Annotated in this window: 787 protein-coding genes, 4 tRNA genes and 16 pseudogenes (2 of these 807 only partly in view); 465 read left to right on the top strand and 342 right to left on the bottom strand. The window is 67.7% G+C overall.

Features of this window, described 5'->3' with window-relative positions; translation table 11 throughout:
• Both BLV94_RS18015 and BLV94_RS18010 read right to left on the bottom strand, forming a co-directional pair.
• A protein-coding gene (locus BLV94_RS18015) for a hypothetical protein (protein WP_143051403.1) crosses the window boundary here: on the bottom strand, positions 1–210 show its 5' portion. The gene continues 60 nt to the left of window position 1, outside the view; the window shows 210 of its 270 coding nt (coding positions 1–210); the start codon lies at positions 208–210; the stop codon falls past the left edge of the window.
• A 460-nt stretch (positions 211–670) separates the two neighbouring features.
• Entirely contained in the window at positions 671–1,063 is a 393-nt protein-coding gene (locus BLV94_RS18010) for a hypothetical protein (protein WP_072937585.1), read from the bottom strand.
• A 242-nt stretch (positions 1,064–1,305) separates the two neighbouring features.
• Here BLV94_RS18010 and BLV94_RS18005 point away from each other — a divergent pair, with 242 nt between their 5' ends.
• From BLV94_RS18005 to BLV94_RS17945, 13 genes are all read left to right on the top strand, one after another.
• Positions 1,306–2,010 (top strand): FadR/GntR family transcriptional regulator, encoded by a 705-nt coding sequence (locus BLV94_RS18005; protein ID WP_072937584.1) that lies wholly within the window; start codon positions 1,306–1,308, stop codon positions 2,008–2,010.
• Positions 2,011–2,345: 335 nt separating this feature from the next.
• Complete coding sequence (locus BLV94_RS18000; protein WP_241031496.1) at positions 2,346–3,392, top strand: sugar ABC transporter substrate-binding protein; 1,047 nt, start codon at positions 2,346–2,348, stop codon at positions 3,390–3,392.
• A gap of 33 nt (positions 3,393–3,425) precedes the next feature.
• On the top strand, positions 3,426–4,976 hold the full coding sequence (locus BLV94_RS17995) for a sugar ABC transporter ATP-binding protein (RefSeq protein WP_244163624.1): 1,551 nt from the start codon (positions 3,426–3,428) through the stop codon (positions 4,974–4,976).
• Between the two features lie 28 nt (positions 4,977–5,004).
• Positions 5,005–6,057: an ABC transporter permease gene (locus BLV94_RS17990; protein ID WP_072937581.1), complete on the top strand. Its 1,053-nt coding sequence runs from the start codon at positions 5,005–5,007 to the stop codon at positions 6,055–6,057.
• A gap of 22 nt (positions 6,058–6,079) precedes the next feature.
• The gene (locus BLV94_RS17985) at positions 6,080–6,796 is read left to right on the top strand and encodes an SDR family NAD(P)-dependent oxidoreductase (protein WP_072937580.1); all 717 of its coding nucleotides are present in this window, start codon (positions 6,080–6,082) and stop codon (positions 6,794–6,796) included.
• Positions 6,797–6,854: 58 nt separating this feature from the next.
• Entirely contained in the window at positions 6,855–8,042 is a 1,188-nt protein-coding gene (locus BLV94_RS17980) for a fumarylacetoacetate hydrolase family protein (protein ID WP_072937579.1), read from the top strand.
• A 1-nt stretch (position 8,043) separates the two neighbouring features.
• Positions 8,044–8,994 (top strand): C-terminal binding protein, encoded by a 951-nt coding sequence (locus BLV94_RS17975; protein ID WP_072937578.1) that lies wholly within the window; start codon positions 8,044–8,046, stop codon positions 8,992–8,994.
• Between the two features lie 26 nt (positions 8,995–9,020).
• A complete protein-coding gene (locus BLV94_RS17970) occupies positions 9,021–10,460 on the top strand; it encodes an aldehyde dehydrogenase family protein (RefSeq protein ID WP_241031498.1) in 1,440 nt (479 codons plus the stop codon).
• Positions 10,457–11,989, top strand: coding sequence for a xylulokinase (gene xylB, locus BLV94_RS17965; protein ID WP_072937576.1), 1,533 nt, complete (start codon positions 10,457–10,459; stop codon positions 11,987–11,989). The genes BLV94_RS17970 and xylB overlap by 4 nt, the downstream gene beginning before the upstream one ends.
• Positions 11,986–12,636: an HAD family hydrolase gene (locus BLV94_RS17960; protein ID WP_072937575.1), complete on the top strand. Its 651-nt coding sequence runs from the start codon at positions 11,986–11,988 to the stop codon at positions 12,634–12,636. The genes xylB and BLV94_RS17960 overlap by 4 nt, the downstream gene beginning before the upstream one ends.
• Before the next feature lie 24 nt (positions 12,637–12,660).
• The gene (gene rpiA, locus BLV94_RS17955; protein ID WP_072937574.1) at positions 12,661–13,419 is read left to right on the top strand and encodes a ribose-5-phosphate isomerase RpiA; all 759 of its coding nucleotides are present in this window, start codon (positions 12,661–12,663) and stop codon (positions 13,417–13,419) included.
• A gap of 17 nt (positions 13,420–13,436) precedes the next feature.
• Positions 13,437–14,891: an aldehyde dehydrogenase (NADP(+)) gene (locus BLV94_RS17950; protein WP_244163623.1), complete on the top strand. Its 1,455-nt coding sequence runs from the start codon at positions 13,437–13,439 to the stop codon at positions 14,889–14,891.
• Between the two features lie 284 nt (positions 14,892–15,175).
• Entirely contained in the window at positions 15,176–15,679 is a 504-nt protein-coding gene (locus BLV94_RS17945; protein ID WP_072937572.1) for an acyl-CoA thioesterase, read from the top strand.
• Positions 15,680–17,169: 1,490 nt separating this feature from the next.
• Here BLV94_RS17945 and BLV94_RS17940 read toward each other — a convergent pair.
• From BLV94_RS17940 to BLV94_RS17890, 11 genes are all read right to left on the bottom strand, one after another.
• Complete coding sequence (locus BLV94_RS17940; RefSeq protein WP_072937571.1) at positions 17,170–17,442, bottom strand: DUF3263 domain-containing protein; 273 nt, start codon at positions 17,440–17,442, stop codon at positions 17,170–17,172.
• A gap of 30 nt (positions 17,443–17,472) precedes the next feature.
• Positions 17,473–19,422 carry an acetate--CoA ligase gene (gene acs / locus BLV94_RS17935; RefSeq protein ID WP_072937570.1) on the bottom strand — a complete coding sequence of 650 codons (1,950 nt, stop codon included), beginning with the start codon at positions 19,420–19,422 and terminating at the stop codon, positions 17,473–17,475.
• Between the two features lie 330 nt (positions 19,423–19,752).
• Positions 19,753–21,237, bottom strand: a complete 1,485-nt coding sequence (locus BLV94_RS17930; RefSeq protein WP_072937569.1) for a flavin-containing monooxygenase — start codon at positions 21,235–21,237, stop codon at positions 19,753–19,755.
• Positions 21,238–21,473: 236 nt separating this feature from the next.
• A complete protein-coding gene (locus BLV94_RS17925) occupies positions 21,474–22,205 on the bottom strand; it encodes an SDR family NAD(P)-dependent oxidoreductase (RefSeq protein WP_072937568.1) in 732 nt (243 codons plus the stop codon).
• The gene (locus BLV94_RS17920) at positions 22,202–23,140 is read right to left on the bottom strand and encodes an alpha/beta hydrolase (protein ID WP_072937567.1); all 939 of its coding nucleotides are present in this window, start codon (positions 23,138–23,140) and stop codon (positions 22,202–22,204) included. The genes BLV94_RS17925 and BLV94_RS17920 overlap by 4 nt, the downstream gene beginning before the upstream one ends.
• Positions 23,141–23,165: 25 nt before the next feature.
• Positions 23,166–24,548 carry a glutamine synthetase family protein gene (locus BLV94_RS17915; protein ID WP_072937566.1) on the bottom strand — a complete coding sequence of 461 codons (1,383 nt, stop codon included), beginning with the start codon at positions 24,546–24,548 and terminating at the stop codon, positions 23,166–23,168.
• Complete coding sequence (locus tag BLV94_RS17910; RefSeq protein WP_072937565.1) at positions 24,545–25,846, bottom strand: glutamine synthetase family protein; 1,302 nt, start codon at positions 25,844–25,846, stop codon at positions 24,545–24,547. The genes BLV94_RS17915 and BLV94_RS17910 overlap by 4 nt, the downstream gene beginning before the upstream one ends.
• Entirely contained in the window at positions 25,839–26,900 is a 1,062-nt protein-coding gene (locus tag BLV94_RS17905; protein WP_072937564.1) for a hypothetical protein, read from the bottom strand. The genes BLV94_RS17910 and BLV94_RS17905 overlap by 8 nt, the downstream gene beginning before the upstream one ends.
• Entirely contained in the window at positions 26,897–27,685 is a 789-nt protein-coding gene (locus tag BLV94_RS17900) for an SDR family NAD(P)-dependent oxidoreductase (protein WP_072937563.1), read from the bottom strand. Before BLV94_RS17900 ends, BLV94_RS17905 begins: the two co-directional genes overlap by 4 nt.
• The gene (locus tag BLV94_RS17895; RefSeq protein ID WP_072937562.1) at positions 27,682–28,992 is read right to left on the bottom strand and encodes a YlbE family protein; all 1,311 of its coding nucleotides are present in this window, start codon (positions 28,990–28,992) and stop codon (positions 27,682–27,684) included. Before BLV94_RS17895 ends, BLV94_RS17900 begins: the two co-directional genes overlap by 4 nt.
• Positions 28,986–29,717 carry an SDR family NAD(P)-dependent oxidoreductase gene (locus tag BLV94_RS17890; RefSeq protein WP_072937561.1) on the bottom strand — a complete coding sequence of 244 codons (732 nt, stop codon included), beginning with the start codon at positions 29,715–29,717 and terminating at the stop codon, positions 28,986–28,988. Before BLV94_RS17890 ends, BLV94_RS17895 begins: the two co-directional genes overlap by 7 nt.
• Positions 29,718–29,917: 200 nt before the next feature.
• Here BLV94_RS17890 and BLV94_RS17885 point away from each other — a divergent pair, with 200 nt between their 5' ends.
• Positions 29,918–30,661, top strand: a complete 744-nt coding sequence (locus BLV94_RS17885; RefSeq protein WP_072937560.1) for a FadR/GntR family transcriptional regulator — start codon at positions 29,918–29,920, stop codon at positions 30,659–30,661.
• Here the strand turns inward: BLV94_RS17885 and fabG are convergent.
• From fabG to BLV94_RS17870, 3 genes are all read right to left on the bottom strand, one after another.
• Complete coding sequence (fabG, locus tag BLV94_RS17880; protein WP_072937611.1) at positions 30,651–31,430, bottom strand: 3-oxoacyl-ACP reductase FabG; 780 nt, start codon at positions 31,428–31,430, stop codon at positions 30,651–30,653. The two genes, BLV94_RS17885 and fabG, sit on opposite strands and share 11 nt — an antisense overlap.
• 84 nt (positions 31,431–31,514) lie before the next feature.
• Positions 31,515–33,071, bottom strand: coding sequence for an APC family permease (locus tag BLV94_RS17875; protein WP_083395598.1), 1,557 nt, complete (start codon positions 33,069–33,071; stop codon positions 31,515–31,517).
• Positions 33,072–33,298: 227 nt separating this feature from the next.
• Positions 33,299–33,523, bottom strand: a complete 225-nt coding sequence (locus BLV94_RS17870) for a hypothetical protein (RefSeq protein WP_143051402.1) — start codon at positions 33,521–33,523, stop codon at positions 33,299–33,301.
• Between BLV94_RS17870 and glsA the strand changes: the two genes are divergently transcribed.
• The 3 genes from glsA to BLV94_RS17855 all read left to right on the top strand — a co-directional run bounded on the left by glsA (position 33,512) and on the right by BLV94_RS17855 (position 35,999).
• Positions 33,512–34,357, top strand: coding sequence for a glutaminase A (gene glsA, locus BLV94_RS17865; protein ID WP_244163622.1), 846 nt, complete (start codon positions 33,512–33,514; stop codon positions 34,355–34,357). The genes BLV94_RS17870 and glsA overlap by 12 nt on opposite strands.
• A gap of 64 nt (positions 34,358–34,421) precedes the next feature.
• A complete protein-coding gene (locus BLV94_RS17860; protein WP_074933759.1) occupies positions 34,422–35,195 on the top strand; it encodes a gamma-glutamyl-gamma-aminobutyrate hydrolase family protein in 774 nt (257 codons plus the stop codon).
• 162 nt (positions 35,196–35,357) lie between these two features.
• Positions 35,358–35,999 (top strand): response regulator transcription factor, encoded by a 642-nt coding sequence (locus BLV94_RS17855; RefSeq protein ID WP_072937609.1) that lies wholly within the window; start codon positions 35,358–35,360, stop codon positions 35,997–35,999.
• Positions 36,000–36,046: 47 nt separating this feature from the next.
• Here the strand turns inward: BLV94_RS17855 and BLV94_RS52105 are convergent.
• From BLV94_RS52105 to BLV94_RS17790, 14 genes and pseudogenes are all read right to left on the bottom strand, one after another.
• A pseudogene (locus BLV94_RS52105) lies at positions 36,047–39,506 on the bottom strand (protein kinase domain-containing protein).
• 224 nt (positions 39,507–39,730) lie between these two features.
• Positions 39,731–39,856 (bottom strand): hypothetical protein, encoded by a 126-nt coding sequence (locus BLV94_RS51560; protein ID WP_255314954.1) that lies wholly within the window; start codon positions 39,854–39,856, stop codon positions 39,731–39,733.
• A gap of 106 nt (positions 39,857–39,962) precedes the next feature.
• Positions 39,963–40,220, bottom strand: a pseudogene (locus BLV94_RS17845) (ISNCY family transposase); the annotation flags it as partial.
• A gap of 173 nt (positions 40,221–40,393) precedes the next feature.
• Positions 40,394–41,092 carry a GntR family transcriptional regulator gene (locus tag BLV94_RS17840; protein WP_244163618.1) on the bottom strand — a complete coding sequence of 233 codons (699 nt, stop codon included), beginning with the start codon at positions 41,090–41,092 and terminating at the stop codon, positions 40,394–40,396.
• A 145-nt stretch (positions 41,093–41,237) separates the two neighbouring features.
• Positions 41,238–43,562, bottom strand: coding sequence for an ATP-binding protein (locus BLV94_RS17835; RefSeq protein WP_072937557.1), 2,325 nt, complete (start codon positions 43,560–43,562; stop codon positions 41,238–41,240).
• Positions 43,563–43,956: 394 nt separating this feature from the next.
• Entirely contained in the window at positions 43,957–45,270 is a 1,314-nt protein-coding gene (locus BLV94_RS17830) for an aspartate aminotransferase type Ic (protein ID WP_072937556.1), read from the bottom strand.
• Between the two features lie 165 nt (positions 45,271–45,435).
• Positions 45,436–45,780, bottom strand: a complete 345-nt coding sequence (locus BLV94_RS17825; protein WP_244163617.1) for a cupin domain-containing protein — start codon at positions 45,778–45,780, stop codon at positions 45,436–45,438.
• A gap of 402 nt (positions 45,781–46,182) precedes the next feature.
• Complete coding sequence (locus BLV94_RS17820) at positions 46,183–46,863, bottom strand: GntR family transcriptional regulator (protein ID WP_072937554.1); 681 nt, start codon at positions 46,861–46,863, stop codon at positions 46,183–46,185.
• A gap of 37 nt (positions 46,864–46,900) precedes the next feature.
• Positions 46,901–48,355 carry an NAD-dependent succinate-semialdehyde dehydrogenase gene (locus BLV94_RS17815; RefSeq protein WP_072937553.1) on the bottom strand — a complete coding sequence of 485 codons (1,455 nt, stop codon included), beginning with the start codon at positions 48,353–48,355 and terminating at the stop codon, positions 46,901–46,903.
• A gap of 83 nt (positions 48,356–48,438) precedes the next feature.
• Positions 48,439–49,692 carry an aspartate aminotransferase family protein gene (locus BLV94_RS17810; protein ID WP_072937552.1) on the bottom strand — a complete coding sequence of 418 codons (1,254 nt, stop codon included), beginning with the start codon at positions 49,690–49,692 and terminating at the stop codon, positions 48,439–48,441.
• A 124-nt stretch (positions 49,693–49,816) separates the two neighbouring features.
• Positions 49,817–51,010: an N-methyl-L-tryptophan oxidase gene (solA, locus tag BLV94_RS17805; protein WP_072937551.1), complete on the bottom strand. Its 1,194-nt coding sequence runs from the start codon at positions 51,008–51,010 to the stop codon at positions 49,817–49,819.
• Positions 51,011–51,015: 5 nt separating this feature from the next.
• A complete protein-coding gene (locus BLV94_RS17800) occupies positions 51,016–51,783 on the bottom strand; it encodes an amino acid ABC transporter ATP-binding protein (RefSeq protein ID WP_072937550.1) in 768 nt (255 codons plus the stop codon).
• Complete coding sequence (locus tag BLV94_RS17795; RefSeq protein ID WP_244163616.1) at positions 51,780–52,586, bottom strand: amino acid ABC transporter permease; 807 nt, start codon at positions 52,584–52,586, stop codon at positions 51,780–51,782. The genes BLV94_RS17800 and BLV94_RS17795 overlap by 4 nt, the downstream gene beginning before the upstream one ends.
• 116 nt (positions 52,587–52,702) lie before the next feature.
• On the bottom strand, positions 52,703–53,620 hold the full coding sequence (locus BLV94_RS17790; RefSeq protein ID WP_072937548.1) for an ABC transporter substrate-binding protein: 918 nt from the start codon (positions 53,618–53,620) through the stop codon (positions 52,703–52,705).
• 395 nt (positions 53,621–54,015) lie between these two features.
• Between BLV94_RS17790 and BLV94_RS17785 the strand changes: the two genes are divergently transcribed.
• From BLV94_RS17785 to BLV94_RS17750, 8 genes are all read left to right on the top strand, one after another.
• Positions 54,016–54,690 carry a haloacid dehalogenase type II gene (locus tag BLV94_RS17785; RefSeq protein ID WP_072937547.1) on the top strand — a complete coding sequence of 225 codons (675 nt, stop codon included), beginning with the start codon at positions 54,016–54,018 and terminating at the stop codon, positions 54,688–54,690.
• Between the two features lie 26 nt (positions 54,691–54,716).
• Positions 54,717–55,994, top strand: coding sequence for an NAD(P)/FAD-dependent oxidoreductase (locus BLV94_RS17780; protein WP_072937546.1), 1,278 nt, complete (start codon positions 54,717–54,719; stop codon positions 55,992–55,994).
• Between the two features lie 17 nt (positions 55,995–56,011).
• Positions 56,012–57,550, top strand: coding sequence for an aldehyde dehydrogenase family protein (locus tag BLV94_RS17775; protein WP_072937545.1), 1,539 nt, complete (start codon positions 56,012–56,014; stop codon positions 57,548–57,550).
• Positions 57,547–58,641: a tartrate dehydrogenase gene (locus BLV94_RS17770; protein ID WP_072937544.1), complete on the top strand. Its 1,095-nt coding sequence runs from the start codon at positions 57,547–57,549 to the stop codon at positions 58,639–58,641. Before BLV94_RS17775 ends, BLV94_RS17770 begins: the two co-directional genes overlap by 4 nt.
• Complete coding sequence (locus BLV94_RS17765) at positions 58,638–59,621, top strand: D-2-hydroxyacid dehydrogenase (RefSeq protein WP_072937543.1); 984 nt, start codon at positions 58,638–58,640, stop codon at positions 59,619–59,621. The genes BLV94_RS17770 and BLV94_RS17765 overlap by 4 nt, the downstream gene beginning before the upstream one ends.
• A gap of 57 nt (positions 59,622–59,678) precedes the next feature.
• Positions 59,679–61,196, top strand: coding sequence for an aspartate ammonia-lyase (aspA, locus tag BLV94_RS17760; protein WP_072937542.1), 1,518 nt, complete (start codon positions 59,679–59,681; stop codon positions 61,194–61,196).
• A 219-nt stretch (positions 61,197–61,415) separates the two neighbouring features.
• Positions 61,416–61,856 carry a hypothetical protein gene (locus BLV94_RS47945; RefSeq protein ID WP_174705446.1) on the top strand — a complete coding sequence of 147 codons (441 nt, stop codon included), beginning with the start codon at positions 61,416–61,418 and terminating at the stop codon, positions 61,854–61,856.
• Positions 61,857–61,885: 29 nt separating this feature from the next.
• Complete coding sequence (locus BLV94_RS17750) at positions 61,886–62,137, top strand: hypothetical protein (RefSeq protein WP_072937540.1); 252 nt, start codon at positions 61,886–61,888, stop codon at positions 62,135–62,137.
• A 107-nt stretch (positions 62,138–62,244) separates the two neighbouring features.
• Here the strand turns inward: BLV94_RS17750 and BLV94_RS17745 are convergent, their stop codons facing one another.
• Positions 62,245–65,703 carry a serine/threonine-protein kinase gene (locus BLV94_RS17745; RefSeq protein WP_072937539.1) on the bottom strand — a complete coding sequence of 1,153 codons (3,459 nt, stop codon included), beginning with the start codon at positions 65,701–65,703 and terminating at the stop codon, positions 62,245–62,247.
• A gap of 282 nt (positions 65,704–65,985) precedes the next feature.
• Here BLV94_RS17745 and BLV94_RS17740 point away from each other — a divergent pair, with 282 nt between their 5' ends.
• The 5 genes and pseudogenes from BLV94_RS17740 (at position 65,986) to BLV94_RS17725 (ending at position 68,405) form a co-directional block, all read left to right on the top strand.
• Positions 65,986–66,168, top strand: coding sequence for a hypothetical protein (locus BLV94_RS17740; RefSeq protein WP_072937538.1), 183 nt, complete (start codon positions 65,986–65,988; stop codon positions 66,166–66,168).
• Positions 66,169–66,245: 77 nt separating this feature from the next.
• Positions 66,246–66,332 (top strand): annotated as a pseudogene (locus BLV94_RS48755) (SDR family oxidoreductase); the annotation flags it as partial.
• Positions 66,333–66,948: 616 nt separating this feature from the next.
• Complete coding sequence (locus BLV94_RS48750) at positions 66,949–67,386, top strand: hypothetical protein (RefSeq protein ID WP_143051401.1); 438 nt, start codon at positions 66,949–66,951, stop codon at positions 67,384–67,386.
• A gap of 28 nt (positions 67,387–67,414) precedes the next feature.
• Entirely contained in the window at positions 67,415–67,852 is a 438-nt protein-coding gene (locus tag BLV94_RS17730) for a helix-turn-helix domain-containing protein (protein ID WP_072937537.1), read from the top strand.
• Between the two features lies 1 nt (position 67,853).
• A complete protein-coding gene (locus BLV94_RS17725) occupies positions 67,854–68,405 on the top strand; it encodes a PIN domain-containing protein (protein ID WP_072937536.1) in 552 nt (183 codons plus the stop codon).
• 207 nt (positions 68,406–68,612) lie between these two features.
• On the opposite strand, the gene BLV94_RS17715 is transcribed toward BLV94_RS17725, so the two are convergent.
• Both BLV94_RS17715 and BLV94_RS17710 read right to left on the bottom strand, forming a co-directional pair.
• A tRNA-Gly gene (locus tag BLV94_RS17715) sits at positions 68,613–68,686 on the bottom strand.
• Positions 68,687–68,782: 96 nt separating this feature from the next.
• A complete protein-coding gene (locus tag BLV94_RS17710) occupies positions 68,783–69,607 on the bottom strand; it encodes an oxygenase MpaB family protein (protein ID WP_072937535.1) in 825 nt (274 codons plus the stop codon).
• Between the two features lie 94 nt (positions 69,608–69,701).
• On the opposite strand from BLV94_RS17710, the gene BLV94_RS17705 reads away from it, so the two are divergent.
• The 7 genes from BLV94_RS17705 to BLV94_RS17675 all read left to right on the top strand — a co-directional run bounded on the left by BLV94_RS17705 (position 69,702) and on the right by BLV94_RS17675 (position 79,171).
• On the top strand, positions 69,702–70,325 hold the full coding sequence (locus BLV94_RS17705) for a TetR/AcrR family transcriptional regulator (protein WP_083395595.1): 624 nt from the start codon (positions 69,702–69,704) through the stop codon (positions 70,323–70,325).
• Between the two features lie 9 nt (positions 70,326–70,334).
• On the top strand, positions 70,335–70,904 hold the full coding sequence (dcd, locus tag BLV94_RS17700; RefSeq protein ID WP_072937534.1) for a dCTP deaminase: 570 nt from the start codon (positions 70,335–70,337) through the stop codon (positions 70,902–70,904).
• Between the two features lie 123 nt (positions 70,905–71,027).
• Positions 71,028–72,428 (top strand): alpha/beta hydrolase, encoded by a 1,401-nt coding sequence (locus BLV94_RS17695; RefSeq protein ID WP_072937533.1) that lies wholly within the window; start codon positions 71,028–71,030, stop codon positions 72,426–72,428.
• A 12-nt stretch (positions 72,429–72,440) separates the two neighbouring features.
• Positions 72,441–75,398, top strand: coding sequence for a CHAT domain-containing protein (locus BLV94_RS17690; RefSeq protein WP_072937532.1), 2,958 nt, complete (start codon positions 72,441–72,443; stop codon positions 75,396–75,398).
• A gap of 82 nt (positions 75,399–75,480) precedes the next feature.
• Positions 75,481–77,406 carry a DNA/RNA non-specific endonuclease gene (locus tag BLV94_RS17685; protein WP_072937531.1) on the top strand — a complete coding sequence of 642 codons (1,926 nt, stop codon included), beginning with the start codon at positions 75,481–75,483 and terminating at the stop codon, positions 77,404–77,406.
• 22 nt (positions 77,407–77,428) lie between these two features.
• Positions 77,429–78,727: a zinc metalloprotease gene (locus BLV94_RS17680; RefSeq protein WP_072937530.1), complete on the top strand. Its 1,299-nt coding sequence runs from the start codon at positions 77,429–77,431 to the stop codon at positions 78,725–78,727.
• A gap of 75 nt (positions 78,728–78,802) precedes the next feature.
• The gene (locus BLV94_RS17675; RefSeq protein WP_072937529.1) at positions 78,803–79,171 is read left to right on the top strand and encodes a hypothetical protein; all 369 of its coding nucleotides are present in this window, start codon (positions 78,803–78,805) and stop codon (positions 79,169–79,171) included.
• Between the two features lie 6 nt (positions 79,172–79,177).
• Here the strand turns inward: BLV94_RS17675 and BLV94_RS17670 are convergent, their stop codons facing one another.
• Genes BLV94_RS17670 through BLV94_RS48745 form a run of 7 tightly spaced genes read right to left on the bottom strand, consistent with a single transcriptional unit; the run spans position 79,178 to position 86,841 of the window.
• Positions 79,178–79,783: a hypothetical protein gene (locus BLV94_RS17670; RefSeq protein WP_072937604.1), complete on the bottom strand. Its 606-nt coding sequence runs from the start codon at positions 79,781–79,783 to the stop codon at positions 79,178–79,180.
• Positions 79,784–79,832: 49 nt separating this feature from the next.
• On the bottom strand, positions 79,833–81,518 hold the full coding sequence (locus tag BLV94_RS17665) for an ABC transporter family substrate-binding protein (RefSeq protein WP_072937528.1): 1,686 nt from the start codon (positions 81,516–81,518) through the stop codon (positions 79,833–79,835).
• Between the two features lie 30 nt (positions 81,519–81,548).
• Entirely contained in the window at positions 81,549–83,405 is a 1,857-nt protein-coding gene (locus tag BLV94_RS17660; protein ID WP_072937527.1) for a dipeptide ABC transporter ATP-binding protein, read from the bottom strand.
• Positions 83,402–84,328, bottom strand: coding sequence for an ABC transporter permease (locus BLV94_RS17655; RefSeq protein ID WP_072937526.1), 927 nt, complete (start codon positions 84,326–84,328; stop codon positions 83,402–83,404). Before BLV94_RS17655 ends, BLV94_RS17660 begins: the two co-directional genes overlap by 4 nt.
• Positions 84,325–85,302 (bottom strand): ABC transporter permease, encoded by a 978-nt coding sequence (locus BLV94_RS17650; protein ID WP_072937525.1) that lies wholly within the window; start codon positions 85,300–85,302, stop codon positions 84,325–84,327. Before BLV94_RS17650 ends, BLV94_RS17655 begins: the two co-directional genes overlap by 4 nt.
• Before the next feature lie 10 nt (positions 85,303–85,312).
• The gene (locus BLV94_RS17645) at positions 85,313–86,032 is read right to left on the bottom strand and encodes an RNA-guided endonuclease InsQ/TnpB family protein (RefSeq protein WP_143051400.1); all 720 of its coding nucleotides are present in this window, start codon (positions 86,030–86,032) and stop codon (positions 85,313–85,315) included.
• A 29-nt stretch (positions 86,033–86,061) separates the two neighbouring features.
• The gene (locus BLV94_RS48745) at positions 86,062–86,841 is read right to left on the bottom strand and encodes a helix-turn-helix domain-containing protein (protein WP_167372169.1); all 780 of its coding nucleotides are present in this window, start codon (positions 86,839–86,841) and stop codon (positions 86,062–86,064) included.
• 617 nt (positions 86,842–87,458) lie between these two features.
• Between BLV94_RS48745 and BLV94_RS17635 the strand changes: the two genes are divergently transcribed.
• A complete protein-coding gene (locus BLV94_RS17635) occupies positions 87,459–88,232 on the top strand; it encodes a serine aminopeptidase domain-containing protein (protein ID WP_072937603.1) in 774 nt (257 codons plus the stop codon).
• A 39-nt stretch (positions 88,233–88,271) separates the two neighbouring features.
• Here BLV94_RS17635 and BLV94_RS51555 read toward each other — a convergent pair whose 3' ends face one another.
• Complete coding sequence (locus BLV94_RS51555) at positions 88,272–88,397, bottom strand: hypothetical protein (protein ID WP_255314952.1); 126 nt, start codon at positions 88,395–88,397, stop codon at positions 88,272–88,274.
• Between the two features lie 138 nt (positions 88,398–88,535).
• Between BLV94_RS51555 and BLV94_RS17630 the strand changes: the two genes are divergently transcribed.
• Positions 88,536–88,832, top strand: coding sequence for an Rdx family protein (locus tag BLV94_RS17630; RefSeq protein WP_072937524.1), 297 nt, complete (start codon positions 88,536–88,538; stop codon positions 88,830–88,832).
• A 2-nt stretch (positions 88,833–88,834) separates the two neighbouring features.
• Here the strand turns inward: BLV94_RS17630 and BLV94_RS17625 are convergent, their stop codons facing one another.
• Positions 88,835–90,226: a WS/DGAT/MGAT family O-acyltransferase gene (locus BLV94_RS17625; protein WP_072937523.1), complete on the bottom strand. Its 1,392-nt coding sequence runs from the start codon at positions 90,224–90,226 to the stop codon at positions 88,835–88,837.
• Between the two features lie 335 nt (positions 90,227–90,561).
• Between BLV94_RS17625 and BLV94_RS17620 the strand changes: the two genes are divergently transcribed.
• Together BLV94_RS17620 and BLV94_RS17615 are read left to right on the top strand one after the other, a co-directional pair.
• Positions 90,562–91,233 carry a type 1 glutamine amidotransferase gene (locus BLV94_RS17620; protein ID WP_072937522.1) on the top strand — a complete coding sequence of 224 codons (672 nt, stop codon included), beginning with the start codon at positions 90,562–90,564 and terminating at the stop codon, positions 91,231–91,233.
• Positions 91,234–91,328: 95 nt separating this feature from the next.
• Positions 91,329–91,733: a VOC family protein gene (locus BLV94_RS17615; RefSeq protein WP_015889204.1), complete on the top strand. Its 405-nt coding sequence runs from the start codon at positions 91,329–91,331 to the stop codon at positions 91,731–91,733.
• 3 nt (positions 91,734–91,736) lie between these two features.
• Here BLV94_RS17615 and BLV94_RS17610 read toward each other — a convergent pair whose 3' ends face one another.
• The 3 genes from BLV94_RS17610 to BLV94_RS17600 form a co-directional block, all read right to left on the bottom strand.
• Positions 91,737–92,720: a sigma-70 family RNA polymerase sigma factor gene (locus tag BLV94_RS17610; protein WP_072937521.1), complete on the bottom strand. Its 984-nt coding sequence runs from the start codon at positions 92,718–92,720 to the stop codon at positions 91,737–91,739.
• A gap of 61 nt (positions 92,721–92,781) precedes the next feature.
• Entirely contained in the window at positions 92,782–93,282 is a 501-nt protein-coding gene (locus BLV94_RS17605; protein WP_072937520.1) for an SRPBCC family protein, read from the bottom strand.
• Positions 93,279–93,596: an ArsR/SmtB family transcription factor gene (locus BLV94_RS17600; protein ID WP_174705445.1), complete on the bottom strand. Its 318-nt coding sequence runs from the start codon at positions 93,594–93,596 to the stop codon at positions 93,279–93,281. The genes BLV94_RS17605 and BLV94_RS17600 overlap by 4 nt, the downstream gene beginning before the upstream one ends.
• Positions 93,597–93,805: 209 nt before the next feature.
• Here BLV94_RS17600 and BLV94_RS17595 point away from each other — a divergent pair, with 209 nt between their 5' ends.
• Complete coding sequence (locus tag BLV94_RS17595) at positions 93,806–95,218, top strand: alkaline phosphatase PhoX (protein WP_072937518.1); 1,413 nt, start codon at positions 93,806–93,808, stop codon at positions 95,216–95,218.
• A 33-nt stretch (positions 95,219–95,251) separates the two neighbouring features.
• Here BLV94_RS17595 and BLV94_RS17590 read toward each other — a convergent pair whose 3' ends face one another.
• From BLV94_RS17590 to BLV94_RS17580, 3 genes are read right to left on the bottom strand one after another with little or no spacing between them, the layout of a single operon-like run.
• Positions 95,252–95,707: a GtrA family protein gene (locus tag BLV94_RS17590; RefSeq protein WP_072937517.1), complete on the bottom strand. Its 456-nt coding sequence runs from the start codon at positions 95,705–95,707 to the stop codon at positions 95,252–95,254.
• 5 nt (positions 95,708–95,712) lie between these two features.
• The gene (locus tag BLV94_RS17585) at positions 95,713–97,656 is read right to left on the bottom strand and encodes an MDR family MFS transporter (protein WP_072937516.1); all 1,944 of its coding nucleotides are present in this window, start codon (positions 97,654–97,656) and stop codon (positions 95,713–95,715) included.
• Positions 97,653–98,153, bottom strand: coding sequence for a MarR family winged helix-turn-helix transcriptional regulator (locus BLV94_RS17580; protein ID WP_072937515.1), 501 nt, complete (start codon positions 98,151–98,153; stop codon positions 97,653–97,655). The genes BLV94_RS17585 and BLV94_RS17580 overlap by 4 nt, the downstream gene beginning before the upstream one ends.
• 117 nt (positions 98,154–98,270) lie before the next feature.
• On the opposite strand from BLV94_RS17580, the gene BLV94_RS17575 reads away from it, so the two are divergent.
• Together BLV94_RS17575 and BLV94_RS17570 are read left to right on the top strand one after the other, a co-directional pair.
• The gene (locus BLV94_RS17575; RefSeq protein ID WP_072937514.1) at positions 98,271–98,678 is read left to right on the top strand and encodes an ArsR/SmtB family transcription factor; all 408 of its coding nucleotides are present in this window, start codon (positions 98,271–98,273) and stop codon (positions 98,676–98,678) included.
• Complete coding sequence (locus tag BLV94_RS17570) at positions 98,675–99,682, top strand: cation diffusion facilitator family transporter (RefSeq protein ID WP_072937513.1); 1,008 nt, start codon at positions 98,675–98,677, stop codon at positions 99,680–99,682. The genes BLV94_RS17575 and BLV94_RS17570 overlap by 4 nt, the downstream gene beginning before the upstream one ends.
• A 7-nt stretch (positions 99,683–99,689) precedes the next feature.
• Here BLV94_RS17570 and BLV94_RS17565 read toward each other — a convergent pair whose 3' ends face one another.
• The 4 genes from BLV94_RS17565 to BLV94_RS17550 form a co-directional block, all read right to left on the bottom strand.
• Entirely contained in the window at positions 99,690–100,523 is an 834-nt protein-coding gene (locus BLV94_RS17565; RefSeq protein ID WP_072937512.1) for a sulfurtransferase, read from the bottom strand.
• Positions 100,524–100,853: 330 nt separating this feature from the next.
• Positions 100,854–101,996: an RNA-guided endonuclease InsQ/TnpB family protein gene (locus BLV94_RS17560; RefSeq protein WP_072937511.1), complete on the bottom strand. Its 1,143-nt coding sequence runs from the start codon at positions 101,994–101,996 to the stop codon at positions 100,854–100,856.
• Between the two features lie 340 nt (positions 101,997–102,336).
• Positions 102,337–104,676: a glycoside hydrolase family 65 protein gene (locus BLV94_RS17555; protein WP_072937510.1), complete on the bottom strand. Its 2,340-nt coding sequence runs from the start codon at positions 104,674–104,676 to the stop codon at positions 102,337–102,339.
• A gap of 2 nt (positions 104,677–104,678) precedes the next feature.
• Complete coding sequence (locus BLV94_RS17550) at positions 104,679–105,404, bottom strand: HAD family hydrolase (protein ID WP_072937509.1); 726 nt, start codon at positions 105,402–105,404, stop codon at positions 104,679–104,681.
• Between the two features lie 145 nt (positions 105,405–105,549).
• On the opposite strand from BLV94_RS17550, the gene BLV94_RS17545 reads away from it, so the two are divergent.
• On the top strand, positions 105,550–106,086 hold the full coding sequence (locus BLV94_RS17545; protein ID WP_072937508.1) for an ester cyclase: 537 nt from the start codon (positions 105,550–105,552) through the stop codon (positions 106,084–106,086).
• Between the two features lie 81 nt (positions 106,087–106,167).
• Complete coding sequence (locus BLV94_RS17540; RefSeq protein ID WP_072937507.1) at positions 106,168–107,301, top strand: glycosyltransferase; 1,134 nt, start codon at positions 106,168–106,170, stop codon at positions 107,299–107,301.
• Between the two features lie 22 nt (positions 107,302–107,323).
• On the opposite strand, the gene BLV94_RS17535 is transcribed toward BLV94_RS17540, so the two are convergent.
• The gene (locus BLV94_RS17535) at positions 107,324–108,070 is read right to left on the bottom strand and encodes an alpha/beta hydrolase family protein (protein WP_072937506.1); all 747 of its coding nucleotides are present in this window, start codon (positions 108,068–108,070) and stop codon (positions 107,324–107,326) included.
• A 190-nt stretch (positions 108,071–108,260) separates the two neighbouring features.
• Here BLV94_RS17535 and BLV94_RS17530 point away from each other — a divergent pair, with 190 nt between their 5' ends.
• The 7 genes from BLV94_RS17530 (at position 108,261) to BLV94_RS17500 (ending at position 116,979) form a co-directional block, all read left to right on the top strand.
• Entirely contained in the window at positions 108,261–108,605 is a 345-nt protein-coding gene (locus BLV94_RS17530) for a hypothetical protein (protein ID WP_072937505.1), read from the top strand.
• 566 nt (positions 108,606–109,171) lie between these two features.
• Positions 109,172–110,686, top strand: a complete 1,515-nt coding sequence (locus tag BLV94_RS17525) for a sugar transferase (protein WP_072937504.1) — start codon at positions 109,172–109,174, stop codon at positions 110,684–110,686.
• An 81-nt stretch (positions 110,687–110,767) separates the two neighbouring features.
• Positions 110,768–111,856 (top strand): glycosyltransferase family 4 protein, encoded by a 1,089-nt coding sequence (locus BLV94_RS17520; protein WP_072937503.1) that lies wholly within the window; start codon positions 110,768–110,770, stop codon positions 111,854–111,856.
• A gap of 54 nt (positions 111,857–111,910) precedes the next feature.
• On the top strand, positions 111,911–113,017 hold the full coding sequence (locus BLV94_RS17515) for a DUF1972 domain-containing protein (RefSeq protein ID WP_072937502.1): 1,107 nt from the start codon (positions 111,911–111,913) through the stop codon (positions 113,015–113,017).
• Positions 113,018–113,230: 213 nt separating this feature from the next.
• Positions 113,231–114,469: an O-antigen ligase family protein gene (locus BLV94_RS17510; protein WP_244163614.1), complete on the top strand. Its 1,239-nt coding sequence runs from the start codon at positions 113,231–113,233 to the stop codon at positions 114,467–114,469.
• A 3-nt stretch (positions 114,470–114,472) separates the two neighbouring features.
• Positions 114,473–115,684 (top strand): Coenzyme F420 hydrogenase/dehydrogenase, beta subunit C-terminal domain, encoded by a 1,212-nt coding sequence (locus BLV94_RS17505; RefSeq protein ID WP_072937501.1) that lies wholly within the window; start codon positions 114,473–114,475, stop codon positions 115,682–115,684.
• A complete protein-coding gene (locus BLV94_RS17500) occupies positions 115,678–116,979 on the top strand; it encodes a lipopolysaccharide biosynthesis protein (RefSeq protein ID WP_072937500.1) in 1,302 nt (433 codons plus the stop codon). The genes BLV94_RS17505 and BLV94_RS17500 overlap by 7 nt, the downstream gene beginning before the upstream one ends.
• Here the strand turns inward: BLV94_RS17500 and BLV94_RS17495 are convergent.
• The 3 genes from BLV94_RS17495 to BLV94_RS17485 are packed head-to-tail and all read right to left on the bottom strand — an operon-like array spanning position 116,970 to position 120,923.
• The gene (locus tag BLV94_RS17495) at positions 116,970–118,079 is read right to left on the bottom strand and encodes a polysaccharide pyruvyl transferase family protein (RefSeq protein ID WP_072937499.1); all 1,110 of its coding nucleotides are present in this window, start codon (positions 118,077–118,079) and stop codon (positions 116,970–116,972) included. The genes BLV94_RS17500 and BLV94_RS17495 overlap by 10 nt on opposite strands.
• Positions 118,076–119,041 (bottom strand): glycosyltransferase family 2 protein, encoded by a 966-nt coding sequence (locus BLV94_RS17490; protein WP_072937498.1) that lies wholly within the window; start codon positions 119,039–119,041, stop codon positions 118,076–118,078. Before BLV94_RS17490 ends, BLV94_RS17495 begins: the two co-directional genes overlap by 4 nt.
• Before the next feature lie 49 nt (positions 119,042–119,090).
• The gene (locus BLV94_RS17485) at positions 119,091–120,923 is read right to left on the bottom strand and encodes a DUF4012 domain-containing protein (protein WP_072937497.1); all 1,833 of its coding nucleotides are present in this window, start codon (positions 120,921–120,923) and stop codon (positions 119,091–119,093) included.
• Between the two features lie 406 nt (positions 120,924–121,329).
• Here BLV94_RS17485 and BLV94_RS17480 point away from each other — a divergent pair, with 406 nt between their 5' ends.
• Positions 121,330–132,147 (top strand): amino acid adenylation domain-containing protein, encoded by a 10,818-nt coding sequence (locus BLV94_RS17480; protein ID WP_072937496.1) that lies wholly within the window; start codon positions 121,330–121,332, stop codon positions 132,145–132,147.
• A gap of 22 nt (positions 132,148–132,169) precedes the next feature.
• Here BLV94_RS17480 and BLV94_RS17475 read toward each other — a convergent pair whose 3' ends face one another.
• On the bottom strand, positions 132,170–132,481 hold the full coding sequence (locus BLV94_RS17475) for a hypothetical protein (protein WP_072937495.1): 312 nt from the start codon (positions 132,479–132,481) through the stop codon (positions 132,170–132,172).
• Positions 132,482–132,523: 42 nt separating this feature from the next.
• Positions 132,524–132,682 carry a hypothetical protein gene (locus BLV94_RS49585; protein WP_167372168.1) on the bottom strand — a complete coding sequence of 53 codons (159 nt, stop codon included), beginning with the start codon at positions 132,680–132,682 and terminating at the stop codon, positions 132,524–132,526.
• A gap of 176 nt (positions 132,683–132,858) precedes the next feature.
• Here BLV94_RS49585 and BLV94_RS17470 point away from each other — a divergent pair, with 176 nt between their 5' ends.
• Positions 132,859–133,302 carry an SPW repeat protein gene (locus tag BLV94_RS17470; RefSeq protein ID WP_072937494.1) on the top strand — a complete coding sequence of 148 codons (444 nt, stop codon included), beginning with the start codon at positions 132,859–132,861 and terminating at the stop codon, positions 133,300–133,302.
• 97 nt (positions 133,303–133,399) lie between these two features.
• On the opposite strand, the gene BLV94_RS17465 is transcribed toward BLV94_RS17470, so the two are convergent.
• From BLV94_RS17465 to BLV94_RS17420, 10 genes are all read right to left on the bottom strand, one after another.
• Entirely contained in the window at positions 133,400–134,590 is a 1,191-nt protein-coding gene (locus BLV94_RS17465; RefSeq protein WP_072937493.1) for a TerC family protein, read from the bottom strand.
• 123 nt (positions 134,591–134,713) lie between these two features.
• Entirely contained in the window at positions 134,714–136,207 is a 1,494-nt protein-coding gene (locus BLV94_RS17460; protein ID WP_072937492.1) for a gamma-aminobutyraldehyde dehydrogenase, read from the bottom strand.
• The gene (locus BLV94_RS17455; RefSeq protein ID WP_072937491.1) at positions 136,204–137,589 is read right to left on the bottom strand and encodes an aspartate aminotransferase family protein; all 1,386 of its coding nucleotides are present in this window, start codon (positions 137,587–137,589) and stop codon (positions 136,204–136,206) included. The genes BLV94_RS17460 and BLV94_RS17455 overlap by 4 nt, the downstream gene beginning before the upstream one ends.
• Complete coding sequence (locus BLV94_RS17450) at positions 137,586–138,047, bottom strand: Lrp/AsnC family transcriptional regulator (RefSeq protein ID WP_009478710.1); 462 nt, start codon at positions 138,045–138,047, stop codon at positions 137,586–137,588. The genes BLV94_RS17455 and BLV94_RS17450 overlap by 4 nt, the downstream gene beginning before the upstream one ends.
• Positions 138,048–138,161: 114 nt before the next feature.
• The gene (locus BLV94_RS17445; protein ID WP_072937490.1) at positions 138,162–139,685 is read right to left on the bottom strand and encodes an APC family permease; all 1,524 of its coding nucleotides are present in this window, start codon (positions 139,683–139,685) and stop codon (positions 138,162–138,164) included.
• Positions 139,686–139,761: 76 nt separating this feature from the next.
• Entirely contained in the window at positions 139,762–140,139 is a 378-nt protein-coding gene (locus BLV94_RS17440; RefSeq protein ID WP_072937489.1) for a cupin domain-containing protein, read from the bottom strand.
• On the bottom strand, positions 140,136–141,560 hold the full coding sequence (locus BLV94_RS17435) for an NAD(P)/FAD-dependent oxidoreductase (RefSeq protein WP_072937488.1): 1,425 nt from the start codon (positions 141,558–141,560) through the stop codon (positions 140,136–140,138). Before BLV94_RS17435 ends, BLV94_RS17440 begins: the two co-directional genes overlap by 4 nt.
• A 184-nt stretch (positions 141,561–141,744) precedes the next feature.
• Entirely contained in the window at positions 141,745–143,199 is a 1,455-nt protein-coding gene (locus BLV94_RS17430; protein WP_072937487.1) for a family 43 glycosylhydrolase, read from the bottom strand.
• Between the two features lie 124 nt (positions 143,200–143,323).
• Positions 143,324–143,755, bottom strand: a complete 432-nt coding sequence (locus tag BLV94_RS17425) for a nitroreductase/quinone reductase family protein (RefSeq protein WP_072937486.1) — start codon at positions 143,753–143,755, stop codon at positions 143,324–143,326.
• Between the two features lie 56 nt (positions 143,756–143,811).
• Positions 143,812–145,626 carry an MFS transporter gene (locus BLV94_RS17420; RefSeq protein ID WP_072937485.1) on the bottom strand — a complete coding sequence of 605 codons (1,815 nt, stop codon included), beginning with the start codon at positions 145,624–145,626 and terminating at the stop codon, positions 143,812–143,814.
• 358 nt (positions 145,627–145,984) lie between these two features.
• Between BLV94_RS17420 and BLV94_RS17415 the strand changes: the two genes are divergently transcribed.
• Positions 145,985–146,383, top strand: a complete 399-nt coding sequence (locus tag BLV94_RS17415) for a hypothetical protein (protein WP_072937484.1) — start codon at positions 145,985–145,987, stop codon at positions 146,381–146,383.
• Here BLV94_RS17415 and BLV94_RS17410 read toward each other — a convergent pair.
• Positions 146,367–146,870 carry a hypothetical protein gene (locus BLV94_RS17410; RefSeq protein WP_072937483.1) on the bottom strand — a complete coding sequence of 168 codons (504 nt, stop codon included), beginning with the start codon at positions 146,868–146,870 and terminating at the stop codon, positions 146,367–146,369. The two genes, BLV94_RS17415 and BLV94_RS17410, sit on opposite strands and share 17 nt — an antisense overlap.
• A 796-nt stretch (positions 146,871–147,666) precedes the next feature.
• Between BLV94_RS17410 and BLV94_RS17405 the strand changes: the two genes are divergently transcribed.
• Both BLV94_RS17405 and BLV94_RS51795 read left to right on the top strand, forming a co-directional pair.
• Entirely contained in the window at positions 147,667–149,472 is a 1,806-nt protein-coding gene (locus BLV94_RS17405; RefSeq protein ID WP_072937601.1) for a zinc ribbon domain-containing protein, read from the top strand.
• Positions 149,463–150,604: pseudogene (locus BLV94_RS51795) on the top strand (HNH endonuclease signature motif containing protein). Before BLV94_RS17405 ends, BLV94_RS51795 begins: the two are co-directional and overlap by 10 nt.
• A gap of 136 nt (positions 150,605–150,740) precedes the next feature.
• Here BLV94_RS51795 and BLV94_RS17395 read toward each other — a convergent pair.
• A complete protein-coding gene (locus tag BLV94_RS17395) occupies positions 150,741–153,359 on the bottom strand; it encodes a helix-turn-helix transcriptional regulator (RefSeq protein WP_072937482.1) in 2,619 nt (872 codons plus the stop codon).
• Between the two features lie 293 nt (positions 153,360–153,652).
• Here BLV94_RS17395 and BLV94_RS17390 point away from each other — a divergent pair, with 293 nt between their 5' ends.
• The 6 genes from BLV94_RS17390 to BLV94_RS48740 all read left to right on the top strand — a co-directional run bounded on the left by BLV94_RS17390 (position 153,653) and on the right by BLV94_RS48740 (position 159,066).
• A complete protein-coding gene (locus BLV94_RS17390; RefSeq protein ID WP_072937481.1) occupies positions 153,653–154,084 on the top strand; it encodes a hypothetical protein in 432 nt (143 codons plus the stop codon).
• A gap of 200 nt (positions 154,085–154,284) precedes the next feature.
• A complete protein-coding gene (locus BLV94_RS17385) occupies positions 154,285–155,562 on the top strand; it encodes a S8 family serine peptidase (protein WP_072937480.1) in 1,278 nt (425 codons plus the stop codon).
• A gap of 16 nt (positions 155,563–155,578) precedes the next feature.
• Positions 155,579–155,821: a hypothetical protein gene (locus tag BLV94_RS17380; RefSeq protein WP_072937479.1), complete on the top strand. Its 243-nt coding sequence runs from the start codon at positions 155,579–155,581 to the stop codon at positions 155,819–155,821.
• Between the two features lie 752 nt (positions 155,822–156,573).
• Complete coding sequence (locus tag BLV94_RS17375) at positions 156,574–157,251, top strand: chymotrypsin family serine protease (protein WP_072937478.1); 678 nt, start codon at positions 156,574–156,576, stop codon at positions 157,249–157,251.
• A 191-nt stretch (positions 157,252–157,442) separates the two neighbouring features.
• Positions 157,443–158,618, top strand: coding sequence for a hypothetical protein (locus BLV94_RS17370; protein WP_074933756.1), 1,176 nt, complete (start codon positions 157,443–157,445; stop codon positions 158,616–158,618).
• Positions 158,619–158,850: 232 nt separating this feature from the next.
• Positions 158,851–159,066, top strand: a complete 216-nt coding sequence (locus tag BLV94_RS48740) for a hypothetical protein (RefSeq protein WP_143051398.1) — start codon at positions 158,851–158,853, stop codon at positions 159,064–159,066.
• Between the two features lie 306 nt (positions 159,067–159,372).
• On the opposite strand, the gene BLV94_RS49580 is transcribed toward BLV94_RS48740, so the two are convergent.
• Positions 159,373–159,519 (bottom strand): hypothetical protein, encoded by a 147-nt coding sequence (locus tag BLV94_RS49580; RefSeq protein ID WP_167372167.1) that lies wholly within the window; start codon positions 159,517–159,519, stop codon positions 159,373–159,375.
• 1,486 nt (positions 159,520–161,005) lie between these two features.
• On the opposite strand from BLV94_RS49580, the gene BLV94_RS17365 reads away from it, so the two are divergent.
• The 10 genes and pseudogenes from BLV94_RS17365 (at position 161,006) to BLV94_RS17325 (ending at position 173,339) form a co-directional block, all read left to right on the top strand.
• Entirely contained in the window at positions 161,006–162,529 is a 1,524-nt protein-coding gene (locus tag BLV94_RS17365) for a sugar transferase (RefSeq protein ID WP_072937475.1), read from the top strand.
• A 184-nt stretch (positions 162,530–162,713) separates the two neighbouring features.
• Positions 162,714–163,793, top strand: a complete 1,080-nt coding sequence (gene manB, locus BLV94_RS17360; protein WP_072937600.1) for a mannose-1-phosphate guanylyltransferase — start codon at positions 162,714–162,716, stop codon at positions 163,791–163,793.
• Positions 163,794–163,796: 3 nt separating this feature from the next.
• Positions 163,797–165,041 carry a mannose-6-phosphate isomerase, class I gene (manA, locus tag BLV94_RS17355; protein ID WP_072937474.1) on the top strand — a complete coding sequence of 415 codons (1,245 nt, stop codon included), beginning with the start codon at positions 163,797–163,799 and terminating at the stop codon, positions 165,039–165,041.
• Between the two features lie 139 nt (positions 165,042–165,180).
• Positions 165,181–166,083 (top strand): UTP--glucose-1-phosphate uridylyltransferase, encoded by a 903-nt coding sequence (locus BLV94_RS17350; RefSeq protein ID WP_072937473.1) that lies wholly within the window; start codon positions 165,181–165,183, stop codon positions 166,081–166,083.
• A gap of 394 nt (positions 166,084–166,477) precedes the next feature.
• Positions 166,478–168,001, top strand: coding sequence for a sugar transferase (locus BLV94_RS17345; protein WP_072937472.1), 1,524 nt, complete (start codon positions 166,478–166,480; stop codon positions 167,999–168,001).
• Positions 168,002–168,111: 110 nt separating this feature from the next.
• Positions 168,112–169,545, top strand: coding sequence for a hypothetical protein (locus BLV94_RS17340; protein WP_143051397.1), 1,434 nt, complete (start codon positions 168,112–168,114; stop codon positions 169,543–169,545).
• A gap of 338 nt (positions 169,546–169,883) precedes the next feature.
• Positions 169,884–170,057: pseudogene (locus tag BLV94_RS50915) on the top strand (DapH/DapD/GlmU-related protein); the annotation flags it as partial.
• 143 nt (positions 170,058–170,200) lie between these two features.
• On the top strand, positions 170,201–171,535 hold the full coding sequence (locus tag BLV94_RS48735) for a lipopolysaccharide biosynthesis protein (protein WP_143051396.1): 1,335 nt from the start codon (positions 170,201–170,203) through the stop codon (positions 171,533–171,535).
• Between the two features lies 1 nt (position 171,536).
• Entirely contained in the window at positions 171,537–172,382 is an 846-nt protein-coding gene (locus BLV94_RS17330; RefSeq protein ID WP_167372166.1) for a glycosyltransferase family 2 protein, read from the top strand.
• 201 nt (positions 172,383–172,583) lie between these two features.
• Positions 172,584–173,339 (top strand): SGNH/GDSL hydrolase family protein, encoded by a 756-nt coding sequence (locus BLV94_RS17325; RefSeq protein WP_143051395.1) that lies wholly within the window; start codon positions 172,584–172,586, stop codon positions 173,337–173,339.
• Between the two features lie 942 nt (positions 173,340–174,281).
• Here BLV94_RS17325 and BLV94_RS47930 read toward each other — a convergent pair.
• From BLV94_RS47930 to BLV94_RS17300, 4 genes are all read right to left on the bottom strand, one after another.
• Entirely contained in the window at positions 174,282–175,385 is a 1,104-nt protein-coding gene (locus BLV94_RS47930; RefSeq protein WP_083395592.1) for a glycosyltransferase, read from the bottom strand.
• Positions 175,378–176,499, bottom strand: coding sequence for a glycosyltransferase (locus tag BLV94_RS17310; protein WP_072937466.1), 1,122 nt, complete (start codon positions 176,497–176,499; stop codon positions 175,378–175,380). The genes BLV94_RS47930 and BLV94_RS17310 overlap by 8 nt, the downstream gene beginning before the upstream one ends.
• Positions 176,496–176,960, bottom strand: coding sequence for an LbetaH domain-containing protein (locus tag BLV94_RS17305; RefSeq protein WP_341866520.1), 465 nt, complete (start codon positions 176,958–176,960; stop codon positions 176,496–176,498). Before BLV94_RS17305 ends, BLV94_RS17310 begins: the two co-directional genes overlap by 4 nt.
• Positions 176,961–177,088: 128 nt before the next feature.
• A complete protein-coding gene (locus BLV94_RS17300) occupies positions 177,089–178,297 on the bottom strand; it encodes a glycosyltransferase (protein ID WP_244163611.1) in 1,209 nt (402 codons plus the stop codon).
• 535 nt (positions 178,298–178,832) lie between these two features.
• Here BLV94_RS17300 and gmd point away from each other — a divergent pair.
• The 4 genes from gmd (at position 178,833) to BLV94_RS17280 (ending at position 182,842) form a co-directional block, all read left to right on the top strand.
• Positions 178,833–179,861 carry a GDP-mannose 4,6-dehydratase gene (gmd, locus tag BLV94_RS17295; protein ID WP_072937463.1) on the top strand — a complete coding sequence of 343 codons (1,029 nt, stop codon included), beginning with the start codon at positions 178,833–178,835 and terminating at the stop codon, positions 179,859–179,861.
• Positions 179,861–180,829 carry a GDP-L-fucose synthase family protein gene (locus BLV94_RS17290; protein WP_072937598.1) on the top strand — a complete coding sequence of 323 codons (969 nt, stop codon included), beginning with the start codon at positions 179,861–179,863 and terminating at the stop codon, positions 180,827–180,829. Before gmd ends, BLV94_RS17290 begins: the two co-directional genes overlap by 1 nt.
• A gap of 51 nt (positions 180,830–180,880) precedes the next feature.
• Positions 180,881–182,206, top strand: a complete 1,326-nt coding sequence (locus BLV94_RS17285) for a UDP-glucose dehydrogenase family protein (RefSeq protein ID WP_072937462.1) — start codon at positions 180,881–180,883, stop codon at positions 182,204–182,206.
• 78 nt (positions 182,207–182,284) lie between these two features.
• Entirely contained in the window at positions 182,285–182,842 is a 558-nt protein-coding gene (locus tag BLV94_RS17280) for a YdcF family protein (protein ID WP_072937461.1), read from the top strand.
• On the opposite strand, the gene BLV94_RS17275 is transcribed toward BLV94_RS17280, so the two are convergent.
• Genes BLV94_RS17275 through BLV94_RS17265 form a run of 3 tightly spaced genes read right to left on the bottom strand, consistent with a single transcriptional unit; the run spans position 182,839 to position 185,534 of the window.
• The gene (locus tag BLV94_RS17275; protein ID WP_072937460.1) at positions 182,839–183,246 is read right to left on the bottom strand and encodes a hypothetical protein; all 408 of its coding nucleotides are present in this window, start codon (positions 183,244–183,246) and stop codon (positions 182,839–182,841) included. The genes BLV94_RS17280 and BLV94_RS17275 overlap by 4 nt on opposite strands.
• Entirely contained in the window at positions 183,243–183,668 is a 426-nt protein-coding gene (locus tag BLV94_RS17270; RefSeq protein ID WP_072937459.1) for a fluoride efflux transporter FluC, read from the bottom strand. The genes BLV94_RS17275 and BLV94_RS17270 overlap by 4 nt, the downstream gene beginning before the upstream one ends.
• A 6-nt stretch (positions 183,669–183,674) precedes the next feature.
• Positions 183,675–185,534, bottom strand: a complete 1,860-nt coding sequence (locus tag BLV94_RS17265; protein ID WP_072937458.1) for a DUF4012 domain-containing protein — start codon at positions 185,532–185,534, stop codon at positions 183,675–183,677.
• 239 nt (positions 185,535–185,773) lie between these two features.
• Between BLV94_RS17265 and BLV94_RS17260 the strand changes: the two genes are divergently transcribed.
• Both BLV94_RS17260 and BLV94_RS17255 read left to right on the top strand, forming a co-directional pair.
• Positions 185,774–210,727, top strand: a complete 24,954-nt coding sequence (locus BLV94_RS17260; protein ID WP_072937457.1) for a non-ribosomal peptide synthetase — start codon at positions 185,774–185,776, stop codon at positions 210,725–210,727.
• A gap of 121 nt (positions 210,728–210,848) precedes the next feature.
• Positions 210,849–212,558: a tyrosine-protein kinase domain-containing protein gene (locus tag BLV94_RS17255; protein ID WP_072937456.1), complete on the top strand. Its 1,710-nt coding sequence runs from the start codon at positions 210,849–210,851 to the stop codon at positions 212,556–212,558.
• On the opposite strand, the gene BLV94_RS17250 is transcribed toward BLV94_RS17255, so the two are convergent.
• Entirely contained in the window at positions 212,523–213,041 is a 519-nt protein-coding gene (locus BLV94_RS17250) for an arsenate reductase/protein-tyrosine-phosphatase family protein (RefSeq protein ID WP_072937455.1), read from the bottom strand. The genes BLV94_RS17255 and BLV94_RS17250 overlap by 36 nt on opposite strands.
• A 105-nt stretch (positions 213,042–213,146) precedes the next feature.
• Here BLV94_RS17250 and BLV94_RS17245 point away from each other — a divergent pair, with 105 nt between their 5' ends.
• The 4 genes from BLV94_RS17245 to BLV94_RS17230 all read left to right on the top strand — a co-directional run bounded on the left by BLV94_RS17245 (position 213,147) and on the right by BLV94_RS17230 (position 217,393).
• Positions 213,147–214,469 (top strand): UDP-glucose dehydrogenase family protein, encoded by a 1,323-nt coding sequence (locus BLV94_RS17245; RefSeq protein WP_072937454.1) that lies wholly within the window; start codon positions 213,147–213,149, stop codon positions 214,467–214,469.
• Between the two features lie 106 nt (positions 214,470–214,575).
• Entirely contained in the window at positions 214,576–215,535 is a 960-nt protein-coding gene (locus tag BLV94_RS17240) for an esterase/lipase family protein (RefSeq protein WP_072937453.1), read from the top strand.
• Positions 215,536–215,650: 115 nt separating this feature from the next.
• Complete coding sequence (locus BLV94_RS17235; RefSeq protein WP_072937452.1) at positions 215,651–217,075, top strand: DUF7159 family protein; 1,425 nt, start codon at positions 215,651–215,653, stop codon at positions 217,073–217,075.
• A gap of 93 nt (positions 217,076–217,168) precedes the next feature.
• A complete protein-coding gene (locus tag BLV94_RS17230) occupies positions 217,169–217,393 on the top strand; it encodes a hypothetical protein (RefSeq protein WP_072937451.1) in 225 nt (74 codons plus the stop codon).
• Positions 217,394–217,404: 11 nt separating this feature from the next.
• On the opposite strand, the gene BLV94_RS17225 is transcribed toward BLV94_RS17230, so the two are convergent.
• Positions 217,405–218,706 carry a YibE/F family protein gene (locus BLV94_RS17225; protein WP_072937450.1) on the bottom strand — a complete coding sequence of 434 codons (1,302 nt, stop codon included), beginning with the start codon at positions 218,704–218,706 and terminating at the stop codon, positions 217,405–217,407.
• Positions 218,707–219,269: 563 nt separating this feature from the next.
• On the opposite strand from BLV94_RS17225, the gene BLV94_RS17220 reads away from it, so the two are divergent.
• Together BLV94_RS17220 and BLV94_RS17215 are read left to right on the top strand one after the other, a co-directional pair.
• Complete coding sequence (locus tag BLV94_RS17220) at positions 219,270–219,731, top strand: M48 family metalloprotease (RefSeq protein WP_241031509.1); 462 nt, start codon at positions 219,270–219,272, stop codon at positions 219,729–219,731.
• Between the two features lie 4 nt (positions 219,732–219,735).
• Positions 219,736–220,917 (top strand): MAB_1171c family putative transporter, encoded by a 1,182-nt coding sequence (locus tag BLV94_RS17215; protein ID WP_072937448.1) that lies wholly within the window; start codon positions 219,736–219,738, stop codon positions 220,915–220,917.
• Here BLV94_RS17215 and BLV94_RS17210 read toward each other — a convergent pair.
• Genes BLV94_RS17210 through BLV94_RS17200 form a run of 3 tightly spaced genes read right to left on the bottom strand, consistent with a single transcriptional unit; the run spans position 220,908 to position 223,382 of the window.
• Positions 220,908–221,348, bottom strand: a complete 441-nt coding sequence (locus BLV94_RS17210) for a hypothetical protein (RefSeq protein WP_072937447.1) — start codon at positions 221,346–221,348, stop codon at positions 220,908–220,910. The two genes, BLV94_RS17215 and BLV94_RS17210, sit on opposite strands and share 10 nt — an antisense overlap.
• A gap of 52 nt (positions 221,349–221,400) precedes the next feature.
• Positions 221,401–222,063 (bottom strand): helix-turn-helix domain-containing protein, encoded by a 663-nt coding sequence (locus BLV94_RS17205; protein ID WP_244163610.1) that lies wholly within the window; start codon positions 222,061–222,063, stop codon positions 221,401–221,403.
• Between the two features lie 56 nt (positions 222,064–222,119).
• Positions 222,120–223,382 carry a pyridoxal phosphate-dependent aminotransferase gene (locus BLV94_RS17200; protein ID WP_005253480.1) on the bottom strand — a complete coding sequence of 421 codons (1,263 nt, stop codon included), beginning with the start codon at positions 223,380–223,382 and terminating at the stop codon, positions 222,120–222,122.
• A 139-nt stretch (positions 223,383–223,521) separates the two neighbouring features.
• On the opposite strand from BLV94_RS17200, the gene BLV94_RS17195 reads away from it, so the two are divergent.
• Together BLV94_RS17195 and BLV94_RS17190 are read left to right on the top strand one after the other, a co-directional pair.
• Positions 223,522–224,922 (top strand): carotenoid oxygenase family protein, encoded by a 1,401-nt coding sequence (locus BLV94_RS17195; protein WP_072937445.1) that lies wholly within the window; start codon positions 223,522–223,524, stop codon positions 224,920–224,922.
• A 24-nt stretch (positions 224,923–224,946) separates the two neighbouring features.
• Positions 224,947–226,893, top strand: a complete 1,947-nt coding sequence (locus tag BLV94_RS17190) for a S9 family peptidase (RefSeq protein WP_072937444.1) — start codon at positions 224,947–224,949, stop codon at positions 226,891–226,893.
• A 6-nt stretch (positions 226,894–226,899) separates the two neighbouring features.
• Here the strand turns inward: BLV94_RS17190 and BLV94_RS17185 are convergent, their stop codons facing one another.
• The 3 genes from BLV94_RS17185 to BLV94_RS17175 form a co-directional block, all read right to left on the bottom strand.
• Positions 226,900–228,348, bottom strand: a complete 1,449-nt coding sequence (locus BLV94_RS17185; protein ID WP_072937443.1) for a dynamin family protein — start codon at positions 228,346–228,348, stop codon at positions 226,900–226,902.
• Positions 228,345–230,090 carry a P-loop NTPase family protein gene (locus tag BLV94_RS17180; RefSeq protein WP_072937442.1) on the bottom strand — a complete coding sequence of 582 codons (1,746 nt, stop codon included), beginning with the start codon at positions 230,088–230,090 and terminating at the stop codon, positions 228,345–228,347. Before BLV94_RS17180 ends, BLV94_RS17185 begins: the two co-directional genes overlap by 4 nt.
• 87 nt (positions 230,091–230,177) lie before the next feature.
• Complete coding sequence (locus BLV94_RS17175; RefSeq protein WP_072937441.1) at positions 230,178–231,611, bottom strand: hypothetical protein; 1,434 nt, start codon at positions 231,609–231,611, stop codon at positions 230,178–230,180.
• A gap of 224 nt (positions 231,612–231,835) precedes the next feature.
• Here BLV94_RS17175 and BLV94_RS17170 point away from each other — a divergent pair, with 224 nt between their 5' ends.
• The gene (locus tag BLV94_RS17170; RefSeq protein WP_244163609.1) at positions 231,836–233,365 is read left to right on the top strand and encodes an Hsp70 family protein; all 1,530 of its coding nucleotides are present in this window, start codon (positions 231,836–231,838) and stop codon (positions 233,363–233,365) included.
• A gap of 56 nt (positions 233,366–233,421) precedes the next feature.
• Here BLV94_RS17170 and BLV94_RS17165 read toward each other — a convergent pair whose 3' ends face one another.
• On the bottom strand, positions 233,422–236,673 hold the full coding sequence (locus BLV94_RS17165) for a (Fe-S)-binding protein (RefSeq protein ID WP_072937439.1): 3,252 nt from the start codon (positions 236,671–236,673) through the stop codon (positions 233,422–233,424).
• Between the two features lie 619 nt (positions 236,674–237,292).
• On the opposite strand from BLV94_RS17165, the gene BLV94_RS17160 reads away from it, so the two are divergent.
• The 4 genes from BLV94_RS17160 (at position 237,293) to BLV94_RS17145 (ending at position 240,500) form a co-directional block, all read left to right on the top strand.
• The gene (locus BLV94_RS17160) at positions 237,293–237,739 is read left to right on the top strand and encodes a hypothetical protein (protein WP_072937438.1); all 447 of its coding nucleotides are present in this window, start codon (positions 237,293–237,295) and stop codon (positions 237,737–237,739) included.
• Positions 237,740–238,033: 294 nt separating this feature from the next.
• Positions 238,034–238,708 (top strand): DUF8020 domain-containing protein, encoded by a 675-nt coding sequence (locus BLV94_RS17155; protein ID WP_072937437.1) that lies wholly within the window; start codon positions 238,034–238,036, stop codon positions 238,706–238,708.
• A gap of 383 nt (positions 238,709–239,091) precedes the next feature.
• Entirely contained in the window at positions 239,092–239,802 is a 711-nt protein-coding gene (locus tag BLV94_RS17150) for a DUF8020 domain-containing protein (protein WP_241031512.1), read from the top strand.
• On the top strand, positions 239,799–240,500 hold the full coding sequence (locus BLV94_RS17145; RefSeq protein WP_072937435.1) for a DUF8020 domain-containing protein: 702 nt from the start codon (positions 239,799–239,801) through the stop codon (positions 240,498–240,500). The genes BLV94_RS17150 and BLV94_RS17145 overlap by 4 nt, the downstream gene beginning before the upstream one ends.
• Before the next feature lie 88 nt (positions 240,501–240,588).
• Here BLV94_RS17145 and BLV94_RS17140 read toward each other — a convergent pair whose 3' ends face one another.
• From BLV94_RS17140 to BLV94_RS17120, 5 genes are all read right to left on the bottom strand, one after another.
• Positions 240,589–241,899: a S1 family peptidase gene (locus BLV94_RS17140; RefSeq protein WP_072937434.1), complete on the bottom strand. Its 1,311-nt coding sequence runs from the start codon at positions 241,897–241,899 to the stop codon at positions 240,589–240,591.
• A 258-nt stretch (positions 241,900–242,157) separates the two neighbouring features.
• Positions 242,158–243,477, bottom strand: a complete 1,320-nt coding sequence (locus tag BLV94_RS17135; protein WP_072937433.1) for a S1 family peptidase — start codon at positions 243,475–243,477, stop codon at positions 242,158–242,160.
• Between the two features lie 112 nt (positions 243,478–243,589).
• The gene (locus tag BLV94_RS17130) at positions 243,590–244,741 is read right to left on the bottom strand and encodes a hypothetical protein (protein WP_072937432.1); all 1,152 of its coding nucleotides are present in this window, start codon (positions 244,739–244,741) and stop codon (positions 243,590–243,592) included.
• A 119-nt stretch (positions 244,742–244,860) separates the two neighbouring features.
• Entirely contained in the window at positions 244,861–246,819 is a 1,959-nt protein-coding gene (locus tag BLV94_RS17125) for a LuxR C-terminal-related transcriptional regulator (protein ID WP_072937431.1), read from the bottom strand.
• 6 nt (positions 246,820–246,825) lie between these two features.
• A complete protein-coding gene (locus tag BLV94_RS17120; protein ID WP_074933753.1) occupies positions 246,826–248,661 on the bottom strand; it encodes an Hsp70 family protein in 1,836 nt (611 codons plus the stop codon).
• A gap of 358 nt (positions 248,662–249,019) precedes the next feature.
• On the opposite strand from BLV94_RS17120, the gene BLV94_RS17115 reads away from it, so the two are divergent.
• The 3 genes from BLV94_RS17115 to BLV94_RS17105 all read left to right on the top strand — a co-directional run bounded on the left by BLV94_RS17115 (position 249,020) and on the right by BLV94_RS17105 (position 255,891).
• Positions 249,020–252,385 (top strand): IniB N-terminal domain-containing protein, encoded by a 3,366-nt coding sequence (locus BLV94_RS17115; protein ID WP_072937415.1) that lies wholly within the window; start codon positions 249,020–249,022, stop codon positions 252,383–252,385.
• Between the two features lie 168 nt (positions 252,386–252,553).
• Positions 252,554–254,398, top strand: coding sequence for a dynamin family protein (locus BLV94_RS17110; RefSeq protein WP_072937414.1), 1,845 nt, complete (start codon positions 252,554–252,556; stop codon positions 254,396–254,398).
• Positions 254,395–255,891: a dynamin family protein gene (locus BLV94_RS17105; RefSeq protein WP_072937413.1), complete on the top strand. Its 1,497-nt coding sequence runs from the start codon at positions 254,395–254,397 to the stop codon at positions 255,889–255,891. Before BLV94_RS17110 ends, BLV94_RS17105 begins: the two co-directional genes overlap by 4 nt.
• Positions 255,892–255,896: 5 nt before the next feature.
• Here the strand turns inward: BLV94_RS17105 and BLV94_RS17100 are convergent, their stop codons facing one another.
• Genes BLV94_RS17100 through BLV94_RS17070 form a run of 7 tightly spaced genes read right to left on the bottom strand, consistent with a single transcriptional unit; the run spans position 255,897 to position 264,581 of the window.
• Positions 255,897–257,216 carry a DUF2252 domain-containing protein gene (locus BLV94_RS17100; RefSeq protein WP_072937412.1) on the bottom strand — a complete coding sequence of 440 codons (1,320 nt, stop codon included), beginning with the start codon at positions 257,214–257,216 and terminating at the stop codon, positions 255,897–255,899.
• 26 nt (positions 257,217–257,242) lie between these two features.
• A complete protein-coding gene (gene galE, locus BLV94_RS17095) occupies positions 257,243–258,235 on the bottom strand; it encodes a UDP-glucose 4-epimerase GalE (RefSeq protein ID WP_072937411.1) in 993 nt (330 codons plus the stop codon).
• A gap of 13 nt (positions 258,236–258,248) precedes the next feature.
• The gene (locus tag BLV94_RS17090; RefSeq protein ID WP_072937410.1) at positions 258,249–259,331 is read right to left on the bottom strand and encodes an ABC transporter ATP-binding protein; all 1,083 of its coding nucleotides are present in this window, start codon (positions 259,329–259,331) and stop codon (positions 258,249–258,251) included.
• Positions 259,332–259,359: 28 nt separating this feature from the next.
• Positions 259,360–260,550, bottom strand: a complete 1,191-nt coding sequence (gene galK, locus BLV94_RS17085) for a galactokinase (RefSeq protein WP_072937409.1) — start codon at positions 260,548–260,550, stop codon at positions 259,360–259,362.
• On the bottom strand, positions 260,547–261,713 hold the full coding sequence (gene galT / locus BLV94_RS17080; protein ID WP_072937408.1) for a galactose-1-phosphate uridylyltransferase: 1,167 nt from the start codon (positions 261,711–261,713) through the stop codon (positions 260,547–260,549). The genes galK and galT overlap by 4 nt, the downstream gene beginning before the upstream one ends.
• Positions 261,700–262,506 (bottom strand): DeoR/GlpR family DNA-binding transcription regulator, encoded by an 807-nt coding sequence (locus BLV94_RS17075; protein ID WP_083395591.1) that lies wholly within the window; start codon positions 262,504–262,506, stop codon positions 261,700–261,702. The genes galT and BLV94_RS17075 overlap by 14 nt, the downstream gene beginning before the upstream one ends.
• Positions 262,503–264,581: a beta-galactosidase gene (locus tag BLV94_RS17070; protein WP_072937407.1), complete on the bottom strand. Its 2,079-nt coding sequence runs from the start codon at positions 264,579–264,581 to the stop codon at positions 262,503–262,505. The genes BLV94_RS17075 and BLV94_RS17070 overlap by 4 nt, the downstream gene beginning before the upstream one ends.
• Positions 264,582–264,812: 231 nt before the next feature.
• Between BLV94_RS17070 and BLV94_RS17065 the strand changes: the two genes are divergently transcribed.
• Genes BLV94_RS17065 through BLV94_RS17050 form a run of 4 tightly spaced genes read left to right on the top strand, consistent with a single transcriptional unit; the run spans position 264,813 to position 270,271 of the window.
• Positions 264,813–266,108 carry an ABC transporter substrate-binding protein gene (locus tag BLV94_RS17065; RefSeq protein ID WP_072937429.1) on the top strand — a complete coding sequence of 432 codons (1,296 nt, stop codon included), beginning with the start codon at positions 264,813–264,815 and terminating at the stop codon, positions 266,106–266,108.
• A gap of 55 nt (positions 266,109–266,163) precedes the next feature.
• Complete coding sequence (locus tag BLV94_RS17060) at positions 266,164–267,087, top strand: carbohydrate ABC transporter permease (protein ID WP_072937406.1); 924 nt, start codon at positions 266,164–266,166, stop codon at positions 267,085–267,087.
• Positions 267,087–268,022, top strand: coding sequence for a carbohydrate ABC transporter permease (locus BLV94_RS17055; RefSeq protein ID WP_072937405.1), 936 nt, complete (start codon positions 267,087–267,089; stop codon positions 268,020–268,022). The genes BLV94_RS17060 and BLV94_RS17055 overlap by 1 nt, the downstream gene beginning before the upstream one ends.
• The gene (locus BLV94_RS17050; protein WP_072937404.1) at positions 268,019–270,271 is read left to right on the top strand and encodes an alpha-galactosidase; all 2,253 of its coding nucleotides are present in this window, start codon (positions 268,019–268,021) and stop codon (positions 270,269–270,271) included. Before BLV94_RS17055 ends, BLV94_RS17050 begins: the two co-directional genes overlap by 4 nt.
• Before the next feature lie 194 nt (positions 270,272–270,465).
• On the opposite strand, the gene BLV94_RS17045 is transcribed toward BLV94_RS17050, so the two are convergent.
• Both BLV94_RS17045 and BLV94_RS17035 read right to left on the bottom strand, forming a co-directional pair.
• A complete protein-coding gene (locus BLV94_RS17045; protein WP_072937403.1) occupies positions 270,466–271,008 on the bottom strand; it encodes a DinB family protein in 543 nt (180 codons plus the stop codon).
• Between the two features lie 392 nt (positions 271,009–271,400).
• The gene (locus tag BLV94_RS17035) at positions 271,401–271,967 is read right to left on the bottom strand and encodes a hypothetical protein (RefSeq protein WP_072937402.1); all 567 of its coding nucleotides are present in this window, start codon (positions 271,965–271,967) and stop codon (positions 271,401–271,403) included.
• A gap of 333 nt (positions 271,968–272,300) precedes the next feature.
• Between BLV94_RS17035 and dnaK the strand changes: the two genes are divergently transcribed.
• From dnaK to BLV94_RS17015, 4 genes are read left to right on the top strand one after another with little or no spacing between them, the layout of a single operon-like run.
• Positions 272,301–274,145 carry a molecular chaperone DnaK gene (gene dnaK, locus BLV94_RS17030; RefSeq protein ID WP_072937401.1) on the top strand — a complete coding sequence of 615 codons (1,845 nt, stop codon included), beginning with the start codon at positions 272,301–272,303 and terminating at the stop codon, positions 274,143–274,145.
• Positions 274,142–274,792, top strand: coding sequence for a nucleotide exchange factor GrpE (gene grpE / locus BLV94_RS17025; RefSeq protein WP_072937400.1), 651 nt, complete (start codon positions 274,142–274,144; stop codon positions 274,790–274,792). The genes dnaK and grpE overlap by 4 nt, the downstream gene beginning before the upstream one ends.
• Before the next feature lie 28 nt (positions 274,793–274,820).
• Positions 274,821–276,008 (top strand): molecular chaperone DnaJ, encoded by a 1,188-nt coding sequence (gene dnaJ, locus BLV94_RS17020; RefSeq protein WP_072937399.1) that lies wholly within the window; start codon positions 274,821–274,823, stop codon positions 276,006–276,008.
• Positions 276,008–276,415, top strand: coding sequence for a heat shock protein transcriptional repressor HspR (locus tag BLV94_RS17015; RefSeq protein ID WP_072937428.1), 408 nt, complete (start codon positions 276,008–276,010; stop codon positions 276,413–276,415). The genes dnaJ and BLV94_RS17015 overlap by 1 nt, the downstream gene beginning before the upstream one ends.
• Positions 276,416–276,517: 102 nt before the next feature.
• On the opposite strand, the gene BLV94_RS49575 is transcribed toward BLV94_RS17015, so the two are convergent.
• Positions 276,518–276,664, bottom strand: coding sequence for a hypothetical protein (locus BLV94_RS49575; protein WP_167372165.1), 147 nt, complete (start codon positions 276,662–276,664; stop codon positions 276,518–276,520).
• Between the two features lie 47 nt (positions 276,665–276,711).
• The gene (locus BLV94_RS17010) at positions 276,712–277,188 is read right to left on the bottom strand and encodes a hypothetical protein (RefSeq protein WP_072937398.1); all 477 of its coding nucleotides are present in this window, start codon (positions 277,186–277,188) and stop codon (positions 276,712–276,714) included.
• A 263-nt stretch (positions 277,189–277,451) separates the two neighbouring features.
• Here BLV94_RS17010 and BLV94_RS17005 point away from each other — a divergent pair, with 263 nt between their 5' ends.
• Both BLV94_RS17005 and BLV94_RS17000 read left to right on the top strand, forming a co-directional pair.
• Positions 277,452–278,087 (top strand): response regulator, encoded by a 636-nt coding sequence (locus tag BLV94_RS17005; protein ID WP_072937397.1) that lies wholly within the window; start codon positions 277,452–277,454, stop codon positions 278,085–278,087.
• A 1-nt stretch (position 278,088) separates the two neighbouring features.
• Positions 278,089–279,273: a sensor histidine kinase gene (locus tag BLV94_RS17000; RefSeq protein ID WP_072937396.1), complete on the top strand. Its 1,185-nt coding sequence runs from the start codon at positions 278,089–278,091 to the stop codon at positions 279,271–279,273.
• 100 nt (positions 279,274–279,373) lie between these two features.
• Here BLV94_RS17000 and BLV94_RS16995 read toward each other — a convergent pair whose 3' ends face one another.
• Genes BLV94_RS16995 through BLV94_RS16985 form a run of 3 tightly spaced genes read right to left on the bottom strand, consistent with a single transcriptional unit; the run spans position 279,374 to position 281,512 of the window.
• On the bottom strand, positions 279,374–280,555 hold the full coding sequence (locus BLV94_RS16995; protein WP_072937395.1) for a zinc-dependent alcohol dehydrogenase: 1,182 nt from the start codon (positions 280,553–280,555) through the stop codon (positions 279,374–279,376).
• Entirely contained in the window at positions 280,552–280,959 is a 408-nt protein-coding gene (locus BLV94_RS16990) for a ChaB family protein (protein WP_072937394.1), read from the bottom strand. Before BLV94_RS16990 ends, BLV94_RS16995 begins: the two co-directional genes overlap by 4 nt.
• Before the next feature lie 58 nt (positions 280,960–281,017).
• Positions 281,018–281,512 (bottom strand): CinA family protein, encoded by a 495-nt coding sequence (locus BLV94_RS16985; protein ID WP_072937393.1) that lies wholly within the window; start codon positions 281,510–281,512, stop codon positions 281,018–281,020.
• A gap of 174 nt (positions 281,513–281,686) precedes the next feature.
• Between BLV94_RS16985 and BLV94_RS16980 the strand changes: the two genes are divergently transcribed.
• Both BLV94_RS16980 and BLV94_RS16975 read left to right on the top strand, forming a co-directional pair.
• The gene (locus BLV94_RS16980) at positions 281,687–283,264 is read left to right on the top strand and encodes an AMP-binding protein (RefSeq protein WP_072937392.1); all 1,578 of its coding nucleotides are present in this window, start codon (positions 281,687–281,689) and stop codon (positions 283,262–283,264) included.
• Positions 283,265–283,375: 111 nt separating this feature from the next.
• Positions 283,376–284,542 (top strand): FAD-binding oxidoreductase, encoded by a 1,167-nt coding sequence (locus tag BLV94_RS16975; protein ID WP_072937391.1) that lies wholly within the window; start codon positions 283,376–283,378, stop codon positions 284,540–284,542.
• 9 nt (positions 284,543–284,551) lie between these two features.
• Here the strand turns inward: BLV94_RS16975 and BLV94_RS16970 are convergent, their stop codons facing one another.
• On the bottom strand, positions 284,552–285,304 hold the full coding sequence (locus BLV94_RS16970; RefSeq protein WP_072937390.1) for an FAD-binding oxidoreductase: 753 nt from the start codon (positions 285,302–285,304) through the stop codon (positions 284,552–284,554).
• Positions 285,305–285,364: 60 nt separating this feature from the next.
• A complete protein-coding gene (locus tag BLV94_RS16965) occupies positions 285,365–286,585 on the bottom strand; it encodes a globin domain-containing protein (RefSeq protein WP_072937389.1) in 1,221 nt (406 codons plus the stop codon).
• 149 nt (positions 286,586–286,734) lie between these two features.
• On the opposite strand from BLV94_RS16965, the gene BLV94_RS16960 reads away from it, so the two are divergent.
• From BLV94_RS16960 to pyrE, 6 genes are all read left to right on the top strand, one after another.
• Positions 286,735–287,817, top strand: a complete 1,083-nt coding sequence (locus tag BLV94_RS16960; protein ID WP_174705444.1) for an alpha/beta hydrolase — start codon at positions 286,735–286,737, stop codon at positions 287,815–287,817.
• A 169-nt stretch (positions 287,818–287,986) separates the two neighbouring features.
• Positions 287,987–290,539 carry an ATP-dependent chaperone ClpB gene (gene clpB / locus BLV94_RS16955; RefSeq protein WP_072937388.1) on the top strand — a complete coding sequence of 851 codons (2,553 nt, stop codon included), beginning with the start codon at positions 287,987–287,989 and terminating at the stop codon, positions 290,537–290,539.
• Positions 290,540–290,683: 144 nt separating this feature from the next.
• Positions 290,684–291,655: a hypothetical protein gene (locus BLV94_RS16950; RefSeq protein ID WP_072937387.1), complete on the top strand. Its 972-nt coding sequence runs from the start codon at positions 290,684–290,686 to the stop codon at positions 291,653–291,655.
• A gap of 121 nt (positions 291,656–291,776) precedes the next feature.
• Positions 291,777–292,667 carry a type III secretion system chaperone family protein gene (locus BLV94_RS16945; protein ID WP_072937386.1) on the top strand — a complete coding sequence of 297 codons (891 nt, stop codon included), beginning with the start codon at positions 291,777–291,779 and terminating at the stop codon, positions 292,665–292,667.
• Between the two features lie 67 nt (positions 292,668–292,734).
• Positions 292,735–293,529 carry an SDR family NAD(P)-dependent oxidoreductase gene (locus tag BLV94_RS16940; protein WP_072937385.1) on the top strand — a complete coding sequence of 265 codons (795 nt, stop codon included), beginning with the start codon at positions 292,735–292,737 and terminating at the stop codon, positions 293,527–293,529.
• Positions 293,530–293,549: 20 nt separating this feature from the next.
• Positions 293,550–294,080 (top strand): orotate phosphoribosyltransferase, encoded by a 531-nt coding sequence (pyrE, locus tag BLV94_RS16935; RefSeq protein ID WP_072937384.1) that lies wholly within the window; start codon positions 293,550–293,552, stop codon positions 294,078–294,080.
• Positions 294,081–294,134: 54 nt separating this feature from the next.
• On the opposite strand, the gene BLV94_RS16930 is transcribed toward pyrE, so the two are convergent.
• The 3 genes from BLV94_RS16930 to BLV94_RS16920 all read right to left on the bottom strand — a co-directional run bounded on the left by BLV94_RS16930 (position 294,135) and on the right by BLV94_RS16920 (position 296,421).
• Positions 294,135–295,397 carry an MFS transporter gene (locus tag BLV94_RS16930; protein ID WP_072937383.1) on the bottom strand — a complete coding sequence of 421 codons (1,263 nt, stop codon included), beginning with the start codon at positions 295,395–295,397 and terminating at the stop codon, positions 294,135–294,137.
• Positions 295,398–295,429: 32 nt separating this feature from the next.
• The gene (locus tag BLV94_RS16925) at positions 295,430–295,870 is read right to left on the bottom strand and encodes a MarR family winged helix-turn-helix transcriptional regulator (protein WP_072937382.1); all 441 of its coding nucleotides are present in this window, start codon (positions 295,868–295,870) and stop codon (positions 295,430–295,432) included.
• 95 nt (positions 295,871–295,965) lie between these two features.
• Positions 295,966–296,421, bottom strand: a complete 456-nt coding sequence (locus BLV94_RS16920; protein ID WP_072937381.1) for an SRPBCC family protein — start codon at positions 296,419–296,421, stop codon at positions 295,966–295,968.
• Positions 296,422–296,985: 564 nt separating this feature from the next.
• Between BLV94_RS16920 and BLV94_RS16910 the strand changes: the two genes are divergently transcribed.
• The 3 genes from BLV94_RS16910 to BLV94_RS16900 are packed head-to-tail and all read left to right on the top strand — an operon-like array spanning position 296,986 to position 298,530.
• Positions 296,986–297,357 (top strand): ArsR/SmtB family transcription factor, encoded by a 372-nt coding sequence (locus BLV94_RS16910; protein WP_072937426.1) that lies wholly within the window; start codon positions 296,986–296,988, stop codon positions 297,355–297,357.
• The gene (locus BLV94_RS16905) at positions 297,354–297,998 is read left to right on the top strand and encodes an SRPBCC family protein (protein WP_072937380.1); all 645 of its coding nucleotides are present in this window, start codon (positions 297,354–297,356) and stop codon (positions 297,996–297,998) included. The genes BLV94_RS16910 and BLV94_RS16905 overlap by 4 nt, the downstream gene beginning before the upstream one ends.
• 16 nt (positions 297,999–298,014) lie before the next feature.
• Entirely contained in the window at positions 298,015–298,530 is a 516-nt protein-coding gene (locus BLV94_RS16900) for a DnaJ family domain-containing protein (protein WP_072937379.1), read from the top strand.
• A 4-nt stretch (positions 298,531–298,534) separates the two neighbouring features.
• Here the strand turns inward: BLV94_RS16900 and BLV94_RS16895 are convergent, their stop codons facing one another.
• A complete protein-coding gene (locus tag BLV94_RS16895; protein ID WP_072937378.1) occupies positions 298,535–299,803 on the bottom strand; it encodes a benzoate/H(+) symporter BenE family transporter in 1,269 nt (422 codons plus the stop codon).
• A gap of 243 nt (positions 299,804–300,046) precedes the next feature.
• On the opposite strand from BLV94_RS16895, the gene BLV94_RS16890 reads away from it, so the two are divergent.
• Complete coding sequence (locus tag BLV94_RS16890) at positions 300,047–300,343, top strand: hypothetical protein (RefSeq protein WP_072937377.1); 297 nt, start codon at positions 300,047–300,049, stop codon at positions 300,341–300,343.
• Position 300,344: 1 nt separating this feature from the next.
• Here BLV94_RS16890 and BLV94_RS16885 read toward each other — a convergent pair whose 3' ends face one another.
• Positions 300,345–300,986: a ScbR family autoregulator-binding transcription factor gene (locus tag BLV94_RS16885; protein WP_072937376.1), complete on the bottom strand. Its 642-nt coding sequence runs from the start codon at positions 300,984–300,986 to the stop codon at positions 300,345–300,347.
• A 102-nt stretch (positions 300,987–301,088) separates the two neighbouring features.
• On the opposite strand from BLV94_RS16885, the gene BLV94_RS16880 reads away from it, so the two are divergent.
• On the top strand, positions 301,089–301,820 hold the full coding sequence (locus BLV94_RS16880) for a lysoplasmalogenase family protein (RefSeq protein WP_072937375.1): 732 nt from the start codon (positions 301,089–301,091) through the stop codon (positions 301,818–301,820).
• Here BLV94_RS16880 and BLV94_RS16875 read toward each other — a convergent pair.
• The gene (locus BLV94_RS16875; protein WP_072937374.1) at positions 301,804–302,250 is read right to left on the bottom strand and encodes a DUF3592 domain-containing protein; all 447 of its coding nucleotides are present in this window, start codon (positions 302,248–302,250) and stop codon (positions 301,804–301,806) included. The genes BLV94_RS16880 and BLV94_RS16875 overlap by 17 nt on opposite strands.
• 114 nt (positions 302,251–302,364) lie before the next feature.
• On the opposite strand from BLV94_RS16875, the gene BLV94_RS16870 reads away from it, so the two are divergent.
• The 5 genes and pseudogenes from BLV94_RS16870 to BLV94_RS16850 form a co-directional block, all read left to right on the top strand.
• Complete coding sequence (locus tag BLV94_RS16870; protein WP_072937373.1) at positions 302,365–302,967, top strand: hypothetical protein; 603 nt, start codon at positions 302,365–302,367, stop codon at positions 302,965–302,967.
• A 4-nt stretch (positions 302,968–302,971) separates the two neighbouring features.
• Entirely contained in the window at positions 302,972–303,664 is a 693-nt protein-coding gene (locus BLV94_RS16865) for a TrmH family RNA methyltransferase (RefSeq protein ID WP_072937372.1), read from the top strand.
• A 34-nt stretch (positions 303,665–303,698) separates the two neighbouring features.
• Entirely contained in the window at positions 303,699–304,817 is a 1,119-nt protein-coding gene (locus tag BLV94_RS16860; RefSeq protein ID WP_072937371.1) for a glycoside hydrolase family 76 protein, read from the top strand.
• 67 nt (positions 304,818–304,884) lie between these two features.
• Positions 304,885–306,240 carry an LLM class flavin-dependent oxidoreductase gene (locus BLV94_RS16855; RefSeq protein WP_072937370.1) on the top strand — a complete coding sequence of 452 codons (1,356 nt, stop codon included), beginning with the start codon at positions 304,885–304,887 and terminating at the stop codon, positions 306,238–306,240.
• Positions 306,241–306,246: 6 nt separating this feature from the next.
• Positions 306,247–307,027 (top strand): annotated as a pseudogene (locus BLV94_RS16850) (GTP-binding protein); the annotation flags it as partial.
• Here the strand turns inward: BLV94_RS16850 and BLV94_RS16845 are convergent.
• Positions 307,024–307,689: a DedA family protein gene (locus tag BLV94_RS16845; protein ID WP_072937369.1), complete on the bottom strand. Its 666-nt coding sequence runs from the start codon at positions 307,687–307,689 to the stop codon at positions 307,024–307,026. The pseudogene BLV94_RS16850 and the gene BLV94_RS16845 sit on opposite strands and share 4 nt — an antisense overlap.
• Before the next feature lie 25 nt (positions 307,690–307,714).
• The gene (locus tag BLV94_RS16840) at positions 307,715–308,446 is read right to left on the bottom strand and encodes a VTT domain-containing protein (RefSeq protein ID WP_275957896.1); all 732 of its coding nucleotides are present in this window, start codon (positions 308,444–308,446) and stop codon (positions 307,715–307,717) included.
• Positions 308,447–308,650: 204 nt separating this feature from the next.
• On the opposite strand from BLV94_RS16840, the gene fbaA reads away from it, so the two are divergent.
• Entirely contained in the window at positions 308,651–309,685 is a 1,035-nt protein-coding gene (gene fbaA, locus BLV94_RS16835) for a class II fructose-bisphosphate aldolase (protein ID WP_072937367.1), read from the top strand.
• Positions 309,686–309,744: 59 nt separating this feature from the next.
• On the opposite strand, the gene BLV94_RS16830 is transcribed toward fbaA, so the two are convergent.
• Positions 309,745–310,911, bottom strand: a complete 1,167-nt coding sequence (locus BLV94_RS16830; RefSeq protein WP_072937366.1) for an Rv0361 family membrane protein — start codon at positions 310,909–310,911, stop codon at positions 309,745–309,747.
• Positions 310,912–311,049: 138 nt separating this feature from the next.
• On the opposite strand from BLV94_RS16830, the gene BLV94_RS16825 reads away from it, so the two are divergent.
• The 4 genes from BLV94_RS16825 (at position 311,050) to BLV94_RS16810 (ending at position 314,074) form a co-directional block, all read left to right on the top strand.
• Positions 311,050–311,466, top strand: coding sequence for a DUF3151 domain-containing protein (locus BLV94_RS16825; protein ID WP_072937365.1), 417 nt, complete (start codon positions 311,050–311,052; stop codon positions 311,464–311,466).
• Positions 311,467–311,530: 64 nt separating this feature from the next.
• The gene (locus BLV94_RS16820; RefSeq protein ID WP_083395590.1) at positions 311,531–312,598 is read left to right on the top strand and encodes an FUSC family protein; all 1,068 of its coding nucleotides are present in this window, start codon (positions 311,531–311,533) and stop codon (positions 312,596–312,598) included.
• 72 nt (positions 312,599–312,670) lie between these two features.
• On the top strand, positions 312,671–313,597 hold the full coding sequence (locus tag BLV94_RS16815) for a cation diffusion facilitator family transporter (protein ID WP_072937363.1): 927 nt from the start codon (positions 312,671–312,673) through the stop codon (positions 313,595–313,597).
• Between the two features lie 69 nt (positions 313,598–313,666).
• Positions 313,667–314,074 carry a hypothetical protein gene (locus BLV94_RS16810; RefSeq protein WP_072937362.1) on the top strand — a complete coding sequence of 136 codons (408 nt, stop codon included), beginning with the start codon at positions 313,667–313,669 and terminating at the stop codon, positions 314,072–314,074.
• 3 nt (positions 314,075–314,077) lie between these two features.
• Here BLV94_RS16810 and BLV94_RS16805 read toward each other — a convergent pair whose 3' ends face one another.
• Positions 314,078–314,539, bottom strand: a complete 462-nt coding sequence (locus tag BLV94_RS16805; RefSeq protein ID WP_072937361.1) for a pyridoxamine 5'-phosphate oxidase family protein — start codon at positions 314,537–314,539, stop codon at positions 314,078–314,080.
• Positions 314,540–314,602: 63 nt separating this feature from the next.
• Here BLV94_RS16805 and BLV94_RS16800 point away from each other — a divergent pair, with 63 nt between their 5' ends.
• Entirely contained in the window at positions 314,603–315,559 is a 957-nt protein-coding gene (locus BLV94_RS16800; RefSeq protein ID WP_072937360.1) for a helix-turn-helix transcriptional regulator, read from the top strand.
• Between the two features lie 16 nt (positions 315,560–315,575).
• On the opposite strand, the gene BLV94_RS16795 is transcribed toward BLV94_RS16800, so the two are convergent.
• Positions 315,576–316,745 (bottom strand): thiolase family protein, encoded by a 1,170-nt coding sequence (locus tag BLV94_RS16795; protein WP_072937359.1) that lies wholly within the window; start codon positions 316,743–316,745, stop codon positions 315,576–315,578.
• A 197-nt stretch (positions 316,746–316,942) separates the two neighbouring features.
• On the opposite strand from BLV94_RS16795, the gene BLV94_RS16790 reads away from it, so the two are divergent.
• The 4 genes from BLV94_RS16790 to BLV94_RS16775 are packed head-to-tail and all read left to right on the top strand — an operon-like array spanning position 316,943 to position 319,115.
• Positions 316,943–317,542, top strand: a complete 600-nt coding sequence (locus tag BLV94_RS16790) for a molybdopterin-dependent oxidoreductase (protein ID WP_072937358.1) — start codon at positions 316,943–316,945, stop codon at positions 317,540–317,542.
• On the top strand, positions 317,532–318,299 hold the full coding sequence (locus BLV94_RS16785; RefSeq protein ID WP_072937357.1) for a ferredoxin reductase: 768 nt from the start codon (positions 317,532–317,534) through the stop codon (positions 318,297–318,299). The genes BLV94_RS16790 and BLV94_RS16785 overlap by 11 nt, the downstream gene beginning before the upstream one ends.
• A gap of 19 nt (positions 318,300–318,318) precedes the next feature.
• Positions 318,319–318,591, top strand: coding sequence for a DUF6510 family protein (locus BLV94_RS16780; protein ID WP_037243613.1), 273 nt, complete (start codon positions 318,319–318,321; stop codon positions 318,589–318,591).
• Positions 318,592–318,632: 41 nt separating this feature from the next.
• Positions 318,633–319,115 (top strand): winged helix-turn-helix transcriptional regulator, encoded by a 483-nt coding sequence (locus BLV94_RS16775; protein WP_072937356.1) that lies wholly within the window; start codon positions 318,633–318,635, stop codon positions 319,113–319,115.
• Positions 319,116–319,154: 39 nt separating this feature from the next.
• Here the strand turns inward: BLV94_RS16775 and BLV94_RS16770 are convergent, their stop codons facing one another.
• Positions 319,155–319,928 carry a site-2 protease family protein gene (locus tag BLV94_RS16770; protein ID WP_072937355.1) on the bottom strand — a complete coding sequence of 258 codons (774 nt, stop codon included), beginning with the start codon at positions 319,926–319,928 and terminating at the stop codon, positions 319,155–319,157.
• Positions 319,925–320,578, bottom strand: coding sequence for a hypothetical protein (locus BLV94_RS16765; protein WP_244163844.1), 654 nt, complete (start codon positions 320,576–320,578; stop codon positions 319,925–319,927). Before BLV94_RS16765 ends, BLV94_RS16770 begins: the two co-directional genes overlap by 4 nt.
• Before the next feature lie 218 nt (positions 320,579–320,796).
• Here BLV94_RS16765 and BLV94_RS16760 point away from each other — a divergent pair, with 218 nt between their 5' ends.
• A complete protein-coding gene (locus BLV94_RS16760; RefSeq protein WP_072937353.1) occupies positions 320,797–322,086 on the top strand; it encodes an adenylosuccinate synthase in 1,290 nt (429 codons plus the stop codon).
• A gap of 101 nt (positions 322,087–322,187) precedes the next feature.
• Here the strand turns inward: BLV94_RS16760 and BLV94_RS16755 are convergent, their stop codons facing one another.
• On the bottom strand, positions 322,188–322,922 hold the full coding sequence (locus BLV94_RS16755) for a GntR family transcriptional regulator (protein ID WP_241031514.1): 735 nt from the start codon (positions 322,920–322,922) through the stop codon (positions 322,188–322,190).
• Positions 322,923–323,144: 222 nt separating this feature from the next.
• Here BLV94_RS16755 and BLV94_RS16750 point away from each other — a divergent pair, with 222 nt between their 5' ends.
• Genes BLV94_RS16750 through BLV94_RS16700 form a run of 11 tightly spaced genes read left to right on the top strand, consistent with a single transcriptional unit; the run spans position 323,145 to position 335,399 of the window.
• Entirely contained in the window at positions 323,145–324,716 is a 1,572-nt protein-coding gene (locus BLV94_RS16750; RefSeq protein WP_072937352.1) for an ABC transporter substrate-binding protein, read from the top strand.
• An 11-nt stretch (positions 324,717–324,727) separates the two neighbouring features.
• A complete protein-coding gene (locus tag BLV94_RS16745; RefSeq protein WP_083395917.1) occupies positions 324,728–325,789 on the top strand; it encodes an ABC transporter permease in 1,062 nt (353 codons plus the stop codon).
• 5 nt (positions 325,790–325,794) lie between these two features.
• The gene (locus BLV94_RS16740; RefSeq protein WP_072937351.1) at positions 325,795–326,691 is read left to right on the top strand and encodes an ABC transporter permease; all 897 of its coding nucleotides are present in this window, start codon (positions 325,795–325,797) and stop codon (positions 326,689–326,691) included.
• 6 nt (positions 326,692–326,697) lie between these two features.
• Positions 326,698–327,684 carry an ABC transporter ATP-binding protein gene (locus BLV94_RS16735; protein ID WP_072937350.1) on the top strand — a complete coding sequence of 329 codons (987 nt, stop codon included), beginning with the start codon at positions 326,698–326,700 and terminating at the stop codon, positions 327,682–327,684.
• Positions 327,684–328,511 carry an ATP-binding cassette domain-containing protein gene (locus tag BLV94_RS16730; protein ID WP_072937349.1) on the top strand — a complete coding sequence of 276 codons (828 nt, stop codon included), beginning with the start codon at positions 327,684–327,686 and terminating at the stop codon, positions 328,509–328,511. Before BLV94_RS16735 ends, BLV94_RS16730 begins: the two co-directional genes overlap by 1 nt.
• A 58-nt stretch (positions 328,512–328,569) precedes the next feature.
• On the top strand, positions 328,570–329,679 hold the full coding sequence (locus tag BLV94_RS16725) for a sugar phosphate isomerase/epimerase family protein (protein ID WP_072937348.1): 1,110 nt from the start codon (positions 328,570–328,572) through the stop codon (positions 329,677–329,679).
• Positions 329,676–330,656, top strand: coding sequence for a sugar phosphate isomerase/epimerase family protein (locus BLV94_RS16720; protein WP_072937347.1), 981 nt, complete (start codon positions 329,676–329,678; stop codon positions 330,654–330,656). Before BLV94_RS16725 ends, BLV94_RS16720 begins: the two co-directional genes overlap by 4 nt.
• Positions 330,653–332,116: an amidohydrolase family protein gene (locus BLV94_RS16715; protein WP_072937346.1), complete on the top strand. Its 1,464-nt coding sequence runs from the start codon at positions 330,653–330,655 to the stop codon at positions 332,114–332,116. Before BLV94_RS16720 ends, BLV94_RS16715 begins: the two co-directional genes overlap by 4 nt.
• Complete coding sequence (locus BLV94_RS16710; protein ID WP_072937345.1) at positions 332,113–333,615, top strand: chlorohydrolase family protein; 1,503 nt, start codon at positions 332,113–332,115, stop codon at positions 333,613–333,615. Before BLV94_RS16715 ends, BLV94_RS16710 begins: the two co-directional genes overlap by 4 nt.
• On the top strand, positions 333,602–334,900 hold the full coding sequence (locus BLV94_RS16705; RefSeq protein ID WP_072937344.1) for a 2-isopropylmalate synthase: 1,299 nt from the start codon (positions 333,602–333,604) through the stop codon (positions 334,898–334,900). The genes BLV94_RS16710 and BLV94_RS16705 overlap by 14 nt, the downstream gene beginning before the upstream one ends.
• Positions 334,893–335,399 carry a 2-oxo-4-hydroxy-4-carboxy-5-ureidoimidazoline decarboxylase gene (locus BLV94_RS16700; protein ID WP_072937343.1) on the top strand — a complete coding sequence of 169 codons (507 nt, stop codon included), beginning with the start codon at positions 334,893–334,895 and terminating at the stop codon, positions 335,397–335,399. Before BLV94_RS16705 ends, BLV94_RS16700 begins: the two co-directional genes overlap by 8 nt.
• Positions 335,400–335,786: 387 nt before the next feature.
• On the opposite strand, the gene BLV94_RS16690 is transcribed toward BLV94_RS16700, so the two are convergent.
• Positions 335,787–336,323 carry a methylated-DNA--[protein]-cysteine S-methyltransferase gene (locus BLV94_RS16690; protein ID WP_072937342.1) on the bottom strand — a complete coding sequence of 179 codons (537 nt, stop codon included), beginning with the start codon at positions 336,321–336,323 and terminating at the stop codon, positions 335,787–335,789.
• Between the two features lie 64 nt (positions 336,324–336,387).
• The gene (locus BLV94_RS16685; RefSeq protein ID WP_244163608.1) at positions 336,388–336,600 is read right to left on the bottom strand and encodes a hypothetical protein; all 213 of its coding nucleotides are present in this window, start codon (positions 336,598–336,600) and stop codon (positions 336,388–336,390) included.
• Positions 336,601–336,662: 62 nt separating this feature from the next.
• Here BLV94_RS16685 and yczR point away from each other — a divergent pair, with 62 nt between their 5' ends.
• On the top strand, positions 336,663–338,147 hold the full coding sequence (gene yczR / locus BLV94_RS16680) for a MocR-like transcription factor YczR (protein ID WP_072937341.1): 1,485 nt from the start codon (positions 336,663–336,665) through the stop codon (positions 338,145–338,147).
• A gap of 51 nt (positions 338,148–338,198) precedes the next feature.
• Here yczR and BLV94_RS16675 read toward each other — a convergent pair whose 3' ends face one another.
• Positions 338,199–339,296 carry a CaiB/BaiF CoA transferase family protein gene (locus tag BLV94_RS16675; RefSeq protein ID WP_072937340.1) on the bottom strand — a complete coding sequence of 366 codons (1,098 nt, stop codon included), beginning with the start codon at positions 339,294–339,296 and terminating at the stop codon, positions 338,199–338,201.
• 145 nt (positions 339,297–339,441) lie between these two features.
• On the opposite strand from BLV94_RS16675, the gene BLV94_RS16670 reads away from it, so the two are divergent.
• Complete coding sequence (locus tag BLV94_RS16670; RefSeq protein WP_072937339.1) at positions 339,442–339,819, top strand: VOC family protein; 378 nt, start codon at positions 339,442–339,444, stop codon at positions 339,817–339,819.
• 6 nt (positions 339,820–339,825) lie between these two features.
• Here the strand turns inward: BLV94_RS16670 and BLV94_RS16665 are convergent, their stop codons facing one another.
• The 4 genes from BLV94_RS16665 to BLV94_RS16650 all read right to left on the bottom strand — a co-directional run bounded on the left by BLV94_RS16665 (position 339,826) and on the right by BLV94_RS16650 (position 345,284).
• Entirely contained in the window at positions 339,826–340,719 is an 894-nt protein-coding gene (locus tag BLV94_RS16665; protein ID WP_072937338.1) for an SDR family oxidoreductase, read from the bottom strand.
• A 78-nt stretch (positions 340,720–340,797) separates the two neighbouring features.
• Positions 340,798–342,297, bottom strand: a complete 1,500-nt coding sequence (locus BLV94_RS16660; protein ID WP_072937337.1) for a carboxylesterase/lipase family protein — start codon at positions 342,295–342,297, stop codon at positions 340,798–340,800.
• Positions 342,258–343,787, bottom strand: coding sequence for a carboxylesterase/lipase family protein (locus BLV94_RS16655; RefSeq protein WP_072937336.1), 1,530 nt, complete (start codon positions 343,785–343,787; stop codon positions 342,258–342,260). The genes BLV94_RS16660 and BLV94_RS16655 overlap by 40 nt, the downstream gene beginning before the upstream one ends.
• 63 nt (positions 343,788–343,850) lie before the next feature.
• Positions 343,851–345,284: a dihydrolipoyl dehydrogenase family protein gene (locus BLV94_RS16650; RefSeq protein WP_072937335.1), complete on the bottom strand. Its 1,434-nt coding sequence runs from the start codon at positions 345,282–345,284 to the stop codon at positions 343,851–343,853.
• 88 nt (positions 345,285–345,372) lie between these two features.
• Between BLV94_RS16650 and BLV94_RS16645 the strand changes: the two genes are divergently transcribed.
• Together BLV94_RS16645 and BLV94_RS16640 are read left to right on the top strand one after the other, a co-directional pair.
• On the top strand, positions 345,373–346,125 hold the full coding sequence (locus BLV94_RS16645; protein ID WP_072937334.1) for an SDR family oxidoreductase: 753 nt from the start codon (positions 345,373–345,375) through the stop codon (positions 346,123–346,125).
• Positions 346,126–346,134: 9 nt separating this feature from the next.
• Complete coding sequence (locus tag BLV94_RS16640; RefSeq protein WP_072937333.1) at positions 346,135–347,499, top strand: NAD(P)/FAD-dependent oxidoreductase; 1,365 nt, start codon at positions 346,135–346,137, stop codon at positions 347,497–347,499.
• Between the two features lie 3 nt (positions 347,500–347,502).
• Here BLV94_RS16640 and BLV94_RS16635 read toward each other — a convergent pair whose 3' ends face one another.
• Complete coding sequence (locus BLV94_RS16635) at positions 347,503–348,762, bottom strand: hypothetical protein (RefSeq protein WP_083395587.1); 1,260 nt, start codon at positions 348,760–348,762, stop codon at positions 347,503–347,505.
• A 104-nt stretch (positions 348,763–348,866) separates the two neighbouring features.
• Here BLV94_RS16635 and BLV94_RS16630 point away from each other — a divergent pair, with 104 nt between their 5' ends.
• Positions 348,867–349,646 carry an FAD:protein FMN transferase gene (locus BLV94_RS16630; RefSeq protein WP_072937332.1) on the top strand — a complete coding sequence of 260 codons (780 nt, stop codon included), beginning with the start codon at positions 348,867–348,869 and terminating at the stop codon, positions 349,644–349,646.
• Position 349,647: 1 nt separating this feature from the next.
• On the opposite strand, the gene pgi is transcribed toward BLV94_RS16630, so the two are convergent.
• A complete protein-coding gene (pgi, locus tag BLV94_RS16625) occupies positions 349,648–351,300 on the bottom strand; it encodes a glucose-6-phosphate isomerase (protein WP_072937331.1) in 1,653 nt (550 codons plus the stop codon).
• A gap of 69 nt (positions 351,301–351,369) precedes the next feature.
• Between pgi and BLV94_RS16620 the strand changes: the two genes are divergently transcribed.
• Positions 351,370–352,824: an NAD-dependent succinate-semialdehyde dehydrogenase gene (locus tag BLV94_RS16620; protein ID WP_174705442.1), complete on the top strand. Its 1,455-nt coding sequence runs from the start codon at positions 351,370–351,372 to the stop codon at positions 352,822–352,824.
• Positions 352,825–352,854: 30 nt separating this feature from the next.
• Here BLV94_RS16620 and BLV94_RS16615 read toward each other — a convergent pair whose 3' ends face one another.
• Positions 352,855–353,151: a chorismate mutase gene (locus BLV94_RS16615; protein ID WP_005238528.1), complete on the bottom strand. Its 297-nt coding sequence runs from the start codon at positions 353,149–353,151 to the stop codon at positions 352,855–352,857.
• A gap of 273 nt (positions 353,152–353,424) precedes the next feature.
• On the opposite strand from BLV94_RS16615, the gene pcrA reads away from it, so the two are divergent.
• Entirely contained in the window at positions 353,425–355,908 is a 2,484-nt protein-coding gene (gene pcrA, locus BLV94_RS16610; protein ID WP_072937329.1) for a DNA helicase PcrA, read from the top strand.
• A gap of 75 nt (positions 355,909–355,983) precedes the next feature.
• Here the strand turns inward: pcrA and BLV94_RS16605 are convergent, their stop codons facing one another.
• Positions 355,984–357,045, bottom strand: coding sequence for a M23 family metallopeptidase (locus BLV94_RS16605; protein WP_072937328.1), 1,062 nt, complete (start codon positions 357,043–357,045; stop codon positions 355,984–355,986).
• 231 nt (positions 357,046–357,276) lie between these two features.
• Between BLV94_RS16605 and BLV94_RS16600 the strand changes: the two genes are divergently transcribed.
• The 3 genes from BLV94_RS16600 to sucD all read left to right on the top strand — a co-directional run bounded on the left by BLV94_RS16600 (position 357,277) and on the right by sucD (position 361,483).
• A complete protein-coding gene (locus BLV94_RS16600) occupies positions 357,277–359,226 on the top strand; it encodes a hypothetical protein (RefSeq protein ID WP_072937327.1) in 1,950 nt (649 codons plus the stop codon).
• Between the two features lie 169 nt (positions 359,227–359,395).
• Entirely contained in the window at positions 359,396–360,565 is a 1,170-nt protein-coding gene (gene sucC, locus BLV94_RS16595; protein WP_072937326.1) for an ADP-forming succinate--CoA ligase subunit beta, read from the top strand.
• A gap of 15 nt (positions 360,566–360,580) precedes the next feature.
• Positions 360,581–361,483, top strand: a complete 903-nt coding sequence (gene sucD / locus BLV94_RS16590) for a succinate--CoA ligase subunit alpha (RefSeq protein WP_005238543.1) — start codon at positions 360,581–360,583, stop codon at positions 361,481–361,483.
• Between the two features lie 60 nt (positions 361,484–361,543).
• On the opposite strand, the gene BLV94_RS16585 is transcribed toward sucD, so the two are convergent.
• The gene (locus tag BLV94_RS16585) at positions 361,544–362,170 is read right to left on the bottom strand and encodes an IMPACT family protein (protein ID WP_072937325.1); all 627 of its coding nucleotides are present in this window, start codon (positions 362,168–362,170) and stop codon (positions 361,544–361,546) included.
• 636 nt (positions 362,171–362,806) lie between these two features.
• Between BLV94_RS16585 and BLV94_RS16580 the strand changes: the two genes are divergently transcribed.
• From BLV94_RS16580 to purH, 5 genes are all read left to right on the top strand, one after another.
• Positions 362,807–364,612 carry a zinc ribbon domain-containing protein gene (locus BLV94_RS16580; RefSeq protein WP_072937324.1) on the top strand — a complete coding sequence of 602 codons (1,806 nt, stop codon included), beginning with the start codon at positions 362,807–362,809 and terminating at the stop codon, positions 364,610–364,612.
• A 51-nt stretch (positions 364,613–364,663) separates the two neighbouring features.
• Positions 364,664–365,725 (top strand): DUF5336 domain-containing protein, encoded by a 1,062-nt coding sequence (locus tag BLV94_RS16575; RefSeq protein WP_072937323.1) that lies wholly within the window; start codon positions 364,664–364,666, stop codon positions 365,723–365,725.
• A 111-nt stretch (positions 365,726–365,836) separates the two neighbouring features.
• On the top strand, positions 365,837–367,375 hold the full coding sequence (locus BLV94_RS16570; RefSeq protein WP_072937322.1) for a cell division protein PerM: 1,539 nt from the start codon (positions 365,837–365,839) through the stop codon (positions 367,373–367,375).
• Between the two features lie 55 nt (positions 367,376–367,430).
• Positions 367,431–368,111 carry a phosphoribosylglycinamide formyltransferase gene (gene purN / locus BLV94_RS16565; RefSeq protein WP_083395586.1) on the top strand — a complete coding sequence of 227 codons (681 nt, stop codon included), beginning with the start codon at positions 367,431–367,433 and terminating at the stop codon, positions 368,109–368,111.
• Positions 368,104–369,660 (top strand): bifunctional phosphoribosylaminoimidazolecarboxamide formyltransferase/IMP cyclohydrolase, encoded by a 1,557-nt coding sequence (purH, locus tag BLV94_RS16560; RefSeq protein ID WP_072937321.1) that lies wholly within the window; start codon positions 368,104–368,106, stop codon positions 369,658–369,660. The genes purN and purH overlap by 8 nt, the downstream gene beginning before the upstream one ends.
• A 55-nt stretch (positions 369,661–369,715) precedes the next feature.
• Here the strand turns inward: purH and BLV94_RS16555 are convergent, their stop codons facing one another.
• Positions 369,716–369,949, bottom strand: a complete 234-nt coding sequence (locus tag BLV94_RS16555) for a hypothetical protein (protein WP_072937320.1) — start codon at positions 369,947–369,949, stop codon at positions 369,716–369,718.
• Between the two features lie 546 nt (positions 369,950–370,495).
• Here BLV94_RS16555 and BLV94_RS16550 point away from each other — a divergent pair.
• Positions 370,496–371,590, top strand: coding sequence for an N-acetylmuramoyl-L-alanine amidase (locus BLV94_RS16550; protein ID WP_072937319.1), 1,095 nt, complete (start codon positions 370,496–370,498; stop codon positions 371,588–371,590).
• On the opposite strand, the gene BLV94_RS16545 is transcribed toward BLV94_RS16550, so the two are convergent.
• Positions 371,591–372,556, bottom strand: coding sequence for an alpha/beta hydrolase family protein (locus BLV94_RS16545; RefSeq protein WP_072937318.1), 966 nt, complete (start codon positions 372,554–372,556; stop codon positions 371,591–371,593).
• A 17-nt stretch (positions 372,557–372,573) separates the two neighbouring features.
• Complete coding sequence (locus tag BLV94_RS16540; RefSeq protein ID WP_072937317.1) at positions 372,574–373,146, bottom strand: DUF4126 domain-containing protein; 573 nt, start codon at positions 373,144–373,146, stop codon at positions 372,574–372,576.
• 165 nt (positions 373,147–373,311) lie between these two features.
• Between BLV94_RS16540 and BLV94_RS16535 the strand changes: the two genes are divergently transcribed.
• The 3 genes from BLV94_RS16535 (at position 373,312) to BLV94_RS16525 (ending at position 377,055) form a co-directional block, all read left to right on the top strand.
• Complete coding sequence (locus tag BLV94_RS16535; protein ID WP_072937316.1) at positions 373,312–373,623, top strand: hypothetical protein; 312 nt, start codon at positions 373,312–373,314, stop codon at positions 373,621–373,623.
• Positions 373,624–373,696: 73 nt separating this feature from the next.
• Positions 373,697–375,082 (top strand): ATP-binding protein, encoded by a 1,386-nt coding sequence (locus BLV94_RS16530; RefSeq protein ID WP_015889399.1) that lies wholly within the window; start codon positions 373,697–373,699, stop codon positions 375,080–375,082.
• Positions 375,082–377,055: a vWA domain-containing protein gene (locus BLV94_RS16525; RefSeq protein ID WP_072937315.1), complete on the top strand. Its 1,974-nt coding sequence runs from the start codon at positions 375,082–375,084 to the stop codon at positions 377,053–377,055. Before BLV94_RS16530 ends, BLV94_RS16525 begins: the two co-directional genes overlap by 1 nt.
• 50 nt (positions 377,056–377,105) lie before the next feature.
• On the opposite strand, the gene BLV94_RS16520 is transcribed toward BLV94_RS16525, so the two are convergent.
• A complete protein-coding gene (locus BLV94_RS16520; protein ID WP_072937314.1) occupies positions 377,106–378,128 on the bottom strand; it encodes an agmatine deiminase family protein in 1,023 nt (340 codons plus the stop codon).
• Positions 378,128–379,108 (bottom strand): nitrilase-related carbon-nitrogen hydrolase, encoded by a 981-nt coding sequence (locus BLV94_RS16515; protein ID WP_072937313.1) that lies wholly within the window; start codon positions 379,106–379,108, stop codon positions 378,128–378,130. The genes BLV94_RS16520 and BLV94_RS16515 overlap by 1 nt, the downstream gene beginning before the upstream one ends.
• Before the next feature lie 162 nt (positions 379,109–379,270).
• Here BLV94_RS16515 and BLV94_RS16510 point away from each other — a divergent pair, with 162 nt between their 5' ends.
• Positions 379,271–379,882, top strand: a complete 612-nt coding sequence (locus tag BLV94_RS16510) for a TetR/AcrR family transcriptional regulator (protein ID WP_072937312.1) — start codon at positions 379,271–379,273, stop codon at positions 379,880–379,882.
• On the opposite strand, the gene BLV94_RS16505 is transcribed toward BLV94_RS16510, so the two are convergent.
• The 8 genes from BLV94_RS16505 to BLV94_RS16470 form a co-directional block, all read right to left on the bottom strand.
• Positions 379,842–381,422: an APC family permease gene (locus BLV94_RS16505; RefSeq protein ID WP_072937311.1), complete on the bottom strand. Its 1,581-nt coding sequence runs from the start codon at positions 381,420–381,422 to the stop codon at positions 379,842–379,844. The two genes, BLV94_RS16510 and BLV94_RS16505, sit on opposite strands and share 41 nt — an antisense overlap.
• 55 nt (positions 381,423–381,477) lie before the next feature.
• Positions 381,478–382,368: a universal stress protein gene (locus tag BLV94_RS16500; protein ID WP_072937310.1), complete on the bottom strand. Its 891-nt coding sequence runs from the start codon at positions 382,366–382,368 to the stop codon at positions 381,478–381,480.
• A 34-nt stretch (positions 382,369–382,402) separates the two neighbouring features.
• Positions 382,403–383,857, bottom strand: coding sequence for an NAD-dependent succinate-semialdehyde dehydrogenase (locus tag BLV94_RS16495; RefSeq protein ID WP_005259940.1), 1,455 nt, complete (start codon positions 383,855–383,857; stop codon positions 382,403–382,405).
• Positions 383,850–385,808 (bottom strand): primary-amine oxidase, encoded by a 1,959-nt coding sequence (locus BLV94_RS16490; protein ID WP_072937309.1) that lies wholly within the window; start codon positions 385,806–385,808, stop codon positions 383,850–383,852. The genes BLV94_RS16495 and BLV94_RS16490 overlap by 8 nt, the downstream gene beginning before the upstream one ends.
• Before the next feature lie 81 nt (positions 385,809–385,889).
• Positions 385,890–387,230, bottom strand: a complete 1,341-nt coding sequence (gabT, locus tag BLV94_RS16485) for a 4-aminobutyrate--2-oxoglutarate transaminase (protein ID WP_072937308.1) — start codon at positions 387,228–387,230, stop codon at positions 385,890–385,892.
• A 51-nt stretch (positions 387,231–387,281) separates the two neighbouring features.
• Complete coding sequence (locus tag BLV94_RS16480) at positions 387,282–388,712, bottom strand: gamma-aminobutyraldehyde dehydrogenase (RefSeq protein ID WP_072937307.1); 1,431 nt, start codon at positions 388,710–388,712, stop codon at positions 387,282–387,284.
• A 186-nt stretch (positions 388,713–388,898) separates the two neighbouring features.
• On the bottom strand, positions 388,899–390,572 hold the full coding sequence (locus tag BLV94_RS16475) for an amidohydrolase (RefSeq protein WP_072937306.1): 1,674 nt from the start codon (positions 390,570–390,572) through the stop codon (positions 388,899–388,901).
• Positions 390,572–392,002 carry an APC family permease gene (locus BLV94_RS16470; RefSeq protein ID WP_072937305.1) on the bottom strand — a complete coding sequence of 477 codons (1,431 nt, stop codon included), beginning with the start codon at positions 392,000–392,002 and terminating at the stop codon, positions 390,572–390,574. Before BLV94_RS16470 ends, BLV94_RS16475 begins: the two co-directional genes overlap by 1 nt.
• 103 nt (positions 392,003–392,105) lie before the next feature.
• Between BLV94_RS16470 and BLV94_RS16465 the strand changes: the two genes are divergently transcribed.
• Positions 392,106–392,729, top strand: coding sequence for a TetR/AcrR family transcriptional regulator (locus BLV94_RS16465; RefSeq protein ID WP_174705441.1), 624 nt, complete (start codon positions 392,106–392,108; stop codon positions 392,727–392,729).
• A 9-nt stretch (positions 392,730–392,738) separates the two neighbouring features.
• On the opposite strand, the gene BLV94_RS16460 is transcribed toward BLV94_RS16465, so the two are convergent.
• The gene (locus BLV94_RS16460; protein ID WP_072937303.1) at positions 392,739–394,385 is read right to left on the bottom strand and encodes an amidohydrolase; all 1,647 of its coding nucleotides are present in this window, start codon (positions 394,383–394,385) and stop codon (positions 392,739–392,741) included.
• Between the two features lie 17 nt (positions 394,386–394,402).
• Complete coding sequence (locus tag BLV94_RS16455; protein ID WP_072937302.1) at positions 394,403–395,641, bottom strand: MFS transporter; 1,239 nt, start codon at positions 395,639–395,641, stop codon at positions 394,403–394,405.
• Between the two features lie 289 nt (positions 395,642–395,930).
• Here BLV94_RS16455 and BLV94_RS16450 point away from each other — a divergent pair, with 289 nt between their 5' ends.
• Entirely contained in the window at positions 395,931–397,457 is a 1,527-nt protein-coding gene (locus BLV94_RS16450; RefSeq protein ID WP_072937301.1) for a PucR family transcriptional regulator, read from the top strand.
• Positions 397,458–397,481: 24 nt separating this feature from the next.
• Here the strand turns inward: BLV94_RS16450 and BLV94_RS16445 are convergent, their stop codons facing one another.
• From BLV94_RS16445 to BLV94_RS16425, 5 genes are all read right to left on the bottom strand, one after another.
• Entirely contained in the window at positions 397,482–398,843 is a 1,362-nt protein-coding gene (locus tag BLV94_RS16445) for a flavin monoamine oxidase family protein (protein ID WP_083395585.1), read from the bottom strand.
• A 53-nt stretch (positions 398,844–398,896) separates the two neighbouring features.
• The gene (locus tag BLV94_RS16440) at positions 398,897–402,079 is read right to left on the bottom strand and encodes an NAD-glutamate dehydrogenase domain-containing protein (RefSeq protein WP_072937300.1); all 3,183 of its coding nucleotides are present in this window, start codon (positions 402,077–402,079) and stop codon (positions 398,897–398,899) included.
• A 149-nt stretch (positions 402,080–402,228) separates the two neighbouring features.
• On the bottom strand, positions 402,229–403,392 hold the full coding sequence (locus BLV94_RS16435; RefSeq protein ID WP_072937299.1) for an MFS transporter: 1,164 nt from the start codon (positions 403,390–403,392) through the stop codon (positions 402,229–402,231).
• Position 403,393: 1 nt separating this feature from the next.
• Positions 403,394–403,858 carry a hypothetical protein gene (locus BLV94_RS16430; protein ID WP_072937298.1) on the bottom strand — a complete coding sequence of 155 codons (465 nt, stop codon included), beginning with the start codon at positions 403,856–403,858 and terminating at the stop codon, positions 403,394–403,396.
• A gap of 14 nt (positions 403,859–403,872) precedes the next feature.
• The gene (locus BLV94_RS16425; RefSeq protein ID WP_072937418.1) at positions 403,873–404,802 is read right to left on the bottom strand and encodes an AEC family transporter; all 930 of its coding nucleotides are present in this window, start codon (positions 404,800–404,802) and stop codon (positions 403,873–403,875) included.
• A gap of 141 nt (positions 404,803–404,943) precedes the next feature.
• On the opposite strand from BLV94_RS16425, the gene BLV94_RS16420 reads away from it, so the two are divergent.
• The 3 genes from BLV94_RS16420 to BLV94_RS16410 all read left to right on the top strand — a co-directional run bounded on the left by BLV94_RS16420 (position 404,944) and on the right by BLV94_RS16410 (position 407,184).
• Positions 404,944–405,996, top strand: a complete 1,053-nt coding sequence (locus tag BLV94_RS16420; RefSeq protein ID WP_072937297.1) for a serine hydrolase domain-containing protein — start codon at positions 404,944–404,946, stop codon at positions 405,994–405,996.
• Between the two features lie 134 nt (positions 405,997–406,130).
• Complete coding sequence (locus tag BLV94_RS16415; protein ID WP_244163607.1) at positions 406,131–406,520, top strand: DUF6153 family protein; 390 nt, start codon at positions 406,131–406,133, stop codon at positions 406,518–406,520.
• 70 nt (positions 406,521–406,590) lie between these two features.
• Positions 406,591–407,184 carry a DUF305 domain-containing protein gene (locus BLV94_RS16410; RefSeq protein ID WP_072937295.1) on the top strand — a complete coding sequence of 198 codons (594 nt, stop codon included), beginning with the start codon at positions 406,591–406,593 and terminating at the stop codon, positions 407,182–407,184.
• 60 nt (positions 407,185–407,244) lie between these two features.
• Here BLV94_RS16410 and rpsR read toward each other — a convergent pair whose 3' ends face one another.
• The 4 genes from rpsR to rpmB are packed head-to-tail and all read right to left on the bottom strand — an operon-like array spanning position 407,245 to position 408,230.
• Positions 407,245–407,499: a 30S ribosomal protein S18 gene (gene rpsR, locus BLV94_RS16405; RefSeq protein ID WP_005238639.1), complete on the bottom strand. Its 255-nt coding sequence runs from the start codon at positions 407,497–407,499 to the stop codon at positions 407,245–407,247.
• Between the two features lie 9 nt (positions 407,500–407,508).
• The gene (gene rpsN, locus BLV94_RS16400) at positions 407,509–407,814 is read right to left on the bottom strand and encodes a 30S ribosomal protein S14 (protein WP_072937294.1); all 306 of its coding nucleotides are present in this window, start codon (positions 407,812–407,814) and stop codon (positions 407,509–407,511) included.
• 12 nt (positions 407,815–407,826) lie between these two features.
• Positions 407,827–407,994: a 50S ribosomal protein L33 gene (gene rpmG, locus BLV94_RS16395; protein WP_005238642.1), complete on the bottom strand. Its 168-nt coding sequence runs from the start codon at positions 407,992–407,994 to the stop codon at positions 407,827–407,829.
• A complete protein-coding gene (rpmB, locus tag BLV94_RS16390; RefSeq protein WP_072937293.1) occupies positions 407,994–408,230 on the bottom strand; it encodes a 50S ribosomal protein L28 in 237 nt (78 codons plus the stop codon). Before rpmB ends, rpmG begins: the two co-directional genes overlap by 1 nt.
• Before the next feature lie 97 nt (positions 408,231–408,327).
• On the opposite strand from rpmB, the gene mrf reads away from it, so the two are divergent.
• The 11 genes from mrf (at position 408,328) to BLV94_RS16330 (ending at position 418,742) form a co-directional block, all read left to right on the top strand.
• Positions 408,328–409,593, top strand: a complete 1,266-nt coding sequence (gene mrf / locus BLV94_RS16385; protein ID WP_072937292.1) for a ribosome hibernation factor-recruiting GTPase MRF — start codon at positions 408,328–408,330, stop codon at positions 409,591–409,593.
• Complete coding sequence (locus BLV94_RS16380; protein ID WP_015889426.1) at positions 409,590–409,844, top strand: type B 50S ribosomal protein L31; 255 nt, start codon at positions 409,590–409,592, stop codon at positions 409,842–409,844. Before mrf ends, BLV94_RS16380 begins: the two co-directional genes overlap by 4 nt.
• A gap of 108 nt (positions 409,845–409,952) precedes the next feature.
• Positions 409,953–410,561: a trimeric intracellular cation channel family protein gene (locus BLV94_RS16375; RefSeq protein WP_072937291.1), complete on the top strand. Its 609-nt coding sequence runs from the start codon at positions 409,953–409,955 to the stop codon at positions 410,559–410,561.
• 68 nt (positions 410,562–410,629) lie between these two features.
• The gene (locus BLV94_RS16370) at positions 410,630–411,316 is read left to right on the top strand and encodes a response regulator transcription factor (protein WP_072937290.1); all 687 of its coding nucleotides are present in this window, start codon (positions 410,630–410,632) and stop codon (positions 411,314–411,316) included.
• Complete coding sequence (locus BLV94_RS16365; RefSeq protein WP_072937289.1) at positions 411,316–412,794, top strand: sensor histidine kinase; 1,479 nt, start codon at positions 411,316–411,318, stop codon at positions 412,792–412,794. The genes BLV94_RS16370 and BLV94_RS16365 overlap by 1 nt, the downstream gene beginning before the upstream one ends.
• 129 nt (positions 412,795–412,923) lie before the next feature.
• The gene (locus BLV94_RS16360; protein ID WP_072937288.1) at positions 412,924–414,411 is read left to right on the top strand and encodes a trypsin-like peptidase domain-containing protein; all 1,488 of its coding nucleotides are present in this window, start codon (positions 412,924–412,926) and stop codon (positions 414,409–414,411) included.
• On the top strand, positions 414,411–414,971 hold the full coding sequence (locus tag BLV94_RS16355) for a MogA/MoaB family molybdenum cofactor biosynthesis protein (protein ID WP_072937287.1): 561 nt from the start codon (positions 414,411–414,413) through the stop codon (positions 414,969–414,971). The genes BLV94_RS16360 and BLV94_RS16355 overlap by 1 nt, the downstream gene beginning before the upstream one ends.
• 663 nt (positions 414,972–415,634) lie before the next feature.
• A complete protein-coding gene (locus BLV94_RS16345; protein ID WP_072951833.1) occupies positions 415,635–416,318 on the top strand; it encodes an MspA family porin in 684 nt (227 codons plus the stop codon).
• Between the two features lie 71 nt (positions 416,319–416,389).
• Complete coding sequence (locus BLV94_RS16340; protein WP_074933751.1) at positions 416,390–417,067, top strand: MspA family porin; 678 nt, start codon at positions 416,390–416,392, stop codon at positions 417,065–417,067.
• Positions 417,068–417,309: 242 nt separating this feature from the next.
• Complete coding sequence (locus tag BLV94_RS16335) at positions 417,310–417,993, top strand: MspA family porin (RefSeq protein ID WP_072951833.1); 684 nt, start codon at positions 417,310–417,312, stop codon at positions 417,991–417,993.
• Positions 417,994–418,064: 71 nt separating this feature from the next.
• On the top strand, positions 418,065–418,742 hold the full coding sequence (locus BLV94_RS16330; RefSeq protein WP_074933749.1) for an MspA family porin: 678 nt from the start codon (positions 418,065–418,067) through the stop codon (positions 418,740–418,742).
• 68 nt (positions 418,743–418,810) lie between these two features.
• On the opposite strand, the gene mscL is transcribed toward BLV94_RS16330, so the two are convergent.
• From mscL to BLV94_RS16310, 4 genes are all read right to left on the bottom strand, one after another.
• Positions 418,811–419,278, bottom strand: coding sequence for a large conductance mechanosensitive channel protein MscL (mscL, locus tag BLV94_RS16325; protein WP_072941183.1), 468 nt, complete (start codon positions 419,276–419,278; stop codon positions 418,811–418,813).
• A gap of 83 nt (positions 419,279–419,361) precedes the next feature.
• Positions 419,362–420,075 (bottom strand): SAF domain-containing protein, encoded by a 714-nt coding sequence (locus BLV94_RS16320; RefSeq protein WP_072941180.1) that lies wholly within the window; start codon positions 420,073–420,075, stop codon positions 419,362–419,364.
• 97 nt (positions 420,076–420,172) lie between these two features.
• Positions 420,173–420,481, bottom strand: a complete 309-nt coding sequence (locus BLV94_RS16315) for an FmdB family zinc ribbon protein (RefSeq protein WP_072941177.1) — start codon at positions 420,479–420,481, stop codon at positions 420,173–420,175.
• Between the two features lie 80 nt (positions 420,482–420,561).
• Positions 420,562–421,161, bottom strand: a complete 600-nt coding sequence (locus tag BLV94_RS16310) for a 5-formyltetrahydrofolate cyclo-ligase (protein ID WP_072941174.1) — start codon at positions 421,159–421,161, stop codon at positions 420,562–420,564.
• A gap of 105 nt (positions 421,162–421,266) precedes the next feature.
• Here BLV94_RS16310 and BLV94_RS16305 point away from each other — a divergent pair, with 105 nt between their 5' ends.
• The 8 genes from BLV94_RS16305 (at position 421,267) to BLV94_RS16265 (ending at position 428,357) form a co-directional block, all read left to right on the top strand.
• Positions 421,267–422,187: a UTP--glucose-1-phosphate uridylyltransferase gene (locus BLV94_RS16305; RefSeq protein ID WP_072941172.1), complete on the top strand. Its 921-nt coding sequence runs from the start codon at positions 421,267–421,269 to the stop codon at positions 422,185–422,187.
• Positions 422,188–422,206: 19 nt separating this feature from the next.
• Positions 422,207–423,466 (top strand): molybdotransferase-like divisome protein Glp, encoded by a 1,260-nt coding sequence (gene glp, locus BLV94_RS16300; RefSeq protein ID WP_072941171.1) that lies wholly within the window; start codon positions 422,207–422,209, stop codon positions 423,464–423,466.
• A 45-nt stretch (positions 423,467–423,511) separates the two neighbouring features.
• Positions 423,512–424,147: a GNAT family N-acetyltransferase gene (locus tag BLV94_RS16295; protein WP_015889441.1), complete on the top strand. Its 636-nt coding sequence runs from the start codon at positions 423,512–423,514 to the stop codon at positions 424,145–424,147.
• A 320-nt stretch (positions 424,148–424,467) separates the two neighbouring features.
• Positions 424,468–425,208: a divisome protein SepX/GlpR gene (gene sepX, locus BLV94_RS16290; RefSeq protein WP_072941168.1), complete on the top strand. Its 741-nt coding sequence runs from the start codon at positions 424,468–424,470 to the stop codon at positions 425,206–425,208.
• 97 nt (positions 425,209–425,305) lie between these two features.
• Positions 425,306–425,381 (top strand) — tRNA-Ala (locus BLV94_RS16285).
• Between the two features lie 875 nt (positions 425,382–426,256).
• Complete coding sequence (locus BLV94_RS50910; RefSeq protein WP_244163606.1) at positions 426,257–426,841, top strand: hypothetical protein; 585 nt, start codon at positions 426,257–426,259, stop codon at positions 426,839–426,841.
• Positions 426,842–426,843: 2 nt separating this feature from the next.
• A complete protein-coding gene (locus BLV94_RS16270) occupies positions 426,844–427,344 on the top strand; it encodes an ImmA/IrrE family metallo-endopeptidase (RefSeq protein ID WP_143051394.1) in 501 nt (166 codons plus the stop codon).
• Positions 427,344–428,357, top strand: a complete 1,014-nt coding sequence (locus BLV94_RS16265) for a hypothetical protein (RefSeq protein WP_072941164.1) — start codon at positions 427,344–427,346, stop codon at positions 428,355–428,357. Before BLV94_RS16270 ends, BLV94_RS16265 begins: the two co-directional genes overlap by 1 nt.
• Before the next feature lie 22 nt (positions 428,358–428,379).
• Here the strand turns inward: BLV94_RS16265 and BLV94_RS16260 are convergent, their stop codons facing one another.
• Complete coding sequence (locus BLV94_RS16260) at positions 428,380–429,798, bottom strand: glucose-6-phosphate dehydrogenase (RefSeq protein WP_072941161.1); 1,419 nt, start codon at positions 429,796–429,798, stop codon at positions 428,380–428,382.
• Between the two features lie 132 nt (positions 429,799–429,930).
• Complete coding sequence (locus tag BLV94_RS16255) at positions 429,931–430,347, bottom strand: helix-turn-helix domain-containing protein (protein ID WP_005238699.1); 417 nt, start codon at positions 430,345–430,347, stop codon at positions 429,931–429,933.
• Between the two features lie 643 nt (positions 430,348–430,990).
• On the opposite strand from BLV94_RS16255, the gene BLV94_RS49570 reads away from it, so the two are divergent.
• Positions 430,991–431,134, top strand: a complete 144-nt coding sequence (locus tag BLV94_RS49570; protein WP_005561362.1) for a hypothetical protein — start codon at positions 430,991–430,993, stop codon at positions 431,132–431,134.
• 140 nt (positions 431,135–431,274) lie between these two features.
• Complete coding sequence (locus BLV94_RS16250) at positions 431,275–432,114, top strand: SDR family oxidoreductase (protein ID WP_072941158.1); 840 nt, start codon at positions 431,275–431,277, stop codon at positions 432,112–432,114.
• Between the two features lie 3 nt (positions 432,115–432,117).
• On the opposite strand, the gene BLV94_RS16245 is transcribed toward BLV94_RS16250, so the two are convergent.
• From BLV94_RS16245 to BLV94_RS16225, 5 genes are all read right to left on the bottom strand, one after another.
• A complete protein-coding gene (locus tag BLV94_RS16245; RefSeq protein WP_072941156.1) occupies positions 432,118–434,133 on the bottom strand; it encodes an ABC transporter ATP-binding protein in 2,016 nt (671 codons plus the stop codon).
• Positions 434,134–434,183: 50 nt separating this feature from the next.
• Positions 434,184–434,813: a hypothetical protein gene (locus BLV94_RS16240; protein ID WP_072941153.1), complete on the bottom strand. Its 630-nt coding sequence runs from the start codon at positions 434,811–434,813 to the stop codon at positions 434,184–434,186.
• 189 nt (positions 434,814–435,002) lie between these two features.
• On the bottom strand, positions 435,003–436,442 hold the full coding sequence (locus BLV94_RS16235) for an HAD-IB family hydrolase (protein WP_072941150.1): 1,440 nt from the start codon (positions 436,440–436,442) through the stop codon (positions 435,003–435,005).
• A 4-nt stretch (positions 436,443–436,446) separates the two neighbouring features.
• Positions 436,447–438,705, bottom strand: a complete 2,259-nt coding sequence (locus BLV94_RS16230) for a glycerol-3-phosphate 1-O-acyltransferase (RefSeq protein WP_072941147.1) — start codon at positions 438,703–438,705, stop codon at positions 436,447–436,449.
• Between the two features lie 13 nt (positions 438,706–438,718).
• Positions 438,719–440,173 (bottom strand): wax ester/triacylglycerol synthase domain-containing protein, encoded by a 1,455-nt coding sequence (locus BLV94_RS16225; protein WP_072941144.1) that lies wholly within the window; start codon positions 440,171–440,173, stop codon positions 438,719–438,721.
• A gap of 191 nt (positions 440,174–440,364) precedes the next feature.
• Between BLV94_RS16225 and BLV94_RS16220 the strand changes: the two genes are divergently transcribed.
• Positions 440,365–440,859 (top strand): DUF2505 domain-containing protein, encoded by a 495-nt coding sequence (locus BLV94_RS16220; RefSeq protein WP_072941141.1) that lies wholly within the window; start codon positions 440,365–440,367, stop codon positions 440,857–440,859.
• A 3-nt stretch (positions 440,860–440,862) separates the two neighbouring features.
• Here the strand turns inward: BLV94_RS16220 and soxR are convergent, their stop codons facing one another.
• Together soxR and BLV94_RS16210 are read right to left on the bottom strand one after the other, a co-directional pair.
• The gene (gene soxR, locus BLV94_RS16215; protein ID WP_072941138.1) at positions 440,863–441,342 is read right to left on the bottom strand and encodes a redox-sensitive transcriptional activator SoxR; all 480 of its coding nucleotides are present in this window, start codon (positions 441,340–441,342) and stop codon (positions 440,863–440,865) included.
• Between the two features lie 42 nt (positions 441,343–441,384).
• Positions 441,385–441,915 carry a nitrobindin family protein gene (locus tag BLV94_RS16210; RefSeq protein WP_072941137.1) on the bottom strand — a complete coding sequence of 177 codons (531 nt, stop codon included), beginning with the start codon at positions 441,913–441,915 and terminating at the stop codon, positions 441,385–441,387.
• 108 nt (positions 441,916–442,023) lie between these two features.
• On the opposite strand from BLV94_RS16210, the gene arcA reads away from it, so the two are divergent.
• Positions 442,024–443,241, top strand: coding sequence for an arginine deiminase (gene arcA, locus BLV94_RS16205; protein ID WP_072941134.1), 1,218 nt, complete (start codon positions 442,024–442,026; stop codon positions 443,239–443,241).
• A gap of 68 nt (positions 443,242–443,309) precedes the next feature.
• Here arcA and arsC read toward each other — a convergent pair whose 3' ends face one another.
• The gene (arsC, locus tag BLV94_RS16200; RefSeq protein ID WP_482822426.1) at positions 443,310–443,657 is read right to left on the bottom strand and encodes an arsenate reductase (glutaredoxin); all 348 of its coding nucleotides are present in this window, start codon (positions 443,655–443,657) and stop codon (positions 443,310–443,312) included.
• A 97-nt stretch (positions 443,658–443,754) separates the two neighbouring features.
• Here arsC and BLV94_RS16195 point away from each other — a divergent pair, with 97 nt between their 5' ends.
• The 4 genes from BLV94_RS16195 to BLV94_RS16180 all read left to right on the top strand — a co-directional run bounded on the left by BLV94_RS16195 (position 443,755) and on the right by BLV94_RS16180 (position 447,074).
• Complete coding sequence (locus BLV94_RS16195; protein WP_072941133.1) at positions 443,755–444,438, top strand: NAD(P)H-binding protein; 684 nt, start codon at positions 443,755–443,757, stop codon at positions 444,436–444,438.
• A 58-nt stretch (positions 444,439–444,496) separates the two neighbouring features.
• Complete coding sequence (locus BLV94_RS16190) at positions 444,497–444,871, top strand: GntR family transcriptional regulator (RefSeq protein WP_005238723.1); 375 nt, start codon at positions 444,497–444,499, stop codon at positions 444,869–444,871.
• Between the two features lie 49 nt (positions 444,872–444,920).
• Positions 444,921–445,352 carry a DoxX family protein gene (locus BLV94_RS16185; RefSeq protein WP_072941130.1) on the top strand — a complete coding sequence of 144 codons (432 nt, stop codon included), beginning with the start codon at positions 444,921–444,923 and terminating at the stop codon, positions 445,350–445,352.
• Positions 445,353–445,442: 90 nt separating this feature from the next.
• On the top strand, positions 445,443–447,074 hold the full coding sequence (locus tag BLV94_RS16180; RefSeq protein ID WP_371851551.1) for a BCCT family transporter: 1,632 nt from the start codon (positions 445,443–445,445) through the stop codon (positions 447,072–447,074).
• A gap of 62 nt (positions 447,075–447,136) precedes the next feature.
• On the opposite strand, the gene BLV94_RS16175 is transcribed toward BLV94_RS16180, so the two are convergent.
• Positions 447,137–448,645: a dolichyl-phosphate-mannose--protein mannosyltransferase gene (locus BLV94_RS16175; RefSeq protein WP_072941229.1), complete on the bottom strand. Its 1,509-nt coding sequence runs from the start codon at positions 448,643–448,645 to the stop codon at positions 447,137–447,139.
• Positions 448,646–448,719: 74 nt separating this feature from the next.
• Between BLV94_RS16175 and rsmI the strand changes: the two genes are divergently transcribed.
• Positions 448,720–449,550 carry a 16S rRNA (cytidine(1402)-2'-O)-methyltransferase gene (gene rsmI / locus BLV94_RS16170; RefSeq protein ID WP_072941126.1) on the top strand — a complete coding sequence of 277 codons (831 nt, stop codon included), beginning with the start codon at positions 448,720–448,722 and terminating at the stop codon, positions 449,548–449,550.
• A 14-nt stretch (positions 449,551–449,564) separates the two neighbouring features.
• Here the strand turns inward: rsmI and BLV94_RS16165 are convergent, their stop codons facing one another.
• Genes BLV94_RS16165 through BLV94_RS16155 form a run of 3 tightly spaced genes read right to left on the bottom strand, consistent with a single transcriptional unit; the run spans position 449,565 to position 453,314 of the window.
• The gene (locus tag BLV94_RS16165; RefSeq protein WP_072941123.1) at positions 449,565–450,800 is read right to left on the bottom strand and encodes a DUF2786 domain-containing protein; all 1,236 of its coding nucleotides are present in this window, start codon (positions 450,798–450,800) and stop codon (positions 449,565–449,567) included.
• A 46-nt stretch (positions 450,801–450,846) separates the two neighbouring features.
• Positions 450,847–452,406, bottom strand: coding sequence for a methionine--tRNA ligase (gene metG, locus BLV94_RS16160; RefSeq protein ID WP_072941121.1), 1,560 nt, complete (start codon positions 452,404–452,406; stop codon positions 450,847–450,849).
• 53 nt (positions 452,407–452,459) lie between these two features.
• Positions 452,460–453,314 (bottom strand): SDR family oxidoreductase, encoded by an 855-nt coding sequence (locus BLV94_RS16155; RefSeq protein WP_072941118.1) that lies wholly within the window; start codon positions 453,312–453,314, stop codon positions 452,460–452,462.
• Between the two features lie 75 nt (positions 453,315–453,389).
• Here BLV94_RS16155 and BLV94_RS16150 point away from each other — a divergent pair, with 75 nt between their 5' ends.
• Both BLV94_RS16150 and BLV94_RS16145 read left to right on the top strand, forming a co-directional pair.
• Positions 453,390–454,232: a TatD family hydrolase gene (locus BLV94_RS16150; RefSeq protein WP_072941115.1), complete on the top strand. Its 843-nt coding sequence runs from the start codon at positions 453,390–453,392 to the stop codon at positions 454,230–454,232.
• A 138-nt stretch (positions 454,233–454,370) separates the two neighbouring features.
• Positions 454,371–454,811 (top strand): DoxX family protein, encoded by a 441-nt coding sequence (locus tag BLV94_RS16145; RefSeq protein WP_072941112.1) that lies wholly within the window; start codon positions 454,371–454,373, stop codon positions 454,809–454,811.
• 50 nt (positions 454,812–454,861) lie between these two features.
• Here the strand turns inward: BLV94_RS16145 and BLV94_RS16140 are convergent, their stop codons facing one another.
• Together BLV94_RS16140 and BLV94_RS16135 are read right to left on the bottom strand one after the other, a co-directional pair.
• The gene (locus BLV94_RS16140) at positions 454,862–455,632 is read right to left on the bottom strand and encodes an amino acid ABC transporter ATP-binding protein (RefSeq protein WP_072941110.1); all 771 of its coding nucleotides are present in this window, start codon (positions 455,630–455,632) and stop codon (positions 454,862–454,864) included.
• Positions 455,629–457,098 (bottom strand): amino acid ABC transporter substrate-binding protein/permease, encoded by a 1,470-nt coding sequence (locus BLV94_RS16135; protein ID WP_371851550.1) that lies wholly within the window; start codon positions 457,096–457,098, stop codon positions 455,629–455,631. The genes BLV94_RS16140 and BLV94_RS16135 overlap by 4 nt, the downstream gene beginning before the upstream one ends.
• A 240-nt stretch (positions 457,099–457,338) precedes the next feature.
• On the opposite strand from BLV94_RS16135, the gene BLV94_RS16130 reads away from it, so the two are divergent.
• The 4 genes from BLV94_RS16130 to BLV94_RS16115 all read left to right on the top strand — a co-directional run bounded on the left by BLV94_RS16130 (position 457,339) and on the right by BLV94_RS16115 (position 460,958).
• Entirely contained in the window at positions 457,339–458,454 is a 1,116-nt protein-coding gene (locus BLV94_RS16130; protein ID WP_072941104.1) for a resuscitation-promoting factor, read from the top strand.
• 22 nt (positions 458,455–458,476) lie between these two features.
• Entirely contained in the window at positions 458,477–459,604 is a 1,128-nt protein-coding gene (locus BLV94_RS16125) for a resuscitation-promoting factor (RefSeq protein ID WP_072941103.1), read from the top strand.
• Positions 459,605–459,614: 10 nt separating this feature from the next.
• Positions 459,615–460,505 carry a 16S rRNA (adenine(1518)-N(6)/adenine(1519)-N(6))-dimethyltransferase RsmA gene (gene rsmA, locus BLV94_RS16120; RefSeq protein WP_072941101.1) on the top strand — a complete coding sequence of 297 codons (891 nt, stop codon included), beginning with the start codon at positions 459,615–459,617 and terminating at the stop codon, positions 460,503–460,505.
• Positions 460,506–460,754: 249 nt separating this feature from the next.
• Positions 460,755–460,958, top strand: coding sequence for a cold-shock protein (locus BLV94_RS16115; RefSeq protein ID WP_005255446.1), 204 nt, complete (start codon positions 460,755–460,757; stop codon positions 460,956–460,958).
• 99 nt (positions 460,959–461,057) lie between these two features.
• On the opposite strand, the gene BLV94_RS16110 is transcribed toward BLV94_RS16115, so the two are convergent.
• Complete coding sequence (locus BLV94_RS16110; RefSeq protein WP_072941099.1) at positions 461,058–461,492, bottom strand: hypothetical protein; 435 nt, start codon at positions 461,490–461,492, stop codon at positions 461,058–461,060.
• A gap of 107 nt (positions 461,493–461,599) precedes the next feature.
• Entirely contained in the window at positions 461,600–462,568 is a 969-nt protein-coding gene (locus BLV94_RS16105) for a helix-turn-helix transcriptional regulator (protein ID WP_072941098.1), read from the bottom strand.
• A gap of 228 nt (positions 462,569–462,796) precedes the next feature.
• Here BLV94_RS16105 and BLV94_RS16100 point away from each other — a divergent pair, with 228 nt between their 5' ends.
• The 9 genes from BLV94_RS16100 to BLV94_RS16060 all read left to right on the top strand — a co-directional run bounded on the left by BLV94_RS16100 (position 462,797) and on the right by BLV94_RS16060 (position 470,977).
• Complete coding sequence (locus tag BLV94_RS16100) at positions 462,797–463,639, top strand: YdcF family protein (protein WP_072941226.1); 843 nt, start codon at positions 462,797–462,799, stop codon at positions 463,637–463,639.
• Positions 463,640–463,834: 195 nt separating this feature from the next.
• Positions 463,835–464,137, top strand: a complete 303-nt coding sequence (locus BLV94_RS16095) for an urease subunit gamma (protein WP_005255454.1) — start codon at positions 463,835–463,837, stop codon at positions 464,135–464,137.
• Between the two features lie 8 nt (positions 464,138–464,145).
• Entirely contained in the window at positions 464,146–464,460 is a 315-nt protein-coding gene (locus BLV94_RS16090; protein ID WP_072941223.1) for an urease subunit beta, read from the top strand.
• The gene (locus BLV94_RS16085; protein WP_072941096.1) at positions 464,457–466,178 is read left to right on the top strand and encodes an urease subunit alpha; all 1,722 of its coding nucleotides are present in this window, start codon (positions 464,457–464,459) and stop codon (positions 466,176–466,178) included. Before BLV94_RS16090 ends, BLV94_RS16085 begins: the two co-directional genes overlap by 4 nt.
• Complete coding sequence (locus BLV94_RS16080; RefSeq protein WP_072941095.1) at positions 466,178–466,810, top strand: urease accessory protein UreF; 633 nt, start codon at positions 466,178–466,180, stop codon at positions 466,808–466,810. Before BLV94_RS16085 ends, BLV94_RS16080 begins: the two co-directional genes overlap by 1 nt.
• Before the next feature lie 31 nt (positions 466,811–466,841).
• Entirely contained in the window at positions 466,842–467,531 is a 690-nt protein-coding gene (gene ureG / locus BLV94_RS16075; RefSeq protein WP_072941093.1) for an urease accessory protein UreG, read from the top strand.
• Positions 467,531–468,184: an urease accessory protein UreD gene (locus BLV94_RS16070; RefSeq protein ID WP_072941092.1), complete on the top strand. Its 654-nt coding sequence runs from the start codon at positions 467,531–467,533 to the stop codon at positions 468,182–468,184. The genes ureG and BLV94_RS16070 overlap by 1 nt, the downstream gene beginning before the upstream one ends.
• A 73-nt stretch (positions 468,185–468,257) precedes the next feature.
• Positions 468,258–469,193 (top strand): 4-(cytidine 5'-diphospho)-2-C-methyl-D-erythritol kinase, encoded by a 936-nt coding sequence (locus BLV94_RS16065; RefSeq protein ID WP_072941090.1) that lies wholly within the window; start codon positions 468,258–468,260, stop codon positions 469,191–469,193.
• Positions 469,193–470,977 (top strand): ABC-F family ATP-binding cassette domain-containing protein, encoded by a 1,785-nt coding sequence (locus BLV94_RS16060; protein WP_072941089.1) that lies wholly within the window; start codon positions 469,193–469,195, stop codon positions 470,975–470,977. Before BLV94_RS16065 ends, BLV94_RS16060 begins: the two co-directional genes overlap by 1 nt.
• Before the next feature lie 13 nt (positions 470,978–470,990).
• Here BLV94_RS16060 and BLV94_RS16055 read toward each other — a convergent pair whose 3' ends face one another.
• Positions 470,991–472,169 carry an FAD-dependent oxidoreductase gene (locus tag BLV94_RS16055; RefSeq protein WP_072941086.1) on the bottom strand — a complete coding sequence of 393 codons (1,179 nt, stop codon included), beginning with the start codon at positions 472,167–472,169 and terminating at the stop codon, positions 470,991–470,993.
• A 52-nt stretch (positions 472,170–472,221) separates the two neighbouring features.
• Between BLV94_RS16055 and BLV94_RS16050 the strand changes: the two genes are divergently transcribed.
• The 4 genes from BLV94_RS16050 (at position 472,222) to BLV94_RS16035 (ending at position 474,816) form a co-directional block, all read left to right on the top strand.
• A complete protein-coding gene (locus tag BLV94_RS16050) occupies positions 472,222–472,782 on the top strand; it encodes a PadR family transcriptional regulator (protein ID WP_072941084.1) in 561 nt (186 codons plus the stop codon).
• A 381-nt stretch (positions 472,783–473,163) separates the two neighbouring features.
• The gene (locus BLV94_RS16045) at positions 473,164–473,640 is read left to right on the top strand and encodes a nuclear transport factor 2 family protein (protein WP_015889488.1); all 477 of its coding nucleotides are present in this window, start codon (positions 473,164–473,166) and stop codon (positions 473,638–473,640) included.
• 40 nt (positions 473,641–473,680) lie between these two features.
• Positions 473,681–474,100 (top strand): VOC family protein, encoded by a 420-nt coding sequence (locus BLV94_RS16040; protein ID WP_174705485.1) that lies wholly within the window; start codon positions 473,681–473,683, stop codon positions 474,098–474,100.
• A 38-nt stretch (positions 474,101–474,138) separates the two neighbouring features.
• Positions 474,139–474,816 carry a pyridoxine/pyridoxamine 5'-phosphate oxidase gene (locus BLV94_RS16035; RefSeq protein WP_072941218.1) on the top strand — a complete coding sequence of 226 codons (678 nt, stop codon included), beginning with the start codon at positions 474,139–474,141 and terminating at the stop codon, positions 474,814–474,816.
• Positions 474,817–474,835: 19 nt separating this feature from the next.
• Here BLV94_RS16035 and BLV94_RS16030 read toward each other — a convergent pair whose 3' ends face one another.
• The 7 genes from BLV94_RS16030 to BLV94_RS16000 all read right to left on the bottom strand — a co-directional run bounded on the left by BLV94_RS16030 (position 474,836) and on the right by BLV94_RS16000 (position 482,101).
• Positions 474,836–475,339 carry a metal-sensitive transcriptional regulator gene (locus BLV94_RS16030; protein ID WP_072941081.1) on the bottom strand — a complete coding sequence of 168 codons (504 nt, stop codon included), beginning with the start codon at positions 475,337–475,339 and terminating at the stop codon, positions 474,836–474,838.
• A gap of 155 nt (positions 475,340–475,494) precedes the next feature.
• Complete coding sequence (locus tag BLV94_RS16025; protein ID WP_072941079.1) at positions 475,495–476,292, bottom strand: IclR family transcriptional regulator; 798 nt, start codon at positions 476,290–476,292, stop codon at positions 475,495–475,497.
• A 72-nt stretch (positions 476,293–476,364) separates the two neighbouring features.
• Positions 476,365–477,525: an enolase C-terminal domain-like protein gene (locus BLV94_RS16020; RefSeq protein ID WP_072941077.1), complete on the bottom strand. Its 1,161-nt coding sequence runs from the start codon at positions 477,523–477,525 to the stop codon at positions 476,365–476,367.
• A 27-nt stretch (positions 477,526–477,552) separates the two neighbouring features.
• Positions 477,553–478,875, bottom strand: a complete 1,323-nt coding sequence (locus BLV94_RS16015; protein ID WP_072941074.1) for an ABC transporter substrate-binding protein — start codon at positions 478,873–478,875, stop codon at positions 477,553–477,555.
• 26 nt (positions 478,876–478,901) lie between these two features.
• The gene (locus BLV94_RS16010) at positions 478,902–479,783 is read right to left on the bottom strand and encodes a carbohydrate ABC transporter permease (RefSeq protein WP_072941071.1); all 882 of its coding nucleotides are present in this window, start codon (positions 479,781–479,783) and stop codon (positions 478,902–478,904) included.
• 5 nt (positions 479,784–479,788) lie between these two features.
• Positions 479,789–480,748: a carbohydrate ABC transporter permease gene (locus BLV94_RS16005; protein ID WP_072941069.1), complete on the bottom strand. Its 960-nt coding sequence runs from the start codon at positions 480,746–480,748 to the stop codon at positions 479,789–479,791.
• A gap of 267 nt (positions 480,749–481,015) precedes the next feature.
• A complete protein-coding gene (locus BLV94_RS16000) occupies positions 481,016–482,101 on the bottom strand; it encodes a hypothetical protein (RefSeq protein ID WP_072941067.1) in 1,086 nt (361 codons plus the stop codon).
• Between the two features lie 57 nt (positions 482,102–482,158).
• Here BLV94_RS16000 and BLV94_RS15995 point away from each other — a divergent pair, with 57 nt between their 5' ends.
• The gene (locus BLV94_RS15995) at positions 482,159–483,340 is read left to right on the top strand and encodes a hypothetical protein (RefSeq protein ID WP_072941066.1); all 1,182 of its coding nucleotides are present in this window, start codon (positions 482,159–482,161) and stop codon (positions 483,338–483,340) included.
• A 40-nt stretch (positions 483,341–483,380) separates the two neighbouring features.
• Here the strand turns inward: BLV94_RS15995 and BLV94_RS15990 are convergent, their stop codons facing one another.
• The gene (locus BLV94_RS15990; RefSeq protein ID WP_072941063.1) at positions 483,381–484,205 is read right to left on the bottom strand and encodes an NAD-dependent epimerase/dehydratase family protein; all 825 of its coding nucleotides are present in this window, start codon (positions 484,203–484,205) and stop codon (positions 483,381–483,383) included.
• Between the two features lie 185 nt (positions 484,206–484,390).
• On the opposite strand from BLV94_RS15990, the gene BLV94_RS15985 reads away from it, so the two are divergent.
• Both BLV94_RS15985 and BLV94_RS15980 read left to right on the top strand, forming a co-directional pair.
• Complete coding sequence (locus BLV94_RS15985) at positions 484,391–485,470, top strand: ABC transporter ATP-binding protein (protein WP_072941216.1); 1,080 nt, start codon at positions 484,391–484,393, stop codon at positions 485,468–485,470.
• A 54-nt stretch (positions 485,471–485,524) separates the two neighbouring features.
• Complete coding sequence (locus BLV94_RS15980) at positions 485,525–486,430, top strand: 5-dehydro-4-deoxyglucarate dehydratase (protein ID WP_072941060.1); 906 nt, start codon at positions 485,525–485,527, stop codon at positions 486,428–486,430.
• Between the two features lie 55 nt (positions 486,431–486,485).
• Here BLV94_RS15980 and BLV94_RS15975 read toward each other — a convergent pair whose 3' ends face one another.
• Positions 486,486–488,189 (bottom strand): peptide chain release factor 3, encoded by a 1,704-nt coding sequence (locus tag BLV94_RS15975; RefSeq protein ID WP_072941058.1) that lies wholly within the window; start codon positions 488,187–488,189, stop codon positions 486,486–486,488.
• Between the two features lie 212 nt (positions 488,190–488,401).
• Between BLV94_RS15975 and BLV94_RS15970 the strand changes: the two genes are divergently transcribed.
• Positions 488,402–490,033 carry a fatty acyl-AMP ligase gene (locus tag BLV94_RS15970; protein WP_072941055.1) on the top strand — a complete coding sequence of 544 codons (1,632 nt, stop codon included), beginning with the start codon at positions 488,402–488,404 and terminating at the stop codon, positions 490,031–490,033.
• 66 nt (positions 490,034–490,099) lie between these two features.
• Here the strand turns inward: BLV94_RS15970 and pth are convergent, their stop codons facing one another.
• Together pth and BLV94_RS15960 are read right to left on the bottom strand one after the other, a co-directional pair.
• Positions 490,100–490,672: an aminoacyl-tRNA hydrolase gene (gene pth / locus BLV94_RS15965; protein WP_072941054.1), complete on the bottom strand. Its 573-nt coding sequence runs from the start codon at positions 490,670–490,672 to the stop codon at positions 490,100–490,102.
• A 108-nt stretch (positions 490,673–490,780) separates the two neighbouring features.
• Positions 490,781–491,407 (bottom strand): 50S ribosomal protein L25/general stress protein Ctc, encoded by a 627-nt coding sequence (locus tag BLV94_RS15960; RefSeq protein WP_072941051.1) that lies wholly within the window; start codon positions 491,405–491,407, stop codon positions 490,781–490,783.
• Positions 491,408–491,697: 290 nt separating this feature from the next.
• Here BLV94_RS15960 and BLV94_RS15950 point away from each other — a divergent pair, with 290 nt between their 5' ends.
• The gene (locus tag BLV94_RS15950) at positions 491,698–492,900 is read left to right on the top strand and encodes a helix-turn-helix domain-containing protein (protein ID WP_072941046.1); all 1,203 of its coding nucleotides are present in this window, start codon (positions 491,698–491,700) and stop codon (positions 492,898–492,900) included.
• Positions 492,901–492,922: 22 nt separating this feature from the next.
• Here BLV94_RS15950 and BLV94_RS15945 read toward each other — a convergent pair whose 3' ends face one another.
• Together BLV94_RS15945 and BLV94_RS15940 are read right to left on the bottom strand one after the other, a co-directional pair.
• On the bottom strand, positions 492,923–494,395 hold the full coding sequence (locus BLV94_RS15945) for an FAD-dependent oxidoreductase (RefSeq protein WP_072941043.1): 1,473 nt from the start codon (positions 494,393–494,395) through the stop codon (positions 492,923–492,925).
• Positions 494,396–494,543: 148 nt separating this feature from the next.
• Positions 494,544–495,719 (bottom strand): aminotransferase class V-fold PLP-dependent enzyme, encoded by a 1,176-nt coding sequence (locus BLV94_RS15940; RefSeq protein ID WP_072941041.1) that lies wholly within the window; start codon positions 495,717–495,719, stop codon positions 494,544–494,546.
• Between the two features lie 145 nt (positions 495,720–495,864).
• On the opposite strand from BLV94_RS15940, the gene egtA reads away from it, so the two are divergent.
• The 5 genes and pseudogenes from egtA to BLV94_RS15915 all read left to right on the top strand — a co-directional run.
• Positions 495,865–497,079, top strand: coding sequence for an ergothioneine biosynthesis glutamate--cysteine ligase EgtA (egtA, locus tag BLV94_RS15935; protein WP_072941040.1), 1,215 nt, complete (start codon positions 495,865–495,867; stop codon positions 497,077–497,079).
• Complete coding sequence (egtB, locus tag BLV94_RS15930) at positions 497,079–498,383, top strand: ergothioneine biosynthesis protein EgtB (protein ID WP_072941038.1); 1,305 nt, start codon at positions 497,079–497,081, stop codon at positions 498,381–498,383. The genes egtA and egtB overlap by 1 nt, the downstream gene beginning before the upstream one ends.
• 1 nt (position 498,384) lies before the next feature.
• Positions 498,385–499,131, top strand: a complete 747-nt coding sequence (egtC, locus tag BLV94_RS15925) for an ergothioneine biosynthesis protein EgtC (protein ID WP_072941037.1) — start codon at positions 498,385–498,387, stop codon at positions 499,129–499,131.
• Complete coding sequence (gene egtD / locus BLV94_RS15920) at positions 499,128–500,102, top strand: L-histidine N(alpha)-methyltransferase (protein ID WP_072941036.1); 975 nt, start codon at positions 499,128–499,130, stop codon at positions 500,100–500,102. The genes egtC and egtD overlap by 4 nt, the downstream gene beginning before the upstream one ends.
• A gap of 73 nt (positions 500,103–500,175) precedes the next feature.
• A pseudogene (locus tag BLV94_RS15915) lies at positions 500,176–501,007 on the top strand (PQQ-dependent sugar dehydrogenase); the annotation flags it as partial.
• On the opposite strand, the gene BLV94_RS15910 reads toward BLV94_RS15915, so the two are convergent.
• Positions 500,999–502,804, bottom strand: a complete 1,806-nt coding sequence (locus tag BLV94_RS15910; RefSeq protein WP_072941035.1) for a zinc ribbon domain-containing protein — start codon at positions 502,802–502,804, stop codon at positions 500,999–501,001. The pseudogene BLV94_RS15915 and the gene BLV94_RS15910 overlap by 9 nt on opposite strands.
• Positions 502,805–503,463: 659 nt before the next feature.
• On the opposite strand from BLV94_RS15910, the pseudogene BLV94_RS48730 reads away from it, so the two are divergent.
• A pseudogene (locus BLV94_RS48730) lies at positions 503,464–503,828 on the top strand (PQQ-dependent sugar dehydrogenase); the annotation flags it as partial.
• A gap of 102 nt (positions 503,829–503,930) precedes the next feature.
• Here BLV94_RS48730 and BLV94_RS15900 read toward each other — a convergent pair.
• Entirely contained in the window at positions 503,931–505,331 is a 1,401-nt protein-coding gene (locus BLV94_RS15900; RefSeq protein WP_072941032.1) for a flavin monoamine oxidase family protein, read from the bottom strand.
• A 129-nt stretch (positions 505,332–505,460) separates the two neighbouring features.
• Here BLV94_RS15900 and BLV94_RS50015 point away from each other — a divergent pair, with 129 nt between their 5' ends.
• From BLV94_RS50015 to BLV94_RS50905, 5 genes and pseudogenes are all read left to right on the top strand, one after another.
• Complete coding sequence (locus BLV94_RS50015; RefSeq protein ID WP_174705484.1) at positions 505,461–505,622, top strand: hypothetical protein; 162 nt, start codon at positions 505,461–505,463, stop codon at positions 505,620–505,622.
• Positions 505,622–507,112: a cytosine permease gene (locus BLV94_RS15890; protein ID WP_072941030.1), complete on the top strand. Its 1,491-nt coding sequence runs from the start codon at positions 505,622–505,624 to the stop codon at positions 507,110–507,112. Before BLV94_RS50015 ends, BLV94_RS15890 begins: the two co-directional genes overlap by 1 nt.
• A gap of 169 nt (positions 507,113–507,281) precedes the next feature.
• Positions 507,282–507,383 (top strand): annotated as a pseudogene (locus BLV94_RS52100) (hypothetical protein); the annotation flags it as partial.
• Positions 507,384–507,672: 289 nt separating this feature from the next.
• Positions 507,673–508,035 (top strand): annotated as a pseudogene (locus BLV94_RS51785) (NAD(P)-binding protein); the annotation flags it as partial.
• Positions 508,036–508,126: 91 nt separating this feature from the next.
• On the top strand, positions 508,127–508,303 hold the full coding sequence (locus BLV94_RS50905; protein WP_244163882.1) for a hypothetical protein: 177 nt from the start codon (positions 508,127–508,129) through the stop codon (positions 508,301–508,303).
• Between the two features lie 3 nt (positions 508,304–508,306).
• On the opposite strand, the gene BLV94_RS15880 is transcribed toward BLV94_RS50905, so the two are convergent.
• From BLV94_RS15880 to BLV94_RS15855, 6 genes are all read right to left on the bottom strand, one after another.
• A complete protein-coding gene (locus tag BLV94_RS15880) occupies positions 508,307–508,942 on the bottom strand; it encodes a TetR/AcrR family transcriptional regulator (protein WP_072941028.1) in 636 nt (211 codons plus the stop codon).
• 77 nt (positions 508,943–509,019) lie between these two features.
• On the bottom strand, positions 509,020–510,621 hold the full coding sequence (locus BLV94_RS15875; RefSeq protein WP_072941026.1) for a thiamine pyrophosphate-binding protein: 1,602 nt from the start codon (positions 510,619–510,621) through the stop codon (positions 509,020–509,022).
• A 103-nt stretch (positions 510,622–510,724) separates the two neighbouring features.
• Positions 510,725–511,885, bottom strand: a complete 1,161-nt coding sequence (locus BLV94_RS15870; protein ID WP_072941024.1) for an acyl-CoA dehydrogenase family protein — start codon at positions 511,883–511,885, stop codon at positions 510,725–510,727.
• Positions 511,886–511,965: 80 nt separating this feature from the next.
• Positions 511,966–513,399 carry an aldehyde dehydrogenase family protein gene (locus tag BLV94_RS15865; protein WP_072941023.1) on the bottom strand — a complete coding sequence of 478 codons (1,434 nt, stop codon included), beginning with the start codon at positions 513,397–513,399 and terminating at the stop codon, positions 511,966–511,968.
• Positions 513,396–514,226 carry an SDR family oxidoreductase gene (locus BLV94_RS15860; protein ID WP_072941021.1) on the bottom strand — a complete coding sequence of 277 codons (831 nt, stop codon included), beginning with the start codon at positions 514,224–514,226 and terminating at the stop codon, positions 513,396–513,398. Before BLV94_RS15860 ends, BLV94_RS15865 begins: the two co-directional genes overlap by 4 nt.
• Before the next feature lie 35 nt (positions 514,227–514,261).
• Positions 514,262–516,325: an acetate--CoA ligase family protein gene (locus tag BLV94_RS15855; RefSeq protein ID WP_072941020.1), complete on the bottom strand. Its 2,064-nt coding sequence runs from the start codon at positions 516,323–516,325 to the stop codon at positions 514,262–514,264.
• A 230-nt stretch (positions 516,326–516,555) separates the two neighbouring features.
• On the opposite strand from BLV94_RS15855, the gene BLV94_RS15850 reads away from it, so the two are divergent.
• Positions 516,556–518,043 carry an APC family permease gene (locus BLV94_RS15850; protein WP_072941018.1) on the top strand — a complete coding sequence of 496 codons (1,488 nt, stop codon included), beginning with the start codon at positions 516,556–516,558 and terminating at the stop codon, positions 518,041–518,043.
• 76 nt (positions 518,044–518,119) lie between these two features.
• Here BLV94_RS15850 and BLV94_RS15845 read toward each other — a convergent pair whose 3' ends face one another.
• The 8 genes from BLV94_RS15845 to BLV94_RS15810 all read right to left on the bottom strand — a co-directional run bounded on the left by BLV94_RS15845 (position 518,120) and on the right by BLV94_RS15810 (position 524,568).
• Positions 518,120–518,713, bottom strand: a complete 594-nt coding sequence (locus BLV94_RS15845) for a TetR/AcrR family transcriptional regulator (protein ID WP_072941017.1) — start codon at positions 518,711–518,713, stop codon at positions 518,120–518,122.
• Complete coding sequence (locus BLV94_RS15840) at positions 518,710–519,927, bottom strand: cytochrome P450 (protein WP_072941015.1); 1,218 nt, start codon at positions 519,925–519,927, stop codon at positions 518,710–518,712. Before BLV94_RS15840 ends, BLV94_RS15845 begins: the two co-directional genes overlap by 4 nt.
• Before the next feature lie 48 nt (positions 519,928–519,975).
• Entirely contained in the window at positions 519,976–520,362 is a 387-nt protein-coding gene (locus BLV94_RS15835) for a hypothetical protein (RefSeq protein WP_072941013.1), read from the bottom strand.
• Between the two features lie 43 nt (positions 520,363–520,405).
• Positions 520,406–520,969: a hypothetical protein gene (locus BLV94_RS15830; protein WP_072941010.1), complete on the bottom strand. Its 564-nt coding sequence runs from the start codon at positions 520,967–520,969 to the stop codon at positions 520,406–520,408.
• A 265-nt stretch (positions 520,970–521,234) separates the two neighbouring features.
• Positions 521,235–521,870 carry a DUF2461 domain-containing protein gene (locus BLV94_RS15825; RefSeq protein ID WP_072941007.1) on the bottom strand — a complete coding sequence of 212 codons (636 nt, stop codon included), beginning with the start codon at positions 521,868–521,870 and terminating at the stop codon, positions 521,235–521,237.
• A gap of 71 nt (positions 521,871–521,941) precedes the next feature.
• Entirely contained in the window at positions 521,942–522,922 is a 981-nt protein-coding gene (locus tag BLV94_RS15820) for a ribose-phosphate diphosphokinase (protein WP_072941005.1), read from the bottom strand.
• Positions 522,919–524,421 carry a bifunctional UDP-N-acetylglucosamine diphosphorylase/glucosamine-1-phosphate N-acetyltransferase GlmU gene (gene glmU / locus BLV94_RS15815; protein ID WP_072941003.1) on the bottom strand — a complete coding sequence of 501 codons (1,503 nt, stop codon included), beginning with the start codon at positions 524,419–524,421 and terminating at the stop codon, positions 522,919–522,921. The genes BLV94_RS15820 and glmU overlap by 4 nt, the downstream gene beginning before the upstream one ends.
• A 76-nt stretch (positions 524,422–524,497) precedes the next feature.
• Positions 524,498–524,568, bottom strand: a tRNA-Gln gene (locus tag BLV94_RS15810).
• A 238-nt stretch (positions 524,569–524,806) separates the two neighbouring features.
• On the opposite strand from BLV94_RS15810, the gene BLV94_RS15805 reads away from it, so the two are divergent.
• From BLV94_RS15805 to BLV94_RS15795, 3 genes are all read left to right on the top strand, one after another.
• Complete coding sequence (locus BLV94_RS15805) at positions 524,807–525,418, top strand: TetR/AcrR family transcriptional regulator (RefSeq protein ID WP_241031699.1); 612 nt, start codon at positions 524,807–524,809, stop codon at positions 525,416–525,418.
• A gap of 117 nt (positions 525,419–525,535) precedes the next feature.
• Positions 525,536–526,177, top strand: a complete 642-nt coding sequence (locus tag BLV94_RS15800; protein ID WP_072940999.1) for a ScbR family autoregulator-binding transcription factor — start codon at positions 525,536–525,538, stop codon at positions 526,175–526,177.
• 131 nt (positions 526,178–526,308) lie between these two features.
• The gene (locus BLV94_RS15795) at positions 526,309–527,145 is read left to right on the top strand and encodes a polysaccharide lyase family 20 protein (RefSeq protein ID WP_241031523.1); all 837 of its coding nucleotides are present in this window, start codon (positions 526,309–526,311) and stop codon (positions 527,143–527,145) included.
• 127 nt (positions 527,146–527,272) lie between these two features.
• Here the strand turns inward: BLV94_RS15795 and BLV94_RS15790 are convergent, their stop codons facing one another.
• A complete protein-coding gene (locus BLV94_RS15790) occupies positions 527,273–528,148 on the bottom strand; it encodes a class I SAM-dependent methyltransferase (protein ID WP_083395582.1) in 876 nt (291 codons plus the stop codon).
• A 150-nt stretch (positions 528,149–528,298) separates the two neighbouring features.
• Positions 528,299–529,669 carry a glutamate-1-semialdehyde 2,1-aminomutase gene (locus tag BLV94_RS15780; protein ID WP_072940992.1) on the bottom strand — a complete coding sequence of 457 codons (1,371 nt, stop codon included), beginning with the start codon at positions 529,667–529,669 and terminating at the stop codon, positions 528,299–528,301.
• A 206-nt stretch (positions 529,670–529,875) separates the two neighbouring features.
• Here BLV94_RS15780 and BLV94_RS15775 point away from each other — a divergent pair, with 206 nt between their 5' ends.
• A complete protein-coding gene (locus BLV94_RS15775; RefSeq protein WP_072940989.1) occupies positions 529,876–531,219 on the top strand; it encodes a polysaccharide pyruvyl transferase family protein in 1,344 nt (447 codons plus the stop codon).
• A gap of 57 nt (positions 531,220–531,276) precedes the next feature.
• Here BLV94_RS15775 and BLV94_RS15770 read toward each other — a convergent pair whose 3' ends face one another.
• On the bottom strand, positions 531,277–531,846 hold the full coding sequence (locus BLV94_RS15770) for a GNAT family N-acetyltransferase (protein WP_072940987.1): 570 nt from the start codon (positions 531,844–531,846) through the stop codon (positions 531,277–531,279).
• A gap of 368 nt (positions 531,847–532,214) precedes the next feature.
• Here BLV94_RS15770 and BLV94_RS15765 point away from each other — a divergent pair, with 368 nt between their 5' ends.
• From BLV94_RS15765 to BLV94_RS50900, 4 genes and pseudogenes are all read left to right on the top strand, one after another.
• Positions 532,215–533,693 carry a P-loop NTPase family protein gene (locus BLV94_RS15765; RefSeq protein ID WP_072940985.1) on the top strand — a complete coding sequence of 493 codons (1,479 nt, stop codon included), beginning with the start codon at positions 532,215–532,217 and terminating at the stop codon, positions 533,691–533,693.
• A gap of 9 nt (positions 533,694–533,702) precedes the next feature.
• Entirely contained in the window at positions 533,703–535,226 is a 1,524-nt protein-coding gene (locus BLV94_RS15760) for an O-antigen ligase family protein (protein ID WP_143051393.1), read from the top strand.
• The gene (locus BLV94_RS15755; RefSeq protein WP_072940980.1) at positions 535,223–536,287 is read left to right on the top strand and encodes a glycosyltransferase family 4 protein; all 1,065 of its coding nucleotides are present in this window, start codon (positions 535,223–535,225) and stop codon (positions 536,285–536,287) included. The genes BLV94_RS15760 and BLV94_RS15755 overlap by 4 nt, the downstream gene beginning before the upstream one ends.
• A pseudogene (locus BLV94_RS50900) lies at positions 536,245–536,751 on the top strand (glycosyltransferase); the annotation flags it as partial. The gene BLV94_RS15755 and the pseudogene BLV94_RS50900, both read left to right, overlap by 43 nt.
• 6 nt (positions 536,752–536,757) lie before the next feature.
• Here the strand turns inward: BLV94_RS50900 and BLV94_RS50895 are convergent.
• Positions 536,758–537,045: a hypothetical protein gene (locus BLV94_RS50895; protein WP_244163881.1), complete on the bottom strand. Its 288-nt coding sequence runs from the start codon at positions 537,043–537,045 to the stop codon at positions 536,758–536,760.
• On the opposite strand from BLV94_RS50895, the pseudogene BLV94_RS50890 reads away from it, so the two are divergent.
• From BLV94_RS50890 to BLV94_RS15745, 3 genes and pseudogenes are all read left to right on the top strand, one after another.
• Positions 536,926–537,186: pseudogene (locus tag BLV94_RS50890) on the top strand (glycosyltransferase); the annotation flags it as partial. The gene BLV94_RS50895 and the pseudogene BLV94_RS50890 sit on opposite strands and share 120 nt — an antisense overlap.
• Positions 537,187–537,281: 95 nt before the next feature.
• Positions 537,282–538,562 carry a glycosyltransferase gene (locus BLV94_RS50885; protein WP_244163603.1) on the top strand — a complete coding sequence of 427 codons (1,281 nt, stop codon included), beginning with the start codon at positions 537,282–537,284 and terminating at the stop codon, positions 538,560–538,562.
• Entirely contained in the window at positions 538,562–539,767 is a 1,206-nt protein-coding gene (locus tag BLV94_RS15745) for a glycosyltransferase family 4 protein (RefSeq protein WP_072940975.1), read from the top strand. The genes BLV94_RS50885 and BLV94_RS15745 overlap by 1 nt, the downstream gene beginning before the upstream one ends.
• 14 nt (positions 539,768–539,781) lie before the next feature.
• Here the strand turns inward: BLV94_RS15745 and BLV94_RS15740 are convergent, their stop codons facing one another.
• A complete protein-coding gene (locus BLV94_RS15740) occupies positions 539,782–541,161 on the bottom strand; it encodes a putative glycoside hydrolase (RefSeq protein ID WP_072940972.1) in 1,380 nt (459 codons plus the stop codon).
• A 74-nt stretch (positions 541,162–541,235) separates the two neighbouring features.
• Here BLV94_RS15740 and BLV94_RS15735 point away from each other — a divergent pair, with 74 nt between their 5' ends.
• The 5 genes from BLV94_RS15735 (at position 541,236) to BLV94_RS15715 (ending at position 547,953) form a co-directional block, all read left to right on the top strand.
• Positions 541,236–543,392, top strand: coding sequence for a heparinase II/III family protein (locus BLV94_RS15735; RefSeq protein ID WP_244163602.1), 2,157 nt, complete (start codon positions 541,236–541,238; stop codon positions 543,390–543,392).
• Between the two features lie 78 nt (positions 543,393–543,470).
• On the top strand, positions 543,471–544,790 hold the full coding sequence (locus BLV94_RS15730) for a nucleotide sugar dehydrogenase (protein WP_072940966.1): 1,320 nt from the start codon (positions 543,471–543,473) through the stop codon (positions 544,788–544,790).
• Between the two features lie 2 nt (positions 544,791–544,792).
• Positions 544,793–545,821, top strand: coding sequence for a glycosyltransferase family A protein (locus tag BLV94_RS15725; protein ID WP_072940965.1), 1,029 nt, complete (start codon positions 544,793–544,795; stop codon positions 545,819–545,821).
• Between the two features lie 128 nt (positions 545,822–545,949).
• On the top strand, positions 545,950–547,404 hold the full coding sequence (locus BLV94_RS15720; RefSeq protein ID WP_072941208.1) for an oligosaccharide flippase family protein: 1,455 nt from the start codon (positions 545,950–545,952) through the stop codon (positions 547,402–547,404).
• Positions 547,405–547,953 (top strand): YdcF family protein, encoded by a 549-nt coding sequence (locus BLV94_RS15715; protein ID WP_241031528.1) that lies wholly within the window; start codon positions 547,405–547,407, stop codon positions 547,951–547,953.
• On the opposite strand, the gene BLV94_RS15710 is transcribed toward BLV94_RS15715, so the two are convergent.
• Positions 547,908–549,077 (bottom strand): transferase, encoded by a 1,170-nt coding sequence (locus tag BLV94_RS15710; RefSeq protein WP_083395914.1) that lies wholly within the window; start codon positions 549,075–549,077, stop codon positions 547,908–547,910. The two genes, BLV94_RS15715 and BLV94_RS15710, sit on opposite strands and share 46 nt — an antisense overlap.
• A gap of 62 nt (positions 549,078–549,139) precedes the next feature.
• On the opposite strand from BLV94_RS15710, the gene BLV94_RS15705 reads away from it, so the two are divergent.
• Positions 549,140–549,706 carry a dTDP-4-dehydrorhamnose 3,5-epimerase family protein gene (locus BLV94_RS15705; RefSeq protein WP_072941205.1) on the top strand — a complete coding sequence of 189 codons (567 nt, stop codon included), beginning with the start codon at positions 549,140–549,142 and terminating at the stop codon, positions 549,704–549,706.
• A gap of 19 nt (positions 549,707–549,725) precedes the next feature.
• On the opposite strand, the gene BLV94_RS15700 is transcribed toward BLV94_RS15705, so the two are convergent.
• Genes BLV94_RS15700 through BLV94_RS15685 form a run of 4 tightly spaced genes read right to left on the bottom strand, consistent with a single transcriptional unit; the run spans position 549,726 to position 553,466 of the window.
• Positions 549,726–550,766, bottom strand: coding sequence for an NAD-dependent epimerase/dehydratase family protein (locus tag BLV94_RS15700; protein ID WP_072940960.1), 1,041 nt, complete (start codon positions 550,764–550,766; stop codon positions 549,726–549,728).
• Between the two features lies 1 nt (position 550,767).
• Positions 550,768–551,418, bottom strand: a complete 651-nt coding sequence (locus BLV94_RS15695; protein ID WP_072940958.1) for a PIG-L deacetylase family protein — start codon at positions 551,416–551,418, stop codon at positions 550,768–550,770.
• A 3-nt stretch (positions 551,419–551,421) separates the two neighbouring features.
• Positions 551,422–552,210, bottom strand: a complete 789-nt coding sequence (locus BLV94_RS15690; RefSeq protein WP_072940957.1) for a glycosyltransferase family protein — start codon at positions 552,208–552,210, stop codon at positions 551,422–551,424.
• Entirely contained in the window at positions 552,207–553,466 is a 1,260-nt protein-coding gene (locus BLV94_RS15685) for a class I SAM-dependent methyltransferase (protein ID WP_072940955.1), read from the bottom strand. Before BLV94_RS15685 ends, BLV94_RS15690 begins: the two co-directional genes overlap by 4 nt.
• Before the next feature lie 347 nt (positions 553,467–553,813).
• Here BLV94_RS15685 and BLV94_RS15680 point away from each other — a divergent pair, with 347 nt between their 5' ends.
• The 25 genes from BLV94_RS15680 (at position 553,814) to BLV94_RS15560 (ending at position 589,178) form a co-directional block, all read left to right on the top strand.
• Complete coding sequence (locus tag BLV94_RS15680) at positions 553,814–554,278, top strand: GyrI-like domain-containing protein (RefSeq protein WP_072940954.1); 465 nt, start codon at positions 553,814–553,816, stop codon at positions 554,276–554,278.
• Positions 554,275–554,700, top strand: a complete 426-nt coding sequence (locus BLV94_RS15675; RefSeq protein WP_072940952.1) for a hypothetical protein — start codon at positions 554,275–554,277, stop codon at positions 554,698–554,700. Before BLV94_RS15680 ends, BLV94_RS15675 begins: the two co-directional genes overlap by 4 nt.
• A gap of 192 nt (positions 554,701–554,892) precedes the next feature.
• The gene (locus BLV94_RS15670) at positions 554,893–555,669 is read left to right on the top strand and encodes a hypothetical protein (protein ID WP_072940951.1); all 777 of its coding nucleotides are present in this window, start codon (positions 554,893–554,895) and stop codon (positions 555,667–555,669) included.
• Entirely contained in the window at positions 555,666–557,789 is a 2,124-nt protein-coding gene (locus tag BLV94_RS15665) for an Rv1355c family protein (RefSeq protein ID WP_072940950.1), read from the top strand. The genes BLV94_RS15670 and BLV94_RS15665 overlap by 4 nt, the downstream gene beginning before the upstream one ends.
• A 14-nt stretch (positions 557,790–557,803) precedes the next feature.
• Positions 557,804–559,648, top strand: coding sequence for a putative bifunctional diguanylate cyclase/phosphodiesterase (locus BLV94_RS15660; RefSeq protein WP_072940949.1), 1,845 nt, complete (start codon positions 557,804–557,806; stop codon positions 559,646–559,648).
• A 349-nt stretch (positions 559,649–559,997) separates the two neighbouring features.
• Positions 559,998–561,371: a sugar transferase gene (locus BLV94_RS15655; protein WP_244163601.1), complete on the top strand. Its 1,374-nt coding sequence runs from the start codon at positions 559,998–560,000 to the stop codon at positions 561,369–561,371.
• Positions 561,372–561,630: 259 nt separating this feature from the next.
• The gene (acpS, locus tag BLV94_RS15650) at positions 561,631–562,068 is read left to right on the top strand and encodes a holo-ACP synthase (RefSeq protein WP_072940945.1); all 438 of its coding nucleotides are present in this window, start codon (positions 561,631–561,633) and stop codon (positions 562,066–562,068) included.
• Entirely contained in the window at positions 562,065–562,307 is a 243-nt protein-coding gene (locus BLV94_RS15645) for an acyl carrier protein (RefSeq protein ID WP_015889559.1), read from the top strand. The genes acpS and BLV94_RS15645 overlap by 4 nt, the downstream gene beginning before the upstream one ends.
• On the top strand, positions 562,304–563,509 hold the full coding sequence (locus BLV94_RS15640; protein ID WP_072940944.1) for an acyl-CoA dehydrogenase family protein: 1,206 nt from the start codon (positions 562,304–562,306) through the stop codon (positions 563,507–563,509). Before BLV94_RS15645 ends, BLV94_RS15640 begins: the two co-directional genes overlap by 4 nt.
• On the top strand, positions 563,506–564,456 hold the full coding sequence (locus BLV94_RS15635) for an amino acid--[acyl-carrier-protein] ligase (RefSeq protein ID WP_072940941.1): 951 nt from the start codon (positions 563,506–563,508) through the stop codon (positions 564,454–564,456). The genes BLV94_RS15640 and BLV94_RS15635 overlap by 4 nt, the downstream gene beginning before the upstream one ends.
• Entirely contained in the window at positions 564,453–565,418 is a 966-nt protein-coding gene (locus BLV94_RS15630; protein ID WP_072940938.1) for a DUF1839 family protein, read from the top strand. Before BLV94_RS15635 ends, BLV94_RS15630 begins: the two co-directional genes overlap by 4 nt.
• A gap of 32 nt (positions 565,419–565,450) precedes the next feature.
• A complete protein-coding gene (locus BLV94_RS15625; RefSeq protein ID WP_083395913.1) occupies positions 565,451–567,886 on the top strand; it encodes a glycosyl hydrolase 2 galactose-binding domain-containing protein in 2,436 nt (811 codons plus the stop codon).
• A gap of 119 nt (positions 567,887–568,005) precedes the next feature.
• Entirely contained in the window at positions 568,006–571,653 is a 3,648-nt protein-coding gene (mfd, locus tag BLV94_RS15620; RefSeq protein WP_072940932.1) for a transcription-repair coupling factor, read from the top strand.
• Between the two features lie 4 nt (positions 571,654–571,657).
• Positions 571,658–572,524, top strand: a complete 867-nt coding sequence (locus BLV94_RS15615; RefSeq protein ID WP_072940930.1) for a nucleoside triphosphate pyrophosphohydrolase — start codon at positions 571,658–571,660, stop codon at positions 572,522–572,524.
• Positions 572,525–572,829: 305 nt separating this feature from the next.
• Positions 572,830–573,657 (top strand): glycosyltransferase family 2 protein, encoded by an 828-nt coding sequence (locus tag BLV94_RS15610; RefSeq protein ID WP_072940928.1) that lies wholly within the window; start codon positions 572,830–572,832, stop codon positions 573,655–573,657.
• A 6-nt stretch (positions 573,658–573,663) separates the two neighbouring features.
• Positions 573,664–574,614 carry a glycosyltransferase family 2 protein gene (locus BLV94_RS15605; protein WP_072940925.1) on the top strand — a complete coding sequence of 317 codons (951 nt, stop codon included), beginning with the start codon at positions 573,664–573,666 and terminating at the stop codon, positions 574,612–574,614.
• A complete protein-coding gene (locus BLV94_RS15600) occupies positions 574,611–575,921 on the top strand; it encodes a glycosyltransferase (protein ID WP_072940922.1) in 1,311 nt (436 codons plus the stop codon). The genes BLV94_RS15605 and BLV94_RS15600 overlap by 4 nt, the downstream gene beginning before the upstream one ends.
• On the top strand, positions 575,905–577,698 hold the full coding sequence (locus BLV94_RS15595) for a serine aminopeptidase domain-containing protein (protein WP_072940920.1): 1,794 nt from the start codon (positions 575,905–575,907) through the stop codon (positions 577,696–577,698). Before BLV94_RS15600 ends, BLV94_RS15595 begins: the two co-directional genes overlap by 17 nt.
• 2 nt (positions 577,699–577,700) lie before the next feature.
• The gene (locus tag BLV94_RS15590; protein ID WP_072940917.1) at positions 577,701–579,074 is read left to right on the top strand and encodes a lipopolysaccharide biosynthesis protein; all 1,374 of its coding nucleotides are present in this window, start codon (positions 577,701–577,703) and stop codon (positions 579,072–579,074) included.
• A complete protein-coding gene (locus BLV94_RS15585) occupies positions 579,061–580,302 on the top strand; it encodes a hypothetical protein (RefSeq protein WP_072940915.1) in 1,242 nt (413 codons plus the stop codon). The genes BLV94_RS15590 and BLV94_RS15585 overlap by 14 nt, the downstream gene beginning before the upstream one ends.
• Positions 580,303–580,304: 2 nt before the next feature.
• Positions 580,305–580,976 (top strand): DUF998 domain-containing protein, encoded by a 672-nt coding sequence (locus BLV94_RS15580; protein ID WP_072940912.1) that lies wholly within the window; start codon positions 580,305–580,307, stop codon positions 580,974–580,976.
• Positions 580,977–581,007: 31 nt separating this feature from the next.
• Complete coding sequence (locus BLV94_RS15575; RefSeq protein WP_072940910.1) at positions 581,008–581,805, top strand: glycoside hydrolase family 16 protein; 798 nt, start codon at positions 581,008–581,010, stop codon at positions 581,803–581,805.
• The gene (locus BLV94_RS15570) at positions 581,798–583,906 is read left to right on the top strand and encodes a hypothetical protein (RefSeq protein ID WP_072940908.1); all 2,109 of its coding nucleotides are present in this window, start codon (positions 581,798–581,800) and stop codon (positions 583,904–583,906) included. The genes BLV94_RS15575 and BLV94_RS15570 overlap by 8 nt, the downstream gene beginning before the upstream one ends.
• Positions 583,907–583,962: 56 nt before the next feature.
• Positions 583,963–584,802 carry a glycoside hydrolase family 16 protein gene (locus BLV94_RS15565; protein WP_072940905.1) on the top strand — a complete coding sequence of 280 codons (840 nt, stop codon included), beginning with the start codon at positions 583,963–583,965 and terminating at the stop codon, positions 584,800–584,802.
• Between the two features lie 407 nt (positions 584,803–585,209).
• Positions 585,210–589,178, top strand: a complete 3,969-nt coding sequence (locus tag BLV94_RS15560) for a bifunctional diguanylate cyclase/phosphodiesterase (RefSeq protein ID WP_072941203.1) — start codon at positions 585,210–585,212, stop codon at positions 589,176–589,178.
• Between the two features lie 17 nt (positions 589,179–589,195).
• Here BLV94_RS15560 and efeB read toward each other — a convergent pair whose 3' ends face one another.
• Genes efeB through efeU form a run of 3 tightly spaced genes read right to left on the bottom strand, consistent with a single transcriptional unit; the run spans position 589,196 to position 592,570 of the window.
• A complete protein-coding gene (gene efeB / locus BLV94_RS15555) occupies positions 589,196–590,476 on the bottom strand; it encodes an iron uptake transporter deferrochelatase/peroxidase subunit (RefSeq protein WP_072940903.1) in 1,281 nt (426 codons plus the stop codon).
• Positions 590,477–590,478: 2 nt separating this feature from the next.
• Complete coding sequence (gene efeO / locus BLV94_RS15550; protein ID WP_072940900.1) at positions 590,479–591,618, bottom strand: iron uptake system protein EfeO; 1,140 nt, start codon at positions 591,616–591,618, stop codon at positions 590,479–590,481.
• Between the two features lie 16 nt (positions 591,619–591,634).
• Positions 591,635–592,570 carry an iron uptake transporter permease EfeU gene (gene efeU / locus BLV94_RS15545; protein ID WP_072940898.1) on the bottom strand — a complete coding sequence of 312 codons (936 nt, stop codon included), beginning with the start codon at positions 592,568–592,570 and terminating at the stop codon, positions 591,635–591,637.
• A 246-nt stretch (positions 592,571–592,816) separates the two neighbouring features.
• Here efeU and BLV94_RS15540 point away from each other — a divergent pair, with 246 nt between their 5' ends.
• From BLV94_RS15540 to BLV94_RS15515, 6 genes are all read left to right on the top strand, one after another.
• Complete coding sequence (locus tag BLV94_RS15540; protein WP_072941200.1) at positions 592,817–593,587, top strand: lytic transglycosylase domain-containing protein; 771 nt, start codon at positions 592,817–592,819, stop codon at positions 593,585–593,587.
• Between the two features lie 196 nt (positions 593,588–593,783).
• Positions 593,784–595,070, top strand: coding sequence for a phosphopyruvate hydratase (eno, locus tag BLV94_RS15535; RefSeq protein WP_072940896.1), 1,287 nt, complete (start codon positions 593,784–593,786; stop codon positions 595,068–595,070).
• Positions 595,071–595,103: 33 nt separating this feature from the next.
• Complete coding sequence (locus BLV94_RS15530; protein WP_072940893.1) at positions 595,104–595,826, top strand: FtsB family cell division protein; 723 nt, start codon at positions 595,104–595,106, stop codon at positions 595,824–595,826.
• Positions 595,823–596,377 carry a DUF501 domain-containing protein gene (locus BLV94_RS15525; protein WP_072940892.1) on the top strand — a complete coding sequence of 185 codons (555 nt, stop codon included), beginning with the start codon at positions 595,823–595,825 and terminating at the stop codon, positions 596,375–596,377. The genes BLV94_RS15530 and BLV94_RS15525 overlap by 4 nt, the downstream gene beginning before the upstream one ends.
• A complete protein-coding gene (locus BLV94_RS15520; protein WP_072940889.1) occupies positions 596,374–597,318 on the top strand; it encodes a Ppx/GppA phosphatase family protein in 945 nt (314 codons plus the stop codon). The genes BLV94_RS15525 and BLV94_RS15520 overlap by 4 nt, the downstream gene beginning before the upstream one ends.
• A gap of 50 nt (positions 597,319–597,368) precedes the next feature.
• Positions 597,369–597,445 (top strand) — tRNA-Leu (locus tag BLV94_RS15515).
• Between the two features lie 236 nt (positions 597,446–597,681).
• Here the strand turns inward: BLV94_RS15515 and BLV94_RS50880 are convergent.
• The 4 genes from BLV94_RS50880 to BLV94_RS15495 all read right to left on the bottom strand — a co-directional run bounded on the left by BLV94_RS50880 (position 597,682) and on the right by BLV94_RS15495 (position 600,095).
• Positions 597,682–598,260: an HNH endonuclease gene (locus BLV94_RS50880; RefSeq protein WP_244163599.1), complete on the bottom strand. Its 579-nt coding sequence runs from the start codon at positions 598,258–598,260 to the stop codon at positions 597,682–597,684.
• Positions 598,261–598,331: 71 nt separating this feature from the next.
• On the bottom strand, positions 598,332–599,108 hold the full coding sequence (locus BLV94_RS15505) for a class I SAM-dependent methyltransferase (RefSeq protein ID WP_072940888.1): 777 nt from the start codon (positions 599,106–599,108) through the stop codon (positions 598,332–598,334).
• Between the two features lie 17 nt (positions 599,109–599,125).
• Entirely contained in the window at positions 599,126–599,497 is a 372-nt protein-coding gene (locus tag BLV94_RS15500; RefSeq protein ID WP_072940885.1) for a hypothetical protein, read from the bottom strand.
• 154 nt (positions 599,498–599,651) lie between these two features.
• Entirely contained in the window at positions 599,652–600,095 is a 444-nt protein-coding gene (locus tag BLV94_RS15495) for a hypothetical protein (RefSeq protein WP_072940882.1), read from the bottom strand.
• A 171-nt stretch (positions 600,096–600,266) separates the two neighbouring features.
• On the opposite strand from BLV94_RS15495, the gene BLV94_RS15490 reads away from it, so the two are divergent.
• Both BLV94_RS15490 and BLV94_RS15485 read left to right on the top strand, forming a co-directional pair.
• Entirely contained in the window at positions 600,267–600,701 is a 435-nt protein-coding gene (locus BLV94_RS15490; RefSeq protein ID WP_072940880.1) for a hypothetical protein, read from the top strand.
• Positions 600,698–601,300, top strand: a complete 603-nt coding sequence (locus BLV94_RS15485; RefSeq protein ID WP_072940877.1) for a metallophosphoesterase — start codon at positions 600,698–600,700, stop codon at positions 601,298–601,300. The genes BLV94_RS15490 and BLV94_RS15485 overlap by 4 nt, the downstream gene beginning before the upstream one ends.
• Here BLV94_RS15485 and BLV94_RS15480 read toward each other — a convergent pair.
• The 5 genes from BLV94_RS15480 to BLV94_RS15460 all read right to left on the bottom strand — a co-directional run bounded on the left by BLV94_RS15480 (position 601,272) and on the right by BLV94_RS15460 (position 605,467).
• Complete coding sequence (locus BLV94_RS15480) at positions 601,272–602,258, bottom strand: AraC-like ligand-binding domain-containing protein (protein WP_072940874.1); 987 nt, start codon at positions 602,256–602,258, stop codon at positions 601,272–601,274. The two genes, BLV94_RS15485 and BLV94_RS15480, sit on opposite strands and share 29 nt — an antisense overlap.
• A gap of 16 nt (positions 602,259–602,274) precedes the next feature.
• Positions 602,275–602,814: a MarR family winged helix-turn-helix transcriptional regulator gene (locus BLV94_RS15475; RefSeq protein ID WP_072940871.1), complete on the bottom strand. Its 540-nt coding sequence runs from the start codon at positions 602,812–602,814 to the stop codon at positions 602,275–602,277.
• Positions 602,815–602,905: 91 nt separating this feature from the next.
• Positions 602,906–603,739 carry a mycofactocin-coupled SDR family oxidoreductase gene (locus tag BLV94_RS15470; RefSeq protein WP_072940868.1) on the bottom strand — a complete coding sequence of 278 codons (834 nt, stop codon included), beginning with the start codon at positions 603,737–603,739 and terminating at the stop codon, positions 602,906–602,908.
• Between the two features lie 23 nt (positions 603,740–603,762).
• Entirely contained in the window at positions 603,763–604,506 is a 744-nt protein-coding gene (locus BLV94_RS15465; RefSeq protein WP_072941198.1) for an SDR family NAD(P)-dependent oxidoreductase, read from the bottom strand.
• A 25-nt stretch (positions 604,507–604,531) separates the two neighbouring features.
• Positions 604,532–605,467, bottom strand: coding sequence for a 3-oxoacyl-ACP reductase (locus BLV94_RS15460; protein ID WP_072940866.1), 936 nt, complete (start codon positions 605,465–605,467; stop codon positions 604,532–604,534).
• A gap of 247 nt (positions 605,468–605,714) precedes the next feature.
• Between BLV94_RS15460 and BLV94_RS15455 the strand changes: the two genes are divergently transcribed.
• Positions 605,715–607,178, top strand: coding sequence for an MFS transporter (locus tag BLV94_RS15455; protein ID WP_072940864.1), 1,464 nt, complete (start codon positions 605,715–605,717; stop codon positions 607,176–607,178).
• A gap of 71 nt (positions 607,179–607,249) precedes the next feature.
• On the opposite strand, the gene BLV94_RS15450 is transcribed toward BLV94_RS15455, so the two are convergent.
• Positions 607,250–607,732 (bottom strand): nuclear transport factor 2 family protein, encoded by a 483-nt coding sequence (locus BLV94_RS15450; protein ID WP_072940861.1) that lies wholly within the window; start codon positions 607,730–607,732, stop codon positions 607,250–607,252.
• Positions 607,729–608,625 carry a TIGR03619 family F420-dependent LLM class oxidoreductase gene (locus BLV94_RS15445; RefSeq protein ID WP_072940859.1) on the bottom strand — a complete coding sequence of 299 codons (897 nt, stop codon included), beginning with the start codon at positions 608,623–608,625 and terminating at the stop codon, positions 607,729–607,731. Before BLV94_RS15445 ends, BLV94_RS15450 begins: the two co-directional genes overlap by 4 nt.
• A gap of 200 nt (positions 608,626–608,825) precedes the next feature.
• Between BLV94_RS15445 and BLV94_RS15440 the strand changes: the two genes are divergently transcribed.
• Positions 608,826–609,719: an IclR family transcriptional regulator gene (locus tag BLV94_RS15440; RefSeq protein ID WP_072940857.1), complete on the top strand. Its 894-nt coding sequence runs from the start codon at positions 608,826–608,828 to the stop codon at positions 609,717–609,719.
• A gap of 33 nt (positions 609,720–609,752) precedes the next feature.
• Here the strand turns inward: BLV94_RS15440 and BLV94_RS15435 are convergent, their stop codons facing one another.
• The gene (locus BLV94_RS15435; protein ID WP_072940854.1) at positions 609,753–610,289 is read right to left on the bottom strand and encodes a flavin reductase family protein; all 537 of its coding nucleotides are present in this window, start codon (positions 610,287–610,289) and stop codon (positions 609,753–609,755) included.
• A gap of 197 nt (positions 610,290–610,486) precedes the next feature.
• Between BLV94_RS15435 and BLV94_RS15430 the strand changes: the two genes are divergently transcribed.
• The 12 genes from BLV94_RS15430 (at position 610,487) to BLV94_RS15375 (ending at position 621,533) form a co-directional block, all read left to right on the top strand.
• Positions 610,487–611,362: an alpha/beta fold hydrolase gene (locus BLV94_RS15430; protein WP_072940852.1), complete on the top strand. Its 876-nt coding sequence runs from the start codon at positions 610,487–610,489 to the stop codon at positions 611,360–611,362.
• Positions 611,359–613,071, top strand: a complete 1,713-nt coding sequence (locus tag BLV94_RS15425) for an FAD-binding protein (protein WP_072940849.1) — start codon at positions 611,359–611,361, stop codon at positions 613,069–613,071. The genes BLV94_RS15430 and BLV94_RS15425 overlap by 4 nt, the downstream gene beginning before the upstream one ends.
• A complete protein-coding gene (locus BLV94_RS15420) occupies positions 613,071–613,856 on the top strand; it encodes a 2-keto-4-pentenoate hydratase (RefSeq protein WP_072940846.1) in 786 nt (261 codons plus the stop codon). The genes BLV94_RS15425 and BLV94_RS15420 overlap by 1 nt, the downstream gene beginning before the upstream one ends.
• A gap of 7 nt (positions 613,857–613,863) precedes the next feature.
• A complete protein-coding gene (locus tag BLV94_RS15415) occupies positions 613,864–614,769 on the top strand; it encodes an acetaldehyde dehydrogenase (acetylating) (RefSeq protein WP_208613740.1) in 906 nt (301 codons plus the stop codon).
• A 38-nt stretch (positions 614,770–614,807) separates the two neighbouring features.
• Positions 614,808–615,866 (top strand): 4-hydroxy-2-oxovalerate aldolase, encoded by a 1,059-nt coding sequence (gene dmpG / locus BLV94_RS15410; RefSeq protein WP_072940841.1) that lies wholly within the window; start codon positions 614,808–614,810, stop codon positions 615,864–615,866.
• A 40-nt stretch (positions 615,867–615,906) separates the two neighbouring features.
• A complete protein-coding gene (locus BLV94_RS15405) occupies positions 615,907–617,085 on the top strand; it encodes an acyl-CoA dehydrogenase family protein (protein ID WP_072940838.1) in 1,179 nt (392 codons plus the stop codon).
• 87 nt (positions 617,086–617,172) lie between these two features.
• Positions 617,173–618,084, top strand: coding sequence for a biphenyl-2,3-diol 1,2-dioxygenase (bphC, locus tag BLV94_RS15400; RefSeq protein WP_072940835.1), 912 nt, complete (start codon positions 617,173–617,175; stop codon positions 618,082–618,084).
• A complete protein-coding gene (locus tag BLV94_RS15395; protein ID WP_072940833.1) occupies positions 618,081–619,232 on the top strand; it encodes an alpha/beta hydrolase family protein in 1,152 nt (383 codons plus the stop codon). The genes bphC and BLV94_RS15395 overlap by 4 nt, the downstream gene beginning before the upstream one ends.
• A 78-nt stretch (positions 619,233–619,310) precedes the next feature.
• Positions 619,311–619,697, top strand: a complete 387-nt coding sequence (locus tag BLV94_RS15390) for a hypothetical protein (protein WP_072940830.1) — start codon at positions 619,311–619,313, stop codon at positions 619,695–619,697.
• A gap of 3 nt (positions 619,698–619,700) precedes the next feature.
• Complete coding sequence (locus BLV94_RS15385) at positions 619,701–620,078, top strand: PEP-utilizing enzyme (RefSeq protein ID WP_083395581.1); 378 nt, start codon at positions 619,701–619,703, stop codon at positions 620,076–620,078.
• Positions 620,078–620,677 carry a helix-turn-helix domain-containing protein gene (locus tag BLV94_RS15380; protein ID WP_072940827.1) on the top strand — a complete coding sequence of 200 codons (600 nt, stop codon included), beginning with the start codon at positions 620,078–620,080 and terminating at the stop codon, positions 620,675–620,677. The genes BLV94_RS15385 and BLV94_RS15380 overlap by 1 nt, the downstream gene beginning before the upstream one ends.
• 19 nt (positions 620,678–620,696) lie before the next feature.
• Positions 620,697–621,533 carry a DUF427 domain-containing protein gene (locus tag BLV94_RS15375; RefSeq protein WP_072940825.1) on the top strand — a complete coding sequence of 279 codons (837 nt, stop codon included), beginning with the start codon at positions 620,697–620,699 and terminating at the stop codon, positions 621,531–621,533.
• Between the two features lie 16 nt (positions 621,534–621,549).
• On the opposite strand, the gene BLV94_RS15370 is transcribed toward BLV94_RS15375, so the two are convergent.
• Both BLV94_RS15370 and BLV94_RS15365 read right to left on the bottom strand, forming a co-directional pair.
• Entirely contained in the window at positions 621,550–622,776 is a 1,227-nt protein-coding gene (locus BLV94_RS15370; protein ID WP_072941192.1) for a low temperature requirement protein A, read from the bottom strand.
• Positions 622,777–622,846: 70 nt separating this feature from the next.
• On the bottom strand, positions 622,847–623,662 hold the full coding sequence (locus tag BLV94_RS15365) for an alpha/beta fold hydrolase (RefSeq protein ID WP_072940823.1): 816 nt from the start codon (positions 623,660–623,662) through the stop codon (positions 622,847–622,849).
• A gap of 231 nt (positions 623,663–623,893) precedes the next feature.
• Between BLV94_RS15365 and BLV94_RS15360 the strand changes: the two genes are divergently transcribed.
• Positions 623,894–624,679 carry an SDR family NAD(P)-dependent oxidoreductase gene (locus BLV94_RS15360; protein ID WP_072940821.1) on the top strand — a complete coding sequence of 262 codons (786 nt, stop codon included), beginning with the start codon at positions 623,894–623,896 and terminating at the stop codon, positions 624,677–624,679.
• Positions 624,680–624,690: 11 nt separating this feature from the next.
• On the opposite strand, the gene BLV94_RS15355 is transcribed toward BLV94_RS15360, so the two are convergent.
• Genes BLV94_RS15355 through BLV94_RS15345 form a run of 3 tightly spaced genes read right to left on the bottom strand, consistent with a single transcriptional unit; the run spans position 624,691 to position 626,901 of the window.
• Complete coding sequence (locus tag BLV94_RS15355) at positions 624,691–625,482, bottom strand: SDR family NAD(P)-dependent oxidoreductase (RefSeq protein ID WP_072940818.1); 792 nt, start codon at positions 625,480–625,482, stop codon at positions 624,691–624,693.
• Positions 625,483–625,505: 23 nt separating this feature from the next.
• Positions 625,506–625,760, bottom strand: a complete 255-nt coding sequence (locus BLV94_RS15350; RefSeq protein WP_072940814.1) for a hypothetical protein — start codon at positions 625,758–625,760, stop codon at positions 625,506–625,508.
• Entirely contained in the window at positions 625,738–626,901 is a 1,164-nt protein-coding gene (locus tag BLV94_RS15345) for a 3-ketosteroid-9-alpha-monooxygenase, oxygenase component (RefSeq protein WP_072941189.1), read from the bottom strand. The genes BLV94_RS15350 and BLV94_RS15345 overlap by 23 nt, the downstream gene beginning before the upstream one ends.
• 166 nt (positions 626,902–627,067) lie before the next feature.
• Between BLV94_RS15345 and hsaA the strand changes: the two genes are divergently transcribed.
• Positions 627,068–628,234: a 3-hydroxy-9,10-secoandrosta-1,3,5(10)-triene-9,17-dione monooxygenase oxygenase subunit gene (gene hsaA / locus BLV94_RS15340; protein WP_072940812.1), complete on the top strand. Its 1,167-nt coding sequence runs from the start codon at positions 627,068–627,070 to the stop codon at positions 628,232–628,234.
• Here hsaA and BLV94_RS15335 read toward each other — a convergent pair whose 3' ends face one another.
• Positions 628,235–629,773, bottom strand: coding sequence for an FAD-dependent oxidoreductase (locus BLV94_RS15335; protein ID WP_072940810.1), 1,539 nt, complete (start codon positions 629,771–629,773; stop codon positions 628,235–628,237).
• A 184-nt stretch (positions 629,774–629,957) separates the two neighbouring features.
• Here BLV94_RS15335 and BLV94_RS15330 point away from each other — a divergent pair, with 184 nt between their 5' ends.
• The 6 genes from BLV94_RS15330 to BLV94_RS15305 all read left to right on the top strand — a co-directional run bounded on the left by BLV94_RS15330 (position 629,958) and on the right by BLV94_RS15305 (position 636,514).
• On the top strand, positions 629,958–630,569 hold the full coding sequence (locus tag BLV94_RS15330; protein WP_072940808.1) for a TetR/AcrR family transcriptional regulator: 612 nt from the start codon (positions 629,958–629,960) through the stop codon (positions 630,567–630,569).
• 201 nt (positions 630,570–630,770) lie between these two features.
• Positions 630,771–631,934 carry a steroid 3-ketoacyl-CoA thiolase gene (locus BLV94_RS15325; RefSeq protein ID WP_072940805.1) on the top strand — a complete coding sequence of 388 codons (1,164 nt, stop codon included), beginning with the start codon at positions 630,771–630,773 and terminating at the stop codon, positions 631,932–631,934.
• Between the two features lie 22 nt (positions 631,935–631,956).
• Positions 631,957–634,158, top strand: a complete 2,202-nt coding sequence (locus BLV94_RS15320) for an acyl-CoA dehydrogenase family protein (RefSeq protein ID WP_072940802.1) — start codon at positions 631,957–631,959, stop codon at positions 634,156–634,158.
• Between the two features lies 1 nt (position 634,159).
• Positions 634,160–635,032, top strand: a complete 873-nt coding sequence (locus BLV94_RS15315) for a MaoC/PaaZ C-terminal domain-containing protein (RefSeq protein ID WP_072940799.1) — start codon at positions 634,160–634,162, stop codon at positions 635,030–635,032.
• Positions 635,029–635,679, top strand: a complete 651-nt coding sequence (locus BLV94_RS15310) for a PaaI family thioesterase (RefSeq protein ID WP_072940796.1) — start codon at positions 635,029–635,031, stop codon at positions 635,677–635,679. Before BLV94_RS15315 ends, BLV94_RS15310 begins: the two co-directional genes overlap by 4 nt.
• Before the next feature lie 22 nt (positions 635,680–635,701).
• Complete coding sequence (locus BLV94_RS15305; protein WP_072940793.1) at positions 635,702–636,514, top strand: mycofactocin-coupled SDR family oxidoreductase; 813 nt, start codon at positions 635,702–635,704, stop codon at positions 636,512–636,514.
• Positions 636,515–636,587: 73 nt separating this feature from the next.
• Here BLV94_RS15305 and casG read toward each other — a convergent pair whose 3' ends face one another.
• Entirely contained in the window at positions 636,588–638,249 is a 1,662-nt protein-coding gene (casG, locus tag BLV94_RS15300; protein WP_072940790.1) for a steroid-24-oyl-CoA synthetase, read from the bottom strand.
• 154 nt (positions 638,250–638,403) lie between these two features.
• On the opposite strand from casG, the gene BLV94_RS15295 reads away from it, so the two are divergent.
• Genes BLV94_RS15295 through BLV94_RS15285 form a run of 3 tightly spaced genes read left to right on the top strand, consistent with a single transcriptional unit; the run spans position 638,404 to position 642,192 of the window.
• The gene (locus BLV94_RS15295; RefSeq protein WP_072940787.1) at positions 638,404–639,597 is read left to right on the top strand and encodes an NADH:flavin oxidoreductase; all 1,194 of its coding nucleotides are present in this window, start codon (positions 638,404–638,406) and stop codon (positions 639,595–639,597) included.
• 26 nt (positions 639,598–639,623) lie between these two features.
• Positions 639,624–641,291 (top strand): steroid-22-oyl-CoA synthetase, encoded by a 1,668-nt coding sequence (gene casI / locus BLV94_RS15290; RefSeq protein WP_072941186.1) that lies wholly within the window; start codon positions 639,624–639,626, stop codon positions 641,289–641,291.
• 13 nt (positions 641,292–641,304) lie between these two features.
• Positions 641,305–642,192 carry an LLM class F420-dependent oxidoreductase gene (locus BLV94_RS15285; protein WP_072940784.1) on the top strand — a complete coding sequence of 296 codons (888 nt, stop codon included), beginning with the start codon at positions 641,305–641,307 and terminating at the stop codon, positions 642,190–642,192.
• Here the strand turns inward: BLV94_RS15285 and BLV94_RS15280 are convergent.
• A complete protein-coding gene (locus tag BLV94_RS15280; protein WP_072940781.1) occupies positions 642,176–642,616 on the bottom strand; it encodes a nuclear transport factor 2 family protein in 441 nt (146 codons plus the stop codon). The two genes, BLV94_RS15285 and BLV94_RS15280, sit on opposite strands and share 17 nt — an antisense overlap.
• A 139-nt stretch (positions 642,617–642,755) precedes the next feature.
• Here BLV94_RS15280 and BLV94_RS15275 point away from each other — a divergent pair, with 139 nt between their 5' ends.
• The 6 genes from BLV94_RS15275 to BLV94_RS15250 are packed head-to-tail and all read left to right on the top strand — an operon-like array spanning position 642,756 to position 648,387.
• Positions 642,756–643,922 (top strand): acyl-CoA dehydrogenase family protein, encoded by a 1,167-nt coding sequence (locus BLV94_RS15275; RefSeq protein ID WP_072940778.1) that lies wholly within the window; start codon positions 642,756–642,758, stop codon positions 643,920–643,922.
• Positions 643,919–644,857 (top strand): bifunctional MaoC family dehydratase N-terminal/OB-fold nucleic acid binding domain-containing protein, encoded by a 939-nt coding sequence (locus tag BLV94_RS15270; protein ID WP_072940775.1) that lies wholly within the window; start codon positions 643,919–643,921, stop codon positions 644,855–644,857. Before BLV94_RS15275 ends, BLV94_RS15270 begins: the two co-directional genes overlap by 4 nt.
• Entirely contained in the window at positions 644,857–645,969 is a 1,113-nt protein-coding gene (locus tag BLV94_RS15265) for an acyl-CoA dehydrogenase family protein (RefSeq protein ID WP_072940772.1), read from the top strand. The genes BLV94_RS15270 and BLV94_RS15265 overlap by 1 nt, the downstream gene beginning before the upstream one ends.
• Positions 645,966–646,397 carry a MaoC family dehydratase gene (locus tag BLV94_RS15260; RefSeq protein WP_072940769.1) on the top strand — a complete coding sequence of 144 codons (432 nt, stop codon included), beginning with the start codon at positions 645,966–645,968 and terminating at the stop codon, positions 646,395–646,397. The genes BLV94_RS15265 and BLV94_RS15260 overlap by 4 nt, the downstream gene beginning before the upstream one ends.
• Complete coding sequence (locus BLV94_RS15255; RefSeq protein ID WP_072940767.1) at positions 646,394–647,572, top strand: lipid-transfer protein; 1,179 nt, start codon at positions 646,394–646,396, stop codon at positions 647,570–647,572. Before BLV94_RS15260 ends, BLV94_RS15255 begins: the two co-directional genes overlap by 4 nt.
• Positions 647,573–647,574: 2 nt before the next feature.
• A complete protein-coding gene (locus BLV94_RS15250) occupies positions 647,575–648,387 on the top strand; it encodes a MaoC/PaaZ C-terminal domain-containing protein (protein WP_072940764.1) in 813 nt (270 codons plus the stop codon).
• Between the two features lie 76 nt (positions 648,388–648,463).
• Here BLV94_RS15250 and BLV94_RS15245 read toward each other — a convergent pair whose 3' ends face one another.
• Positions 648,464–649,237 carry an SDR family oxidoreductase gene (locus BLV94_RS15245; protein ID WP_072940761.1) on the bottom strand — a complete coding sequence of 258 codons (774 nt, stop codon included), beginning with the start codon at positions 649,235–649,237 and terminating at the stop codon, positions 648,464–648,466.
• A 113-nt stretch (positions 649,238–649,350) separates the two neighbouring features.
• On the opposite strand from BLV94_RS15245, the gene BLV94_RS15240 reads away from it, so the two are divergent.
• Complete coding sequence (locus tag BLV94_RS15240) at positions 649,351–650,112, top strand: SDR family NAD(P)-dependent oxidoreductase (protein WP_072940758.1); 762 nt, start codon at positions 649,351–649,353, stop codon at positions 650,110–650,112.
• A 182-nt stretch (positions 650,113–650,294) separates the two neighbouring features.
• Positions 650,295–651,350, top strand: coding sequence for a ferredoxin--NADP reductase (locus BLV94_RS15235; protein ID WP_072940755.1), 1,056 nt, complete (start codon positions 650,295–650,297; stop codon positions 651,348–651,350).
• Between the two features lie 8 nt (positions 651,351–651,358).
• Here the strand turns inward: BLV94_RS15235 and BLV94_RS15230 are convergent, their stop codons facing one another.
• From BLV94_RS15230 to BLV94_RS15220, 3 genes are read right to left on the bottom strand one after another with little or no spacing between them, the layout of a single operon-like run.
• The gene (locus BLV94_RS15230; RefSeq protein ID WP_072940752.1) at positions 651,359–652,228 is read right to left on the bottom strand and encodes a class II glutamine amidotransferase; all 870 of its coding nucleotides are present in this window, start codon (positions 652,226–652,228) and stop codon (positions 651,359–651,361) included.
• Between the two features lie 24 nt (positions 652,229–652,252).
• Positions 652,253–652,981: a flavodoxin family protein gene (locus BLV94_RS15225; RefSeq protein ID WP_072940749.1), complete on the bottom strand. Its 729-nt coding sequence runs from the start codon at positions 652,979–652,981 to the stop codon at positions 652,253–652,255.
• Positions 652,982–653,039: 58 nt separating this feature from the next.
• Positions 653,040–656,528 (bottom strand): serine/threonine-protein kinase, encoded by a 3,489-nt coding sequence (locus BLV94_RS15220; RefSeq protein ID WP_072940744.1) that lies wholly within the window; start codon positions 656,526–656,528, stop codon positions 653,040–653,042.
• Positions 656,529–656,631: 103 nt separating this feature from the next.
• Here BLV94_RS15220 and BLV94_RS15215 point away from each other — a divergent pair, with 103 nt between their 5' ends.
• From BLV94_RS15215 to BLV94_RS15205, 3 genes are all read left to right on the top strand, one after another.
• Positions 656,632–657,339 (top strand): nitroreductase, encoded by a 708-nt coding sequence (locus BLV94_RS15215; protein ID WP_072940726.1) that lies wholly within the window; start codon positions 656,632–656,634, stop codon positions 657,337–657,339.
• A 1-nt stretch (position 657,340) separates the two neighbouring features.
• Entirely contained in the window at positions 657,341–658,483 is a 1,143-nt protein-coding gene (locus BLV94_RS15210) for a class I SAM-dependent methyltransferase (protein ID WP_072940723.1), read from the top strand.
• 163 nt (positions 658,484–658,646) lie between these two features.
• Complete coding sequence (locus BLV94_RS15205; protein WP_174705482.1) at positions 658,647–659,501, top strand: Bax inhibitor-1/YccA family protein; 855 nt, start codon at positions 658,647–658,649, stop codon at positions 659,499–659,501.
• A 118-nt stretch (positions 659,502–659,619) separates the two neighbouring features.
• Here the strand turns inward: BLV94_RS15205 and BLV94_RS15200 are convergent, their stop codons facing one another.
• Together BLV94_RS15200 and BLV94_RS15195 are read right to left on the bottom strand one after the other, a co-directional pair.
• Positions 659,620–660,837, bottom strand: a complete 1,218-nt coding sequence (locus BLV94_RS15200; protein WP_072940718.1) for an acetyl-CoA C-acetyltransferase — start codon at positions 660,835–660,837, stop codon at positions 659,620–659,622.
• A 107-nt stretch (positions 660,838–660,944) separates the two neighbouring features.
• Positions 660,945–661,967, bottom strand: coding sequence for an SGNH/GDSL hydrolase family protein (locus BLV94_RS15195; protein ID WP_072940716.1), 1,023 nt, complete (start codon positions 661,965–661,967; stop codon positions 660,945–660,947).
• A gap of 135 nt (positions 661,968–662,102) precedes the next feature.
• On the opposite strand from BLV94_RS15195, the gene BLV94_RS15190 reads away from it, so the two are divergent.
• From BLV94_RS15190 to ilvA, 4 genes are all read left to right on the top strand, one after another.
• A complete protein-coding gene (locus BLV94_RS15190; RefSeq protein WP_072940714.1) occupies positions 662,103–663,488 on the top strand; it encodes a cystathionine beta-synthase in 1,386 nt (461 codons plus the stop codon).
• A gap of 104 nt (positions 663,489–663,592) precedes the next feature.
• Entirely contained in the window at positions 663,593–664,126 is a 534-nt protein-coding gene (locus tag BLV94_RS15185; protein ID WP_072940711.1) for a hypothetical protein, read from the top strand.
• Positions 664,127–664,147: 21 nt separating this feature from the next.
• On the top strand, positions 664,148–665,320 hold the full coding sequence (locus BLV94_RS15180; protein WP_072940709.1) for a cystathionine gamma-synthase: 1,173 nt from the start codon (positions 664,148–664,150) through the stop codon (positions 665,318–665,320).
• A gap of 72 nt (positions 665,321–665,392) precedes the next feature.
• Positions 665,393–666,625 carry a threonine ammonia-lyase gene (gene ilvA / locus BLV94_RS15175; protein WP_072940706.1) on the top strand — a complete coding sequence of 411 codons (1,233 nt, stop codon included), beginning with the start codon at positions 665,393–665,395 and terminating at the stop codon, positions 666,623–666,625.
• Positions 666,626–666,632: 7 nt separating this feature from the next.
• Here the strand turns inward: ilvA and BLV94_RS15170 are convergent, their stop codons facing one another.
• Positions 666,633–667,403, bottom strand: coding sequence for an FAD:protein FMN transferase (locus tag BLV94_RS15170; protein WP_072940703.1), 771 nt, complete (start codon positions 667,401–667,403; stop codon positions 666,633–666,635).
• Positions 667,404–667,428: 25 nt separating this feature from the next.
• Positions 667,429–667,620: a hypothetical protein gene (locus BLV94_RS15165; RefSeq protein ID WP_009479096.1), complete on the bottom strand. Its 192-nt coding sequence runs from the start codon at positions 667,618–667,620 to the stop codon at positions 667,429–667,431.
• Positions 667,621–667,740: 120 nt separating this feature from the next.
• Between BLV94_RS15165 and BLV94_RS15160 the strand changes: the two genes are divergently transcribed.
• Together BLV94_RS15160 and BLV94_RS15155 are read left to right on the top strand one after the other, a co-directional pair.
• Positions 667,741–669,633 carry a YecA family protein gene (locus tag BLV94_RS15160; RefSeq protein ID WP_072940700.1) on the top strand — a complete coding sequence of 631 codons (1,893 nt, stop codon included), beginning with the start codon at positions 667,741–667,743 and terminating at the stop codon, positions 669,631–669,633.
• A 146-nt stretch (positions 669,634–669,779) separates the two neighbouring features.
• A complete protein-coding gene (locus BLV94_RS15155; RefSeq protein ID WP_072940698.1) occupies positions 669,780–671,129 on the top strand; it encodes a C40 family peptidase in 1,350 nt (449 codons plus the stop codon).
• A gap of 80 nt (positions 671,130–671,209) precedes the next feature.
• Here BLV94_RS15155 and greA read toward each other — a convergent pair whose 3' ends face one another.
• Both greA and BLV94_RS15145 read right to left on the bottom strand, forming a co-directional pair.
• Positions 671,210–671,704 carry a transcription elongation factor GreA gene (gene greA, locus BLV94_RS15150; protein WP_005238978.1) on the bottom strand — a complete coding sequence of 165 codons (495 nt, stop codon included), beginning with the start codon at positions 671,702–671,704 and terminating at the stop codon, positions 671,210–671,212.
• A gap of 225 nt (positions 671,705–671,929) precedes the next feature.
• Positions 671,930–672,355: a DUF4307 domain-containing protein gene (locus BLV94_RS15145; protein ID WP_072940696.1), complete on the bottom strand. Its 426-nt coding sequence runs from the start codon at positions 672,353–672,355 to the stop codon at positions 671,930–671,932.
• A gap of 190 nt (positions 672,356–672,545) precedes the next feature.
• Here BLV94_RS15145 and mca point away from each other — a divergent pair, with 190 nt between their 5' ends.
• The 3 genes from mca to BLV94_RS15130 are packed head-to-tail and all read left to right on the top strand — an operon-like array spanning position 672,546 to position 675,774.
• Positions 672,546–673,424 carry a mycothiol conjugate amidase Mca gene (gene mca / locus BLV94_RS15140; RefSeq protein ID WP_072940742.1) on the top strand — a complete coding sequence of 293 codons (879 nt, stop codon included), beginning with the start codon at positions 672,546–672,548 and terminating at the stop codon, positions 673,422–673,424.
• A complete protein-coding gene (locus BLV94_RS15135; protein ID WP_072940693.1) occupies positions 673,421–673,741 on the top strand; it encodes a hypothetical protein in 321 nt (106 codons plus the stop codon). Before mca ends, BLV94_RS15135 begins: the two co-directional genes overlap by 4 nt.
• Positions 673,742–673,758: 17 nt before the next feature.
• On the top strand, positions 673,759–675,774 hold the full coding sequence (locus tag BLV94_RS15130; RefSeq protein ID WP_072940690.1) for a thioredoxin domain-containing protein: 2,016 nt from the start codon (positions 673,759–673,761) through the stop codon (positions 675,772–675,774).
• Between the two features lie 6 nt (positions 675,775–675,780).
• On the opposite strand, the gene trhA is transcribed toward BLV94_RS15130, so the two are convergent.
• Positions 675,781–676,449 (bottom strand): PAQR family membrane homeostasis protein TrhA, encoded by a 669-nt coding sequence (trhA, locus tag BLV94_RS15125; RefSeq protein WP_072940688.1) that lies wholly within the window; start codon positions 676,447–676,449, stop codon positions 675,781–675,783.
• A gap of 161 nt (positions 676,450–676,610) precedes the next feature.
• On the opposite strand from trhA, the gene BLV94_RS15120 reads away from it, so the two are divergent.
• Positions 676,611–677,378: an isoprenyl transferase gene (locus tag BLV94_RS15120; protein WP_072940685.1), complete on the top strand. Its 768-nt coding sequence runs from the start codon at positions 676,611–676,613 to the stop codon at positions 677,376–677,378.
• Between the two features lie 41 nt (positions 677,379–677,419).
• Here the strand turns inward: BLV94_RS15120 and coaA are convergent, their stop codons facing one another.
• Positions 677,420–678,352, bottom strand: a complete 933-nt coding sequence (coaA, locus tag BLV94_RS15115) for a type I pantothenate kinase (RefSeq protein WP_072940683.1) — start codon at positions 678,350–678,352, stop codon at positions 677,420–677,422.
• A 169-nt stretch (positions 678,353–678,521) separates the two neighbouring features.
• On the opposite strand from coaA, the gene BLV94_RS15110 reads away from it, so the two are divergent.
• The 3 genes from BLV94_RS15110 (at position 678,522) to phoH2 (ending at position 682,781) form a co-directional block, all read left to right on the top strand.
• Complete coding sequence (locus BLV94_RS15110) at positions 678,522–679,742, top strand: DUF885 domain-containing protein (RefSeq protein ID WP_072940680.1); 1,221 nt, start codon at positions 678,522–678,524, stop codon at positions 679,740–679,742.
• 66 nt (positions 679,743–679,808) lie between these two features.
• Positions 679,809–681,104 (top strand): serine hydroxymethyltransferase, encoded by a 1,296-nt coding sequence (gene glyA, locus BLV94_RS15105; protein ID WP_072940678.1) that lies wholly within the window; start codon positions 679,809–679,811, stop codon positions 681,102–681,104.
• Between the two features lie 309 nt (positions 681,105–681,413).
• On the top strand, positions 681,414–682,781 hold the full coding sequence (gene phoH2 / locus BLV94_RS15100) for an RNA 5'-3' helicase PhoH2 (protein ID WP_072940675.1): 1,368 nt from the start codon (positions 681,414–681,416) through the stop codon (positions 682,779–682,781).
• A gap of 75 nt (positions 682,782–682,856) precedes the next feature.
• On the opposite strand, the gene BLV94_RS15095 is transcribed toward phoH2, so the two are convergent.
• Positions 682,857–683,288: a limonene-1,2-epoxide hydrolase family protein gene (locus BLV94_RS15095; RefSeq protein ID WP_072940672.1), complete on the bottom strand. Its 432-nt coding sequence runs from the start codon at positions 683,286–683,288 to the stop codon at positions 682,857–682,859.
• Between the two features lie 27 nt (positions 683,289–683,315).
• Positions 683,316–684,926: a serine hydrolase gene (locus BLV94_RS15090; RefSeq protein WP_072940670.1), complete on the bottom strand. Its 1,611-nt coding sequence runs from the start codon at positions 684,924–684,926 to the stop codon at positions 683,316–683,318.
• Positions 684,927–685,082: 156 nt separating this feature from the next.
• Between BLV94_RS15090 and BLV94_RS15085 the strand changes: the two genes are divergently transcribed.
• Positions 685,083–685,940, top strand: coding sequence for an acyl-ACP desaturase (locus BLV94_RS15085; RefSeq protein ID WP_072940740.1), 858 nt, complete (start codon positions 685,083–685,085; stop codon positions 685,938–685,940).
• Between the two features lie 61 nt (positions 685,941–686,001).
• On the opposite strand, the gene BLV94_RS15080 is transcribed toward BLV94_RS15085, so the two are convergent.
• Together BLV94_RS15080 and glpX are read right to left on the bottom strand one after the other, a co-directional pair.
• Positions 686,002–687,405, bottom strand: coding sequence for a class II fumarate hydratase (locus BLV94_RS15080; RefSeq protein WP_072940668.1), 1,404 nt, complete (start codon positions 687,403–687,405; stop codon positions 686,002–686,004).
• Between the two features lie 97 nt (positions 687,406–687,502).
• Positions 687,503–688,543 (bottom strand): class II fructose-bisphosphatase, encoded by a 1,041-nt coding sequence (glpX, locus tag BLV94_RS15075; RefSeq protein ID WP_072940665.1) that lies wholly within the window; start codon positions 688,541–688,543, stop codon positions 687,503–687,505.
• Between the two features lie 189 nt (positions 688,544–688,732).
• On the opposite strand from glpX, the gene BLV94_RS15070 reads away from it, so the two are divergent.
• The gene (locus tag BLV94_RS15070; RefSeq protein ID WP_009479114.1) at positions 688,733–689,302 is read left to right on the top strand and encodes a DUF4245 domain-containing protein; all 570 of its coding nucleotides are present in this window, start codon (positions 688,733–688,735) and stop codon (positions 689,300–689,302) included.
• Between the two features lie 9 nt (positions 689,303–689,311).
• Here the strand turns inward: BLV94_RS15070 and BLV94_RS15065 are convergent, their stop codons facing one another.
• From BLV94_RS15065 to BLV94_RS15055, 3 genes are read right to left on the bottom strand one after another with little or no spacing between them, the layout of a single operon-like run.
• Complete coding sequence (locus tag BLV94_RS15065; RefSeq protein WP_015889667.1) at positions 689,312–689,542, bottom strand: exodeoxyribonuclease VII small subunit; 231 nt, start codon at positions 689,540–689,542, stop codon at positions 689,312–689,314.
• Between the two features lie 4 nt (positions 689,543–689,546).
• Positions 689,547–690,803: an exodeoxyribonuclease VII large subunit gene (gene xseA, locus BLV94_RS15060; RefSeq protein ID WP_072940662.1), complete on the bottom strand. Its 1,257-nt coding sequence runs from the start codon at positions 690,801–690,803 to the stop codon at positions 689,547–689,549.
• Complete coding sequence (locus BLV94_RS15055) at positions 690,800–691,432, bottom strand: lipid droplet-associated protein (protein ID WP_072940660.1); 633 nt, start codon at positions 691,430–691,432, stop codon at positions 690,800–690,802. Before BLV94_RS15055 ends, xseA begins: the two co-directional genes overlap by 4 nt.
• A 142-nt stretch (positions 691,433–691,574) precedes the next feature.
• Here BLV94_RS15055 and BLV94_RS15050 point away from each other — a divergent pair, with 142 nt between their 5' ends.
• Positions 691,575–692,585 carry a 4-hydroxy-3-methylbut-2-enyl diphosphate reductase gene (locus BLV94_RS15050; RefSeq protein WP_072940657.1) on the top strand — a complete coding sequence of 337 codons (1,011 nt, stop codon included), beginning with the start codon at positions 691,575–691,577 and terminating at the stop codon, positions 692,583–692,585.
• A 28-nt stretch (positions 692,586–692,613) separates the two neighbouring features.
• On the opposite strand, the gene BLV94_RS15045 is transcribed toward BLV94_RS15050, so the two are convergent.
• Complete coding sequence (locus BLV94_RS15045; RefSeq protein ID WP_072940654.1) at positions 692,614–693,468, bottom strand: DUF6542 domain-containing protein; 855 nt, start codon at positions 693,466–693,468, stop codon at positions 692,614–692,616.
• A gap of 352 nt (positions 693,469–693,820) precedes the next feature.
• Between BLV94_RS15045 and BLV94_RS15035 the strand changes: the two genes are divergently transcribed.
• Both BLV94_RS15035 and BLV94_RS15030 read left to right on the top strand, forming a co-directional pair.
• Complete coding sequence (locus BLV94_RS15035; protein ID WP_072940650.1) at positions 693,821–695,005, top strand: metallophosphoesterase family protein; 1,185 nt, start codon at positions 693,821–693,823, stop codon at positions 695,003–695,005.
• The gene (locus BLV94_RS15030) at positions 695,002–697,983 is read left to right on the top strand and encodes an AAA family ATPase (protein WP_072940649.1); all 2,982 of its coding nucleotides are present in this window, start codon (positions 695,002–695,004) and stop codon (positions 697,981–697,983) included. The genes BLV94_RS15035 and BLV94_RS15030 overlap by 4 nt, the downstream gene beginning before the upstream one ends.
• A gap of 7 nt (positions 697,984–697,990) precedes the next feature.
• On the opposite strand, the gene BLV94_RS15025 is transcribed toward BLV94_RS15030, so the two are convergent.
• The 4 genes from BLV94_RS15025 to BLV94_RS15010 all read right to left on the bottom strand — a co-directional run bounded on the left by BLV94_RS15025 (position 697,991) and on the right by BLV94_RS15010 (position 703,474).
• Positions 697,991–699,202, bottom strand: coding sequence for an AI-2E family transporter (locus BLV94_RS15025; protein ID WP_072940647.1), 1,212 nt, complete (start codon positions 699,200–699,202; stop codon positions 697,991–697,993).
• Positions 699,203–699,279: 77 nt separating this feature from the next.
• Positions 699,280–699,471 (bottom strand): YbdD/YjiX family protein, encoded by a 192-nt coding sequence (locus BLV94_RS15020; RefSeq protein ID WP_043826878.1) that lies wholly within the window; start codon positions 699,469–699,471, stop codon positions 699,280–699,282.
• Positions 699,464–701,767 carry a carbon starvation CstA family protein gene (locus BLV94_RS15015; RefSeq protein WP_072940737.1) on the bottom strand — a complete coding sequence of 768 codons (2,304 nt, stop codon included), beginning with the start codon at positions 701,765–701,767 and terminating at the stop codon, positions 699,464–699,466. The genes BLV94_RS15020 and BLV94_RS15015 overlap by 8 nt, the downstream gene beginning before the upstream one ends.
• Positions 701,768–701,893: 126 nt before the next feature.
• A complete protein-coding gene (locus BLV94_RS15010; protein ID WP_072940645.1) occupies positions 701,894–703,474 on the bottom strand; it encodes an FMN-binding glutamate synthase family protein in 1,581 nt (526 codons plus the stop codon).
• Between the two features lie 118 nt (positions 703,475–703,592).
• Here BLV94_RS15010 and BLV94_RS15005 point away from each other — a divergent pair, with 118 nt between their 5' ends.
• Both BLV94_RS15005 and ychF read left to right on the top strand, forming a co-directional pair.
• Positions 703,593–704,003 carry a CD225/dispanin family protein gene (locus BLV94_RS15005; RefSeq protein WP_072940643.1) on the top strand — a complete coding sequence of 137 codons (411 nt, stop codon included), beginning with the start codon at positions 703,593–703,595 and terminating at the stop codon, positions 704,001–704,003.
• Positions 704,004–704,049: 46 nt separating this feature from the next.
• On the top strand, positions 704,050–705,129 hold the full coding sequence (gene ychF / locus BLV94_RS15000; RefSeq protein ID WP_072940641.1) for a redox-regulated ATPase YchF: 1,080 nt from the start codon (positions 704,050–704,052) through the stop codon (positions 705,127–705,129).
• Here the strand turns inward: ychF and BLV94_RS14995 are convergent.
• Positions 705,119–706,519 (bottom strand): MFS transporter, encoded by a 1,401-nt coding sequence (locus BLV94_RS14995; protein WP_072940639.1) that lies wholly within the window; start codon positions 706,517–706,519, stop codon positions 705,119–705,121. The genes ychF and BLV94_RS14995 overlap by 11 nt on opposite strands.
• Positions 706,520–706,580: 61 nt before the next feature.
• Between BLV94_RS14995 and BLV94_RS14990 the strand changes: the two genes are divergently transcribed.
• Positions 706,581–707,111 (top strand): winged helix-turn-helix transcriptional regulator, encoded by a 531-nt coding sequence (locus BLV94_RS14990; RefSeq protein ID WP_072940637.1) that lies wholly within the window; start codon positions 706,581–706,583, stop codon positions 707,109–707,111.
• A 3-nt stretch (positions 707,112–707,114) separates the two neighbouring features.
• On the opposite strand, the gene BLV94_RS14985 is transcribed toward BLV94_RS14990, so the two are convergent.
• The 3 genes from BLV94_RS14985 to BLV94_RS14975 all read right to left on the bottom strand — a co-directional run bounded on the left by BLV94_RS14985 (position 707,115) and on the right by BLV94_RS14975 (position 708,921).
• The gene (locus BLV94_RS14985; RefSeq protein WP_083395577.1) at positions 707,115–707,984 is read right to left on the bottom strand and encodes a PE-PPE domain-containing protein; all 870 of its coding nucleotides are present in this window, start codon (positions 707,982–707,984) and stop codon (positions 707,115–707,117) included.
• A 68-nt stretch (positions 707,985–708,052) separates the two neighbouring features.
• Positions 708,053–708,457, bottom strand: a complete 405-nt coding sequence (locus BLV94_RS14980) for a DUF1304 domain-containing protein (RefSeq protein ID WP_072940634.1) — start codon at positions 708,455–708,457, stop codon at positions 708,053–708,055.
• Positions 708,454–708,921, bottom strand: coding sequence for a cupin domain-containing protein (locus BLV94_RS14975; RefSeq protein ID WP_072940632.1), 468 nt, complete (start codon positions 708,919–708,921; stop codon positions 708,454–708,456). The genes BLV94_RS14980 and BLV94_RS14975 overlap by 4 nt, the downstream gene beginning before the upstream one ends.
• An 86-nt stretch (positions 708,922–709,007) precedes the next feature.
• Between BLV94_RS14975 and BLV94_RS14970 the strand changes: the two genes are divergently transcribed.
• Complete coding sequence (locus BLV94_RS14970; RefSeq protein ID WP_072940735.1) at positions 709,008–710,051, top strand: helix-turn-helix transcriptional regulator; 1,044 nt, start codon at positions 709,008–709,010, stop codon at positions 710,049–710,051.
• 7 nt (positions 710,052–710,058) lie between these two features.
• Here BLV94_RS14970 and BLV94_RS14965 read toward each other — a convergent pair whose 3' ends face one another.
• The gene (locus BLV94_RS14965; protein WP_072940629.1) at positions 710,059–710,451 is read right to left on the bottom strand and encodes a hypothetical protein; all 393 of its coding nucleotides are present in this window, start codon (positions 710,449–710,451) and stop codon (positions 710,059–710,061) included.
• Positions 710,452–710,574: 123 nt separating this feature from the next.
• Complete coding sequence (gene fusA / locus BLV94_RS14960; RefSeq protein WP_174705481.1) at positions 710,575–712,608, bottom strand: elongation factor G; 2,034 nt, start codon at positions 712,606–712,608, stop codon at positions 710,575–710,577.
• Positions 712,609–712,740: 132 nt separating this feature from the next.
• On the opposite strand from fusA, the gene BLV94_RS14955 reads away from it, so the two are divergent.
• On the top strand, positions 712,741–713,211 hold the full coding sequence (locus BLV94_RS14955; RefSeq protein ID WP_072940624.1) for an SRPBCC family protein: 471 nt from the start codon (positions 712,741–712,743) through the stop codon (positions 713,209–713,211).
• On the opposite strand, the gene BLV94_RS14950 is transcribed toward BLV94_RS14955, so the two are convergent.
• Positions 713,205–714,860 (bottom strand): alkaline phosphatase D family protein, encoded by a 1,656-nt coding sequence (locus tag BLV94_RS14950; RefSeq protein WP_072940621.1) that lies wholly within the window; start codon positions 714,858–714,860, stop codon positions 713,205–713,207. The genes BLV94_RS14955 and BLV94_RS14950 overlap by 7 nt on opposite strands.
• A 119-nt stretch (positions 714,861–714,979) precedes the next feature.
• The gene (locus BLV94_RS48720) at positions 714,980–715,630 is read right to left on the bottom strand and encodes a hypothetical protein (RefSeq protein WP_143051392.1); all 651 of its coding nucleotides are present in this window, start codon (positions 715,628–715,630) and stop codon (positions 714,980–714,982) included.
• Between the two features lie 177 nt (positions 715,631–715,807).
• Here BLV94_RS48720 and BLV94_RS14945 point away from each other — a divergent pair, with 177 nt between their 5' ends.
• The 7 genes from BLV94_RS14945 to BLV94_RS14915 all read left to right on the top strand — a co-directional run bounded on the left by BLV94_RS14945 (position 715,808) and on the right by BLV94_RS14915 (position 720,675).
• A complete protein-coding gene (locus BLV94_RS14945; RefSeq protein ID WP_072940618.1) occupies positions 715,808–716,011 on the top strand; it encodes a CopG family transcriptional regulator in 204 nt (67 codons plus the stop codon).
• Positions 716,008–716,382 (top strand): type II toxin-antitoxin system death-on-curing family toxin, encoded by a 375-nt coding sequence (locus BLV94_RS14940; RefSeq protein ID WP_072940616.1) that lies wholly within the window; start codon positions 716,008–716,010, stop codon positions 716,380–716,382. The genes BLV94_RS14945 and BLV94_RS14940 overlap by 4 nt, the downstream gene beginning before the upstream one ends.
• A 64-nt stretch (positions 716,383–716,446) precedes the next feature.
• Positions 716,447–716,659: a DUF4287 domain-containing protein gene (locus tag BLV94_RS14935; protein WP_072940613.1), complete on the top strand. Its 213-nt coding sequence runs from the start codon at positions 716,447–716,449 to the stop codon at positions 716,657–716,659.
• Positions 716,660–716,762: 103 nt separating this feature from the next.
• Complete coding sequence (htpG, locus tag BLV94_RS14930; RefSeq protein ID WP_072940729.1) at positions 716,763–718,691, top strand: molecular chaperone HtpG; 1,929 nt, start codon at positions 716,763–716,765, stop codon at positions 718,689–718,691.
• Positions 718,692–718,697: 6 nt separating this feature from the next.
• A complete protein-coding gene (locus BLV94_RS14925; protein WP_072940611.1) occupies positions 718,698–719,687 on the top strand; it encodes an SDR family NAD(P)-dependent oxidoreductase in 990 nt (329 codons plus the stop codon).
• A gap of 42 nt (positions 719,688–719,729) precedes the next feature.
• Entirely contained in the window at positions 719,730–720,299 is a 570-nt protein-coding gene (locus BLV94_RS14920) for a mismatch-specific DNA-glycosylase (protein WP_072940608.1), read from the top strand.
• Positions 720,300–720,324: 25 nt separating this feature from the next.
• Complete coding sequence (locus BLV94_RS14915; RefSeq protein WP_072940606.1) at positions 720,325–720,675, top strand: hypothetical protein; 351 nt, start codon at positions 720,325–720,327, stop codon at positions 720,673–720,675.
• A 12-nt stretch (positions 720,676–720,687) separates the two neighbouring features.
• On the opposite strand, the gene BLV94_RS14910 is transcribed toward BLV94_RS14915, so the two are convergent.
• Positions 720,688–722,082, bottom strand: a complete 1,395-nt coding sequence (locus tag BLV94_RS14910; protein WP_072940603.1) for an acyl-CoA dehydrogenase family protein — start codon at positions 722,080–722,082, stop codon at positions 720,688–720,690.
• Positions 722,083–722,212: 130 nt separating this feature from the next.
• Here BLV94_RS14910 and BLV94_RS14905 point away from each other — a divergent pair, with 130 nt between their 5' ends.
• Entirely contained in the window at positions 722,213–723,022 is an 810-nt protein-coding gene (locus tag BLV94_RS14905; RefSeq protein WP_072940600.1) for a methyltransferase domain-containing protein, read from the top strand.
• A 55-nt stretch (positions 723,023–723,077) separates the two neighbouring features.
• Entirely contained in the window at positions 723,078–723,758 is a 681-nt protein-coding gene (locus BLV94_RS14900; RefSeq protein WP_072940596.1) for a L,D-transpeptidase family protein, read from the top strand.
• 51 nt (positions 723,759–723,809) lie between these two features.
• On the opposite strand, the gene BLV94_RS14895 is transcribed toward BLV94_RS14900, so the two are convergent.
• The gene (locus BLV94_RS14895; protein ID WP_072940593.1) at positions 723,810–725,507 is read right to left on the bottom strand and encodes a fumarate hydratase; all 1,698 of its coding nucleotides are present in this window, start codon (positions 725,505–725,507) and stop codon (positions 723,810–723,812) included.
• A 178-nt stretch (positions 725,508–725,685) separates the two neighbouring features.
• Here BLV94_RS14895 and BLV94_RS14890 point away from each other — a divergent pair, with 178 nt between their 5' ends.
• Complete coding sequence (locus BLV94_RS14890; protein WP_072940590.1) at positions 725,686–726,456, top strand: CPBP family intramembrane glutamic endopeptidase; 771 nt, start codon at positions 725,686–725,688, stop codon at positions 726,454–726,456.
• A 6-nt stretch (positions 726,457–726,462) separates the two neighbouring features.
• On the opposite strand, the gene BLV94_RS14885 is transcribed toward BLV94_RS14890, so the two are convergent.
• Together BLV94_RS14885 and BLV94_RS49565 are read right to left on the bottom strand one after the other, a co-directional pair.
• Positions 726,463–727,704 (bottom strand): esterase/lipase family protein, encoded by a 1,242-nt coding sequence (locus BLV94_RS14885; protein ID WP_072940587.1) that lies wholly within the window; start codon positions 727,702–727,704, stop codon positions 726,463–726,465.
• 325 nt (positions 727,705–728,029) lie between these two features.
• Positions 728,030–728,167, bottom strand: a complete 138-nt coding sequence (locus BLV94_RS49565; protein ID WP_167372164.1) for a hypothetical protein — start codon at positions 728,165–728,167, stop codon at positions 728,030–728,032.
• A gap of 302 nt (positions 728,168–728,469) precedes the next feature.
• On the opposite strand from BLV94_RS49565, the gene BLV94_RS14880 reads away from it, so the two are divergent.
• Entirely contained in the window at positions 728,470–728,988 is a 519-nt protein-coding gene (locus tag BLV94_RS14880) for an OmpA family protein (protein ID WP_072940585.1), read from the top strand.
• Positions 728,989–728,997: 9 nt separating this feature from the next.
• On the opposite strand, the gene BLV94_RS14875 is transcribed toward BLV94_RS14880, so the two are convergent.
• The gene (locus BLV94_RS14875; protein WP_072940583.1) at positions 728,998–730,128 is read right to left on the bottom strand and encodes an NADH:flavin oxidoreductase; all 1,131 of its coding nucleotides are present in this window, start codon (positions 730,126–730,128) and stop codon (positions 728,998–729,000) included.
• Between the two features lie 138 nt (positions 730,129–730,266).
• Here BLV94_RS14875 and BLV94_RS14870 point away from each other — a divergent pair, with 138 nt between their 5' ends.
• From BLV94_RS14870 to BLV94_RS14775, 20 genes are all read left to right on the top strand, one after another.
• Complete coding sequence (locus BLV94_RS14870) at positions 730,267–731,898, top strand: amidohydrolase (RefSeq protein WP_072940580.1); 1,632 nt, start codon at positions 730,267–730,269, stop codon at positions 731,896–731,898.
• Complete coding sequence (locus BLV94_RS14865) at positions 731,895–733,307, top strand: chloride channel protein (RefSeq protein WP_072940578.1); 1,413 nt, start codon at positions 731,895–731,897, stop codon at positions 733,305–733,307. Before BLV94_RS14870 ends, BLV94_RS14865 begins: the two co-directional genes overlap by 4 nt.
• A gap of 192 nt (positions 733,308–733,499) precedes the next feature.
• Positions 733,500–734,399, top strand: coding sequence for a restriction endonuclease (locus BLV94_RS14860; protein ID WP_005253670.1), 900 nt, complete (start codon positions 733,500–733,502; stop codon positions 734,397–734,399).
• A 190-nt stretch (positions 734,400–734,589) separates the two neighbouring features.
• Positions 734,590–735,798: a serine hydrolase domain-containing protein gene (locus BLV94_RS14855; protein ID WP_072940575.1), complete on the top strand. Its 1,209-nt coding sequence runs from the start codon at positions 734,590–734,592 to the stop codon at positions 735,796–735,798.
• Positions 735,799–735,904: 106 nt separating this feature from the next.
• Positions 735,905–736,327, top strand: coding sequence for an Rv3143 family two-component system response regulator (locus tag BLV94_RS14850; protein WP_072940574.1), 423 nt, complete (start codon positions 735,905–735,907; stop codon positions 736,325–736,327).
• 218 nt (positions 736,328–736,545) lie between these two features.
• Positions 736,546–736,905 carry an NADH-quinone oxidoreductase subunit A gene (locus BLV94_RS14845; protein ID WP_015889709.1) on the top strand — a complete coding sequence of 120 codons (360 nt, stop codon included), beginning with the start codon at positions 736,546–736,548 and terminating at the stop codon, positions 736,903–736,905.
• A gap of 49 nt (positions 736,906–736,954) precedes the next feature.
• Positions 736,955–737,509 (top strand): NuoB/complex I 20 kDa subunit family protein, encoded by a 555-nt coding sequence (locus BLV94_RS14840; protein ID WP_005574811.1) that lies wholly within the window; start codon positions 736,955–736,957, stop codon positions 737,507–737,509.
• 84 nt (positions 737,510–737,593) lie between these two features.
• Positions 737,594–738,373 (top strand): NADH-quinone oxidoreductase subunit C, encoded by a 780-nt coding sequence (locus tag BLV94_RS14835; RefSeq protein ID WP_072940572.1) that lies wholly within the window; start codon positions 737,594–737,596, stop codon positions 738,371–738,373.
• Positions 738,373–739,689 (top strand): NADH dehydrogenase (quinone) subunit D, encoded by a 1,317-nt coding sequence (gene nuoD / locus BLV94_RS14830; RefSeq protein WP_072940570.1) that lies wholly within the window; start codon positions 738,373–738,375, stop codon positions 739,687–739,689. Before BLV94_RS14835 ends, nuoD begins: the two co-directional genes overlap by 1 nt.
• Positions 739,686–740,609, top strand: coding sequence for an NADH-quinone oxidoreductase subunit NuoE (gene nuoE / locus BLV94_RS14825; protein WP_072940567.1), 924 nt, complete (start codon positions 739,686–739,688; stop codon positions 740,607–740,609). Before nuoD ends, nuoE begins: the two co-directional genes overlap by 4 nt.
• Before the next feature lies 1 nt (position 740,610).
• A complete protein-coding gene (nuoF, locus tag BLV94_RS14820; RefSeq protein WP_072940564.1) occupies positions 740,611–741,909 on the top strand; it encodes an NADH-quinone oxidoreductase subunit NuoF in 1,299 nt (432 codons plus the stop codon).
• 51 nt (positions 741,910–741,960) lie between these two features.
• Positions 741,961–744,426 carry an NADH-quinone oxidoreductase subunit G gene (locus tag BLV94_RS14815; protein WP_255314966.1) on the top strand — a complete coding sequence of 822 codons (2,466 nt, stop codon included), beginning with the start codon at positions 741,961–741,963 and terminating at the stop codon, positions 744,424–744,426.
• Complete coding sequence (nuoH, locus tag BLV94_RS14810) at positions 744,423–745,775, top strand: NADH-quinone oxidoreductase subunit NuoH (RefSeq protein WP_072940558.1); 1,353 nt, start codon at positions 744,423–744,425, stop codon at positions 745,773–745,775. Before BLV94_RS14815 ends, nuoH begins: the two co-directional genes overlap by 4 nt.
• Entirely contained in the window at positions 745,768–746,334 is a 567-nt protein-coding gene (nuoI, locus tag BLV94_RS14805) for an NADH-quinone oxidoreductase subunit NuoI (protein WP_072940556.1), read from the top strand. The genes nuoH and nuoI overlap by 8 nt, the downstream gene beginning before the upstream one ends.
• A 31-nt stretch (positions 746,335–746,365) precedes the next feature.
• Positions 746,366–747,175 carry an NADH-quinone oxidoreductase subunit J gene (locus BLV94_RS14800; protein ID WP_167372241.1) on the top strand — a complete coding sequence of 270 codons (810 nt, stop codon included), beginning with the start codon at positions 746,366–746,368 and terminating at the stop codon, positions 747,173–747,175.
• Positions 747,172–747,471 (top strand): NADH-quinone oxidoreductase subunit NuoK, encoded by a 300-nt coding sequence (nuoK, locus tag BLV94_RS14795; RefSeq protein ID WP_005239116.1) that lies wholly within the window; start codon positions 747,172–747,174, stop codon positions 747,469–747,471. Before BLV94_RS14800 ends, nuoK begins: the two co-directional genes overlap by 4 nt.
• A 69-nt stretch (positions 747,472–747,540) precedes the next feature.
• Positions 747,541–749,433: an NADH-quinone oxidoreductase subunit L gene (gene nuoL / locus BLV94_RS14790; protein ID WP_072940551.1), complete on the top strand. Its 1,893-nt coding sequence runs from the start codon at positions 747,541–747,543 to the stop codon at positions 749,431–749,433.
• Complete coding sequence (locus BLV94_RS14785) at positions 749,430–750,998, top strand: NADH-quinone oxidoreductase subunit M (RefSeq protein ID WP_174705480.1); 1,569 nt, start codon at positions 749,430–749,432, stop codon at positions 750,996–750,998. Before nuoL ends, BLV94_RS14785 begins: the two co-directional genes overlap by 4 nt.
• Positions 750,998–752,620 (top strand): NADH-quinone oxidoreductase subunit NuoN, encoded by a 1,623-nt coding sequence (gene nuoN / locus BLV94_RS14780; RefSeq protein WP_072940547.1) that lies wholly within the window; start codon positions 750,998–751,000, stop codon positions 752,618–752,620. The genes BLV94_RS14785 and nuoN overlap by 1 nt, the downstream gene beginning before the upstream one ends.
• A gap of 155 nt (positions 752,621–752,775) precedes the next feature.
• Positions 752,776–753,510 carry a DUF1906 domain-containing protein gene (locus BLV94_RS14775; RefSeq protein ID WP_072940544.1) on the top strand — a complete coding sequence of 245 codons (735 nt, stop codon included), beginning with the start codon at positions 752,776–752,778 and terminating at the stop codon, positions 753,508–753,510.
• 4 nt (positions 753,511–753,514) lie between these two features.
• Here BLV94_RS14775 and BLV94_RS14770 read toward each other — a convergent pair whose 3' ends face one another.
• Positions 753,515–754,018, bottom strand: coding sequence for a nuclear transport factor 2 family protein (locus BLV94_RS14770; protein ID WP_072940541.1), 504 nt, complete (start codon positions 754,016–754,018; stop codon positions 753,515–753,517).
• 357 nt (positions 754,019–754,375) lie between these two features.
• Here BLV94_RS14770 and BLV94_RS14765 point away from each other — a divergent pair, with 357 nt between their 5' ends.
• Complete coding sequence (locus BLV94_RS14765; RefSeq protein ID WP_072940538.1) at positions 754,376–754,846, top strand: MarR family winged helix-turn-helix transcriptional regulator; 471 nt, start codon at positions 754,376–754,378, stop codon at positions 754,844–754,846.
• Positions 754,847–754,856: 10 nt separating this feature from the next.
• Here BLV94_RS14765 and BLV94_RS14760 read toward each other — a convergent pair whose 3' ends face one another.
• Together BLV94_RS14760 and BLV94_RS14755 are read right to left on the bottom strand one after the other, a co-directional pair.
• Positions 754,857–755,207 (bottom strand): hypothetical protein, encoded by a 351-nt coding sequence (locus BLV94_RS14760; RefSeq protein ID WP_072940536.1) that lies wholly within the window; start codon positions 755,205–755,207, stop codon positions 754,857–754,859.
• 110 nt (positions 755,208–755,317) lie between these two features.
• Positions 755,318–756,061, bottom strand: a complete 744-nt coding sequence (locus BLV94_RS14755; protein WP_072940533.1) for an Rv1157c family protein — start codon at positions 756,059–756,061, stop codon at positions 755,318–755,320.
• Positions 756,062–756,417: 356 nt separating this feature from the next.
• On the opposite strand from BLV94_RS14755, the gene BLV94_RS14750 reads away from it, so the two are divergent.
• A complete protein-coding gene (locus BLV94_RS14750; protein ID WP_072940531.1) occupies positions 756,418–757,752 on the top strand; it encodes a mannosyltransferase in 1,335 nt (444 codons plus the stop codon).
• On the opposite strand, the gene BLV94_RS14745 is transcribed toward BLV94_RS14750, so the two are convergent.
• A complete protein-coding gene (locus tag BLV94_RS14745) occupies positions 757,700–757,984 on the bottom strand; it encodes a 4a-hydroxytetrahydrobiopterin dehydratase (protein WP_015889728.1) in 285 nt (94 codons plus the stop codon). The two genes, BLV94_RS14750 and BLV94_RS14745, sit on opposite strands and share 53 nt — an antisense overlap.
• A gap of 58 nt (positions 757,985–758,042) precedes the next feature.
• Here BLV94_RS14745 and BLV94_RS14740 point away from each other — a divergent pair, with 58 nt between their 5' ends.
• Positions 758,043–758,423: a (deoxy)nucleoside triphosphate pyrophosphohydrolase gene (locus BLV94_RS14740; protein ID WP_072940528.1), complete on the top strand. Its 381-nt coding sequence runs from the start codon at positions 758,043–758,045 to the stop codon at positions 758,421–758,423.
• A gap of 2 nt (positions 758,424–758,425) precedes the next feature.
• Here BLV94_RS14740 and BLV94_RS49560 read toward each other — a convergent pair whose 3' ends face one another.
• Positions 758,426–758,593 carry a hypothetical protein gene (locus BLV94_RS49560; protein ID WP_167372117.1) on the bottom strand — a complete coding sequence of 56 codons (168 nt, stop codon included), beginning with the start codon at positions 758,591–758,593 and terminating at the stop codon, positions 758,426–758,428.
• Between the two features lie 343 nt (positions 758,594–758,936).
• Between BLV94_RS49560 and typA the strand changes: the two genes are divergently transcribed.
• From typA to BLV94_RS14715, 6 genes are all read left to right on the top strand, one after another.
• Positions 758,937–760,844, top strand: a complete 1,908-nt coding sequence (typA, locus tag BLV94_RS14735; RefSeq protein ID WP_072940524.1) for a translational GTPase TypA — start codon at positions 758,937–758,939, stop codon at positions 760,842–760,844.
• Between the two features lie 122 nt (positions 760,845–760,966).
• Positions 760,967–762,814 (top strand): ABC transporter family substrate-binding protein, encoded by a 1,848-nt coding sequence (locus tag BLV94_RS14730; protein WP_371851549.1) that lies wholly within the window; start codon positions 760,967–760,969, stop codon positions 762,812–762,814.
• Positions 762,811–763,689, top strand: a complete 879-nt coding sequence (mshB, locus tag BLV94_RS14725) for an N-acetyl-1-D-myo-inositol-2-amino-2-deoxy-alpha-D-glucopyranoside deacetylase (protein WP_072940517.1) — start codon at positions 762,811–762,813, stop codon at positions 763,687–763,689. Before BLV94_RS14730 ends, mshB begins: the two co-directional genes overlap by 4 nt.
• Before the next feature lie 99 nt (positions 763,690–763,788).
• On the top strand, positions 763,789–763,947 hold the full coding sequence (locus BLV94_RS49555; protein ID WP_005239161.1) for a hypothetical protein: 159 nt from the start codon (positions 763,789–763,791) through the stop codon (positions 763,945–763,947).
• A gap of 14 nt (positions 763,948–763,961) precedes the next feature.
• Positions 763,962–764,390, top strand: a complete 429-nt coding sequence (locus tag BLV94_RS14720; RefSeq protein ID WP_072940514.1) for a hypothetical protein — start codon at positions 763,962–763,964, stop codon at positions 764,388–764,390.
• Positions 764,391–764,420: 30 nt separating this feature from the next.
• A complete protein-coding gene (locus tag BLV94_RS14715; RefSeq protein ID WP_072940511.1) occupies positions 764,421–765,938 on the top strand; it encodes a catalase in 1,518 nt (505 codons plus the stop codon).
• Here BLV94_RS14715 and BLV94_RS14710 read toward each other — a convergent pair.
• On the bottom strand, positions 765,935–766,312 hold the full coding sequence (locus BLV94_RS14710; protein ID WP_072940508.1) for a VOC family protein: 378 nt from the start codon (positions 766,310–766,312) through the stop codon (positions 765,935–765,937). The genes BLV94_RS14715 and BLV94_RS14710 overlap by 4 nt on opposite strands.
• 39 nt (positions 766,313–766,351) lie before the next feature.
• Between BLV94_RS14710 and BLV94_RS14705 the strand changes: the two genes are divergently transcribed.
• Positions 766,352–767,185 (top strand): uroporphyrinogen-III synthase, encoded by an 834-nt coding sequence (locus tag BLV94_RS14705; protein WP_072940505.1) that lies wholly within the window; start codon positions 766,352–766,354, stop codon positions 767,183–767,185.
• A gap of 37 nt (positions 767,186–767,222) precedes the next feature.
• Here the strand turns inward: BLV94_RS14705 and BLV94_RS14700 are convergent, their stop codons facing one another.
• Genes BLV94_RS14700 through BLV94_RS14690 form a run of 3 tightly spaced genes read right to left on the bottom strand, consistent with a single transcriptional unit; the run spans position 767,223 to position 769,989 of the window.
• Positions 767,223–767,966: a uracil-DNA glycosylase gene (locus BLV94_RS14700; protein ID WP_072940502.1), complete on the bottom strand. Its 744-nt coding sequence runs from the start codon at positions 767,964–767,966 to the stop codon at positions 767,223–767,225.
• Positions 767,951–769,492 (bottom strand): PH domain-containing protein, encoded by a 1,542-nt coding sequence (locus BLV94_RS14695; RefSeq protein ID WP_072940499.1) that lies wholly within the window; start codon positions 769,490–769,492, stop codon positions 767,951–767,953. The genes BLV94_RS14700 and BLV94_RS14695 overlap by 16 nt, the downstream gene beginning before the upstream one ends.
• On the bottom strand, positions 769,489–769,989 hold the full coding sequence (locus BLV94_RS14690) for a PH domain-containing protein (protein WP_072940497.1): 501 nt from the start codon (positions 769,987–769,989) through the stop codon (positions 769,489–769,491). The genes BLV94_RS14695 and BLV94_RS14690 overlap by 4 nt, the downstream gene beginning before the upstream one ends.
• Before the next feature lie 82 nt (positions 769,990–770,071).
• Between BLV94_RS14690 and BLV94_RS14685 the strand changes: the two genes are divergently transcribed.
• The 7 genes from BLV94_RS14685 to BLV94_RS14655 all read left to right on the top strand — a co-directional run bounded on the left by BLV94_RS14685 (position 770,072) and on the right by BLV94_RS14655 (position 776,633).
• On the top strand, positions 770,072–770,257 hold the full coding sequence (locus tag BLV94_RS14685) for a hypothetical protein (RefSeq protein ID WP_015889740.1): 186 nt from the start codon (positions 770,072–770,074) through the stop codon (positions 770,255–770,257).
• A 45-nt stretch (positions 770,258–770,302) separates the two neighbouring features.
• The gene (locus tag BLV94_RS14680; protein ID WP_072940493.1) at positions 770,303–772,930 is read left to right on the top strand and encodes a bifunctional FO biosynthesis protein CofGH; all 2,628 of its coding nucleotides are present in this window, start codon (positions 770,303–770,305) and stop codon (positions 772,928–772,930) included.
• Positions 772,927–773,697 carry a hypothetical protein gene (locus BLV94_RS14675; protein ID WP_072940490.1) on the top strand — a complete coding sequence of 257 codons (771 nt, stop codon included), beginning with the start codon at positions 772,927–772,929 and terminating at the stop codon, positions 773,695–773,697. Before BLV94_RS14680 ends, BLV94_RS14675 begins: the two co-directional genes overlap by 4 nt.
• 108 nt (positions 773,698–773,805) lie before the next feature.
• Positions 773,806–774,129 carry a ferredoxin gene (gene fdxA / locus BLV94_RS14670; protein ID WP_005263360.1) on the top strand — a complete coding sequence of 108 codons (324 nt, stop codon included), beginning with the start codon at positions 773,806–773,808 and terminating at the stop codon, positions 774,127–774,129.
• A 2-nt stretch (positions 774,130–774,131) separates the two neighbouring features.
• On the top strand, positions 774,132–775,232 hold the full coding sequence (gene dapC, locus BLV94_RS14665) for a succinyldiaminopimelate transaminase (protein WP_072940488.1): 1,101 nt from the start codon (positions 774,132–774,134) through the stop codon (positions 775,230–775,232).
• 45 nt (positions 775,233–775,277) lie between these two features.
• The gene (locus BLV94_RS14660; RefSeq protein WP_072940486.1) at positions 775,278–776,165 is read left to right on the top strand and encodes a hypothetical protein; all 888 of its coding nucleotides are present in this window, start codon (positions 775,278–775,280) and stop codon (positions 776,163–776,165) included.
• 54 nt (positions 776,166–776,219) lie between these two features.
• Complete coding sequence (locus BLV94_RS14655) at positions 776,220–776,633, top strand: PPOX class F420-dependent oxidoreductase (RefSeq protein ID WP_072940484.1); 414 nt, start codon at positions 776,220–776,222, stop codon at positions 776,631–776,633.
• 2 nt (positions 776,634–776,635) lie between these two features.
• Here BLV94_RS14655 and BLV94_RS14650 read toward each other — a convergent pair whose 3' ends face one another.
• On the bottom strand, positions 776,636–777,226 hold the full coding sequence (locus tag BLV94_RS14650; protein ID WP_072940482.1) for a hypothetical protein: 591 nt from the start codon (positions 777,224–777,226) through the stop codon (positions 776,636–776,638).
• A 159-nt stretch (positions 777,227–777,385) separates the two neighbouring features.
• On the opposite strand from BLV94_RS14650, the gene pruA reads away from it, so the two are divergent.
• From pruA to BLV94_RS14625, 5 genes are read left to right on the top strand one after another with little or no spacing between them, the layout of a single operon-like run.
• On the top strand, positions 777,386–779,026 hold the full coding sequence (gene pruA / locus BLV94_RS14645) for an L-glutamate gamma-semialdehyde dehydrogenase (RefSeq protein WP_072940479.1): 1,641 nt from the start codon (positions 777,386–777,388) through the stop codon (positions 779,024–779,026).
• Positions 779,023–780,000, top strand: coding sequence for a proline dehydrogenase family protein (locus BLV94_RS14640; RefSeq protein ID WP_072940475.1), 978 nt, complete (start codon positions 779,023–779,025; stop codon positions 779,998–780,000). The genes pruA and BLV94_RS14640 overlap by 4 nt, the downstream gene beginning before the upstream one ends.
• Positions 780,001–780,054: 54 nt before the next feature.
• On the top strand, positions 780,055–780,729 hold the full coding sequence (locus tag BLV94_RS14635; RefSeq protein WP_072940471.1) for a rhomboid family intramembrane serine protease: 675 nt from the start codon (positions 780,055–780,057) through the stop codon (positions 780,727–780,729).
• Positions 780,730–780,741: 12 nt separating this feature from the next.
• Positions 780,742–782,142 (top strand): acyl-CoA synthetase, encoded by a 1,401-nt coding sequence (locus BLV94_RS14630; protein ID WP_072940468.1) that lies wholly within the window; start codon positions 780,742–780,744, stop codon positions 782,140–782,142.
• Positions 782,143–782,194: 52 nt separating this feature from the next.
• Entirely contained in the window at positions 782,195–783,235 is a 1,041-nt protein-coding gene (locus BLV94_RS14625) for an NADP-dependent oxidoreductase (protein WP_072940465.1), read from the top strand.
• A 98-nt stretch (positions 783,236–783,333) separates the two neighbouring features.
• Here BLV94_RS14625 and tnpA (BLV94_RS14620) read toward each other — a convergent pair whose 3' ends face one another.
• Positions 783,334–783,789, bottom strand: coding sequence for an IS200/IS605 family transposase (tnpA, locus tag BLV94_RS14620; protein WP_425272514.1), 456 nt, complete (start codon positions 783,787–783,789; stop codon positions 783,334–783,336).
• Here tnpA (BLV94_RS14620) and BLV94_RS14615 point away from each other — a divergent pair.
• The 6 genes from BLV94_RS14615 to BLV94_RS14590 all read left to right on the top strand — a co-directional run bounded on the left by BLV94_RS14615 (position 783,779) and on the right by BLV94_RS14590 (position 799,319).
• On the top strand, positions 783,779–785,017 hold the full coding sequence (locus tag BLV94_RS14615) for an RNA-guided endonuclease InsQ/TnpB family protein (protein ID WP_074933744.1): 1,239 nt from the start codon (positions 783,779–783,781) through the stop codon (positions 785,015–785,017). The genes tnpA (BLV94_RS14620) and BLV94_RS14615 overlap by 11 nt on opposite strands.
• 3 nt (positions 785,018–785,020) lie before the next feature.
• Positions 785,021–786,082: a PucR family transcriptional regulator gene (locus tag BLV94_RS14610; RefSeq protein ID WP_244163843.1), complete on the top strand. Its 1,062-nt coding sequence runs from the start codon at positions 785,021–785,023 to the stop codon at positions 786,080–786,082.
• A 146-nt stretch (positions 786,083–786,228) separates the two neighbouring features.
• On the top strand, positions 786,229–787,875 hold the full coding sequence (locus BLV94_RS14605) for a substrate-binding and VWA domain-containing protein (RefSeq protein ID WP_072949655.1): 1,647 nt from the start codon (positions 786,229–786,231) through the stop codon (positions 787,873–787,875).
• A gap of 167 nt (positions 787,876–788,042) precedes the next feature.
• On the top strand, positions 788,043–790,400 hold the full coding sequence (locus tag BLV94_RS14600) for an arylsulfatase (RefSeq protein ID WP_072949664.1): 2,358 nt from the start codon (positions 788,043–788,045) through the stop codon (positions 790,398–790,400).
• An 86-nt stretch (positions 790,401–790,486) separates the two neighbouring features.
• Positions 790,487–798,892, top strand: coding sequence for an amino acid adenylation domain-containing protein (locus BLV94_RS14595; protein WP_072949653.1), 8,406 nt, complete (start codon positions 790,487–790,489; stop codon positions 798,890–798,892).
• Positions 798,893–798,905: 13 nt separating this feature from the next.
• The gene (locus BLV94_RS14590) at positions 798,906–799,319 is read left to right on the top strand and encodes a DUF1622 domain-containing protein (protein ID WP_072949650.1); all 414 of its coding nucleotides are present in this window, start codon (positions 798,906–798,908) and stop codon (positions 799,317–799,319) included.
• 15 nt (positions 799,320–799,334) lie between these two features.
• Here BLV94_RS14590 and BLV94_RS14585 read toward each other — a convergent pair whose 3' ends face one another.
• Together BLV94_RS14585 and dapD are read right to left on the bottom strand one after the other, a co-directional pair.
• On the bottom strand, positions 799,335–800,699 hold the full coding sequence (locus tag BLV94_RS14585) for an amino acid permease (RefSeq protein ID WP_072949647.1): 1,365 nt from the start codon (positions 800,697–800,699) through the stop codon (positions 799,335–799,337).
• Positions 800,700–800,730: 31 nt separating this feature from the next.
• Positions 800,731–801,684: a 2,3,4,5-tetrahydropyridine-2,6-dicarboxylate N-succinyltransferase gene (dapD, locus tag BLV94_RS14580; protein WP_072949645.1), complete on the bottom strand. Its 954-nt coding sequence runs from the start codon at positions 801,682–801,684 to the stop codon at positions 800,731–800,733.
• Between the two features lie 142 nt (positions 801,685–801,826).
• Here dapD and BLV94_RS14575 point away from each other — a divergent pair, with 142 nt between their 5' ends.
• From BLV94_RS14575 to BLV94_RS14525, 11 genes are all read left to right on the top strand, one after another.
• Positions 801,827–802,810 (top strand): SMP-30/gluconolactonase/LRE family protein, encoded by a 984-nt coding sequence (locus tag BLV94_RS14575; protein WP_072949662.1) that lies wholly within the window; start codon positions 801,827–801,829, stop codon positions 802,808–802,810.
• Between the two features lie 41 nt (positions 802,811–802,851).
• Entirely contained in the window at positions 802,852–803,925 is a 1,074-nt protein-coding gene (gene dapE, locus BLV94_RS14570) for a succinyl-diaminopimelate desuccinylase (protein WP_072949643.1), read from the top strand.
• 42 nt (positions 803,926–803,967) lie between these two features.
• The gene (locus BLV94_RS14565; RefSeq protein WP_072949640.1) at positions 803,968–804,765 is read left to right on the top strand and encodes an LOG family protein; all 798 of its coding nucleotides are present in this window, start codon (positions 803,968–803,970) and stop codon (positions 804,763–804,765) included.
• Positions 804,759–805,322: an LOG family protein gene (locus tag BLV94_RS14560; protein WP_072949638.1), complete on the top strand. Its 564-nt coding sequence runs from the start codon at positions 804,759–804,761 to the stop codon at positions 805,320–805,322. Before BLV94_RS14565 ends, BLV94_RS14560 begins: the two co-directional genes overlap by 7 nt.
• 84 nt (positions 805,323–805,406) lie before the next feature.
• Entirely contained in the window at positions 805,407–807,182 is a 1,776-nt protein-coding gene (locus tag BLV94_RS14555; protein ID WP_072949636.1) for a long-chain-acyl-CoA synthetase, read from the top strand.
• A 94-nt stretch (positions 807,183–807,276) separates the two neighbouring features.
• Entirely contained in the window at positions 807,277–808,176 is a 900-nt protein-coding gene (folP, locus tag BLV94_RS14550) for a dihydropteroate synthase (RefSeq protein ID WP_072949633.1), read from the top strand.
• Positions 808,173–809,132: a glucosyl-3-phosphoglycerate synthase gene (locus tag BLV94_RS14545; protein WP_083395574.1), complete on the top strand. Its 960-nt coding sequence runs from the start codon at positions 808,173–808,175 to the stop codon at positions 809,130–809,132. Before folP ends, BLV94_RS14545 begins: the two co-directional genes overlap by 4 nt.
• Positions 809,133–809,184: 52 nt before the next feature.
• The gene (locus tag BLV94_RS14540) at positions 809,185–809,496 is read left to right on the top strand and encodes a DivIVA domain-containing protein (protein WP_072949631.1); all 312 of its coding nucleotides are present in this window, start codon (positions 809,185–809,187) and stop codon (positions 809,494–809,496) included.
• Positions 809,493–810,065, top strand: coding sequence for a DNA-3-methyladenine glycosylase I (locus tag BLV94_RS14535; RefSeq protein WP_072949628.1), 573 nt, complete (start codon positions 809,493–809,495; stop codon positions 810,063–810,065). The genes BLV94_RS14540 and BLV94_RS14535 overlap by 4 nt, the downstream gene beginning before the upstream one ends.
• Before the next feature lie 150 nt (positions 810,066–810,215).
• Positions 810,216–810,383, top strand: coding sequence for a DUF3117 domain-containing protein (locus BLV94_RS14530; protein ID WP_003936084.1), 168 nt, complete (start codon positions 810,216–810,218; stop codon positions 810,381–810,383).
• Positions 810,384–810,473: 90 nt separating this feature from the next.
• A complete protein-coding gene (locus BLV94_RS14525) occupies positions 810,474–811,316 on the top strand; it encodes a putative RNA methyltransferase (protein ID WP_072949626.1) in 843 nt (280 codons plus the stop codon).
• Between the two features lie 3 nt (positions 811,317–811,319).
• Here the strand turns inward: BLV94_RS14525 and glgA are convergent, their stop codons facing one another.
• The gene (glgA, locus tag BLV94_RS14520) at positions 811,320–812,489 is read right to left on the bottom strand and encodes a glycogen synthase (RefSeq protein WP_072949624.1); all 1,170 of its coding nucleotides are present in this window, start codon (positions 812,487–812,489) and stop codon (positions 811,320–811,322) included.
• A 121-nt stretch (positions 812,490–812,610) separates the two neighbouring features.
• On the opposite strand from glgA, the gene glgC reads away from it, so the two are divergent.
• Positions 812,611–813,825, top strand: a complete 1,215-nt coding sequence (gene glgC / locus BLV94_RS14515; protein ID WP_015889769.1) for a glucose-1-phosphate adenylyltransferase — start codon at positions 812,611–812,613, stop codon at positions 813,823–813,825.
• Between the two features lie 61 nt (positions 813,826–813,886).
• On the opposite strand, the gene BLV94_RS14510 is transcribed toward glgC, so the two are convergent.
• Entirely contained in the window at positions 813,887–814,525 is a 639-nt protein-coding gene (locus tag BLV94_RS14510) for an O-methyltransferase (RefSeq protein WP_072949622.1), read from the bottom strand.
• Positions 814,526–814,809: 284 nt separating this feature from the next.
• Here BLV94_RS14510 and sigE point away from each other — a divergent pair, with 284 nt between their 5' ends.
• The 4 genes from sigE (at position 814,810) to tatB (ending at position 817,937) form a co-directional block, all read left to right on the top strand.
• A complete protein-coding gene (gene sigE, locus BLV94_RS14505) occupies positions 814,810–815,442 on the top strand; it encodes an RNA polymerase sigma factor SigE (protein WP_005239257.1) in 633 nt (210 codons plus the stop codon).
• A gap of 16 nt (positions 815,443–815,458) precedes the next feature.
• Positions 815,459–815,821, top strand: a complete 363-nt coding sequence (locus tag BLV94_RS14500; protein ID WP_072949620.1) for an RNA polymerase subunit sigma-70 — start codon at positions 815,459–815,461, stop codon at positions 815,819–815,821.
• Between the two features lie 94 nt (positions 815,822–815,915).
• On the top strand, positions 815,916–817,436 hold the full coding sequence (locus BLV94_RS14495) for a S1C family serine protease (RefSeq protein ID WP_072949617.1): 1,521 nt from the start codon (positions 815,916–815,918) through the stop codon (positions 817,434–817,436).
• A gap of 69 nt (positions 817,437–817,505) precedes the next feature.
• On the top strand, positions 817,506–817,937 hold the full coding sequence (gene tatB, locus BLV94_RS14490; protein WP_072949615.1) for a Sec-independent protein translocase protein TatB: 432 nt from the start codon (positions 817,506–817,508) through the stop codon (positions 817,935–817,937).
• 66 nt (positions 817,938–818,003) lie between these two features.
• On the opposite strand, the gene BLV94_RS14485 is transcribed toward tatB, so the two are convergent.
• The 5 genes from BLV94_RS14485 to BLV94_RS14465 all read right to left on the bottom strand — a co-directional run bounded on the left by BLV94_RS14485 (position 818,004) and on the right by BLV94_RS14465 (position 823,424).
• Complete coding sequence (locus BLV94_RS14485) at positions 818,004–819,140, bottom strand: Mrp/NBP35 family ATP-binding protein (protein WP_072949613.1); 1,137 nt, start codon at positions 819,138–819,140, stop codon at positions 818,004–818,006.
• Between the two features lie 23 nt (positions 819,141–819,163).
• On the bottom strand, positions 819,164–820,042 hold the full coding sequence (locus tag BLV94_RS14480; protein WP_072949611.1) for a lytic transglycosylase domain-containing protein: 879 nt from the start codon (positions 820,040–820,042) through the stop codon (positions 819,164–819,166).
• Positions 820,043–820,334: 292 nt separating this feature from the next.
• Positions 820,335–821,519 carry a lytic transglycosylase domain-containing protein gene (locus tag BLV94_RS14475; protein ID WP_072949609.1) on the bottom strand — a complete coding sequence of 395 codons (1,185 nt, stop codon included), beginning with the start codon at positions 821,517–821,519 and terminating at the stop codon, positions 820,335–820,337.
• Positions 821,520–821,634: 115 nt separating this feature from the next.
• The gene (locus BLV94_RS14470; protein WP_072949607.1) at positions 821,635–822,156 is read right to left on the bottom strand and encodes a DUF1003 domain-containing protein; all 522 of its coding nucleotides are present in this window, start codon (positions 822,154–822,156) and stop codon (positions 821,635–821,637) included.
• Positions 822,153–823,424 carry a magnesium transporter MgtE N-terminal domain-containing protein gene (locus BLV94_RS14465; protein ID WP_072949604.1) on the bottom strand — a complete coding sequence of 424 codons (1,272 nt, stop codon included), beginning with the start codon at positions 823,422–823,424 and terminating at the stop codon, positions 822,153–822,155. The genes BLV94_RS14470 and BLV94_RS14465 overlap by 4 nt, the downstream gene beginning before the upstream one ends.
• 71 nt (positions 823,425–823,495) lie before the next feature.
• Between BLV94_RS14465 and BLV94_RS14460 the strand changes: the two genes are divergently transcribed.
• The 6 genes from BLV94_RS14460 (at position 823,496) to BLV94_RS14435 (ending at position 829,588) form a co-directional block, all read left to right on the top strand.
• Entirely contained in the window at positions 823,496–824,458 is a 963-nt protein-coding gene (locus BLV94_RS14460) for an HpcH/HpaI aldolase/citrate lyase family protein (RefSeq protein WP_072949602.1), read from the top strand.
• Between the two features lie 67 nt (positions 824,459–824,525).
• Positions 824,526–825,017: a general stress protein gene (locus BLV94_RS14455; protein WP_015889781.1), complete on the top strand. Its 492-nt coding sequence runs from the start codon at positions 824,526–824,528 to the stop codon at positions 825,015–825,017.
• Positions 825,018–825,266: 249 nt separating this feature from the next.
• Positions 825,267–826,631 (top strand): ABC transporter substrate-binding protein, encoded by a 1,365-nt coding sequence (locus tag BLV94_RS14450; RefSeq protein WP_174705577.1) that lies wholly within the window; start codon positions 825,267–825,269, stop codon positions 826,629–826,631.
• Entirely contained in the window at positions 826,628–827,575 is a 948-nt protein-coding gene (locus tag BLV94_RS14445; RefSeq protein ID WP_072949600.1) for a carbohydrate ABC transporter permease, read from the top strand. Before BLV94_RS14450 ends, BLV94_RS14445 begins: the two co-directional genes overlap by 4 nt.
• A 2-nt stretch (positions 827,576–827,577) precedes the next feature.
• Positions 827,578–828,414 carry a carbohydrate ABC transporter permease gene (locus BLV94_RS14440; protein WP_072949597.1) on the top strand — a complete coding sequence of 279 codons (837 nt, stop codon included), beginning with the start codon at positions 827,578–827,580 and terminating at the stop codon, positions 828,412–828,414.
• Between the two features lie 4 nt (positions 828,415–828,418).
• A complete protein-coding gene (locus BLV94_RS14435) occupies positions 828,419–829,588 on the top strand; it encodes an ABC transporter ATP-binding protein (protein ID WP_072949595.1) in 1,170 nt (389 codons plus the stop codon).
• Here BLV94_RS14435 and BLV94_RS14430 read toward each other — a convergent pair.
• Positions 829,578–831,098 (bottom strand): MFS transporter, encoded by a 1,521-nt coding sequence (locus BLV94_RS14430; RefSeq protein ID WP_095860989.1) that lies wholly within the window; start codon positions 831,096–831,098, stop codon positions 829,578–829,580. The genes BLV94_RS14435 and BLV94_RS14430 overlap by 11 nt on opposite strands.
• A gap of 91 nt (positions 831,099–831,189) precedes the next feature.
• Here BLV94_RS14430 and BLV94_RS14425 point away from each other — a divergent pair, with 91 nt between their 5' ends.
• Positions 831,190–832,347: a winged helix DNA-binding domain-containing protein gene (locus tag BLV94_RS14425; protein WP_244163597.1), complete on the top strand. Its 1,158-nt coding sequence runs from the start codon at positions 831,190–831,192 to the stop codon at positions 832,345–832,347.
• A 16-nt stretch (positions 832,348–832,363) separates the two neighbouring features.
• On the opposite strand, the pseudogene tnpA (BLV94_RS14420) reads toward BLV94_RS14425, so the two are convergent.
• Positions 832,364–832,671, bottom strand: a pseudogene (tnpA, locus tag BLV94_RS14420) (IS200/IS605 family transposase); the annotation flags it as partial.
• Between the two features lie 23 nt (positions 832,672–832,694).
• Here tnpA (BLV94_RS14420) and BLV94_RS14415 point away from each other — a divergent pair.
• Positions 832,695–833,925, top strand: a pseudogene (locus BLV94_RS14415) (RNA-guided endonuclease InsQ/TnpB family protein).
• Here the strand turns inward: BLV94_RS14415 and BLV94_RS14410 are convergent.
• On the bottom strand, positions 833,912–834,793 hold the full coding sequence (locus tag BLV94_RS14410) for a chromosome partitioning protein ParB (protein WP_072948291.1): 882 nt from the start codon (positions 834,791–834,793) through the stop codon (positions 833,912–833,914). The pseudogene BLV94_RS14415 and the gene BLV94_RS14410 overlap by 14 nt on opposite strands.
• Positions 834,783–835,478 (bottom strand): metallophosphoesterase family protein, encoded by a 696-nt coding sequence (locus BLV94_RS14405; RefSeq protein WP_015889788.1) that lies wholly within the window; start codon positions 835,476–835,478, stop codon positions 834,783–834,785. The genes BLV94_RS14410 and BLV94_RS14405 overlap by 11 nt, the downstream gene beginning before the upstream one ends.
• 65 nt (positions 835,479–835,543) lie before the next feature.
• Here BLV94_RS14405 and BLV94_RS14400 point away from each other — a divergent pair, with 65 nt between their 5' ends.
• Positions 835,544–836,131, top strand: a complete 588-nt coding sequence (locus BLV94_RS14400) for a suppressor of fused domain protein (protein WP_174705563.1) — start codon at positions 835,544–835,546, stop codon at positions 836,129–836,131.
• Here the strand turns inward: BLV94_RS14400 and corA are convergent.
• Complete coding sequence (gene corA, locus BLV94_RS14395) at positions 836,128–837,219, bottom strand: magnesium/cobalt transporter CorA (RefSeq protein WP_072948399.1); 1,092 nt, start codon at positions 837,217–837,219, stop codon at positions 836,128–836,130. The genes BLV94_RS14400 and corA overlap by 4 nt on opposite strands.
• A 146-nt stretch (positions 837,220–837,365) precedes the next feature.
• Between corA and BLV94_RS14390 the strand changes: the two genes are divergently transcribed.
• The 3 genes from BLV94_RS14390 to BLV94_RS14380 all read left to right on the top strand — a co-directional run bounded on the left by BLV94_RS14390 (position 837,366) and on the right by BLV94_RS14380 (position 840,149).
• The gene (locus BLV94_RS14390; protein WP_072948295.1) at positions 837,366–838,220 is read left to right on the top strand and encodes a PHP domain-containing protein; all 855 of its coding nucleotides are present in this window, start codon (positions 837,366–837,368) and stop codon (positions 838,218–838,220) included.
• Positions 838,217–838,576 carry a hypothetical protein gene (locus BLV94_RS14385; protein ID WP_072948298.1) on the top strand — a complete coding sequence of 120 codons (360 nt, stop codon included), beginning with the start codon at positions 838,217–838,219 and terminating at the stop codon, positions 838,574–838,576. Before BLV94_RS14390 ends, BLV94_RS14385 begins: the two co-directional genes overlap by 4 nt.
• Positions 838,577–838,955: 379 nt before the next feature.
• Positions 838,956–840,149 carry an NAD(P)-dependent malic enzyme gene (locus BLV94_RS14380; protein WP_072948300.1) on the top strand — a complete coding sequence of 398 codons (1,194 nt, stop codon included), beginning with the start codon at positions 838,956–838,958 and terminating at the stop codon, positions 840,147–840,149.
• Between the two features lie 81 nt (positions 840,150–840,230).
• On the opposite strand, the gene BLV94_RS14375 is transcribed toward BLV94_RS14380, so the two are convergent.
• From BLV94_RS14375 to BLV94_RS14360, 4 genes are read right to left on the bottom strand one after another with little or no spacing between them, the layout of a single operon-like run.
• A complete protein-coding gene (locus tag BLV94_RS14375; RefSeq protein WP_072948302.1) occupies positions 840,231–840,935 on the bottom strand; it encodes an ABC transporter permease in 705 nt (234 codons plus the stop codon).
• Positions 840,932–841,630 (bottom strand): ABC transporter permease, encoded by a 699-nt coding sequence (locus BLV94_RS14370; protein ID WP_072948304.1) that lies wholly within the window; start codon positions 841,628–841,630, stop codon positions 840,932–840,934. Before BLV94_RS14370 ends, BLV94_RS14375 begins: the two co-directional genes overlap by 4 nt.
• Before the next feature lie 4 nt (positions 841,631–841,634).
• Positions 841,635–842,792, bottom strand: a complete 1,158-nt coding sequence (locus tag BLV94_RS14365; RefSeq protein WP_072948307.1) for an ABC transporter ATP-binding protein — start codon at positions 842,790–842,792, stop codon at positions 841,635–841,637.
• Positions 842,793–842,802: 10 nt separating this feature from the next.
• Positions 842,803–843,777 (bottom strand): ABC transporter substrate-binding protein, encoded by a 975-nt coding sequence (locus BLV94_RS14360; protein WP_072948309.1) that lies wholly within the window; start codon positions 843,775–843,777, stop codon positions 842,803–842,805.
• Between the two features lie 144 nt (positions 843,778–843,921).
• On the opposite strand from BLV94_RS14360, the gene BLV94_RS14355 reads away from it, so the two are divergent.
• Positions 843,922–844,869 carry an ABC transporter substrate-binding protein gene (locus tag BLV94_RS14355; RefSeq protein ID WP_072948311.1) on the top strand — a complete coding sequence of 316 codons (948 nt, stop codon included), beginning with the start codon at positions 843,922–843,924 and terminating at the stop codon, positions 844,867–844,869.
• On the opposite strand, the gene BLV94_RS14350 is transcribed toward BLV94_RS14355, so the two are convergent.
• From BLV94_RS14350 to BLV94_RS14340, 3 genes are read right to left on the bottom strand one after another with little or no spacing between them, the layout of a single operon-like run.
• On the bottom strand, positions 844,828–845,748 hold the full coding sequence (locus tag BLV94_RS14350) for an alpha/beta hydrolase (protein ID WP_072948313.1): 921 nt from the start codon (positions 845,746–845,748) through the stop codon (positions 844,828–844,830). The two genes, BLV94_RS14355 and BLV94_RS14350, sit on opposite strands and share 42 nt — an antisense overlap.
• 7 nt (positions 845,749–845,755) lie before the next feature.
• A complete protein-coding gene (locus BLV94_RS14345; protein ID WP_072948315.1) occupies positions 845,756–846,586 on the bottom strand; it encodes an SDR family NAD(P)-dependent oxidoreductase in 831 nt (276 codons plus the stop codon).
• Positions 846,583–848,184: a flavin-containing monooxygenase gene (locus BLV94_RS14340; protein WP_072948317.1), complete on the bottom strand. Its 1,602-nt coding sequence runs from the start codon at positions 848,182–848,184 to the stop codon at positions 846,583–846,585. Before BLV94_RS14340 ends, BLV94_RS14345 begins: the two co-directional genes overlap by 4 nt.
• Before the next feature lie 70 nt (positions 848,185–848,254).
• Here BLV94_RS14340 and BLV94_RS14335 point away from each other — a divergent pair, with 70 nt between their 5' ends.
• The gene (locus tag BLV94_RS14335) at positions 848,255–848,893 is read left to right on the top strand and encodes a TetR/AcrR family transcriptional regulator (RefSeq protein WP_072948318.1); all 639 of its coding nucleotides are present in this window, start codon (positions 848,255–848,257) and stop codon (positions 848,891–848,893) included.
• Between the two features lie 125 nt (positions 848,894–849,018).
• Here the strand turns inward: BLV94_RS14335 and BLV94_RS14330 are convergent, their stop codons facing one another.
• The 5 genes from BLV94_RS14330 to BLV94_RS14310 form a co-directional block, all read right to left on the bottom strand.
• A complete protein-coding gene (locus tag BLV94_RS14330; protein ID WP_244163596.1) occupies positions 849,019–849,468 on the bottom strand; it encodes an AAA family ATPase in 450 nt (149 codons plus the stop codon).
• A 39-nt stretch (positions 849,469–849,507) separates the two neighbouring features.
• Complete coding sequence (locus tag BLV94_RS14325) at positions 849,508–853,287, bottom strand: multifunctional oxoglutarate decarboxylase/oxoglutarate dehydrogenase thiamine pyrophosphate-binding subunit/dihydrolipoyllysine-residue succinyltransferase subunit (protein ID WP_072948322.1); 3,780 nt, start codon at positions 853,285–853,287, stop codon at positions 849,508–849,510.
• Between the two features lie 111 nt (positions 853,288–853,398).
• The gene (locus BLV94_RS14320) at positions 853,399–857,277 is read right to left on the bottom strand and encodes an ABC transporter ATP-binding protein (protein ID WP_143051391.1); all 3,879 of its coding nucleotides are present in this window, start codon (positions 857,275–857,277) and stop codon (positions 853,399–853,401) included.
• A 50-nt stretch (positions 857,278–857,327) separates the two neighbouring features.
• Positions 857,328–858,107, bottom strand: a complete 780-nt coding sequence (locus tag BLV94_RS14315; RefSeq protein ID WP_072948324.1) for an ABC transporter permease — start codon at positions 858,105–858,107, stop codon at positions 857,328–857,330.
• Positions 858,104–859,252 (bottom strand): ABC transporter ATP-binding protein, encoded by a 1,149-nt coding sequence (locus tag BLV94_RS14310; RefSeq protein WP_072948402.1) that lies wholly within the window; start codon positions 859,250–859,252, stop codon positions 858,104–858,106. The genes BLV94_RS14315 and BLV94_RS14310 overlap by 4 nt, the downstream gene beginning before the upstream one ends.
• Before the next feature lie 125 nt (positions 859,253–859,377).
• Between BLV94_RS14310 and gad the strand changes: the two genes are divergently transcribed.
• The gene (gad, locus tag BLV94_RS14305) at positions 859,378–860,763 is read left to right on the top strand and encodes a glutamate decarboxylase (protein ID WP_072948326.1); all 1,386 of its coding nucleotides are present in this window, start codon (positions 859,378–859,380) and stop codon (positions 860,761–860,763) included.
• A gap of 1 nt (position 860,764) precedes the next feature.
• Here the strand turns inward: gad and BLV94_RS14300 are convergent, their stop codons facing one another.
• Positions 860,765–861,451 (bottom strand): hypothetical protein, encoded by a 687-nt coding sequence (locus BLV94_RS14300; RefSeq protein ID WP_072948328.1) that lies wholly within the window; start codon positions 861,449–861,451, stop codon positions 860,765–860,767.
• Positions 861,452–861,550: 99 nt separating this feature from the next.
• On the opposite strand from BLV94_RS14300, the gene BLV94_RS14295 reads away from it, so the two are divergent.
• The gene (locus BLV94_RS14295; protein WP_072948329.1) at positions 861,551–862,405 is read left to right on the top strand and encodes an AraC family transcriptional regulator; all 855 of its coding nucleotides are present in this window, start codon (positions 861,551–861,553) and stop codon (positions 862,403–862,405) included.
• Between the two features lie 4 nt (positions 862,406–862,409).
• Positions 862,410–862,805, top strand: coding sequence for a VOC family protein (locus BLV94_RS14290; RefSeq protein WP_072948330.1), 396 nt, complete (start codon positions 862,410–862,412; stop codon positions 862,803–862,805).
• Between the two features lie 10 nt (positions 862,806–862,815).
• Here the strand turns inward: BLV94_RS14290 and BLV94_RS14285 are convergent, their stop codons facing one another.
• A complete protein-coding gene (locus tag BLV94_RS14285; protein ID WP_072948331.1) occupies positions 862,816–863,853 on the bottom strand; it encodes a glutathione S-transferase family protein in 1,038 nt (345 codons plus the stop codon).
• A 32-nt stretch (positions 863,854–863,885) separates the two neighbouring features.
• A complete protein-coding gene (locus tag BLV94_RS14280; protein ID WP_072948332.1) occupies positions 863,886–864,608 on the bottom strand; it encodes a GNAT family N-acetyltransferase in 723 nt (240 codons plus the stop codon).
• Positions 864,609–864,680: 72 nt separating this feature from the next.
• Here BLV94_RS14280 and BLV94_RS14275 point away from each other — a divergent pair, with 72 nt between their 5' ends.
• Both BLV94_RS14275 and BLV94_RS14270 read left to right on the top strand, forming a co-directional pair.
• Positions 864,681–865,304 carry a PadR family transcriptional regulator gene (locus tag BLV94_RS14275; RefSeq protein ID WP_072948333.1) on the top strand — a complete coding sequence of 208 codons (624 nt, stop codon included), beginning with the start codon at positions 864,681–864,683 and terminating at the stop codon, positions 865,302–865,304.
• Positions 865,305–865,306: 2 nt separating this feature from the next.
• Complete coding sequence (locus tag BLV94_RS14270) at positions 865,307–866,806, top strand: MFS transporter (protein ID WP_072948334.1); 1,500 nt, start codon at positions 865,307–865,309, stop codon at positions 866,804–866,806.
• On the opposite strand, the gene BLV94_RS14265 is transcribed toward BLV94_RS14270, so the two are convergent.
• On the bottom strand, positions 866,760–868,124 hold the full coding sequence (locus BLV94_RS14265; RefSeq protein WP_083395573.1) for an FAD-binding oxidoreductase: 1,365 nt from the start codon (positions 868,122–868,124) through the stop codon (positions 866,760–866,762). The two genes, BLV94_RS14270 and BLV94_RS14265, sit on opposite strands and share 47 nt — an antisense overlap.
• A gap of 40 nt (positions 868,125–868,164) precedes the next feature.
• Here BLV94_RS14265 and BLV94_RS14260 point away from each other — a divergent pair, with 40 nt between their 5' ends.
• From BLV94_RS14260 to BLV94_RS14250, 3 genes are all read left to right on the top strand, one after another.
• Positions 868,165–868,968 (top strand): enoyl-CoA hydratase/isomerase family protein, encoded by an 804-nt coding sequence (locus tag BLV94_RS14260; RefSeq protein WP_072948336.1) that lies wholly within the window; start codon positions 868,165–868,167, stop codon positions 868,966–868,968.
• Between the two features lie 81 nt (positions 868,969–869,049).
• The gene (locus BLV94_RS14255) at positions 869,050–870,246 is read left to right on the top strand and encodes a class I adenylate-forming enzyme family protein (protein ID WP_072948337.1); all 1,197 of its coding nucleotides are present in this window, start codon (positions 869,050–869,052) and stop codon (positions 870,244–870,246) included.
• Between the two features lie 26 nt (positions 870,247–870,272).
• Positions 870,273–871,238, top strand: coding sequence for an adenosine deaminase (locus BLV94_RS14250; protein WP_072948338.1), 966 nt, complete (start codon positions 870,273–870,275; stop codon positions 871,236–871,238).
• Positions 871,239–871,249: 11 nt separating this feature from the next.
• Here the strand turns inward: BLV94_RS14250 and BLV94_RS14245 are convergent, their stop codons facing one another.
• Entirely contained in the window at positions 871,250–872,614 is a 1,365-nt protein-coding gene (locus tag BLV94_RS14245; protein WP_072948339.1) for an amidase family protein, read from the bottom strand.
• A 10-nt stretch (positions 872,615–872,624) separates the two neighbouring features.
• Positions 872,625–873,941 carry a D-arabinono-1,4-lactone oxidase gene (locus BLV94_RS14240; RefSeq protein WP_072948341.1) on the bottom strand — a complete coding sequence of 439 codons (1,317 nt, stop codon included), beginning with the start codon at positions 873,939–873,941 and terminating at the stop codon, positions 872,625–872,627.
• 101 nt (positions 873,942–874,042) lie between these two features.
• Here BLV94_RS14240 and BLV94_RS14235 point away from each other — a divergent pair, with 101 nt between their 5' ends.
• The gene (locus BLV94_RS14235) at positions 874,043–874,687 is read left to right on the top strand and encodes a TetR/AcrR family transcriptional regulator (RefSeq protein ID WP_072948343.1); all 645 of its coding nucleotides are present in this window, start codon (positions 874,043–874,045) and stop codon (positions 874,685–874,687) included.
• Positions 874,688–874,768: 81 nt separating this feature from the next.
• Positions 874,769–875,947: an amino acid deaminase/aldolase gene (locus BLV94_RS14230; RefSeq protein ID WP_072948345.1), complete on the top strand. Its 1,179-nt coding sequence runs from the start codon at positions 874,769–874,771 to the stop codon at positions 875,945–875,947.
• Here BLV94_RS14230 and BLV94_RS14225 read toward each other — a convergent pair.
• Positions 875,932–879,399 carry a TM0106 family RecB-like putative nuclease gene (locus tag BLV94_RS14225; protein WP_072948347.1) on the bottom strand — a complete coding sequence of 1,156 codons (3,468 nt, stop codon included), beginning with the start codon at positions 879,397–879,399 and terminating at the stop codon, positions 875,932–875,934. The genes BLV94_RS14230 and BLV94_RS14225 overlap by 16 nt on opposite strands.
• Positions 879,400–879,477: 78 nt before the next feature.
• Between BLV94_RS14225 and BLV94_RS14220 the strand changes: the two genes are divergently transcribed.
• Positions 879,478–880,101 (top strand): alpha/beta hydrolase, encoded by a 624-nt coding sequence (locus tag BLV94_RS14220; protein ID WP_072948404.1) that lies wholly within the window; start codon positions 879,478–879,480, stop codon positions 880,099–880,101.
• Positions 880,102–880,152: 51 nt separating this feature from the next.
• Here BLV94_RS14220 and BLV94_RS14215 read toward each other — a convergent pair whose 3' ends face one another.
• The 4 genes from BLV94_RS14215 to BLV94_RS14200 form a co-directional block, all read right to left on the bottom strand.
• Positions 880,153–881,943 carry an AMP-dependent synthetase/ligase gene (locus tag BLV94_RS14215; RefSeq protein WP_072948349.1) on the bottom strand — a complete coding sequence of 597 codons (1,791 nt, stop codon included), beginning with the start codon at positions 881,941–881,943 and terminating at the stop codon, positions 880,153–880,155.
• 139 nt (positions 881,944–882,082) lie between these two features.
• A complete protein-coding gene (locus BLV94_RS14210) occupies positions 882,083–882,787 on the bottom strand; it encodes a heme peroxidase (RefSeq protein WP_072948405.1) in 705 nt (234 codons plus the stop codon).
• A gap of 99 nt (positions 882,788–882,886) precedes the next feature.
• A complete protein-coding gene (locus tag BLV94_RS14205; protein ID WP_072948351.1) occupies positions 882,887–883,516 on the bottom strand; it encodes a phosphoribosyltransferase in 630 nt (209 codons plus the stop codon).
• 59 nt (positions 883,517–883,575) lie between these two features.
• Entirely contained in the window at positions 883,576–884,373 is a 798-nt protein-coding gene (locus tag BLV94_RS14200; RefSeq protein ID WP_072948353.1) for a carbon-nitrogen hydrolase family protein, read from the bottom strand.
• Between the two features lie 109 nt (positions 884,374–884,482).
• Here BLV94_RS14200 and BLV94_RS14195 point away from each other — a divergent pair, with 109 nt between their 5' ends.
• On the top strand, positions 884,483–886,249 hold the full coding sequence (locus BLV94_RS14195; protein ID WP_072948355.1) for a DEAD/DEAH box helicase: 1,767 nt from the start codon (positions 884,483–884,485) through the stop codon (positions 886,247–886,249).
• Between the two features lie 33 nt (positions 886,250–886,282).
• Here BLV94_RS14195 and BLV94_RS14190 read toward each other — a convergent pair whose 3' ends face one another.
• Together BLV94_RS14190 and BLV94_RS14185 are read right to left on the bottom strand one after the other, a co-directional pair.
• The gene (locus BLV94_RS14190) at positions 886,283–886,912 is read right to left on the bottom strand and encodes a hypothetical protein (RefSeq protein WP_072948357.1); all 630 of its coding nucleotides are present in this window, start codon (positions 886,910–886,912) and stop codon (positions 886,283–886,285) included.
• 87 nt (positions 886,913–886,999) lie between these two features.
• Positions 887,000–887,551, bottom strand: coding sequence for a DinB family protein (locus BLV94_RS14185; protein ID WP_072948359.1), 552 nt, complete (start codon positions 887,549–887,551; stop codon positions 887,000–887,002).
• A 152-nt stretch (positions 887,552–887,703) separates the two neighbouring features.
• Here BLV94_RS14185 and treS point away from each other — a divergent pair, with 152 nt between their 5' ends.
• Positions 887,704–889,560, top strand: coding sequence for a maltose alpha-D-glucosyltransferase (gene treS / locus BLV94_RS14180; RefSeq protein WP_072948407.1), 1,857 nt, complete (start codon positions 887,704–887,706; stop codon positions 889,558–889,560).
• Positions 889,557–890,960: a maltokinase N-terminal cap-like domain-containing protein gene (locus BLV94_RS14175; protein ID WP_072948361.1), complete on the top strand. Its 1,404-nt coding sequence runs from the start codon at positions 889,557–889,559 to the stop codon at positions 890,958–890,960. Before treS ends, BLV94_RS14175 begins: the two co-directional genes overlap by 4 nt.
• On the opposite strand, the gene BLV94_RS14170 is transcribed toward BLV94_RS14175, so the two are convergent.
• The 5 genes and pseudogenes from BLV94_RS14170 to BLV94_RS14150 all read right to left on the bottom strand — a co-directional run bounded on the left by BLV94_RS14170 (position 890,941) and on the right by BLV94_RS14150 (position 896,547).
• Positions 890,941–892,839 carry an ABC transporter ATP-binding protein gene (locus tag BLV94_RS14170; protein ID WP_072948363.1) on the bottom strand — a complete coding sequence of 633 codons (1,899 nt, stop codon included), beginning with the start codon at positions 892,837–892,839 and terminating at the stop codon, positions 890,941–890,943. The genes BLV94_RS14175 and BLV94_RS14170 overlap by 20 nt on opposite strands.
• A 102-nt stretch (positions 892,840–892,941) precedes the next feature.
• Complete coding sequence (locus BLV94_RS14165) at positions 892,942–893,544, bottom strand: AMIN-like domain-containing (lipo)protein (protein WP_072948365.1); 603 nt, start codon at positions 893,542–893,544, stop codon at positions 892,942–892,944.
• A 24-nt stretch (positions 893,545–893,568) separates the two neighbouring features.
• Positions 893,569–893,997 carry a YchJ family protein gene (locus BLV94_RS14160; protein WP_072948367.1) on the bottom strand — a complete coding sequence of 143 codons (429 nt, stop codon included), beginning with the start codon at positions 893,995–893,997 and terminating at the stop codon, positions 893,569–893,571.
• A complete protein-coding gene (locus BLV94_RS14155) occupies positions 893,994–895,556 on the bottom strand; it encodes a long-chain-fatty-acid--CoA ligase (protein WP_072948369.1) in 1,563 nt (520 codons plus the stop codon). The genes BLV94_RS14160 and BLV94_RS14155 overlap by 4 nt, the downstream gene beginning before the upstream one ends.
• A gap of 72 nt (positions 895,557–895,628) precedes the next feature.
• A pseudogene (locus BLV94_RS14150) lies at positions 895,629–896,547 on the bottom strand (DUF3159 domain-containing protein).
• 143 nt (positions 896,548–896,690) lie between these two features.
• Between BLV94_RS14150 and BLV94_RS14145 the strand changes: the two are divergent.
• The 4 genes from BLV94_RS14145 to BLV94_RS14130 are packed head-to-tail and all read left to right on the top strand — an operon-like array spanning position 896,691 to position 902,021.
• The gene (locus BLV94_RS14145; RefSeq protein ID WP_072948371.1) at positions 896,691–897,464 is read left to right on the top strand and encodes an ABC transporter ATP-binding protein; all 774 of its coding nucleotides are present in this window, start codon (positions 896,691–896,693) and stop codon (positions 897,462–897,464) included.
• 4 nt (positions 897,465–897,468) lie between these two features.
• Positions 897,469–900,000: an ABC transporter permease gene (locus BLV94_RS14140; RefSeq protein WP_072948373.1), complete on the top strand. Its 2,532-nt coding sequence runs from the start codon at positions 897,469–897,471 to the stop codon at positions 899,998–900,000.
• Between the two features lie 33 nt (positions 900,001–900,033).
• Positions 900,034–901,215, top strand: coding sequence for an NAD(P)/FAD-dependent oxidoreductase (locus BLV94_RS14135; protein ID WP_244163594.1), 1,182 nt, complete (start codon positions 900,034–900,036; stop codon positions 901,213–901,215).
• Positions 901,216–901,247: 32 nt separating this feature from the next.
• Positions 901,248–902,021 carry a glutamate racemase gene (locus BLV94_RS14130; RefSeq protein ID WP_072948375.1) on the top strand — a complete coding sequence of 258 codons (774 nt, stop codon included), beginning with the start codon at positions 901,248–901,250 and terminating at the stop codon, positions 902,019–902,021.
• Here BLV94_RS14130 and BLV94_RS14125 read toward each other — a convergent pair.
• Entirely contained in the window at positions 902,009–902,662 is a 654-nt protein-coding gene (locus tag BLV94_RS14125) for a TetR/AcrR family transcriptional regulator (RefSeq protein ID WP_072948377.1), read from the bottom strand. The two genes, BLV94_RS14130 and BLV94_RS14125, sit on opposite strands and share 13 nt — an antisense overlap.
• Positions 902,663–902,748: 86 nt before the next feature.
• On the bottom strand, positions 902,749–903,114 hold the full coding sequence (locus BLV94_RS14120; protein WP_072948378.1) for an SPW repeat domain-containing protein: 366 nt from the start codon (positions 903,112–903,114) through the stop codon (positions 902,749–902,751).
• A gap of 161 nt (positions 903,115–903,275) precedes the next feature.
• Between BLV94_RS14120 and BLV94_RS14115 the strand changes: the two genes are divergently transcribed.
• Together BLV94_RS14115 and BLV94_RS14110 are read left to right on the top strand one after the other, a co-directional pair.
• A complete protein-coding gene (locus tag BLV94_RS14115) occupies positions 903,276–904,004 on the top strand; it encodes a DNA alkylation repair protein (protein WP_371851604.1) in 729 nt (242 codons plus the stop codon).
• Between the two features lie 25 nt (positions 904,005–904,029).
• Positions 904,030–904,626 carry a CHAP domain-containing protein gene (locus BLV94_RS14110; RefSeq protein WP_072948382.1) on the top strand — a complete coding sequence of 199 codons (597 nt, stop codon included), beginning with the start codon at positions 904,030–904,032 and terminating at the stop codon, positions 904,624–904,626.
• 7 nt (positions 904,627–904,633) lie between these two features.
• On the opposite strand, the gene BLV94_RS14105 is transcribed toward BLV94_RS14110, so the two are convergent.
• Positions 904,634–905,689: a ferredoxin--NADP reductase gene (locus BLV94_RS14105; RefSeq protein ID WP_072948384.1), complete on the bottom strand. Its 1,056-nt coding sequence runs from the start codon at positions 905,687–905,689 to the stop codon at positions 904,634–904,636.
• Between the two features lie 321 nt (positions 905,690–906,010).
• On the opposite strand from BLV94_RS14105, the gene mdo reads away from it, so the two are divergent.
• From mdo to BLV94_RS14065, 8 genes are all read left to right on the top strand, one after another.
• Positions 906,011–907,282 carry an NDMA-dependent methanol dehydrogenase gene (gene mdo, locus BLV94_RS14100; RefSeq protein WP_072948386.1) on the top strand — a complete coding sequence of 424 codons (1,272 nt, stop codon included), beginning with the start codon at positions 906,011–906,013 and terminating at the stop codon, positions 907,280–907,282.
• A 104-nt stretch (positions 907,283–907,386) separates the two neighbouring features.
• Positions 907,387–908,493, top strand: a complete 1,107-nt coding sequence (locus tag BLV94_RS14095) for a MadB family AAA-type ATPase (protein WP_072948388.1) — start codon at positions 907,387–907,389, stop codon at positions 908,491–908,493.
• A 2-nt stretch (positions 908,494–908,495) separates the two neighbouring features.
• Positions 908,496–910,034 (top strand): MadC family VWA domain-containing protein, encoded by a 1,539-nt coding sequence (gene madC / locus BLV94_RS14090; RefSeq protein ID WP_072948390.1) that lies wholly within the window; start codon positions 908,496–908,498, stop codon positions 910,032–910,034.
• A gap of 131 nt (positions 910,035–910,165) precedes the next feature.
• Positions 910,166–911,353: an iron-containing alcohol dehydrogenase gene (locus tag BLV94_RS14085; protein ID WP_072948410.1), complete on the top strand. Its 1,188-nt coding sequence runs from the start codon at positions 910,166–910,168 to the stop codon at positions 911,351–911,353.
• 4 nt (positions 911,354–911,357) lie between these two features.
• Entirely contained in the window at positions 911,358–912,698 is a 1,341-nt protein-coding gene (locus BLV94_RS14080) for a MadS family sensor histidine kinase (RefSeq protein WP_072948392.1), read from the top strand.
• On the top strand, positions 912,695–913,381 hold the full coding sequence (locus tag BLV94_RS14075) for a MadR family response regulator transcription factor (protein WP_072948394.1): 687 nt from the start codon (positions 912,695–912,697) through the stop codon (positions 913,379–913,381). The genes BLV94_RS14080 and BLV94_RS14075 overlap by 4 nt, the downstream gene beginning before the upstream one ends.
• 71 nt (positions 913,382–913,452) lie before the next feature.
• Positions 913,453–914,388 carry an ABC transporter ATP-binding protein gene (locus BLV94_RS14070; protein WP_072948396.1) on the top strand — a complete coding sequence of 312 codons (936 nt, stop codon included), beginning with the start codon at positions 913,453–913,455 and terminating at the stop codon, positions 914,386–914,388.
• The gene (locus tag BLV94_RS14065; RefSeq protein ID WP_072948397.1) at positions 914,385–916,049 is read left to right on the top strand and encodes an ABC transporter permease; all 1,665 of its coding nucleotides are present in this window, start codon (positions 914,385–914,387) and stop codon (positions 916,047–916,049) included. Before BLV94_RS14070 ends, BLV94_RS14065 begins: the two co-directional genes overlap by 4 nt.
• Before the next feature lie 57 nt (positions 916,050–916,106).
• Here BLV94_RS14065 and BLV94_RS14060 read toward each other — a convergent pair whose 3' ends face one another.
• Entirely contained in the window at positions 916,107–916,367 is a 261-nt protein-coding gene (locus BLV94_RS14060) for a putative immunity protein (protein ID WP_341866518.1), read from the bottom strand.
• A gap of 202 nt (positions 916,368–916,569) precedes the next feature.
• On the opposite strand from BLV94_RS14060, the gene istA reads away from it, so the two are divergent.
• Both istA and istB read left to right on the top strand, forming a co-directional pair.
• The gene (gene istA, locus BLV94_RS14055) at positions 916,570–918,108 is read left to right on the top strand and encodes an IS21 family transposase (RefSeq protein WP_072951755.1); all 1,539 of its coding nucleotides are present in this window, start codon (positions 916,570–916,572) and stop codon (positions 918,106–918,108) included.
• A 61-nt stretch (positions 918,109–918,169) separates the two neighbouring features.
• A complete protein-coding gene (istB, locus tag BLV94_RS14050) occupies positions 918,170–918,934 on the top strand; it encodes an IS21-like element helper ATPase IstB (protein WP_074933444.1) in 765 nt (254 codons plus the stop codon).
• 189 nt (positions 918,935–919,123) lie between these two features.
• On the opposite strand, the pseudogene BLV94_RS50875 reads toward istB, so the two are convergent.
• Positions 919,124–919,282 (bottom strand): annotated as a pseudogene (locus BLV94_RS50875) (antibiotic biosynthesis monooxygenase); the annotation flags it as partial.
• A 50-nt stretch (positions 919,283–919,332) separates the two neighbouring features.
• Between BLV94_RS50875 and BLV94_RS52095 the strand changes: the two are divergent.
• A complete protein-coding gene (locus BLV94_RS52095) occupies positions 919,333–919,968 on the top strand; it encodes a DUF6226 family protein (RefSeq protein ID WP_371851568.1) in 636 nt (211 codons plus the stop codon).
• A 49-nt stretch (positions 919,969–920,017) separates the two neighbouring features.
• Positions 920,018–921,292 (top strand): HNH endonuclease, encoded by a 1,275-nt coding sequence (locus BLV94_RS14040; protein WP_371851569.1) that lies wholly within the window; start codon positions 920,018–920,020, stop codon positions 921,290–921,292.
• On the opposite strand, the gene mftM is transcribed toward BLV94_RS14040, so the two are convergent.
• Together mftM and mftR are read right to left on the bottom strand one after the other, a co-directional pair.
• A complete protein-coding gene (gene mftM, locus BLV94_RS14035) occupies positions 921,238–922,122 on the bottom strand; it encodes a mycofactocin oligosaccharide methyltransferase MftM (RefSeq protein ID WP_072945579.1) in 885 nt (294 codons plus the stop codon). The two genes, BLV94_RS14040 and mftM, sit on opposite strands and share 55 nt — an antisense overlap.
• A 38-nt stretch (positions 922,123–922,160) precedes the next feature.
• On the bottom strand, positions 922,161–922,746 hold the 3' portion of the coding sequence (gene mftR, locus BLV94_RS14030) for a mycofactocin system transcriptional regulator (RefSeq protein ID WP_072945581.1). It continues 38 nt past the right edge of the window; 586 of the gene's 624 nt are visible here — the last part of the coding sequence; the start codon falls outside the window, past its right edge; the stop codon is at positions 922,161–922,163.

The following is a 922,746-nucleotide window of genomic DNA, read 5'->3' as shown; positions in this document are numbered from 1 at the left end:
TCGAACTGAAGTTGTTCTCCTCTGGGTACCTGTATCGGTGCGATTTGGATCGATCTCTTCGCTGAGGCTGTCGGCCTGCTCGTGCCGATCGGCGTGCAGATAGTAAGACGCATCGAGATAGTGGTGCTCGCGCAGCATGATGGCGACGTCCATCCCGTCTTCGAGCGCTCGCCAGTGCTGTTCCCATTCCGGCTTCCGGGTCCGCGACATGCACCGCATCGCTGAAAAGCGCGATTCGGCCTCGTGACCAGGTCGGTAGCGTGGCAGGTGAAAGACGTGCGTAGGTGCGATGCACGTCGAGGCCGTCATGATCTGCGCGAACGTGGGCGAGCGCCGTCCGGCCCCTGCCGCAAGTCGAGATCTCATTCCTCCGTGGACAGAACCTCGAAGCTGCGTGCGGGAATCTTGCGAGGAGAGCGCCGTAAAACCACGCGTTGCGTCTATGAAGTGGATGCTCCTATTGCTGTCAAGCCGTGTCGACCAGGTATAGGGATCTGGACTGCTGCTCGCGGTCGGTGAGCCACCGCGAGTAGTTGGCGGCGAGATCGGGGCGAGGCGTTGCCCGATCTCCGGACGTCGCACGCGCTGGTAGGGAACCGCGAGTGCGGTTGCCACCGTGGCGATCGGGATTGCCGGTGTTCGGCGACGTTGTCGAAGTCGGCCTGTGCCGCTATTCACCGGCAGCGTATTCCGGATGAGCTTGAAAACCTCGCGCGCGACGAAGCGTTTGCGGCGAGTGGATGATCTCGCGCTCGGACTTGCCCTCTGCTGTGCACCGCGCAATGCAGTCGACGGTGCGCGTGTCACCGGCGGACATCTGCACGAGCACGATGCGATGGATCGCGGAGTTGGCGGTGCGGTCACCGCCCCGGAGGGTTCGCTCCGGGCCGTGACCGGGAGTCCGCCGTGATCGAGATAGTGCGGCAACGAGTTTCACGCTGCCGAGATTTCTGTAGGAACCGCGTATCTGTCGCGGTGCGGTCACCAGCAGAGCACGGATCTGGTTCATCGCCGCGCCTGGCGCCTTGCGCGCCGACGACCGTTCGGCGAGCAGGATCCGCATCGATTCGACAAGCCCGTCGCGGCCTTTCGGGTCGGCGGCCCGCGCCCGGACAGTGCAGCCAGGCTCAACGTGCTCGTGGCCCGATCGACCTCAATCATCATACAAAGATCGGCCCGACTCCATCGACGCGAAGAGTGGAATGGTGCATATCCGCTGTTCATCGCCGGTGAATCGAGGCGAAAAGCGTGAGGGACCGCTGACGTGAGCTTGACCACAGCGCATCTTTGTCGTACATTTCTGGCATGTCGGAAACCACTCGCTCGAAGCAGCGCCTCTCTGATGTCGTCGCTCAGACCCTTCAGGACGAGATCCTGGGTCTTGCTGTGGGCGAGCGGCTTCCGACGGAGGCCGAACTGGCCGAGCGGTTCGAGGTCAGCCGGACGGTGGTTCGGGAGGCGACGCGACTGCTCGTCCAGCGTGGTCTGGTCGCGGTGAGCCCGGGTCGGGGAATGACTGTGGCGGCGGTGGACGGCAGTGTGATCGCCGAACAGTACGGTCTTCTGCTCCGGCTGAGCGAGGGGTCCTTCGAGCAGTTGATGGAGCTTCGGCTCGTTCTGGAACTCGAGATGGCTGCGCTTGCTGCTGCCCGGCGCACCGACGACCACTTGGCCGAGCTGACGCGGCTCAATGAAAGGTTGCAGGCGGCGGACCCGTCGACATCGGAGTTCCTGGACGCGGACCTGGCCTTTCACGAGCAGATCGCGCAGGCGAGCGGAAACCCCTTCTTCCTCCTGGTCATGAGGCCGGTCAACGACTACCTCAGTGACTCCTACAGCGCCGGCGCCGGGTACCCGTCCGAAGCCGGCCACACTGTCCAGGAACATCTCGAGATCGCCCAAGCAATCGCAGCGGGCGATCCGGCCCGGGCACGGTTCGCCGCGGAGAACCACCTCCGCCGGATCGTGCGCCACCGGGCCACGCTGACGTCATCCCGTCAGAGGGAATGACCGACACCACGCGCTGACGGGGCGAATCGCCTCCTCCCGGCTTACCAACACGTACTCGATCACTCTGCGAAGTGATCGTGGCGGCCAAACATGCCCCGAACCACCTTCCGGGGCGCTGCAGTGACCGCATATGCCTGCAGCACAACTCAACTCGTCCATTCTCGGTGACGCCGACGGGTGGTATACGCAGAAGGAACGACATGGCAATCGCACGGACCGCTTCGCACAGGCGCGGAGTCGTAGTCGCCATCATTGGCGTGATTCTCCTGCTGACGGGCTGCTCGACAGCCCAGTCGGATCGATCGGCAGTCGACCCGGCCGCACGGGAGGCGGCGGTGGAGAAAGCACGCGGCGGCGCGGCCGAACTCCTCGACGCAGGAATGCACGACAACCAGTGGACGGGACCGGAAACCAGCCCGCCGCCCCGGCCAGGCCTCAGGATCACCCTCATCCCGGAGCAAATGGCCTCGACCGGGTCGAGTCGACCGGCCAAGGCCATCGAATCGGAGGTCAAAAAGCTCGGCTGGGTACCGAAGATCTCCGACGGCCAGGGCAAGCCGGAGGTCCAGCTCAACGCACTGAACACGGCTGTGGACGAGAAGGTCGATGCCGTCATCCTCATCTTCGTCGACACCACCCGCGTCCAGTCCGCGCTCCAGCGTGCCCTTGCGGCGGGCGTCAAGGTGGTCACCCTCGGATCACTGAAGAACACCCCCGACACGGTCCCGGATGTGTCCTTCGACTGGGTGCGTGCCGGAGAGTCGGTCGCGCAGTACGCGGTGTGGAAGAGCGGCGGCGATCTCGGCATGCTGCAGATGCGCAATGCCGACCTGTACATCGTGGTCAACGGCCAGTACAAAGGCTCGCAGGACTACCTCGACACCCCGGGGAACTGCCCGGGATGCGACGTCGTCACCCAGGACTGGAGTCTGGCGACCTTCGAAGATCCGACGATCGGCCCCGCCGCGCAAGCGGTGGCCACCAGGCTGGCGAACCCCCAGCTCAACTGGGTCTCCTGCTTCGACTCCTGCCTCTTCCGCGTCAGCAACGGCCTCAATCGCGCAGGGTTCACCGACTCCGTTTCCGGCGCCGGCTTCGATTGCAACCCGGAGAACCTGGACATCATTCGCGCCGGCGGCGTGCAGAAGGTGTGCTTCGCCGACCCGCGAGAATGGTTGGCCTACGCGGCAATCGACAACGTCAACCGCATGACCAACGGCCTACCCGCGTTCGACTTCACCGAATCCATCCCGGTCGCCTTGTTCGACAAGGACTCGCTGTCCCAGCTCCCGCCGGACCGGTCGGCCGAACTCGAAACCAAGGGATGGCAGGGCAACTTCGACTTCCGCGCGAAGTTCGAGCAGCTGTGGGGGATCGGATAACACATGGTCACCGACCGAGAAACGAGAACCGCAATGACATCGAATGACTCGTCACCGGGTGTCGAAATCATCGGACTGTCAAAAGAATTCGGAGTCAACCGGGTTCTGGACGACGTGAATCTGGAATTTCGGCCGGGTTCGATCCACGCCCTGCTCGGCGCGAACGGATCCGGGAAGTCGACCCTGATCAAGCTGCTCGCCGGATACCACACCCCGACAACCGGAAGCATCCGCGTGCACGGGGAGGAACTGGCGCTGCCCGCCGACCCCACGGTGCTGCACGACGCCGGGGTGCGCTTCGTCCACCAGGACCTCGGTCTGATCGAGTCGATGTCGATCGCCGACAACCTGGCACTGGCCCTCGGCTACGAAAAGCGCGCCGCCACCATCGACTGGCGCCGCCAGCGCGCGACCTCGATTACCGACCTGGCCGCGGTCGGACTCGACGACCTCGACCCCCGCACCCTGGTCGGTGCGCTCGGACCCGTCCAGCAGACCCTCGTCGCGATGGCCCGCGCCCTGCGGGGACTGCAACCGGGGAAGGGTGTCCTCGTCCTGGACGAGCCCACGGCACGACTGCCCAACGCGCAGGTCGACGAACTGCTCAGCCGCTGCAGGTTGCTGCGTGATCAGGGCATCGCCCTGATCTACGTCTCACACCGCCTCGACGAGGTGTTCGCGATGGCCGACCGGGTCTCGGTGTTGCGCGATGGCCGACTCGTCTTCGACGACGTCATCGCCGCCACCGACGACCAGCACCTGACGCAGATCATCACCGGCGGCGCCGCGGCGAGCGACGCCGCCGACATCCCGGCACCTGCCCGACGCGCCGTCGAACCGGGAACGGCGCCGAAACTGTCGTTGCGGGGGGTGTGCGGAACGTTCGTGCAGGATGTCGATCTCGACCTGCGGCCAGGGGAGGTGCTGGCCGTCACGGGTCTGGTCGGTTCCGGCCGCAGCGAACTCGGCCGACTGATCTTCGGGTCCCAGGCCATCACCGCCGGGCAAGTCCGACTCCGTGGCCGGCAGCTGCACCGGATCTCGCCGAAGCTCAGCATCGAACGAGGCATCGGATACGTCCCCCAGGACCGCAAGCAAAGCGCGATCCCGTCCTTCACACTGGCGGACAACCTCTGCCTGGCGAGCCTGGACAAGCACATGAGCGGCGGCCGATTGTCGAGCAGCAGCGAGCGGACGGTCACCGCGAACGCGATCGAACGCCTGGACGTGCGCCCGGCCGACCCCGAACGTCTCCTCGGTGAGCTCTCCGGCGGAAACCAGCAGAAGATCGTCCTCGGCAAGTGGCTCGAACTCGACCTCGACGTCCTCATCCTGGACGAACCGACCTACGGCGTCGATGTCGGTGCCCGCAAGACGATCCTCGAGGCCGTCCTCGAACAGGTTGCCCGGCGTGAATTGTCTGTGCTGCTGCTGGACTCGGACATCGACCTTGTCGCCCGCTACGCCGACCGAGTGCTGGTGATGCGCCGCGGGCGTATCGCCACCGAGCTCGTCGGCGCAGAAATCACCACCGAACGCATCGCCGCCGCGAGCTACGCGGTTCAAGACCTTTCCACGGCCTAGCAGCCATCATCGAATCTTGGAGTACACCATGACCGTTCAACGACAGCCGGGTCGCCCGGCGGGAGCGTTCAAGAGGATCTTCACCGACTACGGAATCGTGATCGCCCTGATCGCGATCATCGGATTCTTCTCGGCGATGCGTCCCGACACCTTCCCGACCATCGCGAACTTCGGCTCGATCCTGCAGGCCAACGCCTCGATCATGTTCATCGCCTTCGGGCTGATGCTCCCGCTGATCGTCGGTCACTTCGACCTGTCGGTCGCCGCCATGGCCGGGTTCGGTGGCGTCCTGGCCACCGGGCTGATGTCCAACGGCACCGTCTCGCAGTGGCCGCTGGCGGTGCTGATCGTCGTCGTCGTGGCCGTCGTCGTCGGGCTGATCAACGGATTCCTCGTCGCCTACCTGAACCTGAACGCACTCGTCGTCACCCTCGGCACCCAGTCCGTCCTCTTCGGCGCGATCCTGTGGTACTCCAAGGGCGCGGTCATCTACAGCGGTATCCCCCAGGCGTTCAAGGACCTCGGCCAGGACCGCCCCCTGGGTATCCCGCTGCCGTTCATCTTCGCCGTCGCCGTCGGCATCGTGCTCTGGTACGTGCTGTACTTCCGTCCGGTGGGCCGACGGCTCTACGCCATCGGCGGCAGCCGGGACGCCGCACGGTTGACCGGCATCAAGGTCGACCAGCTCACGGTCGGCGCGTTCGTCGGCGGCGCGGTCCTCGCGGCCATCGGCGGTGTCCTGCAGGTCGCCCAGGTCGGTTCGGCAGCACCGACGAGCGGCTCGGAGTTCCTGCTCCCGGCCATTGCCGCCTGCTTCCTCGGCGAGACGTCGATCCGCCGCGGCTACTACAACGTCTGGGGCACCATGACCGCCGTCGTGCTCGTCGCGGCCGGCACCACCGGACTGTTCATGCTCGGCGCCCAGACCTGGGTGCAGCCGGTCTTCAACGGTGTCGTCCTGATCGGCGCGATCCTCGCGGCCAAGGTCGGTGTCCTCAAGACCCGGGCACGCAAAGCCCGCCCGCGCACCCCCACGGCCCCGCCCACGCCCGCAGTGGCCGCGGCCGCGGCCGCGCACTGAGAACACCGAGGAAGGAAACACCATGCGCGGATTGAACGGGAAGGTCGTGGCCGTGACCGGATCGGCCGGCGGCATCGGCGAGGCCGTGTGCGCCCGGCTGATCGACGAAGGTGCCACGGTGCACGCCCTGGACCGTACGGCGTCACCGCACGGCGAGTCGACGATCGTCGACATCACCGATCCGGACGCGATGGCGCACGTCGCCACCCGCATCGCCGAGCGGGAGGGTCGTATCGACGGACTGGTCGCGGCCGCCGGCGTCGTCGAAGACGACATCGCCGCCGAGGAGATGACCCTCGACGAGTGGGATCGCACCCTCTCGGTGAACCTACGAGGGCTGTTCATCACGAACCAGGCCTTCGGCCGGCCGATGCTCGCGCAACGCTCCGGCGCCATCGTCAACATCTCCTCGATGAGCGGCAACCACGTCGTCAACGTCCCGCAGAAGCAGTGCGCGTACAACGCCTCGAAGGCGGCGGTCACCGCCCTGACCAAGTCACTGGCCTCCGAATGGGCTGACCGCGGGGTCCGCGTCAATGCTGTCTCCCCGGGCTACGTCGCCACCCCGCTGCTCGCCCGCAAGGCGCACCAGTTCCAGCAATGGCTCGACGCCACCCCCCAGCAGCGAATGGCCGAACCCTCGGAGATCGCGGCCGCGGTCGCCTTCCTGCTCAGCGACGAGTCGCGGTACTTCTGCGGCAGCGAACTCGTCGCCGACGGCGGCTACAGCCTTCGCTGATGATCACCGCCGGCCCCCACACTTCCACGACAATAGAAACGAAACGGAACTCGGCACCATGAACCTCATCGATCAGCACGTAACGATCCTGCCCACCGACGCGGCGGACGCCACGCTCGTCGGCCGCGTCCACGACGACGCCATCGGCGGCCCGTGCATCGTCACCCTGCGCTCGGGTGCGGTGGTCGACATCACCGACGCGTTCCCGACTATGACCGATCTCCTCGAATCACCGGACCCGGTCAAGGCCGTCCGCAGCGCGGTCGGCACCCGGTCCTGGCCCATCACCGACGTCCTCGCCAGCTCCCTCGCCGCCCGCACCGGTGCCCCGTATCTGCTCGCACCGGTCGACCTGTCGGTGCTCAAGGCCGCCGGGGTGACGTTCGCGACGTCGCTGCTCGAACGGCTCATCGAGGAGCGCGCGGGCGGTGACCCCGAACAGGCCGACGCCATCCGCGGCGACTTCGAGCGGCTCATCGGCTCGACCCTGTCCTCCATCGAACCCGGCAGCGAGGACGCGGCCCGCCTCAAGGAAGACCTCAAGGCCCGCGGCCAGTGGTCCCAGTACCTCGAGGTGGGATTGGGCCCGGACCCGGAGGTCTTCACCAAGGCACCGGTCCTCTCGGCGGTCGGGTGCGGATCCGAAATCGGCGTCGCACAAGTCTCGTCGTGGAACAACCCGGAACCGGAGGTCGCCCTCGCGGTGTCCTCCACCGGACGCATCGTGGGTGCGATGCTGGGCAACGACGTCAACCTCCGCGACGTCGAGGGCCGCTCGGCGCTGCTGCTGCCCAAGGCGAAGGACAACAACGCCTCGGCCTCGCTCGGACCGTTCATCAGATTGCTCGACGAATCGTTCACCCTCGACGACGTCCGCGCCGCCGAGGTGCGCCTGCAGGTGCTGGGGGAGGACGACGGCTTCGTTCTCGACGACGTGAGCTACATGCGCGAGATCTCCCGCGACATCAGCACCCTCGCCGAATACACCGTGGGCGACGCACACCAGTACCCGGACGGGATCGTCCTCTACACCGGCACCCTGTTCTCCCCGACGCACGACCGCGGCGGCGAGGGCATGGGATTCACCCACCACATCGGCGACGTGGTGCGGATCTCGAGCCCGAAACTCGGCACCCTCGTCAACCGGGTCAACCACTCGGAGAAGGCGCAGCGCTGGGAGTTCGGGCTGCGCTCGTTCATTGCCAACCTGCACGGGCGCGGACTGGTCGGGAAGGTCGGTGCCTGAGATGCGGATGGTGATCACCGACCACAGCTTCGCCGGCGAAGACTTCGAACGCGCCGCCGCGAAAGACCTCGACGCCGACTTCGCCGTCTTTCACGCCACCACCGAGGCCGAGGCGATCGAGGCGGTCCGCGGCGCCGACGTGGCGCTCGTCAACTTCGCCCCCATGACCGCCGCTGCGCTCGGAGCGATGAACCCGAACGGGGTCGTCGTCCGCTACGGCATCGGCTTCGACAACGTCGACCTCGACGCCGCTACCCGGCTCGGGGTGCGGGTGTGCAACGTGCCGGACTACGGCGCCGATACCGTCGCCGATCACGCCGTCACCCTGACGCTCATGTTGGTGCGTAAAGTTGCCCAGTTCGACCGCGCGCTGGCAGCCGGCGGCTGGCCGTCCGCGACCGAACTTGCCCCGATCCGCTCGACGAGCGAGACGACGGTAGGTTTGCTCGGCACCGGGCGGATCGCGCTTGCCGTCGCAAAGCGGTTGCGTCCCTTCGGGTTCGACCTGATCGCCCACGACCCGTACGCGGACCCGGATGTTGCGGCCGCACACGGCATCGATCTCGTCGACCTCGACGAGTTGTTCCGGCGGTCCCATGTGCTCTCGCTGCACGCTCCGGCCACCGCGGACACCCGCGGGATCGTCAACGCCGACAATCTCGCCAAGATGCCGTTCGGGTCGTTCCTGGTCAACACCTCACGCGGCGCCCTGGTCGAGCAGGACGCCGTGCTGGACGCACTCGACTCCGGTGCGCTGGCCGGGGTCGGACTCGACGTCTTCCATCCCGAACCCCTGACCCCCGACCACCGGCTGCGCGCCCACCCGCACGCCGTCCTCACCCCGCACGCCGCCTTCTACTCCGAACAGTCGCTGCGCGATCTCCAGCGCCTCGCCGCCGAGGAGGCGGCCCGCGCGATCCGGGGCGAGCCGCTGCGATGCCCGGTGAACTGACCACCCCCGAGCGAAAGGCACATGCCATGACGATCACGACACTGAACAACTACATCGACGGCGGGTGGGTCCGGAGCGAGACGACCTTCAAGGCGCTCAACCCGGCCGACGAAAAGGTCATCGCCGAGGTCCCCGCCTCGACCGCCACCGACGTCGACGCCGCCGTCACCGCAGCCCGCCGCGCCTTCGCCGACTGGCGGCACGTCAACCCGACCGTGCGAGCCCGCCACCTCCACAGCATCGGCGACATCGTCAAGACCCGCGAACGCGAACTCGCCGAAGCGATCACCACCGAGATGGGCAAGACGATCGGGGAGGCGACCGGCGAGGTCGACAAACTTGCCAAGGCGTTCCACTTCTACGCCGAAGAGGCCACCCGGATCCACGGGGAGGTGATCCCCAACGACGTCGACGGCTTCGCCAGCCTGGTCGTCCAGGAACCGATCGGCGTCATCGGGGCGATCACCCCGTGGAACTACCCGCTCGAACTGGTCGGGTGGAAGCTCTGCGCCGCCCTCGCGGCCGGCTGCACGATCGTGATCAAGCCGTCGCAGTACGCCTCGCTGTCCCCGGCACTGCTGTTCTCCTGCATCGACGAAGCGGGACTGCCGGCCGGGGTGGCGAACCTGGTCCTCGGTGGCGGCGAGACGGGCCCGGCCGTGGCCGGTCACCCCGGATTCGACAAGCTGGCGTTCACCGGATCGACGGCAACGGGCGGCAAGATCGCCCGCGGCGTGCCCGCCGCGAAACCCCTCACGATGGAATTGGGCGGCTCGTGCCCGATGATCGTCACCGACCGCGCCGACATCGACGCCGCCGTCGCCGGCGCCGCGCGCCGCGGGTTCCGTAACGCCGGACAGATCTGCATCGCCATCAACCGCATCTACGTGCACGAAACGGTGTACTCCGAGTTCGTCGACCGCCTCACCGCGAAGGTGTCCGAGCTGACCGTCGGCAACGGCATGGACCCCGCCGTCGACGTCGGACCGATGGCGACCCGCGCCGGCGTCGACGTCGTCGACCAGCACGTGCGCGACGCCGTCGCCCGGGGCGCCACCGTCACCACCGGTGGCACGCGGATCGAGACGCTCGCGCCCGGGAACTTCTATCAGCCGACGGTCATCGCCGGCTGCAACCCGGACATGCTCGTGATGCGCGAGGAGACGTTCGGCCCCGTCGTCGGAGTCATGCCGTTCAGTGACCTGGCCAAGGCCGTCGACCTCGCCAACGGCACCGAAGCCGGGCTCGCGGCCTACGTCTACACCGGTGATCTCACGCAGGCGCACGACCTCGGGCGGCTGCTCGATTTCGGCAATGTCGCCGTCAACAACGTCGACGCCGGAATCATGAACGCTCCCTACGGCGGCCGCAAAGGCAGCGGCTTTGGCGTCGAGCACGGCAAGGCCGGGCTGGAGGGGTACCTGCAGTACAAGCACCTCCGCATCCAGTACGGGACACGGCAATGACCACCACACCGAGATTGCACCTCGGCGTCGACATCGGGACCTCGTCCTGCAAGGTCGTCGTCGTGGACCACACCGGTGCGGTGATCACCACCGCCGTGCGTGAGTACCCGCTGTTCGCCGACCGCCATGGGTGGTCGGAGCAGAACCCGGACGACTGGTGGGCGGCCACCGATGCCTGCATCACCGAGGTCACCGCACAGCTGCCGGACCGCGGTGACGAGATCGTCGCCATCGGATTGAGCGGGCAGATGCACGGCCTGGTGGCCCTCGACGACACCGGCACCGTCATCCGGCGCGCCATCCTCTGGAACGACCAGCGGTGCGAAGCCGAATGCGTCGCGATCACCGACACCGTGGGCGGCCCCGACGTGGTCCTCGGCGCCACCGCCAACCGGCTCATCACCGGATTCACCGCAGGCAAGGTGGCCTGGCTGCGCGATCACGAACCCGAGATCTTCGCCCGCACGCACCGGATCCTCAACCCGAAGGACTACCTGCGCTGGCGGATGAACGGACGCTTCGTCACCGAGGTGTCCGAGGCATCCGGAACAGGCCTCTTCGACGTCGCCAACCGCACGTGGTCCCCGGTGATGCTCGCAGCGGTCGGGGTGCGCGAGTCGATGCTCCCCGAGGTCGTCGAGTCTCCCGAACCCACCGGCACCCTGCTCCCGGACATCGCCCGCGCCTGGAACCTGCGCGAGGACGTCCAGGTCTACGGCGGCGGTGGGGACGCGGTCGTCCAAACGGCCTCGATGGGCATCGCCCGCCCCGGCGACATCGGAGTCACCCTCGGCACGGCCGGCATCGTGGCCGCGGTCTCCCAGTCCTGCCCGGACAACGTCACCGGCGCGGTGCAGGTGTCCTGCTACAACCAGCCCGGCTACTGGCACGTCATGGGAGTGTCCCTGTCCGCCGCCGGGGGACTGCAATGGCTCGCCGACGTCCTCCACCAGCTGCCGGGGGCCCAGGACGTCAGCTTCACCGAACTCATCGACCTCGCCAAGAAGGTGCCGGTCGGCGCCGACGGCCTGCTCTTCCTGCCGTACCTGGCCGGCGAGCGGTCTCCGCACTACGCCCCGTCGGCGAGTGGGGCCATGGTCGGGCTGACCCGGATGCACGGGCTCGGGCACCTCGTGCGCGCCGTGATCGAGGGCGCGCTGCTCAACATGCGTCAGATCCTCGAATCCTTCACCGAGCTGGGGATTCCGTGCGACCGGATCATCGCCTCCGGTGGGGCCACCCGCGACGGGTTCTGGCTGCAGACGATGGCCGACGTGTTCGACACCGAGGTCGTCACCATGACCGGTAGCAGCGAAGGCGGCGCGTACGGTGCCGCGATCGTCTCCGGTGTCGGATGCGGCACCTGGGATTCGTTCGACGACGCGTACGGGCACCTGCAGGTGTCCTCGCGGCATCTCCCCGGTCCCACCGAAGCCACCCGCTACACCCGGATCTTCGAGGGCTACCGAAACCTGTTCGGGCACTTCACCGACGTGTTCTCCGACATCGACATCGCAAGGAAGACATGAGCACCACTCAGACGAAATTCACGGCAGTCGTCTTCGATCTCGACGGCACCCTGGTCGACAGCAGTGAGGACATCGCCGCGGCCATGAACGAGGCGCTGGCCCGGCACGGCGATCACCGGGTCACGGTCGCGCAGGTCGCCGCCGCCCTCGGCGGTGGCCCCCGCGTACTCGTCGAACAGTGCCTGCGGGTCGCCGGCCTGCCCGTCACCGCACCGGTCGTCGACGACGTCCTCCGGACATACTCCGAGTGTTACCGCGCGAATCCGGCGAGAAAGACCCGCCTGATCGACACCGCCGCCGCCGTGCTCACCGAACTGGACGCCCGGGGCATCCAGCTCGGAGTCTGCACCAACAAGCGCACACCCATCGCCCATGCGGTCCTCGATGCACTCGGGCTCGGGAAGATCATCGGGGCGGTCATCGGTTCCGACGCCACCGACGGGCCCAAGCCCGATCCCCGGCACCTCACCGACACCATCGCCGCCCTCGGCGCCCCCTCGGAAGTGCTCTACGTCGGTGACACCGACATCGACCGCGACACCGCGGCAGCCGCAGGCATCCGCTACGCCCATGTGAGCTGGGGACATTCCGATATCGATGCCGACTTCCGGCTCGACTCCTTCGACGACCTGCTCACCCTCGTCTGAACCACCCGAAAGGAACTCCTCCACATGTACACGACCGAAACTCCGCAGGACGCGGCGAAATACGCCGTCGGCCGGGCCGCGGTGGAGCGCTACGCGCACGACGGTGCCCGACTCGGACTCGGCTCCGGAACGACGTCCGCGTGGTTCGTCCGCGCCCTCGGCGAGAAGGTCGCCGACGGCCTCGATGTCGTCGGTGTCCCCACCTCCACCGCAACCCGCGACCTGGCCCTGTCCGTCGGCATCACCCTCGTCGATCTCAACGACCTCGACCGCCCGCTCGACGTGACCCTGGACGGACCCGACGAGGTCGACCACGACGGCGACATGATCAAGGGCGGCGGCGCCTGCCTGCTGTGGGAACGCATGGTCGCCGAGGCCTCGTCGAAGATGGTGTGCATCGCAGACGACACCAAACTCGTCGAGCAACTCGGCTCGTTCCCACTTCCGATCGAGGTCATCCCGTTCGGGTGGAAGGCGACCCGGCGATCGATCTCCGCACTACTGACCGACCTCGGCTACAGCGACATCGAGATCGTCCAGCGGCACCGGGACGGGCAGCCCGTGGTCACCGACAGCGGCAACTTCATCCTCGACGCCCACATGGTCGCTATCACCGACAAGGCCCTGCTCGACACGAACCTCAACTGGATCGCCGGCGTCGTCGAGAACGGGCTGTTCACCGGCATCGCCCACGAAATTCTCATGGCTTCCCCGGACGGGGCGGCGAAACTCATCGAACTGCCACACCGGAATGCCGCCAGGATCCCGGCGTGGCGCAAATGAGAGGAGCAGGTACAGACATGGACCTGGACACCGTGCTGGACCAGGCGACAGGCGCCAACGCCGAGTTTGCCCGTCACACTCCACAACAGCGATACACGCAACTGGTAGAAATCGCGGACCGTCTCGACGCCGCAGCCGACGAGCTGGTGCCCGTCGCGATGGAAGAAACGCACCTCCCGGAACCCCGACTGCGGGGCGAACTCGCCCGAACCACGATGCAATTGCGGATGTTCGCCGAACAAGCGCGGACCGGCGAGTTCCTCGACGCCCGCATCGACGACCCCGATCCGGACTTCGGTTCCGGACCCAGGCCGAACCTGCGCCGCATGCGGGTGCCGATCGGTGTCGTCCTCAACTTCGCGGCAAGCAACTTCCCGTTCGCGTTCTCGGTTGCGGGCGGCGATACCGCATCGGCGCTGGCCGCCGGATGCCCGGTGATCGTGAAAGCCCACGAAGGGCACCCGAAACTCAGTGAACTCACCGCACGGCTCGTCTCCGCGGCGCTCACCGATACAGGCGCCCCGGCCGGAGCCTTCCATCTCATCGAGGGCCGCGACGCCGGCGTGGACGCGCTCCGCGACGACCGCGTCGACGCGGCAACCTTCACCGGATCGGTGCGCGGAGGCTTGTTCCTGGCAGGGATTGCGGCCGAACGACCGCGACCCATCCCGTTCTATGGAGAGCTGGGAAGCATCAACCCCGTCTTCGTCAGCCAGGCCGCCGTCGACGCGCGTGGCCAGGCGATCGCCGAGGGCTTCGTCGACTCCTTCACCCTCGGAAGCGGCCAGTTCTGCACCAAGCCCGGCATCGTGTTCCTGCCCACCGGCCACGGCCTCGAAGGTGTCCTCACCGAACGGATCGGCGGAAAACGCACCGGCGCACTCCTTACCGATTCCATCACCTCCGGCTTCGCCGACCGGCTGAAGGAGATCGGCGATCAGATCGGCGGCCGGATGCTCGTCGAACCGACAACAGTCGATGGATGCCACCAGCCCGCACTCCTGGCCATCGACTACCCCACCTTCGTCGAGCACTCGGACAACGTGCTCACCGAGGCCTTCGGCCCGTTCTCGATCATCGTCGAGTACACCGACGTCAAGCAGCTCACCGACGCCGCCGACCGCCTGCACGGCTCGCTCACCATCACCCTGCACGCAGAAGAAGCCGACGCGGACGCACTCGACGACCTCCGCCGTCTGGCGGAGACGCGAACCGGACGACTGATCCTCAACGAGTGGCCAACCGGCGTATCGGTCACACCCGCACAGCACCACGGCGGACCCTTCCCGTCGACGACCTCACCACTGCACACCGCGGTCGGAACCGCAGCCGTCGAGCGATTCCTCCGCCCCGTCGCTTTCCAGAACTACTTCGACTCCTGGCTCCCCGAACCACTGCAGGAAGCGAACCCATGGAACATTCCCCAAAAACGGTCACCAGCAGGGCAATCGAAGCTCTGGGGGCGGAGCTGACCCTCTGAAATTGGCGCACGAAAAGTGCGCTGCGGGTACTTTCGCCCGTGCCGTCAGACGACGAGGGCGGCACTACCAGCGCCGCCGATCATCGTCTCGACCACAGACGGCGCCGGCACTGACGTCGTCGCGTGGCACCGCGCCCGCAACGGTGCACTGCGGACGCACATTCACGCCAAGGAGCCGGGGCAACGCGGTGTTGTAGCGCTACAACGCGGTATCGCTACAACACCGCACTCGGCCGCGGACAGCCCGCCTGCCACCACCAGACCCACGGAGAACGCATGCCAGCGAACGACCCCATCACCCGCCCGACATCACTGTCGATGACCGTGCTGATGACCCCGGACATGGCCAACTTCTCCGGCAACGTCCACGGCGGCAGCCTGCTCAAACTGCTCGACCAGGTCGCCTACAGCTGCGCGAGTCGCTACGCCGGCACCTACGTCGTCACCCTGTCCGTTGACCGCGTCCACTTCCGGGACATCATCCACGTCGGAGAACTGGTCACCTTCTCCGCATCGGTGAACTACACCGGACGCACCTCGATGGAAATCGGTATCCGGGTCGACACCGAGAACATCCAGGAAGGAGCCAGCCGCCACACCAACAGCTCATACTTCACCATGGTCGCCGTCGACTCCGACGGCAAACCCGTGACCATTGCACCCCGCCCCCTCCACACCGACCTCGACACACAGCGATTCGAGTCAGCACGGCAGCGGCGCCGAGCCCAACGCGACGCCTTCGCCAGCCCCCACGGCATCGCACCGTCCGTCACCACGTGAGTAAGCCGTCGAAAGCAGCAACATTTCCCACGCCGGCAACCGTGCTCTCTCCCGGAGGGCGGGCAATTGTCTGCAGTTAGGTTGCGGAAGAATGATTTGGCCATCCCTGCGATTGACACAGCACCCCACCCGGTCCGCATCAAATCTGATTGGATCTCGCGTACGACGACCTCTTTTCCGTCGGTCGGCCTCCGATCGGGTGGACCAGGTTCCTCTGCTGGATGTCGTCGCAGATCGTTGGTCGTCCGCCCTACGTGCTTTCGCGGTTCTTCACGGACATGCAGGCGAACACCAGTGCACGGTCGACAACGTCACGGAGTGTCCGAACTTTCTTCAACTCGATGACCTGTGCGCGTCGACTTGTTCACATCGCGAATAGGACGATCCGCGCTCCGAAGTCGATGACCACCGGACATCCGATCTGCCCTCCCATCGGTGTAGACCGGGGACTTCCAGGCAGCGCATTTGGCGCTCACATTTCAGTCCGTCCCACTGCGACGGTTGTGGGAGGCACACGCAATAGCGCGGCTCAGCGACATTCAGCGACTGCTCCGCAACGCTCCGCCCGCCGCAGCAGATGTGAACACCGAGAAACAGGATGTCTTCGCGGCGAAGCGGAGGCAAGTCAGGTGTGGGGAGAATGCCGTATCTCGGGTTGATCGTGCTGGTGCTGTGGGTGGGGTGTCTGGTCGATGTGATCTGCGCCGAGGACTATCGGGGTGCGGCATCTGCCGAGTGTCGCCGGAGGGGCAGGCTCTGTGATCCACTAGTTGACTTACTCATCGTTATCCGAACTTTGGGAATGTATGTCTAGCAGAATATTTGGCGGAATATTCGACGCGGGCGACTGAGTGCCTGACTGAAGTCGCCGAGACCGAGATCGCAGTGTCGCACTGGTGAGGTCGGCGCCGCATGCTACCCACACGTGCGCGACCAGTTCACCACCCCGTCGTCGGGGATGTCGCGTGGGGGTGTGTTGGGCGCGCACTCCAGGCGAATGGGTGGTCGGTGCAGATCGTTCTGGGTGGCGCAGAGCGCCACGAGTCGCGTTTTGTTGGGGGGCTTCTCAATTCGACTGGCAGTTGCTCGGATGACAACGCCCCAACGCTGGGAGCGCGTCACCAAGTCCGGCTACCAGGCCTGTGCACATAGTCCGACGGTGTGGCTGTTCGAACGACCTTCTCGACGGGGAGCCCCGCCCTAACTCCATGCGCGGGCCCGGTCCGACCCCCGTATCGTTGTCGCGGCTGCCCAACCGGCCCTCATTCCGCATAGTTCCCACTTGACTCGTGGCTCGGCACATAGCCGCCCTGGATCTCCATGGCTGTGTGAGTCGGAGCCTTCGGCATCACCACAGCCGCTCAGTGAGTCGGTCCCCATGCAATCATTCGGAGTGGTCAGCACCTTTGCCGGCCGTAAGGCCGATTCAATCCAATCGGGAGGGTCTCGATCGTGCCCGCAGGCGCGGCTGAAAGCCGGGAGCCGATATCTCAGCTGTGCCGTATTGCTCGTTGTCTCGTCATTCCCGGCCTATCCCTCTGCGGGTAGCCGTACTCCCGGAGCTTCGCCATGCAGAAGGTGATCAGAGCTTTACGCTCCTCATCCCCGAGGCCGACTGTACGCGGGCGGGCGAGGAGGGCCAGGACTCGCTGATAGAACGTGGGTTCGCTGATGCCGAATTCGGGCAGGATCTGATCGTCGTTGCCGCCGTAGGGTTGCCAGGTCCGTGCGAAGGCCAGCATGTCCTTTTCGTGTAGGTCCATCTCGTCGCGATCTTTCGGTTGCGGAGTCGGCTATTGGGGTCTGCGGATGGTGTCGAAGACTGTGGTGTCGAAGACTGTGGGGTTGACGAGGGTGGAGGTGTCGCCGAGGTCGCGGCCTTCGGCGATGTCCTTGAGCAGGCGTCGCATGATCTTGCCGGACCGGGTTTTGGGGAGTTCGGGGACGATGGTGATCTGGCGGGGCTTGGCGATCGGGCTGATCTCCCGGGACACTTCGGCCTTGAGTTCGGCGATGAGGGTGTCGCCGGTGTTCTCCACGCCTTCGCGGAGGATGACGAACGCGACGATGCCCTGGCCGGTGGTCTCGTCGGCGGCGCCGACGACGGCGGCCTCGGCGACGCCGTGGTGTCCGACGAGGGCGGATTCGACCTCGGAGGTGGAGATGCGGTGTCCGGAGACGTTCATGACGTCGTCGACGCGGCCGAGCACCCACAGGGCGCCGTCCTCGTCGTACTTGGCGCCGTCACCGGCGAAGTACCAGCCCTGCTCGGGGTAGCGGGACCAGTAGGTGTCGCGGTAGCGGTCCATGTCGCCCCAGATGCCGCGGAGCATCGCCGGCCACGGCTTGTCGAGGACGAGGTAGCCGGAGCCGCCGGCGCCGAGTTCGTTGGCGTCGTCGTCGACGATCTTCGCGGAGATGCCGGGCAGCGGTGCCATCGCGGAGCCGGGTTTGGTGGCGGTGATCCCGGGCAGCGGGGAGATCATGATGGCGCCGGTCTCGGTCTGCCACCAGGTGTCGACGATCGGGGCCTGGTTTCCGCCGATCACCTCGCGGAACCATTTCCAGGCCTCGGGGTTGATGGGTTCGCCCACGCTGCCGAGGAGCCGGATCGAGGTCAGGTCGTGGGCGTCGGGGATGTCGCGGCCCCACTTCATGAATGTGCGGACCAGGGTGGGTGCGGTGTAGTAGATGCTGACGCCGTATTTTTCGATGATCTGGAAGTGGCGGTGCTCGTCGGGGGAGTTCGGGGTGCCCTCGTAGACCACCTGGGTGACGCCGTTGGACAGGGGTCCGTAGACGATGTAGCTGTGGCCGGTGACCCAGCCGATGTCGGCGGTGCACCAGTACACGTCCTGGCCGGCCTTGTGGTCGAAGACGTTGTGGTGGGTGTAGGAGGCCTGGGTGAGGTAGCCGCCGGAGGTGTGGATGATGCCCTTGGGTTTTCCGGTGGTGCCGGAGGTGTAGAGGATGAACAGCGGGTGTTCGGAGTCGAACGGGGTCGCCTGATGGGTGCCGGAGGCCTTGTCGACGGTCTCGTGCCACCACAGGTCCCGGCCGTCGGTGACCGCGACGTCGATGCCGGTGCGCTTGACGACGAGGACGTGCTTGACGGACGCGGCCCCGTCGACCGCTTCGTCGACGGCGGGCTTGAGGGGTGCGGCCTGGCCGCGGCGCCACTGTCCGTCGACGGTGACGACGAGTTTGGCTTCGGCGTCGTCGATGCGGGAGCGCAGGGCGGCGGCGGAGAAGCCGGCGAAGACCACGGAGTGGGTCAGGCCCAGGCGGGCGCAGGCGAGCATGGTGACGATGGCTTCGGGGATCATCGGCATGTAGATCGCGACGCGGTCGCCGGCGACGAGTCCGAGGTCGGTGAAGGTGTTGGCGGCCTTGCGGACTTCGGTGAGCAGGTCGTTGTAGGTGAGGTCGCGGGTGTCGCCCGGTTCGCCTTCGAAGTGGATGGCGACGCGGTCGCCGTTGCCGGCGAGAACGTGCCGGTCGACGCAGTTGTAGGCGACATTCAACTCGCCGCCGACGAACCATTTCGCGACGGGTGCGTCGGAGAAGTCGAGTACTTCGGTGAAGGGCGTGTGCCAGTGCAGGCGCTCGGCCTGTGTCGCCCAGAATGCGAGTCGGTCCTCGTCTGCGGCAGCCTGCAGTTCGGGTCCGGCGTTGGCCGTGGCGGTGAACTCGGGGCTCGGCGCGAACGCCGCTAGTTCGGAGGTATCTGCTGCGCTCGTCATGGTGGCTACCTCTTTCTCGACTGACGTCGGCAGTCATGGGTGTGGCTGGCTTCCAGCCTGTTTCACGGGTCTAGAGTCTTCTGTCGCAACGGTGTACCGGTGATCTTCGTTCGACACGGCATTGGTGCGGTGGAGTGGTGCTCTCGCGGGGAACGCGGTGTAACCTGCCGCGACACGGTGGTGTCGCGGCGGGCGGTTCTCCCACGGCGTTGTGGCGCCGAATTGGGAGGGGAAGCTCCGAGTAGCTTCCCCTCCCACGGTCCAGCCGGTCTCCAACGGCTGGAGCAGGTTGCCGGCACCCGTCGGCTGGGGGCGCGGGTGCCGGCAAGTTCAGGACCGTCCGTCGATCTTGACGGCCAGCCGGCGCAGCAACTTCGTCGCCGCGATGTAGGCCGATGCGCTGAACGGCCACTGGGAGACGATCTTGCCGCTTCCGGCCTGGAAGTAGTTGCGGGTCGTGGCCCACACGGTCTTACCCAACGCGCTCTGTACCCAGTCGTTGTAGATCAGGAACGCCGAGCGCCGCACTGAAATTCGGGTGTGGCCCTTCTTTGCGGCGCGGGAGATCAGCCCGGCGGCGAAGCTGGCCTGCGCCTCGTAGAAGGACACCAGCGGAATGGCGTTGGTGTTCGGGCCGTACATGATGAAGAAGTTCGGGAACCCGGGCACCATCATCCCGAGGAAGGCCTCGGGCTCGCCTTCCCAGTGGCCGTGCAGATCGGCGCCGTTCTCGCCGCGGACCCGGTAGTTGCCGAGGTAGTTCGCTGCGTCGAACCCGGTCGCGAGGATGATGACGTCGAGGTCGTGCTCGTCGCCGTTGGCGTCGACGGCGCCGGTGCGCGTGAGTCCCTTGACGCCGTGGGGGACCAGGCTGACCTTGGGGCTCTTGAGCGCCGCGTAGTAGGTGTCGCTGACCACGGTGCGCCGGGCCTCGTAGGCGAACTTCGGGGTGACCAGCTCCATCAGATCGGGACGATCACCGAGCTCGCGCTGCATGAATTCCAGCGACTGCTGACGCTTGACCTTGTTGGTCCGGCCATCGGAGCGGGCGTGACTGGCCCGGTACTGCCGCTTGTCGTAGTCGGCGTACAGCTTGAACCGCCGCCAGGCGTAGATCGGTGCGAAGCGGTTGAGCTTGCGCTCCTGTTCGGTGAAGTCCCGGCTGTTCTTGGGGAGCAACCAGTTGGGCTCGAGCTGGAAGATCTTCACTTCCGAGCCGGCCTTTTCGGCCTCGGTGACGACCTGGACTGCCGACGAGCCTGTGCCGACCACGCCGATCGACTTGTCGGTCAGATCGAGGCCGTCGATCCACCGCGAGGTGTGGCACAGGGCGCCCTCGTAGTCGCTCTCGCCGCGGGCGAACGGCGGAACCAACGGGATGTTGAGGAAGCCGACCGCGCTGATGACGGACATGAACCGTCTGTGATCGGTGCCGGATTCGGTGGCCACGATGTAGTCGTGGTTCTCGTCCGACCAGGTCACGCTCTCGACCTTCTCGTTGAAGAGGATGTGCTTGTGCAGGTCCCACCTACGGGCGACGTGCTCGAGGTAGCCCTGCAGTTCCTGCCAGCCGGCGTGGGTGCGGCTCCAGTCATAGCGCTCGTAGGAGAACGAGTAGATGTGGGACTCGAGGTCGACCTCGGCGCCCGGGTACCGGTTGTGCCACCAGGTCCCACCGAGTCCGGGGGACTGCTCGAAGATGATGAAGTCCTCGATCCCCTTCTTCTTCAGCGCGATCGCGGCTGCGATGCCGCTGAATCCGGAACCGATGATGGCAACTCGTGCTGTGGTCCGCCCGCGTGCGCTGGGTGCCATGGCGTTCTCCTGTCTGAAGGCTTGGTACTGGGGCCGGAGTCTGGGACCTTGTGGACTAACCCCAAACCTCTATTGGTTCAGTATTTAGGCCTTTAAGGTGGATGTCAATCCCCAGAGGGAAATTTGCTGATGCTGAGGGGTTTTTCGGGGGCGGCCGGGATGGATCGGCTCCCCGGGGTGGTGCGCGTGTGAGCGTGTCCGGGATCGGATCTCCGAGACCCGACCACGCGGCGTCGCTACTTGATCTGTGCTGTCCAACCGCCGTCGACGACCAGGTCGACGGCCGTGATGAAGGACGCCTCGTCGGAGAGCAGGAACGCAATTGCGGCCGCGATGTCCTCGGGGAGGCCCAGCCGGCGCAACGGTGTCCGGTTCTCCATGTCGGTGCGACGCTCGGGCGAGCGCTCGTAGAGGTAGTCGATCATCGGGGTGAGGATCGCTCCGGGGCACACGGTGTTGGCCCGAATTCCCTCGGGGCCCAGCTGCAACGCCAGGGCATGGGTCAAAGAGACCACCGCGGCCTTGCTCACCTGGTAGGCGTCGAGGGGAGAATCCATCCCGCGGACCCCGGCGGTACTTGCCACATTGACGATGCTGCGGCCGCGACCCCGGCGCAGATGAGGGATCGCGGCCCTGATCACCTTCCGCAGCCCGTGCAGGTTGATACCGAGGGTGGTGTCCCAGATCGACTCCTCGATGTCGAACGTCGACCCGTCGCGATCGAAGAACGCCACACCCGCCGCATTGACCAGGTAGTCCAGACCGTCGTCGGAGAAGGACGTGAACAGGTCGTCGAAGCCCTCGGTGCCCAGGAGATCGAAAGCCACGTATTCGACGCCGCTGGGCAGATTGTCGACGCGGTCTTTGACGTCGGTGGCCACGACCCGGACACCGTCCTTGGCCAGACGATGTACCGTTGCCAGCCCGATCCCGCCGGCAGCCCCGGTGACGAGCGCAGATCGGGTCATCGCACGAGCTCCTGGTCGAAGGCGCGAGCCAGCCGCGAACCGGCGAACTCCATGGCGGCGGTGGCTGCCGGGAACACCTCGTCGAGGCCGAAGAAGCCGTGCACCATCCCGGGCGTCTGGTGCACCTCGAGCGCGACACCCGCGGCCTGGGCCGCTTCGGCGAACAGCTCGCCCTGAGGGCGGATCGGGTCGCATTCGGCGAGGATGACGGTGGTCTCGGGTAGATCCGTGAGGTCTGCCGTGAGCACGTCCACCCTCGGATCGGTGGCGAAATCGGAGGAGGGCAGGTAGTTGTCCTGATGCCACTGCATCTCGTCGCGCTCGAGCATGATTCCCTGGTACTCGTCGTCGAATCCGCGGTCGAGATCGCAGGTGGTGACGGGGTAGACGAGCAGCTGGTGACGCAGCCTGGCGACGCCGGTGTCACGCACGTGCAGGGCCAGCGCGGCGGCGATGTTGCCGCCGGCGCTGTCGCCGGCCACAGCCATGCGCTTGGTGTCGACGGGGAGCTGCGAGGCGGGGTCGAGAGCCCATTCGAGGGCGTCGATCGCGTCGTGGACAGCGGTGGGGAAGCGGTAGTCGGGACCGCGGCGGTAGTCGACGGACAGCACGGCACTGCCGGATTCGGTCGCCAGCAGCCGGGTGGTGACGTCGTGGGAGTCGATGCTGCCGAGCAACCAGCCGCCGCCATGGAAGTACACGGTCAGCGGCAGGTCGGTCGCCTCGCTGGGCAGATAAAGCCGGCCGCGGATCCCCTCACCATCGCGCGTGGGAATCTCGACGTCGACGGTGTGATGGATCGCGGGCTTCGTCAGCGCCCCGAAGGTGTCTTCGAAGTTCTGCCGCGCGGTCTCCACCGGCAACAGGTGGGCGTTCGGTCGCCCCGACGCACGGGAGTCGTCGATCATCTTCTGGGCGATGGGATCCAATGGCATGGCGGTCCTTTCATGGACAAGGGTGTTAGACACGTTCGTAGTAGCGGCGGGTTTCCCAATCGGTCACCGTGTGGGAATCGAAGGAGGTCAGCTCCGCCTGGGCGGAGGCGAGAAGATGCTCGTAGACCTCGTCGCCGAAGGCTGCACGCGCCATCTTGTTCTTGGCGAACAGATCGATCGCACGGTGCATCGACGTCGGTACAAGTTCGACGTCGCGCCCTTCCCAGGCATTTCCGCTGAAGATCGCGGGCGTCGGCAATTGGCGCTCGATGCCGTCGAGCCCCGCGGCGATGGTGCCCGAGTAGGCGTAGTAGGGATTGACATCGGCACCGGGGATCCGGTTCTCGACCCGGTAAGACGGTCCGTGCCCGACCAGACGGAAGGCGCACGAACGGTTGTCCTCGCCGAGCGCGATGGCCGATCCAGCGAACTGGTCCGGCTGAAACCGCTTGTACGAGTTGACTGTCGGGGAAAACAGGAGGCTGATGTCGACAGCGTTGTCGAGCTGGCCGGCGACGAACGAGCCGAATTTCGCCGACATTCCGCCGTCGGCGGTCTCCGACCAGCACAGCGGCCTTCCCGTCTCGGTCGACCACATGCTCACGTGCAGGTGACAGGAAGAGCCGACGTCGTCGATCTTCGGCTTGGCCATGAACGTCACGGTCAAGTCGGCTTGGTGCGCGAGCTGCTTGATCCCGTACTTGAACAGGACATGGCGGTCGGCCATCTCGAGGGTGTCGCAATAGTCGAGGGTGATCTCCTGCTGGCCGAGACCCCACTCGGGTTTCGATGATTCGACCGAGATCCCGAACTGCGGCATCAGGTTTCGGATCTGGCGGATGAACCAGTCGTCCCGCCCGGACTGGATCATCTGATAGTCGGATCGGTAGTTCGAGAGCATCTTCAGGTCCTGATACCCTGCCTGCCAGGCGTCGTTGGGTGCGACGGCGGCGAGGAAGAACTCGAGCTCCGAGGCGAACTTGAACGCCAGCCCCTCCTGCTCGGCCCGCTCAATCTGCCGCTTCAAGATGGTGCGGGGCGCCACGCTGAGCATCGTGTCCGAGCCGCACTCGTAGGCGTCACAGATCACCAGCGCTGTGTTCGGCTCCCAGGGCACCCGCCGCAGGGTGGTCAGGTCCGGAACCAGTCGGATGTCGGCCCATCCGTTGGCGGAGTTCGACACCGGCAGGTTGAGCGGAGTCATCTCGAGGTCGACGGCGAAGATGAAACTACTCGCGTTGATCCCGTCGCCGCTCAGGCCCAGCGACCGGAACGCTTGGATTGTCAGCCGTTTGCCGACCAGGCGCCCGTACGGGTCCGGGGTCGCGCAGACGACCGTGTCGATCTCCCCGGAGGAGACGAGTGCCTCGAACTGGTCGAGGTCGAGGGTCTGAATGTGTGTGCTCACTGGTGCTCCAGGTGTCGGGACAGTTCCCAGTCGGTGATCGAGTTGTGCATCCACTGCTCGAATCGTTCGAGTTCGGCCCGTCGGGTCGCCGCATAGGACTGGGTGAAGGTCTTGCCGAGCAGATCGGCGGCAAGTGCTGACGACTCGAACAGCGCCACGGCCTGAGCGAGATTGCTCGGCAGGTCGACCGCGCCGGCATCACGTGATCCGGAGTGGGGCAGGTCGAGGGATCGCTGGATGCCGTCGAGACCCCCGGCCAGCAACGCATCGGCGACGATGTAGGGGTTGGCATCCGCACCGGGACGGCGGTGTTCGACGCGCGCCGACCCGATCCCGCCGAGAAGCACGCGGCAGGCCACGTTTCGGTCGTCGTATCCCCAGGCTGCCTTCTCCGCAACGAACATTCCCGGCGCGATGCGCTTGTAGGAATTGACGAATGGGTTGAACATCAGCGCCAGGTCGGGCATCGAGCTGACCAGCCCGGCGAGATAGTGGCCGCCTTCCGGGGAGAGCTTGCCGGGTTCGGACGCGAAGACGTTCTGGCCGTCGCGGGCGAGGCTCGAGTGGACATGCCCGCCGGCACCGGACTTGTCGGCGAACGGTTTGGCCATGAAGCTCGCACGAAGTCCGTGCTCGGCGCACAGATCACGCAGGTACTGGCGTGCGCGAGCGGCGTTGTCCGCCGCCCGCAGCGCGGGCTGCGGGGTGAGAGTGAATTCGAAGAAACCCGGTCCGAGTTCGGCATGGAAGGCCTCGATCTCGATGCCGATCTCGTTCATCCGGTCGATGAACTGCTGGGCGAAGCGGTCGATCTCCGCGGAACGGGTCAGGCTGTAGGCGTTCTCCGTCGCCCCGAAGGGCTGGAACCGCGTCAGATCGCCGCGCTCGCAGTCCTTGTTCTCCTCGAAGATCCACACCTCGTACTCGTAGCCGAGCACGGGCTCGAGATCGAGTGCGCGGTACCGCTCGATCAGCGACTTGAGCACCGCACGAGGCGACGCCTCGAAGGGGCGACCATCGGGTGCGACATGGTCTCCGATCACCGCCTGCGTCCCCGGACGCCACGGCAGATCGATCCGGGTGCTCTCGTCGGGGACGAGTGCCATGTCGGGGTAGCCGTTCTCGGCGTTGCTGAACGGCGTGTCGGTCACCTCGTCGGTCAACGAGAGACCGTAGATGATGGTGCAGAAGGCGAGACTTGCGGGACTGACCGTCTTGTCCGACTTGACGAGCTTGCCGCGCAGGCCCAGGTCGTAGTCGGGGACCTCGAGCTGCGTCATCGAGACGTGATTAGACATGGTTGTGGTCCTTCGGGCGGAGTTCGGGGTTGCGTCCGACGCGCCGGTAGACGGCATCGGGTACGAGTGAGGGGTGTTTGTAGACCCACCAGGTGCAGGTGGCGTCGGCACGGCTCTCCGGCCACGTCGGTGGGTCGATGACTCTGGTCGGGTAGCCGAGGCGGTCGATGGGGATGACCTCGTTGAGCAGACAGCAGTGGACGCAGTAGGAGCAGATGCCGCGTTTGTTCCACGCCCAGTCATGGGGTTCGGTGGTGACGGCGAAGCCGAAGGGGGCATCGGCGCGGGGCTGGTCGGCGGTGATGTCGGGATCGAGCGAGCGACCGCCGGACCCACACGGAGCGAATCGGAAACCGATGCGATCGGGCTCGTCGATCAACTCGATGTCACCCTGTCGTGAGACCCCGGTCAGGTGGGCATGGAACCCGTCGACGATAGCGACCATCAGTTGGTGCGCCGATTCGTTCCAACTCTGGTTCGTCAGCGAGTAGCGACGGGCATGGATGTCGTACCAATCGCCCATCAGGAAATTCCACAGGTCGCCGAGTGACGACTCACCGATCAGGCGGACCGCGATGTCGATCATTCCGGAGATACGGTCGACCGCCCGGTCGTGGATACCCAACCAGACCAGTCGGGCATTCTCGATGCTTTCCGGCGCTGCGGGGTCGTTGCGGCGGCACTGTTCGCTCGCCACGTCGACGGCCTGGACGAATTGTCCCCACTCCGCCTCGATTCCGGCCATCGCCGTCTCACCGATCAGATCGGTGAGACGGCGAACCGCCGCGTCGACGCCGTCCGCCGAAGCGCCGTGTGTCGTCATCCACTCGATCGCCCGGTCCGGCCACTGTTCGTAGATTTCGCGCAGTTCCTCGGCCTCGAGGACGGTGACCTCGACCAGAGCGGCCGCATCGTCGCACAGCCCTCGGCGGAACCGATCGACGGCGGTGCGGAAGGTCCCTTGGGCCAGTTCTTCCCAAGTGCCGACGCGTGCGTTTCTCCCGAGTGACGCCTCGTACGCCACCACGGGTGAGACTGGCTTCAGGGTGCTCATGTGAGAGTGAATCCTCCATCGATGCGAAGATCGGACCCGGTGATGAACCGAGCCTGATCGCTGAGCAGGAAGACGACGGCATCGGCGATCTCCTCCGGTCGCGCGAAACGACCGAGCGGAACGCGCGGAGCCAGTGACGGCGGGAGAGCGTCGGTGTCCTCGTGCGCGGCCGCCAGCGCCATCGGCGTGGCAACGAAGCCCGGCGAAACGCTGTTGACGCGGACCCCGTCGGCGGCGAATGCCCGGGCAGCGGACTGGGTCAGCATGGCCAGCCCAGCCTTGGACGCGGCGTACTGGGGAGTGGGGTCCGGGTTGCTCAACGCCACCACCCGGGCGCCTTCGATCGAGGTCACATTGACCACCCCACCGGACTCGGACTTGCGCAGCAGGTCCCCGGCCGCATCGATGACGTTGTAGGCACCGATGAGGTTCACTTCCAGGCACCGCAGCCACGAGTCCCGCGAGACGTTCGCGAATCCGGTGTCGTCGAGAACCCCCGCGCAGTTGACGAGGTAGCTCAACCCTTCCGGGACGGTATTTTCGGTGATCACCGCCCGCAACGCGGCGACGTCGGCGACGTCGGCGGCGCAGCGCACCTGCAGGTCGGCGGGAATCCCGGGAAAGGACTCGGGCTCACGCAGGTCCAGGCAGATCGTGCGGATACCGGCGGCCATGAGCGTGGCGGCGGTGGCGCGACCGATGCCTGAGGCGGCCCCGGTCACCAACGCCACCCGCCCGGTGAAGGTCAGCGGCAACGACCGCCGATCCGGCACGCTCGCGGTCATGATTGACCATACCTTTTGGCGTGCTCGTCCAGCGCCGCCGCGAAGCACTCGCGCGGTGCGCGGATCACTCCGGCGCCGATCTGGCCACCGTCACGACCGGCGAGACCGACATCCATGACTGGCAGGACGGCGGTGTCGAGGACCTTTCGGGCATCGACACCGGTGGGGGTGCCGCGGAAACCGAACAGTGGGATGCGGTAGGAGCTGTTCTCGCCGTGGGTGATCTCGTACATTTCCCGGTTACGTTCGATCATCACCTCGGGGGAGCCGCCCTGATAGTCCTGCAACGACAAGGCGCAGGCCTGCGCGAAGCCGCCGAGTCCGACGGTCTCGGTGATCGGGCTTTCCCCGCCCATCCAGGTGATCTCGTCCTCGCTGTGTCCGGCGAACAGCTTGCCCTGGTGGATCGGCGGCGGTCCTTCGAACCAGGTGTTGCCGAGGCCGGCAAGTTTGATCGCGAAACCGCGGCAGCTGAACGCCATGGCGGAGACGAGGGTGGAGCCGGGCACGACCATCGCGTCGGCGGAGGCCTTCGCCGCGGCCATCGACAGCCGGAGGAAGAAGTAGTCGTTCTCGGCGAGGTGGAGCATGGTCTCGCGGACCCCGGGCACGGAGTCCTCGATCATGTCCAGAACCGACGGCAGGATTTCCCGGTTGAACAGGATCGAGGCGGCGGCGTTGCGGCTGTGCACCTCGTCGCCCATCCGCAGCGCCCGGGCGATCATCGGTTTGAGCGCGATGCCGCCGCGGCGGCGGATCGCCTCACCGACGACGGGCGCGAGAACCGTATTGACGTGCTCGAGCCGTTCGTGGACGCCCTCGTCGTAGCAGCCGTAGTTCAGCCGGCGCGGTTCCTTGCCCTCGTAGAAGTTGCAGAACCCGACGTTGCCGTGGGTCCGGTTCTCGACGACGAACACCGGCATCGACGCCGTGTAGATCCCGGCGAGCGAGCCGACCGCGTTGTAGTCGTGGCACGCGCCGATCTCGATGCTGCCGTCGGCGAATCGCGCGATCGCCTCGTCGCGGTCGGCGGCCAGGCCCTCGAACAAGGCGCCACCGATCAGCGCTTCACGTTGCCCACCGACGTAGGCCTCCCACGGCATCGGAGCGCCGGAGGTGAGCACCAGGTTGTCGCGGTAGCCGGGGAGCACCTCGCGTGCGGGCCGGACGTCGACCACCCACGGGTCGGCGTCGTTGAGTCGGCGAAACGCCTCGTCGTTGGCGGCCTCGACCGACCCGTCCCAAGCCTCGACCGACCCGCCCCAGATCTCGGCGGGGACGGTCGCGAGATCGTTCGCGGTCACCATGCGGTGACACCGCCGTCGACGAGCAGGGTCTGGGCGGTGATGAAAGAGGCGCGCGGGGACAGGAGGAACTCCACAGCCTCGGCGACTTCTTCGGGCTCACCGATCCGCTTGAGCATCGCGTAGCCGGCGCTGACCTCTTCGCCGCCGGAGACCCGCGCCATCGATGGGCTCATCGGGGCCCGGATGACGCCGGGGGCGACGTTGTTGACCCGGATGCCGCGCGGGGCGAGTTCCTCGGCCAGGTAGCGGGTGTACGCAGCAATCCCGGCCTTGGTGGCGCCGTACACCGAGGCGCCGCGGAACCGGCCGAAGTGCCCGGTGAGGCTGCCGACATTGACGATGGCCGAGCCTTCGGTCAGCAAGGGTGCCGCGACGTCGATGACGCGTGCCATACCGGCGATGTTCACCTGGAACATCAACTCCAGCTTGGCCTCGTCGAGCTCGCCGAGGAATGAGTCCCGAAGGATGCCGGCGCAGTTGATGACACCCGCGAGCGTCTCGTCTCCGGAGGTCACCGAATCGACGGCGCTCTCAACACTTTCGCGGCTGGTGACGTCCATCGCCACGGCGATGGTGCCCTCCAGTCCGTCCTGATTCGGGTCGAATGCGTCGATCGCCTGCTTCACATCCGCCGCGATCGGGATGTAGCTGCTCTGCAGCAGCCGACGGCAGATCGCCTGTCCGATGACTCCTGCGCCGCCTGTGACGATTACTTTGTTGCCCACTTCGGGTTCCTTTCCAAACACGTGACCGTGGTCACCGCGATGGACCCAGTTTCACCAATAAAGGACGATTGGTCAAGTGTTTAGGTCTTTTATTTCCGTGACTGACGCAGGCGCCGGGTTGCAGACTTGGTCTAAAGGCTGGAGCAAATAACATGAAGGTGAGTGGTGCGCTAGATTGGGGCGAGGGAAAGGAGCCTCGTATGACAACAGCCGCGGCAGCGCCATCCGGATTCGGTCCGATCCGGCAGATTCCTGCACACGAACTCGTCGTCGATCAGATGCGCCGGGCGCTCGAGCTGGGTCAGTTCCGCCCCGGCGACCGGCTGCCCACCGAGCGGGAGCTGTCGGAAATGCTCGACGTCTCGCGCACCGTGGTGCGGGCCGCGGTGGCGGTGCTCGAGCGGGAAGGCCTGATCGCGGTTCGCCGCGGTCGCGGCGGCGGATTCACCGTGCAAGCCCCCACCTACGACCCGGCGGAGACCCGCCGGCTGATGCGTCAGAACAAGACAGCGGTCCGCGATGCGTTCGACTACCGGATCGTGGTGGAGACAGGGGCGACCCGTCTGGCCGCGATGCGCCGTCGAGCGGCCGACCTCACGAAGCTTCGAACGTTGCTCGAAAGCATGGACAGCGCCCTCGACGCCGCGATGCAGGACCAGTCCGCGCACAGGGTCACCGAGTTCCAGACTCTCGACTCCGCATTCCACATGGGGATCGCCCAGGCCTGCCGAAACGACTATCTGCTCGAGTCGGTGGCCGACGCCCGCCGCAAGATGTGGCTTCCGACGGGGGCGATCTTCGGCCGCCTCGAGCCCAACGCGAACGACCATCACGAGGCGATCCTCGAGGCCATCGAGAGCCGCGACCCGGAGGTCGCCGCCGCTCAAATGGAAGAGCACATCCTCGGCACCCGGCACACGCTCGAATCCTGGCTCAAGCGCTGACCACGGCATCGGGCACCTCCGGAAGGGTCTGGCCCCCGTCGACGGTCAGTGTCTGACCGGTCACGAAGCTTGCGCCCTCACTGGCGAAATACAATGCGGCGTGCCCGATGTCGGTCGTTGCACCCAGTCGACGCTGCGGTATGCACGATTCCATCCGGGCGATGGTGTCGGTGCCGAGACCATCGAGTCCTTCGGTGCGGATGCTGCCGGGAAGGACTGCATTGACGGTGATCTTGCGGGCGGCGAGTTCCAGCGCTGCCGAGCGCACGAAGCCCAGCTGGGCGGCCTTGCTGGCCCCGTAGTGACTCAGCCCGGGAAATCCGGTGGTCGGTCCGGTGATCGACGAGGTCACCACGATCCGTCCGCGGCCGGATCGGGTCAGCGCATCCAGGCACGCCTGGACGCTGAAGATCATGCCGTGCACGTTGGTGGCGAATACATCGTTGAGCTCGGCCGGGGTGATCTGCTCGAGTGTCTGCTCCGGGTAGATTCCGGCGTTGGCGCACAACACATCGAGGCCGCCGAGCAGCTCTTCGGCTTCGGCGGCCATCCGTGTACACGATCGGCGGTCGGCGACGTCGGCGACGATCGTCGCGACCGTCGCGCCGAGTTCGGCCAGCCGTGCGCGGGCCTTCTCCAGCTTCGCGGGATTGCGGCCCGCGATCGCGACCTGGGCACCGGCGGCGGCGAACACCTCCGCGATGCCCAATCCGATGCCCTGGCTGCCGCCGGTCACGAGCACGTTCATCGAGTCTGAAGTCTGCTTCATCATTTCCTCTTCCGGTTGCTGGGTACGGGTCGTGACCGTGTGTGGCCCCCTCGCCGCGACGAGGGGGCCACACACGGGGGTAGATCAGGCGGGCTCGGGTGCCGGCTCGGTCAGAAAGGAGTGGTCGGGTTCGTCGTCGAAGACGGTGCTGCCGATCCGCGCGTACAGGTGCGGCTTCTTGGTGCGCCAGTACAGAGCCAGTGCCATCGAGCCGAAGAACAAACCGACCACGATCCACGGGATCGCCTTGAAGAACAGCGAGTCCGATGCCGATCCGGCTGCCGCCTTCATGTTGGTCGCCATCAGATAGATCACGAACACCATGCCGAGGCCACCGATGATCGGGCTCACCAGCGTGCGCCACCAGTTCGCGGTTTCCGGGTGCTGCTTGCGGACGTGGAAGTAGACGATGACCGAAATCGAACACATCGTCTGCACGATCAGCAGGCACAGCGTCGCCAGGACACCGACCAGCACGAAGAGCACGGCGTAGGGATCGGAGTTGGTCAGTGAGCAGAGCACCAGGATGAGCGCGGCGAAGATGCTCTGGGTGAGCGAAGCGATCCACGGCGAGGCATGCTTCGGGTGAGCCTCACCGAGCCGGCGCCACAGCAGCCCGTCGCGGCCGAACGCGAACAGATACCGCGCAGCGGAGTTGTGGATGGCCAGAGCGCAGGCGAAGGACCCGCCGAGGACGAGCCATTCGAAGACCGTCACACCCCACGCGCCGACGTACTCGCGTGTCGGTGCATACAGCAGCTCGAAGGGATTGGGTCCGGAGGCGCGTTCGACGGCTTGATGTGCACCGTTACCGGTGACCACGCCCCAGGAGATGAAGGTATAGAAGACGCCGATGCCGATGACGGCAATCATCGTCGCTCGCGGGACGATCTTCTTCGGGTCCTTGGATTCCTCGCCGTAGATGGCGGTCGATTCGAACCCGACCCAGGACCAGAACGCCATCAACAGGCCCAACCCGACTACCCCTCCGGCAACTCCGTTCGTGCTCAGTGCGCTGGCGGGATTGAGGGAGGACCAGATGATGCCGTCGGGTCCACCGGTGCTCAAGGACCGAACAGCGGTGATCGTCAGCATCCCGATCTCACAGACCAGCACCACACCGAGGACCTTGGCGGCGACCGAGATGTCCTTGTGCGACAGGACCGCGATCACCGCCACACAACCGAATCCATACAGCTCCCACGGCAGATCGAGGCCGAACTGGGAACCGACCGCCTGCTTGGCGAACGCGGAGAAGATCCCGACGAGACCGGCTTCCATGATCATGTAGGTCGCCATCGACATCACGCCCGCTGCCAGGCCGGGAATTTTCGACCACCCGCGGGAGACGAACGTGTAGAAGGCGCCCGCCGCGGTGATGTGCTTGGCCAACGCCACGAATCCGACGCTGAAGATCGTCAGCACCACGGTGGCGATGATGAAGCCCGCCGGCGCCCCGATGCCGTTGCCGAATCCGACCGCGACGGGCAGATTGCCGGTCATCGCGGTGATCGGCGCCGAGAACGCCACCACCATGAAGACGACACCGACAAGACCGATCGCGCCACGCTTGAGTTGAGCGGGGTCGGCGGCGGGGCCGGTGGGGGAGGGGCCCTCTGGAGGGTGTGAGTTGGCGATCATGCGGGATCTACCTTTCGCTTTGTCTGCTCGATGAGCCTAAGACCGTAAAAGGCCTAAAGACAAGACCAGTAGACCAGAAAAAGTGGTTTGAGACACATTTTTCTTCTGACCGAAACATCGGCGACGCACGCCGCGTCCCGGCCGGCCGCCGATCAGAGAAATGGTCTATTGACTAGTTCTATTAGTGCGTTTAGTGTCGTCTTGTCAGTCCTGTGGCCACCGGTTGGTCACGGGATCGGTTTTTGTGCGCACGGCTCGGCTGCCGTATCAGGCGCCAGATCGCCACACGTGCCGTCCAAAAAGGGTTCGCTCTTTACGCCGTTGTGCCCCAGTGAAATCCGAGGTGCGAAATCTCCGTTCATCTCGCGCGACTCGAGACGCGCATCGATCAGCTCCAGGAGTATCTCGACATCGCTGCCGAGCACGGTCGCGCCGCCGCGGTGGCCGGGCACGTCTCGACCCAGGTACCGGCGCTCAGCTCGGTGCCACCGACGAAGTTCGGCATGGCCGTGGCGACCGTGGACGGCTGCGTGCTCACCGCTGGGGACGGAACCGAACCGTTTTCGATCCAGAGCCTCTCCAAGCTCTTCGCCCTGTGTGCACTCCTGCAACGCAACCCCGCGGTGTGGGACCACATCGGATGGGGGCCGACCGACTCCGGCTATGGCTCGGTGGCCGAGCTCGAACGCAACCTCGGCCGACCACGCAACCCCTTCGTCAATCCGGGCGCCCTCGTGGTCACCGACCGGCTGATCGAACTCACCGGGGACGCGGTGGGTGCCACCATCGATCTCCTGGCCTCGACCTCCGGTACCGCGGTGATCAACTCCGACGGTCGCGTCGCGCTCTCGGAGACTGTCGCCGACCACCGCAACGCGGCCATCGCGCACGTCCTCGCCGAGCACGGCAAACTCGTCAACGCGATAGATCGAGTACTCACGCAGTACTTCGCCCAGTGTGCGATCGCCGCGTCCGTGGAAACGGTCGCGAAGTCGGCGCTCTTCCTGGCCGACCGCTCGGCCGACGCGACCGTCCTCGACAGCGGATCCGTCCGCCGGGTCAACGCGGTTCTGCTGATGTCCGGCATGTACGGCGCGGCCGGCGACGTCGCATACCGGATCGGCCTGCCCGCCAAGAGCGGCATCGGCGGTGGCGTCCTCGCCATCATGCCGGGGCTAGGCACCGTCTGCGTGTGGAGCCCTCCGCTCGACACCGACGGCAACTCCGCCGGTGGAGTGGCCGCGATCGAGGAGTTCGCCCGGTTGGCCGGCTGGTCGGTCTTCTGAGCTGCACATCGGGTAGTCGCGGGTAAACCGATCCTGCACAGGCAGTGCAGAAGGAGGAATGTCGATGAGCACAGAGATCCCTGTCATCGCAGTCACGCTCGACTTCGACGAACTGCCCGGGTTCGTCCACTGGAAGGAGATGTTCCGCGGCATCGTCGTCGCCGGCGCAGCACCGGTCGCCGTCGATTGCGGTAAACCGCGAACCGACCTTGCCGCGATTCTCGAGTCTGTCGACGGTCTGCTCATCAGCGGGGGAGTGGACGTCGACCCTTCCCTGTACGGCGGCTCACTCGACGACCCGCGTATCCAGAAGATCAATCCCCATCGAGATACGAACGAACTCACCGCACTCGAGATCGCGCGTGCGCGTGGAATTCCCATCCTCGCCATCTGTCGCGGAGCGCAGTTGGCCAATGTCGCGCTCGGCGGCACGCTCTACGCTGATCTGGCCCGGGACTGGGTCGGGCGCACCGGGCACTGGCACAGCGAGGAAGCCCTGATCGACAGCCTGCACTCGGTGCAGGTGGAAGCGGACACCCTCCTCGCCGACTGGATGGGGATCGACGGGATCGTCCCCGTCAACAGTCAGCACCATCAGGGCATCAAGACCCTGGCGCCGTCGGCGCGAGCGGTCGCCTACACCGACGACGGTCTCGTAGAGGCCTTCGAGATCGCGTCCGATCGCCTCGTCGCGGTGCAGTGGCATCCAGAAGTGCTGTGGCGGAACGAGCCGCATGCCCTCGAACTTCTCCGCCGCTTCGTCACGGGAAAGAGGGGGGCGAGGAAGCCCGGCGCCACGGCGCTGGTCGGAGACGGGGCAGCGAACGGAGGGCCCTGAGGCTTCTGAGGGAGCGGGTCGGAACCGCTGAGAGTGCAGGAGAGCGAGCCGAAAGGTATCGGCAGACGACGTGAGGACGCAAGATCGCCGGCGGTGGCCGCGAGCCCCGAGCAAGGGTGGCGGCGTGCGGCCGAACGGTCCGGCGAGCCGATCAGGAAGCCGATGAGATCGTCCACTGCCGGAGTTCCCACATGTGTTCTCCTGGTCGATTCAACCGTCGATTACGGCGTCGTCGACCAACTCCGCGCCAGCGGGTTGTGCCCCGGCGTGGTGGTCATCCGAGTGCAATCACACCGCAGGGAAGGAATCGGCACCGTGCAGGCTCTCAGGGCCACACGGGTGAACGCCGCCATCGTCGTCGTCGGCAGTGTCGAGACGGTCGACGACCGCGTCGCCTTCTTCGATTCGGGGGCCGATCACGTCCTCGATGCCTCCCTGACCACGAGAGAACTGGTCGCCTGGACTCGGGCAATCCTCCGGCGAATGCAACGAGCCCCACAACGCCCGGTTGGCAGAACCAAGGGACTGGTCCTGCAGCGGGAGTGCAACATCGTCGAACGCCTGGGCCTTCACACGGCCCTGACCCCGACCGAATTCGATCTGTTGGCAGTGCTGGCCGACAGCGAAGGAAGGGTCGTCCCCCGTCGTCACCTCCTGATGTTGGTGTGGGGCATCGCCGAGGAGACGACGACGAACGTCCTCAACGCGCACATCTGGTCGCTGCGCCGAAAGCTCGGCAGCATCGGTGCGTCCCACACACTGCAGACCGTTCGGGGAGTCGGTTTCGCGCTAGCCGATGCGTGACTGCCGAACAAGGAAACGGAAATCTTCCCTCTGCCGCGCAAACGGTGTCAGTGAACCTCAGCGGCAGCGGCAAGCGCGGTGTCGAGGAACGCGCCGGACAGGCCGGGGTAGAGGTCGGCCCCTTTCGGCTCTGCCAGGTGGGTACGCAAAGAGGCGGTGGCGGCGACAACGTCTGTGCCGCCGTCCGCGAGGAATCGGACCAGTTCGTGCCGGGCGCACTCGACCACGACGGGAACCAGCGCCGCCTCGGCGTCGTCGGCGCGCCCGGCCGCCCACAGACACGAGGCCAGCAGGCGCATGGCGTACAGCCGCGCCAGTTCACGTCCGGTCCCGGCGAGCGCACCCACCCAGTCCTCCGCCCACTGGCAGGCGAGCCGGCTCGCCGTTGGCTCACCGGTGCGCACCAGCAGCAGGATGGCCGTCTCGTCCTCGAGCTGCGCGGTAATCTGCTCGATTCCGTCGACCGGTTCCGGGTGCGAGTTGCGGGTGACAGCGACGAATCCAGGGCGCGGCGGAAGACCGAGCCGGATACGTTCGGTGTCGACGGCCGCCCGCAGCCGCGGAAGCGAGAACCGGGCTGCGGTTCCGACACCCTCGTCGAGCTCCTTCGCCGCGCCGATACGGTCACCGCGGGCACAGAGGATTCGCGCGCGCAGACAATAGTGGCGAATCATGAAATCCGGAGCGCCACCGAGCGCGGCCGGGTCGAACGTCTCGCTGAGCAACTCATCGGCCTCGGCGAGACGGTTCTGCTCGTACAACATCTCGGCGAGCAGAGCACGGGTGAGCCGGGCGTGCTGAGATTGCGTGTTTCCGGCATCGCGGACAAGTTGAAAGGCCCTGCGGTACAACTCCGCTGCACCGGTCAGGTCCAGTTGTTCCGCTTTCGCCATACCGGCAAAGCAATACCCGTAGGCAACGGTGTACGGACCAGTCGTTCTGCTGTGGTACGGAGCTGCCCAGGTCTGTCGGCGATAGGCATCCCGAAAGCGGAACTCGTATGTGTCGGCGATAGTGACAAGCAGTGCGGCCATCGACACCACGAACGGATGTTGCCCCGCCGGGTTGGCCAGGCATTCGGCGACCAAGTCCGTGATCCCAGCGACCCGGTCCGTGGTGCGTCGATATTCGCTTGGAGAACATCGGCTTCCACCCGCATCCGCGAGCGCACGTCGGTGGGGAGCTCGAGGAGATCGAGCAGCTCGAGCGCGTGCCGCCGAGCCTCGACGGCGACGTCGATACGCTGCAGCTCGGCATTCGCCCATCCGATCGTCAACTGCAGTCGCGGACTCGACAGCACCAGATCCGCCGGCAACTTCGCGATCAAGCCGAGCAGCGTCGACATCTGCGACCGATCGAGCAGATACAGGTCGTCGTGCTCAAGCAGATCCAGCGCCCCTTGCCGGTCATCGGCGGCGAGAAGATGGTCGAGGGCCTCACCGAGCATGTGCCGCTCCCGGAACCACGCGGACGCCGTGCGGTGCAACTGCGCGATCCGTCCCGGATGATCCCGTTCGAGCCGCTGCCGGAGCACCTGCGTGAACAGGTTGTGATAGCGGTACCACCGGCGGTCGTCGCCCGTGCGGTCCAGGAACAGATCACGGGCGACGACGCGCTCGAGGCGGACCGCACCGTCGGGGACCTCGGCCAACGCGGACGCCAGGTCGCCGCACACCCGGTCCGGGATCGCGGTGGCGAGGACGAAATCGAGCACATCGGGCTCGAGGGCGTCGAGCACGTTCTCGGCGAGATACTCACCCAGGGTGTCGTTTCCGGCACGGAACTGTTCGACCAGGCCCGCCGCGTCACCGGCCTCCCTCAGTGACAGTGACGCCAGCTGCAGCGCCGCGACCCAGCCGTCCGTCGACGCCCGCAGCTCCTCGACGTCGGAATCGGTCAGCGCGATCTGCCCCGAACCACCGAAGAAGCGGCGGGATTCGGGGAAATCGAAACTCAACTCCTCGGGACCGACCTCCCGCAGCTCGTCGTGCACCCGCATTCGGCTCAACGGCAGATTCGACCGGCTGCGGCTGGCCACCACGATCCGCAGGTGATGACAACCGTTGTCGAGCAGGAACTCCACCGTCGCGATCGGCTCTGCGGCGGTGACCCGATGCCAGTCGTCGATCACGACCACGAGGGGCTCCCCACTGTCGTGGAGCCGGTTGATCAGCGAGGTCACCACGAACCGCTCCACCGCCTGCCCGTGCTCCTCGAGTGCCTGCCCAAGCTCGCCAACCACCCCCGGGCGGACCAACCGGATCGCCTCCACCAGGTGCGAGAGGAACCACGCGCCATTGTTGTCGTCGCGGTCGACCGTCAGCCAGGCGACGGTGATTCCGTCGGCGACCAGTTCGTCGCGCCACTGCGCGACGAGGCTGCTCTTCCCGAATCCCGCAGGTGCGTGAACCAAGACCAACCGACGCTCCCCGGCAGTCCGCAACATGGCGAGGAGCCGATCACGGCGCACCAACTGCCGGGTAGTGGTGGGCGGACGGAATTTGGTCACCGGCACCGGCGGGGTGCGTGGTGACGACATGGGGTACACCCGCGGAGGCCGCTGCGCGGCATGCTCCATCCCCGCGCCGGGGGTGGAGCGAGGATCACCGGCACGCACGGCGGGAACATGCAGATCGTCGACGACGATCCCGTTGCGGCGCTGGGTGGTACGAAGCTCGTTCCCGAACTCGGCCGCACTGCCCGGCCGCTCTTCCACGGCGCGGGACATCGCCTGTTCCACGGCGTTGCAGACGTCGTCGGGGACATCGGCGTCGCGCAGGTCAGGGACGGGCTGCGTGGAGATCCGCAGGAACTGGGCGATCACCTGCTCGCCGCTGTGCCGCTCGAACGCGGCATGTCCGGTTAGCGCACAGAACATCGTCGACCCCAGGCTGTACACGTCCGAGGCGACCGTTGGGGGCACCCCTCGAGCACCTCGGGTGCGGTGAAGGCCGGCGAGCCCGTGATCGAGCCCGCCGTGGTCTCGAACCCGCCCGAGATCCGCGCGATCCCGAAGTCGGTGAGTTGCGGCTCGTCGTAGTCGGTCAGCAGGATGTTCGCGGGCTTGACGTCCCGGTGCAGCGTGCCGCTGCGGTGGGCGGTCTCGAGCGCCCCGGCGATCTTGATCCCGAGCCGGAGCACCTGCTCCCACCCGATCGGTCCTTCCCGGCGGATCAGCGCATCCAGAGACCCGTGCGAGTGATACGGCATGACCAGGAAGGGGCGCCCCCTCCCGGTGACCCCGACCTGGTAGAGGTCGACGATGTTCGGGTGTCCGGACATCCGGCCCATCGCACGCTGTTCGCGCACGAAACGCGCGAGGTTCTCGGGATCGAGGTCCGTGGTGAGGACCTTCACGGCCACCGTGCGGTCGAGATCCTCCTGAAGACAGCGGTAGACGACCCCGAAACCCCCGCGTCCGATCTCCTCGGCCGCGTCGAAGTCGGCGGCGGCCAACTCGACCGCGATGTCCGGCTCGCGCTGCGTGGCCCCCGGGTCGTCCGCCATCGGCCGTCACCACCTCTGAGACGCTTCCCCCAGGATAGTCCGCAAGGACGACGGGGCGAGGTCGTTGCGTGGCCCGCCTGGAGTCCGTGAGCAGCACTACCAGCGGCGAGTCGGACGGGTTTTCCGCGTAGTGCTCGCAGCCAGGCGACCGTTACCTGGTGCGGCCCTCAGCCGGCAACTTTCACCAGTGAAGGGTGCTTCTCTGCGCCCGGGTGATATCGAATTCAGTCGTCAGCCGCCGACGGGAAATTGCTTGTCGAGCCGCCCGAACCACCTGTTGCCACGGTTCCGCTGGCCTCGGCGAAGATCATGTGCGCGGCATCCACCATCTCCAAGGTCGCGTTGGGCAACTATCTAGCTACTTCGACCTGATAAACGGGGGCCCTGGTGAGCATGGTTCGGCTGTTCTCGGCCGGTCAGGATTGGGTTGGCCGCAAGCCCCCCGATCCGCGTCCTTCACGCTGCCAGGGTGCTGATCTTGACCAGGTTGTGCGCCAGGACCCCGTGGCCGACCCAGATTTGGGCGCCTTCGGTGCTGTCGATGCGGGTGCGGTCCCAGCCGTATCCACGTTTGAGGGCGCTGATTCTGCCTTCGACTCCGGTGCGCCACTTGATTGTTCGTCGGAACGCTGGGCGGTGTTCCTCGGCTCGCCGGCCAGCTGAGGGTTTGCCTTTGCGGGGGATGATGACGTTGCGCACTCCGAGGTCGTGGAGACTCGTCGTGCGTTCATCCGCAGCGCGGGCGATCGTGCGCAACCGCTGCTGGGGCCCCGGGCGCACCACGAGTCAGCCCCGCACTTTCGTGACCACGTTTGCGGCAACGCCGTTCAGATCAGCCCGCCGTCCATCACAGCCGATGAGGAGATCCACTGGCGGATCGGCGGCGGCTACGCGTACGACGACCCGTCGCCGTCCCGTTCCCGGCGTGCGGTAGTCAGCGAGTCGACCGCGTGGGTCATGTGCCGGTCGATCTCCGCCAGCATCTCGGTGAGATCACCACCGAGCAGCCGGTCGAGCAACCGCTGGTGTTCCTCGACCGCTGTGGGCGGCCGAATGTACCGCTCGTCGAAAGCCGACATGCACAGCATGGTCTCGGCGGCCAGCGTGGAGAACATGCGGCTCAGCCGTGGGCTTTGGGCGGCCTCGACCATCGTTTCGTGGAAATGGAGATCCTCGCGGGCCAGTTTCGGCCAGTCGCCGGCGTCCATGTACTGCGCGATGTTTCGTAGGATTTCTTCGAGACGAGCCACGAGTCCGGCCGGAATCCCGCGTTCGTAGACGGTGCTCGCCGCTTCCTTCTCGATGGCGCGCCGGCCACGGTAGACGTCCTCGATGTCGCCGACGTCGAGTTCGACGACGAACACGCCGCGGTTGCGGTGGCTGACCAGGAGCCCCTCCTGGGCGAGGCGTTGCACGGCCTCTCGGACGGGTCCACGGCTCATCTTCAGGCGGGCGGCCAGCTGTAACTCGCTGATCTGCTCACCCGGTGCGAAGCTGCCGTCCAGGATCCGTTCCCGCAGCTGCTCCGCGATCACCGCAGAGGTGACCCGAAGAGACATGGGGACCATGTTGTCGATGCCGGTCATCTTGCCGCTGCCTTTCCGATGCACCGTCAACTGATAGTTGTTGCCGTGTCTGTCGACCTGTTGACAGTTGGCAAGCCTACACCTTCGAAAACATGGGACCTCGGTGGCCTCGCCACGCACCGATCGGGGACTCGGAGACCGGCGATCAGGCCTGCTCGCTGTGTCTCTGCTCGATGATCCATGCTGCGATCTGGGCGCGGGAGGTGAAGCCCAGTTTGGAGAGGATGTGCTCGACGTGTCCCTGGGCGGTGCGTTGGGAAATGACGAGCTTGCCTGCGATCGCCCGGTTGGTGAGACCCTCGGCGACAAGTTCGGCTACCTGCTGTTCCCGGCGCGTGAGACTCGTCGGTCCCGGCTCGACCGAGATATCGGATCCGCTCTTCTCGTCGACGGCGTACGCCGCGGCATCTTCGAACCGCGCCTCAAGACCGTGCCGGAACGCCGTCTCGAACACACGGTCACCGATCGCCCGGCGGGCCTCTTGCTCGATCCGGGCATGCTCGAGGTGCAGGTTCGGGTAGATGATGCTCGGGCTCCCGACCCGCTGGGCGAGCGCCTCGGCAGCACCCATCAGCTCGGCGGCGCGCCGGGGAACTCCCTCATCCACAGCGATCCACGAGAGGACCTCGATGCACCCCGCAGCGCTGATGCGGTCGTCCACCGATCGAGCGAGTTGAAGCCCCTGCGTGGCGAGAGCTTTCGCACGGGAGTACTCGCCACGTTGCCGGGCCCTCATCCCCGTAGTCCACGACGCCCATCCCCGGTAGACGTACTCGCCTCGTGTCCCGGTGAGCTCGAGAATCTCCTGCTGACACTCGTCGCTCCGCGACCAGTTGCCGGCCGCGCCGCTGGCCAGCGCGAGCCCGAACAGCGACCAGATCATGTACAAGTGGTTGCGGTCCGCGCGGAAGACCGCGAGCGAGGATTCGAAGTGTTCACACGCCGCTCCGGCGTCCCGGGTGAACAGCGTGTGATGGCCGGCGGCATCGGCCATCAGCGCTTCGGCGGTGCGATCGCCGAGCTGCGCCGCGAGGTCGCCCCCGCGTTCGACATACAGTGCCGACGCCTCTGGGTCGCCGTACAGCCCAGAGAGCACACTCAGCACGTATAGCGCCTTGACCTGTTCCGGACCGGGCTCACCGCCCACCGCCAGAAGTTGCGCGAGCCACCGCATGCCCTCGCGCAGCCTCCCACGCGCCCGCCAATAGGGGTAGAGCGCCGATGCCATGCGACCCCCAGCATTCGCCTCACTCGGACCGGTCAGGCAGAACTGCAGCGCCGCACGGATGTTGGGTTGCTCGGCGTCGAGGCGCGCAACCCAGGCCACCTGCCGTGAACTAATCCAGTCGGACTCCGCCCGCAGCACCAAGTGTTCGTACCAGTCCCGGTGCCGACGCAAGAGCGATGCGAACTCGGAGGTCTCCTGTAACCGTTGCATACCGTAGTCGCGCAGCGTCTCCAAGAGCCGGTACCGCACCGCTCCCGCGACCTCGTCCCGAATCAGGATCGATTTGTCGATCAGCGACGCCACCACGTCGACAACCTGGGATGACGTCATAGCGTCGGCGCAGATGCCCTCGATAGCGTCGAGTTCGAAGCCGCCCGAGAACACTGTCAGCCGCGCCCACAATTCCCGCTCCGCCTGCGAGCACAACTCGTGGCTCCAGTCGATACACCACTGCAGAGTTTGCTGCCGTGCCGGCGCCCCCCTGCTGCCCGTCGTCAGAAGGGCGTACCGGTCTGTCAGCCGTTGCAGGATCTGCTCCACCGACATCGCTCTGAGCCGCACGGCGGCGAGTTCGATCGCAAGCGGAAGACCGTCCAGGCGGCGGCAGATCGCCGCGATGACGTCCTTATTGTTCTCGGTGATGTCGAAGTCCGGGACCGCCATCGTCGCGCGTTCGGCGAAGAGGTTCACCGCCTCGTAGCGGCCCAGTCCCCCTCCGGCCAGCGAAACCTGGTCCGGGTCCGGCATCGTAAGGGGTGGGACCCGGTGGATGGCTTCTCCACCAATCCCGAGCGGTTCCCGGCTGGTCGCCAGAATCCGGAGTTCCGGGCAAGCGCGGAGAAGGGTTACGGCGAGGTCGGCGACGGGTTCGATGAGGTGCTCGCAGTTGTCCAGTACGAGCAAGAGCTTCCGCGGCGAGAGATACTCGACGAGCACTGACTCCGGTGCGGCACTGCGGCCCTCGCTCAGCCTCAACGCCGACAGCACTTCGTCGACGACCGCGCCTGGGTCATTCAGCTCGCCCAACCCGACCGACCACACACCGTCATCGAACGCGCGACTGGACTCGGCGGCGACCCGCAGTGCCAGCCGGGTCTTTCCTACGCCCCCGACACCGGTCAATGTCACGAGCCGCGAAACGGAGAGCAGCCGGCGAACCTCGCCGATCTCACGGCGGCGGCCGACGAAGCTCGTCAGTTCGTGGGGAAGGTTTCCCGTGGTCGCCTTGATACCGGGAGGCATGAAACCGCCACCTTCATCTCGCGTTCCCTTGCGACCACGGTACCTTCCGCGAACACCTGCTCGTCGCCTCTCCACGGGCAGCGAGTATCGCCATGGTGGCGAGACGTAGGGGGAAGCTACAGCGAGAAACCGCGTGCGGTACTCGGGCGGAGCACTGGCGCGCCGCCCGAGTCGGCCTGACCCAGCCACGGTGTCGATGTGCACTCGGCACGGCTGGTCCGACCCGGCGTCTGCTCACCATGCCCGGCCGGGGTTCGAGGAGCGCGGCGACTAGGACACCGCCCTGGCAACGCTGTCCCAATCCTGAGACCGGGAATACGGCGCCGCCCGGCCGTGCCGGGTATTGCGGTCGGATCCCCCGGCACCGTGCTCGACTTGCTTACCCCCGCGGCGGCTACACCGGCGCAGATTCTCGGGACGCACCGGCGCGGTGGTTGCGGCGAACGAGTTCGGCGGCCGCTAATCGGATGCAGGTGCACAAACCCTCCACGGCAAGACGCAACTCCTGCTCCGATGGCAAGGTTGGGGCCAACCGAATGTGGCTGTCCCGAGGATCGTCGCCGGACGGGAAAGCAGAACCGGCGGACGTGAGCGCGATGCCGGCCGCATGTGCCAGGGCCACCACATGCTCGGCCGTGCCCGGGAACACTTCGAGATTGACGAAGTAACCTCCGGACGGCTGCGTCCACGACGCGATGGTGGAGTTACCCAATTCCCGCTGCAGTATGGAAGTCACCAGGTCGAACTTCGGTGCGAGAATCTGCTGGTGTTTGCGCATGTGGGCGCGAACACCGGCGGCATCGACAAAGAACCGAACGTGCCGCAGTTGGTTGAGTTTGTCCTGTCCGATGCGCTTTTGCGAGAGATGACCCAGGTACCACGCGACGTTGTCGGGTGAGCCGGCGAAGAAGCTCACTCCACCTCCGGCAAAGGTCATCTTCGAGGTCGAGGCGAACACGTACGGCCGGTCGGGATGGCCTTCCTGGTCGGCGATACTCAGGACATCGAGAACCGGCGGGGCATCACCGGTCAAGGGATGGACCGCATATGCGTTGTCCCAGAAGATACGGAAATCGGGGGCGGCGGTGTCCATGCTCAGCAGTTCGCGAGTGACCTGCTCGGAGTAGGTCACTCCGCTCGGATTGGAATAGGTGGGTACACACCAAATTCCTTTGATCTGAGGATCCGCGGCGACCAACTCGCGAATCGTAGCGGTGTCGGGGCCATCGGAGACCAGCGGAATCGGAATCATCTCGATGCCGAACGACTCGGTGATGGCGAAATGCCGATCGTAGCCGGGCACGGGGCACAGGAACTTCACCGGTTCGGAGGACCAGGCGGGGCCCGTCGCGCCCGTGCCGTGGATCCAGGCGAACGAGAGGACGTCATACATGGTTTCCAGGCTCGAGGTGCCTCCGGCGATCAGGTTCGCGGGTGCGATATCGAGCACCTCACCGAACAGCGCACGCAGCGCGGGCAAGCCGGCGAGATCACCGTAGTTGCGGCAATCGATCCCGTCGATCACGTAGTCACCGTCACCGGGTAGGGCGAGCATCGCTGTGGACAGGTCGAGCTGTTCTGGTGCCGGCTTGCCCCGGGTGATGTCGAGAGCGAGCTGTTGGACCTGCAGTGCCGCGTAGTCAGCGCGGTACCGGGCAAGCTCGATGTCGAGATCGCGGAGGGCGAGATCGTGCAGGGGCGTGGACATCAACGGCTTCCTTCAGATGGTGAGGAGTTCGATGAGTGGGTGGCTTGCGGGTGCGCCGACTTGGAATTTCCGGAGCGTCATACGGCACACAGCCCAGAAGAGCAGGCAAGATCGACGGGATCTGGCCTGCTCTTCTGTGGCGTGGTGCTGTTTCAGTTCTGCTGATCAGTCGACTGCGCCCGAAATGTCCTGCACAACCCACATCTTGCGGAGCGTCGTGTGGATGGTCCAGGTGCCCTCCCAGCCGGCGGGCGTCACAAACAGCGACCCGGGGCCGATGTCGAAGCTGTTGCCGTTCGATTCGGTGATGGTGGCGGTTCCACTCAGGATCTGGCAAATCTCGTTGTAGCCGTCCCGGGTGCTCGTGAACGTTCCCGGAGTGACCTCCCAGATCCCCGTCCTCAGACCGTTTCCGCCCCAAAGACCTTGGGACACTTCGGTCTGACCGGGCGTTGTGGATGTGGACTTGAGGATGTGCTTCCCGGGGTCCGCAGTTGTTGCATCACTCATGACGGTCGCCTTGACCATGGTTACTCCGTTCTTGGGCTGCGCCCTTGGCTGACGTGCCTTTGATGGGGTGGCACGAGACCTATCCTAGCAATTGTCAACAATCTACGATAGGTCCAAGTCTTGTAATTACCGTCTCTCCCTTACCTTTTCGAGGAACCTGCATCGGGCATGGGTGGATGGGACATCGCCGTCGTCGGCATGTCTCTGGAGGGCTACCGCGGGCCGCGAGAGCGCCGATACCGTTGATCACCACGTGCCGCCTCATGCGGTGTGCGGTTGTACCGGCACGGAATGCCAACCGCCCGGGGTCGCTCGGTTCCCGGCGACATCCGTCCGCGAGTGCGGACTGCCGACGAGCCGACTGCAGTCCTCGCCCAGGCGTGACGAGGTTTTCGGCCTCAGTTACTCCTGGCGTGTTGTTGCGGTGAGATCGTCGACGGCCTTGCGCATGTGACGACTGATGGCCTGCTGGAGTCCTTCGGTGTCGCCGGCTTCCAGCAAGTCCAGGAGATTCTGGTGTTCCTGGACCAGCACGTCCACGCGAGGATAAGAGACTCGAAGGTTGAGAATGCACATCCTCGATTCGGCTACGAGAGTGTCGTAAATCCGGATCAAGCGCGAGTTTCCTGTCCCTTCGACAAATGAGGTGTGGAATTTCATATCCAGTCGGGTGAGCGCTTGCCAGTCCGACATATCAACCTGCGCCGCCATTTCTGTCAGGGTCTCTTTCAGGAATTGGCAGGTGCGGTTGATATCTTCTTGTCCGGCGGTCAGGAGGATATTTGCGGAAGCTGATTCCACCGCCTCGCGGACGGCGTAGATCTCTTTGATGTCGTCGATCGACAGCTCCGGAACGAAGACGCCGCGATTCCGCAAACTGACGAGTATTCCCTCCTGGGCCAGCCGCTGGAGTGCTTCGCGGACTGGTCCCCTGGACGTGTGCAGGTGGCTTGCCAGGACGGATTCGTTGATCTGCTGACCGGGTCGGAAGACCCCTTGAATAATCTGTTCCCGTAGATGATCGGCAATCAATTGTGCCGTGGGTCGTCCCTCTAATACAAGCAGTCCCTCCGGGGTCTCCATGGAATTTCCCTTATCTCATTCATTGGCGCAAAGCGATCTAACGCGCCATTGCGGTGTACTTGTACTCGAGGTATTCATCGATTCCGATCTTGCTGCCTTCGCGTCCCAGTCCGGACTGCTTGACACCGCCGAACGGTGCTACCGGATTCGACACGAGTCCCGTATTGAGGCCGACCATTCCCACTTCCAGCGCGGAGGAAAAGCGCATGGCCGTGTCGACGTTTTCGGTGAATACATACCCGACAAGACCCCAGTCGGTGTCGTTTGCCAGGTGCACCGCTTCGTCCTCGCTGTCGAAGGGGGTGATCGCCGCGACCGGGCCGAAGATCTCGGTGGTCATCAGTTTCGCATCGAGGGGGACGTCCGTCAGGACAGTGGGAGTGTAGAAGTACCCCGGTCCCTGTGGGCGAGTGGCGCCGGTCAGAACACGGGCGCCCTTGGCGAGGGCGTCGGCGACCAGCTCCTCGACCTTGTCCCGGCCGGCCTGTTCGATGAGGGGGCCGACCTCGGTTCCTTCCAGGGCGCCGTTGCCTACCTGTAGCTCGGCCATTCTCTTGGCGAATTTCTCACCGAATTCTTCGGCCAGGGAACGGTGTACGAAGAAGCGGTTCGCGGCCGTGCATGCCTCGCCCATGTTCCGCATCTTGGCGATCATGGCGCCGTCGACGGCGCGCTCGACGTCTGCGTCGGCCAGGACGATGAAGGGGGCGTTGCCTCCCAGCTCCATGGAGGAGCGCATGACGTTCTCCGCAGCGTGGCGGAGCAGGATCTTGCCGACCGCGGTGGACCCGGTGAAGCTGACCTTGCGCGCGATTCCGCTGCTCATCCACGGCTCCACGACGTCGGCGGCGTTGGAGGTCGTGACGACGTTGAGGACACCGTCGGGCAGGCCGGCCTGCTGGAAGATGTCGACCAGGGCCAGGGACGTCAGGGGTGTCAGTTCCGAGGGCTTGAATACCATCGTGCATCCGGCGGCAATCGCCGGGGCGATCTTGCGGATGCCCATGGTCAGCGGGAAGTTCCACGGCGTCACCAGCACACAGGTTCCCACCGGCTCTTTGGTGATCAGGATTCGGGTCTTGCCGTCGACCGAGGTGGTGTGGTCTCCGCCGATACGAGTGGCCTCCTCGGAGAACCAGCGAAGAAACTCGGCGCCATAGGCGACTTCGCCCTTGGCTTCGGCGAGAGGTTTGCCCATCTCGGCGGTGATGATGGCGGCGAGCCGGTCGGTGTTGGCATTGACCAGGTCGAAGGCGCGGCGCAGGATGTCCGCGCGTTCGCGCGGGGTGGAGGTGGCCCACGTCGCCTGTGCGCGTCCGGCTGCCGCGATGGCGTCGAGGGCGTCGTCGAGTCCGCCGTCGGCGACCTCGGCGATGACTTCGTGTGTTGCCGGGTTTTCCACGGTGAAGGTGGCGGCGCTGGCGGCCTTCCGCCAGACGCCGTCGATGAACAGGCCCGTGTGGAGGGTGGTGGGGTCAAAGGAGGGGCTCATGGGACACTTTCGGCGGTCGAGGGACGGGTTCCGCCGGTGACGGACGGTGATTCGTCGCCGACGGAACCCGTGGGAATGGGTGTCTAGGTGGTGGCTGTCTTCAGCGCCTGAGTGAATTTGGTCAGGCCGCTTTGGATTTCGTCGCTGGTGACATTGAGTGCCGGGATGATGCGGATGACGTTCCCGTACGGACCGCAGGTCAGCAGGAGAAGTTCTTCGGTGACGGCGGCCTGCTGCACGGCCAGGGCCAGCGCCGCGTCGGGGGCATTGTCGGCCGTGGTGAATTCGACGCCCTGCATCAGGCCGTGGCCGCGGATGTTCCCGATTCCGGCGAAGTCGGTGTGGAGGCTCTCCAGGCCCGCGCGCAGCTCCTCGCCCCGAAGATGGGCGTTCCACACCAGGTTCTCGCGTTCGATGACGCCGAGGGTGGCGACGCCGGCGGCGGCGGCGACGGCGTTGCCACCGTACGTGCCACCCTGGGAGCCCGGCCATGCCTTGGACATCAGTTCGGTGGAGGCGGCGATCGCGGAGATGGGGAAACCGCTGGCCAGGCCCTTCGCGGTGATGACGACGTCCGGCCGGATCCCGGCCCAGTCGTGTCCCCAGAACTTGCCGGTGCGCCCGACACCCGCCTGGACTTCATCGACGATGAACACGATGCCGTGCCGATCGGCGCGTTCGCGCAACCCCTGCAGGAAGGCGACAGGGGTGGGAATGTAGCCGCCGTCGCCGAGGACGGGTTCGATGATGAAGCCGGCGGTATCGGCGGGGGTGCTGATGGTCTGCAGGAGGTGATCGAGTTCCTTCAGGGCGAAGGTGACCGCTGTTTCTTCATCCCAGCCGTATCGGTAGGTGTGGGGGAAGGGTGCAACGTGCACCCCGCCCATCAGTGGGGAGAAGCCGGAGCGGAATTTGGTGCCGGCGGTGGTCAGCGAGGCAGCACCCACCGTCCTTCCGTGGAAACCGCCGTGGAAGGAGATGATGTTGGGTCGTCCGGTCGCCATACGTGCCAGACGGACCGAGGCCTCGACCGCTTCGGAGCCGGAGGTGGCGTAGAAGACACTGTCGAGTCCGGCGGGCAGGAAGTCGCCGAGTTTCTCGGTGAGCGCGAGCAGGGGCTTGTGCATCACCGTCGTGTACTGGGCATGAACGATTTTGCCGACCTGTTCGCGGGCGGCGGCGACGACGTCCGGGTGGCAGTGCCCGGTGCTGGTCACACCGATTCCGGTGGTGAAGTCGAGGTACTTCTTGCCGTCGGTCGCGTACACCCAACTGCCGGCCGCGTAGTCGACGACGACAGGGGTGGCCTGCTTGAGGACGGGGCTGAGAGTTGCCATGGCTTGATACTTTCCTAAGGATTGTCAATTGTCAACAATTGGCAATCTGGGTTTGGGGTGTGGCGCGGAGGCGTGGCGAGGCGGCACCGGCCTCGCCACGCGGGGCGTGGCTTACGTAGGGCCTTTAGCTTGCGTGCTGACGGCCGCCGGGCGCGTCGGCAGCAGCGTCCTGGCCCTGGAGTGCGTGGGCTGTCCGGAAGCGTTGGGGCCGAACGAAATCGAGCCCTTCAAAGGTTCGGGTGCCCAGGGCTTCGCCGGCGGCGATCTCACCGAAGCCGGACGCCATCTTGAAGCCGGCGCCGGAGAATCCGGTGGCGCAGTAGATCCTGCTGTTCTCCCGTAGGGGCCCGAGAAGGGAGTGCTTGTCCGCGGTGAAGAGATCCGGAAAGGCATCGGAGCGGACGATGTTGGGGAAGAGGCCGGGCAGGAATTCGGTGACTGTCTCGGTGGTCTCGGCGATTTCGTCTGCCGTGAGGTCCCTGGGCACGGTATCGGCCTGTGGTGTGGGGGCTCCGCGACCGTCCAGGGTGGCCTTGACGGTTACCCCGTCGACGCTGGGGGCCCCGTACATGGAGCGATCTCCGGAGATGCGGATGAAGATCGGGAACCTGTCCGGGGAGAATTCGGAGGCATCCCGGGCCACGAACCAGGACAGGAAGATTCGCCGTGTTTCGGTGACCGCCTTCAGATAGGCGGGCATCAGCCGCCGGGACCAGCCGCCCGAGGAGACGATGACTTTCTCGAACGTCCAGGAATTGTCGCCGGACGTGACGACCACGCCGTCGTCGGTTTCCCGGATGTCGTCGATCGGGGTGTTGGTCAGGACTGTTGCCCCGTTCGCCTGTGCGGCGGCCACCGCCGCGGTGACCGCACGGTCGGTCCGCAGGGCGCCTGCATGGGGGTCGAACACCGCGTGGTCGTCCGGCCGGAGGTTGTGCTGTGGGTACCGCTCGGCCATCTGTTCGCGGCTCAAGATTTCGTGGTCGGCCCCGTTGATCCGGGTGGTGTCGAGCAGGTGCGGAAGGTAGGGGCCGTCTACCGTTCCGATGGACAATCCGCCGCAGCGCGTCAGGACATGCTGACCTGAGTCGGCCTCGAGCTCGGCCCAGAGGCGGCGGGAGCGTTCGAGGATGGGGTAGTAGCTGGGCGTCCCTCGATACAGCATGCGGAACAGGCGGGTGTCACCGCCGACGGCGCTGCGGGCATGGCCCGGCGATTGTGCTTCGAATCCGACCACCGAGCCCGACGAGCGGGAAGCCTGCCACAATGCCATGCTTCCGATGCTGCCCAGGCCGATGACGGCTAGTTGTCCGTCCATCGTGGTCAGAGCACCCTTTCCAGGAAGGCCTGGGTCCGTCGTTCTTTCGGGTGGGCGAGGACCTCGCGGGCGTCTCCGCGTTCGACGATGCAGCCTTCGTCCATGAACAGCAGGGTGTCCGCTACCTCGCGCGCGAAGCCCATCTCGTGGGTGACCACGATCATGGTCATGCCTTTTTGTGCCAGGTCCTTCATGACGGCGAGGACTTCACCGACCTTTTCGGGGTCGAGGGCGCTGGTCGGCTCGTCGAACAGCATGATCTGCGGATCCATGGCCAACGCCCGCGCGATGGCCACGCGCTGTTGCTGGCCTCCGGACAGTTGCGCGGGATAGTGGCCGCCGAACCCGCTCAGTCCGACGCTCGCCAGCAGTTGCTGCGCCTGCTCGGATGCCTGCTGCTTGTCACCGTGCTTGACCAGTACGGGGCCGGCCATGATGTTGTCCCGGGCAGTCATGTTGGGAAACAGGTTGAACTGCTGGAAGACGATGCCGACCTTGGTGCGTTGTTCGGCGAGGCGTTTGCGGCTCAGGGCGTGGAATGCGGTGTCGGTTTCGTAGTAGCCGAAGTGCTCTCCGTTGACCTTCAACACTCCCAGATCGACCGTCTCGAGGCCGTTGACGCAGCGCAGCAGGGTCGATTTTCCGGATCCGCTGGGGCCGATGATGCAGCAGATCTCACCGCTGGCGATGTCGAGATCGATGTTCTGCAGAACTGTCTTGGAGCCGAAGGATTTACGGATCCCACGGCCGTGAACCGTACCGTCGCAAGTCATCGTGCAATACCTTCCGGGTCTGTCAGCACAACCTTCTTCGCTTTCCGGGGAAGTCTGGAAGTCGAACGGGAGTATTTCTTCTCGAGCTGGGATTGCGGGTAGCTCAGAATGAGGGTCATCACCAGGTACCACAGGCTGGCGACGATCAGGAGCGGGATGGTCTCGTAGGTCCGCGCGTAGATCAGCTGTGCGCTTTGGAGCAGCTCGGCGACGCCCAGCACGCTGACCAGGGAGGTCTCCTTGAACATTCCGATGACCTGGTTTCCGGTCGCCGGAATGATCGAGGGCATCGCCTGGGGAATGATGACCTTGCGCATCTTCATCGCGCTGCTCATACCGAGAGAGTCGGCGGCCTCGATCTGCCCCTTGCCCACCGAGGAGAACCCTCCGCGGATGATCTCCGCCATGTACGCCGCCTGATTGAGCGTCAGGCCGACGACCGCGGCCGTGATCGGGGTGATCAGGGCATTGACGTCGATATCCGTGCCGCCGATCGACAGGTTCGGATACAGCGCGGCGATGTTGAACCAGAAAATCAGCTGCACCAGCACCGGGGTGCCACGGAAGAAGGTGATGTATACCCCTGCCGTTGCGGCAACCGGTTTGATGCTCGAGGACCGCATGATCGCCAGAATCAGCCCCAACAGCGTTCCGAGGACCATGCTGGCGACCGTCAAGTAGATCGTCAGTACCAGCCCGCGCAGGATCGACTCATTGGTGAAGTATTTGGCGACCACGTCCCACTGGAAGTTGGGATTGGTCGAGACGGAAACGACGAGGCCCAGGGCGAGCAGGATGCACACCGCCCAGGCCGCGTACTCGAACACACTTCGCCGCCGGAGCCTCGGTTTGAGGGCGGGATCCATTCCGTTCATCGTCGGGTTACTTCCGTGCGTAGTCAGTTGCACCATGGTCTCTCCTAGTTGAGCTTGGCGTCGGTGATGCTTCCGGCGGTGAGACCCCAGTTGGAGAGCGACTCTTGGTATTCGGGGCTGTTCAGGACGGATTGAACGGCCGCCTGCAGTGCGGGGGTCAGCGGTGATCCCTTCTTGAGGGCGACGGTGACGATGTGCTCCGAACGCGTGTCGACCTGGGGAGTGAGGACGGTGATCGCGTTGGGCTGCTGCGTTTGTGCCCATACCAGGGCGGGGGTGTCGTAGAAGACGCCGTCGACCCGCTTGGAGGATAGCTGGGTCAGCGCCTCCTGGACGTTGGGCAGGGTGATGCCATTGATCGCCGGCTTTCCTTGGGACACGCACGTCCATTCGGAGATGTTGGGCAGGTGCTTGAGCTGCGCGTTCGAGCCCTTCGTCACGGCAATGTTCTTGCCGCACAGGTTGTCATTGCTCAGGCCCAGTGGGTTTCCGGCGGCAACGGCCACGGACACCCCGCCGTTGAAGTAGTCGATCATGTCCAGCACCTTGAGCCGGTCGGGCGTGGGGGACATGGAGGTGGCGGTGAAGTCGAATCGGTCACCCTCGATGCCGGGAATGATGGTGTCGAAACTGGTGTTGACGAACTTCAGCCCGAGTCCGAGCTTTTTGGCCACCAGGCGGGCCACGTCCGGGTTGAGGCCAATCGGGGTGCTGCTGTCGTCGGCAAGGAAGGTGGTGGGCGGGTAGTGGAGGTCCATCGCCACCGTCAGTTCGCCCTTGTCCTTGTATGAAGCGGGCAGCAGGGCGACCGCGGCGGGGTCCGCCTGTACGCCCTCGGAGATATCGGCCGTATTCGACGTCGAGCCCGCGGCCCCGTCGCTGTCGGCGGTGCTGCACGCGCTCAGGGCCACCAGGAGGGCGACGCCGACCGCTGCGGCTTGGACTCTTGTTCTTGTCTTCATGGGTTTCCTTCGAATGATTTTCAGCGGAAGAGGGTGCGCTGAACGGATCGCGGGTTCTCAGACTCCCGGCCGGGTGCGTATCCCGTCGCCGCAGGTCGCGAGGCGTGTGCGTGGGGGCATCTGCACTTCCGGATAGGACTTATCCAACCACTTCCACCCCAGATTGTCGACAGTTAACAGCGACGTTCTTCACAATCGATTCCGGCGGTGCAGTGCATCACACTACGCCGATAGCAAACTGTTGACAATTGACAATTTGGCGGCTTAGGGTCGTTCTAGCAGGCAGCGGAGTCCTGCGCAAAGGCGGCGACGACCGCCCGCATCTCCGCCTTCACCCGGGGACGGCAGTGGTTCCCGCATCAGCCACTGCTTCCCCTTCACTGAAACGGATAACCATGGCAGACAAGACTTTCCGGCCGAAGTACGTCTCCTTCGACTGCTACGGCACGCTCATCAACTTCGACATCGATCCCACCACCCGCCGGCTGCTCGCGGGCCGTCTCCCTGAAGAGCAGTGGCCCGCGTTCAAGAAGGTATTCCGCGGGTACCGGTACGACGAGGTCTGCGGCGACTACAAGCCCTACGAGCAGATCCTTCAGGATTCCTTCGACCGGGTGTGCAAGCGGTGGGGCATCGGGCCGACCGAAGGCGCCGGCGCACAGTTCGCTGAGGCGGTACGCGGCTGGGTTGCCCACGAGGACGTGCCGACTCCGCTGAAGCTCATGGGCGAGAACTACAAGCTGGTGATCCTGTCCAACGCAGACGACAGCTTCCTGGACATCAGCGTTCCGAAGCTTGGTGCAGACTTCCACGCCGTCTACACCGCCGAGCAGGCCCAGGCCTACAAGCCGCGCTACCAGGCGTTCGAGTACATGCTTGACACCCTGAACGCCAAGCCGGAGGACTTCCTCCACGTCTCCTCGCACACACGGTACGACATGATGCCCATGCACGACATGGGCTTCCGGAACCTGGTGTTGCTGGACCGTGGCTACGACCCCATCACCGCGGGCTACGACTACACCACCGTCGATTCTCTCGACGAGCTCAACAAACTCCTCGGTCTCTGATCCGCGGGCAAGGCGAAAGGTCAATCGTGAAACTCATCCCCTATTGGCTCGATACTGCTGAGCCCTCCGGCGACTACCGCCGGACGCCGGTGCCCGACGAGGTCGATGTCGCCGTCATCGGCGCCGGATTCACCGGGCTCTCCGCGGCCGTCGAGTTCGCCAACCAAGGAGCGAGCGTTGCTGTCCTCGAACGGCATACGGTCGGTTGGGGCGCATCCGGCCGCAACGGAGGGATGGCGACCACGGGATTGGCGATCGGCTTCAACACCGCGGTGAAGCGCTACGGGGGTACCCGTGCCGTGGAAATGTTCCGGGAGTACAACGATGCCATCGACACCATCGAAAAATTGGTGCACAACTACGGCATCGAGTGCGACTTCCAGCGGTTCGGGAAACTGTCGCTGGCCTTTCATCCCTCCCACTATGAGGGAATGCTGAAATCGCAGGAGCAGCTGGCCTCCCTGGCCGACTACGACGTGATCACCATCCCGAAGTCCGAGATTCACAGCGAAATCGGTTCCGATTTTTATCACGGAGCGATGCTCGATCCGCTGGGAGCAGGACTGCACGTCGGGAAGTTCGCGCACGGCCTGGCCGGGGCGGCCGTTGCCGCGGGCGCAGTCGTGTGTGAAAACGCCGCGGTCACCGAACTGCACAAGGTCTCGGGAACCGTGCACGATGTGCACACCACCCGCGGCGTCGTGCGAGCGAAGCAGGTGCTGGTGGCCACCAGTGGCTACACGGGCGCGGTGACGTCGTGGCTGCAGCGGCGCGTGATCCCGGTGGGCAGTTTCATCATCGTCACCGAACCGCTGCCGGACGAGGTGGTCGACCGCATCCTGCCGAACCGGCGACAGTCCTCGGACAGCAAGATGCTGACCTACTACTTCCGCATCACCCCGGACAACCGGCTGCTGTTCGGCGGCCGGGCCCGCTTCGCGCTCTCCAGCCCGGATTCGGATGTCAAGAGCGGCAAGATCCTGCGCCAGGCCATGATCGAGCTGTTCCCGTACCTGTCCAACGTCAAGGTGGACTACACCTGGGGTGGACTGGTCGATCTGTCCATGGATCAGATGGTCCACGCCGGCATCCATGACGGTGTGTTCTATTCGCTCTGCTACAGCGGTCACGGTGTCCAGATGGCGGCGCACATGGGCAAGAAGATGGTCGCCTACATGGGCGGCGACAAGACCGCGAACGTCTGGGAAGACCTGAAGAATCCCCCCGTTCCCGGGCATTTCGGGCCCCCGTGGTTCCTGCCGATCATCGGCGGCGCCGCGAAGATCATCGACCGCATCAAATAGGCAGGGTAGGCAACCTCATGCTCTCATCCACAATTGTCGTTGACGCGCGCCCGGAACCAGAGGCCCGTCGGTCAGAGACCCCGGTTCTGCCCGGAGGTGCGTTCGTCGAAGGCCAATGGCAGTCCGCTGACCTGACGCTGGACGTGCGCGATCCCCAGGATGGGACGCTGGTCGGCCGGGTGTGCACCTCGACGGCGCAGGACGTGCGGCGCGCGATCACCCACATCCACCGCCACCTGCAGATCGAGCCGTGGCCGCTGCGTTCGCGCCGGCAGGCGCTCGAGAAGGCAGCTCTGCTGCTGGGCGAGCAGTCCGCGCGGTTCGCCACCATCATCGCCGCCGAAAGCAGCAAGACCATCACCGAGGCCGAGCGTGAGGTCCGGCGCTGCATCGAAACATTGCGGCTCTCGGCTGCCGCGTCGACCGAACTGTCCGGATCCACCCTGGACTTCGAGGACAGCCTCGCCTCCGGGCACAAGATCGGTTGGTACAGCCGGAAACCGGTGGGCATCGTCGCGGCCATCACACCGTTCAACGATCCCCTGAATCTGGTCGCGCACAAGCTGGGCCCGGCCCTGATCGCCGGCAACGGGGTGGTCCTCAAGCCCTCCGAGCGGACCCCGCTGAGCGGGCTGGCCCTGGTTCAGCTGCTGCTCGAGGCGGGAGTGCCGTCGGGCCGGATCGGGGCCATCGTCAGCGGCCCCGGTGTTGCCGAGGCGCTGGTGACCGACGAGCAGATCGACCTGATCTCCTTCACCGGCGGACCCCGGACCGCCGAACGGATCGCCGCCGCCGCCGGGGCCAAGAAGATCCTCTCCGAACTCGGCGGCAACAATGCCACGATCGTCTGCGCCGACGCCGACCCGGCCGCCGCCGCCGAGGCGATCGTCGCCGGAGCCTTCGGGGTCGCCGGGCAGAACTGCCTGTCGGTTCAACGCGTGTACGTGCAGACCTCGCTCTTCGAGCGGGTCCTCGAGGAGGTCACTCGCGGCACGCAGGCGCTGCGGACGGGGCCGAAGTTCGACCGCCGCACCGACGTCGGACCACTGATTTCCGAGGACGAGGCCCGGCGCGTCGAGGACTGGGTGGACGAGGCCCTCGCCGCGGGGGCGTCGGTCCACGCGGGCGGGCAGCGGCAGGGCGCCTTCTACGAACCCACCGTCCTGACCGATGTGCCGGCGCAGTGCCGGGTGCTCCGCGACGAAGTGTTCGGCCCGGTCGTGACCCTCATCCCGTTCGTCGAGGTCTCCGACGCCGTCCACGCCGCCAACGACTCCGAGTACGGCCTCCAGGCAGGAATTTTCACACAGTCGATGGATCTGGCCTTGGCCATGGCCGAGAACCTGCACGTCGGCGCCGTGGTCATCAACGAGACCAGCGACATCCGTATCGATTCGATGCCGTTCGGCGGCTTCAAGAAGTCCGGCGTCGGCCGCGAAGGCGTGCGGTACGCCGTCCACGCGATGACCGAACCCAAGAACACCATCGTCAACCTCGGAGAATCGGGGGCACCCCGGCAACTGCTGGGCGGCCTGCCAGAGCGGACCACACCATGAGCACATACAAGATCGCGGTCATCGCCGGCGACGGCATCGGGAAAGAGGTGGTCCCGGCGGCCATCGCCTGCCTCGACCGGATCGCGGAGGTGCACTCGCTCGACCTGGAGTTCACGTACTTCGACTGGGGGTCGGAATACTACCTCCAGCACGGCCGGATGATGCCCGTCGACGGCCTCGAGCAGCTTGCCGCGCACCACGCGATCTTCCTGGGAGCGGTGGGTTCCCCCGAGGTGTCGGACGCCGAATCACTGTGGGGCCTGTTGATCCCCATCCGCCGGGAATTCCAGCAGTACATCAATCTCCGGCCGGTGAAAACCTTGGACGGTGTCACCTCACCGCTGGCGGCCAAGGACCCCATCGATCTGCTCATCGTCCGGGAAAACAACGAAGGAGAATATTCGGAGGTCGGCGGCCGAATGTACCGAGGGCTGCCGCACGAGAGCGCGGTGCAGGAAACCATCTTCACCCGACTCGGGGTTACCCGGGTCACGCGTTACGCCGCCGGTCTTGCCGCCTCCCGGCGGGGACACCTGACGTCGGCGACCAAGAGCAACGGCATCGTGCACACCATGCCGTTCTGGGATGAAGTCGTGGAGGAGACGGCTCGTCTCTATCCCGAGGTCAGCCTGACCAGCGAGCTCGTGGACGCGCTGGCGGCGCATCTGGTCCTGCGGCCCTGGACCTTCGACGTCATCGTCGCCTCCAACCTGTTCGGTGACATTCTTTCGGATCTCGGAAGCTCCGTCACCGGCTCCATCGGGTTGGCGCCCAGCGCCAACCTGAACCCGGAGGGCGACTTCCCGTCCCTGTTCGAACCGGTGCACGGGTCGGCCCCGGACATCGCCGGCAAAGGCCTGGCCAACCCGGTGGGACAGATCTGGTCGGGTGCGATGATGCTCGAACACCTCGGCCACCCCGAGGCCGCCGACCACCTGCAGGCCGCGTTCGAGTCGGCCCTGCGCGAGGGCTTCGGCACCCGCGACGTCGGTGGAACGTCGTCGACGGCCGAGTTCACGGCCGCGGTCCTGTCCGCCATCGATGCCCTCGCCGCGAACCAGGCGGACCCCACGCCATCACCGGTGTCATGACCACGGCAGCGCAGCGCACCCGGCCGGTCGTCACGGTCCTCTACCGGCAGGCCCTGCCTCCCCGGTTGGCGGAGATCGAGGACATCGCCAACGTTCGGCTGACCACAGCCGACGGTCTCGCCGAGGCCCTCGACGGCGCGGACGTGCTGTACCAGTGGCACTCGTTCTCACCGGCGCTACGCGAGAACTGGGGTGCCGCCAAGTCCGTGCAGTGGGTCCATGTCTCGGCTGCGGGGGTGAGTCAACTCCTGTTCGACGAACTGATCGGCAGCGACATCGTCTATACCAACTCCCGAGGCGTTCTGAGCCGGGCCATCGCAGAGTTCGCGCTCGGATTCGTCCTGGATATGGCCAAGGATGCGCAGACCTCTTTCCGGCTACAGCAGCAACACCGCTGGCAACACCGGGTCACCCGCAAGATCCAGGGACAGTCCGCGCTGGTGGTCGGCACCGGCTCCATCGGCCGCGAAATCGCCCGCCTCTTCCGTGCCGTGGGCATGGAGGTCAGCGGCGCCGGCCGCACCCACCGGTCCGGTGACGACGATTTCCATCAGATTCACTCCTCGAAAGACCTGACCCGGATTGTCGGTGACTACGACTACCTCATGCTGGCGGCCCCGCTGACCGCCGAGACCAGGGGTTTGGTCAGCGCCGACGTGCTCGCTGCGATGTCACCGACCGCACGCCTGATCAACGTCGGGCGCGGGGAACTCGTCGACACCACAGCCCTGACGGACGCATTGGCGTCCGGCTCGATTGCCGGCGCCGCCCTCGACGTCGTGGATCCCGAACCTCTGCCTGACGGACACATCCTGTGGGGCATGGATAACGTCATCATCACTCCGCACATGAGCGGCGACACCCAGGACTATCTAGACGATCTCGGCCAACTCTTCGTCGACAATTTGCGGCGGTTCTGCCACGGCGAACCACTGGAGAATGTCGTGGACAAGGCGCTCGGATTCGTCACAGCGTCCTGATCTTGAACGTTGCTACACCCCAAACACACCCGAACCACCACGCGAGAACCGAGAGCCATGGCACAGATGACCGCACCGTCCCTGCTGGAAGCGAATAAAGGCAGGATCGAGACAGACTTCATGGGTGCCCGGGAAGTCCCGGCCGCCGCCTACTGGGGAATCCAGACGCTGCGCGCGGTAGAGAACTTCGCGATCACCGGTACGCAGATCTCGTCGTATCCGCTGCTCGTCACCGCGCTCGCGCAGATCAAGCACGCCGCAGTACTGACCAACTTCGATCTGGGCCTGATCGATCAGGTGAAGAAGGACGCCATCGGGCAGGCCTGCCGGGACATCGAACAAGGTCGCCTGCTGGATCAGTTCGTGGTCGATGTCATCCAGGGTGGCGCCGGCACCTCGACGAACATGAATGCCAACGAGGTCATCGCCAACCGTGCGCTGGAGATTCTCGGGTTCGACAAGGGTGAGTACTCCAGGATTCACCCCAACGGCGACGTGAATATGGGCCAGTCGACCAACGACGTCTATCCCACCGCGATTCGGATCGCGACCATCCAGGGCACCCAACAGTTGTTGTCGGCGATGGGTCATCTTCGCCTGGCCTTAGCGCGCAAGGCAATCGAGTTCGACGATGTTGTGAAGGTCGGAAGGACCCAACTGCAGGATGCCGTGCCCATGACCCTCGGCCAGGAGTTCAGCACCTACGCGGTGATGGTCGACGAGGACGAACGCCGGATCCGCGAAGCCCTGGTGCACCTGCACGAGATCAACCTGGGCGCGACCGCCATCGGCACCGGCCTCAACACCCATCCCGACTACGCCGCCCAAGCGTGCACCCACCTGCAGCGACTCACCGGGCTGCCGCTGGTGACGGCCGGCAACCTGGTCGAGGCCACCCAGGACTGCGGGGCCTTCGTGCTGTTCTCGGGGATGCTCAAACGAGTCGCGGTGAAGCTGTCGAAGATCTGCAACGACCTGCGGCTGCTGTCCTCCGGACCCCGGGCCGGCTTCGCCGAAATCAACCTCCCCCCACGACAGGCGGGATCGAGCATCATGCCTGGAAAGGTCAACCCGGTCATACCGGAAGTGGTCAACCAGGTGGCCTTCGAAGTCATCGGCTACGACCTCACCGTCACCATGGCGGCCGAGGCCGGACAGTTGCAGCTCAATGCCTTCGAACCGATCATTGCGCGCTCCTTGTTCGCCAGCCTGGCCTCGCTCACCGCGGCCTGCACCGGCCTGGCCGACCACTGCATCGACGGGATCACCGCGAACAAGGAATTCCTGCGCTCCCAGGTCGAATCCAGCATCGGAGTGGTGACCGTCCTCAACCCGTTGATCGGTTACGACGCAGCAACTTCCATCGCGCGCCAAGCGCTGGTCGACGGTCGCAGCGTCACCTCTCTGGTGCTCGAGCGCGGCCTGCTCACGGCCGCCGAGCTCGACGAGATCCTGCGCCCCGAGCGCCTGGCCAATCCACAAGCCCGCGCCACGGAACCACCGCCTACTGCGGTGGCGGTGCCGCGTCCTGACTCTCTGCCCCCCGAAACTGTTCAGGACCGGCATCGCTCCTGAATGCACACCGTGCCGGTGGGCGGGTGCCTACCCCCGCTCGCCGGCGCTTTCACCCCGCGTCCCGATGACGGTGCACAGCCAGTGCAACTCGCACGACACCCAACTCGGGACGTCCGCGGAGGCGCTAGTCATAACAACCCTGCGGCCTGGCTCGTGAGCCGATCAACCTGGCTTGCCCGGCACTCGACCGCAAACCCGCACTTCCGAACAGAGAAACCAATGGTTACATCCAACAAGGGGGCACGCCTGGGGGGAAGCCCGGATCAACCGGGCCGCACGGTACCGAGCGGCTTCGATCCGGTGGAGTCGGATATCCGGCACTACAGTCGACGGCGCAAGCAACGACGACAGGACGCCGAACGTCGACGTGTGAAACAGCTCAGCAAACAGGCAAAAGAAGTAGAGGACATCCTCGCGTTCGCCCGCATCTGGGCGCCATTCGGTGGTGTCCCGGAGGACGAGACCTTCATCAAATTTGGCATGCACCCATGGCGGTTCATCGAAAGACTCTGGCACATTCTCAGCGAGATACCATGTGACAGAGCTGAAATGGACCAACTGCTGCAGGCCTTCCCGTCGACTGCGGTGGCGGTGACAGGTCCCGATTCCGACGCTCCCACGACTTCTGACAGTCACATGCTGCCGGGCGGCACGCCGTGATTCCCGCCGCCGAACACCGGAGAACAGGCATGCAGGTCGCACAGCCCTACACCAGTGATGACATCCTCGATTTCGCCATCCTCTGGGCGCCGATCGGCGGACCGAGCGCGGAGCAGATTCGCGTGAAGTTCAGTCTCGCCGTGGAGGAATACCGTCGACGGCTCTGCGACATCGCGCAATCGCACCGCAGAACTCGAGCCGAGAGGGGCAGAAGGGCGTTACCGGACCGGGTGTACGCGACGTCCGTCCTCGAGAGCTTGTTGAGCGAGAACGCGACGTAGTACGACCTGCGGCTGCCCTGCCTGCTGTCACAGTGTGCACGGTGGGTGCCTACCGGCGCCCGGCGGCCTTCCATCCCGGGCGAGTAGTTCCGTCGGTACGACCGCGATCAGATCGTGTGCACTACCTCGGCCCGGACCAACCTGGTGAGGAAGTCCGCGGGTACCTCCGTCCATTCGGGGTGCCAGTGCCCGTTCTGCTGATCTGTGTGCAGGCCCGTGAGCGTGGCTGCCACGTATGGTCCGCCGTCGAGGAGGTAGCGGAACGATCCGAGGTGGGCGCACTGGGCGGCAATCGGCGCCAGCACCGTCTTGGCCTCGTCGGTCCGCCCGGCCGCGGCCAGGCAGGAAACCAGCAGCCGCCTTGCCCGCAGCAGCGCCTGCGGCCGGTGCCGTTCGGCCAGCCGATCGACCCATTCCTGTGCCCACCGGCAGGCGAGGTCCACTTTTCCCGGGTCCTGTTCGGCGAGCAGTGTTCGGATCGTCGACGCCTCCTCGTGCTGGACGGTGATCTCGTCGATCGCGTCGATGGGGCGTCGACGAGTGTCGTAGGACACCATCGGCACTGCGCCGAAATCCGGATGCGGAGGTAGACCCAACCGGATCCGCTCGTTCTCGGCCAGTGCGCGCAGACGCGTCAGCGACAACGTCTGCGCGATTTCCGCACCCTCGTGGAGCCGGCGGATCGCGGTGTCCCGGTCACCCAGCAGCGCCTTGACGCGGGCCCCGGACACGTATCGTGCGATCTTGAAATCGACCGGTCCGCCTTCGGGTCCGAGCTTGTACCCCTCGTCCAGGAGCCGTTCGGCTTCGTCGAGCTCCCCGCGGTCGTAGAGCGACTCGCCGAGCAGCGAACTCGCCAGTCGGGCGGTGTACGAGTGACTTCCACCGGACTGTTTTGCCAGCTTCAAGGCCTTGCGGAAGCACTCCTCGGCCGCGCGAAGGTCGAGCAGCAGTCGGTCCGCCAGCCCGGTGAAGCACAACCCGTGAATGGGATTGAACGAATCCCGGCCGCGTTCGAAATAGATCGATGCCCAGTCCTGCAGGCGGCTGACCTCGTCGAGGTCGCACCGGTAGGCGGCGGCAAAGGTGGCCAGGTTGGCTGCCTTGCCGATCACGAAGGGGCGGACGGTGTCCGCTCGGGCCAGGCACGGCGCAACGTGTTCGTCGATGCCCTCGAGGTGGTCGGCGCGCAGCGCCATCAGGGCTCGCACGACGTCCGCCTCGGCGCGCACGTCGGCGATCTCATCTGGACTGAGACCGGAATCCTCGACTGTGGATTCCACCAGTGTCAGCGCCTGGCTGGTGGCTTCGGCGCGGTGCAACAGGATGTTCGCCCAGGCCAGTGCGAGTTGCAGGCGCGGATGGGTCTGCACGATCGTCGGCGGCAATTTGCCGACCCAGCCGATCAGGGTCGACATCTGTGAATGCGCGAACATGTAGAGGCCGTCGTTCTCGATTATCTCGACCGCCCGCTGCTCGTCGCCGGCGGCGAGCGCATGATCGATTGCGTCACTGACCAATCGATGCTCGGCGAACCACCCCGAGGCGATGCGGTGCAGCCCTGCCACCCGATCCGGCTGATTCCGCTCCAACCGGTTCCGGAGGAACTCCGCGAACAGGTGGTGGTAGCCGAACCACTGTTCGTCGATGCGGTTCAGGAACAGATCGCGCTCTTCGACCTCCTCGAGCATCTCCAGTCCGTGAGACACCCCGGACAGCGCGGCCGCGAGATCCCCGCAGATGCGGTCGGGAATCGAGGTGGCCATCAGGAAGTCGAGCATCGACGGTTCCAGTGTGTCGAGCACGTTCTCGGCGAGAAACTCACTGATCGCGTGGTGGCCACCGGTCATGGAACTGATCAACTGGGACGGGTCGTCGCAACCCCTTAGCGACAACGACGCGAGTTGCAACGCCGCCACCCAGCCGTCGGTGGAGGTGGTGAGGTCCTCGACATCACTGTGTTCGAGTGCCAACCCGCGCAACCCGACCAGGAAGTGCTCCGACTCGTCGGTATCGAATCGCATTGCTGTGGAATCGATTTCGACGAGTTCGTCCTGCATCCGCATGCGGCTCATCGACAACCCGCTTTGGCTGCGACTGGTGACCACGACCTTCAGCGTGGGGCACAAATTGTCCAGTAAGTAGCGCAGCGCCTTGATCGTGGGCTTCGCACTGACCACGTGCCAGTCGTCGATGACCAGCATCATCGGTTCGCCGCTCTGGTGGATCTCGTTGATCAGCGAGGTGAGCACGTACCGCTCGGACTCGTCCCCACGCTCCTCGAGCACGTCGTTCAATTCGGTGGCCAGCGCGGGATTGACGGCACGAATGGCTTCGATCAGATGGGACAGGAACCAGACGAGGTTGTTGTCGTCGTTGTCGACGGTCAGCCACGCGACGGCGACGCCTTCGGCAGTCAGCACCTCGCACCACTGCGCGGCGAGAGTGCTCTTGCCGAATCCGGTGGGTCCGTGGATCACGGTCAGCTTCCGGGACCGCCCGGCGCGCAGTGTTTCGATCAACCGGTCCCGTCGCACCAGCGCCCGGGCCGGCGAGGGCGGGCGGAATCTGGTGGCCGGGGCCGGCGGGGTCAGCGACCGCGGCGGGTAGTGGCGCCGCAGCGACCCGGTGGTGGACCCGGAGACACTGTGCCCTTCCGGGGCCGGAAGGGGAACCGGTATGTCGTCGACCGCAATGCCGTGCCGGCGCTGTACCGCGCGCAGCAGTTCGCCGAACTCTGCCGCCGTCGCCGGGCGGTCCCGCGGGTCGCGGGACATCGCTTGCTCGATCACCTCGCCGACGTCGGTCGGCAGACCCGAATCGTGCAGGTCCGGCATGGGATGCTTGGTGATCCGAAGGAATTGGACGACCGCCTGCTCGCCCTTGCGGCGCTCATAGAGAGCATGCCCGGTACCGGCGCAGAACAGGGTCGCCGCCAGGCTGTACACGTCCGAGGTCGCGGCTGATGGTTGACCTTGCAGAACCTCGGGGGCGGTATAGGCAGGGGACCCTGTGATCGCCCCGCTGGTGGTTTCGAAGCCGCCGCTGATCCGGGCGATGCCGAAGTCGGTGAGCTGCGGCTCGCCGTACTCGGTGAGCAGGATGTTCGCGGGCTTGACGTCGCGGTGCAGGGTCCCGCGCTGGTGCGCGGTCTCCAGGGCACCGGCCATCTTCACACCCACATGCAGGACGTCCCGCCAGTCGATGGGGCCGCTGTTCTGGATCTTGGCGTCCAGGGAACCGTGCGGGTGGTACTGCATCACGATGTACGGCCGCCCGCCCGCGGTCGCGCCGACCTGAAAGATACTCACGATGTGCGGATGTCCGGAGAGTTTCCCCATCGCGACTTGCTCACGGACGAATCGCGCGAGATTGTCCGGATCGAGGTTCGCGGTCAGGACCTTCACCGCCACTGTTCGATCCAGTGCGCGCTGCACACAGCGGTACACGACGCCGAAGCCGCCGCGTCCGATCTCCTGCGGACCTTCGAACCCTGCGGCTGTCAGCTCCGCCGGTATACCCGCGTGTAGATCACGCTGTGTCGATAGCGGGTCGCCGTGAACCATCCGATCGCCTCGGTACACATATCGGGGCACGGCTGCCCGCCGTGACCATGATCCGAGCATAGTCCGAACGAATGCGGGTCGGAGCGGGCCAGACCCGCCGGTCGCCGTCAGTTCGGTGAAGTACATTCCCGCCTACCTGTGCCTCCGCCTGCTGCGCAGCTACTTCACCCTCGACTCTGAGCCTGCTCTACCCGCCGATGCACCCACGGATCCCCACCCGGATGCTGCGCTACAAGTCGGCGTGGCTCCGCCGACCGCATCCGGCCGCCGAGACCCCGACCGGTGACCATCATGCGCAGTGACAGCCCGGTCGAGACCGACATCGTGCGCCGCGACAGCCAGTTCGCAGGCAACGTGGTGGCCGTCGACTCGGTCCCGTTCCACCGTGCCCCTGTTGAAAGGTGCATGGCGATCGATCGATATTCCTATGTCTTCGAGTCGAATTGCGTCATGGTTTTCCGGTAGTCGACACGGTGTGATGGGAGTCCCCATATCGAAGGAGACTTCTGTGAGGTTCGAATCTTTCCGGCAAGACCTTGATCATGTCCGGTGGCTGTCGCGGGATCGGTCCAGCTATCGCGCCTCGCGGCGTCCGAGACGGGGCCAATATCGCATTGCTGGCAAAGACACGCTTGATCCTCGGGAGGATTTCGGTCGGATCATCGAGCGTTCGTGGGGTGAATGACTGAGACACCGAACCGGACCAGGTGGGCGCCGACGAGTAAGCGCCGGTCGCGTGCGCCGACGCACCGCGCCTGTCGTTGCGATCGGTGATGTGGCGTCGTGGGAGAACGCTGTGCGGCTTGACCTGTGGATATAGGCAGAACCGTATGGTCCGGAGCCGTTGGATCTCGGGGTTCGTGGCCCGCAGAACCAGCCGGTGATCGGCCAGCCGAGCTTGCGAGCCAGGAGATCCGAGACGGCGTACCCCTCCTCGAGGGTGCGCGGTCGACACGCGATCGGCAGCTCCGGCAGTACCCGGTTGTCGAGGCGTGCCTCGTAGAGAAGGCCGGATGCCAGCTCCAACTCGGTGAGCCGATCGTGGTGAATGGACTGCGTTGTGTGAACCTGCCTGTCGGATGGGGACCTTCGCCGCATAGTGGGCTCGGCGGTGCGCTTGGTCGGTGCGTGTGCTGCACGCACGGCCCACTGTGCTTCTGACATCCCTGACACAAAGGCCGCTGCATCCGCTGCGATATGGGATGTTCCGTCCTGGTCGGTGTTGATTGTGGATGAACAATCCTGGTGCCGCTGACGACGAGATCTTCGCGGGCAGAGGACTGGGTGTCGCGGGCCAAAGGAGTCACGTCCTGGTGGCGCACCCCGTCCGACATCCTCGACGGCCGAACCCCGTTGCAGGAGCTCGAGGACGGCGATCTGACCGAGGTCGCCGTCGACAACAGTGATCAGCGTGGCCAAGCAGGGATGGTAGGAGAGTGGGGCTCCTGCAACGGCAATCCGGTCCGGTCCTCCGGCACCGTTATCAACAGCGTGGACTCCGGTTGTGCCGCGGCCGCGGCGCAACCGACGGCGCGTGTCGATCCGATCATCGCGTTGCACGATGTGGCCGGTAGCCCGGGCCCGGATGCGGCGGAGACGACCAAGCATCCTCGTGGGGCGATCCTGGAGGAAGGGGCGGTATCGCCGACGGTGCCCGGCCGCCGTTGCGGTTATTTCGTTTGATGCGTATATTTCGTTTAGGAGGTGTGTGATGTCCGCAGCACATGAGCAGCCGACCGTTGTCGAACAGGAGCAGGCCCGCCAGGCACTGCAGTTGCTTCGTGATGTCGATCCGGCGGGGGAGACCCTCGATGTGACCGTGGCCGGAACTTCGGAGTCGGTGCATCTTCCTCGTGCAGCGCTCGATCTGATCCGTGAGGTCTTGGCGAATATGGCTGCCGGGCAGGGGGTCACCGTCGTCCCGGCGCACGCGGAGCTGACGACCCAGCAGGCCGCGCAGATGCTCAATGTCTCGCGGCCGCATGTGATCAAGCTCCTCGACGAGGGGAACATCGAGTACCGGATGGTCGGCCGCCATCGCCGGATCCTGGCATCCTCTCTGCTTGCCTACCAGCGGACGCAGCTGGGGACCTCGCGTGCCGCCGCGGACGAGTTGGCGGCCCTGACGGAAGACCTCGGGCTGTACTGACGTGACCTTCACCGTGCTGTACGACGCGAATGTGCTGTACCCAAATGTTTTACGCGACGTGCTGATCCGGCTCGCGCAGACCGGCCTGGTACATGCCCGGTGGACGGATCGCATCCTCGACGAGACATTCGAGAACTTGGCGGAGGATCGCCCGGACATCCCGGCAGCGACGTTGACGAAGCTGCGGGAGCTGATGAACCGGGCAGTACCGGACTGTCTGGTCACCGGCTACGAGGCACTTATCCCCGCACTCACGCTGCCGGATGAGGACGACCGGCATGTGCTGGCCGCGGCGATCCGCGCCGGCGCCCAGATCATCGTCACAGCAAACCTGCGGGACTTCCCCGACTCGGATCTGGCGCAGTTCGGCGTCGAGGCCAAGCATCCGGACGAGTTCGTGATGGATCTGTTCCACCTCGACGGGGTACGGGTCCATCAGGCGATCAGTGCGACTGCCGCGGCCTGGCGCAATCCACCCGGGACCCCGGCTGATGTGTGTGACCGCCTTGCGGCGGCGGGGCTTCCTATTTCCGCGGCCGCGCTCCGTCGCTGAGCAAGGTAGGGAACCGCGCGTAACTCTGCATAGTGTGGTTTGTCGTCTGAGGTCACCTGCGGTTGGCGGACGGCCAGGAGGAGGTGATCAGTGCCGGTTTCTTCGTGCCCGAGCAGGGCCGCCTGGCGCATGCTGCCCCCGACCACCTTCTTCGTCTTCGGGGTGAAGGATGGTGGTGGATGGAATGGTTGGTTGGGTTGTGGATGGTGGAGCCGATGACGGGAATCGAACCCGCGTATTCAGCTTGGGAAGCTGATGTTCTGCCATTGAACTACATCGGCGCGCACGATATTGGGCGCCCGTAGGCAGGCCCAACACCTTGCGGCGGCAACATTATCAGATGGTGATCCGGACTACGCGGGCACACGCGCGGAGTGTCATACGAGGGGTTTGCCGGTCCGCAGTCTGCGTCGGAGGTCGCGCATGAGCAGGATGTAGGGGAGTTCGCGGATGGTGACGGGGATGCGTCGGCTGATGGCGCCGATGGTGCTCATGGTCCGGTCGAAGCGTCGCTGATCCTTGGCGGTCCAGGTGAGGTGCATCTGGTCGCGGAAGAGTGGTGGCAGGAAGCCGGTGGTGAAGAACAGGTTGAGCCGGCCGAAGAGTCGGGACACGACGGCGGGCATGAATTCGACCTTGGCGACGGAGACCAGGTATTCGCGGATGGTGTCGTCGATCGACACGTCGGCGAGGGCTTTGTTCCAGTACTCCTCGAAGGCGGCGCGGGTGTCGGGCCACATCTCCTTCGGCACCTGCAGGGTGGTGCCGAAGGTGGCTCCCTGCTGGTAGAAGTATTCGCTCTCGGTGGCGGTGAGTTCGCCGTGCATGGAGCGGTGGACGTCCTCGAATCCGCGGTAGATGCAGGCGGCGACCCACAGTTGCAGTTCGGGGTCGAACGCGTCGTACTGCACGGGGCTGTCTGGCCCCGACTGCACCTTGGCGTGGACGCGGTTGACGCCGTTGCGGAACGCTTCTTTCTCCTCGTCGGTGCCGCGCGCCGCCACGACGAGGTAGGTGAGGGTGGTCCGCGTTCGTTTGATCGGGTGCCGGAAGATCTGTCCGCTTTCGACGCGGCTTTCCACGACGCCGTATCCGACGGCGGGGTGGGAGAGCTGCATGATCACGTTTGCTGCGCCGGCGAGCAGGCCGGCGCCGTCCATGACCAGTTCGAGTCGGTCCGGCACCTCGAGAGATGTCGACATGTGCACTCCTGTCGCAAGCGGTGAATTACCTATCTGAATACGACCGTACTCACATATATGTGGCGAGTCCAGAGGCAAGTGCGAAGATGTTTCCATGGCAATCGCGTCGGACAGGGTGTACGGCGGCCAAGAGGGTGACCAGCGTCGATCGGATCGACGCAGCCAGCTCATCGAGGCCGGACTCGACCTGCTCGGCAGCGCGGACGGCGACCACGCCCTGACCGTGCGCGGAGTCTGCAAGCAGGCCGGGCTCGCCACCCGTTACTTCTACGAGAGCTTCCCCGACCGCGACGCGCTGACCGTCGCCGTCTACGACCACGTCGTGGAACGCATCGCAACGAGCACCCTGGACGCCGTGACGAACGCCGGGCCGGGGGAGCGGGAGATCGTCCGCGCCGGGGTCCGCAACATCGTGCGGGAGGTTGCCGAGGATCCGCGGCACGGCCGGCTGATGTTCTCGGTGGCGCAGTCGAGCGCGGTGCTGGCCCAGCGTCGCCTCGACAGCTCGCGACTGTTCGCGGGCCTGGTCACGAAGCAGACGGTCGGGTACTACGAGGTGGCCGAGAGCCCGCGCCTCGACCTCGCCGCGCACTTCATGGTCGGCGGCCTCGCCCAGACCCTGACGGCATGGCTGAACGGGACCGTGACGCTCCCCGAGGAGGAGCTGGTGGATACCTGCACCGAACTGCTGCTCTCGATGGCCATCCACACCCGTTAACCTCTACCTGTGCTCCTCTCCGATCGCGATCTCCGTACCGCAATTTCCACTGGACGTCTGGGCATCGACCCGTTCGACGATTCGATGGTCCAGCCCTCAAGCGTGGATGTGCGCCTCGACAGCCTGTTCCGGGTGTTCAACAACACCCGCTACACGCACATCGACCCAGCTCAGCGGCAGGACGAGCTGACCACGCTGGTCGAGCCGGCGGAGGGGGAGCCGTTCGTTCTGCACCCCGGCGAGTTCGTCCTCGGTTCCACGCTGGAAGTGTGCTCGCTGCCCGACGACCTGGCGGGACGCCTCGAGGGCAAGTCCTCGCTCGGCCGCCTCGGACTGCTCACGCACTCGACCGCCGGGTTCATCGACCCGGGTTTCAACGGGCACATCACGCTGGAACTCTCCAATGTCGCGAACCTGCCCATCACCCTGTGGCCGGGGATGAAGATCGGCCAGCTGTGCCTGCTGCGACTGTCGAGCGCGGCGGAGCACCCGTACGGCAGCTCGGCCGTCGGCTCCAAGTACCAGGGCCAGCGCGGCCCGACGCCGTCGAAGGCCTACCTCAACTTCGCGCAACGCTGAGCGTCGGCGGCCCGCCGAAAAACTGCAAACCGAGTGGTCCGCTACTCGTGTGTATTGCGGCGAGGAAGAGAAGACTGGGATTCGAAGCCGCCCTCTCCTGGGCGTTCGATCCCGGAGGCCGCCATGAAAGACGTCGTCGTGTTGTTGCCCGGTATCGGCGGGTCGGTCCTCGCGCGTGACGGCAAAGACGTGTGGGCACCGACACCGGGCGTCGCGCTGGCGAGCGTGCTCTCGCTGGGCAGAAATATCAAAACACTGAAACTCGACGGCGACGACCCGGACGTCGACGACCTCGGCGACGGCGTCGTGGCCACCCGGCTGGTACCGGACTTCCACTTCGTTCCCGGGCTGGACTGGAAGATCGACGGCTATACGAAGTTCCGCGACGACTTGGTCCGCCGATTCGGGGCCGTTCCCGGCGACAACTATTTCGAACTGCCCTACGACTGGCGGCGCGACAACCGGGTGGCGGCCCGCACGCTGGCCCGGCGATCCCACGACTGGCTGGCGCGGTGGCGCGAGAAGTCGGGCAACACGGACGCCAAGCTCGTGCTGGTGTGCCACTCCATGGGCGGAATCGTCGCCCGACTGTTCCTCGAACTGCTGGACGGGTGGCGCGACACCCGCACCCTGGTCACGTTCGGCACCCCGTACTCGGGTTCGGTCAACGCGCTCGACTTCCTCGTCAACGGATTCCGCAAGGGCTGGGGTCCGTTCACCGTGGACCTCGGTGCGCTGATCGGGTCGTTCACGTCCGCCTACCAGTTGCTGCCGTCGTATCGGTGCATGGCGGGTGACGACGGGTCGTGGCGCGCACTCGACGACACGGCGCTCGACTGGTCGGGCACGGGACTCGACGCCGGCCGGATGGGCGCGGCGGTGCGCCTGCACCGGGGCCTGCGCGACGCCGTCGACGCGCGGCTGAAGTCGGAACCCCAGGGCTACGACATCCGTCCGGTGATCGGCGACTTCCAGCCCACCAAATGGGCCGCCCGGCTCGCCGGGTCGAAGGTCGAGACGATGACCGTCCGCGGGCCCGGCGAGAGCGGCGGCGACGGCACCGTGCCGAAGCTGTCGGCCACCCCGCACGAGCTCATGACGGGATGGAAGAACGCGGCGTTCTTCAGCCAGCGGCACGGATCCCTGCAGAACGACGACCCGGTGCTCGACCATGTGGGCGGGATCCTGACCACCGCAGTTCTCGCGCCCCCGAACGTGTTTCCGGCGGTGAACGAATCGGTGGCGCTGGAGGTCGACGACGTCACGACCACCGAGCCGCTGGTGATCCGCGCACGAACCGGTGCCGGGGGCGCTCGACTGGTCGCGTCGGTCGAGCCCGTCGCAGGCGGTCCGGGCAGGCGGCACCCGTTGTCGCCGGCCGTCGACGGCTGGCAGCAGGCAGTCCTCGACGGATTATCCGCCCAGGATTACCGGATCACCGTGCGCGCGCCCGGGGTGCACCCGGTCACCGACGTCGCGAGTGTGGTCGACCTCGACGAGATCGCCCGGTCCGTGGACGCCTAGGAGCGCGGAAACATGAGACCCGCAACCGGTTTCGAGGAACTGGAGATCAGCGTCCTCCGGGCGGGCGACCACGTCTGGCTGTCGGCGCAGTCCTGGATGGGGTCGGTGTTCGCGGTGCGGCGAGAGATCCCGGAATGGAAACTGCCGAACGACGTCACGGGAAAGACGATCGACGCGCCGTCCGGATGGCTGACCGACACCGTCCGGCACGCGCGCACCGACGCCGCGGCCCACGCGCTCGACGTCGGGAAAGTGCTGACGGACCTGGTGTTCGGGATCCCCGACATCGAAACGCTGTTGCAGCAGAGCCGGGGAATCGCCGGGAGGGCGGGAACTCAGCTCCTCGTGCGGATCCTCGCCGCGCCGCAGGAAGTGTGCGCCTGGCCGTGGGAGTTGCTGCTGGATCCGCAACGCCCCGACCAGTTCCTCGCCATGGCACGCGACGTCCACGTGGTGCGGTCCGGACGGTCGCGCACGTACCCGATCCGGCATACGCCGATCGAGCCGCCGCTCAATCTCCTGCTGGTGATGTCGAGTCCGCTGCGGGAGGGCCCGGAGGATTCCGAGGCCCCGTTCGACCTGTACGCCGAGAAACGCAGCCTGCTGTCGGAACTGCGGCCCCTGGTCGACCGTGGTCTGCTCCGGGTGGTGGTCGAGGACCGTCCGTCCGTCGAACGTCTTCGCAGTCGAATGGGCATGCAGAGACGAGGGTTTCACCTCTTCCACTATCTCGGGCACGCCAATCCGGACGGTCTGAAGGTGGAGCGGCGCAACGGCCGCGGGATGCTGCTGCCGAGCCAGGAGTTCGCGTTGCTGTTGCAGCAGCTGCCGGACCTCCGGCTGGCGGTGTTCGCGGGGTGCGAGACGGCCCGCGCGCCGGACGGGGCCACCGACGACGACCCGTGGCCGGGGCCGCTGTCCTCGGCCGACATCTGTGTGCGTGATGCGTGCCCGATGGTGATCGGCATGCAGGCGGTGCTGCCGTTCCGGACGGAGCGACTGCTGACGCGCTTCTTCTACGAGGCGCTGACCGCCGGCCAGCCCGTCGCGGAGGCGTTGCGGCTGGCGCGGCTCGCGATCAACGGCGACGAGAACAGCGGCGACCCCCTGCTCGACTGGGCGGTGCCCTGCCTGTTCGTCGGCGGGAGCGAGCCCGGCGCGATCATCGACCCGGACGCGAAAGCGCGGCCGGAACCCTCGCCCCGGCGGATCTCGCGGCGGATCGGGATCCGCCAGGGCGAACTCCGCTTCATCTCCCGCCTAGCGGAACTGCGCGAGGGGGTGGACGTGCTGTCCGGGCGGACGTCCGCCCGGTTGCTGCACGTGGTCGGGATGCCCTCCACCGGAAAGACCGCCCTCCTGGACCGCGTGCTCGAGGAGCTCGAACCGCAGATCGCGCATCTGTTCGTCAGCGCGAAACGGCTGCTCGCGAAACCCGACCCGCTCCGCGAACTGTCCCGGATCGTCGCCGAGCTGATGGACGACGCCGGGGTCCGCACCGCCCGGCCCGGCAGGCTCAGCGCCGGTGACTGGTGGGAGCGGCTACTCGACGACCTCACCGAAGTCCCCACCGCGATCGTCGTCGACGACGGCGACCTGCTTGTCGGCGACGCCCCCGGCGCCTCGGACCTCCTCGACGCCTTGGTCCTGTTGACAGAGCGTCGGGGCGACGCGCGGCTCGCCGTGGCGACCACTGGGGAACTCGCCGGACTGACCGAGTCGCTCCGCGCCGCGGAAGTGCGCACGATCCGCCTCGACGCCCTGTCCTGGCCCGAAGTGTGGCAATGGATCCGGCGCAATCTGCCCACGCTGACGCGTTACCCGGAGCAGGATCTCTCCCGGCTCTACACCGACGTGCGGCACCTGGAACTGTGGGAGCAGCTGGCGGATCTCGCCGCCCAGGACGGCACCTTCGAACCGCGGGACCTGCCGCTGCTCGTCCGGCAACTCGGTGTCGGTGCCGCGAAGCCGGCGCTGCCGGTGTCGAACGGGTCCGACTTCTTCGGCGCCGGCTCCGGGGCACCCGAGGCCGAGGCGGCAGCCGCGGCGCCGGTGCGGCACGCACTGCGGTTGGCGGTGGCGGGACCGTTCACCGCCGGGCGGCGTGAGGAGATCGCGGTGGCCGTCACACAATGCGCCATCCGGCACGACGTTCCGGGCCGGGTGGTGTCCGGCGAGATGGGGCAGGGCGAATCGGCGCTGGCCGAACTCCTGCCCCAGGAGCTGGCCTTCGCAAACGGTGTCCCGTCCGAGCGCGACGTCTGCCGGTGGATGGAGGACGCCGGCCTCGCCGACGCGAACATCCTGGTGTTCGACTACGGCAACGCGGTCCCGTCCGACGCGCAGAACGCCGTCATCGCGCGCCTGGTCGGCGACGGCCGACTCGTGATCGTCTCGGGTGACCACTCCGACGAACCGGCGTATCCCGCGTGGAGTGCGGACGCGTTCGCCGTCGGTGCCGTCGAGGACGACGGCACCCTCACCCACGAAACCCCGTACTTCCCCGACGCGGGCAAACCCGACGTCTACGCGCCGCGGACGATCACCGGGACGACGTGCGAGCGGCTCGTCGACCGGCCGGAGATGGAGGGCACGACCTTCGCCGCGCTGTACGTGGCCGTCGCGGCGATGCTGGTCTGGGCGACCGACCGCGACCTGGCCGCGCGGGACGTCCGGGCGCTGCTGGTCGAGACGGCGACACCGATACCGACGGCACGGGGTGACACCGCGAAGCAACTCGACGTCGAAGCGGCACTGGACAGCGCGCGGCGGGAGGTCGTCGTCGCAGCACTCGGATCGGACGCACTCGAACTCGGGCAGTTGCTCGCGGAAATCCCGATCCGCCCGGAACTGGCGGTTCCGCTGCTCGACGCCCTGGTGGCCGACGGCAACCGCATTCGGCGGGTCGTCCGGAACGGCGTCGAACAGTACGAACGCGCCGGCGCCGCGGTCGGACCGAGAAACGAGTAGTCGGCTACGCATGACCGGTCCGCCCGCGGCGCGAAGGCTGGCAGGCACAGCACCGAGCCGCCGCCTACGTGAGGACCGAGTCATGACCATCGTCGACAACATCGGAGACGGGCAGTCGCAGCGCGCGACGCCTGCGGGAACGTTCGAGGCGGAACGGCAACGACAACACGATGCGGCAGAACTGCGTGCGCGGGAACGGGCACCCCAGCGCGGCGAGCACGTGGAGGCGCTCAACGGTCCCGGCGGGGTTGCCGCGGCGGATACGCCCGAACGGATCGCGAAGCGGGTGGACCGGCTCGGTCGCTACTATGGCGAGGACGGCTGGGCGTCGGACACCCTCCCGGATCGGATTCTCGAGAAGATCGTGGGCACAGCAGATTTCGTCGGCGCCCGCTACCTCGATGCCGGCGTCGCCGCCGCCCGGTCCATCGGACGGGTGAATATCCGCGACGCACGGGGAACCCTGCAGGGCTACGGCACCGGTTTCCTCGTCTCACCTGCCCTGCTGCTGACCAACCACCACGTGCTGCCGGATGCCGACATCGCCCGCAGCAGCGTGATCGAGTTCGACTACCAGGACGGCGTCGACGGAAAACCGCGGCCCGTGCAGATGTTTCCGCTGGATCCGGGGCGGTTCTACCTCGCCGACCGGGAACGTGATTTCGCGCTGGTCGCGGTCGGGGCCGAGCCCGGGACGCTCGCGCAGTTCGGTTTCAGCCCGTTGATCCAGGCGGAGGGCAAGGCCGTGATCGGCGAGTTCGTGACCATCGTGCAGCATCCCCGCGGCGAGAAGAAGCAGATCGCGCTGCGGGAGAACCGCATCGTCGACATTCCCGAACGGTTCCTGCACTACTCGGCCGACACCGAACCCGGATCGTCGGGTTCACCGGTGTTCAACGACCAGTGGGAGGTGGTCGCCCTGCACCACGCGAGTGTGCGTGCGCCGCAGCACACCGAGTTCGGTGGAGTCCTCAACGAAGGGGTGCGGATCAGCCGCATACTCGAATACGTGCGTGCGCAGAACCTGACCCCGCAGTGGCGGGACCTCGTCGACGAGATCCTCGGCGCCGAGCGGACGGTGCCGGCGGTCCGCCCGGAGTTCGAACAGGCACGGGAGGTGACCGTCCGGGTTCCCCTGGAGATCACGTTGCGCCTCGGATCCGTCGAGTCACCGGCCGCCGCGCCGGAAGCGATCTCGGTCGATCCGAACTACGGCACCCGGGGTGGGTACGACGAGAGCTTCCTGCGGGTGCCGCTACCACTCCCGCGGCCCGAGGTGCCTGCGGTGGCGTCACCGGAGTTGAAATATCACCACTTCAGCGTCGTGATGCACCGCGAGCGGGCACTGGCACTGTTCACCGCCGTGAACATCGACGGGCGGCAGTCGCAGAGCCCCCGGCGCGACAGCGACAGATGGATTCTCGACCCCCGGCTTCCCGCCGATCAGCAGACGGGGGAGGACGTGTACCGCGACAATCCGCTCGACCGGGGGCACCTCGTGCGGCGTCTCGACCCGGCCTGGGGCCCGCTGGCCAAAGCGGCGAACGACGACACGTTCCACTTCACCAATTGCACTCCGCAACACCACAGTTTCAACGCGGGACAGACGCTGTGGCTGGGCCTCGAGGACTACGTCCTGAAGAACGCGGACAACGCCGATCTCGCCGTCACCGTCGTGACCGGGCCCGTTCTCGCACCGGACGACCCGAAGTATCGCGGTGTGGCGCTGCCACGGCAGTTCTGGAAGACGGTCGCCATGGTGAAGCAGGACGGCAGCCTCTCGGTCACCGGATACCTGCTCAGCCAGGCCGCCCTGCTCGACGAGTTCGCCGAGGGGGAGGAGGCGTTCTCCTACGGCGCGTACCGCACGTTCCAGGTACCCGTCCGGCGGATCGCACAGTTGACCGGTCTGGGCCTGGACCCCTACATCGCGGCCGACCCGCTCGAACGAATCGAGGCGAGCAGCCTGCCCCGCGAACTGATCCGCCCTCAGGACCTGATCCTCTGAAACCGGAAGGGAACCCGACGTCATGAGCACCAACGAATCAGCGGCCGATCTGCCGACCCGCCGCACGTGCGGGGCGATGGACGTGCACCGCCGGCTGCTGACCGAGTCGGAGTCGTATCGCATCGCCCGATCGGAGATCGAGAACCAGAGCATCGAACTGGAGCCGTTGCAGTCGATCGCCGCCCGCGGACCGGTCCGGATTCCGGTCGTCGTGCACGTGGTGTCGACGACAGCGGCGCAGAACATTTCCGACGCGCAGGTCGAGAGCCAGATCATGGTGCTCAACAAGGACTTCCGCGCCACCAACGACGACATCGACACCGTTCCGCCCGTCTTCGAGCAGCTGATCGGCGACGCCGGCATCGAATTCTTCCTCGCCGACACCGGCCCGGACGGGCGGCCGTCGAACGGAATCACCCGCACCACAACCGAAGTCGACTCGTTCGACCAGAACGACGGTGTGAAGTCCGCGGAGACCGGTGGCGCCGACCCGTGGCCGACGCAGAGATACCTCAACATCTGGGTCTGCGCCCTCGGCGGTGGCCTGCTCGGCTATGCGCAGTTCCCCGGCGGCCCCGTCGCCACCGACGGCGTTGTGATCACGTACACCGCGTTCGGCACGACGGGCACCGCGCGGGCCCCGTTCAACCTCGGCCGCACCGCGACCCACGAGATCGGGCACTACCTCAACCTCTTCCATATCTGGGGCGACGACGGCACCGGGTGCCGGGGCTCCGACGAGGTCGCCGACACCCCCAATCAGGGCGGGCAGAACGTCGGGATGCCACGCTTCCCGCACATCAGTTGCGGGAACGGCCCCCATGGCGACCTGTTCATGGATTACATGGACTACACGGACGACGCGGGGATGGTGATGTTCACCAAGGGGCAGGGCGTCCGGATGGGCGCGTGCCTGGACGGCGTCCGGAAGGCGTTGTGGACCGGACGGGCAGCGAGTCCGGCCGTCTCCGCACTGGTGGCCCCGGGCGCGGCGGGACGCTGGCGGCATTCCTTCGAGGAGGACCACGACGGTGTCCGCGTGTACCGGCCCGCCGGATTCGACTTCCCGCGGGCGCGGGGGCGGGGCGGTATCGAATTCCGGCCGGACGGCTCGTTCGTCGACTGGGCGATCGGCCGGGGCGACGCCGACGAACCACGGGAGGGAACGTGGGTGCCCGCGGACGACGACGGGCGGCTCGAGGTGACCACGGCGGCGGGCGACACGCGCACCGTTCGGGTGGTCCGGCTCGACGAGGACCGCCTCGAATTGGACGTCGGGGACGTAGCGGCCGGAGGTACCTGCGGAGATATACTTCTCTGACCTGGTATTCACACTCAGTGACGCGGTTCCGCCGTACTCGGGGAGACGGATTGGCGCGCCCCGAAAGGAATTCCGATGTCTACTCGAAAAGTGCTGGGTCGGCTGGGAGCAGTGCTCGCCGTCGCGGGCGCATTGTCGTTCGCTGTGCCCGGCGCCGCCTCCGCCGCGCCGTTCGTCCCCGGCTCGATGTCGACGTGCGCCCCCGGAGCCTGGCTCACGTTCAACGCGGAACGCGTCGGACCCGACCGGATCCGGTACACCACCGCAGCGCCGTTCGCGCAGTGGAACGGCGCCGTCGTGCAGTTCACGAACCTCACCACCGGATTCCGGGGTGTCGCGTTCGTCAACGACCCCGTACCGGCCGCCGTCGGGTTCGGGCCGGTGCTGAGTGAGATCGCCGGGCTGTTGCCGTGCTTCGTCAGCGCGGGCGTCACCATGTCGTAGCCGCGCTCAACTGGGGTCGGAGCCGCGGACCGCCGCCAACCACACGGCGACGGCCGCGGCCACACACGTCGCGCCGGCGAACGCGGGAAGCCCGCCGCCCGCGACGTACACCCACAAGGCCCCGGCGAACGGCGCCGCCACCGCGAACTGAGCGTCGAGGACGAGCCTGCGGGCCGGCCGGACCGCGACCCGGGCGCGTACCGGACCGTCCGGATCCGGACGCGACGGGTTGTCGATCAACCGGCCGGGCGGCTCCGAACGACGCGCTCGACCCGAGGGGAGCAGGCGACGGCCCTCCCACACCACCAGGGTGCGACGGCCCGCGTCGTGCACCGTCGCCGCGGTCGGCGTCGGCAGGGTGACCAGAGCGGCATCGAAGAACACCGGAATCCACAGCGACCCCGGTTCCTCACGTACCTCGATCCAGGACCTGCTGGTCAGTCGGTGTTGCTGGCGAACCCGGCGCACCGTGGCCGGCCGTCCCGGCTCCGACCCCGCGCGGGTGGCCGCGAACCACGTGTAGCCGGTGACCCCGAGCACCGCCGCCGCCACGACGACCAGTGCGCTGAACTGATCGGCGTCGGCGACCACGGCGAACACGCCGCACACCAGCAGTGCGCCCCCGGCGACGGCCACCGGGTAGTGCACGGCCGCGAACCCGCTAATTCAGGAAGCCGATCTTGGTGTAGTCGTAGGACGCGAGGCCGGCGGCACCGAAGTTCGCCAGGTTGTCGCGCACCGCGACGTTGCCCGGCGCCTGCATCAGCGGCAGCGAGAACCCCTCCTCGAACACCGCGGTGTCGACTTCGTTGGCCAGTTCGATCGCCTTCTGCGGGTCGAGTTCCGAGATCGTCCGCTCGATCAGCGCGTTCAGTTCGGGCGAACCGATCCGGCCGTAATTGCCCTGCAGGTCGTCGGGGTTGTACGCGTAGATCTGCGGCAGACCGCTGAGCGGGAACGGATCACCCACCCAGGAGAATTGGGCGAGGTCGAAGTCGCCGGGCTGAATGACGTCGGTGAAGAACCCGGTGCCGCCCCGGGTGTCGATGTTCAGCTTGGCGCCGATCTGCGCGAGGTTCTGCTGAACGATCTGCGCGATCTGGACCCAGGTGGTCGACTGGTACATCACGTCGCGGATCTCGAGCCGGCGCCCGTCCTTCTCCCGGAACTCGCCGTTCAGTTTCCAGCCGAGCTCGTCGAGCCGCCGCGCGGCCTCCTCGGGGTCGTAGGCGACGGCCGCACTGTTGTCCTGGTAGCCCTCCTGACCGCTGAGGTAGACGTGGTTGTTCAGCGGCTGGGGGTCGTCGACCAGACCGTTCTGAATCGCGGTCGCGATGCCCTGCCGGTCGATGCCCTTGGACAGCGCCACCCGCAATTCCGGATCGGCGAGGATCGATCCGTCCGCGCCGTTGAACGTGATGTGCGAGAACTGGGTTCCCGGCGCCCGGCGGATCGCGATGCCGTCCGATCCCTCCGCCGTCTTCACCTCGTCGATCGTGCCCAGCCCGGACGCGTCGATCTCGTTGTTCTGCAGCGCGGGAATTCGCGCGGAGTCGTCGAGCACGCTGTACGTGATGGTGTCGAGTTTCGGGGTGTTGCCCCACCACACGGGGTTGCGACCCAACGTGATCCGGTTCTGCGCCCGGTCGATCGACGCGATCCGGAACGGTCCCGACGTCAGCGAGATCCCGTCGCGCAGGCTCGTGTTGAACGCCTCGGGGGTCGCGGTGGCCGACTTCGGGTAGAGCATCGAATTGCCCGCGAACTGGCCCCGCCACTCGGCGTACGGCTCGGCGAACGTGATCACCGCCTGACGGTCGTCGACGCCGCGCTCGACCCGGTCCACCCGCTCGAATCCGGACGTGTTCGCGATCAGGAATTCCCTGTTCTTCCCGCTGAGCGCCGCGGCCTGGGACTGGATGTCCTCCCACGTGATCGGGGTGCCGTCGGACCACACCGCCTTCGGGTCGATCGTGTACGTGACCTGCTGCGGGTCGGTGCCGGTGAGCGCGACGTCGACGAAGTAGTCGTGGTTCACCGACAGCGCCCCCGAGGCGTCGGTGCCGAACGCGCGGGGCATCATCGGCTTCAGCATGCCGCCGATCTCGGAGTCGTTGCCGTCGTTGGACAGCGTGTTGAAGTTCGGGGGGAAACCCGACAACGCCAACCGCAGGTTTCCGCCGTCGCGCAGTTCGCTGGGGTCGTGCGGGTTGATGTCGTTGGTGGTGCCGATCGACCCGGATCCGGTCCCGGTGCCGCCGGTGTCCGAGCCCCCGCAGCCGGCGAGAACGAGGCCGATGGCCAGGAACGATACCGCGAGGCGGGTGCGCGCCGAACGAATCCTCATGGAGGTGCCCTTCCTCGAAGGTCGCTGACCCTAGTGTGCCAAATACGTTGGATCCGGTACGGGGATTGCCGCGAGCAGTGCCCGGGTGTACTCATGCTGCGGATCCTCGAAAATCGTCTGCGCGGCTCCCGACTCGACGATCCTGCCCCGGTACATCACCGCGACGTCGTGCGCGATGTTGCGGACCACCGACAGGTCGTGGGAGACGAACAGGTACGACATGCCCCGCTGCTCCTGGAGGTCGCGCAGGAGGTTGAGCACCCCGGCCTGGATGGAGACGTCGAGCGAAGACACCGGTTCGTCCAGGAACAGCAGTTCCGGATCGAGCGCGAGCGCCCGGGCGATGCTGATCCGCTGCTTCTGGCCGCCCGAGAAATCGGCCGGGTACCGGTCGGCGTGCTCGCGTCGCAACCCCACCAGGTCGAGCAGTTCCGGTACCCGGCGGCCGATCTCCTCGCGCCCGCGGCCGTCCAGCCGCAGCGGCTCGGCGAGCACGTCGAACACCGGCAGCCGGGGGTCCAGGGACGCCGTCGGATCCTGGAAGACGACGGCCATCTTCCGCCGGAGGGCGCGCCTGCGGTGGGCGCTCAGCGCCGCGACGTCGGCACCCAGCACCTCGATCGACCCGGATTCCGGCGCGGACAGGTCGAGGACCTGCGTCAACGTCGTCGATTTGCCCGAGCCGGATTCGCCCACCAGCGCCAGTGTGCGACCCGCACGAATGTCGAACGTGATGCCGTCGACCGCCCTTATCTCGCCGCGCTTGCGGCGGAACACCAGACCGCTGGTGATCGGATACGTCTTCACCAGATCGGTCACCTGCAGCACCACCCGGTGCTCGGGTTGCGTCCTCGCAGTGGGGGCGGGGGCCGGCTGATCCCGCCGATATGCCGTGACGAGGTCGCGGGTGCCGCTCTCGTCGACGCGGATACACGCCGCCCGGTGGGCCGGTCCGGTCGCGACGAGTTCCGGTTCGGCGAGCAGGCAGGCGTCCACGGCGAGCGGGCAGCGCGGCGCAAACGTGCAACCGGGTGGCAGTGAATGCGGTGCCGGCGGGGCGCCGGCGATCGAGACCAGGCGGCTCCGGATCGGCGCGTCCATCCGCGGTACGGACACGAGTAATCCTGCGGTGTAGGGCATCCGGGGTTCGGCGAACAGCTCCCGCACCGGAGCGGACTCCACCACCCGGCCCGCGTACATCACCACCACGCGGTCGGCGAGGGTCGCCGCGATGCCCATGTCGTGGGTGATCATCACGACGCCGGCACCGGTGAGATCACGCGCCTTGCGCAGCAGGTTCAGGATCTGCGCCTGCACGGTCACGTCGAGGGCGGTGGTCGGTTCGTCGCAGATGATCAGCGCGGGATCGTTGGCGATCGCGATGGCGATCACCACGCGCTGGCGCATGCCGCCGGAGAACTCGTGGGGAAAAGCCTTGGCGCGCACCGCAGGATCGGGGATCCCGACCAGATCGAGCAGGTCGACGGCGCGCTGCTCGGCGTCCTTCCTGTTGCTCGCCCGGCCGTGGACCAGCAGCGCCTCGGCGATCTGGTCACCGACCCGGTACACCGGCGTCAACGCGGACAGCGGGTCCTGGAACACCATGCTGACCGTCTTCCCGCGCAGCGCCGACAGTTCCCGGTCTCCCATGCCCAGCAACTCACGGCCCTGCAACCGGATCGAGCCGGTGACGCGCGCGTGCTCGGGCAGCAGCCCCATCACCGCGAGGGACGCCACCGACTTGCCCGAGCCCGACTCACCCACGATGGCCAGCACCTCGCCGTCGGAGACGGTGTAGCTGACGTCCCGGACCGCCTCGATCCGGCCTTCCTCGCTGGGAAAGCTGACCCGCAGGTTCTCGATGTCGAGCAGCGGTTGCCCGGTCACCGCTTCACTTTCTTCCTGCTCTTGCGGGACCGGGCCCGCTTCGAGGTGGGGTCGACCGCGTCGCGGAGTCCGTCGCCCACGAGATTCGCCGACAGCACGGTGATCACCAGCAGTCCGCCCGCGAACATGAACAGCCACGGGTAGGTGAGGGCGGATTCGGTACCGTCGGCGATCAGCGACCCGAGGGAGATGTCCGGTTTCTGCACGCCGAACCCGAGGAAGCTGAGCCCGGTCTCGGCGAGGATCGCGGCACCGACGTTCAGGGTCGCGTCGATGATCAGAATCGACGCGATGTTCGGGACTATGTGGCTGGTGATGATCTTGTGCGTCGGTGCCCCCATGTACCGGGCGGCCTGCACGAATTCCCGCTCGCGCAGGCTCAGCGTCATCCCGCGGACCATCCGGGCGGTGATCATCCAGCCGAACACCGCCAGCAGCAGGATCAGCAGGACGATCGAACTCGACGACTTCAGCCGGGGGGTGAACACGGCGATGATGATGAAGCTGGGAACGACGAGCAGCAGATCGACCAGCCACATGATCACCCGATCCGGCCAGCCGCCGACATACCCGGCCAGCGCACCGACGAGCGCCGCGATGGCGGTGGAGAAGAGCGCGACGCAGATGCCGATGATCAGCGACTTCTGCAGCCCGCGCAACGTCTGGGCGAGAACGTCCTGCCCGATCTGGTTGGTGCCGAAAGGATGTTCGGCACTGGGCGGCTGCAGCAGCGCGGTGTAGTCGAGTTGCTGATAGTCGTAGGGGAGCAGGTACGGTCCGACGAAACTGGCGACGAACAGCAACAGCAGGATGCACACCCCGGCGATGGCGGGTTTGTTCCGGAGAAACCGCCGGAACAGCAGGGTTCGGCGCCCGACGGCCGACACCGCCGCATCGGTGGACGCGATCTGGATCTCGGTCACCCCACACGCACCCTCGGGTCCAGCGCCGCATACACGACGTCCGAGAGCAGCCCTGACAACAGCACGATCAGCCCGGTGAACGACGTGATCGCGACGACGATGTTGGTGTCCTGGTTGTCGATGCCGATCACGATCCACTCGCCGATGCCGTGCCAGCCGAAGATCTTCTCGGTGAACGTGGCCCCGACGACCAGCGCCCCGAACCCGTAGGCGAACAGCGTCGCCATCGGGATCAGCGCCGTCCGGAGTCCGTGCTTGAGCAGTGCCGCCCGCCGGGTCAGCCCCTTCGCCCGCGCGGTCCGGATGAAGTCGCTCCCCAGAACGTCGAGCATCGCGTTGCGTTGATATCGGCTGTACCCTGCGATGCTGCCCAACGCCAGCGCGATGGTCGGCAGCACCAGATGCTGCACCCGGTCGACGAACTGCGGCCAGAACCCGGTGATCGTGCTGGCCGAGGATTCCCCGGTGTACAGAAAGATCTGGCTGCCGGTGGCCGAGTTGATCTGGAGAGCACCGTATTTCAGGAGGGTTGCCACCAGGAACACGGGCGCGCTGAGAATCAGCAGCGACACGACGGTGCTGAAATAGTCGCTGAACTTGTACTGCCGGATCGCCCCGGCGGCGCCGATCAGCACCCCCAGCACCGCCCCGATGACTGAACCGAGGATCAGCAATCGCATGCTTACCAGGATCCGGCGGCCCAACTCGTCCGACACCGGCTGACCCGTGATGGTGGTGCCGAAGTCGCCGTGCACGACGCCGCCCAGCCAGTTCGCGTACCGCACCGGGATCGGGTCGTCCAGATGCAGTTCCGCGGCCTTTGCGTCGATCACCGATTGCGGCGGCCGGGGGTTGCGTTGTTCCAGGCTGTCGAGCGGGCGGAAGGTGAGCGACGTGAGGCTGAACGTCAGGAACGACGCCAGCAGCAACAGCACCACGTAATTGAGCGCTCGTCGTAGCAGGAAGATACCCATCGATCCCCGTTCATCCTGAGCGTTGTTTGGTGCACTCGGCATGAGCGGCCGGGTTACCCCGGCCACGTTCACCACTATGTGGCGTTCCCGCAGCGATACCGTCTGCCCGCCGGATGGCGGGTCTTATGGTTGGTTTCTGTCGGGCGTCTTTTACGTCTCGTCCGCAACTCGCCGAAGACGCACCACCGTCAACAACCGCCGCGAGGGCAGCGAGGTTGAGGGCGGCATTGTGATCACGATCAGCGCGGAATCCGCACGAATCGCAGGTGAACACCCGAACATTGAGGGGTAGTTTGGCTTTCACTACCTGACAGTTCGAGCAGGTCTTACTCGACGGATACCAACGGTCCGCCACGTGCAGTCTTGTGCCGGTCCACTCGGTCTTGTAGGTCAGTTGTCGTCGGATCTCGGCGAGCGCCGCATCACGCAGAGCCCGGTTCAGTCCACGCTTGTAGGCGCCACCGGAGCGGGTCATCCCCGTGACATTGAGGTCTTCGACGACGACGGTGCCGAAGTCCCGCACCAGTCGGGTGGTGAGTTTGTGCAGGTGATCGCGGCGCGCGTCGGCGGTGCGGGTGTGTACTGCCCTGATCTGGTCTTGGGTGCGCAGCCACCGCTGTGAGGGCTCTTGGCCGGTGAGGCGATCCGGGCCGATCTGGCGGGACGCGCGGCGCTGCAGACGACGCAACACCTTCGCGTGCTTTCGTGTGTGTTTCGGGTTGTCGATCATCTCTCCGGTCGAGAGGACCGCGAGGTGTTTCACCCCACATCGACGCCGACCACCGAACCGTCCACACCACCATCGGCAACGGCGGAGGCACAGGTGGCGGTGGGCGGGAGTGCCCTGGCGGGGAGAGTAGTTTCGACGGAAAACGACACCTGCCACCGGCCGCGTCGATACGACACGGTCGCAGATCGGATCCGCGCCGTCCCAGCGATAGTCTTGCGGGCCAGTTTGCGGGTGGATTCGCACGTCCGGATCGCCCCGATCCGGGGCAACTGCACATGACGGCGGTCACCGCCATCGGTGACCAGCCCGAAACTGCCCGTCGTGAACCGGCACGACAGCACCGCCCGCTTACTTCGGAACCGCGGAAACCCCATCGAGCCTTTCCGTTTCCCGGACCGGGCGTCGGACCAGTTCGACAACGCGGCAGCACAGTTCGCGATCCCGGAGCTATTCGCCTCCTTCGAGTTCTCTGGCCACCACACTTTCCCGGTCTCGGGGGCGACCGCGACGTCGTTCTTGACGGTGTTCCAGAATTTGCGCAGACCGTATGCGGACCACGACATCGACGGGGTCAGCTCCGCGTCGGGAACACCGTAGGACCGTTCCGCGGTCCGTTGATCGAGGTTCGCCTTGACTTGTGACAGTGCCCAGTTGTAGGCGAAACGCTGTGCCCCGCAATGCGACCGTAACGCCTCGACCTGTGCCGGGGTGGGATCGAGAACGTAGACGTACGCCCGGATCACCGTCCGAGACGGATCCGGCGCAGTGATGTCGGCAGTCCGATCCTCGAGTGCAGCAGCGGCCGTCATGGGCGGTCCGTCGCGGCGGCCACGGCAGCGGCGGCACGCCGACGTGCACGGCGCTGCCCGTTCAGGCGGGCACGCAGCGACGTCACCACCCCGGTCATGTCCCACCAGATCATCAACCACCCCCATCGTCGGCCAACGTGAGCAGAGTACGACCTTGCGCCGACAAAAACGGCCTCGATGCATTCGAACCCGAGCCTCGTCGGGCTGCTCCCGATGCTCCACCACGATCGTCGTCACGTTCTGATCGGCAAACAGCTTACGAATTTTCATGCCCTTCCCGACCCATGGCGTGCAGACCGCAGTATCTCCCACCAGGATCGTGCCCGACGGCAACTGCTGAGCTCGGACAGAAAGCGTTCCCGCATGAAACCACGCCGACGCGGTCCGGTACTCCACTCCGCTCGCTGCCGCCCAATCCCTCAACATCACGACACCAAACTCCACTAGACAGCACGAAACAATCCCACAAGCGAACGGTTGCAAACCCTCGCAACTAGGGCTCAACGCTACGAAGTATAGGAGCGCGCCACCGGCGGTCAGCCCGACTCGGGGAAACCGGTGCCGCGTCCGCGATCGCCGCCCGGCACGTCGCGTCGTCGCTTGTTAGCGTGGGCGGTGTGACAACTCGTGCCGGCGCCGTCGAACCGGTGACGCGGCGCACGGCACACCACACCAGGTACGACGAGTACGCGGTGACGGTCCCGCGGTCCGGCGATCGTGCGGTGGTCGCGGTGCCGCGCGGGGCGACACCGTCGGCAGTCGCGTACTACCTGCACGGGCGGTCGGGGGACGAGAGGTCGATCGACGACCGCGCCGGACTGCGGGACGGACTGCTGGACGCCGGATACGTGGTCGCGAGCCCGTACCTGCACGGCGACCTATGGGGTAACCGGTCGGCGCAGGACGCCGTGGTGGCGCTGGACGCGTGGGTGTCCCGGCGGTGGCCGGTGCTGCGGCGGTTCCTGATCGGCGAATCGATGGGCAGTAACGCCGCCGCCAACGCCGTGCGACTGCGCGAGGTGCCGTGGGACGGTGCCGTGTTCATCGCCCCGTCGCTGTCGCTGCGCGCGGTGTGGGAACGAGGCGAGCACGGACGCGACACCGTGCGGGACGCGTTCGACCTGTCCGCGGACGGGCACGACCTCGAATCGAAGACCGAGCACTGGGACGCCGTCCGGCACCGGCCGGGAGATTATGTGGGAGTACCCATTCGGGTGTACGCCTCGCGGGAGGACGAGGTCGCGAACATCGCCGGTGTCACGGGGCCGTGGGTCGAGATGATCCGCCGCGGCTCGGACTCGGTCGAGTTCGTCGAGGTGAGCGGCCCGCACGTGTCGGAAGACCACTTCCGGGCCGCGGAGGTCGTGAAGTTCTTCGGGACGATCCGGTGAACGCGGGGAGGCCTTCGCGGCGGAGGCCTCCCCGCCCGTTCACGCCTCGGTGCGGTGCGTGGTGTCGAGACGGAAGATGTTGGTGAAGAAATCCTTGACGGCCTGGATCTTCTCGTTGGTCAGGTCGATGGCGTGGCGACGCGATTCTTCGAGCGCGGTGGGCATGGAGGCTTCCTTTCGTCGAGAGGGCACAGCATGGCGATCGACAGTCTGCCCCAACATGCTGACGCCCGCATGACGAACAGGTGTCGCGCATGCAACTCGAACAGCAAGCGGGGGAGCGTGTTCGGTTAACCTGGCACGATGACGACGAGCAGTGCAGACGGCCGGGTCGCGATCACCTACTGCACCCAGTGCCAATGGTTGTTGCGTGCAGCATGGATGGCGCAGGAACTACTCGGCACGTTCGGGCAGGAACTCGGCGAGGTCGCACTCGTCCCCGGCACCGGAGGGATCTTCCGCATCACCGTCGACGACGACCTGATCTGGGACCGCAAGGAGCAGGGCGGCTTCCCGGACATCACCGTCCTCAAGCAGTTGGTCCGTGACCGGGTGGCACCCGACCGCGACCTCGGGCACAGCGACCGGAAGACCCCCTGACGTCAGATCCCGACCGCCCGCTCCAGTGCGCGCAGTTCGTGTCCGAGCCGGGCCGGGATCGACTTCAGGTCGGGCACGGCACTGCGGCAGCCGGTGACACCGAACGAGATGATGTCGTCGTTGCTGGTGCAGGTGATGTTCAGGCCCTGGCCGTCGACGGGCACCGACAGCGGGTAGATGGCGTCGAGCCGCGCACCGTTCCAGTACAGCGGTGAGCTGGGGCCGGGAACGTTGGAGATGATGAGGTTGAACGGCGGGCGCACCCGCGAGTTGTGCCCGAACAGCATGCTCGCGCCGATCGGTGCCGCCCCGAGCGCGCTCATCGCCAGGATCTGCGTGGCGGTCATCGAGCCGTAGGCTTCCTTGCCCTCGCGCATGGAGGTCCGGATGGTCTCGAGCCGATCCGCCGGTTCGCGCAGGTGGGTGCCGAGGTTGCACATGAGCACCCCGATGTTGTTGCCGGTCGCCGCCTCGCGCTGGCTCTTCAGCGACACCGGCACCATCGCGATCAGCGGCTCGGCGGGCAGGGCGTTCTGATCCTCGAGGTAGCTGCGGAGCGCTCCCGAGGACATCGCGAGCACGACGTCGTTGATGGTGCTGTCGGACAGCTTGGCGACGAGGCGGAGACGTTCGAGCGGCCACGACTGCGCCGCGAACTGGCGGGCGCCGGTTATCGGCACGTTGAACGGAGTCTTCGGTGCGGACAGCGCGAGCGGGCCACCCTGGTCGCGGAAGGCGCGGGAGACGGTGCCGGCCAGCGCGGGCACGAGACCGGCGACCTCACCGACCGTCTCGCGGGCGGTGCGGATGGTGGAACCGGCGAGACCCGACAGGCTGAACCCCTTCGACGGCGTCCGCTGCGGGCGCGGGCCGCGCGGCTGCCACGGAGCGGGCACGTCCCGATCGTCGGAGTTCTCGCTGAGCGCGTTGCGCAGCATCTTCATGGCGGTGACGCCGTCGGCGACCGCGTGGTGGATCTTGGTGTAGACGGCGAACCGTCCGTCGCTCAGTCCCTCGATCAAGTGCATCTCCCACAGCGGGCGGCTCCGGTCGAGCAGCGATCCGTGCAGCCGTGAGCACAGGGCCATCAGCTCGGCCTCGCCGCCGGGGGCGGGCAGTGCGTCGTGCCGGATGTGGTGACCGAGGTCGATGTCGTCGACGGTCTCCCAGCTCCACTGACCGAGCGAGGAGAAGGACCGGCGGGCCCGCTTGGCGAGCCGGGGTGTGACGATGCCGTCGCCCTCGACGAGCGCGCGGTCGAGCATCGCGCGCATGTCATAGGTGTCGGCGCCGTCCGGGAGCTGGAAGATCTCCACGCCGCCGACGTGCATCGGGTGCTCTCGGGACTCGCCGAGAAGGAACATCGAGTCGAGGGGGGACATGGGGAGCGGCATCTATTGCCCTTTCCATCCCGAAGACGACTTCCCGGATCGCAGGAGGGCTCGTCTGTGGTCTGAGGTAACGGGAGATGGTGACGTTCCGTTTGTCAGGGACCACCACCGGATAACTAATTGATATGGGACAGGTCACGAAAGCGTGACGCTCGTATTTCTACAGGTTTCCCGTGAGCCATGCCACTAGACAAGCGTCCAGTTTGGCGTCTGTCATTCGAGTGATCGACACCGAAAATGAACTCCGTGTGAACATCCCAATTTTGTGCACTCAGTGCGGAATTCACGTTTCCGAAACTGCCTAGGGCCGAAAGTCCCTACTCGGTAAGAATTGTGGCATGACCAAGCCATGGGCAATTGTTGAACATGTGTCGTTCGAAGGACCGGCTCTCGTCGGAACTCTGCTGGCGGAGCGGGGAATTCGCTACACCGAGTACCCCACGTACCGAGCGTCGGAACTTCCGGCCGTTCACGACATCGGCGGCCTCGTGGTGATGGGCGGTCCGATGGGCGCACTCGACGACGTTACCCACCCGCAACTTCCGCGAGAGCGAAACTTCATCAAAAAAATTGTGGACGCCGGTCTCCCGATGCTCGGGATCTGCCTCGGCGCGCAACTTCTCGCGGCCTCGTTCGGCAGTCCGATCCGCCGCGGGCCGAGCCCGGAGAACGGTGCCGGGACGGTGACGGTGTCCGACGACGGAACGCGCGATCCCGTGTTCGGTGCCGTCGGCGCCGAGGTGCCCGTCGTCCACTGGCACGGCGACACCTTCGACCTCCCGGACGGCGCGGTCCGGTTGGCGAGCAGCCGCCTCTACGAGAATCAGGCGTTCGCCATCGGCCGCCGCGCCTACGGTCTGCAGTTCCACGTCGAACTCACCCGCGAGCAACTGCCCGTGATGCAGGCCCACATGCCGCCCGGCACCACGCCGTCGGGGGAACACATGGACGCCGTGGAGGCGGCCGGACGGATCATGATCGGTTCGTTCCTCGACCTCGCCGAGAGCTGACAGAATCGGGCGCGCGGGCGCCGATGAGTTTCGCGCACCGCCGTGGTCTGTATCGATGACTTCCGCGCTGGGCGGAACCCGAGAAGGAGAATCACATGTCCCGGATGCTCTTCGTGAACCTGCCGATCAAGAACCTCGACGCGACCAAGCAGTTCTTCGGCGGACTCGGCTTCGAGTTCAACGCCACGTTCAGCGACGATTCCTGCACCGCCATGGTGATCAACGAGTCCACGTCCGTGATGCTCCTCGTCGAGTCCCGGTTCAAGGACTTCATCGAAGGCGGCATCTGCGACACCTCGAAGGCCGTCGAGGCGCTGCTCTGTATCTCGGCCGACAGCCGCGAGGAGGTCGACAGCCTGGTCGACAAGGCCCTCGCCTCCGGTGGCTCGGCGTGGGGCAAGCTCCAGGACGAGGGCTTCATGTACGGCCGCGCGTTCCGTGACCTGGACGGCCACGTCTGGGAGGTCATGTGGATGGATCCGGCCGCCGTGCCGGCGTAGGGGTCAGGCGGGCGGGGTCTCCGGCAGTCCGAACTTCTCGAACAGATCGATGTCGAAGAAGCAGACGACGTGGGAGACCCCGTCGGCCGTCACGTCCAGGACATGCAGCTGAAACGGACGATGGACCCCGTCCTCCCCGCGCATGTACAGGCCGAGCGCCGGCTGTCCGTTCGACACCGTCGGCACCAGTCGCATGTCGCCTCGAGTCTTGGCCGGGCACTTCTCGCTGACCAGGGTGCCGATCGCGGTCCCGCCGCGGTACCAGCCCTCGAACGGCGGCATCTCCCAGACGGCGTCCTGGGTGAACAGTTCGACGATCCCGTCGATGTCGTAGTTCTCGAACGCGGCCACGTAGCGGTCGAGCAGTGCGCGTTCCTCGGGGGACTCCGGTTCGACGAGCGTGTCCGCCGACGGCGTGGCCAGTTCGAGTTGCGTCCGGGCACGCTGCAGCAGGCTGTTGACCGCCGTCGTGGTGGTGCCGAGGGCCGTCGCGACCTCCGACGCCTTCCACTGCAACACGTCGCGCAGGACGAGAACAGCGCGCTGACGTGCAGGAAGATGCTGAAGGGCCGCGATGAACGCCAACCGCACCGACTCGCGCGACGTCACGACGGTTGCGGGATCGCCGGCGTCGTCGTCGATGAGGCGGTTGGGGAGCGGCCCGAGCCACGGCACCTCGTGTCGTTCGACGAGTTCGGCGGTCGGGTCGGAGTCGGGAGCGCCCAGACCGCTCGGCAGCGGACGCTTCGACCTGTTCTGCAACGCCGTCAGGCAGGTGTTGGTGGCGATCTTGTACAGCCACGTCCGCAACGACGCCTGCTGCTGGTAGCCCTCGTATCCGCGCCACGCCCGGATGAACGTCTCCTGCATCTGGTCTTCGGCGTCGTGAAGTGAGCCCATCATGCGATAACAATGGGCGAGCAACTCGCGCCGGTAAGGGTCGGCGAGTGCGAGGAATTCCCCGTCGAGCGACTGCGCAGCCGTCATGGTTGGAGCTTACTGCGGCCATCCGACAGATGTCGGGCCCTCAGGCCCGCCGACCCGGTATTCAGCCCCAGTTCACCATCGGCTGACCCGTCTCGAGCAGCGTCTTCATTCCGCTCAGCACTTCGTTCCAGCCGCCGCCCGCGCCCTCGGGTTCGCGCCTGCCCGCGACCATCTCCGCCAGGCCCGGCGCATTGGTGAGGTCGTGTGTGACAGTCAGTTTCGCGACTCCGGGCCTGCTCGACTGCACGATCTCGTAGGTCAGCGTGGTGAAACCCTCCACGTTGTCGGCGTCCATCAGCATCCGCCACGTCTGAACCAGTTTCTTCGGCGGATCGGATTCGATCACCTCGCCGTCCACGATCACGTCCGGAACGCCGGGGTATTCCTTCATCGCGTCGTCCGCGCGCGTGCGGAACGACCCGCCCGCGCGGAGGTCGTAGTCGACGAGGCCGCCGTACCCGTACTGCTGCGACCACTCGGGTTTCGTGATGGCCTCCCAGATGGCCTCCGGCGTCGCCTTGATGTAGACGGCGTAGATCTGGATTGCGTCGGCGGTAGTCATTTCTCTTCCTCCAGTTCGGATTTCAGCTGAGCGAGCGCCGAGGTGTGACGCTCGGTGTACTTGTCGATCCACCGGTTGTGGATCAGCTGTATCGGCACAGGATTGAGGTAATGCAGTTTCTCCCGGCCGGAGCGGCGCGTGACGACGAGTCCCGCGTCTTCGAGCACACGCAGATGCTTCATGACACCGAATCGCGTCATCTCGACGTGCGACTCGAGTTCGGTGAGCGTCTGACCATCCTGGGCGAACAATCGGTCGAGTATCAGGCGGCGGGTCGGATCGGCCAGCGCCTTGAAGACGTGATCGTCGTCCATGGATCGAGAATAGGTGACCATTTGGTCACATGTCAACGGTTGTGCGGCTTCGCCGCCCGTGAGTACTTGTTAACCGCGGGCGGTTAAGAAGTACTCACGGGCGAAGTTCGCACTTGGTTCATCCGCCCGCCACGGTGCGTCCACGAAGCCGGGCACCGCGGTACCTACCGTCCTGAGGATCCGGTTCGTCACCATGGAGGTTTCACACAGTGTCCACTGCACCACTCAACCGCCGCGGATTCCTCGGTCGCACCGCGCTCACCGGCCTCGGTGTGGCACTCGCCGGAAGCGTCGACGCCCTCGTTCGCCCGGCGTTCGCGTCCGCGGCACCGGGACAGGCGATCGGTTACGGACCGCTCGTGCCGGACCCGAATCGCATTCTGTCGCTCCCGGTGGGCTTTTCGTACACCGTCGTCGCCCGGTCGGGTGAGACGCAGTTGGACGGTGGCGTGCCGGTGCCGAGCGATCCCGACGCCATCGGGGTGTTCGCGCGACCCGGCGGTTCCACGCTCGTCACCAATCACGAGATCGGCAGCGACGAACCGTTCGGCGTGCCGGCGCTCGACGGATTGACGTACGACACGGGCGCGCGCGGCGGCACGACCACGACTGCGGTCGGTGCCGACGGCGCACGGCAGGGCCAGTATGTCAGCGTCGCGGGCACCGTGAACAACTGTGCGGGCGGCATCACCCCCTGGGGGACCTGGTTGACCTGCGAGGAGACGGAGGCTCGCGCGGGGGAGGGCGGGTTCCTGCTCGACCATGGCTACGTCTTCGAGGTGGACCCCGCGAGCCAGGACGCGAACAGGGGCAAGAGTCCTGTGCCGCTGAAGTTCCTGGGGCGGTACGCGCACGAGGCCGTGGCGGTTGATCCGGCGTCGAGCACCATCTACCTCACGGAGGATGCGTCGGGGCCGAACGGGCTGTACTACCGGTGGACGCCGCCGCAGGGCTTCCGGGGCGGGCCGAACGCGCTGCGCGAACTCGCCCAGTCTCCGGGCGGCGACACCGCAGGCGCACTCCAGGCGATGGCCTGCTTCCAGGGCGGAACGCACGTCCCCGACCTGTCGCAGGCCACCGAGCCGGGCACCGTGTACTCCGTGCAGTGGGTCGGTGTGCCGGACCGTGGCGCGACGAGTACGTCGGTGCGCAAGCAGTTCGGGAACGACGCCGTCACCCGGAGCCGCAAGCTGGAGGGGCAGTGGTGGGGCGACGGCGGCGCCTACTTCGTCGCGAGCTACGCACGGACCAGCGACGGCAGCGTCGCCGAGCACGACGGCCAGGTGTGGTTCTTCGACCCGGCGAAACAGACGGTCACCTTGAAGACGCTGTTCGGTGTCAATCCCGATCCGGCTGTCGACACCGGAAACTACGACGGGCCCGACAACATCACGGTCTCGCCGTACGGCGGTGTGATTCTCGCGGAGGACGGCGAAGGAATCAGCCACCTCGTGGGTGTCACGGCGGAAGGGGAGCCGTTCGCGATGGCTCGGAACGAGTTGAACGACAGCGAATTCTGCGGTCCGGCATTCAGCGCCGACGGGAGGATCCTGTTCGCGAACATTCAGTCACCGGGGCTGACACTGGCGATCACCGGTCCGTGGCACCGCCCCCTGCCGTGAGTACTTATTAACCACGGGCGGTTAATTAAGTACTCACAGGCCGGAGGCAAAAACCCAGCCGCGGAGGGCGAGAAACCGCAGGCCGCCGACGACGGCGCTGACGGCGACGACGAGCGCGACCTGCACGAGGCCGTCGGAGCCGGGGAAGAGCGTGTGCAGGACGGCGAGCGCGAGTGAACTGACGGCCAGCCCGATCAGGGCGAGGGTTCCGCCCTCCCACTGTGCGACGAACCAGCGGACGCGATCCGCGGCGCGGAAGGTGAGCCGGCGGTGGAGTTCGTTGGCCAACATCGAACTGGTCACCACGCCGACCAGGTTGGCGACGAACGACCCGTACGCGTCGAGGGTGAAGAACGCGAGAGCGTAGAGCACATTGCTCGACGTGCCCACCAGGGTGAACCGGGTCAACTGAGCGAACACGCCGCCGGCCCGCCCACGTAGAGGGGGATACGTGGGCGAGCCGACGGCGTCGTGGAACTGAACGATCATCTCATTCAGCGGATGAGGGCACCGTTGCCGGTGTCCGTCACGTGGCCGCCACCGAGGACGCCGGCCACTTGCTCTTCACTCAGTCCCAGCTCGCGCAGGCGATCCCAGACCTCGTCGAATTCGACGAGCTTGGCATTGAGATCGGTACGCAGGCGGTTGACCTCGTCGCGGATCTTCTCCGCTTCGTCGATCGCTTCCAGCGTCCGCTCCGGCTGGGGCAGGAGCATGGACAGGAGACGGTCCCGGGCGTCGGCGCTCAGCCCGGCGAAGGGCTGATGCTGATCGGCGGGGGCCTCGTGCCTGCCGCCGCGGACGTCGGGCGACTGGATCGGGGCCGTGTCGGATTCGAGTGCGTACTCCGGGACGGGGGCGTACTCGGGTTCCTGGACGGGCTCCTGCTCGCTCGACAGGTCGATCGTGCGACGCAGCGGGCGGTTGGGGATCAGGATGACGGCGATCAGGGTGATGACGGCGACGACGGCGGCGATCAGGAAGATCCGCCCGGTGGCGTCACCGTATGCGGCGCGGATGACGCCCTGCACGGGAGCGGGCATGGACGTCAGGTCCAGGCTTCCGCCGCCGCTGCTCGATCCGGTCGGGATGCGGAGCTTTGCGAAACCCTCGGCCGACAGGTCGGCGACGCGCGTGGCCAGCACCGAACCGAGAACCGAGACGCCGATCGCGCCACCGAAGGTCCGGAAGAAGGCGACCGAGCTGGATGCCGCACCGATGTTCTGGACGCTGACGGTGTTCTGCACCGCGAGGACCAGGTTCTGCATCAGCATGCCCATGCCGAGACCGATGATCGCGATGTACGTGCCGACCAGGGTCAGGTTGGTCTCGTGATCGATGGTGCCGAGCAGTCCGAAGCCGATGATCATCAGGACGGCGCCGCCGACGACGAACGGCTTCCACTTGCCGAAGCGGGTGATGAGCTGTCCGGATCCGACCGTGCCGAGGAGCATGCCGGCGACCATCGGGATGGTGAGCACGCCCGCCATGGTGGGGGTGTAGCCACGCGAGGTCTGGAAGTACTGGCCGAGGAACGTGGTGGAGCCGAACATTCCGACACCGACGGCGACGGACGCGATGATCGCGAGCCCGGTGGTCTTCTCCGTGACGATCTTGAGCGGAATGATCGGCGACTTGGCCTTGGCCTCGACGAGGATCGTCGCGGCCAGCAGGAGCACACCGGATCCGACGTACAGGGCGGTCTCACGGGAGAACCACTCGTAGTAGCCCGCCTTGCCGGCGAACGAGACCCAGATCAGCAGGATGGACACACCGGCGGTCAGCAGGAGGGCACCGAGCCAGTCGATGGAAACGTCGTCCTTCTTCTCGGTCGCGAGGTGCAGCGTGCGCTGCAGCAGGAACAGTGCGATGACGGCGAGCGGGACGCACACGAAGAAGCACCAGCGCCAGCCGAGGGGGCTGTCGACGATGACGCCGCCCAGGATCGGACCGCCCGACATCGACACGGCCATGACGGCACCCATGTAGCCGGAGTAACGGCCGCGTTCACGGGGCGAGACAATGGTGCCGATGATGGCGACGACGAGCGCCGTCAGGCCACCCATGCCGATGCCCTGGATGACACGCGCGGTCAGCAGGATCGGCACGTTGTGCGCGAATCCTGCGATCACCGAACCGATGACGAAGATGACGATCGCGCTCTGGACCAGGACCTTCTTGTTGAACAGGTCGGCGAGCTTGCCCCAGATGGGGGTCGAGGCGGCGTTGGCGAGCAATGCACTGGTGATGACCCAGGCGTATGCGGTCTGGGTGCCCTTCAGGTCGCCGATGATCGTCGGGAGTGCGGTGGCGACGATCGTGCTGCTCAGCAGGGCGGTGAACAGCGCTGCGAGCAGGCCCGTGAGGGCTTCGAGGATTTGGCGGTGCGTCATGGCCGTCGTTTCTTCAACCGGCGGCCGAGTCTGTGTTTCGGTCATACGCTTTGTGTTCCAATCGGGTTCGAGCTCGTGACGATCCGGTGTTCTGGATCGACGAGTGTTTCCTTCAGGTGCCTGATCGAGTAGAGGGCAGTTGCTGCCTCGGTTTCGTTCCACCCCGTCAACAACTTCTGCATTCGCGCGGCACGTTGGGTTCGGAAGTGTTTGACGTACGTCATTCCGACTTCCGAGACGCGTATTCGAAATGCGCGCCCGTCGGCGGGATCGGGATGGCGCGTGACGTAGCCGAACTCCACCAGGTCGGTGATCTGGCGACTGAGTGACGACTGGCCGACGCACATCTCGGTGGCCAATTCGTTCTGCCGGCATTCCCCGCGAGCCGCGAGGACGAGGAGGACCCCCGTCAGCGCGCGTGGCATGTGGCCGTCGGCTTCCGACATCAGGGCCTCCTTGAGCACTCGGCCGAAGAGGAAGACCTCGTCGATGAGCGCTTCGGTGGTGCCCAGAGATACGGAAGGCACTGACGTGATGGACATGGCAACCCCTGAAGGACGACTTACTTGATGCAAGCAACTATATACATCGTTAGTGCAAGCAAGTAAGCCATTTCGGTGTCTGGTGCATCACAAGGCGAAGTGACCTATTATCTACGTATGAATGCAGATAAGCGCATTTGCCGGCGCAGGCTCGACGAAGACCAGGTAGAGCTGGTGGTCGAGGTCTTCCGCATGCTGGCCGATTCCACCCGGGTGCAGGTGCTGTGGCAGCTGGTGGGCGGCGAACTGTCGGTGAACGAGCTGGCCGAACGGGTCGGGAAGCCGGCGCCGTCCGTCTCGCAGCACCTCGCGAAGCTCCGGATGGCCCGCCTCGTGCACACGCGGCGGGAGGGCACGTCCATCTATTACAGCGTCGCCAACGAGCACGTGCAGCAGCTGGTGACCGACGCCGTGTTCAACGCCGAGCACGCAGGCCCCGGCATCCCCGGGCACCATCGCGCGTCGGGGGATCTGCAGGTCCTCCACGAGGGTGCGGATCTGGCCGCAGAGGAAGGTGCGTCGTGAAAGACCACGGCCACGGCCACGGGCACGGGCACGGTCATTCGGGCGGCGTCCGCGGGGCGATCCGCGAGATCTTCGCCCCGCACAGCCACGACTCCGCGGACAGCGTCGACGACGCGCTCGAGGCCAGCGAGATCGGCATCCGGGCGGTGAAGATCAGCCTGGTGGTGCTGGGCGTCACCGCCCTGGCCCAGGTGGTCGTGGTGGCGGTGTCCGGTTCCGTCGCGCTCGCCGCCGACACGATCCACAACTTCTCGGACGCGCTGACGGCGGTCCCGCTGTGGATCGCGTTCGCCCTCGGACGGCGGGCCGCCACGCGGCGGTTCACGTACGGCTACGGCCGGGCCGAGGACCTCGCCGGGTTGTTCGTCGTGGTGATGATCGCGTTGTCCGCGGTCGTCGCGGGTGTGGAGGCCATCCGGCGCCTGCTCGATCCCGTGCCCATCCAGCATCTCGGGTGGGTGGCGCTCGCCGGGATCATCGGTTTCGCCGGCAACGAGTGGGTGGCGCTGTACCGCATCCGGATCGGCCGCCGGATCGGCTCCGCCGCCCTCGTGGCCGACGGACTGCACGCGCGGACCGACGGATTCACTTCTCTCGCCGTGGTATTGGGTGCAGGCGGTGTCGCGGCCGGGATTCCCCTCGCCGATCCCGTGGTGGGTCTGGTGATCACGGCCGCGATCCTGCTCGTGTTGCGGACCGCCGCCCGCGACGTGTTCCGGCGACTGATGGACGGCGTCGACCCCGGACTGGTCGACGCCGCCGAACAGGCCCTCGCCGCCGAGCCGGGAGTGGTCGGGGTGCGGAGCGTGAAGATGCGCTGGATCGGGCACCGCCTGCACGCGGACGCCGAACTCGACGTGGACCCCTCGACCAGCCTCAGCGAGGCACACCGCGTCGCACACACTGCGGAACACACGCTCACCCACGCGGTCCCGAAGCTGAGCACCGCCCTTATCCACGCCTACCCGGCGCACGACGTGGAGGCGGCAGGCCGGCCGGGGTGACCCGCCGCTACCGCGGGTCGGGGCCGGTCGCGACCGGACGTCCGGGATCGGACGACCACTGCGACCAGGATCCCGGGTACAGGGCGGCGTCGATGCCGGCGAGCGCGAGCGCCGCGACCTGATGGGCCGCCGTCACACCCGATCCGCAGTAGACGCCGACCGGACGTCCGGGCTCGGCGCCGACCGCGGCGAACCGTGCGCGCAGCGCCTCGGCGGGCGCGAACTGGCCGTCGGGCCCGAGGTTCTCGGACGTCGGGGCGCTGTGGGCGCCGGGAATGTGCCCGGCGCGGGGGTCGACGGGTTCGGTCGCTCCCGAATACCGCTCGGCGGCGCGGGCATCGAGAAGGTGACCGCGGGCGGCGAATTCGGCGGCCTCGTCCGCGGTCAGCGTCGCCAGGTGGCCCGCGGTGAGCACGACGTCGCCGGGGACTCGCGCCTGTTCGTCGCCGGATCGGACGGGGTGACCAGCCGACGTCCACGCGCCGAGGCCGCCGTCGAGCATGCTCACGTCGGCAACGCCCGCCCAGCGCAGCAGCCACCATGCCCGCGCGGCGGCGAGATTCCCCGTCGCGTCGTAGACCACGACCGTGCTGTCCGCCCGGATTCCCCACCGGCGCGCGGCGTCCTGGAGGTCAGTCACCGCCGGTAGCGGATGCCTGCCGAGTTCCGGGCGTCCCGGGGCGGCGAGTTCGGTGTCGAGGTCGACGAACACGGCCCCGGGAATGTGCGCGTCCAGATAGTGCTGCCTGCCCTCGGTGTCGCCGAGGGCCCACCGCACGTCCAGCAGGACCGGGGGAGCGTCGCTGCGCAACAGCGCCGCCAACTCGTCGAGCGTCACCACAGGGCTCATCGCACCACTGTCGCACAACGAAGGTTCCGCGTGCCGCGGAGACGGGAACCTGGCACCCTGGCACGAGTGACGGGACGTCTGTCGACGGCGCTGGTCGTGGTCGCACTGTTCGGACTGGTGGGGTGTGCAGCGGTCCCGCCGCCGAGGACGCTGCCCCCGGTTTCCCCGGGTACAGGCCTCCCCGTCTGGTCTGACTCTCGACGGACGCCCGCGGTGCCGGACTGAACGCCTTTGACGTCCTCTCGGCCGTAATCGACCGAGATTCCCCCCGGGACTCGCGTCCCGAGGTTCCTGTTTCACCGACAGTCGCCGCCCCACACGTTATGTGCGGGGCGGTCTCACACCGTCTCCGCAGGCTGCCACCGTCAGTCCGACGGCCAAAATGTTCCTTGCCGCGTTCACATCGCGGTCGTGGACGGCGCCGCATCGGCATGTCCACTCCCGCACGTTCAGCGGCATCGCCCCGGCGACCTCCCCGCACACCGAGCAGGTCTTCGACGACGGACAGAACCGGTCGATCGCAACCACCCGCCGCCCGTACCAGTCGGCCTTGTACTCGAGCATCGACCGGAACTCGGACCACCCCGCATCCGAGATCGCCCGAGACAACGACCGATTCTTGACCATGTTCCGCACACTCAGATCCTCGATGGCGATCACTTGATTTTCGCGCACCAATCGAGTGGAGAGTTTGTGCAGATAATCGCGACGCCGATCGGCGATCCGACCATGAATCTTTGCGACCTTCAGTCGGGCCTTGGCCCGGTTCCGGGATCCCTTCTGCTTCTTGGCCAGCATCCGCTGCGCCTTCGCCAACCGCGCACGGTCCGCGCGCTCGTGGCGCGGGTTGGTGATCTTCTCCCCCGTCGAGAGCGTGTAGAGGCTCGTGATCCCGGCGTCGAGCCCGACCACCCGACTGACAGATTCGAGTTCGCTGATGGTGTCCTCGACGAGGATCGAGATGTGGTACTGACCGCGGGCATTGCGCGACACCGTCACCTGCGACGGCACGGCCCCCTCCGGCAGTGGCCTCGACCACCGAATATCCAGGGGTTCGGACTGCTTGGCCAACCGGATCTGCCCGCCGCGGTAGGTGAAGCAGTTCGAGTAGTAGGTCGCCGAATCCTTCGACCGGCCCTTCCTCTTAAATTGCGGGTAGCGGGTCTGCTTGCGCCAGAACTTCTCGAACGCGCCCTGCAACTGCCGCAGCGATTCCTGCAACGGCCCCTTCGACGGCTCCGCCAACCACTCCGTCTCGGTGTCCCGCTTCCATCCGGTGAGCATCTTCGAGGTGTCCGCGTAGGTGACCCGTCGCTGCTCCTGCGACCAGGCACGCGAGCGCTCGGCCAACGCCCGGTTGTAGACATACCGGGTGCACCCGAACGTCTGAGCAAGCTGTTCGGCCTGCACCGCAGTCGGATAGAAACGGTACTTGAACGCCCGCTTCACCACCCTCCCCGCCATAACCCAGACACTAGCCACACCGTCCGACAAAACCAGATCGGCAATCCCGGACCTGAAGGACCGGGCTTGCGCCGAAAGACTCACGGATCAACTGGCCACCGACTCGTCCGTCACCCGTGGGTGCGGCGCGGAGGTGGACGTGGACGGGTTTGCGGGTTCTTCGGGACCCTGCCGGAGGGGTCGCTCACACGGTTCAACGCGTTCCAGTGCACAAAATTGAACCGAGACTCCACTCGTCTCGTCCGAGGGCCGCTTCGGCCCCGCAGCATGGGAGAGTGGCGCGTCAGTACGATCCCAAGGCTGCCGACGCGCAGACCAGTTCCCCTCCTATGGTCAGATATCAGCCCCGACGGACGGGTGCCCGCCCGTACGGTTGCCGTACGGGCGTGGTGTTCGGCAGTTCGGGGATCGGCCGTGTCACCGGAAACGAGTCGAGAGTGAACCGGTTTCCGTGGTGGGCGAGCTCAACCGGTTCGCCCGACAGCAGGCGGTACGTTGCGGTCTTCGCGCGGATGTCCACGTGGATCTGGCTGCCCCGCACCGTCATCCGGAAGGACAGGTTGACCAGCTGCGGTGGTATCCGCGGTGCGAAGGAGATGTCGCCGTCGTGGTCGCGCATGCCGCCGAATCCTGCGACACACGCCATCCACGTCCCGGCGAGTGATGCGATGTGCAAACCGTTCTCCACGTTGGAGTGGAGGTCGTGGAGGTCGGTCAGAGCGGCCTCGGCGAGGTAGTCGTAGGCGAGTTGAAGTTGACCGACCTCGGCTGCCATCACGGACTGCACGCACGCCGACAGGGACGAGTCCCGAACGGTAAGGGTCTCGTAATAGGCGAAATTGGCGATCTTCTGTTCGTCGGTGAAGGCGTCGCCCCGCAGATACATTGCCAGCACCAGGTCGGCCTGCTTCACCACCTGCTTGCGGTAGAGGTCGAAGTACGGGTAATGGAGCAGCAGCGGATAGTGCTCGGGCGGTGTGCCTTCGAAGTCCCACTCGTCGTGGTGCGTGAAGGCGTCGGATTGCTGGTGGACGCCGAGTGCGTCGTCGAACGGAATGCGCATGTGCTCGGCGGCATCTCGCCAGAGTGCTGCTTCCTCGTCGTCCACACCGAGCTCGCGCGCCAGGCCGGGGCGTCTCTCGCAGGCGGCCGCCGCGTCCCGCAGATTCTTCTGCGCCATGAGGTTGGTGAACACGTTGTTGTCGGCGACAGCGGTGTACTCGTCCGGTCCGGTGACACCGTCGAGCCGGAACTCGCCCTGCGCATTGTGGTGGCCGAGCGACGTCCACAGCCGGGCGGTCTCCACGAGAAGTTCGACGCCGCATTCGGCTTCGAATTCCTCGTCCCCGGTCGCGGCCAAGTACCGGGACGTAGCCACGGCGACGTCGGCACCCACGTGGAAGGCCGCGGTTCCCGCGGGCCAGTAGCCGGAGCATTCCTCGCCGTTGATGGAGCGCCACGGGAATACGGCGCCGGCCTGACCGAGCTGGAGTGCGCGGTTCTTCGCCATGTCCAGAGTGGAGTGTCGCCAGCGCAGTGCGTCGCGTGCCGAGTCCGGCACCGTGTACGTGAGCAGCGGGAGGACGAACGTCTCGGTGTCCCAGAACGCATGTCCGTCGTATCCGGGCCCGGTCAGGCCCTTCGCCGGGATCGCGCGCGACTCACCGCGAGCACCCGCCTGCAGCACGTGGAACAGTGCAAATCGCACCGCCTGCTGCAGTTCCGCGTCACCGTCGATCTCGACGTCGGCCGTCGCCCAGAAGATGTCGAGGTACTCCCGCTGCCGTTTCAGCAGGGTCTCCCAGCCGGTTTCGAGTGCTCCGGCGAGCGCTCCCTCGACCTGGCCGCGCAGGGCCGGAGTCGACCGCCGCGCCGACCACCCGTAGGCCAGGTACTTCGTCACCGCGAGGCGTTCACCCTGCGGAATGTCGACGGCCACGGTGAGCCGGGCCAGATCCTCTTCCGTCTCGATGCTGCACCGTCCGTTGGCGGGGTACTCGATCTCGTGGTCCATCCCCGCGGCCATCCGCAGCCCCGAGGCCCTCGTGTGGTGGGCGAGCACAGCCCTGAAGTCGTGGGCGGCGGCGAAATCGGAGACCAGGGGAGTGTCGAGGGCGGCGGCCACTCTCGGGTCGTCCGTACGGGCCGGGATGTGTTCGTTGGCGAGCAGATCCGACTGCAGGACGAGTTCGATGTCGCCGTCGAGCGGTTCGACCTCGTAGTGGATGGCGGCGACCGCACGCGAAGTGAAGGACACGAGCCGCTCCGAATGGATACGCACCCGGCGTCCGGTCGGTGACGTCCACTCCGTGGTGCGGCGCAGGGTGCCCGAGCGGAAGTCGAGGACGCGTTCGTGCGCCGGTGCACTGCCGTACCGCATGTCCATGGGCTCGTCCTCGACGAGCAGGCGGATGATGCTGCCGTCGGTCACGTTGACGACGGTCTGCCCGTCCTCGGGGTAGCCGTAGCCTGCCTCCGCGTACGGCAGGGGGCGCTGCTCGTAGAACCCGTTGAGATAGGTGCCGGGGAGACCGCGCGGTTCACCCTCCTCGAACGTGCCACGAATCCCGATGTGCCCGTTGGACAGTGCGAAGGTGGATTCGGTGGCGTGCAGTGCCTCCAGATCCAGTCCGCGCCATTTCAGCTGCCACGGCGAGATCTCGTAGCCCTTGTCGTCCATGCTCACCTCTCCAGGAGTTCGACCAGGTCGTTCACCACCACGTCGGCGCCGTGCTCGCGAAGCGCGTCGGCCTGATCGCCCCGGTTCACCCCGACGACGTAGCCGAATTCCCCTGCGCGCCCCGATTCCACCCCGGACAGGGCGTCCTCGAACACGGCGGCCTGGTCGGGGTGCACGTTGAGTGCGCGGGCGGCCGCGAGATACGAATCCGGCGCGGGTTTTCCGCGGAGACCCTGCTCCCGGATCACCACGCCGTCGATGCGGACGTGGACGTAGCGGCTCAGGTCGGCGGCGTCGAGTACGGACTTCCCGTTCGCGGAGGACGTGACGACCGCGATCTTCAGGCCTGCGTCGTAGGCCGCGCTGATGTAGCGGACCGACCCGGGGTAGGGGCTGGGGCCCTCCTCGTCGATGACCTTCAGCAGCAGCCGGTTCTTGCTGTTCCCGACGCCGTTCACGGTCTCGGCGCCGGGCGGATCGTCCGGCGACCCCTCCGGCAACGTGATGCTGCGGGAGGTGAGGAAGGTCCGGACCCCGTCGGCGCGGGGGCGTCCGTCGACGTAGTCGTAGTAGTCCTGGTCGGTGAACGGGTGGAAGTTCGCGCCCTCCCGGTGCTTCAGGAACTCGTCGAATGTGCGTTTCCACGCCTTCCGGTGCAGTACCGCCGTTGCCGTGAGCACACCGTCGAGATCGAACAAGCAGGCCGAGATCGCATCAGGCAGTCCCATCACCTCCCCGACGGTACCGCCGTCGACCGCGGATTTGCTGAGGCGCGCGCAAATCCTGCACCCGATCGACCGGCACGTGGTCGTTGACTTCGAGGCGACAACGGTCGAATACTGAGAGTTCCAACCGACTGTTGCGGAGTGCACCGTGAACGTGGAGGAACCGGTCCCGTCGGACCAAGTGAAGTCCCTCGCTGTTCGGTCGATCGAGCTCATGGCGAACGGAAGCCGCGCCGATTTCGACGCCGTCGTCCACCCGGATGCATTCAACCGGGAGAGTGCGACCGAACCCCCGCGGACGCGAGGACGCGGACCCGACGCGTTCTACGCCACCGCCGTATGGCTGCGCTCCGCCTTCTCCGAGCTGCGGTTCGACATCGAGGACGTCGTGGTCGAGGGCGACCTCGCCGTCGTCTACACGATCATGAAGGGCAGGCACGCCGGCCCCTTCGTCGTCTACGACGAGCGCGGATCGATCGACCAGGTGTTCGCGCCGACGGGGCGAGTGCTCGCGGTCAACCAGTCGCACTGGTTGCGCGTCGAAGACGGCCGCGTCGTCGAGCACTGGGCAACCCGGGACGACCTCGGTCAGGCAGTCCAGCTGGGCTGGGTTCCGCCGACCCCGCTGTCGCTGGTGCGCAATGCCTGGGCCAAGCGTGCGGCGCGCAGAAACGCGCAGAGCTGAGCCGCAGGTGACGGTTCCTCGCACACGCTGTCGGCCGAGCGCACCCATCAGGCCCGACCCCGAGCCCCCTGGAGGCACCGCATGGCACGCATCCTGTTCGTGACCTGGGACGGAGGCGGCAACGTGCCACCCGCTCTCGGCATCGCGACGGAGGCACGCAACCGCGGTCACCAGGTCCGATTTCTCGGACACGCCCAGCAACGCCGGCGGATCGAAAGTCACGGTTTCCCGTTCACGCCCTACACCCACGCACGACCCTGGCAGTCGACCACCAATCATCCCGGTATCACCGGCTTGTACCAATCGCTTGCTGTCTTCACCGACGCCGGGCCCGGAATCGATCTGCTCGACACCGTCGCGCGCGAGCCGACGGACGTGGTCGTGGTCGATTGCCTGCTGTATGGGGCCCTGCAGGCCGCCGCCGACGCGCACCTGACGCGCGTGACGCTGGTCCACACCTACTACGAATTCATGTATCGAGGCGTGACACGAGGTGTGACGCCCGTGATGGCCCGTCTGAAAGGTCAGCGGCCACTGAAGCTGTGGACGTCGTCGGACCTGGCGCTGGTGACGACCGACAAGGACCTCGATCCGGCCTCCCGCCGAAGCCTGCCGGACTCCGTCCACTACACCGGGGTGGTGCGACATCCGATGCCGTCCACGTTGACGCCCGTGTCCGAACGTGATCCGCTGATCCTGGTCAGCCTCAGCAGCCTCAACTTCGACGGGCAGCAGCGGGCACTGCGAAATATCCTCGAGGCTGTCGGTGGACTGCCCGCCCATACCGTGGTCACGACCGGACCGTCCGTCGACCCGGCAACCTTCACGGCGGGCCCGAACATCGAAGTACACGGCTACGTTCCACACGAACAGATCCTGCCGACCGCCACCCTCGTCATCGGACACGGCGGCCACGACACCACCATGCGCGCCCTCGCGCACGACCTTCCCCTGATCGTTCTGCCGATCCACCCGGCGCTCGATCAGAAGATGATCGGCCGCAGTCTGGAGCAGCGCGGCGTCGCCCGTTGCCTCCGCAAGACGGCCGCGCCCGAGCGCATCCGGTCGGCGGTCGGCGAGCTGCTCGTAGCCGGACCACACAGGACGACCGCAGCAACTCTGGGAGCGCGGATCCGCGCCCATGACGGTGCCGTTCATGCCGCGGATCTCATCGATCAACTGCCGATCGGAGAACGACGGAGGGGAGTGCGATGACCGGCGGGCGTCGAGCGGGGGATCAGTCCGAAATGCTGTTGACGCGATCGGCGAGCAGCTCACAATAGGTGCGATCGGTGCCCGGCGCGATACGCACCCAGTAACTGGTGTGGTCGCCCCGGAACAGGTACCCGTTCACGTCGTCGATGGCCTCGGAGTATTGCTGCCACACCGTCCAGGGTCGCCACCAGTTCAGGATCACCGCCTGCCACCTTCTGGTGCGGAGCCGATCGAGGAGGTCCACCACCCACGCCCTCGGGTCGGCCAGCGAGAAGGCCGCCGACTGGTCCGCGAACGTCCGCAGCGGCGAGTTGCCCGGACAGCAGCAGATGGCGTCCAGCGGGTCGGCGATCTGCCACACGGGCATCCCCGTGATCGGGCGTTGCCCCGCAATTCCCCAGCCCGGAAGGTCCGGAGAGGCAGGCCGCAGCGGATCGGCGATCAGTCCGACCCCACGCACGTCCAGGGTGGGGTGCTGCCCCCGTCCCACCTCGGCCGCCACGTTGCCGGCGAGCGCAGCGCCTCCCGAGTAGCCGAGCAGAACAACGGGATTCGGGTCGTCGGCGATCATCCGCAACAGGAGTGTCCGTCCTTCGGACAGCGCCTTGTCGAATGCTGATCCACCCGGATCGGGCACCGGTCCGTAACTTGCCTCCCACGGAACCTGCTTGACGACGAACCGTGCGGGAGCCAGGAGTGACGTGGTGTTGGTGAGCATGTTGACGTCGAGATCCTCACCGATGCCGCGACAGCACAGAACGGTGATCATCCAACCTCCCAGGTGAGTGCCGCTGCGCGTCCGAGCACACTTTCCCACTCACCTGCGGGGGTGTCCTCCGATCGGGGGAATCGGGATTCATCCGATGCGCGACCTGATCGGAGGACAGACGGAGATGGCTGGGCGCGGGAGAGTTGTCCCGTACCGGGATCAGCCGTTCACATGGACAGGAATCTTCGTCATGTCACCCATCTCCAGCATCGATGTCGCCCGAGCCCGTCGATCTCGCCGCGTGCTGTTCATCGGCAATCCCACCCGCTACAACGACGTGTCGCAGTGGGCGATGGTCCGGCAATGGGTGGCACTCCACGGCCTGGAACCGATCCGTGAATTCGAGGGGGACGTGCTCTGCGTCATCGTCACCGAGGACATCCTGGACGGACGCTGCTCCGCGAAGGAATCGGATACCGTCCAGCGCGCCCGCGCACTCGGAGTGCCGTGCATCAGCGTCCACGACACCACCCGGATCTGGCAGGTCACCGCCCGCGTACGGTCGCGGATCGCACGGACGCCGGTGGCTCGATAACGGGCGCCTGATCCTCGGTACTTTCACGTGAATACGTCACCGGCTCGGAATGTTGCACCCATTCACGGCGGCGAGATCGAATATGTCTGAAGGCAGCCGACTTCGAGTACGTATTGAGGGCCTTTGTCCGCACCACGGCTGCGTCCAGGAGCCCCGGCGCAGACTCGATCGGTCGAAAATTGTTCCGCCTCAGCACTTGTGGTCAGTTTGTCGAAATCGCCTGTGTCCAAACCAATTATGCGAGTGGATAACCGCTGCTCAGTGGGGGTTTATTGCAGACCGCGCGGTCTGATGCCAGCGGTGAAGATGCGACAGAACCGAATTGCGCTGCTAGGTTCGACACTCGTTGTGAATGTTCGATGTCGTCCAGCCACATGGCGGTGCTCGGGGCAGTTTGGATCGTTACTCGTAGGACAGTAGTCGCCTTCGTGTAAAGGCCGCACGGCACGCAAGGCGTTGCGCCATGGGTGACGGCGGCACTGTTGTACGTCCTGAAATCCGCTGTCGCGACACGGCCGACTCGACCATCACTCTGCCGGCGATCGGTTCGACAGTGGAGGGGATGCATGGCGACGTTCAACTCGACTGTGGAGCGGGCGTCGGTTGTACACGGCGTTGCGGCAGTTCCTGCGCAGCGCGGTGTCGCACGGCGACGCTGGCTCGCCGTGTACCTGAGGCGAATCCTCCTCACCGACACGCTCGTCGTCGTGGCAGCGGTCGCTCTGGCCCAATGGGTGCGCTTCGGCGGCTACGGGACCCTCGTCGACTCGCGCACGCTGAGCAATGTGAGTTACGGGCTGATCTCCGTCGCCCTCGTGACCTCGTGGCTCGGCATTCTCGCCGTCTTCCACGTGCGATCCCCGCGAGTGGTCGGGAGCGGCCCTGAGGAGTATCGGCGCATCGCCACCGCGACACTACGACTGTTCGGGCTCATCGCGATCGCGGCACTCCTTCTGCACGTGGAGTTGGCACGGTTGTACCTGGCGATCGCATTCCCCACGGGCCTGCTCGGTCTCCTGCTGACCCGGTGGATGTGGCGCCGCGTCCTCGCCCGCAAGCGTGCCCGCGGTTTGTGCCAGACGTCCGTCCTGGTCGTCGGAGCCGAACACTCCGTGCGCAACCTCGCTCGGACGTTCGACCGTGGCACAGCCGACGGATACAACGTGGTCGGGGTCTGCATCCCAGCGCACCACCGCGCGACCGAAGACACGATCACCGTGGACGGACGGCGGATACCCATTCTCGGCGACGAGCACGACGTCGTCGACGCGATCGAGCGATCCGGGGCCGATACCGTCGCGGTCACGGCGACCGAGCATCTCGGCCATCACGGGCTACGCGAAATGGTGTGGGATCTCGAGCAGTTGAACGTCGACATGGTGGTTGCTCCCGGAATGATGGATGTTTCCGGGCCACGCCTCGAGATGCGGCCCGTCGCGGGGCTGCCCCTGATCCACGTGGAGAAGCCGCGCTATCACGGCGCCAAGCGGTTCGGGAAGACGTCGTTCGATCTGATCTTTGCGATCGTCGCGCTCGTCGTCGTGAGTCCCCTGATGCTGTTCGCGGCCGCCGCCGTCAAGCTGACGAGCCGGGGTCCCGTGTTCTACAAGTCGGAGCGAATGGGATTGGACGGCAAACCGTTCCCGATGCTGAAGTTTCGGTCGATGGTGGACGAAGCAGACCGGCACCGTGCCACCTTGAGCGGCCCCAACGAGGGAGCCGGTGTGCTGTTCAAACTGCGAGACGACCCGCGTGTCACCCGTGTGGGCCGCGTCATGCGCAAGTTCAGCATCGACGAATTGCCACAGTTCATCAACGTGCTGCGAAGAGAAATGAGTGTGGTGGGTCCGAGGCCTCCGCTGCGCGTCGAGGTCGAGTCGTACGAGAACGAGGTGCATCGCCGGCTCCTGGTGCGGCCGGGTGTCACCGGCCTGTGGCAGGTCAGCGGGCGCTCGGACCTCTCGTGGGAGGACTCGGTGCGTCTCGACCTGTCCTACGTCGAGAACTGGTCGATGGTCGGCGACATGCTGATCATCGCCAAGACCCTGAAGGCGGTCGTGCGTGGTGACGGTGCGTATTGATCGACGACGACGTCAATGATGCGGTGCCCATCTCGAGATGTGTTTCGAGGCAGATCGACACGGAAAGCTGGTGATCTGGTAATGCGAATCCTGGTCGATGCGTATTGGTGGGTCGACGGACCGTATTCGAACCGGCTCGTGTTGCGGGAGATCGTCGGCGGATGGCGGTCGGCGTTTCCCGACGACGAACTTGTCCTTGCGATTCCGTCCAAGTGGAGCGACTCCGATGCTGAGTTGCCTGCGGGAGTCGAGCGCATTTCGACGCGAATGAGACGGCATCCGGCAATCAACGCGATCGAGCTTCCCCTCTACCTCAAGTCGGGACGCGATTTCGACGCCATGTTTCTGCAGAATTTCGGTGCACCGACCTCGAGCGCTGCGGTTCTCGTTCACGACGTTCTCTTCCAGAGCAACCCTGAGTGGTTCACGAAGATCGAGCGGCTTTACCTCTCGGCGATACCGATCCTCGCGAAACGCACCGGCCTCGTCATGACCACTACGCAACACGAGGCGAAGCGCGTGGTCGCGCACAACTCCCTCTCGTCGGAGGTGGCTGTGACGGGCCTGGGGCTGTCGACGACACTTCTGACCGTTCCTGCGCGAAAGCCATGGTTCGGATTGAAGTCCCACGCGTTCCTGCTGACCGTGGGCCGGCTGAATGTTCGCAAGAATCTGGAGAACACCATCGCCGCCGCGATCGAATCAGGTGCAATCTCAGAGCACTTTCCCCTCGTCGTCGTCGGTCAGAGATCGGGCCGTTTCTCGGAGTCCGGTGTGGTCAGGTCGGGGGTGGCCACCGGTGCAGTCATGTTCGTCGAGTTCGCGCCGGATGACGAGTTGCGGTGGCTGTACGAGAACTGCGCGCTCTTCTGTTTCCTCTCCCTCGGTGAGGGATACGGCCTGCCGCCGGTGGAGGCGGCGTACTTCGGAGCGCCAGTTCTCGCGAGCGACATACCTGTCTTCCGGGAGAATCTCGGCGAAGCTGCAGCCTATGTCGATCCGAACGACGTCTCGGCGATCTCGAACGCGATCACCGACTTGTTGGCCCCAGCCAGGCGTGAGCGGGGACATACCACGCTGCCGGGTGCGGAAGGTCGAATAACGGGGGACTGGGACTTCACCGTGGAAACCATCAGAACTGCCATCGCGGAACTCGCCGACAGCACGTAATCCCGACCGCTTGTTTGTGAACAGTGTGGTTTCGACAGGAAGAGCAGGAGTTCAATGACGTCAGTGCGCCGTTCGGTTGCAATCATCGGTACGAGGGGCTATCCGAGTTACTACGGCGGCTTCGAAACCCTGATCCGGCGTCTCGCCCCGTGCCTTGCGGAGAAAGGGTGGGACGTCACCGTCTATTCACGCCCCGGCGCCACCGTCCCTACCGACCCGGCCCGCGACCGGAGAGTCGTTGTCCGCAACACGATCGGATTCGAATCGCGCTCTCTCAGCACGCTGTCCTACGGGCTGACGTCATGCCTGGACGCGGCGGTGAAGAAGCCCGACGTTGCCCTTGTCCTGAACGTGGCGAACGGGTTCTGGCTGCCTGCGCTGAAGTCTCGGGGAATTCCCACTGTCGTCAACGTGGACGGGATCGAATGGGAGCGCGCAAAGTGGGGTAAGGGCGCCAAGAAGGTGTTTCGCACGGGCGCCTCCCTCACGGCGCGTTACGCGACGCGCTTGGTGGTCGATTCCCTGGAAATCAAGCGTCGGTGGGAAAACGACTTCCACCGTGAGGGCGATTTCATCCCGTACGGAGGCGACTTCGTTGCTCCGCTTCCCCCCGTCGAGGGACTCACTCCGAAGAAGTACGTACTGATGGTGGCACGGTTCGTGCCGGAGAACACCGTGGTCGAGTTCTTCGAGGCCGCGGAGGTCCTGAGTCGCGATCGCGACGTCGTCATCGTCGGGTCATCGGGGTACGGCGGCGAGTTGGATGAGCAGGTGCGCGCCCTGGCCCATCGAAACGAACGGATCACGTGGATGGGCCACGTCAGCGACGACCGAAAACTGTTCTCACTATGGCAGAACGCCGGAGCCTATTTTCACGGTCACAGTGTGGGTGGAACGAACCCGGCGTTGGTTCAGGCCATGGCGTGCCAAGCACCCATCGTGGCCCGGGACACCGTGTACAACCGCGAGGTACTCGGTGACGCAGGAAGATTTGTCGCGGCGGAACCCTCGGAGATCGTCACCACGGTGAAGGACGTCATCGCCGATTCGGCGGGCCAGCAGGTGATGCGAGATCGAGCACTTCAACGGGCGTACGACTACTACACCTGGGAAGATGTCTGCCAACGTTACGAAGAGTCTCTCCTCGCGGCGATCGGCTGATCCTCTTTGAGTTGTTCGACAAATCTCCAAGGACCTTGATTGATGATTGCGCAGTCCGCTGAACCTCGACGTGTCGCCGGTTGGCGCACTCTCGTCCACGAGCGCGACAGGCACGAGTTGGTGACCCTCGCGCTGGTGGTCGCTGTCGTCGTCTCCTCCTTCCTCGGCCATTACGGTGTGGCGATAGCCGGTTACAACGTCCGCGTCGAGCAGGTGGTCCCGCTGTTCCTTGTCGGGTGGCTGACTGCGTGGGCACGGTCCAGGGCCGACCTCTTCCGCGCCCTGACGCATCCGGTGGTGCTCGTCTTCGGTGCGTTCATCGCGTGGAATGTCTTCGCCACGCTGATGTTCTCGCCGAGCCTCGGGAAGAGTGCATCGATCCTTGTCTGGCTGGTCATCGATCTCCTGCTGCTCGCGGGACTCGTCTCGCTCGGCACGCGCGCGATATGGGCCGAGAACACCGGCATACGTTCGGTCGTTCCATGGGGACTGGCAGGCTTCGCCGCGTTCATCGTCGCCAACGTGTCGCATGGCGGCTTCACACCCGGTACGGATTTCGACGGGATGTACCAGCTCTACGTCGCGCGCATGACGTCGCAGGAAGCCAACATCTATGCGGCGATCCTGGTGCTGTGGACTCTTCTCCTCGTGGCGCGAAAGGGGCGCAACCGAATCTGGATGCTCGCCGCTGCCGTCGCGGTGCCCCTGGGAGTGATCGGTTCACAGACGCGCACGGCCGTCTTCTGCCTGGTCGTAGGTCTGATCGTCTATCTCGCGTACGAAGTGGTGCGTTCGTATCAGAACGATGAGCCACGCACAGGGCTGTGGTTCGGCCCGGTGCTCGTGATCGTGGGGATTGCTGTCGGCTACGGCGCCGCAACCTTCCTTCCCTCCTTCGGTGAGGGTGTCGGGCGGGCGGAACCTGCAGCGACGGCGCCGTCCTCCACTGCGGATGCACTCGAGCCGTCGGGGAAGTTGGGTGACATCGACTTTCAGGGCGGAAACATAGGTTTCAGGATCGAGGTAGCGAAGGCTGCCGCCGAAGACATGCACGGAGTGCACCTTTGGCTCGGCAACGGCACCAACACATTCAGTCTGCGTCACGACCAGCCGGGCTCGCCCGGAGTCTCCGGGCACATCATCATGCTTCCAGTGCAAATACTCTACGACGTGGGCATCGTCGGTTTGCTGTTGTTGGTGGGGCTCGTCGTCACGGTGTTGCGCCACGTGCCGTGGCAGAGAAGACCGATTGCCTACGCGGTGGTGGTGACGTTTGCCGCGGCGGCAACGATGACCAGTATGTTCTGGTTCAGCGTCACCTGGATCATCATGGCGTCGCTGATCCGCCCGCTGACAGGCGAGGACGAGGTGACGAACGTCGCCGGGGATTCCGCGGCATGCAGGCACGACGACAGTTCCGCGGCAGCATCCCCTGCGATGAAGGGCCTCTGACTCATGCACCGGAACCTCCTGCACGTCGAGATCGCGGAGGTCGTGCAACGCGGAAACTGTTCCGGTTGTGGGGCATGTGCGCTGCTCGACAAGGATGTTGCCCTGGCACTCGCAGACGACGGATTCATCCGTCCCCGGGTGAGCTCGTCCGAGTCTTCGGAAACCGACCCGACGGCCTTGGTGGAGTTCCGCAGGTCGTGTCCCGGTATTTCCGTGACGGCACAGCGCCCAGTAGATGCCACCCGTCACGATTTCCTGGGCCCGATCGTGTCGATCTGGGAGGCTTACGCCTTCGACGAGGACATCCGATTCGCGGGAAGCAGTGGCGGCACCCTCACGGCTCTCAACGAATGGTTGCTCGCCACCGGGCAGATCGACAGTGTCGTTGTCGCCGCCGCCTCGGAATCGGGTCCCGAGAGGACCGAATCGAGCGCGGTTCGGACGAGATCGGATGTCGTCCGGGCCGCCGGTTCCCGGTATGCACCCACCGCGAATGCGGCGGTGGCCGACATCGACAATCCAGGGTCAGCCGTCGTCGGGAAGCCCTGCGAGATAGCTGCGCTGAGAGCGCTTGCGAAGTCCCGCGATCAACAGCCACCGCTGCTGCTTTCCTTCTTCTGCGCGGGTGTACCCAGTCAGCACGCGACCGACTCCCTGATCCGCGGGCTCGGCGTGGACGAGGACGCCGAGTTGGCAGCGGTGCGTTATCGGGGGCATGGCTGGCCAGGCGACTTCTACGCGGAGGATGTACGCGGCAACTCGGTTCGGACGACCTATGACGACTCGTGGGGGAAGCATCTCGGGCCGGCGGTCCAGCAGCGTTGCAAGCTGTGTCCGGACGGCGTCGGCGAAAGCGCGGATATCTCTGCCGGTGACTTCTGGCGAGCGGACGCCAAGGGCTACCCCGACTTCACCGATCAGGATGGGCTCAGCGTTCTGATCGCGAGGACAAGGCGAGGAGAGGAGGTCATCCGGCGCGCCGCTCAGGACGGCGTGATCTCGGTCCGCGCCGTCGACCCGGACGATGTTGCGGCTGTGCAACCGTTCCAGGTGGTTCGGCGCGCCACCTTGCTGGGACGTCTGGCGGGAAGCAGGCTGGCGGGACACCCGACGCCCCGGTATCGCGGCTTCCGCCTGTGGCGGCTGTCGTTGCGATCACCGGTCAGAACCCTGCGTGCCACGGCCGGAACATTTCGACGGGCCCGGCGATGGTAGCTGGTAGCGATGCGCGGACGAAGATCTCGGCGGTAGTCCAGTCGCCGAGCATCATTGCGGTGACGCGGCTGATCGTCCAGCTTTCGCCCCTGATCACTGCTCCGGTGATCGCGCGAGAGTTGGGACCCGCAGGGCGGGGACTCTATTCCGCCTGCTTCGCCGCCATGATTCTCGCGCCGGTAGTTCTGGGGATGGGGTTGCCGCTTGCCGTGCGTCGGCGTGCGTCGACAGGCGCTCCGGAAGCGACGCTGCGTGCCGTATACGTGGTTCTGCCGTTCCTGGTACCCGTGGCAGTGGCGGTCGGCTTCCTGCTCGAGCGGTATGTCGTCACTGAGCTCGATCCCGACAGTGCCAGGGCGTTCATCCTCGGGATGGGTTGTTCCGTTGGATTCATCGCAACACTGTGCTTTCAGAGTGTGTTGATCGGAGGCCGGCGATACGGCGCTATCGCGCTCCTGCAATCGACGCAACCAGTTGCGCTCACATTCGGAGTCGCCCTCGGATGGATTCTCGGAAGCCTGACGCTGCCGTGGGTACTCGTTTGTGCGGCTGCGAGCACACTTCTGTCCACCCTCATGGGGGTGTACCTCACGCGTATATCGCCGCGTGGACCGAGGTCCCGCCTTCGTCCACTGGCGCGGGAAAGCATTGCCTTCTCCGGGAGCCAAGCCGCAGAGACGGCGGCGAATACGCTTCCTCAGATCATCGCGGTGGTCGCGATCGGGGCTCACGATGCGGGATTGTTTGCCATCGCCATAACAGTTGCGAGCTTGCCGATGACCCTGGGGCACACGATTGCGTCCGTAATGTTCCGGGATGCCGCTGCCTCGGCAGGGGAGGCGAACATGCGCCTGTCGGCGTTGTCGATTCGCATCACCGCCCTGACCGCTGTCGTGCCTGTCGCAGTGTTGGCATGCGCGACGCCCGTGCTCATTCCACTCATCTTCGGTGAGGGCTTCCGGGGTTCGGTATCGATCACTCTGATCTGTCTGTGCGGATCAGTCTTTCTCACCGTGAACTACGTTGCATCCCAGATGCTTGTGGCGCAGGACAAAGGTGTCCTCATGACCGCCGCGCAGCTTGTCGGGCTGGGCCTGAGTGTCGCATCGATGTTCGTTCTGGGACCTGCTCTGGGCGGCGCGGGGGCGGCGCTGGCGTCTGTTGCGGGTTGGCTGTTGACGACCGTCGCGAGCGTGCGTGCTCTCCGACTGACTGCCACGTCGTTGCTGTTTGACGCCGGTGACCTCCGTCAAGCCTTCACCGTCGTGACGAAGGGCCACATCGATCATGTCTGACGGATGACTGTGTCACCGAGGGTGGCGCCGAGTTCGTCCATCCTCGAATCGGTCCCGACAAGGAGTTGCAGCACCCGGGTGCGTGCCACGGTGAAGTCCGTCGAGTCGATGAGCGTGAGGGTGTCGCGAGCGGGATCCGCAGTCGTTCTCAGATCGACGTGCAGGCTCCACCCCAGCGCATCCATCAGCGGTGCGAACTTGCGCGAGTACGCCCAGGGAATCGCCGGCGTACCCACGGACAGCGAGTTGAGGCACGCGTGCATGCGCGCACCGACGACCACGTCGGCCGTGGCGAGAATGCCGCGAACCGATGTCAGGGAGTCCGGAACGAGGATCTCGACCGAGTCTCCGAAGTGCCTGCCGAGTTCTCGGACTGCCGGTACATCGTTGTCTGTCACAGTCGAATCGAGGACGTGTGCCAGGAGGCTGACTCTGCGATCGCGTTGGAGCAGTCCATCGATCAGCGCTGTGACGGATCGACGATAGCTTTCGTAGTCGACGTGCGGGTTTTCGTGCCAGAGAAGCCCGGAGACGTTGATCACCACGTCCCGCTCGACACCGCCGGTGTGATCTGCACGCGGCAGCGCGAACACCAGGTCCGTCGACTCGGACGTCGACTGCCGTCCCAGCTGTTTCGCGTACTCGAGACTGACCGGATCGCGGGCGAACACGCGGGTGGCCCGTTGGAGGGATCTCGTCGCGATCATCCGCCCGAGCCTGCTGTCGAAAGGGCCGATCGTCTGGGGCATGAGAATGATCGGCACTCCCAGCCGTGCGGCGACGCGCTGCACATAAGCCATCAAGATGAGGCGTCGAAGCCCGTAGATGTCCGTGAAGCTGTCGCCGGCGCCGGTATCCAGAATCGCGTCGTATCGGGAGAGTTCCCGCTTGATCGGTCCGCGTGAGCGGAAGATGTCCCGGAGCACGCTCCGCTTGCTGAGCGGGGTATCGTCGCTGTCCTGAGTATGGAACGTCAATTCGGCGTTCGGCCACCTCCGTTCGACTATCGACTCCGTTCCCTCCGCCAGGGCGCGAAGGCCGAGATTCGTCGAATCCCGATCGGCCCAGAGCACGAGGATTCGCGGATTCGGAGTGGTCATGTCGCGGCCTCATCGATTCTGCTGGATTGCGCGAGAAGTGAACGGGTGTACCAGAGGAACTTGTGCGACTCGGACCGCCACAGCACCGATCGTTCCGGTGCGCCGAGCGATTTCACGTAGAACGCCGCCGATCTCGACAGTAAGCCCGCAGCGACGGAAGCCTTCCACGCCACACTCTGTACACGATTCCGCGCCATCTTCCACTTGTACAGATCGTAGAGATTGATCACCCATGCAGGATTCGGTCTTGTCGATGCAGTGGGGCCTGTACTGCCTCCGACGACGTGGGTTCCCGACTGCTCGGCACTCATGATGATCCGCATGCCGTGTTGCCGTGCGCGAAGACAGAACTCCAGGTCCTCCGCATACATGAACCATCTCTCGGTGAGTCCGCCCAATTCGTCCCATGTCTGCTTGCGGACCATCATGCACGCTCCGGACACCCAATCCAGCTCTCGAGTTGCGAAATCGTGAGTATGGAGGAGATACAGACCTTCGAAACGATGATGTCTGTGCGACAGTCGCGACAGGCCCGAGAAGTGGTTGAACACGCTGACCACGTTGGGTCTCTTTCCGCCTTCGCGGATCCGGAGGCGTCCGGCCGGTTGAATGAGCGTGGGTGCGACGATCCCGGCCTCTGGCGACTCGTCGAAGATGGCCGCCAGCGCGAGTACGTCCCGAGGGGAGATGCGTGCATCGGGATTGAGCAGCAGTATCGCTCGTCCCCGCGCATCGCGTGCCGCACGGTTGACTCCCCGGGCGAACCCCACGTTCTCCTCGCTCCGAATTACGACGGCGTCCGGCGCTTCCTCGGCGAGAACTGTCAGCGTGCGATCCGTGGATGCGTTGTCCAGCACGATGAGTTCGATTCCGTCCTGTCCGGACAGTGGGCGAACGCAATCGCCGATGACGGCCTCGCTGTTGTAGGTCACTATCACCACGGAAACCTGCGGCTCGCTCATTGCTTTCCTTCGATTGGTGCGCGGCTGGTGCATGACACGAGCGGAAGGGTCATCCGCCGCACGCTGGTGCATTGACGGTCACTTTCGGATCATCGACGAGCGGCTGGATCGGCACCCGCGCCTCACCCGGTGCGGTGGGCTCGTTCAGTTCGTATCGCAGTTCGACGGTTGCGCCCTTCGGGATGGTGACGGGCACCGTGAAGACCGGGTGGCCCAGTTCATTTCCCTGAATGGCGAACGACTGCTTGCCGTCGATGCTTGCTTTCGTCAGGGTCGCGCCGTTGGTCGACAGTAGCGAGACCATGGCGAGGTTGGTGCCGTACGGCAGGGGCTTGTCCTTGAACGTGCCTGCGACGATGCGCGGAAAATTGGTGTCCGGGGTGTTGTTGGTCAGACGCACGGTGACTGCGGACGTGCGGGTGTCGCCCGTGCAGTCGGCGGCGGTGTAGTCGATCTCGCGGTCGAGGTAGTAGTCCAGCTTGTTGCCGCCGTTGTTGTTGATCACGACGCCGGCGTACGGGGCGGGGTCTTCGGGCACCGTGTATCCCAGCGTGGTGCCGGCGAGAATTTCCTGCTCTTCCGGGTGGGAACTCCACACGGCGATGCGGCGCTCCCCGGCGGCTCGACCGACCGCGTCCAGCAGTCGCTGAGGTGACTCGATCTTGCCGGTCATCTTCTCGACGACCTTGCCGGCGATGGTCTGCAGGTATTCCTTGCGTTCGGCGTTGTCTTCGGTGTAGTTGGCCTCGTTGGTGATGAACCGGGTGTAGGCGGTGGATTCGGTGAGTTCGACGACGTTGCTTGCGTCGACGACCTCGCCGTCGGGCAGGGTGACCGGGCCGACGGCGGCCAGTACGTAGCTCAGCGCCACCGGGTCGGTCGCGATCGCTCCGTCCACTCGTTCGCCCGACTCCTGCGCCCACATGGACTGCCAGATCTGGCCGGCGTACGGAAAGTGGGAGCTCAGATTGCTGTTGCGGATGTCGACCGAGGGGTTGTAGTTGCCGTACATGCTCTTGTAGTCGGGGCCGAGATCGAGCGGGCGCTTGTCGTAGGTCACTTCGGAGTTCTTGCCGAGCTTCTCGATGCCCAGTTTTCCGTCGCTGGCCCGGATGACGCTGTAGCCGCCGACGAGTCCGCCGGTGCCGCGTGCCTCGGCGTTGGTCTGAAAGGCGAGGAAGTAGCTCCGAGGTCCGTCGAGGCCGAGCATCGCCGGAAGTACCTTGGCGCCGATCGTCGTGTTCTCCAGGAGTTTCGCCACGTCGTCGGTCCGATTCTGCAGTTCGGTTCGCGCATCGTCCACCAGGCCGACGTACCCTGCGCCGCGAATGCCCTGCGCCTGGGTGGCCAGGTTCCGTGCTGCGATCGACGTTTCCTGCAATGTCGGGGCGGCGTCGCGCAGCGGTTGCAGTTGCACGTTGCCGCCCTCGCCGACCAGATCCCGGGGTGACAACGCGACGCCGACGTCGACCGCCGGGGTGAGGACGTCACGCGTGAGCCCGACCACGACGTCGGACATCTGCTGCGCCGATTCGAACGGTGCTCCGAGCCCGGGGACGGCTGCGAGGGAACTCCAGGGGGCCGAATGCAGATTGTCCTGGGCGTCTGCGGCCCGTTCCCGGGCTTCGGCCGCCGCCCGCTGGGCACCCTCGGTGTTGCCGTCGAGCAGTGAATTCTTGGCGAGCTGCGCGTTGTCCCGCGCGCCGGTGAGGTTGTGCTGGACCTGCCAGGCCGAGAACCCGAACCATGCGACGACAGCGACGGCGCCGACGCCCACACCGATCAGTACCCGCCGTCGAACGGTCGAGCGGCGCGGTTCCGTCGGTGCCTCAGCGGGTGTCGGACCGTCGCTGTGGGAGTTGTTGGGCGACTTCGCGTCCATTCGGGTCTGCTCCTAGCTATCGAGGATGAGGTTTCTGGTCGCGTAGCTGAACTGTCGGTCGCGGAAGGGCTGCCCACGACGGCCGCTGATCGTGTCATGACGGCAGTTTCCGCTGCCGCCGTCCCGTTTCCGGCGAAGTTCGTGGACCTGCGGCACGCCGTATTCTCCTCTGTCCGTGTCTGTTCCGATAGAAGAGTAAGGGTATGTGCTTTCACGTTCCTGTTCGGAGGTGGTTGGATGCAGTATTGCGAGTACGCGCGGGAATGCTGCCGGTAACCGCTACGTGAGCGCTGCGAACGTGCTGGGACTGCGAGTAGGGTCACTGTAACGATTTCCGCTGCAACACCTATACGTATACGGCCCGCGTTCGGGCCGTTCGGCAAGTGGTAGATCGGGGGGACGGATAGTGGGCTCGGGGTTCCCGCGTAAGGCTGCAGGTGAACTCGATTCGCGTGCCTTCCCGCTCTCGCATGCCCAAAAGGGGTTGTGGTTCGCGCAGCAGTTGGACCCGACCGTTGCCATACTCGTCGCGCAGTACGTCGAGCTCCGTGGGCCGGTGGACGTCGGCGCGTTGAAATGGGCGTCCGAGCAAGGCTCGTTCGACATCGAGTCACCCGGTGTGCGGCTCGTCGACCACGCGGGTGAGCCGTATCAGTTGGCGGACGAGACGATCGACGACGAACTCGCGTACATCGACTTGCGGTCCCACGAAGATCCGGTGGCCCAGGCGCACCGGTGGATGGACGAGCGCCGCCGCAGGCCCATGTCGGTGTACCGGGATCGCCTGATCTCCGCGACCCTGCTGCACGTCGGCGGCGACCACTACTTCCTCACCACGTTCGCGCACCATCTGATCCTCGACGGCTACGGCGCCATGGTGCTGATGAACCGGGTGGCCGAGCTGTACACGCATGCGGTGGATCGCACGGAGGCTCCCGTGTCGAAGGCCGTGCCGCTGCGGGAACTGTACGAATCCGAGGATGCGTACCCGCGGTCCCGCCGCTTCGAGATCGACCGCGAGTACTGGTCCGAACGAACGAAGGACCTGCCCGAGCCGTCCCGATTGACCGACCGGGACAGCGCCCCGTCGGCGGTGTCGTTGCTCGCCAGCGAGGTGATGGACCCGGTCGTCGTCGACGAGCTGAAAGCGCTGGCGCAGGAGTGGAATTCGTTCGAGGTGCCGATCGTGGTCGCGGCGTTCGCGGCATTCCTCGCGCGGATGACGGGCAATTCGGATGTCGTGCTGAGTCTTCCGGTGTCGGCCCGCACCACCGCGGGCGCGCGCCGTTCGGGTGGCAGCGTGGCCAACATCGTTCCACTCCGGATCGAGGTGGATCCACGCGGGACCACACACGACCTGGTGCGTCGTGTCCAACTGGAACTCACCGGTGCGCTGCGGCACCAGCGTTTCCGCTACGAAGACATACTCCACGACATGCGGTCGACGTCGCGCGTCGGCCGCGGCTTCGGGCCGATGGTCAACATCATGATGTTTCACACCGAGACGTGGTGGGGTGACGTACTCGGCGAATTGAACGTTCTCACGGCCGGTCCGGTCGACGACCTCGCGGTGGCGATCTATCCCGGTGCGGCCGGGCAGAACGTCCGCGTGGACTTCGAGGGCAACCCCGCCGTCTACGAGCGAGAAGAACTCGCGGGCCACCACGCGAGATTTCTGGACTATCTGGGTGGATTCGTGGGCGCGGACGCCGACGCGGCCGTGGGTAGCCTGCCGCTGCTCGTCCGAAACGAACTCGACGCGCTGATCCCTCTCGACGGTCCTGCGTCGGCGGACCCGCTCAAACTTCCGGACTTGCTGGACCTGACAGTGGATTCCGACACGGTCGCGGTCCGCTGCGGCGACGTCGAGATGACCTACCGCGCTCTGCACGAGCGATCGAATCGGCTCGCCCGCAGACTGCTCGCACAAGGGGTCGGCGTCGGCAACCGCGTTGCGTTGATGCTGCCGCGCTCGATCGAACAGGTGGTGGCGGTGTGGGCCGTCGCGCGGTGTGGTGCGGCGTTCGTCCCGGTGGACCCGGACTATCCCGCCGAACGCGTCGCGCACATGATCGACGAATCCGGCGTCACCATCGCCGTCGCCGTCGATCCGGGGGTGGTGCCCACGGGTGTCCGCTGGGTGGATGTCGCCGACGCCCCGGGGGACGGCACACCGGTCGCCGATGCGGAATTGGCACATCCCGTCAGGCTGGACAATGCCGCCTACGTCATCTACACGTCCGGCTCGGTGGGGGCGCCGCGCGGAATCACGATGCCGCACCGAGGACTTGCGAATCACGCGGCCGCAGTGCGGCGTCTCTACGCGGCGGATTCCCGGTCGCGGGTGCTGATGTGCGCGTCGCCCTCCTACGACGCCTCGATACACGAACTGCTGGTCGCGGTTACCGCGGGCGCCACGTTGGTGATCGCGCCGCCGCCGGTGCGCGGAGGAAAGGCCATGGCCGACCTGCTGCGCCGTGAGCGAATCACCCACTGGACCACGACACCGGCCATCCCGGCACAGATGGACCCGGCCGGACTGCCCGACCTCGAGGTACTCGCCGTAGCAGGTGAGGTCTGCCCGCCGGAACTGGCGGCGCGGTGGGGCGTCGACCGCACGGTCCTGAACCTGTACGGGCCGACGGAGGTCACCGTGTGGGCAACGGCCACCGAGCCGCTGGTCCCCGGTTCCCGTCCCACGATCGGGCGACCGATCGAGGGAGTGTCGGCAGTCGTGCTGGACCGCTTCCTGCAGCCCGTGCCGGCAGGGGTGGTGGGCGAGCTGTATCTGTCCGGTCCCGGGGTGGGTCGCGGATACCTGGAGCGGCCGGGTGCGAGCGCGACACGTTTCGTCGCGAACCCGTTCACGACCGACCTGCAGCGCATGTATCGGACCGGCGATCTCGTGCGGTGGTCGAAGAACCACGAGCTGGAATTCGTCGATCGTGCCGACGATCAGGTGAAGATCCGCGGATTCCGGGTCGAATTGGGCGAGATCACTGCGGTTCTCGGCCGGCATCCGGGAGTCGACACGGCGATCGCGGTGGCCCACGACCGGAACGGCGAGTTGGCAGTGGACGGCTATGTTCACGGCACCGGCCTGGACCCCGACGACGTGCTCGCCGGGGTGGCCGAGCGACTGCCGGCGTACATGGTGCCGTCGACGGTCACCGTCCTCGATGCCGTGCCGCTCACGCCGAGCGGCAAGGTCGATCGATCCGCGTTGCCTGTTCCGGCGCCGTACGACCACGAGTTGCGTTACTGGAAAAGGCAACTCGAGTGCCTGCCGCCGTTGTCGCTGCCGGAAGCCCGTGAAGTCTCGGACGATGCCGGGGCGTTCAGCGGCCGGGTTCCGTTCGCCGTGGAGCCCGCCCTGTGCCGGCGAGTGCACGAACTGGCGGCCGAACAGGCGGTCTCACCGTTCACGATCGTCCACGCCGTGGTCGCGGTGTTGCTGTCCGTCGTGAGCGGTGCGGACGACCTCGCCATCGGAGCGGTCCTCCCGGACGGCCACACCGGCGGCGACGACTGCGAGCCGCTGGTGCTGCGCAGCAGACTCGATCCGCAACTGACGTTCGATGAGTTCCTGCTGGAGACGCACCGCGTCGAGCAGGCCGCCCGAGCACACGGCGACGTGCCGTTCACGCACGTGGTCGACGTTGCCGGGAAGGAACTTTCGACCGGCCGTCACCCGCTCTTCCAGGTGATGCTGTCGGTGGACGCGGAGCCGGAACGGGAGTTCGACGGCCTGGATCTGGTGGTGACGCTGCGTGGCCGACTCGACGGCGACCGGTTCGAGGGGGTGTTGCGTTACGCAGCGCACCGTTTCGAGCGGCGGACGGTGGAGCAGTGGGCCCGGCGGCTACACCGACTCCTCGTGGTGGTCGCCGAGAACCCTGGCGTCGCGCTCAGCGCGATCGACCTGCTGACACCGGAAGAGCGGGCCCTGGCCGTCGGGGGAACGCAGGATTCTGCGCACGACGTCGCGTCGCTGTCCGAGGTCTTGCGCCGGCGCGTTACCGACAGCCCGGACGCCGTCGCCGTCACGTGCGGTGGGGAGGCGGTCTCCTATGCCGAGGTCGACCGCCGGTCCGCCGTTCTGGCGCGGGCACTGAACGGCTCCGGGATCGGCGATTCGAGCATCGTCGCGGTCGGACTGTCGAATCCGGTCGACAGCGTGGTCGCCCACATTGCCGTGCTGCGGTCGGGTGCGACCTGCCTGCCCCTGAGCCCCGACCACCCGACCGAACGCATTCGGTACCTGCTGGCCGACGTGGTGCCCACCCTGATGCTGATCAGTCGCGCCGACGCCGACGCGATTCCGCACGGCGGGTACCCGACCGTCCTGCTGGACGACGTCGAGTTCGGCGAAGACGGCGCACCCGACGTCACGGCACCGGAACCGGGACCGATCCACCCGGACCGGGTCGCCTACGTGCTCTGCCCCGTGGGCTCGGAACCGGTCGCGGTGACCCACGCGAATGTCCTGGCGCGGGTGCGGTCGGGCAACGACGGCGACGGCGTCGTCGCCGACCTGTGGGCGCCACTCGTCGAGGGCGGAACGGTGGGGCCCCACCGCGGAGAGCGCGGGCCCGCGCAACCCACCTACCTCGACGCCGGGTCCCGCGTCTACGTGCTGGACAGGGCGTTGCGACCCGTCCCGCCCGGGACGGTCGGGGAACTGTATGTGGGAGGCCAGCAGGTGGCCCGGGGATTTCACCGTCGGCCCCCGAGTACCGCCGGACGGTTCGTGGCCGACCCGTTCGTGCCGACGGGTACGGGGGACGCCGGGGGAGTGCGGATGTACCGCACCGGGGACCGGGGGCGGTACGTCGACGGACGACTGGAGCGGCTGCCCCGCTCGTCCGGCGACAGCAGCCTCGCACGGTGGCAGCGGGCGCTGCGCGGCGTCGGTTCGTCGTCGCCGGTGCCCACGGACCGGATGGTCGGGGGAATTGCGTCTCCGTCGGACTGCGTGCACGAGTTCTCGATCGACTCCGATCGCCACGAGGCCGCCGCACGGCTGGCGCGCGAACAGGGCGTGACGCTGTTCACGGTGCTGCGGGCCACTCTCGCAATCCTTCTCGCCCGCATCGGTGTTCACCGGGACATCGTGATCGGCGGCGAGGCGGGGCTGACGGGAGACCGGGCGAACACGGTGGCGTTGCGGACCCGCGTCACCCCCGCCATGTCGTTTCTCGAGGTCCTCGAGCAGGTCCGGAGCTTCGACGTTGCGGCGTTCCAGCACGCGGACGTGCCGTTCGAGGCACTCGCCGACCTGCTCGGTGGCGAGCGGCCGCAGGTGTCGCTCGCGCTCACGCCGACGTCCGAGAACGGCACCGTTCCGACGCCGTTCGATCTGGCGTTCACGTACTCGGAGCGCTGGTCGGATCACGATCCCGCCGGAGTGGACGGTGTGGTCACCTACACGCCTTCGCTGTTCGACGCCGCCACCGTCCGGTCGCTGGCCGAGTTGTTCGTGGATGTCCTGGCCGCGGGCACCGACCGTCCCGGGATCGAAGTGGGCAGCATCGGCCTCGCTGCCGGCGCAGTCCTCGACGGCGGCGAACCGTCGGCACCGAGAACGCTGTCCGACATTCTCACCGGCACCGCCCGCGACTTCCCGGACGCGCAGGCGCTCTCCGACGGCACCGTGACCCTCACCTACCGTGACCTCGACGCACGCTCCGATTCGCTCGCGCATGTCCTGATCGACGCGGGTGCGCGCCCGGGCCGCGTGATCGCGCTCGCCCTGCCGAGGTCGGTGGACTTCATGATCGCACTGTGGGCCATCACCAAGACCGGTGCCGCCTTCGTCCCGGTGGATCCGACGCATCCGGCGGAACGTCTGGAACGGGTGCTGACCGAGGCCGACGTGTGCATCGGGGTCGGGGCGATGCCGGTGGGCGGTTCCCGGATCACGTGGCTGCCGGTCACGGCGGGCGACTATCTGAACGGGGTTCCGCCGGTGCATGTTCCGGTGCATCCGGACGAGGTGGCGTACGTCATCTACACGTCGGGCTCCACCGGGACGCCCAAGGGCGTGATGGTGCCGCACCGCGGGGTGTCCTCGCTGACCGGGGAAGCGGTGCGCCGGTACCGGGTCGCGCCGGACTCGCGGGTGCTCCACGCCTACAACCCCACGTTCGACGCCGCGCTCCTGGAGGCGCTGCTCGCGTTCGGTTCCGGTGCCTGCCTGGTGGTCGCCCCCGCCGAGGTGTATGCGGGACCGGATCTGCAGCGGGTGCTTGTGGAACACCGGGTGAGCCATTACCTTTCAACACCGGCGGTGCTGTCTTCGCTGAGCGTGGACGGGCTCGAGCACATCGAAGTCGTCGCGGTCGGCGGCGAGGCGCTGCATCCGGATCTCGCCGCGGCGTGGAGCGACGGCCGGCGGATGCTCAACGCCTACGGGCCGACGGAGTCGACCGTCGTGGCCACCCTTGCCGCGGTCGACGGCCACGTGACCATCGGCGGGCCGATTTCCGGCACCACCGGCCAAGTCCTCGACGACCGGCTACGCCCGGTTCCCGTCGGTGCGATCGGCGAACTGTACCTGTCCGGTTCCGGGCTGGCCCGCGGCTACGTCGGCGACCCCGGGCGGTCCGCGGTGCGTTTCGTCGCGGCGGCAGGCGGTGTCCGCATGTACCGCACCGGCGACCTGGTGCATCGTCGCGCCGACGGCAATCTGCAGTTCATCGCGCGAGTGGACCGCCAGGTGAAGATTCGTGGTGTCCGCATCGAACCGGGGGAGGTCGACGCGGTGATCAGCCGGGTCGCCGAAGTCGACGGTGCGATCACGGTGGCACGGCCCAACGCGGCAGGAGCCGACGCATTGGTGTCGTACGTCGTGCCCCGCGGTTCCCTCGATGTGGAGTTGTTGCGCAAGAGACTCGAAGACGTGTTGCCGTCGTACCTGGTGCCGTCCGCAATCGTGGTGCTCGACGCGTTTCCCCTGAACCCCTCGGGCAAGATCGACGTGAAGGCGCTGCCGGCGCCGGTACTCGAGTCGCGGGTCTTCCGGGCACCCGAGTCGGCGGTGCAGGAGACCGTCGTCGCCGTGTTCGCCGAGGTTCTCGCCGTGGAGCAGGTCGGGCTGGACGACGAATTCTTCGCGCTGGGCGGCAACTCGCTGATCGCGACGCAGGCGGCCGCACGGTTGGGTGAGGCGTTGAACGCGCACGTGCCGGTCCGGATGCTGTTCGAGGCACCGACGGTGGAAGCGCTGGCCGAGGAGGTGTCTACGCTGCTCGGCACGGGCAACCGTCCGGTCCTGTCGCAGCGGCCCCGTCCGGAACATGTTCCCCTGTCGCCTGCGCAGCAGCGGATGTGGTTCCTGAGCCGCTTCGACCCGGCGTCCCCGGCGTACAACATCCCGCTGGCCGTTCGGGTGACCGGAGACCTGAACGTGCCCGCCCTGCAGCAGGCGCTGCGCGACGTGCTGGAACGGCACGAATCGCTGCGAACCGTGTTCCCGGAACACGACGGCGAACCGGTGCAGGTCGTGTTGCCCGCAGAACGCGTCGAACTGGACCTCTCCCCGATGACCGTCACGGCGGACGTCGTGGACGCTCACGTGCTTTCCGTCCTCGCCCGGGGATTCGACGTCTCGGCCTCGGTCCCGATCCGAGCGCGACTTCTCCAGGTCAGCGAACACGAACTGATCGTGGTCGTCGTGGTGCACCACATCAGTGCGGACGGCGTCTCGATGGCACCGCTGGGCCGGGACGTGGCGACGGCGTATCTGGCGCGGACGCGGGGGGAAAGCCCCGGGTGGGCGCCGCTCGAGGTTCAGTACGCCGACTTCGCGCTGTGGCAGCGGGAGGTGCTGGGCGACGAACACGACCCGGACTCTCTGGCGGCGACCCAGTTCGACTACTGGACGCGCACGCTCGCGGGGATCCCCGAATTCCTCGCACTGCCGACCGATCGCCCACGCCCGGCGGTGCGTACCCATCGGGGTGCCGCCGCGCCGGTGGCCATCGACGCCGACACCCATCGCCGTCTCGGTGAGATTGCGCAGCAGCACAATACGACACTGTTCATGGTGGTACACGCCGCTCTGTCGGTGTTGCTGGCACGGGTGACGGGAACCTCGGACATCGTGATCGGCACACCGGTCGCGGGCCGCGGTGAGCGGGTGCTCGACGACGTCGTCGGCATGTTCGTCAACACGCTGGTGCTGCGGACGGAGATCGATCCCGGCGCCTCCCTCCTCGACGTGCTGGAACAGGTTCGTCAGACCGATCTGGACGCGATGGCGCACGCGGACGTACCGTTCGAGCGTCTGGTCGAGATTCTGAACCCGGTTCGTTCCCAATCATATTCGTCCCTCTTTCAGGTCATGCTCGCGTTCCAGAACCAGGCGCCGGCGGTACTGGAACTGCCGGGTCTGACCCTCGCGCCGCTCAAGATCGACACGCACGTCACCAAGTTCGACCTCGACTTCTCGCTCTCGGACAACTACGACGCGAACGGTGCCCCTGCCGGCATCGCCGGGAGCCTCACGTACTCCACCGAACTGTTCGACTCCGAGACGGCGGAACGGCTCGCGCGGAGTGTGATCCGCGTCGTCGAGGCGTTCGCAACGCAACCGCGGCAACAGGTCTGCGACGTGTCGCTGCTGACGGGCGACGAGACGGCCCGGATGCTGGGGGCGTGGAATGCGACGGACGCGGCGTCGGACACGGCGACTCTGGTGGATCTCCTCGATGCCCAGGTGGCCCGCACCCCGGGCGCGGTCGCCGTCGCGTTCGAGGACGAAGTGCTGACGTACGGCGAACTCGACGCGCGGGCCAACCGCCTCGCGAGAATACTCGTGGAGCGGGGAACGGGCCCGGACTCCCTCGTGGCGCTCGTGTTCGAACGGTCGACGGAGATGATCGTCGGAATGTGTGCCGTCCTCCGCGCCGGCGGCGGCTATGTGCCGATCGACCCCGAACACCCGGCAGGGCGTATCGCCGACGTGCTGGACTCCGCGGCACCCGATCTGGTGCTCACCACCTCGTGGACCCGCGGCTGCCTGCCGCCCGGCGTCGCGCACGTCGACGTCGACACCGTCGATCTGTCCGGGTTCGATGCGCACCCGATCCGCGATGCCGACCGGGTGCGCCCGCTGCGGCCGCAGAACACGGCCTACGTTCTGTTCACGTCGGGATCCACGGGCCGACCCAAGGGTGTGACGGTCAGTCACGCCGCGATCGTGAATCAGCTGCGCTGGCTGACCGAGGAGTACGGGGTCACCGCGAACGATCGCGGAATTCTCAAGGCGCCGTACACCTTCGACGTGTCCGTGTGGGAGGTCTTCCTGCCCCTGGTCGTGGGTGCCCGGCTGGTGGTGACGCGCCCCGGCGGGCATCGTGAACTCGACTATCTGGCCGCCGTGATCCGCGAACACCGGATCACGATGATGCATTTCGTGCCGTCGGTGCTGGCCGCGTTCCTCGCGACGGGCGAGGGGGAGACACTGTCCTCGCTGCGGCACCTGTATGTGGGCGGCGAGGAGATGCCGGCCGAGCTGGCGGAGGACGTGATCGCTCTGCGGCCGGGCGCATTCCACAATACGTATGGTCCCACCGAGGCGGCGATCACCACGACCGCGTTCGAGCTGCGCGAATCCGTGGAGGCGCGGGTGCCGATCGGTGCGCCGGTGCGGAACACCCAGGCGTACGTGCTGGACGCGTGGCTTCGTCCGGTCCCGGTGGGGGTTGCCGGTGAGCTCTACCTCGGTGGCGACCAACTCGCCCGCGGCTATGTGGAGCGGAGCGCGCTCACCGCGGAACGCTTCGTGGCCGACCCCTTCGGGCGGCAGGGAACCCGCCTCTACCGCACCGGTGATCGCGTGAAATGGGCCCGAGAGGGTCAGCTGGTGTATCTGGGCCGCACCGATCTCCAGGTCAAGCTGCGTGGACTGCGAATCGAACTGCGGGAGGTCGAGGCGGTGCTGGAGGCGGCCGCGGGTGTGTCCCGGGCAGCCGTGGCACTGGTCTCCGACGAACGGGGCGGTGACCACCTCGTCGGTTACGTCGTCGCCGAGCAGGGCCTGCAGATCGATACTCACGACGTGACGGCCTCTGCGCGAGAGCGGCTCCCGTCGTACATGGTGCCGTCGCAGATCATGATTCTGGACGAGCTGCCGTTGGCGTCGGCCGGCAAACTCGACCGGCGTGCACTCCCGAAACCACGCTTCGAACCGCGCGCCTTCCGCGCCCCGAGCACGGACACCGAGGTCGCGGTGGCCACCGTCTTCGGTGAGCTGCTGGGCGTCGAGCGGGTGGGTGCCGACGACAATTTCTTCGAGCTGGGCGGAAACTCCCTCACGGCGGTGCGGGTGGTGCGTGCCCTCGAGGCGTCCACGGGTGTTGCGGTGTCGCTGCAGACGGTGATGACGGATCCGACGCCGAGTTCGATCGCCGCCCGCATGAGCTCAGCCGACCCGGAACGGGACGGGGCGCTCGACGTGGTGTTCCCCATCAGGACTGCGGGGGAGGGGCGCCCACTGTTCTGCATCCACCCGATCGTGGGACTCGCCTGGTGCTACACCGGTCTGACGTCGAGGATCGATCCCGATCGGCCGATCTACGGCCTGCAGTCACCGGCGATCGCGGGCGAGGACACGCCGCCGACGTCGATCGACGGCCTCGCCGCGAGGTACGTGCAGGAGATCCGCCGGATCCAGACCGACGGTCCGTACGACCTGCTGGGCTGGTCGCTCGGCGGCGTCCTCGCGCATGCCGTCGCGGTGCAACTGCAGGCTGCGGGTGAGGAAGTGGCGACCGTCGTGATGCTCGACAGTTACGCGCAGCAACCGGCCTCGAGGGACACCGAGATGCCGCTGAGCGTGAGCGACCTACTGGCGGGAATCGGTGTCGAGGGCGACGTGCCGGCGGCCGTCGCGGACATGGCACCCGAATCCGCGGTAGACCTGCTGGCCACCGCGGCGGGTGGGCCCATGGCCGTTCTCGGCCGCGACCAGATCGGGGTGCTTATCGAGAGTGCGGCGCACACGTGCGCGTTGCTGGACCACCACACCCCCGGGGTCTTTCGTGGCGACGTCGCGTTCTTCACCGCGGGTCGCGACGATCCGACGGGATCGGCGGCGGCCACGAGTTGGGCGCCCCATGTGACGGGCGCCGTCCGGAACCGCACCGTCGACAGCGCGCACTGGCACATGACGTCACCTAGCGTGCTGCGGGTGGTCGGATCGGCGTTGAGGCGCAGATAGCTCGACAGTCGCAGACGGCCGCTCAGTACCGGGAACGAAGTAGCTTCCTGCGGCGCCGCGTGGTTCGCCGCACCCACGGGCGGTCGCCGGTGGTCGCGAACGTCCATACGGCGATCGCGAGCGCCGCAACGGACAGGAGATCGGACACCGTGAGGCCGTGGGTGGCGTCGAATTCCCAGAGCACCTGGCCCTCGAGCGGGCCGTTGCCGAAGATCCAGACCACCGCGGCGACGACGGTGGCGCCGGCGGTCAGGCTGGAGGGGCGTGCAAGGCACAGTGTGGTCGCCGCGAACAGGAAGTGCATGAACACGAGTGGATAGAAGGGCAGCGCCATCCCGTCATTCTTCCAAGCTGCATCGGGATCGCGCACGGCGCGTCAGGCAACCGTACGGTCGGGAGGGTCGTTCTTACTTGTCGCGTCCTCTTTGGCGGGCAGTTCGTGCAGGTCTTTCTGCCGTATCGCTTTCCCGATGAGGATCGCGAGCGGCACCGACAGTGCTATCCACGCGAGCAGGACCCAGGCAATCCACCACACACATCGAGTATGCCCGCCCCCGGACGCGTGCCCAAGGGCGTCGGATGCGCCGCCGTCCGTGGGGACTGGTCGGTAGCGGAAATTCGGAAAAATTACCTGGTCATCGCCGGTTTGCCGTAGCGAGTTCGGGGCACCCCCTCGATAGGGATTGGTTCTCTTTTTCAAGGAGGTGGGTGATGACGACACCAGGTATGTCGATCGAGAGACACCCTGATATCGCCGAGTTGCGGGCTCGCTACGACCGAGTCTCGGAACAGCCGATGACACAGGTCACCGAGGGCCTGATGTTCATGGCAGGCCTGTACATGGCGGCGTCGCCGTGGATTGTCGGGTTCGCAAGCCAGTCTGGCCTGGCGATGTGCAACTTGCTGTCGGGTATTGCGGTGGCACTGCTTGCCGTCGGTTTCACGTCGGCCTACTCACGCACGCACGGCATGGCATTCGTCGCGCCGTTGCTCGGACTGTGGATGATCGTCAGCCCGTGGCTGGTCGTCGGAGTAACCACCACGGCGGGAATGATCTGGTCGAACGTGGTCTGCGGCATCGTCGTGTGTCTGCTGGGTCTCGGTATCACCGCCATGGGTATGGCGGACGGCGGCATGAGGATGAGGAGGAGGTAGACACGCACGTGCCCGCATGGGGATGGGGCACGAGCCGAAGAAGCGCCCGCCGGATCCGGTGGGCGCTTCGACTGCGTTCAGCTGGTCCCGCGTTCGGCTAGTTCTGTTTGAGGAACGCGTCGTGCTCTCCGTGGGCGCGTTTGATGAGGTCCAGGAGTGCGGTTTCCTCGCGGACCATCTTCTTGAATTTCGGGTCGAGTTTCTTGAGTTGTTCTTCCTCGTTGATCAACCTGTCGTACATGCGTTCGCGCTCGGCGAGGTCGGCGGTGTAGTCGAGGTCGAGGTAGTTGACGGCGTGCCGCCGGGCGCCGGCGATGGTGGACTGCGCCCTGCCTTTCTTGCTGGCGAGCGACGCGATCACGGTGATCACGAGGATGCCGATGATGACGCCCAGTGACACGAATGTGCTGATCTCGATGACGTTCACCGGTTCGCCGCTGTTGATGAACGGCAGGTTGTTCTCGTGCAGTGCGTGCAGGATCAGCTTGACCCCGATGAACGCGAGGATCGCCGCGAGTCCGTAGGACAGGTAGATGAGGCGGTCGAGGAGACCGTCGAGCAGGAAGTACAGCTGCCGCAGGCCCATCAGCGAGAACACGGTGGCGGTGAAGACGACGAAGACGTTCTGGGTGAGACCGAAGATCGCGGGGATGGAGTCGAGGGCGAACAGGAGGTCGGTGCCGCCGATCGCCACCATCACCAGCAGCATCGGCGTCATCATCCGCTTGCCGTTCTCGACGGTGAACAGCTTGTCGCCGTCGTACTGCTCGGTGGTGTGCATGAATTTCTTCGCGATGCGGATGATGAAGTTGTCGGCCGAGTGCGAGTCCTCGGTTTCGGGTCGCAGCAGGTTGCCGGCGGTGATCAGCAGGATGAGGCCGAAGAAGTAGAACACCCACGCGAACGAGTTGATGAGCGCGGCGCCGAGGAAGATGAACCCCGTCCGGGCGAAGATCGAGAACACGATGCCGAACAGCAGCACTTTCTGCTGGTCTTCCCGCGGCACCCGGAAGCTGGAGATGATGATGAGGAAGACGAAGAGGTTGTCGACGGACAGTGCCTTCTCCGTGACGTAGCCGGCGAAGTACTCCGTGCCCATGTCGACGCCGCCGAAGATCAGGACGGCGACACCGAAGAGCAGCGCGAGTCCGACGTAGATCGACGACCAGATCGCCGCTTCCTTCAGCGTCGGGATGTGCGCGTGGCGGACGTGGAAGAAGTAGTCGAACGCGAGCAGCGCGACGATCACCACGATCGTCAGAATCCAGGCGAAGGGAGTTACATGCACCGTTTCTGCCTCTCCGTCGAAGCGAATGCTCTGCTCGTCAGCGTAGCCCCGCGCACGGCGCGACTTGGCAGAACCGGCGCGGTCGCCGGGGCGGCACAGTTGCTGCCGCCCCGGCGATCGGGCTCAGTGTCGGTCGCCGAACACCGTCCGGTGCCAGTCCTTCCTGGCGGTTCCGGTGATGTCGGACATGACGTGCTTGACGTTCGTGTACTCGTCGAGCGAGTACGTCGACATGTCCTTGCCGTAACCGGACGCCTTGTACCCGCCGTGGGGCATTTCGCTGATGATGGGGATGTGGTCGTTGATCCACACGCAGCCCGCGGCGATGTCGCGGGAGGCGGTTTGCGCCCGGTACAGGTCCCGCGTCCACGCCGACGCCGCCAGCCCGAAGTCGGTGTCGTTGGCCAACGCGATGCCGTCCGCATCGTTTTCGAACGGCAGGACGACGAGGACGGGGCCGAAGATCTCGCGCTGCACGATCTCACTCGACTGGTCGGCGCCCACGACGAGCGTCGGCTCGTAGTAGAAGCCGGACGCGAGGTCGCCGCCGGGGACGGCACCGCCACGCACGATCTTCGCCCCGGTGTCGCGGGCGCGGTCGACGAACCCGGCGACGTGCTGCTGCTGCCGCCGCGACACCAACGGACCCATGTCGGTGCCGGGATCGGACGGGTCGCCGAGGCGGACGGTGTCCATGAGCGAGGCGACGCCGGCGACGAAATCGTCGAACAGCGGACGCTGCACGTAGGCGCGGGTGGCCGCGGTGCAGTCCTGGCCCGAGTTGATGAGCGCACCGGCGACGGCCCCGTTGATCGCCGCCTCCAGGTCGGCGTCGTCGAACACGACGAACGGAGCCTTCCCGCCCAGTTCCAGGTGCAGTCGCTTGCCGGCCGCGGCGGCCGCGATCTGCCGTCCCACGGGAGTCGATCCGGTGAAGCTGACCATGCTCACGTCCCGGTGCGACACCAGCGACGCGCCGGTGGTCGCGCCGCGGCCGGTGATGACGTTGACGACGCCGTCCGGCAGTCCGGCGCGGGTCGCCGCCTCGGCGAACAGCAGCGACGTCAGGGGAGTGATCTCCGCGGGTTTGAGCACGATGGTGTTGCCGGCGGCGACGGCGGGCAGGATCTTCCACGCCGCCATCTGCAGCGGATAGTTCCACGGCGAGATCGACCCGATCACCCCGACGGGTTCCCGGCGGATGCTGGACGTGTGGTCGGGCGAGTACTCACCCGACGCCTTTCCCTCCAGATTGCGGGCCGCGCCGGCGAAGAACGACACATTGTCGATCGACCCGGGGACGTCGAACTCGGTCGACAACTTGATCGGCTTGCCCGTCTGCCTGGTTTCGGTGGACGCGAGGTCGTCGGACATCTCGGTGAGTTCGGCGGCCCACCGCGTCAGGACGGTGGAACGCTCGCCCGGGCTCGTCGTGGACCATTGCGCGTACGCGGCTTTCGCGGTGGCGACCGCGTCGTCGACGTCGTCGACCGAGGCCTCGGTGCGCGACGAGATCACCTCACCGGTGGCCGGATCGAGCACCTCGTACCGTTCGGACGCTGCGCCGTCCCGGTAGCGGCCGCCGACGTACAGCCCGGGAAGGTCCTGGTGGTTCACAGCAGATTCCAGGCTTCGGTGAGGACGCTGCGCAGGATGGTTTCCATTTCGTCGAATTCGGTTTGCCCGCAGATCAGCGGCGGTGCGAGTTGGACGACCGGGTCGCCGCGGTCGTCGGCCCGGCAGTACAGGCCGGCGTCGAACAGGGCGATGGAGAGGAACCCGTGCAGGATCCGCTCGGCCTCGGCGTCGCTGAACGACTCCTTCGTGGTCTTGTCCTTGACCAGTTCGATGCCGTAGAAGAACCCCTCCCCGCGCACGTCCCCGACCATCGGCAGGTCGGTCAGTTTGTCGAGGGTGGCCCGGAACGCCGGCGCCTGCTCGGCGACGTGCGCGTTGAGGCCCTCGCGTTCGAAGATGTCCAGATTCGCCAGCGCCACCGCGGCGGAGACCGGGTGCCCGCCGAAGGTGTAGCCGTGCGCGAACATCGACGTCCCGTCCGCGAACGGTGCGAACAACCGGTCCGAGGCGATCATCGCCCCGATCGGCGAGTACCCCGAGGTCAGGCCCTTGGCGCAGGTGATGATGTCGGGCACGTACCCGAAGTCCTCGCACGCGAACATCGACCCGATCCTGCCGAACGCGCAGATCACCTCGTCCGAGACCAGCAGCACGTCGTACTCGTCGCAGATCTGCCGGACCCGTTCGAAGTAGCCGGGCGGGGGTGGGAAGCAGCCGCCGGCGTTCTGCACCGGTTCGAGGAAGACGGCGGCGACGGTGTCGGGGCCCTCGAATTCGATGGCCTCGGCGATCCGGTCGGCGGCCCAGATCCCGAATGCCTTCGGATCGGAGCCGAGGGGGTCGGGGGCGCGGTAGATGTTGGTGTTGGGGACCCGGAACGCGCCGGGGGTGAGCGGTTCGAACGGCGCCTTCAGCGCGGGGATGCCGGTGATCGCCAGCGCCCCTTGGGGGGTGCCGTGGTAGGCGATGGAGCGGGAGATGACCTTGTGTTTGCCGGGTTTGCCGACCTTCTTGAAGTACTGTTTGGCCAGTTTCCAGGCGCTTTCGACGGCCTCGCCGCCGCCGGTGGTGAAGAACACCCGGTTCAGATCGCCCGGGGCGTAGCCGGCGAGGCGTTCGGCGAGTTCGATGGCGGGTTCGGTGGCGTAGGACCAGAGCGGGAAGAACGCCAACTGTTCGGCCTGCTTGGCGGCGGCCTCGGCGAGCTCGGCCCGGCCGTGTCCGGCCTGGACGACGAACAGCCCGGACAGTCCGTCGAGGTAACTCTTACCGGTGGAGTCCCAGATCCGGGCGCCGTCGCCGCGGGTGATGATCGGCGGGGTGATGTTGTCCCCGTGCCGGGAGAAATGCCCCCACAGATGGCGGCGGGCGGACGCTTCGAGCTGCGCTGAGGTGCGCGAGGAGGTGGTTTCCGTAGTCATCGGGTTCCCCAATCATATTGCTGCTTGACAAGTTTCAGGTACACCATCGTCTCGGTGCCGAGCACGCCGGGAATGGTGCGAATCTCTTTGTTGAGCACGGTCAGGAGGTGGTCGTCGTTTTCGCACACGATCTCGGCCAGAATGTCGTAGGCGCCCGCCGTCAGCACGACGTAGTCGATGGCGTCGACGTCGGCGAGCCGGGCGGCGATCTCGGTGACGTCACCCGAGCAGCGGATCCCGACCATGGCCTGGCGTGAGAATCCCACTTGAACGGGGTCGGTGACCGCGACGATCTGCGTGACGCCGGTGTCGATCAGCTTCTGCACGCGTTGGCGTACAGCCGCTTCCGACAATCCGACGACCTTACCGATGGCCGAGTACGACCGTCGTCCATCCTCCTGAAGTTGCTCGATGATCTGCTTGGACACGGGATCGAGAGACGCGGGCTGCTCAGACATGGTCGAATCCTCCCTTGGTCACTGTGTCGAAGACAATCGGTGCTCACTGTGTCGAAGACAATCGGCTCGGACATTGTCGAAACTATCGCCTCTTCCCGGTGGCTTCGGCGCTCATCACTCGGGCACCTTCACTTCCGTGTCGGCGGTGAGGGTGCGTCCGCGGAAGAAGTTCCCGGTGCCGGTGGCGAAACACAGCAACATCAGGGGGATTCCGACGACCAGCATTCCGACGCCGAGAACGAACACGCCACCGAACGGGCCGAACGCGGTGAATCCGTAGTCGGGACGCAGCATGTCGACGGCGCTCTGAACGAAGGCCCACGTCATGCAGAGGGCCCCGAGCAGCGGGAAGATGCCGCGCATGAACAGATTCCGGGTCGAGTCGAACAGTGTCCGCCGGAAGTACCAGACGCAGGCGTAGGCGGTGATGCCGTAGTAGAACGCGACCGCGAGCCCGAGCGAGGCCACCGAATCCTGCAACGCGTTGGAACTGGCGAACGACAGCACCAGGTAGAACAGCAGCGCCGCCGCCCCCATGACGAGGGTTCCGAAGCCGGGTGTCATGTATCGGGGGTGCACGGACGCGAACCGTTTCGGCAGCGCCTCGTACACCGCCATCGACAGCGTTCCGCGCGCCGTCGGCAGGATGGTCGTCTGGGTGGAGGAGAGCGCGGAGATCGACACCGTCAGCAGCAGCAGCGACGCGGCCACCGGCCCCGCGACCGGCCCGCCCAGGGTGGTCAGCACGTCGTCGACGTTCTCGGGGTTGTTCAGTCCGATCCCGGTGTCGCCGAACCCGGCGAACGACTGGACCGCGTATCCGACCAGGACGTACGTGGCCACGAGAATCACCGTCGTCAGCACCGCGGCCCGGCCCGGTGTCCGCTCGGAATCCTTCGTCTCCTCACCCACGGCGAGGCAGGCGTCCCACCCCCAGTAGATGAAGATGCACAGGATGATCGCCTGCGCGGCACTCGACATCGAGACACCGGTCGGGATGATCCAGTCGAGTTGCGGGGTGACCGCCTGCGGGCCCGCGGTGCCGCCGAACACCTTCGATAGCGCGAGGACGCTGACACCGATGAGGACGGCGAACTGCACGGCGATCAGGACGTTCTGCAGCCGTTCGCTGATGAGGATGCCGCGGAAACTGACGTACGTCATGGCCGCGATGAAGAAACACCCCAACAGCACCTTCGCGGCGAGCGACTCGGCCGCCGCGTGCAACCCGAGAACCTCGAACAGGTAGATCGCGGCGATCTCCGCGGTGTTGGCGAGGACGATGATCGCGGACACGGCGAGCCCCCACCCCGCCATCCATCCCACCCACGGACCGAACGCCTTGGTGCCCCACGTGAACGAGGTCCCGCAGTCCGGGGTGTCCCGATTCAGCTCGCGATAGGCGAACGCCGTGAGCAGCATCGGAATGAAGGCGACGAGGAACATCGACGGCGCCTTCTCGCCAACCGCCAGCACGACGTATCCCAGCGTCGCGGCGAGGCTGTAGGCCGGCGCGACGGACGAAAGCCCGATCACCGTGTTGCCGATCAATCCCAGTGCGCCGCTGTTGAGCCCCTTCGCGGGGCCGAGCGGATCGGGGGTCTGGGTCTTCAAGGGGGGTGGTTCGGCAATGCTCATTCATACTCCCTCGAGGTGTGGCTGTGGGTTTGAGTGCCCGGGCAGGTGTGGTTAAGGGGTGCAGTGGTTTTCGTGGCTACGTGGCCGGCGCGGCGAGGAATACCTTCCGCAGCGTGTCGCGCACGATCCACCGGGTCTTCTGGCCGGCCCGCACGCGCACGACACTTCCGGGACCGAGGTCGAGATCCGGGGTGTCGTCCTCGAACTGCACGGTCGCGTCGCCGCTGAGCACCACGAACACCTCGTCGATCTCGACGTCGCACGAGACGCTGGGCTCGATTTCCCAGACGCCGACGGTGACCCCGGCGAAGTCGCCGAGGACTCGTTCGCCGACCATCGGCGCTCCCTCGCCGACGACCTGGTCGCCGGGCAGGCGGTGGTAGGTGAGATCGGCGGTTCGAGCGGCGGTGTGCGGTCCGGAACGCCAGGACCCGTCGGTGTGGACGGTGGTCACGAATCGAATCCCAGGCCGACGGCGTCGAGGGCCTTGAGAAAGACGTTCCGTCGGCCTTCGTTGTGGTCGGCGCGATCGAGCGACCAGCGGGTGGCGTTGATGCCCGCTGCCGCCAGCGGCTCCGGTGGGAAGGGGAGGGGCATGTCCTTCACCAGGGCCAACTCGGTCAGGGCCGTCTTCTCGCCGGCGACCTTGTCGAGCATGACGTTCGCCGCGAAGCGGGAGGCGCCCACGCCGAGACCGGTGAAGCCGGAAGCGTAGGCGATGCGCCCCTTCGCCGCGGAACCGAAGAACGAGCAGAAGCGCGTCGACGTGTCGATGACGCCGCCCCACCGGTGGGTGAACTCGAGGCCCTCGAGCTGGGGGAACGTGGTGAAGAAGTGCCGTGCGAGCCTCCTGTGGGACTCGGGGCGATCTTCGAGGTCGTGGTTCAGGCCGCGCCCGAAGTGGTAGATGGCGTCGTATCCGCCCCAGAGGATCCTGTTGTCTCGGGTGAGCCGGTAGTAGTGGAACTGGTTGGACATGTCGGAGATGCCCTGTCGGGCAGACCATCCCACGTCTGCGAGCTGGGCGTCGGACAGCGGCTCGGTCATGAGGACGTAGTCGTACACCGGAACCGTGTGCAGCCGGTACCGCTTCAGTAGGGACGGAAAGGCATTGGTTGCCAGGATCACTCGGTCCGCCGACAGGGTCGCGCGCGCCGTCCGGACGCCCACCCGGGACGACGAGCGGGAGCGGACGAGGTCGAGAACCTTGGTGTGTTCGTGGATGTCGACGCCGTGCTCAGCGCAGACCCGGCCGAGCTCGGTGGCGAGCTTGGCCGGATGCACCAGCGCGGTGGACGTCTTGTCCCACACCCCGGCCAGATACGTCGGCGAGTTCACCTGGGCGCGCATCGCGGGCCCGTCCAGCACCGCGGTCGTCGCGCTCGGCGGGGTGCCGAGCGCTTCCTCGGCCTGGTAGTCGGCGATGGCGACCGAGATGGCGCCGTTCCGTTCGAAATCGCAGTCCAGGCCGAGCGTGTGGACCGTCTTCTCGATGGCGTCGAGGTTCTCGAGGCCGAGCGATTCGAGGGTGTCGATCTCCTCCGGCCAGCGGCGGCGGCCGTTCTCGCTGCCGTGGGTGAGGCTGGCCTCGACGAATCCGCCGTTACGGCCGGATGCGGCCCACCCGATCGTCTCGCCCTCCACGAGGGCGACGGACAGTTCGGGGTGGCGTTGCTTGGCGAGGAGCGCGCTCCAGAGTCCGGTGTAGCCGCCGCCGACGACCACCAGGTCGTATGCGGCGTCGGCCGTGGCGGCCGGATAGGTGGGGGTGTCGGCGACGTCCTCGATCCAGAACGGTGCCAACCGGGTGCGCCGGAGCGCATGGTCGACAACCGTGGCGTTCGGTTGTTGCTTCTCGAACACTGTCTGCAGCATGTAGCACCTTTGTCGATGGACTGACCGAAGGTGACGTGTGAGGCACGTCACCGTGATCCATCCTGACGTGGCGTCGCCACTATTTCAATAGCAAATGAGGAAAATCGTTACTGATTCCGTGGTTGATATCGGATTTGGGAACCGAATCGGTTGTTTGGATCGGCTGGCGCCGAGCCGCCGGCCGTCAGCGTGCGAGCTTGCCGAGGTGCAGCGACACCGAGCGAACCGGGCTGATTCGCGCCTCGTCGCCGGTCTTGACGGCGTGGATCGTGCCGAATTCGACGGTCTCGTCCGGGTAGCTGCCCGCGAAGGCGTAGGCGTAGTACGTTCCCGCGACGGCATCGCCAGGGACCGTGTACGTGACGGCCTCCTCGAGGACCTCGCCGGGTTGAAGGTCGACGTCGATCGGCCCGAAGAACGGATCGCTGGTCCGGTTGTCGGGCGACACGGCGCTCACCCACACCTGGCCGGTGTAGGGGCGATCGTCGGGTGCCTCGACGAGCATGGTGGCGTCGACGGTCCCGCCGTCCCCGGGCAGCGTCGTGTCGGAGTCGGCGCGCAGCGTCACCCGCACCGGCAGGTCCGTGTCGGGGTTCGCAGGCCCGGTCGACGCGGGTGAACCGTCACCGACCTCGGGCCAGCCGTTCGCCCAGACGATCCGGTCGATCATCCCTTCGCGGCGCCGGGCTCCGCTGGGCAGATCCCGGTTGTCGCGCGGAATGGCGTGATACACGATCCAATCCGCGCCCGCGTCGTCGGAGACCACCGTGTTGTGACCCGGCCCGGCCCACGGTTCGCTGCCTGCGAGGATGAGCGCACCGCCACCGTCGTTGAGGTCCTGCCCCTTCCGGTCGAGGTACGGACCGGTGAGTGATTCGGACCTGCCGACGAGGACGCGGTAGGCGGTGTCGGCGCCGTTGCAGCAGTTGCCTGCCGAGAGGAACAGGTAGTAGTAGCCGTCGTGGAATTCGACGTAGGGGCCTTCGAAGCGTTCGTCGGCGACGCGTACGGGTTCGCCGGCCGCCGCGGTCCCGTCCGCGCTGAGCGGGATCGCGTGCACCCCCTGAAAGTTGCCGACGAACATCGTCTTCGTCGTCCCGTCGTCCCACACGAACGGGTCGATGGTGCCGCCGACGCCGACGTCGTGGGCGCAGAAGACGGGTCGGCCGAGGTCGTTCCACGGTCCGGTGGGACTGTCGGCGGTGGCGAGACCGATGCAGGGATTCGCCTCGTCGTAGAGCGAGTAGTAGAGGCTGTAGCGGCCGTCGGATTCGAGGACGTTCGGAGCCCACGCCAGCTTGCCGTCCGGATGCCACGCAGGCCGGTCGGGGAAGACGTCGCCGAGGTACATCCAGTCCATGAGGTCGGCGGACTTGAAGATCGACATGTTGTGCATGCCCTGGCCGTCGCCCCAGTCGTCGGCGGTGGTGTACATGTAGAACATTCCGTCGGATGCGCGGACGACGCTCGGGTCGGCGGCCACCGGTTGCACGATCGCTTCGGCCGTTGCCGACGGGGCAGGCGCAAGCGTGAGGACGAGCAGAGTCAGGGCCGCGGTGATCCACCCGCGCCGCGGCAGGTGCCGGGTATGGGACCTGTGCAACCCGGATCTATGCAGCGCAGCATCGTCAGTGTTCACGTTGCTCCCAACCTCGCCTGCCCGGAATGCGCAAATCTATAAGGGTGAGGTCGAGGTTGAGGGCGGATCCGGCTCACTGGCGCCGGACTGCAACCGAACCGTGTTCTGAGGGCGGTGACCGGTGTCAGGCGGTGGGTTCGAGCAGAACCAGAGGGATCTCGCGATCCGTCTTCTTCTGGTAGCCCGCGTAGCCCTTGTAGGCGGCGGTCACCTGCGGCCACAGACGGGCCCGCTCCTCGGGGGTTGCCACGCGGGCGCGCATGGACTGCGCCGGCTGCCCCTGGACCGAGAGTTGGACCACCGGGTTGGCCTGCAGGTTGAGGAACCACGCGGGGTGGCGGTCGTCGCCGCCGCGTGAGGCCACCACGACACGGGTGTCGCCCTCGGTCACCGGCACGGTCAGCATGACGCTGTGCACCTTCCCGGTCTTGCGGCCGACGGTGGTCAACTCCACCGCAGGCATCTTGCCGAAACTCCGCCCGACTCGCCCGCCGGTGACGCGCAGGACAGCGCGGTGTAGGGAGTTCATGAACTTGAGTCCGCGGTCCGAAGGCATGGTGTCAGCGTAACGAGGTCGGCGCCCGGCGGAGGCCGGCTCCGCCGAACCTCACCTCACCGCACCGCTGGTTGCTCGTCGACGAGTTCGCTCGGGCCGATTCCCGCCTCACCGGCGATTCCGGCGAGTTCCGCACCCACCGATTCCCGCGGCTCGTCGGCCGTCGGGTTCTTCTGCGGTCCGGTGAGCAGTGAGGCGATTCCCCCGATCACGCAGGCGACGATCGCGAACGCGAACGCCATGGCCAGTCCGTCGGCGAACGGTCCCGAGATCAGCTGGGGGAAGAAGTCCAGGCCGGTCAGGTGTGCCTGCTGCTGCTCGCTGAGTGCGGACAGGTTCGGTCCGAGCAGTTCATGAATCGGGTTGACGCCGAGGAATGCCGCGAACAGGACTGCGACGGCGGGCAGGTTCGCGATCTGGGTGGCCTGCGCCGCGGGCACTCCGTTCGCCATCAGTCCGTCGCTCATCGCCGCCGGAAGGTTGGAGCTGAGTCCGGCGATCATGAGACTGAAGAAGAATCCGATCGACAGCACCATCGCCGCGTTCTGGAAGGTCGTCATCATGCCCGCGCCGACGCCGCGTGCGTCGGCGGGCAGGCTGTTCATCACCTCTGCCCGGTTCGGCGCGGAGAACATGCCCATTCCGATGCCGTTGATCAGCAGAATCGCGGCGAAGGCCCAGTACTCGAAATCGACCGGCAGGGCGATCAGCAATCCGAAGGTTCCCGCGGTGATGAACATGCCGACGCTGGTGAACCACTTGGTGCCGAACCTGTCGGAGATGACCCCGGACACCGGCGCCGACATCAGGAATCCGATGGTCATCGGCAGCATGTAGATGCCTGCCCACAGCGGGGTGCGGCTGTAGTCGTAGCCGTGCTGCGGCAGCCAGATGCCCTGGAGCCAGATGATCAGGATGAACTGCAGTCCGCCGCGGCCGAGCGAAGCGACCAGATTGGCGATGTTGCCCCAGGTGAACGACTTGATCTGGAACAGGTGCAGGTTGAACAGGGGATTGGCGACCCTGGTCTCGATGACGCAGAAGGCCGCGAGGACGGCGAGACCGCCGATGAGGCACCAGAGCACCAGCGGACTGGTCCAGCCCATCGACGAGGAGCCGTACGGCTGGATGCCGTAGGTGATGCCGACGAGGACGGCGATCAATCCGACGGCGAACGTGATGTTTCCCCACCAGTCGATGTCGGCGTGCCGACGGACGCCGGTGTCGCGGAGTTTCAGGTACGCCCAGATCGTGCCGACCAGGCCAAACGGGACGGAGACGAGGAAGATCAGATTCCAGTGGATCGGCGCGAGAATGCCGCCGATGAGCAGTCCGAGGAACGATCCGGAGATCGCGGCGACACCGTTGATGCCGAGCGCGAGCCCACGCTGATCGGCGGGGAAGGCGTCGGTGAGGATTGCCGACGAGTTCGCCATCAGGAAGGCGCCGCCCACCCCCTGGACGACGCGCCACCCGATGAGCCACAGTGCGGCCTCGGAGCCGTCGAACCATGTCACTGCCAGGAAGATCGAGGCGATCGTGAACACGGCGAAACCCATGTTGTACATCCGGGCGCGGCCGAACATGTCGCCGAGCCGTCCGAAGCTGACCACGAGCACGGCCGTCACGACGAGGAAGCCCATCATCATCCACAGCAGGTAGCTCGTGTTGCCGGGTTCGAGCGGGTTGAGGTGGATGCCTTTGAAGATGTCGGGGAGTGCGATCAGCACGATTGACGAGTTGATCGTTGCCACCAGCATGCCGAGGGTGGTGTTCGACAACGCAATCCACTTGTAGTGCGGGCCGAGTTCGTCGAGCGTCGTGGTGCGTTCATCGTTCGGGACGGCAGGTTCCTGCGTCTGCGAGACCAAGGAATTTCACCTCTCGGTTTTCATAGTTTTCAAAAGTAAGTAAATGGAAAGCAAAGTATTCGGCTGTCGTGTGCGTTCTTGCGGATGACATTCGGCTGGCCGCGACATCCTCCAGTCGGAGATGCCCGGTTTGTCCGTTATGTCGGTGTCGCCCAATCGGTTCCGCCGAGCGACATGGATCAACTTTGGATGATACGACGTCTCCATCGGCCCCGCAGCCCCAGGCGCTGTGACGTCACCGTCGGCCGATCGGGGGACAGTCGAATCATCCGGTTCTCGGCCCGATCGGGGGACAGTCGTGAGGCTCGATCCGCGACAGGATGACCTTCATCCGGGGGCCGGCAACAGGATGAGGAAGATGTCGACGATTGCGAGCACGACCCTGGCCGAATTGGCATCCGAGTGGTGCACCGAGGCGGAGATTCAAGTGCAGGCATCGCCTGCGACGGGCGGACGGAACACGACGCGGAGCGTGTTGTTCATCGGCAACCCGTCCACCGTCACCGAGGTGACGCACTGGGCTGCCGTGCGGCACTGGACGGTGGAGCAGGGGTTGAAACCCGTCCGCGAATTCCGCGGCGACGTGGTGTGCGCGATCGTCACCGAGGCCGTTGCCGACGGCACGTGCCCGTCGGCGGATGCGGCGGTGGTGCGGCGTGCACGCGCCCGCGGCCTGGACTGCATCCCCGTCTACGACATCGAGCCGTGGGGGACTGCCCGGCTGTCGTGCGTACGGCCGTCTACGTCGGCTCCGTGAGCGCCCGCTGGGCGGCGGGCCAGAATTCGAAACCTGCCGTCATCAGTCCGCCGAGTCCGATGATGACCACCGCGGCGTCGACGCTCGTCCGCCCCTCCTTCGCCCAGTAGACGTCTTCGAGGTCGAGCAGCAGGGCCAGTTCGTCGACGATGAGCGCGGTGCCGACACCGTACGAGATCGGGACCGTCGGATGGCGGCGTTGCTTCTCGGAGCCGCGCACCGCCACGGCTCCCACTCCGGCCAGCGCGGCGATGCCGAGGTTGTAGTGGTGGAAATGGCGGCCGTGGAGACTCAACCCACCACCTGCCGGCCCGTGCCCGCGCCTGATCCAGTGCGTCAACGCCCGCACCCCCGCGAACGTCGCCGTGAACGCCGCCCACGACACGACCGCCGACTGCTCACTCGGATCGAGCTTCCTCCGCCACGCCGCACGCAGACGGCGCAGGCGACTGCGGTGGGGTTCGGTCGCCGAGTCGGAGGTCGTCACACTTCCAAGCGTGCCACCCGCCCGCGTGCTTCGTTGTCGTTCCGGGAGTTCTCTGAGTTCCATGCGGTCCGAAAAACATTGACTCGAAAGAATGTTCGAACTAGAATTTGAGCATGGGGATCGGGGAGAAAATTGAGGGTGCTCGCATCTGTTGCCAATGTATCCAATACTCGCTATCAGTTTCTGGCACTGTCTGCCACCGCGACTTGGTGACTGCGGAATACGTGGGCTGCCGGTCGTTGGGGTGCGCAAGGGCGCCGACGGAGGGCCGGTTGCCCTCTCGGCCACCGGGTTCGGGTCCCGAACTCTGTGGCCGCGCGGACCGGGGCTTCTTTCTGGACGGGGCTGTATCAGGTTGTGCGGGAGCGACTCCGGAGAGGAGGGTGGAGGCATTGAGTTGCCGGGTGTCGGGTTCGGCAGGGCAAGAGGTGCCGCCGGCCGAGCAGGAAATAATGTTGCGGAAGAACGCTCTTGGTGCGGGATCTCGGGTCTGCAAGGAACGCGTTCGTGTCCGAGGGGTGGCGGGCGGGGCGCGTCCGGATGCTCGACGACGCGGTCCGGGGGCCGGCCCGTGGTGGTGCGGTGTGGCGAGATCGATTGCCCCGGTTCGCCGATGGCGCGGATCGAGCGGTATTTGTCGGAGGTCGGCGTTACAGTCGAGGCCCTGCGAGAGGTGGCGTGGCAGAAGGGTGGGGACAGGGGGTGATCGATGAGCTTGTCGGGCGATGGCGGCGCTTCTCGGAAGACCGATCGGCCCGGGTTTGTTCGGTTTGTGCCTGGCGGCGGGTCGGCCGGCATCAGCGGCCCGGGAGCGGCTGTGCCGCGGCAGTTCTCGTTCACCACCCGCGCCCACGTGGCGGTCGACGACGCGACCGGGGACCCGATCGGTCTCGACGATGTCGATGTCCGGGTGGGGTGGCTGCTCGACCTGATCGCCGCGGCCGGAACCGAGTTGGCGGCGCGGCTGTGGCATCCGGTCACGTTCGATGTGCTCGCGGCCGGTCGCGACCGCCAGGGCCGCAGGCTACCCGCACAGGGCAATACAGCCGCGTCCCGCCTCGGCTGGAACCCGCGCTATCCGGACGGGGTCTACGTGCCCTCGCGGGTGACCCGAGTGGTGACGGCGCAGGTGATGGCGACGTTGCGGACCCTCGCCTATCGGGATGCCGCGATCACATCGCTGTCTGAGCGGTTCGACGCGGCCACCGGTCGGAAAGCCCCACCCACTCAGCCGGGTGACTGGGTGCCGTTGGGTTTCGCTCGGGGCGTGCGGCGCGAGCTCCTCGCCCACGCCCGCCGCACCGACAAGGCGCAGTCGACGCGGTTGCGGATCACCGACGTCCAGGGCCCACCGCAGGTCGCGGCGATGGCCCGGCTGTCTGCAGCCGATCGACAGCTCGCGCAGATCACCCCGGCCGGTGACGAGTTGGTGTTGACGGTGAAGCTGCCCACCAGTCCGGTCCCGGCGGGGCGGGCGCAGTGGCGGCGGGTCCGGCTGACCGCCACCATCCCCACGCACCTGCACGGCAGGGCGATCACCGACTGGCATCTGCCGACCCTCGTCCTCGACCACCGTGGTCTGCTCTGGCGGTGCGCGGCGACCGAACTCGTCCCCGACTGTGACCTGGGATCGGCGAGCGTCGCGGTCGGGGTCGACTGGTCTCCGTCCACGCTGGGTGCCGCCGCCATCACCACCGAGGACCCGGCCGGGCTGTCTTCGGATTATCGGGGCTTCACATACGACGACCGTGGCCTCGGGACCAAGCTGGCACGCCTGCAGACCGAGGGGCAGATGCTGCACCGCAAGGCGGCCCGGTTGACGCGGCTGGCCGCCACCGCCCCACCTGAGGTCCGCGCCCGGCTGGAGGACAAGATCGCCGTCCTCAACGAGCACCGCACCGCGGTGGGCGCCAAGCGGGGCAAGATCAACCGGGAACTGGGATTCCACTTCGCCCACCAGGTCACCGACTACGCCGAGGCGGCGGGTGCGCAGGTGATCGCGGTCGAGGACCTCACGACCCTCGAGACCCGCGGGCACGGTCGGGTCAACAACAACCGGGCCGCGCAGTCCGCCCGCCGCAAAGCCGTCACCGCCCTCGCGCACACCGCCGCCGGTGTCGGTGTCGCGGTGGTCGCGGTGCCGGCCCGCGGATCGTCCGCACAATGTCCGGGCTGCGACGAACCCCTCGCCCGCCCCGGCGGCTACCACGACGCGTGGTGTTCGGGTTGCCTGGTCGGCGGCAACCGGGACCACGTCGCGGGGGTGAACCTGGCCAAACGCGCGCTCCTCGGTAAGAACAAAGTCGCCCGCCGGCGTGGGAAACTACCCGCGATCCGGGTCGCCGAGCACGCACCGGTCCGCAGGTCCCGGGACAAGACCAGTCCGACCCCGAGCAGGCCGCGGCATCGCCGGGTCCGCCGCAGCCTGCCCACCGTGACACCGCGGGCGGGGGTGAATCCGAAACAGCATGTTCCTGCACCCGAAGCGTCGGTGTGGGACACGGTCAAACCCACACCGCCGCACGGCGATGCGAGTAGCCGTGACACACGTACATCTCCCACTCCCGCCACACCAGTGGCAGACAGTATGAGATCTACGTAGACGCTTTGTCGGACGAGATTCTGACAAACGCGGTGGGTGATGCGTGGCGGTTGGCAGAGGCGGGGTTGCTCGAATCGGGCCTCCAAGACGTTGCTCGAGGTGGGTTCGGCGGGGCGAATCATGCTGTTGGGCTGAGGTTTGCGTTTCCAACCGGAAATTGCGGACGAGTACTTCGACACCAACATTTCGGCGGACCACGCCGCGTTGATCATGAAGTTCTGTGAGAGGCCACCCAAGGGCATGCCGCTTCAAGCGCTGGACGACTGCCGAAGTGCGCTGCTGTTCGCCGCAATCGGTCCCACCGCGAACACGGACGCGGTGCGCGCCGTGATCGCCAGACTGGAACGCACCTTCGAATCCGACGACCCGCCGCCCAGTGAAGACACCGAACTTAGCGAATTCCACGCGTCCAAAACACTCAATGGACGCATCGCCGTCAAAGGCGACCTCGACGCCGTCGCCGGCGAGGTGCTGCTCTCCGATCTCTCCGGACTATCCAAACCGCGGCCCGCGCAAGACGGAACCAAAGACACCCGCACACCCGGACAGCGAAGGGGCCGGCGGGTTCACCGAACTGCTGCGCCGCTACCTCAACTCGGGGATCGCCGGTGAAGAAGGCGGAGAACGCCGACACGTCTCACTCCACGCCAACGCACGAGACCTGGCCGAATGCACCGCGAACAGTGTACGAGGACGGCAAGATGCCGCCGCAACATCCGACGGCACACTTTTCGACGTCGAGGGAGTGGCATGGACCGAGTGGATGGGGCCACTGAGCATCAAAGCAGCCCGGCTCCTCAGCTGCGATTCGATCTACACGCCGATCGTGCTCGACGAGAATGGAACGCACCTCGACCTCGGTGTTTCCACCCGGACAATCACCACGAGACAGCGAAAAGCGTTGGTGGCGAGGGACCGAGGATGCGCCTTCCCCGGCTGCGGTGCGCTGCCATCGTGATGGGAGGGCCACGACATCATCCCATGGTCCGAGGGAGGACGATCCGACATGAAGAATCTGGTCCTGCTCTGCGGATTCCACCACCGACTGCTCCATCACAGTGACTGGGAGATTGAGATGGGAGCCGACCGGCACCCCATGTTCATCCCACCGCGGCAGGTCGACTGGGAGTGAAAGCCGATACCGGCGCTCAACCGGACTCGACCGCGGGCGTCCTGACCGGAGGCGCCACACGTATTGCCGACTTGACGACAGGATGATTCCTGTCGTGGAGCCGGCCTGTCGTCGTGCCTGGAGTCCAGGCCTGGTGTCACCGAACCGTCGTCCCCATCGCCTGCGCGAGACCGTTGCGATCCGCGACATCGAGCTTGATGCACGCACGGTAGATATGACCCTCCACCGTCCGCACCGACACGAACAACCGATCCGCAATCTGGCGGTTCGACAAACCGGCCGCAACCATCGACCCCACCTCCCGTTCACGGCTCGTGAGGGGGAGCGGATGGGCTGCCTCCACCAGTGCGGGCGACGACATGTGGTCGCATCGTGCCGACAGGGCTTCGGCTGCGGCAGCACACTCGATCGAACGCCGCTTGTCTCCGGCATGCGTGAACGCGATCGCCGCCCGAGCGTAGGCGTCGGCGGCATCCGGCAGGGCGCCGATCTTTTCGAATTCGGCCGCGGTCGATGCCACACCGCATCCGTTCCCAGCTGCCACTGCCGCCGCATGCCGGGCAACGATGTCGACAAGCTGGCCGTCGCAGATGTCGGCCAACTCGGCGAGACGGGTCGCCGTGGTCGTGTCACCGAACCGAGTGGCAAGGTGGATAGCTGCCGCCTCGATGCCGAATTGCCCGGACTTGCAGGCGGAATCAGCCGCCGATCGCGACAGGTTGACAGCCTCCGATGTTTCACCGCGTGCCGCGGCAAGCCACGCCTGCGACATCACGAGTTGCGGCCCGAACACGGCCACGTGCCGGCCGTTCCGGGCCTGCGCCGCGGTGATGATCCCGTCCGCCTCGTGAATGCGGCCGAGTTCCGCGTACGCCTGACCGAGGACGATGTAGGCGGGAAAACTCCACGAGATGGCGTCGGCTGTATCACCGACGTTGAGGGCGGCGATCGCCTGCTCGAGGCGACCCGCGGCGTCGTTGAACCGGCCGCGGGCAAGTTCCACCGTCCCGACCAGGATGTTCGCAAGCCCCCATGCAACGTATCGGCCGCTCGACGCCAACGAGAGGTACTCCTCGGCTCGGCGCTGCGCCGCTGCGAACTGTCCGGTCAGGGTCAACGCGAGGATTTCACCGTGTGCGGCCGGGAACCGCAGTAGCCCGTCGATCTGATCGGCCACCGCCGCACTGCGCGCCGCCAATTCGGGCACCCGGCCTCCGCGTCCCATCAGTGCCAGGGACAGCCCGCCCCCGAAGAACGCCCACTCGATCGCCCACGGCAGCACTCGGTCGGCGGCCAGAATCGCCGTCGCCGCCGCTGCGGCCTCCTCGGGCCGATTCTCGAACACCGCGCACACCGAGCCGATTCCCTCGATGATCGGCACGAGACTGGGATGCGTGACCTTCTCGCGAAGTACAGCGAGGACCTCGTCGGCCTTCTCCGACTCGCCGCTCGCCCAGAACAGGTTTGCGATCCGCGACGTACCCCAGCGCACCAGCTGCACCTGATCCAGGCTGTCGGGCGAGAAGGACTGCAGCAACGATTCCGCCTCGGTGGCGTGCCCCTGCCACAACAGTGCCCGGGCCAGAAGATCGGCCGCCTCGAAGCTGCCGGTCTGGTCGAGTGCCGCCCGTGCGAGCCGTTCGCCCAGAGGGACATTCGCCAAACCGATGGCATCCTCGGCGGCGTTGACCAACAGATCGGGTTCGACGGACCGGTCGCTGTCGAGGGCCAGCTCTGCCAGGCGGATCCGATTGGAGGATCCGACCACGGCCCGGCTGCTCAGAGCCTCGACGAGCTGTCCGCGGAGCCGCCGGCCTGCCGCGCGCCCCACCCGTCGTCGAATCACCTCACCGAACAGTGGATGCGTGTAGCGGACGTCGAGCCGGTGTCCGTGCTCGACGATTCTGACGAGGCCGCGTCGCTCGGCCTCCTCCACCGAGTCCTCGCCCGCCAGCTGGCCGAGGATGTCGAGATCGAGCGGCTCACAGAAGGTGAGAAGCTGCAATGCCTGCAGCACGTCGTGGGGAATCTGATCGATCCGGTGTTCCAGCAGGGATGCGAGTTCGGATGTGATGGCGGCGCGTCCTCGCAACTGCCAGACCCCACCGGAGGGGCGCAGCGTCCCCGCCTCGAGGGCGCCCTCCACCAGGTGTCGAACGAACAGCGCGTTCCCGCCGGACGCCTCCCAGATCATGTCCGCGCTCAACCCCTCAAGGGGGCCGTCCAACACGGACTCGATCAGCTCGATGCTCTGCTCCCGGCTGAACGGCGCCAGTTCGAGCCGCAGGAGGTGACCGTCCTTCCACAGCGACGTGATCGCGTCGGGCACGGACTCGCCGTTGCGGACGGTGGCGACGATGTGCACCGCCCTGTCCAGCGCGAGCTGATGAAGGAATGTGGCCGAGAGCTGATCGAGTAGGTGCGCGTCGTCCACGCCGACCACCACGTCGCGACTGTGGCCGTCGTCGAGGAGCGCCTGCCGCGCCGCGGACAGAAAGGCCACCGGATCCCGGGAGGTGGACGCCCCGACCAGATGAGCGAACACGCCCAACGGGATGCTCCGCGCCGACTCGGTGCCCGCCACCCACTTCACCTCACCGGGCAGTGCCTCGGTGACGAACCGGGCGAGAGTGGTCTTGCCGACGCCGGGGTCGCCCGTGAGGACGACACCGCATCCCCCGGACCGAGCCGTGAGCGACGCGGTGATCGCGTCGAACTCGACTTGCCGCTGAACGAGAGGCCACACCGGACCCATAGGTCTGATTCTAGATTCCCGCGAGGGGCCGGTGATAGTACCGCGGATCGACCATTGAGTGCGAGTTGTTCAGCGAAACAGTGCAATACAACCTTGAAGTCGCTTTAGGATCCGGTTTTCCGGAGTCGTCGATGGGTTGAGTGGCCGGACGCGGACACGGGTTCGGTTTCGAGATCGACCGGAGGCGTGTCTCGCACGATCGGGTAGGACGCTACTCGCGAGATCAGCCGACATCTCGGCCACGCTGAATGGGTACCGCGAAAAGTTATTGCATCGAACTACAGGAGCATGTCATGACCGCGCGGCCGGAGCCGTCCTTCAGTTGGACGGCAAGGCGAGTCGAACTCCGTGAATCCGAGTCTGCTGTCCTGGTGTTGGACGAACGCGTGCCGCTGGGAAGGAACACGGCGCGACTGATCGCAACCCGTGACGAGGGCGCCGATGTCGACTACCTTGCTCTGATCATCGGCGACGTCGCCGACGGACACGACATCGCGGTCCGCGGCGTCGACGAGGAAGCACTACTCGTCGAGGGCGGCCGAACCGAGTCCTCTCCGGAGATCCTGATCGGGTTGCGAACCGCACCGAGCATCTGCGGTTGCTCCAGCGAGCAGCACATCGACAGCCAGTTGTGTCTCGACGGTCCCGTCCGGACGATGATCGCGTCGGTCGGCGTGAAGTCCGTCGTTGTCGACTGCTGTCGCGTGACCTCTGTCGTCGCGTGAACCGGATTACTCTGCCTGCCCAGTCGGTCCGGAGGAAATTCGGGTAGCGCACCACTCGTGGATTCCTGGATCGCGTGCTGCACCGTTGAGGAAGCGCCCGGTACTCCAGGTGCCGAGCTCGGCGAACGAAAACTGAAGGCAAATTAACACATTGACGCGACGACGAGCGCGCCGCGATCCAGAGCAAAAGGATGAAAACAGTGATATCTCGACAAGATTCCGGCCGACACGGCGACGGGCCCGACGCCGATTCGCGGGCCGAGACGACGGGCCGCCAGGTGGTGGTGTTCACGGACGGCGGGAGACGGGCGGATCCGACGGCACTCCTCCGTTCCCTCACCGGCGTCTCGAATGTGACGAGAAGTAGCGAGTCCGAGTCTTCGGCAATGGATCTCGAACTGGCGGAAGTGGCTGACGCAGTTCTGTTCGACGAGCTCGGAATTGCCGTGGTTGCTGCAGATGGTGGCCAGTTGGAGGCCCTCCGCGCCGCCGCAGCCGCACCGGACGTCGCGGTTCTTTCCGTCGAACCCGAGTTGGTTCACCATGCACTGGACAGCGAGGACACCGTCGCAGAGATCGCACGGCCTGCGAACGGCGCCGCCGCGACGGAGGACGCCGAGCACTTCCTGGATACACCGGAGTTCACCTGGGGACTGCAGGCGACCCGCACCACGTCGTCGGCGTGCAGTGGGCGCGGTGTCAGGATCGCCGTCCTCGACACCGGACTCGACCTCACCCACCCGGATTTCCACGGTCGCACCATCACGGCCCAATCGTTCATTCCGGGCGCAGCACCCCAGGACGGGCACGGACACGGCACGCATTGCGTCGGAACTGCCTGCGGTCCGGCGACAGTGGGCGGCACCCGCCGATATGGAGTGGCTCACGAGGCCGACATCTTCGTCGGGAAGGTGCTGTCGGATCAGGGGAGTGGCGTGGACGGTGGCATCCTCGCCGGAATCGAGTGGGCCATCGCCAACGGTTGTCAGATCGTCTCGATGTCGCTCGGTGCCGACGTCGCGTCGGTGTCCGTCGCCTACGAGACGGTGGGGCAGCGTGCGCTGGCGGCCGGAGTGCTCATCGTCGCCGCGGCCGGCAACAACGCGAACAGGGCTGCCGGGCGTCCGGGACTGGTGGGCGTACCCGCCAACAGTCCGTCGATCATGGCCGTCGCCGCAGTCGACCCCGATCTCGGGCTGGCGAACTTCTCTGCCGCCAGCAACCCCGTCGTCGGTGGTCAGATCGACGTGGCGGCACCTGGCGTGCGCGTGTTCTCGACGGTGCCGATGCCCGTGCGGTACGGCTCGAAGAACGGAACGAGCATGGCGACTCCACACGTCGCGGGTATCGCTGCCCTGTGGTGCGAGAAGACCGGGCGCACGGGCCGCGATCTGTGGTCCCTGCTCACCCAGCATTCCCGGCGGCTCGCGTTGCCGTCCCTCGATGTCGGTGCGGGGCTGATCCAGGCCTCCGGGTAGAAGGGTTCGACGTATCGTGCCGGGCATGGTCGGAATCAGTGTCACGGTGGACGCCGACCACGTCGAGGACATCGACGTGGTCGGCGTCGCGCTGGCCGAGGCGGGCATGCGGATCGACGCGGTGCACCGCACGATCGGAATCATTTCCGGTTCCGTTCCCGCGAGCCGATTCGCAGCCCTCGAGGCAGTCCCGGGCGTCCTGGCCATCGAACTGGAGCAGCACGTCGACATCCGCCGCAACGGCCCTGAGCCGGGGTAGGCGACCTCAGACGCGGATCCCCGATTGTCCGCACCTCCGTCGCAGCGGGCGATTTCGGCGTCATCCTCGATCAGGTGGACACCCTCGTGGAGGGTGCCGGTTCGTATGCCACCACGATCACGCGGCGGTGCCGTACGCAAGGAAGCCGTCTATGACACGATCTGGCGTGATATCGAAGCCGGTGTCGTATTCGACGACACGGCACTCGACGAGTATCACGACAACGGCGCCGGTTTGTGTTGGGAACTCGACGTTCCGGCAGGTGGATCTGTGCGGATCCGTTCGCGATTCTCGTTGGACGAACCGCTGAATGCGAGGACGGCCCAGCGGGAGGGACGTGTGGCACCTGCCCCGGCTGGAACACCGGACCCGCCGAAGCTCGGGACGGTACGAAAGACCCCGCCAGCCACTGGGGGGTAGGGGCTGGCGGGGCCGGTGCACCGCCCGAATGCGGGGGAGGGCGGCGCGCGCCCAACTTTATGGCGCGTAGATCGCAAGTCCAGCGAGTGTGATGTAGGCAACAGGGGGTTTTCCCGCCGCGCGAGCACAACACTGCCCCGTCCTGGTTGTGAGGGGGGCTATTTGCTGTTCTTCAGGAGAACTCGGTAGTTGTATCCAACCCGCCGTTCGAGAACGGGGCCTTGCCCAGAATGCTCCTTCGTGCGGCTCAGTGTGAGGGGCTTCTCCTGTAGCGCGCGCCGCAGTGGACGGAATAGGAGAATGCTCCCCAGCAGAAGGAATGGGAGAAATGGATGAAGATGATCTTGGTCGCGGTTCTTGCCGCGCTCGCGGTGACGCTCGGTGTCGCCCCGGTGGCGCGGGCGGGACCGACCGTCCATGTCGGGCCGGGTACCGCGTACACCCCGTTCCCGGACGTCGAGGGGTACTGCTCGATCGGGGCGGTGGGCACAGACAACGCGGGCCGCTTGGTTGCGCTGACTGTCGGTCACTGCCACCAGGGCGCGGGTAACGCCGTATACAAGGTTGGTGAGGCTGCCAAGGGGCCGATCGGGTGGGAGACCGACGTGTACTCGCGCAACACGGACGGCACGTTCACGGCGCTCGATTACGCGGTGATCCGGCTGAACCCGGATGTTGTGGTGCCGAGCAAGTACGGCGACACCACTGACGCCGTCGTCTCGACTGTCGGTGATGCCTCGCTGTCGAACGTGGGGTGCAACCACGGAGCAACGACGGGCAAGAATTGCGGGATCATCGGCAAGGTAGACGGTATTCACCTCCAGAACTGGGCGGTGATGTGGGAGGGCGATTCAGGCGGTCCGATCGTGGTGGGGGAGACGCTCGTCGGTCTCAACATCGGCATGGACTTCGGAACCCAGCCGACGACGTTCTATGGGAGGATCACGCCGATTCTGGCAGATATCGACGCAAAGGGTAGCTACGGCGCTGGGTTCACTCTGGTGCAGTAAGGCGGGGTCCCACCACCGCACCTGAGGGTGGGCCGTCTCGCTATTTGTAGCGAGCATCCTCATACCAATACCGGCGATAGCTGGGACTGGTCTGCGTTGCAGACCGGCGGTTGAGAGGGGCGAGGGATCTCCGCTCGGAGATCCCTCGCGTCGGCCGTAGCCTCATGGTTGCTGAGACCAAGGAGGCAATCATGGCCGACTACGCGACTCTCCTGCGCGATCACGTCACGCTCACCTGCCGTTCGGTGGATCGGATCTTCCTGCAGGCCTACGTGCCGAAACTGCAGTCGGTGGGTGGGGTCTGCCAGTTTCTGTACTGGCAGCGGGGATATGGGATCCCGTCCTCCGCGGCGTTCGGGAAGATCGGGGACGGCTTTGTCGCCGAGGTGCACCGCTGGTCTAAAGCGAATGGGGTCCCGGTGCGCCGCTTCGTCAAGGGCGAGAACAAGGAGGCGATCGCCCGCCCGCTGATCGAGGCCGCCGAACGGGAGGGCGGCGACGGAAAGGTGGTGCTGGTCGGGATCGCGCAGGAGAAGACGCCGGTGTGGCGGTCCTGGAAGGCCAAGGGCCAGGAGCATGCGGCGCATCCGCACATGGAGTGGGGCCGGCAGATGGCCTTCGTGAATCACTTCTACTTCTACCTGTGGGATCCCGAGTGGGGTGGGGCGTTCTGGAAGACGAATGCCTACGCTCCGTGGCCGGTGTGGATCTGGCTCAATGGCCACGGCTGGGCGCAGCGCCAGTGCGAGCGGCTCGGCATCGGGTATACCGCGTTGGACAATGGATTCCGCAGCTGCGATGACCCTGAGGCGCTGCAGCGGATTTGTGACCGGCTCGGCCCAGGCGCGGTGAAGAGCTTCTTCTGGCGCTGGCAGCGGCGGCTGCCGTCCCCGTTGACCCGCGACGACCTGCGGGTATGTGACGACCTGGCGTTTCGTCAGTTCGAGATCTCCGACACCCGGGTGTTCGACCGGCCGGCGGCGGGGCGGGCGTTCTTCGAGCAGCTCATCCGTGACCACCTCGACGTCGGCCGACCCGAGTCGGTGTCGCTGATCTTCGACCGGCGGATCAACCGCCGCACGCCGGGCACCTTCCGCACCAAGGTGATCACCAAAGACGTCGACCCGCAGATCAGCTGCTACTACAAGTCCAGCCGGATCAAACAGTATTTCAAGGAGCATCGCGCGTTGCGCACCGAAACGGTGGTCTGCGACACCCGCGACTTCGGTATCGGCCGGCGGGTGACCGCCGCGAACTGGAAAGCCCTTCGGGCGGTTGGCGACTCGGCCAACCAGCGTCTGTGCGACGCGCAAGCAGCCGATGCCCGTCCCGCTCCGGATGTGGCCACCTTCGCCCAGGTCGGCTGACGCCAGCCGCCGACTGGCTTCGGTGATCGGCCAGCGGTGACGCCGCCGGACAGCTCGCGCTTCGACTCCCACCTGTCGTGTCGGTTGCCGCCGCGTCGGATTCACCCATGCTCGCCGGCTTCGACAATCCCACCCTGGTCCGGTCGTCGCCGCGCAACTCGGATGCTCCTACACCAGTCGGCAGGCCACCTACGACCTGCGCCGACTCAAACGCAAGGGCCTGATCGTTCGGTTGCCGGGTCGACACCGATACCAGCTCACCCCACTCGGCCGCCGCGTGGCGGTCCTGTTCACCAAGGTCTACGGCCGGGTCCTCGCGCCGGGCCTGGCGGCGCTCGACCCGCAGCTACCCACGGATCTCGTCGAACGCAGTGAGCTCGCGCGGGCATGGCGACAGCTGGAGCGCCGCCTGGACCGGTTCGCCGAAAATGGGGTCGCCGCTGCCTGAATCGTCAAACTTGGTCTGACTGTGAACTCCGCCGGCAGCAAGCGAAGCTAGTTGACGCTGCCCCAGTTGAGGGCGTGCAGCACTCCCGAGACGAACTGGATCGATGACCACCGCTTTCTGAAGGTAGGACGAAACCCCGCTCGACGTCGGGGTCGAGGCGGGGTTTCCGCGCCGGCTGTCGGATGGGGTCCGCCGGGCGCGAGCTGATCATAAACAGGCAGGTTGGTTACCCACCAGTTCGGTCCGTGTGCGTATACCACCCGAATGACAAAGGGATGAACCATTTCTGGCCGATACTGGATACAGCTATTCCGCATCGGGTGTCGCGCTCAGGTGGGTGAGCAGTGCGTTCAACTGCGATTCGAGTTGCATGACGCCGATGAGGTCGCCCTTCCCGTAGGCGTGCTTCAGGAGGGCGGCAAGGTCGTAGATGCGGTCGGGAATGGACTGCATGCCGAACCTCCGGAGCGCGTGGCCGAGCTGATGCTCATCGAGAACATGGGGAGCGTCGGCGTCACAACGATGTGGTCCGGCGGCGTGTAGATCAGCGAGTGGGGGTCGAAACCCCGTCGGAACCAGGGGAGGAACTTCGGCGGGTTTCTGCGCTGGCGCTCGGTTGGGGGTTGCGACCGGGGTGCGCTGAGAGTATCCGAGGGTTCGGCTCGCCGCTACAGGGGCGGCGAGTATCTCACCGCCGACCGCCTCACACCCTGCCGCGAATCGGATTCCCGATCCCAGTGCGCATCGAAAAGAGCGGGAACTCGAAATTTTGATGCTATGAGCTACGGTTGATCTGGTTTGTAGTCACTTTTCCGGGCTCTGGTTATCGTTTCGGCGACTCGTGTATTGCGCTGGCCTACTTTGGGATTGGTGTAAATAGCTGAAACAGCAATTCACGTGGGATCCGCGGTCGTGCCTGCAACGTGAAGGAGCGGATCGGATCGCGCGAGGAGCTTCGTGTCGGCCGCTCCCCTGCTGTTGCAAAGTCTTTCATGTCGTGTAGAAAGAACCTGTGCCCGGCAGGGGCGCAGATCGAGCTTTCCGACACCATCGCCTCAGTAGGAGTGAAATATGTCTGTAGATTTCGCCAGCATCGCGGATCTGATCAACTTCTTTGCTTCGTTCCTGACCTTCGGGTCGGAGGGTGGATCCACCGGAGTGTAAGTCCGGCACCGATCTGAAACTGGGGCACACAGGAACACTGTGTGCCCCAGCTTTTGTGCGTTGACGCTCGATGTCTGGCACCCGGTCCGGTCATCAGACGTGTGGCCCGACCCAAGGAAGGGCGATTCACCGCGTGGGCGTCGATTGGCGGACGGAGTGTCGAGGTTCTTCGTGTAACCGGGACTACGCGGCGGTCTGGTCGGGAGGCCCGCCGGTCCGGCTCGTGCGCCGGCGGGGCAACTTTTCGCGGCGGTCTTTCTGTCGGGCCGCTTTCCCGATCAATATGGCGAGTGGTATCGACAACACCACCCACACTATGACGATCCAGAGTATCCACCACACGACACCAAGTATGCCGCAGCCGTGGGGCCAACCAGCGTAACGTACTGGGGATTCGTATCTGCGAAAATGCTGAGAATTTTGTTCCTTGGTCGCTGAAGGTGTTGACGGTGGTGATCCGCCACCGGCGGCGAGCGATGTTCGAGCGCGGCACAGTACCTGCTCATCGCCTCGATTGCCAGCATTTCCTGTGACCCTGAGTATCAGATTGCTTGTATGGCAATGTCATTCACTCGGTATACACACGCGTTGACCTGCGGTATCGGACCGCGCCGACTCGTTTGAGGGGCCGTTGTGAAGCTGGTCACTTGATGTCTCAACTCGCCGGCCCGCATGCGAATATCGACGCGGCAGCAAACATCGGGCGATCATCGCCTTCGCCATGTCGTGAGAACACGGGCTCGCCATTTCAGGATGGCTCTAGTTCGGAAGGCACATGGTGACGGCGTTCGATGTTCCACTCGCCCCTTCTCGGGGTCCGCAGGACGCAGATGCGTTCGCAGGGGGCGCGAGCCGACTGGATAGTCGCCGTGAGTGGCAGGCCGCCTACATCCGGCGCCTCCTGGTCTCCGACACTCTGATTGTGATCGCCGCGGTGGCGCTGGCCCACTGGGTCCGGTTCGGTGACAGCGGCACACTGACCACGAGTGGTATCGGTTACGACCTCAGTTACGCACTCGTCTCCGCTCTGCTGATCGTGGCGTGGTTGACGACCCTGACGATTTTCCGGACTCGTACGGTGCGGGTGATCGGGAGTGGGCCCGACGAGTATCGACGGATCTTCGTCTCGACCGTGCGATTGTTCGGGTTCATCGCGATGCTGGCGCTGTTGTTCCGCCTCGATCTGGCTCGGCTCTATCTCGCCATCGCATTTCCCGTCGGCCTGGCGGCCCTGCTGGTGAGCCGCTGGCTGTGGCGTCAGGCGATAGCTCGTAAACGGTCGCGCGGGGAGTTTCTGACGTCGGTACTAGTCGTGGGCAACGAACGCGCCGTCCGGCTTCTCGCGGAATCCTTCGCCCGAGGTACGGCGGACGGATATCGCGTGGTGGGCGTCTGCATTCCGGGCCACTCAGGCGAGCATGGCGACAAGATCACCGTGGCGGGCCGTGGCATCCCTGTGCTCGGTAACGAGCTGGATGTGATCGATTCCCTCGAGTTCTGCCACGCCGATACCGTGGCCGTTACTGCGACCGAGCATCTCGGGCACGAAGGGATGCGCGCCCTCGCCTGGAACCTCGAGCCACACGACGTCGACCTGGTGGTGGCTCCGGGAATGATGGATGTGTCCGGTCCGCGTCTGTCGATGCGACCGGTGGCGGGATTACCGCTGATTCATGTGGAGAAGCCGCAGTACCACGGCGCACAGAGGTTTTCGAAGCTCGCGTTCGACATGGCCTTCGCGGCATTGGCGCTCGTTCTGACGAGTCCGGTGATGATCGTGGCTGCTCTCGTGATCAAGCTGACGAGCAAGGGTCCGGTCTTCTACAAGTCGGAGCGAATGGGCCTGGACGGTCGGCCGTTCCCGATGCTCAAGTTCCGCAGCATGGTGGTGGACGCCGACCGGCAGGTGGCGGCGCTCATGACGGCGAACGAGGGTGCCGGCGTCCTCTTCAAGATCCGTGAGGATCCGCGGGTCACACGCGTGGGCAGAGCTCTGCGCAAGTACAGCCTCGACGAGCTTCCGCAGTTTCTCAATGTGCTTCGGCGGGAGATGAGCGTCGTCGGCCCGCGCCCGCCCCTGCGCCGAGAAGTCGAGGCCTACGACGGCACCGTCCGCCGCCGGCTGCTGGTGAAGCCGGGCATCACGGGCCTGTGGCAGGTGAGCGGGAGATCGGACCTGTCGTGGGAAGAGACTGTGCGGCTCGATCTCTCGTATGTGGAGAACTGGTCGATGATGGGGGATGTGCTGATCATCGGCAAGACGGTCCGGGCCGTGGTGGCCGGCGAAGGGGCCTACTAGAACATCGAATAGCCGGTGAGAGACCCTGGCGTCGAGAGTTGTGAGTTTCGGTGCAAATCAATGTATCTGGCCGTCACAGATAGCGTGCGATTACGCCGCAACTCCGGGCGAAGTCGAGTAGCGCGCGAACCGCGATCGGGTTTCAATCATTCCAACGTGATCGGACATGGAGGGGATGTCGAACATGAGGATCGAATCTGCGCCGGACGCGGTCATTCTGGTCGGCGGTATGGGCACCCGGCTGCGGCCGTTGACGCTGTCTGCGCCCAAGCCGATGCTGCCGACCGCTGGAGTGCCGTTCCTGACTCATCTGCTGTGCCGCATCCAGGACGCGGGACTTACCCACGTGGTGCTCGGAACGTCGTTCAAGGCGGAAGTCTTCGAACAGCATTTCGGCACGGGGGAGGAGCTCGGGCTTGAGATCGAGTACGTGACCGAGGACGAGCCGCTCGGCACCGGGGGAGCCATCCGGAACGTCTTGCCCCATCTGCGTGCCGACACCGTCGTGGTGTTCAACGGTGACGTGCTCGGCGGCACCGACGTGCGAGCCGTTCTGCGCACGCACGTCGACGCCGATGCCGACGTGACGTTGCACCTGGTGCGGGTGAGCGATCCGCGCCCGTTCGGCTGTGTGCAGACGGATTCGGACGGCCGGGTCACCGCCTTCCTCGAGAAGACGCAGGATCCGCCGACCGACCAGATCAATGCCGGCTGTTACGTCTTCCAACGGGAGTGGATCGAGAAGATCCCGTCAGGTCGTCCCGTGTCGGTGGAACGCGAGGTGTTTCCCGCACTGCTGTCCGGCGGGACGCGGGTGTTCGGCCATATCGATTCCGCCTACTGGCGAGACATGGGGACGGTGGACGACTTCGTCGCCGGATCGGCGGATTTGGTTCGCGGAATAGCGCCGTCGCCCGCGCTGATCGGTGCGCGCGGCGAGTCGCTCGTCGATCCGAGCGCCGCGGTGGCCCCGGGCGTGGTGTTGATCGGCGGCACGGTGCTCGGCGCGCGGGTAACGGTCGGTGCGGGTGCGCGTCTGGACGGCGCGGTGGTGTTCGACGGCGCCCATGTGGAAGCCGGTGCGGTGATCGAACGATCGATTCTCGGGTACGACTGCCGGATCGGGCCGCGTGCACTGGTGCGCGATTCCGTGGTGGGGGACGGCGCCAGCGTGGGTGCTCGATGCGAGTTGTTACGCGGCGCCCGTGTCTGGCCGAATGTGATGTTGCCGGATGGCGGCGTCCGATTCTCGGCGAACGTCTGATCGATGAGACGACTTCATGGAGCAATCCGGTCGTATGCCTGGGGCTCCCACACTGTGCTGGCGGAGCTCACGGGTCGACCCTCGCCGTCCGGTCGGCCCGAAGCCGAACTCTGGCTCGGGGCGCATCCGGCAGACCCGGCGCGTGTGGACGTCGCGGGCTCTGGCGAGTCACTGCTCGACGTGATTTCGGCTGACCCGCTGGGGCAACTGGGGGAGACCAACGCGTCGCGATTCGGGGGTCGACTTCCGTTTCTGCTCAAGGTTCTCGCTGCGGAGGAACCTCTGTCGTTGCAGGCGCACCCGAACTCCATGCAGGCACGCGAGGGATTCGAACGCGAAAACGCAGACGGTGTGCCGCTGGACTCGCCTGCCCGCAACTACAAGGACGACAACCACAAACCGGAACTTGTGGTTGCGCTGACGAAATTCGAGGCGCTCGCTGGGTTCCGCGACGTGCGACGAACAGTCGGGTTGTTGCGCGCGCTGGGTGTCGCGGAGTTGGACCGGTGCGCGGAGCTATTGGCAGCTCAGGCCAACTCTTCGGGTGTGCGCGCGCTGTTTACGCAATGGATTACGGGCGACGAACACTCAGCGACGTTGATCGGTGGCGTGGTCGAGGCCTGCCAGCGGTACTTGTGTGCGGAGCCCGACGGCGTGGCAGGGGAGTTCGCGGCCGAGGCGCAAACTGCGCTCGAACTGGGGAGTAGGTATCCGAGCGACCCCGGTGTGCTGATCTCGCTGCTGCTCAATCGGATCACGCTCGAACCGGGGGAGGGGCTGTTTCTCGCGGCCGGAAATTTGCACGCATACCTCCGGGGCGCGGCCGTCGAGATCATGGCCAACTCGGACAATGTGCTTCGTGGCGGTTTGACCCCCAAGCACGTTGATGTGCCCGAGCTGCTGAAAGTCCTCGATTTTCGGCCGGGGTCCATGCCGGTGGTGAGTGCGGACAGTGATGGTCGTGACAACAAACACGTGTACCGCACGCCGGAGACAGAATTCGCGCTCACCCGACTGCACCTCGACACGAGCAGGAATTGTGCGTCGTCGTCCGCAGCGACTCTCGCCGCCGGAAACCCACGGATCGTTCTCTGCACGGCGGGATCGACCGTCCTCTTGTCCCACTGCGACTCGCTCGAGCTGGGTGCCGGACATGCGGCGTGGTTGCCGGCATCGAACCCGGCGGTGACCCTCGCGCCAGCACAGCAGCACGCCCAGGTCTTCGTCGCCACGATCGGCTCCGGATGATGCGGACTCTCCTCGCGGCCAAGGGGTCTGCGCTCACGTGTGCTCGATAGACCTGGACAACTGACCAGTGCGACGGTCGGCCCATGCGCAAAGGTCATGACACCGCAGCTCACTCAACTTTTTCGAGAAAGGCACAACCATGGGGGAATTGGATTCGACTGGATTTCGCACGGCTGTGGTGCCCGCCGCGGGAATGGGAACGCGATTTCTGCCGGCGACAAAGACGGTCCCCAAGGAGCTACTTCCTGTGGTGGACACGCCAGGGATCGAGCTGGTGGCCGGCGAGGCTGCCGAGTCCGGGGCAGAGCGGCTGATCATCGTGACGGCACCGGGCAAGGATGGCGTGGTGGCGCACTTCGTCGAAGACCTGGTGTTGGAAAACAACCTTGCAGCCAGGGGAAAACACACTCTGCTGGCGAAGGTCCGCAGGGCACCGGGCCTCCTTGCGGTGGAGTCGGTAGTCCAGCAACAACCGCTGGGGCTCGGCCACGCGGTTGGTTGCGCTGAAGCGCTGTTGGGCGACGACGAGGATGCGATCGCGGTCCTGCTGCCGGACGACTTGGTTCTGCCGAACGGTGTGCTCGACGTCATGTCGCGCGTGCGAGCCAAGCGCGGCGGAACGGTGTTGTGCGCCATCGACGTCCCCAAAGAGGAGGTGAGCGCATATGGAGTCTTCGACGTCGAGGCGGTCCCCGATACCGCGAATCCGAACGTATTGAGGGTGAAGGGCATGGTGGAGAAGCCAAAACTCCAGGACGCGCCGTCGACTCTAGCGGCCGCCGGCCGTTACCTCTTGGACAGGGCAATCTTTGATGCGCTCCGACGTATCCGCCCGGGAGCGGGCGGGGAGTTGCAGTTGACCGACGCGATCGCGCTGCTCATCGCGGAGGGGCATCCCGTACACGTGGTGGTTCATCGCGGTCCTCGGCACGACCTCGGCAATCCCGGTGGGTTTCTCCGTGCTTCGGTTGACCTGGCACTCAGTCATCCCGAATATGGGACGGACCTGCGGGCGTGGCTGGAGCAAAGGGTCAAGGGCTAGAGCGATGTTCCCGTTCGTTCACCTTCACGCCTCGGCGGGTCTGGTGCTGGTCAGGGCGACGTTGCCACCTTGTTACTGTCCAGTATGAAGTGCGCAAAATACTCGACGATCGGAAAAGGTGCCACCAGTCGGGGCTGAGGTCTGCCTGCGGACTGGTCTCCGAGCATCACTCTAAGCGCAGATCCTCTGGTTGACCAGGGTCGAAAGTCCCTCTCTCTGAAGAAAAACCGGCGATGTGAGTCGCATCACTCCGGGGCCTCTCAAGTGTAACGAAGCGACCACAAGTGCGATTATTAGCTGGCAGCAAACTCAGGGGGGCGGACTTCCTCTACCGCCACGCAGGTCGCGAGACAGTGACGCTCGCTAACTCTTTGGTCCTAGTTGGAAGGCTCAGATGGTGACGTCGTTCGGTGTTTCGCTCGACTCGGCAACCCCTGCTGGGGGTGCCAGACCCGCTTCGGGTCTCGAACCCCGGCCCAGCGGCAGGCGTGCCTGGCAGGCCGCGTACATCCGGCGACTGTGGGTCTCGGACACGCTGATCGTGATCGCCGCGGTAGCGCTCGCGCAGTGGGTGCGGTTCGGCGACAGAGGCGTCCTGGCCACGTCGGCATTTCCTCAAACTCTCAGCTACACGTTGGTCTCTGCCCTATTGGTCGCGTCATGGCTCGCCACTCTTATCATCTTCCGGACCCGCGCGGTCCGCGTGATCGGGAGCGGACCCGACGAGTACCGGCGTATCTTCGTCTCCACGGTCAGGCTCTTCGGCTTGATCGCCATCGTCTCCCTTCTGTTCCGCCTAGAACTCGCTCGTCTGTACCTTGCGATTGCCTTCCCTGTAGGGCTGGCCGGTCTCATTTTCAGCCGTTGGGCGTGGCGTCGGGTAATCGCCCGTAAGCGTTCCTACGGCGAGTTTCAGACCTCGGTACTCGTCGTGGGCGGTGAACGCGCGGTCCGCAGTTTGGCCGAGTCGTTCGAGCGCGGCACGGCCGACGGCTACAAGGTCGTCGGTCTGTGTATCCCTGGGCACAATGGAGCATCTAATGACAAGATCATTGTGGGAGAGCGTGATATCCCCGTCTTCGGCGACGAGCGTGAGGTCGTGCGCGCCTTGGGTTTCTGCCACGCCGACACAGTCGCGGTGACCGCCACAGAGCACCTCGGACACGAGGGCATGCGGACTCTCGCGTGGGACCTCGAGCCCCACCACGTGGATCTGGTGGTTGCGCCGGGAATGATGGACGTTTCTGGTCCGCGCCTGTCGATGCGGCCGGTGGCCGGACTGCCGCTGATCCACGTGGAGAAGCCGCGATACCACGGCGCTCAGAAGTTCTCGAAACTCTCGTTCGATTTTGTCTTCGCGACAGTTGCGCTCATTCTCATCAGTCCCGCGATGATCGCTGCGGCGCTCGCTATCAAGCTAACGAGCAAAGGCCCGATTCTCTACAAATCGGAACGAATGGGCCTCGACGGCAAGCCGTTCCCGATGCTCAAGTTCCGCAGCATGGTTGTCGATGCGGACCAGCAGGTGGCGTCACTGATGGAAGCGAACGAGGGTGCAGGCGTTCTGTTCAAGATGCGCGACGATCCCCGCGTGACCAGGGTGGGAAGGTTCCTCCGCAAGTACAGCCTCGACGAGTTGCCCCAGTTCGTCAACGTGCTGCGCCGCGAAATGAGCGTTGTGGGTCCGCGGCCGCCCCTGCGGCGGGAGGTGGAGGCCTATGACGGCACGGTGCGCCGCCGGCTGCTGGTCAAGCCAGGAATCACAGGCTTGTGGCAGGTCAGTGGAAGGTCGGATCTCTCGTGGGAGGAGACTGTACGGCTGGATCTCTCATACGTGGAGAACTGGTCGATGATGGGGGACATTCTCATCATCGGGAAAACGATAAATGCAGTATTGGCAGGAGAGGGCGCCTATTAATTCATGACATCAGATAATGCGAGAACTACTGCAAATTATGCCGTCATAAACCACGTGCCCGCGGCGGAACCGATTGAAGCGCACGAAAATAGCGCGTTGGAAGGAGCCGTATGACCATCTTCATCCTTGCTGGTCTCTGCTTGGTTGTTTCCATAGCGGTTCTGAATGCGCCGAAAGATGGTCCGGGAAGGCCTCCGCTGGTCTCGGCATACAATTTGACACTCGGTCTGTTTGTCGTGTACATAATTATTCCCGGATTTCTAATCCTCCTCAATTCTGGCGAGTTCACCTGGGCGCGGTCCTACGGCGGCACGATTCAACTGGATCTGAGCCTTGCAGTGGCAGGTAGTGGGCTCATCGCTTTCATATTTGGTGCGACCCTCGCGCGCCGAGCGCATTTCCGAACGATTGTTGCGAAAACGACACGCCCTTCACGGCACGCTGTGCCGATCGTAGTTCCAATCATATTGATTTGTACCGGAATGCTCCTGAAGTTATATGTGGTGTATACAACCGGTGGAATTGATGCAGCAATCTTACGCCTGTCGAACAGTGCACAGGAAAAGGCAGGAATTCAGGACCTTCAAGCCAGTTCGATCGGTATTCGGACGCTGTCCGGCCTCGCTGATGCCGGTGCGATTTGGCTCGTGGTCCAGTCGCTACGCGATCGGAAGAACCTTGCCTTCTCAGCGACGGTTCTTGTGGTCGTACTTGGCACTAGCTATCTCACCATGGGAAAAAGGTTGGCGCTGATTCTCCCCCTCATCGCGATAGTGCTCGCCATCCACGCCTACAGGCACCGCCTCACAATTAAGTATGCGCCACTAGCGATTGTTGGCGCGCTTGGCTTAGGAATGGCATCGTTGCTTGTGAGGATCCTGCTCCCAGCATCAGAATCCAATACTCGAGTCGATTACAATCAAATAGACTACGCGCGCGGCTCAGTGTTCAACTTTTATTTCTACTCCCTGGAGTTCTCCAGCGTCGAGATGATAAGCGTTGTCAGGAACGCACGTGAGACTATCCTAGGTATGTTCGGTGGTTCGCTTGAAGCGTTCGTAATCACTAACATCCAGCCTATTGCGTTCACGATCCCGCGAAGCCTTTGGCCAGGTAAGCCCGAACGGGTGTACGACATCTCGTACGCGATTACTGCCATTCTCAATGGAACTTCGCTTGACGGCGCAAAGGCAGGCTATGCGAGTTCGATCGTAGGCACCAGCTATGTATATCTTGGGGTTTTTGGGGTTCTAATCGGTCTCGGAATATTTGGCTGGGTAACGGCAGTCGCTGACGGTGCTTTGAAACGAAACGAGTGGAGTGTCGAGGCAATAATCGTTTACGCGCTCGTGTTAACCCTTGTTTTTCATCTCTTCAGGCAGGGGACGCTGGGCTGGACGTTCATCGTCGGAATTATGCAGCAGTATGGAACCATCCTTGGGATATCGATCCTCCTCTTGTTCAGGGTAAACAAGACGGGTCGGGCCGTAAGAGCTCTAGACTCCGCAAGTGAGGTTCGACTTGAAGTAAAAGCAAAGTCGTGAAAGGGCTTAAGTTGCGGCGCATTCTGGTATCGCTATTCTTGAAGGTGCAGGATTTGAAATTCCGTGTCCTGGAGAGGTATTGGAGAATTCGATTCGGAGGTTTCGGCGCAGGTGCACGCATAGCGCTAACGGCTCGGTTGTACGGCCGACGGAAAATTGTAATCGGGGACGGCACTATCTTAAATGACTACGTACATGTTTGGGGGAACGGCGGTGTGCATATTGGAAACAACTGCCTTATTGCTGCCCACTCTGTAATAACCTCTCAGACGCATGATGTAGATGCTGCGATGAAAGGGCTCCTTTACAAGGAAACGTCCGAGGAATCCCAGGTCCAGATCGGTGACAATGTGTGGATTGGCTCCAATGTCACAATCCTGCCCGGTGTATCTATCGGAAACGGCGCGGTTATTGGAGCGGGCGCGGTGGTCGCCAGAGATCTACCTGACTATGTACTGGCGGTCGGCGTGCCGGCTCGCGTGATTCGTTCACTGATACGACCGATACCGTGATGTCGACTATGCGTCTGAGCGCGCTAACGAGCATAGGGGCATCCGCAGCGTCTGCCGCCGCATTGTTTGTAGTGTTCCGTCTAACCGTCGAGGTGCAATCGACCACGCTGATCGGGTGTTGGGCACTACTCCAAGGTCTCTTCATGGTCGCTCGGGTAGCCGATATTGGCGTGGGGAATAATGTCACGAGGCTGGTGGCAGTACAACAATCTGAAGGGACTCCGTTTTCCAAATTCCGCATTGGGGCGGCATCAGTACTTATCACCTCCCTGCCTGTTTCTATTATCTGCGCGTTAATCTATTGGCCGATTACCACTTTTGTTCAACATCGCTATTCAAGTGAACTGCCGCGTTCCGATATAGCCGTACTTGCCGCATCCTGTGCAGTCTTCGCTGTCACATCCTCGGTTTCAACTATTCTTTTGGCCATTCTAGAAGGACTCGGAAAGCTTCCGGCCAAGAATGGAATTCTGATACTCAGCAACGTAGTTGGTGTGGCGCTGGCGTATCCTTTGCTCAGCCGTCACGGGGCGCTGGGACTCGGCCTCGTTTATGGAGCGATCGCGTTTTCCCAACTGCTAATGTCGGTGCTTCTATTGTGCACGTATAGCGACCTCGCTTCGAGTGATGATCGCACCGTGCGCACGCTTATCGGTGTAATGTGGAGGGAGAACGCCAAACTGGGTGCTATTTCCCTGTGTCGCTTGAGCTTTGAGCCGGTAACGAAATTGTTATTGGCTATTACCGGAACGCTGGCGGCCGTTGCTGCCTTCGAACTCGCCCTGCGAGTATCCACACAGGTGCGAGTGTTGGTGCAGTCAGCGCTGCAGCCTCTCTTGGTTGCAGGTTCGCGGAGGCAAGGTGCGGTGTCGTCTGCCGATACTGACAGCCTCTTCGAGAAGAGTGGTTGGATTGTCATTCGTCTAAGCGCGCACATGCTTGAAATTCAATTAATTGCCGCGCCTGCCGTGTGTTTTCTGGGTCTCGGCTATTTTGATACAAACTTCCTCATATTCTTCTTGATACTGATCGTTGGGAATGCTCTGAACTCAAGTGGTCAGGTTGGCTACTTCTACCAATTGTCGAGTGGTGTTATGGATCCGCTAGTCAAAATTCATGGATATATGGCGATCGTAAACGTTGGTCTAGGTCTGATTGGCTCGTGGCTTCTTGGCGCAATTGGTGCCGTCGTGGCCTATGGATTCGCGTTTGCGGTAGGTGGTCTCTCTTGCCTTGGGTTCCTGCCTGCGCGTCGAGGTTCCCCGGGATATTTGCGTCACTTAGCGGCTGCGGCTGGCCTAGCGGGTCTTGTTCGCCTTCTATTCTCAGGGGTCCTTGCATTCGGGGTGCTTATGGTTGCGGATCACATGAACCCGTGGGTAGTGGTTTGTGGGTGCCTCGGGCTGTGCGCTCTTGCGTGTTCGCACGCCGCAGTCTCGCTGCGTCGTGCGTATCGAGTGGGATCGAGTAGGGGTTAACGTGAGAATTGCCGTACTAGTGACGTGTTTCAACCGGGTTGATGTGACGCTGCGTGGGATTGACTCTTTGGTGCGCAGCTTGAATGCTTGCGCGGAACTCGACTACAAGATATTTCTTGTGGACGACGGTTCGTCAGATGGCACTGGGGTTCAAGTAAAGCGTCTGTTTCCCTTTGTTGAGGTCAGTGTCGGGTCTGGAGAACTATATTGGAGCGGGGGGATGACCCGCGCTTTTCGGGCTGCAAGTGCGCACGCGCCATTCGACGCTTATCTATTGTTCAACGACGACGTTGATCTCTTTGAAGTGGAGATACCTCGGTTTCATACCACATATCAGCGTCTGAACGAAGCGCATCCGAGCATCCTGGTGGGCGCCTGTGTCGACCTCCGTGGGAACGTTACCTATGCGGGATTTCGCCTCGGTTCGCCCCTGCGTGTGCTCGACTTCAAGCGGGTGGAACCTGTCGATTCGCCTGTTCCTTGCGACACCTTCAATGCGAATTTTGTCCTGATCCCGGGACGCTTTTTCGAGGAAGTAGGAGGTCTAGATCCGGCTTATTCGCATAGCTATGCGGATATAGATCTGGGCCTTGTCGCAGGAAAGCTAGGAGTGCCATCGTTTGTGTATGAACTCCCTGTCGGCGTCTGTGAAAAAAACGTTCCGCTGAACGTAAAGATTCGCCTTGGTGGAATGCGTGACCGGTGGAAACTGCTATTTAGACACCCCTACGGGTTGGGGCCATATTTTCACTTCGCTTGGAAACATCGCCCTCGATGGGCGTTTCCGCTTATTAGTATGCTGCAGATCTCGAAGCGGCTTCTCTTGCTGGCGGGACTATCTCGCTGAGTGGTGGCTATCGCGTGGGAAGAGCTCACTCTTGAGGGCTGCCCGGTGGATAATTCTGTCGCTATGCCTGTAACGTTCGTGTGAGGTTTCGTCCGGCGAACGGTCGGGGTCCACTAAGAAATCTGGCAGGCTTTACGTGACTGTTTATTGCTACTAAGCTGCCGAACACCAGACAGCCTGACCCTCCGAACTGGAGCGAATGTGATTAGACGCGTTGGTGTATCCCGCAAGATAAGCGGGCGCGTTATTGTTGCCAGCCTACTGACCGCAGTGGCCGTTGTGGTAGGCGTTGGCTTCGCGTACAACGGAAGCTTGAGGCCGCGTGACAACTACGTTTCGAGCTACACGCCCGCTTCGAAGACTCCCGTCGATTCAGCGCCTCTGGTGGCGGTTATCGGCGACTCCTACACTGGTGGTAGCGCTATGGGAGGGTATGGCGCTGGAAACTGGACCGAGATCATCAGGCTACGTCTGAACTCAGCAAATATGCCCGTCCGAATGACTATGTCGGGCCAAGGCGGATCGGGTTATGTGAACCCGGGGAGTAGGGGAACCGTGTTTCCCGGCGAAGCTGCGCGGATCGTAGATCCCTACGACAAAGTTGTGGTGATTTTTGGAAGCCGTAACGACACAAGGCAACCAGTGCAGGCGGTTCGTTCGGCCGCAAACGCGACGTACTCGCAAATCAAGTCGACAGCCGCGAACGCGACGCTTGTTGTGATAGGCCCGGCTTGGACCAACAGAGACGTTCCCCCAGCCATCACGGCGATCCGCGATGTGCTTCGATCCGAAGCGGAAGCCGCAGGTGCTGTCTTCGTGGACCCGCTGACCGAATCCTGGTTCTTCGGCGAAGAGACTACGTTGATTGGGGAGGACGGTGTAAATCCAACAGATGACGGGCATCAGTATTTGGCAGATCGGATCGAGCCATATATTCGGGCAGCTTTGACTGCTTAGTCTGGGTTGGGTGCACGGGCATCGGCGTAATCGGGACCGTCAATTCAGTGGGCTGACTGATTGATTGCACGCTTATCGTCGGCGGAGGGGATTGTATCCGTGAACGGTGCTGCTATCGGTATCGACGGGTACCTGACTTTGTCCGGAGGTCTCAACACTCCGTTAACGAGGTTGGTGCCAGTTGCGGTGTCGGCTCACTCGCGAATGTGATGCCCAACGGTCTCATTCCGGATTGCAAACGGATCACAGGCAGTGCGAGCACGGCCGTCTCCGCCGCATAAATAGCCGTCACTAACGGGTGCCGCGAGTACGAGTCCTCTACGTCCAGTTCGCCCAATAGAATCGACGAACCGAGCTCTTTTAAGCTGTATATCACCTGAAGCGCGACCACCGCAGAATCGAACTATCGTGTATTCCTCCCGGCGCAGGGGCCGGCCAGGACAGTACTGCGAACAGGCTAGCCGCCGAATGCTGCACCCCGGTCACCACGGTCGGCAAGACACGACGAATAGGTCTAGCGGGCGCAGCGGCTGATTGAGGCGCCGTGGAAAGTGGTGCCCCACTGCTAATCGATGTAGGCCTCAACCGGCCTGTACGTGTAATGAGAGGAGCCAGCGAATCTGATCGGGTTCGTACTGTGAGGCCGCCGCATTGAAAGACCCTTCGACGAAATCGTCGCTGGTGCGCACTCGGCCGCGACAACGCACCGCGCAAGGCATAAGTCTGAGGCCAGACTCTCCGCACACGCGATTACGGACCACCGCTACGCTGATTCACGGACTCCGATAATCGATCCGGCGAGCCGAGAATTCGACCGCTGCACACATAGGTGTGGGAGCGTGATGAACCTTTGACGAGAGTGCAACCTGAAACAACCGCGGTTTTGCCGACGATGTCTCTAGTCAGGAGACCAGAGATACGATGAGGTTGGCACGCGTAGGCTTAACGCCCGACTAGGCGTAGAACGCCCGCGTGAAAGTTGGTCACCATGCTATCCATGCTCGGAAAGAACCACGGATCGTGGTTTTCCTCACGCGTATGTGCAACACTGGCGACCAGATCTGCGTACGCGTCTGAACTGTCGTCACTGTAAAGCAGTGAACTTCCCTCTGCCAGATACTCAAATTCAGGGGCATGGAAACTACCGCGCACTGACAGAACTTGCAGATTGAGCGCTAATGCCTCTACGGCGACCAAGCCGATCCGGCCTGGCATTACGACGGCACGTGAGGATGACCCCATCAACGCCTTCTCGCGCGATTTTACTATTCCTAGCGAGATGGTTTGTCCCCGTGTTATCGACGGTTGGAGTAGATGTTCTTGGTCCCCAGTTCCGCCAACAATTAACTTGATCTCTGGATCCATAATCCACAGGCGGTCTAACGCTCTCTGAAGAAACTCAATTCTCTTTGACTGGTCCAGCCCGCCAATGAAACAAAACGTCTTTTCCTTTATTAGGCCGTGCCTGCTCTGGAAGTTCATGATCTCTCCCTCGGAGAGGGTGCGTAGTTCTGACATCAGAGATGACGTGTCGACCGTATTCATGACTGTAGTGATTCTCGATTCAGGCACACCGGCAGATAGTGCGTATCTGCGACCGCCGGATGTGTAGGCAAACACGTGGTCGCCTGCCTTAATCTGCCATCGCTCGAGAAGTTGGTCGAACCGATTGAAAGGTGCAACGTATGAATCGATGTGCCCCCAAAGCCCTACCTTGTGATTGTGCACAAGTCGACTTGCCAGACTGAAATATGTATCAGGCGAGGAACCCAGTAGACCGACGACGACTGCGTCGGAGGACTTGATATCGCGCCAAGTCAAGGATTTCTGCACAGAAATCCCGCCTATGCTGATCGAGCGTGTCGGCTTTTCGACCTGCCACTCATTGAGTAGTGCAGCATCACCGCGAAGAGCTTGACTGCCGCTCGGATGCTGCGCATGAATTTCGCATGAAATTCCAGAGTCAGCAAGCTTACTAACTAGCTTAGAGAAGAACGGTACACGGTACGACGGAACGTACGGCTGTACGATGATTACTTTAGTCATTATTGCTCACAGACCGCTGGTAGATTTGTTCAAGATTGGTGACGGTATCGGAGATGCTGAGTTGCTCGGTAGCCGTCTTGCGCGCGCTCATACCAAGACGAACCCTCTTTTTGTGGTCGGTGAGCAAGTCTATGACAGCGGCCGCAATTGCGTTGACACTCTCATTCGTGACAATGCCTGATTCTGACTCAGTTATCAAATCGGCTAATCCGCAGCTGTCGGTAATAATCACAGGCTTGCCGAGTGCCATCGCTTCAATTACGGTCATTGGATATGGCTCGTTTATTGAGGGCAGAACGTATATGTCGCATCGCTCCATACGGCTAGCAGTCATATCGGGGGGAATCGGGCCCTCCCATTCAATATCGGCACCGGAAGTGGCGATCATTTCCTCCACACGACCGGCTTCGCCCTCATCTGGGCCAACAATTCGAAACTTTGCTTGGTAACCCCGCTCGTTTAGTATATTTGCGAGTTCAACAAATGCAGTTGGCCTTTTTCTGGATTGCAATCGTGCGAGAAATAAAATCTCCGGAACCACGTTGGGTGATCGGTGGGTCATTGAGGGCGATTTAATACCATTGTTGATTATTGAGGTGATAGCGCGGGACCGAGAGACGGACTTAATGCTGAGTTCTTCATTTGTTGTTAAGCAGAGAACTTCTTTGGATCCCCGAAGGGTAGGGCGTGTTAGAAGGAAATCCAGTGGCCTAGCGACAGCTTTGTTCGTTTGGATGATCATTCCGTGCGTCTGCGCGATCACCGGTAGGCCGAGTGCCAGCGCGAGGCGAGCGGCAGGCAACGTTACAAGGTCCCGAGCGAGATGGACGTGAACAACATCGAAATCGCGGTGGTGACGGGCTATCCAAGCAAGCAAGCCGGGCGCAGCTAAACCGGCAAATCCAAGTCGCTTGTGAACGGCATAAGCACCGAATAGTTGTAGTGGAACGGTATCTGCGCTTTTCGGTAAGCGGTCATAGCCCCGATGTCCTGCCGCTAGCGTGACGCTATGTCCGCGGGACTGGAGTTCATTTAGTTGATTAAGGGACACCCGTGCCGGCCCGCCGTACTCCCCAAATGGTGACATGAGAGTTAGGACATGCAGAATCTTCACGCTGGGCCCTCATTTGCGGGTTTCGGGGGGGTGGCGGTATGACTGGCGCCTGGAGCGAGAACGCGGCATCGCGCTGGTACGTCCTTGAAGATTAGGGTTTTTGCTCCAATTAAAGAATTGTTGCCGATTCTCACGCCGCGAAGAATGGTGCTCTGCGCTGCGAGCCATGCTCCGTCCTCAATGACTATCGATCCGTTGTCGAACTCGAACGAAGGTGAACTAAATTTGTGGCTTCCAGTGCATAGGAACACGTCTTGGGATACGCAAACGTTGGAGCCAATTGTCACAGGCTCCAGGTTTAGTATCCACACCCCCTCGCCTATCCAGGAATTTTTATCTATCGATAGCTTCCAAGGCCAATGAATCCGCACGCGATGTCGGATAAGGACATTGCGTCCGACGGAGGCGCCGAAGAGGCGCAGAATTGCAAGTCGGACGGTGTTAGGGCACCACCAGCGCATGAAGATAAGCCCTGAGACGGTCATCCAGCTGACCTGTGCAATTTTCCCGCGCCCTTTGTCATACCCAAAGCCAACAAATTGAGATAGGTCGCGATCGGAATTGGCACAGCGCCGTGTTGAATCATTATTCATGCGGACGTTCTCCTGAGGCTGTTTCGCGCAGCAAGGCGGTTTACCCATCGATCGAATTTGTCAAGAGCAGCTTCTTCGCTCAAATTATTCGCGTGGAATTGAAGCCCCTTCTTTCCTAACTCAGTGGCGAGTGGCTGATTGGCAGCCAATTCGATGACCGCGGAAAGGAGTCGGGCAGGGTCACCTGGAGGCACGATTATGCCACCGCCGGATGCTTTGATCTCTTGGGCGGTTGTGCTGTGCTCGTTGGTCGCCGCCACGACCGATTTGCCAGTCGCGAAGTAAGTCGTCAACTTGCTAGGAACCGCCATATCAGTTATATGCGGCAGCTCGTTGACCAGCAGCATGTCGGCAGCATTCAGTGCGGATCTGAAGTCAAAATCGTTCAAGGGGCGGACGAACTGAAGGTTGGGGATCGAGGAGCCGAGATGCTCTAATTTCGCGCGCTGATTTCCGTCTCCCAGAAGAACAAAGCGGATATTCTCGGATGTGTTTTCTGCTAGACGCGCGGCTTCCACAACGTTCTCTAGTCCTTGTTTTGCGCCCATATTTCCTGCGTGCAGTACGACCGTTTCAGTTGGATTCCAATTAAGTAGCTGGCGAGTCGCGAGCGCATCGCGCACTGCACCGCTTTTCACGTGCGTCCAGTTTCTTATTACATCGATTTTCGAATCATCGACCGATAGCTCGGAGCACAGATGCTGACGAAATCGTTCATGGATAACGGCGATACCGTCGGCCGCTCGTAGAGTTGCCGACTCGAATGCGTGCGCTCCGCGTGCAAAAGCGTGGGGAGCGGAAGAGGTCTCGATTATTCCCCTGCTATAGAGATCCTGAACCCAAATGCCGATACCTGGGCGATTTTTGGCCGCGACACGTGCACGAGCGACGATCATTGCCGCCGAAATGAGTGCAGGCGTCACGCAGACGATGACATCCGGGTTGTCCCAATTCTGTGTTGCGGCTCTAAGTCCAAATGTGCCCTCGAGTAAAATGCGATTTGCATTGTTTGGGGCACTTGGCGTGTACTGACGAACTCGTCGAATATTGACGCCGTCGCATTGTTCGTTTCGTGTCATGCCGGTATATTCCGCATCCACTTTCCATGCCGGATAATGTGGGAATCCAGTTACGACACGAACGTCGTGGCCGGATCTAGCCAATCCACGCGCCAATCCCGTTGTGTAAGGAGCGATACCCGTCACCTCGGGGGTGTAGTTTAGGCCAAGGAGGGTTAGGCGGAGCGGTCTAGGGGTCACGGGTCGTCAGCTTAGTTCGATTCCCGTTGTGGCGCCTACTCCCAACGGCGCCCGAGAGTGGTAACGCCGGGATGCTGTCGCGTCATGGGTGGCCAGACCGAGCGGGCAGTGTGGCGTGGAGGGTCGTTGTAGCGGCATAGTGCGTTTCGATCGGCTGGTCCCTGCAGTGGTGGGTCGTTTGTGGGCGTGGCGCACGTAGCCTGCATGCGGTTGGGGCGCTTTGGCTCAACGCCGCGGTCTCATCACGAGTGGAATCGACTAGTCTGTGGTGAGATCTTGCCTAGGACCGGCATTTATATGTCCCACAGCGGTCCAAATCTCAGACATAGTTCGGGTTCTGCACCACGCTGCCGTCGAACTGCTTGAGCGATGGATGGTGAGAGACGAGGTTCGAAGGGCGATACCATCTGTCGCACATGACCTGCGGTGGAACTAGGCTACCGTCCGACCACGGTGGTCAAGAGAAGAGTCTGGAGCAAGTATGAAGCGGGCGTTAATCACAGGCATCACGGGGCAGGACGGTTCGTACTTGGCGGAGCTTCTCCTCGGAAAAGGTTACGAGGTGCACGGGCTGATTCGTCGTTCGTCGACGTTCAACACCTCGCGGATAGAGCACTTGTATGTCGATCCGCACGACCCCGACGCGAAGCTCTTCCTGCACTACGGCGACCTAAGCGATGGAGCCCGCCTTGTGACGTTGTTGGCTGGGATTCGCCCGGACGAGGTTTACAACCTCGCTGCACAGTCCCACGTCCGCGTGAGCTTCGATGAACCGGAACATACTGGTAACACGACTGGGGTTGGATCCATCCGACTCCTCGAAGCCGTCCGGTTGGCGGGTTTGGACTGCAAGTTCTATCAGGCATCGAGCTCCGAAATGTTTGGAGCGACACCGCCTCCGCAGAACGAGGAAACTCCCTTCTACCCTCGCTCTCCCTACGGCGCTGCGAAGGTCTACTCCTATTGGGTGACAAAGAACTACCGCGAGGCGTACGGCATCTTTGCAGTCAACGGCATCCTTTTCAATCATGAGTCGCCTCGTCGCGGTGAGACCTTCGTGACCCGCAAGATCACGCGGGCCGTTGCGCGAATCAGGGCCGGAGTTGAGGACCACGTTTACATGGGCAACCTCGATGCGGTCCGTGACTGGGGCTACGCCCCCGAGTACGTCGAAGGTATGTGGCGAATGTTGCAGGCCGACGAACCGGACGACTACTGCCTCGCGACTGGGGGAAACTACTCGGTTCGAGACTTTTTGACGGTGGCGTTCGATCATGCGGGTCTCAATTGGGAAGACCACGTGCGTTTCGATGAGCGTTACCTTCGTCCCACGGAGGTCGATGCATTGATCGGTGACGCGAGCAAGGCTGAGATGAAGCTGGGTTGGAAGGCTCAGGTGCATACGCCCGAGCTCGCCAGAATCATGGTCGATGCCGACATTGAAGCGCTCAAGCACGAGGGCAAACCCTGGATTGACTCGCCAGCGCATCCCGACTGGGAAATCCTGTGATTTCCGACACCTTCGTGCCGCAGCGGTTGGATCGGGCGACGCCGTTCTACATCGCCGGTCACCGGGGTCTGGTTGGCTCAGCTATCTGGCGTCAGCTTGTGGCGAAGGGCTTCGACAACCTGATCGGGCGTTCATCCAGTGAAGTCGATCTGCGTGACAGGGATGCCGTCTTCGGCTTCTTCGCAACCGAGAAGCCTCGCAACGTCGTGCTCGCTGCAGCGAAGGTCGGCGGAATCATGGCGAACAATACGTACCCCGTCGACTTCCTCTCCGAGAACATGCGCATCCAACTGAACGTCCTCGACGCGGCATTGGAACACGGCGTCGAGCGCCTGCTCTTCCTCGGATCGTCCTGCATTTACCCCAAGCTTGCCCCTCAGCCGATTAAGGAGGAGTACCTCCTGACTGGCCACCTCGAACCTACAAACGATGCCTACGCAATCGCGAAGATCGCTGGCATTCTGCATATCCAGGCGGTGCGGCGCCAGTACGGACTTCCTTGGATATCCGCCATGCCGACGAACCTGTACGGGCAAGGTGACAACTTCTCACCGCAGGGATCGCACGTGCTGCCCGCACTTATTCGTCGCTACGACGAAGCCCGTCGCGAGGGAACCGAGGCCGTTACGAACTGGGGCACAGGCTCACCGCGCCGCGAGTTCTTGCATGTGGACGACATGGCATCGGCATGCCTCCACCTTCTCGAGAATTACGACGGCCCTGATCAGGTGAACGTGGGCACCGGCCGAGACTCGACAATCAAAGAAGTCGCACAAATCGTGGCCGAAGAAGTTGGCTACACCGGCCGAATCGAATGGGATACATCAAAGCCCGACGGTACGCCCCGGAAGCTGCTCGATATCACTATGCTGCGTGAGTCCGGTTGGGAACCCAGCATCGGTCTCCGCGAGGGGATCGCATCAACGATTGCGTGGTACCGAGACCACGTGAACGTTGTGCGCAGCTGAATGAGTCATCCGTTCTGATCGCAGGCCAATTCCCCTGAATGTGAGATCGTAGTGACCACACGCATTGCTGTATTCGGGACCGGCTACCTAGGGGCCACCCACGCCGCCTGTATGGCGGAACTTGGGCATGACGTCCTCGGTGTGGACGTCGACCCGGCAAAACTAGCCAAGCTCGAATCCGGCGAGGTGCCCTTCTACGAGCCGGGGCTGGAAGAGGTGTTGCAACGCAACATTGCTGCAGGACGGTTGCGTTTCACGTCCTCATACGACGAGGCTGCGGCTTTTGCCGACGTCCACTTCCTCGGAGTCGGCACCCCGCAGAAGAAGGGAGAATTCGCCGCCGACCTGAAGTACGTCGATGCCGTGGTTACCACCCTTGCGCCGCTGATTTCCGGTCCGGCGGTGATCTTCGGTAAGTCCACCGTTCCCGTGGGCACGGCTGAGCGTCTGGCTGTACTGGCGCGCGAGCTATCGCCAGCTGGCGAGGGCCTCGAGGTGGCCTGGAACCCTGAATTTCTCCGCGAGGGGTTTGCTGTCCAAGACACGCTGCACCCAGACCGCTTAGTCCTCGGAGTCGACCGCGACCGCCCCGGTCGGGCCGAGGAAGTAGCGCGCGACGTCTATTCAAAACTCCTCGACGAAGACATCCCATTTCTCGTCACTGATCTGGCGACAGCTGAACTTGTGAAGGCATCAGCGAATGCCTTTCTCGCCACCAAGATTTCGTTTATCAACGCGATATCCGAGGTATGTGAGGCAGCGGGGGCAGACGTGACAGTGTTGGCCGACGCGATCGGCCACGATGCTCGTATCGGTCGGCGCTTCTTAAATGCAGGTGTCGGCTTCGGTGGAGGCTGTCTCCCGAAAGATATCCGTGCCTTCATGGCACGGGCCGGTGAACTCGGAGCAGATCAGGCTCTCACCTTCCTGCGCGAGGTCGACAACATCAACATGCGGCGCCGCACTCGCATGGTCGAGCTGGCGCGGGAAGCCTGCGGGTCACTGCTCGGGGCGCGCGTCGCAGTACTCGGAGCAGCGTTCAAACCCGACTCAGACGACGTGCGCGACTCGCCGGCGCTCAACGTCGCAGGACAAATTCAGCTGCAAGGCGCTGCAGTGACGGTATATGATCCCAAAGCGATGGAGAATTCGCAGGCACTATTTCCGACGCTCGGGTACGCCACGACCGCATTCGATGCCTGCGAGGGCGCCGATGTGATCCTAGTGCTGACAGAATGGCCTGAATTCAGAAAACTACAGCCCGAAGATCTCAATGAGGTGGTGCGCAAGCGCGTGCTCATCGACGGTCGGAATTGTCTTGATCCGCAACAGTGGCGTGATGCGGGATGGACGTATCGTGGGCTGGGACGCCCCTAGGCAACTGCGGTGTCCCTCATCCGTCTTCGTGGCCGTGAGGGGCCTGCTCAGCGGCAGACAGCAAGTTAGGTCTAGCCCATGCGGAAATTGGTCACGTTGCTGGTGGGCGCACTTAGTGCGTTCACCATCCTCGTCGGTGGCATAGGTGTTGTGGGTTATTTCGGCTACAACAAGTCACGGGTTGACCCCGTACAGCAAGTGGACGCAATTATCGTGCTCGGCGGTGAACATGATGGCCGCGAGGAGTATGGAATGAGCCTTGCCCAGCAAGGAATCGCAAATCACGTGATTCTATCCAATCCGTACTGGCCCGGTGACAAGAAGATCGCTGCCTTCTGTGCGAGCAAGGACACTCGCTTCACTGTCGTCTGCATACAGCCCGCGCCAAGCACTACCCGTGGCGAGGCACTTTTCACACGGAAATTAGTCGAGACCAACGGATGGAACCGTGTGCTGGTGATCAGCTGGCGATTCCATCTACCTAGAGCGCGCTACATCTTCTCCCAATGCTTCGACGGTGAGATCGTCATGCGGCCCGTGCCACGCGACTACGACTACAGCCTCGCCGAGTGGGAGTACACGTACCTGTATCAAACGGTCGGGTTCATCAAGGCCGTAGTCCAAGGGCCGTGCTAGCGGAGGCTGCCCGGAACCTTCTCGAACGCGATGCTGCCGGCATCGGCGAGAATGTATCCGACTATCGCCATCGACACGCCAGCCAATCCCATCCACATCGCAAGCAACATCGTGCGGAGCCGATACCGAGGACGAGTGCGGTCTAATGCCTGCTCGGCAACTGCGGTAAACGGCGCGACCGAACCGAGCACGCCGACAGCGAAGAACGGGTAGCCATGCCCGCTCGGGCCCGATGCGACCATGATGCCGAGCAACATACACGCACACGAGTTGAGTGGCAGTGCAACTCGGCCCGCACCGATACGGGGGCCGGCGACCGTCACGGCCAGGTAGTGCACCAGTGCCCCCACCGCGCCACCGGCTGCGACCCACAACACATAGTTGATCGACGTCGACGCGTTCATTGCGCATGTCTCCCCACACGACTGCTGCGCGTCGACAGAACCCACCCGCACGCCCTGCCGGCCCACGCCGCACCGACAGTCAAAACCGACGTCAACGCCAGATACAGCAGCCCCATCCGGGGAGAGGTGAGCGTGACGCCCTGTACCGCAAAGAAGCTGAACGTTGTAAAACCGGAAAGTACGCCGTACATGAGGAACGCACGCACAATGGCCGTCGAATCCTGATCCCCGTCCGGAATAGCGCCGATAGACAAACCAAACAGGAAGCACCCCGCCACGTTGATGGCGAAAGTGGTGAGCGGAAAGTGCATTGCGTCGTCCGGCCACCACCGCCACATCTGGTATCGGCACGCAGCGCCCACTGCGCCACCCGTCGCCACAGCCAGGGCGGTGGCGGCGGTGCGAGAGGTGTCAGAGAACATTCCGAATCAGGCGCCGCAGTTCGGCACGTCCACGGTGACAGTTGGATCATCTACCAGGGGTTGCACCGGAACTCGCGCCTCGCCGGGGGCGGCGGGCTCGGTCAGCTGGTACTTGATTTCCGTTGTCTGGCCCTGCCTGACGGGGACCAGCACGTCGAACAGTGGGTGGCCCATTTCCTTACCCGTCAGGAACACAGCTGGCTTACCGTCCACCGTCACGTTCCGCAGCTGTGCACCTTGGGTCGCAAGAAGTGACACAGCCGACACGTTGGTGCCCTTAGGCACGCCGAGGGTGTTGATGAATGTTCCCGCAACGTAGTCGGGGAAGTCGCCCGCCGGTGTGTTGTTCGTCAACTTCACCGTCACCGTTGAGCGGCGGGTATCACCGGCGCAACTCTCAGCCGTGTAGTCGATCTCACGCGTCGTGTGGTAATCGAGTTTGCCGCCGGCCTGGTTGTTGATGACCACCCCGGCAAACGGGGCAGCATCGTTGGGAACGGTGTGACCCAACAGGGTCCCGGAAAGAATGGCCTGTTCCTCCGGGTGCGTGCTCCACACTGCGATTCGGCGCTCGCCCGCAGCCCGTCCGAGTGCGTCGAGCAACTTCTGCGGCGACTGGATCTGGCCGGTCATCTTGTCGATCACCCGGGAGGCCACCGTCTGCAGATACTGCTTACGGGCGTTGTTGTCGTCGGCGAATCGGACGTAGGCAGTCGACTCGGTCAGCTCCACCACGTTGTCGGCGTTGATCACCTCGCCGTCCGGCATCTTGACCGGGCCGATCGCGTCCAACACATAGCTGAGCGCGATCGGGTCGGTCGCAATCGCACCGTCCACTTGCTCGCCTGATTCCTGGGCCCACATCGATTTCCAGATCTGCGCCGCATAGGGAAAGTGTGAACTCAAGTTACTGTTACGAATGTCTGTGGTTGGCCGGCTCTGCCCGTATTGGGCGGCGAATTCCGGGCCCAGATCCAACGGCGCGGCTGCGCCGACAAGGTCCGAGTTCCGCCCTAGCGTGTCCACCCGTGCCACACCATCATTCGCGCGAATGACACCGAAGCCGCCCAGCAGGCCGCCCGTTCCGCGCGCCTCGGCGTTGGTTTGGAAGGCCATGAAGTAGTTGCGTGGGCCGTCTGCGCCCAGCATCGTGGGTGCCAGCTTCGCGGCAATTGCGGTATTCCCCAACAGCTTCGACAGCTCCGAAAGCTGGTCCTGCAGTTGTGTACGAGCATCGGAAACCGACGCCAGGTATGTCGGCTCGTCGATAGCCTGCGCCTGATCGTCCCAACGCTGCGCAGCGACGGCAGTCTGATCCAGTACGGGCGCGGCGTCCTGCAGGGGTCGCAAATTCACCTTGCCGCCCGAGGCGATGAGTTGGTTTGGCGCCAGAGAAGTTCCGGCTGCCACCGCGGGTGTGAGCACCTCCGACGTCAGGCCGCGTACCACCTCGGAGATCTGCTGCGAAGTCTCGAGCGGGCTGCCCAGCCACGGAATGGCGGAAGCGACGCTCCACGGGACGTTGTGGGTGTAGTCGTACGCCTGGTTCGCGTACTTGTCTGCGTCGGCCGATGACCGCTCCGCGTCTTCTGTATTACCGTCCAGTAACGCGTCTTTCGCGAGCTGTGCGTGGTTGCGCGCCTCGAACAGATTCGCGCGTGCTTCCCTGGCCGAATAGCCGAGCCACAGGCCCAGTGCGACCACCACCAGCAGGGCCACGAAACCGCCCGTGATCAGGGAACGCTTGCGCTTGTAGGACTTGCTGCGGACATTGGTGCGCTTGCGGATGCGACGAACCGAGGGCTCGCCCGCGGAAGTGCCCGAAGCGCCGGGATTCTCGGCGTCACCGCGGGATTGATCGTTCACGGATCGTGGCTCCTGTCATTGTGGTTGCGTAGAGGATACTGTGACGTGCGTCGCAGGTTTGACCCCCGCGTGGTGAGGAACGCGCTTGCTCATTATTGTCTGAGTAGCGAATTTCGCGAACCGGGAGTCATCGAAGGTTCAGGCCCATCTGGACAGAGGTGGGTCATTTCACAGTAACGAAGTGGCGTGCAGGCCCGATTTCTGCTCGGATCGGGAAACATGGACGGGGGACAACCACTGTGAGTGAGTTCCCTCTGTCCAGGGCACAACAGGGAATCTGGTTCGCCCAGCAACTCGACCCGAGCGTTCCCCTCAACGTCGCCCAGTATGTGGAGATTCGGGGACACGTCGATGTGGGGTCCCTGGTGGACGCCACCGATCGTGCTTGCCGCGAGCTTCAGTCGGCCTGTGTCAGCCTCGTCGACAAGGGCGACGAGGTTCTGCAGGTGGTGGATGTCGAGATCGATGATGCGATCTCTTACCGCGATCTACGCGGCGTCGGGAATGCAACTGCCGAGGCCCACCGCTGGATGACGGCGGAGTGCAGCCGTCCGCTGGACGTGCTGAAAGACCGGCTGATCGTGGCCACTCTGCTGCACGTCGGCGAAGATCACTACTTCTGGTTCTCCCGCGTCCACCACATCGTCATCGACGGCCACGGCGGCATGGTGCTCACCAACCGTGTGGCCGAGATCTACAGCCACCTCGTGAACGGCACCGAGCCGCCGCCGTCCAAGGCGTTGAGCCTGCGCGAGTTGTACGACGCCGAAGACGCGTACCGATCCACGAGCCGGTTCGAGACGGACGGAAACTATTGGGCCGAGCGCATCGCCGGCCTACCCGACCCCGCCCGTCTCACCGACCGCGAAGCCCCGCCCGTCTCACCCGCATTCCTCCTCGGCGGCACCATCGACGGCGGCGTGTCCGAGCGCATCGGCGACGTTGCCCGACGCTGGAATTCGTCCGACGTCCCCGTCGTCGTCGCCGCGTTCGCCGCCTACCTCGCACGGATGACCGGCACCACCGACATCGTGCTCAGCCTGCCCGTGTCGGCCCGCACCACCGCGGCCACACGGCGCTCGGCCGGCATGGTGTCGAACATCGTCCCGCTGCGCGTGCACGTGGACGCCGCTGTGACCAGCGCGGAACTCGTCCGACGGGTGCAACTCGAACTCACCGGGGCGCTGCGGCACCAGCGCTACCGCTACGAAGACATGCGGCGCGAGCTCCCCGACGGTGGTGCGCGGCTGGGCGGTTTCGGCCCCACCGTGAACCTGATGATCTACCACCAGGAGATCGTGCTCGGAGACGTCGTCGGCGTCTTCCATCCACTCACCAGCGGACCGGTGGATGACCTCGCGCTCAATCTTTACCCATCGGTAACTGGGCGGGGCACCCGCATCGACTTCGAGGCCAACCCCACGCTCTACGAAGAAGCCGAGCTGCGCACTCAGTACCGCCGGTTCCTGAACTTCCTCGAGACGTTCGTCCGCGCCGAGGACGACACCCCGGTCGGGGCATTGCCGATTCTCGACGAGACAGAGCGGGCGCTGGTGCCCTGCGCCGGCCCGCCCGCCGTCCCGCCGGCGACGCTGCCCGAACTGCTTGACGCCGGACTGCGCGATCTAAACGCAATCGCACTGCGGTACGCGGGCGTCGACCTCACCTACGAACAGCTGGACGCGTGGTCGAACCGTCTCGCCCATCGGCTGATCGAGCGCGGAATTGGACCCGAAGACGTGGTGGCCGTAATGCTGCCGCGCTCACCCGAATCGGTGGTGGCGCTGTGGGCCGTCGCCCGTGCGGGCGCGGCCTACCTGCCCGTCGACCCCGGCTACCCGGCCGAGCGGATCGCGTTTATGCTCGCCGACTCCGAGGCCACGGTGGCCTTGGCCGCAGACGCCTCGGTGGTGCCCGCCGGAACGCACTGGATGGAGGTGGCAGACCGGCCCGGCGACCCGTCACCCGTTGCCGAGGCGGATCGTGTCCGCCCGCTGCGCCTCGACCACCCCGCGTACGTGCTCTACACGTCCGGCTCCACCGGAACGCCCAAGGGGGTGACGGTGACGCACCGCGGCCTGACCGGCCTGACCCACGCGCGCGACGGAATCTACGACGTCGACAACTCCGCCCGCGTCGCACACTTCGCCTCCCCGTCATTCGACATCTCCCTGGACGAGCTGCTGCTTGCGTTCACCGCCGGAGCCACGTTGGTGATCGTGCCGCCCGAGGTCTTCGGCGGCGAGATGCTGACGGAGCTACTGCGCACGGAGCATGTGACGCACGCCATACTCACCCCCGCGGTTGTGGCCAGCCTGGTGCCGTCGGACCTACCCGAACTCCGCGTCCTCGACGTGGGCGGCGAGGCGCTGACCGGCGCGCTGGTTGAAGCGTGGGTTCCCGGTCGCCTGATGGTCAACGGCTACGGACCCACCGAGGCCACCGTCACCACCCTGTTCAGCCCACCGCTGGTACCGGGGGAGCCGGTCACGATCGGCCGTCCCGTGCCGGGCACCGAAGCGCTTGTGCTCGATGCCCGACTCCGTCCGGTCCCCGTCGGGGTGGTCGGTGAGCTGTATCTGGCGGGGGAGAGCCTCGCCCGGGGATACCACCGGCGCACCCGGCTGACAGCCGAGCGATTCGTCGCCTACCCGCACGGCGCCGGGTCGCGGATGTACCGCACCGGTGACCGGGTGCGGTGGACCCCCGACCACCAGCTCGAGTTCGTCGGCCGCACCGACACCCAGGTGAAGATCCGCGGCTTCCGGGTGGAACTCGGCGAAATCGACGCCGTGCTCACCGCCGCGCCCGGTGTCGACCACGCCGTCACCGTGGTACACGGTGCCGGAAAGTCCTCGGCCATAGTCGTGTCGTACGTCAGCGGCCCGGCCGACCCGGCGACAGTGCTCGACTTCGCCGCCGCCCGGCTGCCACACCACATGGTGCCGGCCTCGGTGACCGTGCTCGAGCAGATGCCGCTCACCCCCAGCGGCAAGATCGACCGCGCACACCTCCCCGAACCCGTCGTGTCGCCGTCCCGCGCGCCGCAGGGCGAGGTCGAAGAACTCCTGGCCGCGGTGATCGCCGACGTTCTCGGACTCCACTCCGTCGGAGCCCACGCCGACTTCTTCGCGCTGGGCGGAAACTCGCTGTCCGCCACACAGGTCGCCGCGCGGCTCTCTGCCCGGGAATACACGGTCGGGGTGCGCGACCTCTTCGAGGCGCCCACCGTTGCGCTGCTGGCCGCCAGAATGGGCGCTTCGCGTTCGCGTGCGACAACACCGCCGCTGCGCCGTTTTGACGCGGCCGGGGGCGCGACGCCACTCGCACCGGCGCAGCAGCGACTGTGGCTCCTGGCGCAGGCCGCGCCCGAATCGCCCGCCTACAACGTGCCGTTCGTCGTCGAACTCGACGGTGAGCTGGATGCGTCGAGTGTGGCTGCGGCGGTGCGCGACGTCCTCGACCGGCACACGGTGCTGCGCACCGTATACCCCGACACCGACACCGGTCCCGTGCAGGTGGTCACCCCGGTCGCCGTGGACCTGACACCCGTTGGGCTCGAGCCCGACGCACTCGATGCCGCCGTGACAGAACTGGCGGGCCGCGGCTTCGACGTCACCACCGAGACGCCGGTGCGCATCCGCCTCTACCGGCTCGCCCCCACCCGCCACGCCCTCGTCGTGATCGCGCATCACATCGCGATGGACGGTTTGTCGTTCGCGCCGCTCACCCGCGACGTGATCACCGCCTACGAGGCACGTCGCTCCGGCGCCGCGCCGAGCTGGCCCGGGCTCGACGTGCAGTACACCGACTACGCCCGATGGCACCGCGACATCGTGGACGCCGCCGCCCCCGACGACCTCGACTACTGGACCACCCAACTCGACGCTGCGCCCGAGTTGCTGCCGCTGCCCACCGACCGCCCGCGCCTTGCGTCAGGGCTGCACCCCGCAGGGGCGGTACCGCTGGCGTTCGACGCCGACCTGCACCGGTCGGTGGAAGAACTCGCGCGGACACATGATTCGACGCCGTTCATGGTGGTGCACGCCGCACTGGCCGTCACACTGAGCGCGCTGGCGGGCACCGACGACATCGCCACCGGGACAGCGGTATCGGGACGCACCCATCCCTCGCTCGACGCGCTGGTCGGCATGTTCGTGAGCAACGTCGTGCTCCGCACCCGGGTATCCGCGGACCAGACGTTTGCCGACGTGCTGTCGGTCGTTCGCCGCACCGACCTGGACGCCTTCGCGCATTCCGAGACACCGTTCGACCAGGTGGTCGACGCCGTGACGGGCGGGGTGTCGGCGCCGCATCATCCGCTGTTCCAGGTCGCGCTGGCATTCGAGAACACCGCCGCCGAACCCGAACTGAACCTGCCCGGTCTCACCGTGCGCCCGTACGCCGTCCCCGCCCCGGTCGCACGCTTCGATCTGGAACTGGCCCTAGCCGAACGGCATTCACCGGACGGATCTGCCGCCGGGCTGCTCGGTACGGCCACCTACTCCCGCGCACTGTTCGACGACACCACCGTGCACCGCTGGACTCGACTGCTCGACCGGGTGCTGCGGACCATGGTGGCGCGCCCCGACACCCCGGTGCGCACGGTGGACCTGCTCGACCCCGACGACCGGGCCGCACTGGTCCCGCAACACGGACCCGCTGCCGCACCGGCCGTCACCCTGCCCGCGCTGCTGGGCGGCACCGGCATCACAGTCGTGAGCGGTTCCGTCGAGCTCACCCCCGCGGAACTCGACGATCGGGCCAACAGGCTGGCACACCACCTGATCGAGCGCGGCCTCGGCCCCGGCGACGTGGTGGCCGTGCTGCTGCCGCGGTCCGTCGAGTGGGTGACCGCGCTGTGGGCGGTTGCCCGCACCGGTGCGGCGTTCGTGCCCATCGATCCGACGTACCCCGAATCGCGTGTGGCGCACATACTCGCCGACTCCGGGGCGCGGGCGGTACTCACCGACCGCGACATGCAGCACCTCGGCGACAATCCGTCCCCGGTCACCGACGCCCACCGGGTGCGCCCGCTGCGGGTGGACGATCCCGCGTACATCATCTACACCTCCGGGTCGACCGGAACTCCCAAGGGCGTCGTCGTCACCCATCGCGGGCTGTCGAGTCACGCTGCGGCCCTCCGGAAGTCCTACACCGTGGACAGCGGCTCGCGAGTACTGGCGTTCGCGTCGCCGAGCGTCGACGCTTCCGTCCACGAACTGCTGTCGGCGTGCGGTGCGACTCTGGTCCTCGCGCCCACCGACGTCTACGGCGGTGACGAACTGACGGAACTCCTGCAGCGGGAGCGCATCACCCACTGGACCACCACCCCCGCCGTCCTCGCTCTCACCAAGCCCGACGGTCTCGACCATCTGCGCGTCGTCGCGGTGGCCGGGGATGTGTGCCCACCGGAACTGGTGTCGCGGTGGGCGCCCGGCCGCACCCTGCTCAACCTGTACGGGCCCACCGAGGCCACCATCTGGGCCACCGGCACCGGACCACTGTCCGCGGATGACCCGGTGACCATCGGCAGTCCGATCGACGGCATGTCGGTGCTGGTGCTCGACACAGCGTTGCGTCCGGTTCCCGTCGGCACGGTGGGGGAGCTGTATCTGGCCGGGCCGGGCCTCGCCCGCGGATACGTCGGCAGACCCGGGTGGACGGCGGAACGCTTTGTCGCCAACCCGCACGGCGACGGTCGCATGTACCGCACCGGCGACCTCGTCCGCTGGACCGCCTCGCGCCACCTCGAATTCGCCGGACGCGCAGACGATCAGGTCAAGATCCGTGGCTTCCGGGTGGAACTCGGCGAAATCGATGTGCTGCTGGGGGCGGCTCCCGGAGTCGACACGGCGGTCACGATCGCGCGCGACGGCACCCTGCACTCCTACGTCCACGGAACTGACGTGGACACCGACGCGGTGACGGCCTTCGCGTCGCAGCACCTGCCCCGGCACCTGATTCCCGCATCAGTGACCGTCCTCGATCACCTGCCCTTGACGCGGGGAGGGAAGGTGGACCGGGCGGCGTTGCCCGATCCCGTGATCCGGACGGCGGCGTCGAGCCGGGAAGCGCGTACCGCGTCGCAGGAACTGGTGGCCGCCGCCTTCGCGACCGAAATCGGGACCGCGGGCATCGGTCTCGACAACAATTTCTTCGACCTCGGCGGAAACTCGCTGGGAGCAACGCGCCTCGCCGCCCGAGTGGGATCGGTGCTGGGACGCCGGGTCTCGGTGCGCGACATCTTCGACCACCCCACCGTGGCCGAGCTGGCCGCCCACGTGACGGGGGCCGCCGACCGCCCTGCGCTCGTCCCACACGAGACGTCGGGACCGGTGCCGCTGTCGGCGCAGCAGCAGGGACTGTGGCTGGTCAACCAGCGCGACCCCGCCACCGACCCGTACGCCTTGGGATTCGAGGTGGACCTCGACGGCACCCTGGATGCGGACGCGCTGCGGGCCGCTGTCCGGGATGTGCTGCACCGGCATCGGATGCTGCGCACGGTGTTCCCCTCGCTGGACGAGCAGGTGGTGCTCGACGAGGCGGACTTCGTTCTGGACGACGCCGCCACCGGCGGAATCGACCTGACCCGTGACGTCCCGATACGGGTGACGCTGTCGCAGCATGCCCCCGACCGGAACACCGTTGCCATCCTGCTGCACCACATCGCCGTCGACGGACTGTCGCTGCGGCCGCTGCTTCGCGACCTCGCCGTCGCCTACTCCGCGCGCACCGCCGGGCAGGAACCCGACTGGGCGCCACTGCCCGTGGAGTACGCGAGCTACGTGCTGTGGCAGCGAGAGGTTCTCGGAGACACGGAATACCCCGAGAGTCTCGCCGCCCGCCAACTGGCGTATTGGGCAGAGACATTGGACGGACTTCCGGCGGTGTTGCCGTTGCCGTTGGACCGACCGCGGCCAGCCGGTGCGCTGACGCTGGGACACGCAACGTTCGCTGTGGACGCCGAACAGCACCGTGCGCTGGTCCGGTTGGCGCGCGAGCACGACGTGACCCCGTTCATGGTGCTGCACGCAGCCCTCGCGGTGCTGCTGCGTGCCCTGGCCGGCACCGACGACATCGCCGTCGGCACTTCGTCGGGTGGTCGCGCGGATCCGGCACTCGACGATCTGGTCGGCATGTTCGTCGGCACCCTGGCGCTGCGCACCCGGATCGAGCCCGCCGCGAGCTTCGGGGAACTCCTGGAGACGGTGCGAGCAGCAGACCTCGGGGCGTTCGCGCACGCCGACGTGCCCTTCGAACAGGTCGTGCGACAGCAGGGTACGGAATCCGGTCAGCTCGAGCACCCACTGTTCCAGGTGATGCTGGCGTACGAGAACTTCGGTGCAGCCGAGGTGGCACTGCCCGGTCTGGCAGCCCGGGTCCGGGACGTCCAGACCCACGCCAGGCCGTTCGACCTGGACCTGACGGTACGCGAGCAACGCGCGAACGACGGCAGCCCGGACGGGCTGCACGCGGACGTGAACTTCCCGCGTGAACTGTTCGACACCGAGACCATCGACCGGTGGATGGCGTTGCTGCAGCGCATACTCCTCGCCGCCACATCGGATCCGTCGGTCACGGTCGGGAACCTGGACTTGCTCGATCCGGACGAGCACGCCGCACTGGCGCCGCGCGTCGGTCCGGTCGCCGTTCCGGCCGCGACTCTGCCCGAACTCCTCGACGGCAGCCACGACGCGGTAGCGGTGCGGTGCGCCGGCGTCGACGTCACCTATGGCGAGCTGGATGCCCGGGCCAACAGATTGGCCCGGCGACTGATCGCGCGCGGGATCGGACCCGAGGATTTGGTGGCCCTGATGCTGCCGCGGTCTGTCGAGTCGATCGTCGCCGTGTGGGCCGTCACGCGCAGCGGCGCCGCATTCCTCCCGGTGGACCCGGGATATCCGGCCGACCGGATTGCATTCATGCTCCACGACTCCGGTACCACGGTGGCACTGGCCGCCGACGCGTCGTACGTGCCCGAGGGTGTCGTATGGATCGACGTCGCCGACGGCCCGGGTGACGCGGCCGCCGTGACCGACGGTGACCGCGTCCGTCCGCTGCGGGTCGACCATCCGGCGTACGTGCTCTACACGTCCGGCTCCACCGGCACTCCCAAGGGCGTCGTCGTCACCCACCGCGGGCTCGCGCCGCTCGCCGATGCCAATGCAAAACTGGGACTGCTCGATTCGGAGGCACGGGTGGCGCACATCGCGTCGCCGTCGTTCGACCTCTCCATCAACGAGATGCTGCTGGCGTTCACCGCCGGCGCCACCCTGGTGATCGTGCCGCCCGGGGTGCTCACCGGCGACGAACTGGCCGACGTGCTACGCCGCGAACGTGTCACCCACGTGATGGTGACACCGAGTGTGCTGGCGTCACTGGAGCCGTCGTCGGTACCGGACCTACAGGTGATCGACCTGGCCGGCGAAGAACTGCCGTGGGAACTCGCTCAGCGATGGGCGCCCGGTCGCATCGTCGTCAACGGGTACGGGCCGACCGAAACCACCATCGTCAATTTCATGAGTAACCCCCTCACGCCGGGCGGTCCGCTGACCATCGGCGGCCCCATCGAGGGAACCGAAGTGCTGGTGCTGGATTCGCGGCTGCGTCCGGTTCCGGTCGGGGTCACCGGTGAGGTGTACCTGGCGGGGGAGAGCCTCGGCCGCGGCTACCACGGCAGGTCGGGGCTGACGGCGGAGCGGTTCATCGCCTACCCGTCCGGCGACGGCACGCGGATGTACCGTTCCGGCGACCTGGCCCGGTGGACGCCCTCGCACGAACTGGTGATCGTGGGGCGCGCCGACAACCAGGTGAAGGTCCGCGGGTTCCGGGTGGAACTGGGCGAGGTGGACGCCGCACTGCGGGCGGCACCCGGCGTCGAGAGCGCGGTGACGCTCGTGCACGGCACCACGCTGGCGTCGTACGTGACCGGATCGGTGGAACCGACTGAAGTGCAGGCATTCACGGCCGGCGCGCTGCCCCACTACATGGTGCCCGGTTCGGTGACGGTGCTCGACGCGATGCCGCTGACCGCTAACGGCAAGGTGGATCGCGCCGCCCTGCCCGAGCCCGGGTCGACCGTGGGTCGGTCACGGAAGCCGCGCGGTGCCACCGAAGAGGTCGTGGCCCGGGTGATCGCCGACGTGCTCGGCCTACAGTCCATCGATGCCGAGACCGACTTCTTCGCAGTCGGCGCCAGTTCGCTGACCGCCACCACCCTGGCGTCGCGGGTCGGGCATGCACTCGACCGGCCGGTGGGTGTGCGCGACATCTTCGAGGCCCCCACCGTGGCGGCGTTGACATCCCGGCTGCTCCGCAGCCCGTGCGCCTTTTCGGCTGCTCTGACTACCAAAAAGGCGCACGGGCCCCAAGCGCCTCTCGCGCCGGCGCAGGACCGGTTGTGGCTGCTCGACCGGATGAACCCCGGCTCCACCGACTACGTGGTGCCGTTCGCGATGGATCTGAGCGGCGCCGTCGACGTGGACGCACTGGCTGCGGCCGTGCGGGACGTGGTGGACCGCCACGAACCGCTGCGCACCGTGTTCCGGGAGACCGAGACCGGAGCGGTGCAACTGGTCTCCGACATGGCACTCGATCTGACCCCGGTTCCGGTCGACGAGCACAAACTCGACGAGGCGATCACCGCACTGACAACCGAGGGGTTCGATCTCACCCGGGATACGCCGGTTCGGGTCCGGCTCTTCGACCGCGGAACCCACGGTTACACCGTGGCCGTCGCCGCCCATCACATCGTCTTCGACGGACTGTCGGCCGCCCCGCTCGCCCGCGACCTTATGGCGGCGTACCGCGCGCGCCGGGACGGCCATGCTCCCGGCTGGGACGCCCTGCCCGTCCGGTACGGCGACTACGCCCGCTGGCACCGCGACATTGTGGAGGAGGGTGCCGGCCGCGACCTCGCATTCTGGAAGACCGCCCTCGACGGTCTGCCGGAACGGCTGCAGCTACCCACCGATCGGCCGCGTCCGGCGGCGGCCACCACCCCGGATCGCGTCCCGTTCACGGTGGACGCGAGTACCCACCGTGCCGTGGAGGAACTGGCCAGACGGTGCAGCGCCACCCCGTTCATGGTCGTGCACAGCGCGCTGGCCGCCACCCTGGCCGTCCTCACCGGAGTCGACGACATCGCCGTCGGCACGCCGGTGTCCGGTCGCGGAGATCCCGTCCTGGACGATCTGGTGGGCATGTTCGTCGGCACCATCGTTCTGCGCACCCGGGTGGACCCGAGCGTCTCGTTCGCCGACCTCGTCTCCTCCACCCGCGTCGCGGATCTGGCGGCCTTCGCGCACAGCGAGCAGCCGTTCGACCGAGTGGTCGACGCCGTCGCGCCGACTCGCTCCATCACGCATCACCCGCTGTTCCAGGTGATGCTCGCCTACCAGAACTTCACCGAACCGGAGATCCGATTCGACGACGTCACCGTACGCAGTCGCGACACCCCGAGCAGCGTCAGCCGCTACGACCTGGAGATCGAGATTCGGGAACGCCGCGCCGAGGACGGCACCGCAGCCGGACTCGACGGCGTGATCGCCTATCCCACAGAACTGTTCGACCGTGCCACGATCGGCCGGTGGTCGAGACTGCTGCAGCGGTTGCTGCAGGCGGCGGTGGCGGACCCGTCGGTGGCGGTCGGCGATCTCGACGTGCTCGAGCCGTCCGAGGCCGCCGACCTGGTCCCCGCGCGCGGAGAGGTGGCACTCTCACCGGTCACGCTTCCCGAGCTTCTGCGCGGCAACTCCCACGATGTCGCGGTGCGGTGCGGTGACGACGAACTGACCTATCGTCAGCTGGACGAGCGAGCGAACCGGCTGGCGCGCAATCTGATCCGTCGGGGTATCGGACCCGAGGACGCGGTCGCACTGCTGCTGCCGCGGTCGGTCGACTCGGTGGCCGCGGTGTGGGCCGTCGCCCGGACCGGTGCCGCGTCGCTGCCGATCGACCTGGACCATCCCGCCGAACGCACCGCCGGGGTTCTCGCCGCCGCTGGGGTGCGCGTCGCGATCGCGCGCGACACCGAGCACGTGCCCGACGGCATCGTGTGGATCGATGCGAGCGACCGGCAGGAGGATTCGACACCCATCAGCGACGGCGAGCGCGTCCGGCCGCTGTCGGCGAATCACCCCGCGTACGTGGTCTTCACATCCGGTTCGACAGGTGTGCCCAAGGGTGTCGTGGTGACCCACCGCGGCTTCGCGAACCACGCCGCCGAGGTCCGTGCCCGCTACCGAGTGGGGCCCGACTCCCGCGTCCTGCACTTCGCGGCCCCCAGCTTCGACGGCGCCATCCACGAAATTCTGGTGGCCGCCATCGGCGGCGCCACCCTCGTGATCGCCCCACCCGGCGTGGTGGGCGGCGACGAGTTGAAGGCCCTGCTGCTCCGCGAACGCGTCACCCACTGGACCACCACCCCCTCGGTGCCCGCGCTGATGGACCCGGCAGGGTTGGACTCACTCGAGTTCCTGGCCGTGGTGGGGGAGGCGTGCCCACCGGACGTGCTGGAGCGCTGGGCCTCCGGGCACCGGACCGTCGTGGACCTGTACGGCCCCACCGAACACACCGTGTGGGCCACCGGCAGCACCGAGCTGCGGCCCGGCGACCCGATCACCATCGGCCGTCCGATCCGCGGTGCGTCCGCGGTGGTGCTCGACGCCCGTCTTCGGCCGGTGCCGGTGGGTGTGATCGGTGAGCTGTACCTGTCGGGTCCGGCGCTGGCCCGCGGCTACCTCGGTGCACCCGCCCTGACGTCGCAACGATTCGTCGCGAACCCGCACGGATACGGTCGTATGTATCGGTCCGGCGACCTGGTGCGCTGGACCGCGGACCACACCCTCGAGTTCGTCGGCCGCGCCGACAGCCAACTCAAGATCCGCGGATTCCGCGTGGAACTCGGTGAGATCGACGCGGCACTGTGGTCGGCGCCCGGCGTCGACACCGCCGTCACCGTGCTGCACGACGACGTCCTCGCCGCGTACGTCCACGGCACCGTCGAGCTCGACCCCGCAGCATTGCGGGCGTACGTGGCGGAACGACTGCCGCACTACATGGTGCCCGCCACTGTGACCGTGCTCGACGCCGTGCCGCTCACGGTCAACGGCAAGGTGAACCGTGACGCACTGCCCGCACCCGACCTTCCGGCGGCGACCCGGCCCCCGCAGACCCCCGTCGAGCAGACGGTGGCGGACGCAGTGGCAGCCGTCCTCGGGATCCCCGACATCGGAGCCGACGCGGATTTCTTTTCCCTGGGCGGAAATTCGCTGTCCGCGACCCGGGTCGTCTCGCACCTGTCAGCGGTGTCCGGTCTGCGCATCGGTGTGCGCGACCTGTTCGACCGCCCCACCGTCGCCGCGCTGGCCGCCCTGATCGAGGAGGGCGGTGACCAGCGTCCACCGCTCGTCGCCGAGCATGCCGACCGACCGGCGCCGCTCGCCTACGCGCAGCAACGGCTGTGGTTGCTCAACCGGGTCGACCCTCAGTCTCCCGCCTACAACGTGCCGTTCGCCGTCGATATCGACGGCGACCTGGACGTCGCTGCACTGTCTGCCGCCCTGCACGACGTGGTAACCCGGCACGTCGTGCTGCGCACCGTCTTCCCCGACACCGAGACCGGACCCGTGCAGACGGTCGTGCCCGCAACCGTCGACCTCACGCCCACCGAGGACGAGACCGCATTCGCCGCCCGCGGGTTCGACCTCACCACCGAGCCACCACTGCGCGCCGCTCTGTTCGAGGTCGCGCCGCACCGCCACACCCTTGCAGTGGTGCTGCACCACATCGCCGTCGACGGCCTGTCGTTCGGGCCGCTGATCCGGGACGTGGTCGTCGCCTATCACGCGAGGACGTCCGGCCGCGTCCCCGACTGGGCGCCACTTCCCGTCGCCTACACCGATTACGCCCGGTGGCAGCGCCGCGTCCTCGGTGACGCCGCTGACCCCGACAGTCGTATGCGACGCGAACTCGACTACTGGACATCCGCACTCGCCGGACTGCCCACCCTGCTGCCGCTGCCCACCGACCGGCCACGACCCGGCACCGATCGGCTGACCGCCCGACAGGTTCCGTTCGCCGTGCCCGCGGAGTTGCACCGACGCCTGGAAACAGTGGCTCGGCAGCAGAACGCGACGCCCTTCATGGTGCTGCACGCCGCACTCGCCGTCCTGCTGTCCAAGATCACCGGTGCCGACGACCTCGCCATCGGAACACCCACGTCGGGGCGCACCGACCCGGCGCTGGACGATGTGGTCGGCATGTTCGTCGGCACCGTGGCCCTCCGCAGCAGGATCGACCCACGCGCCGGATTCGACGCCCTACTCGCCGCCGTTCGGGAAACGGACCTGGCGGCGTTCGCCCATTCCGAGGTGCCGTTCGACCTGGTCGTTGATGCGGTCGCGCCCACCCGCTCCGTCGGGCATCACCCGCTGTTCCAGGTGATGCTGGCGTACGACAACTTCGAGTCCGTCCCGGCCGTCACGATGTCGGGGCTGGATGTACGCGGCCGCGAACTGGGCACCGGCACCAGCCGCTTCGACCTCGAAGTGTCGGTACGCGAACAGCGCGGCGAAGATGGCGAACCGGTCGGGCTCGACTGCGTATTCGTCTATCCGGCAGAGCTGTTCGATTCCGAGACGGTCGAGCGGTGGGCGGAGCGTCTGCTGCGGGTACTGCGGGCGGTGACCACCGATGTGCAGATGCCGGTGGGGTCGATCGACGTGCTCAGCGAGTCCGAACGCGACGCGAGTGTTTCGGGTATCGACGGTGCACTACCGGAAGCGTCATCGTTGGCGGAACTGTTCGAGCACCGTGCCGCCGAGGATCCCGACGCGGTGGCGATCACGTTCGGTGACACCACGTTGACCTACGGCCACCTGGATCACCGCTCCGCGGAGATGGCCGAGAGCCTGCGGGCGTCCGGCGTGGGAGCCGAAGACCTGGTGGCCCTCGTCCTGCCGCGCTCGGTCGATCTGGTGGTGGCGATGGTCGCGGTGGTCCGCGCCGGCGCCGCATACCTGCCCATCGACGTCGACTACCCCGCCGAACGCATCCGATACCTACTCGACGACGCTGCCCCGGCGGTCGTGATCTCAGAGATGCCGCACGTGAGTGGCAATGTGTCCTCGGGTGCGCCTCGCCGCTCACATGGGGGAGCGGCGTACGTGATCTACACGTCGGGCTCCACCGGGCAGCCGAAGGGCGTGCTGGTCACCCACGCCAACGTGCTGTCGCTGCTCGCCAACACGCGCGAGGACTTCGACTTCGGCCCGGGCGACGTGTGGACGATGTTCCACTCACACGCCTTCGACTTCTCGGTCTGGGAGATGTGGGGCGCCCTCACCACCGGTGGACGGCTCGTGCTGGTCGACCGCTACCTCGCCCGCTCGCCCCGTGAATTCGCCGATCTGCTGGTACGCGAAGGCGTCACCGTCCTCAACCAGACGCCGTCCGCCTTCGGGCAACTCGTCGAGCACCTCGACAGCTCCTCGCTGCGGCTACTGATCTTCGGCGGTGAGGCACTCGACCACACCCTCGTGGCGTCATGGGTCGGCCACCACCCGAACGTGCGCGCGGTCAACATGTTCGGCATCACCGAAACCACGGTGCACGTCACCCGTCACGACCTGCAGTCGGGAGACGAGCACCGGTCCGTGGGCAGGGCGCTGCCGGGACTGCGGACGTACGTCCTGGATGCGTCGCTGCGTCCCGTGCCTCCGGGGACGGTCGGCGACCTGTACGTCTCCGGCGCACAGGTCGCGCGCGGTTACGTGGGTCGGCCCACGCTCACCGCGGAACGGTTCGTCGCCGACCCCTTCACCCCCGGCACGCGCATGTACCGGACGGGCGATCTCGCCCGATACCGCACGAACGGTGAACTCGACCACCTGGGCCGCGCCGACACCCAGGTGGCGGTGCGCGGCTACCGCATCGAGCCGGGAGAGATCGAGGCGACACTTCTGCGGCGTCCCGACGTCGAGCACGCCGCGGTGATGCTGCGCGGCAGTGCCGTCGGCGACCAACTGGTGGCCTACGTGGTGAGCACAGCGGACCCGCGCACACTCCTCGGCTACCTGCGGTCGGTGTTGCCCGAGTACCTGGTGCCGGGCGTGGTGGTGCCCGTCCCGACCTTCCCGCTGACCCCCAACGGGAAATTGGACCGTCACGCCCTGCCCGAACCGACCGTCCTCGCCGTGGACTCCCACGCACCCCACGGGCCGATCGAGGAAGTGGTCGCAGGTGTGTTCGCCGAGCTTCTCGGCGGCATCGAGGTCGGCGCCCGGCAGAGTTTCTTCGACCTGGGCGGCAATTCGTTGATCGCCACCCGGGTGGCCGCCCGGCTCAGCGCCGTCTTCGACACGGACGTGACGGTCCGCGACCTCTTCGAGGTACCCACCGTCGCCGAACTGGCGACGCGGGTGGAGGAGCGGGCCGGGAACGGCCGCCGCCGGCCGCCGTTGGTGCCAGTCACCGCCGGTGAGCAGCTTCCGCTCTCGCCGGCGCAGGAACGGATGTGGATTCTCAACCAGTTCGACACGGGCGCAGCCGGATACAACATTCCGCTCATCGTCCGACTCGACGGCGACCTCGACGTGGACGCATTAGCCGCCGCGGCGCGCGACGTCGTGCAACGCCACCGCACCCTGCGCACCGTGTACCCGCGGACCTCTGACGGTGTGCAGCAGGTGGTGCTCGAGGCCGACGAGATCCCGCTGGACCTCACTGCGATCGCCATTCCCGCCGACGCCGTCGACGCCCACGTCCGGGCCCTCACCGGTGACGGTTTCGACGTGGCCGCCGAGCCGCCGCTGCGCGCGCGCCTCTACCGGACCGCCGCAACCACCCACGTACTCACCCTGGTGGTCCACCACATCGCCGCCGACGCATGGTCGCTGACCCCGCTGATCAGGGATACCCTGGTGGCGTATCGGGCCCGGCTGAGTGGCGTCGGCCCCGAATGGTCCTCGCTGCCCGTGCAATACAGCGACTTCAGCATCTGGCAGCGTCGGATGCTGGCCGAAGACAGCGAGAACACCGAGAACGCACTGTCGAACTACTGGTGTGGTGCCCTGGCAGGGCTGCCCGAACAGGTGACGCTCCCGCCCGACCGTCCCCGCCCCGCCGTCCCGTCGGGGGAGGGAGCCGCCCACGCGGTGGTGGTGGACACCGCGCTGCACGAGTCGCTGACCGCCTTGGCGCGCACCCACCGGGCCACGACGTTCATGGTGTTGCACGCCGCACTCGCGGCGCTGCTCTCCCGGTACACCGGCGGCCCGGACGTCCCCATCGGCACCGCCGTCGCAGGCCGCACCGACCCGCAACTCGACGACGTCGTCGGCATGTTCGCCAGCACCCTGGTTTTGCGGGCAACCGTCGACCCGACCGCCACCTTCGTCGAACTGCTCGCCCACGTACACGAACGTGACATCGCGGCCTACACCCACGCCGACATGCCGTTCGAGACGTTGGTGGAGCTGCTCAACCCGCCGCGATCGGCGTCGCACCACCCGCTGTTCCAGGTGGCACTCTCGATGCAGCGACACCGGCCCGGACACCTCTCCCTGCCCGGGTTGACCGTGACCCCCGTGATCCCCGACGTCGAGCACGCGAACTTCGATCTGCAGCTCACCGTCGCCGAGCCCGGCCCCGGCGAGCCGATGACACTGCACTTCGGCTACAACGCGGAGCTCTACGACCACGCCACCGTGGTCGAGTTCGCAGCGCAGTTGGTGCGGTTCCTCGAGGCGGTCACCGCCGACCCCGACATCTTCGTGGGCGATGTGGACCTGCTGAGCGCGCGCGAGCGTTCCGTCCTGGTCCCCGCTACCGGGCCCCGCACACCGGGCGCGCTGACCTTGCGGGCCATGATCACTCGCGGCGCTCACGTGGCGCCGGATGCCGTGGCAGTCCGCGACTCCGGCACCCAACTGACGTACCGGGAACTCGACGCCCGCTCCGACGTCGTCGCCCGCGAACTGCGCGAATCGGGTGTGCGGCCGGGCGAGTGCGTCGTCTGGTCGGCGCCTCGTTCGGCCGAGTCGGTGGTGAGGTTGTGGGCGATCGCGAAAGCAGGCGCAGCGCCCGTCCTGGTAGACCCGGCTCTGCCCGAAGCCAGGGTGGCCGTGATGAAGGGCATCGCCGACAGCCTGCCGCGGGCGACGGACACGGCGTACGTGGTGTTCACGTCCGGCACCACGGGCACACCCAAAGCCGTGGTGGTGACAGACTCCGGCCTGGGCGCGCTCGACGCGGACGTCGCGTCGCGCTTCGGCGCCGCACCGGGATCGCGGGTGCTGCACCGCGCCGCCGCCGGGTTCGACATGACCCTGCTCGAGGTACTGATCGCAGGTGCGTCCGGGGCCACACTCGTGATTGCCTCCGACACCGAGTTCGCTGGTCCCGCACTGGGTGAGCTGCTTCGCCGCGAACGGATCACCCACGCCTGTGTCACCCCCACCGTTCTCGCGACCGTCGGCGACATCGCGCTGCCCGACCTGGACGTACTGATGGTGGGCGGAGAGCGACTCGGAGCCGAACTGGTCGACCGTTGGGCGCCCGGTCGCCGGCTGATCAACGGATATGGCCCCGCCGAGTCGACGATGTACACCATCGCGACCCGTCCGCTGTCGTCCGGAACGCCGGTGACCATCGGTACACCCATCCCGGGCGTCGCCGCGCTCGTGCTCGACGAGCGGCTACGCGCGGTGCCGGTAGGCGTGCCCGGTGAGCTGTACCTGTCGGGCGGCGCGCTGGCCCGGGGCTACGCCGGACAACCCGGGTTGACGGCGGAACGCTTCGTCGCCGGCCCGGGCGGCACACGCTTGTACCGCACCGGCGACCTGGTGCGCTGGCGCAGCGGTGACGAGCTGGAGTACCTGGGCCGCAACGACAACCAGGTCAAGATCCGAGGCGTCCGCGTCGAACCGAGTGAGATCGACGCCGCCATCGCCCGCGTCGCCGACGTCGACTTCGCGGCCACGATCGTGCGCCCCACACCCACCGGCTCCGACTCGCTCATCTCCTATGTGTTGCCGCAGCACCCAGGCTTCGACGCGGACGGACTACGGCGTCGCCTGGCCGAACTGCTGCCGTCGTACCTGGTACCGACGGCCGTCGTGGTACTCGATTCGCCGCCGCGGACGATCAACGGCAAGCTCGATCTGCGTTCCCTGCCCACGCCCGAACTCGGTGCGGGTGAGCACGAACCGCCCGCCACGGAGACCGAACGTGCCGTGGCCGCGGTCTTCGCCGAAGTCCTCGAACTTCCCGAGGCCGGTCGCGGAGCGCACTTCTTCGATGCGGGTGGCAACTCGCTGCTGGCTACGCAGCTGACGGCCCGGCTTTCGGAGGTGATGGGCCACCCGGTGTCGTTGCGCAGCCTCTTCGCGCACCCGACGATTGCGGAACTGGCCAGCGTCCTCGACGACGTCGTCCCCGAACCGGATCTGCGCCCCGCGCTCATCTCACGGCCTCGTCCGGATCGAATTCCATTGTCGCGCAGCCAGTACCGGATGTGGGTGCTCAACCGTCGCGACCCGTCGTCCGCAGCCTACAACCAGCCCGCGACACTGCGCCTGGACGGGCCACTCGACGTGCCCGCATTGTCGGCGGCGCTTGCGGACGTCGTGTCCCGGCACGAAGTGCTGCGAACCCAGTACCCCGCAGCGGCAGGGGAGTCACCCCACCAGCAGATCCTCTCAGCCCCCGAATTGGACCTCACGCCGCGGGACACACCCCCGGAGTCGGTGGAATCCGTGGTGGCCGCGTTCGCGTCCGAAGGTTTCGACCTCACCTGCGAAATGCCCCTGCGGGTCCGGTTGCTGCAGATCGGCCCCGATTCGCACGTGTTGGCCGTGGTGCTCCACCACATCGCCGCCGACGGGTGGTCGCTCACCCCTCTGATGACCGACGTGCTCACCGCCTACGACGCTCGTCGCGCCGGAGAGGCACCCGACTGGGCGCCGCTGCCTCTGCACTTCGCCGACTACGCCCTCTGGGAGCAGGAACTGCTGCGCAGCGAGTACTCGGCGCGCGGCATCGAGCACTGGCGACGCGCGCTCGACGGTGCCGAGTCGGGTGCCGCACTCCTCCCGGATCGGCGTCGGGGCATCGACGCTTCGGGTGGCGCCGCCGGGGTGGTGACCTTCCGGACCTCCGGCGCGGTCCATCGAGCGGTGCACCGGTTGGCTCACGACCACCGCGCCACGCCGTTCATGGTGCTGCACGCCGCGCTGTCGGTGCTGCTGTCGCGGCTCGGTGCGCAGCACGACGTCACCGTTGCCACCGTGGTCGCCGGCCGCGGCGACCGCATCCTCGACCCACTGGTCGGAATGTTCGTCAACACCCTCGCGCTGCGGGCACAGGTCCAGCCGGATATGCCGTTCACAGGACTGCTGGCCCAGGTGCGCGATTTCGACGTGGATGCGTTCGAGCACGCCGACGTGCCCTTCGAATCGATCGCCGACCTGCTCGGGGGACGCACACCACAGGTCGCGCTGGCAGTGGAGAACCTCGACCTTCCTGCCGTCGACGTGGCCGGCCTTCGCGTAGAAGTTCGGGAAGTCGACACCCGCACAGCGAAATTCGACCTCCACGTGACAGTTCGCGAACACTGGGACGACGAGGAACCCGGCGGTATGGACGGGGCCGTCGCCTACGCCGCCGACCTGTTCGATCGCGGTTCCGCAGCCTCATTGGCGGTCCTTCTGGGGCAGGTGCTGGAAGCTGTCACACTCGATCCGCAGGTGCTGGTGGGGGAGATCGCGCTGACTCCGGCACCACCGCTCACCGGTGGGCCCGCCGACGACCCCCGCACCCTCACCGACATCCTCCTGTCCACCGCTGCCGCGCACCCCGACCGTCCGGCTCTCACCGACGGCACCCGGACACTGTCCTACCGCGAACTGGCCGCGGCGTCGGAACTGCGGGCCGGTCAACTTCGTGCCGAGGGCGCCGGACCCGGGACGGTCGTGCAAATCTGCATGCCGCGCTCGATCGACTTCGTGGTCGAACTCTGGGCCGTCACCCGGACCGGGGCCACCTTCCTGCCGCTCGACCCGACCCATCCCGCCGAACGCCGGGAAGCGATGGTGGTGCAGGCACAGCAGTCGGCGCAACCGTCGGTGGCGTACGTCATCTACACGTCCGGATCGACGGGCGCCGCGAAGGGCGTGGCCGTCACGCACCGCGGACTGGGCGCCCTCGCCGACGAGGCCGTCCGCCGGTACCGAGTACACCCCGAGGCGCGGGTACTGCACGGCTACAACCCCACCTTCGACGCGGCACTGCTCGAGATGCTGCTGGCCTTCCGGTCAGGCGCCTGCCTCGTGGTCGCACCCCCCGACGTCTACGGCGGCGCCGAACTGCAGCAGCTGCTCACCGCTCAGAACGTGACGCATTACCTCTCCACACCCTCCGTCCTGGCGACCCTCGAACCGCGAGAACTGGACGCCCTCCAGGTGGTGGCCGTGGGCGGCGAGGCCTTGGGCCCCGTGCAGGCCGCGGCCTGGAGCGAGGGGCGGCTGATGCTCAACGCCTACGGGCCCACCGAGTCGACGGTGGTCGCCACCCTCGCCGAGGTGGGCGCAGATGTCACCATCGGCACACCCGTCCCCGGTACGACGGCGACGGTCCTGGACGACCGGCTGCGTCCGGTACCACTCGGGGGCGTCGGCGAACTGTATTTGGAGGGACTGGGACTGGCTCTCGGCTACGTCGCGGACCCGGAGCTGACAGCCGCGAACTTCGTTGCCGGACAATCCGGAATCCGCCGTTACCGCACCGGCGACATGGTGCACCGTCGCGCCGACGGCACACTGTCGTACGTCGGTCGCGCCGACCGTCAGGTGAAGGTGCGCGGCATGCGCATCGAGCCCGCCGAGGTGGAAGCCGCACTGCTGGCGCTGCCCGGTCTCACCCAGGCGGTGGTGCTGCTGCACCACGGTCGGCTGGTCGCCTTTGTCACGGGCACGGGCATGGCTGCCGAATCGCTCCGCGCGGAGTTGATCCGGCAACTCCCGTCGCATCTCGTTCCGCAGCGCATCGAGGTGCGCGACAGCCTGCCGCTCACCGCCAACGGCAAACTCGACCTGCAGGTGCTCGAAGCGAGCGACATCGACACCGGCCCCGCGGTCCCACCGCGGACCGCGGCCGGGGAACTGGTGTCAGGGGTGTTCGCCGAAGTGCTCGGAGGTGCGAGCGTCGGTGCCCACAGCAACTTCTTCGACATCGGCGGCGACTCCCTGTCCGCCACCGCGGTGACGGGGCGACTGTCGGCGGCGTTCGGCGTGGACGTACCCGTCAGAGCGCTGTTCGAGCATCCCACCGCCGACGGGATGGCCGTGTGGCTCGGCCAGCGGCACACGGCCGCGACCCGCATTCCACTGGTGCGGCGGGACCCGGACGCCCGGATTCCGCTGTCGCCGGCCCAGCAACGGTTGTGGCTGCTTCACCGCGTCGATCCGAGCGCCTCGATGCACCATCTCGTATTCGTCCATCGTCTCGGCCGCGACATCGACCTGGGCGCTCTGCGGTACGCACTCGCCGACGTCGTGCAGCGGCATGCCGTGCTGCGCACAGTCTTTCCCATGGACGAGGCCGGCCCCCACCAGACGATCGTTCCCGTGGACATCGACCTGCGTCCCGTCCACGGCGCCGACGTGTCCGCCGAGGTCGCGGAATTCGTGCGCCGACCCTTCCTCCTGGAGTCGGATACCCCCCTACGCGTGCAACTGTGGGCCGAAGCCGACGGTGACCACGTGCTCGCCGCCGTCGTGCACCACATCGCGCTGGACGGCGGCTCCATGGACCGGTTGGCTACCGATCTCGAAACTGCTTACACCGCTCGCCGCGGAGGTCACGAACCACGATGGGCGCCGCTTCCCGTCGATTACGCGGATTACAGCGTGTGGCTGCGCGAGGTGCTCGGCGACCCCGCGGGCCCCGGCAGCGTCGCCCGTACTCAGCTCGACTACTGGACCCAGGTGCTCGACGGCATCGACGGCCCGATCGCGTTGCCCACGGACCGTCCGCGGCCCGCCCAACCGAGCCACCAAGGAGCCACCATCGAGCGGACCCTGGACGCCGAAGTGCGTCAACGGTTGTCCGACGTCGCCCGCAGCCAGGGCGTCACGGTGTTCATGGTGCTGCACGCGGCGCTCGCCGTTCTGCTGTCGCGCGAAGGTGGGCACCCCGACGTCGTCACAGGGACCGCCGTTGCCGGACGACCCGACCCCGCACTCGACGCCCTGGTGGGGATGTTCGTCGGCACCGTCGCCCTGCGCACCGAAGTGAACTCCGCTACAAGCTTTGCCGCGCTCCTCGAGCAGGTGCGGACGGTTGACCTCGACGCGTTCGCCCACGCCGACGTGCCGTTCGACGACGTGGTCGCGCGCGTGGCCCCCCGCCGCTCCACCTCGTACAACCCGCTGTTCCAGGTGATGCTCGCGTACCAGCACACAGCGCCGCAGCCGGTCGGTCTGCCCGGAACCGGGATCGAGTCCGCCGGATCCGGCACTGCCACCGCTGAATTCGACCTGGTGTGGGATTTCACGGAATCGGCAGGGGAGCTGACACTGCGGCTGTTGTACGCCACGGATCTGTTCGGCGACTCCACCGCCCAGGCGTTGGCACAGCGCTTCGATCGAATCCTCGACGCAGCCCTGACCGATCCGTCCGAGGTCGTCGGCGACATCGACATCCTCGAGGCGGGCGAACGTGCGGCCCTCGTCAGCGGCCCCGCACGGAACTATCAGCCGAAGACTGTCGCCGAGATCTTCGAGACACAGGTCCGGGCCACCCCGCACGCCGTCGCCGTCGAAGACGACGGAGTGCAGTGGACCTACGAAGAACTGGACGACGTGGCGGAGCGGTGGGCCCGGGCGCTCTCGGACCGTGGCGTCGGACCCGAGGACGTGGTCGCGGTCGCGACCGGTCGCGGCCGACACTGGGTGGCCGCCGTGTGGGCGGTGGCGAAAGCGGGCGCGGTCTGGCTGTCGCTGGACCCGGCACATCCCACCGAGCGTCTGGAATGGATGCTCGCCGACTCCGGTGCCGTGGTCGGGCTGACCGTGTCCGAGCGCGTCGCCGAGCTCCCATCCAGCGTCCCGTGGCTTTCGCCCGTGAGTACTTGTCAACCGCCCGCGGTTAACAAGTACTCACAGGTGGAGGGTGCCGCGTACGTGATCTACACATCCGGCACCACCGGAACGCCGAAGGGCGTTGTGGTACCGCACCGCGGCCTGGTGAATGTGGTTGCCGCACAAGCGCCAGTGCTCGACATCGACCGCGACGTGCGGGTTCTCCAGCTGGCCTCCCCGACCTTCGACGCCTCACTGTTCGAAATGCTCTACGCGCTGTCGTCCGGGGGCAGCCTGGTGATTGCACCCGACTTCAGTTATGCCGGCGATCAGCTGGCCGAGGTGGTGCGCCGGGAGCGCATCACTCATCTCGTCGCGACACCCACCGTGCTGGCCACTCTCGATGCCGGCAGCCTGGGCGACGAAGGGCCCCGGACCGTGGTGTCGGTCGGCGAACGCCTACCTGCCGCGTTGGCGGCGACCTGGGCGTCGCATCATCGGCTCTTCAATGCGTACGGTCCCACGGAATTCACCATCCTGGCGTCGGTCGCCGGACCGCTTGCCCCGGCCGACGTCGAGGACGGCGTCGACATCGGGGACGTGATCGACGCTGCCGCCGCCCTCGTGCTCGACCGGCGGCTGCACCCTGTGCCCGACGGCGTGACAGGCGAGCTCTACCTGTCCGGAACCAGCGTCGCCCGTGGTTACCTCGGGCGGGGTGGTCTCACTGCAACGCAGTTCGTCCCGAACCCGTACGGGAAACCTGGGGACCGGATGTACCGCACCGGAGACCTCGTGCGCCGCAATACACACGGTGCCCTGGACTATCTGGGACGTAATGACGCTCAGGTGCAGCTGCACGGCATCCGCGTCGAACCTGCCGAGGTGGACGTTGCCATGGCCCAACACCCCGACGTCCGGTTCGTGATCACCACACCGGTCGTGGCTCCTGGTGGTCAGCGTGTCCTCGCCTCCTACGTGGTGATGGAGCGGGACTCCACGCTGAACCCCCACAATGTGCGCGAATTCGCCCGCGCGGTCCTGCCCCGGCATCTGGTGCCGTCCGCCGTTGTCGTGCTGGACAGCCTGCCTGTACTACCGTCGGGCAAAGTCGACCGATCCGCGCTTCCCGAGCCCGAATTCGATCCAGACACACCAAGAATGACACCGCCGTCAGGATATCTGGAGACGGTGGTCGCCGAGGTAATGGCCGATGTCATCGGAGTGGATTCCATCGGCGCGGATCAAGATTTCTTCGCGCTGGGCGGTACCTCCATGGGCGCGGTGGCGGCGGCCGACGAACTGCGCGCGAGGCTGGGCGAGGACGTGCCCCTCCAATGGCTCTTTACCGACCCCACCGCCGCGCGACTCGCCAAGCGCATCGAATCCGGCAGCGATTCGTCCGAAGATCCGTTGGCCGCTGTGGTGCGCCTCGGAGGACAGGGCGACGGACCGCCACTGTTCTGCATCCACCCCGCGGCGGGAATCGCGTGGTGCTACACCGGCCTCGCGGAGCATCTCCCCGGGCGTGTGTTGTACGGAGTACAGGCAACCGGTGACACGAACCTGCCCTCGTCCATTGCCGAACTGGCCACTCGCCACATCGACGCCATCCGCGCGGTGCAGCCGGCCGGTCCGTACCACCTGCTCGGCTGGTCGCTGGGCGGCACCGTGGCACAGGAAATCGCCGTGCAACTACACGAAGCGGGCCACGAAGTGGCCACCCTCGCGATGCTCGACACCCTGCTGCCAGAACACCGCGCCGCACTCGTGAACGTCGGCGGCAACGGGCCCGAGCTGAACCTTCCGGCAGAGCTCGGAGCCGCGGTGTCGGCCGATCGGGTGCAGTCGCTGGGCGAACTCCTCATCCGTCTCGAACAGATCGCGTCGACCCATCAACCCCGGCAATTCGACGGCGACGCCGTGTTCTTCACGGCCGCATATGATCTCGATCATCATCCGGAACTCGTTCCGGACTGGCGGCGACACTTCGGCGGTGACATCACCGAACACCGCATCGATGCTGCGCACGCAGACATGGTCGGGCGTGGACCAATTGCCGTGATCGGCCGAAGGCTGCGGGGATCGGGGGGCCACTCCGGACCGTGAAGCAGCTGCCGCCCCTGACCGCGGCCATCACTACGATGCAGAGGTTCAGTCGGGTCGAAACGAAGTAGATGACAGCACGATCACGCAAGCCCCGAGCGTGAAGTCGATGGGAGACTCGATAATGGAAATACAAGACTACCTGCGGATACTGCAAGCACGATGGAAAATCATCGCCGTGACGACCGTCGTGGCAATCCTCGGCGCGCTGGGAGCGTCACTGCTCACCACGCCGATGTACGAGGCGTCGACCCGCATGTTCGTGTCCACGTCGTCCGGGGCATCAGTCAACGAGATATACCAGGGCAATCTGTTCTCGCAGCAGCGAGTGACGTCCTACACCAAGCTGCTCACCGGTGAAAACCTCGCGCAGCGAACCATCGACAAGCTCGGCCTCGACATGACGGCATCGGCACTCGCATCGCAAGTGAAGGCCAGCTCGGCGCCGGACACGGTGCTGATCGACGTCAAGGTACAGGATTCGTCGCCGGAACGCGCCCGCGACATCGCGAACGCCCTGTCCGACGAGTTCGTCGTCATGGCACGAGAATTGGAGACGCCCGAGCGTGGCGGCGCGCCTGCCGCCCGCGTCGTCGTCGAGCAGCAGGCTCAGACTCCGTCGGTGGCGGTCTCCCCGAAGACCACGCGGAACCTGGCGCTGGGTGCAGCGGTGGGATTGCTGCTCGGTCTCGCGCTGGCGGTCTTGCGTGATCGCCTCGACAACACGGTCAAGGATCGCCGCACCGTCGAGGAGCTGGCCGGTTCCGCACTGATCGGCACCATCCCGTTCGACAAGGAGCGGCAGACGCAGCAGGCCATCAATTTCGCGGAGGGGCATTCGTCGAGCGCGGAGTCCTATCGGGAACTGCGGACGAACTTGCAATTCCTCGAGGTCGACAACCCGCCCCGTGTCATCGTCGTCACCAGTTCGCTGCCCACCGAGGGTAAGACGACCACCGCCATCAACATCGCGCTCGTGTTGGCGGAGGGCGGCCAGAACGTGTGCCTGGTCGAGGGTGACCTCCGTAAGCCGCGGGTGTCGAAGTACCTCGGTGTCGTCGGTTCCGTCGGCCTCAGCAGCGTCCTGGCGGGCAAGGCCGACCTCGACGCCGTTCTCCAGCCGACACAGTACTCGGGCCTCACGGTCCTGGCGTCCGGACCGATTCCGCCGAACCCGAGTGAGCTCCTCGGAACGGAGACGGCCCGCCAGGTGCTGGCCGATCTGCGCGGACGGTTCGACTATGTGATCATCGACGCGTCGCCGCTGCTGCCGGTCACCGACGCGACCGTGCTGACCGCGATGTCGGACGGCGCGCTGGTCATCGCGCGGCACGCCGAAACCAAGCGGGACCAGCTGTCGCGGGCGGTGGGCAACCTGCACAGCGTCGGGGCAACCATCCTCGGAACGATCATCACGATGACGCCGAGCCGCGGACGGGGAGTCTACGAGTACAAGTACTACTACGAGACCGACAAGTCGCTGCCGCAGATGCAGCAGGCCGCCCCCGCGCAGCCTGCCGTGCAGCAGCAGCCCCCTCAGCATCAGGCACCGCAGCCGCCGGCACCGCAGCAGCCGGCCCCGTACGTTCGCGACGAATACCCGTCGCACCAGTACGGTCCGAACGGGGGAGATCCGCAGGAAGTCCCCGCCTACCAGGGCGCCCCGGCGTACCAAGGCGACCAGAGTCAGCAGTGGTACGGCGGTCCCGACCACTACGGCAACGAGCAGCAGGCGGGCGCACCGGTGCCTCCCACACCGAGGCGCACCCGCCGCTACCGCGACGACCAGGAACCCTGGTCAGAGACGGATGCTCCGCGCGACCACACCCAGTAGATCGGCGATCTCGGACCCGATGGTCAGGAACGTGTCCTCGTCCTGCCCCATCGGGTCCGGAACGTCCTCCGGGGACTCGCCTGCCTTGTGTCTGGGACGCGCAGCAGCCAGGTCGGCCACCGACTTCGCATCCGCTGCCTCGGCCAGACGGGCGGCCTCCTTCAGGGTGAACGTCTTCTTCAACTGTTCAGGTGCCAGTGCGAGCACCTTCTCGCGCTGACGCTCGGTCATCGTCAACACCAGATCGGCCTCTGCCGCCAGATCGGCGGTGAGCATCCGCGCGGTGAAATCGCTCGGATCACCGCCGAGCCCTTCGAGGACTTGCGCGGCCGTCGGTTCCATCGGGCGTCCGACGGCGGCGCGTGTACCTGCACTTTCGGCGGTCAGGTCGGTGATCCCGAGCTCCTCGGCGTATGCCACTGCGAGGCGCTCGGCCGTTGGGGAGCGACAGACGTTTCCGGTGCAGACGAAGAGAACATGCATGGGCGAAGCATAGGGTCTCGCCCCGCACCGTCCGTACACGCACTGTTGGCTTCGAACATCTGCCGGGTAAATATCGCGCTCACCTGCACTGGTTATCAAGGGTGCATGCGCTGCACCGTGTTTGGAACCGGATACCTGGGAGCCACCCACGCCGCCTGTATGGCGGAGCTGGGTCACGACGTCCTGGGCGTCGACATCGACCCCGGAAAAGTGGCGAAACTCTCGTCCGGAGAGGTGCCGTTCTACGAGCCGGGGCTCGCGGACGTCCTGCGCCGGAACATCGACGCCGGCCGACTGCACTTCACCACGTCGTACCGTGAGGCCGCGGAGTTCGCGGACCTCCATTTCCTCGGCGTCGGCACCCCGCAGAAGAAGGGGGAGTACGGCGCGGACCTGCGGCACGTGCATTCGGTGATCGACACCCTCGCGCCGATGCTCGATCGCCCCGCCGTCATCGTCGGCAAGTCGACCGTTCCCGTCGGGACGGCGGCCGATCTGGGGGCGCGGGCCCGCGCGCTCGCGCCGGCGGGTGACGCCGTGGAGGTGGCGTGGAACCCGGAGTTCCTGCGGGAGGGCTTCGCCGTCGAGGACACCCTGCACCCCGACCGGATGGTGCTGGGCGTGGACCGCCTGCGCCCCGGACGCGCCGAGGCCGAGTTGCGTGAGCTGTACGCCCGGCTGCTCGGCGAGGACATTCCGTTCCTGGTCACCGACCTCGCCACCGCGGAACTGGTCAAGGTCTCGGCCAACGCGTTCCTCGCCACCAAGATCTCCTTCATCAACGCCATCTCCGAGGTGTGCGAGGCCACCGGCGCCGACGTCACCCAACTCGCCGACGCCCTCGGCTACGACGCGCGGATCGGCCGCCGGTTCCTCAACGCCGGTCTCGGCTTCGGCGGCGGCTGCCTGCCCAAGGACATCCGCGCGTTCATGGCCCGGGCCGGTGAGCTCGGTGCGAACCAGGCACTGCACTTCTTGCGGGAGGTCGACAGCATCAACATGCGCCGGCGCACCCGGATGGTGGAGTTGGCGGCGCAGGCGTGCGGAGGGTCGCTGCTCGGCGCCAACGTGGCCGTCCTCGGCGCGGCGTTCAAACCGGAATCCGACGACGTCCGCGACTCCCCGGCACTCAACGTCGCGGGAATGATGCAGTTGCACGGGGCCGTCGTCAGCGTCTACGACCCGAAGGCCCTCGACAACTCCCGCAGGCTGTTCCCGACCCTGAACTACGCGACGTCGGCGGTCGAGGCGTGCGACAACGCGGACGCGGTGCTGCTCCTCACCGAGTGGGCGGAGTTCGCCGCCCTGAAACCGGAGGATCTGAACGGTGTGGTGCGTGCTCGGGTGATGGTCGACGGCCGCAACTGCCTCGACGCCGAGGACTGGCGCACGGCCGGGTGGGTCTATCGGGGGCTCGGCAGGGGATAACGACTCGTGACCTGGCGGCCCCCGCGATAACGGGTTTGACGATCTCCACTGCCGGCGGCATCGGCGGACGGTAGCGTCAGCCCCAATCGCAACGGAGGGCTGGGCGATGTCGAAGGCACGTCACGGATCCCTGCTCGCACTCCTCGCTGCCGTGATCTGCCTGCTCGGCGCCGCGCCCGCTCACGCGGCGGAAGTCCCGACCCTGCCGGGGCCTCCGCAATCCGACGCCGGCACCGCGATCGCGTATGCGAAGCACCATCCGCATTCCGCGCCGCCGGGGACCAATGACTTCTCGTGCCGACCCGGTCCCGCGCACCCCCATCCCGTGATTCTGGTTCACGGGAGCGACGGCAGTGCCTACTCGAACTGGGCCGGATTGAGCCCGAAACTGAAAGCTGCCGGCTACTGCGTGTTCGCTCTGAACTACGGACGGAAACCGGGCACCGAACACTTCGGGATGCAGACGATGACCCAGGGAGCGGCCGAACTGGAGGTGTTCGTCGACGACGTACTGTCCGCGACCGGTGCGGACGAGGTCGACCTGATCGGGCACTCGCAAGGCGCGACGGTGGCGCGGTACTACGTCAACAGGCTCGGCGGAGCGTCGAAGGTGCACCGCTGGATCGGTCTGGCGTCGCCCACCTACGGGGGAACGTTCTTCGGGATCGCGACGGCGGTGACATCCGTTCCCGGGGGCACCGAACTGATCGAAGCGATCGGTTCGGAGGCGCTCGCCGAACAGGTGCAGGGATCACCGTTCCTCACCGCACTCAATGCCGGCGGTGACACCGTCCCCGGCGCCGAATACACCACGATCGGGACGCGCTACGACGAGGTGATCCAGCCGTACACCAACGTCGCGCTGCACGACCCCGGTGCCACCAACATCCTCGTCCAGGACCTGTGCCCGATCGATCAGACCGGACATTTCAACCTGCCCTACGACCCGTACTCCCAGCAACTGGTGCTCAACACGCTCGATCCCGCCCACGTGGTCGTGCCGCCGTGCGCATTCGTGCCGCTGGGTACGGGCATCCCGGGAGTGATCATCGCGAGCAACTTCTGAGTTGTCTGCCGCCGAACGGTTGCCCGGTTGCCGTGTCGGACCGCTTCGCTAGACTGCGGGCCATGGAGTGGGGGGATTCCGGATCGAACCCGTGCACAGTCGAGTCAGGCGGCCCATGAGTTCGGTTCTAGGTGTATCGGTCGGTGCGAGCGCTGTGCGCTTGGCGCGACCCGACTCCGTGAACCGTGACGACGCCGCAAGCCGGCACGTCCCCAATTTCCGGGCCCAGGTCGTCGCCGCAGGCCGGGATCTGCCGGAGGAACTGGCCGCCGAATCGATCGGCGTGGTCCTCGCCGGGGCACCCGACGCCGGGCAGGTGCACGCCACCGGCGTCGCCTACCGCGACGAAGCGCAGGCGGGTGCCGTCCAGGCGGCGATGGCCCGGCAGCAACTCGCCAACTACCAACTCGTCACCGAGGCCTCGGCCGCGCTGAAATTCCTCGACGTCTCGGGAGCCCTCGGCGACCACGCGACGCTCGTGTTCTATGACCTGGGCAGTTCCGGGCTCACCGTGAGCGTCGTCGACCGGGCGACGGGTGAGGTGGTCGAGACGGTCCGCACCGACACGGTGAGCGGCGACGTCTTCGGCCGGATGGTTCGTGCCAACCAGTTGGAGAACAACCGCATCGAGGCGCCCCGCGACGCGGCCGCGAGCCTGGCGCTCGACCTCCGCTGCCGCGAGGCGAAGGAGCGGCTCTCCACCGGCGGCGCCGTCGCCGTGCCCGGCGAGGGCGGTCTGCTGCTGTTGTCGCGCGACGTCTTCGACTCGCTCATCGGTGTCACCGTCGAATCGTCGGCGCGCCTCGCCCGCGACGTGATCACGCGGTCGGGACGGAACCCGGATGCCGTGGTGCTCACCGGTGGCGGTGCGCGCATTCCCCTCGTGCGCACGGTGCTGCAGTCGTGGCTCGGGTTGCCCGTCATCGTTCCCGACCATCCCGAACTCGTTGCGGCACAAGGTGCTGCGCTGCTCGCCCAGCAGGTGGTGCCGCCGGCCGTCGAGGTCGCCCGAGTCCTCCCGCCGCCGCAGTACGCACCTCGAGCCGTGTTCGAGGCGGACGTCTCCCGGCACGCTCCGAGTGCAGTGGTCGCGCGCAGCGGTGCGCCGTCGAGCACCCCGTCGTGGCTGAGCGCCGCGGCGCCGCCGCCGAGTCAGCAGGTGGCCAAAATCCAGATCCGGGGCGCCACGCTGGCGGGCACCGCGCTCGCCGTGGTGGCGGTGATCGGCCTCGGTCTCGGATACGGAAAGAATCTGTGGGCGCGCACCGAGGGGTCGTCGCAGCCGGTGACCACGCAACTCGTCACCGAACCGCCGGTCGTCACCGAGATGGCCACACCGTCACCGACGACGCCCCCTCCGGCTCCGACGTCCGAGACCGTCGAGGCGCCCGTGCAGACGGCGTCGCAGATCCGGATTCCCGAGCCGCAGCCCGCACCGCCGCCGCCTCCGCCTCCGCCTCCGCCGATATTTCCCGGCCTGCCGCAGATCCAACTGCCGCCGTTCCAGCTGCCCGAACTCCCCAGGTTCCCCGGAACCTAGACGTCGCCGGGGCCCGACTGCCGATTCGAGGTGTCGGGTCCCGCTCCGCGGGCCTACGATGGGAATGGTTCCGGCGTAGAGAGGATGTGTGCAGTGACTGCAAATCCCGCGGAGTTCCACAGCACTCCCAACGTTCCCCCGTCTTCGGCGGCCGCGCCGGCAGAGACACGACGGCTCGTGGCGTATACGAAGCCGATCCTGAAGATGTTCCCGCCCACCAGCGAACATGCGGCCAAGGTGACGATGCTGACCGTCTACGCGCTGATGGTCATCGCCATCATCTTCATCGTCCTCCGGGAGGTCGGACTCTTCAGCTAGCGGACTACCCGTTACTTGGAATGACGGCCGCCCCGTGACGGCCTGACTGCGGCCGCGTTGCCGCTGGGACCCGCGCCGATCGGGCGCGCCAGCATCACCGCGATCGCGGTCGTCAGCGGAACCGACAGCGCCAGCGCGATGCCGCCGACCGCCGAACGCACGATCTCGATGGCCACGGCGTCGCTGAGCAGCACGTCCTGAATCGACCGCCCCGCCACACTGAACAGCAACAGCAGTGGCAGCGCCCCGCCGGCATACGCGAGGACGAGGGTGTACACCGTGCTGGCGATGTGATCGCGGCCGACGCGCATCGCGGAACCGAAGATCTGGCGCCTCGACGCGCCCGGGTCGAGTGAGGCCAGTTCGAACGCCGACGCCGCCTGCGTGATGGTGACGTCGTTGAGCACGCCCAGCGAGCCGATGATGAAGCCGGCCAGCAGCAGGCCGGTGATGCTGACGTGCTGGATATACGTCTGAACGTTGGTGTTCTGCTCCTCGGACAACCCGGTCAGGCGCGTCATCTCGATGGTGGCGTAGGAGAGGACCGCCGCCAGGGCCATCGACGCGAGGGTGCCCAGCAACGCCGAACTGGTGCGCAGGGAAACACCGTGCGCGAGATACAGCACGGCATACAGGATGACGGCGCCGGACACGAGCGCCACCGGGATCGCCGGTTGCCCGTCCAACAGGGCCGGAAGTGTGAACAGGACGAGCACACCGAACGAGACGACGATGCCGACGAGCGCCCGGAACCCGCGCCACCGCGCGACCGCGATCACGACGACGGCGAATGCGAGAGCGATGAGCGTGACGGGCAGACCGCGGGCGTAGTCCTCGAACGAGTATTCCGTCGTGCCGTTCACATCCGTTTGGCGGGACAGCCGGATGTTTTCGCCCACGCGGAGGTCGGGCTGGCCGGGGCCGGGGATGATCTCGAGCAGCGTCTGGGTGCCGGTGTTGGGACCGGACTCGATGTCGACGATGCTGCGCTGGCACTCGTAGGCGCCGGCGGGCGCGGGCAGCGGTGCGCCGGTGAAGACCCGCCCGGCCGACGGGCTCCCGCAGTCGCCGATGTTCTGCATCGTGACCGTGCCCGACTCCGTGACGACGGCACCGCCCTGGGCGCTCTGGAACGGCTGCTCGACGTCGACGCTCGGCTTGCCGGGCCACAACGCGACGGCGCCGATGAGTACCGCGACACCGATGGCGATGAGGAGCCCGACGACCACCTTGGCGGCGACGGGGCCCATCGGGGCCGGTCCGTCGCTGTGGCCGTGTCCATGGCCGTGGCCGTGTCCGTGGAATTCGCTCATCGTCCGCTTCGCGTCGGCTGCTGGGGGGATTGTCTCCGCACGCACGACAGGGTAGCCGGAAGCAGGCCGGGAACGCTGTGACGGAAGTGGCGGGCGGTGCCAGTGTTGCCGACCTGTCCGGTGTGTATTGCTCTCGTGTCGCTTATATGTCGCCGGTGTGATTAGATATCGGAACATGGCACGCAGCAGCTAATCTGCAGCGAACGCCGAGCTTCACGCAAGGGTGGTCCGGAACTCCGAACGAGGGGTGTGTTCCGCGGGCGACGAGCCGCTGCGTGGAGAGAAGTGCCGAGCTGGGTGGCGGGGTACAGGGGGGGTTGACCCCGCCACCAACCTGGCGCCCACAGGGGGGGAGGGGCGACAGGTGCTCGCGGCACTCGAGGTGCCGGTTGCCAATCTACCGACACATGAGGGGTATTCGTCAACCGGGTAGGTGAAATCGCCCACATGTCGTGACCTCGAACGCCGACAGCCTAGGATTATGGCCGTTCGGAGGTGTTCCAGTGCGAATCTCGCGGCCGTCGCGACGACCCAGCAACCATCTTCGCCGGATCGTGGCGGAGATGGGTATTCCTGTGCCCTGGAACAGGGATCAGCTGATCGGCGGTGTCGCAGCCCGCCGGGGTCGCCCGATCCACCTGGTCCCCGTGTCGCACGCCCTGGTCCAGGGCGGACATTCCGGACTCTGGCTCGCACGGGCCGAGGACGACGTGATCCTTTACGCGACAGGGATGTCGGACGTGCACGCCACCCACATCATCTGCCACGAACTGGCGCACATGGAACTCGGCCACGACCGCGACACGATCGGGGACACCTCGGTCGACTCGACGGTGCTGTCGGTGGCCGCGCCGTCGGTCGACACGACAGGCGTGGTCAAGATGCTCGGCCGGTCCAACTATTCGAACGATCAGGAATACGAGGCGGAACTGCTCGCCACCCTCATCATGGCGGGCCGCCGCGTGACGACGGGCGGCGACACCGCCGGTGACGCACGGGTGTCGCGGATGCTCGGAACGTTCTGACGCCGTGTACGAACCGCCCACCTACGTGAGCTGGCCGCTGCTCGCCGTCGTCTGGGGGACGACCCTCCTGCGCGTGGCCCTGGTCCGGTCGACGGTCGCCGAACGCCGGATGAACGCCGCCCTCGTCTTCGCCTCGCTCTCCCTGGTCCTCCAGCGGTCGCTGGCGCAGCACTGGCTCGACCTCTGGTTCGGGTACGGATTCGCGAACACCCTCAGCAACGTCTGCATCATCCTCACCGCGGCGTCGCTGATCAGTCTCTTCTCCGCGTGGGCGCTCGGCCCGGCGCGTCTACCCCGCATCCACGTCGTGTCGCTGTCGGTGTGCCTCGTCGCGGGGGCGATCCTCATCGCCCTCAGCACCCCGGCGCGGTCGCGGGGTGTCGCCATCGCGGACGAGGGCGGCTGGCTCTTCGCGGCCTACTGCATCACGTATGCCGTTCCGATCCTCGCCGTCGCCGCGCTCAACCTGTGGATCTCACTGAAAGCCGTGCGCAGCGCCACTCCGGGACACGAGCGCCGGGTGTTTCTCGCCGTCATCGCGCTGTCGCTGTTCGAGGTGTTCGACATGGGTGTCGTCATGACAACCGGGGTGGTCAACGCCGTCAGCGAAGACAACGCACTGACTGAATCGCACAGCGACTCGGGGGCGTTCATCCGCGTGCTCGTCGTGTCGGCGGGCGCGATCATCTCGGCGGGACCGGTGATCCGGGCGCTCGGTCACCGGTGGCGGTCGCGACGGGTCACTCGCCGGCTGCAGCCGATGTGGCGGACCCTGACGGGCGCGGTCCCCGAAGTGGTCCTGGAACTGCGTCCGGCCGACCGCCGGGCGCTGTCCGCCCGCGGCCGGCTGGACCGGATGAGCGTCGAGATCCGCGACGCGATCATGGTCCTCGACCGGCACGTCGTGGTCGAACTCGGCGACCTCACCGGCAGCGCACCACCGGTGGTCACGGCGGCGCGACTGCACCTCGCGTGCCTGGCCCGCAGCGCCGGCCACCCGGCGCACGGCACGGGCGGGACGACGCACCGGTTCGCGACCGACGTCGGCGGCGAACCGTGGGAACTGGCGCAGCTGGCCGACCACTGGACGGACGGCGAGCGTGTGGCGGCCGCCCTGTGGGCGCGGCGCCTCCCGCAGTTCGGCGGACCCGAGGACCCGTCGGCGCGCGTCCCCGCTCAGGTCTGACGGGGGTCCGGCGACGCGACCGGCAAGGGGCCGTGGCTCCGCCGCAGATTCTCCAGAAGCGGGATCAGCGATTCCATCTCGGCGGTGGTCGGCTCCGCGCTCGCGTCGAGCGATCGCATCGACAGGTGCCGCACCCCGGCCTCCCGGACCGCGATCTTGAACCGGACCAGGGTGTCGTAGTCGTGGTAGCCGTCGGCCGCGAGGTACTGCTCGGGGGCGTGGAAGTGCTGTGCGACCGCCCGCAGGACGTCGGGCTCGGGAGGCTCGTGATCGTTCGTGCGCAACGACTCGATCTCGGACGGCGCGACGGGGCGGCCGAGGATCCGCGACACCCCCGCGGCGACGGTGTCCTCGCCCGGTTCGGGACCGTCGAGATCGTGGGCGAGGGAGAACAGGCGGTTGACCCGCACCGACAACGGCACCCCGTTCATGCGGTCACCTCCGCGTCTCCGCTGCGTTCAGGATCGTCGGTGGCGACGAGTTTCACCGCGTCCTCCCATCGACGCCAGAAACGCTCCCGGGTGGCCGCGTCGAGATCCTCCCCCGGCCGTAGAGGAAACGGCGATACCGCGCCTCCTCGAGTTCGCGGGGGTCGGTGACGGTCGACGGTTCCTCCAGCAGGTGACCGAACGCGAACTCCACCAGCGGCTGGCGGGGTCCGGCGGGTCCTCCGTTGACTTCCAGCAACCGCGTCACGTAGGCGCCGGTGATCTTCGAGACCACACGGCTCAGTTCACCCGCCGCCTCGACCAGCCCCGGAACCTCGGGGTGCGCCACGCTCAGCTTCGTGAGCTGGGTGTGCGGCCCCAGGATCTCGATGATCGTGTCCAGGTCCAGCGGAATCTCCGACGGTCCGAGCGTCAGCGGACGCGACGACGGCGCCCGCTCGTCCCCGTCGAGCGCCTCGAGGGGAGTGGGGTGACCGCCGTCGAGGGTGCGGGCCGCGCTGCCCGGCGCCCACCGCAGCGCGACATCCAGTTTGCGGAGCGTCTCGATGCTCGGATCCGGGCCGGTCCCGTTCTCGGCGCGCGTCTGAGCTGCGTCGGACGGGCCACCGGCGGCCGTGACCTGGTCCTGTGTGAGGTTCAGCAAACGCCGTCGCCGATGGACGAATTGTCCGAAACGCGCGCGGGTGCTGGTGACCATTCTTTTCCCCCAGGAGACACGCAAGCGACGCGCGTGTCGCTTGCTGTGTCTCGATCCTACTGCTTGTAGCTGGTGAGGAAATTACCGAACCGCTCGATGGCGACAGCGAGATCCCGCGCCCACGGCAGCGTCACGATCCGGAGGTGGTCGTGGTCCGGCCAGTTGAAGCCGGTGCCCTGCACCATCAGGATCTTCTCCTGCAGCAGCAGGTCCTGGACCAGCTTCTCGTCGTCGTAGATCTCGTAGACGTTCGGGTCGAGGCGGGGGAACGCGTACAGCGCGCCCTTCGGCTTCACACACGAGACACCCGGGATCATGTTGAGGCGCTCCCAGGCCACGTCACGCTGCTCGAGCAGCCGGCCACCCGGCAGGATCAGGTCTTCGATGCTCTGGTGCCCGCCGAGCGCCACCTGGATGGCGTGCTGACCGGGCACGTTCGGGCACAGACGCGTCGAGGCCAGCAGGTCGAGACCCTCGAGGAAACCCGCGGCGTGCTCCTTGGGGCCGGTGATGGCCACCCAGCCGGACCGGTAACCCGCGACGCGGTACGCCTTCGACAGGCCGTTGAACGTCAGGCACAGCAGATCCGGGGCCAGCGTCGCGAGCGAGATGTGCTTGGCGTCGTCGTAGAGGATCTTGTCGTAGATCTCGTCCGCGAGAAGCAGCAGCTGATGCTTGCGCGCCAGGTCGACGAGCTGCTGCAGCACCTCCATCGAGTACACCGCACCCGTCGGATTGTTCGGGTTGATGACCAGGAGGGCCTTGGTCTTGTCGGTGATCTTGGACTCGATGTCCGCGATGTCGGGGTTCCAGTCGTTGCCCTCGTCGCACAGGTAGTGCACCGGGGTGCCGCCGGCGAGGCTCGTCATCGCCGTCCACAGCGGGTAGTCCGGCGCGGGGATCAGCACCTCGTCGCCGTTGTCGAGGAGCGCCTGCATCGTCATCGTGATGAGCTCGGACACGCCGTTGCCCAGGTAGATGTCGTCGACGTCGAGTTCGGGGAACCCGGCGACCAGTTCGTAGCGGGTGACGATCGCGCGCCGTGCCGACAGGATGCCCTTGGACTCGGAGTACCCCTGCGCGTACGGGAGCGCGGCGATCATGTCGCGCATGATCACGTCGGGCGCGTCGAAACCGAACGGCGCGGGGTTGCCGATGTTGAGCTTGAGGATCCGATGTCCTTCCGCCTCCAGCCGGGCGGCGTGGGCATGTACCGGTCCACGAATCTCGTAGAGCACGTTCTGGAGCTTGGTGGACTGCTCCAGCTTGCGGTGCGGCATGCGGTGGTGGCCGTGGTCTGGGTTGCTCACGACGGTCATTCTCCCACTCCCGGGCAACCCGATTTCTACTGGTGGGTATCGGACCGTCGTCGTGTCGTCGAAACACGCCGCCCGCGCAGGAGCCGGTCGTACCCTCGAGAGGGGGTCGTGTTCACCGCGCCCGGAGGGAAAGACCTACATGTCAGCACCGGTAACCCGCCGTCCCGGACCCGTCGACATCGCGCATCACAGCCACCTCGTCGGGGTGTTCGCGCCGCAGCGGGAGGAGGTCGACGTCCGGGATCTCGAGGTGATCGGCGAACTGCCCGCCGATCTGCACGGCACCTACCTGCGCAACGGTCCCAATCCGCGGTTCGACCCGATCGGCACCTACGTGTATCCGCTCGACGGCGACGGCATGGTTCACCGGATCGAGTTGGCCGACGGCACCGCCCGGTACACCAACCGCTTCGTCCGCACCCCGATGGTGCAGGCGGAAGAGAAGGCCGGGCACGTCATCTGGGCCGGGGTCACCGACCTGTACACGCCGACCGAGGACGAAGTGGGACCCGACCTGGCGGGCACGTCCCGGGAACTGCCCGACATCAACATCGTCCGGCACGGCGGGCGACTGCTCGCGATGGCCGAAACCACGCTGCCGTTCCGCCTCGAGCCTGCCGACCTGAGCACGCTGGGGCGGGACAACTGCGACGGCGCCATGGGTGTGGGGAGCACCGCGCACCCCAAGATCGACCCGGTCACCGGGCAGATGGTGCTGTTCAACTACATGCTGGAATCCCCGTATCTGACGTGGTCGGTGGTGAACCCCGACGGTTCGGTGGCGCGGACCCCGACGGCGGTCGAGGGCGTGGACACGCCGTTGATGGTCCACGACATGGCGCTCACCCAGCACTACATCGTGCTCATGCTGTGCCCGCTGGTCTTCGACATCGCCGCGGTGCTGACCGGCGGGTCCGTGCTCGACTGGCGGCCCGAGGACGGCACGCGGATCGCGCTGATACCCCGCGACGGCGGTCCGGTGCGGTGGACGACGCACGACGCGTACTGGGTGTGGCATTTCGCGAACGCCTTCGACCTGCCCGACGGGAGGGTGAGCGTCGACTACGTGGAATGGACGTATCCCGGCGGGTTCGCGAAGGCCCCGGAGCCGTCGATGGGCTCGCTGGTCCGCGCCGTCGTCGACCCCGGCAGTGGACGGGTGACGCGAGAGGTGGTGTGCGACCGCGACGTCGAGTTCCCGCGGGTCGACGACCGTGAGCTGACCCGAGGGCACCGCACGGTGGCGACGGTCGGCAAACTCGACCGCAGCCAGGGACGGCAGGATTCGCTGTGGTTCTTCGACACCGCCCGCGGCACCGAGACGCACTGGGACCCGGGCAGTGTGTCGGTGGGCGAACCGATCTTCATGCCCGGCGCCGAACACGAGTACTGGGGAATGATCGGCACCGACCGCAGCGACATGTCGTCCTGGTTCTTCGTGCTGCCCGCCGACGACCCCGGGTCGGGGCCGATCGGGAAGGTGCGGCTACCGATTCGGGTTCCGGCGGGCCTTCACGGCGCGTGGCTGCCTGCGGAGTAGCGGGCGGCGGAATATCCTCGGCGGATGACCTCTGCGCCCTACGGTTCCTGGCCCTCTCCGATCGCGGCGGCGGACCTCGCCTCCAGCGGCCACCCCGTCGAGGGTGGCCGGTACGTGGGCGACGACGTGTGGTGGTCGGAACTGCGGCCCAGCGAAGGCGGGCGGGTCGCGGTGCGGCGCCTCGGCCTCGACGGCGAACCGGAAGACGTCCTGCCCGCGCCGTGGAACGCCCGCACCCGCGTCCACGAGTACGGCGGCGGCGCCTGGACCGTCACCGACGCCGGCCGCCTCGTGTTCGCCGAATTCAGCGACCAGCGCCTGTACCTGCTGGAAGGCGGGACACCGGCGCCGCTGACACCGGAACCGCCGCAAACCTGCTCGCTGCGGTACGGCGACCTGTCGGTGGTCGACGGCGAGGTGTGGGCGGTCCGCGAAACGCACGACACCGAGGGCGGCGTCTCCCGCGACATCTGCGTCGTCCCGCTGGACGGGTCGGCGGCCGACGACCCGCATCGGGTGCGGTCCGTCGTCGCCGGCTCGGACTTCCTGGCCAATCCGCGGCTGTCTCCGGACCGCAGACACCTCGCCTGGATCGCATGGGACCACCCCCAGATGCCGTGGGACGGCACCGAGCTCAGGGTCGTGGCCGTCGAGGGCGGCCGCGTCACCGGAAAAGTGCGGACACTTCTCGGCGGTACCGAGGAATCGGTGCTGCAACCCGAATGGGTCGGGCCCACCGAGCTGTACACGATCAGCGACCGCAGCGGCTGGTGGAATCTCTACCGGGTGGGCATCGACGACCCCGAACCGGTGGCGTTGTGCCCGATGGACGCCGACTTCGGCGGTGCCCTGTGGATGCTCGGCGGCCGCTGGCACACCCGCCGCGACGACGGCACACTGCTGACCGTGCGCACGTTCGGCACCGACACCCTCGCCGTGCTCGATCCGGCCAGTGGTTCGCTGGTGGACATACCGCTCGACGGACTCACCAGCATCGGTCTCGGGGATCGCAACGGCAACCGGATCCTGCTGCTCACCGGCGGCGCCCAGACCCCGTCGGGCCTGCGCGAACTCGACCTCGACACCGGTGAACTCCGCACCGTCAGGCTGTCCGTCACCGAATTGCCCGAGGCGGCGTACCTTCCCGAAGCCCGGCAGCTGACGTTCCAGGGCGCCGACCGCGAGGTCCACGCGATCGCCTACCCACCCCGGCACCCGCGGTACCGGGGCGCGGACGGGGAACTGCCGCCGTACGTGGCGTTCGTGCACGGCGGACCGACGTCGCGGGTCGCGCCGTCGCTGAATCCCGTGTTCGCGTTCTTCACCAGCCGCGGCATCGGCGTCGTCGACGTGAACTACGGCGGGTCCACCGGGTACGGGCGCGAATACCGCAACCGGCTGCGGGGCCAGTGGGGGGTCGTCGACGTCGAGGACGTGGTGACCGCGGTGACCGGCCTGGCCGAGGCGGGGATGGCGGACCCCCGCCGGCTGGCGATCGAAGGCGGATCCGCCGGCGGCTGGACCGTGCTCGCCGCACTGACGACGTCGGACGTGTTCGCCTGCGGTGCGTCCTACTTCGGTGTGGCCGAACTCGACGGTTTCGTGAAGGAGACGCACGACTTCGAGTCCCGGTACATCGACGGCCTGATCGGCCCGCTGCCCGAGGCCGCCGACCTCTACGCCGAGCGGGCGCCGCTCAACAACGTCGCCGGGCTGAACTGCCCGGTCCTGCTGCTGCAGGGGCTCGACGATCCGATCGTGCCGCCGTCGCAGGCGGAACGGTTCCGGGATGCGCTCGTGGAGAAGGGCATCCCGCACGCGTACCTCGAGTACGAGGGGGAGTCGCACGGATTCCGGAAGCTGGCCACCCTCATCAGCTCCCGTAACGCCGAACTGTCCTTCTACGGGCAGGTACTGGGATTCGAGCCGCCGGACATTCCGCGACTCGAACTGTGGCAACCCGAGGGGTAGACGCGTTCATCGGGCGAGCAGGGCCTCGCAGGAACGCGCCGCACACGCGCACGCCTGCACCGTCGCCGTGTCGATGGTCGGGCGCCCCGCCTGGGACCGCCAGAACCGGAGGGCCGTCAGCGCGACGCGCGAGATCTGCTCCGGGGCGGCGTCGGCGGGCATGCCGAGGCGGGTGTGCGGCGACATGCCCTCACCGCCGAGCACCCGCTCGAGCAGCACGACGTCCGAGTCCCGGAGCTGCAGACCGCTCGAGCGCAGGCCCGACAGCACCCGCAGTTCCCGGAACACGTGGGTGTCCGCGAGCAGGCGATCCGCCGCCCGGCTCAGGCTGCGGCTCGCCGACGACGGGGTCCGGGCCAGCACGGCCTTCAGTGTGCGGAGCGCCGAGTGCGCCTTCAGTTCGGTGCTGCGCTGACCGAACTGCAGGTGCAGCGTGCGGCGCAGATCCTCGAGGCCGCTGTGCGCCGTCAGCTCGCGGGCCAGCGCCGGAGCGTCGGTCGCGCCCGCACGGATCAGCATGACCGCGAACCGGATACCGAACAGGCCGAAACTCTCGAGGAGGTCGCGTCGCTGACCGGGCGACAGCACGAGATCGGTGTCCGCCGCCGTGAACCGGGTGATCGAACGCAGCGCGGACTCGAGGGTGCCCTCCGGAACGGTGGCGAGCACCGCGAGGTCGTCGAACTCGGTCTGACGCAGAGTGCGACCGCGCAGCGCGAGAAGTCCCGACACGGGCAGCAGGCTGCGTTGCACCCGGCGACCGGCATCGTCGGCGGCGGCCCGGGCCGCGTCGAGGGTGCGTTCGCGGCCGCCCTTCACCTCGTCGGCCCGCGACAGCACACCGACGATGCCGAGCGGACCGGCGGCCGTGCCGACCCGGGTCTGCAACTGGTCGAGCAACCGCACGTCCGCGCCGTCGGTGCCCCGGGTCAGGTAGACGACGGCGTCGACGTCGCACGGGCCCTCCTCGGGGAGGAGCAGCGCCCGGGTCCGCGCCGACACGTCCCGCGAGTTCGACGACGTTCCCGGCGTGTCGACGAGCGTGAACTCGCCGAGCAGCGCCGACGGCCACCCCACCTGCAGCCGCTCCACCCGATCCGCGGTCACCGTGCCCAGGTCCAGCGAGAGCCGGCCCTCGTCCCGGTGCACGGGCAGTCGCGTGCGGCGTCCGGAGTCGTGGGTGAGATCGATTCGCGGCGTGGCGGATTGCTCGAACCAGGTGACCACCCGGGTGCACTCGGTGGCGTCGGTGGGTGCGATCTCCTCGCCGACGAGCGCGTTGAGCAGCGTCGACTTACCGGCCTTCAGCGTGCCGGTGAGGGCGACGCGGAGCGGTTCCTCGAGGCGGGCGCCGCAGTGCCGGAGTACGTCGACGGTGGCGGGGTCGCCGCGCAGTTCGTGCCGGGCGGCATCGATCAGCTGGCGGGTCTGCGAGCCCAGACGAGTGACGCTCATGCCGCCACCGGCCCCGCGAATCCGGCGGCCTGCACGCGGATCTGCCGCAATGTGTCGAGTTCCGTGCGGATCTGCGCCGACCGCGTCGCACGGTGATCGTCGTGCAACTTCGACGCGTCCGTCGCCGCGCGCAGCGAATCGTCGACGGAACGGAGCATCTCGTTCGCCAGATCGGTGAAGTGGTCGCGCAGGACGCGCTGCACCTCCCGCAGCCGCTGCTTCGATTCCTTCCCCACCTGGAAGATCACGTCGTCCATCAGTCTCGACACCGCCACCTTCGCCTCCGCCTGCCTGCGGGCGGTGCGCGCCTTGCGGTCCTCGCGATATGTGTTGGCGCCGAGCAGCACTCCCGCGCCGATCGAGAAGGGGTTCACCAGGGCCAGGCCTGCCAGGCTCGTGACGAGACCGACCATCAGCACGCCGCCGTACGACCCGCGCATGCTGGACAGGACGCGCTGCGTGAAACCCTGCGCACTCTCCAGGGATTCGAGAGTGTTCACGGGTTCGAGCACGTGATCCACATTGTCGACGCGCAGCGCCGGAACCGGGACCCTGCCGTCCTCGGCGAAACGCTGCGCGACCGAGAGGGCGAGGGCCTGCGAACGAGTGTGAGCCGTCACGAAGTTCTCCCGCACACACGTCGCGATCTCGCCGTCGAGCCAGGACCCGAACTCCTCCCACCGCGGTGCCGGATCGGACTTGCCGATGTCCTCCTCCGCCGCGCGGATCACGGTGCGCAGACGATGACGCAGGTCGTGTTCGATGTCCGTCATCAACTCGATCGCGCCGTCGGCCAGCGTGTACTGCCAGTTCGCGGACCGCTGGCGGAGCTGATCCGCCGCCGCGCGGGCCCGGGTCATCTGCTCGACGAGCGCGGCGCCGCGCTGCGGATCGCGCAACGCGTCCAGTTCCGAGCTCAACGACAGCGACAGGTGGTCGGTCACGGTGCGCACGTCGGCGATCACCGAATTACGGAGCACGACATCCGCTTTCGCGACGACCTGACTGCGAAGATAGTCGACCAGCTGCGGAATGCCGGATTCGACGTCGAGCGCGTCGTCGCCCGCCTCGAGAGCGTCCGCGTGCATCATTGCGGACACCGGGAGCAGTGGCAGCGCGAGATCCGCATTCTGCAAGTGGGTGCGGTTGGCCTTCTGGATGTACGCCCACCGCGGATAGAAGTCGATCTTGTTGACGACGCAGATCACCATCGGGCACAGCTTGTGCACCTGTGTCAGCAGGGCGACCTCGGGTTCGGTGTATTCCTGACTCGCATCGGAGACGAACAGCACCGCATCCGCCGTGGGGACCAGTGCCAGCGTGTCCGCCGCGCGGGCCGGAGCATGACCGGAGAAACCGGGTGCGTCGACCAGCACCAGACCCTCCGCGAGCAGATCGTGGGGGAGGGTGACCGTCGAATCCGGATCCGACGCGACAGGTCCGTACTCGACGACCACCGGTTCGTTCCGGGACCGCGCCGTCGCCGACACGTCCGCGTCGACGAGCGCACCCGCCACCGAACTGACACCCTTGTCGGTCAGGCCGAGCACCACCACCCGCGTCCGCGGATCGGTGAGACGAGACTCGGTGTGCGACAGCCGGGTCAGGAGATCACCGCGACCCGCAGTCCGGGTCAGTGCCGCCAACTGCGACAGCAGTGCCGTCATCGACGCAGTGGTCTCGGCGGGAAGATTCGGGTGCACAGGGGCGGTGGCGGCTGAGGATTCGAGGGTGGCGTTCATGATCTCCGCAAGAGTCGGTGACGGGCATTCGAGCGAGGGGAGTGGCGGGACCGCTGCAGGGGAGTAGGCGGTCCCGCCACGTCGAGGTCAGAACATGTGCTGGTCGACGGTCGTCGTCGCAGTCAGGCTCTGATCGTGGGTGTCGAGAGTGCTGCCGGAATCGGCGGTCAACCCCGACGAGATGCTCGTCGCGCTCGTCGCGTCGAGCGACGTGCCGGTGTCGAGCGCGGTGCCCGAGTCGTACGTGGTGCTCGCGTCGTACGAGGCAGTGGTGTCGTGCGGGGTCGTCGCGTCGAACGTCGTCGCGGTGTCGGTGGTTGCCGTGTCCGTGAGCGTGCTGACCGCGGAACTGTGGTCCGTCGACGTGAGGTCACTGCTCGCCGTCGTGGTGGTGGTGGTCGCAGTGGACGGGGTGGCCGTCTGGACCTGGCCGAGGTCGGCGGCCGGAGCGGTCGCCGGGGTTGTCGTGGTGGTCGTGTCCGGTGTTTGGGTCGCGGTGGTCGTCGCATGGTTGTCGGTGTTGCCGGTCGTTGCCGTTGTCGCCTCGGTTCGTCCGAGATCAGCGGTGGGTGCCGTCGCGTTCTGCGTGGCGGAGTCGGTCGGGGTGGAGTCGGTCGGGGTGGTGTCCGTCGATGCTGCTCGCGTTCCCTCGTCGCCGGTGACCGAGGCAGCCTCCGCGCTCCGCGTGTTCTGCTGGTCTGCAACCTGGCTCTGACTCTGACTCTGATTCCGGTCCGGTTCGGACGACGTCGTCACCGAGGCCGGTTCGGTGTTCGTCTGCCGGATCGTGGTGGCGAGAGGCTGCGACGTCACCGCCGCATCGGAATGGGTCGACACCGGGGTCGCCGTGATCGGCTGGGCCGCGGACGCCGTCGTTGCGGGCGCCGCGCTCGTCGCCGGACCGAACGTGGCGGGCTGCACGGCCGGCGACGTCTGCGCGGAAATCGGCGACGTCGGCGCCAGACTCGACGGCTGCGTCGCAACCGGGTTGCCCTGGCCGAATGCGGGCTGGGACGCGGACGCGCCGCCCGAGTTCACGGCCGACTCACCGCGGCCCGGGTTGGAGAACGACGCCGACGGTCCGGACTGGGCGTTCTCGTGGCTCGCGACGTTATGGCCGTCGGTGCGTCCGTCGTGGTCGGTGGCGTTGTTCGCGTGGGCCTGGTTGCCGGTGTCGGTGGTGTGGTGGCTTGCGTCGTCGCGGTGGCCGGTATTGTCCTGGTGGTTGGTTGCGTCGCCGCCGTTGTTCTGCTGGCTGGTGTTCTCGAACGCACGACTGTCGTTGTCGCGGGGACCGTTGTGCGAATTCTGTTGCGGCTCAGTGTGCTGAGCAGGCTGTTCGCCGCTGGGGTTCGCCGGGCGGAGGTCGCGCAGGAGTCCGTCGAGTCCGTCGCGGAGAAGGTCCGCCGCATGGGGCGCGTCGCCCAGGTCGGGCTGCGGTGCCCGTGCGTCGATCGTGGCGTGCGGGGCGGGGACGTCGTGTTCGAGGACGGCCGACGGGTGGATTTCGCTTCTCGTCATGAGTGCTCCTTCATCTCGGGTTTGCCCCTTCGAGGCGACTGCCGACGACGTTATGGACCATTCCTGGGAAGACCATGGGAGGACGCTGCACCTTCCCTAGGGGCGTGCGCCGCCGAGCACACAGGAACATCGCAGGAAGCGCACAGCGGTCGGTACAGGAAGGCGGTCTAGCGTTTCGATCGGCAGGAAAGTCGCCTGCCGTACCACGGAATGGAGATCACGACATGCGGACATCGATGGGGATCAGTATGGGTTCCGACTCGTTCGTGTCCGCACAGATGCACGGTGAATCGCAGGCGCACCACGAGCACGACGGATTCACGGTGGTGCGGCACTCCGCCGAACTCGCGCTGTCGTCCAGCAGCGCACCCACCCTCGGATCGCAACGTGCCGGTCCGCTTCCTCAGGGCAGCATCGTCTTTCGTGACTTCATCGACAGAGTCGGTGACCCCGTTCCGGTGATCGGTGACGACGGGACCCGCACCCCGGCCGTGCAGTTGGTGACCACGGCGCTCGACTGTCTGGTTCGGGGCCGCACCCCGGCGCCCGACCATGTGGTGGTCGCAGGTCCGGCGGGCTGGTCGGGGTATGCGGTGGAGGAACTCGAGGACGAGATCCGCCGCTGGGGTCTGCTGCAGAACCGCACCGTCACCGTGATCCCCGAAACCACTGCGGCACTCACGTGGGTCGCCCGGGTCGAGAAACTCGACGACTGCGACACCGTGCTGATGTGTGACGTCGGAGCCCACTCCCTCGACCTGACCGTGGGCACCCGGCGCGGCGACGAATTCGATGTTCTTCCGTCGACGCGGAGCACCGACTTCAGCGGGGCTCACGCGGATCGACTACTGATGGGGCATGTGGTCGCACTGGTGCAGAACGCGAACCCGGACTTCGACGTCGACGATCCCGCGCACCGCGCGGCGCTGGCCGAACTCGCGGCCCGCTGCCGGATCGCGAAGGAGCGGTTGTCGCAGGACACCTCGGCCGTGGTGACCGTCGAGCTTCCCGGCATCCGACGCCAGATACGTGTCATGCGTTCCGAATTCGAGGATGTCATCCGCGAGTCACTCACCCACGCCGCGAATGCGGTGGCACGTGAACTCGAACGACTCGCCGAGACCGGAACCCCCGTCGACGCCGTCGTGCTCCTCGGCGGCGGAGCGGCGGTTCCACTCGTGACGGAAGTGCTGTCGACAGCCGTGGGCGTCCCCCTCGTCGTCTCGCCCGACCCGGCGACGGCGTCCGCCCGCGGCGCGGCGGTGATCGCCGAGCGGGCATCGCTCCGGCAGTCGGGTTCCCGGGTGATGTCGGCGCCGGGACCGCGGGTCCGGCCACCGGCGGCGCCGCGACCGATCGCGGCGGCAGCGTCGCGTGTGTTGCCTCCCTCCGCATCCGCGGGGGTGCCGACCAGGCCCGTTGCGTCGACCACAACAGTCGTCACGCCGACGATTGTCCCGGTCGCGAAGGCACCGAAGTCGGGCATCCGCGGATGGATGGTCGCGGCGAGTGCCGCCGCTCTCGTCCTCCTGGGCGGCGGCGCGGCAGCGACTCAACTGATCGGCCAGGACGACACGCCCTCGGCGACGACGACCACCACCTCGTCCGTCGAACAGGCATCGTCCGCCGACCAGACTGCGCAGGACGACACCGCGCAGGACGACTCGGTGCAGGAATACACCGTGCAGAACCCGGCGCCCGCTCAGCCGATGGGCGGCGGAACTCCGGGACGCGGCGGCGCCGGACCGCGGTAGAGAACAGCGACGCCCCCACCGTGACTGGTGGGGGCGTCGCTGTTCACTGCTGTCGGCTAGCTCTTCCGGCCCGGTGCCTTCGCGCCGGCCTTGAAACCGAGTCCACCGGGCTTGGCCTGCGGCGGGGCCTGCCCCGTCTCCGCTGCCTTGCCGTTGGACCCGTCGCCGTTCGACTCTTCCACCTTCGGAGCCTCGGCCTCGGGTGCCTTGGCTTTCGGTGCTTCAGCAGGGGAAACCTCGGGTGCCTCGGCCTTCGGTGCTGCGGCCTTGGGCGCCGCGGCCTTGCGGGCCCCGGGAGCCTTGGCACCGCTCTTGAAACCGAGTCCACCGGCCCTCGCCGCCGGAGGAGCCTTCGGAGCCTCCGAAGCGGAGGAGGTGTCGGCGACCTCCGGTTCGGCTGCCGGGGGTGCGGCGGCCTGGGGTGCGGCAGCCTGGGGTTCGGCGACCGCCGACTCGGCCGGGGCAGCCTTCGCGGCGGGAGCCTTCGCCTTGCCCTTCATCTGCAGGCCCTTGCCCGGTGCCTTGGCGCCGGATGCGAGTCCGAGTCCCTTCGGCTTCGCTGCGGGCGCGTCCTGAGCGGGCGTTTCGACGGCGGGAGCCTCCGCGGCCGGTGCGGCGGCGGCCGGAGCGGCGGCCTTCGCGCCGGGTGCCTTGGCGGCACCTTTCATCTGCAGACCCTTGCCGCCCGGTGCCTTCGCGCCACCGGCGAGCCCGAGGCCCTTCGGCTTGGGTGCCTCCGCTGCCGGAGCATCGGAGCCTGCGTCAGCCGTCGCGGCGGGAGCAGCCTTCTTGGCGCCGGGAGCCTTCGCCCCACCGGCCATGCCGAGACCCTTGCCGGGTGCCTTCGCTCCGGGAGCTTTCGCTCCGCCCGCCATGCCGAGACCGGGTGCCTTGGCGCCGGGAGCCTTCGCGCCGGGTGCCTTGGCCAGGCCCTTCATCGCCAGGCCCTTGCCCGCGGGAGCTTCCGTGGCGGCCGGAGTTGCAGCGGCCTCCGGGGCCTCTTCGACGCGCTCCTTCTCGACCACCGCTGCCTTGGCCTCGGCTGCCGCCGGTTCGGCCGGCTTCTCGCGGGGGACGACCTTGATGTTCTCGGTCAGCTTCTCCGGCTCGAGACGCGTGATGGACGAGAGCATCAGCTGAGCGACGTCGACGACCTCGACACCCTCACCCTGGCCGGACTCCTGGCGAGCCGTGACGCCGTCGGTGAGCATGACGCGGCAGAACGGGCAGCCGGTCGCGATCTTCTTCGGATCCGTGCTGAGCGCCTCGTCGACCCGGTCGATGTTGATGCGCTTGCCGATGTTCTCTTCCATCCACATGCGGGCACCACCGGCACCACAGCACATGGACCGTTCGCCGTGACGGGGCATTTCCTTCAGCTTCGCGCCGGAGGCTTCCATCAGCTCGCGGGGAGCGTCGTAGACCTTGTTGTGGCGGCCGAGGAAGCAGGGGTCGTGGTAGGTGATGTCCTCACCGACGGAGGCGACCGGAATCAGCTTCTTCTGGCGGACCAGGCGGTTGAGCAGCTGAGTGTGGTGAACCACCTCGTAGTCGCCGCCGACCTCCGGGTACTCGTTGCCGAGCGCGTTGAAGCAGTGGGCGCAGGTGACGACGATCTTGCGCTTGCGCTGCTCGACGCCGTCGAAGACCGAGTTCAGCAACTCGATGTTCTGCATGGCGAGCTGCTGGAACAGGAATTCGTTACCTGCGCGGCGAGCAGAGTCGCCGGTGCACGTCTCGTCGGCGCCGAGAACCATGAACTTCACGCCCGCGGTGGCGAGCAGTTCGGCGACGGCCTTCGTGGTCTTCTTGGCCCGGTCCTCGTAGGCGCCGGCGCAGCCGACCCAGAAGAGGTACTCGTAGTCCTCGAAGCTGTCCGCGTCCTGTCCGAACACGGGGATCTCGAAGTCCATCTCACTGATCCAGTTGAGACGGTCCTTGGAGTTCTGACCCCACGGGTTGCCCTTGTTCTCGAGGTTCTTGAACAGGCCGGCCAGCTCGGACGGGAACTCCGACTCGATCAGCACCTGGTAGCGGCGCATGTCGATGATGTGGTCGACGTGCTCGATGTCGACGGGGCACTGCTCGACACACGCGCCACAGTTGGTGCAGCTCCACAGAGTCTCGGCGTCGATGACCGGGGCCAGCTCGCCTTCGACGGTCTCGCCGACCAGCTTGCGCTCGGCCTCCCGGCGGGCTGCCTCGGGGATCGCCGCCAGCTTGGCGTCGTCGACGGCGCCTTCGCCGTTCACCAGGCCGACCTCGTCACCGCCCATGTCCTTGCGGCCACCGGCGAGCAGGTACGGAGCCTTGGCGTAGCCGTGGTCGCGCAGCGACGTGATGAGCAGCTTCGGGGACAGCGGCTTACCGGTGTTCCATGCGGGGCACTGCGACTGGCAGCGCCCGCACTCGGTGCAGGTGGTGAAGTCCAGCCAGCCCTTCCAGGAGAAGTCCTCGATGTTGCCGGCGCCGAACGTGTCGGTGTCGGGATCGGCGTCCTCCATGTTGATGGGCTTGCCACCGGACATCATGGGCTTGGCGGCGCCGAGTGCGACGTCGCCGTCGTCCTCACGCTTGAAGTAGATGTTCGCGAACGCCGCGAACCGGTGCCAGGCGACACCCCAGGTGATGTTGCGGCCGACGACGTAGAGCCAGATCATGCCCGACATCAGCTTGACGAAGGCGAAGAACGCGACCATGTTCGGGCTCGCAGGAAGCAGCTTCGCGAGGTTCATCGTGAAGAAGTCGGTCCACGGGTTGGAGTGGCCGTAGGTGGCGATCTTCCCGGCCTTCACGAAGATCATGCCGAGGCCCTCGATGAGGACGACGGCCTCGACGAAGTACGCGGCCTTGAAGTCGGAACCACCGAAACGGGACAGCCGCGCGGGCACGCGGGGGTGGTTGAGCTGGCGGATCACGATCAGCGTGGTGATACCGATGACCGTGCCGAGGCCGAGGATCTCGTCGACGAAGTGGTAGACGGCGGTGTTACCGACCAGCGGCCAGTGGAACTCCGGGTCGAACGTCTGGCCGTACGCCTCGAACCACACGACGGCTCCGAGCATGAAGCCGACCATGACCAGCCAGTGGGCCCAGCCGACGGTGCGGAACTTGCTCATGCGCGTGTGGGCGATGAACTCGACACACATCTGCTTGAAGCGCGGGAAGAAGGGGTGCCATCGATCCGGGGCCGACTGGCCGATCCGGACGACGTTGACCATCTTCAATGCGCCTGTGATGAAGGAGAACCAACATATGAGGCTCAGCAGCACGCCGATGGTGCCCAACGTGATCGTCAGGGCATTCATGTCGCGGCCTTTCGTTTCAGGGCGGCAGGGCGGCCACCTCGGGACTGCTCGTGATCCTAACGCTTGCTAAGTTACCCACTGGTAACTTATCTATCCTACCTGTGGGTAACTTGGCCCTGTTCAGGAGCATTTCTGCAGTTGGGGCGCCGATGCGGCATGTGGCGCATGCCACAATCGGACTTTCTGTTCGCCACGTTAAAGGGTCGAAATTGCGGCGTTCACCCAAGGTCGCCCTAACTTCGGCCGACGGCCTCGCGGGGCCGTCCAATAGCCCTCGAGGGCTGCTCCAGCCGCAGTTTGCGTCACGAATTCGACGCGGTTGCGTTGCGGCGGGATAACGACGGGCAAATAATCCGAGCGTCGATGTCGCCGCTGCCGAAAATTCGCCTTCCGGGCGTAATTCACACCATGTAATTCATGCGAATTACGTTGTGATCGGCCAACTGCCGACCGGTGCCTCGTGACCCGATGAATTTTTCGTCAATGAACATTTCGGCCGTGATTTCACTGTTACTCTGAGCGTGTTTTCCGGCCCTGGTCAGCGGTCGCAAACGGGGGTCGTGCAGTGCACTTCGATCACATCAGTACTTCGTCGCGTCGGTCCTGAAATGAGGCATCAATGATCGTGAGAAGAGCTGCAGTAACGGCAGGCCTGGCGGTTACCGCCATGGGTCTTGCTGCCGGAGTTTCCCACGCGGGGCCGGCTTCGGCACCCGCCCCTGTGGCGCCCGCGCCGACCGCGTCGGCACCCGCGGTACTCCCGCTGCCGTTCCACGACGTCGCGTCCCGTGAGGAGAACGACAGGGCCTTCGGCCAGTTCGGTGCGCAGGTGGGTATCGCCGTCACGGTCGGGAGCCTGATCGGAACCATTGCCGGTGCCGGAATCGGTTGTATCGCAACACTTCCCGCCGGATGTGTCGCGGGTCTCGTCACCGGGGCGGGCATCGGTGGGGTGGTGGGAACCATCGTCGCCGGTGGCCCCACTCTCGGCGTCAGTGCATACCAGTTGTGGGAGACGTACAACGCCGCCCCGGGGACGTCGATCTACGCGGACAGGGACGAGTAGGGCCCTCGTCTCGATCCGCCGGCCCCGTCGTGTCATGCACGGCGGGGCCGGGTCGTGTGCGGGCCGCCTCCGCGAAGAAACCGACCGGTTCCCCGCTTTCTGTCGCAATTACTGAATGGACGACTGGTGCCATTCTTGGAATTCGGTCCCGGCCCCGCTCCTGATCCGAAATTCCATAACCCCTCGTCGACTATTGGTGAAGCGGCTTTTCTCGAGTCGAAACTCAATTGGGATCTGTCACAGCAGCAAGTTACTGTTTAGCAACGGATGGGGTTGGAACCTTAAGGGGATGGAATGAAGTTGCGTCGTTTCGTTACGACTTCGGCACTTTTGGTGGGTGCACTCGCGGCCGGATCCGGGGTGGCGATCGCGGAACCCGTGGCCGAGCCCGGAGCCGACATCGCATACGAGACCCGGGTGGAGGATCGGGCAGTCGTCACGAAGATCGACGCAGGCGCATTCGTGGTGTCGTCGGATCGGAAATCGGTTTCACTCGAGGACGGCGCTGGAAACGCCGTCCTCTCGCTGCCCCTCGCGTACCGCTTCGACGGTCTGCAGTTCCCGTTCGACGAGAAGGTCAGCGAGGACGGCAAGACTCTCACGTTGACTCCCGTCATCGATCGCGCGAAGGCAACGCCGATCGCGGACGCCGATCTTCCGCTGAGCGACGTTGCCTCGGTCGAAGAGAACACGCGCGCCCAGGCCAATTTCGGGCAGCAGCTTGCACTGGCCTCGGCGGTCGGTGGACTGGCCGGCACCGTCGTCGGCGGCGCGATCGGACTGGTCGGCCTGATTGCCGGGCCCGTCGCGCTGGCCACCGTCCCGGTGTTCGCGGCGGTCGGTGCGATTGCCGGAACCGTCATCGTCGGTGGTCCGACCCTGGTCGTCGCGGGGATCCAGCTTGCGCAGACTCTGACGGCGCCCGATGGCACCACGGTCTGGGCAAAGAACGACAAAGGTTCGAAGTAGCTGGTTGCAGAGGCGCGTGCGCCCAGGGGAGGTATGAGTATTCATGGCGGAACTGTTCGGAATCCTGGCCGACATCTTCGGCTACGTGATCACGATCGTGACTGTCGGTCCGAAGTTGCTCTGATGTCTTCGCGAGAAGTCCGCACGCTGTCCGGCACCGCGAAATGGGTGAAGTAGCCGCACGGCTGCAGCACCCCTGACACCGCCCGTCCTCCTTCCGGAGGCGGGCGGTTCGTCGTCGTATGCACTTTCCGAAAGTGAACCTCGTCACAGCAGCGGAGCTGGCCTGCTGGATTTGCCAATGCTTAGGCTAACCTTCGTCCGTCACAGCGCTGCTCTTGAAACGGGTCTCGATGAACCTCCGACGGTTTACTGCCACATCCATGCTCGTCGTCGCGGCGATGGGAGTCGGGGCGGCCACGTCATACGCCGATCCGGCCGCCGCACCCCGGCCGGCAGCGGAACAGGGCATCCCGAACATCAACTACCAGACCGCTCGTGACGGCGACGCCGCTGTGGCCACCCTCGACGCCGGCGCCTTCTCGATCAACGCCGCGAACGACACCGTCGACGTCGTCGACGACGGTGGCCGCGTCGTAGCGTCCATTCCCACGTTCTTCCGGGTCGACGATCTGCAGCATCCCTTCGCCGTCGCGGTCGACGAGTCCGCGCGTGTCCTGCGACTCGTCCCGAACATGGATCCCTCCGCAGCGACACCCGTCCCCGTGTCGGAACGGCTGACCCTCGACGACGTCGCTGCACCCCAGGACAAACAGGAACGCGACGAGCGCGCACTCGACGACTTCCAGCAGCAACTCGGAATCACGACCGCGATCACCGCGATCGTCGCCGCCATCATCGGCGGGGCGATCGGCTGCGCGGTCGGCATCATCCCCGGCACGGCGGCGCTGGTGATTCCGTTCCTCGGTCTTGCCGGGCCGGTGGCGGGATGCATCGGAGGGGCGCTGATCGTGGCGCCCGTCGTCGCGCTCGCCGGCACCATCGTGGTCGGCGGCGGCGCCCTGGTCGTCCTGGGTATCCAGTACTTCAACACCATCAACAGCCCGTTCGTCGCACCGGCACCCGCGGCATGAGCGGCCGGTTTGCACGGAACCTGCGGGCCGTCACCGGAGCAGCGTTCCTCGTCGTCGCCTCCCTCGGCATCTCCGCAGGGACGGCACATGCAGCGCCGCTGACGCAGCAGGATTCGCCCGACATCGGGTACGAGGCGCACGCCGAGGGTGAGTCCGTGATCACGTCGATCGACGCGGGCGCGTTCCGGATCACCGACACCCGGGAAGCGATCGAGGTGGTGGACGGCAGCGGCAAGGTGGTTGCTGCGCTGCCGCTCACGATTCGGCTCGGTGATGTCGTGTATCCGATCGACGCCGATCTCGACGGCCGCACGGTGAAACTCACCCCGCAGGTTCCCGACGACGATGCGGCGTCACTGAAATCGGTGGCGCAGGACGGATTCGACACGCAGAAAGAGCGCGACGACGTCGCGCTGGCCGACTTCAACAGCTATCTCGGCTACGCGACGCTGATCGGCGGCCTGATCTTCGGGGTGATCTTCGGCGTCGTGGGTCTCGCCGTCGGGTGTGGACTGCTCGCCGTGACCGTGATCGGCACTCCCGTGGGATGCCTCGGCGGCCTCATGGCGGGATTCGCCGCCGGCGGGCTGGCCGGAACCATCTTCGTCGGTGGCACCGCGCTCGTGATCCTCGGAATCCAGTACCTGATCACCATCAACACGCCGTTCGTTCCGCCCGCGCCGGAACCCACCGCCTGATCGGTTCGTACGCAGCCAACCAGTGTGCCGACGACAACGGCCCGCCTCCCCGAAGGGAAGCGGGCCGTCGTCGTCGGTAGGCGTTGCGTTACGAGGTGCGCACGCGCAGACCCGGGTTCTCCGCCAGCACCTCGTTGATCGGCGTGGCGAACAACTCGGGGCTCTCGCCGAGGACGAACGTGACGACGTCTGCGACCTGGCAGATCGGGTACTGCCCGACGTTGGAGGCGCTCGAGATTCCGAGGGCCAGCGTGCCGGTCACGATCGTGCCGCCGCTGTCGCCCTGCAGGGCGCACATGCTCGTCGAGAAGCTGTCGGCCAGCGTGCGCTCACCGACGGAGACGGTCTGCGCGACGGACGTGACGCGACCGCAGGTGAAGCCGGTGGTCAGACCCGACTTGCACACCGGGGCGCCGACGACCGGGTCGGCGGTTCCCGTGATCGCGACCGGTGCCGCACCGGGCACCCGGATGCCGTTGTTCTCGAACCGGCGGGCGGCGTCGTCGTCGGCCCGGATGATCGAGTAGTCGTGGATGTCCAGGCTGGTCTTGGCGAACGTGCCGATCCGCGGACCGGTGCCACCCGGGACCAGGGAGAACGCCTCCGACGCCTCCGCGGTGCCTGCAGCGGCCCGGTTGGGGTCGCAGTGCCCTGCCGTGATGTTCACCGGCCTGCCCGAGCCGTCGGTGCCGTTGAACCCGAGCGAGCAGCGCAGCCCGACTCCGCCGCCGAGCGAGCCGTACGCGTCGCCGCCCAGCAGGGCGTCGGCGGGCAGCGGTTCGGCGATGGGGGTGAGATCGGTGGACGGCAACGGAGCGGCCGTCGCAGGCGACTGCACGACGCGGGCGCCCTTCAGGAAGTCCGGAAGCTGCAACCCGCCCACGTTGTCGGCGCGGAGCACGAGATCGTTGTTCACGATGTCGATGGCGACGCCGCGAACGAGATCGGCGACGGCGGGCGGCTGGGTGTCGAGCCAACCGTCGAGCGACTTCACCTGCTGCTGCAGGCTGCTCTCGCTCTGCGCCACATCCTTCACCTGGAAGCCGGCCTTCTCGGCTGCGGCGACCGCGGCCTGCTTGTCGGCGCCGTCGGCGAGCCCCACGATCGGGGTGCCTGCGTTGTCGAGCCACGTTCCGGCGAAGGCGTCCGGGAACTGGGTGCGGGCGATCTTCGCGAACTCGGCCAGCTTCTGGCCCAGCTCGGAGTGCTCCAGGTACTGGTCCGGGCTCAGCGACAGATCACGCGAAATTGCGTCGATCAGTTCCGCGGGCAGCTTGGCGGCCTGGCCGGACACTCCCGGCTCGACCGGATCGGCCTGAGCGGAGGCGGTGACCGGACCGAGGAGCAGCAGCGCGGCGGAGCCGAACACGGCGGCACGACGTGCGATGGAGCTTCGCATGGGGGCCTTTCTATGTTGTTTGTTCGCAGTTGCCTCGCGGGCGCACGCGAATACGACCCCCCTGACAGGTAAGGCCGTACACAGTCGGAGTCGACTATATGGGTTCGCCCCGTCTATTCCCACCTGTAACACTCTCGGCGGACGACGCCGCTGGACAAAGCGGACACCGGACAGCCGGGGCGCTTCTGCCGTACACACACCTGCGCCCGGTGTCCGAGACGAAACGGGCACCGGGCGCAGGGTGAAAGCGGTGGCGAACTAGTCGGAGATGGTGCGCACGCGCATCCCGGATCCGACCGTGTCCACGATGTCCGCGACCGGGATGCCGAGGCTGGCCGTGCCACCCTCCGGTGCCAGCACCAGGTTCGCCTCCGTGCAGTTGGGGGCGCCGCTGGCATTGGAACCACTCGTGATGCCCAGTGCGAGAGTGCCGGTGACGATGGCACCGCCGCTGTCACCCGCGAGGGTGCAGGCGGTGCCCGCGAAACCGTTGATCACGCGGCTCGAACCGTCGGCCACGAACAACTGCGTCTCGACGTGATCGGCGGCGACCACACCACACGTGAACGACGACGTCTGGCCCGACTTGCAGATCGGGGCGCCGACGACGGGACGGGCGGTGCCGGTGATCTCCAGGGTGGTGCCGTTCGCGCCGCGCACCGCGGGACGGTCCAGGCCGGCCTTGACACCCGCGTCGTTCAGCTTGATCACCGAGTAGTCGAGCTTGTCGGCCGGGTTACCCACCGACGACTTCGAGAACACGCCGATCTGCTGGCTGTCGTCGACGTTCTGGTGATTGGGGAGGAACACCGGCGACTGCTGACCCTCGGCGGGGTTGCAGTGCCCGGCGCTGATGTTGACGGCCTGGCCGCTGTCGTCGACGGCGTTGAAGCCGAGCGAGCAGACGGAGATCTCCGAGATCGGCGTCTTCGGCAGTTCGCCCGCGGTGGTGATGTACGTGTCGCCGGCGAGGGGACCCCGCTCCACCGGACCGCCGCCGCCGGGGCTCAGCATCACCTTGACGTTGGCGAGCAGCGTCGGCAGGTTCAGCGCTTGGCCGACGGGGCTGTTGACGACGTCGATGACGACGCGGTTGTCGAGAACGTCGATCGACGCGGAGTTGACCTGGGAAGCCACGTCCTTCGGCAGTCCCGCGATCCAGCCGTTCACGTCGGAGAGGGTCTTCTCCAGGCCGTTCGCGGACACCGGCGCAATGCGGGTGTCGTACCCGGCCTTGGCTGCGGCGTCGGCGGCCTCGTTCGTGGTGACCGCGACGACGGGCTTGCCGTCGAGGCCGATCCACGCCCCGGCGAAGTCGTCGGGATGCTGCTCCCGGAAATCCTCGGCGTAACTACCCAGCTCCTGTGCCTTCGCGGCGCGGTCGAGGTATTCCTGCGGGCTGATCTTCAGGTCGCGGGTAATGGCCTCGACGAGTTCGGCCGGCAACTTGTCGGCGCTCAGCTGCGTGGTGTCGGGCTGCGTAACAGGGTCGGCCTGGGCGGCAGTGGAAAACGGAAAGAGAAGAAGCATTGCCGAGGCGCCTACAACAGCGGCGCGGTGCGCCAGCACGTTACGCATGAAATCCCTTCTGCACGGAATCCGTTCACTGGGGATTCCTTCTGGGGTGGGTATCAGCGCCCCACCTTAAGCTACGGACGGGTCGACCCGTCGGGGAGGTGCGACCGAAGCCTCACTGACCTGGCGTTTTCAGCGCAGGCAGCACCGGTGTCGTCGTGGTGGTCGCGGCCAGCGGTTCCTTCGTCGTCGTGGTGGTGGTGGTGGTTGTCTCCGGCGGTGTCGTCGTGGTCGTCGCGGCGGTGGTCGTCGTGGTGGTCTGGGGGACCGTGGTGATCGAGGGAAGGGTGATCACCGGCGTCGTCGTCGTGGTCGTCGTCGGCGGGGGCGGGGGCACGAACACGGACGTCGTCTCCACCGGGGCGGGCGGGGGAGCGACCGGGATCGGGGCCTCCACCTCCGTCGTCACGGCCACCTCCTGCGTGCTCGCCGTCGGGAAGACCGCGGGTGCGACCGGTGTGGGTCGCGCGGTCGACGTCGTCACCGACGCGGTCTGGGCGTCCTGGATCGACGGGACCGCGGTGCTGTTCTTGCCGGTGAGCGCGAACGCGACCGCCCCACCGGCCACCACCAGTGCGGCCGCGGCGACACCGGCGATGATCAGTGGCCGACGGTCGGGGCGCTTGGCGGCTGCGGTCGGTGCGCTCGCCTCGGTCTCGGCCGGCGGAAACGCGTCCGCGGATGCAGCAGCCGCCGCCGCGGGCACCGCCGTCACAGCGGAGTACGCGGTGTGCAACGGGGCCTCGACGACGGGAATCGACTCGGTGTCGGCGCTGGTGTCCTCGTCGGTCAGGGCCAGCCCGGCCGCCAGCAGCGCCGCACCCTGGGCCGGGGACTCCGGCGACGCGGTGAGCGCCACCGACTCCGGGATGAGAGTCGCGTCGCCCAGACCCATGTAGTCGAGGGATTCACGCAGCTTCGTGACGATCTCCGGCGCCCAGTCCGACGGATGGGTCGCGGTGACCTTCACCGTGCCGGACAGTCCGTCCGACGCCTCCCGGAACAGGCAGAACATCGCCGTCGCAACGAGGTCCTCGGCGCGGGTCAGGGAACCCGCGTACTCGATGCCCGCGGGCTCACCGACACGTGCGAGGAAGTCGCGGACGGCGCCGGTCGACTCCGTGCCGGGGTCGCCGAGCTGAACAGTGCCGTCCGGGGCCGTGAACAGCACGGACGGGTGTTCGATCGTCCTCACGTCGGTTCCGGAAGCGGTCACCACCGCCGTGGAAACCGAATCGCCGACGGTGAGTCCGACTCCGGTGGTCATGGAAGATCCTTACTGGCACGGTTCGAGAGGTGCGTCATCGCACCACGTGCACAGTGTGTCGCGCGCCGATGCCGAATGGTTACATACGGCACCCGTGAGTGCTTGTTAACCGCCGGCGGTTAAGAAGTACTCACAGGTGGCGGAGCCGCAGACCCGTGGCCCATCGCACGCAGCATCGACAGCAGTTCCGACCGCGACCCGGCGCCCAGCCGCCGGCGGATCCGGGCGACGTGGTGCTCGATCGTCTTCGCGGAGATGTAGAGGCGCGACCCGATCTCCCGGTACGTCAGCCCCTGGACGAGCAGTTCGGCGACCTCCGCCTCGCGGTCGGTGAGCGACCCCGGCGTGCTCGGGCTCGGCACGACCGCGGAGTCGGTGCCGTTGCCGGCGGACGTCGGCTGGCGCAGGGCCCGGGCGACCTGCAGCAGGGTGGTCGCCGCCCGGGTGTCGGAGGCGCGCAACGCGGCCTCACCGGCGAGGCGCGCGCCGTCCCACGGCAGGCCGATCCGGTCGAGGGTGCGGGCCGCGTCCTCGACGGTGGCGGCGTCGATGTCGCCCTGCAGCACGCGCAGCCAGGCGCGACCGGCGGCGGCGAGCCCGGACGCGTACGTGCTGACCTTGGCGGCCTCGCCGAGTGCGCGGGCGTGCGGCATCAGATCGGCGGGGCATTCGGCGAGGATCGAGGCCTGCACGCCGTACCAGTGCAGGGCCGACCCCCACATCGCCGGTTCGCCGAGGGTCCGCAGCAACGACCGGGCGTCCTCGACGAGGTGGGTGATCCGCCCGGGTTCGCCGACCCGGATCGCGGTGAGCCACAGTTCGCCGAGCGGCAGCAGGCTCAGCAGGTCCACCGAGTACTCGGCGAGCACGCCCTGCGCGCCCGCCCACGCCTGGAGCAGGGCCGCGTTGTCGCCGGTGCGCCGCGCCAGCCCGACCCGCAGGCCGTGGACGAACAGCAGATCCCGCTGGTGCATCGACGCGGCGTCGAGACCGTCGAGCCGGGACTGCGCCGACGTGAGGTCGCCGCGGACCATCGACGTCCACGCGGTGAGCAGTTGGTGCCGGTTCGCGGTGACACTGCCGGGGCGCTCGGCTTCCCGGGCCCGGGTGAGGACGGCGTCCGCGTGGGCGAGTTCGCCGCAGTGGAGTGCGGCGAGGGCGGTGATCGCGGCGGGGGAGTCGGGCAGCATCCGGGGCCGCGACGCGCGGCCGGGCAGCGACAGGGCGCGGGTCAGTGAGTTCAGTGCCGCATTCGCGGACGCGGTCACCGACTGCACGAGTCCGGTCGCGACGAGGGCGGCGCCGGCGGTGGCGGCGGTGGGGGGTGCGCCCGCGCTCGTCGCGAGGACGGCTTCGGCGTCGTCGAGTCGGCCCGCGACCACGAGGACGGAGGCGGCGAGGGGGGCGTCGGCGCCCGCCCGGTCCGCACCGAGCCAGGCGTACAGTTCGGCGCTGCGGTCGATCATGCCGCAGAACGCGGCACCTGCGGCCGAAATGCGTACGGCCGCAGCGAGTTCCGGGCCGTCGACGGTCGCGGATCGTTCGAGGACGGAATCGGCCAGCCCGACCGCGGTGTCGAGGTCACCGTTCAGGGCGCTCGCCTCGGCGTACGCGACGACGGCCGTGTCGCGGAGCTTGCCGACCCGGCCCGCTTCGGCGTACAGCGCGACGGCGACGGCCGGTTCGGCGAGTTCGGCCTGGGCGCAGAGGAATTGGCTCAATTCCTCGCTGGGTGTGCCGGTCGCGGCCACCGCGCGGGCGACGGGAAGCGTGAGCGTTCCGCCGTCGACGTGATGGGCGAGCAGGCGGCGGGCCAGCATGTGCAGGCGGTTCTCGCCGAGCGTGGTCGTGAGATGCGTGTGGTCCGCGAGAACCAGCGTGTCCCGTTCGTCGACCCAGCCGTCCGAACGGAGCGCGTCGACGGCCGCGCGGGCACGGTCGGGTTCGACGTCGAGTACCCGGGCGACGACGGTCTCGTCGAGGTCGCTGCCGAGTAGAACCAGTGCGAGAGCGGAGAGTTGCGGGCTGTCGAGGTCCGCGAGTTCCGTGGGAGGGAGCGGTGAGGGCAGCGTGGACACGTCGCCCTATCCGCCGTTGCCGAGGACGCCGGGCACCAGGCCGGTGACTCCGCCGACGACGCCGCCGACCGTGTCGCCCACGCCGTTGACGGTGTTACCCACCGCGCCGGCACCGCCGACGATGGTGTTGGCGATCGCGGCGCCGCCGTCGGACGGAACGCTCGGTGCCGGAGCGGGCGCAGGTGCCGGCGCGGGGGCGGGTGCCGGTGCGGGTGCGGGTGCGGGGGCAGGCGCCGCAGCGGCGGGGGCCGGGGCCGTGCCGGGCGCCGCGACAGCCGGTGGGGCCGCGGCGGGTGCGACGGTGCCGGGTGGGACGGTGCCGGGTGCGGCGACCGGAGTCGCGACGCCGGCCGCGGTGCCGGGGACGCCGGTTGCGGCGGCGACACCCGCAGCCTCGGTGCCGGGTGCGACGGCGCCTGCCGCGGCGGCCTCCGCCGGAACACCGGACGTGGAGGCGGCGCCCGCCGACGTGCCCGACGACTGCGAGGAGGTCGAACCCGAACTGGACGCCGGTGCGACGTCGAAGACCGTGCCGAGCGACAGCCCGCCCGCAGCAAGCAGGGCGATGGCGGCGACGGATGCGGAGATGATCCCGGCCTTCTTCTTGCGCGACATCCCGGTGGGGGCGGGGTCGACGGGTCTCGGTGCGGGAGGCCGGGCGGCGAGGACGACGGTGTCGGCGTCCGACTCGACGGCCGGGGCGGCGGCAGGCGCTGCCGTGGCAGGCGCGGCGGTGGGAACGACGACCGGCATCCGCGCGATCGTCGGGGCGGCGGCGCGCCCCGCAACCCGGTCGGCGGCGAGCAGCGCGGCACCCAGGGCGGCGGTGTGGCCCGGACGTTCGGCCGCGACGACGGGAACCCGCAGTTCCGCGGACAGAAGTTCGGCGACGAGCGGGATCGCGGCGCTGCCGCCGGTGAGTACCACCTGGGTGACGTCGCTGGATTCGAGGCCTGCGGCGTGGATGCTCTCGCGGACCAGCGTCACCGAGTCCTGGAGGGGTTCGCGGATGAGGTCTTCGAGTTCCGAGCGCACCAGCCGCACGTCGGTGGAGATGCCGGGCAGTTCGATGCCGATGGTGGCCTCGGTGTCGGAGGACAGTGCCTCCTTCGCCGCGGTGCACCGGGTCCGCAGGCGGGTCAGCGCGGCGACGGTGTCGGGGGCGAAGGGGTCGATGTCGCCGAACTCGTCGGCGACGTTGCCGAGGACGTACTGCATGGCGGCGTGGTCGAAGTGGGCGCCACCGAAGTCCTCGGACCGCACCGGCTTGCCGAGGACCCCGGTTTCCGTGCCATGTGCGTCCGAACGGAACAGGGTGATGTCGAGTGAGGTGCCGCCGAGGTCGTAGATGACGGTCAACGCGTCGCCGAGGGTGCCGCGGGTCCGTTCGAGCCACGTCATCACCGCCTGCGCCTCCGACACGAGGGTGGCGTCCGCGACGCCGGCCTGCTCGAGCGCGTCGGCGAGGACGCCGACGGTGTACGGCGGCCAGACGGTCGGGTGGGCGACGACGGTGGCCGGGAGGCCGTGCCTGCCGGATGCCGCCTCGTGCACGATGCAGCTCACGGCGGTGGCCACGAGGTCTTCGCCGGAGTAGGTCGAGCCGTCGTCGGTGAGGATCCCGACCGGGTCGCCGACGCGGTTCGCGAAGTCGGACACCGTCACCGCATCCGGTTCGCCGCCGTCGGCGCCGAGTACGGGTGCGCGGTCGGGGGAGAGGTGCAGAACACTCGCGCGGGACAGGACGGTGAGGTCGGCGGCATCCGTCACGCTCGCCCCGTCCGTGTCGACGGCGGCCACCGTATTGACCGATCCGACACCGATGCCGAGCGCTGCAGCCATGTTCCACTCCTGTGGTCCGGGCGGGCGTCACGCCGCCTGTGTCAGGCGGACGGTGCCGCCGTCGTATGTGACGGCCGGGGCCGTCGTGGTCACTCGAATTGTCGCGTGCGGCGGCCGTTTCGTTACGCCGATGCGCAGGTCGACGGCAGTTACGGGGCCGATCCCCTAATGCCCCCTCATCCCCTAACGGCGAGGCCCCGACCCCCGATGGGAGATCCCCGATACCGGGGTCCGCGAGTAGGGGGCGCCGCCCCGTTGGGAAGGGGGCCGCCGATCCATAACGTGTATTTCACTCGCCGTCACAGCAGTTGTGGTGGCCACCCGAACTCCCCGAACCTCGACCACAGGAGAGATTGCCATGGCTACCAACGCCGTCCTCGACTTCATCCTCGGCCTTCTTCGCGACGAGCAGGCTGCGGCGGCCTACTGCGCCAACCCGACCGACGCTCTGTGCGCTGCCGGTCTGCAGGGTGTGAGCCACGCGGACATCGTCTCCGTCGCTCCGCTGGTCGCGGAGTCGGGACTGTTCGCGGGCAGCGGGGCCGACCTGGCAGCGATCGTCAACGCCGGTGCCGACGTCGCCGGTGACGTCGCCGGTGGTATCGGCGCAGGTGTCGGCGGCGGTCTCGGTGGCGGTCTCGGTGGCGGCCTGGGCGCCGGCCTCGGTCTCGGCGGCGGTCTCGGCGGTGCGGTCGGTCTCGGAGCCGGCGCGGGCCTCGGTCTGGGTGCCGGCCTGGGCGGCGACTTCGACTTCGCCGCGGAACTGGCGGCCGGCCTGAGCGCCGCGCTCGGTGCCGCACTGGAGATCGGCGGCGAGATCGGTGCACAGCTCGGTGCCGCGCTGGGCGCAGCCCTCGACGCGGCACTCTCCCTCACCGGTGGCCTCGAGCTCGGCAGTGCACTCGACCTCGGCGCCACGATCAGCGGAGCCCTCGGAGGAGCGCTCGGGCTGGGCGCGGACCTGACCGCGCAGCTCGCCACCACCCTCACCGCGGCGATCACGGCCCTGCCGGTGGTCAACGTCGCCGGTGGTCTCACCGGGATCCTCGCGCCGGCCCTGTCGATCGGCGGCGACCTGGGCGCCGAGCTGGGTGCGGCTCTCGGTGCCGCCCTCGCCAGCGTCGTCGACCTCGGTGGCAGCGTGGACGGCGACATCCTCACCGGAGTCGGTGCCGGCCTCGACCTCGGTGGCGTGCTCGGAACGACCCTCGGCAGCGTACTCGGTGTGGACGCCGGTCTCGGTGGCACGCTGGGCGGCGCCCTCGACGCGGCGATCGGCGCGGGCGGCGGATTGGGCGCGACCCTCGAAGGCCTGCTCGGCGGTGACCTGCTCGGCGACGTCGCCGGTTCGCTCGGCGGAGTCCTCGGCACCGACCTCGGCGCGGTCCTCGGTGGCGCGCTCGGCGGTGTCCTCGGTGCGGGCGGTGACCTCGGTGCAGACCTCGGTGGCGCGCTCGGCGCGACGCTCGGTTCGATCGCCGACCTGGGCGGCGGACTGGACCTCGACGCGATCCTCGGTGCGGGCGGCAGCCTCGGCGGTGCCCTGAGCGGGCTGCTCGGCGGTGAACTCGGAGTCGGCGGCGACCTTACGGCCGGTCTGGGTACCGCACTGGACGCGGTGCTCGGTGCCGGCGGCGGACTCGACCTCGGTGCCGTGCTCGGTGCCGACGGCGGCCTCGGTGGCGCGCTGAGCGGCATCCTCGGCGGCGTCCTCGGCGCCGGCGGCGACGTCAGCGGTGACCTCGGTGGAGCCCTGGGCGGTCTGCTCGGCGGCGCCCTCGATCTGGACGGCGGCCTCGGCGGCGCACTGTCCGGTGCACTCGGCAGCGGACTGGGACTGGACGCCGCACTCGGCACGGTCCTGGGTGGCGCCCTCGGCCTGGACGGTGGCCTGGCCACCCAACTGGGCAGCACTCTCGACGCCGCGCTCGGTGCCGGCGGCGTGACGGGCATCGACCTGGGCGGCCTGCTGGACGGCGGACTGGACCTCGGCCTCGGCGGCGATCTCGGCCTCGGCGGAGAACTGACTTCCGAGCTGACCACGGCACTGAGCGGTGCCTTCGGTCTGGGCGGCGACGCAGGCGCGAACCTGGGCACGGTCCTGGGCGGTGCACTGGAGAGCGGCCTCGGGCTGGGCGGCGTCCTCGACACCGGTGCCGATCTGGGAACCACGATCAGCAGCGCGCTCGGCGGAGTGCTCGGTGTCGACGGTGACGCCACTGCAGGCCTGGGCGCGGCGCTCGACGCGGTGCTCGGCGCGGACGGCGGAGTCGACCTCGGCGGGGCGACCGACCTGGGTGGTCTGCTCGGCGGTGCGTTCGGTGCCGGCGGCGCCGCGGGCGCCGATCTCGGCGCGGCCCTCGGCGGTGTGCTCGGCGGTGCGCTCGAGACCGGCGGCGCCCTCGACCTCGACAGCGTCCTCGGCGCGGAGGGAAGCATCGGCAGCACGCTGGGCACCGCTCTCGGCGGCGTCCTCGGCGCGGACGGCGGCCTCAGCGCGACCCTCGGTTCCGCACTGGAGACGGCACTGGAGGCCGGTGGCGGGCTCGATCTCGACTCCGCTCTGGACGCCGACCTCGGACTCGACGCCGCGGCCGGTGTTGGCGGCGCCCTGGACGGTGCGCTCGACGCGGGCACCGGTCTCGCGGGTGGCCTGACGAGCGGCATCGACGGCGCGCTGGGCGGGCTGCTCGACGTGGGCACTGACGTCACGGGCAACGTGGGCGGCGCCGTCGGCGGCGGTGTGGCGGGCGGCGCGGACGCAGCGGCCGGCATCGGTGCCGGTGTCGCGGCGGGAGTCGGTGCGGTTGCCGACGCCGGCGCAGACCTGGGCGGCAGCCTCGGAACCAACCTGGTCGGCGGACTGGACACGGCCGGTGGCCTGGGCGCCGGTCTGACCAGCGGCCTCACCGGTGGTCTGGGTGGAATCTTCGACACCGGTGCGGGCCTCGGCTCCGCACTGACCGGCAGCGTCGGCGGTGCCGTCGATGCGGTCGGTGAGGCAGGCGCCTCGGTCGGCGCGGTCGCCGACGCCGGTGCGAGCCTGGACGCGAACCTCGGCGGTGCCCTCGACACGGCGGCCAACCTGGGCGGAAGCCTCGGTGGCGCCCTGGACACGGCGGCGAACGTCGGCGGAAGCCTCGGCGGCACCGTGGACGCCGCTGCCGGAATCGGCGGTGACGTGGCCGGCGGACTGGAAGGCAGCGTGGACAGCGCCGTCGACGCCACCGCCGGTCTGACCGGGGGCCTGGACGCCACCACCGACGCGGCCGCCGATCTCGGCGCCGGACTGTCCGGTGGCGTGGGCGGTCTCGGATCGCTCGGCACCTCGGTCGGCGGCGCCCTCGACGGTGCCGTCGGTGGAGCGGTCGACGGCGGAGCGGCAGTGGGCGGCGCCCTCGACGGCGCAGCGTCCGCCGGCGGATCGGTCGCGGGTGGCGCTTCCGCAGGCGGTTCCGCCGCCGCGGACGGTTCCGCGGACCTCGGAGCGGTCGGCGGCGCCGTCGTCGACACCACCGGTTCGATCGCCGGCGGCCTCGGATCCACCCTGGGCGGTGCCGTCGACACCGGGGCCGACACCTGGTCGTCGATCGACGCGGACAACGCGTTCGGCGCCGACTCGGGCCTGCACGCCGACACCGACGGTTCGCTGTTCGGTGACACCGACTCCTCGGTGGACCTCTCGCACGACGTCACGGGCGTGGTCGATCACCTCGAGCCGTGATGAGCCGGCGGTTCCGGCATCCCCCAGACGGGGCGGCCGGGACCGCCGTACGATGTAACGAAATCAGCCCCGGACGCGTTATGCGTGCGGGGCTGTTTCACAGTCGGGTGTCGGGGCACCGAACAGGTGCCCGCACGAGGTCGGAAGAATTGCGGGTCAACGAAGCTCATGGACAGTGCAGCCGCCGAGAAGAGTCCAGCCCGATCCCAGTCGATGACGGCGCTGCTCGAGCAGGCCCTGGACGTGGCGAAGCGGTTCGGTCGCGGCGACCTGGCCCAGCGCCTGGATTCCGCCCGGGGCCGGGTGCAGGATCCGCGGATGCGGATCGTGGTGGTCGGGCCGCTGAAGCAGGGCAAGAGCCAGTTCGTGAATTCGCTTCTCAATCTCACCGTGTGCTCGGTGGGCGACGACGAGACCACGGCGATCCCCACCGTCGTCCAGAACGCGGAGACGGCGTCGGCGGAACTGGTGCTCGCCGATCCGGGAGCCGACCCGATCCGGGTGCCGCTGCCACTCGACGAGCTGAACGGCATCACCCCGGCCTCACCCCGCGCCGGGGGCCGGGAGGTGCTGCGCGTCGAGGTCAACGTCCCGAGCCCGCTGCTCGCCGACGGGCTGGTCCTCGTCGACACCCCCGGGGTGGGCGGTGCAGGCAACCCGCACGCCGCGAGCACGCTCGGACTGATTCCGGCGTCGGACGCCGTGTTCGTCCTGTCGGACGCCAGCCAGGAATTCACCGAGCCGGAGCTCGGTTTCATCCGCCAGGTCACGAGCCTGTGCCCGTCGGTGGCCTGCCTGATCAGCAAGACCGACCTGTACCCGCACTGGCGCGAGATCGTCGAGGCGGATCGCGGGCATCTCGCGCGCGCAGGTCTGGACGTTCCCCTGATCCCGATCTCCTCGGTGCTGCGTTCGCACGCGCTGCGACTGCAGGACGAGGAACTCAACACCGAATCCGGTTTCGTCGAGCTGTACGCGTTCCTTCGCGACCGGGTGGTGGCGCGTGCGGAGGCGAACACCCGCCGGGCCGTGTCGCTGGACGTGTCCTCCGCCGCCGAGCATCTGACCCTGGGGATCGGCAGTGAGCTTGCCGCCCTGCGTGATCCGGCGAAGGGTGTCGCCGCGGTCGCGGAACTGCAGAAGGCCAAGGCGGCCGCCGAGGAACTGCACAAGAAGACGTCGCTGTGGCAGCAGACGCTCGGCGACGGCATCGCCGACCTGGCCGCGGACATCGACCACGACCTCCGGGACCGGTTGCGCCGCGTCACCCGGGAGGCGGAGGAGACGGTGGACGAGGGCGATCCCGGCAAGGACTGGGACGCGCTGGGCCAGTGGCTCGAGCAGGAATTCGCCACCGCGATCGGCGACAACTTCGTCTGGGCCCACGACCGCGCGCTGTGGCTGGCCGAGGTGGTGGCGCAGCACTTCGCGGAGACGGGTGCCGTCGAACTGCCGCACCTGGACGTCGCGAACGTGGACGGCGTCCTCGAACCGGTGGCGTCGCTCGCCGACCTCGAGGCCGGACGCATCGGCATCACGCAGAAGGTCCTCGTCGGGATGCGCGGCTCCTACGGCGGCGTCCTCATGTTCGGTCTGATCACCACCATGATGGGGATGGCCCTGGTCAATCCGATCTCGATCGGCGCGGGAGTCCTGCTGGGCACCAAGGCATACCGGGAAGACCGGGAGAGCCGGATCCTGAAGCGGCGGGCGGAGGCGAAGACCGCGATCCGCCGGTTCGCGGACGACGCCAGCTTCCAGGTGGGCAAGGAGTCGAAGGATCGGCTCCGGTCGATCCAACGGTTGCTGCGCGACCACTTCACCGCGATCGCCGAGCAGGCGCTGCGGTCGATCAACGAGTCGCTGCGGGCCGCGCAGGAGGCGGCGAACCTCGAGTCCACCGAGCGGACCCGCCGCATCGCGCAACTCGAGAAGGATCTGCACGTCGCCTCCGAGCTGAAACAGCAGGCCGCGCAACTCGTCGCAGGCGATGCGGGAGCGGTCACGGCATGACCGCCGCTCCGCTCCAGGAAGCCCGGGCACTCATCGCCTCGGCCCGGCAGTTGTACGCCGGCCGCCCCGAGATCCGGGATCAGCTGACCGAATGCGCCCGGCGACTGGAACAACCGCTGCGGGTGGCCCTGGCCGGTTCGCTGAAGGCCGGCAAGTCCACTCTGCTCAATTCCCTGGTGGGGCAGGACATCGCGCCCACCGACGCGACCGAGTGCACCCGCGTCGTCACCTGGTATCGCAGTGGGTCGACGCCGACCGTGACGGCCTGGTACCAGCCGGACCCGGGCACCGGCGGTCAGCGTTCGGCGAACGTCCCGGTGCTGCGCCGGGACGGACATCTCACGTTCGACCTCGGTCACCTCACCGCCGATCAGGTGGACCGCCTCGACGTGGAGTGGCCGTCGTCCGCGCTGGCGCACACCACGATCATCGACACCCCGGGCACGTCCTCGCTGTCGCGGGACGTCTCGGCCCGCACGCTCGAGATGCTCACCCCGGACAACGAGGCGTCCGGCGCCGACGCCGTGGTCTACCTGCTGCGCACCCTCAACGCGACCGACGTCCAGTTCCTCGGTCAGATCGGCGACCACGTCGGCGACGAATCGGGACCGCTCGGTGTGGTCGGGGTCGTGTCGCGGGCCGACGAGGTGGGGGCCGGACGCCTGGACGCCATGATGTCCGCGAAGGAGGTGGCGTCCCGGTTCGCGGGCGAACTCGAGCGCACCGGGCTGTGCCAGGCCGTCGTCCCCGTCGCGGGTCTGCTGGCGCTCGGTGCCCGCACGATGCGTCAGGCCGAGTTCACCGCGTTCCAGCATCTCGCCGAGGTCCCGGTGGACGACCTGAACCTGGCGATGCTGTCGGCCGACCGGTTCGCCCGTGAGGACAGTCCGCTTCCCGTGGACGCCCGGATGCGGGCCCAGCTGGCGGATCGCTTCGGGCTCTTCGGGATCCGGATGGCCGTCACCCTGATCCGGCTGGGCACCAAGGACTCGCCGACGCTGGCGGCCGAACTGGTGGAACGCAGCGGTCTCGACGAACTGCGCCAGGTGATCGACATCCAGTTCGGGCAGCGGGCCGATCAGCTGAAGACCCACTCGGCGCTGGTGGCACTCAAGCGGGTCCTGACGGCGCATCCGGTGCCGGGGGCGGGCGAGATCCTGATATCGGCCGAACGACTGCTGTCCGACGTGCACGGTTTCCAGGAACTGCGCCTGCTCGGGCGGCTGCGCTCCACCGAGGTGGGGCTGCCCGCCGACGACGTGGCCGAACTGCAGCGCCTGATCGGCGGGTTCGGCATCCAGATCCCGGAACGGCTGGGCACCGACGGCGACGACTCCGTGGAGTTGCAGCGGATGCGGGCACTCGCCGCGGTACGGAAGTGGCGCGAACGCGCACGGCACCCGTTGCTCGACCAGTTCACGGCGAGGGCCTGCACCGTCGCCGCCCGCAGCGCGGAAGGTGTTCTGGAGGAACTGAACACGGTCCGCCTGTAGGCGGGTCAGGTCGCGGACACGCCCGCGATCTCACCCTCCCGGAACGCGTCCACGAACAGCTGGTGGTCCTTGCGGCTCACCTCGGCGTACGCGATGCCGAAGTCGATGATCTCGCCGACGAACTCGTCCAGCCTGCCGTCGACGACGTTCTGGATCGCGTCCTCGGTCTGGAACGTGACCAGGGTCTGATCGCTGTCTTCGTCGGAGACGCAGTGCACCTTCGCCGTCGCCCGGCCGAGGTCCTCGAGCACCGGCACGATGTCCTCCGGTTCGGTGAGGTCGGACCAGTCGAGGTCCAGTTCGTACGGGGAGAGTTCGGCGACCACGAAACCGGTGTCACCGATCTCGGTGTAGCCGAGCAGCGGATCGGTGTGGACCTGCAGAGCCCGCTGACTCACCACCGTGCGGTGGCCTTCGTGCTCGAAGTAGTCGCGGACACGGGGTTCGTCGACGACGCGGCTGGGCGCGGCGACGTTGCCCTGCTTGAGGGACAGCACGATGTCGTTCTCGAGCGCCTGCGTCGCCCCTTCGATGAGCACGTTGTACGCCGGGAGGCCGGCGCTGCCGATCCCGAAACCTTTCCGCCCGACCACGTCCTTGACCCGGTAGAACACCGGTCGCGCGGATCGTTTGCTGCGGGGCACCCTCTCGATGTACGTCTCGAGCGCCTCGCACACGGTCGTGCGTTCGTCCTCGTCGAGTTCGCGGACTCCGCGGCCCCGCCGGAAACGCCGGTCGTAGTCCTCGATCACCGTGACGGATTCGAGCAGGTCCACCCGGGTGGCGAGGCGCGCGCTCAGCAGCAGATCCTGGATTGCGCCGCGCGAATTGTCCAGGCGCAGTGCGTACGCCTCGTCCGCCTCCCGTTGCACGTACTGCAGGACGTGCGCGACGTAACTGCGCAGATAGGTGTCGGCGAGTGCCCGGACATCACTCTCGGGGAGGGCCTTCTGCCAGCCCATCAGTGCGAGACTCGCGACGAACCGGCGAAGATCCCAGCTGAACGGCCCCACGTACGCCTCGTCGAAATCGTTGACGTCGAAGACGAGGGTGCCCTCCGAATTCATGTACGTGCCGAAATTCTCCAGGTGCAGATCGCCGTGAATCCACACGCGGCCGGTGCGCTCGTCCGCCCACGGATCGTCGAAGTCACGCAGATCGTCGTAGAAGAGGCAGGCGCTGCCCCGGTAGAAGGCGAACGGATCGGCGGCCATCTTCCGGAACTTCGTGCGAAACGCGCTCGGGTCCGCCTCCATCAGACCGGCGAAGGCCTCGACGAGGACCTCCACGATCCGGCCCTGCCTCGTGGAATCGTCGACGTCCACAGCAGCCTCCTTCTCGCGGCGACCGGTCACGACCGCACGGAACCACGGTAGCGTTCCCGCGCCCCCAGCGACTGCAGATACGTCCACGCATCGGCCACGATCGCATCGAGGTCCGTGTAGCTCGGCCGCCAGCCCAGTTCGGCCTGCACACGGGCACCCGACGCGACGAGCACCGCCGGATCGCCGGCGCGGCGCGGGGCGTCCCGGGTGGCGATGGTTCGGCCCGTCACGCGTTCGCAGGACGAGATCACCTCCCGCACACTGAACCCGGTGCCGGTGCCGAGGTTGTAGATCCGGTGCGTTCCGGGCTGGGCGGATTCGAGCGCGAGGACGTGCGCCTCGGCCAGGTCGCGGATGTGGATGTAGTCGCGGACGGCGGTGCCGTCGGGGGTGGGCCAGTCGGTGCCGAACACCGAGATCTCGTCGCGGTCCCCGGCCGCGACCTGCAGCACCAGCGGGATCAGGTGGGTCTCCACGCGACGGTTCTCGCCGAGACCGGCGTACGCGCCCGCGACGTTGAAGTACCGGAGGCTGCACGCCGCCAGCCCGTGGGCGTGCGCGTACGACGTGATCGCGTGGTCGATCGCCAGTTTGGTGGCACCGTACGGGTTGGTCGGCCGGGTCGGTGCGTCCTCGGTGATCGGCACGGAATCCGGCGAGCCGTACGTCGCCGCGGTGGAGGAGAACACCAGCCGGCCGGTGCCGGAGGAACGCATCGCCTCCAGCAGCGTCAGCGTCTTGACGACGTTGGCCTGCCAGTACGTTTCCGGGGTCTCCACCGATTCGCCGACGAGTGAGCGGGCGGCGAAATGCAACACGCCGTCGACATCCCCGGCGCCGAGAACGCGGTGGGCTGCGCTCGCGACGTCGTCCTCGACGAACTCCGCCCCCGCCGGGACCGCGTCTGCATTGCCGGTCGACAGGTCGTCGACGATCACGACCGTGTGGCCGCACTCGAGCAGTCGCTGCGCGCAGAGGCTGCCGACGTAACCGGCACCGCCGGTGACGAGAAGTTTCACTGTTTCCCCCCGGTCAGTCGCCGAGCCGGGCGCCGGTGGTGGGCGAGAAGAAGTGCAGGCGGGCCGGGTCCGGTGCCAGCCGGATCACGTCGCCCTTGGCCGGGGAGGCGGAGTCGCTGACCCGGGCGACGATGTCGTGTCCGCCGAGGTCACCGTCGCGAACGAGGCGTCCGTAGATGTAGGCGTCCGCGCCGAGTTCCTCCACCACGTCGACCTTCACCGCGGTGCCCTGATCGGACACGGTCCACGCCTCCGGGCGGACGCCGACGACGACCCGCCCGGTGTCCAGGGCGCCCAGCACCGACCGCTCGATCGGCGTCGACAGCGAACCGATCCGGGCGTCGCCGTGCACGACGTCGACCTCGAACAGATTCATGGCCGGTGATCCGATGAACCCGGCGACGAAGCTGTTGACCGGCTTCTCGTACAACGTCTTCGGGCTCGCGCACTGCTGCAGGACGCCCGCCTTCATGACGGCGACGCGGTCGCCCATGGTCATGGCCTCCACCTGGTCGTGGGTGACGTACACGGTGGTGGTGGCCAGTCGGCGCTGCAACAGTGAGATCTGGGTACGGGTCTGCACCCGGAGTTTCGCGTCGAGGTTGCTCAGCGGCTCGTCCATGAGGAACACCTGCGGGTTGCGGACGATCGCCCGGCCCATCGCGACTCGCTGTCGCTGCCCGCCGGACAGTGCCTTCGGCTTGCGGTTCAGGTAGTCGCCGAGATCGAGAATCCTGGCGGCCTCCTCGACGCGGCGGCCGATCTCGGCCTTGTCCATGCCGGCAATCTCGAGGGCGAATCCCATGTTCTTCGCGACCGTCATGTGGGGGTACAGGGCGTAGTTCTGGAACACCATCGCGATGTCCCGTTCCTTCGGGGCGAGGGCGGTGACGTCGCGTTCGCCGATGCGGATGGCGCCGTAGTCGACGTCCTCGAGGCCGGCGAGCATCCGCAGCGACGTCGACTTGCCGCACCCGGACGGGCCGACGAGGACGAGGAATTCGCCGTCCTCGATGTCGAGGTTCAGCGAATCGACCGCCGGCACATCGGAACCGGGGTACATCTTGGTGGCTGCGTCGTACGTGACTCGTGCCATGGTGTTCTCCTGGTCGTGGAAGGGGATCTCAGAGTCGGTGTGCCGAACCCGACGGCTCGGCGTGCAGGAACTGCGGTGTGGGCAGGGACGCGGTGTCGGCGCGTCGGGCGACGTTCTCGACGACGGCGTCGACCCGGTCGGTGGGCACGAGGGCGATCGCGGAGCCGCCGAAGCCGCCGCCGGTCATCCGGGCGCCCCAGGCGCCGGCCTCGCGGGCGGCGTCGACGGCGGAGTCGAGTTCGACGGAGCTGACCTCGTAGTCGTCGCGTAACGAGGCGTGGGAGCGGTTCAGTGCGTCGCCGATGTCGGCGATCCGGCCGCGGTCGAGCAGATCGGCGACCTCGTAGACGCGACGGATCTCGCCGAGCACGTGCCGGGCCCGCTGCGCTGCCGGGGAACTCAGCGCCGCGACGGCCGCGTCGCGGTCGGCGACGTCGCGCAGGGTGGCGACGCCGAGGTCGGCGCAGGCCTTCTCGATGGTGGCGCGCCGGTTGCCGTACTGTCCGTCGACCAGTCGGTGCGGCGCGTTGGTGTCGATGACCACCAGCCGGGCACCCGCGGAGCGGAAGTCGAGCGGGACGTGCCTGCTCGCGCCGTCCCGGCAGTCGAGGAGCAGCGCGTGGCCGGGGCGGGCGAGCATCGCGACCGACTGGTCCATGCCGCCGGTGGAGGCGCCGGCGATCTCGTTCTCCGCGCGGATGGACGCGTCGATCAGCGGCCGGCGGCCGGACTCGTCCGTGGGCAGTCCGGCGAGGTCGGCGACGGCGAGCGCGAACGCGCACTCGAGCGCGGCAGAACTCGACAGCCCGGAGCCGACGGGGACCGTCGAATGCACCGCCACATCGAAACCCGTTGTCGCCGTAAGATGTCCGGACCGGCGCAGCGCCCACACCACCCCGGCGACGTACGCGGACCAGCCGGACGGGTGGCCCGGCGCGACGTCGGCGAGCGGGCCCTGCCAGGACTCGCCGGTGTGTGTCGACACGGCGTGCAGGATCGCGTCGTCCCGCACGCGGACGGCGACGACGGTGACGTAGGGGAGGGCGAACGGCAGGACCAGCCCGCCGGCGTAGTCGACGTGCTCGCCGATGAGGTTGACGCGGCCGGGTGCCGCCCAGACACCGTCCGCGTCGCCGCCGAACGTGCTGCGGAACAACGCCTCCGCGGTGCCGGTGACCGCGTGGACGTCGACGGGTTCGACCCACTGCGCCGCACTCACGACGCCACCTCCCGCAGCCGGTCGGCGATGCGCTCGGGGGTGGTGTCGTTGACCCACGCCCCCATCCCGGACTCGGATCCCGCCAGGTACTTCATCCGGCCGGGCGACCGCATCATCGAGAACAGCTGGAGGTGAAGCCGTCCGAGCAGGCGGTCCTCGCCGACGGGCGCCTGGTGCCACGCCGCGATGTACGGGACGGCGTCGACTCCGTCGAAGAAGCGGTCGACCCGCCGCAGCAGCTCGAGATACACCTGCGCGAGTTCGTCGCGTTCGCCGTCGGTCAGTTCGGTGAGGTCACGGACGTCGCGGTGGGGTGCGAGGTGCACCTCCAGCGGCCACCGGGAGGCGGCGGGAACGTACGCGGTCCAGTGTGCGCCGGCCAGGACCACCCTCCTGCCGGAGCGTGTTTCGGCGTCGAGGACGTCGGCGAGCAGCAGCCGCCCGGTGCTCTCGAAGTGCTCGCGGGAGCGCCGGATCAGCGCGTCCGTGCGCGGCGGCAGATACGGGTAGGCGTAGATCTGACCGTGCGGATGGGTGAGGGTGACACCGATTTCCTTGCCCCGGTTCTCGAAGCAGAACACCTGACGCACCCCGGGCAGCGCCGACAGTTCGGCGGTGCGGTCGGCCCAGACGTCGACGACGGTGCGGACCCGGTCGACACTCAGCGTGGAGAACGCGGCATCCGGGTTGCTGGTGAAGCAGACCACCTCGCACCTGCCCGCTCCCGGTGCCAGCGGCCACAGCGCTTCGCCGTCGACACAGTCGGGGAGGTCCTGGTTCGCGGCGGCCGTCGCGAGCGAGGGGAAGCGGTTCTCGAACACCACCACGTCGTAGTCGTCGGCCGGAATCTCGGTGGGCGCCTTGCCCGGCATGCTGGGGGCGAGTGGTGACGCGTCCGGCGGCGGCAGAAACGTGCGGTCCATCCGCTGGGCGGCGATGACCACCCATTCCCCGGTGAGCACGTCGAAACGCATCTGCGACTGCGACACCGCGGGCGGCAGCGGACGTGAATCCACCAGTTCTCGCGTGGCGCCGCCCGACACGTACGGCTCGGAGTCGTCGAAGTAGAGGAGTTCGCGGCCGTCCGCGAGAGTTGTCCGGGTCTTGCGCATCCGGACCCGCGCGGGGGCCTCCCGCGCCTCCTGTTCGTCACGCACGGTCATCGTCAAGTCCTTCCCGGTTCTCCCGTGTCACCACGAGATCGCCGACGTGGTCGGCGAGGGCTTCCTGGGCGGCGCGCTCGAGCCCGGCGTCGGTGATGAGGATGTCGACGTCGGACAGTGGGATCGTGTTCGCCAGCGCGGTCACCCCCCACTTCGTGTGGTCGGCGAGCACCACGACGCGGCGCGAAGACGCGACGAGCGCCTGATTGGTCTGGGCTTCCATCAGATTGGGGCAGGTCAGCCCCGAGTCGATCCCCATGCCGTGCGTGCCGAGGAACAGCATGTCCACGTGGATGCCGCGCAGGGCGGCGACCGTGAGCGGTCCGACGAGGGCGAACGACGGGGTGCGCTGACCTCCGGTGAGGAGGACGGTCTGGTCGTCGCGGCCGCCCTCGTGGAAGGCGTCGGCGACGGGCAGCGAATTGGTGACGACGGTGATGTCGGGGACGTCGAGGAGTTCGCGGGCGAGGGCGTGCGTGGTGGTGCCGCCGGAGATGCCCACCGATGTGCCCGGCCGCACCAGCCGGGCCGCGGCGCGGGCGATGGCCCGCTTGGCTTCACGGTCGAGTTCGGACTTCGCCGAGAACCCCGGTTCATGGACGCTCGCCGACCGCGGCAGCGTCACCCCGCCGTGCACCCGCTCGACGAGACCCTGCTCGACGAGTTCGTTGATGTCGCGGCGGATGGTCATGTCGGAGACCCCGAGCGTCGCGCCGAGGTCGACGACCTTCACCGCGCCGTGCGCGGTGACCTCGTCGAGGATCACCTGCTGGCGCTGACGTGCGAGCATCATGCGTCCGCCTTCCGTGTCGGGGCGCCGGTGCCGGCGCTGTCTTCGCGAATCACAGCACAGTTGCCCGGTTCCAGCGTGAGCGGTCCGTCGACCACCCGCTCGGTCACGAGGTCGGTGCCGGACACGTCGACGGTCACCTTCTCGTTCGTGTGGTTGAGGACGAACAGCCACGACCCGTTCTCGCCCTGCCTGCGCACGATCTCGACGTCGGAGTGCTGCCCCGCATGCAGGTCGAGACCGGCTGTGGCGCAGATCGTCTCGGCGAGCCGCTCCAGGCCCCGCATGTCGGGAACGGTCGCGAGATACCAGGCGGCACCGTCGCCGACGGGACGCCGGGTCACTGCGGGCACGCCCTGCAGGTGTCCCTCGGTGTGGCGGGCGAGGACGTCCACGTCCTCGGCGACCGTGAGGTATTCGGTCCAGACGCGGGCCGTCGTGCCGTCGTCGAGGGCGACGGTCTCGTCGGCGCCGAGCGGAAAGAACTCCTCGGTCCGGACGCCGAGCAGGTCTCCGAACGCCCCCGGGTAGCCGCCGAGCCGGACGTGGTCGTCACGGTCCGCGATCCCGGAGAACGCCGTCACCAGAACCTGCGCGCCTGCGCGGGCCGCCGCCGAGATGCGGTCCGCCTCCTCGTCGCTGCACAGGTACATCGCGGGCACGACCAGAACCGAGTACCGGCCGAGGTCGGCGTCCGGGGGGACGACGTCGCAGGTCACCCCGGCGAACGCGCGGTGCATCTGCTCGGCGATCGTCATCGGCTGCATCAACCGCGACGGGTGCCCGTCCTGCTCGCATGCCCACTGCGACTCCCAGTCGAACAGAATGCCGACCGGGGCCTCGACGCGGCTGCCGGCGACCGGTTCGAGCCGGCGCAGGACGGCACCGAGCTGGACGACTTCACGCCACCGGGCGGAGTCGGTGCCCGCGTGCGGCACGAGGGCGGAGTGGAACTTCTCGGCTCCGGCCTGCGACGCGCGGAACTGGAAGAACGCGACACCGTCCGCGCCGCGAGCCACGTGGGCGAGGGAGTTGCGCAGCATCTCGCCGGGCGTCTTCGCCCGGTTGACCGGCTGCCAGTTGACGGCACTCGTCGAATGCTCCATCAGCAGCCACGGCTGTGAGCCGGCAATGCCGCGGGTGAGGTCGGCGGAGAACGACAGCCGGTGGTGGGCGGCGCCGTCACCGGTCGCGGGTCCGACCAGATAGTGGTCGGTGGAGACCAGATCCTGTTCCGGCGCCCACTGCGCGTAGTTCATGTCGCCGGCGAGGGACTGCGGCGAGCCCATGCCCACCATGAAGTTCGTCGTCACCGGGACGTCGGGCGTGATGCGCCGCAACACCTCCCGCTCCGCGAGGTACTGGTCGAGGAGGGCGTCGGAGCAGAAGCGGCGCCAGTCCAGCAGATGGGTGGGGTTGCCGAACGTCGTGCTCGCGGCGGGCGGCACCACTTCGTCCCAGGCGCTGTAGTGCTGGCTCCAGAACGTCGTGCCCCACGCCCGGTTGAGTTCGGTGAGGTCGCCGTAGCGACGCTGCAGCCACCGCCGGAACGCCCGCGCGCTGTCGGGGGAGTAGCAGCGCGAGTTGTGGCAGCCGAGTTCGTTGGACACGTGCCAGAGGGCGAGTGCCGGGTGGCCGCCGTAGCGGACGGCCATCTTCTCGACGAGGGTGAGGGAGTGGTCGCGGTAGATCGGGGAACTCGGGCTCCACGTCTGCCTGCTGCCGATCTCGTACCGGTAACCGCGTTCGTCCACGGGCCGGACCTCGGGATGCGCCGCCGTGAGCCAGGGGGGTGGGGACGCGGTGGCGGTGGCCAGGTCGACGCGGACGCCGCCGTCGTGCAGGAGGTCGAGGACGCGGTCGAGCCAGCCGAAATCCCACGTCTCGGGGGTGGGCTGCAGCCGGGCCCAGGAGAAGACGCCGACGGTCACGAAGTCGACACAAGCCTCGCGCATGAGTTCGACGTCGCGTTGCCAGACCGCTTCCGGCCACTGTTCGGGGTTGTAGTCACCGCCGAAGGAAATGCCCCGGGTCGGCCACCGCAGGTGCCGTCCGCGGGAATCGCTCGCTGTGTGCATGCTCACAATCTGTCCGATCGCAGTTCAAAAGTCAACACGAATGAACATTTTTGCACTTCCGCAGGTGAAAGCACTTCCATCTGGTTGACAATGCGCAGTGCGGCGTGATTTTGTAACGTGCATCACGTAACGGCGTGAGGCGACACCAACGAAATGTGATCGAAGTTGTTCGATTTCGATCAGGTGGTGAGCGACTCCGCCCCACCCCGCTACTCGAGCGAAAAGGGCACCATGAACCGAAACGAGCTGCCGCACCCGTGGCAACCCTCCCGGCGCACCTTTCTCAAGGCCGCGCTCGCCGCCGCGGGCGCCCTGTCGACGGCCGGCCTGCTGTCCGGGTGCACGGGCGGCGTAGACCCCCACGTGATCACCCTCGGATCGCGGCTGTCGGACAAGAACGCCAAACTCGGCGTGCAGGACGTCGTCGGGATGTTCCAGCAGCAGACCGGCGCCGCCGTGCGGATCAACTCCGTCGACTCCACCTCGTTCCAGGAGAATGTCAACAACTACCTGCAGGGCACCCCGGACGACGTCTTCACCTGGATGTCGGGATACCGGATGAAGTACTTCGCCGACAAGGGTCTCGTCGACGACGTCAGCTCGGTGTGGCAAGCGCACGGCAGCGGTTTCAGCGACAGTTTCCGCGAGGCGTCCACCGGAACCGACGGCAGGCAGTATCTGGTCCCGTTCTTCTACTACCCGTGGGCCGTGTTCTACCGTCCCAGTCTTTGGCAGCAGCGCGGCTACGCGCCGCCGAAGACGTTCGACGAATGGGTGGCCCTGTCGAAACGCATGCAGTCGGACGGGCTCACCCCCATCGGATTCGGGGTCCGCGACGGCTGGCCGCCGTTCGGCACGTTCGACTACCTCGATCTGCGCCTCAACGGCGTCGACTTCCACCGCTCCCTGCTCGCCGGCGACGTGAGCTGGACCGACAACCGCGTCCGGTCGGTGTTCGACACCTGGCGTGAGATCCTCCCGTTCCACCAGCCGCAACCGCTGGGCCGCAAGATGTCCGAGGCGCAGCAGGCGCTCCTCAACAAGGAGGTCGGGATGCTGGTGGCCGGCATGTTCGTCGCGCAGAGTTTCCCGGCGGGCCCCGACCGGGAGGATCTGGACTTCTTCGCGTTCCCCGAACTCGACTCCGCGGTCGGCACGTCGGCGGTCGAGGCGCCCATGGACGGATTCATGATGCGCAAGGACCCGCGCAACCTCGGCGGCGCGCAGCAGTTCCTCTCCTTCCTCACCAACGCCGCCGCCGCCGTCGCGTACGCGAAACAGGATCCCCAGGCGATCCCGGCGCACCGCGACGCCGACCTGTCGAGTTTCCCTCCCCTCGTGCAGAAGTCGGCCGCCCTCGTCCAGGGTGCGGGGTCCATCACCCAGTTCCTCGACCGGGACACCCGCCCCGACTTCGCGTCCGTCGTGATGATCCCCGCGATGCAGCAGTTCCTCGGCAACCCGAACGACGTCGACGGCCTGGTCCGCAGCATCGAGCGGCAGAAGGCGGCGGTGTTCGGGCAATGAGCGCACACGAGAAGACAACGACCACCGTCACGGTCCCGACAGGTCAGGTGAATTCATGACCAGCACAGTTCCTCCCCAGGCCGGAACCGAACCCCGGATCCCGGCGCCGAAGATCCGACGCAGCCGCGGCGACCGGTGGACCATCGCCATCATGCTCGGGCTGCCCGCCGCAATCGTGATCGGGCTGGTGTGGATTCCCACCGTCTTCACGGTGATCCTGTCGTTCGCCCGCTGGGACGGCATCGGCGGCACATCGACCATCGAGTGGATCGGCCCGCAGAACTACGTCGACGCCGTCCAGGCGTACCCGCCGTTCCAGCAGGCCCTCCACAACAACGTCCTGTGGCTGGCGTTCCTCTTCGTCTTCCCGACGATCCTCGGCATCTTCCTCGCCGTGCTGCTCGACCGGGGCCTGAAGGGAAGCCGGCTGTACCAGAGCATCTTCTACATCCCCGTGGTGCTGTCGATGGCCCTCGTCGGGTTCGTGTGGCAGTTGATCTACTCCACCGACGGCGGCGTGCTCAACACCATCCTCGGCACGGACGTCGACTGGCTCGGCAACCCCGACATCAACATCTGGGCCGTCATGGTCGCCGCGAGCTGGCGGCACACCGGCTACATCATGCTGCTGTACTTGGCGGGCCTCAAGGCCATCGACCCGTCGGTGCGCGAAGCCGCGCTCATGGACGGTGCCGGCCCGATCCGCACGTTCTTCCGGATCGTGTTCCCCCTGATGAAACCCACCAACCTGCTGATCATCGTCATCACCGTCATCGAGGCGCTGCGCGCCTTCGACCTCGTGTGGGTGATCAACAAGGGCCGCAACGGACTCGAACTGATCTCCGCCCTCGTCACCGCCAACGTCGTGGGAGAAGCGGGCCGCGTCGGATTCGGTTCGGCCCTGGCGACGATCATGCTCGTGATCTCGCTGGTGTTCATAGCCCTCTATCTCTGGATCGTGATGCGGAGCGACGACTGATGACCATGACGACACCCCTCGCCGACCGCAGTGCGCCCGCCGATCGGAGCGGGCCCCGCAACAAGGCCGCGGTGGCCAACCGGCGCCGGCTCAGTGCCGCGCACGCGGCGATGTACCTCCTGCTCACCGCGCTCGCGTTGCTGTGGATCTTCCCGCTGCTCTGGGCGCTCTACAACTCGTTCCGCGACTACGACTACGTCCTCACCCACGGCTACCTGTCCGTCGGCGGATTCACGCTGAGCAACTACACCGAGTCGTGGGAGGTCGGCGGAATCCCGCACTACTTCCTCAACTCGATGATCATCACCATCCCGGCGGTGCTGCTGATCCTGTTCATCGGGTCGATGGCGGCGTTCGTGCTCGCCCGGTTCCCGTGGAAGTTCAACGTGATCATGCTGGCGGTGTTCATCGCGGGCAATCTGCTGCCGCAGCAGACGCTGCTGACCCCGCTGTTCCGCCTGTACAACGCGATTCCGTTGCCGTACTGGATGAGTTCGTCGGGCTCGCTCTACGACAGCTACTGGGGACTGATCCTCGTGCACGTGGCATTTCAGACCGGGTTCTGCGTGTTCGTGCTGAGCAATTACATGAAGACGGTCCCGCCGGAACTGCTCGAGGCGGCGACCGTGGACGGCGCCGGACTGTTCCGCCAGTACTGGCAGGTGGTGCTCCCACTGTGCCGTCCGGCGCTGGCCGCGCTCGCGACGCTCATGATCACCTGGATTTACAATGACTTTTTCTGGGCGCTGGCGCTGATGGTCAGCGGCGACAAGCTGCCGGTCACCACCGCGCTGCAGAATCTGCAGGGCAGCTTCTTCACCGACACCAACCTGCTCGCCGCCGGATCGGTCCTCGTCGCGTTGCCGACGGTGCTCGTATTCGTCGCGCTGCAGCGGCATTTCGTTTCCGGACTGACGATGGGAGCCAACAAGTGAATGCGACAGTCCCACCGCACGCGTACATCCACCTCACCGCCGGCGGCGTGTCCGTCGTGCTCGACCTCACCGGCGGCAGGTTGCCGGCGATCGTGCACTGGGGTGCGGCGCTCGGCGATCTGAACCTCGCCGACGTCGAAGCCCTGGCGCAGGCGAACATCGAGCCCCCAGCGGGCAACGTGGTCGACCTCCCGGTGCGGCTGTCGATACTCCCCGAACACCACACCGGGTGGGTGGGCAAACCCGGGATCGCGGGCCACCGAGACGGCACCGACTGGTCGCCGCTGTTCACGACCACCACGCTGACTGTCGACGGGGCCGAGCACCGGTCCGGACTCGTCGCAGTCGGTGCCGGTGAGGTCCGGGTCGCCGCACACGACCGGGTGGCCGATCTCGGTCTGGTCCTCGACATCGAACTGCTGCCGAGCGGCCTCCTGCGGGCGCGCGCCGAGGTCACCAACACCGGCAGCTCGTTCTACGTCCTCGACGACCTCCAGCTCGCGTTCCCGGTCCCGCCGCAGGCCCGCGAGATCCTCGACTTCGCAGGCCGGTGGGGGAAGGAACGGACCCCGCAGCGCAGCGAACTGACCGTCGGGATCCACGAGCGCGAGGGGCGGAAGGGACGCACCGGCCCGGACGCCGCGACGGTGCTGTCCGTCGGCGTGCCCGGTTTCGGTTTCGGCCGCGGCGAGGTGTGGGGCGCCCACGTCGCGTTCAGCGGCAACCACCGGCACTACGCCGAACGTCTCTTCACCGGTTTCCAGGTGATCGGCGGCGGAGAACTGCTCCTGCCGGGCGAGATTCGGCTGTCGGACGGCGAAAGCTACGAAACGCCCTGGGTCTACGGCGCGTACGGCGACGGACTCGACGCCCAGGCGCATCGCTTCCACGACTACCTCCGGTCGCGGCCCACGCACCCGCGGCGCGCGCGCCCGGTGACGATCAACGTGTGGGAGGCCGTCTACTTCGACCACGACCTGGCCCGGTTGAAAGACCTGGCGGATCGAGCGGCGAAGCTCGGCGTCGAGCGTTACGTGCTCGACGACGGCTGGTTCCGGTACCGGCGCAACGATCTGGCGGGGCTGGGGGACTGGCACGTCGACGAGACGGTGTGGCCGGACGGTCTGCACCCGATCATCGATCACGTGCGTTCGCTCGGCATGGAGTTCGGCCTGTGGTTCGAGCCGGAGATGATCAACCTCGATTCCGATCTCGCACGGGAGCATCCCGAGTGGGTCATGGCGACCGGCGGGCGCACGCCGGTGCCGTCCCGGAACCAGCAGGTGCTCAATCTGGGGATCCCCGAGGCGTACGACCACATCCTGGAGCGGATGTCCGCGATTCTCGGCGAGTACGACATCGCCTACATCAAATGGGACCACAACCGAGACCTGATCGACGCGGGCACCGCTCCGCACGGGCGTGCCGGGGTGCACGACCAGACGCTCGCGACGTACCGGCTGATGGACGAGCTGAAGCGCCGGTTCCCCGGACTGGAGATCGAATCCTGCTCCTCGGGTGGCGCGCGGGTGGACCTCGGCATCCTCGAGCGCACCGACCGCGTCTGGGTCTCGGACTGCATCGATCCGCTCGAACGCCAGCAGATGAACCGGTGGACGATGCAGCTGCTTCCGCCCGAGCTGCTCGGTTCGCACATCGCGTCGGGCATCTCTCACACGACGGGCCGGTACCACCGACTGTCGTTCCGGGCGGGGACGGCGCTGTACGGGCATCTCGGGATCGAGTGGGATCTCGCAACCGCCACGGACAACGAGAACGCACAGCTCGCCGTGTGGATCGACCTGTACAAGCGGCAGCGGGAACTGCTGCACACGGGAACGATGGTGCGCGCCGACGAGATCGACCCCACCCTGCTCGTCTACGGTGCGGTCGCGGACGACCGGGCTGAGGCACTGTTCTTCCTCGCGTACGTGGGGCGGTCCGACGTGTCGCCGCGGGGCCGGTTCACGTTGCCCGGGCTCGACCCGGACCGACGCTACCGGGTGCGTCCCGTCTTCGCCGGTGAACCGGACGAGGGCCTGAAGCCGCCCGCGTGGTTCAACGTGCCACCGAAGCATCAGCCGACCGTCACCACCCCGCCCGGCGGCGGACGAGCCGACGGACTGTCCGCGGGCAGCGAGGTTCCCGGCGTGTCGATGACGGGACGAGCCCTCGCCGTCGTGGGTCTGCAGACACCCGCGTCCTTCCCCGACGACGTGGTCGTGCTCTCCGTCACGGCGGAGGCGTAGCCGCAGAACCAGGTGGGCAACATTCACCCTGGGGGTGGTAGCCGGTGCCCACGCACCGGGGCACCATAGTTTTCACCAGTCGGCGAAACGTTGAACCGCAGGACGTCAGTCAACACCCGAACCCGCCACAGGACGAGAAACACCTCACCGGAACCCGAAGCCGGTGAGGTGTTTTCGTCTGTGCCGCGGGTGGGTCAGAACTCCATGCCCGCGTCGGCGCCCATCTGCATCGTGGTGTTTCCGCCGTCGAGGGATTCCCGGATGATGTCGGCGTGACCGGAGTGGTGGGCGGTCTCCCGGATGATGTGCAGCAGGGTGCGGCGGATCGTCCACCACTGCCGCTCGGGTGCCCAGGGTGCGGTGGGAAGGGGGATGAGCACATCCAGGTCGTCGAGGCCGGCCACGGCGGCCTCCGTCGCGCGGGCCACCTCGGCGTACTCGGCCAGCAGTCCCTCGAGGGTTTCGTCGTCCCGCATGTAGTACTTCTCCATGGCCCACTCCATGTCGAACTCCGCGTTCTCGTCGGGTTCGAGAATGGTTTCGACCCAGTGCTTTTCCGTGTGGGACACGTGCTTGATCAGTCCGCCGAGCGTCAGGTCGCTGACGGTCGAGCGCTGCCGTGCCTGTTCGTCGTCGATGCCGCGGACGGTGATCAACAGGGTGGATCGCTGCTCCTGCAGGATCTGGAGGAGGTCGGCGCGCTCACCGGTGACGGGGGACTTCTGCGAAGTGGTCATGAGAAGAACGATAGAAGCGATTGAGGTCAGAAACGGTCCTCAATTAGCAAGGTCTTCTCAGGGTTTTTCTCGGGGTCCAAGTTGGGTGCCTTCCTGGATGTGCGGAAAGCGGCCGCCGCGAAGGATTCTCGGTATGAAATTCGACTCTCCAAGGCCGGCGCCACGGCCTTCGCGCCGACGCAGATGGCCCCGCGTTCTCGCGGGCATGGTGTCGCCCGTTCTCGTTGCCGTCACGGTGGGAGTCGGCACGGTCGCGTACGCCTCGACCGCCCCGAGATCGACACCGGCGGGCAGATGGAATTCAGGCGAGCGCGGACGGTTCCCGTACTCGCACCGGACGTCAACGTTCCCGGAACACTTTCCCGGCCACCGACGAGTGCCGAGTGAGAGTCTCAGCGGCTCCGGCGCAGCCACGGAGACACGCCGGGAGCGAACAGGGCGAGCACTCCCACCGCGACGAGGGCGCTGTAGGCGAGCGGCGCCCACTGCAGCACTCCGGCGGTCGCGTCCCCGGCGTCGGACAGCAGGGTCCACAGGCCCACCCCGCCGGCGGCGCTGAGGACGCCGACGACGGCGAGGGTGATCCGGCCCGCCGGTTTCCGGGCGCGCAGGAGTTGTATCCCCAGTAGTCCGAGGAGGATCAGGACGACGGCGATGGCGCCGCTGCCGATCAGCGTGAGGTTCACCGTGTCGGTGATGTCCGTCGCCGAGTCTCCGGGATTGTCCGCGGCGACCGACGCCTCGAGGGCGTCGCGGACGGCGCCGAGGTCGAGCGCGATGGCCCCGGCGATTCCGGCGAGGACGACGAACGACCCCACCCAGGCGGACAGCGACACCGCGACCGCCTTCGGGGTGGCATCGGTGGGGGCGGCACGCAGCGGGGTGACCGCGAACTCCGGACGCGGCGGTACGGGTCGCGGCGGTTCCGGCCGGCGTGGCGGCTGTTCGGGTGTCGTCACGCTGCGATCCTATCGAGCGGCCGCGTGTAGGTTGGCCGACGCGCACGGGCCACGTCGGCGGCGCCGACACAAAATCCGGTCGGCGCCGACACAAAATCCGGGCGGTGGCGTCGAAACAAGGTGCCGAAACAAGATCTGGGCGCCCGGGAACAAATCTTCGCACCCCTCCGTTGAGCCTTACGACAAGGTTGAGCGTGCAAGACTCAAGTTCGAATTGACTCCAGACGGTGTCGGAGTGCAAACTTGAGCGGAGGGCGCTCACTAAGCGCCAACATCGCAGTTCAGTACTGAACAACCTGCCCACAGGACTGCAAAACGAAAGTGAGGAACACTATGGCTCGTGCCGTCGGTATCGACCTCGGTACAACGAACTCGGTCGTGTCTGTACTGGAAGGCGGCGAGCCCGTAGTGGTCGCCAACGCCGAAGGTTCACGCACCACCCCGTCGATCGTCGCCTTCGCCAAGAACGGTGAGGTGCTGGTCGGCCAGCCCGCCAAGAACCAGGCCGTCACGAACGTCGACCGCACCATCCGCTCCGTCAAGCGCCACATCGGCACCGACTGGAACGTGGAGATCGACGGCAAGAAGTACACGCCGCAGGAGATCAGCGCGCGCACGCTCATGAAGCTGAAGCGCGACGCCGAGGCCTACCTGGGCGAGGACATCACGGACGCCGTGATCACCGTCCCCGCGTACTTCGAGGACGCCCAGCGTCAGGCCACCAAGGAAGCCGGCCAGATCGCCGGCCTCAACGTCCTGCGCATCGTCAACGAGCCCACCGCGGCCGCACTGGCCTACGGCCTCGACAAGGGCGACAAGGAACAGACCATCCTGGTCTTCGACCTCGGTGGCGGCACCTTCGACGTCTCGCTGCTCGAGATCGGCGACGGCGTCGTCGAGGTCCGCGCCACGTCCGGCGACAACCACCTCGGTGGTGACGACTGGGACGAGCGCATCGTCACGTGGCTCGTCGACAAGTTCAAGGCTCAGAACGGCATCGATCTGACCAAGGACAAGATGGCCCTGCAGCGTCTCCGTGAGGCTGCCGAGAAGGCGAAGATCGAACTGAGCTCGTCGCAGAGCACGTCGATCAACCTGCCCTACATCACCGTCGACGCGGACAAGAACCCGCTGTTCCTCGACGAGCAGTTGTCCCGCAGCGAATTCCAGAAGATCACGTCCGATCTCCTCGACCGCACCCGGGCGCCGTTCCAGGCCGTGATCAAGGACAGCGGCATCGCCGTCAAGGACATCGACCACGTCGTGCTCGTCGGTGGTTCCACCCGTATGCCCGCCGTCTCCGACCTGGTGCGCGAGCTGACCGGTGGTCGTGAGCCCAACAAGGGCGTCAACCCGGACGAGGTCGTCGCCGTCGGCGCCGCCCTGCAGGCCGGCGTGCTCAAGGGCGAGGTCAAGGACGTGCTGCTCCTCGACGTCACCCCGCTGTCCCTCGGCATCGAGACCAAGGGTGGCGTGATGACCAAGCTCATCGAGCGCAACACCACCATCCCGACCAAGCGGTCCGAGACCTTCACCACGGCTGACGACAACCAGCCCTCGGTGCAGATCCAGGTGTTCCAGGGTGAGCGCGAGATCGCCTCGCACAACAAGCTGCTCGGCTCGTTCGAGCTGGCCGACCTGCCGCCCGCCCCGCGTGGCGTGCCGCAGATCGAGGTCACCTTCGACATCGACGCCAACGGCATCGTGCACGTGACCGCGAAGGACAAGGGCACGGGCAAGGAGAACACGATCAAGATCCAGGACGGCTCCGGTCTGTCCAAGGAAGAGATCGAGCGGATGGTCAAGGACGCCGAGGCGCACGCCGAGGAAGACAAGGCCCGCCGCGAGGAGGCCGAGGTGCGCAACCAGGCCGAGTCGCTGGTGCACCAGACCGAGAAGTTCATCAAGGACAACGAGGACAAGGTACCCGCCGACGTCAAGGAGAAGGTCGAGGCTGCCATCAAGGAAGCCAACGACGCTCTCGCAGGCACCGACATCGCGGCCGTCAAGACTGCGGTCGAGAAGCTGGCCACCGAGTCGCAGGCCCTCGGCCAGGCGATCTACGAGGCCAGTGCCGCCGAGGAAGCCGCCAACACCGACGGCTCCGGCGCGAGCGGTGCCGATGACGTCGTCGACGCCGAGGTCGTGGACGAGCCGTCCGACGCGGAGAAGAAGTGACGTCCGACAACACCGAGCAGGAACCGGTCACTTTCGTGGACAAGCGGAAGATCGACCCCGAGACCGGTCTCACACGGGACGCGGAACCGGTAGTGGAGCCCCTCGCGGGCGCCGCTGCCGCTCCGCAGCCCGGCTCGGTGGACGAAGGGGCCCTGTCGGAGACGGCGGCACCGGAGACGGACGAGTTGGCGGAGCGCACCGCCGACCTGCAGCGACTGCAGGCGGAGTACGCGAACTACCGTCGCCGCGTCCAGCGCGACAAGCAGGCCGACATCGCGAACGCGAAAGCGTCCGTCGTCGGTGAGCTCATCGCGGTGCTGGACGACCTCGACCGCGCCCGCAGCCACGGCGACCTCGACTCGGGGCCGCTGAAGGGTGTGGCGGACAAGCTCACCGGCACCCTCACCTCGCTCGGTCTGAGCGAGTTCGGTGCCGAGGGCGACGCATTCGACCCGGCGCTGCACGAGGCAGTGCAGCACGAGGGCGAGGGTCACGACCCCGTTCTCGGCACGGTGATGCGAAAGGGCTACAAATTCGGTGATCGCGTCCTGCGGCATGCGATGGTAGCTGTGATCGACCGCGCCGGCGATGCCGACGCGAACACCCCCGACGGGGCGGCGAAGCCCGCCGCGTCGGAACAAGAGTAAGAGTAAGAGCGAGAGGAGGAGACGCCCAGTGAGCCAGCGGGAGTGGATCGAAAAGGACTTCTACAAGGAGCTGGGCGTCTCGTCCAACGCATCCGCGGACGAGATCAAGAAGGCGTACCGCAAGCTCGCCCGCGACCTGCACCCCGACGCGAACCCCGGCGACACGAAGGCCGAGGAGCGTTTCAAGTCCGTCAGCGAAGCACACGCCGTGCTGTCCGATCCGGCCAAGCGCAAGGAATACGACGAGGCCCGTCGGCTGTTCGCGAGCGGCGGCTTCGGTCGGGGCGGCGGCGGATTCAACCCCGGAGCCGGCGGTTTCGGCCAGGGCGGATTCGACATCAACGACCTGTTCGGCGGCGGCGGCGCGGCGGCCGGTGACGGCGGCCTCGGCGACATCTTCGGCGGCCTGTTCAATCGGGGCGCCGGCGCCGGTGGCGGAGCGACCCGCACCACCAACCGTCCCCGCCGGGGCAGCGACGTCGAGACGGAGACGACCCTCGAATTCCGCGAGGCCACGCTGGGTGTAACGGTTCCGCTGCGGCTGACCAGCCCGTCGCCGTGCACCACCTGCCACGGCAGCGGCGCCAAGCCGGGCACCAGCCCGCGAGTCTGCCCGCGCTGCAACGGGACCGGGATCGTCAGCCGCAACCAGGGCGCGTTCGGGTTCAGTGAGCCGTGCGACGACTGCCGCGGCACCGGATCCATCATCGACTCGCCGTGCGAGGTGTGCCACGGCAACGGCGTCACCAACCGGACCCGCACCATCACCGTCCGCGTCCCCGCGGGTGTCAGTGACGGACAGAAGATCCGGCTGGCAGGCCAGGGCGAGGCGGGCCTGCGCGGCGCGCCGTCCGGCGACCTGTTCGTGACGGTCCGGGTGCGTCCCGACAAGGTGTTCGGCCGCAACGGCGACGACCTCACCCTCGTCGTCCCCGTCAGTTACGGTGAGCTCGTGCTCGGAACCACCGTCTCCGTCCCCACCTTGGAGGGTCGGGTCGGTGTGAAGATTCCGGCGGGCACGGCCGACGGCCGGATCCTGCGCGTACGCGGTCGGGGAGTCCCCAAGCGTGCCGGTGGCGCCGGTGACCTGCTGGTCACGGTCAAGGTCGCGGTTCCGCAGAAGCTCGACGACCCGGCCACCGAAGCACTGAAGACCTATCTGGAAGCAGAGAAGGCCAGCGGATTCGATCCGAGGGCCGGGTGGGCTGGTGCCTGATGAGCGACACGACCGGGGATCCACGCGAAACCGCCGTTGATCCGGATGCCCAGATCTTCGTGATCTCGGTGGCCGCGGAACTCGCGGGCATGCACGCCCAGACATTGCGCAACTACGACCGGCTCGGGCTCGTCACCCCGCACCGCACATCCGGTGGCGGGCGACGCTACTCGCCGCGGGATGTGGCGTTGCTCCGCGAGGTGCAGCGCCTCTCCCAGGACGAGGGTGTCAATCTCGCCGGGATCAAGCGGATCATCGAACTCACCAACCAGGTGGAGGCTCTGCAGCACCGGGTTCGCGAGCTGGCGGAGGAGATCTCGAAGGTCCACGCCGGCTACCGGCGCGACCTCGTGCCGATTCCGCGGAGCAACGCGCTCGTCGTGTGGAAGCCGCGGCACCAGCGCTGACCGGGCGTTCCGCCGTGTGAACCGGAACCGATGTCGCACTGATCCTGTCGGAGTGGATCAGTGCGACATCGTGCCCCCGGCCCCCGGCCCGCGGCCCCCGGCTTATCGGTCGCGGCTGCCCCAGCGGGGCCCGCGGCGGGTGTGTGAGCGTGGAATGTCCATCTGCTCGAGTCGTGCCTTGATCTCCTCGGTGCTCCACAGTGCCTTGGAGACGGTGGGTGTGGGGGTGGGGGTGACGTGCATGATCATGGTCTCGGTCTTTCGGCGAGTGTTCGGTGGATGGTTGTGGTCGTCGATCAGGGCTGTCCGTACAGGTGGTAGCCGGCGTTCATGTTCGGGTAGCCCGAGTCGATCCAGCTGCTGATGCCGTAGCCGTGGCCGAAGTTGCCGTCGATGCGGGTCCCGTCCACGTCGGTCATGTTGTTGTAGTTGTCGGCGCGGAACACGGCCTGGGCGCCACCGGGCAGCGCGTAGGTGGCGTCCACCTCGACGCCGTTCGGGTCGTTGGAGTATGCCTTCACGATCTGGCTGCTGTGCGGGGCGAGGTAGTCCGACGGCGCCTGCATCCACTGCCCGTACGGGTTCGACGATCCGGCGAGGACCATCGGCAGGTCGGTGTCGTTGCTGATCGTCATCGCGATCGTCGGTCCCGACGTCGGCATCGTGCCTGCGGTGGCGACTCCGGCGGCCGCGACGGCGAATCCGGTGACGGCCAGTGCGGTGGCGGGCAGTGCGATGAAGAGGGCGACGCGGCGGCGGGCGTTGGTGCGCATGATGGCTTCTCCTGAGTGGTGGCTCTGAGGGGGAACGTCTGGGGCCGTGGGGGTTTCGTTTTCCGATCTCCCCGTTTTCCGGTGTGCACCAACTATGTCGCGAATGCGCGCCGCAGTCTGTCCACCGACAGGACCGAGGGCGGGATGAATCCGGTGTCCCCCGATCGGGGGACACCGGCGCCGCGAAGTGCTCCGCGCGGGCCTGCTCTCGTGAGAAAGTGAGCAATGGACTTCGCCGGAGTCGACACGGATCGGACCGCGCCGTGACCGCCGTGCGGGTCGTGGTGGGCGACGACCACCCGATCTTCCGGGACGGTGTCGTCCGTGCCCTCCTCGCGAGCGGCGATATCGAGGTGGTCGGTGAGGCGGACGACGGTGCGGCGGCGCTCGCCCTGATCCGCGAACTCGCCCCCGACGTCGCGCTCCTCGACTACCGGATGCCGGAACTGGACGGTTCGCAGGTGGCGGCGGCCGTGCGGCGTGCCGAACTCGCCACCCGTGTGCTGCTGTTGTCGGCGCACGACGAGTCCGCGATCGTCTACCACGCGTTGCAGGAGGGGGCGGCGGGATTCCTGCCGAAGGAGTCGACGCGGGCGGAGATCGTGAAGGCCGTCCTCGACTGCGCTCAGGGACGCGACGTCCTGCCCGCCTCCCTCGCCGTCGGGCTGGCCGGCGAGGTGCGGCGCCGCAGCGAACCGGTCGGGCCGGTGCTGAGCGGCCGGGAGAAGGAGGTGCTGGCGCTCATCGCGCGCGGCCAGAGCATCCCGACGATCGCCGGCGAGCTGTACCTGGCGCCGTCGACGGTCAAGACCCACGTCCAGCGGCTGTACGAGAAACTCGGGGTGAGCGACCGCGCGGCCGCCGTGGCCGAGGCGATGCGACGCGGTTTGCTGGAGTGACGTGCGCGAGACGTCGCAGAGTCGCGTAGTCCGCCGCTACACCACCGAGGCGGTCCGGGTGACCGCCATTCTCCGGTTACCGCTGATCGGGCTGATGGCGCTGCTCGGGCCGGTGATCAGCGTGACGCACTGGCAGCCCGACGTGTTCGCGGGGCTGCTGATCGGATATGCGCTGCTCGCGGCCGGCTGGCTGATCTTCGTCCTCGTCCGGGACGTCGGACCGTGGGCGGGCTGGGTGTCCACCGCCGCGGACGTCTCCGCGGTGGTGGCGTTGTGCATCGCGTCGGGCGGCGCGACGTCGGTGCTGCTGCCGGTGTTCTTCCTGCTCCCGATCTCGGTGGCGTTCCAGTACCGGCCGCGGCTGACGGCGATCGTCGGGGTCTGCACGGCCATCGGGTACCAGGTGGTGTGGATCGTCTACTCGAAACGCGACGACCTCGTGGGGTTCCCCGACGAGGTGTACCTCTACTTCGGTTTCCTGTTGTGGCTCGCGGCCGCGACGACGGCGTTGTCGTACGTGCTGGTGCGGCGTTCCGCGACGGTCATCTCGCTGATGGATGTGCGCAGGCAGCTGATCGCGGAATCGATGGGCGCCGAGGAGCGTGAGCGGCGGCAACTCGCCGAGCACCTCCACGACGGGCCCCTGCAGAATGTTCTCGCGGCGCGGCTGGACGTGGAGGAGGCGCTGGAGCGGCACCCGGACGCGCAGCTCGACGCCGCCGAATCCGCGCTCCGCGAGACCGCGGCGCAACTGCGTTCGACCGTCACCACCCTGCATCCGCAGGTACTCGCGCAGCTGGGCCTGACCGCGGCGCTGCGGGAACTCGCGGACCTGTTCTCCCGGCGCGGTGAGATCGAGATGTCGGTGAGCCTCGACGACGTCGGTCACCCCGACTGTCAGGAGCTGCTCTACCGGGTGGCGCGGGAACTGCTCACCAACGTCACCAAACACGCCGGTGCCACGAAGGTCGAACTCGCACTCACCCGCGCCGGCGGGCAGACCACGTTGACGGTCGCCGACGACGGCACCGGATTCGATCCCGCCGTCGTCCCGGAACGGGTGGCGCAGGGACACATCGGACTGGCGTCGCACATCGTGCGGGTCGAGAGTCTCGGCGGCACCTTCGACGTCACGTCCTCGCCCGGATCGGGTACCCGGGTGGTGGTGACGGTCCCGGATCCCTGACGATGACGCCCCGCCGAGTTCACTGCGGGTGGCGGCCCTCGGCGAATTCCTCGACGATCTTCGCGCAGAACGCTGGGCAATTCCTTTCGACGAGAAGGTGTTACGGCTTCAGGAGGATCTTCACCGCGCCGTCCTGCTTCTTCTGGAAGATCTCGTACGCGTGCGGTGCGTGGTCCAGGGGCAGTTCGTGAGTGGCGAACGTGTCCACACCCAGAGGGTCGGCGTCGGTGAGTAGCGGCAGGATCTCCGGGGCCCACCGCTTGACGTTGGCCTGCCCCATGTGCAGCTGAATCTGCTTGTCGAACAACGTGAGCATCGGGATCGGGTCGGCCATCCCGCCGTACACCCCGCTGAGCGAGATGGTGCCGCCGCGCCGCACGATGTCGATGGCCGAGTACAGGGCGTGCAGGCGGTCGATTCCCGCCGTCGACATCAGCCGGGCCGCGACGGCGTCGGGAAGGAACGAGGTGACCTGTTGCAGGAGTTTCGCGGTGGGGGAGCCGTGCGCCTCCATGCCGACGGCGTCGATGACGGAATCTGGACCGCGGCCGTGGGTCATGTCGCGGATCACGCCGCCGAGTTCGCTCCCGGCGTCGTTCAGGTCGACCGTCTCGATCTGCCGCGCCTTCGCGCGGGCGAGCCGCTCGGGCACGAGGTCCACGCCGATGACACGAAAACCCTTGTGCGCGGCGATGCGTGCCGCCATGTCGCCGATCGGTCCCAGCCCGAGAACGACGACGGAGCCGCCCTCGGGCACGTTCGCGTATTCGACGGCCTGCCATGCCGTCGGCAGCACGTCGGACAGGTACACGAACCGCGAGTCCGGTGGGCCCTCCGGGACCTTGATGTGGGTGTTCTTCACGTGCGGCACCCGGAGATACTGGGCCTGGCCGCCGGGGACGCTCCCGTACAGCTTCGAGTACCCGAACAGTGCGGCACCCATGCCCTCGTCCCGGATCTGCGTGACCTCGCACTGGGTGAACAGTTTCCGGTCGCACATGTGGCAACTGCCGCAGGATATCTGGAACGGGATGACCACCCGGTCACCGACCTTCACGTCGGTCACCTCGGACCCCACCTCGCGGACGATGCCCATCGGCTCGTGCCCGAGGATGTCGCCCTCGCTCATGAACGCGCCGAGCACCTCGTACAGGTGCAGGTCGGAACCGCAGATGTTGGTGGTGGTGATCTCGACGATCGCGTCCGTCTTCTGTTCGATCACCGGGTCGGGCACGGTGTCGACGCTGACCTTCCGCCTGCCCTGCCAGGTGACGGCTTTCATCGCGCTCTCCGGTTCGCCTTCACGAGGGCCTCGACGAGTTCGTCCTTGGTCATGGTCGAGCGGCCGTGGATGTCGAGTCGCTGCGCGAGGTGCATCAGGTGCTCCTTGCTCGCGTTGGCGTCGACGCCCTCGGCGGTCTCGCCGGACGGGTTCAGGCCGCCGCTCTCCGCACGTTCGTCGGAGGGGCCCTTCTCGGCCTTGGCCTCCCAGTGGTCGCCGACCTTCTCGTAGCTGTGTTTGAGTGCGTCGAACGCGACGCGATGCGCTCGTTCCTCGTCCCCGTACTGGTCCATCGCGGAGTCGTAGACCTTGGTGAACGTGCGCTGCGCCTTGTCGGACGACTTCTTCAGGGTCTCGGGGAGTTCGCTCTTCTTCGGCTTGCCGCTCTCGGTGGTCTTCGGCACGGAAATCCTCCTCGGGTGTGGCGGTGCCCTCGCGGACGATTACCCGGCTCCCGGAGATTTACGCGACGGGCGGAGGCACGCGGCCGGGCACCGAGGCCAGCGCCTGCTCGAGCAGGCCCAGTGCGTGTTCGGTCGTGGCGGTCACGACGTCCTGCGGTTCGCCGTCGAAGTGTCGCATCTCGGTGTCGATGCGGCCGTGGGCGAAGAGCCCGAACCAGACGGTGCCCGGCGGTTGCCCGTCCTGGGGGTCGGGGCCGCCCGCGCCGGTCACCGCGACGGCGACGTCGGCTCCGAGCAGTTCCGCGACCGCCCCCGCCATCGCGCGGGCGCTGGCCTCGCTGACGACGGGACCCTCCGGCACCTTCAGCACCCGGTGTTTCACCTCGCTGGAATAGGCGACCACGCTGCCCCGGTACCAGTCGGAGGACGCGGGTGCGGCGCCGAGAAGGCACGAGATCTGCCCGCCGGTGAGGGATTCCGCCGTCGCGAGGAAGACGCGCGCGCTCCGGGCCGCCGTCGAGATCCGTTCGGCAACCCGATCCTGCGGAGTCATGGACCTCACGTTATCGGACGTGCCCCCGCCGGGTGGGGCGGTCGGCACCCGCAACAGGAGTGGAACAGGTTTCAGTTTTGCCGGTTTCCGGTTAGGGTGTCGGTGACCCAGGACACAGAAAATCCAGGCCGCCGGACGACGCACCCCGGCCTCGCGGGAGTAGAAGGATCACAGATGACCGACGAGTTCGCAGATCTGCATCGACCCGCCTTCGCTGCAGACCTCCTCATCACTGCGCTGGACCGCAATTCCGACAAGCCGGCGCTCTACCTCGGCGACGTCGTTCTCACCGGCGGTGAGATGCGCGATCAGATCAGTTGCTTTGCGCAGGCACTGGCTTCGCTCGGGATCGGCAAGGGGACGAGCACCGCCATGCTGTCCAAGAACCGGCCCGAAGTGCTCATCAGCATGGGCGCCACCATGATCTCCGGATGCCGCGCCAGCGCCCTGAACCCGATGGGCTCGCTCGACGACCACCTCTACATCGTCGGCGACGCCGGGATCCAGACCCTGATCTTCGATCCCACCGCCTTCGAGGGGCGCGCCGCCGAACTGGTGGCGCAGTCGCAGTCGATCGAGAACGTGTTGTCGTTGGGGCCGTCCGAGGTGGGCACCGACATCCTGGCGCTCGCCGAGACGTTCACCCCGCAACGCCTGCGGGCGGCGGACGTGGCCGCCGACGACAACAGCAGCATGGTCTACACCGGCGGCACGACCGGTAAGCCGAAGGGCGTCGTCGGCTCCTACCAGTCCGGCGCGACACTCAACCAGATCCAGATGGCCGAATGGCAGTGGCCCGACGAGCCGCGCTTCCTCATCTGCACGCCGCTGTCGCACGCGGGCGCCGCCTTCTTCATTCCCACCCTGCTGCGTGGTGGCGCGCTGATCGTGTTGCCCGCGTTCGAACCCGGCGCGGTCCTCGAGGCGATCGAGAAGCACAAGATCTCCGCGACGATGCTCGTCCCCACCATGATCTACCTGCTGATGGACCATCCCGACCTGCCGAAGCGGGACGTGTCCAGCCTGCAGACGCTGTTCTACGGCGCGTCGGCGATGTCGCCTGCCCGGCTGAAGGAGGGCATCGAGAAGTTCGGCCAGATCTTCTTCCAGTTCTACGGGCAGACCGAATGCGGAATGACCATCGCGGTGCTGCGGAAGGAGGAGCACCTGCCGGACGACCCCAGCCGCCTCGCGACGTGCGGACGCCCCGTGCCCTGGCTGAACGTGGCGCTGCTCGACGACGACCTGAACGAGGTCCCGCAGGGTGAACTCGGCGAGATCTGCGTCCGCGGCCCCCTGGTCATGAAGGGGTACTGGAACAAGCCCGCCGAGACCGCCGAGGCGTTCCGCGGCGGATGGCTGCACACGGGCGACGTCGCGCGCAAGGACAAGGACGGTTTCATGACGATCGTCGACCGCAAGAAGGACATGATCGTCACCGGCGGATTCAACGTGTTCCCCCGGGAGATCGAGGACGTCATCTCGGCGCACCCCGCCGTCGGCTCGGTCGCGGTGGTCGGCGTTCCGGACGAGAAGTGGGGCGAGGCCGTCAAGGCGTGCGTGGTGCTGCGGGCGGGACGGACGGTGGAGGCCGCCGAACTCGTCGAACGGGTGCGGGCCGCGAAGGGGTCGGTGCACGCCCCCAAGTCGATCGATTTCGTCGACACCCTGCCCCTGACCCCGCTGGGCAAACTGGACAAGAAGGCGCTGCGCTCCCGGTACTGGGAAAGTGCAGACCGAGCGGTCGGATAGCACGACCGGGTCGAGAAACAAGGGACCTGGTCTGCGGCGTGGTGCCCGCGCCTATAGTCTGCCCAAGTACTTCGCGGCGGGGCCGCGTTCAGTCGGTGACGGGGATGCGCGGTGGATTTACAGGCAATATCGCTGGTCCGGTCGAGTTTCAAGGCTATCGCGGCAGTGCCGGACGGGCCCCAGACTCTGTCGCGGTCCTTCTATGCCCTGCTGTTCGCCCGGTATCCCGAAGCCCGCGACTTCTTCCCCGCCGCCATGGACGAGCAACGCGACCGGCTGATCGCCGCCGTCGAGTACGTGATCGAGCGGCTCGAGGAGGACTCCGGGCAGATCCTCGCCTATCTCGCCCAGCTCGGCCGGGACCACCGCAAGTACGGCATCGAGGACGCGCACTACGTTGCCGTCGGCAACTCCCTGATCGCCGCCGTCGAGCAATTCCCCTCGACCGAGCCGTGGACCGACGAACTCGAGCAGGCGTGGCGCGACGTCCTCGCGGTCGTCGCCGCCACCATGATGGACGCGGCCAACGCCGAGAGCGGCCCGCCGGCGTGGGGCGCGACCGTCATCGAGCACCTGCAGGTCCGCAAGGACGTCTCGATCATCCGACTGCAACTCGACGAGCCGATGACCTACACCGCAGGCCAGTTCGTGAGTGTGCAGGTGCCGTCCCGTCCCCGGATGTGGCGGTACCTGTCGCCGGCGAACCCCGCCAACGACCAGGGCGTCATCGAGTTCCACGTCCGCCGCGTGTCGGGCGGCTGGGTGAGCCCCGCCGTCGTCACTCAGACACTCGTGGGCGAGCGGTGGGTGGTCGGGTCCCCGCTCGGCGACCTCGGAATCCGCTACGACAACGGTCGCGACATCCTGATGATCGGATCGGGGACCGGCATCGCCCCGCTGCGCGCACAGATCCTCCAGATGTCGCAGCGCGGCCAGGACCGGCGCGTCCACCTCTTCTTCGCCGGCCGGTACCCCTGCGACCTCTACGACCTGGGCACCCTGTGGGCGCTCGCGGAGCAGAATCCGTGGCTGACCGTCGTCCCGGTCACCGAGGAGGACCAGGACCCGTGGTGGTACACGGGCCCCAGCAGCGTCGCCATACCCGGCATGCACCGCAGGCTGACCGGCAAGGTCGGGCAGGTCGTCGCCGATTTCGGGACGTGGGCCGAGCGCGACATCCAGCTCGTCGGCTCCGAGGCCATGATCAACACCACCAAGTTCCGGCTGCATGCGGCAGGTACGCCGCCGGAGAACATCCGGCACGACCCGTCCTACTGATCGGCCCGCTCAGTAGGGGTCGAACTGAATGTTCTCGGTGGGTGTCCCGGTGTCACGGAGACGGTCGAGGGTGGCGCGGACCATCGCCGCCGAACCGCACACCAGCACCTGGTGCTCGGTGAACGCGCCGTAGGACGTGACGACGTCGGGCAGCGAGCCCTCGATGAGGTCGTCCTCGGTGAACCCCACATCAACTCTGGTGCGCTCGTACCACTCGTCGGTCCAATCAGGATCGACCACGTTCTCCACCACCGGAATGACGGTGAGCCACGGCAGATTCTGCAGCAGCAGGTACAGCATGTCGGACGCGTAGAGATCGCGCGGCGTCCGATCGCCCGTGAACAGGAACACCCGCGGCGGATTCGGCCTGCGGGACAGGTCCAGCAGGATCGACCGGAACGGTGCCAGGCCGGTGCCGCCGGCGATCATGATGACGTCCGGTCCGTCCTCGTCGACGGACATCGTGCCGCGCGGTTCGAGGATCTGCCACTGGTCGCCCGGCGACGTCCCCGTGACGATGTCGCCGCTGACCCAGCCGCCCGGCACCGTGCGGACGTGGAACTCGAGTTTGCCGTCCAGCGACGGCGGAAGGGCGGGGGAGAGCCTGCGCAGCAGCCGCGGGTTCTGGGGCACGCTCACGTCCACGTACTGTCCCGGCGCGAACGGGACGTAGTCACCGACGAGGCGGACGACGGCGAGGTCGTGCCGCAGTCGGTGATGTTCGACGACGGTGCTGGTCCAGGTGGTCTGCGTGGCTTGCATGGCGTGATGCTCTCCCGACGGTCGAACCGGATGGCGGATGGGCAGGGACTGGCTGCGCGACTAGATCAGGGGGTCGTGGCGGATCAGCTCGGGCGGGGTGCCCCCGCCCTGCAGGGCGTACACGGTGGTCTTGATCATCGCCGGCGAGCCGGAGATCTGGATCTGCCGGTCCGCCCACGACCCGAACCGCGCGACCACCCGGCCCAGCTGGCCCTGGAGTCGCTGATGCAACCCCGGCGGCGCCTCGGGGGCGGGAGTCGTGTGCCACCACGGGTCCTCGTCCTCCTCGGAGACGGGAACCACAGTCAGCCACGGATTGCTCAGCGACAGGTGCCACAGGGTCTCGATGTCGTACAGGTCGCACGGGTACTTGCCGCCCACGAACATGTGGACGCGCGGGTTGTTCGACCGCATCGCCATTTCCATCACCTGGGCGCGCAGCGGTGCGATGCCCGTCCCCGAACCGATCATCAGGACGTCCTGCCCGCTCTCGCGGTCCACCTCCAGCCCGCCGAGCGGCGAGCTGAGCAGCCAGCGGTCGCCGACCTGCGTCTCGTTCACGATGGCCGGACTGACCCATCCGCCCGACACGCGGCGGACGTGGAATTCGAGCTGTCCGTACGGGTTGGCGGGGATGGCCGCCGACAGGTACCGCCACATCCGGGGCCGCTGCGGGATCTGGACGCTGAGGTACTGGCCCGCCCCGTAGGGGATGGGGGAGTCGGTCTCGAGACGGACGATCGCGAGGTCGTCGAGGCGGCGCTCGTGATCGACGACGGTGGCGCCCCAGGCGGCGGGCAGGTCGTCGTTGTCCGCGGCGTCGGCCATCGTGTTCAGGAGGAGGTCGAGCAGTTCCGTCCAGGCCGCGGTCAGCGACGGCGTCCAGATGGCCTGGGTGAAGGAGCTCTGCACGGCGACCAGCAGCGCATGGCCCGACGCGAAGTAGTGCCTGCCCTCGACGCCGTACTTGCGGTGGTCGCGGCCGAGCTGGCCGAGGAAACCGAGGACCCGGTCTACGTCCTCGAGGTTGTCGATGACGAACTGGAGAGCCTGGAACAGGCGATGACTCTGCTGATCCAGCGCAGCCGGGAAGAGCGAGCGGAATTCGGGGTGTTCGGCGAACAGGGTGGCGTAGAACGTGGTGGTGAGCCGGTGGTGACCGTGTTCGGTGGACACGATCGACGAAAAGCTGGCGCGCAGACGCGAAATCACGAGCGGGTCGAGGCAATCTCGTGTCAAGCCGTCCCCTGCCTCCGTGCCTGCTGATTCGAACACCCGCATTCTAGCCGTCCTCCGCACGGGACCCCGGGTTACGGCACCGGCCGGTTCGGCCGCCGACCCCGGCATTTCGGCGGGTCGCTATTGAGCCGTGACCACCGGCAGGGCACGATGTGCATCGAGAATCGGACCGGGTTACCGAGGGGGGCTCCATGAGAGTTGGCGTTGCGCGGGATCGGGGTCGGTTTCGCGAGGGGAAACGCAGCTCTGCCTCGGTCCGTCGCACGGGTGCCGTCGTGCTGGCGGTCGGCACCCTGATGGCGTCGAGCGTGGGAACGATCGCCTCCGCGGAACCCAGGGCGACTGTCGAGTCGATCACGGCCGACGAGGCGCCCGACGGTTCGCGGTTGGTCGAGGTCGCCCCGGTCGGCGAATCGCAGATGAACTTCACCGTCCACTCGACCGCCATGGACAAGGACGTCACGGTCCGGGTCATCCGGGCTGCGTCCGAGAAGCGTCCCACCGTCTACATGCTCGGCGGCGTCGAGGGGAACTCCGAACAGTTCGGCTGGGAGCAGAAGGCGGACGTCGAGAAGTTCTTCTCCGACAAGGACGTCAACGTGGTGATTCCGTTCGGTGGGCAGTCCAGTTACTACGCCGACTGGCAGCGCGACGATCCCGAACTCGGGCGGAACAAGTGGCAGACGTTCCTGACGAAGGAACTGCCGCCCATCGTCGACTCGGCGCTCGACACGACCGGCAAGAACGCGATCGCCGGGTTGTCCATGTCGGCCACCAGCGTGCTCAACCTCGCGATCTCCAAGCCCGGGCTGTATCGGAGCGTCGGGGCGTACAGCGGGTGCGCGATGACGAGCGACCCGGTGGCCCGCCGATTCGTCGAGATCACGGTCGCGGACTTCGGCGGCAACCCGGAGAACATGTGGGGTGCGCCCAACGATCCGCTGTGGGCCGCGAACGATCCGTACGTCAACGCCGAGAAACTCCGGGGGACCACCCTCTACATCTCCAACGGCAGCGGCCTGCCGGGACCGTACGACACCCTCGACGCCCGGACCGTCGGCGGCGACCGCCGCGCCCTCGCGACGCAGGTCGTGGTCGGCGGTGTCATCGAGGCCGTCACCAACGACTGCACGATGCGGCTCGCGGAGAAACTCCGGGCCCTCGACATTCCCGCGACGGTCGACCTGCGGCCGGTGGGCACGCACTCGTGGGGGTACTGGCGTGACGACCTCTCCGCGTCCTGGCCGATGATGGCTGCCGCGATCGGGGCGTGATTTCTCGCCCCGCGGAGCGTCGCGGGGCGAGATGATGGGGTAGTGAGAAAAAATTCAAAGTTGAGCGGAACAGACTCAACTCTTCGTGCGTTAAGAAGATGACAGCGTCGCCACGTGCCACCCGGCCCCCCGGCGGCGAACCGCTCTACAACGCCAGAAGAGGTGACCAGTGGACTCGTTCAATCCGACCACCAAGACCCAGGCCGCGATGACCGCTGCGCTCCAGTCGGCGTCGTCGGCCGGTAATCCCGACATCAGGCCCGCGCATCTGCTCGTGGCCCTGCTCGACCAGACCGACGGCATCGCCGCCCCGTTGCTCAAGGCCGTCGGCGTCGACCCCGCCGCGGTCCACCGCGAAGCGCAGAATCTCGTCGACCGGCTGCCCAAGACGACGGGCGCCACCACCACACCGCAGCTCGGCCGCGAGGCCCTCGCCGCACTCACCGCAGCACAGCGCCTCGCCACCGAACTCGACGACGAGTACGTGTCGACGGAACACCTGATGGTCGGACTCGCATCGGGTGAGTCGGACGTGGCCGGGCTGCTCAGCCGGCACGGCGCCACCCCCGAGGCGCTGCGCGACGCGTTCACCACCGTCCGCGGCAGCGCGCGCGTCACCAGCCCCGACCCCGAGGGGACGTACCAGGCGCTCGAGAAGTACTCCACCGACCTCACGGCCCTCGCCCGCAACGGCAAGCTGGACCCGGTGATCGGCCGCGACAACGAGATCCGCCGCGTCGTGCAGGTCCTCAGCCGCCGCACCAAGAACAACCCGGTGCTGATCGGTGAGCCCGGCGTCGGCAAGACCGCCATCGTCGAGGGGCTGGCCCAGCGCATCGTGCAGGGCGACGTCCCCGAATCGCTGCGCGGCAAGTCGGTGATCTCCCTCGACCTCGGATCGATGGTCGCCGGAGCCAAGTACCGCGGTGAATTCGAGGAGCGGCTCAAGGCCGTGCTCGACGACATCAAGAACTCGGCCGGTCAGGTCATCACGTTCATCGACGAACTCCACACGATCGTGGGTGCGGGTGCCACCGGTGAGTCGGCGATGGACGCCGGCAACATGATCAAGCCGATGCTCGCCCGCGGTGAACTGCGGCTCGTCGGCGCGACCACCCTCGAGGAGTACCGCAAATACATCGAGAAGGACGCCGCCCTCGAACGCCGCTTCCAGCAGGTGCTGGTGGGAGAACCGTCCGTCGAGGACACCGTCGGCATCCTGCGCGGACTCAAGGAGCGGTACGAGGTGCACCACGGTGTACGCATCACCGACTCCGCGCTCGTCGCGGCCGCCACGCTCAGCGACCGCTACATCACGTCCCGGTTCCTGCCGGACAAGGCGATCGACCTCGTGGACGAGGCCGCGTCCCGGCTGCGGATGGAGATCGACTCGCGACCCGAGGAGATCGACACCGTCGAACGCATCGTTCGCCGCCTCGAGATCGAGGAGATGGCGCTGCAGAAGGAATCCGACGCGGCGTCGAAGGACCGGCTCGAGAAGCTGCGTCAGGAACTCGCCGACGAACGGGAGAAGCTCAATCAGCTGACCACCCGCTGGCAGAACGAGAAGCAGGCCATCGACTCCGTGCGCGGAGTCAAGGTGCAGCTCGAGACGCTGCGCGGTGAGGAGGAACGCGCCGAACGCGACGGCGACCTCGGCCGGGCCGCGGAACTGCGCTACGGGCGGATCCCGCAGCTCGAGAAGGAACTCGAGCAGGCCGCTCGCGAGTCCGGTGCCGCCGCCGACGGCGATGTCATGCTCAAGGAGGAAGTGGGTCCCGACGACGTCGCCGACGTGGTCGCGGCATGGACCGGCATCCCCGCCGGCCGCATGATGGAGGGCGAGACCGCCAAGCTGCTGCGGATGGAATCCGAACTCGGCAAGCGGGTCGTCGGACAGGAAGAGGCCGTCGTCGCCGTGTCGGACGCGGTCCGCCGCGCCCGCGCCGGAGTCGCGGACCCCAACCGGCCCACCGGATCGTTCCTGTTCCTCGGACCCACCGGCGTCGGTAAGACGGAGCTCGCGAAGTCCCTCGCGGATTTCCTGTTCGACGACGAGCGCGCCATGGTCCGCATCGACATGTCCGAGTACAGCGAGAAGCATTCGGTGGCCCGGCTCGTCGGCGCGCCACCCGGCTACGTCGGGTACGAGGCGGGCGGGCAGCTCACCGAGGCCGTGCGACGGCGTCCGTACACGGTGGTGCTGTTCGACGAGGTGGAGAAGGCGCACCCCGACGTCTTCGACATCCTCCTCGCCGTCCTCGACGAAGGCCGGCTGACGGACGGTCAGGGGCGGACGGTCGACTTCCGCAACACCATCCTGATCCTCACGTCCAACCTCGGTGCGGGCGGATCGCGGGAGCAGGTGATGGATGCGGTGCGGCACGCGTTCAAGCCGGAGTTCATCAACCGGCTCGACGACGTCGTGATCTTCGAACCGCTCACCGAGGAGCAGCTCGAGTCGATCGTCGACATCCAGCTCGACCAGCTGTCCCGCCGGCTCGCGGCGCGGCGGCTGACGCTGGACGTGTCCGACTCGGCCCGCTTCTGGCTGGCCGTCCGCGGCTACGACCCTATGTACGGGGCCAGGCCGCTGCGCCGGCTGATCCAGCAGGCGATCGGCGACCAGCTCGCGAAGCTGCTGCTCGCAGGCGACGTCAAGGACGGGGACACCGTCCCCGTGAAGGTGTCCGAGACCGGGGACGCGCTCGTCCTCGGCTGATCCCCCACGTGAGTGGCACGGTGTGCTCCCGCACGCCGTGCCACTCACGTGTGTTTTCACAGGGCCGTCTTAAGTTTCGCCGTTACCCTGGACCGTCCGTAACCGCAGGACACCGGCCAGACGAACCCGAGGGAGGGGCCGATCATGATGAACCCCGACGATCCGCGCACCCCGCAGGAACGCGCGTACGACGGCACGGAGTCGTGGACGACCGACGATTCCGCGTCGCGGGCTCGTGACGAGGACCCGACGCAGGCGTGGTCGCGGCAGGACCAGCCGACCGAGCACCTCGGCTCGTCGGACCAGGGCCACCGCACCGAGTACCCGGGGTCCGCCGGCGGGCCGACCGAGCAGTTCTACACGTCCGACCCGACCGCGGCGTACGGGCAGAACCAGCCCAATCCGACGCAGGCGTACCCGACCTACGACCCGCGGTTCGACCAGCAGGCTCCACCGCCGAACGCCACACAGGCGTATCCGCCGTACGAGGCCCAGCAGTACCAGGGCGGGTATCCGGCGGGGCAGTATCCGAACGCCCAGTACCCGGGACCGCAGTACCCGCCGGGCCAGTACCCGGGATCGCAGTATCAGGCGCCGGTCGCGGAGGCCACCGAGGAGAAGAAGCCTCGCAGGATCGGCACATGGATCGCGGCCGCGGCCGCCGCGTTGCTGCTGATCGCGGTCATCGGCTTCGGCGTCGCCCTCTTCACGACTGCGCCGAACAACTCGTCGAGCACCACCGCGGCGGGTCCCACCACGTCCCGCCCGCCGGCCACCACCGCGCCGCCGAAGACGACCGCGCCGCCGTCGACCACTACCGAGTCGCCGCTCGATCAACTTCCCGGCGGAATCGGCGAGGCCATCGGGGCCGCGGGTGCCGCGTTCGGAACGATCAGCACCAACGACGGTTCCACGCTCATCCTCGACGCCCTCGGTGGTTCGAAGCTGACGGTCCAGACCAACGCGCAGACCAACGTGATCGCACTCGACGGCACCACGGTCGCCGATCTGAAACCCGGATTCACCGTCATGGTGCAGGGGACGAAAGTCGAGAACGGCACGATGATGGCCGAGACGATCATCAGCACCGAGCTGCCCAAGCTCGGTGGCAACTGAGTTCACCCGTGTCGGCGGACACGGCCGTCGGGCCGGTTCGGGCAAAACTGACACGGGGTGTCCCGGTACCGCTTACCCTCGTTACGCCCTCGACTCGCTAGGCTGATCAACGATGACCGGAATGTGGTTCTTACTGGCGTTGATCGCACTCGCAGGCGCGTGCGCGTTGCTCTATTTCGATCGCTCGCGTCGTGATCAGACGGGTCGTGTGCGACAGATCTGGGCCAAGGCCCAGGGCTACACGTACGACAACGTCGAAGAGCGGCTGCCCGCCCAGTTCCATCGGGCCGCGCTGGCCAAGCAGGAGTACCTCAGCGCCATCGACGTGGTGAAGGGCGAACGCCGCGGTGAGTCGTTCATCCTGTTCGACCTCGAGGAGACCGCGACCATCGTCGCGGTGCGCCGCCGGGTGGGTTCGGACGTCGACATCGACCTCCGCCTCAAGTCGACCCCGCCGCCGAAGGATTCGGACCTCGACCTCCTCGGCGCCATCGGACCGCGCGTCGTGTTCGCCACCGACCTCGAGATCGCCCGCAGGGTCTGCGATCAGCGGATGGTGGCGTTCACCGAGTCGGTGCCGCCGCACGTGAACATGCTGTGGAGCGAGGGGGAGTGGACCCTCGGTTCGCTGCCCATCGGCAGCAGCGGGCGGGAATGGGATTCGGCCATCGAGGCCGTCGCCCGGCTGTCCGGCATCCTGCACGTCCTGCCGCCGGTCACCGAGCCGAGCGGACTCGACCGTGGCCATCACGACCCCAGCAGGCCGCGACTGCGTGACGGCGCCCCCGTCGAAGCGCGCCCGGCACCGGAGAAACGCCCCGCACCGCAGGGGCGTCCCGCACCGCAGGGGCGTCCCACGCAGCAGGGACGTCCCGCATCCCAGGAGCGTCCCGCATCCCAAGAGCGTCCCGCATCCCAGGAGCGTCCCGCATCCCAGGGACGTCCGACCCCGGAAGCGCGCCCGGCCACACCGCCACGTCCCGCACCTCCGCCGGGCGCTCCGCGCTCGTGAGTGCGTAGCGAGTCTTCGGACTCGTTAACCGCGCACAGGCGCGCAGCGCCTTGCTACCGTCACCGGTATGTCGACGCCCCCCAGCTCAGCCCGACCCGTTGCCCTCGTTACCGGCCCGACGTCGGGGCTCGGTGCCGGTTTCGCGAGGAAGTTCGCGTCCCTCGGTTACGACCTCGTGCTCGTCGCCCGTGACGACACCCGCCTGCACGCCCTCGCCGACGAGATGAAGGCGCTGTTCGACACCGAGTCCGAGATCCTGCAGGCCGATCTGGCGACGGTGTCCGGGCGCGAGGAGGTGGCGCAACGCCTCGGGAAGGGTGTCGAAGTACTGGTCAACAACGCCGGATTCGGCACGTCGGGCGAATTCTGGACCGCGACGCCGGAGCTGTTGCAGTCCCAGTTGGACGTGAACGTCACCGCCGTCATGCAGCTGACCCGCGCGGCGTTGCCCGGCATGATCGCGGCGGCGAACGGCACCGTCATCAACGTGGCGAGCGTCGCGGGACTGCTGTCCGGACGGGGGTCGACCTATTCGGCGAGCAAGGCGTACGTGATCTCGTTCTCCGAGGGATTGGCGAACGGGCTGGGCGGCACGGGTGTGCGGATCCAGGCGCTGTGCCCGGGATTCATCCGCACCGAGTTCCACGAGCGCGCGGGCATCGAGATGAGTTCGATTCCGAATGCGATGTGGCTGAGTGTCGACCAGGTCGTCGCCGCGTCGCTGGCGGATCTGGAGGCCGGCAAGGTCGTGAGCATTCCCGGCCTCCAGTACAAGGTGCTGACGACCGCCGGACGTCTCGTCCCGAAGAGTCTGGTCCGGCGGCTGACCAACGTGTTCGGCCGGGGGCGTGCCCGCACGTAGAGGTGGGTAGGGTTTCTGGCATGAGTGATCGTGAGGATCTGGCCGCGTTGGTGCGCGAGCTGGCTGTTGTGCACGGCAAGGTGACGTTGTCTTCGGGCAAGGAAGCCGACTACTACGTGGACCTTCGCCGCGCCACGCTGCATCACGAGGCGGGCCCGCTGATCGGGAAGTTGCTGCGTGAACTGGTGGCGGACTGGGATTTCGACGCCGTCGGCGGGCTGACGATGGGCGCCGACCCGGTGGCGATGGCCGTGATGCACGCCCCGGGCAGGCCGATCGATTCGTTCGTGGTGCGCAAGGCCGCGAAGGCGCACGGGATGCAGCGGCAGATCGAGGGACCGGACGTCGTCGGCAAGCGCGTCCTCGTCGTCGAGGACACCACCACGACGGGCAACTCGCCGCTCACCGCGGTGAAGGCGCTGCGCGACGTCGGGGCGATCGTCGTGGGTGTCGCGACCGTCGTCGACCGGGCGACCGGGGCCGGCGAGGTGATCGCGGCCGAGGGTCTCGAGTACCGTTCGCTCCTCGGTCTTCCCGACCTGAACCTCTGACACACGTGAGTGGCGAAGCGTGCCGGGGCACACTTCGCCACTCACGTCAGGGAGTCAGTCGGCGTCGCCGGCCGTGACGGCCAGTGCCTCGTCGACGCTGTGCGGTTCGGGATCGTGCTCGTCGACGTGGGCGAGGACCTTGCGGCCGGTCGCGAGGACGAGGATCGCGGCAGCGGTGCACACCGCGCCGACCCAGAACGGCAGGTGGATATTGCTCTCACCGAGCTTGCCGGCGACCCACGGTGCCGCGGCCCCGCCGACGAAGCGGACGAAGCTGTAGGCCGCGGACGCCGTCGACCGCTCGACGGGGGCGGAGATCATCACGGTCTCGGTGATGAGGGTGTTGTTGACACCGAGGAACAGCCCGGCGAGGACGACGCCGACGATGAGCACGGTCTTGTTCTCGGTGAACGCGGCCATCATGGCGAGGTCGAGGGCGAACAGCGCGAGGGCCACCATCATCATCGGCAGTGTGCCGAAGCGCCGCTGCAGGCGCGGGGCGAGGAACACCGACGCGACCGCCAGTGCGAGGCCCCATCCGAAGAAGATGAATCCGATCGAGTACGTTCCCATGTCCAGCGGGAACGGCGTGTACGCGAGCAGTGTGAAGAAGCCGTAGTTGTAGAGCAGTGCGGTGATCGCGACGGTGAGCAGGCCGCGGTGGCGCAGGGCGAGGAACGGCGCGGCGATCGACGTGCGGTGCTCCGGCTTGGGGGCGGATGGCAGCATCACGACGATCAGGATGAATGCGACGGCCATCAGGGCTGCGACGCCGAAGAACGGTGCGCGCCAGCTGATGTTGCCGAGGACACCGCCGACCAGCGGGCCGACGGCGATGCCGATGCCCAGCGCGGCCTCGTAGAGGATGATGGCGCGCGCGACGCCGCCGCTGGCCGCGCCGACGATGGCGGCGAGTGCGGTCGCGATGAAGAGGGCGTTGCCCAGTCCCCAGCCAGCGCGGAAGCCGACGATCTGGGCGATGGTGCCGGAGCTTCCGGCCAGCGCCGCGAACACGACGATGACGGCGAGACCGGTCAGGAGGGTCTTCTTGGCGCCGATCCGGCTCGACACCACACCGGTGATGAGCATCGCGACACCGGTGACCAGCATGTAGCTGGTGAACAGCAGCGACACCTGGGACGGGGTCGCGTCCAGCTGTTCGCCGATCGGCTTCAGGATGGGGTCGACGAGCCCGATGCCCATGAACGCGATGACGCTGGCGAAGGCGACGGCCCACACCGACTTCGGCTGGTGGAGGAGGCTCGGTGGCGCCTCGCTGCTGTTCGTGACGGTTGCGGTCGTGGTGTTCACGGCCACCTCCTTCGATGTGTTTCGGGATGGATGGGTCGTCAGGCGCGGGCCGACGACTTGACGATCGAACGCAGTTCCGACAGGCCCTGCGTCAGTCGTTCGAGCTGCTCGGGTTCGAGGTCCGCGAAGTGCGGGGCGAGGGCGCCCGCGATCTCGTTGCGGGCTACGGTCAGCCAGTCGCGTCCGGGATCTGTGATGGACACCCGGACTGCCCGGGCGTCGTCCGGATCGGGCCGGCGGGCCACGTATCCGCGATCGGCGAGCTTCTGCAGCAGGGCGGTCGCAGACGGTTGCGAGCAGCGGTCGATGCGGGCGAACTCGCTGATGCGGAGCTCGCCGTGGTCGTCGAGCAGGGCGAGGGCACGGGTCCACGGCCGGGGATGGTCCTCGGATCCGAAGGAGCTCGCGAGCCTGGTGAATCGGTGAGAATTCGTGACCAGGTCGACGAGCAGACTCTGCAGCCGCGTGTCGTCGTCCATGGAAAACATGTTACATAGGCTAACTAACTATGTACACGGCCGCCAGCTGTTCCACCCGTCACGCGACGGTGAACGGCCGGCGCGTGGACCGGGGGTCAGGCCGACCGGCGCGCGACTTCCTCCACCTGACGCCGCAGCGTGGCGTCGGTGTGGCGGATCGCCTGCGCAACGAAGGGCTCGATGATCCTGCCGAGCGCCTTGCCCGCGAGCCCGCCGGGCAGGTCGTAGCGGAAATCGACCGTCAGGCGGGTCTCGGTCTCACCGACCGCGTCGAACTGCCACCGCGAGTGGGTGTACAGGCCGTCGATCGATTCGAGCTCGATCAGCGAATTGTGTTCCCACCCGGTGACCTTCACGACGGAACCGAGGGTCTTGGGGCCGATCTTCATCGCGGCGTCGTAGACGGCGCCGAGCCCCCGATCCTGTTCGCCGATCGGGTCGAACTTCGTGATCCCGAACATCCAGGACGGGACATGGCGATAGTCGTCGACGTAGTCGAACGCGCCCGCGACCGGTGCGCCGGCGACGGCAGTGTGATGGATCTCGATCATCGTGACTTTCCTGACGGGTGAGGGGAGGGGGACGGCTGTGTTCGGTACGGCCGGACGGCGTAGTTCTCGCGGTCGAACGGGCGAGGCGACGGCGCAGGGACCCAGTGGACCACGGCCACGCGGCGAAGTTCCTGCCGTCGGCGTCGAGGTAGTAGCTGCTGCATCCGCCGTTGTTGAACACGATCCGCTCCAGGCCCTTCTGTACCGCGTCGTTGAACCGGCGGAACGGCTGATCGCGCACCTCGGGCACCTCGATGCCCTGCCGCTCCGCCTTGGTAATCCCGTCGATCACATAGTCGAGCTGGGGCGGCGGCGATCCCGGACAGTCCGGCCCCGACCACGACGACGCGCAGGTGCCGCTCGTCGCCGCTGCTCTCGGGTGCTGCGGCGTGCTCGGGGGTGGTCGCTGTCATGGTCGCTTCCCTGGGGCGGATACGGAACCTGCGCCGTCAGTCCATTTAACTGAGACGTCGTGTCACAGTAAAAGGAGCGAGGCGCCTTGGCAAGTGATCGCCGGTCATTTGCGTCTTGACTTATATAAGCGAAGGCTGAAATATGATCGGCATGCACGCCTTCGACGTACTCGGCGATCCGGTCCGTCGCCGGATCCTCGAGCTGATCGCGGACGACGAGAAGACGTCCGGTGCGGTCGGCGACGTCATCCGTGCCGAGTTCGGAATCTCGCAACCCGCGGTGTCTCAGCATCTGAAGGTCTTGCGGGAGAACGGTTTCGCCACCGTCCGGAGCGAGGGTCCGCGAAGGCTGTATGCGGTGCAGACCGAACCGCTCCGCGACATCGACGCGTGGCTCGGCCAGTTCCGGCGGTTCTGGACGCCGCGGCTCGACGCACTGGCCACGGAGATCGCGCGCGGGCGACGAGAGCAGCGACTGTCCGGCGAGGACGGCAAAGACCCGAAGCAAGGGAGCGATCGATGATCGATGTGACGGAACAGATCAACGCGGTGCGCCGCTCGGTGGGCAGTCGGACGCTCGAGGCGGGCGAGGCCCGCATCGTGACCATCGGCCGCACCTACGACGCCACCGTGGAGGAGGTGTGGGAGGCCTGCACCGACGCCGAGCGAATTCCGCGGTGGTTCATGCCGGTGACGGGCGACCTGCGGCTGCACGGTCGCTACCAGCTCGAAGGGAACGCCGGCGGCGAGATCCTCACGTGTGATCCGCCGAACGGATTCACCGCGACCTGGGAGTACGGCGGCGACGTCAGCTGGATCGACGTGTCCGTCACCGCGGACCAGGGCGGGGGCACCCGCTTCGAGCTTCGGCACACGGCGCACGTCGACGACAAGTTCTGGGACGAATACGGGCCCGGGGCGACCGGTGTCGGGTGGGAACTCGGGGTACTGGGTCTGTTCCTGTACCTGGGGTCTGGGGAGTCGATGGACCCGAAGGAGAGCGAGGCCTGGTCGGCTAGCGACGAGGGCAAGGAGTTCGTCACGGCGAGCAGCGCGAAGTGGCGGGACGCGAGCATCGCGTTCGGGACTCCGGAAGTCGCGGCGACCGCGGCGGGCGATCGCACGACCGCGTTCTACACGGGAGTCGAGTCCGAAGCGGGCTGAACCGGGTCCTGGAAGAATGGCGAGCGTGACCGAGCGCAAACCTCCCGGGGTGAGCTTCGAGAGCTGGATCGACAAGCAGATCCGGCTCGCTCAGGAGCGCGGCGACTTCGATGATCTCCCCGGCGCGGGCAAGCCGATTCCGGCGGGCGACGTCGACGACGAACTGTGGTGGGTGAAGAACTACCTCCGGCGCGAGAATCTGCCCACCGACTCGTTGCTCCCCACGCCGCTGCAGTTGCGCAAGGAGATCGAGCGGTTGCCCGACACGATCCGGGGAATGCCGTCCGAGCAGGCGGTGCGGGACGTGGTGGCGCAGCTCAACCTGCAGATCGTCGAGTGGTTGCGGGCGCCGTCCGGCCCGCGGATCCCGGTGAGCCCGGTCGACGCGGACGAGGTCGTCGCGACGTGGCGGCAGCAGAAGCAGTACGTGCGGAAGCCGCAACCGGCAGCGCACCCGCAATCGCAACCGGAACCGGAACCGGCACCGGACCCGCCCCGAGCCGGTAGACGGTGGTGGCGGCGGGGACGGTGACCGGTCATCCCGTGCGGAAATCGCCCGATTCCATCACCCGGGACACGAGCAGTCCGGCGACCAGTCCCCAGAAGGCCGCCCCGATGTTGAGGAACTGCACGTTCGAGACGGTCACCAGAAACGTCACGAGCGCGCCCAGCGTGTATCGGGAGCCGAACGCGGCGATGAACGACCCCTGCAGAGCCCGGAGCATCGCCAGGCCGCCGAGCGTCGCGACGAACGCGGCCGGGGTGGCCAGCATCAGCTGTACGAACAGCGGCGCGAACAGGCCGACGACCACGGCGAGCAGTCCGCAGACGATGGCCGCCGTGTACTGCCGGGTGCGCTGCCCCGACGCCACCAGCAGGGCGTTGGTCGGCCCCGTCAGGCACGTCGACACGGCTCCGACGGCGGAGGTGGCGAGGGACCAGGCCCCGCACAGGACGGTGCCGACGTTCATCGGCGGCTTGTGTCCGGCGGATGTCAGCACGGCCGCACCCTGACCGTTCTGCACGACGATGACCGTGATCGCCAGCGGGACGACCAGTTCGGCGATCGCCTGCCAGGTGAACTGCGGGGCCTGGAACATCGGCGCCGCAATCCACGGTGTGCCCGTGCCGGTGGGCTGGAAGCGGCCCGTGACCGCGACCGCGGCCGCCCCGACGAGCAGTGCGCCGAGAATCGGGGGCATCCACCGGCCGAGCGCGGCGCGGGACGCGAGGAGGACGAAGGCGACGACCATCGGAACGGCCACGGCCGCATCGGTTCCCACGGCGTGAACGAGGTCGGTGCCGAACTTCAGGAAGACGCCGGCGACCATGGCCATGACGATCGGCATCGGGAGCATCGCCATGACCTGGCGCACCCGTCCGGTCAGGCCGAGGGCGAGGATGAGGAGCCCGGTCACGAGGAACGCTCCGAGCACCTCCGGCCACGACAGGTGGGTGAGTGAGCCGCCGACGATGATCGTGCCGGGGATCGTCCAGAAGAACGCGAGCGGCTGACGGTACAACCAACTGGCGAGGACGGTGAGGATGCCGTTGAGGAAGAAGACGCCGAAGATCCACGATGCCATCTGCCCGGGCGACAGTCCGCCCGCGGAACCGGCGGCCAGGATCACGGCCACGGGACCGGTCGCGGAGAAGATCAGCCCGATCAGCCCGTTGGCGGCGTAGGTGCCGCCGAGGTCGCGGAGCAGGCGGCGGGGGCCGGCGGGCGGCCACGGCGGTCGTTCGAAGCGAGGGGGACGCGTCTGCGCGCCTTCGCTGCGGGTCGGTTCCTCGGTGGTCGTCATGAGGCCTTCCTGCTCGGGAAATGCTCACGATGTACGCAAAGCGGACAAAACTTTCGCTGTGCGTACAAATGGTGTGGTCCGGATCATAACCGCCCACGTCCCGGGGTTCCGGGCCGGGCCGTCGAACCCTGGGTGGAGTGCATTCCATCCCTGGGGGCAGCGACACCCGGCCGCCGCCACGACAGACTCGTAGGCGTCGACCCGACACCATCCGCACCGACCGATCATGCGAAGAAGGGCCACATGGTGGAACGCAGCCGAAATCCCCGAGAGCGAAGGGCCGTGTACGCGCGGCGCACCACGATGGCATTGGAGGGCGAACCACGATCAGCTGTCGAGCGGACATCGACGTTCCTGGCCTACGGCCTGCTGGCGTTGTTCGGCGGGCTCGGCGTCTTCGGAACGATCTGCTCCGTCGATGCCATTCCGGACGGCGCACGCATCGCCGTCGTCCAGCCGGCGCCGACGCAGTCGCATCCGCTCGACCTGCCGCAACCGGCGCCGGACGGTCCCGAGGAACCCGCCCACACCGGCGTCTGAGTCAGGACGCGACGTCGTCGCGCAGTGCCGCGAGTTCGAGCAGCCGCGGCAGCATGTCCGGCGATGCGATCGAGGGCAGCAGCAGGCCCCACATGTCGGCCAGCCGCTCGTACAGGTCGGCACGCCCGGTCAGCGCCTCGGACACCAACTGCATACCCGTGAACGAACTGACCAGGAAACGGGCCAGCGCCGCGGGATCGACGGTCGCGCGCAGTTCCCCGGCCTCCCTTGCCTTGCCCGCGAGTGCGACGAGGGTGTCGGTCCAGTCGATGTAGGGATCGGTGGCCGGGCCGCGGGACGTCCCGAGTTCGAGGGTCAGGCGCACACCCGCCCGCACGATCGGCTCGGTCAGCAGCTGGCGCGCCATCTCCTTGGCGCACAACAGGATCGCCTCCGTCGGTGACTGCGCCGTCGCGAGCACGCGCTGCGCCGCCAGCATCGCCATCGCGTGCTGCTCCTTGATCACCGCCCAGGCCAGCGCCTCCTTGGACTCGAAGTGAAAGTACAAGGCGCCCTTCGTCACGTCGGCATAGGAGAGGATGCCGCTCAGGCTCGCGCCGCCGTACCCGAGCTTCTCGAAGCTCAGTGCCGCACCCTCTAATACTTGATGACGGGTGGCCGCCGCGCGCGCCTGTTTTGCCATCACCTGTGCCTCACAATCGCGGATTCTCCGTGGCATCCACTCTCCAGTCAACCACTGTTCGGACCGGTAACCTCGGCACATCCGAAAGCGTGGGAGGAAGACGTGAAGTCGAAGAACAACTGGGGTGTCGAGCACGCGGTATTCGCCGGTGCGACGCTGGCCACCGTGGTCGGAGCCGTCACCGGGCGGGAACGGTTGCAGCGCGTGGCGAAACCACTGATCGCGCCCGCGCTCGCCGCCCGGGTGCTGCGGCGGCGCGCGGGCACCGACCCCGCCGACGTCGCGCTCCTCCTCGCCGGTCTCACCGCCGCGACCGTGGGGGACGTCTTCATGATCGACCCCGACGACGACGCCCGTCTCGTGCGCGGCGCGTCCGCGTTCGCCGTCATGCAGGTCGGCTACTCCGCGCTGCTGCTGCTGCGCCGCGGCGCCCGGCCCACCGTGCCCGCGTTGCTGCCCCGGCTCGCGGGGTGGGCAGGCGCGGCGGCGCTTCTCCGCGGGCGGGCGAAGGAGGTCGCCGCACCGCTGACCGCGTACGGTGCGCTGCTCGGCACCACGTCGACCCTCTCGGCCGACCCGTCCCTCGCGCCCGGCGCCGACGTGTTCGCGAATGTGGCCGTGCCGGGAACCGACCGGCGCAGCTGGCTCGGCGTGGGCGGGATGCTGTTCACCGCCTCCGACGGCCTGATCGTGGTGCGGCGCTTGTTCATCCGGGGAGAACGGGGGAGGGCCGCGGCCGAAGGGGCGATCCTCGCCAGCTATGCGGCGGCCCAGCTGCTGCTCGTCGAGGGGATGCTCGCGCTCGGGCGTCGCCGGATCACGGGCAGAGCATGATGTGGTCCCGGTCCTCCGGGTCCACCAGGATGGTGATCGTCTCGCCGGGCACGAAGCGTGTCGCGTTCTCCCGCCGCACCTCGTACACCACCCGTCCGGCGTAACTCTCCGATCCCGGCACGGTCAGCCGGAGGTCCAGTTCGGTGAGCTCTCCGTCGTCCGGGGTGCGGCGAAGCGGGGTGACGTGCTCGATGCGGGCCCAGCCCTCGAGTCCGTGCCGTTCGAGTTTGCGGTCGGCGCGGCTGGGCCGCCCGGCCGCCATCATCCCGAATCCCAGCGCCGAGCCGAAGGCCGCGACCAATCCCATGATCTGGTACGGGATGGTGGCCGGCGGGGTGTGCTGGATCAACCATCCCAGCCAGACGGCGAGGACGATGACGTAGCCGACCGTGACGAAGCAGACCGTCCGCACGATGCGCTGATGATTCATCGAATGCCTCCACCTCCAGATTAACCCGTCCCGGCCTCGCCGAAGCGGCCCCGCCGCCGCACTGCCGTTAGAGTGCAGTGTCGGCAGCAGGTAAGCATGTGTGGAGGTGGCCGTATGGCGTGGCGTCGGGTGTCGTTGGTGTGTCTGAGCATTGGCTCGGCCATGATGCTCGCAGGGTGTGGTGGGTCCTCGGACGCGGTGGCTCCGCCGACGTCCACGACGACGGCCGCGGCCCCTGTGACCACCACCACGACGACGGTTCCGCCGACCACCACGACCACGACCGTCGCGCCGCCGCCGCCGACGACGACGGAAGCGCCGACCACGACGCTCGTCGACGTCCCGTACGAGCACAACGAGTCGTACTTCTTCACGTCCCCGGACGGCGGGTTCCAGTGCGGCATCATCAAGCTGCCGAACCGCACCGAGGCCGGCTGCCAGGGGTCGACGAGCCCGGTGCCGCCGCGCCCGGACGACTGCATGGTCGACTGGGGTCACGGCATCCGCGTCGAGGACGACGGCGAGGCGTCGTTCATGTGCGCGGGCGGCCTCGTCTACACCTCGGGCGGCGACGAACCGGACGCGGCACTGCCCGCCGGGTCGAAACTGACGAAGCTCGGCTACACCTGCGGCACCACCGCCACGGCCGTCACGTGCACCAACGACGAGACGTCGCACGGATTCACCGTCGCCCCCGATTCGAACAAGACGTTCTGACGTCGTGAGCGGAGTCGAGACGGGCCCGGTGGAGGTCGAGGTCGCCGAGACGGGTCCCACCGAATGGGGAGAGAACCCGAACGGCGTCGGCCCGTGGACCGAGGAGCACGACACCCCGGCCCCCACCGACCTGCGGTACGACCCCGAACTGCTGGCCGGTGGCGATCGCCGCAACGTGGTCGACGCCTACCGGTACTGGACGCGGGAAGCGATCGTCGCGGACATCGACAGCCGTCGCCACCCGCTCCACGTGGCCATCGAGAACTTCGGGCACGACGCGAACATCGGGACGGTGGTGCGCACCGCCAACGCGTTCGCCGCCGCGGCGGTCCACATCGTGGGACGCCGACGCTGGAACCGGCGCGGCGCCATGGTCACCGACCGGTACCAGCACGTCCTCCACCACCCGGACGTCGACGGCCTCGTCGACTTCGCACGTGAGAGAGGTCTCACCATCGTGGCCGTCGACAACACGCCCGGGTCGGTGCCGCTCGAGACGGCGAGCCTGCCCCGCGACTGTGTGCTCCTGTTCGGGCAGGAGGGGCCGGGAGTCACCGACCAGGCGAAAGAGGTTGCGGCGATGACGGTGTCGATCGCGCAGTTCGGTTCCACCCGCAGCATCAACGCGGGTGTCGCCGCAGGAATCGCCATGCATGCGTGGGTTCGTCAGCACGCCGACCTCGGTCGTGCGTGGTAGCGGAACCCCCGGCGAATAGGCAAGATCAACTCTTATGCAGGACTCGTGGTCGGCGCGCGCGGACGCCGCTGAAGAAGCGGTGGTGAGCAGGCACCTTCGCCGGCTGTGGGCGCTCCCGGGCACCACCCTGGGCGTCGTCGCCTGGCCGGCGGTGCGGCGCGAGCGGCTGTTCCTCAGCTGGCACTACTGGTGGCAGGCCCATCTGCTCGACTGCGCCGTCGACGCGCTCGAACGCGACCCCACGCCGCGTCGTCGTCGTCGCATCGTGAAACTGGCGCGCAGCCACCGTCTGCGGAACATCTCGGGCTGGACCAACAACTATTACGACGACATGGCCTGGCTGGGGATCGCCCTCGAGCGTGCCCAGCGAATGCACTTCATAGACAACAGAAGTGCGGTGCAGGCGCTCGAATCCCAGTTGTTCGACGCCTGGGCGCCCGAGGCCGGAGGCGGCATCCCGTGGCGGAAGGGCTCGAATTTCTACAACGCGCCCGCCAACGGACCGGCCGGGATCATGCTGGCCCGCACCGGAAAGCTGTGGCGCGCCCAGGCCACCGCCGACTGGATCGACGACACGCTGCGGGACGTGCACACCAACCTGATCGCCGACGGCATCCACCCCGGCGGCGAGATCGAAAAGAACATCTACTCCTACTGTCAGGGCGTCGTGCTCGGACTCGAAACCGAACTTGCCGTGCGCCTCGGTTCGCCCCGGCACCGCAACCGGACCCACCGGCTGGTCGACGCCATCGACGAACACCTCGCACCCCACGGCGTCATCGACGGCGGCGGTGGGGGAGACGGCGGCCTGTTCAACGGGATCCTCGCACGGTATCTGGCGCTGACCGCGGTGATGCTGCCGTGGGAGTCGCCCGCCGACATCCGGGCCCGGGAGATCGCCGCCCAGCTCGTGCTGACCTCCGCGGAATCGGCGTGGGAGAACCGGCTGCAGATCGAGGGGCAGCCGCTGTTCGGCCACGATTGGACCCGGCAGGCGCAGCTGCCGGGGATGGGCGGGGGAATCGCCACGTTCACGGGGGGCACCGTGCGCTCGTCCGGGATCCCGGAACGCGACATGTCCGTGCAGCTCGGTGGCTGGATGCTGATGGAGGCCGCGCACATGGTGTCCGCGGCGGGGTATCCGCGACGCTAGGCGACGGTTCGAATCACGCGAAAATTAACCGTATCGCCCCGGATTCGGCGCTGTTAGACAGTTCGTTATGTCAGATCAACAGCGGCAGCTGAGTCTCAACGCGTTCATCTACCCGGCCGGGCACCACGAGTCGGCGTGGCGGCACCCGCTCACGACGCCCGAGCGCCTGTACGACGTCTCCTACTTCCAGGAGATCGCGCAGACAGCGGAAGCCGCGAAGCTGGACGCGATCTTCTTCGCAGACGGCCCCGCCCTGCGCAGCGACGTCGAGCACGGTGCCGCCGGGGCACTCGAGCCCATCACGCTGCTGACGGCCATCGCGACGGCCACCGAACGGATCGGGCTGATCGCGACCGCGTCCACGACGTACTTCGAGCCCTACAACCTCGCACGGCTGTTCGCGTCCCTCGATCACATCTCCCGAGGCCGGGCCGGCTGGAACATCGTGACCACCGGAACCGAGGTGGCGGCGGCCAACTTCGGACTGCCCAGCCATCCGGACCACGCCGACCGCTACGCGCGGGCGCGGGAATTCGTCGACGCGACCGTCAAGCTGTGGGACAGCTGGGAGGACGACGCCATCCTGATCGACAAGGCCGCAGGCATCTACGCGGACCCGTCGAAGATCCACGAGATCAACTACGTCGGACGCCACCTGCGGGTGCGGGGACCGTTCAACGCGCCGCGCTCGCCGCAGGGACACCCGGTGCTGGTGCAGGCGGGTGCGTCCAACGAGGGCCGCGCGTTCGCGGGACAGTACGCCGAGGCCATTTTCACCGCGCACCAGCGGTTGTCGGACGGGCAGGCGTTCTACGCCGACGTCAAGCAGCGCGCGGTGCAGTTCGGCCGCAACCCGGAGCACGTGAAGATCCTTCCCGGCATCAGCCCGTTCCTCGGCGACACCGAGGCCGAGGCGCGGGACCTGGAGCGGGAGTTCAACGAACTGACCTCGCCCGAGTACGGGATCGCCCAACTCGAGGCTCTCACCGGCTCGAGCGTGCGGCACCTCGATCTCGACGCCCCCGTGCCTGCCGGACTGTTCGGGGACGCCGGCGATGTCACGGACAACAAGCAGAGCCGTCTGCAGGTGATCGCCGGCATCGTCGAGCGGGAGAACCCGACGCTGCGCGGACTGCTGCACCGTCTTGCAGGTGCGCGCGGGCACCGGGTCGTCGTCGGGACGCCGGTGCAGGTCGCCGACACCATCGAGGAATGGTTCACGCAGGGCGCGGCGGACGGGTTCAATGTCATGCCGCCGTACTACCCGGGCGGCCTCGAGGTGTTCGCGCAGAAGGTGGTCCCGATCCTGCAGGAGCGTGGACTGTTCCGCACCGAGTACTCGGGCACCACGCTGCGCGACCACTTCGGGTTGCCGCGCCCCGAGAGCCAGTACGCGGACGCGTCGGCCACCGTCGCGCTGTAGTCGCACGAGCCGGGGTTCAGCCTCGGCTCGGTCGCCGCCCTCGACACGATGGTGACGGTGGTGGATGCGTCGACGTTCCTCGGCGAACTGGCCAGGGGTGAGCGTCTCGACGACCGGAATCTCGAGGCGGGGGAGGGCGACGAGCGCAGCATCTCCGACCTCCTCGTCGATCAGGTGGAGTTCGCCGACGTCGTCCTGCTCAACAAGACGGATCTGGTGAGCGAGAGTGCCGCCGGCGCGGTCGAAGCTGCTCTGCGCAGACTCAACCCCGCCGCGACACTGCTGCGCACCACGCGCGGCGTCGTCGATCCCGGCGAGGTACTCGGCACGGGTCTGTACGACCCGGAGGCGTCGGCCGAGCTGCCCGGGTGGGCGGAGGAACTGGCCGCGGGGCACACCCCGGAAACCGAGGAATACGGCATCCGCAGCGTCACCTACCGGGCGTCGCGGCCGTTCCACCCGGGCACGGCTCGAGCAGGCGCTGGGACGGTTCACCGGCCTGCTCCGCAGCAAGGGCTTCTGCTGGATCGCGAGCCGCCCCGGCCTCGCCGCCGTCTGGTCGCAGGCCGGCCCGAATCTCGTGATCGAACCCGCCCAGCTGTGGGCGTCCACGGACGAACGTCCGGGGCAGGAGATCGTGTTCATCGGCGTCCGCCTCGATCCCGACGGACCGCGGCGGATCCTCGACCCGGCGCTGCTCACGGACGACGAGCTGGCGTCAGGACCGGCGGCGTGGGTGCGGTTCGACGACCCGCTGCCCGCGTGGGAGCCGGTGCATCGGCACTAGTCCAGTACTTCTTCGACGGCCACATCTTCGGGTGGCCGCGCCATCTCCTGCCGGTAGTGCCACACCCCGAGGGCCGTGCCGATCACCAGCAGTGTGACCATCCCGGCGAGCACCGCCGGCATCAGCCACGACACCCGGTCGAGGAACGAGCCGAAGTAGAAGCCGATGAGCAGCAGTACGGGCGCCCAGAAGATGGCGCCGATAGTACTGGCGATCGTGTATTTGGTGTGGTTCATCTTGGCCGCACCGGCGACCAGCGGGCACAGGGTGCGGATCCACGGAATCCAGCGCGCGACGAGAACTGCCCAGAAGCCGTGCTTCTCCAGCAGGACATTCACCTTGTGGAGGTTGGCGTAGTTGAGATATTTCCCGCCCTTGCGGGCGTGGATGCGGTTGCCGGTGCGGTGACCGATGACGTACCCCACCTGATTTCCGCAGATGGCGGCGATCATCGCCCCGACCGACAGCGCCCACACGTGGCCGGAGCCCGACGCGTGGTTGGACAGCACGATTCCGGCGGTGATCAGCATCGAGTCGCCGGGCAGGAACAGACCCAGGATCACCGCGCACTCGATGAACACGAACGCGAGGACGACGACCCAGACCAGCGCTGGGCCGGCCGAGACGAGAGGCCCGAAGCTGCCTGCTGCCGTGGTGACCATCGTCAGTGCGCTACCCCGATCGGTGTCAGGAAGTCGGATCGGTGGGAGTGGTGACCGGTTGCGGATCCTCGGTCGCGGAGTTCGTGCCCTGGCGGGACTTCACGATGCGCTTGCCCACCTCGACGATGATCGGCAGCACGGACACGAAGACGATCAGCAGGAAGATGACGTCGACGTTGTCGCGGATGAACTCGATCTGCCCGAGCAGGTAGCCGAGCAGCGTGACGCCGGCGCCCCACAGGATGCCGCCCACGATGTTGTACGTCAGGAACAGGGGGTACTTCATCCGCGACGCACCCGCGACGACCGGCGCGAACGTGCGCACGATCGGAACGAACCGGGCCAGGATGATGGTGATGGGGCCGTGCTTCTCGAAGAAGGCGTGCGACTCGTCGATGTACTTCTTCTTGAAGAACCGCGCGTCGTCGCTCTTGAACAGGGCGGTCCCGCCCTTGCTGCCGATGAAGAAGCCGACCTGGTCGCCGAGGATCGCGGCGATCGGGATCAGAACCAGCAGCGCCCAGAGGGGAGCGAACGGTTCGATCTCCGTCGACTTCGACGCCGCGATGAGTCCCGCGGTGAAGAGGAGCGAGTCGCCGGGGAGCAGGGGGAACAGCAAACCCGACTCGATGAAGACGACCAGGAGGAGTCCGACGAGCACCCACGTGCCGAAGGAGTTGAGGAGGTTCACCGGGTCGAGGAATCCCGGCAACAACGCGAGGTTGGTCACGGAATCCGATGCTGCCTGCACAATCACGGCCCTCAGCGTACCGGCGGAATCCCCGACTGTCGGAATAGTGCAGGTCATGGAGTTTCGGCCGGGCCGCGGACCCGCCGAAACGGGGTGCCGTGACAGCCACCGGGAGACGTACGCTACCGGTATTGCCATACTGCTAGGACCACATCGCGCGCTGCGCTGATCGCGCGCGCCGAAATCGACTCTTTATGGAGGACTGCCGCCGTGCCAATCGCGACTCCCGAGGTCTACGCCGAGATGCTTGGTCGGGCCAAGGAGCACTCCTTTGCCTTCCCCGCCATCAACTGCACTTCTTCCGAAACCATCAACGCCGCCATCAAAGGCTTCGCGGACGCCGGCAGTGACGGCATCATCCAGTTCTCGACCGGTGGCGCCGAGTTCGGTTCGGGCCTGGGCGTCAAGGACATGGTGACCGGCGCGGTCGCACTCGCCGAGTTCGCTCACGTGATCGCCGCGAAGTACGACGTCACGATCGCCCTGCACACCGACCACTGCCCCAAGGACAAGCTCGACACGTTCGTCCGCCCGCTGCTCGAGATCTCGCGCCAGCGCGTCGAGGCCGGCCGCAACCCGCTGTTCCAGTCCCACATGTGGGACGGTTCGGCCGTTCCGATCGACGAGAACCTGGAGATCGCCCAGGAGCTCCTCGCGAAGGCGAAGGCAGCCAACATCATCCTCGAGGTCGAGATCGGCGTCGTCGGTGGTGAAGAGGACGGCGTGGAAGCGGAGATCAACGACAAGCTCTACACGTCGCCCGAGGACTTCGAGAAGACCGTCGACGCGCTCGGCACCGGCGAGAACGGCAAGTACCTGCTGGCCGCCACGTTCGGCAACGTGCACGGCGTCTACAAGCCGGGCAACGTGAAGCTGCGTCCCGAGGTGCTCGAGACCGGCCAGAAGGTCGCCGCCGCGAAGCTCGGCCTGTCCGACGGCTCGCAGCCGTTCGACTTCGTCTTCCACGGCGGATCGGGCTCGCTGAAGTCGGAGATCGAGGCCGCGCTGAACTACGGCGTCGTGAAGATGAACGTCGACACCGACACCCAGTACGCGTTCACCCGTCCGCTCGTGGGCCACATGTTCAGCAACTACGACGGCGTGCTGAAGGTCGACGGCGAGGTCGGCAACAAGAAGGTCTACGACCCCCGCAGCTACCTGAAGAAGGCGGAGGCCGGCATGACGGCCCGCGTCATCGAGGCCTGCAACGACCTCAAGTCCGCAGGACGTTCCGTCTCCGGATAGGCCCTTCGGGCTCGTGCGCCTTTCTGGTAGCTGTAGCTACCGGAAAGGCGCACAGTCGTTTACCTGGGATCGCAGATCTTCCAGGTGCCGTCGACCTTCTCGAGGTTGAACGTGCGCCACGACTGCTCGCCCGGGTTGGCGGCCGTGTGGGCCTTCACCTGGGCGATGGCCGTGTCACCGGTGATCTGCACCGCGTCGACGCCGCCGACCACCGGAATGTTCTGCTGCGTCACGGCGACCTGGTGGACCTCGGCGAAATCCTGATCGGAAATGCCCTGGTAGTACTCGGCGAGGCTGCCGCAGGTGCTGGTGCGCAGCGTCGCCAGGTCGCCCTGGGTGAGAGCCGCGACGAACGTGTCGATCGTTCCCTGCACCTGAGCTTCGGGTGAATTCTCGGCCTGGTTGTTGTTGTAGACCACGATCCCGGCGACCGCGATGGCGGCAACGACGATGACGCCGGCGGCGATCGCGGCGAACAGCCACGCCTTCCCGTGCTTCTTCGCAGGCTTCTCGGCCGCGGCGACGCGTTGCGGCGCGCTCTGCTGCGGCGGCAGCACTCGCTGCGGAGCGGCCTTCGGCGGTGCGGGCGCCGGGCGCGGGGGAGCGGGCGGCGGGGGGACGGGCCGCCCGTTCTGCGGCTGCTGAGGCCGGTTCGCCTGAGGCGCCGGCCGGGGTGGCGGCGGTGTCGACGGGACGGCGGGCCTGGTCACCGGGATCGCGACCGTCTCGTCGCCGGACGGCGTCTTTGCCTGGCCCCGCTGATTCTGCGCCTTCGGGTTCTGAGTGTTCGGGGTGCGGTGCATCTGCACCGTCGCGGCCTCGGGTGCGGCCCGTCCACCCGTCTGCGTGGGGATCGCGGTGGTGGCCGCCTCGGACGCCTTCTCCTGCGGCTTCGCTGCGGAAGCCGCGGCGCCCTGAGGTGCCTCCGCCCGCGGGCGGGGCGCCGGGGGCTTGGGCAGTTCGGACTGCGGCTCGGCGGGCTTCTCCGCCGGCTTCTCGGGTGCCTTCTTCTGCGGGGGCTTCGGCTCGGGCGACTTCGGCGCGGTGGGCTCGGCGTCCGTAGTAGGCGCTGCCTCGGGCGAGGACTTTGCCTTCGGCACGGGCTGCGCGGACTTCGCAGGTTTCGTGGTCGCGTCCGCGGCCTTGCCAACGTTGGCCGCAGCCGGGCCGGACGGTGTGTCCGTGGCCGGCTTCTGAGTCGGATCGTCTTTCTTCGGGTCCTGCACGCGCTGCCCCTCGGTCTGCAGAGAAATGAACGTTGGAGGCAGCCTAACGACATCGCGAGTCATCGGAGACCACGACAGGGCGCGTCGCGGACGTGGGCCGACGCAGTGACGGCGCCGCGGCGGGGGCACAATAGGCGCATGACGTCTTTCGGTGACCTTCTCGGACCACAGCCCACGCTGCTTCCCGGGGACGACGAGGCCGAGTCGGCCCTGTTGAACCACGAGGATCCGGCTTCCGTCGCAGCCGCCCATCCCACCGCATCCATCGCATGGGCCTACCTGGCCGAGGCTGCCCTCGACGCCGACCAGACCATCACGGCCTACGCGTATGCGCGTACCGGGTACCACCGTGGCCTGGACCAGTTGCGTCGCAACGGCTGGAAGGGTTTCGGCCCGGTTCCCTACAGCCACGAGGCCAACCGCGGTTTCCTCCGCTGCGTCGCCGTCCTGGCGAAGGCGGCGAAGGCGATCGGCGAAACGGACGAGTACGCGCGGTGCCTCGATCTGCTCGAGGACTGCGATCCCCGAGCCGCCGAAGCGCTTGGCGTCGGTTAACGCCCTCAGCACGGCGAAAGTCCGTGGCCGGGACGGGCTGAGGACTTCGGCCCAGCGGCTGCGGGTGTCGGCACTTCCCATCCTGCAGTGCGCGATCGCGGCTGGCGCGGCCTGGTGGGTGGCGACGGTAGTGATCGGCCACCCGACGCCGTTCTTCGCGCCGATCGCCGCGGTGGTGTCGCTGGGACTCTCTCTCGGCGCCCGCCTGCGCCGTTCCGTCGAATTGGTGGCCGGTGTCACGATCGGGATCGGGGTCGGCGACCTCATCGTCTCCGTCATTGGGAGCGGCGCCTGGCAGATCACGCTCGTCGTGGTGCTGGCGATGTCGGCGGCGGTGTTGCTGAACAGCGGTCCGATCTTCTCGATGCAGGCGGGAAACTCCGCGGTGCTCGTGGCGACGCTGCTTCCGCCCGGCGGCGCTGCGGGTATAAACCGGATGGTGGACGCACTGACCGGTGGTCTGGTGGGGATCGCCGTCGTCGCGCTGATTCCCACGCATCCCGTGGGGCGGGCGCGGAAGTACGCCGCGAACGTTCTCGGGACGGCATCCGAGGTGATGCAGCTGGTGGCCGACGGTTTGGTGGCCAACGACGACAAGCCCATCGAGGAGGCGCTGCAGAAGGCGCGGGCAACGCAGGCGTCCATCGACACGCTGCGCACCCACCTCGCGGGCGGCCGCGAGATCAGCCGGATCTCGCCGCTGTACTGGAACACCCGCGGCCGGCTCGAACGACTCACCGCGGCCGCGGACCCACTCGACAATGCGTTGCGCAACATCCGGGTTCTCGCGCGGCGGTCGCTCACGCTGGTGCGGGACGACGAGATCCTCAATCCCCGGCTCGTCGACCAGGTGGAGAAACTCGCCCACGCGTTGGAAACCCTCCGGCAGATGGCGCTCGCGGACCCCGGCCAGCAACCCGACCAGGCCGAGGCGGCGCGGGTGCTGCGGTCGGTGGCGTCCGGATTGAAACCGGAACTGGTGGAGAACGCGGGCCTGTCGGCCACGGTCGTCTTCGCGCAGATCCGGTCGTTGACCGTCGACCTTCTGCAGGTCGCAGGGCTGAAACGCATCTCGGCCATCGCGACGCTGCCGCCGACCGTGGAGAAACCGGCGTATCGTCCCGAGCTCTGACCGCCCGAGCACGCTGTTGAACATATGCGCATGTACGCATATGATCGGCACAACTCGGGAGGAGGCTCACCCATGGGAGTCGGTCACGGCCATTCGCACGGCAACACGCAAGGCAGCGGTGAGGTAGGCCCGTCACGAGGGCGGATACGCCGCATGGTGATTGCACTCGTCATCCTCCTCGCGTTCCTGGTGCTCGAAGTGGTCGTGGGTCTGACCGTGAACTCGCTGGCGCTGCTCGCCGACGCCGGGCACATGCTGACCGACGTCGTCGGAATGTCGATGGGGCTCGTCGCACTTCTTCTGGCACGCAAGGGAAGTACCACCGCCGCCCGGACCTTCGGCTGGCACCGCGCCGAAGTGCTCACGGCCATGGCCAACGCCGCGATGCTGCTCGCCGTCGCGATCTGGGTGTTCTACGAGGCCATCTCCCGCATCGGCGACGTCCCCGAACTTCCCGGCATGGCGCTGATCCTCACCGCATCCGTCGGTCTCGCCGCGAACCTCGTGGTGATGCTCATGCTGCGCGCCGATTCCAAGGACAGCCTGGCCGTCCGCGGCGCCTACCTCGAAGTGCTCGCGGACGCCGTCGGCAGTGTCGGCGTGCTCATCGCCGGCGCCGTTGTGCTGGTGTTCGACTGGACCTACGCCGACATCATCGTCGGCGTCCTCATCTCACTGTGGGTGGTGCCGCGGGCCATGAAACTGGCCGCCGCGTCGCTGCGCATCCTCACCCAGGCCTCACCCGAGGACGTCGACGTCGAATCGGTGCAAGCCGACCTCGAGGCGCTACCCGGGGTGACCGGCGTGCACGACCTGCACGTGTGGACGCTCACCACGGGAATGGACGTGGCCACCGTCCACCTCACCACCGACGCCGACTCGTCCGCTGTCCTCGAAGCGGCGCGGACCGTCCTCGAGAGCCACCACCTCTCGCATGCGACCGTGCAGGTCGAGTCCACCGCCAACGGACGCCACTGCGCAGAGAACGTCACCTGGTAGGCGCCCTGTCTGTTTCGTCCGGTATCGCGGCGGGCAACCGTTGTGGGACGACTTACGGAAGGGAACACCATGCCCACTCTCGCAGCGTTCGCACGACCCGTCGCCGTTGCCGCACTCGGTGCGGCCGCCCTCTTCGCAGCACCCGCCGCCGCCTCGGCCGCGCCGTTCATGCCCGACCCGCTGGCGAACTGTACGCCCGCCGCGACGCTCGGTGTCGACAAGGAAGGCAATAAGGTCGAGTGGCAATTCAAGGGGCCGGAGAAAGCCACGACCGACGCCCAGGTGACCTACCTCAACTTCGGCGGCCAGGCGCCGACGATCGGCACGTCCGGGCCGTTGACGAACGGTAAGGGTGTCGAGAAGGATCTGCCCGGCTTCACCGCCCACCTGATTCCCGGCGGCAGCTATGACGCCGATGGTGCGGGTACGGCGTCGCAGCCCTGCACGCTCGGCTTCGGGTTCGCCGTCACGCAGTGACCGTCACTTGGTGAACCGGGTGACGCCGGCACCCGGCCGCCACAGATCGACGTACAGGTGCTCGCCGTCGACGGTGGTGTGCACGACCTCGTCGAGGTCGAGTTCGAAGACGTCCGCCTCGGGAATCTCGTCGGGGTAGCGGTCGACGATCTGCTGTTTCCGTTCCCCGCGGATCTCCCGGGCGTGGCCGCTGATCTTGGCGTCGCCGCCCTCCATCGTGTGGTGACCGGGGTTGCTGTGGAGGGAGTACCGCGGATCGCGTTGCAGGTCCTGCACTTTGCGGGCGCCGACCATCGAACCGAGCAGCAACGCCCCGTCGTGGAACTCGACCTCGGTGCCGCTCACCCGCGGAGAGCCGTCCTTGCGGAGCGTGGCCAGCACGTGGTGTTTGTGCGCCTCGAAGCGCGTGGCGACGGCCTTGGCGAGGTCGGGTGCTTCTGTCTCGAACTGTGCCCAGTTGGTCATGTGGACCAGTGTGCGCCCCAATCCCTGACATCTACTGTCAGGGATTTTCTCTAGACTCGGACGATGCGTTCGAGTCGGCTCGTCGAGGTGATGCTCCGTCTGGAGGGCAGTCGCGGGGCCACCGCGCAACAACTCGCGGACGAACTGGGCGTGTCGGTTCGCACCGTGTATCGCGACGTCACGGCGTTGTCGGCGGCGGGGGTTCCGGTGTGGACGGAGAGCGGACCCGGGGGCGGGATCCGGTTGCTGGACGGCTGGCAGTCGAACCTCGGCGGCATGACGGGGGAGGAGACGTCCGCGTTGATGTTGCTCGGGGTCCCGTCGATCGCCGAGGATCTCGGTCTGCGCGACGTCACCGCGGCGGCGCAGTCGAAGCTGTTGGGGGCGTTGCCGGTTCCGTTGCGGGCCGGGGCGCAGCTGTGGCGGGACCGGCTCTACGTCGACGCCCCCGGCTGGTTCGACGGACCACGTGACAACGGCGACCTCCCGGTCGTCGCGTCCGCGGTGCTCGAGGGGCGGCGTCTGGGCATTCGTTACCGCAAGGGGAACCGTGTGGCGGCAAGAACACTCGACCCCCTGGGTGTGGTGGCGAAGGCCGGCGTCTGGTATCTCGTCGCACAGCATCGGGGACGGACGTTGTCGTACCGCGTGTCGCGGATCAGTGATGCGACCGTGCTGGGGCAGCCGGCGGTGCGGCCCGACAATTTCGATCTGGGTGCGTGGTGGACGGCCTCGGTGGCCGAATTCGACCGTGCTCTCCTGCGATTCCGGTGCAGGGTGCGGCTCTCGCCCACGGCGTGGCGCCGGCTGCCCCGGGTGGTCGGGGTCGAGGCCGCTCGCGTCGAACCCGGCCCGCCCGACGGCGACGGCTGGGTCACCGTCGACCTGCTGCTCGAGGCCGAGGATGTGGCCCTCGACCAGCTGACCGTTCTCGGCGGGGGAGTCGAAGTGCTCCAGCCGCACTCGCTGCGGGAATCGCTGCGTGCGGTGGGAGAGGCGATCACCCGCCGGAACGGTTGAGCCGGCCGTTCGGGCGTTACTGGAGGTGTTCGAGGACGGTGGCGTTGGCGAGTCCGCCCGCCTCGCACATGGTCTGCAGCGCGAACCGTGCCCCGCGCTGCTCCATGGCGTTCACCAGCGTGGTCATGAGCCGCACGCCGCTGGCCCCCAGCGGATGTCCGAGCGCGATCGCGCCGCCGTGCACGTTGACGCGGTCCAGGTCGGCTCCGGTCTCCGCTGCCCAGGCCAGAACCACCGGTGCGAAGGCCTCGTTGACCTCGAAGAGGTCGATGTCGGAGATGTCGAGGCCGCTGCGCTGCAGCACCTTACGCGTCGCGGGAATCACAGCGGTGAGCATCATCAGCGGGTCGTTGCCGATGACGGAGAAACTGTGGAGCCGGGCCAGAGGCCGCAGTCCGAGGCGTCCCGCGATCTCGCTCGTGGTGATCATGAGCGCCGCACTGCCGTCCGACAGGGGACTGCTGTTGCCCGCGGTGATCGACCAGTCGATCTGCGGGAACCGCTCGCCGTAGACCTCGCTGCGGAATGCGGGTCGCAGGCCGGCGAGTGCGGCCGCCGTCGTGTCCGGCCGGATGGCCTCGTCGACGCTCAGTTCCGGGAGGACGGCGAGTTCCTTCGTGAAATTCCCGGCAGTCGTTGCCGCCGCGGCCTTGTGGTGGCTGCGCAGCGCGAACTCGTCCAGCTGGGTACGCGAGAGCCCCCACCGGGCGGCGATGAGTTCGGCGCTGATGCCCTGCGGGACGAGGCCGTCGGGGTAGCGGCGTTCGAAGCCGACGCCCATCGATTCGCGTCCGATGCTGCTGGACCCCATCGGAACTCGGCTCATCGATTCGACACCGGCGGCGACGACGATGTCGTAGGCGCCCGACAGCACGCCCTGCGCGGCGAAGTGGACGGCCTGCTGGCTGCTGCCGCACTGCCGGTCGACGGTCGTGCCGGGCACGGATTCGGGGAATCCTGCGGCCAGAAGCGCACTGCGGGTGATGTTCTGGCTCTGGTCCCCGACCTGGGTGACGGTGCCGCCGATGACGTCGTCGATCAGTGCGGGATCGATTCCCGTGCGTTCGACGAGGGTCGACAGGCTGTGGGCGAGGAGGTCGACGGGATGCACCCCGTGCAGGGCGCCCGAGGGCTTGCCCTTGCCGATCGGCGTGCGGACGGCCTCGACGATGACGGCGTCTCTCATGGCTCTTCCTTTCGGTGCTGTGAGTACTTGTTAACCGCGGGCGGTTAATAAGTACTCACAGGGGTTTCCCCGCCTGACTATTGATATCTATAGTCAGCAATGTACACCTGACTATGGTTTTGGCAAGTCAGGTGTGACAGACGCCTCGGATCGTCGGTTTGCGCTGCGAAGATCACGTCGCAGTCCTAGCGTGGGGCATGGCTGTTCTCACCCCCGGCTTCCACGGCAGACCCCGCAGCGAGCATGCTCTCCCGCCCGGCCAGTACGAGGTGGGAGACTTTCCGGTCCTCTCGGCCGGACCGACCCCCCGCGTCCCGACCGACACATGGACGCTGTCGGTGGCCGACGAGACCGGCCGCAGCCGCGAGTGGTCGTGGACCGAATTCATGAAGCTGCCGCAGGAGCGGCCGACGGTCGACCTTCACTGCGTCACGCGATGGTCGAAGTTCGGAACCTCCTGGAAGGGCGTGTCCGTCGACACACTGTTCGCGGACGTCGAGACGTCCGCGGGATTCGTCCTCGTCGGATGCGACGGCGGCTACACCACGAACCTTCCCGTCTCGGACGTCCTGGGCGGCAAGGCCTGGATCGTGCACACCTACGAGGGCGCGCCGCTCGCGCCGGTGCACGGCGGTCCGGCCCGACTGCTCGTGCCGCATCTCTACCTCTGGAAGTCCGCCAAGTGGGTTCGGTCGATCCAGCTCGTCACTCAGGACGTCCCGGGCTTCTGGGAACAACTCGGGTACCACGATCGCGGCGACCCGTGGCGGGAGCAGAGGTACCAGGGTGACCAGTGAACTCATGGGCCGCGCCGTGCTCAGCTGGCGAGTAGCGGAACTCGTCGATTCGTGGCCCGAGACGGCGAGTGCGCGGACCCTGGTCCTCGAGGTCCCGGACTGGCCGGGGCATCGCGCCGGACAGCACGTCGATCTCCGCCTCACCGGCCCCGACGGGTACACCACCGAGCGGAGCTACTCGCTGGCGGCGCCGGTCGAGCGATCCGTGGGCGGGTGGCGAATCCAGCTGGTCGTCCAGCGGGTGGCGGACGGCGAGGTGTCTCCCTATCTGACCGACGTGTTCGACGCCGGAAATCTGATCGAGGTGCGGGGGCCGATCGGTGGCTGGTTCGTGTGGTCGCCGCGCGAGGGTGGCGGCGCGCCGGTGCTTCTCGTCGCGGGTGGGTCGGGCATGGTCCCACTGATGTCGATGATTCGCGAGCGCCGGTTCCGCCACGACCGCACGCCGTTCCGGCTCGTGTACTCACTCCGGACGCGGGCCGACGAATTGTTCGCGGACGAGCTGAACCGGCCCGGGATCGGCGACGGGGGAGTCGAGACGTTCGTCCTCCACACCCGCGAGGACTCGCCGCGGCGCCCGGCGGGTCGGATCACTGCCGCCGACCTCGCGGCATGGGGATGGCCGGCGGACTTCGCGCCCCGCTGCTTCGTGTGCGGGCCCACCGGATTCGTCGAGGAGGCGGCTCGCCTGCTGCTCTCGCTCGGGCATTCGCCGGACGACATCAAGACCGAGCGGTTCGGTCCCTCGGGGCCGTGACCGGAGGAAGGATTTGTCGATGAGTACGTTGCAGGGCAACGACTTCGAGGACGGGAACGTTCTCGGCGGGCCGTTCGCGGAAATCTTCGTTCACGACCTGACCGCGGCGACCGGGCAGTGCCGGTTCTGCGGTCTCGACGGACCGATGGCGGCCGTGCACGTCTATACGCGAGCGCCCGGTGTCGTCGTGCGGTGCCCGGGGTGCCAGGAGGTGCTGCTGCGGCTGGTGTCGACGCCGCGTGGGCTCGAACTCGACGCCAGCGGGCTGTCGCACCTGTCCTGGCGGTTGTGAGCACTGACTATGGAAATCGAAAGTCAGCTACGCTGAAGTGCATGGACGCGGCACGGTTGGACGGCTTTCTCGCAGACCGCGACACCTGGCGGGCCACGCACTGCTCGATCGGCAAGGCGATGGACGTGATCGGCACACGGTCGGCCGTCCTGATCCTGCGCGAGGCCTACTACGGCACCACGCGATTCGACGACTTCGCGAAACGGGTCGGGATCACCGAGGCCGTGGCGGCGTCCCGGCTGCGCGAGTTGACCGCCGAGGGCCTGTTCGAGCGGCAACCCTACAAAGAGCCCGGGCAGCGCACCCGCTACGAGTACGTGCTCACCGAGAAGGGCCACGACCTCCTGCCTGCCGTGCTCGCGCTGATGCAGTGGGGCGACAAATACCTTCAGGGCGAGTACGGACCACCGATCGGACTGCGGGACGACGCCACCGGCGAACCCGTCCGCGTCGAGGTCCGCAGTCCGGGCCGGGAGGTGCCACTGGCGGAACTGCGGCTGACCCCCATGCGTCCCCGCCCGTGAGTACTTCTCAACCGCCGGCGGTTAAGAAGTACTCACGGGTCAGAGCCAGAAGCGCATCAGATAGTTGCCGTACTGCGCGTAGATCTCCGGCACCCCGGACAGTTCGAACAGCCGGTAGATGACGTCGAAGAACACCACGTTGATCGACGGCACGAACAGCAGCGCCACGAGGATCAGCAGTCCGTACGGTTTGAACTGGTCGACGGACCTGCGTGTGCGGGGCGGCAGGAACGGCTCGAGTGCGGCGTACCCGTCGAGTCCGGGGACCGGCAGGAGGTTGAGGACGGTCGCCATCACCTGCAGGAATGCGAGAAAGCTCAGGCCCGTCCAGAACACCAGGTGGTCGCCGCCGAGCCCGAACCAGCGGATCACCACGAGGAGGACGATCGCCGACGCCAGATTCACGGCGGGTCCGGCGAGTGACACCCGTGCCTGCACCTTCGGTGGAAACAGCCCGGTGCGCAGGTACACCGCACCGCCGGGCAAGCCGATCCCGCCGAGCGCGATGAACAGCACCGGCAGGCCGATCGACAGCAGTGGGTGGCTGTATTTCAACGGGTTGAGCGTGAGGTAGCCGCGCACCTCGACGTCGGTGTCGCCGTGCCGCCACGCCGTGTACGCGTGCGCGAACTCGTGCAGGCAGAGCGTCACCACCCATCCTGCGACCACCAGGAGGAACACCCCGGCGTGACCGAGGGCCGATTCCCGCTCGGCGCGCCAGGCGAGGACACCGCCGGCGACCGCGATCGCGACGACGAGCAGGAAGACCGGACTGGGACGGACAGCGGTGGTCCGCGCCCTGGGCAGGTTCATCGGACCAGCAGCCACTCTTGGTCGTGGCGGTAGAACGTCGAACGCTTGACGTCGCGAGGGTTCGGCACGCCGTCGCGGGTGAGGGCCGCGGCGGGCGAACCCAACTGCACGGCGCGACCCTCGACCCAGCGGCGCGGCAGCCAGCGCCTGCGAGGTTCGACCGACGCCCGCATACCGGGCAATCGTGGGGTCGGAGTGACGGTCATGCTCGTCGTCGTCCCCGAGAACAACCGGGTGTCGTCGACGTAGGCCTCGCCGACGAGCGGCCCCCCGTCCGGACCCGTGACGGTGGCGCACCCGACGAGCGCGATCCCCGCGTCGTCGCGGATCAGGGGGACCGGTTTGGCCGTCCCCTTCAGCGCGGTGCGGGCGCCACGGGCGCCGGAGGACAGGTGGTAGGCCTCCGTCGCGTCCGAACGATGCTCCGCGACGTACGCGAGCTCGATGTGCAGGCGTTCGGTGCGCATCAGTCGGGTCAGGGTGGCCGCGAGGGCGGCGTCGCTGCCCACCACGATCAGTCGCGGATCCACGACGACCTGAAGTTTGGAGAAGACCTCGTCGAAGTCGTCCTTGTCCGGGACGGCAGGTGCGCTCGAGGTGGAAATGGAGCCCAGAGGTAGGGGAAGCGGCACGTCGCCGCAAATGAGCACTACGGGGGTCAACGCCACTCCTCGCCCGGATGTCCCGCCGCGATTTCCGCAGCTTCCCTTTCGGATCATCCTAGAGGCACGCCCGAGATGGCCTCCCCAGCCGTACTGTGGGGTCTGTTCTCTGTGCCCTCGGCTAGACTGTTCCCCCGGCCACTGCCTACGAACGGCAGGACCACGCAGTCGGATACGACTGTACGTCGACCGTAGGAGACAACGTCATGCCGGCAATCGTCCTGATCGGCGCCCAGTGGGGCGACGAGGGCAAGGGCAAAGCGACCGATCTACTGGGCGGACGCCTGCAGTGGGTGGTGCGCTACCAGGGCGGTAACAACGCCGGACACACAGTGGTTCTTCCGAACGGCGACAAGTTCGCACTCCATCTGATCCCGTCCGGAATCCTCACTCCGGGCGTCACGAACGTCATCGGCAACGGTGTCGTGGTGGACCCGGGAGTGCTGCTCACCGAACTCGCCGGACTCGACGAGCGGGGCGTGGACACCAGCCGCCTGCTGCTCTCGGCCGATGCGCACCTGATCATGCCGTACCACGTTGCCATCGACAAGGTCACCGAACGCTTCCTCGGGGCCAAGAAGATCGGCACCACCGGCCGCGGTATCGGGCCGTGCTACCAGGACAAACTCGCCCGTGTCGGCGTCCGCGTGCAGGACGTGCTGGACGAGAAGATCCTCACTCAGAAGGTCGAGGCGGCACTCGAGTTCAAGAACCAGGTGCTCGTCAAGATCTACAACCGCAAGGCCCTCGACCCGCAGCAGGTCGTCGACGAGGTGCTCGAGCAAGCGGACGGTTTCAAGCACCGCATCGCGGACACGCGTCTGCAGCTCAACGAGGCGCTCGAGCGCGGCGAGACGGTGCTGCTCGAGGGTTCGCAGGGCACGCTCCTCGACGTCGACCACGGCACCTACCCGTACGTGACGTCGTCCAACCCGACGTCCGGTGGCGCAGCGGTCGGTTCGGGCATCGGCCCCACCAAGATCACGACGGTGCTGGGCATTCTCAAGGCGTACACCACCCGCGTCGGTTCGGGCCCGTTCCCGACCGAATTGTTCGACCAGAACGGCGAATACCTCGCCAAGACCGGCGGCGAGGTGGGTGTCACCACCGGCCGTGCCCGGCGCACCGGATGGTTCGACGCCGTGATCGCCCGCTACGCAACGCGTGTCAACGGCATCACCGACTACTTCCTCACCAAGCTCGACGTGCTCAGCAGCCTCGACACCATCCCGATCTGCGTCGGCTACGACGTCGACGGTGTGCGGCACGACGAGATGCCCATGTCGCAGACCGACGTTCACCACGCGAAGCCGATCTACGAAGAAATGCCCGGCTGGTGGGAAGACATCTCCCACGCCCGGACGTTCGAGGAGCTTCCGAAGAACGCGCAGAACTACGTCCTGCGTCTCGAGGAACTGTCGGGTGCGTACATCTCCTGCATCGGCGTCGGCCCCGGCCGCGACGAGACCATCGTCCGCCGCGACGTGGTGCGGTAGTCCGCTCGTCTCGTTGTTTCGCTTTCCGTTGCCCGATGTCACCCCGGTTCCGTCAGATCGAACCGATGTGACATCGGGCAACGTGTAGGTGGCGCGGCGACCTACAGGGTTGCGGGCAGGGACGGCGCGAGGCGTTCCAACGTCGGCTTGCGCCCGTGCTCGATGTGAGCGAACGCACTGGCCTCGGCCAGTCTTCCGTTTCCGCTGCGAATTGCCTCGACGAGTTCCCGGTGCGCTGCACAGGACACTGCGGGATTGTGATGCCACGTCAGCCGGAACAACCAGTGGACCCGGCCCATCAGCGAGTTCATCACCGACACGAGTAGCTTGTTGTCGGACAGTTCGACGACATCCATGTGGAAACGCGCGTTGACCGCCGGAATCAGGAGGGGTTCGTCGTTTCCGATCAGTTCCTCCGTGCGCGCCATCGTCGACAGCAGCGCCTCCATGGATGCGCCCCGTGCGACGTTCTCGGCTGCGCATCGTGCCGCGTACGGTTCCAAGGCCAATCGCACGTCGAACAGTTCCTCGATGTCGCGTAACGACAGCTGAGTCACGACCGCGCCCCGCCGCGGCAGGATCTGAATGAATCCGTCCCATTCCAATTGCGGCAACGCCTCGCGGAGCGGAACCCTCGAGACGTCGAACTCCTGTGACAATTCGCGCTCCCGCAGGCGACTGCCGGGTGGGTACGCGCCCGAGATGATGCGCTCACGAATCACCGAATAGATCTGTTTCGGGAGTGGCACGTCCGACAGTCCGCCGGCCACGCCCGTGCCCAGAGGCGACGTCGTGGATTCCGTGACCCCGATCTCGCCGTTCAGGTTCACTGTCATGAACCGATCATGGCATACCAAGTTGAACCCGACCACCGGACGCGTTTCGCAACTCTGCTGGTCAAATGGATTAACCCGAATGTAACGCTCCACGCTTGGCGCTCGGGTTCCGCACTTGGTAGACCATATACATCCGGCCCGGCAGCGCAGTGTGGCGCAATTCGGTCGCCGCCCACTTCGTCGAAAGCTTCGGAACTACCCTCTCCATTCGGAAGGATTCCCGTGTCCACTGAACGAAAAATACTTGCTCGCAAGGGTTTCGGGTACGCGCTGATCGGCCTGGCAGTCACCTCCTCCTTGGTGGCATGTACCAGCGCGGCCAGGACCGATGCAGGTGGGGGACCGGGCGACCGTCCCGTCGTCCTGGCCTACCAGAATCAGATCTCCACGCTCGACCCCATCCGCGCCGATTACGCTCAGACGAACTTCGTCGACCAGGCGTTGTACGACACCCTGGTCACGTACGACGCCGACAACGAGATCGTCGGCCAGCTGGCGTCCGAGTTCGCCCCGTCGCCGGATGCGCGATCGATCCAGATGACCCTGCGCGCGGCGACCTTCCACGACGGTGCCCCCGTCACCGCCGAGGACGTCCGCTACACGCTCGATCGGACGGCGGCGCTGGGACAGGGCATTGCCGGTCAGATGACCGGATACCGGGGCGCCACGGTCACCGGCCCGCAGAGCCTGACGATCGAACTGACGGAACCGAACTCGCTGTTCCTGGGCGCTCTGTCGAAGATCTACATCCTCAACTCTGCCCTCGTGAAAGCCAACGAGGGGACCGACCGGGGCCAGGCCTATCTCGCAGGCCACGATGCCGGGTCCGGGCCCTACTTCCTGGCCGGCCCGGGCGGTGCCGACACGTACACGCTGACACGATTCGACGACTACTGGGCGGGCGACGAGGGGCGTCCGGTCTCACTCGTCTATCGACGAATCGACGAGAGCGCCACGCAGAGTGCGGAACTGAAGGCCGGCAACATCGACGTCTCGTTCGGGCTCACCAACGCCGACGCCGCGGCGCTGGACGGCTTCTCCGGCGTGACGGTGCAGAGTCAGCCGGTCAACCTGCAGGCGAACATCTTCTTCAACGTGATGAACGGGCCGACGGCGAACAAGGCCGTACGACAGGCCATCCAGATGGCGTACGACTACACCGGTGGCCTCGCGACGATTCGTGGTGGCAACGGCAGCATCGCCACCGGCCCGCTGCCCGGACAGTTCTCGTGCCGGCCGGAGATGCCCGCCTACGGGCAGGATCTCGAACAGGCGAAGAAGCTGCTGTCCGATGCCGGGATGTCCGACCTGACCCTCACCATGAAATTCCAGCCCGTCTTCAAGGAGCAGGAACGCGAAGCGACGCTGCTGCAGTCCAACCTCGCGCAGATCGGTGTCACGCTGGATCTCGAGCCCATCGCGTACGCGGACTATCTGTCGGCTCTGAAGTCGCCCGACTCGATTCCGCAGATGATGCTCGCCACCGACTTCGCGCAGTACCCGGATCCCGGAGTGATGCTGGTCAAGACGTACAAGTCGGACCAGGTCGGAACGAACAAATCCGGCTACAGCAATCCCACGGTGGACGCGTTGCTCGGCCGCGCGGCCGAAACCTCCGATGCCGGGGCGCGGTGTGACCTATACAAGCAGGCTCAGGAGGATATTCGCAACGACGCGGTGGCCGTCAACATGTACACCCTGGGGCAGACCACCGCTCACAGCAACAGGGTGACCGGTGTCGGTCCGGCGGTCGTGGGCAGCGGAGTCTGGGTTCCCGCGATCCGCGTGGCGTGAGGGAGTACGCGATGACGACACTCGACATGCCTCGCGCCCTACATCGCCTCGCGGCGCCGTCGGCGTTTCTCGGCCGCAAACTGGGCGCAGCGCTCCTCACCCTGGTCGGACTGGCCACCATCGTCTTCGCCATGACCAAGGTGATTCCCGGGGACGAAGCGCAGGTGGCCGCGGGGGAGAGCGCCACTCCGGAACAGGTGGAAGAGGTGCGTCGTCAGCTGGGTCTGGACAAGCCGGCGGCCGTGCAGTATTTCGACTACCTGGGCCGGATGCTCCACGGCGATCTGGGCACCTCGAGTTCGACCCGCCAGCCGGTGCTCGACGACGTTCTCGCGCGACTGCCCGGAACGCTCGAATTGGTCGTTCTCGCAATGATGCTCGCGGTAAGCTTCGCGGTTCCGATGGCGACGATCGCGGCGGCGCGATCACGTGGAGGATTCGACAAGATCAGCCGCATCGGTGCGATCGTCGCATTCGGGCTTCCCGGTTTCTGGCTCGCGCTGATGTTGCAATGGGTGCTGGGATCGTGGCTGCAGATCCTGCCGATCTCGGGACGTCTCTCGGTGGGCGTCGACGTCCCGCACCGAACGGGGATGACACTCGTCGACGCCGTCCTCGCCGGAGACTTCGCCGCGTTCAGCAATGCGTTTCAGCATCTGATCCTGCCCGCGTTCGTGCTCGCCGTCGCCGTCGCCGCACAGATGTTCCGGGCTCTCCGTGCCGATCTCCTCCGGGTTCGGGGCCGCGATCACATGACCGTTGCCCGAGCGAAAGGTGTTCCTTCCCTGCGGTTGTGGACTCGGCACGCGCTTCCCAACGCGACCGGGCCGCTTCTGAACATCATCGGCATCGAGATCGGCATGCTTGTCGGTTCCGCGATCTTCGTCGAGTCCGTGTTCGGGTTGTCCGGGGTCGGCGATTACCTCTCCAATGCGGTGAGTCGCAAGGACATCACCGCAGTCATCGGCACCGTCACCGTCGTCGGCGTGATCGTCGTCGTCGCGAACTTCGTCGTGGACGTGCTCCAGCTGGCCCACGACCCCCGGCTGCGCACACCCGGAAAGGTGCAGTGAGTCCGATGAGTATTGCAGCAAACGTCACCGGTGTGGCCGCACTGGCAGGCCGATGGCGATCCGCCTCGATTCGCGGTCGTCGACGCCGATCGCGATGGGGACTGCTCGACACCGTGGTCGTCGGTGCTGTCGCCGTGATCGTGGTGCTCGCCGTCGTCGGTCCGTGGGTCGCACCCGAATCCGTCTACCGGTCGGACATCGCGAACGCCCTCGCCGCTCCGAGCAGTGAACACTGGCTGGGGACCGACGACCAGGGGCGAGACGTTCTGTGGCGCACGATCGCGGGCGCCCGGTCGTCGGTGCTGTCCGCCGTTCTGGTCGTCGCCGCGTACTCGCTGATCGGAACGGCACTCGCCACGATGGCCACTGTCGGTGGACGGTGGGTGGACGAAACCCTCATGCGAGTGACGGACATCGGGTTCGCTCTCCCCGGACTCGTCGTGGCACTGGGTATCGCCGCCGCGCTCGGTCCGAGCCTGAGCAGCGCACTGATCGCGATGATCGCCACCGGCTGGCCGTACACGGCGCGACTGTTGCGCGGCGTGATGCGCGAGACGATGGCGTCGCCGTTCGTGGACGGTGCGGTGGTGCTCGGGGTCAGTCGATGGCGCCTGATGACACGGCACGTGCTGCCGAACTCGCTCGACGTCATGACCGTCAAATGGGCGGGCGACATCGGCAATACCGTTCTGGTGCTCGCGGGTCTGTCGTTCATCGGTGTCGGTGCGCAGCCGCCCAGCGCGGAATGGGGCGCGGCCGTCGCCGGCGCGCGTGACTACCTGTCGACGGCCTGGTGGGCTGCGCTCGTGCCGGGCATCGCGATCGTCATCACGGCCGCGGCCTTCGGACTGCTCGGCGACATGCTGCACGAGCGGCGCGACCCCGCACGACAAGGAGCGTGATCGATCATGACGACAGAAATCGTTCAGCGCACCGCACTCCTCCAGATCTCCGGGCTGACCATCGACACGGAGCCGGGCGACACGTCCGTCCGGTTGGTGGACGGCGTGGATCTCACGGTTGCGGCGGGCGAGCGCGTGGCGCTGGTAGGCGAATCGGGTTCGGGAAAGTCGGTGACGGCACGCGCACTGATGCGGTTGGACGGCTCACTGACGATCGGCGGTTCGATTCGACTGGGCGACACGGAGATCCTCGCGCAGACCGAACGTCGCCTCAGCACGATCCGGGGCAGTCGCATCGGGATGGTGTTCCAGGACCCGATGGGCGCGCTCGACCCGCTGCAGTCGATCGGCGCACAGGTGAGTGAGCCACTGCGGCAACGCGGGATCAGGAAGAAGGACGCACTGCGGCGGGCCGCCGAGGTGTTGAGCGAACTCGGGGTCGCGCGTGCACACGAACGGCTCGGCGCCTATCCGCACGAATTCTCCGGGGGCATGCGGCAACGTGTAGTCCTCGCGATGGCCCTCATCGGGGAGCCGGAGATTCTGATCGCCGACGAACCGACGACGGCGCTCGATGTCCGAGTGCAACAGCAGGTGCTGAACCTGCTCGACGAGGTCACCCGGGAACGGGGACTCGGACTCCTGCTGATCACGCACGACCTCGGGGTCGTCGCCGGACTCGCCGACCGTGTCGCGGTGATGTACTCCGGGCGGATCGTGGAGGATCGCCCGGTCCGCGCACTGTTCGCGGACCCTCTGCACCCCTACACCGCAGGACTGCTGGCCGCGGTGCCGAGGCTGGATGTTCATCTCCCGAGGATGACCACCATTCCGGGTGCGCCTCCGTCACCGGCGCTACGGCCCCCCGGCTGTCCCTTCCACCCACGATGCCCTGTCGCGATGGAGCGCTGCGCGAGCGAAACCCCACCGACGATGGCGACCGCTGACGGTGGACGCCGCGCCTGCCATCTCGATCAAGGAAGTGGGAACTGATGAACGGAACACCTCTTCTCGATATCCGAGCTCTGAACAAGACTTTCGGTGGATCCCGCGGAAGCAAGGCGCTCGACGACGTATACCTGTCGGTGCCCGAGGGCGGGACGTTCGGACTGGTCGGCGAATCGGGTTCCGGCAAGTCCACGCTCGTCAAGTGCATCGTCCGGCGCGAGCGACCCGACTCCGGGGCCGTTACCTTCGACGGGCGTGACGTCCATGCGCTCCGCGGCGGGGACCTGCGCCGGTTTCGTCGCGACGTTCAGTTGGTCGCGCAGGACCCGTACGCCAGCCTGAACCCTCGGATGACGGTGGAGCAGATCGTCGGCGAGGGGCTCGTCGTCCACCGCCTGGCCCGTACCCGCGCGGACCGGCGTGCGCGGGTCGCGCAGACCCTGATCGAGGTGGGTCTCGACCCGGATGCGATGGGTCGATTGCCGGCCACGTTCTCCGGTGGGCAGCGGCAGCGTATCGCCATCGCGCGCGCCCTGATCCTTCGCCCGAGGTTGCTCGTGTGCGACGAACCGGTATCGGCCCTGGACGTCTCGGTACAGGCACAGGTGATCAATCTGCTGACGTCCCTGCACGAGGACCTCGGGGTGACGATCTTGTTCATCGCGCACGATCTCGCGATCGTGCAGCAACTCTGTTCTCGGGTGGCGGTTCTTCGGTCCGGCGTGGTGGTGGAGGAAGGGCCCACCCGACAGGTGTTCTCCACTCCACGTCACCGATACACACGCGAACTACTCGAGGCGGTGCCGATCCCGGACCCGGTTGCGGCCCGCGCCGGGCGAACCATCCCCGGCGGCGTCCTGACTCTGCCGTGAGGGCCGTCGAGCCCCGGCCTTTCATCTCATCGATCATCCCTGACGGAAGTAGGTAGATATGCGAATTGGTGTAGACGGACGCAAGATTCCCGAGAGCCGTGCTCGGGGTCCCGTGAACAGCCTCGAACACGCCGACGAACTCGGTATGGCCGGCTTGTTCTTCCGGACGGTGCTCGATATGAGTCCGGCCCTGGATGCCGGCGAATTGCGCGACATCCGATCCAAGGCAGACGAACTGGGTATGTATCTGGAGACCGGTCTGGGCAAGGTCAATCCCTATGCGAACCCGGAGGCGCCGGAGCTGCGCGCCGTCGGCGACGGCGATATCGTCCTCGGCTTCCGCCGGATGATGGAAGCGTGCGCCGCCATCGATTGCCGTGAGCTGTGGGTGGCCACCGCGAACTACAAGTCGGTGTACAGCGGCCGCTGGGCATACGACCGCTTCCGCACCGACGTGACGTGGACGGAACAGCTGGACGCAACGGCGCGTTTTCTCGGAACACTGGCTCCGATCGCACGAGACCTCGGAATCCACCTCAACCTGGAAACACACGAGGAGATCACGTCGTTCGAACTCGTCCGGCTGGTGGAGGCGGTCGGCTCGGATGTGGTGGGGGTCGTGTTCGACACCGCGAACGTGCTCCAACGCCTCGAACATCCTGTCTGGGCGGCCGAACGGCTGGCGCCGTACGTGCGTCAGACGCACATCAAGGACGCCGCGATCACCTACACGGAGGGCGGTCTCGCCTACCAGATGCGCCCGTGCGGCACCGGCGTCGTCGACTTCCATCGCATTCTGCCGATACTCGCGGCGGCGAATCCGGCTCTCAATCTGACGATCGAGAACGACGAGTCGCTCGACGACCTGCCCCGTCCCCGGCGGACGATGCTCATCGAGGCGTTCGATCCCGAATTCCTCGACGGCCATCCCGATCTGACGGTCCAGGAGATGGCGGCGTACCTGGACATGGTGCAGTCGTACGACCGGCAGCTCCGGTCGGGAGAACGGATCGACAACGCCGCCTACGCCGCGCAGCCGTACGGCTATGCGGAGACGGTGTCGTACATCAGGTCCAGTGCGGATCACGTGCGAAGCGTGTGCGCGGAATACGATCTTCCCGTCGAATCGATCACGAAGGCAGGCGATCTCGCGGAGTCGGCGCGGTGACCATCGGCGACGGCGTCGGCACGGTTGTCCGGGAACTCGGTGCGTGCGCGCGTGCGCTGGGCGAGGAATCGACCCCGCGGGAGACCATCCGCACGGCGTCGGGTCTCGGTCTGCGGCACGTGGAGTTCGCTTCGCCTTTCGTGATTTCGCCCGCACTCGATCCGACCGCCTTCCGGGCACTCGCCGATTACGGACGTTCACTCGGTGTTCGGCTGAGCTGCGCGCTGGGAATGGTATCCGCAGGGCATGCCGAACGGACCACACGATTCCGCGAGGCGGGTCGGGGCGATCTGGTTGCGGGACTGAGCAAGGCGTTGAGGGCGATCGGGGAACTCGACACCGACTACGTCCAGATCGTCGTGGGTACGCTGGACGACCGCTATGACGCGTCGGTCGGGTGGCCGGAGCAACTCGACGCCACGGCGCAGTTGTATCGGAACCTTGCCCCGGTGCTCACCGACCTGAGTCTGAAACTCGCGGTCAAAACGCACGAGGAGATCACGTCACACGAAATCCTCGCGCTCGTCGACGCCGTCGGCTCCGATCATCTGGCGGTGGCGCTCGACCCGGTCAATCTGCCAGTGAGAGGCGAGGATCCGGAGCTCGCGACCGCCCGGCTCGCACCGCACGTCGGCCGGATTCACTACGACGACGCGTGGATCACCTTCACCGGTCGCGGTCTCGCACGACGGTTGTGCCCGGGCGGTCAGGGCGACATCGACTGGGGAGCGATCTTCCGCATCCTCGACGGCGCAGGCTCCAGAGCGCCGGTCCTCGTCGACCTGCACCGCGGAGAGTTCGAGATGCCGGTGTGTGACGAACGGTGGCTTCTGCAGAACAGCGACGTCTCGCTGAGAGAACTCTCGATCCTGTCGTCCAGGGCGCGGCCCGACCGGCCTCCGGTGACGGCCACGGCGCCGCGACTGCAGGCTGCGCTGTCCGAACTGGCAACGATGACGCGCGGGACGGCGGCATGAGCGCGATGTTGTTGTACGGAGCCACGATCGTGACAGTGGACCGTGAACGCCGGATCATCGACGACGGCGCCGTCCTGATCGACGGTGGCCTCATCAGCGTGGTCGGTGACAGCGAGGCGCTCCTCTCCGTCACGGATCGGTCCGTCCGCCGAATCGATTGCCGGGGCAAACTGGTGATTCCCGGGCTCGTCGACGCCCACGGACACGCCGGCCACTCGCTGATCAAGACGCTGGGATGTGACAGCCCGACATTCTGGATGCGAACCGTCACACCTGCGTACTTCCACGCGACGACACCGGAGTACTGGTATCACGACGGACTGGTGTCCGCGCTCGAACGCGTTCGCGCCGGAGTGACGTGCGGCGTCAGCGTCATGGGATCCCGCCCCCGCAGTGACGATCCCGAGATCTCGCTGGCTCACGCGCGCGCCTACCGAGAGGTCGGAATACGCGACGTGGTGTGTGTCGGGCCGGCGGGTTTGCCGCTGCCCCATCCGGTCACGGACTGGTCCGGCGGAGTTCCCCGGCGACGCGAGGTCGGATTCGACGAGATGCTGTCCGGCGCGGAATCGGTGATCGAGACGGTCGACGGCTACGAGGGCGATCTCACGTCTGTGTTCCTGACACCCTTCACGATCGTCCCCTCGGTCGATCCGTCCCACCCGTCGCGACCCGACGTTGCCACCAATCTCACCGAAGGCGATCGCTACCAGGCGCGCCGGATCAGGGAAGCAGCGGAGCACTGGGGTGTCCGCATCCACTCGGATGCGTTCGGTGGCATGGTGCGGCTCGCGGCGAAGGACCGGGAGTATGCGCTCCTCGGGCCGGACGTCCACCTGCAACATTGCACGGGCTTGTCTGCCGAGGAGGTCGCGATCCTGGCGGAGACCGGGACGTCCGTGGGGCATGCGCCGGGAGGACGTGCGCCGGTTCCTCAGATGCTGCAGGCAGGCATCACCGTTGCGGTCACCACCGACGGGTCGTCGCCGCGGCGTCCGTTCGACCTCCTGCAGGCCGCGCGCGCCGTGCAGGCCGCCAATCAGCTTCTCGCCGACGATCCCTACCTGCTGCCACCGGGCCGTTTGCTCGAGATGATCACGATCGATGCGGCCGCGGTCCTCGGGATGTCCGACGTCATCGGATCCATCGAAGTGGGCAAACGCGCCGATCTCGCGATTCTCGACATGCGCAAGCCGCATCTCGTACCCAACTGGATGCCGGTGCACCGCCTCGTCTACGAGGCGACCGGAGCCGACGTGCACACGGTGATCGTCGGGGGAACGGTCGTCATGGAAGACCGCACCGTGTGCGGCGTCGACGAGACGGCAGCACTGGACGAGGGAGACCGGCACGCCCGACTGCTCGTCGAACGTGCCGGCCTGGCGCACCACCTCACCGATCCCGGATGGCGAAGCAACAGGCGCGAATTCGACGAGCCGATCGAGGTGACCGTGCCATGACGGAACCGGTGGTCAGGATGACTGCGGCCCACGTCCTGGCCCATCGCGACGATGATCACATTCTCGTCTCCGACGGGGAGATCGTCTATCGGGGCGCGCGGATTCTGCACGCGGGACGGGGATGGGACGGCCCGGTCGACGAGACGATCGACTGCGGCGACGCTCTGATCATGCCGGGATTCATCGACCTCGATGCGCTGGCAGACATCGATCACGCGCTGCTCGATTCCTGGGCGACACCCGATCTGGCACTCGGGCATCAGTGGTCGGCCGACTACTTCCGATCGCGGCGGCGCGACGTGTTCGACGTACCCGAGCGTGCCGTCATCCGCGAATATGCTCTGTCGCAGCTTCTTCGGCACGGCGTCACCACCTTCATGCCGATCGCCTCCGAGACCCACAGCAGTTGGGCGGAGACCTGTGACGACATGGTCGAGGTCGCGCGGATCGCGGAGCGTCTCGGAATTCGTGGATATCTCGGCCCCGCCTACCGGTCCGGCGTCAACGTCGTCGACGGTGGACGTCGGACAGTGCTGTTCGACGAGGAACGAGGCCGAGCCGGGCTCCGAGATGCCGAGCGCTTTCTCGACTATGCCGCCGACCACGGCGGCGATCTCGTACACGGCGCTCTCCTGCCCTGCAGGATCGAGACCCTGACAAGGGAACTGATGGCAGCGACCGCACAGCTGGCGCTTGCCCGCGACGCCGTGGTGCGACTGCACTGCATGCAGGGTGGGGTGGAGTTGGCGCTGCTCGACGAGTGGTACGGGATGCGCCCCGTCGAACTCCTCGAAGCGTCCGGACTCCTGGCGACGCGTCTGCTGGTGCCCCACGGCATTCATCTCGGCGCGCCGGGCGGTGGCGGGCGGCAGGCCGACCTGCGCCGACTCGCCGAGGCGGGTGTCACCATCGTGCATTGCCCGATGACATCCATTCGGTACGGAGCCGTGCTGGACTCGTACGACCGGTATCGAACGGCCGGTGTCCACATCGCCCTCGGAACCGACTCATTCCCCCCGGACCTCGTCCGCGGCATCGACTACGGCACCCATCTCGCCAAACTCGCCGACAGGTCACTCGCGGCGGGTGCCACAGCCGACTACCTCCGTTCGGCGACGCTCGGCGGTGCTCGTGCCCTCGGCAGAACCGATCTGGGCCGCCTGCAGCCCGGAGCGAGTGCCGACTTCATCGTGGTCGATCTCGCCGACTTCGCCATGGGGGTACGCGACGATCCGCTCCGCACCCTCACGATGAACGGATCGGCCCGCGACGTCCGCCGGACGGTGGTCGCAGGCCGCACCGTCATGGTCGACGGCGTCGTCCTCGGTGCCGACCAGTCGCGGCTGCAGGCTCGCGCGCAGGCCCTGTTCGAACGCATGAGGGCGGCATACAGCGAACGCGACCACCGACGCAGACCACCGGCCGAACTGTTCCCTCCGACCTTCCCCGACATCACGAAAACCACAACACCGAAGAGGTATTCGCATGATCAATCCTGAGCGCTCCCACCTCGTCGAAGGCAGTCACTGGGTCAGCCCGTTCAACTTCGACGCCACCGTCCAGGCGCAGTTCGACTGGCCTTCACCGTTCGCGCTGATCGACAGCACCCTGCGGAAGACGCTTTTCACCGCGGGCGCAACCACGTCGATGGACGGATTCGTCCGGATCGCGGCGGCGCTCGGTGCGGCGGGAATCCGGGAGGAAAGCATCAACATCAACTGGGGTGGCGGAGCGTCACCGCTGCCGCGCGAAGCGGCGCTCGTTCGTGCCGTCGCCGCCCGGGACTTCGGATTCCGGCTCAATGTGTACGCCGACACCCTGCTGTCGGACGGAGAGAACTACCAGCAGGTCGGCATGAAGGAAACCGTCGATCAACTGCACGAATGGGGAGTGCGCACGTTCGCGCCGGGCATCGTCCCGGCACCCTCGGCCCCCGCCCGGTCACGTCAGTACCGCGATCTCGAGAAGTTCTTCGAGTACGTGCGTGAGCTGGGTGGCGACGCCACGATCACGCTCGCCAACGTGGGCCGCCGCGACTTCGACGATCTGGTGGCAGCCTCCAACGTCGCCGTCGCGCTCGGTGCGCGGCGTCTCGATCTGATGGACTCGACCAGCAGTCTCGGCCCCGAAGCGATGAAACTGTTCGTCCGGACGTTCCGGGAGCGCCTGGTCGAGGACGTGCCGATCACCATGCATGTGCACGACGACTTCGGCCTCGGCACCGCCACGGCCGTCGCGGCCGCGACGGCAGGCGCGAGCCCGGACGTGTCGGTGTCCGGAATGTCCTACCGTGCCGGCTTCGCCGCGCTCGAGGAGGTGGTTCTCGGTCTCGAAGTTCTCTACGGCGTCGACACGGGGATCCACGTCGAACAGCTGACGTCCCTGGCGCAACTCGTGGCGTCGGAAAGTTCGGTGAGCCTGCCGCCCCTCAAGCCGGTGGTCGGAGGATATGCCCACCTCAAGCACATGCCCGGTGACGTCATCGCTGCGATCACCGGGGGACCGGACGTGTTCCCGCCCGTCTCGTCGTGCGTGAGCCCCGCAGTGGTGGGCGGTCGGCAGGAGTGGGTGTGGGACAGCCTGACCACTGCTCGGATGGCGGAGGTGCTGCTGCAGTCGCTCGGACTCGATGCGGACGCGGAGGAGATCGCGTTCGTCCGCAGCTCGCTGGACGACGCAGTGGCCGCGGTGACGTCCTATCCGCGGTGGTTGAGCGCCGGGGACGCGTCCCGCGTGGCGGAGGAAAGCCTCGCGCTCTATCGGCGCGCGAGCGCACATGCCTGACATTGCCGTCGTGACGCTCAACGCCCTGGACGAGTCCGCTCTGGAGAAAGAACTATTGATCTGCACGCCGTCGCGGACCTGGGCAACCGCGGTGCTGTCCGCACGCCCCTACGTCGACCGTGCGGACCTGCTTGCTGCGGCCGGGGAAGCGTGGAATTCCATGACGTCCGAGGACGTCGCGATGGCGCTGGAGAGCTATCTTCCGCTTTCGGACCCACCAGACTCGGCCCATGCCGCAGCCGAGCACTGTGCACTCGTCGCCAGCTCGGCCGGGAGACTCGCCGTGCTGCGTGAGAGGGAGTCCCGGTATCGCGCTCGGTTCGGCTTTCCCGTGGTCATCGCGGCGAAGGGGCTCACTCTCGACCGGATCCTGGCGGATATCGACGAAAGGGTGACCAACGGCCGGCCCGACGAGTTGGTGGTTGCACAACGCCACATGGCGGCAATCGGAGAGGGGAGGCTCGCGACGTTGATCGCGAAGTGTGAAGAGGACGGGTGAACTGCGATACATTCGGGCCGATGATCACGACTGTCGAAGCGAGCACCCGGACACCTCCCGGTCGGTGGTACGACAGCTTCCACGCAGCGGCCGCCGTTCTCGAGGCGTTCGGATGTGCCCCGTCGGACGCCGGCAGGTGTGTGGCGGTGGTGGCGACGGATCTCGGTGTCTGGGTGTTCGAGGGTGATCCGAGGTCGACGGTGGACGCGGTCATCCATGCCGTGGAGCGGGCGATCGTCGCCGGCGGGCAGGCGTTCGTGCTGGGATGCGCCGCTGTGAGCGGGACGGATCAGCGGGTCGTGCGGACGCTTCGGGTTCCTGACGGCGACAGGATGGCCGCGGCCGCCGCGATGGCGCGCGAACTCGTCGCCGATACGCAGGAGCCGATCAGAACAGCACCGGGTCGTCGAAACCGGGAGTGTGCTCGAGGGCCAGCAGTTCACGTTTGGTGAGCGTGCCGCCACCGGCGGAGAAGCCGCCCACCTGCCCGCCGGCGGCGAGGACGCGATGGCACGGGATCACGACCGGCAGCGGATTGCGGCCCAGCGCCTGACCGACGGCCTGCGCGGCGCCCGGCTTGCCGAGTTCCGCGGCGATGTCGCCGTAGGTGAGGGTGGTGCCCGGGTCGATCGCGCGGGTGATGTCGTATACGTGGCAGTCGAATTCGGGGATCCCCTCGAAGTCGAGGTCGATCCACCGTAGATCGTCGAGGGCGCCGCCGAGATGTTCACGTATTCCGTCGATGGCCCGCTGGATGGGCGCGGGAGGCTGGTGCTCCACCGCGTCCGGGAAACAGTGTTCGAGACGCTGCCGCGTGGATTCGGGTGAACCTTCGGGTAATTGCACACCCACGATCCCCGCGGCCCGCCACGCGATGGCGCAGGTGCCGAGGGCGGTGTCGAACAGGGCGATTCCTGTGGTCACCAGCCCAGTATGCCTCCGACCTCCGACACATACCGTCCGTGAACCGCGGTCGGCGGAAGTTCGATCAGCGGCCGCGGCCGCCGGAGCCCTGACGTCTCGGATCAGGCCAGTCTGGATGTTCTGGACTGCTCGACTGGTCGGGAAAGATGCCGCCGAGGGGTGCGCCGATCCGGAACTGCTCCAGGCGAAATAGACCTTTACCTCCCTCTTTGGGGCCGAAATGTGCGACCGACGCGGCCAGGAGGGCTATGCACAGGAGCGTGATCAGTGTCGTCATGGATCCGAGCTTCGCGAGAACTGGCTTGGAGTTGAATAGCCAAGGGGTTGATACTGGACTGCATGATGACTCGTGTACTCGGAGCACGCTCCCTGGCCAGAGACCTCGGCAACTGGCAGGACGACAGTGGCCGCCGCTCGGCGGCGCGACCCGCCTACCGGGCACTGGCCGAGAGCATTCGCCTGCTCGTGCACGACGGCCGCATCCCGCTGGGTGTCGCGTTGCCGAGTGAACGCGAACTGGCGTCGGTGCTGGAGTTGAGCCGGACCACGATCACGTCGTCGTATTCGGTGCTCCGGGACGAGGGGTATCTCATCAGCAGGCAGGGGTCGCGCAGCACGGTCGCGCTGCCGCTCGGGGCGCGGCAGAACGGGCTGATGTTCCGGGCACACCAGCCCGGGTCCGACGGTGCGGTGGTCGACCTCAGTTACGCCGCGATGGCCGCTCCCGCCGAAGCGGTCGAACAGGCCTACGCCTATGCGTTGCAATCACTTCCGCAGTTCCTTCCGACTCACGGAATGGAGCCGGTGGGCATCGGCGCGTTGCGGGACGTGATCGCGGCCCGCTACCGGGCGCGGGGACTCGAGACCTCGCCCGAGCAGATCATGGTCACGTCCGGTGCCCAGCACGCGCTGCGGCTGCTCCTCAACGTGCTGACGGCGCCGGGGGAGCGGGTGCTGGTCGATCACCCCACGTACCCCAACGCGCTGGAGGCGATCCGCAGGGTCGGTGCGCGTCCGGTCCCCGTTCCCGTGCGGCCGGAAGGTGGCGCGTCGGGGGCGTGGGATCTCGACGGAATCCGCAGCGCCGCCCGGCAGACCGCGGCCCGGATGGCGTACCTGATTCCGGACTTCCACAACCCCACCGGGCTGTGCCTGGACGCGTCCGGGCGGGCCGAACTGGCGCGGATCGCGCGCGACACCCGCATGACCCTGGTGGTGGACGAGACGATGGTCGACTTGTGGCTCGACGAGCCGTCACCGGGTCCGGTCGCGGCGTACGGCAAGGGAGCGGCGAAGTCGGAGGTCGTGACGATCGGGTCGGCGGCCAAGTCGTTCTGGGGTGGGCTGCGCGTCGGCTGGATTCGTGCGGATCCGGCGCTGATCACCCGGCTCGCCGGGGCGCGAGCGGCGGTCGATCTGGGGACACCGGTGATGGACCAGCTCGCGGCGGCGCATTTGCTGTCCGACGACGACCTCGTTCTCGCGCGTCGCCGTGCGGAGCTGCGGGAACAGCGGGGCGCGATGCTCGACGCGCTCGCCGACCGCCTCCCGGACTGGATCCCGACCATCGGTTCGGGAGGGATGTCGCTGTGGCTGCGGATGCCCGCGCCGGTCTCGACGGCGCTGGCGGCGACGGCCCCCAACTTCGGGGTGCTGCTGGCGGCGGGACCGCGGTTCGGGGTGGAGGGCGCGTTCGAGCGGTTCGTCCGGCTCCCGTACGCGCGGACGTCCGACGAGTTGCGCCGCGGAGTCGACGGCATCGCGGCGGCGTACGAGACGCTGGCCGTCGACCGTGAGCTCGCGGAACCGTCCCTCGTCGTCTGAGCACGTGAGTGGCAAAGCGTGCTCGAGCACGCTTTGCCACTCACCTGGGGGTCAGGCCCAGACGGTGTCGATGTCGACGCCCTCGCGGGCCGGCGGGGTGGGAGCGCCGGCGGGGGTGCGGGAGAACCGGGGCGCCGGGGCGTGCTGGGTGACGCCGTCGAGGTCGATCAGCGACCCGCGGGCGGCGATGTGCTCGTTGGACGGCGCCTCCTCGAACGTCAGCACCGGGGACACGCAGGCGTCGGTGCCGAGGAAAATGGCAGCCCACTCGTCGCGCGTCTTCGACAGGAACTTCTCGGCGAAGACCTTCTTCATCTGCGGCCACGCCGACACGTCCATCTGCTGCGGCAGTTCGGCGGGGTCGAGTTCGAGGCCCCGCAACAGCAGGGCGTAGAACTGCGGCTCGATCGAGCCCACGGCCATGTACTTGCCGTCGGACGTCTCGTAGGTGTCGTAGAACGGCGCACCGGTGTCGAGCAGGTTGACGCCCCGCTCGTCGGACCAGACGCCGCGGCCGCGGAACGCCCACATCATGTGCGACAGGGCCAGCGCGCCGTCGACCATCGCCGCATCCACGACCTGCCCCTTGCCGGACGACTGGCGTTCCACCAGCGCCGACAGGATCCCGAAGATCAGGAACATCGAACCGCCGCCGAAGTCGCCGACCATGTTCAGCGGCGGCACCGGACGCTCTCCCTTGCGGCCGATGGCGTGCAGGACGCCGGTCAGCGAGATGTAGTTGATGTCGTGGCCCGCGTTGCTGGCGAGTGGGCCCTCCTGGCCCCAGCCGGTCATCCGTCCGTACACGAGTCGCTCGTTGCGCTCCAGGCAGACGTCCGGGCCCAGTCCCATGCGCTCGGTGACCCCGGGCCGGAAGCCTTCGATCACGACGTCGGCGCGCTCGATGAGCCCGAGCACCTTCTCGACCTGCGCGGGGTCCTTCAGGTTGGCCTCGACGACGCGGCGGCCGCGCTGGATCTGGTCGTACGGACCGTCCGGCGGGATCACTCCGGGCCGCTGGACGCAGACCACGTCGGCGCCGAGATCGGCCAGGAGGGCGGCGGCGTGCGGGCCCGGTCCGAGGCCTGCGAATTCGACGACGCGAATGCCCGCGAGGGGGCCCTTCTTCTCTGAAACTGGAGCAGACACGCGAGTTCCTCATTCCGGTGCGAGACGACCTGTCGAATCGACGTTAACTTGCGGTCGCCGGGCCGTGTGCCCCGGGTCACGGGATGCCGCCGTGGGTGACCCCGCGCTCTTGCCTGCCCACGGGTGCGCGGGGCACAGTTGATTCATGAGTCTTCAGGGTGAGCTCGTGAGTTTCGTGGCCAGCACCGATCTGGACGTCTCGGAGATGTTCTACGTGGAGACCCTGGGGCTGACGCGCGTCTCACGGGACGAGTTCGCGTTGGCCCTCGACTGCAATGGGGCTCTGCTCCGGGTCACGCTGGTGCAGGCGAAGGCCGACACCGGGTACACGGTGCTGGGGTGGAAGGTCCCCGACCTGAACAAGGTCGTCGAATCACTGCGCAGCAAGGGCATCGATTTCACCGAGTACCCGGGGATGGATCAGGACGAGCACGCGGCGTGGCTCGCACCGGACGGCATCCGTGTCGCGTGGTTCCGGGATCCGCACGGCAATGTGCTGTCGCTCTTCGAGGATCCGAACTGACGAGCGTCAGCCGCGGCCGGCGAGCAGTGCCTCGGTAGCCGCCCACAGCCGCGCGGCGAGTCCGGCGTCCCGTGCGTCCTTGCCGGGCTGAACGACCTTGCAGCCCTTGACGTACTGGCCGGTGAACTTGCCGCTCTCCGTGGCGGTCGCGGTCCACACCGCGGTCTCCGCTGCCTTGGCGACCTCGGCCATGAACGGTGTCAGGAGTGTGCCGACCACCTGGTGGCCGAACGGCAGACCCCGGCCGAGGGCGGTACCGCGGACGAATCCGGGGTCGGCGCAATTGACGACCAGCCTCGCGGGGTCGGACCGGCGCGCCAACTCGCGGGTGAACAGGGTCAGGGCGAGTTTCGAGTTGTTGTACGCGCGCTGGCCGTGGAACGTGTCCTTCGCGCCGTCGAGGTCGTCGAAGTCGACGCTGCCGCCGCGATGTCCCGACGAGCTGATGTCGACGATCCGCGACGGACGCCGGAACCCGGCGGCGTCGGCCGTCGACGCCCGCGCCATCGCCGGAGCCAGCGTCGTCGCCAGCACGAACGGCGCGAGGTAGTTCACGGCGAACGTCTCTTCGATGCCGTCGACCGTCAGCCGGCGCTGCCCCACGTCGACGCCCGCGTTGTTCACCAGCACGTCGATCCGCGGGAACCGATGCAGCAGTTCCCCGGACAGCGTGCGGACCCGGCCGAGCGAGGACAGATCGGCCAGCGCCGAGTGCAGTATGTCGCGGTCCGCGCTCTCGGACAGGTCGGCGATCGCTGCGTCGATCCTGTCCTGGTCCCGGCCGACCAGGACGACGGTGGCGCCGCGCTGCGCGAGTTGGCGGCAGGTCTCCAGGCCGAGGCCCGAGGTGGCGCCGGTGACCACCATGGTGCGGCCTGCGAGGTCGTTCGACTCGGTCATTCTCGCCTCCCGAATGCAGGTCTCTACGAGAGTAGGGCAACCGGCAGGGGCGCAACGGGGAACGAGCTGACGGTCCCGCTAGCGCCGGTGCTCGTACCCCAGCCAGGCCCGCCGGCGCTCACCGAGCGGATCGTTCTCCACCCTGCTCGTGTCGTCGATGACGAGCGTCTCCCGGCGCTCCGGCGAGTACCGCGGCCATCCCGGTGCGGGCGTCCCGTGCCGGGCGAAATGCAGCCAGTGCGACTGGACGGTGTCGGTGACGGCCCGCAGCCCGCGGCGTCCCCCGAGCGCGGTGAGCAACCGCGCCCACGTCCCGGTCAGCCCGAACACCGCGTACAACTCCGTGGCGTGGGTGGCGCCCAACCCGAGGATGCGGAGCAACCGGGGTGCGAAGTCGTACCGGTAGCTGTAGGTCGGGGCGACGGTCGTGTGGCCCTGCGCGCACAGGACGGACGGTTCCCAGAACGTCACGTCGCCTCCGAGGTCCGCGGCCGCTCGCCGGCCGGGATAGCCGGGGTAGGCGGCGATCGCCCGCTCCTTCACCGCCACGTCGACGTGCGAGAACATCTTGTCGATCCGGGTGGGATCGGTGGGCAGGATGTTCAGGAACCGGGGAAAGACCCTGCCCTCGTGGCGGTTCGTGCCGATGATCAGCGGAACGGGATGCCCGGATCCGGACGCGAAACTGTCGAGCGGATGGGTGGGAAGGAAGAAGCCGTCGACGACGGGCGCGAACGCGCGGGTTCCGGGTTCCTCGTCGGCGCCCCGGTGCGCCAGCGTCGTCCCCGCCGCGACGAAGTCGGCCGGGTCGGCGGTCTCGAGCCACGTCGCGGCCTCGGACAGCGGGATCCCGGCGATCTCGAGGAATTCGCGCGACCACCGCGCCGCCCGGTCGGGGTGGTAGGCGGAGGCCACCGGTGGGCTCTCGGCGATGGCCCGCGCGAAGAGGCCTTTCGCGGCGGGTGTGGTCATCAGGGTGGTGACGGCGTTGGCGCCCGCGGATTCGCCGAAGATGGTGACGTTGTCGGGGTCGCCGCCGAATTCGGCGATGTTGCGCTGGACCCATTCGAGTGCGGCCACCTGGTCGCGGAGGCCGAGATTGGAGTCGAAAGGTCTTTCGGGGGTGGAGAACTGGGTGAAGTCGAGGTATCCGAGCGATCCGAGGCGGTAGTTGATCGACACGTACACGATGTCGCCGCGGCGGACCAGCGACTGGCCGCCGTAGAGCGACGAGGACGAGGTTCCGCCGGAGTAGGCGCCGCCGTGGATGAACACCATCACCGGGCGCGCCCCGGACGTGCCGGGTGTGGCCAGCACGTTGAGGGTGAGACAGTCCTCGTCGGTCTCGCCGCGCTGCGCTGCGGGGGACCCGAAGTGGAACGCCCGCCGGACCCCCGACCACGGTTCGACCGGGTGCGGGGCCCGCAACCGCAGCGGCCCGACCGGGGGAGCGGCGTAGGGGATACCCCGCCACGCTGCCAGGTCGTCGATCCGGCGCCCTCCGACGGCGCCGGCATCGGTGTGTACTTCCAGAGCGCTCACAGGCCCTGCCCGTGGTAGCCCGAATACCCCTCCCATGCCAGCCTGCGCTCCCGGCGCGGGTCGTCCTGGACGGTGGTGACGGTGTCGAACACGAGTGTTGCCCTCCGGTTGGTGTCGTACTGCGGCCACGACACCAACGGTGTTCCCCGCGAAGCGAAGTGCAGCCAGTGTCGCTGCACATTATCCGTCACGTCCTTCAGGCCACGTCGTCCGCCCGGCAGGGTGAGGCCGCGGCCGATCAGAGTGTCGGCGATGTCGAACACGGCGAACAGCTCGAACCCGTGCGTGGCGTCCAGGCCGAGCCACTTCATCGCACGGGGCGCGAAATCGAAACGGTAGCTGAACGTGGGGGCGTACGCGGAGTGGGCCTCGGCCAGTTCGATCGACGGCCTCCAGAACGTCAGGTCGCCGCCCAGGTCGACGGCGGCGTCCGGCGCCGGGTAGCCCGGATACGCCGCGGTGACGCGCGCCTCGGCGGCGGGATCGGTGAGTGCGAACATCCGCCCGATCCGGTCGGGGTCCGTCGGCAGTGCGTCGAGGAATTTCGGGAACAGGGTGCCCTCGCGGGCATTGGTGCCGATGATCAGCGGAACCCGGTGCGCCGAACCGGCGGCGAACGCGTCGAGCGGCGGCTTCGGCAGGAAGTCGCCGTCGATCACGGGTCCGAACGGGTGCAGTCCCGGCGTCTCCGAGAGCACCTTCGCGCCGAGACGGTTCCCGGCACGGCCCAGCGCGCCGACGGGTGACGAGGCGAGCGCCTCTGCGGCAGTGCCGGGTTCGGCTCCGAGCAGCGTCACGTAGTCGGATGCCCACCGGGCGGCCCGGTCCGCCGTCGCGACGAGTCCGGGCGCGGAACTCTCCGAGATCGCCCGCGCAAAAAGGCCTTTCGCGGCGGGTGTGGTCATCAGGGTGGTGACGGCGTTGGCGCCCGCGGATTCGCCGAAGACGGTGACGTTGTCGGGGTCGCCGCCGAATTCGGCGATGTTGCGCTGGACCCATTCGAGTGCGGCCACCTGGTCGCGGAGGCCGAGGTTGGAGTCGAAAGGTCTTTCGGGGGTGGAGAACTGGGTGAAGTCGAGGTATCCGAGCGATCCGAGGCGGTAGTTGATCGACACGTACACGATGTCGCCGCGGCGGACCAGCGACTGGCCGCCGTAGAGCGCGGTGGCCGACATGCCCAGCGTGTACGCGCCGCCGTGGATGAACACCATCACCGGTCGCGCCCCGGACGTGCCGGGCGTGGCCAGCACGTTGAGCGTCAGGCAGTTCTCGCTGCTCGGCTGATACTTGCCCGGCCGGAGCGCGGTGAACTTCTTGTGCTGCACGGCGGCGTCGCCGAACTCGGTGGCGTCGAGCTCACCGGACCACGGCGTGACCGGCCGGGGTGCGCGCAACCGCAGCGGACCCACCGGGGGAGCGGCGTAGGGAATTCCCCGCCACGCGACCAGGTCGCCGACGCGCCGGCCACGGACCACCCCTGCGGTCGTCCTCACCAGTGTGTCGGTCGTGAGAGTGTCAGACGCCATGTCGGCGACTATACGGAGACCGCCTGGGGAGACGCTGTCAACGCCCGTGGTGTTCCGTTCGGGTCAGCGCCGAGCCTCCAGCAGCCGCAGCCACACCTCGCTGACGGTCGGGTACGACGGGACCGCGTGCCACAGCGTGTCGAGCGGCACCTTCCCGACCAGTGCGATGGTGGCGGCGTGGACGAGCTCGGCGACGTCGGTGCCCGCGAACGTCGCTCCGACCAGGGTGTCGGTGGCCCGATCGACCACGAGTTTCGCGTGACCGCTGAAATCGTCGCGGGACAGAGACGAGCCGGCGACGGCGATGTCGACCTCCACGGTCTCGACGTCCACGCCGGCGTCGCGTGCCTCCTGCGCGGTGATCCCGACGGCCGAGACCTCCGGATCGGCGAACACCACCTGGGGGATCTGCCCGTGGTCGGCGGTGGCCCGGAATCGGGACCCGTCCAGCGGCCTGCCCTCGGCGCGGGCGGCGATCACGTCTCCGCACACGCGGCCCTGGTACTTGCCCATGTGGGTGAGCAGCGCGCGGCCGTTGGCGTCGCCGACCGCGTACAACCACTCGTCGGCCGTCGTCAGATGGTCGTCGGTGGTGAGGTATCCGCGGGAGTTCAGCAGTCGCGCGTCGAGGCCGAGCGACGACGTTGCCGGTGTGCGCCCGGTCGCGACGACGATCTCGTCGACGACGAGCGGGTCCTGGCCCGCGACGTCCAGGGTCACCGGGCCTCCGTGGATGCGGCCGATCCCGGTGTCCCGGGCGTCGGCCCGTTCGACGCCGCGAAGGTCCGCCCCGAACAGGATCCGCGCACCCTTCTTCTCGAGCGTGCGGGCCACCCGCTCACCGGCGAACGGTTCGTTCTTCGGGAGCAGCGCCCGGCCGCGGACCACCATCGTCAGTTCCTCGACACCCAGGTCCAGCAGCCACGTCGCGCTCTCACAGGCCACGACGCCGCCGCCGACCACGGCGACCCGGCGGGGAACCTCCCTCAGGTTGGTGGCGTCCCGCGAGATCCACGGCAACGCCGCCCGCAGGCCGGGGGTGTCCGGGACCGTGGCGGTCGTCCCGGTGGCGACCACGACGGCGTGCCGGGCGCGCAGCTCGCGGGAATCGCCGACCGTCACCGTGCGGTCCCCGGTGATGCGTGCCGATCCCCGGATGACGTCGATCCCTGCCGCGTCGGCCCACATCACCTGCGACGAGTCGTCGTGGTTGTTGGTGAACGAGTCGCGGCGCGCCAGCACGGCGTCCACGTCGAGCGGACCGGCGGACACCCCGGGCATGTTGCGGGCCGCGCCGAGGACCTCACCCGGGCGCAGCAGCGCCTTGCTGGGCATGCAGGCCCAGTAGGAGCATTCCCCGCCGACGAGTTCGTGCTCGATCAGCGCCGCGGTGCGGTCGCTGCCGGCGATGGCGTAACTCGCCGCGTTCTCACCGGCGGGACCGCCGCCGATCACGATGACATCGAACTCTTCCGCGCCGCTACCGGAGTCAGTCATACCTGTAACCGTAAGCCGGTCGGTGCGCGATGTCAGACGTTCCGGCGGGCCTCCCGCGTTGTTACCGCCGAGTAGATACTGTGTCGGGATGACACGGCAGAAGATTCTGATCACGGGGGCGAGCTCCGGGCTCGGCGAGGAGATGGCCCGCCGGTTCGCGGCCCAGGGTCGAGACCTCGCGCTGTGCGCACGACGCGTCGAACGACTCGAGGCCGTCCGGGACGAATTGCGGGCATCGCATCCCGGGATCGCCGTCGCCGTCCGCGCACTCGACGTCACCGACCACGACGCCGTGATCCGGGTGTTCGGCGAACTGCGCGACGAACTCGGCGGACTCGACCGCGTCGTCGTCAACGCCGGTCTCGGCAAGGGAGCCAGGATCGGAACGGGCCGGGCCGACGCCAATCTCGCCACCGCCCGCACCAACTTCGTCGGCGCCCTGTCGCAGTGCGAGGCGGCGCTCGGCATCTTCCGCAAGCAGAACTCAGGACATCTGGTGCTCGTGTCCTCGATCAGCGCCGACCGCGGCCTGCCCGGCCCGAAGGCGGCGTACTCGGCGAGCAAGGCGGGGGTCTCGGCACTCGGCGAGGCGCTGACCGCGGAACTGGCGAAGAGCCCGATCGTGGTGACCACCCTGCTCCCCGGATACATCGCCACCGACATGTCGAGCAAGGCCGGCGACAGTTCCGCGCTGACGGCAACCCTCGACGACGGCGTCGACGCGATGGTGTCGGCCATCGAGAAGGAAACGAACCGCGCTGCGCTGCCGGGCATCAAGTGGCGGGGAATCGACGTCGCGTTGCGGTTCCTTCCTCATGCGTGGACATCCCGGTTCGTGTAGGACTGACCTATGACGACCGCCCAGGAATCCTCGTCCCTCGGCTTGCAGCGTTCGCGACCGCGGGTCGTCATCATCGGGGGAGGGTTCGGCGGCATCTACGCGGCCCGCCGGCTGCGCGACGTCGACGTGGACGTCACCCTGCTCGACCGCGGAACCAGCCACGTCTTCCAGCCGCTGCTGTACCAGTGCGCGACGGGCCTGCTGTCCGAGGGGGAGATCAGCAGCCCGCTGCGCCACCTGCTGCGCGGGGTCCGCAACGTGCACGTCGCCCTCGGCGAGGCGCAGGGAATCGACGCGGTCCGCCGGGTCCTGACCGCCAGCCGCTTCGACGGCTCCACGTTCGAACTTCCCTACGACTACCTGATCGTCGCGGCCGGCATGCGGCAGGCGTACCACGGGCACGACGAGTACATCCAGTGGGCGCCGGGGATGAAGACCCTCGACGACGCCCTCGCCATTCGCCGAAAACTGATCTGCGCCTTCGAGATGGCCGAATCGCTGCCCACCGCGGAGGAACGCAGGCCGTGGCTGACGTTCGCCGTCGCGGGCGGTGGACCCACCGGAGTCGAACTCGCGGGCCAGATCCGGGAACTCGCCGTGCACGCCCTGGCCAACGAATTCCAGTCCATCGACCCCTGCGAGGCCCGGGTGCTGCTGTTCCACGGCGGCGACCGCGTTCTCCCGTCGTTCAACCGCAAACTGTCCGCGGCGGCGCAGCGGACGCTCGACAAGGTCGGCGTCGAAACGCACCTCGGTGTGCACGTCACCGACGTCTGCGAGACCAGCATCGAGACCACGGCCAAGAACGCGGCCCGCACCAAGAAGCGCTACGGGGCCCGCACCGTCCTGTGGACCGCGGGCGTCGAGGCCGTGCCGTTCGCCGCCGCTCTCGCGAATGCGCTCGGCGTGAAGCAGATTCAGGGCGGGCGCATCGCCGTCGAACCCGACCTCACGGTGCCCCGGCATCCGAACGTCTGGGTGATCGGCGACCTGATGTCGCTGAACGACCTCCCCGGGGTGGCCGAGGTGGCGATGCAGGGCGGTAGGCACGTCGGAGGGTGCATCGCCCGCACGATCGAAGGCGGAACACAAGACCGCAAACCCTTCAAATACCGCGACCTCGGCAGCGCCGCCTACATCGCCCGCAGGCATGCACTGCTCCAGGCAGGCCCGATCCGGATGTCCGGGTTCCTGGGCTGGGTGTCCTGGGGCGCCATCCACATCGCGTTCCTCGCCGGGTACCGCAACCGGTTCGGCACCCTGCTCAACTGGGCCGTCACGCTGGCGTCGCGGACGCGGCGGGAGCGGGCGATCACGTACGGCGATCCGGAGTCGGCGCGGCAGCCGTACACCGATCTCAGGACCGAGTCGTAGCCTTCACCAGGCCCGCGCGGTGAGCCCGTGCCGAGCCAGGACCTCGCCCGCCCGCTGGCGGAGCGCTGCGCGGTCCGGGCTGTCCAGCGACTCGAGCGCGAGGGTGTAGCTGCCGCCGAAACGGCTGAGGTAGGCGGACAGCCGGGTGCGGCTGGTCACGACACCCGGATGCACGGCGCGGGTGGCGATGCCGGTGGCCCGGTGGCCGTCGATCGTGGCGAGCGCGTCGGGCAGCGGTCCGATGTTGGAACACAGCACGTCCCGCTCGCCGGGATTGCCGGTCAGGGCGTGCGCCACGCGGTCGGGCACCAGTTGCAGCATCTCCTCCGGGAAACCGGCCGGGCTGGTCATCGCGGGCGCAGCGAACGCGGCGCGGCTCGCCGCACGCACGTCCGCGACGGTGTCCTGCGGGGTCACGTCCACCTCGACCACGGCGACGGAGTTCGCGGTCCCCGTCGGGTCGCCCTGGCCGCGCAAATCCATCGGCACACTGATCGTCAGCGGCCGGGTCTCGCCGTCCCGCCGCGCCAACTCGGCCACCACGGTCAGGAACAGGCTGTTCGGGGTGCCGCCCGCCTGCTCCGCGACGGCGTCCCACCGCTCGGCGTCCACGTCCAGCACCGCCCCCACAGGTGAGTGGCAAAGTGTGCCGGGCGACGCTTTGCCACTCACGTGCAGGAAACGGCGCAGTTCCGCGCGACGGGACCCGCTCACCACCAGACCGGCGACTGCGCGGGCCGTCCCCTCGGTCACCCGGCGGGCGAGCCGGGTGGCGTCCCACATGTCCGCGACAGCGCCTCCCGCACCAACCGCGTCCGACGGCGGCGCGCCCTGCAGGGCGGCCGCGATGGCGGCCGCCAGTCCGCGCGCGTCCGCGATCACGTGGGAACACACCAGTGACAGCACCGTTCCCCCGCCGGCCGGTCGCGCGCAGGCCAGCCGCCAGCCGGGACCACGTTCGGGGTCCACCGGCAACGAGGCCTGCTCGTCCGCCCACGCCAACACCGCCCCTGCGTCGATCTCCGCGTATTCGACGGGAAAGGCGTCCGCGCTCGGCTCGAACCGGGGCCGCGCGCCGGGGACCCGCGGGCGCACCACCCGCCTGCCCAGCGGTCCCCGCGCGAGGTCGGCGATCAGGGACTCGAGCGTCGCGGTGTCCACCCGGCCGTCGGTGCGCCACAGTCCCTGCATCACGATCGGCGTTCCCCACCCCCGATGGGTGCGCAGGAACATCTCGTCGACGACGCTCAATCGGGCGCTCACCAGCGAAGTGTACGACCGGTCGCGTCGGTCGCCGGAGGTCGGCCTCTGGACAACCGGCGCATACTGGAAGTGCAGCGCTGTACGGACCGCACACGGAGAACACCATGGTTAGCGTCGAGAAATGGAAGGTGTGGGGTTCCGTCGTGGAGGTCGACGTCACCGAAGGCGCCGCCCTTCCCGAGGCCGCAGCGCTGATCGCGGCCGTCATCGACGAGGCCGAATCGGTCTGCGACATCCACCGCGGCGACGCCGAGATCCACGCCGTCAACCTGTCCCAGGGTGCGCCGGTCAAGGTCAGCAGGCGGATGTCCGCACTGCTGCGTTCGGCGCTGTGGGCTGCCCGGATGACCGACGGGGTGGTGAACCCGCTCGCCACCGAATCCCCCGACGAGGACCTGATCCCCACCGTGCATCCGGAACCCAGTTTCCTCGACGTCCAGATCGACGACGATGTCGTGTTCGCGCCGTGGGGCGCCTCGTTCGACATCACCGACACCGCCAAGGCCGACACGGTGGATCGGGCGGCGGAACTGGTCGCCCGCCAGCTCGAGTGCGGGGCCGCCGTCCGCATCGGCGACGTCATCGCGACGGCCGGGCACTGTCCCGCCGGCGGCTGGCAGATCCCGGTGCCCGGCGACGGCGAGGTCGAACTGGTGAACGGGACGGCGATGGCGACGGCGGTCGCGCCGCCGGTCACCGAACCACCCACCACCACCGAATGGGAGACGGTGACGGTGATCGCCGACGACGCACTCTGGGCGTACGCGGCCAGCGTCGCCGCCCTCGCCCGCGGCATCGGCGCGATCCGGTGGATCGAACAGCACGAGCTGCGTGCCCGGCTGGTGGACCGCTCCGGCCGGGTCTACACCACCGAGAGCTGGTGAATCAGGCCCGTCCGCGCTGACGGCGGTACCAGCGCACCAGGCTGTCCGTCGACGAATCACTCTGCGCAGCCGGTTCTTCCGTGGCGGTGAGCACCGGCTGCAGTTCGACGGCCTGGGTCTTGCCGAGTTCGACACCCCACTGGTCGAACGAGTCGATGCCCCACACGACACCCTCGACGAACACCTGGTGCTCGTACAGGGCGATCAGCTGGCCGATCACTGACGGCGTGAGCTTCGGCGCGAGGATCGTCGTCGACGGCCGGTTGCCCGGCATGACCTTGTGCGGCACCAGATCGTCGGGGGTGCCCTCGGCCGCGATCTCCTCGGCCGTCTTGCCGAACGCCAAGACCTTCGTCTGGGCGAAGAAGTTGCTCATCAGCAGGTCGTGCATGCTGCCGGTGCCGTCCGCGGTCGGCAGGTCGTCGGTAGGCTCGCCGAAACCGATGAAATCGGACGGCACGAGCCGCGTGCCCTGGTGCAGGAGCTGGTAGAAGGCGTGCTGCCCGTTGGTTCCGGGTTCGCCCCAGAAGATCTCACCGGTGGACGCGGGGACGGGGGAGCCGTCGGCGCGCACCGACTTGCCGTTCGATTCCATCGTCAACTGCTGCAGATAGGCCGGGAACCGCACGAGGTCGTTGGAATACGGCAGCACGGCACGGGATTCGGCGCCGAAGAAGTTCGAGTACCAGAGTCCGATCAGGCCGAGCAGGACCGGCGCGTTCTCCTCGAGCGGCGCCGTCCGGAAGTGCTCGTCCACGGCGTGGAATCCGGCGAGGAACTCCGCGAAACGTTCCTTGCCGATCGCCGCCATCACCGACAGTCCGATGGCGGAATCGACCGAGTACCGGCCGCCGACCCAATCCCAGAATCCGAACATGTTGTCCGTGTCGATGCCGAACTCCGCCACCCGGTCTGCGTGTGTCGACACGGCGACGAAATGCTTTGCGACCGCTTCGTTTCCGAGGCCCAGGCCACCGAGCAGCCACCGCCGGGCGGCCGTGGCGTTGGTGAGCGTCTCGAGGGTCGAGAACGTCTTGGACGCCACGATGAACAGGGTGGTGGCCGGGTCGAGGCCGTTCAGGCTGCGCACCAGGTCGGCGGGGTCGACGTTGGAGATGAACCGGACACTGATGCCGGCGTCGGCGTAGTGCCGCAGCGCGCGGTACACCATCACCGGACCCAGATCCGATCCGCCGATGCCGATGTTGACGACGGTCTTGATTCGCTCGCCCGTCGCGCCGCGCCACTCGCCGGAGCGCACCCGATCGGTGAAATCGCCCATGCGATCGAGGACGTCGTGGACGTCGGCCACGACGTCCTGGCCGTCGACGACGAGTGTGGCGTCGGCGGGCAGCCTCAGCGCGGTGTGGAGGACGGCGCGGTCCTCGGACGTGTTGATGTGCTCGCCCGCGAACATCGCGTCACGGCGGGCCTCCAGGTCGACGCTGCGCGCCAACTCGAGGAGCAACCCGATCGTGTCGCGGTCGATGCGGTGCTTGCTGTAGTCGATGTACAGATCGCCGGCCGAGACGGTGAGTTCCTGACCGCGTGCCGGGTCCTTCTCGAAGAACTCTCGAAGATGGACGGTCTGAATCTGAGCGTGATGATCACGCAATTTCTGCCAGGCAGCGGTTCCGGTGATGTCTGAGCTCACGAGATTTGAGCTTAATGCCCGCGCGTCGAAACTTCCGTGCGAACTTCGGTGCGGCGCATGATGGACGTCATGGATGCTGTCGAACTCATGCGAACCGTTCCCACGACCCTCTTCCTCGGCGGCGAGAAGCGCGACGCCGAGAACGGTGCCACGTTCACCGTTTTCGACCCGGCTACCGGCGACGCCCTTACCGAGGTGGCGGACGCCAGCCCGGGCGACGGGATGAAGGCCCTCGACGCCGCGGTGGCGGTGCAGCGGGAGTGGGCGGCCACCCCGGCACGGCAGCGTGGGGAACTCCTGCGCGCGGTGTTCGAGAAGATCACCGCCCGGGCCGACGACTTCGCGCTGCTGATGACGCTCGAGATGGGCAAGGCGCTGCCGGAGAGCGCGGCCGAGGTCAAGTACGGCGCCGAGTTCTTCCGGTGGTTCAGCGAGGAAGCCGTGCGTATCGCCGGTCGCTACACCCCGGCGCCCGCGGGGAACGGGCGCATTCTGGTGACCAAGCAGCCCGTCGGGCCCTGTCTGGCGATCACGCCGTGGAACTTCCCGCTCGCGATGGGCACCCGCAAGATCGGACCCGCCCTGGCCGCCGGCTGCACGATGATCGTCAAACCCGCCTCCGAGACGCCGCTGACGATGCTGCTGCTCGCCGAGATCATGGCCGACGCGGGGCTGCCGAAGGGCGTGCTGTCCGTGCTGCCGACGTCGAAGTCGGGCGAGGTGACCGGTCCGCTGATCGACGACCCGCGACTGCGGAAGCTCACGTTCACGGGCTCGACCGGGGTCGGACGGATGCTCGTCGAGAAGTCCGCGAAGGGGCTGCTGCGCACCTCGATGGAACTCGGCGGGAACGCGCCCTTCGTGGTCTTCGACGACGCGGACGTCGACAAGGCGGTGGCGGGCGCCCTCCTCGCCAAGATGCGCAACGGCGGCGAGGCCTGCACCGCGGCCAATCGCTTCCACGTCGCGAACAGTGTGCGGGAGGAATTCACCGCGAAACTCGTCGACAAGCTGTCCTCGTACAAGCTCGGCCCCGGCACCGATCCCGACACGACACTCGGCCCGCTGATCAACGCGGACCAGCTCGAGAAGGTCGGGGAACTGGTGCAGGACGCTGTCGGCGCGGGCGCCCGGGTGCGGCTCGGCGGCGTCGCCCCGGAAGGCTCTGGCTACTTCTACCCGGCGACGGTGCTGGACGAGATTCCCGCCCAGGCTCGGATCCTGAAGGAGGAGGTGTTCGGACCGGTGGCCGCGATCGCCGGGTTCGACACCGAGGAGGAGGGGATCGCCGCGGCCAACGACACGGAGTTCGGCCTGGCCGCGTACATCTTCACCCGCGATCTGGATCGTGCGCTCCGGGTGGCCGACGCCATCGAATCGGGCATGGTCGGCGTCAACCGCGGGGTCATCTCGGACACCGCTGCCCCCTTCGGCGGCGTCAAAGCGTCAGGCTTCGGGCGCGAAGGGGGCAGTGAAGGCATCGAAGAGTACCTGGAGACCAAGTACGTGGCACTCGAACCGTGACGACCGCCGTCGGGGGCCGCTTCGGGAAACTCAGTGACCGAGGCGGCCGCGCCCGAGGCGCAGCAGCAGCATGGCAAGCGTGTGGCCTTCCTGGCCCAGCTCGTTGAACCGCTCGAGCACCTTCATCTCACGGCTGTGGACGAGGCGGGGACCGCCGGACGCCATCCGGGTGCGCCCGATGAGCTGCGAGACCTCGGCGCGGCGCTTGATCGCGGCGAGAATCTCGGCGTCGAGCTTGTCGATCTCCTGGCGGAGAACCTCGATCTCGGCCTCGCTGGTGGGAACAGCGGTTTCCTTTGCGGCTGAAGCGACGGTCTGAGTGCTCATTGGTTCGTCTCCCTCTTGTCAGAACTTGGATCGTTGTTGTGGCTCGAGTCGTTACCGATCCAGGCTCATTTGACGAAAAAAGCCCCGGATCCGGTGCGGACCTCGGGGCTCGTGAGCTGTTCAGTTCACGGGCACCGGAGGCCGGTACCCGTAAAAAAATCGCCACAGGGGGCGCGACGGCGGACTGAACATGTGTACCAGTTTGCCATGGCGGCACCGCGCAGGCCAAGCCGCTGTGACGCTGTCGGTACACGCCGGTAAGTTTGATAGTTGATGAACACTATCTCCGGCACCGCTTCTCCCCTGAGCGCCACGTCGACTCCGCACGCCGCGGCACCGGCGCGCGCAGGGTCGGACGCGCTCCTCCAGGGCCTCAACCCACCGCAACGGGAAGCGGTCGTGCACGCCGGTTCTCCGCTGTTGATCGTCGCGGGTGCAGGCTCGGGCAAGACGGCTGTGCTCACCCGCCGCATCGCATATCTGCTGGCCGAGCGTGGCGTGATGCCCGGTCAGATCCTGGCCATCACGTTCACCAACAAGGCCGCCGCGGAGATGCGGGAGCGCGTCGCCCACCTCGTCGGCCCCAGGGCCAACAGCATGTGGGTGTCCACGTTCCACTCCAGCTGCGTGCGGATCCTGCGCGCCCAGGCGGCGCTGCTCCCCGGCCTCAACTCGAACTTCTCCATCTACGACGCGGACGATTCGCGGCGACTGCTGACGATGATCGCCAAGGATCTGAACATCGACACCAAGCGCTATTCGGCGCGGTTGCTCGCCACCCACATCTCGAATCTCAAGAACGAGTTGATCGACCCGGAGCAGGCGAGTGCCGACGCCGACAAGGAGCCTGCGGAACTGCCGCGGCTGATCGCCAAGGTGTACGGGCACTACCAGCAGCGGTTGCGTTCGGCGAACGCGCTGGACTTCGACGACCTGATCGGCGAGACGGTCGCGATGCTGCAGGCGTTCCCCCAGGTGGCCGAGTACTACCGACGACGGTTCCGGCACGTGCTGGTCGACGAGTACCAGGACACGAACCACGCCCAGTACATGCTGGTGCGTGAACTGGTCGGCGGCACCGCGGACGGCGAGGACGCGGACCACCGGGTCACCCCGGCCGAACTGTGTGTGGTGGGCGACGCGGATCAGTCGATCTACGCTTTCCGCGGCGCCACGATCCGCAACATCGAGGAGTTCGAACGCGACTACCCGGACGCCCGCACCATCCTGCTGGAGCAGAACTACCGCTCCACCCAGAACATCCTGTCGGCGGCCAACTCGGTGATCTCGAAGAACACCGGTCGGCGCGAGAAGCGGCTGTGGACCGATTCGGGCGAGGGCGAACTCATCACCGGGTACGTCGCGGACAACGAGCACGACGAGGCGTCGTTCGTGGCGTCCGAGATCGACAAGCTCGTCGATTCGGGCGATGCGAAGTTCGGTGACGTCGCGGTGTTCTACCGCACCAACAACTCGTCCCGCGCCCTCGAAGAGATCTTCATCCGGCTCGGTGTTCCGTACAAGGTCGTCGGCGGGGTGCGGTTCTACGAGCGCAAGGAGGTGCGCGACATCGTCGCGTATCTCCGGGTCCTCGCCAACGAGGACGACACCGTCAGCCTGCGCCGGATCCTCAACACCCCGCGCCGCGGCATCGGTGACCGCGCGGAGGCGTGTGTGGCCGTCCACTCCGAACAGCGGGGCATCAGTTTCGCCGAGGCGCTGCGGGACGGTGGGGAGGGCCGGGTGCGGCTGCTCAACACCCGTTCCCAGAAGGCCATCGCGTCGTTCCTCGATCTGATGGACGGACTGCGGGTGCTGATGCCACCCGAGACCACGGCCGACGACATCGTCCCCGACCAGCTCGGCGACATCGGCGACGTCGTCGAGGCTGTCCTGGAGCGGACGGGCTACCGCGCCGAACTCGCGGCGAGCAGCGACCCCCAGGACGGGGCGCGCCTCGACAACCTCAACGAACTCGTCAGCGTGGCGCGGGAGTTCAGCTCCGACGCGCGGAACGCCGCCGGACTGGTGGAACCGACGGAGGACGGCGACGTCGACGCCAGGGACGGTGAACCCGACCCGGGTTCCCTCGCCGCCTTCCTCGAACGGGTGTCCCTGGTCGCGGACTCCGATCAGCTGCCCGACAACGACGAGGGCGTCGTCACGCTGATGACTTTGCACACCGCGAAGGGGCTCGAATTCCCCGTCGTCTTCGTCACCGGGTGGGAAGACGGCCAGTTCCCGCACATGCGGGCGCTCGGCGACCCCACGGAACTGTCGGAGGAGCGGCGGCTCGCGTACGTGGGCATCACCCGTGCCCGGCAGCGGCTGTACCTGACGCGTGCCGTCATGCGGTCGGCGTGGGGTCAGCCCATCCAGAACCCGGAGTCACGGTTCCTGCAGGAGATCCCGTCGGATCTCGTGCACTGGCGCCGCGAAGACCCGGGCCCCCGTATGGGTTCCGGTGGTGCGATCGGTGGTGGCCGCGCGCGTGGATCGGGATACGGGCAGGGGTTCGGCGGCGGTTCCGGTTACGGCGGCGGGTCCGCGAGCACCCCCAGCTTCGGCGCCGCACGCTCCCGCAACAACAACCTGGTCCTCGCGGTCGGCGACCGGGTCAGTCACGACAAGTACGGCCTCGGCACGGTCCTCGAGACCAAGGGGGCCGGGCCGACCGCGACGGTCACCATCGATTTCGGCAGCGCGGGCAAGGTGCGGCTGATGCTGATCGGTGGCGTCCCGATGGTCAAGCTGTAGAGCCGACGAAACACGACTGCGGCGCATGCAATGCATGCGCCGCAGTCGTCATGTGTTCGGGTGGTGCGGAGAGGGTCAGTCCATCTCGGGGCCGAGGCTGATGCCGCGGGAGGCCAGCCAGGGCAGGGGATCGATCTTGTTCTCGCCCGCGAGGTGCACCTCGAAGTGCAGGTGCGGGCCGGTGGAGAAGCCACGGTTGCCGACGGTCGCGATCTGGTCGCCCGCCATGACTTTCTGGCCGACGGTGACGGTGGAGGTGTTGATGTGGCCGTACACGGTGATGGTGCCGTCGGCGTGCTTGAGGCGGACCCACATGCCGAACCCGGAAGCCGGACCCGAGTCGATGACCTCGCCGTCGGCGACGGCCACGATGGGGGTGCCGATGGGGGCGGCGATGTCGACGCCCGCGTGCAGGGTGCCCCAGCGGCTTCCGAAGTTGGAGGTGAAGGTTCCCACGGCGGGGAGGACGAACAGGGGGCGTCGGGCAGCGGCTTCGCGGGCGGCGCGCTCTTCGCTGAAACGCTGTCCCTTGGCGAGCAGGTTGCTGAACTGCGACAGGTCGGTCGGGTTCGCGATGTTGAGGACCTGCGGGGCGTTCGAATCGGCGGCGGCGGTGTCGGAGACCGTGGAGTACTGCGCGGCCTGCGGTTCCGCGGTGGTTCCGATGGAGCTCGACTCGTCACTGGCGAGGGCGACCTCGGAGTGATCGGAGGAGCTGGACGATCCGCTGGTGACTGCGGCCTGGCCTGCGGCTACTACGGCGCCTGCTGCGACTGCGAGGACTGCGGCGCGGCCTTTGAGAGCTGAGGGGGGAGTCGGGATGCGGTGGGCTCCGCGGCGGGAGTGGGGGGGTGCGCCCTCGAAGGACTCGGAACCGCTGCGGGGGATGAAGCCGGGGATCTCGGACTCGGTGTCGACGGTCTCGACGCCGTTGCCGGTGTCGACGCTGTCGTAGGTGGAGCGTGTGGACTGCGAATTGCGGAAGAACATGCTGGAAATCTCAGAACTATCGGTCTCGGGATGATGCTCGACCGACTGTGGGGGATACGTGGGCGCGACTTCGTCCTTGTGACCCCGCAACTCGTCATCGTGGTGACTCACAAAACGGCTGGCCGTGAACTGGCTGCGATGGTGCATACGCCCGTCCGTCCTCCTGCTCGTGACCTGCCTGTGACTTAGACCTTGGCGACGGTAACGAAACGGTTGCGATGCGCGCAACCTGTAACGCGGAGGAACGGCTACATGTGACGGGCATCACAAACTGAGCTGGGGAAACGTCGAACCCGCTTTTCGTCTCGGTTCAATCTCGCCCGTGCGCACGCGTGTCACAACCCGGGGGAGGCGGTGGGTAAGCGCTAGCGTCGGCCTGTGGCGTCATCAACTCGATCCCCGGACGGGCGCAGGGCCGAGCCCGAACGCATTCCTTCGTCCGGCGGCACCGGCTTGACCGCCGTCGACGAGCCCGATCCCGTCCGCGCGCGCCGGGGCACCCTGCTCGCGGTCGTGCTGGGCCTCGTCGGAGGACTCGGGGTGGCGTCGGCGCCCGTCCTGCAGGCTGTCCGCACGGTCGACGGGGCGGCAGCGCCGTCCGCGGTCGGCGCTGCCGCGGTGTGGGCCGCCGTCTTCGCCGTCGCGGCACCGGCATTGGCCCTTCCCGCGGTTCTCGCCCGGCGCACCGCGGTGGCGGGGGCATTGCTGGCCGGCGCAGGCGCGGTGTCCGTCGGCGCCGGCGTCCTCGACACACAGCTGTGGTCGGACGCCATCGACGCCAATCGGCTCGAATTGTTCCGGCCCGAGACGGCGGCCGAGCTGGCCGCCGGGTCCGGCGCCTACGCCGCCCTCGCCGGGCACGCGTTGATCGCCTTCGCGGGCCTGCTCGGCATGGTCGCGGTCCACCGGGCTTCGTTGATGGACGGATACGGCGACGCCCGCAGCGCCGAACAGGTCGGGCGGGCGACGGGCGCCCGCATCGGGTTCCTGCCGTCCGCCGTCGCGGTGGCCGCCGCCGTCGTCCTGGTCGGCGCGCTGTTCGCTCCCGCCTTCGTGTCCGAGGATCCCGTCATCCTCGTCCCGACCGTCGTCGAGTCGGACCTCGCCGCGTCCGCGGGCGCCGGGATCCTGGCGGCGGCCGTCCTGATCGTCGTCGCCTCGGCGCTGGCATCGATTTCGCCCCCCGTGGCGTCCGGCGCCCTCGTCGGGGCAGGCCTGGCCGCGCTCGGCGTGGTCGGGACGCGCCTGGTCGCGGGGCTCGCCGCGGGCGAACGGATCCAGCCCGGTCCCGGCGCGGTGTGGGGGACCGTCGGCGCCGGCGTCCTGGTGCTCGTCGGCGCCTGCATCCCGATGGTCGACCGGGCCCGCGACGGCAGGATCCTGAAGACACTGGCCGCCTCGCCGTCCGCGGCGGCGCAGGGCGGCCCGGCGAAGCCGGGGGCGGTCACCCCGTCCGCGAAGGGCGTCGCCAAGGCGGCGCTGCGAGCCGAGGCGGCCGCGGCCCGCGCACGGATCGCGCGATGGCACGTCGCTGCCGGGGCCACCGGAATCATCACAGCCCTGCTGGCCGCCGCCGGGGCGCTGCTCCCCGTCCTCGACATCCCCGGCGACACGGCACGCCCCGACGTCTACGCCACCCGGGTCGTGCTCGTCGCGGCCCTGGTCCTCGTCGTCAGTTGCGTCTGGCTGCTGCTGTCGGAGTTCGCGTCCGCCGTCCGGCCCGCGGTCGGGGTGCTGTGGGTGACGATCCCGCACTCCGTCGCCGCCGTGTCGCAGTCCGTGGTGCTCGCCACCGACGTGCCGGGGATCGGCGCCGGAATCGGTGCCGTGCTGCTGTGGTGTGCGGCCGTCACCGCGGGTGTCACCGGGGTGCTGACGTGGTTCGCGGGCTCGGCGGAACGCGAGGAGATCGACACGTCCGACGAGCCGTCCACCTCGACCCCGGTCCTCGCGGTCGGCGGCCTCGGTGCCGTCGCCGCGTTCGTCGGACTGGGACTGCCGCTCTTCCACGGGACCGACGCACGCGGCGACGAGTACGCGCCCGCGTCGTTCGCGGAGATCCCGTGGAACCTCGACGTGTGGGGACGGGTGCTGCTCGGCGTCGCGGTCGCCCTCGCAGTGATAGTTGCCTCACGTGCCCGGCCCGACAGGGCGGTCGCGTTGTTGCTCGGTTCGGCCGTTGCCGTGGGGGTATACCTCGTGTCGTGGCCGCTGACCGTCGCCCGGGTCACCGACCCCGAAATGGGGGCCGGTGTCGTCCCGGCAACGGTGGGCATAGTGTTGATTGCGGCTGCCGCGGCCCTCACTGCACGCCGCAGAAATCGGTGAGGTCCGCCCCGTTTGCAGCGGTGAGGCCCGCCTCAGTACGTGATATCGCGTGATGTGGACCACATAGCAGACACGCGGGCGCAGACCGGGCCCGGCAACTGGTTAAAGTCCAAAACAGACCCGCTCCTACCCCTCGAGCGGGTGTCAACGCAGACGAGACGGTGAGCAGATGGATCTCTTCGAATACCAGGCGAAGGAACTCTTCGCCAAGCACGAGGTGCCGACTTCGGCTGGGCGTGTTACCGACACGGTGGCCGGCGCACGCGAGATTGCCGAAGAAATCGGCAAGCCCGTGATGGTCAAGGCGCAGGTCAAGGTCGGCGGCCGCGGCAAGGCGGGTGGCGTCAAGTACTCCGCCGACGTCGATGCAGCGCAGGCCAACGCCGAGGCGATCCTGGGCCTCGACATCAAGGGTCATGTCGTCAAGAAGCTGCTGGTCGCAGAGGCGAGTGACATCGCCGAGGAGTACTACATCTCCTTCCTGCTCGACCGCACCAACCGCACCTACCTGGCCATGTGCTCGGTCGAGGGTGGCGTCGAGATCGAGGTCACCGCCGAGGAGAACCCCGACGCACTCGCGAAGATCCCCGTGGACGCCGTCAAGGGCGTCGACCTCGCGTTCGCGCGCAGCATCGCCGAGGCAGGAAAGCTGCCCGCCGAGGTGCTCGACGCAGCGGCCGTGACGATCCAGAAGCTGTGGGAGGTCTTCATCAACGAAGACGCTCTCCTCGTCGAGGTCAACCCGCTCGTCCGCACGCCCGGTGACGAGATCCTCGCTCTCGACGGCAAGGTCACGCTGGACGAGAACGCCGCGTTCCGTCAGCCCGGCCACGAGGCGTTCGAGGACCGGGACGCCACCGACCCGCTCGAGCTCAAGGCCAAGGAAAACGACCTCAACTACGTCAAGCTCGACGGTGAGGTCGGCATCATCGGTAACGGCGCCGGCCTGGTCATGTCGACCCTGGACGTCGTCGCCTACGCAGGTGAGAAGCACGGTGGCGTGAAGCCCGCCAACTTCCTCGACATCGGTGGCGGCGCCTCCGCAGAGGTCATGGCGAACGGCCTGGATGTCATCCTGAACGACGCGCAGGTCAAGAGCGTGTTCGTGAACGTTTTCGGTGGCATCACCGCGTGTGACGCGGTCGCCAACGGCATCGTCGGCGCCCTGAAGACGCTGGGTGACGAGGCCAACAAGCCGCTGGTCGTCCGCCTGGACGGCAACAACGTCGAAGAGGGTCGTCGCATCCTCGCCGAGGCCGCCCACCCGCTGGTCACGGTCGTCGGAACCATGGACGAGGCTGCCGACAAGGCCGCCGAGCTGGCCTTCGCCGCAAAGTAAAGGGACTTAAATCACATGGCTATCTTCCTGACCAAGGACTCCAAGGTCATCGTCCAGGGCATCACCGGCGGCGAGGGCACGAAGCACACCGCGCTGATGCTCAAGGCCGGCACCCAGGTCGTCGGCGGTGTCAACGCCCGCAAGGCCGGCACCACCGTGACCCACGACGGCGGCGTCGAGCTGCCCGTCTTCGGCACCGTCGCCGAGGCCATCGAGAAGACCGGCGCGGACGTCTCCATCGCGTTCGTTCCCCCGGCCTTCGCCAAGGACGCCATCGTCGAGGCCATCGACGCGGAGATCCCGCTGCTCGTGGTCATCACCGAGGGCATCCCCGTGCAGGACTCGGCGTACGCCTGGGCGTACAACGTCTCCAAGGGCAACAAGACCCGCATCATCGGCCCCAACTGCCCCGGCATCATCACCCCCGGCGAGTCGCTGGTCGGCATCACCCCGGCCAACATCGCAGGCACCGGCCCGATCGGCCTCGTGTCCAAGTCGGGCACGCTGACCTACCAGATGATGTTCGAACTGCGTGACTTCGGCTTCTCCACCGCCATCGGCATCGGCGGCGACCCGGTCATCGGCACCACCCACATCGACGCCATCGAGGCGTTCGAGAAGGACCCCGAGACCAAGGTCATCGTGATGATCGGTGAGATCGGTGGCGACGCCGAGGAGCGTGCCGCCGACTACATCAAGGCGAACGTCACCAAGCCGGTCGTCGGCTACGTCGCGGGCTTCACCGCCCCCGAGGGCAAGACCATGGGCCACGCAGGCGCCATCGTCTCCGGTTCCTCGGGCACCGCGCAGGCCAAGAAGGACGCCCTCGAGGCTGCCGGCGTGAAGGTCGGCAAGACGCCGTCCGAGACCGCTGCACTCGCTCGCGAGATCCTGCAGAGCCTGACCGTCCAGGCCTAGGCCCTCCGGGCCCGTGCGCCTTTCTGGTTGCTCCGGCTACCAGAAAGGCGCACGGGTCGTTCAGGCGTCGACCCACATTTCCCCGGCCGGATCGAGTGTCCCCGTCCCCGACGTGACGGCAGCGACCAGATCGGCCAGCTCCGCAGAGTCCCTCGCCGCGAGGGTGAGGACCGCGGACTCCGCGTACGCCGTGTCCACCACGACGACGCCCCGCCCCCGCAACTCCGACTCGACCCGACCCGCCTCGGCGTGACCGACGGCGAGGGTGTGCAGGTGGCGACGTTCCCTCCGCACGAGCGGTGCGGCATCGACCGCGGCGGCCACCGCGCCAGAGTAGGCGCGCACCAGTCCGCCCGCCCCCAGTTTGATTCCACCGAAGTACCGGGTCACGACCACCGCGACGTCGACGAGGTCGCGGGCCTTGAGCACCTGCAGCATCGGAATGCCCGCGGTGCCACCGGGTTCGCCGTCGTCGTTCGCGCGCTCGACCCGGTCGCTGGGCCCGTTGCCGACGATGAACGCCGAACAGTGATGTCGCGCATCGGGATACGCGCTGCGACGATCCTGGACGAAAGCCTGCGCCGCCTCGGCGTCCTCGACGCGCCGCAGGGCCGCGATGAAGCGTGAATGCTTCACCTCCGTCTCGAGAGTGAGATCGGCGGCGCGGAGAGCGAGGGTGTACGGCACCGGACCATTGTCTCCTGCGCTGCTGTCGGCCCCGCACACGCGACCGACGGATATATCGTAGCTATCAGTTGTTGCCGCTATATCTGATACAGTCCAGCAGTTTATGACACTGTCTTTCACCGCGAATTGGTGAAGCTGCGGAAATTTGTGGATGGTCGGCCGTCGGGGTGCGCAAGGGCGCCCGGCGCACACGGTCTCATTACGTGTGGCACTGATGTCTGTCCGGGATAGCGGGGCGTCGAGGATTCGGATCGGCGTCTGCGGACCTGCCTCAAGGCGATTTGTGGTCGTTCACGGCGGCGCAGATGGTGTGGCGAGATCGATTGGCTCGGTTTGCCGCTGGCGCGGACTCGGCCGTACGTGTCGGAGGCCGGCGTTACAGTCAAGGCCCCGCGAGAGATGGGGTGAACAACGCTGGTGGAGGGGGTTGATGGATGACGTCAGGGCGTTGCCGACACCGTTGTCCGGCCGGTTCACTGCGCTGCGGGTGACACAGAATCGCCACCGGCTCCGGGGCGATCGCGCCGCACGGCGAGGAAAGGTGTTATCGATGAGCTTTCCAGGTGATGGCGGCGCGTTCCGGAACCCGGACGATCCGTGGTCCGTTCGGCTGCGTTTCGTTCCTGGCGGGCTGGCGTGATCGGGCCGGGAACGACTGCGCCGCGGCAGTTCACGTTCACCACGCGCGCCTACATGGCGGTCGATGACGCGACCGGTGAGCCGATCGGTCTCGACGACGTGAACACCCGAGCGAGGTGGTTGCTCGACCTGGTCACGGCGGCCGGCGCCGAGTTGATGTCGCGGCTGTGGCAGCCGGTCACGTTCGACGTCCTCGCCGCCGGCCGTGACCGGCAGGATCGCAGGCTGCCCGTGCAGGGTCATGTCGCCGCGGCCCGCCTCGGCTGGAATCCGCACTACCGGGACGGGGTCTACGTGCCCTCACGGGTGAGCAGGGTGGTGACCGCGCAGGTGATGGCGACCCTGCGGACCCTCGCCTACCGGGACACCGCGATCACGGCACTGTCTGAGCGGTTCGACCCGGCCACCGGCCGGATAGCCCCACCCTCCGCCGTCGCGGACTGGGTGCCGTTGGGTTTCGCCCGGGGCGTGCGGCGCCAGCTCGTCGCACGCTCTCGCCGCATCGACGGGGCGCCGTCGGCGCGGTTGCGGATCACCGACGTCCAGGGGCCACCGCAGACGAGCGCGATGGCCCGGTTGTCTGCTGCGGATCGGCAGCTCGCGCAGCTTGCTGTCACCGGTGACGAGCTGGTGTTGACGGTGAAGCTGCCGACTTGCCCGGCCCCGGCGGGGCGGGCGCAGTGGCGCAGTGTTCGGGTGACCGCCACCATCCCCGGGCACCTGAACGGCCGGGCGGTCACCGGCTGGCATCTACCGACCCTGGCCCTCGACCGGAAAGGTTTGTTGTGGCGGTGCGCCGCGACCGAACTCGTCCCCGCCTGTGACCTGGGATCGGCCACCGTCGCGGTCGGGGTGGATTGGTCTCCGTCCACGCTGGGTGCCGCCGCGATCGCCACGCAGACCCCGGACGGTGTGGTTTCGGACTACCGGGGCTTCACCTACGATGACCGCGGCCTCGGGACGAAACTGGCGCGCCTGCAGGCGGAGGGTCAGTTGCTGCAACGCAAGTCGGCCCGGTTGACGCGGCTGGCCGCCACCGCCCCTTCCGAGGTCCGTGTCCGGTTGGAGGAGAAGATCGCCGTCCTCAACGAGCATCGGACTGCGGTGGGCGTCAAACGGGGCAAGATCAACCGGGAGCTGGGATTCCACTTCGCCCGCCAGGTCACCGACTACGCCGAGGCAGCGGGCGCGGAGATGATCGCGGTCGAGGACCTGACCACCCTCGAGCCCCGCGGGCACGGCCGGGTCAACAACAACCGGGCCGCGCAGTCGGCCCGCCGTAAAGCGACCGCCGCCCTCGCCCACACCGCCGCCGGTGTCGGCATCGCGGTGGTCACGGTGCCTGCCCGCGGATCCTCGGCACAGTGTCCGGGGTGCGACGAACCACTCGCCCGCCCCGGCGGCTACCACGACGCGTGGTGCCCGGGCTGCCGGGTCGGCGGCAACCGCGACCAGATTGCCGGGGTGAACCTGGCCAAACGCGCGCTGCTCGGTAAAAACAAGGTGACCCGGCGGCGGGGGCAGATGCCCGCGATCCGGGTCGCCGAGCACGCGCCGGTCCGCAGGTCCCGGGACAAGACCAGTCCGACACCGCGTCGGCCGCGGCATCGCCGGGTCCGCCACAGCCTGCCCACCGCAACACCGCGGATGGGGGTGACTCCGAAACAGCATGTTCCTGCACCACAAGCGTCGGTGTGGGACACGGTCAAACCCGCACCACCGCACGGTGATGCGGGTAGCCGTGACACACGTACTTCTCACCTAACAGCCACACTAGTGGCAGATAGTATGAGATCTACGTAGACGCTAGCGTCGGAAGAGCGCACGCAGACCACTTGTCGACTAGGAGAAGTCATGACGTTCACGCCCGGCGGGCCGAATTACGGTCCGCCCGCGCAACCGACTGCAGGGGGAGAATCGAAAGGCCTGGGCTTCTTCCTCCTGATCGGTGTCGCCGTTCTCGGTGTCCTCAACCTACTGCTCGGGTTCGCCCCGTACGCCACCTTGGCGCGAGAGTCCGTGAACTCGTTCGAAGCGAACACGGACGGACTCGGACTGCTGTTCCTCGGTGGTCTGCTCGCGGCGGCGTCCCTCCTCCCGAAGCAGTCCTATGCGGGTGCGGCCGCGGCGGCGTCCGTCGCGGGCTGGGTCGTTGCGTTGTTCGTCTTCCTGAACGTCGACGCGGATTCCGGTTGGGGCGCAATCCTCATCCTCGTTCTCGGATTCATCCAGTCGGCCGTGGCCGTGGCAGCCGTGCTGTTCGACATCGGCGTCCTGAAGCAGCCGGCGCCCAAGCCGGCCGCAGCCGCGGGCTTCGGTCAGCCCGGCCAGACCCCGCAGGGGTACGGCCAGGGCGCCCCGCAGGGGTACGGGCAGGGCCCGCAGCAGTCGTACGGACAGCAGCCGCAGGGCTACGGCCAGAGCGCGCCGCAGGGCTACGGACAGCAGAGCCAGTCGCAGCCCGGCTACGGGCAGCAGAGCCAGCAGGGTTACGGCCAGCAGGGTTACGGCCAGCAGGGCCAGCCCTCGCAGAGCCAGCCCGGATACACCCAGGGCTACGGACAGCCGCAGCAGCCGGGCTACGGCGCGGGCGCGGGATCCGCGTCGTACGACGCCCCGACCACCGCCTACCAGCAGCCGCAGTACCAGGGGTACTCGCAGCCGTCGACGCCGTCGCAGCCCACTGGAACGCCCAGCTCGCAGTACCCGGCCGGGACCAGTTACGGTTCGGCGCAGCACGCGGCGCCGGCGTACGGGTCGCAGGCCGAGTCCTCGCCCGTGGAGCGCACTCTCGAGTACGGCGAGCAGCCGTCCACCGAGGCGAAGCCGGCCGAGTCGGCCGAGAAGCCTGAATCGGAGGGGTACAGCGCGCCCACCCAGGCGTTCGACACGCGCGCCGACAGGGACGACAAGTAGCGGTCCATCCAGCAGGTGGCCTCTGACCGAACCTGGTCGGAGGCCACTTCTGTGCGGCGCGCCTGACCGCTGTCGCTGCGTCGGAGTGCCACTCTCGAGGGGATGAGTTCTTTGGTTGATCGTGCGCAGCGTGTCGCACAGGGTGCACGACGGCGAGCCGTCCGCGACGACGAGAGGCGAGCCGTCCGCGATGATGCGCGGCGCGCCCCGCGACAGCGTCCCGTGCCCGACGCGGACGAGATGCGGGCGCTGCTGTCGGTCGCGTTCCGGCCCGCGGGGGTCACGGTCGTCCTGCTGTCCGCACTCATCGTCGTCACGCTGGTGGCGGCGAACAGTGACCTCACGGGAACGTTCGGTGCGATCGCGGCGTCGTGGCTGGCGATTCACCAGGTGCCGTTGACGATCGACGGCACCTCGCTCGGCGTCCTCCCGCTGATCCCGACGGCGGGGATGATGTGGGCGGTCGCCCGCGGGTGCGCGGCGGTGGTGCATCCGGCGTCCTCGCGGCGGCACGCCCTGCAGGTGATCGGCGCCGCGGTGGCCGGACCGCTGGCCGTGACAGCCATCGCCCTCGCGGTCATCGCGGACGCGTCGGCGGTCATCCCGTTGTCCTCCCCGAACGCGCTCGCCGCGTTCGGGTGGGTGCTGTTGGTGCATGTGCTCGCGGCGGGGATCGGCGTGACGGTCGCGATGTGGCCGACGCTCGGTGCGGAGGTTCCGTCGTGGGTCCGGGACGCGGTGCGCCCGGGGCTGCGCGCGATGACGGCGATCGTCGGTGCCGGCGCGGTGCTGGTCACGATCTCGCTGCTGATGGAGTGGTCCACGGTCGGGTCGCTGCTCGAACGCGGGGACGGTGTCGTCGGAACGCTCGGACTGACGATCCTGTCCGTGCTGTACCTGCCGAACGTGGTGGTGGGTGCCGCGGCCGCCGTCATGGGCGGGACCGCGCAGATCGGGGACGTCTCGGTCAGCGTGTTCGGCAACGTCGGTGGTTCGCTGCCACCGTTGCCGCTGCTCGGCGCGGTTCCCGACGGGGTGTCCGGTGGCGCGTGGCCGGCGTTGCTGGTGATTCCGCTGCTGATCGGTGTGATGCTCGGACGCGACTGCGGACGTCGCGTCGCCGGGCAGGAGGCACTGCTCACCGTGCTGACCTCCGCCGCGGGTGTCGGTGTGGTGACGGCCGTGCTCGGACTCGTGTCCGGCGGACGGCTCGGCGCCTTCGGAACCGTCGAGCTGAACTGGTGGGCGTTCGGGCTGCTCACGTTCGCGTGGCTCGGACTCGCGGGCGCGGTGACGGCGGTGGTCGTCGCCTGGCACCGGAGCCGGGGCGCCGACGACGAGGCCGACACGGAGGACGAGGAACCGCACCTTCCCGGCGCGGAGGAGGTTCCCGCGATCGCCGCCCCGATCACCGAGGAGCGGGAGGTCCCGGCAGCCGCGCCCGGCCGGGTTATCGAGGCCGAACTCGTCGAAGACGCCGAAGCGCCCGCGGCCCCCGTCGCGCCGCAGGACACCGACGCCGAGGCCGAGGTCGTGGTGGACGCCGAGGTCGAGGAAGACGCGGCGACGGCGGCACCCGAGGGGCCGGTAAAGGCGGGCGAGGCCCCGGAAGCCGACCTGCCCCGAGGGCCCGCAACCCCCAGCGACTAGGCTCTTGTTCGGTCGACGATGCGACCGCCCCCTTTCGATTCACCCGGCCTTTCGATTGTTCAGGAGTAGAGCGCTGACTTCCTCGCGTGACCACCTGGGGCCCACGACCACTTCGCCGGTCGCGTCCGCGCCGGCGCGGATCGTCGTACTCGCCTCCGGTGCGGGAACCCTCCTGAGATCGTTGATCGACGCGACCCACACCGACGGGTATCCCGCCGAGATCGTCGCCGTCGGCGTCGACCGCGACTGCGACGCCATCCGGCACGCCGAGTCCGCGGGCATCACCCACTTCCGGGTCGGGCTCCGCGACCACGCGGACCGGTCCGCCTGGGATGTCGCGCTGACCGAGGCCGTCGCGTCGCACCAGCCGTCGCTCGTGGTGTCGGCGGGATTCATGAAGATCCTCGGCCCCGCCTTCCTGGACCGCTTCGGCGGTCGCATCATCAACACGCATCCCGCGTTGCTGCCCGCGTTCCCCGGCGCGCATGCGGTCCCGGATGCGCTGGCCTACGGCGTCAAGGTGTCGGGATCGACGGTCCACCTCGTGGACGCGGGGGTCGACACCGGCCCGATCCTGGCGCAGGAGCCCGTGCCGGTGCTCGACGGCGACGACGAGTCGACCCTGCACGAGCGCATCAAGACTGTGGAGCGACGGTTGTTGGCGGACGTCATCGCCGCTGTCGCCACCCGTGGAGTTGTTTCCGATGGACGAAAGGCCGTGATCCCCAGTGAGTGAACGCAAGGCAGTACGCCGAGCGCTCGTCAGCGTCTACGACAAGACCGGTCTGGTCGAACTGGCTACGGGCCTGCACAAGGCAGGTGTCGAGCTGGTGTCGACAGGGTCGACCGCAGCGAAGATCGCCGACGCCGGCATCCCGGTCACCCCCGTGGAGGCGCTGACGGGCTTCCCCGAGTGCCTCGAGGGCCGGGTCAAGACCCTGCACCCGCGGGTGCACGCCGGCGTCCTCGCGGACACCCGGAAGCCCGAGCACCTCGCGCAGCTCGAGGAGCTCGGCATCGAGGCGTTCCAGCTGGTGGTCGTGAACCTGTACCCGTTCACCCAGACCGTCGCCTCGGGTGCGACCCCCGACGAATGCGTCGAGCAGATCGACATCGGCGGCCCGTCCATGGTGCGCGCCGCCGCGAAGAACCACCCGTCGGTGGCCGTCGTGGTGGATCCCGCCCGCTACGACGACGTGCTCACCGCGATCGCCGACGGCGGTTTCACGCTGCCCGAGCGCACCGCCCTCGCCGCGCAGGCGTTCCAGCACACCGCGTCGTACGACGTCGCGGTCGCGAGCTGGATGACGTCCACGCTGGTGGACAGCGGTGACTCGCAGTTCCCCGAGTGGGCAGGCGCCACCTGGGACCGCTCGGCCGTCCTGCGGTACGGCGAGAACCCGCACCAGGCCGCGGCCCTCTACGTGAACTCCGCCGCCCCGGCCGGTCTGGCCCAGGCCGAGCAGCTGCACGGCAAGGAAATGTCGTACAACAACTACACCGACGGCGACGCGGCGTGGCGCGCGGCATTCGACTTCAGTGAGCCGGCCGTCGCGATCATCAAGCACGCGAACCCGTGTGGCATCGCGGTCGGAGCCGACATCGCCGAGGCGCACCGCAAGGCACACGCCTGCGACCCGGTCAGCGCATACGGCGGAGTCATCGCCGCGAACCGCGAGATCACCGTCGAGATGGCCGAGCAGGTCGCCGACATCTTCACCGAGGTGATCATCGCCCCGTCCTACGCGGATGGCGCGCTCGGCGTGCTGCAGCGCAAGAAGAACGTCCGCGTCCTTCTCGCGAAGGCGCCCACCGCGACGGGAATCGAATTGCGTCCCGTGTCCGGTGGGGCACTCCTCCAGGAGCGCGACGTACTCGACGCCGAAGGCGACGACCCCGCCAACTGGACCCTGGCCGTCGGCGACGCCGCCGACAAGCAGACCTTGAAGGACCTCGAATTCGCGTGGCGCGCGTGCCGTTCGGTGAAGTCCAACGCCATCCTGCTCGCCTCCGACGGTGCGTCGGTCGGCGTCGGCATGGGCCAGGTCAACCGCGTCGACTCCGCGCACCTCGCGGTGCAGCGGGCCGGTGACCGGGTGGTCGGGTCGGTGGGCGCGTCGGACGCGTTCTTCCCGTTCCCCGACGGACTGCAGGTCCTCGCGAACGCCGGCGTCAAGGCAGTCGTGCAGCCGGGTGGTTCCGTCCGCGACAACGAGGTGATCGATGCGGCCAAGGAAGCCGGTATCACCATGTACCTGACGGGTGCGCGGCACTTCGCGCACTAGCGTTCGGCACCTCTCGAACGGGTCTCGGCATCGCGCCGGGGCCCGTTCTGCGTTGTCAGGCGGCTGCGGCCCCGTGCGCGCGGCCGGTGCCCTCAAGTTCACGCGGCGAACCGGTGATGACCACGCGGGCGGCACCGCGACTGCGGACCTCGCTGATCAGTTCGCCCAGTCCGGCCTCGTGGGCGGCGTCGCAGTGCGACAGGTCGAGGGTGACGGCGTAACCGGTGAGGTCGTCCGGCAGGTCCAGATACGGCGGAGAGGTGGACAGTTGGTTGATGCGAAGTTTCATGTGGTGCTCCTGAAAGTGAAAGGTAAAAGAAAAGGCACCCGAGGGGTTTGCCCTGGGTGCCCGAGAATGACTTGGTTGAGTCTCAACATTCTCGGGGTGCGCCGAACTTGGTGATGTGCTTGTCGGCGGAGCATCGACGCCATGCGGGTACGGACGCGAAGAGCGCGTGAAGCTGCATCATGGCCGTACCTTTCTGCGTGTCGTTGCTGGTTGGTAGATGACCGTACAGCACCGGTTGAGGGTTTGCACTTCCATTATCCGGCCACCGCGCAGGAATGCGCGGTTGAGCAGCCACTCTTGGCCCAGAGTTGCCGTCCTGTTCACATCCGCTCATCGATTCGCCGGATGCGCGGGCAATTGCGTGGGAATTCGGCGAATCGGTGCGCGTCCGTCGAATCCCACCACTTTGGTTACAGGTTGCTTTCGATCCGGACTCGAGCAGCACGAGCGCGCGGTGCAGCTGATTCACTCGGGGCTGATGTGACTCGAGTGGCACCTGTGGAAGGAGAGTGGCGCCCGGACTGCGACGGTGCGCCCATCCCCGTTATGAACCGTTTTGCAATCAAGGCCGGCCTCGGCGCCTGCGTCCTGGGTGCGTCCGTGCTCATCCCTGCTCAGGTGTCGGCGGAACCCGCTGCGACGGCGACCGGCACCGAACTGTCCGGGATGACGGTGTTCCTCGACCCCGGACATCAGGGTTCCAGCGAGGGCCACGACCTCGCGCAGCAGGTGAACGACGGCCGGGGCAACACCAAGGACTGCCAGACGAGCGGCATGACGTCGCTGGGCGGGGTGCCCGAGCACACCATCAACTGGAACGTCACCCAGCTGGTGAAGAGCAGCCTCGAGAGCCTCGGCGCGAAGGTCGTCCTGAGTCGTCAGGACGACACCGGCTGGGGCGGGTGCATCGACGAAAGAGCCCGTGCGGCAAGCGAATCGAACGCCGATTTGGCTGTGAGCATTCACGCGGACTCCACGGCGCAGGGCGAGGACGCGAGCAAGCACGGGTTCCACATGATCATCCCGTCGCTGCCCATCCCCGACGAGAAGGCGGACGCCGCGCAGTCCGGCGGCGGGCTCGAGGCGTCGAAGATGATGCGCGACGCCTACAAGTCCGACGGCTTCGTTCCCGCCAACTACGCCGGCGTGAACGACGGCCTCCAAACCCGCGCCGATGTGGCGGGTCCTGCACTGACCCAGGTTCCGCTGGTGTTCGTCGAGATGGGCAACGGTTCGAACAAGGAGGACTCCGCGCAGCTGGAGAGCTCCGACGGCCAGTTGAAGCACGCCATCACCATCACGACGGGCATCGTCACCTACCTGCTGACGGGGTCGGAGGCCGCGCCTGCGCAGGAGCTGGCGGCCGCTCCGGACGCGACGACGGCACCGAATGCGAGCGAGGACAGCGCGTCGTCGACCACCACCACGACCCCGAAGGCGACCACACCCAAGGCGGCACCGAAGTCGACGGCGCCGGACTCGGCGCAGCTGTCCGAGCTGATGGAGATGCTCGCGCCGCTGCTCGAGGTTCAGGGGCTGGACGGGCTGCAGGACCTCGTCAACGACAAGAACCTCGGGCTCGTGTCCGATCTGGCGAGCACGTTGCTGGCCGTGATCACCGGGGCCGGTGGGGGCAACTGATCACAGTGACGCGATCCACCTGCCGAACGGTTCGGTGAACTCCGCCGAGTAGGGCAGCGGTTCCACGTAATCCGGTCCGGTGGACGGACGGTCGCCGACGTCCTTGAGGACGTGATTGGCGTTCGTCATCCGCACCGGCGTCAGCGCGGTGTGCGCGAGGGCGTCGTTCAGGCCGTCGACGTCCGCGAGTTGCACCTGGATGTCCTTGGCGGAGCAGCTCGTGAGAACCGGGAAACCGGCGGGCAGCCTGCCGGCCAGCGCGCGGGGGTCGAGGGCGTCCTCCTCCGCGAGGGCCTTGGCGTTGGCGTGCACCAGCCCGGCGTTCTGCAGGGGTTCCGGAAGGTCGTCGGGGATCGTGCCCGATGTGCGGAGCGATTCGACGGTGTCCGCGAGCGCGAGCCGCAGTTCGTCGGCCAGCTCCACCGGCAGCTGTCCGGCGCCGACGACGGCGTCGAGCTGTCCGTGGATCTGCGTGGTGAGCAGGTCGAGGAGCCGGACGCTGAGCGGTTCGAGCAGTCCGACGGCGCGTACCCGCGACTCGCTTTCCGCAGTGGCGAGCGCGAGGGCGACGAGACCGCCGTCGCTGTGTCCGATGACGATCAGCTGCGACGGGTCGACCCCGGGTTGGGCGGCCAGGAAGTCGAGGCCCGCCGACGCGGCGTCGACGAAGGTGGTGAAGCCGAGACCGCCGACCTCTTCCACCTCGTAGGGGCCGAGGGCGGTTTCGCCGCTGCCGATCTTGTCGTAGCGCAGGCTCGCGAAGCCGTGCTGTTCGAGCACGTCGGCGAGGTGGCGGAGGGTTCCGATGTCACCGGGGAGCAGGGCGCTGTCGCCGTTGCGGTCGGTCGGGCCGCTGCCGGCGAGCAGCAGTGCGGCGGGCGCCGACCCGTTCGCGTCGACGGACGTGCGGAGGCTGCCGTAGTAGGTGACGGCACCGCTGGCGAAGGTGATCTCGGTGTCAGGCATGGGGACTGTCTACCAGTTCACGTCGCGCGCAGTCGCCGCACCCGTTGCGCTCCCCGCCACGCGAACCACAGCAGGAACGCGAGCAGCGGGATGACGAGAAGCGGAAGCAGCAGGGCGATCAGCGACGTGCCGAACGAGACCACGTCCTCGATCACCGACACCACCGGATTGGCCAATCCGCCGGTGGAGGCCGTGCTCACCGCGCGGGTGCCGGTCTGCGCGGTGCTGAACGCCAGAGCGGTGGGTGCGCCGATGACGATCCCGGCGATCGCGGCCGTCGACGGGTCCACGTCGGCGAAGGCCGCCCAGGTCGCGACGACCCCGGCAAGGGGACCGGTGACGTTGCCGATCACCGACAGCGCGTTGTCGACGAACGGGATGAGATCGGCGGTCAGTTCCACGACCGTCGCGATCGACAGCGCCACCAGCGCCCCGGTGGAACCGAGCCACCGCATCGACTCGTTCAGGGTCACCCCGAGCACCTCGACGTGCACTGCGGCGCTGAGCATCAACAACGGCAGGAACGTGCGCAGTCCCGACGCGGCGGCGAGGCCGAGGCCGAGCAGTCCGGGCAGAACCCAGGTCTCCATGCACGGCAGTGTAGGGGCCCGGTGACGACTGCAGGAGGGCATCGCGGCCGAGATCTCAGAGAAGCATCACAGAACTCACACATTCGGCGATTAGCGTCTGCATCACCAGTTGTTCCAATGGATTACGTCCGAGAACAGCTCCCGACTCCAGGAAGGTGCCGCATCATGAACGTCGTACAGTTGACCACCGGTGATTTCGTCGCCGCCATGTTCTCCCTCGACTTCGTCGACGGCGGGTTCCGCCGGGAGGCCGTCGAGCGGATTCACCGGGGCGCGATCGACGAGTGGGTGTCTGCGCTGACCGGGTCGGGTCTGTTCTCCAACCGTGCGGTCGCGAACGTGGTCCGGGCGTGGCGATCCGATCCGCACATCCTGCTGGACTCGCTTCTGACGGAGGCCGATCCGGTGACGGCCGAGCACTACCGCGCCGCCTGGGGCGAGTTGGACGCCGCGTCCTCGTACACGGTTGCCGCGTAGGCGCGCAGTGCTCAGGAGGGCCGCCGCGCATTAACCGCGTGCCGATTCGCCCGAACCCTCGTAGCGTGGAGTGGTGACGTCATCGGAACACAGACCTTCCACCGTCGGCGAGCTCCGCGAGTCGGGCCACGTTCAACGCACCGTCAAGGAAGAGATCCGCGAGAATCTGCTCGCGGCCCTACGCGACGGTCGTGATCCGTGGCCCGGCATCGTCGGTTTCGAGGAGACGGTGGAACCGCAACTCGAACGGGCACTCATCGCAGGTCACGACGTGGTGTTGCTCGGCGAACGAGGTCAGGGCAAGACCCGCCTCCTCCGCACCCTCAACCTGCTCCTCGACGAATGGACCCCGGTGATCGCCGGTTCCGAACTCGGGGAGCATCCCTATGAGCCCATCACTCCGGCGTCGATCCGCAGGGCGCAGGAACTGGGCGACAGCCTCCCCGTCGCGTGGCGCCACCGCAGTGAGCGGTACTCGGAGAAGCTCGCGACGCCCGACACGTCGGTGGCGGACCTCGTCGGGGACGTGGATCCGGTGAAGGTCGCGGAAGGCCGGAGTCTCGGGGACCCGGAAACCATTCACTTCGGGCTCGTTCCCCGCGCGCACCGGGGCATCGTCGCCATCAACGAACTGCCCGACCTCGCCGAACGCATCCAGGTGTCGCTACTCAACGTCATGGAGGAACGCGACATCCAGGTCCGCGGGTACACCCTCCGGCTCCCGCTGGACGTCCTGATGGTGGCCAGCGCGAACCCGGAGGACTACACGAACCGCGGTCGCATCATCACCCCGCTGAAAGACCGGTTCGGCGCCGAGATCCGGACGCACTACCCGACCCGGCTCGACGACGAGGTCGCGGTCATCCTCCAGGAAGCGCATCTCACCGCCGAGGTGCCCGAGTACCTCCTCGAGATCCTGGCCCGGTTCACCCGCCTGCTCCGCGAGTCGACGTCGGTCGATCAGCGGTCGGGTGTGTCCGCCCGGTTCGCGGTGGCGGGCGCCGAAACCGTCAGCGCAGCTGCGGTGCATCGCGGCGCCGTGCTCGGTGAGGCCGACCCGGTCGCGCGGCCCGTCGACCTCGAGACCGTCGTCGACGTCCTGCGGGGCAAGGTGGAATTCGAATCCGGTGAGGAGGGGCGCGAGATCGAGGTCCTGGAGCACCTGCTCCGGCGGGCGACGGCCGACACGGTCCGCACCCGGCTCGGCGGCATCGACCTGGCGGAACTCGTGGACGCGGTCGAACAGGGCGACCCGGTGGTGACCGGTGAGCGGATCACGGCGAAGGCACTGCTGAACGAGCTGCCCGAGCTGGAGGTCCTCGACGTGCTCGCCGAGCGTCTGGGCGCGGAGTCAGACGGCGAGCGGGCCGCGGCGGCCGAGTTCGCCCTCGAAGGGCTGTACCTGGCCCGGCGGATCTCCAAGAACCCGGACATCAACGGGCAGACGGTGTATTCGTAATGTCCCGCAAGGCGGAACGCGGGCCGCACAATGCGCGGTACGGGCCGTACGAGGGCGGTGATCCGCTGGCGGCGCCGGTGGACCTGCGCGAGGCGCTCGCCGCGATCGGCGACGACGTGTTCGCGGGCAGTTCGCCGCGGCAGGCGCTGCGCGAGATGCTGCGCCGCGGCAACCGCGACATGCGCGGGCTGGACGAGCTTGCGGCCGAGGCCAATCGGCGCCGCCGCGAGCTGCTGAAGCGGAACAACCTGAACGGCACCCTCGAAGAGGTCCGGGAACTCCTCGACCGCGCGGTACTCGAGGAACGCAAGACGCTGGCCCGCGCGCTCGACGACGACGCCCGCTTCTCCGAGATGCGCCTCGAGGAACTGTCGCCGTCCACCGCGCAGGCCGTGCAGGAACTCGCCGACTACGACTGGCGCAGTTCGGAAGCCCGTGCCGACTACGAGAAGATCCGCGACCTGCTGGGCCGCGAGGTGCTGGACCAGCGGTTCGCCGGGATGAAGCAGGCGCTCGAGGGTGCCACAGAGGAAGATCGCGAACGCATCCGGGAGATGCTCGCCGATCTCAACGACCTGCTCGACAAGCATTCCCGCGGTGAGGACACCCAGGAGCAGTTCGCCGAGTTCATGGACAAACACGGGGAGTATTTCCCCGAGAACCCGCGCAACGTCGAGGAACTGCTCGACTCGCTGGCGCAGCGGGCGGCGGCGGCGCAGCGGCTGCGGAACTCGCTGTCGCAGGAGCAGCGCGACGAACTCGACGCGCTGGCGCAGCAGGCGTTCGGTGATCCGTCGCTGATCGGACAGCTGGACCGCCTCGACCAGCACCTGCAGGCTGCGCGTCCCGGCGAGGACTGGCAGGGCGCGCAGCGGTTTCGCGGGGACGACGGCATGGGTCTGGGCGAGGGCACCGGCGCGTTGCAGGACATCGCGGAACTCGAGTCGCTCGCGGAGCAACTGTCGCAGCAGTACGCGGGCGCACAACTCGACGACATCGACGCGGAGGCCCTGGCCCGGCAACTGGGCGACGAGGCGGCGGCGGATGCGCAGACCCTCGCCGAACTGGAGAAGGCGCTGCGGGACCAGGGTTTCTTCGACCGCGGGGCGGACGGTCAATGGCGGCTGTCGCCGAAGGCGATGCGCCAACTCGGTCAGACGGCCCTGCGGGACGTCGCGCAGCAACTGTCTTCGCGTGGCGGGCAACGGGAGACGCGGCGCGCCGGGGCGATGGGGGAGCCGACGGGGGCGTCCCGCGAGTGGGCGTTCGGCGACACCGAGCCGTGGGACGTCACGCGCACCATCACCAACGCGGTGCTGCGGGCGGCGTCCGATCCGGTCGAACGCGGTCGCGTCCCGGTCCGGCTGTCCGTCGCGGACGTGGAGGTGATGGAGACCGAGCAGCGGTCGCAGGCGGCGGTCGCGTTGCTGGTCGACACGTCGTTCTCGATGGTGATGGAGGGGCGGTGGGTGCCGATGAAACGCACCGCACTTGCGCTGAACCACCTGGTGAGCACCCGGTTCCGCAGCGACGAACTGCAGCTCATCTCGTTCGGCAGGCACGCGCAGGTGCTGACGCCGTCGGAGCTGGCAGGCCTGGACGGCGCCTGGGACCAGGGCACCAACCTGCACCACGCGCTGCTGCTGGCCGCCCGGCATCTGCGCAGGCACCCCAACGCGCAGCCGGTGGTCCTGATCGTCACCGACGGTGAGCCGACCGCGCACCTCGAGCCGGACGGCTTCGCGTATTTCGACTACCCGCCGAGTGCCCGGACCCTTGGTCTGACGGTCCGGGAACTCGACACCCTCGCCCGGCTCGGCGCCCACGTCACGTTCTTCCGCCTCGGTGAGGATCCCGGTCTCGCGCGGGTGGTGGACCGGATGGCCGAGCGGGTCGGCGGACGCGTAGTGGCGCCCGGTCTGGACGGTCTCGGTGCCGCCGTCGTCAGCGACTACATGCGTCGCAGGCGCTGACCCGTGAGTACTTGTCAACCGCCGGCGGTTGACAAGTACTCACGGGTGCGTCAGCGCACGGCGGGCTGGTGCTGGGTGATGCAGTGGATGCCGCCGCCGCGCGCGAAGAGCGGGCGGGCGTCGACGGAGACGACCGTGCGTCCCGGGTAGGCGGCCGATAGGATCGCGACCGCTTCCTCGTCCGCGGGATCGTCGAAGCTGCACGCGATGACGCCGCCGTTGACGACGAAATGGTTGATGTAGCTGTAGTCGACGAAGCCCTCCTCGTCGCGCAGGACCTGCGGCGCGGGGACGGTGATGATCTCCCACGACTCGCCGCGGGCGTCCGTGGTCTGCTTCAGCGCGTCGATGACGGCCTTGCTGACCTCGAAGTCGGGGTGCTCGGGGTTGCGCTGATCGTGCACGAGGACGACGCCGGGCGACGGTATGGCGGCGACGATGTCGACGTGTCCGCGGGTGCCGTAGGTGTCGGAGTCGCGGGTCAGGCCGCGCGGCAGCCAGATCACCTTGGTGGCACCGATCGTGCGGGCGAGTTCCGCCTCGATGTCGGCCTTCGACAGGTCCGGGTTGCGGCCGGGGTCGAGTTGCACGGTCTCGGTGACCAGCACGGTGCCGAGGCCGTCGACCTGGATGCCGCCGCCCTCGTTGACGATCGGCGAGTCGACGAGTTCGGCACCGGACCGCTCGACCACCAGGGCGCCGATCTTCGAGTCCTTGTCCCACTGGGCCCAGTCCTGGCCGCCCCAGCCGTTGAAGATCCAGTCGACGCCGCCGAGGCGTCCGTCCTCGGACAGCACGAACGTGGGTCCGATGTCGCGCATCCAGGCGTCGTTCAGCGGCGCCGGGGCGATGTCGATGTCGGCGGACAGGTACTTCTTAGCCGCCGGGACCTCACCGGGGTCGACGACGACGGTGACCGGTTCGAACCGGGCGACGGCGTGTGCCACCTCGGCCCACGTGGTGCGCGCCTCGTGCTGCTCCTCCGGAGTGTCGCCCAGGGAGTAGCCCGCACTGGGGTAGGCCATCCAGGTGCGTTCGTGCAGTTCGCCTTCCGCGGGCATGCGCCAGGTCATCACGCCCTCCCGAACGGGGAGGCGTGATCGACGGGCTCGGTGAGGGCGCCGTACGTGTCGGGGCGACGGGTGGCCAGGAACGGGAACAGGGCCAGCCAGTCCTCGCGCTGCTGGAGGTCGAGGTCGGCGACCAGCACCGCGGATTCGTCGCGCGGGGCCTGAGCGAGGATGCGGCCGTAGGGGTCGGAGATGAACGACGAGCCGTAGAACGTGATGAGGCCTTCGCCGCCGTGGCGGTTGGGCACCACCATGAACGTGCCGTTCGCGATGCCGTTGCCGACGATCACCTGCTGCCACAGCGGCTGGGTGTCGAACTGCGGGTGGTCGGGTTCCGAGCCGATCGCGGTGGGGTACACCAGGATTTCGGCGCCGCCGAGCGAGTAGGCGCGGGCGACCTCGGGGAACCATTCGTCCCAGCAGGTGGGGAGTCCGAGCTTGACGCCGCCCAGTGCCTCGGCGGTGTGGACGGGGTACGGGTTGTCGGCGGGGCCGCCGCGGAAGTAGGTGTCCTCGTAGTAGCCGGCGGTGACGGGAATGTGCAGCTTGCGGGTGTGCGCGAGCAGTTCCCCGGACGGGGCGACGAGGATGGCGGTGTTGAAACCGAGTCCGTCCTCGTACTGCACGCCGTTCTCGGAGTCGTTCCGCTCGTACAGGGACGCGTGGACGAGGACGCCGTGTTCGGCGGCGGCCTTGGCGGCGAACGTGAACGTCGGCCCCGAGAGGAGGTCCTCGGCCTGGCGGCCGGGGTTGTCACCGCCTTCGACGAAGGCGGGGTACCGGCTCAGCGTGAGTTCGGGGAGGAACACCACGCGCGCCCCGAGCTTGGCTGCCGCGGCGATGCCCTCGTCGAGTTCGGCCCGCAGATCCTGCTCGTTCTCGTGCCAGCGGTGCTGGACGAGTCCGACGCGGAGCGGGGTGCGTCCGGTCTCGCGCGTCCTCGACAGGGACTCGGGAGGGGTGAGGGCGGTGATCGTCAACATTGTGATTCCTCGGATGTTCGGTTCGGCGAGCGCCTAAAACGAATTGGATTCGTTAAGTATGGTGGGTAAATGCTCGGCGATCAAGGGGCGGGGAGACACGATTTCGATTCCTTCGGTATCCACCCTGGTCGCCGGTGACACACACCGACCAGGAGGGCACCCATGCCACGGCCATCACAGCGACTGCTGTCGCCGGAGATCATCACCGAAGCTGCCATGCGCATGGTGGACCTCACGGGTGATTTCACGATGCCGGGTCTCGCCGAACGGCTGAAGGTGCGGCCCTCCTCGCTGTACAACCACGTGTCCGGGAGGGCGGAGATCATCGAACTGATGCGTGCCCGCATGATGGCGGGCATCGTGGTGGCGGACCCCGACGGCAAGTGGAGCGAGACGGTGGCCGGCCTGGCGCGAGAATATCGGCGCAACTACGCCGAGCATCCTCGGCTGATTCCTCTGTTCACCGCGCACACAGTGCAGTCCGGTGTGGCTTTCGCTCTGTACAACGCGCTGGCGCAGGCATTCTCGGACGGCGGCTTCACGCCCGAGGAGATTCTGCACGCCATCACGACGGTCGACAGTTTCGTGCTGGGGTCGGCGCTGGACCTCGCCGCACCCGAAGTGGTCTGGGCGACCGCGCCGGAGGCGAACGAGTCCATGCGAGCCGCCCTGGCCACGTCCGGGCCGAACCCCGGACGGGCGGATGCAGCATTCGAGTTCGGGCTGCGGACGCTTATCGCTGGCTTGGTGGCGCAGGCTCCGATCGAGCCGTGAGATCGCCCTCGTCGCGCAGAGCGGACGTCTCGCGGTTGAGGGTCTCGCCGCGGAAGAAGGCGGGACTGCGGAACCGCATGACCACCATGAGGATCGCCCCGAGCAGCAGGATCCCGAAGCCGAGGAAGAAGACCAGGCCGATGCCGCCGATCGACGCGCCACTCGCGTTGTCCGGGTCCATGCTCTCCTCGATCGAGATCACGAACACCGCGAGCAGCATGAGGCCGCCGAGGAGCGGGAACGCGAACCGGAAGACGATGTTGCGGAAACTCGTGAACAGGCTGTCCCGGAAGTACCAGACACACGCGAACGCCGTGATGCCGTAGTACCAGCAGATCATGATGCCCAGTGCGGCGATGGTGTCGAGCAGCGTGCGTTCGGACAGGAACGTCACCACCGTGTAGAACACCGCGGTGATGACGCCGGCGACGACCGTGGCGTACGACGGGACCAGGAACCGGGGGGACACGTCGGCGAGTTTCTTCGGGAAAGCGCCGTACGCGCCCATCGCGAGCATGGTGCGGGCCGCGGGCAGGAACGTGGTCTGCAGGCTCGCGACCGAGGAGACGAACACGGCGAGGAACAGCAACATGCCGCCCCAGTTCCCGAGAACCGGATCGGCGAGGGCGCCGAAGACGTTCTCGGAGTTGTCCGGGTTGCCCAGGCCGAGGCCGTCTTCGCCGACGCCGGCGTACATCATCGCCGCGACCGACACGAGCAGGTACGTCAGCAGAATCGTGATCACGCACAGCAGTCCGGCGCGACCGGGGGTCTTCTTCGGGTTCTTCGACTCCTCGCCCAGCGTCAGGCACGTGTCCCAGCCCCAGAACGCGAAGATCGAACCCGTCAGGCCGATCACGAACGCGCCGACGGCCAGTCCCGTGAACGGGTTGAACCAGCTCAGGTCGAACGACAGCCCGGCGGGGGCGTCCCCGTTACCGACGTGGACCAGTGCCACCACCGCGAACGCGATGAGCAGGACCATCTGGAAGCCGACCAGCGCGAACTGCAGCTTCTCGCTGGTGGTGATGCCGCGACTGGCGATCCACGTGGCGAGTGCGATGAAGAGCAGGGTGGTGCCCACATTCACGAACTTGTTGCCGGGCAGGTCCGCGATGCTCGGTGCGTCGAACAGTTTCGCGATGAACAGATAGAAGAACTGGACCGCGATCGCCGCGAGGTTCGAGAGCACGATGATCGTGGCGATCACCATGCCCCAGCCGCACATCCAGCCGACGTACGGACCGAACGCCTTCGTCGACCACGTGAACGACGCACCGCAGTCGGGTGATTCGGAGTTGAGCTCACGGTAGGCGTACGCCGTGAGGAACATGGGAATGAAGCCGGCGATGAAGATGGCGGGCATCTTCAGCCCGACCGCCGCGACGATCAGTCCGATGCTGGCCGTCAGCGTGTAACCCGGTGCCACGGAGGAGATCCCGAGGACCGCCCCTGCAAAGGTCCCGACCGCACCGGTGGCCAGCCCTTTGGTGCTCACGGCAACGCCGGCCGACGCCGGTGCGCCTTCGCTGTTCGTCATGTCTGAACCTCCGGTCGGGTGCGATCGTGGATCCGGGGCGGGTGTCGCGGACGGTTTACTCACTGTTGGGGAACTCCTGCTTGGGGACGACGACCATGGGCACCGGCAGGACGCGGAGCATCTTGGCCGCGGTGGATCCCAGGAACAGTCGACGAGGTTGGGCGAGGCGGCTGGAGCCGACCATGACGAGGTCGCCGTCCTGCCAGTCGAGTTTGCGGACCGCCGATTCCACGGAGGATCCGTCGGCGATCATCACGGAGACGGGGAAGTCTTCGGGTAGTGCGGACTTCGCCTCGTCCAGGGTGGACTGTGCATGGGCGACCGCGCGCTCGCGGACGCTCTCGGAGGTGTCCCGATGATCGCGAAGGTGGTGGTGCGGGTCCAGTTCGACGAGGGACACCAGACGCAGCGGGGTCTCCATCCGCTTGCTGGTCCGCACGGCGGTTCGCAGCAGCACGTCCGCACCGACGCGCGTCCCGAGTGCGCACGTGACCTCTCGGATCTTCTTTGCGGAGGAATGCCGATGGCCGCGGGGTGCGAGGCAGAGCGGCACGTGCGCGGAGTGCAGCAATTCCGTCGACACGGAACCGACCGAGTGCCTGCCGAGCAGGCCGTCACCCGCGGCGCCGACGACGATTGCGTGCGCGTCGAGGCGGGTGACCTCGTCGAGGATGCCCTGTGCGAACGATTCGTGGAAGCTCAGGTGGACGTCCACGTCGATGTCGCTCGGCACCGACGACTTCGCCTCGTTCAGCCAGCGCTGTGCGCGGGAGGCGAGGATGTCGTCGAAGCCGGTCTCTGCCGGAACTCTCGCCGGGACCGTGCGGTCCGGCGGGAGAACCATGCAGATGTCGAGCTGTGCGCCGAGACTTCGGGCGAGCTGCGCCCCGAGGGCCAGACCGTCCTCCCCGCTGGGAGTGGCGAGATATCCAACGACCAATCGCATGGTGACGGTTCCGATCTGTCTCGGGGCGGGTGGGTTACGCGAAGCCGACGTACTTGGTCTCGAGGTACTCCTCGATGCCTTCGGTGCCGCCTTCGCTGCCGAGTCCGGACTGCTTGACTCCGCCGAACGGCGCGGCGACGTCGGAGATCACTCCGCGGTTGACGCCGACCATGCCGCTCTCGAGCTTGTCGGCGACGCGGAACGCGCGGTCGACGTTCTGCGTGTAGATGTATGCGGCGAGACCGTATTCGGTGTCGTTGGCGGCGGCGACGCCCTCGGCCTCGGTGTCGAATCCGGTGATCGCGGCGACGGGTCCGAAGATCTCCTCGCGGACGATGCGCGCGTTCGCGGGTACCTCGTCGAGGACGGTGGGCTGGAAGAAGTAGCCGGGACCGTCGACGGACTTGCCGCCGGTGCGGACCCGGGCGCCCGCGGCGACGGCGTCGTCGACGAGGGACGCCACGTTGCGGCGCTGCTTCTCGTTGACGAGGGGGCCGACGTTGGTGCCGTCCTCGCTGCCCGGTCCGACGGTGAGCGCGGCGATCCGGTCGGTGAGCTTGGTGGTGAATTCCTCGCGCACCGAGTTCGCGACGATCAGGCGGTTGGCGGCGGTGCACGCCTCGCCGCCGTTGCGCATCTTCGCGGCCATCGCGCCCTCGACCGCGGCGTCGATGTCGGCGTCGTCGAACACCACGAACGGCGCGTTGCCGCCGAGTTCCATCGACGTGCGCAGAACCTGCTGGGCGGACTGCTCGATGAGGATCTTGCCGACGCGGGTGGATCCGGTGAACGTCACCTTCCGCAGCCGCGGGTCGGCGAGCAGCGGTTCGGTGACGGCGGCGGCGTTCGACGCGGGCAGCACCGACAGCACACCGGCGGGCAGGCCTGCCTCGGCGAAGATCTCGGCGAGCAGCAGCATGGTGAGCGGGGTGTCCTCGGCGGGCTTGACGATGATCGTGCAGCCTGCGGCGAGCGCGGGGCCGATCTTGCGGGTGCCCATCGCGAGCGGGAAGTTCCACGGCGTGACGGCCAGGGTGGGTCCGACGGGCACCTTGGTGACCATGATCCGTCCGCTGCCCGACGGCGACGTGGTGTAGCGGCCCTGGATGCGGACGGCTTCCTCACTGAACCAGCGCAGGAACTCGGCGCCGTAGTTCACCTCGCCGCGGCTCTCCGGCAGGGCCTTGCCCATCTCCATCGTCATGAGCAGCGCGAGGTCGTCGGTGCGCTCGATGACCTTCTCCCACGCCGACCGCAGGATGATCGACCGCTGCCGGGGTGCGGTGGCCGCCCATTCCTCCTGGACCGCCGCGGCGGAGTCCAGTGCGCGCATCGCGTCCTTGCCACCGGCATCGGCGACGTCGGCGATGAGGGTTCCCGTGGCCGGGTCGTACACCGGGAAGGTGCCGCCGTCGATCGGGTCGGTCTGGGCGCCGTCGATCCACAGACCGGTGGGCAGGGTGGCGCGGAGCCGTTCGAAATCAGTCATCGGAGTCCTCGTGGTGGGGATGGTGGTGATCGCACGCCTCCGGGGTGGGGGCGACGTCGAGGGCGGGGTTGCGGTCGAAGAATCCGGCCGGCTTCAGCCAGAAGGACACGGTGTCCGCAGGCATGATCGGCCAGTCCTCCGGCCGCGGAATGTGGTGGATCCCGAACGTGTACCAGAGCACCACGTCGGTGTTCTCGATCGGGCGGTCGGCCGCGGTCCAGGCGGGAAGTCCGTGATCGACCTTGCTCTGGTTCACGAATTCGCCGGCGGGCCAGCGTTCGTCGGGGGAGTTGGGCGTCACCCAGACGGTGTGGCCGATCGCGCCGGTGCGCTGGAAGATCGGTGACGCCGGGTCGAACATCGACGGGATCGCGCCGCCGGGAACGAGTTTGTAGGCGGGGGCGGTGCCGAGTCCGGTGGTCGTGTTGTCGTTGACGACTTTCCACGCGCGCTGGCTCTGCCAGTCGAAGTCCTGCCTGCCCTCGTGTTCGGTGCGCAGCGGGGTGTTCTTCTGGCGTAGCGCGAGCCCGAGGGGATTGTCCGGGCCCATCGGCACGATCTCGGTCTCGGTCGCGTACACCGTGTTCTCGGTGCCGTCGATGTCGAGATCGAGCCGCGCGACCAGGAAGTGCTGGTGGAACGGCGCGTACGTGCGGGTGTCGACCAGGGTGCCGCTCGGGTGCTCACCGCCTTCGGGGAAGTGGCTGACCACCATGATCCCGGTGGCACGGACCTCGCACTCGATGTTGCCGTCCTGGTAGAACCGCCAGTAGACGAGGTATTCGTAATTCGCGACCGTCACGTGCGTCGACACCGTCAGCCGCCGCATGCGGCGCACCTCGGAGCCGTCGTGGTCGACGTGCTTCCAGAGGACGGCGTTGTCCTCCTCGTGGATACAGATCGCGTTCTCGATCGTGAACGGCACACCGTGGCTGTCGTGGAGGACGGCGTCGAGGTACCGGATCTCGCCGAGGCAGTCGCAGCCCAGGGTGAGTGAGGTGGTCATGAACCCGATGCCCCACTCGCCGATGTCGAAGGCGGTGCGGCGGTAGTGATCGGTGCTGGTGTCGCGGTACGGCACCGCCATCTCCGCGAACGACATCCGGTTCGCGATCGAACGCACCCGGCCGTTGTCGTTGTAGGTCACCGCGTGCAGGGTCATGCCCTCGCGGTAGTTGAACCCCACCCGCAGCGACCAGTTCTGCCATTCGAGTTTGTTGCCCTCGAGTGTGAACGACGGTCCCTCCGGCTGGACGATGTCCAACGGCTTCAACGGCGGGCGCGTGCTCGCGTTCCGGATCCGTTCCGGAATGTGCCGGGGCACGTACTCGCCCATGACCTCGGGGCGTTCGACGCTGAACGTGTCCTCGATCTCGAGCAGTTCCATCTTGTTGACGTCGATCACACAGTGGAAACCGTTGACCGGCCCCGCATACGGGTTGGTGCCCTCGGACGCCCGCACCCAGGTGTCCGACCAGCCGAGCCGGCGGCCCTTGTACTTCTCCGGGGTCACCACGTCGCCGTACGTCCACACGTCCATGAACACCAGGCTCGTGTCCGTGACCCCGCGCTTCGCGAGCGCCGCGATCACGTCGGGGTGCCCGCGGAGGAAGGCGTCCGCCTCTTCCCATTCGTCGACCGTGAAATTCGCCTGGACGTCCGGGATGTGCTGCCAGGAGACCACGTTGTCTCCGGTCAGCGAGACGAGCGCCTTGTAGGTGTCTCCGCTGCCGCGGTCGAAGCACACGACGATCGCCCGGCGGTCCGGGACGGTGCCCGACGCGTCGAACGCCGACACCGCCGCCTTGTCCGGCTCGGCGAGTTCGATCGACGCGAACCGCCAGCCGTCCCCGACCCCGTGTTCCCGGGCGAGGACGGCCGCGGCCTTCGCGAATTCGTCCGCCCCCAACGGGTCCAGAGGATGGAACGTGCCGGTGGTCGTCCGGGTCATGATGTCTCCTCTGGTCGATGGGTGGGCGGTTCGTGCTCGTGCGCCTTTTCGGTCGTGGTGGCTACCGAAAAGGCGCACGGGTCAGACGAGCGAGCGCACGATCTGCTCGATCACGGTCAGGGCGTCGTCGAGCAGGTCGTCGCCGATCACCAGCGGCGGAAGCAGCCGGATGACGTTTCCGTACGTACCGCATGTCAGCAGAATGACACCTTGTTCGAGCGCACGGGCGGCAATCGCCTTCGTCAGTTCCGCATCCGGCTCGGTCGTGCCGGGCTTGACGAACTCCATCGCGAGCATCGCGCCGCGTCCACGCACCTCACCGATGACCCCGACCTCGGCGGCGAGGGCCTGCAGCCGCGGCAGGGCCAGGTCGCCGATGTGCTGTGCGCGAGCGGGCAGGTCGAACTTCCGCATGCTGTCGATCGCGGCGAGCGCGGCGGCACACGCGACGGGGTTGCCGCCGTACGTGCCACCCAGTCCGCCGGGGTGCACCTTGTCGAGGAGTTCGGCGCGGCCCGTGATCGCGGACAGCGGCATGCCGCCGGCCATGCCCTTGGCCATCGTGATGATGTCCGGGACGATCTCCTCGTGCTCGCACGCGAACCAGGCGCCGGTGCGGGAGAATCCGGTCTGTACCTCGTCGGCGATGAACACGACGCCGTTGGCGCGGGCCCAGTTCACCAGGGTGGGGAGGAATCCCTCGGCGGGAACGATGAATCCGCCCTCGCCCTGGATCGGCTCGATGATGATCGCCGCGAGCGAATCGGCGCCGATCTGCTTCTCCATCTGGCTGATGGCGCGCTGAGCGGCCTGCTCGCCGGTCAGTCCGTCCTGGTCCCGGTACGGGTAGGACATCGGGAGCCGGTACACCTCGGGCGCGAACGGGCCGAAGTGGGCCTTGTAGGGCATCGACTTGGCGGTGAGGGCCATCGTCAGGTTCGTGCGACCGTGGTAGGCGTGGTCGAATGCGACGACGGCGTCGCGGCCGGTGGCGAGGCGGGCAACCTTGATGGCGTTCTCCACCGCCTCGGCGCCCGAGTTGAACAGGACGGTGCGCTTCTCGTGGTCGCCGGGGGTGAGGGCGGCGAGTTCCTCCGCCACGCGGACGTAGCCCTCGTACGGGGTGACCATGAAACAGGTGTGGGTGAAGTGCCCGACCTGCTCGCGGACCGCCTCGGCGACGGCCGGATCGGACGCGCCCACGCTGGTGACGGCGATGCCCGAGCCGAGGTCGATCAGCGAGTTGCCGTCGACGTCGACGACCACACCACCGTCGGCATCCGCCGCGTACACGGGGACGCTGGAGCCGACGCCCGCGGCCACGGTGGCGCGGCGACGTGCGGTGAGGGCCGCCGACTTCGGGCCGGGGAGCTCGGTGACCAGGGCGCGCTTCTGCGGCAGCCGGTACTGGATGTCGTTCATGATGGTGCAGTCCTCAGGGTCGTGACGTGGATGGGATGGGTGGGAGCGACGTCAGTCGTTGGAACTCATGACGTGCTTGATGCGGGTGTAGTCCTCGACGCCGTAGCCGGAGAGGTCCTTGCCGTATCCGGAGTACTTGAAGCCGCCGTGCGGCATCTCGGCGACCAGCGGGATGTGGCAGTTGATCCAGACGGCACCGAAATCGAGTGCGGCCGAGAGCCGTTGCGTGACGCCGTGGTCGTTGGTCCACACGCTCGACGCCAGGCCGTACCGGACGTCGTTGGCGAGGGTGACGGCCTCCTTCTCGTCGGAGAAGCTCTGCACGGTGAGGATGGGACCGAACGTCTCCTCCTGCACGATGTCGTCGCGCTGGTCGACGCCGGTGATCACGGTGGGTTCGAAGAAGAATCCCTGCTCTCCCGAACGCTTTCCGCCGGTGACGATCTTGGCGGAGGTGGGGAGCGCGGCGATCTTGGAACTGACCGCGTCGAAGTGGTTGACGTTGTTGAGCGGGCCGTAGAACGTGTCCGGGTCGTCCGGCAGGCCGGGCTTGAGGGTCTCGGCCTTGCGGACGAGGGCGTCGACGAGCTGGTCGTGGATGGACTCGTGGACGAGGACGCGGGTGGCGGCGGTGCAGTCCTGGCCGCCGTTGAAGAAGGCGGCCTCGGCGATGCCGCTCGCGGTCTTCTCGATGTCGACGTCGCCGAAGACGATCGCGGGGGCCTTGCCGCCGAGCTCGAGGTGGGCGCGCTTGAGCTGGCGTGCGGCGGAGACGGCGACGGCGATGCCCGCCCGCACGGATCCGGTGATCGACACCAGGCCGAGGGCCGGGTTCTCCACGAGGGTGGCGCCGGTCTCGCCGTTGCCGAGGACGACGTTGAAGACGCCGTCCGGCAGGATCCCCTTGGTCAGCCGGGCCAGGACGAGCGTGCTGTTCGGGGTGGTGTCGCTCGGCTTGAGCACGATCGTGTTGCCCGCCGCGAGCGCGGGACCGATCTTCCACAGGGCCATCATGAACGGGTAGTTCCACGGGGTGACCTGACCGACCACGCCGATCGGCTCGCGGCGCACGTAGGAGGTGAAGCCGTCCATGTACTCGCCGGCGGCCTTGCCTTCGAGCATGCGGGCGGCGCCCGCGAAGAAGCGGAGCTGGTCGGCGCCCACCTTGATCTCTTCGTCGGCGATGACCTGCTTCGGCTGCCCGGTGTTGCGGCACTCGGCCTCGACGAGTTCGTCGCTGTGCGCCTCGATCGCGTCGGCGAGCTTCAGCAACGCGGCCTGCCGCACGCTCGGAGTGGTCTTGCCCCACGAGACGAACGCCCGCTCGGCGGCCTCGACGGCCGCGTCGACGTCGGCCTTGGTGGAGACGGGCGCCCGCCCGACGACGCTCTCGTCTACAGGGTTGATCAAGTCCAGCGTTTCCGTCGCGGATGAGGCGACGAACTCACCGTTGATGTAGTTCTCGAGTACGTCGATCGACATCGGTACCGGTTCCTCTCGTGGGGTCGAAACTCGTGGTCCGCGGCGGGCCGTCGGTGGAACGGTCCGACCGGGGCCCGGAGTTGCAGAACATCTGAAAACAAGTGTGCGCTGTCTCACAAGCCAGAGGCAGCTGACAAAATGGTGAAAGACGCGCCCCCCGCCGCGCCGAGTTGTCCAATCCGGACGTCATCCGTGCGAGCAGGTGTGCCCGGCTGCGCCGGAACCGGCGAACGGCACGTCCGCGGGGACGCTCGCGACGGTGGCGTCGTGCACGACCTCGCCGCCGACCAGGGTGAGATCGGCCCGCTGGTCCAGCAGTTCTCCGGGTTCGAGCGCGTACAGGTCCGCCGACCAGACGACCAGGTCGGCGTGGGCACCGGGACGGATCACGCCGAGGTCGTCCTCGGCGTGCCAGGCCCACGCGCCGCCGCGGGTGTACGCCCGCAACGCCGAATCCAGGTCCATCCGTTCACGCGGGGTCCAGTCGGCGCGGCCGTCCAGACCCGAGCGGGTGAGGGCGGAGTACAGGCCGACGAGCGGATCCATCTCCCCGACCTGCCAGTCGCTGGAGAACGCCAGCGCCGCGCCGGACTCGGCGAGCGAACGGAACCGCCACGCCCGGTCCCACCGGTCCTCGCCGACGTTCTCCATCCACGTCCCCGCGACGAGGTCGGGCGAGCAGTGCCGCGGCTGCATCGCCGCGACGACGCCGAGTTCCCGGAACCGGGGAAGGTCCTCGGGATGCAGGCACTCGACGTGGACGATGCCGTGCCGCCGGTCGGTGGTGCGGTTCACGCGGGCGGCGTGCTCGATGGAGTCGAGCGCGAGGCGGATGCCCCAGTCGCCGGTCGCGTGCGTGTGCGTCTGGAAGCCGAGGCGGTCGAGTTCGGTGAGCATCGCGGTGAACTCCTGCGGTGGGAGGCTCGGCGCGCCGCGGTGTCCCGGCCGGTTCGCGTAGTCGGCGAGCATGGCGGCGGTGTGCGGCTCGATCACGTCGTCGGCGTACAACTTCACCGGCCCGAGCCGCAGCATGTCGTCGACCGGCGCGCCGTCGACGGCCTCCCGCAGGTCCCGGCGGAACGCGGCGTCGGCGCCGACCGGGTGGAACAGGGCGGTGATCACCCGCGAGTGCATCCGCCCCTCGGCGCGCGCCCGGTACATCAGGTCGAGTTCGGCCAGCGGGACCTGCGGTTCGACGACGGTGGTGATGCCGCTCGCGGTCGCCATCTCCAGGCTGGACGTGATGCGCCGGTACCGGCGGTCGGGGGAGTACATCGGGATGTCGCGCTGCAGCCCGGCCAGACCGGCCCGCGTCATCGCGCTGGTGTAGAAGTCCGTGACCCAGCCGGTGGGTGCGCCGTGGCCGTCGAATTCCGGCCGTCCCCAGGGGATCTGCGTGCCGCGGTCGATCCCGAGCTTCCGCAGCGCGGCCTCGTTCAGCCACACCGAGTGCTGGTCGTAGGTGGTGATGAAGACCGGGCGGTCGGTGAGGCCGCGGAGGTCGCCGGCGTTCGGCCTGCGCCCGGTCACCACGGAGTAGACGGCGTTCTCGGCGCAGATCCAGTCGAGGTCGGGGCGGGCGGCCGCGTGCGCGCCGATCCGCCGCCGGACCTCCGTGAGGTCGTGTGCGCCTTCGAGGCTCACCGCGTCGGGGTCGAATCCGAGGAGCAGATGGTTGTGGCTGTCGATGATGCCGGGGGTGACCAGCCGGCCGCGCAGGTCGATGGTCCGCCGGGCAGGCGGGGCGTCCTCGGTGGTCCCGACGTATCGGATCCGGCCGTCCGCGATGCCGACGGCCTCGGCCCGGCCGGGAGCGTCGAACGTGCGGACGACGCCGTTGTTCAGCAGCAGGTCGAGCATCAGCAGGTCTCCTCGGGGGCGGCGTCGAGCAGCAGCAGGTGGGTGTTCTTGCGCGGTCGCAGGTACAGGGCGAAGTAGACGAAGCCGGCGGCGACGAGCCCGAGGGAGATGCCGAGGCTGAGCCACTGCTCCGGGTCGAGCAGGGTGACGACGAAGACGAGACCGAGTGCGGCGATGCAGATTCCCGGGGCCAGCGGCCACAACGGCATCCGGTAGCCGGGTCGGGCGGTGCCGCCGCGGCGGTGGTTGATCGCGGCCAGCGCGATGAACAGGTAGGTGAACGTCAGGGTCGACCCGGTGGCGGTGAGCAGGACGTCCAGCGGGACGAAGCACGCGGCGAATGCGATGGCGCCCATCACGACGGTGGCGAGGACGGGGACGCGGCCCTTGGTGCTGACGGCCTGCAGCGGCGCCGCGACGGTCCCGGGGAGGGCGCGATCGCGAGCGGCGGCGTAGAGGAGCCTGCCGGCCTGCAGCGTGATCGCGATGATCGCGTTGATCACGGCGAGGGCGATCGAGAGCATGACCACCATGGCGACGGCGTGACCGGCGCGTTCGGTGAGGAAGGCCTCGACGGGGAGGCTGGAACCGAAGAGTTCGGTCTGCGAGCGGGCGCCGACCATGATGGCGATCAGCGGGACGAGTTCGGTGGCGACGGTGATGACGGCGCTCCAGATCACGGCCTTCGCGATCGAGCGGGCGGCATTCTTGGTCTCCTCGGCGAAGTACACGGCGCCGCCGTACCCGTTGTAGGCGAAGATGCCCTGGGTGACGGCCAGCATCAGTCCGGAGATCGCCAGCGGTGCGAGCTGGCCGGTGGCCGGGTCGAGGACCTCCGGGCTGAGCAGGCTCGACAGCGGCCGTTCCATGTGGACGAAACCCAGGACGGTGAGCAGGACCAGCGCCGCCATCTCGACACCCAGGAAGACCCCGGTGAGCCACGCGTTCGTCCGGATGTCGAAACACGCGGTCACGGTGGTGATCACGACCACGACCAGGGCGGTCTGCTGCGGCGACAGTCCGTGGATCGCGACGCCCAGATAGTCGGCGACGCCGAGGGCGAAGACCGCGATGATCAGCGGCAGGGAGATGAGGCTGATGAAGAACGTGGCGACGCCGAAGGCCGGTCCGAGTGCCCGCGACACCAGCGAATAGTCGCCGCCGGCAACGGGATACGCGGAGGCGAGTTCGGCGTAGCAGAAGGCGATGAGGATGCTGACGACGCCGGCGATGAGGAACGCCCAGAAGACGCCGGTGCCGAACAGGGCGAGGGCCGAGCCGCCGAGGATGAAGACGCTCGACGCCGGTGAGATCGACGACAGGGTGATCAGGATGTTCCCGCCGACGCCGATGCTCCGCGAGAGCGAGGCCTCGTAGGCGCCCGCGGCGGCGGGGGGAGTGGCGGTGGGCGGCCGGGCGGTCTGGTCCATGAGCTGTCCGTTCGGGGAGGGTGAGGGGGTCGAATAGTTTTTTGACACATCCGTCAAACAACTGGGCCGAGTGTCACAGATCACGTCGGCTACTGTCAACGGCATGGCGCGACCGAACACTCAGAAGCAGCGGCGTTCCGAACTCATCGAGGCCACGCTGCAGGCCGGATCCGTGCACGGACTGCGGTCCCTCTCCCTGACCGACGTGGCGAAGCGGGCGGGCCTGACGCGCGGTGCGCTGCTCTACTATTTCGACGACCTGGATGCGCTTCTCGTCGAGGCGCACCGGGCGGGCACCGAACGCTACTGCGATCAGCGCGACGAGGCGGTGGCCGCCCAGGCGTCGTACGCCGCCAAGCTGAGGACGGCCGTCGACGCGGGGCTGCCGAGCGGGCCCGACGACACCCTGATGCGGCTGCTCTACGAATTCGACTTCATGTCGGGCACTTCGGCGCTGCACGACGAACTGGTCCGGAAGATGTATCTGCGGCAACTCGCGACCTACCGCGCGATCCTCGGCGACGGGCACGCGTCGGGGGAGTTCGCCGTGCGCGGCGACATCGACCAGGCGGCAATGAATCTGGTGGCCCTCGAAGACGCGTACGGTCTGCACATCGTCGGCGGAAACAGTCTCATCACCGTCGATGCCGCGCGCACGGCGATGCTGGGGTTCTGTGAGCAGATCGGCTGCGGCGTCACGGAAGACGCCGCAGCCGAACGGGACTGAGCGGGTCGGCTACCTCGGGTGGCTGCCTGCCACCTCCGCCTCGTGGCGCACCGAGCCGGCCACCACGGTGAGCTGCACCCGCGCGGTGAGGAGGGAATCGGCGCCGGCGGTGAACGGATCCCCGTCGAGGACCACGAAGTCGGCGGCCTTGCCCGCGACGAGTTGACCGGTGAGGTCGTCCCAGCGGCACGAGTAGGCGGCGTCGCGGGTGGCGTGCGCGAGCGCGTCCGCCATCGGCAGTGCGTACTCGGGCAGGTTGGGCGCGAGCGCCGGATCGATCGCGGACTTGCGCGTCGTCGCGATGTACATGTTGGGCAGCGGGGGATGCGGTGCGGTGGGGGCGTCGGAGCCCAGCGCGAGGACAGCGCCCGCCGCCGTCATCTCGGGCCACGGGAACGCCCGCTCGACCCGATGGTCGCCCAGCATCGCCCGCCAGTTCTCCTGGATCGCCGGGTCGGCGTGCACCGGCTGCATCGAGGCGACGACGCCGAGCCGGGCGAGCCGCTGCACGTTGTCCTCCGTGATCGTCTCCAGGTGCTCCATCCGGTGCCGTCGCGGGCGAATCCCGTTGGTGGCGACGGCGTGTTCGAGCGCGTCGAGCGCGATCTCCGACGCCTCGTCACCGATGGCGTGCATCGCCACCTGGAGTCCGGCGGCGTCGGCCGCAGCGACGACCGGTGCCAGCGCGGCGAGGTCCCAGATCGGTTCGGCGTTCGTGCCGTCCGAGTACGGCTCTTTCATGGCGGCGGTGCAGCTGTCGATGACACCGTCGATGATGACCTTGATCCCGGCCATCCGCAGCCAGGGGCCCTGCAGACGCTGCTGGTACTCCGCCGCCTCGTGCACCTGGCGGACGTTGTCCTCTTCCGAATCGGTTCGTTCGATCAGCCAGTGCCCGGCCACCCGCAGCGGCAGCGTGCCGCCGCCTGCGGCCAGTGCGCGTTCGAGCGCGGCGACCTCGTCCGCGCCGAGCGCCATGTCGACCGCGCCGGTGACGCCGTCGGCGAGATACTGCTCGAAGGCGGCCGCGAGCGCGGTGTCCCGTTCGTCGTTGCTGATCACCTTCGCGAGGGCGGGCCACACGATCTGGGTCACCGCCGTCTCGAACAGCATGCCGGTGGCCTCGCCGGTGACGGGATCGCGCTCGATCCGGCCGCCGATCGGGTCCGGGGTGTCCGCGTCGATGCCGAGTTCGCGCAGCGCGGCGGTGTTCACCCACGCCGAGTGCACGTCGTTGGAATCGAGGTAGACGGGTCGGTCGGCTTCGGCGGCGTCGATCATCTGACGCGTCGGCGGGTGCCCGTCGAGTGCGGAGAACAGCCAGCTGCGGCCGAGGAGCCGGGGTGCGTCCGGGTTCTCGGCGGCGAACCGGCGGATGCGGTCCTGGATGTCGGTCAGGTCGGCGGCGCTCTGCAGGTCCACCTTCTGCAGGGCCTGTCCCATCATCAGCAGGTGGGTGTGGGCGTCGATGAAGCCGGGCAGGACGAATGCCCCGCCGAGGTCGACGACGCGGGCGTCGCCGGACAGCGTGTCGGCGGTCGCGGTGTCGCCGACGTACGTGAGGCGGTCGCCCCGGACGATCATCGACTCGGCCCAGGCCGGTTCGGCGGCGGTGAAGATCCGGCCGCCGCGGTAGTGGGTCGTGTCCGTGTTCATGATGTTCTCTCTTTCCGTCAGACGACGACCGAGGTGGTGTACCGGGCAGCGGGATCCTGTCCGGGTAACGCGGAGGCCTGCTCGGTGCGCGTCGACAGGCGGGCGATCCAGACGATCGGCACGAGCAGGGCGAGGCTGATGCCCGCCAGGACGAAGCCGAACGCGACGTACCCGACGGCGCCGGTCACGAGCGTGCCGAAGAGCGGGGCGAACGCCGACCCCACCAGATATGTGCCCAGGAGCGGGGCGGACCAGCGGCCGGACGAGTCCAGCGCGGCGGCGATGGCCACCACGTAGATGAAGGCCGCGGCGTACACCGTGTTCCAGGCGATGATGAGCACCAGATACGTCGTCGAATCGGTGGCCAGGCACGAGCCCAGTTTCAGGGCGGCGCCGAATCCGAGGAGGACGGCGGTGGGGACGGTGCGGCCGAGGCGCGAACCGAGCGCGGTGAGGACGAGGGCGGCGGCGATGCCGCCCGCGGTGGACAGGCTGAGCGCCAGACCCATCTGCTGTTCGGTCAGGGAGGCGTGTTCGGCGCCCATGATGCCGGACACCGCCCACAGCGAGTCCTCGCCGATCGCCCAGATCGCGAAGAGTACGAGCAGGGAGAAGCCGGCGACGGCCAGTTTCTTCTCGGTGACGCCCTCGGGCAACGGGGTTCGGGTGTGCGCCGCGCTCGGCTCGTCCTCGTCGACGGCGGGGGCGGACGGCAGCCAGGCGATCGTGAACACCGTCGCCAGCGCCAGCACCGCGACGATCCCGAACGCATTGGTCATGTGCAGGCCGAGGATCGGGATGAGCGCGAGAACCCCGGTGACCGCGGTGCGGTTGACGAGACCGTTGATCCCGGACACCCGGTTCGGATTGTTCAGCGCGGCCAGGGCGGCCCCGCCGACCGCGACCGCGCCGCCGGCGCCGATCCCGCCGACGATGATGGCGGCGCACGCGATCGGCGCGGAGTGGACGAGGGCGGCGGCGCCGAAACCGGTGGCCATCACGACGAGGCTGACGCGGCCGAGCAGGTGGCGTGAGCGGCCGGCCGCCCATCGGGTGGTCGCGAGGCAGACGAGCGCGGTGGCCAGCAGTGAACCGGTGAGGACGGCGCCGGCGACGGTCTGGGTGACGCCGAGGTCGTCGACCATCGCGATGATCATGAGCGGGATGAGATTGGCCGTGATGTAGCCGACGACGAAGACGCTGAAGGTGGCGATACCGCGGCCGAGGGTCAGGGGGACGCGGACGGCGGCGGTCACGTGGGATTCCTGGGGTGGGTCAACGACAACTCCGGGTCTCGGGTGGCGGCCCGCGTGAGACGTGGGTCACTTAGCGAATGGGATTCGTTAAGTATGCGGAGGGTGCGTCCCGCGCGCAAGGGGGCAAACGAACTTGATTCGTTAATGTTGCGTTTCGGCGGTGCTCGAGGTCGGCGTCTGACACAATGGAGTAGTCGTCCGTGCTCAGCTGGCCAACTTGTCCAGCGCTATCCCCATTCCGACCGGTCAGGGTGACACGGACCCGACCGCACACTGCGCAGGAGCCGACATGACCGTTCCCGTTCGCTGGATGTTGTCCCAGCCGGACCTGGCTCTCGAACTGAAGGGTGGCGCCGCCGGTCTCGGCAACGAGATCACGTTCGCCCACGCCACCGAATTGCAGGACCCCGTCCGCTGGCTCTCCGGCGGCGAATTGCTCCTCACCACCGGCATCCGGCTTCCGCTGACGGCCGCCGACCGGGCGCGGTACCTGCGCGGACTCGGCGAGGCCGGCGTGGCGGCGGTCGGGTTCGGCACCGGACTCTCCCATCCCGAGGTGCCCGAGGACCTGGTGGTCGTCGCCGACGAGATCGGACTGCCGCTGCTCGAGATACCGCTGCCCACGCCGTTCGCGGCGGTGGTCAAGAGGGTCATGAACCGTCTGGCCGAGCAGGAGTACGAGGCGGTGCTGCGCGCGTCCCGGGCGCAACCGCGGATGACCCGCGCCGTCATCCAGGGCGGCACCGGCGCCACCGTCCGCGAACTCGCCGTCGCCACGTCGTCCACCGTCCTGCTCCTCGACCTGTCCGGCCGGGTGCTGGAGGCGCATCCGGCGCAGCCCGCGGAGGACGTGCTCGGGGAACTGCGGGACGTGCTGGAGGCGGGCACCGGCGGGGCGTCGAGCAGCGTGTCGCTCGCGCGCTCGGGCGCCTCGATCACGGTGCAGCAGATCAGCGTCGGCAGCACCCCGCACGGCCACCTCGCCGTGATCAGTCCCACCGCGCTCAGTCACGTGGACCAGATCTTGCTCGGTCACGCGAACTCGTTGCTCGCGTTGGATTTCGAGAAGCCGGTGCGGCTCAGGACGGCACAGAACCGGCTCAATTCGCACGCCCTCGGCCTGCTGCTCACCGAGGACCGCGACCTCGCGCCCGCGTGGTCGCAGATCCGGCACGCCGCGGACGCGGACGGCATGGTCCGCGGACTCACGGTCGTGGCCGAGACGCCCGCGCTCGCGGAACGGGCCGAGTCGGCGGTCGCGGTGGCCATGAACAAGGCCGGACGGCAACTGTTCTCACGCAGGCACGATGCGCGGGTCACCGTCCTGCTGCGGGGAACCGACGATGTCGACTTCGCGCGGGCGATGCTGCGCAGTCTGTCCGCCCCGGAGCGGAAGGCGATCCGGGCCGGGCTGAGCGGGCGGCGGGAGGTCGCCGGTCTCGTGGCGGCCATCGAACAGTCCCAACTCGCCGCGTCGGCCGCCGAGGCGGGGGCGGATCCGCTGGAATTCGCGGCGCTGACCGGCAGCGCGCTGCTCGCGTTCAGTTCGACGCGGGAGGTGCTGAACTCGCTGGCGGACACGATGATCTCGCCGATCGACGACTACGACCGCAGCAACGGCACCGAATTGCTGGGGTCGCTGCGGGCGTTCCTCGAGGCGAACGGGCACTGGGAGTCGGCGGCGGCGGTGATGGGCGTGCACCGGCACACCCTGCGCAGCCGCATGGCGCGGATCGAATCGCTGATCGACTGCCGGCTGGACGTGGCGCGCGTGCGCGCCGAACTGCTGCTCGCGATCATCGCCCGGCAGTCGTGACTGCCGGGCGATGATCGGACGGGATTACTTTCCGAGGCGGGCGACGATGTCCGCGGCGGTGCGCTGACCCATCCGGACGGCGCCGTCCACGTGCTGGTAGCCCTCGGCGGCGATGTCCGAGCAGGAGAAGTGGAACGGTCCGACCGGCGTCCGCGTGTCCTTGCCGTACCGGTGCAGGCCACCGAGGTCGAAGCTCGCGGCGTACGCGCCCCGGGTCCATTCCTCGGAGCCCCAGTCGGACTCGTAGTACACCACCGGCTCGGCGGCCTTCGGCCCGAGGTAGCGGGCGAGGGAGCCGAGGATGGTGGCGCGGCGCTCCTCCTCGCTCAGTGCGAACATCGCGTCGGCCTTCTCGTCCGACACGAATGCGACGAGGGTGCCGCGGGTGTCCTCGTGGTTGGTGTTGTCGTACACCTCCTGTACGACCTCGGAGGCGCCGAATCCGGTGCCGGACAAGCCGTCCGCACGCCAGAACGGGGTCTCGTACACGGCGTGCACCTTGATAACGAGTCCCAGCGACTGGTGCTGGTGCATCTGGTGCTGGCGGCGCGGCAGCGGCGGGTCGTACGAGATGCGGGAGTACAGGTTCGGCGGGACGGCGAGGATCACGCGGGCGGCCTCCACACGAATGTCCCCGTCCGCCAGCACGACTGCGCCGTCCTCGCTCCACCGGACGGTGCGCACGGGGGCGTTCAGGAAGACGTCGTCGCCGAGGGCGGCCGCCATCCGGATCGACACCTGCTGCATACCGCCGATGACCCGCTTGTCGAGGATGAAGTCCTCGTCCACCAGGTGCGAGAACGATCCGGCCGACGCGGCCATCAGCACCGCCTGCAGCGCGGAGAACGAGTGCGCGGGCTTGGTCAGCATGCCGCCGGCGATGAACAGGCCGATGTTGTCGCGAGCCTCGGCGTCGTCGGACTGCTCGATCAGCCAGTGCTTGAACGAGATCGTGTCCAGTTCGCGCGCCAGCGGATGCGCCCAGGGCTCCTCGGCTCCGATCTGCGCGGCGAGGTCGTCGAGGATCTGGACCAGGCGGTCCATCTCCTTGCGGGTGGTCTCGTCGACGGGGAACGACTCACCGGTGTAGCGGGTGCGGTCGCCCGCGGCCGAGATGTAGACGGATTCGCCCTCGCGGTACCGGTCGAACGTCTCCAGGCCGAGTTCGTCGAGCAGCGAGATCAGCGCCGTCTGGTCGGGGGAGACCCACTGACCGCCGATCTCCAGCATCGCGCCGTCGATGGTGTCGGTCCAGGTGCGGCCTCCGACGCGGTCGCGCGCCTCCAGGACGGCGACGGACAACCCCGCCTTACGCAGCGCCGTCGCTGCGGCCAGGCCGGACGGGCCTGCGCCGACGATGGCGACATCACGTTGGAGAGTAGGCACTTTCGAGCTCCTTTGGTTGAAGTGCTGATCGGTTCGTGAAAGGTGGTTCGGGTTCAGCAGCGGGTCAGCGCGAGCGACAGTTCGGCGTCGATGACGCAGATGCTCGAGTTGTCCACGCGGTCGAGGCTGCGCAGTTCGCCGAGCATCTGTGCCAGGCGGTCCGCGGCGGTGGTGTGTTCGGTGAGCCAGTGGGTGACGGCGTCGGCGGCGGTCGTCGCGGGCGAGGCGCCGCGCAGGACGAGCCCGATCAGGCCGTGCCAGTGCTCCTGGAGGTTGTCGACGAGGACGGCTCCCGCCATCGCCTCCCAGTAGGTGGTCCCGGTCTCGCCGACGGAGAACCGTTCCGACAGCCAGTCGAGGCCCACCACGCGGCCGAACTCGCGGTACGCCTCGGCCACCTGGGTGATCGGCACGTCCAGCGACTGCGCGGTGGTCTCCAGGGCGAAGGCCTGCGCCAGGATCCGCAGCGTGCCCAGGTCCTGGGCCGGTGCGCCGGTGAGGTGGGGCAGCGCGGCCGCGAGTTCCTGGACCGGCTTCGCGAAACGCTCGATCAACTCCTGCGCATCCGTGCCCGTGGTGCGGTGCCGCAGCAGCCACGACGTGGTGCGCTCGATCAGGTCCTGGATGCCGAAGTGCAGGTTCAGCCGGGTCCGGTGCGACGCGCCGGGCAGCGTGAGGACCTCGTTCCACAGCCGGTCGATGTCGAACACCTGCCGCACCACCGCGTACGCGACGGTGATCTCGGGGGTGCCGACGCCGAGCCGCTCCTCCAGTCGGTGGATCAGGCCCGGTCCGACACGGTCGATCATGTCGCCCGCCACGATGACGGCCACGATCTCCCTGGCGAGCCGGTGACCGCTGATCTGACGGGGGACGCGTTCGCGGATGGGGGCCGGGAAGTAGTCGGCGAGCACACCGTCGAACACCGCGAAGTCGAGCACGGGGGAGGCGAGCAGTTCGGTGACGACGAGGTTCTTCGACTGCGCGAGCAGAACGGCGATCTCCGGCCGCACCAGTCCCTGGCCCGCGCGGTGGCGCGCCGACAGTTCCGCCGCCGACGGCAGGACCTCCGCCGCCCGGCTGATCCCGGCGTCCCGCTCGAGGTTCTCGATCAGCCGCTCGTGGCGTCCGAGCAGGAACGGGGCGTGGACCTCGGCGAGGCTGATGGCGAGGGTCTGGGAGGCGGCGTCGGCGAGCACCGATTCGCCGATCTCGTCCTGAACCCGGGCGAGCAGCGTGTTCCGTTCCGCCGCGGGGAGTTCGCCCGCCGCGACGGCGGCGTCCAACGCGACCTTCAGGTTCACCTCCCGATCCGACGTCGCGACGCCGGTGGCGTTGTCGATGAAGTCGGCGTTGATCCGGCCGCCGTTCAGCGCGTACTCGATGCGGGCGCGCTGGGTGAGACCGAGATTGCCGCCCTCGCCGATCACCGCGGCGCGCACGTCGCTCGCCTCCACCCGGACGGCGTCGTTGGCCGGGTCGGCGGCGTCCGCGTGGACTTCGGCAGACGCCTTCACGTACGTGCCGATTCCACCGTTCCACAACAGGTCCACGTCCGCGGTGAGCAGGGCCTTCACCACCTCGTGCGGGGGGAGTTCGGTCGCCGTCACGCCGAGACGTTCACGCACCTGCGGCGACAGCGGGATCTTCTTCGCCGTCCGCGGCCACACACCGCCACCCGCCGAGACGAGGCTGCGGTCGTAGTCGTCCCAGCTGCTGCCGGGCACCGCTGCGAGGCGCTCGCGCTCGCGGTAGGACGCCTCCGAATCCGGTTCGGGATCGAGGAAGATGTGCCGGTGGTCGAACGCGCCGACCAACCGGATAGCGCGGCTGAGCAGCATGCCGTTGCCGAACACGTCCCCGGACATGTCGCCGATGCCGACCACGGTGAACGCGTCCGTGTCGACGTTCTTGCCCATCTCCGCGAAATGCCTGCGCACCGACACCCATCCGCCGCGCGCCGTGATGCCCATCGCCTTGTGGTCGTAGCCGGCGGACCCGCCGGACGCGAACGCGTCACCCAGCCAGAACCCGCGTCGCGTCGCGATGCTGTTGGCCAGATCCGAGAACCGGGCCGTGCCCTTGTCGGCCGCCACCACCAGATACGGGTCGGACTCGTCGTAGATCACCGTGTCGCGGGGATGCACGACCTCGCCGTCGACGATGTCGTCGGTGACGTCGAGCAGTCCGTCGATGAAACTCGTGTACGCCGCGCGGACCGCGTCCGGAGTCGTCTCGGTGCGCACCACGAACGCGCCCTTCGCGCCCATCGGGACGATCAGCGAGTTCTTCACGTGCTGCGTCTTCATCAGACCCAGGACCTCGGTGCGGAAGTCGTCCTTGCGGTCCGACCAGCGCAGGCCGCCGCGGGACACCGGGCCGCTGCGGACGTGGCTGCCCTCGACGATCGGCGAGTGCACGAAGATCTCACGGTACGGCGTCACGACCGCGGACAGTGACAACAGCGACGGGTCGATCTTGAAGGCCGCGGGGGCGGCGCTGATCGTGCGGTCGTGGCGGAACCAGTTGGTGCGCAACACCGCCGAGGTGAACGACAGCAGTCCGCGGAGCAGCCGGTCCTCGTCCATCGTCGCGGTCCGGTCGATCGCGGCGAGCAGCACCCGCTCGGCGTCCGTCGCGGCGCTCTCACGATCGGAGCCGGCGAGGGCGGGATCGAAGCGGGCGGTGAACAGGTTGCGGAATCCGCGCACGAAATCGCTGTGCCGCAACAGGATCGCGACGATGTTGGGTTCCGACAGCCCCAGTCCCACCTGCCGGAGGTACCGGCACGCCGCCCGGACCAGGACGGCATCCGTCCACGTCAGGTTCGCGGCGGCGACGAGGCGGGTGAAACCGTCGACCTCCAGATGTCCGGCGGCCGCGGCCTCGAACGCGTCGGAGAGCAGTCCGGGAGTTGCGGCATCCCAGGCGAAGTCGCCGGTGCTGAAGTCGAAACGGTGGACCAGCGGGCCGCCGGGCTCGCCTTCGGGCAGCTGTTCGTGGGACGCCACCTGCAACCCGAGGTCGGCGAACAACGCGACCAGTTCCGCGAGCAGCGGGGTGCCCTGCGGCCACACCATGACGGCGGCCGGCTCGGGCTGTGCGTCCGCGGAGTCGACGAAACGCAGCCGCGGGGTGGTACCTCCGGACGCCAGGACCGCGCTCGACACGGCGGCCTCGTCCGGGCGTGGACGGGGTGTGTCGGTCGTGCTCGGAATGACACCGGTATAGCTCATCGTGTGGCTCCTGACCCCTGATCTGACAAACGCGTGACTGGGAACCAGTGTGTCGATGAGAGACGCACGCCACATCCGACGAAGTGGAGCGTCGTGTGTCGGTGGACGCGACGTTTCGGCACCCGTGAGTACTTGTTAACCGCCGGCGGTTAAGAAGTACTCACAGCTCGCCACGTCGACACCGCCGCGGTGCCGAGGAGACCGCCGGTGATCACGAAGATCGACGACGTCCCCGCGACGCCTGCCGCGGCGCCCGCGGCCAGCGGAATCAGCACCTGCCCGAGTCGGTTGCCGGTCAGCCGCAGCGACAACGCGGCGGCCCGGTTGGCGGCGGTGACGAGCCCGGCCACCCACGTCATGGTCAGGGGTTGGCCGATGCCCCAGAAGAATCCGGCGACGACGAGCAGCAGCGCCATCACAGCGGGGTGGGGGACGAACGGCAGCAGGGCGGTGGGCAGCGCCGAGCACAGCGTCGCGGAGACCAGCAGTTTCGACCGCGGCACCCAAGTGAGCAGCCACGGCAGGAAGGCGCGCGACACGATCGACGCCGCGGTGCGCGCGGTCAGCAGCAACGTCACCAGGAGAACGCTGAAACCGAACTCGTGCCCGAGGACGGGGAGGTACGCGACGACGACGTCGACCGACGCCAGCACGATCAGGCTGCTGAACACGGCCGGTCGCATCCCCGTCGTCGAGATCATGCTGAACACGGACTGACGGTCGCCGGGCGTCGGTGGTCCCGCCGGCTGCGGGCGTTCGCGAATCGGCCAGGCGAACGGGACCGCGGCCAGCGCCACCACACCCATCACCGTCAACGCCAGGGTGGTCTCGACGACGCCGCCGTCCGAGCTTCCGGCCGCGATCACGCCGACCAGCGGTACCCCGACGGCCTGGCCGATCGAAACGCCCAGCGTCAATCCGGCGAAACCGCGGTCCAGTTCACCCGGTGGGGAGAGGAGCGTGATGAACCCCTGCCCGGCGACGGTCACGAGGATCTGCCCGAACCCGAGGATCACGTTCCCGAGTCCGAGGACGATCAGGTCGCCGCTGACGGCGATCACCAGGACGCCGAGGGAAGTCAGCAGCACACCCGTCCGCAGAACCGCGGCCGCATGCCGGCGGTCCACGGCGCGTCCGATCCGGACAGCCACGAGCAGCGGCGCCAGCGAGAACAGCGCGGTGACGACGCCGATCGTCACGGCGTCGCCGCCGAGAGCGAGGACGCGGTAGGAGACGAGAACGCGGACAGCGTGATAGACGGCCTGGAGGAGAGCAGTGGCGATGCAGACGTTGAGGAACCAGTGCTTCACCAGGTCAACCGTTGATCACCTGACGATTTCCGAGCGGCCCCTGCAACTGGACCTCGAGGGTGCCGAACACGGCGACGAGGATGCACATCTTGTCGGCCGCCTCCGGGAGCGTGCCGGTGCGCAGCGAGATCGTGACGGTGGTGTCGGTCTCGGTGACCGTCGCGTCGGCGCCGTAACACTCCGGGGTTCCGGTGACGAAGTGGATCGCCACCTTGTTTCCGTCCGCGCGGGACCACGACTCGAACGGGGTCGGATTCGCCCGGACGATGTCGGGACGCGGTTCGAAGACGGTGCCGAAGTCCTCCCCGGGCACTTCGGAGGGAATGGGCATCCCCGACGACGGATTAGTCGGGCTGGGATCCACTGCGGACGCGATCTCCGGGGGAATCGTCGGTTCGTCGGTGCTCGAACCGGACCCGCATCCGGCGACGGCGAGGCAGGCCAGCACTGCGAGGGCGATTACGCGCATAAGCCACGGTAACCTCATCCCGCGAGCAGGCCGGAGACCAGCGCAATCCCCGGAATCGCCGCCAGAGTCGTGACGAATGCGGTGTCCCGGGCCATCACCGTGCCCACCCCGTACCGGCTGGCGTAGACGAAGACGTTCTGCGCCGTCGGCAGCGTTGCCACCACCACGATGGCGAACAGTTCGTGGCCGCCCAGCCCGAGCAGATAGCGCGCCATCACATAGGCCAGCACCGGTTGCACGACGATCTTGAGTACCGACGCCAGTGCGACGTCGCGACGCGGACTCGTCCCCTTCTCCAGCACCCGCACCCCGTACAGCGAGATGCCGAACGCGAGCAGCGCACCCGGTACGGACGCGCCACCGATGAGCCGGAACGGCTGCATCAGGGCTTCCGGCGGTGTCCAGCCGAGTAGGGCGATCAACAGTCCCGCCGCGCCCGCGACGACGATCGGGTTCTTGAACGGCGCGGTGATCGTGTCGAGTCGCGACGCGCCCCGCCGGAGCGTGGTGACGTCGAGGATGGTGAGCGCGATGGGGGAGTACGCGATGATCTGGAACAGCAGCAGCGGCGCCACGAACGAGGCGTCGCCGAGGACGAAGACCGCGATGGGGATGCCCAGATTCGCGGAGTTCACATACGACGACGACAGCGCGCCGATCGTCAGTTCCGGAAGGGACCTGTGTAGCCACAGCTTCGCGACGACCATGTACAGTGCGCCGACCGTCAATGCAGTGGCAGCCGCGACGGCCAGAGTGGGCGAGAAGATCACGGAGAGGTCGGACGATGCGAGCGAATCGAACAGCAGCGCCGGTGTGGCGACGAAGAACACCAGCCTGCCCAGGACGGATTCGCCCTCCGCACCCAGCGTCCCGCGTCGGCCGAGAATGTAGCCGATCGCGATGATCACGAATATGACGGTGAATCCCGCAACCACTCCCGACACGCTGCGGGGCACCTCCTCGACAGGTAAGCCTCCTGTCGGCAAACCTTCCGAAGTCTAGTGCCAGGCGTTCGGGTGGGTGACAATAGCCTCCGGTCGGGGGCATCGTCTGTGTGCGCGTTCCGTCGCGCCCGAGGAGTCGAAATGCTGCGTCGTACGACCGTTCTCTGCGCGCTGTTCTGTGCGTGGACCCTCGCCTGGGGCGCCGCTCCCGTGGCGTCGGCGCTGGCCCCGCCGTCGAGCGGGGATCCGGCTCTGATCGCGCTCGCCGGGCAGGTCCTCGGACGCAGCTACCGCGAGAACGCGAGCGTCGCGTACATCGATGCCTCCGGCACCCGATTCGCGAACTTCGGGGCCACCGAGGACACCGACTACGAGATCGGTTCCGTCACCAAGACGTTCACCGCGGCACTGTTCGTCGACGCCGTCGCCCGGGGTGAGGTGCGGGAGGACACGAAGGTCGCGGACGTGCTGCCGCTACAGGGCTCGCCGGTCGGCGACGTGACACTACTCGAGTTGGCGTCCCACACGTCCGGGCTGGCGCAGTTCCCGATGAGCACCGACACCGTGGTCGCCGTGGGGCACTGGGTTGTCGCGTCCAATCCGTTCACCTACGACCGGGACACCTTGCTGCAGCAACTGCGGTCGGCGCCGCTCACGACCCGCGGCAGCTACTCCTACTCGACCGTCGGCTTCGCGCTGCTCGGCCAGGCGCTGGCCGCGGCCGCGCACACCGACTACCCGTCGCTGCTCCGCGATCGCATGCTCGTCCCGCTCGGACTGTCGCAGTCGTGGATGCCGCTCACCGCCGCCGACCTGCCCGCGAACGTCACTCGCGGATTCGACGTCCTGCACCGGTCGCAGGACCCGTGGCCGCTGGACGCGTACGCGCCGGCCGGTGGATTGCGGTCCACGGCGAACGACATGTCGACGTACGTCCGGGCTCTGCTCGACGGAACGGTCCCGGGCGGCACGGCCATGGACCCGCGGTGGGTCGGCGACAGCTACCGGGCGCTGACGTGGTCGATCGTCCCGTTCGAAGGCCGGGACTACACCCTGCACGGCGGCGCGACGGGCGGCTTCCAGTGCACCGTCGTGCTCGACCGGGCGAACGACCGCGGGCTCGTCATCCTCACCGACACGATCGGCGGACTTGAGCAGCAGGGCCTGGAGATCCTCGCGCACACCCCCATGTGAGTGCGAAAGCGTGCCGGGGCACACTTTGCCGCTCACCTGAGGGACGCCGGGCACGTGAGTGGCACAGTGTCCTCGGGCACGCATCGCCACTCACCTGGGTACCCCCGCCGGGTATGTCCGGTTACAGTGGGGCTGTGGAGACGGCAACCGGGCGGAGGCGCACAGTCGTGGCGCGTGCCGCGCTGCTGATCGCTGTCGCCGCCGGGGTGCTCCTCATGCACAGCCTGATCGCGCCGACCGCGATCGCCGCGGTGCATGAACAACCCTCGGCAACCGCGACTCACGACGAGGACCCCCACGGATGCGGCCGGGACGGGTGCGGGCAAGTCCATCTCACCGGCCACCAGTGTGCCGGTGTGATCGTAGTGATCGCCGCGCTGACGTCGGCGATGCTGCTGTGGAGGCACTCCGCGGATCCCGCGGCGCGACGGTCGCGGGTGAGCGCCGACCGTGTGCAGTCGGGTCGTGGCCCACCGCCGTGGACGGTGTTGTCATTGGCGGAACTCTCGATTCTGCGGGTGTGACAGGGAGTCCGGGGCGTGTGCCCCGGCGGATCCGACTGTCAACTTCCGAATTGATCCCAAGGAGTTCCTCATGCGTACCACCACCACAGCCCTGATCTCCGCCGCGGCGGCCGCCGCTCTCGTCCTGACCGGGTGCAGCACCGACTCGGCCGGCACCTCGACGACGACCACGACGTCGGTGGCCCACTCGCAGGCACGGTTCAACGACGCCGACATCGCGTTCCTGAACGGGATGTACCCGCACCACGCGCAGGCGGTGGAGATGGCCGACCTGGTCGTCGGCCGCACCGAGAACACCGATGTGGTCACTCTCGCCGCCGCGATCGAGGCGGCGCAGCAACCGGAGATGGACCGGATGACCGACTGGCTCCAGCAGTGGGGACAACCGGTTCCGGCGTCCGACATGTCCGGCATGGACCACAGCAGCACGGACCACGGCGACGGCGTGATGTCGGCCGATCGGATGGGTGCCCTGACGGCACTGTCGGGCACCGAATTCGACCGGCAATGGCTGGTCATGATGATCGAGCACCACAAGGGCGCGATCGAGATGGCGAATGCCGAACTCGCCGACGGTGAGAACCCGGAGGCGAAGCAGATGGCCGCCGACATCGTGACCGCGCAGCAGAAGGAGATCACCGACATGCAGGCCGCGCTCGGCTGACCGAAATGACGAAAGGCCGCGTAATCCGAGGATTACGCGGCCTTTTCGGTGCCTTGCGAGTTACCGGCTCGTGAAGGGCAGCAGAGCCATCTCGCGAGCGTTCTTCACGGCGACGGCAACCTGACGCTGCTGCTGCGGGGTCAGGCCCGTGACGCGGCGGCTACGGATCTTGCCGCGGTCCGAGATGAACGTGCGCAGAAGGTTGATGTCCTTGTAATCGACGTACTCGATCTTGGCCGCGAACAACGGGTTCTTCTTGGGCTTGCGGCCCTCGACGGGACGCGGCTTCTTCGACGGTGCTCTCTTGACTGCCATCTTCTTCCTTTACCAGCTCGACTTGTGGACGCCTGGCAGCTCCCCGCGGTGCGCCATCTCGCGAACACGCACGCGAGAGAGCCCGAACTTCCTCAGGTGGCCGCGCGGACGTCCATCCGCAGCGTCTCGATTGCGCAATCGTACCGGATTCGCGTCGCGGGGCAGACGCTGCAGTGCCGCCCGGGCCTCCGCGCGCTCGTCTTCGCTGCTCGACGGGCGGCGGATGGTCTCCTTCAGCTCCGCGCGGCGCTCGGCCCAGCGCGCCACTACGATCTTGCGCTGCTCGTTCTTCGCGATCTTCGACTTCTTTGCCATGGGCGGTGTCTTCTACTTCTCTTCTCGGAAATCGACGTGCTTCCGCACGACCGGGTCGTACTTCTTCATCACCAGACGGTCCGGGTCGTTGCGGCGGTTCTTGCGGGTCACGTACGTGTATCCGGTGCCCGCCGTCGACTTCAGTTTCACGATCGGGCGGATCTCGTTGCGGGCGGCCATCAGATCTTCTCCCCGCGGGCCCGGATCCGGGCGACGACGGCGTCGATGCCGTCCCGGTCGATGGTCTTGATGCCCTTCGCGGAGAGCGTGAGGGTGATCCGCCTGCCCTCGCTGGGTAGGAGATACGTCTTCTTCTGGATGTTCGGATCCCAGCGCCGGTTGGTGCGCTTGTGGGAGTGCGACACGGACTTGCCGAATCCTGGCTGGCGTCCGGTCACCTGGCAGTGCGCCGACATGGGCGTTCCTCTCTGCCTCTCGCGACAACTCGACGAGAGGGTGATGACAATCATTTTCGACAACGGCGGGTTTCCAATGTAGCGTTCCGTCAACGTAATGACAATCGTTATCGAAAGGGTGCTCGTGAACGAGATACTCGACGGCCGGACGCCACTGATCCTGGTATCCGGCTGGAACGGCCCCACCGAGGACGCGGCGCGCTCGCTGCTCCGCGACGGCACCGTCGTCGTGCATCACGACCTCGACCTCCTGCACGAAGGCGTCGTGCGCCGCACCGTCACCACGCTGGAGTCAGGGGCGCCGCGCGAGCGCCTCCACATCCTCGAACTGGCACACGGCTGCATCTCCTGCACGCTGCGTCAGGACCTCCTGCCGCTGATCCGCCGCCTGCACACCCGCAGTTCGGTGCAGCGCATCGTGCTGCACCTCGACCGCAGGCTCGAACCCGAGGCCGTCTGCTGGGCGGTCGAGCACGTGTCGGTGTCCGGTGTGGTCGGGCAGATCGACGGTCCGGCGTCGCGGGACGTGCGCGTCGACGGCGTCGTCACCTGCCTCGACGCGGGATCGTGGCTGGCCGATGCCACCGGCGACGACGCGCTGGACGACGACCGCACCGTGGCGCAGGTCGCGGTCGGGCAGGTGGACTTCGCCGACGCCCTCGTGGTGGCGGGCAGCGCCGGCGACGGCTGGCAGCAGGCGCGGCTCCACGCCGTCCTGGCCCGGCTCGCACCGGGCGCATCGATCAGCTGGGGCGGGGACACCCTCGACGTCGAGCGACTGCTCCTCGACATCCCGGCCGGCGCGCGACGCGGTGAGCCGTCCCACGCCCACTCACCGCTGCTGCGCGGACAGCCGCCGCTGTCCCACGACTGCGGCGTGATGCTCGTCGAGTTCACCGCTACCCGGCCGTTCCATCCGGAGCGGCTGCACGAGGCCGTCGACGTGCTCCTCGACGGCGTCGTCACCTCGCGCGGACGCGTGTGGGTCGCGACGCAGCCGGACGAGGCGCTGTGGCTCGAGTCGGCCGGTGGGGGACTGCGGGTGGCGAGCGCCGACCGCTGGCTGGCCGCCATGACCCCGGAGGAACAGGAACAGGTCGGGGTCGCGCGTCGTGCGATGGCAGCGCTGTGCTGGGACGAACGCTTCGGCGACCGGCACACGTCGATGGTGGTGCTGGTGCATGCCGCCGACCCCACCGAGATCGACCGCACCCTGCAGTGGGCGCTCGTCACCGACGACGAACTCGCGGACGAAGCCGGATGGCAGTCGTGGCCCGACCCGTTCGGGCAGTTCCACGAAGATCCCTGCGAGAGCAGCGAATCACCCTATGCAGAACCCGAATCGAGAGAGGGACACGAATGAAACCAGGAATCCATCCCGACTACCACCCCGTGGTGTTCCAGGACGCGAGCACCGGAACCACGTTCCTCACGCGGTCGACGCTGACCAGCGACCGCACCGCCGTGTGGGAGGACGGTAATACCTATCCACTGGTGGTCGTGGACGTGACCAGCGAATCGCACCCGTTCTGGACCGGTGCGCAGCGCGTGATGGACACCGCGGGCCGCGTCGAGAAGTTCGAGCGCCGGTACGGAGTGCGCAAGCGCCCGTGAGTACTTGTTAACCGCGGGCGGTTAACAAGTACTCACGGGTCGAAGTCCGTGAAGCTGGGATTGGTGGACCCGGCCGGGAAGTGACACGCCACATGCGAACCTTGGCGGGTGCTGCTGTACATCCTGGAACTGGTGGGCATCGCGGTGTTCGCGGCGTCGGGCGCCCTGGTGGGGGTGACGAAGCGCCTCGACATCTTCGGTGTCTGCGTGGTCGGTGTGTTCACCGCTCTCGGTGGCGGCATCGTCCGCGACGTCCTGCTGGGCATCCATCCGCCGACGTCGCTGGGTAGCTGGCCGAACCTCGGCACGTCGTTCGTGATGTCGTTGCTGGTGTTCTTCCTGCATTCGACTGTCGGGCGGCTCCGCCGGGAGATCCTGGTGCTGGACGCCCTGGGGATGGGGCTGTTCGCGAGCACGGGCGCGGTGATCGCCCTCGACCACGGGGCGAGTCCGCTGGCGTCGTGCCTCATCGGCGGCACCGCGGCGATCGGCGGCGGCATCCTGCGCGACGTGCTGGTGAACGAGGTCCCGTTGCTGCTGCAGCGGGACTTCTACGCGGTGCCGGCGCTGCTCGGTTCGGCGCTGGTCGTCGCGGTCAGCGAGTGGGGTTCGGGTACCGATGTGGCGCTGGTGGTGGGGACGGTGTTCGCGTCCGCGCTGCGGTTGGTGGCGTTGTGGCGGAACTGGGGGCTGCCGGGTCCGCGCGTCCTCGAGTGACGGGCGCCATCTCGTGTCGAAGTCCCCTTCTCAGACATATCTCAGTTGATCGGGCCAAACTGTCGGGTATGCGCATTCTGGTGGTCGACGACGATCGCGCCGTGAGGGAGTCCTTACGGCGGTCTCTCAGCTTCAACGGGTACTCGGTGGAACTGGCCGTCGACGGTATCGATGCTCTCGAGAAGGTCGCGAACGCGCGCCCCGACGCGCTCGTGCTCGATGTGATGATGCCGCGTCTGGACGGTCTCGAGGTGTGCCGCCGGTTGCGGAGCACCGGCGACGACCTGCCGATTCTCGTCTTGACCGCGCGCGACTCCGTGTCGGAGCGGGTGTCGGGCCTGGACGCCGGAGCCGACGACTACCTGCCGAAACCGTTCGCCCTCGAGGAGTTGCTGGCCCGGTTGCGTGCGCTGCTGCGCCGCGCCGCGCCGGAGCCGGGCATCGATTCGGAGAAGATGACGTTCGAGGACCTCACGCTCGATCCGGTCACCCGCGAGGTGACGCGTGGCGAGCGGTCCATCAGCCTCACCCGCACCGAGTTCTCGCTCCTCGAGATGCTGATGGCCAACCCGCGCCGGGTGCTGACCCGTGGCCGCATCCTCGAGGAGGTGTGGGGTTACGACTTCCCGACGTCCGGCAACGCGCTCGAGGTCTACATCGGGTATCTGCGCCGCAAGACGGAGGCGGACGGAGAAGCCCGCCTGCTGCACACCGTCCGCGGGGTCGGCTACGTGCTGCGGGAGACTCCTCCGTGATGGCTGTTCCGTTCCACAGAACTGCCCCCAAGTCGGGGTCGGCGAAGCACGACACGCACCCTATTTCGCGGCACCCCACAGGACCGATCCCGTTACCGCCCGAGATGCGGCCTCCGATGCCGTTGACACGGTCGGTCTCGTTGCGGTGGCGGGTGACGCTGCTCGCCGCGTCCGTGGTGGCCATCGCGGTGGCGGTGATGGCGATCGCCGCGTACGCAGTGGTGTCGCGGGCCCTGTACGCCGATGTCGACAACCAGTTGCGGAACCGCGCGTCGGCGCTGATCGACAGCAACCTCGTGACGTTCGATCCGCGCTACATCGCGGGCGCGACGCTGTACACGACGGACATCAGTGTGGCGCTGGTCTTCCCGGACCTCGACACGTACACGCCACCGGGTTCCAATGTGCCGATCGGCGAGCCGGAGTTGTCGGTGGCGCGCGGCGAGCAGGAAACGTCCCTGCGCACCGCGGACAACCAGCGGGTGCTGGCCGAGCGCACCCAGGACGGCAGCACGCTGGTGATCGCCCAGCGGCTGGCGCCGACGGGGGCGGTGCTCGACCGGCTGGCGTGGGTCCTGTTCATCGTCGGCGGGTGCGGGGTGGTCCTCGCGGCCGCCGCCGGGACGACGGTGGGGCGCACCGGTCTGCGTCCGATCGCCCGGCTCACCGCCGCCACGGAACGGGTGGCCCGGACCGACGACCTGACGCCGATGCCGGTGACGGGCAACGACGAACTCGCCCGGCTCACCGAAAGTTTCAACACCATGCTGAGGGCGCTCGCGGAATCGCGGGAGCGGCAGAGCAGGCTCGTCGCCGACGCGGGACACGAACTGCGGACGCCGCTCACGTCGTTGCGCACCAACATGGAGTTGCTGATCGCGTCGAGTCGTCCTGGCGCGCCGCATATTCCGGACGACGACATGGCCGAACTGCGCACCGACGTGGTGGCGCAGATCGAGGAACTCTCGCAGCTGGTGGGCGACCTCGTCGACCTCGCCCGCGAGGACGCACCGGAAACCATCTTCGAGAGAGTCGATCTCAGCGAAGTGGTGGACCGCAGCCTCGAGCGTGCGCGACGCCGGCGTAACGAGATCGACTTCACCGCCGTCACCGTTCCCTGGTTCGTGTACGGAGACCACGCGGGATTGTCGCGGGCGGTGCTGAACGTCCTCGACAACGCCGCCAAGTGGAGTCCGACCGGTGAGCAGGTGCGGGTGGCGATGAAACCGGCAGGCGACGGACTTCTCGAGCTGACGGTCGACGACGCGGGCCCGGGTATTCCGGAGGAGGATCGGGAGCTGGTGTTCGACCGCTTCTACCGGTCCACGGCGTCGCGCTCGATGCCCGGCTCCGGGCTGGGGCTGGCGATCGTCCGGCAGGTGGTGGTCAAGCACGGCGGCACGATCGCGGTGGACGTCTCCGAACGGGGCGGTGCGCTCATCCGCATCGTCCTTCCGGGTGAACCCGAAGCGGAATAGGCTCGAAGCTCGAGGTCTCGGCTAACTCAAAGGCCGGTCTCAGGACCTTCTCAGTCCCACCGGGCACTCTCGTAGACAGAGACGGTGCGACTGCCCCTGCGGGTGGTCGCGGGAGATGGAAGTGATGCGATGACCGAGGATCGAAACAGCCACGACGGCGACAGCCGCGAGAACGCCGGTGGCGACCGGGGCGGGCGCCCCGACCAGCCGGCCCACCCGCAGCCGCCGACGCCGGGGTACCACCCGACCGAGCAGTTCCCGACCACTCCGCACAACCCGGCCGGCGGTCCGGCGGGTCAGCAGGCCTACGGCGCCGGGTACCCCCAGGGCAATCCGTACGGTGCGCCGCACCAGCCCACCCAGCAGTTCGGGCAGCCCCAGCACGGCGCTCCGGGACATCCGGGTGCCCAGCACGCGGCCGGGCCGCCCGGGGCGCCTCAGGGGCCGTTCCCCGGCCTGCAGGGGCCCGGCCAGGCAGCGGCGGGATCGACGGCGACCGCGACCAAGCGTCCCGCGCGCACGGCGATCGTGGTGGGCGCTGTGGCGCTCGCTCTCGTGAGTGGCGGCATCGGCGGCGTCGTGGGCTCCCTGGCAACGGATCGAAACGGCGGCGGCGCCGCGGTGACCAACTCCCTCGACGCCCCCAAGAACAACACCGCGACCCCGGCCGCGAATGCACCGGCGGGGTCGGTGCAGGCGGTCGCGAACAAGGTGGTCCCGAGCGTCGTGCAGATCGAGGTGGCGACGGCAGGCGGCTCGGGTGGCGAGGGATCCGGCATCGTCATCTCGTCCGACGGCATGATCCTCACCAACAATCACGTCGCGGGCGCGGCCGCCAAGGGCGGCAAGCTGACGGTCGCCTTCTCGGACGGCAGTAGGGCCGACGCCAAGCTGGTCGGCGCCGACCCGGTATCCGACCTCGCGGTCATCAAGGTGGACGGCAAGACGGACCTCACGCCGATCGAGCTGGGCACTTCGGACAACGTGCAGGTCGGACAGCAGGTCGTCGCGATCGGTTCGCCTCTCGGTCTCGCCGGCACCGTCACCGAGGGCATCATCTCGGCGCTCAACCGCCCGGTGTCCACCAGCGGTGAGTCCGGCAACCAGAACACCGTCATCGACGCCCTGCAGACGGATGCGGCGATCAACCCGGGCAACTCCGGCGGCGCCCTCGTCAACATGGACGGTCAGCTGATCGGCATCAACACCGCCATCGCGAGCATCGGCGGTTCCGGCGGGGGCGAGCAGAGCGGCTCCATCGGTCTCGGCTTCGCGATCCCGGTCGACCAGGCCCGGCGCATCGCGGACGAGTTGGTCAAGACGGGCAAGGCCACCCAGGCCGTCATCGGGATCCAGGTCCCGTCGCAGGACGCCGCCAACGGTGCCACCGTCGTCGAGGTCACGTCGGGCAGTCCGGCGGAGAAGGCGGGAATTCCGAAGGGCTCGGTGATCACCAAGGTCGACGACCGGGTCATCACCAGCGGCGACGCGCTCATCGCCGCCATCCGTTCACACGCACCGGGAGACAACGTGTCCATCACTTACACCGACGGGAACGGATCGAATTCCAAGACCGTCGACGTCACGCTCGGAACCGCCGAACAGGGCGGCCGCTGATGAACACCGGGATTCTCGGGCAGGTCGAGTCCGTTCTGAACGGGGCCACTACGGTAGGGACCATGGACATCGAAGCCTCGCTGGCCGGCCGCGCGCTGGTGGTAATCGTCGACGACCGCACCGCTCACGGTGACGGCAAGGACTCCATCGGGCCTCTGGTGACGGAACTGCTGAACGAGGCCGGCTTCATCGTCGACGCCATCGTCGCGGTGGCGGCCGACGAGGTGGAGATCCGCAACGCGCTCAACACTGCCGTCATCGGCGGCGTCGACCTCGTCGTCTCCGTCGGCGGTACCGGGGTGTCGCCCCGCGACGTCGCCCCCGACGTCACCGCCGAGGTCCTCGACCGCGAGATTCCGGGAATTTCGGAGGCCCTCCGGTCTTCGGGTCTCGCCGCCGGTTCACTGGATGCCGGCCTCTCCCGCGGGCTCGCCGGTGTGTCCGGCAGCACACTCGTGGTCAACCTCGCGTCCTCCCGCGCCGCGGTCCGGGACGGCATGGCCACCCTGACGCCGCTCGCGACACACGTGATTTCCGAATTGTCCGGTCTGGAAGGCTGAGACGATTTCTCGTTCCGACGAGCCGGGTTCGCACAGCGAGCCCGACGAGCAGGCAGTTCCGAGCCGGGCCCCGATCGACAGGGCCCGGCTCAAGCGCATCTTCGGGGACGTCTTCCCCGACACCACCGCGGACGAACGCGAACCCGACGAGGCGTCTCAGTATGTGGACAGACGCAACGAGTCCGAGGAGTGGCTTCGGCGTCAGGTTCCTCCCCACCATGGGTGAATGCATGATTGAAATCTGGATGAATCTAAGTGTTGTCTGCAGTAACGGAAAAATTCGCGCTCGGAAAGTCACTGGTACGGCGGCTTTCATTCACGCGATTCCAAAGCGGGGCTACCCGTAGGTAACGTTTCGTTTTCAACTTTGTGAGGCACATCACAATTGCGTCACGAGCTGATCACGTTGCTCAGGTTCTTAGCGCAGGTTAATGTCCCTGACGAGTCAGTACGAAGATGGAGGGCGGGGCGTGGTGCCACGTCGTCGCCCGGACGGCCTCCTTGTGAGGTGTGTCTCTAGTGTCGAAATTCGGGCAACTGGACTTCTGTAGTTAACGCTGCGGACACCTTTGCTCCGAATACTGCGCTGGGCCCGAAATGGACCACTCCTCAGCTTCGATCGTCGGGGCTGGGAACCTGCACGAATCCTGATGAGGGGAACGAATGAGCGAGAACCGCAAGTCCGGCCTGCGCCGTGGCGCCCGTATTGCAGGCCTGGGTGCTGCTGCGGCTGTTGCACTCGGTTTGATGTCTACTGGTGCGGCGAGTGCGGATACCTTTATCCCGCTGCCTGATGGTTCGAAGGTCGGTCCGAATGTGACGTTGACGCGGACGGCGGAGAGCGCTCTGTCGTCGCCGTCGTTGGCTGCCAATGGCGCCGGTCGTGTGGCGTGGGTGTCGGGCACCGTCGTTGCCGATGTCAAGGGCATCAAGGAGGTCACCGAGGTTCCGGATGCGAACTCCACGACGAACAATGCGGGTACCTACAACGGTACGAATGCGGCGACGACGCATGGTGTTTCGCGGGTGTCGACCGGATACATCGTGGGTTGCCAGGTGGATATCACGGGTCTGTCGGCGAGCCCGTCGTTCAGTCTGGGTCTCGATTCGTTGTCGGCGAGTGCGGGTCTGACGGTTCCGTTGGCTTCGGGTGAGGTCAAGTACGTGCCGCTGGGTGGCAAGGACATCAAGAAGGACGGCGTGTACGCGCTGCAGTACCAGGATGCGGAACTGCAGGTGCAGAAGTGCGGTGGATTCGCGCAGGCTCGTTCGTACTCGGTCGTGGAGATCGTGGGCAACGACTACTCGAAGACCGTTCTGTACGGTGCGCCGTTCAGCATCGGCTGATTTCGGTCTCTTCCGCAGTTCTTCCCACCCACTTCTCGCGTGCGCGAGTTATCTACCCTTAGAGGGGAACAATGAACATCAACCGTAAGAACGGTGTGCGTCTGGCGGCGGTCGGTGCCGCTGCTGCCGCGACCATGGGCTTCTTTTCCGTCGGTGCGGCGAACGCCGACACGTTCATTCCGCTGCCCGGTGGCAGCATCACGCAGACGTTGGCTGACGGCACCGTGGTGCACGTGAACCTGACGGACGAGAGTGCGAACGTTTCGCCGTCGATGGGTTCGACTCCGTTGCACCGCAACGTCTGGGTGAACGGCAAGGCTGCCGTCACGCTGGACGGCGCCGGAGCCAAGGGAGCCTCGATCACCCCGGGTTACATCCTGGCCTGCCAGGTCGACTTCGGTGCCAGCGCCAACGGCAAGACGGGCTCGACGCCTTCCGTCGCCGACGACGGCACCGTCTCCATTCCGGTCACGGGTACCACCGGCGCCGGAATCACCCTCGGCCCCGGCCAGGCGAAGAACGTCACGATTCTCGACCTCGAGAAGAAGGACGCCTACGGCGGAGAGTCGCACTCCGGTGCCAACAAGTTCACGGGCAAGACCGGTTCGGTCACCTGGGCCGACTCGACCCTCGGCGTGAGCGGCTGCGCCGGCTACGCCCAGGCCCGCAGCTACGTCAAGGTTGCCGTCAGCACCGACAACGTCAGCAGCACGGTCACCCTGTGGGGACAGCCCTTCAGCATCGGCTGATTGCTTTCTCCATAAACAAGTAGGAATTACCCGGAATCGGGGCGCGGGAATACTCGCGCCCCGATTTCTGGCGTTCACAATGCACTATTACACGCAAATAACGCGCCTTTATGGCGGGTAACGCTTTCGTAAATGCACCTTTTCGGATATTACGTTTCGGACTCGAATGCTCTAACTTTGGACCTCGCTAGGTGGTGGTCTTCTCCGAAGGTCGGAGCAGCGACGCCTGATGAGGGGAACGAATGAGCGAGAACCGCAAGTCCGGCCTGCGCCGTGGCGCCCGTATTGCAGGCCTGGGTGCTGCTGCGGCTGTTGCACTCGGTTTGATGTCTACTGGTGCGGCGAGTGCGGATACCTTTATCCCGCTGCCTGATGGTTCGAAGGTCGGTCCGAATGTGACGTTGACGCGGACGGCGGAGAGCGCTCTGTCGTCGCCGTCGTTGGCTGCCAATGGCGCCGGTCGTGTGGCGTGGGTGTCGGGCACCGTCGTTGCCGATGTCAAGGGCATCAAGGAGGTCACCGAGGTTCCGGATGCGAACTCCACGACGAACAATGCGGGTACCTACAACGGTACGAATGCGGCGACGACGCATGGTGTTTCGCGGGTGTCGACCGGATACATCGTGGGTTGCCAGGTGGATATCACGGGTCTGTCGGCGAGCCCGTCGTTCAGTCTGGGTCTCGATTCGTTGTCGGCGAGTGCGGGTCTGACGGTTCCGTTGGCTTCGGGTGAGGTCAAGTACGTGCCGCTGGGTGGCAAGGACATCAAGAAGGACGGCGTGTACGCGCTGCAGTACCAGGATGCGGAACTGCAGGTGCAGAAGTGCGGTGGATTCGCGCAGGCTCGTTCGTACTCGGTCGTGGAGATCGTGGGCAACGACTACTCGAAGACCGTTCTGTACGGTGCGCCGTTCAGCATCGGCTGATTTCGGTCTCTTCCGCAGTTCTTCCCACCCACTTCTCGCGTGCGCGAGTTATCTACCCTTAGAGGGGAACAATGAACATCAACCGTAAGAACGGTGTGCGTCTGGCGGCGGTCGGTGCCGCTGCTGCCGCGACCATGGGCTTCTTTTCCGTCGGTGCGGCGAACGCCGACACGTTCATTCCGCTGCCCGGTGGCAGCATCACGCAGACGTTGGCTGACGGCACCGTGGTGCACGTGAACCTGACGGACGAGAGTGCGAACGTTTCGCCGTCGATGGGTTCGACTCCGTTGCACCGGAATGTCTGGGTGAACGGCAAGGCCTCCGTCCACCTGGAAGGCGCCGGGGCGACCGGTGCCGACATCCAGCCCGGTTACGTCCTGGCCTGCCAGGTCGACTTCGGTGCGGAGGCAGGCGGTGAAGCCGGCTCGGCTCCGGTGGTGAATGCTGACGGTACCGTTTCGGTTCCTGTCGACGGCGGCACGAGCGCTGGTGTTACCCTCGGCCCCGGTGAGGCCGTCAGCGTCGACATCCTCGACCTCGAGGCGGCCGACGCCTACGGCGGAGAGTCGCACTCGGCATACAACAGCTTCGAGGGTACCGACGGCTCGGTCACCTGGGCCGACTCGACCCTCGGCGTGAGCGGCTGCGCCGGCTACGCGCAGGCGCGGTCGTACGTGAACGTGTCCGTGGAGACGGACAACGTGAGCAGCACCGTCACGCTGTGGGGACAGCCCTTCAGCATCGGCTGATATTCGTTCCACCCATGACTCCGGGCCCGTGCAAGCACCTGCTGCACGGGCCCGGAGTCGTCGAAACGCTATTCGCGGGTCTGCTCGAGCTTCGCAGCCTTCTCCGCGGGCATGGCGTGCGCTCCGTCGGAACTCGTTGCCGCCCCGTCGGTTTGGAGGCTCGCTTCGAGGATGTCGCGGATCTGGATCAGCAGGTCGGCCTCGCTTGCCTTCTTGTCTGCGGGTTCGGTGATGAAACGCTTCTTCGCGGCGTTGGCCGGGACAATGAGAATGAAGTACACGACCGCGGCGATGATCACGAAGTTGATCACGGCCGTGATGACGGCACCGATGTTGATGAAGGTGGCCGGGTTGTCGGCGAGGATCTGATAGCCCCAGCCCAGGTCGTTGGCGCCGCCCGCAACGGCGATCAACGGATTGATCACGTTGTTGGTGAACGATGTGACGATGGCGGTGAACGCGGCTCCGACTACGACCGCGACGGCGAGGTCGAGGACGTTTCCCCGGAGCAGGAAGTCCTTGAATCCCTTGAGCATGTCGACGTCTCCTCGAGTGGGTGGCAAGTCATCCAGCACTGTCTCCCGGAAAAGCCTAGATCAGCGCGGCGCCGCGTGGCGGGTCACTGAAAGGTCACGGTGATCGCGTTCGTGAGGGATGCCGCGGCCACCGTGGTGGCGTCGGAGGCCGGAAGCGCCAGCATCACCACTCGTTCGCGCTGGTCACGCCCGTTCTCGGACGGTGTCACCAGCACGACGACGGCGCGGGACGCCAGGACGGTGGCGCCGGACCGCCGGTCCGGATCCGATGGTGTGCCGGGATCGACCGTGAGCACGTCGACGCGATCACCCTCACGCAGGAGTTCCGTGACGGCCGGGTCGGCGAGCCGGACGGGAACGATCCGCGCGTCGTCGATCCCGGCTGCGGCAGCGGCCAGACGCGGTCCCAGTACCCGGACGTCGGTGAGGGCTTCACCGGCGCGGGTCGGTCCGGCGAGGGTGCGTCCGTCGACATCGGCAACGGCGGTGACGGCTCCGTCGGGCAGGCTCCCGGCCTCGAGCTCGACCAGTTCCACGTCGGCGTCCGTGAGGACGACACCGGGTGGCAGATCCCGTGCCGCCACCACGACCGCGGAGCGGGCGGAGCCGGGGTCCCCGCGGGCGAGGAGGGCCAGCGCGAGGCAGACGAGTGCGCCGGCCAGGACGCGCCTGGCGGCGAGGGTGCGGGCCCAACCTGGATGGGCGAGATCCGACAGCCGGTCGGCCCACGACGGGCTCAGGCTTCGGTGTGCGCGGTTCGACCGGTTGTGGCCGGTCTGGGCAGGGTCGAACGACACGGTTCGACGCTAGGAGACCGGCAGGCCCGTAGGTACGCCGAACGGGCCCGCCTGTGGATGGACGAGAAGTTGTGGATAACCCGCGGACGCGCGAGAACTAGCTGGCAGCAGCCTTGGCCGGTGCGGCGGTCGCGGTGCTCGACGAGCTGGACGAGGCCTTCGACGAACTGTCCGACTTGGCAGCGGGAGCGGAATCGGTCTTGGCCGGCTCGCTGGCCGCTCCGGACGTGCCACGGCTGTCGGTGCGGTAGAAACCGCTGCCCTTGAAGACGATGCCGACGGAGTTGAACAGCTTGCGAAGCTTGCCCGAGCATGCGGGGCAGACGGTCAGGGAGTTATCGCTGAACGACTGGACGATGTCGAAACGGTTGTCGCATTCCGTGCACGCATATGAATAAGTGGGCACTGGGTTCCTCCGCACTGTGTAGTCAAACCGCAGGTTTTAGCACTCTACAGTCGACAGTGCCAACAACGCTAATCAGGGAACTATTCCGGAGCGCACGTTCCCCCTTGTCCACCGAGCGCGACGAGGCCCGAGCCGGGGGTGAGAGCCCATCCCATACGTACGTCGTGAGGATCCTCCGGCAGTTCGGACACCAGTTCCTCGTCGCGGACCACCGTGATCAGCCGCGCGCCGGGGGCGGCGAGCCCGAGGGTCCGGTCGTAGAAGCCCGCGCCGCGGCCGAGTCGCACGCCCCGTCGATCGACGGCCAGGGCGGGAACGAAAATGGTATCGGCCGAACGGATCTCGCTGGGTTCCTGCACCGGTCCGGTGGGTTCGCGCAGGCCGTAACTCGCGGCGGCGAGACCGTCCGCGCCCGTGAACTCGGACCAGTGGAGCGGGCCGGGACCGCGGGTGACCGGCACGAGGACGCGCCCGGCGACCCGCCTGAGGGCTTCGAGAAAGTCCAGTGACCCGGGCTCGAGCGCGGTGGGGACGTAGGCGCAGACGGTCGATCCGCCGGTGACTTCACGTGTGACGAGCGCGACAATTGCCTGGTCCTCGGCGGTGCGGCGTTCCGGGGTCAGCGCACGCCGCCCGGTGAGCACCAGGCGCCGCCACTCGTCCTTCGTTCGTGCGTGCATGCCCCAACCTTAGAGCCGGCCCGGCAGCGTCTCCGGCGGGTTCCGGGAGGTAGCTGACAGGATCTTGGTGACTGACTGGTAGGTCCGCACAGTTAAGGTGTGGGCATGACAGACGCCGCCCCGCACACCGCCAGCGCCTTTCGCACGGCTGTCGTGCCCGCAGCGGGAATGGGGACGCGATTCCTTCCCGCGACCAAGACCGTGCCGAAAGAGCTGCTCCCGGTCGTGGATACCCCGGGTATCGAACTCGTGGCCGGAGAAGCCGCCGATTCGGGTGCCGGCCGGCTCGTGATCGTCACGTCGCCCGGTAAGGACGGGGTGGTCGCCCACTTCGTCGAGGACCTCGTCCTCGAGAGCAAGCTAAAGGCCAGCGGCAAGTACCACCTGCTCGAAAAGGTGCGCAAGGCTCCCGGCTTGCTCGAGGTGGAGTCCGTCGTCCAGGACCAGCCCCTCGGCCTCGGCCACGCGGTCGGCTGCGCGGAGTCGGTCCTCGACGACGACGAGGACGCCATCGCCGTGCTCCTCCCGGACGACCTCGTGATGCCGCGTGGCGTGCTCGAGACGATGTCCCGGGTCCGCCGCAAGCGCGGCGGCACCGTGCTCTGCGCCATCGACGTCCCCAAGGACCAGGTGAGCGCGTACGGCGTCTTCGAGGTCGAGACGGTGCCCGACGCCGTCAACCCCGACGTCCTCAAGGTCACCGGCATGGTCGAGAAGCCGGCCATCGAGGACGCCCCGTCCACGTTCGCGGCCGCAGGTCGCTACCTCCTCGACCGCGCGATCTTCGACGCGCTGCGGCGAATCGAACCCGGCGCCGGTGGCGAGCTCCAGCTCACCGACGCCATCGCCCTCCTCATCAAGGAAGGCCACCCCGTTCACGTCGTCGTGCACCGGGGCACGAGACACGATCTCGGAAATCCCGGCGGCTACCTCCGCGCTGCGGTTGACTTTGCGTTGGACATGGAAGAGTACGGCCCGTCGTTGCGCGAATGGCTGATCGACCGATTGAAGCGGACGGAATCCTAGAAGCTCGGGAGGCAAGAACTTGCGGTCGGTCGAGGAGCAACAGACGATCGTGACCGCGGCCGCGGTGGCGCCGCGGCCGGTCCGTGTGGCGATCTCCGAAGCCCAGGGGCTGCTGTGTGCCGAAGAAGTGGTCACCGAGCGGCCGCTTCCCGGGTTCGACCAGGCCGCGATCGACGGTTACGCCGTCCGTAGCGTCGACGTTCAGGCTGCCGGAACCGACATCCGGGACGACGAAGGTGCTCCCGTGGAACTGTCCCTTCCCGTGGTCGGGGAGGTCACGGCGGGTTCGCGGCAGCCGATCCGGCTGCAGCCCCGTCAGGCGGTCAAGGTCGACACGGGCGCCCCGCTCCCGACGCTCGCCGACGCCGTCCTCCCGCTCGACCGCACCGACGGCGGCCGCGCCCGCGTCAAGATCTACAAACCGGTCCGCTCCGGCGACTACGTGCGCCGCGCCGGCGACGACGTGCAGCCCGGCGACGTCGCCGTCCGGGCAGGCACCATCATCGGCGCCGCCCAGGTGGGGTTGCTGGCCGCGGTGGGACGCGACAAGGTGCTCGTGCATCCCCGGCCGCGGCTGTCCGTCATCTCGGTCGGTGGCGAACTCGTCGACGTCGACCGGACCCCGGGGCCCGGTCAGGTCTACGACGTCAACTCCTACGCGCTGGCCGCCGCCGCCCGCGACGCAGGCGCCGACGTCAACCGGGTCGGTATCGCGAACGCCGACGCGCGTCGTCTGCGCGAGGTGGTCGAGGGTCAGCTGATCCGGTCCGAGATCGTCGTCATCGCGGGTGCGGTCGGCGGCGGCGCGTCCGAGGACGTGCGGGACGCACTCGCCGATCTCGGCAACCTCGAGGTCGACCGGGTCGCGATGCACCCGGGATCGGTCCAGGGTTTCGGCCAGCTCGGCCGGGACGAGGTTCCGACGTTCCTGCTCCCGTCCAATCCGGTGAGCGCCCTGGTGGTGTTCGAGGTGATGGTGCGCCCGCTGATCCGCATTGCACTGGGTCGCAGGCAGCCGATGCGCCGCATCGTCACCGCCCGCACCGTCGCGCCCATCACGTCCATCGAGAACCGCAAGGGCTTTCTCCGCGGTCAGCTCATGCGCGACGAGGCCACGGGGGAGTACCTCGTCCAAGCTCTCGGCGGGGCGCCGGGCGCGTCCTCACACTTGCTCGCCACCCTGGCCGAGGCCAACTGCCTCGTCCTCATCGAACCCGAGATCACCGAGGTGCGGACGGGTGACCAGGTGGACGTGGCGTTCCTGGCGCAGCGTGGCTGATGACACGGTGTGAGACGGCATGACACAGCATCGGTGTGAGACGGGATGACGCAGCATCCGGGTTGGCCGCCGCATCTCGGGCCTCTGCGGGTGAAGGGTGGCGTCGTCACAGTGCGCGCCATCAGGTTGCGTGATGCGGCCGCGTGGAGCCGTCTGCGCACCCGCGACCGCGCGCACCTCGAACCATGGGAGCCGACGGGGGAGGCGCCCTGGGAAGCGCGCCATCATATTTCGGGATGGCCGGGGCTGTGCAGCAGTCTGCGTTCGGAGGCGCGGAAGGGCCGGATGCTGCCGATGGCCATCGAACTCGACGGCAATTTCTGCGGCCAGATCACGATCGGCAACGTGGTGCGGGGTGCTCTGCGCTCCGCGTGGATCGGTTATTGGGTGGCCAGCGACGTCAACGGGCTCGGCGTGGCCACGGGCGCGCTCGCACTGGGGCTCGATCATGCCTTCGGCCCCGTGGGTCTGCACCGCGTGGAGGCCACCGTGCGCCCGGAGAACCTGGCGAGCCAGGCGGTGCTCCGCAACGTCGGCTTCCGCGAGGAAGGTCTGCTCGCGCGCTATCTGGACGTCGACGGGCAGTGGCGTGACCACATTCTGGTCGGCATGACCGTCGAGGACGTGCCCGGCACTGTCGCGGACTCGCTCGTGCGGAGTGGCAAAGCCACCTGGGCGTGACCGCCGACGCCGTCAGCGCGTGACCGGCAAATCCGCACTTGTCTGCCCGCCGAATCGGACATGGACAAACGTCCAGCTATGTGACAGTTACTTCACGGTATCAAAGCTCCCCGGCCGGGACTCCGCTTTCGGCGAGTCTTTGCCCGATCGTTTCCTTCGCCCGCTCGGCGCATGTCGAGCACCACATTTTCGCGTTACGCATGTGACACCTGAGTATGGTGGGATCGGCGCGTCTGCGAAGATGTGCGTGTTCATGCGGTTAGCCTGGATGGGTCAACAGCGGTATCCATGCTGGTAGACGATTGGGAGGAGGTCGCCGAATGCCGAACTCGTTTCTCTGGATCGGGCTCGTCGTCGTGTGGCTCTTCGTCCTGGTCCCGATGCTGGTGAACAACCGCCCCCGGATTCGGCAAACCAGTGACGCAGCACTCGCGACGCGCGTGCTGCACCGCGGCGACGAACGTCCCGTGCAGCGTGGACCCGCGGCAGGGCACCGCAGCGACCCGTACTGGCAACCGGAACCGGACCACTACGGCTACGACGCGGAGGACCTTGTGGACACTCACGCAGAGGAAGACGATTTCGACGGTGAGCGGGCACCGGTCGGTGAGTACGTGCCGGTGCGCCGCGGGCGTGGCGGCTTCGATCCCGAGGCCGACGCGATCGCGCGCGAGGCCCGCTACGGGTTCAGGCAGCGATCGCTTCTCGGGCTGGTGTTCGCGACGATCATGTCGGCGGCGCTCGGGCTGATCATCTCGCCGCTGATGTGGTGGGCGTTCGCGGCGGGCGTGGCCGGTCTCGCCGCCTACATGGCGTACCTGCGCCGGCAGGTCCAGATCGAGCAGGAGATCCGCCGTCGCCGAACCGCGCGTCTCAATCGCTCGCGGCTGGGCGTCGAATCCCGGAGCGACGACGAACTCCGGCTCATCCCCGCCCGGTTGCGGCGTCCGGGGGCCGTCGTCCTCGAGGTGGACGACGAGGACCCCGAATTCGATCATCTCGAGCACTTCGACGACGAGCCGATGCAGCAGGCGACCATGCGCCGGGCCGCCGGTGAGTAGCCCTCCGATCCGGGCCGAAAGCCACGTCGGTGCAGGCGATTCGCTCCTTCCGCGGGTTGCCTGCTAGAGTTTGCCGAGCGGATCGCAGGATCCGCGCGGGGCTGTGGCGCAGTTGGTAGCGCGCTTCGTTCGCATCGAAGAGGTCAGGGGTTCGATTCCCCTCAGCTCCACCACAGAAGAGGCACTCACTCCGTCCGGAGAGAGTGCCTCTTCTGCGTTCCGGCCCAGGTGAGTGCCGTCGTCCGGGATGCAGGACCGCGACTCTCCGAACCAAAATTTGCCAAAAGGTAACTGAATGCTGTGTACTGTCCGTAGGTCATCAAGGGGTCGATCGCACGGGGTGGAAATACATGCAGGCAATGCGCAAGATCTCGAAGTTCCTGGAGCCGGCGACGGTGGTCGCGACCATCACCGCGACGATGTTGCTGGTGAACGTTCTGTGAACTCCGGCCGGCCAATCGACATCGCGACGGCCCCGACCGATCTGCACCGCCAGGCGGTAACGCCGAGCCCGTAGGGGTTCTCCGAAGCTGCTCGAGTCCCACCTGGCTCGGGCATCGCTGGTGGTGCCGGTTCCCCGACACCGGCACCACCAGCACCTCCGCTCGATTCGCTCGTTACCATGACAGCGGCGACGTCGCCGTGAACGTGGTGTCGTGAATACGAGGGGGGGTGCATGGTGAGCGCGCGTCGTGTCTTTCGAAGGCTGACCGTGGTCGGGCTGGCTGTGGCCTTCTTGTCCGGGCTCGCCTGGATCACTGTTTCGGCGTTCCCGTCCGACGCCGTCGCCGGCCCTCAGTACCACGAATGCGACGGCGGCCGCTGCGAAGGCGCTTCCACCGGCTCTCCCGGCGGTGGCAAGCCCAGAGATCCCGACCCACCGTGCGAGAGCCGGCGCGGATGCGGTGGCGGAGAGCCCAGCGAGACACGGGAACCCAGTCACACGGCCGAGCCGACCAAGACGGCGGAGCCGTCCGGGACCCAGGAACCGTCCGGAACCCAGGAACCGTCCGGGACCACGGAGCTGTCCGGGACCACGGAACCCACCGTGTCCGCTGAGCCCACCGGGACGTCGACTCCTTCGACGTCACGTGTCGTCGTCGTTCCGCCCAACCCCATCGTGTTGCCACCCGTCGCGGAACCGAAGGTCGTGCGCCCGGACGCGTCCGGAGGCGACGATTCCGGAGACGTGGGATCCGGCGACGAGGGTTCCGACGCTGCGGCCGCCCCGGCCCCCGGGAATCCTGCCGGTGCGCCACCGGCATCCGGGGGAGCACCGGCAGGAGGTTCCGGGTCCGGTCCCGGCGCCGCCGCGGCATGCCCGGGTGTGAGCGGTTCCACGGATTCCGCGCCCCAGGACCGGCCCGCCGGGGAGACCCCGGGCAGCGACGCACAGTCGCCCGGCGCACAGGCGCCCGACGACGGCGATCCGGATGCCGCGCCGCCGGGAATGGTGCCGGTGGTCCACAGTGAGCCGTTGCCTGCGATCACCGTTCTCGGTGGGGTCGGCGTGCTGCTGTGCTGCGCAGGCGGAGCGGGTGCGCTGACCTTCAAGGGCGCTCGCGCACAACAGGCGCGCATCGCGGCCGCGCGGGCGGAATTCTTCCCGCCCGCTTCGAATGGAGGGGTGTAGTCGTGGGGGCGAACAGATCTCATCGTCGGGTGGCGGCGGCCGTGGACGCGGTGTGTGACGCCGCGGCCCGAGCCGAGGCAGTGACGCTTCGGCACGTGATGGACGCGGTGGCCCGCGAACGGCAGCGTGCCATCGAACTCGATTTCACGAAGCCGATGGCACCCGGGGTCTGCGGCCAGCGGCGCGCGTACCCGGACCGGGACGTGATCGTGCTGGCGCCGGGTCTGCCGGACCTCGACCGCACGCTCGCGCACGAGTTGGGTCACATCGTGTTTCGACACGAAGGAGCGGAGATCGTGGCCGCGACCCTCGAAGCCGGCGACGATCTGATCGCCTACATGCTCAGCCAGCGGTCGCGGCGGCGGGGAGACGAACAGCCGTCCGACGAGGTGGCCGAGTGGGAGGCCGAGACGTTCGCGTCGATGCTGCTCATCCGTTTGAAGACGATGCAGGGGCGCGGTACTCCCGTGTCCGTGCTCCGGTACGACGAGGCGATCGGCTGATGGGCTGGCTGGTTGCGCTGGTCGTCTGGACGGCGGCGGGTGCCCGGATCGGCCGCGTCGCCGCGCGTCAGCCGACGCCATTGCGGGTGGCGATGGTGGTGGCCGTGTCCAGTGCGGCAATCGCGTCGACGCTGGCCATCCCGGACGTCGCAGGTCGCCTCGACACCGTGGCCCCGGCGCCCGGGCTGTCGCAGATCGTCCTCGAACTGGCATGGACGCTGTTCGCCGCCGCGAGCGCGGTCGGCGCGGTCTCCGTGTGGCCGATACTCCCGCGTGCGGCGTTGCGCGCCGTGGCCGTCGTCGTCTACACGGTCGCCGTCGTGGTCGGAATCGGGCTTGCCGGTGGATATCCCGTCCCCGCGCTGGTGTTCATCGTGATCGCGCTGACCGCGGTGGTCGTGACCGGGGTCCGGCACGTCGCGTGGACCCCGCTCGGCCGGGGAATCTCGCTGATCGTCGTCGGATCCGCGACGGTCCTGGCGGCGGCCGGCGTGGGACTGGTGCGCGAGGTGTCCGGGCAGACGTGGACCGTCGGCTCCTCGCCGGCGTACACCGTCGCGGCCGTGATCGTGTCGGTCGGCACCGTGTGGGTGCTCGTCGAAACCTGGCTGCGCGCACGGCAGGACCTGCGCCGCATGGACACTCTGCATTCGGTGCTCGTCACCAGGTTCCCCGAAGTGGTGGAGGGCGACGGCAAGGGCAGCACGGCCGTTCTCCGCGCCTCCGACGCGGTCGCCCACGTCATGGACGCGCTGTACCTGCAGGCGGGTGCGGGCATGCTCGACACGGACGAACAGGACCTTCCGGAATCGACGGCCGAGCGCGCCAGGATTCTCGCGCGCTGGATCGACGACCCGGTCGCCTCGGACGTCCTCGACACCGAATGGATCGCGCTGCCCCAGGGTATGTCGCCGCGCCGATGGGTGCTCGAACTCGCGGACGCGTACACCGAGTTCGGCACGTCGGCCCCGGCTCCCGCGCAGGCGGATACCGCCGACTCGGCTGCGGACTAGCCGGAGCGACCGGTGATACCGGTCAGTCCGGCGATCCGGTGACGAGCCATCCGCAGGGTGCGGCGAGGTCCTCGGCCTCGGGCGGGCCCATGGATCCGGCGGGATACGGCTTGGCCGGGGGAGGGTCCCGCAGAAGCGCGTCGGCGACGGTCCAGACGTGGGCCAGGCCGTCGGGGCGCGTGAACAGCGACCGGTCGCCGTGCAGGACGTCGAGGATGAGCCGCGAATAGGGTGCCAGGGCGTGGCCGAGCGGCACCGTATCGAGGGGCAGCCCCAGGTGGCCCACCGACAGGCTGTCGTCGGGCCCGGGTTCCTTGACGACCATCGAGATGTCGATCTCGCCGTCGCCCTTCAGATCGAAGGTGAGGACTGCGCCGTCCGGCGGAATGTCGGTGAGCGGGCCCTGGGGACTGCGGAAGACCAGGCTCACCCGTTGCTTGCTGACGCCCAGCATCTTTCCGGTGCGGAGGAGGAACGGCACCCCGTGCCAGCGGTCCGTATCGACCCACAACCGGGCGGCGACGAACGTCTCCGTCGTCGAATCGTCCGCGACACCGTCGACGTCGCGGTACCCCTCGTACTGGCCGAGCACCACGTCGGCGGTATCGAGGGGACGGAACGCCCCGATCACGGATTCCCGTGCGGATTGGAGATCGTCGGCGCCCAACGTCTCCGGCGGTTCCATCGCGATCTCGGCGGCGACCTGGAACAGGTGCGTCACGAGCATGTCCAGGACGGCGCCGGTGGCGTCGTAGAACCGGGCGCGGTCGTCGATGTCGAGTGTCTCGGGCACGTCGATCTGAATCTGCTCGACGTGTTCCCGGTTCCAGACGCCCTCGATCATCCCGTTGGCGAAGCGCAGGATGTGCAGGTTCTGGGTGCTCTCCTTGCCGAGGAAGTGGTCGATCCGATAGATCTGCTTCTCGTCGAGGACGTGGTGCACGGCTTCGTCGAGTTCGGTGAACGCCTCCTGGGAAGTCCCGAACGGCTTCTCGTACACGACGCGTGCGCCGCGGGCCAGATCGTGGGCGCCGAGCGCACGGGTGGTCTCGGCGAATGTGCTCGGTGGCAGCGCCAGGTAGTGGACCAACTGCGCATCTGCCGCGCCGAGGTCCTGCCGCGCCTGCTGCACGGCCGCGGGGAGCGTTCCCGGGTTGTCGGGGGTGAAGCCGCCGCCGGCGAATCTCAGCCGCCGGGAGAACGGTTCCCAGTCGGCGTCGTCGTGCGGCACTCCGAACTGGTTCACGACGTCGCGCACGTGGTCGCGGAACTGATCGTCGGAGACGTTGCCCCGCCCGGTGCCGATCAGCATCCACTCGGAGTTCAGGAGTCCGGACAGGGCGAGCTGGAAGAACGCGGGGAGGACCATGCGTTTGGACAGGTCTCCGGTGGCACCGAAGAGGACGAAGATCGTGGGACCGAGCTGCGGTCTGTCAACCATTGCTCCATCATGCGCCACGAAGACACGCCGGGCAGGACAATCCGGTGGTGTCGTAAGGCCGGCGTTGCGAGTCCTACGCGGATCTCCGGAACAATCTCCGTCGAACTCGTTGCCGTCCAATGACTCTCGTGATCAGCGGGACGCGTCCGGCGGAACCTCCGGCAATCCCTCGCTGGCGCGGAGTTTCTCGGCCATCGTGGTGAGCAGATTCTGCGACTCTTCGGAAAGGTCGAACGCGCGGCTGGAGAGCTTGCGGAGTCCGTATCCCTGGAGTTGCGAGAGAAGCTCGAGATCGTGGTCGATCTTCGCGGCGTAGATGTCGTTGAAGAAGTAGTCGGGCTTCACCTTGAAAAAGCGGGCGAATGCCGCGACCGTCTCGTCGGAGGGATTGGTGCGCTGTCCCGATCGGAGTTGGGAGATGTAGGGCTTCGAGATCTGATGTCCGTCTGCGATCAGCGCCGCAGCGACCTCAGCGTTGGTATGCGGTTTACGTCCCGGAGGGTGGACCGTGTCGAAAAGCTTGTTCAACCGCGCAGCAAAATCTGCCATTGTGAGCCGCCGGGTCCTCTCTCGTGCGCGCGTCAGTCGTGTGAACGACACCGTACCACGATGATAACCGATTGATAACTCACGGACATAGAGGCAAAACGCCGTTCGCTCGAGCATGGCTTATCTCATATATGTTTCAATCACCGGGCGCCGCCCGCTCGGGAATCCTCGGCCTTTCGGGCGCCCTCTGTGCTCGTCACGCACGGTCTACCGTTGAAAGTTCAAGGGGGGCGCCGGTGCGGTCGGCGATGTGCTCGCATCGGAATCCGCGGCCGAGGGTGTGGCCGCATGGTTGCCGTTTCAATCACTGAGAGTTTGCTGGCAACGTCGCAGGGGTGTGCACCGCGAGGTCGACGTGGCTATCGTCCCTGTTCAGGGCCAATGTGTTGCGTTGCGCATCGCAACGTCGAGAGGTCGCTCGCGGCCCGCGGGGCTTGGTGAACACTACTGTGAAGCAGAGCCTTCTGCACGGGCGGCGGGCCGCGCGCCGCCGTTTCGTTCCACGGCCGCTGCGGGTCGGGTGCCCGTCCGCCTCGGCGAGCTGGACGATTGTCCAGCTCAGGTGGGGTTCTGTAGCGGCGGCGGACCTACGAGTCTGGTCAAAACCGAAGCCGTCAGGGATGATTGTGATATGGAACACAGAATGAGTGACGCCGAGCTTCGGAAGGCGATTCGAGTTCTGCGCGAGCGCGCCGACGACGCCCGGCACCGAGGAAACGACGACGATGCCAACGGGATCGAGAGGACGATTCGTACTTATCAGGAAGAAATGACCCAGCGGTTGTGAACCGTCACGAACCGGCCCGGCGAGGGCCGGTTCGCGTCATTTCCGGGCAAATGTGCCGCCGCAGTTGCGTGCGCGCAATCAGATTGCGTGCGTAGACTTCCAGCCGACACGGATCGGTGACGACGGGGGCGCACACGGCTATGGCGATCAAGACGCTGGACGGCAAGAAGTGCCTGATCACGGGTGCAGGTAGCGGAATCGGGCAGGCAACAGCCCTGGCGGCCGCGGCCGAGGGCGCCGAACTGTTCCTCACCGACATCAACGAGGTCGGCCTGGCGCAGACGGTCGAGCAAGTCGGCAGCGGTGGGGGCACCGTCAGTTTCTCGCGTGCGCTCGACGTGTCCGATTACGACGTGGTTGCCGCATTCGCCGCCGATGTCCACGAACAGTTCGGCAGCCTCGACGTCGTGATGAATGTCGCCGGCATCTCTGCGTGGGGGACGGTCGAGAATCTCGAACACCGTCACTGGAAGTCCATGGTGGACGTCAATCTGATGGGCCCGATCCACATCATCGAGAGTTTCGTGCCTCCGATGGTGCGGGCGGGACGCGGCGGTCACCTGGTCAACGTCTCTTCCGCCGCCGGACTCCTGGCGCTCCCGTGGCATGCGGCTTACAGCGCAAGCAAATTCGGTCTCCGCGGAGTGTCCGAGGTCCTGCGGTTCGACCTCAAACGGCACGGGATCGGCGTGAGCCTCGTGGTTCCCGGCGCGGTCAAGACGCCGCTGGTGGGCACCGTCGAGATCGCAGGCGTCGACCGCGACGATCCGCGCATCCAGAAGGCGATCCACCGCTTCGAGAAGCGCGCTGTCACGCCCGAAAAGGTGGCGTCCTGCATCATCGCCGGCATCAAGAAGGACCGGTACCTGGTGTACACGTCGCCGGACATCCGGTTCGGCTACTGGTGGGCCCGCAAGTTCTCGCCGCCGTACGACTTCGTGATGCAACGGGCGAACGACCAGTTCAGCAAGTTCCTGTAACGGCTAGGCCTCGCCGGCCCGGAGTACTGTGCCGTCAGTGAACCGGACGCCGTCGGTGCACCGGCACTCGACCTGCCCGGCCCCGAACTGCTCGGCGTGGAGGCGCGCGTACAACCCGTGTCGCGTAAGGAGTTCGGTGTGCGTGCCGCGTTCGACGAGTGTTCCCTCGTCGATCACGAAGATCACGTCGGCGTGCTGAATCGTGGACAGCCGGTGGGCGATCGCGAGCGTGGTGCGTCCGCGCATCACCTCGCCGAGGGCACGCTGGACGAGTCGCTCGGAGACCGTGTCGAGCGCGGACGTCGCCTCGTCGAGGATCAGTACGCGGGGATTCTTCAGCAGCACCCTGGCGATGGCCAGGCGTTGCTTCTCGCCGCCGGACAGGCGGAATCCTCTTTCGCCGACCAGGGTGTCGTAGCCGTCGTCGAATCCGAGGATGCGGTCGTGGATGTTGGCGGCCGCGGCAGCCGCCTGCAATTCGGAATCCGTCGCGTCCGGCTTGGCGTATCGAAGGTTGTCGGCGATCGAGGCGTGGAACAGATACGGGTCCTGGGTCACCATTCCGACCGCGTCGGCGAGTGAACTCATGGTCAGGTCGCGCACGTCGTGGCCGTCGACCCGGACGGCGCCGCTGTCCACCTCGTAGAGGCGCGGCACGAGGTAACAGAGCGTGGTCTTGCCTGCGCCGGACGGTCCGACGAATGCCGCGAGCTGACCGGGTTCGATCTCCAGCGACGTGCCCGCGACCGCCCAGCGCCTGCTGCGACGTTCCGCCGGTGCGGCTTCGGGTGCCGCCGAGGCCGGGAGTCGCGGCGCGACGGTCGCGACGCCGCGCATGCCGCCCCCACCGCCGCGGCTCAGGCTGCGCAGAGCCACCGGGTCGGGATCCGCGGTGGCCAGGCGGACGGGCGCGGGATACGCGAAATACACGTCGTCCAGTTCCACCCGCCCGGGTGAGTCCGCGGGCATTTCGACGGCGTCCGGCCGGTTCACGATCGCGGGTTGCAGGTCGAGGTACTCGAAGATGCGGCGGAACAACGCCATCGACGTCTGGACGTCGAGGGTGACCCGCATCAGCGAAACCAGCGGTTGCAGCAATCTGGCCTGCAGCGTCGAGAACGCGACGAGCGTGCCCGCGGAGAGGGCCGCGGAACCGCCGCTGACGAGATACCCGGCCAGCAGGTACACCAGAGCGGGAGTGATCGCCATGAACGAGCTCACGACGGCGAAGAAGCCCTGCCCCGTCATGGCTTGGCGCACCTGAAGTTCCGTCTGCCGGGCGTTCTCGGTCCGATACCGGTCCAGTTCGGTGTCGGCCTGGTTGAACACCTTCGTCAGCAGCACACCCGACACGCTCAGTGCTTCCTCGGTGATCGCGGTCATGTCCGACAACGACTCCTGCGTCTTGCGCGCCAGAACCCGCCGCCGGGCGCCGACCCGCCGCTGCAGATAGACGAAACCGGGCAGCAACGCGACCGCGAGCAGCGTCAGCTGCCACGACAGCAGCAGCATCGCGACGAGCGACGCCGTGACGGTGACGACGTTCGAGAGGATGCTCGACGCCGTGGACGTGAGGACCGACCGCACGCCTCCGACGTCGTTGGCCAGACGCGATTGGATCGAGCCGGTCTTGGTGGAGGTGAAGAAGGCCAGCTCCATCTTTTCGAGATGGGCGAACAGGCGTTCCCGGAGATCCGCCATCGACAGGTTGCCGACCTTGGTGGTGAGGTAACTCTGTCCGACGCCGATCACCGAACCCGCCAGCGTCACCACGATCATGGCCACCACCAGCCACAGCAGCAGCGTCAGGTGCACGCCGCTGCCGTCGGTGGGAAACAGAGCGCGGTCGAATACGGCCTTCGTGAGGAACGGATTCACGATGCCGAGCAGCGAGGAGACGACGATCGCGGCCGCGACGAGCACCAGCCACCCGCGGTAGGGGCGCAGGAGCGCCCAGATGCGGGGGAGCAGCGAAGGCTCGGGCGCCTGCTGGGTGGATGCGGAACCGGTCGCGGACATCTCCCCATCGTGCCCACCGAGCGGAGTCCTGGCGAGCCGATTCGGTCCGGTTACGGCCGGTCACCGCGCTCGGGGATGCCGAGTTCGCCTCGCACCGCGGTGAGGAAGTCTTCCTGGGCGCTCTTGCCGGACTGAAAGTGGTCGGCGAACTGTTGCTGGCGGGTGGACAGGGCGTCCGCTGACACGACATCATCTGCCGCGAAGTCGTTGCTCAGCCAGCCGATCGTCTCGGCGCCGGCCAGATACTCGACCACCATTCGCCGTGCCGATTCCACTACCGCCCCGGATCCGATCAACTCCACCGCCGCGAACTTCGAGCCGAGCACGATATTTTGCCGCGGTAGCGGCCCGAGGATTTCGAGCATCACGCCCGAGAGGTCGGGGCCCTCGAAGTGGTCGAATGCCACCGATACGGAACCTGCGGTGGTGCACACCTCGTTGGCCGCGGTGAGGAACTCCGTGTAGATCTGCTGCCGCTGTGTTCGCAGGAATTCGTTCGAGGACTGGTTCACCGTCGCCTCCACCTGATTCGACGTGTTCAGCAGTGTGAACGCCCCTCCGGACACGGAACCGATCAGGGTCCCGGCGACGGCCATCGCGGCGACCAGCATGCTGAGCCGAAATTGGTGGCGCCGCACAGCCATTCGGTCGAGAGGTTCGGCGCTCTTGGTCTCGCTCATGGTTTCACTCCCATCGACGCTCCACCGGTGTACGTCGACTCTCCCGTACGGCCCGAGACCCGTCGCGCGTAGTCGACTACGCGGATTGTGAAACTTTTCGAGGGTGTCGGAGCGATATGCGTAGTAGGCGGCGATCGATGGCGCCGTTCTTCTTCACCGGCAGTGTGAGGGCCGGAACGTAGAACTTCTTCAGCGGTGCCCGCCGTGCAGGCAGTCCTCGAACAGCGTGCGCACCTCGTCGACGTGCCGGTCGAGATCCGCGAGGTCCCAGCCGTCGGTCGACACGGGCGCGAGGACGTCGACGTCGACGGTGCCGGGGTGCGCGACGAGCGAGTTCCGCCACATCCGTTCGCCGGCGTTGTGGATGACGATCGGCACGATCGGCACTCCTGCCTGCATCGCCAGATGGAATCCGCCCTTCTTGAACTTGCCGAGACGTGGGGACGGTGAGCGGGTGCCCTCGGGGGCGATCGCGATCGAGATGCCGGACTGCAGTTTGTCCACGGCCGGGCGGAGCGCCGCCCGCGCCTTGGTGCTGTCCGACCGGTCGATGTAGGCGACGTCGAGGAGGGCACCCACGGGAATGAACCGGGGGTCGCGCGCGGCCTCCTTCTTCGCGACGCCGGTGACGTCGCGCCGGATGACGCTGCCGATCACCAGCAGGTCGAGCGAACTCTGGTGGTTGAACATGAAGACCGCGGGCCTGGCCGACCACGCATTCTCCTTGCCCTTGATACGAACGTTGATGCCGCAGATCGTGAGGGCGAGATCCGGTCCGAAGCTGCCGACCAGGTTGGCTCCGGTCTGCCGGTTCTGGGTGAGCAGGCCCGCGGAGACGCCGAACGCCGCGGCGCCCATCAGCGCGCCGATCGCGGTGGTGGTGCGGGCGATGGACATCGGGTCGGCACCGCTCTCGGGAGGTCGCAGATTCACCGACGGCCAACCGTTCTGCCGCGCGGTGGCCGCCAGTTTGCGGTCGGGATTCAGCGCCACGGGATGTCCCACCGACTTCAGCATCGGAACATCCTCCGCGCCGTTGGAGTACGCGAAGCTGTCACCCAGATCGGCGCCGTGCTTGTCGGCGTACTCGCGCAGTGCCTCGGCCTTGGCCGGCCCCCACAGCGGCGCCGAGTCGAGCTTTCCGGTGAGCATCCCGTCCAGGATCGCGGGCCGGGTGCACAGCACGTCCTCGGGTTCGATGTCGAGGTCGGCGGCCACCGACAGCGCCTGATACGGGGTGGCGGACGTGGCCATCACCACCCGGTGGCCGGCGTGCCGGTGCGCGGCGAGCAGGCCGCGGACCTCTGAGAAGATCATCCTCGCGATCTCCTGCCGGAACAGCCGCTGCCCCCACTCCTGCATCTCGTCCTCCATGCGCCCGGCCAGGCTCTGCACGCCGATGCGCATCAGGTTGCCGACATCGGCGCCCCGGAATCGGGTCTCCACCGCGGCGTTCGTGGTGCGGAGAAGCTCGGCGACGCTGATGTCGAAGCGCCGCAGGCGGTCCCGGTAGACGACACTCGCGGAGTACCCGCTGATCAACGTGCCGTCCAGGTCGAACGCCGCGAGGGTGGCCGGACCCGGAACGGCGGCCGCGATGTCGTCGTGGAGACTGCGGAGATCGCTCATCTACTCACCTACCACCCATCTGGTCGAGATTCTCGTGCGCGATGGCCCGGATGCGGAGCACCTGGTCGATCAAGGTCTGGAGTTCGGCCTCGAACTCGACCCGCCGGTCCGCCATGTTCTCGGCGTTCGGTTCGACCAGTCCCCGGTTCCGCGCCAGCTTGAGCGCGGTCGTGAAGAGTTCGGCCGAAATCGACTCGCTGCTCCCGATCTGCTGCCGGAGCCGTCGCTGCTCGGCGAGCGCGAGGCACGCCGTCATGAATGCCTTCTCGTCGAACTTCCGGTCCACGGGAGTGCGCAGCAGCTGACTCGCGACCACCGCGTACGCCTCCAGGAACGGCTGCAGAACCCGATGCGCCAGGTGAATGCGCATCCCGGACAACAGGTTCGCCGCATGTTGAGGGTCGCCCAGATTCGACTCCCACGCCGGGTCGATCAGGTCCAGTTCGGCCCGCAGTTCCTTCCGGAAGCTGTCCTTCTCGCTGAAGAAGAATTCGAACTTGAGGAGGTCGCGGATGCGGAGCGCCGCATTCCATCCGTCCTCGAGCGGGTCGGTGAACTGCTGATCGACCGCGGCGCGCAGTACCATCTCCGCGATCGCCCGCATCACCAAAAAGTGAATGGTGTTGTTGCGGTAGAACGCTGCCACGAGATGCTGATCGCGCCCGAGGTAGAACACCCGCTCGCTGCCCTGGTCGAAACTTTTCAGGACCCCGGAGTCGAGATGGGTGCGCACGGCCTTGCGGATCACCTGCGGATCCGTCAGATCCACGTCGCCCGCGGTCGGCAGCGAGCGCGCCGTGATGTAGTCGACGAGCGGCCCGAGGATGCCGCCGACCTCGGCGACGGTGAGCGCCCGGTCCTCGATGCCGAGGAACGCGAGCATGACGAGCGACGACGCCGTGACAGGGGTGACCTCGTTGATGCGGTGGCATACCTCGAACGCCGTCTTCTGCACCGCCAGCCGCAGATCGTCCTCCTGGCCGAGGTAGTCGGCCAGCGACATCGGCCTGCCGACGTTGACGTGCGCGACACCGTGCCGTTGACCCTGCGCCCGAACGTATCCGAAGAGCCAGCGCAGACTCTCCTTGCTCTTCGCCTGGCCGTGCGCCTCCGCCGCCATCGCCCCGACCTCGTACAGCTGATCGTAGGTCAGCGACACCGGGACCAGATACACGTCGGACATCCCGCTGTCCCGGAACGCTTTCGCGAGGTAGTTGAGCAGGCCGAACCGCGGCGGCCGCAGCTTCCCCGTGCGGCTTCGCCCGCCCTCGATGTACCACTCGAGGTTGAACCGCTTCGTGAGCAGGTAACGCATGTACTCGCGGAGCGTCCACTTGTAGATCTCGTCGCCCTCGATCTTCCGGCGGATGAACACGGTGCCGCTGCGCTTGCCGATCGGTCCGATCGGCCAGAAGTTGATGTTCAGCCCGCCCATCACGTGGTTGAGCGGAAGGTCGTTCGCGAGCAGCGCCGGCCGCAGCACCAGTGGGTCCAGGTACGAGCGGTGGCTGGGCAGGAACACCAGGGAATGTTCCTTGTTCAGCTCCCGCAGGTCGTCGAGCCGGGTGGTGTCGACGTCGAGGCGATACGCGCGGGAGAAGTAGCGGCCCAACTGATCCCACAGTGCGATGGCCCGCCGGCTCTGGGCGGCGACCATCTCGTCCAGCGCGCCGCGGGCGCGGCGATCCACCTCGGCGACGGGGAGATTCAATTGGGCCGACAGTTCGTGGGTGCCGTCGTGGTACCGGCTGGCGTCGGTGATCTCGTCGACGACGAACCTCGACACCTTGTATTGCGTGCCCAGCACCGTGCGCTCGGCCCGCTCGAGGGTCAGCGCCGCCTGGCGGCGGATGAAATCCGGAAGGGATCCACCCCCGTTCTCGGCGAGCCGGCGTTCGAGGTCGCTGAGCGGGGCCGGGTCGCCCTCCAGAACCTGGCACCGCGCGGGGTCGTCGCGCATCACCCGGCGCTGTATGTTCTGGCCGGGGTGCAGCGGATCGCGCAGCGACAGCGTCTCCCGCAATCGCTGCGCGCCGTCCGGATGCGTCTCCTTCGGCAGCCACACCACCCGGAGTGGGGTGAGAAGCGGATCGTCCTTCCGCCGTGCCAGATCGGCGAGGGCCTGATCGGTGACGCGGACGGTCGGTGGTGGCTGACCGGAGTCGTTCGCCTGCCGCTCCAGCCACGTGCGGAGAACGTCGTCCTCCATCTCGCTCATCGTCTCGATGAGATAGACCCGTGGCCGTGTCGTCTGCTCGTCCATCGCGCCTTTCCTTTCACCCGCGGCCGAGTTCGACGATCTCGTCGAGACTCTCCTGCAGGCACGACATGAACCGCGCCGGTTCGGTCACGGCGGCGGTGTCGAGATTGACACCGATGCAACACGTGCCGACGTGGGAGACCAGAGTTGCCATGACCGCGCAGCCGGGAGCGGGGCCGAACGGGAACATCCGCTCGATCCGGGCGCCCGCCAGATACACGGGCACGGGCACGCCCGCGACGTTGCTGGCCTGCAGGTCGAGGCCCGTCGACTGCGAGAGGTACCAGTTGGCCAGGACCACCGTCGGGATCCGGACCAGGATCGGGGCGGCGGAATCGAGCAGACCGAGTGCCGGTTCCTGGCGCAACCCGAGAATGATCGTGCGTACCTTCTTGATCCGTGCGATCGGGTCGCGTTCACCGACCGGTCCGGCGAACCGGGCCGCCGCGAACCGGTTGCCCCCGGTCGGGTCCGACGCCGAACGCATACTCACCGGCATCCCCACCGGAATCGTCTCGAGGTCGTGGCCGAACGATTCGTGATAGCGGCGGAAACCGCCCAGCAGTGCCGCCACATACGCGTCGTTCAACGACCCGCCCGCGACGTGGGCGGCGGAGCGCAGTTCGTCGACACTCACCTCGAGCACACCGAACCAGCGTCCGAGCCCCCGGTCGCGCAGCAGGTCCGAACCCGTGGTCGGGGGAGGAGTCACCACCCGGCGGATCGAGTTCGCGTAACCGGCGACCTCCGTGACACTGCCCACCGGGTCGCCGACGATCGTCATCGCCGTCCGCACCGCGCCGCGGATCAGGCCGCCGAGACGGCCGGGGGCGCTGCGCACGTTGCCGAGTGCCTGTTCGAGCAGGGCGCCGCCGCCCGACATCTGCTCCGGCAACGGCGCAGGCCGATCCGGTTTGTCCGGCGACGGTTCGGGACGCCTGCTGTGCAGCAGCGTCATCAACTGGATGCCGCCGAGACCGTCCGTGATGCTGTGGTGAGTCTTCACGACGTAGACGGCGCGGCCGTCGTCGAGCCCCTCGATGAGCATCGCGCTCCACGGCGGCCGGGCGCGGTCGAACGGCTCCGTCGCCATGTGCCGGCACATCCGCAGCGCATGGTCGAACGTCGCGGGCTCCGGCAGCCGCACCCGCGACAGGTGATAGTCGAGATCGAATTCGGGGTCGACCGACCACATCGGGTTGCCCAGCCGCAGCGTCGGCTCCACCACCCGCATCCGGATGCGCGGCACCATGTGCGACGCCCATTCGTGGGCACGCACGAGCCGCTCCCAGTCCGGCGGTTTGTCGAGGACGTCGACCGCGACGATCGGTGAGCGCAGCTTCGGCTGCACCTCCTCCATCCGCCACATCCCGGTCTCGAAGTCGGACATCGTGCGGTCCGCTCCCCAGGCGACGTCGGAGAAATCCACGTCGACGGCACTCGGTGGTATCAGAGGTTCGCCGTCGGCCATGCTCACCCTCATTCGGTTGCTCGAGTTGCCCTCAGCTGCTGCTTTTCCAGTGTGGACCCGCCCCGCAGATCGCGTCCCTGGTTCCGGCGGATTGCGCGGCGGACTTTCCGCCCGAGGCGCTCCGCGCCCGTGCGCGGTTGACGAGTCCCTGGACTCCTTCGCCGCTCACGGAGTTGTCGTAGGCTGCCGTCATGGCGAAAAGCTTCGACTACTCCGAACAGATCGCGTACCCGATCGACCGCGTGCACGCGACGGTGACGGACCGGGCGTTCTGGCAGCACCGGTTCGAGGAGGCGCCGGAGAAGCTCACCCTCGACGACAGCCGCGGCCCCGGCACACTGACGGCGACGATGCGCGACACCATCGGCGCGTCCTCCCTCCCCGGGCTGGTGCGCAAGGTCGTCTCCGGTGAACTGAAGGTCGAGCGGGCCGACGAATGGGGCGCACTCGACGGCGACCACGCCGACGGCCGGATCAGCGGCAGCTCCACCGGGATCCCCGTGAAGATCGACTGCACGTCGGTGCTCCGCGCGTCGGGCGACGTCACCGTCCTCGACGTCTCCGGATCGGTGCAGGTCAAGATCCCGCTCGTCGGAGGACAGATCGAATCCCTCGTCAGGAAGCTGGTCGGCGACATGGTCGGGCAGGACCGCGACGCGATCGAGAAGTGGCTCGGCGACAGCTGACGCTCACGCCCCCGGCGCGGGGCCGTCCAATTCGACGTCCAGCGTGCGGGCACCCGGCCCCGCCGTGCCCAGCCGGTCGTGGCTGTTGACGATCGCGCAACTCCCCAGCGACAGGCACCCGCAGCCGATGCAGCCGGTCAGGTTGTCGCGGAGACGGATCAGCTGCTCGATCCGCTGATCCAGATCGGCGTGCCACCGCGTCGACAGCTTCTCCCAGTCCTTCCGGTTCGGGGTGCGGCCCTCGGGGAGGGTCGCGAGGGCGTCCCGGATCTCGGCCAGCGGAATCCCGACCCGCTGGGCGATGCGGATGAACGCGACCCGCCGCAGCGTGTCCCGGCGATAGCGACGCTGATTGCCGGACGTCCGCCTGCTGGTGATCAGCCCCTCGCGCTCGTAGAAATGCAACGCCGACACCGCGACGCCACTGCGCTCCGACAGCTGTCCCGGCGTCAGTTCCTTCGCTCTCCACTCGGGCATCTCCACGACAGGCAACCTTTCACCGGGTTACCTGAACAATACTCGAGGTCAGTCGCGGCGGAGATGACCGTGGAGATGGTGTGTGAGCGGAGTCAGGTCGTGCGCCATCCACAGGTCGTATGTGAGGTCGCCGCCGCGCACCGACAACTGCCGCCGGATGCTGTGCACCGGTTTGGCGTCCGGGGACGCGCTCAGCGCCACCATCGACAACTCGATGATCCCCTCCCGGATCTGACCGCGGTGGATCTCGGTGAATCCGGTCGGCTGGGCGACGAGCAGTTCCGCCTCGTCCTCGGCGACGAGCCGCAGATACCCGGACTCCGAGTGCAACGGCCGCCCGGTGCCCGCCTCCCACGTCCGAGACCGGTACGCCAGGAACGGTTTACCGCTGGGAGCGAATTCGATCTCCTCGGTGTACGCAAAGTCGTCGATCGTCGGGTACGCACCCTCGCCCTCGCCGCGCCACAGACCGGCGAACGGCGCCAGGGCGGGCGGTACGGACGGAACCGGTGGTGTGGTCGCAGACGAACTCGCCGTCGCATCCGTGTGCGCCGGCGAGAGAGTCGAGTTCTCGTCCATGAGATACCTCCGCCGCTTCACGGTACTCGCCTGCGGGGCCGAGGGACACGGTCGGCGGCGGGAGCGTTTGAGCGTGCCTGCCGGGCCCGCCGGCATTACCGTCTAGACATGAACGCGTCGGGTTCTGCACCGCTGGGGGCCAACTCCGAAGTCGGGCAGCTGCGTGCCGTCCTCCTGCACCGGCCCGGGGACGAACTGAAGCGGCTGACACCCCGCAACAACGACCAACTGCTGTTCGACGGACTGCCCTGGGTCGACCGCGCACAGGAGGAGCACGACGCGTTCGCGGACCTCCTGCGCAGCCGCGGCGTCGAGGTCCTGCTGCTGTCCGACCTGCTCAGCGAGACACTCGGCGCCAGCGGAGCCGCCCGCATCCACGGCATCGGCGCGGCCGTCGACCCCCGGAAGCTGGGCCACACCCTGGCGCAGGAACTCGCCGCGCACCTCCGCGGCGTCCCGGCGCCCGAACTCTCGACCATCCTCACCGCAGGCATGACGTTCGACGAACTGCCCGTCGCCGCGAACACGGCGTCGCTGGTCCGTCGCATGCACCACGGCGGCGACTTCGTCATCGACCCGCTGCCCAATCTGCTGTTCACCCGCGACTCGTCGTTCTGGATCGGACCGCGCGTCGCGATCACCTCGCTGGCACTGCCCGCCCGCGTCCGCGAAACGTCCCTCACCGACATCATCTACGCCCACCACCCGCGTTTCCGGGGCGCGCGGCGCGCCTACGAATCCCACACGGCGCCCGTCGAAGGCGGCGACGTCCTGCTCCTGGCACCCGGCGTCGTCGCCGTCGGAGTGGGGGAGCGCACCACACCGGCCGGAGCCGAGGCGTTGGCGCGCAGCGTCTTCGAGGACGAACTGGCGCACACCGTGCTGGTGGTGCCCATCGCGCAGGCCCGGGCGTCGATGCACCTCGACACCGTGTGCACGATGGTCGACCACGACGCCGTCGTGATGTACCCGATCATCCAGAACACGCTGTCGGCGTTCACCATTCACCGCGAGGACAACGGTGTGTCGATCCGCGGCGCCGACCCGTTCCTGAGCGCCGCCGCCGAGGCCATGGGCATCGGCAAACTGCGCGTCATCGACACCGGACTCGACAACGTCACCGCCGAACGCGAACAGTGGGACGACGGAAACAACACGCTCGCACTCGCACCCGGCGTCGTCGTCGCCTACGAACGGAACGTCGAGACCAACGCCCGGCTCGAGGCGTCGGGCATCGAGGTACTGCGGATCGCCGGTTCCGAACTCGGTTCGGGCCGCGGCGGCCCCCGCTGCATGTCCTGCCCGGTCGCCCGCGACCCGCTGTAGGCGGCTCCGCCGCCCGTGCGTGGTTAGGGAGTGCAGGGACTCGTCAACCACGCACGGGCCCGGAGGGCCTAGAGGATGTCGCTGACCTTCGCGGCCGGGCGGGCGAGGACGGTGCCCCTGTCCGTCACGACGATCGGTCGCTCGATGAGGATGGGGTTGTCCACCATCGCTTCCAGCAGTTCGTCCTCGGACGCGTCGGCGAGCCCGAGTTCCTTGAAGACGGCCTCCTTCTTGCGAATCGCCTCGCTCGGTTTCAGGCCGGCGTCGTCGAGAAGTTTGCGCAATCCGTCCCGCGAGGGCGGGGTCTCGAGGTACGTCACGACGGTCGGCTCGATGCCCGCGTCCCGGATCAGTCCGAGGACCGTCCGGGACGTGCTGCAGCGCTGGTTGTGGTAGATGGTCGCGGTGTTCGCCATATCCGACATTCTGCACCCGGGGAACAAATGCGCCCGCACCGAGCGCTGAACCATGGGTAGTAACTCGTAACCAGTCGACGAAAGAGGGAGATCGATCATGGCCGAGCACCGGGACGCGGCTCCGCAGCGCATCGTCATCGCGGGTGGACACGGGAAGATCGCCCGTCACCTCATCAAGATTCTCACCGCCCGCGGTGACCGTGCGGTCGCGCTGATCCGCAACCCCGACCACGAGCACGAGGTCGCGGCACTCGGCGCCGAACCGGTGGTGATCGATCTGGAGACGGCGACCGCGGACGACGTCGCGAAGACCCTCGCCGGTGCGGACGCCGCGGTGTTCGCGGCCGGTGCCGGTCCGGGCAGCGGAATCGCCCGCAAGGACACCGTCGACCGCGGGGCCGCGGTGCTGCTCGCCGACGCCGCCGAGAAGGCGGGGACGCGGCGATTCGTTCAGGTCGGTTCGTTCGGGGCGGGTGAGCCGATCCCCGAAGGCACCGACGACGTGTTCGCCGCCTACCTGGTCGCGAAGACGGCAGCCGAGGAAGATCTGCGCGCCCGCACCCATCTGGACTGGACGATTCTCCGTCCGGGCGGTCTGCTCGACGACGACCCGACAGGTCACGTCACGCTCACCGCGCCTCCGCTCGAACGGGGCACCGTCACGCGCGCCGACGTCGCAGCGGTGGTCGCGGCGCTCCTGGACCACCCGAACACGGCGAAGAAGACGCTGATGCTGACGTCCGGTCCGACGTCGATCGAGGACGCCGTCGCCGCGCTGTAACCATTGCGGCGCCGCAACCGCGCAACTACGGTCTGATACAACGCGTGGAACAACGGAGGTGGCGCCGGCCGTGGACATCGACATCGACCCCGATTCGTCGACCGCCCCGTTCGACCAGTTGCGATTGCAGATCATCGAGCAGGTCCGCAGCGGGCAACTGATTGCGGGAACGAAGATTCCCACGGTCCGTGCGCTCGCCGTCGAGGTCGGCCTCGCACCGAACACGGTCGCCAAGGCGTACCGGGAACTCGGCGAGCAGGGTGTCATCGAAACCCGGGGCAAGCAGGGCACATTCATCGCGAGCGGCGGTGACCCCATTCGCGCCGGAGCCGAGAAGGCCGCAACAGGGTATGTGCAGGAACTGCGGAAGCTGGGGGTGTCCGACGAGGAGATACTCGGCTTCGTGCAGTCCGCTCTCCGCGGCGCCGAATGAGGACGGCGCCACATCCAGAAGTGTGACCACAGAAAGGTAGACGCTCGGTATGGCCTCCGCACTCTGCCGTGACCTCGCACTGTTGATCGCCCGGATCGGGCTCGGCGTGATCTTCGTCGCGCACGGCTGGCAGAAGTTCTTCGACTACGGAGTGACGGCCACCCAGGCGTCGTTCGCCGACATGGGCGTCCCGCGGCCCGACATCTCGGCTGTTGCGGCCGCCACTGTCGAACTCGCGGGTGGATTTGCTCTCATCGTGGGCATCGCCACACCGATCGCCGGAATCCTGCTGTTCCTCGACATGCTCGGGGCGCTGATTCTGGTGCACGCGGACAAGGGCGTCTTCGTCGCGAACGGCGGGTACGAACTCGTCGTCGCACTCGGCGTCGGGTCACTGTTACTCGCTGTGATCGGTGCCGGACGCCTCAGCATCGACGGGCTCCTCGGAAGAGGCTCGGGATGGGGCAAAACCGCAGCGTAACGATACCGTTCGGCGGGTCTCGATTCGGTGTGAAGCGGTGGGCTAGCTTGCTTTTACCATCGAAAATGACCAACGTAGTTGTTCATGGCAATGAATACTGATCTGCCTGATCAAGGTTCCGACACCGCTGACGCGGCCGTCGGCGGAGGGCTCAAACGGGTCGGTGTTCGCACCGATCACGTCGTGTTCTCGGCCGCCGCCGCCGCGGTCTCGGCAATCGTCGTTTGGGGGCTCGTGGCCCCCGACAATCTCGACACCACGACCGGTAAGGCGCTCGACTGGCTGGTCACCGACATGGGCTGGTTGTTCGTCCTGTCGGCGTCCGGGTTCGTCCTCTTCTCACTGTGGCTCGCGTTCAGCAAGTTCGGGCAGATTCCGCTCGGCAAGGACGGCGAGAAGCCCGAGTTCCGGACCGTCAGCTGGATCGCGATGATGTTCAGCGCCGGAATGGGCATCGGACTGATGTTCTTCGGTGTCGCCGAACCGCTCGCGCACTACGTGACACCCCCTCCGGGTTCCAGCGGTGGCATCGGAACTGCGATGGCCACCACCATGTTCCACTGGAGCCTGCACCCCTGGGCGATGTACGCGGTGGTCGGACTGTCGATCGCGTACGGCTCGTACCGCAAGGGTCGCAAGCAGCTGTTCAGCTCCGCGTTCATCCCGCTGCTCGGCCGCCGCGCCGAGGGGCCGATCGGCAAGTTCATCGACGTCCTCGCGATCTTCGCGACGCTGTTCGGGACCGCCGCCTCGCTGGGTCTCGGCGCACTGCAGATCGGGTCCGGCTTCCAGGTCGTCGGGTGGATGTCGGAGGTCAGCACGTTCCTGCTGGTCGCCATCGTCGCCCTGCTGACCCTCGCGTTCGTGGCCTCGGCGGTGTCGGGTGTCGCCAAGGGAATCCAGTGGCTCTCCAACACCAACATGGTGCTCGCCATCATCCTGGCGCTGTTCGTGTTCGTCGTCGGACCGACGGTCCTGATCCTCAACCTGCTGCCCACCACGATCGGCGCCTACGCCGCGCAGCTCGCGCAGATGTCGGCCCGCACCGGCGCGTCCTCTGATCCGGCGACCGGCGAATGGTTGTCGTCGTGGACCATCTTCTACTGGGCATGGTGGATCTCCTGGACCCCCTTCGTGGGCATGTTCCTGGCCCGCATCAGCCGAGGCCGCACCATCCGGCAGTTCGTGGTCGGCGTGATCGTGGTGCCGAGCGCTGTGAGCCTCGTGTGGTTCGCGATCTTCGGCGGTGCGGGAATCAGCGAGCAGCGTGACGGAATCGACCTCGCCGGGCAGGACACCCAGGAGGGTCAGCTGTTCGGGATGCTCAACCACCTGCCGCTCACCGGCATCACCACCGTCCTGGTGATGATCCTCGTGGCGATCTTCTTCGTCTCCGGCGCCGACGCCGCCTCGATGGTGATGGGCACCCTGTCGCAGCGCGGGTCGCTGGAGCCGCAGCGATGGGTGGTCGTGTTCTGGGGTGTGCTCACCGGTGGTGTGGCCGCGCTGATCCTGTGGACCGGTGGCGACACCGCACTCGACGGACTGCAGACGATGACGATCATCGCTGCGGCGCCGTTCGTCATCGTGATGATCGGGTTGTGCTTCTCGCTGTACAAGGATCTGTCCCGTGACCAGATGATCGTCGACGGCCGGGAAATGCGGAGGGAGATGCGGAGAGTGGCGGCGAAGCGTCGTCGCGACCGGATCTCGTCCCGCTAGAGAAACAGTCTGCGAGCCGCCCGGGTCCCACGGGACCCGGGCGGCTCGACTCGTTCACGGTGTCAGCGCCAGCTGGGCAGCCATAGTTGGTGCTGCCACGTCTCCGGGGTGATCGGGACGGCCGTGAGGATCGGCCACAACCAGATGAAGTTGGCGACCACGAGCCCCACATAGAGGCAGACGGCGAGCAGGCCGGTGGTGCGCCGCTCGAACGACGCCCGCGCGCTGCCGAGGACGTCACCCAGCACCAGCGCGATTCCCATCACCATGAACGGCGCCAGCGCCACCGCGTAGAAGTAGTACATCTGGCGGTCCAGGGTGGTCAGCCACGGCAGGAACGCGGCGCCGTAGCCGGTGAGGACGGTGGCGTACCGCCAGTCCTTCCGCACCACCGACTGCCACAGGGCCCACGCGAGCATCGGCAGTGCCAGCCACCACATGGCGGGCGTCCCGATGAGCATGACCGCCTTGACACAACTCGACGCCCCGCAACCGGTGACGTGATCGCCCTCGGCGAAGTAGTACAGCATCGGGCGCAGACCCATCGGCCACGTCCACGGCTTCGACTCCCACGGGTGATGGTTGCCCGCCGAATTGGTGAGGCCCGCGTGGAACTGGAGGACGTTTCCGCTGTAGTACCACAGCGACCGCAGCGCTGCCGGCACGAACGACCAGGTGCCGCCCGTCCCGATCTCGTTGCCCACGGCATGCCGGTCCACACCGGTCTCGCTGGCGAACCACGCCCAGTAACTGGCCAGATACACGAACAGCGGGACGACGACGAGCGCGTACAGCGCGGGGCCGATGTCGCGGACGCCGGCCCCGAACCACGGGCGGCGCACCCCGTAGGCGCGCCGGGCCGCCACATCGAAGGCGACGCTGAGCAGCCCGAAGAACACGATGAAGTAGACGCCCGACCACTTGGTGCCGCACGCCAGACCCAGCATGATCCCGGCGCCGAACCGCCACCAGCGCACACCGAGCCGCGGACCCCACTCGCTGTCGCCGATCCGGCCCTCGGCGTACACCCGGGCCATCCGCTCGCGGACCTGGTCGCGGTCCACGATCAGGCAGCCGAGCGCCGCTACCCCGAACAGGGCCAGGAAGATGTCGAGCATTCCGAGCCGGGACGAGACGAATGTCACCCCGTCCGCGACCAGCAGGATCCCGGCGAGACCGCCGATCAGAGTGGACCGCGTGAGCCGTCGGACGATCCGGATCACCAGCAGAACCATGATCGTGCCCGCCACCGCCGAGGCGAACCGCCAGCCCCAGCCGTTGTAGCCGAAGATCGCCTCGCCCATCGCGATCAGCTGTTTCCCGATCGGCGGATGCACCACCAGCCCGTAGCCGGGGTTGTCCTCGAGCCAGCCGCCGGTGAGCACCTGCCAGCCCTGCGGCGCGTAGTGCTTCTCGTCGAACACGGGAGTGCCCGCGTCGGTCGGGTACCCGAGCATCGTGAACCGGGTGATCGCCGCGATCGCCGTGACGAACAGCGTCACCATCCAGCCGCGCGCACGGTCGACGGGGCCGAAGTCGGGGGGCGGCACGAGCGGCGCCGGTCCGACCATGGACGGCTGTCGTGCGGAGGGCGTCGGTCGCTCGTCCGTCAGCATCGTCACGCCGCAATCGTAGGCTGTGGGTCATGACTGGTCGCCTAGTGCTCGCCGCAACACCGATGGGGGACGTGGGTGACGCCTCGCCGAGGCTGCGTACGGCGCTCGGGACGGCAGATGTCGTCGCCGCCGAGGACACCCGCCGCACCAAAGCCCTCGCCTCCGCGCTCGAGGTGACAATCACCGGCAAGGTCGTCAGCTTCTACGACCAGGTCGAGACGGCCCGGCTGCCCGCCCTCGTCGCCGACGTCGCGTCCGGCAAGACCGTTCTCCTCGTCACCGATGCCGGCATGCCGTCGGTCAGCGACCCCGGGTACCGGCTGGTGTCGGCGTGCGTGGCCGAGGATCTGGCGGTGACGTGCCTGCCCGGACCGTCGGCGGTGACGACGGCACTCGCGCTGTCCGGGCTGCCCGTCGAACGGTTCTGCTTCGACGGCTTCCCGCCCCGCAAGCAGGGTCAGCGCAAGACGTGGTTGCAGGCCCTGGTCACCGAGCAACGCGCCTGCGTGTTCTTCGAGGCGCCGCACCGGCTCGCCGACTGCCTCGCGGACGCCGCCGACGTGCTCGGCGGCACCCGCCGCGCCGCCGTCTGCCGGGAGCTGACCAAGACCTACGAGGAGGTGCGCCGCGGCACCCTCGCCGAACTCGCCGAGTGGGCCGCCGAGGGCGTCCGCGGCGAGATCACAGTCGTGGTGGAGGGTGCCACCCTCGTCGCGTCCGACCCCGCCGACCTCGTCGACGAGGTGGAGCGACTGGTCGCCGACGGCACCCGGCTCAAGGACGCGTGCGCGCTCGTCGCCACCACCGGCGTGTCGAAGCGGGAACTCTACGAAACGGTGCTGGCGTCCCGGAAGGACTAGGCGGCAGGCGGGCGCTACCGCCGCAGGGCACGCTCCCCGGGCGCCAGCGACGCGTCGTCGGCGGCCGCCTGTCCGGCGTACCAGCCGTTGGCGTCGACGGCCCGGCCGCGCGCCTTCTTGGTCCGCGGAAACAGGCGGTCGAACTCGGCGTCCACGGCCTCCGACTTGGTGGCCAGGATCGGCAGCAGATCGGCGACGGGAATCGACGCCGCGTCGGCGGCGTCGGCCGTGGCCCGGCTGTCGGCGTCGCGCAACCGCTGCCCGATGCGGCTGGCGAAGCCCGCCAGGAAACCCTTCCGGAACGACGTCGTGCGCGAACCGCTGCGACTGTCGGCGTCCGCGAATTGCATTGCGCGCGTGGCCTGCACCAGCAGGGAGGTGAAGAGCATGTCGACCTGCTGGAGGTCGAGGGGGGTGCCGACCACGGTCGCGATGGCGAGCGAGCTGAACCACACGGTGCGCACCCGGTTGGAGTCGCCGATCTCCGTGAGAAGGTGCACCTTCTCCTTGACGTACGGATTCTCCAGGTGGATCCGGCGACTGTGCACCGCGGTGTTGCCCACCCCGTGCTGGGTGTGGAGGAGGGCCGCGTTGATCGCGTAGCGCGTCATCAACTCCTGCGCCTTCGCGGTGAAGATCTCCGCCTCCTCCGCGAAATCGGTGGCCTCGGCCTTGGCGAGCAGCCCGCGAATCCTGTTGAGCACCTTCGCGTCGGCCTCGGCCTCGCCCGGCATCGCCGCGGACGGGTCGGCGACCCGCACGACCGGCCACGTCGACGGCGGAGGAGTGAGCACCGTCCAGCCGGGCAGATTCGTCCACGACAGCGACAGGTCGGTCAGCTGGTAGACGGAGTGGTACGGGTCCTCGAACAGCAGCCCGGCGGCCAGGGCCCGAACGTCGGGACCGTCGACCGGAACCCGCGCCGCCAGGTGGGACGCGCCCGGGTACTGCTCGCCGATGGTGCGGAGTTGCTCCACCCAGTCCCGCGGCGCCCGGTGCGCGGCGCGGGTGCGCTCCGCCTCGTGCAGCACCAGGGCCGCCGCCAGCGCCGCGTCGGACGGCTCCTTCGATCTCCGCGCCAGATGCACGACGTCGGCGGGCTGCCACCCACGCTCGTACGCGCCCGACAACTCACCCATCAGGGTGTGGACTGCCGCGGCGGCCTGTGGGCTCACTTCGTCGTCGAACACGCGCGCTCCGTTCCCGAATCCACGGTGATGAGATCGAATGTATGTTCTATTCGGCGTCATGGGGAGAGTGTGCCTGCGGGGTCCGACAAGAACGGACCCGCGCTGATCAGTCCTCCACGTAGCGGGGGAACACGCCCGACGGTGCAGGCAGCGGGGTGCCCGCCACGACGCGCGTCGGAAGGTCGCTGAACTGCCGCGCGTCGCTCTTCTGACCCAGCAGGTCCAGGATCTTCTCCGCGGCGTCCGGCATCACCGGCTGCACGAGGACGCCCACGATCCGGACCACCTCGAGCGTCACGTACAGCACCGTCGCCATCCGCTCCGGATCTGTCTTCCGCAGCACCCAGGGCTCCTGCTTGGAGAAGTACCGGTTGGTCTCGCCGAGAACCGACCAGATCGCCTCCAGCGCGAGATGCAGTGCCTGGACGTCGTATTCGGCGCGCACCCGCTCCAGCAGCGCATCCGCCTGCGCGAGCATCGCCGCGTCGTCCTCGGTCAGCTCGCCGGGCGTCGGAACCTGCGCATCGCAGTTCTTCGCGACCATCGACAGCGAACGCTGGGCGAGGTTGCCGAGTTCGTTCGCCAGGTCGGCGTTGATCCGGGTGACGATGGCCTCGTGGCTGTAGCTGCCGTCCTGGCCGTAGGAGATCTCGCGGAGCAGGAAGAAGCGCACGGCGTCGAGGCCGTACTGCTCCACCATGGCGACGGGGTCGACGACGTTGCCGACCGACTTCGACATCTTCTCGCCCTTGTTGTAGAGGAACCCGTGCACGAAGACCCGCTTCGGCAACTCGATTCCCGCCGACATCAGGAATGCCGGCCAGTACACGGTGTGGAACCGGGTGATGTCCTTGCCGATGATGTGCAGGTTCGCCGGCCAGAACTTGCCGAACTGCTCGGAATCCGTGTCCGGGTATCCGGCGCCGGTGAGGTAGTTGGTGAGGGCGTCCACCCACACGTACATCACGTGCTCGGGGTGATCGGGCACCGGAACGCCCCAGTCGAACGTCGTCCGCGAGATCGACAGGTCCTTGAGACCACCCTTGACGAAGCTGACGATCTCGTTGCGCCGCGTCGCGGGCGCGATGAAGTCGGGATTCTCGTCGTAGAGGGCCAGCAGCTTGTCCTGGTACTCGGACAGCTTGAAGAAATACGTGGACTCCTCCGTCCACTCGACCGGGGTACCCGTCTCGGTGGACAAGCGCGAACCGTCCTCCTGCAGCGTGGTCTCGGCCTCGGTGTAGAACGCCTCGTCGCGGACCGAGTACCAGCCCGAGTACGTGTCGAGGTAGATGTCGCCGTTGTCGAGCATCTTCTGCCAGATCGCCTTGCTGGCTTCTTCGTGGTCGGCATCCGTCGTGCGGATGAACCGGTCGAAGGAGATGTTGAGCGTCTTGTCCATGGCCTCGAACACATCGGAGTTCCGCGCGGCGAGTTCGCGGACGTCGATGCCTTCCTTGGCCGCGGTCTGCTGCATCTTCAGACCGTGCTCGTCGGTTCCCGTCATGAAGAAGACGTCGAACCCGTCCAGACGCTTGAACCGTGCGAGGGCGTCGGAGGAGATGTACTCGTAGGCGTGGCCGATGTGCGGGACGCCGTTCGGGTACGCGATCGCCGTCGTCAGATAGAAAGGTGGCCGCGAGGCGGTGGAATCAGCAGCATTCATGGTGCGACCACTCTATCTGCGCGCCGCCGTTTCGTGACGCGCAGATTCGGGTTCTAGCCCGGGCCGGCGCCGTCCTCGCCGGTGACGGTGCGCGACTCGTACGCCGCGCGAGCCGACTTGTCCGTGGACCGCACCTGGTCGGGAACCATCCGCCGGACCGCGAAGTCGCGGGCGAACTGGGGAAACACGGTGACCAGCCGGGCCAGCGGCCCGACGTACCAGGGGATGGTCACTTCGAACCGGGGACGCCGGATCGCCGCGACCACCGCCTTCGCGACGTCGGCCGGCGTCAGCAGTTTGGCCGCACCCGTCGCCGTCCCGGCCGCGAGTTCGGTGTCCGCGACCCCGGGCATGATCACCGAGATCTGCACACCCGAACCGCGCAGTTCCTCGCGGACCCCGGTCAGGTAGCCGAGAACCCCGTGCTTGGTGGCGGCGTACGTCGACTCGCCGGGCGGTGCGACCTTGGACGCCGCCGACGCCACCGTGATGATCTGGCCGCGGCCCCGCTCACGCATCGCCGGGGCTGCCAGACGCACTCCCCGGATGACCCCGTGCAGGTTCACCGCGAGCTGCCGTTCCGTCGCGGACTCGGGTTCCTCGTCGAAGCTCCCGACCCACATGACGCCCGCATTGTTGACGAGCACGTCGAGCGGTCCCCAGTGATCCTCGACGGCGGCGAGGAACGCCGTGAACGACCCGGTGTCGATCACGTCCAGTTCGAGGCCCTCGACCGTCCCGCCCGCCCGGCCGAGTTCGTCCGCCGTGCGCCGGGCCGCGGCACCGTCGACGTCGCCGATCGCGACCCGCGCGCCTGCGACGGCCAGCTGTCGGGCGATCTCCCTCCCGATTCCCCTCGCGCCGCCGGTCACCGCGATCACGCGGCCGTTCATCGAACTCGAAGTCATGGACACGGCTCCCTCCCCGTCGGGGTGAAAAGTACCGCATGTGACACGTGCGGTGGCGGCGTCGACAATGTCCGCATGAGCAAAGACCGTCCCGCCCCGGAAGCCCCTGCGCCGCTGTTCCCGCTCGTCGACTCGCACACGCACCTCGACGCGTGCGGTGCCTCGGACGCGGCGAGTGTCACGGCGATCGTCGACCGGGCGGCCGCGGTGGGGGTCGAACGGGTGGTCACGGTGGCCGACGACCTGGCGGCCGCGCAGTTCGCCGTCGATGCCGCCCACTGGGATCCCCGCGTCTACGCGGCCGTCGCCATCCACCCGACCCGGGCGAACGTGCTCGACGACGTGACCAGGGCGGAGATCGAGCGGCTCGCCGGTGATCCCCGGGTGGTCGCGGTGGGGGAGACGGGGCTCGACTTCTACTGGCCGGGGAAACTCGACGGCTGCGCCACCGTCCCCGAGCAGACCGACGGCTTCCGCTGGCACATCGACCTCGCGAAGCGGCTCGGCAAGACGCTGATGATCCACAACCGGGAGGCCGACCAGGCGCTGCTGCAGGTGCTGCGCGAGGAGGGAGCCCCGGAGACGGTGATCTTCCACTGCTTCTCCTCGGACGCCGAGATGGCGCGCGAGTGCGTCGACGCCGGTTACGTCCTCAGCTTCTCCGGCACCGTCAGCTTCAAGAACGCGAAGGCCCTGCGGGAGGCGGCACCGCTGGTGCCGTCGGATCAGCTGATCGTCGAGACGGATGCGCCGTTCCTCACCCCGCACCCGTTCCGGGGCGCTCCCAACGAGCCGTACTGCCTGCCGTACACGGTCCGGGCGCTCGCCGAGATCCGCGGCGAGGACCCGGACGACCTCGCGAAGGCGTCCACCGCGACCGCCGAGCGCGTGTACGGCCTCCGGCCCGTGAGTGGGTAGCGAGTCCCTGGACTCGTCGGGCGCGCACAGGGCCGCAGGCCTTAAGTTGAAGTTTCAACCTAGAGAACTTAGGATCGTTGCCTGTTCAACCAATGGTCGTCCCGGTCGCGCGGGGACACCTCGATGAAAGGCGCATCCATGAACAACCCCGCAGTTCGGAACCTGGGAATTCTCGTCGCCCGCCTGGGCATCGGCGTCATCTTCCTCGCTCACGGCTGGCAGAAGGCGTTCACCAACGGCCTCGACGCCCAGACCGCCGGCTTCGAGGCCATGGGAGTTCCGCTTCCGGGCATCTCGGCGTTCCTCGCGACGTGGATCGAGCTGATCGGCGGCATCGCGCTCATCGTCGGCGCCGCAGTCCCGGTCTTCGGGATCCTGCTGTTCCTCGACATGGTCGGCGCGTTCTTCCTCGTGCACATCGACAAGGGCATCTTCGCGAGCGAGGGCGGCTACGAACTGGTCCTGGCGCTCGGCGTCGGGTCGCTGCTGCTCGCCGTCGTCGGATCGGGCCGCTTCGGTGTCGACGGACTGCTCGGCGACAAGCTGCCGTGGGCTGCGAAGGAACCCGCCACCGTCTGACCCCCGTGTGAGTGGCGAAGTGTGCCCCGGCACGCTTCGCCACTCACATGTCAGAGGACCTTGTTCAGGAAGTCCTGGGTGCGGGACTGCTGCGGGTCGCCGAAGATCTGCTCCGGAGTTCCCTCCTCCACCACGTACCCGTCGGCCATGAAGATCACCCGGTCGGACACCTCGCGGGCGAAGCCCATCTCGTGGGTGACCACGACCATCGTCATGCCGCCCTTCGCGAGGTCGCGCAGAACCTGCAGCACCTCGCCCACCATCTCGGGGTCCAGCGCGCTGGTGGCCTCGTCGAACAGCATGATGTCCGGGCTCATCGCCAGGGCCCGTGCGATCGCGACGCGCTGCTTCTGCCCGCCGGACAGGTTCGCCGGCTTCGCGTCCGCCTTCTCCGCCAGCCCGACCTGCTCGAGCAACCGCACGGCCGTCGCCCGCGCCTCCTCCTTGGAGGCCCGCTTGGTCTGCACGGGCGCGAGCATCACGTTCTCGATCGCCGTCATGTGCGGGAATAGGTTGAAGTGCTGGAACACCATCCCGATGTGTTGGCGCACCCGGTCGATGTCGATCTTGGGATTGCTCACGTCGAAGCCGTCGACGACGACGTTGCCGCCGGTGATGTCCTCGAGCCGGTTGAGGCAGCGCAGGAACGTGCTCTTGCCGGATCCCGACGGCCCGATCACGCACACCACCTCGCCGCTCGCGATGTCGACGTCGATGCCCTTGAGCACCTCGTTGTCGCCGAACGACTTCTTCAGGCCCTTCACCCGGATCTTCGGGTCGGCGGCCTCGGCCTTGTTGTCCGTCACCGGTGTCTCGGTCATCTGTTGATCCTCTTCTCGAGCCGGTTCGACAGCTTCGTCAGCGCCATGATGATGATGAAATACATCGCGCCGATGATCAGCCACATGTTGAAGGACTGGAAGTTGCGGGCGATGATGATCCGCCCGGTCTGAGTGAGCTCGGCGAGTCCGATCACGGACAGGATCGACGTGTCCTTCAGCGTGATCACGAACTGGTTGATGTAGGACGGGATCATCGTCCGCACGGCCTGCGGCATCACGACTTTCCGCATCGACTTCAGGTAGCTGATGCCGAGGCTCCGGGACGCTTCCATCTGGCCCTTGTCGACGGACAGGATGCCGCCGCGCACGATCTCGGCCATGTAGGCGCCTGCGTTGAGGCTCAGTGTGATGATGCCCGCGGTGAACGCCGACATCTGGAAGTCCAGCGCCGCCGGGATGCCGAAGTAGATGAAGAAGGCCTGCACCAGCAGCGGAGTGCCGCGGAACACGTCCACGTAGGTGGTGCCGATGCCGCGCAGGACGATGTTGGTCGATACCCGGAACAGGCCGAAGATCGCGCCGAGCACGAGCGCGATGGCGATCGAGACCACGGTCAGGACGATCGTCAGCCACAGACCCTCGAGTAGCAGCGGGTAGGTGCTCTTGATCAGGCCGAGGATCGAGTTGTCGTCGTCGGAGGCGTCGGCGTTGAGGTAGGTGTCGAGGATCTCGTCGTACTTGCCGCTCGCCTTCACGTTGGCGAGACCGGTGTTGAACTCCTGGAGGAGCTGCGCGTTCTGGCCCTTCGCGACGGCGAACCCGTAGCTGGCGCCGGGGACCTTGTCGGTGACGGTCTTGAACCCGTTGCCCTGCTTGATGCCGTAGGCGAGGACGGGGTAGTCCTCGAACACGGCGACCGAGTTACCGGTGCGGACCTCGTCGAACATGCTCGACGAGTCGGCGAAGTACTTGGTGGTGAACCCGTACTGGTCCTTGATGGACTCCGCGTACGTGGCGCCTTCGGTGCCGTTCTTGACGGCGACGGACTTGCCGCGCAGGTCCTCGTACGACGTGATCGAGTCGTTGGACTCGAGCACGCCCATCTGCACACCCGATTCGAAGTACGGGTCGGAGAAGTCGAACGTCGCCTTGCGGGCGTCGGTGATCGACATGCCGGCGATCATGCCGTTGGCCTGACCGCCCGTGACCGCCTGCAGTGCGGCGTCGAATCCGACGGCGTTGACCCGGTAGGTGAATCCCTGGTCCTCGGCGATGGCGGCGAGAAGGTCCATGTCGATGCCGACGAGTTTGCCGCTCTCGTCCTGGAACTCGAACGGGGCGAACGTGATGTCGGTGGCGATGGTGTAGTCGTTGCCCGGAGCGGGCTGCTGCGCGACGGCGATGCCGGGCGCGACGAGTGTGACGAGCAGCGTGAGCGCGGCGATCACCGCGGGCACTCTCGGACGTCTGACGAGTCTCAGAAGTCGATCGGATCTGCTGCGCACGGAACCCCAGCTTTCTTGTCAGTAATGCCCGGTCGCTTCCGGGCTTCTTGGTGCAAGTCGCAAGATACTGCGTTTCGAGGGTGGTCCGGACCAGAAGCGATTGATCCCGGTAAAGCGAGAACTGTCCCCGATCTCAACCTTTTCGTGATCTAGGACGCAGGTCGTAGCGGCAAAGTTGCCAGACCATCGCCGATTCGTTACCGTACCGTGATCAAACGTCCGCCAGCCTTGGGAATTCATGTGTCGCCTCTAGCCAGAATCAACAACGCCAAATCGCCCCTTCTCTACGTAGTTGTCGCGGCACTGCTCGCGACGCTCGTCCTGGGCGGTGCGTTGGCAGTGGCACGGCACAAGACCGTCACGCTCGACGTCGACGGCGAGACCATCTCGCTCGGCACGATGGCGTCCGACGTCAGCGGCGCGCTCGACGACGCCGGATACACCGTCAGCGAGCGTGACGCGGTCGCTCCCGCGGCCGATGCGTCGATCTCCGACGGCGACACGGTGGTGTTGCGGCGGGCCCGCGAGATCGACCTCACCGTCGACGGGCAGCCCAAGACCGTGTGGACCACCGCGCTCACCGTCGACGACGCGCTGAAGCAGTTCGAACTCGCCGACGACGTCCACGTCTCGGCGTCCCGCTCCGAGCGTCTGCCGCTCGAGGGCACCTCGCTCGAGGTCGTCAACGCCAAGCTCGTCAAGGTCGCCGACGGCGGCGCCCCGCTCACCGACGTCCGCCTTGCCGCCCCCACCGTCGGCGAACTCCTCGCCGCCAACGGCGCCCCGCTCGAGCAGGCCGACACCGTCGTCCCCCCGGCCGACGCCCCCGTCGTCGAAGGTGCCGAGATCCACGTGACCCGCGACCGCACCGAGACCCGCACCGAGACGCTGCCCATCGCGCCGCCCGAGAACCGCGTCGACGATCCCGCGCTCGACAAGGGCAAGACCGTCGTCGAGAACCCCGGAGTTCCCGGCGAGCGCACCGTCACCGCCTCCGTGAAGACGGTCAACGGTGTCGAGGCCGGACGCCAGGAGCTCAGCTCGCAGGTGCTCCGCGAGCCCGCACCCGCGCTCGTCAAGGTCGGTGTGAAGGAACTCGCCATCTCCAACGCCTCCACCTGGGATTCGATCGCGCACTGCGAGGCCACCGGCAACTGGGCCATCAACACCGGCAACGGATTCTTCGGCGGACTGCAGTTCACCCAGAGCACCTGGGAGGCGTTCGGCGGAACCCAGTACGCCTCCCGCGCCGACCTCGCCTCCCGCGAACAGCAGATCTCCGTCGCCGAGAAGGTCCAGGCGGCGCAGGGCTGGGGCGCATGGCCCGCCTGCACCAGCAAGCTCGGACTCCGCTGACGATCTGAAGTAAAGGAACCCGATGTCACCCTTCGCGAAGATCAACTCGGCTCGCTCGCCGCTGCTGTACACCGTGGTGGCCCTGCTTCTCGCCACGCTGATCGCCGGCGGAGTGATGGCCGTGGTCCGGCACAAGAACGTCACCCTCGACGTGGACGGCGAGACGATCTCGCTGAGCACCATGACCACGAGCGTCGACGCCGCCCTGGCCGACGCGGGGTATTCGGTCACCGACCGCGACGCGGTGGCGCCGGAACGCGACGCGACCCTGTCCGACGGGGACACCGTGGTTCTGCGCCGCGCGCGTGAGGTGTCGCTGACGGTGGACGGGCAGCCCAAGACGGTGTGGACGACCGCGCTCACCGTCGAGGATGCGCTGAAGCAGTTCGATCTCGGCGAGGACGTGCACGTGTCCGCGTCCCGTTCGCAGCGACTTCCGCTCGACGGCGCCGCACTCGACGTGCTCAACCCGCTCGTCGTCAAGCTCGCCGATGGTGCGCTTCCGGTCGCCGACGTGCGCATGGCCGCGCCGACGGTCGGGGACTTCCTTGCCGCGCACGGTGCGCCGCTCGAGCAGGCCGACACCGTCGTCCCGGCCGCGGGCACTCCGCTGACCGAGGGGATGGACGTCACCGTCACTCGCGACCGCACCGAGACGAAGGTCGAGACGGTGCCGCTGGCTCCGGCGGAGCAGCGGATCGAGGACCCGACGATGAACAAGAGTCGCACCGTCGTCGAGAGTCCGGGACTGCCCGGCGTCCAGGACGTCACGTTCGCGGTCAACACCGTCAACGGCGAGGAAGTCGGACGCAACCAGGTGTCCGCGACGGTCACGACGCCGGCTCAGCCGAAGGTGATCCGCGTCGGCGCGAAGCCGGGCACCGAGGTGCCGCCCGTCGAGAACGGTTCGGTCTGGGACGCCCTCGCGCAATGCGAGGCCACCGGCAACTGGGCCATCAACACCGGCAACGGATTCTTCGGCGGCGTCCAGTTCGACCAGAACACATGGGAACGTCAGGGCGGCCTCAAGTACGCACCGCGCGCCGACCTCGCCACCCGCGAGGAGCAGATCGCCGTCGCGTCGCAGACGCAGAAGACGCAGGGCTGGGGAGCGTGGCCGTCGTGCTCGGGCAGGCTCGGCGTGCGTTAAAGTTCGGCTGGTGTCCGAAGCCGAAGTACCCCCCGTCGCTCGAGGTCAGGCCGCACTGCTCGGCCCCGCCGAGGTGCGTGCGTTAGCCGAGGAGTTCGGTGTGCGCCCCACCAAGCAGCTGGGGCAGAACTTCGTGCACGACGCCAACACGGTCCGGCGCATCGTCGCGACCGCCGGAGTGGGACGTGACGACACCGTCCTCGAGGTCGGCCCGGGGCTCGGTTCGCTGACGCTGGCGCTGCTCGACGTCGTCGACAAGGTGATCGCCGTCGAGATCGACCCCAACCTCGCCGCACGACTCCCGGTCACGGTCGCCGACCGTGCCCCGGAACTCGCGGACCGGCTGACCGTGGTCGGCGCGGACGCGATGCGGGTCAAGCCGTCCGAGATCCCCGGTCAGCCCACGGCTCTCGTCGCGAATCTGCCGTACAACGTCGCGGTGCCCGTGCTGCTGCACCTGTTCTCCGAACTGCCCAGCCTGCGAACCGCACTGGTGATGGTGCAGGCCGAGGTGGCCGACCGCCTGGCGGCGTCCCCGGGCAGCAAGATCTACGGCGTGCCCAGTGTGAAGGCTAATTTCTTCGGCGCCGTTCGACGTGCCGGCGCGGTCGGCCGGGCGGTGTTCTGGCCCGTCCCGAAGGTCGAGTCGGGTCTGGTGCGCATCGACCGGTACGCCGAACCGCCGTGGCCCGTCGACGACGAACACCGCCGCCGCGTGTTCGCCGTCATCGATGCGGCTTTCGCTCAGCGCCGCAAGACTTTACGAGCCGCTCTCGGTGGTTGGGCGGGATCACCCGTCGAGGCCGAGCGACGACTGCTCGAGGCAGGCATCCCACCGTCCGCCCGCGGCGAGACTCTCGACGCCGCGGCCTTCGTGCGTCTTGCCGCCACCCGCCCGTGAGTACTTGTCAACCGCGGGCGGTTGACAAGTACTCACGGGCGGGAGCCGCACCCTGGGGGAGACAACCGACCGGATGTGTGGTTCACTATTGGAGGTCGTAAGTTTTGTGTTTGTGTTTCCCACGCTCGCAAATCGATGGTTGCGAGCGTTTGGACGTCCTCCACAGGAATTGTCATAGACGGTCGTGTTCAATGACCCAGGTAACCGAGCCGGTTGCCTGAAGAAGTTACTGTGTTAGAGGAGATTTACATGGCAGAGGGCATCGTGAAGTGGTTCAACTCCGAGAAGGGGTTCGGCTTCATCGCCCCCGAGGACGGCAGCGCTGACGTGTTCGTCCATTACTCGGAGATCCAGAGCGGCGGCTTCCGCACGCTCGAGGAGAATCAGCGTGTTTCGTTCGAGATCGGCCAGGGCAACAAGGGCCCGCAGGCCACCGGCGTCACCCTGATCTGAGAACGGCCATGACTTCCCGGTTCGCCGGGACATGACGTTCGAGCAAGGCCCCACTCGTCACGGAGTGGGGCCTTGTCTCGTCTCCACACGCCGTCGCTGCTAGGCCGATCTGAGGTGCGCGGCCTGGTACCCGAGATTCATGGCGCAGACCAGCCAGAGTTGCAGCGCCGAACTCTCCGACGGCCCGAACAGTCCGATCACCGCAGCGGCTCCGAGGGCCGCGGCGACGAAGAACGTGGCCGTTCCGAGTGCCCGCCGGGGCCTCGACGAGAAGATCACCGTTCCCGTCACGAAGAGCGCCCACAGCGTGGTGGAGACGATGGCGGCGGCGACGAACCAGGCCGCCGAATACCTGCCCGGCCACGTCCACGGCTGCGCTCCGTTGTCCAGTGTGCAGACGAACGCCAACGAGAACGCCATGATCACCACGGTGGCGCCCCCGAGCGCCAGGTGGCCCCCGACCAGCACCTTCCCGACTGTTCCCGCCCCCGCAGGCGCCCGCGCGCGACCCTCCTCGACAATCGTGTGCTGCATCCCCGACTACCCCGGCCTTTCGTTGTCGTCACCTGGTTGGACGCCGCGCAGGACCGTTCGGTTCCACGGGATTTTCGGTCCGCGGTGACGGCTGAACGGCGTCTCGGTCAGGCGTTACCGTAGCGGTCGGCGAAGAGGCGGTGACGCTCACCCACCCGTCGGCACTCTTCGCGCAGCTCAGGTGGGTCGAGGACGGTGAAGTCGACGCCGAATGCGCTGAGCCAGTTGGCTATCGACGGCACCGAATCGCCGCCGAGCGCGACCGCGCACTGGCCGTCGGGCATCTCTTCGAGAGTTCCCCAGTCTTCGTGCACGAGGACCGCCATCTCGTCGATCGACGCGTGCAGCAGCACTCGTGCGCGGATCCGGGTGACGGCGCGGTTGATTCCGCGTGCGACGAACTCGGCAGCGCCGCCGGGCGGCAGTTCGCGGGGCGTGAACCGTGGTCCCGTCGGGATCTTGGGTGTCAGGCGGTCCACCCGGAACGACCGCCAGTCGGCGCGGGTGAGGTCCCAGGCGACGAGGTACCAGCGCAGTCCGGAGCGCACGAGCCGGTACGGCTCCACTTCGCGGCGGCTCTCGGTGCCGTCGTGGGTGCGGTAGTCGAACCGGAGTCGCTCGTGGTTGTGGCAGACCGACGCGACGGCCGACAGGACCTGCGCGTCGACGGCGCTCTTCGCGGGCTCGCGGTGGACGACGTCGACCTGCAGCGCCTCGAGGCGGTGCCGCAGGCGGGACGGCATCACCTGCCGGAGTTTGGTGAGTGCTCGCATCGACGCCTCGCCGATGCCGACCACGGAGCCGGTGGCGCCGGATTGGAGGCCGAGCGCGACGGCCAGTACTTCCTCGTCGTCGAGCAGCAGGGGCGGCATTTCCGCGCCGGCGCCGAGTTGGTACCCGCCGCCGACCCCGACCGTCGCGTCGACCGGGTAGCCGAGGTCGCGGAGTTTCTCCACATCTCGCCGGACGGTGCGCGGAGTGATGCCGAGCCGGTCGGCGAGTTCTGCCCCGGACCAGTCCTTTCGGGTCTGGAGCAGGGAGAGCAGCCGGAGGAGTCGTGCCGAAGTTTCCCGCATGCACCTCAGGATGCCATCGATAGAGGACATCTTCTGTCCTCTATCGGCGGGAGATAACGGTAAGTAACGATTTTCCCACCAGCCCCACGAGTGTCACTACACTGGCGCCGACGCTCCACGGACCATCGCATGAGTACTTCGTGAAAAATCCGACGGAAAGGTCTTAGCGTGACGCACTTCCGTGCTCGACCCATCACTTCGGCGGTCAGGGCGCTGCTCGCCGCAGTCATGACCACCGCCTTCTGCGTGGCGCTGGCGGTCTCGACCACCGCCACCGCGTCCGCCTCGGCGGCGGACCTCTTCAACAGCGCGCAGGGCAGATTCGCCGCGGGGGACACCCGCGGTGCCCTCGCGGACATCGGCGGCGCCGTCGCCGGAGAGCCCGGCGACACGAACGCGCTGGCGTTGCAGGCCATCTACGCCGACGCCGCGGGCGATCTGATTACCCGTGAGGCCGCGCTCGCCCGGCTGGGCGCGGCGGACGGCGGTATGCGCGCCGGCGTCGACGGGATGCTGAACGCGATCAGAATCGCCTCGTTCACACCCCCCAACCCACTTCCGGCAATCCAGGGTCCGTCCACCGCGATCATCGTCCTCGGGTTCGGTCTGCTCCCAGACGGCACGATGCGGCCGGAATTGGTCAACCGCCTGCAGGCCGCGATGGTCCAGTCGTGGGTCTCGCCGATGTCGCCGATCATCGTCACCGGCGGCAACCCGCAGAACGGCGTGACGGAGGCGGCCGCCATGCAGGGTTGGTTGCAGGCGCACGGTGTGCCTGCACAGCGCATCCACCCCGAGCATCGTGCCGGATCGACGGTCGGTAACGCGCTCAACTCGGTTCCGCTCGCCCGCTCGCTCGGTGCGGGCGGCGCGATCCTCGTGACGTCGGCCAACCACATCCGCAGGGCAACGGTCGATTTCAACGTCGCCGGACTGCCGGTGGTCGGGGCGATGAGCGCGATCACCAGCGCGGGTCAGCTGATCGCCGAATTCATGCCCCTGACCAAGGACCAGCAACTGGGCATGTACCGCGACGCGATCAGGGTGTTCGGCATCCCCGCCAGCTATTGACGCGACTGCGCGTCGCTGTCGGGCGGCGGGTGAGGCGGTCATGGGGAGACGGTCAGGGCGGCGCTGTGACGGGTTCGTGTCACGAGTGTTTCCGGGGTGAGAACGGCGGGGTAAGGACGGCGGCAGTTCCGGGGGTGGGCGGTGGCGGGGTGCAGTTCGTGGCAGTATTGCGACGCACCGACCGCAGGAGGACACATGCGCTTGTCGCCCCACGAGCAGGAGCGTCTGCTCCTGAGCTACGCCGCGGAACTCGCGCGTAGGCGCCGGCAACGCGGACTCGTGCTGAACCACCCGGAGGCCGTGGCCCTCATCACGGATCACATCCTCGAAGGGGCCCGCGACGGCCGGTCGGTGGCGGAGCTGATGGTGTCCGGCCGGGAGGTGCTCACCCGCGCCGACGTGATGGAGGGCGTCCCGGAGATGCTGCACGACGTGCAGGTGGAGGCCACGTTTCCGGACGGCACGAAGCTCGTCACCGTCCATGATCCGATCGCGTAGGGGTGACCGTGATTCCAGGTGAAGTCTTCTGCGCCGAGGGCGTGATCGAGCTCAACGAGGGTTCTCCCCGCACGGAACTCGCGGTGGTCAACACCGGTGACCGGCCGGTGCAGGTCGGTAGCCACGTTCACTTTCCGCAGGCCAACCACGCGCTGCAGTTCGACCGTTCCGCCGCCCACGGGCTGCGGCTGGACATTCCCGCGGGCACCGCGGTGCGTTTCGAACCTGGTATCGCGCAGACGGTTTCACTCGTGCCGCTGCGCGGGACCCGAGAAGTGCACGGGCTGAGCCTCACTCCTCCCGGAAAGCTGGACGCGTCATGACCGATCTCAGCCGCGCACGGTACGCGGAGCTGTTCGGTCCCACGACCGGCGACCGCATCCGGCTCGCCGACACCGACCTTCTGATCGAGATCACCGAGGACCGCAGCGGCGGACCGGGGCTGGCCGGTGACGAAGCGGTGTTCGGTGGCGGAAAAGTGTTGCGCGAGTCCATGGGCCAGGGTCGCGCCACCCGCGCCGAGGGCGCGCCCGACACGGTGATCACCGGCGTGGTGGTCGTCGACCACTGGGGAATCATCAAGGCGGACGTCGGCATTCGGGACGGACGCATCGTCGCGCTCGGCAAGGCGGGCAACCCCGACACGATGTCGGGCGTGCACCCCGATCTCGTGGTGGGCCCGTCCACCGAGATCATCGCCGGGAACGGCAAGATCCTCACCGCAGGCGGTATCGACTGCCACGTGCACTTCATCTGCCCGCAGATCATGGACGAGGCGCTGGGCGGCGGCATCACGACGATGATCGGCGGCGGCACCGGACCCGCCGAGGGCAGCAAGGCCACCACCGTGACCCCCGGTTCGTGGCACACCGCCCGGATGCTGGAGGCACTCGACGGCTGGCCGATGAACATCGCCCTGCTCGGCAAGGGCAACACGGTCAACTCCGAGTCGATGTGGGAGCAGTTGCGCGGCGGTGTCTCCGGGTTCAAGCTGCACGAGGACTGGGGTTCGACACCGGCGGCGATCGACGCGTGCCTCACCGTCGCGGACGCCGCGGGGGTGCAGGTCGCGCTGCACTCGGACACGTTGAACGAGGCCGGTTTCGTCGAGGACACGATCGCGGCGATCGCCGGACGTGCGATCCACGCCTATCACACGGAGGGCGCCGGCGGCGGCCACGCACCAGACATCATCACGGTGGCCGCGCACCCGAACGTCCTGCCCAGTTCGACCAATCCGACCCGGCCGCACACCGTGAACACCCTCGACGAGCACCTCGACATGCTCATGGTGTGCCATCACCTGAGCCCGAAGATCCCGGAGGACCTGGCGTTCGCGGAGAGCCGCATCCGGCCGTCCACCATTGCCGCGGAGGACCTGCTGCACGACCTGGGCGCCATCTCCATGATCGGCAGCGACTCGCAGGCGATGGGACGGATCGGCGAGGTGGTGCTGCGCACCTGGCAGACCGCGCACGTGATGAAACGCAGGCGGGGTTTCCTGTCCGGCGACAACGGCGCCGACAATCAGCGCGTCCAGCGCTACGTCGCCAAGTACACGATCTGCCCCGCCGTCGCACACGGGCTGGAGGACGAGATCGGGTCGGTCGAGGTGGGCAAACTCGCCGATCTGGTGCTGTGGGATCCGGCGTTCTTCGGGGTCCGGCCGCACGCGGTGATCAAGGGCGGGATGATCGCCTGGGCCGCGATGGGAGATGCCAACGCGTCCATACCGACTCCGCAACCGGTGCTGCCCCGTCCGATGTTCGGGGCGGCCCCCAAGGTGGCGGCCGCCACATCCGTGCACTTCGTCGCACCGCACGCCCTCGAGGACGGACTGGCGGATCGGCTGGACCTGAACCGGCGACTGGTGCCGGTCGCGAACGTGCGGTCGCGGGGCAAGGCCGACATGCCGCGCAACGACGCACAGCCGCGGATCGAGGTGGACCCCGACACGTTCACCGTCCGCATCGACGGCGAGGTGTGGGAAGAACAGCCGGCGGCGGAACTGCCGATGGCCCAGCGATACTTTCTGTTCTGATGCGCCTCGCTCACCTGATGTCGCTCGCCGACTCGCGGCTGCCCACGGGCGGTCACGTGCATTCGGGTGGCATCGAGGAGGCCGTCGCCAGCGGTGTCGTCCGCGACGTCGCCACGATGGAGGCGTTCCTGCGTCGCCGGATCCGGACCGCCGGGCTCGTCGGGGGATCGATCACCGCGGCGGTGTGCGCCGGCCGGCTCACCGCCGGACACGCCGACGCCGAGATGGATGCGCGAACCCCGTCCCCGGCGGCGCGGTCGTCGTCGCGGGCGCAGGGGAGAGGTCTGCTGCGGCTGGCCCGCACCACGTGGCCGGAGCACGACTGGTCGCCGGTCGGGACGCGTCCGCACCTGCCCGTGGTGTCCGGAGTGGTCGGATCCGTCACCGCGGTCGAACCACAGGAGGCGGCGCTGGTCTTCGTGTACACCACCATGACCGGGTGCGCGATCGCCGCGCAGCGTCTACTCGCTCTCGACCCCGCGCAGGTCGCCGCGTGCACGTTCGCGCTGGCCGACCTGTGCGACGACATCGCAGACCGGTGCGGCACCGGGCTGGCGAGCGTGTCCGACCCGTTCCTGGACGTCGTCGCCGAACGGCACGTTCTGCGGGACCGCCCCCTGTTCGTGTCGTGACACCGCTGTACCCAGTAAGGAGAAATCAACCATGCCACCACATTTCATCGACGGTGAACCGCACGACCATCAGCACGACCGTCCCCGGCGGGTCCGGGTGGCGGGGGAACCGGTCCGGATCGGGATCGGCGGGCCCGTCGGATCGGGCAAGACGGCGCTCGTCGCCGCGCTCTGCAGGCAACTGCGCGAGGAGTTGTCGCTGGCCGTGCTGACCAACGACATCTACACCACCGAGGACGCGGACTTCCTGCGCCGCCACGCCGTGCTGCCGGACGAGCGGATCGCCGCCGTGCAGACCGGTGGCTGCCCCCACACGGCCATCCGCGACGACATCACCGCCAACCTCGACGCGATCGACGACCTGATCGCGGCCAACCCGCCGCTCGATCTGATCCTGGTGGAGTCCGGCGGCGACAACCTCACCGCGACGTTCTCCTCGGGCCTGATCGACGTGCAGATCTTCGTCGTCGACGTCGCCGGTGGCGACAAGGTTCCCCGCAAGGGTGGCCCCGGTGTGACGTTCTCGGATCTGCTCGTGATCAACAAGACCGACCTCGCTCCGATGGTCGGAGCCGATCTCGGGGTGATGCGCCGCGATGCCGAGCAGGTTCGCGAGGGCAGGCCCACCGTGCTGATCTCGCTGACGGAGGACCCGTCGTCCGGACCGGCGCTGGCATGGGTGCGGGAGCAGGTGCGCACGCTCGCCGCCGTGCACCCGTAGTGCGCACCGAACTGACGATCGTCGCGTCCCCCGACCGCAGTCCGCGGATCTCCGCGGCCGGGGGACTGGCGGCCCGGATCACCGGCCGCGACACGGTCCACGTGATCGGCACCGCCGCGACCCCGCTAGGCGGCGACCACTGGGACATCACCGTCCGGGTGCTGCCGGGTGCCCGGCTGACGCTGCGCAGCGTCGCGGCGTCCCTGGCGCTGCCCGGCCGCGGTCGGGTGCTGTCCACGGCGCGGTGGTCGGTGGAGGTCGGGGACGACGCGGTCCTCGACTGCGCACTGGAACCCACCGTGATCGCGGGCGGCGCGGAGCATCGCGTCGAGACGACGGTGACCCTCGCCGAGTCGGCGACGGTGCTGCTGCGTGAACGGGTGCAGATCGGGCGGGCGGGGGAGAGCGCGGGACGCTGGGTCGGGGTCACCGACGCCGATCTCGGCGACCTGCCACTGCTCCGGCACCAGCTGGAACTCGGTGTCGGCACCGTCTCGCACGACGTGCTGGACGGTCCGGCGGCCGTCACCAGTGAACTGCGGTACCCGGACGACCGGCCGGCTGAAGTCACGGGTGACATCCGGTCGGCGCGGACGCGTCTGCCCCTCGCCCGCGGCGGCAGCCTCACCACCCGGCTCGGCCCGCACCTGTGACGCATGTGAGTGGCAAAGTGCGTGATGGTGCGCATTTCCGCACCCGTACCGGGAGCGCCTAAGCTCTACCCTTGTGCTTTCCGTCGTTCCTCGCCCCGTCGTCGTCAGGGCCCCGTCCAAGGTCAATCTGCATCTGGCTGTCGGGGACCTGCGTGACGACGGCTATCACGAGCTGAAGACGGTGTTCCAGGCGCTCTCGCTCGGGGACACGGTGTCCGTGGTCCCGGCGGAGACGCTGTCGGTGAAGGTCCGCGGTGAGGACGCCCGCGTCGTGCCCACCGACAGCGGCAACCTCGTGTGGCAGGCCGCCGAGATGCTCGCCGCCGAGGCGGGGCGGCGTCCGGACGTCGAGATCGCCATCGACAAGGGCATCCCGGTGGCAGGCGGGATGGCCGGCGGCAGCGCCGACGCCGCGGCGACGCTGGTCGGTCTGAACGCGCTGTGGCAACTCGACCTGTCGCGGGAGGAACTCGACGGGTTCGCCGCGAAACTCGGCAGTGACGTGCCGTTCTCCCTCCACGGCGGCACCGCGGTCGGGACGGGACGCGGCGAGCGACTGCTGCCGGTGCTCTCCCGCAGCACGTTCCACTGGGTGCTCGCGCTCGCGAAGGGCGGCTTGAGCACCCCGACCGTGTTCCGGGAGCTGGACCGGCTGCGTGCCGACGGGAATCCGCCACGACTCGGCGGACCCGAAGACCTGATGCACGCCCTCACGACGGGCGACGCTGCCACGTTGGCTCCGTTGCTGGGCAACGACCTGCAGTCGGCCGCGCTGTCGCTGAATCCGGGACTGCGGCGGACGCTGCGAGCCGGGGTCGCGGCGGGCGCCCTGGCCGGGATCGTCTCCGGGTCCGGCCCGACCTGTGCCTTTCTATGTGCTGAAGCGGATGCCGCGGTCCGTGTCAGCGCAGAACTCGCAGGTGCGGGGGTGTGTCGCACGGTGCGAGTCGCCAGCGGACCCGTACCGGGCGCCCGAATAATCAACGACGCGGCGGAGGGATCGCACTGATGGCGAATCTGATCAATCTCGAGCAGGTATCGAAGTCCTTCGGCATCAAGCCGCTGCTCGATTCGGTATCCCTCGGACTGCAGGAAGGCGAACGCATCGGCGTCGTCGGCCTCAATGGCGGTGGCAAGACCACCATGCTCGAGGTGCTCGCCGGGGTGGAGGCGCCCGATTCGGGACGTGTCAGCCGGGTCGGCGGCCTGCGCATGGCGGTCGTGACCCAGCGCGGTGTCCTGCCGCCCGGGTCCAGCGTCGGCGACGTGGTGCTCGGACCGCTCGGGGTTGCCGACCACGAGTGGGCGGGCGACGCCCGCATCCGGTCGATCCTGGCCGGGATCGGCATCGACAACCTCGGGCTCGAGGTGTCGGTCGACGGACTGTCGGGTGGCGAGCGGCGACGCGTCGCGCTGGCGGCCGCGCTCGTCCAGGACCTCGACCTGCTGGTGCTCGACGAGCCGACCAACCACCTCGACGTCGAGGGTGTGCAGTGGCTGGCGGAACATCTCGTCGGCCGGCGCAGCGCGCTGGTGGTCGTGACCCACGACCGGTGGTTCCTCGACACGGTGGCCAACCGCACGTGGGAAGTGGTGGGCGGCAGGGTCGAAAGCTACGAGGGCGGCTACAACGACTGGATCTTCGCCCGGGCGGAGCGCTCCCGGCAGGCCGACGCCTCCGAGGAACGCCGCCGCAACCTCGCCCGCAAGGAACTGGCCTGGCTGCGGCGCGGCGCGCCCGCCCGCACGTCCAAGCCCAAGTACCGGATCGAGGCCGCCGAGGCGTTGATCGCGGATGTCCCGCCGCCCCGCGACAACGTGGCGCTGGCGTCGTTCGCGCAGCGCCGGCTCGGCAAGGTTGTCATCGAACTCGAGGATGCGCGCCTGGAGACGCCGGACGGCCGGGTACTCGTCGACGACCTCACGTGGCGGCTGGCGCCGGGCGAGCGCGTCGGTCTGGTCGGCGTCAACGGCTCCGGCAAGACGACGCTCCTGCGCACGCTCGCCGGGGAGATCGCGCCGGCGTCGGGCAAACGCATCCAGGGGCAGACGGTGCACATCGGCTGGCTCCGTCAGGAACTCGACGACCTGCCGACGAACATGCGGGTGCTCGAGGCCGTCAAGGACGTGGCCGAGCGGATCACGTTGGGCGACAAGGAGGTATCGGCCGGGCAGCTCGCCGAACGGCTGGGCTTCACCCCCGCCCGGCAACGCACACCGGTCGGTGACCTGTCCGGTGGCGAACGTCGTCGGCTGCAGCTGACGCGGGTGCTGATGTCGGAGCCCAACGTCCTGCTGCTCGACGAGCCGACCAACGACCTCGACATCGACACCCTGCAGCAACTCGAGGACATCCTCGACGGCTGGGCGGGCACGATGGTCGTCATCAGCCACGACCGGTACCTGATCGAACGCATCTGTGACTCCACGTGGGCGTTGTTCGGCGACGGCAAGCTGACCAACCTGCCCGGCGGCATCGAGGACTATCTGCGCCGGCGAGCGAAGATGGTCGACACCGGCGCACCGTCAGTGGCGTCGACGGCGACCGGTGCGTCCGCGCCCAAGCAGGTGCGGGACGGGGCCGCCGAACGCGCCGCCCGCAAGGAGCTGTCGCGTCTCGAGCGGGCCGTGGCGAAGCTGGACGACCGGGAACGCAAGCTGCACGAGAAGCTGGCGGAGGCCGCCACCGATCCGGACAAGCTGCAGAAGCTCGACACGGAGCTCAAGCAGGTCGTCGCGGAGAAGGAATCCACCGAGGAACAGTGGATGGAGCTGGCCGCCGAGCTGGATTAGCGACTCCGGCCGGTCACCACTCGAGTCGGTAGTCGTACATCCAGCGCAGGCTGTCGCGGCGGCCGATCATCCGCATGACCGTCGGCAGGGTGAGGTCGCGGATCGCGCGCCCGACCGGACCGGGTGCCTTGCCGCTGCCGTTTCGCTTGCCCTGGGCGACGATTCGCTCGACCCGGGCGCGCCGTGCGGTCTCGTACGCGGCTAGGGCGACGGCGGTGTCCCGGTACTCGCGCAGGCATCGCGCGAGCACGACGGCGTCCTCGATCGCCATGGAGGCGCCCTGCCCGGACGACGGTGACGTGGCGTGCGCCGCGTCCCCGATGATCACCATCCGCTCGTTGCGCCACGTCGGCACGGTCGGGAGGTCGTAGGTGCTCCAGCTGCCGATGATGTGCTCGGTGGCCTCGACGATCTGCAGCGCGGGCCCGGCGTCGCGCGAGAACAACTCGGTCAGTTCGGCGCGCTGCTGCTCCGGCGTGATCGAGGCGAGTTCGCCTGCCGACGGTTCCGTGCGGCGCCCGGGATTGGCGAACCACCAGACGTCGCCGTCCGGATGGATCAGATAGCCGAAGAAGCACCGCTTGCCGAAGACGAAATGGGCCGCGCCGGGTTCACCGTCCAGGGCGAGGCCGGTCGCGAATCCTCCGGTGTTGAGGAGGCCGAGGTATCGGGGTGTGGGCGCCTGCGGGTCGAGGAGGGACCGGGTGCGCGACCACAGCCCGTCGGCGCCCACCAGCAGATCGCCGTCCGCGGACGTGCCGTCCGCGAAATCGGCGTGCACCCGATCGTCGCCCTGGCGGGCGTCCCGGAGTTGTTTGCCGTACTCGATGCGGATGCCGCGCCGGAGTGCTTCGTCGCGCAGGGTGCGGTAGAGGTCGGCGCGGCGCAGCGTCCGAGACGGCGTGCCGAAGGAGGTGAGTCCACCGTTGTCGAACTCGGCCAGGCGTTTCCCGGTTCCGCTGACGATTCGCATCCTGCGGGTGCCCATTCCGAGCGCGGTGACCTGGTGATCGAGGTCCAGCAGGTGCAGTGCCTCCAGGCCGTTGGTGGCCAGGGTCAGGAACGCGCCGACACCGTCGGCGCCGTGACCGCGCGCTTCGTACACCACGGGATCGAGTCCGGCCTTCTGCATGGCCATCGCCGTGACCGGGCCGGCGATGCCTCCTCCGATGATCACAACCTGTTTAGTCATATAAAGACTATACATAAAATGACTAATTACGGTCGACCGATATGCTCGGCAAATGTCCTCACCGCGTAGATCCGTGCTGGCGATGGCCGTGTTGTCGATGCTGTCGGAAGAGCCGATGCACGCCTACCGCATGCAGCAACTGATCAAGGAGCGACACAAGGACGAGGTCGTCAACGTCGCTCAGCGCAACAGCGTGTACCAGACGATCGAGCGCCTGCTGCGCGACGGATTGATCGAGGTCGAGGCGACGGAACGGGCCGAGAATCGACCCGAGCGCACGACGTACCGGCTCACCGCACCGGGTGCGACGACGCTGACGCGCTGGCTGCGCGAGATGGTTGCGGAACCGGCGCGCGAATTCCCGGAATTCCCTGCCGCGCTGGCATTCCTGCCGAGTCTCGACGCCGGCGACGCGCTCGGCGCCCTGCGTTCGCGGATCGCCTCGCTCGAACGGCAACTGGCCGGGCTCGATGTCGGCCTCGCCGAGTCCGGGGCGGTTCTTCCGCGACTGTTCCTCGTCGAGGACGAGTACCGCCGGGCGGTGGTGGCCGCCGAACTCGACTACGTCCGGTCGCTGGCCGACGACGTCGCGGGCGGCGACCTGCGCTGGTAGCGCGTCACGCTAGCGCGGGCCGAGGTATCTGTAGATTCGGGGTCACAGCAATCGTGTCCGACGTTCGGTGCGGGCGGCTCGCCCCGTGCGGCCCGCGGCGGCAAAGTTCACTGAAAACGCTGTGCAGCAATGGGATTCGAGCGTCACGGCTCCGGGCATGCCCGGAGGATCGCATCACTATCAGGTGAGGCTGGCCTAAGGTAGGGTGGAGTGTGTGCTGGAGCGCAGGCCATGCAGTCATTTCGTAACCTTTTCGTGTCCCGGATCACGGCCTGAATATGCATGATCCGGGCAAAACGGGGGAATCCAACGCGAACCTGCAGATTCTCGGACTAATCTGCAGTCCAGGGTTTGCATGTCGCTGCACAGGAGGCGGGGGTCATGGATCTCGAAGCAATCAAACAGATCGAGCAGCTCAAGCACCGTTACTCACGTGCACTCGACACGAAGTCGTGGGTGGAGTTCGCCGACACGATGGTCCCGGACGTCACCGCGACGTACAGCGAATACCTCACGTTCGACTCCCGTGACTCGTTCGTGTCCTTCCTCGAGAACACCCTCGGGACACACGTCATCACCGAGCATCAGTGCGGCCAACCCGAAATCACCGTCACCGGTGACACCGCGGTCGGCGTGTGGTTTCTCGCAGACACCACGCTGATTCCCGAGGACGGCATGCTGCTGCGCGGGTCCGCCTACTACCACGATCGTTACCTTCGGTGCGCCGACGGCAACTGGCGGATCACGCACACCGGGTACGAACGCACCTGGGAATCGGTTGCGGCGCTGTCCGATTTCCCGAGTTTCCGGCTCACTTCCAACAAGTGGGCGATGTTGCAACCTCCGGCGTCCGCCTGAGGGGGCACACTGGGACTCGACGCATCACGGACACTGGGAGGTGACGACGTTGCCCGAAGTCCCCGTTCCCGGCGCGCTGCCGTACCTGACGGTGCGGCGCGGTGTCGAGGCGATCGAGTGGTATTCCAAGGTGTTCGGCGCCCAGGTGGTGGGTGAGCCGATCGTCATGGACGACGGCCGGGTCGGTCATGCGGAACTACGGTTGCCGACCGGCATGATCTATCTCGCCGAGGAGTTCCCCGAGATGGGTCTGACCGCGCCGGAGTCCGGGTCGACGTCCGTGAGCCTGATGTTGTCCGTCGACGACCCCGACGCCGTCCTGGTGGGTGCCCGCGACGCCGGCGGCACCGTGGAACGCTGGATCTCGGAGGGTCACGGACACCGCAACGCCACCCTCATCGACCCATTCGGGCATCGCTGGATGCTGGTGGGGCCTGCCGATCCGGCCGTGTCCGACTGAACGATCCGGGCCGCGGCTACTGTCGGCACATGCCGAACATGCCGACTGCACCCGACCGCTCGTCGTTTCCGGACACCCGCGCATGGATCCGCGCACTGCCCGCACTCAGCGGCGCGACGCCTGCGCCCGTCGACACGCTGCCGGACTCACCGACGGCGCTGTTCCTCGACTGGATCGAGCAGGCCGCAGAAGCCGGCGTGCCGGAACCGCATGCCGCTGCGCTGTCGACCGTCGACGCCGACGGAAATCCGGACGCACGTTTCCTGCTCCTCAAGGACGTCACGGAGCAGGGCTTCTGGTTCTCGGGGGACACCCGCTCACCGAAGGGACATGACCTGGCCGCGAATCCCGTTGCCGCACTGTCATTCTACTGGCGCGAGCAGGGCAGGCAGGTGCGGGTGCGTGGCACCGTGATCGAGGGGGAGCCGGCGCTGTCCGCACGCGACTTCCGCGAACGGTCGGTCACCGCACGCGCCGTGGCGGCCGCCAGCAGGCAGAGCGAGGTGCTGGACGATCCCGCCGAATACGAACGCGCGGTCGCGGCGGCGGTGGCCCGCATCGAGGCCGACCCCGACTTCGTGTCGGCGACCTGGCGGGCATGGTGCATCGTCCCCGACAGCGTCGAATTCTGGCAGGCGGACGCCGGACGCAGACACGTGCGCCGGCTGTACCGCCGGGAGTCGGACCGGTGGATCCGTGAGGTGCTGTGGCCCTGACCGCGCCCGGCGGCAGGAGTCAGCGCGCGGTCGAGGGCGAACGCAGGTCGACGACGATCGACTGGCCGTTCAGCTTCGCGTGGATCTCGGGGCGTTCGAACCCGGCCGCGACGAGGTACTCGCCGAGCAGCGCCAGCAGTTCGTCGGCGTCCACGGTGGGATCGGCGGAGTGGCTGCTCGCCGACGCGAGGTGCTCCTCGAGCAGTTCGGTGTGTGCAAGACGGCCCGCGACTCGCACGGCTGCCACTCCCATCGCGTTGCGTCGCATGACGGTGCGTCCACGAGATTCGGGCGGCGCCGTCGTGTCGGAGGCCGCGGCCGGTTCCTCGGTGCTGTGCGAACCCGAACTGCGCGTCGGCAGCGGGAAGGTGAACGTCTCGGCGGAGCTGGTCGTGGACTTGCCGTTGCCGTTGCTGCTGCCGGTCAGTCCGCCCGTGCCCGGTTCGGCGAAAGGGGACCCCGTCGCCGGGCTCCCCGCGGAGCCGTTGCTGCCCGATCCGTTCGTGGAAATGCCGTTCTCCATCGTTTCGCTTCCTGCTCGTGGCCAAACGGGTACCGCGCAAAGCCCGTCAGTGTGCTCGATTCGGTCTGAAAGCTACCAGCAGCGTCCGGCGGGCCGCGCACCTCGACGGCTCACGACACGGCCCCGTCGCCGCCCGGACTCTCGGCAACGCTGTGTCAGCGGACCCCCTCCGTCCGCAATTCCCTGGCCCATGCCGACGCGTGCCTCGTCAGCACGCCGGCGATCCGCTCCAGCTCACCCGGGTACGACGCGACCTCGGCGGGCATGGACACACTGAGGGCGTCGGTGGCGGGGATCCGGTAGGGCACCACGGTGGCGATGCACACCACCCCGACCGTGCCCTGTTCCCGTTCGAGGGCCCACCCCCGGTTGCGGACCTCGCCGAGTTCGGTGACGAGGTCGTCGAGGTCGACGATGGTGTTGTCGGTGAACCGCTCGAGTTTCGCGGGAAGCAACTCCCGTACCTCGCCGGTGGTGAGTTCGGCGAGAAGGGCCTGCCCGAGTGCGGTGACGTGGCACGGCAGTTTGCGGCCGACGCGGTGCATCCGCCGAACCTCGACCTTCGATCCGCGGCTGGCGAGGTAGATGACGCTTTCCTCGTCGCGTCGCGCGAAGTGCACGGTGTGGCTGACTTCCGACCGGAGCGCCTCGAGCACCGCCGCCGCCCTCGACACGACCGAATCCTTGTCGAGATACGACGTGCCGGTGAGCAGCGCGTGGGTGCCGATGCCATAGCGGGAACCGGACTCGTCCGCCTCGATCCACCGCAGATCCTTGAGCGTGCGCAGGAGGGCGTGCAGACTCGAGCGCGGATATTTGCACGCTTCCTGCAGCTCGCCGAGGCTCATACGGGTCGGCGACGCGGCGAGCGTCTCGAGGATGTGGATGGTGCGTTCGGCGGATTTGACCGGCTGGGATTCCGGGGCCGCCCCACGCGTGTCTTCTGTCACCATGAAGACACTATCTCTCATTCTGAACGCGATATCACCTACTGACCCGTGCCCGGTACCGGCGAGGGGTCGCACTCAGTACTCCGCGACGAGGTTGGCCGCGATGTACTCGAGATCGATGTCCTCGCCGAGACCCGGCCGCTGTGGCATCGCCACCATGCCGTTCTCGTCGACGGGGTCGACGATGGACTTCAGGTGCGGCGGCACCCAGTCGTAGTCGACGTGCGGGTGCAGAAGACCGCGCTCGTACCACTGGACGTTGTTGGCCGCGCCGACGAGCGCGAGATTGGGGGCGCCGTTGCCGTGGATCTCGCAGTCGAGGCCGAAGCCCTCGGCCATGTGCATCGTCTTCAGGGCCGGGGTGATGCCACCGCCGTTCATGGCGCCGACGCGCAGGATGTCGCACGCGTCGTTCGCGATCCAGTCGGCACGGGACCGGTGCCTGCCCGGTGTGGTCTCGGGTCCGATCACCGGGGTGTCGATCTGGTCGGCGAGCCACTTGTACGAGCGCAGCGAGAACTCGTCCATCGGCTCCTCGAACCAATCGAACTTCAGCCGGTCCAGTTCGCGCCCGAGTCTCAGGGCGTCGGTGCGTGAGTACCAGTGGTACCCGTCGAGCATCAGCGAGAAGTCCTCGCCGACGGCGTCGCGGACCGCGGCGCACGCGTCGATGTCCCGGCTCAGGCTGGGGGCGCCCGGCAGCGGCGGCATCCAGGTGTGCAGTTTGATGCCCTGGTAGCCACGCCTTTTCAGCTCGACGGCGAAGTTCGCGTAGTCCTCCGGGGTGGCGAGGCCGCCGTCGATGTCGTCACCGCACATGGTGCTGGCATATGCCTTGACCTCGGTGCGCGCGCCGCCGAGCAGTTTCCACACGGGTGTGTCGAACTTGTTGCCCGCGAGGTCCCACAGCGCCTGGTCCAGGTAGCTGCAGGTGTGTTCGGGAAGCTCGACCGCCCGCGTGCGCTGCCGGATCGCCCACTTCTTGTCCGCCGCCTCCCGTGCCAGCGGGTCGGAACCGATGAGGACGGGCCGGAAATGCTGCTCCACCTGGTCCTGACGAAGGTAGTTCGGCTTGCCCAGGACGTACCCGCTGACGCCGTCGGAGTCGGTGATCCGCAGCAGCGCCCCGGTCGTCGGCACGGACGGGCCGGGATGGCGATGACCGTACGAGTCGACCGAGGTCCGTGCCTCCGTCTTGAAAACCTGCACGGCGACTTCTGTGATCACGCTGGACATGATGATTCGCTTCCTCTTCGAAATGTCTTATTTGCCCTGGCGGGCGACGTACTTGGCCATGGAGCGGTCGAGTTTCTCGGCGAAGTCGTCGGCGAAATCCTGCGCACTGAGCTGCCCGATGAGCACCTTCTGCCACTGGCCGAGCATCTGCACCTGAACGATCTTGCCGAAGTCCGGCAGGTAGTCCGGCGGCGTCACCAGCACGGTTTTCGGGTCGTCCAGTGCCGCGAGCGCGGCCTGCACCGACGGCATGCTCGCGAATTCCGGCGCGGAGCGGGCGGCCTTGTTGACCGGGATCTGCCCGACCCGCTCGTTCCAGTACGCCTGCGATTCCTGGGACGTCATGAACTCGAGGAACTTCCACGCCGCGGCCTGGTGCTTGCTGCTCTTGAACACGGTGTACGACGGGAACGGGTCGGTCATGACGGTGCGCTTTCCGTCCTCGTTACGCGGCAGGGCCACGGCGCCGGCCTTGTCGCCGAGCGCCTTCTGGTGGTTGCTCAGCGAGCCGAGGTTGTGCTGCATCATCGCCACGGATCCGCCGCCGAAGCTCGCGACCATCTGCGGGAAGCCGTTGTTGACGTCGGCGGTCGGGGTGGCGACGTCGTAGAGCGCTGCGAAGCGTTCGATGGCGTCGACCATCTCGGGACGGTTCAGCGTCGACTCGCCGTCCTCGAAGAAGCTCTCGATTCCGGTGCTGGCGAACATGTACTGCAGCAGTGGGTAGATCGATCCGGCGCCGCCGCGAATGGTGAATCCGTAACGGCCGTCGTCCTTGTCGGTCAGATCCTTCGCGGCCTCGAAGAACTCGTCGTAGGTGTCCGGCGGTTCGATCCCGGCCTCGGCGAACCAGTCGGCGCGATACCAGAGGGTGGCGTTGTTGCTGGTGTACGGGAGACCGAACAGATGCTCGCCACCACCGGATTCGCGTGCCGACTCGAGAATTCCGGCGTCGTACTCGTCGCGCTGCGGTGACGCCGCCATGAAGTCGTCGAGTGAGATGACCGCGTCCTGGGCGACGAGCGGGGCGAGGTAGGCGGTGGAGACGATGCCGAGATCCGGTGCCGAGCCGCCGGCGAGCGCGGTCTGGTACTTCTGCTGGGCGCTGTCCGACGGAAGGCCCACGTATTGGATGTCGATGCCGGGATTCGCCGCCTCGAACCGGCGGATCAGCTCCTCGTACAGCGGAGTGCGGTCCGGTCCGGCGTTGTTGTCCCAGAACGTGAGCTGGGCGTTGTTCGGATCGCCGAGGGCGCCGTCGGGCAGCGAGGTCTCGGAACTGCAGGAGGCGAGCACGAGCGTGGCCGCCGCCCCGACCAGGGTGGAGCGCAGGAGCGTTCGCCGGTTCATGTGGATCCTCTTTTCGAAAGTCATGATCAGCCCTTGACTGCGCCGGCGCTCAGGCCCTGGACGAGGTATTTCTGGATGACGGCGAAGACGGCGACCACCGGCACCGCGGCGATGAGACCGCCCGCGGCGAGAACTCCGAAGTCGACGTTGTAGGAGCCGATGGTGTAGCTGAGGCCGACCGGCAGCGTGAACTTCTCCTGGCTGCTGATGAACATCAGGCCGAACAGGAAGTTGTTCCAGCTGCCGATGAAGGCGAACGATCCGACGGCGATCAGGCCGGGGCGTAGCAGCGGCAGCATGATGATGCGGAACGCGCGCAGGCGTGAGCAGCCGTCGACCATCGCGGCTTCCTCGAGTTCGACCGGGATCTGCGCGATGAAACCTGCCATGAGCATGGCGGCCAGCGGAAGCTGGAACACGGTGTCGGCGACGATGAGTCCCGTCAGGTTGTTGACGAGGTTCATCTCGCGGAACACCTGGAACAGCGGGATGAGCAGCATGGCGCCGGGGACGAACTGGCTGCAGAGCAGGGCCATCACCAACGGGATCTTGGCGCGGAACTTGAAGCGGGCCAACGCGTATCCGGTGGCCAGCGCGACGAAGGTGGTCAGGACGAGCGACAATGCGGCAACGATGAGGCTGTTCTTGAAGAAGAAGCTGAAGCCGAGGGTGTTCCACACGGTGTCGAAGTGCTCGAACGTGATGGGCCAGGGGAGCATCGAGTTCGATCCGGCGGGCCGGAACGCGAACACGATCATCCAGTAGAACGGCACGAGTGTGAACAGCAGGTACAGGGCGAGCGGCAGTCCGACGCTGAACAGGCGCGGCTTCTTCGTGCGCACCCGCAGCTTCCCGGTGGTGTCCGGCTCGGGCAGCGCAACGGTGGGGCGATCGGTGGTGGTGGTCACGGCGGTCAGACCTTCTCACTGTTGAACTTGCTCAGGCGCAAGTAGAGGATCGAGCAGAACAGCAGGATCACGAATGCGACCGTGGTGAGTGCCGAGCCGTATCCGAAGTCCTGGGCGGTGGTCGCGAGCTGTGAGACGTACAGCGGGAGCGTCGTGGTGACGTCGGCGGGGCCGCCCGCCGTGAGGGTGTAGAGCAGATCGACGTTGTTGAACTCCCACACACCGCGCAGCAGCGTCGACAAGATGATGACGGCCTTCAGGTGCGGGAGGGTGACGAAGCGGAACCGCTGCCAGCGGTTGGCGCCGTCCACGTTGGCCGCCTCGTACAGGTCCTTGGGGGCGCTCTGCAGCTCGGCCAGGATGAGAATGGCGAAGAACGGAACACCGCGCCACAGTTCCGCGACGCCCGTCGCCCAGAACGCGGTGTCCGGATCGGCGATGGGAGCGGCGGTGCCGTCTCCGATGCCCATGTTCCCGAGAAGTTTGAACAGGCCCGTGGACGGGTTGTAGATCAGCAGCCAGATGCCGGTGGTGAGGACGCCGGAGACCGCCCAGGGGGAGAACACCAGGGCGCGGGCCAGGCCGCGGCCCCGGAACACCTCGTTGACCAGCAGGGCCAGCCCGAGGCCGAGGATCAGCTGGAACACGACCTGAAATCCCACCCATTTCGCGGTGGTGACCAGGCTGGTCCAGAAGAGGGAGTCGGCGAACATCAGCCGGAAGTTGTCGAGGCCGGCGAAACCGTTGTCCCACGGCGTCGTCGGATTGTAGTACTGCAGGCTGTAGTAGAAGACGCTGCCGACCGGGTAGAAGATGAAGACCGCCAGCAGGAGGACCACCGGCGCGATCAGGATGTAGGGGGCGGCGGCTCTGCGCCAGGCGGGTCTGCGGCGAATGCGACCGGGAGAGGCCGGCGCCGCCGCCGCGGTCCGCCCTCCTGGCCTGGGGGAGGTGGTGGTGACCATGGTGCACGCTCCGAGGTTCGGTGCCGGTCGCGCCGGCGGGTCAGGGGATTGTGGCTATTGCTGCTGACGCGAGATCACCGAGGGTGGCGCGTCAGCGGGGAAGGAGATGGGGAACGACTGCGGCCTCCGGCCTTCCCGGTGAGCCCGATGTGCTCGGGCCTCCGGTGGCGGTGCGTCCTATCGTTCATGTATGTGAACTCACGTTCTCTATGTGAATTGTCGAACTCACTATGACGGCAGTCACAAGGTCCTGTCAAGCGTGATCGGCTAGACGTTGCACCGGATCCAGTCGGCGGCCCCGGCCTGCATGTCGGCCGAAAACCGGTGCCCGCCCGCGAACCACTGCGTGGTCAGCGCGTCGGATCCGACGTACGCGCGTCGCAGCAGGCTCTCGGAGTCCCGCATCCCCTGCGGGCCGAAGTGCGAATCGTCCCGCGCGAACTGAACCAGCAGCGGCCGCGGCGCAGCGCATGCGGCGACCTCCGGCCAGTCGCAGACCGCCGGCAGGCCTGGAGTGATCATCAGCCACGTCGTGTCGTCTGCCCTGCCGTCTGCGACGTCGGCAAAAGTGCTCATCATCGCGGTGATCACCCCTGCTCGCAGGCGCGTCGAACACGCCAGCAGGTGTGCGACGCGAGCCCCGCCGCCCGAGAATCCCGCCGCGGCCACCCTGTTCGGATCCACGCCGTCGGTCGCGAGGAGAACGTTCAGCGCCCGCAGGTCCTCGGCGACGACCTTGGCGGCGAGCGAGGTGCCGGTCAGGGTCGCTGCCTTGGCGAGGCCGTTCTCGTGCTCGCGGGCCGCCGCCTCGTATCGGCGCAGGCGAACCTCGGGGGTGTCGAGCCCGGGTGGGCATGCGGTGAAACCCGCCGACCTGGCGCGGTCCGGCAGTTCCGGCCAGGGCACGCGCCTGCTGCCCCAGGGGAAGGCGTCGTGCACGAGTACGACGAAACCCGCCTGCACCAGCCCCGTTGCGACGGCCAGGCCGTCGTACCCCCGTGTCCGGAGTTCGGCGACGGCCGGTGTGACGCCGTCGGGGCCATCGGCCACCTTCTCCTTGCCGTAGAACTTGACGCCGTCGTGGGCGTGCATCAGCAGGACCGCGGGACGTGCGGCGGTCTCGGCGTGCCGGTCGGGGCGCAGGAGCCAGGCCGCGGTGTCCGGACCGTCGTCACCGGCCGCCCACGTGAGTTCGCGACCGGCGACGCCGTCTCGGGTCCACGACCTGCCGTACCGCACGTCGGGGGTGGCCGCCGCCTGTTCGCCGGGCACGCCGAGGGCGTCGCGAACGGCGTCGCGGCGTCGATCGGCGGGGGTCGATCGTGGACAGTGGGGCGAAAGGTGTGTTCCCATGTGTGAACTCCGTCTTGTCTACCGAATCCTGTTGTCGAACTGCCGAGGGGTTTTCACATGTCCGAAAGAACCGTCGATCGCATCGTCGCGCACGCCTATCCGTGGGACGTGCTCGGTGATCCGCACTTCGTCGACCGTGCGCGCGCCCTCGGGGTCGCCGAGATCTCGCTCGCCGCCAGCTATCACTCGACCCGCGCCGCAACGCCCCTGCATCCGGCCCACAAGGTGGTCGACGCCCACCACGCTGCGCTGTACCGCCCCATCCGGACCGCCGCGTGGGACGGCCACACCGTCACGGCCAGGGCGGCGACCTGGGCCGGTTCCGAGGATGCGTTCGCGGATGCGGCTCGAATCCTGATCGACGCCGGCATCGAGGTGAACGCATGGATCGTGCTGTCCCACAGCACCGTTCTGGGGCATGCGCATCCGGGCGCCACCGTCGTCAACTGCTTCGGGGACCGCTACCCCTACGCGCTCGCGCCCGGGCACCCGGACATCGTCCGGTACGCCCGCACCCTCGCGGCGGAGGCGGTGCGCGGCGTCGACCTGCACGGTGTGTCGATCGAAGCGTGCGGACAGCTGGGCATCGCGCACGTCGGACCGCACGAGAAGACCGATGGCGCCTATCCGGGAATCGGCGACACGCTGATGTCGATCAGCTGCACCGAACGGGAACGGGCACTGTGGACGGATCGGGGCGTCGATCCGGACAAGCTGACGGCCAAACTGCGTGCCGGCGTGGATGCGCTGACCAGGGGCACCCTCGCCCCGGATGCCGCGATCACCGATGTCCTCGACGAGGCGGAGGCCGAGGCGGTGCTGTCCGTGCGCCATGCGGAGGCCGATGCCCTCCGGGGTGCGGTGCTCGGCGCCGTGCGGGCCGAGATTCCGTCGGCCCGCGTCACGCTGCACGGTCATCCGAACCCCTGGAAGACCGGGCCTTCGCCGGCGCTGACGTCCACCGCTGCGGAAGACGTCGACGCCGTGCTCGTCTCGGCCTGGCCGGGAACCGCGGAGACCGTCGCCGTCACCACGCAGACCCGGGCGCTCGTCGGTGATGCCGTCGACGTCGGGGCCTACGTGTCGGTGTTGCCGCCGAAGAACCTCGACGACGTGAGCGGCCACGTCGCGGCCACGGTCGCGGCCGGAGCCAACGAGCTGCACCTCTATCACCTCGGGTTGGTCAACGCGGTGCAGCTCGACGCGTTGGGCCGCATCATCCGCGACTTCTCGGTCTGACGCAGTCGAGGTGGGCGCCCACGGCGCCCACCTCGGGATGTCACCGCATCCGCTGACCGAGCGGGTGGTCGCAGAACGCTCCGCCGACCCGCTGGAGGATCGGGTCGTCGAAGGACCACTCGTGGTCGGCGAGGAACTCGTCCGCGAACACCTCCGCGTCGTCCCGGGGTTCGTACCCGATGGCGGCGCCCTCCGCTGCGGACCACCAGCTGCGCGTGTTCCGCGAGATGCCCCACACGGTGTGAAATCCCTTGGCGGAGTCGGACAGTGCGGCCTCGATCAGGCGAGCGGTGTCGGCCGGGGACATCCAGGACGCGAGCCCGCGGTAGTTGGGCGGGCGGTCGAAGCTCGAGCCGATGCGCAGGTTGACGACGTCGATGCCGAAACGGTCGTGGTACAGCCGGCCCAGTGCCTCGACCGCTGCCTTGCTCCAGCCGTAGAACCCGTCCGGGCGCGGCGGAACGTCGCCGGGCAGCGGGTCACCGCCGGCCTCCGCGTGCGTCCAGAAGCCCACGGCGTGGTTGCTCGACGCTGCGATCACGCGCGTCACGCCGTGCGCGACGGCGGCCTCGAACACCGCCTGGGTGCCGTCGACGTTGACGGACAGAATGTTCTCCCACGAGTCCTCGGTGCTGAGTCCGCCCAGGTGGAGCACGGCGTCGACACCGTCGACCGCGGCGGCCACGGCGGCACGGTCGGTGACCGAACCCTGTACGTACTCCTCGTGTTCGGGGTCGATGTCGGTGATGTCGGCGATGTCGAACAGGCGGAGGGTGCGGCCGGGCTTGCGGAGCAACGGCCGCAGCATCTTGCCCATGTTTCCTGCGGCGCCGGTGATCAGCAGACGCGAGGCGGTGTCGGTCATGTCTTCTCGTACCTCTCTGGGAGTAAGTCTTGTAATGCACATCACGGTAGTACATACTTCGAAACGAAGTCACTACCTTGGCATAGATTCACGTATGTGAACAACATATGGGGATCGGCGTCTACTTCACACTCCCACTCGGATCGTCCGGCACGTTCCTGCCGGTGAAGGGACCTCCCACCATCATGGCAACAGTCGCATTCCACGGCGTCACCAAGTTGTTCCCCGGCGGCGACAAGGCCGCGGTCGACCACCTGGACCTCCACATCGACGACGGCGAATTCCTCGTCCTCGTCGGACCGTCCGGCTGCGGGAAGTCGACGTCCCTGCGCATGCTCGCCGGACTCGAAGACGTGGACAAGGGCACGATCGCGATCGGCGGCAACGACGTCACCGAGTTCCAGCCGAAGGACCGTGACATCGCCATGGTCTTCCAGAACTACGCCCTCTACCCCCACATGACGGTGGGGGAGAACATGGGCTTCGGTCTCCGGATCGCCGGCGAGGACAAGGCGGAGATCAAGCGGCGCGTTCAGGACGCCGCCAGGATCCTCGACCTCACCAAATTCCTCGACCGCAAGCCCAAGGCCCTCTCCGGTGGCCAGCGGCAGCGAGTGGCCATGGGGCGCGCCATCGTTCGCAAACCGCAGGTGTTCCTGATGGACGAGCCGCTGTCCAACCTCGACGCCAAGCTCCGCGTGCAGACCCGCGCACAGATCTCGGCGCTGCAGCGCCGGCTCGCCACCACCACCGTCTACGTGACGCACGATCAGGTCGAGGCCATGACGATGGGTGACCGCGTCGCCGTCCTGAAAGACGGAGTTCTCCAGCAGTGCGACACTCCCCGCCGCATGTACGAGCACCCGAACAACGTGTTCGTCGCCGGGTTCATCGGCTCGCCCGCGATGAACCTGCTCGAACTTCCCCTCGTCGACGGAGGTGTCAGCTTCGGCGGCTCCGTGGTCCCCGTTCCGCGTGCCGCGATTGCCGGGATCGGGGAGCACTCGGTCACGCTCGGTGTGCGTCCCGAGGATCTCGCGATCACCACGGGCAGCGGGCTCGACGTCACCATCGACGTCGTCGAGGAACTCGGCGCCGACGCATATGTATACGGCCAGGCGGACATTCACGGTCGCAGGCAGCCCATCGTCGTTCGCGCCGACGGTCGCATTCCGCCCAAGCGCGGAGAGGTGATCACGCTGTCGTACGCGGCCGAGCGCACACATCTGTTCTCCACCGTCAGCGGTGAACGGCTCGTCGACTAGCGGCGACCCGGTTCTCCGACGGACACCCGACCACATCGATCAAGGAGTAAGACCATGGTCGACGGAGTTCTCTTCTTTCCTGTCACCCCGTTCGACGACAACGGCGACGTCGATCTGCCCGCACTGGCACAGCACATCGAATCCGGTGTCGCGGCCGGACCGGGCGGAGTGTTCGCCGCGTGCGGCACCGGCGAATTCCACGCACTGTCCGCGGCCGAGTTCCGGACCGTCGTGGAAACGGTGGTCGCGGTCACCGGCGGCCGGGTCCCCGTCTTCGCCGGCGCCGGAGGGCCGCTGCCCGTCGCGAAAGAGTTCGTGGCCGCCGCCGCGGACGCGGGCGCCGACGGCATCCTGCTCCTGCCGCCCTACCTCGTCGGAGCGCCGGCCGACGGCCTCGTGGAGTACGTGAGGCAGGTGTCGGAGTCGAGCGACCTCCCGGTCATCGTGTACCACCGCGCGAACGGCCAGTTCACCGAGCAGAGCGCTCTCGAGGTCGCGCGATTGCCGAAGGTCGTCGGGTTCAAGGACGGCGTCGGCGACCTCGACCTGACGTCGCGAATCGTGCGCACGCTGCGGGATTCTCTCGGCAACAAAGAGTTTCAATTCTTCAACGGCCTCCCGACGGCCGAGGTCTCGCAGCAGGCCTACCGGAGCATCGGCGTCACCCTCTACTCGTCGGCGACGTTCGCCTTCGCCCCGGACGTGTCGCTCGCCTACTACCGGGCACTCGAGGAGGACGACACCGAACTGGTCGACTCGCTCAACCGCGAGTTCTTCCATCCGCTGGTCCGGCTCCGTGACACCACTCCCGGATACGCGGTCGCACTCGTGAAGGCGGGCGTGACGTTCACCGGCCTCGACGCCGGTTCGGTGCGGGCGCCGCTCGTCGACGCCAGTGCCGAGCACCGGTACGCATTGGAGCAGATTCTGGCAGCGGGCCGGAAGGTGCTGGCGCAGTAGCGTCTTCGGTCATCGGTGGGTCGGAGGACCCGCCGATGACCGAAGAGCGTCTGCACTAGTCGGCGGCGGCCACGAGGGGCTCGAGCGTGAGGTCGGGCAGCTCCTTCTGGATGTACTGCAACCGCCACTTGTCGCTGACGAGGGCCAGCATCACCCCGTCCGAGCGGGTGAACACCTCGACACCGCGCTGACGGTTCAGCTCGTCGGCCGACTCGGCGTCGGTGCGCCGCGCCAACGCGTAGCCCAGCGGTTCCATCCGGGCCTCGACGTTGAACTCGGCCTTCATCCGCGCCGCGACCACCTCGAACTGCATGGGGCCGACGGCGGCCATGACGGGCGAGGCGTCGCCGCGGAGGTCGTTGCGGAGGATCTGCACGACACCTTCGGAATCGAGCTGATCCACGGCTCGCCGGAACTGCTTGTACTTGCCCGCACTCTCGGCCCGCAGGATGGAGAAGTGCTCCGGCGCGAACGACGGGATCGGCGGGAACTCCACCTTCTTCTCGAAGAACAGGGTGTGACCGGGGGCGAGTGCGGTGGCGTTGACGAGTCCCACCACGTCGCCGGGGTACGCCGATTCGACGGTCGAACGCTCACGGCCGAAGACGGTCTGGGCGTACTTCGTCGTGAACGGCTTACCGGTCTGGGCGTGGGTGACCACCATGCCGCGCTCGAACACCCCCGACACGATGCGCATGAACGCCAGCCGGTCGCGGTGCGCGGTGTCCATGCCGGCCTGGACCTTGAAGACGACCGCGCTGAACGGGTCGGCGACGTCGCGGGGGGTGCCGTCGACGTCCTCCCGGGCGCGCGGCGGCGGCGCCAGCTCCACGAGCGTGTCGAGGATCTGGCGGACACCGAAGTTGAGCATCGCCGACGCGAAGATCACCGGCGACGTCTGACCGCCGAGGAACAGCTCCTGGTCGTGGTCCTGACCGGTGGCCGACAGCAACTCGCTCTCCTCCGCGGCGGTCTCCCACTCGGAGCCCTCCTTCGCGAGGGCGGCATCGGCGTCCATGACCTCTTCGGGGGCGATCTTCGCGCCGCCGGCGGTGCGCGTGAACCGGATGTACTCCCGCGGGGCCCCGTCCTCGCCGCGCCGGAGCAGGCCCCGGAAATCGCCGGCGATCCCGACGGGCCAATACAGGGGAGTGGGGGTGAGCCCGATGCGTTCCTGGATCTCGTCGAGAAGCTCCAGCGGCGTCTGACCGGGCCGGTCCCACTTGTTGATGACGGTGATCACCGGGATTCCGCGGTGACGGCACACCTGGAACAGCTTCAGCGTCTGCGGTTCGAGACCCTTCGCGGCGTCGATCAGCATGACGGCGGCATCGACCGCGGTCAGGACGCGGTACGTGTCCTCGGAGAAGTCGGAGTGGCCGGGGGTGTCCACCAGGTTGATCACGTTGTCGACGGGTTCGTCCGCCGACGCCTCGGTGGAGCGGTAGTTGAACTGCAGGGCGGTGGAGCTGACCGAGATGCCGCGGGCCTTCTCCATCTCCATCCAGTCGGACACCGTCGACTTGCGGCCCGCTTTGCCGTGGACGGCGCCCGCCTCGGAGATGACCTTCGCGTGCAGCGCGAGCGCCTCCGTCAGCGTCGACTTACCGGCGTCGGGATGCGAGATCACGGCGAACGTGCGGCGACGCGACGCCTCGGCCCGGACACCCTTCTCGGATTTCCCCTCCGATGAGCCGGACGCGGCGGCAGGCGTCGCCTCGGCTGGAATGGTGTCGGCCGAGTCGGACGGGGTAGTCAACGAAGAACCTCTCGGGGGACGGAATGCGTGCAGGAAGGCCGTGTGGCCGCATACCAGGTTACTCGGGTGCCGAAGACCCACTCGCAGCACAGTCACATCCAGGGAGAAGTAACGATCGGAGGCCGGTGGGGGATTTATATGGGTGAGTCGTCGGGGCGCTCCGGAGTTCACCGTTTCTGCGTTCGGACACCCGTATGTGCAGGAGGAAGACAGTGAGCAAGTTCACCGACGAGATGTACGCGACCGCGGCGAGCAGCACCCGTGGTCTCAACACGGGTGAGCCCGACGCGCCACTGCGACAGCCGTGGGGCGAGATCCACAAGGCGGCGCGCCGCATGGCGGGCGCGCTGGCCGAGACAGGCATCGGCCACGGCGACGCCATCGGCATCCTCGCCGGTCAGCCTGTCGACATCGCACCCTCCTGCCAGGGCACCTGGATGCGCGGCGCGTCCGTCACCATGCTGCATCAGCCGACCCCGCGGACCGACCTGGCCGTGTGGGCCAAGGACACCGAAACCGTCATCACCATGATTCAGGCGAAGGCCGTCATCCTCGGCGCGCCGTTCGACGCCGCCAAGCCGCTGCTCGAGGAGCGCGGCATCACCGTCGTGACGGTGGCCGAGCTGAACGAGGGCACCGAGATCGACCCGGTCGAGACGTTCGAGAGCGACATCGCGCTGCAGCAACTCACATCCGGTTCCACCGGTTCGCCCAAAGCCGTGCAGATCACGCACGAGAATTTCTACACCAACGCCTACGCCATGATCGACCGCATCAAGTTCTCCATCGAGGACGACGTGATGATCAGCTGGCTGCCGTTGTTCCACGACATGGGGATGGTCGGGTTCCTCAGCGTGCCGATGCAGGTCGGCGCGGAAGTTGTGAGCATCACCCCGTTGGACTTCCTCCGCACGCCGCTGCTGTGGGCGGAACTGATGGGCAAGTACAAGGGCACCGTGACGGCGGCCCCCAACTTCGCGTACTCGCTGCTCGCCCGCCGCCTCAAGCAGGCGGAAGACGGCGCCGTCGATCTCAGCACCGTCCGGTACATGTGGAACGGTGCCGAACCCGTGGACCCCGACACCATGAACGCGCTCGCCGAGGCCGGCGCCCGGTTCGGGCTGAACCCGTCCGCACTCGCCCCCGTCTACGGAATGGCGGAGACCACGCTCGCCGTTTCCATCCCCGATCCGGACCAGGGACAGGTCCTCGACCGCGTCGACCCGGATCTGCTCGAGGCGATGCAGCGTGCCGTCCCGTCGAACAAGCCGAACGCGCGCGCCCTCGCCACCCTCGGGAAGATGGTGCCGAACCTCGAGGGACGCGTCGTCGACAGCGAGGGGGAACTGCTCCCGACCCGCGGTGTCGGCATCATCGAGGTCCGCGGAAAGGCGGTCACCCCCGGGTACATCACCCTCGACGGGCACAAGCCCGCGCAGGACGCGGACGGCTGGCTGAACACCGGCGACGTCGGCTACTTCACCGAAGAGGGCCTCGTCGTCGTGTGCGGTCGCGTCAAGGACGTCATCATCATGGGCGGCCGCAACATCTACCCGACCGACATCGAACGGGCCGCGGGCACCGTCGCCGGAGTGCGTCCCGGCAATGCGGTGGCCGTCCGCCTCGACGCCGGGCAGAAGCGGGAAAGCTTCGCCGTCGCGGTCGAGACCAACGACTACCAGGACCCCGAGACGGTCAAGCGCATCGAGCACGAGGTCGTGCACGCCGTGTTCTCCGAGGTCGGTGTGCGACCCCGCACCGTCGCCGTCCTCGGTCCCGGCAGCATCCCCAAGACGTCGTCGGGCAAACTCCGCCGCGCCACGTCCGCGTACCTGGTGGGGTAGGCGCTCCGCGCCCGTGCGCGGTTGGAGAGTCCAGAGACTCGTTAACCACTCACGGGCGCGAAGCGCCTAATGCAGGCGGTTCTGCGCGGCCTCGAGCCCCATGCGCAGGACCAGTTCGACGGCGTCGGCGGATTCCTCGCAGACGAGGTCGAGTTCCTTGCGTTCCACCGACGAGAACGGCTTCAGCACGTACGACGCCGGATCCATCCGTCCGGGGGGACGGCCGATCCCGACGCGGGTGCGCAGATAGTCCTTGGTGCCGAGCGACTGCGAGATGGACCGCAGTCCGTTGTGCCCGCCCTCGCCGCCGCCCTGCTTGAGGCGGATGGTCCCGAAGTCGAGGTCGAGTTCGTCGTGGATGACGACGATGTTGCCCGGGTCGACGGAGAAGAACCGGGCCAGCCCGGCGACGGCGGAACCGGACAGGTTCATGAACGACCGCGGCTTGGCGAGGATCGTCGGACGGCCTTCGAGCCGTCCCTGGACGATTTCGGCGCCGCTCTTCTTGTGCGCGCTGAACTTGCCACCCATGCGCGCGGACAGCACGCCGGCCACCATGAAGCCGACGTTGTGCCGGGTCTTCTCGTACTGCGGTCCGGGATTGCCCAGACCCACCACCAGGGCGGTGTCTTCACTCACCGACAGGGTCCTTCCGTGCGTCAGGGGGTCGTGTCAGACGACAGCGGCGCGTCACCCCGGGACAATCCGGGACGACGCGCCGCCGACATCAGTGCGGTTGCGAGAGGATCAGCTCTCGGCGCCCTCTTCGGCCGGAGCCGCGGCGGTCTCGGCTGCGGCTTCGCCGGTCTCCTCTTCGAGGTCGGCAGCGGTCGGGGCTGCGACGACGTTCACGATGAGCAGTTCCTCGTCGGCCTGCAGGGTCGAACCCTTGGGCAGCTCGAGCTGGTTGGCGAGGATCTGGGTGCCGACCTCGAGGCCCTCGACCGAAACCTCGATCTGCTCGGGGATGTGCAGCGCGTCCGCTTCGAGGGAGATCGTGGCGGCGTCCTGCGCGACCAGGGTGCCGGAAGCGGCCTCACCGGTGACGACGACGGGGACGTCGACGGTGACCTTCTCGCCCTTCTTGATGACGAGGAGGTCGGCGTGCTCGATGTAGTTGCGGATCGGGTGAACCACGACCGACTTGGTGAGCGCGACCTGCTCCTTGCCCTCGATGTCGAGGGTCAGGATGGCGTTGGTGCCGTGCGCGCGCAGGATCGCGGCGAAGTCGCGGGAGGGCACGTTCAGGTGGCGGGGATCCTCGCCGTGGCCGTACAGGACTGCGGGGACCTGGCCGTCGCGGCGTGCGCGGCGGGCGGCGCCCTTGCCGAACTCGGTGCGCACGGCGGCTACGAGGCGATTTTCGTCAGACATGGTGAAACGGCTCCTACAACTCACGGTGGTAACTGGCGGGCGGTTCGAGTCGGCGAGGGACGAACGCGCGACGGCCAGGAGCGAAACGCTCGAGCAGAGCCGTAGCCGCGTCGATCACGGTGAGCCAGCCAATTGGAACTTCTGGTTCACCCTCGCCGAGACAACTTATGGAACTCTACCGGATGGGCCGCTGACCTGCTAATCGGGTGCCGCCGGGCGGGTGGTGCGACCGCGCCGGTCCGGCGGCAGGTAGTGGTGTGGCTCACAACGCCGGGGGTAGCCTCGGCGTTGTGAGCGCTGAACGTCCGACCGCCGACCGGCTGACCGCAGTGGCAACCGGTGTGGATCTGCCGCGACATGCGCGGCTGCTCAGCCGGGTGCACGACGCCGTGCTCTCCGGGCAGCGGCCGCCGGCGCTTCCGCGGGGCGTGGTGGCGCGGTCGTGGTCCCGTCTGCAGGCGGGCGGTGTGAGCCCGGACCATTGCGCCGACGTGGAGCCCGCCGACTTCTCCGAGATCGAGGCGCGGCGCACCCGCACGGCGCTGCGCACCGTGCTTCCGGAGTTGCGCAGCACGTTGACGCAGGTCGCGGAGGACGCGAATTTCATCGTCGTCATCGCCGATGCCGACGGTGTCCTGTTGTGGCGGGAGGGATCCCGCGGGGTCCGGAAAGCGGCCGACGCGCTCGGGTTCACGGAGGGTGCGCGCTGGGCCGAACAGGCCGTCGGTACCAACGCGATCGGCACCGCCCTGATCGAAGATGCTGCGGTGCAACTCTTCTCGGCCGAACACTACGCGCCTACGCATCACGGCTGGTCCTGCACCGGGTCGCCGGTGCACGACCCGCGCACCGGCGAGATCCTCGGCGTGGTCGACATCAGCGGGTCGGCGATGTCCGTCCATCCGACCACCGTCGCGCTGGTCCGCACCGCGGTGCGTCTGGCCGAGGCGACATTGTGGCGTGAGCACACGGCCCAACTGGACAGGCTGCGCGGCCGGGCGGCACCGTTGCTCGCGTCGGCGGGAGGTCCGGCGCTGGTCGTCGACAAGCACGGGTGGGTCGCGGAGGCGAGTGGCATCGCGGCGCCGGAGCGGGTCGCGCCGCCGAGCCTCGACAAGCCGCTGCTCGTCCCGGGGCTCGGGCTGTGTGTGCCGGAACCGCTCGGCGACGGCTGGCTGGTGCGCCGGCGCGTCGACGGGGCTGCCATCGAACTGGAACTCGACCTCGGCGATGCGCCGCACGTGACGGTCCGGGGCGACGTCAACTGGACTCGGGCGCTCTCGCCGCGACACGCTCAGATCCTGCGGGTGTTGTCGGCGGCGGGAACGGCGGGCGTCGACGCCGCCTCGCTCAGCGAAGCGTTGTTCGGCGACCGCGACCACGTGGTGGCGGTCCGCGCCGAGGTCTCGCGTCTGCGCAAGAGCCTCGGCGCGGTCCTGAGCACCCAGCCGTACCGGTTCGCGGCCGGTGTGACGGTCCGGCGCGTCGGGTAGACACCGGTCAGGGTAGGTCCGGTCAGGCCTGCTTCGCCGCACTGATGCCGGCGCGGCGGCCGTAGAAGCTGCCGTCGCCGAGGGATGTGCCGCTGGCGTAGCCACCTGCGCACACCCCGGACGTGCACCGTCCCGCCGCGAAGAGGCCGGGAATGGGTTCGCCGGAGACGTGCAGGACCTCGGAGTTCACGGTCGTCCGCAGGCCGCCGAGGGTGAATCCGAGCGTGAACCCGCGCAGGTCGAGGGCGGCGACGGGGGAGCCGATCGGCTTCACCCACTCGGACTTCTTGTGCAGCAACGGGTCCGACCCTTCGGCGGCGTGCTTGTTGTACACCTCGACGGTCGACTGGAGTGCGCCTGCGGGCAGGCCCATGTCGGATTCGAGTTCCTCGACGGTCTCCGCCGCCCACTTCGGCTGGGCGCGCAGGAACGGCGTTGCCGTGGTGGCGGCCGCGCCCTCCTCGTAGGACGCCTCGTCGATAATGAGAAACGCCTGGTTGTCCTGGTGGAACAGGGTCATCTGGCCGATGCGACCGGAGTACGTGTCCTCCGGGACGTAGCGCTGCCCCCGGCCGTTGACGAGGATGCCGCGGACGACCAACTGGGGGTCGCAGAGGAACGCGACCTCGGTGGCGTCCATGTGGGCGAGGTCGGCGCCGAGGGCCTGCGCCATGAGGATCGAGCGCCCGTCGTGCTCCTCGATGGCGGCGCCGGGGCGGCCGATGAGCCGCGGCGCGTGGGCCTCGATCATCTTGTCGTTGTACGCGAAGCTGCCGGTCGCGAGGACGACGCCGCGACGCGCCCGCACGGCCACCTCCTTGCCGTACTGTTTGGCGACGATCCCGACGACGCGTCCGGTGTCGTCGGCGACGAGCGTCTGGACGCGCATGTCGTATTCGGCTCGGACCCCGAGCTTTTCGGCTGTCTCGACGAGCGGCTTCATGAGCATGTAGCCGCCGCCCTTCTCGCCGGTCCGCTTGCCGTCCATCTGCGGAACGTGCCCGCGCGGCGCGGGGGTGGCGATCTCGTTGAACGGCGCCGCGTTCTCGCCGCCGGAGTACATGAGCCCGTCGTCGAACGGGGGCTCCCAGCCGGGTTCGCCCCAGAAGCTCTCCTTGAACGGGACCCCGCAGTCGACGAGCCAGTTGTAGTGCGAGACGCTGCCCTCGCAGTAGTCGGTGATCTTCTCCTCGTCGGCGCCCGGGCCGAGCGCCGCCATCATGAACGTCTTCATGTTCTCGACGGAGTCGTCGAATCCACACGCCTTCTGCAGCGGCGTCCCGCCGCCGAGGTAGATGAAGCCGCCGGCGAGTGCGGCGGCACCACCCCATCCGCTGGTGCGCTCGAGGACCAGGACGTCGGCGCCGGCCCGCGCCGCCTCGATGGCGGCGGACACACCGGCGATGCCGTAACCCGCGATCACGACGTCGGCCTCGTAGTCCCACTCGGTGACCGTTGCTGCGGACCGGGGGCGGATCGGTGTGGCGTCGACCATGGGTGGAAGTCCTCTCGGGCGGTCACAGGCATAGTGTGACGTGGGTTACCCCCAAACGGTAACCTGTTACAAAACCCGATTCGGTGGATCTCCCGATGAGTGGGACGTCGCGCTCGGACACGGGCGTGGGCCCGGCCGCCCGACGGGGCTACTTCGCGAGGGTCCGGACCTCGGCGAGGAACCGGTCGAGATCGTCCGGGGAGCAGAAATAGTGCGGCGACGCCCGCACCACGGCGTCCAGCCCGCGGGCGCTCATGTCCAGCAGCGTCGACCCGCGCAGGCTGGCGGTGACGGTTACGTTGCGGGCGGCCAGCTGCTTCCGGACGTCGCCGGGGTCGAACCCGTCGACGGTGAACGAGACGATTCCACACCGGCGGGCGCCGAGGTCCCGCACGGTGACGCGGGGGATCGCCGCGAGCCCCGACCGGAGGTGCTCGGCCCCGGCCGCCACCGCCGCCTCCACCTCGTCCATCCCGAGGGTGAGGAGATAGTCGGCGGCCACCCCGAGTCCGAGGCGGGCGGCGACGTCGCACTCCCAGAACTCGAACCGGCTGGCATCGGTCGCGAGGCGGTACGCGTCCGCCGCGGTCCACTCCGCGCTGTGCAGGTCGAGCGCGGCCGGTTCGAGCGTCGCGGCCAGCTCCGGCCGGACGTACAGGAAGCCGGTGCCCCGCGGTGCGCGCAGCCACTTGCGTCCCGTGGCGGAGAGGGCGTCGACGCCCAGTTCGCTCACGTCGAGGGCGATCTGGCCGACGGACTGGCACGCGTCGAGCAGCACCAGCGCGCCGTGCGAATGTGCCAGCTCCGTCACCTCGCGAACGGGGTTGACCAGGCCGCCGTTGGTGGGCACGTGCACGAGGGACACCAGACGGACCCGGTCGTCGAGGAGCGTCTCCAGGGCGGCGACGTCGATCTGGCCTGCGGGGTCGCTGGGGATCACGTCGACGGTCGCACCCACGGACCGGGCCCGCTGCAGGACGGCGATGGCGTTACTGGCGTACTCGACCTCCGAGATCAGCACCCGGTCACCGGCCCGGAGCGGGACGGCATGGAAGAAGTCGTTCCAGGCGGTGGTGGCACTGTCCACCAGGGCGATGCTGTCGGCGCTCGCCCCGATCAGCCGGCCCAGGGACGACTTCACGGCCGCGAGATCGTCGGCCCGTTCGGCGGCCGCGACGTAGCCGCCCACGTCGGCCTCCCGGCGCAGGTGCGCGAACACGGCGTCCAGGACCGGGGTCGGCGGAAGCGAGGAGCCCGCGCTGTCCAGGAACACCTTGTCGAGGCAGCCCGGGGTGTCCCGTCGCGCCTGCTCGAGGTCGAGCATGTCCGATACCTCCCTTTTCGCAATGAATGCACTCGAACGTACCCGTGCACGTTCCTCGAAAAGATGCCGATGGGGCGTGCATCGACGGCCGAGGCGCTCTAATGTCGATAACGACGTTCAGGCGGCGCCCGAAGGGGAGGGTCGAATGGCTACAGCAGTTCAGTCCGTCGAGGCAACGTGTTTCACGTCGCGGCCGGCGGCGGAGGCGTACCTCGGTGGTGTGTGTTTCAAACTGGGGCCACCGCAGCTGATCGGCGCGGAATTGGAGTGGCTGACCGCGCAACTGCCGGAATACGTGCGCCCCGACCTCGCCGCTCTCGCCGAAGCTCTCGGGCCGCACACCCCCAGAACCATCGATCCCTCTTCTCCTGCTCAGCCCCTTCCCGGTGGCAGCGCCGTCACGGTCGAACCCGGCGGACAGATCGAACTGTCCAGCGCCCCCTATTACTCCGCACGCGAATTGTGCGACTATCTCGCCGCCGATCAGGCGGTTCTCGCGGACCTGCTGTCGACCCGATCGATCCTCATGTCGTCCGAGGCCGCGGACACCCGCCGGCCCGCGCAACGTCTCCTCCAATCGCCGCGGTACTGCGCCATGGAATCCCGCTTCACCGGCATCGGGCCCTTCGGGAAGCTGATGATGTGCAACACCGCCGCAACGCAGATCAGCGTGGACGCCGGGGCCGATCCGGTTGCGGTGGAGAGGCGGTGGCACCTGCTCCATGCCATCGGGCCCGCATTGATCGCGGCCTTCGCGTGTTCGCCGCGGCTCTACGGGGTACCCGACGGGCAGTGGGCGTCGCAGCGAATGCGTACGTGGCTCGAACTCGATTCGCCGCGCACCATCGGAACCCCGCACATCGCGGACTATGCGGGGTGGGTGCTGGACGTGCCGTTGCTGTGCATCCGCAACGACGGAACGGACTGGACGGCGCCCGACGGTGCAACTTTCGCGGACTGGGTCGAGGGCGCGTTGGACGACGTGATCGGACGTCCGACGCCCGCCGACCTCGATTATCACCTCACCACCCTGTTTCCGCCCGTTCGTGCGGCCGGTCATCTCGAAGTGCGCTATCTCGATGCGCAACCGGGCGACCAGTGGCGGGTTCCCATTGCGGCGATCGACGCGCTGCTGTCGGGTCCGGGTGCCATGGCCGAGGCGCTCGACGCGGCGCTGCCCACCGCCGAACGCTGGCGGGACGCGGCCGAGTTCGGCCTGGCCGACCTCGAACTGCGCGCTGCGGCAACAGCTCTGCTGTCGCTTGCGGCGGCGTACTCGCCCGACCCCGAATTCGTCAGACTGCTCGATGCCGCCGCCGAACGATGTTGCCGGGGCCAGGCCCCGAGCGAGGAACGCTGATGGGTACCCGCGAGAAGATCGAGACGGTGTTGACACGGGCGCGGGAGCGCACCGCCGGGTTGACGGACTGTGTCGACGGGGAGGACCTCGTCGCACAGCATTCCCCGTTGATGAGCCCGCTCGTGTGGGATCTCGCGCACATCGGCAATCAGGAAGAATTGTGGCTCGTGCGGGACGTCGGCGGCCGTGAACCCGTCCGCCGCGACATCGACGAGTTGTACGACGCATTCAAACATTCGAGGAACTCCCGGCCCTCCCTGCCGCTGCTGAGCCCGGACGCGGCCAGGGATTACATACGCACCGTTCGAGACAAGGTGTGGGACGTCCTCGACCGCAGCACGTTCCGGGGCCGGCCGCTCGAGGAGAACGGATTCGCGTTCGGCATGATCGCGCAGCACGAACAGCAGCACGCGGAAACGATGCTCGCCACCCACCAACTACGTTCCGGTGCAGCGGTGTTGACCGCGGAGAGCGCGCCGCGTGTCGGTGGGGCGATCGCCGAGGACGAAGTGGTCGTTCCCTCCGGCGAATTCACGATGGGAACGTCGGACGATCCGTGGGCGCTCGACAACGAGAGGACCGCGCACCGCGTAGACGTTCCGGCGTTCGTGATCGACGCCGTCCCTGTCACCAACGCCCGCTACCTCGAGTTCGTCGACGACGGTGGGTACGCGCGCCCCGAGTTGTGGAGCGAGCGGGGATGGGCGCATCGCCTCGACGCCGGGCTGGAAGCACCCCAGTTCTGGGAGAACGACGGCTGCGGAACGTGGTGGCGCCGCAGGTTCGGGGTCACCGAGCCGATTCATCCCCAGGAACCGGTGGTGCACGTCTGCTTCTTCGAGGCCGAGGCGTTCGCACGCTGGGACGGCAAGAGGCTGCCGACGGAAGCCGAATGGGAGAAGGCGGCGCGGTGGGACCCGTTCACCGGCCGATCGCGCCGATTCCCCTGGGGTGACGCCGAACCCGACTCCTCGCTCGCCAACCTCGGACAGCGCCACCTCGGACCCGCGGTGGTCGGGGTATACCCGTCGGGGGCGTCCCCGCTCGGCGTACATCAGCTGATCGGCGACGTGTGGGAGTGGACGTCGTCGTCCTTCGAGCCCTATCCCGGGTTTGCGGCGTTCCCGTACCGCGAGTACTCGGAGGTATTCTTCGGCGGCGACTACCGCGTGCTGCGCGGCGGTTCGTTCGGCACCGATCCGGTGGCGTGCCGCGGGACGTTCCGCAACTGGGACCACCCGATCCGCAGGCAGATCTTCTCCGGATTCCGCTGTGCCCGAGACCTTCCGGGAGACGACTACTGAGATGTGCCGACACCTGGGCTATCTGGGACCGGAACGATCAGTGGCCGACCTCGTCAGCCGCGGCGAGAACTCGTTGGTGCATCAGTCCTACGCGCCACGCGACATGAGGGGCGGCGGAACCATCAACGCCGACGGGTTCGGCGTCGGGTGGTGGGGTGCGGACGGCTTCTCCCGCTACCGCAGTGCCGCGCCGCTGTGGTCGGATCCGGTCGTGCGAGAGACGTTGCCGAACATCCGCTCCCGCGCCGTGGTGGCCGCCGCCCGGTCGGCGACGGTCGGGATGCCCGTGCAGCACACGGCCTGCGCACCGTTCTCCGACGACACCTGGGCGTTCAGTCACAACGGTGTGGTGCGCGGGTGGCCCGAGTCGCTCGCCGGGCTCGCCGCGGAACTCCCCGCGAGCGATCTGCTGCAACTCGAGGCGCCGACCGATTCGGCCGCGTTGTGGCTGCTGCTGCGCCGGGCGCTCGGCGAGCAGGACCCCGAGAAGGCGATGAGTTCGCTCGTCCAGTCCGTCGTCGCCGCCGCGCCGAACTCCCGATTGAATCTGCTGCTGGGCAACGGCACGGAACTGTGGGCCACCACCTGGCATCATTCGCTGTCGGTGCTCGTCGACGACGAACGAGCCATCGTGATGTCCGAACCCTACGACGACAACCCCGCATGGCAATCGATTCCGGACCGTCACTTCGTCAGTGCACGTCCCGGACACCTGATCGTCACCCCGCTCGAGATGGGAGCACGATGACCACCACACCGACCCTCGAGGTGTACCTGCAGCCCGAGCAGCTCAGGGCCGCTCTGCGTAAGGACGCCACCGTCGGGCTCACGTCGAACCCTAAGTGGCTGCCTCCCAAATACTTCTACGACGCGCGCGGAAGCGAGCTGTTCGAGCAGATTACCGCGTTGCCCGAATATTTCCCTACGCGGACGGAACGGGAACTGCTGAGGCGATATTCGGGGGAGATCGCCGAGGTCGCGGCGCCGGAGATCCTCGTGGAACTCGGATCAGGGTCCTCGGAGAAGACGCGGCTCCTGCTCGGCGCCGGTACCCGGCACGGAAGCCTCCATACGTACGTACCGCAGGACGTGTCGGTGTCCGCGCTCGAGGGTGCGGCGGAGCAGATCGGCGTGGAGTTCCCGAATCTGACCGTGCGCGGCGTCGTCAGCGATTTCACCGAGTCGCTGCACCACCTTCCCCGTGGTGGCCGCCGCACGATCGCGTTCCTCGGGGGCACCCTCGGAAACATGGTGCCCGCCGAGCGGGCGGAGTTCCTTTCCGGGATCGCCGACGTCCTGGAACCGGGGGAGCACCTCCTCCTCGGTGTCGGACTGGTGATCGATCCCGCCGTCCTCGTTCCCGCTTACGATGACGCGGCCGGAGTGACGGCGCAGTTCAACCGCAACGTGCTGCAGGTACTCAACTCGCAGCTCGACGCGGATTTCCCGGTGGACGAGTTCCGGCACGTCGCGCTGTGGGACGCCGGCAACGAGTGGATCGAGATGCGGCTCGAGGCCGAGCGGGCGATGTCGATTCGTATCGCCGAGCTGGATCTTGACGTCGAGTTCGCCGCGGGGGAGCAGCTGCGGACGGAGATCTCCGCCAAGTTCACTCTCGACGGCGTCCGACGGGAGTTGGCGGAGGCGGGATTCGGCGTCGACCGCACCTGGACCGACCCGGACGAGCGCTTCGCGCTGGTGTGCGCCGCGCGGAGGTGACCGACAAGATCAACTGGGGGCGTCGGCGCGCTTATAGTTGCCGCGTAGCGCGTCAACGACCCGAGGAGACCTTGTGCGTCAACCGAAGCTCGCTGCCCTTGCTCTCGCCACCACGGCCGTGATCGGCCTTCCCGCCGCGCAGGCATCCGCTCAGCCGCTGCCCATTCCGTTCGACACGGGAAGTCTCGGCTCGGGCAGCGACGGCCCGGGAGTACCGACGGAAGACACACTTCCCGCCCTGACGGTCACACCCGTCCTCGACGGACTCGACCATCCGTGGGACGCCGTGCAGGCCCCGGACGGCGCGGTGCTCACGGGGCAGCGGTCGGGCGGGTTCTTCGTCCGGCGGGCGGACGGCAGCAGCGGACCGGTCACCGCCGATCTCGCCGACCTCTACGCGCAGTCCGAGACCGGGCTGATGGGTATCGCACTCGCGAGCAACTTCGCACAAACGCGCACTCTGTACACGTGCCAGGGATTCCAGGGCGGCGGCGTCACCGACATCCGGATCCAGTCGTGGACCGTCGATGCCGGCTGGACGGCGCTGACCCGCGGTGCCGCGATCCTTACCGGAATCCCCGTCGACCAGAGACGTCACGGCGGTTGCCGGATCCTGACGGCCGCCGACGGCACCCTGTTCGTCGGCACCGGTGACACGGCGCAGCCGACCGTGTCGCAGGATCCGAACTCGCTGGGCGGCAAGACCCTCCACATCAACGCCGACGGCACCCCCGCAGCCGGAAATCCGGACCCGGCTAGCCCCGTCTACACCCTGGGCCACCGGAACGCGCAGGGGCTCGCGCAGCAGCCGGGAACGGGTCGCGTCTACGCCGTCGATCACGGAACGTCATGGGACGACGAGGTGAACCTCCTGGGGGAACTACGGGTACAAGCGTCTACGTATATCTCATACTTCGTGCCACTGGTGTGGCGTTTGTTGGAGATGTACGTGTGTCACGGCTACCCGCATCGTCGTGTGGTGGTGTGGGTTGGACCGTGTCCCACACCGACGCTTCGGGTGCAGGGACATGCCTGTTCGGAGTCACCCCCGACCGCGGTGTTGTGGTGGGCTGGCTGCGGCGGACCCGGCGATGCCGCGGCCGAGGTGGTGTCGGACTGGTCTTGTCCCGGGACTTGCGCACCGGTGCGTGCTCGGCGACCCGAATCGCAGGCAGCTGACCCCGCCGCCGGGTGGCCTTGCCTCTGCCGAGCAGTGCTCGTTTGGCCAGGTTAACCCCGGCGATGTGGTCGCGGTTGCCGCCGACCCGGCAGTCCGGGCACCACGCGGTGTGGTAGCCGCCGGGCCGGGCAAGTGGTTCGTCGCAGCCCGGACATTGTGCGGACGATCCGCGGGCGGGCACCGTGACCACCGTCACACCGATACCGGCGGCGGTGTGCGCGAGTGAGGTGACCGCTTTGCGGCGGGCGGACTGCGCGGCCCGATTGTTGTTGACCCGGCCGTGCCCGCGGGTCTCGAGGGTGGTGAGGTCCTCGACCGCGATCACCGTCGCGCCCGCCGCCTCGGCGTAGTCGGTGACCTGCCGGCCGAAGTGAAACGCCAGTTCCCGGTTGATCTTTCCCCGTTTGACGCCCACCGCGGTGCGGTGCCCGTCGAGGACGGCGATCTTCTCCTCGAGTTGTGCACGGACCTCGGGTGGGGCGGTGGCGGCCAGGCGTGTCAACCGGGCGGCCTTGCGGTGCAGCATCTGCCCCTCGGTCTGTAGGCGTGTGAGTTTGGTCCCGAGGCCGCGGTCGTCGTACGTGACGCCCCGGTAATCCGAGGACAACCCGTCCGGGTTTTCGGTGGTGATGGCGGCGGCGCCGAGCGTGGACGGGGACCAATCGACCCCGACCGCGACGGTCGCCGATCCCAGGTCGCCTGCCGGGACGAGTTCGGTCGCGGCGCACTGCCACAACAGACCCTTCCGGTCGAGGACCAGGGTCGGCAGATGCCAGTCGGTGATCGCCCGGCCGTGCAGGTGCCCGGGGATGGCGGCGGTCACCCGAACACTGCGCCACTGCGCCCGCCCCGCCGGGGCCGGGCAGGTCGGCAGCTTCACCGTCAACACCAGCTCGCGGTCTGTCGCGGTGATCTGGGCGAGTTGCCGGTCGGCTGCCGAGAGCCGGGCCATCGCGCTCGTCTGCGGTGGTTCCTGGACGTCGGTGATCCGCAACCGGGTCGAGGGCGCCGCGCCCTCGCGGCGGGCGTGGGCGATGAGCTGGCGCCGCACGCCCCGGGCGAAACCCAACGGCACACGGTCCGCGGCGGCGGTGGGCGGGGCTATCCGGCCCGTGGCCGGGTCGAACCGCTCGAACAGTGCCGTGATCGCGGTGTCCCGGTAGGCGAGGGTCCGCAGGGTCGCCATCACCTGCGCCGTTACCACCCTGCTCACCCGCGAGGGCACGTAGATTCCGTCCGGGTAGTGCGGGTGCCAGCCGAGGCGGGCCGCGGCGACGTGGCCCTGTGCGGGCAGCCTGCGGTCCTGGCCGTCCAGACCGGCGGCGAGCACGTCGAACGTGACCGGCTGCCACAGCCGCGACACCAACTCGGTGCCGGCCGCCACAATCAGGTCGAGGAGCCACCCCACCCGGATGTCGACCTCGTCGAGACCAATCGACTCGCCAGTCGCGTCGTCGACCGCCACATGGGCGCGGGTGGTGAACGCGAACTGCCGCGGCGCGGGCGATCCCGGCCCGGTCATGCCGGCCGGTCCGGCACCAGGCTCCAACTGAATGCAACTTGGCCTGTCGCTTCTCCGAGAAGTGCCCCCATCCCCGACAAGCTCATCGATCACCCCCCATTTCCCACCCTCTGCCACGCCACCTCGTAGGGACTCGACTGTAACGCCGACCTCCGACAAGAACCGCTCGATCCGCGCCACCTATAAACCGGAACAATCGATTCCGCCACACCGCACCACCATCGGCTGGCTGCGGGTCGCGTCGTCGAGCATCCGGCCGCGCCCCGCCCGCTGCTCCCTCGAGACACGAACGGCGCTCCTTGCAGATCCGAGATCCTGCATCAATAGCATTCTTCCGCAGAATTGTTTCCTGATCAGCCGGCGACACCTCCTGCGCTGCCGAACAGGACAACCGGGGAAATGAGATGCCTCCGCCCTCTCCTCCTCTCCGCCATCGCTTCCGCACAACCCGATGCAGTCCTGCCGAGAGTGGAGCCCTGGTCCGCGGTCGCAGAGTGGGGGACCCGAACCCGCGCGGCAAGAAGGCAACCGGCCCTCCGTCGGCGCCCTTGTGCACCCCGAAGACCGACGGCCCACGTATTCCGCAGTCACCAATTCGCGGTGACAGACAGTGTCAGAAACTGACGGAGAGTATTAGATATATCAGCTCCAGCTGAGAGCCTGACCGGATTCCCGGCATCTACGATGAATCCGTGCCGATGACGGATCCGGTGCGTGTGCCCGGAGCCGTTGCCGCGGCCTGGAGTTCGGGCAGCAGCACCCTGGCGACTGGAAGCGGCGCGTTCGTGACCGGCTCCGGCTGGGGACCGTGGGACGGTGCACTCGTCATGGGCGGACTCAAGTCGCAGCAACTGATCTTCCTGCGCCTGTCCGCGGACGGGCAGACGGTGACCGCTCAGGCGTTCGGCCTGAAAATCAGCACGGCCGCCTCCGGTCCGTCACCCCGACCGCCGACGGCTCGTTGCTCGTCACCACGGACAACGGTTCCACCGACGGGGTACTGCGAGTCACCCCACAAGGCTGACCCCCACGTGAGTGGCGTGGTGTGCCGCCGCACGCTTTGCCGCTCACCTGCTCCGACAAACGGGACGCTCGTTGCGTCAGATCGAACGAGCGTCCCGTTCGTTCAGCGGGACAGTTGCTTCCGGATCTCCTCGGCCGCACGCGCCCCGGAGGAGATCGCGCCGTCGATGTAGCCGTTCCAGATGCTCGCGGTCTCGGAGCCCGCCCAGTGGATGCGGTCGGTGGGAGCACGCCAGCCGCCCCGTCCGTGGGCGAACCACGTTCCGGGGGTGGGGCTCGCCGCGTATCCACCTCGCGCCCACACGTCTTGCGGCCAGATCTTCTCCGTGTAGTCGATCGGCGACGCGGCGCGGTCGCCGAAGAGTTCGACGAGAGTGGCGATGATCGCTGCCCGGCGGTCGTCGTCGGAGAGCGCCGACCAGGACCGCTGGCGGTCGCCGTAGACGAAGCACACGAGCACACCGTGTCCGGCATCCTCGGGGGAGTTGTCGAACACGACTCCGACGGCGCGATTGCCGTAGATGGTCGCCTGGCCGGACAGTCCGTCGGCGCGCCAGAACGGGGTGTCGAAGACGGCGTGCACCTTCGCCACGTCGCCCATCGGGCTGCGATCGACCCAGCGGGTGCGCGGGACCGGCAGCGGGGGAGTGAACGTGACGCGCTGGGTGGCCGAGGGCGGCAGTGCCATGACGACGCTGTCCGCGAGAATCGTTCCCCGAGTCGTCTCGATCCGAACGCCGTTGGTGGTGTGCTCGACTTGGCGCACAGCCGTATTCACGTGAACCCGGTCGCCGAGATGATTTGCGACGGCCAGCGCCGTCGACTGTGCTCCGTCCCGGAATCGGCGCTCCTGCGCGCACCCTTCGGTTTCCATCAGTTGGTCGAATCCGCCGGCTGATGCGACGTAGAACATCAGATGGAACACCGACAGATCGCGCGGCTCGATCGACCACACACCCTCGACGGCGAGCGCGAGTCGCCGACGGGCGTCCTCGTTCGCGACGGTCCGCTCGAAGTAGGAGTGGACCGTTTCGCTGTCCCACCTCTCGATGCCCGGAGTGGCCGTGGGGTCGTCGAGGTCGACGGTCCTCGCGAGTTCGTCGATGCGATCGGCGGCAGCCAGGTAGTCGGCCATTCCGGGACCGCTGTCGGGACCGGCGCCGGTGTACCGCCGATGCACACCGTCGGGCCACAGTTCGATGTGTTCGCCCATGTTGTATGTCGGGAAGGTCGGGCAGTCGAAGCGTTCGGCGAGGGCGAGCAGATGCTTTTGCGTGGGGCCGACCCATTGCCCGCCGTGGTCGACGACGACACCGTCCTTCCTCCGTTCGGAGCACACCCTTCCGCCGACTCGATCGGATCCCTCGAGAATCAGGGTGTCGATGCCGTCGTCGTGCAGCGAGAGTGCGGCGGACAGGCCTGCGTACCCCGCGCCGACCACGACGGTCCGAACGCGGGCCGGTAGGGCAGTCGGGTGATCCTTCGTGTTCGTCATGACCAGCATCCTGTTCTTGATTGGCTCGCCAGTCAATACTCAATCCTGGTTTCCTGCGCAAGAATTCGAGGGTTGACACGATGTGACCCGTGCCACAGACTATTGATAACTGGCCCGCCAATCAGAAATGGGGATCGCGTGGACGACGCATTCGAACAGGAACTCGAGAGGCGACTGCTCCTCCTGGAATCCCCCGACGGAGGCGGGATGATCCTGCCCGACCTTCCGTGGCGGGACGTCGTGGCGGCGATCGTCGGGATCGTCGCCACGATCACCGTCATGCTGTGGTGGGGGTACTGATGCTGGACGGGCAGCGGGCGGACCGCACCACGACAGTGGGCAGTGCAGGCGCCAGCGGCACGGACGCCACGCTGAACGAACTGCCGTTGGTGCCGTCGGAGCGGATCTGGGGCTTCTGGGACTACTCGGCGGTCAACATCGGCTTGGCCGTGGCCACCTGGGCGTTTCTGCAGGGCGCGGCCGTCGCGTACTACGTCGGCGCAGTACAGGCGATCGCGAGCATCGTCATCGGCTACGCGATCAGCGTCTTCCTCGTCTCACTCGCGCCGTGCCTGCCGTCGGCGAAATACGGCATCGAGCAGTTCGTCGGGCTGAGAAGCGTGTTCGGCAGCAACGGCGCCCGAATCGTGATGGTCGTGATGTCCACGCTCTTCGCGGCGGCGTGGTCTGCAGTTCTGGCCATCATGTTCGGGCACGGCCTGGTGAACGTCATCGACAACGTCTTCGGGGTCGAGATCTCCCAGACGGGTGCGGCCGTGAGCCTGCTGGCACTGGTCGCGGTGGCCCTGTCCTGGCTCGTCCTTGCCCGGGGACCGGTCTCGGTGGAGTCCGTGTGCCGGGTGATCGCACCCGTGCTGGTCCTCATCATCGTCGGGATCCTCGTCATGGTGTTCACCAAGCGATCCTGGTCCGAACTGGCCAGTCTGCCCCCGCTCGATCCGGAGAGCGATCCGCACACCAGTTTCATGGTCGCGATCGAGCTGAACATCGCCGGCGGGTTCGCGTGGTGGCCGAACGTCGGGAACCTCGCGCGGCTCACCCGTGGTCCGCGTGCGGCGTTCTGGCCGAACTGGCTCGGACTCTTCGCCGCGTCGGTGGCCGCGGCCGTCGTCGGTGTCTTCGCGGCGCTGGCGCTGAATCTCGAGGATCCCACGGAGTGGATGATCCCGCTCGCGGGAGTCGTGCTGGGCGTTCTGGCCCTGATCGTCATCGGTTTCGCCAACGTCACGGCCATTCTCTCCCAGGGGTACGCCTCGATGGTGGCGCTCAAAGGCGGTGGCGGGAAGCTGCTCCGCGGCACGCCCTGGCCGGTGCTGGTGGCCTTCATCCTCGGACCCGCGGCGATCCTCGTCTTCTTCCCCTCGGCCGTCTACGACAACTACGGTCGATTCCTGTCCTGGGGAGCGATCCTCGTGGCACCGCTGTGCGCCGTGCAGATCGTCGACTTCTTCCTGCTGCGCAGAGGTGTCCTACGGATCCGCGACCTGTACCTGCCCAGTGCGCGCTCCTGCTACGGGTACTGGGGCGGTGTCAACGCCTTCGCGTTCGCGTCCGTGGCTGCCGGTGCGGCGACGTACGCTCTGCTGCTCAATCCGGTCACCTACATTCCGTCCTCGATCTTTCCGTACACCACCGCCTCGATTCCGGCGTTCCTCGTCGCCGGCACGCTCCATGCCGTGTTGACCAAGACGTTCGTGCAGCCGCTCGGACTCGGCGGCTACGACCCCCTACCGCGGGTCGCCGCCGGCGTCGAAAGGTCAAAGATATGACGTCACAGCTCTTTCCCCACCTGTTCTCCCCGCTTCGCATCGGGAACGTGACGCTCGCGAAACGCATCGTGCCCTCCGGGCACGACACCGTTCTCGTGCAGCAGGGGAAGGTGGCCAACGACGACTGCATCCCGGCCGAGAGCGATGACGACCGGCAAAATAGCGCCGGTTGTCAAGGGGTACGGCGACTCTGCCCGGAGACTGCAGCGCCGGACTCGACGGCGTCCAGATCGTCGCGAGTCACGGCTATCTACCGGCGCAGTTCCTCAATCCCCGCACCAACCTCCGCATGGACGAGTACGGCGGGTCGGCGGAGAATCGCAGGCGGCGCGTCGCTGGACGCGAATGGTCTGCTCGACTACGTCAGTGTGCGCGGGAGTTCGAGTCTGTCGGGTGCGGCACACATCGCCGCCCCGATGACCGAATCCGCCGCCTACACCGCACCGATGGCCGCGGCCGTCAAATCCGTGGTCCGAGTTCCGGTGATCGTGGCGGGCCGGATCAATCAGCCGCACGAGTGAGACGCCGTGATCGCGCGGGGGCAGGCCGACGCGTGCGCGATGACCCGCGCCCTCATCTGCGACCCGACGATGCCGGCGAAAGCCGAACGCAGCGATGTCGATTCGATTTGCGCGTGCATCGGCTGCAACCAGGCGTGCATGGGGCACTTCCAGCGAGGGTCCGCGATCTCGTGCATCCAGCATCCGGAGACCGGCCGCGAACTGCGCTTCGGGGCTCTGCAGATCACGCGCAGGTCGAAGAACGTCATGGTGATCGGCGGCGGACCGGGCGGGCTGAAAGCGGCCGCGGTCGCCGCGGAACGTGGACACCGGGTGACCCCGTACGAGGCGGCGTCCCGGGTGGGAGGCCAGGTGTTGCTGCTCGAACGGCTACCGGGCAGGAGCGAGTTCGGTGGCGCCGTCACCAACCTGGAGGGGGAGGCGCGCCGGGCGGGTGTGCGGTTCGTGACCGGGACGACGGTCGACCCCGGACTGGTCCGGTCGGAGCAAGCTGGTGCTTGTCGAGGGTGTCAGCGCAGTCGTTCTCGCGCACGGACATGCGTCGGTCGCCGACCTGCTGGAGGTCGACGGGTTCCCGCGGGAGCGGATCCATGCCGTCGGCGACTGCCTCTCGCCGCGCACCGTGGAAGAGGCTGTGCTGGAGGGGCTCACCGTCGCATCGGCGCTCTGACGGTCACTTCGCGGTGCGTTTGCCGGCGGTCGACGCGACCCGGTGCTTGTCGACGGTGATGGCGTCGATGAAGTCGTCGCACACGGCCCGCATCCGCGTCGGGGTCATCAGGGTGGAACCGGTGAGCACCTGGATCGCGAGGCCGTCGAGGAGACCGAGGAGCATGTCGGTGGCGGCCCCGGGATCCTTCACCCGCAGAGCGCCCTGTTCGACGCCGGCCTCGACGGTCTCCCGGACCACCCCGCGCCACTCCCCGTACACGGTGTCGTTGAGTTCCTGGAGTTCGACGTTGCCGAGTGCGGACGCCCACAGTTCCACCCACACCCGCCAGGCCGTGATCGTCTCCGGCCCGGCGGGAAGGTACGACTCCACGAGCCGGTGGAGCCGCACGAGCGGAACGTCGCTCTTCTCCATGATCCATCGCCGACGTTCCAGCGAGTGCTCGAAGTTGAACTGGAACGCCGCATGCAGCAGCGCATCCTTGGAATCGAAGTAGTAGTGGATGGTCCCGTTGCTCACCCCAGCCCGTGACGCGACGTCGGCGATCCGGACGGCGCGGAAGCCGAGTTCGGCGATGGCTTCACACGTCGCTTGAAGGATCTGTTCTCGACGTTCCGCTTCAACGCTCGGGCGTGGCATCGCGCTCTCAACTCCTAGGATGTGACGTCTCGTCTACAGAGACCGTAGTCGAGAGTTCGGCCGAACCAGCGTAGCCGTCACACCTGCTGCGTTGCCCTGCTGTTTTCGCGGATGTGCAGGAGAGTCGGGCGATCCGCGTCGAACGCCGCCGTGATCGCGTCCGTCAGCGCCGCGGGAGACTCGACGGCTCGTCCGTGACATCCCATCGCCCGCGCCACGGCGGGGAAATCGATGCCGCCGAGCGCGACCGAGTGGACGGTGTCGCCGCGGTCCGCCATCTCGTTGCGGATCTCCCCGTAGCCGCCGTTGTCGACGACCACGATGGGCAGCGGCAATCGGAGCTGCGCCGCCGTCGCGAGTTCGGGAAGCGTGAACATCACCCCGCCGTCACCGAGGATCGCCAGGACCCGTGCGTCCGGGTCGGCGACGGACGCGCCGATCGCCGCGGGCAGACCGTATCCCAGCGTTCCCTGTCCCGTCGGGTACAGGAATCCGCCGGGACGGTGCACGGTGAGGTTCGACAGCGCACCGTAGTAGCAGGCCATCGTGCTGTCCCCGGCGATCACCGTGGATCCGTCGACGACCGGTGCGATGGCTGCCATCATGTCCAGCCACGGGGCCCCCTCGGCGGCGGCATCGGCATGCAACCCGCGTCGGAGCGACGCGGCCCGCTCGTGGGCGCCGGAATCCTCGCGCATCTTCGTGACGTCGAGCAGTTGCGACACCGTGGTCCCGGCATCGCCCAGCAGGCGGACGGCGGGATCGGCGTTCGTGGTCATCGACGTCGGATCGACGTCGATGCGAATCAGCTTGTGGTCCAGCTCGACCGGGCCGTACCAGAAGTCGGAGGGAGCGAATTCCGTGCCGATCGCGAGAACGCAGTCGGCGGCCTCGAGCACGGCGCGGACCGACGGATGGTGAACGCCGGCTCCCACCGACAGTGGGTGGTCCTCGTCGAGGACTCCCTTCCCGTTGGTCGTCGTGAGCACGGGGGCGGACAGACGTTCGGCGAGGGCGCGGACCTGCGGGGCCGCCGACCGGGCCCCGCCGCCCACGACCAGCACAGGAGACTGTGCGGCGGCGAGGCGCTGCGCCGCGTCGGTCACCGCGTGCACGGGAGCGGCGAGTGGAGCGGACTCGACCGGGGCCACGATCCGGACGTCGGCTTCCGCGTCGAGGATGTCGACGGGGATCTCGATGTGCACCGGCCGCGGTCTACCGGAGCTCATGGCGGCGAACGCGTAGGCGATCGCCCGGGGGATCTCGTCGACGCTGGTGACCCGGTGGCTGTAGGACACGATCGCCTCGAGCGCCGCGTGCTGATTCTTCACCTCGTGGAGGTAGCCGTTTCCCCTCCCCGGGTGGGTCAGCGGCAGGGCCGGTGAGATGAAGAGAACCGGGACCGAATCCGACCACGCCTGCGCCGCTGCGGCAGCGGCATTGAGGATGGCGGGACCGGTGGTGGTCAGGCAGACGCCGGGTTTGCCCGTGACGCGCGCATATCCGTCGGCGGCGTAACCGGCCCCCTGCTCGTGCCGCGTCAGGACGGAGCGGATCGGCGAGTCGGCCAAGGCCGCGTAGACGGCGAGGTTGTGGGTGCCCGGAATGCCGAAGACCGTGTCGACTCCGTGTGCGGCGAGGGCCGCGACGAGTGCCTGGCCGCCGTTCTGGCTTGTCATCGATGCCCTCCCATGGGCTGTGCAGTGTTCGTGTGCGGATGGTGCGCGGGTGCCCGGACGGGCGCGCGGCGACGGTGTGTCCGCCGCCGCGCCCCCACGTCGTTCAGTCCAGGTTCCGGGAAATGACGAGCTTCATGATGTCGGACGTGCCTTCCTCGATCTCCTCCAGTTTGACGTCGCGCATCCACTGCTCGACGGGGTACTCGCGGGAGTACCCCCAGCCGCCGAGCGTCTGCACCGCGGCATGCGTGACGAACATGGCGGTCTCGGATGCCGTCAGCTTCGCCATGGCGGCGATGCCCCGGGCGTTGCCGCCGCTGTCGATGATGCGGGCGGCGTGATGGACCAGCAGCCGGGCGGATTCGATCCGCGTCGCCATGTCTGCCAGCCGGAAGGCGACCGCCTGATGCTCGATGATCGGCACCCCGAACTGCTTCCGTGTCTTGGCGTAGTCGAGGGCGTATTCGTAGGCGGCGCGGGCGGCGCCGACGGCGGCCGCCCCGAGCACGACCCGTGAGATGTCGAATGTGCCCATCAGTCCGTAGAAGCCCTGTCCTTCCGCGCCGAGACGATTCTCCTCGGGGACGAACACGTTGTCGAAGAAGATCTCCCGGCACACGATGGCGCGCTGCCCCATCTTCTTCATCGGCTCACCGAACGTCATTCCCTCGGCGCCCTTCTCGATCAGGAACGCGGAGACGCCACCGGACCGCTGGGTGCGGTCGGTCTTCGCGAACACGACGTAGAACTGGGCGGCGCCGGCGTTGGAGATCCACGCCTTCTGCCCGCCCAGCCGGTAGCCGCCGTCGACGCGCTCGGCCGTGGTGACGATCGACGCCGCATCCGAGCCGGACCCAGGTTCGGTGGTGGCCAGCGAGGTCATCGGGGCGTTTGGTCCGGTGAGGGGGCCGAGCCACTGCTTCTTCTGTTCCTCCGTGCCGAGGACCATGATCGGATCGGAGAAGAAGCCGTTGGAGCACACGAGGTTTCCGATGCCGGGGTCACCCCAGCACAGTTCCTCCTGCACGAGGCACTGGGTGAAGACGTCGCCCATGCCGCCTCCGCCGAACTCCTCGGGGATCATGAAGTCGGTGATGCCCACCGCGGCGGCCTTGGCGAAGATGTCGACGGGTGTCACGACATCCGCCTCGTCGACCTCCCGGCCGCGGGGCCGGATCTCCTTCTGCGCGAAGTCGCGGCACAGCTCGATGATCTGCTTCTGCTCGTCGGTCAGGGGCCAGGCGGGGATGTTCGTGGTGGTCATATCGTGGTTCCTTCGCTTCGAATGCGGTTGAGTCGGTGCGGGGCTGTGGGTATGGGGTTGTGGGGATGTAGGTGCGACGGTCAGCGCTGCACCGCCGTCAGTTCGGTGAACTCCTCGACGCCGAACCGGCCGAGCTCGCGGCCCAGGCCGGAGGACTTCCAGCCCCCGAACGGGGCCTCGGGGTTGAACGGGGCGCCGTTGATGTCGACCTGACCGGTGTCCATCCGGGCCGCGACGCCCAGTGCCCGTTCCGGGTCGGCGGACCACACGGCGCCGCCGAGCCCGTAGTCGCTGTCGTTGGCGAGCCGGATCGCGTCGTCGTCGCCGTCGTGGGGCAGGACGACCAGCACCGGTCCGAAGATTTCGTCGCGCACGATCGGGTCGTGCGGCCCGACGTCGGCGAGCACCGTCGGTCGCAGGTAGTGGCCCGTCTCGAGGTCGGCGGGCATGCCGGAACCTCCCGCTGCAAGGCGGGCCCCGCCGGCCACGGCCGCGTCGACCGCCTCTGCGATCGATCGTCGCTGGGCAGCCGAGATCACCGGGCCGAGTTGCGTCGCGCGGTCCCTGGGGTCACCCACCCGCAACGTGCCGGCGTGGCCGGCGGCGAGTTCGACCGCATCCTCGTACCGTGTGCGCGGCACGAGCAGGCGAGTCCACGCGCTGCACGTCTGACCCGAGTTGAGCATGGCGGCGTCGACGGTCGCGGTGACCGCTGCCGGCAGCGGGGCATCGCCGAGCACCACGGACGCCGACTTGCCGCCGAGCTCGAGGCACGCGCGTGTCAGGGATTCGGCGGCGGCGTGTGCGACGCCTCTGCCGACTGCGGTGGAGCCGGTGAAGGACACCACGTCGACCCCGGGATGGGCGGTCAGCGCGGCCCCCACCGTTCGACCGCTGCCCGGAACCAGGTTCAGTACTCCTGCCGGAAGGCCGGCATCGATCGCGGCGTCGGCGAACAGGTAGGTGGACAGCGGGGTGAGCTCGGCCGGCTTCACGACGGTGGTGCATCCCGCCGCGAGAGCCGCTCCCACCTTGGCCGCGAGCTGGTAGAACGGGTAATTCCACGGCGTGATGCAGGCGACGACACCCGCGGGGCGGCGCAGCAGCAGCGTCCGGCCCAGCCGCTCCCGGAAGGGAAGGTCCCTGGCGAGCCGCGCATACGAGGCGAGGATCTCGATACCGAGGTCGATGTGCGCTTCCTCCGCCACGGTAACGGGGGCACCCACTTCGGCGACGGTGGTGTCGACGAGGAGCTGCCTCCGCGCGCGCAGCTGGGTGCACAACGCGTCGAGGATCTCGGCGCGATCCTCGGGAGAACTTGTACCCCAAGCTGTTCCGGCGGAGCGTGCCGCCGCGACGGCCGCGTCGACGTGGGCGATGCCGGCCGACGCGGACCGGCCGATCACCGATTCGGTGGCCGGGTCGTGCACCTCCGTGCAGTCGGTGACGGGAATCCAGTCCCCGCCGACGAGGATCGAGTCGCGGTCCCAGGTGGTGTGAATCGTGGTGGTCATCGGGCCGCCGCTCGCGAATCCGTGTACACGGACTTGCCGAGCCACTGGCCGCCGTCGGTGACGAGGACCTCTCCGGTGACGTAGCCGGAGCGGTCGCTGAGCAGGAAGGCCGCGGACTCGGCGACCTCCTCCGGCGTGGTGAAGCGGGCAGCGGGGACGCTCGACAGCACTCGGGCGCGGTCCTGCTCGGTGGGCCACAGGGCCGCGCCGGCTCCCTCGGTCTCGGTCGGCCCCGGTGCGATGCAGTTGATCCGGACGCCGCGGCCGCCCCATTCCACGGCCAGGGTGCGCGTCATGGCGACGACACCCGCCTTGGCCGCCGCACTGTGAACGGTGCCGGGGTGACCGTGCCAGGCGTAGCTGGCGATGGTGTTGAGGATGGTGCCGCGGCCGGTCGCCAGCATGTGGCGGCCTGCCGCGCGGGTGCAGTAGAACGTGCCGTTCAGGACGATGTCCACCACGGCCTTCCACCCGCCCGGCGTGAGGTCCTCGCTGGGTGCCACGAAATTGCCTGCGGCGTTGTTGACGAGGGCGTCGAGTCGGCCGTAGCGGTCGACCACCCCGTCGATTGCCGCGTCCACGGCGTCGGAATCCCGCACGTCGCACACCACGGCCTCGGCTTTCCCGCCGACCCGCTCGGCCGCCCGGACGGTGTCCTCGAGCGCGTTCTGCCTGCGGCCGAAGACGACGACGGTGCCGCCCGCGGCTGCCCACCGCATCGCGACAGCGCGTCCGATACCGGAGCCGCCACCCGTGACGACGGCGACACGGCCGCGGAATTCGTCGGCGGTGTTCGGGACGAGGCTGGGGGAGTGGGTTTCGGTCATCGCATGGTTCTCCTGTGCTGTCTCGGGATATGGACTCACGGGGCGGGGGTCGGTTCGGCGGCCACGACGAGCGCGTCGACGGTGAGTGCTCCGTCCGGCGCGACGCGGACCGGATTCAACTCGATCTCGGCGATGTCGGGCCGTTCCGCGATCAACCGGGAGACCCGCGTGATCACGTCGACCAGACCGTCGACGCACACCGCGGGGCGTCCGCGCCACCCGCGCAGAAGCGGCATGCAGCGGAGGCGTTCGAGCATCGCGAGAGCGTCGTCGGGTCCGACGGGGGCCGATTCGAGTCCGATGTCCTGGAGTACTTCGGTTTCGGTGCCGCCGGCGCCCACTACGATCACCGGACCGAGGTCGGGATCGCGGCGTGCGCCGACCAGGATTTCCACGGTCCCCGCCCGGGTGTCCTGCTCCTCGAGCACGTAGTCGCCGTCGCCGAGCCGGGAATGCATGTCCTGGAAGGTGTGCGCCAGTTGTTCGGGGCCGTCGATGCCGACCACGACGCCGCCCGCCTCGCTCTTGTGCTCGAGCCAGCTCGCCTTGAGGACGAACGGGGCACGCAGCCGGCCGGCCACGTCGACCGCCTCCTCATGGGTCCGCACGACTGCGCCGTCGGGGAAGGTGACGCCGAGGTCGGTGAGAAGTTCCCGCGCGGCCCAGTATCCCGCCCGGAGTCCGTCCTGCGGAACAGGCTCGGAGAGAAGGTGCTTCGACAGCCTCGTCGGTCGCAGGCTGGACAGCCCGGACAGGGCGCGGACCGCGGAATCGATCGTGTCGAACACGGGGACGCCGTGCCGCCACAACGCCTGTGCGGTGCTCGATTCCGGAGCCATGGTGTGGACGACGACGGGTTTGCCCGTCTCTACGGACGCCCGGCCGATCCGTTCGGCCACGGCCGCTTCGCGTTCGGCGAGAGTGGGCGCGTCCCGCGCGTAGCAGCCGAAATACCCCGTGAGCACCACGGCGTCCGACTCGTCGGCACGCAGAACGTGCTCGACGACGCTCGCGTAACTTCCCAGATCCTGCTCACCCGCCCCGGCGAGGTCGACCGGATTGCTGCTGGCCGCACCGGGAGGCAGTTGCAGCGCAATGGATTCGGCGAGCGCCGGCGAGAAGTCGGGGACCGTCAGTGCGCTCGCGCTCGTCACGTCCGCGGCGATCGCGCACTGCCCGCCGCTGTCTCCGACGATGGCGACGCGGTTGCCGACGGGAACGGTGGTGGAGAGGAATGCGCGGGCCACGGTGATCAACTCGTCGGGGGTGCTCACGCGGAGCACGCCTGCCGCGCGGCAGGCCGCGTCGACGACATCCACGGCAGAGGTGAGTGAGCCTGTGTGGGAGCGTGCCAGGCGCGTGCTCGCGGCACTGGCGCCAACGGTCAGCAACAGGGTCGGTCGTCCGGTGTCCCGCAGGGCACGCAACGTCCGGAACAGGGATTCACCGTCGCTGAAACTTTCGAGGTACAGAGCGATCACGCGCGTCGGGTCGTGGTTGCCGAGATCGGCGAGCAGTTCCGCTGCGGTGACGTCGGACTGGTTGCCGATGGACACGAACCGGGAGACGCCCACGCCGTGCCGGGCGCCGAGCGTCGCGAGTTCGGAGCCGAGTTGCCCGCTCTGCGAGATGATGGCGAGCGGCCCGGGTGTGAACCGCCCCCACGCCAGCGAGAGGTCGGTGGCGCTGTCGTAGATGCCGAGGCTGTTGGTGCCGACGAGTCGCGCTCCGGCACTGCGGATCCGGGCCGCGAGCTCGGCTTCGCCGGGCACGCCCGCGGTGACGCCGAGGAATCCGCGGACGCCGAGTGCGAGGGCCTCGTCCACCACGTCCGAGACGAACGGCGCCGGCACACAGAGAGCCACGAGGTCGGGGACCTCGGGGAGGGCCGACAGGTTCGGGTGGCACGGGTGTTCGAGGAGGGTGTCGGTTCTCCTGTTGACCAGATGGACTCGGCGGCGGTGCTCGCCGATCAGGGCGCCGCTCGCCAGCCAGTAACCCCACTTCGCGGGATCGGCGGAGGCGCCGACGACGGCTACCGAGGCAGGGTCGGAGAAGGCGCTCAGTTGTGTGACGGACTCGGCCACCACAGTGGTCATAGGGGATTCTCCTCGATCTCACGTTGCTGTCGATCGGAAAATAGATAACTGGCTCATCAGTCAATTTAGATTGTGGCGGCACTCACAGGGGCTGTCAACCCGCCTTCCGGACGTCGCTCGGGGCGCGATGCGCTCTTGACATCGGGTGTGATCGCCCTCACGATGATTTATAACTGGCCCACCAGCCAACTATTCGACACTCTCTGTCCTGTCATCCGCGAGGAGCATTCATGAAGACTGTGCACGATGGATCGACCACGGAGGACACGATGACGTCCTCGGCGGAAACCAACGCCGAGGCCGGTCAACTGCCGCGCGGAATCCTCCCGACGTGGGCGGTGTTCGGCGTCTCGCTCGGCATTCTGGCGCCCGCGTCGACGCTGGCCCTCGCCATCGGTGTCGTCGTCACCATCGCCGGCAACCTCAGCTGGATCACGTGGGCCGTGACCTCGGTACTGGTCCTCGGATTCGCCGGGGGCATCGGCTGGCTGGCCAAACGCTTCACCACCACCGGAGGGACGTACGGACTCGCGGCTCGCGCGGCAGGCAAACCGGCCGGATTCTTCGTCATGGTCACCCACCTCGCGTCGTCACTCGTCGCGGGACCCGCGTGCGTGATCGGCTCGGCGATCTACCTCGACGCGTTCCTTCAGAAGGTGGGTCTGCCTGCGAGCACGTGGACGCTCGGCATCTGCGCCGGGGCCGTCGCGGTCGCGGTGACCGCCCTGAACCTTCGTGAGGTGAAACTGTCCGCGAAGCTGCTGCTGGTCATCGAATTCTTCACGGTGGCAGTGATCGTCGTGCTCCTGGTCGTGGTCCTCGCGAATTCGGACACCGGACCGATCGACAGCCGGCAGTTCGACTTCCACGGCTTCAGTGCCACAGCGATCCTCGCGACCGCAGGCTTCTCCGTGTTCTCCCTCGCCGGATTCGACCACGCCGCCACGCTGGGCCGCGAGGCGCGTCATCCCAAGCGGGCCATCAGCTTCGCCGTCGTCGGCTCGGTCCTGGCCTGCGGGGTGCTCTACATCGTCGCGACCTACATCATCGTGCTCGGCTTCCGCGGGTTGCCGATCGAGAACATGAACGCACCCCTCGACACCCTGGCGGAGCACAACGGCGTCGGGTGGCTCGGCTATCTGATCGACATCGGTGTCGCCGTCAGCTTCTTCGGATCCACACTCGGGGTCATGGCAGGTACCAGCCGGACCGTGTACACCCTGGCCCGCGACGGTCTGCTGCCCGCCCGCCTCGGCAAGGTCAGTGCCGGCCACGGAACTCCCGTCGGCGCGGTGACGACCCTCGGCGTCATCTACCTCGTGGCCGGGCTCCTCGGCGTGCTGGTGACGACGGCGGAGACGTCGTACGGTCTGCTCGGGACGTACGCCGGCTACATGCTGATCGCCGCATACGGACTCACCGCGCTGGCAGCCGGCTACTGCGCAGTGCGGTCGCGGTCGCTGCGCCTGGGCATCGGACTCGCGACCGTGCTCGCCGCGATCGGGTCCGTGCTCGTGTACTGGTACAGCTTCAACCCGTTCCCGTCCGGAGCGCGAGGCGTGGTCGCGTGGATCTTCTTCGCGACCGTGCTCGGCTACCTCGCCCTGTACTGCTACCTGCGGCTCCGCAAGCCGCGGGTCCTCGCGCGGATCGGTGAATCCGACCGGAAGACGACCCTCGAGGTCGATGCCGACGAGCAGGCGGGCGCGACGCGCTGACCCCCACGTGAGTGGCGTGGTGTGCTCCCGCACGCTTTGCCGCTCACCTGCCCGGACGAACGGGACGCTCGTTGCGTCAGATCGAACGAGCGTCCCGTTCGTCGGCATCGTGTGCGGCCAATGCAGGTGCGACGAACTGTTCGAGCATGGTGCGTTCGTCGGAGTCGTCGATGCCCGGGACGGTGAGCAGCGAGACGATGATGCGGACGAGCCACCGAGCCTTCCTGGACGTCTCCTCTCCGGAGAATCCCGCCTGCCCCAGGAACACGGTGCCCAGCGACTCGATGACATCCGACGAGTGCGCGATCTGCGCGGCCAGGCCCGAGTCGCCGAGCTGAAACCACGCGGCCAGAGTGGGGTCGGCGCGCACCAGCCGGATCGCGGCCAGCATCGCCTCCACGATCGCGTCCTTCGGGTCGGCGGTTCCGGACACCTCCTCCGCGACTAGTGCGCCGATGCGCCGGGCCTCGCGGTGGACGAACGCCAGCTGCAATGCCTGTCTGCTGTCGAAGTAGCGGTACAGCGTGGCGCGGGAACATCCGGCCGCCCGGGCGACGTCGGCCATACCGACAGCGGTGATGCCGTTGTCGACGTACAGCTGGGCGGCGACGTCGAGGATTCGCTCGGCGGCGAGGCGGGGTCGTTCGTCGCGCATCCAGTCGGCGTTCATTCGCGCACCCGGAACGGGATGCTCGTCGGGCGGCGCACGTAGTTGCCCTCGGCGTAGACGACGGCGTCGACGTCGACCGTGAAGTCGGGGCAGCGGGCCAGCAGTTCTTCCAGCGCGACCCGGGCCTGCATCCGGGCCGCGGCCGCACCCAGGCAGTGGTGGGCGCCGTGACTGAACGTGAGGATCTGCGTCGGTCTGCGGCGCACGTCCAGCTCCTCCGAATCCGGTCCGAACCGGCGCGGGTCGCGGTTCGCGGAGCCGTACAGCAGGAACACCTTCCGGCCCTCGGGGATGGTGGTGCCCTCGATTTCGACGTCGCGGGTCACCGTGCGGGCGAGGCCCTGGACGGGGGCGGTGAGCCGCAGCAATTCCTCTACGGCGTCGCCGAGTAGCTCCGGGTGGTCGATCAGATCGCGGCGTTGATCCCGGTGTTCGGTGAGCAACTGGACCGCGCCGCCGAGCATTCCGGTGGTCGTGTCGTTGCCGCCGGTGACCATCGTGAACGCGAAACCGAGGATGGAGAGCAGTCCGGTGAGATCGCCGTCGGCTCCCATCCCGCCCGCGACGAGTTGCGAGACGGTGTCGTCTCCGGGGTCGGTGCGCCGCCGCTCGATCAGTCCGCCGAAGTAGCCCATCAGATCGGTGACCGCACCCGTCGCCTGCAGCGTGTCGCCCTGCGCGTTGGCCGCGACGATCGCGTCGGTCCAGCCGTCGAATTGCGCCCGGTCCTCCTCGGGGACGCCGAGGTAGTGGGCGACGACCATGCTCGGCAGCGGCTTGAACAGCTCCTTCACGACATCGCCCTCGCCGGCCTCCCGCAGTCGTTCGAGGCGCTCCACCACGAACGCCCGGACCGCCGGTTCGACGGCGGTGACCTGGCGCGGGGTGAATCCCTTCGACACGAGGCGGCGGAACGCGGTGTGGTCGGGTGGGTCGAGCATCACCAGCGGCGGATTGTCCTGCAGGCCGATCTTCTCCAGCTCGCCGTACGTCGTGGTGAGGCCGGCGGCGGACGAGAACGTCTCGGCGTCCCGGGCCGCCGCGTAGACGTCGGCGTGCCGGGACAACACCCAGTAGTCGTTCCCAGGTGCGTCCTCGGGGACGACGCGATGGACGGGGTCGTGGTCGCGCAGGGCGGCGTACATCTGCCACGGGGCGCGCCACGTGGGTCCGGACCTCGGCACGAACGACGCGCTCGACACATGTGCGGTCATGTATCGATGGTGAGACACATCGCCAGAAGTGTCAATGGTGCTAGGCGCCTAGCCGAACAGGGCGAACGCCACCACGGCGAGGATCATCACGAGTACCGGGGTGAGAATCAGCAGCAGTCCGAGCAAACCGGGATTCTTCACCGGCCGGTGGTCGATGGCGCCCTTGCTGAAACTGCTGAACGGCGACGCGTAATACACCGGGGGCGCCGGGTGGTACCGGTTGTCGACGGTGATCTGCGCCTTGCCCTGCTCCCAGATCCACGGGACCGCGATCTCGATGTGGTGCACACCGGGAGGCGCCGGAATGACGTTGTGACCCCACCGAAGCGGCACGGGAAAGCCGTTGATCCGGGCATTGGGCGTCACCAGCATCGGGCCCATCGGCGGTTTCTTCGCGTCGATGACCAGCGCGGTGGGAGGGGAGACGGGCTGCACGAAGGGCGACGGTATCACCCTGCGGCAGCCCGGAGGATGTGGCCTACTGGCCGGCCGCGATCCGGGCCTTCTCCAGTGCCGCGAGGGTGCGGAGCACAGTGGCGCGCTGCTTCTCGAGGTCGCTGATCCGGGCGCGTGCGGCGAGGCCGGCGGGCTCACCGATCAGGTTCATCTGAGCATCGATGGCCGAGAGCTGATCGAGCAGGCCGGTAACGCGCGATTCGAGCGCGGCGACGTCGACGGCGTCGGTGCGCACCGGTGCCACCGGCGGCGTGGCCGACGTGCGGGACGCGCTCGGGCGAGACGACGCAGTGGCCGACGACGTTCCGGAATGGGCGGTGCTGCGCGGCTCCGACACCACGCTGGCAGCCCGGGGACGGAGCGCCTTGCGCACTGCGGCCGGGTCCGGGAGCTCCGAGAGCTTCGTCTCGTTGAGGTCGCGGCGCGCGTCGCGGGCGTTGACCCGGTGCTCGCGCTCCTCGTCGTCGTCGGACTGCAACGTGCCGCCGAGTGGACGCAGTCCGTACATGCCGAGGAAGCGGCGGGCTTCGTCGATGACCGTTTCCTTCTCGCGGCAAGTGCCACACCGAGGTTCGTTACGGAACATCTCGACTGCGTTGTCGTCTCCGCACCATACGCACGCCCCCGGCGACCAACGCCGGACGTTTCGAATTGCAGCGATATCGATAGGGCCGGAGAGAGTCTGCGCGTCGATCACGACGAGCCACAGTAGGGGAATTCGCGCGTGCGGGTCACATCGCCGTAAGTACGACCTGCGGTTCTGCGGCCAAGCGTGACGAAGATCATGTCGAGGCCCCGGAAAGTGCCGAGGAAACGCTGTGTGCCACACATGTTTTCCCGACCGGTAAGTTTCATTCTCCGGCGCCGATCACGGTGGTCAGCCAGTCGACGAGCGGGCGCATCGAACGCCAGGCAGTGCGGACTTCGTCAGCGGCGCGGGGAGTTTCGATCCAGTCGGGGGAGAGGTAGCTCCGGCTGGCGGTGAGCGATCTGTGCCGCATCAGGTCGAGGCGCGGGTGGTCCTCGGCGACACCGCGGGGGCGCGTCTTCAGCGTGTCGCCGCCGATCTCGAAGCCGGACGACCGGACCTTCTTCACGAGCCGGACGAGTTCGCGACCCTTGCGGTCGTCGTCGACGGCGTCACGGAAGCGGCCGACCTGCAGCGGGGTATGCGAGTAGAAGCCGCCCGCGACGAACAGTCCGGCCGCGTCGATCTGCACGTAGTAGCCCACGCCTGGGCGGGTCTCGACGAATCCGCCCTGATGGGTCTTGTAGGGCGTCTTGTCCTTCGAGAACCGGACGTCGCGGTAGGGGCGAAACACCTTGCCCGCGCCGAACTCCGATTCGAGTTCCGCGAGCAGGGCGGTCATGGGTGCGCGCACCGAGTCGTCGTAGACGGATTTGTGCGCGGTCCAGAAACTCTTGCTGTTGTCTGCCTCGAGGTCCTCGTAGAAGTCGAGAGCAGCGGTGGGGATCCCGGTGAACACACGGGCAAGGCTACGCCTGTGAGTGGTTGACGAGTCCCTGGACTCGTCAACCACTCACAGGCGCGAAGCGCCTAAGCGTTGCCGTTGAACAGCGACGTGACCGAGCCGTTCTCGAAAACTTCCTTGATGGTGCGAGCCAGCAGCGGCGCGATGGACAGCACCGTGAGGGTCGGGAACTTCTTCGACTCGTCGATCGGGAGCGTGTTGGTGACGATGACTTCCCGCGCACCACATGCGGCGAGGCGCTCGGCCGCCGGGTCGGACAGGACGCCGTGGGTGGCGGCGATGATCACGTCGCCCGCGCCGGCTTCCTTGAGGATCTTCACGGCGCCGGCGATGGTTCCACCGGTGTCGATCATGTCGTCGATCAGGATGCAGGTGCGGCCTTCGACGTCACCGACGACGCGGTTGGACTTCACCTGGTTCGGCACCAGCGGGTCGCGCGTCTTGTGGATGAACGCCAGCGGCGCGCCGCCGAGGGTGTCGGCCCACTTCTCGGCGACCCGGACGCGACCGGAGTCGGGGGAGACGACGGCGATGTTGTCGGTGCCGTAGTTGCCGCGGATGTACTCGGCGAGCTGACCCTGCGCGTGCATGTGGTCGACGGGGCCGTCGAAGAAGCCCTGGATCTGGTCGGTGTGGAGGTCGACCGTGATGATGCGGTCGGCGCCGGCGGTCTTGAGGAGGTCGGCGATCAGGCGAGCCGAGATGGGCTCACGGCCGCGGTGCTTCTTGTCCTGGCGGGCGTACGGGTAGAACGGCAGGATCGCGGTGATGCGCTTGGCCGATCCGCGCTTGAGCGCGTCGATCATGATCAGCTGTTCCATCACCCACGTGTTCAGCGGCGCCGGGTGGCTCTGCAGCACGAAGGCGTCGGAGCCGCGGACCGACTCCTCGAAACGGACGAAGATCTCGCCGTTCGCGAAGTCACGGGCAGTCTGCGGGGTGACCCGCACGTCGAGTTCCTTCGCGACCTGTTCGGCCAGCTCCGGATGCGCGCGACCAGAAAAAAGCATGAGGTTCTTCTGGTTGTCGATCCAATTCGCGGTCACTGCTCTATGCCATCCTTTAAATCTTGCTTCTCGGTTTCGTGCAGATCTGAACTGTGGTGCGGTCCCGCGGCGGCTGCCGCCTCGGCGGCGGCGGTACCGGGCCGATTTCGTTGCACCCAGCCGTCAATATTGCGCTGCTTCCCTCCGGAGACCGCGAGTGCCCCCGGCGGTACGTCGAAACGCAGCACCGTGCCGGCGCCGGTGTAAGCACCGTCACCGACCTGTACCGGAGCGACGAACATGGTGTCCGATCCGGTCCGGACGTGTGACCCCACCACCGTACGGCTCTTGGCGACGCCGTCGTAATTGACGAACACGCTCGACGCACCGATGTTGCTGTACTCGCCGATCGTGGCGTCGCCCACGTAGGTCAGGTGAGGAACTTTGGTGTGTGCCCCGATGTCGGCGTTCTTCGTCTCGACGAAGGCGCCGAGTTTGCCGGACGCACCGAGGACGGTGCCGGGACGCAGGTAGGTGAACGGGCCGACGGTGGCGCCCGCGCCGATCGTCGATTCCGAGCCGTGGGTACGCACCACGCTGGCGCCTTCGCCCACCGACACGTCGGTGAGGGTGGTGTCGGGACCGATGACGGCGTCCTCACCCACGGAGGTGGTGCCGAGCAGCTGCACACCGGGATGGATCGTGACGTCGCGGGCGATCGTGACGCCGACGTCGATCCAGGTGGTCGACGGATCGACGACGGTGACCCCGGCCCGCATCCAGTTCTCGACGGTCCGGCGGTTGAGTTCGGCGGCCAGCCTCGACAGCTGGACGCGGTCGTTGGCGCCTGCGACCTTCGCGGAGTCGGCCAGGTGGGCGGCGAAGACGGGTGCGCCGGCCTCGCGGGCGATCTTGACGACGTCGGTCAGGTACAGCTCGCCCTGCGCGTTGTTCGCGTTGAGCTGCCCGAGCGCGGAGCGCAGGAACTCGGCGTCGAACGCGTACACGCCGGCGTTGACCTCGGTGATGGCCGCCTGCTCCTCGGTGGCGTCGGCCTCCTCCACGATCTCGGCGATCTCACCGTCGTGGGGCAGACGGACGATCCGACCGTAGCCCCGGGGCTCGGGGGCGGTGAACGTCAGCACCGTGACCGCCGCGGGGGTGGGTTCGCTGCGGTGCTCGTCGACGAGAGCGTGCAGGGTGCGGCCGTCGAGCAGGGGGACGTCCGCGGCGGTGACCAGCACGGTCCCGTGGAAGTCGGCGGGCAGGGCGGACAGGCCGCATTCGACGGCGTGCCCGGTGCCGTTCTGCTCCTCCTGTACGGCGATCGCGATCGGGCGGCCCAGTTCCGTCTCGAGCGCGCCGACGGCCACTCCGACGCGTTCCTTGTCATGACCGACGACGGTGACGAGGTGCGTCGGATCGACCTCCGCGGCGGCGTGCAGGGAATGCGCCAGCATCGTGCGTCCGCCCAGGGTGTGCAACACCTTGGGGGTCTTCGACCGCATCCGAGTTCCCGCGCCGGCGGCGAGGACGACCACGGCGGTCTGCACTGGCATGAAGCTCCCTCTGGGTCGTTCCACTCTTGCTGTTCTCGACAGCTCCACCTGCAGGAATTATCTCCGCAGGCTTCTGCTCCGCCGCCAGGACTCGAACCTGAACTATCTGAACCAAAATCAGAGGTGCTGCCATTACACTACGGCGGATTGCCACACACACGGGGTGTCACGCCCGTTTGCGCGAGAGAATCCTCGCATGCCGACCCGCCGGACGTCGAACCGCTGCCGAAATTTGTCCCGAACGCCCCGATAGAGTGGGTGCTACCTGCAGTGTTTCGGCGCTGCCCGTGGCGCTTCGTCGTCGCGAGTGTCAGGAAAGGATGGTGCCTCGGTGCCCCGACCCACGGACGTGGACGCGACCCCCGAGAGGGCGGTCCGCACCCGGATGACCGGCACGCAACGCCGGGAGCAGTTGATCGAGATCGGTCGAGCCCTGTTCGCGGAGCGCGGCTACGAGGCGACGTCGATCGAGGAGATCGCACAGCGCGCCCACGTCTCCAAGCCTGTCGTCTACGAACACTTCGGCGGTAAGGAAGGCCTCTACGCCGTGGTCGTGGATCGGGAGATGTCGCGGCTGCTGGAGATGGTGACGTCGTCGCTGAAGCAGAACCGCTCCCGGATCCGGGTCGAGCGGGTGGCGCTGGCGCTGCTCACCTACGTGGAGGAGCACACCGACGGATTCCGCATCCTCGTCCGCGACTCGCCGGTGGCGGCGCCGGACGGAACGTACTCGAGCCTGCTCAACGAGGCCATCGGCCAGGTCGGGCACATCCTTGCAGGCGACTTCGCGCGGCGAGGGTTCAATCCGGATCTCGCCCTGCTGTACGCGCAGGCGCTGGTCGGAATGGTGTCCACCACCGCGACGTGGTGGCTGGACGAGCGGACGCCGCCGAAGGAGGTCGTCGCCGCGCATCTCGTCAACCTGTGCTGGAACGGGCTGACCAATCTCGAGGCGGATCCACAGTTGGGCACCGATCGGCCTCGCGCGACGCCGTAGTGAACGTGTTCTCGTTTTCCGACTCGCGGTTCAACTTCCGGAGGGCTGAGCCTGTCAAGTGCTAGGGTTCGCTGGAGTTTGCGCGCCCCGTCGGGGGGGTTGTTCGGGAGGCAGTCGATGGCGAGACAGGTTCGAGCAGAGGTAACTCGGGCTTCGGTCCTCATGGCGGCGGCCGACGTGTTCTTACGGCTCGGCTACGCGAATGCGGGTCTCAACGAGATCATCGAGCAGTCGGGTGTGACCAAAGGTGCGTTGTACTTCCACTTCAGTTCGAAGGAAGACCTCGCCCGCGGTGTCATCGACGAGGGACAGATCCGCCTCACGGCAGGTATGACGTCCGTGAGTGACGGGCCGACGCCGGCACTGGAGGCGCTCGTCGCCCTGTCCTACGTGGCGATCGAGGCCGCGAGTGCCGATCCGATCGTCGCGGCGATGTTGCGGCTGCAGCACGAGATCGGCGACTACCAGGGCACGCACGGCAACGTCGTGGCGTCGTGGCAGCAGGGTTTCGAACGACTGGTCACCCGCGCACTCGAGGAGGGCGACATTCTCGCGGAGGACGACGTCTCCGCGACGACGCTGTCCACATTCCTGCTCGGGTCGCTGCTCGGGGCTCACGTCGTCGCGAGCGCGACCGGCGCCTTCGACGATCTCCCGCGTCGCATGGAACGGGTCTGGTACTTCATCCTTCCCGGTCTGGTCGAGCCGTCGAAGCTCGTGTACTTCCGCCAGTTCGCATCGCGCCGCCTGCTGCGCTGACCGGAGCCACTAGCTTCCAGATGTCAGGCTGAGTACGCTCATCATCAAAGTGATGGATAGCTCTCTTGCCTATGTTGGGGGCGGACAGAAGGCTGTGGGAGGCCGCGCTCACCCAAAGTGATGGAGCCACCATGTTCCGCTCGCGTCCTGTGTTTGCTTCGCGTGTGGCCGTTGCGGCCGTCGTCGTTGCCATGTCGGTCACACCGCTTGCTGTGACGGTAGCGGCAAGCGCCGCGCCGACCGCGGGGCGGGTCTTCACGGGCGACTACAGCGGCGGCAACTTCTCTCAATGGCCTTCGGTGCAGAACAAGAGCTACAACGGCCCCGGAACGGGCTACGTCCCCACCTATTCCGCGAGCATCGTCCCGGACGCGACATATGGCCAGGCCGCTCGCTTCGAGGTTCGCAGCGGCGACGCCCCGTCGTTCGGGGAAGGTGAGCGTTCCGAGGTGGCGGCCGGGAACGACACCGGCGGCTTCGAGGGCCAGGCACGCTGGTATCAGTTCGCCACTAAATTCGACTCCACATTTCCACAGAACCACGCCAGCCTGGGCTGGGGGCTGACGAACCAGTGGCACCAGGACGTGAGTATCGGAAGCCCACCGGTCGGATGGTATGTGAGCCAGCGGAACGGCTACTGGTCGCTCGTCGTCAACAAGCAGTCGCTTCCCGGCGCCGATCTGGAAACGCTGTCCATCTTCGACACCCCACTGGACGTGGGGAGTTGGCATGACGTGAAGATGCAGATCAACTGGTCGGCGTCGGACGCGACCGGATGGATCAAGCTGTGGCTCAACGGCGTACGGCAGACGTTCGCCAACGGTGCCGACACATACTTCGTCCGTACACTGATTCCCGGCACGTCCACCGTCTATTACAAAGAGGGCTACTACCGGGAACAAATGCAACCCACCGGTGTCGTTTTCCACGCGGGATTCCGGTGTGCCACCGAGGAGGGGGCGCTGTAGGCGACAGCCGACGGTCCCGCCCTGTGAATCACATTGCGACGGATCTGGACGTCCGCTACCCCAAATCGCTTATCTCACAGGGAAAGTGAAACAGGGCGCGGCGGGCCTCGTGTCCCTTCGGTGTGAGCTACCTGCGCTCGGCGATCAACATGACTTCACGGACCGCGAGTGGGCCGGCGAGCTTCGCACGAAGGGACGGCGGGGCTGCCTGCAACGGACGCTCGATGATCGCCTTCACTGCGACCGGCACATACGCGTGACGCTTCATCCTGCCGAGGTGTGTCAATATCCGACTCGGCACGGCGCGGCCGCGCACGCGCCGGAAACCCGCATCGCGCAGCATGGCGCCCAACTCCCCGTTGGTGTATTCCTTCAAGTGAAAGCCCGTGGCCACCGGAGTGAAGCCGCGCGAAATGTCCCAAGGACCGGTCAGTCGACTGGGTGTTTCGATGAGAAAGCGTCCTCCCGGACGCAGAATCTTCCGTACCGCGGCCAGATGCTCGGGAACATCGTCGGGGTGCAGGTGCTCCATGACCTGACGGCTTACCACGAAATCGGCGGAGGACGGCGGGAGCGGTGGGTTGAGTACGCTACCGACCATGAAGCGTGCGTTGGCCGGTCGCTCCTGGTCCGCCAGTTTCACCATCGTGTCCGAGGCATCGATGCCGATGCAGTCGCGCACGGCGGGCGCGAACCGGCGAATCAGCGCCCCTGTCCCGCAGCCTACGTCGACCAAGGTGTCCGTTGGCCGAGTCAGAGCTCCGTACTGCTGGAACCATCCCTCTTCGAAGGCTTCTTCGGACGCCGCGTCCGTCACATGCGCTCGATGCCATGGAACCTCCTCGAACAGGCGGTTGTATACGTCACGAGTGACAGCCTCCCGCGTGTCGGGGGTGCTGGCCAACAGCTCCTCGCGCAGTTCGCGTTCGATGTGCCAGTGAACTCTGTCCCGGTCTTCTGGCGGCGGCCAGTGTTTCGATGGCTCGCCCGGTGGATGAGACATATCGATCGAGTCCTCCCGTGAAACTGAAGTGAGGGTTCCGGCCGAGACCTCCCGAGAGCTCTGACCAGGAAGGATCGCTCGAGGACGGAGATCCGCCTTACACACTTCAGTGTAGACATCGGGGAGGCGCCTCCGAGGCGAACCCGGCGACTAGTCCGATGGGCCGATTCTGCGGGGTGCGGCATACCGGCGGAGGGCGGGGGCGACGGGCCGGCCGCGGAGGAATTCCGCCACGCTGCCGGATTCGATTGCCTTGCTGTAGGTCTGCAGGGCACGTCGGGTCGCCTCGAGGGTGTGGGCGATGTCCGCCGGGGTGTGTGCTGCGGATGTGACGAATGATTGACCGAGCACCCCGCCCGACAGCAGTTCCTGTAGGAAGAGCGTGCGGAACTCCTGCGATGGTTGACGTTCGGGGTCTCGGGTGACGAAGACGAGGCAGGATGGCCTGCCGATCACTTGGACGTAGTCTGCGACACCCATCTCTGCTGCGGCTGCGTTGACACCATCGGCCAAGAGCTGTCCCGACTGCATCATGTGCGATATGGGGTCTTCGGTGGCGTAGACGTGAACGACCGCTCGGAAGGCCGCCAGCCCGGCGCACTCGGGGCCGTGCGTGGTCGACAGGAGAAACACACGCTCACGGTCCGTATTCAGGCCCCCTAGGTCCATGTACTCACGTTTACCGGCGAGGGCCGAGATCGGAAAGCCGTTGCCCATGGCCTTTCCCCAGCACGACAGGTCGGGTTCGACCGAGTAGACCGACTGTGCACCGCCGGCCGACCAGCGGAATCCGGTAATCATCTCATCGAAGATGAGTAGTGCGCCGTGTCGGTCACAGAGGGTGCGGACCCCCTGCAGGAAGCCAGGTTCCGGCTCCGCCGTTGCGGTGGCGGCTTCGAGGATGACACAGGCGATCTGACCGTGATTCGAGTCGAAAAGTGCGCTGAGCGAAGCGAGGTCGTTGTACGCGAAACCGGCGGATCTGGCGGCGACATCGGTGGGGACGCCACTGTTCATCGCGGTGGTACCGATGAACCAGTCGTCGACCGAGAAGAAGGGTTGATTGCAGATGGCCACCACATCTCGACCCGTCACCGCCCGTGCAAGGCGGACCGCGGCGGTGGTGACGTCCGACCCGTTCTTGGCGAACTTCACCATGTCCGCGGCGGGAACCAGTTCGAGGAAATCTTCCGCGGCATGCAGTTCGAGTTCGGTCGGCCGGCTGAAGTTCGTCCCATCGGCGATCGCCGCACACACGGCGTCCGTCACAGGACGGTAGCCGTGCCCCAACGTCACCGATCTCAGACCCATGCCGTATTCGACAAAACTGTTTCCGTCCGCATCCCATACGCGGGCGCCTGAACCGCGAACGAGAACGGGCGCCATGAAGTCCGGATACTGGTCGGGTCCGCGCGCATAGGTGTGCGCGCCGCCCGGGACCAATCTGTTCAGCCGGGACTGCAGTTCGTTGGAGCGTGTGAACGACCTGCGGGCTGAGCCGTCGTCGCGTGCAATCGACATAGCCGAACTCCGGGGTGTGGAGGGTGCAGTGCCTACAAGTGTGCGGTACTGTCGAGACGAGTCTCTCCCCGCTGGGGTGCACTCGCAAGTGGCGTCGATCGGAAATCTGTTCCCCGGCTGCATCTGACGAGACTGTTGTCGGCCCAGCGCTGCTGCGCGAGACTGGAGCCGTACTGGATATCTCTCCGGAACGTTCAAGGACAGTAATGGCGAACTATGAGGCCGACTCGACGGGCATCGACAGTTCGACTGTGCGTGTATTGATCGAGAACGGGGAGTACTGGCTTACCAATCGAGGTGACCTCGCCATCCTCGACGTCACCGTCCGGCGCCTGAGTGAGCGATGGCCGGGTGCGCGGCTCGGCGTTCTGACCTACGCACCGTCGTTGCTGCGCGCGTTCGCTCCCGCCGCCGAGCCGGTGACCTATCGACGTGGGAGCAGATGGTCACGATCCGGACCGTGGTGGCAGGTGCCAGCGTACGCCGGGCCCCGGTTGGTCGGCCCGGTCTCGGCGGGCTGGTGGGCTGTCTCTGATCGTCCACGGCACTACGCGCGCAAGGTCCGGGACTCCCTTCGCACACCGACCGCCGTGCCGGACGAAACCGGGCGAATTCCGCGCATTCCGATGGCCGTCCGCGATGCCTCACTGGTGCTCGCGATGGGCGGCGGCTACATGACCGACGTGGATCCCTACCAGGCTCACCGCACCCTCGATCTGCTCGAGCGTGCGGCTGACCTGCACATACCGACCGCGATGTGCGGACAGGGCATCGGACCGCTCACAGGAGAACACATACTCGCTCATGCCATGCGTGTCTTGCCCAAGGTCGACCTCATCGCGGTCCGAGAGCAAGAGCGAGGTCCCGCTCTCCTGCGGTCGCTCGGCGTGCCTTCTGAGCGGGTCGTGGTTACCGGGGACGACGCGGTGGAGTTGGCCTACGGCATGCAATCCGACACGATCGGGACCGACATCGGGGTTTGCCTTCGCGTGGCCGGATACTCCCCGGTCACGGACAGGGCGCAGGATGTCGTCGGCCGTGTGTTGAGGGGGTTCGCCGGCACGGTCGACGCTGGTCTCGTCCCGCTGATCGTCTCCGAATACGAGGCCGAAGATCGTCACTCGACGATGCCGTTGGTCGACGGGTTCCCGATCGTGAGACCCACGGTGGGGCGCTTCGCCAGTGCCCGGGACCTGGTGTCCGAGGTGGCGCGATGTCGTGTACTCGTCACCGGCGCATACCACGTTGCGGTTTTCGCTCTCGCCCAGGGAATTCCGGTTGTGGGCCTGTCGACTTCGCGCTATTACGACGACAAACTCGGTGGCCTGAGCGGGATGTTCCCCGGCGGTGTCGAGTTGGTTCAGCTCGCTGAGGACGGGCTCGACGAACGGCTCACGCGTGCGATTCACCGCATGTGGAGGGAGGCCCCGGGTCTGCGATCCGACCTGCGTGCGCAGGCACGCGCGCAGGTGTCTGCGAGCAAGCAGGCGTTCGAGCGAGTGTTCGCGCTCGTAGAGTCGGAACAGTCGCGCCGGGCTACGGAACGATAACGCGCCGTTCGTGTTTCGGGCGAATCGCGCGCCGCGAATGCGGTGGTCAGGGGGCCGTCAATGTTGGATGGTGTCGGGATGTGGGTCCCCCGTCTTCGGGGCGAGCGCCCACATTTCCGGCGTGATCGCCCACATGTCGTGATCTCGACGGCGGCCGCCGACGTCGAGGAAGCTGGCCATTGTGCCCTCGCGTCTCAGGCCCATGCGCTCAGCACGCTTCGCAGCCGCAGCATTGTCCACACAGATGGGCGCGGTGACTCGGCGTAGTCCCAACGTACTGATCGCGTATTCCGCGAGTAGCACGCCCACACCTGCGCACACGCCCTTGCCCGTCACCCGGGCGTCGAGCCAGATGCCTAACTCTGCGGTCTTGGTGCGCACGTCGATACGCTCGAGATTGCATTGCCCCGCAAAGCGCCCGTCGATCTCGACCACCAGCGGCAGCGCTAATCCGGCACGGGCGGCTTTTCGTGACTGGAGGCATTCGTCCACCCAGATCGCCTCGGTGTGGCGCTCCGGCCAGCTCAGGGCAGAACTGACCCAGTACGGTTCGATCAGACGCTGATCTCGCAGCCGAATTTCCCGCCAGGCGGCTGCGTCGGACAGCCGAGGGGAACGGAGCGCCACCTCTTGTCCGGCGACGACTACCGGGCCGAGGCGTAAGGCCGGGGCCCGGCGTGCAAGATGAATCCGGCGGAGCGGCCGGAGGTGGAACCTGGCGGCCGCGACGACTGCAACTCTTGTTTTCGGAAGATCCAACGATCTCACCTCTGGCGATTGATGATACTCGGCCGCGTGTGCTAGTCGTCAAATATGAAAAATCCGCCAAAACCATACCGCAGGTACTCTTCTATGGAGTAAATTAATCTTGAGGTCGGGAAGATCGCTTAGTCGACATTTCGGGTCGGCGCCGTGGGTTGAACGATGGCGTGCCGAGCCGCCCGACATCTCAGCGGGGGCGCGCGATTCTCCGCAACCTGATGGTGGAGGGGCAGATGACCAGCACATTGAACGTCCAGCTCGAGCGCATCTGGCGCCGTCGTGTGTTGGTCGTCTTCGTTGCTGCACTGGCGGTTCTCGGAGCGGTCGCGGCGGCGAAGGAAGCCGGGACCAGCTATACGGGCAGGGCGGCGCTGATCGTCTCCTCGCCGGGCCGGGCCCCCGAGCAGGACGCAATCCTCGTGGTGGGGTATGTCGACTACTTCAACAACGGGCCCTACCAGGAGCGGATCCGGGCTCGCGCGGACGTTCCCGACGATGTGACCTTCGCCGCCAGCACGGCTGCTGCGAGTCCGATCCTCTACATCGACGCCACCGCGAACGATCCCAAGGTCGCGGCGTCCTCGGCAGCCGCAATGGCCGGGGCCTTCCGCGACGATGTCAACACCGTCAGGTTCGCAGGCAGAGCCGGCACCCTCGAAGAGCTCAGGCAACAGCTCGAGGAGCAACGTTCGTCCCCCGAAGCAGACCCCGTCGCAATGGCGCAGCTCCAGGACCGAATCACTGCGATCGAGTTGGACACGACGAACGAGCTGCAGGATCAGCAGCTCGCTGCGGGCGTCGCAGAGGAGAGCCCGTCTCTGGTACGGAACGCGGTACTCGGGCTGTTCGGCGGCCTGATACTCGGGTGCGTTGCCGCTCTCGCGCTGGATGCGGTGTCGAAACGCCTCACGACCGCCGACGACGTGCGTGCGAAGGCCGGCGTGGATACGCTGGTCGAGGTTCCGCGTGGTGGGAAACCTCGGGCGGAACAGCGTCGCGAGGCGCAATTCCGACGTTTGGCAAACATCGTCGGCTTGGCCGATCTTCCCCGCCCTGCAACGGTTGTGGTGACCGCGCCGCGGCGTACGGAGGGCGTTGCCCAGGTTGCGCGGGCAATTGCCGAGCACAGGGCGATCCAGGGCGAACGTTCCTTGATTCTGCGGGCGGATCTGCACGGTTCCGAGCGCGCCACGAATACCGATGAAGTTCCGGGCGTTGCGGATTTCCTCGCTGAGGCCACCCCACCTGCGATCGCCGGGTTCATCCAGGAGGCGGTACCCGGCGAGATGCCGGAGATGCCGAGTGGAACGGGAAACGGTGATCCCTACGCGCTGTTCACCCGTGAGCGGTTCGGCAACCTGCTCCAACACGCCCACAGTATCGCCGACATGGTTGTCGTCGAGGCTCCGCCGATCACTGAAGCAGCTGAAGCGCAGGTGATCTGCGCGGCAGCAGACGCGGTAGTGCTGGTGGTCGAAAGGCGCCGCACGCGGGTCCCCGAAACGGTGGAGGCATGTCGGCTGCTCGGGCAGGTGGAGTCGAGATTGCTTGGTGCCGTCATCATCGATCCTCGATGCGCACGACGCAGTGCGCCGATCCCGCCATCGGCCGAGTCGGACGAGTCGGCCGAGCCGGCGGACTCGGACGAGTTGGAAACGGTCGACCTCGTGAAGGTCCGCGAGTCCGCTCCGGATCGAACCGCGCGTCCGTGACCTGATGACATGAGACGGACACCGAGCCTCGCCGACCCCGCCAGTGTCTCGTCCACGGGTGGATGGACCTCCCGATGGATGGTGGGCGCGGTGTTCCCCGTGGCTGTGCTCGTCGTGCTTGCAGCCGCCGCGAAGGTGCCGACTCAATTCGGTGTGCTCCTCTTGCTCGGCGCCGTCGGCAGTGTTCTCGTCTTCGCCGGGCTTCGCGATCCGGTGGTCGCTGTGCTCCTGCTGTTGGTCACCACGTTTCTCCGGGTCGCCCTACCCAGCATTCTGCCCGTGGATCCCTTCGTCCTGGCGTACCTCGGCGTTGTGGGCGCGTGGGCAATCTGGATTGCCCGGGGAATCAACCGCGCTCCGCGTCTGGGCGCCATCGAGTGTGCAATGGTTCTCTACGTCACCTGGAACGTGATGTCGATGTTCTCCTCGCACCAGTACGGCTCCGTAATCCCTCTGTCCGGCGCAGAACTCTCCGTACCGCGATTCGTACTTACCGGCACCATCATTCCGTTCACGGTGTTTCTCGTGGGGCGGTACACATTCGACCGGGCGTCTGCAGTCCGGCTACTTCTGTGGACGATCCTGTCGCTCGGCGCTTACTCGGCAGCGATGTGCATTCTGCAGTTTCATGGTCCGACCGCACTCGTCTGGCCTCGCTACATAGTCGAGTCTCCGAGCTGGGAGGGGCGAGCCGTCGGCATCTTCGACCAGCCTGTGGTCAACGGCGTGGTGTTGACCCTCGGTTTCATCGTGGCGCTCCTTCTTGCCGCAACGCGCAGTGAACCCCGGTGGAGCAGGATTCTGGCCATCGCTATCGCGGTAGCGTGCGCATACGGCGTCTATCTCACCCACACGCGAGTCGTCTGGCTGGCATTCACTGTTGTGGTTTTGATTGGTGCGACGTTTGCCAAGGGATTTCGGACCGGGTTCGTCATGACCGGTGCGGTCATGACGGCCGCCGTGGCCATCAAGTGGTCGACCTTCACCAGCAGCGATCGGTCCGCGGGTGGCGTCGGATCACCCGACGAACTGCAGGATCGGCTCAACACTGCGGAGACGGCGATCTGGGCAGTCCAGGAAAAACCGTTGGCGGGGTGGGGGATCGGGCGCTTCACCGCGATGAATACGTACCATCACCAGAGGTGGGCGCCGGATGTGCCATGGATTCGCGGCTTCGGAATCGCGTCCCATTTCAATGAGCTCGGAATCGCGGCGGAACTGGGGCTGATCGGGTTGGTTCTGTGGCTCGCGGTGCTTCTTCTCCTCGCCAGTGGTCTCTTCCACGCATTCCGGGTGCTGCCGGCCGACGGCCTGTGCGGGAGGCGTCTCGCGCTGGTGGCGATGATGGCCTTCGTTGTGCTGGTGATCGCGGGCCTCACGGTAGATCTACGGTTCTTCGACTTTCCGAACGCGGTCGTGATGCTGCTCGTCGGAATCGTAATCGGCTGGGCAGAGCGGGCTCCCGCGGACCAGATGACACCGGATCCGCCTCGACGCGCGACTGACTCGGTCCCAGCACAGGAACGCGCATGAACCGGCAGCGGGCCCTGTGGGCGGCGACCAGTACGTCCACCCGGGGCGGAGTAGCGAGTTTCGTCCGAACGATGCAAGCTACTCCGCTGTGGGAGTTGTGGAACGTTCGCCATGTCAGTACCCACCGGAACGGCACGGTAGCCACGAAGATGGTGGCGTTCGCGACGGGGCTGGGGGCGTTCGTGACTGCGCTGGTTTTGGACCGGCCGGATGTGGTTCACCTTCATACCTCCGTCGCCGGCAGCTTCATCCGAAAGGCCATCCTCGCCTGGATCTGTCGAATCTTCCGGGTGCCGGTCGTGATGCATGTGCACGGTTCCGACTTCCATCAGTTCTACAGCCGATCGCCGCGCCCAGTGAAGGCGCTCATCCGCGCCACCCTCACCGGTGCGGACGCGGTGGTGGCGCTCGGCGACTGCTGGGTGGAGCGCCTCGAGCGGATTGCGCCACAGGCACGGATCGTCTCTGTTCCCAACGCGGTCCGGCCTTGCCGTCCGGTACGGCAGCCGTCCGGAAGTGAACAGGTGCACGTGCTGTTCCTCGGCTGCATCGGCGATCGCAAGGGGACTTTCACGTTGCTCGACGCGTGGGCGAAGATGGTCGGCGACGGAGGCGAGCGTGCGCGACTGACGATCGCCGGTGACGGCGAAGTGCAGCGCGCGCGGGACAGGGTCGACGAGCTGTCGGTGGGATCCACCGTCACGGTGCTCGGATGGATCGATCCGGCTCGGGTGCCCGAATTGTTGGCGAGCTCCCACGTACTGGCCCTGCCCTCGCGCAACGAGGGCCAGCCGATGGCGATACTCGAGGCGATGGCCCACGGTCTGTGTGTTGTCGCCAGCGCCGTGGGGGGCATCCCCGAACTGATCGACGACCGTTGTGGGGTGCTGGTTCCGGTCGACGACGTGGACGCACTCGCGCAAGCCTTGCGTCACGTGGTCTACGACGGCGATGCCCGCACCCGCATCGGAGCGCAGGCGTTGGAGCGCATCCGGGCCGAATTCGACGTCGACGTCGTGTGGCGCCGTTTCGATGCCCTTTACCAGGAGGTGCGGCGGTGACGGCCGATCGCCCACTGCGGGTGTTGCATGTGGTGCCTGACCTCCGCGTCGGGGGAGCGGAGCGGCACGCTGCAACGCTGTTTCCCCGACTGGACCGAGAACGGTTCGAGCCCAGCGTCATCTGCATCGGAAGCGAGGGCGAACTGTATCCGGCCCTGGCGGCCGGTGCTGTTCCCGCCCTGGCGTTGGGACGAACGAAGCTGCAGGCGGTCGGTGCCCTATGGGACCTCGTGCGTGAGACGCGCAGGATTTCCCCGGACATCATGATCGTGCGCGGCTTCAACGCCGAGACTCTCGGCCGTGTCGCGGCTGTCCTGGCCCGAGTTCCACGGACGGTCGTATGGGTTCACAACTGCGGTGAGACCACCACGAGGAGTGTCCTTCGGCGGTTCGCCGACCGCGCACTCGGCCCGGTCACGAGCGCGTATTTCGGTGTGGCGAAGGCGCAAGTTCCCTATCTGGTAGGCGATCTACACATCCCGCCGGGCAAGATCCGAATAATCCACAACGGGGTGGATCCCGCAGCATTCGATCCGAGTGGAGATCGGGCGGCGATCGCGGAGTTCGGGATCGGGCCGCTCGACCGAGTGGTGGGGATTCTTGCCGCGCTGCGGCCCGAGAAGGACCACGCCACGCTGCTGCACGCGGCACGGCTGGTCATCGACGAGCTGCCGGCCGCAAAGTTCCTGGTGGTCGGAGACGGGCCGATGAGAGGCGAGCTGGAACAGCTGGCCAGTGAGCTGGGCATCGCGGACCATGTGGTCTTCACCGGTTCTCGTCACGACGTGAAAGATTTGCTCGGAGGGATGGACGTCTTCGTCCTGAGCTCGTACAGCGTGGAATGTTTTCCGATGGCGCTGCTCGAGGCAATGGCCGCGGGTCGGCCGGCGGTCTGTACCGCGGTGGGCGGCGTGCCGGAGATGATTACGGAGGGGGTGACCGGATTTCTCGTGCCCCGCGTTCGCCGCATGCGCTCGCCGAGAAGCTGCTCCGAGTGCTGTCGGAGCCCGAGAAATCCCGGGAAATGGGCCTCGCGGCGCGGACGCGAGTCGAGTCCGAGTTCAGCCTGCGCACAAGCGTCGCCGAGAGCGAACTCGCGCTCGAGGAGGTGGCGGGGCGACTCCCACCTCGTTCGACGAGGCCGATCCGGCTCAGTCTGGTGTTGGACTTGACGTTCGTCGGGGGTGTCGAACTCCTGATGCTGGAACTGTTCCGGAACTTCGATCCACGGGTCGTACGACCACGTCTGATCTGTCTGCGCGAGGCCGGGCCCCTCGGCGAGGAGTTCCGGAGGGCGGGATTCGAGGTCGAAGTGCTGGGGCGTACGGGGCGCTACGACGTTCGAACCCTGCCACGGTTGATCCGCAGCCTGCGACGCGATCGCACGGACGTGGTACTGGTCACTCATCATCATCGAGCGGCACTGGCGCTGGGGCGAATTGCGGCAAGGCTGGCGGGAGCGCGTGCCAACATCGTCGCCGCCCACGACATGGACCTGACGTCGGTCGGCAAGCGCTGCCTGCCGCGCTCCACGGTGGAAACGCTGTGGCTGTCCGACGCGCTCGTCCTGCTCGCCCCTCGACAAGGCGAGTACCTCCGCCGGGAAGAGGGTGTTGGGCGCTTCGCCTGGCGACGCACACGCGAGGTGGTGATTCCGAACGGGATCGTGCTGCCTCCGCTGCCGCGAAACACCGACTCCGAGCTTGCCAGGGCCGCATTCGGTCTCGACCCGCGGGACTTCGTCGTCGGTATCGTCGGTCGCCTCAGCGATCAGAAGGCGCACCAGATGCTCTTCGAAGCGATTTCTTCGGTGGCGGAGTCTGATGTGCGGGTGCGGCTGGTCGTGATCGGCGGCGGCGAACGTGAGGCCGAGTTACGCACTCTTGCGGATGAACTCGGGATTGCCGGCCGCACACGCTTCATGGGCGTTCGACGGGACGTGCGACAACTCCTGCCGGGACTCGACGTGTCCTGTCTGTCGTCGGTGCACGAGGGAGTGCCGATCATCGCGATCGAATCCATGGCCGCGGGCGTGCCGCTCGTGGTCACCGACTGCGGTTGCCTGCGAGACATGGTCACCGATGGTGAACAGGGCTACGTGGTGCCGGTCGGAGATGCGCATGCGATGGCGCAGCGGCTCCTCGCCCTGGCCGCGGACCCGGGGCTGCGCACCCGGCAGGGGTTGTCGGGGCGTGCACGGGTGGAACAGCAGTACCGGATCGAAGACACGGCGCGAGGATTCGAGCGTCTGCTCACCGAAGTGGTGGAGGTGTGATGAGTCGGCACATTCTGATTCTGGTAGAGAACCTTTCGGTACCGTTCGACCGCCGGGTGTGGCAGGAGAGCACTGCGTTGGTGGAGGCCGGCTATCGCGTCACAGTGATCTGCCCGATGGGGACCACCCAGGACAGGGAGCCGGACGTCACGATCGACGGGGTCCGTATTCTCCGCTACCCCCTGCGTGCCGCGGAGGGTGGGCCGTTGGGCTATCTGCGGGAGTACGGGCTGGCGTTGTGGCACACCACGCGGCTCGCTCTTCGGGTGCGCCGAGAAGATCGGGTCGATGCCGTCCACGCCTGCAATCCGCCCGACCTGCTGTTCCTCGTCGCTGCGCTGCTTCGCCCGGTCGGCGCCAAGTTCGTGTTCGACCACCACGATCTCGTGCCCGAACTCTTCCTGTCCCGGTTTCCCCGAGGCGGCCAGGTCCTCTACTGGGCGACCAGACTCCTGGAACGGCTCACACTGGCCACTGCCGACGCCGTCATCTCGACGAACGAGAGCTATCGGCGGGTTGCACTCGAGCGCGGTCATCTGGCGCCGGAGCGGGTTACCGTCGTCCGGAGTGCGCCCGATCTGAGTCGATTCGTCCGCCGAGACCCCGATCCGAGCCTGCGGCGCGGCAAGCGGTATCTCGCGGCATACCTGGGGGTGATGGGTCCGCAGGACGGCGTCGACTATGCGTTACGCGCCCTCGCTCACCTGCGGGACGGCCTCGGCCGGGACGACCTCCACTGCATATTCATGGGCGCGGGGGACGCCTTCGAAGACATGGTCGCCCTCAGCGAGAAGCTCGGGCTCACGGACACGGTCGAATTCACCGGCCGGGTCCCCGACGAGTTCGTGCAGCGGTGTCTGTCGACCGCCGACGTCTGTCTTGCGCCTGACCCACGAAACCCGTTGAACGATGTGTCGACGATGAACAAGGTCGTCGAGTACATGGCGATGGGGCGGCCACTCGTCTCGTTCGAACTCGTCGAGTCGCGAGTATCGGCGGGGGAGTCCGCTGTCTACGCCCCGGCCAATGACGAATCGGCCTTCGCGGCTGGGATCGACGAGCTGTTACGGGACTCCCGGAAACGTCACAGGATGGGCGAACTGGGCCGGGCTCGGGTGGAGCAGCAGCTGTCGTGGGAGACGTCGCGCCGGGCACTCATCGACTTCTACGCGCGGCTCTTCGCGGTCGAGCGGGTGATGCGATGAGAGACCGGATGCGGTTACGGGTTCTCGCGCAAGAGCACGAGACCGTCGCTCGGCTGGAGGGTCACCGACGTGACGGTGGCCCCGTTGTTGGTGCTCGGATCCAGGCTGCCGTGAAGTCGCCGAAAGGGTGTCTCGAGCTGCACTTCCCGGGCTTTGCCATCGGTGTTCAGCAGGACGATGCCGTGCTCGAAGTCGCGACGGAAGAGGCCGTGGCCCAGCGACCCGACCCCGTCCGCATACGGATCGTTCAGGGCGGCCGGCGACGGGTTGGCCACCAGGGGATGCCCGAGGTACCCCGGGCCGAGTCCGCCACCGTCCATCTCGTCGAAGTAGGCCGGCTCGTCGTAGTCGGCGCCCATCGGGGCCCAGAATCCGTCCTGGAGCAACGTCGCCGCCAGGAAGTACCGGGCACGCTGGAAGTCCGGTGCCGAATGCGGTGCGGGACCGAGCCTGTCGATCGTCATCGCCAGGCCGGGCATGCGATGGTCCCCCTCGGCAGTCAGACTGGCATACTGCTCGATGTCGAACATAGGATTCCGGTCGGCGCGGGGGTCTGCGAATTTCTCCCACGCCCGGCCATCCAGTTGTTGCGCCAGCAGCGTCCGGTCTCCGTTCGCGATCAGGATGGCGTCCGGAATTCGTCGCCGGATGATCTGTTCGGCCAGGTTCACGCCACGCTCCCAGGGGTTTCCGAACCCGTAGATCGCGTCGTCCGGTTCGTCGGTGCCATCGGAATCGATGTCCCAGTGATCTCGGTTCGCACTGTAGATCCGGTCGCCCCAGACGTCGAGGAAGATACCGTCCCACACCCCCGCAGACCAGACGTCGTCGACCACCCAGTTCGCGGCGTACTCGGCAAAGACCTGGCCGTTGATCCGTGGCGCCTGGTCGGTGAGGTTGGTCATCGTCGACTCCGGCCACTCGCTGACCGGCGCGCCGTCCATGGTGTGCGCCAGCCAGGAATCCGGGAACGCACTTTCGCCGTTCTGGTCGTACTGCCACAACGCGTATCGGTTGGCCCAGTAGGCCTCCGAGCCGAGTTGATCGGGATGGTCGACCACATTCACGTAGGCGAACAACCGGAGGCGCGGGTTCGCGTGACGGAGTTCGTCGAAGTACTCGCGCGGCTTCCGGTTCGCCCATTCGTTGTCGATGACTACCACGTCATATCGGGCGAGCTCGTCGACGGACGGAAGTTCCTGCTGATTGAGGAAATACGTTGCCGTCCTGGGGAACGTGAGGGAGTGCGGATCGCCGGGCGCGGGCACAGGCGCCGGCGCCGGAGGTTCTCCGACGGGCGTAGAGCACGCGGCGATCAGTCCGACGGCTGTAATGGCCGCCGTCAGGGCGAATCGGAAGCGGCCGAACCGCCGGAAGGCGAGAATGCCGGGCACCGAGTCAGCTTGACACGCCCGACGGCACCTTGTCACGTGCCGCACGAGGTTCTCGTATTCGCAAGGAGGACGCCGTGAGTCAACTCCTCTGGCGCGTACGCCGATTGCAGACGATGGGACCGCGCGAGGTGGCGTGGCGTGCGAGTCGGGCCGGTCGGAGCCTGCTTCCGCGCAGCGGGCGCGGCGAGACGACCGACTCCGAGTTGCTGGGGACGCCGGAACCGGACTGGGACGCCGCATTGGCGAGATTCCGGGAATGCGTCGGCCGTCCGGCACTTCTGGACCGCGACCGGGCCGCCGACATCGCCCGTGCACATCCGGCCGCGGTCGGGCAGGTGATCGCGGCCGCCGAGCGTGTGGCCTGCGGGCGATTTTCGTACTTCGGTCACCCCGAAGTGACGCTGCCGGAGCCGATCGACTGGCATTACGACCCGCTTTCGAAAGTGGGCTGGCCCGTCGTGCCCGCATCCCGAATCAACCACCGCACGGCGGACGGTGATCCGAAGTGGATCTGGGAGCTCAATCGACTCCAGCATCTGCCCTGGCTCGCCGAGGCGTGGTTGTTCACCGGTGAGGAGCGATTCAGTGACGCGGCGTTTCGTCAACTCGACTCGTGGATCGAACAGAATCCACCGGGCCTCGGCATCGGATGGCGTGGTGCATTCGAGGCGGGCGTGCGCTCGATCTCGATCGCGGTGGCACTACAGGGGCTGCGGGATTCGCCCGGGTTGACGACCACGAGGTTCCGGGCTGTCGTCCGTCTGCTCGCCGAGTCTGCCCGTCGTTGCTGGGACGAGCGTTCGCAGTTCAGCTCGGCCAACAACCACCTCGTCGGGGAAATGGCCGGCGTCGCCACAGTGGCGATTCTTCTGCCGGAGCTGGCCCGCGCCGAGTCCTGGGAGAAGGACGCGATCCGTGTGCTGTCCGCCGAGGCGGCCCGGCAGATCTTGCCCGACGGCGCAGGCGCCGAGCAGTCGGTGGGATACCAGGTCTTCACGTCGGAACTGCTGCTCACCGTGGCCGCATTGCTGACGCTCCGTGACGGTCGACCACCGCCGGAGTTGATCGCCGCCGTCGACCGGAGCGCGGACTTCATCGCAGCACTCGTCGGTGATCGTGACCCGGCGCCACGCTACGGAGACGACGACGAGGGTTTCGCGCTCCGGCTCGGCGCCGAGCCGGTGCGCACGGTCCGAGATCATCTCGGCACGGTCGCCGCGGTGACCCGCAACGCGTCGGCACGCCGGGTGGGCGGCACGACGCTGTCGGGGGCCTGGATGAACTACGCTCGCACAGAACCTGTTTCCGGATCGGAGGCCGTCCCAGAACCCGGTCCTCGCAGCTTCTTCGCTCCGGACGGAGGCCTGGTGGTGCTGCGCGCCGGAGCGCGGCGGCTGACTATGGACGTCGGCCCGCTGGGATACCTCTCGCTCGCCGCACACGGGCACGCCGACGCCCTCGCAGTGACGTTGAGCATCGACGGTGAGGACGTCATCGGCGATCCCGGCACCGGCAGCTACTACAGGCACCCGGACTGGCGCGCTGCTCATCGGGGCACTCGCGCTCACGCGACCGTGTGTGTCGACGGCCTGGACCAATCGGTTGTCGGCGGGCCGTTTCTGTGGACGGAGCATGCCCGCGTACGGGTGCGGTCGGTCGACCTCGAGCGCAGTGTCGTCGATGCCGAACACAGCGGCTACGGGAGACTCTCGAAGCCGGTGGTGCATCGGAGGTGGCTCATCGCGCCGCCGGATCGGGGCAGCGTCCTCGTCGTCGATCTCATCGCAGGCCGAGGCCGCCACGAGGTGCGCACGTCGTGGCCGCTGTCGCCGTCGCTGGACGTCACACCGGTCGGCGGGGGTCACCTCGCCAGCCGAAATGGGGAGCCGATTCTCCAGCTGGTCCACGCCGCCAGCACTGAGCTGATTCCGTACGAGGTACGGGGCGACGCCCGGCACGGCCTCGGTTGGTGGTCGTATCGGCTGGAATCGAGAGAGCCGTCATGGTTGGTCGGCGGATGCTGTGCCGGCGAAGTGCCGGTAGCGGTCGCTACCGTGCTCAACCCGATGGACGAGCGCGGCGCGTGGGCCGAAGACCTCACCCTTGCTGTTCGCGATGGGTCCCTCGCCGTGAGATGGCGAGATGGGGATGCGTTAAATCGAGTAACAATCAACTGCGCGATCGGAACCACAGCTAAAAACGGGGACGTAGTATGGAATACGCTGCACTAGCAAACCTTGAGATCCCTACTGGTTTTGGCGGTTGAGATGAGCGCGACCGAATTGTATGTACGTCCATCGGAGCGTCGGATGGCCCTGAGCGTCTTCGGGCTGGGGTATGTCGGATGTGTTTCCGCGGCATGCCTGGCATCCCGGGGTTTCCCCGTGGTCGGGGTCGACGTCAATTCCTCGAAGATCGAATTTCTGCGCCGAGGCCAGACCCCGGTCTTCGAAGAGCGGATCGGCCAGCTGATCGCCGAGGTCGTGGAATCAGGGTTGCTCACCGTCAGTGACGACCCCGCCCGCGCCGTCCTCGACAGCGACGTCACGATGGTCTGTGTCGGCACCCCGTCCGCGCCGGGGGGAGGACTGGCCACCCGCTATCTCGAACGTGCGACCGACGAGATCGGCGCCGCCCTGGCCACCAAGGACAGTTTCCACGTCGTCGTCTACCGCAGCACCATGGTTCCGGGTACCTGCGAGGAGATACTCATCCCGCGACTGGAACGCGCATCGGGCAAGCGGGTGGGAGTCGACTTCGGCGTCTGCGTCAACCCCGAGTTCCTGCGCGAAGGCAGCAGTGTGCGCGACTTCCTCAATCCGCCCAAGACGGTGGTCGGGGAAAGCGACGAACGCAGCGGGAGGCAGGTCATGGGTCTGTACGACGGGCTCGGTGGACCGCGGTTCCGCGTTCCGATCCCGGTCGCCGAGATGGTCAAGTACGTCGACAACAGTTTCCACGCCCTGAAAGTGGGGTTCGGCAACGAAATCGGAGCCATCTGCGCGTCTCTGGGACTCGACTCACACGCCGTGATGGACATCTTCCTCGCCGACACGAAACTGAATCTCAGTGCCGCCTATCTGCGTCCGGGATTCGCGTTCGGGGGATCGTGTCTGCCGAAGGACGTGCGCGCGCTGATGCATACCGCGCGAGTCCATGACGTCGAAGTGCCGGTGCTGGCGAACGTGCTGGTGTCGAACGAGATGCACCTGCGGCGGGCAGTGGACCAGGTGATCGCATTGGGTAAGCGCAGGATCGGCATCTTCGGTCTGTCGTTCAAGCCCGGCACGGACGATCTGCGGGAGAGCCCGATGGTCGAGCTGGCCGAGAGGCTCATCGGCAAGGGCTACGACGTCAAGATCTGCGATGCCAATGTCGCACTGTCCAGGCTGTTGGGTGCGAACCGCGAATTCATCGAGGAACTGCTGCCGCACATCGGTCAGGTTCTCACCGATGATGTCGATGCAGTTCTCGACCACGCGGAGGTGCTCATCGCCGGGTCCAGGGAGCCCTCGGTGGTGGCGGCGGTCAACCGGGCGGGCGCGCAGCACACGGTGGTCGACCTCGTCAGACTCCCGGGCGCCGAGGAGCGGCGCCGGCGCGAAGGTTACGTGGGTTTGGGGTGGTAACGGTGAGCGTGTCGCGACCCCTTCCTGCATTCAGCTTTCTGACCACCGCGTACCGGACCGAGCCGTACCTGGTGCAGACGATCGAGTCGGTGCGCGGCCAGACCCGTACCGACTGGGAGTTGATCGTCGTCGACAACGGACGCTCCGACGAGATCGCGGCGATAGTCCGGTCCTACGCATCCGACAGCCGAATCAGACTGGTGAGACAAGAGAATCGTGGATACGAGGGGGGCGTGACGGCTGCGGCCGCGCTGGCGCGCGGACAGTACTTCTGCGTGCTCGACAGCGACGATCTGCTGATGCCGGACTTCTGTGCGCGCACCGGGACGGTGCTCGCCGCCGACCGGGGCATCGACGCGGTGGGCTGTGACGCCTTCCTGTTCGACGACCACGGTGGCACACACAAGGGATACCTACGCTCTATCGGCTTCCGGACACGACCGCACCCTGGGCACCCTCTCACGCTGACCGACATGCTCGCGGGGTACATCCCCTACTACACGGGCGCGGTTCGGCGCGAGGCGTGGAGTGCTGTATGCGGGTACGAGCACGCGACACAGGAAGTCGAGGCGGACGTGGTCATGTGGCTGCGGCTCGTCGCCTCCGGATTCGACGTGCGAATGCTCCCCGAACGCCTCGCGCGCTGCCGGGTCCGGAAGGACTCGGTATCGCGCGACCCCGCCGGGGTCGAGGCGTTCGATCGGCGCATTCAACGGTCGTTCCAGACGGTGGTGCATTCCACGAGCCGGGCCGAGGACCTGGACGCGCTACGGACGAACCTGCAGCGGTTGCGGTATCACCAGGCGATGCGGCAGGCTCGACGGTCTCTGCTGGAAGGAGACCTGGTCGCGGCGCGTGTCGAGGCGAAAGCGGCGTTCGCGCAGCGGCACACGCTCCGCGCAGCCCTGGTGGCCTGCTCGTTGTCCCTCTTCCCTCAGACGATGCGCAGGCTGCATCCGCTCAAGCAACGGGCGACCGCTGCTCTCGAACACACGATCGGTCGGCGTAGCGAATCCGTGAGTCGGCTGTGAACGATGGCGGCGCGGTGGGTTCGTCGACACCCGGGCGCGCCCCCGAGCGCGATGACTCGGGATCTGTACCGGCGCCCGAGACCGTCCCGGTCGGCACTCTGAGCGGAAAGCTGCGCCGCGGAGCGGCGATGGCAGCGGCCGGTCTGCTGATCGTGCAGGGTGTGACGTTCGTGCAGACGTTGGTGCTGGCGCGATTGCTGAGTCCCGAGATCGTCGGCGTGTTCGCGGCGGGCACGGTGATGACCACCTTTCTGGTGGTCGTCACCCACGGTACGTTGGCCCAGGCACTCGTTCAGCGCGAGCACGACGTCGAAAATGCGGCCACAACGGTGTTCTGGGTGACGCTGGGCACCGGGATCCTCATGAGCCTGGTCATGTTGGCGGCGTCTCCATTGATCGGACGCATATTCAACAGCCCGGCGGTCGGGACCGTGGCCGCTGCCATGTCGGGGTCGATGTTGTTGATCGCGATCACGTCCGTCCCGGATGCCCTGATGCAGCGCCGTTTCCAGTTCAAGCGCCGGATCATCGTGGATCCCGCCGTCGGGATCACCTTTGCAGCGGGTTCGATTGTCTTCGCCGCCCTGGGGTACGGAGTCTGGTCCCTGGTGATCGGCTCGTATTCGTCGATGCTCGTGTGGATCGTCGCGAGTTGGTGGCTGTCCCGATGGCATCCGTTCGGTGGGCGGTTCTCGATTCGGCTCTGGCGTGAGATGGCGGTCTTCTCCTTTCCGCTGTTGCTGGACGGCGCGGCCGCCAGGGCTCAGGAGGTCGTCGAGTTGACGATCATCGGTCGCGGGCTGAGCGAGGCTGCGCTCGGCAACTACCGCTACGGCCGCAGGATCGCGTTGCTCCCCGGCATGGCGATCGTCCAGGTCTGCTCGTACGTGCTGTTTCCCGCCTTCGCTCGTATCTCCGCCGACTCTCAGCGGTTCAAGGACGCCTTCCTGCGTGCTCTGAGCTGGATCTGGCGGGTGGCGATGCCGGCCGGGGCACTGATGGTCGCCGTCGGTGAGCCCGCCGTCGTGGTGCTGCTCGGCGAGCCCTGGCGCGGTGCCGGAGTGGCGGTGGCATCGATGTCGGGCTTCGGACTCGGCGTGGCGATGAACTCGGTGAGCGCGGAGGCGATGAAGGGCGCCGGCCGATCCAGCCGTATGAATTGGATGACCGCAGCGGGCTTGCTGACCGGGGTCCCGTTGCTGCTGCTGTTGCTACCTCTCGGGCTCGCCGGGGTCGGTCTCGCGGTTTCGGGGGCGGCGATCGTCGTGGGGATCACCGGGCTCGGACTCGCACGCTCGGTGGTCGGGGCATCGGGCGGTGAGATAGCCCGGGTGATGGCCCCACCGGTGATCGCCTCGCTTGCGGCGTTCGCGGTGATCGCGCCGCTCGAACGGTACGTGGTGCAGTCGGACCAGCGGTCGATCGCAGTCGGACTCGCGGCGATCGCCCTGGAGTGTGTCGCGTTCCTGATCGCCTACCTGCTGACCCTTCGGCTGGTCGCACCGTCCGTCTTCGCGGAGATACGGGAGGCCGTCCGCTCGGTCGGTGGCCGCGTCGCACGAGCCGTGAGAGGGGAACGCTAGGTGCGCCGGACGGCTCGATGGTTGCGCTGGATGTTCATCTGCGTGGTTGCGGCCGTTCTCACCGCGACGGCAGCGTGTGTGCCGACATATGTCGAACCCCAACTCGACGAGCTGCACCGAGCCGATGCGATCCTCGTCCTCGGCGGCCCCGGACACGAGCGGTATACGTACGGACTCGACCTCGCGCTCGAGGGGCTCGCCGGGAATGTGGTGCTGTCCGATCCGAGCGGTGGATCCGACAAGTGGCTCGCTCGACTTTGCGCGGCGCAGTTCGCGTTTGCCCTTGTCTGCTTCGATCCCGACCCCGCGACCACCGCCGGGGAAGCGAAGGCGTTCCGCGATCTCGCGACCGCCGGCGGGTGGAACAGCGTCATCGTGGTCACGTTCACACCACACGTGTCACGGGCTCGGTACATCATTCAACGCTGCTTCGGTGGGGACGTCATGATGGCGGCCAGCCCGGCGGACATCTCGACCGCCGATTGGGTGTGGCAGAGCGGCTATCAGACGGCAGGGTACGTGCGGAGCGTGTTCCAGCCAGGCTGCTGACCTCCATGAGCAAGTGCGTGATCGGCGTCCGGCCGGTCCCCGTCGGCAATGTCCACCACCCATTTGCCGGTCAACCCCGGAAGCTGCGACTGCACCTCCGGGAGCAGGTCGGCGATTGTCAGCAGCACCACGTCGGGGTCGTCCGCGAGCAGCTGCGCAGGGGAGATGATCGGGACGTCGGTGCCGGGCATCCGGCGGCCCTGTTTCGTGGGGGACGCGTCGGCTACCGCGCACAACACGCGATGGTCGACTCCCGCCCGGCTGAGCAGGGCCACCGCCCGGGACGCCGCGCCGTATGCGTAGACCCGTTGTCCGCGACCGGCCATCGTGGCGAGCCAGGTATGCAGCGCACCGGCGTGACCGTCCGCAGCCTGCTGGAGGGTCCGGAGTGTTCGCGGCTCGCACACCCCCAGGGCGTTTTCAGCCGCAAGGATGTTGCGGACGGTGTGCGATGTGTCCGAGCGGACTCCGTGCCGCGCGGCAATCAGGACGGTGCCGCCGTAGAGGTCGAACTCCCACGCGTGCGACACGCTCATCCCCACGTCCGTGAGCATCCGCTGCAGCGCGGTCAACGAGTAGTACGCATAGTGACCGTGCCGCAGCGCGTTCCACTGGCGGTGTGTGACTATCGTAGCGAGAGAGTGGAATTGGAGCAGAAGGACACCGTCACTTGCCGTCGCGTTCACTCGTTCCCGCAGTGCCGACCGCTGGCAGGCCTCGTGCATGAGGCCGAAGCAGTCGAGGACGACCGAGGCACGTCTCCCCGGGGGCGGCGGGCAGAATCCGCGCGACGCGAGCAGTCCGAGCCAGCTACCGCCGTGCGGGCTGCCGAACTCGAGTACGGTGTCACCGTCGAGGAAACCCGACACCGCGACCGTCCGAACGGCGTCGGCAGCCTGCTTCCTCAACGCCAGCGGCTCGACGCCGTGCGGCTCCTCGGGCGTCGTGTCGTCCTCCGCGAGTTGCGCGAGGCCGCACCGTCGGCACAACTCCATTGCCAGCGGATGCGCCGACTCGCACGAGTCGATCGCCGACCACTCCGGCGGGAAATGGTCCGCAGCAGGCGTGCACCCGAGGTCGAGCACCCGCACCGTGTCGGATCCGGCACATCCGCGGCAGATCATCGTGGCCACCCTGACTTCCGGAAATGCCGGACCCGCCCACGGCGATGCGGCACGATGGTGATGTGCGCGTCGAAAACACGGAACTCGAGGACGTCCTGCTCTTCACTCCCGAGCCGTTTCGGGACGGGCGGGGACTCTTCACGCGGACGTTCGATGCGCAGATCTTCGACGACGCCGTCGCGCGCCGGGCGTGCTCGGGCCGGCCGGTCCGTGCCGCGGACTTCGTGCAGGACTCGCAGTCGCGATCGGTGCGCGGCGTGATCCGCGGTATGCACTGCAGATCGGGAGATGGCGAGGCCAAGCTCGTGCGTTGCGCGCGGGGAGCGATATACGACGTGCTCGTGGACGTGCGGCGGACGTCGACGACCTTCGGCCGGAAGCAGGCGTTCAGGCTCGATGACGTCAGCTTCTCGCATCTGTTCGTGCCACCGGGATTCCTCCACGGTTTCCAGGCAATCACCGACTGCGACGTCTGTTACCGGATCGACCGCGGGCACGATCCCACCGAAGATCTCGCCGTGGCCTATGACGATCCCAGCCTGAGGATCGAGTGGCCGCTCCCGGTGTCCGCTGTGAGCCCACGCGATGCCTCGGCGGGAAGCTGGGAGGCTCTGCTGCGGTGTCTCTGACGACCGCGAGATGCCGATGTCAGCCATGTCCGGCCCCGACACGGAGAAACCGGAGTGACTCGTCGAGCACGCCCGAGGCCCGCAGCGTCTGCAAGTGAGCCAATCGGGTGAATCGCGTGGTGAACAGTTCCTCGGTGAGCCCCCACCGCACGTAGTTCTCGTACAGTTCGACCGCGCCGTCGGCGACGGTCCACTGCGGTGTGTATCCGTCGAGCGCCGTCCGGATCGCGCTGAAGTCGACTCGATACGACCGCGGATCCGGGCCAGTCTCTCCGGTGACGGCGACGGTCGAGTCGGGCACAGCCGCCGCGGCGGCTTCCGCGATCTGCGCCACGGTGACGTTGTTGGTCTCCGTGCCCACGTTGTAGGCGCGGCAGTGAACAGCGTCCACAGGCGCGACGAGTGCGGCGCAGAATGCAGTGGCGATGTCGCGGGCATGTACGAGCGGACGCCATGGTGTGCCGTCCGACAGCACACGCACAGTGCCGGTGAGCATCGCGACGCCGACGAGGTTGTTGAGAACGATGTCCGCGCGAAGGCAGGGCGAGAACCCGAACGCGGTAGCGTTTCGCAGAAAGACCGGCGAGAACCCCGAGTCGGCGAGGGCGGTCACGTCTTCCTCTACGCGCACCTTGCTCTCCGCGTACGGGGTGAGTGGGCGCAGGGGAGCGTCCTCCGTCACGAGTTCGTCGCCTGCCGAGCCGTACACCGAGCACGTCGATGCGTACAGGAAACGTTGTACTCCGGCATCTTTCGCAAGTCGAGCGAGACGTACCGACGCGTGATGGTTGATGGCGTACGTGATTTCGGGGGCGAGTGAACCCAGCGGGTCGTTCGACAGCGCGGCGAGATGGATCACCGCGTCGAATCCGAAAAGATGTGACTGCTGCACATCGCGCAGGTCGACATCGATCGACGGCACGTCCACCGGAGCGGGACCGAGAATACAGCCGGCGAACAGTCCCGAGTCGAGCCCGACCACGTCGTGACCGGCGCCGAGCAGACACGAAGCCATGACCGTGCCCAGGTAGCCACGGTGTCCGGTGAGGAGTACTCGCATGTCAGGTCCTTCCGAATCGGATGGCCGCCTTCTCGAGAACGAAGGCTTCGGCGTGCATTCGGCGGCACTGGACACCCCGTAGCCGGGTGACACCCAGGAATGCTTCCTGGTCGAACCAGTCGCGGTCGACCTGGGACGGGTAGTGCTTCAGGAGAAGCCGGGCCTTTTCCTCCGCCACCGCACGTATCAAAGGGTGGAAGACGGTGGGTTGGGGGGTGTCCGCCTCCCACTTGAGGATCTCGTATCCCAACACGAGATGGTCCCGAAACACGGTCGGTACGAGTTCGGCCAGTAACCGGTGATCCTGGTGAGCGTCCCCGCGGTGCGGTGCGAACACGATGTCGGGCTCGCACCGTCGCCGGAATCCCTCGAGTGCAGTCTTGATCGGCTCCCAGTATCCGGGCGCGTGGCCGTCGGGAACGTCGAGGACATCGAGTTCGAGGTCGGCGCCGGGGCACAGCGCGGTGAGCGCGTGCCGTTCCTCTATCTCTCGCCGGGAGTCGTCGCCCGACAACACCAGGGCACGCACCCGGAGTCCTGGCGACATGGACGCCAAAGTCAGCAGCGTCCCGCCCATACCGATCGCGATGTCGTCGCAGTGCGCACCGAGAACGGCGATCTCGGCGACACGCAGAGCATGGAGGTCGAGCATGAGCTATGACACCGCCTCCGGTTGCTCCCACACCATCCACGGATGGATGCCCCTTGCGTAGTTCGCGTCGAGTTCCGCCCGCTCCTTGAACGTGTCGGCCGGCTTCCAGAACCCTTCGTGGCGGTATCCGAACAGCCGGCCCTCGCCCGCCAGGGTTTCGCAGACATCCGCGACCAGATCGCCACCCGGTGGGAGAAGTTCGAAGATCTCGTCGCTGAGGACGAAATACCCGCCGTTCTCCCAGACTGGTAGCCGGCTGACCGGAATGATCTCTTTGACCTCACCGTTGTCGGCCACATTCACGCAGTGGAACGAGGACTGCGGCGGGACGACGAGCATCGACGCCGCGGCACCGGATTCGTGGAACTTCGCGACCACGTCGTCGAGGGGAGCGTCGGTCAGGACGTCCGCGTAGTTCGCGAGGAAATGCTCGTCGCCGTCCAGGTGCTGCCGCACGCGCCGCAGTCGTTCACCGATCGCTGATTCCAGACCCGTGTCGACGAACGTGATGGACCAGTCGCTGATGTCGGAATGCAGTAGCTCGATCTTGTTGGCGTGAAGAACGAAGTCGTTGGACTCCGCTTCGCGGTAGTCGAGGAAGAACTCTTTGATGGCCTCGGCGCCGTACCCGAGACAGAGGATGAACTCCTTGTGCCCGAAATGGGCGTAGTAGTGCATCACGTGCCACAGCAGCGGCCGAGGGCCGACCATCTGCATCGGCTTGGGGATGGCGTCGTTGCGGTCGTTACGCATCCGCATGCCGTAGCCGCCGCAGAACAGGACAACCTTCATGTCGTGAGCCTCCTTGCCGCGCTGTCGGGTTGAAATGTCGCGCTGTGTAGGGAGGGGAGCGGGAAGACGAGCTCACCGCCCCACTCGGTGATGTATCGCAATTGTTCGGTCAGTTCCGCTTCGAGATTCCACGGCAGCGCGAGGACGACGTCGGGACGATCCTTCTCGATCTGCTTCGGGTCGAGAATCGGAATCCGGGTGCCCGGCGTGAAACGGCCATGCTTGTAGGGATTCCGGTCGACCGTGTATTCGAGGAGGTCGGGACGAATTCCGCAGTAGTTCAGCAGTGTGTTGCCCTTGCCGGGAGCGCCGTAGCCGACGACGGTCCTGTTCTGGGCTCGGCAGGCGAGAAGGAACCCGAGTAACTGTTGTCGAGTGGCTCTGGCCTTCAGTTCGAGTCGGCCGTATCCTTCGGCGTCGTGCAGGCCGGCTTCTTCCTCCTGCTTCAACACCTCGGCGACACGCTGTGTGGGCACCGCGCCTGCAGTGTCGGGACGCGCCCAGATCCGGATCGAGCCGCCGTGTGTTTCCAGTAGTTCCACGTCGACGACCGAGAGGCCGGCCGTGGCGAGCGCACGCGTCGCGGAGAGGAGTGTGTAGTACTGGAAATGTTCGTGATAGACCGTGTCGAATTGCGCGAGGACGATCAGATTCAGGGCATGGTGCACCTCGATACTCAGCCTGCCGTCGTCGGCAACGAGGGTACGCAGAGCGCGAGTGAACCCGCGGAGGTCGGGGATGTGCGCGTACACGTTGTTGGCAACCACGAGGTCTGCCGGACCGTGCTCCGCGCGGACGCGCGCGGCCAGTTCCTCGTCGAGAAATGCCGTGAGAGTGGGAACTCCTCGTTCACGCGCGGCCGCACCGACGTTGTGCGAAGGTTCGATTCCGACGCAGCGGATCCCGGCGTCGACCGCGTGCTGCAGCAGGTAGCCGTCGTTGCTCGCGACCTCGACGATCAACGAGCGCTCGTCGAGGCCGAGTCGCGCCACCGAAGAGTGGACGAATCGGCGTGCGTGCTCGACCCATGAATCCGAGTAGGACGAGTAGTAGGCATAGTCGGTGAAGGTGTCTTGCGGAGAGATCAGGGCCGGAATCTGAAGCAGGAGGCAGTCCTCGCAGATGCGTAGGTGCAGCGGGTAGTTCGTCTCGGGGGCGTCCAGGCCTTGTTCGGTCAAGAAGAGCTCGCACGGCGGCGTCGCTCCCAGATCCAGGACGCTTCGCAAGCGATCGGAGTCGCACAGTCGGCAGCGCACGGGCAGTCTCCCCTCGTCACCGAGACCTGGAGGCCGCTGCGCGTGAGTTGCGTCACACCCGAAGTCTCGATCCGTCCAATTAACCACACTCGGAGTCGTCTTGCAAGGCTCTAAACCAACTTGAAGTATGTATATAGTCCGAATTAAGGATGACTGTCCTTTTATTTGGCGACATGTTGGGACTCGGTCAAATGGGCGATTTCTCAGTCGTAGAGGTTTTCGCGACTAAGGGCGCAGACCGCGGGATACGGAGGAGGTATGGTGATATCTCGTCCCCCAAATTAAAGGCGGGCGAACATTAATTGCCATTGCAGGCCCAATGTGCCGGTGACATCGGAGGGTGCCCGATGCCGTTCGTCATAGTCGAACGCAAAGAGACGCTGGTCGCCGGACTGGCCGTCCGCAGCCCGAAGAGGGCGCTGGGGAAAGCGCGCGACAAGGATCTCGAAAAGACGTGGTCCACCCTGCTGGCGCAGAACGTGGACAGGCCCCTGGCGTCTGCCTATGTCGACCACGCTCCTGAGATCAATTCGTACTACACGCAAATCGTGGGCTACGAGTGCACTTCGATCGATCAGGTCGGGCGCGGGCACCTGGTCTCACGGATTCCTGCGGGAACCTATGCAAAGTTCTCCTCGGTCGGAACCTTTCCCGACCTCTTCGACGCGCTCTGGGGGCAGATTCGTGAGGCGGAGGAATCGCGGCAGATCGAACGGTCCTACACCGGCGACTTCGAGTTCTACCCGCACGCGTTCGGGATCGATTTGTATGTGGCGATAGTGCCACCCGCCACGATGCAGGGGCCGCAATGAGTTTCGAGATCGTCAAGCGTGAGTCCGCCGACTTCGGGGGGCTCGTTCTGCCGCGCACGGAGCTCAGTTCGTCGGCGCATTCGACCGATCTGATGAAGTTCACCCGCGAGCGCATCCAGCAACGCGGCACTGCCGAGCTGATCACCGTATATGTCGCGGTCCCGGATCTGGGGTGGACCGCCGTGATCGGATATCGGTGTACCGACCTCGGTCAGCTCGAGGTCGGTGACGTACTGGTGCGTGTCCCGGCCGGCTACTTCGCCAAGTTCACGCCCGACGGACGGTCGTCCGACCCGATCGAGGACGTGTGGATTCAGGCCGAGCTGGCGGAGAAGGAAGGGCGCATCGAGCGCGCCTACGCGGAGGAGATCGAGGTCTTCCGCGCTCCGAGCAACGTCGAGCTGTTCATTTCCCTCGCCTAAATTCGGGTCGACAATTACCGACCTGAAGTTTGTTTTCGAGCACATTTGTGGCATCTCAGGTGACAAATCAGGTGTAAACGCGGAAAATAAGTAGCCGCGGGGCTGTGACCGGGTTCGTGTGTCCAGTTCTTGGGGTCTTTACGTAACCCGTGAGTCCCCGGAATTGCCGCACCGACTCCGATGGGAAAGCCAATGCCAGTTGAACAGCTGTCGCGTCCGCAGGTCGACGCATGGTCGACAGACACCCTAATTGACCGAACGCTGAGCGTGTGGGATCCACGGTCGGAGTGTCGCTTCGTCGTCGCCCGGCCCTCCGAGGAGCCCGAGCTGTGGGAAGCATATCTCGAGGGAGCGGTAGCGGGCTATCGCAAGTACGGCGCCGAGAAGGCGCTCGAGTACCGCCGGATTCAGGACGGCGACAGCACCGCGATCTTCTTCGTCGCGATCGAGTCGAACGGCTCCGTCGCAGCGGGCGTCCGCGCGCAGGGGCCGTACATTTACGCTGGTCAGGCGCATGCGATCACGGAATGGGCAAACGATCCCGGGGCTCCCGCCGTCCGCCGGATGATCGAGGACCGGCTGCCGTTCGGTGTCGTGGAGGCGAAGGGCGCATGGGTGTCGGACACCGCCGCCCGGCGCGGTGAGCTCGTCGGCGCACTGGGTCGTTTTGCTACCTTCTCGATGGATCTGCTCGACGTCCAGTTCATGCTCGCGACCGCCGCATCCCACGTCTTGGACACGTGGCGAACCACCGGTGGGGTAGTGGCAGACCATATTGCTCCCGTGCCCTATCCGGATGACCGCTACGAGACACGGCTGATGTGGTGGGATCGGAGTAGGCGCAGGGGCCGCGCCGAATCCATGCAGCTGGCCCAACTGTTACTCACGACGTCCGGACCGACGCCGTCGGCAGCCATCGCGACGGGGACGGGAGGAGACGTCGTCCGGCCGATGCGGAGCGTCTCGTGAACGAAACCCACGGTGAGTACACCGCACTGCTGCTCGACGAGGGCCACTCCGGGGACGCGGCGGTACTCGACCGCCTCCGCCGCGACCCCGCGGTAGCCTTCGTCGATCGACTCGACCATCAGCGGGACGCTCTGCGTTCCCTCGTTCCCGCGCCGGGCTCAGATGTGCTCGATGAGGCTCCGGTGTGGGCGTACTACTCGTGGCGACGGACCGTGGTGCGTCTGCTCGGTCCTACGTCGTTCCGGCTGTTGCGGCTGGACCGGAATCGGAACAAGATCACCGCGCAGGAGCAGGAACGCCTCAGGGACGTCACCGTCGGGATCGTCGGTCTGAGTGTCGGTCACGCCGTCGCGTTAGCTCTCACGCTGGAAGGCGCGTGCGGCGGCTTGCGGCTCGCGGACTTCGACACGCTCGAGCTGTCCAACCTGAACCGGGTTCCCGGCACCGTTCTGGACCTCGGCGTGAACAAGGCGGTGGTCGCCGCCCGCCGTGTCGCGGAGATCGACCCCTACGTCACAGTGACGTTATGGAAGGACGGTGTCGACGTCGAATCGGTCGCCGAATTTCTGGACGGCACGGACGTGGTGATCGACGAATGCGACTCCCTCGACGTCAAGGTGTCCCTGCGGCGGGAGGCCCGGCGCAGGGGATTGCCGGTGCTGATGGCGACCAGTGACCGGGGTCTGCTGGACGTCGAGCGTTTCGACGTCGAACCCGATCGACCCTTGTTCCACGGAGTGATCGGTGACGTCGACGTGGAATCGCTGGCGGGCCTCGGCTCGCGGGACAAGATTCCGCTCGTGTTGCAGATTCTCGACGCCGGACAGTTGTCGGCGACGATGGCGGCGTCGTTGGTGGAGGTGGACGAAACCATCACCACGTGGCCTCAGCTCGGGGGCGAAGTGCTGCTCGGTGGGGCGGAGGTCGCGGCGGCGGTGCGGCGCATCGGGCTCGGGCAGCCGCTCGCGTCGGGTCGCTGCCGGATGGATCTGGACGATCATCTCGATGCCCTCGCCGATCCACCGCTGCCGCAACACCTGCCGGAGCAACCGGTGAACCGGGCCGCGGCCCCGCCGCAGGACACTGTCGACGCCATCGTGAATGCGGCGGCCCGCGCGCCCTCTGGCGGCAACGTCCAGCCGTGGACGATCGCGGCCGACGACGCGGGACTGACCATCTCCCTGGCCCCGGAGCACACGACGGCCATGGACGTCGGGTACCGCGGCAGTTGTGTCGCGGTCGGCGCCGCGCTGCACAACGCCCGGATCGCCGCGTCCGCCGCCGGGCTTCTCGGCGCGGTGACGGTCCACGACCGCGGTCCGGGGCTTCCCGTCGCCACGATGACGTTCGGCAGCGGCAACGACCGGGAACTCAGCGACCGCTACGAGCACATGCTCGACCGGACCACCAACCGCAGGCTGGGCGTCCCCCGGCCGTTGGACGACTCGCAGGCCGGCCTTCTCGCCGAGGCCGCGGCTCGCGAAGGCGCCCGCCTCTGCCTGGTCACCGACCGGGACGACATCGCGGCGATCGGCGCCATTCTGGCGGAGTCGGACCGCATCCGTTTCCTCACACCCACCCTGCACCGCGAGATGATCGGCGAGTTGCGGTGGCCACCCCGGGATTCGGTCGACACCGGCATCGACGTGCGCGCACTGGAACTCGACTCGGCGGAACTGTCGACGCTCGCGCTGTTGCGGAGACCCGAGGTCATGGAACGACTCGGCGCACAGGACGCGGGACAGGCGCTGGGCAAGTCCACCGCGGACCGGATCGCCTCGAGCTCGGCTGTCGCGGTCGTCGCGGTTCCGGGCAGCACCTCACGGGACTATGTGCGCGGCGGTGAGGCGACCGAAAGTGTGTGGATCCACGCGCAGGCGCTCGGCCTCGCCGTCCAGCCGATTTCGCCGGTGTTTCTCTACGGTGTGGAAAGTGCGGAACTCGAACAACTCTCACCGCAGTATGCGGCACCATTGGAGAGGCTGCGGGAAGAATTGTTCGACGTCGTCGGAGCGAAGGCAGGTGAGGCGCTCGCCATGGTGTTACGGCTCAGCCATGCGCCGGGCCCGTCGGTCAGGAGCGAGCGCCGCGCCGACCGGGTGCGAAGGCGGATATCGTAACGACAGGAGGGCCCGTGAACACCGAGAAGCAAACCGAAAAGCTCGAGACCCTGGTGACAACCGTGGCGTCCCGGCTCACGCCTGTCGACGCGGTCTCGTTCAAGGCCGTGGCCACCCGCGTGCTGCAGGATCTCGTGGAACACTTCGAGGTCGACACCAGCTTTCTCCGGTTCACCGACCACGAGATCGCGGCGACGGTCCTGGTCGCGGAATATCCTCTTCGGCCCTTCATCCCCGACCCCGACCCACTCGGCGTCGTCTACTTCAAGGATGCCGATCCGACCTTCGCCCAGATCGAGCACCAGAAGGAAGTCGCCATCTTCCGTCCGGAGGTGTCCGGTCCGGATTACAACGAGCGGGTCCGCGAGGCGTCGGGGGTGCCGCAGGTGTCGCTCGCCGCCGTTCCGCTGCTGTCCGGCGAGACGACGACGGGCACGCTCGGATTCATCAAGTTCGGCGACCGTGACTGGACGCCGCCGGAGCTCGACGTCCTCAAGGCGATCGCCGCCCTGCTCGCCCAGGTCCAGGCCCGCATCGTGGTAGAGGAGCAATTGCGCTACTCGGCCGATCACGATTCCCTCACCGGACTCAGCAACCGGCGCGCCCTCTACCACCACCTGGACACCCGCCTGGCATCGACCGAACCCGGGCCGGTCGCCATTCTGTTCCTGGACCTGGACCGCCTGAAACCCCTCAACGACTTCTTCGGGCACGGGGCGGGCGACGGGTTCATCTCGACGATCGCGGACCGGCTCAGATCGACCAGCGAGGCCGACGACCTCGTCTCGAGGCTGGGCGGCGACGAATTCGTGCTCGTGCTCGGAGGGTCGGTGGGGCTCGAGGAGGCGGAGAGACGGGCGCAGCACATCCGCGACGTCGTGACCGAACGGGTGCGGCTCGGCCGCGAGGTGGTCAGCCGCAGTGTCAGCATCGGCGTGGCGGCGGGGCGTCCGGGTAAGGCCACCACGAGTTCGCTCCTCAGCCAGGCCGACCAGGCCGTCATGGTTGCGAAGACCAAGGGCGGTAACGCGATCAGCGTCTTCACGGACGAGATGCAGGAGGAGAGCGAGAAACGCAACATGATCGAGCTCAGTCTGCGTGCGGCCATCGCGGACGAGTCGCTGTTTCTCGAGTACCAGCCCGAGGTCGACCTGAGCACCGGCCGGATCATCGGGGTGGAGGCCCTGGTGCGGTGGAATCATCCGTTGCTCGGGCTGCTGCAGCCAGGGTCGTTCATCGACGTCGCCGAGGCGACGAATGTGGCGGGCGAACTCGGACGCTGGGTGATCAGGAAGGCCTGCCGGCAGTGGGCCGACTGGCGGTCACAGGTGCCTGAGCTGGATCTGGATCTCCGCGTCAATGTCTCACCGGGCCAGTTGGCCGGTCTGGACTTTCTCGACGTCGTCGCGAACGCGTTGACGGAGTTCGACCTTCGCAAGGGCGCATTGTGCCTGGAGATCACGGAGAACGCGGTGCTCAGCGACCTCACCTGGACGCGTGAAGCGCTCGAAGGGCTGCATGCGATGGACGTGGAGGTCGCGATCGACGACTTCGGCACCGGATACAGCTCCCTCAGCCACCTCAAGGCACTGCCGGTGGGGACGTTGAAAATCGACAAGGGTTTCGTGATGAACCTGGATACCAATCCGGAGGATCGGGCGATCGTGAAGTCGATTATCGGCCTCGCCGAGTCGTTCGGACTGGAATTGGTGGCGGAAGGCGTGGAGAACGTGGAGTCGGCCCGGCAACTTCTGGAAATGGGATGTCATCGGGCCCAAGGATTCCTGTTCAGCCGCCCGGTCTCGGCGGAGGAGATCGGCAAGTTGCTGGTGGCCGGAGCCATCGAGGTAGGCCTTTAAAGGCCGCGCATAAACCATACCGAAAGCTCGGTTTAGTTCAATTATAATAATTGAAGGCATTTGATTGCAGCTATAACAGGCGCGGAGTATGTTTTGAAGATAGTAATCAACTCCACGGCGTGATCGGACCGGCGCGGTGGCGGGCGGGCTCCGAGCATGGGTTTGATCAATGTGTGAATGTGGAAGCGATTTCGAGGCACTCAGCGTGTCCGAGCGAACCCAACTACTCATCAGATCTCAATGCGCACATGGCCGTAGGGGGGCGGGGGTGCCGACCATTCCCGGTCGTTCCGTACCCGAACCCCCCTCGCCGCGGCCGTCCTGGGAGCGTACGTACTCTCAGGCCGCGATGGGCAGCGATCTGGTCAGCGTCGTCGCTGCCGACCTCTTCGTCACGGTCGTCTACCGCCAAATCCCTCTCTGGACGTGGGCCGGGAGCCTCGCGGTCGCGGTCGCGGTTCCGGTCCTTACGATGCTGTCCCTGGCGTTGGCGCATGCGTGGGATCCACGCATTCTCGGCAGCGGAGCCGAGGAGTTTCGCAGAGTGGGACGAGCGTACGTGTGGGTGATCGCGGTGATGGCCGTCGCCGGGTACGCCCTGGGTACGGCGAACGGCCACTCATGGGTGTTCGGCGCTCTTCCGCTCGCGGCGGCGCTGTCGGTGCTCGGACGCTACGTGCTGAGACGGGCACTGCGCAGGCGCCGGAGATCGGGAGGCTATCTGCGATCCGTCCTCGTCGCCGGTGACGTCGACGAAGTGCTCGAATTGATCAAGCGCACGCCGGACATCTCGCAGGCCGGGTGGCGCGTGGATGCCATCTGCCTGGCCGACGTGAGACCGGGTGAACAGCTTCCGCTCGCCATCGACGACACTCCCGTGATCGGCACGGAGAAGGACATCGTCGGCATCACCAGGCTCCATTCGTTTCAGGCGATCGCGGTTCTCCCCTCGAGCGGCTGGACCCCCGCTCGCACCGAGCGGTTGAGCTGGGAGCTGGAAGGCACCGGTACCGATCTGCTGATTGCGCCCGTGCTCATGGATGTCGTCGGTCCGCGCTTGCACATCGCCCCCGTCGCGGGAGTCCCGTTGATGCAGTTGAGTGCGCCGACATACTCGGGCCCGGCGTGGGTGATCAAGAATGTCTTCGATCGAATCTTCGCTCTCGTCATCGTCATCGCGATCGCGCCCGTTCTTCTCGTCATCGGCGGGGCGATCCGCGCCGGCAGTCGTGGTCCGGCGTTGTTCAAGCAGACTCGCGTCGGACGGGACGGCGAGGTGTTCACGATGTACAAGTTCCGCAGCATGGTGGTGGATGCGGAAGCTCGAATCCGTGAGCTCGAGGCGTTCGACGAGGGCGCCGGCGTCATGTTCAAGATTCACGACGACCCTCGGGTCACCCGGATCGGCAGGTTCATTCGCCGCTACTCGCTCGACGAACTGCCACAGTTGTTCAATGTCGTGTCGGGCAGTATGTCGCTGGTAGGTCCGCGGCCGCCGTTGGAATGCGAGGTAGCGCGTTACGGCGACGACGGCGCGCGGCGTCGTCTGTTCGTCAAACCGGGACTCACCGGACTGTGGCAGGTGAGTGGCCGGAGCAACCTCAGCTGGGAGGAGTCGGTGCGCACCGACCTGCACTACGTCGAGAACTGGAGCTTCACGCTGGATTTGCTGATCCTCTGGAAGACCGTTCGCGCTGTGCTGCGACCGGAAGGCGCGTACTGAGGGTGTGTCGGTCCGGCGCCGGTCACAGGCGTGCGAGGCGGTAGGGCGGTCGTCCGTCGAGATTGCGGACAACCCACGGACATCATCGGCTTCGAGGAGACAGCGTTACAGACTCGGGGTATGTTTATGCCCACACCGAAGGACCTCTTGTCTTTATTTGGCAAAGTACGGTAACTTCTCGAAGGGTTTGCTGGAGAGTCGCTGAGAGTGGCTTCCCGCACGAAACGTGGGACTGTCGAAGACTGGAGCAGGGGGATCGATGTCTGGTGGTTCGGTGTCGCCGATCCCCGAGTCCCGCATCGGGTGCGACGTGATGACGGTCGGGCACGTGCGAAGCAGTGTCGAGCGGTTCGGCGACCGCTATCTGAGCAGAATCTTCACACCCCACGAATTGGAAACCTGCGCAGGACCTGCGCGGGTCCAACGGCTGGCCGCCCGATTCGCGGCCAAGGAGGCCGTGGTCAAGGTGCTTCGCCCCGGCGACGTCGCCCTGCCGTGGCAGTCCATCGAGATCCGGCGCGAGAGCTGGGGAGGATGCGGAGTGCGATTGTCCGGCAACGCATCGGCACTCGCCGAGCGTCAGGGACTCGGTGGGTTCGACGTCTCGATCTCGCACGAGGCCGACGTCGCGATCGCGATGGTCACCGCGTCCCGGCTGGGCACGCCCCCCGATCACGAAGGAGAACGCCACCCATGAGCGAGCACACCATCCGCAAGGTTCTCGGCGACCACGCCCGGCTGTCCGTCGACGCCGCGAGCATCGCCGTCGGCGCCGATCTCTACGAACTCGGTCTGACATCCCACGCGAGCGTCAACGTCATGCTGGCGCTGGAGGATTCGTTCGACATCGAATTCCCCGACGAGTTGCTGCGCAAGAGCACGTTCGCGAGCGTCGACTCCATCCGGGGCGCGCTCGTCGAACTCGGCGTGGCATGAGCATCGCCCTCGCGGGCGACACCGGGATCGGGTCCGCCCAGGTTTCCGGACCGTCGGCGCGGGCCGCGAGTGTGGCCGAGGTGGCCGCGCGGTGGGCCGTCGACGTCGATCGTGACGCGCGCTTTCCGCAGGAGGCCGTGGATGCGCTCCGGGACCAGCGTCTGCTCTCGTGCGCCGTCCCTCCGGAACTGGGTGGTGAAGGTGCGACACTTCGGGAACTGTGCACGATCGCCCGGACCCTGGGCCGCCAGTGCGCCGCGACCGCGATGATCTTCGCGATGCACCAAACCCAGATCCTCTCGCTCGTAAGACATCCGGGTGGCGATGGCGTCGCCGGCTTCCTTCGCGCCGCGGTCGCCGGTCAGTACCTGCTGGCGTCGGCGACGACGGAACTGGGCATCGGCGGCGACGTCCGCCGCAGCACCTGCGCGGTGGAGCGGTCCGGTGGCGTGGTGTCGCTGGTCAAGAACGCCCCGGTCATCTCGTACGGCGAGTACGCCGACGCGATCCTCGCGACCGCGCGGCGCACCCCCGACAGCCCGCCGAGCGACCAGGTGCTCGTCATCTGCCGGCGTGCCGACGTGACGCTCGAGCGCACCGGTGACTGGAACACGCTGGGGCTGCGCGGAACCTGCAGTCCCGGGTTCGTGCTGCGGGCCACCACCACCCCGGATCTCGTCGTCGCCGATCCCTACTCGGAGATCTCGGCGACGACCATGCTCCCGGTGTCGCACTCGGTGTGGTCGGCGGTGTGGCTCGGCATCGCCGACGCCGCGGTGGAGAAGGCGCGCCGGTACGTGCGGGTAGCCGCGCGTAAGCAGCCGGGCGCGGCGTCGCCCGCCGCCCTACGCCTCGCCGAGGCAGCCGCTGTGCATCAGCAGTTCGCGGACGTCGTGTTCGCGGCAGCCGGGCGGTTCGACGACGCCGACGCTGCTCCGGCCGGTTCGCCGGAGGCCGAAGTCGCCTGCGGCGTCGGCTATTCGCTGGCGATGAACAACCTCAAGGTCACGGCGTCGACCCTGGCCGTCGACCTCGTCGGCAGGGCCCTGCTGATCTGTGGTATCGCCGGCTACCGAGAAGAAACGGAGTACTCGCTCGGCCGGCACCTGCGTGATGCGCACGGTGCGGCCGTGATGGTCAACAACGATCGAATCATGGCCAACTCGGCGCAGATGGCCACCGCATACCGGGGGACGATATGAGCACGGATATCGCAGTGGAGCAGGAAGAGACGAGCGAACTCGAGCGCGCCCGCCGCGCGTTCCGGGCGGAACTGCTGGGAGCCGGGCTCCTGGTGGACACGTCCGTCGCCGGCCTCTACGGACGGTCGGGGTTGTTCGAGGACATCGTCGACGGCATCGACGCGGTCGTCCGGGCAGCGGGCCCGGGCGCGTCCGCGGCCCGATTCCGGTTTCCGCCGGTGTTCCCGCGCACCAGTTTCGAGCGTACCGACTACATCGCGTCGTTCCCGAATCTGACCGGTGCCGTCAACACGTTCACCGGCACCAACGCCGAGCACGCACAACTGCTCGCGGCGCGGGCCGAGGGCGAGAGCTGGGACAGGTGGCTCGAGCCGACCGACACCATGCTGGTGTCGGCGGCCTGCCATCCCGCGTACCCGATGTTCACGGGAGTGCTGCCGGACGGGGGAGCACTGCTCGACGTGTACGGCTACTGCTTCCGGCACGAGCCCGCGTTCGATCCCGCCCGCATGCAGGCGTTCCGGATGCACGAGTTCGTGCGGATCGGCACCGCGGACCAGGCTGCGGACCACCGCGACTCGTGGATCGAGCGCGGGCTGGAGGTGCTGTCCGACCTGTGGCTGGACGCGTCACCGGTGATCGCCAACGACCCGTTCTTCGGCAGGGCCGGACGCATGCTGGCCGCCAACCAGCGCGACGAGAACCTCAAGACCGAGCTGACGGTGCGCCTGTACGGCGATCTCGACGACGGGACCGCCGTCGTGTCGTGCAACTGCCATCAGGACCATTTCGGTGTCACGTTCGACATCGCGACCGCGGGCGGCGATGTCGCGCATAGTGCGTGTGTGGGGTTCGGGATGGAACGCATCGCGCTCGCGATGCTGCGGACCCACGGCATGGACCCGTCGCGCTGGCCGAGCGCGGTGAAATCCCGGATGTCGCTGTGACGTCCCGGCTGATCGACATCTCGCCGGACGGCTACGAACCGCACCCCATCCACGCGGACGAACGGACCTGGACCGAGACCAACTGCTACCTCGACCTGTGGGTGGAGGTACTCCACTCGCTCGGGCTCGATCCGGTGCCCGCCGCCGCGTGCGCATTCGGCGCCCGGTTCGACGGATCGCAGTGGACGTTCCTGAAGTTCAAGCCCGAGGATCTGTTCGCCCTGTACGGGATCGACGTGGGGGAGATGAACGTCTGGCGCGGTGTCCTCGACCATGTGGAGGACAATCTCGCAGTCGGGATGTTGTCGACCGTCGAGGTGGATGCGCACTGGCTCCCGGACACGGCAGGCACCGGCTACCGCGAGAGCCACACCAAGACCACGATCGTCGCGAACTTCGTCGACCGCGAGTCCGGTGTGCTCGAGTACTTCCATAACAGTGGGTATCACCGGCTGACCGGGGACGACTTTCGCGGGCTGTTCGGACTCGACCTCGCCGGATCGGCGACGTTCACGCCGTACGTCGAGCAGGTCCGGTTCGACGGGGAGCCGGAATACCGACCGGGCCGCTTCGACGCGGTGCTGCGGCATCATCTCGCGACGCGACCGGACGGAAATCCGGTGCGCGCTCTCGGTGAGCGGGTGGTCGCCGACGTGCCCTGGATCCGCGGCGCGGGCATCGACACGTTTCACCTGTGGACGTTCGGGGTGTTGCGGCAGTGCGGTGCCACCGCGGAACTCGCTGCCGACGTCTGCGAGTACCTCGAGCGCAACGGGTTCGCGGGGGCCGCGGCGTTCGCTCCGGGCTTCCGGGAGGTGGCGCAGGGCGCGAAGAGTGTGCAGTTCCAGATGGCGCGCGCCGCTCGCGGACGCAGCGTCGACCCGTCAGCACAACTCGACGGCATGGCCGAGGCGTGGGAACGATCGGTGGACGGCGTGGCGCGCGTGGTCGGACGCGCGTAGTGGATCTACTCGACGGCGCCCGGTGGCGTTGCGTGGCAACGGAACCGGGTTCGGTCACCGATCCGTCGGGATTGGCTTGTGTGCCGGGTCCGTGGTATCCCGCGCAGGTTCCGGGAACCGCGGCCGGCGCGATCCGGGCGGCCGACGGCGTCGCGGCGGCGCGCGCGGTGCAGACCGATGCGGTGGACTGGTGGTTCGTCACCGACGTGTCCGGCGGCGGCCCCGGTCCGTGGCGGCTCGAGTTCGACGGCCTGGCCTCGCTCGCGGAGGTGTGGGCCGGCGACGACCTCGTCCTGTCCTCGGAGTCGATGTTCGTGCGGGCCTCGGTCGACGTGGACTCTCGCCCCGGCACGGTCACGCTGGCGATCCGATTCCCGTCGCTCGACGCGGCGCTGCGCAGCCGGCGGCCCCGCGGACGCTGGCGGTCGTCGCTGGTGAGTGCGCAGGGGCTGCGCTGGATGCGCACGAGCCTGCTCGGTCGCGCTCCGGTCTTCGGCGGCGTGCCCGCCCCGGTCGGGCCGTGGCGGCCCGTGCGACTGCACGACCGCACGGCGCCGGTGCTGTCGGACCGTCACGTGGTCACCACGGTGCAGGACGGGACGGGCGTGCTGGAACTTGCCGTGCGTGTGCACGGCTCGGCCTGCCCGCCGCCCGTCGTCCGGCTCGGCGACGTCTCCGCGGAGGCGACCGTCGTCGAAACCGGCTCCGGCGTGCAGGACGTGCGCGCCCACCTGCGCATCCCCGACGCCCGGTTGTGGTGGCCCCACACCCACGGCGTCCCGGTGACGTATCCGCTGAGCATCACCCTCGGCGAGCACGTCGTCGACCTGGGCGCCGTCGGATTCCGCACCGTGAGCGTGGCGCGCGGCGACGGCGGGTTCCGGCTGGCGGTCAACGGCGTCGACGTGTACTGCCGCGGCGCCGTCTGGACCCCGGTCGATCCGATCGGGCTGGGCGGCCGGGATCAGACGCGGGAGACCCTCGAGCGGGTGGTCGAGGCCGGGCTCAACATGGTCCGGGTGCCGGGCACGATGCTGTACGAGGACACCGCATTCTGGGACGACTGTGCCGAACTCGGCGTTCTGGTATGGCAGGACGCCATGCTGTCGACGTTCGACCCGCCCGACGACCAGCCGTTCCTGGAACTGCTGACCGCGGAGATCGAGGCGGTGCTGCGGCCGCTGTCCGGGAACCCCGCGCTCGCCGTGTTCAGCGGCGGCAGCGAAACCGAACAGCAACCCGCGATGCTCGGGCTCCCCGCGGCGCACATCCCGGCGGTACACGACGTGATCCCGGCAGTGGTCGCGCGGACCGCGCCGGGGGTGGCGGCGGTGTCGTCGTCGCCGTCCCCGCCGCCGGGAGGCGACGCGCTCGCGACCCACGTCGGAACGGGTGTCGCGCACTACTTCGGCGTCGGCGGTTATCGGCTTCCGCCGTCCGACGTCCGCCAGGCCGGGGTGCGGTTCGCCGCCGAATGCCTCGCGTTCTCGATCCCGCCGTCGGACGCGACGATCGAGACCGAGTTCGGCAGCCTCGCCGCTGCGGGCCACCATCCGCGGTGGAAGGCCGCCGTGCCCCGGGACAACGGGGCGTCCTGGGACTTCGAGGACATCCGCGATCATTACGTGCGGACACTGTTCGGTGAGGAGCCGTCGACGGTCCGCTGGTGTGATCCCGAGCGGTACCTGGCCCTCGGTCGCGCCGCCGTCTGCGAGGCCTTCGCGGCGGCCCTCGGATACTGGCGTCGGCCCGACTCGGGATGCGACGGCGCTCTGGTGCTCGCGCTCCGCGACCTCGAACCCGGCGCCGGGTGGGGACTGCTCGACTCCGACGGCAGGCCGAAGGCGCCGTGGTTCGTGATGCGGCGGCTGTCCCGGCCGGTGGCGGTGCTCCTCGGCGAGGACGGGATGGACGGACTGCGCATCGACGCGATCAACGACTCGGCCCGCGCGATCGTGGGGGAGTTGCGGGTGCAGGTACATACCCGCACGGGTTCGCGGGCGTTCGACGTCGCCGAACCGGTGACCCTGGCCGCGCACGCGGCCCGCCGGTGGTCGCTCGACGTGCTGCTCGGTCGCTTCACCGACGCGACACACGTCCACCGTTTCGGGGTCCGCGGCTACGAGAGCGTGACTGTCACGCTGTCGGGAGAGGACGGTGTCGCCGCCGAGGCCGTTCATCTCTTCGGCGGCCCCGCGCGCGCCCTCGAACGTACCGTCGGCCTGACGGCGGCGGCGCGGGAAACGGCGCCCGGCGACTGGGTGGTCGACGTCGCCACCGACGGCGCTGCGCAGTACGTCCACCTCGAACTCGGCGGATTCGAACCCGCCGACTCCTGGTTCCATCTGCCGCCCGGCGGCACCCGGATCGTGCCGGTGCGCAGGACCGGGACGGCGGAGTCGGTGACCGGACAGGTGCGGGCGCTGAACTCGGTGAGCGTCGCCCCGGTCGCGCGGGCATCCACCTGATCCGGACCCCGGTCCGTCGATATGCGATATCGACTAGGCTGGCTCAGTCCGCAACTGGCCGCTCGTCCCGGCCCGAGCTGTTCGCCGGCAGTTCGTCATCACTGCTCAGGAGTGCGTCGTTGTCTTCCCCGCTCATCGCTGCCGAGCCCTCGTCCGACACCCCGCTCGCCGGACTGGCGAAGATCGCGCTGGGCGACGCCGTCGTCGCGCAGGTGACCGAGGCCCTCGGGCGGCATCACCTCGACATCGTCGCGCCCGCACCCGCCCGGCCGTTCGTGGCCGCGGCCCTCGCCGAGCGCACCCACCTGCTTCTGGTCACCGCCACCGGTCGCGAGGCCGACGACCTCACCGCCGAACTGCAGGAGATGATCGGCGACGCCGTGGCGCAGTTCCCGTCGTGGGAGACGTTGCCGCACGAACGGCTGTCGCCGAGCGCCGACACGGTCGGTCGCCGGGTGGAGGTGCTCCGCAGGCTCGCGCGGCCCGACGACCGCTCGTACGGGGCGCCGCTCCAGGTCGTCGTCACCACCGTCCGTTCACTGGTGCAGCCCATGGCGCCCGGTCTCGGTGAGATCGAACCCGTCACGCTGCGGGTGGGGGTGGAGCACGACTTCGACGGGCTGATCCACCGGCTCGTCGAAATGGCGTACACGCGCGTCGACATGGTCGGCAAGCGCGGCGAGTTCGCCGTCCGCGGCGGCATCCTGGACCTGTTCTCGCCCACCGCGGATCATCCGGTGCGCGTCGAGTTCTGGGGCGACGAGGTCACCGAGTTGCGCGCGTTCTCCGTCGCCGACCAGAGGTCGCTCGCCGAACTCGACATCGACGCCGTCATTGCGCCGCCGTGCCGCGAACTGCTCCTCACCGAGGACGTCCGCGACAGGGCCGCGCAGCTCGCGGTCGACAACCAGGCCGACGCCGCGCTCGTCGAGATGCTCGACAAGATGTCGGCAGGTATCCCGGTCGAGGGCATGGAGGCACTGCTGCCCGTGCTGCGGCCGGGGCAGCTGCAACTGCTCACCGACGTGCTGCCCGAAAGCGCGCACGTGCTGCTGTGCGATCCGGAGAAGATCCGGACACGCGCCACCGACCTGGTGCGCACCGGTCAGGAGTTCCTCGAGGCGTCGTGGACGGCGGCCTCGATCGGCGGCGCCGCCCCGCTCGACACGTCGGTGCTGAAGGGCGACGGCATCGACCTCGGCGCCTCCGCCTACCGCTCGCTCAGCCAGGTCCGCGAATCCGCGGAGGCCGCCGGTCTGCCGTGGTGGACGCTGAGCCCGCTCGCGTCCGGCAGCGGCGAGGAGCTGGAGCTGGCGGTCACCCCTGCACCGCAGGTCCGCGGTTCCGACGAGCTGCTGTCCGAACTGTTCGTGAGCCTGCGCGCCCATGTCAGCACGGGCGGCCGGGCAGTCATCGTGGTCGCAGGCGCCGGTACCGCGCATCGTGTGCTCGAGCGCCTCCGCGAGGCCGAGGTGCCCGCGGCGGAACTCGCACCCGGTTCGGAGCCCGCCCGCGGTCAGGTCGGGGTGCTGCGCGGATCGCTGCACGACGGCCTGGTCTTCCCCGGCGGCGACACCACCCCCGGACTCGTCGTCGTCACGGAGTCCGATCTCACCGGCAACCGGGTGGCCGCGGTCGGCGACGGCAAGCGGCTGCCCGCCAAGCGCCGCAACCAGGTGGACCCGCTCGCCCTGACGGCCGGCGACATGGTGGTGCACGACCAGCACGGCATCGGACGATTCGTCGAGATGGTCGAACGGACTATCGGTGGCGCGCGGCGCGAATACCTCGTGATCGAATACGCCGCCAGCAAGCGCGGCCACCCGGGCGACCGGCTGTTCGTCCCGATGGAGTCCCTCGACCAGCTGTCGCGGTACGTCGGCGGCGAACTGCCCGCACTCAGCAAGCTCGGCGGTTCCGACTGGGCCAACACCAAACGCAAGGCGCGCAAGGCGGTTCGTGAGATCGCCGGTGAACTCGTCCAGCTGTATGCGGCGCGGCAGGCCGCACCCGGTCATGCGTTCGGCCCGGACACCCCGTGGCAGAAGGAGATGGAGGACGCGTTCGCGTTCACCGAGACCCACGACCAGCTGACGGTCATCAGCGAGGTCAAGGCCGACATGGAGAAGGCCGTCCCGATGGACCGCGTCGTCATCGGCGACGTCGGCTACGGCAAGACGGAGATCGCGGTACGGGCGGCGTTCAAGGCCGTGCAGGACGGCAAGCAGGTGGCGGTCCTGGTGCCGACGACGCTGCTCGCTCAGCAGCACCTGCAGACGTTCACCGAGCGGATGGCGGCGTTCCCGGTGACGGTACGCGGGCTCTCCCGGTTCACGGATGCAGGGGACTCCAAGGAGATCATCGCCGGCATGGCCGACGGCGAGATCGACGTCGTCGTCGGCACGCACCGGCTGCTGCAGACCGGGATCCGGTGGAAGGACCTGGGCCTCGTCGTCGTCGACGAGGAACAGCGCTTCGGTGTGGAGCACAAGGAACACATCAAGGCGCTGCGCACCCACGTGGACGTTCTCACCATGTCGGCGACGCCGATCCCGCGAACGCTCGAGATGAGCATGGCGGGCATCCGCGAGATGTCCACGATCCTCACACCGCCGGAGGAGCGGCACCCCATCCTCACGTACGTCGGCGCGTACGCAGACAAGCAGGTGGCCGCCGCCATCCGACGCGAACTGCTCCGCGACGGGCAGGTGTTCTACGTCCACAACCGGGTCAGCTCGATCGACAAGGCCGCCCAGCGGATCCGCGACCTCGTCCCCGAGGCGCGTGTCGTCGTCGCGCACGGGCAGATGAACGAGGACACGCTGGAGCGGACCGTGCAGGGCTTCTGGGAGCGGGACTACGACGTGCTGGTGTGCACCACCATCATCGAGACCGGCCTCGACATCTCCAACGCCAACACGCTCATCGTCGAACGCGCCGATTCGCTGGGCCTGTCGCAGTTGCACCAGTTGCGCGGTCGCGTCGGGCGTAGCCGTGAACGCGGCTACGCGTACTTCCTGTACCCGCCGGAGAAGCCGCTCACCGAGACGGCCTACGACCGCCTGGCGACCATTTCGCAGAACTCCGACCTCGGCGCGGGCATGGCGGTCGCGATGAAGGACCTCGAGATCCGTGGCGCCGGAAACGTGCTGGGCGCCGAGCAGTCCGGTCACGTGGCAGGAGTCGGGTTCGACCTGTACGTGCGGCTGGTGGGGGAGGCGGTCGAGGCCTTCCGGGCGGCGGCCGACGGCAAGCCGATCACGACGGAGGACGCCCCGAAGGAAGTCCGGATCGACCTTCCCGTCGACGCGCACATCCCCCCGGACTACGTCACCAGCGACCGTCTCCGGCTCGAGGGGTACCGAAAGCTCGCGGCCGCCACCGAACTCGACGGCATCACCGCCGTCGTGGACGAACTCGTCGACCGGTACGGCCCCCTCCCCGAGGAGGTTCGCCGACTGGTCTCAGTGGCCAAGCTGCGCCTGCTGGCCCGCGAATACGGCCTCGAGGAGATCGCCGTCGTCGGAACGCAGCTGAAGATCGCGCCGATGGCCCTGCCCGACTCGAAGCAGCTGCGTCTCAAGCGGATCTACCCGAGTGCGCAGTACCGCGCCACCACCGGCATGGTGCAGTTGCCGCTGCCCCGGGCGGGTTCGGGCGGGATCGGCGCCGAGCGGGTGCGCGACGTGGAGTTGCTGCAGTACATCGCGGACTTCGTGCTCGCACTGGACGGCAAGGCCGCCGGGGCCGTGGTGATGGAGGCCTGACCCGATGACGGTGGTCCTGCTCGACCCGTTGCGGCCCACGACGATCCCGATGGAAGCCGTCGGGGTGGTCGGTGGCGGAGTGGCGTTCACCGACGAGGTGCCCGAGTCCGTGCGGACGCTGCTGTCCGCCGCACCCGGCGCCGCGGTCCTGATCAGTACCGATCCCGACCATCCCACCGTGCGCGAGTGGGTCGCGTCGGGGTCCCGGATCATCGCGGCACCGAAGGTCCCGGGCGACAACCTCGTCGAGGCCGCCGAGGTGATGGACCGGTTGTGGAGCTACGGCGGCTGGGAAGTGACGCAGACACACCGGACGTTGTCGCACTACCTCGTCGAGGAGACGTACGAGGTTCTCGACGCGATCGAGTCCGCCGAGCCCGGGGACCTGCGTGAAGAGCTCGGGGATCTGCTGCTGCAGGTCCTGTTCCATTCGCGCATCGCCTCGGCGTCGGGCAATTTCGACGTCGACGACGTGGCCGCGACCCTGGTCGCCAAACTCGTGCACCGCAGCCCCCACCTCGGTGAGGACGTCGTCGGCCCGATCGACATCGCCGAGCAGGAACGGGCCTGGGAGATCCGGAAGGCGGCGGAAAAGGCCCGCAGCTCCTGCCTCGACGGGGTCGCGATGAGTCAGCCCGCGGCATCCCTCGCGGCGAAGGTCATCGCCCGCGCGAGCAAGGCTGGCCTGCCGCCCGAGCTGGTGCCCGCGGAGATCACGGCGGACAGCGCGGCGGTGGTGGCTGCCGAGTCGAGGCTGCAGGCGGCGACGCATGACCTGATCGCCCGTGTCCGCGCGGCCGAGGATGCTGCGCGCGCGGCGGGGAAGACCGAACTCGCCCCCGCGGACTGGCTCGGGTACTGGACGTCCTGATACCGGGGCGATCGGCGTTATCGCTCGGGTTTGCCAAAATGTAACTGAGGGATGTATCACTCCCGTGTCCGTAGTGCACGAAAAACAAACCTGAGGTAGTTTAAAGCGCGCATAGAAGACCAGTTGGTTGCAAATACGCGTTTCGAAGTACTGCGAAGTCCTTCTGCTCGGGTGTTTATGGTCTTCGCGCACTGCACGTGGTGGGTATCCGAGCTCCCGGTCGGGCGAGGGCCGATACCCACAGGGGACCACACATAGTGACGCTTCCGGGCCGAGTCGATTGCCCGACGATGAGAGACGGACACATGAGCCTGTACACGCCTGACCGCCTGGAACCTTCCGACGAGACAGACGCGCACGACATCGACGAGACCGGCGCCGCCGACCGCGCGCCCGGCCGCCCGACGGTCACCGTCGTCGTGCCCGCGATGAACGAAGCCAAGAACCTTCCTCATGTCGCCGCGCGCATGCCGGCAGACATCGACGAAATCGTCTTCGTGGACGGCCATTCAGTCGACGACACCGTCGATGTGGCGCGGAGCCTGTGGCCGGACGCGAAGTTCGTGACGCAGAGTCGCAAGGGCAAGGGCAACGCCCTGGCCTGCGGATTCCGTGTCGCGACGTCCGACATCATCGTGATGATCGACGCCGACGGCTCCACCGACCCGGCAGAGATCCCGTTGTTCGTCGGTGCCCTCGTGGCCGGCGCGGACTTCGCGAAGGGAACCCGCTTCGCAGACGGCGGCGGCAGCTCGGACATCACCTTCGGTCGAAAGCTCGGAAACAAGGCGTTGAACGCCATCGTCAACCTCAAGTTCGGGGCAGCGTTCAGCGACTTGTGCTACGGCTACAACGCATTCTGGCGCCACCACGTCCCGGTGATGGCATTGCCCGCGGTAGAGGCGGCCGAGGCGCAGTGGGGCGACGGGTTCGAGATCGAGACCCTCATCAACGTGCGGGTCGCCAACGCGGGCCTGAAGATCACCGAGGTCCCGAGTTTCGAGCAGGATCGCATCCACGGCGAGAGCAACCTGAACGCGGTGCGGGACGGACTTCGTGTGTTGCGCACCATCAGGAGCGAACAGCGCACGACCGCAACGCACCTGTCCCCGGCGCCCGTCCCGCAGGGCTGAGCGGCCATGACGGTGTCCACGCTCGTGTCCTGCTCCGTCGTCATCTGCGCCTACACCACCGAACGGTGGAGCGACCTGTGCGCCGCGGTCGACTCGGTCCTCGCCCAGAGTGTGCCGGTCCTCGAGGTGCTGCTGGTGATCGATCATTCGGAGGAGTTGTTCTCCCATGCCGAACGGCACTTCGCAGCGGAACCTCGTGTGACCGTGCTACGCAATTCCGAGTCGAAGGGCCTGTCCGGCGCCCGCAATACCGGCGTCCGCGCGTCGAGGGGCGACATGATCGCGTTCCTCGACGACGATGCCCGCGCCGAGCTCGACTGGTATCGCGTGTCCGCCGCCCACTATTCCGATCCCGACGTGCTCGGTGTCGGCGGATTCGCCAGCCCGGCGTGGCCGGCCGACCGTCCCGTGTGGATGCCCGCCGAGTTCGACTGGGTGGTCGGCTGCAGCTACGTCGGCCAGCCGACGCGCATCGAACCGGTGCGGAACTTCATCGGCTGCAACATGTCTCTGCGGCGCACGGTCTTCGACACCGTCGACGGGTTCAGTGACGGAATCGGCAGGGTCGGGAAGAGGCCGGTCGGGTGCGAGGAGACCGAACTCTGCATCCGGATCCGAACTCACAAGCCCACCGCGCAATTGCTGTTCGACCCCGCGATGAGGGTGGTGCACCGCGTCAGTGACGACCGCACCACGTTCCGCTACTTCCTCTCGCGCTGCTTCCACGAGGGCGTGTCGAAAGCGCTGGTCTCCGATCTCGTCGGGGCCGGCGACGCGCTCAGCAGCGAACGGGCGTACACCGCACGTGTACTCCCACGAGCCGTCGTCGCGGGGATCGCGTCCCCTCGGCACGGCGGACTGTTCCGAGCGGGTGCCGTGGTCGCGGGGTTCACGGTGACCGCAGCCGGATACGTCCGAGGTCTCGTCGGTCTGCGATCGAAGCGGGTGACGGCATGACTGGAACACTCGATCGCCGGATCGACCTGGCGCCGGCTCTCGAGAGTGATCACGCGCCGACGTGGGACGGCGCCGTCTGGGTCGGCGAACTACGTGGACCTGTCCGGGAAGACACCGAATACCGGCTGGACCGAGCCGAGGGTTATCGGCGCGCCCGGCTGCTCGTGCGAGAAGATCGCACCCTGCTGGGATTCGTCGAGGTGGACATCGAGGACGGCAGGCTCGAGACCGCCGCACTGCGGCACGCACTGGACGGGCTCGTGCCGATGGCGGTGGCCGACAGCGTCGTCGACACCGAAGCATCCGGCCCGTCCGTCACCGTCGTGGTGTGTACCCGCGACCGGGTCGACAGCCTGAAGGACGCCCTGCAATCGATCCTGTCGCTCGACCATCCCGGCTACGAGGTGATCGTGGTCGACAACGCATCCCGCACGGATGCCACCCAGCGGTATGTCGCCGAACTCGGTGACCCCCGCGTGCGCGTCGTGACCGAGCCCCGGCCCGGACTGTCCCGGGCGCGCAATGCGGGAGTCCGCGCGGCGAACACCGAGATCATCGCGTTCACCGACGACGACGTCGTGGTCGACCCGCACTGGCTCACCGAACTCGTGGCCGGCTTCGGTGCAGGGAACGCGGTGGCGTGCGTATGCGGGATCGTCCCGAGCGGTGAGATCCGCACACCCGCGCAGGCGTACTTCGATCAGCGGGTGGGGTGGGCAAGTTCCTGTGTCCCACGGCTGTTCGACCTCGCGCACCCGCCCGCCGACGTGCCGCTCTTCCCCTTCCAGGTCGGGATCTACGGCACCGGCGCGAATTTCGCCGTCGACCGGCAGGCCGTGTACGCGCTCGGCGGTTTCGACGAGGCACTCGGGGCGGGAGCCCCCACCGACGGCGGCGAAGACCTCGACATGTTCTTCCGCGTGCTGCACTCCGGGCGGCAACTGGCGTACCGACCCGGGGCGGTCGTGTGGCATCGGCACCGCGAGGACAACGAGGCGCTCGCCGTCCAGGCGCGCGGCTACGGACTCGGACTCGGCGCCTGGCTGGCCAAGATCGCCGTCCATCCACGCACCGCGTGGCTCGCGGTGCGTATCGCGGTGCGGCAGGCGCCCACGTTTCTCCGTCTGTCGCGGAAGATGTCCCACGTCGCCACGCCTCCGGACCGTCTCGCCGACCACCTTCCCGAGGGGATCGGGGCCACCGAGCTCCGGTCCATCGCACGCGGACCGTTCGCCTATCTGAAGGCCCGCGTCGAGGGCCGGGATCCGGCGCCGATGAGAGGGGTGACTCATGACGGCCCATCCTGATCTCGTAGGCACCGAGCCGCTCGGCGGCCGCGCCGACGGCACCCGGTTCGCCACCTGGTTCGGACCGGACGACGCACCGCTGTTCGCCGTCGTCGATCGTCCTGCCGACGGCCGCTGCCGCGGTGCCGTCGTCCTCTGCCCGCCGATCGGCAAGGAACAGGTCGACTCGTATCGCGGAATGGTGTATCTCGCCCAGCAATTACGCGCTCGAGGGCTGCTGGTGTTGCGGTTCGACTACCGCGGCACCGGCGACTCGTCCGGCGCCCAGGACGATTCCGACGCGGTCGCGGGGTGGCTCGACAGCATCCGGAGAGCGGTCGACTACGTGCGCAGCTCCGGCATCACGGACATCGGGTTGGTCGGCCTCCGGGTCGGCGCCCTGCTCGCCGCACAGGTCGCCGCGGTGTGCGGTCCGGTGCGGGCCGTGGCCTTGTGGGATCCTGTGGTTCGTGGCCGCGCCTACCTGCGCAAGCAGACCGCGCTCCACCAGATGGTGGTCGGTCCCGAGGACACGGACGATCCGCGAGTGACGCTCATCGGTGCGGTGCTCGCACCGGCCGCTGCGTCGGCCCTGTCGGCGATGTCTCTGCGTGCCGCGACCCCGCCGTCGGGCGCGAAGGTCCTGATGGCGGTGCGGGACAGTGAGGTCGATTCCGTCGCGACGCGTGAGGCCGTTGCCGCCTGGAACGCCGAGACCGTCACCGTCCACGACTACGAATCATTCCTCGAGCCGGCGGACTTCGTGGTCCGGCACCCGTTCGGCGACATCGACCGGATCGCGGCATGGATGTCCGCATCCTTCGGCGACCACCACACCGGTGCCGCACTCGATCTCCGCCCCACCGCCGTGGTGGATCGCACCGTCGACGGCAGGCAGGTCATCGAGACACTGGAGTTCGCGGGAGCGGCCGAACTCTTCACGATCCGTACGTCCGTCGCGGCCGAACAGGGTGCGACGCACAGCCCTGCGGGACCGACGGTGATCTTCCACGGAACCGCCAACGAGCACCGTGTGGGACCGGTCCGGCTGTGGGCCGAGACCGCGCGCGAGCTGGCGGCCCACGGGATCGTCAGCGTCCGCTTCGATCGTCGCGGCACCGGCGACACCGGTCTGGTGCAGCACGGCGAATGCACCACCATCTACACGGACGAATCCCGGGACGACGCCGTCGACATCATCTCCGTCAGCGGTGCGCCGCCCGGATCGGTTGTGCTCGCCGGGATGTGCTCGGGGGCATGGAATTCGAGCTACGCCGCCATCCGGCACCCCGTCCGGGCAGTGGTCCTGGTCAACATGGCGGACTGGACAATCACCCGGAAGGCGTTCGTGAAGCAGTCCACGATGGACGCCGACCGGAGGTCCCTGAAGGGGGCAGCGCTCGCGCTGCTCCACCGGCACGCGGCGACGGCGAAGAAATACCTGCGGGTGTGGTTGCCCTACCGCGGCTGGTTGTGGCTGGGCCGGGCCGGGCTGCTGCAGGTGCCGGAAGTCATGCTCGCTCCGCTTCACGAGCGCGGCGTGCACGCTACCGTCCTCCTCTCACCGGTCGATTACGCGGCGTTCGTCGAGAACCACGGCGAGCGCAGCCTTCGCCGGCTGCGGGGTGCCGGCTGGAACGGACGTCTGGTCACCTACCCGTCCGGTGACCACTCGCTGTACAGCACCGCCCTGCGCGACAGGGTTCTCCGGGACGTCCTCGCCACTGCGCTCGGTGAACTGACCGTGGGCCGTGTCGACGACGCCCGTGACGATTCCCGGTCGGCGTTGGTCGGGTAGTCATGGGATCCCTGACAGCGACGCAGTCGCAACTACGCGCCAGACACCGTGCCGAGCAGCCACCGCGCTCTGCGGGGCGGAATCTGCAGCTCAACTCGATGGCACTCATGCTGTCGAGTGTCGTCACCGGTGTCCTCGGCCTCGCCTTCTGGGGCGCGGCTGCGCGGTTGTTCCCCGCTGATCAGGTGGGCGTGGCGTCCGCTCTCATCTCGACGGCGATCATGCTGTCGACGCTCTCGAATCTCAGCCTCGGCTCGATGTTCGAGCGCTTCCTGCCGGTGGCGGGCCACCGCGCGGGACCGTTGCTGGTCAAGGGTTTCGCCGCCGTGGCCACGCTGGCCTTCGTGTCGGCTGTCGGGCTCATCGTCCTCGGTCCGCGGGACACGCTGTTCGAAAACAACTTGGAAATCGCGATCTATCCGGTGTTCGTCGTCGTCCTCGCGCTCTTCGCGCTGCAGGACCAGACCGTCTCCGGTCTGGGCGTGGCCCGCTGGGCGGCGTCGAAGAACGTCTTCCACGCGCTGGCCAAACTGCTGGCGGTCGTGGTGCTCGCGGCGTCCGGGTCGGCGCTCGCCATCGTCGCGTCCTGGGGGGTCACCGCGGCGGTCGCCGTTGTGGTTCTGCTGACGTCGATGGGGCTGCGCATCCGGTCCGACCCGCGATACCGGCAGGTACCCGCGCTGCCTTCCAACAAGGAACTCGGGGTGTACTTCGGTTCCTCGTACGGCATTTCGGCCCTGGGGGCCATTGCCCCGCTCGTCGTCCCGCTGATCGTTGTCACCCGGGTCGGCACCGCGGCGAACGCTTACTTCGCGGTGACGTGGTCGATCGTCAGCGCCCTCTACATCATGGTGAACCTCATGGTGGGCCCGTTCGTGGCCGAGGCCGCCGCGCATCCGGACAAGATCGTCAGCCTGTCCCGCCGGTTCGTCCGCACCATTGCCGTGATCGCGGTGGTGGGCGGATTCGGGCTGGCCTTCGTCGCGCCGCCCGCGCTCGGAGTCATCGGGGCGGAATACCGTGCGGAAGGAACGCCGCTGCTCCATCTCGCCGCGGTCTTCGTGCCCCTCGCCGTCATCGGCGCCGTCTACGACGGTCTCGCACGGGTGTACCGGCGGCTCACCCTCGCCGTCGTCACCCAGTGCCTGGCCACGGTGGTGATCATCGTCGGCAGCCTGGTCTTCAGCGCGTCGGTCGGCGTCGCGGGGGTGGGCTGGGCGTATCTCGTCGCCGAGACACTGACCGCCGTGATCCTCGCCGGACCGCTCATCTCGTGGCTCCGCCGACTCCAGAACCGCGCCAAGTGGGAGCGGTGGCTGGCGAAGAAGAGCGCGAACCAGAAACCGATGTGGCAGGTGTCCGATGTCGACGGATAGAGCGAGTTCCCGCGACCTGATGCGCAGCGGCAGCCGGATGATCACCGCAATCGGTCCCGTCCGCCTGCCCAGCATCGGCGAGATCCGGGACACGCTGACCGTGCTCGCGCACGCCGGTGGACGTCACACTCCGATCGGGCTCGTCCCGACCACCGAGTCACGCCGGTGGGAGCACCGACCGCAGGACTTCCTCGGGAACGTCCAGCAATTGGGGCCGTGCACCCGGGAGGACGTGCCTCGGTTGCTGACCGGGCTGGCGCGCGCGGGTGCATCCGTGTACCCGCTGAACGTCGCGGTCGCGGGTGACTTTCTCCTCCTCGACATTTCGCACGGACTCGGTGACGGAAGGCTCGCACTGTCACTCGTCCGTGCTGTCGCCGGCGGACGCAGCGGGACGCCGGTCCCCGAATGGGCCCGGACGCGAGACAGCGCACTGCCGCTCGCACGCGCCCTGACCCGGGCGTTCGCGTCGTCCCCCGCCCGTGTCGCTCAGCTCCTCGAATCCCGGCCCTCCACCGCACACGATTCCTGTCCCGTCGAGGTCGTACCCTGGGGCAGAGCGCCCACTGCGGTCGTCGCGTCCGCAGTGTCCGGAACCATCGCGGAACTCCGTCGTTGGCGGGATCGGGATCTGCCCGGGGCGTCGGTGTCGTCATTGCTGTTTGCGGCCGTCGCGCGGGCGATGCGCAGTCGTGGCCTGAAGATCGAAGACAGGGTCGACGTCCTTTTCGACTGCCGCCGTTACCTTCCGGACGGTGCGACGGTGAACGGAAATTTCGCTGCCGGAGTGCGATTCGCACTGTCCGACCCCGGTGATGCCGCAGAGATGAGTGCGGCGATCGCGCAGGCCACCGCGTCGGGCAGGCCGCTCGCCTCTCTCGCACTCAGCATCGCCAAGTTCCGTAGGCGGGTGCGTGCCGGCACGGCGCACACTGCGGCCTCCCACGTCGCGGCGACACCCCGGGCGAGACTCGTGTACTCCGACATGGGCGAGGCGGCGCTGCTGGCCGATCTCGACTGGACCGACGAGCCCGGCCGGCGGATCGTCACCGCGCTGAGCGAACCGGCCGATCCGGCGTCGATCGTCTTCACCTCGGTGCGCCGCGGTCCCGAACTCGACGTGTCGGCGTCCCTGCACGACAACGTGTTCGACCCTGAACTCGTCCGCGACGCACTTGCGGACGCCCTGTGTGATCCACTGTCTCTCCTGTCTCGAAGGATTGTCTAGCCATGCCCTCACACGTCCTGGAGACTTCGAAGCGAACTCCGCTGTACCTCACCGTCGCCGTGCTGCAGTTCTTCGTCGTCGAATTCCTCGTCGCCGGAACCTGGCGCGGTCACTACAGCTATTCCGCCAACTTCATCAGCGACCTCGGCGTCCCGTTCTGCGGCACCGACGGCACGGCGCCGTGTAGCAGGACGTCGCTGTTGATGGACGCGGCGTTCGTCATGGTCGGCGTCGCATATGTCGTCGGCGCCGTCCTCTGGTACCGCGTCGAGCGGGTGCTCCCGCTCGTTCCGGTGGTATTCCTCGTCGTAGCCGGAATCGGCGGAGTAGTGGTCGGTCTGGCGCCGTCGAACACGCACTGGGAGGTGCATTCGCTCGGTGCCACGCTGTTCCTCATCTTCGGCAGTCTCTTCACACTGACGACGGCGCTCACCGTATGGCCCCACAGGTCGGGTCCGGCAACGTACGTCGCCCTCGCGCTGGGGGTGATCGGTCTGGTGGGGTACTTCTGTTTCACCTACTCCTGGGACCTCGGTCTCGGCGTCGGTGGTATCGAACGGGTCGCGGCGTACTCGGCGATCCTCGGGTTCGTCGTGTGCGTCCACCTCGTGACACAGCTGCAGTCGGTTCGGCGTTCGGCTGACGTCCGGGTCGGAGACAAAGCCGGTGCATAGGCAGCTGAACCGTCCACGCAGGACCCGTGCAGTGTCGTCGGCTGCGGTGTTCCTCGCGCTCGCCTGCGTCGGCGCCACCGGGTGGTATGCGTCGAGCGATGTCGCGCAGGCATCCGGGAAGGGCGAGTCGGTGCTCATGTTCGACGATTTCGTCGGGGCCGCCGGAACCTCACCCGACTCCCGCTACTGGGGCCACGCGGTCGGGGGCGGAGGCTGGGGAAACGACGAGGCGCAGGTCTACACGGACGATCCCGCCAATTCCCGGCTCGACGGCGAGGGCAACCTCGTGATCGAAGCCCGCCGCGACGGATCGGGCTACACGTCAGCCAGGCTGGTCACCCTCGACCGCTTCGCCTTCCAGTACGGACGTGCCGAGGCCCGCATCAAGATGCCGAAGGGACAGGGCCTGCATCCGGCGTTCTGGTTGATGGGCACGGACGTCAACCGCGTGGGCTGGCCGCAGTCGGGAGAGATCGACGTGATCGAGACGATCAACGACGCGTCGTTCTATCACAGTGCGCTGCACGGCCCGTCCGCGGACGGCACACCCTGGTATCTGAACGTCGAAGGCAGCAACGACGTGTCGGACGGTTTTCACGACTACTGGGTGGAACGGTCGGCGGACCGGATCACGTTCGGCATCGACGACGGTGTGACGGGCGAGTTCTCGCGTGCGGATCTGGACCCGGGGCAGGAGTGGGTGTTCGACAAACCGTTCTCCCTGTTGCTGAACGTCGCCGTCGGCGGACGGTGGCCGGGTGACGTCGGAGCCGACACGACGTTTCCGGCGACGATGCTCGTCGATTGGGTGAAGGTGACCGATGAGTGATCTCCTCACTGCGGAGCGCGTGAACAGGACGGCTCCGGAGCTGTCCCGGTACTACGACGTCGCCGCATTGGCGTCGGCGGTCGCGGGACTGACATCCCTTGCGCCGCTTCCGTCGCCGGTCAGCGCCGTACTCCTGACGGTGTTCGTACTGAGCGGCCCTGGTCTCGCGATCGTGACGTGGCTGCGGATACCGGTCGCCGCAGCCGTCGCGGCCGTCCCCGTCCTCGGGCTGTCCGTGGTGACCGCCGCCACCACCGTCCTGGCGTGGTTCTACCGCTGGCCCGCCATCGGTCTGCTGCTGGTGATGGTCCTGGCCGTCGTCGCGTCCGCGCTGCGGCATCGGTGGCACGACACCGGCGCCGACCCGGTTCGCGCGGTCACCCTGCAGCAGGTGTGGTTTCGTCTGTCGCACTGGGGTCACGCCGCCCGCGTCAATCGACCCCTGATCCTCGTCGCCGTGGCCCTGGCTCTCTGGGGGGCGGTGCTCGCCGGGCTCGGCACCACCGGGTACTCACAGTTCGGCCTGTTGTTCGTCGGAAGCGGGCCCGGCCTGGTGGTGTGCGCGCTGATGATGCTCGGCGCGTTCGTCTGGGCGCTCCGCGCGGGGGCGGTCGGGACCGCGGCCACGGCCCTGCTCGGTGTGATCGTGGTGGAACGGCTCACCCCGACACTCGTCACCGACGTGCCCATCTACGGGTGGACGTACAAGCACCTCGGCGTGGTCGACTACATCCAGCAGTTCCAGACACTGCCGCCCAAGGGCGTCGACATCTACGGTGAGTGGCCGGGTTTCTTCACCGCATTCGCGTGGTTCGGTGACATCACGTCGGCAGACATGATGTCCATCGCCCACTGGTTCGCGCCGGTGATCCACGTGTTGCTGGCGGTCGTGATCGCCGCGATCGCCCGGCTCCTCGGGTTCGACATGCGGGTGGCACTGACAGCTGCGATGGTCGCGGAACTCGCCAACTGGGTGGGACAGGACTACTTCTCGCCGCAGGCCATCGCACTCGTCATGGCGCTGGGTGTGGTGGCACTGCTCGTCGTGTCGACGGAGCACCGATCCGCGGCGTACCTGTCGATCCTCGTCTTCGCTGCGCTGGTACCCACCCACCAGCTGACCCCCTACTGGCTTTTCGGTGTGACGGCGGCCCTGGCAGTGACGCGGAAGATCCGCCCGTGGTGGCTTCCCGTGCCCTACTTCGCGATCCTCGTCGCCTATCTCGTGCCGCGGCTGGACATCGTGGCACCGTACGGGCTGCTGTCCGGTTTCAACCCGGTCGACAACGCCGCCAGCAACGTGACCGCGGTCGGCACGTTGGGGAAGATCTTCACCTCTGCCGTGTGCCGTTCCCTGTCCGCGGGCATCATCCTGCTCGCCGTGGTCTGCGCGATCCTCCTCTGGCGCAGCAAACGTCCCGCCTGGGTCGCTACCGTCATGGCGTTCAGTTCGTTCGCCCTGCTGGCGGGTCAGAGCTACGGTGGTGAGGCGATCTTCCGGGTCTACCTCTACGCCGTGCCCGGCTGCGCGATCCTCATCGCACCGATTCTCGTGGACGCGCTCACGATCAGGTTCCGGTCCGGATTGCTCCGCGCAGTCGTCCCCGTCGGACTCGCGAGCGGACTGGCATACGTGACGTTTGCCGGCCTGCAAGGGTATTACGGGCTGTGGTCGCTGGTCGTCGGCTATCAGTCCCAGGTGACGTTCGCGGAGGACATCCTCGCGAACGAACAGCCACCGGCGACGATCATGTCCCTCTATCCCGCGGGTCTCCCCACTCGTGTCAGCGCCGACTACATCAAGTTCGCCGTCGTCGACAAGGATTTCGATCAACCCCTGCTGGCCTTGCCGCCGGCCTTGCTGGAGGGCTTCCCGCACGGCGGCCAGATCGAGATGCTCACCGCGGATGCGGCGGAACGCGAAGGCGACACGTATCTCGTGTTCAACACGCAGGGCACTGCCGCCATCCGCTACTACGGTTATCTACCGGACGGATCGGTCGACAACTTCGAGGACCAATTGCGGTCCAGCCCCGACTGGTCCGTGTCCGCGCAGGACGTCGACAGCACCATTTTCCGTTACACGGGGCCGCGGAGGTAACGGCTACCTGGCGTATTCGGTCACGAACGGTCGAGGCGGGCGCTTAGCATCGGCACATGCAGCGGATGCGCTCGGCCATGTTCGACATGGCGTTGACGTGCTCGGTGGCGCTGTGCGCGCTATCCCTCACCCCAGCTGTGGCCGTGGCCGTTCCCGTCGCGGGAGGTGCCCGGACCGCCTATCCCGGGTACACCGTGATCGGCAGCGACGAATTCGACGGACCCGCAAATGCTGCACCCAGTCCACAGTTCTGGGGTTACGACCTCGGGGGCGGCGGGTGGGGCAACAACGAGAAACAGGTGTACACCGATTCCCGCCAGAATTCGCGACTCGACGGCAACGGTCGTCTCGTCGTCGAGGCGCGCAGAAACGGTGGCGGCTTCACCTCGGCTCGGCTCGTGACCCGTGGAAAATTCGACTTCACGTACGGCGTGATCGAGGCACGGATGCAGGTGCCGTCCGGCCCGGGGATCCATCCGGCGTTCTGGACACTGGGAAGCAACATCAACAGCGTCGGGTGGCCCGTCTGCGGAGAGATCGACATCCTCGAAGTGATCGGGGACGGTTCGCGATATCACGCGGGAGTACACGGCCCCACCGTCGGCGGCGGTCACTGGGAGCGCTCGACGGACGGCTCGATCGGCGCGAACCTCAGCGCAGGTTTCCACGACTATGCGCTGATCAAGGCACCAGGCCGCATCTCGGTGGGGATCGACGGGAACATCGTCGGTACTGTCACCACGGCGGATCTCCGACCCGAGGAACGCTGGGTGTTCGACGCCCCCGCGTACCTGCTGCTGGATGTGGCCGTAGGCGGAAACTGGCCCGGCCCGGTCACGCCGTCCACACGCTTTCCCGCCACCATGCTGGTGGACTGGGTGAGGTTCTCCCAGTGACGTCAGGGACCGGCGAGTTCGGCGTGTGAATAGAATCAACTTCATGGCCGTGTCGAACTCCGAGTGCCGCTGCGGCCACCCATTCGCCGCTCACGAGCATTACCGCAAGGGCACGTCCTGTGCGATGTGCGACTGTCCGAAGTTCCGGCGGCCGCTCCCACGACTGATCGGGAAACTCGTCGGCCGCTGACCGCGCACAGAATTCGTCCGCCCTCGCTGAACGTCTCGTCGCTCCGACCCGGGTGTCGCCTTCTTGGTGTGCGACGGCATAACATACTTCAAGTATGTATAAGGCTGTATTACAGTATATAGATCGTGTAAATATGGTCTTCTGGAAACTTTGAATCCGATAACGCAATGAACGAATGTATGCGCAGGTGCCTCAGACGGCAGTTCGGATGGTGGCGATGGAACATCGGACAGCCGAACGCATGGGGACGTCGTCGAATGTGAAGGCCGTCCTGTGGAGCGACGTGCTGTGGCTGGTCGCAGTGACGATTGCGGTGCCGGCGGCGCTGTTCGCGCTGGCTCGGTGGCAAGGGTGGGACCGGGCGTTCGCGGCCACGGTGGTCGTCGACGTGGGCTTGCTGGTCTTCGCTCTCGCCGCGACCGGGTGTGCCGCGTGGGCGGCATGGAGAGGGCGGGGCGGCCGCCGCCGCAGTTGGCTGGCGCTGGCCGGTGGGCTCGCGGCCTGGTCGGTGGGCGAAGCCATCTGGTGCTACTACGAGATGTGGCAGGGGCTCGATCAGATCCCGTTCCCCTCGCCGGCGGACGCGGCCTTCCTGCTGTTTCCGGTCGGCGCGGGCGCAGCGCTGCTGCTGTTCCCGGCGGGTGACGGCGGGCAATCCCGCACCCGGCTGATTCTGGACGGAATCATCGTGGCCGGTTCACTGTTCGTGGTGTCGTGGGTGAGCGTGCTGGGCAGCGTGTACCGCGCGGGAAGCGACACAGCGGTCGCCCTCGTCTTGTCCCTCGCGTATCCCGTCGCGGACCTGGTGATCGCCACGATGGCGATAGTAGTGCTGGCCCGGGCCCGGTCCGGGCAACGTCTGACCCTCGGGATGCTGTGCACTGGGATCGTCCTGATGGCGTTGTCCGCCAGCGCATTCACATACATGAGCGCGATGGGCAGCTATCACACCGGCAGTGTGATCGACCTGGGCTGGGTGGCCGCCTTCGCCGCATTCGGGCTGGCGGCGCTGTCGAGCACCCGCGAGCCGTCGCGCGAACCGGTTCCGCTGCAGATTCCGTCTCGGACCCGATTGTGGTTGCCGTACCTCCCGTTGCTGGTGGCTGCTGCGGTCGGCCTGCAGCGGGAGCTGCCCGGCCTGGGATCCGGCCCGATTCCCGCTGTGATCATCGTCCTGGTGGTCGCCCTGCTCGCGCGGCAGTTCATCGTGTTGGCCGAGAACCGACGGCTCTTGCTCACCGTGGCCCGGCAAGCCTTTCGCGACCGGCTGACCGGACTGGCGAATCGTGCCTTGTTTCTCGACCGGCTCGACCAGGCCGTACAGCGCCGGCGCCGGGAACCGACACCGATCGTCGTGCTGTGCATGGATCTCGACGATTTCAAGACCGTCAACGACAGCCTCGGCCACCCCGCCGGCGACGAGTTGTTGATCCGCGTCGCCGAACGACTCACCGGCTGCATGCGGAGCACCGACACCGTGGCCCGGCTCGGAGGTGACGAATTCGCGGCACTGGTCGAAGGGAGCGTCGAGGATGCACTGTCTGCCGCGGATCGGGTACTCGAGGCCTTCACCCCGCCGTTCATCATCGACGGTGTCGTCCTTTCCATCCGCCCCAGCATCGGGCTCACCATCGCCACGTCCGAGGTCCCCGACGCGACGACCGAGAGCCTGCTCAAACAGGCCGACCTCGCGATGTATGCGGCCAAACGCTGCGGTGGCGGCTGCCTGCGCAGTTACATCCCCGACCGGGCCGACGCCGGCGATTTCGAGGCGCTGGCCGACGTCGACCGCCCGACCCACCGCCCCGTCGTCGTCAGCCCCGGGGAGGCCGCACACACACCGCGGCACGCGCGCCCCCTGGCCGTATCGGGAAGCGACAGCGTGCCGGAGGCGACGATCGCACATCGCCTGCCACAGCCGATTCGGGCGAACTGGGTGTCGCCGTCCGACCCGTCGCGGTGTGGCGTCACGGTCAGGCTCGGAATTCTGCTGATCGGTGTGGTCCTGTTGGGGATCTCGATCGGGTCGGAGGATCAATCCGGTTGGGTGGTGCTGCACGAGGTGCTCTACGACGGACTGGCCCTGTCGGCCGCGCTTCTCGTCGCTGCTCGCGCATGGTGGGTACCGACCGAGAAGAGGGCGTGGGCGCTGGTCGCGCTGGGCATGACGAGCTGGGGTGTGGGCGATCTCCTGGCGACGTCGTGGGTGACTGACGGCCAGTCGCCCTCGGTGGCCGATCCGCTGAAGTTGGCGTTCTACCCACTCGTGTATGCCGGGTTGGTGATGCTGCTGCGCGCACGGGTGCGGCGGATACCGACCGAGATCTGGTTCGACGCGGTCACCGCAGGTCTGACGCTCGCGGCGCTGGCGGCTGCCCTCGCATTCGGCCCGATCGACTCGGTGGCCGACGGATCGCCCGCCACCGTGATCGTCGGGTTGGCCTATCCGGTGGGAGATGTGCTGCTGCTGACACTCGCAGTCGGGGCGCTCGCGATGCTGGGGTGGCGTGCCGAGCAGCGGTGGGTGCTGTTGGTCGCGGGGTTCACGCTGTTCGCGGTGGCCGACACCGTGTACCTGTTCCGGAGTGCTGCCGGCCATGAGGTGGAGATATGGGTCGATGCGCTCCCACACGCCGCCGTGATGCTCGTTGCCGTGGCAAGCTGGCGAGCCCCGGGTCGAGAAAAGTCGGGTCAGCTACCGGGACTGGGCATCTGGGTTCCCCCACTGGCGTGCACCGCCGCAGCAGTGGGGCTGCTGGTCGTCGACCACGATGCGCGACTGCCGAGGCTCGCGGTGCTGCTGGCAGCGCTCAGCCTGGTCGCGGTCGCGGCCCGATTCGCGGTGACGTTCCGGCAAGTCGTCGTGCTGGCCGACAGTCATCGCGAGGCGAGCATCGACGACCTCACGAACCTGGCCAACCGGCGGGCAATCGTGGCCGCGCTGACGGCCGCGTACGACGACCAGGCGGTACAGCCGGCCGGGTACCACAACCGTCCGGGTCCTGGTCTGCTGCTGATGGATGTGGTCCGCTTCAAGGAGATCAACGACTCGTTCGGACGCTACGTGGGCGATCAATTGCTGTGCCAGGTGGCGGACCGATTGTCGCGGTCGGTGCGACCGGGCGATCTGCCGGCACGCCTCGACGCAGACGCCTTCGCGGTCCTGCTGCCGGCGGGGACCGATCTCGCAGGCGCCCGGGCGCTGGCGGGTCGTCTCCTCGAGGCATTTCGCGAGCCGTTCGACCTCGATGAGGTCACGGTGCGTATCGAGGCGTGCATCGGGATCGCCCTCTGCCCGCAACACTGCACCAATCCCCAGGACCTGCTGCAATGCGCGGGAGTGGCGATGTATCGCGCCAAGTATTCCCGCCGCACGATCGCCGTGTACGACGCCACCGAGTACCAGCGCGGCATCGAGGAGCGGCAGACCGTCGAGGAGCTGCGCACGGCGATCACCGGTGGCGAGCTCACGTGCTACTACCAACCCAAGGTCAGCGCCTCCGACGGCCGAGTGCACGGCGTCGAGGCGCTCGTTCGGTGGGAGCACCCCCTCCGCGGCCTACTCCTGCCCGACGAGTTCCTGCCCCAGGCCGAACAGTCCGGACTGATGCGGCCGCTGACGGCGAGGGTGCTCGAGCTTGCGCTGGGTCAGGCGCGGAGCTGGCTCGATCGCGGCATATCGCTCACCGTCGCAGTGAATCTGTCGGTCACCAATCTCCTCGACGTCGACCTGGTTGCCGAGATCAACCGACTCCTGGACGACCTTCGGTTACCCGCCGACACGCTGATCCTCGAGATCACCGAAAGCGTCCTGATGACCGACTACAAACGCGCCAGGAGGGTGGTCGAAGCGCTGCAGGGACTGGGAATCGGATTGTCGATCGACGACTACGGCACCGGCTGGTCTTCCCTGGCGTACCTGCAGGACCTGACCGTCGACGAGCTCAAACTCGACCGGGTCTTCGTCGCACGCCTCGCGAGCGACCCTCGGTCGGTCGCGATCGTGCGTTCGACGGTGGAACTCGCGCACAGCCTCGGTGCGTCGCTGGTCGCGGAAGGTGTCGAAGACGAGGACACCCTGCGCGCGCTGCGCCGGTACGGCTGCGACGTCACCCAGGGGCACTACCACGGTCGGCCGTTACCCCCCGACCAACTCGACCTTCGGTTGATCGGCGGGCACCGTTGACGCGAGGCGCGTGCCGGCTACGTGAACAGACCCTGACCCCAGTGCTGGCCCTCGGCGAGTCCGGGCGGGCAGACGAAGAGTGCGGATCCGACGTGCTGGATGTACTCGTTCATCGCGTCGTTTCTCGACAGGTTGAGCTGCATCGGCACGAACTGTTCCTGCGGGTTGCGGCAGTAGGCGATGAAGAAGAGTCCGGCGTCGAGGTGGCCGAAACCGTCGGAGCCGTCGGTGAAGTTGTAACCGCGACGCAGGATCTGGATGCCGCCCAGTTCCTGCGCGGACGCCAGCCGCACGTGGGCGTCGACGTCGATCACCGGGTCGTGTCCCTTCTTGGAGTCGAGGTCGAGTTCGTCGAACTCGGCCTTGCCGCTCAGGGGAGCGCCGCTGCCCTTGGACCGCCCGATCACGCGTTCCTGCTCGCCGAGCACGGTGCGGTCCCACTGTTCGATGAGCATGCGGATCCGCCGCGCCACGAGGTACGTGCCGCCGCCCATCCACGGCTGGTCGTCGCCGGAGGCCACCCAGACGTTCTGGTCGACGACGTCGGTTTCCTCCGCCTTGATGTTGTTCGTTCCGTCCTTGAACCCGAACAGGTTCCGCGGGGTGTCCTGGGTGGTGGACGTGGACGACGTGCGGCCGAAGCCGAGCTGCGACCAGCGGACCGAGGCCGTCCCGAACGCGACGCGCGCCAGGTTGCGGATGGCGTGCACGGCCACCTGCGGGTCGTTGGCGCACGCCTGGATCGCGATGTCGCCGCCACTGCGCGCCGGATCCAGGTTGTCCGCCCGGAAGTGCGGAAGTTCTTCGAGCGCCGCGGGTTTCTTGGACGCGAACCCGAACCGGTCGTCGAACAGCGAGGGTCCGAACCCGATGGTCAGCGTCAGCTGGGACGCCGCCAGGCCGAGCGCCTCCCCGGTGTCGCTGGGCGGAACGTACAGGCCGTCGCCGATGGCCCCGTCCGGGGTGGCCTCCTCGCCGGCGGTCATCCGCTCGGCCATCACGGTCCATTTCTTCAGCAGCGCCTCGAGTTCCTCCCGGGACTGCGTGGTGACGTCGAACGCCACGAAGTGCATCCGGTCCTGGGCGGGCGTCACGATGCCTGCCTGGTGTTCGCCCCGGAAGGCGACGACGTCGGCGTGCGAGAACGGCGGTTCGGCGGCGGTGGCGCGCCCGACCAGTGCACCGGCGCCTGCCAGGGCGGCTCCCGCCCCGACGGCGCCGAACAGACGTCGTCGGGACATGCCCTTGCGCTCGTGCACCGTGGTGGTCGTCTCGGTCGGACCGGTCGGATCAGTCATGATTATGCGCCTGCTACTACGCCCTGAACCTGGCTGACCTCGGCCGACAGGGCGTCGATCTTGCGCGACAGTTCCTGGCGCTGTTGTTCGTTGACAGTGTCGTAGAAGACGAACCCGTCACCCTGGCGGTATTGAGCGAGGTCGGCATCGAGGTCCGCGAAACGCTGGGTGATGTTCGCGGCCAGTTCGGGATTGCGTTCTTCGATGATCGGCTGCAGTGCGGCGACCGCGGCCTGCGAGCCGTCGACGTTGGCCTGGAAGTCCCACAGGTCGGTGTGCGAGAAGATGTCTTCCTCACCGGTGATCTTCGACGTCGAGATCTCGTCGAGCAGCCCCTGCGCGTCGCCGGCGATCTTGGTGGGGTCGATCGTGTAGTCCTCCGCGTTCACCTGGTCGGCGAGGTACTGGACGTCGACGACGAGTTGGTCGGCGATCGCGTTGGTGTCGGGCTGGGGACCGGTCACCCACAGGTCCTTCTCCAGTCGGTGGAAGCCCGTCCATTCCTGCCCGGGCTCGAGGTCGGCCTCCCGCAGATCGAGCTTGGGATCGAGCTCACCGAAGCTCTCCGCCTCCGGCTCGATGCGCTCGTAGTAGGTGCGGGCGACGGGGAACAGTGCCTTGGCCTGATCGATGTTGCCGGCCTTGACGGCGTCGACGAACTGCTGCGTGGTGTCCTGCAGGGCGACGACCTGACTGCGGATGTAGCGGCGGTAGCCGTCGGCTGCCTCGGCAAGCTGCCCGCTCTCGTCGGAGGCACTCATCGAGTCGCCGGTGACGGTGAATTCCTGCCGGATGCCGTTGCCGACCATGCCGGGCTTGCAGGCGAGCTGGTAGGTGCCTGCGTCGGGCAGCGACACGATGAGCTGGCGGGTGAGCCCGGGACCGATGTTCTCGACCTCACCCATCGCCCGGTCGCCCTCGGCGTACACGTAGAACTCGGTGACCTTGCTGCCGTTGTTCGTGACCTGGAACGTGCTGCTCCCGGTGGTCCCGGAGTCGGCGCTGACGTCGCAGGTCTCGTCGCTCGCGGTGACGGTGATGTCGTCGGTGTTCGCCGTCGACTTCTCGGTACAGCCTGCGAGGGCCAGCGGCAGCACGGCGACCGAGGCGAGGGCGAAGGTGGATCGGCGCATGGTCTTCATGGGCGGACGTTGCCTTTCACGAAACTGTTTCGTCGGGTGAGGGGGAGGCAGTGCGCTCGGGGGCCGCGGAGGCCGTCGGGGATGCGGAGGGCTCGGGTGCGCGTGTCGGTGCGGAGACGGGCCGGAGGAACAGGAAGAGGACCACGACGACGTACACGACCCAGGCGACCGCCTGCAGGGCGGTCGGGTCGGGCCGGAAGTTGAAGATGCCGGCGAGGACGGTGCCGTACCAGCTGGAGGCGTCGTATCCGCCGGAGATGTCGAACGCGAGTGCGGAACCGCCGGGCAGGACGCCACCGACCTGCAGGGCGTGGATGCCGTACCCGAGGATTCCGGCGGCGACGATGATCAGGAAGATGCCGGTGTACTTGAAGAATTTCGCGAAGTCGAGGCGGACGGCGCCCATGTACAGCAGCACGGTGAGGACCGCGGCCGCGACGATGCCGAGCAGGAGGCCGACGAGGGGCCATGCACTGCCTGCGGTGTTCTCGGCGTACCCGACCATGAGGAGCGCGGTCTCGACACCTTCTCGGCCGACGGCGAAGAACGCGAGCGTGAGTACCGCGATCGGACCGGCGACCAGTGCCTTCTCCATGCCGGCCTTGAGGTCGTGGGAGATGGTCCGCGCGGCCTTCCGCATCCACAGCACCATCGTGGTGACGATCGCGACCGCGACGAGGGAGGCGACGCCGGCGATGATCTCGGCGGTCAGTCCGGTGACGGTGGATGTTCCGTAATGGATGACGAGGAAGATCGCCGCCACCATCGCCACGGCGATGCCGACGCCGAGCCAGACCCATTTGAGTGCGTCCTTGCGTTCGGCTTTCACGAGGAACGCGGCGAGGATCATGACGACGATGCCCGCCTCGAGGCCCTCGCGCAGACCGATCAATCCACTGCCGAACAGCTGTGTGGCGATCGACGGCGCGGTCCCTGCGGCGAGAACTGACATGCACACTCCTGATCGAGGCGGGTCGAGCGCGAGCGATCAGCAAGGTTGGATAGGCAACCTTGCAGTAGGCAAGGCGAACCTTAGCCCTGTGGAAAAACATACACCGGGTGAGCGCGTCCGAAGAACCCCTCACCTGCACTTTTACAACTCTTTACCTTAGGCGTGTTGCCGTGTCGTGACCCGTATTCGGTGTGGACGCCGTCTCGCCTGGCCGGGATCGACGAGTTCGGTGTGGATGATGGAGACGTGAACCGATATCCCGTGCGGCCGACACGTCGTTCCCGATGGCCCGGACCGCTGTTCGCACTGCTCGCGGCGACGGTGGTCGCGGTTCTCGCCTACGGCGCGTGCTCGCGGGAGCAGCAACCGAGGATCGCCATACCGGAAGGCATCCCACCAGGTCCCGGTGCGGCGACCCCGCCGATCGACATCAACGCGCCGGGACGCTCCGCGGATCAACTGCACGAGTGGTCCGCCGGACTGGCCGACTCGATCGGCGTCGGAAATACCGCGCTCGAGGCGTACGGCTACGCGTCGGCGGTGATGGCCGAGACGAAACCCGGATGCGGGATCGGGTGGACCACCCTCGCCGGAATCGCCAGCGTCGAGAGCAGGCACGGCACGCACGCCGGTTCGACGGTCGGGCCGACCGGACAGGTGACGCCCGAGATCCGGGGCATCCCGCTCGACGGCGGACCCGGCGTCGCCGAGATCCCCGACTCCGACGGCGGGGCGATGGACGGCGACCCGGTGCACGACCGCGCCATGGGTCCCCTGCAGTTCATTCCCGAGACGTGGAAGAGGTGGGGTGTCGACGCGAACGGTGACGGCGTGGCGGACGCCGACAACATCGACGACTCGGCGTTGACCGCCGCCCGCTACCTGTGCGAGCGGGGCGGCGACCTCACCTCGCCGGAGGGTTGGCAGTCGGCTCTGATGGCCTACAACCTGTCGGGGGAGTACCTCACCCTGGTACGCGACCGGGCGTCCGCCTACTCCGTCGGGGTGCGTCCGTAACCCTTCCACCACCGCTTCGTGACCTGATCGCCGTCGTATCGACAGGTGTCGCGCGGGCGGATCGCCGTCGGCGGGGCGCGCCATCCCGCGCCGGTTTCGGTGTGCCGTTACGCTGTGTCCTGGCACGATCTGGTGTCCTGGCACGATCGGACCGGTCGCTGCACAGTGCGAAGGCCAATATAAGGAGAATCAGCAAGTGTCCATCATTGAGCAGGTCGGAGCCCGTGAGATCCTCGATTCCCGTGGTAACCCCACGGTGGAGGTCGAGGTGCTGCTCGACGACGGAAGTTTCGCTCGCGCCGCGGTTCCGTCGGGTGCCTCGACCGGTGAGCACGAGGCCGTCGAACTGCGTGACGGCGGTGACCGGTACAACGGCAAGGGTGTCGAGAAGGCCGTCGAGGCCGTCCTGAGCGAGATCGCTCCGGCCATCATCGGGATCGACGCCACCGAGCAGCGAACCGTCGACCAGGCCCTGCTGGACGCCGACGGCACCCCCGACAAGTCGCGTCTGGGCGCCAACGCGCTCCTGGGTGCGTCCCTCGCGGTCGCCCGCGCGGCCGCCGAGTCGTCCGGTCTCGACCTTTTCCGTTACGTCGGCGGCCCCAACGCCCACGTCCTGCCCGTCCCGATGATGAACATCCTCAACGGTGGCGCGCACGCAGACACCGGTGTCGACGTCCAGGAGTTCATGGTCGCCCCGATCGGTGCCGCCACATTCAAGGAGTCCCTGCGCTGGGGCGCCGAGGTGTACCACGCCCTCAAGTCGGTGCTGAAGGAGAAGGGCCTGGCCACCGGTCTCGGTGACGAGGGCGGCTTCGCCCCCGACGTCGCGGGCACCAAGGAAGCCCTCGACCTGATCAGCGTCGCCATCGGCAAGACCGGTCTGGTGCTGGGCACCGACGTGGCGCTGGCACTCGACGTCGCCGCCACCGAGTTCTACACGGACGGCACCGGCTACAAGTTCGAGGGCAGCAACCGGACCGCGGACGAGATGGCGGCGTTCTACGCCGAACTGGTCGACGCGTACCCGATCGTATCCATCGAGGACCCGCTGGACGAGGACGACTGGGACGGCTGGGTCGCCCTCACCGATCAGATCGGCAACAAGGTCCAGCTCGTCGGTGACGACCTGTTCGTCACCAACCCGGAGCGTCTGGAAGAGGGCATCGTCAAGGGCGCCGCGAACGCGCTGCTGGTGAAGGTCAACCAGATCGGCACGCTGACCGAGACCCTCGACGCCGTCGACCTCGCGCACCGCAACGGCTACAAGACGATGATGAGCCACCGGTCCGGCGAGACCGAGGACACCACCATCGCCGACCTCGCGGTCGCCGTGGGCAGTGGTCAGATCAAGACCGGCGCCCCCGCACGCAGCGAGCGTGTCGCCAAGTACAACCAGCTGCTGCGCATCGAGGAGAACCTGGGCGACGCCGCCCGCTACGCCGGCGAGGTCGCCTTCCCGCGGTTCGCATTCGAAGGCTGACGTTCGACAGTCGAGTGAGGGGTGTTGGGGTAGGTGGCACAGCGCGGCAGGCCGCGGTCGTCCGGAGCAAGTCCGGGCGGCCGTGGCACCGGGCGTGGTGAACGGGCCCGCGGAAGCCGCGCGGAGGGCGCTCCCGGAGCGCGACGCCCCCGCACCACCAAGTCGACGACGCCGGGGCAGGCCGACGGCAAACCGGACGCCGTCGACAGCGCCGACACCGGCAAGGTGCTCCCCGGCCGCGCCCGCCCGAGACGGGTGGGCGCGACCGGGGCCGCCCGCATACCTCGGTCCGAGCACAAGATCCTCGGGCTGTCGACGGGCCAGGCGCTCGTCCTCGTCATGGTCGTGCTGCTTCTCGCCCTCACCCTCGCGGTTCCGCTGCGCAACTACCTCACCCAGCGTGGTGAAGCGGATCGCATTGCAGCGGAACAGGTTCAACTCGAGAAGGATCTGCGGGAACTGCGGATTCTCGAGGAGCGTTACTCCGACCCCGCCTACATCGAGGCGCAGGCGCGGGGACGGCTCCGGTGGGTGAAGCCCGGCGACACGCCGTTCCAGGTGCAGCTGCCCGGCGACTACAAGGAGCCGGAGAAGCAGGAGGAGAAGGACGCCGAGATGGCGGGCCCCTGGTACTCCGACCTGTGGAAGACCATTTCAGAACCGCCGGCCGCGCCCGAGGTGCAGCCGGCACCGGCTCCGGCGCCCCCCATGGTGCCGCCGCCCGTACCGCCAGAACCAGGAGAACCCACCGGGTGACCACTTCGTCCAACCCGTCCAGCCCCGTGCCGCAGGAAGACCTCGACGCCGTCGCCGCCCAACTCGGCCGCGAACCGCGAGGAGTGCTCGAGATCGCGTACCGCAGTCCCGACGGCGCACCCGGCGTCGTGAAGACCGCGCCCAAACTTCCCGACGGAACGCCGTTCCCGACGCTGTACTACCTGACCGACCCGCGACTGACCGCGGAGGCCAGCAGGCAGGAGTCCGCGGGTGTGATGCGTGAGATGACCGAACGTCTCGGGCAGGACCCGGAACTCGCGGCCGCATACCTGCGCGCCCACCAGTCGTATCTCGCCGAGCGTGACGCCATCGAACCATTGGGAACGGACTTCACCGGCGGCGGCATGCCCGAACGCGTCAAATGCCTGCACGTGCTGATGGCCCACTCGCTCGCGAAGGGGCCGGGCGTCAACCCGCTCGGCGACGAGTCGGTGGCCCTCGCCGCATCCGCGGCAGGCGGAAAGCTGAGGGGCACCGCGATTCCCGCGGACTGGCCCGGCATCGACGACATCGAAAGTCCCGAACAGTGACGCGCGTCGCCGCCGTCGACTGCGGCACGAACTCCATCCGCCTCCTCGTCGCCGATGTCGACGACAAGGGTGCCTTGCACGACGTCTGCCGCGAGATGCGCGTCGTCCGGCTGGGGCAGGGCGTGGACGCCACCGGGCGTCTGGCGCCCGAGGCCATCGAACGCACCCGCGTCGCGTTGACCGAGTACGCCGGAATGATCGCGGACGCCGGCGCCACCGCCGTCCGCATGGTGGCCACGTCCGCCACCCGCGACGCGTCCAATCGGGAGGATTTCTTCTCGATGACCCGCGACGTGCTCGGTGCCGTCATCCCGGGCGCCGGGGCCGAAGTCATCACCGGCGACGAGGAAGCGCGACTGTCGTTCAACGGTGCGGTCGGGGAACTCGATCCCTCCCAGGGGCCGTTCGTGGTCGTGGACCTCGGCGGTGGTTCCACCGAAGTGGTGCTCGGCGACGAATCCGGCGTTCACGCGGCGTTCTCCACCGACATCGGGTGCGTGCGCATCACCGAGCGCTGCCTCCACGACGATCCGCCGACGCCCGCACAGATCGAGGACGCCCGGGCCTTCGCACAGGAACGCCTCGACGACGCGTTCGCTCGCGTCCCCGTCGAACAGGCCCACACCTGGGTGGGCGTCGCAGGCACCATGACCACGATCGCCGCCCTCGCGAAAGAGCTGCCCGAATACGACGCCGAACAGGTGCATCTCTCCCGCATCCTGCTGCCCCGGCTTCGGGCGGTCTGCAACTCGCTGATCGCCATGACCCACACCGAACGCGCCGCGCTCGGACCGATGCACCCCGGACGGGTCGACGTCATCGGCGGCGGAGCGATCGTGACCCTCGCCCTCGCCGACGCATTCGAGAAAAAGGCCGGCATCGACCAACTCGTCGTCAGCGAACACGACATCCTCGACGGAATCGCCTTGTCGATCGCCTGAGCTAGGGTGATCTGCGCACGGTCGCCGAGCAACACCCTCGGCGGTCGACAGCCCCTATAGCCCAATTGGCAGAGGCAGCGGACTTAAAATCCGCCAAGTGTCGGTTCGAGTCCGACTGGGGGCACCATGAAACCGCAGTGAGGGGCATTTCCGTCTCGCGCTACGAAGGTGACGTTGACCAGGTCGCGGCGTGGCTGGATCGGATGGAGCGGCACGAGCACGACACGGACCGAGACGTCCGTCCGATCCGAGGCCGAAGGGTCGGCGACACATGCATCGGATGGCGAACTGGTCGTTTGAGGTGTGCGAGCTGGCGGAGTGCGAGAGCACGGGGCAGGCGATATGACGCACCGCAGGCAAGCCCTACCCCGCCGCGATGATCCTGTTCGACTTGGTCCGGTTGCACCGCCAGCACAAGGTTTGGAGATTCTCCGGCGCTGTCAGACCGCCCTTGGACACAGGCATGATGTGATCAACCTCTAGCAACAGATGCGGTTCCGCCGACAGAGAAATCGAGCAGTACCGGCAAGTGTGGTTGTCACGGGTCTTGATCATGTTGCGCAGCGTCGTGGTCATGAGCGCGCGCTGGCCGGCCGCGCTCTTCCGCCACTTGATCTTCTGCGACATAGTTTCGATCAGCACGTCGATCGTCTGCCGGTTGAGAGTGACAGATGATCGCTGGCCGCTGTTTCCACCGGCACTGACGTACTCGAAGGTGTAGACCGGGTACGGCACGCTGATCGGCGACAACTCGACTCCGACGTGCTTCATGAGCTCGTCGGAGTAGTGCTCGAGGACGAACTTCGGCGGGTTGACCATTTGTGTGATGCCGGCCTCCCGCTGCTGAAGATTCGCGACCGCATCCTCCAGACGGGTGATGCCGTCCCCGAGGCTCTCCACCTCGGCGAGGTCTTCCTCGTTGAGATGGCGCGACAAGTTCAAGTCAGCGCGTGAGCCCGTGCGCTGGGCGAGGAAGTAAGCGCCAAGCCCGAGCCACCGCCGACGCGCCGCTGTCAGGACTGCCGGACGAGTTCCGCGCGCATCTGAGTGAACAGGAACAACCCCGGGCGTCGGGAGATCTGCTCGTACTCGCGTGCGACGTCGTCCATGAACTCCGGGACGGCGGCGTCGTCGAGGTGCGCAGTCCAGTCGGTGGATCCGACGGTGCACCACCGCACGAAATCTTCCCGGGATCCGAAGTCCCATTCGACGTCGTGGACGCCGAGGTTCGTGGTGTCGAGTCCTGCTGCTTTCGCGATGTCGCGGAACTTCTCCGGTTCGACGTGGATGAACGGCGCCGTGAAGTCGGTGAAGAACTCCGCCCACCGTGGGCGTGCCGAGATGGCCATCATCACGTCTTCGATACTGGTCCGGGGACCGGCGCACACCATCTGGACGATCACACGGCCACCGTCCACGACGCTGCGGGCGATCGCGGCCAACGCCACCTGCAGGTCGGGAACCCAGTGCAGCGCGTTGAACGACACCGCGACGTCGAACTCACCGTCGAACGGAAGGTCGCGAGCGTCCGCGAAACGGAACTCGGCGCGGGCCCCGTCCGGCACCGCCCGCGATTCTGCCTTCGCGATCATCCGCGGGGAGGCGTCCACTCCGACCACCGAACCGCCGGGAAGCCGCTCGGCGATCCGGAGCGTGACGAATCCGTCGCCGCACCCCACGTCCAGCACACGTTCAGTGCCGGCGAGGGTGAGCTCCGCGATCGACTGCTCCGCGACGGCGCGCTGCAGTGCGCCGACATCGGCGTAGCCTTCGCCGTCCCAGTCGACCACGACGGCCCGCGGCTCTCTCAGGCTCCCTGGTGGTGCGGGCTCGAGTGTGCGCCACCCCCGGATCGCGCGATGGACGCGCGGACGCGGGCCGTGGCCTGCCAGATCTGAGTGCTGTCGTGCACGCTGATACACGGTATTCCCTGTTCACGGGCGTTCTGAATCGCCTGCGCGTCCTGAGGGGAGCCGACTCCGTCGAGGACGTCCTCGGTGACGATCGCGCAGAGCGCGGGGCCGTCCAGCTTCCGGACGGGCTCGAGTCCGTGGACGACCATCCACTGCTTGACCATCGCCCAGTGCGACACCTCTTTGTACCGGGTGGGGTTTCCGATGAAGAGAACCCGACGAGAGCGGCGGGCGCGAGCGATATCGATGTGCGTGACGGTAGCCATGGCGGAGGGTTCCTGTCCGTTGCGGGATTCCGTACTGTCAATCCCCACTCGCACCGGTTTCGTTACGCCCCGCCCCAGGAAGTTCGCCGATCCCGCATACGTGAGTGCGAAAGAGTGCTCGAACACGCTTTGCCGCTCACGTACGCGGGGGCCGTCAGCTGCCGAACGGGCTGCCCGACGAGCCTCCGCCGCCTGGCCCGGACGTGTCGGTCACGGTGACGGTGGTGGGGTCCTCGGTGCCGTTGGTCAGCGGCGGAGCGGTGCCCCACTGCTCGAAAGACGGAATGCTCGAGCAGGACCACTGGACCGAGTACTTGCCGGGGTCGACGGTGGCCCGGAGTTCGCCGTCGTCTCCGCCCATCACGACGGTGGGTCCCACAATGGCGGCGGGCACGGTCCCGTCGACGGGGAGGACGTTCATCAGGCACAACACCGCCCCGGGGACGTCGTACCGGACTTCCATGACCACCGCGTTCCCGTCGTCGGTGATGTCGACGGCGATGTCCTCGGGTGCCGCGGACGCCGTGGGTGCGGCGAGCAGACCCACGCCGGTGACTGCGGCGGCGATTCCTGCGGTTCGTGCGATCGTGACCTTCATCGGTGCATCCTTCCGGACTTCTCGGTTGCCGGTTTTGGTACGAGCCAGGAGCCACCCGGGAGTATCGCACCTCCAACCCGGATCTGCTGGGATGCGAAAGGTGGAACACTGCTGGTCTGGGGGTTCTCAGCGTGTCGATCCGGCACCCGGTGCATCGAAGGAGACGGCGAAGTGCTCGGACGGAAGAACTACACGGAGGAAGAGATCGATCACGCCGAGGCGTCCGTCGCGGAGCAACTCGCCGTGTACACGTCGCTGACGGGAGCGATCGCGGGCGAGGTCACGGGCAAGAAGGTCTTCGCCGCGCTGGAGGATTTCGAGCCCCTGTTCTTCGGCAACATGGTCCTCGCGCTGGACCGCTACTTCGTCCACCGGGTCCGGGCGGTGACGGGCAAGGACGCGAACCCGCTCAACGAAGTCGAGATCATTGTCGACTCATTAATGAACAACGGCGGCGTCCTGCGCGGCATCAGCGTCCTGAAGTATGTCCCCGACCAGTCCGTTCTGAAGCTCGAGATCGGCGACCCGATCCGGGTGAGAGCCGACGACTTCACACGTCTGTCGGCAGCGTTCTTCGCGGAGCTGCGGTCGCGGTTCCTGGCATGAGCGTCTGGTTCACGTCCGACCTGCACCTTCGTCACGCGCGGCTGGTGGAGATCCGGGGCTTCGACGCGGAGATCGACGCGCACGACGAATCCATCCTCGACAGTCTGGGTGCCGCCGTCGGGAGCGGCGACCAACTGTGGATACTCGGCGACGTCACCGTCGGGGGTAAAGCCGCCGAGGACTGGGCGCTCCGCGCGCTGGACGAGTTCGCGCGAAAACGGAACGTCGAGCTGCATCTGATCCCCGGCAATCACGACTCGTGCCACCCGATGGCGAACCGCAACAGCCACCTCAGGCAGCGGGTCTTCCTGGACACGTTCGCGTCGGTGCAGCTGTTCGCGCGACGGAAGGTCGCGGGCCGGACCGTGCTGCTGTCCCATTTCCCGTACACCGGCGACCACACCGAGGAGGACCGGGGCGTGAAGTACCGCCTGCAGGACGGGGGAGACTGGTTGCTGCACGGGCACACTCACCAATCCGCTGTACTCGACGCCGCCGTGCATCCCCGGCAGATCCACGTCGGCTGGGACAGTTGGCGCCGACCCGTCCACGTCGACGAGGTCGCGGAGATCATCGAATCCGTCGCTCCGTCTCCGTGAGCGGGGTGGCCGCGGCGCGATAGGTGCCGGGCGTCGATCCGTGAGTGGCCTTGAACAGCCGGGAGAAGTGGGCGGCGTCGGCGAAACCCCAGCGGGCACCGATGGCCGAGACGGTCAGCTCGCGGTACCGGGGGTCGGCGAGATCTCGACGGCACTGCTCGAGTCGCCTTCGCCGAATCCATCCGCTCACCGTGTCGCCCTCGGCTTCGAACATCTTCTGCAGGTGCCGCACCGAGATGTGATGGGCGGCCGCGATCGACTGCAGATCCAGCTCCCGGTCGGCGAGCCGCTCGTCGATGAACGCGGTGACCCGGGCCTGCAGTTCGTCGCCGCGCGACAACGGGGTCGGCCCGTCGGCGAGGTGGAGTTGCTCTGCGAATGCGGCCGCGACCAGGTCGAGGACGGCATCGCCGAGATGCAGCGCGACGGTGGGGGAGGCGTCGGCGATCTGCTCGCCGAGTCCGCGCAGCAGGGGCGTGACGACGGCGCCGAGCCCTTGCCTGCCCGACACCCGGCGCGCGGTGAGCTGCGCGATGCCGTCGGGCGGAACGCGCAGGAGATGCCGGGGGAACATCACGACCAGCATCCGGAACCGGTCGTCGAACGACAGCTGATACGGGCGGGTCGTGTCGTAGATCGCGAAGTCACCCGGGGTGAGCGCAGCTTCACGGCCGTCCTGGGCGAGGATGCAGCAGCCGCCCACCTGCAGTCCGAGTTTGAAGTAGTCGGGGTTGGCGGCGCGGATCGTCCGCGGCGTGCGCCGAATGACGTGCGGGGCGGCCGTGACCTCACTGATCCGGACCGCCCCGACCGTCGCGCCGCGCACCACGCCGCGGAAGTCGTCGTGGTCCGCCGACGTCATCTCGAGGGGGACGAACGCGTCGCTCACCGACTCGCGGAACTCGTCGAACGACACGAGGCGCTGTTCCCCGGGACGGATGAGCCTGCTCACGGCCATTACCTACTCGTCGCGGCTAGCTGCGTTTGACGGCTTCGCGGGCGGCGGTGCCCGACGCCATCTTCTCCAGCAACCCGATCAGGACGACCCGTTCCGACGGTGTCAGCGTCTCGGTCCACGTCTGCTCACGCTTGTTGTGCGCGGAGTACGTGCTGATGATGGCCTCGCGCCCGGCGTCCGTCAGCTCGAGATCGACGGCCCGGCGGTCGCCGGCGGACGGTCGCCGGGTCACGAGCCCGTCGCGCTCGAGCGTGTTCACCAGGGCCGACACCGCAGACCTGCTCATCCCGGACAGCGACGCCACCCGCTTGGCCTCGCACGGTCCGGCGAGCCACAACACGAACAGCACCCGGAACCCCGGCCAGCTCCACCCGCTCGGCCGGTGGACCGTCGCCTCGAGGTCGTAGACGAGTGCGCTCGTCACCCGGTGCAGCGCGAGCACCAGCCGCATCGACACCGGATCGACCTCGGGCAACTCGTCGACGGTCTTGCCCACCGCGAAGTCCATGAAGGACAGGAAGTCCAAATTGCTCTGGTCGGTCGTCTCGTCGGGCATGAACCCAGGTTAGCGGCCTGTACTGCTTAATCAAAGCCTTGACCAAAGGCGTCCCGTGAGTACTTATCAACGTCCGGCGGTTGATAAGTACTCACAGGCCGCGGGCGGCAGTACCCGCGTCGACGGGCAGGACGATGCCGCTGATGTGCGCGCTGCCCTCGGCGCCGAGGAACAGCACGACGCGGGTGATCTCGGCGGCGTCCAGCCACGCCACGGGCTGGGCGTGCAGGCTGCGGAACACCGGTTCCACATCCTCGGCGGCGGGTGCCTCCAGGTCGGGACGCATCATCCGGTAGAGGGCGTCGTTGTGGATCATCGGTGTCGAGATATTGCCCGGTGCAATCGCATTCACGGTGATGCCGTGCGGGGCGAGATCGAGCGCAGCGCTCTTGGTGAGCCCGATGACGCCCCACTTCGACGCCGCGTACGCCGCCATGTTGGTGCTGCCTGCGCGGCCCAGCATCGACGAGATGGTGACGATCCGGCCGTATCCCCGCCGGATCATGCCGGGTGCCACCGCCCCCACCGTGTTGAAGACGCCGGTGAGGTTGGAACCGATCGCCTCCGACCACTGTTCCTGCGTGAGCGACTGCACGGGGGCGGCCACGGAGACGCCGGCATTCGCGACCGCGATATCGATCCGCCCGAACTCGGACTCCGCCTCCGCGACGAGTGCGTCCATCGCGGCCCGGTCGGCGGTGTCCGCCTTGGCGGTGAGGCACCGGCGGCCGGTGGCGCGCACCAGTTCGGCGGTCTCGTCGAGGTCGGCGGCGGTGGCCAGGGGGTAGTTCACCGCCGGGCTGTCCTCGCAGCGGTCGCACAGCACGATGTCTGCCCCGCGTTCCGCCAGTGCCACCGCGTGGCTGCGTCCCTGGCCGCGCGCGCCGCCGGTGATCAGGGCGACTCGGCCCTGGAAGTCGTTCATCGTCGTTCTCCTGTCCGGGCGGATCAGCGCAGCTTGATGCTGCCGCCGTCCGCCATCAGTGTCTGGCCGGTCATGTATCGGGAATCGTCGGACGCGAGGAACACCGCCACGGGTGCGATGTCGGTCTCGGGGTCGCCGATGCGCTGCAGCGGAACCTTCGCGACGGACGCGGCGGCGCGGTCGGGGAATTGTTCCTGCCAGGCGAGGACGCCCTCGGTCGCGGCGAACGGGCAGATCACGTTGACCCGGATCTGATCGGCCGCCCATTCGTTGGCCGCCACCCGGCTCACCCCGCGAATCGCTTCCTTCGCGGCGGCGTACGACGTCTGGGTGGGCATCCCGTCGAGTCCGGACCCGGACGCGAAGTTGATCACCGAACCGTTCGCCGCCTTCAACTGCTCGTAGCAGGCCTGCATCAGGTGCACCACCGGATAGAACCCGGTGCGGAACGAGAGGTCGAACATCTCCTGGGTGTGGTCGATCAGCAACGCCTGACGCGAGGCGTGGGCGTTGTTGACCAGCACGTCCACCGATCCGAACGCTGCGACCGCGGCGTCGCGGATCTGCTCGGCGGACTCGCGCCGGGAGATGTCGGCGTTCAGGAAACGGGCGGCCGCTCCGAGTTTCTGCTCGAGTTCCCGACCGCGTTTTTCGTCGATGTCGACGAACAGGACGTTGGCGCCCTCGCGGACGAACACCGTCGTGACGGCCCGTCCGATGCCGCCGGCGCCGCCGGTCACGATCGCTGTCTTTCCGTGCAGCCTCAACGTGTGCTCCTTCTGCGATCGCGGCTCAGGCACCGGCGAGGACGCCGGTCGCCAGCGCAACCTTCTCCAGTTCGGCGACGCTGAACGCCGCGTAGTTCTCGTACGGTCCGCGACCGGCGAAATACGGTGTGAGGAGGCCGTCGAGCTCCTCGGGTGAGAACGCGGAACCCGCTGCGTCGAAGCGGTTCTCGACCTTCGGTGCCTCCATGAGCGCGACCATCTTGCCGTAGACGACGAACACCTGCCCGGTGATCGCGTCGGCGGCGGGGGAGGCCAGGTAGTGGACGAGGGTGGCGACACGTTCGGGGGACAGGGGGTCGAGGCCCGTGTCGCCCGGGTTCTCGCCGAACGCGTCGGCGGTCATGGCCGTCCTGGCGCGCGGGCAGATCGCGTTGGCCCGAACCCCGTAGCGGGACAGGCCCTGCGCCGTCGACAGGGTGAGCGCGGTGATCCCGGCCTTCGCGGCCGAGTAGTTGGGCTGTCCCGCGGACCCGAACAGGAACGCCTCCGACGACGTGTTGACGACCCGCCCGTACACCGGGCCGCCGGCGGCCTTGCTCGCCTCGCGCCAGTGCACGGCCGCGGCGCGCGACGTGGCGGCGTGCCCCTTCAGGTGGACGCGGATGACGTCGTCCCAGTCGGATTCGGAGAGGTTGAAAATCATCTTGTCGCGCAGGATTCCGGCGTTGTTGACGAGGATGTCCATCGATCCGAACGCGCTGACGGCCTCGTCGACGAGGCGCGCGCCGAGCGCCCAGTCGGAGACGTCGCCGGTGACGGCGACGGCCCGGCCGCCGGCCGCGGTGATCTGCGAGGCGACCTCGTGTGCGCCGTCGCCCATGTCGTTGACGACGACCGCGGCTCCGGCGGCCGCGAGTGCGAGGGCTTCGGCCCGGCCGAGGCCTGCGCCGGCGCCGGTGACGACGGCGGTGCGTCCGGTAAGGCTGAGTGATTCCGTCATGGGAACTCCTGATCCGCGAAGAGAAAATTAGATTTCATTCTAGTTGTATCGCATGAACTACTGATCAGTCACTAGATGGTCGCAATATCGTGCAGGAATGTTTTCTACTATTCGTGTCGTTTCGCGTCACCGGGCACCGGCCGCGGGTAGGTCTCGGTGAGTGGGAACTGTGGTCGGCGTCACTGTGCGTCATGCCAGGTTGGGCGTGCTGATCCACTCGAATCCCCCGGAGCCACATATGCATAACATGCCCCTGTCCCCAGGTGAGGCGGAGCGCGCACCGCTCTCACGCGGGAAGTCGTTCGCCCTCCTGGCCCTGATCATCCTTCTGGTCGAGGTCATCCCGCTCGCCTACAACTTCGTCACCCCGGCGCTGCCGGAGATCGCGAAACACTTCGGCACCGCGAACGTCGGCTGGGTGATCACGATCGTCACGCTCGTGCTCGCCGCCTCGACTCCGCTCGTCGGCAAACTCGGCGACATCTACGGCAAGAAGCGGATGATGCTCGTGTCGGCCGCGGTATTCGGCGCCGGATCACTCCTCGGAGCGCTGGCCCCCACCTTCGAACTGTTCCTCGTGGGCCGCGGCCTCCAGGGCGCGGGCATGGCGATCCTCGTGCTCGCCTACGGGCTGATCCGCGACATCCTGCCGCCGTCGATCATTCCCGTGGCGGTGGGATTTGTCGCCACGGGCATGGGCGCCAGCACCATCCTCGGCCCGATCATCGGCGGCTATCTCATCGACCACTTCGGCTACACCGGCGTGTTCTGGGCGCAACTTGCCCACGTGGTGGTCGTCGGCATCGCGGTCGCGATCTTCGTGCCCGAGACCACCCTGCGCACCCGGTCGAAACTCGATGTGCTCGGTGCGGTGATTCTCGGTCTCGGCGCCTTCGTGCTGCTGTTCGGCATCGGCAAGGCCGCCACGTGGGGGTACACGGCGCCTCAGACGCTTCTCTGCGTGGGTGGCGGTCTCGCCGTTCTCGCCGGTTGGCTGGTCTACGAACGCACGCCGAAGGAGCCGCTCGTCGACCTGCAGATGCTCAGGCACGGACCCGTCGCGAAGACGCTGGCCGCCAGCGGTTTCGTGCAGTTCGTCCTGGTCAGCCATTCGATGCTCATCCCGATGTTCGTGATGACCGACCCCGACCTCGGTCTCGGCTACGGATTCGGCGTCACCGCCCTCGCCGTCGCAATCTACACCGTTCCGACGGGTGTCGTGTCGATGATCGCGGGCCCGGTGGGCGGCTACTTCACCCGGCGCATCGGCCCCGCGCCGGTTCTGGTGTTCGGCGGCGCTTCCCTGTCGCTCGGGTCGGTCCTGCTCGCCACCCTGCACGACTCGACCGTCCAGATGATGTTCGGGCAGTTGGTGATCGGCCTCGGGCTCGGTTCCGCGTCGGCGACGTTGCCGAATCTCATCATGCGCACCGTGCCCGCGCAGACGCAGGGGATCGCCGGTGGGATGCTGAACCTGTCGGGCTCGCTGGGCAGTGCGATCGGCAGCCAGATGATGATCGCCATCGTCGCGATCCCCGGCGTCGTGCTGGTGGGCCGCGCCGCCCAGTACTCGGAGAAGGGATTCGTCTACGCCTTCTTCACGCTGGCGGTCGCCGGACTGCTGGCCGCGGTGATGGGACTTCTCCTCACCCGCAACAAGATCGAGCGCCCGGCCGACGCGGCCGCACCCACGTCGGAGTTGGTCGCCTGACCGTCGCCCGCCGCACCAGGACGAGGCCCGCAGCACCTGCGGGCCTCGTTTCGGTGCAGCCGAAGCCGTGCTCAGTCGCGCACCCCCGCGGCCAGCAGGGTGCGGGCCTCCTCGCGACCGTCGAGAAGCCGATTGACGCGGCGGGTCACCTTCCACTCGCCGTCGATCTTGGCGAGCTCCCACCGGTTTGCGGTGATCCGGTGGACCCGGAACCCGGCGTCGTCGTGAATGATCAACTGCGACTTGCATGTGGCCACCGCGGTATCGCCGTCGACGCGCACGTGCCCGGGCTCGAGCATGTGCGCGCAGCCGCCGCCGATCCAGCCCTGATGTGCCTGCGACTGCACCATCGCCGTGATGGCCGCATGCCCGCGCATCACCCCGGTGTCGACGTCGTACACGCCGTCCTCGGTCCACAGACGCGCGACGGCGTCGGCCGAGCCGCTGTCGATGGCGGGGCCGTAGGCGGTCATCAGCTCGAGGATGGCGAGCTTGTCCTCGAGGGCGGTGACGCGTTCGGCGAGTGTGCGGACGAGTTCTTCGGTGCCGGTCATGGGCGGATCCTGTCTTCGGTCGTGGTGCGGAAGGAGAGGCCGAGGGTGTCGCCCAGCTGCCGGAGGGCCTCCAGTTGCTCGCAGTAGTGGGCTGCGCTCGTGGACGCGAGGGTGGCGCTGACGACGGTGGTGCCGGCCTCGCGACGTCGTTCGAGGGAGCGGGCCACGGCGCCCCGTGAGCCGATCGGATCGAGCGGTGCGCCTGCGCTGAGGACCACCTCGAATTTCTCGGGAAGGTCGACCCGGGCGAGCAGCGCGCACAACTCGTCGAGTGACAGACCGAACGGCACCCAGCCGTCGCCGAGCGTCGTCGCGCGGCGCAGGGACCGCAGTGTGCGTCCCCCGATCCACAGCGGGACTCGCGGCTGGACGGCGTGCGGTTCGACGACGACGCCGTCGAAGTCGTAGAACGGGCCGTGGTACTCGGGCCTCGGTTGCGACAGGGACGCGCGCAGCGCCGCGAGCGCGTCGTCGGCGCGGGCGCCGCGGTCGTCGAAGTGGGCGCCGAGCAGGTCGAATTCCTCGCGCAGGCTGCCCACGCCCAGGCCGAGCACGAGCCGGCCGCCGCTGACGACGTCGAGCGTGCCGTAGCGCTTGGCAATCTCGAGGGGGTGGTGATAGCCGAGCACCAGAACCTGCGTGGCCAGGCGGATGCCGGTGGTCTGTGCGGCGAGGAACCCGAGGGTCGCGAGCGGGTCCCAGTAGGTGCCGCCGCGTTCCACTGCGACGTCGGTGGGGACGGCGACATGCTCGCTGCAGGTGAGGTGGTGGTAGCCGAGGCGGTCGGCCGTGCGGGCGATCGCGGTGAGCTCCGCGATGCCGGCGCCGAGTTCCCAGTCCGCGCGGACCGCGGGGTGCGCGATGACGATGGGCGGCGCGATTCCTATGTGCATCAGTTCGTAACTCCGCTCTCGGGGTCGTCTGTCGTCACCGTTGTAGTGGAGGTACCCCGCGGGGTGCGCGGAGATTCCCGGTGACCGGGCGCGGCGGTTGTCCGATTCCTTCCCCGGGGCGGGCGCGGCTGGTACATTTTAAGAATTCATTTCAGTTTTTGTCGGACGTATGCGTGTGACCAGGATATTTGGAGGCGTCGATGACTGTCGTCGATTTGGATGATGCACTGTCGGTACCCGCTGCGAAGAAGGATCTGCCGCCGTCGATGGTGGAACGGATGACGCTCATCCTCGACGCGTTCGACGGCCGGACGTCGCGCCTGACGCTCGAAGAGGTGGCGTGCCGCACCCGGCTGCCGCGGTCCACCGTGCACCGCATCCTCGACCAGCTCGTCCGTCTCGACTGGGTCGACCACGCCAGCTTCGGCTACTGCCTCGGGCGGCGGGCGATGGGACTCGGCGGCGGCGACAACGGGCACAGCCAGGTCCGGGCCGCGGCGGCCCCGCTGCTGCACGAACTGCACATGCAGACCGGGATGGTCGTGCACCTGGCCGTGCTGGACGGCGCGGAGAGCGTGTACCTGGACAAGGTGGGCGGTCGGATGGCCGCGACCCTGCCGTCCCGCGTGGGTGGGCGCGTGCCCGCCTACACGACGGCGGGCGGCAAGGCGATGCTCGCGTGGGTCGACCCGGAGCAGGTGGACGGCATGTACGGGCCGCGGCTCAGCCGCAGCACGGACCGCACGATCACCGAACTGTCCACGCTGCACCAGGAGCTCAACCGGATCCGGCAACGTCGCGGTCTCGCCTTCGAGCGCGGGGAGGCGGTGCGCGGAATCGGGTGCGTCGGTGTCGCGGTCCGCAGCGCCGACGGACCGGTCGCCGGCATCTCGCTGTGCGGAGACGCGCGCACCGTCCAACTCGAGCGCGTCGCCCCGCTCGTCGTCGACGCCGCCCGGGAAGTCACGCGGACGCTGCACCCCGAACTGGGAACGCCCCGCCGCGGCCGCCGGACTCCGGAGATCCCGGACAGCTCGTGGTCGACCGAGACCCTCGACCAGCTCCTCGCGGTGCAGTCGGGGCAATGGCTGTAGCGCCCGTGCGCGCGTGACGAGTCTCCGGACTCGTTACGCGCGCACGGGCAGCGGGGCGGCGTCGAGGCCGAAACCGCCCCGGAAGAACACCATCGGACGCTCCTCGCAGACCGATTCGAGTTCCCGGACGCGTCCGATCACGACGTCGTGGTCGCCGGCGGTGTGCACCGACTGCACGTCGGCATGCACGCGCAAGAGGACCCCCGGCAGCGACGGCGTCGACCACCCCGACGGCTCCCAGACGAGCCCGTCGAACTTGGCACCCCGGCTCGAACCGAACCGCGCGCAGAGGTCCGTCTGATCTTCGCGCAGCACGTTGATCGTGAACCGCCCCGACCGCCGGATGCGCGGCCATGCCCGGCCGCGGTGATCGGCACAGAACAGGATCAGTGGCGGCTCCAGCGACACCGACGCGAACGACTGGCACGTGAAACCGACCGGGCCCTCCGCGTCGAGCCCCGTCACCACCGTCACACCGCTCGCGAATTGCCCCAGGGCACGGCGCATCTCGACCGGTGACGGTGCGTCCGGGTGTGCCGCGGGCTTGTTGCCGGCCGGTTCGGTTGCCATCAGACCGCCTCCGATTGCTCTTCCGTCGCCGACCGATTCGGCGATCGACCCCGAGGCTAGAGACGCCCCCGAAGCGTCACGAGATGCCGTCTCGGTCAGTGGAAGTCCCCGCCCGGACCGTGCCCGAGCCGTGCGGTGTCTCGCTGACCGGGATCGCTCCTGTCCGAGCCGGGACCACGCTGGCAACGTGATCGACCATGACGACTGACTCGAGTTACGAGGGCACCCTGAAGGAGCTGAAGACCGACCTCGGCGTGCTTCGCTACCACGAGGCCGGCGACGGTCCGCCTCTTCTGCTGCTGCACGGTTCCGGCCCCGGCGTGACGGGGTGGCGCAACTTCCGCGGCAACCTCGGCGTCTTCGCCGAGCACTTCCGCACCTTCATCCTGGAGTTCCCGGGATTCGGGGTCAGCGACGATTTCGGCGGCCACCCGATGCTCACCGCGGGCGACGCGGTGCTCCGCTTCCTCGATGGTCTCGGACTCGACGAGGTGGCGATGCTCGGAAACTCGATGGGCGGCATCGTCGCCACCCAGTTCGCCATCGCACACCCCGACCGCGTCGCCAAGTTGATCACCATCGGCGGCATCGGCAGGAACCTCTTCAGCCCCGGTCCCGGTGAGGGCATCAACCTCCTGATGGAGTTCACGGACGAACCCACCCGGGAACGACTGATCGCGTGGCTGCACTCGATGGTGTTCGACCCCGCCATGGTCACCGAGGAACTGATCGAGGAACGCTGGACGCAGGCCACCGACCCCGAGACCCTCGCCAGCGCCCGCAAGATGTACAGCAAGGCCGCGTTCGAGGCAGGCGCCAAGGCGGCACTCGCGTCCGATGCCACCCCGTACTGGGCCCAGCTGCACAAGGTGACGGCGCCGACGCTGCTCACCTGGGGCCGCGACGACCGGGTCAGCCCGCTGGACATGGCGATCATCCCGATGCGGTCGATCCCGCGGGCGGAACTGCACGTGTTCCCGAACTGCGGGCACTGGGCGATGATCGAGCAGAAGACGGCGTTCGAGAGCGCCGTCCTCGCCTTCCTCCTCCGCAAGGACGGCAGCGGACGATGAGCGGCACCGCAGAAACCTTCGATACCACAGTCGATTTCCTCGTCGTCGGCAGCGGTGGCGGCGGCATGGCCGCGGCGATCACCGCGGCCCACCGCGGGATCGACACCCTCGTCATCGACAAGGGCGCGACGTTCGGCGGATCCACCGCCATCTCCGGCGGCGGCATCTGGATACCCAACGCCCCGACGCTGCGCGCGAAGGGTGTCGTCGACTCCCGCGAGTCGATCCGCCGCTACCTCGACATCATCACCGAGGGCACCGTCGCCGCCGACCGCCTCGACGCGTTCGTCGACAAGGGTCCCGAGCTGATGGATCTGCTCGACCGCAGCCCGCACATGGAGCTGTACTGGGTGAAGGGCTACTCCGACTACCACCCGGAATACGAGGGCGGGCGGCCGCTCGGGCGCACCATCGAATGCATCCCGTTCGACACCCGGGCGCTGAAGGAGGACGAGCAGTTCCAGCGTCCCAACAGCATGAAGGGTCCGCTGGGCCTGTGGGTCACCTCGAAGGATTACCACGACCTCGCCATGGTCAAGCGCACGTGGAAGGGCCGCAAGGCGTCGCTGGTGGCGGCGTGGCGGGTGGCGTCCAACGTGGTCCGGCGACGCCACATGGCGACCGGCGGACGCGCACTGGTCGCGCGGATGCGGATGGTCCTCAAGGACGCCGGGGTGCCGCTGTGGCTGAAGACGTCGATGACGGAACTGATCGTCGACGGCACCGGAGCGGTCGTGGGTGTGCTCGCCGAGCGCGACGGACAGACGGTCCGGATCGGCGCCCGCCGCGGCGTGCTGCTCGCGACCGGCGGGTTCGACCACAACCAGGACATGCGGGCCAAGTACCTGCCCCGGCACGGCGTTCCGGACGTCAGCGCCGGCGCCCGGGAGAACACCGGCGACGGCATCGTCGCCGGCCAGAAGCTCGGTGCGGCAGTCGACCTCATGGACGACGCCTGGTGGATGCCGTCGGTGCTGCACCCGATGGGTGCCGTGATCCCGCTCGTGTCGGAGCGGTGCATTCCGCCGTCCGTCATCGTGAACGGACGCGGCGAACGCTTCACCAACGAGTCGTCGCCGTACGTGAACTTCGTGCACGACCAACTCGACGGCGGCCATGTCCCGGCGTGGTTCGTCATGGACAACAAGGCGAAGTCGCGGTACCCGTTCGCGCAGGTGCTGCCGGGTGTGCCGTTCCCTCAGGGGTTCTACGACTCCGGTGTCGTGCACAAGGCGGACACGCTGCGTGACCTCGCCGAGAAGATCGGCGTCAAAGCAGACACCCTCGTCGCGACCGTCGATCGCTTCAACGGCTTCGCCCGCAGCGGCACCGACGAGGACTTCGGCCGCGGCGACAGCGCGTACGACCGGTACTACGGCGACCCGACGATGAAGAACCCGTGCCTCGACGAGATCGTCCAGGGCCCGTTTTACGCGATCCGCTGCGAGGCAGGCGACCTGGGCACGAAGGGCGGACTCGTCACCGACGCCGACGCCCGGGTGCTCCGCGAGGACGGGACCGTCATCGACGGCCTGTACGCCACCGGCAACACGTCGGCGTCGGTGATGGGCAACGAATACGCCGGCGCGGGCGCGACCATCGGTCCCGCCATGGTGTTCGGCTACATCGCCGCGCAGCACGCCGCCCACGTGAGTGGCAAAGAGTCCCGGAACACACGACAGCACTCACGTGCGGGGGAGGTGGCGTGATGCTGAGCGACGCGCAACGACTGTCCGCCGCCCACCTCCTGCGGAACGCCGAACGGAACCGCGCACCCATCGATCCGCTGACCACCGTGTTCCCGGGCATCGACGTCGTCGACGCCTACGAGATCGCGCTGCTGAACATCCGGGCACGGCTGGCGGCGGGGGAGACGGTGTACGGCCACAAGGTCGGACTGTCCTCCGAGGTCATGCAGAAGATGATGGGCGTCGACGAGCCCGACTACGGACATCTGCTGTCGAGCATGGTGTACGCCGAGGGGACGCCGATCGACACCGCGCGGTTCTGCTACCCGCGCATCGAGGTGGAGATCGGATACGTCCTCGGCGAGACCCTGCCGGGGGAGGGGTGCACCGAGACCGACGTGCTCGCGGCCACCGAATACATCGTTCCCAGTATCGAACTGATCGACTCCCGCATCACGGACTGGAAGATCGGGCTCGCCGACACGATCGCCGACAACGCGTCCTCGGCCGGCGTGATCCTCGGAGCCGGACGGGTGGAACCGGCGAACGTCGACATCGGCGCGATCTCCGCGGTGCTGTTCCAGGGCGAGGAGGAGATCGCGCGGGGGGAAGCGTCGGCGGTGCTCGGCAATCCCACGAAGGCCGTGGCCTGGCTGGCGCGGAAGGTCGCGAGCTTCGGGGTGCGGCTCGAGGCCGGGCACGTGATCCTGCCCGGTTCGTGCACCCGCGCGATCGACGCCCGCCCCGGCGACGTGTTCCGCGCTGACTTCAGTGACATCGGCTCCGTATCAGTAGAATTCAAGTAAGGCGACAATTGTGACCAAGGCTCTCGCCGCGATCGTCGGATCCGGCAACATCGGCACCGACCTGATGTACAAACTCCTCCGCTCGGAAATCATCGAGCCCCGCTGGATGATCGGCGTCGACCCCGACAGCGAGGGACTGAAGCGCGCCGCTGACCGGGGTGTGATCGCCAGCGCCGAGGGCGTCGACTGGCTGCTCGCCCAGGACGAGCGCCCCGACATCGTCTTCGAGGCCACCTCCGCCTACGTGCACCGGGCGAACGCCCCCCGCTACCGGGAACTCGGCATCCAGGCGGTCGACCTCACCCCCGCCGCGCTCGGACCCGCGGTCGTGCCCGCCGTGAACATGGGCGAGCACCGCACCGCACCGAACGTCAACCTCATCACGTGCGGCGGCCAGGCGACCATCCCCATGGTCCATGCCGTCTCCCGGATCACCGACGTCGCGTACGCCGAGATCGTCGCCAGCGTGGCCTCGCCGTCCGCGGGCCCGGGTACCCGCGCGAACATCGACGAGTTCACGATCACCACGAGCCGGGGCATCGAGACGATCGGCGGGGCGAAGAAGGGTAAGGCGATCATCATCCTGAACCCGGCCGAGCCGCCGATGTTCATGAAGGACACCGTGTTCTGCTCCATCCCCGCCGACGCCGACCGCGGCGCCATCACCGCGTCCATCCACGACGTCGCGGCGTCCGTGCAGGCGTACGTCCCCGGCTACCGTCTGCGCGCCGAACCGCAATTCGACGATCCGACGCCGATCAGCGGAGGACTCGCCCGCGTCGGCATCTTCCTCGAGGTCGAAGGCGCCGGCGACTTCCTGCCGCCCTATTCCGGCAACCTCGACATCATGACCGCCGCCGCCACCAAGGTCGGCGAGAGCTTCGCGACGCAGATCCTCGGCGCGAGCGTCTGAGCGCGTCCGCCCCACATTCACTCTTCGAAGGAATACCGATGCCTTACAGTGCCGATCTCGACATCCGGGTGACGGACTCGTCGCTGCGCGACGGCTCCCACGCCAAGCGACACCAGTTCACCGTCGACCACGTCCGCTCCATCGTCGGGGCGCTCGACGCCGCCGGCGTTCCGGTCATCGAGGTCACCCACGGCGACGGACTCGGCGGTTCCTCGTTCAACTACGGATTCAGCCACACCCCGGAACAGGAACTGATCAAGGCCGCGGTGGAGACGGCAACGCGTGCCAGGATCGCGTTCCTCATGCTCCCCGGACTGGGTGTCCAGTCCGACATTCGGGAGGCCGCGGACAACGGCGCGAGCATCTGCCGCATCGCCACGCACTGCACCGAAGCCGACATCTCCGTGCAGCACTTCGGGCTCGCCCGCGAACTCGGGCTGGAGACGGTCGGGTTCTTGATGATGTCTCACAGCCGGCCGCCGGAGGTTCTCGCGCAGCAGGCGCGGATCATGGCGGATGCCGGCTGCCAGTGCGTCTACGTGGTGGACTCGGCCGGGGCGCTGATCCTGAACGCCGTCAGCGACCGCGTGTCCGCCCTGGTGGCCGAACTCGGCGACGACGCACAGGTTGGATTCCACGGCCACGAGAACCTCGGCCTCGGTGTCGCCAACTCGGTGCTCGCCGTCGAGGCGGGCGCCTTGCAGATCGACGGCTCCACCCGGCGCTTCGGCGCCGGCGCGGGCAATACCCCGGTCGAGGCGTTCGCCGCCGTCACCGAGAAACTCGGAATCCGCACCGGCATCGACACTCTGAAGATCATCGACGCCGCCGAGGACGTCGTCCGGCCGATCATGGACGGCGACTGCCTGCTCGACCGGCTGTCGCTGACCATGGGTTACGCGGGCGTGTACTCCAGCTTCCTCAAGCACGCCGACTCCCACGCCCGCCGGTACGGCGTGTCCGGTGCGGAAATCCTCATCGAGGCCGGCAGGCGCGAGCTGGTCGGCGGTCAGGAAGACCAGCTGATCGAAATCGCCCTCGGCCTCGCGGACCGGCAGTCCGCGGAACCTGCAGTCGCCGAGAAGAAGTCCGCCTAGGCGTTCCGCCGGGTACCGACACCAGAAAGCCGAGATCATCATGGGCCAGGTTCTTGACAGGATCGAACAGTACGCGGACGAGATCCGCGCGGAAGGCACCGAGGGCGACAAGCTGATGCGCCTGTCGGACACGTCCGCGAAACGGTTGCGCGACTCCGGGGTGATGCGGATGCTGCAACCCAAGGAATACGGCGGCTACGAATCGCATCCGCGCGAGTTCGCGGAGACCGCGATGGGCATCGGCGCCATCGACGGAGCCGCGGGCTGGGTCAGCGGCATCGTCGGCGTCCACCCGTGGGAACTGGCGTTCTTCGACCGCACCGCGCAGGACGAGGTGTGGGGCGAGGACTCCGACATGTGGATGGCGTCGCCGTACGCCCCGATGGGGGTGGCCGTGCCCGTCGACGGCGGCTACGTCCTCAACGGACGGTGGTCGTTCTCCTCGGGCACCGACCACTGCGGGTGGGTCATGATCGGCGCCGCGGTCGGCGACCGAGACGGCAACCGGGTGATGCCACCCAAGATCCTGCATGTGCTGCTTCCACGCTCGGACTACGACATCGACCAGGACAGCTGGAACGTCGTCGGACTGCGCGGCACCGGATCCAAGGACCTGATCGTCAAGGACGCATTCATCCCGCAGCACCGGACACTGCAGGCCGACAAGGTCTTCGACGGGTCCGCGCCGAAAGAGTTCGGCCGCACCCAGACGCTCTACAACTTCCCGTTCTCGTGCATCTTCCCGCTCGGCATCACGTCCTCGCTCATCGGCATCGCCGAGGGCGCGCTGGCCTGCCACCTGAACGCGCAACGCGAACGCGTCACCGTCTCCGGGACCCCGATCAAGGACGACCCCTACGTGCTGTTCGCGATCGGCGAGGCGGCCGCGGAGATCGCGGCGTCCCGCGCGGCGATCCTGGAGACGGTCGACCGGTTCTGGGACATGACCGAGAAGGGGCAGGACATCTCGTTCGAACTCCGCTCCATCGGTCGGCGCACCCAGACGGCCGCCGCCTGGCGGGCGGTGCGCGCCGTCGACGAGATCTTCGCGCGCTCCGGCGGCGGTGCGCTCCAACTGAAGACGCCCATGCAGCGTTTCTGGCGGGACGCCCACGCCGGCCTGTCCCACGCCATCCACGTGCCGGGCTCGATCTTCCACTCCTCGGCCCTCACCCAGCTCGGCGGCGAACCCCAGGGCATCCACCGCTCGATGATCTAGGCGCTTCGCGCCCGTGCGCCTTTTTGGTCGCTCCAGCTACCAGAAAGGCGCACGGGTGGCGGAGCCGCCTCCAGGAAAGGACTTCACATGACCGACATTCGAGGGCTCGGCTACCTGCGGATCCAGACGAAGGACGTGCCACGCTGGCAGGAGCTGGTGGTGGAGGGGCTGGGCATGGCCGTCGGTTCCGGCCCCGAGCCCGGCGGCCTGTACCTGCGCGTCGACGAGCGACGGTCGCGGCTGATCGTCCTGCCCGGCGACACGGACAAGGCGCTCGCCGTGGGCTGGGAGGTGCGCGACCAGTTCGCCCTCCAGCGAGTGCGGGAGCAGGTGGAGAAGTCGGGCGTCACGGTCGACGTCCTGTCCGAGGAGGAGTCGCGCTACCGCGACGCCGAGCAGGTGATCGCGTTCGACGATCCGTCCGGCACCCGGGTGGAGGTGTTCTTCGGGCCCGTGCTCGACCACAGTCCCGTCGTCACCCCGCACGGGGGCCGCTTCGTCACCGGCGCACAGGGGCTGGGCCACGTGGTCCTCCCGACGCCGGCGTTCGAGGAGGCCTACACGTTCTACACCGAGGTGCTGGGGTTCCTGCCCCGCGGCGCGATCCGGCTCGGACCGGCCGACGCCCAGGGACCGGCCCGCCGCGTGCGGTTCATGGGCGTCAACCAGCGCCATCACAGCCTCGCGTTGTGCCCCGCGCCGCACAGCGGCGAACCCGGGATGGTGCACCTGATGACGGAGGTCGACTCCCTCGACGCCGTCGGCCAGGCACTCGACCGGCTCGGCAAGCTCGGCTTCTCCATCTCGTCGACCCTCGGCCGTCACACCAACGACCGCATGGTGTCGTTCTACGTGCGCGCCCCCGGCGGCTGGGACCTCGAATTCGGCACGGAGGGCATGTTGGTCGACGAGGCGCACTACACCGCCGAGGAGATCACCGCGGACAGTTACTGGGGCCACGACTGGTCGGGTTCCGAGCCGCTGGCGGCGTTCTCATGACGGTCTCGCGCGCCCGCATCGGCGCGGTGGCCGCACTCGTCCTCCTCGGCGGAAGTGCCTGTTCCAGTGCGGCATCCGAGACGGTCAACGACACGTCGCCCCGGCCGGGTCAACTCCTGTCGGCCCGCTCCGTGGACGATGGTCCCGCGCTGCCGAGCGCCGGACGGAACGAGGTGATCACCTACGCGTCGCAGGACGGCAACGGCGACCCCGTCGTGGTGTCGGGCACCGTGTCGATTCCCCGCACGCCGGCGCCCGAGGGTGGGTATCCGGTGATCAGCTGGGCGCACGGCACCACGGGCGTCGCGGACGCCTGCGCCCCGTCCGCGGATTTCGCGGGCGGCCCCGCCCACAGTTATCTCTCCGGGGTGAATGCGTCCCTCGACGACTGGGTGGCGAAGGGGTACGCGGTGGTGAGCACGGACTACCAGGGTCTGGGCACGCCGGGAATCCATCCGTACATCAACGGTGACACGGAGGCGAACGCCGTCGTGGACATCGTCCGCGCCGCCCGCGACGTGGATCCGGCGGTCGGCTCGACGTGGTTCGTGATCGGGCACAGCCAGGGTGGGCAGGCGGCGCTGTTCACCGCCGCGCAGGCCGGGGAGCGTGCCCCGGAACTGCATCTCGGCGGTGCGGTGGCGATCGCCCCGGGCAACGGGCTCGACCAGACGCCGCAGTACTTCCGCTCGGGTGTGCCGGGTATCGAAGCGGCCGAGGCGTTCCTCCCGCTGATCCTCCTCGGCGCGCAGGCCGCCGATCCCGCGATCGACCCGTCGGCGCTGTTGACGGAGCAGGCGCAACCGCTGCTGACGGCGGCGCGGACCGGGTGCATCGACGACATCCGGAAGGTGCCGCCCGTGCCTGCGGGTCAGGTCTTCCGCCCCGACGCCGACCTGGGGCCGCTGACGGAGTACCTGGGCCGCCAGGAGCCGTCGAGGGTTCACGTGCAGGTCCCGACGCTGGTCGCGCAGAGTTCCGGTGACCTGGTGGTGAGCAAACCGTCGACGGATCTGATGGTGAAGACGTTGCAGGACAACGGGAACGAACTCACGTATCGGACGTACGAGGGTGCGGACCATCGCGGGACGATCGGGGCGTCGCAGCAGGACGCGCAGGATTTCGTCGCCGGGATCCTCGCCCGCTGAGGGTGCCGGGACCTCACCGGACGACACGACCATCAACAGTCTGTTGACAACAGACTGTTGATGGCGTGAAGTGGTCGGGTGACCACCGACGACCAGACACACGCGGCAGAGCTTGATTCGGCACGCTCGACGCTGAACCAGGCCGGTGCCGCGAGGCTCGAGCGGCGTCCGTGGGAGCATCCCGGGCAGCCGAGGTCGGACACCGACCTCGTCAGGTTCGCGGCGTGGGCCGGCCGGGATGCGCAGGGCACGGACCCGGCTGTGGTCGCGGCAGGGCTACGGCTGCTGTCTTCGGCGCGGGTCGAGCTCGACCAGATCGAGGCCGGTCTGCTGTTCGCCGCCCGCAGCAGTGGGCTGACCTGGCCGCAGATCGCGGAGGCGCTCGGCCTGGGGACGGCTCAGGCCGCCCAGCAGCGCCTGAACCGGGTCTTTGCCAGAGCCGGCGACCGCGACGCGGAGGCATGAGCTGTGCCGATTCTCCCCCTGCCGGACGCGTCGGAGCGATACGGTGACACTCTGCTGACGGGCGTCGCAGCCAGCCCGGGAACCGCCGTCGGCCCTGCGCGGATCATCGGCGGCCTGGACGACTTCGTCCGTTTCCGCTCGGGCGACGTCCTGGTCTGCCGAACGACCGCGCCGGCGTGGACCCCGCTGCTGGCCCTCGCGTGCGCGGTGGTCACCGAGACCGGCGGTGTGCTGGCGCACGCCGCGATCGTGGCCCGTGAGTTCGGCATCCCTGCCGTCCTGGCCGCGCCGATGGCCATGACCACCCTGACCGGCGGCCTGCTGGTCCGCGTGGACGGCACGCACGGGCACGTCGCTGTTCCGAACGCCGGGGGGATCTGATGCCGCACCGCACTCCGACGGACATTCTGGTGTTGCACGCCGTGCGGATCCTGGGCTACGCCGAGACCGCGCGCATCGCCGCCCGTTTCGACCTGTCTGTCGAGACGACCGTCGAGCACCTGCTCGATGCCCAGGCCCGTGGGTGGGTCACCCGCACCCCCTTCGCCGAGGACAGCGGCTGGTCCCTGACCGATCTCGGGAAGGCGCACGGCGAAAGACTGCTCGCCGCCGACCTCGACCGGTGCGGGATCCGTGCCGTGGTGGTGCAGGTCCACCGGGAGTTCCTGCCGCACAACGTCGCCGTCGCGGACGCGTGCACCGCCTGGCAGTTGGCCGAGCTGGGTATCGGCGAGGCCATCGTGACCCTCGACGAGACCACCACCCGCCTGGGAATCGCGGCGGACGCCCTGGCCGATTTCGAGACGCGCCTGGTTGCGGGCACGGACCGATTCGCCGGCTACCAGCAGCGGTTTGCCGACGCCGTCGGGCGGTCGAGCACGGATCCGGGCTGGATCACCGCGACCGACCGCGACTCCTGCCACCGCGTCTGGTTCGAGTTCCACGAGGACCTCATCGCGTCCCTCGGCCTGGCCCGGTAAGAGGCCTAGTCTCGAACTCATGGGCCTGCGACTGCGCGACACCGTCGGACATCAGCTACGCGAGCTTCGCTACGAGCCGACGGCGAAGCGGATCCGTGCCGAGCTGAACGGGACCACGGTGGTCGACAGTGACCGTGCGGTCCTCGTCTGGGAACCGCGGCGCGTCGTTCCCACCTACGCGGTGCCGGCGGAGGATATCGCCGCGGAGTTGTCGCCGGAGCCACCGGGTTCGGTGCAGGCCGACGGCGACGTCGGCTTCGCGCTGCCGGACGTGACGACGATGCCGGTGCTCGATCCGCGGATACCGTTCTCGGTGCACAGTGCGGAGGGCGAGCCCGTCGCGATCCGCATCGACGGAGCACGGTACGCCCTGGGGTTCCGGCCCGGCGACGACGAACTGTCCAGCTACGTGGTTCTCGACTTCGACGGCTTCGACCGCTGGCTGGAGGAGGACGACGAGATCGTCGGCCATCCGCACGACCCGTTCCAGCGCATCGATGTTCGCCGCACGTCCCGCCACATCCGGGTGATGCTGGGCGACACCCTCCTCGCCGACACTCGGCGGGCGAAAATGCTGTTCGAAACACTGCTTCCGGTGCGCTACTACCTGCCGCCCGAAGACGTCGTCGCGGAACTGCAACCGAGTGCGACGACGACGTACTGCGCCTACAAGGGCAAGGCCGCCTACCGGTCCGCGGTCACCGCCGGCGGAGTGCTCCACGACATCGCGTGGCGATATGACGAGCCCCTCGTCGACGCGTCGGAAGTCCGGGGACTCGTGGCGTTCTTCGACGAGCGGCTCGATCTGATCGTCGACGGTGTGGCCCGGCCGCGGCCGGAAACGCCCTGGTCGTAGCGTTCGCTCCCTGGTCCTAGTCCTCGGCGGCGTCCGCGCCGTCGAGTGCGATCTCGAGTGCCCGGGCCTCGTGGGCGTGCCCGAGCAACTCGTATCCGACGACGGTGACGACCGGGGCCAGCATCACCACGATCAGGCACCACGCCATCGACACGCCCTGCGCCGCCAGCACGAGGGCGAGCGCGATCGTCGCCGCGGTCAGGACGAGGAGTAGGACGTGGAACGGGTCGGGAACCCGCAGCAGATACGTGTACAGCAGGTACACGGCCGCGAGGTAGATCGCGACGGGGACGGCGACGGCGAGCACCGTCGCCGTCGCGCCGATGTGGGAGGCGTGTTCGATGTAGTACGCCGCCACGTGCAACCCGGCCCCCACGGCGGCCAGCGCGGCGAAGACCACGATGTGGCTGTACCCCCAGACGAACGAGCGGCGGCGATACACCGCGAGCACCTCGGCCGACGGCAGGGTGTAGTACACCCACCACAGGCCGAACGTGAGTCCGATGCCCGCGACGGCGACGAGTATCGCATCGAGCGACCACCCCTGGTGTTCGACGACGGCGGACAGTGAGGCCACCGTGCCGATCACACCCTCGCCGAGCGTGATGATCACGAGCAGGCCGTGACGCTCGACGATGTGGTGTGCGTGCCAGGGTGTTCCGCCCTTGTACCGTTCGGCGATGACGGGGCTGCTCATCTCGACGAGGATGAGGACGGCGCCGAGGCCGAACGCGTACTCGACGGTGAGGGGTGCGATCGCCAGCGTCACCCAGCCGATCTGTGCGAAAACGAGCGCCGTGGCGTACGTCAGCGACGCCGAGCGGTGGTCGGGGTCGTGCCTGGCCGCGCGCAACCACTGGAACACCATGGCGACGCGCATGACGATGTACCCGGACACCATGACGGTGTTGTCGAGTTCGACTCCGCGGTCGATGGATGCGAACATCTGCGGCATGCCGAGCGCCATCACGATGACGCCGATCATCTGGATCATGGTGGTGACGCGGTAGATCCAGTCGTCGGTGTCGTAGGCCGAGGCGAACCAGGAGAAGTTGATCCAGGCCCAGATGGTCGAGAACATCGCGAACGAGAAACCCGCCAGCCCGGCGCCGACGTGTCCTTCGGCGAGGAGGTGGGCGAATTGATTGCCCGCGACACCGAACGCGACGACGAACGTCAGGTCGAACAGCAGCTCCAACGGCGTTGCCGCACGGTGTTCCTCGTCCGGATCGCGGCCGACCATCTTCTGGACGCGGTGGGCGAGGCTCCTGCCGTTCGATGCCGATTCTTCGGGCGCGTTCACGGCTGTGCAGTTACGGCGTCGCCTGGTCTGCCTGCACCACGAGGTCGGCGACAGCGACGGGCTGGGATACCAGGACGGCGTGCGACGCGGGAATCTCCGTGATCTGCGCCCCCGCCCGGGTGGCCATGAACCGCTCGGACGCCGCCGGAATCACCTGATCGTTCTGAGCGACCATGGCCCAGCTGGGAGTCGACGCCCACGACGGCGCACCGCTGGGTTCGAGGTTCGCCACCAGCGCGGCCGACCGCTGGTGCGCGAGCATGTCGGCGGCCGTCGCGTCGGACACGTCCGGCGCGAACACCCGATGGAAGTCGGCCGGGTTGATGTAGCCGTCGAGGTTCCTGCCCGCGATCCCGGTGGGATCGTTCTCGACGACCTTCACCTGCAGCACGGGCGGGAGCAGCTGGCTGCCGGGAAAGCGGATGGGGTCGAGGTTCAGCATCACCGGCTCGCCCTGCGCCGGGGCGAATGCCGCCACGTAGACGAGCGCCTCGACGTTCGGCGAGTGCACATTGGTGATGACGGCGCCGCCGTACGAGTGACCGACGAGCACCACCGGTCCCGGGATGTCCGCGAGCACCTTCTCGATGGCGGCGGAATCGTACGCCGGTCCGCGCAGCGGGTTGTCCGGGACGACGACTTCGTACCCGCGACCACGCAGGTCCGCGGCCACCGCGTCCCAGCTGGTCGTGTCGGCGAACGCGCCGTGGACCAGCACCACCGTCGGCAGATCCTGGGCGACGGCCGGTCCGGCCCCGACGGTGAGCGTACCGGCCGCGGCGATCGCGCACGCGGCGACGGCGGTTCGAAGTCGAAGAAGTCGCATCACTCGTCTCCCGGGTCAGGACGGAACACAGTGGTCAGGGGCGAAGGGGGCTGTGCGCCAACCTCTGTCGTACGACGAGAAGCAGTGTCGTACGACGGACGACGCCGTGGCCTGGCCCTTCGTCGCTGAGATTACTCGCCCGCAGCGCGGTCGGCATCATTTCGGCTAGCGTGAGCGGAGGGGGACATTCCGCTCGTCCGTGCACGCTCCGCCGTCGTCAGGAGGAACCCCATGGATCTCGCATTGCGCGGCACCGTCGCCGTGGTCACCGGAGCCAGCAAGGGTATCGGGCTCGCCATCACCCGGGCACTCGCCGCGGAAGGTGCCTTCGTGGTGGCGGGGGCGCGTTCGCCCGGCCCGGAACTGGAAGAACTCGTCCGCAGTGGAAACGTGGAGGCGGTGAGCGTCGACCTGTCGACCCCCACCGGCCCGGGCGAACTCGTTGCCGCCGCCGCTGCCCGTGGCAGTCTCGGCGTCGTCGTCAACAACGTCGGCGCCGCCCACCCGAGACTGACGGGCTTCCTCGACGTGACCGACGACGACTGGATCACGACGATGAATCTCAACCTGATGTCGGCGGTGCGGACGATCCGGGCCGCGCTGCCCGCGATGATCGCCGCGGGCCGGGGGAGCATCGTGACCACGAGTTCGGTCAACAGTTTCCTGCCCGATCCCACCGTCATCGACTACTGCGCGTCCAAGGCCGCGCTCACCAACTTCTCGAAAGCTCTGTCGAAAGAGGTGGGACCTTTGGGAATTCGGGTGAACACTGTCAGCCCCGGTCCCGTGTCGACCGCCCTGTGGCTCGGTGACGACGGGGTTGCCGCCACGGTGGCGCGCGCCGCGGGCGGCGAACCGGAGGCGGTGGCGGAGAGTGTCGCCAAACAGGCGGTCACGGGCCGGTTCACCCGCCCGGACGAGGTGGCGGATCTCGTCGTGTTCCTCGCGAGCGACCGGGCGGACAACGTGACGGGATCCGATTTCGTGATCGACGGCGGACTCGTCACCACCCTCTGACCGCCCACGGACTACCGGCGCCCCAGAAGTTTCCGCATGCCCTCGGCCGCGCCGCGCACGAGTGCGTCGCGGGGGAACCCGCTGCGCGTCTGCGCCGCGTCGTAGTTGCCGCCCGCCACCCAGACCGGCCCGTCGGCGAGGTGCGCGAGACCCTCCCGGGCCACGTCTTCGGGCTCGGCGACCTTCATCCCCGGCAGATCGAAGTTCAGGCCTGCCCGGACCATCGCCGGCGTGCGGGTGACGCCGAGAACGAGTTCGACCACGTGAACCCCGAACGGCGCCAGTTCGAGCCAGAGGCTTTCCGCGAAGATCCGGCCGAACGCCTTCGACGCGGCGTAGATGCTCTGATCTTCCGACCCCAGATAGCCGGCCAGCGAACCGACCAGCACGATCCCGCCCCGGCCGCGGTCCTTCATCCTCGTGCCGAAATGCTGCGACAGGTGCAGTTGAGAGGTGATGTTCAGGTCGATGACGCGCTGGAAGCCGGCGAGGTCTCCGCTGACGAACTCGTGCCCGTAACTGTTGGCTCCGGCGTTGAAGATCAGCAACCCGACCTCGACGTCGTCGGTGGCCGTGCGGATCCGGTCGAGGGCGTCCGGGTCGAGGAGATCGAGCGCGAGGGTGCGTACCAGGACGCCGTGCGCGCGGACCTTGGCGGCGGTCTCCTCGAGGGGGCCGGGCTTGCGGGCGATCAGCACGAGGTTGATCCCCGCTCGGCCGAGTTCCTCGGCGAAGCTCGCGCCGACACCCTCGGAGCCGCCTGCGATCACGGCCCACGGTCCGTAGTGATCGATGTCGATCATGATGTGTCCCTTCGGGAATGGTGTCAGTGAACGACGACGGGAGTCGGTACGGGGTCGGGATCGCGCACCGGCACGGCACCCGCCTGCGCGGCCCGGGTGATCGACGCGGTCAGCGCCGCGCACCCTTCCCGGGGAGCGCCGGGGCGTCCCGGTCCGGAGCCGCCGATCTCACGGCACCGGGAGCGGGCCGCGTCGTCCCACTGAATGGATGTGTGCTCCCAGCTGTTCTTCTGGACGAGGACCCGCGCGCCGCACTCAGTGCACTGCAGCGGCTGCATCGGCTTCGCGCGCCTTTCGTGCGAGGTTTTCTTCCACTTCCCGCTTCCACGATTCCACGGGCCGGGTGGTGTCGAGTTCGAACTCGAACCGCTCGGTCATCTTCGGCGTCACCGCGGCGACGTCGACGTAGAACTGCTCGTACCACCGTCGCAGCTGGTAGACCGGACCGTCCTCCTCACACAGCAGCGGATTCTCGATGCGGGTCTTGTTCTTCCAGATCTCGATGTCCTGCTCGAAACCCTTCGCGATGAACGTGCCGAAATTCTTCGCCATCGCGGTGGCCGCGTCGCCGTCGAGTTCCTTGGACTTCTTGACGATGATGCCGTACTGCAGCACGAACTTGTCGGCGCTGACGGGGTAGTGGCAGTTGATCAGCACGGAGTCGACGTCGTGCGTCTCGTACTGGTACGTCAGGTCGTCGACCATGAACGACGGTCCGAAATAGGTGGCGTCCGATCGGCTTCCGACCATCTTCGGCTGACCCGACGCGTGCGGGCGCATGTCCTCACGGGCCTGCCCGCGCATGAACTGGCTGGCGACGTGGCCCTCGAAGACGTTCTTGAAGTAGGTGGGGAACGAGAAGTGCACGTAGAAGAAGTGCGCCATGTCGACGATGTTGTCGACCACCTCGCGGCAGTTCGTGTCGACGGTGGTGCGGTACCAGACCCAGTCCGTCCACTCGTCGTCGAGGGCGCCGTCGATGCGGGGAATCGTGACGTCCGCGGGCGGCGGATTGCCTTCCGGATCGTTCCACACGAACAGCATCCCGTCCTGGTCCAGCGCGTGCCACGACCGGGTTCGCGCGAGCGGCGGCACCCGGCGCGCGTACGGAATCTTCTTGCACCGGCCGTTGCTTCCCCACCGCCAGTCGTGGAACGGGCACGCCACCTCGTCGCCCTTGACGGTGCCCTGGCTCAGATCGCCGCCCATGTGCCGGCAGTAGCCGTCGAGCACGGCGAGGTCGCCGGCACTGTCGGCGAAGACGACGAGTGTGGTGCCGAACGCCTCGACGGAGTGCGGCTTGCCGTCCCGGAATGCCTCGGACAATCCGATGCAGTGCCATCCACGGGCGAATCGGGTGGGCGCTGCGCCGGCGTCGATCTCGCGTACCTCGACTGTCTCGGACTGTTGGGTGGTCACGATGCGTCCCGTCCTCTCCTGGGCTTGTGCGGTGCCCTGCACGCTAAGTGAGCGTCGACGGCCCGCATCGCGTGGTCCCACTGGACGGGACCGCGCGGACGGCGGCGTTTCCCGTTGAGCGAGACGCATATCCACGCGCGGGTGCGATCGCCCTACCCTCCGACAGATGACGAACGAGGTCCTCAGATCGGTCCGCGGGCTGCTGCCGACGATCGCGGAGTACGCGGACAAGGTCGACGAGTCGCGGCGGGTGTCCGAGCAGGTGATCCGTGAACTCGGCGACACCGGATTGTTCAAGATGCTGCAGCCCCGGCGGTACGGCGGCACCGAGAGCGATCCGGTGCATTTCTACGAGGTGGTGCGCGCCGTGTCGGGGGTGTGCGGCTCGACGGGCTGGCTGGCGTCCGTGCTCGGTGTGCACCCGTGGCACCTGGCCCTGTTCGACGACCGGGCACAACGCGACGTGTGGGGCCACGACGATTCGGTGCTCGTGTCGTCCGCCTACGCGCCCGTGGGGCGGCTCGTCCCGGTCGAGGGCGGATACCGGTTGACGGGGGACTGGGGCTTCTCCTCGGGCTGCGAGCACGCGTCGTGGGCGCTGCTCGGCGCGATGCTCGTCGGAACCGAGGGTCGCCCGGTCGATTTCATGACCGCACTGGTGCCGCGGTCGGACTACCGCATCCACGACGTGTGGGACGTGGTGGGGATGCGGGGCACCGCAAGCAACGAGATCAGCGCCCGGGACGTGTTCGTTCCCGACTACCGGATCAAGAGGAACTACGAGACGGCGCAACTGCGCGGTCCCGGGCAGAAGGTGAACCGGGGACCCCTGTACCGGCTGCCGTTCGCCACGCTCTTCACCACCGCCGTCGCGGCGCCCGGGGTCGGCATCGTCGCGGGATGTTACGAGCGCTATCTGACGGTCATGCGGGAACGGGTGCGACTCAGCCTCGGTGGCGGCAGATTCGTCGACGACCAGTTCGCCCAGGTCGCGGTCGCCCGGGCGGCGTCCGAGATCGATGCCGCAATCCTGCAGATGGATCGCAACGTGCGGGAACTGTGGGAGTTGGCCGAGGCCGGTGAGGAACTCCCCATGGGTCTGCGCCTGCGGGTGCGCCGCGATCAGGTCCGCGCCACCGAGCGGGCTCTCGAGGCGATCGACCTGCTGTTCAAGACCGCCGGCGGGAGTTCGCTGTTCCGCGGCAACGCCATCGAACGGTCGTGGCGCGACGCCCACGCGGGCAGTGCGCACGTGGGCAACGAGCCCGAACGCGCCCTCGCCTTGTTCGGCAGGGGTGCGTTCGGGCTCCCGGTGGAGGACAACCTCGTGTAATCAGCTCCGCATGTGCTGAACTGCCCGGTAGGAGAACACCATTGCGGTGCCGAGCGGCACGCCGGGGCCCGGGTAGAACCGGCCGCTGAGCGATGCGCTGGTGTTGCCCGCCGCATACAGTCCGTCGATGGGGGAGCCGTCGGCGCGCAGGACGCGGGCGTCGGCGTCGGTCCGGACGCCGCCCTTGGTGCCGAGGTCGCTGAGCACGATGCGGGCCGCATGGAACGGGCCCTGCGACACCGGGCTCAGCGCCGGGTTGGGCGGGGCGTCCGCACCCGTGCCGGGCGGGCAGAAGAAGTTGTCGTACGGATCCTCTCCCCGGTGGAACGCCTCGTCGACGCCGTGCTTGGCGAAGTCGTTGAACTGTTCGACGGTGCGGCGCAGAGCGTCCGCGGGGACGCCGATCTTCTCCGCGAGTTCCTCGATCGTGTCGGCCGACACCCAGGTGCCCGCCGCGTGGTGCTTCTCGGCGGAGATCTGCGGAATGGAGATGGCAGGCAACACGGGCCCGCCCTCCTTCGAGTCGAAGACGAGGTAGGACCCGGCGCCGCCGTGTTCGATCATCGCGCGGCCGAACTGGTCGTACGGCAGCGACTCGTTGAGGTACCGCTCTCCGGACGTGTCGACCAGAATCCCGCCGCGCACACCCACCATGAAAGCGCCGGAGCCGTCCGGAAGTTCGACGCCGGGGCACCACCACGCCTCGTCGAGCAGCGCGGTGTCCGCGCCGACCTCCACCGCCGCCTGCAGGAGGTCACCGGTGTTGGCGCCGCGCGGTCCCATGCTCCACTCGGCCCGGCCGGGCGTTCCGTTCTCGGTGCGCAGGGTCGCGCTGCCCTCGATGCCGCCCGCCGCGAGCAGCACGCCGCGGGTCGCCCGGATGCGGATCGTCTCACCGGCCGCATCCGTCGCCAGGGCGCCGACCACCCGGCCGTCCTCGACGATCAGCGCGCGGGCCGCGGTCTCGGTGCGCAGTTCCGCGTGCCCGGTGCCGTACAGGGCCATGAGGAGACGGCCGATCAGGGCACGACCCCCGTTCAGCGTTCCCTCGGGATGCGGTTCGCCGGCCCGATCGACGTCGGCCTCCGGCCGGATGACCTCACGAAGTTCCCCGACCTCGTCGCCCGGCAGATCGAGCGGGTTGATCGCGCGACCGTAGTCCATGCGGCCGGGTGCCTTGTAGTAGTCGGGGAATGCGCGCCACTCGAACTCGATGTGGGGATCGCGTTCGAGAAGTTCGACGACCTCGGGGGCGGTGGTGACGTACGCCTCCTGGCGGTCGATCTCCTCGTCTCCCACCACCGCGCGCAGGTACGTGCGCGCCTTGTCCGTGGAGTCGCCGATCCCGGCACGCTCCTGCACGGCGGTGCCCGGCAGCCACACCGCGGCGCCCGAGTACGCGGACGTGCCGCCGAACAGTGGGGTCTTCTCGAGGACGAGGGTGCGCAAACCCTGCGAAGCGGCCGTGTACGCGCCGGTCAGGGCGCCGCCCCCCGAACCGACCACCAGCACGTCGCACTCGGTTGTCCAGTCCTGCATCGTCGTTTCCTCCGTTGATGGTCTGTGGTGACTGACGGTCCAGTCGTGGGGTTCACGCAATCGCATCCGGGCGGCGTGCGGCACGTGCGGTCCCACTCACCGGACGAAATTCGAAGCTTTGCCGATCCAGTGCGAGAATCGACACCGGATCCGGGGCTGTGTGCGGAGTGAAGGGGGATCGAGGGTGCCGAGAATCGCCGAAGTGCGGGACGCTGCCGAACCGAGTTCGGAGGAACAGCGGGCCCGCCACGTCCGCATGCTCGAGGCCGCCGTCGAACTGGCGACCGAGAAGGAACTCGCCCGCGTCCAGATGCACGAGGTGGCCAAACGCGCCGGTGTCGCGATCGGGACGCTGTACCGGTACTTTCCGTCGAAGACGCACCTGTTCGTCGCGGTGATGGTCGACCAGATCGACCGGATGGGTGCCGGTTTCAAGAAGAGTGCGCCGCCCGGGGAATCGCCGCAGGACGCGGTGTACAACGTGCTCGTCCGGGCCACCCGCGGTCTGCTGCGCAGACCCGCGCTCTCCACGGCGATGATCCAGTCCACGAGCACCGCCAACGTGGCGTCCGTGCCGGACGCGGGGAAGGTCGACCGCGCGTTCCGGCAGATCATGCTGGACGCCGCCGGGATCGAACACCCGACGGAGGAAGACCTGACCGCGTTGCGCCTGCTGGTGCAGTTGTGGTTCGGCGTGATCCAGTCCTGCCTCAACGGCCGGGTCACCATTCCCGACGCCGAATCAGACATCCGCAAGGCGTGCGACCTGCTGCTGGTCGGTCTGTCGCACCGCTGACAGCTTGCCCGGCGGGGGCCGCCTCCCCGGCGCGCCCGAAATGAAATTCATTCCTGACTGCTGAGCAGGGTCGGAAACTGTCCTTCGCAAGACGAAGGGCATTGCTGTCTTTCAAGAAATAGAATAAATTCCAAAAATGAGCCGCGGACGTGTCCGCGAGCCAGAAGAACCCGAGCCAGAAGAACCCCAAGGGAGCGGAACATGGGCAACGCCGTCATCGTCGACGCGGCACGGACACCGATCGGGCGCCGGCGCGGAGCGCTGTCCGGACTGCACCCGGCCGAACTGCTCGGCGCCGCGCAGCGGGGCGTCCTCGAACGGGCCGGTGTCGCCCCGGAGGACGTCGGGCAGATCGTCGGCGGATGCGTCACCCAGGCCGGTGAGCAGTCCAACAACGTGACCCGGCAGGCGTGGCTGCACGCCGGCTTGCCGTACACGACGGCGGCCACGTCGATCGACTGCGCCTGCGGATCGTCCCAGCAGGCCGTGCACGTCGTGGCAGGTCTGATCGCGTCCGGCCAGATCTCCGCCGGAATCGGGTGCGGTGTCGAGGCGATGAGCCGGGTGTTCCTCGGCCAGGCCGCCACGCCGGAAACGGGCAACCCGTACCCCGGCGACTGGTCGATCGACATGGGCGACCAGTTCACGTCCGCCCAGCGGATCGCCGACCTGCGCGGGATCGAGCGTGGCGACGTCGACGCCCTCGGCCTCGAATCGCAACGACGCGCCGCACAGGCATGGGCGGAAGGACGGTTCGACCGCGAGATCGTGCCGGTCACCGCCCCCATCGTGGACAAGGCGGGCACACCCACCGGCGAATCCGCGGTCGTCACCCGGGACGGCGGACTGCGGGAGACGACGGCCGACGCCCTGGCCGCACTGAAGCCGGTGATCGACGGCCACATCCACACCGCGGGCAATTCGTCCCAGATCAGCGACGGCGCCGCCGCCGTTCTGCTCATGGACGAGGACCGTGCCCGCGAACTCGGATTGCGGCCGCGCGCGCGGATCGTCGCGTCCGGCATGGTCGGCTCCGACCCCTACTACCACCTCGACGGACCGATCGATTCCACGCGGATGGTCCTCGATCGCGCCGGAATGTCGCTGGACGACATCGATCTCGTCGAGATCAACGAGGCGTTCGCGTCCGTTGTGCTGTCGTGGGCGCAGGTGCACGGCGCCGACCTGTCGAAGGTCAACGTCAACGGCGGCGCCATCGCCCTCGGACATCCGGTGGGCTCCACCGGGGCCCGGCTGATCACCACCGCCCTGCACGAACTGGAACGCTCCGACACCGCCACCGCACTCGTCACGATGTGCGCCGGTGGCGCGCTGTCCACCGCAACCATCATCGAACGCATCTGAACCCCGAACGATCGAGGCCGACATGACAATGGGATTGACCGAAGAAGAGCGCGACCTCCGCGACTCGGTGCGAGGCTGGGCCACGCGAACCGTGACCCCGGCTGTGTTCCGGGAGGCCGTCGAGGCCAAGACCGAGCAGCGACCGCTGTTCTGGAAGTCGTTGGCGGAACTGGGCGTACTGGGACTGCACCTGCCGGAGGACGTGGGCGGTGCGGGCTGCGGACTGGTGGAACTGGCCGTGGTCACCGAGGAACTCGGCCGGGTCCTGCTGCCCGGGCCGTTCCTGCCGACCGTGCTGCTCGGCGCCGTCCTGCACGAGTCCGGCCGCACGGGCGAACTGTCCGGACTGGCCGACGGTGCGACCCTCGGCGCCGTGGCGCTGCAGCCGGGTTCGCTGCGCCTCGTCCGGGACGGCGGAGCGGTGACGCTGGACGGCGAGTCCGGGTACGTCCTCGGCGGGCAGGTGGGCGACCTGTTCCTGCTCGCGGCCGCGGACGGCGACGACACCGTGTTCGTGGCGCTCGCCCGCGACCGGCTCGACGTGACCGACCTGCCCAGCCACGACGTGGTGCGCCGCAACGCGACCGCGACGGTGAACGGCCTCGAGATCGCCGAAGCCGATGTCCTGCAGATCGATGCGCAGCGCGTTCGTGATCTGGCCGCGACGTTGTTCGCCGCCGAGGCGTCGGGCGTCGCCGACTGGGCCGTGACCACCGCCGCCGACTACGCCAGGGTGCGTCGGCAGTTCGGTCGTCCCATCGGCCAGTTCCAGGGCGTGAAGCACCGGGTGGCGCGGATGCTCGGCCTCGCGGAGCAGGCCCGCGTCTGCGCGTGGGATGCCGCCCGCGCGATGAATCCCGGAACAGGTACTGCGGAGGCGTCACTCGCCGCCGCGGTCGCCGGCGCCACCGCACCCGACGCGGCGTTCTCCGTCACCAAGGACTGCATCCAGGTGCTCGGGGGCATCGGCTACACCTGGGAACACGAGGCGCACCTGTACCTGCGCCGGGCGCAGTCGCTGCGGATCCTGCTGGGGTCCACCGCGTTCTGGCGGCGGCGCGTTGCCCGCGCGACGCTGGGCGGTGCCCGCCGGGTGCTCGGCATCGATCTGCCGCCGGAGGCCGCGGGCACCCGGGCCTGCGTCCGCGCGGAACTCACGTCCGCCGCGTCGCTGGGCGAGACGGAACGCAGAACGTACCTCGCCGAAAAGGGGTACACCGCACCGCACCTGCCCGCACCGTGGGGCAGGGGAGCGGGTGCCGTGGAACAACTCGTGATCGCCGAGGAACTGCGCGCGGCCGCGCTGAAGCCGCACGACATGATCATCGGCAACTGGGTGGTGCCCACGCTCATCGCGCACGGCAGCGAAAACCAATTGCAGCGCTTCGTGCCGCCGTCGCTGCGCGGCGACCTCGTCTGGTGTCAGCTGTTCTCCGAACCCGGCGCCGGATCGGACCTCGCAGGCCTGACCACCAGGGCCACGAAGGTGGACGGCGGCTGGATGCTGCAGGGGCAGAAAGTGTGGACGTCGATGGCCCGGGAGGCGGACTGGGGGATCTGCCTCGCCCGCACCGACGCCTCGGTTCCCAAACACAAGGGATTGTCGTACTTCCTGATCGACATGAAGGCGGGCGAGGGCCTGGACGTCCGGCCGCTGCGCGAGATCACCGGCGAGGCCCTGTTCAACGAGGTGTTCCTCGACGACGTCTTCGTCCCCGACGAACTCCTCGTGGGCGAACCGGGCGACGGCTGGAAGCTGGCCCGCACCACCCTCGCCAACGAACGCGTGTCGCTGTCGCACGACTCCTCGCTGGGTTCCGGTGGTGAGGCGCTGCTGACCCTGGCCGGTGAACTGCCCGGCGGCCTCGACGACGAGCAGTTGACCGTGCTCGGCAAGGTCCTCTGCGACGCGCAGTCCGGCGGGCTGATGGCACTGCGCACCACCCTGCGCTCGATCGCGGGCGGGCAACCGGGAGCCGAGTCGTCGATCGCGAAACTGCTCGGCGTCGAACACATCCAGCAGGTGTGGGAGGTGGCGATGGACTGGGCGGGACCGCGGGCCCTGCTCGGCGACCGGCCCCGCACGTCGGACGCGCAGATGTTCCTGAACTCGCAGTGCATGTCGATCGCGGGTGGCACCACCAACGTCCAGCTCAACATCATCGGCGAACGGCTGCTGGGGTTGCCCCGCGACCCCGAGCCCGGACAGGGAGCGGTGGCCTGACATGGCGATCGACGTGAAGGCGGCGCTGGCCGCGGACCCGGCCGTCCGCGAACTGTCGTGGACCGAACGCGACGTGATGCTCTACCACCTCGGACTCGGCGTCGGCGAGAACACCCGGGACCCGGCGGAACTGCGCTGGGTGTACGAGAAGAACCTGCGCGTGCTGCCGACGTTCGCGCTCGTCGCGGGGCAGGGCATCTCGGCGGGCGACGTACCGCAGGCCGGGCTGAGCCTGCCCGGCATCGACATCGACCTGCGCACGATCCTGCACGGCGGCCAGTCGCTCACCGTGCACGCGCCGATCCCCGCCTCGGGTTGGGCCCGGGTGTCCTCGCGGGTGGCCGACGTGTGGGACAAGGGCAAGGCCGCCGTCATCGTGCTCGAACAGACGGCCACCGACTCGGGCGGGAACCCGTTGTGGACCACGGGGATGCAGATCTGGGCCCGTGATGAGGGCGGGTTCGGCGGCTCCCCGGGACCCGAGTCGGTGGCCACGATGCCGGACCGGGAGCCCGACAGGGTGCTCGTGTCCCGCACCGGGACTGCGCAGGCGCTGCTCTACCGGCTCAGCGGCGACCTCAACCCACTGCACGCGGACCCCGAGTTCGCCGCCGCGGCCGGGTTCGAAAGGCCGATCCTGCACGGGCTCGCGTCGTACGGTGTGGTGTGCAAGGCCGTCGTCGACGGAATGCTGGACGGCGATCCCACGCGACTGCGCCACTACGCGGTGCGGTTCGCGGGCTCGCTGTATCCCGGCGACACCGTCGAAACTGCGGTCTGGCAGGAGGGCGACCGGCTCACCCTCCGCGCGACGTGCCCCGACCGGGCCGGGCAACCGGTGCTGACCCAGGCGACGATGGAGGTGACCGGATGAGCGTCGGAACGCATCCCACGTTCGAGAACAGCCCGCCGGGAACGGTGCTGACGTCGCCACCCGACGGTTCCGCCGTCGACGGGGCGACCGGGGCCGCCCGGCGTGTGGTCGACGCGTTGCTGCGCACCGACCGCGGCAACGCCAACCTCGAGCGCGTCGCGGAGGAGTTGAACAGCATCGCCGAACACCTCGAGGAACACGCCCCCGCCGTCGCGGAGCGGCTGATCGACATGTGGAACGGCGAGGGCGTCACCCGGCACGATCCCGTCACCGGACCCGAGAACGCGCTCGCGCCGCCGCTGGTCCTCGAGGGCCTGCCGGACGGATCGGTCCGAGGCACCGTCACCCTGACCATCCCGTACCAGGGGCCGCCCGGGCACGTCCACGGCGGCGTGTCCGCGCTCCTGCTCGACCACGTCCTCGGCGTCGCCAACGCGTGGGGTGGAAAGGCGGGCATGACAGCGCAGTTGAGCACCCGCTACCACCGCCCGACGCCGCTGTTCGAACCGCTCACCCTGACCGGGAAGCTGATGTCGGTCGACGGCCGCAAGATCACCACCGCCGGCGACATCCGGACCGCGGACGGTCAGGTGTGCGTCTCCGTCGAGGGACTGTTCGTCGACACGACCGTGCCCCGCCCACGATGACCCGGATCAGGAGCAGAACGTGATGTCACCGCAGCGTTTCGAGAACAAGGTCGTCTTCGTCACCGGCGCCGCCCGCGGGCAGGGCCGCGCCGAGGCCGTCCGGTTCGCGTCCGAGGGCGCCGACGTCATCGCGATCGACGCCTGCACCGAATTCGCGTCCACGCCCTATCCCGGCGCCACCCGGGACGACCTGGCAGAGACGGTCCGGCTGGTCGAGTCGACGGGGCGGAGGATCGTCGCGGCCACCGCCGACGTGCGCGACTTCGACGGCCTCTCGCGGGCACTGGCCGACGGCATCGACCGGCTGGGCCGCCTCGACGTCGTGATCGCGAACGCGGGCATCTGCTCGGGGGCGCTGTCGTGGGAGATCACCGCCGAGCAGTGGAAGGAGACGGTCGACGTCAACCTCACGGGAACATTCCACACCGCGAAGGCGGCGATTCCGTACCTGATCGAACAGGGTGAGGGCGGCGCCGTCGTCTTCACCAGTTCGGTGTCCGGGTTGAAGGGCACCCCGTTCACCGGGCACTACGTCGCCACCAAGCACGGCATCACCGGGCTGGCCAAGACGATGGCGAACGAACTCGGTGAGCACCGCATCCGCGTCAACACCGTGCACCCGGCGGGGGTCGATACCGGCATGAAGATGCGCGACCTGCACCCGCTCATCACGAAGTACGCGTCGACTCTCGGCTCGATCTACCAGAACACGCTGCCCTACACCATCACCCAGCCGGAAGACGTCGCCGCCGTCGTCGCGTGGGTGTGTTCCGACGAAGCGAAGTACATCACCGGGGCGCAGATCCCCGTCGATCTCGGCAACCTCATCCGCTGACGTTCGCCCGGTCTTCCCTCACCCGAATGCCGCGGGGGTGCAGTTCGACTGCACCCCCGCGGCATTCGGTGCGTCAGACGGTGATGTCGCGGCGGACCATCTTGCCGGTCGCGTTGCGGGGCAGCAGGTCCGTGGTGATCCGCCAGCGGGTCGGGACCTTGAAATACGACAGGCGATCGGCGGCGTAGTCCCGCAGTTCCGCTTCGGTGGTCGCGGCACCCGGTCGCAACACCACCACGGCGGCCACCTCCTGCCCCAGATCCTCGTGGGGCGTCCCGATCACGGCGCACTCGAGCACGTCGGGGTGCTCGTCGAGGCACTGCTCGATCTCGGTGGGGTACACGTTTTCGCCGCCGCGCAGGATCAGATCCGAGCGGCGTCCGGTCAGCCGGAGGCGGCCGTTCTCGACGATCCCGAAGTCGCCGGTCCGGAGCCACCGGCCCGGGGCGATCGCGGCGGCGGTGGCGGCCTCGTCCTCCCAGTAGCCGAGCATCACGAACGGGCTGCGCACACACACCTCACCCTCGACGCCGTCGGGCAGCCACTCCCCGAACGGGTCGCGGATCTCCATGCTCACCGTGATGATCGGCCGCCCCAGAGTGCCCGGGAACTGCTCGAGTTCGGGGGCGGTGGCCACGGCGATCGCGGTACTGCATTCGGTGAGCCCGTAGCTGTCGACGAGTGCGTTGCGCGCGAACGGCACTCTCTCGCGCAGACGTTCCTTGAACGCGACCGACGACGGCGCGGAGGCCAGCGAGAACGACGTGAGCGACGACAGGTCGTACCTGTCGAGGTTCTCGTGCTCCACCAGTCGGGACGCCATGGTGGGCACCGCACCCCAGTTGGTGACGCGTTCCCGCTCGACGAGACGGAGTACGGCGTCGACGTCGAATCCACCCTGGTGCATGACGACCGCCCCGCCCGTCGCCAGCCGCGGAATCACCAGATTGTGCAGGCTCGCGATGTGGAACAGGGGAGACGTCAGAAGGTAGCGGAGCGGACTCGGCGCGGCCGGATCGACGGGCCGTCCACTGAATTCGCCGACCACGGCGTCGCTGAAGCGGTGGTAGTCGACGACAGCCAGGATGTTGCGCTGCGAGTGCAGCGCTCCCTTGGGCCTGCCGCTCGTGCCGCTGGTGTAGAGGATGGCGGCGGGGTCGTCCTCGTCGACGTCGGTGTGCGGCAGGGGGGCGCCCGCGTAGCGCGCGAAGATTCCGGGCAGATCCTCCTCCATCGTGAGGACCGGGACCGCGGTGCCGACCGCGGCGAGCGTCTCGGCGCGCTTCGCGTCGGCGATCACCACGGTGGGACGGCTGTGCGTCAGCCCGTACTCGACCTCCCGCGGAACCCACCAGCCGTTCAATCCGACGCTGATGGCGCCGAGCACCTGCGTGGCCCAGAACGCGACCACCCACTCGGGGGTGTTCGCGGCCAGGATCGCCACCCGGTCACCTTTCCGGACGCCGTGGTCCTCGCGCAGCGCCGTCGCCAGGGCGGCGACCGCGGCGGCGTGCTCGGTGTAGGACATCCGGCGGTCGGCGGTCACCAGGTAGTCCCGGTCGCCCCACCTCAGTGACGTGGTGAGAAGTTCTCCGACCGAGCGTCCACGGTTCTTCATCACGGGCATCCGGGTGCCGAGCACCGGTTCCTCGACGAGTTCGAACCGGCCACCGGGTCCGGTGAGGCGGGACATCACCTGACCCAGGAGCAACTGTGGATCTGTAGGGGCAGTCATCGGGGCGACCTTTCGTCCTCGGGCACTCGTACCGACACAAGATGGCACGCCGTGACGGGCGCCCGGACGTGGTTACCACTCAGCGAGACTGCCACGATCCGTGACATCCCGGCGCCGTTACGTTCGACAGCGAATCGCAGCTGGAGGAACTCATATGACGATAGATCTCGACCCGCCCGCAGTGAAGGTCGATCCGCTCGCCCCGGCCCGGCTCGGGCCGATCACTTTGCGTAATCGCGTGATCAAGGCGGCGACGTACGAGGGGCTGACCCCGAAGGGTCTGGTCACCGACGAGCTCATCGAATTCCATCGGCAGCCCGCCGCCGGAGGAGTGGGCATGACGACGGTCGCGTACTGCGCGGTCGCCGCCGACGGCCGGACCTCGCCCGGCCAGATCCAATGGACCGACGAGACGATGCCGGGCCTGCGGAAGCTGACCGACGCCATCCACGGCGAGGGCGCGGCGGTGTCTGCGCAGATCGGTCACGCGGGACCGGTCGCGGCCGCGAAGTACATCGGGTACCCCGCGTTGGGCCCGTCCCGTGCCTTCCGGATGACCACGCAGAACTTTTCCAAGCCGGCTTCGACGGCCGATATCGCCCGGATCGTCGAGGCGCACGCGAACGCGGCCCGCCGCGCGGTGGAGGCGGGATTTGACGCCGTGGAGATCCATTTCGGCCACAACTACCTGATCAGCTCCTTCCTGAGCCCGAAGGTCAACAAGCGCACCGATGAGTACGGCGGATCCCTGGCGAACCGCGCCCGGTTCGCGCTCGAGACCGCCCGGGCCGTGCGGGACGCGGTGGGAGACCGGATCGCGATCCTCGCGAAGCTGAACATGGACGACGGTGTGCCCGGCGGCTTCTGGGTGGACGAGGCCATCCAGGTGGCGCAGTGGCTCGAACGGGACGGTTCACTCGACGCGCTCGAGCTCACCGCGGGCAGTTCGCTGCTGAATCCGATGTACCTGTTCAAGGGCGACGCGCCGCTCCGTGAGTTCGCCGCCGTCATGCCGCAGCCGACGAAACTGGGAATCCGGTTGGTCGGCAAGCATTTCCTGAAGGAATACCCCTACCGCGACGCCTACCTCCTCGAGGACGCCCGGCAGATCAGGGCCGCCGTGACGATGCCGCTCGTGCTGCTCGGCGGCATCACCGGCAAGGCGACCATGGACCTGGCGATGGAGGAGGGCTTCCAGTTCGTGGCGGTCGCACGGGCACTGCTGCGGGAACCCGACCTCGTCAACCGCATCACGGACGAGAACCACAACCCCGGATTGTGCATTCACTGCAACAAGTGCATGACGGCGATCTACGGTGGCACCCACTGCGTGCTCCGAGCGCAGTGAGCGTGCAGGCCGTGTCGACAGGAGAGATGGAGTTGGAACGCACCACGATCGCCCGGATGCTGCTCGACCGCCTGGGTGACGACAGGATGGGAGTCCGCACCCGGGAACAGGATTGGACCTGGGACGAGGTCGTGCACGAGAGTGCCGCGCGCGGGAGCGTCGCGTCCTCGCTGCGCCGCGACGGCCCGTTCCACGTGGGCGTCCTGCTGGAGAACACCCCCGAGTTCCTGTTCTGGCTGGGCGGCGCGGCCCTCGCAGGCGCCACCGTCGTCGGCATCAACCCGACCCGCCGCGGGGCGGAACTCGAGGCCGAGATCCGGTACGTCGACTGTCAGCTGATCGTGACGGACACCGCGGGGAAGGCGCAGCTCGCGGGTCTCGACCTCGGGCTGTCCGAGGACCGGTTCCTGCTGGTCGACGAACCGGCCTACACCGACCTCGTCGCGGCCCACGCCGTGGAGCACCCGGTCGAGGACCCCGCGCTCGACCCGTCGACGCTGTTCCTGCTGCTCTTCACGTCCGGCACCACCGGCACGTCGAAGGCGGTGCGGTGCAGTCAGGGCCGCCTCGCCCGGCTGGCGTACGCGAACATCGCCAAGTACGGGCACGTGCGCGAGGACGTCGACTACTGCTGCATGCCGCTGTTCCACGGCAACGCGTTGATGGCGCTGTGGGCGCCCGCGCTCGCCATCGGCGCCACCGTCTGCCTGCCGCGAAGGTTCTCCGCGTCCGGTTTCCTGCCCGACGTCCGGTTCTTCGGTGCCACGTTCTTCACCTACGTCGGCAAGGCGCTGGCGTACCTGATGGCCACCCCGGAACAACCCGACGACCGGGACAACACGCTGGTCCGCGGTTTCGGGACCGAGGCGTCCCCGGAGGACAAGGCCGAATTCGTCCGCCGGTTCGGCGCCGAACTGTACGAGGGATACGGCTCGAGTGAGGGCGCCGGCTCGGTGACGCTCGACCCCCACGCCCCCGAGGGCGCGCTCGGCAGGCCCGCGAACGAGAACATCGTCATCGTCGACCCCGATACGCTCGCGGAGAAGACCCGGGCTCGGATCGGAGAGCACGGCCGGGTGCTCAACCCGGACGAGGCGATCGGCGAGATGATCGACAGGGCGGGCGCGGCACGGTTCGAGGGCTACTACAAGAACGAGGACGCGATCGCCGACCGGATCAGGCACGGGTGGTACTGGACGGGCGACCTCGGGTACGTCGACGAGGCCGGCTTCATCTACTTCGCAGGCAGGAAGGGCGACTGGATCCGGGTGGACGGCGAGAACACCTCGGCGTTGATGGTGGAGCGGATTCTGCGCCGCCACCCGAAAGTGATCGCCACCGGCGTGTACGCCGTGCCCGACCCGAGGTCGGGTGATCAGGTGATGGCGGCCGTCGAGGTGTCGGACCCGACCGATTTCGATCCGGTCGAGTTCGCCGCGTTCCTCGCCGGCCAGGACGACCTGGGCACGAAGGCGGCCCCGCGATTCGTCCGGGTGTCGACGGACCTGCCGGTGACGGGATCGAACAAGGTGCTCAAACGGACCCTGCAGGAACAGCGCTGGCGGTGCGACGATCCGGTCTTCCGGTGGGTGGGACGCGGTGTTCCCGAGTACCACGCGATGACCGACAGTGAGAAGGCCGCGCTGGAGCAGGAGTTCCACACGCACGGCCGGCAACGATTCCTGCACGTGTGACGGTGAGGGTGACATGAAACTGGGTGTGGTGATTCCCGTCGAGCTGGGACGGGCCGGTGAGCCCGAGTGGATACTCGAATTCGCCAGGGCTGCCGAATCACTCGGATTCGACGAGATCTCCGCCGTCGAACACTCGGTCGTCATCGCGGACACGGAGAGCGAATACCCGTACTCGCCCACCGGAAAGTCGCATCTGCCCGACGACTGCAGCCTCCCGGACCCCCTGGAACTGCTGTCGTTCGTCGCCGGCGCCACGACGACCCTGGGTCTCGCGACGGGAGTGCTGGTACTGCCCAACCATCACCCGGTGGTGCTGGCGAAACGCCTCGCCACCCTGGACCGGCTGTCGGCGGGACGCCTCCGCGTCTGCCTCGGTCTCGGCTGGATGCGGGAGGAGATCGAGGCGTGCGGCGGCGACTTCGACCGACGCGGCGCGGTGGCCGACGAGGCGATCGCGGTGATGCGGGCCCTGTGGTCGGGCACCGCCGCGGTCGACTTCGAGGGCGAATACTTCTCCTTCCGCGGCGCGCAGAGTTGGCCCAAACCGCAGCGGGATTCGGGCGTGCCGCTCTTCATCGGCGGTCACAGCCCGGCCGCCGCACGCCGTGCCGGGAGGCTCGGCGACGGGTTCCAGCCCCTCGGCCTCGCCGGCGACGACCTGAATCGGGCGATCGCCCGGATGCGGGCCGCCGCGGCAGGCGCGGGCCGCGACCCTGCCGACGTCGAACTCGTGCTGGGTGCCACGCTGCCCCGGCTGGACGAGGCGAAACTCGACCGGTCCCGGGACCTGGGCGCGAACCGGCTCGTCCTGTCGGCGTCCCGGCACGCGCAGTCCCTGGACCAGGTCGTCGACGAGATGGCCGCCTGCTCGGCCCGCCTGGGACTCAGTCCGGCACGGTGACCGGCACGTCCTCGCTGAAGTCGACGATCAGTTCGCGCCGGGCGAACCGCCAGCCGGAGTCGCCGAGCACGTAGCGGTCGTGGTAGCGCAGTGCGATCCGGTTGTCACGGAATCCGTTTCGGCCGGAGTAGATGTGATGGGCGGTGCAGTACGTCTCACCCGACGCCGTCGACCCGTCCACGTCGAGCACCTGCTGGTGGACGACGTGCCGCGTGGAATGCAGATGCGTGACGGCGTCCACGACGGCGGACGCGAGTGCGTCACTGCCGTGCAGTTCCGTCGCCGCGCCGGTGCCCGTCAACGCGGGCGGAAGGACGAACGTCGCGTCGGGGTCGAACAGCGTCGCGAGCGTCGCCGCCTCGCGCCGGTCGACGGCCCGCGCGTAGCGGGCGGTGAGTTCGGTGAGAGCGAATTCGGTGGCCATTCCACCATTCCAGCGGACGCCCGGCATCGGCGACAGCCGCCTCCCGGTGACCGAGACACCGGCACCGGGGCGGGGGAGTGCTGGTTAGCGTCCAGAACACACGTGGCGACAGCCACGCACAGGCATGAGGAGATCGCCGATGGATCTGAGGGAATCGCCCGCGCAGCGGGAACTCCGGCGGGAATTGCGCGCCTACTTCGCGGCATTGCTGCCGGAGGAGAAGCGGCGCGTCGCAGGTGAGGAGGGTGTCGGCGGCGAACACTTCCGCGACATCGTGCGCCTGCTGGGCAAGGACGGCTGGCTCGGTGTCGGCTGGCCGGTCGAGTACGGCGGCCAGGGTCGGTCGATCGAAGACCAGTTCGTGTTCTTCGACGAGGTGCAGCGGGCCGGGTTGCCGTTCCCGTTCGTCACCGTCAACACCGTCGGGCCCACGCTGATGAAGTACGGCACCGAGGAGCAGAAGGCGCGGTTCCTGCCCGGCATCCTCGCCGGCGACATCGTGTTCGCCATCGGCTACACCGAACCCGAGGCAGGCACCGACCTCGCCGCGCTGCAGACCCGGGCCGTGCGCGACGGGGACTCGTGGATCGTGGACGGCAACAAGATCTTCACCAGCGGCGCCAACACCGCCGACTACGTGTGGCTGGCGTGCCGCACCGATGCGGACGCGCCCAAACACAAGGGAATCTCGATCCTCATCGTGCCCACCGACGACCCCGGGTTCAGCTGGTCGCCCATCCACACCGTGGGAGGACTGACAGTCACGTCGACGTACTACAGCGGGATCCGGGTCGGCGATCAGGACGTCGTGGGCGACGTCCACGGCGGGTGGCAGTTGATCACCGCGCAACTCAACCACGAACGGATCGGGCTCGCGGCGCTCGGCGGCCGCACACTCGGCTTGTGGCACCAGGTTCTCGACTGGGCCCGGGAGAACGGCGCACTCGACATCCCCTGGGTACAGATGGACTTCGCCCGCACCCACGCCAAGCTCGAGGCGATGCGACTGCTGAACTGGAAGATGACCGCCGCGGTCGCGCGGGACGCGTTGTCGGGCGCCGACGCCGGCGCCACCAAGACGTACGGCACCGAAACCCACGTCGACGTCTACCGCACGCTGCTCGGGATCCTCGGCGCCGCGAGCCGGCTGCGCCCCGGCTCACCGGGAGCGGTCCTCGCCGGCCAGATCGAACAGATCTCACGGCAGAGCGTGGTGAACACGTTCGGCGGCGGCGTCAACGAGGTGCTCCGCGACATGGTCGGCACCCTTGGCCTCGGACTGGTGCGCGAGAAGAGGGTGAAATGAGCGAACTCCTCACCCGGCTTCGGGCGTTCGAGGGTCGGACGATCGTCCCTGCCACCTGGGGTCCCGACCCCGTGAACACACCCATGATCCGGCACTGGGCCGAGGCGATGGGTGACACGAACCCCGTCTACCTCGACGACGACGCCGCACGCGCCACCGGCCGTCCCGGTGCCGTCGCGCCGGCCCAGATGCTGCAGGTGTGGACGATGCGCACGTACGCAGACAAGATGTCCGGCGCCGACCCGTCACCCGTCTGGACGGAACTGGTCGACACCCTCGACGAGGCGGGATTCACGTCCGTCGTCGCCACGGATTCCGACCAGGAATTCTTCGCCGAACTGTGCCCCGGCGACCGGGTCAGCATGACCGAGGTGGTCGAGTCCGTGTCCGCGGAGAAGCTGACCGGGCTCGGCGCCGGACATTTCGTCACCACGCTCAAGACGTACCGCAACGGCGACGGTGAGATCGTCGGCACCCAGCGGTGGCGGACACTCCGCTTCCGGCCCACCGAACGCCCGGTCCCGCGCGCCCTGCGCCCGCGTCCTGCCCTCAACGAGGACAACGCCTTCTGGTTCGCGGCCGCCCGCGAGCACCGCCTCGTCATCCAGCGGTGCACGGGTTGCGGTGTGCTTCGGCACCCGACCGGACCGATGTGTGGGGAGTGCCGCTCCACCGAGTGGGACACCGTCGACGCGTCGGGGCGGGGCACCGTCTACACGTTCGTCGTCAACCACCACCCGAAGATCGACGCCTTCGACTACCCCCTGATCGTCGCGGTGATCGAACTCGAGGAGGGCACCCGGCTGATCGCCAACATGACGGGCGTCGAACCGGGGGACGTGCACATCGGAATGCCGGTGGAACTGGACTGGATCGACGCCGACCCGGAACTCACGCTCCCCGCGTTCCGGCCCGCCACATGGGAGGAGAACTGATGGACTTCACATTCGGCGAGGAGCAGGAAGCGGTGCGCGGACTGGCCGCGGACGTATTCGCCGCCAAGTCGCGACCCGAACGGATCAAGGAAATCGAGTCGACCGCCGACCGCATCGACCGGGAACTGTGGCGCGAACTCGCCACCACCGGTCTGCTCGGCATCGCCCTGCCCGAGAACCTCGGGGGCGGCGGCGCGGGACTCGCGGAACTGTTCGTCCTGCTCGAGGAACAGGGCCGGACCGTGGCGCCGGTTCCGTTGTGGCCGCACGTGCTCGGCGCGCTCGCGATCACCGAGTTCGGGGCGCCCACCCAACGCGACGCCCTGGTCCCCGCGGCGGCGGACGGCAGCCTGATCCTCACCGTCGCACTCGAGGAGTTCGGACCCTATGTGGACGGTGAACCGGCGACGACTGCCCGCGAGGTGGACGGCCGGTGGCACGTGCACGGCGCCAAGGCCGCGGTGCCGGTGGCGCATGTCGCCGAACGCCTCGTCGTCTCCGCGGCGACAGTGAGCGGTCCGGCGCTGTTCCTGGTGCACCCGGAATCCGCGGGAGTGACCGCGCAGCAGGCGGAGTCGACCACCCGCGAGATCTGCGCGAACGTCACGTTCGACGGGGCGCCGGCAGAGCCACTCGGCCCCGCGGACGGTACCGCGGTGCGGTGGCTGCTCGACCGGGCGGAGCTCGCGGTCGCTGCCCTGCAGCTGGGCGTGGGCGAAGGTGCGGTCCGTCAGGCCGTCACCTATCTCAATGGACGCACCCAGTTCGGCCGCCCGCTCGCGACATTCCAGGCCGTCACCCACCAGCTCGCGGACTGCTACATCGACCTCGAGGCCATGCGTGTGACGCTCTGGCAGGCCGTCTGGCTCCTCGGGAGCGGGGAGGATCCGGGAACCGCCGTGCCGGTGGCGAAATGGTGGGCCACCGACGGCGGCCAGCGGGTCGTCCACCGCACGCAGCACGTGCACGGCGGGATCGGCGTCGACACCGACTACCCGGTGCACCGGCACCTGCTGTGGGGCAAACAGCTCGCCGCCACACTCGGCGGCGCCTCTTCCGACCTGGCGCGTCTGGGTGCGCAACTGGCGGCCGGCGTCGAGGTGGTCGCATGACCGCGACCGTCGGCGCCCCGGCCTACGAGACCGTGCAGATCGGCGACCGGCTGCCGGAGCTGGTGATTCCGCTGACCCGCACCCTGATCGTCGCCACCGCCCTCGCCACCCGCGACTTCCAGGACGTCCACCACGACCCGGCCCTCGCGGTGGAGCGGGGATCGAAGGACGTGTTCATGAACATCCTCACCACCAATGGACTGGTGGGGCGGTTCGTCACCGACTGGGCGGGCCCACACGCGTCGCTGCGCCGCATCGCGGTGCGGCTCGGCGTCCCCAACCACCCCGGCGACGAGATGACCCTGACCGGTGAGGTGGTCGCGAAGGACGACGGCCTCGCGACCGTGAAGATCCGCGGCACGAACAGCCTCGGCGACCACGCCACCGGCACCGTCGTCGTCGCCTTGCCTGCACGAGGAGACCTGTGACCAGCCCCCTGTCGGGCGCCGCCGCCATCGTCGGCATCGGCGCCACCGAATTCTCCAAGCACTCGGGACGCAGCGAACTGCAACTGGCGTGCGAGGCGATCGTCGCCGCGCTCGCCGACGCGGGCATCGACCCGTCCGAGGTGGACGGACTGTCCACGTACACCGCCGAAACCAACGGTGAGGTACTCGTCGCCCGCAACACGGGCATCGGTGAGCTGAAGTTCTTCTCCCGCATCGGCTACGGCGGCGGCGCCGCGTGCGCCACCGTCCAGCAGGCGGCCATGGCCGTGGCGACGGGCATCGCGGACGTCGTCGTCTGCTACCGCGCGTTCAACGAACGGTCCGGTGTGCGTTACGGACTCGGGCAGCACGACCGCCCGATGGACAGCACCGCGGACCGGGCCGCCTACGCCTGGCTGACCCCACAGGGACTGTCGACGCCCGCCCAGTGGGTGGCGATGTTCGCCCGCCGGTACATGCATCGGTACGGTGCCACGAGCGAGGACTTCGGCCGGGTCGCGGTCGTCGCCCGCAAGCACGCCGCCGTCAACCCCGCCGCCTGGTTCCACGGGAGGCCCATCACCCTCGACGACCATCAGCAGTCGCGGTGGATCGCCGAACCGCTGCGTCTACTGGACTGCTGCCAGGAAACCGACGGCGGCCAGGCGCTCGTCGTCGTCTCCGCCGAACGCGCCAAGGACCTCCGCAACACCCCGGCGATGATCAAGGCCGCCGCGCAGGGGTCCGGCAAGGACCAGCACATGATGGCAAGCTACTACCGGCCCGACATCACCGGAATACCCGAAATGGGCCTCGTCGGCAGGCAACTCTACGGGCAGAGCGGTCTCGCGCCGGACGACATCGCGGCGGCGATCCTCTACGACCACTTCACCCCGCTCGTCCTGCCGCAACTCGAGGAACTCGGGTTCTGCGACCCCGGCGAGGCGAAGGACTTCATCCGGGACGGCAACCTCGAGATCGGCGGCCGCCTCCCATCCAACACGCACGGCGGCCAGATCGGCGAGGCCTATCTGCACGGGGTCAACGGCATCGCCGAGGCGGTACGCCTGATCCGCGGAACGTCGACCACACAACCGGACGGCATCGGCAACGTGCTGGTGACCGCGGGCACCGCCGTGCCCACCAGCGGCCTGATCCTGGGCAGAGAGGACTGATCATGACGACAACCGAGCGCACGACGGCAGGAGCGTGGCGGGGTGAGGACCTCGGCACCCGGACCGTGAGGTACGACGAGCGCGATGCCATCCTGTACGCACTGTCGGTGGGTGCGAGGGCCACCGAACTGGACCTCGTCTTCGAGGAGCGTCTGCGGGTGCTGCCCACGTTCGCTCTGACGCTCGCCCAGTGGGCGCCCGACGAACTGGGGTCGCGGGGCGCTTTCGACACGAAGACGGCGCTGCACGGATCGCAGGAACTGACGGTGCTCGCGCCACTTCCGCGTCGCGGCGAGATCGCGTTGTCGGCGTCCGTCGGCGAGGTGTGGGACAAGGGTTCGGCGGCAGTGTTCGACGTGCGCGTCGAATCAGAGTTCTTCGTCGCCACCTGGTCGCTGTTCGCGCCGGGCGCGGGCGGGTTCGGCGGCGATCGCGGTCCCGCGAAACCGTCTCGGCCCGAGGGCGAACCGGTCGTGCAGCGCGTCCTGCACACCGCGGAGAACCAGGCGGCGCTGTACCGGCTGACCGGCGACCGGCACCACATCCACATCGATCCGGCGGCGGCGGAGCGGATCGGGCAGCCCCGGCCGATCATGCACGGCCTGTGCACCCTCGCCGCGAGCGCGCTGGAACTCGCGCGGGCGCTCGACGTGCACCCCGCCGACCTCGCCCGACTCGAGGGACGGTTCGCCGCACCGGTGTACCCGGGCGACGCGCCGTCGTTGCGGGCGTGGGGCGACGCGCACGATGCGTCGTTCGAACTCGTCCAGGGCGACCGGCCGGTGATCGCCGGCGCCCGCGCCGCGTTCGGCTGACCGCACGGTCGCCTTCCGTCGCCGAATGCCCCACCGGTGCAGGTGAACTGAACCGGTGCGGCGTTCGGTGTCGAGGTCAGGAGTGGGCCGCGAGGTACCGCGCCGGGTATTCGCCGCCGCCGTGGACGGCGAGATCGGCGCCGTTGACGTACGACGCCTGCGCGCTCGCCAGGAACAGGCAGGCGTCCGCGATGTCGGACGGCACCGCCATCCGCCCCATCGGAAGGGTCCGGGTGACGGCGGCGCCGCCGTCATCGCCGTAGACGGACGCCGCGCTCTCGGTGCGGATGAGGCCTGTGGTGATGTGGTTGATGCGGACCTTCGGAGCCCATTCGAGCGCAAGCGCTTTCGTCAGCACGAGCAGGCCCGCCTTCGCGGCGCTGTAGGCGGCGGTGCCCGGTTGCGGATCGTGGGCCGAGACGCTGCCGATGTTGACGATCGCGCCGCCGTCGGACTGCTGCTGCATCACCGCATTCGCGGCCTGGGCGACGGTGAAGGGTGCCAGCAGATTCAGCGCGACGATCTTCTCGACGAAGCGCGGCGAGACGGTGGCGGCGTCGGCGTCGGGCGACCCACCCGCGTTGTTGACGAGGACGTCGAGGCGGCCGAATCGGGCGACGGCATCGTCGATCAGTCCAGCGGCGTCGGCGTGGTCGCGAACGTCGGTGGCGCGGAACGCGGCGGTGCGATCACCGTGGGCGGGCAGGGTGTCCGGCGCGGACCGGCCGCACACGAGCACGTTCGCACCCGCGGCGAGAAACGCCTCGGCGACGACGAAACCGATGCCCTTGGTACCGCCGGTCACGACGACGGAGCGGCCACTGAAATCGAGAGGACGGGGATGTGTCACGGGGAGACCTTCGGAGTGGGGAGCGCGGGGGAGACCCGGCGCTCGGCGGTGATCAGTGAATATGTACGACCAAGCAATTGCTTGGTCTCGATAGTAGGGGAACGGGAGCGGACATGAACACACTCGACGGCAAGGTCGCACTGATCACGGGTGCCGGCCAGGGGATCGGGCAGGGAATCGCCCTCGCCCTCGCACGGGAAGGGGCGGCGATCGCGGTCGCCGGACGCACGGAATCGAAACTGCACGACACGTGCGAGCGACTGTCCACGATCGGCGCCCGTAGCGCACCCGTGGTGTGCGACGTCAGCAGGCGCAAGGACATCGCGTCCGCCGTCGAGCGGACCGTGGATGTGTTCGGCGGCGTCGACATCCTGGTCAACAACGCCAACGACTGCTCACCGGGACCGATCCTGTCGGTGATCGACGAGGAGTACGAGCGGTCGTTCGCGACGGGACCGCTCGCGACGCTGCGGATGATGCAGTCGTGCCACCCGCACATGGTCTCGCGCGGCGGCGGCGTGATCGTCAACCTCGTCACGTCGGCGGCCGTCCGCTGGGACGCGAGCAACTACGGCGCCTACGGTTCGATCAAGGAGGGCATGCGTTCGCTGACCAGGTCGGCGGCGTGCGAGTGGGGCCGGGACGGCATCCGGGTGCTGTCCGTCGCCCCGCACGCGAAGAGTCCGGCGCTCGCGCGGTGGATGGACCGGAACCCGGACGAGGCGGCGGAGTTCGTGGCGGGCATCCCCCTCGGACGGGTCGGTGACGCCGAGACCGACATCGGGCGCGCCGTCGTCTTCCTCGTGAGCGAGGACGCCGGCTACCTCACCGGGGCGACCATCCCCCTGGACGGCGGGCAGTCCCGTTGGGGCTGACGGCGGGCAGTCCCGTTGGGGCTGACGGCGGGCAGTCCCGTTGGGGCTGACGGCGGGCAGTCCCGTTGGGGCTGACGGCGAAAATCCGGGGTCCCGCCCAGCGGGAAAGGCTGAGGCCACCACTGTCGAACTGCACTAGTTTCGGCAGGATCGAATTACCGTAGCGAGAGGGCACCGTCGCGATGACGACCGTTGAAACACCACGCAGTTCGCGATCAGTAGTGGTCACCGTGGCCGCCGTCGTGGAGGAGACGTCCGACGCCCGGTCGCTGGTGTTCGACGTCCCCGACGAGCGCAGGCACGAATTCGCCTACAAGCCCGGGCAGTTCCTGACTCTGCGCATCCCGAGCGACCGGACGGGATCCGTCGCGCGGTGCTACTCGCTGGCCAGTTCGCCGTTCACCGACGACCTGCCGAAGGTGACGATCAAGCGCACCGCGGGCGGCTACGGTTCGCACTGGTTGTGCGACAACGTCGGCGTCGGTGACCGCATCGAGGTGCTGCCACCCGCCGGAGTGTTCACCCCGGCGAGCCTGGACGAAGACCTGATCTTGTTCGCCGCGGGCAGCGGAATCACCCCGGTGATGTCGATCCTCAAATCGGCGCTGAGCGAAGGGAACGGGAAAGTCGTTCTCGTGTATGCGAACCGGGACGAGAAGTCGGTGATCTTCGCCGACGAGTTGCGGGACCTCGCCGCCCGCCACGAACACCGGCTGACCGTCGTGCACTGGCTCGAGAGCGTGCAGGGCCTGCCGACACCACGCCAGCTTGCCAACCTGTCGGACCGGTTCCGGGACCACCGCGCCTACCTGTGCGGACCCCGCCCCTTCATGGACGCGATCCACGAGTCGCTCGCACTCGCCGGCGTCCCGCGCGACCGGGTGCACGCCGAAGTGTTCACCTCACTGTCCGGTGATCCGTTCGCGGACGTCGTGGTCGAGGACCTGCCGGACACGGAAGCGGGAGCGGCGTCGACGGTCGAGGTGCAACTCGACGGCGAGGCGCACAACCTCAGCTGGCCGCGCCGGGCGACGCTCGTCGACGTCATGCTCTCCACGGGACTCGACGTCCCCTACTCCTGCCGCGAAGGCGAATGCGGTTCCTGCGCATGCACGGTCGTCGAGGGTGAGGTGGACATGGACAACGCATCGATCCTCGACCCCGAGGACATCGCGAGCGGCTACATCCTCGCGTGCCAGGCCCGTCCCGTCAGCGAGCACGTGCGGGTCGAGTTCTGACCGGGTAGCTATTTCTCGGTCTGCGCCGCCGCCGCGCGGGCGTTCAGGTCGGCGAGGCGGATCGGGTACCGCGGCGGGCGATCGACGATCACCTCGCGGGTGACGCCGAGGTCGGCGCCGACGTGCAGCAGTTCGCCCGGCTGCAGCGGCGTCCAGCCGGGATCCTCGTCCATCTGCTCGCTGGCGACGACCACCGCGGGACGCTCGGCGAGATGTTCGGACCTGGCCCGGATCCGGCCGGGGGTACTCGCGTGCTGGAGGTGGCGTCCGCCGCTCGGACCGCCTGCCCGCCGTTCGAGGAAGAGCAGGTCGTGGGTGTCCGGATAGCGCAGCGCCCACAACTCGCCGGGGGTGGTCAGCAGGATGTTGAGCGCGTAGATCGGCACGTTGTCGGCCAGCCACCGCGCGGCCGACGTGATCCCTGCCGTGACGTCGCCGCCGTTCCTGCCGATGTGACTGGTCACGAGGGCGAAGACGCGTTCCGAATCGGTGTCGCCGTGAACGAGTGCGAGATCGGAGCCCAGTTCCGCCTCGAGCTTCGGCAGGTCCTCGACCACGCCGTTGTGAGCGAACACGCGACCGTCCTGGGCGAACGGATGAGTGTTCTGCGGAAGCAGTTCGCCCGTGGTCGCGAAACGGATGTGCGCGACGAACGTGGCCGAGTACCGGTGCTTCGCCTCCTGCGCGAACTCCGCGTCCTCGTAGGCGGCGAGTGGTTGCTTCTCCACCACCGGAGTTCCGTCCTCCGCGAACGTGCCGAGGCCGGTGCCGTCCGGCTCGCGGTGACTCTGCTGCGCCAGGCTGTCCGGGGCGTCCAGCAGCCAGAACGACGCGCGGACACGGTGCGGGGCGGCGGACAGCCCGAACAATCGGCACATGACTTCCCTCTCGGGTGGGACGGCTCAGCGGTAGTCCGGGTTGGCGAAGTCGGGGCGGCAACCGGCGTCCCACTCCGACCGTTGATTGCCGTACACGGGGAACCCGCCTGCCTTCTTCAGCATCGCGGCGACGTGCATCAGGTTGTACGTCATGAACGTGGTGTTGCGGTTGGTGAAATCGTTCTCCGGGCCGCCCGACCCCTCGTCGAGATACGACGGTCCGGGCCCGGCTTCACCGATCCATCCGGCGTCGGCCTGCGGCGGGATCACGTATCCGAGATGCTGGAGGCTGTAGAGGATGTTCATCGCGCAATGCTTGACCCCGTCCTCGTTGCCCGTGATCAGACACCCACCGGCCCGCCCGTAGTACGCGTACTGGCCGTGGTCGTTGAGCAGCGACGAGCATCCGTACAGCCGCTCGATCACCTGCTTCGTGACGGAACCGTTGTCGCCGAGCCAGATCGGGCCCGCCAGCACCAGGATGTCGGCGTCCAGCACACGCCGGAACAGTTGTGGCCACTCGTCGCTCGGCCACCCGTGCTCGGTCATGTCCGGGTAGACGCCGGTCGCGATGTCGTGGTCCACCGCCCGGAACTGGTCGACCGACACTCCTTCCTTCTCCATCAGGCCGACACTGCGGTCGATCAACCCCTGGGTGTTGCTCACATCGGGCGACCGCTTGAGGGTGCAGTTGACGAACAAGGCACGCAGACCACTGAACCGTGGCCCGTCCTGCGGCGATGGATCGGTCATCAGTCCACGATATGCCGCGGCGGTTCCTCTTCGTGGCGGAAGTGGCGAGAGGTCGCGGCTAGCTCTCGATCGGCGTCGCCGTCTCCAGTGTCGCGGCCAGGAACTCCGCCGGAACATCCGGCCGGTCGGACGGCCACCGGCCCGCTCGCCGGTCCTCGAGGAGCGCCGTCAGGGCGGGCACCATGCGCGGACCGCCGTCGATCAGGTAGCGCACGAAGCCGATTCGCACACACGTCGCGGCGATGGACGCAAGCACCGGCTTCGCCTCGTCGACCCGTCCCGCGGCGACCAGGCACGCGACGAGCAGTCGATTGGCCTGCATCGCCGCCCTCGGCCTGCGCTCCTGCTCGACCCGGCGCACCCACTCCTGCGCCCGGCGGCACGCGACGTCGGGCTCGACCGCCGACTGCTTCCGGATCTCGGTGGCGTCGTCGAGCTGCGCGATGATCTCGGCGAAACCGAAATCGGGTTCCCGGCTGGGTTTCCCGGCAGTGGGCGGCGGCTGCGGCGAGGCGGGCAGGCCGAGCCGGACCCGTTCGTTCTCGACCCGGGCCCGCAGCCGGGGCAGTCCCAGCGAGGCCGCCGCGGACGCCCCCTCGTCGAGGTGCCGGGCCGCGGACACGACGTCGCCGCGTGCCGCCTTCAGCCGGGCGCCCGTCACGAACCGGGCGATCATGAAATCGACTATGCCCGCCTCCGGTCCGAGTTCGTAGCTCTCGTCGAGAAGTCGCTCGGCCTCGTCGAGACGACCCAGCTCGTACATCAGCTCGCCCAGGAGCGCCCCCGCGAGACGTGCGGCGTGCGAGTGCGAGCCGATCGATTTCGTCGCGGTCTGCACGGCCAGCCGGAAGTTGTCCTCGGCTGCGGTGATGTCGAGTTGTTCCATCGCGGCGATACCGGCGAAGCAGTAGCCGTACATCTTGCTGAACGGTCCGATGGTCCGCTGGTGGTAGCCGGTGGCCCACTCCTGCAGGCGGCGGGCCTCCACGAAATCGAACTGGGCGATCGCGACCGCGGAGGCGAGATTGGACCCAGCCGAGACCACCCACGCGCGTAGGGTTTCCGGCCGGGCCAGACATTCCGCGATGAGGTCGGGCACTCCGGCGATGCGATCGGACGACACCGCGATCACGGCGCGGACGATGTCGGCCTCCACCCGGATGTCCGCCTGCTCGGATTCGCTCAGCGCCGACGACTCGAGACTCGACGCGACCAGCGACAGCGCCTTCAGCGCCGGCGACACCCGCTGCAGCAGGATGTTCGCCCACGCCACCGCGATCTGGATGCGCGGACTGGACTCGACCAGCGTCTGCGGCAGCTTGTCGACCAGGCCGAGCAGCGCGACCATCCGCGAATGCTCCACCAGGTACATGCCCTGTTCCTCGACCACCGCGACGGCCACGTCGCGATCGCCCGCCGCCAGTGCGTGATCCACTGCGTCGCTGACGTAGTGGTGATCGGCGAACCAGTGCGCGGCCGCACGGTGCAGATCCGCGACGCGCGACGGATGATCGCGCTCGAGCCGTCGGCGCAGGTATTCGGCGAACAGGTGGTGGTACTCGAACCACTCCCGGTCCTCGTCGAGGCTGCGCAGGAACAGGTCGCGCGATTCGACCTGCTCGAGCAGGGCCTGACCGCGGGTCACGTTCGCCAGCACGCCCGCGAGTTCGCCGCACACCCGCTCGGTGATCGACGTGGCCAGCATGAAGTCGAGCAGCGCAGGCTCGAGCGTGCTGAGCACGTTCTCCGCCAGGTACTCGCCGATCGCGTGGTGGCGGCCCGACATGTGCCGGATGAGGTCGCCGGGATCGGCGCGATCGCGCAGCGAGAGCGACGCCAGTTGCAGCGCCGCCACCCACCCGTCCGTGGTCTCCTCCAGCGCTTCCACGTCGGAGTCGTCGAGGTGCAGTCCGCCGAGGTCGACCAGGAACCGCTGCGACTCTGTGATGTCGAAACGCAAAGCCACGGAGTCGATTTCGACGAGCTCGTCACGCACCCGCATCTTGGCGAGCGGAAGTCCCGCCTGGCTTCGGCTGCTCACCACCATCTGCAGGTGGTGGCAGCCGTTCTCCAGGATGAAGTCCATCGCCGCGATCGTGTCCGATGACGTGACACGGTGCCAGTCGTCGATCATCACCACCACGTGCCGCCTGCTGTCGTGGACCTGATTCACCAGCGACGTGAGCACGAACCGTTCCGCCTCGGCGCCGTTCTCGTCGAGCGCCTGGCCCAGTTCGTCGGCCAGCGTCGGCTCGGCCCGGCGGATCGCCTCGACGAGATGGGACAGGAACCACACGACGTTGTTGTCGTCGTTGTCCACCGTCAACCAGGCGACGGCGGCGCCGTCCTCGATGAGGACGTCGCGCCACTGGGCTGCAACGGTGCTCTTCCCGAAACCGGCGGGGGCGTGGATGAGCGTCAACCGCCGCCGCTGGCCCAGCCGGAGCAGATCCAGGAGGCGGGTGCGCTCCACCAGGGAACGCATCGGGGTCGGCGGCCGGAACCGGGCGGCGGCGCTCGGCGGGGTGGCACCGGACCGCCGCCGGTAGCTGCGACTGCGCCCGGACTGCGTGGTCGGCGTCGAACTGTGCTCGGTGCGCGGGAACTCGTCCGCCGCGGCGGGGAGCGCCATCTCGTCGACGTCGAGTCCGTGCCTGCGTTCGATGTCGCGGAGTTCCTGCCCGAATTCCGCTGCAGATTCCGGTCGGTCGGTCGGTTCCTCGGACATGGCCCGCTCGATGGCAGTGCACACGTCGTCGGGAATGTCCTCGCCCCGCAGATCCGGAACGGGTTGCGTGGCGATGCGGAGGAACTGCGCGACGAGCCGCTCGCCGCTCCGCCGCTCGAACGCGGCATGTCCGGTCAGAAGACAGAACAGTGCGGCGCCCAGGCTGTACACGTCGGAGGACGCGGACGGCGCGTCACCGCGCAGGACCTCCGGGGCCGTGAACGCCGGCGAACCGGTGATCATGCTCGACGTCGTCTCGAAACCCCCCGAGACGCGCGCGATGCCGAAGTCGGTGAGCTGTGGTTCCCCGTATCCGGTGAGCAGGATGTTCGCGGGCTTCACGTCGCGGTGCAGGGTGCCGAGGCGGTGCGCCGTTTCCAGAGCGCCCGCCAGTTTCACGCCGATGCGCAGCGTTTCACTCCACGGCAGCGGCCCTTCGCGGCGAATCCAGGCGTCCAGCGAGTTGCGCTGGTGGTACGGCATCACGATGTACGGCCTGCCGCTGCGTGTCACCCCGGACTGCAGGATGTCGACCACATGCGGATGCCCCGACAATTTTCCCATCGCACGCTGCTCGCGCAGGAAGCGTTCCCGGTCCTCGCCGTCCAGATCGGAGGACAGCACCTTGATCGCGACCGTGCGGTCGAGGGCCGTCTGCAGGCAGCGGTACACGACCCCGAACCCTCCCCGGCCGATCTCGCGGGCGTCGTCGAATCCTTCCGAAGACAGCTCCGCGACGATGTCGGTCACGACGATCCGCTTGGTAGCCTGCGGATCCGAGTCGGTCGGCCCGGAACTGCTTTCCGGGTGTCGTGGCACACTCAATGAAATCACCTTCTCGGTGCACTGACGCCAGCATATCGCGGTCGTGCGACACGGAGAGCGGTGTTCGAGAACGAGTAGACCCGAGGAGAATTCGACGGTGACGGATACCGGCATTGCGACAGCGCGCACGACCCCGGCCGAGCGCACCCTGGCCCAGCTCCTCGACGCGCGAATCAGTTGCAGGGCATACCTGCCGGAGCAGGTGCCGCGCGACGTGATCGAGAGGATCCTCGAGCTCGCGCAGCAGACGCCGTCGTGGTGCAACACGCAGCCGTGGCAGGTCGCGATCACCGAGGGGGAGGGCACCGAGCGGTTCCGCGCCGGGCTGGCGGAGTACGTCCGCACCCACCCGCAGGAGTCCGACTTCGACTGGCCTCGCGCATACGTGGGCGAACACAAACTGCGCCGCCGCGAGTGCGCCATGCAGCTGTACGCCAGCGTCGGGATCGCCCCCGGCGACCGGGCCGCGTCCGCCGAGCAGACGATGAAGAATTTCGACCTGTTCGGGGCGCCGCACGTCGCGATCGTGACCACTCACGAAGCACTCGGCACCTACGGCGCCGTGGACTGCGGCCTGTACGTCGAGACGTTCCTGCTCGCCGCGCAGAGCCTCGGAGTGGCGACCATCCCGCAGGCCGCCGTCGCGGGAAGCTCGCGGTTCATCCACGACTTCTTCGCGCTCGAGGAGGACCGCAGGGTGGTCTGCGCGATCTCGTTCGGGTACCCCGACACCGAGAACCCCGTCAACGGATTCCGCACCCACCGGGAACCCGTCGCCCACGTCGCGCAGTGGGTGTCCCGGTAACGTGCTCGACTCCGAAGTGTTCGACCGGGACGACCTGTTCTCCCGGCTGCGTCGACGCCCCGACGTCGAGGCCCCCAACCTGACGGCCGTCGACGCCGCCGACCGGCTGATCCTCGACGAGGGCGCGGCCGCCCTGTCCGCCGCGTCTCCCGGGACGCTCACCGTGATCGGCGACCACTACGGTGCCCTCACCCTCGGCGCCGCGGTGACGCACGGTGCCACCGGAATCCGCGTGCACCAGGACCCGCTGACCGGCGAACTGGCGCTGGCCGCCAACGCCGCGACCGTCGGGCTCGCCGACCGGTACCGGGCCTGCGCGCTCGGCGAGGAACTGCTCGCGGGGGCGACGGTCGTGCTGATGCAGCTGCCGCGGAGCCTCGGCGAGCTCACCGAGGTCGCCGAGACGATCGCCCGCCACGCCGACCCGTCCGTCGTCGTCTACGCGGGCGGACGCAACAAGCACATCTCCACCGCCATGAACGACGTGCTCGGGCGGTCGTTCTCCGACGTCCGCGCCACCCTCGGCAGACAGAAGTCGCGGGTGCTGATCGCGCGCGGACCGCGGGACTCGGCGCAGCAGACGTACCCCGTCACCGATCACCTCGCCGAGATCGGGCTGGACGTCGTCTCCTACGGGGCGGCGTTCGCCGGCCCCAAACTGGACATCGGGACCCGGTACCTCCTCGACTTCCTGCCCCGGGTGAACCCCCGGGCCCGTGCGGCCGTGGACCTCGGCTGCGGAACCGGCATCCTCGCCGTCAGCCTGGCCCGCCTCCTCCCGGAGGTGTCGGTGATCGCGACGGACCAGTCGTCGGCGGCGGTGGCGTCTGCTGCCGCGACCGCCCGCGCCAACGGGCTCGACGGGCGGGTGTCCACCCTGCGCGACGACGCCATGTCCAGCCTCGCGACCGACAGTCAGGACGTCGTCCTGTGCAACCCGCCGTTCCACGTGGGCGCGGCCGTCCACACCGGTGGGGCCTCGAAGATGTTCGCCGAGGCCGGCCGCGTGCTCCGGCCCGGCGGCGAGTTGTGGACCGTGTACAACTCCCACCTCGGATACCGGGGCCGGTTGCAGCGGCTCGTCGGCAGAACCGACGTGGTCGGGCGGAATCCCAAGTTCACGGTCACCCGGTCGGTGGCCTGACCGCCACGCCGACCGGCCTCGTCTGGCGAGTGTCCCCGCGGCACCGGTAGAGTCCGAATTGTCCGACCCGAAAGCGACGAACGGGAACTTGCGGTGGGTGCGGGACGTTCAACGTACAAGACACCCGGATCCACCCGGCGAGCCACGAGAAGGGATGTGCACGGTGCGCACCACCAGTAACCCGGTGTTCCGCAACCTGCCCAAACAAGAGGGCAGCGGCGGATACGCCTCGTTCGGATCTACGACGGCCGGCGCCGCGCAGGTCACGCAGCAGTTCGGTCAGCCGCAGTACACGCAGGCCGAGCCCTACCGGACGGGTCCCGACCACCGTTCGATGACCATCGACGACGTCGTCACCAAGACGGGCGTCACGCTGGGCGTGCTCACGGTATCGGCGATCATCTCCTACTTCCTGGTGAGCAACGACGCGAACCTGGCGACCCCGCTCGTCATCGGCGGCGGCCTCGTCGGTCTCGTACTGGTCCTCGTGGCCACGTTCGGCCGCAAGATGGACAACCCGGGCATCGTCCTCGCCTACGCGGTCGCGGAGGGCCTGTTCCTCGGCGCGCTGTCGTTCATGTTCACCGACGTCACGTTCGGTGGAGTCGGCGGTGCGGCGCTTATCGGGCAGGCCGTGCTCGGCACGTTCGGCGTGTTCTTCGGCATGCTCGTCGTCTACAAGACCGGCGCCATCCGGGTCACACCCCGCCTGACGCGGATGATCATCGGCGCCCTCATCGGTGTCGTCGTCCTCGCCCTCGGCAACCTGATCGCCAGCTTCTTCACCGAAGGCGGCCTCGGCCTCCGCGACGGCGGTCCCGTGGCGATCATCTTCAGCCTCGTCTGCATCGGCATCGCCGCGTTCAGCTTCCTGCTGGACTTCGACGCCGCCGACCAGCTGATCCGCGCCCAGGCGCCGGAGAAGGCAGCGTGGGGCGTCGCCTTCGGACTCACCGTCACCCTGGTGTGGCTGTACGTCGAGATCCTGCGACTGCTGAGCTACTTCAACAGCGACTAGGCGCGAAAGCGCGAAAAAGGCCCCGAGAGCAGAAGCTCTCGGGGCCTTTCGCGCTTCGCGCCCGTGAGTGGTTAGCGAGTCTCTGCACTCGTCAACCACTCACGGGCGGCGGAGCCGCCTAGCTCAGGCGCTCGAGGACCATCGCCATGCCCTGCCCGCCGCCGACGCACATGGTCTCGACGCCGAACGTCTTGTCCTGCTCGCGGAGGTTGTTGAGCAGGGTGTTGGTGATGCGGGCGCCGGTCATGCCGAACGGGTGGCCGAGGGCGATGGCGCCGCCGGAGATGTTCAGCTTGTCCTCGTCGATGTTCAGTTCGCGGGCGGAACCGAGAACCTGCACCGCGAACGCCTCGTTGATCTCGAACAGGTCGATGTCGGAGATGGACTTGCCCGCGATGGCGAGTGCCTTCTTGACGGCCTCGATCGGGCCGAGACCCATGATCTCGGGCGACAGGCCGGACACTCCGGTGGACACGATGCGGGCCAGCGGGGTCAGGCCGAGGGCCTTCGCCTTCGTGTCGGACATGATCACGAGCGCTGCGGCACCGTCGTTGAGGGGGCACGCGTTACCGGCGGTGACGGTGCCGTCGGGCCGGAACACCGGCTTCAGCTGGCTGATGCCCTCGTACGTGGTGCCGGCGCGGGGGCCGTCGTCGGTGCTGACGACGGTGCCGTCGGGGAGGGTGACCGGGGTGATCTCCCGCTCGAAGAAGCCGTTCTTGATCGCTTCTTCCGCGCGGTTCTGCGAGCGGACGCCCCAGCGGTCCTGCTCCTCGCGGGTGATGCCGGTGGCCGAAGCGACGTTCTCGGCGGTCTGGCCCATGGCGATGTAGACGTCGGGGATCTGGTCGTTCTCGCGGGGGTCGGTCCAGGCGACACCGCCCTCGGCGAGCTTCGCGGTGCGCGCCTCGGCGTCGGCGAACCTCGCGTTCTTGGTGTTCGGCAGGCCGTCGGCGTTGCCGGTGACGAAGCTGGACACGGACTCGACACCGGCGGAGATGAAGACGTCGCCTTCGCCGGCCTTGATCGCGTGCAGCGCCATCCGGGTGGTCTGCAGCGAGGACGAACAGTAGCGGTTGACGGTGACGCCGGGCAGGAAGTCGTAACCCAGTTCCACCGCGACGACGCGGGCGATGTTGAAGCCCGACTGTCCGGCGGGCTGGCCGCAGCCGAGGAGCAGGTCGTCGATCTCGGTGGGGTCGAGTTCGGGGATCTTCGCCAGCGCCGCGGCCACCATCTGCGTCGTCAGATCATCCGGGCGGATGGTCTTGAGCGAGCCCTTCATGGCTCGGCCGATCGGTGAGCGTACTGCGGAGACGATGACTGCCTCGGGCATGAAAACTCCTTTGTCAACTGCGGGGGTCTGCACTGTGTTTCGGACCACCCGTTTTGTGGCCTTCCCGACAACTTACGTTGCCGGAGCCCGCCGGGGTCGCCGCCATCTCACTCAGCGACCCGTCGCGTCCCGGGTGCGGACGCCTCCTCGATCGCGAGGAGTTCGTCGAGGCGGGCGGGTGCGCGTCGCCGGACGTTGCGTCGCCACAGAAAACGGTTGAGCGAGGCGGTCATCCGGGTCGACAGCTTGCGTGATTCCGCGGCCTCCGACACCTCCGGCAGGTCGGGTAGCGGGCCGCCGTGCCACATGCCCAGCGCGGTCGCGAGTACGGGCACGATCTGGATGGCCGCCAATTCGTAGCCGGCCGCCGACGGGTGGAAGTGGTCGGAGGAGAACATCCGGTCGGGTGCGGCCAGGAACTCGGGGGCCAGCAGGTCGGCGAGTGCCACCGGGTGGCCGCCCGCCGCGCTGGTCGCGGCCGCCTGCGCCCGGGCCAGTCGTAGTCCCCAGGTCCGGACGACGGTCCGCAGGGGCTGCGGAATCGCCGTCACCACCCCCAGGTCGGGGCAGGTTCCGACGACGACGGCGCAGTCGTGGGCGCGGAGCCGTTCGACGGCCTCCCCGAGCCTGCGCGCCGACGCCCGGATGGAGTTCTTGCTCGTCACGTCGTTGGCGCCGACCAGGATCACCGCGGCGTCCGGCGGTGGCCCGGCGACGAACATCGCGTCCACCTGACCGCTGAGCCCGCGGGACGTGGCACCGCCGATGGCCTTGGTGCTCAGCCGGATCCGCTTCCCTGTCTCGTCGGCGAGGCGCCGCGCGATCTGCACGCCGGGCACCTCCTCCGCCGACAAGCAGCCCACCCCGGCGGCGGTGGAGTCGCCGAAGATCATCAGGTGGACCTCGTAGGGGGTGGTCCGCAGCCAGCGTTCGGGCACCGCCGCGCCGGGTGAGTAGACGCCGTCGGCCTCCGGCGGCTTGGCGACGTTGTGGCCGATCACCCCGCGGGCCGCCGTCGCCTGCGACATCAGATACGAGTACGCCGCCCACGACAGCGTGCCTGCGCTCGAACCTGCCACGACAGCCGCTGCGCCGGCCTTCACTCCGGACTGCCAGGTCCTCTTGGGCACTGGTCTCACCTTTCCGCTACCTGGTGCTCATCTCACGGGTTCCAGCGGACTGCGTCGGCACCAATCTAGTCGGATCGGGGCCCCCGTGCCGGACGTCTGTGAGCATCGGATCAGGGCATCTGGGAGCATGGAGCCATGCGCATCGCGGAACACGTCGTCGACCTGATCGGCAACACCCCTCTCGTCAAGCTCTCTTCCGTCATCGGTGAGAACCACGGGACCGTTGCAGCCAAGATCGAATACCTCAACCCGGGGGGAAGCTCGAAGGACCGCATCGCGGTCAAGATGATCGACGCCGCGGAGGCGTCGGGCGAGCTGAAGCCGGGTGGGACCATCGTCGAGCCCACGTCCGGCAACACCGGCATCGGCCTCGCGCTGGTCGCCCAGAAGCGCGGATACAAGTGCGTGTTCGTGTGCCCCGACAAGGTCAGCGAAGACAAGCGGAACGTCCTCAAGGCGTACGGCGCCGAGGTCGTGGTGTGCCCCACCGCGGTCGCGCCCGAGCACCCGGACAGCTACTACACCGTCTCCGACCGGCTCGCCCGCGAACTCCCCGGCGGCTGGAAGCCGAACCAGTACTCCAACCCGGGCGGCCCGCAGAGCCACTACGAGACCACCGGCCCCGAGATCTGGGCCGACACCGACGGCAAGATCACCCACTTCGTCGCGGGCGTCGGCACCGGCGGCACCATCACCGGCACCGGTCGCTACCTCAAGGAGGTGTCCGGCGGCAAGGTCAAGGTCATCGGCGCCGACCCCGAGGGTTCCGTGTACTCGGGTGGCACCGGCCGTCCGTACCTGGTCGAGGGAGTGGGCGAGGACTTCTGGCCCAGCGCCTACGACCCGTCCATCCCCGACGAGATCATCGCTGTGTCCGACGCCGACTCCTTCGAGATGACCCGTCGTCTCGCCCGCGAGGAGGGCCTGCTGGTCGGTGGTTCCTGCGGCATGGCCGTCGTCGCCGCGCTCGAGGTCGCCAAGCGTGAGGGCCCCGACGCCGTCATCGTCGTCCTGCTGCCCGACGGCGGCCGCGGATACCTGTCGAAGATCTTCAACGACAAGTGGATGGCGTCCTACGGATTCCTCCGCACCCCGCTCGACGGCAAGCCCGACGAGAAGACCGTCGGCGACGTGCTGCGCGGCAAGTCCGGCGAACTCCCGGACCTCGTCCACACCCACCCGTCCGAGACGCTGCGCGACGCCATCGAGATCCTCCGCGAGTACGGGGTTTCCCAGATGCCGGTCGTCGGCGCCGAGCCGCCCGTCATGGCCGGTGAGGTGGCGGGCAGCGTCACCGAGCGCGACCTGCTCAGCGCCGTGTTCGAGGGACGCGCACACCTGGCCGACCCGGTCGAGAAGCACATGAGTAAGCCGTTCCCGCTCATCGGTTCGGGCGAACCGGTGTCGGCCGCCACCAAGGCGCTCGGCGACACCGACGCGCTGATGGTCGTCGACGACGGAAAGCCCGCGGGCGTCATCACCCGTCACGACCTTCTCGGTTTCCTCAGCGCCGGCTCCTAGACGACACGTCGAGGGCAAGACGAGAGAAGGCCGGTCCCCGCTGCGCACGGAACGTACGGTGCACAGTGGGGTGCCGGTCCGCTGTTCGTGAGGGGGAGTTCACAGTGAGTGCTCGTCTGCGTCGTGTCCTGGTGGTTCCGGTCGCCCTGCTCGGGTTCGCCGCCGCCGGATGCGGGAACAGCATCGAGGGTGCCGCCGTCGCACAGCCGGGATCGTCCGACGTCGGATCGGTGTCTTCGGGCACGTCGCCGTCGGGAGCGTCCGCCGACTGCGTCGCGCTGACGAAGGCGCTCGGCCGGCTCGTCTCGGACCGGCCGCATCTCACCGAGGCCGTCCTCCCCGGGTCGACCGATCCGACCTGCTCGTGGTCCAAGGGACCGACCAACGTGATGAGTACCATCACCGCATCGGTCAGGCCGCAGGTCACCGATCCTGCCGTCATCGTCGAGATGCGGAACGGGACGAACGTCGTCGCAGACCCCCGGTCCGCCGAGTTCGGCGGGGTGGTCCTCGACGTCGTGGCCATGGCACTGCTCACACCCGAGCACAGCATCATCGTCAACGCGCTCGACCCGTCCGTCAGCGACGCGACCAAGCTCGACGTCGCCTTCGCCATCGCGGAGTATCTGGAGAATTAGGTCCCCACTAGGCTGGGGGCCATGAGTGAGCAGCGCAGCAAAGCGGACAACATCAGCTGGCAGGGGTTCTCCACCAAGGCCGTGCACGCAGGATTCGACCCCGACCCGCAGACGGGCGCCGTCAACGTCCCCATCTACGCGAGTTCGACGTTCGCACAGGACGGCGTCGGCGGCATGCGGAACGGATTCGAGTACGCCCGCACCGGCAACCCCACCCGACGACCGCTCGAGGCCAACCTCGCCGCCCTGGAGTCGGGCACGTACGGTCGCGCCTTCGGCTCGGGCATGGCCGCCACCGACTGCCTGCTCCGCGCCGCGCTCCGCCCCGGCGACCACCTCGTCATTCCCAACGACGCCTACGGCGGAACGTTCCGCCTGATCGACAAGGTCTTCACCCAGTGGGGCATCGAGTACACGCCCGCCGCGGTGTCCGACGTGGACGCGGTCCGGGCGGCCATCCGGCCCAACACCAAGCTCGTGTGGGTCGAGACCCCCACCAACCCGCTCCTCAACATCGGTGACATCGAGGCACTGTCCGACATCGCACACGAGGCCGGCGCGAAGATCGTCGTCGACAACACGTTCGCCTCGCCGTACCTGCAGCAGCCGCTGCAACTCGGCGCCGACGTCGCGCTGCACTCGACCACCAAGTACATCGGCGGGCACTCCGACGTCGTCGGCGGCGCACTCGTCACCAACGACGAAGAACTCGACACGGCGTTCGCGTTCCTGCAGAACGGTGCCGGCGCGGTCCCCGGACCGTTCGACGCGTTCCTCACGCTCCGCGGCATCAAGACCCTCTCGCTGCGCATGGAGCGGCACAGCGACAACGCCGAGAAGGTCGTCGAACTGCTCAGCGGGCACCCCGCGGTGTCGCAGGTGATCTACCCCGGGCTCGAGTCGCACCCCGGCCACAAGGTCGCGGAGAAGCAGATGCGCCGCTTCGGCGGCATGATCTCGGTCCGCCTCGCCGGCGGCAAGCAGGCTGCGCTGGACTTCTGCTCGCGCACCGAGATCTTCACGCTGGCCGAGTCGCTCGGCGGCGTCGAATCGCTGATCGAGCACCCGGGCGCCATGACCCACGCCTCGACCGCCGGTTCGCTCCTCGAGGTGCCGGACGACCTGGTGCGCCTGTCCGTCGGCATCGAGGACGCCGCCGATCTGGTGGGCGACATCGAGCAGGCTCTGAAGTAGGCGCCTTCGCCGCCCGTGCGCCTTTTTGGTAGCCCCCACTACCAAAAAGGCGCACGGGGCGCGGAGCGCCTTATGCTGGCCCGCGTGGAGCCTGTCACGCTGGATCAGATCAGAACAGCCCGTAAGCTGCTGGACCCCGTCATGCGCCGGACGCCGGTGATCGCGTCCCGGGCGCTGTCGGAACGATGTGGGCACGTCGTGTCGCTGAAGTGCGAAAATCTGCAGCGCACAGGATCTTTCAAACCTCGTGGTGCGTACAACCGGATCGCGAATCTCTCGGTCGCGGAACGGGCCTGCGGGGTCGTGGCGGCCAGTGCGGGCAATCACGCGCAGGGCGTGGCCTGGGCGGCCACCGAACTGGGCATCCCGTCCACCGTCTTCATGCCCACCGGCGCACCCCTGCCGAAACTCGTTGCCACCAAGGCGTACGGCGCGACCGTCCACCTCACCGGCGACACGGTGGACGACGCGCTGGTCGCCGCGAAGGCGTACGCGGACGAGACCGGCGCCGTCCTCATCCATCCCTTCGACCACGTCGACATCGTCGCCGGGCAGGGGACCGTCGGGCTCGAGATCCTCGAGCAGGAACCCGACGTCGGCACGATCGTCGTCCCGACCGGCGGGGGCGGCCTGATCGCGGGTATCGCCGCCGCGGTGAAGGCCACGCGGCCCGATGTGCGGATCGTCGGCGTGCAGGCCGAGCAGGCGGCGGCCTGGCCGCGTTCGCTGGCCGAGGGTCGCCCGATTCCGCTGGAGACCATGTCGACCATGGCCGACGGCATCGCGGTCGGCCGCCCCGGAGACGTGCCGTTCGCCCACGTCGGCTCCCAGGTCGACGCGATCGTCACGGTCAGCGAGGACGCGCTGTCCCGGGCGCTGCTCCTGTGCCTCGAACGCGCGAAGCTCATCGTGGAGCCCGCGGGCGCGGCGGCGGTGGCCGCGTTGATCAGCTGCTCCACGGAAGAGCTGGGACTCACCGGGAAGGTGTGCGCGGTGCTGTCCGGCGGCAACATCGACCCGTTGCTGCTCACCCACGTCGTCAATCACGGTCTCCGGGCCGCGGGACGGTATCTCGGTGTGCACGTGACCATTCCGGACCGACCGGGTGGTCTGGTCAGCCTCCTCGGCGTGGTCAGCGGCAACGGTGCGAGCGTCGTCGACGTCGTCCACTCCCGCACCGGCGGCGCACTCGCACTCGACGAGGTGGAGGTGTTCCTCACCGTCGAGACCCGCGGTCCCGGACACCGGCAGGATCTCCTCGAGGCCCTGCGCGACGCCCGGTACGCCGTCCGCCTGCAGGAGTAGGCCGGACCTAGCTCGGCCAGCCGCCCAGGGTGATCACCCGGAACTCCTGATCGACCAGACGGGCCGGCAACTCCAGGTTGGTGAGCCAGTCGATCGCGCCGCCGCCCATCCCGACCGCCGCCGTGCTCGACGCGTGCGCGGTGGTACAGGACGCGGCGACCACCGACACGGTCCGCCACAACGAGATGGAGTCGGGGTGCAGGGGCTTGACGGTGCTGGCGGTCGCGACGGCCGCACCGGACGGGATCGACACCTGGCAGGTGGGATCGCCCGGCAGATCCTGGACCTGGACCTGCCAGCCGCCCGGCGGTGTGTTCCCGGCCGTGGCGATGTCGCCGCCGAGCGCGACCAGGACGCCGCACCCGAGCAACTCCGCCGTCGTCGACGCACAGTGGTCGGCGGAACTCGCCCGCGCGGTGGCCGTGAGGTCGAGTTCCACCCCGGCGGGGAGCGTGACCTCGGTGCCGTCGACGGTGATCGACCGCCACGAGTGGGGTGCGGGCGCCGACACCGTGGGGTCGAGGGCTCCGTCCGTGGTGCGCGCTGCGGCGAGGGCGTCGGTGAGGAACCGCGCGAACATCGGGGTCACCGTGTTCGGGCCCTCGTCGAGCGCGCGGATCTCGGCGTCGGCGCGGTCCCGGTTGACGGCGGCATCGGCGGCCGCGAGGTAACCGCGGATCAGGTTCGACGCCGAGCTCAGGGCGTCGGGGTCGGTGACGACGATCCGTGCGTGCACACCCCAGGTGGACCATTCGGTTGCGCTGCGGGCGCTGGTCATGTGGTGGTTCTCCGGTGGCGGGATCTCAGGAACCGCTGGACACGGCGTCCGGTGCGCCGAATCCGGCCGAGACGAGGGGCGCTGCCACCGTCGAATCGGGGGTCGCGGGATCAGCGGCCGCCGCCATACCGCCACCGGCGACCAGTCCGGCGATTCCGGCTGCCGCCAACACGCGGCGAACGGGAAGCAGGCGGGAAATCCGTCGGTCTTCACTCATGCCGACCAGCTTCCCCGACGAACCTTAGAACAACCTGGGAAGAATCTGACTCTCCGCGCCGTGTGCGCAGTCGTGCCCGTCAGCCACCGCTGTGACGGAGTCGTCACTACGATCGGATCCGTGATCGCGGACCATGACGAACTGCTCGATGCCGCTCTGGCTGTGCTGCGGGAGCGCGGCCCCCTGTCCGACCGGGAGCTGACAGTCGCGCTTGCGGATTCGGGTTGGGGAGGTGTCGACGACCTGATCGAATACGTGGAGGAGTTCGACGCGCCGCTTCTCGGAACTCTCCCGGACGACCGATGGGTGGCGCTCGACGTTCTGCTCGCGGGACGTGTCCTCACCCACCGCCTCACCGCGGAGGAGATCTCGGCCGATGTCGTGGCGCCAGACGATTTCGGCTCACTTCTGCGCCTCGCATCCGGGGACCCCGGCGTCGACGGCTTCGAGGTCGTGTTCTTCGAGGACGAGGCCGACGAACTCGCCGCGAGAGGGGGCCTCGGCGCGAACTGGTCGGACGAGGAAGTGCTCATGCTTCCCCGGGGCGCACTCACGCAGTGTTCTCCCGGGGATCTTCTGGCGGTGATCGCCACGGACGGCGGAGTGCGCCTCGACTTCGTCGGCGAGCCGGTCGCGGACGCACCCGAGCTTGCGCTGCGGCTCACTCGGCGGCTGAGCGAGAGTTCGGTGATCGATCTCGAGGAGGAGGTCTGGCACCTTCTGGTCGACGATCCGGCGGCGTTCACCGTGCCGGCGCTGCCGTTGGCGGAAATAGTCGAGGGCGCCGACCTCGACAGGTCCGGGCAACTCGTCGCCCGTCGCGGATTCGATTTCGAGTCGTACGGCCGAGACCTGATGATCGGCGTGTACGCCGACGAGCTCGGGGTGCCCATGGACGGGGCGGTGGCCGTCGCCACGCTGGTATCGCTGGTCACAGCTCTCGAGGAAGACGAGGACCAGGACATCCAGGCGAGGTTCTTCGAAAGGCCGGAGCTCTACGCGGCCCTCGCCGATCCGGCTGTCATGGAAGTCGCCGCTCAGGAGTTGTTCGACGTGGACGTCGACCCCGAGGTGCTCCTGATCGCAGCGCAGCGGCTGCTCCTGTCGGGACCGCGCGAAGTGAAAGCCGCAGCGTCGTGGATCGCCGGCCGGGCCACCGAGATGCAGGGCTTCCCGAAGCAGGCCGAAGACCACTACGAACACGCGCTCGTCCTGGATGGAGCATTCGATCTCGCTCTCTTCGACCTTGCCCGTTTCGCCTCGGACCGCGGCGATGCCGTCCGCGGGCTGTCGTTACTGAACCGGATGGCCGCCGGGGATGCGGAGCCGCTGCACGCGGTGCTCGAATACTTTCAGCCGACGCCGCGGCCGGGGCTGGGCCGCAACCATCCCTGCTGGTGCGGGTCGGGAAGGAAGTACAAGACGTGCCACCTCGGCAAGGGCGACCACGCCTTGTCCGAGCGGGCCGGGTGGCTGTACCAGAAGGCGAAGTTGCACGCGCAGGAACTCGGCTGGCGCGATCAGATCGTCGAGTACGCCGAAATCCGTTCCGAGAACTGGCCCGGCGACGCGGCGCTGTTCCAGGCGCTGGAGGACCCTCTGGTCACCGACGTCGCACTTTTCGAGGGCGGTGCGTTCGCCGACTTCGTCGAGTGTCGCGGCGACTTGCTGCCCCCGGACGAGTTCGCACTCGCACGACAGTGGCAGGAAGTCGAACGGTCCCTGCACGAGGTGGAGGAGGTCCGGCCGGGTGCGGGTCTGACACTGCGGGACCTGCGCACCGGCGACCGGCGCGACATCAGGGAAGTCACCGCAAGCCACCAGATGCATCTCGGGAGTCTGATCTGTGCCCGCGTCGTCCCGGCGGGGGACACGTGGCAGATCTTCGGGGGAATCGAACCGATCTCGCAGGATCGGCGCGCGTCACTCCTCGCGGCGTTGGACGACGAGACCACGGATCCGGCCGACCTGGTCGAGATCCTCAGCGAACGATTCGTGCCGGTGAGCGGGTGATCGGGGCGGCGGGATTGGCCGGGTGCCGCTCTCCCGCAGGTCACGGTAGGAAACGGATCAATCCCGCAGAATCGCCTCGCATCTGCTGTGCCCCGTCGTAACGTGAACTCACTCGGTTAGGTGCACCGAGGAGGAGGAGCGCACGTATGTCAGTTGATGCAGCGGCGATCATCGTGGCGATCACCACCGCAGCGGGGGCCATCGTTCAGGGAGCGGACATACCGCAGCCGGTCAAAGATCAAGCAGCAGAAGCAATTCAGGTGGTCGAGCAGGCCTCACCCGACGTTCAGAAACAGGTAAACGACGCAATATCGACCCTCCCGGAACCGGCCCGCGTGCAGGCCGAGCAGATGGTGGCCCAGGCCTCGGATGTCGTGAAGCAGGCAACCGACCCCTACATTCCGCCGCCGCCCGCCGTCGAGGCGGCGCCGCCGCCTGCCCCGATACCGCCACTGGCCCTGCCGGACACCCCGCTCGACCAGCCCCCCGTGATGAGTGCCCCCGACGTCGGAACCGCGATCGGGGGCCTCGCCGCTCTGCCGGGGGTACCGGCCCTCATCAGCGGACTCGGATCGCTGATCCCGTCCGTGCCCGCAGGGTTTCCCGGTGTCTCGCTCGCGCCCGTCGGCGCCATCGCCGTCTTCGCGCCGTGGATCCGCAAGGCCGGATCGCTGTGCGAGGGCATCAAGCCGCCGACACTGGCGGCCCTGTACTCGGTCGAGAACGGGTTCCGCTACGGCGCGACGTCACCGGTGTCCCGGGCGGGTGCCCGCGGCCCCGGCCAGTTCATGCCCGAAGCCTGGGCCAGGTACGGCAAGGACGCGGACGGCGACGGCAAGGTCGACATCAACGGCGTCGCCGACCCGATGATGGCGTCCGGTCAGATGCTGTGCGACCTGTTCGGTCAGATCGACGGGTGGAAGAAGGAGGGCGTGGTCAAGGGCGACACCCTCGACCTCACGATCGCCGCCTACAACGCCGGTGCGGGTGCGGTCCGGACCGCCGGGGGCATGCCCGCCGGCAAGTTCGACTACGAGCACGAAACGCAGCCGTACGTCGCACGCATCCGATCGCTCGAGGAGTCGTTCGCGCGGATGCTGTCGCCGTTCTTCTACGGTGCGGCCGCCGGTGACACGAGCCGCGTCGTGGAGGCGGCCATGCGGTTCATCGGCCTGCCGTACGTGTGGGGCGGCGGCAACATCAACGGACCGTCCGGCGGCGGGTTCGACTGCTCGGGGCTGACCTCGTTCGCCGTGTACGCCGCCACCGGCATCAGACTGCCCCGCACGTCGGAAACGCAGTGGAATGTCGGTGTGGAGGTGCCGCTGTCGGAGGCCAGGCCCGGAGACCTGCTGTTCGGCAACTGGCAGTCGGGTGGGCCGGGTCACGTGGCGATCTACGTCGGAAACGGCCAGATGCTGCACGCCCCGACGACGGGCGACGTGGTGCGCATCGGACCGGTGTTCGCCGACATGAAGGCCCGCCGGGTCTTCTGATCACATCCGCAGGGCTCGACGCAGAAAACTCCGGCCCGGGCACTGGGCCCGGACCGGAGTTTTCGGCGGTTGATCCGAGATCAGCTGTGGTAAGGCTCCGCGCTGACGAGCGTCACCTTCATGCTGCTGCCGTTGGGCAGCGTGTATTCGCGGGTCTCGCCGACCTTCGCCTCGAGCAGTGCGCCACCCAGCGGAGAGTTGGGCGAGTACACCTCGAGCTTGTTGTCGCGTGCACCCTCTTCGCGGGTCGCGATCAGGAACGTCTCGGTGTCCTTCTCGTCGCCGTCGTAGTAGACCTTCACCACGGAACCGGGCAGTGCGACACCGGACTGGGTGGGGGCCTCGCCGACCTTCGCGCTGTTCAGCAGCTCCTGGAGCTGACGGATGCGCGCCTCCTGCTGACCCTGCTCTTCGCGGGCCGCGTGATAGCCACCGTTCTCCTTCAGATCGCCCTCTTCGCGACGCTCGTTGATCTCGGCGGCGATGACCGGACGATTGGCAATGAGCTGGTCGAGTTCGCTCTTGAGCCTGTCATGTGACTCCTGGGTCAGCCAGGTCACCTGGGTCTCGGTCATCTCGATCACTCCCTCGTAGTTGGAGCCGCCGGGCTCCCTCGACAGACCACTGCAACAGCAGTGATCAACGGCTCGGCGGAATCGACGGCCGGGGCCGTTCATCTTCCGCCTTGCCGCCAATGCAGCAATACACGGTTCCAAACGGAACCGTGTACCAGGCGATTCTAGCACGATCGGGGAGCGCAAACCCCGAATAACCCGAACGGTCGCTCGGCTGCGCGGGTGTCAGCCGCCGGTCAGATAGGCAGGAACGTCCAGGCTGCAGCCGTAGATGTCGCCCATCGCAGGGGGGCGCGACGTGTAGACGGGAGCGGTGACTTTCACCGTCTGGCTGTCGCCGCCGGCGATGTACACCTCGCGCCTGCCGGTCTCGGAACCGTCCTTGGAGCGGGAGCGGACGATGCACACCGCGGCCCGGGACGGATCCTCCCGTGTGACGGTGAACGTGATGTCGAGCTGCGAATCACTCACCAGATCGAACGACGTGGCTTCACTGTCGATCTCGGAGACGGCGAACTTGTCGTATGCGACGAGTGCCACAACCACGCCGACGACGACTACCGCCGCGGAGAGTGCCCACACGAGCCAGCGCTTCGGGCGCGCAGGCTTTGCCGCGGCTGTGTATCGGCCCGGGGGAAGCGTTCTCGTCATCTCTCAACTCTCGTACCGCTCCGGTTCCACGTAACTCACAGCACTCGAGCGGGGGCACGGCTGCAAGCGGAACTCTCGGGTGGAACTATAGAGGACGTGCGTCGGTGCGCCGTCAGCGATGGCGGAGGCGAGAGCGCGCGACACGGACAAGCCGGCAACGGCTACTGGCGAAGTTGAGGTGAACGAATACGTGAGCGGATTCCGGCTCATGGCCGTCCATGCGCATCCCGACGACGAGTCGAGCAAGGGTGCCGCGACAACGGCCCGTTACGCCGCAGAGGGCAACGAAGTGAAGGTCGTGACGTTGACCGGTGGTGAACGTGGCGACATCCTCAACCCCGCGATGGACGTGCCCGGGGTGCGTGACCGCATCCACGAGGTGCGCATCGAGGAAATGGCCGAGGCCGCGCGGATCCTGGGAGTCCGGCACCAGTGGCTGGGATTCGTGGACTCCGGCCTGCCGGAGGGAGACCCGAAGCCGCCACTGCCGGAGGGCTGCTTCGCGCTCGTTCCGCTCGAGGAATCGACCGAGGCGCTGGTGCGCGTCATCCGCGAGTTCCGTCCGCACGTCATGACCACGTACGACGAGAACGGCGGGTACCCGCACCCCGATCACATTCGCTGCCACGAGGTGTCGATGGCCGCCTACGAGGCCGCCGCCGATCCGGAGCAGTTCCCCGACGCCGGGGAGCCGTGGAAGGTGCAGAAGGTCTACTACTCGCACGGCTTCATCCGGAAGCGCCTCCTGCAGTTCCAGGAGGAGTACGACCGCCGCGGCGAAGAATTCCCGATGGCCGAGTGGCTCAAGAAGTGGAAGACCGAGCAGGGTGACCTGATGGCGCGCGTCACCACCCAGATCACGTGTGGCGACTATTTCCCGCAGCGTGACGACGCGTTGCGCGCCCACGCGACGCAGATCGACCCGAACGGCTCGTTCTTCGCGGTTCCGCTCGAGATCCAGCAGAAGATCTGGCCGACCGAGGAATTCGAGCTCGCCAAGACGCGGGTCACCACCTCCATCCCGGAGAGCGATCTGTTCGCGGGCATCCACGAGGACGGACAGCAGTGAATGCGTTGACGGTGAACATCGTGGCCGGCGCTGCGGACATCCTGGCGCAGACGCCGAGCACCCCGTCCGGTCCCGAATTCGGCAAGGCGTCGCCCATCGGCCTCGTCGTCATTCTTGCGCTGCTCGCGGGCGTGGTGCTGCTGGTGCGTTCGATGAACAAGAAGCTCAAGAACCTGCCCGAGACGTTCGAGCCGGAGCACCCCGAACCGGACCAGGAAGTGGACGAGGGCACCGACCGCGGCGCGATCCACGGCGGCGGCGCGGGCAAGACCGAACCGCCGAAGCCCACGGACACCCCGCCGAACCTGCAGAAGTAGTCGAACAGGAGCTGGACATGGACCCACGCGAACACTACACGCTCGCTGGGTCCACCAGCCCCTATCTGCGACAGCACGCCGACAACCCCGTGCACTGGCAGCAATGGGGTCCCGAGGCGACGGAGTGGGCGCGGGAACGGGACGTCCCGATCCTGCTGTCGATCGGATACTCGGCGTGCCACTGGTGCCATGTGATGGCCCACGAGTCCTTCGAGGACGAGGCGGTGGCGTCGCTGATGAACGAGCATTTCGTGTGCGTCAAGGTCGACCGCGAGGAGCGTCCCGACCTCGACGCCGTATATATGAACGCCACGGTCGCGATGACCGGCCAGGGCGGATGGCCGATGACGTGTTTCCTCACCCCGGACGGGGGCCCGTTCTACTGCGGCACCTACTACCCGGCCGAGCCGCGTGGCGGGATGCCGTCGTTCACCCAGGTGCTGGGGGCCATCGCGGACACGTGGCGGGACCGCCGCGGCGACGTCGACGACGCGGCCGCCTCGGTGGTCGCGGAACTGCGGCGCGGGGCCGGCGGCATCCCCGAGGGTGACGTCCGGGTGACCGCCGACCTGCTGGACGCGGCCGCCGGGACCGTGCTGCGGGACGAGGACGCCGAACGCGGCGGGTTCGGGGGAGCCCCCAAGTTCCCGCCGTCCGCGCTGATGGAAGGCCTGCTGCGCACGTACGAGCGGTCCGGTGACGCGGACGTGCTCGGCGTCGTGACTCGGACGGCGTCGGCGATGGCGCGGGGCGGTATCTACGACCAGCTCGGCGGCGGCTTCGCCCGCTATTCGGTCGACGCCGCCTGGGTGGTGCCGCACTTCGAGAAGATGCTCTACGACAACGCCCAGCTGCTGCGCGCCTACGCGCACCTGGGCAGGCGGACGGGTTCGGACCTGGCCGTCCGCGTCACCGAGGAGACGGTCGGGTTCCTGCTGCGCGATCTGCGCACCGGGAACGGATCGTTCGCGTCCGCCCTCGACGCCGACACCGAGGGTGTCGAGGGACTCACGTACGTATGGACCCCGGAGCAGCTCGTCGAGGTGCTCGGACCGGACGACGGGGAGTGGGCGGCCCGGGTGTTCGCGGTGACCGCGGACGGGACGTTCGAGGCGGGCGCGTCGGTGCTGCAGCTCCCGCGCGACCCGGACGACTGGGACCGTTGGCGCCGGATCCGGGACACCCTGCTCGCCCGTCGTGCGATGCGGCCGCAGCCGGGCCGCGACGACAAGGTGGTCACCGCCTGGAACGGCCTCGCGATCACCGCACTGGCCGAGGCGGGCGCTGGACTCGGTAGACCGGAATGGGTGGACGCCGCCGCCGAGTGCGCGCGTGTGGTGCTGGACTTGCACGTCGTGGACGGTCGGCTGCGGCGGGCGTCCCTGGGAACGTCGGTGGGCGAGCCGGCCGGGGTGCTCGAGGACTACGCCTGCCTGGCGACGGGGCTGCTCGCCTTGTATCAGGCGACCGGCGGCACCGAATGGCTGGCGCACGCGCAGTCGTTGCTCGATCGCGCTCTGATCCATTTCGCCGACGACGAGCGGCCGGGCAGCTGGTTCGACACCGCGGACGACGCCGAAACCCTCGTGACCCGTCCCCGCGACCCGGTCGACGGAGCGACGCCGTCCGGGGCGTCGTGCCTGGCCGAGGCGCTGCTCACCGCGGCCGCGGTGGCCGACGCGGACGCGTCGGGCCGGTACGCGACCGCGGCCGCCGCATCGCTCGACCGCGTCGCGCTGCTCCTGGAGCGCGCACCGCGATCGGCCGGGCACTGGCTCGCGGTGGCCGAGGCCTCGGTGCGCGGCCCGATCCAGGTGGCGGTGGCCACCGACGGCGATTCCGCGCTGCTGCGGGAGGCGCGCAGGCTCGCACCCGGCGGTGCCGTCGTGGTCGGGGGCGAACCGGATTCGTCCCCGCTGCTCGCCGACCGGCCGCTGGTCGGCGGCACGTCGGCGGCGTACGTGTGCCGCGGGTTCGTGTGCGACCGCCCGGTGTCGACGGCCGAGGACCTCGCCGCCGCGTTGAGCCGGTAGTCCGGCCTACCGGAACACCACCAGCCACACGGCGATGTAGTGGCACAGCGCCGCGATGACGGTGGCGGCGTGGAAGAACTCGTGATGCCCGAACGTGGTGGGCCACGGGTTGGGCCACTTTGTGGCGTAGAGGATCGCCCCGACCGAGTACAGGATGCCGCCGATCAGCAGCAGCAGCATCGGCAGGACGCCGACCTCGTGCGTCAGTTCGGGTGCCACCGGGACGATGGCCCAGCCGAGCAGCAGGTACAGCGGCACCCCGACCCAACGCGGTGCCGTCGGCCACAGCATCTTCAGCGCGACCCCGGCGAGTGCCCCCGCCCACACGACGATCAGCAGCGTCCGGCCGGTGTCGGGCGGCAGACCCAGCACCGCGAACGGGGTGTAGCTGCCTGCGATGAACAGGAAGATCATCGAATGGTCCGCGCGCTTCATCCACGTGCGGGCCGCGACCGTGTTCCAGTGGATGCGGTGGTAGGTGGCGCTCACCCCGAACACGCCGCACACCGTGAGGCTGTAGACCGCGGTGGCGAGCGCTGCTTCCGCGGACACCTGCGTGCCCGACAGTGTGACGAGGACGAGGCCGGCGATCACGGAGACGCCGAACGCCCACAGGTGGATCCACCCTCGCAGTCGGGGCTTGACGGGCAATTCGTCGAGGCCGAAAGCGGTCACCGAACACCTCTTCTCGCTGTGCGTGGCGCTAACCTACGCAACCGTAGGTTAGCTTGTGGTGAGAGCGTACCCGTCGGTAGCAGGAAGTCGTGCGCTGTGTGACGGCCGTCGCGGATCGCCTACGGCTGCGGCGTAGTCTTGCGTGTCATGGTGATCTCCAGGTGAGTGCGCGAGGACTGCTGTACAGCATCTACGAGCGTCGGCTACTGAAGCGGCTCGACGGTCTACAGCACCCCCGGCACATAGCCGTGATGTGCGACGGCAACCGGCGGTGGGCCCGGGAGAACGGCTTCGAGGACGTCAGCCACGGCCACCGCATGGGCGCCCTGAAGATCTCCGAGATGCTCGGCTGGTGCGACGCCGCGGGCATCGAGATGGCCACCATCTACCTGCTGTCCACCGAGAACCTGCGCCGCGACCCCGAGGAACTCGACACCCTGCTCGAGATCATCACCGACGTCGTCGAAGAGATCTCCGGACCGGACAAGAACTGGAGCGTCAAGATCGTCGGCGCCCTCGACCTCCTGCCCGCCGAACAGTCCCGCCGCCTGCGCGACGCGGCCGCCGGAACCGAGGGGCGCACCGGCACCCACGTCAACGTCGCGATCGGCTACGGCGGGCGCCAGGAGATCGCCGACGCCGTGCAGTCGCTGCTCAGCGAGAAACTCCTCGCCGGGCTGTCGGGCGACGAACTCGTGAAATCGATCACCATCGACGGCATCGACGGCCACCTCTACACCTCCGGCCAGCCCGACCCCGACCTCGTGATCCGCACGTCGGGGGAACAGCGGCTGTCGGGGTTCCTGCTGTGGCAGAGCGCGTACTCCGAGATCTGGTTCACGGAGGCGTACTGGCCGGAGTTCCGCCGCGTCGACTTCCTCCGGGCGCTGCGTGACTACGCCGCCCGGCACCGTCGCTTCGGCGTCTGACGTGAGCGGCGAAGCGTGCCGGAACACACTTCGCCACTCACCTACAGCTTGCGCAGGCGCAGCCGGTTGATCGAATGATTGGCATCCTTGCGGAGCACGAGCGTCGCGCGCGGACGCGTCGGCAGGATGTTCTCCACCAGATTCGGCCGGTTGATGTTGTGCCAGATCTCCTGCGCGGCAGACGTCGCGTCCCGGTCGGACAGTCCGGCGTAGTGGTGGAAATGCGCGTCGGGGTCGGAGAACGACGTCTTCCGCAGCGCGAGAAATCGCTGGATGTACCAGTTCTCGATGTCCTCGATCCGGGCGTCGACGTAGATCGAGAAGTCGAACAGGTCCGACACCATCAGCCGCGGACCGGTCTGCAGCACGTTGAGACCCTCGATGATGAGGATGTCCGGCTGCCGGATCAGGTGGTACTGGCCGGGGATGATGTCGTACGAGATGTGCGAATAGACCGGTGCGGCCACTTCTTCGGCCCCCGACTTCACCTCGGTGACGAACCGCAGCAGCTTGCGGCGGTCGTAACTCTCGGGAAAGCCCTTGCGGTGCATGATCCCGCGGCGGTTCAATTCGGCCGTCTGGTACAGGAAGCCGTCCGTCGTCACCAGGTCGACACGGGGATGGTGCTCCCAGCGCGCGAGGAGCGCCTGCAGGACACGCGCCGTGGTGGACTTGCCGACCGCCACGCTGCCCGCGACGCCGATCACGAACGGCACCTGCTGGTCGGGATGCTTTTCGCCGAGGAACGTCGCGGTCGCGGCGAACAGTCGCTGCCGGGCCGCCACCTGTAGGTGGATGAGACGCGACAGCGGCAGGTAGACCTCCGCGACCTCCTCGAGGTCGATCTGCTCGCCGAGGCCCCGCAGTCCGTACAGCTCTTCCTCGGTGAGGACGAGCGGCGTCGACTTACGCAGTGTGCGCCACTGCTTCCGGTCGAATTCGACGTACGGACTGGACTCGCTCGTCCGCGCCATCAGTTCCGCTCACACTCGGGTACACGGGGGAGTGAGCGGTCCATGCCCAGAATCTCTGCCGTCGTCGTCGCGCTGGCGAGTAGCGGTTGCATAGTCGGATTGTGCTTGGTGCCACAGGCTGCGCTGTCGGCGGGTCAGGCAGACGCGTCTGCGACTAAGGTCGGACGGCATGGAATCCGATTCGTTCGTTCGCGAATACTTGCTGCTCGGGCTGGGTTTCGACCGGCTGGAGGAAGGATTCGTCGACGCGTACACCGGCGATCCCGCGCTGCGCAGGCAGGTAGAGAACGCGCCGAAGCCCGATCCGAGGGACCTCGCCCGGACGGCGGCGAACCTCCGCGCGGAGTTGCCCTCGGCGGGACTGTCCGAGGAGCGGACCCGGTTCCTCGACGTCCACCTGCGCGCGCTCGAATGCTCGGGGCGCAAATTCGCGGGTGACGACGTCGGCTTCGTCGACGAGGTCGACGCGTACTTCGACGTCCGCATCGAACGCGGCGACGAGGAGCAGTACCGGGAGGCACACCGGAAGATGGACGCCGTGCTGCCCGGACCGGGACCGCTGGCCGAACGCATCCGGGTGCACCGGGCGAAGGACGCGATTCCCGCCGACCGGTTGCAGGAATGCGTCGACGCCTTCTCGAGCGCCCTTCGCGACCTCGTGCGGCAGCACTACGCGCTGCCCGACTCGGAGGTGGTGGAGTACGAGGTCGTGGGCGACAAGCCGTGGTCCGGGTTCAACTACTACCTCGGCGACTACCGCTCGAAGGTCGCGATCAACTCCGACCTCGAACAGCACATGGCGAACCTGCCGCGGCTGATCGCGCACGAGTCGTACCCCGGCCACCACACCGAGCACTGCCGGAAGGAAGCCGGGCTCGTCGGCGCCGGACAACTCGAGCAGACGTTGTTCGTCGTCAACACCCCGCAGTGCCTGATGGCCGAGGGCCTCGCCGACCTCGCGCTCGAATCGATCGTCGGGTCCGACTGGGGGCTGTGGGCGCAGGAAATCTACGCCGACCTCGGTCTGCGATTCGACGGTGAGCAGGCGCAACGCCTGTCCGGTGCGTCCGGACAGCTGCTCGGGGTGCGGCAGGACGCGGCGATGATGCTGCACGACGAAGGCCGCAGCCACGACGACGTCGCGGCGTTCCTGCAGCGGTGGAGCCTGTCGACCCCCGAGCGGGCCCGGCAGTCGCTGCGCTTCCTGTCCTCGCCGCTGTGGCGGGCATACACCAGCACGTACGTGGAGGGATACCGCCTGCTCGGGGGCTGGCTGGCCGAGGTGCCGGTCGGCGCGGAACGGTCGGAACGGTTCCGCCGACTGCTCGACGAGCCGCTCGTTCCCAGCGTCCTGCGTGCCGGCGAGGGGTACCTCACCGCGGGCGGTTAGGAAGTCCTCACGGATAGTTCGTAGACTGGGAGCATTCGTTTCCGCATCCAGCTTGGAGATTCCTCGATGACCGCTGTGCCCGGTACCGACGTCAACACGGCCCCCCTCGCCGAACTCGACCCCGAAGTCGCCCAGGCCATGGCAGGTGAGCTGGCCCGTCAGCGCGACACGCTGGAGATGATCGCCTCGGAGAACTTCGTTCCCCGTGCCGTCCTCCAGGCGCAGGGCAGCGTCCTCACCAACAAGTACGCCGAAGGGTACCCGGGACGCCGGTACTACGGCGGCTGCGAGCACGTCGACGTCGTCGAGGACCTCGCCCGCACCCGGGCGAAGGAGCTGTTCGGCGCCGACTTCGCGAACGTCCAGCCGCACTCCGGCGCGCAGGCCAACGCGGCGGTCCTGATGGCCCTGATGAACCCGGGCGAGAAGCTCCTCGGCCTCGACCTGGCGCACGGCGGCCACCTCACGCACGGCATGAAGCTGAACTTCTCCGGCAAGCTCTACGACGTCGAGTCGTACGGGGTCAGCAAGGAAGACCACCGCATCGACATGGACGAGGTCCGCAAGATCGCCGTCGCCGCGCAGCCGAAGGTCATCGTCGCCGGCTGGTCCGCGTACCCGCGGCACGAGGACTTCGCCGCGTTCCGGTCGATCGCCGACGAGGTCGGCGCGTACCTGTGGGTCGACATGGCGCACTTCGCGGGCCTGGTCGCCGCCGGGCTGCACCCGTCGCCCGTGCCCTACGCCGACGTCGTGTCCAGCACCGTCCACAAGACGCTCGGCGGGCCCCGCTCCGGTCTGATCCTGGCCAAGCAGGAGTGGGCGAAGAAGCTCAACTCCGCCGTGTTCCCCGGTCAGCAGGGTGGGCCGCTGATGCACGCCATCGCCGCCAAGGCCGTCTCCCTGAAGATCGCAGGCACCGACGAGTTCAAGGACCGTCAGCAGCGCACCCTCACCGGTGCGAAGATCCTCGCCGAGCGCCTGACCGGCTCGGATGTCGTGGACAAGGGCGTCAGCGTCCTCACCGGCGGTACCGACGTGCACCTCGTGCTCGTCGACCTGCGCAACTCGCAGCTCGACGGCCAGCAGGGTGAGGACCTCCTCCACGAGGTCGGCATCACCGTCAACCGCAACGCCGTGCCGTTCGACCCGCGCCCGCCGATGGTCACGTCCGGTCTCCGGATCGGCACCGCCGCGCTCGCGTCCCGCGGATTCGGCGACGAGCAGTTCACCGAGGTCGCCGACATCATCGGCACCGCGCTCGCCGGTGCGTCCGACGTCGATACGCTGAAGGCCCGCGTGTCGAAGCTCGCCGCCGACTTCCCGCTGTACGAGGGTCTCGAGGACTGGCGCCTGATCTAGGCGGCTCCGCCGCCCGTGCGCCTTTTTGGTAGCTGGAGCAACCAGAAAGGCGCACGGGCGCGAAGCGCCTTCTCCGTGTAACCAGTTGTTCACCGACACGCCCGCCGCTCGGTCAGCCGATCGGCGTGTTTGGCAGTACCGTCGGGGGTAACAGGCAGCGGGGAAGTTGCTTGTACGGGAGGTCCTGATCGTGGCTGACACACTCAGTGCGAGGGGGCCGGCGCCCGGCCCTCGTGTGGTGACACACCAGGGACGGACCGGTCCAGCGAACCGAGTTTGCGCGGGTGCCGCGCAGACCTAGGAGCCAACGTGACTGCTTCACGCTCCGTCTCAGCCCGCGCCGGACAGTCGTCCGTCGCCCCCAGGAAATCTTCGGATTCTGCAGTGCGTACGTTCGTACTCGACACCTCCGTACTGCTGTCCGACCCCTGGGCCGTCACCAGGTTCGCCGAGCACCGCGTGGTGCTTCCCCTCGTCGTGATCAGCGAGCTCGAAGGGAAGCGGCATCACCACGAGTTGGGATGGTTCGCAAGAGAATCGCTGCGCATGCTCGACGACCTCCGTCTCGAGTACGGTCGACTCGACCAGCCCGTGCCGATCGGCACGGACGGCGGCACCCTGCAGGTCGAGCTGAATCACACCGACCCGTCGGTTCTGCCGGTCGGATTCCGCACGGACAGCAACGATTCGAGGATCCTGGCCTGCGCATTGAACCTCGAGGCCGAGGGCGGTGACGTCGTCCTGGTCAGCAAGGACATCCCGCTGCGGGTGAAGGCCGGTGCGGTGGGCCTCCCGGCCGACGAGTACCACGCCCACGACGTCGTTCCGTCGGGTTGGACGGGGATGACCGAGTTGGATGTGGCGTCGTCATCGATCGACGAGCTGTTCTCCGAAGGCGTCGTCGATCTGGAGGAGGCCCGGGAGCTTCCGTGCCACACGGGTATTCGGCTGCTGGGTGGTTCGTCGAGTGCACTGGGCCGCGTGAACGCCGACAAGCGGGTGCAGCTGGTGCGGGGGGAGCGGGAGGCGTTCGGCCTGCACGGACGTTCGGCCGAGCAGCGGATCGCCCTCGACATCCTGCTGGACGACAGTGTGGGCATCGTGTCCCTGGGCGGCAAGGCGGGCACCGGAAAGTCGGCGCTGGCGTTGACGGCGGGACTGGAGGCGGTGCTCGAGCGTCGCACTCAGCGGAAAGTCGTTGTCTTCCGGCCGCTCTACGCGGTGGGCGGCCAGGAACTCGGCTATCTGCCGGGCAGTGAGAGCGAGAAGATGGGTCCCTGGGCCCAGGCGGTCTTCGACACTCTCGACGGACTGGCCAGCACCGAGGTGATGGACGAGGTGATCAGCCGCGGCATGCTGGAAGTGCTGCCGCTCACGCACATTCGCGGACGGTCGCTGCACGATTCGTTCGTGATCGTGGACGAGGCGCAGTCGCTCGAACGCAACGTGCTGCTCACGGTACTGTCCCGGCTGGGTACCGGGTCCCGGGTGATCCTCACCCACGACGTCGCCCAGCGCGACAACCTGAGGGTCGGACGTCACGACGGTGTGGCCGCGGTGATCGAGAAGCTCAAGGGGCATCCGCTGTTCGCGCACATCACGTTGACCCGCAGTGAGCGTTCGCCGATCGCGGCGCTCGTGACGGAGATGCTGGAGGAGTTCGGGCCGACGCCGTAGGCGACTGCCCTGCAGCGTGATCCGCCCGATGTCGCCACGGTCCGAAACGAACCGAGGTGACATCGGGCGGATACGTCAGAACGCGCGCACGATGCCTTTGAGGGTGCCCCAGAGGACATCCCGGTTGCTGAAGTAGTCGCGCCAGACGGCGATCTTGCCATCCCTCATCTCGAACGTGCCGCACACCCAGAATTCGCTGCGCAGCCGCTTGTAGATGAGGACGTCGGTGCGTTCGGTCAGCACGGCCGTTCCGTCGCCGGCGATGTGGTGCAGGCGCACGTCGAATCCGAAACCGGGACGGCTCATTCCGCGGAAGATCCGCATGACGGCGCCGATGCCGCGGATCTTCGGCAGCGACACGTTGTGCCAGACGATGTCGTCGTGGAGATACTGCTGCGCGGTGTCCGGATCGCCGGCGACGAGGGCGTCCAGGAATGCCCGGACCACTTGGATATCCGCCGTCTCCGTGCGATCGGCTCCCGTCGGTGCATGCGAGTTCGTGTTCATGATCTTCTCCCCGTCGGTTGTGTCGGCTCAGCGGACGAACGTCCCCGTGCCTTCGGTGTCGTAGTACTCGAGTGTGACGTCGTTGCCGGCGAACGTGGCCTTCGAGATGGTTCCGGGCGGGGCGTTCTCCCCGCTGAGCGTGAAGGTGAAGGTGTCGCCGTCCCAGTGGGTCAGGGGGTACGTCTGCCCGGCGGGCCCGAGCCCGAGCGTCAGCGCGCCGTTGCTCTCGGTGACGACCGCGGGCCCCCAGTACGGGTTGTTGTACGTGCCCGCGTAGGTCGGCAGCGGCTGCGGTGGCGCCGGATTCGCGGGGGCCGTCTGGCCGACGAGACTGCCCTCGGGCTCGGACATCGGCGAGATGGCCTGCCGATACAACGATCTCCAGTCCTCGCGGATCTCCCCGAACTGGACGAGGTCGGCGAACTCGGCGGTGAGGGTCTCGGGAATTCCGATGGGCGACCCGTTGGTCAGCGCGACAATCGAGACGTCGGCGGACGGTATCGCGACGAAGTTCGTCGCCACCCCGAGCTGGAACCCGCCGGAGTGGCTGAGGGAGACCCGGCCGGCCGGGGTGGTCGAGACGTTGAACCCGTAACCGTACGATCCCGGACGGCTGTCCATCGAACGCGGTGGGCTGGACACGATCTGAGGACTGACCGCCGGTTGCAGCGCCTCGGGGGAGACGATCTCCTTGCCCTCGAACGTTCCGTCGGCCAGCAGCATTGCCAGCCATTTGCCCATGTCGTTGACGGACGAGCTCACCCCGCCTGCGGGGGACTGCGCGTCGGGGTTGCGTACCGCATCGGCGACGTACTTGCCGTCGACGAGTTGGTGCGCGACGGCGCGGTCGCTGCGGGCCTCGTAGTCGGCGAACCGCGAACTCGTGGACGACATTCCCAGCGGCCCGTAGATCGCCTGTTCGGAGAGCGTCGCCCAATCCGTCCCCGATGCCGCCGCGACGGCCTCGGCCGCCGCAGTGAGACCGAAGTTGGTGTACTCGTAAGTGATCCGAAACGGGTTCAGCGGGTCGAGCCGGAGTTTGTCGAGCACCTGCTGCTGGTCGTACCCCAGGTCCTCGAGGTGGTCGCCGGCATGATCGGGCAAGCCCGACCGGTGTGAGTACAGATCGCCCACCGTGACGTGCTCGGTGACCCACGGGTCGGCGAGGGCGAAACCGGGCAGCTTGGACACCACGGGAGTGTCCCAGCCGATGACGCCGGCATCGACCTGATGGGCCACCACCGTCGACCCCACCGACTTCGACATCGACGCCAGTTGGAACACGGTGTCCGCGTCCACCTTCTGATCGGTACCCGCCTCGCGCACCCCGAATCCCTTCGCGTAGACGGTCTGCCCGCCGTGGACGACGGCGACCGCCATGCCCGGCAGTCCGGAGCTCTCCATCAACTCGTTCGCCAGGTCGTCGAGGCGGCCCACGGCATCGTCGATCTGGCCGTCGGGAATGTCGACGCCCGCGACGGCGGCCGGGTTGGGCGGGCCGGAGGACTCCGAGGTTGGATTGGCGCCGGACGCGTCGGCGGATCCTGCGTCGTCCGCGTCGGAGCCGCATCCGGTCACGAGTGACCCGCCGAGAGCGACAGCCGAGAGAAGTATCGTCAGGTTCCGAAGTCTGCGCATTGGTGATCCTCCGCTCGGGCCCGGGGAAGCCGTCAGCTGTCAGCCTAACGATCGCAGGACCATGACCTGGATGTTTTCGTCACAACGCCGGCGTTGTTCACGTCGAATCCACCGGTGGTCGACCCGGCTCCGGGCCGCGGACGCTACGGTGTGCGGATGCCGATTGAAAAAAACGACTCGCAGCTGCTCAGTGAGCTGGCCCCGGTGGTGGACGAAAACCTCACACGTCACATCGCCGAGGCGGACGGCTGGCAGCCGCACGATCTGGTTCCGTGGGACCAGGGCAAGAACTTCGCGTTCATGGGTGGAACGGATTGGTCGGCAGATCAGTCGACCCTGAGCGACGTCGAGGCACTCGCGCTGACGGTGGGCGTGCTGGTGGCCGACAACGTGCCCGCATACCACCGTGAGATCGCCAAGCACCTGGCCCTGGTGGGCCCGTGGTGGCGCTGGGTCGGCCGCTGGACCGCGGAGGAGAACCGGCACTCCATCGTGCTCCGGAACTACCTGATGGTGACGCGCGCCGTCGATCCCGTCGCCCTCGAGCGCGCCCGGATGGACGAGATGGTCCGCGGTTACGCGATGCCGCCGATGCATCTGATCGAGATGCTCGCGAACTCTGCATTCGAGGAGAAGGCCGCGGCCGTGCGTCATCACAACACGGCCGCGCTCGGTGAGGACCCGCTGGTAGCCGTGATTGCCGAGCGGCTGGCCTCGGACGACGAACTGCAGTCGCTGTTCTACCGGAACGTCGTCGAGGCGGCGTTCGAGCTGGTGCCCGACCAGACGATGCGCGCCATCGCCTCGCGGATCGTCGCGTTCGACGTGCCGAGCGTGGCATTGCCCGGCGGAACCGACAGCACCGCGGTGCTCGCGGAGGCCGGCATCTACGACCCCGCCCGGCAGGGGGAGAAGGTGTTCGCCCCGCTGCTCCGCTCGTGGAACATCGCCGGACGCACCGACCTCGGCACCGAGGGCGAGAAGGCCCGCGACGAGCTGTCCGCGCTGCTGTAGGACTTCGACGCGAGAGGGCCCGCACTCGGTTCGAGTGCGGGCCCTCTCGCGTCGGCCGGGGTCAGTCCTTCACCTTTGCCATCGCCAGCACGTCGAGACGCTTGTCGAGTTCTTCCTCGGTCAGCTTGTCGCCGATCAGACCGCGGTCGACGACGGTCTCGCGGATGGTCTTCTTCTCCTTCAGCGCCTGTTTGGCGACGGCCGCGGCCTCCTCGTACCCGATCGCGGAATTCAGCGGCGTCACGATGGACGGCGACGACTCCGCGAGGGTCTTGAGGTGCTCGGTGTTCGCGACGAGCCCCACGACGCACCGGTCGGCGAACAGTCGCGACACGTTGGACAGCAGCGTCAGCGATTCGAGCAGGTTCCGCGCCATCATCGGGATGTACACGTTGAGTTCGAAGGCGCCCGCCGCACCGCCCCAGGCGACCGCGGCGTCGTTGCCGACCACCTGTGCGGCAACCTGGGTGGCGGCCTCCGGGAGAACCGGATTGACCTTGCCGGGCATGATCGAACTGCCGGGCTGCAGGTCGGGGAGACGGATCTCGCCGAGACCGGTGAGCGGACCGGACCCCATCCAGCGGATGTCGTTGGCGATCTTGGTCAGGGACACCGCGATCGTGCGCAGCGCGCCGGACGCCTCCACCAGTCCGTCACGCGCGGCCTGCGCCTCGAAGCTGTTCTTCGCCGGGGTGAGGGCGTCGACGCCCGTCGCCTTGACCAGTTCGGCGACGACCTTCGGTCCGAATCCGTCGGGGGCGTTGAGTCCCGTCCCGACCGCGGTGCCGCCGATGGGCAGCTCACCGAGCCGCGGAAGGCAGGCCACCACCCGTTCCATCCCGGCTTCCATCTGACGGGCGTACCCGCCGAACTCCTGACCGAGGGTCACCGGGACGGCGTCCATGAGGTGGGTGCGGCCCGACTTCACGACGGTCTTCCACTCGGTGGACTTGTCGAGCAGGGCGAGGCGCAGGTGGTCGAGGGCGGGCAGCAAATCCTTCACCGCCGACTCGGTTGCCGCGACGTGCGTCGCGGTGGGGAAGGTGTCGTTGGACGACTGCGACATGTTCACGTCGTCGTTGGGGTGGACGACCACACCGTTCGCCGCGGCGATCGACGCGATCACCTCGTTGGCGTTCATGTTGGAACTGGTGCCCGAACCGGTCTGGAAGACGTCGATGGGGAACTGGTCGTCGTGCTTGCCCTCGGCGATCTCGCCCGCCGCGGCGATGATGGCATCCGCCTTCTCGGCGTCGAGGAGCCCGAGATCCTTGTTGACCTGCGCACAGGCTGCCTTCAGCAGACCCATCGCGCGTATCTGGGTGCGCTCGAGACCTCGACCGCTGATCGGGAAGTTCTCGACGGCGCGCTGAGTTTGCGCGCGCCACAGCGCATCCACGGGCACCCGCACCTCGCCCATGGTGTCGTGTTCGATCCGGTACTGCTGCTCGTTGCTCTCGGTCATGCGTCAAACATGCCACTTTCGAGCGCGTCGTGGGGGTGCTCCCCGTGCGCCTTTCCGGTTGCTGCTGCTACCGGAAAGGCGCACGAGGCCGAAGGTCCTAGAACGTCGGCGGGATGGCGCCGTCCTCGCCCGTGAAGTCCACGGACGAGTACTCGCGCAGCTTCTCCAGACGGTGGTACGCGTCGATCATGCGGACGGTGCCCGACTTCGACCGCATCACGATCGACTGCGTCGAAGCGCCGCCACCGTAGTAGCGGACACCGCGGAGAAGGTCGCCGTCCGTGACGCCGGTGGCGCAGAAGAAGACGTTCTCACCGGACACGAGATCTTCGGTGGTCAGCACGCGGTCCAGGTCGTGGCCTGCGTCGATGGCCTTCTGCCGCTCGGCGTCGTCCGTCGGGGCCAGCCGGCCCTGCAGCGAACCACCCATACAGCGCATGGCGGCGGCGGCGATGATGCCCTCCGGGGTTCCACCGGTGCCGATCAGGATGTCGGTGCCCGAGTCCGGACGCGCGGCGGCGATCGCACCCGCGACGTCACCGTCGGAGATGAGGCGAATGCGGGCGCCGGTGTCCCGGACCTCCTGGATGAGTCCGGCGTGCCGGGGACGGTCGAGGATGCAGACCGTCACGTCGGAGGTGGACGCCTTGCGGACCTTCGCGACACGCTTGATGTTCTCGGCGACGGGCGCAGTGATGTCGATGACATCGGCGGCGTCGGGACCGACGGCGATCTTCTCCATGTAGAACACCGCGGACGGGTCGAACATCGCGCCGCGCTCGGCGACCGCGAGGACGGCGATCGCGTTGGGCATGCCCTTCGCCATCAGGGTGGTGCCGTCGACCGGGTCGACGGCGAAGTCGCACTCGGGTCCGTCGCCGTTGCCGACTTCCTCGCCGTTGAACAGCATCGGGGCTTCGTCCTTCTCGCCCTCGCCGATGACGACGACGCCGCGCATCGAGACCGAGCTCACGAGCTGGCGCATGGCGTCGACGGCGGCGCCGTCGCCACCCTCCTTGTCGCCACGGCCGACCCAGCGACCGGCAGCCATCGCACCAGCCTCGGTGACTCGGACCAATTCCAGAGCAAGATTTCGGTCCGGGGCCTCGCGGCGACTCGAAGTGGTGCTAGCCGTCATGGGCAGTGCCTCCTGGTGCAGTCACGGTCGACGTTGTACGTCGACGCTGTGTCGGTGGCCGTCGGCCGCCGAGTGTCGGGTGGATCTCGCTGCTGATTCTCCCAGAAAGAAGTGTGACGTGCGCTGCTGGGGCGCGAATCAGGGGACCGAGAATCGTTGTTCCGGGACCGACCCTGGATACTGGTGGGCGTGGCATCTGATAAACCCCGCATCCTGCACAACAACCGCGACATGGTGTGGTCGCTCGTACCCCTTGTCCTGTTCTGTGTGCTGATCGCGGGTATCGCCAGCCAGTGCACGTTCAGCCCGGGCGGACCCACGAGTGGCCCGATTCCCAGCTTCGACGTGGACGCGGCGCTGAAGTACGACGCGCAGGACCTGCCGTTCCCGGTGCGCAAGCCGGAGACGCCGGAGGGCTGGACGCCCAACTCGGGCAGCCGCAGCATCGTCAGCGGTGACGGCGGCGGCGATTCGAGCACCGTCGGATTCATCACCGAGGCCGGCCGCTACATCCAGCTGACGCAGAGCAACGCCGTCGAGACGGTGCTCGTGCCGTTCGTCGCGGGTGGTCCGCGGACGGCGACGGGCACCGAGGACGTCGCAGGTCACAGCTGGATCGTGTACGGCGGGGAGGGTGTCGAACCGATCTGGGTGTCCGATTTCGGCGACGTCCGGCTCCTCGTCACGGGCAGTGCGTCACCCGAGGCGTTCGAGCAGCTCACCACCGCGGCGGCCGACGCCCCGATCCTCGCCGCCTGACGACGAGTGTCAGCCCTCGTCCTCGGCGTGGGCGAGGGCAGTCTCGACGCGCTTGCGGGCGCCCGCGAGGTGCTCCTCGCAGCGTTTGGCCAGCGCCTCGCCGCGCTCCCACAGCGCGAGTGACGCGTCGAGGTCGAGGCCGCCCTGTTCGAGCACCTTGACCACGTCGACGAGCTCGTCGCGCGCCGCCTCGTAACCGAGCTCCGCGATGTCGGTGTCGTTTCCGGTGGGGTTGCTCATGTTCCTACTTGTCCTTTCCCATCACCGCGGCGCGGACTGCGCCGTCGGCGACTCGAACGCGAATCTGGGTTCCCGGCGGGGCGTCGTCGACCGAACGCAGGACCTCCGGGTCGCCGTCCGGCACGATCCGCTGGACCACGGAGTAGCCGCGGGCCAGGGTCGCGGCGGGCCCGAGGGTCGTCAGCCTTGCCCGGAGGTGCTCGATCGTGGTGCTCTCCGCGGCGATCGCCCGGCTGATGTCACGTCGCCCGGCCTCCCGCAGCCGCTCGACCTCGTCCGACCGGTGGTCGAGTGCGCGCAACGGGTCCGCGAGGACCGGCCTACTGCGCAGCTGGGAGATCAGATGCGACTCGCGCTGCACCCAGTTGCGCAGGGCGGCCGCGCTCCGCGACCGCAGTTCGCCGACGAGTGCCTGCTCGGCGACGGCGTCCGGCACCACCCGCTTGGCGGCGTCCGTCGGTGTCGCGGCCCGCAGGTCGGCGACGTGGTCGCTGAGCGGACTGTCCGGTTCGTGGCCGATGGCACTGACCACCGGGGTGCGGCACGCGACGATCGCCCGGCACAGCGTCTCGTCGGAGAACGGCAGCAGATCCTCCACGCTGCCGCCGCCGCGCGCGAGGATGATGACGTCGACGTGCGGGTCGGCGTCCAATTCCTTCAACGCGTCGAGGATCTGCGGCACCGCGGTCGCGCCCTGCACCGGAGTGTTGCGCACCTCGAAGCGCACGGCGGGCCAGCGGCGTTGCGCCACGCTGAGGACGTCGTGCTCGGCGGCGCTCGCACGACCGGTGATCAACCCGATGGTGCCGGGCAGGAACGGCAGCGGACGCTTCAGCCGAGGATCGAACAGGCCCTCGGCGGCCAGCAGCGCGCGCAACCGCTCGATCCGGGCCAGGAGTTCACCGATCCCGATCGCGCGGATCTCCGTGACCCGCAACGAGACCGATCCGCGGCCCGTGTAGAACGACAACTTGCCGAACATCACCACCCGGCTGCCCTCGGTGAGCGGGACGGGGGAGTTCTGCAGCAACTGCGGGGAGCAGGTCACCGACAGCGACATGTCGACGGACGGGTCGCGCAGCACCAGAAACGCCGTCCGGGTGCCCGGACGGGCGTTGATCTGGGTGATCTGTCCCTCAACCCAGACACTCCCGAGCCGGTCGATCCACTGTGCGACCTTGGCCGACACGGTGCGGACCGGCCACGGCTGCTCGGCGGTACTCGGTCCGGTACTGGTTGCGCGGGGCTGTGCGGAGGTCACTTGGCCTTGGCGGTGGTGATGCGGTTGGTCAGCATGGTCTGGAACGGCGCGCGGGCCAGGGTCGCGTTCTCGTAGTCCAGCAGCGCCGTGAGGTCCTCGACGGACAGGTTGCGCAGACGTGCCCGCAACTGGGCCAGGGTCAGGGTGCCGTAGTCGAGGACCACGGCGATCTCGGGTTCGGCCACGGCAGGCCGGGCGGCGGCGGGCTTCTTGCTCGCCGTCTTCGTGGTGGCGGCGCCGTTGGTGGCGGCGGGTGCCGCCCTCGGGGCCGAGACCTTCTCGGGTGCGCTCTCGTCCTGCGGGCTCAGCGAGTACAGCGCGAAGCGGCCCGGTCCGGCAGACCGCTCCTCGGCGGCGCCGTCGACGCCGGGCGCCGGATCGGTGTCCTCGTCGAAGACGGCCCATGCGGGCTGCTCGTCGTCGTGGGTCCAGTTGATGAGTGCGAAGGCCTGGTCGCCCTTGATGGCCAGTGCCGTCATGGACTGCTGAACGCGCATCGTGGTCTGCAGCACCTGACTGACCGCGGTCATGGGCAGGGTCGCCGCGGTGGTCGGCAGTTTCCTGGCCTCTTCGACGGCCGTCACGGCGATTCCGGCGGCGACACGCGCCACGAACGGGGGACGAATCATTCCCACAGCCTGCCTGACAACGGCACGTTTGGGTAGCCGACGTGCCCACAGCGTCGACGACTTCGGTGCGACGATGCGCACACTACCCCGCCGAGGCCCCGCGAAAGTGTCGTCCGTCCGGGGTGACCCGTAGTCTGGAACCATGTCTTCGGCTGTTCCACTCAATGTGGGTATCACACGTTCGGCAGATTCGGGAGCGTCGCGTGCCGACGGCGGGAAGCGCGTACTGCTCGCGGAGCCCCGCGGCTACTGCGCCGGCGTGGACCGCGCCGTCGAAACGGTGGAGAAGGCGCTCGAGAAGCACGGCGCCCCCATCTACGTGCGCAAGGAGATCGTCCACAACCGCCACGTCGTCGAGACGCTGAGCGACCAGGGGGTGGTCTTCGTCGACGAGACCGACGAGGTTCCCGAGGGTGCGCTGCTCGTGTTCTCCGCGCACGGCGTGTCTCCCGCGGTCCACGAATCGGCCGCCGCACGCAATCTGCGCACCATCGACGCCACGTGCCCGCTGGTCACGAAGGTCCACCAGGAAGCCAAGCGTTTCGCCCGCGACGACTTCGACATCCTCCTCATCGGCCACGAGGGCCACGAGGAAGTGGAGGGCACGGCCGGCGAGGCCCCCGATCACGTGCAACTCGTGGACGGCCCCGATTCCGTCGACGCCGTGACGGTCCGCGACGAATCGAAGGTCATCTGGTTGTCGCAGACCACGTTGAGCGTCGACGAGACGATGCAGACGGTCGCCCGACTGCGGGAGCGTTTCCCGAGTCTGCAGGACCCGCCGAGCGACGACATCTGCTACGCCACCCAGAACCGTCAGGTGGCGGTCAAGGCGATGGCCCCCGAATGTGATCTCGTTATCGTCGTCGGATCCCGTAACTCCTCCAACTCGGTTCGCCTCGTCGAGGTCGCGCTGGGTGCGGGCGCGAAGGCGTCGTATCTGGTCGACTACGCCCGCGAAGTGGATCCGGCCTGGCTCGACGGTGTCCGGACGGTGGGGATCACGTCGGGCGCGTCCGTGCCGGAAATCCTGGTGCGGGGTGTGATCGATCTGCTCGACGAGCACGGATTCCACGACGTCCAGCCGGTCACCACGGCCAACGAGACGCTGGTCTTCGCACTGCCGCGCGAGCTTCGCGCCGCGCGGACCTGATCGGCCCGCTACCGGCGCTGTCGCCCCTCTAGCGGGGCTGCTCCGACTCGAACGGCGGCTCGTACCGGTCGCGGTAGCGCACCTGCGGAATGGGGTGGGCAGGCACGTCGTTGTCGGGCCGCGGCCGCGGTGTGGTCCGCGGCGGGACCGATCGCGGTGCCTGCGTGGTCCGCGGCGGTGCCGACCGGGGCGCCTGCGCTGCCCGGTCGACCATCGGTGGTGGAGGCGCTGTGCGCCCGCCCGACGAGGACGAGCGGCGGGGCGGCGGTGTGGCTGCCCGTCGCGACGACCGAGGGTGCTCCCGTGCGGCGTCCCTCGAGGTGTCCCTGTCCCGCGCCCGACGCGGCGGCGGGGACTGCTCCGACCCTTCGGCTGCGCGCCGGGGACGGGCGGTGCGGGGCGCCCGCTGCGCACGGCGCCGCTCCGAGGTCCGCGCAGGACCGGTCGTGCGCTGCTGCAGCAGGAAGAGGCGGAGCCCACCGATCAGCAGCGTCACCACGGTGGCGGCGAGCATCACCGGAAATCGGTTGACCAACGGATACGCGACGTTGATCGCCAGGTCTTTCAGTGCGGTGCTGTTCTCCTCCGCGATCAGGCTCTGCCCGAGCGGCACCGCGACGAACAAGATCAGCGGCGGCTGGACGATCGCGGTGAACAGGGCCCGGTTGCCGGCAGCCGCCACGGCGAGGACACAGCCGAGGAAGTAGAAGGTGGAGAACGCCGCCGTGAGTTCGGTGCCACGAGCCGCATCGACAGCGAATCCGACAAAGCTGACTCCGACGGCCAGGAGAATGACACCCCACCAGGGGAGACCGGGGACCGTAGGGACAATCGACCGCCTGTCGAGCGGCACCCCAGAGCGAGCACGTTGGGTTGCAGACACACAACGACAGTAGCGGCAACTTGTTGACTAGCTCCGTTGGCGTGACCGGTGGAGCCCGAGAGATCCCCGAGATTTGTGCGTCGCGGCCACGAATCGACGGCGCTGACCTCGGTGACGTCGCCGTCGAACACGTGGAGGTCGTGGAGCTTGCGGGCGGTGACTGTGACCCGGGACTCCATCCACGCCCGGGCGGCGGCGCGCCGAACCGCGGCCGGCGCCGGCAGCATTCCGAGTGCAGCGAGTGCATTCGTGTGGCTCATGGTGCACCCGCCCACCGACACGTCGAATCGCTCGGACGCCACGCGGCCGAGGTGTTCGAGGTTGTCGGCACCGTGCTCTACGGTCTCGGGACATGAGGATCCTGCACACTTCGGACTGGCACATCGGACGCACGTTCCACGGGGTGGACCTGCTCACCGACCAGGCCCGTGTGCTCGACGCGATCGCCGCTCTCGTCGCCGAGCGCGGTGTGGACGTCGTCGTCGTTCCCGGAGACGTGTACGACCGGTCGATCCCCAGCGCGGACGCCGTCACCGTGTGCAATCGCGGATTCGAAGCCATCCGGGACGCGGGCGCGCTCATCGTCGCCACGTCCGGCAACCACGATTCCGCAGCACGGCTCGGCGCGGGTGCCGCGTTCTCCCGGGCGGGCGGGCTGCACCTCATGACGACGGTCGCCGGGATCGGCGCGCCCGTCGTGCTCGAGGACGCGCACGGACCCGTCGCGTTCTACGGCATTCCCTATCTCGAGCCCGAGATCACCCGCGCCCAACTCGACGTGCCGTCCGCCCGGTCACACGCCGAGATCCTCGACGCCGCGATGGGCCGTGTCCACACCGACCTCGATGCGCGCCGCGAGAACGCACCGCGTACCCGATCGGTGGTGCTGGCCCACGCGTTCGTGGTGGGGGCGGAGGCCACCGGGTCGGAACGGTCCATTTCCGTCGGCGGCGTCGAAACGGTGTCGGCTTCGGCTTTCGGCGGGGTCGACTACGTCGCGCTCGGCCACCTCCACTCGCCGCAGACCCTCACCGAGAACATCCGCTACTCGGGTTCGCCGCTGCCGTACTCGTTCGGTGAACGCACCCACGGCAAGGCCGTCTTCCTGGTGGACCTCGACGCCGACGGACTGCACTCCGTCGAGCGGGTCGATCTGCCGGTGGTCCGCGGTCTGAAGCAGCTGACCGGGACGGTGCAGCAGTTGCTCGAGGACGACGCGTTCCGCGACGCCGAGGACTGCTACGTGTCGGCGGTGCTCACCGACCCGGAACGTCCGGTCGACGCCATGCGCTCACTCCAGACCCGGTTCCCGTTCGCCGTCCACCTCGAGTGGCAACGCCCGGACGGCGCCGACGATCTGCGGTACCGCGACAAGGTGCACGGGCGCAGTGATCTGCAGATCACCCGCAGCTTCCTCACCGATTTGCGCAGCGAACCGACGACGGGCGAGATCCGGCTCGTGGAGGCCGCTCTCGGTTACGCCGACCGGACCGGCGAGGACACCGCCGAGGTCGTCGCGCTGGAACAGACGGCATGAGGCTGCATCGACTCGAGGTCGAAGCCTTCGGGCCGTTCGCCGGATCTGTGGAAGTCGACTTCGATCGGCTCGGTGCGGACGGGCTGTTTCTGCTGCACGGTCATACCGGGGCCGGCAAGACGACGGTCCTCGACGCGGTGGCGTTCGCGCTCTACGGCACCGTGCCCGGGGCGCGGAAGGACGGCAAGCGCCTCCTGTCCGACCACGCGCCCGCCGGATCCGTTCCGACGGTGACGCTCGAGGCGACGATCGCCGGCCGGCATCTGCGGCTCGTCCGCAGCCCGGAGTTCGAGCGGCCCAAGCGTCGCGGGTCGGGGACGATCAAGGAAAACGCGAAGGCCACGCTGACGTGGCTCGACGGTCACGGCGAGAACCTGTCCCGGATCCCCGACATCGCCGACGAGGTCGGGCGGCTGATGGGGATGAGCGCCGACCAGTTCTTCCAGGTGGTGCTGCTGCCGCAGGGCGAGTTCGCGAAGTTCCTGCGCGCCGACACCGAGGAGCGCGGTCAGCTGCTGGAGCGGCTGTTCGACACCACCCGATTCGAGACGGTGGAGGAGTGGTTCCTCGACCGCAGGCGCACCAGCGCCCACGAACTCGACGAGCACCAGCGGGCCGTCGACGTGCTGCTCGCGAGGGTCGCGACCGCTGCCGGGATCGAGGGCGGCGCCGACGCCGATCCGGTGACCTGGGCCCACAAGCTCGAGGACGAGGCGCGCGAAACCCGCGACCTGGCAGCGGACGACCTGCAGAAGGCCAAGAGCCGGGCGAAGGTTGCCCGTGACGCGCTCACCGAGGCGCGCCGTGTCCTCGAACTGCAGAACCGCCGGCGGCGAGCCGAGACGGAACTCGACACCCACGCAGCGGGTGCCGACCAGCGGGCCGAACTCGTCGCCGAACTGGCGGATGCGCGCCGGGCAGAACCGGTCGCGACGGTGGCGCGAGACGCCGACGCCGCCCGGGCCAAGGCCGCGGCCGCAGCGCGGAACGTCGGGGCGATCACCGACGGACTGCGCGCGACGGTGGGCGGCGCCGACCTCGTTGCGGAGTTGTCCTGGCCGCCGACCGCAGACGAACGCGAACACATCCGGGCCGGTATCCGCACCTGGCGTGACGAGATCGTGCGCCTCGACGGGGCACTCGCCGAATCCGTTGCCGCCGAACGCCTCGCCGTCGAGGTGGAGCAATTGCGCGCCCGGCAGGCCGAACTCACCGAGACCGGTGCCGCACTGTCGCGGGAGCGGGACCAACTGCCACTCGCCCTGCGGGAAGCAGAGAAGGCTCTCGACTCGGCGGAGAAGGCCCGCGCCGCGCTGCCCGGCCTGGTCGACACCCGGGACCGGGCAGCCGACGCAGCCTCCGCGGCGGCGGATCTCCGCACCCGCCGCGTCGAGCGGGATCGCCTCGAGGGCGCGGCGCTCGAGGCCCGGGAGCAGCACCAGGACGCGCGCGAACACTGGCTCGACCTGCTGCAACGCCGGATCGCGGGCATGGCCGCCGAACTGGCGGGCACGCTCGAAGACGGTGTCGCGTGCCAGGTGTGCGGTTCACCCGAGCATCCGCAGCCCGCCGAACCGTCCGAGCTGTCGGTCACGAAGGCCGACGAGGACAAGGCACGCGCGGCGGAGCAGAAGGCCGCGGCGGCGTTGACGACCGCGACCGAGAAACTGGGCGCCGCCGAACGCGCGATCGACGTGCTCGTGCAGCGCGGCGGCGACGGCGACGCGGACGAACTCGCGCAAGCACTCTCGGCCGCGGAGACGGCGGTGGGGGAGGCGACTGCGCTCGGCAACCAGGTGGAGCACCGGTCCGCGTCTCTCGCCGAACTGCGGGACCGCGAGAGCCGGCTGCAGGAACGGTCGCGGGACGTCGGAGCCGACGCCGCCACGGTGGCCGAGCGGATCGCCGCGAGCAGGACCCAGCTCGGGGAGATCCGGGCCCGGGTGAGTCAGGCGGCGGGCGACGACCCGAGCGTCGAGGACCGGCGCGCCCGACTCGACGCCCTCGCCGATGCGGCATCGGAACTGCTGGACGCGCGGGACGCCGGCGCCGGAGCAGAGTCCGCGGCCCGTGAACTCGCGGCCAAGGCCGGCGCGTTCGCCGGGGACGCCGGTTTCGGCAGCATCGACGACGCCGTGGCCGCGGTCCGGCCGGCCGCCCGCTGGGGTGAGATCGAGGCTGCCCTGACGGCGGCGCGGGATGCCGAGGTCGGGGCGCGCCGCGTCCTCGACGACCCCGAGGTCGCCGCTGTCGCCGACGCGGAACCCGTGGAATTGGCGGCCGTCCAGCAGGCTCACGACGCGGCGGCGGAGGTCGTGGACGTCGCCGTCGCTGCGGCGTCCGACGCCGAGCGCCGACTGCTCGATCTGGAACGGTACGTCGGTCAGCTCGACAAGACCGCTGAGACGATTGCCCCGATGCAGGCCGCGCACGAGGAGCTGGCCGCGCTCGCCGAGGTGATCGCGGGCCGTGGCCAGAACGCCAGGAAGATGTCGCTGCGGTCGTATGTGCTGGCGGCCCGGCTGGAAGAGGTCGCGGTGTCGGCGTCCGCGCGACTCGGCCGGATGTCGGCCGGGCGCTACGAATTCGTCCACAGCGACGAGGCCGGTCCGCGAGGCCGTCGCGGCGGCCTGGGACTGGACATCCGCGACGACTACACCGGGGTGGTGCGGTCGGCCAAGACCCTGTCCGGCGGTGAGTCGTTCCTGGCGTCGCTGTCGCTGGCGCTCGGTCTCGCCGATGTGGTGGCGGCCGAGTCGGGTGGCGTCGTGCTCGACACGATGTTCATCGACGAGGGATTCGGCACCCTCGACGCTGACACCCTCGACTCGGTGATGGGCGTCCTCGACGAGCTGCGTGACGGCGGCCGGGTGGTGGGCATCGTCAGTCACGTCGACGAGCTGCGTCAGCGAATCCCGAGCAGGCTGCACGTGATCCGCGGACGCACCGGCTCCGCCGTGGAGATGGTGGCCGGCTGACCGCCGGTCAGTCCGGCTTGGACGCGACGGCGGTCTCGTCGACGGTGACGCCCTCCCGTTCGGCGTCGTCGAGGTCTTCGTTCGCGGCGACGGCGTCGGGGATGTTGCTTTCGGCGCTGTGCTCGTCGATCTGCTCACCGATGTAGCGCACCACCACGGCGGCGACGGCGGCGGCGGGCACCGCGAGGAAGGCTCCGACGATCCCGAACACGGAACCACCGGCGGTGACGGCGAGCAGCACCACGACGGCGTGCAGTTTCATGCTCTTGCTCTGGAGTACCGGCTGCAGCACGTTGCCCTCGATCTGCTGCACCACGAGGATGATGATCAGCACGATCACCGCGGTGGTGAGACCGTTGGCGACCAGCGCGACCAACACGGCTAGTGCGCCGGCGACGAAGGCACCGACGATCGGGATGAAGCCACCGATGAACGTCAGGATCGCGAGGACCGGTGCCAGCGGCACGCCGAGGATCACCAGTCCGGCGCCGATGAAGACGGCGTCGATGAGGCTGACCAGTGCCTGGGTGCGGATGAAACCGCCGAGTGTGTCCCACATGCGGCCCAGCACCTCTTCGAGGTGACGGCCCGCGCGGCCGCCGCTGACGGAATGCAGCCACGGGATGAACCGGGGGCCGTCCTTGATGAAGAAGAACGACAGCACCAGCACCAGGCCGAGCGTGATCAGCAGCGAGCTGGCGGTGCTGACACCGGTGAACACACCGGACGCGATGACCGTTCCACTCTCCTGGACCTTCACGATGATCGTGTGGATGCCCTGGTCGATCTGATCGTCCTGCAGGTTGATCGGTGGACCCTTCAACCAGTCCTGCACCTGGTTGATGCCCTGGGTGGCTTTGTTGGCCAGCTCGGGGGCCTGCCTGACGACGGACGGCACGATGCCGGCGATGATCCCGGCGACGACGGCGATGAACACGACGAGCGTCGTCGCGGCGGCCGCCGCCGGGGGGATGCGTCGCTTCGTCATCGCGCGCGTCGGCGGCCACAGCACCGTGCACACCACCACCGCCAGCAGCACGGGGAGGACGATCACCCACAGCTTCTCGATGATCCATCCGAACAGCAACGCGCCCAGCGCGATTGCCGCGAGGACCAGCGACCACTTGGCCAGCCACATCGCACCCACCCCGATGAGGTGCCCGCGGTCCGGTTTCGTGACCGCGCTCCCGGACGGTGCCGGGGCTTCCTTCTCCGTCACAGATGGTCCTCCCTGCCGTGTCTGCTCAGCCGATCAGTACTGACAGTACTGGGGAACGCCGGGCCGGCACGGTGAGGTCAGCAGCAGCGGGCGCCCGGGTTGGCGTCGGCGTCCGCGTAGCGCGCTCGCCAGTACTCCCGCTCGCTCGGCACCTCGGCGTCCGGATGGTGGCGGCGAAGGTGCTCGACGTACCTGCTGTAGTCGTGGTCGCCCATCAGCGCCCCCGTCCACCACCAGGCGGTCCGGACGGCCCCCACGACCCTATTCATCATGATGATGTGCCCTGTCCGTGTGGGTGTGTGCCGCGCCGGGTGCGCGAACCGCGCCGGAGGCGATGAGTTCGTTCCATTCCTTGTCGAGTTCCTTCTCGGCGGCGGTGGTGACGAACCCGGCCGGTGCGAAGATCTTCGACGGTTCCTCGGGTGCCTCGGTGGTCGGCAGTCCACCGGCCCGGAACGCCTTGAGGCACACGAGCGCTCCGGCCACCACGACGACGAGAACGAGGCCGGCGAACACGATCGACAGGGTGCCCTGGATGAACGTGTTGCGGATGACGGCGTCGATGGCCTCGGGGGTCTTGGCGGATCCGAAGCTGGTCTTGCCCGCTTCCTTCGCCTCCTTGAACGCGGCGTGCTGCGACCAGTAGCCGACGGAGGTGTTGCCGGAGAAGATCTTCTGCCAGGACGCGGTCATGGTGACGATCAGGTCCCAGACGAGGGGAACACCGGGAATCCAGGCCCACTTGAACAGGCCCTTCTTCATGACGATGGCGAGGACCACCGTCAGCGCGATCGCGGCGAGCAACTGGTTCGCGATGCCGAACAGCGGGAACAGGGTGTTGATGCCGCCGAGCGGGTCGGTGACGCCCATCAGGAGGATGGCGCCCCACAGTCCGACGACGGCGAGCGAGCACACCCACGCGCCGATGCGCCACGACGGATCCTTGAACTTGCGGGCGGGTCCGCCGAAGTTGCCGAGTGAGTCCGACAGCATGAACCGGGCGACCCGGGTGCCGGCGTCGACGGTGGTGAGGATGAACAGCGCCTCGAACATGATCGCGAAGTGATACCAGAACGACTTGAGGGCAGCGCCGCCGAGGAACTGGCTGAGCACTTCGGACATGCCGAACGCGAGCGTCGGGGCACCGCCGGTGCGCGAGATGATCGACTCCTCGTCGACGCCCGCCGCGGCCTGCGCGAGGGTGTCCGCGGAGATGTTCGGGCTGGAGAGTCCGAGGCTGTTCACATACGTCGCGGCCGTCTCGGGGGTTCCGCCGGTGAGGGTGGCAGGCGCGTTCAGCGCGAAGTACAGGTGCTGGTCGATGATGCACGCGGTGACGAGCGCCATGATCGCGACGAACGACTCGGTGAGCATGCCGCCGTAGCCGATCAGCCGCATCTGCTTTTCCTTCGCCAGCAGTTTGGGCGTCGTGCCGGAGGAGATGAGGGCGTGGAAGCCGGACAACGCGCCGCACGCGATCGTGATGAACAGGAACGGGAACAGCGAACCTGCGAAGGCGGGGCCGTTGCCCTGGATGGCGAACGTCGTGACGTCGGGCATCTTGATGGCGGGCTGCGCGACCAGGATGCCGATGGCCAGCAGGACGATCGTGCCGATCTTCATGAACGTCGACAGGTAGTCGCGCGGGGCGAGGAGCAGCCACACGGGCAGGACGGAGGCGGCGAAACCGTAGGCGATCATCAGCCAGGCGATGGTCACCTTGGACAGCGTGAACCAGTCGGCGCCCCATCCGGTGTCGGCCACCCAGCCGCCGGAGACGATGGCGAGGAGCAGCAGCACGACGCCGATCAGCGACACCTCCGCGACCTTGCCCGGGCGCAGGTACCGCAGGTAGACGCCCATGAAGAGGGCGATCGGGATGGTCATGGCGATGGAGAAGACACCCCACGGGCTTTCCGCGAGCGCGTTGACGACGACGAGGGCGAGCACCGCGATGAGGATGATCATGATGACGAAGACGCCGATCATGGCGGCGACACCGCCGACGACGCCGAGTTCGTCGCGCGCCATCTGGCCGAGGCTGCGGCCGCGGCGTTTCGTCGAGATCCACAGGACGAGGAAGTCCTGGACGGCTCCGGCGAAGACGACGCCGATGATGATCCACAGCGTGCCGGGCAGGTAACCCATCTGGGCGGCGAGGACGGGGCCGACGAGGGGGCCTGCGCCGGCGATGGCGGCGAAGTGGTGCCCGAACAGCACCCGCCGATCCGTCGGCATGTAGTCCTTGCCGTTCTCGAGGATCTCGGCGGGCGTGGCCCGGTCGTCACGGGGTTGGACGAGTTTGCGCTCGATGAACCGCGCGTAGAAGCGGTAGGCGATGAGGTAGGTGCAGACGGCGGCCACGACGAACCAGACGGCGTTGATGTTCTCGCCGCGAACGAACGCGATCATCACCCAGGCGATGCCGCCGAGAAGGCCGAGGACCGCGAACGTGATCCGCGCCGCCGGTGAGATCGGGGTGCGGTCCACGACGCCGACCGGCGGCAGATCCGGATCCGTTTTCAGGTACTCGACCTCGGATTCGGGGGCGGCTCTCAGGGCCATCGCGAACTCCTTCCCGGCGTCCCCGTCGTCATTGTGTGCCAGGGGCGACGCCGTCGACAGGTGCCACATCTTTTGTGGCCCCCGTCACCCTATTGCGCCGACGTTCAGTTCGACGAAAAAACGACGTCAGAAGCGAGTCGAGTCGGCATCGATCCAGTCGGTGAGCCAATCCGACGGCGGGTCCTCGAGTAATTCGCCGGGCATCAGCCACTCGTACAGTTCCGCGTAGGTGCGGGTGGTGACGCCGTCGATCCGGCGGTTGAGCATCGCCGGTGTCAGTTGGTCGAAGCTGTCGAGGCCCATCGACGCCACCATCTGCCGGGCGCCTGCCACCGTCGACTTCTGGAACCGGAACACCCTGGCCGCCTTGTCGGGGACGTCGAGTGCGCGGGTCCGCGCCGGGTCCTGGGTGGTCACCCCGACGGGGCAGCGGTTGGTGTGGCACATCTGCGCCTGGATGCACCCGACGGCGAACATCATCGCGCGGGCGGCCAGGGTGAAGTCGGCGCCCTGGATGATCCGTTTGACGATGTCGGATGCGCTGGCGACCTTCCCGGACGCGCCGATCTTGACGCGGACCCGCAGGCCGGTGCCGGTGAGCGCGTTGTGCACCAGCATCAGCCCCTCGGTGAGGGGCATGCCCATGTTGTCCTCGAATTCCACTGGACCCGCACCGGTTCCGCCCTCGGAGCCGTCGACGATGACGAAGTCCGGGGTGACGTCGCGTTCGAGCATCGCCTTGCAGATGCCGAGGAACTCGATGCGCGATCCAACGCACAGTTTGAACCCGACGGGTTTGCCGCCGGAGAGCTTCCGCAGGGTGACGATGAAGTCGATGAGCCCGTTCGGGGTGGAGAACGCGGTGTGCGCAGGCGGGGAGATCACCGTTTTCCCGACCGGCACGCCGCGCGTCTCGGCGATCTCCCTCGACACCTTCGCGCCGGGCAGCACCCCGCCGAGTCCGGGCTTCGCGCCCTGCGACAGTTTGATCGAGATCGCCTTCACCTGGTCGAGTGCCGCGTGTTCGGCGAACTTGGCGGGGTCGAACCGGCCGTCCTCCGCCCGGCAGCCGAAGTAGCCGGACGCGATCTCCCAGATCAGGTCGCCGCCGTGCTTGCGGTGGTAGGGGCTGATCGCACCCTCGCCGGTGTCGTGCGCGAACCCGCCCCGCGCGGCCCCGGCGTTGAGGGCTTCGATGGCATTGGCCGAGAGCGAGCCGAAGCTCATCGCCGACACGTTGAGAAGCGCGATGTCGTAGGGCTGTTCGCAGTCCGGTCCGCCGAGGCGGACGGTCGGCGGTTCGGGCGGGGCCATCCGTGCGCGCAGCGAATGGACCATGAACTCGTAGCCGACGGCGTGGACGTCCCGCTCGGTGCCGAACGGCTCCTCGGCGAGCGTGCCCTTGGCGCGCTCGTAGACGAGGTCGCGGGTGTCGCGGTCGAAGGGTGTTCCATCCGTGGACGATTCGATGAAGTACTGCTGGATCTCGGGGCGGATCTTCTCCAGCAGGAACCGCGCGTGCCCCAGCACCGGGTAGTTCCGCAGAACGCTGTGCCGCCGTTGCAGCAGGTCCCACGTGCCCAGAGCGGCAGTCGCGAGCAGGAGGAGGGCGGCGAACCACCACCATCCCGTGGCCACAGCGACGGTCAGGGCGAGAGCGCCCAGTCCGTGGATCCATATCGCGAGGACGATCAACCATCGGGTCACGTGCTGAGACTAGAACCTCACGTGAGTGCCGACGCGTACTCCGGTGCACTTTCCCACTCACGTGGCGAGGGATGGGATAGTGGAGGCACGAGGTCAGCTGCCACGACAGGGGGGCGTCATGTCGGAGTCACCGATCAATCCGGAATCGTCGAGCAATCCGGTGCCGCCGAAGCCGGGCGACACGGGTGCCTATGGCTACCAGTACCCGACGCAGCAGCAACAGCCGCAGGCGCAGCCCTACCCGGGACAGTACGGCCCGCCGCCGCTGCCGCCGTCGAACGCCGGGTGGGCGGTGGCCGCCGTCGTCTTCTTCTGGCCGCTCGCGTTCGCCGCGTTCAACCACGTCCACGACGTCTACCCGAAGTGGGCGATGGGCGACTACCAGGGTGCCCAGTACGCGTCCGACCGCGCCAAGGGGCTCGGCAAGATCGCTCTGTGGATCTGGGTGGCGCTGATCGTCGTCTTCGTCATCGGGTACGCCATCCTGATCATCGCCCTCGTCGCGAACAGCAATACCAACAGCTGGTGAGGGCGTGGTCGTTGATCCGGCGCCGACGCCGTAGAATCCAACGACCGTGAGCCTTACCCTCGGAATCGTCGGACTGCCCAACGTCGGCAAGTCCACCTTGTTCAACGCGCTGACCAACAACGACGTGCTGGCCGCGAACTACCCGTTCGCGACCATCGAACCCAACGTCGGCCTGGTCGAACTGCCCGACCCGCGGCTGTCCGAGCTCGCCCGGATCTTCGGTTCCGAGCGCATCCTGCCCGCCACGGTGTCGTTCGTCGACATCGCCGGCATCGTCAAGGGCGCCTCCGAGGGCGCCGGCCTCGGCAACAAGTTCCTCGCCAACATCCGCGAGGCCGATGCTATCTGCCAGGTGGTTCGCGTCTTCCACGACGACGACGTCGTGCACGTCGACGGCCGCGTCGACCCGGCATCCGACATCGAGGTGATCGAGACCGAGCTCGTCATCGCCGACATGCAGACGCTGGAGAAGGCCCTGCCGCGCCTGGAGAAGGAAGCGAAGAAGAACAAGGAGCTCAAGCCCATCCACGAGGAGGCGCTGAAGGCGCAGGAAGTCCTCGACTCGGGCACGACCCTGTTCAGCGCGAAGGACAAGCTGGACTTCGCGCTGCTGCGCGAGCTGAGCCTGCTCACCACCAAGCCGTTCCTGTACGTGTTCAACGCCGACGAGGCCGTGCTCACCGACGAAGCGAAGGTCGCCGAACTGCGTGCCTCCGTCGCCCCCGCCGACGCCGTGTTCCTCGACGCCAAGGTCGAGCAGGAACTCCTCGAACTGGACGAAGAGGACCGGCAGGAGATGCTCGACTCGATCGGACAGTCCGAGCCCGGCCTGCACGCCCTCGCCCGGACCGGATTCCACACCCTCGGCCTGCAGACCTACCTCACCGCAGGTCCCAAGGAATCCCGCGCCTGGACCATCCACAAGGGCGACACCGCCCCGCAGGCCGCCGGTGTCATCCACACCGACTTCGAGCGCGGCTTCATCAAGGCCGAGATCGTCTCCTTCGACGACCTCGTCGCCGCCGGATCCATGGCCGCCGCCAAGGCCGCGGGCAAGGTCCGCATGGAGGGCAAGGACTACACCATGGCCGACGGCGATGTGGTGGAGTTCCGCTTCAACGTCTGACGGCGGTTCTTCGCACCAGCACCCCGACGACTCCTGCGCCGACGAGTGAGATCAGCCCGGTGGTGACGGCGGCGTGGTTCCAGCCCGTCACCATGCCGTCGATGGTGCCTGCGGGGTCGAGGGCGATGATGCTGACGACGGTGACGCCGATGGAGGAGCCGAGGTAGCGGGCGGTGTTGTTGGCGCCGCTGCCGAGTCCGCCCTGGTCGGCGGGGACACTGGCGACGGCTTGCCGGCCGAGGCCGGCGTTGAGCAACCCGCTGGCGATGCCGGCGAGCAGCAGGCCCGGGACGAGGCGCAGCAGCGACGAGTCGGGGGACAGGCCCGTCATCGTGAGCATGGCGACGCCGACGCCGGCGAGTCCGATGACGAGTTGCGGGGTCCCGGCGAGCCGCGCTGGGAGTGTCCGCGCCAGCAGTGACGCCACGACGCTCGTGCCGGACCACAGCGCGATCACCCCGGCTGCGGCGAGCGTGCTGACGTGCATCGTCTTGACGAGGAACGTGCACGCGAACGACATCAGACCGATGATGCCCGCCCCGGTGGCGAGGGCCGCGAGGGTGGCGGCGAGGAAGTCGCGTCGGCGGAACAAGGCGAGGTCGAGCATCGGGAACGGGCGCCGCCGCTCGACGCCGACGAACGCGAGGGTGAACACGGCGGCGCCGATACCGCAGAGGGCGGTGGCGGGAGTGTTGCCCTGCCTGCCCTCGACCAGTGCGACGAGGACCAGCACCATCGCGGCGCAGAGCGTGACCGCACCGGGGACGTCGATCCGCTTCGGGACGGCGGACCGTGACTCCGCCAGTGCGCGCGTCGCGACCTGTCCGATCGCGAGCGATGCGACCGCGAGTGCCCAGTACAGGCCGCGCCACCATCCGGCGAGGTCGAGGAGTCCTGCGAGCACGGGACCGACCGCGATGCCTGCGCCGACGCTCGCGCCCCAGATCCCGCTCGCCGTCGCGCGTGCCGCCGGAGTGGCGAAGGCGTGGGCGACGGCGCCGAGGCTGGCCGCGATGAGCGCTGCGCCTGCCACCCCTTGGATCAGTCGCCCGACGATGAACAGGACGGGTTCCTGACTGACCGCGCCGACCACGGCTCCCAGTGCGAGAAGCCAGGCGCCCCAATGGAACACCCGGCGCCGGCCGTAGTCGTCGGCGAGCGCGCCCGCGGTCAGCAGGACCGCGGCGAGGCCCACGCTCATCGAACTGAGAATCCACGTCTGCGCCGCGGGGCCGGCCGACAGTGCCGCGGCGACGGTGGGCATGTTGCCGAGCGGGGCGCAGAACGCGATCAGGGCGACGAACGTGCCGAGCGACGCGACGGACAGTGTGGTTCCCGGGCGGGGTGCGTGGGCTCGGACGGGTGGGGCAACCGCGGTTGGTCTGTTCACGAGACTGAACTTAGAACTATTTTGGTCTGGTGACAAGACCGAGTTGGGCTAGCATGGGGAAATGGCACTGGGAACCGGGTACTCGCAGCAGAACTGCAACCTCGCTCGCGCGCTCGAAGTAGTAGGCGAGCGGTGGACGATGCTCGTGCTGCGCGACTGCTTCTACGGCGTCCGCCGCTTCAGCGATCTCCTCGCACACCTCGACATCTCCCGCGCCGTCCTGACGGATCGGCTGGGCGCACTCGTCGACGCCGGTGTCCTCGTCCGCGTCGCCGACGGCGGTCATCCCGAGTACGAACTCACCGAGGCGGGAAAGGCGCTGTGGCCGAGCATCTATGCGCTCTCCCAATGGGGTGAGCAGTACGTGTCGCCCGGCAGTTATCCCGGCCGGGTGTTCTCGCACGCCGAATGCGGGACGCAACTCGACCGTTTCGGGCGGTGCCCCCACTGCGGCACGATCCCGGGACCGGAAGACCTCGTGGTCGCCCCCGGGCCGGGCGAGGCCGCCCACCCTCGCAGCGACGCCGTCGCCGTGGCCCTGCGCGAACCCCGCCGGATGCTCACCCCGCTGCGGTCACGCGGCGATGCCTGACCGTCACGCCGCGACGCGCAGGGGCGGTTCGAACGTCGCCCGTACCTGCAGCCACTGGGCGAGAATCTGACATCCGGTGAGCCCGCTCGCGTCGAGTGGTTCGCTGGCGTACGCGATGTGCCGCCCGCCCCGCGTGTTGACGACACGCACACCGCGCCAGGCGAGGTGCGGCGGAAGGTAGCCGAGCACCTCGATCATCGCGGTCCGCAGGCGACGGGCGTCGGTGCGCCACTGCCGAGGGCTGAATCGTGTCTTGCCCGCATTCTGGAAGCTGTTGCTGCGGATCAGTTCCCACGTCTGCGTGAGCCACGTCCGAACTGCGCGGAATGACATCCACCGCGTGAGGTCGGCGATGTCGCGGACATAGCTGTCTTCGCTGGCATTGCAGATCATGTCGTCCGGGTGCGCGATCCACTGGACCGGTATCGACTCGGGGATCGGCGCGCCGACACCCGCGACACCGCGCCCGAAGCACCCCGGGGCCACTCCCGCCGGTTGCTCGGGATCGGAGACGAGACCCACGGCGGCGAGGTTGCCGGAGCGCAGGGTGCCGGTGGCGATCTGTCCGAGCACCTCACGGATCACGGTGCATCCCTGCGAGTACCCGATCAGCATGACAGGTCCGGGAGCGTCGTCGATGGCGTCGATCAACCGGCGGACGCCGACCTCGGTGCTCTGCCGATAGCTGAGCCCGCCCGCGGCGACCGGCCCGTACGACGCCGGATAGCCGACCCACCGAGACTCGAATCGGTCGTCGAGGGCGTCGGTGACGTCACACAACAGTCCGGAGACGTGGCGCCGGTGGTCATCGGGGTGGGACTCTCCGGTACCACCGATGGCGAGAACGGTCACCTGGGGCATGGCGTCCATCATGCCGACGGACGATAAGGATTCGATCGGTCGACCCTGAGAAGTTTCTGGCAATCGACTGCGAAGGGTTGTCACCCGATCGCCAGCGAGATCAGAGCCACCAGTGGCGGCGCGCTCTGTGACAGTGCGCCAACGACGCCGTCGCCACGCTGCCGGCTCAGCGCCATGCGATCCGACGCGGCCAGGGCGATGCCCGCGAGGAACATGAAGAGGCAGGTGTAGACGACGAGTGTGCGACCAGGCGTGTCCTGACCGGCCCACCACAGGATGACGCCGGCGATGGCGCCGGAGGCGAGGAACAGATTGTAGAAGCCGACGTTGAACGCCCACAGATGGGCGGCGGGCACGTCGCCCCCCGGGATACGGAAGATGCCCTCGTGCACCGACCGTCTGCGGAACAGCAGCGATTCCCACACGAATGCCAGCAGATGCACGCCGGCGGCGACCAGGGTGGCGATCTGCGCGACGACGGTCATGACGCACCCGCCCCGGTCGCGAGTTCGACGCCATAGCGATCGGTGACCTCGTGCAGCAGTCGGGCCACTACCTCCGGCGAGTGCCCGCCACGGCCGACCATGTCGAGATCACCGAAGAAGCGGCCGTGGGACGCCCCGGCGGCGACGAGGAGGAAGTCGGCGGACTCGGAGAGGACCGTGAACGTATTCATCGTTCCCGCCTCGATGGCGACCGTTTCCCCCGCCGCGAGTTCGTGCCCGGTGTCCCCGGCCTGGACGAGTATCCGGCCGCGCAGCACGTGGTAGGACTTCGACCACGGCTCGGCGTGCAGTGGACCGTCCGGTGCGGTCCGGGACGCTTCGACGAGGAAGACTTCGTACGTTCCGCCGGTGTGATCGCCGCCGACCAGGACCGTGATGTCGGCGTCCGGCGCGGTGAGCCGCCTGCCGTCGCCTGCTCTGATTACGTGAACGTGGGTGGACATACTGCGACGGTAGGACCGGCTCACCGCTCTACCCATCCCCGGAATCTGGGATGGTGGTGTGCCTGTGACCAGCGCATACTGTGGTCATGCTGGAGGTCCGGGCGGAAAAGCTGCGGCGGGAGGTGCTCGCGTTCGCAGGAGCGGGAGCCGGCGTCACGCAGCTGCACGAGCGCGCCATCGAACTGGTTGGGGAGACGGTGCGCACCGACCTGACGTGCTGGGCGATGCTCGACCCGGAGACACTCGCGATCAGTTCGATGACCAGCGGGCGCAGCCGGATACCGCAGCAATACGAACCGCTGCTCGCCGAATCCGAGTACAAGGGCGAAGATCCGGGCACGTTCGCCGAACTCGCCCGCAGTGGCCGGACCGTCGCGCGGGCCTCGGACCTACCCGCGGACGCGGTCGCGCACAGCCTCCGCCACGGCGCGGTGTGGGCGCCGCTGGGGCTCCGCAGCGAGGTCCGAATCGTGTTCAGCGTCGACGGGGTGTGCTGGGGCGCAGCCGGATTCGTGCGGTCCGGGCCGGATTTCACCGACCGTGAGCTCGAGTTCCTCACACTCGTGGCTCCCGGCCTGGCGGTCGCGACGCGGGCCGCGTCCGTGCACGCCCCGGCAATCTCCGGTCGCGGCGACCAGGGTCCGGCGGTGGTGGTCACCGACGCCGCCGGCGATCCGATTGCACTCACGGCCGCTGCCCGCGGCTGGCAGGACCGCTTCGACGAGGTCGCCCCGGGCAGGTTGACCGTGGTGTTGCGGGCCGCGACGTTCGGGGCGCGGTCGAGCGGTTCGGGGATCTTCAAGGCGCGTGTGCGCGACGCGGAGGGCGGCTGGATTCTGGTGCGCGCCACGGCCTTGATCGGCGGCGACGAACCGCAGACGGTGGTCACCCTCGAACCCGCCGCCGGCGGTGAGCTCACCGGGTTGTTACTTGCAGCGTATGCGGTGACCGCACGCGAGCGTGACGTGTGCGCCGACGTGTTGGCCGGCTACGCGACGTCCGAGATCGCACGACGTCGCGGCATCACCGCGAACACAGTCCAGGACCACCTGAAATCGGTGTACGCGAAGGCCGGGGTCCGCAGCCGCGCGGAACTCGCCGCGCGGCTGAGGGCCGGTCGCGAGATCTAACGACCGCTCACGATCCCGTGGTGCCCGTCGCCAGCGAGGAACAGGCCTCCTGCGCCGCCGCCCACGTCGAACTGTCGATCCCGGGAGGAGCGCTCGACGCGTCCGGCGCGCCGCCCTGGGGTGGGGCCGAACCGTCGCCCTCCGGCGGTGCCATGTCGCCGCTGGGCGGCGCCACCCCGCCCGGTGCCCCGCCGCCGGCCTGGTCGGGCGGTGCTGGCACGCCGTTTTCCTCGAGGCAGGCCTGCAGTTCGTCGCTCATCGCCGCGGGGGCGGAGCCGCCCTGCACAGCGCTGTCGCCGGAGCCGCCCTGCACAGCGCTGCCGGTGGTGCCGGTCGACGAAGTGCCGGACGAATCGCCCGAACTACACGCGACGACGGAACATGCGAGACCTACTGCCATCGCCGCTCCACCGATGCCGCGAACCAATTGTGAACGCATGATCGATGCCCTTCCTCTGTGAGTGAGACACCACTACACCGCGGGAAGCTGGGAGAACGCTGCGTGCACGCTGGAAGGGCACTGTCAGCGCGGTTCGGGCCGCTCCTGGTAGCACTTGAAGCTCAGTGCGAGACGGCCACGCCCGTGCGTCATCGAGCGCAGGGCGACCGGGTAGTCGGTGACCTCGCTCGTGGGCACCGAGGCGATGACAGTGACCTCGCCGTCCCCTGCCGGTTCGGTGCCCTCGATCTGGCCGCGTCGCCGGCCGAGATCCGCCATCACGTCACCCTGCAGCGTCGAGGGCACGGTGACCTCGACGTGGTCGACGGGTTCGAGGACGAGAGTGCCCACCTTGTCGATGGCCGCACGGAGGGCGAGCGCCCCTGCCATCCGGAAGCTGAAATCGTCGGAGTCGACCGAATGATGCTTGCCGTCGAGGACGGTGGCGCGCAGGTCGACGAGCGGAAACCCGTGCCTGCCTCCGCGTCCCATCGATTCGGCGATCCCCTTTCCGACCGCGGGAATGAGGGATTTGGGTATCACACCGCCACGGGTCTCGTCGACGAACTCGTAGCCCTTGTCGCGGGGGAGCGGCTCGAAGCGGACCGTCGCCACCCCGAACTGGCCGTGGCCGCCGCTCTGCTTCTTGTGGCGGCCCTCCGTCTCCACGGTGCCGAGCAGTGTCTCGCGGTACGCGATCTTGACCGGTTCGGTCAGAAGGGTGATGCCGTACCGCCGCTTCAACCGGGTCAGCGCCACCTGCACGTGCACGTCGCCGGCGCCCCGGACCACCGTCTGGTGGGTCTCGCTGTCGCGCGTGACCTCCAGCGTCGGGTCGTCGCTGACGAGTTCGGCCAGGGCTGTCGCGAGTTTGTCCTCGTCGCCGGCGCTCTCGGCGGCCACCGCGAGTCCGTAGACGGGACGGCGGTGCACGATCGGGGGGACGGTGAGCGGTGAGCCGATCGGCGCGAGGGTGTCGCCCGTCGAGACATCGGTGAGTTTGATGGCGCCGACGATGTCGCCGGCCTCCGCGCTGTCGATCGGGGTGTGTTTGCTGCCGAGGACGCGAAGGAGATTGTGCAGGCGCTCCTTCGCGCCGGTGCGCTGGTTGATTAAGACATCGTCCGCGTGCACGCTGCCGGAGAGGATCTTCAGCAACGCCACCTGCCCGACGTATTCGTCGGTCTGCGTCTTGAAGACGTACGCGAGCGGGTCGCCGGACGGATCGCACCGCACCTCGGCGACCCGGTCCCCGTCACCGCGGACCTCGATGCCCGGGACCTCCGACGGTGCCGGCGCGATCCGGCACACGAAGTCGAGCAACCGGTCGACGGCGATCGCATCGACGGCCGACCCGCACAGCACCGGCCACAGCGAGCCCGCGGCGAAACCCGCGCGGAGCGCGTGCTCGAGTTCGGGCACGGAGATGTCCTCGCCGTCGAGGTACTTCGAGAGCAGGTCGTCCTCGATCTCGACGACGTCCTCCACGAGATGCTCGTGCTGTTCGTGTTCGCGGTCGGCGATGTCGGCGGGCAGTTCGTCGCTCGTGTTCGCGGACCCGCTGTCGTAGAGGATGACGTGCTCGGTGAGGAGGTCGGCGACGCCGGTGAACGCGGACGCCTCGCCGACGGGCAGGTCGACCGGTTCGACTCCGGACCCGAAATGGTCGCGGATCCCGGCCAGGACGGCGTCGAACGACGCCCGTTCCTTGTCCATCTTGTTCACGAACAGGATGCGCGGGATGGCTCGCTCGGTGGCCGCCTGCCACAGCAGTTCGTCGTTCACCTGCAGACCGCTGACCCCGTCGATCACGAACACGGCGACGTCGGCGACCCGGAGCGCCGTCATCGCGTCGCCGGCGAAATCGGCGTAGCCCGGCGGGTCGAGAAGATTGATCCGGTAGTCGTTCCAGGAGAACGAAGCCAGGCCGAGCGTCAGCGACTGGGTGCGGTCGTGTTCCTCCGGTTGGGTGTCGAGCACGGTGTTGCCGCTCTCGACACGTCCGGGTCGCGTGACGACACCGGCGCGGAAGAGCATCGCCTCCGCGAGCGTCGTCTTCCCGTTGCCCTGATGCCCCACCAGGGCGATATTGCGGATCAGATCCGTCTCGGTCGTCACTGCTACCCCCACCATGTCGTACGGGTCGCTCCCGACGATACCGCGCGCGCGACCGGTGGCGAGGCGTTATCTTCCACGTGAAGAGGTGGTCGCGACCTCGGTCCGCCACACCCGACACCGAATGGAGACCGCATGGCTTCGGCCGAGTTCCTCGTCGAACGTTCCACCGTCATCGATGCGAGCCCCGACGTCGTTCAGCCCCTCCTCGACGACTTCCGGAAGTGGCAGGCGTGGTCGCCGTGGGAGGACGTCGATCCCGATCTGAAGCGCACGTACTCCGGCCCGGATTCGGGAGTGGGCGCGTCCTACGCCTGGGAGGGCAATCGCAAGGCGGGTTCGGGACAGATGGTGATCACCGAGTCGGTGCCCGGCTCGAAGGTCGTGCTCGACCTGACCTTCCTCAAACCGTTCAAGGCGGAGAACGTCACAACGTTCCTCCTCGAACCGAACGGCGCGGGCACGACCGTCCGCTGGCAGATGACCGGCAAGAACAACCTTTTCTTCAGGATCGTGGGAGTCGTCTTCCCGATGGACAAGATGGTGGGTAAGGACTTCGAGAAGGGGCTCGCGCAGCTGAAGGCGGCGGCCGAGCAGCGTCAGTAGTCCTTTCCCGTTGCCAGTTCGAGGTCGGTCATGGTCTTGAACCGGGGTGTGCCGTCGCTGTCGTTGCGGGCCTGTTCCATCACGAGGCGGGCCGACCTTCCCTTCAGGTGGAGGGTCGCCACCTGATCACCGAAGAACGGTCCGGCGACCTTGGACCAGTCGAGGGGAACGGGCGGCACCCGCGACACCCGGCCCAGGATGAAACGCACGGTCCGCTCGGTGGCGCGCCGCCACGAGATCCGGAACGTCACGTTCATGGCGGCCGGTACGTAGTTGTGCAGGGGCGAGCACGTCAGCTGATAGACCAGTGACTGCAGCGGTTCGGGGTAGTGCGCCTGCGCGGCGTAGGCGTGGTGGACGTCGCCGGACAGCACCGAGATGGTGGACGGCGCGCGCCCACCCGGCCCGGCCCGGTGACCTCTGCCGACGTCGGCGAGGAGCCGGGCGAGCCGGTCGAACGAGTCACGAAACGCAGCCCAGTGCTCCAGGTCCGCCGCGCGCCGGATCTTCTCGGCCCAGGCCGCCACCCGCGGGCCGCGGGATCCGGCGGCGAGGCGTTCGTCCCAGGACTCCAGGTCGTGGAGGGCGCGGGGCAGCAGCCACGGCAGCGACGTCCCGACGAGCAGGTGGTCGTAGTCGCCCTCGGTCTGACGCTCGATCCAGGAGAACTCGGGGTCGGACACCATCTCGCGGCGACCACCGCAGAGGATGCGCCCGCACCGCGAGTCGATGACGAGCAGCCTCGCGACTCCGAGGTCGCGGCGATACGACCACTGCGTGCCCTTCGCGCCGTCCGCCTCCTCGTCGGCGGCGGACGCGAACTCCCGGAGCATCGGTTCGACGTCGCCGCCGTGCTTCCGAACACGTTGGTACAGATCGTTTTCGGCGAGGAGGCTCGGCGACAGGTTCCCGAGGTGCTGATAGACCCAGTACGACGACAACGCGCCGACGATACGCTCCTCCCACCACGACGTCGCCTCGACGTCGTCGCGCCAGGACTCGGAGGTGTTCCAGTCGTCCCGCACGTCGTGGTCGTCGAAGATCATCGACGTGGGCACCGTGGACATCAGCCAGCGCACCTGAGGGTCCGACCATGATTCGGCGTACAGCCAGGTGTATTCCTCGAAGTTGCGCACCTGCGGGCCGGGTGGCTCCTTCACGTCGTGGATCTCGGCGACGCGCGCCTCGGTCTCGGGGGAGAGTTCGTCGGCATACACCTGGTCCCCGAGCAGCAGCAGGGCGTCGGGCCACCGGTCCGGGGACTGTCCGGCCATCCGCACCGCGTAGGCGTCGAGGGCGTCGGCGCCGAGGTGCCGGTTGTCCTCCGTCGTGGACATCGTGGCGAACCGGCACGATCCGAACGTCAGGACGAGGGTGTCGTCGTCCTCGCGGAGCGTGCGGATCACCGACGGGACGGCATTCGGCAGCGGCCACACCGGACGGCCGTCGAGGGTCACGTCGTACGGAGTGGTCGATCCCGGTCCCAGATCGTCCACGACGACGAGCGCGTAGTGGTGACCCGAGACGTTCCACGTGCGTTCCTCGTGGCCGAGGACCCGGACGGTGCACGGCTCCGACGTCTCGACCCACACCGTCGCGTCAGATGTGCCGACATGTCTGAGCAGCGGTCCCAGAATCAGCTCCGCCACTTTCGTCACCCTGCCGGATTCTTCGCGCGTGACCGGTACATGCGATAAGCCTACGGATCCCCGCGCGACCGCGAGGAAGCTTCTGCCCGAAGGTGACGTTCGGCGGAATATTTGTTTCACTAGGCGGAGTCGAGGCTCGGTAGCTGGGGGAAGTCAAAGCCGATCTGATGTTGCACAGGGTTCGCCGGGCAGACCCATTTCAGCTCAGATAGACCTTCCACGGGTTGGAGACGCATGTAACGCTCGGTCGGGCACCAAAGGCAGCGTGCCCTCGGAACTGTGAGAAAGGTCTGTCCTTCGGTGTCCCTCTCGAGGGCATAGCCTGGTAACCCGAACCGAAATGGTCGAAATCTTGTTGCGCTCAATGTGAGATTTATCGTCAGGGCAAATCCGCTCAACGCGACAATTGCACAGGCCACGATGGTCGCAATGTAGTTGCTTTGATTCGACTTCAGATTCACGATGGCAACTAGAATTCCTAGTGACACACCGACGACTGACAACCAATTATCCGGTAACCACACGCGGCGTTTCACTTGACGGTGCATCTCAGTTCGGTGTTCGAACGGATCGTTTGGAGTCTTGCCGACGATGAAGTTGCCGCCGACAGTGATGTCGTTACCTGCCTGTATTCCGTCGTTGTTGGATCCGAAGTGGAGCGTCGGTGGCAGCACCTCAGTGGCGGAGGAAAATCCTAGATTTGGTGAACCGCAACCGCAGTATTCGTAGTCCGCCGGTGGTGTACGTCCGCATTCGCATTCGATCGACATTCTTCCCCCAAGTTTCCAAAGATCTGATGTAAGTAATCGGCGATATGTTGACAGACGTGACCGACAAGTACGGTCGCGAGGCCGGTCCCGCGCGAGGACGAAACGCTGCTGTTGGTTAAGTCCTGATCGAAGGTCGGGTTACAGGGCCAGCTGCTACCACTTTGGTATCATCGGCATATGGCCATGACATTGCGACTGACGGAGGAGCAGGAGCGTGCGCTGACGCTTCTCGCCGACGCTCAAGGCGTCAGTAAGCAGGAAGCGACGGTTCGCGCGATCCTGGAGGCTGCCGCTCGGCACACCCATGACGAGCGGGTTCGCGCTCTGTCCCGCCGCGGCCGCGACCGGTACGCCACCTTGCTGGACCGCCTCTCGCGGTGACGATCGACTATCTGACTCTCGAGGACTTGCTCTCGCTGGCTGAGGATCTCGGCGTTGCGTCGGTCCGGGATCTCGGGCTGCTCGACTCGGCGGCCCACCGTCCGCAGGCGTCGTTGCTCGGCCAAGAGGTGTATCCGTCGATTCACGACAAGGCGGCCGTCCTGCTCGAGTCCTTGACGAGGAATCATGCCCTCGTTGACGGGAACAAGCGGCTGTCCTGGTTGGCGGTTCACGTGTTCTACGGATTGAACGGCTATGACCTGGATGCTCCCGAAGGTCCGGCATACGACTTGGTCATCGCTGTTTCGAGCGGGGAGTGGGGGTACCGGGAGGTGTCGCCCCAGCTCGCCGAATGGGCACATTCCGTCTGAGTGTCGCTTCCTGAAGATGCTTGTCGGACAGGATGTGTCGGCGGGTTCCGCTAGCGTGTCGCGCATGGCTGAACCAGTGAAGGGTCCCGCGTCCTATTTCCCGTCGATCGAGAAGAAGTACGGTCGGCCGATCAGTGAATGGCAGACGCTCATCCGGTCGTCCGAGCTGACCAAGCACATGGAGTTGGTGAGTTGGCTGAAGTCCGAGCACGGCCTCGGTCACGGCCACGCCAACGCGCTGGTCGCGCACACCCTGAAGGAGGACGCCGCCGGCTGACGGGCCACCGGCGGAAGCTCGCCGCGATGAATCCGGAATTTTGCCGCGGGATATCATTCCGACGAATCTGGTGTCGAGGGTTCTGCGTTCGAAGGGAATCGAAGTGAGCACGAAAATCGAACAACTGGAGTTCCAGGCGGAGACCCGCCAGCTCCTGGACCTCATGATCCACTCGGTGTACTCCAACAAGGACTCGTTCCTGCGGGAGCTCATCTCCAACGCCTCGGACGCGCTGGACAAGTTGCGTCTCGAAGCGTTCCGCAACAAGGACCTCGACGTCGACACGTCGGATCTGCACATCGAGATCGAGGTGGACGCGGAGAAGCGCACGCTCACGGTCCGCGACAACGGCATCGGCATGTCCCACGAGGAGGTCGTCGACCTCATCGGCACGCTGGCCAAGTCCGGCACCGCGGACCTGCGCCGCAAGTTGCGGGAAGCGAAGGACGCCGCTGCCTCCGAGGAACTGATCGGACAGTTCGGCATCGGTTTCTACTCGACGTTCATGGTCGCAGACAAGGTCACCCTGCTGACGCGGAAGGCCGGCGAGAGTGAGGCCACGCGCTGGGAGTCGAGCGGCGAGGCCACGTACACGATCGAGGCCGTCGACGACGCCCCGCAGGGCAGCTCCGTCACCCTGCACCTCAAGCCCGAGGACACCGAGGATCACCTGCACGACTACACGTCGGTACGGAAGATCAAGGAACTCGTCAAGCGTTACTCCGACTTCATCGCGTGGCCGATCCGGATGGACGTCGAACGCACGGTCCCCGCGGAGGGCGACGGCGGGGACGAGGTCACCACGACGTCCGAGACGATCAACTCGATGAAGGCGCTGTGGGCGCGCTCGAAGGACGACGTCTCCGAGGACGAGTACAAGGAGTTCTACAAGCACATCGCCCACGCCTGGGACGAACCGCTCGAGGTCATCCCGATGAAGGCCGAGGGCACGTTCGAGTTCCAGGCCCTGCTGTTCATTCCGTCTCACGCGCCGTTCGACCTGTTCATGCGGGACGGGAAGACGGGTGTGCAGCTGTACGTCAAGCGCGTCTTCATCATGGACGACTGCGACCAGTTGATGCCGGAATACCTTCGCTTCGTCAAGGGTGTGGTCGACGCTCAGGACCTCTCCCTCAACGTCTCCCGTGAAATCCTGCAGCAGGACCGGCAGATCCGTGCCATCCGCCGCAGGCTCACCAAGAAGGTCCTCACCACGATCAAGGACCTGAAGGCCGAGCGGCCCGACGACTACCGCACGTTCTGGGCGGAGTTCGGCCGCGCGGTCAAGGAAGGCCTGATGTCGGACAGCGACAATCGGGATGTGCTGCTGGGTATCTCGTCGTTCGCGTCCACCCACAGCGAGGAGGAGCTGACCTCGCTGGAAGACTACGTGTCGCGGATGAAGCACGGTCAGGAGCAGATCTTCTACGCGACCGGCGAATCCCGGCAGCTGCTCGAGAGTTCCCCGCACATGGAGGCCTTCCGCGCGAAAGGCTTCGAGGTGCTGCTGCTCACCGACCCCGTGGACGAGATGTGGGTCGGTGCGGTTCCGGAATTCGAGGGCAAGTCGTTCCAGTCGATCGCCAAGGGTGAGGTCGATCTCGACACCGAGGAAGACAAGAAGGCGCACGAGTCGGAGCGGGAGGAGCAGGAGAAGGACTTCGCGGGCCTGCTCTCCTGGATGGCCGACGCGCTCACCGAGCAGGTCAAGGAGGTGCGGCTGTCGACGCGGCTGACCACGTCACCGGCCTGCATCGTCGGCGACGCGTTCAGCATGTCCCCGGCACTCGAGCGGATGTACCGGGCGTCCGGGCAGCCGGTTCCCACTACGAAGCGCATCCTCGAGCTGAACCCTGCCCACCCTCTCGTCACCGGGCTGCGGGAAGCACACGGCGAGCGCAACGAGGATCCCGCGCTGGGGGAGACCGCGGAGCTTCTCTACGGGATGGCGTTGCTGGCCGAGGGCGGCGAACTCGACGATCCCGCCCGGTTCACCACGATGCTCGCCAACCGTCTCGCCAGGACGGTGTAATTCCCCTTGCTGGTATTGGTCACGGGGGGAACAGGTTTCGTCGGGGCGTGGAGCGCGAAGGCGGCGGTGGACGCCGGTCACCGGGTGCGCTTCCTCGTGCGGGATCCTGCTCGCCTCGTGACCAGCGCGGCGGCGCTCGGGCTCGACACGTCCGATCACGTGGTCGGTGACATCACGGACGCCGCGTCCGTGCGGCGTGCCCTGGACGGCTGCGATGCCGTCATCCACGCCGCGGCCGTCGTCGCGGTCGACCCGCGTCGCGCGGAGGAGATGCTGCAGACCAACCTTGCCGGCGCGCAGAACGTGCTGGGAACGGCAGTCGAACTCGGCCTCGATCCGATCGTCTACGTCTCGAGCATCGCCGCGTTGTTCCAGCCGGGGGCCCGGCTGCTCACCCCCGACCTCCCGGTGTGCGGGCCCCCCGACGCCTACGGCCGCAGCAAGGCGCGCGTGGAGCAGTACGCGCGTGACCTGCAGGCCGACGGCGCACCCATCGCGATCACCTACCCGGGCATGATCGTCGGCCCGCCCGCGGGAAAGCAGTTCGGCGAGGCCGCCCAGGCAGTCGAGGCCGCCGTCCACCTGCGGGGTCTGCCCGGGCGGGGCGCCGCATGGACGATGGTCGACGTGCGTGAGGTGGCCACAGCGCACGCCGCCCTCCTCCAGTCGGGGAGTGGCGCCCGCCGGTTCATGCTCGGAGGTCCCCGGATCCCGATCGCCGGGATCGCCGACATGCTGGCCACGATCACCGGCAGACGGATGGGCGTGTACCCGGTGCCGGACGCCGCGTTGCGTCTGGTGGGCAGACTCGTGGACGCGATCGACCGGTTCGTCCCCTTCGGCACTCCGATCTCTGAGGCCGCGATGGAGTACTACACGCGGATGCCCGACACGGACGACCGGCCGAGCGAAACCGAACTCGGGGTGAAGTACCGCGATTCGGCGGAGACCCTGGCAGACACCGTCGCCGGGCTGACGGAGGCGGGCCGACTGTGAGTGCGGAGGCGGGCCGGCTGTGAGTGCGGAGGCGGGCCGGCTGTGAGCTTCACCCGCGCGGAGTTGGAGTCGTTCCGGGACGCCGAGGTTCCGGACCTCATCGGACCGGGCTGCCGCCTGCTGTTCGTCGGCATCAACCCGGGACTGTGGACGGCCGCGACCGGGGCGCATTTCGCACGTCCGGGCAACCGCTTCTATCCGGCTCTGCTGGGCGCCGGGATCATCGAGCGACCTATCGATCCGACGGCAGGCATGTCGGACGCGGATCGCGACCACCTGATCGAGCGGGGCGTCGGCATCACCAATCTGGCCCCGCGTGCCACGGCGAAAGCCGACGAACTGACCGGCGAGGAACTGGCCGTCGGCGCCGAGCGCCTGCGCTCCGTCGTCCGCGACACCGCTCCCAGGGTGGTCGCCGTAGCCGGAATCACCGCCTATCGCACGGCATTCGGTGAGCGTGCAGCGAAGAAGGGCAAACAGCCGAGCACCCTCGAGGGTGCAGAGTTGTGGCTGGTGCCCAATCCCAGCGGGCTCAACGCCCACGAAACCGTCGCCACCCTCGCCGCGTCGTACCGGGAGGCGGCGATCGAGGCCGGAATCGTCTCGAGCTGACCGTGCAGGTCGCTAGGCTGCGGAGATGACCGTCGTCTACAACCTCCTCTTCGTCTGCCACCTGCTCGGCATGGCCGCCCTCGTCGGCGGCTATTTCGCGGTGCTCGCAGCGCCGCGGATCTCCGAGGTGATGGTGTGGGGTGCGCGGCTCCAGTTCGTGACGGGACTGATCCTCGTCGGGCTGGGGGAGGCCGCACTGGACAAAGACTACAACCACATCAAGATCGGCGTGAAGCTTCTGCTCTCCCTCGTGGTGGTCGCGCTCGCCGAGATCGTCCGGGGCAAGCAGAAGCGAGGGCAGGAGCGCCCGAACCTCGTGCACGTGGTCGGTGGGCTCGGCATCGTCACCGTGCTCGTGGCGGCCCTCTGGACCTGATCCCGCGCCCGTTCACTTCTTCGGTGGGGCAAGGAACTTCATCGCCAACCGCTGCGCGGACTCGGGCATCCGGTCCTTCACGGACATCGCGAACTCGCCGGCCTTCGTGCGCACCGACGTGCCCCTCCCGAACAGCCGGTTGAACGCGGATCCTTCGGTCGGCTGATCGAAGTGCAGCGGCGGGGCGCCGTCCGCGGCGCCGAGTGCACGCCCGATCACCATCCGCTGAATCTCGCTGGTGCCCTCGAAGATGGTGTACAGCTTGGCGTCCCGATACCACTTCTCGACGGGATGGTCAACGATGTACCCCCACCCGCCCATCGTCTGCAGCGCACGTTCGGTGGTTTTCACCGCCACCTCCGACGCCGCGAGCTTCGCCATCGAGCCCTCGCCGTGACGGAACTCCACGCCTGCCGCCGCCATCCACGACGCCCGCCACGTGAGCAGCCTCGCGGCGTCGATCTGGGTCGCGAGGTCGGCCAGCGGAAACGCGATGCCCTGGTTGTCGATGATCGGACCGCCGAACGCCTCCCTCCGGTTCGCGTACTCGGTGGCGTACTCGAGCGCGGCGCGGGCGATGCCCAGCGCCTGAGCCGCGACCATCGGACGTGTCTGCTCGAACGTGCCGAGGGTGGCCGATTTCCGCCGCGGCGCGCCGGTGGCCACCTCCTCCTGCACCTCACGGGCCTTCCGCATGCGGTGCTGCAGTTTGTCGTCGCCCCCGAGCAGGTGGTCGGCGGGCACCCGCACCCGGTGGAACTTCAGCTCCGCCGTGTGCGACGCACGGCAGCCCAGCTTGTCGAGCTTGCGGACGAGTTCGATCCCCGGGCTTCCGCCGGGAACCACGAACAGGGCCTGCCCCCGATGCCCCAGCTCCGGGTCGACGGTGGCGTTCACGACGTGCACGTCGGCGATGCCGCCGTTGCCGATCCACATCTTGTGGCCCTCGATCACCCAGTCGTCGCCGTCGCGCGTCGCGGTGGTCCGCAGATTGCGGACGTCGCTGCCGCCCTCGGGTTCGGAGATGCACAGTGCGGCGAGTTTCAGGTCGCCGGGCTCGCCGAAGCATTCGGGTGCCCAGCGCAGCATCTGCTCCGGCGTCGCGGCCTGTCCGATCGACGACAGCGCCAGCGCGGGCATCACGATGGCGAGGCCGATTCCGGCGCATCCCCAGAACAGCTCCTCCATGAACAGGGGGAGGGACAGGCCGGTCGGGTCGCCGATCAGGTCGCGATAGAACAGCGGACTGTAGAAGCCCTCTTCCGCGGCCTTCTCGAGGACGTCCCACGGGAACTCCTGCGCGCGGTCGTGCTCGGCGGCCACCGGCCGGATCACGTTCTCCGCGAAAGCGTGCGTCCGCTCGACGAGGTTCTTCTGCGCGGGGGTGAGCGCGAGGCTGAAAGTCATGGCAGTCCCTCGGTTGCCGTGTTGGTGTGCACCAACGTAACACTCACGGTCTTCGAGAACCGTGGATCACAAAATCCTGAGGAGTAGGACAGCAATCCCATTATCTGATCGGAGTTGCTAGCGTCGAGGGATGGACGGCGACGAGACGGTCTACACCCACGGCCACGACGAGTCGGTGCTGCGGAACCATCGATGGCGCACCGCCGAGAACTCCGCCGGCTACCTGCTTCCGCATCTGCGCGGAGGCCTGACGCTGCTCGACGTCGGGTGCGGGCCGGGCACGATCACCGCCGACCTCGCGGGACTCGTCGCGCCCGGAGCAGTCACCGCCGACGAGATGAACGACGAGGCGCTCTCGCTCGCGCGCAACGAGTTCACCGAGCGGGGAATCGCGAACGTCCAGACCGTCGTATCGGATGTCCACGCACTCGACTTCCCCGACGACAGCTTCGACGTCGTGCACGCGCATCAGGTCCTGCAGCACGTCGGCGATCCGGTGCAGGCGCTGCGCGAGATGAAGCGGGTGTGCCGACCCGGCGGAATCGTTGCCGCCCGCGACGCGGACTACGGCACCTTCACGTGGTATCCGCCGACACCCGAACTCGACGAATGGCTGGCGCTCTACAAGGCCGTCGCCCGGGCGAACGGCGGTGAACCCGACGCCGGCCGTCGCCTGCGGGCGTGGGCGCACGAGGCCGGTCTCGGAGACGTCGTGAACACGGCGAGCACGTGGTGTTTCTCCTCCGACGAGGATCGCGAGTGGTGGGGTGGGTCCTGGGCCGACCGCTCGCTGCGGTCGGCCTACGCGGACCGGGCGCTCGCGCTGGGGCTCGCCACCGAGGCAGACCTCGACCGCATCGCGGCCGGCTGGCGTGCGTGGGTGCGGGAGAACGACGGCTGGTTCGCGCTCCTGCACAGCGAGATCCTCTGCCGGGTGTAGTGCACCGCGAAGCGAAATTCTCGCGACCGGCGCCCGGGAATGGAACACTCGCCCCATGACGACGTTGCGCGTGGGTCGACTGTGGTTGCCGGGGCTGATGGTGGTGATTCTGATCGGGCTGGTGTTCGCGCCCGGTGCCTCCGCGGCCCCGGATCGAGCGGTCTTCTCCGGAGACTCGGACCAGGTGATCACCGTCTACGCCCCGTCGGCGGGGTCGGTGAGCGCCGAACTGACCGCCTGGGAGCGGGGCTCGGACGGCACGTGGCAGGTGTTCGCGGGTCCCGTCGCCGCCGACGTCGGCGCGGAAGGAATCGGTGCGGCGAACGAATTCTCCACCCGCACCCCCGCCGGTGTCTTCCCGCTGTCGCAGGCGTTCGGCCGGCAGCCCGCTCCGGCGACGGCGATGCCGTACTTCCAGTCGGATCGGCGTGACTGGTGGGATTCGAATCCGCTCTCGCCGACGTACAACACGCACGTCCGGCAGGACGCGAGCCCCGGCGGTAACAGCGAGAACCTCTACTCGGCCGGACCGCTCTACGACTACGCGCTCGCGATCGGGTACAACGCCGCCCGCATCCCCGGCCTCGGTTCGGCGATGTTCCTGCACGTCACGGACGGCACCACCACCGAAGGGTGCGTCGCCGTCGACCGCGGCACGCTGACGACCCTCCTCGGCCGGCTCGACCCGGCAAAGAATCCGGTGATCGAGATCGCCGTAGGCGCTTCGCACCCGTGAGTGGTTGACGAGTGTCTGGACTCGTCAACCACTCACGGGCGGCGGAGCCGCCTACAGGCCGGGGCGCTTGCCGATGGTGAGGGTGGGGGTGGAGACGCCGGCGAAGAAGTCCTCGCCCTTGTCGTCGACCACGATGAACGCGGGGAAGTCCTCGACCTCGATCTTCCAGACCGCTTCCATGCCGAGCTCTTCGTACTCGACGATCTCGACCTTCTTGATGCAGTCGAGGGCGAGACGCGCCGCGGGACCGCCGATGGACCCCAGGTAGAAGCCGCCGTAGGACTTGCATGCGTCGGTGACCTGCTTGGACCGGTTGCCCTTCGCGAGCATCACCATGGAGCCGCCCGCGGCCTGGAACTGATCCACATAGGAGTCCATTCGACCGGCGGTGGTGGGGCCGAAGGAACCGGACGCCATGCCGTCGGGGGTCTTGGCCGGACCGGCGTAGTACACCGGGTGGTCCTTGAGGTACTGCGGCATCTCCTCGCCGGCGTCGAGCCGTTCCTTGATCTTGGCGTGGGCGATGTCGCGGGCGACGACGAGCGGGCCGGTGAGCGACAGCCGTGTCTTCACCGGGTGCTTGGACAGCTCGGCGAGGATCTCGGGCATCGGCTTGGTGAGGTCGATCTTGACGGCGGCGCCCTTGCCGGTGCCGGAGATGCCGTCGGTCTCGGCATCGAGCTGGGCGTCGGTGACCTCGGGGAGGAACCGGCCCGGGTTGAACTCCAGCTGCTCGAGGAAGACGCCCTCGGGGGTGATCTTCGCTTTGGCCTGGCGGTCCGCCGAGCAGGACACGGCGAGAGCGACGGGCAGCGAAGCGCCGTGGCGGGGGAGGCGGATGACGCGGACGTCGTGGCAGAAGTACTTGCCGCCGAACTGTGCGCCGATGCCGATCTGACGGGTCAGCTCGAGCACCTTCTCCTCGAGTTCGAGGTCGCGGAAGCCGCGACCGGTGATCGCGCCCTCGTTGGGGAGTTCGTCGAGGTAGTGCGCGGACGCGTACTTGGCCGTCTTCAGCGCGAACTCCGCGGACGTGCCGCCGACGACGATCGCGAGGTGGTACGGCGGGCAGGCTGCGGTGCCGAGGGCGCGGATCTTCTCCTCGAGGAACCGCATCATGCCGTCCGGGTTGAGGATCGCCTTGGTCTCCTGGAACAGGTAGGACTTGTTGGCGCTGCCGCCGCCCTTGGCCATGTACAGGAACTTGTACGTGTTCTCGTGGCCGGTCGCCGTGTCGGCGTAGAGCTCGATCTGGGCGGGGAGGTTGCTGCCGGTGTTCTTCTCGTCCCACATCGTGATCGGCGCGTTCTGCGAGTACCGCAGGTTGAGCCGGGTGTAGGCGTCGTAGACGCCGCGCGCGACGGCCTTCTCGTCGTCGCCGGGGGTGAGGACGTGCTGGCCGCGCTTGCCCATGACGATCGCGGTGCCGGTGTCCTGGCACATCGGCAGCACGCCTGCGGCGGAGATGTTGGCGTTCTTCAGCAGGTCGAGCGCCACGAACTTGTCGTTGCCCGACGCCTCGGGATCATCGAGGATGCTCGCGAGCTGCGTCAGATGGTCGCTGCGCAGGTAGTGCGAGATGTCGTGGAGTGCGGTCTCGGTGAGCAGGCGCAGCGCCTCGGGCTCGACGGACAGGAAGGTGCGGCCGCCGGGTCCTTCGACAGTCGACACCCCCTCGGTGGTCAGCAGCCGATATTCGGTGGGGTCCTCACCGATCGGCAGCAAGTCCTCGTAGAGGAAGTCGGCCATTCTATCTCCTGGACAGCTGGTTGTGTGAAGTTCGTCTTCAGGCTAGACGCGGGCTCCGGCGGCCCTGTGACGCGGGGGCATGCTTTCACCTGCACAGTGGCGTGGCTCACAGAGTTCTCACAAGTAAATCCGTACACTTGACTGGATGCTTGAACACGGAACGAGATCGGCCGGCCGAATGACCCTTGCAGTCCAGGACGCCGGAGCCGCCGACGACGAGACGTCCGGTGCACGTGCCAAGCGGCCCGTACTGCACGCCTACCTCGACATCGCGATCGTGGTGGTCGTCCTCGCGGCCACGAATCTGATCGCGCACTTCACCACCGCGTGGGCCAGCATCGCGACCGTTCCCATCGCCGCCGTCGTGCTGCTCGTGCTCACCCGGCGCCGCGGACTCGGCTGGGCAGAACTGGGGCTCTCGCCTCGGCACTGGCGCAAGGGGTCGCTGTACGCCCTCGCGGCGATGGGCCTCGTGATCGGCGTCGTCGCGATCGGTGCCGCCCTGCCGATCACCCGGCCGTTCTTCATGGCCGACCGGTACGCCACGATCTCCGGCGCCCTGATCGCGTCGATGATCGTCATCCCGCTGCAGACCGTCATCCCCGAGGAGCTCGCGTTCCGCGGCGTGCTGCACGGCACCCTCGACCGCGTGTACGGCGCCCGCGGCGTCTTCGCGGCGGGATCGCTGATGTTCGGTCTCTGGCACATCGCGTCCTCGCTGGGACTGACGTCGGGCAACAAGGGATTGTCGAGCTTTCTCGGCGGCGGCGTCCTCGGGCAGGTGCTCGGGATCCTCGCCGCGGTGGTCGCCACCGCGGCCGCGGGCATCGTGTTCACCTGGCTCCGCCGCCGCAGCGGCAGTCTGATCGCGCCCATCGCGCTGCACTGGTCGTTGAACGGCGCGGGTGCGCTCGCGGCCGCCGTCGTGTGGCACACGACCATGGCCTGAGCAGGGTCAGGTCTCCGGGGCGCCAAGCCACTCGAGCAGCTTCTCGTACACCGACTCGTGGTTGAGCATCGTGAAATGATTCGCGGGTGCGAGGTGCATGCCGTCCTCGTCGCGGAAGCCGATCATCCGCGTCCGGTTCCGGCCGGACGCGCTCGGCACGAGCACCATGCCGTCGCCGAGCAGGCGGCCCAGCGGATGCCGCGGGCTGCGGGTGATGGTCGCGGAGACGAAGCAGTACGTCACGCCGTCGAGGAGGGGGACCTCGCTGGTGGCCGCGGCACGGAGGGCGTCCGGGTCGCGACCGCGCCAGTCCTCGTCGACGAGCGAACCCTGATTCAGATCCCGGATGCCGGCGCTCCTCCGGCGCAGGAGTCCGGAGATCGCCCGCGTCTCGGGCAGTGCGGCCAGACCGGCGCTCGCAAAGTGGACAGCCTGCTCCAGCGGGGCGCCGAGGTGAGGTGAGCCGAGGCTCACGACCTGCCGCACCCGCCGCACCCACGGGCGGTCGTCGAGGAAGGCGATTCGACAGGCGCTGCGGGCGACGAGGCCGCCCATGGAATGCCCCACGAGTGCGATCGACTCGACGTCCACCGGCCAGTGCTCGGTGACCGCGTCCAGAAGGTCGGACAGGCTCCTGCCGTTGTCGGAGATGTGCCGGCCGGAGTTGTAGCGGATCTGCAGCGCCGTGTATCCCAGGTCGGTCTCGAGTCGTTCACCGTAGGTCGGGCGGCCGCCCAGCGACCACGCGTCCTCGGTCTCGACGAGTCCGTGCAGGAAGACGACGATGCGGCCGCGGGCGTGGGGGAAGGCATCGGCGAGCGTGGACTCGGCCGCCGTGAGTGCGACGCCGCCTACCCGTATCGCCAGGGGTTCGGCGAGCACGGACCCCTCCGATTCCAGTACGTCGCCGATCAGCCCCTGGATCGCGGCGATGGCCCGGGCTCCGCGGCGCGTCTGGGACGGCGGGACGTTCTCCGCCGACGGGAAGTCGAGGAACTGTCCCGCGAGGGAACCCCCGAGTCGGGCGGTGTCGGCGACGAGCGCATACACGGCGGCGGTGATCTCGTCGTGGAGCGCCTTTGCGGGGACGGCATGGGTGCCGACGCCGAGCCGTACTCCGGCGAAGACCCGGTCCGAGACGGCGCGGTGGATGCTGCCGAGGCCGCCGGCGGCGGCCCCGATTTCGTCGAGGGCCAGCCGGGCGAGTGCCCGCACCTCGGAGCGGCGTCTGATCTGCGGGTCGGTCACGAGATTTGAGTGTACAGATGTGCACTGAGATGTGCGCGTGCTGCGAAACCGCCGAAATGTGCAGCGCGCGCGATTATTTCGCGAATAAACCAACGGTGAAACGGAAACGTTGATCGTGAGAATGGCGAATCAATTGGTCGACCGACCAATTCCGGGGAAAATGCTGGTGACGCGGATAATGAACATGTTCACGTCGCGAATTATTCATCGTAATAGATACGTGATCGACACGATCGTGACGCTGCCGGCAACGCCGCGACGGGGCCCGCGCGCCTGAGCGCACGAACCCCGTCGCGGGTGTTCAAGTCTTGTGCCAGCGGAAATGCTAGCCAAGCGTGGCTGCGGCCGCCGTTGCGGCGTCTGCGCCACCGCCCAATGCGTCGGCGGAACCCGAGAAGAAGTCCAGGGCACCGGCGAGGTCGGAGAAGGCGGAGAAGAATTCGGACAGGAAGGCGAGATCCATGCGTGTAACTCCTTGCTCGGTTGTGGGCATTTATGTTGGCGCTGAGCGGGCGCCGGATTCATTTCTACCGTTATTGAAATGAGATCGCAATCCGTGGAATTAACCGAATTGAAACGGAAGGCGAATCAACGGTTTTTGGGCAGGTGAGAAGCCTGTGTCCGGATTCACATCCGTCCGAGAAATCTCACGATGTGGGAGCCTGGGCCGTGTTCGAATCCCACCTTCGAGGGTGCGGGCGGGGCTATCCTCGTCCCACGACGTGTAGCGCTTTCCGGACATACGGACGTATAGGGGAAACCATCATGCGCAAGACCATCGTCACCGGCATCGCGGTCGCGGCCCTCGCGCTGCTCGGCGTGGCCGGCTGTTCCAACGACTCGAACGAGGCTCCGATCGCGACCACGACGACGGCCTCCGCGTCCGATCGGGTGGAAGGCGCGATCAGCAGTGTGCAGGCCACGGCGTCGTCCGCCGTGAACACCGCGCGCGAGGCCACCCAGAACGCGATCAACTCGGCCATCGCGGCGGTCCCGATCGGATTCGAGTCGGGAACCGCCGAACTCAACGCCCTCTCGGACGTGACCGTCAAGGCGGTGGCCGCCGCGATGAAGGCGGGCGACGCCAAGATCGCGATCGAGGCGTACGCCAGCAACACGGACGAGGCGGCCGCCGAACTCCTCGCCGACCAGCGCGCTCAGGCCGTCGCGAACGCCCTCGAGGCGCAGGGGGTCGACAAGAGCCGCATCTCGACCGAGGGCACCGCGAACCCACCCGAAGGCGTGAACGTCGATCAGGTGGAGATCACCGTCGAGGACAGCTGACCGGCGCGGTCAGTGCAGGACCGCCCGGTGCTCGTTGCTGTACGGGATGTGCTCGGCGGTCCTGCCGTCGCGGAGTTTGAGCACCCACTCCGGATCGGACAGCAGTGCGCGGCCGACGGCCACGAGATCGAACTCGCCGTTCTCGTACTGCCGGAGCAGGCGGTCGACACCGGCGGTGTTCGAGGCGCCGTCCGACGTGAAGGCCGTCGTGAACACGTCGTCGAGACCCACCGAACCGACCGTGATCGTGGGCAGTCCCGTCAGCCGCTTGGTCCATCCGGCCAGGCCGAGTTCCCCGTCCTCACCGGACAGCTCGGCGAAGGCCGGGTCCCAGTGCCTGCGGGTGGACGGGTGCAGCACGTCGACACCGGCGGCGACGAGGGGCGTCAGCACGGCCGCGAGTTCGTCGGGGGTCTGCGCGATGCGCGAATCGTAGTGGTTCGACTTCCACTGGGAGAAGCGGTAGACGATCGCGAAGTCGTCCCCGACGGCCTCGCGGATCGCTGCGACCACCTCGACCGGGAACCGGGTGCGGGCCTCGAGAGATCCGCCGTAACCGTCGGAGCGGACGTTCGTGCGGTCCCACAGGAACTGGTCGAGCAGATAGCCGTGGGCGCCGTGCAGTTCGATGCCGTCGAAGCCCACGTCACGCGCGTTGACGGCGGCCGCCACCCAGGCCTCGCGCAGCGCGTCGAGATCGGACCCGGTGAATTCGCGTCCCAGCCGGGTTCCGTCCAGCGCGATTCCGGACGGGCTGGCCGTCGTCACCTCGGGGTTCATACGCGGCTGCGGGCCGCGTTCGACGCCCAGATGCCACAGCTGCGGGATGATCTGCCCGCCCTCCTCGTGGACCGCGTCCACCACGGACTTCCAGCCCGCGAGGCTGTCCTGTCCGTAGAGGAGCGGCACCCGGGTGTGGGATCCGGCTACGGGGTCCGGAATGTACGTCCCCTCGGTGATGACGAGACCGACCCCGCCCGCCGCACGCCGGCGGTAGTACGCCGCCACGTCCTCCCCGGGAATGCCGTCAGGGGAGAAAGCCCTGGTCATGGGTGCCATCGCGAAGCGATTCCGGGGCTGGAGGGATTTGACGGCGAACGGCTCGAAGAGGCCGTCCACGGGCAGAGGTGTTTCGGTCATGCCTGTCTGTAACCGATCGCGGTTACGCACTATTCCTGCATATGACCTGCTGCGTAGTTGTAATCTGAAGTCACAGTCGACACTCGCTGCCGGCGCATGGGCACTCGCCCGCGCCCGGTCTGACGGGAGGGTGCACTGATGGGCACGAACGACGGAAAACCTGCCGATCTGGTGCTGTTCGGTGACGTGGTCACCATGAACGACGCCGCGCCACGCGCTCGGGCGGTCGCGGTGCGGGACGGGCGGATCGCCGCCGTCGGCAACGACGCCGCGGTGTTTCCGCTGATCGGACCGGCAACGATCGCGGTCGACGTGCACCGCGCCTGCATCCTCCCCGGGTTCGTCGAGGCGCACGGTCACCCGCTGAACTCGGCGGTGCTGCTCGGCGAACCGGTGGTGGACATCAGGCCGGTGACCATCGCCGACGCGGGCGAGGTGGTCGACGCCGTCCGCCGCGCCGTCGACGAGCACCCCGACGGCGCCGTGCTCAACGGCTGGGACCCTCTGCTCCAGAAGGGGCTGCCGGAACCGTCCCGGGAATGGCTCAATTCCGTCGCTCCCGACACCTCCCTGGTGATCCTGCACAACACCGGTCACGTCGCGTATTTCAACGACGTCGCCGCCCGGGAAGCCGGATTGTCCAAGAAGACACCGGACCCGGAGGGCGGCAGCTTCGGTCGCGACAAGTCGGGCGACCTGAACGGTTCGGCGTTCGAGGCGCCCGCGGTGATGGCGGTGGCAGCCTCGATCCTCGACGGTGCGTCCACCCGGCTGCCGGAACTCCTCGCCGCGGAATGCGCGCGGATGAACGCGGCAGGCATCACCACCGCGAGCGAGATGGCATTCGACCCACGCTTCCGGAGCGCCCTGACCGCGATCGCCCGGTCCGGTGCTCTCACCACCCGGCTGCGGCTGTACGAGATGTCGAACCCGGAGCGCTCCACGGACGTGTCACCCGGAGTGGGCGACGACCTGCTGCGCCAGGTGGGTATCAAGATCTGGTCGGACGGCTCGCCGTGGGTGGGCAACGCGGCCACGAGTTTCCCGTATCTCGACACCGACGTCACCCGGTCGCTCGGCCTCGCCGGATCGCGCGGCAAGGCCAATTACACCGCGGACGAGATACTCGAGATCAGCAAGCCGTACTTCGAGAACGGCTGGCAGATCTCCTGCCACGCCAACGGTGACGCCGCGGTCACCCTGGCCCTCGACGCGTGGGAGCGGATGCTCGCCGAGTCGCCGCGCGACGATCACCGACTGCGACTCGAGCACGTGGGGGCGATGACCCCGGAGCAGTTCCGCCGTGCGACCGAACTCGGCGTCACGTGCAGCCTTTTCGTCGACCACCTCTACTACTGGGGCGACGTGCTCGTCGACGACCTGTTCGGTCCCGAACGCGGAGCATGTTGGGCCGCTGCAGCTTCCGCGATCGCGGCGGGTCAGCGGATCTCGTTCCACAACGACGGTCCCGTGACCCCGACCAACCCGTTGCGCAACATCGCCGACGCCGTCACCCGCCGCACCCGGTCGGGACGGGTGCTCGCCCCCGAGGAGCGGATCTCGGTCCCGGACGCCTTGCGTGCGGAGACGATCAACTCGGCGTGGCACCTCCGGAGCGAGGACGCGATCGGGGCGATCGTCCCCGGGCTGCACGCCGATCTCGTCGTGCTGTCGGCCAACCCGCTTCTGGTGGATCCCGACGACATCGCGGACCTCGAAGTGCTCGCCACGATCCTGGAGGGTCGAACGGTCTTCGGAAAGCTGGAGTGATCCGGGTGGCGTCCTGGTCGCGGGCTCTGCGGTCGATCGGGGCGCCGGCCGGAGCCTGGATCCGCACCGCGGGCTACACCCGCAAATGGCTGGTCCTCGGTGTCGTCATCGGCATCGTCGCCGGGCTCGGCGCGGTCGTGTTCTACGTCGCGCTGTCGGAGGCGACGCAACTGCTGATCGTCGACATCGGCGGGTACCACCCGCCGACCGCGGCCGGTGACGGCGGCGCGGGCGGCAGCAGGGAGTTCACCAGACCGTGGGCGATTCCGCTCGTGGTGTGCCTGGGCGGTCTCGTGTCGGGCATCCTCGTGTTCACCCTGGCCCCCGAGGCCGAGGGGCACGGCACCGACGCGGCGATCGAGGCCGTGCACCGGGACCCCCGCATGATCCGCGTCCGCGTCGTGCTGGTGAAGCTGGTCGCGTCGGCGATCACGATCGGGTCCGGCGGGTCCGGCGGTCGAGAGGGGCCGACCGCGCAGATCTCGGCGGGTTTCGGATCGCTCCTCGCCCGCAGGCTGGACCTGTCCCCGCGGGACGGCCGCATCGCCGTGGCGATCGGCATCGGCTCCGGCATCGGCGCCATCTTCGGCGCCCCGCTCGGCGGTGCGGTGCTGTGCTGCACCATCCCGTACAAGGAGGACTTCGATTTCGAGGTGCTCGTGCCTGCGCTGGTCACGTCGATCGTCAGCTACACCGTGTTCGGCAGCTTCCTCGGCTTCGGGCCGCTGTTCGGGTACGCCGCCCAGGACTACGTCTTCGACACCCCGGCCCAGTTGGTGTGGTTCGCGCTCATCGGTGTGCTCGGCGGCCTCATCGGATTGCTGTACAGCGGGACGTTCTACACCGCCGTCGACCTCACCCACCGCCTGCCGGGCAGCCGGATCGTCAAGCCGGCGGTCGGCGGGCTGCTCGTCGGACTGATGGCGCTGGTGCTGCCGGAGGTGCTGGGCAGCGGATACGGCTGGATCCAGCAATCGATGGCCCGCGACGACCTCGCGGCCATCCCGCTGTGGGTGGTGCTGTTGTTGCCGTTCGCGAAGATCCTCGCGACGTCGCTGTCCATCGGATCTGGCGGATCGGGCGGCATCTTCGGTCCGGGCATGGTGATCGGGGCGTTCACCGGCGCCGCGGTGTGGCGACTGCTGGAGCCGATCGCCCCGGGCGTCCCCGACAATCCGGCGCCCTTCGTCATCGTCGGCATGATGGCGTGTTTCGGGAGCATCGCCCGCGCGCCGCTCGCGGTGATGCTGATGGTCGCGGAGATGACGGGAAGCATCGGCGTGCTCGTGCCGGGGATGATCGCGGTCGGACTCGCCTACCTCATCGTGCGCCGATCGGGGAAGACGATCTACCGGGCGCAGCTCGAGAACCGGGCGGAGGCTCGGCTTGCCCAGGGTTCGCCGGGGTGATCGGGTCGGAGTCCGTGTGCGGAGTGCCCGGAGGATCCGGGTCCGTGTGCGAAGTGCCCGGAGGATCCGGGTCCGTGTGCGGAGTGCCCGGAGGATCCGGGTCCGTGTGCGGAGTGCCCGGAGGATCCGGGTCCGTGTGCGGAGTGCCCGGAGGATCCGGGTCCGTGTGCAGAGTGCGCGGAGGATTCGGGCATGCTTGTGGCCATGACTGTTCACGTTCCTCAGTACGTCGACCTCCTCTGGCCAGCGCTTCAGGCTGCCATTGCTCTCGGTGGTTCGGCGTCCAACGAGGAGCTCGACAGCGCAGTCGTTGAGCGAGAAGGTCTTTCGTCCGACGTGCAGGGCGTGCTGCACGGTGACGGTCCGAGCACCGAGATCGAGTACCGGCTCGCGTGGGCCCGCACCTACCTCAAGGGGATGGGTCTGCTCACCAACAGCCGTCGCGGGGTGTGGAGTGTGACGGAGAAGGGCCGCGAGGTCGCCGAGAGCGAGATCCGCCCGTTGCACGCCGAGTTCTCCGCCGAGAACCGCAAGAAGAATGCCGCCCGCAAATCGGCGAAGGCCGCATCCCGGAGGAACGACGAACCGGACGCCAACATCGCCGAGGCCGAGAACGACGCGGACTGGAAGGACCTGCTGCTCGACACGGTACTGAAGATGTCGCCGCCTGCGTTCGAGCGGCTGACCCAGCGGTTGCTGCGGGAGGCCGGATTCTCGAGCGCGTCCGTCACCGGTCGCGGCGGCGACGGCGACATCGAGGGCCTCGGCGTGTACCAGTTGTCGTTGCTCAGTTTCCCCGTGTTCTTCCAGTGCAAGCGCTACAGCGGCAGTGTCGGCGCCGGGGCGGTGCGCGATTTCCGTGGCGCGATGGCGGGTCGCGGCGAGAAGGGTCTGCTCATCACGACCGGAACCTTCACCGGTGACGCCCGCACGGAGTCCAAGAGGGACGGTGCCCCGCCCATCGACCTCATCGACGGCGACCGGCTGTGCGACCTGTTGAAGGAGCATTCACTGGGGGTGCAGACCACGACGCGTCTCGTCGAGGACGTCGAGGTCAGGTCCGATTACTTCCACTCGCTCGAGCCGAAATGATCATGGTCGGGTCACCTCTCCGGATCATGGTCGGGTCACCTCTCCGGGCCCCGGACACTCTTTCCCGTTGCGGTATGGCCACGAAGCGATCACGCAGGCTCTGAAGCGGTGCCGGCGGCGTTCTCCCGTGTGTAAAGAGGAAGTTAAATGCACATGTCACTGACGTGAAGAGCGACCGAGGGAAGTCGACATGACGACCACATCGCCGTGGCCGTTGAGGCGCCGCACCGTACGGCCACCGGCGGGGATGCTGGCGGACCGGCGATTCGGGGTGCTCGTCGACCAGTTCTTCCGGCTCTTCCACGACGTCGGCCAGGGCGGCGGTGCGCTGGCCGTCTACCTCCACGGTGAGCCGGTCGTCGATGTGTGGGCCGGGTGGGCGAGCCGCGACACGTTCTGGCAGGAGGACACGGTCACCCTCACGTTCTCCACGGGCAAGGGCGTCGCGTCGACCGTGCTGCACCGTCTCGCGGGACGCGGGATCATCGACTACGACGCCCCGGTGGCGCAGTACTGGCCCGAGTTCGCCACCGCGGGCAAGGACGAGATCACGGTGCGCGAACTGCTGTCGCACCGCGCCGGACTGCACCGCGTTCGCGGACTCGTTCCGGGCCCCCTGAGTCTGATGGACCATGGCCTGGTCAGTGCCGCCCTGGCCGCGGCGACCCCGGATCGGCGGCGGCTGAAGACCCCCGGCTATCACGCCGTGACATTCGGCTCGCTGGTCGCCGAACTGACGTCCCGTGCGGCCGGAACACCGTTCACCGAACTGGTGCGCACGGAGGTCGCCGAACCGCTCGGGGTGAAGGAATTCTGGTACGAGGTGCCGCCCGCCGAGCGGTCCCGCATCGCGAGGACCTTCCCGCACATCAACCCGTTCGGTGTTCCGTGGGGTGCGACGTCGTTCGCGATGGCGCGGCTGCCCGGTCTCCGCAACGTCGCCGACGCCGGCATGCCCGCCGGTTTCGACGCCCTCGTCCGCAACCCTGCGATCCACGACAGCGTGATGCCGGGATGGAACGGCGTGTTCAGTGCCCGCGCCCTGGCGCGCATGTACGGGGCGCTGGCCAACGGCGGAACCGTCGGCGGTGTCGAATTCCTCCCGCCGGAGGTCGTGGCGCAGCTGAGCCAGGTGCAGACCACGGCCCGCGACTACGTACTGGGCATACCGATGAACTGGCGGCTCGGCTACCACGCGGGAATGGTCGCGCGCCGCAAGCAGCCGTCGAATACGTTCGGGCACTACGGGTTGGGTGGGTCTGGCGCGTTCGCCGACGCCGACACGGGTCTGTCGATCGCCTTCGTCACCAACCGGCTCGGCAACATGCTGACCCCCATCGCGGATCTCCGCCTGCCGAAGCTCGGTTCCACGGCGCTCGCCATCGCGGAGAGACTGTAGCCGGGCAGCTGCGGCCGCCGGCCAAACCAATTCGATTTCGACGCGCCGTTTTTCGATCGACGCGAGCCGCCGCTCTGGAAGGCGGGGGACCGGTAGCATCGTCTCCGTGACCGACGCGACCGCCCACACCAGCCGTTCTGATCGGTTGCGTGTCCTCGTCTACAGCGACGACGCGAGCACCCGCCAGAAGGTCGTGCTGGCGTTGGGGAAGCGTCCGCACCCCGACCTTCCGGAGCTGGAGTACGTCGAGGTGGCGACGGCGCCCGTGGTGATCCGGGAGATGGATGCCGGCGGCATCGACCTGGCCGTCCTGGACGGCGAGGCGGTGCCCGCGGGCGGGATGGGGATCGCCAAGCAGTTGAAGGACGAGATCGACGAGTGCCCGCCGATCCTGGTCCTGACCGGACGTCCCGACGACGCCTGGCTGGCCAGCTGGTCGCGCGCGGAGGCCGCGGTGCCGCACCCGCTCGACCCGATCCGGTTGTCCGAAGCGGTCATAGCGCTGCTCCGCACCCGACTCTCTGCTTAGGGTCTCCTGACTTCCGATTCCGCCGTCCGAAGGCGCATCGAGCGCCTGTCCCGCAGCGGTTTTCCGCATTTCCAGATCGCCTTGAACTCGCTCGGTCAAATCGGCCGGGCCCGACGACTTCCCTTGTACGCTGTGGCATAACTCACAAGAGCGTAGCTTCGGAAACGACCGCCCGGGAATCGGGCGGACAGGCTCGGGAAGAGGGGAGCTGAGACGGCGTGAATGTCTACGTGCCGATCCTCGTGCTCGGGGCGATTGCGGTCGCGTTCGCGGTGTTCTCCGTGATCGTGGCGAGGATCGTCGGTCCGAGACGCTACAACCGTGCCAAGCTCGACGCCTACGAGTGCGGGATCGAGCCGACGTCCTCGCCGCTGGGCGCGGGCCGCATCCCGGTGAAGTACTACCTGACGGCCATGCTGTTCATCATCTTCGACATCGAGATCGTGTTCCTCTATCCGTGGGCTGTTCATTTCGACGCCCTCGGCTTCTTCGGTCTCGGGGCCATGGCCCTGTTCATCTTCAATGTCTCCGTCGCCTACGCGTACGAGTGGCGGCGTGGCGGTCTCAGTTGGGACTGATCGGTCCCGTCGGCGATCGAAAAGCTAAGTCGGAAGAGAAGAGTCGGATATGGGCATCGAGGAGAAGCTGCCGAGCGGCTTCCTGCTGACCACGGTGGAGGGGCTTGCGGGCTACGTCCGGAAGGGCTCGCTGTGGCCCGCCAGTTTCGGGCTCGCGTGCTGCGCGATCGAGATGATGGCCACCGCAGGCGGACGCTTCGACATCGCCCGCTTCGGCATGGAGGCGTTCCGTGCCTCACCCCGGCAGGCCGATCTGATGATCGTCGCCGGCCGGGTGAGCCAGAAGATGGCGCCGGTGCTGCGGCAGATCTACGACCAGATGGTGGAGCCGAAGTGGGTGCTGGCGATGGGCGTGTGCGCGTCGTCGGGTGGGATGTTCAACAATTACGCGATCGTGCAGGGTGTCGACCACATCGTCCCTGTCGACATCTACTTGCCGGGGTGCCCGCCGAGGCCCGAGATGCTGCTGAACGCGATCCTCGCGCTGCACGAGAAGATCCAGCAGATGCCGCTCGGTGTTCACCGGGAGGAGGTGGCGCGTGCGGCTGAGCAGGCCGCGCTGGCCGCCACCCCCACCATCCAGATGAAGGGCCTGCTCCGGTGACGGCGCGCGCAGCGAGGGAGCGGAGCAACCCGAGCAAGTGCCGGAGCCGTGCGGTCTGGACTGAGGAACGAGGGAGCGTAGCGAGTGAGTGACGAGGGAAGACCGCACGACCAAGCTCCGGCACCCGCGAGCGAAGCGAGCCAAACCAACACAGGAAGACCGCACGACCAAGCTCCGGCACCCGCGAGCGAAGCGAGCCATGTCCCAGAGCAGATCGGTGTGCGTAAGGGTTTGTTCGGGGCGCGGGGTAGTGGGGATACGTCGGGGTATGGGCGGTTGGTGCGTCCGGTGTTGTTGCCGGGGAGTACGCCGCGGCCGTTCGGCGGGTATTTCGACGAGGTGGCGGATGGGTTGGGGGCGGCGCTGGCGGAGTCGGGGGTGGGCTTCGAGGTGGCGGTGGAGTCGGTGGTGGTGTTTCGGGGTGAGGTGACGTTCGGTGTGCGGCGCGAGTTCTTGGTGCCGGTGGCGCGTGCGTTGCGGGATGAGCCGGATCTGCGGTTCGAGATGTGTCTGGGTGTGAATGGTGTGCATTTCCCGCAGGATGCGGGCCGGGAGTTGCATGCGGTGTATCCGTTGTTGTCGATTACGCACAATCGGCGGATCCGTCTGGAGGTGGCGGTGCCGGATGGGGATCCGCATATTCCGTCGTTGTACGACGTGTATCCGACGAATGATTGGCACGAGCGGGAGACGTACGACTTCTTCGGGATCGTGTTCGACGGTCATCCGTCGTTGACGCGGATCGAGATGCCGGATGACTGGCCGGGTCATCCGCAGCGGAAGGACTATCCGCTCGGCGGTATCCCCGTCGAGTACAAGGGCGCGGAGATCGCGCCGCCGGACGAGCGGCGGGGGTACAGCTGATGAGCGAGGACACGGTTTTCACGGTTGCCGGTCAGGACTGGGACGAGGTTGTCGATGCGGTGAAGGCGGCGTCGGAGGACGCGGGTTCGGGGAGCGGCGAGGAGCGCATCGTCGTGAACATGGGTCCGCAGCATCCGTCGACGCACGGGGTGCTGCGGCTGATCTTGGAGATCGAGGGTGAGACGGTCACGGAGGCCCGGTGCGGGATCGGCTATCTGCATACGGGGATCGAGAAGAATCTCGAGTATCGGACGTGGACGCAGGGCGTGACGTTTGTGACGCGGATGGATTACCTGTCGCCGTTCTTCAATGAGACGGCGTATTGCCTCGGTGTGGAGAAGTTGCTCGACATCACGGATCAGGTGCCGGAGCGGGCGAGTGTCATCCGGGTGATGTTGATGGAGCTCAACCGCATCTCCTCGCATCTGGTGGCGCTGGCCACGGGCGGGATGGAGTTGGGCGCGGTGACGGCGATGCTGTTCGGTTTCCGGGAACGTGAGTTGGTCCTGGATGTGTTCGAGTTCATCACGGGGTTGCGCATGAACCATGCGTATATCCGGCCGGGTGGGTTGTCGCAGGATCTGCCGGAAGGGGCGGTGGAGAAGGTCCGCGAGTTGCTCACGTTGATGCCGGAGCGGTTGCGGGACATGGAGAATCTGCTGAACGACAACCGCATCTGGAAAGGCCGGACCAAGGGCATCGGGTATCTCGACCTCACGGGGTGCATGGCGCTCGGCATTACGGGTCCGATGCTGCGTGCGACGGGTCTGCCGCACGATCTGCGGAAGTCGCAGCCGTATTGCGGGTACGAGAATTACGAGTTCGAGGTCAGCACCGACACCGGGTGCGACGCGTACGGCCGCTACCTGATCCGGGTCGACGAGATGAAGGAGTCGCTGAAGATCGTCGAGCAGTGTCTCGACAAGTTGCGGCCGGGGCCGATCATGGCGGAAGACAAGAAGATCGCGTGGCCTGCGGATCTGACGTTGGGCCCGGATGGTCTGGGTAATTCGCCGGAGCATGTCCGCGAGATCATGGATTCGTCGATGGAGTCGCTGATCCATCATTTCAAGTTGGTGACAGAGGGTTTCCGGGTGCCGCCGGGCCAGGTGTATGTGGCGGTGGAGTCGCCGCGGGGTGAGCTCGGGGTGCACATGGTGAGCGACGGCGGCACGCGCCCGTTCCGGGTGCATTTCCGGGATCCGTCGTTCACGAATCTGCAGTCGGTGGCGGCCACGTGTGAGGGCGGCATGGTGGCGGATGTGATTGCCGCGGTCGCGAGTATCGATCCCGTCATGGGGGGAGTGGATCGATGACCGAGCGAACCGCACCGGCGCAACCACCTGTTTTCATCGAGTTCGGGCCTCGGCCGGAGGAGAACGGCCGGCTGGTGCGGCCGGGTGCGCGGGAGGAGTATCCGCCGGAGATACGGGCGCGGCTCGACGCCGACGCCGATGTCGTCGTCGCGCGTTATCCGAATTCGCGTTCCGCGCTGCTGCCGCTGTTGCATCTGGTTCAGGCGGAGGACGGGTGCATCACGCCGGCGGGGGTCGAATTCTGTGCCGGCCGGCTCGGGTTGACCGGAGCCGAGGTGGCCGCGGTGGCGACGTTCTATTCGATGTACCGGCGCGAGCCGACGGGCGACTATTACGTGGGGGTGTGCACCAACACGTTGTGCGCGGTCATGGGCGGCGACGCGATCCTCGCCGCGCTGGAGGAGCATCTCGATCTGCCGCACGGTGGCACGTCCGCGGACGGCAAGGTCACGTTGGAGCACATCGAGTGCAACGCGGCGTGCGATTACGCCCCGGTGGTGATGGTGAACTGGGAGTTCTTCGACAATCAGACCCCGGAGTCGGCCCGCTCGCTCGTCGATTCCCTGCGGTCGGGGGCCCGGGTGTCGCCGAGCCGCGGCGCGACGCTGTGCACGTTCCGGGAGACCGCCCGCATTCTCGCCGGGTTCCCTGACGAGCGTCCCGGTGCGCTCGAGGAGGGCGGCGCCGCAGGCGAAGCGACACTGGCCGGCCTGCGCGTTGCGCGGGAACGGGGGATGACGGCGCCTGATCCGGCGGAGACGTCCCTCGTCCCGGAGCCGCAGGCACGGGACACCGAGGCGGTGGCGGCCGAGTCGACGAAGGACGAGCCGGCGCCTGCCCCGTCGGCGACGGTGCCTCCGGATCGCTCCACCTCCGAAACGAACCCGGCTGCGACCGACCCGGGACGGAAGGGAGACTGACATGCCGCTGACCCCGGTCCTGAGCCGCTACTGGGACGAGCCCGAATCCTGGACCCTCGACACGTACCGTCGCCACGACGGGTACGAGGGCCTGCAGAAGGCGCTGCGTATGGAGCCGGACGAGGTCATCGCGACGGTCAAGGAGGCCGGTCTGCGCGGTCGCGGCGGTGCCGGATTCCCGACCGGCATGAAGTGGTCGTTCATCCCGCAGGGCGACGACAAGCCGCACTACCTCGTGGTCAACGCGGACGAGTCCGAACCGGGCACCTGCAAGGACATGCCGCTGATGCTGGCCACGCCGCACGCGCTCGTGGAGGGCGTCATCATCGCGGCGTACGCGATCCGCGCCGGTCACGCCTTCATCTACGTGCGCGGCGAGGTGGTGCCGGTGCTGCGCCGGCTGCAGGCCGCGGTCGCGGAGGCGTACGCGGCGGGCTACCTAGGCAAGAACATCCTGGGTACCGGGTTCGACCTCGAGTTGGTCGTGCACGCGGGTGCCGGGGCGTACATCTGCGGCGAGGAGACGGCGCTGCTCGACTCGCTGGAGGGGCGCCGCGGCCAGCCGAGGCTGCGTCCGCCGTTCCCCGCGGTGGCCGGTCTCTACGCGTCCCCGACCGTCGTCAACAACGTCGAGTCGATCGCGAGCGTCCCGCCGATCATCGTGAACGGTATCGAGTGGTTCCGCTCGATGGGCAGCGAGAAGTCGCCCGGGTTCACCCTCTATTCCCTGTCGGGGCACGTGACCACACCCGGACAGTACGAGGCTCCACTGGGAATCACGTTGCGGGAGTTGCTCGAGTACGCGGGCGGCGTCCGCGCCGGGCATCGGTTGAAGTTCTGGACGCCGGGCGGTTCGTCGACGCCGATCTTCACGGACGAGCATCTCGACGTCGCTCTCGACTACGAGGGTGTCGGCGCCGCCGGGTCGATGCTGGGCACCAAGGCCCTGCAGATCTTCGACGAGACCACGTGTGTGGTGCGCGCCGTGCTCCGCTGGACCGAGTTCTATGCGCACGAGTCGTGCGGCAAGTGCACGCCCTGCCGGGAGGGCACCTATTGGCTGGTGCAGATCCTGGAGCGGCTCGAGCGGGGGGAGGGGACCGATGCGGACCTGCAGAAGTTGCTCGACATCGCGGACAACATCCTCGGCAAGTCGTTCTGCGCTCTCGGTGACGGTGCGGCGAGCCCGATCATGTCCTCCATCAAGTACTTCCGCGACGAGTACCTCGCGCACTTCGAGCAGGGCGGCTGCCCGTTCGACCCGCATCAGTCGACGCTCATGGCTGGAGTACGCGCATGATGTGGCACCGGGGCCGCGCGGTCTGGACCGAGGAGCGAGGGAGCGCAGCGAATGAGTGACGAGGGAAGGGCGGGCGTGAAAGCCCCGGTGCCCGCGAGCGGAGCGAGCCCTCACACAGTGAGCGTTGTCATCGACGGGGTGGAGGTGAGTGTTCCCATGGGCACGTTGGTGATTCGTGCCGCGGAGATGATCGGTATCCAGATCCCGCGGTTCTGCGACCACCCGTTGCTCGATCCGGTCGGCGCCTGCCGTCAGTGCCTCGTCGACGTGGAGGGGCAGCGTAAGCCGCTCGCCTCCTGCACCACGACCGTCACCGACGGCATGGTTGTCCACACCCAGCTCACGTCGCCGGTCGCCGACAAGGCGCAGAAGGGGGTGATGGAGTTGCTGCTGATCAATCATCCGCTGGACTGCCCGGTGTGCGACAAGGGCGGCGAGTGCCCGTTGCAGAATCAGGCGATGTCCAACGGGCGCGCGGAGTCGCGTTTCGGGGAGATCAAGCGCACGTTCCCCAAGCCGATTCCGCTGTCCACAGAGGTCCTTCTGGACCGGGAGCGGTGTGTGCTGTGCGCGCGGTGCACCCGGTTCTCCCAGCAGGTTGCGGGGGATCCGTTCGTCGAGCTGATGGAGCGGGGTGCGCTGCAGCAGGTCGGGATCTACGCGAAGGAACCGTTCGAGTCGTACTTCTCCGGCAACACCGTCCAGATCTGCCCGGTGGGCGCGCTGACGGGTACCGCGTACCGGTTCCGGGCCCGCCCGTTCGATCTGATCTCCAGCCCCAGTGTGTGCGAGCACTGTGCGAGCGGTTGCGCCCAGCGCACCGATCATCGGCGGGGCACGGTGTTGCGGCGGCTGGCGGGCGACGACCCCGAGGTCAACGAGGAATGGAATTGCGACAAGGGGCGGTGGGCGTTCGCCTACGCCACCCAGGCCGACCGGATCACCACCCCGCTGGTCCGCGGCGGCGACGGCACGCTGGCGCCCGCCTCCTGGTCGGAGGCCCTGGCCGTCGCTGCGCGGGGACTGACCGCGGCGCGGGGCAGTGCGGGTGTTCTCGTCGGTGGTCGGTCCACGTGGGAGGACGCCTACGCCTACGCGAAATTCGCGCGAACGGCGCTCGGCACCAACGACATCGACTTCCGCAGTCGCGCACACTCCGGTGAGGAGGCCGACTTCCTGGCGGCCCGGGTGGCGGGGCAGCGACTCGCGGTCACCTACGACGATCTCGACGCCGCGCCGATCGTTCTCCTCGCCGGGTTCGAGCCGGAGGAGGAGTCGCCGATCGTGTTCCTCCGCCTGCGCAAGGCGGCGCGCACGAAGGCCGTTCCGGTGTACTCGATCGCCCCGTACACGTCCCGCGGCCTCGAGAAGGTGTCCGGCAGACTGCTGCGGGCCGCGCCGAATGCGGAACCGGAGGTCCTCGACGGACTCCGCACGGGTGATGCGGACCCGGGGGTCACCGAGTTGCTTCGCCGACCGGGTGCGGTCGTCGTGGTGGGGGAGCGGCTCGCCGCGGTGCCGGGGGCACTGTCCGCCGCGGTCCGGCTGGCCGACGCCACCGGTGCCCGGCTGGCCTGGGTGCCGCGACGCGCCGGTGAACGCGGCGCACTCGAGGCGGGCGCGCTGCCCGGACTGCTCCCGGGTGGCAGGCCGGTGGGCGATCCCGAGGCCCGTCGGCAGGTCGCGTCGGTGTGGAATGCCGCGGATCTACCGGACACCGCGGGCCGCGACACCGCGAGCATCCTCGCCGCCGCCGAATCGGGGACGCTGGGGGCGCTGGTGATCGGCGGTGTGGAGATCGACGACCTCCCCGACCCGCAGGCCGCGACGGCGGCCGTCGACGCGGCCGGCTTCGTCGTGAGTCTGGAACTGCGCCACAGTGCGATCACCGACCGCGCGGACGTGGTGTTCCCCATCGCACCGGTCATGGAGAAGCCGGGCACCTTCGTCGACTGGGAGGGCCGCACCCGGGATTTCGACGCCGCACTCCGCGGCACCGGGGCGATGCCCGATCAGCGTGTGCTCCACGCGATCGCCGGCGAAATGGGTGTCCCGCTGGGTCTTCCCGACGCGGCGACCGCACGGCGGGAACTCGAACGGCTCGGCGCCTGGGACGGTGACTTCCCGGATCCGCCCGACGTCCCGCAGTCCCCACGGCGGGACCCCGGGGCGGGGGAGGCGGTGCTCGCCACGTGGCGGATGCTGCTCGACTCGGGGCGGTTGCAGGACGGGGAACCGCACTTGGCGGGCACGGCGCGCACCCCGGTCGTGCGGATGTCCGCGGCGTCGGCGGCCGAGACGGGTGCCGGTGACGGAGATCCGGTCACCGTCGCGACGGAACGAGGCGAGGTGACGTTGCCGTTGGTGATCACCGACATGCCGGATCGGGTGGTGTGGCTGCCGCTCAACTCGCCCGGCTCCGCGGTCTACCGCCAACTGGCCGCCGGGGCGGGAACCGTCGTGAACGTACGCCGCGCCGCAACCACCAACGGGATCGCCCCGGGAGGTGCGCTGTGACGATCGCGGCCGTCTACCCCGACCCGGCACTGTTCGGGCACGACCCGTGGTGGCTGGTTCTGGGCAAGGCGCTGGCCGTCTTCGTGTTCCTCGTCCTCACCCCGCTTCTGACGATTCTGGCCGAACGCAAGGTCATGGCCTGGATGCAGATGCGCGTCGGCCCGAACCGGGTGGGCCCGCGGGGCATGCTGCAGAGCCTCGCAGACGGCATCAAGCTCGCCTTGAAGGAGGGGATCGTCCCGAAGGGTGTGGACAAGCCGATCTACATAATCGCGCCGATCATCGCCGCGGTGCCCGCGTTCATGGCGTTCGCGGTGATCCCGTTCGGCCCTGCGGTGTCGATCTTCGGGCACTACACGCCATTACAGCTGACGGACCTGCCGGTGGCCGTGCTCTACGTCCTCGCAGCCACGTCGATCGGCGTCTACGGCATCGTGCTCGCCGGCTGGGCGTCCGGCTCCACGTACCCGCTGCTGGGAGGTCTGCGCTCGACGGCGCAGGTGATCTCGTACGAAATCGCGATGGCGTTGTCGTTCGCGGCCGTCTTCCTGGACGCAGGAACGATGTCCACGTCGGGCATCGTCGCCTCCCAGGAGCACACCTGGTACATCTTCCTGCTGCTGCCGTCGTTCCTCATCTACGTCACCTCGATGGTGGGTGAGACCAACCGGGCGCCCTTCGACCTGCCCGAGGCCGAAGGCGAACTGGTCGGCGGGTTCCACACCGAGTACTCCTCGCTGAGCTTCGCGATGTTCATGCTCGCCGAGTACGTGAACATGGTGACCGTCTCGGCGCTCGCCACCACCCTGTTCCTCGGCGGCTGGCACGCACCGTTCCCGCTCAGTCTGTGGGACGGCGCGAACTCCGGTTGGTGGCCGGTGCTGTGGTTCACGCTGAAGGTCTGGGGTTTCCTGTTCGTGTTCGTCTGGTTGCGCGCCACGCTGCCCCGGCTGCGGTACGACCAGTTCATGGGTCTCGGCTGGAAGATCCTGATCCCGATCTCGCTGGTGTGGGTCATGATCGTCGCCACCGTCCGGGCCTTCCGCAACGACGGCTACGACGCCCGGACGATCACCCTCGTCGTCGCGGGCCTCGTCGTGGCCCTCGTCGTGGTGGCGCTGCTGTGGAAGCGTCTGCGTCCGGGCCGCGTTCACGCACCAGAGAAACCGGTCGAGCCGCGCGACCGCGCCGAACTGTCCCCGGAGACACTCGAACCGTTCGACCCCATGGCCGGTGGATACCCGGTTCCGCCGATGCCGGGTCAGACGCTGCCCGCGTTCCGGCGCACGCCCGTCTCCGTCACCGGCGCGCACTCCACCGGATCGACTCAGGAGAACAGCGATGACTAAATTCCTCGGCCCCATAGCGGGATTCGGCGTGACCTTCTCCACGATGTTCAAGAAATCGAACACCGAGTTCTACCCGGAGGAGAAGACGCCGACGGCGCCCCGCTATCACGGCAGGCATCAGCTCAACCGGTACGCGGACGGCCTGGAGAAGTGCATCGGGTGCGAACTGTGCGCCTGGGCGTGCCCCGCCGACGCCATCTTCGTCGAGGGCGCCGACAACACCGACGAGGAACGCTTCTCGCCCGGCGAGCGGTACGGCCGGGTGTACCAGATCAACTACCTGCGCTGCATCGGGTGCGGGCTGTGCATCGAGGCGTGCCCGACACGGGCGCTGACCATGACCAACGAATACGAGATGGCCGACGACAACCGGGCGGGGCTGATCTACGAGAAGGATCGGCTGCTGGCCCCGCTCGAGTCCGGCATGGTCGATTCGCCGCACCCGATGGCCCCGGGAACCACGGCCGAGGACTACTACCGCGGCACGGTGACCGGGGGAGCGGCGCCCGCGTCGCAGGACGAGTCCGAGGCGGACGACACGGCGGGGGACAGGCCGTGATCGAGGGAGGAGAGCCGACGTGGTGAACACGATGCCGTCCGCGGTCCAACTGGTCGCGGAACCCTTCACCCAGACCTCGACCGGCGAGGGCGTGCAGTTCTGGGTCCTCGCGACCGTGGCCGTGGTCGGCGCGCTCGGAGTGGTCAGCGCGACGAAAGCCGTCTACTCGGCGATCTTCCTCGCCACGACCATGATCATCCTGGCCGTGTTCTACATCGCCCAGGGCGCGCTGTTCCTCGGCGTCGTGCAGATCGTGGTCTATACCGGAGCGGTCATGATGCTGTTCCTGTTCGTGCTCATGCTCATCGGCGTCGATTCCTCCGAATCCCTCGTCGAAAACCTGCGCGGTCAGCGGGTGGCTGCGATCGCCGCGGGACTGGGATTCGGTCTCCTGCTGATCGGCGGCCTCGGAAGTGCGTCCGTCTCCGCGTTCACCGGTCTCGACCAGGCCAACGCGGCGGGCAACGTCCAGGGGCTGGCCGAACTCGTCTTCGTCCGGTATGTGTGGGCCTTCGAACTGACCGGCGCCCTGCTGATCACCGCGACCATCGGTGCCATGGTGCTTGCCCACCGGGAACGGTTCGAGCGGCGGAAGGATCAGCGCGAGCTGTCCCAGGACCGTGTCCGCGAGGGCGCCCGGGTCACGCCGCTACCCAGTCCCGGGGTTTACGCGCGGCACAACGCCGTCGACATCCCGGCGTTGCTGCCCGACGGCACGTTCTCCGACCTCTCCGTCAGCCGGTCGCTCGACCGGCGGCCGAGCATGCCCGCCCGGGCACTGGGCACCGCGGACGTCGCGGCCCCCGAACCCGCCGCGACCGAAGACGGTGGTGGGCGATGAACCCCGAGAACTACCTCTACCTGTCGGCGCTGCTGTTCACGATCGGTGCCGCCGGGGTGCTGATCCGCCGCAACGCGATCATCGTGTTCATGTGCATCGAACTGATGCTCAACGCCTCGAATCTGGCGTTCGTGACGTTCGCCCGGATGCACGGCAACCTCGACGGGCAGGTCTTCGCGTTCTTCACGATGGTCGTCGCGGCCGCCGAGGTGGTCGTCGGTCTGGCGATCATCATGACCATCTTCCGTTCCCGCCGTTCGGCTTCCGTCGACGACGCCAACCTCCTCAAGAACTGACGGGTCCCCGATGACGCACATCCTCGAGAAGGTGACTTTGCCCGACGACACCCCGATCGGCGGTGCGGCATGAGCGGAACGCTGTCGTCGGCGGTGTGGCTACTGCCGGTTCTGCCGCTCCTCGGCGCCGCCGTGCTCCTGCTGGTGGGCAGGCGCAGCGATGCGTGGGGTCATCTCCTCGGCTGCGTGACGGCGCTGGCCTCGTTCGCACTCGGCCTCGTCTTCTTCGTCGACATGCTGGGCCGGGACGCCGCCGACCGGGTGGTGCACCAGATCCTGTTCAGCTGGGTGCCGGTCGGCGAACTCCAGGTGGACTTCGGTCTGCAACTCGACCAGCTGTCCGTGTGCTTCGTGCTGCTGATCACCGGTGTCGGCTCGCTGATCCACATCTATTCGGTCGGCTACATGGCGCACGACCCGGAGCGCAGGCGGTTCTTCGCCTACCTCAACCTGTTCCTCGCGGCGATGCTGCTACTCGTGCTGGCCGACAATTTCCTGGGACTGTACGTCGGGTGGGAGGGCGTCGGTCTCGCGTCGTACCTGCTGATCGGGTTCTGGCAGTACAAGCCGTCCGCGGCGGCCGCGGCGAAGAAGGCGTTCGTGGTCAACCGCGTCGGCGACATGGGGCTGATCCTCGCGATCATGATCATGTTCTCGACGTTCGGGTCGATCGAATTCGCCGACGTGTTCACGCGTGCCGACGCCGCGAGCGAGGGGGTGCTCACCGCGATCGGGCTCGCGCTGCTGCTCGCCGCCTGCGGCAAATCGGCTCAGGTCCCGCTGCAGTCCTGGCTCGGCGACGCGATGGAGGGCCCGACACCGGTGTCCGCGCTCATCCACGCCGCGACCATGGTCACGGCGGGTGTGTACCTCATCGTCCGCTCCAACGCGATCTTCGACCTGGCGCCGAACGCCCAGCTCGGCGTCGTGATCGTCGGCGCGGTGACCCTGCTGTTCGGCGCGATCATCGGCTGCGCGAAGGACGACATCAAGAAGGCGCTGGCGGCGTCGACGATGAGCCAGATCGGGTACATGGTGCTGGCCGCCGGACTCGGACCGGCCGGGTACGCGTTCGCGATAATGCTGCTGCTCACCCATGGCTTCTTCAAGGCCGGCCTGTTCCTCGGCGCGGGCTCGGTGATGCACGGCATGAACGACGAGGTGAACATGCGCCGCTACGGCGGTCTGCGCACCGTCATGCCCATCACGTTCGTCACGTTCGGGCTGGGATACCTGGCCATCATCGGGATTCCGCCGTTCTCCGGCTTCTTCTCCAAGGACAAGATCATCGAAGCGGCGTTCGCCGCCGAGGGCGTGCAGGGCGTCGTCCTCGGAACGGTCACGCTGCTCGGCGCGGGACTCACCGCCTTCTACATGACCAGGGTGATGCTGATGACCTTCTTCGGACGCCGCCGATGGGCACCAACTTCCCACCCACACGAATCGCCAGGGGTGATGACGGTACCGATGATCCTGCTCGCGGTGGGTTCGGTCGCCGCCGGCGCCCTCCTCGCCGTCGGCTCCTCCCTCCAGCACTGGCTGGAACCTGTCGTCGGCGCCCACCACGGCGAGCCCGCCCTCCCGGTGTGGGCGATCACCGCACTCACGCTGGTGGTGGTGCTCGCGGGAGTCGCGGTGGCCTACCGGCAGTACGCCCGGCAGCCGATCCCCGACGTCGCGCCGACGGACGTCACCGCGCTCACCGTCGCGGCCCGGCGGGACCTGTACGGCGACGCGTTCAACGAGGCGGCGCTGATGCGTCCCGGGCAGGAGTTGACGCGAACGCTCGTGACCGTCGACGACCGGGGCGTCGACGGCGCCGTCAACGGGTTCGCCGCGCTCGTCGGCGGAACGTCGGTGCGGGTGCGGCGTCTGCAGACCGGGTTCGTCCGGTCGTACGCCCTGTTCATGTTCGCGGGTGCGGCGCTTCTGGTCGCCACGATGCTGGTGAGGCTGTGGTGAGCGGCTTCCCGTGGCTGACGGTCCTGTGGGTGCTGCCACTCGTCGGTGCCGGTGTGGTCCTGGCCTTGCCCGTCCACAGGCGCGCGCTTGCGAAATCGGTCGCGGTCGGTGTGTCCGTGGTGGTCCTGTGCCTGGCGGTCGTGCTGGCGATCCGGTTCGACCCGACCGGCGAGCAGTACCAGTTCGTCGAATCGCACGCCTGGATCCCGGCTTTCGGCACCCGGTACATCCTGGGCCTCGACGGCATCGCGCTCGTCCTGGTCCTCCTCACCGCCGTGCTGGTGCCGCTGCTGTTGCTGGCGGGGTGGAACGACGGCGACTCCGCTCCCGACTACGACCGGCGGCGGATGGCGCACACGTACGTGGCGCTGACGCTGATGGTCGAGGCGATGGTGATCGTCTCGTTCACCGCCCTCGACGTCCTGCTCTTCTACATCTTCTTCGAGGCCATGCTCATCCCCATGTACTTCCTGATCGGAGGATTCGGCGGGGCGGGGAGGGCGTATGCCGCGGTGAAGTTCCTGCTGTACAACCTGTTCGGCGGCCTGATCATGCTGGCGGCCGTCATCGGGCTGTACGTGGTGACGGCGCGCCAGGACGCGTTCGGCGGCGGCACCTTCGACTTCCGGGTGATCGTCGCGGAGGGTCTGGACGCCGACCCCGGTGTGCTGAAGGCGCTGTTCCTCGGGTTCATGTTCGCCTTCGCGGTCAAGGCCCCGCTGTGGCCGTTCCACACGTGGCTGCCGGGCGCGGCGGTGGAAGCCACCCCGGCCAGCGCGGTGCTCATGATGGCCGTCGTCGACAAGGTCGGCACGTTCGGGATGCTGCGGTTCTGCCTGCAGATGTTCCCGGACGCGTCCGCGTACTTCGCGCCGTTCGTCACGGTGCTGGCGGTGATCGGCATCATCTACGGCGCGGTGCTGGCCATCGGACAGACCGACGTGATGCGACTGATCGCGTACACGTCGATCTCGCACTTCGGTTTCATCATCCTCGGCATTTTCGCGATGACGAGCCAGGGGCAGGCCGGATCGACGCTGTACATGGTCAACCACGGCATCTCGACCGCGGCGCTGTTCCTGATCGCCGGGTTCCTGGTGTCCCGGCGCGGCACCCGCCTCATCGCCGACTACGGCGGCGTGCAGAAGGTCGCTCCGGTGATGGCGGGCACGTTCCTCGTGGCGGGGCTGGCCACGCTGTCGCTGCCGGGCCTGGCGCCCTTCATCAGTGAGTTCCTCGTCCTGGTCGGGACGTTCTCGCGGTACCAGATCGCTGCCGTGGTCGCGACTCTCGCGCTCGTCCTCGCGGCGATCTACGTGCTGTGGCTCTACCAGCGGATGATGACGGGACCGCTGAAGGAGGGCAACGAAACGGTACGCGATCTCGTGCGCCGTGAGATCGCGGTCGTGGCACCGCTGATCGCCCTGCTGCTCGTCCTCGGCGTCTACCCCAAGCCGGTGCTGGACGTCATCACCCCCGCGGTGAGCCACGTCCTCGTCACCGTCGGTCAGCACGATCCTGCCCCCACCGTCGCCGGGCAGGACCCAGAGGGAGGCACACCCTGATGAGTACCTCCGAATTCGTCCTCGCCCAGTCCGCGCCGTTGCCTGCGCCGGACATCGAATACGGCCAGCTGGCGCCGATGTTGATCGTGTTCGGCGTGGCTGTGGCCGGTGTGCTCGTGGAGGCGTTCCTGCCCCGGCGCGGCCGCTATTCGAGCCATCTCGTTCTCGCGCTCGGCGGACTCACCGCGGCATTCGTGGCCGTCGTCCTGCTGGCCGGAACCCGCGACTCGGTGGTCGGGGGAGCGGTGGCCGTCGACGGTCCGACGCTGTTTCTCCAGGGCACGATCCTGCTGATCTCGATCCCGGCGATCCTGATCATCGCCGAGCGGAGCGTCGACAGCGGGGTCGGCGCTGCGACCGCGGAGGTCACGGCCGTCCGCGGGGCGGAGCCCGAAGGCGGAACCGACGCCTTCACCCCGCAGGCGTTCGCCGTCCCCGGCAGTGTCGCCGAGCGGGAGGCCACCAGGAACGCCCCGGGGCACACCGAGGTCTTTCCCCTCACGCTGTTCGCGGTCGGCGGGATGCTCCTGTTCCCGGCGTCCAACGACCTCCTCACCATGTTCGTGGCGCTCGAGGTGCTCTCGCTGCCGCTGTATCTGCTGTGCGGGCTGGCGCGGCGCCGCCGTCTCCTGTCGCAGGAGGCCGCGATGAAATACTTTCTGCTCGGGGCGTTCTCGTCGGCGTTCTTCCTGTTCGGGGTGGCTTTGCTGTACGGCTACGCGGGCACCGTCGCGTTGCCGGGGATCGCCGACGCGCTCGCCGAGGGCGCCGAGGACCGGACGCTGGCGCTGATCGGCACCGCGCTCCTGTCGGTGGGACTGCTGTTCAAGATCGGCGCGGTCCCGTTCCACTCCTGGATCCCCGACGTCTATCAGGGTGCGCCGACACCGATCACCGCGTTCATGGCGGCGGCCACCAAGGTCGCGGCCGTCGGGGCGATGCTGCGCATCTTCTACGTCGCGCTGCCCGACCTCCGCGCGGACTGGCGGCCGGTGATGTGGGGCGTCGCCATCCTCACCATGGTGGTCGGTGCCGTCATGGCGGTCACGCAGAACGACGTCAAGCGGATGCTCGCGTACTCCTCGGTCGCGCACGCCGGATTCATCCTCACCGGTCTGGTCGCGGCCAACCGGGCGGGTCTGTCGTCCACCATGTTCTATCTGCTGGCCTACGGATTCAGCACGCTCGGCGCGTTCGCCGTCGTCACACTCGTGCGGGACAGCCGGGGCGAGGCGACGGACCTGTCCCGTTGGGCGGGGCTGGGGCGGCGTTCGCCTCTGGTGGGCGGGGTCTTCGCCCTGTTCCTGCTCGCGTTCGCCGGAATCCCCTTGACGAGTGGGTTCGTCAGCAAGTTCGCGGTCTTCCAGGCCGCCATCGAGGGCGGTGCCGTTCCGCTCGTCCTCGTCGGCGTCGTCAGCAGCGCGATCGCGGCGTTCTTCTACGTCCGGGTGATCGTCCTGATGTTCTTCTCGGAACCGCAGAGCGACGCCCCGACGATCGTGGTGCCCAGCATGTTCACCGCCGCCGCCATCGCGGTGGGAGTGGTGGTGACGGTGGTGCTCGGAATCCTGCCGCAGGGGGCGCTGGAACTGGCGGACCAGGCCGCGGTGTTCTTCCGCTGACCCGGCGGTGCCGGCGGGTCGCGAGTGTTCGATGTGACGGATGTAGTCCAAGTGGCTGGCGGGACCCGTGTGAGTGTGGTGGAATGCAAACCGGACAACATACCGACTGAGCGAGAGTGAATGTCGGAGACACGCCGGAGCGCGACCGATCGGATATGGGGGCGACAGTGCAGATTTCTCGGAGAGACCTGTTCCGGTACGCGGCAGCGGGATCCGCCGTGGCCGGGATCGCGGCGCTCACGTCCACCACGTCCTCTGTCGCCGTCGCGAAGGCGGACAGTCTCGGCATTCTGATCGACTACGCGGGCGGCGTGCCTTCGGCGGACGCCATCCTCGAGGCCGGATACGACGGCGCCATCCGCTACGTGTCGGATCGCCGTCCCGGCGCCGAATGGATGGAAGGCAAGCCGATGCTCGCCGACGAGGCGCAGGCACTGCTCGACGCCGGACTGTCCGTCGTCTCGTGCTATCAGTTCGGCAAGGGGCCGACCGCCGACTGGCGCGGCGGGCTCGAGGCGGGCAAACGGCACGCGGAGCGCGGGCTCGAATTGCACCTCGCCGCAGGCGGTCCCGAAGACCGCCCCATCTACGCGTCCATCGACGACAATCCTTCGCCCGCAGATTTCCTCACCATGATCGCCCCGTACCTCGCCGGGTGGGAGTCGGTGGTCGGCAAGGGCAACACCGGCATCTACGCCAACTCCAAGACCCTGGATCTGGCGGTACTCGCCGGGCTCGGGTCGTGGTACTGGCAGCACGACTGGGGCACGCCCGAGGGGTACGTGCACCCGTCGGCGCACCTGCATCAGTACGAGATCGACGCGAGCAACGTCGACGGCGTGGGCATCGATCTCAACGACATTCTCAAACCCGACTACGGGCAGTGGTGACCGGTCAGGCTGCCGGTCGATCACCCGTCTTCGAGAGCCACTGCCGCGCGTCTTCTGGTAGGTTGCCTGCGGATTCCGCTGCGCGGCACCACTTCTTGGCGGTGGCGAGAAAGTTCATCGGGTTGTACGCGTCCTCTTCGCGCGACCACAGGTTGTCGCCGGCGTAGTGGAGGATCGTGATGTTGGCGGCGGCGTGCCGCGAGCCGTCGCCGGGATCCTCCATGGGGTTGTCGATCTCGCAGATCACCCATCCGCGGTCTTCGTCGATCACGTACCAGTTCGCCGGGAACTCGGTCATCCGGCTTCCGGGGAAGGCCGACATGGTGCGCGTGACCCAGGTGCGAATGGCCTCGCGTCCGGCGAAGTGCCCGAACGCGTGCTCGACGTACGTGGCGTCCTCCGTGAAGAGGTCGGCGAATCCGTCCCAGTCTCCGAGTTCGACGCAGCGGCTGACGGTTCGCTGGTAGTGCGCGAACGCCTCGTCGAGTTCGGCGCGACTCCACGGCATGGTGCATCCCCTTCTCTCGTCCGGCACCGCGTCTGCGTGCCTCGAAGAATGAGAACACGTTTCAGTTCTGTTGTGGGGTGTTTTCCAGTGGATGGGATCGTTGAAACGCCACCCGAGTCGACTCCGATTACCTGTTGTCACTCGTTTCACTCTGGAACCCGGAGGTTCTGCCATGGATCTGCTGATCAATGTCGTGTACACCGTCGCGTCGGTTCTCTACACCGCGCTGTTCGTCAACGGATCCTGATTGGCTCCCGCGGTACCGGAATGTGCACGCTACACATGATGTGTATGATGCACAATGATGTCCCGGTCGAGGTAACCGTGCCTCGGGCAGAATGACGGTAACTCTGGGAGGTGTCGGTGTCCGATCGCGACGAGGTGGCGGCTGATATCGAGAACGAATTGACATTGCTGTCGCGCTATCACGCCCACGCGCAGCGGGCGGGATTCCAACTCGACCGTTCCGCCTACTTGCTTCTCGGACGCCTGGAACTGGAACATCCGCTCAGCCTGAAACAGCTCGCCGAGGCGTTCCGGCTCGACATCTCGACGATCAACCGGCAGATCGGCGCGCTGCTGAAGCGCGGACTCGTCGAGCGGGTCCCCGACCCGGACGGGGGAATGGCCCGCAAGGTCGAGGCCACTGCGCGGGGGCTCGAGCAGCTTCACGCAGACCGGGCGCTCGGCAGGAACGGTGTCGAACGCATCATCGCCGAGTGGAGCGACCACGACCGGGGTGAGCTGCGCCGCCTGCTGACCAAATTCAACGGCGAGATCGAGAAGTACGACGGCAACTCCTGGCCGCGCGCCGGCCGGACGACCTGACCGGACGTCGTCAGGACTGGACGTGCGCGGTCGCGTCCCGGGCGAGGTCCGGTTCGTCGGCGATGACCGTGAGGTGAGGGTGCTCGGGCGGCGCGTCGTGCCAGCCCTTCCACGACAGCAGAGACCACCGCGACAGCCCCGACAACGCCGATCCGAGGCTGGCGAACGAGGCGGTGCTCAGTGCAGAGCCTGCCGATCCGACGGACCCGATCGAGAGCACCGAGCCGACACTCCCGATCGACAGGACCGAATAGGCGGAACCGATCGAGAGGATCGATCCTTCCGAACGGATCGACAGGATGGAACGCCGGGCGTGTCGCGATCGCAGTGAGTGGTCCGTTGTGTGATGCGTCGAGGGCATTCCTCGGTCTACCACGGTGGCGCCGTCGGCAAACAGTGAAGCGGCGCAGACATGAGCGAGGGGCCCTCCGGAAAGTCCGGAGGGCCCCTCGCTCGTTCAGCTGTGAAGTGCTACGCGACCTGGAACATGCCGACGGTGGGGAGGAAGCTGCACGTGATCGGCGCCGCGCCCTCCTTCTGGGTCGTCAGTCCGCCCGACACGACCGCGAGGACGCGGCCCGGACCGGTGTCCGCGATCGCCGACAGGGTTGCCGGTCCGTCGGGGTTGATCTTGGCCTCGTTGGTGAGGTTCTGAGTGGCGCGCCGCTGGTTGTCCAGGTTGATCCACGTCACGGTCAGCGGTTCGGGCTGTTCGGCGGCAACGGAACTGGTTCCGAGGGCGGTGAACACGAAACCGGCCTGACCTGCCTTGGGGCCGGGCGGGGGCAGCTGGGCCGGGCCGGGGACCGCGAGCGCGGTGCCGACCGAGTCGGCGCCCTCGCCGATGCAGCCCTTGCCGATGGTCGGGTAGAGGAACTGCGCGATGACGGGCGCGTTCTCCTTCGGGATCTCGGGACCGCCGCCGCCACTGCCGTCGAGGAACGTGATGACGCGTTCGAGGGTGGACTTGAGTTCCGGCGGGATGCCGGGGGACTCGAGAAGGTTGCGGGCCTGGTCCAGGATCGCGTCCTGGGGTCCTGCGGCGATGTCTTCGGTACCAGCGGCTGCGCCGATGATGGCGGGTGCGAACGACGCGAGCATCTCCACGGGGATGCCTTCGGGCACGGGCGGCGGCGTCGGCTGCGCGATCGCCTGGGCCGGCACTGCCATAGCGGCTGCTGCGGCAACGGCGAGAGCAGTTACTGCTCTGCGCATACCTCGGGTTCGAAGCACAGTCTCCCCATCCTTAGTCATAACAGCGTGGACGACAAAACAATCCACGTCTGACGGCTCGGGGGGTCACTCTATGTACAGCGCCCCCGGGTTGTACAGCTCACGAGTTCGTTCACCGGTAGCTGCGGCACCCCGGTGGGAGTGTATGGCATACAGACCCCGACGGTGATCCTCCGGTGACGATAGCTTGTGGCACGTGTGGTTCGTGTGATTGGTGATGCAACTGTTACGCACGGCTACGGACACCTCGGAGGCAGCGGGCGGCGCCGTCTACGCTGTGCGGGACCGTTTCGGGATCGGCTGAGACATCTACACACCTCACGGGAGAGCGCCACACTGTGTCCGACCATGCAGCGTCCGACGGCGGAGCAGCCTCCGACGACCCGACTTCCGAGCGTTCACCCACGTCCACCCGGGGAACATCCGCCCTGCACACCTTGTTGCGATGCGCGCCTGTTCTTCTCGTGCTGTCGGTGCTCGGGCGGATGGCGTGGACGCTGTTGAGCCCCAACGGGATGAACCTGGTCGACCTGCACGTCTACGTCGACGGTTCCGAGGCGCTTCACGGTGGCAGTCTCTACGACTTCACCTATTCGGAAGTGACACCGGACTTTCCGTTGCCGTTCACCTACCCGCCGTTCGCGGCGCTCGTCTTCTTTCCCTTGCACTACCTGCCGTTCCCGCTGGTCGGGGTCGGCTGGCAACTGCTCACCATCCTCGCCCTGTACGCGCTGGCGCGCATGAGTCTGGGGCTCGTGCTCGGCGATGCCGCGCGCAGCCCGCACTGGCGTGCGGTCGCGGTGTTGTGGACCACGGTCGGGGTGTGGGTGGAGCCGGTGCGCACCACGCTGGACTACGGCCAGATCAACGTCTTCCTGGCCCTGCTCGTGATGACCGCGGTCCGCAGTTCCCGGTGGTGGCTGTCCGGTGCGCTCGTCGGATTCGCCGCCGGGATCAAACTGACCCCGGCGATCACCGGCCTCTATTTCCTGATGCAACGCCGCTGGAAGGCCGCCGTCTTCTCCGGGGTCGCGTTCGCCGCGACCGTCGGAGTCAGTTACCTGCTGATCGGCTCGGAGGCGCGGGAGTACTTCACCCACCTGCTCGGTGACGCCGATCGCATCGGGCCGGTCGGCTCGGTCTGGAATCAGTCGCTGCGCGGCGCGTTGTCGCGGCTGCTCGGGTACGACGTCGAGACGGGCGTCCTCTGGCTGCTGGCGGTGGCGGTCACCGTCGTCCTCGCCGGCCTGGCCTGGCGGGCGATCGCCCGGGACGATCGGCTCGGCACCCTCATCCTTGTCGAGCTGCTGGGGTTGCTCGTCTCACCGATCTCGTGGTCGCACCACTGGGTGTGGGTGATCCCGATGCTGATCTGGTTGCTGCACGGCCCCTACGGTTCGATGCTCGGCACCCGGATCCTCGCCGGGTACTGGCTCGTCACCACTCTCATCGGCGTGCCCTGGGTGCTCAGCTTCTTCCAGGACTCGATCTGGCTGATCTCCCGGCCCGCGGTACTCGCGTGGCTGGGCACCGTCGACGTCGTCGGCGCGTTCGGTGTCTACCTCTGGGTGGCCTACGCCGGGCGACGCACGAAGCGTGCCACCGCGGCCGTCGGCGAGATCAGCCCGCCAGTGAGTCGATCTGCGCAGCAAGATCCAGATCCAGCTGCGTGAGACCGCCCGCGGAATGCGTCGACAGCGTGTAGGTGACCTTGCGCCACCTGATGTCGATGTCCGGATGGTGGTTCGCGGCCTCCGCCGCCTCCGCGACCTTCCGGACCAGCTCCACCGCTTCGGGGAAACTCGGCGACTCCACGGTGCGGACGAGGGAATCACCCGCCCGCTGCCACCCGGGCAGTCCTGCGAGCGCGGTGTCGATCTCTCCGTCTGACAGCAACTCGGCCATACCTCATGATGGTGCCGTGCCCGAGGAACGTGCAAGACCTGTCGAGAACACCGGTGAAGTGGTGGCGGCCGCGATCATCGTCGACGGCCGGCTGTTGCTGGCACAGCGGACGCGGCCCCCGGAACTCGCCGGACTGTGGGAGCTGCCCGGCGGCAAGGCGGAGGCGGGGGAGAGCCCCGAGGACGCGCTGCGCCGCGAACTGCGGGAGGAACTCGGGGTCGAGGTGTCAGGCGGCGACCGGATCGGTGACGACGTGCCGCTGCCCGACGGCCGGGTGCTGCGCGCGTACCGCGTCGAACTGGTGTCAGGAACACCCGCCGCGCTCGACCACGCGGAACTGCGATGGGTGGACGGGCGGGAACTGGGCGAGATCGACCTCGTCGGCAACGACCGCGGATGGGTGCCGGACCTGCGGCTGCACCTGAACGGGTGGGCCTGACCTCACGCCGCGCGGGCCTTCTTGAGCCCCTTCTTCAGGTCCTTCTTGGACGCGCCCTCGTTCTCGAGCTTCTTCATGCGCATGATGACGACCGGGCACTTGATGCACCGCGTCTTGCTGCGGCAGCACTTCTTCTTCGGCTTGAGACCCGAGACCTTGCTGGCCTTCACCTTGCCCATACTCGGCTCGGCCTTCCTACTCCGGTGAACGCCGGTATCCGCCGGCTCCGCTCAGGTTAGCGTCCCCTCAGCTTTCGACCCCACCGCACACGCGAGAAGGGCCGAATTCGACGTGGCGCAGATCACTTTACGCTGGTCGGGCATGCCCCGCGAAGCCGGCGATGCGCGAAGTAGCCGTTCGGGCGGGTAGTATTCACGTGGCCGCGATGCCTGTACTGGGCGATTTACCATCGCCTCGACGAGGATTCTGAATCGAGATGACAAGGCGGCCGCCAGAAAGCCGTGCGAGGGAACTTTCGCGTGGCCGAATCAACTCAGCCAGGAGAGCCACCGCGTGACCATCACCAGCTTCCGTAACGTTGCCATCGTCGCACACGTCGACCACGGCAAGACCACTCTCGTCGACGCCATGTTGCGTCAGTCGGGGGCATTCGAGGAGCGCGCCGAACTGGTCGATCGCGTGATGGACTCCGGCGACCTCGAACGCGAGAAGGGCATCACCATCCTCGCGAAGAACACCGCCGTCCACAAGCACCACGGCGACGGCAGTGTCACGGTCATCAACGTCATCGACACCCCCGGTCACGCCGACTTCGGCGGCGAGGTCGAGCGCGGCCTGTCCATGGTCGACGGTGTCGTCCTGCTCGTCGACGCCTCCGAGGGCCCGCTGCCGCAGACCCGCTTCGTCCTGCGCAAGGCGCTCGCCGCGTCACTGCCCGTCATCCTGGTGGTCAACAAGACCGACCGTCCCGACGCCCGCATCGAAGAGGTCGTCTCCGAGAGCCACGACCTGCTGCTCGACCTGGCCTCCGACCTCGACGACGAGGCCGCAGAAGCCGCCGAGCTCGCCCTCGACCTTCCCGTTCTGTACGCCTCCGGCCGTGAGGGCAAGGCGTCCAAGGTTCAGCCCGAGAACGGTCACGCGCCGGACGCAGAGAACCTCGACGCGCTGTTCGAGGTCCTCCTCAACTACGTGCCCGCGCCCAAGGGCAACGTCGACGCGCCGCTGCAGGCTCACGTCACCAACCTCGACGCGTCCGCGTTCCTCGGACGTCTCGCGCTGGTCCGCATCCACAACGGCGAGCTGACCAAGGGGCAGACGGTCTCCTGGTGCCGCGAGGTCGACGGCGAGCCCGTCGTCACCAAGGCCAAGATCACCGAACTGCTCGCCACCGTGGGCGTCGAGCGCCAGCCCGCCGAGAAGGCCGTCGCCGGTGACATCGTCGCGGTCGCCGGTTTCGCCGACATCATGATCGGCGACACCCTCGCCGACCTGGAGAACCCGGTGCCGCTGCCGCGGATCACCGTCGACCAGCCCGCCATCTCGGTGACCATCGGCACCAACACCTCGCCGCTCGTCGGCCGGGTCAGCGGACACAAGCTGACGGCCCGCATGGTGAAGTCGCGCCTCGACCAGGAACTGGTCGGCAACGTCTCGCTCAAGGTTCTCGACATCGGTCGCCCCGACGCCTGGGAGGTCCAGGGTCGTGGTGAGCTCGCGCTCGCCATCCTCGTCGAGCAGATGCGCCGCGAAGGCTTCGAGCTGACCGTCGGCAAGCCGCAGGTGGTCACCCGTCAGGTCGACGGCAAGGTGCACGAGCCCTTCGAGGAGCTCACCATCGACAGCCCCGAGGAGTACCTCGGCGCCATCACCCAGCTCCTCGCCAACCGCAAGGGCAAGATGGTGCAGATGGCCAACCACGGCGCGGGCTGGGTCCGGATGGAGTTCATCGTCCCGTCGCGCGGCCTGATCGGTTTCCGCACCGACTTCCTCACCGAGACCCGCGGCACCGGTATCGCGAACGCCGTCTTCCACGGCTACGCACCGTGGGCAGGCGAGATCCGCGCCCGCCACACCGGCTCGCTCGTCTCGGACCGCACCGGCTCGGTCACCCCGTTCGCGATGATCCAGCTCGCCGACCGCGGAACGTTCTTCGTCGAGCCCGGCGCCGACACCTACGAGGGCATGGTCGTGGGCATCAACCCGCGCCAGGAAGACCTCGACATCAACGTCACCCGCGAGAAGAAGCTGACCAACATGCGTCAGTCCTCCGCCGACGTGATGGAGACCCTCGCCAAGCCGATCAAGCTGGAGCTCGAAGGCGCGATGGAGTTCTGCGCCGGCGACGAGTGCGTCGAGGTCACCCCGGAGGTCGTGCGGGTGCGCAAGGTGCACCTGTCGGCCACCGACCGTGCCCGTGAGCGTTCGCGTTCCAAGGCCCGCGACAAGGCGGCCCTGTAGTCGGCACGTCCGACCACGTCAAACACAACCGGGCGAATGTACCTTCGATCGATCGTCGACCGAAGGTACATTCGCTCGTGGGTTTCCGGAGCCTTCCGGTATCTCTGAGGAAAGGCGGCGCGGTGGGTGCTGGGGGTCGACTCGAGAGAGTCCAGGCAGTTCGGGGACTTCGGGCAGTTCGGGGAGTTCGGGGCCGAAGGCGCGGGAACGGTGCGGCAGTGACCGCACTCCTGCTGGCACTGTCGACGGCGGTACTCACGTCGTGCACCGCCGATCCACCTCCGCCGGTCGAGAGCACCGACAGCCCCAAGCCGACGGTGTCGCCGACCGAGAAGCAGCCCGTCGTCGTCGCGATCGACGACGTGGGCAGCGGATTCAACCCGCACCTGCTGTCGGACCAGTCGCCGGCGAACTCCGCGGTCAGCGCCCTTGTCCTGCCGAGCCCGTTCCGGCCGGTGCCCGACCCGGCGCACCCGGGCGGCAGCATCTGGATTCCCGACTCCTCCCTCGTCATCTCCGCGGACGTCACGTCGCAGGAACCGTTCACCGTCACATACCAGCTGCGCAACGAAGCGCAATGGTCCGACGGCGCGCCCATCGCCGCCGAGGACTTCCGCTACCTGTGGCAGCAGATGATCAGCGCCCCCGGCGTGGTCGACCCCGCCGGCTACGACCTGATCCAGGACGTCCGGTCCTCGGGTGGCGGCAAGACGGTCACCGTCGTGATGAAGGCCGCCTACCCGGCGTGGCGTGAACTCTTCACCGACCTGCTGCCGTCACACCTCATCAAGGACTCCCCGGGCGGTTTCGCGACCGGACTGGCCGAGAACATCCCGGTGTCGGGCGCACACTTCCACATCAAGTCGATCGACCGCGGCCGCGACGAGATCCTGCTCGAACGCAACGACCGGTTCTGGGACAAGCCGGCGACCCCCGACCAGATCCTGATGCGCCGCGACGGCACCCCGTCGCAGCTCGCCGACTCGATGCGCAACAACGACACCCAGATCGTTCAGATTCACGGGGGCACAGCGACTTCCGCTCAGCTCGCCGCGATCCCGACGGTGCGGACCGGTGCGTCGTTCCAGCCCCGCGGACTCGACCTCACGCTGAACGGCCGGGTGCCCGAACTCGCCGACGTCCGGGTGCGGAAGAGTCTGCTGAACCTGCTGGACACCGAACTGCTCGCCGTCGTCGGCGCAGGCAGCGAGGCCTCGGCGGTCCCGGCGCGCTCGCAGGTCTACGCCCCGTCCGATCCCGGCTACAGCGCGACCGCACCCGCGCGGCCGAGCCGCGAACAGGTGCTGGCGCAGCTGGCCGAATACGGCTACGTCGCCGAAACACCTCCGGGCACCGTCGTTCCCGCAGGTACGGTGCCGCCCACCCGGCTCGTCCGCGAGGGCGTCCCGCTCACGCTCGTCATCGGGACACCCGAGGGCGACGACACCGCGAGCGCCGTCGCCAACACGGCGGCCGACCAGTTGCGCGGCGCCGGCATCGACGCGACCGTGACGTCGCTGCCCGCCGAGGAGTTGTACGGGGAGTCGCTGAGCAAGGGCGACATCGGAGCGGTTGTCGGCTGGTCGCGCGCCGGGTCCGACCCGGCGACGGCGCTGGCATCCCGGCACAGCTGTCCGCCCGCAGTGGTCGCGACGACCCAGCCGAACACCGAAACCGCCGGTCCCGAACGTGATTCGGTGTCGGAGGCCGAGGCCCCGTCCAACCTGTCGGGAGTCTGCGACCCCACTCTGCAGCCGTCCATCGACGCCGCGCTGCGCGGAGTCGGTGATGTGCCACAGGCCCTCGCCGACGCCGATCGCAGGCTCTGGGACCTGGCCGCGGTGCTGCCGATCATGCAGGACCGCACGCTGGTCGCGGCCGGGCCGGGCGTCGACGGGGTATCGCTGACCGGCGCCGTGCCGGTCGGAATATTCAGTGACGCAGCAGACTGGAGCAGGATCAAGGAATGAGTGAGCGGCGACTTCTGCTGGTCCATGCCCATCCCGACGACGAGACCCTCACCACCGGCGGCACCATCGCGCGCTACGCCGCCGAGGGTGCCGACGTCTACGTCCTGACGTGCACGCTCGGCGAGGAGGGTGAGGTGATCGGCGACGAGTGGGCGCACCTGGTCGCCGGCGCCGCCGATCAGCTCGGTGGGTTCCGGATCGGCGAGCTGACGTCCGCGCTGACGTCTCTCGGTGCGGGACGGCCACGATTCCTCCTGGGGGCGGGACGCTTCCGTGACTCCGGCATGGCGGGCACGGCGTCGGCGGCGAACCCGCGCGCCTTCGTCAACGCCGACCGCGACTCGGTGACCGCGGCGATCGTGGCGGTCATCCGCGAGGTGCGGCCGCACGTCGTCGTCACGTACGACCCGGACGGCGGATACGGGCACCCCGACCACATCCAGGCGCACGGGATCGTCACGGCGGCCGTCGAGGCGGCGGGAACGGAACAGTTCCCCGACGCGGGCGTCCCCTGGGAGGTCGCGAAACTGTACTGGACGGTGACCGAGGCGAGCGCGCTCGAGGCGGGACTCTGCCGGATCGGCGACCTTCCCGACGGCTGGCGGCTGCCGGAGCCCGGCGAGTTGCCGAGCGTGCCGGCCGCCGACGTGACGACGGTGATCGACGTGCGGGGTGTGCTCGACGCGAAGCGGAACGCGCTGTCGGCGCACGCCACCCAGGTGACCGTGGCGCCGAGCGGCACCGAGTACGCGCTCTCCAACGATATCGCGCAGCCGATCCTGGTGGAGGAGCATTTCGTGCTGGTCCGCGGCGCCCTCGGGGATCGGGACGCCGACGGCCGGGAGCGGGACCTCTTCGCTGGCGTGAGTCTCTGACCGCAGGTGTCTGTGACCGGCGTTACGTATTACACTGTGGCGCACGTCACGCAGCGGCCGCGGTCGAGTCCGCGTGGCACCCGTCAGGAGAGGCGATAGATGTACAACTGGGATGTTCAGAACGCCATCGTCGCGTTCGTCGATACGCTCCGGCCCTCGTGGCCGGCCCAGCACGACCTGTACTACAGCGTGCTGTACGGATTCGCCGACATGCAGAGCCATTTGCTGACCCTGCTGGGCTACCCGCCCGTCGCCTGATCCACTATTGACACATGACCGTCGGCACCGCAGCGAAACCCGGGCACCTCGACGCCGTGGGGAGGGTCACCCTCGCGCTGCTGGTGTTCGACGGTTTTCTGTGCGCCGTCCTGTCGGTGCTGTTCCTACCCAGCTACCTCGGTGCCACGCCGTTTCCGATCAGCATTCTCGTCGCCGCGGTCGCCAATCTGGCGCTGGTGATCGCCGCCCGGTCCACGACCGGCCGGATCAGGTCGGGAGTGCTGCCACTCGCCGGCTGGGGGGCCGGTTTCCTGCTCTGCATGTTCGGCGGGCCGGGCGGCGACGTGCTCATGCTCGCGTCCGTCTGGACGCTCCTGCTCCTGATCGGCTCGCTGCTCCCCGCGGCGGTCTACCTGTGGAAGGTCAGTGCCAAAGCGGCTTTCGGGACTGTTTCGCCTCCGGAACGCGAGGGTACGCGGTAGCGACCAGCAGTCTGCTGAAGGAGCATCGCGATGACAGAACAGAACTTCACGACCGACGACGCCGGTATCCCGGTCACGAGTGACGAACACTCGCTCACCATCGGGACGGACGGGCCCATCCTCCTCCAGGACCACTATCTGATCGAGAAGATGGCCCAGTTCAACCGCGAACGCGTTGCGGAACGCCAACCGCACGCGAAGGGGGGCGGGGCGTTCGGACGGTTCGAAGTTACCGAGGACGTCTCCGCGTACACGAAAGCCGATCTCTTCCAGCCTGGGAAGAAGACGGATCTGCTGATCAGATTCTCGTCCGTCGCCGGCGAGCGCGGCAGCCCGGACACGTGGCGCGACCCTCGCGGGTTCGCCGTGAAGTTCTACACCGAGCAGGGCAACTACGACATGGTCGGAAACAACACGCCCGTCTTCTTCGTCCGCGACCCGATGAAGTTCCAGGACTTCATCCGCTCGCAGAAGCGGCGCGCCGACAACAATCTTCGCGACCACGACATGCAGTGGGACTTCTGGACGCTGTCCCCGGAGTCGGCGCACCAGGTCACCTGGCTGATGGGCGATCGGGGCATCCCGCGCACGTGGCGGCACATGAACGGGTACTCCAGCCACACGTACATGTGGGTGAACGCCGCCGGCGAGAAGTTCTGGGTGAAGTACCACTTCCACACCGACCAGGGCATCGAGTTCTTCACGCAGCACGAGGGCGACCAGATGGCGTCCGTCGACACCGATTACCACACACGGGACCTGTGGGAGCACATCGACGGCGGCGAGTACCCGAGCTGGACGCTGAAGATGCAGATCATGCCGTTCGAGGATGCGGACGACTACCGGTTCAACCCGTTCGACCTCACCAAGGTGTGGCCGCACAGTGACTACCCGCTGATCCCCGTCGGCAGAATGACCCTCGACCGCAACCCCACGGACTACCACTGCGAGATCGAACAGGCCGCGTTCGAACCCAGCAATCTGGTTCCCGGCATCGGACCGAGCCCGGACAAGATGCTCATCGGCCGGCTGTTCTCCTACCCGGACGCCCACCGCTACCGGATCGGCGCCAATTACAAGGAACTGCCCGTCAACCGGCCGCACGTGCCCGTCCACTCGTATTCGAAGGACGGCAACATGCGGCACCACAACCCCGGGGACCCGGTGTACGTGCCGAATTCCAAGGGCGGCCCGCACGCCGACCCGTCGCAGGTCGGCGAGACCGCCACCTGGTACGGCGCCGGCGACATGGTCCGCTCGCCCTACGCACTCCACAAGGAGGACGACGACTGGGGTCAGGCCGGGACGATGGTCCGTGACGTGCTCGACGACGCCGCCCGGGACCGCCTGGTGGACAACATCGTCGGCCATCTGCTGAACGGTGTCAGCGAACCGATCCTGGCGAAGGCGTTCGAGTACTGGCGCAACGTCGACAAGACGCTCGGCGACCGGATCGCCGACGGGGTGTCGACGAAGCAGTCCGAGACCGATCCCAAGGCGGGGGAGCAGGCCAATCCGGCGCGCAGCAGCGCGCAGGCGAAGGCCTAACGCTCGAACGCCACCGGGTGCCGAGGCTCGTACAGCATCATCTCTCCCGCTCCGGGGATCTTCAGCGAGGTGGTGAGGCCGTACCCGTCGTCGCGGACTCCGCGGGTGAACTCGGCACCCTTGGCCTCGAGTTCCGCCACGGTCGACTCGATGTCTTCGCACATCAGCGAGATCTCGTGATGCGGCCGGGTCGACCACGGCTCACCGCCCCGATCGTCCGAGGTGGGATGCACACCCATCTCGGACGGCCCGGTGCGGAAGATCAGCCAACCGCCGCCGGCGTCGACGTGCGCCCAGCCCAGCACGTCGCGGAAGAAATCGCGGGCGGCCTCGGCGTCGTCGGCGTAGACCAGAGTGTGCACAGCTGTGATCATGTGGGCAGCTTAGTGCGATTCGTCCGTCACACTGAGAGAATGTCGAACGACGAACTTTCCGGACTGACCATCGCCGTCACCGCGGAACGCCGGGCCGCCGAGTTCATCACGCTCCTCGAACGGCACGGCGCCACCATCGTCCACACCCCGGCCATCCACGTGCTACCGCTCGTCGACGACTCCGATCTGCGCGCCCGCACCGCCGAGATCATCGCGTCGCCGCCAGACCTCCTCGTCGTCAGCACCGCCGTCGGATTCCGGGGGTGGCTGGACGCGGCACGGGCCTGGGACGAGGAGGGTGCGCTGCTCGCCGCCCTGCAGTCGGCGCGGATCATCACCCGCGGTCCCAAGGCGAAGGGCGCCGTGCGCGGCGCAGGCCTGCGTGAGGAGTGGTCGCCCGACACCGAATCGTCCGAGGAAGTGCACGAACACCTCGTGGCCCAGGGCGTGCGCGGACTGCGCGTCGCGGTCCAGTTGCACGGCACCATCACCGAATGGGAACCGATGACCGACCTCAGCGTCTCCCTCGCCGGCGCCGGGGCCGAGACGACGGCCGTGTCGGTGTACCGGTGGATCCGACCCGAGAACCAGCAGCCACTGCTGACGCTGCTCGACCGGATCGTCCGCGCCGAGGTCGACGCCGTCACGTTCACCAGTGCGCCCGCCGTGTCCTCGCTGCTCAGCACCGCGAAGGACACTGACCGGGTCGAGGCCCTCCTGCAGGCGTTCCACGGTCCGGTCGCACCCGTCTGCGTCGGTTCCGTCACGGCCTCGCCGCTCACCGTCCTCGGGGTGGACACCATGCAACCCGCCCGCCCCCGGCTCGGCAGCATGGCCAAATACATCATCGAGGAGCTCCCGAAGCGGCGCTGACGGTCCTCCCCACCGGACGAACGGGACGTCCGTTGCGTCAGATCGAACGGGCGTCCCGTTCGTCCGGGGATCTGGGCAGCCCGGCCACGCGTGCGGCGTCGGAGAGCACCGACTCGAGCATGGCGGGGGTGAGACGTCCGGTGAACGTGTTCTGCTGGCTGACGTGGTAGCACCCGAACAGGTGCAGGGGACGTTCGGCGCCGGCCAGTTCGACGTGCGCGCCGTGCCCGAACTTGGGTCGCGGCCGGGGGACGGCCCAGCCGGCGTCGTCGAGGACGGGGAGCAGCGACTGCCAGCCGAACCCGCCGAGCACGATCACCGACCGCAGACCGGGTTGCAGGATGCGCAGTTCGGCATCGAGCCAGTGGCGGCAGTTGTCGCGTTCCTGCGGGGTGGGCTTGTTCGCGGGCGGCGCGCAGTGCACCGGGGACGTGATCCGGACGCCGAACAGTTCGAGGCCGTCGCCGATGCGGGTGGCCGTCGGCTGGCTCGCGAGACCCACGGCGTGCAGGGCGGCGTAGAGGAAATCGCCGCTGCGGTCTCCGGTGAACATGCGCCCGGTCCGGTTCGCGCCGTGCGCGGCGGGCGCGAGGCCCACGATCAGCAGGGACGCGTCGGCCGGACCGAATCCGGGAACCGGACGGCCCCAATAGGTTTCGTCGCGAAACGACGCACGCTTCTCGCGTGCGACCGTCTCCCGCCACTCGACGAGGCGTGGGCACGCCCGGCAGTCGATGAGGTGGGCGTCGAGACCGGCGATGTCGGTCAGCGCCGCGCCCACACGTCACCTCCGCCGGGTGTCACCGACTCGATGAGCGACCACGCCTGATCGGCAGGCAGGTCGATCACCAGGTACTTTCCGGTGCCGGCGGGGGTCGCGGCGATGACGGTCGCCACCCCGGCCCGCCGCTGGAAGAACGTCTGGCGGACGGTCCACCCGATGATGCCGTCGGCCTCGAGGCTGTCCCGGGCGCGGTCGAGGGAGCCGCTGCGGGTGATCAACCACCCGGGCAGCACCGCGTGACCGAGACCGCGGTACCGATCCCACGCCAGCGCCACGCCGCCGACGGCGAGCACCACGATCCCGGCCCACACCGCCCAGAACACGGGCCGGTCGAGGATCAGGAACACAAGGGCGGCGGCGAGCGCGATCTCCGCGGGGATCAGGGCCCGGGTGTAGCGCCGCCGCTGCGCGACCGGCCCGTGCGGGGTGAGCGGGACCGCGGCCTGGCGGTGGTCGCCGATGACAGTGGCCATCACCCGCTCGGCCTCCGCGCGCGGCGCCTGGGGGAGCAGGAGGGAGGACTCGTGCCTCTCGGCGCTGACTCCGGTCATCACGGCATCCAGTCGGGCGCCGCCGGCGAGCCGCAGGAGAAGTGGTTCCTTCAGGGTCGTTCCGCGCAAACGGGCGCGGTCCAGGGTGCTCTGGCGGGTCTTCAGCAGGCCGTGGCTGACGTGCAGCGTGCGGCCGTTGTCCGTCAGCGTCATGTTGCCGTACGTCAGCAGGTACCGGACGCACGCGAGGCCGCTGGCGGCGATCAGGAGGACGACGATGCCGACGACGACGGCCACGGCGATCCCGACGCGCTCGGCGGATTCGATCCCCTCGGCCACCGTCGAGGAGCGGGCGATCTTCGCACCGATTCCGTACTGGAACGCGAGTCCGACGATCGCCGCGATGGTCACCACCCCGGTCACCGAGAACGGGGCGTAGCGCACCCAGGCGGGGGTCCAGTGGCCGATCTCGGTCACCGCGGGTTCCTGCGTGACCGCGGTGTGCTCGACCTCGGGGGAGGGCTGACGGGCGAGAAGCGCGGCGCGCAGGTCGGGCACCAGCCCGGTGGAGAGCGCGTTGAGTTCGAACTTCGCCGCGTCCGGTGTGGACCCCACCTGCCGGCCGGTGCCGATGCGCACGATCGACAGCCCGAGCAGCCGGTGCAGGACGCCCGCCTCCACGTCGACGGAGCGGATCCGGTTGCGCGGTACGGACAGCAGGCGTTTGCGGAACAGGCCCTGCCGCAGTTGCACGTGGACCGGGCCGATGCGGTAACTCGTCGTGAACCAGCGCGAGACGCCGAACACCACGAACACGACGATGGCGACGAGACTCCACACGTGGTTGCCGCTCTGGGTGCCGATCACCAGCGAAATCAGCAACACCGGCAGAAGTTTGACGATCTCGTTGACGGGGTGGACCAGCAGCATCCGGCGGTCCAGACGCAACCAGGGTTGCTCCTCCTCCGCGGCGACCGCCGCCTCGCCCTGCGCGATGGGCGGCGCGACGCCCGGTTCCGGTGCCGCACTCATGTGGCGTCACCGACATTGGTGCCGGCGATCTCGGTGAGCCGCGCGACGGTGCTGTCGGCGGTGTCCTGATCGAGGGCGGAGATCTTGACGGCACCGGCGGACGACGCCGTCGTGACGGTGACGGTCGCGAGCCCCAGCATGCGGTCGATGGGTCCGCGTTCGGTGTCGACGGTCTGGATCCGGGAGATGGGCGCGATGCGCCGTTCCTGGGTGAACCAGCCGCTGCGCGTGTAGACCGCGGTGTCGCTGATCTCCCACCGATGCACCCGGTACCGCCAGAGCGGGACGACGGCGACGTGGACGATCGCGAGCACGACGGTGATCGCGAGGACCGTGACGTGCACCCACACGGGCCACCAGTGGAAGACGAGAGCGACGGCCTGCACGACGAAGACGGGAAACCAGAGGAGGGCGGCGTTGATTGCCCACAGCTGCTTGGCTTTGGGGCTGGGCCGCCACAGCGGTTCCGCCATGGTGACGGTGGTGGGCACACTCATGCCCCTACTTTGGCCGTGCCCCGCCATTCTGTCGAGAACGGACCTATGGTGGGAGGACCCCCGAAGTGAAAGGAGCGCAGACATGACGTCATTCGATGCGGCCGATTCTCCGGAGGTTCCCGAGGCGGACCGGCTCGAGCAGGAGATCGCCGTCGACGACGACAATTCCGACGAGGTCGAAGAAGTGTCGTCGCTGGAGGTGAACGAGGCGGACGCCGCCGAGCAGAGCCGGGCGGTTCCGGTCGACGAGGACTACCCGCGCGGGTAGCGATCCTCGCCGCTCACGGAGTCTGGGTGGCACGGCTCGTCGTCGATGGCGCATGATCGCTGGGTGACCCATTCAGGTGAAGAGTCCGGCCGGCCCACGATGCTTCCCATGCCGGGTGTTCCGGCGGCACCCCCGTCCGGCGCATCGGCGCAGGAAGTGGCACCGTCCGCGTCCGCGATGCGGCGGGTGTTGCGGCGGGCGCGGGACGGTGCCACGTTGAACGTGGACGAGGCGACGGTGTTGTTGCAGGCCCGCGGCGACGATCTGGTGGATCTGTGTTCGTCGGCGGCGAAGGTGCGCGATGCCGGGTTGCTGGCGGCGGGTCGGCCGAGGGCGGTGACGTATTCGCGGAAGGTGTTCATCCCGCTGACGCGGTTGTGCCGGGACAAGTGCCATTACTGCACGTTCGTGACGGTGCCGGGCAAACTGCGGGCGGAGGGGCGCGGGGCGTACCTGGAACCGGACGAGGTCCTCGAGATCGCCCGGCAGGGCGCCGAATTGGGCTGCAAGGAGGCCCTGTTCACCCTCGGTGACCGCCCGGAGGATCGGTGGCCGGAGGCCAAGCAGTGGCTGGACGAGCGGGGCTACGACTCGACGCTGGACTACCTGCGGGCGATGTCGATCCGGGTGCTCGAGGAGACCGGGCTGCTGCCGCACCTGAACCCGGGTGTGATGAGCTGGGAGGAGATCTCCCGGCTCAAGCCGGTGGCCCCGTCGATGGGGATGATGCTCGAGACCACCTCGACCCGGTTGTTCACCGACAAGGGCGAGTGCCATTACGGCAGCCCCGACAAGGATCCGGCGGTGCGGTTGCGCACGCTGACCGACGCGGGGCGGCTCAGTGTGCCGTTCACGACGGGCATCCTGGTCGGGATCGGTGAGACGGTCCGGGAGCGGGCCGAGTCGATCATGGCGATCCGGAAGTCGCACAAGGCGTTCGGGCACGTCCAGGAGGTGATCGTGCAGAACTTCCTGGCCAAGCCGGACACCGCGATGCGCGATGCCCCGGACGCCGGTCTCGAGGAGTTTCTCGCGACGATCGCGGTGTCCCGGTTGCTGCTGGGCCCGGGGATGCGGATCCAGTCGCCGCCGAATCTGGTGTCGACCACCGAGTGCGCGGCGCTGCTGGGGGCCGGGGTCGACGACTGGGGTGGGGTGTCGCCGCTGACCCCGGACCACGTGAACCCGGAGCGGCCGTGGCCGAACCTGGACACCCTGGCCGAGATCACCGCGGCCGCCGGGTTCGAGCTGACCGAGCGCACTGCGGCGCAGCCGCAGTTCGTGCTGGCCGGGGCGCCGTGGATCGATCCGCGGATCACCGGGCACGTGCAGGCGTTGGCGGACCCGCAGACCGGGCTCGCCAAGGTCGGCACGAGGCCGGTCGGGTTGCCGTGGCAGGAGCCGGACGAGTCGTGGGAGTCGGCGGGCCGGGTGGATCTGAACACCGAGATCGACACCGCCGGCCGCAACACCGACACCCGCAGCGACCTGGGCAGCGCGTTCGGGGACTGGGAGACCGTCCGCGAGCAGGTGCTGGAGTTGTCCGGGCCGGTGCGGGTGGACACCGACGTCCTGGCGGCGCTGCGCAGCGCCGAACGCGACCCGGCGGGGCTGTCGGACGACGAGTACCTGGCGTTGGCGACCGCGGACGGGGCCGGGCTCGAGGCGGTGGTGGCGTTGGCCGATGCGCTGCGTCGGGATGCGGTCGGGGACGAGGTGACGTATGTGGTGAACCGGAACATCAACTTCACCAACATCTGCTACACCGGGTGCCGGTTCTGCGCGTTCGCGCAGCGCAAGGGGGACGCGGACGCGTTCACGCTGTCCACCGACGAGGTCGCGGACCGGGCCTGGGAGGCGCACGTGGCGGGGGCGACGGAGGTGTGCATGCAGGGCGGTATCGACCCGGAACTGCCGGTCACCGGGTATGCGGATCTGGTGCGGGCGGTGAAGAAGCGGGTCCCGTCGATGCATGTGCACGCGTTCTCCCCGATGGAGATCGTCAACGGCGCCTCCCGGGGCGGGCAGAGCATCCGGGACTGGCTGACGGAGCTGCGCGAGGCGGGTCTGGACACCATTCCCGGTACCGCGGCGGAGATCCTCGACGACGAGGTGCGGTGGGTGCTCACGAAGGGCAAGCTGCCCACCGCCACCTGGGTGGAGGTGGTGACCACCGCGCACGAGATCGGTCTGCGGTCGAGTTCGACGATGATGTACGGGCACGTCGACAACCCGAAGCATTGGGTGGGGCATCTGCGGGTGCTGTCCGGGATTCAGGACCGCACCGGTGGGTTCACCGAGTTCGTGCCGTTGCCGTTCGTGCATCAGAGTGCGCCGCTGTATCTGGCGGGGGCGTCGCGGCCGGGTCCGACCAACCGGGACAACCGGGCGGTGCACGCGTTGGCGCGGATCATGTTGCACGGGCGGATCCCGAACATTCAGACCAGCTGGGTCAAGTTGGGGGTGACCGGCACCCAGGTGATGTTGCAGGGTGGGGCGAACGATCTCGGGGGCACGCTGATGGAGGAGACCATCTCCCGGATGGCGGGATCCGAGCACGGATCGGAGAAGACCGTCGAAGAACTGAGGGCCATCGCCGAGGGCATCGGCCGCCCGGCCCGCGAACGCACCACCACACACGCACGACGCGAGGGACGGTCGCCGGCCGCATGAGCGAGACGCATCGGCTGGGCGACGACACCGTCGTCGGCATTCTGGATCGCGCCGCGCGGGGCATCAACCCCGTGCTCGATCTGGCCCTCACGGATCCGTTCGGCATCAAGGGCCGGACGTTCACCCCGACAGCGGCGGAACGGGGCGCCGCGGAGGCGCTGCTCGACGGCGTCGCCTGGGTGCTCGACACCGTGCGGTTCCCGGGGACGGCGTCGTGGGAGAAGGCGAGCGACGACGAGCGGGCACGGTGGTGGGTGACGCGGATCGGCGCGCTGAACACGATCGCGGTCGCGTCCCCGGGCATGTTCGGTGTGCTCCTCAACCGGCTCCCGATCCAGGACGTGCTCGGATTTGCGAATCAGGCCGTCGTGCTCGTCGCAGTGGCCCGGGAGCACGGCGTCACGAACCGGTCCGAGCAGGTGGACTTGCTGGCGTCCGTGCTCTGCCGGCGTGAGACGGACGCGTCCGCGGTGCTCGCCGGCGCGACGCCGCCATCCGCTTCGGCGCAGGGTGCATCGGTGTGGCGCCCGTTCGGACTGATCGGCGCGCTGTGGCGCACCGCGGGCACGGTGCGGGCGCTCAGTGACGAACTCGACAAGCGCCCGCAACCGGGCGGGACCTACGCGCTGCTGGGGAACATTCCGGTGGTCGGTGTGGTGGCCGGGTATCTCGGCGAACGGGGTGCGCTGGTGAGAGCCGTGAAACAGGCCGAGAAACGGATCGCGGCCCGGGCGTCGCTGCCCGCGGCGGTCCGCCGGGTCAGGTAACCCTCACCGCAAAGGGGTCCGCCGGGCAGGCGATAATGATTTCTTCCGCGAGGTACAAGCGGCCCGTACCTCGTGCTTACTCGTGTCAGAAAGGCAGGGAGAGCGGCAGTGCCCTACACGATTGCTGAACCGTGCGTGGATGTGCTGGACAAGGCGTGTATCGAGGAATGCCCTGTCGACTGCATCTACGAGGGCGGGCGGATGCTCTACATCCATCCGGACGAATGCGTGGACTGCGGCGCCTGCGAACCCGTCTGCCCCGTCGAAGCCATCTTCTACGAAGACGACGTCCCGGACCAGTGGAACGGCTACATTGCCGCGAACGTCGACTTCTTCGACGACCTCGGTTCCCCCGGCGGAGCGGCGAAGCTGGGCAAGGTCGACTACGACCCGCCGTTCGTCAAGGCGCTGCCCCCCATGGGCGAGGACTAGAGGTGCCTCGTATCCCGGTAGCCGCAGCACTTCCCGACTTTCCGTGGGACTCGCTCGAGTCGGCGAAGGCGAAGGCCTTCGCCCACCCGGGTGGCATCGTCAACCTGTCGGTGGGAACCCCGGTCGATCCGGTGGCCCCGATCATCCAGGAGGCGCTGACCGCGGTCGCCGCGGTGCCGGGATATCCGACGACGCACGGCACGGACGAACTCCGCAACGCCGCGGTCGAGGCGCTGCGCCGCCGCTACGGAATCACCGGCATCGACCCGGCGGCGGTGCTGCCCGCGATCGGCACGAAGGAGCTCATCGCCTGGCTGCCACGCCTTCTCGGGCTCGGCGCCGACGACCTCGTGGTCATTCCGGAACTCGCGTACCCCACCTACGAGGTGGGTGCGCTCCTCGCGGGTGCGCGGGTGATCCGCGCCGACGGTCTGAACCGCCTCGGTCCCGAGGGCGCGTCGCTGATCTTCGTGAACTCGCCGTCCAATCCCACCGGCAAGGTGCTCGGCCTCGACCACCTGCGGAAGGTGGTCGACTGGGCGCGCAGCCGGGGCGCCATCGTGGCGTCCGACGAGTGCTACCTGGGGTTGACCTGGGAAGGGGAAGCCCTCTCCATCCTCGACGAGCGGGTGAACGACGGCGATCTCACCGGTCTCCTCGCGGTGCACTCGCTGTCGAAGACGTCCAACCTCGCGAGCTACCGCGCGGGCTTCGTCACTGGTGACCCGGCGTTGGTCGCCGAACTCCTCGAGGTCCGCAAGCATGCGGGCATGATGGTGCCGTTGCCGATCCAGTCGGCGATGACCGCCGCGCTCAGCGACGACGACCACGAGAACGAGCAGCGTGAGCGGTACCGCCGGCGCCGCGAGATCCTTCTCGCCGCGGTGCGCGGCGCCGGATTCACCGTCGACGATTCCGAGGCCGGGCTGTACCTGTGGGCGACCCGCGGCGAAGCCTGCCGGGACACCGTCGAGTGGTTCGCCGAGCGGGGCATTCTCGTGGCGCCGGGGGAGTTCTACGGTCCCGGCGGCGGCACCCACGTGCGGATCGCGCTCACTGCCGACGACGAACGCATCGCGGCCGCAGCGGAACGACTGGCCTGACCCGAGTCGGCCCGGCCGGGACGGTCGCGGTGAAAGTATGGTGCCGTGACCCTCGACGACGTCGCCGACGAACTGTACGGCCTCGACCCCGGTGAGTTCGTCGAGGCGCGCACGACGCAGGTGACGGCGGCGCGGGACAACAAGGACCGCGCACTGGCCACCGAGATCGGGAAACTGCGGAAGCCGACGGTCGTCGGCTGGCTCGTCAACCTGCTCGCCCGCGAACTACCCGACGAGGTGGGTGCGCTCCTCGCCCTCGGCGACGCCCTCCGCGATGCGCAGCGGCACCTGTCCGGCCCGGACCTTCGGCGGCTGACGACGCAGCGGCAGCAGGTGGTCCGGGCGTTGGCGCGCAAGGCGGGTGAGCTCGCCGCCGACCGGGGCCGGACCGTCGGCGAGGACGCGCTGCGCGATGTCGGCCAGACGCTGCACGCCGCGCTCGCCGACGCCGACACCGCCGAGCAGGTGCGGCGGGGCCGGGTGGTGACGGCGGCGACCTACAGCGGTTTCGGGCCTGCCGGACTCACCGTCGTCCAGGGAAAGACGGCGAAGAAGCCGCCGAAGTCCGAGCCCGCCTCCACGCCGCCGGCCGAAAAGCCGAAGAAGGGGAAGAAATCGCAGGAGCGTGATCTCGACGCCGCACGCGCGGCGGCCGAGGCGGAACTGGCGGACGCCACCGCCGGGGCCGACGAGACCCGCGGCGCGCTGGACGACGCGAACACCGAACTCGGGCGGGCGCGATCGACTCTGACCGAGATCGACCACCGGATCGAGGAACTGCGCGCCGAACTCGAACACGCCGAGCAGGAGCGGCAGTTCACCCGGAACGCGGAGAAGGCCTCGGCGGAGGCGGTGCACCGGGGAGAACGCGAACTGGAGGCGGCGGAGCGGCGGGTCGAGAAGGCCCGGCACGCACTCGACAATCTCGGTTGAGAAGAGTCCCGGAAACCTTGACCTCGAGCACCGTTGAGGTTCTAGCCTGACCTCATGTCCTTCACCGAGCAGGAACTCGACTATCTGGCATCACAGCGCATCGGCAGGCTCGCCACGGTACAACCGGGCGGAACCTTGCAGGTCAGTCCCGTCGGCTTCCACTACAACCCCGACACGTCCACGATCGACATCCAGGGCTACAACATGGCCGCGAGCCGCAAGTTCCGCAACGTCGCCGACAACGGGAAGGTGGCGTTCGTCGTGGACGACGTGCCGTCCGTCGACCCGTGGCGGGTCCGCTGCGTCGAAATCCGCGGGCGCGCCGAGGCCCTCGACGCCGGCGCCGCCCAGGCGAACGGCCTCGGCGGCCCGACCATCCGCATCCGCCCGGAACGCATCATCAGCTTCGGGCTCGGCGCCACCGACCAGGACGCCCACCAGCTCGTCGCGAACGCGCGCGACGTGTAGAGCTAGGCGATGTCCGGGCGGTAGCCGGCCGCGAGGACGGCGACGGTGGACGGTGGTGTCAGGACCGTGGCGGTGCCGGTCGGCCGGTTCGACGGCGTCCCGTATCCGTCGGCCGACCACGGGACGACAGTCTCGTCGAGCACGACCGCAGGTCCGTCGTCGAACAGCACGAAGGTGCCGCGGGGCAACGACGACCACGCGGCCCGGTGCGTTCGCTGACGGGACCCGTCCAGTCGTTCCCCGTGCAACCGGGCGTCCATCTCGTCGGCGCTCGGCAGGCCGCCCCCGTTCGCGGACCGCCACGCGGCGCGAAAGTCGTTGTACCGCTCGCGCCGGCAGAGGGCGCACGGCCGGTGTCCGGCGGCCAGCGCCACCGCCTCGTCGTGGAAGAACAGCACTGTGTAGTGGCCCTCGCCCCACTGCGGCACCGTGCGCGCCGGGTAGTCGGTGACGCAGATGATCCATCGTTTGCCGGAATGATTGCGTACCACGGAGTGCCCGCGGTGCAGGCAGCCCCGATTGCCCATGAACCGGCCGCGCAGTGGAATCGCGACGATGTCGGATCGGGGTGACACGCGGTTCCGTTCGGCCATGCGCCGATGCTAGCCAGCCCGTCGGCGCGTCAAAACCGGATGGGTACCCCCATCCAGAGCTAACCTGGGCTCGAGGGTTCCGTTCGGACGGGTGTCCCCGTCCGGCCGCGGTTCCCGGTCACAGTTCCTCACACGATCTGAGGGCAGGAGGCAGGCAGCATGGACGCCATCACCCAGGTTCCGGTGCCCACCAACGAGCCGGTCCACACGTACGCGCCGGGCAGTCCCGAACGTTCCCGAGTGCAATCCGCGCTCACCGACATCGCCACCAATCCCGTCGACATCCCGCACGTGATCGGTGGCAAACACCGTCACGGCAACGGCGACCGCGTCGACGTCGTGCAACCCCATCGGCATGCCGCCGTGCTCGGCACGCTGCGCAGCGCCACCCACGACGACGCGTCGGCGGCGATCGAGGCGGCCACGGCCGCGGCACCGGACTGGCGGGCGCTGTCGTTCGACGACCGGGCCGCCGTGATCCTGCGTGCCGCCGACCTGCTGTCCGGGCCGTGGCGCGAGACGCTCGCCGCGGCGACGATGCTCGGGCAGTCGAAGTCGGTCCAGCAGGCGGAGATCGACGCGCCGTGCGAGCTGATCGACTTCTGGCGCTTCAACGTTCACTTCGCCCGCCAGATCCTCGCCGACCAGCCGATCTCCTCGCCCGGTGTGTGGAACCGGCTCGAATACCGTCCGCTCGAGGGCTTCGTCTACGCCATCACTCCGTTCAACTTCAGCGCGATCGCCGGCAATCTGCCGACCGCGCCCGCGCTGATGGGCAACACGGTGATCTGGAAGCCGTCGTCGACGCAGACGGTTGCCGCGTACTGGACGATCAAACTGCTCGAAGCGGCGGGCATGCCCCCGGGCGTGATCAATCTGCTCACCGGCAGCGGGCAGGCGGTGTCGGAGGTGCTGCTGAGCGACCCCCGGCTCGCAGGAATCCACTTCACGGGTTCGACCCGCACGTTCCAGCACCTCTGGAGCGAGGTGGGCGCGAACATCGGGAAGTACGCGGGCTACCCCCGGCTGGTGGGGGAGACCGGCGGCAAGGACTTCGTGGTCGCGCACGCCTCGGCCGACGAGGACGTGCTGCGGACGGCGCTGATCCGCGGCGCATTCGAATACCAGGGCCAGAAGTGTTCCGCAGCCTCCCGTGCCTACGTCCCGAAGTCGCTGTGGCGGCGGATGCGGGACACGTTCACCGCGGAAGTCGACGCCCTCACCTACGGGGACGTGACCGACCTGGAGAACTTCGGCGGGGCCCTCATCGACCGGCGCGCCTACGACAAGAACGTCGCGGCCATCGAACGCGCCCGCGGCGCGGCAGGCCTCGAGATCGCCGTCGGCGGCAAGTACGACGACAGCGTCGGCTACTTCGTCCGTCCCACCGTGCTCCTCGCGGACGACCCCGACGACGAGGCGATGACCACCGAGTACTTCGGCCCGATCCTGACGGTGTACGTGTACGACGACTCGGCCCCGAACGCGTTCACCGACGTGCTCGCCAAGGTCGACTCGGCGGCCCCGTACGCGCTGACCGGTGCGGTGATCGCCGACGACCGGCAGGCCGTCGAGCAGGCGACGGCGGCTCTGCGGTTCACCGCCGGAAACTTCTACGTCAACGACAAGCCGACCGGTGCCGTCGTCGGGCAGCAACCGTTCGGTGGGGCCCGCGCGTCCGGCACCAATGACAAGGCCGGGTCCAAACTCAACCTGCTGCGCTGGGTGTCGGCCCGCACCATCAAGGAGACTTTCGTCCCCGCCACCGATTACCGATATCCGCACATGGGGTCGGAATGAAAGCGCCGACGGTTCTGGCGAATCCGCTTCGCCCGGCGATCCTCGCGGCGGCCCGGTCGTCGCGCGTCAAACGCGCCGTCACCGGTGCCCCGGTCACCCGGAAACTGGTCGACCGCTTCGTGGCGGGCGAGAGCCGGGAGTCGGCGCTGGCGTCCGTTCGGGAGATCCTCGATTCGGGCCGATCGGTGTCGATCGACTTCCTCGGTGAGGACACCCGTGACGCGGCGGGCGCGCAGGTGACGGTCGACGAGTACCTGGCGCTCGTCGCCGATCTCGGTGCCCTGCCGGAGGCGGCGGACAGGACGTCGGGGGTCCGCCGGCTCGAGGTGTCGATGAAGTTGTCGGCGCTCGGGCAGGCGCTCGCCGGCGACGGCAAACGGATCGCCACCGACAACGCCCGCACGATCTGCGCCGCAGCCGAGGCGGCCGGGGTGTGGGTGACCGTGGACGCCGAGGACCACACGACCACCGATTCGACGCTCGCGATCGTCCGCGAACTCCGCACCGACTTCCCCTGGCTCGGTGCCGTGGTGCAGTCGTACCTGCGCCGCACCGAGGACGACTGCCGAGCCCTCGCGGGCCCCGGTTCGCGGGTCCGGCTCTGCAAGGGGGCGTACCGGGAACCCGAATCCGTGGCATTCAAGGACCGCGCCGCCGTGGACGCCTCGTATGTGCGTTGCCTGACGATCCTCATGGAGGGCGACGGGTACCCGATGGTGGCCTCGCACGACCCGGCCGTCATCGACGCGGTCGCCCCGCTGGTCGGGCGCACCGGCCGCGCCGCGGACGCCTACGAGCACCAGATGCTGTTCGGGATCCGGGACGTCGAGCAGCGTCGGCTCGCTAACCAGGACAAGCAGGTTCGGGTGTACGTTCCGTACGGAAGCCAGTGGTACGCGTACTTCATGCGGCGACTGGCCGAGCGTCCCTCGAACCTGCGGTTCTTCCTGCGCTCGGTGGTCACCAAGGACTGACCGGCGCGGCCGCTGACCGGTTCCGCTGCGGGTGCGTCGTTGTAGAGTTTCGCGGTGACGACTTCAGGCGCGGGATGGATCAGCGCGGTCCTCTTCGCCGTCGTTCTCGTACTCGCCTCGCTGATCGCATCGGTGCAGATCGGCGAGGGGCGCATCGGCGAGATGCGGCTCACCCGTCCGCCGCGCACCGCGGTGGTGCTGTGGCTGCTGATCGCCGTGCCGTCACTGCTGCAGATCGTCGTTCCCGCCGTCCTCGACGCCCTCGAGCGTGACCCCGACCAGATCCGGGACCACCAGTGGTGGCGGATCTTCACGTCGGTCGCGGTGCAGGACGGGGGAGTGGCCGGAACCGTGGTGAACCTGCTCGTCCTCGCGTGGGTGGCGCCGCTCGCGGTGCGGGTGTGGGGTGGGGTCCGGGCGGTACTGCTGTTCGTGGCGAGCCAGATCATCTTCGGCCTGTTCACCGCGTTCCTGTTCCCGTCGCCCGGCGCGGGCAATTCGGGCGCCACGCTCGCGCTGGCCGCGTCGTTCGCGGGGTTGGTGGTGATGCAGTCCAAGGAGTGGTGGGTCCTCGCCGCGAGCGGGGGCATCGTGCTCGCCGGGGTCCTGCTGGTGGTGGTCGACGACGCCCACGGGCTGGCCGTCCTGACCGGGGCCCTGCTGGGTGCGGCACTCGCCACGGTCAGTCCGCCTCCGGGAGACCCACCGGACCGCCTCCGGGCCCTGTGAGAAGCTGTCGATGTGCTGCTGCGATCTCTGAATCCTCTGGCCGTCGCCCAGGGCGACGACATTCCCGACGCCATCCGGATCGGCGACACCACCCTGTCCCGCGGCGACGTGCTCGGCGCGGCGACGTCCGTGGCCGAACGGGTGGCACGCGCGGATCGGGTCGCGATTCTCGCCACCCCCACTGTGACCACGGTCCTCGCCGTTGTGGGCTGCCTCATCGCGGGTGTGACCGCGGTGCCGGTGCCACCCGATTCCGGACCCGCCGAACTCGAGCACATCCTGCGCGATTCCGGTGCGCAGGCGTGGCTCGGTGAGGCGCCGCCGGACGCTGCGGGCCTGCCCGTCGTGCCGGTGCGTGTCCACGCCCGGTCGTGGCACAGCTACCCCGAACCGCCCGAGTCGAGCATCGCGTTCGTGCTCTACACGTCCGGTACCACGGGACCGCCCAAGGGGGTCCTGATCAGCAGGAAGGCCATTGCCGCCGGTCTCGACGCCCTCGCGGACGCCTGGCAGTGGACCCGCAACGACACTCTGGTGCAAGGACTTCCGCTGTTCCACATCCACGGGCTCATCCTCGGTGTGCTGGGACCGTTGCGTATCGGCAGCAGGCTCGTCCACACGGTCAAACCCACCCCGGCGGCCTACGCGGCGGCACGGGGAACGATGTACTTCGGTGTCCCCACGGTGTGGAGTCGTATCGCCGGCGACCCCGAGTCGGCGCGGGCGCTGTCGGGTGCGCGACTGCTGGTGTCGGGGAGCGCCCCGCTGCCCGTCCCGGTGTTCGAGAAGGTGCAGGAGCTGACCGGGCTCGCACTCGTCGAGCGGTACGGCATGAGCGAGACGATGCTCACGCTCAGCACCCGGGCCGACGGCGAGCGTCGCCCGGGGTGGGTCGGTGTGCCGGTCCGCGGCGTCGAGACCCGGCTGCGCGACGAGCGCGGTGGCGACGTCCCCCACGACGGCGAATCCATCGGCGGTCTGCAGGTGCGGGGGCCCATGCTGTTCGACGGCTACCTCGGCAGGCCCGACGCGACCGCCGAATCCTTCACGGACGACGGCTTCTTCAAGACCGGTGACGTCGCCGTCATCGACCAGGGCGGGTTCCACCGCATCGTCGGCCGCGAATCCACGGACCTGATCAAGTCGGGTGGATTCCGCGTCGGGGCCGGTGAGGTGGAGACGTCCCTCCTCGGCCACCCCAGCGTGCGGGAGGCGGCGGTCGTCGGCCTCCCCGACCCGGACCTCGGTCAGCGGCTCGTGGCGTTCGTGGTGGGGGACGACGTGTCGGAGGCCGCGCTGATCGATCACGTCGCCACCGAACTGTCGGTGCACAAGCGGCCCCGCGAGATTCGCGTCGTCGAGTCGCTTCCCCGCAACGCGATGGGCAAGGTGCAGAAGAAGCAGCTGTTCTGAAATCGGTAAGGTGGCGGGCGATACCGGCCCAACACGGATTGGCAGGCGCACAGTGAGTGTCGAGAGCATCGTTCAGAGCACCCGGATCGTCCTCGCCTCCCGGCCGGACGGCGCGCCGACCGCCGACAACTTCCGGCTCGAGGCGGTGAATCTCCCCGACCCCGCCGAAGGCCAGGTGCTGATCCGCGTCATCTACCTGTCGCTCGACCCGTACATGCGCGGCCGGATGAGTGCCGCCGAGTCGTACGCCGACCCGGTCGAGATCGACGAGGTCATGGTCGGTGGCACCGTCGGGCAGGTCGTCGACTCCCGGCACCCGGATTTCGCGACCGGTGACTACGTTCTCGGGTACGCGGGATGGCAGTCGCACGCCGTGGTCGACGGCAACCACCTCCGCGCACTCGACCGCGACGCCGCGCCGTTGTCGACCGCGGTCGGAGTGCTCGGCATGCCCGGCTTCACCGCGTACTCCGGCCTGCTGAAGATCGGGCAACCGAAAGCGGGCGAGACGGTGGTCGTCGCGGCGGCCAGTGGTCCGGTCGGCTCGGCCGTGGGACAGATCGCGAAACGGAAGGGCGCCCGGGCGGTCGGGATCGCAGGCGGACCGGAGAAGTGCGCCTACCTGCTGGACGAACTCGGATTCGACGCCGCCGTCGACCACCGGTCTCCGAACTTCGCAGAGGAGCTGTGCGCCGCGTGCCCCGACGGCATCGACGTCTACTTCGAGAACGTCGGCGGTGCGGTGGCCGCGGCGGTGCTGCCGCTGCTCAACCTGTACGCGCGCGTTCCCGTGTGCGGCCTGATCGCGCAGTACAACGACACCGAGGCCCCCGAGGGGCCGGATCGGCTGCCCGGGTTCTTTTCCCGGGTGCTCGTCAAGAGCCTCACCATCCGCGGGTTCATCCAGAGCGAGTTCGTCTCAGAGATGTACGCGGACTTCCAGCGCGACGTGTCCGAGTGGATCCGGGAGGGCCGATTCGCCTACCGCGAGGACATCGTCGACGGGCTCGAGAATGCGCCCGCGGCGTTCATCGGGCTCCTCCGGGGCAGCAACTTCGGCAAGCTGGTCGTCCGGGTCGCCGAGGAGAACTGACCGACCACTGGTCCACCACTTCGCCGACAACGTCACCCCGTGCGGTTCGCTGCCCGGTGAACAACTGCAGAGCGACGTCATGGATTTCACCGGATTAATCAGAGGAAGCGTGGCCCTTCAGGGCCGGGAGGAAGCTGATTCTGTAGTGCGCGATGGCGGGTAGCGGGGTCGCTTTCTTTTGTGGGTTCGGGTCGTTGTTGGTTGGTGATGTACTCGGCGACGATGGCGAGTGGGGCTCCGCCGGCGGAGGCGGCGAAGTAGGACGGTGACCAGAAGTGATTGCCCCACAGGTATTTCTGGATGTGGTCGGGGAACTCTTGGCGCAGGTATCGAGCGGAGACGCCCTTGAGGCTGTTGACCAGGGTGGAGAGTTGCACGGTAGGTGGGTAGTGGATCAGTAGGTGGACGTGGTCGGTGTCTCCGTTGAACTCGGTCAACGTTGCGCCGAACTTGTCACACACCTCTGCCATGATCTGCCCGCATCGGGTCAGCATCGGGTCGGTGACATAGACCAAAGAGTATCCGCAGGGAAAGGCGCAGGGTGTGAAGCGGATCGTTGTCGTGAAGCTGGCTCCCACCCCGGAGCAGTATGTGGCGCTGAAATCGACACTGGAGTTGTGCAATGCGGGGGCGAACATGGTTGCGCAGCTCGCGCACACCGCCGCTGATCGGCGCCCGTTCGCGCTGCAAAAGCGGGTCTATGCCCAGCTCAAGGCGTGCGGGTTGTCGGCGCAACCGGCGATCCGGGTCATCAAGAAGGTGGCGGATGCGTACGCGACCCGGACAGCGAACCTGCGTAACGGGAATTACGGCACGCCGGGATCGACACGGTATGCGAAGGTGGCGGGTAAGGCGGTCGTGTTCCGTCAGGACGCGGGCCAACCGTTCGACGATCGGTGCTTGTCGTGGCAGATCGATCGATCGACGGTGTCGATCTGGACGAGCGCGGGCCGGATGCGCAACGTCGGATTCGTGTGCGCGCCGTGGCAGCGGACAATGCTCGCCGACCGCACAGGCGAGTCGGATCTGATTTTCCGGGACGGATGTTTCTACCTGCATGCAATCGTCGACACCGGCGCACCGCAGCAGCTGGTCCCCGCCGACGACCCCACCGGGTGGCTGGGTGTGGACTTGGGGATCGTGAACCTGGCTGTGACCACCGCAGACGACCCGGCCGAACTCGACGTCCGGTGGTCCGGTGGTGCGGTCACCGCCCGCCGGAAAAAGAACGGAACCATCCGGTCCGCGCTGCAGAAGGTGGGGACCAGGTCCGCGAAGCGGAAACTGAAGAAACGGCGGAGGAAGGAGACTCGGTACGCCACCGACATCAATCATCAACTCTCGAAAACGATTGTTGCCCAGGCGCAACGCACCGGTCAAGGAATCGCGGTAGAAGACCTGTCGGGAATCCGGGACCGGGTACGGCTCGCACGCAGACAACGGCAACAATTGCACTCCTGGGCATACGCGCAACTGCGCGACCAGATCACCTATGAGGCGCACGCCGCAGGAGTGCCGGTGCAGGTGATCAACCCTCGCAATACCAGTAAGACGTGCCACCGCTGCGGGCACTGCGACACCGCGAACAGGCACAGTCAAGCACTGTTCCGGTGCCGCGGCTGCGGATGGACCGGTCACGCCGACCATAACGCCGCCGCCAACATTGCCGCACTCGGGCACAACAACTACCGGGCCGCCCAATCAACCGTGCCTAAAGCAGCCACCCCTCTCACAGCCAGTGAGAACGTGAGCAGCAAACCCGCGTCCTTCAGGACCGGGTAGTTGATGATCGTCTGCCTCGGTCTCGGCATCCAGATGCTCGACGAGGGCATCAGCCCGACGGACGAGGACCTCGCGGGGGTGCGCAACAGTTCCGCGCGCTGGGCCCGCGAGGGGTTCCCGCTGAAACTCGTGCTCCGCATCCTCCACGAAGGCATCCGCGAGGCCGGCGACCTCGTCGCCTCGAACGCCCGCGAGGAAGACCTGCCCGAACTCCTGGTCATCCAGAAGGTGATGTTCACCCTCCTCGAATGCGTGACGGTCGCCGCCACGACCAGCTACGTGGAGGAACTTGAAGCGGTCAACAGCGAACGCGACGGCGCCGCAGTCAATCTCGTCACGGCGCTGCTCAGCGGCCGAAAGGCGGCGACGGCGGCCCGGCACGCAGGTGTGGAGCTGGCCGACGAGTACGTGGTGCTGGGGCTGTCGATTCCGTCGCATCCCACCGAGGCCGTGACCCACCGGCGCAAGGCCGTCGTCGCCCGGCAGAAGCTGCGCCGGTTGCAGATCGAGCTGGCGGACGCCGCGGGTGGGGCGGCGCTGTGTTCAATGAGCCCGGACGGCGGAACGCTGTTGCTTCCGGGCTCGCCGGAGCGGGCGTGGATGGTCTCCCTGCTCGACCGGATCGGAGCGGCCGCCGGGGTTCCCCTCACCGCCACGGCGACCCGGGTCCGGACTGCCGGTATCCCCGCGGCGGCGGACCAGGTCCACGAACTCCTCGACCTCGCCGATCAGCTGGCCCTGGAGCCGGGCCTCTACGAGATGGACGATCTGGCGCTCGAATACCAGCTCACCCGGCCGGGGCCGGGCAGGACCCACCTGGCTCGGCTCCTCGAACCGCTGCAGGGCTCGCCCGAACTGATCGAGACGCTCGAGGTGCACATCGGCCACGATCTGAATCGGCAGCGCACCGCGAAGCAGATGCACCTGCACACCAATACGGTGCACTACCGGCTCAAACGGGTGGCGCAGCTGACGGGCTGCGATCCGACCCGGCCCTCCGGGCTCCGGCGGATCCAGGCCGCGCTCGTGGCACGCCGGCTCGAGGTCGAGCAACCCGATCGCTGACCGGTCCGCTCGCGCGGCTGGACGGGTCATCCCCGTCACCAGCACAAAGTCGTACCGCGCACCGTTCGCTACGATGTGGGCCGGATCATATTCGGTCCGGTGCGACGGTGGTCGTCTCGTGACCGAACTGTTAGAGGGGGCAGGCGATGGCCGGAGGGCGTCATTCGAGCGCGGGGCCGGAGCGGGAGGGGCGCTCACCCGCCTTCTACGCGGTGTGCGCTGCCGCCGTGATCGGGCTCGTGGCCTCCGTCGTGGTCGTCGTTCAGGCGGTGCGCTCCTGGGCGGACGAGTGCGACCAGGTCACCGACTACACCCTCGCCGCCGACCCGAGCATCGCTCCCGCCCTCGGCGGCATCCTCGGCGAAGCGAAGCGCACCGACCTGGGCTGCGCGAACGTCGCCGTCGGCGCCGCGACGTCCGGCGACATCGCGGGACGGCTCGGCAAGGGAACCGACGCCCCGGATCTCTGGATCCCCGACAGCGGCGCCTGGGTGGGCAAGGCGGCACTCACCGCGGCCGGACCGGTCGAGGTCATGACGGGGTCGATCGCGTCCTCGCCCGTCGTGCTGGCCTCCCGCGAGGAGGACGCCCCCACGTCGCCGACGTGGCTCGCCGCCCTGCAAATCAAGGACATCCAGCTGGGCAACCCCCTCGTGACCGGGGTCGCGCAGGCGCCGATCAACGCGGCACTCGCCGAGGGCCAGGCCGACCCCGTGTCCGCGGGGACGGTGCGGGCCGCGCTGGTTCCGCTCGCGCAGGAGGAAAGCGCGCGCACCGCGGACGAACCCGTCGGCGAGGAGATGCTCCAGGGTGTCGTCGACAACGGCGGAGTCGCCGTCGCCACCGAACAGTCCGTGCTCGAATTCACCGACGGTGACGGCGCCCGCACGCTCGCCGCGACGGTGCCCCCGACGGGCAGCAACTTCATGAACTTCCCGCTCGTCGTCACGTCGCCTGCCCCGGACCGGCACTACAAGGCCACCCAGGTGGCACGCGCCGTCGCCGCGGTCCTCGGCGGCGAGGAGGCCCGCGCGGTGCTCGCCGAGCACGGATTCCGCGGACCGGACGGAAGTCCACCGGCCGACGGCCGCGGCGTCGGCAGGATCACCAAGCTCGCGCTCGACGACGAGTCGCCGTTGCAGGACGCCCTGGGCGGGTGGGCGATGATGGCACTGCCGATCCGCACACTCGTCGCGATCGACGTGTCGGGGTCGATGGAGACCCCGGCCGGCGACCGGTCGCGCATGGATCTGACGGTCGATGCCGCCCTCGCAGGCAACGCGATGTTCCCGGACAGCGTGTCCGCCGGGTTGTGGGCGTTCTCGCAGGGGCTCGGCGGGGGACCGCAGGACTACCAGGAGCTGGTCCCGATCCGCCGCTACGACACCGTGGTGGACGGACTCACGCAGCGTGCGCTGATGGCCCAGCAGGCGGGAAAGGTCGAGGGGCTGATCGGCGGCGGCACCGGCCTGTACGACACGACGCTCGCCGCGTTCCGGACGGTGCAGGACACGTACGACCCGCGCGCAGTGAACAGTGTGATCATCCTGACCGACGGCGCCAACGAGGACCCGGACTCGATCACGAAGGAACAGCTCCTGAGCATCCTGGAGCGTGAGATGGACCCGGCCCGGCCCGTCATCATCGTGACCATCGGCATCACCGACGACGCCGACGCGGCCACGCTTGCCGAGATCTCGCGGGTGACCGGAGGGTCGAGCTACGTCGCGAAGGATCCCGCCGACATCGCCAACGTGTTCGTCAACGCGCTGGCCGCCCGCGGCCGCAGCTAGGGGAATTCCGTTCCGGCGCAGCGTGTGCCGACAAAAAGACGGTTCGGTTCGGCGGCCGGGTTCCACGTGTGGCGAGCGGAGCGGATTTTCCGGCCGGTACCTCTAGCCATCCACCTGCCGGTAGTGCTTGGGTGGAAGTGAGTGGGATCTCATTCGAGGAGCACATCATGGCCAAGCCGTTCAGAGGTGTCGTCAATCTCGATATTCGTGACTCTGTCCCGGACTGGGGACCGTACGAGCAACCGAAGGCCCCGCCAGGCTCACCGAACGTGCTGTACATCGTCCTCGACGACGTCGGGTTCGGTGCCCTGGGCTGTTACGGCGGGCCGATCGAGACGCCGAACATCGACAAGATCGCCGCCAACGGGCTGCGCTACGGTCAGTGGCACACCACGGCCCTGTGCTCCCCGACCCGGTCCTGCCTGCTGACCGGCCGCAATCACACCACCAACGGGATGGCCTGCATCAGTGAGGCCGCGGTCGGTTTTCCCGGCGGCAACGGACACATCCCGCCGGAGTGCGCGACCCTCGCCGAGGTCCTGGTCGAGCAGGGGTTCAGCACGGCGATGGTCGGCAAGTGGCATCTGTGTGCCGAGGACGAGATGAACCTCGCCTCCACCAAGCGCAATTGGCCCGTCGGCCGTGGTTTCGAACGCTTCTACGGTTTCCTCGGGGCGGAGACCAACCAGTGGTATCCCGATCTGGTCCACGACAACCACCCCGTGCAGCAACCGGCCACTCCGGAGGAGGGCTACCACTTCAGCGTCGACATCACCGACAAGGCCATCCAATACCTCGACGACGTCAAGGCGATCGCCCCCGACCGTCCGGTGTTCCTGTACTACGCGCCCGGCTGCGCGCACGCACCACACCAGGTGCCCCAGGAGTGGGCCGACCGCTACCGGGGCCGGTTCGACGAAGGTTACGAGGCCTTGCGCGAGCAGACCCTGGCCCGGCAGAAGGAAATGGGCCTGGTACCCCAGAACACCGAACTTCCCCCGCTGAACCCGATCGGGACCCCCGACACGCGCACCGGACCCGACGGGCAACCGTTCCCGCCGCTCGACTTCACCCGACCCTGGGACACCCTCTCCGCCGACGAGAAACGGCTCTTCGCCCGAATGGCCGAAGTGTACGCGGGGTTCCTGTCTCACTGCGACGACCAGATCGGGCGCCTGATGGGCTACCTCGAGGAGATCGAACAGCTCGACAACACCATTGTCATGCTGGTCTCCGACAACGGCGCCAGCGGTGAGGGCGGCCCCAACGGTTCGGTCAACGAGAACAAGGTCGCCAACAGTGTGCCGGACGACATGGCCGAGAACATGAAGATGCTCGACGAGCTCGGCAGCACCAGAACCTACAACCACTACCCGAACGGGTGGGCGATGGGCTTCAACGCCCCGTTCAAGATGTGGAAGAGGTATTCGTTCAACGGCGGCACCTGCGACCCGTGCATCATCTCGTGGCCCGCCGGGATCGCCGCCCGTGGCGAGACCCGCGACCAATACCACCACGCCATCGATCTCGTCCCGACCGTGCTGGACTGCATGGGGATCGAACTGCCCGACACCGTGAAGGGTTACACCCAGCACCCGCTGCAGGGCGTGAGCATGCGGTACAGCTTCGATGCGGCCACCATTCCGACGGCGAAGCACACCCAGTTCTACTCGATGCTCGGCACCCGAGGTATCTGGCACGACGGTTGGAAGGCCGTGAGCACCCATCCGGCGATCAGTGGCTGGGGCCGGTTCCCCGAGGACTCGTGGGAGCTCTACCACACCGACGTCGACCGCGCCGAGCTGCGGGACCTCGCCGCCGAGGAGCCCGGGCGGATCGCCGAGCTGATCGGCCTGTGGTTCCACGAGGCCGGCGCCAACCAGGCGCTGCCCCTCGACGACCGCTCGGCGGTCGAGATCTTCACCACCCCCCGCCCCCAGCTCGCGGCGCCGCGCAACCGCTACGTCTACCGGGCGGGCGGTGCCGAGGTGCCCGAGTCGGTGGCGGTCAACATCCGAAACCGCTCCTACTCGATCGGCGCGCTGGTCGATCTCCGCGAACCCGGGGCGTCCGGTGTGCTGTTCGCACACGGCAGCCGCTTCGGTGGGCACGCCCTGTACGTCAAGGACAACCGCCTGCATTACGTCTACAACTTCCTCGGCAGCGAGGAACAGCGGATCAGCGCCACCGAGGATCTGCCGACCGGCGAGAACCTGCTCCTGGCCGCCTCGTTCGACAAGGACGGTGAGGATCCGCCCGGCACCGCTCACGGGGTGCTGACCCTGTACTACGGGGACCGCCAGGTCGGCGAGGGCAGGATCCGAACTCAGCCCGGCAAGTTCAGCATCGCCGGCGAGGGCCTCAGTGCCGGCCGCGACACCGGGGAACCCGTCACCGACGACTATCCCGGCACCGCGCCGTGGGCGTTCACCGGCGGCACCCTGAACCGGGTGGCAGTCGACGTCAGCGGTGAACCCTATGTCGACCTCGAACGCGAAGCAGCCGCCATGCTCTCGCGCGAGTGAGAGCATGGCGCCTCGACGGAGTCACCACTCCCTGGATTGCTGTCGCCACCGGGCGAAACCCCTACCGCCGTTCGGGAGGGCACATCATGGTCGCGATGAACTCATTTCGGGTTTCGTCCGCCCAGGAGGCGCTCTGGCTGGCGCAGAGGTTGGCACCTGGCCTTTCGAACAATATTGCAGCGTATCTCGATATTTCCGGTGACATCGACCCTCCGGTGATGGAAGCCGCGCTGCGGCGAGTGGCGGAAGAGGCCCGTTCGGTACTGGTGAATTTCGTCGAGGACGGGGACGGCCCACGCCAGGTCGCGCGGGATTCGAACTCGTGGAAACCGTTCTTCGTCGATGTCAGTGCTGCGGCAGACCCCGAATCGGCGGCGAAAGCGTCGATGGCAGAGGTCTGCGCCGTGCCCTTCGATCTGGAACATGATGCGCTGTATCGAGCAGGCTTGATCAAGGTTCACGGCGCGCGATTCTTCCTGTGCGCCGTCTGCCACCACATCGTGATGGACGGGTTCGGCGTCGCGATTCTCGCGCGTCGAATCGGTGAAATCTACACAGCGCTGAAGGCGGGAAGACCGATCCCTGAATCCGGATTCGGCGGACCGGGACTGATTGTCGACGAAGATGCCCGCTACCGGCAGTCCGATCGATTCGCCCGCGACAAGGAGTTCTGGCGAAACTACACCGCTGCCTTGCCCGAACCACTGCGACTGCCACGGCATCCGAGTTCGCCGGTTCCCGTGACTTTGCATCACAGCCTGACGGTGTCGGACGATGAGACCGCGCAATTGCTCACCGCGGCAGAATCGATCGGGACACCGGTGCCGGGCTTCCTGGCGGCAGCGGTAGCCGGACTCTTCCACCGGCTGTCGGGTACGCCGGAATTCATGATGCGATTGGCCGTCGCCAATCGGGTCGGTGCCGCCCGGCGAACCCCGGGGCTGGTATCGAATTGGGTGCCCTTCCGGGTGGAGATCCCCCCGCGGTCGCTTTTCGCCGCAGTCGCACACGACGTGGGTACCGCGATTCGTTCCGTTTTGCGTCATTCCCGTTACCAGGGTTCTGACATAAGACGAGACAGAGGATTGTCCGGATCCATGGAGAATCGGTTCGGTCCGATTCTGAATATCATCCCGTTCTTCGATTCGATCGACTTTGCCGGCAACCCGGCATCCATGCGCGGCGTGTCGTTCGGCCCCGTGGACGACCTTTCGATTTCGATCTATTACGGCGGACGCAACAGTGCAGGCATGCACATCGAGATCGACGCGAACGGCGCGCTGTACAGCAGTGAGGACGTCAGGCTCCATGCGGATCTGCTGATGGCTTTCGTTCGTGCGGTCGTCGCCGATCCGGCAGGCCGGACAGAGCAATACGACTTCCTCCGACCCACCGAACGCGAACTGGTACTGCGGGCCTGGAACGACACGACGGTACCGGTTCCCCACGCCACCCTTCCCGGCCTGGTCGAACAGCGGGCCGCCGCGACACCCGACGCGGTGGCGCTGACTCTCGGCGATCGGCACTGGACCTATCGAGACGTCAATGACCGGGCGAATCGGTTGGCGCGGTATCTCATCGCGTGCGGTGTGGGCCCCGAATCCATCGTGGCCGTCGCGATGCCACGTTCGTCCGAACTGATCGTCGCACTCCTTGCGACTCTCAAGGCCGGTGGCGGATATCTTCCGATCGATCCGAACTATCCCAGCGCGCGAACCGCTTTCATTCTCACCGATGCCGCACCCCTCCTGGTTCTGACCGACACCGCGACCGCCGCATCGTTGCCGGACAACGACATTCCTTGTCTCGTGTTGGACCCGGACGACGCCGGCACCGAGGGAATCTCAGCGGTGACCAACCCTGCCGACGATGAGCGGATCGCCCCGCTGAAACCCTCCAACCCCGCGTACGTCATGTATACATCCGGTTCGACCGGCACCCCGAAAGGGGTTGTCATCACCCACCGCAACGTGGTGTCGTTGTTTGCCGGGACCGATCGGTGGTGCGGTTTCGGAGATGGGGATGTGTGGGCCTGGTGTCATTCACAGGCCTTCGACTTCTCGGTGTGGGAGTTGTGGGGGGCATTGGTGCACGGCGGGCGAGTCGTGATCGTGCCCTGGGACGTGGTGCGCTCGCCCGCCGAGTTGTGGAATCTGGTGCGGCGGGAGCAGGTGACGATCCTCAATCAGACCCCCTCCGCGTTCTACGAGTTCGCAGACGCCGAACGCAGGGACCATTCCCGTGGGCCCGATTCGGTTCTGCGAATGGTGGTTTTCGGGGGAGAGGCATTGGACCCGGGCCGGCTACGCGACTGGCTCCCGGGCGAACGTCCGAACACTCCGGTTCTGGTGAACATGTACGGAATCACCGAAACCACGGTGCATGTGAGCTATCTGGAGTTGACCGCAGGCGTCGGCGACGGCGGTCGAAGCCCGATCGGGACTCCTATCGGCAACGCGCGGATTTACGTGCTGGGTCCGGGACTGGTGCCGGTGCCGATCGGAGCGGCGGGGGAGTTGTACGTCGCCGGGTTCGGGGTCGGCCGAGGATATGTGGGAAGGCCGGGGTTGACGGCGGAACGGTTCGTCGCGTGCCCGTTCGGCGAACCCGGTTCGCGGATGTATCGGTCCGGCGACGTGGTGCGGTGGACGTCCGACGGCGTGCTCGATTTCGTCGGACGGGTGGACGAGCAGGTACAGGTGCGGGGATTCCGGGTCGAACCAGGGGAGGTCGAGACGGCACTGATGTCGCACCCTGCGGTGGCGCAGGCGGCGGTGATCGCCCGGGAACCCGCTGCCGGAACCGATGCACAGCTGGTGGGGTATGTCGTGCTCGACAGGGGTGTCGCGCTCGTCCGTGACAGGGAGCGGGAGGCAGAGCTGGTTTCGCAGTGGCGGCGGGTGTACGACGACCTGTATTCCGGGGACGCGTCCGATGCCGGTGAGCCGCTCGACCAGGCAGCGTTCGGAGAGGATTTCGGGGGGTGGAACAGCAGCTACACCGGGAAGCCCATCGCCCTCGAGCAGATGCGGGAATGGCGCGCGGCCGCCGTCGCACGGATTCGCGAGCTCGGGCCGGCTCGGGTGCTGGAGATCGGAGTCGGAACAGGGCTGCTGCTGTCGCAGTTGGCGCCGCACTGCGAAGAGTATTGGGGCACCGACTTTTCCGCCACCACGATCGACGATCTGCGATCACAGTTGGCGGATCGGCAGGACCCGTGGGTCGAGCGGGTGCACTTGAGGGTCCAGGCCGCCGACGACCTCGGGGGTGTGCCGCTCGGCGTCTTCGACACAGTGGTGTTGAACTCGGTCGTGCAGTACTTCCCGAACGCGGGGTACCTGATCGACGTGATCGACACTGCAGTGCAATTGCTGCGCCCCGGGGGCGTGCTGTTCCTCGGTGACGTGCGGAATCTTGCGTTGCTACGGGAATTCGCGACAGGCGTGCAGATCGCCAACGCACATGCCGACACAACCGCCATGGTGTTACGCGATCGGGTGCGCCGGAGCATTGAGGCCGAGCAGGAGTTGCTGCTCGCGCCGGAGTTCTTCACAGCGTTGCCGACGCTGATCCCCGACATCGGCGCGGTCGACATTCAACTCGAGCGCGTCCGGTCAGTCAACGAATTAAGCTGTTACAGATACGAAGTCGTGCTGTCAAAGAATCCTGCGAATGCCCGGTCGCTGGCTGATGTGCCGTCGACGTCGTGGCAGCGAATCGGCGATCCGACCGCGCTGCGGACGTTTCTGACGGGCCGCCGTGCGGACTGTGTGCGGGTGATCGGCGTACCGCACAGGGGACTGGCGCCCGATGTCGAAGCCACACACGCTCTCGACGTTGCCGCCGACCGCGATCACGTTCCCACCCGGCGTGACGCGGACAGCCGGACGGACGCGATGTTGCCGCAGGACTGTCACGACTTGGGTGAGGCGCTGGGGTTCGCGGTGTCGGTGACCTGGTCACCGGCACCGGGCCTGATGGATGTGATATTCACCGACATCAGGACCCGGGCGCACGAAAACGCGCACGCATCCGGCGCGGTGTCCGATGTCTACCTGCCCGGGGAACCACTCGGTGACATGACCGAATACGTCAACGACCCCGGTGCAAGCAGACTGCCGTCCGAGGTTCGTCGTTTCGTGGCCGGGCGGCTGCCGGAGTTCATGGTGCCCGCGGCGGTGGTGGTGCTGGATCGGTTGCCGCTGACGGTGAACGGCAAGCTCGACCGAAAAGCGTTGCCCGCGCCGGACTTCATCGGTGGCGTGTTCCGGGCCCCGCGGTCACGGGTGGAGGAGACGCTGGTGTCGCTCTACGGTGACGTGCTCGGTCTTCCACGGGTGGGGATCGACGACAGTTTCTTCGACCTGGGCGGGCATTCTCTGTCCGCGACGCGGCTGGTGGGGTTGATCCGCAACGCGCTCGGGGTGGAGGTGCCGATCCGGGTGGTGTTCGAGTCCCCGTCGGTCGCGGAGTTGGCGTCCCGGCTGGGTGACGCTGCGGTGGCGAGGGTGCCGTTGCTTCCGCGGGTGCGGCCGGAGCGGGTGCCGTTGTCGTTCGCGCAGGCCCGGTTGTGGTTCCTTCACAAATTCGAGGGACCGTCGGCGACGTACAACATTCCGGTGGCGGTGCGGTTGACCGGTGCTCTTGATGTGGGGGCGTTGGTGGCGGGGTTGGGGGATGTGGTGGCTCGGCACGAGAGCCTGCGGACGGTGTTCGGTGAGGACGACGGTGTGCCGTTCCAGCGGATCCTGTCAGCTGAGCAGGTCGACGCGGAACTGCCGGTTGAGGTCGTCGACGCCGGGGACGGCACTGCGATGGATGTGGTCGCGGAGGCTGCGGGACATCGGTTCGATCTGTCCGGCGAGATTCCGATTCGGGCAACGTTGTTGGAATGCGGTTCCCGAGAGCACATCCTGGTGTTGGTGCTGCACCATATCGCGGGGGATGGGGGTTCGTTGGCGCCGTTGGCTCGGGATGTGGCGGTCGCGTATGCGGCCCGCGCGGCGGGGCGGGCGCCGGGGTGGGTGCCGTTGCCGGTGCAGTATGCCGATTACACGCTGTGGCAGCGGGAACTTCTGGGGAGCGAGGACGATCCGGGCAGTGTGCTGGCTACCCAGGTCGAGTATTGGAAGACTGAGCTGGCGGGGTTGCACGACTGTATCGAGCTGCCTACCGATCGTCGGAGGCCGGCGGCGCCGAGTTACCGTGGCGGCACGGTGGGGTTCACGGTCGACTCGGAATTGGGTTCGCGGGTAGCCGAGTTGGCCCGCGGGTCGGGGGCGACATCGTCGATGGTGTTGCAGGCGGTGTTGGTGGTGTTGCTTCGCAGGCTCGGTGCCGGGTGTGATGTTGCGGTCGGTGGGCCGATCGCGGGCCGTACCGACGAGGCGCTGTCCGAGTTGGTGGGGTTCTTCGTGAACACGTGGGTGTTGCGGGTGGATGTGTCGGGGAATCCGCGGTTCGATCAGGTCCTCGAGCAGGTCCGTGGGAAGGCGTTGGCGGCGTACGAGAATCAGGATGCGCCGTTCGAGCGGTTGGTGGAGTTGCTGAATCCGGTTCGCTCGACGGCCTATCATCCGTTGTTTCAGGTGTTGTTTGCGATGCAGGACAACGCGTTTCCCGATGTCGCGTTCCCCGGGTTGGGGTGGGAGACGTTGCCGGCGTCGACGGGGACGTCGCGTTTCGATCTGTCGTTCACCGTCGCCCCCACCGAACGGCAGGGTCTGGCCGGAGTCATCGAGTATGCGAGTGACCTGTTCGACCGGGCGACGGTGGAGGCCGTCGCGGCCCGGTATGTGCGGTTGCTGGGGTTGATCGTCGCGGATCCGCGCGGGCGGATCGAGGGGTACGAGATCCTGGATCCGGACGAACGCGAGTTGGTACTGCGGACCTGGAACGAGGCGAGCGTTCCGATACCGGACTCGACGATCCCAGTCCTGTTCGGTCAGCAGGTCGCCGCGACTCCGAATGCGGTGGCGGTCACGTTCGGTGACCGGCATCTGACCTATCAAGAGCTGAGCAGTCGAGTGAACCGGCTGGCGCACCTTTTGATCGGTGCGGGTGTCGGACCGGAAGTGCTGGTGGCGGTCGCACTGGAGCGGTCACCCGAGTTGATCATCGCGTTGCTCGCGGTCCTCGAGGCCGGCGGTGCATACCTCCCCATCGACCCCCGCTATCCGAGTGCACGGATCGGGACCATCCTCGCCGACGCCGCTCCGCGGTTGATCCTCACCGACACCCTGACCGATAACATGTTGCCCGACAACGATATCCCCAGAGTTCTCCTCGATGCCATCTCCGACGAGGGCGGGCAGTCGGAGGGGAGGGGCTCCGACGACAACGACCACGCAACACCTCTACGACCGGGCAACACCGCCTACGTGATGTACACCTCCGGATCGACGGGTGTTCCGAAGGGTGTCGCCGTGAGCCATCGGAGCGTGGTGTCGCTGTTCGCCGGTACTGCAGGCTGGGCCGGCTTCGGTGCCGGGGACGTGTGGGCGTGGTGCCATTCGGTCGCGTTCGATTTTTCGGTGTGGGAATTGTGGGGGGCGTTGGTGCACGGAGCCCGGATTATGGTGGTGCCGTGGGAGACCGTGCATTCGCCGGCCGGATTGTGGGAGGCGGTGGTCCGGGAGCGGGTGACAGTTCTCGCTCAGACGCCCTCGGCGTTCTACGAGTTCGCCGAAGTCGAGCGTGAGGATCCTGCAGTGGGGTCTGATTCGGTGCTACGGATGATGGTGTTCGGCGGTGAGGTGTTGGATCCGGCCGGGTTGCAGGGCTGGTATCGGGACGAGCGCTCGAATCCTCCGATTCTGGTCAACGGGTACGGGCCGACCGAGACGACGGTCTTCGCGGCAACCTTCGTGCTACCGGAGCCGGGCGAACGCGCCGACCGCGTGAGTGTGCCGATCGGGGCGCCCGTGGGCAACACGCAGGTGTTCGTGCTGGGTGCGGGCTTGGTTCCAGTCCCGGTGGGTGCGGTCGGGGAGTTGTACGTCGCCGGCGTGCAGTTGGCTCGCGGCTATCTCGGGCGGACAGGGTCGACGGCCGAGCGGTTCGTGGCATGTCCGTTCGGCGGGCCGGGTGCGCGAATGTACCGAACCGGGGATCTGGTGCGCTGGACCGCCGGCGGAGTGCTCGAATTCTGCGGAAGAGCAGACGCGCAGGTCAAGATTCGCGGATTCCGGGTCGAACCCGCGGAGATCGAGGCGGTTCTACTGAAACATCCGGCCGTGACTCAGGCGGCGGTGGTGGTCCGGGACACCACCACCGGGATCGGATTGGTCGGTTACGTGGTCTCCGACACCACCGACACCGGCACCCGTGTCGAGGTCCGTCGTTTTGCGGCCAGGATGCTGCCGGAATACATGGTTCCGGCAGCGGTGGTGGTGCTGGATCAGTTGCCGTTGACGGTGAATGGGAAACTGGATCGGCGAGCATTGCCGGCACCGGAGTTCATCGGCGGGGTGTTCCGGGCGCCGCGGTCACCGGTGGAGCAGACGCTGGCCTCGCTCTACGCGGAGGTTCTCGGGGTTTCCCGGGTGGGGATCGATGACAGTTTCTTCGACCTGGGTGGGCATTCGTTGTCGGCGACGCAGTTGGTGAGCCGGATTCGGTCGGTGACCGGGGTGGAGGTCCCGATCCGGGTGATCTTCGAGTCTCCGACGATCGCCGAACTCGCACCCCGTATGGGTGAGGAAATCGAACCCGGCTTGCTCGATCCGTTCGCCGTCGTCCTGCCGATCCGAAGCGAAGGATCCGGACCGCCCCTGTGGTGCGTCCATCCGGGCGGAGGACTGAGCTGGTGCTATATGGGTCTTCGCGCCCACCTCCCCGACCAGCCCATATACGGTCTGCAAGCGCGGGGCTTCGACGGAGTGACGCCGCTACCGAAGTCGATCGAGAGTATGGCCGCCGACTATCTCGAGCAGATCCTCGCCGTTCAGGAAGACGGCCCGTTCCTTCTGCTGGGATGGTCGTTCGGTGGTCTCGTCGCCCATGCGATCGCCACCGCTCTGGAACGTCGAGGACTCGAGGTCGTACTCCTCGCGATGCTGGACAGCGTGCCCGGTGCAGGGGATCTCCTCCTCGGCGAGGCGGCGCCTTCGGACGACGACATTCGACAGTCGATCCGGGCATGGGCGCAGAGCCGCTACGGCGAGATCGTCGATTCGCCCGACACTGCGCCCATCTGGGATGCCGCACGTGCAATTTATCGGAACGACCTACGGCTGTCTGCCGACCACGTACCGCAGACCTATCACGGTGACGTGGTGTTTCTCCGCCCAGCATTGACGGATGACGACACGATGTCGAGCGAGTCCTCGTCCGACTTGTGGCGCGCATACGTCACCGGTGACATCGTCACCCACGACGTTCACAGCACGCACGCCGATATGGATCAGCCGCGTCCCCTCGCCGAGATCGCGCTGATCATCGATCAGGAACTGGCCATACGGGGTCGACGCACACGACAAACGGACGTCTGACGAAGGGGCGCGCATGGACACTCACCGGTTCTTCGAAGTCGCCACCGAACTGTTCGAAGTGCTCGGTGTCTCGTCCATGGTTCTCGGGTTCGTGTTCGCCTTCTTCCTCGCGGTGCGCACATGGAGGAAGTCCGGTGACGGTGCTCGGGCGTTCAAGACCCTGCGGGAGTCGCTCGGCGGAGCGATCCTGCTCGGTCTGGAATTGCTCGTCGCCGCAGACATCGTCAAGACCGTCACCTCGACACCGTCGCTGACCGATGCCGCCGTTCTCGGTGTGATCGTGCTGATCCGCACCGTGCTGAGTCTGTCGATCGAGATCGAGATCGAGGGTGTCGCGCCGTGGCGGAAAGCCTTGGTGACCGGACCGCAGGTCCTTGCCCACGCGGCGCGCACGTCCGCCGATCCGGATCGGACACCCGACCGGTGAGTGCCCGGATCCGGGTCACACCGCCCGGGAACGCCTCCGCCGCCGGGTGTTGAGCACGCCGAGTGCCGCGATGACGAGGAACAACACGCACGTCGAGATCAGCTGGGTGCGGGCGTCGCTGTCGAACAGCATCAGCACGACGAAACCGCCGAGCATCGCGAGCGTGAGATAGCTGAGCCAGGGGAACAACCACATCCGCACCGTCAGCTTGCCCTCGCGTTCGAGCCGTGGACGCAACTTCAGGTGTGAGACGACGATGAAGATCCAGATGACGAGCAGCGCCGAACCGACGGCGTTCAGGAGCAGTCCCAGCAGGTCGTCGGGCAGCCACCAGTTGAGCAGCACGCTGACGAAACCGAAGAACACCGACAGCAGCACCGCATTGAGCGGCACCCCGGAATTCGAGATCCGGGCCATGAACGCGGGACCGTCGCCGCGCCGCGACAGCGAATACGCCATCCGCGACGTGCCGTAGATGTTGGCGTTGAAAGCCGACAGCAACGCCACCACGACCACGAGTTCCATGAACCCCGCCACGTACGGGATGTGCGCCTGGTTGAGAACGGCCACGAACGGCCCGCTCTTCAGGTCCGACGAGTCCCAGGGAAGAACGAGGACCATGATCGAGATCGAACCGAGGTAGAAGACGCTGATGCGCCAGACGACGCTGCGCACCGCCACGGCGATCGAACGCTCCGGGTCCTCGGATTCGGCGGCGGCGATGGTCACGATCTCGATGCCGCCGAACGCGAACGCCACCACCAGCAGTCCCGCGGCGACACCGGCGAAGCCCTCCGGCATGAACCCGCCGTGCCCGAAGAGGTTGGTGGTGCCCACCGGTTCGGTGTTCGGGAGCAGGCCGAATACCAGCAGCACACCGATCACCAGGAACCCGATGATGACGGTGACCTTGATGGCCGCGAACCAGAACTCGAACTCGCCGAAGTTGCTGACCTTCGCGAGGTTGACGGCCGCGAAGAAGATCACGAACACGAGGGCCACGACCCACTGCGGCACGCCGGGCAGCCAGCCGCTCACGATGCCGGCGGCGCCCGTGATCTCGGCGCCGAGCACCATGATCAGCATGAACCAGTAAAGCCACCCCATCACGAATCCGGCCCAGTCGCCGATGCCGATCCGCGCGTAGTGCGAGAAGGATCCGCTGGCGGGGATCGCCGCTCCCATCTCGCCGAGCATCCGCATCACGAAGACGACGATGATGCCGGCGAGAAGGTAGGAAACGAGGACGGCCGGACCGGCGGTCGCGATGCCGACTCCGGTACCGAGGAACAGTCCGGCACCGATCGCGGAACCGAGGCCCATCATCGTCAGGTGACGGACCTTCAGGCCCCGGCCGAGGGTGCCGGTCGAATCGGTCATGGTGCCGGGATTTCGCGAACCGCTCACAGTGTCAGTCGTTGGCGTGCAGAGCGGCGTTCAATTCCACGCCGGTGCCCTTCCACGGCACGACCTCGACGGCCCCGGACACCGAGTTGCGACGGAAGAGCAGGTTGGACTGGCCGTTGAGTTCCTTGGCCTTCACGACGGTGCCGTCCGGGCCGGTGACCTTGGTGCCCGCGGTCACGTACAGGCCGGCCTCGAGGACACAGTCGTCGCCGAGCGAGATGCCGAGACCGGCATTGGCGCCGAGCAGGCAGCGCTTGCCGACGGAGATGGTCTCCTTGCCGCCACCGGACAGGGTGCCCATGATCGAGGCGCCACCGCCCACGTCGGATCCGTCGTCGACGACGACGCCCGCGGAGATACGGCCTTCGACCATCGAGCTGCCGAGCGTGCCCGCGTTGAAGTTGACGAAGCCCTCGTGCATCACGGTGGTGCCGCTGGCCAGGTGCGCGCCGAGACGGACGCGGTCGGCGTCGGCAATGCGGACGCCCGACGGGACGACGTAGTCGACCATGCGCGGGAACTTGTCGACACCGAATACGGTGACGACGCCGCGGATACGCAGGCGGGACCGCACCTTCTCGAAGCCCTCGACCGCGCACGGTCCGAAGTTGGTCCACACCACGTTGGACAGCAACCCGAACAGTCCGTCGAGGTTGACGCCGTGCGGGGCCACCAGGCGATGCGAGAGGAGGTGAAGGCGCAGGTAGGCGTCGTGGGCGTCGGCCGGCGGCGCGGACAGGTCGGCGATGGTGGTGCGCACCACGACCTGGTCGACCTCACGTGCCTCGTCGGGTCCGGCGAGAAGTGCCAGATCGGAGGGGATGTCGCCACCCTCGATCCGCACGGTGCCCGCGCTGTCGAAGGTTCCCAGCTCAGGCGCCGGGAACCAGGTGTCGAGGATCGTGCCGCCGACGGTCACGTTGGCGATGCCTACTGCTGATGCTCCCTGTGTGCTCACGGCAGTAGAGGTTACTGCCTCATTACTCGGGCATTCTCGAGCGGTCGTTATCTGGGCGTGATCGATTCGAAACCGAGCGGGTTCCGGGCTCATGGGGGAGCATGCACGGGGCACGTGCGAGACACCGGGAAAGGTCGTGGCAATGCGTATTTCGGAGTGGGGTCGGGTGACCGGAGGCTCACGGTGGGGTCGAGCCACGGGCCGCGGCCTGCGGGCCGTGGCCGCGGGCGCGCTGCTCGCCGGGGTGGTGTCGGTGGCGGTGCCGCAGACCGCGTCCGCCGCACCGGTGTGCCCGGGTGCAGGCCAGCCACCGGTTCTCGTGGGGCGGGTGCCGGGTGCCGCGCTGGAGGGCGTCGCCGTGGACGCCGGCGGCCGCCTCTACACGACGGACCTCCTCAGCGGGCGCGTGTTCCGTCTCGACGCGCCGGGAGCGCCGGCGGTCCCCGTCGCGACGGTCCCCGGCGGCAGGGGCGCGGGCGCCCTCGCCTGGGCCTCGGACGGATCACTGCTGGTGGGGTACGGCGCCGACGCCCGCGTCCTCCTCGGCGACATCCTGCGTCCGGGCGCGATCGCGAAGCTGAACACCGCCACCGGCACACTCATTCCCTTCGTGTTGGGCCTGAGCGCGGCGGACGGACTCGACGTCGACGCCGCCGGGACCGCATACGCCACCAACGACTTCGGAACGCAGATCGGGCGGGTGTTCCCCGACGGCCGGGTCGAACCGAACTGGGCGACGCTGCCCAGCGCGAACGGTGCGGTGCTCGGTGTGGACGACCGGTACCTCTACGTGTCGCGGACGTTCGTGAATCCGGGCGTGAGCCGGATCCCGATCGCGAACCCGGGCGCCCCCGAAAGCATCCTCGACCTGTCCGGCCTCGACACGTTCGCGGCTCCCGACGGCCTGACCCTGGATTCGCGGGGCCGCCCGGTGGTCCCGGCGAACGTGCGCGGCGAGATCTGGCGCGTCGACGCGCCGGGGCAGTATTGCGTGCTGGCGTCGGGACTGCCGACGTCGAGCATGGTCGTCTACGGGCAGGGGTCCGGCGGCTTCTCCGCGGGACGGTTGTTCCGCATCGGATTCGACGGCGCGATCTACGAGATCCCGGGTGGCTTCGACGGGTAGCAACGCCGCAGCAGGAAGACGGGTCGGCCTAGGGTGGACGGGTGAGCACACTCGACCTCCACGCCGATCCCATCGACCTCACCGCCGCGCTGGTGGACATCCCCAGCGTCTCGCACGACGAGTCGGTTATCGCCGCCGTCGTCGAGTCGGCGCTGCGGGAGCAGACCACCGGTTTCGAGATCATCCGTAACGGCAACGCGGTGCTCGCCCGTACCGATCGGGGACTCCCGAGCCGGGTGATGCTCGCCGGGCACCTCGACACCGTGCCGATCGCGGACAACGTGCCCTCCCGGCGTGAGGGCGACCTGCTGCACGGGTGTGGAACGGTCGACATGAAGTCGGGCGACGCGGTGTTCCTGCATCTGGCCGCCACCGTGGAGAACCTCGCGCACGACCTGACGCTGGTGTTCTACGACTGCGAGGAGATCGCGGCCGTCCACAATGGGCTCGGACGGATCGAACGTGAGATCCCGGAGTGGTTGCGCGCGGACGTCGCGATCCTGGGTGAGCCGACGGGTGGGCTCATCGAGGCGGGCTGCCAGGGCACGCTGCGGGTGACGCTGACCACCCGTGGCACCCGCGCGCACTCCGCGAGATCGTGGCTCGGCGACAACGCGATCCACCGGTTCGCCCCGGTCCTGCAGCGGCTGTCGGACTACACCGCGCGGTCAGTGGACATCGACGGCTGCGTGTACCGGGAGGGCCTGTCCGCCGTGCGGATCGCCGGCGGTGTCGCGGGCAACGTGGTCCCGGACGCCGCGGAGATGGACGTGAACTTCCGCTTCGCGCCCGACCGCAGCGCCGAGCAGGCGATCGACCACGTGCGGGAGGTCTTCGACGGCCTCGAGCTGGGTTTCGAGGTCACGGACCTGTCGCCGGGCGCGCTCCCCGGGCTGACGGATCCGGCGGCCGCGGCCCTCATCGAGGCGGCAGGCGGCGAGTTCCGCGCCAAGTACGGGTGGACGGACGTGTCCCGGTTCTCCGCGCTCGGCATCCCGGCCGTTAACTACGGTCCGGGCGATCCGAACCTCGCGCACAAGCGGGACGAGCACGTCCCCGTCCAGCAGATCACCGACGTGGCGACCGTGCTCCGCGCCTATCTGAGCACCCCGTGACTGCCCGGTGCCCCGAACGGGCGACCCGTTAGCCTGGGGCGCATGGCACCCGAGAAGAACAATTACGGGCGGAAGTCCTCGTCCGTGAAGCACCGGGGTCCGGTGCAGTTGAGGCGCGCCCGCAAGGACGAGACCACCACCGACGAGCAGTTGCTCGACGAGCGGGGTCAGACCGACTGGGTGCACACCGACCCGTGGCGGGTCCTGCGGATCCAGAGCGAGTTCGTCGAAGGGTTCGGAGCCCTGGCCGAGGTGCCGCGTGCGGTCACCGTGTTCGGGTCGGCCCGCACCGAGCCCGGTCACCCCGAGTACGAGGCGGGCAGGGCGCTGGGTGCGCGCCTGGCCGAGTCCGGATACGCCGTCATCACCGGCGGCGGCCCCGGTGTCATGGAGGCCGCCAACCGCGGCGCCAGCGAATCGGGTGGGTACTCCATCGGCCTCGGTATCGAGTTGCCGTTCGAGCAGGGCCTGAACGAGTGGGTCGACCTGGGTATCAACTTCCGGTACTTCTTCGCCCGCAAGACGATGTTCGTGAAGTACTCGCAGGCGTTCATCTGCCTGCCCGGCGGCTTCGGGACGCTCGACGAACTGTTCGAGGCGCTGACGCTGGTGCAGACGCGCAAGGTCACCCGGTTCCCGATCATCCTGTTCGGCACCGAGTACTGGTCCGGGCTCGTGGACTGGATCCGCGGAACCCTCGAACGCAGCGGCAAGATCTCGGAAGGCGATGTCAACCTGCTGCACGTCACGGACAGTGTCGAGGAGGCGGTGCGGATCGTCGTCAAGTCGCAGCAGGGAGTCGACGAGGCCGAACTGCTCGGAACGGAGGAGCAATGGTGAACCGGGAAACTGTTCCACCGCAGCCGTTCTCGGTGTGCGTCTACTGCGCTTCGGGGCCGGTGGACGATCACTTCCTGGAACTGGCGGCCCAGGTGGGCACCGAAATCGGAAAGCGTGGTTGGCAACTGGTGTCCGGCGGTGGCAACGTCTCGATGATGGGTGCGGTGGCCGAGGCTGCCCGCGCCGCCGGGGCGATCACCGTCGGGGTCATCCCGAAAGCCCTGGTGCACAGGGAAGTCGCCGACGTCGACGCGGACGAACTCGTCGTCACCGACACCATGCGCCAGCGCAAGCAGGTCATGGAGGACCGCGCCGACGCCTTCATCACGCTGCCCGGCGGTATCGGCACGCTCGAGGAGCTGTTCGAAACCTGGACCGCGGGCTACCTCGGCATGCACGAGAAGCCGGTCGTCCTGCTCGATCCGCACGGCCACTACACGGGCCTGCTGGACTGGATCGACGGTCTGCGGGGCGGCGGCTTCGTGGCGCAGCGCGCCCTCGACAGGCTGCTCGTCCGGACCGACGTCGGGGAGGCGCTGGACGCCTGCCTCTCCTGAGGCGGCGTCCGATCGCCGTCGTGGCGCACGTTGTTACCGTGCAGTAAGGTGACCTGATTCATACTGCAGGCCTGAGGGGATGTCATGCGTTCTGAAGCACGTTCGACGATCGGTGTGGTCGATCTGGCCAGGCGGTTGCCTGCCCTGATCCCGGAGCTGCCGACCATGGCGAAGGGAGTCCTCGGCCTCATCCGGACCCCCGACGCGAAGGAGTCGATCGGCCTGGTCTTCCAGCGCGCCGCCGCGGCGCACCCGCGCCGCACGTTCCTGCGGTTCGAGGGCGACTCGCTGAGCTACCGGAACGCCAACATCCGCGTGAACCGCTACGCCCACGTGCTCACCGACCTCGGAGTGTCGCGCGGGGACGTCGTCGGGATCCTGGGAAAGAACGCCCCCGAGACGCTGCTCATCGCACTCGCCGCCGTCAAGCTCGGCGCCACTGCGGGGATGCTCAACCACAATCAGCGCGGAGACGTGCTCGCGCACAGCATCTCGCTGCTCGACAGCCGCGTCCTCGTGGTGTCCGAGGCGTGCGGCGAGGCGATGGACTCGCTCGACGAACCGCCCGCCGTGGCCTCGGTGGTGTACGTCGGCGACCTCGACCGGCTCGCCGAGAAGGCCGGCGACGGCAACCCCGAGGTGTGTGAGCAGATCCAGGCCCGGGAGAAGGCCTTCTACATCTTCACCTCCGGCACCACGGGACTGCCCAAGGCCAGCCTGATGAGTCACTTCCGCTGGCTCAAGAGCATGTCCGGACTCGGCAACATGGGAGTCCGGCTGCGCGGCAGCGACGTCCTCTACTGCTGCCTGCCGCTCTACCACAACAACGCGCTGACGGTGTCGCTGTCCTCGGTGCTGGGGTCGGGGGCGACACTCGCGCTGGGCAAGCAGTTCTCGGCGTCCAAGTTCTGGGACGACGTCGCACTGAACCGGGCCACCGCGTTCACCTACATCGGTGAACTGTGCCGGTACCTGCTGAACCAGCCCGAGAAGCCGGGCGACCGCGACAACGCCGTCCGGCTGATGGTCGGCAACGGGCTCCGTCCGGAGATCTGGTCCGAGTTCACCACCCGGTTCGGCATTTCCCGGGTGGCCGAGTTCTACGGCGCCAGCGAGTGCAACATCGCGTTCGTCAACGCCCTCAACGTAGACCGGACCGCAGGCATCTGCCCGCTCCCGCACGCCGTGGTCGAGTACGACGAGGACAACGGTGCGCCGCGGCGGCACTCCGACGGCACACTGCGGAAGGTGGCCACCGGCGAGGTCGGCCTACTCCTGTCGAAGGTGACGGACCGGGCGCCGTTCGACGGCTACACCGACGAGGAAGCCACGAACAAGAAACTCGTCCGCGACGCCTTCGACGACGGCGACTGCTGGTTCGACACCGGCGACCTGGTGCGCCGTCAGGGCTGGTCGCACGTCGCGTTCGTCGACCGGCTCGGCGACACGTTCCGCTGGAAGGGGGAGAACGTCGCGACCACCGAGGTCGAGGGCGCGCTTCTCGCGCATCCCGCGGTCGAGCATGCCGTCGTCTACGGCGTCGAGATCCCCGGGACCGACGGTCGCGCCGGAATGGCCGCGGTGACGCTGCACGAGAACGAGGACTTCGACGGCTCCGACGTGGCGGAGTTGCTGTTCCAGCGGCTGCCGTCGTACGCGGTGCCGCTGTTCGTCCGCGTCGTCGACTCGCTGGAGCAGACGTCGACGTTCAAGAGTCGCAAGGTGGAACTCCGCAAGGAGGGCTACGACGTCGAGGACACCGACACGCTGCACGTGCTGTCCGGCCGCAGCGGCGGCTACAAGCGTGCATACGACGGGTACGTCGAGGAAGTGGCGAAGGGGTCGCTGCCCAAGGGGTGATGCGGCTCCGCCGCCCGTGAGTACTTGTTAACCGCCCGCCGTTAACAAGTACTCACGGGTGGTTTCGATTTCGCTGCGTGCCAATATTGGTGACATGGCCGAGAGAGACGTACCGCCCGCGCCCGACCGTCCGTCGCCCACGCTGTGCGGGCGGCCCGTGGCGGTCGACCGTGCGCTGGTGATGGCCATCGTGAACCGGACACCCGATTCTTTCTACGACCGCGGCGCCACGTTCACCGACTCCGCGGCGATGTCGGCGGTCGAGCGGGCCGTCGACGAGGGCGCCGACCTCGTCGACATCGGCGGCGTGAAGGCCGGGCCCGGCGACGTCGTCGACTCGGTGGAGGAGATCCGGCGGGTGGTGCCGTTCGTCGCCGCGATCCGCGGACGCTATCCGGAGTTGCTCATCAGCATCGACACCTGGCGCAGCGACGTGGCCCGGCTGGCCGTCGCCGAGGGCGCCGACCTGATCAACGACACGTGGGCGGGCGCCGACCCGGCGCTCGTCGAGGTGGCCGCGGAGACGGGTGCCGGCATCGTCTGTTCGCACACCGGGGGAGCGGTCCCACGGACCCGGCCGTTCCGCGTCCGCTACGCCGACGTCGTGGCGGACGTCCTCGACGAAGTGGTGTCGGCCGCCGAGAACGCGGCCCGGCTGGGTGTGCCCGCCGACTCGATCCTCATCGATCCGACCCACGATTTCGGGAAAAACACCTATCACGGGCTCGAGTTGTTGCGGCGAGTGGAAGATCTTGTAAATACGGGATGGCCAGTGCTCATGGCGCTGAGCAACAAGGACTTCGTCGGGGAGACTCTAGGGGTAGATCTCGTCGAGCGGTTGGAGGGAACATTGGCAGCGACAGCTATGGCCGCCGCAGGAGGCGCCCGAGTCTTCCGTGTCCACGAAGTTGCCCCCACGCGCCGAGTGGTGGACATGGTGGCCGCGATTCAGGGCCGACGCGCCCCGTCCCGCACCGTGCGGGGGCTGGCATGAGTGCCGTGGGGGCCCGGGCGGCCCACACGATGTTGGCGGAGGACCGCGCCCCGCGTTCCTGGGCCGAGGCGAACAGCTGGGACCAGCCGTCGTGGAGCATCGCCGAACTCGAACGGGCCAAGGCGGGGCGCACCGTGTCGGTGGTCCTGCCCGCGCTCAACGAGGAGGAGACGGTCGCCGCGGTGGTGGACACGATCCACCCGCTGCTCGGCGGGCTGGTGGACGAGTTGATCGTGCTCGATTCCGGGTCGACGGATCTGACGGCGGAACGCGCACGCGCGGCGGGCGCCACGGTGATCAGCCGGGAGGAGGCGGTGCCCGCCTTCCCACCCGTCGCGGGCAAGGGGGAGGTGCTGTGGCGTTCCGTCGCCGCGAGCACCGGCGACCTCATCGCGTTCGTCGACTCGGATCTCATCAACCCGGATCCGGCGTTCGTCCCGAAGCTGCTCGGACCGTTGCTGACGGCCGACGGCATCCACCTCGTGAAGGGTTACTACCGGCGTCCGCTCCGGCTGAGCGGGACGGAGGACGCCAACGGCGGCGGCCGGGTGACCGAACTCGTGGCGCGCCCGATGCTGGCGTCGCTCCGGCCGGAGCTGACGTGCGTGCTGCAGCCGCTGGGCGGCGAGTACGCCGGTACCCGGGAGTTGTTGTCGGCAGTTCCGTTCGCCCCCGGCTACGGCGTCGAGATCGGGCTGCTGCTCGACACGTACGACCGTCTCGGCCTCGGTGCGATCGGCCAGGTCAATCTGGGGGTGCGCAAGCACCGGAACCGTCCGCTGTCCGAACTCGGGGTGATGAGCAGGCAGATCATCGGCACGATGATGCGGCGCTGCGGGGTGCCCGACTCCGGGGCGGGCCTGACCCAGTTCCTGGTGGACGGCGACTCCTTCGTGCCGACGACGACGAACGTCGCGCTGGCCGATCGTCCGCCGATGAACACGGTGTGCCCCTGACCGGGCGCCCCTGACGCGGGAGGCTGTCGGACGTCCGTGACAGGATCGGGGCATGGTGACAGCCCTGCTCTATCTGCTCGTCATGGCGTTCGTCGGCGCGATGCTGTTCCTCGCCGCCAGTGCGGTGTTCGGCCGCTCCGAGGAACTCGCGCCCCTGCCGCCCGGCACCACACTCACGGCCCTGCCCGCCGACGGTGTGACGGGCGCCGACGTGGAGGCGTTGCGATTCCAGCAGACGCTGCGGGGGTACAAGGCGAGCGAGGTCGACTGGGCGCTGGCCCGGCTGGGTCGCGAAATCGATTCGCTGCGTGAACAGTTGGCAACGGTCGAAGCCACGGCCGACGATCCGGGTGACGCCCGGTGAGCGCCGAGGACAGGGTGCGGTGCGCGTGGGCCGTCGACTCGGACGGGTCCAGCCTGTACCGCGACTACCACGACCTCGAGTGGGGTCGTCCACTCCACGGCCGCGACGAATTGTACGAACGGCTGTGCCTCGAAGCGTTCCAGTCCGGACTGTCGTGGATCACGATTCTCCGCAAGCGCGAGGCCTTCCGGGCCGCGTTCGCCGGCTTCGATCCGGAGGCGGTCGCACGATACACGGAACGGGACGTGGAGCGGCTGCTCGGGGACGCGTCGATCGTCCGGAACCGGGCCAAGATCGAGGCGTCGGTGAGCAACGCGCGGGCCCTGCTGGAGTTGTCGGACACCGACCTGGACGCGCTGCTGTGGTCATTCGCCCCGCCGCCGCGCCCGAGTCGGCCGGCCACCGTGAACGACGTCCCTGCCGTCACGCCCGAGTCCACCGCGATGGCGAAGGAATTGAAGCGCCGGGGGTTCAAGTTTGTGGGTCCTACCACCGCTTATGCACTCATGCAGGCCACCGGGATGGTGGACGACCACGTCGTCGGCTGCTGGGTCCCGATCACTGCCTGAATTGCCGGTGAACCTGCGTATTCGTGACTCAGGTTCCCGGTACTCGTGTCCATAGGGAAGAATGGATGTCACAAGCCTCGCCGAGTGTTGGCGGGGTGCCAAAATTTGTCGAGGCGCAAGCAGGCAGCGCAGATCTGGAGGGAGCAGAGGATGGCGGCCATGAAGCCCCGGACCGGGGACGGTCCCCTCGAAGCAACCAAAGAGGGACGAGGAATCGTCATGCGGGTTCCGCTCGAGGGTGGTGGACGTCTGGTTGTCGAGCTCACCCCGGAGGAAGCTGCCGCACTCGGTGAAGAGCTCAAGGGCGTCACCAGTTAGTCGAGTGCGGAGAGAACCTCACAGGGCAGGCCCCGTCGCCGTTCTCGGTGCGGGGCCTGTTCCGTGTCCGGAACAGGGAGGCGAACGTTCGTGCTGGCCGATGTGACCGACCTGCTGGCCTGCCCGCAGTGCCGATCGCCGGTGGAACTCGACGAAGGCGCGATCCTGTGTGATGCAGGGCACGCCTTCGACGTGGCGCGTCAGGGCTACGTCACCCTGATGACGGGGGCCGGCGGCAAGTTCGACGGCGACAGCCCCGAAATGATCGCCGCACGTGCGGACTTCCTCGGCGGAGGCAGCTTCGACCCGCTGATGGATGCCGTCGCCGACGCGGTGGTGGCGGGCGCCGGGGCCGGCGACGATCCCCGGATCCTCGAGATCGGCGCGGGCACAGGCCACTACCTGGCGCGCGTCCTCGACGCCACCCCGACCGGCCGGGGGATCGGGCTGGACGTGTCCAAGTACGCGGCGCGTCGCATCGCCAGGGCACACCCGCGTGCGGGGGCGGTGGTTGCGGACGTGTGGCAACACCTTCCGGTGCGTGACCACGTCCTCAGCCACGTCCTGTGCGTGTTCGCGCCCCGCAACGCCGACGAGGCGCACCGGGTGCTGGCCGAGCACGGCTCCCTGGTGGTCCTCACGCCCACGGAGCGGCACCTGGGGGAACTCGTGGACCTGCTCGGCATGGTCCGGGTGGACGACCGCAAGGTCGAGCGGCTCGGGGCCGCGATGTCCGGGCGGTTCGAGCGCACCGGCCACGTGGCGGTGGAGTACCCGATGTCGTTGTCGCACCTCGACGTGACCCGCCTGGTGGGGATGGGGCCGTCGGCGCGGCACCTGACATCCGAGCGGCTCGCGTCCTCGATCGCGGCGCTGCCGCAGGAATATCCGGTGACGGCGTCGGTGACGGTGTCCACCTACACCCGGCTCTGAGCGTCAGCGGCGCGACAGCGCGTCCTGGTAGACGTCGAGGGTCTGCTGCGCGATGGCTGCCCAGGAGAACTCGGCTATGGCCCGCGCCCGCCCGGCCTTGCCCATGGCCTCGGCGGTGCCGACGTCGGAGACGATCGCGTTGACCGACTCGGCCAGCGCCTGCTCGAACGCCTCCGGCTCGTACGAGTTGTAGTGCACCAGACGGCCGGTGACCCCGTCCTCGACCACCTCCGGGATGCCGCCGACGTCGGACGCCACGACCGCGGTCTCGCAGGCCATGGCCTCGAGGTTCACGATCCCCAGCGGCTCGTACACGGACGGGCACACGAAGACGGTTGCGGCCGACAGGATTTCCCGCACCTGTTCGGTGGGGAGCATTTCGCGCACCCAGAACACGTTGCCACGGTGCGCCGCGAGCGCGGCGACGGCCTGCTCGGTCTCGGCGGCGATCTCCGGGGTGTCGGGGGCGCCCGCGCACAGCACCAGCTGGATCTCGGGCGCGAAGTGGTGTGCTGCGGCGATCAGATGGCCGACGCCCTTCTGCCGCGTGATGCGGCCGACGAACGCCACCATCGGCTGGTCCGGGTCGACGCCGATCTTCGCGAGGGCGGAGTCTCTCGGACCTGCGGGTCCCGCGTGCCAGACCGACGTGTCGATCCCGTTGCGCACCACGTGGACCCGGTGCGGGTCGACGAACGGATACGCGTCGAGGACGTCGAGTCGCATCCCGGCGCTCACGGCGATCACCGCATCGGCGTGCTCGACGGCGTTGCGCTCGGACCACGAGGAGATGCGGTAGCCGCCGCCCAGTTGCTCGGCCTTCCACGGCCTCCGCGGCTCGAGGGAGTGGGCGGTGAGGATGTGGGGCACGTCGTACAGCGCGGATGCCAGATGGCCGGCGAGGCCGGTGTACCAGGTGTGCGAGTGCACGACGTCGGCGCCCGTCGCGGCGTCCGCCATCCGCAATTCGGCGGACAGCGTCGCGAGCGCCGGATTGGCCCCGGCCAGCGCGGGATCGGGGGTGTGCACGACCGCCCCGACGCGCGGAGCACCCATACAATGCACGTCCACCTCGCACAGCTGCTTCAACTGAGCAACCAGTTCGGTGACGTGTACACCCGCACCGCCATAGATCTCCGGTGGGTATTCCTTCGTCATCATCGCCACCCGCACCGGCCTAACGTAACCGTCCGGGCGGCTTCGGGCCACCGCTCTCGGACACATTCGGGTATCGGAGAAATTGTGAGTCGGCGCTTCGCTGGCGGGGGGAGTGGCCGCCCGATAGGTTGACAGGGTGAGGAGCCAGCCACATGTGCTTGGAATCGTGCTCGCCGGCGGCGAGGGCAAACGTCTCTATCCGCTCACCGCGGATCGGGCGAAGCCTGCTGTGCCTTTCGGAGGCGCCTACCGGTTGATCGATTTCGTGCTCAGCAATTTGGTCAATGCGGGATACCTCCGCCTGTGTGTTCTGACGCAGTACAAGTCGCACTCGTTGGACCGCCACATCTCTCAGACGTGGCGACTGTCCGGGTTCGCGGGTGAATACATCACTCCCGTTCCCGCGCAGCAGCGTCTGGGTCCGCGCTGGTATACCGGCAGTGCGGACGCGATCCTGCAGTCGCTGAACCTCGTCTACGACGAGGATCCCGAGTACATCGTCGTGTTCGGCGCCGACCACGTGTACCGGATGGACCCGGAGCAGATGGTGCAGCACCACATCGAGTCGGGCGCCGGAGTGACGGTGGCCGGGATCCGGGTGCCGCGCAGCGAGGCGTTCGCGTTCGGCTGTATCGACAGCGACGAGTCGGGCCGCATCGTGCAGTTCCTCGAAAAGCCGGCACATCCGCCGGGGACCCCGGACGACCCCAACATGACGTTCGCGTCGATGGGTAACTACGTGTTCACCACCAAGGTGCTCGTCGACGCCATCCGGGCCGACTCCGAGAACTCCGACTCCGATCACGACATGGGCGGCGACATCATCCCCGCGCTCGTCGAGGCGGGCGAGGCGTCCGTGTACGACTTCAAGGACAACGTCGTCCCCGGCGCCACCGACCGCGACCGGGGCTACTGGCGGGACGTGGGAACGCTCGACGCGTTCTACGACGCCCATATGGATCTCGTGTCGGTCCACCCGATCTTCAACCTCTACAACCGGCGCTGGCCGATCCGCGGCGAGACGGAGAACCTGGCGCCCGCCAAGTTCGTGCAGGGCGGCCTCGCGCAGGAGTCCGTGGTCGGGGCCGGGTGCATCCTGTCGGCGGCGACGGTGCGCAACTCCGTGCTCAGCTCCAATGTGATGGTCGACAGCGGTGCGACCGTGGAGGGCAGCGTCCTGATGCCGGGTGTGCGCATCGGCAAGGGCGCCGTCGTGCGCCGCGCGATCCTCGACAAGAACGTGGTCGTCGGCGACGGGGAGATCATCGGCGTCGACCTCGAGCGCGACAAGCAGCGCTTTGCCGTCAGCAACGGCGGAGTCGTGGCCATCGGCAAGGGCGTCTGGATCTAGCGGGAGGGCCCCGGAAACGGGGCTCTCGGAGTGGGGACGGTTTCTGAGCCGGGGACGCCGCTCAGAGCTTGGACGCGCAGAGCAGGCCGTCGCCGATCGGCAGCAACACCCGGATCAGCTTGTCGTCCTCGGCAAGCGCCTTGGCGGCCTCGCGGACGGCGACGGTCGCGGCGTCCCGCTGGCTCGGGTCGACGACCCGGCCCCCGTGCAGCGCGTTGTGCAGCACGATCGCGCCGCCCGGGCGCAGCAGCCGAACTCCTTCGCGGACGTAGTGCGGGTGGTCGACCGGTGCACTGTCGACGAACACCAGGTCGTACGCCCCGTCGGCGAGTCGCGGCAGGACGTCGAGTGCCCGGCCGTTGATCAGCCTCGTCCGGGCGGGTGCGATGTCGTTGGTCCGGAACGACAGCTTGGCGGCCCGCTGGTGCTCGGGTTCACTGTCGATGGTGGTGAGGACGCCGTCCTCGCGCATGCCCCGGAGCAGCCACAGGCTGCTCACACCCGCGCCGGTGCCGACCTCGACGACAGTCTTGGCGTCCAGCATGCGGGCAAACAGGGCGAGCGCAGCACCGACCGCGGGAGGTACCGGTTCGGCACCGAGGTCGTCCGCCCGCTCCCTGGCCGCACCGAGGGCCTCGTCTTCACGGACAGCCCCTTCTGCGTGGGTGAGTATCCGTTCGGCGTTTGTCTGCACGCACATGAGGTTATCGGGGTCTCGTCATCGCCGCTGCGAGGCGCGCTCGACAACAATGCCGTGACCCGGCGCGGCGCGATTCTCAGGAATACCTCAGCTTGCTCACACCGCACACATATCGGGGTGGGAAAGAGTAAGCCCAACGCCAGATCCGAAGACCGCCCGGCGGGGAGATCACGACGACGGAGGAAAAGTCCGAGAGCCCGGGAACAAATCCCGGCTCCCGGGAGTTGACGCCTATACCACGTCCAGTGATCTGCGGTCCTGAGTAGGAGGATCCACTTAACTCGATGAGCAACCACACGATGGCTCCAGACGAGAGAAACACCGACGAGCAGCTGTCGGACGCCGAGCTGACGGGCACCGCTGTGTTCGATGCCACAGGCGAGAAATCCGCCATGCCGTCGTGGGACGAACTCGTCCGCGAGCACGGCGACCGAGTCTACCGGCTGGCCTACCGGCTGTCGGGCGACGCGCAGGACGCCGAGGATCTCACCCAGGACACATTCATCCGGGTGTTCCGATCCCTGTCCGACTACCAGCCCGGCACGTTCGAGGGCTGGTTGCACCGCATCACCACCAACCTCTTCCTCGACATGGTCCGCCGCCGGAACCGCATCCGCATGGAAGCGCTCCCCGAGGACTACGATCGGGTCCCGGCCGACGGGCCGAACCCCGAGGAGATTTACCACGACGCCCGCCTGGACGCCGATCTGCAGGCAGCGCTCGATTCGCTGGCCCCGGAGTTCCGCGCCGCGGTCGTGCTGTGTGACATCGAAGGACTGTCCTACGAGGAGATCGGTGCCACACTGGGTGTGAAGCTCGGAACCGTGCGTAGCCGCATCCACCGCGGCAGGCAGGCTCTGCGTGAGCATCTGGCTGTGAACGGAAAGGTTGACTCCGATCAGATCGGCGTCGGGTAGTTACCAGGAGGGACGAATGACGCAGGGGCGTGTACCTCGCCAGTTTGGCTCCACCGAACACTTGGCGAGTGAGGCGATCGCCGCCTTCGTCGACGGTGAACTCCGCATGTCCGCTTATCTGCGCGCCGCCCACCACCTGTCGATCTGCGCCGAGTGTGCGTTCGAGGTCGACTCCCAGCAGCAGGCGCGGCGTGCTCTGCGTCGCAGCGGTGACGTCGCGATGCCCTCGGGTCTGCTGGGTCTGCTGAGTCAGATCCCCAGCTGCAACCAGGGCGAGCCCTCCGACAAGTCCCCGTTCGACTCCCACACCCCGGATTCGCCGGTCACGAGCGAGTACTCGATCACCAGCCGGATCTGGTCCCGGCGTTGGCGCCGTTGAGCGCAGCCGGACCGACGACGGCGGTGTCCGCGCCCGGCGGGGCATCGGTGATACTGGGGCGCGTGACTGACGCACACGAGGGGGACACGACAGCGTGACGGCGGATTACAAGACTCCGGGTTCCGACGCGACGGTGCCCGACGGTCCCGTGGCGGACGAGTCGGGCACGCTGCGTCCGGCGGACGCCCCACGGCTCGATCCGAGGCCCGTCTACCGGCCGCGGATCGATGCGGCGTCCAGCCGCGCATTCGGCCGACCGGGTGGCGTCACCGGTTCCTTCGCTCCGTCGGATACCCGGCGTGAGAGCGAACCCTCGATGAAGGTCGGTGCACCCGACCCCGTGCTGGCGGAGGCGTTCGGCCGCCCGGACGGCGAGGTCGACACCATTCAACGCGATCCCCACCGCAAGGCCGCCGCCCCGGCAATCGAGGCCCCGCCTGCGGACCCGTGGCGCGACCCCGCAGCGGGTGTCGAACTCGGCTCCCCGGCGTTGCACGCCACGGAACACTCGCGACCGCCCGCCCCCGCTCTCAGCGCCCGAGAGGTCCTGTTCGGCGGCAAGGTGGCGCCGAAAGCGCTCGCCGCGCTGGGCGGAATCGCGCTCGCGATCGGTCTGGTCGGTGGCCTGCTCGCCGCAGTGATCACCGCCGATCGCAGCTCGCTGACCAGTGACAGCGTCACCCTCGTCCAGGGCGGCGACGAGGACCTCGGCCAGTCGCCCGTCGCGCAGGTCGCGGACGCCGTCCTGCCCTCCGTCGTGTCCATCCAGGTGGCGGTCGGTGACCAGGGCAGTACCGGTTCGGGTGTCGTCATCGACGGCGCCGGTTACATCGTCACCAACAATCACGTCATCTCCGCCGCCGCCACCGCCCCCGACGGCGGCAAGATCCAGGTGATCTTCTCCGACGGAACCAAGGCCGACGCCCAGATCGTCGGTCGCGACATCAAGACCGACCTGGCCGTGCTCAAGGTCTCCGCCGACAATCTGACGGTCGCAGAACTCGGCAGGTCCGGGGACGTGCAGGTCGGTGAGGACGTCGTCGCCGTCGGTTCGCCCCTCGGACTCAGCAAGACCGTCACCCGAGGCATCGTCAGTGCCCTGCACCGCCCGATGCGACTGTCCGGCGAGGGCTCCGACACGAATGCCGTCATCGACGCCGTCCAGACGGACGCCGCCATCAACCACGGCAACTCGGGCGGCGCGCTCGTCGACGACACCGGCCGGGTGATCGGCATCAACACCGCCATGCTCAGCGAATCCGGTGGCTCGGTGGGTCTCGGCTTCGCGATTCCCATCGACGACGTCACCACGGTCGCTCAGACCCTCATCCGGGACGGGCAGATGCATCACCCGGACATCGGCGTCAACGCCCGCACCGTCGTCAACGACAACACCAGCGGAGCTCAGGTGGCCAACGTCCGCTCGGACAGCCCGGCCGCGCGGGCGGGCATCGTCGAGAACGACGTCATCGTCAAGGTCGGCGACCGCACGGTCACGAGCGCCGACGAGTTGGTCGTCGCCGTCAACCTGCAGAAAATCGGCGAGCCCGTCCGGGTTCAGCTGATTCGCGAGGGCCGGCTCGTCGATGTCGACGTGACCCCGGCCTCCGACTGACTCGAGAGGTTGCTGTGAAATCGCTCCGCCACCTGGGCATGCACCCACACCGCACAGTAGGCTGACCACGTGTTCGGCAACATTGGTTGGGGCGAGTTCATGGTCCTCCTCGTCGCGGCTCTGGTCATCTTGGGACCCGAGCGGCTTCCGGGTGCGATCAGCTGGGTTACGAAGTCATTGAGGCAGGTCCGTGAGTATGCGAGCGGCGCCAGCCAGCAACTCAAGGACGAACTCGGCCCGGAGTTCGAAGATCTCCGCAAACCGCTGGCGGATCTCAATCAGCTCCGCGGAATGACGCCGCGTGCGGTCATCACCAAACACCTTCTCGACGGTGACGATTCGATTCTCACCGGAAACTTCGACAAGCCGAGTTCGGTGTCGTTCGACAAGTCGAATCCGGGAACGAAGGCCGTCAGCGCCGATCCGTCGACGCCCACTGCTCCGCAGAACAAGCCGCTCGTGGCGGGCGAGCGCCCCCCGATCGACCTCGACGCCACGTAGGCCCCTCGGGCTCGTGCGCCTTTGTGGTCGCTGGAGCAACCGGAAAGGCGCACGAGCACGGAGTGCCTAGAGGTGCCGGGTGGTGTCGATCCCCAGCGACATTCCGGCGAGCCCGCGCTTGCGGACGGCCAACTTGTCCGCGATGTCGCGGAGTGCCGTCGCGGCCGGCGAATCCGGCTGGCCGAGGACGATGGGGACGCCGCCGTCGCCGCCCTCCCGGACAGCCTGCTCGAGCGGGATCTGTCCGAGCAGCGGCACCTTCGCGCCCACCGCCTTCGTGAGGCGGTCGGCGACGGCCTGACCGCCGCCGGAACCGAAGATGTCCATCCGGCTGCCGTCGGGCATATCCATCCACGACATGTTCTCGACGACGCCGACGATGCGCTGACGGGTCTGCAGGGCGATGGCACCGGCGCGCTCGGCCACCTCGGCAGCGGCCTGCTGCGGGGTGGTGACGACGAGGATCTCCGCGCCGGGGATCAGTTGCGCGACGGAGATGGCGACGTCGCCGGTTCCCGGCGGCAGATCGAGCAGCAGAACGTCGAGATCGCCCCAGAAGACGTCGGCGAGGAATTGCTGCAGCGCGCGGTGCAGCATCGGTCCACGCCACACGACCGGGGTGTTGCCCTGAGTGAACTGGGCGATGGAGATCATCTTCACGTCGTGCGCGACGGGCGGCATGATCATGCGTTCGACCTGCGTGGGCTTGGCGTCGGTGCCGAGCATGCGGGGAACGGAATGTCCGTAGATGTCGGCGTCGAGCACACCCACCGACAGTCCGCGGGCGGCCAGTGCGGCGGCCAGGTTGACGGTGACACTGGACTTGCCGACGCCGCCCTTGCCGGACGCGACCGCGTAGACGCGGGTGAGGGAACCGGGCTGGGCGAACGGGATGACGGGCTCGGCCGAGTCTCCGCGCAACGACTTGCGGAGTTCGGTGCGCTGCTCGTCGCTCATCACGTCGAGTTCGACGCGGATCGCACCGACGCCGGGGACGTCCGCCACGGCCTTGGTGACACGGTCGCTGATCTCGGTCCGCATCGGGCAGCCCGCGGTGGTCAGGTAGATCGCGATGTCGACGCTGTCATCGGCCGCGATGTCGATGCTCTTGACCATCCCGAGTTCGGTGATCGGTTTCCGGATCTCGGGATCCTGGACGCGCGCCAGGGCGCTACGTACAGCGGACTCGCTCAGGACTGGCATGACTCAATGGTAAGGATGTGCGCTCAGTGGATGCGCGGCAGGTCCGCAGCCGCCGGGATGATCCCGCTGGAGTAGCCGGCGGACCATGCGAGCACGTTGGCCACGTAGGCGGCGGAGTTGTTGTACCGGTGCACGGCCTTCGCCGCCTGAATCGGATCCTTGACGTTCAATCCGCCGTCGCACAGGTACTTTCCGGTGGTCAGTGCGGAGTCGAAGACGTTCTGCGGGTCGGCGACGCCGTCGCCGTTGCCGTCGCCCGCGTAGCGGTTCCAGGTCTCGGGCAGGAACTGGGTGGGGCCGACGGCGCGGTCGTAGTTGGTGTCGCCGTCCAGCTTGCCGCCGTCGGTGTCGCGGATGACGGCGTTGCCGCCGAGGCTGCCGTCGAGGACCGGGCCGAGGACGGGGTTGAGCATGTTGCCCTTGTCGTCGGTCTTGCCGTCGTAGGCGTGGGTGGACTCGACGCGGCCGATCCCGGCGATGAGCGTCCAGTACATGCCGCAACCCGGCTGCTCGACCGCGAGAATGCGTTCGGCGTTCTGGTAGGCCGCGACGTTGACGGCGGGGATGCCGAGTGCGCCCTGCGCGATGCTCGTCGGGAGCGGCGGCGTGGCCTGGACGGGTGCGAGTGCCGGCGGCGCGGACGCTGCCTCGACCGCGGGTGCGGACTCGGCGGCGGTCTCCGCGACGGGGGTGACGGCTTCTGCGGCCTCGGGTGCGGTGTCGGTCGCCTCCTGGGCGACGTCGGCGACCTCCGACGAGGAACTCGTGGACAGGAACGGGACCTTGGGTGCGGCGCCGGCCGTGTTGGCTGCGGTGATCAGTCCGATGGGGACGAGTCCGGTAAGCGCGATGACCGAATTGCGGCGGATATGGGAATCCGTCTTCTTGTTGTGCCGACCCACTCGATTGCCTCCTGCGACCCCCGTCTTGGGGTGTTCCGTTCAACTGACCGGATCGAGGCTACCTGATTCGATATCTTTCCGTTATTCAACCGTGATCAAACGGACTTGTATCGGAGGGTTCCGTTACTCGGAGCGCACGTGAGCGAGGGTAACGAACACGGCAAGGTCACGCCAGGACGCAGCGTGGTCGGCCGATGAAGAGTGAGCGGGTCGACAGCACACGAACCCGGCGACCCACACGCGTCACCGCGCGCCCTGCGAGATGGCAGGGCGCGCGGCGGACGCGGGGTGATTACCGGGGAGCGGTGACAGCCGGAGCGGTGGCCGGGGGCGCGACCGGAGCGGGGGCGCCCGGGTCGGGCACGGCGGCCGCGGGAGCCGACGGATCGGCGGGCGGGCAGAAGAACAGACAAGGCAGTTGTGGCAGCGGCGGGAGCCCGGGAATCGGCGGTGCCGGAGCGGGCGTCGTGGGGGCAGCGGCACCGCCCGTCGACGGCTGCGGGGTGGTCGCGAGATCGCGGGGGAGGTCCGATGCGGCAGCGGCAGCGTCGGCGACCCGTCCGGGCGACGGCGAGGCCGACTCCGCCAGCTGGCCCGGCGTCGGAGTTCCCCCGTTCCTGTACGCGTTCGACCAGGTGATGACGTTGGCGGCGTATGCGGCCGAGTTGTTGTAGCGCAGGACCGCGCGGGTCTCCTGGAGCGGATCGCGGAGGTCGAGACCGCCCGAGCAGAGGTACCGGGCCGCCGCCAGCGTCGCGTCGAACACGTTGTTGGGATCGGCCACGCCGTCGGCGTTGCCGTCCGACGCGTACTTGGCCCACGTGGACGGAATGAACTGCATCGGTCCGACGGCGCGATCGTGCGCGGGGTCGCCGTCCGTGGCGCCGCGGTCGGTGTCACGGATGATCTCGTTGCCCGCCAGCCTGCCGTCGAGAACCGGACCCAGGATCGGGGTGATCGTGGTGCCCACCGAGTCGGTCCGGCCGCCGCCGGCGTGCCCCGATTCGATGCGGCCGATGCCGGCCAGCAGATGCCACGGCAGACCGCACTTGGGGGACTCCGCCATCATCTCGAGTTCCGCGGACCGGTACGCGTTGAGCACGATCTCGGGGATGCCCAGAGCGCTCAAAATCACCGGTGCGGCGATGAGACCGGTGCCGGACGGCGACGTAGAAGATAGGGGAGATGTGGGATTTGTCACGGCGGGTGCCGGGGCGGGCGGCGGGGGCGCGGCCCGCTGCGATCGCGCGACCCGCGCTGTGGGAGCCACGATTCCCGCGGGCGGGAGGTACGAGGCGGGTGGAGTGCTTCCCGGCGTGACCGACGACGCTGCGAGGGCGGTCGCCGCACCGGTGGACGAGTAGGCGGTGGCGCTCACGGATGCGCCGCTGATCGCGGAACCGCCGGTCGAGGACCCGAGGGTGGCAACTGCGCCCACGGTCAGGGCAGTCACCGTCAACAGTCCACGTATCCGCACTCGATCACCCCCTGCGGTGCTCTTCGTCTGTGCACACCGCATACATCCGAGAAGATGTGACTGACGTTACATATCCGTGATTGGCCGTGCCGGAGTTTGGGGGGATTCGCCGGCGTCACTTCCGCCGGGTGCGCGTGTCTTCCTCGTCGGCCAGCAGCGTCCTGATCTCGTCGAGTTCGCGCCGCAGGTAATCGCGGGTGGCCACCTCGCCGATCGCGATGCGCAGCGCGGCCAGTTCCCGGGCGAGGAATTCGGTGTCCGCTTTCGTCTGCTCGGCGCGGGAGCGGTCCTCCTCGAGGGAGACGCGGTCGCGGTTCTCCTGGCGGTTCTGTGCCAGCAGGATGAGCGGCGCCGCGTAGGCGGCCTGGGTGGAGAATGCCAGGTTGAGGAGGATGAACGGGTAGGGATCCCACTGCAGGCGGACGGCGAAGACGTTGATGATGATCCAGACGATCACGATCACCGTCTGGATCATCAGGTAGCGGCCCGTGCCGAGGAACCGGGCGAAGTTCTCGCTGGCCCGGCCGACGGCCTCCACGTCATACGTGACCCGGAAGCGGCGGGTGCCGCGCGGGGTGTCGAGTCGCTGCCGGTCGGACAGGCTCCGGGCGGCTGCGCTGGGCGACTTCTCGCTCATCCGTCGATCTCCTCTTCACGCCAGTCCTCGGGGAGGAGGTGGTCCAGGACGTCGTCGACGGTGACCGCGCCGATCAGATGGTCCTCGTCGTCGACGACGGGCCCGCACACCAGGTTGTACGTCGCGAAGTAGCGCGTCACCGACGTCAGGGAGTCCTCGGGTGCCAGCCGCGGCATGTCGGTGTCGAGTAGTCCGCCGACCAGGCTCGCGGGCGGCTCGCGCAGCAGTTTCTGCAGGTGGACGCATCCCAGGTAGCGGCCGGTCGGTGTCGCGGTCGGTGGGCGGACGACGAACACCATGCTCGCGAGGGCGGGGGTGACGTCCGAGATCCGGGCCCGGGCCAGTGCCTCGGCGACCGTCGTCGACGCGGTGAGGACCACCGGCTCGGGAGTCATCAGTCCGCCCGCGGTGTCGGGCGAGTGCTCGAGCAGGCGGCGGACCGGCTCGGAGTCCTGCGGATCCATCAGCTGCAGCAGCGATTCGGCCTCGGTTTCGGGAAGCTCACCGAGGAGGTCGGCGGCGTCGTCGGGGTCCATGGCCTCGAGGACGTCGGCGGCCCGTTCCACCTCGAGGTGCATGAGCAGATCCGTCTGGTCGTCGGCGGGCAGTTCCTGGACGACGTCGGCGAGGCGCTCGTCGTCGAGTGCGAGGGCGAGTTCGTGGCGGCGCTTCTCCGGCAGGAGGCGCATCGCGTTCGCGACGTCGGCGGCGCGCATCCCCTCGAACTGCGTGAGCAGGGCCGAGACGCCCTGGCCGGGCATCGCCAGGTCGGTCTGCGTGAGGCCCTGGACGTGCTGCCACCCGACGACGTGCATGGCGGCCCGACGGCCGAGCCTGCCGCGGTGCCCGCGCACCGCCACCTTCGACACCACCCAGTCCCGGGTGCGGGTCTGCTCGATACCCAGGTCGACGACGATGATGTCGGCGTCCCTCAGTTCCTCGAGTTCCGGGTCGTCCACGCGCACGTGGGAATCCGCAACCTGAGCGAGGGCCAGGACCTCGCCGGGCCGCTGCTGGAATCGGCGGAGACTGACGTTGCCCGTCGTGAGGGTCACCGAGCTGGGTTCGATCGCGGTGACGCGGAGCATCGGGACGAAGATACGTTTGCGCGTGAACAATTCGATGACCAGCCCGAGCACGCGCGGCTGCTGCCTGCCGACGCGGGCGGTGATCACCACGTCCCGGACGCGGCCGATCGACTCCCCGTCGGGGCCGAGTACCACCAGGCCGGCCAGCCTGGCTGCAAAAACCTTGTTCGCAGCTGCCATGATTGCCAGGCTAGATCGTTGTACAGAGATACAGGGAATCGAACACCTGCGAAAGTGGAGGATCGTCCGTCATGAGTTCCGTCTACAGGCCACGGCGATCTGTTCTCGCCGTTCCGGGCAGCAGCCGCAAGATGATCGACAAGGCGAAGGGGCTGCCCGCCGACGAGATCTTCCTCGATCTCGAGGACGCGGTGGCACCGCTCGCCAAGCAGGAAGCCCGCGGCACCATCGGCGACGCGCTCGCCGAGGACGGGTGGGGTGAGCAGATCAAGGTGGTCCGGGTCAACGACTGGACCACCGAGTGGACGTACGCCGACGTCGTCGAGGTCGTGGGGCGGGCGGGTGCCCACCTCGACGCGATCCTGCTGCCGAAAGTGCCGGACGCCAGCCATGTTCAGGCCCTGGACCTGCTGCTGACCCAGGTGGAGAAGGCCAACGGGCTCGAGGTGGGCCGGATCGGCATCGAACCGCAGATCGAGAACGCGATCGGGCTCACCAACATCAACGCGATCGCGACGGCGAGCCCGCGCGTGCAGACACTGGTGTTCGGTCCCGCCGACTTCATGGCGAGCATCAACATGCGCACGCTGGTCGTCGGGGAGCAGCCGGACGGCTACGACCGCGGCGACGCCTACCACCACATTCTGATGACCATCCTGATGGCGGCCCGCGCGCACGGGGTCCAGGCCATCGACGGCCCCTACCTCCAGATCCGCGACGTGGAGGCGTTCCGGCGGTCGGCGCAGCGCACGGCCGCGCTCGGCTTCGACGGCAAGTGGGTGCTGCATCCCACCCAGATCGAGGCGGCGAACGACGTGTTCAGTCCCCGCCAGGACGATTACGACCGGGCCGAACTGATCCTGGACGCCTACGAGTTCCACACGTCCGCGGCGGGCGGCGGTCGCGGTGCCGTGATGCTCGGCGACGAGATGATCGACGAGGCGAGTCGCAAGATGGCGCTCGTGATCTCCGCAAAGGGGCGCGCCGCGGGTATGAAACGGACCACCGAGTTCGTGCGACCCGACGCGAACTAGTCTCGGCAGGCAGAATGGTTCTCACAGGACAGATCCTGCGGTAACCACACGAGGAGACCAGCTGACGATGACGAATCCACTCGGACAGTCCAACGGGGCGCGGCGTGGGGCTCTGCCGGAACCCCCCACGGGCTGGCCCATCGGTTCGTATCCCACCTACGCGGAGGCGCAGCGCGCCGTCGACTACCTCTCCGATCAGGAGTTCTCGGTGGAGGACGTCACCATCGTGGGGGTCAACCTCATGCAGGTGGAGCGGGTGCTGGGCCGCCTCACCTGGGCGAAAGTGATTGGCGGGGGCATCGTTTCGGGCGCGTGGCTCGGTGTGTTCTTCGGTCTGCTGCTGGGCATCGTCACGGGCGGTTTCCTGGCGCCGCTCGTCGTCGGCATCGTCGGCGGCATCATCTTCGGGCTGATCTCCACGACGATCCCGTACGCGGCGACGCGGGGCACCCGGGATTTCGCGTCGACCATGCAGCTGGTCGCCGGGCGGTACGACGTGCTGTGCGAGCCGAAGTCGGCGGAGACGGCCAGGGACATGCTGGCCAAGCTGGCGCTCTGATCGGCGAGACCACGTCGATCGGCGGGTTGCGGTCGGGTCACGGATTGCGTCCTATTCGCGACGTTCGCCGTGATTTCACCCGGTTCGCCGGTGATGTCGGATAGGTTTACGGCGCAATGCGTGGGCCCCGGCCCTCGCCGAAACCGTGACCTGTCGGTGGAGCGCGTGTTCCGGCAGGAACCAATGTGCGGGCCCGCGTGCCCAGCCGTACCGCGACTGGATCCGTGAGGGCCGCTCGAGGAGGCGGCTGTGCTGCATCGCACCAAGCCCGGACGCTCGCTGAAGTGGGGACTGATCGGTGCGGCCACCGTCCTCACCGTTCCCCTGCTGGCCGCGTGCGGGTCGTCCGAAGACGGCATCGTCCTCAGTTTCTACACCGCCGCCGACGGTGCCGAACAGTACGCGGAGGCCGCGGCCAACTGCACGGCCGCAGCGGGTGGCCGGTACACCATCGAGCAACGCACGCTGCCGAAGGGCGCGGACGATCAACGCCTCCAGCTGGCCCGCCGGCTCACCGGCAACGACACGTCACTCGACATCATGACGCTCGACGTGGTGTGGACCGCCGAGTTCGCCGAGGCGGGCTGGGCGCTGCCGCTCCCACCCGGCATCGCGGCCGAGGTTACCGAGGGCACGCTCGAAGGCCCGCTCGAATCGGCCAAGTGGCAGGACCAGCTGTACGCCGCACCGCTGAACACCAACACCCAGTTGCTCTGGTACCGCAAGGACCTCATGCCGGACGGGCAGCCGCCGCAGACGTGGGATCAGATGATCGACATCGCGGAGGGGCTCGCCGCGGAGGGCCGCCCCAGCTGGATCGGGGTGCAGGGCAAGCAGTACGAGGGCCTGATGGTGTGGTTCAACACCCTGCTCGCGAGTGCGGGCGGGTCCGTCGTCGCCGACGACGGGACCACCGTGACGGTCGCGGACGGTGACGCCGCCCTGAAGGCGCTCGAGGTCATGAAGCGGGTCGCCACCGCGAAGGGTGCCGACCCGTCGGTTTCCCAGGGCGACGAGGCGTCGTCCCGGCTCGGGATGGAGAGCGGAAAGGCCGCGTTCGAGGTCAATTGGCCGTTCGTGTTGCCGGGCATGATCGAGAACGCCGAGAAGGGCGACCTCCCGTTCATCGACGACAAGGGCAACCCGACGTCCGTGGACACCGGCAACACGGTGCTCACGGTCGACGGTCAGCAGAACTTCCTGCCTGCGCCGTACCCGTCGGTGATCCCCGGCCGGCCCGCCGAGGTGACGATCGGCGGATTCAACGTCGCGGTCGCGAAGACGAGCCAGCACCCGGACCTGGCGTTCGAGGCGGTGTCCTGCCTGCGGAACGAGGAGAACCAGCGCAACAACGCCGTCAACGGCGGTGTGCCGCCGACGCTGGCGAGCCTGTACGACGACCCGGCGTTCCAGGAGGCGTACCCCGCGTGGCGTGAGGTGCGGGAGAGCCTCGACACCGCGTCCGTCCGCCCGGTGTCTCCGGCGTACCAGAGCATTTCGACCCTGATCACCGCCACGTTGAATCCGGTCGGTGACATCGACCCGCCGCGGACCGTCGACGAACTCGCCGAACAGGTCCGCAAGGCGGTCAACTCGGAAGGGCTGATCCCGTGACGACCGAAACCGTGCAGGCGGACCGGGGCGAGGAGCCGAAAGTCGCCTCCAAGGGCCAGATCTCGGAGGGGAAGCGGGCCGAACGCCGGCTGGGGTTGTGGTTGGTGGCCCCCGCCGCGATCCTCATGATCGCGGTGACGGCCTATCCCGTCGTGTACGCGGTGTGGCTGAGCCTGCAGCGCTACGACCTCCGTTTCCCCGACGAACGCAAGTTCGTCGGACTCGCCAACTACGTGTCGGTGCTGACGGACGGGTACTGGTGGCAGGCGTTCTGGGTGACGGTGGGCATCACCGTCGTGTCGGTGGTGATCGAGTTTGTCCTGGGCCTGATCCTGGCGCTCGTGATGCACCGGACGCTGGTGGGGAAGGGCCTCGTCCGGACGGTGGTGCTGATTCCGTACGGCATCGTCACCGTCGCCGCCGCGTACAGCTGGTACTACGCGTGGACGCCGGGAACCGGGTATCTCGCGAACCTGCTGCCCGACGGCAGCGCCCCGTTGACCGAGCAGATCCCGTCGCTCGCGATCATCGTGCTCGCCGAGGTGTGGAAGACGACGCCGTTCATGGCGCTGCTGCTGCTCGCCGGGCTCGCCCTCGTTCCCGACGACCTCCTCAAGGCCGCGCAGGTCGACGGCGCCGGGGCGTGGACGCGGCTGGTGCGGATCATCCTGCCTCTGATGAAACCCGCGATCCTCGTGGCGCTGCTGTTCCGCACGCTCGACGCGTTCCGGATCTTCGACAACATCTACGTTCTCACCAAGGGCGCCAACGACACCGGGTCGCTGTCGATCCTCGGTTACGACAACCTGTTCAAGGCGTTCAACCTCGGTATCGGCTCGGCGATCAGCGTCCTCATCTTCCTGTGCGTCGCGCTGCTCGCGTTCGTGTTCATCAAGCTCTTCGGCGCGTCGGCTCCCGGGGCCGACACGGAAGGAAACCGATAACCATGGCCGTCGTCGACACTCCTCGCCGCAAGATCAGCTGGTCCGTGGTCAACCTGCTGGTCCTGTTGTACGCGCTGGTCCCGGTGCTGTGGATCGCCAGCCTGTCGTTCAAACCCGCGGGAACGATCAAGGACGGCAAGTTCATTCCGCAGAAGTGGACCCTCGACAACTACCGCGGCATCTTCGAGACCAACGCGTTCACCAGCGCGCTGATCAACTCCATCGGCATCGGTCTCATCTCCACGGTGATCGCCGTCGTCATCGGCACCATGGCCGCCTACGCCATTGCCCGCCTCGACTTCCCGGGAAAGAAACTGCTGGTCGGGGTGGCGCTGCTGATCGCGATGTTCCCGCAGATCTCCCTCGTGAGCCCGCTGTTCGACATCGAGCGCAGGCTCGGGCTGTTCGACACCTGGGCGGGCCTGATCCTGCCGTACATCACGTTCGCGCTTCCGCTGGCCATCTACACGCTGTCCGCCTTCTTCAAGGAGATCCCGTGGGAGCTGGAGAAGGCGGCCAAGATGGACGGCGCCACCCCGGCGCAGGCATTCCGGAAGGTGGTGGCACCACTGGCGGCGCCGGGCATCGTGACCGCCGCGATCCTCGTCTTCATCTTCTGTTGGAACGACCTGCTGTTCGCGATCTCGCTGACCTCGACGGAACGTTCCATCACCGCGCCTGCCGCGATCGCGAACTTCACCGGCGCCTCCCAGTTCGAGGAGCCGACCGGCTCGATCGCCGCAGCCGCGATGGTGATCACGATCCCGATCATCATCTTCGTGCTGTTCTTCCAACGACGCATCGTGGCCGGCCTGACCTCCGGCGCAGTGAAGGGATAATTTTGTGGCCGAAATCGTGCTCGACAAGGTGACGAAGCTGTACCCGGACGGCGCCAAGGCGGTGAGCGACGTCGACATCACGATCGCCGACGGCGAATTCATCATCCTGGTCGGACCGTCCGGTTGCGGAAAGTCGACCACTCTCAACATGATCGCCGGGCTGGAGGACATCTCGTCCGGCGAACTGCGGATCGCGGGGGAGCGGGTCAACGAGAAGGCGCCGAAGGACCGCGACATCGCCATGGTGTTCCAGTCGTACGCGCTGTACCCGCACATGACGGTGCGGCAGAACATCGCGTTCCCGCTCACCCTGGCGAAGATGTCGAAGTCGGACATCGCGGCGAAGGTGGACGACGCCGCCAAGATCCTCGACCTCACCCAGCACCTCGACCGCAAACCCGCCAATCTGTCCGGCGGCCAGCGGCAGCGGGTCGCGATGGGCCGGGCGATCGTCCGCAGCCCCAAGGCGTTCCTGATGGACGAGCCGCTGTCGAACCTCGACGCCAAACTCCGCGTCCAGATGCGCACCGAGATCGCCCGGCTGCAACAGCGACTCGGCACCACCACGGTCTACGTCACGCACGATCAGACCGAGGCGATGACCCTCGGCGATCGGGTGGTGGTGCTGCGGGGCGGCGTGGTTCAGCAGATCGGGGCGCCGCAGGATCTGTACGACCACCCGAACAACCTGTTCGTCGCGGGGTTCATCGGCTCGCCGTCGATGAACTTCTTCCCGGGGCAGCTCACCGCCGACGGGGTGTCGACGCCGCTCGGCGAGTTCGGGCTGCCCCCGGAGACGCGCGACAAGATCGGGTCGTCGAACACGGCGAAGGACGTCGTCGTCGGGATCCGTCCCGAGCACTTCGAGGACGTGGCGCTCGTCGACGAGGGACAGCGGGCGGCCGGTGCCACGTTCACGGCCAACGTCGAGGTGCTCGAGTCGATGGGTTCGGACAAGTACGCCTATTTCACGGCCGAGGGTCCGCAGGTGACGTCCCGGGAACTCGAGGAACTCGCCGCCGACTCGGGTACCGCGGTCGCGGGCGGCGGGCAGCTGGTCGCCCGGTTGTCGACCGAATCGTCCGCGGCGCACGGCAGGCCGGTGGAACTGTGGTTCGACCGGGCGAAGATCGCCCTGTTCGATCAGGACTCGGGGGCGAACCTCACCCTCTGACCGGGGCGTGGCGCTCACCCGAACCGCGGGTGTTCGCCCCGCCGAGGCCGCCGACCGTGCCCCACTCGGCCGCGAGGGCGGTCGCGTGCACCTCGTCCTCCTCCTCATCGGACGGGGTGCGGGTGGTGCGGGTGATCCCGAAGAACGGCAGCAGTCCGGCGAGGGCGGCGGCGGTCGCACCGACGACGAACGCGATCACGTACGCCGATTCGGTCGGGACGTCGGTCCCGGGGAGGGTGATCCCGGCGAGCAGGGTCGCGAGCAGCGCGCTGGCGACCGAGCTGCCCACGGACCGGGCGATCGAGTTGATGCTGTTCGCGACGCCGGTCTCGTCCTGCCGGACCTCGGCCACGAGCAGCGACGGCAGCGACGCGTAGGCGAGGCTGATGTACGTGTTGATCAGCACGATCGCCGCAATGACTTCCCACGTGCGGTCGTGGGCGAAGACGAACACGACGAAACCGCTCACCCCGACGACGCTCGCGGCGATCAGGACGGCGCGGGAACCGAAGCGGTGGATCAGTCTTCCGCTCAGGATCGACGCGAGGACGCCGCTGATCGCGCCCGGCAGCAGATATACGGTGCTGGCCTCGAGGACGGTGGCCCCGAAGCCGTACCCGGCGACCGCGCGCGGCGTCTGGACGAAGTACGAGCTGCCCAGGAACATCACGAACATCGACATGCCCACCACCAGGGCGGACAGATGGGTGACCAGAACGGGTGGGTTGGTCAGCAGCCGAGGCGCGACGAGTGGATCGGTGATCCGGCGTTCGAAGAGGAACCAGCCGATCAGAACCAGGATCCCGGCGACTCCGCTGGCGATTGTGACGGGCGACGTCCAGCCCCAGGTGCCGCCCTCGGCGAGCGGGAGCAGGACGAGGACCAGGCCGGCGGCGAGACCGACAGCGCCGACCCAGTCGATGGAACCCGTGCCTGCGCGGGGGCGGCGGGGGATGGCGATCCAGGCGAGGACGAGTCCCGCCGCGGTGATGGCCGAGGACAGCCAGAAGACGCGGTGGAAGTCGGCGCCGTCGGAGACCAGCACACCGGTGAGGACGATGCCGAAACATCCGCCGAAACCGAGAGTGCCGGAGAAGATCCCCATCGCCCCGGTCAGCCTCTCGGCCGGAAGTTCGTCGCGCAGCACCGCGATGCCGATGGGGAACAGCGCGAACGACACACCCTGGAGCACACGGGCGAAGATCAGCACCCCCACGGACGTCGACACCGCACCGATCAGGGAGCCGAGCAGCACGACCATGAGCACCCCGAGCAGGACGGGTCGTTTGCCGCGGAGGTCGGCGAGGCGGCCGAGGACGGGTGTCGCGGTGGCGGCTGCGAGGAGGTTCGCGGTGAGGAGCCAGCCGACGGCGGTGGGGCCGACGTCGAGTTGCGCGCCGATGGTCCCGACGATCGGTACCACCAGTGTCTGCAGAACGGCGACAATCATCACGACGAAGCACATGACGGGCAGGAGAGCCCTGGCGGCGGTTGTCGGTCCGGCGGCCATGGGGGTCCTCCTGCAGGGGTCGGTGAACGGGCGTACACCAATACGGTACTGGGGCTAACTAACGAAGGGGTGCACGGTGGGGTCTGAACGCATGTCGAATCGAGCGCTGGGCCGGGCGACGCTGGCCAGGCAATCGCTGCTGAGCCGTTCGGAACTGTCCCCGCTCGACATGATCGAGCACCTCTGCGGACTGCAGGCGCAGGCGCCGGCCCCGCCGTACTTCGCGCTGTGGGCGCGGCTCAGGCGGTTTCGCGCCGAGTCGCTGTCGGATCTCGTCGAGAACCGCGCGGTGGTGCGGATCGTCGCGATGCGCGGGACGGTGTTCGCGTTGTCCGCGCCCGACGCCCTCTCGTTCCGTCCGCTGGCGCAACCGCTGCTCGACCGGGACCTTTACACGAACACGCAGCACCGGTCGAGTCTCGACGGAATCGACCTCGACGCGCTCGCGGCCGCGGGACGCGAACTGGTGCGCGAGAAACCCCGCACCCAGTCGCAGATGCGGTCGCTGCTCGAGCAGCGGTTCCCCGGGCGTGACGGTGCCGCGCTCGCCCACGGGGTGCGGGGACTGGTCCCGATGGTCCAGGTGCCGCCGCGCGGGCTGTGGGGCAGGTCGGGGCAGCCGGCGCTGGCGACGCTGGAGTCGTGGGTGGGTCGCCCGCTCTCCGCCGCGCCGTCCATCGACACGATGCTCCTTCGCTACCTCGCCGCGTTCGGCCCGGCGAGCGCGCGGGACGCCCAGGCCTGGTCGGGGCTGACCCGGCTCGGCGAGGTCCTGGACCGGCTGCGGCCCGGGCTCCGGGTGTTCGCGGGGGAGTCGGGGCCGGAACTGTTCGACCTTCCCGACGCGCCCCGGCCGGACCCGAACACCCCTGCGCCTGTCCGCATCCTCGCGCCGTTCGACAACGTGCTGCTCTCGCACGCGGACCGCGGGCGCCTCGTCGACGACGACGTGCGGAAGAAGATCTTCACGCAGAACGGCATCGTCAAACCGGCCGTGCTCGTGAACGGCAGGGTCGCGGCGTTCACCACGACGGTGGTCGAGAAGTCCCGTGCGGTACTCGACGTGGAGCCGCTGGCGACGATCGCGAAGACGCACCGCACCGCGATCGAGGCGGAGGGCAGGCGACTGCTGAAGTTCGCTCACCCCGAGGCGACCGAACGCGCCGTGCGGTTCACCGGATTAATCAGAGGAAGCGTGGCCCTTCAGGGCTGGGAGGAAGCTGATTCTGTAGTGCGCGATGGCGGGTAGCGGGGTCGCTTTCTGGTGTGGGTTCGGGTCGTTGTTGGTTGGTGATGTACTCGGCGACGATGGCGAGTGGGGCTCCGCCGGCGGAGGCGGCGAAGTAGGACGGTGACCAGAAGTGATTGCCCCACAGGTATTTCTGGATGTGGTCGGGGAACTCTTGGCGCAGGTATCGAGCGGAGACGCCCTTGAGGCTGTTGACCAGGGTGGAGAGTTGCACGGTAGGTGGGTAGTGGATCACTAGGTGGACGTGGTCGGTTTCTCCGTTGAACTCGGTCAACGTGCGCCGAACTTGTCACACACCTCTGCCATGATCTGCTCGCATCGGGTCGGTGAACGGAAAGGCGCAGGGTGTGAAGCGGATCGTTGTCGTGAAGCTGGCTCCCACCCCGGAGCAGTATGTGGCGCTGAAATCGACACTGGAGTTGTGCAATGCGGGGGCGAACATGGTTGCGCAGCTCGCGCACACCGCCGCTGATCGGCGCCCGTTCGCGCTGCAAAAGCGGGTCTATGCCCAGCTCAAGGCGTGCGGGTTGTCGGCGCAACCGGCGATCCGGGTCATCAAGAAAGTCGGCGGATGCGTACGCGACCCGGACAGCGAACCTGCGTAACGGGAATTACGGCACGCCGGGATCGACACGGTATGCGAAGGTGGCGGGTAAGGCGATCGTGTTCCGTCAGGACGCGGGCCAACCGTTCGACGATCGGTGCTTGTCGTGGCAGATCGATCGATCGACGGTGTCGATCTGGACGAGCGCGGGCCGGATGCGCAACGTCGGATTCGTGTGCGCGCCGTGGCAGCGGACAATGCTCGCCGACCGCACAGGCGAGTCGGATCTGATTTTCCGGGACGGATGTTTCTACCTGCATGCAACCGTCGACACCGACGCACCGCAGCAGCTGGTCCCCGCCGACGACCCCACCGGGTGGCTGGGTGTGGACTTGGGGATCGTGAACCTGGCTGTGACCACCGCAGACGACCCGGCCGAACTCGACGTCCGGTGGTCCGGTGGTGCGGTCACCGCCCGCCGGAAAAAGAACGGAACCATCCGGTCCGCGCTGCAAAAGGTGGGGACCAGGTCCGCGAAACGGACACTGAAGAAACGGCGGAGGAAGGAGACTCGGTACGCCACCGACATCAATCATCAACTCTCGAAAACGATTGTTGCCCAGGCGCAACGCACCGGTCAAGGAATCGCGGTAGAAGACCTGTCGGGAATCCGGGACCGGGTACGGCTCGCACGCAGACAACGGCAACAATTGCACTCCTGGGCATACGCGCAACTGCGCGACCAGATCACCTATAAGGCGCACGCCGCAGGAGTGCCGGTGCAGGTGATCAACCCTCGCAATACCCGCAAGACGTGCCACCACTGCGACACCGCGAACAGGCACAGTCAAGCACTCTTCCGGTGCCGCGGCTGCGGATGGACCGGCCACGCCGACCATAACGCCGCCGCCAACATTGCCGCACTCGGACACACCAACTACCGGGCCGCCCAATCAACCGTGCCTAAAGCAGCCACCCCTCTCACAGCCAGTGAGAACGTGAGCAGCAAACCCGCGTCCTTCAGGACCGGGTAGTTGATGAGCTAGCCGGTTTGTGCCTCCGCGGTGCGAGGTGGCTGAGCTCGGCGATGATCTCGTCGTTCCAGACATGCCGGCGCACGAGGCGGTACCGCTCGCGTGCCACCCACAGGTAGGCCTCGGCGTCGGTGTGGTCGGGCAGCATCCCGGCCGCCCGCAGCATCCGCACCACCGGCAGGTACTCCTCACCGAACCAGCGCCGGGCCACGGTCTCACGGCTGAGGAATTCGCCCATCTCCTGCATGAGCCGGAACCCCCAGGCCTCGACGCTCTGGCTGATCTCGGCGTACTCCCACGGATCGGTGACGACCACGGCCGCCCGCTGTGGCCCGCTCAACGGCACCCGCGTGAGGAACAGCCGGCGGTGGTCCTTGATGACCAGGTCGCCGCGCTGCGCGATTCCGTCCGGGGAGATCTTCGTCTGGATCTCGGTGACGTAGGCGTCGATCGTGCTCCAATGCATCGCGTACGCGATGGAGACGCGGTGGTGGCCGTCGCTGACGAAGTGCATCGACCCGATCCGGTACACCTGGATCGGTGGCACCGATTCGCCCCGGCGCTGCGCGGCCGCCAGCCGCTGCCAGCGCTCGCGCACCCGGGTGGACGTGGGCCGGAAGAACCGGTCGAAGTCGCGCGTGCGGTCGACGCTGCCGACGATGGAGTTGACGGGGATCACCTGCAGGCCGAGCGACCGTTCCCCGACCCGGCCGACGGCCGCGACCACCTCGTCGAACGGCAGGATCTCGTTGACGTCGTCCGGTTCGCGGCGCAGCCAGCTGACCAGGCGCGACAATTCGGCGCGACGACGCTGGCGGGTGAAGTCGTTCTCGGCGTCGGCGGCGGGGAACCCGGTGTCACGTGCCATGCCGGCGCCTGACGATGCTCGGTTCGGCGCCCGGCGACAACTCCATCAGGGTGAATCCCACCGTGTTGATGACCGTCGTCGCGCCGAGCGTGCGGTCCTCGGCCGCCCGGCCATACGGGTGGACGTGCCCGTGGATCATGACGCGGGCCTGCAACCTGCCCGCCAGGTTCTCGAAGCATTCGAAACCCCGGTGCGGCGGATCCTCCTGGTCGCCGACTCCCCGCGGCGGGCTGTGCGTGAGCAGCACGTCGACGCCGGACACCCCGGAGCGGCGCGCGTGCCACGCGCTCGTCAGCGCCAGGTTGCGCGCCCGCCGCCGCTGCTGCCGCTCGGTCCACTGATTGGGGCCGTCGTTGTAGCGGATGGATCCGCCGAGGCCGGCGATGCGCAGGCCCGCGATCCGCACGATCCGGCCGTCCGCGTTGACCGCACCGCACGGGCCCGGCCACGCCGAGGGCAGTCCCGCCCGCATCCACCCGACCCGTCCCGCGGAATAGCCGGACAGGTCGGCGTCGTGGTTGCCCGGCACGAAGACACACGGCGCGTCGAGGGCGTCGATCAGGTATTCCAGATAGTCGAACGGGAGGTCGCCCGCACCGAGGATCAGGTCGACGTCCATGGCGCGCACCTGCGAACTCCACAGCGACTCGATCGTCTCGTCGGACACTGCGAGTACCGAGACCATGCTCCGACGCTACCGGCTCGAGAGGCCGGAGGACGGGTGAGCGGGTTCGGTGGTTTGATGGCGGGGTGACTGACAGCGTTGTGGCCTCCGTTCGCGCGCACCTGCTGGGGCAGATCGGGGGACCGGAGCCGACAGCGGCATCGGTGACGTTCCTGGGCGTCGAACCGCTGGACGTGCTGCGGTTCGCACCCGACGACGAGGATCTGGTCCGATACGTGACCCTGGGATGCTCCCGGCACCCGATGAGTGACCCCGGCGAACTGGTGGCCGACGCTCTCCGCGGCCCCCGCGCCGAACTGATCCTCACCCTGCGCGGCGGCGCCGGGGTGGCGTCGGGAGTCGCGCGCACCCTGGCGGTGCTGGCGGCGGCGCCGTCGGTGGAAGGTGTCGTTCTCGTGGAGGACGCGCTGCTCGACCTGGGAGAGCCGCTGTGGAAGGACGCGCCGTTCACCGCCGTGCTGCTCGGTGAGTCGACGATCCCCGACCTGCCGCTGCCCGAACCCGCGGAGGCCGTGCGGTTCCTCGCGGTCGTTCCGCTCACCGGCACCGAGGCGGCGTGGGTCCGGTTGCGCGGCGCCGGCGCCCTGCGTGAGGCGTGGGCGGAGGCGGGCATCGACGTGCGCGATCCGCACCGCGGCGCCGCGTCGCTCTAGAGCCAGTTGTTCCGGCGGAACGTGACGAACAGGCCCACCGCCACCGACGCGATCACGAACACCACGCCGTGATAGCCGTACTGCCAGTGGAGTTCGGGCATGTTGTCGAAGTTCATGCCGTAGATGCCCGCGATCATCGTCGGCACGGCCGCGATCGCCACCCACGCCGAGATCTTGCGCATGTCGGTGTTCTGCTGCACGGCGACCTTCGCCAGGGCGGCATCGACGAGTGAGCTGAGCACCTCGTCGTATTCGGCGATCCGCTCGGCGACGGTGGTGTGGTGGTCGAGGACGTCGCGGAAGTAGCGGCGGATCTCCTTCGGCACCGGATTGCCCGGTGACCGCGTCAGCCGGAGCAACGGATTCGACAGCGGGTTCACCGACTTGCGGAGTTCGACGATCTCACGCTTGAGCAGGTAGATGTGTTCGACCGCAACGCTGCTGCGCGGACTGAACACCGCCTCCTCCATGCTGTCGACGTCTTCCTCGATGGCCTGGGTGACCTCGAGGTACGTGTCCACCACGTGGTCCGCGACCGCGTGCAGCACCGCGTACGGGCCGAGGGCGAGCCGCTCCCCGTTCGCCTCCAGCGCGTGCCGGACGTTCGACAGCGGGGAATGGTCACCGTGCCGCACGGTGATGACGAAGTCGGCTCCTACGAAGACCATGATCTCGCCGGTCTCGACGATCTCACTGGCAGTGGCCACCGACTCGTGTGGCACGTAGTTGACGGTCCGCAGCACCAGGAACAGCACGTCGTCGTAGCGTTCGAGCTTCGGTCGCTGGTGGGCGTGGACGGCGTCCTCGACCATCAGCTCGTGCAGCCCGAACGTCTCGGACACGCTCTCCATCTGGCCCTCGTCGGGAGCGAGCAGCCCGAGCCACACGAACCCCTGACCCCGCTTGCGAACCTCGGCCATCGCAGCCTGGTGGGTGTACTTGCCGGGAAGCCTCGTGCCGTCGACGTACACCCCGCAGTCCACGATGGCCCGCGCGGTCGGGATGCGGATCCTGGAACCTGGGTCCTTCTCGCCGTCGCGCTGATCCTTGTCGCTGCCGCGCCGGGGGAGCGAGGGCACAGACGGCACGGGGCCCTCCTTCACCGTCGAGTCGGAAACGCTGCCGGTGAATCGTACGTCAGCACCGGGTCCGGGCCGGGCGGCGTCGCACGACACGCCAGGCTTCCGGGCCGCACGCTCGGACCCCGTGCGGCGACACCTGACAGACTGGTCTGGTGCTCATCGATCTCCACACCCATTCGACGGCCTCCGACGGAACCGACAGCCCGGCGGACCTGGTGCGCGCCGCGGGGGCGGCGGGACTCGACATCGTGGCGATCACCGATCACGACACGACCGCGGGGTGGGCCGAAGCGGTCGCGGCGCTGCCTGCGGGGCTCGGGCTGGTGCGGGGCATGGAGATGTCCTGCGAGGGGCGGGGTGAGGACGGACGCCCGGTCGCCGTGCACCTCCTCGCCTACCTGTTCGATCCCGCGCACGCGGCGTTCGCGCGGGAACGAGAACGCCTGCGGAACGAGCGGATCGTCCGGATCCGCGCCATGGCCGAGCTGATGATGGAGGACGGTCTCCCCATCGACGCCGACGAGGTGCTCGCGGAAGCGGGACCGGCGGCCGGGCGCCCGCACCTGGCGAGGGCTCTGATGCGTGCCGGCGTGGTCGGCAGCGTCGGTGAGGCGTTCGTGGACCTGCTGGCCCCGCGCGGCCGGTACTTCGTCGACAAATCGGACACCCCGCTCGACGAGGCCGTGCAACTGGTGGCGGAGGCCGGGGGAGTGAGCGTCCTCGCCCACGGGAGGGCCCGCACGAGGGGGCGGCTGCTGTCGCTCGATCACGTCCGTGACCTGGCGGGTGCCGGTCTGCACGGGCTCGAGGTGCATCACCCCGACCATTCGCCGGAAGACGCGCGGGTGCTGCAGGCCCTCGCCGACGAGCTCGGTCTGGTCGTCACCGGCTCCTCCGACTACCACGGGACGAACAAAGCGATCCGGCTCGGCGAGTTCACAACGGACGCCGACGAGTTCGACACCCTCGTGTCGAAAGCATCCGGGGTGCAGGTGGTCTCGGCATGAACACGCACGAGTCCGAGCGATACGACCCGTACGCTCCCGCCGTCCCGAGGGCGGTGGCGGCCACCGAACCGCGACGCAACCCGCTTCCGGTCCGCGCGCTGCGCGCCCTCAGCGGGGCCGTCGCCGCCGGTGTGGTGATCCTCTGCCTCGTCGTGATCGGCTCCGCCTACGTCGGCGGAGGCCGGGGCTTCCCGGGCCCCGGGGCGGTCTCGATCACCGCGCACGTGGTCGCGTCCGTGTTCGTGATCGTCGCGCAGCGGATTGCGGACCGCCGCGACGGGTTCGCCGCCGTGGTCGCGTCCGTGGCCGTCCTCGCCGCGGCGGCACTTCTGCTGGCCACCCAGTGGTGGGGTTGAGGAACGCTCGGCCCGATATCTGAAACCGGCCCTCACAGTGACCCGCCGGTAACTTATTCTCACAGGTAGAGGCCCGAAAACGTGAGACATCTGACTGTCGTGGCAATTTGATTGTGCATCGATATTCGTGCCAGACTTAGCACCACTCCGACGTCGGCGCCACCGCCCTTCGGCGGGGGTTTTTATGGCAGCGTTGCCAGGGGCTCACCCGCCCAGTGCCATGACGCTTCGGACGTTCTGCGGCCATCGTGATCGCGCACCCCGGAAGCTTCACCCCAGTTGTCGTTCGTGGAGTAACTGTGAGGATCAGCGCCGATCCCTACGGTTACTTCTCAGTAACCCGGCCCCGAGTGAGCCTGGACTTATCAGGAGTGTCATCGTGTCCATCGTGTCCGAACCCACCACACCGCAGAAGGTCGAACTGACCGACGAGGAGATCTTCGCCGGCCATCTCGGCGGCAAGCTCTCGGTCGAGACCACCGCTCCCCTCGATTCCCAGCGCGCCCTGTCCATCGCTTACACGCCCGGTGTCGCGCAGGTCTCCCGCGCGATCGCCGCCGACGAGACCCTGGCCGACCGCTACACCTGGACCAACCGCCTCGTGGTCGTCGTCAGTGACGGCTCCGCGGTCCTCGGCCTCGGGGACATCGGCCCTCGCGCCTCCCTTCCCGTGATGGAAGGCAAGTCCGCGCTGTTCAAGAACTTCGCGGGCCTGAACTCGATCCCGCTGGTCCTCGACACCAAGGACCCCGACGAGATCGTCGAGACCCTGATCCGGCTGCGCCCGAGCTTCGGTGCCGTCAACCTCGAGGACATCTCCGCGCCCCGCTGCTTCGAAATCGAACAGCGCGTCATCGAGGCCCTGGACTGCCCGGTCATGCACGACGACCAGCACGGCACCGCCATCGTCGTCCTCGCCGCCCTCAAGGGCGCGGTCAAGGTCCAGGACCGCGACCTCCACGACCTCCGGGTCGTCATCTCCGGTGCCGGCGCCGCCGGCGTCGCCTGCGCGAACATCCTGCTCGCCGCCGGCATCGCGGACGTGACGGTCCTGGACTCGAAGGGCATCGTCTCGGCCGACCGCACCGACCTCAACGAGATCAAGGTCGACCTGGCCGCCCGCACCAACCCGGCCGCCCGCCGCGGCGGCGTCGTCGAAGCCCTCGACGGCGCGGACGTGTTCCTCGGTGTCTCCGCGGGCACCGTCCCGGAAGAGCTCATCGCGACGATGGCGGAGAACTCCATCGTGTTCGCGCTGTCGAACCCGGACCCGGAGATCCACCCCGACGTCGCCCGCAAGCACGCGGCGATCGTCGCGACCGGTCGCAGTGATTTCCCGAACCAGATCAACAATGTGCTCGCCTTCCCCGGTGTGTTCAAGGGCGCGCTCGACGCCGGCGCCCGGCGGATCACCGAAGGCATGAAACTCGCCGCCGCCGAGGCAATCCTCTCGGTCGTCGGTGACGAGCTGGCTGTAGACAAGATCGTTCCCAGCCCGCTCGATCCTCGCGTCGCCCCCGCTGTCGCGGAGGCAGTCGCCGCCGCTGCTCGCGCAGAAGGCGTCACCGGCTAGCGAGAATCCGTCGAGCACCCCGATCCGGAACCCGCACCCACGGTTCCGGTGTCGGGGTGTTTGCCGTTGTGGGAGAACTCGTTACGACGCGCGCTCGGCGATCTGTTCGGCGCTCGGATTCCGTCGCAGGCGGCCGGTTCCCGGAACGGACGCCCACACCGCCAGCGCGAGCAACCCGTCCACGACGAGAGCCAGAATCGTCACCAGCAGCGCGCCGACGAGCACCCGGTCGTATTGGCGCAGGGCCAGTCCGTCGAAGATGTAGCGGCCCAGGCCGCCGAGGTTGACGTACGCGGCCACCGTTGCGGTCGCGATGATCTGCAGGGTGGCGTTGCGCAGCCCGCCGAGCATGAGCGGCAGCGCATTCGGGGCCTCGACCCTCGTGAGGACCTGCCATTCGGTCATCCCCATCGCGCGGGCGGCGTCCACGACCGTCCGGTCGACATTCGCGACACCCGCATACGTGCCCGCGAGGACCGGCGGGATCCCGAGGATCACCAGGGCCAGGATCGGTGGGATCAGACCCAGCCCGAGCAGGAGCACCAGGAACGTCAGCAGGCCCAGCGTCGGCAGCGACCGAAGTGCGTTGACGAGACCGACCACGACCACGTCACCCTTGCGCAGATGTCCGATGATCAGACCGATCGGCACCGCCACCACCGCGGACAGTGTGACCGCCAGAAAGCTGTACCAGAGGTGTTCGAGGATGCGGGCGCCGATTCCGGTGCTGCCCGACCAGTTACCCGGGTCGACGATGTACTCCCACGCGCCGCCGAAGATGTTCACGAAGCCTCCTCCGGCGCGGGGGCCGTCGACTGTCCCGCGACCAGCGGTGCGCGCCGGACCCTCTGCTGCCGGGTCCACGGTGTCAGTGCCCGGCCGACGAGGAACAGCAGCAGGTCGAACGCGAGGGCCAGCACGACGATCGAGATGATCCCCGCCAGGATCTGATCGGGGTAGTCCCGCTGGTAGCCCTGCGTGAACAGGGTGCCGAGGCCGCCGATCCCGATCAGCGAACCCACCGACACCAGCGAGATGTTGGTCACCGCCACCACTCGGACGTTCGCAATGAGAACGGGCAGTGCGAGCGGCAATTCGACGGTCAGCGCCCGGCGGAGGCGCGTGAAACCCATCGCGGTGGCGGAGTCGACGACGTCCGCGGGAACGGAGTCGAGAGCCTCGGGAACGGCGCGGATGAGCAGTGCCGTGGAGTAGATCGTCAGCGCGATCACCACATTGAGCGGGTCCAGGATCTGCAGTCCGAAGACGGAGGGGATCGTCACGAACAGTGCCAGCGACGGGATCGTGAACGCGATGCCCGCCACGATCAGCGTGATCTTTCGCAGCCAGGAGGCACCCCGGATCGCCGTGCCCACCGGAACCGCGATGAGCAACCCGATCAGCAGCGGAACCAGTGCGAGATAGAGATGGGTCTTCGTCAGGTCGACGACGACCGAGAAGTTGTCGATGAGCCAGCGCACGCGATCACGGCCCGTCCGGGGTCGCCTGCTGGGCGGTGAAATAGTGCTCACCCCGCGCGCGGTCCTCCGCCGCCCGCTGCTCGGCCAGCTTCGCGATCACTTCGGAGCCGAGGATGCCGCCCGAGACCGCACCGTCCGCGTCGATGGCCACCCCGATGCCCGACGGCGAGGAGATCGCCGCGTCCAGTGCCTGCCGCAGGTCGGCACCGGGGGTGAAGAGCGATCCGCCCGCCGCAGTGCATTCGGAGACGGGCCGACCGGCCCGCGCCCCCTCGACGCCGGTGACGTCGATCCACCCCCGCGGCACGCCCGCGTCGGTGACGACGAGGACCCATTCACCCTGTTCGAGGCGCAGCCCGGGCAATTCGTTCTCGGTCGCCGTCCGCAGGGTGTGCAGCGGAACCTGATCTGCCGTCCGGAACGACAGCCCCCGGTACCCGCGGTCACGACCCACGAACGAGGCGACGAAATCGGTGGCGGGCGCCGACAGCACCGTGTCGGGTGCGTCGTACTGCTGCAACCGGCCGCCCGGCCCGAAGACCGCCACCCGATCACCGAGTTTGACGGCCTCGTCGATGTCGTGGGTGACGAACACGATCGTCTTGCGCATGTCGGCCTGCAGCCGCTGCATCTCGGCCTGCAGATCTTCGCGGACAACGGGATCGACGGCGCTGAACGGTTCGTCCATCAGCAGGATCGGCGGATCGGCGGCCAGCGCCCGGGCGACCCCGACGCGTTGTTGCTGGCCGCCGGAGAGCTGGCCGGGATAGCGGGAGGCCAGCGCCGGGTCGAGTCCGACGCGTTCGAGCACCGCCAACGCGGCCTTGCGGGCGTTGCGCCTCGAGTCGCCGCGCAGCACCGGCACGGTCGCGACGTTGTCGACCACCGTGCGGTGCGGCAACAGTCCCGCGCTCTGGATCACGTAGCCGATGCCGAGGCGAAGCTTCACCGCGTCGGTCCGGGCTATGTCGCGGCCGTCGACCGTGATGGTCCCAGTGGTTGGGGTGATCATCCGGTTGATCATCCGCATCGACGTGGTCTTGCCGCAGCCGGACGGCCCCACGAAGACAGTGAACGATTCGGCCTCGATCTGCAGGTCGAGGCCGTCGACCGCCGTCGTGCCGTCCGGGTACTGCTTGGTGACTCCCGAGAATGTGATCACGGCAGCCTCCTCACGAGACCGGCTTGTCGAGCCCCTGGTCCGTCACCCACTGCTTCGCGGCCGCCGCCGGCTCGGTCTTCGCATCACCCGAGACGGAATTGTTGAGCGAGACAAGCTCTTCGGTGGTCAGCTTCGCGGACAGAGCGTCGAGGGCGCGGGTCAGCTTGTCGGAGGACTTGGTGGTGCGCAACACCGGGACGACGTTCTGCGCCGCGAAGTTGTTCAGTGGGTCCGCGAGCACCACGAAACCGTTCTCTGCGATCGCCGGAGACGTGGTGAAGATGTCGGCGGCCGTGATCTGTCCCGACGCGAGAGCGTCCACCGTGGCCGGACCGCCGCCGTCGGCGATCGGGACGAAGTTGTCGGGCGTGATGTCGAGGCCGTACTTGGCCTTCAGGCCGGGCAGGCCACCGGGACGTTCCTGGAATTCGGCCGGTGCGCCGAACTTCACCTCGTTCGAGTGTGCCGCCAGATCCGCGATGGAGGTGAGGTTCCAGCGCTGCGCCGTCTCCTTCGTGACGACGACGGCGTCCTTGTCCTCCGCGGGGGCCGGGGTGGTGATCGTCAGTTCCGGCCCCAGCGCGGCAGGCAGCGCCGCGTCGACGTCGGCGGCGCTCGTGGCGGTGGAATCCGGGTCGAGATACTGCAGGAGGTTGCCCGTGTAATCGGGGATGACGTCGATCGACCCGTCCTTCAGTGCGGGAATGTAGGCCTCACGGGAGCCGATGTTGAACTTCGTCGTCACGTCGAACCCGTTGGCGCGGAGCACCTCGGTGTAGATGTTCGCCACCGTCTCGGATTCGGGGAAGTTCGCCGATCCCACGATGATCGCGTTCGGGTCGTCACCGGAGCCTTCGCCGCCGCCGGATAGGGGGTCGGATCCGCCGCCACCGCACGCCGCGAGCGACACGACGGCGACCGTCGCGAGAGCGATACTGCCCACGGAGCGGCGGGTGAAGCCCGACAGAATTCGTGAGGTGCGCATGAGCGTCCTTCCCGTTGTCACCGGCGCCGGACCTGCCGACGGAAAGCCGGTGGACGCGTGTCCGCGCCATCGGTTGGCCAGTGTAACGATAGGGGCGGACAGAGCACGGTTTTCGGCCGGCTCGAGGTAAACGAAAGGCGCGACGTGGCACACACACGCACAGACGAATCGGCCCGCCGCGGGCACCGCCCGGCGGCGTGGTCCCGGGTGCTGACCGCCGCGTCCGCGCTGCTCCTCGCTGCGGGGCTGGCGTCGGGCTGCGCCGGTGGCGACAGAACCCTCGACGGTGCCGCGGGACAGGGGCAGGGCCAGATCGTGGTGGGTGCGGGCGACGGTGCGGAGAGCCGCATCCTCGCCGAAATCTATGCGGGTGCCCTGCGTTCGACGGGCGCGCCGGTCACCACCGACGACGGCCTCGGTGACCGGACCGCCTATCTCGGGCAACTCGATGCCGGAAGCGTCACGCTGGTGCCGGAGTTCACGGGCCGGCTGCTGCGCTATTACGACCCCGAGTCGACGGAAACCGAACAGGAAGACGTGTTCGAGGCGTTGAGCAAGGCTCTGCCACAGGGGCTTTCGATCTCCGACTTCGCCGCCGCCGAGGACAGGTCGGCGCTGGCGGTGACTCCGCAGATATCCGAACAGCTCGGTCTCACCACGCTGGACGACCTCGTTCCCTCGTGCGGAAAGAGCACCGCCGTCCTCGCCCCGGCGTTCGAGGCCGATGCTCTCGCCGGCCTCACCGGGTGCACGTTCGCGCAGACGACGAGGGTGGCCGACGACGCCGCCGCGGTCGGTGAACTCGCCGTCCCTGCACCGGCGGGCGGAGCCGTGGTGGCCGGTGTGACCACGTCGTCGCCCGACGTCGCGGACACGGATCTGGTGCTGCTGTCCGACGACGAACACGTGTTCACCGCGCAGAACGTGGTGCCGCTGTTCCGGATCGGGACCCTGAGCGAAGCACAGCTGAAGGCGCTGAACGTCGTGGCGGGTGAACTGACGACCGCGGACCTGGCCGACATGATCGGCCAGTTCCGCGGTGGTGCCGATTCAGCCGACGTGGCGCGGGTGTGGCTGGACGCCCATCTGTGAACCCAGGAACGCCCCGAGTTCCGCGACCGCGTCCGCGGCCTCGCGGACCAGGGACGCCTGCAGATGGGCGACGTGCCACAGCCGGGCGTACTCGGTGAGCGTGACGTCCACCTTCGACTCGTTCAGCTTGTCGACGAACTCCATGATCTGCGGGTAAAGCACCTCGTCCACCCCGACGTGGATCAACGTCGGCGGCAGTCCCGCCAGATTTCCCTGCAACGGTGCGTAACCCGGATCCCGCGCGTCTCCGTTACCCAGGTACTTCTCGGCGGCGTCGAACGACCACGCGGTGTTGACGACGAGATCACGGTCCCGGGACGTGTCGCGCCTGCCGGGATCGACCCACGGGGAGATCAACGCCAACGCCGCGGGAGTCACGCCGTGCCGATCGATCAGGCGTCGTGCCGTGGCGACGGTCAGGCCACCACCCGCCGAATCGCCCGCGATGGCGAGTTGCTCTGTCTCGTAACCGTGTTCGGTGTTCAGCTCCATGTATGCGGCGGCGGCGTCCTCGAGCCCGGCCGGGAACGGATGTTCCGGGGCCAGCCGGTAGTCGAGGGTGTAGACGACGCTGCCGGATTCCCGGGCGATGTGGGCGGCCAGCGATCGGTGGGTGGCGAGCGAACCGATCGTGTACGCACCGCCGTGCAGGTAGAGGACAGCGGTCCGGCGTTCGGTGGCTCCCACCGTGATCCGCTCCGCGGGCCTCCCGGCCAGGACGGTCGGGCGGACGACGGCACCGGCGGGCACCTGCTGCAGTGGAGCACCCACGTCGAGAAGGGTCCGCTGCACCGAGTACGGAAGCCGTGCGTTGAGGCTGAGGCGGTAGAACGGCCGGAGGGCCGTCGCGACGACCGCCAGCGGCAGGTGGAAGCTCATCGGTACCTCAGTTCGACTTGGGGAGGACGCGTCCGGCGACGAGGGCAACCACCCGCTGGTAGCTCGGTCCGACGAGCCGCACCCAGGCGTCGAGGAACTTGGCGTCGGCGCCGATCAGCACGCGCGCCTTGCCCTTACGGACGCCGGTCACGATGGTCTCCGCCGCCGCTTCCGGAGTGGTGCGTGCCAGCTTCTGGTCGAAGAACTTTGCGAACGTGTCGAGATCCTCGCCCGGTCCCGCGGTGGCGTTGCGGGCGATGGCCGTCTTGATGCCGCCGGGATGCACACACGTCACCTTCACGGGATGCTTGGCGATCAGCATCTCCTGGCGCAGCGACTCGGTGAAACCGCGCACGGCGAACTTCGCCGAGTTGTACGCGCTCTGGCCGGGCATGGACAGCAGTCCGAACAGGCTCGAGACGTTCACGACGTGACCGTCGCCCGACGCGATGAGATGCGGCAGGAACGCCTTGGTGCCGTTGACGACTCCCCAGAAGTCCACGTCCATGATCTTCTCGATGTCCTTGAACTCGGACTTCTCGAACTCACCGTGGTAGGCGATGCCGGCGTTGTTGTACACCTGGTTGATCTTGCCGAAGTGGGCCCGCACCTCGTCGGCGTACGCGAGCACCGCCTCGCGCTGGGTGACGTCAAGGTGATCGGACTTGACCTCGGCGCCCAGCGCCTCCGCCTGGCGTGCGGTCTCGGCGAGTCCGACCGTGTCCATGTCCGAGATCGCCAGCCGGGCGCCCCGGCGCGCCAGATCGAGGGCGAGCGCCCTGCCGATGCCGGAGCCGGCCCCGGTGATCACGACTACCTTGCCTGCGAACTCGCTCACTGTGCTGTCACCTTGTCGTCGTCGAGGTCGATCTGCGCCGGGATGGCGGCGGATCCGGGGGTCTTTCCGTTCACGTGCACGGGCGCAGGCAGATCGGCGGTGGCCACGCTGTCGTACGCGGTGAGATCGAAGCGCCTGGTCTCGTTCCGGAACTGGAACGTGAAGCCCGGCCACAGGGTGGTGTTGTTGCCGTGCTTGTCGAGGTACCAGCTCGCGCACCCGCCGTTGTTCCAGACGCTGTGTGACAGCTTCTCCTGGAGGTCGGCGTTGTACCGGTCCTGGGCGTCCTGACGGACCTCGATCTTGCCGATACCGTACTTGTCGATCGTCTGCAGGGCGTCGACGAGGTAGTTGAGCTGCGACTCGATCATGAAGACCATCGAGGTGTGGCCCAGGCCCGTGTTCGGGCCGACCAGGAAGAACATGTTGGGGAAGTTCGCGATCGCGGCGCCCTTGTAACCCTGCTGCCCGCCCTCGTCGAAGACCGCGGCGAGCGAGCGGCCGTCCTTGCCGAAGATGCCCTCGAACGTGGGGGAGTCGGTGACGTGGAAACCGGTGGCGACGACGATGGCGTCGACCTCGCGGACGGTGCCGTCCTTCGAGATCACCGAGTTCGCCGTGACCTCGGCGATGCCGTCGGTCACCAGGTCGACGTTGTCCTGCGCGAGGGTGGGGTAGTAGTTGTTCGAGATGAGCATGCGCTTGCAGCCGATCTGGAAGTTCGGCGTCACCTTCTTGCGCAGAGCCTTGTCCTTGATCTGACGGCGCAGGTGGCGCTCGGCCGCGAGCTGCAGCGGCTTCATGAAGACGGGGGCCTTCGCGAGTCCGACGACCTGGCTCTCGCGCATCCAGTAGATGCCGGTGCGGCACAGCTTCTGGAAGCCGGGGAGGTATTTGAACGCGGTGTGCTCGAGCGTCGTGTACTCGCGATCCGCCCGGGGGAGGATCCACGGCGCCGTGCGCTGGTACACGTCGAGGTGCGACACCTTCTTGCCGATGGCGGGCACGATCTGGATGGCCGAGGCGCCGGTGCCGATGACGGCGACGCGCTTGCCCGTCAGGTCGGCGTCGTGGTTCCAGCGGGCGGAGTGGAAGATCTCGCCCTCGAAGCCTTCGATGCCCTTGATGTCGGGGAGGGACGGCTCGCACAGTGCGCCGACCGCGGAGACGACCACCTTCGCGACGAAGTTCCCCTTGGTGGTGCTGACCTCCCAGCGAGTGGTCGACTCGTTCCAGTGGGCGGACTGCACGTCACAGCCGAAGAGGTGCTTGTCGCGCACCTTGTACTTGTCCGCCACCGACTGGATGTACTTCTGGATCTCGGGCTGCGTCGAGAACGACCGCGTCCACTCCGGGTTCAGCGCGAACGAGTAGGAGTACAGATGTGAGGGAACATCGCACGCCGCACCCGGGTACGTGTTGTCTCGCCACGTACCACCGACCTCGTTGCCGCGTTCGAGCACGAGGAAGTCGGTCTTGCCTGCCTGGGTCAGCTTGATCGCCGCGCCGAGGCCGGCGAACCCGCTGCCGATGATCAGTGTGTCGATGTGGCGGACACCTGCGGTGGGGGCGTAAGTATCTGTGACGGGGAGACTCATGTAAGAAACCATAGGGCGCTATTGAGGGGCAGTCAATAGCCTATTGACCTTCATTCAGTAGTCTTGTCCCATGGACGTTGTGAAGCGGACCCGTCTCAGCCCCGAACAACGGCGCGCCCAACTGATCGACCTCGGCGCCAAGATGCTGGCGGAGCGCCCGCTCGAGCAGATCTCCGTCGAGGACATCGCAGATCAGGCCGGTGTCTCCCGCGGCCTGCTGTTCCACTACTTCGCGTCGAAGCACGACTTCCACCTCGAGATCGTGCGGCACACCAGCAGCGAGATGCTCGCCCGCACCGCCCCCGACCCGTACGTCGAGGAGGCGCGCGATCCGATGCAGATCCTGCGCTCGGTGCTCGCGTCGTACGTCGATTACGTCACCGAGAACCGTGGCACGTACGTCTCGCTCCTGCGGGGAACGGCGAGCGGCGACCCGGACATGCGGGCCGTCTTCGAGCAGACCCGCGCCGTGATGTCCGAGCGGACCCTCGAACAACTGCCCGCGATCGGCATCGAGCCCACCCGGGCGGTCGAACTCGCCGTCCGGGGCTGGATCGCCTATGTCGAGGAAGTCACGATTTCCTGGTTGCGCGACCCGCACCTGACCCGCGAAGAACTGATCGAACTCAACGTTCAGGCCCTTCCCGCGCTGGCCATTGCCGCCGCGCCCGAGATCGCCGCCGCGCTCGTGTCGGCCACGACGACCTGACACCCCTACTACCCCGACGCCGAAGCGGACGCACTCGTTGTGGGTAGCCGCTCCCGTTTTCGGGCGCGAAAAGTTGCGCGTGTGCAGAGAAGTGGTGCATGCGGCCGGGCCCCGGCGTGACCGGGCTACAGATGCCGCAGGAAGGAGAGTTCCCAGATCTCCGCGCCCGGCGCCGCGGCGAGCAGGGGAGAGTGCGTCGCCATGATCACTTGCGAACCCTCCTCGGCTAGATCCGCGAGGACGCCGAGCAACGCCACGCACGACTGAAACGACAGCGCGGCCTCGGGCTCGTCCAGGATCCACAACCCCACGCCGATCGGAGGGTCGGCGACGTACCGCAGGAACGACTGGCCGTGCGAGAGCGTGTTGAACGATTGATCGCCTTCGCGGGGACGTGACTCGTCGGCCGCCCCGAACAGCGCATGCATCGACTCGGCCCGCAGGAAACACCCGCCGTACGGCCGCGGCCGGGCGCCGATACGTGTGAGGTGGCGACCGAGGTCCAGGTACCACGAAGCCGGGTCGAGTCCACTCCGTGGAGTGAACTCGACCCGGCTCAATGGCAGATCAGTCAATCAGACGCTCAGCTGAACGCTTCAGCCGTTTCACGCCCTTCAGCCGAAGGCTTCATCGATGATCTCCTGCTGTTCCACAGCGTGCACCTTGCTCGAACCCGAGGACGGTGCCGACATCGAACGACGCGAGATGCGCTTGATTCCGGACAGCTTGTCGGGCAGCAACTCGGGCAGAGCCAGACCGAAGAACGGCCACGCACCCTGGTTCGCCGGCTCCTCCTGAACCCACCGGAATTCGGTGGCGTTCGGGTAGCGGTCCAGCGTCTCGCGGAGACGACGGCTCGGAACCGGGTACAGCTGCTCGATGCGGACGATCGCGATGTCCTCGCGGTTATCCTTCTGCTTCTTCGCCAGCAGCTCCCAGTACAGCTTGCCGCTCACGAGGAGGACCCGGCGAACCTTGTCGCGTTCGGCGTTGCCCGTCTCGTACGTGGGCTCCTCGAACACCGAGCGGAACTTGCCGGTGGTGAAGTCCTCGACGTCGGAGACCGCGGCCTTGTTGCGCAGCATCGACTTCGGTGTGAAGACGACCAGCGGGCGGCGGATTCCGTCGAGCGAGTGGCGACGCAGCAGGTGGAAGTAGCTGGCCGGGGTGGACGGCACGGCCACGGTCATCGAACCCTCGGCGCACAACTGCAGGAAGCGCTCGATACGACCGGACGTGTGGTCGGGCCCCTGACCCTCGTGACCGTGCGGCAGCAGCAGCACGACGTCGGACAGCTGGCCCCACTTGGCCTCACCGGACGAGATGAACTCGTCGATGATCGGCTGTGCACCGTTGACGAAGTCACCGAACTGCGCCTCCCACAGCACGAGCGCGTCCGGGTTGCCCACGGAGTAGCCGTACTCGAAGCCGACGGCCGCGAACTCGCTGAGCGCGGAGTCGTAGACCAGGAACTTGCCGGGGTTCTCGCTGCCCAGGTTCTGCAGCGGGATGTACTCGGCGCCCGTCTTGCGGTCGATGAGGACCGAGTGACGCTGCGTGAACGTGCCGCGCTTGGAATCCTGGCCGGACAGGCGAACCATCTTGCCCTGGTCGACCAGCGAACCGAACGCCAGCAGCTCGGCGAAGGCCCAGTCGATCTTCCCCTCGCGCGACATTTCGCGGCGCTTCTCGATGACCGGCTTGACGCGCGGGTGGACGGTGAAGCCCTCGGGCAGGTTGACGAACGCGTCGCCGATCCGCTCGAGCACCGACTCGTCGACCGACGTCTTCAGCTTCGTGGGCAGCACCTGGTCGAGCTCGACCGACTCACTGGGCTCCGGCGTGTACTTCTCGAGTTCGCGAACCTCGTTGAACACCCGCTCCAGCTGACCCTGGTAGTCGCGCAGGGCGTCTTCGGCTTCCTTCAGCGAGATGTCGCCACGGCCGATCAGGGATTCGGTGTAGCTCTTGCGGACGCTGCGCTTGGTGTCGATCACGTCATACATCGCCGGCTGCGTCATCGAGGGGTCGTCGCCCTCGTTGTGACCGCGACGGCGGTAGCAGATCATGTCGATGACGACGTCCTTCTGGAACTTCTCCCGGAAGTCGACAGCGAGCTGGGCGACCCAGACACACGCCTCGGGGTCGTCGCCGTTCACGTGGAAGATCGGCGCGCCGATCATCTTCGCGACGTCGGTGCAGTATTCCGACGAACGGGAGTGCTCCGGGGCAGTGGTGAAACCGACCTGGTTGTTGACCACGATGTGCACGGTGCCGCCGGTGCGGTACCCGCGCAGCAGCGCCAGGTTCAACGTCTCGGCCACGACACCCTGACCGGCGAACGCGGCGTCGCCGTGCAGCATCAGCGGCAGGACGGTGAAGCCGTCCTCACCCTTGTCGAGGATGTCCTGCTTCGCGCGGACCAGGCCCTCGAGGACCGGGTCGACAGCCTCGAGGTGCGACGGGTTGGCCGTCAGCGACACGGTGATGTCGTTGTCACCGAACATCTGGATGTACGTGCCCTCGGCACCGAGGTGGTACTTCACGTCGCCGGAGCCGTGAGCGGCCGCCGGGTTCATGTTGCCCTCGAACTCCGTGAAGATCTTCGAGTACGGCTTGCCGACGATGTTCGCGAGAACGTTGAGGCGACCGCGGTGCGGCATGCCGATGACGACCTCGTCGAGCTGGTGCTCGGCGGCCTGGTCGATGACGGCGTCCATCATCGGGATGACGGACTCGGCGCCCTCGAGCGAGAAGCGCTTCTGGCCGACGTACTTGGTCTGCAGGAACGTCTCGAACGCCTCGGCGGCGTTGAGCTTGCTCAGGATGTACTTCTGCTGAGCGACCGTGGGCTTGACGTGGTGCGCCTCGACCCGGTCCTGCAGCCACTGCTGCTGCTCCGGCTCCAGGATGTGCGTGTACTCGACACCGACGTGGCGGCAGTACGCGTCGCGCAGCACGCTGAGCACGTCGCGCAGCTTCATCTTCTCCTGGGCGTGGAATCCGCCGACCTTGAACTCGCGGTCGAGGTCCCACAGCGTCAGGTCGTGCGTCGTGACGTCCAGGTCGGGGTGGCTCTTGAACTTGTCCTTGACGAACTGCAACGGGTCCGTGTCGGCCATCAGGTGGCCGCGGTTGCGGTACGCCGCGATCAGTTCGAGGACGCGGGTGTTCTTGTCGACCGCGCCTTCGGAGACGTCCTGGCGCCAGCGGACCGGCTCGTACGGAATGTGCAGCGAGTGGAAGATCTCGTCGTAGAACTCGTCGCTGATCAGCAGCTTGTGGATGGTCCGAAGGAAGTCGCCGGACTCCGCGCCCTGGATGATGCGGTGGTCGTACGTCGAGGTCAGCGTCATGAGCTTGCCGACGCCCATCTCGGCGATCTTCTCGTCGCTCGAACCCTGGAACTCCGCCGGGTACTCCATGGCGCCGGCACCGATGATGGCGCCCTGGCCGTTCATCAGGCGCGGCACGGAGTGCACGGTGCCGATGCCGCCGGGGTTGGTGAGCGAGATCGTGACACCCGAGAAGTCCTCGGCGGTGAGCTTGCCGTCACGCGCGCGCCGGACGATGTCCTCGTACGCGCTGTAGAACTGCGTGAAGTTGTGGGTGTCGGTGTTCTTGATCGCGGCGACGACGAGGGATCTGTTGCCGTCCTTGCCCGGCAGGTCGATGGCCAGGCCGAGGTTGGTGTGTGCGGGGGTGACCGCGTTGGGCTTGCCGTCGATCTCGGCGAAGTGCCGGTTCATGTTCGGGAACGCCTTGACCGCCTGCACGATCGCGTAACCCAGCAGGTGCGTGAACGAGATCTTGCCGCCGCGGGTACGGGCGAGGTGGTTGTTGATGACGATCCGGTTGTCGAACATCAGCTTCGCAGGGATGGCGCGAACACTGGTGGCGGTCGGAATGGCCAGCGATGCCGACATGTTCTTCGCGACGGCAGCAGCTGCGCCGCGGAGAACCTTCGACTCGTCGGCGGCAGGCGCGGGGGCGGACGCCTTCGCGTCCTTCGCCGGGGCGTCCTTTGCGGGTGCGGCCTTCTTGGGGGCCTCGGTCTTCGGGGCGGCAGCCTTCGGAGCTGCACCGTTGGGTGCAGTCTTGGCTGCGGCACCGTTGGCCGGCTTGGTCTGAGGCTGGGGTGCGGTCGCGGACTCGGAAACAGGGGGAGTCGAAGCCTTGGCGGAGGGAGCGGCAGCAGGTGCGGCGGTGGTGGTGCCGTTCGTGCCGCGTCCGTTGGCTGCGCCTGCCTTGGCGGCGGCTGCGTCGGGAGAATAATCCGTCAGGAATTCGTGCCAACTCGCGTCCACGGACGACGGATCGTCCTGGAAACGCTGGTACATTTCGTCAACCAGCCACTGGTTCTGTCCGAACTGGGATGTAGAGCTGCTGCTCACGGCAGGTGTTCGCCTCGTTTCTATTTCGGTACCCGATCAGAGCGCCTATATACATGAGACTAGCCCTCGCGTGTGACGTGTAGATCGCCAGGCCTGCACGTGTGAGCTGTCTCACGGCCAACCGATGGGGTCACCATCGATGACGGTTCTCGCCCCGCGATTATTCCCCGCCCCGGTCTCCGCCGCATCCCACAGTCCCGAATAGTGGCCACCGGCATAGCGCAGGGTGGCGTGCGATCCCGTTTCCACCACCCGGCCCTTGTCGATGACGAGGATCACATCTGCCCGGGCCGCGGTGGCCAGCCGGTGGGCCACCACCACCGACGTGCGGGTGCGTGTCACACGGCTGCTCGCCTCGAGAACTACCTGCTCGGTGGCCGGATCGAGCGTCGCGGTCGCCTCGTCGAGCAGCAGCAGATCGGGGTCGACCAGCTCGGCTCGGGCGAGCGCGATCAGCTGGCGCTGGCCCGCCGACAAACCCTGCCCGCGCTCGCCGATGGGGTGATGCATCCCACCCCGCAATTCGGCGATCGTGCCCAGTGCTCCGACCGCGCGGGCCGCGTTCTCGATCTCTTCCCGGCTCGCATCCGGGCGGCCGTACGCGATGTTGGTGGCGACGGTCCCGGTGAAGAGGTGGGCTTCCTGGGGGACGACGCCGAGCCGTCCGCGGTACTCGCCGAGTGGGTACCGGCGGAGATCCACGTCGTCGACGAGCACCGCCCCGGACGTCGGGTCGTAGAAGCGGGCGAGCAGCTTCACGATGGTCGACTTGCCCGCACCGGTCCGGCCGACGAGTGCGACGGTGGTGCCGGCGGGGATGTGCAGTTCGATGTCGGTGAGGGCGTCGCTGTCCGCGCCCTGATAGCGGAACCCGACGTCGCGCAGGCACAGCTCGCCGCGCAGATGCCCGTGGATCGGCTGGAGATCGTCACGGGAGGTCGCCCGCTCGATGGAGCTGGGTGTGCGGAGCAGGTCTCCGATCCGGAGCAGGCCCACACTGGCCTGCTGATACCCGTCGAACACCTGCGACAGCTGCTGGATGGGCCCGAACAGCAGCCCGAGGTACAGCACGAAGGCGACGAGGGTCCCTGTGGACGTGTGACCGCCCGCGACCTGGTGTGCACCGACGAACACCACGGCGGCCAGGGCGAGGTCCGACAGGTACGCGATGAACGGGAAGTACAGCGAGATCGCCCGCTGCGACCGCATCCGGCTGCGACGGTAGCTGTCGGCCCGCTCGGCGAACCGGCGGGCGGCGAACTCCTCGCGGCGGTATGCCTGGGCGGCGCGGAGCCCGGCGACGTTCTCCTGGAAGTCGGCGTTGACGAGGGAGATCCGCTCCCGCGAGACCGTGTACGCCACCGAGGAGATCCGGCGGAAGATCAGCGTCGCGACGAGGAGCGGCGGGATGACGGCGAGGGCCACCAGCGCGAGCGTGACGTTCGTGACGACGAGGGCGACCGAGATGCCGAGGACGGTCAGCACGCTCACCACAGCGGTGGACATCCCCGTCTGGATGAACGAGGACAGCGCGTCGACGTCGGTGGTCATCCGCGTCATGATGCGGCCGGACAGTTCGCGCTCGTAGTAGTCGAGCCCGAGCCGCTGCAGATGGGCGTAGCTGCGCACCCGCAACCCGAACAGCACCCGTTCTCCCGCTCGCGCGGTGAGCACCGTCATCAGGGCGACGACGAGCCAGCCGGCGACGACGAGCGCGACGCCCACCCCCGCGGCAGTCCAGAGCGTCGCGGCGTCCTGCGGGACGACACCGTGGTCGATCGCGTACCGGACGATGGACGGGAACGCGATCCCCGCCAGCGCGTCGAGCGCGAGGCAGACGACGACGGCCACGAGCAGGCCGCGGACGGGCCGCAGGATCCGCGACAGCCGGAAGTCGGGTTCGGGGAGGCGCAGGTTCCGCGTCTCGATGCCCGGGCTCTCGACGGCCGGCGGCAGCGCATTCACGGCGTCCCGGAGTTCGGGGGTGGCGGCCACGCTGCCCAGCGCTCCCGCCATCGGTCCGCCGCCGGCACGGCCGCCGGGGCCCGCGCCGGGGGCCGGGGTGCGGCCGGACGAGGCGGCCGCGACGGGTCCGTCCCATTCCTCGGCGTCCTCCGGCCACAACTCGGACTCGGACGGCACGCGCCGATACGGCATGGGGTCGCTCGGTGCGGGGACGCTGACGTCGATGGGGCCCGCGTTCTCGGCGGAGGCGAACAGTGCGCGGAAGAGCGGACACCGTTCGTCGAGTTCGGAGACCGTGCCGGAATCGACGATCCGTCCGCCGTCGAGAACGGCGACGCGGTCCGCGAGCGACAGCGTGGAGCGGCGATGCGCCAGTATCAGTGCCGTCCGGCCGTGGTTGGCGCGCAGTGCCTCGAAGATCGACGCCTCGGTGGTGGCGTCGACAGCGGACGTGGCGTCGTCGAGGATCAGCACCCGCGGGTCGGTGAGGAGTGCGCGTGCCAGCGCGATCCGCTGCCGCTGTCCGCCCGACAACGTGAGTCCGCGTTCGCCGACGACGGTGTCGTAGCCCTCCGGCAACGCGGAGACGAATTCGTCGGCGGCGGCCATGGCGGCGGCGGCGCGGATCTCCTCGGCGCTGGCGTCGGGCCTGCCGAGCGCGATGTTGGCCGCGATGGTGTCGGAGAAGAGGAAGGGTTCGTCGAACACGAGTCCGACCGCCTCACGCAACTGCTCGGCGCTCAGGGTGGACACGTCGAACGATTCGCCGCCGGACGTGAGGGACACCGAACCCGAGGACGGCGCGTAGAAGCGGGGGAGCAGCAGCGACAGTGCGGTCTTGCCGGAGCCGGCCATGCCGACCACCGCGACCGTCTCGCCGGGTGCGATCCGCAGGTCGAGCCCGCGATGGACGTGGCGCTCCGATTCGAACCCGAACGTCACCGAGCGCAGATCCACACCGAGCGGTCCGCCGGGCAGCGCGGTGGGGTGCGGTGGGTCCGCGACCTCCGGTTCGGCGTCGATCACCTCGTACACGCGCTCGACGGCGGCCCTGGACAGCTGGGCCATGATCACGACCGACGACAGGGTGCGGGTGACGCCGGTCATCGTGGCGACGTAGGTGGCGAAGGCGAGGAACGTGCCGATCGTGATGGTCCCGTGCAGTGCGAGGTAGCCGCCGATCGCGATGACGCCGACGAGGCCGAGTTGGGGCAGTGCCGCCATGGTCGGGGCGAAGCGCGCGTTGATCCGGGCGGCCCGCAGGCGTTCGGCGTACAGCGCCCGGCTGTGGTCCTCGAGTTGGTCGACGGCCCGGCGTTCCTGGCCGAAGCCCTTGACCACGCGGACACCGGTGACGGTTTCCTCGACGTGCTGCGCGAGGTCGGCCGCCCGCTGCTGCGCCGACCAGGTGGCCGCGAACAGCTTCGGTCGCATCGTGTACACGACGAGGCAGACCGCGGGAACGATCACCAGCGCGACGACGGTCAGCAACGGCGAGAGCCACGCCATGATCGCGAGGGCGAGGACGAATTGGAGCAGCGCTCCCGCCGACAGCGGGACCATTGCGAGCAGGCCCTGCACCAGCTGGAGGTCGGTGATGGACCGGGACACCACCTGGCCGGTGCGGATCTGATCCTGCCCCCGCCCGTCGAGCCGTTGCAGCGCGCCCAGCAGGCCCAGCCGCAGGTCGTGCTGGACGTCCAGGGACAACTTGCCCGCGAGCATCCGGCGACCGTACTGGCAGCCGAACCGCACGCACGCGAGCAGTGCGATGAGCAGTGCGGCGGTGCCGATCACCTGGGTGGCGCTACCGGAGCCCGCTGCGTCGACCGCGTACTTGGTGAGGAGGGGGAACGAGATATCGATGCCGGCGGCGATCACCGTCACGGTCAGGGCGCCGAGTGCGACACGACGGTGCGCCCAGCACTCACCGCTCAGCCGTCGAATCCAGCCCGGCCGTGCCTGATCCCGCTCCAGCGTCTGTTCCCGTTCGATCACCGAACCGGACGCACTCTCACCTACCACTGGGTCCACGTTAGCGCCGGGTACCGACAGGGCCGGTATCCGGCGCGGCGTCAGGTGATGTCGCGCTGCCGGGTGAGCGCCCAACCGCCTGCGACGAAGACCGCCGTCCACCCGAGCAGGGCGAGGGGTGCGGCAGGCCAGAGCGTCAGCCAGTCGATCTCGTTGCCTGCGGCCGCGTTGGCGACCGTCCCGAGGGTGGCGGACACGGGGAGGATGCCGCCGACGGAGCCGATGCCGATTCCGCTGAGGATCGAGCGGAGGATCATCTCGCCGAGGGTGTACCAGACGACGAGGGCGATGCAGCTTCCGACGGACGAGCCGGTGAGCATCGACACGCCGCCGCCGATGAGCGCCCAGAGTGTCGCGCAGATCAGGGCCGCCCCGAGCATCGCGAACAGGGATCCGCGCAGTTCGAAGGTGTCACCGCCGAACGTCAGCAGCAGGGCGACGCTGACCACCTCCACCACGAGGCAGTAGAAGAAGCCGAACGCCGCGGTGACGGCGAGCTTGGCGCCGATCACCCCGTCCCGGCCGCGGGCGGTGAGGAACGTGGTGGTGAGCGTCTTGTACCGGAATTCCGTGCCCACGTTGACCGCCCCGAACAGTGCGGCGAACAGGACGACGAGGGCGACGGCGACGGCCAGCCCGAACAGGGTAGCGGCGAGGTTGGCCTCGTTCGGATCGGCCTCGAACGCGTCGGTGAAGGCGCGCATCACCGGAAGGGTGATCGCGCTCGAGAACATTCCGACGATCAGCGGTGCCAGACCGAGCATCCACCAGAAACGCAATGTGGTGACCTTGCGGAATTCCGCGGTGAGCAGCGTTGTCATCGCGGACCTCCGGACATCGGACCCTGCTGGGGGTGTGCGGGTGGTGGGCCGTAGCCCGGTGGCGGGGCATATCCCGGTTGTGCGGGGTAGCCGGGCGGCGGCCCGTAGCCGGGTTGCGGGGCGTAACCCGGTTGTGCGGGGTAGCCGGGCGGCGCGTACCCGGGCTGGGGAGCGTACGTCTGCGGCGGGCCGTACCCCGAGGGCGCGGCGGGGCTCGCCCCGGCGACGTACTGGCCCGCGGTCATCGACAGGAAGAGCTGCTCGAGGTCGATGTGATCGCCGACGGCCCCGAAGATCGTCACCCCGGCTCCCGCGGCGACGGACTCGACGAGTTCGAGGGACGCACCGACGACGGCGAGGCGCCCGTCGGCGAGCGAGCGGGCGTCGACGATGCCCTTCGCGGCCAGGGCGGTCGCCAGCGCGGCCGGGCTCGACGACGCGACCAGCAACCGGCTCTGCTGCGACTTGCGCAACTCCTCCATGCGTCCCTGGTAGACGAGGGAGCCGCGGCTGACGATCACCAGATTGTCGACGGTCTGCTCCACCTCGCGGAGGATGTGGCTCGAAATCAGCACGGTGCGGCCGGATGCGGCGAAGCCCTTCAGGAATTCGCGCAGCCAGGCGATGCCCTCGGGGTCGAGCCCGTTGGCCGGTTCGTCGAGGATCAGGATCCGCGGATCACCGAGCAGCGCCGTCGCCAGCGACAGCCGCTGACGCATGCCGAGGGAGAAACCGCCCGCCTTGCGACCGGCGACGTCCTCGAGCCCGACGAGTGCGAGCACCTGGCGTGCGCGTGCGTCCGGAACGCGGATCGCGGACGCGTACACCTTCAGGTGGTCGAGTGCCGTCCGGTTGGGGTGCAGGCTCTGCGAGTCGAGGACGGCGCCGACCGTGCGCGCGGGGTCGACGAGGGAGCGGATCGGGACGCCGGCGACCGTGGAGGTGCCGGACGTCGGCTTCACGAGACCGAGGATCATCCGCAGCGTCGTGGTCTTGCCCGAGCCGTTGGGCCCGAGGAATCCGGTGATCGATCCCTGCGGCACGGTGAAGCCGAGGTCCGTGACCGCGTCGACGTTCTTGAAGCGTTTCGACAGCCCCCGCACCTCGATCGGCGCCGCGAAACTTCCCGGGATTACTGTGGTCAACCCGTCCTCCCCTGCCACAATCGAATGGAACTGTTCCGACCCTACTGGGCTGCCGTGCCGAGATTCACCAACTGCGTACAGGCGTCGCGACGGCGCTTGCTGACACCAATCGATTGGGGACGCACATGAGCAAGCACCACCATCATCACCAACGCGACGTCATCTCTCCCGCGTACACCGGGCGCCTCTCGGTCGACCCGTTTCCGGCGTTGCGGATGCCGGACGACGAAACCGATCCCGAGGCCACGTACCGGTTCATCCACGACGAGTTGATGCTCGACGGCAGTTCCCGGTTGAACCTGGCCACGTTCGTCACCACGTGGATGGATCCCGAGGCCGACAAATTGATGGCCGAGACGTTCGACAAGAACATGATCGACAAGGACGAGTACCCCGCGACGGCGGCGATCGAGGCCCGCTGCGTGTCGATGGTGGCCGATCTGTTCCACGCCCCCGACCTGTCGACCACCGACCCGGCCAGCGCCACCGGCGTCTCGACGATCGGTTCCAGCGAGGCGGTCATGCTCGGTGGGCTTGCGCTCAAGTGGCGGTGGCGGGCGAAGCAGGAAGCGGCCGGGAAGGACACTGCCCGGCCGAATCTGGTGCTCGGCAGCAACGTCCAGGTGGTGTGGGAGAAGTTCTGCCGGTACTTCGACGTCGAGCCCAAGTACCTGCCGATGGAGAAGGGCCGCTACGTCATCACGCCCGAGCAGGTGCGGGACGCGGTCGACGAGAACACCATCGGTGCGATCGTGATCGTGGGCACCACCTATACCGGGGAACTCGAGCCGGTGGCCGAGATCGCGGCAGCGCTCGACGCGCTCGCCGCGTCCGGCGGCCCGGACGTCCCGATCCACGTGGACGCGGCGAGCGGCGGCTTCGTCGTCCCGTTCCTGCAACCGGAGTTGTTGTGGGACTTCCGGGTTCCGCGCGTCGCCTCGATCAACGTGAGTGGTCACAAGTACGGGTTGACGTATCCGGGGATCGGGTTCGTGGTGTGGCGTGAGCGTGAGTACCTTCCCGAGGGGCTGGTGTTCCGGGTCAACTACCTGGGCGGCGACATGCCGACGTTCACCCTCAACTTCTCGCGGCCCGGTAATCAGGTGGTGGGCCAGTACTACAACTTCCTGCGGCTCGGCCGGAAAGGCTACCGGTCGATCATGGAGACGCTGCGCGACACCGCGGTCCGGGTCGGCAAGCGCATCGCCGAGCTCGAATACTTCACCCTCATCACGGACGGGACCGACATACCGGTGCTGTCGTTCGAACTGGTCGGCGACCCCGGGTTCACGGTCTTCGACGTGTCACACGAGATGCGGGCGCGGGGCTGGCAGGTGCCCGCCTACACGATGCCCGCCGACGCGGAGGACGTGGCGGTTCTGCGCATCGTCGTCCGCGAGGGCTTCAGCGCCGACCTGGGGACCCTCGTCGCCGAGGCGATCGAGGAAGTGTGCGCCGAACTCTGCGAGAAGGGCGGCGGGCGTTCGACGGAACAGCACTTCGCCCACTAGGTCACGCTTCGATCGCGCGGAGCTCGTCCGGCCAGCGGGCAGGCGCGGGACCGAATGCCTCCCGCGAGTTCTTGATGACGCCCTTGCCGATGGCCCGGTTGCCGGCGCCGCCGATGGCGGCGCCGATGCCGGCGGGCACGAGTTTGCCGAGGATCAGCGCGCTGCGGCGAGCGGCGTACTTGGTGATGAACTTGCGCACCAGCGTGCTGTTCATGCCCTTCATCGTGGGGCCGGGGATGCGGCTGGTGATGGCGCTGGCCCAGTTCTTCGCCGTCACACCGGTCGCCTTCTGGACGATCTCCATGCCCGATTCGCCGAGGGCCACCGAGAGGACCAGTGCGCGCCGCTGCTGATGGTCGGCGGCGGAGATGCCGTGCACCGACGCGACGGCGAGGGTGAGCAGCGCCGCCGCTTCCAGGAAGAACGCCGATTCGGCGCCCACCGCCGCGATGGAGGCGACAGTGCCGACCCCGGGAATGGCGGCGGTGGCGCCGACGGCGCTGCCGCTGCCCGTCACCGCCAGCAGGAACATCTTCTCCATGCGCTCGACGATCTGCGCGGGCGACTCACCGGGGTGCGAGCGCCGGACCCATTCGACGTACTTGGCCACCGCGGGCGCCTGGAGCCGGCTTCCGTTGTCGAGGACCGAGACCAGTACCTTCTCCACCGGTCCACCATTGCCAGCCATCGGGGCTCCCGTCTCGCCTAGTGCTTCGAGTGTGCTGGCACCGACTGTAGGTGAGCGAACGCCGTGGCCGCTGTCGGCGCCGTTGCCTAGGCTGGTGTCGTGAGCGTCGCCGACAGCGATACCGCGGTGTCGTCCGGGGCCTTCCGGCGCCCGGCCGCACCCCTGCGCGCCCTGGTCACGGGGTACGACGGCTACCGGCTCGCCGGGTTCGAGCCCGGCATCCATCTCGGTCTGCCCTCGCCCTGCCTGACGGTGATCGTGACGATCGACGAGCCGCTCGACATCGCAGCCCAGGCGGCGCCCGAGCAGGCGCCCGGTCGATACGACACGCTGGCCAGCGGCATCGCGACGGCACCGGTGACGATCCGGCACGACGGCAACCAGCACGGCGTCCAGCTGGCACTCAGCCCGCTCGGCGCCCGGGCGCTGCTGGGCGTGCCCACCGCCGCCCTGGGTGCGTGGGTCGTCGGCCTCGAGGACCTGCTCGGTTCCGATGCGGGGGAGTTGACGGAACGGCTGTCCCTCGAACCCGGCTGGGACGGGCGGTTCGCGATCCTCGACGAGATCCTCACGCGCCGCGCCGCGCCTGCGGAGATCGACCCGCATCTCACCCGCGCCTGGCACCTGCTCGTCGCCGGCGGCGGTGTCCGGGTCGGCGACGTCGCGCACGAGGTCGGCTGGAGCAGAAGGCATCTGGTGAACAGGTTCGTCGCGGAGTACGGCGTGACGCCCAAGGACGTGGTGCGGTTGTCCCGCTTCGATCGTGCGCACCGGATGCTCAAGGGGGCCGCCGGGGCGACACTCGCCGACGTGTCCGCGGTGTGCGGCTACTACGACCAGGCCCACATGGCGCGGGACTGGCGCGATCTCGCGGGAGTCCCGCCGTCGCGGTGGCGGGAGATCGACCCCTTCTCATTCGTCCAAGACCCCGACCCCGACGACGGTGCACGGTGATGTCATGACTACTTCGACGCAAACCACATGTGTGTGGCCCACGCTCGTCTACCGCGACGCGCGGGGCGCGATCCGCTTCCTCGTCGAGGCCTTCGGGTTCGCCGAGAAGGCGGTGTACGGCGAGGGCGACCGGGTCGATCACGCCGAACTCGGCTGGCCGAAGGGCGGCGGCATCATGCTCGGCTCACCCCGCGACGACTCGGTCATCAGCGACCTGCCGCCGGGGACGGGGTCGGTGTACCTCGTCGTCGACGACCCCGACGCACTCCACGCGCGCGCCGTGGCCGCCGGCGCCACGATCGTCGCCGGACTGAAGGACGAGGACTACGGCTCGCGCGGATTCACCTGCCGCGACCCCGAGGGCGTGTTCTGGAGTTTCGGCACCTACGCCGGCGCCTAGATCCGCCCGATCACACGCCGTGCCCGGCCGGGACCTCCTCGCCGGGCTTCGGCGGAGGCGGCGGGGTGCCGTCCCCGAACGGCCTGCCGCCCAACCCTTCACGGCCGTGCGGCGTGAGCCAGCCGGACAGGTCGGGGCCCTTCGGCACGATCTGCGTGGGATTGATGTCGGTGTGCACGATGTAGTAGTGCTGCTTGATCTGGGTGAAGTCGATGGTGTCGCCGAACCCGGGCGTCTGGAAGAGGTCGCGCGCATAGCTCCACAGGACGGGCATCTCGTCGAGTTTGTTCCGGTTGCACTTGAAGTGCCCGTGATAGACCGCGTCGAACCGTGCCAGGGTGGTGAACAGCCGCACGTCGGCCTCGGTGATGGTGTCCCCGACGAGGTACCGGCGGTCGGTCAGCCGCTCCTCGAGCCAGTCGAGGCGGGCGAACAGGCGGTCGTAGGCGGACTCGTACGCCTCCTGGGATCCGGCGAATCCGCACCGGTACACACCGTTGTTCACGTCGCGGAACACGAGGTCGGCGACCTCGTCGATCTCGTCGCGCAGCGGCCCGGGGTAGAGGTCGGGCGCACCGTCGCGGTGGTACCGCGTCCATTCCGACGACAGGTCCAGGGTGATCCGGGGGTAGTCGTTGGTGACCACCTGCCCGGTGGGGACGTCGACGATCGCCGGTACGGTGATGCCCCGCGGGTAGTCGGGGAAGCGCGCGAAGTACGCGTCCTGCAAGCGCGGGATCTTCAGCACGGGGTCGAGTCCGCCCGGGTCGAGATCGAAGGTCCAGCTGCGCTTGTCGTGGGTGGGGCCGCACAGCCCCATCGACAACACGTCTTCGAGCCCGAGCAGCCGCCGGACGATGATGGCGCGGTTGGCCCACGGGCAGGCGCGGGCGGCCACGAGTCGGTAGCGGCCGGGCTCGACGGGATAGCCGTCGCGGCCGTCGGCCGTGATGCGGGTGGGGATGTAGTGCGTGTCGCGCGTGAACTCGGCGCCGGATTCGACGTATGCGCCTTCCGTGCCGTGCGGTTCTGCCGTTCGGTCTGTCATGGTCGACTCGTTCCCCGTCTTTCGATGTCGTCTCAGAGCGTACTTCGCGAGATCGTGACCTCGGCGTACGTTCCCAGTTCCCGGTAGCCGGCGCGGGCGGCGAGCGCGCGCGAGGCCGGATTGCCGCGGGGCGAACGGCATTGGGCGATCAGGCCGGCGTCGAGTGCGTCGTCGGTGGCGATCCCGGCGACCGTGGCGCCCAGTCCCCGACGCCGGAACTCCGGTGCCGTGAGCACCCCGACATCGGCGAGGAATCCCTGGAACTCGGTGTAACCGGCACACCCGACCGGTTGCTGCGCGTCGTCGAGGATCGTGAACCACCGCTCGCGGTCTGCCACCCGGGCCTCGGCGACGTCATCCGGGGGACATGCCGCCTCGACCTGCCGGACGTGGTCGCGTTCGTGGGAGACGAGGGGTGGCGGGCCGGTCACCGGATCCTGGTAGTCGGTGCCGTACGCGAGCGCCACCGGGCCGGCGCACCGTCCGGACCGATCCTGGGTGAGGGCGAGCAGCGTCGCGGATTCCGTCAGTTCCTCCGCCGTGTGCCCGTCGGCGCGCTCGATCGCCCACCGCGGTCCGACGAGCGCGGACGTCTCGCCGAGGCGCAGGAATCGGATCGTGTCGGTGTCGTCGTCCACCCGGACGGCGCGGTCGTCGGCGTCCGGCCGGGCGGCCAGTGCGTCGTCGGGCAATCCCAGTTCGCGTGACCAGGCGAGTCGAATGATGTCGAGGTGATGGGAGTCCACGGGGCCCACGGTAGCCGCTTGTTCGCGCCGACCCCGGACGGTATATTCCACGTGGAGTATTCGACTCGGAGTAGTGGAAAGGTGGTGACCGTGGCACTCACGCCGCTCGGCGTCACCATCCTCGGCCTGCTGTGTGAGCGCACGATGCACCCGTACGAGATGTATCAACTCGCCGACGCCCGCCGTGGACGCGTGGTGAAGATCCGGCCGGGGTCGCTCTACCACACCGTGAGCAGGCTCGAAGGTGAAGGACTGGTGCGCACCACCGGCACCGACCGGGCGGGAAACCGGCCCGAACGCACCATGTACGAGGTCACCGACGCGGGCCGGGAAGCGCTCGTCCACCGGGTGAGCGACATGCTCGCCACCCCGGTGCCCGAGTACCCGCAGTTCCCGCTCGCACTGGCCGAGGCGCACAACGTCGACGCACCCACCGTGGTGGAACTGCTCCGGGAACGGCTCGATCACCTCACCCGCGAGATCGACGAACTCGACACGGCCGCCGCGCTCGCCTGCTCCACCGAGATCCCCAGGATCTTCCTCCTCGGCAACGAATTCCTCGTCACCGTCGCCCGCGCGGAGCACGAATGGCTCAGCGCCCTGGTGGCCGACATCGACTCCGGCGCCCTGCCGTGGCTCTCGCCGGAACTCGTCGAACGACTGACACACTCACGCCGGATCCCGTCCGGTTCAGCAAAGGATTGATGATGGACACCGAGCGCACCGCACCACCCGAGCACCGAAATCCCTGGCCCGCGCTGTGGGCCCTCGTCATCGGCTTCTTCATGATCCTCGTCGACAGCACCATCGTGGCGGTGGCGAATCCGGCGATCATGAACGACCTGCACACCGACATCAACAAGGTCGTCTGGGTCACCAGCGCCTACCTGCTGGCGTACGCGGTGCCGCTTCTGGTCACCGGGCGGCTCGGTGACCGCTTCGGTCCCAAGAACATCTACCTGATCGGGCTCGTCCTGTTCACCGGGGCGTCGCTGTGGTGCGGCCTGTCCGGCACCATCAGCATGCTCATCGTCGCCCGGGTCTTCCAGGGACTCGGCGCCGCACTGATGACGCCGCAGACGATGGCCGTCATCACCCGCACGTTCCCGCCGGACCGCCGCGGCACCGCGATGGGTCTGTGGGGCGCCGTCGCCGGTGTCGCCACCCTGGTGGGACCGCTCGCCGGCGGCGTGCTCGTGGACAACCTCGGCTGGCAGTGGATCTTCATCGTCAACGTCCCCGTCGGCGTGATCGCATTCGTGCTCGCCTGGCGACTCGTGCCTTCTCTCCAGACCCACGCGCACAAGTTCGACATCCCCGGGGTCGTCCTCAGCGCGCTCGGCATGTTCTTCCTCGTGTTCGGAATCCAGGAAGGCAGTTCCTACGACTGGTCGGCGACCGTGCTTGCCTCGATCGGCGCAGGCCTCGTCCTGCTCGGCGTCTTCGTCTGGTACCAGTCCTGGAACAAGAACGAGCCGCTGCTGCCGCTGGGCTTGTTCACGGACCGCAACTTCTCGCTCGCCAACGTGGCGATCACCTCGATGGGATTCGCGATCACCGCGATGGTCCTGCCGCTGATGTTCTACACGCAGGCGGTGCGCGGTCTGTCGCCCACCCGGTCGGCCCTGCTGCTCGTGCCCATGGCCGTCCTCACCGGTGTGTTCGCCCCGTTCATCGGCAAACTCGTCGACCGCACCCACCCGCGGTACATCGCGGGCGCCGGGTTCCTGCTGTTCTCGATCGCGCTCGGCTGGCTGTCCATGGTGATGTCGCCCGACGTGGCGATCTGGGAACTGCTGCTGCCGATCGGGCTGATCGGTCTGGCCAACGCGTGTATCTGGTCGCCGCTTGCGGCCACGGCCACCCACAACCTTCCGCCCCATCAGGCGGGCGCCGGGGCCGGCGTCTACAACACGACCCGCCAGGTCGGCGCGGTCCTCGGCAGCGCCGCGATCGGCGCGCTCATCACGGCCCGCCTGTCCGCGCAGGGGCTGAACGCCGACAGCCAGGAGGCCGGAGTCGGGGAGATGCCCGAGTTCGTGAAGGAACCGTTCGCCACGGCGATGTCGCAGTCGATCTGGCTGCCCGCCGCCATCCTGCTGGTCGGTTTCGTCGCCTCCGTCTGTTTCGCCCGACCGTTGCGGGAGAAGAAGCCCGGGGTCAGTGCGGACGACGCAGCCAGTCGGGAAACATCACTGCGGGGTTGAGGTAGTCGTCGGGGTCGAACGCCCGCTTGATCGTCCACATCGCGCCGATGTCCTCGCGGCTGAGCGCGAGGTCCAGGTAGTTGCGTTTGTGTGCGCCGACGCCGTGTTCGGAGGCGATGTTGCCGCCGTGGTCGCGGATCAGTTCCGTCACCGGCCGGTACAGCACGGACTCGTCGGGGCAGCGCAGCACGTTGAGGTGGACGTTGCCGTCGGCGACGTGCCCGAACAGTATCGGGACCGCGTCGGGTGCCCGGCTCGCCACCAGCGCGACGGCGTCGGCGACGAACGCGGCGAGTGCGTCCAGCGGGAGGGCGGCGTCGAATTTCAGCGGTGGCCCGAACAGCCCGACCACGTCCGCGAACGCGTCGCGCGCCGCCCACACCCGGGCGCGGCCTGCGGGATCGATCCCGACGGCGGGTTCGTCGTCGGGATCGCACCGTTCCAGCGCGTCGGCGAGTTCGCCGGTGAGGTCGCGGTGGCCGGCCAGTTCCACCAGGAGATACCACGGCAGTCCCGTGGGAACCGCGAAACCGAGCCGCGCCGAGGCCAGGTCGAGCCCGCGGCCGTCGAGCATCTCCACGGCGTCGACGCCCCCCAGCCGCCGGACGACGTGCGCCGCGTCGATCAGCCCGGACAGGTGCGCGAACCCGGCGAGGGCGGTTACACGGAATTCCGGAACCGGGTGCAGCGCCAGATCGACGGCCGTGACCACACCGAGGGTGCCCTCGCTGCCCACCCACAGCGCGGGCAGGTCGTATCCGCAGTTCTCGGCGCCCATCCGCATGCTGCGCCGCACGATCGCCCCGTCGGGGAGCACGACTTCCAGGCCCAGCACCTGCGCGGACATGTGGCCGTACCGCACGGTGTGCAGCCCGCCGGCGTTGGTCGACACCATGCCGCCGATCGTCGCGGAGTCGCGGGAGGCGAGGTCGACGCCGAACAACAGTCCGGCGTCGGACGCGACACGGCGTACCGCCGCGAGGGTGACCCCGGCGCCGACGGTGACGCGCAGATTCTCGCGGTCGGCGGCGCCCACCGCGGTCAGCCGTTCCGTCGACAGCAGCACGTCGTCGTGCTCGGGAACCGTGCCCGCCTCGAGTCCGGTGCGGCCGCCCTGCACCGTGACCTTCATACCGGCCCGGCGGCAGATGCCCAGCACGGCCGAGACTTCCGCGGCGTCCGCGGGCCGGACCAGTGCGCTCGCCTGCCCGCTGTAGCGCCCCGTGTGGTCGGTCGCGCGGGCGGCGAGCACGTCCGCGTCCACGGTCACGAACCGTTCCCCGACGACCTCGGCCAGCGCCGCACGCAGCGAGTCCACACCCCGATCGTAGGCGGAACAGGTGTGGCAGTCTGGCCGCATGACTGAGCCTGCCGCCGCGCATCCCACCCGACTCGAGCGTGTCCGCACCGACGCCGGCGCCGAGATCGCGATCCTGACGTTCGCCCACGGCCCACTGAACCTCTTCGATCAGGCGATGTTCGACGCCGTGCAGGCCGACGTCGCGGCACTCGCCGAGGATCCGCCCCGGGCGGTGCTGCTGCGCGCCGAGGGCAAGGTGGTCTCGGCGGGGGTGGACGTCCACGTGTTCGACGGGCTCACCGCGGAGCAGGGCGCGGACCTGTGGCAGGAGTTGTTCGCCGAGATCTGCCATCCGCTGGAGGCGCTGCCGTGCCCCGTCGTGTACGCGGCGCACGGACTGACGCTGACCGCCGCCTTCGAGATCGCCCTCGCCTGCGACATCATCCTCGCCGCGCCCAAGGCGAAGTTCGGACTGGTCGAGACGGTCGTGGGGCTGACCCCGTCGATGGGCGGTCCGCAGCGGCTGGCCGAGCGGGCAGGCTCCGGCCGCGCCCGGGAACTGGTGATGACCGGCGACCTGTACGACGCCGCGACGCTGCATGCGTGGGGTGTGGTCAACGCCGTCCACGAGGACGTCGACGCGCAGGCCCGCGCGCTCGCCGCACGCCTGGCGGACGGGCCGACGCGCGCACACGACGCCACGAAGCAGATCATCTCCGCGTGGCGATCGGGTGGAGTCGCCCACGCCGACTCGATCACGCCCGACGTGTCGGGTGCGCTGTTCGAGACCGAGGACCTCCGGGGTGCGGTACGCAGCTTCCTCGACGTGGGACCGGGCAAGGCGACGTACCGCGGGCGGTAGGCGTCGGCGATCCGCTCCCCGCAACTGTGACGGGCGTCATATAGTCGTGGCAAACGTCCCGGTCGCGCAGCGGAGGTGCAGATGTCGTCGTCCCTCGTCGAGTACCCGAGTAGGGGTCCGTTCTTCCGCGACGATCGCGTGGTCCGCGGTCGTGACGGCCTGCTCCGGTACGGCGGCCTCAACCCGTCGCTCACCGAACTGCTCGACATCTCCGTGCACCGCTACGCGGGCCGGGTCGCCGTCGAGGAGGACGGCGGCCGGTCACTCACGTTCTCGCAACTGTGGACGTCCGCGGCCCGGGTGGCGGGCGGGCTGAAGTCGAAGGGTGTCGAGATCGGCGACCGCGTCGCGGTCCGGCAGCCCATGGGGGTCCGCTGGGTGGAGGCGTTCCTCGGGGTGCTGCTCGCCGGCGGCGTGCCGGTCGGGGTGAGCCCGGCGCTCGACGACGCGCGGACCGGTCAGGTGCTCGCCGACAGCCAGTCGGTGCTGACCCTCGACGGCGAACTGCCGGAAGGTATCTCGTTCATCGACGACGGTGCGAGCCCGGACGAGCTGGTGCTGCTGTCGTACACGCCGGGCCCGTCGGAGTCCCCGAAGGGTGTGGAGCTGAGCAATGAGAACGTGCTCTCGACCATCGAATCCGTGCTCCACGCGCGCGGGTTCAGCTCCGACGGACTGCGGAATCTCCTCGTCGAACCCGAACTGCACACCGTGGGATCGCTCGTCGAACTGCTCTCGACGCTGGTGGTGGGCGGAACGGTCCTGCTGACGGGGAGTACCGACGCGGCGTCGTGGCGAGGCACCGGAGCCGACGTGCTCACCGCGGCGCCCGCAGTTCTCCTGCGCGCCGTGGAGAGCTCGCGGGTGACGAGTTTCGGCCGGCGCGCAGTGCGCTGGATCGACTACAGCGGCTCGGGTCTGTCCCTCGACCAGTCGCAACTCCTCCGGCAAACATTTCCCGAGGCCAGACATTTCCTCGGGTGGGGCATGACCGAGACCTGCGGGGCCGGGCTGGCGTTGCCCGACGAGTGCGCTCTGACGCACGCGGGCAGCGTCGGCGTCGCGTTCGGCGGGATGGAGGTGGCGCTCCTCGGGCCCGACGCCGGCCGCGGTGTCGGCGAATTGCTGTGTCGCGGTCCGGGAGTCAGTCGCGGCTACTGGAATCGGCCTGAGGTCACCGCGAAGACGTTCACCGGTGGCTGGTTTCACACCGGCGATACCGCGAATATCGACGGCGACGGCTTCGTCCGTATCGTCGACCGCGACACCGCTGCCTAGGTGGTGCGAAAGGCAGGTATCCACCCGTGAGCTCTCCCGTCGCCGAGCTGCACATGCACATCGAGGGTTCCCTCGAACCCGAGCTGATCTTCGCGCTGGCCGAACGGAATTCCGTGCAGCTGCCGTACGCGGACCTCGACGATCTCCGCTCGCGGTACCAGTTCACCGATCTGCAGTCGTTCCTCGACCTGTACTTCGCCAACATGCAGGTGCTGCGGACAGCCCAGGACTTCGCGGACCTCACCCGCGCCTACTTCGCGCGGGCGTCCGCGGGCGGCGTCGCGCACGTGGAGTTCTTCTTCAACCCGCAGGCCCACGTCAATCGTGGTGTCCCGCTGCACGACGTGCTCGACGGGATCATGGACGCGGTGAGCACCAGCGAGCGGGAGTTCGGTCTCAGCAGTGCCGCCATCGCCGCGATCCTGCGCGACCGTCCCGTGCACGAGGCGGAGGAAGTGTTCTCCGAGATCATCCGGTTGCAGACGCCGATCGTCGGGCTCGGACTGGACTCGGCCGAGGTGGGCAACCCGCCGTCGCTGTTCGAGGACGTCTTCGCCCGCGCCCGGTCGGAGGGGCTGCACGTGGTCGCCCACGCGGGCGAGGAGGGGCCGCCGGAGTACATCTGGCAGGCGCTCGATCTCCTCGGCGCCGAGCGAATCGACCACGGGGTGCGGGCGCTCGAGGATCCGGCTCTCGTGGCGCGCCTGGTGGACGAGGAAGTGCCGCTGACCGTGTGCCCGCTGTCGAACGTGCGGCTGTGCGTCGTCGACTCGCTGTCCGAGCACCCACTGCGGACCATGCTCGAGGCCGGCCTGCTCGTCACCGTCAATTCCGACGACCCCGCCTACTTCGGCGGGTACGTCGACGACAACTTCGCGCAACTGCGGGACCAGCTCGGCCTCACCGACGCCGAGCGGGACACCCTGGCCCGCAACTCGATCAAGGCGTCGTTCGCGAGCGACGCACGCAAGGCGCAACTGCTCCGCGGCTGACGGCCCGGTCGTCAGTCCGTCAGCCCCGTGTCGCCGAGACTCGCGACGACGGCCAGGACGTCGCGGTCGCGGCCGTACGGCCCGACCAGGCACAGGCCCACGGGAACCCCGTCGTCGGTGCGCAACGGCACGGTCGCGTTGGGTAACCCCGAGATGCTCGCGAGGCACGTGAGCATGCCGGTGGCGCGCATCGTGTTCCGGAACCGTCCGCCGCTGGGGTCGCTCGCCCGCTCGGGGGCGACGGACGACGTGGCGGGCAGTAGGAGCAGGCGGTCACCCACATACGCGGTGATCGTCTGCGACGCCTCGGCGAGCATGGTCAGCTTCCGCCCGTACGTCGTTTCCCAGATGCGGCTGGCGTCGGCGAAATTGCGGCCGGGTTCGTCGCCGAGCGACGACATCGCCTGGCTCACCCACTCGCCGTGCAGCCGCCACGCCTCGTAGCCCTGCACGTCGACGACGGCGTCGTACCAGTCGGGCAGCCGCCCGATGTCCGTGTCGGTCCACGTCAGCCGCGGAAGGGAACTCTTCTCCCACGCGGTGAGGGCGCGCCGCACCGCGCCGAGCGCCCCCGCCTCGGCGACGGCGTTGATGCCGTCCGAGGTGAGCGCGCCGCGGAACGGGGTCTCCGCGGTGAGGGGGAGAACGGCGCCGGACACCGCGACGAGGGTGTCGACGTCGCTGCACACCCACGCCGGGGTGTCGAACGTGGGGGACAGCGGGAACAGTCCGTCGGTGGAGACGGCGCCCCGGGACGGCGCGAAACCGTACAGGCCCTGATACGACGCGGGGATGCGGACGGAACCGGTGGTGTCGACGCCCAGTCCGATGTCGGCGGCGCCCTGCGCGACCGCACTCGCGGCCCCCGACGTCGCGCCGCCGGGCAGGCGGTCCTCGGCGCGGGGGTTGGGCGGCGTCCCGAACTGCTGGTTGACGCCGGAATGTCCGTAACCGAGGTCGTCGGTCTGCGTCAGACCGACGACGCGGGCGCCCTGCCCGAGGAGGCGTGCCACCACCGCGGCGGTACCGGTTTCGACGGGCGCCTCGGCGAGTTTTCGCCCGCTGCCCGCGCCGATCTGCTGTCCCGCAACGGCATACAGGTCCGTCACGGCCAGTCGCATACCGGCGAGGGGTCCGTCGCCGGTCGGGGCGACCAGCGGATCCCCCTGCACGCGCCACGTCGCCTTGTCGACGGGCGTGAACTCGGACACCGCTCCGCCACTCGGAACGGACAGGCCGTCGGGCAGCGGCGGAACCTCCGGATCGTGCAGGCGTTCCCCGCAGGCACCGAGTATCGCGGCACCGAACGCCGCCGCCCCGGAGGCACCTGCGACGCGAAGGAAGTTGCGACGGTCGAAAGATCGACTGGGGGCCACCTAGTCCACGTTAGCGACCGAGGACGGTCCGGAGGTACGCGTTGTCGAACATTCGCTCGGGATCGTACTTGTCGCACACGGCGAGGAACTCGTCGAAGTTCGGGTATACGGGCCGCAGGTCCTCGGCGGTGCGGCCGTGCATCTTGCCCCAGTGCGGCCGCCCGTCCGCCTCCCGGGCGATGGCCTCGACGGCGGAGAAGTACGGTTCGTGGTCGCGGCGGTGATACTGGTGCACCGCGATGTACGCCGTGTCCCGCCCGTTCGCCGTCGACAGCCACACGTCGTCACCCGCGGCGAAGCGCACCTCGACGGGGAACGCGACCGTGAAAGCGGACTTCTCCACCCACGCGTCGATCGCCGCGAGAGTGTCCGGAAGTGCCTCGGTGGGTACCGCGTACTCCATCTCCCGAAACTTCACCCGGCGCTCCGACGCGAAGACCCGGTAGCTGCGGTCCGTGAACTCGCGCGCGCTCAGCATGCGGGACGAGAGCCGGTTGATCTTCGGAATCGTCGACGGCGCAAGGCTCGCCACCCTGTTGATGCCCTCGAACAGGACGTTGGAGAGCAGTTCGTCGTCGACGTAGGCGCGGACCGGGTGGAGAGGAGACGTCGGGGTGTCGCCGGGTAGCCGGGTGTTGCGCTTCGTCAGGACGCGGCGCGTGTGCGGGAACCAGTAGAACTCGAAATGGTCGATCGTGGCGCGGTCGTGGTCGAGACGGTCGAGGGTGGCATCGAGCGACTCCGGCTTCTCGACGGCGTGCATCACGTAGTTCGGCACGCACTGGATCGTGACCTTCGAGATAATGCCGACCGCGCCGAGGCCCAGGCGTGCCGCCTCGAACAGTTCGGGATTCTCGGTGGGGGAGCAGTCGGCCACCGAGCCGTCCGCCAGCACCACCTGCAGGGCGCGGACCTGGGTCGCGAGACCTCCGAAACGCGCTCCGGTGCCGTGTGTTCCGGTGGACAGCGCACCCGCGACGGACTGCACGTCGATGTCGCCCAGGTTGATCATGGCCAGACCGCGGTGCCAGAGTTGCTCGCTCAGATCGTGCAGTCGCGTCCCGGCGAGGACGGTGACGAGGGCACCCGCCGGTTCGTCGAGGGTGACGGATTCGATGCCGGTGAGGGCGTCGAGGCTGACGAGGATGCCGTCGGTGACGGCGACCCCGGTGAAGGAGTGGCCCGACCCCACAGCCTTGACCCGCTGTCCCTGCCGCGCGGCACCGCAGACGAGTGCGCGGAGGTCCGCCACCGAGCGTGGGGTCGCGAAGCGCAGCGGGTTCGCCGTCTCGGTGCCCGCCCAGTTGCGCCATGTGTCCTGTGCCATTCGCCCATCATGAACCTGGACGCTCGTCCAGGCAAATGCCGGGTTGGTCGGGCGTCCGTGTTGGTCGCGGGGGAGGCCCCCTCAGGTTCTACGATCAGAGGATGCTGAACAGGCTTCCTGCGGATGAACGTCGTGCCCAACTCGTCGAGTCGGCGCTGGCCATCGCGGAGCAGCGCGGCGTCGCGTCGGTCACGGTGCGTGCCGTGGCGGAGGAGGCGGGTGTCTCTCTCGGTGTGGTGCACTACTGCTTCGAGAGCAAGGAGGAGCTCCTCGCCGCAATGGGCGAGAGCCTGGTTCTGCAGCTCAGCGCGTCGATGCGGCTGGCGTTCGGTCAGGTGCGGCACGCGCCGGACCTGCGCGGGATCGACGGTCTGCGAGAACTGCTCCACATCGGGATCAGCGGGATGTGGCCGATCATCGAGGCCACCCCGGACCGTCAGTTGCTGACGTACGAGATCACCGCGCAGGCGTTGCGGCACCGGGCGTCCGGGAGCGAGCGGGCAGGCGATATTGCCGGTCAGCAGTACCGGACGATGGACGAGGAGGCGATCGAGTTTCTCGCCGAGTGCGCCCGGATCGCCGGCGTCGGCTGGGGCACTCCGGTCGAGTCGATCGCGCGGTTCGGGCTGGCCATGCTGGACGGGCTCGTGCTGCGGTGGCTCGTCGACCGGGACAGCGAGGCGATGATCGCGGCGCTGGACGAGATGGTGCAGGTGATCACGGCCAAGGCGGTCGAGCAGGCCTGATCCGGTCCACGCGATCTGGACAATCGTCCAACTCAATGGTTGACTGGCGTCGCAGATCGATGCCCAACGATTGGACGAACTGTGACGCCCACGCTCGACCGTCTCATCGCCTCGACCACCGAGATCGACCCGCCGTTGGCCGCGCTCGACCTGCCCACACTGCGTGCCAACGCCGCCGACCTGGTCCGGCGCGCCGCCGGCACCCCGGTCCGGGTCGCCAGCAAATCCGTCCGCTGCCGTGCGGTACTCCAGGTCGCGCTCGGTGAGAATCTCACCGCGGCCGGCGGCTTCCGCGGGATCATGGCGTACTCCCTTCGCGAGGCGATCTGGCTCGCCCGGCACGGCGCACAGGACATCCTCATGGGCTACCCGACCGCCGACCGCGGGGCCCTCGCCGAACTGGCGGCCGAACCCGAACTGCTGAACCGGATCACCCTCATGGTCGACGGCGACGACCACCTCGACTTCGTGTCCGCTGCCGCCGGCGCCACGTCCCTCCGGGCCCGGCTGTGCATCGACGTGGACGCGTCGCTGCGACTCGGACCCGTCCACATCGGGGTCCGCCGCTCCCCGCTCCGCGAGCCGTCCGCCGTCGCCGCGTTCGCGAAACGCGCCGCCGCGCGCGGGTTTGCGGTTGTCGGAGTCATGTTCTACGAAGCGCAGATCGCGGGACTGCCCGACTCCAGCCCGCCGATCGGCTGGATGAAGCGGGCGTCCGCCAGGGAACTCGCGACCCGTCGCGGCTCCGTGGTGAACGCCGTGCAGTCGGAAGTCGGGGTACTCGAGATCGTCAACAGCGGCGGCACCGGCTCGCTCGAGGTGAGTTCCGCCGACCCGGTCGTGACGGAGGTGACCGCCGGTTCCGGTCTGTACGTGCCCACGCTCTTCGACCGGTACCGCTCGTTCCGCCCGCACCCGTCTCTGTACTTCGCCCTCTCGACGGTCCGGCGGCCGGCACCCGGCATCGCGACGCTGTTCGGTGGCGGCTACATCGCCTCCGGACCCGCCGGGCGCAGCCGTGTGCCCGCACCGATGTGGCCGACGGGCCTGAAGCTACTGCGCAACGAGGGCGCCGGCGAGGTGCAGACCCCCGTGACCGGAAGAGCGGCAGCCGATCTCGGCATCGGCGACCGGGTGTGGTTCCGGCACGCAAAGGCCGGCGAGCTGTGCGAGCGGTTCACCGAGGTGCACCTCGTCGAGTCGGACGGATCCCGCACCGCCGTGCCCACCTACCGCGGCGAGGGTCAGTGCTTCGGCTGATCGGTGAGCCGCATGAAGGCACCCAGTTCGGTCAGTCCTTCCGGGGTGCTCGGCATGTACTGGGTCAGCGATTCCGATCGGACGATGATCGCCGCCCACTTGCCGCGTGAGACGGCCACGTTCATCCGGTTCCGCGACAGCAGGAACGACATGCCGCGCGGCACGTCCTCGATCGCGGACGCGGTCATCGACACGATGGCGACGGCCGCCTCCCGCCCCTGGAACTTGTCGACCGTGCCCACCTCGACCCTGTCGAGGCCGACGGCGGCCAGATCGCGTTCGATCAACCCGACCTGCGCGTTGTACGGCGCCACCACCAGGATGTCGGACTCGTCGAGTGGGCGGGTGCCCTCGAATTCGCTGGGGTCGGTCCAGCCGGATCCGAGCAGCTTCGTGATCCGGTTGACCACTTCCCGCGATTCCTCGGGGGATTGGGTAGCGTTGCCCTGGTGGTCGACGAAGACGGTGTGCACCCCGGCGTCCATGCCGTCGAGTCGTCTTGCGGCACTGGCCGATTCCTGCGAACGCAGCTTGCCGTCGTACGACAACGTCGAGACGGGAGCACACAGCTGCGGGTGCATCCGCCACGTGCGTTCGAGGAAGTAGCCCCGGCTCGCGGGCAGCGCCCCGTGACCCTCGGCGAGCCACCCCAGAGCCGACGCGTCCACCGGTTCCGGATGGGTGCCCTGGCTGACCTGGGGGAGCTGCTGGGGATCGCCGAGCAGCAGGAGATTGCGGGCCGCGCCGCCCACCGCGATGGTGTTGGCGAGAGCGAACTGCCCGGCCTCGTCGATGACCAGCAGGTCGAGGCTGCCGGGCAGAACGCGGTCGGTGTTGGCGAAATCCCAGGCGGTTCCGCCGATCACGCAGCCCGTCCCCTCCGCCTGGTCGATGAAGCCGGGGTAGTCGTTGGAACTGATGTCGGTCCATGTCGCGGCGCGATGCCGCCCGTCCTTCTTCGCGACGAGTTCGGCGGGGAGCCCGGCCTTCACGACGCCGCCGAGCATGTTCTCGATCACCGAATGCGATTGCGCGACCACACCGATCCGCCAGTGGTGCTGCTCGACGAGTGCCTTGATCACCCGGGCCCCGGTGTACGTCTTGCCGGTGCCGGGCGGACCCTGCACGGCGACGTACGAGTTCTCGAGGTCGAGCAGGGCCGCGGTGATCGCGCCCGCGTAGTCCGTGCCGTCGACGGGCGGGAGCGGATTCCCGCTCCGGGTGCGCGGATCGGACCGCCGCAGGATGTCCACGGACGCGCACAGCGGAAGCTCCGGCAGCGGTGAGCACATGCCGTCCGCGGCCACCGCGATCGCCGATTCGATGCGGGCGGTCGTGATCGGTGGCCCGGGGGTGATCGCCGTCGGAAGTTGTCCGTACTCCTCGCCGTTCAGGAGTTCCTCGACGATCACCACGTCGCGGCGGCGGCCGTCCTTCCCGACCTCGAGCACGTTTACGGTGCACGTACCCCGCTGCTGCGGGTTGTCGCCGGCGACCGCCTCCGGTGCGGGAGTGTCGTACAGCGCGTACATCGTGGTCTTGGTACCCACCGTGCTCCCGGTGCCGAACCGGCCGGTGAGCTCGAGACGCCGGCGCAGCTTGCGTTGCCGGGGGCTGCTCTTGTGCCAGTTCTCCTCGACGACCGCGGACGACACCACCAGGACGTCCCGGATGTCCGACAGTTCGTCGTGCGGCACGACCAGCCGATCGAAGTGCGCCCACCAGAACGGTTTCCGCTCACGCCGGTGATAGCCGACCGCCGCCGCCATGAGGGCGGCGGCCTGCTGGTCGTGGCCCCGGTGCTCGCTCGGACCGTGCCCGGCGAATTCGCGCAACGCCGCCTCTGCGGACGTGTATTCCTCGGTCACCGGGGTGGGCCCGTCGCCCGGCGGCCGGAGGCCCACGCCGTGCGTCCGCGCCTGCCCGATCAGCCAGTCGCGCAGCCGCAACGTGGAATCGCAGTCGTACTGGTTGTAGTCGGCGATGCCCTGCAGCAGTGCACCGGCCTCCTCGTCGCGGCCGTTGTCCCGGTGATCGCAGTAGTCGGCGTACGCGACCACCGACGCGGCGGCATTGGTGACGTCGCCGTCGCGCGGCTGCTCCGGCATGTACAGCGGTTCGAGTTTCTTGATGCTGTAGGACCGTTCGCCGATCCGCAGGCACCCGCGCACCACCGGGTACAGGTCGACGAGGACGTTGTCGCGCAGCAGGGTGTCGACGGTCTCCTCGCCGACGCCGTGCCGCCCCGCCAGCCGCAGCAGCGCGGACTTCTCGTACGCGGCGTAGTGGTAGACGTGCATGTTCGGGTACCGCTGACGACGCGCCGTCACGTAGTCGAGGAAGTCGACGAGCGCCTGCCGCTCCTCCGCGCGGTCGTGCGCCCAGAACGGCCGGAACACGGCGGCGCCGGCGGGACCCTCGACCACGCCGAAGAGGTATTCGAGACCCCAGTCGGTGGAACCGTTCTCGGCCCACAGCGGGTCTCCCTCGAAGTCGAAGAAGATGTCGCCGTCGTCCGGTTCCGGCAGCCCACCCAGGGCCTGCGGGGCGTACAGCTGGAACTCGGGGGTGCCCGAGGACTCCTGCCGCAGCTGCAGGGCAGCCTGGGCGCGCAACGATTCGAGGGTGCGCTCGGGCAGCCCGTCGACACTGCCCGCATGCGCGGCGAGCGCGTCGAGAGTGCCGATCCCGGCCGCGATCAGCCTGCTCCGCTGCGTCGAGCGCATTCCGGCCACCAGCAGGAGATCGCGGTGCTGCTCGACCTCCGGAGTGCACGTGTCGCAGCGGCCGCACGCCGTGTACCGGGGGTCGCCCCACTCCGCGACCGACTGCTCGTCGCGGTGCTCGTCGAGAATCCGTTCGAGCGAGGAGCGTCGCGCGGAGTACACCGGGACGATGTCGCCGAGCGGGTGCGCGGAGTCGCTGTCGTCGCCGAGCAGCAGGTGGACGTCCGGGGACGTCGGAATGCCGTTGCCGGCGAGGGCTTCCGCGTAGGCGGCGAGCTGGAGGAGAGCCGGCACCTTCGCGTGCCGCGACAGCTTGGTGTCGTAGACGGCGTACGTGTCGCCGTCGCGGACGAGGAAGTCGCAGAAACCCAGGAAGCGGCCGTCGAAGAACGTGCCCTGGTACACGACGTCGGCGCCGCCGCGGATCGCCTCCACGGTGGCCAGGTTCGCGTCGAACAGGCCCACGGTGGTGTACTCGGGCCGGTCCATCGTGACCACCCCGTCGCCGTACTCGGTGCGGAACTGCTCGAGCCGGCGATGTTCGTGGGCGTCGCCCAGGCTCGACGTCCGTCGCAGCATCGGATCGTCGTCGACGGACGTGGAGGTGGTGCCGGCGCCGCCGAGCCCGAGCGTGGCATCCAATCGACGCAGCAACGCGAACTCGCAGGTGGCGGCCGCGGCGAGGTCGCTGGCGCTGTAGACGATGGTGTCGTCGAGGAGGAACACAGCTACGTCCCCAGTTCTGCCGGTGAGTTCACCCGGCCGATTGTGCCATCGGGGTGCGACACGTCCAGAATGGCAGCCATGCCCTTCTTCGACGGCCACTCCGGACGAGTCCACTACCGGCACTGGAGCGCGGTGGGAGGACCCGTCGTCCAGCTGGTGTTTCTGCACGGGATGGGGCAGCACACGGGGCATTACCACCGGTTCGCGCGCGGGCTGACGCCGGCGGGAATCGGGGTGTGGGGAATCGACCAGGCAGGTCACGGCCTGTCCGAGGGCGACCACCCCGGCACCGTCGCGCAGCTGGCGGAGGACGCCGCGCTCGTCACCCGCCTCGCGGAGCAGCACGCGCCGGACGTCCCGCGCGTGCTGATGGGGCACTCCCTCGGGGCCGCCGTCTCGATGGAACTTCTCCTGCGCGGCGACTCCGGATTCCGGCGCGCGATTCTCTGCGGGACCCCGAAGACCGCCGCCGTGCAGCAGACGGCGGACGCGCTGGGTTCGCTGGAAATCCCGTTGCTCGCGGTGCACGGCGTGGACGACCGCATGGCCCCGATCGATCCCGTCCGGGACTGGGCGGCGGGCATCGCGGGCCTCGAACTACGGGAGTTCGACGACGCCGGACACGACCTGCTGCACGAGAAGGTCCACGCCGCCGTCACCGCGGTGGTCCGCGATTTCGTGCTGGGCGCTGCGCGCCCGTGAGCGGCTGAGGAGTGCAGGGACTCCGTAACCACTCACGGGCGGCGGAGCCGCTTACGCGTAGATGGCCTCGATGGCCGCGCCGTGCTCCTTGTGGATGACGTTGCGCTTGAGCTTCAGCGTGGGCGTGAGCTCACCGGTCTCCTGCGTGAAGTCGACCTCGAGGATGCGGTACTTCTTGATCCGCTCCGGGTTGGACACCTTCTTGTTGCCCTCGGCGACGGCCTCGTCGATCTCGGCGACCAGGTCGGGGTTCTTCACCAGTTCGGACACCGGGGTGTCGGCGGCCAGCCCGTGGCGTTCCTTCCAGCCCGGGAGGGTCTCGGAGTCGAGGGTGATGAGCGCGCCGATGAACGGCTTGCCGTCGCCGACCACGAGGCACTGGCTGATCAGCGGGTGCGCGCGGAGGGCGTCCTCGAGGACCGCGGGCGCGACGTTCTTGCCGCCCGCGGTGACGATGATTTCCTTCTTGCGGCCGGTGATCGAGATGTAGCCCTCTTCGTCGATCGAGCCGAGGTCGCCGGTGTGGAACCAGCCGTCCCGGATCGAATCCGCCGTGGCCTGATCGTTGTGCCAGTACCCGCCGAACACGACGGGACCCTTCAGGAGCAGTTCGCCGTCCTCGCCGATCTTGGCGGCGTGGCCGTCGATCGGCTTGCCGACGGTGCCGACCTTCTGTGCGCGGGTGGTGTTCACCGAGATGGCGGCGCTGGTCTCGGTGAGACCGTAGCCCTCGTACACCGGGACGCCGATGCCGCGGAAGAAGTGACCGAGGCGTGCACCGAGCGCGGCGCCGCCGGAGACGGCGCGGTCGCACTCGCCGCCGAGCGCGGTGCGCAGCTTCGAGTAGACGAGCTTGTCGAACAGGGCGTGCTTGAGCTTGAGGCCCAGCCCGGCGCCGCCGGTGTCCTGCGCCTCGCTGTACGCGATCGCCGTGGCCGACGCCTTCTCGAAGATACTGCCCTTGCCGCCGTCGTACGCCTTCTGCTTGGCGGAGTTGTAGACCTTTTCGAACACGCGCGGCACCGACAGGATGAAGTGCGGCTTGAACGCGGCGAACTGGTCGAGCAGCGTCGTGAGGTCGGCGGTGTGCGCGACCGTGACCTTGGCGTCGAACGCCCCGAACGAGATGGCGCGGGCGAAGACGTGCGCGAGGGGCAGGAACATCAGGGTGCGCCTGCCCGCGTACATCGCGTCGCTGAGCGCCAGCTTCACGGCCGCGGACTCCGCGTAGAAGTTGGAGTGCGTCAACTGCACGCCCTTGGGGCGGCCCGTGGTGCCCGACGTGTAGATCAGGGTCGCGGGGGACGACGCGCGCACCTGGTGGCGACGCTCGTGCAGCTGCTCGTCGGTGACGCTCTCGCCGCGCTTCGACAGTTCCTCGATCGCGCCCGCGCCCTCGATCTGCAGGACCTCGCGCAGGTCGGGGGCGCCGTCGGTGACGACCTTCAGCGCGTCGGCCTGCTTCGCGTTCTCGACGACCAGCAGCGACGTGCCGGAGTCCTCGAGGATCCACTTGGCCTGATCGGGTGCGGACGTTTCGTAGATGGCGACGGTGCACCCGCCCGCCGTCCAGATCGCGTAGTCGATGACGACCCACTCGTACCGGGTCGCGGAGAGGATCGCGACGCGGTCACCGAGTTCGACGCCCGAAGCGATGAGGCCCTTCGCGACGGCGGAGACCTGCTGCGCGAACTCGGCTGCGGTGACGTCTACCCACCCACCGTTGCCCGGGCGCTTGAACGGAACGAACTTCGGGTCTTCCTCGGCATGACGGAAGACCGTGTCCGCCATGGAGGCGTCCTCCGGAATTGAGAACGACTGCGGTACCGAGAATTCACGCACTATGACCCCTCCACTGAAACGACATGACGGATGTGCATTCGATCACATTTGTCCTAGTTTCGCACCAGGACCGATGTCCGTTATGTGTATTTCCGTTCTGACCAGCGGAGATTAGTGTAACTCGGCGTAAACTGATAACTCAGGCGGCCTCTTCCAGGCGGCGCGAGTTGGCGGACAGCCAGCGCCGGATCGCGTAGTTCAACTGGTCCGGATCGACGCCGAGTTCCGTCGCGGTCGCCTCGAGAATCTCCTCGGCCAGGCCGTCGTCGGTGGCTTCCGAGATGCCGAGCGCGCCGCTGATGAAGACGTCCGCCACCCGGTTCGGCCGCACCCCGGGGATGCCGGCGAGCATCAGGAAGTGCGCCCACGTGACGTCGCTGCTCTCCCCGCACACCTCGATCCACGCATCGTGTATCTGCTCCAGGGCGGCTTCGTCCCGGGCGGCCTCGAGGAGGTCGTCGATGCTGTTGATGCGCAGCTGGTGGAGTCGCTCCGCCGCCAGCTGGATGTGGCGCGCCTCGATCGGCACGCCGGTGGCGGTGTACCGCCGCTTGTACGAGCCGACCTTGCCCGCCCACTGATCCGAGCTGCCCGCCTCCTCGAACGTGCGGAGCAGGTCGCGGGCGCCGTCGGTGAGGGGCTGATCGGGGTGTGCCCGCCGGTACGCCAGGTAGCGGTCGACCACGGCGACCTCGCTGTGCCCGGCGCTCGACTGCACCGATTCGATGATGCAGAGCGCGAGGCTGTGCCGGTAGGCATCGGAGGTGACCCAGCCGGACGGGTCGCCCAATCGGTCGCGGCACGCGGAAACGACGGTTTCGACGGTATCGGCAGAGACGGTCACGAGATCCTCCAAAGGCAGTCTGTTCTGTGCTCTGTCCGGTGTATCGACAGGGCCTCCGGGAACGTTGCACTGGAGCTGAAGATTCCTCGAGAACGACCGTCAGCGGGGCGTCAAAAGGTCTGTGACCTCGCTGTCCGAGAGTTGATGGAAATCGGCGTACGCGTTGCCGACGCCGCCGAGATCGGCTGGGGTGTAGGGGCAGACCACTTCGTCGGCGGTGACACGCAAGCGACCGACCGCCTCGGGCGCCGCCACCGGAACCGCGACGATCACCCGCGCCGCGCCCAGCTTCTTCACCGACTGGCAGGCCACCGCTGCGGTCGCGCCCGTGGCCATGCCGTCGTCGACGAGAACGGCGATGCGGCCCCTCAGCGACGCCCGCGGCCTGCCGCCGCGCAGCACCCGTGCCCGCCGCTCGAGTTCGTGGCGCTCCTTCGCCTCCACCATGGCGAGCGACGTCTTGCTGACCCGGGCGATGCGGAGAACGTCGTCGTTGATCACCCGGGACTCGCCCTCGCCGATCGCGCCCATCGCGAGTTCCGGCTGCCACGGGACGCCCAGTTTGCGGACGAGCACGACGTCGAGGGGTGCCGACAGGGCCGCGGCGATCTCGAATGCGACGGGGACGCCGCCGCGCGGCAGTCCGAGCACCACCAGGTCGGTTCCGCGCAAGTGGTCCAGTGCGGCGGCCAGTCGGCGACCGGCGTCGGCGCGACTGGTGTACAACATCGAACGCTCCGTGATCGTGGAGAACGGCTCGTCTCCGACGCTACTCCCGATCGGGGCGCTCAGATCTCGCTGACGGTGAATCGGCGCAGGGCGAGGGCGGGATTCTTCTCCCGCACCTCGGTGATCCGCTCCGCATCGACCGCCGCGACCGCGGTTCCCACCCGCTCACCGAGCGAAACGAGGGTCACACCCATCGGGTCGACGATCATGCTGTTCCCGGCCCCGGTGCGCGCGCTCTGATCGGCGGCCGCCACGTACACGGTGTTCTCGATCGCGCGCGCCCGGATCAGGGTCGACCAGTGATCCTCCTTGAGCGGCCCGGGCACCCACTGCGCCGGCAGCAGCAGCACGTCGGCGCCCGCGTCGACGATCCGCCGGGTGACCTCGGGGAACCGGAGGTCGTAGCAGGTCTGCATTCCGAACGTGAGGCCGTCGACGGCGAACGTCTCCGGGGCGCCGATCTCCCCGGCGCGGATGACGTCGGATTCCTTGTAGCCGAATGCGTCGTACAGGTGGAGTTTGCGGTACGTGGCGACGATGTCGCCGCCGGGCCCGAGCGCGACGAGGGTGTTGGAGATGCGGTCGTCCCCGGGCAGCGCCTCGTTGACTCCCGCCACCAGATGGACGTCGAGTTCCTTTGCGGTCGAGGCCAGCCCGCCGACGAACTCGCCGTCCAGGGCCTCTGCCGATTCGACGATCCGCTCGTCCGTTCTGGGCGCCGTGAACATCGCGTACTCCGGCGCCACCACCACCTTCGCGCCGCGGCCCGCGGCCTCGGCGGCGAGCGTCCGGACCGTACGCAGGTTCTCCTGCTTGTCCTGACCGGGAGCGAACTGAATGACAGCGACATCGACCATGCCGTCCACGCTAGGCGACGACCGCGCGGCGGGTGTCTCCCGTCCCGGTCGCCGCCGATTTCCGCGGCGTGGCGTTGCAGTGTGGACTCGTGCACTAAACTGCTGGTCAATGAGTGATATCGAGCGTGACCCCGAACCCCCCACTTTTGCCGACCTCGACATCGACGATCGGGTCTTGAAGGCACTGTCCGATGTGGGCTACGAGTCGCCCTCGCCGATCCAGGCCGCCACCATTCCGCCGCTCCTCGCAGGCAACGACGTCGTCGGCCTCGCGCAGACCGGCACCGGCAAGACCGCTGCGTTCGCGGTACCGATCCTCTCGAAGATCGACCTGACGCAGAAGTCGCCGCAGGCGTTGGTCCTCGCGCCGACCCGCGAACTGGCCCTGCAGGTCGCGGAGGCGTTCGGCAAGTACTCCGCCCACATCCCGGGCCTGCACGTCCTGCCGATCTACGGCGGCCAGAGCTACGGCGTCCAGCTGTCGGGGCTCCGGCGCGGGGCGCACGTCGTGGTGGGCACGCCCGGCCGGGTGATCGACCACCTGGAGAAGGGCACCCTCGACCTGTCCAAGCTCTCCTACCTCGTCCTGGACGAGGCCGACGAGATGCTGAAGATGGGGTTCCAGGAGGACGTCGAGCGCATCCTCTCCGACACCCCCGAATACAAGCAGGTCGCGCTGTTCTCGGCCACCATGCCGGGCGCCATCCGCAAGATCTCGAAGCAGTACCTGCACGATCCGGTCGAGATCACGGTGAAGTCGAAGACGTCGACGGCGTCCAACATCTCGCAGCGGTACGTCCAGGTGGCGCACCAGCGCAAACTCGACGCCCTGACGCGTGTCCTCGAGGTCGAGGACTTCGAGGCCATGATCATCTTCGTGCGCACCAAGCAGGCCACCGAGGACCTCGCGGAACGACTGCGTTCGCGCGGCTTCTCCGCCGCGGCCATCAACGGTGACATCGTGCAGGCCCAGCGTGAGCGGACCATCGGCCAGCTCAAGAGCGGCGCCCTCGACATCCTCGTGGCCACCGACGTGGCCGCGCGTGGCCTCGACGTCGACCGCATCTCCCACGTCGTCAACTACGACATCCCGCATGACACGGAGTCGTACGTCCACCGGATCGGCCGCACCGGTCGCGCCGGGCGCGCGGGCGAGGCGCTGCTGTTCGTGGCGCCGCGCGAACGGCACCTGCTCAAGGCCATCGAGAAGGCGACCCGTCAGCCGCTCGCCGAGATGCAGCTGCCCAGCGTCGACGACGTCAACGCGCAGCGTGTGTCCAAGTTCGGCGACTCGATCACCGAGAGCCTGACCTCCGACAACCTGGCGTTGTTCCGCAAGATGATCGAGGACTACGAGCAGGAGCACGACGTTCCGCTCGCCGATATCGCTGCCGCGCTCGCGGTGCAGTCGCGTGACGGTGAGGCGTTCCTCATGGCGCCCGAACCGCCGCCCGCGCCCCGCCGTGAACGTGAACCCCGTGAACCCCGCCCGCCGCGCCGATTCGACGACGGCCCTCCGACCCGCTCGCGCGGACCGGAAGGCCAGGAGCTCGCGACGTACCGCATCGCGGTCGGCAAGCGGCACCGGGTGGTGCCGGGGGCGATCGTCGGTGCCATCGCGAACGAGGGCGGGCTACGGCGCAGCGACTTCGGGCACATCAGCATCCGCCCGGACCACAGCCTGGTGGAATTGCCCGCCGACCTGTCCAGCGAAACCCTCGAGGCTTTGCGCCGCACCCGGATCTCCGGTGTGCTGATCCAGCTGCAGCCCGACTCGGGGCCGCCGTCGGGTCGTCCGGGCCGTGGTGGCCGCGACGACCGAGCCGGCGGAAAGTTCCAGCGCGACCGGGACGACAGGAAAAGGCCGCGCGAGTAGTCCTCGCGCGGCCCTGACCGGGGTCCCCGGCGGTTACGCCGGGGGAGCGGGAGCCGGGGCGGGCTGCGCAGCCTCGGCAGGCAGCGGGCCCTCCTCGGGAACGAAGAACGAACCGACGGTCGGCAGCACGTAGCAGGTCGCGCTGGTGTAGTCGACGGTGCCGAAGATCGATGCCACGACGGTGCCCGCGCCCGTTGCCACCACCTTGTTCAGCGCGGGGTAGCCGTCTTCCGTGAGCCCGTCGAGGGGCAGGATGCCGCTGCCGCCGGTGCTCGTGTTGATCCAGGCGACGTTCAGTCCCGACGACTTCACGACACCGGGATAGGCGGAGAGGGCCTGGAAGCTGATCTCGTGCGCCTTCACCTCGGCGGTGGGCCCGGTGGTGCCCGACGCCAGCGTCAGCGTGACCGGTGCGAGGGTGCCGCATCCCACGGTCGGTGCGGTGTAGAAGAACGGTGTGTTCTCACCCGCGACGTCACGCAGCACGGTCGACGTGGCCAGCGCCTCGACCGCGGCCTTCTCCTCGGGCTTGTCGGCCTGGGTGCGGAGTTCGGCGAGTCCGGGGACGTCGGGGGTGGCCGGGTCCGCCGCTGCCGTGCCCGCGAGGCCGAAAGCCGCGATACCGACCGTTGCCGTCGCGATCGTGCGTCGCATCACGCTCATACCGTCCACCTGAACTCCTCATTGTCTCGTTCGGGCAGCTCTGCAGCGCCGCCCGAGCGGAGAATTTACCCGAGAGCGGGGAAACAGTCAGGACCAGCTGCCGCCGCCGGCCAGCGTATCGGCCCGCGCGCCGTCGAGAGACTGCCGAATGACGTCGGCGTGACCGGCGTGCCGGGCGAGTTCCTCGATCTGGTGCAGCAACATGTAACGCACTGTGAACACGACTCCCGACGTCATCCACTGCGCCACGTCGGCGGGCAGGTCGACGTCGCGGTCCAGGTCGGTTTCGGCGGCGACCGCGGCCTCGGTGGCGCGCTGCGCGGCGTCGAAGCGGGCGAGAAGGACGTCGACGGTCTCGTCCTCGGCGACGTTCCATGCCGCCATCCACGCAGCCACCGGATCGTCGCCGGCACCGCGCGGGGTGCCGGTGATGCGGGCGGTCATCGCCTCCTCGCCGTCGATCACGTGTTTGAGGACGGACGCCAGGCTCATCTCGCTCGCGCTGGGCACGCTGCGGACCTGCTCCTCCGTCAGGCCGGACACCGCATTGCGGAACGCGGTGCGCTGGTTGTCCAGCATGAGGAGAAGGAGTCCGCGCTCGTCGGAAATGGGGGCTGGGGTGCTGGGTGTCTCGTTCATGCATTCAGTGTTGCGCGGATAGCGGACACCTACTGTCCTCGATTGGAAGTCTGCGCGCGTTCCCAGCGGTCCTGGCAGGACCGACCTACGATCGAGGCACGTGTCCGGGGAACATCCCTGTTCCTGTGATCGAGTCGCGAACCGAGGTGCTTATGCCCCTGGAAGATTCGTCGTCGGCCTTCGCCGACCCGCCCCGAGAGGGCGCGGCCCCACCGGAACACGACCTCGAAGGCCACATCATCGAGGCCCGTTCCGAGGACTTCTTCCACGCCAGAGAACTGCAAGTCGACAACGAGTGGTTCAAGACCGCGGTGTTCTACGAGGTTCTGGTCCGCGCGTTCTTCGATTCCTCGGGAGACGGAACGGGCGATCTCCGGGGGCTGACGTCCAAACTCGACTACCTGTCCTGGCTCGGCGTCGACTGTCTGTGGCTGCCACCGTTCTACGACTCACCGCTACGCGACGGCGGATACGACATCCGCGACTTCCGTGCCGTGCTCCCGGAATTCGGGACGGTCGAGGATTTCGTCCAGCTCTTCGATCAGGCGCACCGCCGCGGGATCAGGGTCATCACGGACCTGGTCATGAACCACACGTCCGACACCCACGCCTGGTTCCAGGAGTCGCGCAACGACCCCGACGGCCCGTACGGCGACTTCTACGTCTGGTCCGACCGCGACGCAGGGTATCCGGACGCGCGGATCATCTTCGTCGACACGGAGACCTCCAACTGGACGTGGGATCCGGTGCGCAAGCAGTACTACTGGCACCGCTTCTTCTCCCACCAGCCGGACCTGAACTACGACAATCCCGACGTCCAGGACGCGATGATCGACGTGCTGCGGTTCTGGCTGGACCTCGGAATCGACGGCTTCCGGCTGGACGCGGTGCCCTACCTGTTCGAGCGGGAGGGCACCAACTGCGAGAACCTGCCCGAGACCCACGCGTTCCTCAAGAAGTGCAGAGCCGTCATGGACGCCGAGTACCCGGGGCGGGCGCTGCTCGCCGAAGCCAACCAGTGGCCATCGGACGTCGTGGAGTACTTCGGGGAGCCCAATGTCGGCGACGAGTGCCACATGGCGTTCCACTTCCCGCTGATGCCGCGCATCTTCATGGCGGTGCGGCGGCAGAACCGTTTTCCGATCTCCGAGATCCTCGCGCAGACCCCGCCGATTCCGAGTTCGTGCCAATGGGGAATCTTCCTCCGGAACCACGACGAGTTGACGCTCGAAATGGTGTCGGACGAGGAGCGTGACTACATGTATTCCGAGTACGCGCAGGACCCGCGGATGAAGGCGAACATCGGCATCCGGCGGCGCCTCGCGCCGCTGCTCGAGAACGACCGCAACCAGCTCGAGCTGTTCACCGCGCTGCTGCTGAGCCTGCCGGGTTCGCCCGTCCTCTACTACGGTGACGAGATCGGCATGGGCGACAACATCTGGCTCGGCGACCGGGACTCGGTGCGGACGCCGATGCAGTGGACGCCCGACCGCAACGCCGGATTCTCCCGCGCCGACCCGGCGCGAATGTATCTGCCGGTCATCATGGACCCCACGTACGGCTATCAGTCGGTGAACGTCGAGTCGCAGATGAACTCGACCAACTCGTTGCTGCACTGGACCCGCCGGCTGATCCAGGTTCGCAAGCAGCACCCGGCGTTCGGAACGGCCTCGTTCACAGAACTCGGCAGTGCGAACCCGGCCGTGTTGTCGTATGTGCGGGAGACCCCGCCGAGCGAGGACCGCGCGTACAGCGACGTCATCCTGTGCGTCAACAACCTGTCCCGGTTCCCGCAGGCGGTGATCCTGGACCTCACCCAGTTCACCGGCCGAATCCCCGTGGAGCTCACCGGCTCCGTTCCCTTTCCCACGATCGGGGACGACGGGTACATGATCACGCTGCCCGGTCACGGCTTCTTCTGGTTCGCGCTGCAACCGGATCCCAAATCCGACGGCGCGGTGAGCGGACACCCGGTCAGCAGCGAAGCGGAACAGGCGGTGCAGCAGTGAACGAACCCACCAGCGGACGCATTCCCGACGAGACCCTCGAACGGCAACTCGTCCGATGGTTGCCGGACCGGAGGTGGTTCGCCGCGAAGGGCAACACCATCTCGGCGGTACGGATCCTGCTCCGCCACGAGCTGACGTCGGTCTTCGGGTTCTCCGCCGAGCACCTGCTGGTGTCGGTGGAATTCGAGGCGGGCCCGGCGCAGGTGTACCAGGTGCCGCTGGGGTTCCGCAGTCATCTGCCCGAGGACCTCGAACCGTGGGCGTTGCCGGACGGCGACGGCAACGGCATGATCGCGTACGACGGACTGCACGACGCCGAGGTCATCACCCTGTACGCGGACCTGCTGGCCGAGGCGCAGGGTTCCGGACCGGTGCAGTTGAAGACCGTGCCGGGCACGGTGATCGAACCGGGGCTGCGTGGGCGAACCCTCGGCGCGGAGCAGTCGAACACGTCGGTGGTGCTGGGGGAGAAGTTGCTCATGAAGATCTTCCGCCTGGTCACACCCGGGGTGAATCCCGACGTGGAACTCCATCTGGCGCTCGCCGGCGCGGGCAGTGAATACGTGGCCACGCTGCGGGCGTGGATGGAGACGGATGTCGCCGGGATTCTCACCACGCTTGCGATGGTGCAGGACTTCGAGGCCAATTCGGCGGACGGGTGGAGCATGGCGCTGGGCAGCGTCCGCGACCTCCTCATCGAGGCGGATCTCCACGCCGCGGAGTTGGGGACGGACTTCGCCGGTGAGTCCCATCGCATGGGCGCTGCCGTCGCCGAGGTGCACTCGACGCTGGCGCGTGCGCTGGGTGCGGAGGAGCGGCAGGTGGCGTCGACGACGGTGGAGGCGATGAACCGCAGGCTGGACGCCGCCACCGCAATCGTTCCCGAACTGGGGGAGGTGGCCGCCGCGGTGCGGGACAAGTTCGCCGAGGCGGAAGCGCTGGGCGCCACCGCCGTCCAGCGGATTCACGGGGACCTGCACCTCGGTCAGGTGCTGCGGACACCGGAGCGGTGGCTGCTCATCGACTTCGAAGGCGAGCCAGCCAAGACGCTCGACGAGCGCCGGGAACGGGACAGTCCGTTGCGGGACGTCGCGGGAATGCTGCGGTCCTTCGACTACGCTGCCCACCACCTGCTGGCCGATTCGGTGCCGATGGGGGCGATGGGAGCGGCGTCGCAACGGGACTTCCGCGCGAGGGAATGGGCCCAGCGCAACGCCGACGCCTTCTGCGAGGGCTATGCCTCGGTGTCGGGCACCGATCCGCGAGAGGCGGCGGCGTTGCTCCGGGCCTACGAACTCGACAAGGCGGTGTACGAGACGGTGTACGAGGCGAGGAACCGCCCGCAGTGGATCGGCTTGCCCCTCTCCGCCATTCGCAGACTCACCGCAGCACCTCGGTGAGGGCCGGGGACGAGACCGTGCCCGTATCGAACTGGGTGCGGTACAGCTCTTCGTACCGGCCGCCCGCGGCGAGCAGTTCGGAGTGGGTGCCGCGTTCGACGATGCGCCCGGCCTCGACCACGAGGATCAGATCCGCCGCGCGCACGGTCGACAACCGGTGCGCGATCACCACGGCGGTGCGGCCGGCGAGGGCCTCGCCCAGCGCCTCCTGGACGGCGGCCTCGGACGTGGAGTCGAGGTGCGCCGTCGCCTCGTCGAGGATGACCACCCGCGGATGCGCGAGCAGCAGGCGAGCGATGGTCAGCCGCTGGCGTTCGCCGCCGGACAGTCGGTAGCCGCGTTCGCCGACCACCGTGTCGAGGCCGTCGGGAAGGGCGGCGACGAGGTCGGTGAGCCGAGCGCGTTCCAGGACCTCCGCGAGTTCGGCCGGCGTGGCGCCGGGGCGGGCGAGCAAGAGGTTGGCTCGAACGGTGTCGTGGAAGAGATGCCCGTCCTGGGTCACCATTCCGACGGTGGCCCGCACCGAGTCGGCGGTCAGGTCCCGCACGTCGACCCCGCCGAGTTTCACCGAGCCCGCGTCCGCGTCGTAGAGCCGGGGAACCAGTTGGGCGATGGTGGACTTGCCGGCCCCGGACGATCCCACCAGGGCGACCATCTGCCCGGGTTCGGCGCGGAACGACAGTCGGTGCAGCACGTCGACGCCGCCGCGGGTGTCGAGGGTCGCGACCTCTTCGAGCGACGCCAGCGACACCTTGTCGGCCGAGGGATACGCGAACTCCACCGAGTCGAACTCCACCGACACGGGGCCCTCGGGCACCGCGACCGCGTCGGGCTTCTCGGCGATCAGCGGCGTCAGGTCGAGGACCTCGAAGACGCGCTCGAAGCTCACCAGCGCGCTCATCACGTCCATGCGTGCGCTGGCCAGCGCGGTAAGGGGCGAGTAGAGGCGGGTGAGCAGCATCGCCATCGCGACCACCGCTCCCGCGTCGAGTTGTCCGCGCAGTGCGTAGAACCCGCCCAGTCCGTAGACGAGGGCCAGCGCGAGCGCCGAGACGAGGGTGAGCGCGGTGACGAACACCGACTGCAGCATGGCCGTGCGGACGCCGATGTTCCGGACTCGCCGCGCGCGGACCGCGAATTCGGCGGATTCCTCGGACGGACGGCCGAACAGCTTGACGAGCGTGGCGCCCGGCGCCGAGAACCGCTCCGTCATCTGCGTGCTCATCACCGAATTGTGGTTGGCCGCCTCACGATTGAGTTGCGCGAGCCGCGCGCCCATCGTGCGCGCGGGCAGGACGAAGATCGGCAGCAGCAGCAGTGCGCACAGCGTGATCTGCCAGGAGATCCCGATCATCACGATCAGCGTGATGCCCAGCGTGACCAGGTTGGACACCACACCTGACAAGGTGTCGCTGAATGCGCGCTGCGCACCGATCACGTCGTTGTTGAGGCGGCTGACCAGCGCGCCGGTGCGGGTGCGGGTGAAGAAGGCGATCGGCATCCGCTGCACGTGGTCGAACACGGCGGTGCGCAGGTCGAGGATCAGGTCCTCGCCGATGCTCGCCGACAACCACCGCGTCCACAGCGCGAGTGCGGATTCGAGGACGGCGATGACCGCGATGAGCGCCGCGAGACGCACGATCACGGACACCGCGTCGCCGCCGACGATGGCGTTCACGACGCGGCCCGCCAGCACCGGGGTGGCCACGGCCAGCGCGGCCGTGACGACGCTGAGCAGCAGGTACCACGCGAGGTTGCGGCGGTGCGGCCGGGCGAAACGGGCGATCCGCCGCAACGTCGTCCGGGAGAAGGGGCGTCGATCTTCCTGGGCGTGCATCGCGTTGTACATCGCGTTCCACGCCGTGACTTCCATGCTCATGCCGGCGGCCTCCTGTCGCTGTCCCCCCACGGTAGAGCCGGGGTATGACATGACCGTAGAACCTCAACTTAACTCGAGGTCAAGCAGCGGGCGCGGGAAGCGTCACTTCGCGACGTCGACGACCACCCGCGTCGGATCGGACAGGGTGGACACCGTGAACGGACGGCCGGGCGCGCTCACGCCGATGAACGACTGGGTGACGCCTTCGAACACGAGCGCACCGTTGACCTCGGTCACCGTGCCGCCGGGAACACCGGGCACCGGATTGGGGCCCGAGTAGCCCTCCACGTCGCTGTCGAACGGGTACGCCGAGCCGTCGATCTGCACCTGCAGGATGCCGTTGCCCGACACCGGGATCGTCTTGCCGCTGCCGTCCTGCACGGCCTGGTCCACGTATGCGACCCGCCAGCCCGGGGTGCCCTTGCCGCCGAGTTCGTACACCACGCGGTCGAATCCCTCGTGCCCGCCGACGCGGACGTCGGTGACGGTGAGCTTCGCGGACTCGGACGCCGCGGACGACTTCGGCGACGCGTCGGTCGGGATCGGTGCCGACTCGGATTCGAGTGCGCTGCCGGTGGTGGCCGCGGAGGCAGGCGACGTCGCCGCCACACTGCTGGCGGAGTTCGACTCCGAGCATCCGGTGAGCATCAGGGCCAGCGTGCAGGCGGCGAACGCGGCGAAGGGACCGATCCGGTGGTTGATCATGATCCGATCGTAGGCCGGGGCCGATCACAGACGCGGGAGCCCCGGGCGTGGCGTCGCGATCGCGTCCAGGTACAGCCAGTTGCCGTCCTCACGGACGAATCGGCTGTTCTCGTGCAGCGATTCGCGGTGGCCGTCCAGCACGAAGTGCGCACGGAACTCGACGGTGCCGGTGGTGTCGAGCAGACCGCCGCCGGTCGTGCCCAGGATGTCGAGGCGGGTCCAGCGCTGCGCCGGATCGAGGTCCAGGCCCGCGGGCCGCGTGCTCGGATGCCACGTCGCGAGGAGATAATCGGCGTCCAGCACCGCGAACGCGCTGAACCGGGATCGCATCAGGCGCTCGGCCGTGGGCGCCTTCGCCTCGCCGCGGTGATACCTCCCGCAGCACTCGTCATACGGTTCACCGAGCAGGCAGGGGCATCGAACGGTCACGGTCCCAGTATGGACGGCGGTCACACGAGCTTGTGAGTGCGGTCCTTCCAGTACGGCGCGCGCAGTTCCCGCTTCAGGATCTTGCCGGTGGGGTTGCGCGGCAGCAGGTCGACGACGTCGACCGTCGTCGGGCACTTGAACTTCGCCAGGCGCTGACGGGTGTAGTGGATCAGTTCGTCCGGTTCGATGCTGCTTCCGGTCACCGGCACCACGACGGCCTTGACCGTCTCACCCCAGTGGTCGTCGGGAACGCCGATCACCGCGACCTCCGCCACCGCCGGGTGTTCGACGAGGACCCGTTCGATCTCGGGGGAGTACACGTTCTCGCCGCCGGTGATGATCATGTCCTTCAGCCGATCCTCGATGAACACGAAACCGTCGGCGTCCGCGCGGCCCATGTCGCCGCTGCGCAACCACCCGTCCGCGGTGATCGCCTCCGCCGTCGCCTCGGGTTTGCCGAGATAGCCGGGCGTGCGCTGGTCCGATCGCCACCACAACTCCCCGGTCTCACCGGTGGCGACGTCCTCGGCGGTGGCCGGGTCCACGATGCGCATCTCCACACCGGGAATGGGCTGTCCCGCCGACGCCATCCTCGCCTCCTGCGACTCGTCGCGATGCACGTCCGGCAGGAGTGCGGTGACCACACCCGCGCATTCGGTCATTCCGTACACCTGGACGAACTCCGCCTCCGGCCAGGCGGCGAGCGCGCTGCGCAGCAACGGCAGCGGCATCGGGGCGGCGCCGTACGTGATGCGGTGCAGCGCGCCGAACGCGGCCACGGCCTGCTCGCCCCCGGCGAGCACCCCGGCGATCACCGGCGGAACGAGGAACGCGATGTTCGCACCGGCCGCGAGCGCACCGAACAGCGACGGCGCGTCGGCCTCCCTCGTGAAATGGCAGCGGGCGCCGGCGTGCACACCCATGATCGCGTAGCAACTCCCACCGACGTGGAACAGCGGCATGGCGACGAGCAGACAGTCGTCGTGCCGTGCGGGCAGGATGTCGAGCACCGCAATGCTGTGCGCGATCAGGTTGCGGTGCGTCAGCTGAACGCCCTTGGGCCTGCCCGTGGTTCCCGAGCTGTAGAGGATCAGCGCGGTGGCCTCCGCGGCCACGTCCGGCCTCGACGACAGGACGGACGCCTCGGCGAGCCACGGCTCGAACTCGTCGTGCTCCCCGCCGACGGTGATGATCTGCTCGATGCCGGTCAGCCGGTCCCGCAAGGCCATGACTTGCTGGAGAAACTCGTTGCCCACGAACAGGATTCGCGCCTTGCAGTCGTTGATCACGTAGTCGAGTTCCTCGCCGGCCAGTCGCCAGTTGGGCACTGCGGCCGCCGCGCCGAGGAGGGAGGCGGCGTAGGTGACCTCGAGGCAGGACAGGTGGTTCTTGTCGACGAACGCGACCGTGTCGCCTGCCCCGATTCCGCCTTCTGCCAAGGCTCCCGCGACGTGCAGGATCCGGTCGTGCCACCCGGACCACGTGTAGTCGGCGCCCTGGAACTGCACGGCGACGTCGTCCGGTCGAACCTGCGCCCAGTGCGCGAGTCGGTCGAAGATGATCTCGTTCTCGGCGTCCGACATGCGCCCACCTCTCGTCTGTGACGTCAGTCACATCAGGCTAGTAGCCGGTGCTCCGATCAGTGACGTTTTGCCTCATGCGGTCGAACCGCTTCGGCTCTGCGTGCCCGCGCGTCGCAACGCGGCGCTGCCGAGGGCGCCCACCACGATCAGGGTGATGCCCAGCCAGTCGGGGTCGTTGTCGGTGACGAGCATCGCGATCCCCACGCCGATCACGTACGGCGGCAGGAAGTCGAACAGCTTGACGAGCGGCGGCGCCACCTCTTCCGGTTCCCCGGGTTCCCGCGGCGCCTGCGCGCTCGCCACGTCCGGATACCACTCGGTGAAGGACAGCGCGAACAGCAACGCCCCGATCGGAATGATCCAGCCCGTCCAGAAATTGTCCGGCTGGTCGAGGACGAGGTCGCCGTACAGTCCGGATGCCGCCGACACCGTGAAGGACAGCGCCCACACCAGGGTGATGAGCTGATTCACCTTCAGGAACAGCGGCGAGGTCCAATACTCCTCGGGTGTAGTCTCTTTCGCGTACGGCAGGGTGAACGGATTGCGCAGCAACAGCGAGCCGAACGCGAACGCGACGAGCGCCAGACTCGACATCTCGCCCGACCACTTCTCCAGCCAGGTGATCAGGCTGTCGGAGGCGAACAGTCCGATCACGGCGAGGCAGCCGAAATAGACGATGTCGAACACTTCCATGGGTTTGAGGCTTCCGCCGCGGCGGTGGCTGAGGAACAGGAACAGGATCGACAACCCGAGAGCGGTGGCGACCGATTCCTCGAACCGCCCGGGGCCGGACAGCAGCGACATCACGATCCACGGCGCCAGGCCGGCGAACGGTGATTGGAGGAACGCGTCGAGGAAACGCGATCCCGTCCGGGGTGTGGGGGGTTCGATGGCCATGAGGGCTCTCCTTCGCACCGGCGATACCGAAATTCTCCCAGGTCGGCACATCCGTTGTGGGCGTTTCCGGCCGGGTCGCCGTGTCAGGGATCACGTCCCGACTTACCGAAGATCAGGGTGGTCCCTGATGGCGGGCCGCCGCGGGTGTCGACAAGATGGAGGAGTGCGCCGCGCGTGCACCGTCCCGGCCCGTCACCACGGGGCCGGACCGCCACGAGAGAATGACGAAAGGCGATCATGAGCACGCATGCCCCCGCTGTCGCTGCCCGTGCTGTCGAGCTGTCCAAGACGTACGGCACCGGCGACACCCAGGTCCACGCGCTCAGCGCGGTATCCGCCGAGTTCGCCCGTGGTGAGTTCACCGCGATCATGGGACCGTCCGGTTCCGGCAAGTCGACGCTGATGCACTGCCTGGCCGGCCTCGACGCCGCCAGTTCGGGTTCCGTCCTCATCGGCGACACCGAGTTGACGACGCTGACCGACAAGCAGATGACCCAACTGCGACGCGACCGCATCGGCTTCGTGTTCCAGGCGTTCAACCTGGTGCCGACGCTGACGGCGCTGGAGAACATCACCCTTCCGCTGGACATCGCGGGCCGCAAGCCGGACGCCGCGTGGCTCGAGAACGTGCTCACCAAACTCGGGCTGCAGGATCGTCTCGAGCACCGCCCGGGGGAGTTGTCCGGAGGTCAGCAGCAGCGGGTCGCGTGTGCCCGGGCCCTGGCAGGGCAGCCGGAGATCATCTTCGGCGACGAGCCCACCGGCAACCTCGACTCGAAGTCCTCGGGCGAGGTGCTGTCGATCCTGCGGGCCGCGGTGGACGAATTCCACCAGACCGTCGTCATCGTCACCCACGACCCCCGCGCGGCCGCCTACGCCGACCGGGTGGTGTTCCTCGCCGACGGCAAGATCGTCGACGAACTGCGTGAGCCGACGGCCGATTCGGTCCTCGACACGATGAAGCGACTCGACGAGCCTGCCCACGCCCTCACGTCCGACGCGGCGGTCTGACCGCATGGCGTCCACATCCGGTGCGCCGATGCGCAAGGTGTCGCTGCGCAACCTGGCGGCACACAAGGTCCGGCTGGCACTGACGGTGCTGTCCGTGGTGCTCGGCACCGCGTTCGTCGCCGGTTCCTTCGTCTTCACCGACACCCTCCAGAGGACGTTCGATTCGATCTTCGAGAACACCGCGCAAGGGGTCGACGTCCGGGTGTCGAGCGAGGAGCGCAACTCCAGTGGAGTGCCCCTCGCCGACCTCGACACCATCACCGCGCTGGACGGGGTGCGCGCGGTCGCACCTGCCGTCAGCGGGCAGATCGTCCTCATCGATTCCGACGGCGCCGCCGTCCAGACGGGCGGTGCGCCGAGCATCGGGGAGTCGTACCTGCCGCCGGGTCAGGCGCTCGGTGAGCCCGACGAGTACGTGCACGGAACCCCGCCCGCGCAGGCCGGTCAGATCGCCGTCAACGCCAGTGCCGCCGAACGCGCGCAACTCGCGGTCGGCGACACCACCAAGGTCCTCGTGCCCGCTCGCGGCATGGTCGACGTCACCGTCTCCGGCATCTACGACACCGGCAACGAGACCGGTGGATTCATCGGCGCGACGTTCGTCGACTCGCAGGCCCGCGAACTGTTCACCGACGGCAAGCACGTCGAGTACATCGACGTCGCCGGGACCGGTCTGTCCCAGACCGAACTGCGCGACGAGATCGCCGCCGCCCTTCCCGACGCAAAGGTCCAGACCGGCGACGAGGTCCGCGAGGAAACCAAGGCGCAGGTGACGGAGGCGCTGAGCTTCATCAACTACTTCCTCCTCGCATTCGGTGCGATCGCGCTGCTCGTCGGCACGTTCATCATCTACAACACGTTCTCGATGATCGTGGCCCAGCGGTTGCGCGAACTGGCGCTGCTCCGCGCGATCGGTGCCAGCCGCACGCAGGTGGGCCGGTCCGTGGTCTTCGAGGCCCTCGTGGTCGGCGTGATCGGCAGTGCGATCGGGATCGCCGCCGGCGTCGGCCTGGCCTACGGATTGCGGGCACTGCTGAACGCGTTCGACGTCGGTCTGCCCGAAGGTCCCCTGCAGGTGGGGCCGCGCACGATTCTCATCGCCCTCGTGGTCGGGGTGCTCGTGACGACAGTCAGCGCGTACGCACCCGCCCGGCGCGCGTCCAAGGTGCCGCCCGTCGCGGCGATGCGCGAGGAATTCGCGTCCACCGGTGACTCACTGCACGTGCGCACCATCGCCGGTGCGGTCCTCGGTGTCCTCGGAGTCGTGGGACTCGTGATCGGTTCGCGGGGTACCGGTGGCGGTGCGGCGGCGGTCGTCGGCGCAGGCGCGCTCGGTCTGATCCTGGCTGTGCTGTTCGCCGCCCCCGCGTTGTCCCGGCCGATCGTCGGGGCGCTCGGAGCGGTGCTGGCCAAGCCGTTCGGCCCGGTCGGGCGCCTGGCCCGCACCAACGCCGTGCGCAATCCCCGCCGCACCGCCGCCACCGCGTTCGCGCTGACACTCGGACTGATGCTCGTATCCGTCATCGGGGTGTTCGGCGCATCCGCGAAGGCCAGCGTCAACCAGCTGGTCGACTCGGGGGTGTCCGCCGACTACGTGCTCACCGGACCCAATCAGATCGGTGTGCCCAGCGGCGCGGCGAGAGCCGTGCGGAACCTCGACGACGTCCAGAGCGCCGCCGCCCTGCACCCGGTGTCCGTGACGGTCGACGACGAGCGGCAACAGGGCGCGTCGCTGGACGGCCCACTCGAGGGCGTCCTCGACTACACGCTCGTCGAGGGCGGCGCCGACCTGACGGGCAACCACCTCATCGTGTCCCAGACGACAGCGGCGCAGAAGGGCTGGACGCTGGGCACGACCGTCCCGATGACGAGCGCCGACGGGAAAGTCGTCGACGCCGAGGTCACCGGTGTCTTCGAAGACAACCAGCTGGTCGGCGACTGGCTCGTCTCGGACGACGTCTACCGGCAGGTCATGCCCGCCGCGACCATCCCCGATCTGGCGGTGCTCATCGACGCGAAGCCGGGTGCGGACCTGACGCAGCTGCGCGCCGACCTCGAATCCGCGACCAAGCAGTTCGTCGTGGTGCAGGTGCAGGACCGCGAACAGTTCAAGGGAACGCAGGGCCAGCAGATCGACACGCTCCTCGCGATCCTCTACGGGTTGCTCGCACTCGCCGTCGTGATCGCGATCCTCGGCATCATCAACACGCTCGCGCTCTCGGTGGTCGAGCGCAGGCGGGAGATCGGCATGCTCCGCGCGGTCGGGATGCAGAGGTCCCAGATGCGCCGCACGATCTACCTGGAGTCGATGCTGATCGCGGTGTTCGGTGCGGCCGTCGGCGTGCTGCTCGGCATCGCGTTCGGCTGGGGCTTCGTGAGCACCCTGAAGGACCAGGGGCTCGGCCAGGTGACGGTGCCATGGGGGCAGGTGGTCGCGATGCTCCTCGGATCCGGTGTGGTCGGTGTGTTCGCGGCACTGTGGCCGGCGAGCCGCGCCGCCCGCACCCGCCCGCTGGAGGCCATCGCCGACCTCTGACCCTCACGGGCGCAAAGCGCCTAATGTGTTGGCGTGCAGAAAATTGTGATCGTCGGGGCGGGCTTGTCGGGCCTGCGCACCGCGGAGGAACTTCGGCGGGCCGGATACGAGGGTGATCTGATTCTTCTCGGAGGTGAACCGCACCTTCCCTACGACCGCCCACCGCTGTCGAAGGAAGTGATGCGCGGGGAGAAGAGCGACACCACGCTCAAGCCGCGTGAGTTCTTCGACGAGAAGAACATCGAACTGCGGCTGGGGGTCGAGGCCGCCTCGGTGGACACCGGATCCCGCATCCTGAGACTCGCTGACGGCAGCGAACTCGGCTACGACGAACTCGTGATCGCCACCGGCCTCGTGCCGCGGCGGATCCCGGGGCTACCCGCCCTCGCGGGTGTCCACGTTCTCCGTTCCATCGACGAGAGCCTGGCGTTGCGCGCGGACCTTGCCGAGGGCAAGCGCGCACTGATCGTCGGGGCAGGCTTCATCGGCTGCGAGCTGGCGGCGAGCATGCGGGCCGGCGGGCTCGACGTGGTGCTGGTCGAGCCGCAGCCGACGCCGCTCGCGTCCGTGCTCGGCGAGAAGATCGGCGGACTCGTCGCCCGGCTGCACACCGCCGAGGGGGTCGATCTGCGGGCCGGTGTCGGGCTCACGTCGCTGGTGGGCACCGACCGGGTCACCGGAGCCGTCCTCGGCGACGGAAGCGAGGTCGACGTCGACGTCGTGGCGATCGGAGTCGGCTCGGTGCCGGTCACCGCGTGGCTCGACGGCTCGGGTGTCGAACTGGACAACGGTGTGGTGTGCGACGGCGTCGGACGCACGGCGGTCCCGCACGTGTGGGCGGTCGGCGACGTGGCCGCGTGGCAGCTGCAGGTGGGTGGCCGCAAGCGCGTCGAGCACTGGAGCAACGCCGGGGAGCAGGCGAAGATCCTCGCCGCGGCGTTGACCGGCACCGGCGACGAGAACACCGCAGCTCAGGTGCCGTACTTCTGGAGCGACCAGTACGACATCAAGATCCAGGCCCTGGGCACGGTGGCGGCCACCGACGAGGTGCACGTGATCAAGGACGACGGCCGCAAGTTCCTCGCCTACTACGAACGGGACGGCATCCTGGCCGGTGTCGTCGGCGGCGGGATGGCGGGTGGTGTCATGAAGATGCGGGCGAAGATCGCGGCGGGAACTCCGATCGGTGAGGTCCTCGAGGCCGCGTCGGCGTAAGAGCCGGGACGGGGGCGCGATAGATTCTCCGGGTGATTGTTGCGCTCATCGACTCGGGTCTCGGCATGCTGCCGACGGCGGCGTGGTTGCGGAAGTTGCGACCCGAACTGGATCTGATTCTCGCGCTGGATCCGGACGGGGCCCCGTGGGGTCCCAAACCGGAGCAGTGGGTGATCGATCGTGTTCTCGCGACCGCGCAGCGCAGCCTCGACCGCGGCGCCGAGGTGATCGTGCTGCCGTGCAACACGGCGAGCGTCACCGCGCTCGACCACGTCCGGGAGCTCGTCGGACCGCAGGTTCCGGTCGTCGGGACGGTGCCGGCGATCAAACCGGCCGCCGCGGCGTTCGGGTCCGTCGCCGTCTGGGCGACCGCCGCGACGACGGCGAGCCGGTATCAGGCCGATCTGATCGAGAAGTTCGGGAACGGCAGTTCGGTGGTGGGGGTCGCGTGCCATGGTCTCGCGGAGGCCATCGACCGGGGGGAGCGGGACGCTGCGATCGCCGCCATCGCGTCCGCCGCAGAGCGGACGCCCGGCGACGTCGGCGGGGTGGTGCTGGGCTGCACCCACTACCCGTTGATGGCCGACGAGATCGCGGCGCAGCTGCCGGCCGGGGTGCGGTTGTTCGACAGCGCCGAGGCGGTGGCGGCGCAGACCCTGCGCCGCATCGACGCGCTGAACCGGCCGAGCGCGGGGGAGGGCACCGTGGAGGTGTTCCTCAGCGGCAGGCCCGGGCGGCTGCCCGCGAGCGCGGAGGCGTTCCCCGCCGGTCAGCTGCTGGCCGCGGGAACATCTCAGCCCAGCTGAACCATCCCGGCCGCCACCACCCGTGCGACGTTGCCGAGTTCCTCGCCGTGTTGTCGCGGCAGGTCGTCGAGGTCGTGCAAGCGGTCGTTGCCCGCGACGGAGAACATCGCGGCCACCCACGCCGTCGCGCAGGCCCGGAGCGTCCCGGGCTGCACGGGGTACGGCGAACTGGCCTGCAGCAGTCGCTCGGTGATGTCGCTGAGGTAGTCGCGGAACCGCCTCAGGTGGGCGCGGACGTCCGGGTGGGTCTCGGCCTCGCGCCAGATGATCACCCGCATCACCGACGAGTGGTGGTCGTGCAGATTCAGTGCGGTGTCGAGGTTGACGAGGCTGGCGGCGGGGTCACCCGGAGTCACCAGGGGGCCCACGTCGCCGAAGGGTTCGGTCGGCAGTCTCTCGGACAGCAGGGCCAGGAGGATGTCGGTCTTGGAGGGGAAGTAGTAGAACACCAGTCCTTTCGGGACGTGCGCGGCAGAGGCGATCGACGCGGTGGACGTGGCATCGAATCCGTGTACGGCGATGAGGGATTCGGCGGCGTCGAGGATCAGTTCCCGCGCGTCGCCGTCGATCTTCGCGCTGCGCCGCCGCCGGCCTTTCCGCGGTTGGGAGTTACCGGGCTTTCCGAGATGGGGTGCTGGCATGGGCCTTTCCCGACGTGAACGGCGGGGCGCAGGCCGTAAGCCTGCGCCCCGCCCCAATCGATGTTCTCGGTGCTGTGGTTCACAGATCAGTGATGCGTCGCCAGCCCTCCGTGTCCGTGCATCCGGGAACTCATCATCGGCAACCCCGTGACAGCCACGACGACTGCCAGGACACCGACGACCCATGCGGTCCACGCCGCGCCCGTGAATGCGTCGAAGTTCATCACCCACGGGGCGAGGAACAACAGCACTCCGAAGACGGCCATCGCGTACTCGGCCACAGTCATCTCCGGGCGGCTCATATGGACGAGACCGGAGAGGGCCACGAGTACACCGAGGACGATGAGTGACCACATCGCGGCGTTGTTGGTGTCGAGCCACAACGGCGAGAGCGCCGCGAAGACTCCGATCACGATCGCCACCACATCTTGCATACGACTCCACGATCTCATGTCCGGCCTCCTCGAAATGGATTGTGTCCACTTCGAGTACACGCCTGATTGACCGCCCGATCAATACCTCACCCGTTGCATTCGGATAACACGAACCGCAGGTCGGAGCATGTTTTGTGATCTTCGCTCGCGGTGTCGGTGACGTATGGGACAGTGCCTTCGTGACTTCCACCGCAGACGACGTGAAGCGTGCTCTCGCCGACGTGTCGGACGAGGCCGACGCCGTCAATCTGGCACGGTTCTTCAAGACCGGTCCGGGGGAATACGGGGAGGGCGACGTCTTCATCGGCGTGCGGGTTCCCGGGACGCGCAGCGTGGTTCGCGCTCACGCCGATCTGGACCTGCCGGAGGTGACCGTGCTGCTCGACAGTCCGGTGCACGAGCACCGACTGGCGGGGCTGCTGGTACTCGTTACGCAGTTCGACCGGGCGGCGAAGGCGGGCGACGACGCCTTGCGCGAGAAGATCGTGTCCTTCTACCTCGACCTGGTGATGCGGGGACGGGTGAACAACTGGGATCTGGTGGACTCGTCCGCCGACCGGATCCTGGGCACGTGGCTGTTCGACCGGCCGCGGGACCCGGTCTTCGAGCTGGCCGCGGACGACGACCTCTGGCGGCGCCGCGTCGCGCTGCTCAGTACGTTCGGGTTCATCCGCCGGGGTGACGCGTCGACGACGCTCGAGGTCGCGGAGTCCGTCCTCGGTGATCGCCGCGACCTCACCCAGAAGGCGACGGGATGGATGCTGCGCGAGGTCGGCAAGCGGGTCGACCGCGCCCTGCTGACCGGCTTCCTCGACCGGAACGCCGCCGCGATGGGGCGCACGGCCCTGACATACGCGTGTGAGCACCTCACCGCCGAGGAGCGTGCGGGCTACCGCGCGATGCGCTGACCGGATTCCCGCTACATTCGGTGGCATGACTGCTCCCGCGCCCACTCGCCGCCGCCGACGTGCCGGGCTGATCCTCGGCGCCGTCGTCGCGGTGATGGCCGTCGTGGCGGGCGGGGTGCTGTGGCTGGCCCCGGACCGCTACCTGCCGTGGGACACCGCCGAATTCCCGGCCGTCGACACGACCGCGCTGTCGCCGCAGCAGGCGCGGATCGTCGGGCTACTGGAGGCCGAGCACGGCACGCAGCGGCCGGGGACGTTCTACTCCGAAGGGGTCGAGGAGCCCTGGTGCGCGGACTTCGTCAGCTGGATCATGCGGGAAGCGGGCCTGCCGCTGTCGAATCCGAATTCCGGGCACTGGCGGATCCCGGGTGTCTACACATTGCAGGAGTACTACCAGTCGCAGTCGCGGTTCCAGGAGGTCGGCGACGGGTACCGCCCGGCCGTCGGGGACGTGGTGCTCTACGACAACAGCAGCTGGGTCGGCCAGCACACCAACATCGTCGTCGCCGTCGACGGTGACACCGCTACGACGGTCGGCGGCAACGAGTTCGGCCGGATCCGCGTGCACACGGTGGACTGGGCGAGCGACTCCGCCGTCGTCGGTTTCGGCCGGCTCGGGTGAGCGGCCTTCAGAATTCGATCTTGAGGTGGTCGGTGACCGGACGGGCCTGGCAGCCCAGGATGTAGCCGCTCTCGATGTCCTCGGGGTCGAGAATTTCGCTGTTCTCCATCTCGACCTTGCCTTCGAGCACGGTGCACGCGCACGACCCGCACTCGCCCTCCTGGCAGGAGTAGGGCACGTCGATTCCCTTGGCCAGCATGATGTCGACGAGGGTCTGCTTGCGGGGCCAGCTCAGGGTGTGGATCTCGCCGTCGAGTTCCACCTCCACGGTGGCGGCGTCGGCGGCCTCGGACTCGGTGACCTCGACGACGTCGGAGTCACGGAACGGGTCGCCGGCCAGCGAGTTGAACACTTCGGCGTGCACCTGGGTGCGCGGCATGCCGGCGTCGGCGAGGGCCTTGTGGATGGTGTCCATGAACGGCGCCGGTCCGCACATGAATGCCTCGTGCCCGAGGTAGGGGGCGACGGCGGAGGCGAGCTGGTCGACGCCGGGCAGTCCCTGGACCGTCTCCAGCCAGTGGATGGACACGAGCCGGGACGGGTACCGGCTCGCGAGGGTGCGCAGTTCCTCCGCGAAGATGACCGACTTCTCGTCGCGGTTCGCGTAGAAGAGGACGACCTTGCCGGACCCCTCGGTGAGGGCGGACTTGAGGATCGAGATCACCGGCGTGATGCCGCTGCCCGCCGCGAACAGCAGGAAGTCGTGGTCCAGCGACTTGGGGGTGAACACTCCCGACGGGGGAAGGACTTCGAGGGTGTCGCCGACGGCGACGTTGTCGCAGAGCCAGTTGGACCCGTACCCGTCGGCCGTCCGCTTGACGGTCACCTTGGGTGCGTCGTCGGTGAACGGCGAGCTGGCCAGCGAGTAGCACCGGGCGACCGATCCCGTGCGGTCGCTGGGGATGCGCAGGGTGAGGAACTGGCCCGGCTTGTAGGCGAACTTGCCTGCGAGGTCGGCCGGGACGTCGAAGACCAGTGACCGGGAATCGGTGGTTTCCTCGACCACGCCCGACACGGTGAGCACCACCGATCGTGAGCTGTGCGGCACCTCGACAGTCGTCATCGTGTGTGCAGTCCTTCCGTACTTCGCAGCGCCGGAACGCTCGCTTACCTGCCCCAAGAATAGAACAGGTTCTAGTTTTTGCCTAGCTGTCCACTCCGTGCGGAGTGGACAGCCTACCGAGTGCCCACCTCTCCGGCTCGGCCCGGCCGCACCTGCCCGATCGGGCAGTTTGTCCGCCGCGGTCGGACGGTTCGGGCTCGCAGGTCTGTAACCCGGGCCCGAACTAGGTCACAGTGGATTCCAGGTGAGACGCCGATCACATCTACTGCGTCCCCTTCCCCAACGCTTCAGATCCGACATCGACTAATCGAGGAGACGGCCATGGCCATCGAGCTCAACCAGATCTGGGACTTCCCCATCAAGGAATTCCACCCGTTCCCGCGGGCACTGATGGGAGTGGGCGCCCACGACATCATCGGCGTCGAGGCGAAGAACCTCGGTTTCAAGAGGACCCTGCTCATGACGACCGGCCTGCGCGGCTCGGGCATCATCGAGGAACTGGTCGGCAAGATCGAGTACCAGGGCGTCGAGGTCGTGCTCTACGACAAGGTCGAGTCCAACCCCAAGGACTACAACGTCATGGAGGCGGCCGCGCTCTACCAGAAGGAGAAGTGCGACTCGATCATCTCCGTCGGCGGCGGCTCGAGTCACGACGCCGCCAAGGGCGCCCGTGTCGTGGTCGCGCACGACGGCCGCAACATCAACGAGTTCGAGGGATTCGCGAAGTCCACCAACAAGGAGAACCCGCCCCACATCGCCGTATCCACCACGGCCGGTACGGGTTCGGAGACCTCGTGGGCGTACGTCATCACCGACACGTCGGACATGAACAACCCGCACAAGTGGGTGGGATTCGACGAGGCGACCATCGTGACCCTCGCGATCGACGACCCGCTGCTGTACTACACCTGCCCCCAGCACTTCACCGCGTACTGCGGATTCGACGTCCTCGCGCACGGCAGTGAGCCGTACGTGTCGCGTCTCGACTTTGCGCCTTCGCTCGGCAATGCGCTGTACTCGGTGGAACTCGTCGCGAAGAACCTGCGGGAGGCCGTGTTCGAGCCGCGCAACCTGAAGGCCCGTGAGGGAATGATGAACGCGCAGTACATCGCCGGGCAGGCGTTCAACTCCGGCGGCCTCGGCATCGTGCACTCCATCTCGCACGCGGTCAGCGCGTTCTTCGACAGCCACCACGGACTGAACAACGCGATCGCCCTGCCTCGCGTCTGGGAGTACAACCTGCCGTCGCGGTACGAGCGCTACGCCCAGCTGGCCGGCGCGCTGGGGGTCGACACCCGCAACCTCACCACGGTGCAGGCCGCGGACGCGGCGGTCGAGGCCGCCATCCGCCTGGCGAAGGACGTAGGCATTCCCGACAACTTCGGTCAGGTGCGCACCGACTCGTACGAGAAGAACCAGATGAACACGAAGAAGTACGAGGGTCGCGGCGACACCATCCGCGGTGACGAGAAGACCGTGCGCGCCATCTCCGAGCACATTCAGGGCGACTGGTGCACGCCGGGCAACCCGCGCGAGGTGACGGTCGAGTCGATGATCCCCGTGGTCGATCACGCGATCAACAGCGCGTACTGACCGACCTGAAAACTCGCGTCCGGGGCGGGCGCCACACCCCAGCCCGGCCCCGCCCCGGATGCGTTCCCACCACCACCTGCTGACGAAGGACGGATGCCCCGATCATGACTGCACCGCACACAGCCCCGGAACCGGAGGACGTCCGCTTCGCCGACGGCGCGGAACTGAAGGAGGCCTTGCGCGAGGTCGACTACATCGCCGACGACGAGTTCGCGGTGGTCGTCCACCTGGCGACCGCGCTCGAACGCCCGCTGTTGCTGGAGGGGCCTGCCGGTGTAGGCAAGACGGAGCTGGCGAAGTCGCTGGCCGAGGCGGCGGGGCGCAAACTCGTCCGGCTGCAGTGCTACGAAGGTCTCGACGACAACCGGGCGCTGTACGAGTGGGACTACGCGAAACAGCTTCTGCACGTGCAGATGCTGCGTGACCGCATCGGGGAGAAGCTGGCCGCGTTCGACGACATCGCCGACGCGTCGAAGTTCCTGGCAGCCCAGGATTTCGGGCTGTACTCGGAGCACTTCCTGTCGGTGCGCCCCCTGCTCGAGGCGATCCTGTCGCCGGAACCGGTGGTGCTGCTCGTCGACGAGGTGGACCGCACCGAAGAGTCGATGGAGGCGTTGCTCCTCGAGGTTCTTGCGGAGGGGCAGATCACGATTCCCGAAGTGGGGACGTTCGCCGCCCGGTCGGCGCCGTGGGTGATCCTGACGTCCAACGACACTCGTGAACTGTCGCCCGCGCTGAAGCGTCGCTGCCTGCACTACCACCTCGGCTATCCGACGCCGCAGCGCGAGCGGGACATCGTGACGGCCAGGGCGCCCGAGGTCGAGGACGCCGTGGCGGCGGACGTGGTGGATCTGGCGCGCACGCTGCGGGAGTTGCCGCTCCGCAAGAGTCCGTCTATCGCGGAAGTCATCGACGCGGCCCGTGCGGCGGTGGTCCTGAAGTCGACGGGGGTGGCCGTGAGTGCGCAGGCCGCGGTCCGGGACATCCTGCTCACCGCCCTGCTCAAGTACACCAGCGACGTCGAACTGGCCCGCACTCGGCTGTCCGGCGAACAGCCGCTCTCCTCGGACGACGAGGACACCACTCCGGCCGGGCCCGCGGAGCGGGTGACGGTCGCATCGCGGCCGGCCAACACGACCACCGCCGTGTTCCGCGGACGCGGTGGCCGGGACCGCGGCGGCATCGGCGCGGGCCGCCAGGGCAGGCGCTGACGATGCTCCACCCGGCCCCCGATCCGTCCCCGTCCCTTCCCTCGCAACTCCTCGACGTGCTGGCGGCGTCGTTCGGAAAGATGTTGCGCCGCTACGGCGTCGCCGCGTCCCCCGCCGAGGTCATCGAGGTTCGCCGGGTCTTCGGGCTGGTCGAGGGCCGGGACACGGCCACCCTGCGGGCGTCGCTGCGCGCGGTGTGCGCGAAGTACACGTACGAACAGCAGGGTTTCGACCGTGCCTTCGACGTGTTCTTCGGGTCGGTCGCCGACGCTGCCTCCGGCGGCGCGCGGCCGCCGTCCCGGGCCGAGTTCGCGGAGGGCCTGCCGTCCGCGCTGGAGGTGGCGGACAACGCGGAGACCGCCCGGTACGCGGAGTACAACGAGCGCGCCGCCGAGGTCGGCGACCACTTCGACACCCCCGAGGCGCAGAAGGGGTTCAACCCCCACAAGGACGACGACGACGTCAGCATGACGTCGAGCGACGCAGATTTGTCCGTCGATTCGGAAGCCGAGTCCGGACGCCGCGGCGTCACGTACACGGTCGAGGTCGAGCGGGCGGCGAGTACCGCCGTCGGTGACCTGGCGTCGTCGACGAGCGGCGCCGTCGTCGGATCGCTGTTCTGGGACGATCCGGAGTCGATTCTCGCGTGGCTCGACGCCTACGACCCGAGCAAGGTCTACGCCGATTCCGGCGGGGCGGAACCCCTCACCGCGGCCCAGCTGAACCGGCTGGCGGAGGCGGTGGAGGCGTTCGTCGGTGCGCTGGCGGACGCCCGGGACCTGACCGCCGGGCCCGCAGACGCACCGGGGACCGCGAGCGGTCCGGTGGCGGCCACGTCGCGAGCCGAGGTGAATCAGGCGTGCTACGAGGTGCTTCGGCGGATGCGCGGGCCGTCACGTCCCCGCCCGCGCGAACTGGCCCGGGGCCGCCTCGACATGCGCCGCACCGTGCGCGCCAGCCTGCGGACCGAAGGCGTCCCGTTCCACCTCATGGTGAAGGCGCGGCGTCCGGACCGGGTGCGGGTGCTGATCCTCGCGGACGTGTCGCTGTCGGTACGACCCGTCACCGCCTTCACTCTCCGGCTGGCACAGGCGATGCACCGCCGGGCGAGCCGCTGTCAGGTCCTGGCGTTCGTGGACCGGCCCGTCGACGTCACGGACACCCTCCTCGCCGGGACCGACGACGACGCGCTGGCCTCGGTGCTCGCCGACCCACGCATCGATCTGGAGGCGAGCAGCGACTACGGCCGGGTCTTCTCCGACGTGCTGACAGAGTTCGGCACCGACGTGAACACCCGCACCTCGGTGATCGTCGTCGGCGACGGGCGGTGCAACGGCCTGCCGCCGGGCGTCGACGAGTTCGCCGAACTGCGACGCAAGGTGCACCGGCTGGCCTGGATCACGCCGGAACCCGAGCGGTACTGGAACCAGGCGTCGTGCGCGATGCCGGAGTACGCGGACATCTGCGACCGTGTCGTGGTCGCCCGGGATGCCGCGCAGCTGATGTCCCGCGCCGCCGAGCTGGGACACGCGCTGCGGTGAGTACCTACCCGATCGGGTAGGTGCCGTGCCTGTCCTTCGGTGGGTGTGAAGCCCTCTCCCGGGCCGTAGGGTCGAGGCCAAGGTCTTGTAATCTGGATCACATGCACGCAGGTGTCGGGAGGAGTGTCGACTTGTCCGTGTCCTATCCGTCCACCCGCACCACCGCCCCCGGCAGGCTGGTGAAATTCCACGCACCCGAGATCGTGTTCGGTATCGGGTCGATGGTCGAGGCCGCGCATGCGGTCCTCCGCCTCGGCGGGGCGCGGCCGATGCTGGTCACCGATCCGGGTCTGATCGAAGCAGGCTGGGCGTCGGAACTCGAGGATCAGCTCCGCGAACAGGGCCTCACCCCCGTCGTGTGGAGTGCGTTGACACCCAACCCCAAGGACCACGAGATCGCGGCCGGACACGACGCGTACCGCGAGGGCGAATGCGACGTTCTCATCGCCCTGGGCGGCGGCTCGGTCATCGACGCGACGAAGGGCATCGCGGTGCTCGCCGCGAACGGGGGCAACATCCTCGACTACGAGGGAGTGGACCAGGCGACCAGTCCGATCCCGCCGCTGGTGATGGTGCCGTCCACGTCGGGCACCGGAGCCGACGTGTCGCAGTTCTGCATCGTGACCGACACGAGGCGGGGCACCAAGATCACCATCATCGGCCGCGCGCTCGTCCCGGACGTGACCGTGATCGACCCCCGGCTGCTCACCACCATGCCGGAATGGCTCAACGCCGCGACCGGACTCGACGCCCTCACCCACGGCATCGAGGCGTTCGTTTCGCTGGCCCACAACCCGCTCACCGACCACCATGCGCTCCGCGCGGTCGGGCTGGTCACCGACACTCTCGTCCGCACCATCGAGGAGCCGATGGAGATGGAGTCCCGGGCCGTCATGGCGCAGGCGAGCCTCGAGGCCGGCCTCGCGTTCACCAACGCCATCCTCGGTGCCGCGCACGCGATGAGCCATCAGGTCGGGGGCCTGCTCGACCTGCCGCACGGAGTCATCAACGGCATCCTTCTCCCGCACGTCATCCGGTTCAACGCCACCGACGACGCCACCCCGTTCGTCGCCATCGCCGCTGCTCTCGGTCTCGAGGAGCGCCGGGGAACACCCGAGGAGGCCGCTCTCGCCGTCGCGGACCGGGTGGATCGCCTCGCCCGCGAGGTGGGGGTGCCGAAAGGTCTGGGGCAGTTGGGAGTTCGCGAAGCCGATCTGTCACGCCTGGCCGAGTTCGCGCTCCGCGACGCCTGCATGTCCACCAATCCGCGCACGGCCACCCACGAGCAGATGGTGGCGCTGTTCCGGACTGCGCTGTGAGCGCATGAACGCCCCGGACCTGTCGACGCTTACCGGACTGCGGTCCGGCAAGCCGACGTTCTACCCCCAATATCGCGGCGCCGCAGAACGTCTCGAACGTGTCGTCCACGCACTGGAACTCATCTCGCGTGCCCTCGTCCGCACGGTGGAGGGCCCCGAGACGCTCATCTGCGCGGTCGCCGAGGCGGCCCGGGCGCACCTGGATGCGCAATGGGTCGCGTTTGCCCTCGCCGACGGCATGCTGCCCGACGCAGGCCCGCGCCGGCTGGTACTGGGACCGGACGCGACGCCGTTCCTCGTCGACAACGTCGAGGGCCCACCGCTGCCGGACGAGGTGGTGACGTGTCTGGCCGACATCCGGTCCGCGCGCACTGGGGGCGCTCCCGTCATCGACACGCACCATGCCTTCGTGCCGATCGTCCTCGAGGGCGGCGTCGTGGGAGCCTTCGCGGCCTGGACGGCTGAGCACCGCACACTCGACACCACCGACGGCGCAGTTCTCAGCATCCTGGCGAGCCAGACCGCCGTGGCACTGCAGAATTCGGCGCTGTACCAACGCGGCCAGCTGCTGCTCGAACGGGCCGAGCACGCGTACTCGGAGGCGCGTCGAAACGCGTCCGATCTCGCGGTGCGCAACGCCGAACTCGAATCCACCCAGCGTCAACTCGGAGCGGCCCACCGGCACCAGGTGCTCGACGAGGAACGGCACCGGATCGCCCGCGAACTCCACGACAGCGTCACCCAGGCGGTGCTGTCGGCCGGCATGCAGATCGAGGTGTGCCGGAGCGGTGTCCCGGACGAGGAGCGCAGCGAGAGGCTCGATCTCGCAAAGGAATTGACGCGCCGCGCGGTGGAGCAGTTGCGTTCGGCCATCTACGCGCTCAACCACTCCGGCGGTTCCGACCGGACGTCCCTGCCCGAGATGCTCGAGCAGCTCGGGGTGGTGCACATGCCCGACGAACTCGCGGTCACCGTCCGCGTCGGCGGCACACCCGCGGAGCTGTCCAGCGAACGGGAACACGCGCTGCTGCGGATCGCCGGCGAGGCGCTGTTCAACGCGGCGGTCCACGCCAACGCGACGCGCGCCGTCCTGCGGCTCACGTATTCGGCCGACTCGGTGCTGCTCTCCGTGGCCGACGACGGGAACGGAGACCCGAAGCGGATGCGCCTGATGCTGCGGATGGCGGCGAACAACGACCTCGACGGGCACCACCGCGGGTTGGCGAACATGCAGGCCCGGGCAGCGGAGCTGGGCGGCACTCTCGAGGTGGCGCGGGCCAGGATCGGCGGAGTCCGGGTGGCTGCCCGCATTCCGTTACATTCCGACAGTGAGGTGGACCGATGACCATACGAACCTCGGTGCGTGACCAGACCGGGTCCGCCCGCCCCACGTCGGTGGTGAAGCTCGTGCTCGTCGACGACCACGCGATACTCCGGCAGGGTTTGCGCTCCGTCCTCGAACGGGAACCGGATCTCGAGGTCGTCGGCGAGGCATCGTCCAGTCAGGAGGCGCTGGCCGTCGTCGGTGACGTCGCCCCCGACGTCGTGCTGATGGACCTGAAACTGTCGGCGGCCTCCGACTACGAGGGGCTGGCACTGTGCGCCCAACTGTCCGCCGCGGACGGCACGATGGGGTTGCTCGTGCTCACGACGTTTCTCGACGAACAACTCGTCGTTCGCGCCATCCACGCCGGCGCCCGCGGATACGTCGTCAAGGACGTCGACACCACCGAACTGGTGCGCGCCATCCGTGCCGTGTCCCGCGGCGAGAGCGCCTTCGACTCCCGCAGCGCCTCCGCGGTGATCCGCTCGCTCAACGGTCAGACGACCCCACGTGAAGGGCTCACCGAGCGCGAACTCGAGGTCCTGCAACTCCTCGCCAAGGGGTTGTCGAACGCGAAAATCGGGGAGCGGCTGTTCATCTCGGCCACGACGGTGAAATTCCACGTCAGCAACATCATGCGCAAACTCGACGTCGGCCGGCGCGCCGAGGCCGTCTACGAGGCGGGCAAGCTCGGCCTGATCTGATCCGGCACCGCCGCGGCCGCGACCGCGGAAACCCGTCGTGACCACCCGCGAACCGGCGTAGCGTCCCCACCATGGCTGCGATCTCGGTGGAGAATCTCGTCAAGACGTTCGGTCCGACCCGCGCACTCGACGGCCTCGACCTCGAGGTGGGAACGGGGGAGGTGCACGGATTCCTCGGGCCCAACGGGTCCGGCAAGTCGACGACCATCCGGGTACTGCTCGGCCTGCTGCGTGCGGACTCGGGGACCGCCACCCTCCTGGGCGGCGACCCGTGGCACGACTCGGTGTCCCTGCACAGACGGCTCGCCTACGTACCCGGTGACGTGAACCTGTGGCCCAACCTCACCGGCGGCGAGGCCATCGACCTCCTGGCCGGATTGCGCGGTGGGCTCGACGAGCCCCGGCGCGCGGAACTGCTCGAGCGGTTCGAACTCGATCCGACGAAGAAGGCGCGCACGTACTCGAAGGGTAACCGGCAGAAGGTCGCACTGGTGGCCGCGTTCGCGTCGGACGTCGAACTGTACGTGCTCGACGAACCGACGTCGGGGCTGGATCCGTTGATGGAGTCGGTGTTCCAGGATTGCGTCGAGGAGATGTCGGACGCGGGGAAGACCGTCCTGTTGTCGAGTCACATCCTCGCGGAGGTCGAGGCGCTGTGCGACCGGGTGAGCATCATCCGCGAGGGCCGCACCGTGGAGACCGGCACGCTCGCGGAACTGCGGCACCTCACGCGCACGTCGATCACCGTCGAGACACAGCAGCCGGTGACCGGACTGGACGCCGTCGAGGGCGTGCACGACGTGCGGGTCGACGGCCTGCACACCCGATGCGAGGTGGACACCAGTGCGATCGAGGGCGTGCTGCGCCACCTGCTGTCGTTCGGGGTTGCGTCGCTGACGTCGACGCCACCGACACTGGAGGAGTTGTTCCTGCGGCACTACGGCGACGAACTGGCCCGGGAGGGTGAGAACCACCGGCGCGCCGAATCCGGGACACGGACGCGATGAGCACGGTGACGACGCCGGAGACCACCGGGCGCGGCCAGTACGCGGGAACCCCACGGCTCGTGCGGCTCGCCCTGCGCCGCGACCGCATCCAACTGCCGGTATGGTTGCTCGCTCTCGCCGCACTGCAAGCATTCTCGGCGTCCAGTGTGCTCGGCCTGTATCCCACGGAACCCGACCTGCGCAGTTTCGCGATGGCTACCGCGGCGTCGCCGGTCGCGCTCGCCACCAACGGTCTCGTGTCGGGGTACAGCGCCGGCGCCGTGCTCGCCTGCCAGATCGTCATGCCGATGTCGCTGGCCGCCGGCCTGATGACCACCCTGCTGGTCGTGCGGCACACCCGTCAGAACGAGGAGACCGGCCGCGCCGAACTCGTCGAGGCGGCCGTCGTGGGCCGGAAAGCACTGCTCACCGCGGCCCTGGTGGTCGCGGTCGGTGCCAACCTGACTCTCGGACTGCTCAACGTCGTCGTGCTGGTCGCGGCGGGTCTGCCACTGGACGGGTCGGTGGCTCTCGGCGCGGCCGTCGCCGGTGTCGGCATCGCGTTCGCGGCGATCGCCGCGGTGACCGCCCAGGTGACGGACAGTGCCCGCACCGCCAACGGACTGGCCGGGGCCGCCCTGGGCATCGCATTCCTGTTGCGCGCCGTCGGCGACATGACGGGCACGGTGACGGAAGACGGCACCCGGGTCGTCAGTGGCTGGCTGACGTGGCTGTCGCCGATCGGCTGGGCCGAACAGGTCCGCCCCTACGACGACAACGCGTGGTGGGTGCTGGCGTTCCCCGCCGTTTTCGCGCTGGTCGTCGGTTCCGTCGGCTTCGCACTCACCGAACGCAGGGACGTCGGCTCCGGCCTCGTGCCGACCCGCCCCGGCCCTGCCCGCGCGTCCCGTTCACTGCCGACGGCCGTCGGATCGGCGTGGCGGATACAACGGACGATCCTGTTCTGGTGGGCATTCGGGATCGCCGTCCTCGCCGTGGTGTACGGCGCGATCGCAGACCAGATCGACGACTTCCTCGGGGAGGGTCAGCAGGTCGCCGACATGATGGAACAACTCGGTGGCGGCACCACCGACATGGTCGACGCCTACTTCGCCGCCATCTTCGGCATGATGGCGATCGCGGTGGCCGGCTACGCGGTGCAGGCGCTGCTCCGAATGCGCGGTGAGGAGGCGGCGGGGCGACTCGAACCCGTTCTGGCGACGGCGGTCTCGCGTCCGCGGTGGATGCTGGCGCACGTCGGCCTGGTCACGGTGGGCATCGTCGTCCTGCAGGCACTGACCGGGGCGGCGACCGGCCTCGCGTACGGTCTCGTGACCGAAGACGTGCCGGGAAAGGTCGTGAGCCTCACGGGGGCCGCCCTCGTCTTCGTGCCGGCGATCGGGGTGGTCGCGGCATTGGCGGTGCTGGCGTTCGGCGGCGTGCCCGCCTGGTCGGCCGGGCTGTCCTGGGGCGTGCTCGCGATCTGCCTGATCTTCGGATTCCTCGGATCGCTGCTCGGGCTTCCGCAGACGGTCCGCGACCTGTCGCCGTTCACACACGTCCCCGCCCTTCCCGCCGCGGAAGTGACGGCCGCTCCGCTCGTCTGGCTCGCGGTGATCGCCGCCGTGGTGAGTGCGGCCGGAGTGGTGCTGTTCCGCCGGCGAGACCTCACGAATTCTTAGCGGAACCGGGAGGCTGGGTCGACGGTCGGCGACGAAGGTCGGTGTCCAGCATGCGGATCAACTCACCGACCCGTCCACCGCCCCCGGTGCTAGATAGGCGGCGCCTGCCGCTGCCCACGCTGCCTCCCGAGCCGCCCCAGTGTTCGTGCCCTTGGCAGCCGCGAGCGCCGTCCACGCGGTGTCGCGCAGAGAATTCCCACGCTCATCACCCAGCGCGAACTCCCACGCAGCAGTGATCGCGTCTCGGGGCCGCGAGTCGTGCGGCTGATCGGCCTCGAATATCTCGAGCACCACCTCCGCGCACCCCGCAGCAAACATGGTCACCTCAGGATGTCAGCGGTCATGTAATTCCCCAGGTTGAGGGGTTTGTCCGTCACGTAATTCCCCACCCGGCCGTCACGTAATTCCCCACCCTGGGGCGTGTCGGCCGGGGCTGGGGTGCTGCTGCAGGTTCGCTCCTGACTGGGCCACCGACACGGGCCCGGGAAGGGGCCTGACGGTGGCAAGGAGAACGTGGACGATGATCGATCTGATGGAGTTGTTCCGGCATTGGGATGCCGGAAGGTCTCAGGTGCAGATCTCGACGGCCCTGGGAATCGACCGCAAGACCATCCGGAAATACCTGGCACCCGCGTTGGCGGCCGGGCTGACGCCGGGCGAGGGCGGCAAGTTCGACGAGGCGCTCTGGCGGGAGCTGATCGCCGGGTGGTTTCCGGAGGTCGGCGACCCAGCGGCGCGGGCGGTGACGTGGCCGGCGATCGCCGCGCACCACGACTGGATCGACGCGCAGCTGAAGGCGTCGGTGACGGTCGCGACGATCGCGCAACGCCTACGTGACGACCACGAGGTCGCGGTGTCTGAGTCGACGGTACGACGTTATGTGGCAGCGCAATTCGCCGATCAGGTGGCGGAGCCGAAGGTGACGGTGCTCCGGGGTGCGGTCCCTCCCGGCAACGAGGCTCAGGTGGACTACGGCAAGCTCGGGATGTGGCGGGATCCGGCCACCGACCGCCGGGTGGCGGTGTGGGCGTTCGCGATAATCCTGACCTGTTCGCGGATGCTGTTCGTGCAGCCGGTGCTGCGGATGGACCAGTCCTCGTGGTGCGCCTCGCACGTGGCCGCGTTCGAGTTCTTCGGCGGCACGCCGGCCCGGATCGTGTGCGACAACCTCAAAACCGGAGTGGACCGGCCGGATCTGTACGACCCGAAGATCAACCGCGCCTATGCCGAACTCGCCGCCTACTACGGGCTGCTGATCGACCCCGCTCGCGCCGGAAAACCAAAGGATAAACCCAGGATCGAGCGCCCGATGCCTTATATCCGCGATTCGTACTTCAAGGGCCGCGAGTTCACCTCGCTGGCGCAGATGCAGGACGCCGCTCTGGCCTGGTGCACCGACGTCTACGGTCGCCATAACCATCGTGGTCTCGACGGAGCGCAGCCGACAGCGGTGTTCGATGCTGTCGAAAAGCACCGTCTCACACCACTTCCACCGCGACCATTCGACCCGGTCCGCTACCAGGTCGGCAAGGTCGCCCCGGACTGTCACGTCAAGGCCGGCAAGGCCCTGTACTCGGTGCCCTGGCGGTTGATCGGTCAGCAAGTGCTGGTCCGCACCAGCGGCGACGTGGTGCAGATCTTCCACACCGAGCAGGTGGTCGCCACCCACGTGCTGCACCTGTCGGGGCGGTCGACGAACCCCGAGCACTACCCTCCGCACAAGATCGCCTACACGCTGCAGACGGTGTCCTGGTGCCGGGCGCAGGCCGAGCAGATCGGTCTCGGCGCCGTCGCGATCGTCGCCGAGTTATCGCAGGTCAACGCGCTGCACCGGCTGCGGGCGATCCAGGGCATCATCCGGCTGCGGGACCGCTACGACGACGCCCGCCTGGACGCGGCCTGCGCCCGCGCCCTCGAGGTCGGTGACCCCAGCTACCGCACCGTCAAGGGCATCCTCGCCGCCGGCACCGAACACGACGGACGGCCGGCACCAGCCCCCGCACCGGCGCCGGCATTCCTGCGCGGACCCGATGCCTTCGACACCGAACGCACCGCCTGAAGTGTTGAACGCTGCCACTGACACATGCTGCACACCAATTACTTTCACCTTAGGAATCGTCATGACCATTCACGACCCCAGCCTGCGGGCTGCGCTGAAAACGTTGAAGCTGACCGGGATGCTCGACACGCTCGATGCCCGGCTCGCCCAGACCCGGGACGGGCAGCTTGGGCACCTCGAATTCCTGCAAGTGCTGTGTGAGGACGAGATCGCCCGCCGGGAAACCGCGGCGCTGGCCCGCCGGCTGCGGCGGGCGAGGTTCGAGCAACGGGCCACGTTCGAGGACTTCGATTTCACCGCGAATCCGAAACTCCCGGCGGCGATGCTGCGGGATCTGGCCGCGCTGCGCTGGCTCGACGCCGGCGAGTCGGTCATTCTCTACGGACCCGTTGGAGTAGGCAAAACCCATGTGGCACAAGCTCTTGGGCATCATGTCGCCCGCCGTGGTGGGGACGTGCGGTTCGTCAAGTGCTCCCGCATGCTCGCCGATCTGGCCGGCGGCCATGCCGACCGCACCATCGGTCAGCGGATGCGGGAATACACCCGGCCGCTGGTGTTGATTATCGATGATTTCGCGATGCGTGAGCACACCACTACCCAGTCCGATGACCTCTACGATCTGGTTTCCGATCGTGCGATCGCCGGCAAACCCCTGATTCTGACGAGTAACCGCGCCCCGAAGGACTGGTATCCGCTGTTCCCGAACCCGGTCGTCGCCGAGTCCCTCCTCGACCGGCTGATCAACACCAGCCATCAAACCCTGATGGACGGACCGTCCTACCGACCCCGCAAACGACCCGGACACCGCACCGCCAGCGCAACTTGATCCGCACCCCGTCCGCTCGGGTTACCCTCGACTCAGCACGCCCGAGCATGGGGAATTACGTGACGGACACCCCTGGGGAATTACGTGACGGTCGACACTCAGGAAGATCCTGCTTGCTCAGAACGATCTCGCTCGCTTCCCCTGCCATGATTCCATTTTCGACCATCGGGGCTGTTCCGTACCGCGCGTTCAGGCTGTGCCTTCCCCGAACAGGGGTCGCACGTCGGCGACGTCGTACTCGGCTACCGACGCCGAGAGGATGTCCGCGCCTTGTTCGTCGCTGAGGCCGCTGCCTCGGAAAGTGTTGACCGCCGCTTGCGGCTCCCAGCGTTCGAAGACGTTGATGCGCGCGCCCGCGCCGCCGTCGGGGTCGCGGACGGTGGCGACTCTGGCAATTGGTGACGATCACTCCGGCTCAGCGGGATCAGGCTCCACTGGCGATCACCTTCACCTTATTTCCCGGTCTGTACCTGCGTGCGGGAGCGTGGCACGACTTCGCGATCCCGGCGTGTGGCTGCGACGCGTGCGACGAGGACGCGGAGTACGTTCTTCGCGAGCTGGCGGAGAATACGGAGGCGCTCACCGCCGGGCGGCTGTCCGAACGGATCACCGGCCGGCCCCGCGCTGTTCTCGAGTTCTCCTGGGAGGGCGACGATTGGAGCAGGCGCGGAATGAGGAGGCTGTCGGTGGCGGATGTGAACCAATTGCGCGCCCGGCCAGTCCAACCGCCGGCCGATGGCAACTGGCGGCCGCGACGGCGTGCGCCAGCCCAGTCGCGGTCAGCCTCTGGCCGCCGGCCATTGCGGCCCGGCCGGTGGCTGAGGACGAACAGCGGTGCTGCAGGGTGCGGGGTCCCGTCGTCGCCGAACCGGTCGGAATTCTCATTCGGTTGCGGCCGGCGATGTCGACGACCTTCCCGGGCCCGGCGCTGCCGCGTGATCAACACGTGGTTCCGGTCGAAGGGAGATAAGTCGAACGCGCACCTATTTGACCGGCACGTCGGAACCCATTGCTCGGGTCGCGTTTGGTTGTAAAATCGAACAAAGTTTCGAATGACTTTGGGGGAGGTCGGTTGTGGGGGCAATGCTTCTCGAGGAATTACGCGCATTCACGGCGCGGTTGCAATGTGCCGAGGCGGCGAGTGGCGACGCGGGATTGGGCATCGATCTGCTCGATGCGATCGAGGCGTTGAAGTCGGTCGGGTGTGCGGTGCAGGCGGTGATCACCGACGATGTCGCGACGAGTATCCGTGCCGACCGTAGGGCTCGGCGACTTCCGCAGTCCGAGTGGGGTCGGGGTATTGCGTCGCAGATTGCGTTGGCGCGCAGGGAGTCCCCGAACCGTGGCGGTAGGCATCTGGGTTTCGCGCAGGCTCTGGTGCACGAAATGCCGCACACCCTTGCCATGTTGCAGACCGGCCGGCTGAATGAATGGCGTGCGACGTTGTTGGTGCGGGAGACGGCATGCTTGTCGGCGGCCGATCGGGCGATCGTGGATCGCCAGTTATGTTCGAACCCAGCTACTCTCGTCGGCGTCGGCGACCGCGGTCTGATCGCGCGGGCCAAAGCCCTTGCGGTGGAACTCGACGCCGCCTCGGTCGTGGCCCGGCACCGCAAGGCCGTGTCCGAACGACGGGTTACGACACGTCCGGCCCCGGATTCGATGGCCTATTTGAGTGTACTGATGCCGGTCGAACAAGCCGTGTGCCTGCAGGCCACGCTGGGTCGGGATGCGGACAGCCTGATCGCGACCGGGAAGGGTGGTGGGCGCACCCGCAATCAAGTGATGGTGGACTTGTTGTTCACGCGTGGCACCGGAGCCGACGTGGCGTCGGGTGTTCCGGTGGCTGTGAACCTTGTGATCTCGGACGAAACACTCCTCGCCGGCGGTCACGAGGCTGCGCAGCTGCATGGGTTCGGGCCGGTGCCGGCGGGGATCGCTCGGCAGCTGGTGGCCGATGCGGTGGATTCGGACACCGAGGTGTCGTTGCGGCGAGTGTATGCGTGCCCGCAGTCGGGGGCGCGGACGGCGATGGAATCCCAATCCCGCATGTTCCCGAAGAGTCTGAGAAAGCTGATCGACCTGCGGGATCAAACGTGCCGCACGCCCTGGTGTGATGCCCCGATCCGCCATCACGATCACATCCGCTCACACGGCAAGTCGGGTGCCACCAGCGCGGACAACGGGTCCGGACTGTGCGAGGCCTGCAACTACGCGAAGGAAGGCGACGCCTGGACCGCCCGCCCGGTACGCAACCCCGGCCGCACCCACCTCATTGACCTCGGCACCCCGACCGGGCACCACTACCGCTCGGCAGCGCCACGGCTGCCAGCGCCCGCGCACCTCCGAGCGTCATGAGGAGGTCGGCAGTCGATGACGAGCCAGCCGCCGTGGTGCTCGAACACCTCGAATGGGCGTCCCGTCGATTCGCCGAGTTCGGTGAGCGACGGGGTGTCGAAGGTGCGGATGTGTCCGTGGCAGGCCGTTGCCTCGTCCTCGTAGGGGACGGCGACGACAACCCGTTCGCGGGCAACGCGGAGGGCCTCGGATATCACTGCGGCACCGATGTTTTCGTCGACGTGCTCGAGGAGGTGGATGGCGGTGACGGTGTCTGCGCTGTCGTCGGGGACCGGCACGTGCGCGGCGTCGCACACGAGGGTGCGCAGTTCGAGTCCGAGTTCCGGTGCCACGGCGTCGAGGAGGGTCATGGTGCCGGGGAGGATGTCGGTTGCCGTGACGGACCGCCCGGCGCGGGCGAGTCGCAACGGGAGGAAGCCGAAGCACGACCCGAGGTCGAGGACGGAACCGCGGACCAGTTGTTCCGCCTTCTCGTGGATCGGTGCGAAGTCGGCGGTGCCGTCGAGCAGCTCGCCGAGAGAGTTGCGGTAGTAGGCGGTCCACGCGTCGAGTGCGCCGTCGACGGTGGAGCGCACCAGTCCGACCATGGTCGATTCGAACTCGCCCTGACCGAAGTCGGCGTCCTCGATGGACGCGGTGACCGAGGCGACGAGTCGCTCGCTCAGATCCTCGGGTGTGAGGGCGTGCGTGACCCGCAACCGGTCGCCGTCGCGGGTGAGGGTGAGCGGCCCGTCCGTGACCCGCTCGACCGTGACGTGACCGTGTGACCACAGTCCGGGTTCGCACGGAGCGAGAGAGTCGAACGCGGGCGTGTCGAGAGTGGAAGTCATTCGAAGCAACCTTGCCGAGAGGTGATGGCGGGCGTGGGTCAGGTCCGGGTGTCGGGCTCGCCGAGGGAACTCAGCCCATCGTAGAGCGATTGCATGCCGCTGGCGAGTAGTTCGTTCAGTTCGAGCGAATCGTCGTCGAGCCACTGCTCGTACGCCGACATCGCAACGCCGAGTAGAAGATAGCCGACGGTCCGTGGAACGTGGTCGGTCGGTGAGACTCCGAGCCGGCTCGCGACGTACTCTGCGATTACGTTGCGCCACCCTTCGTACATCACCACCGAATACGCCTGCAGCGCGGGCACGCGCAGGATCAGCCCCATGCGTTTGCGGTGGTTGACTTCCTCGCTCTCGGGAAACGCGTTGAACTGCAGGAGTGCTGCGGTGAGTCCGTCGACGATCGGGATGTCGCCGGGTTGCGCGGCGAGTTGGGCGCGCATTTCGGCGAGGTGGGCGTCGAAGTCGCCCCACGGGATCGCGTTCTTGGACGGGAAGTAGCGGAACAGGGTGCGGCGGGCGATGCCGGACGCTTCGGCGACTTCGTCGACGCTGGTGGCGTCGAAGCCCTGTTCCGTGAACAACTCGATCCCGACGGTGCTGATCCGATCCTGCGTCGTGGACGGGCGT

The organism is Rhodococcus koreensis (assembly GCF_900105905.1).
In the GTDB taxonomy this organism is placed as follows: Bacteria; Actinomycetota; Actinomycetes; order Mycobacteriales; family Mycobacteriaceae; genus Rhodococcus_F; species Rhodococcus_F koreensis.
This window is presented reverse-complemented; position numbering and strand designations above follow the sequence as displayed.

Excerpts from the sequence above, each read along its gene's own strand:
- BLV94_RS15270 (WP_072940775.1), top strand. The coding sequence starts at position 643,919 with ATGAGCGAACTCCTCACCCGGCTTCGGGCGTTCGAGGGTCGGACGATC.
- BLV94_RS16730 (WP_072937349.1), top strand. The coding sequence starts at position 327,684 with ATGAACGGAACACCTCTTCTCGATATCCGAGCTCTGAACAAGACTTTC.
- BLV94_RS17240 (WP_072937453.1), top strand. The coding sequence starts at position 214,576 with ATGTCGAAGGCACGTCACGGATCCCTGCTCGCACTCCTCGCTGCCGTG.
- BLV94_RS15005 (WP_072940643.1), top strand. The coding sequence starts at position 703,593 with ATGTCGGAGTCACCGATCAATCCGGAATCGTCGAGCAATCCGGTGCCG.
- BLV94_RS17775 (WP_072937545.1), top strand. The coding sequence starts at position 56,012 with ATGCTCTCATCCACAATTGTCGTTGACGCGCGCCCGGAACCAGAGGCC.
- BLV94_RS17730 (WP_072937537.1), top strand. The coding sequence starts at position 67,415 with ATGTCCGCAGCACATGAGCAGCCGACCGTTGTCGAACAGGAGCAGGCC.
- BLV94_RS17255 (WP_072937456.1), top strand. The coding sequence starts at position 210,849 with ATGGAAATACAAGACTACCTGCGGATACTGCAAGCACGATGGAAAATC.
- BLV94_RS14300 (WP_072948328.1), bottom strand. The coding sequence starts at position 861,451 with ATGGCTGGCAATGGTGGACCGGTGGAGAAGGTACTGGTCTCGGTCCTC.
- BLV94_RS14910 (WP_072940603.1), bottom strand. The coding sequence starts at position 722,082 with ATGACTTTCAGCCTCGCGCTCACCCCCGCGCAGAAGAACCTCGTCGAG.
- greA (WP_005238978.1), bottom strand. The coding sequence starts at position 671,704 with ATGACCGAGACCCAGGTGACCTGGCTGACCCAGGAGTCACATGACAGG.
- BLV94_RS17345 (WP_072937472.1), top strand. The coding sequence starts at position 166,478 with ATGGTGACGTCGTTCGGTGTTTCGCTCGACTCGGCAACCCCTGCTGGG.
- rpsN (WP_072937294.1), bottom strand. The coding sequence starts at position 407,814 with ATGGCAAAGAAGTCGAAGATCGCGAAGAACGAGCAGCGCAAGATCGTA.
- BLV94_RS15280 (WP_072940781.1), bottom strand. The coding sequence starts at position 642,616 with ATGGCCACCGAATTCGCTCTCACCGAACTCACCGCCCGCTACGCGCGG.
- BLV94_RS15430 (WP_072940852.1), top strand. The coding sequence starts at position 610,487 with ATGACGACTGACTCGAGTTACGAGGGCACCCTGAAGGAGCTGAAGACC.
- BLV94_RS15310 (WP_072940796.1), top strand. The coding sequence starts at position 635,029 with ATGAGCGTCGGAACGCATCCCACGTTCGAGAACAGCCCGCCGGGAACG.
- BLV94_RS15285 (WP_072940784.1), top strand. The coding sequence starts at position 641,305 with ATGAAACTGGGTGTGGTGATTCCCGTCGAGCTGGGACGGGCCGGTGAG.
- BLV94_RS17625 (WP_072937523.1), bottom strand. The coding sequence starts at position 90,226 with ATGCCGCTCCCCATGTCCCCCCTCGACTCGATGTTCCTTCTCGGCGAG.
- BLV94_RS15095 (WP_072940672.1), bottom strand. The coding sequence starts at position 683,288 with ATGAACACGAACTCGCATGCACCGACGGGAGCCGATCGCACGGAGACG.
- arcA (WP_072941134.1), top strand. The coding sequence starts at position 442,024 with ATGAACGCGTCGGGTTCTGCACCGCTGGGGGCCAACTCCGAAGTCGGG.
- BLV94_RS17210 (WP_072937447.1), bottom strand. The coding sequence starts at position 221,348 with ATGAACGGGGTGCCGTTGTCGGTGCGGGTCAACCGCCTGTTCTCCCTC.
- BLV94_RS16355 (WP_072937287.1), top strand. The coding sequence starts at position 414,411 with ATGAACACCGGGATTCTCGGGCAGGTCGAGTCCGTTCTGAACGGGGCC.
- BLV94_RS17590 (WP_072937517.1), bottom strand. The coding sequence starts at position 95,707 with ATGATCGTTCAGTTCCACGACGCCGTCGGCTCGCCCACGTATCCCCCT.
- BLV94_RS15080 (WP_072940668.1), bottom strand. The coding sequence starts at position 687,405 with ATGACCGAGAGCAACGAGCAGCAGTACCGGATCGAACACGACACCATG.
- BLV94_RS16020 (WP_072941077.1), bottom strand. The coding sequence starts at position 477,525 with ATGTCCAGCGTGATCACAGAAGTCGCCGTGCAGGTTTTCAAGACGGAG.
- BLV94_RS15475 (WP_072940871.1), bottom strand. The coding sequence starts at position 602,814 with ATGCCCGACGAGACGACCGACCAGAGCAATTTGGACTTCCTGTCCTTC.
- BLV94_RS16630 (WP_072937332.1), top strand. The coding sequence starts at position 348,867 with ATGGTTAGCGTCGAGAAATGGAAGGTGTGGGGTTCCGTCGTGGAGGTC.
- BLV94_RS17980 (WP_072937579.1), top strand. The coding sequence starts at position 6,855 with ATGAACCTCATCGATCAGCACGTAACGATCCTGCCCACCGACGCGGCG.
- BLV94_RS17750 (WP_072937540.1), top strand. The coding sequence starts at position 61,886 with ATGCAGGTCGCACAGCCCTACACCAGTGATGACATCCTCGATTTCGCC.
- BLV94_RS16220 (WP_072941141.1), top strand. The coding sequence starts at position 440,365 with ATGGCGAAAAGCTTCGACTACTCCGAACAGATCGCGTACCCGATCGAC.
- BLV94_RS17520 (WP_072937503.1), top strand. The coding sequence starts at position 110,768 with ATGCGAATCCTGGTCGATGCGTATTGGTGGGTCGACGGACCGTATTCG.
- BLV94_RS16105 (WP_072941098.1), bottom strand. The coding sequence starts at position 462,568 with ATGCGGGAAACTTCGGCACGACTCCTCCGGCTGCTCTCCCTGCTCCAG.
- BLV94_RS16980 (WP_072937392.1), top strand. The coding sequence starts at position 281,687 with ATGACCGACGAGTTCGCAGATCTGCATCGACCCGCCTTCGCTGCAGAC.
- BLV94_RS17505 (WP_072937501.1), top strand. The coding sequence starts at position 114,473 with ATGCACCGGAACCTCCTGCACGTCGAGATCGCGGAGGTCGTGCAACGC.
- BLV94_RS17195 (WP_072937445.1), top strand. The coding sequence starts at position 223,522 with ATGTCAGCACCGGTAACCCGCCGTCCCGGACCCGTCGACATCGCGCAT.
- BLV94_RS15480 (WP_072940874.1), bottom strand. The coding sequence starts at position 602,258 with ATGGCCGTGAGCAGGCTCATCCGTCCCGGGGAACAGCGCCTCGTGTCG.
- BLV94_RS14610 (WP_244163843.1), top strand. The coding sequence starts at position 785,021 with ATGATCGTCTGCCTCGGTCTCGGCATCCAGATGCTCGACGAGGGCATC.
- BLV94_RS16710 (WP_072937345.1), top strand. The coding sequence starts at position 332,113 with ATGACGGAACCGGTGGTCAGGATGACTGCGGCCCACGTCCTGGCCCAT.
- BLV94_RS17960 (WP_072937575.1), top strand. The coding sequence starts at position 11,986 with ATGAGCACCACTCAGACGAAATTCACGGCAGTCGTCTTCGATCTCGAC.
- BLV94_RS17500 (WP_072937500.1), top strand. The coding sequence starts at position 115,678 with ATGGTAGCTGGTAGCGATGCGCGGACGAAGATCTCGGCGGTAGTCCAG.
- BLV94_RS17305 (WP_341866520.1), bottom strand. The coding sequence starts at position 176,960 with ATGCGCTGGTGGTGCCCTAACACCGTCCGACTTGCAATTCTGCGCCTC.
- BLV94_RS17550 (WP_072937509.1), bottom strand. The coding sequence starts at position 105,404 with ATGGGACTGCCTGATGCGATCTCGGCCTGCTTGTTCGATCTCGACGGT.
- BLV94_RS16370 (WP_072937290.1), top strand. The coding sequence starts at position 410,630 with ATGCGCATTCTGGTGGTCGACGACGATCGCGCCGTGAGGGAGTCCTTA.
- BLV94_RS15850 (WP_072941018.1), top strand. The coding sequence starts at position 516,556 with ATGAAGACTGTGCACGATGGATCGACCACGGAGGACACGATGACGTCC.
- BLV94_RS14860 (WP_005253670.1), top strand. The coding sequence starts at position 733,500 with ATGCTTGTGGCCATGACTGTTCACGTTCCTCAGTACGTCGACCTCCTC.
- BLV94_RS16310 (WP_072941174.1), bottom strand. The coding sequence starts at position 421,161 with ATGCACGCACGAACGAAGGACGAGTGGCGGCGCCTGGTGCTCACCGGG.
- BLV94_RS17470 (WP_072937494.1), top strand. The coding sequence starts at position 132,859 with ATGACGACACCAGGTATGTCGATCGAGAGACACCCTGATATCGCCGAG.
- BLV94_RS15605 (WP_072940925.1), top strand. The coding sequence starts at position 573,664 with ATGACGGTGTCCACGCTCGTGTCCTGCTCCGTCGTCATCTGCGCCTAC.
- BLV94_RS15190 (WP_072940714.1), top strand. The coding sequence starts at position 662,103 with ATGCGCATCGCGGAACACGTCGTCGACCTGATCGGCAACACCCCTCTC.
- casG (WP_072940790.1), bottom strand. The coding sequence starts at position 638,249 with ATGACTGCCCCTACAGATCCACAGTTGCTCCTGGGTCAGGTGATGTCC.
- BLV94_RS17605 (WP_072937520.1), bottom strand. The coding sequence starts at position 93,282 with ATGACTACCGCCGACGCAATCCAGATCTACGCCGTCTACATCAAGGCG.
- BLV94_RS14140 (WP_072948373.1), top strand. The coding sequence starts at position 897,469 with ATGGCGTCCACATCCGGTGCGCCGATGCGCAAGGTGTCGCTGCGCAAC.
- BLV94_RS17180 (WP_072937442.1), bottom strand. The coding sequence starts at position 230,090 with ATGAACGCCACCCTCGAATCCTCAGCCGCCACCGCCCCTGTGCACCCG.
- BLV94_RS15875 (WP_072941026.1), bottom strand. The coding sequence starts at position 510,621 with ATGACAAGCCAGAACGGCGGCCAGGCACTCGTCGCGGCCCTCGCCGCA.
- BLV94_RS15870 (WP_072941024.1), bottom strand. The coding sequence starts at position 511,885 with ATGACCACCACGAACATCCCCGCCTGGCCCCTGACCGACGAGCAGAAG.
- BLV94_RS16740 (WP_072937351.1), top strand. The coding sequence starts at position 325,795 with ATGAGTATTGCAGCAAACGTCACCGGTGTGGCCGCACTGGCAGGCCGA.
- nuoE (WP_072940567.1), top strand. The coding sequence starts at position 739,686 with ATGACCGAGCGAACCGCACCGGCGCAACCACCTGTTTTCATCGAGTTC.
- BLV94_RS16495 (WP_005259940.1), bottom strand. The coding sequence starts at position 383,857 with ATGACTGATTTCGAACGGCTCCGCGCCACCCTGCCCACCGGTCTGTGG.
- BLV94_RS17120 (WP_074933753.1), bottom strand. The coding sequence starts at position 248,661 with ATGGCTGCAGCGCTCGGCATCGGTGTCGGATCGGTCAATACGGTGGCC.
- BLV94_RS15830 (WP_072941010.1), bottom strand. The coding sequence starts at position 520,969 with ATGTTCCGTAACGAACCTCGGTGTGGCACTTGCCGCGAGAAGGAAACG.
- BLV94_RS17940 (WP_072937571.1), bottom strand. The coding sequence starts at position 17,442 with ATGGACCTACACGAAAAGGACATGCTGGCCTTCGCACGGACCTGGCAA.
- coaA (WP_072940683.1), bottom strand. The coding sequence starts at position 678,352 with ATGGCGCGGACGAGCGAGTCCAGTCCGTACGTCGAATTCGACCGGAAG.
- BLV94_RS14080 (WP_072948392.1), top strand. The coding sequence starts at position 911,358 with ATGAACGCCCCGGACCTGTCGACGCTTACCGGACTGCGGTCCGGCAAG.
- BLV94_RS14695 (WP_072940499.1), bottom strand. The coding sequence starts at position 769,492 with ATGAGTGCGGCACCGGAACCGGGCGTCGCGCCGCCCATCGCGCAGGGC.
- nuoK (WP_005239116.1), top strand. The coding sequence starts at position 747,172 with ATGAACCCCGAGAACTACCTCTACCTGTCGGCGCTGCTGTTCACGATC.
- BLV94_RS14875 (WP_072940583.1), bottom strand. The coding sequence starts at position 730,128 with ATGACCGAAACACCTCTGCCCGTGGACGGCCTCTTCGAGCCGTTCGCC.
- BLV94_RS14165 (WP_072948365.1), bottom strand. The coding sequence starts at position 893,544 with ATGATCAACCACCGGATCGGTCCCTTCGCCGCGTTCGCCGCCTGCACG.
- BLV94_RS17985 (WP_072937580.1), top strand. The coding sequence starts at position 6,080 with ATGCGCGGATTGAACGGGAAGGTCGTGGCCGTGACCGGATCGGCCGGC.
- BLV94_RS14105 (WP_072948384.1), bottom strand. The coding sequence starts at position 905,689 with ATGACGACTGTCGAGGTGCCGCACAGCTCACGATCGGTGGTGCTCACC.
- BLV94_RS16235 (WP_072941150.1), bottom strand. The coding sequence starts at position 436,442 with ATGAGCGATCTCCGCAGTCTCCACGACGACATCGCGGCCGCCGTTCCG.
- BLV94_RS16900 (WP_072937379.1), top strand. The coding sequence starts at position 298,015 with ATGGCGAGCGTGACCGAGCGCAAACCTCCCGGGGTGAGCTTCGAGAGC.
- BLV94_RS15590 (WP_072940917.1), top strand. The coding sequence starts at position 577,701 with ATGGGATCCCTGACAGCGACGCAGTCGCAACTACGCGCCAGACACCGT.
- BLV94_RS15890 (WP_072941030.1), top strand. The coding sequence starts at position 505,622 with ATGCTGGACGGGCAGCGGGCGGACCGCACCACGACAGTGGGCAGTGCA.
- BLV94_RS14980 (WP_072940634.1), bottom strand. The coding sequence starts at position 708,457 with ATGACCGTCGTCGCGCAGATCGCCACCCTGGTCGCCGCCGGCGTGCAT.
- BLV94_RS16145 (WP_072941112.1), top strand. The coding sequence starts at position 454,371 with ATGAACAACCCCGCAGTTCGGAACCTGGGAATTCTCGTCGCCCGCCTG.
- BLV94_RS16650 (WP_072937335.1), bottom strand. The coding sequence starts at position 345,284 with ATGACTGACTCCGGTAGCGGCGCGGAAGAGTTCGATGTCATCGTGATC.
- BLV94_RS17970 (WP_241031498.1), top strand. The coding sequence starts at position 9,021 with ATGACGATCACGACACTGAACAACTACATCGACGGCGGGTGGGTCCGG.
- gmd (WP_072937463.1), top strand. The coding sequence starts at position 178,833 with ATGAAGCGGGCGTTAATCACAGGCATCACGGGGCAGGACGGTTCGTAC.
- BLV94_RS16030 (WP_072941081.1), bottom strand. The coding sequence starts at position 475,339 with ATGGAGAACGGCATTTCCACGAACGGATCGGGCAGCAACGGCTCCGCG.
- nuoI (WP_072940556.1), top strand. The coding sequence starts at position 745,768 with ATGACTAAATTCCTCGGCCCCATAGCGGGATTCGGCGTGACCTTCTCC.
- BLV94_RS14675 (WP_072940490.1), top strand. The coding sequence starts at position 772,927 with ATGAGCGAGACGCATCGGCTGGGCGACGACACCGTCGTCGGCATTCTG.
- BLV94_RS15050 (WP_072940657.1), top strand. The coding sequence starts at position 691,575 with ATGTCTTCGGCTGTTCCACTCAATGTGGGTATCACACGTTCGGCAGAT.
- BLV94_RS15460 (WP_072940866.1), bottom strand. The coding sequence starts at position 605,467 with ATGACGGAATCACTCAGCCTTACCGGACGCACCGCCGTCGTCACCGGC.
- BLV94_RS15350 (WP_072940814.1), bottom strand. The coding sequence starts at position 625,760 with ATGCAGCCGCTGCAGTGCACTGAGTGCGGCGCGCGGGTCCTCGTCCAG.
- BLV94_RS14655 (WP_072940484.1), top strand. The coding sequence starts at position 776,220 with ATGTCCTTCACCGAGCAGGAACTCGACTATCTGGCATCACAGCGCATC.
- BLV94_RS14970 (WP_072940735.1), top strand. The coding sequence starts at position 709,008 with ATGCTGGAGGTCCGGGCGGAAAAGCTGCGGCGGGAGGTGCTCGCGTTC.
- BLV94_RS17110 (WP_072937414.1), top strand. The coding sequence starts at position 252,554 with ATGGACAGTGCAGCCGCCGAGAAGAGTCCAGCCCGATCCCAGTCGATG.
- BLV94_RS14965 (WP_072940629.1), bottom strand. The coding sequence starts at position 710,451 with ATGGCAGTAGGTCTCGCATGTTCCGTCGTCGCGTGTAGTTCGGGCGAT.
- BLV94_RS15355 (WP_072940818.1), bottom strand. The coding sequence starts at position 625,482 with ATGATCGACATCGATCACTACGGACCGTGGGCCGTGATCGCAGGCGGC.
- BLV94_RS17540 (WP_072937507.1), top strand. The coding sequence starts at position 106,168 with ATGGCACGCATCCTGTTCGTGACCTGGGACGGAGGCGGCAACGTGCCA.
- BLV94_RS17835 (WP_072937557.1), bottom strand. The coding sequence starts at position 43,562 with ATGCCTCCCGGTATCAAGGCGACCACGGGAAACCTTCCCCACGAACTG.
- BLV94_RS15015 (WP_072940737.1), bottom strand. The coding sequence starts at position 701,767 with ATGGCCCTGAGAGCCGCCCCCGAATCCGAGGTCGAGTACCTGAAAACG.
- fabG (WP_072937611.1), bottom strand. The coding sequence starts at position 31,430 with ATGAAGCAGACTTCAGACTCGATGAACGTGCTCGTGACCGGCGGCAGC.
- BLV94_RS16420 (WP_072937297.1), top strand. The coding sequence starts at position 404,944 with ATGCTGCGTCGTACGACCGTTCTCTGCGCGCTGTTCTGTGCGTGGACC.
- BLV94_RS16910 (WP_072937426.1), top strand. The coding sequence starts at position 296,986 with ATGCACGCCTTCGACGTACTCGGCGATCCGGTCCGTCGCCGGATCCTC.
- BLV94_RS16735 (WP_072937350.1), top strand. The coding sequence starts at position 326,698 with ATGACGACAGAAATCGTTCAGCGCACCGCACTCCTCCAGATCTCCGGG.
- BLV94_RS14705 (WP_072940505.1), top strand. The coding sequence starts at position 766,352 with ATGTCGAACGACGAACTTTCCGGACTGACCATCGCCGTCACCGCGGAA.
- BLV94_RS15225 (WP_072940749.1), bottom strand. The coding sequence starts at position 652,981 with ATGACCGATCCATCGCCGCAGGACGGGCCACGGTTCAGTGGTCTGCGT.
- BLV94_RS14975 (WP_072940632.1), bottom strand. The coding sequence starts at position 708,921 with ATGTCCACCCACGTTCACGTAATCAGAGCAGGCGACGGCAGGCGGCTC.
- BLV94_RS14680 (WP_072940493.1), top strand. The coding sequence starts at position 770,303 with ATGGCGCATGATCGCTGGGTGACCCATTCAGGTGAAGAGTCCGGCCGG.
- BLV94_RS17855 (WP_072937609.1), top strand. The coding sequence starts at position 35,358 with ATGAGATCGTCCACTGCCGGAGTTCCCACATGTGTTCTCCTGGTCGAT.
- BLV94_RS16885 (WP_072937376.1), bottom strand. The coding sequence starts at position 300,986 with ATGGCAAAACAGGCGCGCGCGGCGGCCACCCGTCATCAAGTATTAGAG.
- BLV94_RS17770 (WP_072937544.1), top strand. The coding sequence starts at position 57,547 with ATGAGCACATACAAGATCGCGGTCATCGCCGGCGACGGCATCGGGAAA.
- BLV94_RS17995 (WP_244163624.1), top strand. The coding sequence starts at position 3,426 with ATGACATCGAATGACTCGTCACCGGGTGTCGAAATCATCGGACTGTCA.
- mscL (WP_072941183.1), bottom strand. The coding sequence starts at position 419,278 with ATGCTCAAGGGATTCAAGGACTTCCTGCTCCGGGGAAACGTCCTCGAC.
- BLV94_RS16380 (WP_015889426.1), top strand. The coding sequence starts at position 409,590 with ATGAAACCAGGAATCCATCCCGACTACCACCCCGTGGTGTTCCAGGAC.
- BLV94_RS16745 (WP_083395917.1), top strand. The coding sequence starts at position 324,728 with ATGACGACACTCGACATGCCTCGCGCCCTACATCGCCTCGCGGCGCCG.
- BLV94_RS14120 (WP_072948378.1), bottom strand. The coding sequence starts at position 903,114 with ATGAGATCGTGGAGTCGTATGCAAGATGTGGTGGCGATCGTGATCGGA.
- BLV94_RS16045 (WP_015889488.1), top strand. The coding sequence starts at position 473,164 with ATGGATCTCGAAGCAATCAAACAGATCGAGCAGCTCAAGCACCGTTAC.
- BLV94_RS17705 (WP_083395595.1), top strand. The coding sequence starts at position 69,702 with ATGGCAATCGCGTCGGACAGGGTGTACGGCGGCCAAGAGGGTGACCAG.
- BLV94_RS15780 (WP_072940992.1), bottom strand. The coding sequence starts at position 529,669 with ATGTCGATTGCACGCGACGACGGCTCAGCCCGCAGGTCGTTCACACGC.
- BLV94_RS16440 (WP_072937300.1), bottom strand. The coding sequence starts at position 402,079 with ATGAGCTATACCGGTGTCATTCCGAGCACGACCGACACACCCCGTCCA.
- BLV94_RS16700 (WP_072937343.1), top strand. The coding sequence starts at position 334,893 with ATGCCTGACATTGCCGTCGTGACGCTCAACGCCCTGGACGAGTCCGCT.
- BLV94_RS17525 (WP_072937504.1), top strand. The coding sequence starts at position 109,172 with ATGGCGACGTTCAACTCGACTGTGGAGCGGGCGTCGGTTGTACACGGC.
- BLV94_RS16255 (WP_005238699.1), bottom strand. The coding sequence starts at position 430,347 with ATGGCAGATTTTGCTGCGCGGTTGAACAAGCTTTTCGACACGGTCCAC.
- ureG (WP_072941093.1), top strand. The coding sequence starts at position 466,842 with ATGCCACCACATTTCATCGACGGTGAACCGCACGACCATCAGCACGAC.
- BLV94_RS14530 (WP_003936084.1), top strand. The coding sequence starts at position 810,216 with ATGGCGGCCATGAAGCCCCGGACCGGGGACGGTCCCCTCGAAGCAACC.
- nuoD (WP_072940570.1), top strand. The coding sequence starts at position 738,373 with ATGAGCGAGGACACGGTTTTCACGGTTGCCGGTCAGGACTGGGACGAG.
- BLV94_RS17930 (WP_072937569.1), bottom strand. The coding sequence starts at position 21,237 with ATGGCACCCAGCGCACGCGGGCGGACCACAGCACGAGTTGCCATCATC.
- BLV94_RS17860 (WP_074933759.1), top strand. The coding sequence starts at position 34,422 with ATGAGCACAGAGATCCCTGTCATCGCAGTCACGCTCGACTTCGACGAA.
- BLV94_RS17630 (WP_072937524.1), top strand. The coding sequence starts at position 88,536 with ATGACGACGAGCAGTGCAGACGGCCGGGTCGCGATCACCTACTGCACC.
- BLV94_RS14710 (WP_072940508.1), bottom strand. The coding sequence starts at position 766,312 with ATGATCACAGCTGTGCACACTCTGGTCTACGCCGACGACGCCGAGGCC.
- BLV94_RS14040 (WP_371851569.1), top strand. The coding sequence starts at position 920,018 with ATGCTTCTCGAGGAATTACGCGCATTCACGGCGCGGTTGCAATGTGCC.
- BLV94_RS14220 (WP_072948404.1), top strand. The coding sequence starts at position 879,478 with ATGCCCTTCTTCGACGGCCACTCCGGACGAGTCCACTACCGGCACTGG.
- BLV94_RS14440 (WP_072949597.1), top strand. The coding sequence starts at position 827,578 with ATGGCCGTCGTCGACACTCCTCGCCGCAAGATCAGCTGGTCCGTGGTC.
- BLV94_RS17090 (WP_072937410.1), bottom strand. The coding sequence starts at position 259,331 with ATGGCACGAGTCACGTACGACGCAGCCACCAAGATGTACCCCGGTTCC.
- BLV94_RS17600 (WP_174705445.1), bottom strand. The coding sequence starts at position 93,596 with ATGGACGACGATCACGTCTTCAAGGCGCTGGCCGATCCGACCCGCCGC.
- BLV94_RS17680 (WP_072937530.1), top strand. The coding sequence starts at position 77,429 with ATGAGCACCAACGAATCAGCGGCCGATCTGCCGACCCGCCGCACGTGC.
- BLV94_RS15440 (WP_072940857.1), top strand. The coding sequence starts at position 608,826 with ATGACTGTCGTCGATTTGGATGATGCACTGTCGGTACCCGCTGCGAAG.
- BLV94_RS49565 (WP_167372164.1), bottom strand. The coding sequence starts at position 728,167 with ATGGATCTCGCCTTCCTGTCCGAATTCTTCTCCGCCTTCTCCGACCTC.
- mrf (WP_072937292.1), top strand. The coding sequence starts at position 408,328 with ATGACAATCGTTATCGAAAGGGTGCTCGTGAACGAGATACTCGACGGC.
- BLV94_RS49575 (WP_167372165.1), bottom strand. The coding sequence starts at position 276,664 with ATGATCATGCACGTCACCCCCACCCCCACACCCACCGTCTCCAAGGCA.
- BLV94_RS17205 (WP_244163610.1), bottom strand. The coding sequence starts at position 222,063 with ATGGTCACCAGCACCCGCGCGCGTTTCGGACAATTCGTCCATCGGCGA.
- BLV94_RS17170 (WP_244163609.1), top strand. The coding sequence starts at position 231,836 with ATGCGGACATCGATGGGGATCAGTATGGGTTCCGACTCGTTCGTGTCC.
- BLV94_RS15470 (WP_072940868.1), bottom strand. The coding sequence starts at position 603,739 with ATGAACGACTTCCAGGGCCGAGTCGCCCTGATCACCGGCGGCGCGCGC.
- BLV94_RS17945 (WP_072937572.1), top strand. The coding sequence starts at position 15,176 with ATGCCAGCGAACGACCCCATCACCCGCCCGACATCACTGTCGATGACC.
- BLV94_RS49555 (WP_005239161.1), top strand. The coding sequence starts at position 763,789 with ATGTACAACTGGGATGTTCAGAACGCCATCGTCGCGTTCGTCGATACG.
- BLV94_RS17445 (WP_072937490.1), bottom strand. The coding sequence starts at position 139,685 with ATGAGCATTGCCGAACCACCCCCCTTGAAGACCCAGACCCCCGATCCG.
- BLV94_RS15985 (WP_072941216.1), top strand. The coding sequence starts at position 484,391 with ATGGCAACAGTCGCATTCCACGGCGTCACCAAGTTGTTCCCCGGCGGC.
- BLV94_RS15170 (WP_072940703.1), bottom strand. The coding sequence starts at position 667,403 with ATGACCAGCGCCCGCAGCGCAACCGAATGGTCCACCTGGGGTGTGCAC.
- BLV94_RS14185 (WP_072948359.1), bottom strand. The coding sequence starts at position 887,551 with ATGAACGAGACACCCAGCACCCCAGCCCCCATTTCCGACGAGCGCGGA.
- BLV94_RS17710 (WP_072937535.1), bottom strand. The coding sequence starts at position 69,607 with ATGTCGACATCTCTCGAGGTGCCGGACCGACTCGAACTGGTCATGGAC.
- BLV94_RS17165 (WP_072937439.1), bottom strand. The coding sequence starts at position 236,673 with ATGAATGCCCTGACGATCACGTTGGGCACCATCGGCGTGCTGCTGAGC.
- BLV94_RS17675 (WP_072937529.1), top strand. The coding sequence starts at position 78,803 with ATGTCTACTCGAAAAGTGCTGGGTCGGCTGGGAGCAGTGCTCGCCGTC.
- BLV94_RS15155 (WP_072940698.1), top strand. The coding sequence starts at position 669,780 with ATGTCAGTTGATGCAGCGGCGATCATCGTGGCGATCACCACCGCAGCG.
- BLV94_RS17235 (WP_072937452.1), top strand. The coding sequence starts at position 215,651 with ATGAGTTCGGTTCTAGGTGTATCGGTCGGTGCGAGCGCTGTGCGCTTG.
- BLV94_RS14650 (WP_072940482.1), bottom strand. The coding sequence starts at position 777,226 with ATGGCCGAACGGAACCGCGTGTCACCCCGATCCGACATCGTCGCGATT.
- BLV94_RS15570 (WP_072940908.1), top strand. The coding sequence starts at position 581,798 with ATGAGTGATCTCCTCACTGCGGAGCGCGTGAACAGGACGGCTCCGGAG.
- BLV94_RS48720 (WP_143051392.1), bottom strand. The coding sequence starts at position 715,630 with ATGTCGATCGAATGCGAATGCGGACGTACACCACCGGCGGACTACGAA.
- BLV94_RS14470 (WP_072949607.1), bottom strand. The coding sequence starts at position 822,156 with ATGAGCGAGAAGTCGCCCAGCGCAGCCGCCCGGAGCCTGTCCGACCGG.
- BLV94_RS15700 (WP_072940960.1), bottom strand. The coding sequence starts at position 550,766 with ATGCGAGTACTCCTCACCGGACACCGTGGCTACCTGGGCACGGTCATG.
- BLV94_RS14360 (WP_072948309.1), bottom strand. The coding sequence starts at position 843,777 with ATGCGCACCTCACGAATTCTGTCGGGCTTCACCCGCCGCTCCGTGGGC.
- BLV94_RS15130 (WP_072940690.1), top strand. The coding sequence starts at position 673,759 with ATGGACCCACGCGAACACTACACGCTCGCTGGGTCCACCAGCCCCTAT.
- BLV94_RS16685 (WP_244163608.1), bottom strand. The coding sequence starts at position 336,600 with ATGACGACACTGATCACGCTCCTGTGCATAGCCCTCCTGGCCGCGTCG.
- BLV94_RS15580 (WP_072940912.1), top strand. The coding sequence starts at position 580,305 with ATGCCCTCACACGTCCTGGAGACTTCGAAGCGAACTCCGCTGTACCTC.
- BLV94_RS17820 (WP_072937554.1), bottom strand. The coding sequence starts at position 46,863 with ATGGAGACCCCGGAGGGACTGCTTGTATTAGAGGGACGACCCACGGCA.
- BLV94_RS17885 (WP_072937560.1), top strand. The coding sequence starts at position 29,918 with ATGACAACAGCCGCGGCAGCGCCATCCGGATTCGGTCCGATCCGGCAG.
- BLV94_RS16945 (WP_072937386.1), top strand. The coding sequence starts at position 291,777 with ATGTGGTTCTTACTGGCGTTGATCGCACTCGCAGGCGCGTGCGCGTTG.
- efeB (WP_072940903.1), bottom strand. The coding sequence starts at position 590,476 with ATGACTGATCCGACCGGTCCGACCGAGACGACCACCACGGTGCACGAG.
- BLV94_RS15800 (WP_072940999.1), top strand. The coding sequence starts at position 525,536 with ATGGCGAGACAGGTTCGAGCAGAGGTAACTCGGGCTTCGGTCCTCATG.
- BLV94_RS16025 (WP_072941079.1), bottom strand. The coding sequence starts at position 476,292 with ATGGTGACAGAAGACACGCGTGGGGCGGCCCCGGAATCCCAGCCGGTC.
- BLV94_RS14455 (WP_015889781.1), top strand. The coding sequence starts at position 824,526 with ATGACGAATCCACTCGGACAGTCCAACGGGGCGCGGCGTGGGGCTCTG.
- BLV94_RS16965 (WP_072937389.1), bottom strand. The coding sequence starts at position 286,585 with ATGCGGGTGTTCGAATCAGCAGGCACGGAGGCAGGGGACGGCTTGACA.
- BLV94_RS16940 (WP_072937385.1), top strand. The coding sequence starts at position 292,735 with ATGTCGACGCCCCCCAGCTCAGCCCGACCCGTTGCCCTCGTTACCGGC.
- BLV94_RS15110 (WP_072940680.1), top strand. The coding sequence starts at position 678,522 with ATGGAATCCGATTCGTTCGTTCGCGAATACTTGCTGCTCGGGCTGGGT.
- BLV94_RS14590 (WP_072949650.1), top strand. The coding sequence starts at position 798,906 with ATGGACACTCACCGGTTCTTCGAAGTCGCCACCGAACTGTTCGAAGTG.
- rpiA (WP_072937574.1), top strand. The coding sequence starts at position 12,661 with ATGTACACGACCGAAACTCCGCAGGACGCGGCGAAATACGCCGTCGGC.
- BLV94_RS17925 (WP_072937568.1), bottom strand. The coding sequence starts at position 22,205 with ATGACCCGATCTGCGCTCGTCACCGGGGCTGCCGGCGGGATCGGGCTG.
- sucC (WP_072937326.1), top strand. The coding sequence starts at position 359,396 with ATGGATCTCTTCGAATACCAGGCGAAGGAACTCTTCGCCAAGCACGAG.
- BLV94_RS16110 (WP_072941099.1), bottom strand. The coding sequence starts at position 461,492 with ATGCAGCACACGATTGTCGAGGAGGGTCGCGCGCGGGCGCCTGCGGGG.
- BLV94_RS16950 (WP_072937387.1), top strand. The coding sequence starts at position 290,684 with ATGATGAACCCCGACGATCCGCGCACCCCGCAGGAACGCGCGTACGAC.
- folP (WP_072949633.1), top strand. The coding sequence starts at position 807,277 with ATGGCCGAGAGAGACGTACCGCCCGCGCCCGACCGTCCGTCGCCCACG.
- BLV94_RS15180 (WP_072940709.1), top strand. The coding sequence starts at position 664,148 with ATGAGTGAGCAGCGCAGCAAAGCGGACAACATCAGCTGGCAGGGGTTC.
- BLV94_RS15945 (WP_072941043.1), bottom strand. The coding sequence starts at position 494,395 with ATGGTCGACGCCACACCGATCCGCCCCCGGTCCGCAGCAACGGTCACC.
- BLV94_RS17580 (WP_072937515.1), bottom strand. The coding sequence starts at position 98,153 with ATGTCCATCACGTCAGTGCCTTCCGTATCTCTGGGCACCACCGAAGCG.
- BLV94_RS16670 (WP_072937339.1), top strand. The coding sequence starts at position 339,442 with ATGAGTCTTCAGGGTGAGCTCGTGAGTTTCGTGGCCAGCACCGATCTG.
- BLV94_RS14285 (WP_072948331.1), bottom strand. The coding sequence starts at position 863,853 with ATGACAGACCGAACGGCAGAACCGCACGGCACGGAAGGCGCATACGTC.
- galT (WP_072937408.1), bottom strand. The coding sequence starts at position 261,713 with ATGACCGTGCGTGACGAACAGGAGGCGCGGGAGGCCCCCGCGCGGGTC.
- egtD (WP_072941036.1), top strand. The coding sequence starts at position 499,128 with ATGACCACCACACCGACCCTCGAGGTGTACCTGCAGCCCGAGCAGCTC.
- BLV94_RS16875 (WP_072937374.1), bottom strand. The coding sequence starts at position 302,250 with ATGAATCATCAGCGCATCGTGCGGACGGTCTGCTTCGTCACGGTCGGC.
- BLV94_RS17485 (WP_072937497.1), bottom strand. The coding sequence starts at position 120,923 with ATGGACGCGAAGTCGCCCAACAACTCCCACAGCGACGGTCCGACACCC.
- BLV94_RS15745 (WP_072940975.1), top strand. The coding sequence starts at position 538,562 with ATGAGTCGGCACATTCTGATTCTGGTAGAGAACCTTTCGGTACCGTTC.
- BLV94_RS16810 (WP_072937362.1), top strand. The coding sequence starts at position 313,667 with ATGCCCACTCTCGCAGCGTTCGCACGACCCGTCGCCGTTGCCGCACTC.
- BLV94_RS15315 (WP_072940799.1), top strand. The coding sequence starts at position 634,160 with ATGGCGATCGACGTGAAGGCGGCGCTGGCCGCGGACCCGGCCGTCCGC.
- BLV94_RS16250 (WP_072941158.1), top strand. The coding sequence starts at position 431,275 with ATGGCGATCAAGACGCTGGACGGCAAGAAGTGCCTGATCACGGGTGCA.
- BLV94_RS14485 (WP_072949613.1), bottom strand. The coding sequence starts at position 819,140 with ATGCCAGTCCTGAGCGAGTCCGCTGTACGTAGCGCCCTGGCGCGCGTC.
- BLV94_RS15485 (WP_072940877.1), top strand. The coding sequence starts at position 600,698 with ATGAGCGTCTGGTTCACGTCCGACCTGCACCTTCGTCACGCGCGGCTG.
- BLV94_RS16140 (WP_072941110.1), bottom strand. The coding sequence starts at position 455,632 with ATGACCGAGACACCGGTGACGGACAACAAGGCCGAGGCCGCCGACCCG.
- BLV94_RS15860 (WP_072941021.1), bottom strand. The coding sequence starts at position 514,226 with ATGACCGAAACCCACTCCCCCAGCCTCGTCCCGAACACCGCCGACGAA.
- BLV94_RS15295 (WP_072940787.1), top strand. The coding sequence starts at position 638,404 with ATGACGATAGATCTCGACCCGCCCGCAGTGAAGGTCGATCCGCTCGCC.
- BLV94_RS14425 (WP_244163597.1), top strand. The coding sequence starts at position 831,190 with ATGTCGAATCGAGCGCTGGGCCGGGCGACGCTGGCCAGGCAATCGCTG.
- BLV94_RS17765 (WP_072937543.1), top strand. The coding sequence starts at position 58,638 with ATGACCACGGCAGCGCAGCGCACCCGGCCGGTCGTCACGGTCCTCTAC.
- BLV94_RS15610 (WP_072940928.1), top strand. The coding sequence starts at position 572,830 with ATGAGCCTGTACACGCCTGACCGCCTGGAACCTTCCGACGAGACAGAC.
- istA (WP_072951755.1), top strand. The coding sequence starts at position 916,570 with ATGATCGATCTGATGGAGTTGTTCCGGCATTGGGATGCCGGAAGGTCT.
- BLV94_RS14815 (WP_255314966.1), top strand. The coding sequence starts at position 741,961 with ATGAGTGACGAGGGAAGGGCGGGCGTGAAAGCCCCGGTGCCCGCGAGC.
- BLV94_RS15900 (WP_072941032.1), bottom strand. The coding sequence starts at position 505,331 with ATGCTGGTCATGACGAACACGAAGGATCACCCGACTGCCCTACCGGCC.
- BLV94_RS17425 (WP_072937486.1), bottom strand. The coding sequence starts at position 143,755 with ATGCCTTCGGACCGCGGACTCAAGTTCATGAACTCCCTACACCGCGCT.
- BLV94_RS16465 (WP_174705441.1), top strand. The coding sequence starts at position 392,106 with ATGGCGCGACCGAACACTCAGAAGCAGCGGCGTTCCGAACTCATCGAG.
- BLV94_RS17585 (WP_072937516.1), bottom strand. The coding sequence starts at position 97,656 with ATGACCGAAACACAGACTCGGCCGCCGGTTGAAGAAACGACGGCCATG.
- BLV94_RS17150 (WP_241031512.1), top strand. The coding sequence starts at position 239,092 with ATGCTCGTCGTCGCGGCGATGGGAGTCGGGGCGGCCACGTCATACGCC.
- egtB (WP_072941038.1), top strand. The coding sequence starts at position 497,079 with ATGGGTACCCGCGAGAAGATCGAGACGGTGTTGACACGGGCGCGGGAG.
- BLV94_RS16295 (WP_015889441.1), top strand. The coding sequence starts at position 423,512 with ATGACGCAGCATCCGGGTTGGCCGCCGCATCTCGGGCCTCTGCGGGTG.
- BLV94_RS16100 (WP_072941226.1), top strand. The coding sequence starts at position 462,797 with ATGACCACCGCCTTCTGCGTGGCGCTGGCGGTCTCGACCACCGCCACC.
- gabT (WP_072937308.1), bottom strand. The coding sequence starts at position 387,230 with ATGAACGACATCCAGTACCGGCTGCCGCAGAAGCGCGCCCTGGTCACC.
- BLV94_RS14575 (WP_072949662.1), top strand. The coding sequence starts at position 801,827 with ATGCGTATTTCGGAGTGGGGTCGGGTGACCGGAGGCTCACGGTGGGGT.
- BLV94_RS15710 (WP_083395914.1), bottom strand. The coding sequence starts at position 549,077 with ATGATCTGCCGCGGATGTGCCGGATCCGACACGGTGCGGGTGCTCGAC.
- BLV94_RS17280 (WP_072937461.1), top strand. The coding sequence starts at position 182,285 with ATGCGGAAATTGGTCACGTTGCTGGTGGGCGCACTTAGTGCGTTCACC.
- BLV94_RS17900 (WP_072937563.1), bottom strand. The coding sequence starts at position 27,685 with ATGACCGCGAGCGTGCCGGATCGGCGGTCGTTGCCGCTGACCTTCACC.
- BLV94_RS17800 (WP_072937550.1), bottom strand. The coding sequence starts at position 51,783 with ATGACTTGCGACGGTACGGTTCACGGCCGTGGGATCCGTAAATCCTTC.
- BLV94_RS14290 (WP_072948330.1), top strand. The coding sequence starts at position 862,410 with ATGACTACTTCGACGCAAACCACATGTGTGTGGCCCACGCTCGTCTAC.
- BLV94_RS15325 (WP_072940805.1), top strand. The coding sequence starts at position 630,771 with ATGGGCAACGCCGTCATCGTCGACGCGGCACGGACACCGATCGGGCGC.
- BLV94_RS15645 (WP_015889559.1), top strand. The coding sequence starts at position 562,065 with ATGAGCGAGCACACCATCCGCAAGGTTCTCGGCGACCACGCCCGGCTG.
- BLV94_RS18005 (WP_072937584.1), top strand. The coding sequence starts at position 1,306 with ATGTCGGAAACCACTCGCTCGAAGCAGCGCCTCTCTGATGTCGTCGCT.
- bphC (WP_072940835.1), top strand. The coding sequence starts at position 617,173 with ATGACCGACATTCGAGGGCTCGGCTACCTGCGGATCCAGACGAAGGAC.
- BLV94_RS47930 (WP_083395592.1), bottom strand. The coding sequence starts at position 175,385 with ATGACTAAAGTAATCATCGTACAGCCGTACGTTCCGTCGTACCGTGTA.
- ilvA (WP_072940706.1), top strand. The coding sequence starts at position 665,393 with ATGCTGGCCCGCGTGGAGCCTGTCACGCTGGATCAGATCAGAACAGCC.
- gad (WP_072948326.1), top strand. The coding sequence starts at position 859,378 with ATGAGCAAGCACCACCATCATCACCAACGCGACGTCATCTCTCCCGCG.
- BLV94_RS17690 (WP_072937532.1), top strand. The coding sequence starts at position 72,441 with ATGAGACCCGCAACCGGTTTCGAGGAACTGGAGATCAGCGTCCTCCGG.
- BLV94_RS16005 (WP_072941069.1), bottom strand. The coding sequence starts at position 480,748 with ATGGTCACCACCACCTCCCCCAGGCCAGGAGGGCGGACCGCGGCGGCG.
- BLV94_RS14070 (WP_072948396.1), top strand. The coding sequence starts at position 913,453 with ATGGCTGCGATCTCGGTGGAGAATCTCGTCAAGACGTTCGGTCCGACC.
- BLV94_RS16080 (WP_072941095.1), top strand. The coding sequence starts at position 466,178 with ATGCGCCTCGCTCACCTGATGTCGCTCGCCGACTCGCGGCTGCCCACG.
- BLV94_RS17475 (WP_072937495.1), bottom strand. The coding sequence starts at position 132,481 with ATGGCGCTGCCCTTCTATCCACTCGTGTTCATGCACTTCCTGTTCGCG.
- BLV94_RS17220 (WP_241031509.1), top strand. The coding sequence starts at position 219,270 with ATGGGTATTCCTGTGCCCTGGAACAGGGATCAGCTGATCGGCGGTGTC.
- BLV94_RS15855 (WP_072941020.1), bottom strand. The coding sequence starts at position 516,325 with ATGACCACTGTGGTGGCCGAGTCCGTCACACAACTGAGCGCCTTCTCC.
- BLV94_RS17130 (WP_072937432.1), bottom strand. The coding sequence starts at position 244,741 with ATGACCACCGGAGTCGGACTCACCGTCGGCGATTCGGTTTCCACGGCG.
- BLV94_RS17045 (WP_072937403.1), bottom strand. The coding sequence starts at position 271,008 with ATGACCACTTCGCAGAAGTCCCCCGTCACCGGTGAGCGCGCCGACCTC.
- rpmG (WP_005238642.1), bottom strand. The coding sequence starts at position 407,994 with ATGGCCGCCCGCAACGAGATCCGCCCGATCGTGAAACTGAAGTCGACG.
- BLV94_RS17875 (WP_083395598.1), bottom strand. The coding sequence starts at position 33,071 with ATGATCGCCAACTCACACCCTCCAGAGGGCCCCTCCCCCACCGGCCCC.
- BLV94_RS49580 (WP_167372167.1), bottom strand. The coding sequence starts at position 159,519 with ATGCAGTCCATTCCCGACCGCATCTACGACCTTGCCGCCCTCCTGAAG.
- BLV94_RS16345 (WP_072951833.1), top strand. The coding sequence starts at position 415,635 with ATGAGCGAGAACCGCAAGTCCGGCCTGCGCCGTGGCGCCCGTATTGCA.
- BLV94_RS16155 (WP_072941118.1), bottom strand. The coding sequence starts at position 453,314 with ATGACTTCGAGTTCGATGAACGGCCGCGTGATCGCGGTGACCGGCGGC.
- BLV94_RS15585 (WP_072940915.1), top strand. The coding sequence starts at position 579,061 with ATGTCGACGGATAGAGCGAGTTCCCGCGACCTGATGCGCAGCGGCAGC.
- BLV94_RS17140 (WP_072937434.1), bottom strand. The coding sequence starts at position 241,899 with ATGCGAAGCTCCATCGCACGTCGTGCCGCCGTGTTCGGCTCCGCCGCG.
- BLV94_RS15235 (WP_072940755.1), top strand. The coding sequence starts at position 650,295 with ATGACGACCGTTGAAACACCACGCAGTTCGCGATCAGTAGTGGTCACC.
- BLV94_RS15275 (WP_072940778.1), top strand. The coding sequence starts at position 642,756 with ATGGATCTGAGGGAATCGCCCGCGCAGCGGGAACTCCGGCGGGAATTG.
- BLV94_RS48735 (WP_143051396.1), top strand. The coding sequence starts at position 170,201 with ATGGTCGCTCGGGTAGCCGATATTGGCGTGGGGAATAATGTCACGAGG.
- BLV94_RS17975 (WP_072937578.1), top strand. The coding sequence starts at position 8,044 with ATGCGGATGGTGATCACCGACCACAGCTTCGCCGGCGAAGACTTCGAA.
- BLV94_RS14595 (WP_072949653.1), top strand. The coding sequence starts at position 790,487 with ATGGTCGCGATGAACTCATTTCGGGTTTCGTCCGCCCAGGAGGCGCTC.
- BLV94_RS17830 (WP_072937556.1), bottom strand. The coding sequence starts at position 45,270 with ATGTCCACGCCCCTGCACGATCTCGCCCTCCGCGATCTCGACATCGAG.
- BLV94_RS14500 (WP_072949620.1), top strand. The coding sequence starts at position 815,459 with ATGACGCAGGGGCGTGTACCTCGCCAGTTTGGCTCCACCGAACACTTG.
- BLV94_RS16095 (WP_005255454.1), top strand. The coding sequence starts at position 463,835 with ATGCGCTTGTCGCCCCACGAGCAGGAGCGTCTGCTCCTGAGCTACGCC.
- BLV94_RS14715 (WP_072940511.1), top strand. The coding sequence starts at position 764,421 with ATGACAGAACAGAACTTCACGACCGACGACGCCGGTATCCCGGTCACG.
- BLV94_RS14235 (WP_072948343.1), top strand. The coding sequence starts at position 874,043 with ATGCTGAACAGGCTTCCTGCGGATGAACGTCGTGCCCAACTCGTCGAG.
- pruA (WP_072940479.1), top strand. The coding sequence starts at position 777,386 with ATGGACGCCATCACCCAGGTTCCGGTGCCCACCAACGAGCCGGTCCAC.
- BLV94_RS16410 (WP_072937295.1), top strand. The coding sequence starts at position 406,591 with ATGCGTACCACCACCACAGCCCTGATCTCCGCCGCGGCGGCCGCCGCT.
- BLV94_RS16925 (WP_072937382.1), bottom strand. The coding sequence starts at position 295,870 with ATGGACGACGACACGCGGCTGCAGAGTCTGCTCGTCGACCTGGTCACG.
- BLV94_RS15370 (WP_072941192.1), bottom strand. The coding sequence starts at position 622,776 with ATGGTCGGCCGCGATCCGGACGAGGAACACCGTGCGGCAACGCCGTTG.
- BLV94_RS17815 (WP_072937553.1), bottom strand. The coding sequence starts at position 48,355 with ATGAGCCCCTCCTTTGACCCCACCACCCTCCACACGGGCCTGTTCATC.
- BLV94_RS15690 (WP_072940957.1), bottom strand. The coding sequence starts at position 552,210 with ATGAAGGTTGTCCTGTTCTGCGGCGGCTACGGCATGCGGATGCGTAAC.
- BLV94_RS17105 (WP_072937413.1), top strand. The coding sequence starts at position 254,395 with ATGACCGCCGCTCCGCTCCAGGAAGCCCGGGCACTCATCGCCTCGGCC.
- BLV94_RS17785 (WP_072937547.1), top strand. The coding sequence starts at position 54,016 with ATGGCAGACAAGACTTTCCGGCCGAAGTACGTCTCCTTCGACTGCTAC.
- BLV94_RS16480 (WP_072937307.1), bottom strand. The coding sequence starts at position 388,712 with ATGTCGATCGACGTACTCGAGAACTACATCAACGGTGAGTTCGTCGCC.
- casI (WP_072941186.1), top strand. The coding sequence starts at position 639,624 with ATGGAGTTGGAACGCACCACGATCGCCCGGATGCTGCTCGACCGCCTG.
- BLV94_RS17620 (WP_072937522.1), top strand. The coding sequence starts at position 90,562 with ATGACCAAGCCATGGGCAATTGTTGAACATGTGTCGTTCGAAGGACCG.
- BLV94_RS16970 (WP_072937390.1), bottom strand. The coding sequence starts at position 285,304 with ATGCAAGCCACGCAGACCACCTGGACCAGCACCGTCGTCGAACATCAC.
- BLV94_RS16890 (WP_072937377.1), top strand. The coding sequence starts at position 300,047 with ATGGTGGAACGCAGCCGAAATCCCCGAGAGCGAAGGGCCGTGTACGCG.
- BLV94_RS16340 (WP_074933751.1), top strand. The coding sequence starts at position 416,390 with ATGAACATCAACCGTAAGAACGGTGTGCGTCTGGCGGCGGTCGGTGCC.
- BLV94_RS17060 (WP_072937406.1), top strand. The coding sequence starts at position 266,164 with ATGACCAGCACAGTTCCTCCCCAGGCCGGAACCGAACCCCGGATCCCG.
- BLV94_RS16985 (WP_072937393.1), bottom strand. The coding sequence starts at position 281,512 with ATGACTCCGCAGGATCGGGTTGCCGAACGGATCTCGACGGCGGCCCGG.
- BLV94_RS16175 (WP_072941229.1), bottom strand. The coding sequence starts at position 448,645 with ATGGTCGGACCGGCGCCGCTCGTGCCGCCCCCCGACTTCGGCCCCGTC.
- BLV94_RS16800 (WP_072937360.1), top strand. The coding sequence starts at position 314,603 with ATGCGTTCGAGTCGGCTCGTCGAGGTGATGCTCCGTCTGGAGGGCAGT.
- BLV94_RS17350 (WP_072937473.1), top strand. The coding sequence starts at position 165,181 with ATGGGGGAATTGGATTCGACTGGATTTCGCACGGCTGTGGTGCCCGCC.
- glpX (WP_072940665.1), bottom strand. The coding sequence starts at position 688,543 with ATGACGGCTAGCACCACTTCGAGTCGCCGCGAGGCCCCGGACCGAAAT.
- sucD (WP_005238543.1), top strand. The coding sequence starts at position 360,581 with ATGGCTATCTTCCTGACCAAGGACTCCAAGGTCATCGTCCAGGGCATC.
- BLV94_RS14410 (WP_072948291.1), bottom strand. The coding sequence starts at position 834,793 with ATGGCACGTGACACCGGGTTCCCCGCCGCCGACGCCGAGAACGACTTC.
- BLV94_RS16330 (WP_074933749.1), top strand. The coding sequence starts at position 418,065 with ATGAACATCAACCGTAAGAACGGTGTGCGTCTGGCGGCGGTCGGTGCC.
- BLV94_RS17370 (WP_074933756.1), top strand. The coding sequence starts at position 157,443 with ATGGCCGACTACGCGACTCTCCTGCGCGATCACGTCACGCTCACCTGC.
- BLV94_RS14955 (WP_072940624.1), top strand. The coding sequence starts at position 712,741 with ATGGCTTCGGCCGAGTTCCTCGTCGAACGTTCCACCGTCATCGATGCG.
- BLV94_RS16845 (WP_072937369.1), bottom strand. The coding sequence starts at position 307,689 with ATGGTCACCACGGCAGCAGGCAGCTTCGGGCCTCTCGTCTCGGCCGGC.
- BLV94_RS16920 (WP_072937381.1), bottom strand. The coding sequence starts at position 296,421 with ATGATCGAGATCCATCACACTGCCGTCGCCGGCGCACCGGTCGCGGGC.
- BLV94_RS14145 (WP_072948371.1), top strand. The coding sequence starts at position 896,691 with ATGAGCACGCATGCCCCCGCTGTCGCTGCCCGTGCTGTCGAGCTGTCC.
- BLV94_RS50895 (WP_244163881.1), bottom strand. The coding sequence starts at position 537,045 with ATGGTCCGCGATGCCCAGCTCACTGGCCAGCTGTTCCAGCTCGCCTCT.
- BLV94_RS17390 (WP_072937481.1), top strand. The coding sequence starts at position 153,653 with ATGACCGCGCGGCCGGAGCCGTCCTTCAGTTGGACGGCAAGGCGAGTC.
- BLV94_RS16520 (WP_072937314.1), bottom strand. The coding sequence starts at position 378,128 with ATGACCTGGCGCATGCCCGCGGAAGGCGAACTGCACGAACGCACCTGG.
- BLV94_RS16365 (WP_072937289.1), top strand. The coding sequence starts at position 411,316 with ATGGCTGTTCCGTTCCACAGAACTGCCCCCAAGTCGGGGTCGGCGAAG.
- BLV94_RS15670 (WP_072940951.1), top strand. The coding sequence starts at position 554,893 with ATGCCAGTTGAACAGCTGTCGCGTCCGCAGGTCGACGCATGGTCGACA.
- BLV94_RS15145 (WP_072940696.1), bottom strand. The coding sequence starts at position 672,355 with ATGACGAGAACGCTTCCCCCGGGCCGATACACAGCCGCGGCAAAGCCT.
- mshB (WP_072940517.1), top strand. The coding sequence starts at position 762,811 with ATGAGTGAGCGGCGACTTCTGCTGGTCCATGCCCATCCCGACGACGAG.
- BLV94_RS16195 (WP_072941133.1), top strand. The coding sequence starts at position 443,755 with ATGGCCGAGCACCGGGACGCGGCTCCGCAGCGCATCGTCATCGCGGGT.
- BLV94_RS15775 (WP_072940989.1), top strand. The coding sequence starts at position 529,876 with ATGGCGAACTATGAGGCCGACTCGACGGGCATCGACAGTTCGACTGTG.
- BLV94_RS16605 (WP_072937328.1), bottom strand. The coding sequence starts at position 357,045 with ATGCACCATCGCAGCCAGTTCACGGCCAGCCGTTTTGTGAGTCACCAC.
- BLV94_RS16450 (WP_072937301.1), top strand. The coding sequence starts at position 395,931 with ATGACCGTTCCCGTTCGCTGGATGTTGTCCCAGCCGGACCTGGCTCTC.
- BLV94_RS17185 (WP_072937443.1), bottom strand. The coding sequence starts at position 228,348 with ATGAGCGTCACTCGTCTGGGCTCGCAGACCCGCCAGCTGATCGATGCC.
- BLV94_RS49570 (WP_005561362.1), top strand. The coding sequence starts at position 430,991 with ATGAGTGACGCCGAGCTTCGGAAGGCGATTCGAGTTCTGCGCGAGCGC.
- BLV94_RS14195 (WP_072948355.1), top strand. The coding sequence starts at position 884,483 with ATGAGTGATATCGAGCGTGACCCCGAACCCCCCACTTTTGCCGACCTC.
- BLV94_RS15165 (WP_009479096.1), bottom strand. The coding sequence starts at position 667,620 with ATGAGTGAAGACCGACGGATTTCCCGCCTGCTTCCCGTTCGCCGCGTG.
- BLV94_RS15600 (WP_072940922.1), top strand. The coding sequence starts at position 574,611 with ATGACTGGAACACTCGATCGCCGGATCGACCTGGCGCCGGCTCTCGAG.
- BLV94_RS17905 (WP_072937564.1), bottom strand. The coding sequence starts at position 26,900 with ATGAGCACCCTGAAGCCAGTCTCACCCGTGGTGGCGTACGAGGCGTCA.
- BLV94_RS15880 (WP_072941028.1), bottom strand. The coding sequence starts at position 508,942 with ATGCCACGCCCGAGCGTTGAAGCGGAACGTCGAGAACAGATCCTTCAA.
- BLV94_RS17070 (WP_072937407.1), bottom strand. The coding sequence starts at position 264,581 with ATGCACACAGCGAGCGATTCCCGCGGACGGCACCTGCGGTGGCCGACC.
- BLV94_RS15595 (WP_072940920.1), top strand. The coding sequence starts at position 575,905 with ATGACGGCCCATCCTGATCTCGTAGGCACCGAGCCGCTCGGCGGCCGC.
- BLV94_RS16180 (WP_371851551.1), top strand. The coding sequence starts at position 445,443 with ATGAATACTGATCTGCCTGATCAAGGTTCCGACACCGCTGACGCGGCC.
- BLV94_RS16050 (WP_072941084.1), top strand. The coding sequence starts at position 472,222 with ATGTCCTCACCGCGTAGATCCGTGCTGGCGATGGCCGTGTTGTCGATG.
- BLV94_RS17910 (WP_072937565.1), bottom strand. The coding sequence starts at position 25,846 with ATGTCTAATCACGTCTCGATGACGCAGCTCGAGGTCCCCGACTACGAC.
- BLV94_RS16460 (WP_072937303.1), bottom strand. The coding sequence starts at position 394,385 with ATGAACACGGACACGACCCACTACCGCGGCGGCCGGATCTTCACCGCC.
- BLV94_RS14315 (WP_072948324.1), bottom strand. The coding sequence starts at position 858,107 with ATGACAACGCTGCTCACCGCGGAATTCCGCAAGGTCACCACATTGCGT.
- BLV94_RS14755 (WP_072940533.1), bottom strand. The coding sequence starts at position 756,061 with ATGCGCAGAGCAGTAACTGCTCTCGCCGTTGCCGCAGCAGCCGCTATG.
- BLV94_RS14720 (WP_072940514.1), top strand. The coding sequence starts at position 763,962 with ATGACCGTCGGCACCGCAGCGAAACCCGGGCACCTCGACGCCGTGGGG.
- BLV94_RS16230 (WP_072941147.1), bottom strand. The coding sequence starts at position 438,705 with ATGGACGAGCAGACGACACGGCCACGGGTCTATCTCATCGAGACGATG.
- BLV94_RS15230 (WP_072940752.1), bottom strand. The coding sequence starts at position 652,228 with ATGTGCCGATTGTTCGGGCTGTCCGCCGCCCCGCACCGTGTCCGCGCG.
- nuoL (WP_072940551.1), top strand. The coding sequence starts at position 747,541 with ATGAGCGGAACGCTGTCGTCGGCGGTGTGGCTACTGCCGGTTCTGCCG.
- BLV94_RS15380 (WP_072940827.1), top strand. The coding sequence starts at position 620,078 with ATGCCGCACCGCACTCCGACGGACATTCTGGTGTTGCACGCCGTGCGG.
- BLV94_RS16815 (WP_072937363.1), top strand. The coding sequence starts at position 312,671 with ATGGGAGTCGGTCACGGCCATTCGCACGGCAACACGCAAGGCAGCGGT.
- BLV94_RS14430 (WP_095860989.1), bottom strand. The coding sequence starts at position 831,098 with ATGGCCGCCGGACCGACAACCGCCGCCAGGGCTCTCCTGCCCGTCATG.
- glmU (WP_072941003.1), bottom strand. The coding sequence starts at position 524,421 with ATGCCAGTGCAGACCGCCGTGGTCGTCCTCGCCGCCGGCGCGGGAACT.
- BLV94_RS17160 (WP_072937438.1), top strand. The coding sequence starts at position 237,293 with ATGATCGTGAGAAGAGCTGCAGTAACGGCAGGCCTGGCGGTTACCGCC.
- BLV94_RS15265 (WP_072940772.1), top strand. The coding sequence starts at position 644,857 with ATGGACTTCACATTCGGCGAGGAGCAGGAAGCGGTGCGCGGACTGGCC.
- BLV94_RS14110 (WP_072948382.1), top strand. The coding sequence starts at position 904,030 with ATGACTGCTCCCGCGCCCACTCGCCGCCGCCGACGTGCCGGGCTGATC.
- BLV94_RS14200 (WP_072948353.1), bottom strand. The coding sequence starts at position 884,373 with ATGGTCGATGTCGCTGTCATTCAGTTCGCTCCCGGTCAGGACAAGCAG.
- BLV94_RS14770 (WP_072940541.1), bottom strand. The coding sequence starts at position 754,018 with ATGCCGTGGAGTCGCGCCGAACTCGACGAGGCGTTCGCGCACTACCAG.
- BLV94_RS16525 (WP_072937315.1), top strand. The coding sequence starts at position 375,082 with ATGTCCCGCAAGGCGGAACGCGGGCCGCACAATGCGCGGTACGGGCCG.
- BLV94_RS14350 (WP_072948313.1), bottom strand. The coding sequence starts at position 845,748 with ATGAGCTTCCACCTGCCGCTGGCGGTCGTCGCGACGGCCCTCCGGCCG.
- BLV94_RS14605 (WP_072949655.1), top strand. The coding sequence starts at position 786,229 with ATGGCCGGAGGGCGTCATTCGAGCGCGGGGCCGGAGCGGGAGGGGCGC.
- BLV94_RS17395 (WP_072937482.1), bottom strand. The coding sequence starts at position 153,359 with ATGGGTCCGGTGTGGCCTCTCGTTCAGCGGCAAGTCGAGTTCGACGCG.
- BLV94_RS16640 (WP_072937333.1), top strand. The coding sequence starts at position 346,135 with ATGACGACCGCCCAGGAATCCTCGTCCCTCGGCTTGCAGCGTTCGCGA.
- BLV94_RS16645 (WP_072937334.1), top strand. The coding sequence starts at position 345,373 with ATGACACGGCAGAAGATTCTGATCACGGGGGCGAGCTCCGGGCTCGGC.
- BLV94_RS17135 (WP_072937433.1), bottom strand. The coding sequence starts at position 243,477 with ATGCGTAACGTGCTGGCGCACCGCGCCGCTGTTGTAGGCGCCTCGGCA.
- BLV94_RS14890 (WP_072940590.1), top strand. The coding sequence starts at position 725,686 with ATGACCCTTGCAGTCCAGGACGCCGGAGCCGCCGACGACGAGACGTCC.
- BLV94_RS15085 (WP_072940740.1), top strand. The coding sequence starts at position 685,083 with ATGCCGATTGAAAAAAACGACTCGCAGCTGCTCAGTGAGCTGGCCCCG.
- BLV94_RS17825 (WP_244163617.1), bottom strand. The coding sequence starts at position 45,780 with ATGAGTGATGCAACAACTGCGGACCCCGGGAAGCACATCCTCAAGTCC.
- BLV94_RS17250 (WP_072937455.1), bottom strand. The coding sequence starts at position 213,041 with ATGCATGTTCTCTTCGTCTGCACCGGAAACGTCTGTCGCTCCCCAACG.
- BLV94_RS17375 (WP_072937478.1), top strand. The coding sequence starts at position 156,574 with ATGAAGATGATCTTGGTCGCGGTTCTTGCCGCGCTCGCGGTGACGCTC.
- BLV94_RS16185 (WP_072941130.1), top strand. The coding sequence starts at position 444,921 with ATGGCCTCCGCACTCTGCCGTGACCTCGCACTGTTGATCGCCCGGATC.
- BLV94_RS15675 (WP_072940952.1), top strand. The coding sequence starts at position 554,275 with ATGAGTTTCGAGATCGTCAAGCGTGAGTCCGCCGACTTCGGGGGGCTC.
- BLV94_RS16725 (WP_072937348.1), top strand. The coding sequence starts at position 328,570 with ATGCGAATTGGTGTAGACGGACGCAAGATTCCCGAGAGCCGTGCTCGG.
- BLV94_RS16860 (WP_072937371.1), top strand. The coding sequence starts at position 303,699 with ATGCAGGACTCGTGGTCGGCGCGCGCGGACGCCGCTGAAGAAGCGGTG.
- nuoN (WP_072940547.1), top strand. The coding sequence starts at position 750,998 with ATGAGTACCTCCGAATTCGTCCTCGCCCAGTCCGCGCCGTTGCCTGCG.
- BLV94_RS15840 (WP_072941015.1), bottom strand. The coding sequence starts at position 519,927 with ATGACCGCACATGTGTCGAGCGCGTCGTTCGTGCCGAGGTCCGGACCC.
- BLV94_RS17650 (WP_072937525.1), bottom strand. The coding sequence starts at position 85,302 with ATGGGTATCTTCCTGCTACGACGAGCGCTCAATTACGTGGTGCTGTTG.
- BLV94_RS14775 (WP_072940544.1), top strand. The coding sequence starts at position 752,776 with ATGGGGGCGACAGTGCAGATTTCTCGGAGAGACCTGTTCCGGTACGCG.
- BLV94_RS17270 (WP_072937459.1), bottom strand. The coding sequence starts at position 183,668 with ATGTTCTCTGACACCTCTCGCACCGCCGCCACCGCCCTGGCTGTGGCG.
- BLV94_RS14585 (WP_072949647.1), bottom strand. The coding sequence starts at position 800,699 with ATGACCGATTCGACCGGCACCCTCGGCCGGGGCCTGAAGGTCCGTCAC.
- BLV94_RS15865 (WP_072941023.1), bottom strand. The coding sequence starts at position 513,399 with ATGACCACCACGATTCACACCACCTGGGACCGCGACTCGATCCTCGTC.
- BLV94_RS17990 (WP_072937581.1), top strand. The coding sequence starts at position 5,005 with ATGACCGTTCAACGACAGCCGGGTCGCCCGGCGGGAGCGTTCAAGAGG.
- BLV94_RS15305 (WP_072940793.1), top strand. The coding sequence starts at position 635,702 with ATGTCACCGCAGCGTTTCGAGAACAAGGTCGTCTTCGTCACCGGCGCC.
- BLV94_RS15360 (WP_072940821.1), top strand. The coding sequence starts at position 623,894 with ATGGATCTCGCATTGCGCGGCACCGTCGCCGTGGTCACCGGAGCCAGC.
- BLV94_RS16870 (WP_072937373.1), top strand. The coding sequence starts at position 302,365 with ATGGCGTGGCGTCGGGTGTCGTTGGTGTGTCTGAGCATTGGCTCGGCC.
- BLV94_RS17810 (WP_072937552.1), bottom strand. The coding sequence starts at position 49,692 with ATGGCAACTCTCAGCCCCGTCCTCAAGCAGGCCACCCCTGTCGTCGTC.
- BLV94_RS15420 (WP_072940846.1), top strand. The coding sequence starts at position 613,071 with ATGCTGAGCGACGCGCAACGACTGTCCGCCGCCCACCTCCTGCGGAAC.
- BLV94_RS14385 (WP_072948298.1), top strand. The coding sequence starts at position 838,217 with ATGAACACGCACGAGTCCGAGCGATACGACCCGTACGCTCCCGCCGTC.
- BLV94_RS14540 (WP_072949631.1), top strand. The coding sequence starts at position 809,185 with ATGGTGACAGCCCTGCTCTATCTGCTCGTCATGGCGTTCGTCGGCGCG.
- BLV94_RS16575 (WP_072937323.1), top strand. The coding sequence starts at position 364,664 with ATGACGTTCACGCCCGGCGGGCCGAATTACGGTCCGCCCGCGCAACCG.
- BLV94_RS16545 (WP_072937318.1), bottom strand. The coding sequence starts at position 372,556 with ATGCCTGACACCGAGATCACCTTCGCCAGCGGTGCCGTCACCTACTAC.
- BLV94_RS14095 (WP_072948388.1), top strand. The coding sequence starts at position 907,387 with ATGACTGCACCGCACACAGCCCCGGAACCGGAGGACGTCCGCTTCGCC.
- BLV94_RS14855 (WP_072940575.1), top strand. The coding sequence starts at position 734,590 with ATGACGACCACATCGCCGTGGCCGTTGAGGCGCCGCACCGTACGGCCA.
- BLV94_RS17790 (WP_072937548.1), bottom strand. The coding sequence starts at position 53,620 with ATGAAGACAAGAACAAGAGTCCAAGCCGCAGCGGTCGGCGTCGCCCTC.
- BLV94_RS17065 (WP_072937429.1), top strand. The coding sequence starts at position 264,813 with ATGAACCGAAACGAGCTGCCGCACCCGTGGCAACCCTCCCGGCGCACC.
- mftM (WP_072945579.1), bottom strand. The coding sequence starts at position 922,122 with ATGACTTCCACTCTCGACACGCCCGCGTTCGACTCTCTCGCTCCGTGC.
- BLV94_RS14240 (WP_072948341.1), bottom strand. The coding sequence starts at position 873,941 with ATGGCACAGGACACATGGCGCAACTGGGCGGGCACCGAGACGGCGAAC.
- BLV94_RS14255 (WP_072948337.1), top strand. The coding sequence starts at position 869,050 with ATGTCGTCGTCCCTCGTCGAGTACCCGAGTAGGGGTCCGTTCTTCCGC.
- BLV94_RS17665 (WP_072937528.1), bottom strand. The coding sequence starts at position 81,518 with ATGAGGATTCGTTCGGCGCGCACCCGCCTCGCGGTATCGTTCCTGGCC.
- BLV94_RS14565 (WP_072949640.1), top strand. The coding sequence starts at position 803,968 with ATGGCACCCGAGAAGAACAATTACGGGCGGAAGTCCTCGTCCGTGAAG.
- metG (WP_072941121.1), bottom strand. The coding sequence starts at position 452,406 with ATGAATGCTGCTGATTCCACCGCCTCGCGGCCACCTTTCTATCTGACG.
- BLV94_RS17415 (WP_072937484.1), top strand. The coding sequence starts at position 145,985 with ATGTCGACGATTGCGAGCACGACCCTGGCCGAATTGGCATCCGAGTGG.
- BLV94_RS14840 (WP_005574811.1), top strand. The coding sequence starts at position 736,955 with ATGGGCATCGAGGAGAAGCTGCCGAGCGGCTTCCTGCTGACCACGGTG.
- BLV94_RS17555 (WP_072937510.1), bottom strand. The coding sequence starts at position 104,676 with ATGGACGACAAGGGCTACGAGATCTCGCCGTGGCAGCTGAAATGGCGC.
- aspA (WP_072937542.1), top strand. The coding sequence starts at position 59,679 with ATGGCACAGATGACCGCACCGTCCCTGCTGGAAGCGAATAAAGGCAGG.
- BLV94_RS14460 (WP_072949602.1), top strand. The coding sequence starts at position 823,496 with ATGAGTTCCGTCTACAGGCCACGGCGATCTGTTCTCGCCGTTCCGGGC.
- BLV94_RS15405 (WP_072940838.1), top strand. The coding sequence starts at position 615,907 with ATGGGCCAGGTTCTTGACAGGATCGAACAGTACGCGGACGAGATCCGC.
- BLV94_RS14895 (WP_072940593.1), bottom strand. The coding sequence starts at position 725,507 with ATGGCCGACTTCCTCTACGAGGACTTGCTGCCGATCGGTGAGGACCCC.
- BLV94_RS15495 (WP_072940882.1), bottom strand. The coding sequence starts at position 600,095 with ATGAAGGTCACGATCGCACGAACCGCAGGAATCGCCGCCGCAGTCACC.
- pcrA (WP_072937329.1), top strand. The coding sequence starts at position 353,425 with ATGAACACTATCTCCGGCACCGCTTCTCCCCTGAGCGCCACGTCGACT.
- BLV94_RS15565 (WP_072940905.1), top strand. The coding sequence starts at position 583,963 with ATGCAGCGGATGCGCTCGGCCATGTTCGACATGGCGTTGACGTGCTCG.
- BLV94_RS16430 (WP_072937298.1), bottom strand. The coding sequence starts at position 403,858 with ATGCGCGTAATCGCCCTCGCAGTGCTGGCCTGCCTCGCCGTCGCCGGA.
- BLV94_RS15200 (WP_072940718.1), bottom strand. The coding sequence starts at position 660,837 with ATGCCCGAGGCAGTCATCGTCTCCGCAGTACGCTCACCGATCGGCCGA.
- BLV94_RS16660 (WP_072937337.1), bottom strand. The coding sequence starts at position 342,297 with ATGGGAGGGGTATTCGGGCTACCACGGGCAGGGCCTGTGAGCGCTCTG.
- xylB (WP_072937576.1), top strand. The coding sequence starts at position 10,457 with ATGACCACCACACCGAGATTGCACCTCGGCGTCGACATCGGGACCTCG.
- BLV94_RS16265 (WP_072941164.1), top strand. The coding sequence starts at position 427,344 with ATGGGCTGGCTGGTTGCGCTGGTCGTCTGGACGGCGGCGGGTGCCCGG.
- BLV94_RS14985 (WP_083395577.1), bottom strand. The coding sequence starts at position 707,984 with ATGATGGACGCCATGCCCCAGGTGACCGTTCTCGCCATCGGTGGTACC.
- glyA (WP_072940678.1), top strand. The coding sequence starts at position 679,809 with ATGACCGCTGTGCCCGGTACCGACGTCAACACGGCCCCCCTCGCCGAA.
- BLV94_RS15640 (WP_072940944.1), top strand. The coding sequence starts at position 562,304 with ATGAGCATCGCCCTCGCGGGCGACACCGGGATCGGGTCCGCCCAGGTT.
- BLV94_RS14060 (WP_341866518.1), bottom strand. The coding sequence starts at position 916,367 with ATGTTTGCTGCGGGGTGCGCGGAGGTGGTGCTCGAGATATTCGAGGCC.
- BLV94_RS16655 (WP_072937336.1), bottom strand. The coding sequence starts at position 343,787 with ATGGCGTCTGACACTCTCACGACCGACACACTGGTGAGGACGACCGCA.
- BLV94_RS15845 (WP_072941017.1), bottom strand. The coding sequence starts at position 518,713 with ATGAACGCCGACTGGATGCGCGACGAACGACCCCGCCTCGCCGCCGAG.
- BLV94_RS16015 (WP_072941074.1), bottom strand. The coding sequence starts at position 478,875 with ATGAACCGGCGAACGCTCCTGCGCTCCACCCTGGTCGGGGCGGCGGCC.
- rpsR (WP_005238639.1), bottom strand. The coding sequence starts at position 407,499 with ATGGCAGTCAAGAGAGCACCGTCGAAGAAGCCGCGTCCCGTCGAGGGC.
- BLV94_RS17010 (WP_072937398.1), bottom strand. The coding sequence starts at position 277,188 with ATGCGCACCAACGCCCGCCGCCGCGTCGCCCTCTTCATCGCACTGCCC.
- BLV94_RS15450 (WP_072940861.1), bottom strand. The coding sequence starts at position 607,732 with ATGACCGGCACCGAAGAACTCGTCCGCACACTCGCCGAACGCGTCACC.
- BLV94_RS16715 (WP_072937346.1), top strand. The coding sequence starts at position 330,653 with ATGAGCGCGATGTTGTTGTACGGAGCCACGATCGTGACAGTGGACCGT.
- BLV94_RS17645 (WP_143051400.1), bottom strand. The coding sequence starts at position 86,032 with ATGATCGACAACCCGAAACACACACGAAAGCACGCGAAGGTGTTGCGT.
- BLV94_RS15720 (WP_072941208.1), top strand. The coding sequence starts at position 545,950 with ATGGCAGCGGCCGGTCTGCTGATCGTGCAGGGTGTGACGTTCGTGCAG.
- BLV94_RS14335 (WP_072948318.1), top strand. The coding sequence starts at position 848,255 with ATGGACGTTGTGAAGCGGACCCGTCTCAGCCCCGAACAACGGCGCGCC.
- BLV94_RS16475 (WP_072937306.1), bottom strand. The coding sequence starts at position 390,572 with ATGCTCGACCTGCTGCTGAACAACGGCGTCGTCCGCACGTTCGACGCT.
- BLV94_RS16795 (WP_072937359.1), bottom strand. The coding sequence starts at position 316,745 with ATGAGAGACGCCGTCATCGTCGAGGCCGTCCGCACGCCGATCGGCAAG.
- BLV94_RS17225 (WP_072937450.1), bottom strand. The coding sequence starts at position 218,706 with ATGAGCGAATTCCACGGACACGGCCACGGCCATGGACACGGCCACAGC.
- BLV94_RS15250 (WP_072940764.1), top strand. The coding sequence starts at position 647,575 with ATGACGACAACCGAGCGCACGACGGCAGGAGCGTGGCGGGGTGAGGAC.
- BLV94_RS15940 (WP_072941041.1), bottom strand. The coding sequence starts at position 495,719 with ATGCTCGACCTCGAGCAGGCGCGACGGGACACCCCGGGCTGCCTCGAC.
- BLV94_RS16060 (WP_072941089.1), top strand. The coding sequence starts at position 469,193 with ATGGCGAATCTGATCAATCTCGAGCAGGTATCGAAGTCCTTCGGCATC.
- BLV94_RS14340 (WP_072948317.1), bottom strand. The coding sequence starts at position 848,184 with ATGAGTCTCCCCGTCACAGATACTTACGCCCCCACCGCAGGTGTCCGC.
- BLV94_RS15910 (WP_072941035.1), bottom strand. The coding sequence starts at position 502,804 with ATGACCGGGCCGGGATCGCCCGCGCCGCGGCAGTTCGCGTTCACCACC.
- BLV94_RS14545 (WP_083395574.1), top strand. The coding sequence starts at position 808,173 with ATGAGTGCCGTGGGGGCCCGGGCGGCCCACACGATGTTGGCGGAGGAC.
- BLV94_RS15020 (WP_043826878.1), bottom strand. The coding sequence starts at position 699,471 with ATGAATAGGGTCGTGGGGGCCGTCCGGACCGCCTGGTGGTGGACGGGG.
- BLV94_RS15655 (WP_244163601.1), top strand. The coding sequence starts at position 559,998 with ATGGGCAGCGATCTGGTCAGCGTCGTCGCTGCCGACCTCTTCGTCACG.
- hsaA (WP_072940812.1), top strand. The coding sequence starts at position 627,068 with ATGACGAACGAGGTCCTCAGATCGGTCCGCGGGCTGCTGCCGACGATC.
- BLV94_RS15240 (WP_072940758.1), top strand. The coding sequence starts at position 649,351 with ATGAACACACTCGACGGCAAGGTCGCACTGATCACGGGTGCCGGCCAG.
- BLV94_RS16960 (WP_174705444.1), top strand. The coding sequence starts at position 286,735 with ATGAGAGTTGGCGTTGCGCGGGATCGGGGTCGGTTTCGCGAGGGGAAA.
- BLV94_RS17895 (WP_072937562.1), bottom strand. The coding sequence starts at position 28,992 with ATGGTGACCGCGAACGATCTCGCGACCGTCCCCGCCGAGATCTGGGGC.
- dmpG (WP_072940841.1), top strand. The coding sequence starts at position 614,808 with ATGCCTTACAGTGCCGATCTCGACATCCGGGTGACGGACTCGTCGCTG.
- BLV94_RS14555 (WP_072949636.1), top strand. The coding sequence starts at position 805,407 with ATGCGTTCTGAAGCACGTTCGACGATCGGTGTGGTCGATCTGGCCAGG.
- BLV94_RS17575 (WP_072937514.1), top strand. The coding sequence starts at position 98,271 with ATGAATGCAGATAAGCGCATTTGCCGGCGCAGGCTCGACGAAGACCAG.
- BLV94_RS16780 (WP_037243613.1), top strand. The coding sequence starts at position 318,319 with ATGAGTACGTTGCAGGGCAACGACTTCGAGGACGGGAACGTTCTCGGC.
- BLV94_RS14270 (WP_072948334.1), top strand. The coding sequence starts at position 865,307 with ATGGACACCGAGCGCACCGCACCACCCGAGCACCGAAATCCCTGGCCC.
- BLV94_RS15320 (WP_072940802.1), top strand. The coding sequence starts at position 631,957 with ATGACAATGGGATTGACCGAAGAAGAGCGCGACCTCCGCGACTCGGTG.
- sepX (WP_072941168.1), top strand. The coding sequence starts at position 424,468 with ATGCCGAACTCGTTTCTCTGGATCGGGCTCGTCGTCGTGTGGCTCTTC.
- acpS (WP_072940945.1), top strand. The coding sequence starts at position 561,631 with ATGTCTGGTGGTTCGGTGTCGCCGATCCCCGAGTCCCGCATCGGGTGC.
- BLV94_RS14065 (WP_072948397.1), top strand. The coding sequence starts at position 914,385 with ATGAGCACGGTGACGACGCCGGAGACCACCGGGCGCGGCCAGTACGCG.
- BLV94_RS15035 (WP_072940650.1), top strand. The coding sequence starts at position 693,821 with ATGAGGATCCTGCACACTTCGGACTGGCACATCGGACGCACGTTCCAC.
- BLV94_RS16555 (WP_072937320.1), bottom strand. The coding sequence starts at position 369,949 with ATGAAACTTCGCATCAACCAACTGTCCACCTCTCCGCCGTATCTGGAC.
- arsC (WP_482822426.1), bottom strand. The coding sequence starts at position 443,657 with ATGGCGAACACCGCGACCATCTACCACAACCAGCGCTGCAGCACGTCC.
- BLV94_RS15795 (WP_241031523.1), top strand. The coding sequence starts at position 526,309 with ATGTTCCGCTCGCGTCCTGTGTTTGCTTCGCGTGTGGCCGTTGCGGCC.
- BLV94_RS15030 (WP_072940649.1), top strand. The coding sequence starts at position 695,002 with ATGAGGCTGCATCGACTCGAGGTCGAAGCCTTCGGGCCGTTCGCCGGA.
- istB (WP_074933444.1), top strand. The coding sequence starts at position 918,170 with ATGACCATTCACGACCCCAGCCTGCGGGCTGCGCTGAAAACGTTGAAG.
- BLV94_RS17115 (WP_072937415.1), top strand. The coding sequence starts at position 249,020 with ATGGCTACCAACGCCGTCCTCGACTTCATCCTCGGCCTTCTTCGCGAC.
- BLV94_RS17610 (WP_072937521.1), bottom strand. The coding sequence starts at position 92,720 with ATGACGGCTGCGCAGTCGCTCGACGGGGAATTCCTCGCACTCGCCGAC.
- BLV94_RS16805 (WP_072937361.1), bottom strand. The coding sequence starts at position 314,539 with ATGACCAACTGGGCACAGTTCGAGACAGAAGCACCCGACCTCGCCAAG.
- BLV94_RS14155 (WP_072948369.1), bottom strand. The coding sequence starts at position 895,556 with ATGTCGGACGCCGAGAACGAGATCATCTTCGACCGACTCGCGCACTGG.
- manB (WP_072937600.1), top strand. The coding sequence starts at position 162,714 with ATGAGGATCGAATCTGCGCCGGACGCGGTCATTCTGGTCGGCGGTATG.
- BLV94_RS15990 (WP_072941063.1), bottom strand. The coding sequence starts at position 484,205 with ATGACCGACACCGCCTCGCGTCTGCTGATCACCGGCGCCGCAGGAAAC.
- BLV94_RS14990 (WP_072940637.1), top strand. The coding sequence starts at position 706,581 with ATGGCACTGGGAACCGGGTACTCGCAGCAGAACTGCAACCTCGCTCGC.
- BLV94_RS14935 (WP_072940613.1), top strand. The coding sequence starts at position 716,447 with ATGGCTGAACCAGTGAAGGGTCCCGCGTCCTATTTCCCGTCGATCGAG.
- BLV94_RS17695 (WP_072937533.1), top strand. The coding sequence starts at position 71,028 with ATGAAAGACGTCGTCGTGTTGTTGCCCGGTATCGGCGGGTCGGTCCTC.
- egtA (WP_072941040.1), top strand. The coding sequence starts at position 495,865 with ATGGCTACAGCAGTTCAGTCCGTCGAGGCAACGTGTTTCACGTCGCGG.
- nuoF (WP_072940564.1), top strand. The coding sequence starts at position 740,611 with ATGCCGCTGACCCCGGTCCTGAGCCGCTACTGGGACGAGCCCGAATCC.
- BLV94_RS14205 (WP_072948351.1), bottom strand. The coding sequence starts at position 883,516 with ATGTTGTACACCAGTCGCGCCGACGCCGGTCGCCGACTGGCCGCCGCA.
- BLV94_RS16505 (WP_072937311.1), bottom strand. The coding sequence starts at position 381,422 with ATGACGAACAGCGAAGGCGCACCGGCGTCGGCCGGCGTTGCCGTGAGC.
- BLV94_RS16115 (WP_005255446.1), top strand. The coding sequence starts at position 460,755 with ATGGCAGAGGGCATCGTGAAGTGGTTCAACTCCGAGAAGGGGTTCGGC.
- BLV94_RS15560 (WP_072941203.1), top strand. The coding sequence starts at position 585,210 with ATGGAACATCGGACAGCCGAACGCATGGGGACGTCGTCGAATGTGAAG.
- BLV94_RS51555 (WP_255314952.1), bottom strand. The coding sequence starts at position 88,397 with ATGCCCACCGCGCTCGAAGAATCGCGTCGCCACGCCATCGACCTGACC.
- BLV94_RS15375 (WP_072940825.1), top strand. The coding sequence starts at position 620,697 with ATGGGCCTGCGACTGCGCGACACCGTCGGACATCAGCTACGCGAGCTT.
- BLV94_RS14405 (WP_015889788.1), bottom strand. The coding sequence starts at position 835,478 with ATGGTCTCGGTACTCGCAGTGTCCGACGAGACGATCGAGTCGCTGTGG.
- pyrE (WP_072937384.1), top strand. The coding sequence starts at position 293,550 with ATGAGTGATCGTGAGGATCTGGCCGCGTTGGTGCGCGAGCTGGCTGTT.
- BLV94_RS16260 (WP_072941161.1), bottom strand. The coding sequence starts at position 429,798 with ATGGTTGACAGACCGCAGCTCGGTCCCACGATCTTCGTCCTCTTCGGT.
- BLV94_RS15960 (WP_072941051.1), bottom strand. The coding sequence starts at position 491,407 with ATGTCTGACGAAAATCGCCTCGTAGCCGCCGTGCGCACCGAGTTCGGC.
- BLV94_RS15695 (WP_072940958.1), bottom strand. The coding sequence starts at position 551,418 with ATGCTCGACCTCCATGCTCTGCGTGTCGCCGAGATCGCCGTTCTCGGT.
- BLV94_RS16895 (WP_072937378.1), bottom strand. The coding sequence starts at position 299,803 with ATGACGACCACCGAGGAACCGACCCGCAGCGAAGGCGCGCAGACGCGT.
- BLV94_RS15790 (WP_083395582.1), bottom strand. The coding sequence starts at position 528,148 with ATGTCTCATCCACCGGGCGAGCCATCGAAACACTGGCCGCCGCCAGAA.
- BLV94_RS17365 (WP_072937475.1), top strand. The coding sequence starts at position 161,006 with ATGGTGACGGCGTTCGATGTTCCACTCGCCCCTTCTCGGGGTCCGCAG.
- BLV94_RS17245 (WP_072937454.1), top strand. The coding sequence starts at position 213,147 with ATGCGCTGCACCGTGTTTGGAACCGGATACCTGGGAGCCACCCACGCC.
- BLV94_RS16035 (WP_072941218.1), top strand. The coding sequence starts at position 474,139 with ATGCCGACTGCACCCGACCGCTCGTCGTTTCCGGACACCCGCGCATGG.
- BLV94_RS17190 (WP_072937444.1), top strand. The coding sequence starts at position 224,947 with ATGACCTCTGCGCCCTACGGTTCCTGGCCCTCTCCGATCGCGGCGGCG.
- BLV94_RS15065 (WP_015889667.1), bottom strand. The coding sequence starts at position 689,542 with ATGAGCAACCCCACCGGAAACGACACCGACATCGCGGAGCTCGGTTAC.
- BLV94_RS14880 (WP_072940585.1), top strand. The coding sequence starts at position 728,470 with ATGCGCAAGACCATCGTCACCGGCATCGCGGTCGCGGCCCTCGCGCTG.
- BLV94_RS17685 (WP_072937531.1), top strand. The coding sequence starts at position 75,481 with ATGACCATCGTCGACAACATCGGAGACGGGCAGTCGCAGCGCGCGACG.
- BLV94_RS17745 (WP_072937539.1), bottom strand. The coding sequence starts at position 65,703 with ATGGTTCACGGCGACCCGCTATCGACACAGCGTGATCTACACGCGGGT.
- BLV94_RS15090 (WP_072940670.1), bottom strand. The coding sequence starts at position 684,926 with ATGCGCAGACTTCGGAACCTGACGATACTTCTCTCGGCTGTCGCTCTC.
- BLV94_RS16305 (WP_072941172.1), top strand. The coding sequence starts at position 421,267 with ATGACAGACGCCGCCCCGCACACCGCCAGCGCCTTTCGCACGGCTGTC.
- BLV94_RS14905 (WP_072940600.1), top strand. The coding sequence starts at position 722,213 with ATGGACGGCGACGAGACGGTCTACACCCACGGCCACGACGAGTCGGTG.
- BLV94_RS16210 (WP_072941137.1), bottom strand. The coding sequence starts at position 441,915 with ATGGACGAGAACTCGACTCTCTCGCCGGCGCACACGGATGCGACGGCG.
- BLV94_RS17490 (WP_072937498.1), bottom strand. The coding sequence starts at position 119,041 with ATGAGCGAGCCGCAGGTTTCCGTGGTGATAGTGACCTACAACAGCGAG.
- BLV94_RS14260 (WP_072948336.1), top strand. The coding sequence starts at position 868,165 with ATGACTGAGCCTGCCGCCGCGCATCCCACCCGACTCGAGCGTGTCCGC.
- BLV94_RS17535 (WP_072937506.1), bottom strand. The coding sequence starts at position 108,070 with ATGATCACCGTTCTGTGCTGTCGCGGCATCGGTGAGGATCTCGACGTC.
- BLV94_RS15445 (WP_072940859.1), bottom strand. The coding sequence starts at position 608,625 with ATGCACATAGGAATCGCGCCGCCCATCGTCATCGCGCACCCCGCGGTC.
- BLV94_RS17530 (WP_072937505.1), top strand. The coding sequence starts at position 108,261 with ATGTCACCCATCTCCAGCATCGATGTCGCCCGAGCCCGTCGATCTCGC.
- BLV94_RS17615 (WP_015889204.1), top strand. The coding sequence starts at position 91,329 with ATGTCCCGGATGCTCTTCGTGAACCTGCCGATCAAGAACCTCGACGCG.
- BLV94_RS14510 (WP_072949622.1), bottom strand. The coding sequence starts at position 814,525 with ATGTGCGTGCAGACAAACGCCGAACGGATACTCACCCACGCAGAAGGG.
- BLV94_RS16360 (WP_072937288.1), top strand. The coding sequence starts at position 412,924 with ATGACCGAGGATCGAAACAGCCACGACGGCGACAGCCGCGAGAACGCC.
- BLV94_RS14600 (WP_072949664.1), top strand. The coding sequence starts at position 788,043 with ATGGCCAAGCCGTTCAGAGGTGTCGTCAATCTCGATATTCGTGACTCT.
- BLV94_RS15760 (WP_143051393.1), top strand. The coding sequence starts at position 533,703 with ATGAGACGGACACCGAGCCTCGCCGACCCCGCCAGTGTCTCGTCCACG.
- rpmB (WP_072937293.1), bottom strand. The coding sequence starts at position 408,230 with ATGTCGGCGCACTGCCAGGTGACCGGACGCCAGCCAGGATTCGGCAAG.
- BLV94_RS16615 (WP_005238528.1), bottom strand. The coding sequence starts at position 353,151 with ATGAGCACTCAGACCGTCGCTTCAGCCGCAAAGGAAACCGCTGTTCCC.
- BLV94_RS15615 (WP_072940930.1), top strand. The coding sequence starts at position 571,658 with ATGACGGTGGTCCTGCTCGACCCGTTGCGGCCCACGACGATCCCGATG.
- BLV94_RS14760 (WP_072940536.1), bottom strand. The coding sequence starts at position 755,207 with ATGCCCTCGACGCATCACACAACGGACCACTCACTGCGATCGCGACAC.
- BLV94_RS18010 (WP_072937585.1), bottom strand. The coding sequence starts at position 1,063 with ATGCGGATCCTGCTCGCCGAACGGTCGTCGGCGCGCAAGGCGCCAGGC.
- BLV94_RS16770 (WP_072937355.1), bottom strand. The coding sequence starts at position 319,928 with ATGAACCTGCCCAGGGCGCGGACCACCGCTGTCCGTCCCAGTCCGGTC.
- BLV94_RS15805 (WP_241031699.1), top strand. The coding sequence starts at position 524,807 with ATGACCGGCACGCAACGCCGGGAGCAGTTGATCGAGATCGGTCGAGCC.
- efeO (WP_072940900.1), bottom strand. The coding sequence starts at position 591,618 with ATGAAGACCATGCGCCGATCCACCTTCGCCCTCGCCTCGGTCGCCGTG.
- BLV94_RS16705 (WP_072937344.1), top strand. The coding sequence starts at position 333,602 with ATGATCAATCCTGAGCGCTCCCACCTCGTCGAAGGCAGTCACTGGGTC.
- BLV94_RS16335 (WP_072951833.1), top strand. The coding sequence starts at position 417,310 with ATGAGCGAGAACCGCAAGTCCGGCCTGCGCCGTGGCGCCCGTATTGCA.
- BLV94_RS17075 (WP_083395591.1), bottom strand. The coding sequence starts at position 262,506 with ATGATGCTCGCACGTCAGCGCCAGCAGGTGATCCTCGACGAGGTCACC.
- BLV94_RS16125 (WP_072941103.1), top strand. The coding sequence starts at position 458,477 with ATGTCACCCTTCGCGAAGATCAACTCGGCTCGCTCGCCGCTGCTGTAC.
- BLV94_RS17200 (WP_005253480.1), bottom strand. The coding sequence starts at position 223,382 with ATGACCGTCGTGAGCAACCCAGACCACGGCCACCACCGCATGCCGCAC.
- BLV94_RS17275 (WP_072937460.1), bottom strand. The coding sequence starts at position 183,246 with ATGAACGCGTCGACGTCGATCAACTATGTGTTGTGGGTCGCAGCCGGT.
- BLV94_RS14690 (WP_072940497.1), bottom strand. The coding sequence starts at position 769,989 with ATGAGTGTGCCCACCACCGTCACCATGGCGGAACCGCTGTGGCGGCCC.
- BLV94_RS15260 (WP_072940769.1), top strand. The coding sequence starts at position 645,966 with ATGACCGCGACCGTCGGCGCCCCGGCCTACGAGACCGTGCAGATCGGC.
- BLV94_RS14900 (WP_072940596.1), top strand. The coding sequence starts at position 723,078 with ATGACGACGTTGCGCGTGGGTCGACTGTGGTTGCCGGGGCTGATGGTG.
- BLV94_RS17515 (WP_072937502.1), top strand. The coding sequence starts at position 111,911 with ATGACGTCAGTGCGCCGTTCGGTTGCAATCATCGGTACGAGGGGCTAT.
- yczR (WP_072937341.1), top strand. The coding sequence starts at position 336,663 with ATGATGACTCGTGTACTCGGAGCACGCTCCCTGGCCAGAGACCTCGGC.
- BLV94_RS47945 (WP_174705446.1), top strand. The coding sequence starts at position 61,416 with ATGGTTACATCCAACAAGGGGGCACGCCTGGGGGGAAGCCCGGATCAA.
- BLV94_RS16755 (WP_241031514.1), bottom strand. The coding sequence starts at position 322,922 with ATGACAGTGAACCTGAACGGCGAGATCGGGGTCACGGAATCCACGACG.
- BLV94_RS16165 (WP_072941123.1), bottom strand. The coding sequence starts at position 450,800 with ATGACGCCGAATAGAACATACATTCGATCTCATCACCGTGGATTCGGG.
- treS (WP_072948407.1), top strand. The coding sequence starts at position 887,704 with ATGCCCCTGGAAGATTCGTCGTCGGCCTTCGCCGACCCGCCCCGAGAG.
- BLV94_RS17175 (WP_072937441.1), bottom strand. The coding sequence starts at position 231,611 with ATGACGAGAAGCGAAATCCACCCGTCGGCCGTCCTCGAACACGACGTC.
- BLV94_RS16085 (WP_072941096.1), top strand. The coding sequence starts at position 464,457 with ATGACCGATCTCAGCCGCGCACGGTACGCGGAGCTGTTCGGTCCCACG.
- BLV94_RS14685 (WP_015889740.1), top strand. The coding sequence starts at position 770,072 with ATGACGTCATTCGATGCGGCCGATTCTCCGGAGGTTCCCGAGGCGGAC.
- BLV94_RS16620 (WP_174705442.1), top strand. The coding sequence starts at position 351,370 with ATGGATGCTGTCGAACTCATGCGAACCGTTCCCACGACCCTCTTCCTC.
- BLV94_RS14125 (WP_072948377.1), bottom strand. The coding sequence starts at position 902,662 with ATGCCAGCACCCCATCTCGGAAAGCCCGGTAACTCCCAACCGCGGAAA.
- acs (WP_072937570.1), bottom strand. The coding sequence starts at position 19,422 with ATGACGAGCGCAGCAGATACCTCCGAACTAGCGGCGTTCGCGCCGAGC.
- BLV94_RS17015 (WP_072937428.1), top strand. The coding sequence starts at position 276,008 with ATGAGCGACACGACCGGGGATCCACGCGAAACCGCCGTTGATCCGGAT.
- BLV94_RS16000 (WP_072941067.1), bottom strand. The coding sequence starts at position 482,101 with ATGGGAACACACCTTTCGCCCCACTGTCCACGATCGACCCCCGCCGAT.
- BLV94_RS16150 (WP_072941115.1), top strand. The coding sequence starts at position 453,390 with ATGAGCAAAGACCGTCCCGCCCCGGAAGCCCCTGCGCCGCTGTTCCCG.
- BLV94_RS16225 (WP_072941144.1), bottom strand. The coding sequence starts at position 440,173 with ATGGCCGACGGCGAACCTCTGATACCACCGAGTGCCGTCGACGTGGAT.
- BLV94_RS16515 (WP_072937313.1), bottom strand. The coding sequence starts at position 379,108 with ATGTTGACGATCACCGCCCTCACCCCTCCCGAGTCCCTGTCGAGGACG.
- mdo (WP_072948386.1), top strand. The coding sequence starts at position 906,011 with ATGGCCATCGAGCTCAACCAGATCTGGGACTTCCCCATCAAGGAATTC.
- BLV94_RS17455 (WP_072937491.1), bottom strand. The coding sequence starts at position 137,589 with ATGACTACGGAAACCACCTCCTCGCGCACCTCAGCGCAGCTCGAAGCG.
- BLV94_RS15335 (WP_072940810.1), bottom strand. The coding sequence starts at position 629,773 with ATGCAGGACTGGACAACCGAGTGCGACGTGCTGGTGGTCGGTTCGGGG.
- BLV94_RS16240 (WP_072941153.1), bottom strand. The coding sequence starts at position 434,813 with ATGAGCGAGACCAAGAGCGCCGAACCTCTCGACCGAATGGCTGTGCGG.
- BLV94_RS16905 (WP_072937380.1), top strand. The coding sequence starts at position 297,354 with ATGATCGATGTGACGGAACAGATCAACGCGGTGCGCCGCTCGGTGGGC.
- solA (WP_072937551.1), bottom strand. The coding sequence starts at position 51,010 with ATGGACGGACAACTAGCCGTCATCGGCCTGGGCAGCATCGGAAGCATG.
- BLV94_RS16510 (WP_072937312.1), top strand. The coding sequence starts at position 379,271 with ATGCCACGGCCATCACAGCGACTGCTGTCGCCGGAGATCATCACCGAA.
- BLV94_RS16500 (WP_072937310.1), bottom strand. The coding sequence starts at position 382,368 with ATGCGATTGGTCGTTGGATATCTCGCCACTCCCAGCGGGGAGGACGGT.
- BLV94_RS15500 (WP_072940885.1), bottom strand. The coding sequence starts at position 599,497 with ATGGCTACCGTCACGCACATCGATATCGCTCGCGCCCGCCGCTCTCGT.
- BLV94_RS17950 (WP_244163623.1), top strand. The coding sequence starts at position 13,437 with ATGGACCTGGACACCGTGCTGGACCAGGCGACAGGCGCCAACGCCGAG.
- manA (WP_072937474.1), top strand. The coding sequence starts at position 163,797 with ATGAGACGACTTCATGGAGCAATCCGGTCGTATGCCTGGGGCTCCCAC.
- BLV94_RS17920 (WP_072937567.1), bottom strand. The coding sequence starts at position 23,140 with ATGCCATTGGATCCCATCGCCCAGAAGATGATCGACGACTCCCGTGCG.
- BLV94_RS15055 (WP_072940660.1), bottom strand. The coding sequence starts at position 691,432 with ATGATTCGTCCCCCGTTCGTGGCGCGTGTCGCCGCCGGAATCGCCGTG.
- BLV94_RS14560 (WP_072949638.1), top strand. The coding sequence starts at position 804,759 with ATGGTGAACCGGGAAACTGTTCCACCGCAGCCGTTCTCGGTGTGCGTC.
- BLV94_RS16825 (WP_072937365.1), top strand. The coding sequence starts at position 311,050 with ATGACGTCTTTCGGTGACCTTCTCGGACCACAGCCCACGCTGCTTCCC.
- BLV94_RS16470 (WP_072937305.1), bottom strand. The coding sequence starts at position 392,002 with ATGGACCAGACCGCCCGGCCGCCCACCGCCACTCCCCCCGCCGCCGCG.
- BLV94_RS15425 (WP_072940849.1), top strand. The coding sequence starts at position 611,359 with ATGAGCGGCACCGCAGAAACCTTCGATACCACAGTCGATTTCCTCGTC.
- BLV94_RS14190 (WP_072948357.1), bottom strand. The coding sequence starts at position 886,912 with ATGAGCGTGATGCGACGCACGATCGCGACGGCAACGGTCGGTATCGCG.
- BLV94_RS17495 (WP_072937499.1), bottom strand. The coding sequence starts at position 118,079 with ATGACCACTCCGAATCCGCGAATCCTCGTGCTCTGGGCCGATCGGGAT.
- BLV94_RS16245 (WP_072941156.1), bottom strand. The coding sequence starts at position 434,133 with ATGTCCGCGACCGGTTCCGCATCCACCCAGCAGGCGCCCGAGCCTTCG.
- egtC (WP_072941037.1), top strand. The coding sequence starts at position 498,385 with ATGTGCCGACACCTGGGCTATCTGGGACCGGAACGATCAGTGGCCGAC.
- BLV94_RS17840 (WP_244163618.1), bottom strand. The coding sequence starts at position 41,092 with ATGACCGGCATCGACAACATGGTCCCCATGTCTCTTCGGGTCACCTCT.
- BLV94_RS15995 (WP_072941066.1), top strand. The coding sequence starts at position 482,159 with ATGTCCGAAAGAACCGTCGATCGCATCGTCGCGCACGCCTATCCGTGG.
- BLV94_RS15455 (WP_072940864.1), top strand. The coding sequence starts at position 605,715 with ATGCCCCTGTCCCCAGGTGAGGCGGAGCGCGCACCGCTCTCACGCGGG.
- BLV94_RS15730 (WP_072940966.1), top strand. The coding sequence starts at position 543,471 with ATGGCCCTGAGCGTCTTCGGGCTGGGGTATGTCGGATGTGTTTCCGCG.
- BLV94_RS16540 (WP_072937317.1), bottom strand. The coding sequence starts at position 373,146 with ATGGAGACCTGGGTTCTGCCCGGACTGCTCGGCCTCGGCCTCGCCGCC.
- BLV94_RS14945 (WP_072940618.1), top strand. The coding sequence starts at position 715,808 with ATGGCCATGACATTGCGACTGACGGAGGAGCAGGAGCGTGCGCTGACG.
- BLV94_RS17155 (WP_072937437.1), top strand. The coding sequence starts at position 238,034 with ATGAAGTTGCGTCGTTTCGTTACGACTTCGGCACTTTTGGTGGGTGCA.
- BLV94_RS15755 (WP_072940980.1), top strand. The coding sequence starts at position 535,223 with ATGAACCGGCAGCGGGCCCTGTGGGCGGCGACCAGTACGTCCACCCGG.
- BLV94_RS16775 (WP_072937356.1), top strand. The coding sequence starts at position 318,633 with ATGGACGCGGCACGGTTGGACGGCTTTCTCGCAGACCGCGACACCTGG.
- BLV94_RS16790 (WP_072937358.1), top strand. The coding sequence starts at position 316,943 with ATGGCTGTTCTCACCCCCGGCTTCCACGGCAGACCCCGCAGCGAGCAT.
- BLV94_RS14170 (WP_072948363.1), bottom strand. The coding sequence starts at position 892,839 with ATGAGCATGGAAGTCACGGCGTGGAACGCGATGTACAACGCGATGCAC.
- BLV94_RS16760 (WP_072937353.1), top strand. The coding sequence starts at position 320,797 with ATGCCGGCAATCGTCCTGATCGGCGCCCAGTGGGGCGACGAGGGCAAG.
- BLV94_RS15765 (WP_072940985.1), top strand. The coding sequence starts at position 532,215 with ATGACCAGCACATTGAACGTCCAGCTCGAGCGCATCTGGCGCCGTCGT.
- BLV94_RS16550 (WP_072937319.1), top strand. The coding sequence starts at position 370,496 with ATGAACCGTTTTGCAATCAAGGCCGGCCTCGGCGCCTGCGTCCTGGGT.
- BLV94_RS14745 (WP_015889728.1), bottom strand. The coding sequence starts at position 757,984 with ATGGCCGAGTTGCTGTCAGACGGAGAGATCGACACCGCGCTCGCAGGA.
- BLV94_RS15635 (WP_072940941.1), top strand. The coding sequence starts at position 563,506 with ATGAGCACGGATATCGCAGTGGAGCAGGAAGAGACGAGCGAACTCGAG.
- BLV94_RS17145 (WP_072937435.1), top strand. The coding sequence starts at position 239,799 with ATGAGCGGCCGGTTTGCACGGAACCTGCGGGCCGTCACCGGAGCAGCG.
- BLV94_RS15680 (WP_072940954.1), top strand. The coding sequence starts at position 553,814 with ATGCCGTTCGTCATAGTCGAACGCAAAGAGACGCTGGTCGCCGGACTG.
- BLV94_RS14075 (WP_072948394.1), top strand. The coding sequence starts at position 912,695 with ATGACCATACGAACCTCGGTGCGTGACCAGACCGGGTCCGCCCGCCCC.
- BLV94_RS48745 (WP_167372169.1), bottom strand. The coding sequence starts at position 86,841 with ATGACGGCCGCTGCTGCACTCGAGGATCGGACTGCCGACATCACTGCG.
- BLV94_RS16490 (WP_072937309.1), bottom strand. The coding sequence starts at position 385,808 with ATGACCCGGACGACCACCGGCACGTTCCATCCTCTGGACCCGTTGGGG.
- BLV94_RS17055 (WP_072937405.1), top strand. The coding sequence starts at position 267,087 with ATGACCATGACGACACCCCTCGCCGACCGCAGTGCGCCCGCCGATCGG.
- BLV94_RS16055 (WP_072941086.1), bottom strand. The coding sequence starts at position 472,169 with ATGACTAAACAGGTTGTGATCATCGGAGGAGGCATCGCCGGCCCGGTC.
- BLV94_RS15435 (WP_072940854.1), bottom strand. The coding sequence starts at position 610,289 with ATGGCAACCGAACCGGCCGGCAACAAGCCCGCGGCACACCCGGACGCA.
- BLV94_RS17560 (WP_072937511.1), bottom strand. The coding sequence starts at position 101,996 with ATGGCGGGGAGGGTGGTGAAGCGGGCGTTCAAGTACCGTTTCTATCCG.
- BLV94_RS14915 (WP_072940606.1), top strand. The coding sequence starts at position 720,325 with ATGACCGTCGTCTACAACCTCCTCTTCGTCTGCCACCTGCTCGGCATG.
- sigE (WP_005239257.1), top strand. The coding sequence starts at position 814,810 with ATGAGCAACCACACGATGGCTCCAGACGAGAGAAACACCGACGAGCAG.
- BLV94_RS16855 (WP_072937370.1), top strand. The coding sequence starts at position 304,885 with ATGTCAGATCAACAGCGGCAGCTGAGTCTCAACGCGTTCATCTACCCG.
- rsmI (WP_072941126.1), top strand. The coding sequence starts at position 448,720 with ATGACTGGTCGCCTAGTGCTCGCCGCAACACCGATGGGGGACGTGGGT.
- BLV94_RS14465 (WP_072949604.1), bottom strand. The coding sequence starts at position 823,424 with ATGGCAGCTGCGAACAAGGTTTTTGCAGCCAGGCTGGCCGGCCTGGTG.
- BLV94_RS17340 (WP_143051397.1), top strand. The coding sequence starts at position 168,112 with ATGACCATCTTCATCCTTGCTGGTCTCTGCTTGGTTGTTTCCATAGCG.
- BLV94_RS14640 (WP_072940475.1), top strand. The coding sequence starts at position 779,023 with ATGAAAGCGCCGACGGTTCTGGCGAATCCGCTTCGCCCGGCGATCCTC.
- BLV94_RS14870 (WP_072940580.1), top strand. The coding sequence starts at position 730,267 with ATGGGCACGAACGACGGAAAACCTGCCGATCTGGTGCTGTTCGGTGAC.
- dnaK (WP_072937401.1), top strand. The coding sequence starts at position 272,301 with ATGGCTCGTGCCGTCGGTATCGACCTCGGTACAACGAACTCGGTCGTG.
- efeU (WP_072940898.1), bottom strand. The coding sequence starts at position 592,570 with ATGTCAGTTCTCGCCGCAGGGACCGCGCCGTCGATCGCCACACAGCTG.
- BLV94_RS15980 (WP_072941060.1), top strand. The coding sequence starts at position 485,525 with ATGGTCGACGGAGTTCTCTTCTTTCCTGTCACCCCGTTCGACGACAAC.
- BLV94_RS16535 (WP_072937316.1), top strand. The coding sequence starts at position 373,312 with ATGAACGTCGTACAGTTGACCACCGGTGATTTCGTCGCCGCCATGTTC.
- BLV94_RS15365 (WP_072940823.1), bottom strand. The coding sequence starts at position 623,662 with ATGCGACTTCTTCGACTTCGAACCGCCGTCGCCGCGTGCGCGATCGCC.
- BLV94_RS16995 (WP_072937395.1), bottom strand. The coding sequence starts at position 280,555 with ATGAAAGCCGTCACCTGGCAGGGCAGGCGGAAGGTCAGCGTCGACACC.
- BLV94_RS15395 (WP_072940833.1), top strand. The coding sequence starts at position 618,081 with ATGACGGTCTCGCGCGCCCGCATCGGCGCGGTGGCCGCACTCGTCCTC.
- BLV94_RS17435 (WP_072937488.1), bottom strand. The coding sequence starts at position 141,560 with ATGCTGCAGACAGTGTTCGAGAAGCAACAACCGAACGCCACGGTTGTC.
- BLV94_RS14800 (WP_167372241.1), top strand. The coding sequence starts at position 746,366 with ATGCCGTCCGCGGTCCAACTGGTCGCGGAACCCTTCACCCAGACCTCG.
- BLV94_RS17450 (WP_009478710.1), bottom strand. The coding sequence starts at position 138,047 with ATGTCTGAGCAGCCCGCGTCTCTCGATCCCGTGTCCAAGCAGATCATC.
- madC (WP_072948390.1), top strand. The coding sequence starts at position 908,496 with ATGCTCCACCCGGCCCCCGATCCGTCCCCGTCCCTTCCCTCGCAACTC.
- BLV94_RS16665 (WP_072937338.1), bottom strand. The coding sequence starts at position 340,719 with ATGACCGAGTCGAACGACCTCGCAGGCCGCACCATGGTGGTCACCGGC.